Origin of the sequence: Spongisporangium articulatum (genome assembly GCF_044465595.1) — a bacterium.
GTDB classification, from domain to species: Bacteria; Actinomycetota; Actinomycetes; order Actinomycetales; family Kineosporiaceae; genus Spongisporangium; species Spongisporangium articulatum.
In genome coordinates, this window is record NZ_JBITLV010000001.1 from 564149 (window position 1) to 1304065 (window position 739917).

675 protein-coding genes, 11 tRNA genes, 1 other RNA gene and 8 pseudogenes (1 of these 695 running past the window's edge) are annotated in these 739917 nt (G+C 72.2%); 367 read left to right on the forward strand and 328 right to left on the reverse strand.

What is annotated here, in order from left to right; translation table 11 throughout:
- The 5 genes from ACIB24_RS02695 to ACIB24_RS02715 form a co-directional block, all read right to left on the reverse strand.
- Positions 1–297, reverse strand: the start of a protein-coding gene (locus ACIB24_RS02695; RefSeq protein WP_398274784.1) for a LamB/YcsF family protein. Its footprint begins 453 nt before the window's first position; the window shows 297 of its 750 coding nt (coding positions 1–297); the start codon lies at positions 295–297; its stop codon lies beyond the left edge, outside the window.
- A 12-nt stretch (positions 298–309) separates the two neighbouring features.
- On the reverse strand, positions 310–1608 hold the full coding sequence (locus ACIB24_RS02700; RefSeq protein ID WP_398276716.1) for a hydroxyacid-oxoacid transhydrogenase: 1299 nt from the start codon (positions 1606–1608) through the stop codon (positions 310–312).
- A gap of 66 nt (positions 1609–1674) precedes the next feature.
- Positions 1675–2880 (reverse strand): FAD-binding oxidoreductase, encoded by a 1206-nt coding sequence (locus tag ACIB24_RS02705; protein ID WP_398274787.1) that lies wholly within the window; start codon positions 2878–2880, stop codon positions 1675–1677.
- A gap of 169 nt (positions 2881–3049) precedes the next feature.
- Positions 3050–3298 (reverse strand): hypothetical protein, encoded by a 249-nt coding sequence (locus ACIB24_RS02710; RefSeq protein WP_398274790.1) that lies wholly within the window; start codon positions 3296–3298, stop codon positions 3050–3052.
- 36 nt (positions 3299–3334) lie between these two features.
- The gene (locus ACIB24_RS02715; RefSeq protein ID WP_398274793.1) at positions 3335–3613 is read right to left on the reverse strand and encodes a YciI family protein; all 279 of its coding nucleotides are present in this window, start codon (positions 3611–3613) and stop codon (positions 3335–3337) included.
- Positions 3614–3654: 41 nt separating this feature from the next.
- Here ACIB24_RS02715 and ACIB24_RS02720 point away from each other — a divergent pair, with 41 nt between their 5' ends.
- Entirely contained in the window at positions 3655–3924 is a 270-nt protein-coding gene (locus ACIB24_RS02720) for a hypothetical protein (RefSeq protein WP_398274796.1), read from the forward strand.
- Positions 3925–3928: 4 nt separating this feature from the next.
- On the opposite strand, the gene ACIB24_RS02725 is transcribed toward ACIB24_RS02720, so the two are convergent.
- Complete coding sequence (locus tag ACIB24_RS02725) at positions 3929–4129, reverse strand: hypothetical protein (protein WP_398274799.1); 201 nt, start codon at positions 4127–4129, stop codon at positions 3929–3931.
- A gap of 119 nt (positions 4130–4248) precedes the next feature.
- Positions 4249–4740, reverse strand: coding sequence for a winged helix-turn-helix transcriptional regulator (locus ACIB24_RS02730; RefSeq protein ID WP_398274801.1), 492 nt, complete (start codon positions 4738–4740; stop codon positions 4249–4251).
- 55 nt (positions 4741–4795) lie between these two features.
- Here ACIB24_RS02730 and ACIB24_RS02735 point away from each other — a divergent pair, with 55 nt between their 5' ends.
- Positions 4796–5314 (forward strand): PaaI family thioesterase, encoded by a 519-nt coding sequence (locus ACIB24_RS02735; RefSeq protein ID WP_398274804.1) that lies wholly within the window; start codon positions 4796–4798, stop codon positions 5312–5314.
- A 38-nt stretch (positions 5315–5352) separates the two neighbouring features.
- Positions 5353–5991 (forward strand): HNH endonuclease family protein, encoded by a 639-nt coding sequence (locus ACIB24_RS02740; protein WP_398274807.1) that lies wholly within the window; start codon positions 5353–5355, stop codon positions 5989–5991.
- A gap of 77 nt (positions 5992–6068) precedes the next feature.
- Here ACIB24_RS02740 and ACIB24_RS02745 read toward each other — a convergent pair whose 3' ends face one another.
- A complete protein-coding gene (locus tag ACIB24_RS02745) occupies positions 6069–7589 on the reverse strand; it encodes an MFS transporter (protein WP_398274810.1) in 1521 nt (506 codons plus the stop codon).
- Between the two features lie 205 nt (positions 7590–7794).
- Between ACIB24_RS02745 and ACIB24_RS02750 the strand changes: the two genes are divergently transcribed.
- Positions 7795–8364, forward strand: a complete 570-nt coding sequence (locus ACIB24_RS02750) for a TetR/AcrR family transcriptional regulator (RefSeq protein WP_398274814.1) — start codon at positions 7795–7797, stop codon at positions 8362–8364.
- Between the two features lie 30 nt (positions 8365–8394).
- Here ACIB24_RS02750 and ACIB24_RS02755 read toward each other — a convergent pair whose 3' ends face one another.
- Complete coding sequence (locus tag ACIB24_RS02755; protein WP_398274817.1) at positions 8395–9882, reverse strand: phosphatase PAP2 family protein; 1488 nt, start codon at positions 9880–9882, stop codon at positions 8395–8397.
- A gap of 52 nt (positions 9883–9934) precedes the next feature.
- Between ACIB24_RS02755 and ACIB24_RS02760 the strand changes: the two genes are divergently transcribed.
- On the forward strand, positions 9935–10759 hold the full coding sequence (locus ACIB24_RS02760; protein WP_398274820.1) for a class I SAM-dependent methyltransferase: 825 nt from the start codon (positions 9935–9937) through the stop codon (positions 10757–10759).
- Between the two features lie 70 nt (positions 10760–10829).
- Here ACIB24_RS02760 and ACIB24_RS02765 read toward each other — a convergent pair whose 3' ends face one another.
- The 3 genes from ACIB24_RS02765 to dnaB form a co-directional block, all read right to left on the reverse strand.
- Positions 10830–13382 (reverse strand): polynucleotide kinase-phosphatase, encoded by a 2553-nt coding sequence (locus ACIB24_RS02765; protein WP_398274823.1) that lies wholly within the window; start codon positions 13380–13382, stop codon positions 10830–10832.
- Complete coding sequence (locus ACIB24_RS02770; RefSeq protein ID WP_398274826.1) at positions 13379–14824, reverse strand: 3' terminal RNA ribose 2'-O-methyltransferase Hen1; 1446 nt, start codon at positions 14822–14824, stop codon at positions 13379–13381. Before ACIB24_RS02770 ends, ACIB24_RS02765 begins: the two co-directional genes overlap by 4 nt.
- Positions 14825–15079: 255 nt before the next feature.
- A complete protein-coding gene (gene dnaB, locus ACIB24_RS02775) occupies positions 15080–16450 on the reverse strand; it encodes a replicative DNA helicase (RefSeq protein ID WP_398276719.1) in 1371 nt (456 codons plus the stop codon).
- Between the two features lie 399 nt (positions 16451–16849).
- On the opposite strand from dnaB, the gene ACIB24_RS02780 reads away from it, so the two are divergent.
- Positions 16850–18205 carry an MATE family efflux transporter gene (locus ACIB24_RS02780; RefSeq protein ID WP_398274829.1) on the forward strand — a complete coding sequence of 452 codons (1356 nt, stop codon included), beginning with the start codon at positions 16850–16852 and terminating at the stop codon, positions 18203–18205.
- Positions 18206–18394: 189 nt separating this feature from the next.
- Here the strand turns inward: ACIB24_RS02780 and rplI are convergent, their stop codons facing one another.
- The 6 genes from rplI to ACIB24_RS02810 all read right to left on the reverse strand — a co-directional run bounded on the left by rplI (position 18395) and on the right by ACIB24_RS02810 (position 24059).
- Positions 18395–18841, reverse strand: a complete 447-nt coding sequence (gene rplI, locus ACIB24_RS02785; RefSeq protein ID WP_398274832.1) for a 50S ribosomal protein L9 — start codon at positions 18839–18841, stop codon at positions 18395–18397.
- A gap of 17 nt (positions 18842–18858) precedes the next feature.
- On the reverse strand, positions 18859–19095 hold the full coding sequence (gene rpsR, locus ACIB24_RS02790; protein ID WP_398274835.1) for a 30S ribosomal protein S18: 237 nt from the start codon (positions 19093–19095) through the stop codon (positions 18859–18861).
- Positions 19096–19130: 35 nt separating this feature from the next.
- Positions 19131–19652 carry a single-stranded DNA-binding protein gene (locus ACIB24_RS02795; RefSeq protein WP_398274837.1) on the reverse strand — a complete coding sequence of 174 codons (522 nt, stop codon included), beginning with the start codon at positions 19650–19652 and terminating at the stop codon, positions 19131–19133.
- A 34-nt stretch (positions 19653–19686) separates the two neighbouring features.
- Positions 19687–19977 carry a 30S ribosomal protein S6 gene (gene rpsF, locus ACIB24_RS02800; protein ID WP_398274840.1) on the reverse strand — a complete coding sequence of 97 codons (291 nt, stop codon included), beginning with the start codon at positions 19975–19977 and terminating at the stop codon, positions 19687–19689.
- A gap of 114 nt (positions 19978–20091) precedes the next feature.
- On the reverse strand, positions 20092–21615 hold the full coding sequence (locus tag ACIB24_RS02805) for a hypothetical protein (RefSeq protein ID WP_398274843.1): 1524 nt from the start codon (positions 21613–21615) through the stop codon (positions 20092–20094).
- 95 nt (positions 21616–21710) lie between these two features.
- Positions 21711–24059, reverse strand: coding sequence for a transglycosylase domain-containing protein (locus tag ACIB24_RS02810; protein WP_398274846.1), 2349 nt, complete (start codon positions 24057–24059; stop codon positions 21711–21713).
- 245 nt (positions 24060–24304) lie between these two features.
- Between ACIB24_RS02810 and ACIB24_RS02815 the strand changes: the two genes are divergently transcribed.
- The 3 genes from ACIB24_RS02815 to ACIB24_RS02825 all read left to right on the forward strand — a co-directional run bounded on the left by ACIB24_RS02815 (position 24305) and on the right by ACIB24_RS02825 (position 27644).
- Positions 24305–24946 carry a PadR family transcriptional regulator gene (locus ACIB24_RS02815; protein WP_398274849.1) on the forward strand — a complete coding sequence of 214 codons (642 nt, stop codon included), beginning with the start codon at positions 24305–24307 and terminating at the stop codon, positions 24944–24946.
- A gap of 84 nt (positions 24947–25030) precedes the next feature.
- On the forward strand, positions 25031–26116 hold the full coding sequence (locus ACIB24_RS02820) for an inositol-3-phosphate synthase (RefSeq protein WP_398274852.1): 1086 nt from the start codon (positions 25031–25033) through the stop codon (positions 26114–26116).
- Positions 26117–26228: 112 nt separating this feature from the next.
- Positions 26229–27644, forward strand: a complete 1416-nt coding sequence (locus ACIB24_RS02825) for an MFS transporter (protein WP_398274855.1) — start codon at positions 26229–26231, stop codon at positions 27642–27644.
- Here ACIB24_RS02825 and ACIB24_RS02830 read toward each other — a convergent pair.
- A complete protein-coding gene (locus ACIB24_RS02830) occupies positions 27543–30308 on the reverse strand; it encodes an FHA domain-containing protein (RefSeq protein WP_398274858.1) in 2766 nt (921 codons plus the stop codon). The two genes, ACIB24_RS02825 and ACIB24_RS02830, sit on opposite strands and share 102 nt — an antisense overlap.
- Positions 30309–30516: 208 nt before the next feature.
- Positions 30517–32031: a CCA tRNA nucleotidyltransferase gene (locus ACIB24_RS02835; RefSeq protein WP_398274861.1), complete on the reverse strand. Its 1515-nt coding sequence runs from the start codon at positions 32029–32031 to the stop codon at positions 30517–30519.
- A 42-nt stretch (positions 32032–32073) separates the two neighbouring features.
- Between ACIB24_RS02835 and ACIB24_RS02840 the strand changes: the two genes are divergently transcribed.
- Genes ACIB24_RS02840 through murJ form a run of 4 tightly spaced genes read left to right on the forward strand, consistent with a single transcriptional unit; the run spans position 32074 to position 37047 of the window.
- The gene (locus ACIB24_RS02840; RefSeq protein WP_398274864.1) at positions 32074–32490 is read left to right on the forward strand and encodes a hypothetical protein; all 417 of its coding nucleotides are present in this window, start codon (positions 32074–32076) and stop codon (positions 32488–32490) included.
- A gap of 14 nt (positions 32491–32504) precedes the next feature.
- Complete coding sequence (locus ACIB24_RS02845; RefSeq protein ID WP_398274867.1) at positions 32505–32990, forward strand: NUDIX hydrolase; 486 nt, start codon at positions 32505–32507, stop codon at positions 32988–32990.
- Entirely contained in the window at positions 32987–35401 is a 2415-nt protein-coding gene (locus ACIB24_RS02850; RefSeq protein ID WP_398274869.1) for a DUF6049 family protein, read from the forward strand. Before ACIB24_RS02845 ends, ACIB24_RS02850 begins: the two co-directional genes overlap by 4 nt.
- A complete protein-coding gene (murJ, locus tag ACIB24_RS02855; RefSeq protein WP_398274872.1) occupies positions 35398–37047 on the forward strand; it encodes a murein biosynthesis integral membrane protein MurJ in 1650 nt (549 codons plus the stop codon). Before ACIB24_RS02850 ends, murJ begins: the two co-directional genes overlap by 4 nt.
- On the opposite strand, the gene ACIB24_RS02860 is transcribed toward murJ, so the two are convergent.
- Positions 37040–38518: a hypothetical protein gene (locus tag ACIB24_RS02860; protein ID WP_398274875.1), complete on the reverse strand. Its 1479-nt coding sequence runs from the start codon at positions 38516–38518 to the stop codon at positions 37040–37042. The two genes, murJ and ACIB24_RS02860, sit on opposite strands and share 8 nt — an antisense overlap.
- Before the next feature lie 240 nt (positions 38519–38758).
- Here ACIB24_RS02860 and ACIB24_RS02865 point away from each other — a divergent pair, with 240 nt between their 5' ends.
- From ACIB24_RS02865 to ACIB24_RS02890, 6 genes are all read left to right on the forward strand, one after another.
- Positions 38759–40972, forward strand: a complete 2214-nt coding sequence (locus ACIB24_RS02865; protein ID WP_398274878.1) for a hypothetical protein — start codon at positions 38759–38761, stop codon at positions 40970–40972.
- Between the two features lie 10 nt (positions 40973–40982).
- Positions 40983–41660 (forward strand): RNA polymerase sigma factor SigM, encoded by a 678-nt coding sequence (gene sigM / locus ACIB24_RS02870; RefSeq protein WP_398274881.1) that lies wholly within the window; start codon positions 40983–40985, stop codon positions 41658–41660.
- Positions 41661–41665: 5 nt separating this feature from the next.
- The gene (locus ACIB24_RS02875) at positions 41666–42658 is read left to right on the forward strand and encodes a hypothetical protein (protein WP_398274884.1); all 993 of its coding nucleotides are present in this window, start codon (positions 41666–41668) and stop codon (positions 42656–42658) included.
- Positions 42659–42759: 101 nt separating this feature from the next.
- Positions 42760–43764: a thioredoxin-disulfide reductase gene (gene trxB, locus ACIB24_RS02880; protein WP_398274887.1), complete on the forward strand. Its 1005-nt coding sequence runs from the start codon at positions 42760–42762 to the stop codon at positions 43762–43764.
- Positions 43765–43823: 59 nt separating this feature from the next.
- Positions 43824–44159 (forward strand): thioredoxin, encoded by a 336-nt coding sequence (gene trxA / locus ACIB24_RS02885; RefSeq protein ID WP_398274890.1) that lies wholly within the window; start codon positions 43824–43826, stop codon positions 44157–44159.
- Between the two features lie 55 nt (positions 44160–44214).
- On the forward strand, positions 44215–45423 hold the full coding sequence (locus ACIB24_RS02890) for an N-acetylmuramoyl-L-alanine amidase (RefSeq protein ID WP_398274893.1): 1209 nt from the start codon (positions 44215–44217) through the stop codon (positions 45421–45423).
- A 19-nt stretch (positions 45424–45442) separates the two neighbouring features.
- Here ACIB24_RS02890 and ACIB24_RS02895 read toward each other — a convergent pair whose 3' ends face one another.
- Both ACIB24_RS02895 and ACIB24_RS02900 read right to left on the reverse strand, forming a co-directional pair.
- Positions 45443–46156, reverse strand: a complete 714-nt coding sequence (locus ACIB24_RS02895) for a GNAT family N-acetyltransferase (RefSeq protein ID WP_398274896.1) — start codon at positions 46154–46156, stop codon at positions 45443–45445.
- A complete protein-coding gene (locus ACIB24_RS02900) occupies positions 46153–46377 on the reverse strand; it encodes a hypothetical protein (RefSeq protein ID WP_398274899.1) in 225 nt (74 codons plus the stop codon). Before ACIB24_RS02900 ends, ACIB24_RS02895 begins: the two co-directional genes overlap by 4 nt.
- Before the next feature lie 232 nt (positions 46378–46609).
- Here ACIB24_RS02900 and ACIB24_RS02905 point away from each other — a divergent pair, with 232 nt between their 5' ends.
- Complete coding sequence (locus tag ACIB24_RS02905; protein WP_398276722.1) at positions 46610–47863, forward strand: PLP-dependent aminotransferase family protein; 1254 nt, start codon at positions 46610–46612, stop codon at positions 47861–47863.
- Positions 47864–47977: 114 nt separating this feature from the next.
- Here ACIB24_RS02905 and ACIB24_RS02910 read toward each other — a convergent pair whose 3' ends face one another.
- The 8 genes from ACIB24_RS02910 to rpmH form a co-directional block, all read right to left on the reverse strand.
- Positions 47978–49081, reverse strand: a complete 1104-nt coding sequence (locus tag ACIB24_RS02910) for a ParB/RepB/Spo0J family partition protein (protein WP_398274902.1) — start codon at positions 49079–49081, stop codon at positions 47978–47980.
- A complete protein-coding gene (locus ACIB24_RS02915; protein WP_398276799.1) occupies positions 49078–51021 on the reverse strand; it encodes an AAA family ATPase in 1944 nt (647 codons plus the stop codon). Before ACIB24_RS02915 ends, ACIB24_RS02910 begins: the two co-directional genes overlap by 4 nt.
- 4956 nt (positions 51022–55977) lie before the next feature.
- Entirely contained in the window at positions 55978–56673 is a 696-nt protein-coding gene (gene rsmG, locus ACIB24_RS02920) for a 16S rRNA (guanine(527)-N(7))-methyltransferase RsmG (RefSeq protein WP_398274905.1), read from the reverse strand.
- Positions 56674–56685: 12 nt separating this feature from the next.
- Positions 56686–57288: a protein jag gene (locus tag ACIB24_RS02925; RefSeq protein WP_398274908.1), complete on the reverse strand. Its 603-nt coding sequence runs from the start codon at positions 57286–57288 to the stop codon at positions 56686–56688.
- Positions 57289–57406: 118 nt separating this feature from the next.
- Positions 57407–58456 carry a membrane protein insertase YidC gene (gene yidC, locus ACIB24_RS02930; RefSeq protein WP_398274911.1) on the reverse strand — a complete coding sequence of 350 codons (1050 nt, stop codon included), beginning with the start codon at positions 58454–58456 and terminating at the stop codon, positions 57407–57409.
- Positions 58457–58471: 15 nt separating this feature from the next.
- Positions 58472–58807, reverse strand: a complete 336-nt coding sequence (gene yidD / locus ACIB24_RS02935) for a membrane protein insertion efficiency factor YidD (protein WP_398274914.1) — start codon at positions 58805–58807, stop codon at positions 58472–58474.
- A 17-nt stretch (positions 58808–58824) separates the two neighbouring features.
- Entirely contained in the window at positions 58825–59196 is a 372-nt protein-coding gene (gene rnpA / locus ACIB24_RS02940; RefSeq protein WP_398274917.1) for a ribonuclease P protein component, read from the reverse strand.
- An 18-nt stretch (positions 59197–59214) separates the two neighbouring features.
- Positions 59215–59352, reverse strand: coding sequence for a 50S ribosomal protein L34 (rpmH, locus tag ACIB24_RS02945; protein ID WP_106297453.1), 138 nt, complete (start codon positions 59350–59352; stop codon positions 59215–59217).
- A 506-nt stretch (positions 59353–59858) separates the two neighbouring features.
- On the opposite strand from rpmH, the gene dnaA reads away from it, so the two are divergent.
- The 10 genes from dnaA (at position 59859) to ACIB24_RS02995 (ending at position 72837) form a co-directional block, all read left to right on the forward strand.
- Positions 59859–61478, forward strand: coding sequence for a chromosomal replication initiator protein DnaA (dnaA, locus tag ACIB24_RS02950; RefSeq protein WP_398274920.1), 1620 nt, complete (start codon positions 59859–59861; stop codon positions 61476–61478).
- Between the two features lie 703 nt (positions 61479–62181).
- Positions 62182–63312, forward strand: a complete 1131-nt coding sequence (gene dnaN, locus ACIB24_RS02955; protein WP_398274923.1) for a DNA polymerase III subunit beta — start codon at positions 62182–62184, stop codon at positions 63310–63312.
- Positions 63313–63349: 37 nt separating this feature from the next.
- Positions 63350–64276 carry a phosphogluconate dehydrogenase (NAD(+)-dependent, decarboxylating) gene (gene gnd, locus ACIB24_RS02960; RefSeq protein ID WP_398274926.1) on the forward strand — a complete coding sequence of 309 codons (927 nt, stop codon included), beginning with the start codon at positions 63350–63352 and terminating at the stop codon, positions 64274–64276.
- Between the two features lie 88 nt (positions 64277–64364).
- Positions 64365–65552 carry a DNA replication/repair protein RecF gene (gene recF / locus ACIB24_RS02965; RefSeq protein ID WP_398274929.1) on the forward strand — a complete coding sequence of 396 codons (1188 nt, stop codon included), beginning with the start codon at positions 64365–64367 and terminating at the stop codon, positions 65550–65552.
- A 58-nt stretch (positions 65553–65610) separates the two neighbouring features.
- On the forward strand, positions 65611–66114 hold the full coding sequence (locus ACIB24_RS02970) for a DUF721 domain-containing protein (protein ID WP_398274932.1): 504 nt from the start codon (positions 65611–65613) through the stop codon (positions 66112–66114).
- A gap of 284 nt (positions 66115–66398) precedes the next feature.
- Positions 66399–68426: a DNA topoisomerase (ATP-hydrolyzing) subunit B gene (gyrB, locus tag ACIB24_RS02975; RefSeq protein ID WP_398274935.1), complete on the forward strand. Its 2028-nt coding sequence runs from the start codon at positions 66399–66401 to the stop codon at positions 68424–68426.
- Positions 68427–68474: 48 nt separating this feature from the next.
- Entirely contained in the window at positions 68475–71099 is a 2625-nt protein-coding gene (gene gyrA / locus ACIB24_RS02980) for a DNA gyrase subunit A (protein ID WP_398274938.1), read from the forward strand.
- Positions 71100–71273: 174 nt separating this feature from the next.
- Positions 71274–72305, forward strand: coding sequence for a DUF3566 domain-containing protein (locus ACIB24_RS02985; RefSeq protein ID WP_398274940.1), 1032 nt, complete (start codon positions 71274–71276; stop codon positions 72303–72305).
- A 57-nt stretch (positions 72306–72362) separates the two neighbouring features.
- Positions 72363–72436: transfer RNA gene (locus ACIB24_RS02990), tRNA-Ile, on the forward strand.
- A gap of 65 nt (positions 72437–72501) precedes the next feature.
- A complete protein-coding gene (locus ACIB24_RS02995; RefSeq protein ID WP_398274943.1) occupies positions 72502–72837 on the forward strand; it encodes a hypothetical protein in 336 nt (111 codons plus the stop codon).
- On the opposite strand, the gene ACIB24_RS03000 is transcribed toward ACIB24_RS02995, so the two are convergent.
- Entirely contained in the window at positions 72834–73280 is a 447-nt protein-coding gene (locus ACIB24_RS03000) for a response regulator (protein WP_398274946.1), read from the reverse strand. The two genes, ACIB24_RS02995 and ACIB24_RS03000, sit on opposite strands and share 4 nt — an antisense overlap.
- Positions 73281–73469: 189 nt before the next feature.
- Here ACIB24_RS03000 and ACIB24_RS03005 point away from each other — a divergent pair, with 189 nt between their 5' ends.
- The 3 genes from ACIB24_RS03005 to ACIB24_RS03015 all read left to right on the forward strand — a co-directional run bounded on the left by ACIB24_RS03005 (position 73470) and on the right by ACIB24_RS03015 (position 74440).
- Positions 73470–73589 carry a DLW-39 family protein gene (locus tag ACIB24_RS03005; RefSeq protein WP_398274949.1) on the forward strand — a complete coding sequence of 40 codons (120 nt, stop codon included), beginning with the start codon at positions 73470–73472 and terminating at the stop codon, positions 73587–73589.
- A gap of 37 nt (positions 73590–73626) precedes the next feature.
- Positions 73627–73699 (forward strand) — tRNA-Ala (locus ACIB24_RS03010).
- Between the two features lie 27 nt (positions 73700–73726).
- A complete protein-coding gene (locus ACIB24_RS03015; RefSeq protein ID WP_398274952.1) occupies positions 73727–74440 on the forward strand; it encodes a hypothetical protein in 714 nt (237 codons plus the stop codon).
- 7 nt (positions 74441–74447) lie between these two features.
- On the opposite strand, the gene ACIB24_RS03020 is transcribed toward ACIB24_RS03015, so the two are convergent.
- Both ACIB24_RS03020 and ACIB24_RS03025 read right to left on the reverse strand, forming a co-directional pair.
- Complete coding sequence (locus ACIB24_RS03020; RefSeq protein WP_398274955.1) at positions 74448–76094, reverse strand: Eco57I restriction-modification methylase domain-containing protein; 1647 nt, start codon at positions 76092–76094, stop codon at positions 74448–74450.
- Positions 76091–77362 carry a DNA methyltransferase gene (locus ACIB24_RS03025; protein ID WP_398274958.1) on the reverse strand — a complete coding sequence of 424 codons (1272 nt, stop codon included), beginning with the start codon at positions 77360–77362 and terminating at the stop codon, positions 76091–76093. The genes ACIB24_RS03020 and ACIB24_RS03025 overlap by 4 nt, the downstream gene beginning before the upstream one ends.
- A gap of 108 nt (positions 77363–77470) precedes the next feature.
- Here ACIB24_RS03025 and ACIB24_RS03030 point away from each other — a divergent pair, with 108 nt between their 5' ends.
- Positions 77471–77986, forward strand: a complete 516-nt coding sequence (locus ACIB24_RS03030) for a methylated-DNA--[protein]-cysteine S-methyltransferase (protein WP_398274961.1) — start codon at positions 77471–77473, stop codon at positions 77984–77986.
- Positions 77987–78010: 24 nt separating this feature from the next.
- On the opposite strand, the gene ACIB24_RS03035 is transcribed toward ACIB24_RS03030, so the two are convergent.
- Entirely contained in the window at positions 78011–78835 is an 825-nt protein-coding gene (locus tag ACIB24_RS03035) for a protein phosphatase 2C domain-containing protein (protein WP_398274964.1), read from the reverse strand.
- A 177-nt stretch (positions 78836–79012) separates the two neighbouring features.
- Here ACIB24_RS03035 and ACIB24_RS03040 point away from each other — a divergent pair, with 177 nt between their 5' ends.
- Together ACIB24_RS03040 and ACIB24_RS03045 are read left to right on the forward strand one after the other, a co-directional pair.
- Positions 79013–80086 carry an FAD:protein FMN transferase gene (locus ACIB24_RS03040; RefSeq protein ID WP_398274967.1) on the forward strand — a complete coding sequence of 358 codons (1074 nt, stop codon included), beginning with the start codon at positions 79013–79015 and terminating at the stop codon, positions 80084–80086.
- Entirely contained in the window at positions 80083–82083 is a 2001-nt protein-coding gene (locus ACIB24_RS03045; RefSeq protein ID WP_398274970.1) for an ArnT family glycosyltransferase, read from the forward strand. Before ACIB24_RS03040 ends, ACIB24_RS03045 begins: the two co-directional genes overlap by 4 nt.
- A gap of 51 nt (positions 82084–82134) precedes the next feature.
- Here ACIB24_RS03045 and ACIB24_RS03050 read toward each other — a convergent pair whose 3' ends face one another.
- A complete protein-coding gene (locus ACIB24_RS03050) occupies positions 82135–82818 on the reverse strand; it encodes a hypothetical protein (protein WP_398274973.1) in 684 nt (227 codons plus the stop codon).
- Between the two features lie 147 nt (positions 82819–82965).
- On the opposite strand from ACIB24_RS03050, the gene ACIB24_RS03055 reads away from it, so the two are divergent.
- Positions 82966–83496, forward strand: coding sequence for a peptidylprolyl isomerase (locus ACIB24_RS03055; protein WP_398274976.1), 531 nt, complete (start codon positions 82966–82968; stop codon positions 83494–83496).
- An 80-nt stretch (positions 83497–83576) separates the two neighbouring features.
- Entirely contained in the window at positions 83577–84419 is an 843-nt protein-coding gene (locus ACIB24_RS03060) for a rhomboid family intramembrane serine protease (RefSeq protein WP_398274979.1), read from the forward strand.
- A 96-nt stretch (positions 84420–84515) separates the two neighbouring features.
- Here the strand turns inward: ACIB24_RS03060 and ACIB24_RS03065 are convergent, their stop codons facing one another.
- Positions 84516–84764, reverse strand: coding sequence for a cell division protein CrgA (locus tag ACIB24_RS03065; RefSeq protein ID WP_398274982.1), 249 nt, complete (start codon positions 84762–84764; stop codon positions 84516–84518).
- A 44-nt stretch (positions 84765–84808) separates the two neighbouring features.
- On the opposite strand from ACIB24_RS03065, the gene ACIB24_RS03070 reads away from it, so the two are divergent.
- Positions 84809–85561, forward strand: coding sequence for a DUF881 domain-containing protein (locus tag ACIB24_RS03070; protein WP_398274985.1), 753 nt, complete (start codon positions 84809–84811; stop codon positions 85559–85561).
- Between the two features lie 14 nt (positions 85562–85575).
- Positions 85576–86196, forward strand: coding sequence for an aminodeoxychorismate/anthranilate synthase component II (locus ACIB24_RS03075; protein WP_398274988.1), 621 nt, complete (start codon positions 85576–85578; stop codon positions 86194–86196).
- Positions 86197–86218: 22 nt separating this feature from the next.
- Here the strand turns inward: ACIB24_RS03075 and pknB are convergent, their stop codons facing one another.
- Genes pknB through ACIB24_RS03110 form a run of 7 tightly spaced genes read right to left on the reverse strand, consistent with a single transcriptional unit; the run spans position 86219 to position 94930 of the window.
- The gene (gene pknB, locus ACIB24_RS03080) at positions 86219–88072 is read right to left on the reverse strand and encodes a Stk1 family PASTA domain-containing Ser/Thr kinase (RefSeq protein WP_449619051.1); all 1854 of its coding nucleotides are present in this window, start codon (positions 88070–88072) and stop codon (positions 86219–86221) included.
- Positions 88060–89424 carry a serine/threonine-protein kinase gene (locus tag ACIB24_RS03085; protein ID WP_398274994.1) on the reverse strand — a complete coding sequence of 455 codons (1365 nt, stop codon included), beginning with the start codon at positions 89422–89424 and terminating at the stop codon, positions 88060–88062. The genes pknB and ACIB24_RS03085 overlap by 13 nt, the downstream gene beginning before the upstream one ends.
- Positions 89421–90869: a peptidoglycan D,D-transpeptidase FtsI family protein gene (locus tag ACIB24_RS03090; RefSeq protein ID WP_398274997.1), complete on the reverse strand. Its 1449-nt coding sequence runs from the start codon at positions 90867–90869 to the stop codon at positions 89421–89423. The genes ACIB24_RS03085 and ACIB24_RS03090 overlap by 4 nt, the downstream gene beginning before the upstream one ends.
- On the reverse strand, positions 90866–92305 hold the full coding sequence (locus tag ACIB24_RS03095) for an FtsW/RodA/SpoVE family cell cycle protein (RefSeq protein ID WP_398274999.1): 1440 nt from the start codon (positions 92303–92305) through the stop codon (positions 90866–90868). Before ACIB24_RS03095 ends, ACIB24_RS03090 begins: the two co-directional genes overlap by 4 nt.
- Positions 92305–93720: a PP2C family protein-serine/threonine phosphatase gene (locus ACIB24_RS03100; RefSeq protein WP_398275002.1), complete on the reverse strand. Its 1416-nt coding sequence runs from the start codon at positions 93718–93720 to the stop codon at positions 92305–92307. Before ACIB24_RS03100 ends, ACIB24_RS03095 begins: the two co-directional genes overlap by 1 nt.
- 3 nt (positions 93721–93723) lie before the next feature.
- Positions 93724–94212 (reverse strand): FHA domain-containing protein FhaB/FipA, encoded by a 489-nt coding sequence (locus ACIB24_RS03105; RefSeq protein WP_398275005.1) that lies wholly within the window; start codon positions 94210–94212, stop codon positions 93724–93726.
- Positions 94213–94222: 10 nt separating this feature from the next.
- On the reverse strand, positions 94223–94930 hold the full coding sequence (locus ACIB24_RS03110; RefSeq protein WP_398275008.1) for an FhaA domain-containing protein: 708 nt from the start codon (positions 94928–94930) through the stop codon (positions 94223–94225).
- A 186-nt stretch (positions 94931–95116) separates the two neighbouring features.
- Here ACIB24_RS03110 and ACIB24_RS03115 point away from each other — a divergent pair.
- A tRNA-Leu gene (locus ACIB24_RS03115) sits at positions 95117–95203 on the forward strand.
- 144 nt (positions 95204–95347) lie between these two features.
- On the opposite strand, the gene ACIB24_RS03120 is transcribed toward ACIB24_RS03115, so the two are convergent.
- Positions 95348–95629: a hypothetical protein gene (locus ACIB24_RS03120; protein WP_398275011.1), complete on the reverse strand. Its 282-nt coding sequence runs from the start codon at positions 95627–95629 to the stop codon at positions 95348–95350.
- Positions 95620–96321 (reverse strand): hypothetical protein, encoded by a 702-nt coding sequence (locus tag ACIB24_RS03125; RefSeq protein WP_398275014.1) that lies wholly within the window; start codon positions 96319–96321, stop codon positions 95620–95622. The genes ACIB24_RS03120 and ACIB24_RS03125 overlap by 10 nt, the downstream gene beginning before the upstream one ends.
- A 321-nt stretch (positions 96322–96642) precedes the next feature.
- Between ACIB24_RS03125 and ACIB24_RS03130 the strand changes: the two genes are divergently transcribed.
- Positions 96643–97602 (forward strand): ATP-binding cassette domain-containing protein, encoded by a 960-nt coding sequence (locus tag ACIB24_RS03130; RefSeq protein WP_398275017.1) that lies wholly within the window; start codon positions 96643–96645, stop codon positions 97600–97602.
- Positions 97599–98468, forward strand: a complete 870-nt coding sequence (locus ACIB24_RS03135) for an ABC transporter permease (protein ID WP_398275020.1) — start codon at positions 97599–97601, stop codon at positions 98466–98468. The genes ACIB24_RS03130 and ACIB24_RS03135 overlap by 4 nt, the downstream gene beginning before the upstream one ends.
- Before the next feature lie 17 nt (positions 98469–98485).
- On the opposite strand, the gene ACIB24_RS03140 is transcribed toward ACIB24_RS03135, so the two are convergent.
- The 3 genes from ACIB24_RS03140 to ACIB24_RS03150 all read right to left on the reverse strand — a co-directional run bounded on the left by ACIB24_RS03140 (position 98486) and on the right by ACIB24_RS03150 (position 104308).
- Positions 98486–101686 carry a BTAD domain-containing putative transcriptional regulator gene (locus ACIB24_RS03140; protein ID WP_398275023.1) on the reverse strand — a complete coding sequence of 1067 codons (3201 nt, stop codon included), beginning with the start codon at positions 101684–101686 and terminating at the stop codon, positions 98486–98488.
- 106 nt (positions 101687–101792) lie between these two features.
- Positions 101793–103388 carry an ABC transporter permease gene (locus ACIB24_RS03145; RefSeq protein WP_398275026.1) on the reverse strand — a complete coding sequence of 532 codons (1596 nt, stop codon included), beginning with the start codon at positions 103386–103388 and terminating at the stop codon, positions 101793–101795.
- Positions 103388–104308 (reverse strand): ABC transporter ATP-binding protein, encoded by a 921-nt coding sequence (locus ACIB24_RS03150; RefSeq protein WP_398275029.1) that lies wholly within the window; start codon positions 104306–104308, stop codon positions 103388–103390. Before ACIB24_RS03150 ends, ACIB24_RS03145 begins: the two co-directional genes overlap by 1 nt.
- A 65-nt stretch (positions 104309–104373) precedes the next feature.
- Here ACIB24_RS03150 and ACIB24_RS03155 point away from each other — a divergent pair, with 65 nt between their 5' ends.
- Positions 104374–104841, forward strand: coding sequence for a GbsR/MarR family transcriptional regulator (locus ACIB24_RS03155; RefSeq protein ID WP_398275032.1), 468 nt, complete (start codon positions 104374–104376; stop codon positions 104839–104841).
- On the opposite strand, the gene ACIB24_RS03160 is transcribed toward ACIB24_RS03155, so the two are convergent.
- The 5 genes from ACIB24_RS03160 to pgm all read right to left on the reverse strand — a co-directional run bounded on the left by ACIB24_RS03160 (position 104838) and on the right by pgm (position 110937).
- Positions 104838–104978, reverse strand: a complete 141-nt coding sequence (locus ACIB24_RS03160) for a hypothetical protein (RefSeq protein WP_398275035.1) — start codon at positions 104976–104978, stop codon at positions 104838–104840. The two genes, ACIB24_RS03155 and ACIB24_RS03160, sit on opposite strands and share 4 nt — an antisense overlap.
- Positions 104942–106162 carry an EAL and HDOD domain-containing protein gene (locus tag ACIB24_RS03165; RefSeq protein ID WP_398275038.1) on the reverse strand — a complete coding sequence of 407 codons (1221 nt, stop codon included), beginning with the start codon at positions 106160–106162 and terminating at the stop codon, positions 104942–104944. The genes ACIB24_RS03160 and ACIB24_RS03165 overlap by 37 nt, the downstream gene beginning before the upstream one ends.
- Before the next feature lie 88 nt (positions 106163–106250).
- Positions 106251–107576: a class I SAM-dependent methyltransferase gene (locus ACIB24_RS03170; protein ID WP_398275041.1), complete on the reverse strand. Its 1326-nt coding sequence runs from the start codon at positions 107574–107576 to the stop codon at positions 106251–106253.
- 184 nt (positions 107577–107760) lie between these two features.
- The gene (locus tag ACIB24_RS03175) at positions 107761–109236 is read right to left on the reverse strand and encodes an FAD-binding oxidoreductase (RefSeq protein WP_398275043.1); all 1476 of its coding nucleotides are present in this window, start codon (positions 109234–109236) and stop codon (positions 107761–107763) included.
- Between the two features lie 21 nt (positions 109237–109257).
- On the reverse strand, positions 109258–110937 hold the full coding sequence (gene pgm, locus ACIB24_RS03180; RefSeq protein WP_398275046.1) for a phosphoglucomutase (alpha-D-glucose-1,6-bisphosphate-dependent): 1680 nt from the start codon (positions 110935–110937) through the stop codon (positions 109258–109260).
- A 166-nt stretch (positions 110938–111103) separates the two neighbouring features.
- Between pgm and ACIB24_RS03185 the strand changes: the two genes are divergently transcribed.
- Positions 111104–111478, forward strand: coding sequence for a hypothetical protein (locus tag ACIB24_RS03185; RefSeq protein WP_398275049.1), 375 nt, complete (start codon positions 111104–111106; stop codon positions 111476–111478).
- Between the two features lie 121 nt (positions 111479–111599).
- Here ACIB24_RS03185 and ACIB24_RS03190 read toward each other — a convergent pair whose 3' ends face one another.
- Genes ACIB24_RS03190 through ACIB24_RS03205 form a run of 4 tightly spaced genes read right to left on the reverse strand, consistent with a single transcriptional unit; the run spans position 111600 to position 115246 of the window.
- Positions 111600–112778 carry a phosphotransferase gene (locus ACIB24_RS03190; RefSeq protein WP_398275052.1) on the reverse strand — a complete coding sequence of 393 codons (1179 nt, stop codon included), beginning with the start codon at positions 112776–112778 and terminating at the stop codon, positions 111600–111602.
- Positions 112775–113452 carry a response regulator transcription factor gene (locus tag ACIB24_RS03195; protein ID WP_398275055.1) on the reverse strand — a complete coding sequence of 226 codons (678 nt, stop codon included), beginning with the start codon at positions 113450–113452 and terminating at the stop codon, positions 112775–112777. The genes ACIB24_RS03190 and ACIB24_RS03195 overlap by 4 nt, the downstream gene beginning before the upstream one ends.
- Complete coding sequence (locus ACIB24_RS03200) at positions 113449–114864, reverse strand: sensor histidine kinase (protein ID WP_398275058.1); 1416 nt, start codon at positions 114862–114864, stop codon at positions 113449–113451. Before ACIB24_RS03200 ends, ACIB24_RS03195 begins: the two co-directional genes overlap by 4 nt.
- 28 nt (positions 114865–114892) lie before the next feature.
- A complete protein-coding gene (locus ACIB24_RS03205; RefSeq protein WP_398275061.1) occupies positions 114893–115246 on the reverse strand; it encodes a hypothetical protein in 354 nt (117 codons plus the stop codon).
- 106 nt (positions 115247–115352) lie between these two features.
- On the opposite strand from ACIB24_RS03205, the gene ACIB24_RS03210 reads away from it, so the two are divergent.
- A complete protein-coding gene (locus ACIB24_RS03210) occupies positions 115353–116261 on the forward strand; it encodes an Fpg/Nei family DNA glycosylase (RefSeq protein WP_398275064.1) in 909 nt (302 codons plus the stop codon).
- 43 nt (positions 116262–116304) lie between these two features.
- Here ACIB24_RS03210 and ACIB24_RS03215 read toward each other — a convergent pair whose 3' ends face one another.
- The gene (locus ACIB24_RS03215; protein WP_398275067.1) at positions 116305–118056 is read right to left on the reverse strand and encodes a hypothetical protein; all 1752 of its coding nucleotides are present in this window, start codon (positions 118054–118056) and stop codon (positions 116305–116307) included.
- A 116-nt stretch (positions 118057–118172) separates the two neighbouring features.
- Here ACIB24_RS03215 and ACIB24_RS03220 point away from each other — a divergent pair, with 116 nt between their 5' ends.
- Positions 118173–118856, forward strand: coding sequence for a copper resistance protein CopC (locus ACIB24_RS03220; RefSeq protein WP_398275070.1), 684 nt, complete (start codon positions 118173–118175; stop codon positions 118854–118856).
- On the opposite strand, the gene ACIB24_RS03225 is transcribed toward ACIB24_RS03220, so the two are convergent.
- Positions 118795–119286 (reverse strand): SSI family serine proteinase inhibitor, encoded by a 492-nt coding sequence (locus ACIB24_RS03225; protein WP_398275073.1) that lies wholly within the window; start codon positions 119284–119286, stop codon positions 118795–118797. The genes ACIB24_RS03220 and ACIB24_RS03225 overlap by 62 nt on opposite strands.
- 238 nt (positions 119287–119524) lie before the next feature.
- Here ACIB24_RS03225 and ACIB24_RS03230 point away from each other — a divergent pair, with 238 nt between their 5' ends.
- Positions 119525–121855 carry a transketolase C-terminal domain-containing protein gene (locus tag ACIB24_RS03230; RefSeq protein WP_398275076.1) on the forward strand — a complete coding sequence of 777 codons (2331 nt, stop codon included), beginning with the start codon at positions 119525–119527 and terminating at the stop codon, positions 121853–121855.
- A gap of 37 nt (positions 121856–121892) precedes the next feature.
- A complete protein-coding gene (locus ACIB24_RS03235; RefSeq protein ID WP_398276725.1) occupies positions 121893–122207 on the forward strand; it encodes an NTP pyrophosphohydrolase in 315 nt (104 codons plus the stop codon).
- Here ACIB24_RS03235 and ACIB24_RS03240 read toward each other — a convergent pair.
- The 10 genes and pseudogenes from ACIB24_RS03240 to ACIB24_RS03285 form a co-directional block, all read right to left on the reverse strand.
- A complete protein-coding gene (locus ACIB24_RS03240; protein WP_398275079.1) occupies positions 122197–122964 on the reverse strand; it encodes a UbiA family prenyltransferase in 768 nt (255 codons plus the stop codon). The two genes, ACIB24_RS03235 and ACIB24_RS03240, sit on opposite strands and share 11 nt — an antisense overlap.
- 67 nt (positions 122965–123031) lie before the next feature.
- The gene (gene mctP / locus ACIB24_RS03245) at positions 123032–124684 is read right to left on the reverse strand and encodes a monocarboxylate uptake permease MctP (protein WP_398275082.1); all 1653 of its coding nucleotides are present in this window, start codon (positions 124682–124684) and stop codon (positions 123032–123034) included.
- Between the two features lies 1 nt (position 124685).
- Positions 124686–124922, reverse strand: coding sequence for a DUF3311 domain-containing protein (locus tag ACIB24_RS03250; protein ID WP_398275085.1), 237 nt, complete (start codon positions 124920–124922; stop codon positions 124686–124688).
- A 154-nt stretch (positions 124923–125076) separates the two neighbouring features.
- Positions 125077–125424, reverse strand: coding sequence for a hypothetical protein (locus ACIB24_RS03255; protein ID WP_398275088.1), 348 nt, complete (start codon positions 125422–125424; stop codon positions 125077–125079).
- A gap of 500 nt (positions 125425–125924) precedes the next feature.
- A complete protein-coding gene (locus tag ACIB24_RS03260; protein WP_398275090.1) occupies positions 125925–126527 on the reverse strand; it encodes a DUF6318 family protein in 603 nt (200 codons plus the stop codon).
- A gap of 109 nt (positions 126528–126636) precedes the next feature.
- Positions 126637–127485, reverse strand: a pseudogene (locus ACIB24_RS03265) (ABC transporter ATP-binding protein); the annotation flags it as partial.
- Positions 127478–128455: an ABC transporter ATP-binding protein gene (locus ACIB24_RS03270; RefSeq protein WP_398275093.1), complete on the reverse strand. Its 978-nt coding sequence runs from the start codon at positions 128453–128455 to the stop codon at positions 127478–127480. The pseudogene ACIB24_RS03265 and the gene ACIB24_RS03270, both read right to left, overlap by 8 nt.
- Positions 128452–129369: an ABC transporter permease gene (locus ACIB24_RS03275; RefSeq protein WP_398275096.1), complete on the reverse strand. Its 918-nt coding sequence runs from the start codon at positions 129367–129369 to the stop codon at positions 128452–128454. The genes ACIB24_RS03270 and ACIB24_RS03275 overlap by 4 nt, the downstream gene beginning before the upstream one ends.
- Complete coding sequence (locus tag ACIB24_RS03280) at positions 129366–130310, reverse strand: ABC transporter permease (RefSeq protein WP_398275099.1); 945 nt, start codon at positions 130308–130310, stop codon at positions 129366–129368. Before ACIB24_RS03280 ends, ACIB24_RS03275 begins: the two co-directional genes overlap by 4 nt.
- Positions 130310–131851 (reverse strand): ABC transporter substrate-binding protein, encoded by a 1542-nt coding sequence (locus ACIB24_RS03285; RefSeq protein WP_398275102.1) that lies wholly within the window; start codon positions 131849–131851, stop codon positions 130310–130312. Before ACIB24_RS03285 ends, ACIB24_RS03280 begins: the two co-directional genes overlap by 1 nt.
- A gap of 165 nt (positions 131852–132016) precedes the next feature.
- Between ACIB24_RS03285 and ACIB24_RS03290 the strand changes: the two are divergent.
- Together ACIB24_RS03290 and ACIB24_RS03295 are read left to right on the forward strand one after the other, a co-directional pair.
- Positions 132017–133236 (forward strand): annotated as a pseudogene (locus tag ACIB24_RS03290) (AAA family ATPase).
- A complete protein-coding gene (locus ACIB24_RS03295) occupies positions 133233–133733 on the forward strand; it encodes a GNAT family N-acetyltransferase (protein ID WP_398275105.1) in 501 nt (166 codons plus the stop codon). Before ACIB24_RS03290 ends, ACIB24_RS03295 begins: the two are co-directional and overlap by 4 nt.
- 38 nt (positions 133734–133771) lie before the next feature.
- Here ACIB24_RS03295 and ACIB24_RS03300 read toward each other — a convergent pair whose 3' ends face one another.
- The 5 genes from ACIB24_RS03300 to ACIB24_RS03320 form a co-directional block, all read right to left on the reverse strand.
- Positions 133772–134998: an RNA polymerase sigma factor gene (locus ACIB24_RS03300; protein ID WP_398275108.1), complete on the reverse strand. Its 1227-nt coding sequence runs from the start codon at positions 134996–134998 to the stop codon at positions 133772–133774.
- Positions 134995–135369: a YciI family protein gene (locus ACIB24_RS03305; protein ID WP_398275111.1), complete on the reverse strand. Its 375-nt coding sequence runs from the start codon at positions 135367–135369 to the stop codon at positions 134995–134997. The genes ACIB24_RS03300 and ACIB24_RS03305 overlap by 4 nt, the downstream gene beginning before the upstream one ends.
- Positions 135370–135403: 34 nt before the next feature.
- Entirely contained in the window at positions 135404–136042 is a 639-nt protein-coding gene (locus ACIB24_RS03310) for a dihydrofolate reductase family protein (RefSeq protein ID WP_398275113.1), read from the reverse strand.
- Positions 136043–136096: 54 nt separating this feature from the next.
- Positions 136097–136777: a hypothetical protein gene (locus ACIB24_RS03315; protein WP_398275116.1), complete on the reverse strand. Its 681-nt coding sequence runs from the start codon at positions 136775–136777 to the stop codon at positions 136097–136099.
- A 102-nt stretch (positions 136778–136879) separates the two neighbouring features.
- Complete coding sequence (locus ACIB24_RS03320) at positions 136880–138142, reverse strand: DUF445 domain-containing protein (RefSeq protein ID WP_398275118.1); 1263 nt, start codon at positions 138140–138142, stop codon at positions 136880–136882.
- Between the two features lie 546 nt (positions 138143–138688).
- Here ACIB24_RS03320 and ACIB24_RS03325 point away from each other — a divergent pair.
- The 10 genes from ACIB24_RS03325 (at position 138689) to ACIB24_RS03370 (ending at position 147640) form a co-directional block, all read left to right on the forward strand.
- Positions 138689–138859, forward strand: a complete 171-nt coding sequence (locus ACIB24_RS03325; RefSeq protein ID WP_398275121.1) for a Flp family type IVb pilin — start codon at positions 138689–138691, stop codon at positions 138857–138859.
- Positions 138860–138906: 47 nt separating this feature from the next.
- A complete protein-coding gene (locus tag ACIB24_RS03330; RefSeq protein WP_398276728.1) occupies positions 138907–139335 on the forward strand; it encodes a TadE/TadG family type IV pilus assembly protein in 429 nt (142 codons plus the stop codon).
- A complete protein-coding gene (locus ACIB24_RS03335; RefSeq protein WP_398275124.1) occupies positions 139323–140435 on the forward strand; it encodes a pilus assembly protein TadG-related protein in 1113 nt (370 codons plus the stop codon). Before ACIB24_RS03330 ends, ACIB24_RS03335 begins: the two co-directional genes overlap by 13 nt.
- Before the next feature lie 46 nt (positions 140436–140481).
- Entirely contained in the window at positions 140482–141303 is an 822-nt protein-coding gene (locus tag ACIB24_RS03340) for a Flp pilus assembly protein CpaB (RefSeq protein WP_398275126.1), read from the forward strand.
- On the forward strand, positions 141300–142493 hold the full coding sequence (locus ACIB24_RS03345; protein WP_398275129.1) for a CpaE family protein: 1194 nt from the start codon (positions 141300–141302) through the stop codon (positions 142491–142493). Before ACIB24_RS03340 ends, ACIB24_RS03345 begins: the two co-directional genes overlap by 4 nt.
- Positions 142490–143836 (forward strand): CpaF family protein, encoded by a 1347-nt coding sequence (locus ACIB24_RS03350; RefSeq protein ID WP_398275132.1) that lies wholly within the window; start codon positions 142490–142492, stop codon positions 143834–143836. Before ACIB24_RS03345 ends, ACIB24_RS03350 begins: the two co-directional genes overlap by 4 nt.
- The gene (locus ACIB24_RS03355; RefSeq protein WP_398275134.1) at positions 143833–145434 is read left to right on the forward strand and encodes a type II secretion system F family protein; all 1602 of its coding nucleotides are present in this window, start codon (positions 143833–143835) and stop codon (positions 145432–145434) included. The genes ACIB24_RS03350 and ACIB24_RS03355 overlap by 4 nt, the downstream gene beginning before the upstream one ends.
- Complete coding sequence (locus tag ACIB24_RS03360; RefSeq protein ID WP_398275137.1) at positions 145434–146348, forward strand: type II secretion system F family protein; 915 nt, start codon at positions 145434–145436, stop codon at positions 146346–146348. Before ACIB24_RS03355 ends, ACIB24_RS03360 begins: the two co-directional genes overlap by 1 nt.
- Positions 146341–147015, forward strand: coding sequence for a methyltransferase family protein (locus tag ACIB24_RS03365; protein ID WP_398275140.1), 675 nt, complete (start codon positions 146341–146343; stop codon positions 147013–147015). The genes ACIB24_RS03360 and ACIB24_RS03365 overlap by 8 nt, the downstream gene beginning before the upstream one ends.
- Before the next feature lie 76 nt (positions 147016–147091).
- Positions 147092–147640: a YceI family protein gene (locus ACIB24_RS03370; RefSeq protein WP_398275143.1), complete on the forward strand. Its 549-nt coding sequence runs from the start codon at positions 147092–147094 to the stop codon at positions 147638–147640.
- Positions 147641–147735: 95 nt separating this feature from the next.
- On the opposite strand, the gene ACIB24_RS03375 is transcribed toward ACIB24_RS03370, so the two are convergent.
- A complete protein-coding gene (locus ACIB24_RS03375) occupies positions 147736–148308 on the reverse strand; it encodes a methylated-DNA--[protein]-cysteine S-methyltransferase (protein ID WP_398275146.1) in 573 nt (190 codons plus the stop codon).
- A complete protein-coding gene (locus ACIB24_RS03380) occupies positions 148305–148775 on the reverse strand; it encodes an RNA polymerase sigma factor (protein ID WP_398275149.1) in 471 nt (156 codons plus the stop codon). Before ACIB24_RS03380 ends, ACIB24_RS03375 begins: the two co-directional genes overlap by 4 nt.
- 186 nt (positions 148776–148961) lie before the next feature.
- Here ACIB24_RS03380 and ACIB24_RS03385 point away from each other — a divergent pair, with 186 nt between their 5' ends.
- From ACIB24_RS03385 to ACIB24_RS03400, 4 genes are read left to right on the forward strand one after another with little or no spacing between them, the layout of a single operon-like run.
- Positions 148962–149915, forward strand: a complete 954-nt coding sequence (locus ACIB24_RS03385; RefSeq protein ID WP_398275152.1) for a DUF5926 family protein — start codon at positions 148962–148964, stop codon at positions 149913–149915.
- 52 nt (positions 149916–149967) lie between these two features.
- Positions 149968–150816, forward strand: coding sequence for a glycosyltransferase (locus ACIB24_RS03390; RefSeq protein WP_398275155.1), 849 nt, complete (start codon positions 149968–149970; stop codon positions 150814–150816).
- A 13-nt stretch (positions 150817–150829) separates the two neighbouring features.
- A complete protein-coding gene (gene mptB, locus ACIB24_RS03395; RefSeq protein ID WP_398275158.1) occupies positions 150830–152302 on the forward strand; it encodes a polyprenol phosphomannose-dependent alpha 1,6 mannosyltransferase MptB in 1473 nt (490 codons plus the stop codon).
- Between the two features lie 56 nt (positions 152303–152358).
- Positions 152359–154053, forward strand: coding sequence for a hypothetical protein (locus ACIB24_RS03400; protein ID WP_398275161.1), 1695 nt, complete (start codon positions 152359–152361; stop codon positions 154051–154053).
- A gap of 6 nt (positions 154054–154059) precedes the next feature.
- On the opposite strand, the gene ACIB24_RS03405 is transcribed toward ACIB24_RS03400, so the two are convergent.
- Entirely contained in the window at positions 154060–156315 is a 2256-nt protein-coding gene (locus ACIB24_RS03405; protein ID WP_398275164.1) for a hypothetical protein, read from the reverse strand.
- Positions 156316–156446: 131 nt separating this feature from the next.
- Here ACIB24_RS03405 and ACIB24_RS03410 point away from each other — a divergent pair, with 131 nt between their 5' ends.
- Positions 156447–157685, forward strand: a complete 1239-nt coding sequence (locus tag ACIB24_RS03410) for a glycosyltransferase 87 family protein (protein WP_398275166.1) — start codon at positions 156447–156449, stop codon at positions 157683–157685.
- Positions 157682–158605, forward strand: coding sequence for a prephenate dehydratase (gene pheA, locus ACIB24_RS03415; RefSeq protein ID WP_398275169.1), 924 nt, complete (start codon positions 157682–157684; stop codon positions 158603–158605). The genes ACIB24_RS03410 and pheA overlap by 4 nt, the downstream gene beginning before the upstream one ends.
- Positions 158606–158680: 75 nt before the next feature.
- Here pheA and ACIB24_RS03420 read toward each other — a convergent pair whose 3' ends face one another.
- On the reverse strand, positions 158681–159760 hold the full coding sequence (locus tag ACIB24_RS03420; RefSeq protein WP_398275172.1) for a diacylglycerol/lipid kinase family protein: 1080 nt from the start codon (positions 159758–159760) through the stop codon (positions 158681–158683).
- 94 nt (positions 159761–159854) lie between these two features.
- Here ACIB24_RS03420 and ACIB24_RS03425 point away from each other — a divergent pair, with 94 nt between their 5' ends.
- The 5 genes from ACIB24_RS03425 to ACIB24_RS03445 all read left to right on the forward strand — a co-directional run bounded on the left by ACIB24_RS03425 (position 159855) and on the right by ACIB24_RS03445 (position 164521).
- The gene (locus tag ACIB24_RS03425) at positions 159855–160685 is read left to right on the forward strand and encodes an HAD family hydrolase (protein ID WP_398275175.1); all 831 of its coding nucleotides are present in this window, start codon (positions 159855–159857) and stop codon (positions 160683–160685) included.
- A gap of 188 nt (positions 160686–160873) precedes the next feature.
- Entirely contained in the window at positions 160874–161485 is a 612-nt protein-coding gene (locus tag ACIB24_RS03430) for a hypothetical protein (protein ID WP_398275178.1), read from the forward strand.
- Positions 161482–162438 carry a hypothetical protein gene (locus ACIB24_RS03435; RefSeq protein ID WP_398275180.1) on the forward strand — a complete coding sequence of 319 codons (957 nt, stop codon included), beginning with the start codon at positions 161482–161484 and terminating at the stop codon, positions 162436–162438. The genes ACIB24_RS03430 and ACIB24_RS03435 overlap by 4 nt, the downstream gene beginning before the upstream one ends.
- A gap of 68 nt (positions 162439–162506) precedes the next feature.
- Positions 162507–163751: a helix-turn-helix domain-containing protein gene (locus ACIB24_RS03440; protein WP_398275182.1), complete on the forward strand. Its 1245-nt coding sequence runs from the start codon at positions 162507–162509 to the stop codon at positions 163749–163751.
- A 23-nt stretch (positions 163752–163774) separates the two neighbouring features.
- Positions 163775–164521 carry a hypothetical protein gene (locus ACIB24_RS03445; RefSeq protein WP_398275185.1) on the forward strand — a complete coding sequence of 249 codons (747 nt, stop codon included), beginning with the start codon at positions 163775–163777 and terminating at the stop codon, positions 164519–164521.
- Here the strand turns inward: ACIB24_RS03445 and ACIB24_RS03450 are convergent.
- Positions 164518–165345: a CAP domain-containing protein gene (locus tag ACIB24_RS03450; protein WP_398275188.1), complete on the reverse strand. Its 828-nt coding sequence runs from the start codon at positions 165343–165345 to the stop codon at positions 164518–164520. The genes ACIB24_RS03445 and ACIB24_RS03450 overlap by 4 nt on opposite strands.
- Positions 165346–165592: 247 nt before the next feature.
- Here ACIB24_RS03450 and ACIB24_RS03455 point away from each other — a divergent pair, with 247 nt between their 5' ends.
- Positions 165593–166576 carry a nucleoside hydrolase gene (locus tag ACIB24_RS03455; protein WP_398275191.1) on the forward strand — a complete coding sequence of 328 codons (984 nt, stop codon included), beginning with the start codon at positions 165593–165595 and terminating at the stop codon, positions 166574–166576.
- A 146-nt stretch (positions 166577–166722) separates the two neighbouring features.
- Here the strand turns inward: ACIB24_RS03455 and ACIB24_RS03460 are convergent, their stop codons facing one another.
- Together ACIB24_RS03460 and ACIB24_RS03465 are read right to left on the reverse strand one after the other, a co-directional pair.
- Positions 166723–167769, reverse strand: a complete 1047-nt coding sequence (locus tag ACIB24_RS03460; RefSeq protein WP_398275194.1) for a type III polyketide synthase — start codon at positions 167767–167769, stop codon at positions 166723–166725.
- Positions 167766–168485, reverse strand: coding sequence for a class I SAM-dependent methyltransferase (locus ACIB24_RS03465; RefSeq protein WP_398275197.1), 720 nt, complete (start codon positions 168483–168485; stop codon positions 167766–167768). Before ACIB24_RS03465 ends, ACIB24_RS03460 begins: the two co-directional genes overlap by 4 nt.
- Positions 168486–168623: 138 nt before the next feature.
- Here ACIB24_RS03465 and ACIB24_RS03470 point away from each other — a divergent pair, with 138 nt between their 5' ends.
- From ACIB24_RS03470 to ACIB24_RS03500, 7 genes are all read left to right on the forward strand, one after another.
- On the forward strand, positions 168624–169187 hold the full coding sequence (locus ACIB24_RS03470) for a sigma-70 family RNA polymerase sigma factor (protein WP_398275199.1): 564 nt from the start codon (positions 168624–168626) through the stop codon (positions 169185–169187).
- A complete protein-coding gene (locus tag ACIB24_RS03475) occupies positions 169175–169879 on the forward strand; it encodes an anti-sigma factor family protein (protein WP_398275202.1) in 705 nt (234 codons plus the stop codon). Before ACIB24_RS03470 ends, ACIB24_RS03475 begins: the two co-directional genes overlap by 13 nt.
- Positions 169876–170943, forward strand: coding sequence for a MauE/DoxX family redox-associated membrane protein (locus ACIB24_RS03480; RefSeq protein ID WP_398275205.1), 1068 nt, complete (start codon positions 169876–169878; stop codon positions 170941–170943). Before ACIB24_RS03475 ends, ACIB24_RS03480 begins: the two co-directional genes overlap by 4 nt.
- Before the next feature lie 81 nt (positions 170944–171024).
- Entirely contained in the window at positions 171025–172548 is a 1524-nt protein-coding gene (gene adh / locus ACIB24_RS03485; protein WP_398275208.1) for an aldehyde dehydrogenase, read from the forward strand.
- Complete coding sequence (locus tag ACIB24_RS03490) at positions 172548–172919, forward strand: DUF779 domain-containing protein (protein ID WP_398275211.1); 372 nt, start codon at positions 172548–172550, stop codon at positions 172917–172919. The genes adh and ACIB24_RS03490 overlap by 1 nt, the downstream gene beginning before the upstream one ends.
- Positions 172920–172969: 50 nt before the next feature.
- Complete coding sequence (locus tag ACIB24_RS03495) at positions 172970–173605, forward strand: response regulator transcription factor (protein ID WP_398275214.1); 636 nt, start codon at positions 172970–172972, stop codon at positions 173603–173605.
- A gap of 103 nt (positions 173606–173708) precedes the next feature.
- Positions 173709–174665: an HAD family hydrolase gene (locus ACIB24_RS03500; RefSeq protein WP_398275217.1), complete on the forward strand. Its 957-nt coding sequence runs from the start codon at positions 173709–173711 to the stop codon at positions 174663–174665.
- An 83-nt stretch (positions 174666–174748) separates the two neighbouring features.
- Here ACIB24_RS03500 and ACIB24_RS03505 read toward each other — a convergent pair whose 3' ends face one another.
- The 3 genes from ACIB24_RS03505 to ACIB24_RS03515 form a co-directional block, all read right to left on the reverse strand.
- A complete protein-coding gene (locus tag ACIB24_RS03505) occupies positions 174749–175204 on the reverse strand; it encodes a hypothetical protein (RefSeq protein ID WP_398275220.1) in 456 nt (151 codons plus the stop codon).
- A gap of 13 nt (positions 175205–175217) precedes the next feature.
- On the reverse strand, positions 175218–175772 hold the full coding sequence (locus ACIB24_RS03510; RefSeq protein WP_398275223.1) for a bacterial proteasome activator family protein: 555 nt from the start codon (positions 175770–175772) through the stop codon (positions 175218–175220).
- 520 nt (positions 175773–176292) lie between these two features.
- Positions 176293–177273: an NAD(P)H-quinone oxidoreductase gene (locus ACIB24_RS03515; protein WP_398275226.1), complete on the reverse strand. Its 981-nt coding sequence runs from the start codon at positions 177271–177273 to the stop codon at positions 176293–176295.
- Between the two features lie 132 nt (positions 177274–177405).
- On the opposite strand from ACIB24_RS03515, the gene ACIB24_RS03520 reads away from it, so the two are divergent.
- Positions 177406–179985, forward strand: coding sequence for an ATP-binding protein (locus ACIB24_RS03520; RefSeq protein WP_398275228.1), 2580 nt, complete (start codon positions 177406–177408; stop codon positions 179983–179985).
- Positions 179986–180067: 82 nt separating this feature from the next.
- Here the strand turns inward: ACIB24_RS03520 and ACIB24_RS03525 are convergent, their stop codons facing one another.
- Positions 180068–180742, reverse strand: a complete 675-nt coding sequence (locus tag ACIB24_RS03525; RefSeq protein ID WP_398275231.1) for a hypothetical protein — start codon at positions 180740–180742, stop codon at positions 180068–180070.
- A gap of 81 nt (positions 180743–180823) precedes the next feature.
- Positions 180824–182803, reverse strand: coding sequence for an alpha-amylase family protein (locus ACIB24_RS03530; RefSeq protein WP_398275234.1), 1980 nt, complete (start codon positions 182801–182803; stop codon positions 180824–180826).
- A gap of 63 nt (positions 182804–182866) precedes the next feature.
- Between ACIB24_RS03530 and ACIB24_RS03535 the strand changes: the two genes are divergently transcribed.
- From ACIB24_RS03535 to ACIB24_RS03570, 8 genes are all read left to right on the forward strand, one after another.
- Positions 182867–183268 carry a secondary thiamine-phosphate synthase enzyme YjbQ gene (locus ACIB24_RS03535; RefSeq protein WP_398275237.1) on the forward strand — a complete coding sequence of 134 codons (402 nt, stop codon included), beginning with the start codon at positions 182867–182869 and terminating at the stop codon, positions 183266–183268.
- A gap of 49 nt (positions 183269–183317) precedes the next feature.
- A complete protein-coding gene (locus tag ACIB24_RS03540) occupies positions 183318–184922 on the forward strand; it encodes a CYTH and CHAD domain-containing protein (protein ID WP_398275240.1) in 1605 nt (534 codons plus the stop codon).
- A 75-nt stretch (positions 184923–184997) separates the two neighbouring features.
- The gene (cysK, locus tag ACIB24_RS03545) at positions 184998–185924 is read left to right on the forward strand and encodes a cysteine synthase A (RefSeq protein WP_398275243.1); all 927 of its coding nucleotides are present in this window, start codon (positions 184998–185000) and stop codon (positions 185922–185924) included.
- Position 185925: 1 nt separating this feature from the next.
- A complete protein-coding gene (gene epsC / locus ACIB24_RS03550) occupies positions 185926–186543 on the forward strand; it encodes a serine O-acetyltransferase EpsC (protein WP_398275246.1) in 618 nt (205 codons plus the stop codon).
- 265 nt (positions 186544–186808) lie between these two features.
- Positions 186809–187117, forward strand: coding sequence for a hypothetical protein (locus ACIB24_RS03555; protein ID WP_398275249.1), 309 nt, complete (start codon positions 186809–186811; stop codon positions 187115–187117).
- A gap of 155 nt (positions 187118–187272) precedes the next feature.
- A tRNA-Ser gene (locus ACIB24_RS03560) sits at positions 187273–187362 on the forward strand.
- Positions 187363–187422: 60 nt separating this feature from the next.
- Entirely contained in the window at positions 187423–187680 is a 258-nt protein-coding gene (locus ACIB24_RS03565) for a hypothetical protein (RefSeq protein WP_398275252.1), read from the forward strand.
- A gap of 13 nt (positions 187681–187693) precedes the next feature.
- Positions 187694–187888 carry a hypothetical protein gene (locus ACIB24_RS03570; RefSeq protein WP_398275255.1) on the forward strand — a complete coding sequence of 65 codons (195 nt, stop codon included), beginning with the start codon at positions 187694–187696 and terminating at the stop codon, positions 187886–187888.
- A gap of 2 nt (positions 187889–187890) precedes the next feature.
- Here ACIB24_RS03570 and ACIB24_RS03575 read toward each other — a convergent pair whose 3' ends face one another.
- Together ACIB24_RS03575 and ACIB24_RS03580 are read right to left on the reverse strand one after the other, a co-directional pair.
- Positions 187891–188499, reverse strand: coding sequence for a dihydrofolate reductase family protein (locus ACIB24_RS03575; RefSeq protein ID WP_398275257.1), 609 nt, complete (start codon positions 188497–188499; stop codon positions 187891–187893).
- Between the two features lie 97 nt (positions 188500–188596).
- Positions 188597–190333 carry an FAD-dependent oxidoreductase gene (locus tag ACIB24_RS03580; protein ID WP_398275260.1) on the reverse strand — a complete coding sequence of 579 codons (1737 nt, stop codon included), beginning with the start codon at positions 190331–190333 and terminating at the stop codon, positions 188597–188599.
- Positions 190334–190568: 235 nt separating this feature from the next.
- Here ACIB24_RS03580 and ACIB24_RS03585 point away from each other — a divergent pair, with 235 nt between their 5' ends.
- Positions 190569–191645, forward strand: a complete 1077-nt coding sequence (locus tag ACIB24_RS03585) for an NAD(P)H-binding protein (protein ID WP_398275263.1) — start codon at positions 190569–190571, stop codon at positions 191643–191645.
- Between the two features lie 16 nt (positions 191646–191661).
- Here the strand turns inward: ACIB24_RS03585 and ACIB24_RS03590 are convergent, their stop codons facing one another.
- From ACIB24_RS03590 to ACIB24_RS03615, 6 genes are all read right to left on the reverse strand, one after another.
- Complete coding sequence (locus ACIB24_RS03590) at positions 191662–192087, reverse strand: DUF1810 domain-containing protein (RefSeq protein ID WP_398275266.1); 426 nt, start codon at positions 192085–192087, stop codon at positions 191662–191664.
- Positions 192084–193067 carry an ADP-ribosylglycohydrolase family protein gene (locus ACIB24_RS03595; protein ID WP_398275268.1) on the reverse strand — a complete coding sequence of 328 codons (984 nt, stop codon included), beginning with the start codon at positions 193065–193067 and terminating at the stop codon, positions 192084–192086. The genes ACIB24_RS03590 and ACIB24_RS03595 overlap by 4 nt, the downstream gene beginning before the upstream one ends.
- 45 nt (positions 193068–193112) lie before the next feature.
- On the reverse strand, positions 193113–193322 hold the full coding sequence (locus ACIB24_RS03600) for a hypothetical protein (RefSeq protein ID WP_398275271.1): 210 nt from the start codon (positions 193320–193322) through the stop codon (positions 193113–193115).
- Between the two features lie 33 nt (positions 193323–193355).
- Complete coding sequence (locus ACIB24_RS03605) at positions 193356–194384, reverse strand: hypothetical protein (protein WP_398275274.1); 1029 nt, start codon at positions 194382–194384, stop codon at positions 193356–193358.
- Positions 194381–194869 (reverse strand): SigE family RNA polymerase sigma factor, encoded by a 489-nt coding sequence (locus ACIB24_RS03610; protein ID WP_398276731.1) that lies wholly within the window; start codon positions 194867–194869, stop codon positions 194381–194383. The genes ACIB24_RS03605 and ACIB24_RS03610 overlap by 4 nt, the downstream gene beginning before the upstream one ends.
- Positions 194870–195095: 226 nt before the next feature.
- Entirely contained in the window at positions 195096–195638 is a 543-nt protein-coding gene (locus ACIB24_RS03615; protein WP_398275277.1) for an NUDIX domain-containing protein, read from the reverse strand.
- Positions 195639–195779: 141 nt separating this feature from the next.
- Here ACIB24_RS03615 and ACIB24_RS03620 point away from each other — a divergent pair.
- Positions 195780–195863 (forward strand): annotated as a pseudogene (locus ACIB24_RS03620) (DUF1232 domain-containing protein); the annotation flags it as partial.
- Between the two features lie 43 nt (positions 195864–195906).
- Here ACIB24_RS03620 and ACIB24_RS03625 read toward each other — a convergent pair.
- Genes ACIB24_RS03625 through ACIB24_RS03635 form a run of 3 tightly spaced genes read right to left on the reverse strand, consistent with a single transcriptional unit; the run spans position 195907 to position 198476 of the window.
- Positions 195907–197106 carry a low temperature requirement protein A gene (locus ACIB24_RS03625; RefSeq protein WP_398275280.1) on the reverse strand — a complete coding sequence of 400 codons (1200 nt, stop codon included), beginning with the start codon at positions 197104–197106 and terminating at the stop codon, positions 195907–195909.
- A gap of 8 nt (positions 197107–197114) precedes the next feature.
- The gene (locus tag ACIB24_RS03630; RefSeq protein ID WP_398275283.1) at positions 197115–197954 is read right to left on the reverse strand and encodes a GntR family transcriptional regulator; all 840 of its coding nucleotides are present in this window, start codon (positions 197952–197954) and stop codon (positions 197115–197117) included.
- Between the two features lie 39 nt (positions 197955–197993).
- Positions 197994–198476 (reverse strand): DUF6328 family protein, encoded by a 483-nt coding sequence (locus tag ACIB24_RS03635; protein WP_398275286.1) that lies wholly within the window; start codon positions 198474–198476, stop codon positions 197994–197996.
- A gap of 111 nt (positions 198477–198587) precedes the next feature.
- Between ACIB24_RS03635 and ACIB24_RS03640 the strand changes: the two genes are divergently transcribed.
- From ACIB24_RS03640 to ACIB24_RS03650, 3 genes are all read left to right on the forward strand, one after another.
- On the forward strand, positions 198588–199226 hold the full coding sequence (locus ACIB24_RS03640) for an ACT domain-containing protein (protein WP_398275289.1): 639 nt from the start codon (positions 198588–198590) through the stop codon (positions 199224–199226).
- Between the two features lie 26 nt (positions 199227–199252).
- Positions 199253–199816: a histidine phosphatase family protein gene (locus tag ACIB24_RS03645; RefSeq protein WP_398275292.1), complete on the forward strand. Its 564-nt coding sequence runs from the start codon at positions 199253–199255 to the stop codon at positions 199814–199816.
- Positions 199817–199878: 62 nt separating this feature from the next.
- Positions 199879–201531, forward strand: coding sequence for a long-chain fatty acid--CoA ligase (locus ACIB24_RS03650; protein ID WP_398275295.1), 1653 nt, complete (start codon positions 199879–199881; stop codon positions 201529–201531).
- 94 nt (positions 201532–201625) lie between these two features.
- On the opposite strand, the gene ACIB24_RS03655 is transcribed toward ACIB24_RS03650, so the two are convergent.
- Positions 201626–203338, reverse strand: a complete 1713-nt coding sequence (locus ACIB24_RS03655) for an LCP family protein (RefSeq protein WP_398275298.1) — start codon at positions 203336–203338, stop codon at positions 201626–201628.
- 248 nt (positions 203339–203586) lie between these two features.
- Here ACIB24_RS03655 and ACIB24_RS03660 point away from each other — a divergent pair.
- Positions 203587–203677: transfer RNA gene (locus ACIB24_RS03660), tRNA-Ser, on the forward strand.
- A 441-nt stretch (positions 203678–204118) separates the two neighbouring features.
- On the opposite strand, the gene ACIB24_RS03665 is transcribed toward ACIB24_RS03660, so the two are convergent.
- The gene (locus ACIB24_RS03665; protein WP_398275301.1) at positions 204119–205957 is read right to left on the reverse strand and encodes a phosphoenolpyruvate carboxykinase (GTP); all 1839 of its coding nucleotides are present in this window, start codon (positions 205955–205957) and stop codon (positions 204119–204121) included.
- Between the two features lie 407 nt (positions 205958–206364).
- On the opposite strand from ACIB24_RS03665, the gene ACIB24_RS03670 reads away from it, so the two are divergent.
- The 5 genes from ACIB24_RS03670 to ACIB24_RS03690 all read left to right on the forward strand — a co-directional run bounded on the left by ACIB24_RS03670 (position 206365) and on the right by ACIB24_RS03690 (position 208809).
- Positions 206365–206437, forward strand: a tRNA-Arg gene (locus ACIB24_RS03670).
- A gap of 155 nt (positions 206438–206592) precedes the next feature.
- Complete coding sequence (locus tag ACIB24_RS03675) at positions 206593–207444, forward strand: MBL fold metallo-hydrolase (protein WP_398275304.1); 852 nt, start codon at positions 206593–206595, stop codon at positions 207442–207444.
- Positions 207445–207524: 80 nt separating this feature from the next.
- The gene (locus ACIB24_RS03680; RefSeq protein ID WP_398275307.1) at positions 207525–207977 is read left to right on the forward strand and encodes a MarR family winged helix-turn-helix transcriptional regulator; all 453 of its coding nucleotides are present in this window, start codon (positions 207525–207527) and stop codon (positions 207975–207977) included.
- The gene (locus ACIB24_RS03685) at positions 207974–208375 is read left to right on the forward strand and encodes a carboxymuconolactone decarboxylase family protein (RefSeq protein WP_398275310.1); all 402 of its coding nucleotides are present in this window, start codon (positions 207974–207976) and stop codon (positions 208373–208375) included. The genes ACIB24_RS03680 and ACIB24_RS03685 overlap by 4 nt, the downstream gene beginning before the upstream one ends.
- Before the next feature lie 17 nt (positions 208376–208392).
- Positions 208393–208809, forward strand: a complete 417-nt coding sequence (locus ACIB24_RS03690) for a nitroreductase/quinone reductase family protein (RefSeq protein WP_398275313.1) — start codon at positions 208393–208395, stop codon at positions 208807–208809.
- A 21-nt stretch (positions 208810–208830) separates the two neighbouring features.
- Here the strand turns inward: ACIB24_RS03690 and ACIB24_RS03695 are convergent, their stop codons facing one another.
- Complete coding sequence (locus ACIB24_RS03695; RefSeq protein ID WP_398275316.1) at positions 208831–209034, reverse strand: hypothetical protein; 204 nt, start codon at positions 209032–209034, stop codon at positions 208831–208833.
- Positions 209035–209295: 261 nt separating this feature from the next.
- Positions 209296–210225 carry an SDR family NAD(P)-dependent oxidoreductase gene (locus ACIB24_RS03700; protein WP_398275319.1) on the reverse strand — a complete coding sequence of 310 codons (930 nt, stop codon included), beginning with the start codon at positions 210223–210225 and terminating at the stop codon, positions 209296–209298.
- A 79-nt stretch (positions 210226–210304) separates the two neighbouring features.
- On the opposite strand from ACIB24_RS03700, the gene ACIB24_RS03705 reads away from it, so the two are divergent.
- The 4 genes from ACIB24_RS03705 to ACIB24_RS03720 all read left to right on the forward strand — a co-directional run bounded on the left by ACIB24_RS03705 (position 210305) and on the right by ACIB24_RS03720 (position 213756).
- Positions 210305–210874 carry a TetR/AcrR family transcriptional regulator gene (locus ACIB24_RS03705; protein WP_398275322.1) on the forward strand — a complete coding sequence of 190 codons (570 nt, stop codon included), beginning with the start codon at positions 210305–210307 and terminating at the stop codon, positions 210872–210874.
- 315 nt (positions 210875–211189) lie between these two features.
- The gene (locus ACIB24_RS03710; protein ID WP_398275325.1) at positions 211190–212704 is read left to right on the forward strand and encodes a putative bifunctional diguanylate cyclase/phosphodiesterase; all 1515 of its coding nucleotides are present in this window, start codon (positions 211190–211192) and stop codon (positions 212702–212704) included.
- Positions 212705–212757: 53 nt separating this feature from the next.
- Entirely contained in the window at positions 212758–213123 is a 366-nt protein-coding gene (locus ACIB24_RS03715; RefSeq protein ID WP_398275327.1) for a ribonuclease E inhibitor RraB, read from the forward strand.
- Between the two features lie 123 nt (positions 213124–213246).
- Complete coding sequence (locus ACIB24_RS03720; protein WP_398275329.1) at positions 213247–213756, forward strand: hypothetical protein; 510 nt, start codon at positions 213247–213249, stop codon at positions 213754–213756.
- Positions 213757–214023: 267 nt separating this feature from the next.
- Here ACIB24_RS03720 and ACIB24_RS03725 read toward each other — a convergent pair whose 3' ends face one another.
- Positions 214024–214605: a TetR/AcrR family transcriptional regulator gene (locus ACIB24_RS03725; protein WP_398275332.1), complete on the reverse strand. Its 582-nt coding sequence runs from the start codon at positions 214603–214605 to the stop codon at positions 214024–214026.
- 100 nt (positions 214606–214705) lie between these two features.
- Between ACIB24_RS03725 and ACIB24_RS03730 the strand changes: the two genes are divergently transcribed.
- Positions 214706–215131 carry an organic hydroperoxide resistance protein gene (locus tag ACIB24_RS03730; RefSeq protein WP_398275335.1) on the forward strand — a complete coding sequence of 142 codons (426 nt, stop codon included), beginning with the start codon at positions 214706–214708 and terminating at the stop codon, positions 215129–215131.
- A gap of 38 nt (positions 215132–215169) precedes the next feature.
- Positions 215170–215397, forward strand: a complete 228-nt coding sequence (locus ACIB24_RS03735; RefSeq protein ID WP_398275338.1) for a hypothetical protein — start codon at positions 215170–215172, stop codon at positions 215395–215397.
- Here ACIB24_RS03735 and ACIB24_RS03740 read toward each other — a convergent pair.
- Together ACIB24_RS03740 and ACIB24_RS03745 are read right to left on the reverse strand one after the other, a co-directional pair.
- Positions 215394–216485, reverse strand: a complete 1092-nt coding sequence (locus ACIB24_RS03740; RefSeq protein ID WP_398275341.1) for a hypothetical protein — start codon at positions 216483–216485, stop codon at positions 215394–215396. The genes ACIB24_RS03735 and ACIB24_RS03740 overlap by 4 nt on opposite strands.
- A 124-nt stretch (positions 216486–216609) precedes the next feature.
- A complete protein-coding gene (locus tag ACIB24_RS03745; protein WP_398275344.1) occupies positions 216610–217542 on the reverse strand; it encodes a hypothetical protein in 933 nt (310 codons plus the stop codon).
- A 300-nt stretch (positions 217543–217842) separates the two neighbouring features.
- Here ACIB24_RS03745 and ACIB24_RS03750 point away from each other — a divergent pair, with 300 nt between their 5' ends.
- The 3 genes from ACIB24_RS03750 to ACIB24_RS03760 all read left to right on the forward strand — a co-directional run bounded on the left by ACIB24_RS03750 (position 217843) and on the right by ACIB24_RS03760 (position 219977).
- Complete coding sequence (locus ACIB24_RS03750; RefSeq protein ID WP_398275347.1) at positions 217843–218178, forward strand: hypothetical protein; 336 nt, start codon at positions 217843–217845, stop codon at positions 218176–218178.
- Positions 218179–218322: 144 nt separating this feature from the next.
- Positions 218323–219234 carry an NAD(P)H-binding protein gene (locus ACIB24_RS03755; RefSeq protein WP_398275350.1) on the forward strand — a complete coding sequence of 304 codons (912 nt, stop codon included), beginning with the start codon at positions 218323–218325 and terminating at the stop codon, positions 219232–219234.
- Positions 219231–219977: a lysostaphin resistance A-like protein gene (locus ACIB24_RS03760; RefSeq protein WP_398275353.1), complete on the forward strand. Its 747-nt coding sequence runs from the start codon at positions 219231–219233 to the stop codon at positions 219975–219977. The genes ACIB24_RS03755 and ACIB24_RS03760 overlap by 4 nt, the downstream gene beginning before the upstream one ends.
- A gap of 45 nt (positions 219978–220022) precedes the next feature.
- Here ACIB24_RS03760 and bglX read toward each other — a convergent pair whose 3' ends face one another.
- Positions 220023–222332, reverse strand: a complete 2310-nt coding sequence (bglX, locus tag ACIB24_RS03765; RefSeq protein ID WP_398275356.1) for a beta-glucosidase BglX — start codon at positions 222330–222332, stop codon at positions 220023–220025.
- Positions 222333–222603: 271 nt separating this feature from the next.
- Complete coding sequence (locus ACIB24_RS03770) at positions 222604–224136, reverse strand: flavin-containing monooxygenase (protein ID WP_398275359.1); 1533 nt, start codon at positions 224134–224136, stop codon at positions 222604–222606.
- Between the two features lie 223 nt (positions 224137–224359).
- Here ACIB24_RS03770 and ACIB24_RS03775 point away from each other — a divergent pair, with 223 nt between their 5' ends.
- The 4 genes and pseudogenes from ACIB24_RS03775 (at position 224360) to ggt (ending at position 228260) form a co-directional block, all read left to right on the forward strand.
- Entirely contained in the window at positions 224360–224566 is a 207-nt protein-coding gene (locus ACIB24_RS03775) for a fumarylacetoacetate hydrolase family protein (RefSeq protein ID WP_398275362.1), read from the forward strand.
- 6 nt (positions 224567–224572) lie between these two features.
- The gene (locus tag ACIB24_RS03780; RefSeq protein WP_398275365.1) at positions 224573–225598 is read left to right on the forward strand and encodes an MBL fold metallo-hydrolase; all 1026 of its coding nucleotides are present in this window, start codon (positions 224573–224575) and stop codon (positions 225596–225598) included.
- A gap of 32 nt (positions 225599–225630) precedes the next feature.
- A complete protein-coding gene (locus ACIB24_RS03785; protein ID WP_398275368.1) occupies positions 225631–226464 on the forward strand; it encodes a cyclase family protein in 834 nt (277 codons plus the stop codon).
- Positions 226465–226482: 18 nt separating this feature from the next.
- A pseudogene (gene ggt, locus ACIB24_RS03790) lies at positions 226483–228260 on the forward strand (gamma-glutamyltransferase).
- 13 nt (positions 228261–228273) lie between these two features.
- Here the strand turns inward: ggt and ACIB24_RS03795 are convergent.
- Together ACIB24_RS03795 and ACIB24_RS03800 are read right to left on the reverse strand one after the other, a co-directional pair.
- Positions 228274–229227 (reverse strand): SMP-30/gluconolactonase/LRE family protein, encoded by a 954-nt coding sequence (locus ACIB24_RS03795; protein WP_398275371.1) that lies wholly within the window; start codon positions 229225–229227, stop codon positions 228274–228276.
- 63 nt (positions 229228–229290) lie between these two features.
- Positions 229291–229722, reverse strand: a complete 432-nt coding sequence (locus ACIB24_RS03800) for a type II 3-dehydroquinate dehydratase (protein WP_398276734.1) — start codon at positions 229720–229722, stop codon at positions 229291–229293.
- A 53-nt stretch (positions 229723–229775) separates the two neighbouring features.
- Here ACIB24_RS03800 and ACIB24_RS03805 point away from each other — a divergent pair, with 53 nt between their 5' ends.
- Positions 229776–230156: a DUF3224 domain-containing protein gene (locus tag ACIB24_RS03805; protein WP_398275374.1), complete on the forward strand. Its 381-nt coding sequence runs from the start codon at positions 229776–229778 to the stop codon at positions 230154–230156.
- Here the strand turns inward: ACIB24_RS03805 and ACIB24_RS03810 are convergent.
- Together ACIB24_RS03810 and def are read right to left on the reverse strand one after the other, a co-directional pair.
- Positions 230149–230988, reverse strand: coding sequence for an alpha/beta hydrolase (locus ACIB24_RS03810; RefSeq protein ID WP_398275377.1), 840 nt, complete (start codon positions 230986–230988; stop codon positions 230149–230151). The two genes, ACIB24_RS03805 and ACIB24_RS03810, sit on opposite strands and share 8 nt — an antisense overlap.
- Before the next feature lie 43 nt (positions 230989–231031).
- Positions 231032–231556 (reverse strand): peptide deformylase, encoded by a 525-nt coding sequence (gene def / locus ACIB24_RS03815; RefSeq protein ID WP_398276736.1) that lies wholly within the window; start codon positions 231554–231556, stop codon positions 231032–231034.
- A gap of 144 nt (positions 231557–231700) precedes the next feature.
- Here def and ACIB24_RS03820 point away from each other — a divergent pair, with 144 nt between their 5' ends.
- Both ACIB24_RS03820 and ACIB24_RS03825 read left to right on the forward strand, forming a co-directional pair.
- Positions 231701–232045, forward strand: coding sequence for a metallopeptidase family protein (locus tag ACIB24_RS03820; RefSeq protein ID WP_398276739.1), 345 nt, complete (start codon positions 231701–231703; stop codon positions 232043–232045).
- 82 nt (positions 232046–232127) lie between these two features.
- The gene (locus ACIB24_RS03825; RefSeq protein ID WP_398275380.1) at positions 232128–233576 is read left to right on the forward strand and encodes a hypothetical protein; all 1449 of its coding nucleotides are present in this window, start codon (positions 232128–232130) and stop codon (positions 233574–233576) included.
- Positions 233577–233618: 42 nt separating this feature from the next.
- Here the strand turns inward: ACIB24_RS03825 and ACIB24_RS03830 are convergent, their stop codons facing one another.
- Positions 233619–234473: an MBL fold metallo-hydrolase gene (locus ACIB24_RS03830; RefSeq protein WP_398275383.1), complete on the reverse strand. Its 855-nt coding sequence runs from the start codon at positions 234471–234473 to the stop codon at positions 233619–233621.
- On the reverse strand, positions 234473–235492 hold the full coding sequence (locus tag ACIB24_RS03835; protein ID WP_398275386.1) for a cyclic nucleotide-binding domain-containing protein: 1020 nt from the start codon (positions 235490–235492) through the stop codon (positions 234473–234475). Before ACIB24_RS03835 ends, ACIB24_RS03830 begins: the two co-directional genes overlap by 1 nt.
- Before the next feature lie 157 nt (positions 235493–235649).
- Here ACIB24_RS03835 and ACIB24_RS03840 point away from each other — a divergent pair, with 157 nt between their 5' ends.
- The 5 genes from ACIB24_RS03840 to ACIB24_RS03860 are packed head-to-tail and all read left to right on the forward strand — an operon-like array spanning position 235650 to position 243608.
- Positions 235650–237023 (forward strand): adenylate/guanylate cyclase domain-containing protein, encoded by a 1374-nt coding sequence (locus ACIB24_RS03840; RefSeq protein ID WP_398275389.1) that lies wholly within the window; start codon positions 235650–235652, stop codon positions 237021–237023.
- Complete coding sequence (locus tag ACIB24_RS03845) at positions 237020–237757, forward strand: ABC transporter ATP-binding protein (protein WP_398275392.1); 738 nt, start codon at positions 237020–237022, stop codon at positions 237755–237757. The genes ACIB24_RS03840 and ACIB24_RS03845 overlap by 4 nt, the downstream gene beginning before the upstream one ends.
- A 3-nt stretch (positions 237758–237760) precedes the next feature.
- Positions 237761–240199 (forward strand): ABC transporter permease, encoded by a 2439-nt coding sequence (locus tag ACIB24_RS03850; RefSeq protein ID WP_398275395.1) that lies wholly within the window; start codon positions 237761–237763, stop codon positions 240197–240199.
- Between the two features lie 5 nt (positions 240200–240204).
- Positions 240205–242190, forward strand: coding sequence for a sensor histidine kinase (locus ACIB24_RS03855; protein ID WP_398275398.1), 1986 nt, complete (start codon positions 240205–240207; stop codon positions 242188–242190).
- Entirely contained in the window at positions 242187–243608 is a 1422-nt protein-coding gene (locus tag ACIB24_RS03860) for a phytoene desaturase family protein (protein WP_398275401.1), read from the forward strand. The genes ACIB24_RS03855 and ACIB24_RS03860 overlap by 4 nt, the downstream gene beginning before the upstream one ends.
- 81 nt (positions 243609–243689) lie before the next feature.
- Here the strand turns inward: ACIB24_RS03860 and ACIB24_RS03865 are convergent, their stop codons facing one another.
- The 4 genes from ACIB24_RS03865 to ACIB24_RS03880 all read right to left on the reverse strand — a co-directional run bounded on the left by ACIB24_RS03865 (position 243690) and on the right by ACIB24_RS03880 (position 246733).
- The gene (locus tag ACIB24_RS03865) at positions 243690–244115 is read right to left on the reverse strand and encodes a response regulator transcription factor (RefSeq protein ID WP_398275404.1); all 426 of its coding nucleotides are present in this window, start codon (positions 244113–244115) and stop codon (positions 243690–243692) included.
- Between the two features lie 110 nt (positions 244116–244225).
- On the reverse strand, positions 244226–244903 hold the full coding sequence (locus ACIB24_RS03870; RefSeq protein WP_398275407.1) for a response regulator transcription factor: 678 nt from the start codon (positions 244901–244903) through the stop codon (positions 244226–244228).
- A 21-nt stretch (positions 244904–244924) separates the two neighbouring features.
- A complete protein-coding gene (locus ACIB24_RS03875) occupies positions 244925–246040 on the reverse strand; it encodes a winged helix DNA-binding domain-containing protein (protein ID WP_398275409.1) in 1116 nt (371 codons plus the stop codon).
- Positions 246041–246070: 30 nt separating this feature from the next.
- Entirely contained in the window at positions 246071–246733 is a 663-nt protein-coding gene (locus ACIB24_RS03880) for a hypothetical protein (RefSeq protein WP_398275412.1), read from the reverse strand.
- Between the two features lie 197 nt (positions 246734–246930).
- On the opposite strand from ACIB24_RS03880, the gene ACIB24_RS03885 reads away from it, so the two are divergent.
- Both ACIB24_RS03885 and ACIB24_RS03890 read left to right on the forward strand, forming a co-directional pair.
- On the forward strand, positions 246931–247116 hold the full coding sequence (locus ACIB24_RS03885) for a hypothetical protein (RefSeq protein ID WP_398275415.1): 186 nt from the start codon (positions 246931–246933) through the stop codon (positions 247114–247116).
- A gap of 62 nt (positions 247117–247178) precedes the next feature.
- Positions 247179–249146, forward strand: a complete 1968-nt coding sequence (locus tag ACIB24_RS03890) for an acyl-CoA dehydrogenase family protein (protein ID WP_398276742.1) — start codon at positions 247179–247181, stop codon at positions 249144–249146.
- A 20-nt stretch (positions 249147–249166) separates the two neighbouring features.
- Here ACIB24_RS03890 and ACIB24_RS03895 read toward each other — a convergent pair whose 3' ends face one another.
- Positions 249167–250141: a hypothetical protein gene (locus ACIB24_RS03895; protein ID WP_398275418.1), complete on the reverse strand. Its 975-nt coding sequence runs from the start codon at positions 250139–250141 to the stop codon at positions 249167–249169.
- A gap of 110 nt (positions 250142–250251) precedes the next feature.
- The gene (locus ACIB24_RS03900) at positions 250252–250926 is read right to left on the reverse strand and encodes a hypothetical protein (protein ID WP_398275421.1); all 675 of its coding nucleotides are present in this window, start codon (positions 250924–250926) and stop codon (positions 250252–250254) included.
- A gap of 216 nt (positions 250927–251142) precedes the next feature.
- On the opposite strand from ACIB24_RS03900, the gene fabG reads away from it, so the two are divergent.
- From fabG to ACIB24_RS03940, 8 genes are all read left to right on the forward strand, one after another.
- Complete coding sequence (gene fabG / locus ACIB24_RS03905) at positions 251143–251898, forward strand: 3-oxoacyl-ACP reductase FabG (RefSeq protein ID WP_398275424.1); 756 nt, start codon at positions 251143–251145, stop codon at positions 251896–251898.
- A 23-nt stretch (positions 251899–251921) separates the two neighbouring features.
- Positions 251922–252638 carry a 4'-phosphopantetheinyl transferase family protein gene (locus ACIB24_RS03910; RefSeq protein ID WP_398275427.1) on the forward strand — a complete coding sequence of 239 codons (717 nt, stop codon included), beginning with the start codon at positions 251922–251924 and terminating at the stop codon, positions 252636–252638.
- Between the two features lie 511 nt (positions 252639–253149).
- Positions 253150–259824, forward strand: a complete 6675-nt coding sequence (locus tag ACIB24_RS03915) for a beta-ketoacyl synthase N-terminal-like domain-containing protein (protein WP_398275430.1) — start codon at positions 253150–253152, stop codon at positions 259822–259824.
- Positions 259814–261406: an acyl-CoA carboxylase subunit beta gene (locus tag ACIB24_RS03920; RefSeq protein ID WP_398275433.1), complete on the forward strand. Its 1593-nt coding sequence runs from the start codon at positions 259814–259816 to the stop codon at positions 261404–261406. Before ACIB24_RS03915 ends, ACIB24_RS03920 begins: the two co-directional genes overlap by 11 nt.
- A 39-nt stretch (positions 261407–261445) precedes the next feature.
- A complete protein-coding gene (locus tag ACIB24_RS03925) occupies positions 261446–262630 on the forward strand; it encodes an alpha/beta hydrolase (protein WP_398275436.1) in 1185 nt (394 codons plus the stop codon).
- On the forward strand, positions 262623–264188 hold the full coding sequence (locus ACIB24_RS03930; protein ID WP_398275439.1) for an MFS transporter: 1566 nt from the start codon (positions 262623–262625) through the stop codon (positions 264186–264188). Before ACIB24_RS03925 ends, ACIB24_RS03930 begins: the two co-directional genes overlap by 8 nt.
- Positions 264185–265831: a CocE/NonD family hydrolase gene (locus ACIB24_RS03935; protein WP_398275442.1), complete on the forward strand. Its 1647-nt coding sequence runs from the start codon at positions 264185–264187 to the stop codon at positions 265829–265831. The genes ACIB24_RS03930 and ACIB24_RS03935 overlap by 4 nt, the downstream gene beginning before the upstream one ends.
- Before the next feature lie 49 nt (positions 265832–265880).
- A complete protein-coding gene (locus ACIB24_RS03940; protein WP_398275445.1) occupies positions 265881–267554 on the forward strand; it encodes an alpha/beta fold hydrolase in 1674 nt (557 codons plus the stop codon).
- A gap of 139 nt (positions 267555–267693) precedes the next feature.
- On the opposite strand, the gene ACIB24_RS03945 is transcribed toward ACIB24_RS03940, so the two are convergent.
- Genes ACIB24_RS03945 through ACIB24_RS03970 form a run of 6 tightly spaced genes read right to left on the reverse strand, consistent with a single transcriptional unit; the run spans position 267694 to position 274799 of the window.
- Complete coding sequence (locus ACIB24_RS03945) at positions 267694–268704, reverse strand: C40 family peptidase (RefSeq protein WP_398275448.1); 1011 nt, start codon at positions 268702–268704, stop codon at positions 267694–267696.
- Between the two features lies 1 nt (position 268705).
- Complete coding sequence (locus ACIB24_RS03950) at positions 268706–269200, reverse strand: hypothetical protein (RefSeq protein WP_398275451.1); 495 nt, start codon at positions 269198–269200, stop codon at positions 268706–268708.
- A gap of 3 nt (positions 269201–269203) precedes the next feature.
- Positions 269204–271174 carry a hypothetical protein gene (locus ACIB24_RS03955; RefSeq protein ID WP_398275454.1) on the reverse strand — a complete coding sequence of 657 codons (1971 nt, stop codon included), beginning with the start codon at positions 271172–271174 and terminating at the stop codon, positions 269204–269206.
- Positions 271171–274131, reverse strand: coding sequence for an ATP-binding protein (locus tag ACIB24_RS03960; RefSeq protein ID WP_398275457.1), 2961 nt, complete (start codon positions 274129–274131; stop codon positions 271171–271173). Before ACIB24_RS03960 ends, ACIB24_RS03955 begins: the two co-directional genes overlap by 4 nt.
- Positions 274128–274505, reverse strand: coding sequence for a hypothetical protein (locus ACIB24_RS03965; RefSeq protein WP_398275460.1), 378 nt, complete (start codon positions 274503–274505; stop codon positions 274128–274130). The genes ACIB24_RS03960 and ACIB24_RS03965 overlap by 4 nt, the downstream gene beginning before the upstream one ends.
- 9 nt (positions 274506–274514) lie before the next feature.
- A complete protein-coding gene (locus ACIB24_RS03970) occupies positions 274515–274799 on the reverse strand; it encodes a hypothetical protein (protein WP_398275463.1) in 285 nt (94 codons plus the stop codon).
- A 232-nt stretch (positions 274800–275031) separates the two neighbouring features.
- On the opposite strand from ACIB24_RS03970, the gene ACIB24_RS03975 reads away from it, so the two are divergent.
- Positions 275032–275796, forward strand: a complete 765-nt coding sequence (locus tag ACIB24_RS03975) for a lysophospholipid acyltransferase family protein (RefSeq protein ID WP_398275466.1) — start codon at positions 275032–275034, stop codon at positions 275794–275796.
- 10 nt (positions 275797–275806) lie between these two features.
- On the opposite strand, the gene ACIB24_RS03980 is transcribed toward ACIB24_RS03975, so the two are convergent.
- The 3 genes from ACIB24_RS03980 to upp all read right to left on the reverse strand — a co-directional run bounded on the left by ACIB24_RS03980 (position 275807) and on the right by upp (position 277344).
- Positions 275807–276409 (reverse strand): PH domain-containing protein, encoded by a 603-nt coding sequence (locus ACIB24_RS03980; RefSeq protein ID WP_398275469.1) that lies wholly within the window; start codon positions 276407–276409, stop codon positions 275807–275809.
- A gap of 4 nt (positions 276410–276413) precedes the next feature.
- Entirely contained in the window at positions 276414–276581 is a 168-nt protein-coding gene (locus tag ACIB24_RS03985; protein WP_398275472.1) for a hypothetical protein, read from the reverse strand.
- 127 nt (positions 276582–276708) lie between these two features.
- Positions 276709–277344, reverse strand: coding sequence for a uracil phosphoribosyltransferase (gene upp, locus ACIB24_RS03990; RefSeq protein ID WP_398275475.1), 636 nt, complete (start codon positions 277342–277344; stop codon positions 276709–276711).
- Positions 277345–277380: 36 nt separating this feature from the next.
- Between upp and tadA the strand changes: the two genes are divergently transcribed.
- The 6 genes from tadA to ACIB24_RS04020 all read left to right on the forward strand — a co-directional run bounded on the left by tadA (position 277381) and on the right by ACIB24_RS04020 (position 281777).
- Entirely contained in the window at positions 277381–277845 is a 465-nt protein-coding gene (gene tadA, locus ACIB24_RS03995) for a tRNA adenosine(34) deaminase TadA (RefSeq protein WP_398275478.1), read from the forward strand.
- A gap of 11 nt (positions 277846–277856) precedes the next feature.
- The gene (locus tag ACIB24_RS04000; RefSeq protein ID WP_398275481.1) at positions 277857–278510 is read left to right on the forward strand and encodes a DsbA family oxidoreductase; all 654 of its coding nucleotides are present in this window, start codon (positions 277857–277859) and stop codon (positions 278508–278510) included.
- A 127-nt stretch (positions 278511–278637) separates the two neighbouring features.
- Positions 278638–278724 (forward strand) — tRNA-Ser (locus tag ACIB24_RS04005).
- A gap of 171 nt (positions 278725–278895) precedes the next feature.
- Positions 278896–279918: an SDR family oxidoreductase gene (locus ACIB24_RS04010; RefSeq protein ID WP_398275484.1), complete on the forward strand. Its 1023-nt coding sequence runs from the start codon at positions 278896–278898 to the stop codon at positions 279916–279918.
- Positions 279915–280367: a cupin domain-containing protein gene (locus ACIB24_RS04015; RefSeq protein WP_398275487.1), complete on the forward strand. Its 453-nt coding sequence runs from the start codon at positions 279915–279917 to the stop codon at positions 280365–280367. Before ACIB24_RS04010 ends, ACIB24_RS04015 begins: the two co-directional genes overlap by 4 nt.
- Positions 280368–280460: 93 nt before the next feature.
- Positions 280461–281777, forward strand: a complete 1317-nt coding sequence (locus ACIB24_RS04020) for a glycoside hydrolase domain-containing protein (RefSeq protein WP_398275490.1) — start codon at positions 280461–280463, stop codon at positions 281775–281777.
- 25 nt (positions 281778–281802) lie between these two features.
- On the opposite strand, the gene ACIB24_RS04025 is transcribed toward ACIB24_RS04020, so the two are convergent.
- Both ACIB24_RS04025 and ACIB24_RS04030 read right to left on the reverse strand, forming a co-directional pair.
- On the reverse strand, positions 281803–282159 hold the full coding sequence (locus ACIB24_RS04025; RefSeq protein ID WP_398275493.1) for a nuclear transport factor 2 family protein: 357 nt from the start codon (positions 282157–282159) through the stop codon (positions 281803–281805).
- Positions 282160–282214: 55 nt separating this feature from the next.
- The gene (locus ACIB24_RS04030; RefSeq protein ID WP_398275496.1) at positions 282215–282427 is read right to left on the reverse strand and encodes a hypothetical protein; all 213 of its coding nucleotides are present in this window, start codon (positions 282425–282427) and stop codon (positions 282215–282217) included.
- A gap of 24 nt (positions 282428–282451) precedes the next feature.
- On the opposite strand from ACIB24_RS04030, the gene ACIB24_RS04035 reads away from it, so the two are divergent.
- Entirely contained in the window at positions 282452–283168 is a 717-nt protein-coding gene (locus ACIB24_RS04035) for an alpha/beta fold hydrolase (protein ID WP_398275499.1), read from the forward strand.
- Here the strand turns inward: ACIB24_RS04035 and ACIB24_RS04040 are convergent, their stop codons facing one another.
- The 7 genes and pseudogenes from ACIB24_RS04040 to ACIB24_RS04070 form a co-directional block, all read right to left on the reverse strand.
- Positions 283169–283573 carry a hypothetical protein gene (locus ACIB24_RS04040; RefSeq protein WP_398275501.1) on the reverse strand — a complete coding sequence of 135 codons (405 nt, stop codon included), beginning with the start codon at positions 283571–283573 and terminating at the stop codon, positions 283169–283171.
- Between the two features lie 22 nt (positions 283574–283595).
- The gene (locus ACIB24_RS04045) at positions 283596–284108 is read right to left on the reverse strand and encodes a calcium-binding protein (RefSeq protein ID WP_398275504.1); all 513 of its coding nucleotides are present in this window, start codon (positions 284106–284108) and stop codon (positions 283596–283598) included.
- Positions 284109–284326: 218 nt separating this feature from the next.
- Positions 284327–284617: pseudogene (locus ACIB24_RS04050) on the reverse strand (type II toxin-antitoxin system VapB family antitoxin); the annotation flags it as partial.
- 137 nt (positions 284618–284754) lie between these two features.
- Positions 284755–286161, reverse strand: a complete 1407-nt coding sequence (locus ACIB24_RS04055) for an FAD-binding oxidoreductase (RefSeq protein ID WP_398275506.1) — start codon at positions 286159–286161, stop codon at positions 284755–284757.
- Positions 286162–286301: 140 nt separating this feature from the next.
- Entirely contained in the window at positions 286302–289490 is a 3189-nt protein-coding gene (locus tag ACIB24_RS04060; RefSeq protein WP_398275509.1) for a BTAD domain-containing putative transcriptional regulator, read from the reverse strand.
- 58 nt (positions 289491–289548) lie between these two features.
- Positions 289549–289645: signal recognition particle sRNA small type (gene ffs, locus ACIB24_RS04065), an RNA gene on the reverse strand.
- 149 nt (positions 289646–289794) lie between these two features.
- Positions 289795–289882 (reverse strand) — tRNA-Ser (locus ACIB24_RS04070).
- Positions 289883–290019: 137 nt separating this feature from the next.
- Between ACIB24_RS04070 and ACIB24_RS04075 the strand changes: the two genes are divergently transcribed.
- From ACIB24_RS04075 to ACIB24_RS04100, 6 genes are read left to right on the forward strand one after another with little or no spacing between them, the layout of a single operon-like run.
- On the forward strand, positions 290020–290331 hold the full coding sequence (locus tag ACIB24_RS04075) for a metalloregulator ArsR/SmtB family transcription factor (protein WP_398275512.1): 312 nt from the start codon (positions 290020–290022) through the stop codon (positions 290329–290331).
- A complete protein-coding gene (locus ACIB24_RS04080; RefSeq protein WP_398275515.1) occupies positions 290328–291077 on the forward strand; it encodes a DUF2071 domain-containing protein in 750 nt (249 codons plus the stop codon). Before ACIB24_RS04075 ends, ACIB24_RS04080 begins: the two co-directional genes overlap by 4 nt.
- Positions 291074–293344 carry a DNA polymerase III subunit gamma and tau gene (locus ACIB24_RS04085; RefSeq protein ID WP_398275518.1) on the forward strand — a complete coding sequence of 757 codons (2271 nt, stop codon included), beginning with the start codon at positions 291074–291076 and terminating at the stop codon, positions 293342–293344. Before ACIB24_RS04080 ends, ACIB24_RS04085 begins: the two co-directional genes overlap by 4 nt.
- Positions 293341–294216, forward strand: coding sequence for a serine hydrolase domain-containing protein (locus tag ACIB24_RS04090; RefSeq protein WP_398275521.1), 876 nt, complete (start codon positions 293341–293343; stop codon positions 294214–294216). Before ACIB24_RS04085 ends, ACIB24_RS04090 begins: the two co-directional genes overlap by 4 nt.
- A gap of 10 nt (positions 294217–294226) precedes the next feature.
- Entirely contained in the window at positions 294227–294826 is a 600-nt protein-coding gene (recR, locus tag ACIB24_RS04095) for a recombination mediator RecR (RefSeq protein WP_398275524.1), read from the forward strand.
- Entirely contained in the window at positions 294819–295475 is a 657-nt protein-coding gene (locus ACIB24_RS04100; protein ID WP_398275527.1) for a DUF5063 domain-containing protein, read from the forward strand. Before recR ends, ACIB24_RS04100 begins: the two co-directional genes overlap by 8 nt.
- A 6-nt stretch (positions 295476–295481) precedes the next feature.
- On the opposite strand, the gene ACIB24_RS04105 is transcribed toward ACIB24_RS04100, so the two are convergent.
- Positions 295482–296561 (reverse strand): ABC transporter permease, encoded by a 1080-nt coding sequence (locus tag ACIB24_RS04105; protein ID WP_398275529.1) that lies wholly within the window; start codon positions 296559–296561, stop codon positions 295482–295484.
- Positions 296558–297493, reverse strand: a complete 936-nt coding sequence (locus tag ACIB24_RS04110) for an ABC transporter ATP-binding protein (RefSeq protein WP_398275532.1) — start codon at positions 297491–297493, stop codon at positions 296558–296560. The genes ACIB24_RS04105 and ACIB24_RS04110 overlap by 4 nt, the downstream gene beginning before the upstream one ends.
- A 125-nt stretch (positions 297494–297618) precedes the next feature.
- Between ACIB24_RS04110 and ACIB24_RS04115 the strand changes: the two genes are divergently transcribed.
- Both ACIB24_RS04115 and ACIB24_RS04120 read left to right on the forward strand, forming a co-directional pair.
- Positions 297619–298893, forward strand: a complete 1275-nt coding sequence (locus ACIB24_RS04115) for an aspartate kinase (protein WP_398275535.1) — start codon at positions 297619–297621, stop codon at positions 298891–298893.
- Entirely contained in the window at positions 298890–299930 is a 1041-nt protein-coding gene (locus ACIB24_RS04120) for an aspartate-semialdehyde dehydrogenase (RefSeq protein WP_398275538.1), read from the forward strand. Before ACIB24_RS04115 ends, ACIB24_RS04120 begins: the two co-directional genes overlap by 4 nt.
- A gap of 102 nt (positions 299931–300032) precedes the next feature.
- On the opposite strand, the gene ACIB24_RS04125 is transcribed toward ACIB24_RS04120, so the two are convergent.
- A complete protein-coding gene (locus tag ACIB24_RS04125; protein WP_398275541.1) occupies positions 300033–301817 on the reverse strand; it encodes a S9 family peptidase in 1785 nt (594 codons plus the stop codon).
- A complete protein-coding gene (locus ACIB24_RS04130) occupies positions 301814–302794 on the reverse strand; it encodes an alpha/beta hydrolase (protein ID WP_398275544.1) in 981 nt (326 codons plus the stop codon). Before ACIB24_RS04130 ends, ACIB24_RS04125 begins: the two co-directional genes overlap by 4 nt.
- 65 nt (positions 302795–302859) lie before the next feature.
- Here ACIB24_RS04130 and ACIB24_RS04135 point away from each other — a divergent pair, with 65 nt between their 5' ends.
- The 3 genes from ACIB24_RS04135 to ACIB24_RS04145 all read left to right on the forward strand — a co-directional run bounded on the left by ACIB24_RS04135 (position 302860) and on the right by ACIB24_RS04145 (position 305787).
- Entirely contained in the window at positions 302860–303471 is a 612-nt protein-coding gene (locus tag ACIB24_RS04135) for a TetR/AcrR family transcriptional regulator (protein ID WP_398275546.1), read from the forward strand.
- A 56-nt stretch (positions 303472–303527) separates the two neighbouring features.
- Complete coding sequence (locus ACIB24_RS04140; protein ID WP_398275548.1) at positions 303528–304127, forward strand: hypothetical protein; 600 nt, start codon at positions 303528–303530, stop codon at positions 304125–304127.
- 94 nt (positions 304128–304221) lie between these two features.
- Positions 304222–305787, forward strand: a complete 1566-nt coding sequence (locus ACIB24_RS04145) for an alpha/beta hydrolase (RefSeq protein WP_398275550.1) — start codon at positions 304222–304224, stop codon at positions 305785–305787.
- A 58-nt stretch (positions 305788–305845) separates the two neighbouring features.
- Here the strand turns inward: ACIB24_RS04145 and ACIB24_RS04150 are convergent, their stop codons facing one another.
- Positions 305846–306832 (reverse strand): isopenicillin N synthase family dioxygenase, encoded by a 987-nt coding sequence (locus tag ACIB24_RS04150; protein WP_398275553.1) that lies wholly within the window; start codon positions 306830–306832, stop codon positions 305846–305848.
- A gap of 80 nt (positions 306833–306912) precedes the next feature.
- Here ACIB24_RS04150 and ACIB24_RS04155 point away from each other — a divergent pair, with 80 nt between their 5' ends.
- On the forward strand, positions 306913–307506 hold the full coding sequence (locus ACIB24_RS04155; RefSeq protein WP_398275556.1) for a helix-turn-helix domain-containing protein: 594 nt from the start codon (positions 306913–306915) through the stop codon (positions 307504–307506).
- Positions 307507–307510: 4 nt separating this feature from the next.
- Here the strand turns inward: ACIB24_RS04155 and ACIB24_RS04160 are convergent, their stop codons facing one another.
- Positions 307511–308449 (reverse strand): LLM class F420-dependent oxidoreductase, encoded by a 939-nt coding sequence (locus ACIB24_RS04160; protein ID WP_398275559.1) that lies wholly within the window; start codon positions 308447–308449, stop codon positions 307511–307513.
- Positions 308450–308713: 264 nt separating this feature from the next.
- On the opposite strand from ACIB24_RS04160, the gene ACIB24_RS04165 reads away from it, so the two are divergent.
- Positions 308714–309916 carry an ANTAR domain-containing protein gene (locus ACIB24_RS04165; RefSeq protein WP_398275562.1) on the forward strand — a complete coding sequence of 401 codons (1203 nt, stop codon included), beginning with the start codon at positions 308714–308716 and terminating at the stop codon, positions 309914–309916.
- On the opposite strand, the gene ACIB24_RS04170 is transcribed toward ACIB24_RS04165, so the two are convergent.
- The 8 genes from ACIB24_RS04170 to ACIB24_RS04205 form a co-directional block, all read right to left on the reverse strand.
- On the reverse strand, positions 309907–310362 hold the full coding sequence (locus ACIB24_RS04170) for a lamin tail domain-containing protein (protein WP_398275565.1): 456 nt from the start codon (positions 310360–310362) through the stop codon (positions 309907–309909). The genes ACIB24_RS04165 and ACIB24_RS04170 overlap by 10 nt on opposite strands.
- An 89-nt stretch (positions 310363–310451) precedes the next feature.
- On the reverse strand, positions 310452–310895 hold the full coding sequence (locus ACIB24_RS04175; RefSeq protein ID WP_398275568.1) for a DUF4262 domain-containing protein: 444 nt from the start codon (positions 310893–310895) through the stop codon (positions 310452–310454).
- 14 nt (positions 310896–310909) lie between these two features.
- On the reverse strand, positions 310910–311488 hold the full coding sequence (locus tag ACIB24_RS04180) for a hypothetical protein (RefSeq protein ID WP_398275571.1): 579 nt from the start codon (positions 311486–311488) through the stop codon (positions 310910–310912).
- Positions 311489–312176: 688 nt separating this feature from the next.
- The gene (locus ACIB24_RS04185) at positions 312177–312638 is read right to left on the reverse strand and encodes a DUF6941 family protein (protein ID WP_398275574.1); all 462 of its coding nucleotides are present in this window, start codon (positions 312636–312638) and stop codon (positions 312177–312179) included.
- Positions 312639–312664: 26 nt separating this feature from the next.
- Positions 312665–313030 (reverse strand): type II toxin-antitoxin system HicB family antitoxin, encoded by a 366-nt coding sequence (locus tag ACIB24_RS04190; protein WP_398275577.1) that lies wholly within the window; start codon positions 313028–313030, stop codon positions 312665–312667.
- 2 nt (positions 313031–313032) lie between these two features.
- A complete protein-coding gene (locus ACIB24_RS04195; RefSeq protein WP_398276745.1) occupies positions 313033–313254 on the reverse strand; it encodes a type II toxin-antitoxin system HicA family toxin in 222 nt (73 codons plus the stop codon).
- A 128-nt stretch (positions 313255–313382) separates the two neighbouring features.
- Entirely contained in the window at positions 313383–313949 is a 567-nt protein-coding gene (locus tag ACIB24_RS04200) for a kinase (RefSeq protein WP_398275580.1), read from the reverse strand.
- A gap of 3 nt (positions 313950–313952) precedes the next feature.
- Positions 313953–314807 (reverse strand): GntR family transcriptional regulator, encoded by an 855-nt coding sequence (locus ACIB24_RS04205; RefSeq protein WP_398275583.1) that lies wholly within the window; start codon positions 314805–314807, stop codon positions 313953–313955.
- Between the two features lie 191 nt (positions 314808–314998).
- Here ACIB24_RS04205 and ACIB24_RS04210 point away from each other — a divergent pair, with 191 nt between their 5' ends.
- From ACIB24_RS04210 to ACIB24_RS04270, 13 genes are all read left to right on the forward strand, one after another.
- Entirely contained in the window at positions 314999–315202 is a 204-nt protein-coding gene (locus tag ACIB24_RS04210) for a hypothetical protein (protein ID WP_398275586.1), read from the forward strand.
- Entirely contained in the window at positions 315199–315492 is a 294-nt protein-coding gene (locus ACIB24_RS04215; RefSeq protein ID WP_398275588.1) for a hypothetical protein, read from the forward strand. Before ACIB24_RS04210 ends, ACIB24_RS04215 begins: the two co-directional genes overlap by 4 nt.
- 158 nt (positions 315493–315650) lie before the next feature.
- The gene (locus ACIB24_RS04220; RefSeq protein WP_398276748.1) at positions 315651–315962 is read left to right on the forward strand and encodes an RRQRL motif-containing zinc-binding protein; all 312 of its coding nucleotides are present in this window, start codon (positions 315651–315653) and stop codon (positions 315960–315962) included.
- A 31-nt stretch (positions 315963–315993) separates the two neighbouring features.
- The gene (locus ACIB24_RS04225) at positions 315994–316656 is read left to right on the forward strand and encodes a hypothetical protein (protein ID WP_398275591.1); all 663 of its coding nucleotides are present in this window, start codon (positions 315994–315996) and stop codon (positions 316654–316656) included.
- Positions 316657–316702: 46 nt separating this feature from the next.
- Positions 316703–317182, forward strand: coding sequence for a hypothetical protein (locus ACIB24_RS04230; protein ID WP_398275594.1), 480 nt, complete (start codon positions 316703–316705; stop codon positions 317180–317182).
- 31 nt (positions 317183–317213) lie between these two features.
- Entirely contained in the window at positions 317214–318029 is an 816-nt protein-coding gene (locus ACIB24_RS04235; RefSeq protein WP_398275597.1) for a DUF2637 domain-containing protein, read from the forward strand.
- 56 nt (positions 318030–318085) lie between these two features.
- A complete protein-coding gene (locus ACIB24_RS04240) occupies positions 318086–320419 on the forward strand; it encodes a cell division protein FtsK (RefSeq protein ID WP_398275600.1) in 2334 nt (777 codons plus the stop codon).
- Positions 320420–320583: 164 nt separating this feature from the next.
- Positions 320584–320958 (forward strand): hypothetical protein, encoded by a 375-nt coding sequence (locus ACIB24_RS04245; protein ID WP_398275603.1) that lies wholly within the window; start codon positions 320584–320586, stop codon positions 320956–320958.
- The gene (locus tag ACIB24_RS04250; RefSeq protein ID WP_398275606.1) at positions 320955–321266 is read left to right on the forward strand and encodes a hypothetical protein; all 312 of its coding nucleotides are present in this window, start codon (positions 320955–320957) and stop codon (positions 321264–321266) included. The genes ACIB24_RS04245 and ACIB24_RS04250 overlap by 4 nt, the downstream gene beginning before the upstream one ends.
- On the forward strand, positions 321263–322396 hold the full coding sequence (locus ACIB24_RS04255; RefSeq protein ID WP_398275609.1) for a bifunctional DNA primase/polymerase: 1134 nt from the start codon (positions 321263–321265) through the stop codon (positions 322394–322396). The genes ACIB24_RS04250 and ACIB24_RS04255 overlap by 4 nt, the downstream gene beginning before the upstream one ends.
- Positions 322393–323490, forward strand: a complete 1098-nt coding sequence (locus ACIB24_RS04260) for an AAA family ATPase (RefSeq protein ID WP_398275612.1) — start codon at positions 322393–322395, stop codon at positions 323488–323490. The genes ACIB24_RS04255 and ACIB24_RS04260 overlap by 4 nt, the downstream gene beginning before the upstream one ends.
- Positions 323491–323609: 119 nt before the next feature.
- Positions 323610–323825, forward strand: a complete 216-nt coding sequence (locus ACIB24_RS04265; protein WP_398275615.1) for a helix-turn-helix domain-containing protein — start codon at positions 323610–323612, stop codon at positions 323823–323825.
- Positions 323825–324994, forward strand: a complete 1170-nt coding sequence (locus tag ACIB24_RS04270; protein ID WP_398275618.1) for a tyrosine recombinase XerC — start codon at positions 323825–323827, stop codon at positions 324992–324994. The genes ACIB24_RS04265 and ACIB24_RS04270 overlap by 1 nt, the downstream gene beginning before the upstream one ends.
- Here ACIB24_RS04270 and ACIB24_RS04275 read toward each other — a convergent pair.
- From ACIB24_RS04275 to ACIB24_RS04285, 3 genes are all read right to left on the reverse strand, one after another.
- Positions 324941–325948 (reverse strand): hypothetical protein, encoded by a 1008-nt coding sequence (locus ACIB24_RS04275; protein ID WP_398275621.1) that lies wholly within the window; start codon positions 325946–325948, stop codon positions 324941–324943. The genes ACIB24_RS04270 and ACIB24_RS04275 overlap by 54 nt on opposite strands.
- A gap of 100 nt (positions 325949–326048) precedes the next feature.
- A tRNA-Pro gene (locus ACIB24_RS04280) sits at positions 326049–326122 on the reverse strand.
- A gap of 54 nt (positions 326123–326176) precedes the next feature.
- Positions 326177–327067, reverse strand: a complete 891-nt coding sequence (locus ACIB24_RS04285; RefSeq protein ID WP_398275623.1) for a metallophosphoesterase — start codon at positions 327065–327067, stop codon at positions 326177–326179.
- 38 nt (positions 327068–327105) lie between these two features.
- Here ACIB24_RS04285 and ACIB24_RS04290 point away from each other — a divergent pair, with 38 nt between their 5' ends.
- Positions 327106–327579, forward strand: a complete 474-nt coding sequence (locus ACIB24_RS04290; protein WP_398275626.1) for a GatB/YqeY domain-containing protein — start codon at positions 327106–327108, stop codon at positions 327577–327579.
- A gap of 66 nt (positions 327580–327645) precedes the next feature.
- On the opposite strand, the gene ACIB24_RS04295 is transcribed toward ACIB24_RS04290, so the two are convergent.
- Positions 327646–329883 carry a transglycosylase domain-containing protein gene (locus ACIB24_RS04295; RefSeq protein ID WP_398275628.1) on the reverse strand — a complete coding sequence of 746 codons (2238 nt, stop codon included), beginning with the start codon at positions 329881–329883 and terminating at the stop codon, positions 327646–327648.
- A gap of 491 nt (positions 329884–330374) precedes the next feature.
- Between ACIB24_RS04295 and ACIB24_RS04300 the strand changes: the two genes are divergently transcribed.
- Positions 330375–330704 (forward strand): WhiB family transcriptional regulator, encoded by a 330-nt coding sequence (locus tag ACIB24_RS04300; RefSeq protein WP_398275631.1) that lies wholly within the window; start codon positions 330375–330377, stop codon positions 330702–330704.
- A gap of 95 nt (positions 330705–330799) precedes the next feature.
- Positions 330800–331216 carry a hypothetical protein gene (locus tag ACIB24_RS04305; protein ID WP_398275634.1) on the forward strand — a complete coding sequence of 139 codons (417 nt, stop codon included), beginning with the start codon at positions 330800–330802 and terminating at the stop codon, positions 331214–331216.
- Here the strand turns inward: ACIB24_RS04305 and ACIB24_RS04310 are convergent.
- Positions 331213–332361, reverse strand: coding sequence for an ArsA family ATPase (locus ACIB24_RS04310; RefSeq protein ID WP_398275637.1), 1149 nt, complete (start codon positions 332359–332361; stop codon positions 331213–331215). The two genes, ACIB24_RS04305 and ACIB24_RS04310, sit on opposite strands and share 4 nt — an antisense overlap.
- Positions 332358–333362, reverse strand: a complete 1005-nt coding sequence (locus tag ACIB24_RS04315; RefSeq protein ID WP_398276751.1) for an ArsA-related P-loop ATPase — start codon at positions 333360–333362, stop codon at positions 332358–332360. Before ACIB24_RS04315 ends, ACIB24_RS04310 begins: the two co-directional genes overlap by 4 nt.
- A gap of 242 nt (positions 333363–333604) precedes the next feature.
- Between ACIB24_RS04315 and ACIB24_RS04320 the strand changes: the two genes are divergently transcribed.
- Positions 333605–333757 (forward strand): hypothetical protein, encoded by a 153-nt coding sequence (locus tag ACIB24_RS04320; protein WP_398275640.1) that lies wholly within the window; start codon positions 333605–333607, stop codon positions 333755–333757.
- Positions 333758–334228: a RidA family protein gene (locus tag ACIB24_RS04325; protein ID WP_398275643.1), complete on the forward strand. Its 471-nt coding sequence runs from the start codon at positions 333758–333760 to the stop codon at positions 334226–334228. It begins immediately after the preceding gene.
- Positions 334229–334238: 10 nt separating this feature from the next.
- Here ACIB24_RS04325 and ACIB24_RS04330 read toward each other — a convergent pair whose 3' ends face one another.
- The gene (locus ACIB24_RS04330; protein WP_398275646.1) at positions 334239–334820 is read right to left on the reverse strand and encodes a MerR family transcriptional regulator; all 582 of its coding nucleotides are present in this window, start codon (positions 334818–334820) and stop codon (positions 334239–334241) included.
- Between the two features lie 158 nt (positions 334821–334978).
- Here ACIB24_RS04330 and ACIB24_RS04335 point away from each other — a divergent pair, with 158 nt between their 5' ends.
- Positions 334979–335740 carry an MBL fold metallo-hydrolase gene (locus ACIB24_RS04335; RefSeq protein ID WP_398275649.1) on the forward strand — a complete coding sequence of 254 codons (762 nt, stop codon included), beginning with the start codon at positions 334979–334981 and terminating at the stop codon, positions 335738–335740.
- Positions 335741–335743: 3 nt separating this feature from the next.
- On the opposite strand, the gene ACIB24_RS04340 is transcribed toward ACIB24_RS04335, so the two are convergent.
- Both ACIB24_RS04340 and ACIB24_RS04345 read right to left on the reverse strand, forming a co-directional pair.
- The gene (locus ACIB24_RS04340; protein ID WP_398275652.1) at positions 335744–336421 is read right to left on the reverse strand and encodes a Crp/Fnr family transcriptional regulator; all 678 of its coding nucleotides are present in this window, start codon (positions 336419–336421) and stop codon (positions 335744–335746) included.
- 240 nt (positions 336422–336661) lie between these two features.
- Positions 336662–337075 carry a hypothetical protein gene (locus ACIB24_RS04345; protein ID WP_398275655.1) on the reverse strand — a complete coding sequence of 138 codons (414 nt, stop codon included), beginning with the start codon at positions 337073–337075 and terminating at the stop codon, positions 336662–336664.
- Between the two features lie 172 nt (positions 337076–337247).
- Here ACIB24_RS04345 and nth point away from each other — a divergent pair, with 172 nt between their 5' ends.
- The 3 genes from nth to ACIB24_RS04360 are packed head-to-tail and all read left to right on the forward strand — an operon-like array spanning position 337248 to position 339918.
- Complete coding sequence (nth, locus tag ACIB24_RS04350; RefSeq protein WP_398275658.1) at positions 337248–337988, forward strand: endonuclease III; 741 nt, start codon at positions 337248–337250, stop codon at positions 337986–337988.
- Positions 337985–338743 (forward strand): NUDIX hydrolase, encoded by a 759-nt coding sequence (locus ACIB24_RS04355; protein WP_398275661.1) that lies wholly within the window; start codon positions 337985–337987, stop codon positions 338741–338743. The genes nth and ACIB24_RS04355 overlap by 4 nt, the downstream gene beginning before the upstream one ends.
- Complete coding sequence (locus ACIB24_RS04360) at positions 338740–339918, forward strand: MarP family serine protease (RefSeq protein WP_398275663.1); 1179 nt, start codon at positions 338740–338742, stop codon at positions 339916–339918. Before ACIB24_RS04355 ends, ACIB24_RS04360 begins: the two co-directional genes overlap by 4 nt.
- On the opposite strand, the gene ACIB24_RS04365 is transcribed toward ACIB24_RS04360, so the two are convergent.
- From ACIB24_RS04365 to ACIB24_RS04385, 5 genes are all read right to left on the reverse strand, one after another.
- Positions 339915–340817, reverse strand: coding sequence for an alpha/beta fold hydrolase (locus tag ACIB24_RS04365; RefSeq protein ID WP_398275666.1), 903 nt, complete (start codon positions 340815–340817; stop codon positions 339915–339917). The two genes, ACIB24_RS04360 and ACIB24_RS04365, sit on opposite strands and share 4 nt — an antisense overlap.
- 7 nt (positions 340818–340824) lie before the next feature.
- Positions 340825–341220, reverse strand: coding sequence for a phage holin family protein (locus tag ACIB24_RS04370; RefSeq protein WP_398275669.1), 396 nt, complete (start codon positions 341218–341220; stop codon positions 340825–340827).
- 68 nt (positions 341221–341288) lie between these two features.
- A complete protein-coding gene (gene nhaA, locus ACIB24_RS04375) occupies positions 341289–342500 on the reverse strand; it encodes a Na+/H+ antiporter NhaA (RefSeq protein ID WP_398275672.1) in 1212 nt (403 codons plus the stop codon).
- Position 342501: 1 nt separating this feature from the next.
- Complete coding sequence (locus tag ACIB24_RS04380; protein ID WP_398275675.1) at positions 342502–343800, reverse strand: ArsB/NhaD family transporter; 1299 nt, start codon at positions 343798–343800, stop codon at positions 342502–342504.
- On the reverse strand, positions 343797–344318 hold the full coding sequence (locus tag ACIB24_RS04385; protein ID WP_398275678.1) for a CBS domain-containing protein: 522 nt from the start codon (positions 344316–344318) through the stop codon (positions 343797–343799). Before ACIB24_RS04385 ends, ACIB24_RS04380 begins: the two co-directional genes overlap by 4 nt.
- Before the next feature lie 144 nt (positions 344319–344462).
- Here ACIB24_RS04385 and ACIB24_RS04390 point away from each other — a divergent pair, with 144 nt between their 5' ends.
- The 8 genes from ACIB24_RS04390 (at position 344463) to ACIB24_RS04425 (ending at position 352517) form a co-directional block, all read left to right on the forward strand.
- Positions 344463–345728, forward strand: coding sequence for a hypothetical protein (locus ACIB24_RS04390; RefSeq protein ID WP_398275681.1), 1266 nt, complete (start codon positions 344463–344465; stop codon positions 345726–345728).
- Between the two features lie 121 nt (positions 345729–345849).
- Positions 345850–346386, forward strand: coding sequence for a SigE family RNA polymerase sigma factor (locus ACIB24_RS04395; protein ID WP_398275684.1), 537 nt, complete (start codon positions 345850–345852; stop codon positions 346384–346386).
- Positions 346383–347687 carry a hypothetical protein gene (locus tag ACIB24_RS04400; RefSeq protein WP_398275687.1) on the forward strand — a complete coding sequence of 435 codons (1305 nt, stop codon included), beginning with the start codon at positions 346383–346385 and terminating at the stop codon, positions 347685–347687. The genes ACIB24_RS04395 and ACIB24_RS04400 overlap by 4 nt, the downstream gene beginning before the upstream one ends.
- Before the next feature lie 10 nt (positions 347688–347697).
- Complete coding sequence (locus ACIB24_RS04405) at positions 347698–348264, forward strand: SigE family RNA polymerase sigma factor (protein WP_398275690.1); 567 nt, start codon at positions 347698–347700, stop codon at positions 348262–348264.
- Positions 348261–349442: a hypothetical protein gene (locus tag ACIB24_RS04410; protein ID WP_398275693.1), complete on the forward strand. Its 1182-nt coding sequence runs from the start codon at positions 348261–348263 to the stop codon at positions 349440–349442. Before ACIB24_RS04405 ends, ACIB24_RS04410 begins: the two co-directional genes overlap by 4 nt.
- Positions 349443–349474: 32 nt before the next feature.
- Positions 349475–350557 carry a hypothetical protein gene (locus ACIB24_RS04415; RefSeq protein WP_398275695.1) on the forward strand — a complete coding sequence of 361 codons (1083 nt, stop codon included), beginning with the start codon at positions 349475–349477 and terminating at the stop codon, positions 350555–350557.
- Between the two features lie 92 nt (positions 350558–350649).
- Complete coding sequence (locus tag ACIB24_RS04420; RefSeq protein ID WP_398275697.1) at positions 350650–351186, forward strand: SigE family RNA polymerase sigma factor; 537 nt, start codon at positions 350650–350652, stop codon at positions 351184–351186.
- Complete coding sequence (locus ACIB24_RS04425; RefSeq protein WP_398275700.1) at positions 351186–352517, forward strand: hypothetical protein; 1332 nt, start codon at positions 351186–351188, stop codon at positions 352515–352517. The genes ACIB24_RS04420 and ACIB24_RS04425 overlap by 1 nt, the downstream gene beginning before the upstream one ends.
- A 169-nt stretch (positions 352518–352686) precedes the next feature.
- Here ACIB24_RS04425 and acs read toward each other — a convergent pair whose 3' ends face one another.
- Entirely contained in the window at positions 352687–354651 is a 1965-nt protein-coding gene (gene acs / locus ACIB24_RS04430) for an acetate--CoA ligase (RefSeq protein WP_398275703.1), read from the reverse strand.
- Between the two features lie 293 nt (positions 354652–354944).
- Here acs and ACIB24_RS04435 point away from each other — a divergent pair, with 293 nt between their 5' ends.
- The 3 genes from ACIB24_RS04435 to ACIB24_RS04445 all read left to right on the forward strand — a co-directional run bounded on the left by ACIB24_RS04435 (position 354945) and on the right by ACIB24_RS04445 (position 358380).
- The gene (locus ACIB24_RS04435) at positions 354945–356249 is read left to right on the forward strand and encodes a D-arabinono-1,4-lactone oxidase (protein ID WP_398275706.1); all 1305 of its coding nucleotides are present in this window, start codon (positions 354945–354947) and stop codon (positions 356247–356249) included.
- On the forward strand, positions 356246–357454 hold the full coding sequence (locus tag ACIB24_RS04440; protein ID WP_398275709.1) for an alanine racemase: 1209 nt from the start codon (positions 356246–356248) through the stop codon (positions 357452–357454). Before ACIB24_RS04435 ends, ACIB24_RS04440 begins: the two co-directional genes overlap by 4 nt.
- A 113-nt stretch (positions 357455–357567) precedes the next feature.
- Positions 357568–358380 carry a hypothetical protein gene (locus ACIB24_RS04445; protein WP_398275712.1) on the forward strand — a complete coding sequence of 271 codons (813 nt, stop codon included), beginning with the start codon at positions 357568–357570 and terminating at the stop codon, positions 358378–358380.
- Between the two features lie 441 nt (positions 358381–358821).
- On the opposite strand, the gene ACIB24_RS04450 is transcribed toward ACIB24_RS04445, so the two are convergent.
- From ACIB24_RS04450 to ACIB24_RS04465, 4 genes are all read right to left on the reverse strand, one after another.
- Positions 358822–359286, reverse strand: coding sequence for a DUF4396 domain-containing protein (locus tag ACIB24_RS04450; RefSeq protein ID WP_398275715.1), 465 nt, complete (start codon positions 359284–359286; stop codon positions 358822–358824).
- A 28-nt stretch (positions 359287–359314) separates the two neighbouring features.
- Positions 359315–359683, reverse strand: coding sequence for a hypothetical protein (locus tag ACIB24_RS04455; protein WP_398275718.1), 369 nt, complete (start codon positions 359681–359683; stop codon positions 359315–359317).
- Between the two features lie 100 nt (positions 359684–359783).
- Positions 359784–361424, reverse strand: a complete 1641-nt coding sequence (locus tag ACIB24_RS04460; RefSeq protein WP_398275721.1) for a cation acetate symporter — start codon at positions 361422–361424, stop codon at positions 359784–359786.
- The gene (locus ACIB24_RS04465; protein WP_398275724.1) at positions 361421–361759 is read right to left on the reverse strand and encodes a DUF485 domain-containing protein; all 339 of its coding nucleotides are present in this window, start codon (positions 361757–361759) and stop codon (positions 361421–361423) included. The genes ACIB24_RS04460 and ACIB24_RS04465 overlap by 4 nt, the downstream gene beginning before the upstream one ends.
- A gap of 244 nt (positions 361760–362003) precedes the next feature.
- Here ACIB24_RS04465 and ACIB24_RS04470 point away from each other — a divergent pair, with 244 nt between their 5' ends.
- A complete protein-coding gene (locus tag ACIB24_RS04470) occupies positions 362004–363017 on the forward strand; it encodes a glycerophosphodiester phosphodiesterase family protein (RefSeq protein ID WP_398275727.1) in 1014 nt (337 codons plus the stop codon).
- 34 nt (positions 363018–363051) lie between these two features.
- Here ACIB24_RS04470 and ACIB24_RS04475 read toward each other — a convergent pair whose 3' ends face one another.
- Genes ACIB24_RS04475 through ACIB24_RS04485 form a run of 3 tightly spaced genes read right to left on the reverse strand, consistent with a single transcriptional unit; the run spans position 363052 to position 365778 of the window.
- Positions 363052–364593: a cation acetate symporter gene (locus ACIB24_RS04475; RefSeq protein WP_398275730.1), complete on the reverse strand. Its 1542-nt coding sequence runs from the start codon at positions 364591–364593 to the stop codon at positions 363052–363054.
- 15 nt (positions 364594–364608) lie between these two features.
- On the reverse strand, positions 364609–364998 hold the full coding sequence (locus tag ACIB24_RS04480) for a hypothetical protein (protein WP_398275733.1): 390 nt from the start codon (positions 364996–364998) through the stop codon (positions 364609–364611).
- A gap of 15 nt (positions 364999–365013) precedes the next feature.
- A complete protein-coding gene (locus tag ACIB24_RS04485) occupies positions 365014–365778 on the reverse strand; it encodes a LytR/AlgR family response regulator transcription factor (protein WP_398275736.1) in 765 nt (254 codons plus the stop codon).
- 116 nt (positions 365779–365894) lie between these two features.
- On the opposite strand from ACIB24_RS04485, the gene ACIB24_RS04490 reads away from it, so the two are divergent.
- Positions 365895–366599: a GtrA family protein gene (locus ACIB24_RS04490; RefSeq protein WP_398275739.1), complete on the forward strand. Its 705-nt coding sequence runs from the start codon at positions 365895–365897 to the stop codon at positions 366597–366599.
- A 2087-nt stretch (positions 366600–368686) separates the two neighbouring features.
- Here ACIB24_RS04490 and ACIB24_RS04495 read toward each other — a convergent pair.
- Entirely contained in the window at positions 368687–369925 is a 1239-nt protein-coding gene (locus ACIB24_RS04495) for a histidine kinase (RefSeq protein ID WP_398275742.1), read from the reverse strand.
- A gap of 63 nt (positions 369926–369988) precedes the next feature.
- On the opposite strand from ACIB24_RS04495, the gene ACIB24_RS04500 reads away from it, so the two are divergent.
- Positions 369989–370828, forward strand: coding sequence for a hypothetical protein (locus ACIB24_RS04500; RefSeq protein WP_398275745.1), 840 nt, complete (start codon positions 369989–369991; stop codon positions 370826–370828).
- Between the two features lie 368 nt (positions 370829–371196).
- Here ACIB24_RS04500 and ACIB24_RS04505 read toward each other — a convergent pair whose 3' ends face one another.
- Positions 371197–372015: an HAD family hydrolase gene (locus ACIB24_RS04505; RefSeq protein WP_398275748.1), complete on the reverse strand. Its 819-nt coding sequence runs from the start codon at positions 372013–372015 to the stop codon at positions 371197–371199.
- 505 nt (positions 372016–372520) lie between these two features.
- Between ACIB24_RS04505 and ACIB24_RS04510 the strand changes: the two genes are divergently transcribed.
- The 12 genes from ACIB24_RS04510 (at position 372521) to ACIB24_RS04565 (ending at position 383083) form a co-directional block, all read left to right on the forward strand.
- Positions 372521–373303 carry a hypothetical protein gene (locus tag ACIB24_RS04510; RefSeq protein WP_398275751.1) on the forward strand — a complete coding sequence of 261 codons (783 nt, stop codon included), beginning with the start codon at positions 372521–372523 and terminating at the stop codon, positions 373301–373303.
- 38 nt (positions 373304–373341) lie between these two features.
- A complete protein-coding gene (locus tag ACIB24_RS04515; protein ID WP_398275754.1) occupies positions 373342–374538 on the forward strand; it encodes a TadA family conjugal transfer-associated ATPase in 1197 nt (398 codons plus the stop codon).
- Positions 374535–375110: a type II secretion system F family protein gene (locus ACIB24_RS04520; RefSeq protein WP_398275757.1), complete on the forward strand. Its 576-nt coding sequence runs from the start codon at positions 374535–374537 to the stop codon at positions 375108–375110. Before ACIB24_RS04515 ends, ACIB24_RS04520 begins: the two co-directional genes overlap by 4 nt.
- Before the next feature lie 32 nt (positions 375111–375142).
- Entirely contained in the window at positions 375143–375559 is a 417-nt protein-coding gene (locus ACIB24_RS04525; RefSeq protein ID WP_398275760.1) for a type II secretion system F family protein, read from the forward strand.
- Between the two features lie 173 nt (positions 375560–375732).
- Complete coding sequence (locus ACIB24_RS04530) at positions 375733–375909, forward strand: DUF4244 domain-containing protein (RefSeq protein ID WP_398275763.1); 177 nt, start codon at positions 375733–375735, stop codon at positions 375907–375909.
- The gene (locus tag ACIB24_RS04535) at positions 375893–376252 is read left to right on the forward strand and encodes a TadE family type IV pilus minor pilin (protein WP_398275766.1); all 360 of its coding nucleotides are present in this window, start codon (positions 375893–375895) and stop codon (positions 376250–376252) included. The genes ACIB24_RS04530 and ACIB24_RS04535 overlap by 17 nt, the downstream gene beginning before the upstream one ends.
- Positions 376249–376641 (forward strand): Rv3654c family TadE-like protein, encoded by a 393-nt coding sequence (locus ACIB24_RS04540; RefSeq protein WP_398275769.1) that lies wholly within the window; start codon positions 376249–376251, stop codon positions 376639–376641. Before ACIB24_RS04535 ends, ACIB24_RS04540 begins: the two co-directional genes overlap by 4 nt.
- Before the next feature lie 178 nt (positions 376642–376819).
- The gene (locus ACIB24_RS04545; protein WP_398275772.1) at positions 376820–377791 is read left to right on the forward strand and encodes an esterase/lipase family protein; all 972 of its coding nucleotides are present in this window, start codon (positions 376820–376822) and stop codon (positions 377789–377791) included.
- 225 nt (positions 377792–378016) lie between these two features.
- A complete protein-coding gene (locus tag ACIB24_RS04550) occupies positions 378017–378430 on the forward strand; it encodes an STAS domain-containing protein (RefSeq protein ID WP_398275775.1) in 414 nt (137 codons plus the stop codon).
- Between the two features lie 15 nt (positions 378431–378445).
- On the forward strand, positions 378446–378859 hold the full coding sequence (locus ACIB24_RS04555; protein WP_398275778.1) for an ATP-binding protein: 414 nt from the start codon (positions 378446–378448) through the stop codon (positions 378857–378859).
- A gap of 234 nt (positions 378860–379093) precedes the next feature.
- The gene (locus ACIB24_RS04560) at positions 379094–381436 is read left to right on the forward strand and encodes a sodium-translocating pyrophosphatase (RefSeq protein WP_398275781.1); all 2343 of its coding nucleotides are present in this window, start codon (positions 379094–379096) and stop codon (positions 381434–381436) included.
- 141 nt (positions 381437–381577) lie between these two features.
- The gene (locus tag ACIB24_RS04565) at positions 381578–383083 is read left to right on the forward strand and encodes a DUF7059 domain-containing protein (RefSeq protein ID WP_398276754.1); all 1506 of its coding nucleotides are present in this window, start codon (positions 381578–381580) and stop codon (positions 383081–383083) included.
- 112 nt (positions 383084–383195) lie between these two features.
- Here the strand turns inward: ACIB24_RS04565 and ACIB24_RS04570 are convergent, their stop codons facing one another.
- Genes ACIB24_RS04570 through ACIB24_RS04585 form a run of 4 tightly spaced genes read right to left on the reverse strand, consistent with a single transcriptional unit; the run spans position 383196 to position 388014 of the window.
- Positions 383196–383771, reverse strand: a complete 576-nt coding sequence (locus ACIB24_RS04570) for a GTP-binding protein (RefSeq protein WP_398275784.1) — start codon at positions 383769–383771, stop codon at positions 383196–383198.
- A complete protein-coding gene (locus ACIB24_RS04575) occupies positions 383752–384132 on the reverse strand; it encodes a DUF742 domain-containing protein (RefSeq protein ID WP_398275787.1) in 381 nt (126 codons plus the stop codon). The genes ACIB24_RS04570 and ACIB24_RS04575 overlap by 20 nt, the downstream gene beginning before the upstream one ends.
- 13 nt (positions 384133–384145) lie before the next feature.
- Entirely contained in the window at positions 384146–384574 is a 429-nt protein-coding gene (locus ACIB24_RS04580; RefSeq protein WP_398275790.1) for a roadblock/LC7 domain-containing protein, read from the reverse strand.
- A complete protein-coding gene (locus ACIB24_RS04585; RefSeq protein ID WP_398275793.1) occupies positions 384571–388014 on the reverse strand; it encodes an ATP-binding protein in 3444 nt (1147 codons plus the stop codon). Before ACIB24_RS04585 ends, ACIB24_RS04580 begins: the two co-directional genes overlap by 4 nt.
- Positions 388015–388419: 405 nt before the next feature.
- On the opposite strand from ACIB24_RS04585, the gene topA reads away from it, so the two are divergent.
- From topA to ACIB24_RS04615, 6 genes are all read left to right on the forward strand, one after another.
- Complete coding sequence (gene topA / locus ACIB24_RS04590) at positions 388420–391182, forward strand: type I DNA topoisomerase (protein ID WP_398275796.1); 2763 nt, start codon at positions 388420–388422, stop codon at positions 391180–391182.
- A 65-nt stretch (positions 391183–391247) separates the two neighbouring features.
- Positions 391248–393617, forward strand: a complete 2370-nt coding sequence (gene tmk, locus ACIB24_RS04595) for a dTMP kinase (RefSeq protein ID WP_398275799.1) — start codon at positions 391248–391250, stop codon at positions 393615–393617.
- Positions 393614–394792 carry a DNA polymerase III subunit delta' gene (locus tag ACIB24_RS04600; RefSeq protein WP_398275802.1) on the forward strand — a complete coding sequence of 393 codons (1179 nt, stop codon included), beginning with the start codon at positions 393614–393616 and terminating at the stop codon, positions 394790–394792. Before tmk ends, ACIB24_RS04600 begins: the two co-directional genes overlap by 4 nt.
- Positions 394793–396334: an alpha/beta hydrolase gene (locus ACIB24_RS04605; RefSeq protein WP_398275805.1), complete on the forward strand. Its 1542-nt coding sequence runs from the start codon at positions 394793–394795 to the stop codon at positions 396332–396334.
- A gap of 111 nt (positions 396335–396445) precedes the next feature.
- Positions 396446–396522 (forward strand) — tRNA-Thr (locus ACIB24_RS04610).
- Between the two features lie 257 nt (positions 396523–396779).
- Positions 396780–396986, forward strand: a complete 207-nt coding sequence (locus ACIB24_RS04615) for a hypothetical protein (RefSeq protein ID WP_398275808.1) — start codon at positions 396780–396782, stop codon at positions 396984–396986.
- A gap of 65 nt (positions 396987–397051) precedes the next feature.
- Here ACIB24_RS04615 and ACIB24_RS04620 read toward each other — a convergent pair whose 3' ends face one another.
- The 4 genes from ACIB24_RS04620 to ACIB24_RS04635 all read right to left on the reverse strand — a co-directional run bounded on the left by ACIB24_RS04620 (position 397052) and on the right by ACIB24_RS04635 (position 400508).
- The gene (locus ACIB24_RS04620) at positions 397052–397369 is read right to left on the reverse strand and encodes a multiprotein-bridging factor 1 family protein (protein WP_398275811.1); all 318 of its coding nucleotides are present in this window, start codon (positions 397367–397369) and stop codon (positions 397052–397054) included.
- The gene (locus ACIB24_RS04625; protein WP_398275814.1) at positions 397362–397721 is read right to left on the reverse strand and encodes a type II toxin-antitoxin system RelE/ParE family toxin; all 360 of its coding nucleotides are present in this window, start codon (positions 397719–397721) and stop codon (positions 397362–397364) included. Before ACIB24_RS04625 ends, ACIB24_RS04620 begins: the two co-directional genes overlap by 8 nt.
- A 380-nt stretch (positions 397722–398101) precedes the next feature.
- Positions 398102–399262: an epoxide hydrolase family protein gene (locus tag ACIB24_RS04630; protein ID WP_398275817.1), complete on the reverse strand. Its 1161-nt coding sequence runs from the start codon at positions 399260–399262 to the stop codon at positions 398102–398104.
- The gene (locus ACIB24_RS04635) at positions 399249–400508 is read right to left on the reverse strand and encodes an MFS transporter (RefSeq protein ID WP_398275820.1); all 1260 of its coding nucleotides are present in this window, start codon (positions 400506–400508) and stop codon (positions 399249–399251) included. Before ACIB24_RS04635 ends, ACIB24_RS04630 begins: the two co-directional genes overlap by 14 nt.
- A 92-nt stretch (positions 400509–400600) precedes the next feature.
- Between ACIB24_RS04635 and ACIB24_RS04640 the strand changes: the two genes are divergently transcribed.
- Positions 400601–401182: a CGNR zinc finger domain-containing protein gene (locus ACIB24_RS04640; RefSeq protein WP_398275823.1), complete on the forward strand. Its 582-nt coding sequence runs from the start codon at positions 400601–400603 to the stop codon at positions 401180–401182.
- Between the two features lie 58 nt (positions 401183–401240).
- Here ACIB24_RS04640 and ACIB24_RS04645 read toward each other — a convergent pair whose 3' ends face one another.
- The gene (locus ACIB24_RS04645) at positions 401241–401837 is read right to left on the reverse strand and encodes a TetR/AcrR family transcriptional regulator (protein ID WP_398275825.1); all 597 of its coding nucleotides are present in this window, start codon (positions 401835–401837) and stop codon (positions 401241–401243) included.
- Positions 401838–401953: 116 nt separating this feature from the next.
- Between ACIB24_RS04645 and ACIB24_RS04650 the strand changes: the two genes are divergently transcribed.
- Entirely contained in the window at positions 401954–402778 is an 825-nt protein-coding gene (locus tag ACIB24_RS04650; RefSeq protein WP_398275828.1) for an alpha/beta fold hydrolase, read from the forward strand.
- Between the two features lie 68 nt (positions 402779–402846).
- Here the strand turns inward: ACIB24_RS04650 and ACIB24_RS04655 are convergent, their stop codons facing one another.
- The gene (locus ACIB24_RS04655; RefSeq protein ID WP_398275831.1) at positions 402847–403407 is read right to left on the reverse strand and encodes a TetR/AcrR family transcriptional regulator; all 561 of its coding nucleotides are present in this window, start codon (positions 403405–403407) and stop codon (positions 402847–402849) included.
- 108 nt (positions 403408–403515) lie between these two features.
- Between ACIB24_RS04655 and ACIB24_RS04660 the strand changes: the two genes are divergently transcribed.
- A complete protein-coding gene (locus tag ACIB24_RS04660) occupies positions 403516–404457 on the forward strand; it encodes an alpha/beta hydrolase (RefSeq protein WP_398275834.1) in 942 nt (313 codons plus the stop codon).
- Positions 404458–404517: 60 nt separating this feature from the next.
- Here ACIB24_RS04660 and ACIB24_RS04665 read toward each other — a convergent pair whose 3' ends face one another.
- Positions 404518–405822 (reverse strand): PucR family transcriptional regulator, encoded by a 1305-nt coding sequence (locus tag ACIB24_RS04665; protein WP_398275836.1) that lies wholly within the window; start codon positions 405820–405822, stop codon positions 404518–404520.
- Positions 405823–406011: 189 nt separating this feature from the next.
- On the opposite strand from ACIB24_RS04665, the gene ACIB24_RS04670 reads away from it, so the two are divergent.
- From ACIB24_RS04670 to ACIB24_RS04680, 3 genes are read left to right on the forward strand one after another with little or no spacing between them, the layout of a single operon-like run.
- Positions 406012–407493 carry a class I adenylate-forming enzyme family protein gene (locus ACIB24_RS04670; RefSeq protein WP_398275838.1) on the forward strand — a complete coding sequence of 494 codons (1482 nt, stop codon included), beginning with the start codon at positions 406012–406014 and terminating at the stop codon, positions 407491–407493.
- Between the two features lie 2 nt (positions 407494–407495).
- Entirely contained in the window at positions 407496–409283 is a 1788-nt protein-coding gene (locus tag ACIB24_RS04675) for a DUF3556 domain-containing protein (RefSeq protein WP_398275840.1), read from the forward strand.
- Positions 409280–410692: a phytoene desaturase family protein gene (locus ACIB24_RS04680; protein ID WP_398275843.1), complete on the forward strand. Its 1413-nt coding sequence runs from the start codon at positions 409280–409282 to the stop codon at positions 410690–410692. Before ACIB24_RS04675 ends, ACIB24_RS04680 begins: the two co-directional genes overlap by 4 nt.
- A gap of 333 nt (positions 410693–411025) precedes the next feature.
- Here ACIB24_RS04680 and ACIB24_RS04685 read toward each other — a convergent pair whose 3' ends face one another.
- Entirely contained in the window at positions 411026–411535 is a 510-nt protein-coding gene (locus ACIB24_RS04685) for a hypothetical protein (protein WP_398275846.1), read from the reverse strand.
- 175 nt (positions 411536–411710) lie between these two features.
- On the opposite strand from ACIB24_RS04685, the gene ACIB24_RS04690 reads away from it, so the two are divergent.
- The 5 genes from ACIB24_RS04690 (at position 411711) to ACIB24_RS04710 (ending at position 417614) form a co-directional block, all read left to right on the forward strand.
- Positions 411711–413435, forward strand: coding sequence for a sensor histidine kinase (locus tag ACIB24_RS04690; RefSeq protein ID WP_398275849.1), 1725 nt, complete (start codon positions 411711–411713; stop codon positions 413433–413435).
- The gene (locus ACIB24_RS04695) at positions 413432–414076 is read left to right on the forward strand and encodes a response regulator (RefSeq protein ID WP_398275852.1); all 645 of its coding nucleotides are present in this window, start codon (positions 413432–413434) and stop codon (positions 414074–414076) included. The genes ACIB24_RS04690 and ACIB24_RS04695 overlap by 4 nt, the downstream gene beginning before the upstream one ends.
- Before the next feature lie 30 nt (positions 414077–414106).
- On the forward strand, positions 414107–415249 hold the full coding sequence (locus ACIB24_RS04700) for a M20 family metallopeptidase (RefSeq protein ID WP_398275855.1): 1143 nt from the start codon (positions 414107–414109) through the stop codon (positions 415247–415249).
- The gene (locus ACIB24_RS04705) at positions 415239–416660 is read left to right on the forward strand and encodes an aminotransferase class I/II-fold pyridoxal phosphate-dependent enzyme (RefSeq protein WP_398275857.1); all 1422 of its coding nucleotides are present in this window, start codon (positions 415239–415241) and stop codon (positions 416658–416660) included. Before ACIB24_RS04700 ends, ACIB24_RS04705 begins: the two co-directional genes overlap by 11 nt.
- Before the next feature lie 87 nt (positions 416661–416747).
- Positions 416748–417614, forward strand: coding sequence for an AraC family transcriptional regulator (locus ACIB24_RS04710; RefSeq protein WP_398275860.1), 867 nt, complete (start codon positions 416748–416750; stop codon positions 417612–417614).
- 68 nt (positions 417615–417682) lie between these two features.
- Here the strand turns inward: ACIB24_RS04710 and cspE are convergent, their stop codons facing one another.
- Positions 417683–417886 carry a transcription antiterminator/RNA stability regulator CspE gene (gene cspE / locus ACIB24_RS04715; protein WP_398275863.1) on the reverse strand — a complete coding sequence of 68 codons (204 nt, stop codon included), beginning with the start codon at positions 417884–417886 and terminating at the stop codon, positions 417683–417685.
- Positions 417887–418188: 302 nt separating this feature from the next.
- Here cspE and ACIB24_RS04720 point away from each other — a divergent pair, with 302 nt between their 5' ends.
- A complete protein-coding gene (locus ACIB24_RS04720) occupies positions 418189–418518 on the forward strand; it encodes a DUF4333 domain-containing protein (protein WP_398275866.1) in 330 nt (109 codons plus the stop codon).
- Positions 418519–418616: 98 nt separating this feature from the next.
- Here ACIB24_RS04720 and ACIB24_RS04725 read toward each other — a convergent pair whose 3' ends face one another.
- A complete protein-coding gene (locus ACIB24_RS04725; protein WP_398275869.1) occupies positions 418617–419468 on the reverse strand; it encodes a LysR family transcriptional regulator in 852 nt (283 codons plus the stop codon).
- 69 nt (positions 419469–419537) lie between these two features.
- Here ACIB24_RS04725 and ACIB24_RS04730 point away from each other — a divergent pair, with 69 nt between their 5' ends.
- A complete protein-coding gene (locus ACIB24_RS04730) occupies positions 419538–420458 on the forward strand; it encodes an EamA family transporter (RefSeq protein ID WP_398275872.1) in 921 nt (306 codons plus the stop codon).
- A 53-nt stretch (positions 420459–420511) separates the two neighbouring features.
- Here the strand turns inward: ACIB24_RS04730 and ACIB24_RS04735 are convergent, their stop codons facing one another.
- On the reverse strand, positions 420512–421390 hold the full coding sequence (locus ACIB24_RS04735) for an EamA family transporter (protein ID WP_398275875.1): 879 nt from the start codon (positions 421388–421390) through the stop codon (positions 420512–420514).
- Between the two features lie 78 nt (positions 421391–421468).
- Between ACIB24_RS04735 and ACIB24_RS04740 the strand changes: the two genes are divergently transcribed.
- Together ACIB24_RS04740 and ACIB24_RS04745 are read left to right on the forward strand one after the other, a co-directional pair.
- On the forward strand, positions 421469–422380 hold the full coding sequence (locus tag ACIB24_RS04740; RefSeq protein ID WP_398275878.1) for a LysR family transcriptional regulator: 912 nt from the start codon (positions 421469–421471) through the stop codon (positions 422378–422380).
- 114 nt (positions 422381–422494) lie between these two features.
- Positions 422495–422698: a hypothetical protein gene (locus ACIB24_RS04745; RefSeq protein WP_398275881.1), complete on the forward strand. Its 204-nt coding sequence runs from the start codon at positions 422495–422497 to the stop codon at positions 422696–422698.
- Positions 422699–422717: 19 nt separating this feature from the next.
- On the opposite strand, the gene ACIB24_RS04750 is transcribed toward ACIB24_RS04745, so the two are convergent.
- Both ACIB24_RS04750 and ACIB24_RS04755 read right to left on the reverse strand, forming a co-directional pair.
- Complete coding sequence (locus ACIB24_RS04750) at positions 422718–424514, reverse strand: potassium channel family protein (RefSeq protein WP_398275884.1); 1797 nt, start codon at positions 424512–424514, stop codon at positions 422718–422720.
- The gene (locus tag ACIB24_RS04755; protein ID WP_398275886.1) at positions 424511–424897 is read right to left on the reverse strand and encodes a DUF6394 family protein; all 387 of its coding nucleotides are present in this window, start codon (positions 424895–424897) and stop codon (positions 424511–424513) included. The genes ACIB24_RS04750 and ACIB24_RS04755 overlap by 4 nt, the downstream gene beginning before the upstream one ends.
- A 70-nt stretch (positions 424898–424967) precedes the next feature.
- Here ACIB24_RS04755 and ACIB24_RS04760 point away from each other — a divergent pair, with 70 nt between their 5' ends.
- Positions 424968–426395 (forward strand): hypothetical protein, encoded by a 1428-nt coding sequence (locus ACIB24_RS04760; protein ID WP_398275889.1) that lies wholly within the window; start codon positions 424968–424970, stop codon positions 426393–426395.
- Here ACIB24_RS04760 and ACIB24_RS04765 read toward each other — a convergent pair.
- Positions 426392–426592: a hypothetical protein gene (locus ACIB24_RS04765; protein ID WP_398275892.1), complete on the reverse strand. Its 201-nt coding sequence runs from the start codon at positions 426590–426592 to the stop codon at positions 426392–426394. The genes ACIB24_RS04760 and ACIB24_RS04765 overlap by 4 nt on opposite strands.
- 196 nt (positions 426593–426788) lie before the next feature.
- On the opposite strand from ACIB24_RS04765, the gene ACIB24_RS04770 reads away from it, so the two are divergent.
- The gene (locus tag ACIB24_RS04770) at positions 426789–427745 is read left to right on the forward strand and encodes a glycerate kinase (RefSeq protein ID WP_398275895.1); all 957 of its coding nucleotides are present in this window, start codon (positions 426789–426791) and stop codon (positions 427743–427745) included.
- 71 nt (positions 427746–427816) lie between these two features.
- Here the strand turns inward: ACIB24_RS04770 and ACIB24_RS04775 are convergent, their stop codons facing one another.
- The 3 genes from ACIB24_RS04775 to ACIB24_RS04785 form a co-directional block, all read right to left on the reverse strand.
- On the reverse strand, positions 427817–431173 hold the full coding sequence (locus tag ACIB24_RS04775) for a bifunctional proline dehydrogenase/L-glutamate gamma-semialdehyde dehydrogenase (RefSeq protein ID WP_398275897.1): 3357 nt from the start codon (positions 431171–431173) through the stop codon (positions 427817–427819).
- Positions 431174–431177: 4 nt separating this feature from the next.
- Positions 431178–432215, reverse strand: a complete 1038-nt coding sequence (locus ACIB24_RS04780) for a Nickel transporter NicT (protein WP_398276757.1) — start codon at positions 432213–432215, stop codon at positions 431178–431180.
- A gap of 149 nt (positions 432216–432364) precedes the next feature.
- Positions 432365–433252 (reverse strand): LLM class flavin-dependent oxidoreductase, encoded by an 888-nt coding sequence (locus ACIB24_RS04785; protein ID WP_398275900.1) that lies wholly within the window; start codon positions 433250–433252, stop codon positions 432365–432367.
- A 60-nt stretch (positions 433253–433312) separates the two neighbouring features.
- Between ACIB24_RS04785 and ACIB24_RS04790 the strand changes: the two genes are divergently transcribed.
- Positions 433313–434743, forward strand: a complete 1431-nt coding sequence (locus tag ACIB24_RS04790; RefSeq protein ID WP_398275903.1) for an MDR family MFS transporter — start codon at positions 433313–433315, stop codon at positions 434741–434743.
- 45 nt (positions 434744–434788) lie between these two features.
- Here ACIB24_RS04790 and ACIB24_RS04795 read toward each other — a convergent pair whose 3' ends face one another.
- From ACIB24_RS04795 to sohB, 3 genes are read right to left on the reverse strand one after another with little or no spacing between them, the layout of a single operon-like run.
- Positions 434789–435898: a winged helix DNA-binding domain-containing protein gene (locus tag ACIB24_RS04795; protein ID WP_398275905.1), complete on the reverse strand. Its 1110-nt coding sequence runs from the start codon at positions 435896–435898 to the stop codon at positions 434789–434791.
- Entirely contained in the window at positions 435895–436455 is a 561-nt protein-coding gene (locus ACIB24_RS04800) for a carboxymuconolactone decarboxylase family protein (RefSeq protein WP_398275908.1), read from the reverse strand. The genes ACIB24_RS04795 and ACIB24_RS04800 overlap by 4 nt, the downstream gene beginning before the upstream one ends.
- Positions 436452–437483: a protease SohB gene (sohB, locus tag ACIB24_RS04805; RefSeq protein WP_398275911.1), complete on the reverse strand. Its 1032-nt coding sequence runs from the start codon at positions 437481–437483 to the stop codon at positions 436452–436454. Before sohB ends, ACIB24_RS04800 begins: the two co-directional genes overlap by 4 nt.
- A 104-nt stretch (positions 437484–437587) precedes the next feature.
- On the opposite strand from sohB, the gene ACIB24_RS04810 reads away from it, so the two are divergent.
- From ACIB24_RS04810 to ACIB24_RS04830, 5 genes are read left to right on the forward strand one after another with little or no spacing between them, the layout of a single operon-like run.
- Positions 437588–438031 (forward strand): type II toxin-antitoxin system PemK/MazF family toxin, encoded by a 444-nt coding sequence (locus ACIB24_RS04810; RefSeq protein ID WP_398275914.1) that lies wholly within the window; start codon positions 437588–437590, stop codon positions 438029–438031.
- Between the two features lie 19 nt (positions 438032–438050).
- Entirely contained in the window at positions 438051–439043 is a 993-nt protein-coding gene (locus ACIB24_RS04815) for a pirin family protein (RefSeq protein ID WP_398275917.1), read from the forward strand.
- A gap of 32 nt (positions 439044–439075) precedes the next feature.
- Positions 439076–439843: a dienelactone hydrolase family protein gene (locus ACIB24_RS04820; protein WP_398275919.1), complete on the forward strand. Its 768-nt coding sequence runs from the start codon at positions 439076–439078 to the stop codon at positions 439841–439843.
- A 42-nt stretch (positions 439844–439885) separates the two neighbouring features.
- On the forward strand, positions 439886–441682 hold the full coding sequence (locus ACIB24_RS04825; RefSeq protein WP_398275922.1) for an ABC transporter ATP-binding protein: 1797 nt from the start codon (positions 439886–439888) through the stop codon (positions 441680–441682).
- 52 nt (positions 441683–441734) lie between these two features.
- A complete protein-coding gene (locus ACIB24_RS04830; protein ID WP_398275925.1) occupies positions 441735–445043 on the forward strand; it encodes a BTAD domain-containing putative transcriptional regulator in 3309 nt (1102 codons plus the stop codon).
- Positions 445044–445046: 3 nt separating this feature from the next.
- Here the strand turns inward: ACIB24_RS04830 and ACIB24_RS04835 are convergent, their stop codons facing one another.
- A complete protein-coding gene (locus ACIB24_RS04835; protein ID WP_398275928.1) occupies positions 445047–445703 on the reverse strand; it encodes a hemerythrin domain-containing protein in 657 nt (218 codons plus the stop codon).
- 122 nt (positions 445704–445825) lie between these two features.
- Between ACIB24_RS04835 and ACIB24_RS04840 the strand changes: the two genes are divergently transcribed.
- The gene (locus tag ACIB24_RS04840) at positions 445826–447034 is read left to right on the forward strand and encodes a GGDEF domain-containing protein (protein ID WP_398275930.1); all 1209 of its coding nucleotides are present in this window, start codon (positions 445826–445828) and stop codon (positions 447032–447034) included.
- 122 nt (positions 447035–447156) lie between these two features.
- On the opposite strand, the gene ACIB24_RS04845 is transcribed toward ACIB24_RS04840, so the two are convergent.
- Positions 447157–447810 carry a GntR family transcriptional regulator gene (locus ACIB24_RS04845; protein ID WP_398276760.1) on the reverse strand — a complete coding sequence of 218 codons (654 nt, stop codon included), beginning with the start codon at positions 447808–447810 and terminating at the stop codon, positions 447157–447159.
- Positions 447811–447904: 94 nt separating this feature from the next.
- Between ACIB24_RS04845 and ACIB24_RS04850 the strand changes: the two genes are divergently transcribed.
- The 7 genes and pseudogenes from ACIB24_RS04850 to ACIB24_RS04880 all read left to right on the forward strand — a co-directional run bounded on the left by ACIB24_RS04850 (position 447905) and on the right by ACIB24_RS04880 (position 456280).
- Positions 447905–449125 (forward strand): sarcosine oxidase subunit beta family protein, encoded by a 1221-nt coding sequence (locus ACIB24_RS04850; protein WP_398275933.1) that lies wholly within the window; start codon positions 447905–447907, stop codon positions 449123–449125.
- Positions 449125–452108 (forward strand): annotated as a pseudogene (locus ACIB24_RS04860) (sarcosine oxidase subunit delta family protein); the annotation flags it as partial. The gene ACIB24_RS04850 and the pseudogene ACIB24_RS04860, both read left to right, overlap by 1 nt.
- Before the next feature lie 177 nt (positions 452109–452285).
- A pseudogene (locus ACIB24_RS23005) lies at positions 452286–452738 on the forward strand (sarcosine oxidase subunit gamma); the annotation flags it as partial.
- A gap of 51 nt (positions 452739–452789) precedes the next feature.
- The gene (locus ACIB24_RS04865; protein ID WP_398275942.1) at positions 452790–454016 is read left to right on the forward strand and encodes an MFS transporter; all 1227 of its coding nucleotides are present in this window, start codon (positions 452790–452792) and stop codon (positions 454014–454016) included.
- 64 nt (positions 454017–454080) lie between these two features.
- On the forward strand, positions 454081–454458 hold the full coding sequence (locus tag ACIB24_RS04870; RefSeq protein WP_398275945.1) for a DNA polymerase ligase N-terminal domain-containing protein: 378 nt from the start codon (positions 454081–454083) through the stop codon (positions 454456–454458).
- Between the two features lie 46 nt (positions 454459–454504).
- The gene (locus ACIB24_RS04875; RefSeq protein WP_398275948.1) at positions 454505–455356 is read left to right on the forward strand and encodes an alpha/beta fold hydrolase; all 852 of its coding nucleotides are present in this window, start codon (positions 454505–454507) and stop codon (positions 455354–455356) included.
- Positions 455357–455383: 27 nt separating this feature from the next.
- Entirely contained in the window at positions 455384–456280 is an 897-nt protein-coding gene (locus tag ACIB24_RS04880; protein WP_398275951.1) for an aminotransferase class IV, read from the forward strand.
- Positions 456281–456287: 7 nt separating this feature from the next.
- On the opposite strand, the gene ACIB24_RS04885 is transcribed toward ACIB24_RS04880, so the two are convergent.
- From ACIB24_RS04885 to betA, 7 genes are all read right to left on the reverse strand, one after another.
- Positions 456288–456995 (reverse strand): sulfotransferase-like domain-containing protein, encoded by a 708-nt coding sequence (locus tag ACIB24_RS04885; RefSeq protein WP_449619054.1) that lies wholly within the window; start codon positions 456993–456995, stop codon positions 456288–456290.
- Complete coding sequence (locus tag ACIB24_RS04890; protein ID WP_449619052.1) at positions 456992–459478, reverse strand: GcvT family protein; 2487 nt, start codon at positions 459476–459478, stop codon at positions 456992–456994. Before ACIB24_RS04890 ends, ACIB24_RS04885 begins: the two co-directional genes overlap by 4 nt.
- Before the next feature lie 100 nt (positions 459479–459578).
- Positions 459579–460532, reverse strand: coding sequence for an ABC transporter substrate-binding protein (locus ACIB24_RS04895; protein ID WP_398276766.1), 954 nt, complete (start codon positions 460530–460532; stop codon positions 459579–459581).
- A 79-nt stretch (positions 460533–460611) separates the two neighbouring features.
- Positions 460612–462597: an ABC transporter permease gene (locus ACIB24_RS04900; RefSeq protein ID WP_398275957.1), complete on the reverse strand. Its 1986-nt coding sequence runs from the start codon at positions 462595–462597 to the stop codon at positions 460612–460614.
- On the reverse strand, positions 462597–463598 hold the full coding sequence (locus tag ACIB24_RS04905; protein WP_398276769.1) for a glycine betaine/L-proline ABC transporter ATP-binding protein: 1002 nt from the start codon (positions 463596–463598) through the stop codon (positions 462597–462599). The genes ACIB24_RS04900 and ACIB24_RS04905 overlap by 1 nt, the downstream gene beginning before the upstream one ends.
- A gap of 274 nt (positions 463599–463872) precedes the next feature.
- A complete protein-coding gene (locus tag ACIB24_RS04910; protein WP_398275960.1) occupies positions 463873–468069 on the reverse strand; it encodes a PAS domain S-box protein in 4197 nt (1398 codons plus the stop codon).
- A 131-nt stretch (positions 468070–468200) separates the two neighbouring features.
- Positions 468201–469874 carry a choline dehydrogenase gene (betA, locus tag ACIB24_RS04915; protein ID WP_398275963.1) on the reverse strand — a complete coding sequence of 558 codons (1674 nt, stop codon included), beginning with the start codon at positions 469872–469874 and terminating at the stop codon, positions 468201–468203.
- Between the two features lie 103 nt (positions 469875–469977).
- Here betA and ACIB24_RS04920 point away from each other — a divergent pair, with 103 nt between their 5' ends.
- The 3 genes from ACIB24_RS04920 to ACIB24_RS04930 all read left to right on the forward strand — a co-directional run bounded on the left by ACIB24_RS04920 (position 469978) and on the right by ACIB24_RS04930 (position 472677).
- Entirely contained in the window at positions 469978–471456 is a 1479-nt protein-coding gene (locus ACIB24_RS04920; protein WP_398275966.1) for an aldehyde dehydrogenase family protein, read from the forward strand.
- A gap of 123 nt (positions 471457–471579) precedes the next feature.
- On the forward strand, positions 471580–471969 hold the full coding sequence (locus ACIB24_RS04925; protein ID WP_398275969.1) for a DUF805 domain-containing protein: 390 nt from the start codon (positions 471580–471582) through the stop codon (positions 471967–471969).
- 87 nt (positions 471970–472056) lie between these two features.
- Positions 472057–472677: a DUF805 domain-containing protein gene (locus tag ACIB24_RS04930; protein WP_398276772.1), complete on the forward strand. Its 621-nt coding sequence runs from the start codon at positions 472057–472059 to the stop codon at positions 472675–472677.
- Positions 472678–472773: 96 nt separating this feature from the next.
- Here the strand turns inward: ACIB24_RS04930 and ACIB24_RS04935 are convergent, their stop codons facing one another.
- Complete coding sequence (locus ACIB24_RS04935; RefSeq protein WP_398275972.1) at positions 472774–473547, reverse strand: IclR family transcriptional regulator; 774 nt, start codon at positions 473545–473547, stop codon at positions 472774–472776.
- A gap of 164 nt (positions 473548–473711) precedes the next feature.
- Between ACIB24_RS04935 and ACIB24_RS04940 the strand changes: the two genes are divergently transcribed.
- The 10 genes from ACIB24_RS04940 (at position 473712) to ACIB24_RS04985 (ending at position 483632) form a co-directional block, all read left to right on the forward strand.
- Complete coding sequence (locus ACIB24_RS04940) at positions 473712–474065, forward strand: bifunctional 3-phenylpropionate/cinnamic acid dioxygenase ferredoxin subunit (RefSeq protein ID WP_398275975.1); 354 nt, start codon at positions 473712–473714, stop codon at positions 474063–474065.
- Positions 474062–475306 carry an NAD(P)/FAD-dependent oxidoreductase gene (locus tag ACIB24_RS04945; protein ID WP_398275978.1) on the forward strand — a complete coding sequence of 415 codons (1245 nt, stop codon included), beginning with the start codon at positions 474062–474064 and terminating at the stop codon, positions 475304–475306. The genes ACIB24_RS04940 and ACIB24_RS04945 overlap by 4 nt, the downstream gene beginning before the upstream one ends.
- A gap of 17 nt (positions 475307–475323) precedes the next feature.
- The gene (locus tag ACIB24_RS04950) at positions 475324–476451 is read left to right on the forward strand and encodes an aromatic ring-hydroxylating dioxygenase subunit alpha (RefSeq protein ID WP_398275981.1); all 1128 of its coding nucleotides are present in this window, start codon (positions 475324–475326) and stop codon (positions 476449–476451) included.
- 102 nt (positions 476452–476553) lie between these two features.
- Positions 476554–477588, forward strand: a complete 1035-nt coding sequence (locus ACIB24_RS04955; RefSeq protein WP_398275984.1) for a Gfo/Idh/MocA family protein — start codon at positions 476554–476556, stop codon at positions 477586–477588.
- 58 nt (positions 477589–477646) lie between these two features.
- On the forward strand, positions 477647–478504 hold the full coding sequence (locus tag ACIB24_RS04960) for a hypothetical protein (protein WP_398275987.1): 858 nt from the start codon (positions 477647–477649) through the stop codon (positions 478502–478504).
- A 62-nt stretch (positions 478505–478566) separates the two neighbouring features.
- Positions 478567–479157: a GNAT family N-acetyltransferase gene (locus tag ACIB24_RS04965; protein WP_398275990.1), complete on the forward strand. Its 591-nt coding sequence runs from the start codon at positions 478567–478569 to the stop codon at positions 479155–479157.
- Positions 479158–479180: 23 nt separating this feature from the next.
- Complete coding sequence (locus ACIB24_RS04970) at positions 479181–479915, forward strand: alpha/beta fold hydrolase (RefSeq protein ID WP_398275993.1); 735 nt, start codon at positions 479181–479183, stop codon at positions 479913–479915.
- A complete protein-coding gene (locus ACIB24_RS04975; protein WP_398275996.1) occupies positions 479912–481528 on the forward strand; it encodes a Mur ligase family protein in 1617 nt (538 codons plus the stop codon). Before ACIB24_RS04970 ends, ACIB24_RS04975 begins: the two co-directional genes overlap by 4 nt.
- Before the next feature lie 44 nt (positions 481529–481572).
- The gene (locus ACIB24_RS04980; protein WP_398275998.1) at positions 481573–482673 is read left to right on the forward strand and encodes a hypothetical protein; all 1101 of its coding nucleotides are present in this window, start codon (positions 481573–481575) and stop codon (positions 482671–482673) included.
- Entirely contained in the window at positions 482673–483632 is a 960-nt protein-coding gene (locus ACIB24_RS04985) for a D-alanine--D-alanine ligase family protein (RefSeq protein ID WP_398276001.1), read from the forward strand. The genes ACIB24_RS04980 and ACIB24_RS04985 overlap by 1 nt, the downstream gene beginning before the upstream one ends.
- Before the next feature lie 66 nt (positions 483633–483698).
- Here ACIB24_RS04985 and ACIB24_RS04990 read toward each other — a convergent pair whose 3' ends face one another.
- A complete protein-coding gene (locus ACIB24_RS04990; RefSeq protein WP_398276004.1) occupies positions 483699–485927 on the reverse strand; it encodes an AfsR/SARP family transcriptional regulator in 2229 nt (742 codons plus the stop codon).
- Between the two features lie 247 nt (positions 485928–486174).
- Here ACIB24_RS04990 and ACIB24_RS04995 point away from each other — a divergent pair, with 247 nt between their 5' ends.
- Positions 486175–487254, forward strand: coding sequence for a hypothetical protein (locus ACIB24_RS04995; protein WP_398276007.1), 1080 nt, complete (start codon positions 486175–486177; stop codon positions 487252–487254).
- Positions 487255–487294: 40 nt separating this feature from the next.
- Positions 487295–491110, forward strand: a complete 3816-nt coding sequence (locus ACIB24_RS05000; protein ID WP_398276010.1) for an adenylate/guanylate cyclase domain-containing protein — start codon at positions 487295–487297, stop codon at positions 491108–491110.
- Here ACIB24_RS05000 and glsA read toward each other — a convergent pair.
- The 6 genes from glsA to hutH all read right to left on the reverse strand — a co-directional run bounded on the left by glsA (position 491091) and on the right by hutH (position 500064).
- On the reverse strand, positions 491091–492878 hold the full coding sequence (gene glsA, locus ACIB24_RS05005) for a glutaminase A (RefSeq protein ID WP_398276013.1): 1788 nt from the start codon (positions 492876–492878) through the stop codon (positions 491091–491093). The two genes, ACIB24_RS05000 and glsA, sit on opposite strands and share 20 nt — an antisense overlap.
- A gap of 245 nt (positions 492879–493123) precedes the next feature.
- Positions 493124–494281 (reverse strand): imidazolonepropionase, encoded by a 1158-nt coding sequence (gene hutI / locus ACIB24_RS05010; protein WP_398276016.1) that lies wholly within the window; start codon positions 494279–494281, stop codon positions 493124–493126.
- A gap of 1 nt (position 494282) precedes the next feature.
- Complete coding sequence (locus ACIB24_RS05015; protein WP_398276019.1) at positions 494283–495620, reverse strand: formimidoylglutamate deiminase; 1338 nt, start codon at positions 495618–495620, stop codon at positions 494283–494285.
- Positions 495621–495624: 4 nt separating this feature from the next.
- Positions 495625–496842 (reverse strand): allantoate amidohydrolase, encoded by a 1218-nt coding sequence (locus ACIB24_RS05020; RefSeq protein WP_398276022.1) that lies wholly within the window; start codon positions 496840–496842, stop codon positions 495625–495627.
- Positions 496839–498497 (reverse strand): urocanate hydratase, encoded by a 1659-nt coding sequence (gene hutU, locus ACIB24_RS05025; RefSeq protein ID WP_398276025.1) that lies wholly within the window; start codon positions 498495–498497, stop codon positions 496839–496841. Before hutU ends, ACIB24_RS05020 begins: the two co-directional genes overlap by 4 nt.
- Positions 498498–498519: 22 nt before the next feature.
- The gene (hutH, locus tag ACIB24_RS05030; RefSeq protein WP_398276028.1) at positions 498520–500064 is read right to left on the reverse strand and encodes a histidine ammonia-lyase; all 1545 of its coding nucleotides are present in this window, start codon (positions 500062–500064) and stop codon (positions 498520–498522) included.
- Positions 500065–500219: 155 nt separating this feature from the next.
- Here hutH and ACIB24_RS05035 point away from each other — a divergent pair, with 155 nt between their 5' ends.
- Positions 500220–500981 (forward strand): IclR family transcriptional regulator, encoded by a 762-nt coding sequence (locus ACIB24_RS05035; protein WP_398276031.1) that lies wholly within the window; start codon positions 500220–500222, stop codon positions 500979–500981.
- 266 nt (positions 500982–501247) lie between these two features.
- On the opposite strand, the gene ACIB24_RS05040 is transcribed toward ACIB24_RS05035, so the two are convergent.
- The 6 genes and pseudogenes from ACIB24_RS05040 to ACIB24_RS05065 all read right to left on the reverse strand — a co-directional run.
- On the reverse strand, positions 501248–502165 hold the full coding sequence (locus tag ACIB24_RS05040; RefSeq protein WP_398276034.1) for an ABC transporter substrate-binding protein: 918 nt from the start codon (positions 502163–502165) through the stop codon (positions 501248–501250).
- Between the two features lie 89 nt (positions 502166–502254).
- Entirely contained in the window at positions 502255–503007 is a 753-nt protein-coding gene (locus ACIB24_RS05045; RefSeq protein ID WP_398276037.1) for an ABC transporter permease, read from the reverse strand.
- A complete protein-coding gene (locus tag ACIB24_RS05050) occupies positions 503004–503648 on the reverse strand; it encodes an ABC transporter permease (RefSeq protein ID WP_398276775.1) in 645 nt (214 codons plus the stop codon). Before ACIB24_RS05050 ends, ACIB24_RS05045 begins: the two co-directional genes overlap by 4 nt.
- Positions 503648–504763: an ABC transporter ATP-binding protein gene (locus ACIB24_RS05055; RefSeq protein ID WP_398276040.1), complete on the reverse strand. Its 1116-nt coding sequence runs from the start codon at positions 504761–504763 to the stop codon at positions 503648–503650. The genes ACIB24_RS05050 and ACIB24_RS05055 overlap by 1 nt, the downstream gene beginning before the upstream one ends.
- Positions 504760–505245 (reverse strand): IclR family transcriptional regulator domain-containing protein, encoded by a 486-nt coding sequence (locus tag ACIB24_RS05060; RefSeq protein WP_398276043.1) that lies wholly within the window; start codon positions 505243–505245, stop codon positions 504760–504762. Before ACIB24_RS05060 ends, ACIB24_RS05055 begins: the two co-directional genes overlap by 4 nt.
- A 48-nt stretch (positions 505246–505293) precedes the next feature.
- Positions 505294–505452 (reverse strand): annotated as a pseudogene (locus ACIB24_RS05065) (helix-turn-helix domain-containing protein); the annotation flags it as partial.
- 192 nt (positions 505453–505644) lie between these two features.
- Here ACIB24_RS05065 and ACIB24_RS05070 point away from each other — a divergent pair.
- From ACIB24_RS05070 to ACIB24_RS05080, 3 genes are all read left to right on the forward strand, one after another.
- Entirely contained in the window at positions 505645–507129 is a 1485-nt protein-coding gene (locus ACIB24_RS05070) for an aromatic amino acid lyase (RefSeq protein WP_398276046.1), read from the forward strand.
- 80 nt (positions 507130–507209) lie between these two features.
- Positions 507210–508412, forward strand: coding sequence for an FAD-dependent oxidoreductase (locus tag ACIB24_RS05075; protein WP_398276049.1), 1203 nt, complete (start codon positions 507210–507212; stop codon positions 508410–508412).
- Positions 508409–509458 carry a homocysteine S-methyltransferase family protein gene (locus ACIB24_RS05080; RefSeq protein ID WP_398276052.1) on the forward strand — a complete coding sequence of 350 codons (1050 nt, stop codon included), beginning with the start codon at positions 508409–508411 and terminating at the stop codon, positions 509456–509458. The genes ACIB24_RS05075 and ACIB24_RS05080 overlap by 4 nt, the downstream gene beginning before the upstream one ends.
- Here the strand turns inward: ACIB24_RS05080 and ACIB24_RS05085 are convergent, their stop codons facing one another.
- The 6 genes from ACIB24_RS05085 to ACIB24_RS05110 form a co-directional block, all read right to left on the reverse strand.
- A complete protein-coding gene (locus tag ACIB24_RS05085; RefSeq protein WP_398276055.1) occupies positions 509459–510001 on the reverse strand; it encodes a cysteine dioxygenase in 543 nt (180 codons plus the stop codon).
- The gene (locus ACIB24_RS05090; protein WP_398276058.1) at positions 509998–510936 is read right to left on the reverse strand and encodes an amidohydrolase family protein; all 939 of its coding nucleotides are present in this window, start codon (positions 510934–510936) and stop codon (positions 509998–510000) included. The genes ACIB24_RS05085 and ACIB24_RS05090 overlap by 4 nt, the downstream gene beginning before the upstream one ends.
- A gap of 135 nt (positions 510937–511071) precedes the next feature.
- Positions 511072–512079, reverse strand: coding sequence for a LacI family DNA-binding transcriptional regulator (locus tag ACIB24_RS05095; protein ID WP_398276061.1), 1008 nt, complete (start codon positions 512077–512079; stop codon positions 511072–511074).
- A gap of 109 nt (positions 512080–512188) precedes the next feature.
- The gene (locus ACIB24_RS05100; protein WP_398276064.1) at positions 512189–512425 is read right to left on the reverse strand and encodes a PspC domain-containing protein; all 237 of its coding nucleotides are present in this window, start codon (positions 512423–512425) and stop codon (positions 512189–512191) included.
- Positions 512426–512543: 118 nt separating this feature from the next.
- Positions 512544–513503 carry a hypothetical protein gene (locus ACIB24_RS05105; RefSeq protein ID WP_398276067.1) on the reverse strand — a complete coding sequence of 320 codons (960 nt, stop codon included), beginning with the start codon at positions 513501–513503 and terminating at the stop codon, positions 512544–512546.
- A gap of 145 nt (positions 513504–513648) precedes the next feature.
- Positions 513649–514329 (reverse strand): hypothetical protein, encoded by a 681-nt coding sequence (locus ACIB24_RS05110; protein WP_398276070.1) that lies wholly within the window; start codon positions 514327–514329, stop codon positions 513649–513651.
- Here ACIB24_RS05110 and ACIB24_RS05115 point away from each other — a divergent pair.
- Positions 514328–514504: a hypothetical protein gene (locus ACIB24_RS05115; protein ID WP_398276073.1), complete on the forward strand. Its 177-nt coding sequence runs from the start codon at positions 514328–514330 to the stop codon at positions 514502–514504. The genes ACIB24_RS05110 and ACIB24_RS05115 overlap by 2 nt on opposite strands.
- Positions 514505–514509: 5 nt before the next feature.
- On the opposite strand, the gene ACIB24_RS05120 is transcribed toward ACIB24_RS05115, so the two are convergent.
- From ACIB24_RS05120 to ACIB24_RS05150, 7 genes are all read right to left on the reverse strand, one after another.
- Entirely contained in the window at positions 514510–516270 is a 1761-nt protein-coding gene (locus tag ACIB24_RS05120; RefSeq protein ID WP_398276076.1) for a sensor domain-containing diguanylate cyclase, read from the reverse strand.
- Positions 516271–516376: 106 nt separating this feature from the next.
- A complete protein-coding gene (locus ACIB24_RS05125; RefSeq protein ID WP_398276079.1) occupies positions 516377–516769 on the reverse strand; it encodes a DUF3037 domain-containing protein in 393 nt (130 codons plus the stop codon).
- Positions 516766–517566: a HipA family kinase gene (locus ACIB24_RS05130; RefSeq protein ID WP_398276082.1), complete on the reverse strand. Its 801-nt coding sequence runs from the start codon at positions 517564–517566 to the stop codon at positions 516766–516768. Before ACIB24_RS05130 ends, ACIB24_RS05125 begins: the two co-directional genes overlap by 4 nt.
- Positions 517567–517587: 21 nt before the next feature.
- On the reverse strand, positions 517588–518934 hold the full coding sequence (locus tag ACIB24_RS05135; RefSeq protein ID WP_398276085.1) for an NAD(P)/FAD-dependent oxidoreductase: 1347 nt from the start codon (positions 518932–518934) through the stop codon (positions 517588–517590).
- Between the two features lie 152 nt (positions 518935–519086).
- Positions 519087–519875 (reverse strand): M15 family metallopeptidase, encoded by a 789-nt coding sequence (locus ACIB24_RS05140; RefSeq protein WP_398276088.1) that lies wholly within the window; start codon positions 519873–519875, stop codon positions 519087–519089.
- Complete coding sequence (locus ACIB24_RS05145) at positions 519872–520582, reverse strand: L,D-transpeptidase (RefSeq protein ID WP_398276091.1); 711 nt, start codon at positions 520580–520582, stop codon at positions 519872–519874. Before ACIB24_RS05145 ends, ACIB24_RS05140 begins: the two co-directional genes overlap by 4 nt.
- Positions 520583–520743: 161 nt before the next feature.
- Entirely contained in the window at positions 520744–521361 is a 618-nt protein-coding gene (locus ACIB24_RS05150) for a copper resistance protein CopC (protein ID WP_398276778.1), read from the reverse strand.
- Between the two features lie 107 nt (positions 521362–521468).
- On the opposite strand from ACIB24_RS05150, the gene ACIB24_RS05155 reads away from it, so the two are divergent.
- Positions 521469–522668 carry a PAS domain-containing protein gene (locus tag ACIB24_RS05155; protein WP_398276094.1) on the forward strand — a complete coding sequence of 400 codons (1200 nt, stop codon included), beginning with the start codon at positions 521469–521471 and terminating at the stop codon, positions 522666–522668.
- A 93-nt stretch (positions 522669–522761) separates the two neighbouring features.
- Here the strand turns inward: ACIB24_RS05155 and ACIB24_RS05160 are convergent, their stop codons facing one another.
- Both ACIB24_RS05160 and ACIB24_RS05165 read right to left on the reverse strand, forming a co-directional pair.
- Entirely contained in the window at positions 522762–524474 is a 1713-nt protein-coding gene (locus tag ACIB24_RS05160) for an FAD-dependent oxidoreductase (protein WP_398276097.1), read from the reverse strand.
- The gene (locus tag ACIB24_RS05165) at positions 524471–525469 is read right to left on the reverse strand and encodes a glycosyltransferase (protein ID WP_398276099.1); all 999 of its coding nucleotides are present in this window, start codon (positions 525467–525469) and stop codon (positions 524471–524473) included. The genes ACIB24_RS05160 and ACIB24_RS05165 overlap by 4 nt, the downstream gene beginning before the upstream one ends.
- 172 nt (positions 525470–525641) lie before the next feature.
- Between ACIB24_RS05165 and ACIB24_RS05170 the strand changes: the two genes are divergently transcribed.
- Positions 525642–526796 carry a glycosyltransferase gene (locus ACIB24_RS05170; RefSeq protein ID WP_398276101.1) on the forward strand — a complete coding sequence of 385 codons (1155 nt, stop codon included), beginning with the start codon at positions 525642–525644 and terminating at the stop codon, positions 526794–526796.
- Here ACIB24_RS05170 and ACIB24_RS05175 read toward each other — a convergent pair.
- Positions 526793–527695, reverse strand: coding sequence for a glycosyltransferase (locus ACIB24_RS05175; protein ID WP_398276104.1), 903 nt, complete (start codon positions 527693–527695; stop codon positions 526793–526795). The two genes, ACIB24_RS05170 and ACIB24_RS05175, sit on opposite strands and share 4 nt — an antisense overlap.
- Positions 527696–527965: 270 nt before the next feature.
- Between ACIB24_RS05175 and ACIB24_RS05180 the strand changes: the two genes are divergently transcribed.
- Both ACIB24_RS05180 and ACIB24_RS05185 read left to right on the forward strand, forming a co-directional pair.
- Complete coding sequence (locus tag ACIB24_RS05180; protein WP_398276107.1) at positions 527966–529375, forward strand: hypothetical protein; 1410 nt, start codon at positions 527966–527968, stop codon at positions 529373–529375.
- A 183-nt stretch (positions 529376–529558) separates the two neighbouring features.
- Entirely contained in the window at positions 529559–530665 is a 1107-nt protein-coding gene (locus ACIB24_RS05185) for a glycosyl hydrolase (RefSeq protein WP_398276110.1), read from the forward strand.
- An 82-nt stretch (positions 530666–530747) separates the two neighbouring features.
- Here ACIB24_RS05185 and ACIB24_RS05190 read toward each other — a convergent pair whose 3' ends face one another.
- The gene (locus ACIB24_RS05190; RefSeq protein WP_398276113.1) at positions 530748–532214 is read right to left on the reverse strand and encodes a hypothetical protein; all 1467 of its coding nucleotides are present in this window, start codon (positions 532212–532214) and stop codon (positions 530748–530750) included.
- Positions 532211–533128, reverse strand: coding sequence for a glycosyltransferase (locus ACIB24_RS05195; protein ID WP_398276115.1), 918 nt, complete (start codon positions 533126–533128; stop codon positions 532211–532213). The genes ACIB24_RS05190 and ACIB24_RS05195 overlap by 4 nt, the downstream gene beginning before the upstream one ends.
- A gap of 210 nt (positions 533129–533338) precedes the next feature.
- Here ACIB24_RS05195 and ACIB24_RS05200 point away from each other — a divergent pair, with 210 nt between their 5' ends.
- Complete coding sequence (locus tag ACIB24_RS05200) at positions 533339–535132, forward strand: Wzz/FepE/Etk N-terminal domain-containing protein (RefSeq protein WP_398276118.1); 1794 nt, start codon at positions 533339–533341, stop codon at positions 535130–535132.
- Positions 535133–535260: 128 nt separating this feature from the next.
- Positions 535261–538593, forward strand: a complete 3333-nt coding sequence (locus tag ACIB24_RS05205; protein WP_398276121.1) for a glycoside hydrolase family 26 protein — start codon at positions 535261–535263, stop codon at positions 538591–538593.
- Positions 538594–538652: 59 nt separating this feature from the next.
- Here the strand turns inward: ACIB24_RS05205 and ACIB24_RS05210 are convergent, their stop codons facing one another.
- From ACIB24_RS05210 to lhgO, 6 genes are all read right to left on the reverse strand, one after another.
- Complete coding sequence (locus ACIB24_RS05210; protein ID WP_398276123.1) at positions 538653–539945, reverse strand: NAD(P)H-dependent oxidoreductase; 1293 nt, start codon at positions 539943–539945, stop codon at positions 538653–538655.
- On the reverse strand, positions 539942–540481 hold the full coding sequence (gene rfbC, locus ACIB24_RS05215) for a dTDP-4-dehydrorhamnose 3,5-epimerase (protein ID WP_398276126.1): 540 nt from the start codon (positions 540479–540481) through the stop codon (positions 539942–539944). Before rfbC ends, ACIB24_RS05210 begins: the two co-directional genes overlap by 4 nt.
- Positions 540478–541515: an NAD-dependent epimerase/dehydratase family protein gene (locus ACIB24_RS05220; RefSeq protein ID WP_398276129.1), complete on the reverse strand. Its 1038-nt coding sequence runs from the start codon at positions 541513–541515 to the stop codon at positions 540478–540480. The genes rfbC and ACIB24_RS05220 overlap by 4 nt, the downstream gene beginning before the upstream one ends.
- Before the next feature lie 58 nt (positions 541516–541573).
- A complete protein-coding gene (locus ACIB24_RS05225) occupies positions 541574–542401 on the reverse strand; it encodes a glucose-1-phosphate cytidylyltransferase (RefSeq protein ID WP_398276132.1) in 828 nt (275 codons plus the stop codon).
- A gap of 276 nt (positions 542402–542677) precedes the next feature.
- Positions 542678–544228 carry a sugar transferase gene (locus tag ACIB24_RS05230; RefSeq protein WP_398276135.1) on the reverse strand — a complete coding sequence of 517 codons (1551 nt, stop codon included), beginning with the start codon at positions 544226–544228 and terminating at the stop codon, positions 542678–542680.
- Between the two features lie 373 nt (positions 544229–544601).
- Positions 544602–545807 carry an L-2-hydroxyglutarate oxidase gene (gene lhgO / locus ACIB24_RS05235; protein WP_398276137.1) on the reverse strand — a complete coding sequence of 402 codons (1206 nt, stop codon included), beginning with the start codon at positions 545805–545807 and terminating at the stop codon, positions 544602–544604.
- 126 nt (positions 545808–545933) lie between these two features.
- Between lhgO and ACIB24_RS05240 the strand changes: the two genes are divergently transcribed.
- On the forward strand, positions 545934–546701 hold the full coding sequence (locus ACIB24_RS05240) for a polysaccharide deacetylase family protein (protein WP_398276140.1): 768 nt from the start codon (positions 545934–545936) through the stop codon (positions 546699–546701).
- A 100-nt stretch (positions 546702–546801) separates the two neighbouring features.
- Here ACIB24_RS05240 and ACIB24_RS05245 read toward each other — a convergent pair whose 3' ends face one another.
- Positions 546802–548106 carry a glycosyltransferase family 4 protein gene (locus ACIB24_RS05245; protein ID WP_398276142.1) on the reverse strand — a complete coding sequence of 435 codons (1305 nt, stop codon included), beginning with the start codon at positions 548104–548106 and terminating at the stop codon, positions 546802–546804.
- Positions 548107–548154: 48 nt separating this feature from the next.
- The gene (locus ACIB24_RS05250; RefSeq protein WP_398276145.1) at positions 548155–549357 is read right to left on the reverse strand and encodes a glycosyltransferase; all 1203 of its coding nucleotides are present in this window, start codon (positions 549355–549357) and stop codon (positions 548155–548157) included.
- A 206-nt stretch (positions 549358–549563) separates the two neighbouring features.
- On the opposite strand from ACIB24_RS05250, the gene ACIB24_RS05255 reads away from it, so the two are divergent.
- From ACIB24_RS05255 to ACIB24_RS05265, 3 genes are read left to right on the forward strand one after another with little or no spacing between them, the layout of a single operon-like run.
- The gene (locus ACIB24_RS05255; protein WP_398276148.1) at positions 549564–550910 is read left to right on the forward strand and encodes an acyl-CoA dehydrogenase family protein; all 1347 of its coding nucleotides are present in this window, start codon (positions 549564–549566) and stop codon (positions 550908–550910) included.
- Positions 550910–552133 carry an acyl-CoA dehydrogenase family protein gene (locus ACIB24_RS05260; RefSeq protein ID WP_398276151.1) on the forward strand — a complete coding sequence of 408 codons (1224 nt, stop codon included), beginning with the start codon at positions 550910–550912 and terminating at the stop codon, positions 552131–552133. The genes ACIB24_RS05255 and ACIB24_RS05260 overlap by 1 nt, the downstream gene beginning before the upstream one ends.
- Positions 552134–552189: 56 nt before the next feature.
- Positions 552190–553848, forward strand: coding sequence for an AMP-binding protein (locus tag ACIB24_RS05265; RefSeq protein ID WP_398276154.1), 1659 nt, complete (start codon positions 552190–552192; stop codon positions 553846–553848).
- A 71-nt stretch (positions 553849–553919) separates the two neighbouring features.
- Here the strand turns inward: ACIB24_RS05265 and ACIB24_RS05270 are convergent, their stop codons facing one another.
- Together ACIB24_RS05270 and ACIB24_RS05275 are read right to left on the reverse strand one after the other, a co-directional pair.
- On the reverse strand, positions 553920–555368 hold the full coding sequence (locus tag ACIB24_RS05270) for a dihydrolipoyl dehydrogenase family protein (RefSeq protein ID WP_398276157.1): 1449 nt from the start codon (positions 555366–555368) through the stop codon (positions 553920–553922).
- Entirely contained in the window at positions 555361–556365 is a 1005-nt protein-coding gene (locus ACIB24_RS05275) for an alpha/beta fold hydrolase (protein ID WP_398276160.1), read from the reverse strand. The genes ACIB24_RS05270 and ACIB24_RS05275 overlap by 8 nt, the downstream gene beginning before the upstream one ends.
- 248 nt (positions 556366–556613) lie before the next feature.
- Here ACIB24_RS05275 and ACIB24_RS05280 point away from each other — a divergent pair, with 248 nt between their 5' ends.
- The gene (locus tag ACIB24_RS05280; RefSeq protein WP_398276162.1) at positions 556614–558293 is read left to right on the forward strand and encodes a S8 family peptidase; all 1680 of its coding nucleotides are present in this window, start codon (positions 556614–556616) and stop codon (positions 558291–558293) included.
- A gap of 94 nt (positions 558294–558387) precedes the next feature.
- Positions 558388–560946: a bifunctional FO biosynthesis protein CofGH gene (locus tag ACIB24_RS05285; RefSeq protein ID WP_398276165.1), complete on the forward strand. Its 2559-nt coding sequence runs from the start codon at positions 558388–558390 to the stop codon at positions 560944–560946.
- 24 nt (positions 560947–560970) lie between these two features.
- On the opposite strand, the gene ACIB24_RS05290 is transcribed toward ACIB24_RS05285, so the two are convergent.
- Complete coding sequence (locus tag ACIB24_RS05290; protein WP_398276168.1) at positions 560971–562083, reverse strand: hypothetical protein; 1113 nt, start codon at positions 562081–562083, stop codon at positions 560971–560973.
- A gap of 331 nt (positions 562084–562414) precedes the next feature.
- Here ACIB24_RS05290 and ACIB24_RS05295 point away from each other — a divergent pair, with 331 nt between their 5' ends.
- Complete coding sequence (locus ACIB24_RS05295) at positions 562415–562936, forward strand: hypothetical protein (protein WP_398276171.1); 522 nt, start codon at positions 562415–562417, stop codon at positions 562934–562936.
- Between the two features lie 44 nt (positions 562937–562980).
- Here the strand turns inward: ACIB24_RS05295 and ACIB24_RS05300 are convergent, their stop codons facing one another.
- The gene (locus ACIB24_RS05300) at positions 562981–564930 is read right to left on the reverse strand and encodes a BTAD domain-containing putative transcriptional regulator (RefSeq protein WP_398276174.1); all 1950 of its coding nucleotides are present in this window, start codon (positions 564928–564930) and stop codon (positions 562981–562983) included.
- A gap of 216 nt (positions 564931–565146) precedes the next feature.
- On the opposite strand from ACIB24_RS05300, the gene ACIB24_RS05305 reads away from it, so the two are divergent.
- From ACIB24_RS05305 to ACIB24_RS05315, 3 genes are read left to right on the forward strand one after another with little or no spacing between them, the layout of a single operon-like run.
- Positions 565147–565914, forward strand: a complete 768-nt coding sequence (locus ACIB24_RS05305) for an ABC transporter ATP-binding protein (RefSeq protein ID WP_398276177.1) — start codon at positions 565147–565149, stop codon at positions 565912–565914.
- Entirely contained in the window at positions 565911–567473 is a 1563-nt protein-coding gene (locus tag ACIB24_RS05310; RefSeq protein ID WP_398276180.1) for a sensor histidine kinase, read from the forward strand. Before ACIB24_RS05305 ends, ACIB24_RS05310 begins: the two co-directional genes overlap by 4 nt.
- Positions 567470–569749: an ABC transporter permease gene (locus tag ACIB24_RS05315; protein ID WP_398276183.1), complete on the forward strand. Its 2280-nt coding sequence runs from the start codon at positions 567470–567472 to the stop codon at positions 569747–569749. Before ACIB24_RS05310 ends, ACIB24_RS05315 begins: the two co-directional genes overlap by 4 nt.
- 1 nt (position 569750) lies before the next feature.
- Here the strand turns inward: ACIB24_RS05315 and ACIB24_RS05320 are convergent, their stop codons facing one another.
- A complete protein-coding gene (locus tag ACIB24_RS05320; RefSeq protein ID WP_398276186.1) occupies positions 569751–570617 on the reverse strand; it encodes a hypothetical protein in 867 nt (288 codons plus the stop codon).
- 151 nt (positions 570618–570768) lie between these two features.
- Here ACIB24_RS05320 and ACIB24_RS05325 point away from each other — a divergent pair, with 151 nt between their 5' ends.
- Both ACIB24_RS05325 and ACIB24_RS05330 read left to right on the forward strand, forming a co-directional pair.
- Positions 570769–571005, forward strand: a complete 237-nt coding sequence (locus ACIB24_RS05325) for a FitA-like ribbon-helix-helix domain-containing protein (RefSeq protein ID WP_398276189.1) — start codon at positions 570769–570771, stop codon at positions 571003–571005.
- Positions 571002–571409: a type II toxin-antitoxin system VapC family toxin gene (locus ACIB24_RS05330; protein WP_398276192.1), complete on the forward strand. Its 408-nt coding sequence runs from the start codon at positions 571002–571004 to the stop codon at positions 571407–571409. The genes ACIB24_RS05325 and ACIB24_RS05330 overlap by 4 nt, the downstream gene beginning before the upstream one ends.
- A gap of 17 nt (positions 571410–571426) precedes the next feature.
- Here the strand turns inward: ACIB24_RS05330 and ACIB24_RS05335 are convergent, their stop codons facing one another.
- Both ACIB24_RS05335 and ACIB24_RS05340 read right to left on the reverse strand, forming a co-directional pair.
- Positions 571427–572317 carry an NAD-dependent epimerase/dehydratase family protein gene (locus ACIB24_RS05335; RefSeq protein WP_398276781.1) on the reverse strand — a complete coding sequence of 297 codons (891 nt, stop codon included), beginning with the start codon at positions 572315–572317 and terminating at the stop codon, positions 571427–571429.
- Positions 572302–572979: a uracil-DNA glycosylase gene (locus ACIB24_RS05340; RefSeq protein ID WP_398276195.1), complete on the reverse strand. Its 678-nt coding sequence runs from the start codon at positions 572977–572979 to the stop codon at positions 572302–572304. Before ACIB24_RS05340 ends, ACIB24_RS05335 begins: the two co-directional genes overlap by 16 nt.
- A gap of 49 nt (positions 572980–573028) precedes the next feature.
- Between ACIB24_RS05340 and ACIB24_RS05345 the strand changes: the two genes are divergently transcribed.
- The 3 genes from ACIB24_RS05345 to ACIB24_RS05355 all read left to right on the forward strand — a co-directional run bounded on the left by ACIB24_RS05345 (position 573029) and on the right by ACIB24_RS05355 (position 575361).
- A complete protein-coding gene (locus tag ACIB24_RS05345) occupies positions 573029–574384 on the forward strand; it encodes a pyridoxal phosphate-dependent decarboxylase family protein (RefSeq protein ID WP_398276198.1) in 1356 nt (451 codons plus the stop codon).
- A gap of 83 nt (positions 574385–574467) precedes the next feature.
- Positions 574468–574710 carry a DUF3263 domain-containing protein gene (locus tag ACIB24_RS05350; RefSeq protein ID WP_398276201.1) on the forward strand — a complete coding sequence of 81 codons (243 nt, stop codon included), beginning with the start codon at positions 574468–574470 and terminating at the stop codon, positions 574708–574710.
- 174 nt (positions 574711–574884) lie between these two features.
- On the forward strand, positions 574885–575361 hold the full coding sequence (locus tag ACIB24_RS05355; RefSeq protein WP_398276204.1) for a LytR C-terminal domain-containing protein: 477 nt from the start codon (positions 574885–574887) through the stop codon (positions 575359–575361).
- A gap of 1 nt (position 575362) precedes the next feature.
- Here the strand turns inward: ACIB24_RS05355 and ACIB24_RS05360 are convergent, their stop codons facing one another.
- Positions 575363–575812 (reverse strand): hypothetical protein, encoded by a 450-nt coding sequence (locus ACIB24_RS05360; protein WP_398276206.1) that lies wholly within the window; start codon positions 575810–575812, stop codon positions 575363–575365.
- Positions 575813–576031: 219 nt separating this feature from the next.
- On the opposite strand from ACIB24_RS05360, the gene ACIB24_RS05365 reads away from it, so the two are divergent.
- Entirely contained in the window at positions 576032–576238 is a 207-nt protein-coding gene (locus ACIB24_RS05365) for a cold-shock protein (RefSeq protein ID WP_398276209.1), read from the forward strand.
- A 112-nt stretch (positions 576239–576350) separates the two neighbouring features.
- Here the strand turns inward: ACIB24_RS05365 and ACIB24_RS05370 are convergent, their stop codons facing one another.
- From ACIB24_RS05370 to ACIB24_RS05380, 3 genes are all read right to left on the reverse strand, one after another.
- The gene (locus tag ACIB24_RS05370; RefSeq protein WP_398276211.1) at positions 576351–576548 is read right to left on the reverse strand and encodes a DUF397 domain-containing protein; all 198 of its coding nucleotides are present in this window, start codon (positions 576546–576548) and stop codon (positions 576351–576353) included.
- A gap of 203 nt (positions 576549–576751) precedes the next feature.
- Entirely contained in the window at positions 576752–576982 is a 231-nt protein-coding gene (locus ACIB24_RS05375) for a DUF397 domain-containing protein (protein ID WP_398276214.1), read from the reverse strand.
- A 150-nt stretch (positions 576983–577132) separates the two neighbouring features.
- Positions 577133–578008, reverse strand: coding sequence for a helix-turn-helix domain-containing protein (locus ACIB24_RS05380; RefSeq protein WP_398276216.1), 876 nt, complete (start codon positions 578006–578008; stop codon positions 577133–577135).
- A gap of 394 nt (positions 578009–578402) precedes the next feature.
- Here ACIB24_RS05380 and ACIB24_RS05385 point away from each other — a divergent pair, with 394 nt between their 5' ends.
- Positions 578403–578570 (forward strand): hypothetical protein, encoded by a 168-nt coding sequence (locus ACIB24_RS05385; protein ID WP_398276219.1) that lies wholly within the window; start codon positions 578403–578405, stop codon positions 578568–578570.
- Positions 578571–578658: 88 nt separating this feature from the next.
- Here the strand turns inward: ACIB24_RS05385 and ACIB24_RS05390 are convergent, their stop codons facing one another.
- The gene (locus ACIB24_RS05390; RefSeq protein WP_398276222.1) at positions 578659–580266 is read right to left on the reverse strand and encodes a bifunctional 3'-5' exonuclease/DNA polymerase; all 1608 of its coding nucleotides are present in this window, start codon (positions 580264–580266) and stop codon (positions 578659–578661) included.
- A gap of 328 nt (positions 580267–580594) precedes the next feature.
- Between ACIB24_RS05390 and ACIB24_RS05395 the strand changes: the two genes are divergently transcribed.
- From ACIB24_RS05395 to ACIB24_RS05410, 4 genes are all read left to right on the forward strand, one after another.
- Positions 580595–582193, forward strand: coding sequence for an MFS transporter (locus ACIB24_RS05395; RefSeq protein WP_398276784.1), 1599 nt, complete (start codon positions 580595–580597; stop codon positions 582191–582193).
- A gap of 29 nt (positions 582194–582222) precedes the next feature.
- Entirely contained in the window at positions 582223–582690 is a 468-nt protein-coding gene (locus ACIB24_RS05400; protein WP_398276225.1) for a MarR family winged helix-turn-helix transcriptional regulator, read from the forward strand.
- Between the two features lie 209 nt (positions 582691–582899).
- Positions 582900–584525, forward strand: a complete 1626-nt coding sequence (gene groL / locus ACIB24_RS05405; protein ID WP_398276228.1) for a chaperonin GroEL — start codon at positions 582900–582902, stop codon at positions 584523–584525.
- A gap of 90 nt (positions 584526–584615) precedes the next feature.
- Positions 584616–585179: a nucleotidyltransferase family protein gene (locus ACIB24_RS05410; protein ID WP_398276231.1), complete on the forward strand. Its 564-nt coding sequence runs from the start codon at positions 584616–584618 to the stop codon at positions 585177–585179.
- A 51-nt stretch (positions 585180–585230) separates the two neighbouring features.
- Here the strand turns inward: ACIB24_RS05410 and ACIB24_RS05415 are convergent, their stop codons facing one another.
- The 3 genes from ACIB24_RS05415 to xylB all read right to left on the reverse strand — a co-directional run bounded on the left by ACIB24_RS05415 (position 585231) and on the right by xylB (position 589125).
- Complete coding sequence (locus ACIB24_RS05415) at positions 585231–585665, reverse strand: molybdenum cofactor biosynthesis protein MoaE (protein WP_398276234.1); 435 nt, start codon at positions 585663–585665, stop codon at positions 585231–585233.
- A gap of 29 nt (positions 585666–585694) precedes the next feature.
- Positions 585695–587257, reverse strand: a complete 1563-nt coding sequence (locus ACIB24_RS05420) for a hypothetical protein (RefSeq protein ID WP_398276237.1) — start codon at positions 587255–587257, stop codon at positions 585695–585697.
- Positions 587258–587703: 446 nt separating this feature from the next.
- A complete protein-coding gene (gene xylB / locus ACIB24_RS05425) occupies positions 587704–589125 on the reverse strand; it encodes a xylulokinase (protein ID WP_398276240.1) in 1422 nt (473 codons plus the stop codon).
- A gap of 233 nt (positions 589126–589358) precedes the next feature.
- On the opposite strand from xylB, the gene ACIB24_RS05430 reads away from it, so the two are divergent.
- On the forward strand, positions 589359–590048 hold the full coding sequence (locus ACIB24_RS05430; RefSeq protein WP_398276243.1) for a hypothetical protein: 690 nt from the start codon (positions 589359–589361) through the stop codon (positions 590046–590048).
- Between the two features lie 46 nt (positions 590049–590094).
- Positions 590095–590655: a hypothetical protein gene (locus ACIB24_RS05435; protein ID WP_398276246.1), complete on the forward strand. Its 561-nt coding sequence runs from the start codon at positions 590095–590097 to the stop codon at positions 590653–590655.
- 46 nt (positions 590656–590701) lie between these two features.
- On the opposite strand, the gene ACIB24_RS05440 is transcribed toward ACIB24_RS05435, so the two are convergent.
- From ACIB24_RS05440 to ACIB24_RS05465, 6 genes are all read right to left on the reverse strand, one after another.
- The gene (locus ACIB24_RS05440; RefSeq protein WP_398276249.1) at positions 590702–590992 is read right to left on the reverse strand and encodes a WXG100 family type VII secretion target; all 291 of its coding nucleotides are present in this window, start codon (positions 590990–590992) and stop codon (positions 590702–590704) included.
- A 251-nt stretch (positions 590993–591243) separates the two neighbouring features.
- Entirely contained in the window at positions 591244–592950 is a 1707-nt protein-coding gene (locus tag ACIB24_RS05445; RefSeq protein ID WP_398276252.1) for a S1C family serine protease, read from the reverse strand.
- 179 nt (positions 592951–593129) lie between these two features.
- Positions 593130–593267: a hypothetical protein gene (locus ACIB24_RS05450; protein ID WP_398276255.1), complete on the reverse strand. Its 138-nt coding sequence runs from the start codon at positions 593265–593267 to the stop codon at positions 593130–593132.
- A 395-nt stretch (positions 593268–593662) separates the two neighbouring features.
- On the reverse strand, positions 593663–593920 hold the full coding sequence (locus tag ACIB24_RS05455; RefSeq protein ID WP_398276258.1) for a hypothetical protein: 258 nt from the start codon (positions 593918–593920) through the stop codon (positions 593663–593665).
- A 225-nt stretch (positions 593921–594145) separates the two neighbouring features.
- A complete protein-coding gene (locus ACIB24_RS05460) occupies positions 594146–595702 on the reverse strand; it encodes a sensor histidine kinase (protein WP_398276261.1) in 1557 nt (518 codons plus the stop codon).
- 94 nt (positions 595703–595796) lie between these two features.
- On the reverse strand, positions 595797–596504 hold the full coding sequence (locus ACIB24_RS05465; RefSeq protein ID WP_398276264.1) for a response regulator transcription factor: 708 nt from the start codon (positions 596502–596504) through the stop codon (positions 595797–595799).
- 161 nt (positions 596505–596665) lie between these two features.
- Between ACIB24_RS05465 and ACIB24_RS05470 the strand changes: the two genes are divergently transcribed.
- The 8 genes from ACIB24_RS05470 to ACIB24_RS05505 all read left to right on the forward strand — a co-directional run bounded on the left by ACIB24_RS05470 (position 596666) and on the right by ACIB24_RS05505 (position 602642).
- Positions 596666–597130: a hypothetical protein gene (locus tag ACIB24_RS05470; RefSeq protein WP_398276267.1), complete on the forward strand. Its 465-nt coding sequence runs from the start codon at positions 596666–596668 to the stop codon at positions 597128–597130.
- Between the two features lie 118 nt (positions 597131–597248).
- Positions 597249–597605, forward strand: a complete 357-nt coding sequence (locus ACIB24_RS05475) for a PadR family transcriptional regulator (RefSeq protein WP_398276270.1) — start codon at positions 597249–597251, stop codon at positions 597603–597605.
- Positions 597605–598087 carry an HAAS signaling domain-containing protein gene (locus ACIB24_RS05480; RefSeq protein WP_398276273.1) on the forward strand — a complete coding sequence of 161 codons (483 nt, stop codon included), beginning with the start codon at positions 597605–597607 and terminating at the stop codon, positions 598085–598087. The genes ACIB24_RS05475 and ACIB24_RS05480 overlap by 1 nt, the downstream gene beginning before the upstream one ends.
- Before the next feature lie 209 nt (positions 598088–598296).
- The gene (locus ACIB24_RS05485) at positions 598297–599394 is read left to right on the forward strand and encodes a hypothetical protein (protein WP_398276276.1); all 1098 of its coding nucleotides are present in this window, start codon (positions 598297–598299) and stop codon (positions 599392–599394) included.
- Positions 599395–599430: 36 nt separating this feature from the next.
- The gene (locus ACIB24_RS05490) at positions 599431–600354 is read left to right on the forward strand and encodes an alpha/beta fold hydrolase (RefSeq protein ID WP_398276279.1); all 924 of its coding nucleotides are present in this window, start codon (positions 599431–599433) and stop codon (positions 600352–600354) included.
- 40 nt (positions 600355–600394) lie between these two features.
- Positions 600395–600961 (forward strand): FKBP-type peptidyl-prolyl cis-trans isomerase, encoded by a 567-nt coding sequence (locus ACIB24_RS05495; protein ID WP_398276282.1) that lies wholly within the window; start codon positions 600395–600397, stop codon positions 600959–600961.
- Between the two features lie 137 nt (positions 600962–601098).
- Entirely contained in the window at positions 601099–601491 is a 393-nt protein-coding gene (locus ACIB24_RS05500) for a hypothetical protein (protein ID WP_398276285.1), read from the forward strand.
- A gap of 32 nt (positions 601492–601523) precedes the next feature.
- Positions 601524–602642: a hypothetical protein gene (locus ACIB24_RS05505; protein WP_398276288.1), complete on the forward strand. Its 1119-nt coding sequence runs from the start codon at positions 601524–601526 to the stop codon at positions 602640–602642.
- An 85-nt stretch (positions 602643–602727) separates the two neighbouring features.
- Here the strand turns inward: ACIB24_RS05505 and ACIB24_RS05510 are convergent, their stop codons facing one another.
- Together ACIB24_RS05510 and ACIB24_RS05515 are read right to left on the reverse strand one after the other, a co-directional pair.
- Positions 602728–604374 carry a DNA repair helicase XPB gene (locus ACIB24_RS05510; RefSeq protein ID WP_398276291.1) on the reverse strand — a complete coding sequence of 549 codons (1647 nt, stop codon included), beginning with the start codon at positions 604372–604374 and terminating at the stop codon, positions 602728–602730.
- A 32-nt stretch (positions 604375–604406) separates the two neighbouring features.
- Positions 604407–605105, reverse strand: coding sequence for a TetR/AcrR family transcriptional regulator (locus ACIB24_RS05515; RefSeq protein ID WP_398276294.1), 699 nt, complete (start codon positions 605103–605105; stop codon positions 604407–604409).
- 137 nt (positions 605106–605242) lie between these two features.
- On the opposite strand from ACIB24_RS05515, the gene ACIB24_RS05520 reads away from it, so the two are divergent.
- The 3 genes from ACIB24_RS05520 to ACIB24_RS05530 all read left to right on the forward strand — a co-directional run bounded on the left by ACIB24_RS05520 (position 605243) and on the right by ACIB24_RS05530 (position 610776).
- Entirely contained in the window at positions 605243–608191 is a 2949-nt protein-coding gene (locus tag ACIB24_RS05520) for an MMPL family transporter (RefSeq protein ID WP_398276296.1), read from the forward strand.
- Positions 608191–609726 (forward strand): YhgE/Pip domain-containing protein, encoded by a 1536-nt coding sequence (locus ACIB24_RS05525; RefSeq protein WP_398276298.1) that lies wholly within the window; start codon positions 608191–608193, stop codon positions 609724–609726. The genes ACIB24_RS05520 and ACIB24_RS05525 overlap by 1 nt, the downstream gene beginning before the upstream one ends.
- Positions 609727–609903: 177 nt before the next feature.
- Positions 609904–610776 carry a patatin-like phospholipase family protein gene (locus tag ACIB24_RS05530; protein WP_398276301.1) on the forward strand — a complete coding sequence of 291 codons (873 nt, stop codon included), beginning with the start codon at positions 609904–609906 and terminating at the stop codon, positions 610774–610776.
- 76 nt (positions 610777–610852) lie between these two features.
- Here ACIB24_RS05530 and ACIB24_RS05535 read toward each other — a convergent pair whose 3' ends face one another.
- Complete coding sequence (locus ACIB24_RS05535; RefSeq protein WP_398276304.1) at positions 610853–611023, reverse strand: hypothetical protein; 171 nt, start codon at positions 611021–611023, stop codon at positions 610853–610855.
- Between the two features lie 142 nt (positions 611024–611165).
- Positions 611166–613550, reverse strand: coding sequence for a helicase-associated domain-containing protein (locus ACIB24_RS05540; protein WP_398276307.1), 2385 nt, complete (start codon positions 613548–613550; stop codon positions 611166–611168).
- 93 nt (positions 613551–613643) lie between these two features.
- Here ACIB24_RS05540 and ACIB24_RS05545 point away from each other — a divergent pair, with 93 nt between their 5' ends.
- From ACIB24_RS05545 to ACIB24_RS05555, 3 genes are all read left to right on the forward strand, one after another.
- A complete protein-coding gene (locus ACIB24_RS05545; protein WP_398276310.1) occupies positions 613644–614099 on the forward strand; it encodes a MaoC family dehydratase in 456 nt (151 codons plus the stop codon).
- A gap of 87 nt (positions 614100–614186) precedes the next feature.
- Positions 614187–616169, forward strand: coding sequence for an amino acid transporter (locus ACIB24_RS05550; RefSeq protein ID WP_398276313.1), 1983 nt, complete (start codon positions 614187–614189; stop codon positions 616167–616169).
- 103 nt (positions 616170–616272) lie between these two features.
- A complete protein-coding gene (locus ACIB24_RS05555) occupies positions 616273–617502 on the forward strand; it encodes an acyltransferase family protein (RefSeq protein WP_398276316.1) in 1230 nt (409 codons plus the stop codon).
- 84 nt (positions 617503–617586) lie between these two features.
- On the opposite strand, the gene ACIB24_RS05560 is transcribed toward ACIB24_RS05555, so the two are convergent.
- From ACIB24_RS05560 to ACIB24_RS05585, 6 genes are all read right to left on the reverse strand, one after another.
- Positions 617587–617817, reverse strand: a complete 231-nt coding sequence (locus ACIB24_RS05560; protein WP_398276318.1) for a ferredoxin — start codon at positions 617815–617817, stop codon at positions 617587–617589.
- A gap of 1 nt (position 617818) precedes the next feature.
- Complete coding sequence (locus ACIB24_RS05565) at positions 617819–619066, reverse strand: NADH-ubiquinone oxidoreductase-F iron-sulfur binding region domain-containing protein (RefSeq protein WP_398276320.1); 1248 nt, start codon at positions 619064–619066, stop codon at positions 617819–617821.
- Positions 619063–619653: a ferric reductase-like transmembrane domain-containing protein gene (locus ACIB24_RS05570; protein ID WP_398276322.1), complete on the reverse strand. Its 591-nt coding sequence runs from the start codon at positions 619651–619653 to the stop codon at positions 619063–619065. Before ACIB24_RS05570 ends, ACIB24_RS05565 begins: the two co-directional genes overlap by 4 nt.
- Positions 619650–620597, reverse strand: a complete 948-nt coding sequence (locus ACIB24_RS05575) for an FAD:protein FMN transferase (protein WP_398276325.1) — start codon at positions 620595–620597, stop codon at positions 619650–619652. The genes ACIB24_RS05570 and ACIB24_RS05575 overlap by 4 nt, the downstream gene beginning before the upstream one ends.
- Positions 620598–620605: 8 nt before the next feature.
- Positions 620606–620860 carry a hypothetical protein gene (locus ACIB24_RS05580; RefSeq protein ID WP_398276328.1) on the reverse strand — a complete coding sequence of 85 codons (255 nt, stop codon included), beginning with the start codon at positions 620858–620860 and terminating at the stop codon, positions 620606–620608.
- A 103-nt stretch (positions 620861–620963) separates the two neighbouring features.
- Positions 620964–621926 (reverse strand): helix-turn-helix transcriptional regulator, encoded by a 963-nt coding sequence (locus ACIB24_RS05585; protein WP_398276331.1) that lies wholly within the window; start codon positions 621924–621926, stop codon positions 620964–620966.
- 98 nt (positions 621927–622024) lie between these two features.
- Between ACIB24_RS05585 and ACIB24_RS05590 the strand changes: the two genes are divergently transcribed.
- Both ACIB24_RS05590 and ACIB24_RS05595 read left to right on the forward strand, forming a co-directional pair.
- Entirely contained in the window at positions 622025–623548 is a 1524-nt protein-coding gene (locus ACIB24_RS05590) for an MFS transporter (RefSeq protein ID WP_398276334.1), read from the forward strand.
- A complete protein-coding gene (locus ACIB24_RS05595; protein WP_398276337.1) occupies positions 623545–624102 on the forward strand; it encodes a hypothetical protein in 558 nt (185 codons plus the stop codon). The genes ACIB24_RS05590 and ACIB24_RS05595 overlap by 4 nt, the downstream gene beginning before the upstream one ends.
- A 66-nt stretch (positions 624103–624168) precedes the next feature.
- Here ACIB24_RS05595 and ACIB24_RS05600 read toward each other — a convergent pair whose 3' ends face one another.
- Positions 624169–626346: an alpha-galactosidase gene (locus tag ACIB24_RS05600; RefSeq protein WP_398276340.1), complete on the reverse strand. Its 2178-nt coding sequence runs from the start codon at positions 626344–626346 to the stop codon at positions 624169–624171.
- 186 nt (positions 626347–626532) lie between these two features.
- Between ACIB24_RS05600 and ACIB24_RS05605 the strand changes: the two genes are divergently transcribed.
- The 5 genes from ACIB24_RS05605 (at position 626533) to ACIB24_RS05625 (ending at position 631326) form a co-directional block, all read left to right on the forward strand.
- The gene (locus ACIB24_RS05605; protein WP_398276343.1) at positions 626533–627864 is read left to right on the forward strand and encodes an ABC transporter substrate-binding protein; all 1332 of its coding nucleotides are present in this window, start codon (positions 626533–626535) and stop codon (positions 627862–627864) included.
- 162 nt (positions 627865–628026) lie between these two features.
- On the forward strand, positions 628027–629010 hold the full coding sequence (locus ACIB24_RS05610; RefSeq protein WP_398276346.1) for a carbohydrate ABC transporter permease: 984 nt from the start codon (positions 628027–628029) through the stop codon (positions 629008–629010).
- Positions 629007–629933: a carbohydrate ABC transporter permease gene (locus tag ACIB24_RS05615; RefSeq protein ID WP_398276348.1), complete on the forward strand. Its 927-nt coding sequence runs from the start codon at positions 629007–629009 to the stop codon at positions 629931–629933. The genes ACIB24_RS05610 and ACIB24_RS05615 overlap by 4 nt, the downstream gene beginning before the upstream one ends.
- A gap of 22 nt (positions 629934–629955) precedes the next feature.
- Complete coding sequence (locus ACIB24_RS05620) at positions 629956–630204, forward strand: hypothetical protein (protein ID WP_398276351.1); 249 nt, start codon at positions 629956–629958, stop codon at positions 630202–630204.
- Positions 630205–630264: 60 nt separating this feature from the next.
- Positions 630265–631326: a LacI family DNA-binding transcriptional regulator gene (locus ACIB24_RS05625; RefSeq protein ID WP_398276354.1), complete on the forward strand. Its 1062-nt coding sequence runs from the start codon at positions 630265–630267 to the stop codon at positions 631324–631326.
- Between the two features lie 12 nt (positions 631327–631338).
- Here ACIB24_RS05625 and ACIB24_RS05630 read toward each other — a convergent pair whose 3' ends face one another.
- On the reverse strand, positions 631339–632820 hold the full coding sequence (locus ACIB24_RS05630) for a mannitol dehydrogenase family protein (protein WP_398276357.1): 1482 nt from the start codon (positions 632818–632820) through the stop codon (positions 631339–631341).
- A 200-nt stretch (positions 632821–633020) separates the two neighbouring features.
- Between ACIB24_RS05630 and ACIB24_RS05635 the strand changes: the two genes are divergently transcribed.
- Positions 633021–634619, forward strand: a complete 1599-nt coding sequence (locus ACIB24_RS05635) for a hypothetical protein (protein ID WP_398276360.1) — start codon at positions 633021–633023, stop codon at positions 634617–634619.
- Between the two features lie 75 nt (positions 634620–634694).
- On the opposite strand, the gene ACIB24_RS05640 is transcribed toward ACIB24_RS05635, so the two are convergent.
- Positions 634695–635417 carry a Clp protease N-terminal domain-containing protein gene (locus tag ACIB24_RS05640; protein WP_398276362.1) on the reverse strand — a complete coding sequence of 241 codons (723 nt, stop codon included), beginning with the start codon at positions 635415–635417 and terminating at the stop codon, positions 634695–634697.
- A gap of 57 nt (positions 635418–635474) precedes the next feature.
- Complete coding sequence (locus ACIB24_RS05645) at positions 635475–636026, reverse strand: TetR/AcrR family transcriptional regulator (protein WP_398276365.1); 552 nt, start codon at positions 636024–636026, stop codon at positions 635475–635477.
- A gap of 105 nt (positions 636027–636131) precedes the next feature.
- Here ACIB24_RS05645 and ACIB24_RS05650 point away from each other — a divergent pair, with 105 nt between their 5' ends.
- Positions 636132–637319, forward strand: a complete 1188-nt coding sequence (locus ACIB24_RS05650) for an MFS transporter (protein ID WP_398276787.1) — start codon at positions 636132–636134, stop codon at positions 637317–637319.
- Between the two features lie 62 nt (positions 637320–637381).
- On the opposite strand, the gene ACIB24_RS05655 is transcribed toward ACIB24_RS05650, so the two are convergent.
- Positions 637382–638611 (reverse strand): ROK family transcriptional regulator, encoded by a 1230-nt coding sequence (locus ACIB24_RS05655; protein ID WP_398276368.1) that lies wholly within the window; start codon positions 638609–638611, stop codon positions 637382–637384.
- A gap of 135 nt (positions 638612–638746) precedes the next feature.
- Between ACIB24_RS05655 and ACIB24_RS05660 the strand changes: the two genes are divergently transcribed.
- The 5 genes from ACIB24_RS05660 to ACIB24_RS05680 all read left to right on the forward strand — a co-directional run bounded on the left by ACIB24_RS05660 (position 638747) and on the right by ACIB24_RS05680 (position 643128).
- Positions 638747–639778, forward strand: coding sequence for a substrate-binding domain-containing protein (locus ACIB24_RS05660; protein WP_398276371.1), 1032 nt, complete (start codon positions 638747–638749; stop codon positions 639776–639778).
- Between the two features lie 107 nt (positions 639779–639885).
- Positions 639886–640866 carry an ABC transporter permease gene (locus tag ACIB24_RS05665; protein ID WP_398276374.1) on the forward strand — a complete coding sequence of 327 codons (981 nt, stop codon included), beginning with the start codon at positions 639886–639888 and terminating at the stop codon, positions 640864–640866.
- Positions 640863–641606: an ATP-binding cassette domain-containing protein gene (locus tag ACIB24_RS05670; protein ID WP_398276377.1), complete on the forward strand. Its 744-nt coding sequence runs from the start codon at positions 640863–640865 to the stop codon at positions 641604–641606. The genes ACIB24_RS05665 and ACIB24_RS05670 overlap by 4 nt, the downstream gene beginning before the upstream one ends.
- Positions 641607–641632: 26 nt before the next feature.
- A complete protein-coding gene (locus ACIB24_RS05675; RefSeq protein ID WP_398276380.1) occupies positions 641633–642499 on the forward strand; it encodes a sugar phosphate isomerase/epimerase family protein in 867 nt (288 codons plus the stop codon).
- Positions 642496–643128, forward strand: coding sequence for a nucleoside/nucleotide kinase family protein (locus ACIB24_RS05680; RefSeq protein ID WP_398276383.1), 633 nt, complete (start codon positions 642496–642498; stop codon positions 643126–643128). Before ACIB24_RS05675 ends, ACIB24_RS05680 begins: the two co-directional genes overlap by 4 nt.
- Before the next feature lie 88 nt (positions 643129–643216).
- Here ACIB24_RS05680 and ACIB24_RS05685 read toward each other — a convergent pair whose 3' ends face one another.
- Positions 643217–643417, reverse strand: a complete 201-nt coding sequence (locus ACIB24_RS05685) for a hypothetical protein (RefSeq protein ID WP_398276386.1) — start codon at positions 643415–643417, stop codon at positions 643217–643219.
- A 61-nt stretch (positions 643418–643478) separates the two neighbouring features.
- Between ACIB24_RS05685 and ACIB24_RS05690 the strand changes: the two genes are divergently transcribed.
- Positions 643479–643955 carry a MarR family winged helix-turn-helix transcriptional regulator gene (locus tag ACIB24_RS05690; protein WP_398276790.1) on the forward strand — a complete coding sequence of 159 codons (477 nt, stop codon included), beginning with the start codon at positions 643479–643481 and terminating at the stop codon, positions 643953–643955.
- Between the two features lie 41 nt (positions 643956–643996).
- On the opposite strand, the gene ACIB24_RS05695 is transcribed toward ACIB24_RS05690, so the two are convergent.
- A complete protein-coding gene (locus ACIB24_RS05695) occupies positions 643997–644872 on the reverse strand; it encodes an aldo/keto reductase family oxidoreductase (protein WP_398276389.1) in 876 nt (291 codons plus the stop codon).
- A 102-nt stretch (positions 644873–644974) separates the two neighbouring features.
- On the opposite strand from ACIB24_RS05695, the gene ACIB24_RS05700 reads away from it, so the two are divergent.
- Together ACIB24_RS05700 and ACIB24_RS05705 are read left to right on the forward strand one after the other, a co-directional pair.
- Entirely contained in the window at positions 644975–645820 is an 846-nt protein-coding gene (locus ACIB24_RS05700) for a helix-turn-helix transcriptional regulator (RefSeq protein WP_398276392.1), read from the forward strand.
- 41 nt (positions 645821–645861) lie between these two features.
- Positions 645862–646452 (forward strand): TMEM175 family protein, encoded by a 591-nt coding sequence (locus ACIB24_RS05705; RefSeq protein WP_398276395.1) that lies wholly within the window; start codon positions 645862–645864, stop codon positions 646450–646452.
- On the opposite strand, the gene ACIB24_RS05710 is transcribed toward ACIB24_RS05705, so the two are convergent.
- Genes ACIB24_RS05710 through ACIB24_RS05720 form a run of 3 tightly spaced genes read right to left on the reverse strand, consistent with a single transcriptional unit; the run spans position 646437 to position 648531 of the window.
- The gene (locus ACIB24_RS05710) at positions 646437–647306 is read right to left on the reverse strand and encodes an endo alpha-1,4 polygalactosaminidase (RefSeq protein WP_398276398.1); all 870 of its coding nucleotides are present in this window, start codon (positions 647304–647306) and stop codon (positions 646437–646439) included. The two genes, ACIB24_RS05705 and ACIB24_RS05710, sit on opposite strands and share 16 nt — an antisense overlap.
- Positions 647303–647845, reverse strand: a complete 543-nt coding sequence (locus ACIB24_RS05715; RefSeq protein WP_398276401.1) for a LuxR C-terminal-related transcriptional regulator — start codon at positions 647843–647845, stop codon at positions 647303–647305. Before ACIB24_RS05715 ends, ACIB24_RS05710 begins: the two co-directional genes overlap by 4 nt.
- Positions 647842–648531 (reverse strand): histidine kinase, encoded by a 690-nt coding sequence (locus ACIB24_RS05720; RefSeq protein ID WP_398276403.1) that lies wholly within the window; start codon positions 648529–648531, stop codon positions 647842–647844. Before ACIB24_RS05720 ends, ACIB24_RS05715 begins: the two co-directional genes overlap by 4 nt.
- A gap of 154 nt (positions 648532–648685) precedes the next feature.
- Between ACIB24_RS05720 and ACIB24_RS05725 the strand changes: the two genes are divergently transcribed.
- Both ACIB24_RS05725 and ACIB24_RS05730 read left to right on the forward strand, forming a co-directional pair.
- Complete coding sequence (locus ACIB24_RS05725; protein ID WP_398276406.1) at positions 648686–649402, forward strand: hypothetical protein; 717 nt, start codon at positions 648686–648688, stop codon at positions 649400–649402.
- A gap of 96 nt (positions 649403–649498) precedes the next feature.
- A complete protein-coding gene (locus tag ACIB24_RS05730) occupies positions 649499–650050 on the forward strand; it encodes a cupin domain-containing protein (protein WP_398276408.1) in 552 nt (183 codons plus the stop codon).
- On the opposite strand, the gene ACIB24_RS05735 is transcribed toward ACIB24_RS05730, so the two are convergent.
- The 3 genes from ACIB24_RS05735 to ACIB24_RS05745 form a co-directional block, all read right to left on the reverse strand.
- Entirely contained in the window at positions 650047–650358 is a 312-nt protein-coding gene (locus tag ACIB24_RS05735) for a hypothetical protein (RefSeq protein WP_398276411.1), read from the reverse strand. The genes ACIB24_RS05730 and ACIB24_RS05735 overlap by 4 nt on opposite strands.
- Positions 650359–650568: 210 nt before the next feature.
- The gene (gene ilvA, locus ACIB24_RS05740; protein WP_398276414.1) at positions 650569–651831 is read right to left on the reverse strand and encodes a threonine ammonia-lyase IlvA; all 1263 of its coding nucleotides are present in this window, start codon (positions 651829–651831) and stop codon (positions 650569–650571) included.
- A gap of 869 nt (positions 651832–652700) precedes the next feature.
- Entirely contained in the window at positions 652701–653288 is a 588-nt protein-coding gene (locus tag ACIB24_RS05745; protein WP_398276417.1) for a GNAT family N-acetyltransferase, read from the reverse strand.
- A gap of 54 nt (positions 653289–653342) precedes the next feature.
- Between ACIB24_RS05745 and ACIB24_RS05750 the strand changes: the two genes are divergently transcribed.
- Entirely contained in the window at positions 653343–653852 is a 510-nt protein-coding gene (locus tag ACIB24_RS05750) for a GNAT family N-acetyltransferase (RefSeq protein ID WP_398276420.1), read from the forward strand.
- Positions 653853–653860: 8 nt separating this feature from the next.
- Here the strand turns inward: ACIB24_RS05750 and ACIB24_RS05755 are convergent, their stop codons facing one another.
- Together ACIB24_RS05755 and ACIB24_RS05760 are read right to left on the reverse strand one after the other, a co-directional pair.
- Entirely contained in the window at positions 653861–654331 is a 471-nt protein-coding gene (locus ACIB24_RS05755) for a hypothetical protein (protein WP_398276423.1), read from the reverse strand.
- A 71-nt stretch (positions 654332–654402) separates the two neighbouring features.
- Positions 654403–654774, reverse strand: coding sequence for a hypothetical protein (locus tag ACIB24_RS05760; protein ID WP_398276426.1), 372 nt, complete (start codon positions 654772–654774; stop codon positions 654403–654405).
- Between the two features lie 229 nt (positions 654775–655003).
- Here ACIB24_RS05760 and ACIB24_RS05765 point away from each other — a divergent pair, with 229 nt between their 5' ends.
- Complete coding sequence (locus ACIB24_RS05765) at positions 655004–655363, forward strand: META domain-containing protein (RefSeq protein ID WP_398276429.1); 360 nt, start codon at positions 655004–655006, stop codon at positions 655361–655363.
- Positions 655364–655395: 32 nt separating this feature from the next.
- On the opposite strand, the gene ACIB24_RS05770 is transcribed toward ACIB24_RS05765, so the two are convergent.
- A complete protein-coding gene (locus ACIB24_RS05770) occupies positions 655396–655653 on the reverse strand; it encodes a hypothetical protein (protein ID WP_398276432.1) in 258 nt (85 codons plus the stop codon).
- 105 nt (positions 655654–655758) lie between these two features.
- Here ACIB24_RS05770 and ACIB24_RS05775 point away from each other — a divergent pair, with 105 nt between their 5' ends.
- Together ACIB24_RS05775 and ACIB24_RS05780 are read left to right on the forward strand one after the other, a co-directional pair.
- Positions 655759–656388 (forward strand): hypothetical protein, encoded by a 630-nt coding sequence (locus tag ACIB24_RS05775; RefSeq protein WP_398276435.1) that lies wholly within the window; start codon positions 655759–655761, stop codon positions 656386–656388.
- A gap of 729 nt (positions 656389–657117) precedes the next feature.
- Positions 657118–658611 carry a hypothetical protein gene (locus ACIB24_RS05780; protein WP_398276438.1) on the forward strand — a complete coding sequence of 498 codons (1494 nt, stop codon included), beginning with the start codon at positions 657118–657120 and terminating at the stop codon, positions 658609–658611.
- A 790-nt stretch (positions 658612–659401) separates the two neighbouring features.
- Here ACIB24_RS05780 and ACIB24_RS05785 read toward each other — a convergent pair.
- Together ACIB24_RS05785 and ACIB24_RS05790 are read right to left on the reverse strand one after the other, a co-directional pair.
- Entirely contained in the window at positions 659402–659662 is a 261-nt protein-coding gene (locus ACIB24_RS05785; RefSeq protein WP_398276441.1) for a hypothetical protein, read from the reverse strand.
- A 140-nt stretch (positions 659663–659802) separates the two neighbouring features.
- Positions 659803–659878: transfer RNA gene (locus tag ACIB24_RS05790), tRNA-Lys, on the reverse strand.
- Positions 659879–659952: 74 nt separating this feature from the next.
- Here ACIB24_RS05790 and ACIB24_RS05795 point away from each other — a divergent pair.
- Entirely contained in the window at positions 659953–660471 is a 519-nt protein-coding gene (locus ACIB24_RS05795) for a 2'-5' RNA ligase family protein (RefSeq protein ID WP_398276444.1), read from the forward strand.
- Positions 660472–660519: 48 nt separating this feature from the next.
- A complete protein-coding gene (locus ACIB24_RS05800; protein ID WP_398276447.1) occupies positions 660520–660705 on the forward strand; it encodes a hypothetical protein in 186 nt (61 codons plus the stop codon).
- A gap of 4 nt (positions 660706–660709) precedes the next feature.
- On the opposite strand, the gene ACIB24_RS05805 is transcribed toward ACIB24_RS05800, so the two are convergent.
- Entirely contained in the window at positions 660710–661543 is an 834-nt protein-coding gene (locus ACIB24_RS05805) for a ferredoxin reductase (RefSeq protein ID WP_398276450.1), read from the reverse strand.
- A complete protein-coding gene (locus tag ACIB24_RS05810) occupies positions 661536–662129 on the reverse strand; it encodes a sulfite oxidase-like oxidoreductase (protein WP_398276453.1) in 594 nt (197 codons plus the stop codon). Before ACIB24_RS05810 ends, ACIB24_RS05805 begins: the two co-directional genes overlap by 8 nt.
- A 151-nt stretch (positions 662130–662280) precedes the next feature.
- On the opposite strand from ACIB24_RS05810, the gene ACIB24_RS05815 reads away from it, so the two are divergent.
- The 4 genes from ACIB24_RS05815 to egtD are packed head-to-tail and all read left to right on the forward strand — an operon-like array spanning position 662281 to position 666524.
- Positions 662281–663492 (forward strand): glutamate-cysteine ligase family protein, encoded by a 1212-nt coding sequence (locus ACIB24_RS05815; protein WP_398276456.1) that lies wholly within the window; start codon positions 662281–662283, stop codon positions 663490–663492.
- A complete protein-coding gene (gene egtB / locus ACIB24_RS05820; RefSeq protein ID WP_398276459.1) occupies positions 663486–664811 on the forward strand; it encodes an ergothioneine biosynthesis protein EgtB in 1326 nt (441 codons plus the stop codon). Before ACIB24_RS05815 ends, egtB begins: the two co-directional genes overlap by 7 nt.
- Before the next feature lies 1 nt (position 664812).
- Entirely contained in the window at positions 664813–665550 is a 738-nt protein-coding gene (gene egtC, locus ACIB24_RS05825) for an ergothioneine biosynthesis protein EgtC (protein WP_398276462.1), read from the forward strand.
- Complete coding sequence (egtD, locus tag ACIB24_RS05830) at positions 665547–666524, forward strand: L-histidine N(alpha)-methyltransferase (protein WP_398276465.1); 978 nt, start codon at positions 665547–665549, stop codon at positions 666522–666524. Before egtC ends, egtD begins: the two co-directional genes overlap by 4 nt.
- Before the next feature lie 6 nt (positions 666525–666530).
- Here egtD and ACIB24_RS05835 read toward each other — a convergent pair whose 3' ends face one another.
- The 4 genes from ACIB24_RS05835 to ppc form a co-directional block, all read right to left on the reverse strand.
- Positions 666531–667169, reverse strand: a complete 639-nt coding sequence (locus tag ACIB24_RS05835; protein ID WP_398276468.1) for a response regulator — start codon at positions 667167–667169, stop codon at positions 666531–666533.
- A complete protein-coding gene (locus ACIB24_RS05840; protein WP_398276471.1) occupies positions 667166–669172 on the reverse strand; it encodes a sensor histidine kinase in 2007 nt (668 codons plus the stop codon). The genes ACIB24_RS05835 and ACIB24_RS05840 overlap by 4 nt, the downstream gene beginning before the upstream one ends.
- A 23-nt stretch (positions 669173–669195) precedes the next feature.
- Entirely contained in the window at positions 669196–669879 is a 684-nt protein-coding gene (locus ACIB24_RS05845) for a hypothetical protein (RefSeq protein WP_398276474.1), read from the reverse strand.
- 103 nt (positions 669880–669982) lie between these two features.
- Entirely contained in the window at positions 669983–672811 is a 2829-nt protein-coding gene (gene ppc, locus ACIB24_RS05850; RefSeq protein WP_398276477.1) for a phosphoenolpyruvate carboxylase, read from the reverse strand.
- Positions 672812–672938: 127 nt separating this feature from the next.
- Here ppc and ACIB24_RS05855 point away from each other — a divergent pair, with 127 nt between their 5' ends.
- The 7 genes from ACIB24_RS05855 to ACIB24_RS05885 all read left to right on the forward strand — a co-directional run bounded on the left by ACIB24_RS05855 (position 672939) and on the right by ACIB24_RS05885 (position 683027).
- Positions 672939–673451 carry a VOC family protein gene (locus ACIB24_RS05855; protein WP_398276480.1) on the forward strand — a complete coding sequence of 171 codons (513 nt, stop codon included), beginning with the start codon at positions 672939–672941 and terminating at the stop codon, positions 673449–673451.
- 73 nt (positions 673452–673524) lie between these two features.
- Complete coding sequence (locus tag ACIB24_RS05860) at positions 673525–674442, forward strand: hypothetical protein (protein ID WP_398276483.1); 918 nt, start codon at positions 673525–673527, stop codon at positions 674440–674442.
- 127 nt (positions 674443–674569) lie between these two features.
- Positions 674570–677482, forward strand: a complete 2913-nt coding sequence (locus ACIB24_RS05865) for an alpha/beta fold hydrolase (RefSeq protein WP_398276486.1) — start codon at positions 674570–674572, stop codon at positions 677480–677482.
- Positions 677475–678383, forward strand: a complete 909-nt coding sequence (locus ACIB24_RS05870; protein ID WP_398276489.1) for an ABC transporter permease — start codon at positions 677475–677477, stop codon at positions 678381–678383. Before ACIB24_RS05865 ends, ACIB24_RS05870 begins: the two co-directional genes overlap by 8 nt.
- Positions 678384–678482: 99 nt before the next feature.
- Positions 678483–680840, forward strand: coding sequence for an ATP-binding cassette domain-containing protein (locus tag ACIB24_RS05875; protein ID WP_398276492.1), 2358 nt, complete (start codon positions 678483–678485; stop codon positions 680838–680840).
- A 316-nt stretch (positions 680841–681156) separates the two neighbouring features.
- Entirely contained in the window at positions 681157–682161 is a 1005-nt protein-coding gene (locus ACIB24_RS05880; RefSeq protein ID WP_398276495.1) for a histone H1-like repetitive region-containing protein, read from the forward strand.
- Between the two features lie 218 nt (positions 682162–682379).
- Positions 682380–683027 (forward strand): hypothetical protein, encoded by a 648-nt coding sequence (locus tag ACIB24_RS05885; protein WP_398276497.1) that lies wholly within the window; start codon positions 682380–682382, stop codon positions 683025–683027.
- A 2-nt stretch (positions 683028–683029) separates the two neighbouring features.
- Here the strand turns inward: ACIB24_RS05885 and ACIB24_RS05890 are convergent, their stop codons facing one another.
- Positions 683030–683857 (reverse strand): hypothetical protein, encoded by an 828-nt coding sequence (locus tag ACIB24_RS05890; protein WP_398276499.1) that lies wholly within the window; start codon positions 683855–683857, stop codon positions 683030–683032.
- 324 nt (positions 683858–684181) lie between these two features.
- Here ACIB24_RS05890 and ACIB24_RS05895 point away from each other — a divergent pair, with 324 nt between their 5' ends.
- Entirely contained in the window at positions 684182–685888 is a 1707-nt protein-coding gene (locus ACIB24_RS05895) for a metallophosphoesterase (RefSeq protein WP_398276502.1), read from the forward strand.
- A gap of 23 nt (positions 685889–685911) precedes the next feature.
- Here ACIB24_RS05895 and pstB read toward each other — a convergent pair whose 3' ends face one another.
- The 7 genes from pstB to mshD all read right to left on the reverse strand — a co-directional run bounded on the left by pstB (position 685912) and on the right by mshD (position 694500).
- Positions 685912–686688 (reverse strand): phosphate ABC transporter ATP-binding protein PstB, encoded by a 777-nt coding sequence (pstB, locus tag ACIB24_RS05900; RefSeq protein WP_398276505.1) that lies wholly within the window; start codon positions 686686–686688, stop codon positions 685912–685914.
- Positions 686689–686715: 27 nt separating this feature from the next.
- On the reverse strand, positions 686716–687621 hold the full coding sequence (pstA, locus tag ACIB24_RS05905) for a phosphate ABC transporter permease PstA (RefSeq protein WP_398276508.1): 906 nt from the start codon (positions 687619–687621) through the stop codon (positions 686716–686718).
- The gene (gene pstC / locus ACIB24_RS05910; protein WP_398276511.1) at positions 687618–688595 is read right to left on the reverse strand and encodes a phosphate ABC transporter permease subunit PstC; all 978 of its coding nucleotides are present in this window, start codon (positions 688593–688595) and stop codon (positions 687618–687620) included. Before pstC ends, pstA begins: the two co-directional genes overlap by 4 nt.
- Positions 688596–688702: 107 nt before the next feature.
- On the reverse strand, positions 688703–689809 hold the full coding sequence (gene pstS / locus ACIB24_RS05915; RefSeq protein WP_398276514.1) for a phosphate ABC transporter substrate-binding protein PstS: 1107 nt from the start codon (positions 689807–689809) through the stop codon (positions 688703–688705).
- A 192-nt stretch (positions 689810–690001) separates the two neighbouring features.
- The gene (locus ACIB24_RS05920) at positions 690002–691006 is read right to left on the reverse strand and encodes an NUDIX hydrolase (protein ID WP_398276517.1); all 1005 of its coding nucleotides are present in this window, start codon (positions 691004–691006) and stop codon (positions 690002–690004) included.
- 33 nt (positions 691007–691039) lie between these two features.
- Positions 691040–693511, reverse strand: coding sequence for an RNA degradosome polyphosphate kinase (locus tag ACIB24_RS05925; RefSeq protein ID WP_398276520.1), 2472 nt, complete (start codon positions 693509–693511; stop codon positions 691040–691042).
- 86 nt (positions 693512–693597) lie between these two features.
- Complete coding sequence (gene mshD / locus ACIB24_RS05930; RefSeq protein ID WP_398276523.1) at positions 693598–694500, reverse strand: mycothiol synthase; 903 nt, start codon at positions 694498–694500, stop codon at positions 693598–693600.
- Between the two features lie 112 nt (positions 694501–694612).
- On the opposite strand from mshD, the gene ACIB24_RS05935 reads away from it, so the two are divergent.
- Positions 694613–696373: a bifunctional metallophosphatase/5'-nucleotidase gene (locus ACIB24_RS05935; protein ID WP_398276526.1), complete on the forward strand. Its 1761-nt coding sequence runs from the start codon at positions 694613–694615 to the stop codon at positions 696371–696373.
- 201 nt (positions 696374–696574) lie between these two features.
- Here the strand turns inward: ACIB24_RS05935 and ACIB24_RS05940 are convergent, their stop codons facing one another.
- Positions 696575–697300 (reverse strand): winged-helix domain-containing protein, encoded by a 726-nt coding sequence (locus ACIB24_RS05940; RefSeq protein ID WP_398276529.1) that lies wholly within the window; start codon positions 697298–697300, stop codon positions 696575–696577.
- A 300-nt stretch (positions 697301–697600) separates the two neighbouring features.
- On the opposite strand from ACIB24_RS05940, the gene ACIB24_RS05945 reads away from it, so the two are divergent.
- The 3 genes from ACIB24_RS05945 to ACIB24_RS05955 all read left to right on the forward strand — a co-directional run bounded on the left by ACIB24_RS05945 (position 697601) and on the right by ACIB24_RS05955 (position 699318).
- Positions 697601–698350, forward strand: a complete 750-nt coding sequence (locus ACIB24_RS05945; RefSeq protein WP_398276531.1) for a hypothetical protein — start codon at positions 697601–697603, stop codon at positions 698348–698350.
- Between the two features lie 90 nt (positions 698351–698440).
- Entirely contained in the window at positions 698441–698878 is a 438-nt protein-coding gene (locus ACIB24_RS05950; RefSeq protein WP_398276534.1) for a thioredoxin family protein, read from the forward strand.
- Complete coding sequence (locus ACIB24_RS05955) at positions 698875–699318, forward strand: DUF4395 domain-containing protein (protein WP_398276537.1); 444 nt, start codon at positions 698875–698877, stop codon at positions 699316–699318. The genes ACIB24_RS05950 and ACIB24_RS05955 overlap by 4 nt, the downstream gene beginning before the upstream one ends.
- Positions 699319–699387: 69 nt before the next feature.
- On the opposite strand, the gene ACIB24_RS05960 is transcribed toward ACIB24_RS05955, so the two are convergent.
- On the reverse strand, positions 699388–699750 hold the full coding sequence (locus ACIB24_RS05960; RefSeq protein WP_398276540.1) for a DsrE family protein: 363 nt from the start codon (positions 699748–699750) through the stop codon (positions 699388–699390).
- A gap of 49 nt (positions 699751–699799) precedes the next feature.
- On the opposite strand from ACIB24_RS05960, the gene ACIB24_RS05965 reads away from it, so the two are divergent.
- The 7 genes from ACIB24_RS05965 to ACIB24_RS05995 all read left to right on the forward strand — a co-directional run bounded on the left by ACIB24_RS05965 (position 699800) and on the right by ACIB24_RS05995 (position 704333).
- Entirely contained in the window at positions 699800–700321 is a 522-nt protein-coding gene (locus ACIB24_RS05965; protein ID WP_398276543.1) for an FABP family protein, read from the forward strand.
- Positions 700322–700324: 3 nt separating this feature from the next.
- On the forward strand, positions 700325–700795 hold the full coding sequence (locus ACIB24_RS05970) for a Fur family transcriptional regulator (RefSeq protein ID WP_398276546.1): 471 nt from the start codon (positions 700325–700327) through the stop codon (positions 700793–700795).
- Positions 700788–701828: a CAF17-like 4Fe-4S cluster assembly/insertion protein YgfZ gene (ygfZ, locus tag ACIB24_RS05975; RefSeq protein ID WP_398276549.1), complete on the forward strand. Its 1041-nt coding sequence runs from the start codon at positions 700788–700790 to the stop codon at positions 701826–701828. Before ACIB24_RS05970 ends, ygfZ begins: the two co-directional genes overlap by 8 nt.
- Before the next feature lie 107 nt (positions 701829–701935).
- Positions 701936–702541 (forward strand): helix-turn-helix domain-containing protein, encoded by a 606-nt coding sequence (locus tag ACIB24_RS05980; protein ID WP_398276552.1) that lies wholly within the window; start codon positions 701936–701938, stop codon positions 702539–702541.
- Positions 702542–702609: 68 nt separating this feature from the next.
- Positions 702610–703251 carry a hypothetical protein gene (locus tag ACIB24_RS05985; protein WP_398276554.1) on the forward strand — a complete coding sequence of 214 codons (642 nt, stop codon included), beginning with the start codon at positions 702610–702612 and terminating at the stop codon, positions 703249–703251.
- A gap of 89 nt (positions 703252–703340) precedes the next feature.
- Positions 703341–703685 carry a DUF2516 family protein gene (locus ACIB24_RS05990; protein WP_398276557.1) on the forward strand — a complete coding sequence of 115 codons (345 nt, stop codon included), beginning with the start codon at positions 703341–703343 and terminating at the stop codon, positions 703683–703685.
- Positions 703686–703784: 99 nt separating this feature from the next.
- The gene (locus ACIB24_RS05995; protein ID WP_398276560.1) at positions 703785–704333 is read left to right on the forward strand and encodes an RsiG family protein; all 549 of its coding nucleotides are present in this window, start codon (positions 703785–703787) and stop codon (positions 704331–704333) included.
- Positions 704334–704416: 83 nt separating this feature from the next.
- Here the strand turns inward: ACIB24_RS05995 and dtd are convergent, their stop codons facing one another.
- The gene (dtd, locus tag ACIB24_RS06000; RefSeq protein ID WP_398276563.1) at positions 704417–704842 is read right to left on the reverse strand and encodes a D-aminoacyl-tRNA deacylase; all 426 of its coding nucleotides are present in this window, start codon (positions 704840–704842) and stop codon (positions 704417–704419) included.
- Positions 704843–704880: 38 nt separating this feature from the next.
- Positions 704881–705672 carry a class I SAM-dependent methyltransferase gene (locus ACIB24_RS06005; protein WP_398276566.1) on the reverse strand — a complete coding sequence of 264 codons (792 nt, stop codon included), beginning with the start codon at positions 705670–705672 and terminating at the stop codon, positions 704881–704883.
- Positions 705673–705814: 142 nt separating this feature from the next.
- Between ACIB24_RS06005 and mshA the strand changes: the two genes are divergently transcribed.
- Genes mshA through ACIB24_RS06040 form a run of 7 tightly spaced genes read left to right on the forward strand, consistent with a single transcriptional unit; the run spans position 705815 to position 711516 of the window.
- Complete coding sequence (gene mshA / locus ACIB24_RS06010; protein WP_398276568.1) at positions 705815–707143, forward strand: D-inositol-3-phosphate glycosyltransferase; 1329 nt, start codon at positions 705815–705817, stop codon at positions 707141–707143.
- 11 nt (positions 707144–707154) lie between these two features.
- Positions 707155–707658 (forward strand): YbjN domain-containing protein, encoded by a 504-nt coding sequence (locus tag ACIB24_RS06015; protein ID WP_398276571.1) that lies wholly within the window; start codon positions 707155–707157, stop codon positions 707656–707658.
- Between the two features lie 39 nt (positions 707659–707697).
- The gene (locus tag ACIB24_RS06020) at positions 707698–708231 is read left to right on the forward strand and encodes a nucleotidyltransferase domain-containing protein (RefSeq protein WP_398276574.1); all 534 of its coding nucleotides are present in this window, start codon (positions 707698–707700) and stop codon (positions 708229–708231) included.
- Positions 708228–708581: a DUF86 domain-containing protein gene (locus ACIB24_RS06025; RefSeq protein ID WP_398276576.1), complete on the forward strand. Its 354-nt coding sequence runs from the start codon at positions 708228–708230 to the stop codon at positions 708579–708581. Before ACIB24_RS06020 ends, ACIB24_RS06025 begins: the two co-directional genes overlap by 4 nt.
- 9 nt (positions 708582–708590) lie before the next feature.
- On the forward strand, positions 708591–709334 hold the full coding sequence (locus tag ACIB24_RS06030; protein WP_398276579.1) for a phosphoglyceromutase: 744 nt from the start codon (positions 708591–708593) through the stop codon (positions 709332–709334).
- The gene (gene pgeF, locus ACIB24_RS06035) at positions 709331–710182 is read left to right on the forward strand and encodes a peptidoglycan editing factor PgeF (protein WP_398276582.1); all 852 of its coding nucleotides are present in this window, start codon (positions 709331–709333) and stop codon (positions 710180–710182) included. The genes ACIB24_RS06030 and pgeF overlap by 4 nt, the downstream gene beginning before the upstream one ends.
- The gene (locus ACIB24_RS06040; RefSeq protein WP_398276585.1) at positions 710179–711516 is read left to right on the forward strand and encodes an endonuclease domain-containing protein; all 1338 of its coding nucleotides are present in this window, start codon (positions 710179–710181) and stop codon (positions 711514–711516) included. The genes pgeF and ACIB24_RS06040 overlap by 4 nt, the downstream gene beginning before the upstream one ends.
- 77 nt (positions 711517–711593) lie before the next feature.
- Here ACIB24_RS06040 and ACIB24_RS06045 read toward each other — a convergent pair whose 3' ends face one another.
- The 5 genes from ACIB24_RS06045 to phoU all read right to left on the reverse strand — a co-directional run bounded on the left by ACIB24_RS06045 (position 711594) and on the right by phoU (position 717838).
- Positions 711594–714314: an ABC transporter permease gene (locus tag ACIB24_RS06045; RefSeq protein WP_398276588.1), complete on the reverse strand. Its 2721-nt coding sequence runs from the start codon at positions 714312–714314 to the stop codon at positions 711594–711596.
- Entirely contained in the window at positions 714314–715075 is a 762-nt protein-coding gene (locus ACIB24_RS06050; RefSeq protein ID WP_398276591.1) for an ABC transporter ATP-binding protein, read from the reverse strand. The genes ACIB24_RS06045 and ACIB24_RS06050 overlap by 1 nt, the downstream gene beginning before the upstream one ends.
- 60 nt (positions 715076–715135) lie before the next feature.
- The gene (locus ACIB24_RS06055) at positions 715136–715885 is read right to left on the reverse strand and encodes a response regulator (protein WP_398276594.1); all 750 of its coding nucleotides are present in this window, start codon (positions 715883–715885) and stop codon (positions 715136–715138) included.
- Positions 715882–717090: a sensor histidine kinase gene (locus tag ACIB24_RS06060; protein WP_398276597.1), complete on the reverse strand. Its 1209-nt coding sequence runs from the start codon at positions 717088–717090 to the stop codon at positions 715882–715884. The genes ACIB24_RS06055 and ACIB24_RS06060 overlap by 4 nt, the downstream gene beginning before the upstream one ends.
- A gap of 64 nt (positions 717091–717154) precedes the next feature.
- Positions 717155–717838 (reverse strand): phosphate signaling complex protein PhoU, encoded by a 684-nt coding sequence (gene phoU / locus ACIB24_RS06065; protein ID WP_398276600.1) that lies wholly within the window; start codon positions 717836–717838, stop codon positions 717155–717157.
- Positions 717839–718067: 229 nt separating this feature from the next.
- Here phoU and ACIB24_RS06070 point away from each other — a divergent pair, with 229 nt between their 5' ends.
- Both ACIB24_RS06070 and ACIB24_RS06075 read left to right on the forward strand, forming a co-directional pair.
- A complete protein-coding gene (locus ACIB24_RS06070; RefSeq protein ID WP_398276793.1) occupies positions 718068–719246 on the forward strand; it encodes a sensor histidine kinase in 1179 nt (392 codons plus the stop codon).
- Positions 719243–719941, forward strand: a complete 699-nt coding sequence (locus ACIB24_RS06075) for a response regulator (RefSeq protein WP_398276603.1) — start codon at positions 719243–719245, stop codon at positions 719939–719941. Before ACIB24_RS06070 ends, ACIB24_RS06075 begins: the two co-directional genes overlap by 4 nt.
- 90 nt (positions 719942–720031) lie before the next feature.
- Here the strand turns inward: ACIB24_RS06075 and ACIB24_RS06080 are convergent, their stop codons facing one another.
- A complete protein-coding gene (locus tag ACIB24_RS06080) occupies positions 720032–720631 on the reverse strand; it encodes a hypothetical protein (protein WP_398276606.1) in 600 nt (199 codons plus the stop codon).
- Positions 720632–720988: 357 nt separating this feature from the next.
- Between ACIB24_RS06080 and ACIB24_RS06085 the strand changes: the two genes are divergently transcribed.
- The 3 genes from ACIB24_RS06085 to ACIB24_RS06095 all read left to right on the forward strand — a co-directional run bounded on the left by ACIB24_RS06085 (position 720989) and on the right by ACIB24_RS06095 (position 723100).
- Positions 720989–721471: a CarD family transcriptional regulator gene (locus ACIB24_RS06085; protein WP_398276609.1), complete on the forward strand. Its 483-nt coding sequence runs from the start codon at positions 720989–720991 to the stop codon at positions 721469–721471.
- A gap of 65 nt (positions 721472–721536) precedes the next feature.
- Positions 721537–722754, forward strand: coding sequence for a PIN/TRAM domain-containing protein (locus ACIB24_RS06090; RefSeq protein ID WP_398276612.1), 1218 nt, complete (start codon positions 721537–721539; stop codon positions 722752–722754).
- Positions 722755–722881: 127 nt separating this feature from the next.
- The gene (locus ACIB24_RS06095) at positions 722882–723100 is read left to right on the forward strand and encodes a hypothetical protein (protein ID WP_398276615.1); all 219 of its coding nucleotides are present in this window, start codon (positions 722882–722884) and stop codon (positions 723098–723100) included.
- Here the strand turns inward: ACIB24_RS06095 and ACIB24_RS06100 are convergent, their stop codons facing one another.
- Complete coding sequence (locus ACIB24_RS06100; protein WP_398276796.1) at positions 723101–723799, reverse strand: 2-C-methyl-D-erythritol 4-phosphate cytidylyltransferase; 699 nt, start codon at positions 723797–723799, stop codon at positions 723101–723103. It abuts the gene before it with no gap.
- Positions 723800–723837: 38 nt separating this feature from the next.
- Here ACIB24_RS06100 and ispF point away from each other — a divergent pair, with 38 nt between their 5' ends.
- Positions 723838–724332, forward strand: a complete 495-nt coding sequence (gene ispF / locus ACIB24_RS06105) for a 2-C-methyl-D-erythritol 2,4-cyclodiphosphate synthase (protein ID WP_398276618.1) — start codon at positions 723838–723840, stop codon at positions 724330–724332.
- Here ispF and ACIB24_RS06110 read toward each other — a convergent pair whose 3' ends face one another.
- The gene (locus ACIB24_RS06110) at positions 724333–724947 is read right to left on the reverse strand and encodes a hypothetical protein (RefSeq protein ID WP_398276621.1); all 615 of its coding nucleotides are present in this window, start codon (positions 724945–724947) and stop codon (positions 724333–724335) included.
- 32 nt (positions 724948–724979) lie between these two features.
- Between ACIB24_RS06110 and cysS the strand changes: the two genes are divergently transcribed.
- The 3 genes from cysS to ACIB24_RS06125 are packed head-to-tail and all read left to right on the forward strand — an operon-like array spanning position 724980 to position 727905.
- Positions 724980–726434, forward strand: a complete 1455-nt coding sequence (cysS, locus tag ACIB24_RS06115) for a cysteine--tRNA ligase (RefSeq protein ID WP_398276623.1) — start codon at positions 724980–724982, stop codon at positions 726432–726434.
- 2 nt (positions 726435–726436) lie between these two features.
- The gene (rlmB, locus tag ACIB24_RS06120; protein ID WP_398276626.1) at positions 726437–727426 is read left to right on the forward strand and encodes a 23S rRNA (guanosine(2251)-2'-O)-methyltransferase RlmB; all 990 of its coding nucleotides are present in this window, start codon (positions 726437–726439) and stop codon (positions 727424–727426) included.
- Complete coding sequence (locus tag ACIB24_RS06125) at positions 727423–727905, forward strand: hypothetical protein (protein ID WP_398276629.1); 483 nt, start codon at positions 727423–727425, stop codon at positions 727903–727905. The genes rlmB and ACIB24_RS06125 overlap by 4 nt, the downstream gene beginning before the upstream one ends.
- 72 nt (positions 727906–727977) lie before the next feature.
- Here ACIB24_RS06125 and ACIB24_RS06130 read toward each other — a convergent pair whose 3' ends face one another.
- The 3 genes from ACIB24_RS06130 to ACIB24_RS06140 all read right to left on the reverse strand — a co-directional run bounded on the left by ACIB24_RS06130 (position 727978) and on the right by ACIB24_RS06140 (position 731513).
- Positions 727978–728949, reverse strand: coding sequence for a hypothetical protein (locus tag ACIB24_RS06130; protein WP_398276632.1), 972 nt, complete (start codon positions 728947–728949; stop codon positions 727978–727980).
- 77 nt (positions 728950–729026) lie between these two features.
- Positions 729027–730343, reverse strand: a complete 1317-nt coding sequence (locus ACIB24_RS06135; protein ID WP_398276635.1) for a DUF4032 domain-containing protein — start codon at positions 730341–730343, stop codon at positions 729027–729029.
- 96 nt (positions 730344–730439) lie between these two features.
- Entirely contained in the window at positions 730440–731513 is a 1074-nt protein-coding gene (locus ACIB24_RS06140; protein ID WP_398276638.1) for an ABC transporter ATP-binding protein, read from the reverse strand.
- Between the two features lie 328 nt (positions 731514–731841).
- Here ACIB24_RS06140 and ACIB24_RS06145 point away from each other — a divergent pair, with 328 nt between their 5' ends.
- Together ACIB24_RS06145 and ACIB24_RS06150 are read left to right on the forward strand one after the other, a co-directional pair.
- Positions 731842–732273, forward strand: a complete 432-nt coding sequence (locus ACIB24_RS06145) for a CBS domain-containing protein (RefSeq protein ID WP_398276641.1) — start codon at positions 731842–731844, stop codon at positions 732271–732273.
- Positions 732274–732343: 70 nt separating this feature from the next.
- The gene (locus ACIB24_RS06150; protein ID WP_398276644.1) at positions 732344–734059 is read left to right on the forward strand and encodes a protein kinase domain-containing protein; all 1716 of its coding nucleotides are present in this window, start codon (positions 732344–732346) and stop codon (positions 734057–734059) included.
- Positions 734060–734067: 8 nt separating this feature from the next.
- Here ACIB24_RS06150 and ACIB24_RS06155 read toward each other — a convergent pair whose 3' ends face one another.
- Both ACIB24_RS06155 and ACIB24_RS06160 read right to left on the reverse strand, forming a co-directional pair.
- Positions 734068–736185, reverse strand: coding sequence for an EAL domain-containing protein (locus ACIB24_RS06155; protein WP_398276647.1), 2118 nt, complete (start codon positions 736183–736185; stop codon positions 734068–734070).
- A gap of 188 nt (positions 736186–736373) precedes the next feature.
- Positions 736374–737240: a hypothetical protein gene (locus ACIB24_RS06160; RefSeq protein WP_398276650.1), complete on the reverse strand. Its 867-nt coding sequence runs from the start codon at positions 737238–737240 to the stop codon at positions 736374–736376.
- 338 nt (positions 737241–737578) lie between these two features.
- On the opposite strand from ACIB24_RS06160, the gene ACIB24_RS06165 reads away from it, so the two are divergent.
- Positions 737579–739747: an MMPL family transporter gene (locus ACIB24_RS06165; RefSeq protein WP_398276653.1), complete on the forward strand. Its 2169-nt coding sequence runs from the start codon at positions 737579–737581 to the stop codon at positions 739745–739747.
- Positions 739748–739917: the final 170 nt, after the last annotated feature.

Here is a 739917-nt window from a genome sequence, read left to right on the forward strand (position 1 = left end):
CGCCGAGCGGGCGAAGGCCTCGAGGGCCCCGAGCTGGTAGAGCACGTCGTCGCGCAGATCGCCCGGTTCCATGTCGACGAAGCGGCGGCCGAACCCGGCCAGGTCGCGGTAGGCGACCTGCGCACCGATCGCCACCCCGTGCACGGCCGCGGTCACGCAGGAGCGGCGCACCGTGGGCGGGTCACCCGCGTGAAAGCCGCAGGCGACGTTGGCACTGGTCACCACCGTGAGCAGGGTGTCGTCGTCGCCGAGCGTCCAGCGCCCGAACGATTCACCGACGTCGGCGTTCAGGTCCACGCCGACATGGTTTCACCAGTTCTCGACGGAACGCCGGAAGATGCCCGCCAGGTCCTCGGCGTGCACGTCACGCGGGGCGGCGTCGAGCAGTCGCTGCTGCTTCAGCGCCCCCTCGACCAGGGCGTCGACGTCCTCCTCCCCGAACCCGACCCCGCCGATGCCGTTGGGCATGCCGATGTCCCGCATCAGGTGGGTGACGGCCAGCGGCAGGTGTTCCGCAGGGTCGTCGGGAGCCTCGAGCGTCGGGGCCAGCAGGGTGGCCGCCCGCACGTGCCGGTCGGGGTCGGTGTCGAAGGTGAAGCGGAACGCCTCGGGCGCGGTCAGGCACACGGACATCCCGTGCGGCACCATCGGGTGCCCGGCCGGGTAGCCGGCGGGGTGGAACGCCTCGGGCAGATCGGCGACGCGGCCGGCGATCGGGTAGGCGTTGGCGTGCGGCACGTGCACGCCCGCGTTGCCGAATCCGAGCCCGGCGAACGTGGCGGCGAGCATCATGTCGTGCCGGGCCGCCCGGGCGTCAGGAGTGTCCTCGTGCCCGTGGTGCACCGCGCGCCGGAACGCGCTCGAGAGCAGGCCGAGCGCGCGCTCCGACCACATGTCCGCGACCGGGTTCGACCCGCAGTAGGGCACCCGCTGGGCCGGCTTCTTGCGCGGCCTGGCGTCGAAGGGGCGCGCGGTGTAGCTCTCCAGTGCGTGGCAGAGGATGTCCATCCCGCACGCGGCGGTCACCTCGGCGGGCAGGGAGTGCGTCAGCGTCGGGTCGACGACGGCCAGCACCGGGCGCAGCCGTGCGTGGCTGATACCGGTCTTCACCTTCAGCGCGAGGACGTCGAGCACGCACACCGTCGTCGACTCGGCGCCGGTGCCGGCGGTGGTGGGGACGGCGATCAGCGGCTTGAGCGGGCGGTCCGGCGCCTGGCCTGCGCCGACGGGTGGGTTCACGTAGTCGAGCAGCTCACCGCCGCAGGTGGTCAGCAGGTTCACGGCCTTGGCGGTGTCGATGCACGAGCCGCCCCCGACGGCCACGAACGCGTCCCACGGGCCGGTGTCGCGCGCGTGTTCGACGGCCTCCGCGATGCTCTCGTCGGTCGGTTCCACGTGAACCCTCGAGAACACCTGCACCTGCATGCCGTACGTGCGCAGCGAGTCGGCGACGCGGGCCGGGGCCCCGGTGGCCAGCACCCCGGCGTCGGTGATCACCAGGACCCGGGTGGCACCGAACTGCCCTACGTCGTAACCGATCTCGTCGGCCGCGCCGGCGCCGAACTTCAGCTGGGGGGCGCCGTACGTGAAGACCGTCTCCGTCGACATCTCCGTCGAAGTCTCCGTCACCGGGCCTGTCTACCGCGTCGCGCGGCGCACCGCCACAGCCGGCGGTCAGGCGGACGGGACCGCGCGCCCCACGCCACCGAGGTCGGCCACCAGGTGCAGCACGGCGTCCGTGACCGCGCCCTCCGCGTCGTCCGTGCCGGTGTGCAGCAGGTTCACGCGCAGGGTGCCCTCGGCGAGGTGGCCCGACAGGATCGGCACGGCCCCGCGGGACACGGCCCGCAGCACGTCGGGCAGGCGCTGCTCGAAGGCACCGAGCGCGGCCGGCGGGAGGGCGACGTCCAGGACGACGGCCGGGCCTTCGGCGGCGACGGCGTCGGCGTGCGCCTCGAGCAGGTCGCGCACCCGGGCCCGCTCGGCGGGAGAACCCGCGAGCGCCAGGTCGCGGACGACGTCCAGCTCGCCGAGCAGGCCGCCGAGCGAGCCGACCGCGGCCCCCTCGGGCCCGGCCACCTCGAGCAGGAGGTACAGCGGGTACGGCCGGCCGAACGGTGAGCTCAACCCCCGGTGCTGGAGGACGAGGCGCAGGCCGTCGTCGTGGAGGTACTCGGCGGCGGTCACCGTGTCGAACCGGTCGCGGACGGCGGCCAGGACGGCCAGGGCGTCGTCGACCCCCTGCACCGCGACCAGCGCGGCCCCGGCCACGTCGGCCGGTTCGGCCAGCAGCAGCCGAACGGCGGTGATCACTCCCCGGGTGCCCTGGCTGCCGGGCAGGCCCTGGAACACGTCGTCGGCGTCGGTCGCCCCCTCGGGCAGGGCGACCACCGACCCGTCGGGCCGTACCGCCACGAGCCCGCAGAGCTGGGCCCGGGTACCTGCGTTGGTGGCGACGATGCCGCCGACGGTCGCGGACTCGCGGGCCGCGGGGTCGAGCACCAGGTCGAGCCCGGCGGCCCGCGCGGCGGCCTGGACGTCGCCCAGCGTCACGCCCGCCCCGACCAGCACCGTGCGGGCTTCGGCGTCGACGGGACCGATCGCGTTCAGCCGGCGCGTGCTGAGCACCACCTCACCGTCCTGGGGGGCGCCCCGACCGACGAGGCCGGTGTTGCCGCCCTGTGGGACGAGCGGCACCCCGGCCTCGGCACAGGCCGTCACCACGGCCGCGACCTCCTCGACGCTGCCGGGCCGGACGACGGCGAGCGGTTTGCCGTGCCATCGGCGGGTCCAGTCCTGCGCGTAGGGGGCCACGGCCTCGGGCTCGGTGACCACCTGGGCCTCTCCGACCAGCTGCTCCAGTCGGGCTACCAGGTCCACAGGTGGCACCCTCCTCGCGCGCGTCAAGATCACTCAAAGTTGCTGAATACGGCCTTCTGTGACGAAAGATACGCAGCGTAGCCAATCTTACCCAGCCGACCGCACCTATTCACGCGGGACACGACACCAACCGGTGCCACTCGGAGGCTCACCGGACCCACACCCGAACTCACTCGATGCTGCCGCCGTCCTGACCGCCGTCGTCCTGGACCGCGGGCCGACCCGGGGCACCGGCGAGCTCGCCCGGGGCGGCCTGCTCGGCGTCGTCCACCTGCTCCTGCGCCCGCTCCGGATGCCCGCCCCGGCGTGCCGCCTCGGGGTCGGGGCGCCCCTCGTCGCCGGGTTCCCCGGCGTTGACACCCTCGTTCTCCACGAGGGTGCCCTCGGGCGGTTCGGGCTGGATCTGCGTGGGTTCCATACGTCCCTGCCTATCCCGGAACGCCGGCGCCCACCATCAGAGCCGGTCTCGGGCCCGGCCGAGGACGACGTTCCAGCCCCGCACCGAGCGCTCGGCGATCACCCCGGCGGCCCGGAACGGGTCGGGGTCGAGCAATGCGAGGGCGGCGTCGGCGGTCGCGGTGTCGAGCAGCAGCAGCGCGTTGTCGTCGTCCGTCGGGCCGCTGAGCACGAGTTCCGGCAGCCCGGCCAGGAATTCGCGGTGGGCCGGGCGGACCTCGTCCCGGGTCGCGGTCGACCCCTCCGAATAGGTGTAGGTGACGACGAACAGGGACACGGTGGCTCCTTCTCTCATGCCGGAGTGTCATCATCACAGGCGTGAGCACCCGCGGGACGCCGACCACCGTGCAGGACGCCCAGGCCGTCGTCGAGATGCGCTGGCTGGCCTGGATCGGCGTCGGCATCGCCGCGATCTGCCTGGTGCTGGCGCTCAGCAGCTGGCAACTCGGCCGGCACAACGACAACGCGTTGGTCGCCTACGTCGCGGCCCCGTTCTTCGTGCTGCTGGCCGCCGCGTGGATCATGGGCGTGCGACGGCTGCGGGCGCGGGTCGCCGAGGCCCGCAAGGTGCTCGAGAAGAGGCGCTGAGCCCTCACTTCGAGGGCTGCGGCACCTTGCAGTCGATCTTCGGGTTCACGCCGACGTAGTTCAGCGGCCCGGCGACCACGGTGACCGCGATCGTGCCGGCGTCGGAGCAGCTCACGTCCTGGTTGTCGCCGAAGTAGCCGCGCTGGACGGCTGCGGCGACACCGATGAGCAGCCAGATGACGAGAATGACGGACCCGATGCGCATCGCGTGCCTCCTGGAAGCGGACCTGGGTGCGGAACGGTGCGGCGTTCCGTACCTTTCGCCCCGATTCGACCGGGGCCTGATGATCACATTAGGGATCACCGGCCGTTACGCCAGCCGAGTTACCGCCGCCGCGCTCCCGGACCCGGCGCGGGGCGCACCTGGGTGAGGTCGTCGTCCAGCTCGTGCCCGTGGGCGCAGCGCAGGACGACGGACACCTCGGCCCCGCACTCGTCGTCCCCCCGGCCGCGGTGCCGGAACTCCAGCGGCGACCCTTCGGGGTCGGCGTAGTAGCGCGTGCCCCACGCGTTCAGCGCGACGAGCACCGGGTAGAGGTCGAGGCCCTTCTGCGTCAGCCGGTACTCCTCCCGCACCCGCTGGCCGGCCTCCTGGTACGGCTGGCGGCGCAGCAGCCCCTCGGCGACGAGCAGCGCGAGCCGGTCGGTGAGCACCTGCCGGGGGATCGCCGTCCGGGTCCGCAGGTCGGCGAAGCGTCGGATGCCGTTGAACACCTCGCGCAGCACGACGAACGACCACCGGTCGCCCAGCACCTGCAGTGCGCGCTGGACGGTGCAGTTGTCGATCGACCACTGGAGGGCGGCGGGTTCACTCACGGCACCAGCCTAGGTCTTGTTGACAGACTCAGCCAGCGCCCGCCAGGCTGAGTCCGTGACCGAGACCCAGACCGGCGACGTGTCCGCCGTCCGTGAACGTTCGTACGCGTGGGCCGACCCGACCCCCACCCTCCAGGCGCTGCCCGGCACGGCGGGTGTCGACGTCCTGAAGCGCATGCTGGCCGGGGAGCTGCCGCCCCCGCCGATCATGGCCACCCTCGGCGTGGAGGCCGGGTCGTTCGAGGTCGGCTCTGCCTCGTTCACGATGCAGCCCGAGGAGTTCCACTACAACCCGCTCGGCACGGTGCACGGCGGGGTGATCGCGATGCTGCTCGACTCGGCCGCCGGCTGCGCCGTGCACTCGACGCTGTCGGCCGGAGAGGGGTACACGTCGGTCGACCTGACCACCAAGTACCTGCGGCCGGTCACCGCCGCCTCCGGCCGGGTCACGGCGACGGGCACGGTGCTCTCGCGCGGCTCGCGTACGGCGCTCGCGCAGGCGCAGCTGACGGACGACGCCGGTCGCCTGCTCGCGCACGCCACCTCGACCTGTCTGATCTTCCCGATCGGCTGATCTATCTCACGGAGGGTGTCGACGGGCATCATGCGGGTGTGCGCCGAACCCTGAGCCTTCTCGCGTGTCTGACGCTGTTCGTCTCCCCGGCGCTGGCCGGCTGCGAGGGGTTGTCGACGCTGTCGCCGGCGGAGACCGTGGCCCCGGCGAACCTCGGCGACCTGAAGGTGCGGGCCGAGAGTCACGCCGACAGCTACCAGCGCGAGGACTTCGGCAGCGCCTGGAAGGACGTCGACCGCAACGGGTGCGGGCAGCGCGACGACGTCCTGGCCCGGGATCTCAAGAACGTGAAGCGCAAGGGCCGGTGCACCGTGGTCTCGGGAACGCTCACCGACCCGTACACCGGCGAGAAGGTGACGTTCCGGAAGGCGAAGGCCGCCCAGGTCCAGATCGACCACCGGGTGGCGCTTTCCGAGGCGTGGCGCTCGGGGGCGTGGGCCTGGGGCGCCGACCGGCTGGAACGGTTCGCCAACGACCTCGACAACCTGACCGCGTCCGCGGGGGCGGTGAACAACGCCAAGTCCGACTACGACGCCGCGAACTGGCTGCCGGACGGGGCTTCTCGCCGCTGCTCCTACGCGAAGAAGGTGATCGCCGTGAAGGAGAAGTGGAGCCTGAGCGTCGACCGGGCCGAAGCGGCGGCGTTGTCGCGGGCCATCGACAAGTGCCCGGCCTAGCCGCGGTCGTGATCATGGAAAGTTCCGCGTAGGCGCCCCGGCGCCGGAGGGGAAGTTTCCATGATCACGACCAGTCGCTAGGCGGGGTCGGCCACCGGCTCGAGCTCCATGCGCTCCACCGGTTCCTGCGCCGCGACCACCGGGGTGGGACGGCTGGGCCGCAGCATCGTGAGCACGATCAGCGTGGTGAGCAGCAGCCAACCGGAGGCGATGAGGAACGACCGGTCGGCGCCGACGACGAAGGCGTGGGTCGCGGCCTCGGCCGGCGACAGCCCGGTCACGTCGGCCCCCTTGCTGACGGAACCGAAGATCGTCACCAGGACGGCCAGACCGAGCGAGCCGCCGACCTGCTGAGTGACGTTGACCAGCCCCGACGCGGCCCCGGCGTCCTGCGGGGCGACCCCGGACAGGCCCGCCGTGGTCAGGGGCACGAACGCCGTGCCGTTGCCCATGCCGAACAGCAGGATCGGGCCGAGCAGGTGCCAGTAGGTGGCGCCCGCGTGCAGCTCGCTGAGCCAGAGCAGGCCGACCGTCGAGATGCTCAGCCCGGCGGCGATCACGTACTGCGGGGCGAACCGCTGGCTCCAGATCCGCGCCGAGACCTGCGAGGACAGGAACACCATCGCGGTCAGGGGCAGGAAGGCCAGGCCGGCCCGGATCGGGCTGTACCCCAGCACGTCCTGCAGGAACTGGGTGAGGAAGAAGAAGACCCCCATCATCCCGGCGACCAGCAGCAGCCGCGCGACGTACGCGGTGCTGCGGGTGCGGTCCAGGAACAACCGCAGCGGGGTGATCGGCGCTGGCGCGCGCAGCTCGACCGCGATGAAGGCGGCCAGCAGGACGACGCCCGCCCCGAACGCGCTCAGCGTCCGGACGTCGGTCCACCCGTCGGAGGCGGCGGAGACGAAACCGTAGACGAGGCTCGTCATCCCGGCCGTCGAGGTGAGCGCGCCGACGAGGTCGAAACGACCCTGGGCCCGCGGGGTCTCGACCAGGAAGGCCCGCCCGCCCGCGATCACGGCCACGGCGAACGGCACGTTGACGAAGAAGACCCAGCGCCAGGACAGCCACTCGGTGAGGAGGCCGCCGGCGATCAGACCGAGGGCGGCCCCGCCGATCGAGACGGCCGTGTAGTAGCCGATGGCCCGGGTGCGTTCCTTCGGGTTCGGGAACATGGTCATCAGCAGGGCCAGCGCGGACGGCGAGGCGAGGGCCGCACCGATGCCCTGGGCCGCCCGGGAGGCCAGCAGGGAGCCGGGGTTCTCGGCGAATCCCCCGACCATGCTCGCGATCGTGAAGATCGCCAGGCCGGTGATGAACGTGACCCGGCGGCCGAGCAGGTCACCCGCCCGGGCACCGAGCAGCAGCAGGCCGCCGAAGGTCAGCGTGTAGGCGTTGACGACCCAGGACAGGCCGGTCGGGGAGAAGTCGAGGGCCCGCTGGATGCTCGGCATGGCGATGTTCACGATGCTGACGTCGAGCACGACCATCAGCTGCGCGGTCAGGATGACGGCGAGCACGGCGCGGTGCCGCGCAGTGCTCGTGCCGCTGGTCTCGGTGCTCCGCTCAACGGGAGCAGGGAGCGTTTCTGCACTCATGGCAGAGTTCTCCTAGGTCGATGTACAGTGGTTAACCGGAAGCTTCCTCCGGAAACAATACGGAGGTAGCCTCCGGTTTGCAAATGTGATCGCGTTGCGGCGCGCCCGTCCGGGTGACGGGCACTTCCGGGGCCGGTCCTTCGTTCTCGGAAGAGGTGCCGGCGTGTGGACGCCGACTGAGGAATCGGCTGCAGGGAGGTCGACGGTGACCGAGGTGGCGACGAAGCCGATGCGTGCCGACGCCAAGCGCAACCGCGACGGGCTGATGGCCGCCGCGCTGACGGTCTTCACCCGGGACGGCGCCGAGGCGCCCCTGGAGGCCGTCGCCCGGGAAGCCGGGGTCGGCATCGGCACCCTGTACCGGCACTTCCCGTCCCGTGAGGCGCTGCTCGAGGCCGTGTACCGGCGGGAGAACGAACGGTTGTGCGCGCGGGCGGCCGAGCTGCTGGCCTCCGAGGCCCCCCTGGACGCGCTCTACGCCTGGACCGACGCCTTCATCGACTACGCCGCCACCAAGCGCGGCCTGGCCGCGGCCCTGAAGTCGATGATCGCGGACCGGTCGGAGTTCTTCCTGGAGTCCCGCACGCGGATGATCAACGCGGCCGACTCACTGCTGGCCGCCGTGCAGGAGGCCGGCCAGATTCCCGAGGGCATGTCCGCCGAGGACCTGATCCGCGGGATGGGCGGCATCTGCATGCAGCCGTCGCCCGACCCCGAGCAGGCCCGCCGGCTGGTACGACTGATGATCGACGGGATGCGCTACCGCGCGTCCTGACCCGGTTCCCCCGCGTCTGCTCCCGGTCCCCTACTCGACGACGACGGCCGGGCCACCGGTCGAGACCACTTGCGCCGAGCCGTCTTTCGCCAGCCTGACCGTCGCGCTCATGGCGGCCGCCAGGTCGAGCCGCTGCCACGAACCCGGTGCCGTGCTCCGGTCCAGCGGGTAGCCGGAGGGCAGCTGGGTCTGGGCCAGCACGTCGGCGCGCTGCCGGCCGGTCAGCGTCGGGAACGCGGTGCGCAGCAGGTCGGCGGCGGGCGGCGGCACGGACGGCGCCCGGTCCGGGTCGCCGACCGGGTCGAACCCGTAGGTCAACCGCTCCCGGTAGACCGCGACGGCGCTGCGCCGGTCGGTGACCACCTGCGCCGTCCCGCCCGGCATCACCCGGCCGCCGTAGGGGTCGGACGCGTACGGCCGTTGCGCGGCGATGCACTCGACCAGCGGGTGGCCGCAGGTCCTCTCCAGGTAGGCGACGAGCTCGGCGCGGGCCGGTCGCAGCACCTTCCGGCGGAACGACGGGTCGGCCCAGCGTGCGGCCACGGCCGCCTCGCCGGCGATCCGGCCGCCCATCACGTCGAGCGGGTAGTGCACGCCGAGCACGATGCGGTTGTTGCCGGCCTCCGACGTGCGGGCCAGGATCTCCGGCGCGAGTTCCGGCAGCAGCGTCGCCAGGGTGAGCCCGGCCTGGTAGGCGCTGGTGGTGTGCCCGCTCGGGAACGAGCCGCCGGTGCACAGGCCCGCCCGGCCGTAGTGCCCGTCCAGGGGCACGTCGCGCCGCGAGAAGTGGTGCGTCGTGTCGATCACCGGTGGCACCCGCGTGATCTTCAGGTTGCCGTCGCGGTCGGCCCACGCGCGGCCCACCCGGATCCCGCGCAGCGACGCCGCGTTCGTCCTCGACGGGGCGCACGCCTGAGCGTCACCGGCGACGCGCGGCGTGTCCGGATCGGTCGGCACCGACGGGCGGGGGTGACTGAACGCCGCCTTCGCGGCGGTCGTGTCGACGTAGTCGCCGGCCGTGCCGTCCGAGTTGTCGACCAGGGCGCTGGTCAGGGGCAGGGCGCCCGAGGTGCGGCCCTTCACGTAGAGCGGGCCGAGCCGGCTGCCCAGGCCCGTGGCGATGGTGACCGACTGGTCGTACGCCGTGCCGTCGGGGTTCTGGTACTCCGCGTCCTGCAGGGCCAGGAACCGCTGCTGTCCGGTGGCGTGCTGGTTGATCCAGACGGCCAACCGGTCGTCGCGGCCGAGCACCGTCGCGTTCCGGACGGTGCCGCGCAGGTCACCGCGGGGGGCCCAGAAGTCCCGGTAGCCGGCCAGCAGCTGGAGCAGATCCGGGCGCCCGGTCTCCCGAGGCGTCCCAGCGGCGGTGGTTGTGGCGGTCGCGGCCGGGGTGACCGGTCGGTCGGGCTCCGCGACCGGCCCGGTGCCGCGTTCCCGGAGCAGGACCGCGAGACCGCCGACGGCCAGGAGGAGGCACAGGACGACGGCCGTCCAGCGGGCGCGCACGGAGCCGGTCACGGACCCCAGGCTATTCACCCCTCGCCCCGGCGCACGGCACTAGGTTGGGGCCATGGACGACTGGTTGGGGATGAACCGCGCGCTCTGGGACGAACGGGCCGCACCGCACGCCGCCTCCCCCGGGTACGCCGTGCAGAAGTTCCTCGACGACCCCGAATTCCTCTCCTACGTGGTGCGTTTCGACCTACCCCGCCTGTTCGACGTGTCGGGGCTGCACGGCGTCCACCTGCAGTGCCACATCGGCACCGACACCCTGTCGCTGCACCGGCTCGGCGCGCACATGAGCGGGCTCGACTTCTCCGCGGAGTCGATCACCCAGGCCCAGGACCTGGCGGCCCGTACGGGCGCCGACATCGAGTACGTCGTCGCGCCCGTGTCGGAGGCGCTCGACGTGCTGGTCCCGGCCTCGTTCGACTTCGTCTACACCGGCGTCGGCGCGTTGATCTGGCTGCCCGACATCGACGACTGGGCCCGCACCGTCGCCGGGCTGCTGAAACCCGGCGGGCGGCTGTTCATCCGCGACATGCACCCGATGCTGCTGGCCATGGAGTCGAGGGGCCTGGCCGAACCGGGCCTGCGCTACCCGTACTTCGCGCAGCCCGAGCCGACGATGTGGGACGAGGAGGGCACGTACGTCGAGACCGACCACGTGTTCACGGCCACCCGGACGGCGGAGTTCAGCCACTCCCTCGGTGAGACCGTCACCGCGCTGCTGGGGGCCGGGATGCGGTTGACCATGCTGCAGGAGCACGACAGCACCCCGTCGGAGGCGTTGCCGGGCTTCATGACCCGCGACGAGCACGAGGAGTACCGGCTGTCCGAGCAACCCTGGCGGCTGGCCGCGTCGTTCACGATCCAGGCCGTGAAAGAGGCTTGATCCGGAGCGGTTTCGTCGGGTCGAACGGGACCACCCACTCGACGTCCGGGCGCGGGCCCCTGGATCGTCGTCACAGCCGCGGGTCGACCGGCTCGGACTCCAGGGCCAGCACCGCGAACACCGGCTCGTGGACGCGCCACAACGGCTCACCGGCGGCCAGCCGCTCCAGCGCCTCAAGTCCCAGTGCGTACTCCCGCAACGCCATCGACCGCTTGCGGCCCAACCCTCGCTCCCGCAGCCGGTCCAGGTTCCGCGGTTCGGTGTAGTCGGGGCCGTAGATGATGCGCAGGTACTCGCGGCCGCGCACCTTCAGGCCGGGTTGCACGAGGCCCTGGGCCCCGCGGGTGAGGTTGGCCAGCGGCTTCACCACCATGCCCTCGCCGCCCGCGGCGGTGAGCTCCTCCCACCACTCGGTCCCCGCGGCCACCGAGCCGGGGTCACCCGGGTGGACGACGAGGCGCCGGGTGGTGCGAAACGTCACCGGGTCGTGGGTCACCAACCGGTCGAGAAGCGCCAGATGCCAGGCATGGTCGCGGCCGTGCCAGGTGGCCCCCTCGCTGGCCAGCAGCTGGAAGGGGGCGAGCTGGACGCCGGTCAGCCCGTCGACGTCCCACCGGTACCGGCGGTAGGCCTCGGCGTAGCGGGCGGAGTTGGCCGCCCGCGCGGCGGTGCGGTCCAGCAGGGCGTCGACGTCCAGCCCACGGGCCCTGGCCGCGGCCAGCGCATCGAGCGCGGGCGGCAGAGCGGAACGGGCCGCGGCCCCCACCGCCGCGTACTGGCCGACCAGCAGGGACTCCGCCTTCAGCGACCACGGCAGCAGTTCGGCATCCAGAAGCAGCCAGTCGGAACCCAGTTCCGTCCACAGCCCGGTCGCGTCGACCGCGGTCCGCAGCCGGGCCAGGAGCCCCTCGGTGAGGTCCTCGGGCAGGAACGCGCGGCCGGTCCGGGTGTAGACCACGCCCGTGCGCTCGTCGTTCCCGCCGAACCGGCGGCGGGCGACCTGCGCGTCCCGGCAGAGCAGCACCACGGCCCGGGAGCCCATGTGCTTCTCCTCGCAGATCACCTCCGCCACACCGGATTCCGCGTAGGCGGCGAACGCCTCGACGGGGTGCTCCAGGACGTCGGCCCGCTTCGAGGTGGCCACGGGCGCCATCGTCGGCGGCAGGTACGGCAACCACCGGGGGTGCAGCGCGAACCGGCTCATCACCTCCAACGCCCCGGCCGCGCTCTCCTCGCGGATCGTGACGTGGCCGTGGTACGCGGTCTTCACCGACCGCCGCCCGAGCACGTCGGCAAGGTCGAGCTCGTCGTCGGCCCGGGTCGGGAGATCCTGCGAACCGGCCACCGGGAACGGCTTCGCCGGCTCGTACCAGACCTTCTCGGCGTCCACCTGGACCAGCTCGCGCTCCGGGTAGCGCAACGCCGTCAACCGGCCGCCGAATACGCAGCCGGTGTCCAGGCACATCGTGTTGTTCACCCACTCCGGCTCCGGGGTGGGGGTGTGCCCGTAGAGGACCATCGCCCGACCGCGGTAGTCGCGGGCCCACGGGTAGCGGACCGGGAGGCCGAACTCGTCGGTCTCGCCGGTCGTGTCCCCGTACAGGGCGAACGAACGGACCCGGCCCGAGGCCCGCCCGTGGTACGCCTCCTTCAACCCGGCGTGCGCGACCACCAGGCGCCCGCCGTCCAGCACGAGGTGCGAGACGAGACCGTCCATCCAGTCACGGATCTCGGCCCGGAACGCGTCCGGCTCGCGCCCCAGCTGCTCCAGCGTGGTCTCCAACCCGTGGCTGACCGTCACGTTGCGCCCGTCGAGCGCGCGGACCAGCTTGTTCTCGTGATTGCCGGGAACGGCCAGGGCGTGACCGGCCCGCTCCATCCCCATCACCAGCCGCAGCACGCCCGGACTGTCGGGGCCCCGGTCGACGAGGTCGCCCACGAACACGGCGGTCCGGCCGTCGGGGGGCACGGCGTCGACCGGGCGGCCCTCCGGGTCGAGCACCGGCCGGTAGCCGAGTTCGCCCAGCAGCCGGACGAGTTCGGGCAGGCAACCGTGCACGTCACCGATCACGTCGAACGGTCCGGTCAGGTCCCGGTGGTCGTTGAGCAGCCGCTCCCGGCGGAAGGTCGCCGCCTCGATCTCGTCCACGCCGCGCAGGACGTGCACCGTGCGGAAACCCTCCCGCCTCAGACCTTTCAGCGAGCGGCGCAGCTGGTCGTGGTGCCGCTTGACGACGTGCGCGCCGAAGTCGCGGTCCGGCCGCTGGGCGTTGCGGGCCACGGCCACCGGGACCGGGACGTCGAGCACCACGATGACCGGCAGCACGTCGTGCGCGCGGGCCAGGCTCACCAACTGCCGGCGGGCCTCCGGCGTCACGTTCGTCGCGTCCACCACGGTCAGCAACCCGGCCGCCAGCCGCACGCCGACGATGTGGTTCAGCATCGCGAACGCCGCCTTCGACGCGGACTGGTCGTTCTCGTCGTTGCTGACCAGGCCCCGGCAGAAGTCGCTGGAGACCACCTCGAACCGGCCGAAGTGCCGCGCCGCGAAGGTCGACTTGCCCGACCCGCTGGAACCGGCCAGGACGACGAGGCTCAGCTCCGGGATGTCCAGGACGCTCACGCCACCTCCCCCCGTCCCGCCGCGTCGCCCGGCGTCACGAGCGTGAGAAGAGCCAGCTGCGTAGGCGATCCGCGGTCCGCGTCGACGTCCCCCACCGGGCGGAACTCGGCCCGGTAGCCGTAGGCCGCGCACACGCCGTCCACCCAGGTCGCGAACTCGGCCCGGGTCCACTCGAACCGGTGGTCCGGGTGCCGCATCCCGCCGTCCCGCAGGTTCTCGTACAGCGCGTTGTACTCCCGGTTCGGCGTCGTGACGACGCACGCGCGCGGCCGGGCGTGCCCGAACACCGCCCGTTCCAGGGACGGCATCCGGTCCGGGTCGACGTGCTCGACGACCTCCATCAGGACCACGGCGTCGTACCCCGCGACGGCCGGGTCCCGGTACGTCACGGACGACTGGCGCAGCCTCAGTCGGGCGCGCACCGAGTCGGGCAGGCGGTCCAGGTTGAGGCGGTCGGCGGCCCGGGACAGTTCCGTGGCCGAGACGTCCACGCCCACCACCTCGGTGAAGCCGGGGTCCTGCAGCAGGGCCCTCAGCAGCTTCCCGTCCCCGCAGCCCAGGTCGACGACCCGGTGCGCACCGGCGTCCCGCAGGGCCTGCAGCACCGCCTCCCGACGCCGCACGAGCAGGGGCACCGCCGGTTCGACGGCCGGAACAGCCTGGGCGGGTGTGCTTTCCGGACCCGAGTCGAGGTCGGGCTGGTCGTCCAGTTCGTTCAACCGCGCCGTCGCGTCCTCGACGAACCGCCGCTGGTGCGCCAGGTACCGGCGGGTGATCAGGTCCCGCTCCGGATGCCCGGCCAGCCACGACCCGCCGCTGCGGACCAGCTTGTCGACCTCGTCGCTGCTCACCCAGTAGTGCTTCGCGCCGTCGAGGACCGGCAGCAGCACGTACAGGTGCCCGAGCGCGTCGGCCAGCGTCAGCGTGCCGGTGAGAGTCACGTCCCGGTACGGGGAATCACCCCAGGCCGGCACCTCCGGGTCGAGCGGCTCGGAGGTCTCCGCGACCGTCCAGCCGAGCGGCTCGAACAACCTGCGCAGCAACTGCGACCCCCCGTGCACCGGCGTCCCGGGGATCCGGACCGTCAACGGCAGCGCCCGGCCCTCCAGGTCGGGCCGGGCCTTGCACCGCCCCTTGAGCGCCGTGCTGAACACCCGACCCAGCGCCACCGCGAGCATGCTCGACGCCGCGTAGGGCCGGTCGTTCACGTACTGCGCCAGCGCGAATGCGTCCCCGCCACCGAACCGCTTGTGCCGGACCAGGCCGATCGGGTCGACCTCGAGCAGCAGCGCCACCGTGCAGCGTTGCGCCGTCGCCTCGGGATAGAACACGTGCGCGAGGCCGACCGGCAGCTCGAACGTCTGCACCCTGTCGGGGTGCTTGTGCAGCAGGTACCCGAGATCGGTGGCGTCGGGCGCGGTGGAGGTGACGGTCAGGAACACCCGCTCATGATGCCGTCGCCCGCTCGCCCGGTCTCGTCAATTTGGATGCCGAGCCGCCGGGCTCGGGCAGCCTCTTCCTCGGGTACCGGCTGTCGGGCCCGGTCCACAGGGCCCGCAGGATCGCGGCGGCCACGTCGCCGAGTGTGGCGCCGATGCACCGCAGGAGGCTGCTCATAGCGGTTTCCGGTGCATGAGCGTCACAGTCGACGACCCGATCGACCGTGGGAATCGTGTAGCAGGCACCGGACAGCGGCGTCAGGTGGCCATGTCGACGAAGCGCGAGTAGTGCCCCTGGAAAGCGACGGTGATGGTGTCGGTCGGGCCGTTCCGGTGCTTGGCCACGATGAAGTCGGCCTCCCCCGCGCGCGGACTTTCCTTCTCGTACGCATCTTCTCGGTGCAGCAGGATGACCATGTCCGCGTCCTGCTCGATCGACCCCGACTCGCGAAGGTCCGACATGGCCGGCTTCTTGTCGGTGCGCTGCTCGGGGCCACGGTTCAGCTGGCTCAGCGCGATGACCGGGACCCGCAGCTCCTTGGCCAGCAGCTTCAGGGCCCGCGAGAACTCCGAGACCTCCTGCTGGCGGCTCTCGACCCGCTTGCCGCTGGTCATCAGCTGCAGGTAGTCGATGATCACCAGCTTCAGGTCGTGCTTCTGACTCAACCGGCGGCACTTGGCCCGGATCTCCATCAGCGACATGTTGGGGCTGTCGTCGATGAACAGCGGCGCCTCGCTGATGTCGCCCATAGTGCGGGCCAGACGCGTCCAGTCCTCCTCGCGCATGGTGCCTTTGCGCATGTGCTGCAGCGGGATCCGCGCTTCGGCCGACAGCAGGCGCATCGTGATCTCGTTGCGACCCATCTCCAGGCTGAACATGACCGACGTCATGTTGTTGTGAATCGCTGCGGCACGGGCGATGTCGAGCCCCAGGGTGGACTTGCCCATCGCCGGGCGGGCCGCGATAACGATCATCTGGCCGGCGTGCAGGCCGTTGGTCAGCCGGTCGAGGTCGGCGAAGCCCGTGGGCACGCCCGTCAGCCCGTCGCCGCGGTGGCTCGACGCCTCGATCTCGTCGATCGCGCCCTCGATGATGTCGGACAGCGGCGCGTAGTCCTCCGTGGTGCGCGTCTCGGTGACCGCGTAGATCTCGGCCTGCGCACTGTTCACGATCTCGTCGACGTCACCGCCGCCGCGGCCGTCGGCCCCTTGGAAACCGAGCTGCACGATGCGCGTACCCGCCTCGGTCAGCCGGCGCAGGACGGCCCGCTCCCGCACGATGCGTGCGTAGTAGCCGGCGTTGGCGGCCGTGGGCACCGAGGAGATCAGCGTGTGGAGGTAGGCGGGGCCACCGGCCCGGGACAGTTCACCGCGCTTGGTCAGTTCGGCGGCCACCGTGACGGCGTCGGCGGGCTCGCCCCGGCCGTACAGGTCGAGCACGGCGTCGAACACGATCTCGTGCGAGGGGCGGTAGAAGTCGTTGCCGCGCAACACCTCCACGACGTCGGCGATCGCATCCTTCGACAGCATCATGCCGCCCAGGACGCTCTGCTCCGCCGCGATGTCCTGCGGCGGGGTGCGCCCCGGGCCCGACCCTCCGAAGTCGTCGGAGGGACCGCCCTGGGGCACCGGTAGATCGACGACGGACAAGCTCCACCCTCCCTGTCGGACCACCCGTGCAGACGCCCTGTGGACCAGGTTCGGACCACTACGGACACCGTCTGCAGACAAGTAGACCCTCGACCACTGACAACCCGGCGGACTGACACCCCCCGCCGGGCAGACGCACGACGTTAGGGGGACCGCCGCCGAGCTTCAATCACCTCGTCAACAGCCCCGGTGCACAACCTGTGTACGACCCGTGGACAACCACCCGGTTTCTCCACAGCTTGTGGATAACGCTGGGGACGGACGGACCCCGGTGGGGATGGACCAAGCCTCTGACCGGCATGATCGACGTCCACCACCTGTGGACGGGAGAAAGTTTTGAACAACTCGGGCCCTGGGGACATCACCCCCGGGGAACCGGTGGCGCAGGACCCGGCGACACCCGGGAGGGGCGACCCCCGACGCATCCTGAGCCTCACCCTGCCCGCCCTCGGCGCCCTCGTCGCCGAGCCCCTGTTCCTCCTGGCCGACTCCGCGATCGTCGGCCGCCTGGGCACCCCGGAGCTCGCCGCGCTGGGCGTCGCCGGTGCCCTGCTGAACTCCGCCGTGAGCGTGTTCGTGTTCCTGGCCTACGGCACGACGGGCACGGCCGCCCGGCTGGTCGGCGCCGGTGACGAGGTCGGCGCCCTGGCCGCCGGGCGCGACGCGGCCTGGCTGGCGGCCGCGATCGGCACCGCCGCCGCCCTCGTCGTCCTGCCCACCGCCCCCCTGCTGGTCGCCCCGTTCGACGTGTCCGACCCGGTCGCGCACGAGGCTGTCGTCTACCTGCGCGCGTCCCTGCCCGGGCTGCCGGCGATGCTCGTGCTGCTGGCCCTCGTCGGCGTCCTGCGCGGCCTGGAACGCACCCGCGCCACACTCTGGATCGCCGGTCTCGGCGCGGTCGCCAACGCCGCCCTGAACGTCGTCCTCGTCCACGGCGTGGGGACCTGGGCCGGCCTGGGCATCGCCGGGTCGGCGATCGGCACGGCCGCCACCCAGCTCGGCATGGCGACGGCCGGGGTCCTGATCCTGCGCCGGACGGCCCGCGGCCGCATCGCCCTCGCCCCGCACGCCGCCGGCATCCGGATGGCCGGGCGGGACGGCGTCCCCCTGCTCGTGCGCACCGTCGCCCTGCGCGCGGTGCTGCTGGCGACCACCGCCACGGCCGCGAGCCTGGGCGCGACCGCACTGGCGGCGCACCAGGTGGCGGCCAATCTGTGGACGCTGCTCGCGCTCACCCTCGACGCCCTGGCCATCGCCGCCCAGGCGCTGGTCGGGAACCGGCTGGGCGCGGGTGACGTGGCCGGTGTGCACGCGATGGTCCGCACCATGGTCCGCTGGGGCGTCGGGACCGGCGTCGTGCTCGGCCTGCTCATGCTCGCGGCCGGCGGGGGGCTCGGACCGCTGTTCACGCCCGACGAGGCCGTCCAGCACGACCTGCGGGCGGCGTTGCTCGTGGCGGCGCTGGCCCAGCCGCTGGCCGGGTACGTGTTCGTGCTGGACGGGGTGCTGATCGGCGCCGGCGACGGCCGCTACCTGGCTCGGGCGAGCGCCGTCCAGGCGGCACTGTTCCTGCCCGCGGCGGCGCTGCTGGCCACCTACGGGCCGTCCGGCACGGCCGGCCTGGTGAGCCTGTGGGTGCTGTTCGCGGGTGGCTGGATGGTGCTGCGGGCGGTCCAGCTCGGACGGCGGGCGCGTGGCGACGCGTGGACGGTCACCGGCGCCCGGCGCACCTGAGGCGCCGGTGGGCACCCAGCGGAGCGGAGCGAGCGCTCGTGGGCACGGTGTCACACAGTGCTCACCAGGTGGGCACGGTGTCACACCGTGCCCACCTAGCGACCGGCGCAGCGAGGCACAGAAGGGGCCCGTCGCAAAACAGAGGCGGCCCGCCCCGACCGGGACGGACCGCCTCGTGCTGCGGGAACGTCAGCCGGCGACGACGGCCAGCTTCACCTTGGCCTGCACCTCGGGGTGCAGGCGGACGTGCACGGTGTACTCACCGGTGTTCTTGATCGCCCCGGTCAACTCCACCTTGCGGCGGTCCACCTTCGAGCCGTTGGTCGACTCGATCGCCGACGCGACGTCGGCCGGGGTCACGGCGCCGAACAGCCGACCCGACTGACCGGCCTTGACGGCCAGCCGCACGGGCTTGGCCTCGAGCGAGTCGCGCACCTTCTGCGCCTCCTCGAGGGTCGCGATCTCGCGGGCCTGACGGGCCTTGCGGATCGACGCGACCTGCTTCTCGCCGCCCTTGGACCAGGCGGTGGCCAGGCCGCGCGGCACGAGGTAGTTACGGCCGTAGCCGTCCTTCACCTCGACGACGTCGCCGGGGGCGCCCAGGCCGGTCACTTCCTGCGTGAGGATGAGCTTCATCTGAGTGTCATCCTCTCTCAGCGGGCGGAGCTGCTGTAGGGCAGCAGCGCCATCTCGCGGGCGTTCTTGACGGCGCGGGCGATCTCCCGCTGCTGCTGCACCGTGACACCGGTGACGCGGCGGGCGCGGATCTTGCCGCGGTCGGAGATGAACTTCCGCAGCAGGGCCGTGTCCTTGTAGTCGACGAACTCGATCTTCGCGGTCTTGAGCGGGTTCTGCTTCTTCTTCGGCTTCCGCACGGGAGGCTTCGGCATGGTCTTGCTCCTTACATCAAGTACAGGTCTACAGATCAGAAGGGCGGGTCGTCCTGGCTGCCGCTGAAGCCGCCCGACGGGCCGGTCGCCCACGGGTCCTCAGCCGGGCCGGACGAACCGCCGGACGCACCGCCACCGGAGTAGCCCCCACCACCGCCACCGCCGGAGAAGCCGCCGCCACCGCCGCCACCGCGCTGGGTCTTGTTGACCTTCGCGGTCGCGTACCGGAGCGAGGGGCCGAGCTCGTCGACCTCCAGCTCGTTCACGGTGCGCTTCTCGCCCTCTTTGGTCTCGTACGACCGGGACTTCAGCCGGCCGGTGACGATGACCCGCGAGCCCCGCTGCAGGGACTCGGCGACGTTCTCCGCCGCGTCACGCCACACCGAGCACCGCATGAACAGCGTCTCGCCGTCCTTCCACTCGTTCGACTGGCGGTCGAACGTGCGCGGGGTGCTGGCCACGGTGAAGTTGGCCACCGCCGCGCCGGAGGGCGTGAAACGGAGTTCGGGGTCGTTGGTGAGGTTGCCGATCAGCGTGAGGATCGTTTCGCCGGCCATGCGGGTCTCCGAGGGTTTCGGTAGGTGAGGTCGCTCAGCGAGCTTCCGGTCGCATCAACTTAGTGCGCAGCACCGACTCGTTGAGGTTGAGCTGGCGGTCCAGCTCCTTCGCGTCGGCGGGCTCGGTCGTCATGTTGACGATCGCGTAGATGCCCTCGGCGTTCTTCTTGATCTCGTAGGCCAGGCGCCGCTTGCCCCACACGTCGACGTTGTCCACGGTGCCGCCACCCTTGCGGATGACGTTCAGGAACTTGTCGAGCGACGGGGCGACGGTGCGCTCCTCAAGGCTGGGGTCGAGGATGACCATCAGTTCGTACTGACGCATGTGTTAACCCACCTCCTCTGGTCTCGGCGGTCACGGTCGGTCCGTGACAGGAGGGTCGTGCGTCGGCGCCGGCACCCACCCGGATCGAGCGGTGTCCGACGCCAAGGAGAGAGCTTAGCCGCGAGGACCGTCAGTCACCGAATCGGGCGAAAGGGTCAGGTCCTCGAGTTCCTCGATCGGGCGGCCGGTGTGCCGGCCCGGGCGGTCCGACCCCGAGGGGTCGAGGGCCAGCAGGACGGCCGGCGAGATCCCGAGCGGCTCCAGGCCCACCTCGCGCAGCATCGCCCGGTAGCGGCGCAGCGCCTGCCCCCCGATCCAGGCGATCCCGGCCAGCCGGGCGACCAGCAGAAACACGTAGATCGACGCCGGCAGCCCCTTCGACGGGTCGCTCTCGGCGGCGATGAACATCCACACCCCGACGAAGTAGACGCACTCGGTCGCCGCCCAGAGCAGGTGGTCGCGCCAGGCCAGCCCGGACAGCGCGATCAGGGGCAGGAGCAGCAGCGACGTCTGCACCGGCAGCGACGTCGCCGCCACCAGCACCACGCACAGCATGGCCAGCGCCAGCGGCGCGAAGGCCGCCGGCGGCGGTTCGGGCAGGTGGACGACGTCCGCCGGGTCGGTCCCCGACCCGCCGGCGGCGGGGGGCGGGCTCAGCAGAGCCGGGTGCGCGTCGTCCACCAGCGCACCGTCCACCGGCGCACCGGCGGGCGGCAGGTGGACGGCGGTCACGCGGACCACCAACGCCAGCAGCAGGCCGGTGACCAGCACGCACAGCGTCGCGGCCACCCCCGGGGCCACGGGGCCCATCGTGAACAGGCCGCCGAACAGGCTGGTCAGGATCCGGCCCGGGAGGGTACCCGCGGGCTGCGGCTTGGCGTTGGCCAGCAGTTGCGGCAGCAGCCAGACCGAGCCGTACCCCACGGCGCCCGTGCGCCAGGCGTTGAACGAGGCCAGCAGGCCGGCCCCGAGCCCGGCCACGAGCAGGAGGCGGGCCACCAGCCAGGTCACGAACGCGGTCCCGGCCGCCCGCGGCGTGGGCCACGTCGTCCGGACGGCGAGCACCGCCAGGGCGAGCACCACCACGGCCAGCGACGGCGCGGCGGCCACGGCCAGCCCCAGCCAGACGCCCGCCCAGCCGGGATGGCGGCGGTGCCACGACCAGAAGGCGAGCGCCAGCAACGCGACCGCCAGGAGGGTGTACGAGAGCAGCCCCGCCGTGAAGACGACCGGCGAGAGCGCCAGGTGGGCGGCGTCCCACGCCCCGGTCGGGCCGCGCAGGCGCCGGGTGGTGACGGCGATCGCGGCGACGCCCACCCCGAGGGCGACCAGCAGGACCGCCGCCGACAGGTCGAAGAACTCGCGCTGCCCGCGCACGCCGTCGTGCGGGACGAACGCCGAGACCACCCACATCGCCGCCGAGGCCAGCGGCGGCTGGCCGAGACCGTCGCCACCGACCGCCTCGCTCAGCGAGGGACGGGCCAGGTCGGAGCCGAGATCCTGGCTGGAGAACAGCACCGCGTTGTCGCTGTAACAGACGTGCCAGAACTGGTCGGGGTTCGACCAGCCCTGGGCGCGGCAGTGCTGCTTGGCGACCAGGCCGCCCGTCAGGACGACGGCGGCCAGGAGGACGAGCACCGGTACGGCACCGAGGAACCCGCGGCCCGACGCGAGGCGGCGGCCGGACGGGCCGCCGATGACCGGACTGGCGGCGCGGACGACCGGGTCGACGCTCAGCCCTGACCCTGCTGCTGGCCGTCCTGCCCCGTCCCGATGCTCGGGAAGATGCCGCCACCGTCCGGCTGGGACGCGCTGGCCGACGGGGACGCCGACGCGCTCGGGTCGGTACCCGGGTTGTTCGGGTCGGTCGGCTGCTGGGTCTGCGGCTGCGGCCGCGGGATGCCCTCGACCTCACCGACGTTCGCGGGCTCCGGGAACGTCAGCTTGGGCTTGCCGTTGAGCGCGTTCTGCATGAACGTCGTCCAGATCCGGACCGGGAACGAGCCGCCGGTGATGCTGCTGAAGCCGCCCCACGGGGAGATGGTGACCGGCGTCTTCCCGTCCTTGGCGTTCTGGTACAGCATCACCGTTGTGGCCAGTTGCGGGGTGTAGCCGGCGAACCAGGCCGATTTGTTGTCCTGCGACGTCCCGGTCTTGCCGGCGATCTCGCGGCTCGACCCGAACCCGGCCGCGTAGGCCCCCGTGCCGCCGTAGGAGACGGGCTGGCGCAGCGCGTAGGTCAGGTCGGCCATCACGTCCTTGTCGAAGACCTGCTCGCCGTCGCCGAGGGTGTCCTGGCTCCAGTACGTCTTGCTGGTGCCGACCTTGGTGATCTTGGCGATCGAGTGGGTCTCGTGCTTCTTGCCCTGGGCCGCGAAGGTCGCATAGGCCGTGGCCAGGTCGATCGGGTGCGGGTTGGCCGACCCGAGCACGTTGACCAGGTTGTCCTCGACGTGCGCCGACTTGGGGATACCGGCCTTGTAGGCGGCCTCCTGGGTCAGCTTCCGGCGGTCGTCCTCGGCGTTGACCTGGACGAAGACGGTGTTCAGCGAGTCCTCGGTGGCCTTCAGCAGGGTGGCGCCCGACATGGACTCGCCGCCGAAGTTCACCACCTTCCTGCCGTCGATCTTCATCGGGCTGGTGGCCCGGTAGTAGCTGTTCAGGCTGACGCCGTCCTCCAGGGCGGCGACCAGGCCGAAGGCCTTGAAGGTCGACCCGGCCGCCGCAGCGCCCGCGGTGGCGTTGTTGAACGTGTTCTTCGCGTAGTCGGGGCCGCCGTAGATGGCCTTGACCTGCCCGTTGCGGGGGTCGATGGCCGCCGCGCCGATGCCGACCCGCTTGGGCTTGCCCTTCGTCTGCCCCTTCACCGCCGCGGTCAGCTGCTGGACCATCTTCCTGTCGAAGGTCGTGGTGATGGCGTAACCGTCGGTCTCGATCTGGTCCGGGGTCTCGTTGAGCCGCTTCGCGGCCTCATCCCGGGCCATCATGACCAGGAAGCCGTTCTGACCGGCCAGCGACGCCGACGACTTCGGCTTGTCGGGCATCGGGAAATCGCCCGCATACTTCCTGTACTCGGTCTGGCTGAGCGGGGTGACCTGGTTCGGGTTGAGCCGGGTCATCGCGGCCAGCACCGTGCTCCAGCGGAACTTGGCCCGCGTCAACTGATCGGGCTGGTCGACGTCCTCCGGGTGCGAGGCGCTGTTCGGCGAGTTGATGATGCCCGCCAGGTACGCGGCCTCCGACGCGTTCAGGTCGTCGACGTCCTTGCCGTAGTAGGCCTGCGCCGCCGCCTGCACGCCGTAGGCGCCCCGGCCGAAGTAGATGGTGTTCAGGTAGCCCTGCAGGACCTTGTTCGGCTCCATCGTCTGCCGGATCTTCAGCGCGATGAAGAACTCCCGGAACTTCGTCCCGAGCGTGCGGTGCTCCTGGCCGTTGAAGGTGTTCTTCACGTACTGCTGGCTGATGGTCGAGCCACCGCCGCCGCCCCCGTGGGCGTTGTTCCAGATCGCCCGGATGATGCCGGTCGGGCTGACGCCGGCGTTCTCGTAGAACGTGTCGTCCTCGGCGGCGAGCACGGCGGGGACGATCGTGGCCATCTTGCTGAAGTCGACGACCTGCCGGTTCTGGTCGGCGAGCCGGCCGATCTCGGTCTTGCCGTCGGAGTAGTAGACGATCGTCGTCTGGGTCAGCGGCTTCGCGTCGTCCTTGGGGACGTCGATGGTGGCGTAGGCGATGGAGAACGTCAGCAGACCCAGCAGGAAGCAGGCCAGGAAGATGCCGCCGACGAGCTTCCAGGACGGCACCCAGCGCCGCCAGCCGTTCCGGCCGAAGCGCGGGTAGTCGACGTAGCGCTGGAAGCCGGACGGCTGGCGCCCACCCGGATGCCCGGGGCGGCGCGGGTCGTAGCCCGAGGGGCCGCGCTCGTAGGCCTGGTACCCGCCCGGGCCCGCTTGGCCGTTGGGCCGCTGACCTGCGGTGCGCACCGGTCCGGCGGCGGGGTTGCCCTGGTAGCCGACGGGGTAGCGACCGGGTTGCCCCGGAGCGCGGCCACCACCGACGGGGGGCAGATCACGACCGGCCACGAACCTGAACACCTCCACGGGAGCCGGAACCTCTGCCCCGGCAGCAACAACTCATGAGCCTACGGCGTGCCCCGCACCTGTGCAGCCACCTTGCCCACCCGTTGCCTGTGGGAGCGCCTCCGTCGTATCGTGACGAACGAACCTGATGTATCGGCCCGATACATTGGCCCGAAGCATTGAACTGAACCATCGGCCCGAACGTACAGGCCGGACGAACGACACGGAATCCGGTCGAGGAGGTGCGCATGGCCCGCCGCGGTGACGTGCTGGAGCTCGCCGTCCTCGGGATGTTGCACGAGAACCCGACCCACGGGTACGAGCTGCGCAAACGCCTCAACGAGCTGCTCGGGCCGTTCCGCGCCCTCTCGTACGGGACGCTGCACCCCTGCCTGAAGTCCCTGCTCGCCCGCGGCTGGATCCGCGAGGTCGAGGGCGACGAGGACAGCGACGGCACTGCTTCGCCGCTGGTCTCGCGCCGCGCCCGGATCGTCTACGAGCTGACGGCCGAGGGCAAGGAGCAGTTCAACACCATGGTCTCCAGCCCCGGCCCGGCGGCCTGGGAGGACGAGCCCTTCGCGGTGCACTTCGCCTTCTTCGGCCGCACGGACGCCGCCACCCGGCTGCAGATCCTCGAGGGCCGTCGGTCGCGGCTGCAGGAGCGCCGCGAGCGCGCCCGGCAGTCGATGCGCAGCACGCGCGAGCGGCTCGACGCCTACACGCTCGAACTGCAGCGCCACGGGCTGGAATCGGTCGACCGCGAGGTCCGCTGGCTCACCGAACTGATCGACACCGAGCGGGCCAGCCGGATGACGCACCCGCCCGAGGTCGACCCGCCCCAGCCACCGCCCGAGCCACCGCCGGAGCCACCGAACCAGCCCCCCGGCTGACCCCCGAGTCCCTGCCCCACCCCCGAAACGCTCGCGCCGGCACGGAACGCCGTCGCGAAACTACGAGCACACAAGGAGATACGCATGGGTACCGTCCGCGTAGCGATCGTCGGCGTCGGTAACTGCGCCGCGTCCCTGGTCCAGGGCGTGCACTACTACCGCGACGCCGACCCGGCGGGCACGGTGCCCGGCCTGATGCACGTGCAGTTCGGCGACTACCACGTCTCGGACGTGCAGTTCGTCGCCGCGTTCGACGTCGACGCCAAGAAGGTCGGCCTCGACCTGGCCGACGCGATCGGCTCCAGCGAGAACAACACGATCAAGATCACCGACGTGCCGACCACCGGCATCACGGTGCAGCGCGGCCACACGCTCGACGGCCTGGGCAAGTACTACCGCCTGACCATCGAGGAGTCCGAGGCCGAGCCCGTGGACGTCGTCCAGGCACTCAAGGACGCCGAGGTCGACGTCCTCGTCTCCTACCTGCCGGTCGGCTCGGAGGACGCGGACAAGTTCTACGCGCAGTGCGCCATCGACGCGGGCGTCGCCTTCGTCAACGCCCTGCCCGTGTTCATCGCCTCCGACCCCGAGTGGGCCGAGAAGTTCCGCGCCGCAGGCGTTCCCATCGTCGGCGACGACATCAAGAGCCAGGTGGGGGCCACCATCACCCACCGGGTGATGGCCAAGCTGTTCGAGGACCGGGGCGTCGTCCTGGACCGCACGTACCAGCTGAACGTCGGCGGCAACATGGACTTCAAGAACATGCTCGAGCGCGACCGGCTGGAGTCCAAGAAGGTCTCCAAGACCCAGGCCGTGACGTCGAACCTGAACGGCCCGCTGGCCGGCCTGAAGTCCGACCGCAACGTGCACATCGGCCCGAGCGACTACGTCGCCTGGCTCGACGACCGCAAGTGGGCCTACGTCCGGCTCGAGGGCCGCGCCTTCGGCGACGTCCCGCTGAACCTCGAGTACAAGCTCGAGGTGTGGGACTCCCCCAACTCGGCCGGCGTCATCATCGACGCGGTGCGCGCGGCGAAGATCGCCAAGGACCGCGGCATCGGCGGCCCGGTCTTCGAGGCCTCGGCCTACCTGATGAAGTCCCCGCCGGTCCAGGTGGAGGACACCCAGGGTCGCGCCGACCTGGAGGCCTTCATCCGCGGCGAGCGCTGAAGCCCGCGGGACGACGTCCCGCACCTCCTGAGCCCGCCCCCCCGTTCTCGGGGTGGCGGGCTCAGTGGTGCCGGCGTGCGTCCGGGCCGGCGGGCAGGCATAGCATTTTCGGATGCCCCGGTCCGCCTTCCTCGACGACCTGCGCGTGGTGCTGCGCGGCCGGGACTTCCGCAAGCTGTTCGCCGTCCGGCTGATGTCCCAGGCCGCCGACGGCACGTTCCAGGTCGGGCTGGCCAGCCTGGTCTTCTTCTCGGTCGACAAGGCCACCACCCCTGAGCAGGTGGCCACCGCCGCCGTCGTGACGATCCTGCCGTTCACGCTGCTCGGCCCGTTCGCCGGTGTGCTGCTCGACGTCTGGTCGCGCCGGCAGGTGCTGCTGCTGGTCAACGCGGTCCGCGCAGTACTCGTGCTGGGGACGGCGCTGCTGGTGATCGGCGGGGTCGACGGCCCTCCGATCTACCTGCTCGCGCTGGCGTGCCTGTCGCTGAACCGGTTCCTGCTGGCCGGGTTGGGCGCATCCCTGCCCTACGTCGTGCCCCGGCACGAGCTGGTGATGGCCAACGCCGTCTCCCCGACCTGCGGCACGATCGCCGCGCTGCTCGGGGCCGGGGTCGGGTTCGTGCCCCGGTTCGTGCTCGGTGCGGGCGACCCGACCGACGCGCTGGCTCTGCTCCTCGGCGCGGCCGGTTACGGGTTCGCGGCGTTGCTGGCCCGGCGCATCCCGCGCGACCACCTCGGCCCGGACCAGCGCGCCCCGCTGGACGGCCGTTCCGCGCGGGCCGCCCTGGTGGACGTCGTCCGCGACCTCGTCGGCGGCGCGCGACACGTGCGCGACCGGCGGCCGGCGGCCTACGCCCTGAGCGCGATCGGGGCCCACCGGCTGGGCTACGGGATCATGACGATCACGCTGATGTTGTTGTGCCGCAATCACTTCACCGACCCGGCCGACGTGGACGCGGGGCTGGCCCTGCTGGCCACCTCGCTCACCGTGACGGGGCTCGGCGTGGGGTTGGCCGCCGTCGCCACGCCGGCGGCCGTGCGACACCTGGGCACGACGGGCTGGATCGGGACGGCGATCGGGGTGGCCGCCGCCGTCCAGCTGCTGCTCGTGATCGACCTGCGCCGCCCGACCCTGTTCGCGGCCGCCTTCCTGCTGGGCTTCACCGGACAGGGCGCGAAGATCTGCGTGGACGCGGTGGTGCAGCGCTCCGTCGCCGAGAACTACCGGGGGCGGGTGTTCTCGTTCTACGACGTCATCTTCAACGCGGCGTTCGTGGCCGCGGCCGGGCTGTCACTGGTGCTGCTGCCCGCCGACGGCTACTCCCGCGGCGTGTTCGGCGCGGTGGGCGTGCTGTTCGCCGCGGTCGCCGCGAGCTACGTGACGCTGTCCCGGCGGCTGCCGAGAACGCTTACCGCCGAGGCGGTCTCAGCCCTCGACCTCGAACACGAACCCGCACTCGCCGCCCAGGTCGACCCGCGAGCCCGAGGTGATCACCAGCGGGACGCCGGGCTCGATCGTGACCGGTGACCCACCGGGGGTGGTCAGCGTCGTGCCGTTCATCGCGTCCAGGTCGGTGATCACCACGTCCCAACCCGAGGCGCGCACCTCGGCGTGGGTGCGCGAGACCTGACCGGTCGCGCTCTGCACCGCGTGCATCACCGGGGTCTCCGGGTCGGGCGAGGGGACCGGCTTGGGGTCACGGCCCAGGATGACGGGCCGGTCGACCTCGACGCGGTCGCCGTTGTCGAAGATCAGGACCCCGAGCGGCGGGCGGGCGACCAGGATCGGCGCCTGCGGCGGGACGCGCAGCCCGCACACCCGGCAGTCGGGCTGGTCGGGTGACGTCACGTGCCCGGCGTCGCACCAGACCCCGAGCAGCCGCGGCGGTTCGCGCGGCGGAACGTGCGGGCCGGGGACCTCGCCGTGGGGCTGGAAGACGGAGGTGCCGTCGTCGCCGTGACCGTTCTTGGCCCGGGCGAACGCACCGCCGCCGACCCCGTTGGGCGGGACCACCGGGCTGTGCACGCCGGGGGTACCGGTGCCACGCAGGCCGGGCGGGCCGCTCTGCCGCTCGTGCGGCGGACGGTCGGCCGCGCCGCCCCGGGCCCAGACCGGGGCCGGGTGGTCGGGCACCGCCGGGTCGGCGGTCTTGCTGCGGGCCGCACGGGCCCCGCGGAAGAACGCCGGCAGCAGCAGGCCGTCGGACTCCGAACCCTCGTCGGGCTGGCCGTCGGGCGCCTCGACCGGTGCCTCGTCGTCGCCGTGACCGTGGCCGTTCACCCCGTTGACGCCGTTGACCCCGTTCACGCCACCGGAGGGCGCGGGGATGAACGGCGACTGCTCACCGGCGCGCGGCCACGCACCGTTGGAGCCGCGCAGGCCCCCGAACGGCACGCGGTGCTCGGGGCGCAGCGTCTGACCGCGCACCCGGAACGGCAGGGCGCCGGGCTCGTCGTCCAGCTCCAGGGCCCGCGAGCGCACGTAGTCCTCGAAGGACTCCTCGACGCGCTCACCCGCCGGGTCCACCGCCGGGCGCTCCTCGACCTCGGCCGCCGCGACGGGCTCGAGGGGCTCGACGGGCTCGACCGGGGTGTGGGCCGCGACCGGCTCGGCGAGTGGTTCGGGCCGCACGTCGGGCCGCACGTCGGGCCGCTGGGGCTCGGGGGCCGGCGACTCGAACCGGGGCTGGGCGTGGTGACCGCGCGGCGGGGCCCCCGCCGCGTCCTTCAGGCCCTCGAGACCACGCCGACCCTGCAGGCCGGGCAGCTTCAACGACACCGACGGCGGGTCGAAGTTCGGCAACGCGGTCGGCAGGGGGCCCCGGGCCGACCCCTCGACCAGCAGGTCGTCCTCGTCGATCGACGGCCCGTCCGACGGCTGCTCAGCCTGGGCGTCGGCCGGCGACTGGGCCGGTGACTGGGCGTGCTCCGCGACGGACGCCTGTGCGGCCGGTGGCTGCGCCTCGGCGACCGGAGGGGCCTCGACCTCCTCGCCGCTGCGGATCACGTCGGCGAACGGGACCTCGCCGGAGTCCATCGAGGCACCGAAGCCGGGCCCGGACGGGCGCTGCGGTGCCTCCGGACCGGTCAGGTCGGTCAGCCCCCAGGCGGCGGCCGCCCCGTCGGGCAGCGACCACGGAGCCCGGCGGCCGAAGTCCTGGGTGGTGAACTCCTCGTCGACGGCCGGGGCGGACTCGCGCTCCCGGTCGACCGGCGACAGGAGCAGCGTCTCGTCGGGCCCGGACTCAGTGCGCGGTTCGGCGAAGGGCTGGGCCTCGACCGGCGCGAAGGCCTCCACGGCCGGCGAGTCCGGCTCGGCGTCGGGGGCCGTCTCGGGGGCGGTCTCGAACGGCGACGCCTCGAAGAAGGACTCGGCGGGTTCGAAGGGCGACTCGACCGGGGCCTCGGCCGGCTCGGCCAGGGCCTCGGCGAACTCCTCGACCGACACCTCGGCCGGCGCACCCGTGACCGTCGGCGGGTGGTGCACCTCGAGGTCGTCCGGGACGGCGAAGGGGTCGTTGCTGCGCGCGGCCAGCGGCGGGGCCTCGGCCTCGGGGGCCTGGGCACTCGGCGCGGGCTCGGCGGCGGGCGCGGGGCTGAGGGCGGCGGCACCGGACGACGCCACGACCGGGTGCCGGCCGGTGCGCGGTGCGGAGCGGGTCAGGTCGACGACGCGCGGCGGGCGGCCCCCCGCGGCCGGGCGAGCGTCGTCCGGCCCCGGCCCGTCCGCCTCGGGTGCGGCCCCCGACGCGGGTTCGGGCTGCTCGAGCGCGGCGGGCGCCTCCGTGACGACGGGCGCGGCGTCGCCGGGGGCCGGGCGGCTGTTCGCGCCGCACGGCAGGGCCAGGCCGGCGACCAGGACGACGCCGGTGTGCACCAGGTAGGGCAGTTCGGTCTTCTGCTCGACGTCGCCGACCAGTACGCGGGTGGCGCCGGAGATGAGGCCTTCGAGCCAGGTGGTGGCGCCGGTGGCGTCGAGCCGGACCGGTTCCCCGGTCCGTTCGAAGCAGACCGGCACGCTGCCGCGGACGAGGGCGCGCACGGCCTCACCCTCGACGCGCACGATCGCGAAGCTCGGCGAGGTGCGGATGCCGCGGCGCACCAGGACGTCGAGGATCTCGTCCACGGGGGCGTCGTCGAGCGCCAGCTCCCACAGCGGCCCGGCCAGTGACCAGTCCGTCGGCGCGTCCACCACCAATACGGTGCGTGATGCGACGACGGCAAGCAGTTGCCCGGGGGTATAGGAGACGCCGAACTGCACTGCGCGAACACCTCCCCAGGGAAGAACCGGCGAACCGGCGGGCGAGTCATGACCGACCGACCCGACGGCAGCGTCGAGCCCGAGCCGCACTGCTGCGGCGGGCCAACTCTAGAAGGCCGGAGGTGGCCAGGCCAACCCGCTACGGGGTCGAGGATCGACCGGCTTCACCCTCCCACCAGGCGAGCAGCTCCGCCCGGGCCGCCTCGGGACCGATCGCGCCGCGCTCCAGACGCAGCTCCTTCAGGAAGGCCCAGGCCCGCCCCACGTCGCGCCCCGGCGGGATGCCGAGGATCTCCATGATCGCGTTGCCGTCCAGGTCGGGGCGGACGGCGTCCAGCTCCTCCTGCTCGCGCAGCTGCGCGATGCGGTTCTCCAGGTCATCGTAGGAAGCGGCCAGCCGCGCGGCCTTTCGCTTGTTGCGGGTGGTGCAGTCGGAGCGGGTGAGCTTGTGCAACCGGTCCAGCAACGGGCCCGCGTCGGTGACGTAGCGGCGGACCGCCGAGTCGGTCCACCCGCCGTCCCCGTAGCCGTGGAAGCGCAGGTGCAGCTCCACCAGCCGGGCCACCTCGGTCACCGTGACCTTGTCGAAGCGCAGGGCCTTGAGCCGCTTGCTCACCAACCGGGCCCCGACGGTCTCGTGGTGGTGGAAACTCACACCGCCGCCGGGCTCGAACCGGCGGGTCGCAGGCTTGCCGATGTCGTGCAGCAGCGCGGCGAGCCGCAGGACGAGATCCGGGCCCTCGGGGCGAGGGGCGGCCTGCTCGAGCGCGATGGCCTGCTCGAGGACGGTCAGCGAGTGCTCGTACACGTCCTTGTGCCGGTGGTGCTCGTCGATCTCCAGCTTCAGCGCCGGCAGCTCCGGCAGCACGTGCCCGGCCAGCCCGCTCTCGACCAGCAGCTCGATGCCGGGCCGCGGCTCGGGGCTGAGCAGCAGCTTCTCCAGCTCGGTGCGCACCCGCTCGGCCGAGACGATCTCGATCCGGCCGGCCATGTCACGCAGCGCGGCCCCCACCTCGGGCGCGACGTGGAAACCGAGCTGGGCCGCGAACCGGGCCGCCCGCATCATCCGCAGCGGGTCGTCACTGAAGGACTGCTCGGGCGTGGACGGCGTCCGCAGCACCTGGGCGGCCAGGTCGCCCAACCCGTCGAAGGGGTCGACGAACCGCAGGTCGGGCAGCACCAGGGCCATCGCGTTCACGGTGAAGTCGCGGCGGGCCAGGTCACCCTCGAGGGTGTCGCCGAACGCGACCTCGGGCTTGCGTGAGGCCGGGTCGTAGACGTCCGCCCGGTACGTGGTCACCTCGACGACGTGGTCGCCCTTGCGGGCCCCGACCGTGCCGAACTCCTTGCCGATCTCCCAGTGGGCGTCGCCCCACTTCCGCAGCAGCCGGACCGAGTCGTCGGGACGGGCGTCGGTGGTGAAGTCGAGGTCCAGGCTGGCCCGGCCCAGGAGGGCGTCGCGCACCGGGCCGCCGACCAGGGCCAGCGTGAAACCGGCGTCCGCGAAGAGCCCGCCGAGCTCGCCCAGCACCCCCTGCAGCGGCAGCAGCCGCTTCGTCGCCGTGATCTGGGCCCGCGTCCTCAACGCCGCGAGGTCGTCGGCGGCGGAGGCGGAGGGAGTGGACGGGGCGGGCACGGGCGACAAGCCTGCCATGACCCCAAGTCGACCCCAAGCGGTCGGGTGCACGGTGACACGGTGGACGACGCACGCCCGGCTCCCGAGGCCGACCCGACGAAGGTGACCGACGACCTGCTCGAAGCGCTCGCCGGGACCCTGGTGCGCACGGTGAGCGACGTCGTCCCGGGGTCCACCACCGCGAGCGCCGACCTGCGGTTGCGGGTCGCCCAGTTGCGTGAGGCCGTGCGCGAACGGCACCCGACCGACGCGGCGGGACCGGATGTGGGGCACGCGGAGCGGGCTGAGCTGGCCGTTCTCGGCGACGGGTTCGTCGCGGCCGTGCACGGCTGGTCGATCGAGGACCCGGAGGGCGGCCCGGTCTGGGCGCGGCAACGACAACAGGCCCTCGAGGCGGCCCGGGCCCTGCACGACGGGCTGCGCGTGCACCATGCCCACGAGCGGGCGAGAGCCGGTCCGGGAGCACCGGGACTGTAGTTACAGTGGCCCCCATGCCCCGCCCATCCCGGACCCCGCGCGGGGCTCGGCGGCCGCTGCCGACCGTCGTGGAGACGTCGGCGGGGGGGCTCGTGGTGGAGCGCTCGGACGGCGGGCCGGTGGGGGCGGTGATCGCCCGCCTGAACCGGGCCGGCAAGGTCGAGTGGTGCCTGCCGAAGGGCCACCTCGAGGGTGACGAGACGCCGGAGCAGGCGGCCGTCCGCGAGATCGAGGAGGAGACGGGCATCCGCGGCGAGATCGTGCAGCCGCTCGGCTCGATCGACTACTGGTTCTCCGTCGAGGGCAAGCGCGTGCACAAGCACGTGCACCACTTCCTGCTCCTGGCCGTCGGTGGCCGGCTGAGCGTGGAGGGCGACCCCGACCAGGAGGCCATCGACGTCGCCTGGGTGCCGCTGACCGAACTCGACGGGCGGCTGTCCTTCCCGAACGAGCGGCGGATCGTCGAACAGGCCGGTGCCCGTCTCGCGGAGAGCGCGTGAACCCGCCGCGCGCCCTGCGGGCCCTGCCCGCCCTGGCGCTGGCCATCGTGCTCGCCTCGGCGGCCGGCGTCCCGGCCGGGGCCGGCGGGACGGCGGGCGCCGGGACGGCGGGCGCGGCCGACCTGTCGGGCGTGCCCCTGGTCGCCGGTGAGGTCACGCTCACGCTGACGCGCGTCGCCCCCGCCGCGGTCACCGCCGACTCCGACCTGACGATCAGTGGCGTCGTGCGTAACGGTACGGGGAAGACGATCAAGGGGGCGCGGGCCTCCCTGCGGTTGCACTCCGAGGTGCTGAGCACCACCGCCGATGTGCAGGGCTGGACGGGCGGAACGCTCGACGACACCGGCGGCCGCTCGCTGCCCGGCACGGTCAAGGTCGGGAAACTGCCCGCCGGGGGCAGCGACTCCTTCACCGTGCAGGTGTCCGGCGCCGAGCTCGGCCTGTCGAACGCCTCGTGGGCGTTCGGGCCGCGCGGCCTGACCGTCGAGATCACGGCCGGGGCCAAGACCGTGGCGGCCACCCGGACGACGATCGTCTGGTCACCGACCACCACCACGGCGGCGACCCGGCTCACCCTGCTGGCGCCGATCACGGCGGGCCAGGCCGGTGCGAACGCGGGTGGAGCCACCACGGAGGCCGAGACCGAACTGGCCGCCGGTGGCCGGCTGGACCGGGTGGTGACCGCCACGGCCGATCCCGACTTCGGCTGGATCGTCGACCCGGCCGTGCTCTCCTCCGCCGCCGAACTCAAGGCCGACGGGCTCGACCCCGAGCTCACCTCCGCCACCGGGCCGGCGACGTCCGGCGGGTCGGGGCCGGCGTCGTCCGGCGGCTCCACGGGCCCCTCCGGCGGGTCGAACGCCTCGGCGACCGGCCTGGCCGGCGAGGACGCCGCGATGCGCGCCGGCCGGCAGTGGCTGGCCCGGTTCTCGGGCGGCGCGGCGGGGCGGACCGTGCTCGGGCTGCCCTACGCCGACCCCGACATCAACTCGCTGCTGAACAACAAGGGCGTGAAGCTGTTCCGGATGGCGGGTGACCTCGGCCGGCGGGTGACGGCGGAGACCGGCCTGAGCCCGTTCGACACGACCGTCGCCTGGCCCGGGGACGGGCGGCTGCCGAGCCGCTCCGTGTCGGCCGTCCAGCACAGCGGCTACAGCGCCGTGCTCCTGGCCTCGGACACCCAGCCGGTGGACACGGCGTCGTCGACGACGACGCCGACCGGTCGCTCCACCGTGTCGGGCGGCGGCGAGTCCCTGGCGGGGCTCCTGTACGACAAGGACCTGTCGACCCTGGTCGCGGGCAGCGGCGGGACGCAGTCCGTGCAGTCCGTGCAGTCCCTGCTGGCCGAACTGGCCGCCGTCAGCCTGGAACAGCCGACCGAGCAACGGCACCTGCTGGCGGTGACCCCGCGGACGTGGAGCCCGAACCCGGCCGGGGTCTCGGCCATGCTGGCGGCCCTGCACTCGGCCCCGTGGGTGGAGCTGTCCTCACTGGACTCGCTGCGCGACGCGACCCCGGTGGGCGGGCGGACCGAGACCGCCTACGGCGCCGACCAGAGGGCCACCGAGCTGCCGCCCGGGCAGATCTCGCGGGCCAACCGGCTGAAGCAGCGGCTCGACCTGTTCGCCCCGGCGCTGCGCAACCCGGACCCGGTGCTCGACCCGTACCGGAAGCTCGTCTGCTCCCTGCTGTCGGTGGCCTGGCGCCGGGACCTGAACGACCTGGCTGCCGCCGGGCAGCGCGTGTCCGGCCAGGTCGGGCAGCTCACCAACGGGGTCAGGCTGTCGATCGGGGCCCGGGGCAAGTTCTTCACCGCCACGAAGTCCGAGCTGCAGGTCGCGATCATCAACGACACCGACCAGACGCTGGCCCTGAAGGTGGTGGCCGACGCGTCGTCGCGCCAGCTCGTCGTCGAGGACGTGGCCGTCGAGGCGCCGCCGGGCCGCAAGATCGTCGCCATCCCCGCGCACGCGCTGGGCAGCGGCAACGTGACCGTCACCGTCGTTCTGGAGAACGCGCGCGACGGGATCATCCAGTCGCCGCAGCAGTTCACGGTGAAGGTCCGGCCCGACTGGGAGACCCGCGGGATGATCGTGGTGGTCTCGATCCTGGGGCTGCTCGTCGTCATCGGCCTGCTGCGGGGGCTGCGGCGCAGCCGGACCCGGGTACCGCCGACCGACGTCCCGGACGTCGACGACCTGGCGGTGCAGCAGGCCCAGGACGAGGCGCGGGCGAACCAGCCGCCGGGCGCGCGACCCCCGGCCGTGGACGCCGCTCCACAGCCCGCTCCACAGCCCGACCCGGAGCCCGATCCGCGCCCGGACCTGAAGTCGGACCTGAAGTCGGGACCGGAGCCCGAGTCCGGCGCGGAATCCGTGGGCAGCACCTCGCGAGCAGGAGGCGGCGAGTGAACACCAGCCAGTTGATGCGCAGCAGCGCGGTCATGGCGGCCGGGACCTTCACCTCCCGGATCCTCGGGTTCGTACGCGCCGCACTGCTGCTGGCCGCCCTGGCCACCGGCACGTCGGCCGACGCCTTCAACGTCGCGAACACGATCCCCAACGCGCTGTACATCCTGCTCGCCGGCGGGGTGCTGAACGCGGTGCTGGTCCCCCAGATCACCCGGGCCGCCAAGAACCTCGACGGAGGCCAGGAGTACATCGACCGGCTGCTGACGATGGCCGTCACCGTCCTGTTCGTGGTCACGGTCGTGACGACGGCGGCCGCACCGTTCCTGATCCGGATCTACGCCTCGAACGACTGGGAGCCGCGGACCTTCGCACTGGCCACGGCGTTCGCCCTGTGGTGCCTGCCGCAGATCTTCTTCTACGGCCTGTACACCCTGCTCGGCCAGGTGCTGAACGCGCGCGGCAGCTTCGGACCGTTCATGTGGGCGCCCGTGGTGAACAACATCGTCGGCATCGCCGGGATCATGTGGCTGATCCACGTCGCCGGCACCCCCGACGTGCACGGCCACCCGGTCCAGTCCTGGCAGACGTCGTGGACGGTGATCCTGGCCGGGTCGGCCAGCCTCGGGGTGATCGCCCAGGCGCTGATCCTGATCCCGGCCCTGCGCCGGGCTGGCATCAGCTACCGCCCCCGGTGGGGGCTGCGCGGGTTCGGGCTGAGGACGGCGGGTCGCGTCGCCGGGTGGACGTTCGCCGCGGTGGTCGCGCAGCAGCTCGGGTACATCGTGGTCACCCAGGTCGCGACGACGGCCGAGGGCCTGGCCCGCACCGCGCACTCGGGGTTCGCCAGCGGCTACACCGTCTACACGAACTCGTTCCTGCTGTTCATGCTGCCGCACTCGCTGATCGCGGTCTCACTGGTGACGGCCCTGTTCACCCGGATGTCGATCTCGGCGTCGAACGACCGGCTCGACGAGGTCCGGGCCGACCTGTCGCTCGGCCTGCGGGTGACGGGGCTGGCCACGGTGGTCTCGGCGGCGGCGTTCCTCGCCGTCGGGGTGGACCTGGTCCGGACGATCTTTCCCAAGGGTGGGATGTTCCAGGCCCGCGGTATCGCCTACGTGACCGGCGCGATGATGATCGGGCTGATCGCGTTCAGCGCCCAGTACCTGTTCCAGCGCGTGTTCTACGCCTTCGAGGACGCGAAGACGCCGTTCTTCATCCAGGTCGTCGTGGTGCTGACCTGGGCCGGCGGCAACCTCCTGTCCCTGCACCTGCTGTCCCCGGCCTGGATCGTCGTGGGGATCGGCGCGGCCATGACCGTCTCGAACCTGGTCGGGGCCGCCCTGTCGATCGCGCTGCTGCGCGGCCGGTTGGGCCGGCTCGACGGGCGGCGGATCACGCGTGCCTACGTGAAGTTCCTGGCCGCCGCCGCGGCCGGCGGGCTGGTCGCCGCGGGGCTCTCGTACGTCCTGCACGCCGGGTTGGGCGACGCCTGGCTCACGTCGGTGCTGGCCGCCGTCCTCGGCGGCGGGGCGCTGCTGACCGTCTACTACGTGGTGCTGCGCCGGCTCGGGACGCCGGAACTCGATGAGCTGCTGCGGCCCCTGCTGCGCCGCCGGGCCGGCCGGCACGCCGAGGTCAGCTGAGCGCCTTCGGGTCCAGCCGGACGTCGAACCGGTCGTCCCACCACCAGGCGGCGAGCGCCTCGATGTCGTCGCCGTCGACGTTGGCGCCGATCACCAGCCGCTCGTCGGTGTAGGTCCAGATCACGTTCGAGCGGCGCTGCGCGTCGACGAAGCAGAGGAACTCGCCCTCGGCCTTCTTGTCGAGGTCCCAGATGATGCGCTGCCCGGAGCGCGAACAGGCGTCGACGACGTCGTCCGCGTACCCGGCCCGCGCGGCGATCCGCCGCCCGTCGAGGTACTTCGTGAGAGCGGCCCGGGTGGCGAACCGCTGCGCCCACAGGTGCGTGGGCGGGTGGGAGCCGAACCGCGCGTAGCCGCGGGTCGCGCAGACCACCCCGGCCTGGGCGCCGGTGACCTTCTGGGCCGTGAGGTCGGCGGTGCAGGTCTTCCGGTCGGGGAACTGCGACGGCAGCTGCAGGACGATGTCGCACTCGGCCCGGGTCAGGTCGTGACAGTTCGGGTTCGTCGCGAGCGCCCCCCGGGTGGCGGCCTGCGGTTCCTCCGGCCGGGTGAGCACGAGCCCGGTGTAGACGGCGGCGACCATCAGGACGAAGACCGCCGTCGCCGCGGCGACGAGCGTCAGCAGGGCACGCCGGGAGGGCCGCGACGGCGGGACGGGCGGGGCGAGGTAGGCCGGGACCGCCGGGTAGGCGGGTCCCGGGGCGCCGGGAGCCGTCAGACCGGACGCCGGGGCGTTCGACGCCGGGCCGGACGCCGGGGCGCTCGACGCCGGGCCGGACGCCGGGGGGCCGGGAGCTGCGAACGGCGCCGGGTGGGCGGCCGGGCCGGGCGGGTAGCTCGGCCCGGGCGGGTAGCTCGGGCCGGACGGCGGGACGGACGGCGGGCGGTCGAGGACCCGTGGGGTGACCGGCACCTGCTCGAAGGTCGGTTCGGGAGCTGGGGCCGGTTCGAGGGCTGGTTCGGGTGCCGGGACCCGTTCCGGGACCTGTCCCAGGGTCTGGACGGACGGCGGCACGGCGGTGGTGGCGGCGGCGGAGGTGGTGGCGGGGGTGGCCGGCTGCGGGTCGGCCCGGGGCAGGCGTGCGGCCCGCAAGGCGGCGAGCAGGTCCGGTTCGACCTCGAACCGCAGCGCGGCCCCGAACACCTCCCACAGCTGGGCTCGGACCTGGACGTCGAACGTCGCGTCTCCCGCCACGTAGATGCAGCGCAGGCCGATCTCGGGTACGCCGGTGGCCCGGATCGTCGCGGCCGTGAGCCGGATCGTGCCGGGGATGTCGTGCGGGTCGACCTGGCGGCCGTTGACCGGGCCGACGGGTAGGAACGCGTCGCCGCCCCAGCGCAGCACCGCGGTCTCGAACCGTGACGCGTCGAGGTCGTAGACCGCCACCAGGTCGCCGGGGGCGAACGCCTCGCGCCACCCGGGACCACCGGTCCCACCTGCTGAAACCACGCCGTTCCCCCGCTCCGTCACCGCCCCAGGATGAACGACGGCGAAAGCACCTGTCACGACCTGTTGTCGGAACGATGCCTTCGCCACAATGATGACTACTTTCCGTCAAGACAGGTCTACGCGACAGATTGGGCCGAACCGGTCGTCCGGACACCGTCCGGAGCCGATGCGTGGCGACTCCTTTAGCATGAGTTGTCCCCAGCACACGGCCCTCCTGGCGCTGAGATCGGGCCCGGCGTGGGGGGAGGAGGTGGACCGACCGTGAACGAGGCACGCCCCGGCGCTCGCCTGGCCGGGCGGTACCGGCTGTCCGAGCGCCTGGCCGAGAATTCCGACGCCTCCACCTGGCTCGCCGTGGACGCCACCCTCGACCGGCAGGTGCAGGTGTGGTTGCTGCGCCCGGGGCACCCCCGCGCCGACGAGGTGCTGGACGCCGCCCGCCGGGTCGCCCTCGTCGACGACCGCCGCCTGGTGCGGGTGCTGACCGTGGGGACGGACAGCGGGACGCTGGGCGAACGCGCGTACGTGATCACCGAGCACGTCGCGGGGCGGACCCTGGAGTCGCTGGCCGCCGACGGTGGGCTGCCCGCCCCTGCGGCCCGCCGGGTGGCGGGTGAGGTGGCCGAGGGCCTGGCCGCGGGCGGCCGCGGCCTGCACCACCTGAAGCTGACCCCGCGTCTCATCACCGTCACGCCCGCGGGCTCGGTGAAGATCGCCGGTCTCGCGACCCTGGCGGCCGCGGCCGGTCTCGAACCCGGGCACGCCACGCGCGCCAACCGGGTCGACGCGCTGGCCACGATCGGGGTGCTGTACTTCGCGCTGACCGGTACCTGGCCGCTGGGGGACCTGGGGTTGCCCGCGGCCCCCCGCACGCCCGAGGGGCCGGCGGTCCCGCCGCGCGACGTGGTGCCCGGCGTCCCGGCGGAGCTCGACGAACTCTGCACGCAGACGCTGGCGGGCGACGGGCCGAAGACGCCCGGCGAGGTCGCGTTGCGGCTCGACCCGTGGTTGAGCGCGGCGCAGGCGAAGCTGCTGCCGGACGTCCAGCCGGCGAGCGCGCCCTCCGGGCCCCGGGCCACCGCCGTCGTGACGCCCGACCCCGAGCCGGTCACCGAGCCGGTCACGGAGCCGGTCACCGAGCCGGAACCTGCGCCGGAACCTGCGCCGGCAGCAGAACCGGTGGCCGACACCGACCCGGATGAGCACGGTGTCACACAGCAACCACCTGGTGAGCGTGGTGTCACACCGCAACCAGCGGAACCGTCGGGCGCCGACGGCATCGAGGACGAGACCGAGGAAGAGCCGGACACACCGCGGCTCGGCCTGCCGATCAGCCGACCGGGCCCACCGCGGTTCCGTCCAGCTCCACCCATGCCGCCGCCGATGCCGGCGTCCGGCGGGACGGGCGGGGCGTCGTCCGGTCTGCGTCCCGGGCTGGGCCCGGTACCGAAGCCGCCGCCCGAGGCCCCCCGGGAACCGGCGCGACCGGCCGCGGCGGCCGCCGCCCCGGACACGGGCCTGGGCACCAAGACCCCTCCGCAGCCGATGCGGCCGCCCGCGGCCCGGACGAACGGCACCGGCCCGACGCCGACGGCCCCGGCCGGTCCGCCGACCACCCCGAGCACGGGCGGGCGCGGCCTGAACGGGTTGAGCCTGCGGCACGCCAACGGCCAGCCGCCGGTGACCGCCAGCGGCGAACAACTGCTGCCGTGGGCCGACACCTGGTCCCCGGGCGACGAGGCCCCCTCGGTCGTGGAGTCGACCGGCCCCTTCCCGATCGTCCTGCCGCAGCAGGCCCCACCGGCCGAGCAGTCCCGGCGCGTCGTGGTCGGCGTCGCGGTGGCCGTGGTCCTGGTGCTGCTGGTCGCGGGGCTGGCGGTCCGGGGGCTGATCAGCGGCGGCGACCCGAGCGCGAACCCCGGGGTCGTCGTCCCCACCGCCACGACCAACGCCTCCGTGAGCGCCACCCCGAAGGCGAGCGCCCCGCCTTCCACCGCTGCGACCACCCCGGCACCGACCAGCACGGCACCGACGACACCGGCCGGGGAGGCCCCGGAGATCGCGGCCATCCGTGCGGTCGACCCGCAGGGCGACGGCGACGAGGGCACGAGCACCAGCCCGAAGGCGGTCGACGGCAAGGACGACACGTTCTGGAACAGCGAGACCTACACGTCGGCGAAGTTCGGCGGCCTGAAGAAGGGTCTCGGGTTGTCGATCCGGCTGAAGGACGTGGCCACCGTCAGCAAGGTCGAGATCGACGTGCGCGGGTCGGGCGGGAACGTCCAGCTGCGCCTCGGCCCGACGGCCGACCCCGCGAAGGCCCAGGTGGTCGACTCCGCGAAGCTCGACGGGGGCACGACGACACTCCAGCCGAAGACGATCTCCGAGGCCAAGTACGTGATCCTCTGGTTCACTGCCCTTCCGCGGACGAGTGACGGCTACCGGGCGGAGGTCACCGAGGTGCGAGTGACGTGAGTCGACTGACGTGAACCCTGACGCGGGGGACGACGACCGGCAGCTGCTGGCCGCCCACCTCGCCGGTGACCCCGACGCCTTCACCGAACTGGTCACGCGCTACCGGGACCGGTTGTGGGCGGTCGCACTGCGTACGACCGGCGACCGTGAGGAGGCGCTCGACGCGTTGCAGGACGCCATGGTCTCGGCGTTGCGCGCAGCCGGCGGGTTCCGCGGCGACTCGGCCGTCTCCACGTGGCTGCACCGGATCGTCGTGAACGCGAGCCTGGACCGGCTGCGCCGCCGGGCCGTGCGGCCCACGGTCCCGTTGGACGACGGGCGCGGCGGTTTCGAACGGGTCGCGGACGTCCCGACCCGGGTGGACGAGGCGGTCGCGACGACCGCGCGGCTCGACGTCCGGGCGGCGCTGGCCAGGTTGCCCGAGGACCAGCGGGTGGCGATCGTCCTGGTCGACCTGGAAGACCTGCCGGTCGCCGAGGTGGCCGCGCTGCTCGACGTCCCGGAGGGCACCGTGAAGTCGCGGTGCGCCCGGGGCCGGCTGGCGATGGCGCGGATGCTGTCCGACGGTGGCCAGGACGGTTCGGCGGCGTCCCGGCCGGCGCCGCGCCGCAGTGGACGGCGGGCGGCCGGGAACCCGACGCCCCCCGCGGGCGTCCCACTGCAGTCCGACAACCGGGAAGGGAGGTGAGCAGGATGCCCGAGGATCCCCTGGACCACCCGGACGACGACGCCCTGGCGGACTGGTCCGCCGGCCTGCTCACGCCCGAGGAGACGGCGGTCGTCGAGCAGCACATCATCGAGTGCGCCCGGTGCGGCGACCTGCTGGAGGCGGCCGAGTCGGTCCCCCGACGGCTGGCGCAGCTGCCGGACGAGAGGATGCCCGCCGGTCTGGTGGCCGGGTTCGAGGCGTCGGTGCTGGCCGCGGTGACGAGCACGTCGGCGCCCACTCCTGCGGCCACTCCGGTGAGCGGCACCCGGGCCGAACCCGACGACGCGGCGGGCGGGGCGGCGTCCACCGGCCCCTCGACCGGGCCCACCCGGGTGCTGCGCCCGATGGCCACGGCGACCGGGGCCGGCACCGGGACCGGGGCCCGGCGGCAGCAGCGCTCGGAGGAGCGCACCGAGGAGCGGACGTTCCGGTGGCTCGGGTACGGGCGGATCGCGGCGATCGTGGTCGGGGTGCTGGTGCTCGGCGCGGGTGGGGTGGCCGGGCTGCGGGCGATCACCGGTGGGGACGGGACGGCGGAGTACGCGTCCAGCGCGGGCGGTGCGGCCGACGACGCGGCGCCGCTGGTGACCGTCGTGCTGGCCACGGGTACCGACTACACGTCGGCGGACGTGAAGAAGCAGGTCGAGAGTCTGGTCGCGGAGAGCCGGAAGAGTCCGTCCGCCGCCGCCCGGGCGTATTCGCCGACGAGCTCCCAGGAGGGCTCGGCCACGGACCTGCAGACGAGCACCGCGCCGTCCGCGAGCGCCTGGAGCACCGCCACGGTGAAGTCCTGCCTGACCGCGATCGGCCGGGCCGACGAGCAGCCGGTCGCGGTCGACCTGGCCACCTACGAGTCCCGGGAGGCGGCGGCGATCGTGCTGCAGGAGCCCGACGGCACGTACGAGGTCTGGTTCGTCTCCCGCACTTGCGGGACCGGCTCCCAGGAGACGTTCGCCGTCGAGACCATCACCCCCTGAAGGCACCCGCCGAGGGAGGGGACGCGCCGGGAACACCTGGCCCCTACGATCGGTTCCACACTCCGGAGCAATTCCCCCCAGCCGCAGCCAGGAGAGCCACTGTGGACGACGTCCGCGACGTGATCATCATCGGTTCGGGCCCCGCCGGGTACACGGCCGCCCTCTACGCCGCCCGGGCGAACCTGAAGCCGCTGGTCTTCGAGGGGTCGGTGACCGCCGGTGGTGCGTTGATGAACACCACGGACGTGGAGAACTTCCCTGGTCACCCGGACGGGATCATGGGTCCGGAGCTGATGGACAAGCTGCGCGCGCAGGCCGAGCGGTTCGGCGCCGAGCTGGTCACCGACGACATCGTGCAGGCGCGCCTGACCGGGGATGTGAAGGAGGTCGTGTCCGGGGAGGGGACGACGTACCGCGCGAAGTCGGTCATCCTCGCGACGGGTTCGGCGTACCGGGAGCTGGGGCTGCCGAAGGAGAAGCAGTTGTCCGGGCACGGCGTCAGCTGGTGCGCGACGTGTGACGGGTTCTTCTTCCGGGAGCAGGACATCGCGGTGGTCGGCGGGGGTGACTCGGCGCTGGAGGAGGCGACGTTCCTGACCCGGTTCGCCAAGACCGTGACCATCGTGCACCGCCGTGACGAGCTGCGGGCCAGCAAGATCATGCAGGACCGCGCGCAGGCCGACCCGAAGATCCGGTTCGCCTGGAACAGTGAGGTCGTCGACATCCACGGCGACGCCAAGGTGTCGGGTGTGCGGTTGCGGGACACGGTGACCGGCGCCGAGCGCGACCTCGAGATCGCCGGCCTGTTCGTCGCCATCGGCCACGACCCGCGCACCGAACTGGTCAAGGACCAGGTGCACCTGACGGACACCGGGTTCATCGCGGTGCAGGGCCGTTCGTCGCGGACCAACCTCTCCGGCGTGTTCGCCTGCGGCGACGTCGTCGACCACGAGTACATGCAGGCCATCACCGCCGCCGGTTCCGGCTGCGTGGCGGCCCTGGACGCCGAGCGCTACCTGGCCGCTCTGGCCGACATCGAGGGCGGGCTGGACGAGTCCTCGACCGCCGACGCCGCCGAGCGCCGCGCCGAGGCCGTGCCCTTCTGAGCCTTCTCCCGTTCCGCGACCTACGATTGAAAGCCCTTCACCGGAAAGAGGAACCAGCGATGGCCGAGACCGACACCGCCCTGCAGGTCGTCACCGACGACACCTTCGACGCGGAGGTGCTGCAGTCGGACAAGCCCGTGCTGGTCGACTTCTGGGCGGAGTGGTGCGGGCCGTGCCACCAGGTCAACCCGATCCTGGAGGAGCTGGCCGGCGAGAGCGAGTCGCTGAAGATCGTGAAGATCAACGCCGACGAGAACCCGAAGATCACCGCCGCCTACGGGGTGATCTCGCTGCCGACGCTGAACGTGTACTCCGGTGGCGAGCTGGTGAAGTCGATGACCGGCGCCAAGCCGAAGCCGATCCTGCGCCGCGAGCTGTCGGAGTGGCTGGGCTGATCTTCTTCGGGTTGAGGGCTGGGCGCGGCGACCTGCCGACCCCTACCCTCTCGACGTGGTGACGAGGCCGGGCGCGGGACTCCTGCCGAAGGTGGCCGAGCGGCCGCTTCGGTTCGGTGACCGCGGCCCGGCCGTCGTCGTTCTGCGTGACCTGCTCGACCGGGCCGAGCTCGGTCAGCCGGACGAAGGGGCCGCCCCGCTGAGCCAGGCGCCCGACGTCCAGCTGTTCGACGAGGCCGTCCAGGAGGCGGTCCGCCTCTTCCAGCAGTTCCGCGGCGTGCTCGCCGACGGCGTCGTCGGGCGCGACACGGCCCTGCAGCTGGACGCCGCGCGCTGGCAGCTGGGCGACCGGGTGCTGGTCGACACCGGGTCGCCTTTGATGCGCGGGGACGACGTGAGCGCGCTGCAGGAGCGGATGGTCAAGCTCGGCGTGCACGCGGGGCCCGTGGACGGCATCTTCGGGCCGGTCACGGCGGCGTCGCTGCGCGAGCTGCAGCGCGGGCTGGGCGTGCCGGCCGACGGCATCTTCGGCCCGCGCACCGTGCACGCGATGGCTGCGCTCGGCCGGGCCGTCGAGGGTGGCGACCCGTGGAGCCTGCGGACCCGTGAGGGCGTGGCCGCCGCGGGCAAGAGCCTGAAGGGGAAGGTCATCTGCCTGGACGCCGCGCACGGCGGGAACGGGTACGGGATGTCCGGGCACGGGCTGGTCGAGGCCGACGTGACCGCCGAGGTGTGCCGGGTGGTCGCGGAGAAGCTCCGGCTGGCCGGGGCGACCGTGGGCCTGACCCGCACCGGTGAGCCCGGTGACTACCCCGACATCGTGGAGCGGGTCGACTTCGCGACGGAGCTCGGCGCCGATCTCGTCGTGTCGTTCCACTGCGAGGCGAACCCCTCCCCCCTGGCCGAGGGGTTCGCCACGTTCTACTGGGGCGGGGGCCGGGTCGGGCAGCATTCGGCGGTCGGCCGGGCACTGGCCGGGTTCGTGCAGCGTGAGGTCGTCGCCCGCACCGGAGTGGTCGACTGCCGCAGTCACCCGTGCTCGTACGACCTGGTCCGGATGACCGCGATGCCGGCCGTGATGGTCGGGTTGGGCTATCTGAGCAATGCCGATGACGCACAGCGACTTTCGAGTGCCGCGTTCCTGGACGCGGTGGCCGATGCGGTCCTGGCCGCCGTGCAGCGGGTGTACCTCGGCGAGGACGACGCGACGGCGACCGGCACGATCGCGTTGGCCGACGTCCTGGCTCACGCCGAGGGGAACTGACCTACCCCCGGCCTCGTGATCACGAGTGGGAGGTCGAGCTGAGCGCGGGCACGCGCACGGTGCCGAGGATGCGCTCGAGGGCGAGTTCGACATCCTCCCGCCAGGAGATGGCGGTCTTCAGCTCGAGCCGCATCCGCGGGTAGCGGTGGTGCTGGCGCACGGTCTTGAACCCGACGGCCGAGAACAGGTCGGCCGGGGCGAGGCACTTCGACTCCTCGGCGCCGGCCTCCTCGGTGGGCGGGCGGCCCTGCCGGCCGGGGATCGGCAGCGCGGCGGCCGCGGCCCGCAGGCTGGGCCCGAGGCCGCCCCCCGCCGCGAGCCCGAACGCCTCGATGGCCTTGACCCCCCGCCGGGACAGGTCCTTGGCGCAGGCCTGGACGAGCATGCGGGCCAGACCGGAACCGGCGTACTGGGGCATCACCCGCGCCGTCATGAGCAGGACGGCGTCGGCGCTGACCGGGCTGGTCGGGAAGGCCAACGAGCGCGGGACGAACGCGGGCGGGGCGTAGGTGACGAAGCCGGCCGGGCGGTCGTCGACGTAGGCGACGCGGCCGCAGCTGCCCCACTCGAGCAGGGTCGCGGAGATCCACGCCTCCTTCTCGAACGCGGTGTCGCCCATCTCGCGCGCGCGGCGGCCGGCGACGGCGTCGAGCTCCCATGACACGCAGCTTCGACACGGCGTCGGCAGGTCGGAGACGTTGTCGAGAGTGAGGGGTGCGAGGCGTCGGGTCACGCGTGCCTCGCCGCCTGCGTGGACCGGTGGTCGGCCCGGACGTCGACCGCGGGAGACCCGTCGGTCGCCTCACCGGGGTGAGGGGACTCGACCGGCGGCTGCGGGTCGAGGCCCGTGAGGTCGAGGACGACGGGTCGTCGCCGAGGTCGCAGGAGCGCGACGGCGAAGCCGGCCACCACTCCGGCGGCAAGGCCCGCTACTGCGAGCCGACCGAGTCGCATGCGACACTCCAGGTAACAGGAATCGGGCGGAGCGCGATTTCAACGCACACCCGGGGACCTCCGTGTCGGAGGTTTTCGACCACGATCGTATGCCGGTTGAGCCCCTGGGTGAATACGACAGCCAGTTAATATTCAGCTACAGAGAGTGATAGGCGTGGATCAGAGCGGCGGTAGCGGACAGGACTCCCGACTCGACCGATGGTTCGACGCCTACTCCGCCCGTACCCGCGGGATGACGGCCTCGGAGATCCGCGCGTTGTTCGCCGTCGCGAGCCGTCCCGAGGTCGTGTCCCTGGCCGGGGGCATGCCGTACCTTGCGGCCCTGCCGCTCGATGTCGTCGGCGGCTCGCTCGAGCGGCTCGTCGCCGAACGCGGGCTGGTGGCGCTGCAGTACGGCAGCGGGCAGGGCGACCCCGGGCTGCGCGAGCAGATCCTCGACGTGATGGCCCTGCAGAAGGTGCACGCCAGCCCCGACGACATCATCGTGACCACCGGGTCCCAGCAGGCCCTCGACCTGGTGACCCGGGTGTTCGTCGACCCGGGCGACGTCGTCCTGGCCGAGGCTCCCAGCTACGTCGGCGCGCTGGGCGTGTTCCGCTCCTACCAGGCGGACGTCGTCCATGTGCCCCTGGACGCCGAGGGCCTGCAGCCCGAGGCGTTGCGTGAGCAGCTCGAGAAGCTGCGCCGCGACGGCCGCCGGGTCAAGCTGCTGTACGTCATCCCCAACCACCACAACCCCGCCGGGGTGACGCTGTCGGCGGCCCGGCGCCCCGAGATCCTCGAGATCGCCCGGCGGTACGGGGTGCTGGTGCTCGAGGACGACCCCTACGGCCTGCTCGGCTTCGACGGGGACCCGCTGCCGGCGATCCAGTCGCTGGACTCGGACGGCGTGATCTACCTCGGGTCGTTCTCCAAGACGTTCGCCCCCGGGTACCGGGTCGGCTGGGCGGTGGCGCCGCACGCGGTGCGCGAGCGGTTGGTGCTGGCCTCCGAGGCGGCCATCCTGTGCCCGTCGTCGTTCAGCCAGCTGGCCGTCTCGAGCTACCTGTCGAACCACGACTGGAAGCATCAGGTCGGGGTGTTCCGTGAGCTGTACCAGGAACGGCGGGACGCGATGCTCGACGCTCTCGACGACCTGCTGCCCAGCGCGTCGTGGAACGTGCCGCAGGGTGGGTTCTACGTGTGGGTGCGGCTGCCGGCCGGGCTGGACGCGAAGGCGATGCTGCCGCGTGCGGTGACCCAGCGGGTGGCGTACGTGCCGGGTACCGCGTTCTACGCCGACGGTCAGGGGCGCGACCACATCCGGTTGTCGTACTGCTTCCCCACGCCGGAGCGCATCCGGGAGGGCATCCGCCGGCTGGCCGGGGTGCTCGACGCCGAGCTGGAGATCCAGTCCACCTTCGGTCCGGGCATGGGGCCGACCCCCGCGTTCGGGATGGGTCGGGTGACCGGGCCTAGTGACTCCCCGTCGCCAGACCTCACCTGACTGTTACACGTGAAACGATGACCGCCGGGCCCCTCGTGGGGCCCGGCGGTCATTGTCGTGAGAGGTGGCGGCGTGAGGGCCGTGCTGTGAGCCTGGCGCGCGCCGCCCCGAGCGTCAGCTCTGGAACGCCTTGCGCTCCTCGGGCGCGAGGATGTCGAGGATGCGGTTCAGGTCCTCGACGCTCGCGAACTCGATGCTGAGCTTTCCCTTGCTCCGGCCCAGAGCGATGGACACCCGGGTGTCGAGCCGGTCGGCCAGGCGGGTGGACAGCTCGTCGAGCTCGGCGTGGTGACCGCCGGCGCGGGGCTTGCGGCGGGCCGCGGCCGGGGCGGCCGTATCGCCGTCGGTCAGCGCGACGGCCTCCTCAGTCGCCCGGACCGAGAGTCCCTCGTTGACGATGCGCTGGGCAAGCTTGTCCATCGCGTCGCCGTCGTCGAGGCCGAGCAGTGCCCGCGCGTGACCGGCCGACAGGACGCCCGCGGCGACGCGGCGCTGGACCGTCGGGGGCAGGCGGAGCAACCGGATCGTGTTGCTGATCTGCGGGCGGGAGCGGCCGATGCGCGTGGCCAGTTCCTCGTGCGTGCAGCCGAAGTCGTCGAGGAGCTGCTGGTAGGCGGCCGCCTCTTCGAGCGCGTTCAGCTGGCTGCGGTGCAGGTTCTCCAGCAGGGCGTCGCGCAGCATGTCGTCGTCGGACGTGTCCCGGACGATCGCCGGGATCGTGTCGAGGCCGGCCTGCTGGCTGGCTCGCCAGCGGCGCTCACCCATGATCAGCTCGTAGGCGGGCCGACCGTCCTTCTCCCCCGCCCGGCGGACCACGATGGGCTGGAGGACGCCGATCTCCTTCACCGAGTGGATCAGCTCGGCGAGGTCCTCCTCGTCGAACACCTGCCGAGGCTGGCGGGCGTTCGGCGTGATGGAGGTCAGCGGCAGCTCGGCGAAGCTGGCCCCGGGGACGGGGAGGAGCGGCTCACCCGCGGGCGCCGGCGCACTCTCGGTGGGCTGCGCCTGGGCGGGCACGGTCGCGCCTTCGGCCGGGGCCGACCCGGCGGCCGCTGCGGTGGTCGTGGCGCCGTCCGCGGAGGTGGACGCCTCGGCCTGGCCGTCGCCCCGATCCGGGAAGAAGACGTCGACCGGACGGTCGGTGCTCCCCTTCGCCGGTGGCGCCGGAGGGATGAGCGCTCCAAGACCACGGCCCAGGCCTCGACGCTTGTCGCTCATGATGTCCCCTCTGCGTTCTGTCGGTAGCTGTCACCATCGGTGCTCAGTACTTGCTCGGCCAGTTCCCGCGCCGCCTCGAGGTATGAGAGCGCCCCGCTCGACGCCGGGTCGTACGTCATGACCGTCTGACCGTGGCTGGGCGCCTCGGAGATCCGGACCGAACGGGGAACCGTCGTCCGCAACACCTCGGAGGGGAAGTGGGCGCGAACCTCGTCGGCCACCTGCGAGGAGAGCCTCGTACGGCCGTCGTACATCGTGAGCAGGATCGTCGAGACGTGCAGTGACGGGTTCAGGTGACCCTTGATGAGCTCGACGTTGCGCAGCAGCTGCGACAGACCCTCCAGCGCGTAGTACTCGCACTGGATCGGGATCAGCACCTCGTCGGCCGCGACGAACGCGTTGACCGTCAACAGGCCGAGGCTCGGCGGGCAGTCGATCAGGATGTAGTCGAGCCGTTCGGGGCTGTCGCCCTGCCGGGCCAGGAACTGCTGGACCGCGGTCTTCAGCCGGGACTCGCGGGCCACCAAGGAGACCAGCTCGATCTCGGCGCCGGCCAGGTCGATCGTCGCCGGGGCGCACCAGAGGTTCTCGATCTCCGGGCACGCCTGAATGACCTCGATCAGCGGGCGGGCGTCGACCAGCACCTCGTAGATGCTGGGCACCTCTGAGTGGTGCGGAACGCCCAGCGCGGTCGAGGCATTGCCCTGAGGGTCGATGTCGAGCACCAGCACCCGGAGACCGGCCTGGGCCAGGGCGGCGGCGAGGTTGACCGTGGTGGTGGTCTTGCCGACGCCGCCCTTCTGGTTGGACACGGTCATGACACGGGTGTGGCGAGGACGGGGGAAGCGGCGGCCAGCCAGGGCGATCCGACGACGGGTGTCCTCGGCCACCTCCATAGCCAGGGGCGTCGACTCGTCCATCAGCGAGATCGAGTCGACGAGAGGGGCACCGCCGAATTCCGTTCCGGACGCGGATTCGGTTGTCATCACTGGGCTCGCAAAGGCGGGATTGGGCTCGACCTCGAGCCAGGGGCGGGTGGAGGCGGTCCGGCCGTCGCCCTCGACGGTGCGCGATCCGTGCCCGAGTTCACGGGCCAGAGCCTCACTCGCCTGAGCGAGTGCGGTGGGAATGTCGTTCCCCGGTTTCCTGCTGTTCTCGGCACCGCGGGCCGCATCGTCGGCGTCCAGCTCGTCCTCCGCTGTCTCGGCCTCCGCTTCTCGACCCGTGTCGTCCTGACTGGGTTCATCGAGAGCGGCCTCTGTTTCTGCTGAGACTAGCGCCGCGTCCGGCTCGTCGGGGCCGGAGTGCCCTACCTCCCGAGCAACCTCGGCCTCGCGCACTTCCTCGGCAGCCTCGACCGGCACGTCCTCCGGCGTCTCCACCGCAGTTTCCACCGGGCTCTCCACCGGGCTCTCCACCGGGCTCTCCACCGGGGCGGCCACACTGAGGCGGACCTCCGGAGTCACCGCCGGCTCATCCGCGAGGGCCGGCTTCTCGGCCAACTGTCCCGTCACCGCCTGAGCGGTGATGCGCGGCGTGCCGCCCCCGGCGCCGACCCAGCCCTGGGTCGCCGTCACGGCGGACGACGTGGTGACCGGGATGGAGACGACCGACGCCTTCTGCTGCGGCTCGGTGTTCGTCCGGATGTCGACCACCGTGGGAGTCGGCGCCTCCTCGACCGGCGCCAGTTCCAACGCCCGGGCCAGGCTGCCCGGAGGCGACGTTTCACGGGAAACCTCGCCGGCGTGATTGCCCCGCGGCCACCCCAGACCGTTGACCACTCGCCTCAGCTTTCCCGATGGCCAGCCCAATTCGCTCACCACGATCCCTTCCCTCACCGCACGCGTACACATCATCCCGCGCGCATCGGCCGGACCCGACGACGACAGTCCGGGCGCTGATGATTTCTGCACGCGGAAGGGCCGGATCGGCCGTCCCACTCTAGTTGCGGGGCTCCCCGTCCAGGAGTCTCGCGACCGGTCTTCTCGCGATGTGGATCGAATCGTTGTGATCTCCGGCCGGCGGATCGGCCTGTACTCGGGATCCGCCCTGGTTTCACGTGAATCGAGGGTGGGCCTGGCCCCTGGTCACCCGCTGCCGTTGGCTGGGTGATCGAGCCGGCTCTCGCTCGACTCGCCCGGGAACCCCGGACAACCGCGGGACGGACGTTGTGGCGGGCTGATGCCCACGCGTCCGCTGCCCCGACCGCCCGCCCATCTGGACCCGCCCTGCGTCGTCCCATCCATTCCCTCTGGACGATCGGGCGGTCCGGGCCACCCCGGACGGAGTTCCCGGCCCGCAACCTCCCCGGGCAAGCGGGGGCTCCCTCCCTTGGCGGCGCCGGCCCTCGCGTCGCTGGAGGTTTCCCCTCCCCTCTGCTCATCGCCGAGCGCTGGGAGCGCAGGGCGGTGACCGACGGAGGAACGTGCGGATCGTGTCTCCTGCAGCGATCGGCACCGGACTGCCCGCCCGGTGATCGCAGTGACCGAGACGTCCTCCTCCCCATCCGAGGTGGTCGTCTCAGACACCGGCCTGCTGCTGACCACCACGTCCTCGCTGTCGGTCGCGAGAAGGCCTCGGAGCTACTGCACCCCGAGCGCGTCGTGGGATTCGATGAACGTCGTCGACCCAAGATCTAGGATCTCGCGTATCTGATCTGGGTCCGATAGCGAGGCGCGCCGGCGTCGGACCGGACTCGTTTCACGTGAATCGCAGAGGCCTGACCCGAACTCCGCGGGCCGTACCGATCAGCGCCGCGCTCTGGAAACCGTCGACGCCCACCCCTCGGACGCCTCGTCTCACACCAGGTGGCCGACCGGCGCCGCAGGCGATGGGGCGGCGCCTACAGATGCGCTGGCCGACTACTCCACGGCCATCCCCCACAGCTGATACCGCAACGACTCGAGTCGGTCGGCGGGCCGTCCCGATGACAGCCGCTCCCCTCCTGCCGAGACAGACCAACGCCGCGGTCACCATTTCCCTGAACACCGAACGATGCCTCTGCCGGGGTAGCCAACACGTTCCCGGGCCGCTCCCCAAGCCCATCCCCACCCTCGCCCCCTCCAGCCGTGATCATGCAGAAAGTCCTCCAACGCCCCCGGTTCGACGTTCAGGCGCCCATGCCTGGCCCGCATCGTGAGGCCGGCATGCGCGGTCCAGATCGCTAGCTCGCTCAGGTTTCACCCCCGGTCGCGCGACACAGCGGCCGAACGATCATCATCTTGCGCCTCTCCTCGTCGCGGACATGAAGTCGCCAAGCGCATGCTCGAGGCCGGCTGTCCGGTCGTGTGGGACGTCCGGGAAGGCGCACCTCCCAAGGGCGAGATCGACGCTGGAGGAGGTATGGACGCTGATCGACACCAGAGGTCGGCCACATCGGCCGGCCAGTGATCCCGACCCCCTGTGGCAGAGCTTCACGGTGCGACGGTGCGACGGTGCGACGGTGCGACGGTGCGACGGTGCGACGGTGCGACGGTGCGACGGTGCGACGGCACGACGGCACGACGGCACGACGGCACGACGGCACGACGGCACGACGGCACGACGGCACGACGCCACGACGCCACGACGCCACGACGCCACGACGCCACGACGCCACGACGCCACGACGCCACGACGCCACGACGCCACGACGCCACGACGCAGCTGACGATCTCAGTCAGGAGGCAGCGCAGCCGACTCGTTCTTCGTCGAGCCAGTCCTCCTGGAGCCGGGACCGGCACGTCCGGCCGCCGTCAGCCACGAGCCCAGCGCCTCGCGCCAGATGACGACGCTCTCGCCCTGGACGGCCGATTCGGTCGCGGTGGCGAGGGCCGCGCGGCCGATCGGCAGAAGGCCGACGACGACGACATTCCCATCCGTCGGTCGCCCAGCGGCACCCGGTTCTCATCGGTGGCGAATGCCGTGCAGTGAGTTGGGTAGTCGGTGTCCACGGCGAACATCGAACGACGAGCAAGCTGGCGCCGAGCTCTGGCCTCCAAGCAGGAGGGGCCGTGACCAGACGACCCTCCGCTGCTTCGATCCCGATCGGCGACGGGTCGGGGGTTGGCCACTCGCGCAGGTTCGAGGGGCTAGGGCTCGGTGGGCCTGGATTGCCCCCCGGGGGCCGCCGGGAAACGGGCGGTCGTCCGGCCGTCACAAGTCCCGGGTCGCCTGAGCCGTGCGTACATCAAGCTGGGAATCATCTCTCATTGCCCGTGTGCGCCGGGCAGGCTGGCGGATCGAGGCCGCGGCCTGGCTGGCCGACGCTCCCCTGATCGGTGTGACGAGCCGGCTTCACCGCTGGGCTTCACGACCACCAGTCTCCGACCGGTTCCACGTGAAACGGTCGCAGGACTTCTCGACCGACTATCCACACGTGTGGTCGTTATCCCCAGGGGAATCCACACGTCTGGACATTGGCTCGCCCCCTCCCCCGTCCCCGGACCCACCTCACTCTCGACCCGGATGTGAACGTGGCGACGTGGAGGGGTTGCTGCATGGAACGCCAGTTCGACGGAACGGCCAGCTCCAGCGAGCACGTCGATCCCGACTCTCTGAGAATCGGGAAACACGACTCCCACACACCCTCCCCGCTCGCGCCGAACCGGTCCTCGCGGCTCGGTCACGAGGGCCCGCGGGGGTGCGTCACCATGTCCTGAACGAGTCTCGTCGGGAGCCCGAGCGGACCTGATCCAGACGAACACCGCGGCGTTCGCCGAGAAGGTCAAGCCGCAGCCCCGCCCCTCGCCTCACTCAGAGAACCACTCGCGTTCGTCTCGTCCGCCCCTGCCCATGGGCACCCACCGCCACGGATCCATGCACACCGGGAGCGAAGAGGCGGCTCTGATATCGGAGCCTCGCGACGACGGGCCCGGACGGGCGGCTCGCTCGTCGAGCTCTGTCGTCGCCTGGGGAACGTCGAAGTTTGGCCCGGGTCGATCGTCGTGCGAATCCCCAGCCCAGGTCGGTGACGCCGGTCCTGATGCCAGCGAGATGTCGGCTAGTCAAGCCCACGCGACCGGGAGGTCGCGTCGATGGTCTCGGTCGCGCATCTCGACCCACCTCCCGCGCACCCGACCAAGGCGACACGTGTGGTGCCTGACGACTCGGTCCGTCGAGAGGAGCCGTCCCCTCCGAGCGGTCCCCCTCAACCGGGCCTCCCGCGCCCAGTTGCGTGTGGATGATCTCAGCGAGCGCGCGGTCGACCGGTGCCTACGATCGGGCGCACTCAGCGCGACCCATCAAGGCGTGCTCGGGGCGGCCTTCGGGATGGTCCGCAGCATCCGCTGCAACTCGAGGATGTGCAGCCGTCCGCCCGTCCCTGTAACCCGGACCGAGTCGGACCAGGCTCGCGGACCGTCGTCCCGGGCGGACGCGGCGCCAGGCATGAGGCGCCCGTCCTGCCGTGACCCGCAAGACCAGCCACTCCTCGACCCGGGCAGACGCTCGCCTCCTGATCCGGCCCGCCGCTTCCGCGCCCGCCCGGTCGTAGGGAACTCACGGCGTTCGGCTGGCCCGTGGGTGAGCGACCGACGCAGACCCTCAGGTGTGCGTCGCCCTCTCTCCACCGAGATTCGACGAACCGCACGGCACCGTCGTGCCTCTCGTATTCGATGGCCTGGCGACCACTCCCCGGTCGTGCCGTAGGGCAGCTCTCCCAGCAACACCGGTCCGGTAGTTGGGGTCATCGACCCGCGTGGGGGCAGAAACGCCGGTACAGCCGGTGGGGCCGTCGTCGGCGTGAACGACAAGACCGGCGAGTGGTCCCCGGCTCAGCCCACGGGGCATCGGGCGCCACTCCGCTTCGATTCACGTGAAACACGGAGGCGGTGTCGGCGGTGATCCCCAACGTCGGGACGAGAGTCGACCACAGGCGCCGTCGTCCCAGCCATCGAGAGACCCTCGCCGATCGCGCCCCCGAGCGTCGGCGTGCCGGGCCGGCATGGGCGCGAAGGTGAGTTCGACGGTCTGGAGTGAGACGCCCGCACCGGACACTCAGACCCGACGGTAGGACGCCCGCCGGGGTGGCGACGCGTGACGGCAGGATGAGCAGGTGGCTTCCCGCCCAGCCGTGAGAGCAGTTCTCCGCGACGCTCGGCCGGCCAGCCCAGCCATGCGTCGCTCGGCCAACGATGCGGGACAAGGGTCGACTGCCGCCACTGCGATCTCCGTCGGCCGCTCCCACCACGCCAACCGACGAACATGACGGGGCCGAGTCGCCCCCACCGTCCAATCCGGACCACGAGCCGAGGCAACCCATGCCGACATCACAGGATCCATCTCGAGGCTGTCGCCAGGGGCGCACATTGCATCGCGCTGATCCGTCGCGCGCTCGACAAAGCTGGATCGGCCATCGCCCGCGAAGACCCAGCCGTTGGCCTTCCTAGTGATTGGGGTGAGCCGGGGCGCAGGTCTCCGATCCAGTGGCCGCGGTCCACGCGGCGGCCGCGCCCGACGGTGGTCGGACACCCCCGGCCGTGGCGGCGACACTCGGAGGCTGGATGCGGCATGCGACGGTGTCGACGTTCAGGTCACCTGCCCCGGCCCTGGATCAGTGCCTGCGCTCCGCCGCAGTCAGCGATCCCTGAGAACGTCGTGAGGAGGCCGGGGCCCAGGGTGAAGCACGGTCCCGCGGACGTGGTCCGATGTCGATAGTCCGGCACTGATGGCCCACCCGTCAGGTGGGAGACCCGGATCCCCTGACGTCACCGTCGCGCGTCGTTTCCCGTGAAACGGTTGGCGAACACCCCCATGAGGGCTGAGGCTCCGTCGGCCGACAGAACCGGTACAGGGGGTCGTTCCACATAGTTCTTCGAAAGTGGGGATAACTCGTCACCCGTGAACCACACGGGCTTCCGGCCTGCGCAAATGCCCATGCCCCCTGTGGAGACCGTTGTGGACAGGACGAGACAACGTCAGCGATTGCGGCGAGCCTTCGTGGAGGGCTTGGCCGGGGTAGAACGGTGCGCGCCGACCGTCACGCGGATCACGGTCGTCGTGGGATCGACGACCCCGACCCCGCATCCCACGACCTCGGCGGACACGGCTCCCAGGCGGGTCAGCTCGGCGCGCGCCTCGTCCAGTTCCTCCGCGGCCGAGGCGCCCTTGAGAGCGAGCAACTGACCCTGCGGGCGCAATAGCGGTAGACACCAGCCGGCCAGTTTCGGCAGGGCCGCGACCGCCCGGGCGGTGGCGACATCGAACCGGGCCCCCGACCGGGTCACCTCGTCGGCTCGACCGCGCGCGATCTCCACCCCACTCAACCCCAGCTCCTGGACCACCTCACGCAACCAGACCGATCGCCGGAGTAGGGGCTCGATCAGGGTCACCTTCAGGTCGGGCCGGGCGATGGCCAGAACGAGGCCGGGCAGACCGGCCCCCGACCCGACATCGGCCAGGGCGGCCGACGGGGGGATCAGCTCGGACACGACAGCGCAGTTGAGGACGTGCCGGTCCCAGATCCGCGGAACCTCACGCGGACCGATGAGCCCACGCTCGAGGCCACTCGTCGAGAGTGCCTCGACATACCGCTGCACAAGCAGAACGCGGTCGCCGAAGATTTCGGCGACCGCGTCGCTCGTTCCACGTGGAACAGACACCGGGTCGGTCACAACGAGCAGGGTTCAGGAGCCGGCGGGCAGGATCACCACGTGCCGGTTCGGCTCGACACCGTCGGACTCACTGACGAGCCCGGCCTCGGCCACCACGTCGTGCACGATCTTCCGCTCGAAGGCGGTCATCGGCTCGAGGCTCAACTTCTCACCCGAGGACTTGACCTTCTCGCACGCGGTCCGCGCCTGCTCCTGGATCTGCTGCCGCCGCTTGGCGCGGTGGCCCGCGATGTCCAGCATCAGGCGGCTGCGCTCACCGGTGCTCGCCTGCACGGCCAACCGGGTCAGCTCCTGCAGCGCCTCGAGTACCTCGCCGCCCTGACCCACCAGACGCCGGAGACTCCGGTCGTTGCCCGCCTCACCGAGGATGGCCAAGGACGCCCGACCGTTCTCGACGTCGATGTCGATGTCGCCGTCGGCGTCGATGATGTCGAGGAGTTCCTCGAGGTAGTCGGCCGCCACCTCGCCCTCCTCCTCGAGGTCGCGCACCGAACCCCGACGCTTCGAGGTCGTGCCCTCGGCCGCCGCCTCGGGCGCCTCACTGTCAGGAGCCGGCGCCTCCGTGGCGACCGCTCCCTCCGTGGCCGTGACGTCCAGTTCGTTGGTCTCGCTCATCACGCTCTCCTCACTGGGTCGCCGCACCCGAGCCCGAGGGCTCACCGGCGCGACCGGTTCCGCCTACCCTGCCCGCGACTCGAACCCCCGAGCTGCAGCAGGACGATCTGCTCGCGCCTCAGGCGCTGTTGGCTCCCGCGCTGTCTCCGGCGCTGTCTCCGGCGCTGCCGCCGCCCGCCCCACCGGATGAACCCGTCGGCTTACCGGGTCGCTGCTGACCGGACCGCTTGCTCTTCGGCTGCCGCTTGGGCTGGACCCGCTGCCGGGACTCTCCCTCGGCCGGCTCGGTCTCGGCGTCGGTCGACGACGACTTCAGCTCCGCCCCGACGGCCGGCTTGCCGCGCTTGGCCCGGCGTTCGTTCAGCGCCTTCTCGGCCAGCGAGCCCGGGGCCGGCATCCGGCGGATCGTGTAGAACTGCTGGCCCATCGACCACATGTTCGTGGTGAACCAGTAGATGAGGACACCGATCGGGAAGTTGACACCCGACACCGCGAAGATCAGCGGCAGCACGTACAGCAGCACCTTCTGCTGCTGGGCCATCGGCCCCTCGAGGGCCGACGGGGGCATGTTCTTCATCATCAGCTGACGCTGCGAGGTGAAGGTGCTCGCCGACATCAGGATGATCAGCACGACGGTGAGGATCTTGACGGACAGCTCGTCCGACCCGAGGAACGTCGACGAGAGCTTGGCACCGAAGAGTGTGGACTGCTCAGCCTGGGAGGCGAGCGTCTGGGTCATGGCCCCGATCGGATCCTTGCTGCCGTCGGCGATGCCCTTCAGCCCGTTCAGGACCCGGAACAGTGAGAAGAAGATCGGCGCCTGGAGCAGGATCGGCAGGCAGGAAGCGAACGGGTTGGTGCCGTGCTCCCGGTAGACCGCCATGGTCTCCTGGGTCATCGCCTGACGCGAAGCCTGGTCGTTCTTCCCCTTGTACTTCTGCTGGATCTTGCGGATCTCCGGCTGGACCAGCTGCAGCCCTCGGGACGCCTTGATCTGCTTGACGAACAGCGGGATCAGCAGGATGCGGATGACGACCACGAGGCCGACGATCGACAGCGCCCAGGTCCAGCCGGACTCCGCCGGCAGACCGATGTCGGTCAGCAGACCGTGGAAGGTCACCATGATCCAGGCGACCACCACCTCGAGCGGCTTGAGAATCTCGGTCATCGGCTCCTCGCCGGGTCAGGCCGCTCGTCGCTCGGACGGCACGGGGTGGGGCTCCGGGTGGAGACCAGGACAAGACTGGTGGTCGTGGCCGGGGTCGGCCTCGAGGTGCTCACGGCCACGGGCGCGCACGGGAGGAACGAGGTCGACACCACCGAGGTTCCAGGGGTTGCAGCGCAGCAAGCGCCAGACCGCGAGGGCCGTCCCCTTGAACACCCCGTGCCGCCCGACCGCGATCAGCGCGTACTCCGAGCAGCTCGGGTAGAACCGACACGTCGGCCCGTACCAGGGAGAGACCACCGCGCGGTAGACGTGCAGAAGACCGACGATTACCAGACGTGGCAACCGAGTCACTGTCCGCAGTACACGCTTCATGACCTCGCCTGATCCCTGGTCGATCGCAGAACCGAACCCAGCGCACCGGTGAGGTCCGACGCGAGCCGCGCTCCGTCGTCCGCCCCCGCCGGGTTGGCCCGGACGACGACCAGCGAGCCGGGCGCGAGCCGACCCAGTTCCGCCTGCATGAGGTGTCGCAGCCGACGCTTCACCCGGTTACGGGTGACGGAACCACCGACGGCCTTGGAGACGATGAAGCCGACTCGGGCCGGGGCCTCGGCAGGGGTGGCCGCACCCTCAGGCGCGCGGTAGTGCACGACCAGGGTGCGTCGACCGGCACGGCGACCACCGCGCACGGCGGTGGTGAAGTCCGATCCGCTGCGCATCCGGTGAGAGGCCGGGAGCACCGGGGTGACCCGCCCGGTTCAGGCGGACAGTTCGGAGCGGCCCTTGCGGCGGCGAGCCGAGAGGATGGCGCGCCCGGCACGGGTACGCATCCGCAGGCGGAAGCCGTGGGTCTTGGCCCGGCGCCTGTTGTTGGGCTGGAAGGTCCGCTTGCTCACCTGAGAACTCCTGATCTAGTACGTGCAGGCCTGGCACGGTTCACGGGCGAGCCGGAGCGATTCCGGACCCACCCCTGAGACGTTGACGCCGGCCTCCATCGGACGCCCACGCCAAGGTTCGGTGAACCAGGAACGTGGACATGCGAAGACAGGCCGCCGTCAAGCTCCCTAACGGTACGGGGGCGCGATGCAGCCGGTCAAACCGGCGGCGAGCCGCCCGGCGCGGTGGTTCCGACTCCCGCAGATCACCCCGCGGATGCCGCCGAAACCGCTGAGCCGAGGCCGTCGCCTACCCGGCATTCGACAAGCTATGGTCCTCTCTTACGGGTGCCGCGGTCGTGCCGACACGCCCGTCGCCGTGGGTCGTCACCGAGAGGCTCTCGACCCCCTCGACCCGGTGGGCCAGGCCTACCGACGCCGGCGACGACGTCGTGTGTCGCGGAATTGCACACAGCTGTGGATAAAGGTGGGGACGATGGCCGTTCGGCCAAGGAAGGTGAGCACCCTTGGCCACGTCTGAGGAGCCCTTCGCCACTCTGTGGAGAAGGGCCATCGAGGCTCTGGACGGCGCCGGGGTCACCGCGCAGCAGCGTGCCTTCGTCCGTCTCGCCCGACCGGTCGGCCTCCTGGACGGCACCGCCCTGCTCGCCGCGCCGAACGACCTGACCAAGGAGATCCTGGAGCAGCGCGTCCGGGAGACGATCGTCGCCGTCCTCAGCGAGCAGCTCGGCTACCAGGTCCGCCTCGCCGTGACGGTCGATCCGGGCCTGGTCGCCGACGCGCCCGAGGCCACCGAGAACCGGACGGACCCCGACGGCGCCGTGATCGACGTCCGGAACCTCGACCGCGGGGCCGGGCTCGACGTGCGCTCCGGCGACGCCGACGAACTGGTCTCCGTGTCCGAGGGCCGCCTGGCCGAGGGGGCCGACTCGTTGCGGCTGACGGACGGTCCGGCCGTCGACGCGCGCAGCGTGGACGTGCGGGACGTCGACCCGCCGCGCCCGTCGTCCGACGGCCCTTCCATCGGCTCGCGCGAGAACCCGCGCACCGACGAGATCCCCGCGGCCCGTCCCGGCGCGAAGAACAGCGAACCCGCCCGGCTGAACCCGAAGTACACCTTCGACACGTTCGTCATCGGCTCCAGCAACCGGTTCGCACACGCGGCTGCGGTCGCGGTCGCCGAGGCGCCGGCCAAGGCCTACAACCCGCTGTTCGTCTACGGCGAGTCCGGGCTGGGCAAGACGCACCTGCTGCACGCCATCGGGCACTACGCCCAGAACCTCTACCCGGGGGTGCGGGTGCGGTACGTGAACTCCGAGGAGTTCACCAACGACTTCATCAACAGCATCCGCGACGACAAGGCGAGCGCGTTCCAGCGCCGCTACCGCGACAGCGACGTGCTGCTGATCGACGACATCCAGTTCCTGCAGGGCAAGGTGCAGACGCAGGAGGAGTTCTTCCACACCTTCAACACGCTGCACAACGCCAACAAGCAGGTGGTCATCACCTCCGATCTGCCGCCGAAGCAGCTGGCCGGGTTCGAGGAACGGATGCGTTCCCGGTTCGAGTGGGGGCTGATCACCGACGTCCAGCCGCCCGACCTCGAGACCCGCATCGCGATCCTGCGCAAGAAGGCGATCGGCGACCGGCTCGAGGTCCGTGACGACGTCATGGAGTTCATTGCCAGCAAGATCTCCTCGAACATCCGCGAGCTCGAGGGCGCGCTGATCCGGGTGACGGCGTTCGCCAGCCTGAACCGGCAGCCGGTCGACCTGAACCTTGCCGAGATCGTCCTCAAGGATCTGATCCCGACCGAGGACACCCCGGAGATCACGCCGGCCGTGATCATGGCCCAGACCGCGGCCTACTTCTCCCTGACCATCGAGGACCTCTGCGGTTCGAGCCGGTCGCGCACGCTGGTCAACGCCCGGCAGATCGCGATGTACCTGTGCCGGGAGCTGACCGACCTGAGCCTGCCCAAGATCGGTCAGCAGTTCGGCGGCCGCGACCACACCACGGTCATCCACGCCGACCGCAAGATCCGGCAGTTGATGGCCGAGCGGCGTTCGATCTTCAACCAGGTCACCGAGCTGACCAACCGCATCAAGCAGACCTCACGCGCCTGACCCGCCCGACGGGCTGTGGACAGTCCACCCGGTGCGGTCTCACCAGGACAATCCGGTCACCCTGAGCAACACTGGTGCCTTCGCGTCCCACACCTCTCGGTGGCGAATGGACACGCTTCGTACACAGGTGGGGAAAACCTTGTGGACGACGCGAGGCGTTACCAACGGGTCACTTCCCGGACACACGGCAGGTAAACGGGCGTTTGGTTCGCACCGTCCGGCAACGTCGCAGGTGAGGACCCTGGGGACAGTCGCGAGGAACCGGGCGTGGACAGTCCCGTGGATATCCCCGGTCGCCCTGGGGACGGCGTGTGTTCTCCCGGCGTTCGGATGGGGAAAGCCCGGTGGCCGCCGGTGGACCGAGCATCCGTCGTCCACCGCCGTCCCCGGCCGCGGGCCGGTTCCTCGACAGCTCGTCCACCCCCGCTCGAGCCTTCCCAACTGCGACGACGCGAGATATCCCCAGCTTCAACAGGCGCTATGACAAAGACTGAATAGATCCCTAGGAAGAAATGTCATCCACCCACAACTACCCCGAGCCCCTCCCCGCTCTGAGCCCTTCCCGTCTGACGAGGTCAGGTACCGGCCGACACCCCGCATCGCGTACTGTCTCCTTCACCCGTACGGCCGCACGTCGTGGCCGACCCGTAGTTCGTGGGGGACCAGTGTTCGCGGGGGACGAGTTCTAGAGAGGGTGGCGGGCGTGAAACTCCGGGTGGAGCGCGATGCACTCGCCGACGCCGTCGCGTGGGCCGCACGAGCACTGCCGGCGCGGCCGCCGGTGCCGGTCCTCGCCGGGCTCGTCCTCGAGGCCGACTCCGCGGGCATCCTGCGGCTGTCCAGCTTCGACTACGAGGTCTCCGCGCGCGTGGAGGTCCCGGCCGAGGTGATGGACGCCGGGAGCGTGCTGGTCTCCGGCCGGCTGCTCGCCGACATCTCGAAGTCCCTGCCGGGCAAGCCCGTCGACATCACGACCGACGGTTCGAAGGTCTCGGTCACGTGCGGCTCCGGGCGCTTCACCCTGCTGACCATGCCGGTCGAGGAGTACCCGAGTCTGCCGAGCATGCCGGAGGCCTCCGGCACCGTGCCGGGCGACGCGTTCGCGAAGGCCGTCGCGCAGGTCGGCGTCGCCGCCAGCCGCGACGAGACGCTGCCGATCCTGACCGGTGTCCGGGTCGAGGTCGAGGGTGACCAGCTCACCCTCCTGGCCACCGACCGCTACCGGTTGGCGATGCGCACCATCACCTGGCAGCCGTCGGACCCGGCGGTCAGCGACGTCGCGCTGGTCCGGGCGCGCACGCTGTCGGACGTCGCCAAGGCCCTGGGCACGGGCGCCGACGTCACGTTCGGTCTGAGCACCGGCGGCAGCACCGAGATGGTCGGCTTCGAGGCCGGCGGCCGGCGCACCACGTCGCTGCTCGTGGACGGCGAATACCCCAAGGTACGAGCGCTTTTCCCGGATTCGGTGCCGATCCACGCGGTGGTCGACACCCAGGCGCTGATGGACGCCGTGCGTCGCGTCGCGCTCGTGGCCGAGCGCAACACGCCGGTGCACCTGAGCTTCACCGACGGCGCGTTGACCCTCGAGGCCGGGCAGGGCGAGGACGCCCAGGCGTCGGAGGCGGTCGAGGCCACGCTGGTCGGCGAGGAGCTGTCGATCGCGTTCAACCCGCAGTTCCTCCTCGACGGCCTGGGCGCGCTCGACACCCCGCTCGCTAGGCTGTCCTTCACCGAGCCGAGGAAGCCTGCGGTGCTCTCCCCGCAGACCGAGCCGGACGGCCCGGACGACACCAGCTACCGCTATCTACTCATGCCCGTGCGGATCACCAGCTGAACCTGGTACTCCGTCGGTCGAGGCAAGGGGTTCACGGATGCACATCGGACTCATCGGGCTCGGCAGGATGGGCGGCAACATGCGCAGCAGGCTGCGCAACGCCGGCCACGAGGTCACCGGTTTCGACTTCAACCCCGACATCAGTGACGTGCCATCGCTCGAGGCGTTGGTCGAAGCCCTGCCCAGCCCCAAGGTCGTGTGGATCATGGTGCCGCACGGCAAACCGACCACCGACACCGTCGAGGCGCTGAACGGCCTGCTCGGCGAGGGCGACCTGGTGATCGACGGTGGCAACTCCCGCTTCACGGACGACTTCAAGCACGCCGAATTGCTGTCCGCGAAGGGCATCGGCTACCTGGACTGCGGTGTCTCGGGCGGCATCTGGGGCCTCGAGAACGGCTACGGCCTGATGGTCGGCGGCGACGAGAAGCTCGTCGAGCTGGCCATGCCGATCTTCGACGCGCTGCGCCCCGAAGGCCCCCGCGACGAGGGCTTCGTGCACGCCGGGGAGGTGGGGGCGGGGCACTACGCGAAGATGGTCCACAACGGCATCGAGTACGGGATGATGCAGGCCTACGCCGAAGGCTGGGAGCTGCTCGAGGCCAAGGACATCGTCAAGAACGTCCCGGGCTCGTTCAAGGCCTGGAGCCGCGGCACGGTCGTCCGGTCCTGGTTGCTCGACCTCATGGTGAAGGCCCTCGAGGAGGACCCCCGCCTGGACAAGCTGACCGGCTACGTCGACGACTCCGGCGAGGGCCGGTGGACCGTCGAGGAGGCCATCGCCAACGCCGTGCCGATGCCGGTCATCACCGCGTCGTTGTTCAGCCGGTTCACGTCGCGTCAGGACGACTCCCCCGCGATGAAGGCCGTCGCCGCGCTGCGCCAGCAGTTCGGTGGGCACGCGGTGAAGGCGCGTCAGGCGCCGGAGGCCGGGCCGAGCTCGGGCTCGGGTTCGGCGGACTGACGTACGTCCACACCGGGAAGCCGGTTCTCCACACGACTTTCCACAACGTTTTCCACAGAATGATTTGTGCAGGGATGCGGGGTCGGCCGTGCGGGTGAGTCATCTGCAACTGGCCGACTTCCGCTCCTACACCGCTGCCGACCTGCAGTTCGACCCCGGAGTGACGGCACTGGTCGGGCCGAACGGGCAGGGCAAGACGAATCTCGTGGAGGCGATCGGGTACATAGCGACCCACGGCAGCCACCGGGTATCCACAGATGCCGCGCTGGTCCGGCAGGGGGCGTCGCGAGCGGTGATCCGGTGTGCGATCGAGCGCGACGACCGGCACGCGCTGGTCGAGCTCGAACTCGTGCCCGGCGGCAGCAACCGGGCCCGGGTCAACCGCTCGCCGTTGCCGCGGGCCCGGGAGGCGCTCGGCCTGCTGCGCACCGTGCTGTTCGCCCCCGAGGACCTGGCCCTGGTCAAGGGCGACCCCGACGGTCGGCGCCGGTTCCTGGACGACCTGCTGGTGGCCCGGGCTCCCCGCTTCGCCGGGGTGCGCAGCGACTACGACCGGGCCCTGCGCCAACGCAACGCCCTGCTGAAGAGTGCGGGCGCCACGATCAAGGCCGGCCGCGGCGACGTGCGCACCCTCGACGTGTGGGACGCCCACCTGGCCCGCACCGGCGCCGACCTGCTCGCCGCGCGGTTGAAGCTGGTGCAGGACCTGGCCGTCCCCACCGGCAAGGCGTACGCCCAGGTCAGCAACGGGCAGGGCGACGCCGAGCTGACCTACCGGAGCAGCCTGGACGAAGCCGAGTCCGGCCCCGACGGGGCCCGGGAAGCGGGTGGGGCGCCGACCCCGGCGACCGGGGCGGACGTCGTCCCGGCCCGTGACCTGCTGGAGGCCCGCCTGCTCGAGGCCCTGGCCAAGGTGCGCGGCAAGGAACTCGAGCGGGGCGTCAGCCTGATCGGCCCGCACCGTGACGACCTGCTGCTCACGCTCGGCGGCCTGCCCGCCAAGGGGTACGCGAGCCACGGGGAGTCGTGGTCGTTCGCGCTCGCGCTGCGGCTGGCCAGCTACGAGCTGCTCACCCACGACGGCGACAGCGAACCCGTGCTGATCCTGGACGACGTGTTCGCCGAACTGGACGCCGGGCGCCGGGCCCGGCTGGCCGACCTCGTCGCCGGTGCGGAGCAGGTGATCGTCACCGCCGCCGTTGCGGAGGATGTACCCGAGGTACTCGACGGTGCGAGGGTGGACGTCATGGCCAGCGAGGTGCGCCGTGTCCGGTGACGAGCCGGTTGAGGCTGCGAAAGAGTCCGAGCCCGAAGAGGATTCGGGGATCGACGCGGTGCGGGCCGCACTCGGCAGGGCTCGGGCGGCGGCCGCGGCCCGGGGTCTGCGACCCGGACAGGTCGACAACCGGGCCTCCGCCGCGGCCCGGGCCCGGCAGCGCCGGGACGACTCCCGCAAGCGGTCCGGCGCCGGCCCCGACGCCCGGGACCCGCAGGCGGTCTCGAGCGCGATCTCCCGGCTGGTCGCCGAGCGGGGCTGGAACGAGCCGGTCGCGGTCGGTGGTGTGCTGGGCCGGTGGGACACCGTCGTCGGTCCGGATGTCGCCGCGCACTGCACGCCGGTGAGCTTCGCCGACGGGGTCCTCGTGGTGCAGGCCGACTCCTCCGCCTGGGCCACCCAGGTCAAGCTGCTGGTGCCGGCGGTGCTGCGCCGGCTGGCGGAGGAGGTCGGCGAGGGCACGGTGACGCGGGTCGTCGTCCGCGGCCCCTCGGCCCCCTCGTGGAAGAAGGGGCCACGGGTCGCGCCCGGTTCGCGTGGTCCGCGTGATACCTACGGATAGTGACGCGTGGATGGTCCGGGGGTCCCTCCAGACTCGGCGTCCACTGCCCTTCCAGGGCCTCGCTGTCGATCTGCGGCACCCACGGGCGTACGGGGAGTCACCGGCGGCCCACGAGGCGGTTGCGCCCGCGGTCCCTGGCCGTTGAGACCGGATTATCCGTGTGGATAACCCCCGCCGCGACGGGTTGCCGGGCCAGTAACAAGATAAGATGTGAGGGTCCGATCGGACAGGTGAGCGTTCGCCCAGCGTGCTTGCCGCCCTCGACTCTCAGGAGCCCGTAGCTCGTGACTGACCAGACGACGCTGCCCGGTGACGGCACGGCTGTCACCCCATCCCCGGACGGCGGCTCCGCCGATGATGTCGCGTACGACGCGAGTGCCATCACGGTCCTCGAGGGTCTCGAGGCGGTCCGCAAGCGCCCCGGCATGTACATCGGGTCCACCGGTGAGCGCGGCCTGCACCACCTGGTCTACGAGGTGGTCGACAACGCGGTCGACGAGGCGTTGGCGGGGTACTGCACCGAGATCGACGTGACGATGCTGGCCGACGGCGGCCTGCGGGTGATCGACAACGGCCGAGGCATCCCGGTCGACATCGTGGAGTCCGAGGGCAAGCCGGCCGTCGAGGTCGTCCTGACGATCCTGCACGCGGGCGGCAAGTTCGGCGGCGGCGGGTACTCGGTGTCCGGTGGTCTGCACGGGGTCGGCGTCTCGGTCGTGAACGCACTGTCCACGAGGCTGAACGTCGAGGTGCACCGCGACGGGTTCGCCTACCGCCAGGCCTACACGGTCGGTGTGCCGGACGCTCCGCTGGCCAAGGGTGAGTCCGTCGAGGACACGGGCACGGTCATCACGTTCTGGCCCAGCGCCGAGATCTTCGAGACCGTCGTCTTCGACTACGAGACGCTGCGGTCCCGGTTCCAGCAGGTGGCGTTCCTGAACAAGGGCCTGTCCATCACCCTGCGGGACGACCGGCCCGACCATGTCGACGACGAGGGCAAGGCCCCCGAGGTCACCTTCAAGTACGACGGCGGTCTGATCGACTACGTCAAGCACCTCAACTCCTCGAAGAAGTCCGAGCCGGTCAACGGTGAGGTCATCTACATCGAGGCGGAGGACGCGGAGCGCAGCCTCTCCCTCGAGCTGGCCATGCAGTGGACGACGGCCTACTCGGAGTCGGTGCACACGTACGCCAACACGATCAACACGCACGAGGGCGGCACTCACGAGGAGGGGTTCCGGGCGGCGCTGACCACGCTGATCAACGAATACGCCCGGACGAAGGGCCTTCTGAAGGAGAAGGACGACAACCTCACGGGTGACGACATCCGCGAGGGGCTGACCGCCGTCATCTCCGTGAAGCTCGGCGAGCCGCAGTTCGAGGGCCAGACGAAGACGAAGCTCGGCAACACCGAGGCGAAGACGTTCGTGCAGCGGGTCGTGCGCGCCGAGCTCACCGACTGGCTCGACCGCAACCCCAACGACGCGCGCGAGGTGGTGCGCAAGTCCAGCCAGGCCGCGGCGGCCCGGCTCGCGGCTCGCAAGGCGCGCGAGGCCACCCGCCGTAAGGGGCTACTGGGTGGAGGGGGCCTCCCGGGGAAGCTGAGCGACTGCCAGTCGACCAACCCGGAGGAGTGCGAGATCTTCATCGTCGAGGGTGACTCGGCGGGCGGTTCCGCGAAGAGCGGCCGCGACCCGCGCACCCAGGCGATCCTGCCGATCCGCGGGAAGATCCTGAACGTCGAGAAGGCGCGCATCGACAAGGTCATGGCCAACCAGGAGGTGCAGGCGCTGATCAGCGCGTTCGGCACCGGGGTCGGCGAGGACTTCACGCTCGAGAAGCTGCGCTATCACAAGATCATCCTCATGGCCGACGCCGACGTCGACGGCCAGCACATCCGAACCCTGTTGCTGACGTTGCTCTTCCGCTTCATGCGGCCGCTCGTCGAGCACGGGCACGTGTACCTGGCGCAGCCGCCGCTGTACAAGATCAAGTGGTCGGGGCGCGGCATCGAACCGGAGTACGCCTACTCCGACCGCGAGCGGGACGCCCTGGTGCAGGCCGGCCAGGCGGCGGGCAAGAAGCTGCCCAAGGACGAGGGCATCCAGCGGTACAAGGGTCTCGGCGAGATGAACGCGGCCGAGCTCGAGGACACCACGATGGACCCGAACCAGCGCGTTCTGCTGCAGGTCACCCTGGAGGACGCGGCGGCCGCCGACGAGATGTTCGCCGTCCTGATGGGCGAGGACGTCGAGTCGCGCCGCAACTTCATCCAGCGCAACGCCAAGGACGTCCGTTTCCTCGACATCTAGAACTCGAAAAGCCTTCACCCGCGCCGATAGTGGAGTTGACGTAACCCAGTGACCGAGCAGCCGCCGACCGCCCCGCCGCCCGTGCCCACCGGCGGCCGGATCGACCCGATCGATCTCCAGCTGGAGATGCAGCGCTCGTACCTCGACTACGCGATGAGCGTCATCGTCTCGCGCGCGCTGCCCGACGTGCGGGACGGCCTGAAACCCGTTCACCGGCGCGTGCTCTACGCGATGTACGACGGTGGCTACCGACCCGACCGCGGCTACAACAAGTGCGCCCGCGTCGTCGGCGACGTGATGGGCAATTACCACCCGCACGGCGACGGCGCGATCTACGACACCCTCGTCCGGCTCGCCCAGCCCTGGTCGCTGCGCTACCCGTTGGTCGACGGGCAGGGCAATTTCGGCTCCCCGGGCAACGACCCGGCCGCCGCGATGCGGTACACCGAGTGCCGGATGGCCCCGCTGGCCATGGAGATGGTGCGGGACATCGACAAGGAGACCGTCGACTTCTCCCCCAACTACGACGGCAAGACCAGTGAGCCCGACGTCCTGCCCGCCCGGTTCCCGAACCTGTTGGCCAACGGGGCCTCCGGCATCGCGGTGGGCATGGCCACCAACATCCCGCCGCACAACCTGCGCGAGGTGGCCGAGGGCGTCCAGTGGCTCCTGGCCAATCCCGGTGCCGACGACGAAACCCTGCTCGCCCAGTTGCTCCTGAGGATCAAGGGTCCCGACTTCCCGACCAGCGGCCTGATCATGGGCACGCGGGCGATCGAGGAGGCCTACCGCACCGGGCGCGGCGCGATCATCATGCGCGCCGTCGTCGAGGTCGAGGAGATCCAGAACCGGACCTGCCTCGTCGTCACCGAACTGCCGTACCAGGTGAACCCCGACAACCTGAAGCTCAAGATCGCCGAGCTGGTGGATTCCGGTCGGGTGCAGGGCATCTCGAACATCATCGACGACACGTCCGGCAAGACCGGGCTGCGCATCGTCATCCAGCTCAAGCGCGACGCGATCGCCAAGGTCGTGCTGAACAACCTGTACAAGCACACCCAGCTGCAGGACACGTTCGGCGCCAACATGCTGGCCCTGGTCGACGGCGTCCCGCGCACGCTGAGCCTGGACAAGTTCGTCCGGTACTGGGTCGACCACCAGATGGACGTCATCGTCCGGCGCACCCGGTACCTGTTGGCCGAGGCCGAGCGCCAGGCGCACATCTACCGCGGGTACGTGAAGGCGCTCGACGCGCTCGACGAGGTGATCGCGCTGATCCGCGCGTCCGCCACGGTGGAGGACGCGCGTGGCGGCCTGATCGACCTGCTGGACATCGACGAGGTCCAGGCCGACGCCATCCTCACGATGCAGCTGCGCCGCCTCGCCGCCCTCGAGCGGCAGAAGATCATCGAGGAGCTCGAGCGTCTCGAGGCCGTGATCGCCGACCTGGAGGCGATTCTCGCGTCCGACGAGCGTCAGCGGCAGATCATCGCCGAGGAGCTCGCGGAGATCGTCGAGAAGTACGGCGACGAGCGTCGCACCCAGATCCTGCCCTTCGACGGGGGGATGAACGTCGAGGACCTCATCCCGGAGGAGGAGGTCGTCGTCACCATCACCCGCGACGGCTACGCCAAGCGGACCCGCACCGACCAGTACCGGGCCCAGCGGCGTGGCGGCAAGGGCGTGCGCGGGACGACGCTGCGCAGCGACGACGTGGTGGAGCATTTCTTCGTCACCTCGACCCACAACTGGGTCCTGTTCTTCACGAACCTGGGTCGGGTCTACCGGGCCAAGGCCTACGAGCTGCCCGAGGCGGGCCGCGACGCGAAGGGGCAGCACGTCGCCAACCTGCTGGCCTTCCAGCCGGGTGAGCAGATCGCCCAGGTCGTGTACCTGCGCACCTATGAGGACGCGCCGTTCCTGGTGCTGGCCACCCGCAACGGCCTGGTGAAGAAGACCCGGTTGTCCGAGTACGACTCGCCCCGCGCCGGCGGGGTCATCGCGATCAACCTGCGCGAGGGCGACGAGCTCGTCGCCGCGCGGCTGGTCGGCGACGGCGACGACCTGCTGCTGGTCTCGCGCAAGGGCATGTCGGTGCGGTTCACGGCGGACGACTCGGCGCTGCGCCCGATGGGTCGCGCCACCTCCGGCGTCACCGGCATGAAGTTCCGGGACGGCGACCAGCTGCTGTCGATGGACGTCGTCCGGGACGTCGAGAACGCCTTCGTCTTCGTCGTCACCGAGGCGGGCTACGCGAAGCGGACGCCGGTCGACGCCTACCGCGTGCAGGGGCGCGGCGGTCTCGGCATCAAGGTCGCCAAGATCACCGACCAGCGGGGTGATCTCGTGGCCGGGATGATCGTCGGCGAGGGCGACGAGGTGCTGGTCGTGATGGAACGCGGCAAGGTCGTGCGCTCGGCGGTCGGCGAAGTCCCGGCCAAGGGCCGGGACACCATGGGCGTCGTGTTCGCCAAGGCCGACGCCGGGGACCGGATCATCGCGGTCGCGATCAACTCGGAGAGCTCGCTGGGCGACGACGAGGCCGACGCCGAGGCCGGCGCGGAGGGTGACACCGAGGGCCCGGCCGGCTCGACGGTCGCGGCGGGTGACGACGTCTCCGCCGTCAGTGAAGCCCCCGGTGCGGTGGCCGAGGATGAGCCGGGCGAGGAGTGACGGGCGGTACCATCGAGTCGCCACGCGGCCAGAGGTGGGGTCATGAACTGCAAGGTGGGCGTACCGCCCCCCCGCAGGTAGGGTCGCGGGACGCTCGAGCGTAGGAGGCGTGAGTTGGCGGACGACCGAGGGCGGACCGGAGCAACGGCCGGCCCGGGCAAGGGGGGACTCCAGGTGACCGATGAGGCGGTCCCCGACGTGTCGACGTCCGAGGCCACGGCCGGCCCCACGCCCAGTCCCGACGGCAAGGCGGCCGGGGGCGAGAAGAACGGCACGACCAAGCCGACCGGCCCGGGGCTGCGGCCCAGCGGGACGGCGGGGTCGTCGTCCGACTCCTCCGACGAGAAGTCCTCGGCCAAGCAGGAGGCCGCCGCGCGGGCGTTCGCCGCAGGGGCGGCCGCCCGCGAGGCCAGTGGGTCGTCCCCCACGACGGGTGGCATCCCGACCACCGCCGGCACCCCCGTCGTCCAGGCGGCCAAGACCGACAAGGCTGCCAAGACCGACAAGACCGACAAGACCGACGCGGTGGAGACGACCGCGAAGTCCGGAAAGCCGGACTCCAGCTCACGGACGAGCGTGGCTCCCGCGGCGAGCGCCGCCACGAAGCCGGCCGGCCGGCCGACCCCCGGCCCCGCCCCGACCAGATCCGAGGCCCCGGTGTCCACGAACACGTCCAACGCCGACCTGTCGGCCGCCCGCCCGGCCGCCGGCCGCCCCGTGATCCAGAACCGTCCCCAGGGTGGCCCGTTCGTCACCACGGATCGTCCGGCCGAGCGCCCGGAGCGCGGCGGTTGGGACCGCGAGCCCGAGCTGACCACGGCGCCGCCGCCGCAGCCGACCGGCCGGGTCGCCCGGCTGACCGTCAGCAGCGTCGAGCTGATGTCGGTGCTGAAGGTCTCGCTCATGCTCTCGGTCGCGGCCGGGGTCGCGCTGGTCATCGCCACCTCGGTGTTGTGGCTGACGCTGAAGGGTGTCGGGGTGTTCGACCAGCTCAACAGCGTGTTCGGCAGCACCGAGAACGGGGCCAAGGCCAGCTCGTTCGACATCTACGACTACATCGGCTTCGGCCGGGTGCTGTCGGTCAGCGTGCTGGTCGGCGCCTTCAACGTGCTGCTGCTGATGAGCCTGTCGGTGATCGTCGCGCTGATCTACAACATCTCGGCCGGGTTGGTCGGCGGCGTGCGGGTGACCCTCTCGGACGAGTGACCACCACCCGGTTTGGGTGCACCACGGGCGCTGAGGTAGTCTCGCTCGGCACCCCCGGGGCCTATAGCTCAGTCGGTTAGAGCGCTTCCCTGATAAGGAAGAGGTCAGAGGTTCAAGTCCTCTTAGGCCCACCCGTTACCTAATCTCCCTCGCGCAGCCACTGGCTTAACGCTGACTCCTGGTCCACCCTTTGGGCATGAACAGCGCCGAAGTCGACGTTGCGGCCGCCACGCCGACCTGCCAGATCTGTGGCCGGTCGTGGGGGCGGGACGACGACCCGGAGGACTGGCTCGGGGTGGAGGTCGACTTCTCCGGCGGTCGGCTCTACGCGGCGTTCTGTTCGCGCGAGCACGCGCAGGAATGGTTCGCCAAGCCGCTGCCCGAACCGCCACCGCGGGTCCCGCCGGCCCCGCTCGACACCGGCGAGCGCGCGTTGATCTTCGGGGTGGGCACGCTGGCCGTCCTGGCGGCCGCCGTGTTCGTGATCGGCGCGATCACCATCGTGCGTGCCGCGCTCGGCTGGCTCGGTTAGGGCGTGTCGCGCGGAAGTTCGACGATGCTGCCGAAGAAGTTGTCGATCTCGCCGACCACGGCGATGAACTCCTCCATCGTCATCGGCTTGGTGACGTAGGCGTTGGCGTGCCGGTCGTAGCTGCCGACGATGTCGGTCGGCGCGTTCGAGGTGGTCAGCACCACCACGGGGATCCGCCGGAACCGGTCGTCGTTCTTGATCACCTGGAGGACCTGGTGACCGTTCATCCGCGGCATGTTCAGGTCGAGCAGGATGACGTCGGGCAGTCGAGAACCGTTGTCGCTCAGACGCCGCAGCAGCGCGACGGCCTGCTCGCCGTCCGGCGCGATCTGGATGATGTGCCGGTGCCGGCTGGACTCGAGCGCTTCGGTGATCATCAGGACGTCACCCTCGTCGTCGTCGACGACCAGGACGTCCAGTTCAGCAATGCCGGAGCCAGGCATCAGACACCTCGGTTTGACGGAGGACGAGCGGAAGACCGGGCCTCCGTGAACTCGATGGCCGAGTTGATCATATGCAACCGAGCGCCGCACCGGAACGGCCGGGTCGTGGTTTCACGGTGATATGGTCTGCACGCTCCAGAGCCGCTGCCGTCAGTGGCTCGTCGGTTGCTCTGCGGAAGGTTTCCAGCCGTGAAGAAGATCATCCTCGCCCTGATCGTCGCCGGCGTCGGGTTCGCCGTGTACCAGAAGCTCGGGGCCGGCAAGTCCGGTCAGGAGCTGTGGTCGAGCGCCACCGACAAGGTGCGCTGATCCAGCTCACTTACACTGGGTGCCCCGGCACTCGCTCGGGGACGTGGCGCAATTGGTAGCGCACCTGCTTTGCAAGCAGGGGGTTGTGGGTTCGAGTCCCATCGTCTCCACCCCATGCCCTCGTCCCCCGGAAACCCATGAGCACCCCTGAACCGCTGCCGGTGTTCTCCCCCGGCGACGGGCTCTCGGCGACGCTCGCCGAGATGGACCGGCTGTACAAGGCCGATCGGGACAACGCGATCCGGGGGCAGCACTTCATCAAGACCCTGCACGGGTTCGTCGCCCGGCAGCTGCGCGACCGGCTGCACCCCGCCGCGATGCGCGCCGGCGTCCGGGTCGTCGAGGAGGCCTCGGTCTTCGGGTCGCACAAGGCGAAGGACGTCGACGTCGCGGTCATCCACCCGACGTCCGGGCCGCTGGTCCTGGTCGGGGCGCGCTCGCAGATGAGCTCCATCGGCAACAACGTCCTGAACTACTACCAGGACATCGTCGGTGAGGCCGTCTCCCTGGAGGAGCGCTACCCGATGACCGTGCACTCGTACGTGTACCTGCACCCGCGCCGGTTCACCCGCAGCAAGAGCAACGACTCGGTGGTCGAGACCGACTACGCGCGCTACGCCAAGATGTACCGGGCGATCACCGGCCGGGACGACGTGCTCTACAAGAACGTCTCCGGCGTCTACGACCAGTTCGCCTACCTGGTGGTCGATTTCGAGGCCGACCCGATCCAGCTGTGCGACGACCTGGTGGCGGCCGCGGTGCCGGACGTCGACCTGTCGATCCGGACGTTCGTCGACCGGGTGGTCGAGACCTACCAGCGCCGCAACATCTGGTTCGACCTGTTCGTGTGAACGCGCCCTAGCTGCGGCGGCCGGCGGACCGGCGCCAGCGGGCCAGCACCTCGATGCCGTCCCGCACCGACTCGAGGTCGGCCTTCGTCAGCCCCAGCGACCCACGCAGCACGGGGTCGTCACCGGCCGCGTAGGCACCTTCGACGTCACGGGCGGCCAGGGCCGCGTCGACCGCGGCCAGGTGCCGGTACTGCCGGGACGACGGGCTGGACGACGGAGGGCCCGGGGGGGCGACCCGCACCCGCTGCGCCTCGCCCGGGACGAGGATCAGCACGCCACCCCCCAGGGAATGCACCTCGAGCTCGCACTGCAACAGGGTGAGCGACGTGTACCACGACGCGGCAACGGATCTCGGGTCGAGGCCGGGGGGTGTGTAGCCGCAGATCAGGCTGTTCGAGGCGACCAACCCGGCGTCGTTGACGGTGAAGACGGGCCGCTCGGAGAACACCGACACCACGAAGTCGGGGACCTTCACCCCGGGCACCACGTACCAGGGGTCGCGAATGCGGCACTTGTAGCGCTGGTCGACCCCTTGCTCCTCCCCCGCGGCGATGTACGCCCGATCGGCCGCACCCAGTCGCGCGCCGGGATGGTAGAGCCGGGAACGATTCTCGGCCGGCACTCCACTCGAGTACAGCCCCACGCCGGCGATCTGGCGGCCGGAACTGAGCGCCGGGCGCAGGTGTCGGGCGGGCAGTCGGTACCGAGACACCTCGCCCGGCGCCGGGTGGAAGAAGTGCCGGTCGCCCGCGACGTACCCGATGCGCAGGGTCGAGATCTCCCCCGCCGGAACCGTTCTCGCGTCGAGATGGTCGGTCAGCAACGAGCGCAAGGGGGCCGGCAGGAGGGCCTGGCGGAACACCCGTTCGCTGTTCACCACGTCGCGGATGCGCAGCGACTCGCGACTCGACCAGGCGCCCGCGCCGATGTCGGCCGGGCCGTCGTACTGCTCGTAGTCGACCACCGCGGTACGGCCGCCGTAGCCGTCGGCCAGCAGGATCACGACGTCCTGCAGGATGTCCTCGAACACCCGGCGCCGCGAGTGCAGCACCCGCAGCGCCGCGAAGTGCGCGCCCAGGAACTCCCAGAGTGGTTGCGCGTAGCGGACGTACGTCAACTCGTAGGGCAGGACGAAGGCCAGCCGGCCCCCCTCCCGCAGGAACGAGCAGCTGTGCAGGACGAAGGGCATCCAGATGCTGCCGCTGGGGTCGACGCCGGTCGGCAGCACCCGCCCGGCCGCCGTCGCCGCGGTCGCCGCCTGCCCTCCGGGCAGGTGCCGCAGCCGGACGTAGGGTGGGTTGCCGATCACCGCGTCCACGCGGAACGGCTCGACCTCCAGGAAGTTACGTCGGACGACGGTGCAGCCCTCCAGCACGCCCCGCCCCCGTCCGCGTTCCACGGCCCGGGCGTCGAGCTCGACCCCGACGACGCGCTCGGGCTCGAGCCCCCGGCGGCCCAGCACCCGGTGCAGCGACTCCAGGAACACCCCGTCGCCGAAACTCGGCTCCAGGTAAGTCTCCTCGGGGCCACGCACCAGCCAGTCGGCCATGAACTCCGCCGGAGACGCGGGCGTGTAGTACGCGCCCATCGCCCGGCGCCGACTGCGCGCAGGGGTCGGCGTGACCGGGGGGCGGGTTCTCGGTTGCACGGTCACGGCCGCACCCCGGTCACCTCGTACTCGAACAGGGCCTTGTTGCTGTTGCGCTTGCGCAGCACGTGCACCGCGACCTCGTCGAAACCGGCCGCGCGCAGCATCGCCGCGTACCACTCCTGGGCCGGGACGAGCTGCCCGTAGAACGAGCTGTTGCCGACCACGTACGACACGTGCCCGCCCGGCCGCACCAGCGCCGGGACCGCGCTCAGGTGCCGCCACATGTCGTGAAAGTACTTGTGCACGTATGTGGCCAGCAGCGGACCGTGCTTGCCACCGGCCTCGGCCACCGCCCGGCACACGGGTTCCATCGCCCCGTCCACGGGGGTGCAGCCGCTCGGTTCCCACCCGTTCAACTTCGAGGTCGCGGCGCCCCACGTACCGCCGATGGCCCGCCAGTCGAGCTCCCCCGCGTCGGCCGCGACCTCGAGGTGACCCAACCAGTACATGTAGGGGCGCAGCTCCCGGATGTACGACATCCGGTTCACGTAGGGGGGCGACGTCAGCAACAGATCACACGGTTCGAGCGCGGCCGCCTCCGGCGACCGGGAATCGGCCTGGACGACGACCGCTCGCCCCGGGAGGGTCACCGCGGCCTGGGCGGCCAGCTCGGCCGCCGCCACCGTGAACGCCTCGAGCGTGCCGGTCGCCTCGGCGGGGTCGAAAGCCCTGGGGGACGCCGACTTCGGCGCGGAGAACGACATCGACTGGTGGTTGAACGCGGCCTCCGACCGGCTGATCAGCGTGCGGCACAGGGCCAGCAGCAGGAGGTCACGATGGGCGCCCTCGGGCGCGGCGTCGTCCAGGGCCGCCCGCAGGGCGCACAGCCCGCGCAGCACCCCGGGCGACCACCAGCGCTCGATCGCGTGCAACGCGGGCCGCCACAGGTCGTCGCGGGTCAGCAACCCCGCCGCCGAGCCGACGACCTCCGCCGCCAGCCGCACCGTCTCGGCCGCCACCCCGGCCGGGTACGCGCGGGTCTTGGCCGTGCCGAGCCAGATCAGGAACGGGTTGACGTCCAGGCTCTGCCCGAGGTGCCCGGCCTCGGCGGCCGCCAGCGGCGTCGTCCCGCTGCCCGAGAACGGGTCCGTCACCACGGCGCCGGCCTCCAGACGCGCGACCCGCTCCCGGACGAGCCCGACTCCGTAGGCCGGGGTCAGCCGCAACCAGCCGTGCCGCCCCGCGTCGGTGTTGGCCCGGAACGTCAGGTGTTCGTTGCGCAGGGGTTCGCCGCGGAGACGGGCCGGGGGCCCCGCAGCGATCGTCGTCATGGTGCCCACACGGTATCCGCCCCGACCGACAGGACCCGGCCCGACGCGTCGGCGACGCGTCGGACAAATCCCCCGGGACTGTCGGTGCCGGGGCGTACCTTCCTACCCGTGGACGCGACGGCGACGGAGATCTGGTGCCTGCAGCCCAGCCCGGTCGGCGACCTGCTGCTGTCCACCGACGGTGAGGCGCTCACCCGGCTGTACTTCACGCCGCACAAGGGCACCGACCGCACGTTGCTGCGCCTGCAGTCCGAACGCGAGCCTGACCCGTCGCACCCCGTGCTGCGGCGCACCGCGGGTCAGCTCGCCGAGTACTTCCACGACGGCCGCACCTCGTTCGACCTCCTCCTGCGTGGCGCCGGTTCACTCTTCCAGCAGCGGGTCTGGGACGCGCTCACCGAGATCCCGTACGGCGTCACCGAGTCCTACGGCTCGCTCGCCCGGCGGCTCGGTCTCCCCGAGGGGTCGGCCCGGGCGGTGGGCCTGGCCAACGGCGCCAACCCGATCTCGATCGTCGTCCCGTGCCATCGGGTGATCGGCGCCGACGGCAGCCTGACCGGTTACGGCGGCGGCCTCGAGCGCAAGCGTTTCCTGCTCGACCTCGAGCGCGGGTCGCTCTTCTGAAGGGCGTGGGCTGCGACTCCCCGCCTACATCCACACCGAGACGAGCGTGGCGTCGTCCTCGGTGGCGTCCGCCGTCGTGGCCAGCCAGGACTCGAGGGTGAGGTTGGCCCGGCGCAACCCGGTCTCGGCCTCGAGCCGCACGGTGTCGGCCCCGATCATGAGCAGGTCCTCGGTCGACGGGTAGGCGTTGGTGCACCCGTCGGTCATCAGCATCAGCAGGTGCGGGAGCCCCGCGTCGAGGGTGGCCGTCCGGGCCCGGTCCTCGGCACCGGGCAGGCACAGTGAGTCGCTGGCCCCACGCCCGTGCTCGGGGTTCGGGCCGAGCGGGAACCAGCCGCGCCCGTCGTCCGTGAGCGTCGCGATACCCCCGTCGCCGATCTGCGCGAGCAGTACGGACGTCCCGGTCACGGCGCAGAGCAGCAGCGTGCAGCCGTAGGCCAGGCGCAGGTCGGTGTGCGGGCCGGCCTGCTCGACGAGCTCGACCTGCTCGGGACTGAGCGGGTGCGCGGCCAGGTCGCGGTCGACGGCGTCGCGCCACAGGTGGGAGGCCAGGGCGATCAGTTCCCTCGGGTCGGCCGACCCGGTGCCGCCCGCCCCGCGCAGCAGGGTCTGGCCGGCGGTCAGCCCCGCCTGCACCGCGATGGCCGCCCCGCGCTCGCTGCGGCTGCACATCGGGCTTCCGTGACCGTCCGAGACCGCGGCCACCGTGCGCAGGGGCTCCAGCGACCGGTCGAACGGGCTCCAGCCCAGAGCGTCCTCGTTCACGCGGCCCGCCCGCGCATGCCGCGGCCCGAGCACGCTCGCCCCGCTCACCGAACGCACGGGTGCGTGGACGGTACTTTCCGGCACCGACGCATCCTAATCCTGACATCGGCTGATGAAGCAGACGGATCTCGCCAAGGCCCGACGCCGGCGGCCGGTGCGGCGGAGCCGATCCACAGTCGACGTCCAGCCCCTTCGAGCACTCGGCCCAGCCGGGCGGGTCACTCTCGGTCCTGTCGAACGACGGACGGTCGAGGAGGAGAGATGGCTGCGCTGCACGTGATCGACGGGTTCGCGAGGGACGACGCCGGCCCGGGTCCCGGGGCGGGCTGCCCACCCAGCACGGCGTGGACGGCGTGGGGCGCTGACGTCCAGGTGGCGGTCACCGACCCGCACGCCCTGCGCGCCGCGCGCCGGCTGGCCCGTCGCGAGCTCGCCGCCGCCGAGAAGGCGGCCTACCGGCACCGCCCCGACGCCGAGATCCACGCCCTCTACCGGGCGGGCGGACGGGCGATCACGGTCAGCCCGCTGCTCACCGAGCTGGTCGCGGCGGCCCTCGCCACCGCCGAGCGCACGGGCGGGGACGTCGACCCCACCGTGGCCGCGGCCGTCACCCGGCTCGCGGCGCGGGGTTCCACGGTCGACCTGCGCGCAGTGCCGACGTGCGCCCAATTCCCGCGGGCCGCGGCTGTCAGTGGGCGCGGTGTGACACCGCGACCGCCTGGTGAGCACCGTGCGGCACCGCGCTCATCGAGTGGGGTGGCCGGGTGGGAGACGGTCCGGTTGGCGGGCCGCCGCCTGCAGGTGCCGGCCGGGGTGACGCTCGACCTGACCGCGACCGCCAAGGCCTTCAGTTGCGACCGGGCCGCCACCCGGATCGCCGACCGCCTCGGTGTCGGGGTGAGCGTCGCGGTCGGGGGCTACGTCGCGACCGCCGGGCCCGCCCCGGCCGCCGGCTGGCTCGTGCCCCTCGACGACGTCACGCTCGCCCTGCCCGCCGGGACGGCGATGGCCGTCGCGCACGCCGAGGGTCTGGTGGATCCTCTTACCGGAGAACAGGTCTCGTCAGTCTGGTCGACGGTCATGACCCTCGGCCTGAGCTGTCTCGAGGCAGCCGGGCACGCGGCCGCCGCCGTGGTGCGCGGCCCCTCGGCGCGCGCCTGGCTCACCGAACTGGGCGTGCCGGCCCGGATGGTCACGGTGCATTCGGATGCCCTCACCGTGGCCGGTTGGGACCGGCACGCCCGCCCCATTCCGGCGAGCGATCGCCAGAACCCCTCCCACCGGGGCGTTCCCGCGCCCCGCCTGGCCAACCCGCAGAGGACGAACCTCCGATGACCGCGACGATCGAGACGCCGGCCCCCGCAGCCCCGGTGCCGGTCGCCACGCAGACCGAGCGACCGCCGTCCCCACGGTGGGCCCGCCCGGCGCTGCTGGCGCTGCTGGCCGCCACCGCGGTGCTGTACACGTGGTCGCTGAGCGAGTCGGGCTACGCCAACTCGTTCTACTCCGCGGCGGCCCAGGCCGGTTCGCAGAGCTGGAAGGCGTTCTTCTTCGGCTCGCTGGACGCCGGGAACTCGATCACGGTCGACAAGCCGCCCGCGTCGCTGTGGGCCATGGCGCTGTCGGTCCGGCTCTTGGGGCTCAGCTCGTGGTCGATCCTGCTGCCCCAGGCCCTGATGGGTGTCGCCTCGGTCGGCGTGCTGTACGCGTCGGTGCGGCGGCGGTTCCCGGCAGCGACCGCACTGCTGGCCGGGGCCGTGCTCGCGCTGACCCCGGTGGCCACGCTGATGTTCCGGTTCAACAACCCGGACGCCCTGCTGGTGCTGCTGATGACCGGCGCGGCCTACGCCGTGCTGCGGGCCCTCGAGCACGCGCGGCTGCGTTGGATGCTGCTGGCCGGGGTGCTCGTCGGGTTCGGGTTCCTGACGAAGCAGTTGCAGGTGTTCCTGGTGCTGCCCTCGTTGGGGCTGGCCTACCTGGTGGCCGCGCCGACGGGTGTCGGACGCCGGATCCGTGACCTGGTGCTGGCCTGCGTCGCGATGATCGGGGCCGCCGGCTGGTGGATCGCGACCGTCTCGCTGTGGCCGGCGTCGTCGCGGCCGTACATCGGCGGCTCGCAGAACAACTCGATCCTCGAGCTGACCCTCGGCTACAACGGCCTGGGCCGGCTGACCGGCGACGAGACCGGGTCGGTCGGCGGGGGCGGCGGCACCGGCGGGAACTGGGGCGAGACCGGCATCACCCGGTTGTTCGGCTCCGGGTCGGGCGGCCAGATCAGCTGGCTGCTGCCCGCCGCCCTGCTCCTGCTGGTCGCCGGACTGGTCGCCACCTGGAACCGCCCCCGCACCGACCGGACCCGCGCCGCGCTGATCGTGTGGGGTGGCTGGCTGGTCACGACCTGGCTGGTGTTCAGCTACATGCAGGGCATCTTCCACGACTACTACGACGTCGCCCTCGCCCCGGCGCTCGCGGCGGTCGTGGCGATCGGCGTGAGCGTGCTCTGGAAGGCGAAGCACCCGGCCGCGCTGCTGACCCTCGCGGTGGCCGCGGTGGTCACCTCGCTGTGGGGCTACACGCTGCTCGGCCGCAGTTCCGACTTCCTGCCCTGGCTGAAGTGGGTCGTGCTGATCGGCGGTCTGGGCGCCGGCGCGGTGCTGGCCTTCGGATCGTGGCTCGGACGACGGGCGGTGGCTGCGGGTGCGGTGGCGGCAGTGCTGCTCGGGCTGGCCGGGCCGGCTGCGTACTCCATTCAGACGGCGGGCACCGCGCACACCGGGTCGATCGTGACCGCCGGGCCCTCGACGTCCGGAGGTATGGGCGGTGGCCCCGGCGGTGGGGGGATGGGCGGCGGTCGCGGTGGTTTCGGCGGGGGCGCCCCGGGGGGCCAGCAGACCCAGAACGGCGGCCAGTTGCCGAGTTTCGGCGGCGGCACCGGCGGTGGTCGTGGCGGCGGCACCGGTGGCGGGATGGGCGGCCTGCTCAACGGCGCTTCGGTCGACAGCGAGCTGGCGGCGGCCCTGACGGCCGACGCCGACTCCTACACCTGGGTCGCCGCGACCATCGGTTCGCAGAACGCCGCCAGCTACCAGCTGGCCACCGAGGAACCGGTGATGGCGATCGGCGGCTTCAACGGCACCGACCCGTCACCGACCCTGACGCAGTTCCAGCAGTACGTCGCCGAGGGGAGAATCCACTACTTCATCGGCACCGGCACCCTGGGCCAGGCGAGCAGCGGCAGCGACGCCGCCGCTCAGATCACGGAGTGGGTACAGGAGCACTACCCGGCCACGACGATCGGCGGGACGACGGTCTACGACCTCGACCAGGCATGAGAAATGCTCAGAATCCGGCACTCGATCGCCGGATTCTGAGCATTCTCGAAGCTACGGGCGGGACTCGGTGCTCTCGTCCGTGACCTCGGTGCCGGTCGGCTCGTCGAGCGCGGGCTCGTCGAGCGCGGGCTCGTCCACGGCGATCGGCGCCGGCTCGGCCGGAGCCGTAGCCGCCGGGGCGGGGGCGACCACCGGACGGGTCACGCCGTTCACGCCCGTCGGCTCGGGAGCCGTCGTGGCCGCCGACCACGGCCCGGACGACGCCGAGGCGTCCTGCTTGCGCTTGTACGCGGCCGCTCCGGCGGCGGCCCCGGCGCCCAGGACGCCGAACACCATCAGGCGACGACGGCGCTTCGTGCGGCGGGCCTTCTTGGACGGCGGCAGGTTCTCGGCGGTCTGCAGGGCCTTCTCCTCGACGGCCTCGACGGCCTGGTCCCGGGCGGCGGCCGCAGCGGTCGCGGCGGCGACGGCCGCCTCGGCCAGCCGCGGGAGCACGTCGTCCACGAACCGGTCCCGCGCCGACTCCACCATGGGGGTGGCCCGCTCGACCGCGGACCCGACCACGGGGGCCGCCTTGTCGCGGACGGACTCGACGTAGGGGGTGACCCTCTCGACGTAGGGGACGGCCTTCTCGAGGGCCGCGTTCACCGCGTCCCCGGCGCTCGTGGCGGCCCCGCTGACCGCGGCGGTGGCCTTCGTCCGGGCCTTGTCGGCCTTCGTCTTCCTGTATTTCACGACGGATCCCTCCTGCGGAACGGGTCTAGATCACCATCGTTCCCCCATCCGGCTCCGTCGCCACCTGAGAAGTCATCCGTGCAGCCCGTGACAGACTGCTGACGGAGTCAGACCACAGGCAAACCCCCGCGAAGGGACGCATAGACAGTGAGCCTCACCGCAACGCTGCACACCAACCAGGGCGACATCGCCATCGAGCTGTACCCGAACCACGCGCCCAAGACGGTCGCCAACTTCGTGGAGCTGGCCGAGGGCACCCGGGAGTGGAAGCACCCGGGCACCGGCGAGGTGACCAAGAACCCGCTGTACGACGGTGTGATCTTCCACCGGGTGATCGCCGGCTTCATGATCCAGGGCGGTGACCCGCTGGGTCAGGGCATCGGTGGCCCGGGCTACGAGTTCGACGACGAGATCCACCCCGAGCTGAACTTCATGTCCCCGTACATCCTGGCCATGGCCAACGCCGGCAAGCGGATGGGCAAGGGCACCAACGGCTCGCAGTTCTTCATCACCGTCGGCCCGACCCCGCACCTGCAGGGCAAGCACACGATCTTCGGTGCGGTGAAGGACGACGCCAGCCGCAAGGTCGTCGACGCCATCGCCGGCACCCGCACCGACGCCCGCGACCGTCCGACCGAGGACGTCGTGATCAACAGCGTCACCATCGAACGCGACTGACCCTCGGGTCGAACCCGGACGACGCCGGGCCGGGAACGCTTCCCGGCCCGGCGAAGTTCATCCAGGGGATGAGTCAGAACATGTCAGAGGCGCCCACGACCCCGGTGTGCCCGCGCCACCCGGACCGCGAGTCGTACGTCCGGTGCCAGCGGTGCGAGCGGCCGGCCTGCCCGGAGTGCCAGCGCCCCGCCGCAGTGGGGTTCCAGTGCGTCGACTGCGTGCGCGAGCAGAACCAGGGCACCCGGTCGGCCCGGACCGTCTTCGGCGGTGGGGTGCGCCAGGGCCGACCGGTCGTGACGCTGGGCATCATCGCCGTCTGCGCCGTCGTGTGGCTGCTGCAGCTGACCGACTCCCGGGTCACGGACTGGTTCCAGTACGCGCCCGTGCAGACGCAGGCCGAGCCGTGGCGCATGCTGACCGCGGCGTTCCTGCACTCGCCGGTGACGCCGCTGCACATCCTCTTCAACATGTACGCGCTCTACGTCACCGGGCCGTACCTCGAGGCGCTGTTCGGCCGGGCCCGTTACCTGGCCCTGTACCTGATCAGCGCGTTCGGCGGGTCGGTCGGCTTCCTGCTGCTCGCCTCGCCCGGCGGCGACACCTGGTTCACCCCGACCGTGGGCGCCTCGGGCGCCGTGTTCGGGCTCTTCGGGGCCTTCTTCATGGTGCAGCGGGCGATGAACCGCGACACCGGCCAGATCGTCGGGGTCGTGCTGATCAACCTGGTGCTCGGTTTCGTGATCTCCGGCGTGGCCTGGCAGGCCCACCTCGGCGGCCTGGCCACGGGCGTCGTGGCGGCCGGGGTGCTGGCCTACGCGCCTCGGGCGCGCCGCACCCAGGTGCAGTGGGGCGGCCTGGCCGCGCTCGTCGTCCTGCTGGTGCTGGTGACCGTGGTCAAGGCCGCCACGGGGCCCATGCTCTGAGTGAGTTGTCCCCAGGGTTTTCCACAGCCTGGGGAAAGTTTCACCGGTGTAATTCCACAGCTGTGAGGAACGCTGTGGACACCCTCGGTGAGAGGTTCAGCGCCAGCGGGTGAGCATCGCGAAGCCGACCAGCAGCACGCCGAACCCGGCCATCAGGTTCCAGTTCCCGCCGTCCGGGATGGGGTACTTGGCCTGGCTGACGTAGTAGGTCACGACCCAGGCGAGGCCGAGCACCAGGAAGCCGACCATCACCGGCGCGAACCAGCGGGGGTTGGGCTTCACCACTCCCGACTTGGCGGTCGGGGCGGTGTAGGACCCCTTGTCGCGGGACTTGGACTCGGGCACGGCCGTCTCCTTCGTAGCGTGCAGTTGGGATTAGCGTAGTGGTCGTGAGCGCACCCGAACCCGATCAGCCCACCCGGGGGCGGCGGGGCGGCCCCGGGGCGGTGGGTGTGGTCCTGGTGATGGTCGTCGCCGGGCTGCTGTTCACCACCTCCGCCCAGACCGCCGGCGGCAGCCAGCTGCGCTCCCAGAGCGTCGACCTGGCCAGCCTGCTCGAGACGGCCAACGCCCAGCAGGCGCGCAAGCAGGCCGAGCTGTCCGCGCTGCGCGAGCGGTACGAGCGGGCCAGCGCCCTGACCGCGGCCGGCGACCGGCAGCTGAAGCAGTTGCAGGCCCGGCTGGACGCCGCCCGCCCGTCGGCCGGGCGGACGGCGGTCAGCGGTCAGGGGCTCACGGTCACGCTGGACGACGCCCCCCACAACGGGGCCCTGCCCGCCGGGGCCTCCCCCGACGATCTGGTCGTGCACCAGCAGGACGTTCAGGCCGTCGTCAACGCGCTGTGGGCCGGCGGGGCGAGCGCGATGATGCTGATGGACCAGCGGGTGATCTCCACCAGCGCCGTGCGGTGCGTGGGGAACACGCTCATCCTGCAGGGGCGCGTGTACTCGCCGCCGTACACCGTCCGGGCGGTCGGTGACCCCGCGAAGTTGCGGGCGGCGCTCGACGCCTCCCCCGACGTCCAGTACTACCTGCAGTACGTGGCGGCGATGGACCTCGGCTGGAAGGTGTCGCCCCCGACGCACCTCGACCTGCCCGAGTACCAAGGTCCCCTGTCGCTGTCCTACGCCACGACGCCCTGAGGGAGAATGGGCCCGTGCGCATCCTCGTCGTCGACAACTACGACAGCTTCGTCTACACGATCGCCGGCTACCTGGCCCAGCTGGGCGCCGAGTGCGACGTGCTCCGCAACGACGCCGTCACCACGGCCGACGCCGCGGGCTACGACGGGGTGCTGCTCTCCCCCGGCCCCGGGGCGCCCGCCGACGCCGGGGTCAGCCCGGCGATGGTCCGGCACTGCGCGGACGTCGGGTTGCCGATGCTCGGCGTGTGCCTCGGCCACCAGGCCCTCGGCGAGGTGTTCGGCGCGACCGTCACCCACGCCGAAGAGCTGATGCACGGCAAGACCAGCCTCGTGCAGCACCAGGGGGCCGGGGTGCTGGCCGGGCTGCCCGAACCGTTCACGGCCACCCGGTACCACTCGCTCGCCGTCGTCGCGAGCACCGTGCCGGACGACCTCGAGGTCACCGGGCAGACCGAGGGTGGCGTCGTGATGGCCCTGCAGCACCGCGAGCTGCCGCTGTACGGCGTGCAGTTCCACCCGGAGTCGGTGCTCACCCAGGGCGGGCACCGGCTGCTCGCGAACTGGCTCAAGGTGTGCGGGGACGACGGTGCGGTGGCCCGCTCGGCCGGCCTGGCTCCGCTCGTCCGGCGCTGAGACTCCCGCCGAGTCGCCCGGGCTAGGGGAGGATCCCGCCCGGATCGGGTGACTCGGTGGCCGTGGCGGTGGCCGTCGGCGAGGCCGACTCGCTCGGCTCGGGCTCCACCGGGTCGGCGACCACGATCGTCACCGTGTAGCCGCGGGTGACCGTCGTGCCCTCCTTGGGGTTCGTGCCGATGACCGTGCCGGTCGGTTCGTCGGAGGGCTCCCGCGAGACCCGGTACTTCAGGTCGACGTCACTGAGCTTGGACTGGGCGGCGGAGAGGGACAGCCCGCCCACGTCGGGGATCTTGACCTTGTTGTTGGCCACGTTCACGGTGATCGTCTGGCCGGCGGCGGCGGACTCGCCCGCCGCCGGTTCGGTGTCGATGACCGTCCCGACCTCCACGTCGGGGTTGGACTTACTGGCCTTCTCGGCCTTCAGCCCCAGTTCGTTCAGGGCGGCCTCGGCCTCGTCGTAGGTCTTGCCGGCCAGCGGCGGGACCGTCACCGTCGAGGGCCCGGCGCCGATCACGAGCTGCACCGTCGTGGTGCTCGGGTCGGCCTCCGTGTTGCCGTCCGGCGTCTGGTCGATGACGTTGCCCTTCTCCTCCTGCGTGGAGGGGGCGGTCGTCGCGGTGTGCTTGAACCCGGCGCCGTCGAGCGCGTCCTCGGCCTTGGCCTTGGTCTGGCCGACCACGTCCGGGACCGTCGTCCCGGCGCTGGCGCTGCTGTTGCCCTTCTGGATCAGCGCGTACACCGCGCCCCCGACGCCGAGCACGAGCAGCACCACGATGATCCCGGCGATCAGCGGTCCGCGACCCGACGGCTGCTGCTGGCGGGTCTGGCGCCGGCCCGGTTCCTGGCCGTAGGTGTCGTACGGGTCGTCGAACGGCGAGCCGCCGTCGCCCAGCAGGCCGCCCCCGGGCACGGGACCCATGGCCCGGGTGCCGGTCGCGTCCATCGGCGGGACGTACTGCGTGGTCGCGGCGTCGGCGCCGACCGCGGCGGCGGCCATCACCTGCTGGCCCGCGCGGGCGGCCTCGACGTCGGCCCGGAACTCGGCGGCCGTCTGGTAGCGCTCGTCCCGGCCCTTGGCCAGCGAGTGCAGGACGACCTGGTCGACGTTGTGCGGGATGCCGCCCACGAGTCGCGACGGCGGGACCGGCTCCTCGCGCACGTGCTGGTAGGCCACGGCGACGGGGGAGTCGGCCACGAAGGGCGGCCGGCCGGTCAGCAGCTCGTAGAGCATGCAACCGGTCGAGTACAGGTCGCTGCGGGTGTCGACCGGTTCGCCGCGCGCCTGCTCGGGGGAGAGGTACTGCGCGGTGCCGATGACGGCCTGGGTCTGGGTCATCGTGCTCGACGCGTCGGACATCGCCCGCGCGATGCCGAAGTCCATCACCTTGACGTCACCCGCGGGCGTCAGCATGACGTTGGCGGGCTTGATGTCGCGGTGCACGATGCCCATGCGGTGGCTGTACTCGAGGGCGGCGAGCACGCCGGCGGTCACGTCGAGCGCCTGGGCGACGCCGAGGTGCTGGCCGCCCTGGCCCATCTCCTCGCGCAGGGTGCGCCCCTCGACGTACTCCATGACGATGTACGGCAGGTTGACGACGGCGCCGCCCGACTCGGTGATCTGCTCCTCGCCGGTGTCGTAGACGGCGACGATCGCCGGGTGGTTCAGCGCGGCGGCCGACTGGGCCTCGCGGCGGAACCGGGCCTGGAACAGCGGGTCCCGGGCGAGGTCGGTGCGCAGCAGCTTGATGGCGACCGTGCGGCCCAGCCGCGCGTCCCGACCCAGGTGCACCTCGGCCATGCCACCGCGCCCGAGGATCTCCCCGACCTCGTAGCGGTTGCCCAGCACCCGCGGACTCTCGTTCACCACTGCCATCCCTGTCGACCCGATAACGGGTCCGACCCTTCCACGTCGAAGCCCTGGCGCGCCACACCAGTATCCGGACCGTGGCCGCGAGTGTTCAGGGCGGGGGGTGCCGCACCGAGCCGGGTGCCCACGATCGTGCCGATCAGCACGATCGCGACGAGGACGACCAGAGCGACGAGCGGTACGGCCAGGCCGGTGCGGCGCGGGGTGGTCGAGGCGCGCAACGGCCGCTTCTTCGGGCCGCGGGCCTCCGACCGGCTGCGCGGCTGGTCGCCGAGCGCGGGCTGCTGCATCGTCGGCGGGTGGGTGCGCCGGCTGGGCGGCTGCCGGTTGAGCGCCGGGTCCGGGAACCCGGACGCGTTCACCGGCACCCCGGTCGAGGAGCCGGGGGCCTCGCTGCCGACCGCCCGGGCGAGCCCGACGACGGTGCCGCCCTCGGCGGCGGTGACGGCCGGACGACGACCGCCGCGCGGGGGAGTCTCGGCGTCGGCGGGCCAGCCGCCGGCCGGCGTCGTGGAACGACCCGAGTAGTCGCCGGCCAGGCCGCGCAGGCGCAGGTCCTCGACCAGGCGGGCCAGTTCGTTGGCCCCCTGGGGTCGGGCGTGCTTGTCCTTGGACATGGCCAGCATGACCAGGTCGCGCACGGGGGCGGGGATGGTCGTGGGCAGCGCGGGGGGCTCGTCCTGCAGGTGTGCGGTCGCGACGGCGACCTGGTTGTCGCCCTCGAACGGCCGCCACCCGGCCAGGCACTCGTAGGCCACGACGCCCAGCGCGTAGACGTCGGACAGCGGGCTGGCCACCTCGCCGCGGGCCAGTTCGGGGGCCAGGTAGTGGGCCGTGCCCATCACCTGCCCGGTCGCGGTGAGCGGTTCGTGGTCGCGCGGGCGGGCGATGCCGAAGTCGGTGACCTTGACCCGCAGCTCGGGGGTGACCATCAGGTTGGCGGGCTTGATGTCCCGGTGCACGACCCCGTGCCGGTGCGCCGCGTGCAGGGCCCGGGCCGCCTGCCCGATGATCTGCAGCGTGGTGTCGGTACCCAGGGCGCCCTGGCGCGCGATCATCGCCGAGAGCGGTTCTCCCGGAACGAGTTCCATCACCAGGTAGGCCGAGCCGTCGACCTCGCCGTAGTCGAAGACGGCCGCGATGCCGCCGTGGCTGAGCATGGCGGCGGTGCGGGCCTCGGCGCGGAACCGCTGCTGGAACGACTGTTCCGGGGCCAGGTCGACGCGCAGCACCTTCACCGCGACGGGCCGGTTCAGCTTGTCGTCGCGGGCGGTCCAGACCTCGCCCATCCCGCCGACCGCGAGCCGCTCCTCGAGCGTGTACCGGTCGCCCAACCTCAGGCCGTTCTGGGTGATCACCTGTCCATCACCGCTTCCATGACCTGCTTGGCGATGGGGGCGGCGAGGGTGCCGCCGTACGCGGCATCGCCCAGCCCGCCGCCGTTCTCGACCACGACGGCCACGGCGACCTCCGGGTCGTTGGCCGGTGCGAAGGAGGTGAACCACGCGTCGGGGGACTGCCCCGGATGCTGGGCCGTACCCGTCTTGCCCGCCACGTCGACCCCGCTGATCTGTGCTCGTGTACCCGTCCCGGACTGAACCACGAGCTCCATCATGGAAGTCAGGTCGTTGGCCACCGACGACGAGAACACCTGGTTCAGGCGTTCCGGCGACGGCTGCTCGACCACCTTGGCATCCGAGGTCAGCACCTTGCTGATGAGATTAGGGCGCATGAGTACACCATCGTTAGCGATTGCGGCCGAAATCATGGCCACCTGCAGCGGGGTGACCCTCACGTCGTACTGCCCGATCGACGACTGCGCGAGCTGAGGCTCGTTCAACTCGGCGGGGAAGCTGCTCGGCGTGACCGCCAGCGGCACCGAGAGCTTCTGGCCGAAGCCGAACTTCTCGGCCTCGCCGCGTACGGTCGAGGCGCCCAGGTCCATGCCCAGTTTCGCGAACGCCGTGTTGCACGAGATCTTCAGCGCGTCGGCGAGACTGACCTTGTCGCCGGGGCCGCAGTTGCCCGGCTCGTCGTTGCTCAGGTTCTTCGTGGTCTGCGGCAGGTCGAGGGACGCGGGCCCGTCGAGCTGGCTGTCCACGGAGTACCCGTTCTCCAGCGCGGCGGCCGCGACGACGAGCTTGAACGTCGAGCCCGGGGCGTACAGGTCACCGCCGATCGCGCGGTTGATCAGCGGGTCCGACGAGTCTTCGAGCAGCGAGGTGCGGGCCTTCTTCACCGCGGCGCCGTCGTGGCTCGCCAACCGGTCGGGGTCGTAGCTGGGCCGGCTGACCATGGCCAGGACGGCGCCGGTCTTCGGGTCGAGGGCCACCACGGCGCCCTTGCGGTTGCCGAGCGCGTTCCAGGCCGCCTTCTGCGCCTTGGCGTTGAGCGTCAGCTCGACCGTGGCGCCGCTGGGCTCCCGACCGGTGAGCAGGTCGCTCAGCCGCCGGTAGAACAGCTGGTCGGCCGTGCCGGACAGCAGCGAGTTCTCCGTCGCCTCCAGGCCCGTCGTGCCGTAGGTGATCGAGTAGAACCCGGTCACGGGGGCGTAGAGCGCCCCGCCCGGGTACGTGCGCAGGTACTTGTACTCGTCCTTCACCTGCTTGGACTCGGCCACGGCCTGCCCGTCGACCTTGATCGGCCCGCGGTCGGCCCCGTACTCCTTGTACAGCGTGCGCGAGTTGGTCGGCTGGGCGTTCAGCGACCCGGCGGAGACGAATTGCACCCAGGTCGTGCTGATCAGCAGGGACAGGAACATCACGGAGATGACGACGCCGAGGCGGCGGATCGGGGTGTTCACCCGGCTCCACCTCCGGAGCCCCCGGAAGCGCCTGCGGGAGTGGGCATCTGACCGGTGGGAGCGGGCGGTGAGGACGGCGGCAGGATCGGCGGGACGGCGCCCTCGCCGGCCGGACGCCGGGCCGAGTCGGAGATGCGCATCAGCAAAGCGATGATCATCCAGTTGGACAGCAGTGACGACCCGCCGTAGGCCAGGAACGGGGTGGTCAGCCCGGTGAGCGGGATGACCCGCGTGACGCCGCCGACGACCACGAAGACCTGCAAGGCCATGCTGAACGAGAGCCCCGCGGCCAACAACTTGCCGAAGCCGTCGCGGACCCCGATCGCCGTGCGCAGGCCGCGCTCCACGATCAGGACGTACAGCAGCAGGATGGCGAACAGTCCCGCCAGGCCGAGTTCCTCGCCGAGGGCCGAGTAGATGAAGTCGCTCTCCGCGTAGGGCACGATCTCGGGCCGCCCCTGGCCGAGCCCGGTGCCGAGCAGCCCGCCGCTGGCCATCCCGAAGAGCCCCTGCACCAGCTGGTAGCTGCGGTCCAGGTTGTCGGCGGCGAAGGGGTGCAGCCAGATCGAGACCCGGGTCTGCACGTGCGGGATGCTGACCGCGGCGACGAGCGCGCCGCCGGCGAACAGCACGAGACCGATGAGCACCCAGCTCAGGCGCTCGGTGGCGACGTAGATCAGGGCGACGAAGACGCCGAAGAACAGCAGGCCGGTGCCGAGGTCGTTCTCGATCAGCACCAGGATCCCGACGCTGACCACCCAGGCGGCGAGGATGGGTCCGAGGTCGCGGCCGCGGGGCAGCTGCAGGCCGAGGATCTTCCGCCCGACGAGCGACAGCGAGTCCCGGGCCGTGACCAGGTACCCGGCGAAGAACACGGTCAGCACGATCTTGGCCAGCTCGCCGGGCTGGAAGCTGAACGGCCCGAGCCCGATCCAGATCCGGGCCCCGTTGATGTTCTTGCCGATACCCGGCACCAGCGGCATGAGCAGCAGCACGAGACCGCTGACCATGGCGATGTAGGTGAACCGGGACAGGACGCGGTGGTCGTTCAGCAGCATCACGATCAGCGTCGCGGCCAGGATGCCGACCGCCGTCCACACCATCTGCCGCACGGCCAGCGACCCGCCGGTGCTGCGCCCCTCGGACAGGTCGAGGCGGTGGATCATCACCAGGCCCAGCCCGTTGATCAGCGTCGCGATCGGCAGCAGGGTGGGGTCGGCGTAGGGCGCGCGCCAGCGCAGCACCACGTGCAGCAGGCCGGTGAACGCGCCGAAGGCCAGGCCGTAGCCGAGCATTCCCGGCGGCCAACTGCCGTCGTTCTGGGCCACCCCGGCCAGGCCGTAGGCGAACACGGCCACCCCGATCGCCACCGCCGTGAGCGCGGCCTCGAGGTTGCGGCCCGTGCGCGGCGTGGCGACGGCGGTGACCACCGCCATCAGTTGAACCCTTCGCAGGCGGGCAAGGTCGAGGGGTCCTGCGCCCCGGGGCTCGCGCTCGCCGACGGGTCGGGCGAGGGCTCCGTGCTCGCGGTGGAGCTGGCGGACGACGACGCCCCGGGCGAGCCGGTCGGCTCGGCCGTCGCGGTGGGGGTCGTGATGCTCGTCCCGTCGTCGCCGGTGCAGGTCTCGACCCGGATCGCCTGGACGATGCGCTCGGCGTCGGCCCGGCTGTCGGCCGGGATCCCGTCGTCCAGCTGCTCGGCCCAGCTCTGCGGGACGATCGCCACCGGCAGCGTGGGGTCACGCACCACGACGCTGGACAGCTTGATCGGCCCGAGGTCGTCGGGCAGCCCCTTGTAGATGGCCACGACCCCCGCGGCGTCCCCGACGAAGAACTGGCCCTGGCTCCAGCGGTAGGCACCGAAGCCGCCCGCGACCAGGATCAGCACGACGGCGGAGACGCCCAGCCAGAGCCGCAGGCGCCGTAACCGGCTGCGCGGCGGTTCGGGGGCCGGGGGGGCCGCGCGCAGCCCCGAGTCGGGCTGCGCCGGCGGGACGGCGGGCAGGACGCCGGTCAGCTCGGCGGCGCGTTCGGCGGGGGTGGTGGCCGCGGGCCGGGCCCGCGGCGGTTCGCGCAGGGCGGCCGAGCCGACGACGGTCGGCACGGTGTCGGTGGGGGTGGTGGCGGTGTCGACGATGTCGGCGACGATGCAGGTCACGTTGTCGGGCGCACCGCCGCGCAGGGCCAGCTGCACGAGCGCCTGGCAGGTCGCGGCCGGGTCGTCACCCGCCGACATCGTCTCCTCGATGGTCTCGTGACTGACCACGCTGGAGAGCCCGTCGGAGCACAGCAGGTACCGGTCGCCGACCTTCGCCTCGCGGACCGACAGGTCCGGCTCGACGTCCTCGACGACGTCCGACAGCACCCGCATCAGGACCGAGCGCTGCGGGTGCGTCTCGGCCTCCTCGGGAGTGATCCGCCCGTCGTCCACCAGGCGTTGCACGAACGTGTGGTCGCGCGTGATCTGGGTCAGCTCACCGTCACGCAGCAGGTAGGCGCGCGAGTCGCCGATGTGGGCCAGCGCCAGCCGGCCGCCCGTGCGCAGCAGTGCGGTGACCGTCGTCCCCATGCCGGTCAGCGCCGGCTCCTCGGCCACCCGGGCCAGCAGCTCACCGTGCGCGGCGTGCACCGACTGCGACAGCGCACTGAGCACGGCGTCGGGGCCGTACGACTCGCCGTCCAGGTGGGCCATCTCGCCGATCGCCAGCGAGGAGGCGATGTCGCCGCCCGCGTGCCCGCCCATCCCGTCGGCGATCACCAGCAGCCGGGGGCCCGCGTAGCCGGAGTCCTGGTTGTTGGAGCGGACCAGTCCGACGTCGGACAGGGCGGCGTACCGCAGCGCGACAGCCATCCCTTACCTCCGCAGCTCGATGACGGTCCGTCCGATGCGCACGGGCGCTCCGAGGGGGACGGGCACCGGCGTCCCGACCCGGTTGTTCGCGAGGAACGTGCCGTTGGTCGAGCCGAGATCCTCGACCATCCACACACCCTGCTGCAACGACAGGCGGGCGTGCCGGCCGGAGGCGTAGTCGTCCTCGACCACCAGCGTGCACTCCGGGGCGCGCCCGATCAGGATCGGCGCCTGGCCGAGCGTGATCTGCGTGCCCCGCAATGACCCCTCGGTCACCACGAGGAATCGTGGCAGTTGGGGCGAGTCGGGTTCGCGGCGGGGTCGTCCGGGTGCGCCGGGGGACGCCGGGACGCCGGCCGCCGCCGGGGCGGTCCGCCGGGTGACGCGGGTGCCGAAGAGATCGCGGCGCAGGACGGCCACGATGCTGAGGACCATCAGCCAGAGCGCGGCCAGGAAGGCCAACCGCAGCATGGTGAGGGTGAGTTCGCTCATCGGGCGCGCGTCACCAGGTCCCGAGATGGACGACGATCCGCGTCCGGCCGATGGTGATGCGGCTGCCCTCGGCGAGGATGCCCGAGTGCACGCGTTCGCCGTCCACGAACGTCCCGTTGGTCGAGCCCAGGTCGGTCGCGGTCACCGTGGCCCCCTTGACGGCGACCTCGACGTGCCGCCGACTGACCCCCGGGTCGTCGACGACGATGTCGGATTCCTGCCCACGCCCCAGGACCGTACTGGTCCCGGTGAGCTGATGGGTGCGTCCGTCGATCTCCAGCGTCACGTTCGGCGCGATGCTGCCCGACGGGTCGGGCGCCCGGCCCGAGTCGACCGGCGGTGCGGAACGGCGGGTGGTGGTGCTGCGGACCCGGAAGACGCCCGTGTCGAGGTCCTCGGCCTGCTCGAAGCCGACGGTCACCGGGCCGACCATCGTGTAACGCTGGGCCTGCGCGTGCTCGTCGACGACGGACTTCAGCTCCTGCGCCAGCGCCTCCTCCCACTCACCGAGGCGCTCGTGGTCGGCCGGGCCGAGCTCCACGACGAACGTGTTCGGGGCCAGGGTGCGGCCGCGGGCCACGATGTTGGCCCGGTCGTCGATCTCCCGGCGCAGGGCGCTGGCGATCTCGATGGGCTGCACCTCGCTGCGGAACGCCTTCGCGAAGGCGCCGCTGACGGCCCTCTCGATGCCCTTCTCGAACCTGTCGAGCATCCCCATGACCGCCTCCTTCGCTCGCCTCGACCCGTACCTGCTCTTACCCGGCTCTCACCCGCCCCTCCGGTGGTGCCGGTGGGGCCGTCCGGGTCAGGGTATCGACGTTGCCCCACATCGCCCGGGGGCGGGAGATCATCCGAACCGGATGTGAGCCGTTCCGCAACCCCGTGCTAGCCTCGTCCAGCGCTCGCGCGAGTGGCGGAATAGGCAGACGCGCACGGTTCAGGTCCGTGTGCCCGAAAGGGCATGGGGGTTCAACTCCCCCCTCGCGCACCATCGTCGAAGGCCCTTGACCTGGGAAGATCCCGGTCGAGGGCCTTCGTCGTTTGGCTTACCCGACCGTGATCGCCGTCCGTGCCGGGTTTCGTGCAGTATTTGTGCGTCACATCCGGCGCAGACGGTGATCTTGATCCGTGGCGGTCAGCCGGGGAGCTGTCGGGGGATCGGGTCGGGGACGACCTGGGCGTCCACGACGTGTTCGGCGCCACTCCCGACCGTCTCCGTGAGGTCGGGCCGCTCACCCAGGTTGAGCGGCGGGTTCACCGGCACGGCAGGGGTCGACGGGACGTCGGGCAGCCCGGCCAGCGTGGCGTGCACCTGGGCCTGGGCGATCAGGTGGGCCACCTCGCCGGGCGGCGCCGAGGCGACCCGGGCCAACAGCTCCTCGGCCGTCTGCTTGTGCTGCGCCGAGTTCACGCGCACGTCTTCGGGACGACGACCCTCACGGCCGGGGAGGCGTCGGCCCACACGGTGGCGCCGTCGGGGCGCCAGGCCCGGTAGACGTGCTTCCCGGGGGCCGCCGTCACGGTCGCCCCGGACAGGCCGTCGTCGGTGGTGGTGGCGGTCTTCGCGGTGGCCCACCGACCCTTCGTGTACTCCTGGAACCGGACCGGCGAACGCTTCGAGGCCACGTAGTCCCGCGCGGCGGGCGAGTAGTGCCGGACCCGGGCGCCGAGGGCGACCTGGCAGCCGCTCGGCGCCGTCCGGACCTCCGCGTGGTTGAGCATGGCCTGGCTACGGCGCCGCACATCGAGGTCGATCGTCGTGCTGGAGCCGTCGGTGTCGTCCACGACGTCGGCCTGCAGGGCGCCCCACCGGGTGATCTTGCGGGTGTCGAGGGTGGCCTTCAGCGTGACGCTCGCCCCGGACCCGGCGGTCGCGCCGGCCAGGGTGTAGACGGGGTCGTCGGGGTAGTGGATCCAGAGGGTGGCGCTGTGCGAGCCGTCGGCGCTCGCGCTGGTGACGATCGGGAGGGTGATCGTCTCCTTCGGGGCGTCGACCACGACCTTGATCGTGTTCGACTGCCCGTGGACATCCGCGGCGGCGGGAGTCGCGGGTAAGAGGGTGAGCGCGGCAAGAGTGGTGACGGTTCCGGCGGTGATCCGGGATGACATGGGGGCCGGCTTTCGGAGGGGTGGGTGCGGTGAAGCCCCCCAATCGACTGTCCCCGCCGGGTACTTGAGCGTTTCCCGCGACCTACTCCAGGTCGAAGGCCGAATGCAGGGCGGCAGTCAGTTGGGTTCCTGCGCCGCCAGGAGGAAGCCGACCTGGCGCAGAGACCGATGACAAGAGGTCGGCCGCCCCGTCAGGTGGTGACAGCGGTGTGTGCGCGGGCTGTCAGCGGCGGCGTCCATCGTGATACCTGCGCCGCACCGTCGAGGCGCCCTAGAACCCGTATCCCCGCAGCACAGCGCAGCATCCAAGGAGCAACCCCCATGTCCTACGCCTTCGAGGCGCGCGGCCTGGTCAAGCGGTTCGGTGACACCACCGCGCTGGCCGGGGTCGACCTCGCCGCCACCACCGGCACCGTCCTCGGTGTGCTCGGCCCGAACGGGGCCGGCAAGACCACCGCGGTGCGCATCCTCGCCACCCTGCTCCGGCCGGACGCCGGCACGGCCACCGTGGCCGGGCTGGACGTCGTCAAGCACGCCGCCGCGGTCCGCCGCACCATCGGCCTGACCGGCCAGTACGCCAGCGTCGACGAGGACCTGACCGGCACCGAGAATCTCGTCCTGATCGGCCGGCTGCTCGACCTCAACCGCCGCGACGCCCGCGCCCGGGCCAAGCACCTGCTGGCCCAGTTCGACCTCACCGAGGCCGCCGACAAGCAGGCCAAGCACTACTCTGGCGGCATGCGCCGCCGGCTCGACCTGGCCGCCAGCCTGGTCGGCAACCCCGCGGTGATCTACCTCGACGAGCCGACCACCGGACTCGACCCGGCCAAGCGGGACGGCGTGTGGCAGCTGGTCCGCAACCTCGTGGACGACGGCACGACCGTGCTGCTCACCACCCAGTACCTCGAGGAGGCCGACGCGCTCGCGGACGAGATCTCCGTGATCAACCACGGCAAGGTCATCGCCCACGGCACCCCGGCGGAGCTGAAGCACATCGTCGGCGGGCAGACCCTCGAGGTGCGCCCGAGCGACCCGGCCCGGTTGGACGACGTCCGCACGATCCTCGCGCGGATCTCCGGCAAGGCCGTCGACTCCCCCGCCCGCGGCGTCCTGAGCACCCCGGTGACCTCGGACGACGTCCTCAACCCCACGATCGCCGCCCTGGCCGCCGCCGGGGTCACGGTCTCCGAACTGTCCCTGCACCTGCCGAGCCTCGACGAGGTCTTCTTCACCCTCACCGGTGAGCGCGGCACCGACACCGACGAGGAGGTGGCGGCATGAGCACCACGACGAGCAGCCCGACCGGCAGCCCGACGCCCGGCCGTACCCAGGCCGTGACGCTGACCGCCGACGGCGTCCCCGCGGCCCCGACCGGGCAGGACCAGCACCCGTTCGCGCTGGCCCGGCACAGCCTGATCCTGGCCGGTCGCGCGGTCACCAAGATCCGGCGCACTCCCGAGCAGCTGATCGACGTGACGCTGCAGCCGATCCTGTTCACGGTCGTCTTCGTGTACCTGTTCGGCGGCGCGATCAGCGGTTCGACGCACGACTACCTGCAGTACGTGCTGCCCGGCCTGCTGACCCAGACCCTGCTGTTCTCGTCCGTCGCCATCGGCGTCAACCTGAACACCGACGTGGAGAAGGGCGTCTTCGACCGGTTCCGCAGCCTGCCGATCCCGCGGTCGGCGCCGCTGGTCGGAGCGGTGCTCGGCGACGTCGTCCGGTTCGTCACCTCGATCGTGGTGATGATCGGGTTCGGCTACATCATCGGCTTCCGGATCGAGACCGACCCGTTCCAGGCGCTCGCCGCCTGCCTCCTGGCCCTCGGCTTCGCGCTGGCGATGAGTTGGCTGTCGGTCACCCTCGGGCTGGTCCTGCGCAACTCCGGGTCGGTGCAGGGCATCGGTTTCATGGCCCTGTTCCCGCTGACCTTCGGCAGCTCGATGTTCGTCTCGGCCGACACCCTGCCCGGCTGGTTGCAGGCCTGGGTGAAGATCAACCCGGTCACGCACCTGACCGACGCGATCCGCGGGCTGTTGATTGGCGGCCTCGACACCTCCGACCTGGTCTCCTCGATCGCGTGGGGCATCGGGCTCGTGGTGGTGTTCGCGCCGCTGGCCGTGCGGGCCTACCGTCGCCGGACCTGAGAACCCTTCCGCCGGGCCTACTGTGGCGCGACGGAACCGAACAGCTCCAACGCCTGGGCCCGGGTGAGCGCCTCGCCGCTCGCCCGGGCCTGCGCGTAGGCGGTCTCGCCGAGGCTCTCCTTCAGCGCCGCGACGAGGGTCAGGGTGTCGGGTTCGCCGAGGTCCTGCGCCCCGCGGATGCTCGTGGCGGCCCCCAGCATCCGGGCCGCCAGCACGTCGTCGCCCATGTCCCGGGCCACCCAGGCCAGCACGTCGCCGACCATCCCGGCGACCGGCATGTCGTGTCCCTCCTCGACGGCCTCCAGCACCGCGGGGACCCGCCGTCGCGCGGACTTCTGGTCACCCTCCAGGAGGTCCAACCGGATCAGGGCGGCGTCGAGCATGGCGCCGATCTGTGGAGGTGACATCTTCGTCTGGGCCAGGACGACGCGAGCCCGTTCCAGGTGAGCGCGGGCTCCGACGAGGTCGCCCTCGAGCCGGGCGATGTTCCCGTACGCCATCAGGGCCCCGGCCTCCGCGTGCTGCGAGCCGCCCTCGCCGGCCAGTTCCATCGCCCGGTCGGCCAGCGCGCGGGCCCCCGCGAGATCGCCACCGCGGGCCCGCAGGGCCGAGGCCCGGGTCAGCGTGAAGGCCTCGTCGTCGCGGGCGCGCAGCTCGCGCATCAGGGCCCGGGCCTCCTCCAGCGAGGCCAGGGCCGCCGCGTCCTGCCCGTCCAGCTGCTGCAGGTTGGCCAGGGTGCCGAGGGCGGTGGCCAGACCCCACCGGTCGCCGATGGACCGGAACCCCTCGAGCGCCTGGGGGAGCACCACGCGCAGCCCGTCGATGTCGCCGAAGTTCTCCGCGTTGATGGCCGAGAACTGGTGCAGCATGGCCCGGGCCCACGGGTCGGGATGCTCAAGGTTCTCGCGGATCGCCTTGCGGGTGCCCTCGTCGTCGTCGGTGAGCACGGCCAGCGCCGGTTTGACGAGGGTGAGCAGCGGGTGGCTGCGGGCCGTGTCGACGCGCTCGGCCAGGGCTCCGATCTGCGCGATCACCGAGGCGTCCGGCAACTCGCCGGCCACCGCCCCGGCCGACAGGTGGTAGATCATCCGGGCCACGAGGTACTGCTCGAACGGCTCCTCGCCGGGCAGCGCCACCGCCGGGCCCAGCCACAGGGCGGCCTCCTCGTGCTGGCCGAGAAGCGTCCAGTACCAGCCCATCCCGGCGCCGAGGCGGACGGCGGAGGGGCCGTCGCCCGCGTCGGTGGCGTAGCGCAGCGCGGCCAGGATGTTGTCGCGCTCGAGGTCGAGGCGGGCCATGGCGGACAGCTGCTCACCGGTGCGCAGTTGCGGCTCGGCCTCCTCCACGAGGTCGATGAAGTAGCGCACGAACGCCGCGCGGGTCGAGGCGATCTCGCCGCGCTCGGCCAGCCGCTCGGTGCCGAACTCGCGGATCGTCTCGAGCATCCGGTACCGGGGGCCGGCCAGGCTTCCGGCCCCGGGCTCGACGACGACCAGCAGTGACTTGTCGGCCAGGGTGTCGAGCAGCTCGGGGGTGCTCGGGCCGTCGGGGTCCACCGGCTGGGCCTCGGCCGCCTCCACCGACACGCCGCCCGGGTAGATCGAGAGCCGTTCGGCGAGAAGCCTTTCGGGTTCGGTCAACAGGTCCCAGCTCCAGGCCACCACGGCGCGGAGGGTCTGGTGTCGGGGCAGCGCGGTGCGGCTCCCCCCGGTCAGCAGCCGGAACCGGTCGGACAGCCGCTGTTCGATGGTCTCGACCGGCAGCGTCCGCAGCCGGGCGGCGGCCAGCTCGATGGCCAGGGGCAGCCCGTCGAGGCGGCGGCAGATCTCGGCGACGACGGGCGTGTTCGACGCATCGAGGGTGAAGCCCGGTCGCACCAGTGCGGCCCGGTCCACGAAGAGCTCGAGGGCCGCCGGCAGCTGCTCGTCCGGGACCACCTGCGACGGTAACGGGTTCACGGGCCACAACGACTCACCGCCGATGCCCAGCGGCTCACGGCTGGTCGCGATCACCGACAGTTCGGGACAACTGCCGAGGAGGGTCTCGGCCAGGGCCGCCGCCGCGTCGATGACGTGCTCGCAGTTGTCGAAGAGCAGGACGACGTCGGCTCCGTCGATGGCCTCGACCAGCCGTTCGGTGGGGTCGCGGTAGGTCGGCTGCTTGGTGCCGCGGTCGACCACCGCGTCGCGCATCCCGATCGCGGTCAGGGTGGCCGCGGGCAGGTCGGCCGGGTCGGTCACGGGCGCGAACTGCACCTGCCAGACCCCCTCGGTGCCGCGCTCGGTCAAGCCGGCCGCGGCCTCCACCGACAGCCGGGTCTTACCCGAGCCGCCAGGCCCGATGAGGGTGACCAGCCGCGCGCGGCGCAGCAGCTCCCGAACCTGGCGGACGTCGTCCTCGCGCCCCACGAAACTGGTCAGGGCCGGACGAAGATTGGTGCGTCGCAACGGTTTCGGCACCGGCGGCGCCGAGACCACGGCCCCTGGCAACGGTTCGCCGCGCAGCAGCGCGAGATGCAAGGCCTGCAGTTCCGGCGCCGGGTCGACGCCGAGCTCGTCGGCCAGCCGGGTGCGCAACCGGTCATAGACGGCCAGCGCCTCGGCCTGGCGGCCGGTCGCCGCGAGCACGCGGATCAGCTGCCCGTGCGGGCGTTCCCGCAGCGGGTGGGCGGCTACGACCTCTTCGAGCTCGAGGACGACGTCCGCGGCCTGCAGGTCGAGCCCGCCGGTCAGCGCGGCCTCGACGGCGTCCTCGACGGCCCCGAGCCGCAGCTCCTCCAGCCGGGCGGCCCAGGCCGTGGCGAACGGCAGGTCCGGGACGTCGACCAGCGCCGGCCCGCGCCACAGGGCCAGCGCCGCGCGCACCCCCGCGCCATCGATGCCGCCGGGCGCCCGCCGGGCCGCGCCCAGCTGCGCCTCGAACCGGGCCGCGTCGACGTCGTCCCCCGTGACCGCCAGCCGGTACCCGGCCGGGCCCGACTCGACCAGCGCCGCGCTGGGCAGCGCCCGCCGCAGCCGGGAGACCAGCGACTGCAGTGCGTTGACCTCGTCGGTCGGCGGTTCCTCGGGCCACAGCGCGTCGACCAGCGCCGAGACGGGTACCCAGCCCCCTGGGTCGGCGGCCAGCCGCACGAGCAGCGCGCGCAGCCGGGCCCCGCCGAGTACGACCGGCCGCCCGGCGTTCTCGACGGCCAGCGGCCCCAGGATCGCTACCTGCACTCGCTTAGCTTGTCAGGTCGCCCGGCCCTGGCGGCGTGCCCAGCCAAAGCACAGGAATTCTGCGCCGAACCCGCCAATTTCTGTGCTTCGGCTGGGCACGCTGAGGTCAGGGGGACAGGTCGCGGCGGCGCCACCCGGTCAGGCCGGCGACGGCCAGCCCGATCGCGAGAGCCACCAGCCACAGCTCGGGCGCCCAGCGCATCGGGCCGCCGGGAATCGTCGGCACGTGCGTGAAGGGGGACAGGTCGAGCAGCGACTGGTCGAGCTCGAGCAGCGGCCCCAGCCAGGAGATCCCGAGCACCAGCCCCAACACGCCCCAGGCCACCGGCGTCAGCCTCGGCAGCAGTCCGAACAGCAGCAGTGCGACACCGCCGACCACCCACACGGCGGGCAGCTGCAGGATCGCCCCGGCCGTCGGGTCGACCACCGTGTGCACGTCGGCCCCCGACGGGTCGGCCAACCACTGGCCGACGCCCACCCCGAGACCGAACAGCACGAGCAGGGCGGTGGAGATCAGGAGGGCCAGGGACAGTTGGGCGCCCGCCCAGCGCAGCCGCCCGGTGCCGGTGGTGAGCACCGGTTCGGCGGTGCCCCCGGTCTCCTCGGCCCGCACGTGCAGCACCGCCTGCACCGCGTAGATCGCCGCGAGCAGGCCGCCCATCCGGATCAGCACGCCGATGAAGGCGTCGATGATGCCCTGCGCGCCACCGAGTCTCGTCAACACGTCGGTCAGGTTGGCGTTGCCGGAGACCATGTCGTCGAGGCCCGGGACGATCGTCCCGAACAGCAGGCCGGTGGCCGCGTACGCGACCAGCCAGATGACGGCCGTCACGCGCTGCAGCCGCCACCACAGCTCCAGCGGCGAGTCGAGGGTTCCCGCGGCCGGACCGTCGCGGTCGCTCAGCAGCGCCTCGCCGAAGTCCCGGCGCCGGCCCAGGGCGAAGGCCCCGGCGCTCAGCAGCACCGCGCCGGCCAGGGGGAGCAGCAGCACCCACCAGCGTTCACCGGCGAAGGGCCGCACCCGCTGCGCCCAGCCGATCGGCGAGAGCCAGGACAGCGCGACCGGCCCGCTGGAGTCACCGACCGCGCGCAGCACGAACGCCACGGTCAGCACCGAGAAGGCGATCGCGTCGGCCGTGCGCCCGACGCGGGCGACCTGCGCGGTCACCGCGGCCACCCCCGCGAAGAGCAACCCGGTCAGCCCCGTCGCGAGCCCCAGGGCGAAGGCGCCGGACCACGCCAGCCCGAGCCCGCCGCAGGCGAGGGCGACCAGCCCGACGATCAGCCCGTCGACGACGACGGTGAGGGTCAGCGCGGCGGCGAGGGCGGCGTCCCGGCCCACGACCGAGGCGCGCAGCACCTCCAGTCGCCCGGACTCCTCCTCCGCCCGGGTGTGCCGGACGACGAGCAGCACGTTCAGCACGGCGGCCAGCACGGCCAGGAACGCGCCCACCTTCCAGGCGGCCAGCCCACCGATGGAGAGCAGGTTGAACGGCGGTCCGGACACGGCGATCAGCGACGGCGAGCCGGTCACCTCGGCGGCCACGGCGCGCAAGTCGTCCGTCGTGGGGTAGAGCCCCTGGTAGCTGTTCACCGTGGCGGCCATCGTGCCGACGATCGCGACCAGCCAGACCGCCAGCATGACCCGGTCCCGGCGCGCGGCCAGCCGCAGCAGGTGCCCGACGCCCGTGAGGTCGTCCATCACGCGCCCTGCGTCTCGTAGTGCCGCAGGAACAGCTCCTCGAGCGTCGGCGGGCGGCTGACCAGGGAGGTGATCCGGGCCGCGGCCAGCGCGGCGAGCAGGTCGTCGAGCGCGACGGCGTCCACCTGGCAGCGCACCCGGGTGCCGCCGTCCGGCCCGTCGGCCGGCGACAACTGCAGGTCGTGGACGCCGGACAGCCGGCCGAGCTCGGACAGCTCACCGGGGGCGGCCTTCACCGCCGCGTCGATCGCGGTGCGGGTCAGGTGCCGCAGCTCGGCGAGCGTGCCGGAGTCGACCGTGCGCCCGTCGCGGATGATGCTGACCCGCTGGCACAGCGCCTCGACCTCGCTGAGGATGTGACTGCTCAGGAGCACGGTCCGGCCGCGGTCGCGCTCCTCGACGACGCACTGCCGGAACACCTCCTCCATCAGCGGGTCCAGGCCGGAGGTGGGTTCGTCGAGCAGGAGCAGTTCGGCGTCCGAGGCGAGCGCGGCCACCAGGGCGACCTTCTGCCGGTTGCCCTTGGAGTAGGTGCGCGATTTCTTGGTGGGGTCCAGCCCGAACCGCTCCAGCAGGCCGGCCCGGCGGGTGGCGTCGAGCCCGCCGCGCATCCGGCCCAGCAGGTCGATCACCTCGCCGCCGGACAGGTTGGGCCACAGCGTGACGTCGCCGGGCACGTACGCGAGGCGGCGGTGCAGCGTCTCGGCGTCCCGCCAGGGGTCACCGCCGAGCAGCGTCACGGTGCCCGCGTCGGCGCGCAGCAGGCCGAGCAGGACCCGCAGGGTCGTCGACTTGCCGGCGCCGTTCGGGCCGAGGAAGCCGTGTACCTCGCCCGCACGGACCTCGAGGTCGAGGCCGTCGAGCGCCCGGTGCCGGCCGAACGCCTTGACCAGCCCGGAGATCGCGATCGGTGTGCTCACGACGGTGACTGTACTCTTCATTCAGAAAGTTGTGAACGTTCAGAAGATGGCAGAGGATAGGTCCCATGACCCCGGACGGCGACGAAGCGGCCGTGCGCCGGTTCGTCGAACAGTTCGCCGAGAACCTCGTGGCGGCGGGCATGCCACGCATGCCTTCGCGGGTCTTCGCCTGCCTGCTGGTCAGCCCGCAGGGCCGGTTGACGGCGGCCGAGCTGGCCGAGTCCTTGCAGGTCAGTCCGGCGGCGGTGTCGGGAGCGGTGCGCTACCTGATCCAGGTCGACCTGGCGGCGCGGGAGCGGCTGCCCGGCTCCCGGCGCGAGGTGTACCGGCTCTACGCCAACGCCTGGTACGAGATGATGGCCTCGCGCGACCAGATGCTGGCCCGATGGGTGACGACCCTGGGCGAGGGCATCGAGGTGCTGGGCGCAGACAGCCCGGGAGGGCGCCGGTTGGTCGAGACCCGTGCGTTCATGCAGTTCCTGGAGGAGGAGCTGGAAGGACTGCTGGAACGCTGGCGCGCCCGCAACCCCTAGCCGTTGATCATGCGCAAACGCAGCTTCCTCGCGTTGATCATGCGCAAACGCATCATGCGTTTGCGCATGATCAACGCGAGGAAGCTGCGTTTGCGCATGATCAACGGCGAATGGCGGCGGCCGTATGCGTCGTCCACGCCACCGAGTTCAGGTACGAGTCGACGATCACCCCGGCGTCCACCTGCGACGGCAGCTCGCCGTGCTGGTAGGTGACCACCGAGTCCAGCACGCCGCGCAGCGGTCCGGGGGAGCCGAGCAGCGTCTCGGCCAGCTCCGTGGCCAGCGCCGGGATGTGCTGCAGCAACCGTTCCGCCTCGACCCCCAGCGCCTCGCCGACCCCGTCGAGCAGGCCGATCGTGAACGCCGATTCCGGTCCGGCGGCCCCCGTCGCCTGGGCCAGTCGCTCGCAGGTCGCGGCCCGGGTCAGGGCGTCGAGCATCGCGCCCTCAGCGCTCGCGGAGCCGGACATCGACAGCAGCAGCAACCACGAGCGCAGCCGCGAGACGCCGACCATGACGATCGCCTCGTGCAGTGAACCGACCTCGCGGCGCGCCCCGGACGACGCCGAGTTGGCCACCTTCAGCAGCCGGTACGCGAGCTCGGGGCTGCGCCGCACGACGTCCTCGACGTCGTCCATCGACACCCCCGGGTCGCCCAGCATGCCGACCAGCTGCAGGGCCACCGCCTGGCCCGGGCTCAGGTCCGCGAGGTCGCCCGGCCGGTCGCGCTCGACCCAGGGGCCCTCGAACAGGGAGAAACCCTCGGCCGCGCACCGTTCCATCTCGGCCCGCGTGGTCACGTCCTCGGCCAGCAGGTCGAGGCCCAGCGCACGTCCGGCGTCGGCGTCGGCCCGGACCGCCTCCCACGGGCGGCCCGAGATCTGGACACTCAGCGCCTGCACCAGAGGCAGCAGCCGTTCCACCCCGGCGGTCGCGGCGCCGTCGCGCGCCAGCGAGAGCCGGTAGCCCGCCCCGGTCAGCCGGGTCACCCCGGTCAGGAGTTCGTCGTCCACCCGCACGTCCGACCCGATCCGCACGGACGCGACGCCGGCGGCGACGGGCAGCGGCAGCTGCCCGCTCAAGAAGGGGCGGGTCAGGTTCACGTAACCGGCCCGGTCGCCGAACAGGTCGTCGGCGGAGAACCGGGAGAAGGTGTCGAGCAGCGCCGCGGTGATCACGTCCGGGGCGTCGCCGGGGCTGCCGAAGCGCAGGTCGTAGGCCTGCAGCCGGGCGGTCCGGTCGTGCACGGGCAGGCGACTGACCAGCGTGCTCGACGTCGTCGTGAGCGCCGCCCCCGGCACGTCCATCGCAGCCGTACTCATCCCTCAACCACCTGGCCCGTCTTTTCGACCGATTCCCCCAAGAGGTTGTCGGCTCCGGACCTCGAAAGGTTTAGGACGAGGCCCGCGGTCAGGCCCCCCAGGTGGGCCGCAGGGGCATGTGCGCGGCGCCCGATTCCTCCGCCTTCACCGCCAGCACCTGGTGCAGTTCGATCTGGCGGGTCTCGAAACCCATCTGCGAGCCGGCCAGGTACAGGCCCCACACCTTGGCGGTGGCCAGGCCGGCCTCGGCGACGCACTCGTCCCAGTTCGCGACGAGGTTGTCGCACCACGCGGCGCACGTCTTGGCGTAGTGCTCGCGCAGGTTCTCCTCGTGCCGCACCTCGAGCCCGACGTCCTGGATCGTGCTGATGATCTTGCCGGCGCCGGTCAGCTCGCCGTCGGGGAAGACGTACCGGTCGATGAACCCGCCCGGGGCCCGGGGCGGGGCCACGTTGTCCGGCCGGGTGATGCAGTGGTTGAGCAACCGGGCGCCGGGCTTCAGCTTGCCGGCCAGGAACTCGAAGTACGCCGGGTAGTTCTTCACCCCGATGTGCTCGGTCAGGCCGATCGAGCTGACCGCGTCGAAGTCGGTCTCGGTGACGTCGCGGTAGTCCAGGAACCGGACCTCCGCGAGGTCCTCCAGGCCCTGCCGCTTGATCTCGGCCTGCGCCCACTCGGCCTGTTCCTTGGAGAGCGTGACCCCGAGCGCCTTGACCCCGTACTGCTTCGCCGCGTGCCGGACCATTCCGCCCCAGCCGCAGCCGACGTCCAGCAGCCGCATCCCGGGCTTGAGGTCTAGCTTGCGGGCCACGAGGTCGTACTTGGTGAACTGGGCCTCCTCGAGCGTCGCGTCCTCGCTCGGGTAACAGGCGCAGGTGTAGGTCATCGACTCGCCGAGCAGCAGCTCGTAGAACCGGTTCGAGACGTCGTAGTGGTGGTGGATCGCCTCCGCGTCGCGCTCCTTGGAGTGCCGCAGACCCTCCAGCCGGCGCCGCCAGTCGGGCAGCACCTCCTGCGGTGGCGGGGGTGGCGGGATGAGCTGCTTCAGCCCGATGGCCTTGACGATCCGGGCGGCGGTCACCGGGTCGGGGCGGCGGAAGTTGAAGTTGCCCAGCGAGACGAGCATCTCGTACGGGTCGCCGGGGTGGACGCCCGTGATTTCGATGTCACCGCTGACGTAGGCGCGCGCCAGCCCGAGCGAACCGGGCGCGGTGGCCATGTAGGCGACGGCCTTGCGGTTGGCGATGTGCAGGTGGAGCTTGGCGTCGTCGGGGCCGGCCGAGCTGCCGTCGAACGCAGTGACCCGCAGCAGCGGTGGACCCTCCAGGAGCAGGTCGACGATCTCGGCGATCGTGAGCGGGCCGGTGGGCCGTTCGTCGGTGCGCGCGATCAGCGGGTGCAACGGGTCCTCCAACTGTCACAAGGTTGCCTGTGCGAATCCTGACACGCGATGCCCGGAATGTGCGACGGGGGTTTCCGGCAAACCGTCGCTGACGTGCATGGACGCGTCGTTCGTCAGACTCCGCCGAAATAGTTGCCTTCAGCAATCACCCGAACGGCCGAATGCGGAGGGCTCCTCCGGACCCGCGGGAAGGGCGTCAGCGGCTGCGGACGACCTTCGAGTAGAGGTCGGTCAGACGGCCTTGCGGGTCGTAACGGTCCTTCAGCCCGCGGTACGCCGCGCCGCCGTACTTCGCCCAGAACGTCTCCTCGTCGTAGAACGCGCTGGAGTAGAGCGACTTGTGGCCGTCGAAGGAGTCGACGGCCTCCTCGACCTTCCGGTTCACGTCACCGTCGGCCCGGCCCGGCTCGATCGGCACGGTGCCCCAGAACCCGACGTTGACGTACGTCGTCCCGGCCTTCAGCGGGTACAGCGACCAGGGCTGCTCACCCGCGGACAGCGGGCCGACGGGGCTGTCGTCACGCAGCCGCAGCGGGCACAGCCACACCGGCGACATGCGTACCTCGCGGATGAACCAGCGCATGAAGTCGGCGGTCCGGTTCACCGGCACCTCGACGTCCTGGATCACCCGCTCCCGGGCCGGCTTCCCGCGCCAGGCGTCGATCTTCGCCATCACGCCGTACCGGTTCTCCAGCCCGACGATGCGGTGGTAGACGTCGCTGCGCCGGTACCGGGCCGGCCACAGGGCCCGGACGACCGGGTTCTGCGCCAGGAACGCCCCCGAGCACCAGAACCAGTCCGGATCCCAGCGCCACAGGTAGTCGTGCACGGTCAGGGCGTCGCTGCCGAGCCCGCGGACCGAGCGGTAGAAGATCTTGCGGCCCGTGTAGTCGGAGAGGTCGTGCCGGTGGTCGGACCACTGCCCGAGCGTCAGGTACGAGTCGTCCTCGGCGAACACCACGCCGTCCAGGAAGTCGATCGGCTCCCCGTTGTACTCGCCCGTGGCCACGATCGTCTCGAGCGCCTGCTGCAGCTGGTCGAGGTTGGGGAAGTGCACGTGCCGCAGCGCGACCGCGGGCTTGGTGGGCTCCAGTTCGATCCGCAGCCGGGTCGCGTAGCCCAGGCTGCCGTAGGAGTTCGGGAAGCCGCGGAACAGGTCGGCGTGCTCGCCCGTCGGCCGCGCGGTCACCACCTCACCGGTGCCGACCAGGATGTCCAGCTCCAGCACCGACTCGTGCGGCAGCCCGTTGCGGAACGACGTCGACTCGATGCCCAGCCCGGTCACCGCGCCGCCGAGGGTGATGGTCTTCAACTGCGGGACGACGAACGGCATCAACCCGTGCGGCAGGGTCGCCGCCACCAGGTCCTCGTACGTGCACATCCCCTGGACGTCGGCGGTCCGGTTCACCGGGTCGATCGACACGACGCCCCGCAGCCCGCTCACGTCCAGCCCCACCACCGGCCCTTCGGACCGGACCCGGAACAGGTTCGACGTCTCCTTGGCCAGCCGCACCGTGCTCGACGACGGGATCGCGCGGTACGACGCGACCAGCCGCTCGACCGCCTGCCGGTGCGCCAGCTCACCCACCGGGTGACTCACCGCCGGCGGCACCGACGAGGTGCTCACCGGGTAGTGGGGCGCGACCAGGTCTTCGGAATGCACGTCGGTCATGCCGACATCATGCCTGCCGACTCACCCCTCGCCGCTCAGGACCTCCGAGACGAGATCACGTGCGGCCTGCTGCACCTGCGCTAGATGCTCCGGCCCGTTGTACGACTCGGCGTAGATCTTGTAGACGTCCTCGGTGCCGGACGGCCGCGCCGCGAACCACGCGTTCTCGGTGGTGACCTTCAGGCCGCCGATGCTCGCGCCGTTGCCGGGGGCCGCCGTGAGCGTCGCGGTGATCGGCTCCCCGGCCAGTTCGGTCGCGGTCACCTGCTCCGGCGAGAGCTTCGCCAGCACCGCCTTCTGCTCGCGGTTCGCCGGGGCGTCGACGCGCGCGTACACCGGAGCGCCGAACCTCTCGGTCAGGGCCGCGTAGTGCTCGCTCGGGGTCTTACCCGTGACGGCGGTGATCTCGGACGCGAGCAGGGCCAGCAGCAGGCCGTCCTTGTCCGTCGTCCACACCGACCCGTCGCGGCGCAGGAAGCTCGCCCCCGCGCTCTCCTCGCCGCCGAACCCGACCTCGCCGCTCAGCAGTCCGGGCACGAACCACTTGAACCCGACCGGCACCTCGACGAGCGTGCGGCCCAGGTCGGCCGCGACCCGGTCGATGATGGACGACGACACGAGCGTCTTGCCGATCGCGGCGCGCTCCGGCCAGCCGTCGCGGTTTGCGAACAGGTAGTTGATCGCCACCGCGAGGTAGTGGTTCGGGTTCATCAACCCGCCGTCGGGGGTGACGATGCCGTGCCGGTCGGCGTCGGCGTCGTTGCCGGTGGCGATGCCGTACTCGTCCTTGCGCGCGATCAGGCTCGCCATCGCGTTCGGTGACGAGCAGTCCATCCGGATCTTGCCGTCCCAGTCCAGCGTCATGAACCGCCAGGTCGGGTCCACCAGCGGGTTCACCACGGTGAGATCGAGGTTGTGCCGCGCGGCGATCTCGCCCCAGTAGTGCACGGACGCCCCGCCCAGCGGGTCGGCGCCGATCCGCACCCCGGCCGCGCGGACGGCGTCCAGGTCGAGCACGTTCGGCAGGTCGTCGACGTAGGCCGCGAGGAAGTCGTACTTCCCCGTGGTGTCGGCGGCCAGCGCGCGGGCCAGCGGCACCCGCTTCACGTCGCGCAACTGCTCGGCCAGCAGCTCGTTCGCGCGCTCGGCGATCCAGCCCGTCGCGTCGGTGTCGGCCGGGCCGCCGTGCGGCGGGTTGTACTTGAAACCGCCGTCGGCGGGCGGGTTGTGGGACGGCGTGACGACGATCCCGTCCGCCCGGGCCTCGCCCTCGCGCTCCCGGTTGTACGTGAGGATCGCGTGTGACAGCGCGGGGGTCGGCGTGTAGGCGTCGCGCTCGTCGACCAGCACCCGCACCTCGTTGCCGGCCAGCACCTCGAGCGCGCTCGCCCAGGCCGGTTCGCTCAGCGCGTGGGTGTCGCGGCCGAGGAAGAGCGGGCCCTTGATGCCCTGCTCGGCGCGGTAGTCGCAGATGGCCTGCGTGGTGGCCACGATGTGCGCCTCGGTGAAGCTCCCGTTGAGGCTGGTGCCGCGGTGCCCGGAGGTGCCGAAGGCGACCTTCTGCTCGGGCAGCGACACGTCGGGCCAGGTCGTGTAGTAGGCCGTGACGACGTGCGCGACGTCGATCAGGTCCTCGGGGCGCGCGGGCTGCCCCGCCCGGTGCTGACTGGCACTCGCTGCGCTCGCTGGGTCACCGGCCATGTCCATCCTCCTCGCTGCGCACGACGGTGTGCATCCGAGCGACAACGTTGTGCATTCCTGTGGCGCGAGGTTATCCAATCGTGTCGATCACGCCCTCCGGTTGCGCTCCCTTCCCACCGTGATCATGCAGAAACGCTCCCTACGGTGGCGCAGGGAGCGTTTCTGCATGATCACGAGCGGTCAGTCGTTCGGGGTGTCGGGGGAGTCGGGGGTGTTCGGGCTCACCGGGCTGTTCGGGGTGTCGACGTCGTTGGGGGTGTTGGGCGTCTGGACGTCGCCGGGGGTGTTGGGCGTCTGGACGTCGCCGGGCGTGTTCGCGGTGTCGGCCGCGGTGCTCGTCGTGCTCGCCTGCGTGTCGGTCGCGCTCGCCGACGGCGACACCGTCGCCCGGTCGTTGAGCTGCGACGCCCCGGCGGTCCCGGCGACGGCCGCGCCACCCACGCCCAGCACGGCGGCGGTCCCGATCACGGCCCAGGTCCTGCGCGGCTTCCTCATGGTCTGTCTCCTTCGTCGTCGGGCGCCGCCCTCCGGCGCCGTCTGACCCCTACGTTCTCGAGTGCCCGTGAAACGACCGGGAGAGCTTCGTGAGCCCGTTCTCATCGCCGAGTGCGATGCCTGTGAACCGCACTCGGCGTGAGAGGGGTGATTCGTGTGCCCCGAGCTCACACTCGGGGGGACAGCAACGCCTCGACCGCGTCCAGGTGCGCGACGGTGGCCGCCGGCCAGTCGGCGGCCTGCGTGCGGTGCGGCCCCGTGGCCAGCCCGATGAGCACGCCGGCCGTTCGCAGCCGCAGCTCGTCGCGGTCGCCCGCCGCCCCGAAGGCCACCTCCCAGGCCCGCGCCGTCGCCCGGGCCCGTTCGGCCGACGGCGGGTCGGCCAGCGCCAGCGCCTCCAGGTGCCCGAGGGCGTTGGACAGGTCGTCGACCCGGCGCCCGGGACCGGCGGTGTCGACGTCGAGCAGCCCCACCACGCGGCCGCCGGCCACGGTCAGCTGCCCCTCGTACAGGTCGCCGTGGGTCGGCTCCGAACCCGGCGCGCACCCGTGGAGACCCGCACTCACCGACCCGGCGAGGTCGACCACCCGCAAGCCCTCCTCGGGCAGCACCGCTGCGATCGACGCGGCGTAGCGCGGGGCCAGTTCCGCCCAAGGCGTACGCCGGGGCAGGTCGGCCACCGCCGCCGGGAAGCGACTGAGGACCTCCAGAACCGCTGCCCCCGAAGGGATCTCGCCGTCCGCCCGGAGTACCGCCCGCAGTCCGGTGCCGGGCAACCCCTCGAGGGCCAGCAGCCCGTCGTCCGACCAGCCGAGCGAGCGCGGCACCGGTACCCCGGCCTCGTGCAGCAGCACGTGCCGCCGGTGCAGCGGCTCGACGTCCGCCCCGCGCGCCAGCACCTTCAGGTACAGCCGCACGGCTCCCGCGTCCACCCGGACGACGGCCCGCCGCCGCGGCCGGTAGCTCACCACCGCGGTGCTCACCGAGCGGCCGGCGACGCCCAGGGAGGCCAGCAGCTCGCCCGGATCGAGCGCCCGCGCCAGAGCCGGCAGGTCCGGGTCGTACGGCAGGCACCAGACGCCGACCTGGGTGGTCCCGTCGGACAGGGCGATCAGGCCCGGGGAGGGCGGAGGTGGCCCGTCGTCCTCCCGGCTGCTCGCGCCGAGCGTCTCGGTGCGCACCCCGCCGGGCCAGGACACCTGCGCGCGGTAGGCGACCGTCGTCCCGCGCCCCGGCCGGTGGTCGACCTGCTGCGGCACCCAGTCGAGCAGCGAACCCCCGGCGCTGGCGACCGCCGCCGCGAGCAGCTCGCCCGCGTCGGGCCCGGTGAGCAGGTCGAGGCTCATGCGTGGTCGATCGAATCGACCAACCGGTACCCCACGCCGCGCACGGTCTGGAACCGCGCCGCGCCCAGCTTGCGCCGCAGGTACCGGACGTACACGTCGACGACGTTCGAGCCCGGGTCGAAGTCGTAGCCCCAGACGTGACTGAGCAGCTGTTCGCGCGAGAGCACCTGCCCCGGATGCCGCAGGAACGTCTCGGCGAGCGTGAACTCGCGCGCCGACAGCTCGACCGTGCGCCCCGACACGGCGGCCCGGCGGGTGCGCAGGTCCAGGGACAGGTCGCCGTAGCCCAGCACCGTCGACTCGGGGGCCCGGGTCTCGTCGCGCAGCCGCAGCCGGATCCGGGCCAGCAGCTCCTCGAACCGGAACGGCTTGGCCATGTAGTCGTCGGCACCGCCGTCGAGCCCGGCCACCGTGTCGGTGATCGACTGCCGCGCGGTCAGGATGATCACCGGCATCGTGCTGCGGTGCTCGCGCATCCGGCGCAGCACGCCGAACCCGTCGAGCGCGGGCAGCCCGATGTCGAGGACCAGCAGGTCGAACTCCTCCGACATCGCGTAGTCGAAGGCGGTCACGCCGTCGCCGACCACCGTCGGGGTGTACCCGGCGGCGCGCAGGCCCTTGGCGACGAACGAGGCGATGCGCTCCTCGTCCTCGGCGACCAGGATCCGGCTCACTGCTCCTCCTCCAGGGGCATCTCCACAGGCAGCACGAGGGCGAAGGTCGCTCCGCCCCCGTCGGTGTCGGTCAGTTCCACGCGTCCGTCGTGGGCGGCGGCGATCGCGGTCACGATCGCCAGCCCGAGCCCCGAGCCCTCGACGCGACGCCCGCTGGCGGCCCGGCCGAACCGTTCGAAGATCCTTTCCCGGTCCTCGGGTGCCACCCCCGCCCCGGTGTCGCGCACCCACAGCCGCGCGATCCGGGCGCCGGGTTCACCGGTGACGGCGCTGCCGAGGGCGATCGTCTGCCCGGCCGCGGTGTGCTTCACGGCGTTGTGGGCCAGTTGCAGCAGGGCCTGGGTGAGTCGTTGCGCGTCGGCGGTCAGCTCCACGTCGGCGCGCGCGTCGACCGACCAGCGCCGGTCGGGGGCCAGCGCGACCGCCTTGTCGCGGACGTCGTCCGTCAACGGCCCGAGCGCGACCGGGGCGAGCCGCAGGAAGTCGGGCCGGCGCGCCTTGGCCAGCACGATGAGGTCGCCGACCAGCCGGTCGATGCGGTCCAGCTCGTCGAGCACGAGGGCGCGGGTCTCGGCGACCTCGGTGGGGTCGGCTGGGTCGAGCAGTTCGAGATGGCCCCGCACGATGGTGACCGGGGTGCGCAGCTCGTGGCCCGCGTCGTCCAGGAACTCCTGCTGGGCGGTGAACGCGTGCTCGAGCCGGTCGAGCATGCCGTTGACCGTGCGGGTCAGCTCGCTGACGTCGTCGGCCCCGGTGACGGCGATGCGCTGCGACAGGTCGGTGTGCGAGATGCGGGCGGCGGTTCGCCGCAGCGACGTGAGCGGCCGCAGCAGACGTCCGGCGACCAGCCACCCGACCACCCCGATGACCAGCAGGCTGATCGATGCGACGACGGTGAACCGCTGCGCCGTCGCGCTCACCTCGGCGTCCGCGCGGGCCAGCGAGTGGGCGATCACGTACGTGCCGACGGTGTCCTGCCCGGGCATCGTCACCTGCACCGCCGCGTACCGCACCCGACCGGCCCGGGTGTCGGCCTCACGCAGCGTCGTCCGGGCGTTCGGGGGCAACGCGGCCAGGGTCGCGACCAGCGCCGACTCCGTCTCCAGGGCGACGAACCGCTCTCCGCCGTTGACCCGGTACGGCCGCCCGTCGAGCAGGGTCAGGAACGTTTCGTCGCGGTCGGCCGCCTGCTTGCGCAGGGCCACCTCCAGCAGTTGCTCGACGGTGCTGAACCGCTGCCCGGTGGTCGGGTCGGTGCCGTTCAGCGCGATCTCCTGGAACTCGCTCACCTCGGTGCGCAGCGAGGCGTCGACGCGCTCGTCGAGGAACCGTTGCTGCAGCAGCACGGTGCTCACCCCGACTCCGACCATGCCCAGCCCGCTGACCGCCAGGACGGCGGCCAGCACCCGCATCCGGACACTGAACCCGCGCCGACGCGACTCAGTCGTCCTCGTCGTCTGGCTCGTCATCGTCGTCGGGGTCGTCCGGCTCGTCGGCGTCGTCAGGGTCGTTGTCGTCGGGGTCGTCGTCGGGCTCGTCGTTGTCGTCGTCATCGTCCGGTTCCTCCGCGGCGCGGGGGACGGCGGGCGCCACGGGAACAACGACCGAGGACGCCGCGTCGTCCCCGGGACTGCTCCGAACGGGTGTCCCCGGGCTCGGGCTGGCCACCACGGCGGAGCCGAGCGGCTCGGCCGGGTCGGCGCCGGCCGAGCCGGCCCCCGGCCACAGCACCGCGGCGCCCGTCACGGCGACGAGCACGGCGGCCGCGATGGCCAGCACCCGGGTGACGCTCACGTCGCCACCGTGCGCCGTCCGCAGGAGCGGCCCGTGAGACGAAGATGAGAACCCCCTCATCGTCGTTCACGAACGAGTGTTTGACGTGACCTGTGAGAATGGCCGGATGCCGGAGCTGCCCGAAGTGCAGTCGCTCGCGGACTTCCTCCGCCCGCGGTTGCTCGGCCGCGCCGTCGACCGGGTCGACGTGGCCGCGATCAGCGTGCTCAAGACGTACGACCCGCCGCCTACGGCCCTGCGCGGGCTGACGGTGACGGGGGTGAACCGGTTCGGCAAGTTCCTCGACGTGGACGTCGACGGCGTCCACCTGGTCTTCCACCTCTCCCGGGCCGGCTGGCTGCGCTGGTACGACTCGGCGCCGGCCGGGCTGCTGCGTCCGGGCAAGGGGCCGAACGCGCTGCGGGTCCGGTTCACCGGTGTCGTCGACCCCTCGCTCGCGGGGGAGTCGGACCTGGACGCCGAGGCCGAGCCGGGGTTCGACCTCACCGAGCAGGGCACCCAGAAGCGGCTCGCGGTCTACCTCGTGCGCGACCCGGCCGAGGTGCCGGGCATCGCCAAGCTCGGCCCCGACCCGCTGGTGCCGGAGTTCGACCGGGCGGCGTTCGGGGCGCTGCTGGCCGGGTCCCGCACCCAGATCAAGGGGCTGCTGCGCGACCAGTCGGTGCTCGCCGGCGTCGGCAACGCCTATTCGGACGACGTGCTGCACGCCGCGAAGCTGTCGCCGTACGCGGTGGCCGGGAAGCTCACCGAGGAGCAGGTCGACGAGCTGTTCACGCAGCTCAAGGCCGTGCTCACGGGGGCCATCGAGGCGAGTGCGGGGAAACCCGCGAAGGAACTGAAGGACTCCAAGCGCGCGGGCATGCGGGTCCACGGGCGGACCGGTCAGCCGTGCCCCGTGTGCGGGGACGTCGTGCGCGAGGTGTCGTTCGCCGACCGGTCGATGCAGTACTGCGCGACCTGCCAGACCGGCGGCAAGGTGCTCGCCGACCGGCGGCTGTCCCGACTCCTCAAGTAGCCCTGGAGGAGCCGGGACGGCCGCGCGGTGCGGCGCTACTCCATCACTTCACGGTGATGTTGTAGTCCTTCTCGTAGCTCTCGATCGGAGCGGTCGCCCGCTTGCCGTTGGCCACCGGGGTGAAGCCCTCGACGTCGAGCAGCCCGATCAGGGAGTCGTTGTACGGCTGCGACAGCTGCTTCAGCAAGGTGTCGAACTTCTGCGCCTTGGTGCCCTTGGGCGAGGGGTACGGGTAGTTGTCCGCGGTCAGGATGCTCGCCGTCCCGAACGAACCGGAGGAACCCTTGGGCGCCTTCAGCGCGAACTCCCAGTAGGTGACCTTGTCGCTCTGGTACGGCGAGAGGGCCGCCCGGAACTTGACGGTCTTACCGGCGCTGACGCTGACGTTCTTGCTGGACGACCAGGCGCCGCCCTTCCACACCTTAACGCTGTCGACGCTCCACTGCTTGTACTCGTCGCTCAGGCTGCCGGTCACGTCGATCGAGCTGATCGTGACCTTCTCGTACTTGTTGCTGAGCAGGGAGTCGACCAGGTTCTCCAGGGCCGGGCCGGCGTAGGCCGACAGCCAGTCCATCGAGCTGTAGTGGTCGCGCAGCGACACGGTGAACGGTGCGCCGCCGGCCCGGGTGCCCTTGACGGTGAACGTCAGGTCGGCGCTGCCGCCCCACTCGGAGTCGGTGGCGTCGGTGATCGCCGACTCCAGGTGCGCGTCGGCGATCAGACCGGCGTAGGTGTAGACGTCGAACGCGTGGGTGGTCTGGTCGACGCCGGTCGTGGTGCGGGTCACGGGGGCCGCGCCGTCCACGGACAGGGACGACGTGATCGAGTACGTCCCGGGCGCCTTGCCGAGCTGGGCCCGGATGCCGGTCAGCGAGTCCTTGTCGAGCGTGCCGACGACGCCGCCGAAGTTGCCCTGCTTGAACGAGCCGAACACCGGGTCGTCCTGGATGTACACCGCGCTCGCGTTGTGGGCCGAGGCCTGCGGCTTCGAGGTGTGCAGGAACGGGTGGCCGAACGCGACGGCCTTGCCGTTGCAGACGGTGGTCGTGGTGCCCAGGCCGCCGAAGGTGATGAAGCCGTACGACAGGGCGGTCGCGAAGTTGCTGCCCGCCGAGATCGTCGAGGCCGGCTCGAGCGCCCCCGTGGCGGTGTCACCGTTGACCCGGATCGGCGTCCCGAGTTTCTTGCTCAGCTTCTTGAGGAGCTTGGTGTTCTTCGGCCCGGGGCCGGAGATGGACATGGACGGCGCGAGCGGCGTGAAGTTCGAGCCCGCGGCGGCCGCCTTGCTCACCTCGCCGCTGGCGACCAGCTTCTTCTGCAGCGCCGAGGTGGCGGCGACCGAGGCGGCCGTCTTCGTCGCGGCGTCCGACACCTTCAGGATGTCGGCGCCCGGCGTGAGCCCGCCGATCGTGCCCGAGCCCGAGAAGCCGTAGGACATCGAGCCGAGCAGCTTGCCGTCGGACGTGTAGACCGGTGAGCCGGAGATGCCGGCCCAGATGCCGGCCTTGTCGATGACCGTCGAGTGCGCCTCGACGACGATCATGTCGATGCCGGGGCCGATGGCGTCGGTGAGCTTGCCGATCACGGTGACGGTGAACGGCGTCGGCTTGGTCCCGTTGGTGACCGTGAAGCCGGTCCCGGTCAAGCCGTCCACGGCCTGGGCCGTGGGCAGCGCGGTCGGGCAGTCGATCGGCGCGGAGACCGCGGCCTGTGCGGACGGTGCCAGTGCCGCGAAGCCGAGCGCTCCGGCGGCCATGGTGCCGGCCATGAACGCGCTGGTGGTTCGTCGTCCCATGACGGTGGTGCCCCCTCCAATTTCGGCAGAGGCTTCCAACCGCCCCCGCGAATAGCGGAAACGTATGGGCAATTCACGGGAAATGGCAGGGCTTCGGGGGAATTCCATACCCTGGTATGACCTCGAGTGACGCCTGGGAACGGCGGGGCGACCACCGGCCGGGTACCGTCGTCGCCATGCGCGCCGCCCGAAGGAGCCGTCCGGCCACCGCCGTCGTCGTGCTGGCCGGGGCCCTGCTCGCGGGGCCGCTGGCCGTCGGCGCCCAGGCGCACACCGAGCTGATCGGCAGCTCCCCGGCGAAGAACGCGACACCGGAGCAGGCCCCGGCGACCGTCGTCCTGCAGTTCTCCGAACCCGTCTCCGACCTGGGCCTGGCCGTGCGGGTCAGCGGCCCCGCGGGTCGGGTCGAGGCGGGCCGGGCGAAGCTCGCGGGCGCGGCCGTCGCCCAGGAGCTGCAGGCCGAGCGGCCCGCGGGCCGCTACACGGTCACCTACCGGGTCACCTCGAACGACGGTCACCCCATCGAGGGCACGTTCAGCTTCACTGCTCGCTCGGCCACCGAGGGTTCTCCGACGACGTCCGCCTCACCGTCGGCGTCGGGGTCGCCGACGGCGACCCCCGCGGTCGCCCGTCCGGTGGCCACCGACGGCACGGACGCGGGCGGCGACGGGGTGTCCAGCACGTGGTTCGTCGTGGGTGCGACGATCGTGGGCGCCGGGCTCCTGGCCGCCGTGGCGGCTATCGCACTCCCGCGCCGGAGGCCTTCGGGAGAAGACCGACCAGGGCCTCCCAGCGACTGATCTCGCACCCGTTGCGGCGGTTCAGTTCCGCCTTCACCGCCCGGCCCCGCCAGGTGCCCGTGATGGTGGCCTCGTCGTCGCCGCCGTAGAGCTCGGTGCACATCCTGTCCTTCCCCACGGGAGGCAGCGCCGTGGCCGCCGACCTCGCCAGCGCGGCGCAGGCCGCGGCGGGGTCGGGGTGGTCACCGCCGGACATGCCGTCGTCCATGCAGGTCAGATGCCAGGTCTTCGCCTTCTGACCCGACCCTGTGACGATGATCGTCAGGTCCGCGGACGCCGTCATCGCCCCGGCACTCGCGCCCGGGCTCGCCGTCACGTCCACGTCGCTGCCCGTGCCGCCGCAGGCGGTCAGGGCGAGCGCCAGCCCCGCCGCCAGCCCCGCCCGCAGGCCGAGCATGCGCACGGGACGTGCTGGGCGTCGTCCGGTCATGTGTGTCCCTCCCGTCGTCGAGCCTGCCACGGGTGGGACGCCGCCGGGCCCCGTCCGGTTCCCCTCGCATCCGTTTCGCGTTGACCCGTCCGGATGAATCCCTCTGCGCTGCGTACTGCGGTGCCGACACCGCGTGATGCAGATGTTGCTGGATCACGGATGTGTCCACTGACCTGACAAGATGGCCGGGTCAGGACCGGCGTCGAGGGGCGTCCAGAGAGAGCCTCAGGGAGGTGCGGTGGACCCGACAGCCGGGGCGGCCGCATCCACCGGCATGATGCGGCTGATCGGTGCCGCCCCCGGCGACATCACGCTCAAAGAGGTCGACCTCGGCGCGGTCGGCACCGGCGAGGCGGGGCCCGGTGCCGAGCTGGTCGCCCACCTCGGTGACGCGCTCGAGACGCTCGCCGCGCCGCAGCCGGCCCGCGGGCACGCGCTGGAGCCGACGTCCGACGCCGTGCGCGACGACCTGCTGACCCTGTTCGAGGCCCAGGCCACCAGCCGCTGGCTCGACGTGCTCGCCCGCCGGCTGGCCGCGGCCCGGTTGCTGCCCGCGCTGCCCTCGGGCGCCGGGCACGAGGGGAACGCCGTCGTCGCGATGGCCTCGCGCGCCGACGACCCCGCCCTGCTGCACGCCCGGTCGGGCGCCTTCTACCTGGCCCGTTCGGCCCAGACCGGAAGCATGGACGGCGTCTTCGAGCTGGCCGAGGCGTTGGCCGGGTCCGCCGACCAGCCGCTGGCCGGAGGGCGCTACCCGGCCTTCGGGCACCCGGACCTGGCGATCCTGCCGCAGACGTCGACGACGGCCGCGCACCTGCCGCGCGGGCTCGGCATCGCGTGGGCGCTGGGCCGCCAGTCCCGCTCGCGGGAGCGGGCCAGCGAGCCGCTGCGCTGGCCGGACGACGCCATCTCGATCGTTTCGTTCGGTGACGGTGGCGCGCAGCACTCCAACGCGCTCGGCGCGATCAACTCGGCCTGCTGGGCGGCCCGGCAGGGCGTGGCCATCCCGCTGCTGCTGGTCTGCGAGGACAACGGGTTCGGCGGGTCGTTACCCACCCCGCCGGGCTGGATCCGCGAGCTGTTCGACGCCCGCGAGGGTCTGCGGTACCTGCACGCCCGCTCGGACGGCGACCCGCTCGAGCTGCTCGAGACCGCGCGCCGGGCGGTCGCTCTCACCCGCACGCACCGGCGTCCCGTCCTGCTGCACCTGAGCTGCGTGCGGATCGGCGGCCAGGACAGCACCGACACCGAGATGGCGTACCGGCGCCCGGAGCGGATCGCCTCCGACCTGCGTCGTGACCCGCTGGTGGCCACCATGCGGGCCCTGGTGCACACCGGCACCTTGAGCGTCGACGACGTCGCCGAGGGGTTCCTGCAGGCGCGCGACCGGGTGGAGCTGACCTTCCACGAGGCCGTGCGCCGGCCGACGCTGGAGACCGGCTCGCAGGTGATGGTGCCGCTGGCCCCGCACCGACCGGCGGCCGTGGCGATGGTCGCGGCCCGTGTGCCGGCCCCGGCCGCCCGGTCCCGGGTCTTCCCGGACGGGCTGCCCGAGACCGAGGGGCCGCTGACGTTGGCCCAGGCCCTCAACCGGTCGCTGCTCGACGCCGCCGCGGCGTTGCCCGGGATCGTCATGCTCGGCACCGACATCGGCCGCCGCGGCGGCCGGTACGGGGTGACGGCCGGGATGCACGCGGTGCTCGGCCCGGCCCGGGTGACGGACACGGTGCCCGACGAGAACTCCATCCTGGGGCTGGCTCTCGGGGCCGCGGTGAGCGGGCTGCTGCCGATCGTGGAGGTGTCGTCGCTGGCCCACCTGCACGCCGCGCAGGAGCAGGTGCGGGCCGAGGCGATGGGCCTGTCCTTCCACTCCAGCGGAGCGTTCCGCAACCCGATGGTGCTGCGCGTGCCCGGCCTGTCGCACGAGTTCGGTGGCGAGGTCGGGCTCGGGATCCTGCGCGACGTGCCGGGTCTGGTGGTCGCCTGCCCGGCGCACCCCTCGGAGGTACCCGGTCTGGTGCGCACGGTCGTCGCGGCCGCCGATGCCGACGGCATGGTCTCGGTGCTGCTGGAACCCGTTGCGCTGTACCACGAACGCGACATGCTGCGGCAGGGTGACGGCGCGTGGACGGCGCCCTACCCCGAGCCGGACCGCTGGGGCTCGCAGCACGCGCCGATCGGCCGGGCCGCGACGTGGGGCGACGGGACCGACCTGACGTTGTGCTCGTTCGGCACCGGGCTGCAGTTGGTCATGCGGGTCGCCGCGCAGCTGGAGCAGGCCGGGGTGAGCTGCCGGGTGGTCGACCTGCGCTGGCTGTCGCCGCTGCCCGTGGACGACGTCGTGCGCGAGGCCGACGCCACGGGTCGCCTGTTGATCGTCGACGAGACCCGCCGCACGGGTGGGGTTTCCGAGGCGCTGGTGACCGGTGTGCTGGAGGCCGGGTTCGACGGCCGGCTGGCCCGGGTCACGGCCCGCGACACCATCCTGCCGTACGGGCGGGCCGCGTCGCTGGTGACCGTCTCGCCCGACGAGGTGCTGGCCACCGCCCAGGCCCTGGTGTCGGGCTGAGCCTGTGACCGTCCTCGTCGTGGACGTCGCCAACGTGATGGGTTCGGTGCCCGACGGCTGGTGGCGGGACCGGCGGGGGGCGGCCGAGCGGTTGATCGCCCGGCTGCCGTCGCTGCCCTACGCGGTGGTGGCGGTCGTGGAGGGCCAGGCCCGGTCGGCGGCCGGCGTCGAGGGGGTGACGGTCCGGGCGGCCGCGGGTTCCGGTGACGACGAGATCGTCCGGGTCGCCGAGGAGTGGGCGCCCGGCGCGGACGTGGTCGTGGTCACCGCCGACCGCGGCCTGCGCGCCCGGTTGCCCTCCGGCGTCGTGGCCGAGGGCCCGCGCTGGCTCCTCGACCAGCTCACACCGTGAGCAGGAACCCCAGGACGACGAGCGCCACCGAGGCCAGCGTCAGGCGCCACGCGCTCGCCTCCCGGGTGGCCACGATCAGGGGCACCGTAGCGGCCAGCGCGACACCGGCCGTCAACAATGCGCTCCCGGCCCACACCCGGGTCGAGAACTCCCCGGAGTGCACCACCTGCGCCAGCAGCACCGCCCCGGCCGCCCCCAGCAGTCCGGCCATGCTCAGCACCGACGCTCGCGGGCCCAACCGTTGCGGCAGTCCGCGGACGCCGGTCGCCCGGTCGGCCTCCGTGTCGCCGATCGTGTTGCCGAAGTGCGCGGCCGCCCCGAGCAGGACCGCACCCAGCACCAGCAGCCCCGGCGGCCAGGCGTCGTCGACGACCCGGTAGGTGACGACCGGCAGCAGTCCGAAGGCCAGCGCGAACGGGACGGGGCTCGCCGCAACGAATTTCAGGCTCAGGTTGTAGGCCAACGCGACGCCCACAGCGACCAGGTGCAACGCTCCGGCGAGCAGCCCCAGCCTCAGCGAGAGCGGCACGCAGAGCACGAGGGCCGCCGCGCCCGCCGTCCAGACGGCCCGCACGCCGACCTCGCCCCGAGCGATCGGCTTGTCCGGACGGCCCGCCGAGGTGTCACGCCCGGCGTCCAGGGCGTCGTTGCTCCACCCGACGGCGAGCTGCCCGGTCAGGGCGGCGGCGGCCACGCCGACCGACAGGGGTAGGTCCGCACCCAGGGCGACGGCGCACGCGGTCGCGAACGCCGTCACCGCCAGGCACGGCAGGGGGTGGCAGCTGAGCGCCAGCCCGCGGGCCGCCCGCAGGCCGGCGCCCAGTTCAGGCCTCCGGTCCGGCGATCCCCGCGCCGGCGGTGGTGGCGGCCGGGGGCGCCGAGTCCGGGGAGCGGTCGGCCACGTAGTCGCCTGCCTGCGTGACGTCGTCCAGCTCGGGCGCGTTCAGGGCCCGGAACAGGGCGGTGAGCAGCACCGCCACGACGATGTTGACCAGCACGGCGACGAAGCCTACGTAGATCTGCTTGTCGGAGTCGATGCCCAGCTCCGACAACTTGTAGGCCGAGCCGCCGAAATGCAGCTTCCCGTTGTTGGGGTTGGGAATCTGGTAGAGCATCACGAGCCCGACGGCCAGCCCCGCGACGAGCCCGCCCACGAGAGCCCAGGCGTGCAGCCACCGGGTGTAGAGGCCGAGGGCGACCGTGGGCAGCGTCTGCAGGATGAGGACGCCGCCGATCAGTTGTAGGTCGATGGCGAACTGCGGGTTGATGAAGATGATCACGCCCAGGGCGCCGACCTTCACCACCAGCGAGGCGAGCTTGCTGACCTGAGCCTCCTGCGCAGGTGTCGCGTCCCGGTTGAGGTACTCCTTGTAGATGTTGCGGGAGAACAGGTTCGCCGCCGCGATCGACATGATGGCCGCGGGCACCAGCGCGCCGATGGCCACGGCCGCGAACGCGACGCCCGCGAACCAGTCGGGGAACAGCTTGTCGAACAGCACCGGCACGATCGTGTTGGGGTCGGCCTTGCCGTCGGTCACGATCGGCTTGACCCCGAACTCCTGGCTCGCGGCCAGCGCCATGTAGCCGAGCAGGGCGATCAGGCCGAGCAGGAACGAGTAGGCCGGCAGTGCGGACATGTTGCGCTTGATCGTGTTCCGGTTCTTCGCCGCCAGGACGCTGGTGAGCGAGTGCGGGTAGAGGAACAACGCGAGGGCGGAACCGAGCGCCAGGGTGATGTACTGCAGCTGGTTGTTCGCGTTCAGCAGCAGGCTTCCCTTGGGGGCACCCGTGTTCGGATTCGTTGCGGAGAGCGCCTTCTCGGCGGACCCGAAGACGACGTCCCAGCCGCCGAGCTTGTACGGGATGACGATCACCGCGACGATGATCACGATGTAGATCAGGGTGTCCTTGACGAACGCGATCAGCGCCGGGGCTCGCAGCCCGGAGCTGTAGGTGTAGAGCGCGAGGACGAGGAACGCCACGACGATCGGCAGGTGTCCGGTCACGCCCATCGCCTTCAGGACGGCCTCGATGCCGACCAGCTGGAGGGCGATGTACGGCATGGTCGCGACGATGCCGGTCAGGGCGATCAGCAGGGCCAGGGTCGGGGAGCCGAACCGCCCGCGGACGAAGTCGGCCGGCGTGACGAAGCCGTGCACGTAGCTGACCGACCAGAGCCTGGTGAGGACGAGGAAGCCCATCGGGTAGATCAGGATCGTGTACGGGACGGCGTAGAACCCGATGGCGCCGCTCGCGAACACGAGCGCCGGCACGGCCACGAACGTGTAGGCCGTGTAGAGGTCGCCGCCGAGCAGGAACCAGGTGATCCAGGTGCCGAAATTGCGCCCGCCGAGCCCCCATTCGTCGAGGTGGGCGAGGCTCTCGGCGCGTCGCCACCGGGCCGCCGCGAAGCCCATCCCCGAGACCAGCAGGAACAGGACGATGACGATGGTCAGCTCGACCGCGTGGTCACCCATGTCAGTCACCCCGCTTCGTCATCCGGTAGACGGTGACGGTGGTGGCGACGCCGACGAGGACGAAGGCCAGCTGGAGCCAGTAGAAGGCCGGAAAGCCCAGGAAGATCGGCTCTTTCCGGTTGAACAGGGGGGTGAGCAGGGGGAGCACGATCGGAATGGCCAGAAGATAGTTCCAGGGGCTGTGCTCGCTGTGGTCGGGTCGAACATCGCGAGCACGCGTTTCGTCGTTCAGGGACATCGGTGTCACCTCTCGCCCGTGGGACGGTCAGCGGCAGGGTAGGTCGGCTCTCGCCCCTTCGCCTGTTGGGAGCTTTGCTCTGAACGCCAATTGGCACCGCTCAGAGAACGGGTGGATCTGCGCAGGCCCTGACCTGCACGAATCCACCCGATCTCTACTGGCTGGTCAGCTGGCTCCGGGCCTGGAGGACCGTCAGGTCGCGCTGCGGGCTGTTCACGGTGGCCGTCCCGTCGACCGGTTGCCACGGACCGCCGGCCACCGAGTACTCACCCGTGAACGTGGTCGCCAGGCCCACCGCGTACTTCCCCGGCTGCTGGTAGGTGTGCCCCAGCGACAGGTCCGGGTAGGCGCCACCGGTGTTTGTCGTGGTCAGCCGCTCGCCGTCCCCGTACGTCCAGGTGTACGTCGACGGAGTCGCGCGAACCTGCACCGCCTGCCCGAGGACGGTCGTGTTCAGGATCTGGACCTTGCGCACCGTGTACAGGTTCGTCGCGATGTTCACCAGCGTCGGGCCGGCGGTGTCCGGGTCGGGCTGGATGAGAAGCTTCGCGGCCGGAATGGGGAGCTCTCGGAACTGTTTCTGCGTGAGTACAGGGATCCGATTGCCGCCCCGAAGACAAGCAACCTCACCGCTGGGAAACCAATCGCCCTTAGCCTCACCAGATGTTGCGGCCCTCATCACCCAGGCAGCTTGCTCACCGTCGCAGATCATCGATGCTGCTTTGCAGGCATCTCCCTGTGGGTACTCGACCCCGAAAGGGAGGTTGTTCCTGTTCCCTTCGCGGGAGCAAATGATCTGGTACTTGATCTGCCATCTTGTCTTCTTGGTGCGACCGGTCGATGAATGCGAGCTTGTTTCCCGTGTCTCGCCTACCAGTGAGGCGACGTCTTCGTTGAAGGCACCGTCGATGGCCCCGGGTTGATGTGGTTCTGTGGCCGCCCGAGCAGGGCCTACGAACCCGAAGACCAGGAGCGAGGCGGCAGCCAGCGAGCAGACCCTTCTCAGGCATCCCATGGTTTGCCTGACTTCGTATCTGCTTCGACGGCGCGGACGCGCCACCCCGATTCGTCTCGAAGCAACAGAAGGGTCGTGCTCAACTCCTTCCAGCCTGCCTGCTTAGTGACCTCACCGGACGTGTCGGTTAGCCGCCCCGGTTCCTGTTTCACAATCACCAGAACAACGGCCTGAGACTGGACATCGGCATGAGGTGACACGATGCTCTTGATGCTGACCTCGAACCCGGAAACCTGGGTCTTGCTTGTCGCCCAATCATTCACGTCGTCAACGACGCCGGAACAGAATCGACACTTGGAATCGGAGGCGGCCTCGATGGGGTTCGTGTCCAGCGTGCTGTAGGCGTAGTTGTAGAGCGCCCAGAAGTACTTCACGAACTCGATCGCGCTTTCGGGGGTCGCCTCCTGAACGGGTGCGGTCGGCACGGGGACCGTCGGTGTCGGGCTCGTCGTCACCGGGACATTTGTCGTCGGCACGGTGGAACCCGAGTCACCGGTGCAGGCACTCAGCGTAAAGACTACGGCCAGCGTCACGGCTGCCGCGATGTATCGGTTCCGCGGAACCGCCGCCTCAGAGTGATCCCCGTTCACCGCACAAAGCCTAGCCAGCCCCGACTGGCGGGTAACACCCCGGAATGCGATCTGTGGAAAACCCGCGAACGCCAATGGGCGTTCAGTGCAAAGCTCAGCCGGGCGAGTAGACGATCCGCTCCCGGGCACGCTCCCGGGGAGGGTCGGGCACGGGCACGGCCGACAGCAGAGCCTTCGTGTAGTCGTGCTGCGGGTCCGAATAGACCGAGGCCGCCGAGCCCGACTCCACGACTCGGCCGCGGTACATCACGGCGACGTCGTCCGACACGTGACGCACGGCGGCGAGGTCGTGGGCGATGAAGACGTAGGTCAGACCGAGCTCGCGTTGCAGCCGGCGCAGCAGGTTCATGACCTGGGCCTGCACCGACACGTCGAGCGAGGCGATGGGCTCGTCGAGCACCAGCAGCTCGGGTTCCACGGCCAGCGCCCGGGCGATCCCCACCCGCTGCCGCTGCCCGCCGGACAGCTCGTGCGGGTAACGGTCCATCATGTCGGGCGCGAGCCCGACCAACCCGAAGAGCTCCGAAACACGAGGACGACGCCCCGCACCCGGGTGCAGACCGTGCACTCTGAGCGGTTCGGCGGCCGACCAGCCGACCGTGTGCCGGGGGTCGAGCGAGGCCAGCGGGTCCTGGAAGACCATGGCGACCTGGCGGCGGTACGCCCGAAGGTCCGCCCCGCGCAGGCCGAAGACCCGCTGCCCGTCGAACGTCACGTCACCCTCGATCAAGGCGCCCGAACCCTGCAGCAGCCGCATGATCGCGAGCCCCGTGGTCGACTTCCCCGAACCGGACTCCCCGACCACCCCCAGGGTGGACCCGCGGCGGACGGCCAGGCTGACGTCGTCCACGGCCCGGGTGTAGTCGGGCGACCGCCCCAAGAGCCTGCCGCGCTGGGGGAACCACACCTTGAGCCGGTCGACCGCCAGCAGCGTCTCGGCGTCATGGATCTCAGGCATCGGGCACCTCGTAGAAGCTCCGTGACCAGTGCCCGGCCGCGACCTCACGCAACGGCGGCACCTCGGTCGCGCAGCGGGCGTCGAGCCGGTAGGGGCAGCGCGGATGGAAGGCGCAACCGGGTGGGCGGTGGCGCGGGTCGGGGGGCAGGCCCTCGATGGTCGGCAGGTCCGCACCGGCGGTCTCGACGACCGGCAGCGACTGCAGCAGCCCCAGCGTGTACGGGTGCCGGGGGTGGGCGAAGAGCTCGTCCACGGGCGCCTGTTCGACGACCTGACCGGCGTACATCACGGCGACCCGGTCGGCGATCCGGGCGACGACGCCGAGGTCGTGCGAGATCCAGATGACCGCCATCCCGAGCCGGTCCTGCAGCGACGCCACCAGGTCGACGATCTGCGCCTGCGTGGTCACGTCGAGCGCCGTGGTGGCCTCGTCGGCGATGAGCAGGTCGGGGTCGCAGGCCAGCGCGGTCGCGATCATGACCCGCTGCCGCATGCCGCCGGAGAACTCGTGCGGGTAGTCACGGGCGCGCCGCGCAGGCTCCGGAATGCCCACCAGGTCGAGCAGTTCCACGGCCCGGTCGGCCGCCTCGCGTTTCGACAGGCCCTGGTGTTCGACGAGGCCCTCGGTCACCTGCCGGCCCACCCGCAGGTACGGGTTGAGCGACGTCATCGGGTCCTGGAACACCATCCCGATCCGCGCGCCCCGCACCGAGCGGAGCTCGTCGTCCGACGCCCCGATCAACTGCACGCCGTCGAACCAGGCCTCGCCGGTGATCCGCGCGGGCGGCGACGGCAGCAGCCCCGCCACGGCGAGCATGGTGACGCTCTTGCCGGACCCGGATTCGCCCACCACGGCCAGGGTCTCGCCGCGTTCGACGGTCAGGTCGAGGTCCAGGACGACGCGCGCCACCCCGTGCCGGGTCGGGAACGACACGTTCAGCGCCCGGACGTCCAGCAACGGCTCGCTCATCGGTCTCCCACCTGCCGGGCCTCGATGGCGCTGCGCTGGGCGGGGTCGAGCGCGTCCCGCAGCGCGTCGCCGACGATGTTGAAGGACAGCACCGTCAGGAAGATCGCCAGGCCGGGGAAGAAGCCCATCCACCAGGCCTGCTCAACGAAATCCCTTCCGTCGTAGAGCATCCGGCCCCAGCTGGGCGCCGGGGGCTGGACCCCGAGGCCCAGGAACGACAGGGCGGCCTCCGACAGGATCGCGAAGGCCAGCGACAACGACGTCTGCACGATGATCGGCCCCGTCACGTTCGGCAGCACGTGCGTGGCCATGATCCGCAGGTCACCCGCGCCGATCGAGCGGGCCGCCGTCACGTAGACCTCCTCGCGGACGGCGAGCACCCCGGCGCGCGTGACCCGGGCGAAGATCGGCAGGTACACGATGCCGATCGCGATCATCGCGTTCGTCACGCCCGGCCCGAGCACCGCGAGGATGGCCATCGCGAGAAGCACGGCGGGGAAGGCGAACAGCATGTCCATGACCCGCATCACGGCGTCGTCCACGAACCGCCCGTAGAACCCGGCCAGCAACCCGAGCGCGACCCCGAACACGAGCGAGATGCCGACCGCGATCACCCCGACCCGCAACGACACCCCGGACGCGGCGATCACCCGGCTGAACACGTCCCGGCCCAGCTCGTCCGTGCCGAACAGGTGCGACGGACTGGGCCCCTGCAACCGCCCCGGGATGTCGGTCGCGTCCACGTCGTAGGGCACCAGCCACCGGCCGAGAAGGGCCGCCAGCAGTACCAGTCCGAGGACGACGAGACAGACCAGCGCGAACTTGTGCGCCACCAGCGCGCGCAGCGCGGCCCGCGTCTGCGACTCGTGCGGGACGACGTCGGGCGGCGTCTGCGGCTGCGTGGGCTCGGTCATGAGTACCGGATCCTCGGGTCCAGGACCGCGTACAGCAGGTCGACCAGCAGATTCACGACGAGGAAGATCGCGGCCAGGAGCAGCACCGCGCCCTGCACCATCGGGTAGTCCCGGTTCTGCACCGACTCGATGGTCAGTTGCCCGAGACCGGGCCAGGCGAAGACGATCTCGATCACGATCACCCCGCCGAGCAGCCCGGCCAGTTGCAGGCCGGTGACCGTCACGATCGGCACGAGCGCCCCGCGCAGCACGTGCCGCCGCACGATGGTGGACTCGCGCAGGCCCTTGCTGCGGGCCGTGCGGGTGTAGTCGCGGCGCAGCGACTCCAGCACCGCCCCGCGCACGAACCGGGTCAGGATCGCCCCCGACACCACCCCGACGGCCAGGGCCGGCAGGACGACGTGCGAGGCCCAGCCGAGGGGGTCGCCGAACAGCGGCTCGTACCCCGAGGGCGGCAGCAGCCCGAACGTCGAGGCGAACACCAGGATGAGCAGGATGCCCGTCCAGAAGTCCGGCACCGACACCCCGACCTGCGAGACCCCGGTCGCCCCGTAGTCCCACGCCGAGCCGGCCCGCATCCCGGCCAGCACGCCGAGTGGCAGCGCGATCAGCAGGGCGATGAGCAGCGCCGTGATCGCCAGCGAGGCCGTGGCCGGGAGTCGTTGCAGCAGGAGCGACGTCACCGGCTCGCCGCTGCGGAAGCTCACGCCGAGGTCGCCCGTCAGCGCGTGCCCCAGGTACGTGAAGTACTGCTGCACCAGGGGTTCGTCGAGCCCCGCCCGCGACCGCAGCGCGTCGTACGTCGCCTGGTCGAACCGGGTGCCCATGGCCGAGCGCACCGGGTCGCCGGGGACCAGATGGATCAGCGTGAACACGATGACGCTCACGCCGAGCAGGACGACGACGGCCTGCCCGGCGCGGCGGGCCACGTACCGGACCATCAGCTGCTCAGGGAGGCGTCCCGGAACCGGACCGCCCGGTCGCCGCGGACCGTGTACCCCTGCAGCTTCGAGCTGTACCCCTGCACCACGTTCGGGTTGTACAGGTAGATGTAGCTGGCCTGGTCGACGATCAGCTTGGCCGCCTGGTCGTAGGCCGCCTTGCGGGCCGCCTGGTCGCTCGTGGTGTGACCCTTGTCGAGCGCGGCGTCGACGTCCTTGTTGCTGAACTTCTGGAAGTTGTAGCTGCCGCCGGTGTGGTGCTGCGAGTAGTAGAACTCGTCCGGGTCGATGTTCCCGAGCCACGACAGCGCGAAACCGTCGTACTTGCCCGAGCCCTCGTCGGCCAGCCAGGTGTTGAAGTCCTCGGTCCGGATCTTCAGATCGATACCGGCCTTCGACAGCTGGTCCTTCATCACCTGTGCGATGGTCACCGACTCCGGGTACTCACTGGTCACCATGAAGTCGACCGACAGGTTCTTCACGCCGGCCTGGTCGAGCAGCGCCTTGGCCTTGGCCGGGTCGTACGAGTAGGGCGCGTAGTCGTAGTACCAGGAGCTGGTCTTCGGGATCGCCGTCTGGTTCGGCTGCGCCGCACCGTACTTCGCGGCCTCCGTGATGGCGTTGCGGTCGATGCCCCACGCGAACGCCTGCCGCACCCGCACGTCGTTGAACGGCTTCTTCTTCTCGTTCAGCGCGAAGTACCAGTAGTCGTTGCTGGGCACGCTCTTCACGACCGGGTTGCTGCTCTTCGTCAGCGCCGTCACCTGGGCCGGCGGGAGGTTGTCGGTCCACTGGACCTGGCCGCCGCGCAGGTTGGCCAGGGCGGTGCTCGGCTCCTTGACGAACGTGAACTTCACCCCGCCCAGCTTGGGCGCGCCGCCCCAGTACTTGGGGTTGGCCTTCAGCGAGATCGACTGCCCGCGCTGCCACGACTCGAACGAGAACGGCCCGGTGCCGACGGGAGCCGAGCCGATCTTCTTGTCCTCGACGTTGGCCTTGTCGACGATGGCCATGCCCTTGAAGGAGCCGAGATTGGCCAGCAGGTTGGGGGTCTCGGTCTTCAGGTCGATGTCGACGGTGTAGTCGTCGACCTTCTTGACGTCCTTGACCGAGTCGAACTTGTACGCGGTCTGCAGTTTGTCGTCGATGATCCGGTCGTAGCTGTAGACCACGTCGTCGGCGGTGAAGGCGTCACCGTTGTGGAACGTGACGTCCTTGCGGAGCTTGAACGTCCACTTGAGCTTGTCCGGCGACGTCGTCCAGCTCTCCGCCAGTGCCGGCTGCATCTCCAGGTTCTCGTCGGGTTCGACCAGGGTGTCGTAGACGTTCTCGAGGACCTCGAACGACATGTACGACGTCGTCTTGTGCGGGTCGAGCTGGTCGGGTTCCCCGGCGATGGCCGCGTTCAGCGTGCCCGCACCCGTACCGGAACCGCCGCCGGTGTTCACTCCGGACCCGGCGCTGCACCCGGCGACCACGAGGGTCGCCGCGGTGCCCAGCGCGAGCCAGGCGGTCGTCGTCCTGCTGGTGGTCCTTCGCATCGGCTTCCCCTCCGAGATCGCTGGAACCCCAGGCACGCTAACCAGGCGGGCCGGATCGGCCACTCGAGCGACCGATACGGGCATGATCTGGACACTTCGACACGCCGATACCGACCTCTACAGCTTTCTAGGTTCAACCCTAGAGACCCGGATACAGTGCGATCCGTGGATCCGATCCGGAACCCCTACGCCCCGGGCGCCGGGCAGCGCCCGCCCGAACTGGCCGGTCGCGACGGCGAGCTGGACGGCTTCGACGTCGTCCTCGAGCGGGTCAGCCGGGGCCGCCCCGAGCGCAGCCTCGTGCTCACCGGCCTGCGCGGCGTCGGCAAGACCGTGCTGCTCAACGCGCTGCGCAGCGCCGCCGTCCGGCGCCGGTGGGGGACGGGCAAGCTGGAGGCCCGGCCCGACACGCCCCTGCGCCGGCCGCTGGCCGCGGCCCTGCACCAGGCGGTGCGCGAGCTCGCGGCGCCGCACCCCGACGAGGTCGCGCACGTGCTCGGCGTCCTGAAGTCGTTCGCGCTGAAGGTCCCGGTCGAGGTCGGCGCCCGGGGCGCGAAGGCGCCCCAATTGCGCGACCGCTGGCAGCCGGGCATCGAGGTGGCGGCCGTGCCGGGGCGGGCGGACTCGGGGGACATCGAGATCGACCTGGTGGAACTGCTCACGGACGTCGCCGGGCTGGCCGGGGCGGCCGGGCGCGGGGTCGCGGTCTACATCGACGAGATGCAGGACCTGATGCCGGACGACGTGTCCGCGCTGTGCGCCGCGTGCCACGAGCTCAGCCAGCAGGGCCTGCCGCTGGTCGTCGTGGGGGCCGGTCTGCCACACCTGCCGGCGGTCTTGTCGGCGTCGAAGTCATACTCGGAGAGACTGTCCGCTACCTACGGATCGACCGGCTGGACCGGGAGGGGGCCGACCGGGCGCTGCGCACGCCGGCCCTCGACGAGGGCGCCGACTTCACCGAGGAGGCGCTGGCCGCGATGTACGAGGCCACCGCCGGCTACCCGTACTTCATCCAGGCGTACGGCAAGGTGGCGTGGGACGTCGCGCCCGCCTCGCCGATCACCGTGGACGACGTGCGCGTGGCCGCGCCGGAGGCCGAGACGGAGCTGTCGGTCGGGTTCTTCGGGTCCCGGTACGAGCGCGCGACCCCGGCCGAGCGCGAGTACCTGCGGGCGATGGCCGACCTGCTGGCCGACGACGCGCTGGACGACGGGGGAGTGCCGACGTCCGCGATCGCCGAGCAGCTGAAGCGCAAGCCGCAGTCGCTGTCCCCGGCCCGGGACAACCTGATCAAAAAGGGTCTGATCTACAGCGGCGAGCGCGGCCGGATCGCCTTCACCGTGCCGCATTTCGGCCGCTACCTGCGTCGTCAGGCGCCCGAGTGAACGCCCGGCCGGTCCTGCGGGCGGCGCGCCCCGACGACGTCCCGGCGCTCGCCGCCCTGTGGGAGACCGGCTGGCACGACGCGCACGACGGTAACGTGCCCGACGAGCTCACCCGGGCCCGCCCGTCGTCCTCGTTCACCGACCGGCTGGTGGAACGCATCCGCGACACGACCGACCTGACGGTGGCCGAGATCGACGGCACGGTGGCCGGTTTCGTGGCGGTGATCGACGACGAGATCGACCAGGTCTACGTGGCCGGCGACTACCGGGGCGCGGGCATCGCGGCCGCGCTGCTGGCCGAGGGCGAGCGACGCATCGCGGCCGCCGGTCACACCGACGCCTGGCTGGCGGTCGCCCCCGGCAACGCGCGGGCCCGCCGGTTCTACGAGAAGCAGGGTTGGTCCGACGGCGGTGGGTACGTGCACCGGGCGCCCGGCCCGGACGGCCCGGTCGACGTGCCCACGCGCCGCTACGTGAAGCGTCTCGTCGCCGAGTAACGCTCGGAATCCGACATGAATGTGTCGAATCCTGAGCACTACTCGGGCAGCGCGGCCAGGCGGCGGGCCAGGAAGGTGCCCTGTGCCTCGTTCGCGGTGAGTTCCGCGGCGCGCTCCAGTGCGGAAGCGGCCTCCGACGCCCGCCCGAGCCGGCGCAGCAGCTCACCGCGGGTCGCGTGCCAGTCCGCGTAGTCGGTCAACTCGAGCGAGTCGACCAGTCTCAGCGCCACCACCGGCCCGTCCAGCTCACCGACGGCCACGGCCCGGTTCAGCGCGACCACCGGCGACGGCGCCACGACCAGCAGCTGGTCGTAGAGCGCGACGATCTGCGACCAGTCGGTGTCCGCGAACGTCGCGGCGTCCGTGTGGACGGCGGCCACGGCGGCCTGGATCTGGAACGGCCCGGGCTGCCCGATCTCGAGGCACGACCGGACCAGCGCGTGCCCCTCCGCGATCAGCGCGGCGTCCCACCGCGACCGGTCCTGCGCGTCGAGCGGCACCAACGCACCGTCGACGACCCGCGCCGGACGTCGGGCCAGCGTCAGCAGCTGCAGCGCCAGCAACCCGGTCACCTCCGGCTCGGCAGGCACCAACGAGTGCAGCACCCGGGTCAGCCGCACGGCCTCCAGGGCCAGCTCGTCCCGGACGTCGGACCCCGCCGTCGCCAGGTAGCCCTCGTTGAAGACCAGGTACAGCACGTGCAGGACACCGGCCAGCCGCCCCGGCAGGTCCTCGGCCGACGGCACCCGGTAGGGGATGTGCGCGTCGGCGATCTTCTTCTTGGCCCGCGTGATCCGTTGCGCCAGGGTCCGTTCCGGGACCAGGAAGGCCCGGGCGATCTCCTGCACCGTCAGCCCCCCGACCAGCCGCAGGGTCAGTGCGACCCGCGCTTCGAGCGCCAGCGCCGGGTGGCAGCAGGTGAAGACCAGCCGCAGCCGGTCGTCCTCGACGACCCCGTCGTCGGGCAGCGGCTCCACCGGCAACGACCCCAGGTAGGACGCCTCGGACTCCTTGCGTGACCCGACCTCCGAGCGGCGCAGCCGGTCGAGCGCCTTGCGGTGCGCGGTCGTCGTCAGCCAACCGCCCGGATTGGGCGGCACCCCCTCGACGGGCCACCGCTCGAGTGCGACCACCAGAGCCTCCCCCACCGCGTCCTCGGCCACCTCGAACCCGAAGCGCCGGATGAGCGCCGCGACGGTGCGCCCGTACTCGGCCCGGAACACGGACTCGAAGTCGGGGCGCACCGTCCCGTCGCTCGAACTCACGCCTGGGCAGGGTCGGCCGGCGGCTCGGCCTGCAGCGGCCGGACCTCGATCGGCCCGTGGCAGGCGGCGGAGGCGTCGGCGGCCAGCTTGAGGGCGTCGTCCAGGTCGGCGGCCTCGAGGATCCAGAAGCCGCCCATGTACTCCTTGGTCTCGATGTACGGGCCGTCGGTGATCACGGGCCCGCCGGGGTTCTCGTTCGAGACGACGGTCGAGGCGGACAGCGGCATGAGCCCGCCACCGAACACCCAGCGCTTCTCGTCGGTGATCCGCTTGTTGAAGGCGTCCACGTCGTCCATCACCTGCTGGAAGGTCACGCCTTCCGGCCAGCTGATCTCGTCACCGTGCATCACGCCGAACAGGTACTGGGGCATCTCACTTCTCCTTCGAACGTTGTGTACAAGGACTTCAGAGCGCGTGGACGACCTCGCGGCCGTCCTCGATCGTGGGCACAGCCTGCCGCAGGTGCGCCGGCCGCAGCTCCAGGTACGTGAGCCCCTGGCTCGTGGTCCGCTGCGTGACCACCTCGAAACCGGACGGCGGGCAGCCGGGCTCGAACAGCCGCTCACCCGAGCCGAGTACGACCGGGGCGATGATCAGCCGGTAGACGTCGACCAGCCCGGCTACGTGCAGCGACCGGGCCAGGGCACCCGAGCCGTGCACCTGCAGTTCGCCGCCCGGCGCCTCCCGCAGCCGGCGCACCCCGGCCAGCGCATCGCCGTCCAGCACGGTGGTGTTCGCCCACTCGGGCGCGGTCAGCGTGCGGGACGCCACGTACTTGCGGGCGCCGTTGAGCCGGGCGGCCACGGCGTTGTCCGGGTCGGTGACCTGCGGCCAGAACCCGGCGAAGATCTCGTAGGTCACCCGCCCGAGCAGGAGGGCGTCGGTCGCGGCGAACCAGCCGTCGACGATCGCGCCGAACTCGTCGTCGCCGAACGGGATGACCCAGCCGCCCTTCTCGAAGTACCGGCCGGGCGTCTCGTCGGGGGCGCCGGGCGACGTGTAGACGCCGTCCAGGCTGAGGAAGAGGTGGACCGCGAGTTCCATCGCAGTGCTCCTTCGGGGAGTCGGTGCCTTGCCTGACACCCCTCCACGAACGGGTCAGCCCGGATGCGACACGGGTACCGAGGTTTCTGCGAAGAATTTCTCCCGCAACCCCGTCAGGTCGATCTCGGGACTGTCGACCTCGCGCACGAACCGGGCGAACGGGTGGCCCGCGGCGGTGACCGCGTCGTCGTCCACGCCCATCCGCAGCGCGAACACCCGGTGCTCCAGCCCGCCCAGCTGGGACAGCCGGATGACCGCGCCCGGGACCGGTTCGACGAAGCCGAAGTCGGTGAACCGGGCGGCCATGGCGCCGCGCGAGGCGACCAGCGTGCCCGCCGCCCCGAGCGCCGCCAGGGTCAGGTACGAGGCCTTGACCAGCATCAACCCGACCGGGGCCACCCCCTCCGGGGCGAAGTCGGGGCGGACGCAGTAGCGGGCCGTCTCGAACCACAGCCCGGTCAGGAACCCGGCCGGCAGCCGCAGGTCCGGTTCCGCCTCCAGGGGCAGCGGTCCGTCGGTGCGGGCCGTGTGCCGGATCGTGCCGACCGCCCGACCGTCCTCGGCCCGGGCCACGAGGACGACGGTCCCGGGCCGCTCGTCGATCTCGTCGGGTTCCAGCATGCGCGGGGCGACCTCGGGCCGGTGGACGGCGTACGCGCGGGCCCGCAGGTCCCGCACCTCGGCGAGGAGGTCGGGCTCCGGGTGGGTCAGCGCGGTGATGACGTAGGGCGGCACGTCCGCCGACGCTAGGTACGGCGGCGTGGTCGGCGCGTCGTACGAGCGGGCCCGACCTCGCGGCCCGATATGGACCTTTGGTCCTAGCGGTCGGGGGACCGGTCAGGTGATGAGCACCGTCGCGGTGTGGATGAGCACGCCGGCCGCCGCCCCGACGACCGTCCCGTTGATCCGGATGAACTGCAGGTCACGACCCACGTACAGCTCGATCCGGCGCGAGGCGTCCTCGGCGTCCCAGCGGGCCACGGTGTCGGAGATGACGGTCGCGATCTCGCCGGCGAACCCGCGCACGACGTACCCGGCGGCGTCCTGTCCGAACTCGTCGAGCCGGGCCGCCAGCTCGCTGCCCGGTTCCGCGAGCCGGTCCCCGAACTCCACCAGTCCCGCCTCGACCCGCTTGCGCAGCTCGCCGGTCGGGTCCTCGACCGCCTCCAGCAGCAACCGGCGCACGGTGCCCCAGATGGCCAGCGTCGCCTCCCGCAGCTCGGGGTTGGCCAGCAACCGCTCGGTGAGCGACACGACCTGGGCGCGGACCGCCTCGTCCTCCTGCAGGGCCTGGGCGAAGCGGCGCAGCAGGTCGTCCAGCGCGGCCCGGGCCCGGTGCCGCGGGTCGGAGCGGATCTCGAACACCCAGTCGACGATCTCCCGGTAGATCCGCCGCCCCACCCGCCGGTCGAGCCACTGCGGCGACCAGATCGGGGCCTGGTCGGTGACCAGCTCGATCACCCGGTCGCTGTTGTTCTCCAGCCACCCGGCCAGCTGCTCAAGCCCCACGTCGAGCAGCTCCTGGTGCGTGCCGTCGTCCAGCAGCCCGTCGAGCAGGGAGCCCGCGATCGACGCCGTCGGCAGCGCGGCGGCCCGCGGGAACAGCACGTTCTCCATCAGGAACACGACGTCGTCGTCGCGCACCCGGTTCAGCACGGCCTGACCGGCCACCGCCGCCTCGGCCGCGACCCGCGCCGCGTGGTCGGGGTCGGACAGCCACACCCCCACGCGCCGGCTGACCTGGGCGCGCGCCAGCTTGTCCCGCACGACCGGCTCGGCGAGGAAGTTCTGGGTCACGAACTCCTCGAGTTCGGCGCCGATCGAGTCCTTCCGGGTCCGGATCAGCGCCGTGTGCGGGATCGGCAGCCCCAGCGGATGCCGGAACAGGGCCGTCACGGCGAACCAGTCGGCGAGGGCGCCGACCATCGCCGCCTCGGAGCCGGCGTTCACGAACCCCAGCACGCCGTCGGTGTCGAGCGTGAGCAGGTAGACGACGGCCGCGAGCAGGAGCAGGCCGGTCGCCAACGCCTTCATCCGGCGGAGCCGGGTCAGTCGCAGTGCATCGGCGGGCCCGGGCGGCCCGGAGATCGGGTCTGCCATTCCCCGAATACTGCCGTCTCCCCGCCCGCCCGGCGCGCCGGACGGGACCACGAGACCGTCGTCGGGATACGTGATCTGCGCCGCACGGGTGTCTCCGGGGAGGTTTCACGGCCCGCCTTGCGCCGAGCGGGGGAACCCGGATCGGGTCAGTCCGGGGGGCGGTCAGGTCACCGGAATGCCGGGCTGTCGCGACGGCGGGTCGTTACCCACGGTGAGAGGTGCGTCCGGTCGGGTGGATCGCGGCGGCCCAACCCATCCGCCCGCCCGTCGCCTACGGGTGGCCCACCGGGCCGCAACGGCTCCCCGCTGCGCCGTCCGGGTGCCCGCGCCCGCGACCCGGAGAGAGATCTTGGCCGCCCTCACCCGGGTGGGCGTCGGGTGGTCCGGACAGGTGCCCGGTGCGGGCCCGTACGTCCGGTTTGCCGCTCACGCACGGTGGCCGGGCCTCACCCCGGACGGACGCGTGGACAGGTATCCGGCCCACGGGTTTACCTGCTGAGCGGCGCTGACGGACGGCGCCACCGACCGAACCCATGGAGGGCCCGAATGCTCGCTCGTATCACCAAGTTCCGCCGGACCATGCCCGTCGACCGCGGCGCCACCGCCGTCGAGTACGGCCTGATGGTCGCCCTGATCGCCGTGATCATCATCGCCGGCGTGACCCTCCTCGGGCAGAACCTGCTCGCCATCTTCAACAACGCCGCCGGTGCCATCTAAGGCCTGTCTGAGGCTCAGACCCACGTCCCGGCGTCGAGGAGAAGACCATCCGCACCCGCTTCCGCCGCGTTGCCCGCCCGGCGCCCCGGTCCCGTGACCGGGGCGCCGCCGCGGTCGAGATGGCCCTGGTGACGCCGCTGCTGCTGCTCGTCGTGTGCGGGTTCATCGACCTCGGGATGATGCTCAACACCCAGATCGCCCTGAGCGCCGCCGCGCGCGAGGGCGTCCGCTCCGCCGCGCTGGGCGGGACCGACGTGACCAGCCGGGTGGCCGCCGCCACGACCTCGCTGCGGTCGGCGCCCACCACGTCGGTGATCAGCTGCCCGGCGAACGCCACCGGCACGAACGCCACCGTCACGGTGACGTCCGTCTACGTCCCGATCACGCCGATCGGCCGGGTCGCCCGGCTGCTCGGCGGCTCGTTCCCGGGCACCGTCACCCTCACCGGGCGGGGGGTCATGCGATGCGGCGGCTGAACCCTCGCCCGGCGACCCGGGCCGGCGACTCGGGGGCCGTCGCCGCGCTCGTCGCCGTCCTCGTCTCCACCGGCCTGCTGTTCGGCCTCGGGGCCGTCACCGTCGACCTCGGGCAGGTGTACGCCGAGCGGCGCCAGGTGCAGAACGGTGCCGACGCGGCCGCGCTCGCGGTCGCCGCCGACTGCGCCACGCGCGCCACGTGCGACACGTCGAGCGCGGGCCGCGCGAAGAGCCTCGCCGACGCCAACGCGGCCGACGGCCGCACCTCCGTGCTCGGGGTGTGCGGCAGCGGGCGCGCGACACTTGCCCCGTGCACCGGGACGGGTGACCCGGCGCTCGCCACCTGCCCGGCATCGCCTTCGGGGGTGCGCGGCTACGCGCGGGTGCGGACCGGGACACTCACCGCGGGCGGGAGCACTCTGCTGCCGGCGGCCTTCGTCCGGGCCCTGACCGGCCGCGCCGGATCGGGCACGGCCGTCCGGGCCTGCGCGATCGCCGCCTGGGGCGTCCCCGCGGGTCTGGACGACGTCCTGCCGTTGACCATCTCCGAATGCGAGTGGCTCCTGGCCACCGCCAACGGGACGACCTTCGTCGCCGACGGCCTGAACGCCACCCCCCTGCAGGAGGTGGCGCTCAAGCTGCACAGCACGACCGACCGGACCGGCTGTGCGAGCGTCGGCGGCGCCTTCGCCGACCTGCCCGGCGGCTTCGGCTGGCTCGCGGCGAACTCCGCGTGCCGGGCCGCGGTCACCAACGGCGGGAACGTGGCCGCCGACCCGGGCGTGAGCGCGTCGGGCTGCGCCGGGGACGCGGTGGCCGGGGCGGTGGGCACCGTCATCCACCTCCCGATCTACGAGGCCGCCTGGGGGTCGGGCAGCGGGGGCACCTACCGGATCGCGGGCTTCGCAGCCTTCCACCTCAGCGGCTACTACCTGCCCGGCGCGCACCCGAACAAGGTCGCCTCGCCCGTCGGCGGGAACCTCTGCCGCGGCTCCGACAAGTGCGTCTACGGCTGGTTCACCCAGGCGCTGGTCCCCGGCGGCGGGGCGCTGGGCAACGGCACCGACTTCGGCTCGCGGGTCGTCGCCCTGACCGGCTGAACCGCGCCCCACCGACCGCCCGAATCCTTCTCCCGAAAGGCCTTCCATGTCCCGACGCGTGCTCACGGTGTTGGCCGCCGGCACCGTGTTCCTGCTCGGCGTGGTGCTCGTCGTCGCCTACGCCCGGGGTGCCGACCGGCGCGCGTTGGCCGGTCAGCAGGCCGTCTCCGTCTACGTGGCCGTGGACGACGTCCCGGCCGGTACGAGCGCGGCGTCGGCCGCGGCGCAGGGGCTGATCCGGCGTGAGCTGGTCGCCCGGCTCGGCGTGCCCGACGGGGCGCTGGGCGAGATCGGCCCCGACTACGGGCAGCGGGTGGCTACCTCGGCCATCCCGGCCGGAGAACTGGTTCTGCGCGAACGGTTCTCGGTGCCCGGGACGACGCCGGGCGGGCTCGCCGTGCCCGAGGGCATGGTCGCGGTGTCGGTCGCGCTCACCGACCCCTCGCACGTCGGTTCGTTCGTCACCGTCGGGGCCCGGGTGGCGGTCTACGACACCTACAACGTGCTCGGCTCGGGCAACCGCACGCCGGCCGGCGACCACCTGGCCGAGCGGCACGAGTACCGGCGGGCCACGCGCGTCCTCCTGCCGGACGTCGAGGTGCTCGCCGTGGGCACCTCCAGCACGACCGTCGCCGCGGACGGCGCCCCGGACGCGGCGGCCCCGGACGCGGCGGCCCAGCAGCAGCCCGCCGACGCGACCACCCTCTTCACGCTCGCCGTCTCACCGGCGGACGCCCGCCGGCTCGTGCACGTGACCCTGACCGGCACCCTCACCTTCGCGTTGCTCGGCCCCCGCGCCGACGTCGGCTCCGGCACCGGTGCGGACGACGCGGTGGACGACGGGTCGCTCTTCCGGGAGGCGTCGTGACCCTCATCATCGACCCGGTTCACGCGCTGGCCGACAGCCTGGCCCTCGCCCTCGGTGACGGCCTGCGCGCTGTGGAGTCGGTCACCGCCGCCGAGCGGGACCTCGAGCTCCACCCCGACGAGCTGCTCGTGGTGATCGGTCCGTCCATCGACGTCGGTGAGGCGTTGCGCGCCGTCGCCGTCTGGCAGGTCGACCGCCCCGAGCTGGGCGTGGTCCTGCTGCGCCGCCGGGTCGACGTCCAGCTGTTGACCGAGGCCCTGCGCGCGGGGGTGCGCGAGGTGGTCGTACCGGACGACCTGACCGCCGTCGTGACGGCGGCCCGGCGCAGCCTCGAGCTGTCGCGGCTGCGCGCCCAGTCGCGCCGGGGGCCGGGCCGGGCCGAGCCCTCCGGCCGGCTGGTGACGGTCTTCTCCGCCAAGGGCGGGGCCGGGAAGACGACGATCAGCACCAACCTGGCGGCCGCGCTCGCGCGGGACGGCGCCCGGGTCTGCGTGCTGGACCTCGACCTCGAGTTCGGCGACGTCGCCATCTCGATGCACCTCGCCCCCGAACGCACCCTGCTCGACGTGATGCCGATGGCCGGCCAGCTGGACGAGCAGGGCCTGCGCTCGGTGATCACGAGCGGTCCGGTCGGCCTCGACGCCCTGCTCGCCCCGCCCTCGCCGGGCGAGGCCGGCCGGATCGATCCCGGGGTGCTGCCGGAGCTGATCCGGGTGCTGCGCCGGATGTACGACGTGATCGTCGTCGACACCCCGCCCGCGCTGAGCGAGCCCGTGCTGGCCGCGTTCGACGCCTCCGACGTGACCGTGCTGCTGGCCACCATGGACGTGCCGTCGCTGAAGAACCTGCGCCTCGCCCTGGCCGCGTTCGACATGCTGCGGCACCCCTCGGAGTCGCGCCTGGTGGTGCTCAACCGGGCCGACGCGAAGGTCGGCCTGACCCGCGACGACGTGGAGCGCACCCTCGGCGCCCGGGTGGACGTGGAGGTGCCCAGCAGCGGCGACGTCCCGGCCAGCCTCAACCGCGGTGAGCTCCTGGTGGCCCAGCGCCCCGAGCACCCGTTCAGCGTGGCCGTCCGCTCCTTGGCGTCGGCGGTCCGCGCGCACGACCGGCCGGACCCCGGGGTACCGGCCCCCCGAACCCCGCGGCGCGGACTGCGGGCCCTGGTCGGACGAGGAGGAGCGCGATGAACCTCGGTGAGCGGTTGGAGTCGGCCCGGCGGGCCCCCGGCGAGGCGGCGGTCCCGCCCCCGCGGCCGGGCCGGGCCCTGCAGGCGGTCAAGGACCGGGTGCACCAGGGTCTGATGGACTCGCTGGGCCCGAGCCTGTACGACCCGCAACTGTCCACGGCCGACCTCGACCAGCGGGTCCGCAGCAGCGTGCAGAACGTCGTCCAGGCCGAGGACTCGCCCCTGACGGCGGGCGACCGGGCCCGGGTGGCCCAGGAGATCGTCGACGAGGTGCTCGGCCACGGCCCGATCGAACCGTTCCTGCGCGACCCGTCGGTCACCGAGATCATGGTCAACGGGCCGGACCGGATCTTCGTCGAGCGCGACGGCTCGCTCGACCCCGTCGACGTGCGCTTCCACGACACCACGCACCTGCGCCGGGTGATCGACAAGATCGTCTCGCGGGTGGGTCGCCGGGTCGACGAGAGCTCGCCGATGGTCGACGCGCGCCTGCCCGACGGGTCCCGGGTGAACGCGGTGGTGGCGCCGATCGCCCTGGACGGCCCGGTGCTGACCATCCGCAAGTTCGCCGCCGACCCGTTCACCGTCGAGGACCTGATCGCGTTCGGCACGTTCCCGCCGCACGTGGCCGAGTTCCTCAAGCTGTGCGTCGAGGGCCGGCTGAACGTCCTCGTCTGCGGCGGCACCGGCAGCGGCAAGACGACGACGCTGAACGTGATGAGCAGCTTCATCCCGCCCGGCGACCGGATCGTCACCATCGAGGACGCCGCCGAGCTGCAGCTGCGGCAGCCGCACGTCGTGCGGATGGAGTCCCGACCCGCCAACGCCGAGGGCTCGGGCGAGATCGCGATCCGGGATCTGGTCCGCAACGCGCTGCGGATGCGCCCCGACCGGATCGTCGTCGGCGAGGTCCGCGACGGAGCCGCGCTCGACATGCTCCAGGCGATGAACACCGGTCACGACGGCTCGATCACCACGGTGCACAGCAACTCCCCGCGCGACGGGCTGTCCCGGCTGGAGACGATGGTGCTGATGGCCGGGGTCGACCTGCCGGTCCGGGCGATCCGTGAACAGGTCTCCAGCGCACTGGATCTCGTCGTCCACCAGGCCCGGATGCGCGACGGCCGGCGGCGCGTGCTGGCGATCTCCGAGGTGCTCGGGATGGAGACCGACGTGGTCACCATGCAGGACCTGTACCGCTTCGACTTCGCCGCGGGCCGGGACCGTGACGGCCGGTTCCTCGGTGGTCTGCGGCCCACGGGGTTGCGACCGCGGTTCACGGAGAAGCTCGCCGACCAGGGCGTGGCCCTGCCGCCCTCGCTGTTCACGGACCACCCCCGGTGAGGCGGGTCGCGGCCCTGGCGCTCGCGCTGACCGTGCTGAGCGTCGTGACCGTCCCCATGGCCCCCGGTGCCGAGGCCGCGGGGAGCCGGGCGGTCGTCGTCCTGGACACCAGTGGGTCGATGCGGCACGGCCGTGACCTGGACGCGGCCCGGGCGGCCGCCGAGGTCTACGCCGGGGCGGTCGGCGACGACGTCGCGGTCGGGCTGGTCTCGTTCGCCGCCACGACGAGCACGGTGGCCCCGACCACCGACCGGGAGGCGCTGGGGACGGCCCTCGACGGCGTGGCGGCAGGCGGTCGCACCGCGCTGTACGACGGGTTGCTGGCCGGGGTGCGGGCGGCCGGTCCGGGCGGCGACGTGGTGCTGCTGTCGGACGGGCAGGACACCGCGAGCCACGCCGGGCTGGAGGACGCGCTGGCGGCCGTGGCGGACGGTGGGGTGCACGTCGACGTGGTCGCCTTCCGGCCGGGCAGCGGTTCCGCCGACCCCCTGCGGCGCATCGCGCTGGCCGGAGGCGGGCGGCTGGTCACCGCCCGCGACGCCGGCGAGCTGGGCGCCGCGTTCCGGGTGGCGGCGGCCTCGGCGCACCGGCCACCGGTCGTGACCCTGCCCGCGGCCGGCGGTGCGGCTCCGCTGGGGTTGGCCGTGCTGGTCGGCGCGCTGGCGGCCATCGGGGTGGGCCTGCTGCTCTGGCCGCGCCGATCCAGCGCGGCCGAGCAGCTGGACGCCGCGCTGCGGGCCTACGGGTTCGGGGCGACGCCGGCCGCGGCCGGCCCGCAGGAGGAGGGATCGTCGTCGGCGGTGGCCCGCCGCGTGCTCGGCCTCTCCGAGCGGTTCCTGTCCCGTGGCGACCGGCGCGAGCGCAGCGCCCTGGCCCTCGACCGGGCCGGGCTGACCCTGTTGCCGCGCGAATGGCTGGTGCTGCGGGCGTGCGTGCTGCTGGCGGGGGCCGCCGTCGGTGCGGTGCTCGTGCCGGGGCGGGTGCTCGGCCTGCTGCTCGGCGCGGCGGCCGCGTTCGCCGTCCCCGTGCTCTGGTTGCGGCAGCGCCAGTCCGCCCGCTGCGGCGCGTTCGCCGACCAGCTGCCCGACACGCTGCAGATCGTGGCCAGCGGCCTGCGGTCCGGGTTCTCGCTGCCGCAGGCCCTCGCCTCCGCCCAGGACGGCGGGCTGCAGCCGATGGCCGCCGAGCTCGGCCGGGCGCTGTCGGCGGCCCGGTTCGGCCTCGAGCTGGAGGACGAGCTGGAGCAGGTGGCGATGCGGATGCGCAGCGACGACTGGCGGATGGCGGTGATGGCCGTGCGGATCCAGCGGTCCGTGGGTGGCAACCTCGCGGAGATCCTGTTGACCACCGCGGCGACGCTGCGCGAGCGGGCCGGCGTGGTCCGCCAGGTGAAGGCCCTCTCGGCGGAGGGACGGCTGTCGGCGTGGGTGCTGATGGGCCTGCCGGTGCTGGTCGGGGCCTTCCTGCTGATGTTCCGCCGGGACTACCTCGAACCGCTGTGGACCACCCCGGTAGGGGTCGGGCTGCTGCTCCTGTCGGCGCTGATGATGGCCGCCGGCACCACGTGGATGCTCAAGGTCGCGCGGGTGGAGGTCTGATGGCCCTCGTGCTCGCGGCCGTGTTGGTCGGCCTGGGAGCGGCGCTGCTCGCGGGGGTGGCGGTGGCCCCCCGGGGTGAGTCACGCGGGCTGGCCCGGTCGCTGGAGCTGGCTCGGGGCGGGCCGGGGGTGCTCGAGCCGGGCGATCCGGCCGACCGCCCCGCGGCCGAGCGGCTGTGGCGTCCCCTCCTGACCGCCGCCGGCGCCCTGGGGGCGCGGATCAGCCCGGCCGGTACGCCCGAGCGGATGCGCCGCCGGATCGAGCTGCTCGGCAACGTGTCGGGCCTGACCGTGCACACCGCGCTCGCCGCGAAGGGGGCGGCCACGCTGGTGCTGGGCGGCCTCGGCCTCCTGTTCTGGTGGCACACCCGCAGCGCTCTGGGCGCGTTGACCTTCGGGCTGCTCGCCGCGCTCGGGTACTGCCTGGTCGACCTGCTGATCCACAACGCCGGCCAGCACCGGCAGGAGGCGATCCGCCGGGCGGCCCCCGACACCATCGACATGATGACCGTCTGCGTGGAGGCGGGCCTCGGCCTCGACGCCGCCCTCCAGCAGGTCTGCACCAACACGACGGGTGCGCTGTCGGAGGAGCTGGCCCGGGTGCTGCGCGAGATGCACCTCGGCCGCGGCCGCACCGACGCCCTGGCCGATCTCGGCGCCCGCTGCGACGTCACCGAGGTCCGCACGCTGGTCGCCGCCGTGGTCCAGGCCGACCGGCTCGGCGTCCCGATCGCCGGCGTGCTACGCGAGCAGGCCGCCGAGCTGCGGGTACGCCGCCGGCAGCGGGCCGAGGAGAAGGCCCAGAAGGTGCCGGTGAAGATCCTGATGCCGGTGCTGTTCTGCATCTTCCCGGTCTTCTTCATCATCGTCATCGGGCCGGGCGTGATCCGGATCGCGGGGGTCTTCGGTGGCTGAGCCGTCCCCCGCCGAACCGTCGCCGGCCGAGCGCCCCGACCTCGGCCGGGTCGTCGTCGTGGCCCTGTTCGGCCTGTCGACGGCGGCCGCGGTGGTCCGCGCGGTCCGGGCGCTCACCCGGCTGGACGCCGGCCCGCAGGCGGCTCTCGAGCTGGCTGCGGCCGGGCTCTCGATCGCCTTCTGCACGCTGGTGGTGCGGGCGTACCTGGGGCGGTCGACGGCGTCGGCCACCGACCGCGGGTTGGGCGCCTGGCTGGCCGCCCCGCTCACGACCTGCCTGCCCTTCCTGTCTCCCCTGCTGCCCTCGACCGTCGGGTCGTGGCAGCGGTCGGCGGTGGCCTTCGTGCTGATCCTGGTCGGTACGGCGTGGAGCGTCTGGGCGGTGCGGCACCTGTCGACCTCGTTGAGCGTGCTGCCCCAGGCCCGTCGCCTGGTCGACACCGGGCCCTACCGGTGGACCCGGCACCCCCTCTACGTGGGCGAGGTGGTGGCGGTCACCGGTTTCGGCGTGCGGGCCGGACACATCAGTCATCTGATGGTGGTGGTGGGCCTGGTGGCGCTGCAGCTGTACCGGGCCCACCGCGAGGAGCGGCTGCTGGCCGCCCGGCTTCCCGGCTACGCCGAATACGCGACCCGCCGGTCGGGAATTGCTTCAAGCGTCAAGTAGTTGGTTTAATACTGAACTACAAGCCACCGGGCCCGAGACGGTCCGGACGACAATCGTCGAGAGGATCTGATCGATCGTGAGCACCTTTCCCGCCGAGCTGACCGGCACCTGGAACATCGACACCGTCCACAGCACCGTCGGCTTCGCCGTCAAGCACGCGATGGTCTCCACCACCCGGGGCCGGTTCGAGTCCTTCACCGGCTCCGCGACGATCGACGCCGAGAACCCCGAGAACTCCACCGCGACCGTCGAGATCGACGCCGCCTCGGTGAACACGAACAACGAGCGCCGCGACGGCCACCTGAAGTCCCCCGACTTCTGGGACGCCGAGACCAACCCGAAGATCACCTTCCAGAGCACCTCGGCCACCCTCAAGGGTGACGACCTGGTCATGGTCGGCGACCTGACGATCAAGGGCATCAGCAAGCCCGTCGAGATCGTGTGGACCTTCAACGGCGTCGCCAAGGACCCGTTCGGCGGCGGCTGGAAGGCCGGCTTCGAGGGTGTCGCCACCGTCGACCGCGCCGACTGGGACCTCACCTGGAACGCCGCCGTCGAGACCGGTGGCTTCCTGATCTCCGACAAGGTCAAGCTCGTCCTCGAGATCGAGGCCGACAAGGCCTGAGCACCCCTCGCCATGAGTTCGTGATCATGGACGAGAGCGGCGGCCCCGCGCCGGTCACCCCACGGTGGTCGGTACGGGGCCGCTGTCGTCCATGATCACGAACGGTGTTCCAGCTCCAGCAGGAACTTCTTCGCCTCGAGCCCGCCCGCGTAACCGGTGAGCGCGCCGGAGCCGGCCACCACGCGGTGGCACGGCAGGACGACGCACAGCGGGTTCGCGCCGAGCGCCGCCCCGACCGCACGGCTCGCCTTCGGGCGCCCGATCGACGCCGCCAGCTGGCCGTACGAGGCCGTCGCGCCGTAGGGGACGGCCGCCAGACCGGCCAGCACGGAACGCTGGAACGGTGTGGCCAGCACCGGGTCCACCTCCAGGTCGAACGCCCGGCGCGACCCGCTCAGGTACGCCTCCAACTCCCGGGCCACGTGGTCCGGGCCGGAGCCCCCGCGCAGCACCCGCGGCGACACCGCGCGCGCCAGCCGCGCCAGGACGTCGTCCGCGCTCTCGTGCACCGCGTAGGTCGAGGCCAGCAGCACGCCGTCCGGCGTCGTGGCCAGCAGCATCGAGCCGACCGGCAGCTCCACCTCGCGGTACCGCACGTCGCCGCCGGACAGCACGGGCGGTGCGCCCACGGGCAGGTCGGCGGCCAGCGCCCTCTCGAGATCGTTCACAGCAGGTCCTTCCGTAGAGCGGCCAGCGCGTCGGCGACGAGTCGTCGCGACGCGGCGGGCGTCGTCCCCAGGTGGGCCGCGATTGCCGCGTGGTCGAGGTCGACCACGTACTTCAGCGCGACCGCGGTCCGCTGCCGCTCGGGCAGCGCCCGCACGGCCGCCCAGACGGCCGGGTCCGGCGCGGCCGGGGAGCCCGGTCCGGCGCGGTCAGGCAGTTCGGGCACGGGTACCGGACGCCGACCGCGGGCGCGGTGCGCGTCCGTCGCCGTGCGCGCGACGACCGTCAGGAGCCAACCGCGCAGGTTGGCCGCCGAGCGCAGGTCCGGGTAGGCGGCCAGCGCCTTGGTCCAGGCCAGTTGCGCGACGTCCTCGGCGTCGTCCGGTCCGGCCAGCGCGTGCGCCAACCGGGCCACGTCACGCCAGTGCGCGTCGACCAGGTTCTGGAACGGGGGGAGAGCCACGCTCATAGAACGTCCCGCCCTCCAACCGTGTGAGTCGCAGGCTGATCCAAGCAGGCGAGGTCACCCCATCATCAAGATCACCGAATTCCGGGCGTTCCAGAGGGTCCGACCCGACGAAGTGACGGGTTTCCGGTGATCTTGGTCGGGGGTCGGGCGACGCCCCGGGCAGCGGCACGCGGGTAGGGTCGGGCCATGGGTAAGAAGAGCCGCACCGCCGTACTGGACAAGCCCGCCGTCACCGGGGACGTCCCCGTCGTCGGGCTGCGCGAGCCCTGCCCGTGCGGGTCCGGCAAGCGGTACAAGCAGTGCCACGGCCGGGCCGCCAAGGCCGAGGCGGCGAAGCTGGTCACCCGCCCGTTCGAGGGTCTGACCGGCGAGTGCGACTGGGTCGCGATGCGCGAGATCGTGCCCGCCGCCACCGCGACCGTCACGCTCACGCAGGAGTACGGCGGCCGCGAGGTCACGATCGTGACCCTGCTGCCCATGGCCTGGCCGGCGATCCACCGGGCCGACGGCGCCGTGCTGGCCGCGCTGCAGACCCAGGGCGGGTCGGGCGACCCGAGCCGCGACGTGGCCGCCGCGATCCTGCGGGCCCTGGAGACCGAGGCGGGTCAGCCGGTGCCCGAGGCGGGGCTGCCCGGTCCGGGCCCGCGGCTGCAGGACATCCTCGAGGCCCAGCCGTTCGAGGTCCAGATGCAGACCGGTTTCGAGTTCTGGTTCGACGACCCGGACGGCCTCGACGAGGCGGCGAAGGCCAGCCTCCAGCAGGCCAACGACACCGCGATGCCGAGCCGGCGGCTGCGCAGCGTCGAGGCCGCCTACTGGGTCGACGTGAACGGCCGGCGGCACCTGCGCTGGGTGCTGCCGGACGACGAGACGCAGGTTCTCGACGGGATCGCGCGGCTGCACGCGGCGGGCGGCTCGGGCATCGTCGAGGGGTCCCGGTACGTGGGGTCGTTCCGCGCCGACGGCGTGGTCGTGCCGGTCTGGGACGTCGACGCGACCACCGAGGCCGACGACCTGGAGGAGCCGATGGCGGCCTTCGAGAAGAAGCTGCGGACGGCCATGAAGAAGACGACCCCGCTGACCGACGCCGAGCGCCGGGCCAAGGCCGGCATGCTCAACCGGCAACTGACCCTGCGCTGAAAGTGGTGCATACCTACCGCCGGGTAGGCACTGCCCCCTAGGCTCGCCGATCGTGAGCGGAGTGGAGAACGTGGTGGACGAGGGCGTCAACCCCGGCACGGCCCCCGGAGAGCTTCCGGGCGGCCTGGCCGTGGTGATCCCCGCGAAGGACGAGGCGCAGCGGATCGCCGCGACCGTGCAGGCCGCCGCGGGCATCGTCGCCGGTGGCGTGCCCGTCAGCCTGGTGGTCGTGGTGGACGACGGGAGCAGCGACGACACGGCCGCGCTCGCCGAGGCGGCGGGGGCCGTGGTCGTGAAGCATCCGAAGAACAAGGGCAAGGCCGGCGCCATGTCGTCGGGTGCGGCGCGGGTCGCCTCGCTCGACCGGTCGCAGAAGCAGCCGGCGCCGCGCGCCCTGCTCTTCCTGGACGCCGACCTCGAGGGCAGTGCGGCCGCCGCGGCCGCGCTCGCCGAGCCGGTGCTGAAGGGCGAGCTCGACATGTCGATCGCGACGATCCCGCCGCAGGCCACCTCCGGCGGCGGCCGGGGCCGGGTGGTCAAGCTGGCGACCAAGGGCATCGAGCGCGAGACCGGCTGGACGCCGAAGCAGCCGCTGTCGGGCAACCGGTGCCTGACCCGCAAGGCGTTCGACGCGGCCAAGCCGCTGGCCCCCGGCTGGGGTGTCGAGGTGGGCCTGACCATCGACCTGCTGCACGACGGCTTCCGGGTCGGCGAGGTGGAGGCCGACCTGCACCACCGGGTCACCGGCACGTCGAAGGCCGACCAGAAGCACCGCGCCGACCAGTACCGCGACGTGTGGCTGGCCCTGCTCGACCGCCGGGTGCGCAAGCGTGAGTCCCGGGTCGTGCTGGTGACCGTCGTGGCCGCCCGGATCGCGCGCTCCGTGCTCGGCCGCGGTTAGCCGCGGTCAGTCGATGAGTCTTCGGCCCGCCGCGCTGTGTGGCGTCGGGTCGCTGCTGCTGGTCGTCGCGACGGCAGCCGCGGGCGAGTCCGCCGCGGCCCCCGGGCTGGGGCCGCACACGGTCCTGCCGCCCTGGGACGCCGGTCGCCACCCCGCGTCGGGGGCGGTCACCGTTGCGCTCGTGGCGGCGTACGCGCTCGGGGGACTCGCCGTTCTCCTTGGTCTGCGCGCTGTTTCACGTGGTGCGCGGCTCCCGGGGCGGGTCATCGGCGTCGGCGGGGCGCTCGCCGTCCTGGCCTGCGTGCTCGTGCCGCCCCTCGGGTCGGCCGACCACCTCTCCTACGTCGCCTACGGGCGGATCGCCGCGCAGGGCGGTGACCCGTACGCCGTCGCGCCGATCGGCTGGCACGGCGGCACCGACCCGGTGACGTCCGCCGTCCAACCGCCGTGGCAGGACACACCGAGCGTCTACGGCCCGGTGACCACCGCGCTGCAGGCCGTCGCCGCGGAGGCCGGGAACGGGAACCTCCGCACGACGGTCTGGTTCTGGCAGCTGATCGCCGGCGCCGCGTTCCTGCTGACCGCCTACCTGCTCGACCGGATCACCCGGCCCGACCCCGCCGCCCGGACCCGGGCCGCGCTGCTCTGGACGGTGAACCCGCTGCTGCTGGCCGAGCTGGTCGCGGGCGCCCACGTCGACGTGCTGGCCGTCGCCTTCGCCATGGCCGCGCTGGCCCTCGCCGCGCGGCAACCGTTCGCCGCCGGGCTGGCCCTGGGCGGCGCGGTCGGCTCCAAGGTGACGTTCGCGCTGTTCGGCCTGGCGATCCTCTGGGCGCTGGTCACCCGCCTGCCGCGGCGGGACGCGGGGCGGGCGGCCGGGCTCGGCGCGCTCGGCGCGCTGCTCGTGCTGGTGCCGGCCCACCTCTGGTCCGGGTCGCACACCTACGGGCAGCTGCACCGCGCCACCCGCTCGATCTCGTTCGCCACCCCCTGGCGTCTGGTCGCCGACAACCTCGACGGCGTCCTCGGCGCCGACACCGTGCGCTCGCTGGCCGGCCCGCTGTCGGCCGGGTTCGCCGTCCTGCTGGCCCTCGCCCTCGGCCGCGCGCTGCGCGGCCACCCGACCGGAGTCCCCGACGAGGTGACCGGCGCGGCGGCCCGGGCGGGCGTCGTCCTGGCCCTGGCCTGGGTCCTGACCGTGCCCTACGCGTTGCCCTGGTACGACGCGATCGCCTGGGCGCCGCTCGCCCTGCTCGCCCCGGGAGTGCTGGACGGCGTGCTGCTGGCCCGGCTCACGGTGCTCGCCGTCGCCTACGCGCCGGGTCGGGTGGTGGGGCTCTCGGACGACGTCGAGCACTGGACGCTCTGGTTCCGCCGGGACGTCGCGCCCTGGCTCACGCTCGCCGTGCTGGCCTGCGTCGTCACCCTTACTGTGCGGGGCACGCCATTTTTGCGTGCCGACGCGCGCACGATGCGTGAGTTATAACGGGACTGATCGCTATCTTTTGTGGCGAACCAGGACCAGGCATCAGGAGGCCGTGAATGACCCAGGGGACGCACACCCCGCCCCCGGCCGACGTGCCCCCCGGCGGCGGTGCCTCCGGGACGGAGGGCGGCACCCCGCCCAGCGGGTCGACGCTCCCGGACTTCATGCCGCCGTTCGGCTTCGGCCCGAACGACCCGAACTACTCCGCCGAGGACCTGGTCACCCGCCAGATGTGCGCGGCCGTGCACCTCGACGGCCCCTTCGCCAACAAGGTCGGCGGCGAGCTGATGGCCGTCCCGCACAAGGCGATCTGGCCGGTGTGGGACGCGGTCGACTACACGGTGCTGGCCCGGCACGCGAAGTGGAGCCGCGAGCGGCGGCTGGTCCGCGACCTGGCGCTGGCCCTGCTCATGCTCGCGCTCATCGGCTCGTGGGTCGCGATCGGGCTGGTCGCCTGGCTGAGCGGCGGGCTGCCCTGGGGGCTGACGCTGCTGGCCGTCGCGCTGATCGCGACCTGGGTGTGGGTCGCCGCCCGTCGCATCGTGAAGGCCTACTTCCTGGAGACCATCGACATCGTCGCGGCCATCCGCGAGAAGCCGGCGGAGGCCAACGAGCGGCTCGGCGCCTGGGACGGCCTGCCGCCACCGGCGAGCTCGACCGACTTCCTCTCGATCGTCTACCGGGCGATGGCCCGGTTCAACGTGGCCATCGTGAAGGCCCGGTTCTTCCTGATCGACTGGTGGAAGTGGGTCCGGGGCCGCGGTGCCTTCATCCACGAGGGCGAGAACCCGGTCCTGCCGCCGTTCGACTACCTGGCCTCGATGTACGACGCCAACGTCATCCTGTTCCAGGGCGACCAGAAGCCGTTCGGCATGGCCGGGGTCACGCTCGACGACTGGAACCTGACCGTCGACGTGAACCGCCAGGTCAACGGCGTCGACCACGCCGCGACGCTGTCGGCCCGCGACCTGCACGACAAGCTGGTCGAGGAGGTGCCCGGCGGGCTGCTGCCGCAGTTGCGCAGCCGCAGCGTCGTCGTCGCCAACGGCATGCACCCCAAGGAGCTCGGGCTCTTCGCCGAGACCGACGAGGAGTCGAAGCCCGGCCACACGCCCGGCTGGTACACCGACCACCCGCAGAACCGGGTGTCGCGCCGGACCATCGAGAACTGGCTGCAGCACCCGCCGGAGGGCGCGCGGGTCTACGCGTACTTCCAGAAGTACGCCTGGCGTGGGCATCTCGTGATCGGCACCGCGGTCAACGTCTACCGCGGCGGGAACACCCTGAACATCGAGTGCAACACGCACGTGCTGCCGCCGCTGCAGGACGAGTTCAACAACATGTTCGACATCCCGGAGAACCCGATCAACCTCCGGAAGGCGATGCGCCGCACGCTGCGGGTGTACACCCCGAAGCTGCTGCTGCAGTCGCTGCGGGCCAACTACAACAACTTCTTCACGCCGTCGGGCCGCCAGACGGTGGTCCGGCAGCTGCACAAACAACGCGACGAGGAGAGCCGGATCGACTACGGCTCGCGGATCAACATCCGGCTCGCCGCGTCGGACGCCTCGAAGATGTGGCGCTACCCCTACGTCGACGATCTCGAGTTCGCCCGGGTGATCCGCGACAAGGTGCTCGAGGTGACGCGGCGCTACCTGGAGAGCTACGGCGTCCCGCTGGCCCAGTTCGACGAGCAGGTCCGGATCATGCGCGAGCGCAAGATGAAGTACGACTCCGAGGGCGAGAAGTAGCGCCCGTCAACGCTTCTTGCGTACGTCCCGGAGGGCGGCGTCGAGCCGTTCCTCGTCGTCCAGCTGGAGCGCCCGCGCGCTGACGGCGATCAGCCCGGGCAGCGCGACGGTCGCCGAGATGGCCGGGACGACGGTGCCCGAGTCGTTCAACGCGAAGCCGAGGAACACCATCACGCCGAACGCGGCCATGCCGTGCCGCAGCACGCGCGAGCGGTCGTAGGCCACCTGCAGCGGGCGGGCGCCCCACGAGACGGGCCGGGTCAGCACCAGGACGACGAAGGCCACCGCGAACGGGATCAGCGCCGACAGCCACGACCCGAACAGGATGCCGATGTTCTGGGAAGCCTTGCGGCTCACCACATCCCACACGCCGCCGTCGATCACGGTCTGCATGAACCGGCCCAGGTGGGTGCGGTCGGCCGGCGGCCGCAGCCAGTCGGCGAAGCAGATCAGGACCAGGAACGCGACGGTCGCCCCCGCGATCAGCAGGAGCCGCCGCCAGGTCAGCTTCACCCCGCCGATCAGCAGGCCCAGGACGGCGAAGGCCGGGATCAGCGCGGGCGGGCCGCCGAAGTCGCTGCCCAGACCGGGGGTCGCGTCGACGATCACGGCGACCAGCCCGATCCCGGCCACCGACAGCACCGCCGCGCGGCGCCGTCCCTGCTCGAGCAGCGGGTCGGCGACGGCCAGCCCCAGAAGCAGGGCGCCCGTCGCGAACAGCGCGAAGGCCACGTTGCCGAACCCGTAGAACCGGCCCGCGACCACGGGCTGCACGCCCATCAGGCTCGACAGGGCGAGGTGCGACCCGGTGCAGGCGTCGACGCCGAGGACCAGCGCGGTCGCGCCGCCGACGGCGCCGACCGGGCCGAGCAGGGTGCGCCGCCACGGGCCGAGCAGCGCGACCAGCGCGATCGGCACGGTGAACAGGACGACGGCGCCGGTCACCGCCCAGCCCGGGTGCGACGACCGCCACCAGGGCACCAGCTGGGCCAGGAACGTCGCGGCGGGCACGGCCGCGAAGACGACGGCGCCCCGGCGCATCCAGCCCAGCATCCGGCGCCGGGCCGGGCCCGCGGCCGGGTCGTCGGAACCCGCGCGACCGCGGCGCCGCAACATCAGGGCGACCGTGCCGTAGAGCAGGATCTGGGCGACCACCAGGCCGTTGAAGAAGATCGGCACGATCGGCGTGACCGCGCGGCTCGCGGTGTCGAGGTCGGTGAGCGCCTGCAGCCGGTCGCCCGCGTCGCCGCCGCGCTCGACCGGGGTGAGCGGCGACCCGACCGCCGTCAACGGCTCCGGCACCCCGACCGCGGCCAGCAGCGTGGGCAGCAGATCGGTCTCCTGGACCAGCCCGTCCTGGCGGGTCGACCGGCTGCCGAGCAGGCTGCCGGTGAAGGCGCCACCGCTGCTCGCCGGGCCCAGCGCGCCGACCAGCTGCAGGCGGCTGCTGTAGCCGGAGTCGGCCAACGACGCGACGACGATCGTGGCGTCCGGTTCGGCGGCCTGGACCTGGCTGATCACCATGCCGATCCGCGTGTCCACGTCCCGGACCTGGTCGGGCCGGCCGCGGCCGTAGTTGACGCCCGGGGTCGTGCCCGCGTCGCGGACCACGCCCACGTCGACCGCGAGCACGTCGGGGTCGGTGGCGAGAGCCGCCTGGACGTCGTCCCCCAGCCGGTCCGTGTCGACCACCCCGCCCGCGCTCGCCCCGCCCGCCCAGGCGTGCGCGACCCTGCCGGCGCTCGTGGCCAGGCCGATCGCGGCGCCCGGGCCCACGGCGGCGGCCGTCCTGCCGCTCTTCGCGAGCGTGTCGCCGAGCAGGCCGGGTTCGGCGTCGAACGACTCGGTTGCGGCGGCCGCGCGGTAGGTCGACCACTTCGGGACGGCGGTCGCCCCGCCCGGGTCCGTGACCGTGAGGCTCGGCTCGGAGCACGTGCGGGCCGGCTTCGGCTTGACCTTCGACGAGACCTCGGCGGCCCGGCGTCCGGCCGAGACCGCGAGCCAGCCGTCGACCGGGCAGGTCCAGGAGCGGACGCTGCGGTCGGCCATCAGCCCGGACGCCCCGTCACGCAGCAGGGCGTACAGGTTGGGGGTGGTGGTGTTGTCCCCGATGTCGCTCCAGCGCACCCCACCGGTGCCGATCAGCACGACCTCTGCCCCGGTCGCGGCCTCGGTCGCGGCCTGCGCCGGCGGGCTGGCGAGCACGGGGGTCAGGGCGACGAGCGCAGCGAGCGTCGCGCGCATGATCCGGGCAGCAGGCACCGGATCACCCTAGGGCTCGCTCCGCGAGTGGAACGTTCTGCACCCGAAGCACGGGCCCGCGGGCCGTTTCAGGGGCCACAACGTTCCACTCGGTGCCGAGGCTGTCGGAGGCACCCGCCACAATTGCGGGCGTGACGGGCGCAGACACCTCTCGGGCGGCGCTGCGCTGGCGGCTGCTCGGCGTCCTCGTGCTCGCGCTGTCGGCCGCGCCGCTGGCCCGGCACTACCTGGTCGAGTACCCGCAGGAGATCTGGCAGGTCGACCTGCAGGTGTACCGGGAGGGCGCGAAGGCCCTGGTCACGGGCTTCCCGCTGTACGAGATGCGCACCGACGCCCCGCAGTTCCTGCCCTTCACGTACCCGCCGTTCGCCGCGCTGACCGCCCTGCCGCTGCTGGTGCTGCCGTTCCACGGCATCGCGTGGGCCTGGACGGTGCTGCAGTTCGCGTTGCTCTGGTACACGGTCGGCGTCGCGTTCCGGCCGTTCACGCAGCGCTTCGGCGAGCGGGCCGGGCTGGTCCAGGGGATGCTCGCCGCGGGCGGGGTGTGGCTGCTGCCGGTGGCCGAGGGCATCCGGTACGGGCAGGTCAACTGCGTGATCGTGGCCCTGTGCCTGTGGGACGTGACGCGCCGCGCGACCGTCGACCGGGGCGGCAGCGGGGTCGGGGTGGCGCTGGCCGCCGCCGTGAAGCTGACCCCGGGCGTCTTCTGGCTGCACTGGGCGGTGGCCCGCCGCTGGCGCACGCTGGCCGTCTCGCTGGGCACCGTCGTCGGGGTCACGGCCGGGTCGTTCCTGCTGATGCCCAACGAGTCGATGGTCTACTTCACCGACGCCCTGACCGACCCGGGGCGGCTGGGCCCGAACGCCGGGACGTCGAACCAGTCGTTGCGCGGCACCCTGCTGCGGATCGGCCCGGCCGGGCTGGGCGGTTCGCTGCTGTGGCTGGCCGTCGTGGTCGTCGTCCTGTACTTCGGGTTGCGGCTCAGCCGGCGGCTCGACGCGCTCGGTGAGCCGGTGGCCGTGGTGGCGGCCTGCGGGATGCTCGCCTACCTGGTCTCGCCCGTGTCCTGGGTGCACCACATGCACTGGATCGTCGTCGTCCTCGGCGCCCTGCTCGGCGACGGGCGCGACCGGCGGCGGGTGGTGGCGACCGTCGTCGGGGCGGTGCTGTTCTGGTGCCGGCTGCCGTGGTGGGGCGCCAACCTGCTGGCCGGGAACGCCGTGCCCAACGGGCTGGCCCGGGTGGTGCAGAGCTCCTACACCGAGCTGGCCGTCGTCGCGCTGCTCGCGTTGTGGCTGCTCATCGCCCGGCCGCGTCGGGCGATAACCGATCGAGAGCCCGAGGAGCCCCCGGTTACCCTGGGCACATGAAGTACGGCTACCTCGGGCCCGAGGGGACCTTCAGCGAGGCGGCGGTCCGGAAGCTGACGGCGGCGCGGGGCATCGAGGCCGACCTGCTGCCCATGCACAGCGTGCTGCTCGCGCTGGACGCCGTGCGCGCCGGGGAGCTCGAGGCCGCCGTGGTGCCGATCGAGAACTCGGTCGAGGGCGGCGTCAGCGCCACGCTCGACGCGCTGACCGCGGGCGAACCGCTGCAGGTGGTCGGCGAGGAGGTCGTCCCGGTCACGTTCGACTTCGTCGTCCGGCCCGGGCTGGGCCGCGAGGACGTCACCCGCGTCGCCTCGCACCCCCACGGCCTCGCGCAGTGCAGCAACTGGCTGCACGAGCAGTTCCCCAAGGCCACGCTGATCCCCGCGCTGTCCACGGCGTCCGCCGCCGTGGGCCTGCTCGAGGACGACGCCGCCTACGACGGCGCGCTCTGCTCGCCGCTCGCGGCCCAGAAGCTGGGTCTGACCCCGATGTACACCGACATCGGCGACAACCCCAACGCCATGACCCGGTTCGTGCTGGTCTCCCGGCCCGGCCGGCTGCCCGCCCCGACGGGCGCCGACAAGACCACGCTGGTCGTGTTCCTGAAGGACGAGCGGGCGGGCGCCCTGCTGGAGATCCTCGAACAGTTCGCCACCCGCGGGATCAACCTCAACCGGCTCGAGTCACGGCCCACCGGCGACGGTCTGGGCCGGTACTGCATGTCGATCGACGCCGAGGGTCACGTCGAGGACGCGCGGTTGTCCGAGGCGCTGAAGGGCCTGCACCGGGTGTCCGCGCACGTGCGGTTCCTCGGTTCCTACCCCCGCGCCGACGGCGAGCCGCCGCACGTGCGCCCCGAGAACAGCAACGCGAGCTTCGCCGAGGCCGACGCCTGGCTGAACTCCATCCTCAGTTCGTGATCATGGAAACTTCTAGTCTCACGGGCAGGTGCGGCTTGCAGCCGAGCCTGCACCAGAGACTAGAAGTTTCCATGATCACGAACGGGTGGGGACGCGGACGATCAGGGACTTGTGGTCGAGCGTGACGCGCAGGAACTGGGACTCGCCGTGCGGGTCGCCGTCCAGCTGGGCCAGCATCGGACGCTCGGCCTTCACCTCGATCGTGTGACAGCGCAGGTGCTCGATCGTGCGCCGCCCGCGCCGGGTCATCACGCCGCCGACCACGTCGAACCAGCCGAGCACCGAGCGCGGTGACAGCACCACGACGTCCAGCCACCCGTCGTCCGGCGCGGCGTCCGGCATCAACCGGATGCCCGCCTGCAGCGTCCCGCAGTTGCCGACCACGACGGCCCGGACCCGACGGCGCACGGGCGGTCCGTCGTCCACCGAGATCGAGACCGGCGTGCGGCGCCCGCGCAGCCGGCGCGCCCCGGCCACCACGTAGGCGCCCCAGCCGAACTTCTCCTTCAACGCGGAGTCGGTGCCGGCCATGATCTCGGCGTCGAAGCCGAGCCCGGCCATCACCAGGAACGCCTGCCGGTCCGGCGGCGCGGGGACGGGCTCGTCGGGGCCGGGCTCGGGGGCGTCGGGTGCGTACGTAGCCCAGCACACGTCGATCGGCCGGTCCCCGCCGGTCAGCGCGATCTGCAGCGCCGAGTCGAGCCGGTTCGGCGGGATGCCGAGGTTGCGGGCCAGCAGGTTGCCCGTGCCGGCGGGCAGCAGCCCCATCGGCACGCCCGAACCGGACAGCCCGTCGGCCACCATCCGGGCCGTCCCGTCGCCACCGAAGGCCAGGACCGCGGCCGGTGAGTGGTCCAGCGCCTCGATCGCCTGGGCCCGGCCGGTCTCCTCGGCCGTCGTCTCCAGCCACAGCGGCTCCCGCCACCCGAGCCGCTCCGACAGCGACTCGATCTGGCGCCGTCGCACGTCGGCCTCCTCCACCTTCACCCCGTGAACGACGACCGCCGCCCGGGGCGCCAGACCGTCGGCTCCGGGGAGGCTCGCCACCCACGGAAGGCCGCGCCGGCGGGCGCGCCGCAGGGCCAGGAGCAGGACGATGGCGAGCAGGAGGACGACGACCAGCACCACCGTCGTGACCGTCTCGCCTGTGCTCATGGCACAGAACGGTAACGCCCGGGGCGTACTCCGTACGTCGGACAGTCACCGTCCGCCTCCGGCCGGGCTGGAGGCACGGCGATAGGCTCAGGTGATGATCCCGAGACTTCCGGCCCCTCAGCTGCTCGCGCTGGACATCGACGGGACCACCGTGGACCACGACTTCAAGCTGTCCGAGCGGGTGCGGACGGCGGTGCGCTCGGCCGTCGCGGCCGGGCTGGACGTCGTGATCGCCACCGGCCGCTCCCTGCACGAGACCCTGCCCGTGCTCGACAGCCTCGAGCTGCTGCACGGGTGGGCGGTCTGTTCGAACGGTTCCGTCACGCTGCGGCTCGACCCTTCGCTGGAGCGGGGGTACGAGGTGGCGGCGGTCGAGACGTTCGACGCGCGGGAGATCCTGACCCTGCTGCGTGAGCACCTGCCCACGGCCTTGTACGCGCTGGAGACCGACTCGGGTGGCTTCCTGCTGACGGCGCCGTTCCCACCCGGTGAGCTGGAGGGCCCGCACGTGCGGGTGGCCTCGTCGTTCGAGGAGCTCATGGCTGCGCCCGCGTGCCGCGTCGTGGTGCGCAGCCCTGAGCACACCAGCGACGACTTCATGGCCCTGACCCGCAAGGTCGGCCTGCACGGCGTCAACTACGCCGTGGGCTGGACGGCGTGGCTGGACCTGGCGCCGCAAGGGGTGTCCAAGGCGTCGGCGCTGGAGAAGGTGCGCGTCACGCTCGGGGTCGACCCCTCGGCGACCGTGGCCGTGGGCGACGGCCGCAACGACATCGAGATGTTCGCCTGGGCCGCGCGGTCGGTGGCCATGGGCAACGCCGTCGACGAGGTCAAGGCCGCGGCCGGCGAGGTCTGCGGCGATGTCGCGGACGACGGCCTGGCGTTGCTCCTGGAGAAGATCGTCGCGGACCGCCCTGCTCCGTGAGCATCGCCGCGTGAACCGGGCGGGACCGCGCGCTCACGTCCTGGGCGCGGTGTGACACCGCGACCGCCTGGTGAGCACTGTGTGACACCGTGCCCACCTTCCCGGTCCTGTGGTGGATTCCTTGATCACGAGCTTGGTGCGGCGTCGTTCCACGGATCACGCACGTCGCGCGGTTACCGTCGTAGGTGATGTCGCAGGTGGAGGGCGGGCCCGACGAGGTACGGCGGCTGCAGACCGAGCTCGAGGAGCGGCTGGCCGCCGTCTCGCTGCTGCCCGAATCGGATCCCGGCTACGGAGCGGCGTGCGACCGGGTGTTCGAGGTGGGGCACCGGCTGGTGCAGGCCGAGAGCCACCTGCGTCGGCAGGCCGAACTGGGCCCGCACCGGGTGACGACGCTGATCCTGCGCGGGTCCGGAGCGTTCACGGCGCTCGTGGGCCTCGGGCTGGCGGTGGCGGCCGCGGCGGGAGGCAGGAGCTTCGGCTGGATGGTCGCGGCGGCCGCGGCGCTGGGGGCCGGTGGGCTGGTGTTCCTGACCCAGGTCCACCCGCCGAAGGGCCCGCACCGCCGGCAGCGACCCGGCGCGATCGCGGTGGCCGCGGGCGCGGTGCTGCTGCTCGGCGTCCTGCTCGCGACCCCTGACAAGCAGCCGATGATCTGGTGGCTGGCCGCTGCGGCGGCGGCCGCGTCCCTGGGCCTGATCGCGCTCCGCGCGGTGCCGGTCGCACCCGAGACCCTCGATCTCCGCACGCATCACCCGGAAGCCCACCACGACCGCACGGCCCCGCTGGACATCCGATGAGCTGGGACGACGCCGAGGACGTCCAGTACCCCTACTCCCCGCAGACCTTTCGTGACGATATCGACGAACTGTCCGCGATGCTGCGCGGCCTGGCTCCGCGGGTCGCCGGGATGGACGGCCGCCTGGCCGACGCCGAGAAGACGGTCCTGCGGGTCGACCGCCGCTCGCTGGAGGTCGAGACCAGTCACCGGGACCTCGTCGCGGCGATCCGCCGGCTCACGTCACGCGTCGAGTGGCTGGAACGCAACGTCCGGCTCCGGGGCGGGGTCGACGCGCCGCTGGACGACGTCCCGGCCAGGCTGCGCACGCTCGCCAGAACGGCCGAGCAGGGAAGGGAAGCGGCCGACCGCGGCCTCGACGACAACGCGAGACGCGCGCTGCGGCAAGCGGTCGACGCCCACGCATCGGCCGTCCACGACCTCGTCGCCCATCGCCGGGCCGGCCTGTCGGCCTGCCTGGTCCTGGCCAGCAGCGACCTCGACGACCCCGAACACCGTTCCACGGCAGCCGATTTCCCGATCCTGATGGAACGGCTCGACGAGACGCGAGCTCACGTGCGCGCCTTGGCCGGGCCCGCCGTCCAAGCGGCGCAGGCCCTCGCGGACGACGAGCGCGCGCAGCGTGACGGCGCGACCGTCGTCCGGGAGGGTGACGAGGCCTGGCACGAACTGCAGTCCCAGCTGCACGAGCGGTTGAAGAGCGCGCTCGACACCGGCGCCCTGCTGCCCGAATGGTTCGTCGACGCCCTCGGCCCGGTGAAACCGCTGCACGACAGCGAACGCTGGACCGAGACGGCCGCCGACCTGATGGCCTACCGGATCACCTACGACGTCGAGGACCCGAACCGTTCGCTGGGCCCGCCCCCCGGGCCGGACGCCGCCCACAGCTGGGGGGAGCGGCGACTGGCCTGGCACCGGCGGCTCAGCGCGGAGATCCACGAGCTCGTCCGCTGAAGCCTGTTCACCGAACACTCAGCCATCCTGGCCTGCCCAAACGCGATCATCGGCCCCTACCATGAGGCATGGTCGAGGACGACGGGCGGGTCGCCGAGGTGCACGAGCGCTTCCTGGCGGCCCCGGCGCTGCCGCTGAGCAGCACCGACATCCGCCCGATCGTCGCCGAGTCCTGGCGCCGCTCCCTGGCGCTGGGAGTCGACCCCAACGCGGGCGCCGCCCCCCTCGACATGGCCGAGGACGAGCTGCGCGCCTACCGCGACAGCCACCCGCTGGCCCCGATGATGCCGCTGATCCGCCGCCTGCTCACCGAGGACGCCGACGAGGCGGGACATATCGTGGCGGTCGGTGACGAGCTCGGCCGGCTGCTGTGGGTCGAGGGGCACCACCGGCTGAGGTCGCGCGCCGAGGACATGTGGTTCGTCGAGGGTGCGCTGTGGAGCGAGCGCGGTGCGGGCACCAACGCGCCCGGCACCGCGCTGGCCGTCGACGCTCCCGTGCAGATCCGCGCGGCCGAACACTTCGGGCTGAACGTCCAGGCCTGGAGCTGCGTCGCCGCGCCCGTCCACGACCCGCTGACCGGCCGGATGCTGGGCGTCATCGACCTGACCGGCGCCAGCGACGTCGCGCACCCCCGCGCCCTGGCGCTGGTCCGCGCGTGCGCGGCGGCCGTCGAGGCGGGGCTCGCCCTGCAGGTCGGGGCGTCGCGGGCTCACGTGGAACAGGCCGGCGCCCGGACGACGACCGCCCGCCTCGCGCTGATGGGCGCCGCGACCGGGGTGTTCCGGTTGGGCGCTCAGGAGTTCCGGCTCAGTCGCCGGCACGCCGAACTGGTCTGGCTGCTGGCCGGTGCCCCGCAGGGCCTGACCGCGCAGGAGCTGGACGCGCTGCTGCACGACGACGGCGAGCACCTGGTCACCGTCCGGGTCGAGATCAACCGGCTGCGAAGGGTTCTCGGTGACCAGGTGTTGCAGTCGCGGCCCTACCGGCTGGCCGTCGGGGTCAGCACCGACCTCGACGACGTCCGGGCGCTGCTGAACTCGGACCGGCTGCTGGACGCCGTGTCCGCGTACGCCGGTCGGCCGCTGGCCGGGTCGGAGGCGCCGGGCGTCCGGGCGCGGACCGAGGAGTTCGTCGCGGAACTGCGTCACGCGGTGCTGGACTCGCGCAGCGCTCCCGTGCTCGAACGGTGGACGGCGAACGCCGAGGGGCACGACGACGCACAGGCGTGGGCGGCGCTCGCCGAGGCGCTGCCGTTGGGTTCGGCCCGGCGGGCGATGGCCCAGGCTCACGTGGTCCGCCTCGCCCTCTAGACACCCTCCGTACCCTGTCGGGTATGGGGGACCTTGATCACGTCGAGGGGGGCCGGCCTGCGCCGTCGGTCGCGGCGCGGCTGAAGTGGTCTCGGCGCAATGACTACGCGCACGCCTTCCGGGTCGTCCTGCTGGTGGCCTGGATCGCGATGGCCGGCGTGTTCGCCGTCGTGGGGGACGACGGGGGCGACTTCCGGGGGCTGCTCGACGGCGTCCAGGCGGGCCGGGTCACGCAGGTGACCGTCGAGGGTCCGGGACTGGCCGTCGACGAGAAGGGGTCCGCCGAGCAGGTGGTGCACTGGCGGGAGGGGCGCGGTGGCTGGCACCGGCTCTACACACGCGTCCGGGCGACCAGCGCCTCGGCCCCGCCGGACTACGACGTCCGTGACGGCGTGTGGCGCCTGCACGCTCGCGACGTCGGCGCTTTCCTGACCGACCGGCAGCCCGACCTGTTGGTGACCCGGCAGGACGACATCGACTACGACACGAGCGTGCTGGCCGGCTGGCGAGTGCCGATGTGGTTGCAGGCCGTCGTGGTCGTCGTCCAGCTGCTCGTGCTGATGCTGATCATCGGCGGGCCCGAGCCGTGGCGGGCCACGCGCTGGGCCTGGTTCTGGCTGTTCCTGCTGCCCCCGGGCGGTTTCCTCTTCCTGCTGCTGAGCGGGCCGACGCCGTTGATCCCGGCCCCTCGCGATCCGGGCCGGCGCCTGCGTGGTGGCTGGGCGTTCGTGATCTGCCTGCTGGCCGGCGGGCTGGACGGAGCCGGTTAGCGCGGCGTGCCGAAGTCCTGGGTCCAGTAGGTGCGGTAGCTGCCGCCGGTCGCGTACCCCACGCCGATCTCGGTGAACGAGCAGTTCAGGATGTTCGCGCGGTGCCCCGCCGAGTTCATCCACGCGCTCACCACGGCGCTCGGCGTCGGCTGCCCGGCCGCGATGTTCTCCCCGGCCGTCCGGTAGCCGTACCCGGCGGCCGACATCCGCTGGAACGGCGTCGTCCCGTCCTGGCTGTTGTGCGAGAAGTAGTTGTGGGACGCCATGTCCGCGCTGTGCGCCTGGGCCACCGACGTCAGCGTCGAGTCCGCCGTCAGCGCGCCGCAGCCCGCCTTGGCCCGCTCGGCGTTGGTCAGGCTCACGACCTGCTGCGCGAACGACGTGTCGCTCGCCTCGGCCGGCTTCGCCGTCGTCGGGGCCGGCTGCGCGGGCTCGGACGACGGGGCGCTCGGCTCGTGCGTCGGGCTCGCCGTCGGGCTCGTGGTGGGCTTCGACGTCGGCCGGGACGACGCCCCCGGCCACCACGGCGCCGGTCGCCGCGTGCGGTGCTCGGTCCGGGTGCCGGAGCGGTGCTTACGGTTCGCCGTCGCCGAGGTGGAGGTCGTCGGCTTCGTCGCGGTGGTCTGCTCGGTGGTCTGCTTCTGCTCGGCGGTCGTCGGGGTGACGGTGGCGGCCGTCGACAGGGCCGACCGGACGACCAGGGAGTCGGTGTCGGAGCCGCCGGGCAGGGTCTGCGCGACCCCGACGGCCACCCCGGCCACGAGGAGCCCGCTGGCGCCGACCGCCACGAGCCGGATGCGCCGCAGCGATCTGTCGCCCGCCACGCCGCTCTCGTCGTCCCTGTGCCTGCCCATCGCCCGCCTCGACCTCTTTCGCCCGCTTCGCCTGTCGAACCGCGGTGAAGCTAGCAACGGATCGCGCCCTCCGGGGCGGCCCGCTTGATGCGCAGAAGTCCGTTGACCAGGCGCTTTGTCATCGCCTTGACGCTCGCGGAGACGGACATGCGCGAGATTTGACCCGACGTTTACCGCCGCACGACGGTGCCGTGAGACGGGTGGGCATGATGAGCGCGTGGCGCGTTCCCTCATCATCGACACCGACGGCGGCGTGGACGACTGCGCGGCGATCTGGTGGGCCCTGACCGACCCCGGCACCGACGTCCTGGCCATCACCACGACGCACGGTTCCGTCGTCCAGCCCAACGCGACGCGCTCGGTGCTGTCGCTCCTGGCGGCCGCCGACCGGCTTGACATCCCGGTCGCCGCGGGCGGGCCCGGCCGCTTCGGCCCGGGCCCGGTGGTCGAACCGGCCGCGTTCATCCACGGTCATGACGGCCAGGGCGACACCGACCGTCCGGTGCCGGACGTCGCCCCGGTCGCCGAGCCCGCCGAGGACCTGCTGCGCCGCCTGGTCGACGAGCGTCCGGGTGAGGTGTCGGTGGTGGCGCTCGCGCCGCTGACCAACCTGGCCCGGGCGCTGGACGCCGACCCCTCCTGGGCGTCCCGGGTCGCCGACCTCGTGGTGATGGGTGGTTCGGTGCGGCTGGGTGGCAACGCGCTGCCGTGGGGCGAGGCGAACATCGCGGGCGACCCGGTCGCCGCCCACCACCTGGTCGCGGCCGGCTGGGCCACGACGCCGACGCTGGTCACGCTCGACGTGTCACACGTGGGGACGCTCACCGAGGTCGAGTTCGACCTGATGGCCAGGCATCTCACGCCCGCCGCCGCGTTCCTCGACGAGCCGCTGCGGTTCTACCGGACCTTCGGCTCGACGTTCACCGGCCCGGACGACTGCCCGTGCCACGACCTGCTGGCCACGATCGCCTGGGCCGACCCCGACCTGATCGGCGCCCCGGTGCTGCCGCTCGCCGTCCAGGCCGACGGCCCGGCCGCCGGGATGACCGTGGTGGACCAGCGCGCCCCGTACTTCGCGAAGCTGCCGGGATCCACCCAGACCCTGCCCGACGGCTTCCACCCCTGGCGGGTCGCCCACACGGTCGACGTGCCGCGCTTCCGTGAGCACGTCCGAACCCTCTTCGGCGGACGCGCGGCCTGACGGGCTTTGCACTGAACGCCGATTGGCAACAGGAGAGAACGGGGGAACTCCTGGTCGTCCTGGTCCCCACCCGCGAACGCCGATCGGCGTTCAGTGCAAAGCACGGGTGGACACTCGACGCTCCGGCCGAGTCGGCCTCCAAGGCGTTACCGCTGCCGCATCAGCGCCGTCGTCAGCGTCAACCCCGGCCCGAACGCCATGGCGACCAGCGACTCACCGGGTGCGACGCCGGCCCGCCGCACCTGGTCGAGCACCAGCATCACCGTCCCCGACGAACAGTTCCCGTTGTCCCGCAACACGTCCCGGCTCACGTCGAGCCGCCCGGTACCCAACCGCAAGCGATCCTCCACGACGTCCACGATCCGCGGCCCGCCGGGATGCACGGCCCACCGGTCGACCTCCGAGGCGTCGAGCCCGTGCGGCTTGAGCAGGTCGCCCACCGCACCGCCGACGTGCACCGAAAGCACGTCGGGCACCTTCGGAGACAGGCCCATCCGGAACCCGTGGTCGGTCACCGCCCACGTCATCAGCGGTGCGGAACCGGGCGCCGTGGAGGCCGCCGTGTCGAGCAGCTCGAGCCCCGTGGCGGCGTCCGGCTCCACCACCACGGCCGTCGCCGCGTCGGCGAACAGGGCGTGGGCCACGAGCTGCTCGATGTCGCCCGCCGACTCGGCCGGCTGCACGTGCAACGACGTCAGCTCGACGCACAGCATCACCGCCGGCCGACCGTGCGCCCGGACGTAGTCGGACACCGCCGCCAGCCCGGGAACCGCCGCGTAGCAACCCATGTGACCCACGATCAGGCGCTGCACGGAGGCCGGCATGCCCAGGTCGTCGGAGATCAGGATGTCGAGCCCCGGTGTCAGGTACCCGGTGCACGACACGACGGCGAACAACCCGACGTCCCCGGGCGAGAGCCCGGCGTCGGCCAGGGCCGCTGCGACGGCGTCCCGGCCCAGGGACCGGGCCTCGACCGCGTAGCGCTCCATCCGCCGTCCGGTGCCCCAGTCGCTGACGTCCTCCTCCATGGGGTCGACGACGACGTGCCGGGTCTCGATCCCGCAGTGCAGGAACAGCGTCTCGGCGACGGGGTTGCCGGGGCTGCGGGCGGCGAAGAAGCCGTCCCAGACGGTCTTCTGGTCGCGGGCCGGCGGGAAGGCGTGGCCCTGGCCGGTCAGCACTGCTGCAGTCATGTGTCCTCCTTGACGGCGATCAGCTGGTAGACACCCGCCGTGGAGCGGGTGGGAAGCATGCGCACGCTGCTGCGGCGCCGCAGGAGCCAGAGCAGGTAGCCGGGCACCGACGGCCGCAGCCCGCCGAGCTGCCGCACGTGGACGCCGTGCGCGGCGAGCGCGCGGGTCAGTCGGCCGGGGTCGACGAGCAGGTCGGCCCGGTGCAGCCCGGCCGGTGGCCCGCCGGGCACGTGCTCGGCCACCCCGAGCAGGGCCAGCCGGGCGAAGAGCGTGTCGGCGAGGGTGTCGACCACGAGCACCCCGCCGCCCGCCAGGACGCGCGCGAGCTCGGCGCACGCTCCCTCCAGGTCGGGCAGGTGTTCCAGCACCTCACCGGCCACGACGCAGGGCAGCGAGGCGTCGGCGAACGGCAGCCGCAGCGCGTCCCCGCGCACCGGCCCGACCCCGTGGGCCCGGGCCTGGACCAGCGACAGGGCAGACAGGTCGAGCCCGACGTGCCGCCACCCGGGCGGCAGGTGCGGGGCGAGCAGGCCGGCCCCGCAGGCGACGTCCAGCAGCGGCGCCCCGGGGTACGGCGGGGGCGGGACCAGGGCGCCGCGCGCCTCGGCCAGCCAGTGCAGGGCGGCGAACCGGCCGTGGGGCTTCCACCACTCGTCGGTCAGGTCGTCGTACTGCGCGGGATCATTGGGGGAGCGGACCGGTAGGCCGTTCGCCATGTGACCCTCCCGAGTCGCCTGTCCGGATCGGATGGTACGTACCGTTACCACCTGATACGGGCGCGATCGGGCCCTGGTTCAGAGGTACCGGAAATCAGTGGAGGTGAACCGATCGAGCGTCCGGCACGTGTCAGGGGCGTGCGACGACCGCGGGACGACGGCGCCGACCTCGGTGAGGACCGGGGCGCCGCGTTCGTGCGTGCCGTCTACGCCGAGCACGCGCACGCGTTGATCGGATACGTGACGAGGATGACCGGGGACCGGGCCAAGGCGGAGGACATAGTGCAGGAGACCGTGCTGCGGGCGTGGAAGCACGTCGATCAGCTCGGCGACTCCGACCGCCCGCTGCGCCCGTGGCTGTTCACGGTGGCGAACCGGCTGGTCGTCGACGGGTACCGGGCCGCCCGGGTCCGCCCGGCCGAGGTCCGCACGGACCTGCTGGACCACGACGGTCCGCTGGCCGCCCTGGCCGGTTCGGGGGAGGAGCTCGACCGGGCTCTCGAGGAGTGGGAGGTGGCCGAGGCGTTGGGCACGCTGAGCGTGCCGCACCGCCAGGCCATCGTCGAGACGTTCTACCGCGGCCGGTCGGTCACCGAGGCGGCCGTCGTGCTCGGGGTCCCGCCGGGCACCGTGAAGTCACGCCTCTTCTACGGCCTGCGGGCCCTGCGGCTCGCGCTCGAGGAGCGGGGGTGGACGCCGTGAGCATCGACTGCGCACGCCTGCGCGTCGGTCTCGGCGCCTACGTCCTCGGGGCCTTGGACGCCGCCGAGCGGGCCGAGCTGGAGGAGCACCTCTCCGACTGCCCCGGTTGCCGCGACGAACTGGTCTCGCTGGCCGCGCTGCCCGGGCTGCTGGCCCGGGTCGACCCGGCCGGGCTCGTCGACGACGACGGGTCGGCGCCGGACCGGGCGGCGAGTTCGCAGGCGTTGGCCGCCCGGGCCGTCGAGGAACTGCGCGCCCGGCGCCGCACCCGCCGTCCGGTGCTGTCCGGGCTGGTGGCCGCCGTGGCGGTGCTCGCCCTGGTGGCCGGCGGCTCCTGGGTCAGGAACGCGTTCGTGGACGGGGGGACGACGACGGTCGCCGCCACGGACCCCGCCTCGCACGTGTGGGTCGAGGTGCGGATGGACCAGCGCGACTCGGGCACGTCCATGAACGTCCGGCTCGCCGGGGCCTACGAGAACGCCGGGGGCCCGTACGTCTCGGAGGACGACGAGCGGTGCGCCCTGATCGCGGTCTCCCGCGACGGCCGGCGCGAGACCGCCGCCACGTGGGGGGCCGCCTCCGACGGCAGCGCCCGAGCGGTCGGACAGGTGTCGATCCCGATCGGCCAGCTGCGCTCGCTGGAGGTCGTCACGCTCTCCGGCAAACATCTCGTCACGGTGCCGGTGACATGATCCTCGGGCTGTCGTACCCGACCGTCGCCTGGCTCATGCAGGCCGGGGTCGCGGTCGCGTTCGCCGTCGCTGCGATCGGAAAGTTCAGCGCCCCGGCCGATTTCGCGCGGGCCCTGCGACTGAGCAACGGACGCGTGCCGCCGTGGGTGGCGCCGCTGGTGCCGTACGGGGAACTCGGGCTGGCGTTCGCCCTGGCCCAGCCGTGGCGACCGCTGCGCGACCTGGCCTGTCTCGGGGCGCTCGTCGCGCTGGGCGGGTTCACCGCGTTCCTGTACGGCAACCCGCAGCTGGACGCCGAGGGCGGCTGCCACTGCTTCGGCGCCTTCGAGGCCTCCCGCCGGGTGAGCATCGCGCGCAACCTGGGGTTCGTGCTCCTGGCCTTCGGCGGGCTCGGCCTGGGGCCGCTGGGCCCGTGGTACGCCACGGCCGCACTCCTGCTCGGGACGCCCACCGGCTTCGCCGCCACCTACGTCCTGTTCCTGGGCCGGACGCCGCGGGAACCCCTCCCGCTGCAGGGCGATCCCGACCTCGGCGGGCGGCAGACGATGCTCGTGTTCCTGTCGGCCGGCTGCACGAACTGCGAGGCGGTCCGGGCCCGGCTCCCGCACTGGTGGGCCGACGAGGAGGGCCCGCGCGTCGTCGTCCACGAGGACCCGGAGGCGCTCGACCGGTACGGGGTGGCGCGCACCCCGAGCGCCCTCGTCCTGGACGCCGACGGCCACCAGGTCGACGGCAACGGGCGTCCGAGCGCCGAGCGCGTCGTCGGCCCCGAGGCCGTGCTGCGCCGCTGGCAGGTCGCCCGGCAGGGACACGACCTGCCGCTCCCGGCGGGCGCCGAGCGCACGTTGCTCGTGTTCCTGCGCCGGGACGACCCGGCTCCCCGGGTGAGCGTCCCGCCGGGGGCGGCGGTCGTCGTCCTGGCCCCCGAGCGCCTGCGCGCGGACGTCGGGCGCCCGGTCACGCTCGACCCCGACGGCCGGTACGCGGCGCACTTCGGGGTCACCACCACCCCCGCCACCGTGCTCGTCGACGCCCGCGGCCGGGTGGTGGCCGACGCAACGTAGCTGCAACGTCCCGCTACCTACCGTCGCTCGCAGAGCGCGGCCCGACGTGGCGCCGCGCACCTCGCAGCGGAGGTACAGCGCATGACCGTCTACGCAGCACCCGGGCAGCCGGGCAGCCCCGTGACCTTCCGGTCGCGGTACGACCACTGGATCGGCGGCCAGTACGTGGCCCCGGCCGGCGGGCAGTACTTCCAGAACCCGACCCCGGTCACCGGGCAGACGTTCACCGAGGTCGCCCGGGGCACCGCCGCCGACATCGACGCCGCCCTCGACGCCGCACACGCCGCGGCTCCCGCCTGGGGCAAGACGTCCGCCGCCGACCGGGCGCTGATCCTCAACCGCATCGCCGACCGGATGGAGGCCAACCTCGAGCTGCTGGCCGTCGCCGAGTCGTGGGAGAACGGCAAGCCGGTGCGCGAGACGCTCGCGGCCGACATCCCGCTGGCCATCGACCATTTCCGCTACTTCGCGGGCGCGATCCGGGCCCAGGAGGGCTCGATCTCGGAGCTGGACGACGACACGGTCGCCTACCACTTCCACGAGCCGCTAGGCGTGGTCGGGCAGATCATCCCGTGGAACTTCCCGATCCTGATGGCGGTCTGGAAGCTGGCCCCGGCGCTCGCGGCGGGCAACGCCGTCGTGCTGAAGCCCGCCGAGCAGACGCCCGCCTCGATCATGGTCTGGATGGACCTGGTCGCCGACCTGCTCCCCGACGGCGTCGTGAACATCGTCAACGGGTTCGGCGTCGAGGCCGGCAAGCCGCTGGCGTCGTCCCCCCGGATCAAGAAGATCGCCTTCACCGGCGAGACCACGACCGGCCGGCTGATCATGCAGTACGCCAGCCAGAACATCATCCCGGTGACGCTGGAGCTGGGCGGCAAGAGCCCGAACATCTTCTTCTCCGACGTCGCGGACGCGAAGGACGCCTTCTACGACAAGGCGCTCGAGGGCTTCACGATGTTCGCGCTCAACCAGGGCGAGGTCTGCACCTGCCCGAGCCGGGCGCTGATCCAGTCGAGCATCTACGACGGGTTCCTGGCCGACGCGACCGCCCGTACGCAGGCCGTCAAGCAGGGCAACCCGCTCGACACCGAGACGATGATCGGTGCCCAGGCCAGCAACGACCAGCTGGAGAAGATCCTCAGCTACATCGACATCGGCAAGCAGGAGGGCGCCCGGCTGGTCACGGGTGGCGAGCGGGCCGACCTCGGCGGGGAGCTGTCCGGTGGCTACTACGTCACCCCGACCATCTTCGAGGGCGACAACTCGATGCGGATCTTCCAGGAGGAGATCTTCGGGCCGGTCGTGTCGGTCACCCGGTTCAACGACCAGGCCGACGCGCTGAAGATCGCCAACGACACCCTGTACGGCCTCGGCGCCGGGGTGTGGAGCCGCGACATCAACACCGCCTACCGGTTCGGGCGGGGCATCGAGGCCGGGCGGGTGTGGACGAACTGCTACCACGCCTACCCGGCGGCCGCGGCGTTCGGCGGCTACAAGGGCTCGGGCATCGGCCGCGAGAACCACAAGATGATGCTCGACCACTACCAGCAGACGAAGAACCTGCTGGTCAGCTACTCGCCGGACAAGCTCGGCTTCTTCTGATGGCCGACCGCGTGGCGGTGACCCCGGAGGCGGCGGACCTGCTCCGCCGCCTCCGGGGCGACGCCGGCGACCTGATGTTCCACCAGTCCGGCGGCTGCTGCGACGGCAGCTCGCCCATGTGTTACCCGGCCGGCGACTTCCTGACCGGCGACTCCGACGTGTTCCTCGGAGACCTGGGAGTCGACGACTTCTCGGTGCCGGTCTGGATGTCGAAGGCCCAGTTCGAGTACTGGCGGCACACGCACCTGACCATCGACGTGGTGCCCGGCCGCGGGGCCGGGTTCTCGCTCGAGGCGCCGTACGGGGTGCGGTTCATGATCCGGTCGCGGTTGCTCGCCGAGGAGGAACTGCAGGCCCTCGGCGAGCTGTGACTGGGCGTGCCTCCCTGATCACTGTGTGAGCAGGCGGCATAGTGAGGCCCGTGGTACGGGTGGGGATCGTCGACGACCACCGACTCATGCTCGAGGGCCTGTCGACCTGGCTGCGGGAGCAGACCGAGGACGTCGACGTGGCGGTGGCCGTCACGGGCTTCGACGACCTGGTGCACGATTCCGCGTACCCGGTGGACGTCGTCCTGCTCGACCTCGAGCTGGGCGACGACATCCCGGTGCCGCCGCGCATCGCCCGGCTGACCGCCGAGGGCGTGGCGGTCGTCGTCCTGAGCACCTTCGCCGACCCGCGCCGGGTCCGGGAGAGCATCGCGGCCGGCGCGCTCGGGTACGTCCCGAAGAGCGAGTCGGGTACCGAACTGCTGGCCGCGCTGCACGCGGCCGCCCGCGGCGACGCGCACGTCACCCCCGCCCTGGCGGGCATGCTGCTGGACGACGGGAACTCGACCGGTGCGCCCGCGCTCAGCCCGCAGGAGCGCCGGGCCCTGACCCTCTACGCCTCCGGTCTGCCGTTGAAATCCGTGGCCCGGCAACTGGACATCTCGATGGAGACGGCCAAGACCTACCTGGCCCGGGTGCGCGACAAGTACGCGGCCGCCGGTCGCGAGGCGCGCACGAAGATCGCCCTGCACCGCCGGGCGGTCGAGGACGGGCTACTCGAGGACTGAGGCCACGCCGGTGCGCTTCTGTCGCGAAAGTCCCTGAAGCAACAGGAAGCTCCCGATCCGCACGTGCTGCGGATCGGGCCGGGCCGACAGGCAGGATATGCACATGCGAATGGTGGCGTGCGACCTCGACGGGACCATCGTGCGGGCCGACGGGACCGTCTCCCGCCGCACGAAGGAAGCCTTGACCGCGTGTGAGAAGCAGGGCGTCGAGGTCGTGTTCGTGACCGGCCGCCCGCCCCGGTGGGTGGCGCCGATCGCCTCGCTGACCGGTAATCGCGGGGTCGCTCTGTGCGGCAACGGGGCCGCGGTGCTCGACCTGTCGACCGGTGTGGTCACCGAGTCGCACCCGCTGAGCATCATCGACCTCCTCGACGCCGTGGCCCGGCTGCGCGTGCGGCTACCCGGTGCCGTGTTCGCCATCGAGACGATGACCGGCTACCGGCGCGAGCCCGCCTTCCTGCCCGGTCACGCCGAGGGGGCCGGCGAGGAGATCCAGGTCGGGGCGCTGGCCGACCTGCTGATCGACATGCCGCCGGTGCTGAAGGTCCTCGTGAAGCTGGCCGCCCCGTACGACCGGATGCGCGCCGACGACATGCTCGCCGCGGCCCGCGCAGCGGTGGCCGGGCTGGCCGAGGCGGTCCACTCCAACCCCGACGGCGGGATGCTCGAGCTGTCCGCGGTGGGCGTCACGAAGTCGGCGGCGCTGTCCCGGCTGGCCCGCAAGCTCGGGGTCAGCCCGCGCGACGTGGTGGCGTTCGGCGACATGCCCAACGACGTCGACATGCTCGAGTGGGCCGGCGACGGGTACGCGATGGAGGGCGGTCACCGCGACGCGATCCGCGCCGCCGGGCAGACCGCGCCCCCGTGCGAGGAGGACGGCGTCGCCCAGGTGCTCGAGCGGTTGCTGTTCCCGGCCAAGGCGAAGGCCAAGGCGAAGAAGGCGCCCGCCACCCGGCCCGTGGGTCCGCCGCCGGCGCAGCGGCTGGACCTCTCGGACGCCGCCCCGACCGCGGCGGGTCCGGTCACCGTGCTGCGCCCGGACCAGACCTTCTCGCGGTGATCATGCGCAGGCTCGCGCTTCCCCGGCGGTGAGTCCGACGCTCACCCGAGGCTGAAGCGCGAGTCCGTGCCTGATCACCGCCCTCAGATGAGGGCGCCCTCGACCAGTTCGCGCACCTGCTTGGCCGTGCGCCGGGCGGCGTCGACGTGGTCGCGCACCCCGGCCGCGTCCTTCGTCCGCAGGCTGACCCGCGCCATCATCGCCGACTCCGACGCGCGGGCGCAGAGCGTCGCCGCGCGGGCCAGCCGACGGTGCACGTCGAAGTAGATGTCCCCCGGCCCGAGCGGCACGTCCGGGCCGTTGCTGGGGGCCGCCGCCTGCGCGCGCTCGCACACGTCGCGCACGAGCCGCGCGACGTCGTCCAGCTCGTCGGCGACCTCTTCCAACTCGACCCGGACGGCGCGGGCCGGCACCACCTCGATCAGCGACCGGTAGCGCCGCGCCGCCCGCGCGAACCGTTCGTTGACCCGGCGCCAGACCCCGTTGCCGAGCGGGCTCGTCCCGGGCCGCGGGGTCCGGATCCAGTCGAGCATGCTCATCGTCCGCCCCCGCCTACAGGTATTGGCCCGTGCCGGTCACGCCGCCGCCCTGGCCGGGCCCGGGGATCGTGCTCGGCCCGTCGGCGCCGCCGGGCAGGGCCCGGCGCATCTGCTCCAGCTGCGTGCGGGCCGCCATCTGCTGGGCGAACAGTGCCGTCTGGATGCCGTGGAACAGGCCTTCCAGCCAGCCGACCAGCTGGGCCTGCGCGACGCGCAGCTCGGCGTCGGACGGCACGGTGCTGGGGTCGAACGCGGGAGCCATCGCGTGCAGCTCCTCGGCCAGCTCGGGCGAGAGGCCCTTCTCCAGCTCGGCCACCGACCGCTCGTGGATCTGCGCCAGGCGCGCGCGCCCCGCCTCGTCGAGCGGCGCGCTGCGGACCTCCTCGAGCAGCTGCTTGATCATGCTGCCGATGCGCATGACCTTGGCCGGCTCCTCGATCTGGTGCGCCGGGGATGAGGAGTCCGAGGGGCCCGTCACGGCCATCCCCTCCGGCGTCACGACCACGACTCTCTCGCCGCCCGGCTCGGAGTCCGATCCGGTCGCACCGAGGTCTGGTGTCTCACCCACCCGACCATCCTCCCTCCCAGGGAGCGCGGCGGCGAGAGCTTCGGGGCCCGTTCGTCCTCAGATCAACCGCTCGGTGAGTACAGCATCGGCCGACCGGCTGATGATCACGACTCGTTCTGGCGCAATCGCTTTCGCAACGTACACGAACAACTACCCAGCGCATCGTCGAATGACTGAACCACGTGACGTCCGGGACGCCCGACGCCGAGTGTGACGCCCACGAGTCGGTACGACCCTTCCGATCCGGCCCAGCGTCACACTCGGCGCCCGAGGCGGACACAGGTGGCCCCTGCAGTGCGAGTGCAGGGGCCACCCCGGGGCGGCGTTCGCCGAGCACCGCCCCGACCCGGGTCCACTCGCGGCGGTACGCGCCGAGGGATCGGCGGCGCGGACCACCGGGGCGTGACGCCTCAGCCGGCCCGGGAGTTCATGCGCGGGTGAGCTCATGGTCGAGCATCCCCGGCCCGATCCTGCCCCAGCGACACCCCGCGAGGACCGCGGTCGGGGACAGATCAACCGATCACCCGACCGTGAGAACGACTTTCCCGATGTGCTGCGACGACTCCAGCAGCTCGTGGGCCTGCCGGGCCTGGGCCAACGGCAGCCGCTCGTGCACCACCGGCTTCACTCGGCCGTCCACCACCAGCGGCCACACGTGCTCGCGGACGCTGGCCACGATCGCCGCCTTCTCGGCCGCCGGTCGCGCCCGCAGCGACGTCGCCATCACGGCGGCCCGCTTGGCCATCAGCTTGCCGAGGTCCAGCTCGGCCCGGACCCCGCCCTGCATGCCGATCACGACGAGCCGCCCCGCCGTGGCCAGCACCTCCACGTTGCGGGCCAGGTACTTCGCACCCAGCAGGTCGAGGACGACGTCCGCCCCGCGCCCGTCGGTGGCCGCCTTCACCGCCTCGACGAAGTCCTCCTCGCGGTAGTTCACGAGGATGGAGGCGCCCAGTGCACGGCACGCCTCGAGCTTCTCGGCCGAGCCGGCGGTGACCGCCACCGTGGCCCCCAGCTCCCGGGCCAGCTGCACCGCCATCGTGCCGATGCCGCTCGACCCGCCGTGCGCCAGCAGCACCTCGCCCGGCCGCAGCCCGGCGGCCATGAACACGTTGCTCCACACCGTGCAGACCACCTCGGGCAGGCCCGCGGCGTCGACCAGGTCCAGGTCGTCCGGCACCGGCAACAGCTGCCCGGCAGGCACCGCCACCCGCTCGGCGTACCCGCCGCCGGACAGCAACGCGCAGACCCGGGCTCCCGTCGTCCACCCCTCGACGCCCTCCCCGAGGGCGGCGATCGTGCCGCTGACCTCCAGTCCCGGCCACGCGGGCGCCCCCGGCGGGGGCGGGTAGAAACCCTGCCGCTGGACGACGTCGGCCCGGTTCACGCCCGCGGCCGTCACCTGGACGACGACCTCACCGGGCTGCGGGACCGGCTCCGGCACCTCGTCGAGCGTGAGTACCTCGGGGCCGCCGGACTGGGGAATCGTCACCGCCTGCATGGTCGCGACTCTACGGGCGCGCCACCGGCGCCCCGGAACCCGTGGCCGGTGGGCATTCAACTTCCGGCCCGGTTCGGCCGAAGGAGACCGGGCCGGGGTCAGGCTTCCCCGGATCGGGACTCGGAAGGCCACATGCTGCGAAATCTAGACATCGGGTCGCAGATCATGCCCTCGAACGCCATGGGGGGCTGGCTGCTGCTCGCTGCTGCCGCCCTGCTGGGCGCGCTGGCGATCGTCGTCACGCGCCGGATCGTCGACGCCCTCATGCGCCGCTCGCGGGACGACGTCGACGATGTCGACGGTGCCGACGGTGACGACTGGACGGCGATCGCCCCCGAGCTGTCCGACGCACCGGCGCCCCGGCCCGCCCGGGTGGACGGGCCCGCGACCGCCGACCCGCAGCAGGTGGAGCTGGCCCGGGGCAACCTCCCGCTGTTGAACCGGCAGTACGCGATCATCGACCAGCTGAAGATCAGCACCGGCGACCCGGACCTGCTCGACGGGCTCGACCGGATCGAGCAGCTGACCCAGGAGATGCGCCGCAACTACGCCTCGCTGATGCTCGTCGCCGGCGCCGAGGTGCACCACAGCCGGCACCGGGCGATGCCCACGTCCGAACTGCTGCGCGAGACGATCAAGGCCGTCGAGCACGGTGAGCGGGTGGCCTTCTCGATGGCCGCCGACCCGGTCGTGCCCGCGCACCTGGTCGACTCCCTCAGCCACATGCTCGCCGAGCTGATCGACAACGCGACCCGCTACTCCGACCCGTCCACCAGCGTCGTCGTCCTGGTCTCGCACACCGACGAGGGCCTGCGGATCCGGGTCACCGACGACGGCGCCGGCATCCCGCCCGAGCAGCTGGCCCGGTTGAACACGCTGATCGTCGAGCCACCGTCGGGGACCGTCGTCGAGCCCGGCGCCAAGCCCGGCAGCCTGGGGCTGGCCGCGGTCGGGAAGCTCGCGCAGAGGCTCGGCGCCGACGTGTACCTCAGCTCCAACCCCGGTCGCGGCACCGTCGCGTCGGTCGACCTGCCGCTCGACGACCCGGACGCCCGGTACGCGGCGGTACTGGACGACGACGAGCTCGTCGGCGGCCTGCCTCCCCTGGGCGGTGGGTCGGGTCCGGCTCCGATGCCCGCGCCGAGGCCGGCGCCCGCGCTCGTGGGTGCGGCGGCTGCTCCCGCCCGGCAGCCCGTGACGGGGCCGTCCCCGATGGATGCCCCGCTGGACGGTCCGGTGCTCGCGCCCGTTCCTGTGCCCGTCCCCGCCGCCGGGCCCGCTGCTGCCCATCCCGTGCCGGCCTCGGCTGCCGTGGCGTCGGCACCGGTGGCGGCGTCGGACCCGTACGACGACGGGCTGGGCGTGATCACGGGGGAGATCGTCATCCCGCCCGCGGTCGCCGACGCCATGTCCGAGATCGCGCTCGGCCCGGGCCTGACCGAGTTCGACCTCGATCCCGGCCTGGCCGAGCCGGCCGCTGCGGCCGCGATGTCCGCCGCTGCCGCACTGCCGGAGACGCATGGGCAGGCTGCGGCGTATGCGCAGCCCGACGTGTACGCGCAGCCGGAGGCGTACGCGCAGCCCGAACCCGACGTGCAGCCCGAGGTTCAGGCCGAGTCGCAGATGTACGACGCCCCCGACGCCTACCTCGAGCCCGTCGCTCACGCGGAGCCCGTCGCTCAGACGGAGCCCGACGCCCACGCCCAGCCCGACGCCTATCTGGAGCCCGTCGCCCACGCCCAGCCCGACGCCTATCTGGAGCCCGTCGCCTACGCGGAACCCGTCGCCTACGCGGAACCCGAGCGGCTCGCGCCCGAGCCCGCCGTCCCCGACTTCGTGGCCGAGGCGCAGGCCGTCGCGTACGAGCAGCCGGTGACCGCGCAGCCCTATGAGCAGCCCTACGAACAGCCCTACGACGAACCGCTGATCGCCCAGGACCCGACCACTCCGTCGCCCGCCCCGGCCGCATCGAAGCCGCGGTCGCTGGCCCCCTCGTGGGCCGAAGAGACCGCCGACGACGAGGACCCGGCGCCGGCCCCCTCTCCCTTCGGCCGGCAGAACCAGCCACCGCCGGGCGAGAACCTCAGCGGGATGAGCTGGCTCAACGCGGTCGCCGAGCAGACGCCGTCGCCGCACCTGCCCGGCGTCCCCCAGGCGCCCGCCGTCCCGGGCCCGCCCGCTCCGCCGGCGTACTCGCAGCAGCCGCAGCAGTTCGCGCAGCCCTCGGCGCCGGCGCCCTACGCGCCGCCGTCCCCGCAGCAGGTGCCGCAGCAGGTGCCGCAGCAGCAGGCCCAGCCGCCGGCCCAGAACCCGGCGCCGCAGTACCCGGTGCCGCAGGCCCACCCGCAGTACCCGCCCCAGGCGGCGGCCCCCGCGCAGTACCCGCAGGGGCAGACGGTTCCTGAGTACCCGGGGTACACGGGTGCGGACTACTCGGACATCACGTTCGGCGAGGGCGGCGAGGACTCCGGCCCGCGGCCCGGCGAGTACACGGTCACCGACGACGGTGGCGGCTACCCGATGGGTGATCTGCCGTCGCACGCTGCGGCGGAGGCCGGCACCCGCCCGCCCGCGCCCTGGGACATCGAGGACGACGACCAGCTGCCGGCGCCGTCCACCACGCTCGCCGTCGAGGTGCTGCCGCGCCGCAAGACGTTCATGCCGAGCCGCAGCAAGGGCAAGGCCAAGCGGCCCGACCCGGTCGACGACTGACCCGCCCCCACAATCGACGACGAGGCATTCTCAGCTGGAAATAGCAGCCGAGAATGCCTCGTCGACGATCGGGACGGGTACCTCAGACGCCGAGCTTCAGCGCGATGTCATAGCTGATCGACGACTTGCCCGCGGCCAGCGGCAGCCCGATCAGTGCGTTCGAGGCGGTGGCCACGATCACGTTGCACTGCTTCGTGGTCTTGATCTTCGGGACCGTGAAGTCGCCCGCCACGAGCTTGCCCTTGGAGACGCCGGTGGCCAGGTCGTAGGACAGCGGCTTGCCGCTCAACGAGCCGCTCCGGCCGGTCGTCAGCGTCAGGTTCACCGGGATCTGGCAGCTCTGGCCGAGGATCTTCGTGGTCACCACGACCGAGGTGGTGAAGCTCGCGGAGATCGTGCCGTCGGGGTTGATCGTGGTGGTGCCGGTCATGTCCCCGACGGTCTTCACGTCGGTGGGGATGCTGAGCGGCCCGGCCGACGTCTTCCCGCTCGTGAAGCTGATGTTGTTCGGGTCGACCTTCGGCACCAGACCGCCCGCGCCGACGGTGATCTCACCGCAGATGTTCGCGCCGCCACCGGTGGTCTTCACGTTCTTGCCGATGTTGAAGGTGCCGTTGCTCAGCGTCGCCTGGAAGGCGAGCAGGCCGCTCGGGCAGGCGGTGGCCGCTTGGGACGGTGCGGCCAGCGCGGTGGTCAGGAGCGCGGCGACGGCCGTCCCCGCAAGCATCAGCCGGACGATCCGCTGGGAAACCCTCATTGGTCTCTCCTCTTTCACACTTTCGGCAGCACAGATCGGGTCAGCCTGCATCAGGCGGTGCGTCCAGGGGAGCCGGGACGATCAGGGTTCCACCAGCCAGGCGAAGCCCAGTGACGGAAGCTGCACCCACCCGTTACGGACCGTCAGATCCGGTTCGGTGCCGAGGAGTTGTACGAGCCGGTCCGGGCGGGCCGCGGCGGGCAGCGCCCCCTTCAAGCGCTCGATCTGGACGGCGGCCGGCTCCTCGCCGAAGTTGGCCAGCCCCACGAACGTCCCCGACCGGGGATGCCGCCGCCACCAGGCCAGGACGCGGGTGTCGTCCACCCCGACGACGGCCGCCTCACCGCCCGCGTGCAGGGCCTCGGTCGCGGCCCGCGCGGCCGCCAGCCGCCGCATCCAGTTGAACACGTCGGCCTCGAGCGTGCCCTGGACCCGGCGCAGGGCGGCGGCGTCCCAGTCCATCCAGGGCCGGTGCATCCAGCGGTTGTCGTCGGCCAGGGCGGGGTCGGCCAGGTAGCGGGCGTCGTTGCGCAGCGCCAGTTCGTCGCCCATGTACAGCAGGGGCACGCCACCGAACCCGTAGGTCACCGCGTGCAGCAGCACCAGCCGGCGCACGGCCAGTTCCAGCGCCACCGGGTCGCCCGACTCGAGTGCGGCCTCGATCCCGCACAGCGAGGCCGCCGACCCGCTGATCCGGGCGTCGCCGGTGGCCGGGTTCTCCTGGAACAGAGCTCCGCGCGCGTACGAGCCGGGGTAGTTGCCGGAGAAGAACCGGTTCAGGAACCGCCGGTGCCGGAAGGCGTCCCAGCCCACGGCCGCCGCGTCGACATCGCTGACGGCCCAACCGATGTCGTCGTGGCACCGCGCGTAGGTGACCCAGCTCGCCGAGGTCGGGATCACCCGCATCCGGCGCAACGACTGGACGGCCAGCGTCGCGTCCTTGGTGGCCAGGCTGCTCCACAGCATGACCATGAGCTGGTTGTGGTAGGCCAGCTCGCACTCCGGCCGGTACCGGTCGTGACCGCCCAGGTAGGGCACCAGGTCCTCCGGCGAGACGATCGCCTCGGCCTTGAAAACCGTTGCCGGGGCGGCGGTCTGGACGAGCCCGTGCAACGCCTGGATGAGCAGGTGCACCTCGGGCTGGTTCAGGCAGGACGTGCCCATCCGCTTCCACATGAACGGCACGGCGTCCATGCGGAAGATCTCGACGCCCCGGTTCGCAAGCCAGAGAACGGTTTCCAGCATCGCCTCGAACACCGCGGGGTTCGCGTAGTTGAGGTCCCACTGGTACTGCCAGAACGTCGTCCAGACCCAGCCGCCCGCCCCGCCGCGCGCCTCGTCGACCCACGTGAACGAGCCGGGCGCCCGGTCGGGGAACACCTCGGCGATGGTGGCCTCGTAGGCGTCCGGCATCGACCGGTCGGGGAAGGCGGTGTAGAAGTCGGCGTAGGCCGGATCGCCGACCAGCCAGCCCTGGGCCCAGGCGTGCTCGCGGGCGGTGTGGTTCAGCACCAGGTCGATGCACAGGCTCATGTCCCGGTCCCGCAGCGCCGCCGCGACCGCCTCGAGGTCGGCCATGGTGCCCAGCCGCGGGTCGACGTCCCGGTAGTCCTGCACCGCGTAGCCGCCGTCGTTCTCGCCGGGGCGCGGGCGCAGCAGCGGCATCAGGTGCAGGTAGCTGACCCCGAGCTCCTGCAGGTAGTCGAGCCGGGCGGGCAGCTCCGCGAGCGTGCCGCTGAACCGGTCGACGTAGGTCACGTACCCGACCGCCGAGTGGTGCTGGAACCAGTCGCGGTCGATCTCGCGCCGCCGGTCCAGCTCGCGCAGGGGTGCGGGCCGTTCCGCGAGCGCGGCGAGCGCCACCCGGGCGAGCCGGGCCACGAACCCCGGCGCGACGTCGTCCCCGTACAACCGGCTCAGCGCGGCCGCCACGTCCGGCAGGTTCTGCTCGAGGCGGGCCGCGAACCCGACGGCCTCCAACCGGCCGAGCAGCGGCTCGGCGTCGGCCAGCAGCGCGCCGGGCAGGTCGGCGAGGGCGGGGTGGGCGGACGGCGTCGTCACCCGAGCCATCGTCACGGAGCCTCCCGCACGCGGCAAGAGCGGGGGTGCGGCAGGGTGAGTCCCATGGAGACGACTGAGCTGAGCGTGCGGTCGGGCGGCACCCTGGTCACGGACCTGACCCAGGAGGTCGCGGCCTTCGTCCGCGGGCGGGGGGACGGGCTGGTCAACGTGTTCGTCCCGCACGCCACGGCGGGCGTCGCGCTGATGGAGACCGGCTCGGGCAGCGAGCCCGACCTGGCCGACGCGATCGACCGGCTGCTGCCGGCCCAGGACATCTACCGGCACCGGCACGGCAGTCTCGGGCACGGTCGCGACCACGTGCTGCCGGCGTTCGTCGGCCCGTCGGTGAGCATCCCGGTGCTCGACGGCCGGATGGCGCTGGGCACCTGGCAGAGCGTCGTCCTCGTCGACTCCAACGGCGACAACCCGCAGCGCACCGTGCGCCTCTCCTTCCTGCGGGGCTGACCAGGACCCGTATCCTGTTGGCGGCCGGTCGAGTTGGTGGAGGACGCGCATGCCCGCTGAGCAGCACGAAGGCGATCAGCGGGCACAGTTGGAGGTCGAGACCACCCTCGACGCGGACTCGGGATTCACCGTTCCGGCCCTGGTCGGGACGGGGCGGGTGGCCAGCGTCCAGCTGCGCGAGGCGGCTGAGCTGGACGCCACCTACTACGACACGGCCGAGCTCACGCTGATCCGGTCGGGCATCACCCTGCGCCGCCGGTCGGGTGGTTCGGACGCGGGCTGGCACCTGAAGCTGCCCGCGTCCGGGGGCCGGTTGGAGGTGCAGCGGCCGCTGACCGGCGCGTCCCCGCCCGCGGCGCTGCTCGCGCTCGCCCAGGCCTGGCTGCGCGGCCGCGACGTCGGCCCCGTGGCCCGGCTGCGCACCACCCGCACCGTGCACGACCTGTACGCGGACGACGGTCGCCGCCTGGCCGAGCTGGCCGACGACGCGGTGCGGGCCGAGTCGTACGCCGCCGGCTCGGACCTGGGCTCGTCGAGCGACTGGCGGGAGATCGAGGTGGAGCTGGTCGACGGCCGGGCGGACGACGTCCTGGCGCCGGTCGCGGACGCCCTCCTGGCCGCGGGCGCGCGGCCCGCGGTGACGACGTCCAAGCTGGCCCGCGCGCTGCAGGCGCGCCTCGAGCCGACCCCCGCCCACGTGAGCGAACCCGCGGGGGCCGCGGGCGTCGTCCTGGCCTACCTGCGCGAGCAGCTCGCCGAGCTGCTGCTCACCGACGCGCACGTGCGGATGGACGAGCACGACGCCGTGCACCGGATGCGCGTCGCCTGCCGACGGCTGCGCAGCACCCTGGCCAGTTACGGAGCCTTCTTCACCGGTGGGGACGGTTCCTCGGCGGACGGCGTGCGCCGGCTCCGCGACGAGATCGCCTGGATCGCGGGGGTCCTCGGGGAGGCCCGGGACGCCGAGGTGATGCGTCACCACCTCCTCGCGTCGCTCGACGCCCAGCCGCCGGAGTGGGTGCTGGGGCCGGTCGCGCACCGGATCGAGACCGAGCTGGGCCGCCGGTACACCGAGGCGCACGCGGCGAGCGTGCGGGCGCTGGACTCGCAGCGCTACGGCGTCCTGCTGGACGACCTGGAGGCGTTCCTCGCCGAGCCGCCGTTCGACCCCGCGATCGCCGAGGCCGGGCGGAAGGCGGCCGCGGACCTGCTGACCGGGCGGGTTCGGCACGCCCACCACCGCGTCGAGAAGGCCGCCAAGAAGGCCGCGAAGGCGACGTCGCCCGAGGTCCATGACCTGCAGATGCACGAGGTGCGCAAGGCGGCCAAGCGGGCCCGGTACGCGGCCGAGGTGGCGGCGCTCGACGTGCCCACGAGGACGGGCGGGAGCAGCAGGAGCCCGGTGCGGACGCAGGCCCGGGCGTACGCGAAGGCGGCCAAGGAGGTGCAGGAGATCCTCGGCGACCACCACGACGCGGTGGTCCTGCGCGACGAGCTGATGCTGCTGGCCACGCGGGCCGGTCGGTGGGGCGAACCCGGGTTCACGTACGGGCTCCTGCACGCCGATCTCGGGCACCGGCGGGCGCTCGACGAGGTCGCGTACGAGGCCGCCTGGCAGACTCTGGGTGAGGTGGCGTCCGGCTGGCCCGCTTGAGTGTTCTAGCCTGATTCTTGACCGATCTTCACAAGAAGCACGACTCATCCACCAACAAGGCGGTGACCTGCAACGATGCCGATCTACGATGACGTGACGCAGCTCGTCGGCAACACCCCGCTGGTCCGGCTCAACCGGATCAACGAGGGCGGCGCGACGATCGCGGCGAAGCTCGAGTTCTACAACCCGGCCAGCTCGGTCAAGGACCGCATCGGTGTGGCGATGATCGACGCGGCCGAGGAGTCCGGCCAGCTGAAGCCGGGCGGCACCATCGTCGAGGCCACCAGCGGCAACACCGGCATCGCGCTGGCGTTCGTCGCCGCCGCCCGCGGGTACAAGTGCGTGCTGACCATGCCCGAGACCATGTCCAAGGAGCGCCGGGCCCTGCTGCGCGCGTACGGTGCCGAGCTCGTGCTCACCGACGGCTCGCTCGGCATGAAGGGTGCGGTCGCCAAGGCCGAGGAGATCGGCGAGCAGGACGGTGCCGTGCTGGTGCGCCAGTTCGCGAACGTCGCCAACCCCGAGATCCACCGCAAGACCACGGCGGAGGAGATCTGGAAGGACACCGACGGCCAGGTCGCGGCCGTCGTGGCCGGTATCGGCACGGGCGGCACCATCACCGGCGTCGGCCAGGTGCTGAAGCAGAAGAACCCCGACGTGAAGATCTTCGCGGTCGAGCCCAAGCTGTCGCCGATCCTCAACGGCGGGGCGCCCGGACCGCACCCGATCCAGGGCATCGGGGCGAACTTCGTCCCGGACATCCTCGACACCGAGGTGTACGACGAGGTCTTCGACGCCGAGGTGGACGACGCGGTGGCGTGGGCCCGCAAGGCGGCCACCCAGGAGGGTTTGCTGGTCGGCCTGTCGTCGGGGGCGGCGCTGTGGGCGGCCAACGAGGTCTCCAAGCGGCCCGAGTTCGAGGGCAAGGTCGTCGTGGTGATCATCCCGTCGTTCGGTGAGCGGTACCTGTCGACCATCCTGTTCAAGGACCTGGTGGACTGACGTGTCGGATGCGCTCGCCGGTCGGGCGAAGGTCGAGCGGCTCGGCTGGCGGGCGCGTCTGCGCGAGGACGTCGAGGCGGCGAGGCGGCGTGACCCCGCCGCCCGCTCGACGACCGAACTGATCCTGGCCTACCCGGGCATCCACGCCGTCTGGCTGCACCGCATGGCGCACCGGCTGTGGACCGGGGGGCACCCGCTGGCCGCGCGGCTGCTGTCGCAGTGGGCCCGTGCGCGGACAGGCATCGAGATCCACCCCGGCGCCGTGATCGGCCGCCGGTTCTTCATCGACCACGGCATGGGCGTGGTGATCGGCGAGACGTCCGAGGTCGGCGACGACGTCATGCTGTACCACGGTGTGCTGCTCGGCGGTCGCAGCCTGGACAAGGGCAAGCGGCACCCCACGATCGGCGACGGCGTCATCATCGGGGCCGGGGCCTGCGTGCTCGGCCCGGTCGTCGTCGGTGACCATGCGCGCGTGGGCGCGAACGCCGTCGTGGTGCGGGACGTGCCGCCCGGGGCGAGCGTGGTGGGCGTTCCGGGGGAGATCCGTAACGCTCCGGCGCCGACGACCTCGCCGGTCGCCGACCTGGACGCCGTCGACCCGGCCATCTGGATCTGAGGCTTTTCCGTCCTGACTAGGCCGAACGGCCGACCGCCGGGGTTCGTGTGCTTTCACCTGTTCAGCTCGCAGGTTGTTCAAACCCGGGCATTGATAAAGGTTTGATATCAGCCCTAGCCGGTACTCCTAAAGCGCGTAGAGTGACCGTGCGATTACAACTGGTCAGTTGTTCAGACCAGCTGGACGACGAACTTGGCCTTGTGGGGTTGCTCGCCCGGGTGCATTCCTCGGCGGGAGGCCCCTCCGATGGCGACGGAGAACGGCGATGGCACAGGTGTTCGCAGACGGCGAGCAGCTCCAGGACACGGGGATGCGCGCGGTTCCGGCCGAGACCAGGCCGGTGTGGATGGTCCGCCCCCGTGGACCGGTCACGGAGTTCCCTCCGGACCAGTTCGGGCCGGCACTGACCGCTGGGAAGGGCACGCGGCTCGTCCGCTGCGTCGGGTGCTCCGACGACACCCTCCCGAGACCCGACGACAACGCGCCGCTGTGTGCGCGGTGCAGCGACCTCCTGGCCGAGTCCTCCGCTCGGCCCGCGGTGGTCGGCCGGTGGCGCTGGCGTCGGCTGGGCTGACCGCCCTTCTCGCTTCGTTGCGCGCCGAGTGTGATGCTGGTGCGCGCGTTCGGGCCGGTTTCGGCCTCTGACGGTGCACCAGCTCCGCACTCGACGACTCCTGCCCCTGTGCGACACTGACTGTCCAGTGCTCGGTTCCGCGGAACCGGCACCCAGGAGGGCTGGCCGAGTGGCCGATGGCGGCAGTCTTGAAAACTGTTAGTCCGGTGACCCCGGGCTCGGGGGTTCGAATCCCTCGCCCTCCGCTCGCGTCCTGAACGGGTCGAGTCGACAGCCTGGCCACGGGCTCGGACGATGAGATCGTCATGAGTCGAGCGCTCACCTACCGCCGATGGCAGTACGCGGTCTTCGCCGCCGTGAGCGTCGTCGCGACGGTGGCGGGTTGGTTCTGGTTCGTCGGCGACCTCGTCGGGCACCGCTGGTCGGAAGCCGTGGGGGTGGGAATTCTGGCTTGCGTCGGGACCGGTGGTGTCATCCTGAGGTTCCGCCACGGGCCCGAGCTGCTGAGGCGGTATGCCGAGGCGGAGCGCAACCCGCACGAGTCGGCGGGCGAGAACGACTGAGACGGGGTCGACCATGGCCAAGCACGCCCGATTGCCGGCCTGGCGGTTGTGGCTCGCGTGGACGGCGGCCGCCGCCATGCTGGCCTCGGTGGTGTTCTGTCTCGCCCGCGACGAGCCCGCCTTCTCCTGGTGGTGGGCGGTGCCGGCCGTCCTCTCGTTCGCCGCATACAGCGCAGGCGGCCTGCTGACCGCCCAGAAGGGCGACTGATATCAGGACGCCGGGCCATACGTCGGACGCCCGGCCGTCCGGTAGGTCAGCGCCGCGACGCCGCTCGGGAACACCTTCGACTCGGTGAGCTCCAGCGCGACGTCCACCCCCGTCTCCGGGAAGAGGCGGGCCCCGCCGCCCACGACCACCGGGACGACGACGAGGGTCAGCTCGTCGACCAGGTCGGCCTCCAGGAGCGACCGCACCAGCGCGCCGCTGCCGTGCACCTGCAGTTCGCCCCCCGGCTCGGCCTTCAGCTCGCGCACCGCCTCGAGCACGTCACCGGACAGCACCGTCGTCCCGTCCCAGTCGGGCACGTCCGGCCGGCTCGTCACGAGGTACTTCGGCCGGGTGTTGAAGGCGTCGGCGATCGGCGTCACGCCCGGCTCGATGGTCGGCCAGTACGGGGCGAAGATGTCGAAGGTGTTGCGCCCGAACAGGAAGGCGTCGGCCCGCTCGATGATCCGGGCGATGTACGCCCCGCCCTCGGCGGTCAGGTGCGGCGTGGCCCAGCCGGCCCGCTCGAACCCGAGCCCGACGTCATAGGCCGAGGCGCCGTTGCCCTGCATCACGCCGTCCACGGAGACCTGAGTGGTGGTCGTCAGCTTCATGGTCGCGGTTCCCTTCGTCCCGGGTGGGCCCTCGTGGGCCACTCTCACCCTGGCTACGAACGGCGACCCCAAAATGCGACACCGCGGTGAAGAAACCTCAGAAGGTCTGCGCGGGCTCCGAGACCTCGACCGGCGCCTCGACCACGGCCTCGACGGCCGTCAGGTCCACGATTCGCTGCGCCGAACCCGTCATCGTGGCCCGGACGTGGTCGGCCAGCCGGCTGCTCATCGCGACGATGGTGAGCGTCGGGTTCACGTAGCCGAGGCTGGTCGGGAACACGGAACTGCCCGCGACGTAGAGGTTCTCGAGCCCGTGCACGCGGGAGTCGGCGTCCACGACCCCGAGCTGGGGGTCGGCGTGCATGCGGGTGCCGCCCATCGGGTGGTGGATGCCGCCGAGATTCATGCGCAGGGGCCCGTCGAACTGCATCCACGGGTCGAACCAGCCCAGCCCGGCGCGCTCCACGGAGCGGGCGAACAGGTCCATGTACCGGGTCAGGTTCTGCTGGTCGGCCTCGGACCAGCCGAGCTTCAGGTTCAGCCGGCCGCGGCCGAGCGCGTCCTTGGTGCCGGACAGCGTGAGCCGGTTCTCCCGCTCGGGGGTCTGCTCGGTCTGCACGTGCACCTCGAGCACCGGGAACTGCGAGCGGTCGGCGCCGGGCCGCGACCAGCCGCCGCGGTACCACTGGTAGGCGTCGGGGTTGTCCTGCCAGTCCGGCCCGTCCCACTCGTACTGCATGCCGAGCACCTTGCGGGTCTCACCCGGGTTGGTCAGCAGCCGCCGGGCCGAGGCCAGGGCGGCCGCTCCCTTCTTGCCACGCACCTCGGCCTTCAGGTGGCGGAAGGCGCGCTCGGCGTCGGTGTTGAACCCGGAGCGCCGGGGGATGAACACCGCGCCGACGTTGAGCAGCTGCTCGGCCCGCTTGTACTCCTCGTCGAACGTGAGCACGCCGTTGATCAGCTGCCCGTCGACGTAGTGCAGGTCGTACAGGCCGAGGTTCTCGAGGACGTCGGGGGACGACGGGCGCAGGGCGCCCAGCCGGAACTCGGGGTGGTCGGTCACGTACCGGCCGACGTTGTCGTAGCGGTTCCCGGGGCCGCCCGGCCGGCAGAGCTCCGACGACAGCAGCACCTGGCTGTTCTCGACGCCGCCGCCGGCCAGCACGAACAGCTGCGCCGTCACGGTGAACGAGGTGCCGTCCGAGCGCACCACGGACGCCGAGCGCACCGCGTTCCCGTCGCGCTCGCCGTCCAGCGAGACGACGGTCGAGCCGACCTCCACGCGCACGTTGGGCGCGGCCAGCAGCTCGTCGCGGGCGCGCAGCGTGAACCAGTCGGCGGGCGCGTACTGGGCGACCGTCGTGCGGGTGTTCTCGATGGTCAGCTCGGGGGTCGTCGCCCGCGACCAGTGCGACGGGGAGTCGTTGACGACGGCCCCGCCCCACGCGAGGTGGGTGCGGTCGTAGTAGGGCATGAGCTCGGCCAGGTCGAAGGGCCAGCCGCTGCCCGGCTGCCACGACTTGGTCTCGAAGTCGATCTGCTCGCCCGTCATGGTGCGGGCGTAGACCCGGCTCTTGCCCGGCCAGGTGACGTGCACCCAGTTGTTGGCGGTGCCGCCGAACTGCCGGCGGCGGCCCCCGGCCATGGCGGAGGGGCCGTAGTAGGGGGACTCGGTGTGCCCGGCCGCGAGGTCGTCGGCGGCCGCGGACGGCTCGTACTCGCCGCTCTCCAGCACCAGGACGTCGAACGACTCGCCGACCAGTTCGCGCGCGATGGTCAGCCCCGAGGGGCCGGCGCCGATGATGCAGACATCGGTGCGGATCTCCTGTGCCATCGCCGTGCTCCCTCGCCAACTCCTCGACATCCTCGGGCAGTTAACTCGGCCGGGAGACTCACGCGCAGCAAAATCTGTCAAGAGATCCACTCTCATCCTTACTCAGCCCCCGCTCAGCTACCCACCGCATCGTGGGGAACACGCAAGGTGATCAAGGGGCGCTCTGACGCGTCTCCGACGCCCCGCGGCGGCCCGCCTGACTGGCCTCCTACGCCGGAGTAGGCAGACTGACCCCGTGCGCGTCGTCGTCCTCGGAGCAACGGGGTACATCGGGTCCCGACTGGTGCCCGAACTCCTGGCCCGCGGGCACGACGTCGTGGCCACCGGTTCCGGACGCCCCCGCCGTCTGCTCTATCCCTGGTCGGACCGGGTGGAGTGGCGGCGGGTGCAGGCCCGGTCGCGACACGACGTGCACGCCGCCCTGAAGGGGGCCGACGCCGCCGTCTACCTCGTGCACGGGCTGAGCGGGCGGGCCTTCGCGGCTGCGGACCGCGAGGCGGCCCGGGTGGTGCGCAACGTGGGGCGGGAGCTGGGGCTGCCGCGACTGGTGTACCTGTCGGGGCTGGTGCCGGACGTGCCGGAGGAGCAGCTGTCGGAGCACATCCGGTCGCGGCTGGAGGTCGAGGAGGTCCTGGCCGGTGGCCCGGTGAGCACGCTCACCCTGCGCGCCGGGATCGTGCTCGGGGCCGGGTCGACGTCGTTCGAGATCCTCCGGCAGGTGGCCGCGGTCAACGTGGTGCAGTGGCTGCCCCCGTCGATGCGCTCGCGGGTCCAACCGATCTCCGTCGCGGACGCCGTGGCCGAGCTGGCCGGGGCCGTCGAGGACGACGGCGTGACCGGGCACCTCGACATCGGCGGGCCCGACGTCCTGACCTACGCCGACCTGCTCGCCACCTACGCGCGGGTCGCCGGCCTGCGGCGCGTGCAGCTGCCCGCGCCCCCGGTCCCGAACGCCCTGGTGGCGGCCGTCTCCCCGCTGACCACCGCCGCGCCGTGGTGGACCGTCATGTCGCTCGTCCAGTCGCTCACCCACGACATGGTCTGCGACCCCGGCCGGTCCGACCCGCTGGCCCCGGCGAACCCGCTGGGCGTCGAGACGGCGATCCGCCGGGCGCTGCGCGAGCCGTACACGCCGTTCGAGGGCACGGAGGTCGGTGGCGACCCGCACGTGCTGGCCCCGAGTGACCCGGGCTGGGCGAGACCCTCACGCCTGGAACGACTCCTGCCGCCCGCCGCGGTCCCGGCCGGGCGCCTCCTCGGCGGCGTGGGGCACATCGCCGAGTACCGCCTGCGGGGCCTGGTCGGGCTCTGAGCCCATGACAAGCGGGTCAGGTCAGTCGTTCGAGGGTCGCCGGGTCCCGGACCCCGCCGAAGAGCCGGTCCAGCAGCCGCCCGAACACCGGCTCCGCAGAGACGGTCTCGAACAGGGTCAGGCACGAGCGCAGCTTCAGTGCGTCCACCGACCCGAACACCCTCTCCGCCGACGTACCCGGCGGCAGTCCCGCCACGGCCTCGCAGCACTCCAGCAGGCGGCGACCGAGGACCGGGTGGGCCAGGTAGGCGACCGCCTCCGCGCGGCCCGAGATCGCGTACCGCCGCGACGTCGCGCTCATCCCCAGACCGGCCACCTGCGGGAACACGAACCACATCCAGTGCGAACGCTTCTCGCCGGCCCGCACCTCGGCCACGGCCCGCTCGAACACGCCACCCGCCTGGGCCTCGACGAAGCGGTTCAGGTCGAATTCGTCGGTCATGGGCTCTCCCGCAGGGCCAGCAGTTCGGGGGCGGCGGCCGTGAACTCCTGCGCGAACTGGAGTCTCGCCACCCAGGCGGCGGGGATCGCCGCGGCACCGTCCCGCGCCCCGAGCAGGCCGCCGGCGATCGCCCCGTTGGTGTCGGAGTCCATCCCCAACCGGACGATGTCGACCAGCACGTCCACGAGGGGCCGCGGGTCGCACAACGCCGCCACGGCCAGGCTGAGCGAGTCCAGCACGTAGCCGCCGCCCTCGTCGGCCAGGAACGTCTGACCGGTCGCGGCCATCGTCGCGGGCACCAGGTGCGCGCCGAACGCGATCGCCTCGTCGACGGGCGGGCACTCGAGGTCCAGGGTCACGGACCGCCCGGCGCGCACCGCGTCGTCCGGCGACCCGCCGGCCAACAGCTTCGCGACCATCTCGACGTAGGCGGCGCAGGCCACGGTGCAGCGCGGGTCGTCGTGCGTGATCGCCGACAGCTCAACGGCTTCCGTGATCCGGGCCGTCCGCGTGGAGCGGGCCAGGGCGGTCGGCAGGCAACGCATCAGCGACCCGTTGCCGGCCTTGCCCCGGCCGGCCCCGGCCTGCCGCGGGTCGCCCGTCCGCCCGTACTTGGTCAGCCCGTCGAGGGTCGCACCGCCGATGTCCCGCGGCCGGCTGCCGGGTTCGCGGTCGGGCCAGTCACCCCGCAGCCAGTCGAGCATGGCCTCCCCGGTCGCGCGCACGACGTCCCCGCCCGCCCCGGCCCGCCGGTAACCGAGAATCAGCGCCCGGGTGAGGTCCGTGTCGTCCGTCGCGTGACCCGCCGCCCACCCGAAGGGGCCGCCGCCGACGATCTCGCGGACGCCGTCCGGGTGCACCGATCGCACCTCGGCCCAGGGCATGAACTCGACCGTGGCGCCGAGCGCGTCGCCCGCGTGCACCCCCAGCAGTGCACCGAGAGCGCGTTCCGCCAGCCCCGGTTCGGCGTCCTTCCCCATCGAACGACCGTACCGGTGGGTCGGCGCAGCCGCAGGGTCGCAGGCTCAGACCGCGATCGCCACCACGGTGAACGCCGTACCGCCCACTAGCACGGTCACCACCAGCAGGGCGGCCAGCCGCAGCCGCCGCGACGTCCGCACGCGGTACCGCACCCCCGCGAGCCGGGTCGTCAGGACGCTACGCGAACCGCCGGTACCGCCCAACGAGAACGCCCGCAGCGCCAGCGTGTTCACGAGGTCCGCCAACGTCACCATCGGCCGACCGACCCCCCGGTCACCGCGGCCCGCTCAGGTCGCGGTCGGTGAGTACACCGCGATGACGATCGTCCCGCGGGAGCCGGCCGCCGCCGCGTACGTCCCGGTGGCCGTCCCGTCGATCGGTTCGGAGCTCACGAGGCTGCAGAGCAGGTCGGAGTCGAGCTTCGCGCCCACCGGGCCCTGCGCGACGATGTCGGCCCCCGAGACGGTGAGCTGGTCGGGGTCGAGGACGAGATCGTTCGCGGTCGGGTCCGGGTTGTAGACCACCCCGCACACCAGGTCGCCCGGCCGGACCGGCTTCGACACCGAGCGGACCGTGCCGTTCAACGCGGTGACCCCGGCCTGGGGCGAACCGAAAGCGGCGCCGCCGAAAGTGATCTCGCCCGGCAGCCGGTATCCGTCGAAGTCGATGCGCCGACCGCTCATCTGGTAGACCGCGACGGCGAGCCGCACCGAGTGCAGGGTCTGGCCCGGGTAGGTGAACACGACGGTGCTCTCCCGACCCGGCTTGACGCCCTCCTTGCCCCACGCCCTGCGGTTGGCCGCCGGGTCCTGGCCGTCCTGGTACACCTCGGTGAAGGCGCCCTGCTTGCAGCCGGCGCTGATCGGGTTCCCGTTCACCGTGATGGTCGTGGTGATGCCGTCGACGTGCTCGTTGTACTTGGCGGCCACCGCTTGGTCGATGAAGCACGTGCTGACCACGGCGATGTTCGCGTCGGTGGGGGTGAACCTCAGGATCACCGAACCGGCTCCGAAGGCGCCGATCTCCCGCTGCACCAGCGGGTCGCCGTTGTACGTCGGCGGGAACTCGGTCAGCACCTGCTTCGCGGGCGGGGCGTCCGTCTCGTGCAGCAGCGGCAGCTTCGGCACCCCGGCGGCCGCCCCGATCAGCATCACCGCGGCGGCCACCCCGGCCGCGGCCCGGCGCCGGCGGACCACCTGGGCCCGGTGCCGTACCCCGGCCAGCCGGCTGGTGGTCACCCCCGGCCCGGTCACGTCGGGACCGCGGACCCCGTCGGCCCGGGTATGCAGCTCACGCTGCAGGTCGTCGAGGTTCATCGGTCCACCTCCTCGGTGGGAGTCAGGGCGGGGTCGATACGCAGCTTGGCGAGCGCCTTGCTGGTCTGGCTCTTCACCGTGCCGAGGCTGCAGCCGAGCAGCTCGGCGGTCTCCGCTTCCGAAAGACCTTCGTAGAACCGCAGGACGACGGTCGCCCGCTGCCGCTTCGGCAGGCGGCCGAGCGCTTCCCACAGGTCGAGCCGGTCCTCGCTGGAGTCGACCGCGGGGTCGGCCACCGGGGAGTCGGGGACGTCGGCGTGCGGCTGCTCACCGTTCCACCGGCGCCGCCACCACGACGAGTAGGTGTTGACCAGGATCTTGCGGACGTACGCCTCGGGGCTGGAGCTGATCCGCCCCCACGACATCCAGGCCTTGGCGAGGCTGGTCTGCAGCAGGTCCTCGGCGAGCATCTGGTCGCGGGTGAGCAGGTAGGCCGTGCGCAGCAACTGGTCGCCGCGGGCGGCGACGAACGACTCGAAGACCATCGTGTCGTCCGTGCTCGTGCGGACCGGGCGCTCCGAGCGCCCGGCGACGAGCTCTTCCATGACCGCACCCCTCGGCGTCTCGGCTACCCCGTTCCCGGGGGCCGGCAGGGAGGTGCCGGCCGCCAGGGCATGACTGGTCATGCCCGTCAGACCGGGTGGTCCCCGCATCCGGTTGCCCCGCGGAGGAGAATTTCTCAAATATCTGTGTTGCCCCGGTTTCCGGGCCTCAGGATTCCATCCTCCGGCCGAAGGTGAGCAGGTGGGTCCGCCCGGTGGCCACGGCGTCGAGCCCGGCGGCCACCCGGCGGGCCAACGACGGCCGGGTATGGGCGCCCACGGCGGCCGGCTCGACGAGGTGGACGGCGTCGATCTCGCCCGGCTCCAACCGGAACCCGGCCACGTCCCGCGCGTCCACCACCCCGCCGTCGAACAGGAAGTGCACCGCGTCCCCCCAGACGCCGTGCCGCGGCGCCCAGTCGACGGCCAGCATGCGCCCCACCGGCCACTCGACGCCGAGCTCCTCCCGCAGCTCGCGCAGCACCCCGGTCAGCGGCGGCTCGTCGTCCTCCAGGACGCCCCCGGGCAGACCCCACGTCGAGCGGTAGGACTGCTCGAGCAGCAGGACCCGGCCCCCGGCGTCCCGGACCAGCACGGCGGCCGAGACGCGCTTGCGCGGGAAGGTCGCGGCGACGCCCGGGACGAACTCCGGCTCGGGCTCCCCCTCCAGCACGAGGTCCGCGTCGATGCGCGTCCGCAGAACGTCACCCATACTCGAAACGATATGGGTGACACGTTGGGAACGGTGCTGGTCGTCCTGCTCGTGGTGGTGGCGACGATCGGCGTCCTGCTGCTCGGGGTCATCGGCTTCGTCATCTGGCGGTACGACGTGCCGCTGAGCGGCATCGTCGCGATGTTCGGGGCGCTGCTCTACCTGCTGTCGCCGATCGACGTGATCCCCGAGGGCCTGTTCGGCCCGTTCGGTCTGGTGGACGACGCCGGGGTGGTGGGGGCCACCGTCCTGTTCGTCTACAAGCTGGTCACCGCTCGGCGGATGCTGGCCGCGCGGGGCGTGCAGTTCCCGCCCGCCCGGCGGCGACCGCGTCCACCACGAGGAGGACAGCCGGCGTTGCCACCGCGACCAGAGCCACCGGCAACGACGCGCCGGCCACCGGGAGGAAACCCGCCCCGAGCGTGAGAACGGCTGCCCCCAGAGCCTTCTCGCGGTCCCCGGCGCGGGTCACCCCGAGCGGGTGGTGCAGCGCCCAGACGAGGACCAGGAACGCCGCCACCGGGACGGCGACCGCCAGCGCCACGGTCAGGTCGCCCACCTCGAGGTGGTGCTCGGCCGCCTCGACCGCCACTTCGAGCGTGCCGCCCAGGGCGACGAGCGCCGCGAACAGGAAATAGTGCCCGTAGCCCCAGAGGAACGACCGGTCGCGGCGACCCTCCAGGCCCTCGCCCGCCGGCTTCAGGAAGTAGATCCACCACAGGGCGAAGGTGATCACCAGCGAGGCGGCGAACACCGTGAGGACGTCGGGCGTCCAGCCCTCCTCCTCCACCGCGACGTTGGCGGCCAGCGACGCCGCGCGCACGCACTCGCCGAGCATGATGATCGCGAACAGGCCGTACCGCTCGGCGATGTGGTGCGGGTGCCACGTCGTCATGCCGGGCCGCTCGGCCCACCACGGCACGGCGACCTCGAGCGCGGCCAGCACGAAGAAGGTCGCGAACTGCGCGTCGGCGGGCAGGGCCAGCCGGGCCAGCCACAGCACCTGCACGGCGCCGATGCCGGCCGCGTACCGGCGGGCCGCGGGCGCGAAGTCGCCACCCCGGGCCGCGCGCAGCCACTGGCTGATCATCGCCACCCGCATCACGACGTAGCCGATGGTGATGGTGGTGAAGTCGTCGCCGGTGAACGCGTCGTGCACGCCCGAGGCCAGCACCAGCACGCCGGCCATCTGCACGAGCGTGACCACCCGGTACACGGCGTCGTCGGTGTCGAACGCCGAGGCGAACCAGGTGAAGTTCATCCACGCCCACCAGATGGCGAAGAAGACCATGCCGAAGCGCAACGCGCCCTCGGCGGCGTGCCCGTCGGCGACGTCGTGCGCCAGCTCGGTGGCCACCGACGCGGCGGCCACCACGAACGTCAGGTCGAACAGCAGCTCCAGCACCGTGGCGGTGCGGTGGCCCTCGCCCGCGTCCCGGGCGCGCATGGGTACGGTCCAACCGGGCATCCGCTCGGTCAGCCTTCCGTGGGGGCGCCGGGCAGCGGTTCGGCCGAGACGGTGTAACCCTGCGGCGACCAGTCGGCCAGCACCGAGTAGCGGTCGCCGCGCACCACGGTGAGCCGGAACTCCAGGCGCCGGGCCTCGACGGTGCTGACCCGCCGGATCTCGAAGCAGGCGATGTCGTCGGGCACCTCGAGCAGCTTGCGGTCGGCGTCGCTGGGCAGCACCGCGCTGATCCGCTCCCGGCCTCCGGCCAGCGACACCCCGCACCGGGCGGCCAGCTCGTCGTACAGGCCGGAGACGGCGAAGTCGACGTCGAGCAGCGGGGCCGCCACGGACGCCGGGATCCAGGTCTGGTCATGGGCCATGGGCTGCTCGTCGGCCAGCCGTACCCGCTCCAGGTAGAAGAACTCGGTGTCCTCGGGCAGGCCGAGTTCACGGGCGGCCAGGGCCGAGGTGACCCGCTCCTGGGACACCACGACGCTGCGCTGCTGGATGCCCTTGGCGTCGACCTCGTAGAACAGCGAGTACAGCGAGCCCAGCGGCGGGTTGTTGTCGCCACCGCGGCGCACCCACGACCCGCGGCCCTTGGCCGAGTCGATCAGCCGCGACTCGCGCAACCGGCGCAGCGCCTCGCGCACGGTGTACCGGGAGACGCCGTACGCCTCCACCAGTTCCAGCTCACCGGGGAACCCGTTGTCGAACTCCCCCGAACCGAGCCGACGCGTCAGGTCCTGTTGGAGCTGCGCCCACAACGGCATCGGGCTGGAGCGGTCCAGCCCGTGCGCGCCGTCGAGATCGTCCAGCTCGTCGCCGTCCGGTTCGTCCTCGAACCCATCGATGTCCGGAGCCACGTGACCCACCTCCGGAATCGTCGCTACCGGCTTCAGATCCTAATGGCCCTGGTGCTTCTTGTGCTCCCGGCGGGTCCACAACGGCATCGCGAGCCAGACCGTGAGCACCGCGGCCCCCAGCACGAGCGTGAAGGTGAGGGACGCACCCGGGCCGAGGGCGACGTCCAGCACCAGCCCCACGCTGGTCACGATCGCCGCCCCCAGGAAGGCCAGCCCGGCGATCGCGAAGCGGCCGGCGATCGTGACCAGGTCGTCCTTGAGGCGCATCCGGAACAGGGCCCGGTGGTAGGCGACCGGGGCGGTCAGGCAGAGCACGGCGCCGGCGGCGAGCAGGACGGCGAGCACGTACACGTCGCGTTCACCGTCGCCGAGACCCTCGAAGCGGCTCTGGAACGGCATCGTGAGCAGGAACGCGAACAGGATCTGCACGCCGGTCTGCACCACCCGCAGCTCCTGGAGCAGTTCGACGAAGTTGCGGTCGGCCCGCTCGGCCTCGCTCTCACCCGGTCGGTCCGCACCCATCGGCCCATTGTGCTCCCGCTCCGGGCGCCCCGGGATGGGTTGTACCGCACGACATGTGCGCGCAACGGCCGTGTGTAATCCTGATCATCAACCCCCTGACCTGGAGGCGAGATGCTGGCGCGAGTACGGCTCAGCGTGCCCGACCGGCCGGGCTCGCTCGGTCTGGTGACCTCGGCGATCGGTGCCTCCGGCGCGGACATCGCGGAGATCGACGTCCTGGAGAGCGAGGGCGGCCGCGCCCTCGACGACGTGTTCGTCCAGGTGCGGGACCGCGACCAGTTGACCGCTGTCTGCCAGCGGCTCGACGCGCTGCCCGGCGTCCAGGTCACCGGGCGCCAGATGCCCGCGCCGCCGATCACCGGGCACGCCGACCTCGAGTTGCTCGACCACGTGCTCACCGCGCCGCAGCGCGGGGTGCAGACCCTGGTGGACGGCGCCCCGCACGCGTTCGGGGCCGACTGGGCCGCCGTGGTCGAGTACGCGAACGCCGAGTTCGCGGGTGTGGTTGCGGCCAGCACCCGGGCACCGGAACCCTCGCAGGTCCGGTTGAGTTCACCGCTGCGGCTGGCCACGCCCCGAGTCACCGGGCCGCGGGGCGCCGAGTACACCGGGGCGGCGCTGGTGCCGCTCGGGTCGGGGGCGCTGGGCCTGCTGCTGGTCCGGGAGGACGGTCCGGAGTTCCACCGTTCGGAGCTGTGGCGCGTCGGGCAGGTCGGCCAGATCGTCGGTACGGTGCTCACACCCGTCTGACCTGCACCTTCTTCCCCGAGGAACCGATGGCAGAACCTCAGCTGTGGCTGGTCCGGCACGGCGAGACGGCGTGGAGCCGCGAGCGCAAGCACACCGGGCGCAGCGACATCCCGCTGACCGCCGTGGGGGAGCAGGCCGCCCGCGAACTGCTGCCCCGCCTCCATGAGGTCCGGTTCGACCTGGTGCTGGCCAGCTCGCTGTCCCGGGCCTGGCGGACGGCGGAACTGGCCGGCTTGGTCCCGGTGGCCGAACCGCTGGCCAAGGAGTGGAACTACGGCGCCTTCGAGGGCCTGACGACGGCGCAGATCCAGGAGCAACGGCCCGGCTGGTCGGTCTGGGACGGCCCGGTCCCGGACGGCGAGACGCTGGCCGAGGTGGCCGGCCGCGCCGACGCCGTGGTCGCCCGCGTGCGGGCCGAGACCGACGGCCGGGCGGTGCTCGTGGCCCACGCCCACTTCCTGCGGGTGCTGGCCGCCCGCTGGTTGGGGGAGAGCCCTGAACTGGGCCGGCACCTGGCTCTGGACACTGCCACGGTGAGCGTGCTGGGCTGGGACCGAGGCTCGCCGATGATCCTGCGCTGGAACACGTGACCCGCGCCGCTCGTCGGACCCCCTGACGTTCCTCCCCGACCGGCGACACGACGAGGTGGCCCATGCGCAGCACGATGCAAACGACCCCGCTCCTGCTCTCCCGCTTCCTCGACTACGGGGCCACCGCCTACGCGGACTCCGAGGTCATCACCTGGACGGCGGACGGGCCGCGGCGCTCCACGAACGCCGAGGTGGCGGCCGACTGCAAGCGGCTGGCCAACGCGCTGCGCTCGCTGGGGGTGACCGGCGACCAGCGGGTCGGCACGTTCATGTGGAACAACGAGGAGCACCTCGAGCTGTACATCGGGGTGCCGAGCATGGGCGCCGTGCTGCACACGATCAACATCCGCCTGTTCCCGCAGCAGATGATCTTCACGATCAACCACGCCGAGGACTACGTGGTGGTCGTCGACAACACGCTGGCCGAGCCGTTCAGCAAGATCCTGGCCCACGCGCCGACCGTGAAGCACGTGATCGTGAACGGTCCGGTGCCGGAGGAGGTCAAGGCGGCGCTGGCCGGGGACGGGGCCCGCGAGGTGCACGACTACCGGGCCCTGCTGGACGCGCAGCCGGCCGAGTTCGAGTGGCCGGTGCTGGACGAGAACGACGGCGCGTCGATGTGCTACACGTCCGGCACGACGGGCGACCCGAAGGGCGTCGTCTACTCGCACCGCTCGAACTACCTGCACACGCTGCAGCTGGCCATGCCGACGGCGCTGTCCCTGAAGCAGGGCGACGTGGTGCTGACGATCGTGCCGCTGTTCCACGCCAACTCGTGGGGCGTCGCCTACGCCGGGTTCGCCACCGGGGCCACCCTCGTGCTGCCCGACCGGTTCCTGCAGGCCGCGCCCCTGGCCACCATGATCGAGCAGCTGAAGGTCACGAACGCCCTGGCCGTGCCGACCATCTGGAACGACCTCCTGCACCACCTCGAGGCGCATCCCGAGTCGGACATCTCCACGTTGAAGAGCGCGATCGTCGGTGGCTCGGCCTGCCCGCCCGCGCTGATGAAGGCGTTCCAGGAGAAGTTCGACGTCACCGTCTACCACGGCTGGGGGATGACGGAGACGTCGCCGCTGGCCACCGTCGCGGTGCCGCCGCCCGGGCTGGAGGGCCAGGAGTACTGGGACCGCCGGTTCATGCAGGGCCGGCTGTCGATGTCGGTCGACGCGCGGCTGGTCGGGCCCGACGGTGAGACGCTGCCCAACGACGGCGAGAGCGTCGGCGAGGTCGAGGTGCGGGGGCCGTGGATCACGGCGTCGTACTACAACGCCGACGCCCCGGAGAAGTTCGACGACGGCTGGCTGCGCACCGGCGACGTCGGCAAGCTGACCCCCGACCTGTTCCTGACCCTGACCGACCGCGCCAAGGACGTGATCAAGTCGGGCGGCGAGTGGATCAGCTCCGTCGACCTGGAGAACCAGTTGATGGCCCACCCCGCGGTGCGCGAGGCGAGCGTCGTCGGCGTCCCGGACGAGAAGTGGGGTGAGCGGCCGCTGGCGACCGTCGTCCTCGAGGAGGGCTCGTCGGTCACGACCGAGGAGCTGCGGGACTTCCTGGCCGAGCGGGTGGCCCGTTGGCAGGTGCCCGAGCGTTGGGCGTTCATCGCCGAGGTGCCCAAGACGAGCGTCGGGAAGTTCGACAAGAAGGTCATCCGGGCCCGGTACGCCGACGGCGACCTCGAGGTCGTGGAGGTCGGCAAGCCCGCTTCGTAGTTCGTGATCATGCAGAAACCTCGCGCAGTCTCCGGAGGCCGTTGACCGGCTCCCGAAGGGCGCGAGGTTTCTGCATGATCACGAACGCTCTGAGCTAGCCGCAGAGCTGCTTGATGTCCTGCGCCGAACTGGAGTCGTCCGCGTTGACGCCGGTGCCCGTCGGCTTCTTGGTCTTCGTCGGGGTCGGCGTGGTGCCGGCCGACGGCGACGCGGCCGCGGCGGCCTTGTCGGCCTGGGCCTTCGCGTAGTCCTTGTCGGACTTCGCGATGGCCTTCTTCACCAGCCGGTGGATCTCCGTGTAGTCGGGGTTCCACGTCCCGGAGGAGAGGACCTTGTTGGTGAAGGCCAGGCTGTAGGTCTTGCCGCCCTTCTGGATGCGCTGGGCCAGGTCGACCCACGCCTCCAGCGAGTCCTGGCTGATGTTCGTCGCCGAGTTCTTCTTGATCGCCTTGGCGATGTCCGGGAAGTGCTGGGCCAGCGTGATCGGGTCGCTCTGCTCGACCAGGTCGCCGATGAGGCACCGCTGGCGCCGCATCCGGTCGTAGTCGTCGGTGGTGCGGCGCGAGCGGGCGTACCACATGGCGTCGAAGCCGTTCAGCTTCCGGTTGCCCGGCTCCAGGTACCCCTGCGTCGCCTCGGTGTAGTACGCCCCCATGGCCGGGGTGGCGTCGGGGTGGCCGCCGCGGGGCAGGCGCTGGGTCACGTTGACCTTCACACCGCCGATCGCGTTCACGAAGTCGACCAGGCCCTGGATGCTCAGCAGCGCGTAGTTGTCGATCTTCAGGCCGAGCGTGCCGGACACCACGTCCTCGGTGGCCTGCAGGCCCGGGGTCTTGCCCGTGTAGTACTGCTTGCCGTCGGGGCCGGAGGCCCACGTCCACACCGCGTTGATCATGCAGGTGTCCGTGGTGACGCTCGCGCCGCAGGTGAACCCGTTCGGATACTTCCGGGCCCCGGGGGAACCCGGCTTGAACTGGGCGTGGCCCAGGTTGCGGGGCAGGCTGTACAGGATCGTGTAGCCGCTCTTGGTGTCGATGCTGGCCAGGATCAGGGTGTCGGTCCGGACGCCGGTGCGGTCGGCCCCGGCGTCGCTGCCGATCAGCAGCACGTTCATCCGCGGGATGCCGGCCCACGGGTCGGCCTTCTGGTTGTTCGGCTTCGTGCCGCCGCCGGAGCTCGGGAAGAGGGTGTTGATCAGGTCGCGCTGGGCGAACACGCGCTCGCCGCTCCAGTAGACGGGCAGCGCGATGCCGACCAGGAGGGCGACGACGAGCAGGCTGCTGAACGACTTCTGCGACCGGGTCAGGACGGCGGAGCGGCGCAGCCCCGCGCTGGTCATGAGGATGAAGAGACCCCAGAGCAGGGCGCCGAAGACGAAGACGCCCAGCAGGGCGAGCAGCTTGTTGGGGCTGACCCCGACCGCGACGACCTGGTCGAGGAGCGCGGTGCCCTGCAGAGCCAGCCCGACGCCGATCGCGATCGCCAGGGCCTGCAGCAGCAGGAGGAAGCGGCCGAACTTGCGCCAGCCCGCGGCGGCCAGACCGGCGCCGGGGAAGAGGTAGGAGACGATCGTCCAGCCGACGACGTAGGCGAAGCCCTGGCCCCACGGGGTCGCGTGCCGACCGCGCAGGATGCCGGGAATGGACCGGACGCCGGGCAGCCCGCCGCCGCCTCCGCCCCCGCCCCCGCCGGAGCGTCGCGTCGGCCGCGTCGTGGTGGTCGGGTAGTCCGCCGGCTCTTCTGGTGCTTGGGCGGAGTCAGCGGCGCGACGCTCGCGCCGGGAGGAGTACGACTCCACCTGGGTCACTGCTCCTCCATTCGCGACGACACGCGCGCCGACGGCCCGGTACCGCAGGTCAGGCAGGGTACGAGGGGAAGCCTCCGGCTGACCAGCCGCCCATTGTTCCACGGCGAACGAGGGCGTGGGTTTCAAGTAGAGGATCGCCCATGACGCCCGGTTCGTTTCCTGGAAATACGCGATGTCACCTGTGAGTACCCACCGCTGTCGTGCGGCTTTGCCGCCGGTACGGGCGGGCGGGTACCCTCTCCGGCTGGGGAGGTGTCGCCTAGTCCGGTCTATGGCGCCCGCCTGCTAAGCGGGTTTGGGGCTACAACCCCATCGCGAGTTCAAATCTCGCCACCTCCGCGGAACAACGAAGGGCCCCGACGACGTCGGGGCCCTTCGCCGTTCCGCGGAGGTGGCGGATTTGGGAGGAGTGGAGAGCGCCGCGAGGAACGAGCAGTGCCCGCCACGACGGCTCTCGCCACCTCCGCCAGCGGCCGCAGGCCGCTATCCGCAGCCCGCCCTGCCAACTCAGCCCGAACAAACCCAGCCCAGCCCGCGCCACCGAGTGGAACGTTCTGCCCCTCAAAACCCCTCGCCGGGGCCCCATAAGGGGCACTTCGTTCCACTCGACGCCGCGCAGCGCGGGCGCCGCGCCGGCCCGCTCGAGCCAGGCGGTCGTCGTCCGGGCCAAAGCCCGAAGGCCGGCCGACTCGTGGTCGACCGGCCTCCGGTTCTCTCAGCGGGGCCCGGCCCCGGGCAGTAGGGCCGGTAGGCCCCCTGGGTGCTGAGCGGTCTGCGGGTTCAGAGCCCCAGGCGCGCCTTCAGCCCGTCGAGCTCGGTGAGCAGCGTCGTCGGGGTCTTGTCGCCGATCTTGTCGAACCACTCCTGGATCAGCGGGACCTCGGCCTTCCACTCCTCCGGGTCGACGGCGAGCGCCTTCTCCAGCTGCTCGGCCGACACGTCGAGGCCGTCGACGTCGAGCGAACCCGGCGCCGGCACGTGGCCGATCGGGGTCTCGACCGCGGCGGCGGTGCCTTCGAGCCGCTCGACGACCCACTTGAGCACGCGGCCGTTCTCGCCGAAGCCCGGCCACAGGAACGAGCCGTCCTCGGCGTCACGGCGGAACCAGTTGACGTAGAAGATCTTGGGCAGCTTGGTGGAGTCCGCGTCCTTGCCGACGTTGATCCAGTGCTGGAAGTAGTCGCCGGCGTTGTAGCCGATGAACGGCAGCATGGCCATCGGGTCGCGCCGGACGACGCCCACCGCGCCGACCGCCGCGGCCGTCGTCTCGCTCGAGAGGGTCGCGCCCATGAAGGTGCCGTGCGTCCAGTCGCGGGACTCGGTGACCAGCGGGATCGTCGTCTTACGGCGCCCGCCGAAGAGGATCGCGCTGATCGGCACCCCCTGAGGGTCGTCGTACTCCTCGGCGAGGATCGGGCAGTTGCGGATGGGGGTGCAGAACCGCGAGTTCGGGTGCGAGGACGGCTCGGTGCTGTCCGGCGTCCAGTCCCGGCCCTTCCAGTCGGTCAGGTGCGCCGGGGCCTCGGGCGTCATGCCCTCCCACCAGACGTCGCCGTCGTCGGTCAGGGCGACGTTCGTGAAAACGCTTCCGCCGGCGTCGATCGCGCGCATCGCGTTCGGGTTCGTGTCCCAACCGGTGCCGGGAGCCACGCCGAACAGCCCGTTCTCGGGGTTGGTCGCGTAGAGCCGGCCGTCCTTGCCGAACCGCATCCAGGCGATGTCGTCGCCCAGGGTCTCGACCTTCCAGCCCGGGATGGTCGGTTCGAGCATGGCCAGGTTCGTCTTGCCGCACGCGCTGGGGAACGCGGCCGCGATGTAGTTGACCGTGCCCTGCGGGCTGGTCAGCTTGAGGATCAGCATGTGCTCGGCCAGCCAGCCCTCGTCGCGGGCCATCACGCTGGCGATGCGCAGGGAGTAGCACTTCTTGCCGAGCAGCGCGTTGCCGCCGTAACCGCTTCCGAAGGACTGGATCTCGCGGCTCTCGGGGAACTGCACGATGTACTTCGTGTCGTTGCACGGCCACGCGACGTCGGCCTGCCCGGGCTCGAGCGGGGCGCCGATGCTGTGCATCGCGGGCACGAAATCGGCGTCCGTGCCGAGGGCCTCGAGCACCTTGGTGCCGGTGCGGGCCATCACGTTCATCGACACGACGACGTACGGCGAGTCGGTGATCTCCACACCGAACATCGGCTTCTCGGCGTCGAGATGGCCCATCACGAACGGGATCACGTACATCGTGCGGCCCTTCATGGAGCCGCGGTACAGGTCGCGCATGATGACCCGCATCTCGCCCGGGTCCATCCAGTTGTTCGTCGGGCCGGCGTCCTCTTCGTCGACGCTGCAGATGAAGGTCCGGTCCTCGACGCGCGCGACGTCCGTCGGGTCCGACGCGCACCAGTAGGAGTTCGGCTTCTTGTCGAGCTTCGTGAACGTGCCCGCGGCGACCAGCTCGTCGAGGAGGGCCTGGTGCTCCTCGGGGGTGCCGGTGATCCAGTGAATCCGGTCGGGGGTCGTCAGCGCGGCCATCTCGTCCACCCAGGCGATGAGCTTCGCGTGGCTGGTGGGGTGGGTGGTGGTGACGGTGTCGAGCTCGGTGGGGGTCTCGTCGAGTGCTGTCACGGGGCTGCCCTTCCTCGTGTTCGGACGTGGGTGGTCCCGTGACCGTGACGGTGAACGCCGTCGTCCACGGGTCTGGCCACGGTAAATGTCCGGACATAGGATGGGCTACCTGTCCGGACAGATTCATCCGGTGAAGTAGTTCACACCCTGCGTCGCCGTCGAAGTGGCTTGCGACCTGGGCATTTGTCATGTTCAGGCGCTTGTGGGGACGACGTCGGTCGGGTTCCGCGGTCGGGTTGCCGCGGCGACTCTGCTCTCACTTTGTCTCGCGGAGCATCGGTCCAGCCGCCCGATGGGACCCTTGAACCGACGCTCCGGAAGACAAGGTCGGAGCCAAGCCGTCGGCGCCTCGCGGAACTGATTTCGGTGCGGGGCCGGTGCTCCGGTATGGTGGCCGGGCTGTTCCAGCGCCCGTAGCTCAACGGATAGAGCATCTGACTACGGATCAGAAGGTTAGGGGTTCGAATCCCTTCGGGCGCACTCGTTGAGACAGCGACAGATCAGGCCCTCGGTGCACTTCGGTGCAGGCGGGGGCCTCTTCTGTTTGCGGTCGCGGGCCGGTGGACGCCTGCCGCAAAATAGTCCGAGCCAAGAACATCTTGTCTCAGACTATCTGAGGTCGTACAGTCTTCGACATGACTGCTGCGCCGCTCGATCCGCTCCCCGTTGCTCACCCTCCGGCGGAGCTGGAGGTCTACCGACTGCCGACGGGCACGTACGAGACGCGGGCCGTCTTCGCGTTCTCGGGTGGCTCGGTGTTCGACAAGCGCCATTTCGCGGCGACCGCGGTGCTGGTCCGCCACCCGAAGGGCGACCTGCTGATCGATGCAGGGTTCGGCGCCGCGGTCGACGAGCACATCGCGATGCTGCCGCGCTTCGAGCGCGCGCCGTTCGAGCGGGCGAGCACGGCCCGCGAACAGCTGGACGCGGCCGGCTACGACTTCTCCCGGCTGCTCGGCGTGATCGTGACCCACGTGCACTGGGACCACGTCAGCGGGCTGGACTCCCTCGACGTCCCGGTGTGGATGAACGCCGACGAGGTCGGCTACGGCGCGGACGACTCACACGGGGCGGTCTACCGTGCCGTCTCGGCGGGGCACGAGATCCGGCCCTACGAAATGAAAGACGGCCCGTACCTGGGTTTCCCGGCGAGCTGGGACGTCCACGGTGACGGGTCGGTCGTCGTCGCCCACGCCGGCGGGCACACGCCGGGTTCCGTGGTCGTGTTCGTCGCCCTTCCCACCGGCCAGCGGTACGGCTTCATCGGTGACCTCACCTGGCAGTGCGACGGTCTCACGCACAACAAGCAGCGCCCCTGGTTCATGCGCGGCCTGACCGATGTCGATCCGGGCGGGGTGCGCGCGGGGCTGGAGCGGTGCATCGCCCTGCGGGACGTCGTCCACCTGATCCCCGCGCACGACGTCTCCGCCTACGACCCGATCCCGCTCCTGCCCGCCGTGGAGGCCTCCGCGGGCGCGAGCCGATGACGAGTCCGGCGACCGAGCCGGTGGCCGCACCGCGGACCGTCCGCTCGTCAGAGGGTTCCGAGGACGGCAAGCTGCTGCCCGTGCCGACTCTGGGGCCCGGGCCTGACTCCGAGCTGACGTGGCTGTTGCACCGGGCCGCGCAGCGCATGCGCACGGCCACCGGTGACGTGGCCGCCCAGCACGGTCTGACGATGCGTCAGCACATCGTCCTGAGCGCCCTGCACCTCGCGCCCGGCATGACGCAGGTCGAGCTCGGCCGGGCGGTGGGGATGGACAAGACCACCCTGACCAGTGAGCTGGATCGACTGGAGCGACTGGAGCTGGTCAGGCGTTCGATCGACCCGCGGGACCGGCGGGCCCGCACGCTGGACGTCACCGAGCAGGGCGAGCACCGGCGCCGGCTGGTGTCGGCGGAGACCGAGCGCGCCGAGCGGGCGGCCCTCGCTGCCTTCGGTGAGGCCGAGGTGGCCACACTGCGACGCATGCTCTACGGGCTCATCGGTGACACCCAGGACCAGGGGACGTGCCTGTGAACGCCTCGGAGACCGTGGAGCAGCGAACCGCCCGCGGAAAGCGGCTCTACGGGCGCAATCTCGGGCTCGACGAGTCCGCGGCCGAGGCGGCGATGAGCGCGGTCGCCGGCCCGGACTTCGTGCGGGAGGCGTATCTGGCCGCCGGTGGTCCGGGCTGGCACGGCCAGGACCTCACCGACCGGGACCGGGCCTTGGTCGTCGTCGCGGCCCTCGTGGCCCAACACGTCACCGACGACCGTCTCGAGCCCTACCTCGCGCTGGCCCGCCGCCATGGTGTCGGCGAACGGGGGCTGGAGGCCGTCATGATCCTGCTGTCCGCCTACGTCGGGCAGCCGGCGGCATCGCGCGGCGCCGCGGCGGTGCGCCGGACGGCGGATGCCGTCACCGGCGACGTGTGATCCAGAAGGACGGAGCAGTGGACGAGCGCATCCGGCGCGCGCCGGCCATCACCCCCGCCTCGTCGGCGGCCGAGCGCACCATCGACATCACCACCACCGGCGCGAAGACCGGACGGGCCCGGCGGATCGAGATCTGGTTCTACCGGGTCGACGGCGAGATCTACCTGACCACCCAGCCGGCCCGGCGCAGCTGGTACGCCAACCTGCTGGCCAATCCCGCGTTCACCATCCATCTGAAGCACGGCGTGCGAGCCGACCTGCCGGCCACCGCGGAACCGTTGCTCGACCCTGACGAGCGGCGGCGCGTCTTCACGGCCGTCGTGGCCGACCTCAATCACCCCCGGCACCGTGCGTATCTCGCGCAGCCGGTCGAACCGGTCGGGGACTGGATGCAGGGCAGCCCGTTGATGCACGTGACGATCGCGGGAGCGTAGACCTGCTGATCAGTGCGGTCATCACCCCGCCGATCCGATCGGCACTCGAAAGGCCCTGGTGCGCACCATTTCGCGCTGGACCCCGAGGGAGATCGCGAGGTAGGGCAGCAGCGTGGCGCCGGCGAAGTCACCGGCTCCCAGCCGGTGCGTGAGGACGTCGAGCGCCACGTGGGCACCCAGCGCGACCGCCCACAGCACGGCCGTCGTCGTCCTTCCCTGCTGCATGAGGGTGCCGTCGGCGGACGCTCACCGTCTGCGACATCTGGTAGAGCCCGACGATTCCCAGGACGAGCGCGAACCGTACCGAGGACCGCTCGCGGACGGCGCGGGGGCGGGTCTGGCGGGCGATCAGCAGCCCCACGACCAGAACGCCGATCGCGGCGTCCACGGCGTAGGTCTGCACCTGCTGTGGATCCATGCCTCGACGATGCCCGGCCTGAGGGTGTGGGCCCTGGAACGGCTGTCACGACCTCGCCGTGACATCTGTCAGGTCCGGGCCTCCGCGACGAGTTCCTCGGACAGGGCCCAGAGTGCGCGGGCCCGGTCGGGGTCGATCGCGTAGGCGGCCACGCCACGGCGGACGCCGTCGACGTGCGGCTCGGCGATCTGGCAGTCCTCGAAGTACCGGCCCGTGATGCCGGCGACCAGCGGGGAGGCGGCGAGCAGGAGACTGGTCGCGGCGCCCTGCGGTATGTCCTTCACCGAGATGCCGGTCCGGCCGTTCGGGTCGAACGAAGCGGGCGCCGCGGAGGCCGGGACATGGCGGCTGAGGTTGGTCGAGGCGATCCGCCCGGGGTTGAGGGCGTTGACCGCGATCCCGTCACCGGCCCACCGCCGGGCGGCCTCGACCGCGAACAGGATGTTGGCCGTCTTGGACCGCCCGTACGCCAGCCACGGCTCGTAGCCGCCGCGCTCGAAGTTCGGGTCGTCGAGGTCGACGTCGCCGTTGATGTGCCCGACGGAACTCAGTACCACCACCCGGGCATCGCCGGCCGCCGCGAGCGAGTTCCGCAGGCCGCAGGTCAGCGCGAAGTGACCGAGGTGGTTGGTGCCGAACTGGGTCTCCCAGCCCTGCGCGGTACGGCCGAACGGGGTGGCCATCACGCCGGCGTTGTCGACCAGGACGTGCAACGGCCCCGACCACCGGCCGGTGAAGGCGTCGATGCTGGCCAGGTCCGCGAGGTCGAGCGGCTCCACGGCCACCTCGCCCGGGAGCTGCGCGGCGACGCGCTGCCCGGCGGCGACGTCCCGGACCGCCAGCACCACGCGGGCGCCGCGTCGGGCGAGCACCCGCGCGGTCTCGGCGCCGAGGCCGGACGACGCGCCGGTCACGACGGCGGTCCGGCCGGTCAGGTCGACGCCGGCCGTGACGTCCTCGCCGGTGCTGGTCGCCCCGAAGGGGAACGGTGTGGACACGGGCCCTCCTCGAACGGTATCGGAGCATGCTCCGGTTACTGTAGAGCTTAACTGGACTGTGCTCCACTTAGCCACGAAGATGTGCGCCGTGACCGAGGAGCAGGCGCTGCGCGCGGACGCGCGGGCCAACCATGACCGCCTCCTCGAGGCGGCCGCCCGGGCCTTCGCCGCCGACGGGCCGGGCGCCTCGCTGCGCGGCATCGCGCGCGACGCGGAGGTCGGGATCGCGACGCTGTACCGCCGGTTCCCCACCCGCGAGCTGCTCGTCGAAGCGGTCTACCGCAACGAGTCCGGCCGGCTCGCCGACGCCGCCGAACAGCTGCGCGAGACCCTGCCGCCGCTCGAGGCCGTCATCGCGTGGATGCGCCAGTTCCTCGAATACCTCTCCACCAAGAGCGGGATGGCCGAGACCCTCCGGCTGCTGTTCACCACGGACCAGGGCCTCCGGTTGCAGACCCGTGCGGCGCTCGTCGAGGCCTGCGCCGGTCTGCTCGAGGCGGCTGCGGACGCCGGGCAGCTGCGCCACGACCTCGACCCGCTGGACGTGTTGATGGCCCTGGGGGGATTCGCCTTCATCGCCGAGGATCAGGCCGAGCCCGATCTGCGCGAGCGGCTGATCCGGCTGCTGGTCGACGGCCTGCGGGTCTGACTGACCCGTGACGGGTCCGGTGGAGGCTCTCGACTCCTACGACGACGCGATGCTCGATTCGGACGGAACTGGCGGAGCGAGGCCGCCATGTGGCACGGGACACGCCATCGCCACCTGTTCGGCTGATCAGGCCCACCGCCGACGGTCCCGACATCACCTGTGGAGCGCCCTAGCAACGGGGCACAAGGCGGCAGGCGGGATGAGGCGCGATTGAGAGCTGTCGTCGGCGAACCGACCGCCACGGATGGCGCGCGGTCGGGTGCGGCCCGTGGTCCTGGACGCGCCTCGGCCATTCATCGCCTGCGACCGGCGTGGTTGATCGGCGCCGCCCTGCTGGTCGCCCTCGCCGCCGGGGTGTCGACGCTGGGTGGGCTGTTCCTGGGGGCGCATCTCGCCCTCTCACTGACGCTGGCGACCCTGTGGGTCCATGCCTGGTCCGCGGCCCGATGGTGGCGGCACCACGCGAACCGTCTGCTGCACGACAGTGGGAGGGACAGCCTCACCGGGCTGTTGAACCGGTCGGGGCTGGCCGAGCGGTTGCGTGAGATCGACGACGGCGACGAGCCGTGGATGGCGCTGATCCTGGGGGTCGACTCCCTCACCGCGGTCAACGAGCGATTCGGGGTGCGTGCTGCCGACGAGTTGCTACTGGTCGTGACCAGGGCGATGTCCCGCTGCGCCCCGGCCGACGCCGTCCTGGCGCGGCTCGGTGGCGGAGAGTTCATGCTGTTGGCGCCGGGCGAACTCCAGCACGGACGCCGCCTGGGGGTGACGATGCAGACCGCCGCATCGGAGGCCCTGGCCTACGAGCTGCCGGGTGTCGACGTCGGTACGCATGTCGGCGTCGGGCGACTCCTTCCGATGGGACTCGCGGCTGAGCCCTCGCCGGAGACGGGCGACACGTCAGACCTGATGAACCGGTTGGGTGAGGTGGTCGCCGCGGCGGCGGTCGCGAAACAGCTCGGGCCGGATGCGATCGAGGTGTACGAGGGGGCCCTGCAGGCCACGCGGGAACGACAGCTGCTGCTGGAGTCCCGTCTGCGGTCCGCCGTGGCCAACGGGCGTATCAGAACGGTGGCCCAACCCATCTGGGACATGGCCACGGCCGAGACCCGCGGGTACGAGGCGCTGGCCCGGTGGCGGGACGAGGAGCTGGGCGAGATCTCCCCGGGCGAGTTCATCCCCGTGGCCGAGCAGAGCGACCTCATCATCGAGATCGGCCGGCAGGTGCTGGTGCGCAGCATCGAGCAGGCCGCGGCGGCCGGGGTCTTCGCCGCCGGCCGCTACCTGTCCGTCAACGCGTCGCCCGTGCAGCTGCGTCGCCCGGGCCTGGCCGAACTCGTCGAGGCACAGCTCGAGATCCACGACCTCGACCCGCAGCAGCTCGTCATCGAGGTCACCGAGAGTGTGCTGATCACCGACGACGACCCCGCGCTGCGGACCCTGATCGACCTGCGGGCGCTCGGCGTACGACTGGCCATCGACGACTTCGGCACGGGCTACTCCGCGATCGGCTACCTCCGCCAGCTTCCGGTGCAGCTGCTGAAGATGGACATGTCCCTGACCCGCAGCCTCGAGGCCGAGCCGCGCACGAGGGACATCGTGCTCGCCGTCCAGGAGATGGCGACCCGGATGGGCATGTCGGTGGTGATGGAGGGCGTCGAGACCGAGGCCCAGGCCGACATGTGCCGTTCTCTGGGGGCCGACCTCGGACAGGGATGGCTGCACGGTCGTCCGACGGAATGGTCGCGGGTGGTCGTCGAATCCGGGCGCACGCCGTCGGTCGCGGCCCCCGGGACGATCGGGCCGGAGGCCTCGGTCCAGTTGTGAGCCCGGTCCCGCAGCGCCGCCCTCTGCTGGCGAATGCGGCACACTCCACCTCTGTGACCGATGAGGCGGGCGAGGACAAGAAGGCCAAGAACCACGCGATGTGGGACGTGATGACGAAGGATCACGGTCTGACCGAGGGGGCCTCGCTCGACGCCGACCTGTTCTGGTTCGCAACGGACCGCCCCGCCGCGGACGCGCTCGCGGAGGCATTGGCCACGGAGGGGATCGCGGCGACCGTGGACGAACAAACCCACGGCTGGTTGCGACGCCGGACCGTCGTGAGCGTCCATGCGGTACTGCACCTGGCCCGCGTCGACCTCGCGACGTTGGACGCCATGGTGGAGCGGATGGAGGTGCTGGGCGACCGCTACGGCGTCGAGTTCGACGGCTGGGGGGCCGCGGTTCCCGACCGCCCGTGAAAGGGCGTGGCCCCGGCCCGCGCTCCGCGATACTGACCGCGTGGAACGGCGATATGCGCGCTATGCCTGCCTCGACGCCCGGGAACCGTCGGTGACGGACCTGCTGCCCCGTGAGGCGTCGCGGTGAGGACCGTCGCTCTGGCCGTCGGGGCGGCGCTGGTCGGCGGGGTCGTGATCGCGTTGGGCGTGGTCGGGGCCCAGGACTGGATCGGCGAGGCCGACGAGGTGTCGTGCAGCCTGGCCTCCGCCGAGAGTCTGAGCCAGGAGGCGGTCTTCACCGAACCGATCGACGGCGTCGACCTGGCCGACCCGCCCGGGCACGGTAGCTGCCGGTCGCGGGACGGCGAGGAGACGGAGTCCTACGCGGCGCAGTACCGGACGTCGGTCGCCGCGGCCGACCTGATCGGCCGGTTCGGCCTGCACCTCGGCGCCCAGGGGTGGGACGAGCTGCGGGTGCTGCCGGTGGACGCCGACCAGGAGACCTTCGGCCTCTGTGCGGTGCGCGACGGGGTGGCCGGCGGCGACGGTCATCAGCTCCTCGAGCTGAGCATCCCGCAGAAGGCCGCGCGGACGTCGTCCGCCTACGAGTTCGAGGTGACGGTCACGGACGGGGTGCACAGCTCAACCTGTTGAACCGCAGGAATTCGATGATGGTCGCGGCGTTCGGCCCGAAACGGTCATACTTGATCTTCACGGTGGGCCTATGACGGGGTTGAAGATCATGCGTGTTGTCTGGTGGTTGGTGGCCGGGTTAGGCCTGGGCGTCACCGACGTCGTGATCATGAAACTCGTCTACGGCGACGGCGAATGGCCGACCATCCCGCTCATGGTCGTCGCGGGGTCCACCTCGTTGGCCCTGTACGGCGTGTTCCTCTGGTGGAACTGGTCTCGCCGCCGGGCTCAGCCGGCGAGCACGGCGCGCGCGGCGGCCTCAAGCCCGGCGGCCACGGACTCGGGCGTCGACCCGAGGTAACCGGCGACCATCGCACCGTCGCGCAACATCATCAACTGAGCGGCCTTGGCCTGCGGGTCGCGCACCTGCAGCTCGGCCAGCAACTCGGCGGCCTGGCCCTGCAGCCACGCCCGGTGCTCGGCGATCACCGCCCGCCCCGGGTGGTTCCCGTCGGGTAGTTCGGCGGCGGCGTTGATGAACAGGCAGCCGCGGAAACCCGGCCCGCAGGCGAGCTGACCGACCGCGCCTGCGTACCAGCGCAGCACGGCGACCGGGTCGTCGGGGTGCGCGGCCCGCTGGGCGGCGACCCGGGCCCGTTCGGCGGCGGAGGCCTCCTGCAGGTAGGCGACGACCAGGTCGTCCTTGGTCGGGAAGTACCGGTAGAAGGTCACCTTCGAGACGCCGGCCTCGGCCAGCAGCCGGTCGGCACTGGCCGCCCGGATGCCGTCCGCGTAGTAGCGCCGCGAGGCCGCCGCGAGGATGCGCTCGCGCACGGGCACGTCCTGCGTTGCGCCAGACGCCTGAGTCACGGCCACGACCCCACCTCCCCGGGTTGCCATGGTTGCACGATCATGCTTCCATCGGATGTAGACGTACTAGTTAGTCTACCAAGAACCGAGGAGCCGTACGATGCCCGAGAAGATCCTGTACACCGCCGTCGCCACCTCGACCGGCGACGGCCGCAACGGCCACGTACGCAGCAGCGACGGTCTGATCGACACCGACGTGAAGATCCCCAAGGAGATGGGCGGCGAGGGTGGTGCGACCAACCCTGAGCAGCTGTTCGCCTCGGGCTACGCGGCCTGCTTCCACTCGGCCCTGAAGGCCGTCAGCAAATCGGTCGGCGTCGACGTCACCGACTCCGCGGTCACCGCCGAGGTCGGCATCGGCCCCCAGGGCCAGGGCTTCGGCCTGGCCGTGACCCTGCACGTGGAGCTGGGCGGGGTGAGCGAGGACGACGCCCGCCGCGCCGTCGAGGCCGCTCACCAGGTGTGCCCCTACAGCAACGCGACCCGGGGCAACGTCGACGTCCAGCTCGAGGTGGAGGTCGGCTGAGCCTCGTGCCGTCCGGGTGGAGGTGCGAGACTGAACCGGTGGAGACCTACCAGCCCACCACCCGGATGGCGAAGGCCCTGCGGCTCGGCATGCTCCAGGCCACGCGCCAGTGGCTCGCCGAAGCCGCCCGCGAGCACCCCGGCGCGACGCCGGAGGAGCTGCTGGAGCTGATCACCGACGAGGCGCTGGCCGCCGAGCTGGAACTGGAGCGCTACGACGAGCTGGACACCAGCCGCCCGCTGCTGCCCTCGCGCAACCTGCCCTAGGTGAGGTCCGTGAACGACCACACCCCGGCGTCCACGGTCTCGGCCGCCGCTCCCGACGGCACCGTCAGCGTCCCGGTCAGCAGCCCGTCCTCGACCGTGAACACGGGCGCCCTCAGCACCAGCCCGCAGGTCTGGACGACGGTTCCCGGCGTCGCGGCCAGCGCCGTCTGGGTGCAGTCCCCCTCGGACCTGTAGGTCCTGCCGGTCGAGGTCAGCGTCAGCGCGGCCTTGGCCGACACTTTCCCCGACGTCGACGCCGAGGCGTAGCAGGTGGTCAGCGACCCGACGCTCCCCCCGGTCGGCGCCAGCACGCGGCCCGAGTCCGAGGCGACCTGGGCCGCCTTCAGCGTGCTGACCCGGCCCTTCCAGCCGCTCGGGCAGGCCGACAGGCCCGTCGAGGTGGTCGAGCTCGTCGCCCGCAGCACGTAGAACTTCGCGCCGTTCACCGTGGCGGGCGCGGCCGCGGCCGGCGTCCCGCTGTCGGACGTGGTCGGCCCGGTCACGTAGGCGCTGATCAGCGACCCGGTCTGCGCGCCCGGCCCGTTGAACGGGTTGTCGATCGAGTTCGTCTGGCCCACCCCGCTGAACCCGGCGGGCGCCGAGAGCACGTTCAGCCGGCAGTCCACGAGCGCCGTGCCCAGCTGGGCGGCGGCCAGCGACGGGTTGCACGGCCCGGCCAGCTCGACCGCCCCGATCGTCGGCAGGGTGGTCCGGGCGTACGACTGCACCACGCCGCCGTCGCCGGGCAGCGCCGCGCACAGGTATGCGGGCGTCACGGGCACCGCGGTGCCGTTCGTCAGCTCACCGCTCGCGGTCGACACGACCGGCGCGTTGAGGGTGGCGTCGAGCCGCTGCAGCGTCAGGTACTTGCGCGGGGTGCCCAGGTAGCTGTCGCACTTCGCGTTGTCCGCCGCGGACGCCGGGTTGCCCGTGGCCTGGCTGCGCAGGACGTAGAACGCGCCGGTGGTCGCCCCCGATGCCGTCTGTGCCCCGGCCGCCGCCAGCAGCGGCGCGGCGAGACCGACCGCCGCGAGCGCCACGAGGGCGCGCGCCCGCCGTCCGGGGGTTCGAGTCCTGCGGAGCGTCATCCTGACCATCCTCTCGGTGATCCCCCGAGAGGATCGCCCACATCCGGACGGCCGGGATCGACCGCCTCCTTGCTGTCGACGCGCTGGGCCCGCTCATCGGTTGCCCGACGACGACCGCGGCTGATTATGCCCGCGCCGCGTAGGAGGTGGAGGACTTCTTCAGAGACGATACGTCGACCGCCTCGAAATCGCTGCCGTGCAAGCGCTTCAGGGTGCCCAGGTCGTCGTTGTCCCAACGGCCGTCCTGGGTGCCGGACAGGTACCAGGCCGATCCGTTGTCGGCCAGCACGACGCCGTACTTCTTCATGGCCTTCGCGATCACGGTGGCCTGCCTGCCCAGCCCGCGCGTCGAGACGCTCGCCTTCAGCCGGAAGTACGCGCCCATCGGCGGTCCCGCGACGCCCGACTTCCCAGCCTGGTGGCTGGCCGGCCACACGTAGCTGCGAGACGTCGACGGCATCGTGATCCGGATGGCGTGCTGGACGTCGCCGCGCGCCACGTCGGCGTAGCTGACCAGCAGCGGTTCGATCGGCAGGCCCGCGGCGTCGGCGCTCGTCCAGCCCTTCGGTCGCATGGCGTTGGAGTGCACGTCCCACTTCGCACCCGAGCCGGCCAGCCACCGGGAACCGTTGGGGCGCAGGTAGTACAGCTCGGCCAGGTGGCAGGTGCTGGTGTTGAGCAACAGCGCGTGGCGGTCGCCGTCCCCGTTCTTCCCGCCCTCGATCCGGACGTTGCTCGGGATCGGGTAGGTGCCCCGGTCGCTCTCGCTCGCGTAGTCGAACGTGACCGTGCGGCCGGGCGTGCTGCTCGTGACCTTCGTGACCGGGATGCCGAACGGCCGGCCCTCCCAGGTGCCGGAGCCGAAGTCGGGGTGGAACGCGCTGTTCGGCGACAGCTGCCAGCCCACCGTGCTGCGCACGGGGAGCTTCGAGACGTCCTGCCGGAAGATGCTGGACGACGGGAGCTTGCACCCGCTGGACGCCTCCGCGGGGGCCGCGGCCGTGAGGGTCCCGGCGGCCAGGGCCGCCGCCGCCAACGTGATCGCCACCGCTTTCATAACTTTCAGTATTTCGCCTATGACGTTAAGTCACCATCGGGCGTGGGCAAAGGTGTGGTCTCTTGGGAAGCGATTTCCGCCGTTTCGCCTAACGCTCGTCGGTCCTCCCTGACGTCGTCCTGATTGACGTTGAGGGGTTTGACGGCGTCGAGTTGGACGTTGCGCGCCTCGTGGTCGCCGATTCTGGGCCCTGGCAGCGGTAGAACGTCAAGGTCGTGGCCCGAGACCGGCAAAACGTCCAGGTGGGTGCCCGGCCCGTGCCGCGGGGACTTCTCATCGTCGTGGCCTAGGGTCGGCCGCATGCGCCGACTGACTCTCCTGGCCGTGGCCGGGCTGCTCGTCCTGACCGGGTGCGACGCCGCGCAGGACGCCGCCGACAACGCCGTCGACTCGGCCTCCCAGCGGGCGCGCTCGGAGGCCGAGGCCGTGCTGACGAAGGCGATCACCGACCAGGTGTGCGCCGCGGTCGGCGACCAGAGGCTGAGCGACTCCGACATCGCGACCATCAGCACGCTGCTCGACCAGGCCGACGCGGCCGGGGTGGACGCCGAGGCCCTCGCCCCCGCGCGGGCCGTCGTCGAACAGGGCCAGGCGAAGGCCTCCGACCTGAAGGCGCTGCAGGAGTCCTGCGCCTGACCCGTTCGGGATGCCCGGCGGGATAATCGAGCGGGATGTCCACGAGCAGTCGCCATCCCCGTGCGCGCCGCTCCACACGGGTGAGACTAGGTCCACCCGGTCGCTCGGTTGGCGCGATGCCGGGAAGGGCCAACACTCGGCGGTATGACCACCTCCGTGCTCGTCACCGGCGCGTCCGGGTTCGTCGGCTCGCACCTGGCCTCGGCGCTGGTCGCCCAGGGCCACCGGGTGCGGGCGATGACCCGCCACCCCGACGACTACTCCGGCGCCGGCGAGCCCGTGTTCGGGGACGTCGCCGACCCGGCCAGCCTGCGCGCGGCCCTCGACGGGGTGGCCGCGGCCTACTACCTGGTGCACTCGCTGGAGTCCGACGACTTCGAGGAGAAGGACGCCGAGGCGGCCCGGAACTTCGCTGCGGCCGCCGCGGAGGCCGGGCTGGAGCGGATCGTCTACCTCGGCGGGCTGGGCGCCGACGGCGCCGACCTGTCGCCGCACCTGCGCTCCCGTCGTGAGGTCGAGAAACTGCTCGGTGAGGGCGGCGTGCCGGTGACCGTGCTGCGGGCGGCGGTCGTCATCGGGCACGGCGGCATCTCGTGGGAGATCACCCGCCAACTCGTCGACCACCTGCCGGCCATGGTCACGCCGCATTGGGTCGCGACCCGCACCCAGCCGATCGCGCTGGCCGACGTGTTGCGATACCTGGTCGGGGTTCTCGAACCGGACGACGCCCGCGGCCGGGTGTTCGAGATCGGCGGTCCGGAGGTGCTCACCTACCTGCAGATGTTGCAGCGCGCGGCCGCGGTGATGGGCAAGTCCCTGCCCAACGTGACGGTGCCGCTGCTGACCCCGCACCTGTCGTCGATGTGGCTGTCCCTGGTGACCGACGTCGACACGGCGACCGCGCGCAACCTGGTCGACTCGATGTCGAACGAGGTCGTGGTGCACGACCGTTCGATCGAGGGGGTCGTGCCCGGGCCTACGATCGGCTACGACGAAGCCGTGCGGCGGGCGCTCGCCGACCGGGCCGCCCACCGCGGGGAGGACGTGCCGGCGTGAGCGAGGAGCCCACCGGGACGACGCCCGCCCGGGCGGCCGCTCGGGCGCGGCTGCGGCGGGTGGTCGCCGCGAATCTCGTGGACAAGGTCCCGCGCGACCACCAGCAGTCGGACGCCGAGTTCCGTCGCCGGCGCGTCGTCGTCGCCGTGGTCCTGGTGGTCGGGGCGACCCTGCTGGGCATCTCGCTCAACGTGAAGCCGGGTGACGCGACGTTCTATCCGCTCACGCTGGCGGTGGCCGCGGTGTGGATCGTCGGCGGATTCCTCTCCGGCCCACTGCATCTGGGGTACCTGCCGTTGCGGGGGGACGACCTGGAACGTCCGGTGCGGTCGGGGTTCGTGATCGGCGTCCTGGCCGGGCTCGTGTTCCTCGCCGGGGCGTTCCTGGTGCGGCTGGTGCCCCCGCTGTACGACTTCGTCGCCGACGTCCTCGACCACGCCCGGTACGGCTCGATCGTCCCGGTCACGCTGGTCACGTTGATCAACGGCATCGGCGAGGAGATCTTCTTCCGGGGCGGCCTGTTCGCCGCGATCGGGCGCCGCCACCCGGTGGCCATCTCGACCGCGGTCTACGCGGTGGCCACGATCGCCACGCTGAACCCGATGCTGGTCTTCGCGGCGGCCACCCTGGGGGTGGTCCTGGCCCTGCAGCGGCGCGCGTCGGGCGGGATCCTCGCGCCGATCATCACCCACTGCACGTGGTCGATGATGATGCTCTTCCTGCTCCCGCCCCTCTTCTCGTGATCATGCAGAAACGCTTCGTTTCTGCATGATCACGAGGGGAAGAGGTCAGGTGACGGTGAAGGACTTCGTCAGCGTGGCGGCCGAACTCGGGCCGGCGAACAGGTCGATCCGGCCGCGCTCGACGACGAACCTCCCGCTGTTGTCGTAGAACCCGAAGTCGTTGCGGTCGAGGGTGAACGTGACGGTCCGCGAGGCGCCCGGCTGCAGGGTGACCCGCTCGAAACCGCGCAGCCGGCGGACGGGTTGGGAGAGGTTGGCGACCGGGTCGTGCAGGTACAGCTGCACCACCTCGTCACCCGCGACCTTCCCGGTGTTCCTCACGTCGACGCTGACCTGCACGCGCCCGTCCCGCCGCACCGACGCGGACGACAGCTTCAGGTTCGAGGTCGCGAACGTCGTGTAGCTGAGCCCGTACCCGAACTCGTAGAGCGGCCCGCAGTCGGCGATGTCGCGGTAGCGCGACGTGTACTTCTGGGTCGCGTCGCACGGGCGGCCGGTCGGCTCGTGGTTGTAGTAGATCGGCACCTGGCCGACCGAGCGGGGGAACGTCACGGGCAGCTTGCCGCCCGGGTTCACCTTGCCGAACAGCACGTCCGCCACGGCGTTCCCGGCCTGGACGCCCGGGTACCACGCCTCGAGGACGGCGGTCGCCGACTTCGCGACGCCCGTCAGGTCGAGGGGTCGGCCGTTGAACAGGACGACGGCGACGGGCTTGCCGGTCGCGGCCAGCGCGTCGAGCAACTCCTGCTGCCGCCCCGGCAGCGTGATCGAACTGCGGGCCGCGGCCTCCCCGCTCTGCTCGCGGGTCTCGCCGAGGGCGAGCACCACCTGGTCGGCCTTCTTCGCGGCGGCCACGGCGTCATCGAAACCGGCTGTGCTGCCGCACACGTCGGCGTCGGTGTTGTCCGGTGGCTCGGTGTTCTTCACGGTGCAGCCGGGGGTGAACGTGGCGCCGGCGCTCTGCGCCTTCACCCCGGTGAACACGCTCACCGCGTCGGCGTCCTTACCCTGCCCCCACCACGGGCCGAGCATGTCGTGCCCGTCGTCACCGAGCGGCCCGATCACCGCGGTCCTCTTCGCCGGGTCGAGAGGCAGCATGCCGTCGCCGTTCTTCAGGAGCACCATCGAACGGGCGGCATCGCGGCGAGCGGTCGCGACGGCGTCCGGGAGCAGTTGTGCCGAATCGGCTTTCGAGACGTCGACGTACGGGTGCTCGAAGAGCCCGGCCCGGAACTTGACCCGCAGGATGCGCCGCACCGCGTCGTCCAGCCGGCTCATCGAGATGCGCCCGTCGGCCAGCAGCTGGGCGCCGTAGTCGCGCAGGTTGGTCGACACCATTTCGGAGTCGGTGCCCGCGTTCAGGGCCAGCGCCCCGGCCGACGGTCCGTCGGCGGCGACGCCGTGGCCGCAGGGACCGGTGTCCGGCTTCACCGGCGGGCAGGCCCGCAGCTCGGCGACCGCCGTGTAGTCGCTCTCGATGAACCCGTCGAAGCCCCACTCCCGCTTCAGGATCCGGGTCTCGGTGTCCGGGTCGGCGCAGCCGGGCACGCCGTTGATCGCGTTGAACGAGCACATGGCCGTGTCGGCCCCGGCGTCGACCGCGGCCTTGAACGGCGGCAGGTACAGGTTGCGCAGCCGCTGCTGCGACAGGTCGGTGGTGTTGTAGTCACGCCCGCCCTCGGGCTGACCGTAGGCGGCGTAGTGCTTCACGCTCGTCACGACCTTGTCCGGGGCCGCGTACGACGGCCCCTGCGCGGCCTTCACGCGCGCGGCCGCCAGGACGGAGTTGAGGTACGGGTCCTCGCCACCGCCCTCGGAGATCCGGCCCCAGCGCGGCTCGTGCGAGACGTCGACCATCGGCGAGTAGATCTGCTTGATGCCGACGGCCGCGGACTCGCGGGCCCCGATCCGGTGGTCGTCGGCCGCGACGGTCGGGTCGAACGACGACGCGGCCCCGAGCGGGATCGGGAAGACGGTCCGGTACCCGTGGATCGTGTCGTAGGCGAACAGGATCGGGATGTGCAGTCGCGACTGCTCGACCGCGATGTGTTGCAACTCGTCGATCCGCTGCGCGTCGACCAGGCTGAACACGCCGCCCACGCCGGCCTTCGCGTCGGCGTCCGTGACCTGCCCGTCCGAGAGCAGCTGGACCTGCTGCAGCTTCTCGTCCGTGGTCATCCTCCGCAGCAGCGCGTTCACCCGCTGCTCGACCCCGCGGTCGGACGCCGTGCGTGTACCCGTGAGGGCGGCCTCGTCGCTCGACGGGGGACTGGCGGCCACCGACCCGCCCGCGGCGGCCAGCACCGCCAGGGCCACCAGACCGATCAGGACCGGACCACGCCGCTGAACCGCCATCTCGAACTCCGCGTCATCGGGAAGTTGCCGTACGTGCCGTTCGTCACCTTCCTCCTGTGAGTCGGCTTGGCAACTCGACGGGCAGATCCACGTGGGCGCCACCATGCGCAGGCTGCGCGCCGACCTGGCCGCACGGTTCGGCGCCGCGGCCGGCGCCGAGCAGGCCGAAGCCGCGCGTCGCGCCCTGCTGGCGTGCCTCGACGAACTCGGCCTGGACGACGCCGTCCAGGCGCGCGCCGTCCCCCCGGTCGAGCCCTGGGGAGCGGTCGTTCTAGGCGGAGACCTTCCGCCCCTCACCGAGTTTCGTGCCCGTGGGCACCCGGTCGAAGCGCAGCACGCCGTCGTCGATCGCCGCGCGCCGGAACAACTTCACGTCCTTCGGGTAGTTCTGGAACAGCCGCCACGGTGCGTCGGTGCCCTGCTTGGGCAGGTTCTCGATGCTGCGCAGCACGTACCCGGAGTTGAAGTCGATCAGCGGGGCCTCATCACCGGTCAGCGGCGGCGCCACCGGCGTGACCGTCTGGAAGTCGTTGTCCTGCATGTACTTCAGCAGGCGGCAGACGTACTCGTCGACCAACTCGGCCTTCAGCGTCCACGAGGCGTTCGTGTAGCCGATCACGAAGGCGAAGTTCGGCACCCCGGACAGCATCGTGCCCTTGTAGGTCAGGTGCTGGTTCATCACGATCGGCTCGCCGTCGATGTGCGCGTGGATACCGCCGACCGGCAACAGGTTCAGGCCGGTGGCGCTCACCACGACGTCGGCCTCGAGCTCCTGCCCCGAGGTCAGCCGGATGCCGGTCTCGGTGAACGTCTCGATGGTGTCGGTGACGACGTCGGCCTTGCCCTTGCGGATGGCCTTGAAGAGGTCGTTGTTCGGCACCAGGCACAGCCGCTGGTCCCACGGGTTGTAGGTGGGCGAGAAGTGCTTCTCGACGTCGAAGCCCTTGGGCAGCGCGGCCGCGACCTGCTTCTTCAGGATCCGCTTGACCAGCTCCGGCCGCTTGCGCGACACGTTGTAGATGAACGAGGCGATGGCGATGCTCTTCCACCGCACGATCGGGAACGCCCATCGCTTCGGCAGGGCCCGGCCCAGGGTGGCGGCCACCGGGTCGGTCGAGGGCAGGGACAGCACGTAGGACGGCGAGCGCTGCAGCATCGTCACCGACGCCGCCGTGTCGGCCATCGCCGGGACCAGCGTGACGGCGGTGGCGCCGCTGCCGATCACCACGACCTTCTTGCCCGAGTAGTCGAAACCCTCCGGCCAGTGCTGCGGGTGGATCACGGTGCCGCCGAAGCGTTCGACGCCGGGGAAGGACGGCGAGTAGCCCTCGTCGTAGCGGTAGTAGCCGGTGTTGCCGAACACGAACGAGCAGCTGATCACCTTCTCGCCCTCGTCCGTCTCCACGGTGACGAACCACAGGGACTCGGCGCTCGACCAGTCGGCCTTCACGACCTTGTGGCCGAAGCGCACCAGCTGGTCGACGCCCGTCTCGCGGGCCGTGTCGCGCACGTACTGCAGGATCGACCCGCCGGGCGCGATGCCGCGGGCCGAGGCCCAGGGCCGGAACTTGTAGCCGAGGGTGAACATGTCCGAGTCGGAGCGGACGCCGGGGTAGCGGAACAGGTCCCACGTGCCGCCGATCGCCTGCCGCGCCTCCAGGATGGCCAGCGACAGGCCGGGACACTTGTCGCGCAGGTGGTACGCGGCGCCGACGCCGGACAGCCCCGCCCCCACGATCAGCACGTCGACGTGCTCGACCGCCGTCGCCGGGCTCGGCGAACCGGTCAGCGTTTCCTCGGACATCAGGCCTCCACACCCTCGTGACCCCGCAATGGTACGCCACCGTACCGCCCCTGGGGCGCCTGTGACCATGATTCCGGCCCGCCGACCGGTCCGTCCACCTTGTCCCGGCTGCCCGGCTCGAGTAGAACCAGGTTCCTCATGAGAGTGCGACGGGTGGGGCTGGGCAGCACTGACGTGACCTCGGGCACCGCGGTGCTGGACGACGTCCGCTCCCGAGGGGGCGATGAGCGGGTTCGTGCTGTACAACGACTTCACCGCCCGCGACGAACAGTGGAAACAGACCCGCCAGGGCGTCTTCGGGTCGACCGGCACGGCGAAGAGCTCCGCCTCCGCGCTCGGCACCGAGGTGGTGACGCCCGACGAGGTCCTGCCGTACCTGGCCACCTCGTCCGGGCTGGAGGGCACGGTCACGGTGAACGGTGAACGGTGAGGTCTGGTGACGGGCTACGTCAGCCTGCACGGTGCCCCCGGCGAATACCCGCGCGGGTACACCGAACTTGCGCGGGGGACGTGGGCGTGGCTGGAACCGAACGGCAGCTGGGGCGAGGCCAACGCCGGGCTCGTGGTGGGCGACGGCGAGACGCTCGTCGTCGACACCCTGTGGGACGTCCGGCTCGCGGCCGAGATGCTCGGCGAGGCCGAGTCCCTCGTGGCCCGGGCGCCGATCACGACGGCGGTCAACACCCACCGCGACGGTGACCACTGGTGGGGCAACGTGGCGCTGCCGCCCGACGTCCGGATCTGGGCCTCCGACGCCACCCGCGCCGAGATCGACCACGAACCGCCGCCGCGCGCGCTGGCCACCCTGAACCGGCTGTCGAGGCTGAGCCGCCACGCCCCGGGCCGCGTCGGCCGGCTCGCGTCGTACACGGCCGACATGCTCGGGCCGTTCGCGCACGGCCGGACCACGCCCCGGCCGCCGACCGACGGCTTCGCCCGGGAGCACACGCTGGACGTCGGGGGCCGGGAGGTCCGGCTGCTGCGGCTCGGGCCGGCCCATACCGACGGGGACGCCGTCGTGCACGTCCCCGACGCGGGAGTCGTCTTCGCGGGCGACCTGCTCTTCGTCGGGGTGACACCGGTGATCTGGGTCGGCCCGATGAGCCACTGGGTCACCGCGATCGACCGGTTGCTGGCCCTCGGGGCCGAGCACTACGTGCCGGGGCACGGGCCGCTGGCCACCCGTGACGACCTGCTCGCGCAGCGGGCCTACTGGGAGTGGCTGATCAGCGCCTCGACCCTGCAGTTCGAGACCGGCCGCCCGCCCGCCGAGGTGATGCGGCGCCTGGTCGACGACCCGGGGTTCGGCCGGTTCCGCGACTGGCTGGCCCCTGAGCGGCTGGCCCTGAACGTGCTGGCCCGGCACCGGGAACTCACCGGAGCCGGCCCGGCCCAGCACGACCCGGTGAGCCGGTCGGTCATGTTCTCGCACGTCGCGGAACTGCATCGGGTGCTGTCGTAGGCCGCGTCGTCATCAACGGAGGGGAACTGCTCATGAGCGAGGTCGAGAGGCGGATCGCCCGGCGCCGGGCGCTGGCGGTGGCGGCGGTCGCGCCGCTGGTCGTTGCGTGGGAGGCCGGACGTGCCGAAGCTACGGACGTGCAGTCACGGCAGGCCGGTCCCATCCCGCGCGGGTACGCGGGCGTCGACCCGCGCACGGCCCGGCGCGTTCCCCTCTGGCAGGAGCTGGCGCCGTCCAACCCGATCTTCCCCGGCGATCCGGCGTTCACGAGCGAGATCTGGACGACGGTCGCCGAGTCCGGCTACCTGCTGGAGCACATCACGTCGCTGGGCACGCACACCGGGACGCACATCAGCGCGCCGGCCCACTTCCACGAGGGTGCGCAGTACCTGAGCGAGCTGGACGAGACGTTCGCCCTGATGCCGCTGGCCGTGATCGACGTGTCCCGGCGGGTGCAGCGCATCGGGGGCGACTTCTCGCTCGACGTCGACTTCCTGAAGGCCTGGGAGCGCCGGCACGGGCGGTACCCGGCGCGCGGCTGCGTGCTGCTGTACACAGGGTTCTCGCTCGTGTTCTCCGACCCGGCCTACTTCGACCCGGCGCCGGGGTTCACCGGCGACGCCACCGCGTGGCTGTTCGAGCAACGCGGGATCTTCGCGGTCGGGTCGGACACGTTCGGCCCGGACGCGACGTCCGACGAGGACTTCAGCGCGACGTCGACGGCGCTGGCGGCGGGCGGGATCACCGTCGAGAACGTCGGGGCGGGGCTTGCGAAGATGCGCGCGCACGGGGACTGGGTTTCCATCAACGGTGGCAGGCCGAGGTTCTCCGGCTTCCAGATGGGGATCACCGGCTTCACCCGCTGAAGGTGAGGAGGCGCCCGTATGCGCGCCGTTCCCGTTCTGGCTGCTGTCCCCGTCCTGCTCGCCTCGCTGGCCCTCCCGGCCCAGGCCGCGCCCGACCGGTCGCCGACCGCCGAAGGGACGGGCGGTGCGGTCGCCTCGGTCGACCCGTCGGCGACGGCGGTCGGCCTCTCGGTGCTGAGGCGGGGCGGCAACGCGGCCGACGCCGCGGTGGCCACGGCGGCCGCGCTCGGCGTCACCGAGCCGTACTCGTCGGGCATCGGTGGGGCGGGTACCTCGTCTACTACGACGCCCGCCGGCACCGGGTGACCACGATCGACGGGCGCGAGACCGCTCCGAAGTCCTTCACCTCCGACGTGTTCCTCGGCTCCGACGGGAAGCCGCTGGTGTTCGCGGACGTCGTGAACTCCGGCCTGTCGGTGGGCGTTCCGGGGACGCCGGCGCTGTGGGACCGGGCCGCGCGGACCCTCGGCACCTGGCGGCTGTCCGACCTGCTGGCCCCCGCCGAGCGACTGGCCCGCGACGGCTTCCCGGTCGACGCGACCTTCGCGCAGCAGACGTCCGACAACGCGGCCCGGTTCGCGGTCTTCCCCGCCACGGCGCAGCTGTTCCTGCCCGGTGGTGCGCCGCCCGCCGTGGGCAGCACGTTCCGCAACCCCGATCTCGCCGACACCTACGCGCTGCTGCGCCGACAGGGGGTCTCGGCGCTGTACTCGGGGTCGTTGGGGCGGGCGCTCGTGGCCACGGCCCGGAACCCGCAGACCACCGGGAAGTCGGTGTACCCGGGGCAGATCACCACCGCGGACCTGCGGCGCTACGAAGCGCTCTCGCGCACCCCGACGCACACCCGGTACCGCCGGCTGGACGTGTACGGGATGCCCGTGTCCTCCTCCGGCGGGATCGCCACGGGTGAGGCCCTGAACCTGCTCGAGGCCTACGACCGGCTCAGCGGGACGCCGCTGAGCTCGGTGGACCAGACCCAGTACCTGCACCGGTTCTCCGAGGCCAGCGCCACCGCCTTCGCCGACCGGAACCGCTGGATCGGTGACGTCCCCGACGTCCCGGCCCGCCGGCTGCTGTCCCAGCCGTACGCGAACTCCCGTGCCTGCCAGCTGTTCTCCGCGACCGCGGCGCAGCCGCGGCCGATCCCCTACGGCGCCCCGACCGGCGGTGGCTCGAGCGCGTGCGCCGGCTCGACGTCGTCCCAGGTCGCCGCCCGCGACGACCACGGCACCACGCATCTCGTGGTGAGCGACCGGTGGGGGAACGTGGCGTCGTACACGCTGACCATCGAGCAGACCGGCGGATCGGCCATCACCGTGCCGGGTCACGGGTTCCTGCTGAACAACGAGCTGACCGACTTCGACTTCGCACCGTTGACCGCGGGCGTGCCCGACCCCAACCTGCCCGGGCCCGGCAAGCGGCCCCGCTCGTCGATGAGCCCCACGATCGTGCTGAGCCACGGGACGCCGTACCTCGCGCTCGGTTCACCGGGTGGCGCGACCATCATCACGACGGTCCTCCAGGTCCTGACCGGGTACGTGGACCGCGGGCTGCCGTTGGTGGATGCCATCGCCGCGCCGCGACTCTCGTCGCGTAACGGGGTCGAGGAGGCCGAACCCGGGATCTACGACGGCCCGCAGCGGGCCGCCCTCGAGGCGCTCGGTCACGTGCTCAAGGCCAACCCGGAGATCGGGGCGGCCACGGCGATCCGGGTGCTGCCGCACGGACGGTTCCAGGCCGCGGCCGAGCCCACCCGGCGCGGGGGTGGCTCGGCCGCGGTCGTGCACCCGACCTGAGTCAGGTGCTGACTCAGGCGCCGGGGTCGAAACCGGCCGGGATCTCGTAGATCTTGCCGTCGAACCCGGCCCGGTAGAGGTGCCCCTTGAGGAACCCGGTCGTCCCGTGCCCGTAGACGATGACGCTCGAGGCGCCGACGCCGGTCGCGAGCGTGCACGTGACGCCCGGCTTCTCGATCCGCAGGATCTTGCCGCCCACGTCGGTCGGGACGACCGGTCGGTCCTGCGAGTCGATCGTCAGGCCGTCGGGCGCCGCGAAGGTCCGCGGGAAGGTGAGGTCCAGCAGGCTCTCGGGCTTGTCGGGGTGCGCCACCGGGATCCGGCTGACGCCGGGGTTCCAGAACGTGCGCGAGACGTACAGGTACGAGTCGTCGTGGTTGAGCACCGCGCCGTTCGCCGAGGGCAGGCGGGCCCAGTCGGCCTGCTTCGTGCCGTCGGGGGTGACCCGGCCGATCAGGGTGCCGAAGTCGTTGGTGGCGTAGATGGTCCCGTCGTGGGCGACCGCGAGACCGTCGGCCGCGCTGAACCCCTTGGCGACCGTCGTCAGTGCGCCCGTGTTCTGGTTCCAGCCGTAGATCACGCCGGGCTTGAGCACGTCCCCGAGGAACACCTTCGGGTTGGCGCCACCACCGACGAGCAGGGTGCCGTCGGGCCGCAGGGCGAGGGCCCCACCCCCGCCGACGGGCAGCTTCAGTGCCTCGACCGGGGCGGCCCCGGGCTTGTCGAAGCGCAGGACGCGGCCGCCGAACAGGTCGGTGACGAACAGCCGGCCGGCGTTGTCGACGACGGCGCCCTCGAGCGCCACGCCGGCGTCGCCGATCTGCACGGGGGCCTGCACGGGTGGGCACGTGACGGTGGCCGCCTGCGCGGGCGCACCGGTGGTGGTTGCGGTGAGGAGACCGGCTGTCAGGGCCAGGCTCGCGGTCGCGGCGCTGCGTCGCGCCCGCCGGTACCAGGGAGAGGTCATGCCTGACCGTACGGCCGGAACGGGCAAAAGGTTCAGTCCAGATGACCGCCGATCAGGTTTCGGTCAGGCGGAGCGCTCCAGCAGGGCGAGCGCGGCCAGCCGGTACCCGTCGGTGCCCAACCCGGCGATCACGCCGTCCACCACCGCGGAGATGACCGACTCGTGCCGGAACGGCTCGCGCGCCCACACGTTCGAGATGTGCACCTCGACGATCGGCCTCGGGTACGAGGCCAGCGCGTCGCGCAACGGCCAGCCGGCCATCATCAGGGCGCCCGGATTGATGATCATCCCGGCGGAGTCGTAGTGCTCCTCGATGATCCGGATCAGCTCCGCCTCGGAGTCGCTCTGGAACGCCGCGACCTTCCACCCGGCGTCGGCCACGGCCGCGGCGACGCCCGCCTCGACGTCGGCGAGGGTCGTCGTCCCGTAGATCTCCGGCTGGCGGGTGCCGAGCAGGCGGAGGTTCGGGCCGTTGAGGAGCAGGACGTCGGGCACGGTTCGTTCTACCACGCGGGCCTTGTCGGACCGGGCCCGTACGGTGGCGGGTCATGAGCCTGATCGCCCGTTTCGCCGTGACCGGAGTCGAGCCTCGTGAGGTGGAGGGAGTAGACGCCGCCTGGGTCGGGGCGATGACGATGTACAAGACGTTCGCCGGCGGCATCGCCGGCACCAGCGTCCTGTTGTTCGTGGCCTCGGGCGAGGTGGAGGGCGAGCGGTCGTACTTCGCGGCCGAGCGCATCACCGGGTCGGTCGACGGGGGCGCCGAGGGGTCGGTGACGATCCACCACGGCGGGCTCGAGTCGTCGCCGGAGTCGTGGTTCGGGCACGTCGTCCCCCACTCCGGCTCCGGCTCGTTCGAGGGGTGGGCGGGCACCGCGAAGATCGAGCACGACGCCGACGGCGCCTACTTCGTGATCGACCTCAGCTGAACCGCTGGACGAAGGCCAGGGCCGGGTCGGCCACGTCCCGCCAGCCCGAGTCGATGGTCAGCGAGTGGCCGCGGCCCTCGACCTCGACGATCTCGGTGACCCCGGGGTTCTTCGCCTGCCGCTTGTAGCTGGCGTTCGTGATGGCGTGCGGCACGGTGTGGTCGGCGCCGCCCGACACGAACAGCAGCGGCCCGCGGTCGGGGTTCCTCGCGTCGGCCTTCAGCGCACTGAACGGGTTGACGTTGGCCGTCGCCCCCTCGAACAGCGGGGCGCCCGGCGCGGCCACGTGCGTCGCCTCGTACAGCGAGCGTGCCTCGGCCTCGTCGACCGCGTTCGTCCAGCCGTAGCGGTACTGCTCGAAGGTCAGGGTGACGGCCCTGGTGGCGTTCAGCGGGTTGCCCAGCACCGGGAACGCCGAGCGCAACGTACTGATCGGCAGCGGCAGCACACCCCGCACGGGGGCCGGGTCGATCGAGACGCTCGCCCGTGACACCCCGCGCCCGGCGAGGATCTGCGCGAACGCACCCCCGAACGAGTGACCCACGACCGCGGGCTTCACCTGCAGCGCGGCGATCGCCTCGAGGAAGTGGGCGACGACGGCGCCGACCTTCTTACCCGCGAACACCGACGGGTTCGCCCGCGCCTCCTCGACCGTCTCCGGGTCGTCCGGCCAGCCGGGGGCGAGGGTGGTGAAACCGTTCTCCTCGAACAGGTCTCGCCACGGCTGCCAGCTGCTGGGCAGCAGCCACAGGCCGTGCACGAACACGACCGGGACCCGGCCCGAGTCGTTCGCGCGGGTGATCTCCTGCTGTTCGCGGTTCGTCAGACTCACGTCGAGCTCCTCACCAGGGAAAGAGCCGGCGCAGTCGTGCTCTTCAAGTGTGCGCGCCGGCCGACCATTCGGGCAGCTCTCCGGCCGCGATCCGCGCAGCGTGGTCCGCCATGACCTCCTGACGCCGTTCGGGCGTCAGCTTGTCCACGTAGACGATGCCGTTGAGATGGTCAGTCTCGTGCTGCAGGCAGCGCGCGAGCAACCCCGTGCCCTCGACCCGGATCGACTTGCCGTTCAGGTCCTGTCCGGTGACCGTGGCCCGTGCCGGGCGGGCCAGCGGCGAGAACTCGCGCGGCACCGAGAGGCAACCCTCCGTGTCCTCGTCGAGGGGGGCGTCGTCCGGGACCTCCACGACGGGGTTCACCACCACCCCGACGTGGTGCACGCCCTCGGCGTCGGGGCAGTCGTAGACGAACACCCGCAGGCCGACGCCGATCTGGTTGGCGGCCAGCCCGACCCCCTCGGCCCAGTCCATCGACTCGAACATGTCGGCGACCAGTTGCTTGAGGTCGTCGTCGAACGCGGTGACCTCGGCGCACGGCTCGTGCAGCACGGCCGTGCCGTACATCGTCACGGGCCGGGCCTCGCCCTCCGGCAGGTCCCAGAGGTCGGCCCACTCGTCTACTGTGAGTTCGATCGACACGTCGCAAGTATGAAGGGTTGGGGCGGTGCCGCGGGTGCTGGGGCCTTTCGAGGGAGCAGCCCCGTGGAGATGAGCCGCGAGCGGTTCGAGGAACTCGTCTCCGACGCGCTCGACTCGGTGCCCGAGGAGCTCACGAGGATGATGAACAACGTCGTCATCCTCGTCGAGGACGACCCCCCGCCCGGCGAGGACGACCTGCTCGGGTTGTACGAGGGGACGCCGCTGACCGAGCGCGACTCGTTCTGGGCGGCCGGTTCGCTGCCCGACCGGATCACGATCTACCGGAACCCCACGCTGGCCGTCTGCGACACCGAGGAGGACGTCGTGGACGAGGTGGGCATCACGGTCGTGCACGAGATCGCCCACCACTTCGGGATCTCCGACGAGCGTCTGCACGCGCTCGGCTGGGCCTAGTACCTCCCGCTCATACTCCCGAAATGCACACTTTCGCGGCCAAAAAGCCGCCGGAAAGCGTGCATTTCGGGAGTATGAGCGGGTGCGGGTGGTGGGGGTCTGTGTCGGGCGCGCCGGGGACGAGGGGGTGCGGTGGAGTGCGGACGACGTCGAGCGGGTCCTGCGCCCGTCCGCGCCGGAGGTGCCGCCCGCGCAACGCTGTTCGGTGGGCGACTTCTGGTGGGACGCGAGCGACGGCCGGCACGACCTGACCCCGAGTGTGGCCCTGCCCGCGCAGGAGCTGCCGGCCGACCATCCGGCCTGGGTGGGGCTGGAGGCCTGTTCGGCCGATTTCACCCCGGGCGAGCAGCTCTCCGCCGCACTGCAGGGGCTGATCGACGGGTTGCTCGGCGGGGGCACGCTTGGGCCCGAGATGCGTTCTGCCGAGGCGATTCTCGTACTGACGACGACCGGCAGCCCCCTGGCCTGGACGCAGCTGGTGGAGGTCGCCCCCGACGTCCTCGTGCCCTGTGCGCACGTGCCGATCGACGTCGCGCACACCACCCTCGCCCACGAGGTCGGGCACCTGCTCGGCTACGGGCACTCGTTCGGGCTGAGCACCGCTCGGGTCGGGGCCGAGTACGGCGACCCGTACTGCATCATGAGCGCCCGGCGTTTCGGTGGTCGCACGGTCCAGGTCACCCGCTCGTTGACCGGTGGTGACCTGCGGCCCGGTGCGGCGCTGTGGAGCATGGCCGGCCCCGACCTGGCCCGGGCCAGCGCCTGGGCGCAGCAGCACGACTGGCCCGCCCCGTCGTCCCCGGCGGTGCAGTGTCTGGCCTGGCCGAGCGTGGCCCGCCCCGTCACCGTCGCCCACTCCGGGCTGCGCGACCGGGCCCCGCGGCTGGTCGCCTTCGGGGTCCCGGGCCGCACGCACTGGCTGACGCTCGAGGTGCGCGGGCCGCTGCCGGACGGCGTCGAGGGGCCCGACTGGGACGCCGCGTTCCGGCTCGACCGCGAGCCGAGCACCGGGCGCCCGCTGCCCGACCGCGACCCGCACGACGCGCCGGGGCTCGTCGTCCACGAGATCGACGAGACGGCCTGCGTCACCTACCGCGGCACGGTCGCCCTGCCGCTCGGCGGTGACACCGACGTCGAGGTCGGCCCCGAACACGCCCGCCTCACGATCCGGGCGACCGGCTACTCCGGCGGTGTCGCAACGGTTCTCGTCGGCCCGGAGCCGGGGGTGCCGATGGCCTGGGCCCGGGTCGAGGAGGGGGACGGCGGTCCGGCGGTGCACGCGTTCACGGCCGGGTACGCCGAACCGGTCTTCACGTGGTGGCTGGACGGCGTCGAGCTGGCCGCCGCGGCCCGGCTCGGGGATGCCGTGTGGGACCGGCTGCCGGTGCCCGACCACGGCCGTGACGTGCGGGTGGAGATCGAGGTGCGCGAGGGTGCCGGAACCCCGGCCGGGCCGCGCGAACCGCGCTTCTTCGACACCGCGAACCTCAGCGGTGACCGCCGGGTCGAGATCCGCTGCACGGCCCTCTAGTTGTTGTTGTGCGCCGTCGGCGCTGACGCGCCTCCTCCCAAGTCAACAACTGAGGAGGGTGCCCTGGCGGGCGAAGGTGACCGGGCGGCCCTCGGGGGTGGCGGTGAACTTCTCGGCCAGGGCGTCCAGGGCGTCGTCGGCGCGGGTCGGCGCGTGGTGGGTCAGCACCAGCGAACCCACGGCGCACCGGTCGGCCCAGCGCACGACGTCCTCGATGGTGGAGTGCCCGTACTCCGCCGCCAACCGCCCCTCGGAACCGACGAACTGCCCGTCGTGCAGCAGGACGTCGACCCCGTGGATCAGCTCGATCGCCTCCACGTCGTCGCCCGAGCGGTCGACGAGCGCGCCGTCCTCGAAGGACACCAGGGTGTGGTCCGGCACGTAGGCGACCGACGTCCCGTCGAGGTCCACGCGCACCGCCCACGTCCGGCCGCCCTTGTGCCGGACCGGCGCCAGCTCGACCCGCGCGGCACCGAAAGCGCCGTCCAGCCGCCCGGTCCCGGCGGTCCGGAAGGTCCACCGGCCGAGCAGCCCCGAGGGCCCGATCGGGAAGAACGGCGGGGACATCACCCGGCTCAGCAGCTCCCGCGCGGACACCCCGTCCTCGGCCGGCGGCACCCACAGCTCCACCTCCGCCTCGGGGGAGTCCAGCGCGGGGCAGAACGGCAGCCCGTGCAGGTGGTCCCAGTGCAGGTGACTGAGCACGAGCGGCCCCCGGTACGCGGAACCGTGCAGCAGCCGGGGAAGTTCACGCACCCCGGTGCCGGCGTCCAGCACCACGACCGGCCGGTCCGCGGAGTCGAGCACCGCCACGCACGACGTGTGGCCGCCGTAGCGCAGGAAGGCCGGCCCGGGGGCGGGGGTGGAACCCCGCACCCCGAGCAGCGCGAGCTTCATCAGGCGCTCTGCTCCTCGCGACGGTGCCCCTCCGCGAGCCGGGCCAGGGCCGCGCGGTCGATGTCCGACCCGGGCGCCTCCGCGACCCGCACCGGCGTGACCGCGGTGAGCGTCGCCGTCCTGATCCCCTCCTCCAGCACGGCCCGTTCACCCAGGACCGCACCCGGTCCCAGCTCGCCCAGCGCCTCACCGTTCACCTCGACGCCGAGCACCCCGTCGAGGATCAGGTAGAGCGACGAACCGGGCTCACCACGTTCGGCGAGCACCTCGCCCTCGGCCAGCGTCCGCACCGTGGGCTTGGCTGCGCCGTGCATGAGCAGCGTGGAAAGCTCACGCTCGAGTGCAGTCTCGGCCGCGGTGACCAGCACCGGCGAGTCCTCGTCGCCCCACGGGGTGCGCTTCCACGACGGCTGGCCCAGCCAGTTCGACCAGTCCGCGACGCCGGCCTTGAGCGTCACGTCGCCGTCCGTCCCGTACACCCAGTGCCGGGGGAACGGGCTGGCCCCCTCCATCCCGATCTCCGAGGTCCCGTCGGCGCGTAGCGTCAGCGTGAGCGTGGTCCACACCAGCGGCGCCTGGAGGCGGAAGAACGGCGGCCGGCGGATCGGGCGCGGCAACGGCAGCGCGGTGCGCCCACCGGCGGTCTGCGTGAACTTCACCCACCCGGGCCCGATCTCGGGCTCCGGCTTCAGGTCCGGCAGCTTCACGGCCTGGAAGGTGGCGCCCAGCTTGCCGACCCGCACGGTGGTGGCGCCCATCACGATGCCGCCGTCGGACCCGTGCGCCACGACCCGGTCGCCGTCGAACTCGGCCCACGCGTGCAGGAAGTTGGCGAACCGGAAGGCGTCCCGGTCGCGCAGGTCCTCGAGCGTCGCGCGCATCGCGGCCGCGTCACCCAGCTCCCCGGGCGGGGGCTGGTCGTAGTGGCTGAGCCCGGTGGCGAACGTGGCCTTCATCGGTCCGGACACCGCTTCGGACGGGATCCAGGACACCGACGTCCCGGCGGCTTCGACCCGCATGGCCTTCTCCTTCGTGTCGCTCTCTCGTCGTCACCCAGAACGCTAGGTGGACGGCGGGCGCGGCGGCAGGGCGCTGCCCGGCACCTCGGGAGGGGGGCCAGCACCCCCATCAACGGTCGTCCTGTCTCCCTTGTCGTGGCCGCCGGAACACGGGTGAATGGACGTCGTGGAGAGGATCACGGTCGTCCTGGCCGACGACAACCTGATCGTCCGGGAGGGCGTGCGGGCTCTGCTGTCGCTGGACAAGGAGCTCGAGGTCGTCGGCGTGGCCGGCGACTACGACGAGCTCGTCGACGCGTGCGCCCGGTTGCGCCCGCAGGTCGTGGTCACCGACATCCGGATGCCACCGAACTTCCAGGACGAGGGCATCGAGGGGGCCAAGGAGGTCCGGCGCCGGCAGCCGGGTACCGGGATCGTCATCCTCAGCCAGTACGACAGCCCCGAGTACGCGGTCGAACTGCTGGCCGAGGGGCAGGCCGGGTACGCCTACCTGCTGAAGGACCGGATCGCCGACTCGGGGCGGCTGTCGCGCGCCATCAAGGACGTCGCCTCGGGCGGTTCGATGCTCGACCCGGAGATCGTGCAGGCCCTGGTGAACCCGGCCCGGCGCGAGGGCGAACTGACCGACGAGCAGGAGGAACTGTTGCACGAGATCGCCGAGGGGAGGCCGGTGAAGGCGATCGCGCTGTCGCGCGACGTCCCGCCGGAGGCGGTGAACGCGGCCATCGAGCAACTGTTCCTCGACCTGGCCAAGGGGGCGAGTTCCGGCCAGGAGGAGGCCCTGCGCCGGCTGCGCATGCTGCACGAGGCGATCACCCAGCGGGAGGAGCAGGGCGAGACCCTGTCCCGGCTGCTGCCGGGCGGCCTGGCCGAGAAGCTGCGCACCGACTCGGGCGCCGCGGAGCGCACCGAGCGGATGGTCGTCACCGTCCTGATGTCCGACGTGCGCGGCTACTCGGGCATCGCCGAGCAGTCCGACCCGGCGGTGCTGGCCGGGCAGTTGAACGCGCACCGGCGCGAGATGAACGCCGCGATCCTGGCCGAGAACGGCACGGTGATGCAGTACGTCGGCGACGCCGTGATGGCCGTGTTCGGTGCGCCCGACCCGTATCCCGACCACGCGGTCCGGGCAGTGCGCGCGGCCCTGGCGATGCACGCCCGGCAGCGGGCGCTCGACGCCGAGTGGGCCGCGCAGGGGCTGTCGCCGTTCGGGCTCGGCATCGGGCTGTCCACCGGAGAGGTCGCGGCCGCGCTGCTGGGCAGCGCCGAGCGGCTGGAGTACACGCTGGTCGGCGACACCGTGAACCTCTCGCAGCGCCTGCAGGACATGGCCCGCCCGGCCGGGACGACCGTCGCCGGGCAGTCCACGCTCGACGCCGTCGCCGCCGAGGGCGGCGCCGACGCCGGGTGGGACTGGGAACCGTTGGGGGCCCGCCCGATCAAGGGCCGCGCCGCCTCGGTCGTCGCCTACAAGCTGGCCGGTGCCCCCGAAACCGTCTCTCTCACTTCGGATCTGGAGGTACTGCCATGAGTGAACCAACGGTCCGGGTGCGGGGCGCCCGGCGCACGTTCGCGGCCGAGCTCGCCCCGGTGCGCGCCCTGCGCGGCGTCGACCTGGACGTCGCGGCCGGCGAGTTCGTCGCCGTGATGGGCCCGTCGGGGTGCGGGAAGTCGACGCTGCTCAACGTGATCGCCGGGCTCGATTCGGTGGACGACGGCACGGTCGAGGTGGCCGGTGAGCGCATCGACGGGCGCGACGAGGACTGGCTGGCCCGGTTCCGCCGCCACCACGTCGGGATCGTGTTCCAGTTCTTCAACCTCCTCGACGGCGTCAGCGCGCTCGACAACATCGTCCTGCCGGGCGTTCTCGGCGGGATGCGTCGCAAGCAGGCCGAGTCGAGAGCGCGTGACCTCCTCGACCTGCTCGGCCTCGGCGACCGGGCCCAGCAGGTGCCCGCGGTGCTGTCCGGCGGGCAGCGGCAACGACTGGCGATCGCTCGCGCGCTGGTCAACGAGCCGACCCTCCTGCTGGCCGACGAACCGACCGGGGCGCTCGACTCCGACGGCGGCCTGGAGGTTCTCGAGCTCTTCCGCCGGTTGCACGACGACGGCCAGACCATCGTCATGGTCACGCACTCGCCCGACGTCGCCGCCGGGGCCCTGCGCACCGTCCGGATGCGCGACGGCCTGGTCGAGGACGACGGCACCGGTGTCGTGGCGCTGAGCGACTCGGCCGGTGGCGCGGTCGCCGCCACCGCGGGCTGACCGGTGCCCGCCGTCCGGATGTGGCTGGGCCTCGACCTGCGCCGCCGGGCGCGGTCGCTGGTCGCCCTCGCGCTGCTGATCCTGCTGGCCGCGGGCACGGTGATGACGGCCGTGGCCGGGGCTCGCCGGGCGTCGAGTGCGATGGAGCGGCTCGCGGAGCCGACCCTCCCCGCGACGTCGGCCGTGCTGGCCAACACCCCGGGCTTCGACTGGGACACGATCCGCGCGATGCCGGAGGTCGAGGCGGTGACCACCTTCGTCGTCGACTACTCGCTCACGGTCGAGCTGCCCGGGCAGCCGAAGGCCGAGCCGAGCTTCGGCTTCCCGTTCGGCCGCGACCCGCGGGGCGCCGCGTTCCGGACGGTCGAGAAGCCGATTGTCTACGCCGGGCGCGTCCCCGACCCGGCCCGCGCCGACGAGGTGATGGTCACCCGCAAGTTCGTCGACCAGTACCACCTGGGCGTCGGCGACACGGTCGTCATCCACCTACCCACCCCGCAGGAGTACGCCACGGTCGAACCGGGGCCCAACGGCCTCGTCCTGCACGGGCCCGTCGTCCGGGCCCGGATCGTCGGCGTCGGCCTGTCCCCGTGGTACTCCGACAGCCCCGGATCGAACGGCGGGCTGCAGTTCTCGCCCGGGCTGACCACCAGCTATCCCGGCAGCGTGTTGGGCGACGAGAAGTCGCCGGACAACCTGGCCTACGTCAACGCGCTCGTCCGGCTGCGCGGCGGCGAGGCGGCGATCCCGGCGTTCCGCACGCACTTCGAACAGGTCACCGGCCGCACGGACATCGACATCTGGAACCTGCCCGAGCAGTACCGCCAGCTCCAGCACACGGTGCTCTTCGAGGCCCGGTGCCTGCTGGCCTTCGGGCTGGCCGCGTTCGTCGCCTCCCTGTTCCTGGTCGGGCAGGCGATCGTCCGGTACGCCGCCGGCGGGGCCCAGGAGCTGCGCACCCTGCGGGCCGTCGGCATGGCGCCCCGGCAGGCGGTCCTCGCGGCGGCGGGCGGTCCGGTGCTGGCCGGGGTGCTGGGCGGAGGTCTGGCCGTGGCCGCCGCCGCGACGGCGTCCCGGTGGTTCCCGATCGGCACCGCGCACTACCAGGAACCCGCTCCCGGGACGTCCGCCGACGTTCTCGTGCTCGGGCTCGGCTGGCTGCTCGTCGTCCTGCTCGTCGGAGGTGGGGCCGCGCTCGCCGCGCGGCTGGCCCTGGGCGCCGCTCCGGACGCCCCGACCCGCCGGTCGGCGGCCGCGGCCCTGGTGGCCCGGGCGGGCGTGCCGGTCGCGGTGGGCACCCGGTTCGCCCTCGAGCCCGGCCGCGGTCGCACCTCCGTCCCGGTGCGCCCGGCCCTGTTCGGCGCGGCCATCGGCGTGATCGGGGTGCTGGCCGTGTTCACGTTCTCGCACGGCATCTCGGATGCGTCGACGCACCCCGAACGGTTCGGGCAGACCGCGCAGGCCGGCATCTTCCTGGGGATCAACGGGCAGGACTTCGGTCCGGTGGACGCCGTCCGCGCGGCGGTGCTGCGCGACCCGACGGTCGCGGGCGTCGACGACGGCCGGACGGCGGTCGCGAACGTTCCCGGCGGCGAGCACACGGTGCCGCTGTGGGAGTACAGCACCGGGCGCAACATCCCGACCGTGATGCTGCACGGGCGGATGCCCGCCGGCCCGGACGAGGTCGTGCTGGCGCCCCAGACCCTGGCCGCCCTGGACGCGGAGATCGGCGATGTCGTCACGCTTCTCGGCGACCGGAAGACCGGTCCCGTGCGCCTGCTCGTGACCGGCGAGGGGTTGATCCCCGCGGGCCCGCACAACGGGTACGCCGACGGCGGTTGGGTCAGCACCGCCGGCTACGAGAACCTGTTCGAAGGGTACAAGTACCGGGTCGAGCTCATCGCCTTCCGGCCCGGCGTGCGCCCCGCGGACGGCGCCGCCTCCGTGCACCGGACCCTCACCTCCGCGCTGGGGAAGGACGGCAGCGCGATCGCCGTCGAGCCGACCGACCCGGTGCCGCAGATGGCGCTGCTGAAGCAGGTCCGGGCGCTGCCGGTCGCGCTGGGCGTGTTCCTCGTGCTCCTGGCGATCGGGGCCGTCGGGCACGCGCTGGCCACCGCCGTGCGGCGCCGGGGGCTCGACATCGCCGTGCTGCGCGCGCTCGGCCTGACCCGCTGGCAGTCGGCCGGGATCGTGCTCGTCCAGGCCACCGTGCTGGGCGTCGTCGGCCTCCTGTTCGGGGTGCCCCTGGGCCTCGCCCTGGGCCGCAGCGTCTGGGGGGTCGTCGCGGAATACGCTCCGGTACAGTACGTCTCGCCGGTGTCGCTGTGGCCGATGCTGTTCACCATCCCCGGGGCCGTGCTGGTGGCGAACCTGCTGGCCGCCTGGCCCGGCCGCCGCGCCGCCGTCCTGCGGGTCGCCCACGTGCTCCGGGCGGAGTGATCGAGATGGAGCTGTCCCTGGGCGTGCTGTCGTCGGTGCTCGCCGGCGCGTGGGGGCTCGCCGCGGTGGTCGAGCTGCGGTCCGGCCGGCGGTCCGCCGCCGGGTGGTGCCTGCTCGTGGCCGCCGGCCACGCGGTGGCCGCCGTCGCACCCCACGCCGCGCCCGTCGTCCTGGCCACCTGGCTCGGGTACGGGCTGGCCTTCCCGGACGGCGCCCTGCCCGGCGCCGCCCGCCGGGTCACCGTCGCGCTGGGCGTGCTCGGGCTGACCGGGTGGGCGGGCCTGCTGGTCGCGCAGGACCGGTCCCTGTCCCCGGCACAGTTCGTGACCGGGGCGCTGGGCGTCTCGGCCGTCGTGGTCGTCGGCATCGCGTTGCGGCTGCGGACGGCGGATGCGCAGGAGCGGGCGGCCGTCGAGTGGCTGGGCGCGGCGAGCGTGCTGTCGGCGGCCGCGGTCGTCGTCCTGCTGGCCCTGCACCTGATGGCCGGCACCCCCGACGCGCTGCGGGTCTGGCTGGCGGGCCCGCTGCTGCTGGTGCCGCTCAGCCGCATCCTCGGCGGGCTCCTCGACCGCCCTCGCCTCGCCGACGTCGTCCTCGTCCAGTCCATCGTGGTGGCCGGTCTGGCCTGCCTCGTGGTGGCCGTCTACCTGGTGGTCGTGGTCGGCCTCGGGCACGTCCCCGAGGGCGCCGAACGCGGGATCTTCGTCTCCAGCCTGGCCGCCGCGGTCGTCGTGGCCGCGCTGGCCCAGCCCGTGCGCTGGCGGCTGCTGGACTTCGGCACCGGGTTGATCGACCGTAGCGAGGGTTCGGCCGAGGAGGTCGTGAACACGTTCGGTGCCCGGATGAGCCGCGCCGTCCCGCTCGACGAGCTGATGCTGCAGCTGGTCGAGTCGCTGAAGGCGACGATCGCCGGCGGCGGTGCGGAGATCTGGGTCGGCGCGGACGGCGTGCTGAACCGGACGGTGTCCGTCCCCCACCGGCCGACCGCCCGGCTGACGCTCGGCGAGCGCGAGCGGGTGGTCGTGGGGCGGGCCCGGATCGGCGGGCCCAGCTGGTGCTCCGTGTGGTTGCCGCACCTCGGGCCGCGCCAGGACGACGGCCCGCGCCAGGACGTCCGCGTGGCCCCGCTGGCCCACCTCGGCGAGTTGCTCGGCCTGCTGGTCGTGCGCCGCCCACCCGGGGCCGACGACTTCTCGGACGACGACGACCGCCTGCTCGTCGACCTCGCCCGCCAGCTCGGGCTGGCCCTGCACAACGTGCGCCTCGACTCCGCGCTGCAGGCCTCGCTCGAGGAGCTCGAGGAACGCAACGCCGAACTGGCCGCGTCCCGGCTGCGGATCGTGACCGCCTCCGACGAGTCGCGGCGGGCGATCGAGCGGAACCTGCACGACGGCGCCCAGCAGCACCTCGTCGCGCTGGCCGTGAAACTCGGCCTGGCCGAGACCCTCGTCGACGAGGACCCGGAGATGGTGACGCAGCTGCTGCGGGAGCTGCGCGGCGACGTCCAGACCACGATCCGGGAGCTGCGCGAGCTGGCCCACGGCATCTACCCGCCGTTGCTGCGCGACCGCGGGCTGGCCGAGGCGCTGCGGGCGGCGGCCAACCGGTCGCCGCTGGACTGCACGGTCGACGTCTCGCTGCCCGGGCGCTTCCCGGAGGCCGTGGAGACAGCGACCTACTTCTGCTGCCTGGAGGCGATCCAGAACGCCGGCAAGTACGCGGGCCCGGCGGCCCGGGTGACGGTCTCGGTGCACCTGAACGCAACCGGTGACACCCTGGAGTTCGTGGTCGAGGACGACGGGCCCGGGTTCGGGGTCGGGGTCGCCGCCGGGCACGGCTTCGTGAACATGGGCGACCGGCTCGGCGCGATCGGTGGCTCGCTGCTGATCGACTCCACCCCGAGTCGCGGGGCCCGGGTCGGCGGTTTGATCCCGATCGAGAAAGCCTCTGCGGAAACGGTTTCCGCACTGACGGAAGGGACGGCATCGTGACGGCTGACGGGTTCGACGCCGTGGTGGTGGGTTCGGGCCCGAACGGGCTGGTGGCCGCGGTGACCCTCGCGGAGGCCGGGCGCCGCGTCCTGCTCGTCGAGGCGGCCGACCGGGTCGGCGGCGCGCTGCGCAGCGAGTCGTTCACGCTGCCCGGGTTCGTGCACGACGTCGGCGCCACCGTCCTGCCGCTGGCGTTGAGCTCCGAGGCGTTCCGGGCCCTGCGACCGCAGGACCACGGGGTGACCTGGGCCCAGCCCGAGATCCCGATCGCGCACCCGCTCGAGGGGGCGGACGCCGTCCTCGTGCACCGCTCCGTCGAGGAGACGGCCGCCGCGCTGGGCCGTGACGCCCGGGCCTGGCGGGCCCTCGTCGGGGCCACCGCCGACGCCGGGCTGCCACTGGTGGACACGCTGATGTCGCCGTTCTCCCTGCCTCGTGCGCCGCTCGCCGCGGCCCGGTACGGGGTGTCCGGCGCGCTGCCCGCTTCTGTGTTGTCGCGGTTGGCCTTTCGCGAGGCGCCGAGCCGGGCGATGTTCGCCGGCATCGCCGCGCACGCCGTGCTCGACCTGGCCCAGCCGATCACGGCCGGGTACGCGCTGCTGATGGCCGCCCTCGCGCACAGCGTCGGCTGGCCCGTGGTGCAGGGCGGCTCGGAGCGGCTCGCGGAGGTGCTCGCCGCGCGACTCCTGGCCCTGGGTGGGGAGATCCACACCGGGACGACGGTCCGCTCGTTGCGCGACGTGCCCCCGGCCCGTTCGGTGCTGCTGGACCTGACCCCGCGCCAGGTCGTCGCCGTCGCGGGTGACGCCCTGCCGCCCCGGTACCGGGCCCGGCTGGACCGGTACCGCTACGGGCCGGCCGTCTTCAAGATGGACTGGGCCCTGGACGGCCCGGTGCCCTGGTCCGACCCCCGCGTCGCGGCGGCCGGAACCATCCACGTCGCAGGCAGTTTCGAGGAAGTGGTGGCCAGCGAGCGGGCGATGTCGCGCGGGCGGTTCTCGGACCGGCCGTACGTGCTGGCCGTGCAGCCCACCGCCGCCGACCCGACCCGGGCGCCCGCGGGCCGGCACGTGTTCTGGGCCTACTGCCACGTGCCGAACTCCTCGACCGTCGACCGCACCGACGTCATCGAGGACCAGATCGAGCGGTTCGCACCGGGTTTCCGCGAGCGCATCCTGGCCCGGCACGTGATGTCGCCCAAGGAGCTGGAGGCCTACGACGCCAACCTGGTGGGCGGCGACATCGTCGGCGGGGCGGCCGACCTGCGCCAGTTCGTGGCCCGCCCGGTGCTCGGCCTGCACCCGTGGGCGACCCCGGTGAAGGGCCTGTACATCTGCTCCGCCAGCACGTCCCCCGGCGGCGGCGTGCACGGCATGTGCGGCTACAACGCCGCAAAACTCGCCCTCAAACGTTCGTGATCATGGAAACTTCTAGTCTCGGCTGAGCGCTGAGCGCGCCCCTCGCGGTGAGCGGAGACTAGAAGTTTCCATGATCACGGATTAGGAGGGGAGGAGGGAGCGGAGGAGCTTCGGGGTCAGCTCCTCCTTGCGGATGTACCCGGCGGCCCCCACGGACAGGGCGTCGGCGGGCAGGTCCTCCGCGGCGTAGGTGGAGACCAGCACGACGGTGACCTCGGGGTGCGCGGCCAGGATGCGCCGGGTCGCCTCGACCCCGTTGATGCCGGGCAGGTTGATGTCCATCAGCACCAGCTGCGGCCCCAGCTCGTCGACCGCGGCCACCCCGGCCTCACCGCTCTCGGCCTCGCCCACCACGCTCCAGCCCCGGATCAGGCTGACCAGGGTGCGCGCGACGCTGCGGAAGGGGGCCTGGTCGTCGACGATCAGCACCCGCACGGGTGGCACGGCGACGCCGGCCGCGGCCCTGGCGCTCTGCGTGCCCGTCTCGTCCGGCAGGTCGATCCTCACCTTTCCAGCATCGGCTTCCAGGGCCCGCGACCCAAGGGAGGCACCATGCCAACCTCCGGGTGGTGCTAGCCCCCTGGCGACTGTCCTGCCGAGCGTACGACCAAGATCTGTCAGGCGCCTGAGTGGTCCCGGGCCGACAGATAGAGCAGGACGGCCTTGACCCGGCGGTTGATGTCCGGTTCGGCGACCAGGCCGAGCTTCGCGAACAGCGCGTTGATGTGCTTCTCCACGGCGCGTTCGGTCAAGAAGAGCGCCTCGGCCACGGCCGCGTTGCTCTTGCCCTGGGCGATCTGGTCGAGCACCTCGCGCTCCCGGGTGGTCAGCGAGGCCAGCGGTGAACTGGCCGAGCGGCCCGACGCCGCCACCAGTACCTCGACCACCGCCGGGTCGATCACCGAGCCGCCGGCCGCGACCGTGCGCACCGCCTCGGCGAGCTGACCGGGCTCGCTGACCCGGTGCTTCAGCAGGTAGGCCCGGCCCGAGCTGCCGCCCTCCAACAGGGAACTCGCGTAGGCCGGTTCGGCGTACTGGGACAGGACGACGACCCCCACGCCGGGGTGCGTGGCCCGCAGCCCGCTCGCGGCCTGGATGCCCTCGTCGGCGTTGGTCGGCGGCATCCGCACGTCGGTCACCACGATGTCCGGGGAGTGCTCCTCGACCGCGGCCAGCAGTTCGGGCAGGTCGCCGACCGCGGCCACCACCTCGAGATCGTCCTGCAGCTCGAGCATGCGTTGGATGCCCTCCCGGACCAGGAGGGAGTCCTCGGCGACCACGATGCGCAGGCTCACAGGCCACACCCTAGTGAGTGCTCAGCCCGGGAATCTCACGCTCAGGGCAACCTTCTCGGGCTGCTCCAGGAACCGGAGGTACCGCTGGGCCGCCGCCTCGACCGCCCTTTCGGTCGCCGGGGTGCCCGCCGCGAACGGAAACACCTCCACCGTCAACGCCTTGGCGCTCAGGGTGCGCCGCCAGACCCCGGTGATGCGCCCGCCCTCGACCAGCATCGGGCGGTAGACCCCGTTGCCGCCCGGCACGATCCGGTCGGCGAACGCCGGGTTCAGGATCTTGTCGCGCCCCGCGTAACCGATCAGGTACTCGTCGAAACCGGCCAGCAGCAGCGGGGCCCGCCAGCCGCGGCGGGCCGGACCGGGCTCGGCGAACCACACCGGCCGACCGCCGAGCTCACCCTCGACGAGTGGCGCCGCGTCGCAGCTTTCGGCCGTCGCGGCGGCCAGGCCGCGCCGGGCGTCCGTGACCGTGAGGCCCGCCCACCGCGCCAGGTCGTGCGCCGTCACCGGGCCGCGGGACAGCGCGAAACGGGTGGCCAGCCGGGTGAGGGCGGCGTCCCGGTCGAGGTCCAGCGACGTGGCCCGCGGCACCCAGTCGTCGAGCCAGGCGAACGTCTGGGTCGACCCCTGCTGCGGGCCGAGGCAGATCAGCGCCGCCTGGGCCAGCCGCCAGAGCAGGTGGTAGCCGCGCTGCCCCGCCGTCGACAGCCCGCCCGCCTCCAGCGCGGCCAGCAGGGCTGCGCGACTCAGGGGCCCGGGCGCGGCCTCCGCGAAGGCCGCGCCGACCAGCTCCGCCGCGCGGTCGACGTCGGCCTCGGTCAGCTCGAGCTGCGCCATCCGGCGCGCGTCGGCCGCGACCTTCCGACCGGCGCACAGGGCGAGCATCCAGCGCAGGTCCCCCGGCGGGACCAGGTGGATGGTGCCGCGCATCGGCCAGCTCCGGACGATCTCACCGGCCGCGATCGCCGCCTCCACCGCCGAGACCCGTGGCGTGCGCAGGCGCGAGCCGACCGCCCACAGGCACTGGCCGTAGTCCTGCGCCTGCAGCGCCCCCAGGTGCCGGACGACGCCGGCCGGCGTGGGCAGACCGCCGCCGGTCAGGTGGTGGGCGGCCAGGCGCAGCCGCGGAACGTCCACCGTCCGGAGGCTAGTTCAGGAGTACGACGCTCAGCACTTGTCGTCGTAGGGGACGACCGTCAGGCGCACGACCTGACCCGTCCACACCACGCCGGGCGCCGGGGACTGGGAGCAGATCCGGTAGTCGCCCCAGTCGCCGAAGATCGCCAGCCCGGCCCGGTCGATGACCCGCACGACGCGGTTCCGGGCGCCGACCGGTTCCGGGCTCGGGGACGCCGACGGGTCGGTGTTCACGATGCTCGCGACGTCACCGAAGGCCTGCCGGGCCATGAACGGCGTGAAGTTCGTCAGGTCGGGGACCTCGTGCGTGCCGCGACCGCCCGGCGGGTCGTAGACCGGCGGCAGGTAGCCGTAGTTCTTGTCGAGGGAGTTGCACGTCTCGTCGGTGCGCACGCCGTAGAGCCGTACGTTCTGGCCCGGGGTCTGCGTGCCCGCGTCGGGCTGCTGGAAGCACACCACCCAGTTGCGCTTGTCGCCGATGCGCCGGTCGCGGCCGGTGGCGTCGATCGAGTCGACGTCGCGGCTGTACTCGGCATGGGTCTGCTCGACCGCGTACTCCAGGCCCTTGTTCAGCACGGAGGGCATGGCGGCGGTCGGGTTCTTCTTCTCCGGACCCTGCGCCGCGGCCACGAGGGTCAGCACGAGGACGAGGACGGCGACGACCAGGACGACGGTGAAGACGAGGAAGCCCATCTGTCGTCGCCCCGGGTTCGGGCTGATCGGTGTGGCCAAGGCGCTGGGAGTTCCCTTCTGCACGACCGCCGCGGGTCACCGGAGGCGATCGAGGTCGGACATTCAGAATATCCGTACCCGAAGCACCCCAAGAGGGAACACGCCGGGGCTGCCGCCCGGGTGCCCTCCGGCCCGCCTGCCTGGCAGGATCACCGGCTGTGCGCAAACAGGGTGCCGCCGGCCTCGGGCCGCGTCGAGTCGACGCGACCGGTCGGCCCTCGTGGCGGGCGCGGCTGAACGACCGGGTCGAGGCGTTCGCGTTCGACCACCTGCCGGTCCCCGTCCTGGTGCGCATCACCCGGGCCCGCTGCGCGCGTCGCCGCGCGGCCGCCCGGCGCGGGTGATCATTCGACGAGCGACAGAACCCCTCGCGGGTTAGCGTCGGCCCGTGGCTACGACGACACCGGTGGACGGCGCCGGCAGCACCGCGACGAGCGGGCCCGATGCCGCCACCGTTCAGGCGCTGACCGATCTGCTCGACGGCCGCTGGGCCTGGGTGCGGCAACGCAGCCGCACCGAGGGAGTGGGCCTCCTCGCCCCGATGGAGCCCGGGCTGCCCCGCGACGAGTACCGGGCCCGGGTGACCGCGCGCGTCGCCGAGCTCGCCGAGATGGGTTACCCCGCAATGGGTTTCCCCAAGGACGTCGGCGGCGGCGGTGAGCTCGGCGGCTCGGTCACCGCGTTCGAGATGATCGGCTACGGCGACCTGTCGCTGATGGTGAAGGCCGGCGTCCAGTGGGGCCTCTTCGGTGGCGCGCTGGCCGCCCTCGGCACCGAGAGGCACCACGCCGCCTACCTCGCCGACGTCATGTCGGGGAAGCTGCCCGGCTGCTTCGCGATGACCGAGACCGGGCACGGCTCCGACGTCCAGTCCCTCGGCACCCACGCCACCTACGACCCCGGGACGCAGGAGTTCGTCGTCCGCACGACGACCCCCTCGGCGCGCAAGGACTACATCGGCAACGCGGCCCGCGACGGGCGCCTGGCCGTGGTGTTCGCCCAGCTCGTCACCGCCTCGCCCGGGGAGACGCCGGTCAGTCACGGGGTGCACGCGTTCGTCGTCCCGCTGCGCGCCGAGGACGGCACGGTGCTGCCGGGCGTCGAGATCGAGGACGACGGGCTGAAGGCCGGGCTCAACGGCGTCGACAACGGCCGGATCAGCTTCGACGACGTGCGCATCCCGCGCGGGAACCTGCTCGACCGGTACGCCTCGGTGGCCGAGGACGGCACGTACTCCAGCCCGATCGAGAACCCCAGCCGCCGGTTCTTCACCATGCTCGGCACGCTCGTCCGGGGCCGGATCAGCGTCGGCGGCGCGGCGGGCAGCGCCGCGAAGGAGGCCCTGACGATCGCCGTCCGCTACGGCGACACCCGCCGCCAGTTCGAGGCGCCCGCCTACGAGGACCGGCCGAAGGCCGAGGTGCCGGTGCTCGACTACCTGGCCCACCAGCGTCGCCTGCTGCCGCTGCTGGCCAAGAGCTACGCGCTGCACTTCGCGCAGGGCGAGCTGGTCGAGGAGATGCACGAGCTGCAGAAGGACGGCCCGATCGAGGAGAAGAACGAGCGCCGGCAGCGTGAGCTGGAGACCCGGGCCGCCGGGCTGAAGGCCATCTCGACGTGGCACACGACGCTGTCCATCCAGACCGCGCGCGAGGCCTGCGGCGGCGCCGGGTACCTGGCCGAGAACCGGCTGCCCCAGCTGAAGGCCGACACGGACGTGTTCACCACGTTCGAGGGCGACAACACCGTCCTGCTGCAACTGGTGGCCAAGAACCTGTTGACGCAGTACGCCGACCACGTGGGCGATCTCGACACGCTCGGGATGGTCCGGTTCCTGACCGAGACGGTGGTCGACACCGTGATCGAGCGGACGGCGGCCCGCACCGTGCGCGACCGGCTCGCCGCCGCCGTGCCCGGACGGGACGACGAGGAGGAGTTGCTCGACCGGACGTGGCAGCTCGCGGTGTTCGCCGACCGGGAGGAGCACGTGCTCGAAGGCGCCGCCCGGCGGTTGCGGCGGGCGTTGAAGGGCGACGCGTTCGCCGTGTTCAACGAGGCCCAGGACCACGTGCTGAAGGTGGCTCGGGTGCACGTGGATCGCCTACTGCTGGAAGCGTTCTCGCGCGCGATCGAGCGCTGTGAGAACCCCGCGGCGAAGGCGCTGCTGGACGGGCTGTGCGACCTGTTCGTGCTGACCACGATCGAGGCCGACCGGGCCTGGTTCATGGAGCACAACCGACTCACGCCGGCCCGGAGCCGGGCGGTGATCAAGGCCGTCGACGTGCTGTGCGGGCGACTGCGACCGGCCGCCGTCGGCCTGGTCGACGCCTTCGCGATCCCCGACGAGTGGCTCGACGCCGCGATCTTGCGCTGAGACTCATTCAGTGGGTGGATCTATACGGGTCCGAGCCTGTAGGGATCCACCCGTTCTCCTGTGATCCGGCAGGCGGGCCCGCAGCGCCGCGGTGCGCCTCGCCAACCGCGTACCTGTAGCGCCGTCCCGACCTGCTCGGCGGTCGCGCATCGCCACGCGGTGACGTCACGCCACCCGTAGCGCAGGGTGCCCTGCCCGGTCACCGCCGTCGCGTTGTCACGGGCCCGGTCGAGATGCCGCTCCTCCGGCGGATGCGCCTCGAGCCCGTCGAGTTCGACGAGCAGTCCGAAGTCGACGTAGCGGTTGTCCCGGTAGCGGTTGCCCCGCCTCGTGGGCTCCGTCCGGTTGCGTTCGGCCACCGGCAGTCCGTGAGCTCGCTCGACGTCCCGGACGTAGCGACGCTCCAGTGGGGTGGTCACCCCGTCGTCCACCTCGGTGAACATCTCGCCCAGCAGCCCTCGCCAGCGGTGCCGGCCTCGCGACGACAACTCGAGGCGCAACCGATCCGCGGTGGTCAGTCGACGTTGAATCGCGCGCAGTACCGGGTCGAGCGCCGCCTCCTCCGCCGCAGCTTGGTCGGCCACGTCGAGGACCGCGACCTCGAGTCGCACCCGCGGCGGTGAGCCTGCGGCAGCGGTCACGCGGGCCAGGTCGCGACGCCGGTGGACGACGAGGCCGGGTCGCCCCGAGACCTGTCGTTCGTGCGGGATGCTCACCGAGATCGTCGACGGCAGAAGCAGATTCGTCCGGTCGTGCAGCCACAGGGCCGTTCCGTGACTCGCCACGGCGCCCCGCCCGCCGTGGAGGACGGCGCACCAGATGCGGGTCAGGTCGGGCAGCGGCCCGGTGAAGGTCACGTAGACGCCGGACAGCACGCGCCGCCACCGCCGGGCCAGGAGCGCCGCCTCGATCTGCGCTTGCGTCACGCCGATCGCCAGCAGTTGCGGCCGTGACACCGCGCCGCCCTGCTCCGCGGCCAGCGCCGACACCTCCATGTCGTCAGCGTGGCCGAAAGACCGGGCCGGGGTCCGTGACGCCTGTGGACAACCAAGACTGGGTGGATCTGTCCAGGTCAGGGCCTGTGCAGATCCACCCAGTCTCGAAATCAGTGGCCGGTGAGGATCCCCAGCAACCCGCCGATCAGGTCGGTGATCGGGTTCGACCGGTCGCGGTGATGGTGACCGCCGCCCGATCCCCTGGTGGGTGCCGGGTCGGTGGGCTTCGAGGTCTGCGTGGGCTTGCCGGCCTCGGTGGGACGGCTCGTCTCGACGGGTTTCGATGTCTGGGTCGGTGCCGTCGTCACGGGGGTCGTCGGTCGACCGGTCTGCGTCGGCTTCGCCGTCGGTCGGGACGACGGGCGGCCCGTGGGGGACGACGGGCGCGCCGTCGTGTGCGTGGCCGTCGTGTGCGTGGCCGTCGTGTGCGTGGCCGTCGTGTGCGTGGCCGTCGTGTGCGTGGCCGCCGGGCTCGTGGTGCTCGCCGTCGTCGGTGCGGTGTGACCCGAACCCGACCCGCCCGAGGCGGCGGCGTGGCCGGCCGAGGGGGCGGGCGTCGTCCGGGTGAGGGCCCGGGCGGTGGGCGACGCGCTCGGGTGGCTCGCGGCCGCGGCCACCCGGTCGGTGATGACGCTCTGCGACGCGGGGCCGTCGAACAGCATGTTCAGCGAGGCCGCCACGGACAGGACCACGAGGGTGCCGGCGGCCACCGAGAGCCCGCTCGTGAGCACGACGGAGGGTGACAGCTTGGCCGGTGCGTCGTCGCGCCGGTGACGGGAACTCATGGGAACCACGCTAGGCCGCCGACTACGCAGCGCCACGACATCCGACGCGACCTACCCCGAACGGAGCAGGGACCCGTCACGCAGGGTCGGGTGGCCGGTGTCACACGACGCCCCGGCGGCGCCCCTCGCGGGGCAGGCTAGTTTGCGGAACGACTGAATACACCGGCGCCGGCGCCCCCAGGGTTGAGGCCGGCCCACCCGATCCTGGAGGGTTCTGTGGCCGATCAGCGAGTGGCGATCGTGACCGGAGCGGCGCGCGGCATCGGCGCGGCGACCGCCAAGCGACTGGCAGCCGACGGGTTCGCCGTCGCCGTGCTGGACCTGGACGAGGCGAACTGCGCCGACACCGTGAAGGCGATCGAGGCCGAGGGCGGCAAGGCCCTGGCCGTCGGGGTGAACGTGAGCGAGCGGGAGGCCGTCGAGGCCGCCGTCGAGCGCGTGGCGAACGAGCTGGGCGCCCCGACCGTCCTGGTGAACAACGCGGGCATCACCAAGGACAACATGCTCTTCAAGATGACCGACGGCGACTGGGACGCGGTCATCGCCGTGCACCTCAAGGGCCACTTCCTGATGACCCAGGCCACGCAGAAGTACATGACCCAGGCCAAGTACGGCCGGATCATCAACCTGTCGTCGACCTCGGCGCTGGGCAACCGCGGCCAGGCCAACTACTCGACCGCCAAGGCCGGCGTGCAGGGCTTCACCAAGACCGTGGCCATCGAGCTCGGCAAGTACGGCATCACCTGCAACGCGATCGCCCCGGGCTTCATCGAGACCGAGATGACCGCGGCCACCGCGGCCCGCGTCGGCATCTCGATGGAGGACTTCAAGAACGCCGCGGCGAGCATGATCCCGGTGGCCCGCGTCGGCCAGCCCGAGGACATCGCGCACACCGTCTCGTTCCTGGCCTCCGAGGGTTCGGGCTTCGTCTCGGGTCAGATCATCTACGTGGCCGGCGGCCCGAAGGACTGACGCCCGTCAGCTTTAATGCCCGGGTGGACGTCGAACTCTTCTGGGCCGCGGTCGACGCGGGTCGGTTGAGCGAGTCCACCCGGGCATCGCTGCGTCTGGACGTCGACCCGGACCGGCTGGCCAAGCTCGGCCGCTTCGTCCGGGCGGAGGACCGCGACCGCGGCCTCGCCGCCCACGCGCTGCTGCGCCGGGTGCTCGCCGACCGTCTGGACGTCCGACCGGCCGAGCTGGTCTTCGAGACGTTCTGCGCGGCCTGCGGCGAGGTGGGGCACGGCAAGCCGTCCGTGGTCGGTGCGCCGGTGGAGTTCAACCTCTCCCACTCGGGTGAGCGGGTCGTCGTGGCGCTCGCCCCGGCCGGGGTGCCGGTCGGCGTGGACGTCGAGACCCGCCGCGGCGTCGACTGGGCCGGCCTGCGGCGCCAGGTCTTCACCGACGCCGAGTGGGCCCGCACCGGCGCGCACCCCGACCCCGACGCCGAGCGCACCCGGACGTGGGCGCGCAAGGAGGCGGCCGTGAAGGCCGTCGGGCACGGGCTGGCCATGCCGCTGCGCACGGTCGAGACGCGACCGCTGGAGGGGCTTCGGGACGCCGCCGGGCCGGTCTGGTCGGTCGACCTCCCGCAGGGCGCGGGTCGCCTCGACGGGACGGACGTCGACCTCGGCGGGTACCCCGGGGCGGTCGCCGTGGCCGGTGACCCTCCGCAGTGGCGGCTGCGGGCTCACGAGGCCGTTCTGGCCTGAATCGGACACCCGTCTGCACACCTGTGTGCGACCTATGTCACGTTCTCGAGGCTTGCCTTCGAGGTGACGCCCGTCACCCGTTTGGTTGCAGAGAGTAGTGCTTCCCTGTGTATGTGTTAACGGCGGACTAATCGACTCATAGATCGCGAAATCAGCCTGCAAGATCGGCTGTTCGTGCGTGTCGTGGCCCGGCAAGAGGGTGAGGGTCCGGTATCCGCAAGGTCTGTGCGGAGTACCTCTGAGTAACTTAGGATGCCGTGTTCGGGACCACATCCGTGTCCGAGGTCACGGAAAGTGTTGCCCGCCGATCTACCCCCGGGTCGGGCCCTGACACCAGTCGACGGGGACAAGGAAGGAGCGTCGTGTCTGCGCGTAATGCGACCACTGCAGGCGTGGCGAACTACGGGCGTCACCAGGCCCCGAACCTGATGACGCTCGACGGTGGCCTCTCGGTTGCCCCCAAGAACGCTCGGTCGACGGTTGAGTTCCGCGGTGCCCGCGGAGCCCTTCGATGAGCGGGGCACGCACCGAGGCCGAACTGCTCCGTTGGCTGCGCGACGCCGTGGCCGATCTCCTGGACCTGGACGCGTCCGAGATCGACCCCGAGCGCCCCCTGACCGAGCTCGGCATCTCCTCCCGCGACGCGGTCGGCCTGGTCGGCGAACTCGAGGACTACCTCGACCGCGACCTCGACGCGACCCTCGTGTGGCAGACCCCGACCATCCTCGACCTGGCCCGCCTGCTCGCCTCCGGCGCCGAACTCCCGGCCGCCCCGACGGCCCCGGCGGCCGCCGCACCGCAGCCGGCTCCCGCCGTCCCGCACGAGCCGGCCGACGGTCCCGAGCCGATCGCGCTGATCGGGCTCGGCGTGCGCCTCCCCGGCGGCGCGACCGGCCCCGACGGCTTCTGGGACCTCCTGCGCGAGGGCCGCGACGCCGTCGGCACGGTGCCGGACGACCGCTGGGCCGACTTCACCTCACCGAGCCCCGCCGCGCAGCAGGCGCTGGCCACCGTCAACCGCACGGGCGGCTTCCTGGCCGACGTCGCGGGCTTCGACGCGGAGTACTTCAGCATCTACCCGCGCGAGGCCGCGCTGATGGACCCGCAGCAGCGCATGCTGCTCGAGGTCTTCGTCGAGGCCGTCGAGCACGCGGGCCTCGACCTGGAGAACCTGCGCGGCAGCGACACCGGCGTCTACGTCGGCATGTCCACCAACGAGTACGCGTTCCTGGCCGGCGCCGACCTGGCCGCAGTCGACGCGTACATGGCCGCGGGCTCGGCGTTCAGCATCGCCGCGAACCGCATCTCGTACCTGTTCGACCTGCGCGGCCCGTCGATGACCCTCGACACCGCCTGCTCGTCGTCGCTGGTCGCCATGCACAACGCCGTGCGGGCGATCCGCGACGGGGACATCGACACCGCGTTCGTGGCGGGCGTGAACCTGCTGCTCGCGCCGGCCACCACCATGACCTTCGGGCAGGCCGGGGCGCTCGCCGAGGAGCGCGGCTGCAAGCCGTTCTCGGACGACGCCGACGGCATCGCCCGCGCGGAGGGCGCCGGCGTCGTCGTCCTGAAGAAGCTCTCCCGAGCCCTCGCCGACGGCGACCGGGTGCTGGCCGTCGTCCGCGGGACCGCCGTGAACCAGGACGGCCGCTCCAACGGTCTGACCGCGCCGAACCCGCTGGCCCAGGAGGCCGTGCTGCGCAAGGCGTACGCCGACGCCGGCCTGCCGATGGGCGGGGTCGACTACGTCGAGGCGCACGGCACCGGCACCCTGCTCGGTGACCCGATCGAGGCCGGCGCCCTGGGCGCCACCCTCGGCGCCGGGCGCACGGGCGAGACCCCGCTGCTCATCGGCTCGGTGAAGTCGAACCTCGGCCATCCCGAGTCGGCCGCGGGCATCGCCGGCGTGATCAAGGTCGTGCTGGCCATGCAGCACGACGTGATCCCCGCCAGCATCAAGTTCCACGGGCCGAACCCGCACATCCGGTTCGACGACTGGCACCTGCAGGTCGCCGCCGAGGCCACCCCGTGGCCACGGCACACCGGCCGGGCCGTCGCCGGGGTCTCCGGCTTCGGCTTCGGCGGCACCAACGCCCACGTCGTGCTCGAGGAGTACGTCGCGGCCGACCACGGGGCGCAGGCCGCCCCCACCAGCCCGGCGGACGACGACAGCGCCGTCGTCGTCCTGCCGCTCTCCGGCGTGAAGCCCGAGCGCGTCCGGGACGCCGCCGAGCGCCTCGCCGACCACCTCGAGAACCACCCCGAGCAGCCGGTCGCGGCCGTGGCCGCGACGCTCACCCGCCGTCGCGGGCGGGCCGCCGCCACCTCGGTGCTGGCCGCGCGCGGGCGGGCCGGGGCCGTCGAGGTGCTGCGGGCCTTCGCCGCCGAGCAGAAGCCGCCGGCCGGCACGATCGCCGTCCGGTCCGTGCCGCGCACGTCGTTCCTGCACCCCGGCACCGAGAAGGCCGTCTGGGTGTTCAGCGGCTTCGGGCAGGCCTGGGACGGCATGGGCCGCGCACTGCTGGCCGAGGAGCCGGCCTTCGCCGCCGCCGTCGACGGGATGGACGCCCACTTCGTCGAGCACGCCGGGTTCTCCCTGCGCTCGGTCCTGGCCGGGGACACCCCGATGGACGGGCTGGCGGCGTTCCAGATCACCACGTTCGGCGTGCAGGTCGCGCTGGCCGCGCTGTGGCGCTCCTACGGCGTCGAGCCCGCCGCCGTGATCGGGCACTCGGTCGGCGAGGTCGCCGCCGCCGTCGTCGCGGGCGGGCTCAGCCTGGCCGACGGCATCCGGATCATCTCCGTGCGCTCCTGGCTGCAGGAGGAGGGCAACCGCACCGGCACCGGGTCGATGGCGGTCCTGGAGATCACCGTCGACGAGCTGGACGCGCTGAAGGACCGGTTCCCGGGCGTCGTCGTCTGCGTCTACAGCTCCTCGACCATGCTCACGGTCGGCTCGGCCGACGCCGAGGAGCTCACCCGCCTGGTCCAGTACGTCGAGTCGCTGAACCGGACCGCCTGGCCGCTGCCGGTCAAGGGCGCCGGGCACTCGCACATGGTCGACCCGTACCTGCCCCGCTTCCTCGAGCAGCTCGGCGAGGTGCAGGGCGCCACCCCGACCGTGCCGTTCATCAGCACCGCGCTGGAGGACCCGGCCGAGGTGCCGACCTTCGACCAGCACTACTGGGCCACCAACGCCCGCCAGCCGGTGCGGTTCACGCAGGTGGTGCAGCGGCTGGCCGCCGACGGCCACGCGGCGTTCCTCGAGATCTCCGCGCACCCCGTCGCGGGGCACCCGCTGACCCAGAGCGTCTCCGAGCTGGTCGGCCCCGGACTCCTGGTCCTGCCCACGCTGCGGCGGGGCGGCGACGACGTCGTCACCTTCCGGTCCAGCGCGATGGCGCTGCACCGGGCCGGACTGACCGTCGACGTCGACGCCTTCGTGCCGCGCACGGAGCAGGCCGACCTGCCGTTGCCCGCGTGGCGGCACCGCCGGTTCTGGGTCGAGCCGAGCGCGCCGGCCGTACCGACCGTGGCCCTCGGCGAGCACCCGCTGCTCGGCGTCCACGTCGAGCTGCCCGAGGGTGACCGGCACGTGTGGCGGGCCGACATCGGCACCGCGGCCCTGCCGTGGCTGAGCGACCACACGGTGTTCGGCGTCCCGGTGCTGCCGGCCGCCGCGTACGCCGAGATGGCGCTGGCCGCGGGCCGGGACGTGCTGGCGGCCGGACGGGGCCCGGAGGCCGTCGTCCTGACCGACCTCGTGCTCGGCGCGCCGATGTCGCTGGGCGAGCACACCGACGTGACGACGTCCCTCACCGTCACCGGGCTGGGTACGGCTTCGCTCGAGGTCTGGTCCCGCACCCCGGGGTCGGCCGCCGGCTCCCGGATGGTCCGCAACGCGACCGCGACCGTGCGCCTCGCCGCCGCCGTCGAGGCGGGCGACGCGGCACCCGCCGACCTGCTGCTCGACCTGTCGTCGCTGGAGCAGGCGCAGCCCGTCGACCTGTACGCCGCGCTGCGGGCCGCCGGCCGCGAGCCCGGGCCCAGCTTCCTCGGCGTCTCCGAGGCCCGGCTGTCCGAGGACGGCCTGGCCACGGCCCGCGTCTCGCTGCCCGAGGTGACCCGCTTCCACGCGGCCGGCTCCGGCTACACCGTGCACCCCGTGCTGCTCGACGTCTGCCTCCAGGTCCTGGCCGTCTCGGCCCTGGCCATGGGTGAGCAGCTGGCCGAGGCGGCCGGGGACGACGGCGTCTACCTGCCGGTCGCGATCGGCAGCGCGCACGTTCTCGTCGCCCCCGCCGGCGATGCGGTGGACGGCGACTACGCCACCGCCCGCCTGCACGCCGAGGGCGGCTCCACCGACCGGCTGACCGGCTCCGTCCGGGTGGTCTCGCCCGACGGCGCGCACCTGCTCGAGCTGCGCGACGTCGTCCTGCGCCGGGTCGGGGCCGACGAGATCGCCGTGCCGCTGCCCGAGCTGCTGCACGACACCGTGTGGACCGAGAAGGCGCTCGCCGGGGTGCAGCGCCGCGGCAGCTGGCTGCTGGTCGAGGCCGAGCCGGGCGCCGGCGCGGACCTGCGGGCGGCCCTGGAGGGGGCCCGGCACCGGGTGCTCGACCCGATCGACGCGCTGCGTCTGGATCTCGGCCTGTCCCGGCTCGACGAGGACGACGACCGGCCCGCCGCCGGCGTCGTGGTCGTCGCGCCGCAGCTCGGGGACGACGACTCGGCGGTCGGTGACGAGCCGGCCCTGCGCGCGGCCGACGGGCTCGCCGAGCTCGTGATGGCGGTCCGCGCGGCGGCCGGCGTACGCGTCTGGGTGGTCACCACCGGCGGCGTCGCGCTGGGCGACGAGCGGGGCCGCCCCGCCCTGGCCGCCCTGCGGGGGCTGGTCCGGACCGCGGCCCAGGAGCCCGAGGCCGCCCCCGTCACCCTGCTCGACGTGGACGACGTCGCCTCCGCCGTCGAGGAGCTCGGCATCGTCGTGCCCGAGGACGGGGACGACGAGATCACCTGGCGGGGCGGGACCCGCCGCGTCCGCCGCGTTCTGCGGGTGACGCCGGACGAGGCTTCGTGGGAGCCGCGCGCCGGCGGGTACCTGATCACCGGCGACCTGGGCGAGAGTTCCGTCGCGGTGGCCGAGTGGCTGACCGGCCGGCTGCAGTCCGGTTCCGGGGCGGGCGCCGTCCCGGCCCGGGTCCTGCTGTCCGGGGTCGAGGTCAGCGACGTCGACGTGCTGCCGGCCGTCGAGCAGCTCGCGGCGCGCGCCGGGGTCGGCGTCACCGTCGAGGTGCTGCCGGTCGACCGCCTGGACGCCGAGACCGTGAAGCGGCAGATCGCGGCCGTGACCACCGGCGACGTCCCGCTGCGCGGCGTGCTGCAGCTGCCGTCGTCGTCCGTCGAGGACGCCGATGTGCTGCCGATCGCCTGGCTGCTGCACGAGGCCGCGACCGACGGCGACCTGGACGTGTGGGCGCTGGCCGCCGACGCCTCGGCGCTGTTCGGCCAGGCCGGTGGCGCCCGCGCCGCCGTGCGGGCCGGCTGGCTGGAGGCCCTGGCGGCCTGGCGCCGCGCCCAGGGCCTGACCGGGTCCGTCGTCCGCTGGGGTGAGGCCGTGACGGCCGAGCAGTTCGGTCAGGCGCTGGCCCTGCTGCCCGCCGGCGGCGCCGACCTGGGGGTGGCCCGTACCCCGGCCGCGCTGCCCGGCGTCGGGTACTTCCACGAGTTGGTCCGGTCGGCCGCCCTCGACGGGGGCGACGACGGCTGGCCGGGTCCGGAGCGGCTGCGCGCTCTCCCGCCGGCCGTCGCCCGCCAGTTGCTGTCCGACCGGCTCCGGTCCCGGGTCGCGATCCTGATGGGCTACCGCCCGGACGACGTCGACCCGAACGTCCCGCTGTCGGCGCTGGGCGTCGACTCGCTGGTCGCGCTGCGGGCCAAGAACGCGGTCGAGGCCGACGTGGCCGTCACGCTGCCGGTGCGGCTGCTGCTGCAGGGGGCCAGCCTGGCCGACCTGGAGCAGCACCTCGCCACGGAGCTGGGCTTCGGGGACGTCGCGGCGGCCGCCGGGCCGCGGGCGACCAAGGGCATCGAGCCGCGCGACGGCGTCGAGCGCTGGCTGGTCTCGACCTGGCAGGTGGCGACCGGCGTCCGGCCCGGCGGGGTGAACCTGCCCCTGGCCGAGCTGGGTGACGAGGTGGCCGCGAACAAGGCCGTCGACGCCATCCTGGAGCGGCTGAACGCGGCCGCCGAGGCTTCCCGGCAGGTCGTACCGACCCGTGAGCAGCTGCTGAGCGCGGCGACGCTCGCCGAGCAGAGCGAGCTGGTCCGCCCGATCATCGAGGGCTCCGGGGCGGCCGACGGGCCGCTGCGCATCCTCGCCCCCGGCGAACTCGGTCACCGGCCGCTGTTCCTGTTCCACCCCGCCGGCGGCGCGACCGTCGTCTACCACCCGCTGGTCAGCCAGCTGGGCGAGGACGTCCCGGTCTACGGCTTCGACCGGCTCGACGGTCTGGTCGACATCGACGAGAAGGTCACGACCTACATGGAGCTGATCCGTCAGCTCCAGCCCGAGGGCCCCTACCGGATGGGCGGCTGGTCGTTCGGCGGCGCCCTGGCCTACCGGACGGCCCAGCGCCTGCGGGCCGAGGGCGACGAGGTCGAGGTCCTGTTCATGATCGACACGATCATGCCGCAGGACACCGGCCAGTCCGAGACGGAGATGCTGAAGGAGCGGTTCGGTCGGTTCCTGGCCCACCTGACCAACACCTACGGGGTGACCCTCGACGTCGACCTGGACGAGCTGGTGGCCAAGCCCGAGCAGGAGCAGATCGACACCCTGATGGACCTGTTCGTGGCCACCGGGGCGAACCTCAGCCCCGCCCTCCTGAAGCATCAGCGCACCTCGTACGAGGACGCCCGGATCGCCGAGCGGTACACGCCCGAGGCGTACGGCGCGGGCCGGGTCGTGCTCTACCGCTCCACCGATCGGGGGCAGATGACCACGATCGACCCCCGCTACGCCCGGATCGAGGACACCCTCGGCTGGGAGGAGTTCTGCGACGACCTCGAGGTGGTCCTGGTGCCCGGCACCCACACGTCGATCATCGACCGGCCCCAGGTCGATGTGATGGCAGCGCACATGTCACGAGCCCTTTCGGAGGTCGTCAGCAATGTCCGATAGCGAGATCACGGGCGAGCCGACGACCGCAGCCCTCCTGGCCGACCTGGAGAAGCGGCGGGCCGCCGCGCTGAAGGCGGGCTCGGAGCGCTCGGTCGAGAAGCAGCACGCGCGCGGCAAGATGACGGCTCGGGAGCGGCTGGACCTGCTGCTCGACCCCGGCACCTTCACCGAGTACGACGAGTTCGTCCAGCACCGGGCCACCGGGTTCGGCCTGGAGCACAAGCGGCCGTACGGCGACGGGGTGGTCACCGGCATCGGCGAGATCGACGGCCGCCAGGTCGCCGTCTTCGCCCAGGACTTCACCGTCTTCGGCGGGTCGGTCGGCGAGGCGTTCGCCGGCAAGGTCCTGAAGATCATGAAGCTGGCCGAGCGGCTGGGCATCCCGATCGTCGGGCTGAACGACTCCTCCGGGGCGCGCATCCAGGAGGGCGTCGTCGCCCTGGCCGCCTACGGCGACATCGCGCACTACTCGGTGAAGCTGTCGGGGGTGATCCCGCAGATCTCGCTGATCATGGGCACGTGTGCGGGCGGCGCCGCCTACTCGCCGATCGCCACCGACTTCGTCGGGATGGTGAAGGACACCTCGTTCATGTTCATCACCGGCCCCGAGATCGTGAACGCGGTGACCGGCGCGAACGTGACGCTGGAGGAGCTGGGCGGCGGCCGGGTCAACGCCGAGCTGGCCGGCAACGCGCACTACCTCGCGCACGACGAGAAGGACCTGATCGACTGGGCCCGGAACCTGATCTCGTACCTGCCCTCCAACAACATGGAGGACCCGCCGAGGTACCACGTCGACGTCGAGACCGAGGTGACCGACCTCGACCGGACCCTCGACACGATCATCCCGGACTCCCGGAACATGGCCTACGACATGGAGGCCGTGATCCACACGCTCGTGGACCACGGTGACTTCACGGCGATCTCGCCCGGGTTCGGCCGCAGCATCATCTGCGGGCTGGGCCGCATCGACGGCGCCAGCGTCGGGATCATCGCCAACCAGCCGTCCGTCAACGCCGGGGTGCTCGACATCGACGCCTCGGAGAAGGCGGCCCGCTTCGTGCGGACCTGCAACGTCTACAACATCCCGATGCTCTACCTGGTCGACGTGCCCGGCTACATGCCCGGCGTCGAGCAGGAGTCGATGGGCATCATCCGCCGCGGTGCCAAGCTGGGCTTCGCGGTCTCGGAGTCCACGGTCCCGCAGGTCACCGTCGTCCTGCGCAAGGCCTACGGCGGCGGCTACGCCGTGATGGGTTCCAAGCACGCCGACGTCGACGTCAACCTGGCCTGGCCGACCGCGGAGATCGCGGTGATGGGCGGGCAGGGCGCGATCCTCCTGATGTTCCGCAACGAGATGCAGCGGGCCAAGGAGGAGGGCCGCGAGGCCGAGACCAAGGCGAAGCTGCTCGAGGTTTACAACGAGTCGATGACGAGCCCCTACCTGGCGGCCGCCCGTGGCTACGTTGACGCGGTCATCCCGCCGCGCGAGACCCGGCTCCGGGTGGCCAACGCCTTCCGGACGCTGGCCAACAAGCGCGTCACGGTTCCGGTCCGCAAGCACAGCAACATTCCGCTCTGACACCCGCTCGGGGATCAAGGACGATCTAGGGGCTCACGCATGAAGCGCAGTGCACGTGGTTGGGCGACGCTGACCGTGGTGGTGGCGGCCGCCGTGTCGGCGGCGACGCTGACCGTCGCCCCGGCGGCCTCGGCGAGTGTCGGCGATCCGTCCAAGGCGGTCGCCGCCGACGGTGCGAAGGTGACCGCCGAGACGGTGATCGACGCGCGCACGGTCGACCTGACCGTGAGCTCCCCCGCGCTGGGCGGCAGCGGGATGGTCCGGCTGATCCTGCCGAAGAGCTGGAACAGCAAGCCGACCTGGTCCTTCCCGACCGTGTACCTGCTGCACGGCCCCGACGTGCAGGACTACAAGGCCTGGACCTACTACACGAAGGTCGAGGAGTACGCGCAGGACTCCGACGTCATCGTCGCCATGCCGACCGGCGGGGCCAGCGCGATCTACACCGACGAGTACGACTCGTGGGGCAAGGTCCGGCCCAAGTGGGAGACCTTCCACACCGTCGAACTGCCGCAGATCCTGGCGGGCGGTTACCGGGCCAACGGCAAGGCGTCGATCGCCGGCATCTCCTCCGGCGGCTTCGGGGCCCTCAGCTACGCGGCCCGGCACCCGCAGATGTTCTCGGCGGTGGGCGCCTACTCGGCGATGACCGACCTGTTCGACCCGGCCGGCGCGCTGGCCGTGCTGAAGAACCGGATCGCCGCCGGGCAGTCGCTCGACCCGTTCGGCCCGCTGCTGGTCGGCGTCGCCAACAAGCTGCAGCGCAACCCGCAGACGCTGGTCGCCCGGTACCGGGGCCAGCGGCTCTACGTCTCCTCGGGCGGAGGGCTGCCGGGGCCCCTCGACAAGACCGACCCGAACTACCACGACCAGGTCGGCGGCCGCGTCATCGAGGGCGTCACCTCGGCCATGGACCAGCGGTTCGCGTCCACCGCGAAGCTGTTCGGCGCCCGGGTGACGACCCACTTCTACCCGGGCGGCCTGCACTACTGGACGTACTGGGACCGCGAGTTGGGCCTGTCCTGGTCGTTCCTGACCACGCCGCTGGGGGCGCCGACCGACACGGCCCCGAGCGGCCCGTCGTCCGGCCCGAACGGTTCGTCCAGCAGTTCGCCGAGCAGTTCGACGAGCAGCACGCCCAGCGCGACGCCGGCGCCGGCGGGCCGTCCGGCCCCGAAGAAGACCGGCCTCCTCGGGGGCCTGTTCGGGGGTCTCTTTGGCTGAGGCAGCGGTTTCGAGGACGACGACCGCCCGGTCGGGCGGTGAGCCCGCCCGGGGTGGGCGGCGGGTCCTGCTGCCCCTCGGCCTGGCCGCGTTCATCACCGCCCTCGACAGCAGCGTCACGTCGGTGGCCGCCCCGACCATCCAGCGCGACCTCGACCTGTCGCTCAGCTCGCTGGAGTGGATCGCCGCCTGCTACCTGCTCGCCTTCGGCGGCCTGATGCTGCTCGGTGGCCGGCTGACCGACATGCTCGGCCGGCGTCGTGTGCTGCAGCTCGGCCTCTGGCTGTTCTGCGTCTCCTCGATCGGCGTCGCGGTGGCGCCGGGGCCGGCCCTGATCCTGACCGGCCGCACCCTGCAGGGGGTGGCGGCCGCGCTGATCGTGCCCGCCGCGTTCGCACTGGTCGCCGTCGACATGGGGTACGAGGACCGGCACCTGGGCGCCGCGGTGTTCACCGGGGCCGTCGGCGGCGCGATCGCGCTCGGCCCCGTGGTCGGCGGTTCGATCGCCGAGTACCTGCACTGGAGCTTCATCTTCTGGATCAACGTGCCCGTGGTCGTGGTGGCGTCGTGGGCGGTGGCCCGGGCCGTGCCGAAGCAGGAACCGGCCCGGTACGGCGTCCGCGAGTGGCTGTCCCGGCTCGACGGGTACGGCCTGCTGTTCTCCACCATGACCCTCTGCGGAATCACCTTCGCCCTGGTCGAGGGCGGCAACCTCGGCTACCGCTCGGTGCCGGTACTGGCCGCCTGCGCGCTCGTCGCCGTGGGTGTACTGGGCACGGTCGTCGCCGAGCGGCGGGCCGCCTACCCGATGCTGGACCTGCCGCTGGTCCGGCACCGGCTGGTGGCCGGCAGCCTGCTCTGCCAGCTGCTGTGGGGGCTGGGCATCAACGGGGTCGTCTTCTTCACGTCGCTGTTCCTGCAGAACGTCGTCGGGCTGCCGCCCACCGCCGCCGGACTGGTCTTCGTCCCGCTGGCCGTGACCGTGGCCGCCGTCGTCCCGTTCTCCGGGAAGCTCTCGCAGCGCTACGGCACGCACCGCGTCGTGGCCCTCGGGATGGTCCTGATGGCCGGCGGGCTGATGCTGGTCGGCACGGTCGGGCACGGCGACCCGGTCTGGCGGCTGCTGCCCGCGGTCGTGGTGATGGGCGTCGGCTCGGCGTTCACCGTCCCGATGGTCGCCGCGCCGATGGACGTCGTCCCGGTCAGTCGCGCGGGCGTCGTCTCGGCGCTGCTGTCGGTCAGCCGGGAGATGGCCGGCGTGCTGGGCATCGCGCTGACCGGGGCCGTGGTCGTGGCCCGGCAGAACGCGGTCGTCGACGGCGGGGCCACCGAGCTGGCCGGCTTCCTCTCCGGCTACCGGGCCGGGTTGATGCTCGGCGCGGCGGTCTCCCTGGTCGGCGCCGTCGTCGCCTGGTTCACGCTGTTCCCTGGCCAGGCGATGCTCCCCGACCCGGCGACGCCCTCCGAGCCGATCGACGTGGACCCGATCCAGGACATCATCATCGACCTGACCGACACCGGCGGCTTCCCGGTGCTCACCGGAGGACGCCAGCCATGACCCACCGCTCCGGAGCGACCCGCCGCTCCGTCCTGCTCGCCCCCGCGCTGCTCGCGGCGGGGCTGACGGTCGCCCGCACCGCCTCGCCGGCCGCGGCCGCGGTGCAGACCGGGCAGCCGACGACCTCGACCAAGGTGACCATCCCGACCCGGGACGGGTTCACGCTGGCGGCCACGGTGAACAAGCCGCTGTACTCCGAGGGCCGGCTGCCCGTCGTGATCATGCCCGGCACGTTCGCCGGGAACACCATCGACATCGACCGGATGGCCGTCCTGCAGGCCTCCCGGGGGTACATCGCCGTCAACTACACCGAGCGCGGCTTCGGCAAGTCGACGGGGAAGATCGACGCGGCCGGCCCGCTCGACGTGAACGACGTCTCCGACGTGCTGGACTGGGTGCTCGCGCACACGGACGCCGACCCGGACCGGGTGGGGTCCGTGAGCATCTCGTACGGGGCCGGCTTCCTACCGATGGTCGGGGTGCAGGACCACCGGTTCAAGGCCCTCGCGATGATCTCGGGCTGGGGCGACCTCTGGAAGGCCCGCTACCCCAACGGCACCAGCGCGTGGGCCTCGAACGTCGCGCTGTACACACTGGCGGAGACGCAGGGCAAGCCGTCGGACGAGGTCCGGCGGCTGTTCCAGAACATGATCGCCAACAAGTACACCGCCGACATGAAGGCGGCCGCGGCGCTGCGCTCGCCCATGACGTACCTGCCGCAGCTGCAGAAGCACGCCGTCCCGACGTACTTCTCCACGTCGATGAACGAGATGATCTGGCCGGAGGACCAGACGTTGGAGTTCTTCGACGCCTACCCCGGGGTGAAGCACCTCGACATCCTGCCCGGCGACCACGCCACCACCGAGCTCGGCCAGCCGGTCGGCAGCCCCGGCGTCACGTGGACGACGGCCTTCGAGTGGATGGACGCCTACGTCGGGGGCTACGACGACGCCGCGAAGGGGCTTCCGCTGATCCGGGTCGCGCCGCGCAGCCCCACGGGCACCAACATCCTCGAGTCGAAGCTGCTGTCGGACTACGCCTTCGAGGGCTACACCGACCTGACCCCGACGGCGCGCAGCCGGCAGTACCTGGCGACGTCGTCCTCGATGTTCGGGCTGATCACGAAGACGTCGCTGGCGACGTCGCCCGGCAGCGACGCCAAGAAGCTGCGGATGGGCAAGAACTTGCTCATGAACCAGGGCATCCCGATGTACGAGGGCGCCTTCGAGATCGTCACGGGTGCCCCCACCACCGTCCCGCTCAGCATCGTCGACCAGGGGGTCACCGGCGTCTGGACCGGGCCCGAACTGAAGTCGCCGCTCAAGCTGCGCGGCGCCATCCGCAGCCACCTCGAGCTCGTCCCGAGCGCCGCCAAGGGTTCGGTCTTCGTGTACCTGATCGACAAGGCCCCCAACGGCACCGCGTTCCTGGTCGGGCACAAGCCCTACTCGTGGACCGGCGCGACCCCCGGCACGAAACTGCCCGTGGACGTGACGATCCCGTACAACGCCTACGACGTGCCCGCCGGTCACCGGCTGGTCTTCGCGGTCTCGACCGACGACGTGATGTACACGTCCAACAACGGGCCCCTGGCCACCGTGAGCGTGGGCTCGGGCTCCTACGTGGACATCCCGCTGCGCTGACCCGTCCGACCGGCGCAGTGTCGCGCCGCCCGTTCCCCGAGTGTTCGACGTGCCCGACCTGCGTCGCGAGGAGAGCCCGCCCTTGAGCGTCCGCCCGCACCTGTCCGCCGCACTGGTCCCCGTCCTGGCCCTGGCCGGTGCCGGGCTCGTCGCCCTGGCCGCCGCGCCGGCTCGGGCGGCGTCGTACGAGGTCGTGAAGACCGAGACCCTGATCAAAGCCCGCGACGGGGTCACCCTCGACCTGAGCATCCAGCGGCCGGCGGTGAGCCCACCGGCCGGTACCCGCTGGCCCGTCGTCGTCGCGCCGGCCACCTTCGACGGCAACAAGACGAACATCGACCTGATGACCGCCCCGCTGGCCGCCCGCGGGTTCGTCACGGTCAGCTTCCTCGAACGCGGGTTCGGGAAGTCGGGCGGGTACATGGACGTCGGCGGCCCCCTCGACGTGTCCGACGCCTCCGACGTGCTGACCTGGGCGCTGGCCACGCAGAACGTCGACCCGGCCCGGGTCGGCATCATCGGCCTCTCCTACGGCGCGGGTTTCGTCGCCACCGCCGCCGCGCAGGACCCGCGGTTCAAGGCCGTCGCCATGCTCTCGGGCTGGGGCGACATGTGGAAGTCGCGCTACCCCAACAACACCGGCGCCTACGTCGCGAACCTCGCGCTCCAGCAGCTGGCCCTGCGCAACGGCCGGCCGTCCCCCGAGCTGAAGTCGTTCCTGCAGAGCATGGTCGACAACGTCTTCACCCCGGGCATGAAGACGTTCGCCGACCAGCGCTCACCGGTGAAGTACCTGGACCTGATGGCCCAGCACCCGGTCCCGCTGTTCGCCAGCACCAACATGAACGAGAACATCTGGCCCGAGGACCAGACGCTGGAGTTCTTCAACGCCTACCCCGGCGTGAAGCACGCCGACATCCTGCCCGGTGACCACGCCACCACGGAGCTCACGCAGGGCTTCGGCATCCCGGCCGAGACCTGGAAGTCGGCCTACGACTGGATGGAGACGTACGTCGCCGGCACCTCGACCGTGGCCCGGACCTGGCCGACCTTCCGGGTCGCCCCGCGCGGCCCGGACGGGACGAACGCGATCGAGTCCAAGCTGTTCACGCAGTTCCCGTTCGAGAGCTACGACCGGCTCACGGTCCGGGCGACGAAGCGGCAGTACCTGTCGTCGTCCTCCGCCTGGCTCGGCCTGACCACGCGCACCACCCTGTCCGACACCCCCGGCCCCGACGGCAAGCGGCTGCGCCAGGGCCGGAACCTGTTGCTGCAGGACGGCATCCCGATGGCGCAGGGCGGGATCGAGACGGCCACCGGCATGCCGACGACCGTTCTGCTCCAGGGCGTCGACCAGGGCGTGACCGGGCTGTGGGAGGGGCCGAAGCTGACGCAGAAGCTGCAGCTGCGGGGGGCGATCAGCAGCCACCTCGACCTGACCCCGAGCACGGCCAAGGGGTCGGTCTTCGTCTACCTGCTGGAGCAGGGGCCGCTCGGGCTGACGTACGTGATCGGCGTGAAGCCCTACACGTACGCGGGGGCGACCCCCGGTGCGAAGCTCGGCGTGGACGTGACCATCCCGTACAACGCCTACGACGTCCCGGCCGGGCACAAGCTGATCTTCGCGGTCTCCACCGACGACGTGACGTTCTCCAGCAACACCCCCACGGGCAGCAGCGTCGTCGTCGGCTCGGGGTCGTACGTGAACCTGCCGCTGAAGTAGCGGGTGGCCAGCGGACGATATTGCGTCCATACTGCCTATGGCGGGAATGTTTGCGGCTCGGCTTGCCTGAGCCCCGAGTTTCTCGCCCGTAGCCGGGTGCCGGGTCAGGGCGGCACCCGGCTACATCTTTTGCGGCTGCTCACAGGGCCACCATCGCCCGCGCGTCGAAGCGGGCCAGCTTCCACCCCGGGGCCCAGCTCGACGAGTAGTGCGTCAGCTCGACGTCCCGACCGGTCTCGGGCGCCTGCACGGCCAGGCCCTTCTTCACCACGATCATCACGTGGTGCGGGCCGTCGGCGGCGAACTGCCCGAACAGCAGGTCACCGGGCTGCTCGTCGCCGTACGGCACCTCCGAGCTGACCGACCACATCTGCGCCGCCGTCCGCACGTTCAGCCTGTAGCCCGCCTGCCGCCACGACCAGACCACCAGCCCCGAGCAGTCGAAGGCGTCCGGCCCGACGGCCCCCCACACGTACGGGTCGCCCTGCTGGGCCAGTGCGTTCTTCAGCATGGTCCCGACCGCGCCGGTGGGCAGGCCCACGAGGCTGACGTCCGAGCAGCCGGGCGACGTGGTGTCCCGCTCGACCGACCCGACCAGCCCGCCGGCCAGCGACTCCCAGCGTGCGTAGGCGTTCGGGAACGCCGAGCGCTGCACGGCCTGCGCGGCCACCGTGATGCTCATCGTCGTCCAGCCCGAGATGTCGAGCAGCCCCGGCTGACCGGCCATCCCGCCGGTGTAGAACATCTCGGCCGCCGACCGCGGGTCCGTCCGGGACGCGGCGCTGCCCCACCCGGCCCGCTGCTGGAACAGTCCGAGGCTGTCGCGGTCGCCGTAGTCCAGGTTGCGCAGCGTCGACTCCTGCAGGGCCGTCGCCACGGCCACGACCTGCCCGCGGGCCGGGACGTCGAGCTCGCGGCCCACGGAGATGATCGTCCGGGCGTTCGCCAGCTGCCCGTCGTCCAGCTGGATCGTCTGTCCGGCCACGTTGCCCACCGTCAGGCACGTCGAGGCCTGCGCACCCGAGGTGTCGTAGTCGGTGGTGGTCGCGCCGATCACCATCATCAGCGGCACGATCACCAGGCCGGCCCCGAGCACCAGCACCACGAACCCGGCCAGCACGAGCAGCTTCGCCCGCGTCGAGAAGTGCATCTCAGTCCCCGACGTCGGGCTGCACGTCCGAGACCTTGGTGGACGTCGCGTCGGACACGACGGTCACCAGCACGCTGCTGCCGTCGGCCAGGGGGACGGCGATCAGCGCCGACGTCTGCGAGACGAACCGGACGACGGGCTCACCGGAGGGCTGGACGCCGGGCAGGGTGCTCGTGTCGGTGGTCGCCAGCGCCTTGGCCAGGTCGTCGGTGACCAGGGGCTTCAGCGTCTCCCGCCACTGCTGCGCGGTCCGCCCGGCCGGGACCTGGGCCCAGGCCCGGACGAAGGTGACGGCGGCGCCGACGTACGGTCCGGCGTCCGGCACGGTCGCGGCGGTGGACGCCGGCCGGGTGGCCGTCGCCGCGTCGGAGCCCTCGTCCCCACCCCCGCCGAACAGGGCCCCACCGCCCAGCAGGACGACGGCCAGCACCACGACCACCACCATCGCCAGCCGCTGCGGCGACCGGCACACCCACAGGACCGCGCGGCCGATCATCGGTCAGGACCGCCGGGCCGCGGGCCGGAAGACCTCGTCGAGGTCGGGTTCGTCGAGCCGGGGGTCGTTCGCGTAGACCTCGGCCCGCGGCCGCTCGCGCGGCTCCTCGCGCCCACCGTCGAACCAGCTGCCGCCCGAGCGGCCCTCGAACCGGGTGCCGTCACCCCAGGCGTCGCCGGACGACGAACGCCCCTCGGCCGCGACCGGCGCCGGACGCTCGGTGCCGGACCCGGTGCCGGACCCACCCGCCGGCGCCGACGGGGTCTGGGACACGTTGACGGACCCCGCGGTGACGCTCACGGTGCCCGCCAGCGCCGCCCGGCCCGCCCCGCCGTCGTAGGAGCTGAACCCCTCGATCCGCTGCGGCACCCGCTTGGCGCCGTCGCCCGCCTCGTCGGTCCCGTCGCCCGCCTTGGCCGCCGAGACCCCGAGGAAGACGCTGGCCGCCCCGGCGAGGATGCGCCCGGCGCCGCGGGTCGCGCCGCGGGTGACGGTGCCGACGCCACCGGCCGCCGAACCGAAGTGGTTGCGGCCCGTCGAGACCATCTGGGTCAGCCGGCGGAACGGCCGCAGCGCCACCCACATGACGATCGTCAGCAGCAGCATCAGCACGATCGCCAGCCAGGGCGGGACGGCGCTGCTCGGCGCCAGCAGCACGCCCATCCCGCGCACCGTCACGGCGGCGCCGATGCCGAACACCAGGGAGTTGATCAGCGCCGACGCGACCGTGCTGCCGACCCCCGTGACCAGCGAACGCATGGTCGGGAACAGGCCGAGCGTGGCGAATGCGGGGAACAGCATCACGCCGAACCGGACGATCACCAGCGCCCCGATCACCAGCAACGACGCGGCGAACAGGAACGGCACCGCGCACAGCGTCGCGAACCCGGCCAGCACCGCGTACCCGACCCGGGAGTCGGAGCGTTGGCCGGTCAGGTACTCGTAGGCGTCCGGGTCCTGCGCCTTGATCTTGGCCGCGGTCTCCTCGAACGTCTTCTGCTTGGCCTCGATGATCTTCTTGCCCTGGTCGGGGTCGGTCTTGAGGACCTCCGCCTCCCGCCAGGTCAGCGCCTGCGACGCGAAGATCGTCGGGCCGTACTCCGTGGCCACGGCCGAGTCGGCGTTGCCGAACGTGCCGCCCAGCCAGGCCTGGTAGAGCAGCGCCTCCTGCATGCCCGAGATCGCCTCGAGCGCGGCGTCGGGCTGGCCGGACTCCTCGCCGTTCTCCGTCCCGGTGACCGCGGTCGGGGCGCCGGTCCGGTGGTCGTTCAGCCCGCCGGTGACGGCCGCGAGCGTGCTGGTGACCGTCTCGTCGGCGGCGTGACCGGCCACCAGCGGCCAGCGGAACACCATCGTGACCAGCACCATCACCAGCAGGGCCCAGCCGATCGCCCCGGCCGAGGAGGCCAGTGACGCCTTGCGCGCCCGCCAGATCAGCAGCAGCCCGAGCGCGGCGAGCACCACGAACGCCCACTGCTCGAAGACGGTCTCCTGCAGCGTCGTCACGACGGTCTCGATGAGCGGGTCGAAGACGCCGAGGAAGTCGGGCGAGAACGCGGCGTCGACGACGGCGCCGGTCGCGGCTACGGCGGCCTTGGGCAGGCCCATCATCCAGTTGGCGACGGCCGTGCCGACCGTCGCGTCGGGGGCGCGGGCGAGGTCGGGGCCGCAGCCCAGGTCGTAGGTGTTCCAGCGCAGCCCGGCGTAGCCGTACTGCTCGTAGATGGTGGTGGTCGAGTTCTTCGCGAACGGGTCACCGGCCGGCGGCAGGGTGTCGGGTTCGGACTGGAAGAACCCGACGACGCCGCGGCCCGGCACCTCGGGGGTCGGCGCCTGCTTGCAGCCGAGGAGGTCGGGGACGCCGACGGCCGGCACGCCCGCGCCGCCCGTCGCGGTCGCCGCCGGGGCGGAGGCCAGCAGCCCGGCGGCCACCAGGGTGGTGACGGCCAGGATCCGTTTCAGGCGCGGTCTCATGTTCGCCCGGCGGGGGGCTGTTCGCCCGCCGGCCAGCCGGTACCGACGGTCTGCTCGCGGGCGTCGCGCGCCGCCTGTGCGGCGTCGGTGAGGTCGAGCACCCAGTCGGGCGGGTCGTCGTCCAGCTCCTCGACGACGACCGGCTCGGGGGCCGGGGGACGTGCGGGAGCCGGTGGCGGCTCCTCGGGCTCGAAGTCCTCGGGACCCAGCAGGGAGCTCGGGTCGACCGGGGGGACGTCGGTCGCGGCCGGCGCGGGGATGGCCGCGCCGGTCGGTATGGCCTCGGCGGCAGAAACCGACGGCTCGCGCACGATCTCGACCGGCCCCGGCTCCACGGACCCGACGGGCTCGCCGACGGACGGGCCCGGGGCCTCGGCGCGCGACCCGGCGGGGAGGTCGGACAGGTCGGACAGCTCGATCGAACCGGTCGCCGGAGCGGCCGTGGTGTCGAGCGCCGCCAGGACGTGCGGCAGGTGGTCGAGGTCGACGCGCATCCGGTCGACGTTGCCGTCCACGTCTCGCATCACGAATTCCCGCAGCCCCGAGCGGGTTCCGGACGCGGCGCGCGGCGACAGCCGGGCCAGGACGCCCTCGTACCCGACCCCCGGTGGGACCCGGAGCATGCGCAGCGCGTCGGCGGCGACCGCCTCGTCCTCGATCCGCCCGACGAACGCCGCCGAGATGAAGTTCGAGACCTCCATGCCCAGCACGTCGGCCGGGTTCTGGGAGGCGGCCAGGACGCAGGTGTTCCACTTGCGGGAGTCGCGGCCCAGCCGGGTGAACAGTGCGCGGCCCGCGCTCCACTCGCCCAGGAAGTGGGTCTCGTCGAGCGCGACCAGTTTCCGCTCGGAACGCGAGCGGCCGTAGATGGTCCGGGTCGCGTACCAGGAGGCCAGGTGCAGCAGCGGCACGGCCATCTGCTCGCTGGTCGACCAGTGCTCGCGCGGCACCGACTTCGGGGGCAGCAACAGCCCGGGCATGGTCAGCACGGTGAGCACCGTGTCGTCGCGGCCCGGTTCGTCGTCGCTGTCGGGCCCGTTCGGGAAGAACAGCCGGGCCAGCGGCATCTCGGCCATGTCGCCGAGGAACGCGGCGATGTCGCGCGCGTGGTCGTCGTCCTGCCGCTTCAGCGCCTCCAGCACCGCCCACAGGCTGGTGGACGGCGCCCCCCGGGTCATCCGGATCGCTTCGGTGAGAGCCAGTCTCGTCCGCGGCTGACTGGCCATCGCGGGCGGCAGGAGCATGGTCGCGACGTCGAGCGCGAGCAGCTTGCGGTCCTGCGCGGCGAGCGTCTTGGCCTCCTCGAAGGCCTGCTCGCCCGCGTAGTCCTCCGGCCGGGGCTGGACGACGACCGCGTACGGGTTCAGCGTTCCGGGCGGCGCGGTGGTCAGGTCGATGTGTCGCGAGAACGCCCGCAGCTCAGGCAGTTCCGTGAGCCGGGCCAGCGGTCCGGACGGGTCGAGCATGACCGAGGTGATGCCCCGGCGGACCGCCTCGTACGTGATCAGACCGGCCAGGACCGACTTCCCGGAACCGAGCGCCCCGACGATCGGCACCAGGCCGGAGGTCTCGCGCACCTCGGTGGCGAAGTGGGTGTCGAACATGACGGCCCGGCGCGAGGCCGCTGCGGTGTGCCCGAGGTACGGGCCGCGCCGGTCGCCCAGCGGCGACGAGGCCGTCGGCATGCCGGCCGCGAAGTAGAACGCGGGCAGCCGGCGCCGGTACGCGGTCGACGAGAGGGGTTCACCCGGAACGAACTCCCGCATCAGGCCGTACTGGCCCTTGGGGTGCGCGACCGTCACCTGGCGCTTGCGGTAGCTGTCGATCACCTGCCGGGCGTGCTCCAGGCACTCCTCCTGGGTCTCGCCGCTGACCGCGATCCGCATCCACCCGTGCACGCGGGTGCCGGACGTGTCGTCGCCGGTCTGCATCTGGTCCTCGATGGCCCGGGCCTGGCGGGCCTGCCGTTCGAGGGCGAGCGGTTCGTCGAGGTCGTGGTCGCGGTAGTGGCGCTGCATGTCACGCACCACCAGCAGCTTGCGCTGCACGGCGTCCAGCGCCTCGTCACCGCCCAGCACGTCGAGCCGCACCGACCACTCGACCGGGAACGGCAGCCGGTCGGCGTGCACCATCCACGGGTCGTTGGCCGGGTCGGGCACCTCGATCTCGTCCATCCGCCCGACGGTCAGCACGCTCACGTGCCGCTCCTGCCCCGCGCCCGAGGGGTCGCGGCGGCGGATCCGCACGGTCGGCGCGAACGGCTCCGCCTCGTGCACGACGCCCTCGGTCAGCTCGTGCAGGTCTTCCGTGAGCCAGTTCTCGCTCTGGGCCGGCGACAGCGCACCGGGGGCGGGCAGGCCGAGCCCGAGCGAGCGGCGCAGCAGCCACTCCAGCTCGCGCGCGCTGACCGGGCGGCCCTCCATGCCCGGCCCGGCGACCGTCTCCAGCACCAGCGCGGCCTCCCGGCGGACCCGGTCGATCTCGGCGTTGCCCGGCCGGCGCAGCAGCTTCTCGGTGGCCGCGGCCATCCCGGAACGCTCACCGATGAGGACACCGAGGTAGACCTCCTTCTCGGCCAGCGTGGAGGCGCGCACGTGCTGCTGGGCCCGCACCAGGTGGTCGGCCCAGGTCTCGCCCGGGACGCCGGGCAGCGGGTCGTACGTGTCGGCGTCCAGCTGGCGGGCCCAGGCCGCGGCGGGGTAGGGGCGCGACGTGACCCGCAGGTGCAGCCGCCGGCCCGAGAGCCCGGCCAGGCGGCCGGCGAGGTCGGTGACCAGGTTCAGGCGTTCGCCGTCCGCCCGGAACGCCCAGCGCTGCGTCGGCAGCGCGAACCAGGCCCACGTGGCGGAGTCGGTGAAGGCCAGGTTCGACTCGATCGAGCGCAGCGCGAGCGAGGTGACGGTCAGCTCGCGGGCCTCGCGGGCGGCAGGCGTGTTCCGGTCGCGGCGCAGCCTCATCCCTTGGCCCGCCTCGCCCGGGACGCCGTGCGGCCCTCGTGGACGCGCACCGACCCGCGGGCCCGGTACTTGCGGGTGCGGTCGTCGGCGCGCGGCGCGCGCAGGTCGGCCATGAACGTCTGCCAGACGGCGGTGATCGGGCGCTCGTGGTCGACGAAGCCCATCACGCCGTAGGTGGCCAGCGTCGCGATGCACAGCTCCCAGACCGGCGGCACGTGCACGGTCAGCGGGGTGAGCGCCTCGACCAGCAGGATGAGCAGGAAGACGATCAACCACGTCGCGTAGGCGAGGTAGCGCGCCGTCCAGGGGAAGGTCAGGCCCGACGGCCCGAGCCACACCGTGTTGACGCGGTAGACCTCGTCATCTGGGGCCACCCGCATTGGTCAGCTTCCGAACGCCAGATCCGTCAGCTGCCCGGCGAAGACGAAGAGAACTCCCGCCCCGGCGATGACGCTCATGCCCAGCACGACGTTGGTGATGGTGTTGGCGTTGTCGCTGATGCGCCCCTTACGGGCCGAGGCGATGATGCCGATGCCGATGATCAGCAGCACCACGGGGATGATGTTCTTGACGCCCCACTCGACGAGGCCGTTGGCGTTGAAGTTCGGCGAGTCGTCGTTCTTGGCCGCGCTGAGTACCGCCATCGCGGTCGCGGTCATGCCCGACATGTACTACCTCGCTCCGTGAGGTCTAACCCTGCGTCACTCCACAAACACCAAAAGTGCCCGAAATGGGTGTACGTCGCAACACTGCCCGCCGTCAACCCTCTCGCGAGCACTGCGGACGACGCGTCTGCCCATTTCGTGCCCGTACAAGGCTACTGACCGGTTGCCCCCCGTACGGGCGCGACGCGCCGTACGTCACGATCCACAGGTTTCGGCGGGCGCTAATCTCCCGGGCATGAGCGACGGACTGCGCGACATCGTCTACCCGCCGATCCTCGGCCTCGCGTACACGATGTTCTTCGGCCTCGGGCTGAAGATCGACGTGCAGGGCGGCGAGAACATCCCGCGCGCGGGCGGCGCGGTCCTGGCCAGCAACCACCAGTCGTTCCTGGACTTCATCTTCGTGGGGCTCGCGGCCCGGCCGAGCAAGCGTCTCGTCCGGTTCATGGCCAAGGACGCGGTGTTCCACAAGCCCGTGGCCGGGCAGCTGATGCGCGGCATGCACCACATCCCGGTGAACCGGGCCGCAGGCGCCGCGTCGTACGAGGAGGCGGTGGCCCGGCTGCGTGGCGGTCAGGTCGTCGGCATCTTCCCGGAGGCCACCATCTCGCGCAGCTTCGTCCTCAAGGACATGAAGAACGGGGCCGCGCGGATGGCGCAGGCCGCCGAGGTGCCGCTGATCCCCGTCGCGCTGTGGGGCGGGCACCGGATCTTCACCAAGAAGCGCAAGCCCGACTGGTCGCGGGGCAAGGCCATCTCCATCGCGGTGGGCAAGCCGATCGAGACGCCCGCGGGCGCCGACGCGAACGACCTCGCCGACACCATGAGGACCCGCATCGGCGAACTGCTCGAAGGCCTGCAGCGGAACTACCCGCAGCAGCCGAAGAACGAGGCCGACCGCTGGTGGCTGCCGGCCTACCTGGGTGGCGCGGCGCCGACCCCGGAGGAGGCGGCGGTCATGGACGCCGAAGACGCCGCCGGTCGCGGCCGCGACAAGTAGGAGTCGCGCCCTACTTGCGGTTCCACCAGAGGTTCTCGGGCTCGTTCACGGGCAGCGCACCGCCGGAGCCCGAGGAGACCATGCCCGTCCGGCTGTCCCGGCCGGCCCCCGACCCGAAGATGACCGCCGAGATCTCCTGGTAGTGCCGGTCCGGGTCGGGCACGAAGTTGATCACGGACAGGGCCTGGTCCTGACCGGCGCTCTCCAGGATGTACTTGCCGTACCCGAACACCTGGCCGGGGATCGTCCGGTCGTAGCGCATGTCCGTGACCTTGGACATCGGCATGATCGCGACCTTGCGGGTGAAGATGCCGTACACCAGCATCAGCCGCCGGTCGGTGGCCAGGAACAGCTCGCGGTACCAGTCGGTCCACTTGTAGACGAAGCGCGCGAGGACCACGAGCGCCAACCCGTACATGATGTTGCGCAGCACGGGGGCGGAGCCGTTGAGCCAGTTGTCGACCATCAGCGCGAGCACGAACGCGAGCACCGTCGAGAGGAACGGTTCGGCCAGGAGGATCTTGTGCCGCCGGATCTCGAAGATGATCTGTTCGCTCGGGATCAGGTACCGGTCGAGCTCTTTCGGTACGTCGGGGTGCGCGCGGGCGGCCATGACGTCACGTATTCATCAACGAGTTGAAGAAGTCGAAGATCTGCCCGATGCCGAGCTTCACCTGATCCCAGCCGTTGCCCACGACCTCCGCTGACTGGTTCGGGCTCTTGAAGACCGCATAGATCGCGAACGCCAGGAGGATCCAGATGAGGACGCGCCTTGCCTTAACCACGTAGGCCTCCCAGCGGCCGCTCAGGGGGTCTTGCCCGACTTGGTACCAAGTATGTTGGTTCCGTGGCCGAGATGTCACGCATGGCTACGCTCAACCTCAACCTGAGGCAGAGACTACTGCAAATGGGTCAAGAGACCACGCCGTAGAGCCGGTCGCCCGCGTCTCCGAGCCCCGGAACGATGTAGCCGACCTCATTCAACCTCTCGTCCAGGCCACCCAGCACGATTTGCACCGGCGCGTCGCCCACCGCCTCCCGCACGGCGGCGACCCCCTCGGGCGCCCCGATCAGGCACACCGCCGTCACGTCGGTCGCCCCGCGCTCGAGCATCAGCCGGATGGCCGCCGCCAGCGTCCCGCCCGTGGCCAGCATCGGGTCGAGCAGGTACACCTGCCGCCCGGTCAGGTCGTCCGGCAACCGGTTCGCGTAGACGACCGCCTCGAGGGTCTCCTCGTTGCGCATCATGCCGAGGAACCCGACCTCGGCCGTCGGGATCAGCCGGGTCATCCCGTCGAGCATGCCCAGCCCGGCCCGCAGGATCGGGACGACGAGCGGCCGCGGCGACGACAGCCGCACCCCCGTCGTCGCGGCCACCGGCGTCGTCACCTCGACCGGCTCCACCCGCACGTCCCGCGTCGCCTCGTACGCGAGCAGCGTGACCAGCTCGTCGGCCAGTCGCCGGAACGTCGGGGAGTCGGTGCGCTCGTCGCGCAGGGTGGTCAATTTGTGGGAGACCAGCGGGTGGTCGGCGACAAGCAGCTCCATGCGATCGCACCGTACTCGCGCTATGTGTCGCCTGGAATGCTGAGCCGCGTGGACGACGAGTGGATGGGGCTGGCGCTCGAGGAGGCGCGGCTGTGTCTCGCCTCCGGTGACGTGCCGGTCGGCGCGGTGGTGGTGGACGACGCCGGCCGGGCGGTCGGGCGCGGCCACAACGAGCGCGAAGCGCTCGCCGACCCCACCGCGCACGCCGAGGTCCTCGCGCTCCGGCGAGCGGCGTCGTCCCTGGGCACCTGGCGGCTGGACGGCTGCACCCTGGTCGTCACCCTCGAGCCCTGCCTGATGTGCGCCGGTGCCCTGCTGCTGGCCCGGGTGCCCCGCCTCGTGCTGGGTGCGTGGGACCCGAAGGCGGGGGCGACCGGGTCGGTGCGCGACGTCGTCCGCGACCGCCGGCTGAACCACCGGGTCGAGGTGACGGGTGGTGTGCGCGAGCAGGAATGCGGCGACCTGTTGCGGTCGTTCTTCGCAGGTCACCGAGAGTCCTGAGGGAGAAGTCCGTGCGCGTCGAGGTGTGGAGCGACATCACCTGTCCGTGGTGCTACGTCGGGTTGGCCCGGTTCTCGAAGGCGGTGGAGGGTTTCGAGCACGGTTCGTCGGTGCAGGTCGAGCACCGGTCGTTCGAGCTCGACGCCTCCGCGCCGACCGAGGTGAGCGGCTCGAACCTGGAGATGCTGGCCCGCAAGTACGGCGGGTCCCGCGAGCAGATCCTGGCCATGGAGCAGCGGGTGGCCGCCCAGGCCGAGGCCGAGGGCCTGGAGTACGTGCCGGAGCGGCCGATCGGCAACACCTTCCTCGCCCACCGCGTACTGCACCTGGCCGCCGCGAAGGGCCTGCGCGACGAGCTGCGCGACGCCATCTGGCACGAGCACTTCGGGCTGGGCCGCAACGTGTTCGACGCGGCGTCGCTGCTGCCCCTGGCCGTGTCGGTCGGGCTGCCCACCGAGGCCGTCGAGAACGTGCTGGGCTCGGAGGAGTTCGCCGCCGAGGTGCGTTCCGACGAGGCCCGTGCGTCGGCCGTCGGGGTGAACGGCGTCCCGTTCTTCGTGCTCGGCGACCTGGACGGCGAGGCGCAGGTCTTCGGCGTCAGCGGCGCCCAGCCGCTCGAGGGTTTCCGGCAGGCGCTCGGTCAGGCCTGGGCCGCCCAGCGCTGACGTCGCCGGCTCGCCGAGTGTGACGCCGGTGCACAGCACTCGGCGTCAGAGAGGCCATTCCGGCGCACCAGCGTCACACTCGGCACCGATTCGGGATCGGAGCCCCTGGTTCGCTAAGCTCGCCCACGGTGGCGTGTCCGAGCGGCCTAAGGAGAACGCCTCGAAAGCGTTTGTGGGCGCAAGTCCACCGAGGGTTCAAATCCCTCCGCCACCGCTCATGAGAGGGGCCCCCAGCGCAGAGCGCTTGGGGGCCCTACTCATGAGCGACGGCTCTCGGCTACGGAATCCGCCCCTCGCAGGCCCGAAGATCGCGAAATCCGTGATCTTCCCCGACAGCCAGTGATCCATCGCGCGGGCCTCAGGCTGAGGTCCTAGGGTCGGGCCCATGGCGGGCGAACGGGTCCTGGTGACCGGCGGGTCGGGGTTCATCGGCTCGCACTGCATCGTCCAGCTGCTCGCCCAGGGGTACCGCGTCCGGACGACGGTCCGCTCGCTCGGGCGGGAACCGGAACTGCGCGGGCTGCTCGCCTCGGCGGGCGCCGACACCACCGACCTGGACGTGGCCCGGGCCGACCTGCTCGTGGACGACGGGTGGGACGAGGCCGCGGCCGGCTGCGACTACGTGCTGCACGTGGCGTCGCCGTTCCCGTTGCGCGCGCCGAAGGACGAGAACGAACTCATCGTGCCGGCCCGCGAGGGAGCGTTGCGGGTGCTGCGCGCCGCCCACGCCGCGGGGGCCCGGCGGACGGTGCTCACGTCGTCCTTCGCGGCGATCGGGTACGGCGCCATCCCGGCGGGCCGGCCGCTCGACGAGCGCGACTGGTCCGACCCGCGCGGCGTGATCAGCGCCTACGCGAAGTCGAAAACCCTTGCGGAGCAAGCTGCCTGGGACTTCGCCCGGACGACGAAGGTGGAGCTGGCCACCGTCAACCCGGTCGCCGTGTTCGGGCCCGTGCTGGGGCCGGACCTCTCGACCTCGGTCCAACTGGTCCGGCGCCTGCTCGACGGCAGCATGCCCGGCCTGCCGCAGCTGACCTTCGGGGTCGTCGACGTCCGGGACGTCGCCGACCTGCACCTGCGCGCGATGACCGACCCGGCCGCGGCGGGCGAACGGTTCCTCGCGGCCGCCGGCGACTGGATGAGCGTCAAGGACATGGCCCTGACCCTGAAGGAACGGCTCGGCCCGGCCGGGCGGCGCATCCCCACCCGCGAGCTGCCCAACTGGCTGGTGCGGGCGGCGTCGCTGGTCGACGGGTCGTTGCGCCCGCTCCTGTCCGAGCTCGGGCGCCCGCGCAGCGGTACCGGGGCCAAGGCTCGGGACCTGCTCGGCTGGCGGCCCCGGTCGAACGCCGACGCCCTGGTGGCCACCGCCGAGAGCCTGCGCGAGCACGGGCTGGTGAAGGGGTGACCTTCGTCAGCTTCGGCCCGCCGCCCAAGAACCGTCCGGGGTTCGCCGTCGTCGCGGGCCGGCACAACGGCCTGCGCGACCTGATGGTGATCGTGGCCCGGCTGCTGCCCGGCGACGTGGGCCCGCTGCACGTGCACGACGGTGACGAGGTCCTGCGCGTGGTCAAGGGTGAGGTGCAGGTCCGGGTGGGGGAGGAGACCCGGCGGTTGGAGAAGGACGACGTCGCCGTGGTCGGACCGGGCGTGCCGCACGGGTTCCGGGTCGTCGAGGAGTCCGTGGTCGAGACGGTCACCGCCTACGGGATCGGGCACTACTACCGGGTGGACGGCGAACTCGTGGAGGTCTTCCGCCGGGACATGCCGTGGGGTCACCCGCCGCCCGAGGGCACCGACTGGACCAGTGACCAGCAGCTGCAGGAGATCGTCGAGCGGATGCGCCGACCGCTCTAGGCACCCCCCGAACCGGTGACACGGGCGGCGGGGGCGGGCATGATGGCCGTGCGCGCGGGCCCGCCCGCGTCCCAGAACAGCCGGGGGATTCTCATGTACCGCAGGATGCTCGTCGCCGTGCTCGGGCTCGGCCTGCTCACCGGGGCCGCCGGGGTGGCGGTCGCGCCCGCCGCGCAGGCGGAACCGGCGACCGCGATCAGCTACCCGACCGCCGGGGTGGCCAACCACTTCAAGGGACTGGCGTTCGACACCTGCACCGCCCCCACGGTCGCGACCATGCAGGCGTGGCTGGCGAGCCCGTACCGCGCGGTCGGCATCTACGTCGGCGGGCTGGGGCTCGCGACGGCCTGCCAGGCGCAGCCGAACCTGAACCAGCTCTGGGTGCAGCAGGTCACGGCGATGGGCTGGAAGATCATCCCGATCTACGTCGGCCGCCAGGCCTCCTGCTACACGGGCAACAAGCCGAAGATCAGCTATTCGAAGGCCACGACCCAGGGCGGCACCGACGGGGCGGGTGCCGTCGCGGAGCTGCAGGGGCTGGGGCTGCTGGCCGGCAGCCCGATCTACCTGGACGTCGAGCACTTCGACGGTGACCTCGACTGCCGGGTGGGCGTGCGCCGCTACGTCTCCGGGTTCACCAAGGCCGTACATCAGAAGGGTTACCTGTCAGGGGTTTACATGAACCTCCTGCACGGCGCCCAGCACCTCGACGCGGTCTACACGTCGACCAAGTACGCCCGGCCCGACCTGCTCTGGGTGGCCCGCTGGGACGGCAAGAAGGGCCTGACCGGCTGGAGCGGCGTGTCCGGCAAGAACTGGGCCACGCACCAGCGGGCCAAGCAGTACCTGGGCGACCACAAGACCACCTACGGCGGGGTCAGCCTCACCATCGACAGCGACAGCCTGGACACCGCGGTGGCGACCGTCGCCCAGCGGTACACCACGCAGTACGGCGACACCCACAAGCGGTCGACGTTCCGGACGACCGGCGACGACAAGGGTCTGCTCACCCAGGGCTCGCCGGTGGACGTGGTCTGCCAGAGCGCCGGCGCCTCGCACCACGGCACGACGGTCTGGGACCGGCTGGCCGACGGCAGCTGGGTCAACGACTGGTTCGTGAACACGCCCGGGGACACGGGCTACGCGAAAGCCCTACCGCGGTGCTATTTTCCGTTCCAGGTCAGCGCCACCGACTACCTGACCAAGCGCGCTACGCCGAAGTCGAGCGGTACGTCGAAGGGCACGCTCCAGCCGGGCGCCCTGGCCTGGGTGAAGTGCCAGACCAGTGGGTCGAAGGTCGGCGACACCAAGGTCTGGAACCGGCTCGAGGGCGACACCTACGTGACCGACCGTTACGTGGCCAACGCCAGCAACACGACGTACACGAAGCCCGTTCCGCGCTGCGTGTGATCGTCGGTCGCGAGGGTGTGTCTCCCTAGTCGCGCGGGTGCTCCATCCAGTACTCGGTGAAGCTGGAGCACCGGCCCTCAGGGGTCAGCCGCACCAGCCAGAGGTTGCTGAAGGTCAGCTGCTCGGCCGCGTACCGGGTCGTCCCGGTGATCACGTGCAGGTCGCCGTCGACGGTGACGCGGTTCCACTCGAACGACGTGTCGCCCGGGTCGTCGGGCCGGGCCAGCCACCCGTTCACGATCGCCTCGTGGCCCACCCACGGCGCGGCGTACGGCTCGGTCCGGTACTCGGCGTCCGCGGTGAACAGCCGCCGGATGTCGTCGGCGGCATTGGTGTTCCACGCGACGAGGTAGCCGTCGATCCACGCGGTCAGAGCACTCACGGCTCGTTCCTCGCCGCTCGCGCGCGCAGCGTCGAGGAGTTCGCTCCTTCGTCGCTCACGTGGCCTCCGCGCTCTCGGAAGGGTCGGGCGCCGGGGGTGTCGGCGAGGGCGTGACCAGGTAGACGCTGCCGTCCGGTCTCTGGCAGTACTGCACCGAACTCATGATCCCGAAACCCTGCGTGCTGCACTGGTCCCGGTGGCCCTCGTACCACCACAGCCCCCCGACGGCCGCCGCGCACAGCAGCAGGCTCGCCAACGTCAGCTTCACCGCGCCCAGGCTAGTGTCTGGAGCGTGCGCACGCTCCTCGTTCCGGGGGCCGGGGGTGCGGCCTCGTACTGGTATCTCGTCGTCGACGCCCTGCGCGCCGCGGGCCACGGGGCCGTGGCCGTCGACCTGCCCGCCGACGATCCCGCCCTCGGTCTGCCCGAGTACGTCGACCTCGTGGTGGACGCCGGTCAGCAGATCTCGGGCGACGGTCCGTTGCTGGTCGTGGGGCAGTCCCTGGGTGCGTTCAGCGCGCCGACGGCCGCGGGCCGACTGGGGGCCGCCGGCGTCGTCCTCCTGAACGGGATGGTGCCCCGGGCCGGCGAATCCGCGGGCGAGTGGTGGGAGGCGACCGGCCAGGGGGCGGCCATGGCCGCTCACGACCGGCGCGAGGGCCGCGTCCCGGCGGCGGGCCCGGGCGATCCGGCCTTCGACGTCGAGACCTACTTCCTGCACGACGTGCCCGAAGCCGTGCGGGCCGCGACCACAGACGGTGCGCGCCCGCAGTCCGGCAGCGTCTTCGCAGCGCCCTTCCCCGGCTGGCCCGACCTTCCCGTGCGCGTGGTCAGCGCGGCCGACGACCGGTTCTTCCCGCGGGCGTTCCAGGCGCGCGTGGCTCGGGAACGGCTCGGAGTCGAGCCGGACGTCGTCCCCGGCGGACATCTGGCGGCCCTCAGCCGTCCGTCCGAGGTGACTTCCGCGTTGCTGCGGGCCGCCCGCGCGATCGGTGCGCTGCCGGGCTGATCAACAGCCGAGGACGCCCCGGACCTTCTCGGGCGCCGTCCTGACCGTCTTCGGGCACGTGCCGTCCGCGCCGTCCACGAGCACCGTCGTCCACGACGACCCGGACCACTGCAGGGCGACCCGCCCCTCGAGGCCCTCCTTCAGCTCGAACCGGGCCGCGGCCCACCGGCCCGCGCACGCGGTCGAGGTGACGGTCGGCGTCCCCTGCCCGGCCAGTGCGCTGCCGGTCAGGTCCACGAACTGCGCCGACGTCGGGCAGGTCGCCCCGGCCACCAGGGCGGGCGCCGACGGCCCGGCCGCCGAGGACCCGCCCCCGCATCCGGCGAGGAGCCCGGACAGAAGGGCGGACAGCGCGACGGCCGCCGCCACCGAGGTGACGACGGCCGGCCGTGCGGTCCTGGACATCGGGCCAACCTACCCGGAGGTATCAATCCCAGTCAGGCTCGCTGCCCTGGTAGACCCGGTCGCGGCCGGAGCCGCCGGACAGCGTGTCCCTTCCGGAGTTGCCCTCCAGCAGGTCGTTGCCGCTGTTGCCCCACAGCTTGTCGGCGCCGGAGCCGCCCTCGATCTCGTCGTGGCCCTTGCCGCCGTACAGCTTGTCGGCGCCGGAGTCCCCGTCGATCTCGTCGTTGCCGCTGTTGCCGTAGACGACGTCCTTGCCGGAGCCGCCCTCGATCTCGTCGTGACCGGAGCCGCCGCAGATCAGGTCGTTGCCGCCGTTGCCGTCGATCTCGTCGTTGCCGCCGAGCCCGACGATCACGTCGCGGCCGCTGGTGCCCTCGATCTCGTCGGCGCCGCTGGTGCCGACGATCGTGGCCTTCACGCCGTCGCAGGTGTAGGTCGTCGCGGCCTGGGCGGGGCCGGCCAGCACCAGGGCGCCGGCGCCGCCCAGGGCCAGCGGGAGGGCGAGCAGGGGGACGGCGATCAGTGCGCGCTTCATGGTCGATCTCCTCGGGAGGGGGGTGGGTTCCTCGATCTGGTCCCACCTCACCGGTGCCGCGTGAGCATCCCGGGAGAGTCCGGTGAGAGGCCTCTCATCCGGCCCGCCGGGGGTCAGTCGGCCGGTTCCTCCGCCGGAGCCTCGGCCGAGGCGACGTCGATGACCCGCGGGGCGTCGTCCGCCGGCCCGTCCGCCGGCGCGTCCGCCGGCTCGTCGGCCAGCACCAGTACCCGGGCGTGCAGCACGGGCCGCTGGGCCAGGGCCGCCCGTACGGCGCGGTGCAGGCCGTCCTCCAGGTAGAGCGTGTCCTTCCACTGCACGACGTGCGCGAACAGGTCGCCGAAGAAGGTCGAGTCCTCCGAGAGCAGGGCGTCGAGGTCCAGCGTGCGCTTGGTCGTGACCAGCTCGTCGAGGCGCACCTGGCGCGGGGCGACCCCGGCCCACTGCTTGGGCGTCGCGTACCCGTGCTCCGGATACGGCCGGCCGTCCCCCACCGCTTTGAAAATCACCCGGAGATTGTAGGAGCCACCACCAGTGGTGCGAACCGGCGTCACTCCCCGTGGGGAGTGACGCACGGTCCGCACCAGCGGGTGGAAGCGGGGCCGGGCCAGGTCGGACGCGGCCCCGCGCTCCAGGGTCAGATCCGTCACCGGACGTCGAAACCGTGCGAGAACCGGTTGTCCGGGTCCAGCGAGCGCTTCACCGAGACCAGCCGGGCCCGGTGCTCGTCGCTGAACGCGGCCGCCGTGCGGTCCTGCTTCTCGGCGCCCTCGGTGAAGTTGAGGTACGTCGCGCCGTTCACGTAGGGCGCGAGCAGCTCACGGGCCTGCGCGATGTGGCCGTACACGGCGGGCACCAGGTCGGGCGCGAACGGCACGCCGATCATCTCCAGCAGGAACTCACCGGAGCGGCCGCGGTCGTTCACGGCCACCGACGCCCCGGCCCGGATGGCCCCGCCCGCGTTGCGGACCTCGGCCAGGAGCAGCAGCGGCGGCTGGCCCGGCTTGGGCGTCCAGATCTCCACGAGCAGGTCGATCGCCTCGTCGTCGAGCTGGTCGAACCACTCGCTCGACACGACGGCCGGGATCGGGTCGGTCGGGTCCTGGCTGATCATGTCGGCCATGGCGAACGGCATCGGGCCGAACATGTCCATCACCGGGGTCTGCCAGTCCCGCCAGTACGACATGACCTGCTCACCCTCGGCCACGTCCCCGCTCCAGCAGCCGCGGACCAGCACGAAGCTGTTGCCCCGCAACGGTTCCGGGACGTCGGGCAGCGGCGGGAAGTGCATCAGCGTGACCGCCGAGGTGAGCTTCTCGTCCGTACCGGGTGCCCAGTCGCGGAACCGGCGCAGGATCTCGCCGGCCTGCGCGGCCGGGTACAGCATGTTGCCGGCGTAGACCTCGGCCACCGGGTAGAGCTCGATGGTCATGGCCACCACGACGCCGAGGGTGCCCCCGCCGCCGCCCTTCAGGGCCCAGAAGACGTCCTCGTTCTGCCACGGCGAGGCCACGATCTCGCGGCCGTCGGGCGTGACCAGCTCGAACTGCAGCACGCTGTCGGAGCACAGGCCGTAGCGGCGCCCGAGCCAGCCGAAGCCGCCGCCCAGCGTGTAGCCGACCGCGCCGACGTCCGAGCTCGAACCCAGCAGCGGGGCCAGGCCGTGCTCCTGGGCCGGGCCGAGGACGGCGGCCCAGCGGGCGCCCGCCTCGACGCGGGCCGAGCGGGTGGCCGGGTCGACCTGGACGCCGGTCAGCGCGCCGGTGTGGATCAGCAGGGCGTCGTCGGCGGGCTTGGCACCGCCGTGCCCGGTGGCCTGGACGCCGACGCTCAGGTTGAGCGCGGCGGCGTAGCGGACGGCGGCGGACACGTCCGCGGCGGTCGCGGCGGCCACCACGATGCGGGGGCGCTGGATGAAGAGCAGGTTGAAGCCGGAGACGGTGGTGTCGTAGCCGGTGTCACCGGGCAGGTAGACCTGGCCCTGGACGGTGTTGCGCAGCAGCTCCAGCTGGTCCGGGTGCTCGGTCGTCGGCTGGGTCTCGATGATGCTCACGGGTTCTCTCCCAGGGGTGGCGGCCGGTTGCGGCGACCGCGTTCGTCGTTGTCGCCACCGACTCTCGCCGGACCCTCTTGCGGATCACCCGGCATCGACTTGTCCCCGGGGGCCGGTCACTTGGAACCGACTTGCAAGTTCTATGAGAAGAGACGTCTCTGCAGGTCGTCGGCCCGCTGCACGAACAGGAAGGCCTCGCGCTCGGTCGCGTCGCGGCGCACGTCGTCCAGTGCCGCCTCGACCTCGGCGCGCGGGGCGCCGGTCGCGTGCAGCCATTTCGCCCGCACGAACAGCCGGGAGGGCTCGGGGTACATCTGCCCGGTCCGCTGCAGCGACAGCCGGGACTGCTCGAGCGCCTGGGCGGCGTCGTCCGGCCGCCCGGCCTCGAGGTAGCACTCGGCCAGCAGGGCCCACCAGTGCGCCTCGCCCGAGCGGGGCGAGTCGTCGGGCAGCGAGTCGATCAGCGCGCGCACCCGCTCGCACCCCGCGGCCGCCTCGCCCAGCATGGAGCGGCCCCACCAGTACTGGATCCGCAGGTAGGTGCCGAAGAAGACGAACTGCATCTGCGGGTCGGCGGCGATGCACCGCTCGCCCACCTCGACGGCCCACTGCGCGTCGCCGACCAGCGCCGCCGTCGTCGCGGAGAACGACCCCCAGACCACGAGCGGGTAGGGACCGGTGACGAGCTCGCGCTCCATCTCGTCGAACCGTCGGCGGGCGCCCTCGACGTCGCCGTGCAGGGCGGTCATGTAGCCGAGGAACCCCGGCGAGAGCAGTTGCAGGTCGAACGCCAGCACGTCCTTGCTCTGCGCGGCCTCGGCCAGGTTGGCCTGCATCTGGTCGGCCATCTTGAGCAGCGACCGGTACGCGACGCCGATGATGCCGTGGTCCCACGCGTTCACGCCCCAGGCGTGGTACCCGTACATCTGCAGCACGGGGTCGTCGCTGGCCTCGCCCCGGTCGCGGATCTGGGCGGCCAGCTGCTCGCTGAGCACCAGGTCGAGCCGCTGGGAGTACGCCGACCACAGCGAGTAGAGGAACGAGCCGGCCTGCCGTTCGTGGCCGAGCCGCCGCGCCAGCTCCTCACCCCGCTTGAGCAGTTCGACGGCCGCCCCGACGTACCCGCGCTGCACGCCGATCACCGACGTCAGCATGGCCACGGCCTCGAGCTCCAGCTCGCCGTCGTCGGTGGTGCGGGCGATCGTCACGGCCGACTCGAGGTGCCGCTGCGCGGCCTCGTAGGCGTACCGGTTGGACGCGCGCTTGGCGGCCTCGACCAGCGCGTGCGCGGTGCGGTGCGAGTCGGCCAGGGGCCCCGCCGACCACAGGTGGTGGGCGAGCCGTTCGACGTTGTCCGCGCGGTCACCGAGGGCGTCGAGGGCCTCGGCCACCCGCAGGTGCAGCCGGACGACGCGCAGCGGGGTGATCGTCTCGGCGATCGACTCGCGCACGATGTCGTGCTCGAACCGGAACGAGAACGGGTCGTCCGGCGGCTGGCCGAGCAGGCCGAGCTCGACCGCCGGTTCGAGCCGGTCGAGGCAGGCCTCGACGTCGAGGTCGGCGGCCCGGGCCAGCAGGCCGAGGGAGAAGTCGCGACCGATCAGGGCGGCCAGCTGCAGCAGCTCACGGGTCGGGGTACCGGTGCGGTCGACCCGGTCCCGGACGACGTCGCGCACGCTCGAGGGCACCTCACCGCCGGGGTGGTCGCCCTCGTCGGTGAGCAGCCGGGACAGCTCGCGCACGAAGAACGGGTTGCCCGCGCTGCGCTTCAGGACGCCCTCGACGACGGCGCCGCTCGGGGCCGCACCGGTCTGCCGCCGGATGATCTCCGCGACCTCCGTCCCGCCGAGCGGCCCGAGCCGGATCCGGCGCTGCGACGTCACCCGCGACAGCTCGGCCAGCGCCTGGCGCAGCTGCTCGTGCGGACCGGGCGCCCGGTCGCGCATCGCGGCGGCCAGGACGACGCCGGGGGTGCGCCGCTGCGCCAGGTGCACGAACAGCTCGAGCGACGTCTCGTCGGCCCACTGCAGGTCGTCGATCACGATCATCAGCGGCCGGTCGGCCGCCACCGACTCCATCAGCCGGCCCGCGTCGTCGAACAGTCGGAACCGGCCGCCCGCGTCGGGGATCACCCGGCTGGCGAGGGCATTGTCGGTGACGACCTCGCGCCGCGAGATCCACACCTGGCCGAGGTCACTGGCCGGCAGTGCCTCCCGGACGTCCGGGTCCAGCAGCGGCTGCACCTGGTTCATCACCTGCACCCACGGCCAGAGACTGGGCGCCCCCTCACCGTCGAGGCACCGCCCCCACAGCAGCTCCACCGCCCCGTCGGCCCGGGCCACCGCCTCTTCGAGCAGCCGCGTCTTCCCGGCCCCCGGCTCGCCCTCGACCAGGATCAGCGCGCTCCCGCCGCCGGCGACGGCCTCCACCGCGGACTGCAGCAGGGCTAGCTCGTTCCCGCGCCCGACGAGCGGTTCGTCGGGGCTGGGACGGTGGCGGACGTCGTCCACCCGGCCCTTCTGCTCGGGCACCGGGCGCGCGTCCTCGACGACGCGCGGCGGGTCGAGGTGCGGGGCCTGCGCCAGCAGGTCGGACTCGAGCTGCCGCAGTCGCGGGCCGAGGTCGACGCCGATCTCCTCGGACAGCAGCCGCTTGGCGTCGGCGATGGCGCGCAGCGCGTCGGACTGGCGCCCGGCGCGGTAGCGGGCGACGGCCAGCAGGGCCCACAGGCCCTCGTGCAGGGGGTGGCGCTGCACCGCCGACTCCAGGTCGGCGACCAGCACCTGGTGTTCGCCCAGGGCCAGTCGCACCTCGTAGGAGAGCTCTAGCGCGACCAGGTGCAGCCGCTGCAGGTGCTGGGCGGAGGCCTCCTGGAACTCCTCACCCGCGAACTCGGGCAGCAACGGCGCGTACATCGCCAGCGCGTTGCGCAGCGTGGTGTTGGCGTGCGTGAGGTCGCCCTCGGCGTGCTGCGCGCGACCCTGTTCGACCAGGTCGGCGAACCGCCAGGCGTCCACCTGCTCCCGCGGTGCCTTCAGGGCGTAGCCGTTGCCCGCGGTGACGAGCACCTGGGCGGGGGCGCGCGGCGCCCGGTCGGGTTCGAGTGCCCGCCGCAGCATCGAGACGTACGACTGCAGGCTGGCCTCGACCCGGTCCGGTGGTGCGTCGCCCCAGATCGCGTCGACCAGGGCGTCCGTGCTGACCGCGCGGCCCTCGGCGAGCAGCAGCACGCCGAGCAGCGCCCGCTGTTTGCGGGTGCCCAGCTCGAGGCGGCCCGACTCCTCGATCACCTCGAGGCCGCCGAGCACGCGGTACCTGCGGCTGGACATCGTGGGGATCGTAACCGTGTGTCCGCTGTGCGCGGGTGTCCCTGAGGTGACGGGGCAAACGAAGGACCCCCCGCGCACCCGACAGAGCCTGCCTACCCTTGCTGCCTTCCGGCCCTGGGGGAGTTCAGCGGGATAACGCCGCACGAGGGGTCTGCGCATAACCCTAGCGGTTCCGCGGAACCGCCCGTACGCGAGTGCCCTCCTGGGGGCACGCGGAGGGCCCGAGCCGTGCACTCAGGAGGGCATTCGCGCTCGACCGGGCGACAAAATGGCGCTGACCTGGGCGGATACCCAGGTCAGCGACTGGCGGAGGATAGGGGATTTGAACCCCTGAGGGCGTTAACCCAACCCGCTTTCCAAGCGAGCGCCATAGGCCACTAGGCGAATCCTCCGCCGAAGAGCATAGCGGCGGCGCAGGGGTGCTTCGTCCTGCCGCGCCCCCAGGTGAACGGGTGGCTGGGCGCGGGCCCCAGCCTGTATTGCTAATTAGCTTTACAGCTAATTAGCAATACAGCTATAAATGCTGACCATGGACCCGGACGACGACACCGCGGGCGTGTTCCGCGCGTTGGCCGATTCGACGCGGCGGCAGATCCTGCAGGACCTGAGGGCCGGCGAGTTGAGCGCGGGGGAGATCGCGGGCCGGTTCCCGATCAGCGGGCCCTCGATCTCGCGGCACCTGGGCATGCTGAAGTCCGCCGGCCTGGTGCGCGAGCGGCGCGCGGCGAACCGCATCTACTACCGCCTGGTCGAGGAGCGGTTGGCCCTGTGCGTCGGGGGGTTCCTGTCCGCGGTCTGCCCCGAGCAGGTCGTCCTGCGCCGCACCCGGGACCGCGCATGAGCTTCGACGTCGCCAGCACCGTCGAGCGCCGCCTCCTGGTCAACTACCGCGTCGACCCGGAGGTCGCCGCGCGCCTCCTGCCCGCCCCGTTCCGCCCCCGCCTGGCCAACGGGTACGCCGTCGCCGGCATCTGCCTCATCCGGCTGAGGTCGGTACGCCCGCGCGGGCTGCCCGCGGCCGTCGGGCTGCGGGCCGAGAACGCCGCGCACCGGATCGCCGTCGAGTGGGACGACGCCGGCGCGACCCGCCGCGGCGTGTACATCCCGGCCCGGCACACCGCGTCGCGGCTGGTCGCCACCCTCGGGGGCCGCGTCTTCCCGGGCCTGCACAGCCGGTCCCGGTTCACGGTCACCGAATCCGGCGACCGGCTCGCGGTGGGTTTCGAGGACGACGCCGCGCGGGTCGACGTCCGGGCCCGGCTCGCGCCGTGGCCGGGTTCGGCGCTGTGGGGCTCGTTCGACGCGGCGTCGCGGTTCTTCGAGACCGGCGGCCCCGGGCTGTCGGTGACCCGCGAGGCGAACCGGCTCGACGCCGTCCACCTGCACTGCGACCGCTGGCGGGTGGAGCCCGTCGCGCTCGAGCGCGTGACGTCGTCCTTCTACGACGACGAGCGCCGCTTCCCGCCGGGCAGCGTCGTGCTCGACACGGCGTTGCTGATGCGCGACGTCCCGGTCGTCTGGCAGCCGCTGCCCGCTGTGGAGAGCGGCCCGAACTGTCGGCTCCAACAACTAGGCTCGTCCAGGTGACGACGACTGCCCTGTACCGCCGCTACCGGCCCGACTCGTTCGCCGAGGTGATCGGTCAGGAGCAGGTCACCGAACCGCTGTCGGTCGCCCTCACGAAGAACCGCGTCAACCACGCCTACCTGTTCTCCGGCCCCCGCGGCTGCGGCAAGACGACCAGCGCGCGCATCCTGGCCCGCTGCCTGAACTGCGAGCAGGGGCCGACGCCGACGCCGTGCGGCGAATGCCCCAGCTGCGTCGAGCTGGCCCGCGGCGGCCCGGGGTCGCTCGACGTCGTCGAGATCGACGCGGCCAGCCACGGCGGGGTCGACGACGCCCGCGAGCTGCGCGAACGCGCGGCCTTCGCGCCGGTGCGCGACCGCTACAAGGTGTTCATCATCGACGAGGCGCACATGGTCTCGCCGCAGGGCTTCAACGCGCTGCTGAAGATCGTCGAGGAGCCGCCGGAGCACATCCGGTTCATCTTCGCCACGACCGAACCCGAGAAGGTCATCGGCACCATCCGCTCGCGCACCCACCACTACCCGTTCCGGCTGGTCCCGCCGGAGCGGCTCGGGGCGTACCTGGCCGAGCTGTGCGAACGCGAGTCGGTGCCGGTCGGCAAGGGCGTGCTGCCGCTGGTCGTCCGAGCCGGCGGCGGGTCGGTGCGTGACTCTCTCTCGGTGCTCGACCAGCTGATGGGCGGCGCCGGGGAGAACGGCCTCGACTACGCGACGGCCGTCTCCCTGCTCGGCTTCACCGACACGGCCCTGCTCGACGACGTGGTCGACGCGCTCGCCGCCGGTGACGGGGCCGGGGTGTTCACCGTGATCGACCGGGTGATCGAGTCGGGCCACGACCCGCGCCGGTTCGTCGAGGACCTGCTCGAGCGGTTCCGCGACCTGCTCGTCGTCGCCGCGCTCGCCGGTCGCGGTGGGGATGCCGGGCACGCCGTGCTGCGCGGGGTTCCCGACGACCAGCTGCAGCGGATGCAGAGCCAGGCCGCCCGGTACGGAGCCTCGGAGCTGTCGCGGGCCGCGGACGTCACCAACACCGCGCTCACCGACATGACGGGGGCGACGTCGCCGCGCCTGCAGCTCGAACTGCTCGTCGCGCGGCTGTTGCTGCCCGCGGTGGACGACGGCCAGCTCGGTCTCGGGGCCCGGCTGGACCGGCTCGAGCGCCGTTTGGGTTCCGGCGCGGCGCCGATCGCCCCGGCGCCGATGGCCCCGGCGCCCGCCGCCCCGGCGCCGATGGCCCCGGCGCCCGCCGCCCAGCCGGCGGCCCCGGCGGCGCCGCCGGCCCCCACTCCCGCACCGGCCCCGACCCCCGAACCCGAAGAACGTGTGGCTCCGGCGGCGCCATCAGCCTCGAAACCCACACGATCCGCGGACCCGGCCGACGACTGGGCCCCGGCCCCGCAGCCCGTCGCCGCCACCTCGGCGGCACCGGCGCCCGGCGGCGCGGCCGACCTGGAGGCGGTCCGGCGGATGTGGGCCGACATCCTGGCCAGGCTGGCCACCATCAAGCGCACCACCTGGAGCCTGGTCTCGCAGTACGCGCAGGTCCTCGACTACGACGGGCAGCGGCTGCTGCTGGGCTTCGACTCCCCGGGGCGGGTGACGACCTTCGGCCGCGGTCCGCACGCCGATGTGGTGCGACAGGCGCTGATCGACGTGATCGGGCTGGACTGCCGGGTCGAGGCCTCCGTCTCCGGTGGTGGTGGCGGAGCGCCGTCCCGCCCGGCGCCCACCCCGGCGCCCGCCGCACAGTCGGCGCCACAGTCGGCGCCACAGCCGTCGCCGCCCGCCTCGCCGGCGCGTCCCGAATCGGCGCGTCCCGAATCGGCTCGCCCCGAATCGGCGCGTCCCGAGCCGGCGCCGGCGCGGGCGCCGCAGTCCCGCCCGGCCGACCGCCCGTCGTCCGGGCCCGGCCGCCCCGGCCGCCCGGCGACGCCCACGCCGTACGACGACATCCCGCCGCCGGTCGACGAGCCCGTCCGCGAGGACGAGGTGCCTCCGGACGACGGGTGGCGCGCCGGTGGCCCGCCCGCCGGTCAGGCCCCCCGCAGCACCCGCCCACCGCAGGCCCAGCCTCAGGCCCGGTCCGAGCGGGGGCCGCAGGCCGCCCCGCGCTCGGTCGACGTGCGTACCCCGCCGGCCCCCGTCGTCCTGCCCGCCGACGACACCCCCAGCAAGGACGATGCGGACCTCGAGGGCTCGCACCTGGTCGGCGCGCAGGTCGTGCAGCAACTGCTCGGCGGCAAGGTGATCGAGGAACGCGAAGGGTGACCGCCCTCGGTCAGGTCACCGACTGGTCGGGCACCTGGGGTGTCCCGAACACGGCGGTCGCCGTCGTCACCGACGCCGGCGTCGTGGAGACCGTGGGCGACGTGCGCCGGGAGTTCCGGCTGGCCTCGGTGACGAAGCTGCTCACCGCCTACGCCGCCCTGGTCGCGCTCGAGGAGGGGGCGATCGAGCTGGATGAGCCTGCGGGGCCGCCCGGGGCGACGGTCCGGCACCTGCTCGCGCACGCCGCCGGCTACGGGTTCGAGAGCGACGCCCCGGTGCTCGCCCCGCCCGGCACCCGGCGCGTGTACTCCAACCGGGGCATCGAGGAGCTGGTCCGCCACCTCGAACGGGCCACCGAGATCCCGTTCGGGCCGTACCTGCACGAGGCGGTCCTCGCGCCGCTGGGCATGGCCGCCACCGAGCTGAGGGGGTCACCGGCCTCGCACGCGCACAGCACGGTCGAGGACCTGACCCGGTTCGCCGTCGAGCTGCGGGCCCCGACGCTGATCCACGCCGACACGCTGGCCGAGGCCACGAGCGTGCAGTTCGCGGGCCTGTCCGGCGTCCTGCCCGGGCTCGGCCGGTTCGATCCCTGCGACTGGGGCCTGGGTTTCGAGCGCAACTTCGGTCGGCCGAGACACTGGGCGGGACAGCGGGTTTCGACCAGCTCGTTCGGGCACTTCGGCGCGGCCGGCACGTTCCTGTGGGTCGACCCGGTGCAGGGGGTGGCCGCCGTCTGCCTGAGCGACCTCGACTTCGGCGAGTGGGCCCGGGCGGCGTGGCCGCCGCTGTGCGATGCCGTGATCGAGCAGTTCGCCACACCCGTCCCATCCGCGCGCGCCGGGGGCGACGCCGGCGACGCGACGACGTAGGCTCGCCCACGTGTACGAAGGCGTGGTCCAGGACCTCATCGACGAACTCGGGCGGCTGCCCGGGGTCGGGCCGAAGAGCGCCCAGCGCATCGCCTTCCACCTGCTGCAGTCCGACCCGGTCGACGTCCGCCGGCTGGTCACCGCCCTCGGCGAGGTGATCGAGAAGGTCCGGTTCTGCGAGGTGTGCGGCAACGTGTCGGCCGACGAGCAGTGCAAGATCTGCCGCGACCCCCGGCGCGACCCCGCGGTGCTGTGCGTGGTCGAGGAGCCGAAGGACGTCGTGGCGATCGAGAAGACGCGCGAGTTCCGCGGCCGGTACCACGTGCTCGGTGGGGCGATCAGCCCGATCGAGGGGGTTGGGCCGGACGATCTGCGGGTAAGGGAACTGGTGACCCGACTGGCGTCGGGGGAGGTCACGGAGATCATCCTCGCCACCGACCCGAACCTGGAGGGCGAGGCCACCGCGACCTACCTCGCCCGGCTGCTCAAACCGATGGGCCTACGAGTGACCCGGCTCGCCTCGGGTCTGCCCGTCGGGGGCGACCTGGAATACGCCGACGAGCTGACTCTCGGTCGGGCCTTCGAGGGGAGACGACTGCTGGATGTCTGAGCGCGAGAACACTGTGAACCAGCCGCCGACGACGGTTCCGGCGTCGCGGCGTCCGGGCTCCGTGGACGTCACCGACGAACGGGTGGCCGAGGCACGCGAGCTCAACGACCTCGCCGACGACACCGCCAACGAGGCGCAGTCGTACCTCGACACGGTCACCGAGGTCGCCGCCGGGTCGTCCCCCGACACGGCGATCCCCGTCCTGCTGCTCGCCCTGTCCCAGGTCTTGCTGGCCGGTGCTCGCCTCGGGGCGATCAACGACATCGTGCCCAGCGAGCGGTTCGAGCCCGACGCGGGGCCCGACCCCGACGTCGACCCGGTGCGCGCCGGCCTGGCCAACCTGCTCGAGGGCCTCGACGAGTACGCCGACATCGTCGACCCGCTGACCTCCGGCGAGCGCGTGCACGGCTACCTGTCCGGCGACCTCGCCGACGTGGCCGCCGACCTGGCCCACGGCCTGCGGCACTACCGCGCCGGCCGGGTCGACGAGGCGCTGTGGTGGTGGCAGTTCTCGTACCTGTCGACGTGGGGCGCGCGGGCCACGAGCGCCCTGCGCGTGCTGCAGTCGATGCTCGGTCACCTCCGGCTGGACGTCGACCCCGACACGGTCGCCGACGCCCAGTTCGAGGCCCTGCACCTCAACGACTGAGGGCCGTCAGGCCACCCGGGAACCGCGGGGCAGGGCGCGGCTCGGCGACCGCAACCGGCGCACGGTGACCACCACCGAACCGACCAGCACCAGCCCGTCGACGGCGACCCCGAGCGGCCAGACGGCGGGCTGTGCGTCGCGTTCGGCGGCCCGGTCCTCGTCCCGGCTCTCGGAGCAGTAGTCCTCGTCGATCGGCGGCCCGAGCCGGGCCTCGCGCACCGCGCTGCGGATGATGCTCAGCGGGTCGCCCAGGTCGTGCCGCGCGGGGGCCGCGTCCGACACGATCACGTACGGGCTGGGAGCCAGCAGCCACCACGTCTTCTCCGTGTGGGCGCGGCTCTCGGTGACGAGTTCGAGCTGGCACTCGTCGGAGCCGTAGGCCCGGTACTGCTGCCGGAAGGTGTCGTCCGAGCGGACGATCGCCAGCCCGAGGACGAACACCAGGGGCAGTCCCACGCCGAGGAAGGCGACGGTGAGGTAGGTCAGGGCCGCCGAGGTCGACGTCCGCGCGGTGAGCGCCGAGAACATCAACCCGACCGCGCACACGACCAGCAGGGTGAACGCGGTCAGGACGGTCGTGATGACGAACCGGCCGCCCGACGTCCCGCCCTCCAGGAAGGCCCAGAACAGGAACGGGAGGGTGACGGCGAACAGCACGAGCGCCGACGTCCACGCGGCCAGCAGCTTGCCGAGCGCCAGCTCGGCCGGGCTCAGCAGGGTGCTCTGCATGATGGCCAGCACGCCCGCGGAACGGTCGCCGTTGACGCTGGTGGCCGACAGGGCCGGGCTGACCAGCGAGGCCAGCGACAGCACGAGCAGCAGGACGGTCCCGTACATCAACGCCCCGGCCGAGTCCCGCTCGGTCTGTGACGTCATGGCCGCCCACCGGATCAGCGACGACAGCGCCCCGACGGTCAGCGCCCAGAAGCCGACGACGATCACCCAGCGGGCGGAGCGGATCCGCTGCCGCAGCTCCAGCACCGTGAGCGTGCGCACGCCGCCCCAGGTGACCGACCAGGTGCCGGGCCCGCGCAGCAGGGGCGGGCCGTCGTCCACCGGCCGGCCGGTGCCGAGCGTCTCGCTCATCGCCGGTCCTCCGTCAGCTCGAGGTAGACCTGCTCGAGCACCCCGGCGGCGGGGTGCAGGGAGACCACCGGGACGCCGTCCCGCACCAGCGTCGCGAGCAGTTCCGCCGCGTCGTGGTCGCCGGCCAGTTCCACCTGGACGCCGTCCCGCTCCGGAGTGCCGTGCGGCACCCGCCGCCGGTCGAGGGTCTCGAGCAGGCGCGCGTCGTCCAGCGAGCGCACGAGCCAGGGGCGGGGGCGGCGGTCGGCGACGGCCTCCGGCCCGGTCAGGGTCTCGACCGCGACCGTCCGGCCCTGGGCGACCACGACGGCCCGGTCGACCATCTCGTCGAGCTCGGCGAGCACGTGACTGGAGACCAGGACGGCCCGGCCCTGGGCGGCCAGCGCCCGCACGATGCTGCGCAGCTCGATCCGGGAGCGCGGGTCGAGCCCGGACGCCGGTTCGTCGAGGAGCAGCACGCTCGGGTCGTGCACGAGGGCGCGGGCCAGGCCGAGGCGCTGCTTCTGCCCGCGCGACAGCACCGTCGTGGGGCGGTCGGCGAACTCGACCAGGTGCACCAGCTCGAGCAGGTCGCGGACCCGCTCGACCTGCTCGGGGCGCGGCACCCGGTAGGCGTCGGAGACCGTGTGCAGCACCTCGGCGCAGGTCAGGGCGTCCCAGGTGCCGAACACGTCGGGCATCCAGCCGGTGCGGGCGCGCACGGCCCGCGGGTCGACGGTCGGGTCGAAACCGGCGACGGACACGGTGCCGGAGTCGGGCACCAGGAGGGCGGCGAGGGTCAGCAGCAGCGTCGTCTTGCCGGAACCGTTGGGCCCGACCAGGGCGGTGACCTGACCGGGCGGTGCCTCGAGGTCGATGGAATCGACCGCGACGACGTCCCCGAACGTGCGTCTCACCCCGTGCGCGACGATGCCCGTGTCAGCAGGCGTCACCCGGCGAACTCTGCCTGCAATGTCCGGGTCCTGTCCAGAGCCCGTTAATGGCTCGAGGGGGGCCCGGGCGGCCCGGGTAGACTGACCCCTACCGATGTCGTCGTGGTGAGTCCTGGGAGCAAGTGGTGAGCCTGGTCGTGCAGAAGTACGGCGGCTCATCCGTCGCCGACGCCGAGAGCGTGAAGCGGGTGGCCCGGCGCATCGTGGACACGCAGAAGGCCGGCCACGAGGTCTGCGTCGTGGTCTCCGCGATGGGTGACACCACCGACGACCTGATCGACCTGGCCGAGCAGGTCACGCCGCTGCCGCCGGCCCGCGAGCTGGACATGCTGCTGACCGCCGGTGAACGCATCTCGATGGCCGTGCTGGCCATGGCCATCCAGGCGATCGGCGCCGAGGCCCGCTCGTTCACCGGCTCCCAGGCCGGGGTCATCACCGACTCCGCGCACGGCCGGGCCCGCATCATCGACGTCACCCCGGGCCGCATCCGCACTGCGCTGGACGCCGGGCACATCGCGATCGTCGCCGGGTTCCAGGGCGTCAGCCAGGACACGAAGGACATCACCACGCTGGGCCGCGGCGGGTCCGACACGACCGCCGTCGCGCTCGCCGCCGCCCTGAAGGCTGACGTCTGCGAGATCTACACGGACGTCGACGGCATCTTCACCGCCGACCCGCGCATCGTCCCCGCCGCGCACCGGATCCCCCGGATCAGCAGCGAGGAGATGCTGGAGATGGCCGCCTCGGGCGCCAAGGTGCTGCACCTGCGCTGCGTCGAGTACGCGCGGCGGTACCAGGTGCCCGTGCACGTGCGGTCGTCGTTCAGCCACCAAGAGGGCACGTGGGTGACCGACGCCCCGGCCGCCGAAGGAGAAGCAATGGAAGACCCGATCATCTCCGGCGTCGCGCACGACCGCAGCGAGGCCAAGATCACGGTGGTCGGCGTCCCCGACAAGCCCGGCAAGGCGGCGGAGATCTTCGAGATCGTCGCGGCCGCGCAGATCAACCTCGACATGATCGTGCAGAACGTGTCGGCCGCGGCGACCGGCCTCACCGACATCTCCTTCACGCTGCCGAAGACCGACGGCTCGACCGCGATGGAGGCCCTGACCCGGGCCCAGTCGACCCTCGGCTACGACAAGCTGATCTACGACGACCAGATCGGCAAGGTCTCCCTGATCGGCGCCGGGATGCGTTCGCACCCGGGCGTCTCCGCCCGCTGCTTCGCGGCGCTGGCCGCGGCCGGGGTCAACATCGAGATGATCAGCACCTCCGAGATCCGGCTCTCGGTGGTCACCCGCGCGGACCGGCTGGACGACGCCGTGCGGGCCATTCACACCGCCTTCGGTCTCGACTCCGTCGAGGGTGAGGCCGTGGTCTACGGAGGTACCGGGCGATGAGCGGCCTGACCGTTGCTGTTGTAGGAGCCACCGGCCAGGTCGGTGGCGTGATGCGGAAGCTGCTAGCGGAGAGGAACTTCCCCGTCGGCAAGGTCCGGTACTTCGCCTCCGCCCGGTCGGCCGGCACCACGCTGCCGTGGGGCGACGAGCAGGTCGTCGTGGAGGACGCGGCGACCGCCGACGTGTCCGGCATCGACATCGCACTGTTCTCGGCCGGCGGCTCGACCTCGAAGGCCGTCGCGCCCCGGTTCGCCGAGGCCGGGGCCGTGGTGATCGACAACTCCAGCGCCTGGCGGATGGACCCGCAGGTGCCCCTGGTCGTCTCCGAGGTCAACCCCTACGACCTGGACGACGCCCCGCGCGGCATCGTCGCCAACCCGAACTGCACCACTATGGCCGCGATGCCGGTGCTGATGCCGTTGCATCGGGCGGCGGGGCTGCAGCGGCTGGTCGTCAGCACGTACCAGGCGGTCTCGGGTTCCGGTCTGGCCGGCGTCGAGGAGCTCGAGGGTCAGGTGCGGGCGGCACTCGAGCAGGACTTCGCCGGCCTCACCCACGACGGGTCGAGCATCGACCTGCCCGCCCCGAAGAAGTACGTCGCGCCGATCGCCTTCGACGTCGTGCCGTTGGCCGGCAACCTGGTCGACGACGGCAGCGGTGAGACCGACGAGGAGCAGAAGCTCCGCAACGAGAGCCGCAAGATCCTCGGCATCCCCGACCTGCTGGTCAGCGGGACCTGCGTCCGGGTGCCGGTCTTCACCGGCCACTCGCTGTCGATCAACGCCGAGTTCCGCGACCCGATCACCGCCGAGCAGGCCCGCGCGCTGCTGGCCGACGCCCCGGGCGTCGCCCTCAGCGACGTGCCGACCCCGCTCGAGGCGGCCGGTGCCGACCCGTCGTTCGTAGGCCGGATCCGGCAGGACAGCTCGGTGCCCGACAACCGGGGCCTGACCCTGTTCGTCAGCAACGACAACCTGCGTAAGGGCGCGGCCCTCAACGCCATCCAGATCGCCGAACTGGTCGCCGCGCGCCTCTAAATGTCGTGATCATGGAAACTTCTAGTCTCTGTTGAGGCGCGAGCGCGTGGGGGCCGGCCCCTCGAAGACTAGAAGTTTCCATGATCACGACTATGTGAATGATCAGCGCAGGACGCGCTGGACGAAGTCGAGTTCGGCGCGGAACTGGCGCACCCGTTCGTCGTCGACCAGCGAGCCGTGGCCGGCGTCGTAGCGGTACACCTCGTGCGGCATCCCGCGGGCGGCGAGGGCGTCGAGGTAGTTGTCGATCTGCCGGATCGGGCAGCGCGGGTCGTTCTCCCCGGCCAGGATCAGCACCGGGACCCGCACCTCATCGATCCACGTGAGCGGGCTGGAGTCGCGGTACCGGTCGGGCACCTCCTCGGGTGACCCGCCGAAGAGGGCCCGGTCGAACGCCTTCAGGCCCTCCATCTCGTCGTCGTAGGCGGTGAGGTAGTCGGCCACCGGCACACCGGCGACGGCGACGGACCACTTGTCCGGGTGGACGCCGATGCCCAGCAGCGTGAGGAACCCGCCCCACGACGCCCCGGACAGCACGATCCTCGACGGGTCGGCGATGCCGTCGTCCACCAGGAAGTCCCGGACCGCCACGATGTCCTCGAGCTCGATGTGCCCGACCCGCTCCTCGAGCGCGTCCCGCCAGGCCGACCCGTAACCGGTCGAGCCGCGGTAGTTCACCTGGACCACGGCGAACCCGTGGTCGACCCACGCGCTGGGGTAGGCGCGGAACGCGTCGGAGTCGTGCCAGGTCGGCCCGCCGTGGACGTCGAAGAACAGGGGCAGCGGCCCCTCGGCGCCGGCCGGTCGACGCAGCAGCGCGTGCACCCGCCCGCCCCGACTCTCCACCCAGACGTCCTCCACCGCAACGGATCCCGGGGCCGGCAGCCCCGGCGGGGTGAGCACGACGGCCCCGTCGAGGGTGCGGACGGCGGGTGGCTCGGCGGCCGAGGACCACAGCACCCAGGCGTCGCCGCCCGGTCGCGGGGTGGCCCCGAGCACGGTGCCGTCTCCTCGGCCCACCGCGACCGGCGTCCCCGGTTCGTCGAGGGCCACCGTGTAGAGCCGGGTCCGCGCCTCGTGGTCGATGCCGACCAGCAGGCTCGACCCGTCCACGGACCACGACGCCTCCGAGACCTCGCCCGGCAGGCCGAGTTCGAGCTCGGTCTGCGCGCCGGTCACCGGGTCCCAGAGCAGCAGTTCGGAGCGCCCGCGCCGCTCGTGCGAGACCAGTAGCCGGTTGTCACCGGCGACGGGCGCGAAACCGACCGGTTCCAGGCCCTTCCCGTCACCGTCCCACAGGTCGGCGACGGTCGAACCGTCCTCGACACGCAGCACGCGGACCGCCGGGTGCCGGGAGTCGCCGTGCTCGCTGTGCGAGATGGCCAACAGGGCGCCGTCCTCGCTCAGGTCGGCGACCCCGGCGTCCTCGGCGTGCTCGTACAACCGGCGCGGCGCCGACCCGTCGCCCGACACCAGGTCGATGCGGGTGCCGTACCCGTCGTCGCTGCTGCCGACCACCGCGAGCCCGTCGTGCCCGAGGACCAGCCCGGCCGAGTAGGCCGCGGGAAGCGTTGTGGCGGGCGGGGAATCGGCGTCCGGCGACGACCCGAACGCCTGTCGCCGCCAGATCCCGTGCTCGCTGCCCGCGTCGTCGTCGAACCACCAGACCCACTCGCCGGCCCGGTCGAGCACGCCGTCGACCGTGCCCTCCGCGCGGGAGGTGAGCTGCGTGAGCCGCCCGCTCCCGGCGTCCCAGGAGTGCAGTTCGAGCACCCCGCCGGTGGTCGCCACCACCACGCACCGCGCGGGCGCGTCGAGCGCCCACTGCGGCAGACCCGTACGACCCGAGCGGAACCGCTGCTCCCAGACGGGGAGGTCAGAACTCATGAGAGCCGATTCTTCAGCACCGCGCACGACTCGACCACGGCGGCCTCGACGGCCGGGGACACGGGGCCCAGGTCGAAGAACCCGTGGATCATGCCCGGCATCCGCAGCAGCGTCGTGGGCGTGCCCGCCTTCTCCAGGGCCTCGGCGTAGGCGACGCCCTCGTCGCGCAACGGGTCGTACTCGGCCACCACGACGATCGCCGGGGCCAGCCCGGCCAGGTCGGGGGTGCGCAGCGGCGACAGGTCGGGGTCGGCCAGGTCCAGGTCGCCGGAGGCCCCGCGCGGGCCCACGTACTGCTCGGCGAACCAGACGATGTCCTCCAGGGTCAGCAACCGGTCGGAGCCGTTCTCGGTCCGGGACGGGTAGTCGGTGACCTCGGCCGCGAAGTCCGTGCCGGGGTAGATCAGGAACTGGGCCGCGACGCGGGGGGCGTCGGGGGCGCCGGCGCGCGCCGCGTCCCGGGCCCGCCGGGCCGCCACGGTGGCCAGCGTCGCGCCGGCGCTGTCCCCGGCCACCGCCAGACGCGACGGGTCGCCGCCGAACCCGGCGATCGTCGTCCACACCCAGCGCAGCGCCGCCCAGGCGTCCTCGACACCGGCCGGGAACGGGTGCTCCGGCGCGAGCCGGTACTCGGCCGAGACGACGACGGCGCCCACCTCGGCGCAGATCCGCCGGGCCTGGTTGTCGTGGGTGTCGAGGTCGCCGATCACCCAGCCGCCGCCGTGCAGGAACAGCACGGTGGGCAGCGGCCCCTCCAGGTCGGGCCGGTAGACGCGGTACCTCAGCGGGCCCTCGGCCGCCGGGTACTCGCCGTCCGCGGTCGAGGCGACCGGGATGACCAGGTTCGGCGGCCGGGCGTCCGCGGTGACCGCGCGGAACCCGCGGCGGGCTTTCTCCACGCCGCCGCGCGAGAGCCCCATCATGTTGTACGTCACCATCGCCTGGAGCATCGTCTCCAGGTTCGGGTCCAGCGTCATGCGCGGTACGGTACCTCCACGTACCGAGGGGGCCGGGACGCTGCGGAAGGGACGGTGTTCCAGCGATGACTGACCAGCGGTTGCCGCACCGGCTGAGGCTGCTCCAGGGCCTGGCCGAGGTGCTGGCCGGCAAGGAGTACGCCGCCGTGACGGTGTCCGACATCGTCGCCGCGGCGGGGGTCTCGAAACGCACCTTCTACGAGCACTTCGAGAGCAAGCAGGAGTGCCTGCTGGCCTGCTACGCCGAGGCCAACGGCCTGCTCGTCGCCGGGTTGCGCAGTCAGGGGGCGGGCGGTGCGGCCCACGGCGCGCAGCGGCTGACCGGCCTGATCGACGCCTACCTGCGCTTCCTCGACGAGTCCCGGGCCACCGCGGCCGCCCTCCTGGTCGAGATCACCTCGGCGGGCGCCGAGGGCCGCCGGGTGCGTCGCGAGACCAACCTCGAGCTGGCCCGGGTCATGCTCGAGGTCAGCAACCGGCCCCCGGACGACCCCTTCGACCTCGACCAGGCGCTGGCCCTGGTCGGCGGGGTCACCGAACTCGTGCTGACCCACGCCGAGAACCACCCCGACCGGCCGTTCCGTGAGTTGCGGCCCGCCGTCCTGAAGTTCGTCGGGTCGGTGCTGCGCCCGGCCGGCGTCACCGCGGCGGCCGAACCGGCGGGCGCGGGAGCTTAAGTCCCGGGCGGAACCGGTCGATGAAACCGGCCGGTGGAGAACCGTCTGGGGGTCACGTGACCGAGCTTGCCGCCCTGCTGCACCGGTGGGACGAATGCTGGGCCCGCGCCGGCGTGCGCCTCGACGAGCACCTCGCTGCCGGGGCGGCCGCGGACGACGTCCGCGCGCGGCTGGCCGAGGCCGGTCTCTCCGCTGCCCCGGCCGAGGTCGTCGAGTGGTTCGGCTGGCACTCGTGCCGCTGCGATCCGGACACCTCTCCCGTCGACCACCAACCGGCCGCCCTCGAGTGGGCCCTGGCCGAACGGGCCGGACGGCTCGCGGACGCCGGGCGCGCGGCCGCCGACATGGCCCCGGACGACGCGCCGTGGAACCGGGCCGAGCACTGGTTCCGGCCGAGCTGGCTGCCGCTGGCCTCGTCGGGAGGTGGGGTCGTGGTGGCCGAGATCGAGCCGGGCGCACCGACCTGCCGCGTGTTCGACGTCCAGTGGGACCGGGCCGGGTGGGACTGGAACACCCCCGTCGCCGGGTCGCTGGGCGACGCCCTGAAGCAGTGGATCGCGCAGGTCGACAGCGGAGCCTGGACGTTCACCCCGGGCCGCTCGCGGGCCGAGGCGGCGGGGCTGTCGATCGAGGTCCGCACCCCGCGCCTGCTCTAATGGCCCCCTGAACGAGTCCGAGTCTCCCCGCGGGCGCTTTCGCGCGCCCGCGCTCGACCCGACCGGGTCGGCTCTGGCCGCCGCGCTGGTCTGCATGTCGCTGACTCCGTCGCTGCTGCCACGCAGCCCCACGTTCCAGGGGGCGGTCAGTGGGGTGGTTGCCGCGGCCGGCTACCTGCTCGGGTTCGCGATCGCCGCGCTGGCGCGGGCTCTGGTGCCGGAGGCCGCGCGGGTGCCGGACGCCGTCCGCGCGGTGGTCGCGCGGCTCGCGCTGCTCGTCGGGGCGGGCGGCGTCGTCGGGTTCATGGTCGCGGGCCGGGGGTGGCAGGCCGAGGCGCACCGGCTGGCCGGCAGCCCCGTGCCCTCGATCTGGGCCACGCTCTGGACGGTCGCGTTCTCGGTGCTGCTGTTCGCCGGGCTGCTGCTGGCCGGGTGCGGCGTGCGGCGCGTGACCCGTTTCGTGGCCAGGTTTCTCGCGCGCCGCCTGCCGGTGGTGGTGGCCACGGTCGCGAGCGTGGTGGTGGTCGCGACCGGGGCCGGGGTGCTGTTCCAGCAGGTCGTGCTGCGCGCGACGTTCTTCACGATCGACCGGGTCTCCAGCGGCGTCAACGACGCCGTCACCGAGAACCTCTCACCCCCGACCTCGTCGCTGCGTTCGGGCGGACCGGGGTCGTCGGTCGCCTGGGCCGACCTGGGCCTGCGGGGGCGCCGGTTCGTCGCGGGCGGGCCGAGCGGGCGGCAGCTGTCGGCGTTCTCGGGGCGGCCCGCCGAGGAGCCCGTGCGGGTGTACGTCGGGTTGAACAGTGCACCGACCTCGCTCGAGCGGGCCGACCTGGCGCTGGCCGAACTCGTTCGTACCGGCGCGTTCTCGCGGGCGGTGCTGGCCGTCGTGTCGACCACCGGCACCGGCTGGGTCGATCCAGGAGCGGCCAACTCGCTGGAGTACCTGTGGAACGGTGACACCGCCATCGTGGCCACCCAGTACTCCTACCTGCCCAGCCCGGTCGCCTTCGTGCTCGACGACGACCAGGTGGAATCGGAGGGCGCGCAGCTGTTCTCGACGATCCGCCAGTACTGGTTGCGGCTGCCGGTCGACCACCGGCCGCGGCTCCTGCTGTACGGGGAGAGTCTCGGGACCAACGGCGGGGCCGCCGCGCTCGGGTCCTTCCCCGACGCCGGCGACCGGGTCGACGGGGCCCTGTTCGTGGGCCCGCCGAACTCCAACCACCTGTGGCGGGAGGTCGAGGACCATCGCGACGCCGGATCACCGGCCCGGCGGCCCGCCTTCGGGAGCGGGGCCGTGGTCCGGGTCGGCGTGGACCGCGCGTCGCTGACCGCCGCGGCCGCCCAGCCGTGGTCGCAGCCGCGGGTGCTGTTCCTGGCCCATGCGTCCGACCCGGTGGTCTGGTGGTCGCCGGACCTGCTGCTGCGCCGCCCCGACTGGTTGCGCGAACCGCGCGGGCCGGGGGTCTCGTCCTCGATGGGCTGGTACCCGATCGTCACGTTCTTCCAGGTGACTGCGGACCTGCTGGCCGCGAACGACGTCCCCGGGGCCGGCCACCGTTACGGCGCATCGATCGGTGCCGGGTGGGCCGCCGTCGCACCCCCGGACGGCTGGACCCCGGCCGACACGACCCGCCTGACCACCCTCTTCCCCTAGCCCTCCGTGATCATGCGCAAACGCAGCACTTCCGCGTTGATCATGCGCAAACGCAGCATCAGCTGGTCGACGCGGCGAGTGTGCGCTCGAGGAGGTAGTCGCCGGCGGTGATGGCCGGGTAGTCGACGCCGCCGCCGATCGGGGCCGGCAGCGGTTCGATTCGGGTGTCCATGTCGGCCTCGCAGAACAGGATCAGCGAGATCAGCTCCTCGTCGGGGGCCTGGTCCGACGGCGGCAGCACCCGGTGCCGGGTCGAGCGCCACCGGTCGCCGGTCCAGCGGGCCAGCATGTCCGCGATGTTCACCGTGAAGGCGCCGGGCACGGCCGGGGCGTCGGCCCACTCGCCGTCCCGGGTCTGCACCTGCAGCCCGCCGTAGCCGACCTGCCGGTCGAGGATGGTCAGGATGCCCCAGTCGGTGTGTGGGCCGACCCGGAACTGGCCCTCCGCAGGGGTTTCCGTCTCGGTCAGCGGCGGGTAGCGGTTGATGTTGAACGTGTAGGGCGCGTTGCTGACCCGGCCGGCGAAGAAGTCCTCGTCGAGGCCGAGGGCGGTGGCCAGCACCTGCAGCAGCTCGACGTAGAGGGCGCGGGTGGCCGTCGTGTACTCGGCGACCAGGGCCTCCAGTTCCGGTACCTCGGTGGGGAAGACGTTGGGTTCGAACCACGCCTCGACGATCGCCGGGTCGACGCCCGCGCTCAGTTCCGCGGCGGGCCGCCCGACCGTGAGACTCTCCTTCAGGTCGGGCTTGTCGGCGTCGGCCTCCTCGCCGTAGAAGGCGTTGGCCTCCTCACCCTTGGCCAGCCAGCCCCGGCCGCCGACCTTCGCCGCGTAGGGGCGCTTGGTCGCGGACGGCAGCGCGAAGAACCGCTTCGAGGCGTCGCGGATCTGCTGCATCAGCTCGGCGCTCACCCCGTGGTTGCTGACCATGAAGAACCCCGAGTCCTGCATCGCCCGGTCGAGCCGCGTGGCAAGCTCGACCCTCTGCTCGGGCGTCCCGGTGCGCCAGGTGGAGATGTCGATCAGCGGGATGTCGGGAGTGCTCATCGGTGTGCCTCTCTGAGTAGTCTCAGCATTCAATGTGTGCTGGATGAGTTGCCACGGCATTCGGAGTATGTGACGAACACATGACGGACGACAAGGCCCCTGACGAGCTTGGCGACGCCGGGCTGGCCCGGGCGGTGGGGACGACGATCCGCACCTTGCGTGAGAAGTCTCAGCTGTCGACGCGTGAACTCGGGCGGCGGGCCGGCATCAGCCAGGCGTTCCTGTCCCAGATCGAGCGCGGGGTCTCGGCCCCCTCGATGTTCACGCTGTACCGGCTCGCGGAGGCGCTCGGCGTCGTCCCCGGGGCCCTGCTGCCGAGCCCGGCGGCCGGGAAGGTGACGGTGGTGCGCTCCGGCGAGGGAGAGGTGTTGCCGGTCGCCGACCGGCCGGACTCGGCCGTGGGCCGGTCTCTGCTGATGCAGCCCGGGGCCGCGCTCGAGGTCACCGAGTACCGCCTCGAACCGGGGCAGTACGCGGACGACTGGTGGGAGTTCCCGGGCGAGACCGCCCTCTACATGCTGGCCGGCCGGCTGGCCGTCGAGATCGAGGGCGCCGGCGAATACCGGCTCGGGCCGGGGGATTTCATGGCCCACCCCGGTGAGCTGCGCAACCGCTGGTCGCTGGTGGACGACGGGGGCGCGCATTTCGTGCACACCGTCGCCCACCAGCGCTGAGGCCCTACTTCACCAGGGGTGCCAGGGCCTCGCCCGCCGCGGTGACCTTCCCGGGCTCGTGACCGTTGGCGATCATGTTGATCGTCAGGCCGGTGACGCCCGCGCCGAGCACCTTCTCGTGCAGCTGTTCGGCCACCTGGGCCGGGGTGCCGATGAAGGCGCGGGCCCGCCGGTTCTCGGGCACCCGCTCCAGCGCGGCCTGGGCCTCGGCGTCGGTCTCGGTGATGAACACGGACGCGAGGTAGCTGGTCGCGAGAGTGGCCGGGTCACGGTCGATCTCCTCGCACCGCTCCTTGAGCACCTCGACCTTGCGGGCCAGGTCGGTCAGGTCGCAGATGATGTTCATGTGGTCGGCGAACCGGGCCGCCAGCCGGAACGTCTTCTGCTCGCCGCTGCCGCCGAGCATGACCGGGATCGTCGGCCGCACGCGCGGGTTGTTCATCGCCGTGTTCGCCTCGTACCACTTGCCCTTGAACGTCGGGTCGGCACCTTCGAGCATCGGCTTGATGATGTTCAGGGCCTCCTCGAGCCGCTCGAACCGGTCGGTGAACGTGCCGAACTCGAAGCCCAGGTCGTGGTGCTCGCGCTCGAACCAGCCCGCGCCGATGCCGAGGACCGCCCGGCCCCCGCTGACGACGTCCAGGGTGGTTACGGTCTTGGCGAGGTGGGTCGGGTGCCGGTACGTGTTGCCGGTGACCAGGGTGCTCAGCTGCACGCTCTGCGTGGCGCCGGACAGGGCCGCGAGCAGCGTGTACGACTCGAGCATCGGCTGGTCGGGGGTGCCGATGCCGGGCAGCTGATAGAAGTGGTCCATCACCAGGACGGTGTCGAAGCCCGAGGCCTCGGCCTCCTGGGCCTGCGCGACGACGGTCGGGAAGATCGTGGCCGGGTCGCCGTCGGGGTAGCTGAAGTTGGGGATCTGGTACCCCAGTTTGATCGTCACAACCGGACACTAACTCCGAGTACCGGAGACGCATTCCGGTAGCCTCGGCATCCGTGCTGGCGACCCGCGTCGATGCCCGGGATACGCTCCGGCTGACCATTCGTCCAGTACTGTGGATCAAGCGGAGAGTGACCGCCTCCGTGGTTTGCAGCGACATCGCACCACCGCTCCAACCACGGGCGAGGACGTGTTTGCGGGCCGGCGCCCCTGTGGCGCCGGGCCCTCCGGACGCGTGCATCACGACGCGAACGCCGGGGGGCGTTGATGACCCAGATTCTCTCTGACCAGGTCGACCGACTACCCGAGGACGCCGGTCCTCAGGACCTCGCCGACCTCCTGCACCGTGCCGACGCCACCGGTGAGCCGGTGAGCAGCCTGCGGGGCGCCGTCAACCTGTGCCTCGACTCCGAGGGCCCGGCGCTCCTGGTCTGGGGCGACGACCGCCGAGTCGTCTACAACCAGGCGTTCCTGGACTTTGCCCCGACCCCGCCGGCGGCCCGCTTCGGCGAGGCACTCCACCAGGGGTGGCCGGAGGCCTGGGCGGTGCTGGGCCCGCATCTGCAGCAGGTGTTCGCGACCGGGCAGACCCGCTGGATCCCCAAGCGCGAGACCGTCATCACCCGACACGGCGTGCAGCGGGAGACCAGTTACACCTGCCACCTGTCGCCCGCGTTGGACGGCGCGGGCGAGGTGCGTGGTGTGCACGTGTCCATCCTGGATATCACGCGGGGCGTGCAGCTGAAGCGCCGGCTCGGGACGCTGCGGCGGCTGGCCGCCGACGGTGTGGAAAGCGGCTCGCCCGAGGTGCTCTACGACCGGCTCGCCGAGACGCTCGGTGACGCCCACCAGGACATACCGTTCTCCCTGTTGTACAGCGCCGAGCCCCGGGACCGCCGAGCCGCCCTGCGGGCGGCCTCAGGTCTGTGTGGCGGCTCTTCGACTGCCTCGCAGAGCATTTCGTTGGACGACGCCGCCCTCTGGCCGGTGGTCCTGGCCGCCTCCCAGGGCACTCCGGTTCTGGTCGACGACCTGCCCACCCGGTTCCCGGGTCTCGAGCTCAGCTGCCCGGAGGCCGGTTCCGTCGAGCGCGCATTCGTCGGCGTCGTGGAACTCGGTGAGCGGTTGCCTCGCGTCGTGAACATCCTCGGGGTCAGCAACCGGCTGGCCCTCGACGCCGAGTACCAGGCCTTCCTGTTCGACGTGTTCCGCCAGGTGTCAGGCGTTCTCGGCGTCGTGGCCGCCGCCCGGCGGGACCGCGAGAAAGTGGCGAACCTCGAACGCGCGGTGGAGAGCAACCGTCAGATCGGGGCGGCCATCGGCATCCTGATGATGGGCCACAAGCTCACCGAGGAGCAGGCCTTCAACACCTTGAGCCGGGTCAGTCAGCGCAGCAACCGCAAGCTGCGCGAGATCGCCGACGACGTGGTCCGCACCGGCTCGATCGCGTTACCGGCGGCTCAGCAGTAGTACGGCGAGTCGTCGCTCGTCGTCCACGAGCACGTGTCGCCGCCCGTACCGGACGTGTTGCGCAGCTTCGCGGTGTCCGAGGTGTTGTTCCAGACGTAGTACCCGCGGTTCTGGTACAGGTGATGAGCGGTGTCGGTACCGGAACCCGTGTGCACCCAGACCCTTTCGCCGGCGTCCAGGGTGAAAGTGGGGAACGTGTAGACGTGGTTCGACGCGTCGCGCAGCGTCCAGTGTGTGAGTGTGCGCGTGCGGTCGTCGGTGTTGGTGATCCGGACCCACTCGTCGTTGAGCTTCTTGTTCGTCACGGGTGCGTCGCTGCCGTCGCTGTCGTACTTCACCTTGGTGATCTGCAGCTTGCTGGCGGCCTCGGCACTGGGCACGCCGACGGCGAGGAGCGCGGTCGAGGCGAGGGCGGTGGTCGCGAGCACGACGATGTACTTACGCATGATCGACAACTTAGGCGGCCGCCGTGTGGTGTGGACGCCGAACTCGTATAGCGGAGCGGATCGGAGGTGAGCGGTCAGGAGCGGGCGGGCTAAGAAGGCGGATCGAAGAAGAGTGGCTGCCGGTGGGAGTCATGATGATCGGGGTGCCAGGGCATGCGGTTGGCCTCGTCGGGGACCACGAGTTGTCGGGCGCGGACGCGGTCCCCGTACAGCAGGTAGGCCGCGCCGAGGACCGGTGGCTCGGTCACCGACCACAGGTGGACGTTGTAGTCGCCCTCCAGCAGATCGTCGAACACTGTCGGCTCGGTGAGTTCGAGGCCGTCGAGCATCCGTTCGGCGACGTCGTTGAGGATGAGCCCACCCTGTTCCGCGGGCAGCCCGTAGGCGAACACCTCAGGCAGGTCGCGCTCGGTCAGGCCCACCGTGAAATGCAGCGGAGAGGGGTCGGCGTCGGCGACGTAGTGCACCAGCCACCCGTGCCGCGCGACGTCCCGGCGGAATCTCCGGGCCGCTCGCCATCGTCCGACAGTCACGTCTCACCCCTCGCTCAGGTGTCGTAGACGTAGCCGTCCCACGGGGCGTAGTAGCAGATGAAGTCGCCGGGCTCGATGTTGACGTACACCGTGCCGTCGTCGTAATGCCCGACGTGCCAACCGAACTCGGTCCCGTGAACCTTCGTCATGAACGGCTCGACGGAGATCGGTTCGAGCGTGTAGTCGCCCAGCTCGTCGAGCCGCTTGCGCGTCACGTCGTCACCGCTGGCGGCGGCCTGCCCCGGTGGTACGCCTTCGGCCCGCCCCACGGCCTCGACCTTGACCTCGTCGAACGTCCCGTCGGCCTTCCACAGGTACAGCCCGACCCACCCGGTGCCGCTGTCGAACAGTTCGTTGCTCAGGAAGAACTTGCGCCCGTCCTCGGCCGTGCCGGCGTAGGGCACGTGGTAGTCGTCGGGGCGGATCGTGAATCGGGTGGGTGCACCAGCCACGGAGGCCTCCGGCGATGTACTTGCGGCGGTCAGGGCGTCGGCGCTCGCTGCGGGCAGGCCGTGGTCGGGTGAGCAGGCCGCAACGGCCGCGACCGAGGGCAGGAGCAGGACGAGTCGTCTCGACATCCCCCGGTCCGGCATGGCGTAGATCATGCCAAGGCTGAGGCCCCAGAATGCGGAAAACCCCTGGTCGGTGACCCGAAAGGGCCTCTGACCAGGGGTTTCGTGAGTCGGGGTGACAGGATTTGAACCTGCGGCCTCTTCGTCCCGAAGCCGAATCCGCTGTCTCGCAACCTGTCTCGACGTAGAAGAGTCGTGCTCGGGACCGTCCCGGACGGTCCGGTTGCGTCCGCCGTTGTTCGCGTCGGTTGTCACTCACTTAGACACTCAGCGGTAGACGCGGAGACAACCAGTGCCCGATGGCCGGCTCCACCCGTGGGACGCTTTCAAGGGGTTCCGCAGACGGCCCTGACCTGCGTTTTCTTTGCTACTCCACCGCGCCGCTTCGACCTGGATCTGACTCGGATGGCTGAAACAGGGGGGCCACTGTTTCAGCTATCCCTAGTCGTATGGATTGATTGGCGTCTGCCCACTGCGCACGGAACCGGCCGCGCGGCCATTCCCACCCGCTCTGCGCGTAGCCAGGGACAGTTTCGAGGAACGGGGGACAGGGCCCGGTCAGGTCTCTGCAGATAATGGCGACCTAGGGACAGGGGAGACAGAGGGGAACGCACCGGTTCATTGCTGGACTGCCGTCCGGCCCACACGGCCCCGTCAGATGGCCGGGGAGACGTGCTCCGCGCCTGTTGGGCCAGGCCAGCCGGGCAAGCTACAAAGGAGGGATGGACGTGGGTGAAGTCGGCGGCGCCGGTCGAGAGCGTGTCCGGAAGGACAGTCTCCATTCCTCACGCTTCTCACCGTTGATGTCCGCCTCCCAGTAGTAGTTGGCTCCGGGCTCGAGGAGCAAGGGCGGCAGATTGATCGGCATCGGAACGGGGATGGCAGCACCTTCTGGGACGCCAACCGGCCTGCCAACCTCCAGGTCAGCGGAAACGATCACGGGGACAGGCCCCATTGGCCCTGGTTGGGTTACCGGCTGCTGGCCATCCTCATGAAGGAGCTGCAGGTGGAAGGCAATCTTCCTGTTCGTCTGATTCCAGGGGACTTCCAGGAGAACCGCAATGGCAGTGGGGGACGGGTCAGGGCCGATCTCTACCCAACCGCCACCATTCACGTAGAGCTTGTTCTCGGCCACGGCTACGTGATCGCACAACAACATGGTGAGCTTCACGGACTTATCATGCCCTGAGACCACCGTCAGGCAAGGCACCCAACGCTGCTGGAGCCACGAACCCCTGCCGGGTACACCACGGCCAGGGCCGCGCCGACGGACGACGTGATGGCGTCCACAACGGCAGCTGAGCCAGAAGAGGTGCCGTAGACCTGCGCCGACTCCCAGACCGACAGGCGTGCACTGACAACGCTTGCTGCCTGATCAACAATCAGCTCTCGCACGTCAAGGTCGGCAACGTCACCGTCTTCAAAGTGAAAGGCGAGACCCTCGCGCACCTCGGCCCGGAGGGCGGCCAAGCTGTCGGCGAGCGCAGAGAAGCCGGGCACGTCGTCAGATTCCGCCCACCACGAACCGCCCTCGTGGTGGTACTGCATCGTGATCACTGACATCGCTACCTCCCAAGCAGCCCAAGTGCATCGTCGTCAGAGAGCCCCACATCTTTAGTGAGGATCTTGCGAACCAACCCCGGGGGAACTGTGGCTCCATCATGGAACGCGAAAGTGAGTCGCGGATAGTCCAACGACTCAAGTGTCCGATGTGATCCGTTTTGCCGTACTACAGAGTAGGCCAACGGCTGACGTGTCAACACCCGGAAGAGTGCGCTTGCCTTCATCGAGGGGAACTGCGGCACCGCGACATCGTCCCACCCTGGAACTCAATCAGATGCACCCCAGTACTTGTTGGATAGATGGCAGTACGGAGTGTCACGCGACTGTCCTCTAAGCCTGGCTGATCAACGGCTCACGATCCTGAGCTGGTTCGAAGCTTCGCGTTACCCGCCCCAGCGATGAGCCTTGTCCGGATCAGCTCTACGACCTCGGCCAGCGCCGTCGTCCTGGTGTCGATGACGAGGTCGCTCTGGGGCAGATGCTCGGTCGCATCCCACACGGCGAGTCGGCGCTCGACGTCCTGGGGGTCTCTGGCGAGCAACCTGCGTTTGGCTTCGTCTCGCGGGCACCACAGCTCGACCGTGAGCCACCGAGCGGACGGCACGCTCTGAGCGACGGCCCAGACTGCCGCGACCTGACCGAGTGCCAGGACCGGCACACCATTGCCCAGCTCGGCCATCAGTTCGGGCCGGTCAATGGCGTACGTTGCCCCATACCGATCGTTGGACCACACGATGTCGCCTGCTCGCTCCAAGTCTTCGAGCTGGTCGGGAGTCATGGCCCGGTATTCGGGCTTCGCAATCCCGCCGACCTTGATTCGGCGAAACAGCCGGCACGGCTCGACCTGCTCGGCGAGCAGTCGCCCGATGGTGCTCTTTCCGCTGGCCGGGGGGCCGTAAAGGATGACGCCCAGGGACAACGTCTACTCCTGACCGCTGAGTACCTGGTCGATTAGCGCGACGGCCTGCGCTTGTAGTGGGGCGCTGGACTCGGAGTTGTCGACCACGAGGTGTTCGGCGGCAGGGCGGAAGTCGAGGTCGAGGCTGGCCAGCCAGGCGGGCCAGTCGGCGAGCTTGGTCGCGTCCCGGGCGGCTCCGCGCTGGCGCATGTAGCGGTGCATCGAGTCGCCGTCGCAGTAGACCCACACCAGGACGAGGTCGGCTCCTTGCTGCTCGAATGCGGCGCGCGTCCGGTCCAACCACGCGGCGTCGCCGAACTCGCGAACGAAGGGCGCCGCGACGACGGCACTGTTTCCGCACTCGACGTTTTCGAGGGTGGCGGCCCGCAGGGCCTCGTACTCCATCGGTCGGATGCGGGTCACGTACTCATCCGACTCACGGTCGTGGGGCGAGTGGCCCATGATCTCTAGCGCGGCCTCGACGACCGGCCGGGTGATCGTGTCCTTGTCGATCATCGGCCAGCCGGTGTGGCGGGCGAGTATCCGACTCAGCTCGGACTTGCCGCTACCCGGGTAACCGCCCACGAGAACGACCTGCGGCCTGTCCGGCCGCCATCCCAACTTCTGCGCGGACGCCGGGGCGTTGACCACGCGCTTCGACCGGGACTTGCCGACCACTAAGCCCTCCTCGGCGAGGACCTTCATGGCCTCCTGAATCGTGAAGACGCTGACACCCCAGCTCTCGGCCAACTCCCGGGTGGAGGGCAGCACGTCGCCATGCCGAAGCCGACCGGCTTCGATCTGCGTGCGGAGGTCGCGGGCGACCTCTCGGTACCCGGCCTTGGCGCCGCTGCGGGGTTCCTGATCAGACGTAGCCACGTGCTCCCGTCCTGAGCTGGCGTACCCGGCACCGGCTGATGTCGAGCACGCGAAACCTATCAGCTGTACGGCCCTGTATGGCCTGGCCGAGACTCCGCGCGACTCGGTCAGACCTAACAGTTGACCTCTTTGCCTAACAACTGTTAGCTTCACGTCACCCAAACCGGTCAGACGTTGACAGGGAGTCAGAGATGCGACGACGTAACGCCCCTTCCGAGCCCAGCCGCCGCGATCTCCGTTCGATCGAGGCCGAGTGGCCGCAGATCGAGCGTGAGCTGGCCGTGGTGGACGCCGAGTGTCGAGCCGCTGCTGGTGACGAGCTTGCCGCCCGGCGGGCGGCCCGCGCGGCGCGTCAGGCGCAGCGGTTCACCTACGCCCCGGACGGTGCGGCGTGATCGGCCGCGTGGTGGTGGACCTGGCCCTGTTCGGCCTGTTCGCGCTGCTACTGACCGTCGCGGTGTGCGTCGTCCTGGTCGGCTGGCAGGAGCGCACGAACCGTCAGCCGCCCGCGGCGTGGGTCGCGGCGTGGAACGCGCGGGCCGAGGTCCTGCAGGCGCGGGAACTGCCGCCGCTGGCCGAGTGCGTGGACGAGGTGCAGGCCCTGTTCGCCGAACCCGCCACCGCCGCCGCCGAGGACGTCGTCCCTGACGCCGAGGAACCGGCCGCCCTGGACCGTGCAGCGTGACCGGCGGAGACGCGGCGGCTGTCCGGCTTGCTGGTCTGGTCGCTGGGACCGGCGGCCCGGTCGGGGTCACGGTCGACGGCCGGTCGGCCGCGCTGACCGCTGACGGCCTGTCGGTGGCGTCCGGTTCGGATGGTGAGTGGCTGTGGTTCCGGTGGGGCATGGCCCCGGCCGGGCTGGCCACCCGCCGTCAGCTCTCCGCTTGCGGTCTGCGGCCCGGCGGCGCCCGCCCGGTCGCGGGCTTGTCGTGGCGTCGCGGTGAACGGTGGGCCGACCTCTACTCGCTGGCCGCCGCGAAGCCCAAGCGGCCCATGACCCCGGCCAAGGCCGAGGCGCTGGCGAAGGCCATGCGCGCCCGCCGCACCTGCCCGACCTGCGCCCGTGACGCCGGGTACGTGATCCCGACGTCGCTGGGCTGCTGCCTCGACTGCCACGAAAACCCCACCGGCGCAGCCCTTCCGGCCGCCGCCTAACCCTGCCCCCTCAGCGAAAGGAGTCCGTCTCGTGAGCTTCCTCGCGTTCGTCCTCGCCGCCGTCCTGGTGTTCACCGGAGCCCTGGCCGCTGTGGCGATGCCCCGTCTCCTGTTCGTGCACGTCGTTATCGCCACTGCGTGGCTGAGCGTCGAGTTCCCGCTCTTGGCCGTCAAGTTCGGCGGGCTCGCCTTCCTCGTCGTGGTGGTCGCCTGGGGCGGTGTGCGGGTCGCGGCGGCCGTCCTGGCGGAGATCGCCCGCCCGCAGATCCCGTGGTCGCGGGCTGAGCGGCTCCAGCGTCGGGTCCGGCGGCTGTCCCTGGACGGCGCGGAGGAGGGCTTCGGTCAGGAGTGGGCGGCGTTCGCCGCCCGCCGAGGTTTCGAGCTGGCGCACACCGGCCGGGCGGACCGGCCGAACCCGGCCGCCGACCCGGGCAACCCCGGCCGCCTGATCGCCACCTGGACCTGCCCCCTACTGGCCCGCCGGAGCCCGGCCGATGGCCGGTACCTGCTGCTGATGGTCGACGCCTCCCCACACCGCCACCACCGACGTCTCGGCCTGTTCCCGGGCGGCGCCCCCCCGGCCCGCTACGGCCTGTACGGGGAGATCGCCACCGACCCCGACCCGCTGACCGCCCAAGCCAGCTCCTGGCGGGTCGAGCCCCACGTCTACGCCGCCACCCGCCGAGCCACGTGACCAGCCACCCGCACCGCGCCCTGTCCCGTCCATCAAGGAGGACCAGATGAACACCCACGACCTCGACAACCTGCTGGCCGACCTGCCCACTGACCTGACCGACCTGCGCACCGCCGAGCTGCCCGAGCCCGTCGTGGCGCCGGAGCTGGTGCCGGACCGGCAGGGCGACATCCTCATCACCCGTATCCCGCCGGTCGACGTCGAGACCGTGCGGCCGACGTCGGGCCGCCCTTACAGCGGCCTCGGGACCGTGCAGCGCCCGTTCATCACGATCACCCGCCCGGATGCCCTGTTCGCCCGGACCGGCGCCAACTCCCACGTGCTCGTGCCCATCGGCAGGTGCCCGGTCCTGTTCCGCCGCAAGCCCGCGGACGACCAGCTCGTGTGGACCGTCGTCGTCCCCGAGGGCTCGGCCGCCCGGCTGGAGCACTGGGGCCGCACCGCGAACCATCGCCCGATCTACCTGGAGCCCGGCTCCTACGAGCTGGCCGCCAAGGTCGGCGCCGTGTTCGGCATCTGCGACTGAGCAGCCCAACAAGCCTACGGAGGTAACCAGAATGACCACGACTCAGAACATTCAGAAGCTCTACCGGGTGCGCACTTTCGTGCGCTCCGTCCTGGCCCTGGCCGTCGCCGCATCGGTCGCGGCGAACGTCCTACACGCACAGCCGAACGTCGTCGGCCGCGCCATCGCCGCCTGGTCGCCGCTGGCGCTGCTGCTCACGGTCGAGCTGATCAGCCGCGTCCCCGTCCACCGGCCCGCCCTGACCGCCGCCCGCATGACGGCTACCGCCACGATCGCGGGCATCGCCGCGTGGGTGTCGTACTGGCACATGGTCGCGGTGGCCCTGCGCTACGGGGAGACCTCGACGTCGGCGCACCTGCTGCCCCTGTCGGTCGACGGCCTGGTCGTCGTCGCCTCCGTGAGCCTCGTCGAGATCAGCGCCCGACTGCGCGACGCGGCCGAGGCCGTGGCCGCCGACACCGCCGCCGTGACGGCCGAGTCCGCCGCGCCGGTCGAGGCCGCCGCCGTCGTCCCTACCGTTCCCGCGCTGCCCTCGGATGCCCGTGCTGTCGCTGGCACCGATGGTCAGGATTCGGCGCCTGCTGAGGAGCCGCTCCCGCGTCCCGTCGCGCGCAAGCGGGGCCGTCCCACGGGCCGCACCACCTACAAGGCGACGGTCCTGAAGCTGGCCGCCGCGCACCCGGACTGGACGGTCGAGCAGATCGCCAAGAAGGCCGGATGCGCCCCTCGGACCGTGCGCCGCTACCTGGCCACCGAAACGGCCGGCCCTTCCAACCAGGCCGAGAACCAGCCCCAGAACGAGGGCCCGACCGACGTCCTGGTCGAGCCCGCCGAGCTGGCCGCCTGACCGGCCGGGCCAGCCGACACCACGACGTCTGAGCGAGAGCAGGGAGGCAACGAGACATGAGTGATCACGAGTCCAACGAGTCCAACGGGTCCGAGTTCAGCGGGTTCGGCGGCCCGGCCGACGAGCCGGACCAGACCAACCCCTCGGCCAACCCCCAGACCAGCCCGGACGACGGTCCGCAGACCGGTCCGGCTGCCGTCCCGGCAGCCGACCAGTCCGACGACCAGGGCGACGAGCTGGACGAGGGTGACGAGTTCTGGGACCGGGAGTCGGTCCTGGTCGAGATCTCGGCCGAGGGCCGCCCGGTCGACACCGAGCAGGGGGCGGTCCCGGCCGCCGTCCTGGCGCAGGGTCGACCTGGTCCGGGTGGCCGCAAGGGGCCGTCGAAGCCGATCGTTCCGGAGTGGGCGCGGTCGCGGTCGAACCTGTACCTGCTGGCGCGCTGGTGGGTCCGCTACGGCGCGTACGTGGCTACGTATCACGGCACCCGGTCCCCGAAGTACGCCGCCAAGACCGCCGTTTGGGCGCCGGTCGGGGTGGCCAAGACGACCGGCCGCCTGATCCGGTGGGCGTGGGCCGAGGAAGGCAATTGGGGCCTGCGGCAGCACGCCGCGACCCGGGGCGACGCCGAGACCTGGTTGAAGCTGGACCGGCAGCGGCAGCGGCAGGCCATCTGGCGGTGGTGGGTCACCGTCCCGACCCTGATGGCCACCGCGGCCGGGCTCGCGGCCCTGGTGCTGCTGGCCGTCTGGTGGGTGCAGGTCCTGGCCGCCGTGGTCTTGGTGCCGGTGCTGGCCAAGGCCGGACAGGGTCAGGACCGGCGGATCACCGACCGGGTGATCGAGGGCCGGGTGTACCGGAAGCTGACCGCCGACCTGGTGCGGCGCGGGCTGATGTCCCTCGGCCTGGCCGGGATCAACCAGGCCGTCGCGAAGGACCCGACCGCGTTGTCGTTCCCGTCCGAGATCCACCGCGACGGCCCCGGCCACCTGGCCGTGGTCGACCTGCCGTTCGGGGTCGAGGCGACCGACGTCATCGCCCGCCGCGGGCGGCTGGCGTCGGCGCTGCGGCTGCCGCTGGACCAGGTGTGGCCCGAGACCGACCGGTCGCACCCCGGCCGCCTGGCCTTGTGGGTTGGCTATGAGCCCGCGTCGGTGATGCCGCAGCCGGTGTGGCCGTTGCTGCGGGCGGCTGAGACCGGCAAGCGGGTGGACGTTTTCGAGGACTTCCCGTTCGGGACTGACCCGCGTCAGCGCACACTGTTGGCCGCATTGATGTCCCGGAACTGGCTGTTCGGTGGCCAGCCCGGCTCGGGTAAGACGTTCGCGCTGCGGCTGTTGGTCCTGGCCGCCGCGATGGACCCCCGCGTCGAGATCCGGGGCTACGAGTTGAAGGGTGTCGGGGACTTCCGGCCGATCGAGCCGGTGGCCACGGAGTACGGGAACGGGTTCGATGACGCGACGATCGCCGCGTGCGCGGCCATGTACCAGTGGCTGCGGACGGAGTGCGAGCGACGCGCCAAGCGGATCGCGTTCTACGCGGCCAAGGGCATGTGCCCGGAGAACAAGGTCACCCCAGAGTTGGCCTCCTTGAATGGTTCTGGCCTGCACCCCCTCGTCGTGTTCACCGACGAGGTTCAGAATCTCTTTACCCACAAGGTCCACGGCAAGCAGGCCGGGGAGGACGCCGAAGCCGTGATCAAGCTCGGCCGGGCCCTCGGCGTGATCCTGATCATCGGCACCCAAATCCCCGACAAGGACTCGTTGCCGACCGGGATCACCCGCAACGTGAACACCCGATTCTGCCTGTCGGTGGCCGACCAGACCGCGAACGACATGATCCTGGGCACGTCGATGTACAAGAACGGCTACCGGGCAACGGTATTCGAGCCCGTGGTCGAGGCCGGGTGGGGGATCGCGGTCGGGCTCGGCAAGCCCGGCTCCTACCGGTCGTACTACGTCGACACCGCCGCCGCCGAGAAGATGATCGCGACCGCGATGGTGCTGCGCGGGAAGGCCGGGACGCTGCCCGAGGCCCCGGTCCAGCGCGAAACCGTCTCCAGCGTCGACCTTCTCGCCGATCTGCTCACCGTCTGGCCCGCCGACCAGGAGAAGGCGTGGAACGCCGACCTAGTCGTTGGCCTGGCCGAGCTGCGGCCCGAGGTCTACGGCGGGTGGGAGTCCGAGCAGCTCACCGCCGCCGTCAAGCCCCACCGGATCGCCGTCGCCCAGGTCGGGCGCCGCATCGACGGCAAGACCGTCAACAAGCGCGGCATCACCCGCGCCGACGTCCTCACCACCATCAACAACCGCACCACCAACCGCGACCAGGGGAGGAGCAAGCCCGACGACGGTGACGCTGACGGTCTGAGCAGTGGACACGCTGCGTAGCGACACCCACCCCTAGCAACACCCCCGATGGAGGTTGCTAGCGCTAGCGGGCCCGACTGCTAGCGCTAGCACCTCCGCTAGCACCCCACACCTGAAACCACCTGCGGCCTAGCAGCTAGCGAAGCCATGCCAAAGACCGGTCCGACACCGCCCCGGAGGCCCACATGAACACACACCTCGGAGCTGCTGGCACCCTCGCAGCCGCCCTCACGATCATCACTCTCGGTTACCTGCTCTGGTACCTGCTGCTGTGCTGGATCAAGCCGTTCGGCGTCTGCTGGCGCTGCGGCGGAGACGGCGAACTCGTCACCTGGCTGGGCACTTTCGTCGGCTACGGGCGCGGCAAGCGGACCTGCACCCGCTGCCACCACACCGGCCGCCGACTCCGGATCGGCCGCAAGATCATCAACCACTTCCGAGGCATCCGCACCGAAGCCCACCGCGCCACCGACGCACGCACCGGCCCGCGCGCCCCCGGGCAGCACCGCCCCGGGACCACACCTCCCAACCACGACCGCAACGAGCGGGGGCAGCGATGACCGCCGACACCACGCCCACCCCGGCGCCCACCCCGATGCCCGGGGACGAGTCGAGCGAGCTGAGCGAGTCGAGCCCGGTCCGGCTGGCCCGGCGGGCGGCGTTCGTGGAGGACGTCGCCTGGATGGCCACCACCGGAGAGACCCACGTCGGTGCCGCCGCCCGCCTCCACGTGCGGCCCGGATCGCTGTGCCACGCCCTCACTCGCGCCGGACGCCCCGACCTGTGGCGACTGCTCATGGCCAACACCAACCGGCCCAGCATCCGCACAGCCAAGCCCACGACCAACTCCACCGGGAGGGCCGCATGAACCCCATCGGCATGCCGCGCCGGGACGCTCTGATCCCGGCCGCCCTGTCCTACGCCGAACGCGGCTGGCACGTGTTCCCCCTGCGCCCGGGTGACAAGCGGCCCGCCTTCCCAGCCCACACCGAGGACCGCTGCACCGACTCCGGCCGCGAGAAGGGTTACCGGGCCGATGTGAAGTGCCGCCGCGCCGGACGGCACGTCACGTGGGAGGAACGCGCCACCACTGACGCGGCCCGCATCATGCGCGCCTGGCAGACGATCACCCCGGATGGCCCCTACGGCATCGGGATCGCCTGCGGCCCCTCCGGTCTGGTCGTGCTGGACCTCGACGTCCCCAAGCCCGACCGCCACGGCGTCGTCCCCACCCCACCGCCGGAGTGGAACCGCCCGGGCATCGTGGACGGCTCCGACGTCCTCACCGCCCTGGCCGCCGACGCCGGGGAACCGTGGCCGTTCGACACCTGGACCGTATGCACCGGCTCCGGCGGAGCTCACCTGTACTTCGCCTACCCGGTAGCGCACGCCAACCGCGCTATGGAATCCGGCCTGCGGACCGTGCGCGAGGCGATGGAGCAGACCGCGATCCGCAACACCGCCGGAACGCTCGGCTGGTTGATCGACACCCGCGCCCGAGGCGGCTACGTCGTGGCCCCGCCAACCGTCGTGAACGGGCACCGCTACGAGGTCGGCGCCGACATCCCCGTCACCACCCTGCCCGACTGGCTAGCCGACCGGCTCACCCCCAAGCCCATCCCCACCGGGCGAACCACCGTCCAGCTCACCACCGCGCAGAGCAAGCCCGGACGGTCCTCGCGCTACCTCGACGCCGCTATCGGTGGCCAGCTCGACCGCATCACCGATGCGGCCAAGGGCGGCCGTAACGACGCGCTCTACCACTCCGCCATCGCCCTCGGACAACTCGTCGCCGGAGGCGAACTCGACCCCGACTACGTGACCCAGATCCTCGAGGCCGCCGCCCTCGACGTCGGCCTCGAGCCCCAGGAGATCGCCCGGACCATCGCCTCCGGCCTGCGCGCCGGAGCCAAGCGCCCCCGCACCATCACCCAGCCCACCAAGCCGATTCAGACCGCCCCCCAGACCGCCGCCACGATGCCGGGAGCCGCCGCGTGACCACCGAACCCACCTCTGAGCCCACCGAGACCCGCACCTCGCCGCAGGACGCCGAGGCGGGTGCCTTCGGCAACCCTGGGCCGGCGCGCCGCCTGGTCGCGGTCGACGGGGACGCCGGTCCCCGGTTCCGGCCGGTCCTGTGGTCCGCGGCCCGGCTCATGGACACCTACTTCCCACCGCCGAAGTGGGCCGTGCCCGGCGTCCTGTGTGAGGGCCTGACCCTGCTGGCCGGGGCACCCAAGGTCGGTAAGTCGTGGCTGTCCTTCGACCTGGCGATCGCCGTCGCGACCGGCGGCCAAGCGTTCGGCGCGATCCCGGTCCGGCCCGGACCGGTCCTTTACCTGGCGTTGGAGGACACCCCGCGGCGGCTGAAAGCCCGCATGAGCCAGCTCCTCGGGGAGGCGACCCCGCCGTCGCGGCTGTTCATCGCCACCGAGTGGCCGACCCTCCCCGCCGGGGGCGACATCGCCATCGCGGCCTGGCTGGACGACAACCCCGACGCCCGCCTGGTCGTCATCGATGTCTTCGCCAAGGTCCGCGGGCCGGTCCCGGTCGGCATGTCGGCCTATGACGCTGACTACGCCGCCGTCGGCCGCGCGAAGGCCATCGCCGATCACTACGGCATCGCGATCGTCCTGATCCACCACGTCCGCAAGGCCGGGTCCGAGGACTTCCTCCAAGAGGTCTCCGGCACCAACGGCATCGCCGGAGCCGCCGACGCCACCCTGGTCCTGAAGCGGGCCCGGGGCACCGGAGACGGCATCCTCCACGTCACCGGCCGCGACGTCCACGAGGCTGAACTCCCGCTGACCTTTGAAGCCGAGACCGGACGCTGGCTGAAGATGAACGGCCCGGCCGCCGCCGCCGAAATGGGCGCCACCCGAGCTGCGATCCTCACCCACGTCTCCGAATCCCGGACGCCGCTCGGCCCCAAGGCCATCAGCGAGGGCACCGGCATCGGCTACGACCTCGTGAAGCGCACGTGTGCGCGCATGGCCGAGGCCGGACAGCTCCACCCCTCCATTGGCGGCAAGTACACCGCACCCATGCCCGGGTCGGCCCCGATCCCCGGCACCGAACCCGCGGGCGAGTAGGGCCTCTGACTCCGCTGTCCCACCTGACCCTGAATCGCGCTGACCACTGGTTTCGCGATGAGCGCCCGTCCCCTCTGGAACACGCGTTGTCCCCATCCGGCACGACCTCGGGAGGAACCATGAGCACTACGTCGGCAGCAGATGGAGCCGAGAACCTGATCCCGCTGCTCTACCGAGTCGAGGAAGCGATGCAGCTCCTTCGGCTGAGCCGCACCGTCATCTACGAACTGATCAGGAGCGGTCGGCTCAGGTCGGTCAAGGAGGGCCGTGCTCGACTGATCCCGGCATCGGCTATCCGCGAGTACCTGTCGTTGCTGGAGAGGGAGGCCGCCTGATGGCAGCACGGCGCAGCCGTGGGGACGGCGGCCTGCACTGGGACGCTCGCCGTCAGCGATGGATCGCAACCGCTCACCTCGGGTTCGACCCGGCCGGTAAGCGCATCGTGAAGCGGGGCAGCGGGCGCACCAAGACCGAGGCCAAGACCAAGCTCAAAGAGGTTCTTCGCGACCTGGACGACGGTCTAGCGATCGCGCCAACCGACTACACCGTTGAGCAGGCCGTGCGTGACTGGCTGACCTACGGCTTGAACGGCCGCGACGCCAACACCGTCGCCAAGTACCGGAGCCTCAGCGAGACGCACGTCATCCCGAACCTCGGGGCGCGGAGACTCCGCGACCTGTCGGCCGAGGACGTCGACAAGTGGCTTGCGTCCAAGACGACGGAGCTGAGTACCCGCAGCCTGCAGGAGATTCGAGCCTGCCTGAATCGGTCCGTACGCCGGGCAATGGCACGCGACAAGGTGAAGCGGAACGTGGTCGAGCTGTGCTCGGTCCCCGAAGGCAAGCCGGGACGTCCGTCCAAGGCGCTCACGCTGGCCCAGGCTGAGGCTGTGCTCCGAGCAGCAGAGGGCACCCGCATGGGCCCTTACGTCGTCGTCTCGCTCCTGACGGGTGCCCGGACTGAGGAACTGCGTGCGTTGACGTGGGATCACGTCGACCTGAATGGCGATCCGGGCGCCGAACCACCTGTGCCTCCGCACATTGCCGTGTGGCGATCAGTCCGGCGCGGTGGAGATACCAAGACCAAGAAGTCGCGTCGCACGCTGGCCCTTCCGCAGCGATGCGTTGACGCATTGAACGGGCAGAGGGCTACGCAGAACACTGAGCGCAAGGCCGCAGGGGAATCGTGGAGCGACCGCGGCCTGGTCTTCGCGTCCAAGGTTGGAACGCCGCTCGATCCTTCACATGTTCGCCGAGATTTCCGGGCCGCGATTCGATCGGCGACTGAAGTTGCGCCGTCAGATTGGACGCCTCGCGAGCTGCGACACAGCTTCGTTTCGCTGCTGTCGGACAGCGGCGTACCGCTCGAAGAGATTTCCCGCCTGGTTGGTCATAGCAGTACAGCTGTGACCGAACTCGTGTACCGCAAGCAGATTCGACCAGTGATTCAATCAGGAGCTCGTATTATGGACTCGATTTTTTCCCCAGTCGGAGACGTCTCGTAGAATGCGAGCTAGGTTACGATCATCATTTTGATCGCGCCAAATAGCGAAGAATAATCCGTCCTCGCCTTTCCAGCGTTCTTTGGCGCTCAGGGCGATGTCAACGTTCGAGACGATCAGGGACGCGACAGGTCGATCGGCTTTACTCATAAGACGAGCAAAAGAAGTCATCTGAGCGACCGCACGTTGGAGATGCTCCCAAGTCAGCACAAGTCGATTTGGCGAGTATCTGACTTCGACCAGGATGTTGACCTCGTCAGTGAGGACTGTTAGATCAGGCTTAGAGTCAAGGTCGCCACCGCCAATGATAGGGCGCCTGCCTAGAATTGCGTAAGCTCGCCCGAGGGCGGCGGCAACGGATTCTTCGTATTTATGCGCGGAGGCTATCGCCTCCGCGTTTTGGCCGAAGCCTTTACTTTTGAGTTGCCGGGAAAGGGAATCTGCGAGTGCGCGTGCAATTCCCGGATCGGAGAACGGGGGATGTCGAGTTTCAGGTGCTCCGTCGGGGCGTTCGTTCGACTCTTCCGATTTCGCGTCTTCTATCTTGAATAGTTTCAATATAGAAGTCAAGGTTTCGCCTTGTATCGTGTTTCCGCGATCAACTTTCTCATTGAGTGCGAGCAGCATTGAATAGGTGGCCTCGCGTGGGATGGGGGAAAGTCCACCGTCCCTAGGGATGGAGCGGTCATAGATCCAGGTAAGTGAATCCCACCAACGATCTTCCTCTGACTTCCGTCGTGAATGTTGGAACTGTACGAACGTAAGTACGCCCGCGATCGAGGCAGCAACGACAGCCATCAAGCCGCCGAAGCCGGATGAGGTAAAGAACTGGAACCAGAACCCGTGCGCTGTCGACGGGGCCGGAGTGCTTGCGCTGGGGATGACCAGCCGCAGGCTTGGGCCAAGGGTGACCGTGGGAGTTGGCGGCACTACGGCAGTGACTAGAACACCCAACACCCAACGCCCCCCGGCTCTAGTCACTCAGTTAGTCACTCAGTACGTCCGAAGCCGACCCCGCCGTGTGGCGGAATCGGCCTCTGACCTGCGAGAACGTGAGTCGGGGTGACAGGATTTGAACCTGCGGCCTCTTCGTCCCGAACGAAGCGCGCTACCAAGCTGCGCCACACCCCGGTGGAGCCTGAGCAGCTTAGCCGAGGCACCCGCGCCGTTCCGAATCGATACCTGTCAGGCCACCGGTTCGAGGGTCATCAGCGTCGCCTCGGGGCGGCAGGCGAACCGGAAGGGCGTGTAGGGGGAGGTGCCCAGGCCGGCGGAGACGTGCAGGTACGAGGCCCCCCAGCGGGACAGCCCGGACGCCTGCTGCCGGGGCAGGTCGCAGTTGGTGACCAGCGCCCCGAAGCCCGGGACCCGCAGCTGGCCGCCGTGCGTGTGGCCGGCGACGATCAGCGAGCACCCGTCCAGGGTCATGGCGTCGAGCACCCGCCGGTAGGGGGCGTGGACCAGCCCGACGGTCAGGGTGGCCGTCGGGTCGGGCGCCCCGGCCACGGCCGAGTAGCGGTCGCGTTTGATGTGCGGGTCGTCCACCCCGACGAACTCCAGCAGGTGCGAGCCCACCTTCAGCGTCGTACGGGCGTTCGTCAGGTCCGACCACCCGGCGGCCACGAAGCCGCGCACCAGGTCGCCCACGGGCAGCCGCGCCCCGACGATCCGCTTCCGCCCGCCCGAGGGCAGCAGGTAGCGGGCCGGGTTCTTGGGCTTGGGCGCGAAGTAGTCGTTCGAGCCGAGCACGAACACGCCGGGGAAGGACAGCAGGTCCCCGTAGGCGGCCAGGGCGCTCGGCACGGCGTCGACGGAGGCCAGGTTGTCGCCGGAGCTGATCACCAGGTCGGGCTCCAGCGCGGCCAGCCGCTGCACCCAGGCGATCTTGCGCAGCTGCCGGGGGACGAGGTGCAGGTCCGAGACCTGCAGCACGCGAACGGGCGCGGAACCGCGCGGCAGCACCGGCAGCCGCACGTGCCGCAGCGTGAACATCGTCTCCGCCTCGAGCACCGACCAGGCCAGCGCGCCGGCCCCGAGGCCGAACGTGCCCAGGGCGGTGGCGGTGAGAGGGCGCATCGTCGGATTCTCCCATCCGTGGTGCGAGGATGGCCGTCATGTCCACCACACCTGGCCTGAAGACCCGCCTGCAGTCGGACCTGACCACCGCGATGAAGGCCCGGGACGCCGTCCGCTCGGCCACCATCCGGATGGTCCTGACCGCGGTGCGCGCGGAAGAGGTCGCCGGGACGTCGGCGCGGGAGCTCTCGGACGCCGAGGTCACCACGGTGGTCACCAAGGAGGCCAAGAAGCGCCGCGAGGCGGCGCAGGCCTACGACGACGCCGGCCGTCAGGAGCTGGCCAACCGCGAGCGGGCCGAGCTGGACGTGCTGGCCGACTACCTGCCGGAGCAGCTGTCCGACGAGCAGATCGCCGCGCTCGTCACCGCGGCGGTCGAGGCGGCGGCGGCCGACGGCGCCACCGGCCGGGGCGCGATGGGCGCGGTGATGAAGCGGGTCAAGCCGCAGACCGACGGCAAGGCGGACGGCGGGGCGGTGGCCGCCGAGGTCCGTCGCCAGCTCGGCATGTAGCTCGGGCCGTACCTGGGCCCTCCCCCTCGGCCGTCGTCAGCCGAACAGGCCGCCGAACAGTTCTCTTCAACGGTTGGGGTCGACGATCCCACCGGCCCCGTTCCCGTTCCCGTTGTTGCCCGGGCCGTCGTTGGTCTTCTTCTTGTCGTCGCCCTCCTGCTTGGGCGGCGTGTAGTGACCGATCATGCTGCTGGGCGGCTGGTCGAACTTCTCGACCTTCTTGCCCTTCAGGGCCGGCTCCATGATCTTCTTCCAGATCGGGGCGGCCAGCGTGGCGCCGTAGACCGAGCCGTAGTAGGTGCCGTTGATGGTGCGCCCGTTGAGCGAGGTCGGCTCGCCGTCGTGGTTCGGGCGGCCGACCCAGACGGCGGTCGCCAGCTGCGGCGTGAACCCGACGAACCAGGTGGCGATCGAGTTGTTGGTCGTACCGGTCTTGCCGGACGCCGGGCGGCCGCCCGGCAGCGGGCCGACTCGTGCCGCGGTCCCGTTGGTCAGCACCCGGCTCAGACCCAGCGCCATGCCGTCGGCGACGTCCTTGTCCATGGCCTGCTTGCACGACTTGCCGGGCACGCTGACGTCGTTGCCGTCCCGATCCTCGATCGAGGCGACGGCCCGCGCCTTGCAGTACTCGCCCTCCGCCGCGAAGGCGGCGTATGCGGTGGCCTGCGTGAGCGGCGAGATGTTGATGACGCCCAGGGTCAGCGACGGGTAGCAGGTCGGGATGTCCTCGCTGGTCTCGCCCTTCGGCTGGCAGTCACCGGTCGGGATGGCCTGGTGAACACCCAGCGCTTCGGCCCCCTTGGCGATGTCGCAGATGTCGAGCTTCTGCTCCATCGACACGTAGGCCTTGTTGACCGAGTTGGCGGTGGCGTTCCAGACGCTCATCCCGCCGCCCTTGCTGCCCGAGTCGCCGGCGTTGCTGTATGTGTAGCTGCCGCCGACCAGCGGCTTCCCGCAGGCCTTGAAGGAGCTGAACGAGCGCGTCCCGGTGCTGGCGTCGACGGTGTCGTTGAGCGTGTGCCCCGCCTTCAGCCAGGCGAGGAGCGTGTAGGGCTTGAACGTCGAGCCGGTCTGGAAGCCCGCCGAGCCGCCGTCCTTCCGGTCGACCGAGTAGTTCAGGAAGACGCCGGTGCCGGGCCCCTTGCCGTTGTACGTCGTGTTCTGGGCCATCGCGATGATGTTGCCGGTGCCGGGCTCGACGGTGACGGCCGCCGTGCGGACCTTGCTCTTGTCGCTGGGCTTGATGGTCCGGCTTACCGAGTTCCACGCCGCCTTCTGCACCTTCGGGTCCAGCGTCGTCTTGATCGTGTAGCCGCCGCGCAGCAGGGCGTTGGCGCGGTCGTCCTGGGTGGCGCCGAGGGCCTTGAATGCGTCGTTCTGCTCGATCGTGCGCTTCACGTAGTCGCAGAAGTAGGCGGAGTACCCGGCGTTGGCACAGCCGTTGGGGACCGGGTGCTCCTTGGCGCCCAGCGACTGCTCGCGAGTCGTCTCGTACGTGGCCTGGTCGATCATCTTCAGGTCGAGCATGCGGCGCAGCACGATGTTGCGGCGCTGCGCGGCGTCGTCCTGGTGGTCGACCGGGTCCCACTGGGCCGGTGCCTGGATCATCCCGGCCAGCATCGCCGCCTGCTGCAGGGTCAGCTTGGCGGCGGTGGTGTCGTAATAGAAGTGCGCGGCCGCCTCGACGCCGTAGATCTTGCCGCCGAACCAGATGATGTTCAGGTACCGCTCGAGGATCTCCGGCTTGGTGAGCTGCTTCTCCAGCGCCACCGCGTAGCGGATCTCCTTCAGCTTGCGGCCGTAGTTCTGCGCCCGCGCGTCCTCGATGCCCTGCTTGTCGTTGTTCACGTAGGCCGTCTCCACCAGCACGTTCTTCACGTACTGCTGGGTCAGCGTCGAGGCGCCCTGCTCGGTGGCGCCGTTGACCTTATTGGTCACGAACGCTCGCACGAGGCCCTTGGAGTCGAACCCGCCGTGCTCGTAGAACCGGGCGTCCTCGATGGCCACGACCGCGTTCTGCATGTTCGGGCTGATCTTCGACAGCGGCACCACCTCGCGGTTCTCCTCGTAGAAGGAGGCGAGGACCTTGCCCTTCTTGTCGAGCACCGTGGAGCCCTGCGACAGCGGCGGTTGCTCCAGGTTGCTGGGCAGCTTGGCGAACACGTCGACCGACTTCTTGGCGCCGACTCCCGAGGCTCCGACGACGGGCAGCATCAGGCCGGCGCCGAGCAGGCCCATCACCACGCTGCACGCCACGAAGGCGCCGAAGAGACCGAGGACGTTGCGTTCGGGGCCCGAGCTCATGGACTCAGCCTAAGCCGTCCGGGGGACCGTTTCGGCAGGTCGCACCCTGTCAGCGCGGTGGAGTTCGTCGCGGCGCGCGTGGCCGGTGCGGCTGGTGTGACGGCTGAGCACGTTCCGTGTCTTAAGTCTTTTTGAGGATGTCCCGTAACGCTTCGGGCCTTCTGTTCGATCTGGCACTGGTACGAGCTGTCCGACCGACGTCTCGGTCGCCCACGTGGAGGTGGGCGAACGGGGTCGAGGTCAGGCGACTGCAGGGCCAGGAGACGCCTGGAACCGGCTCCGTCACCCAGACGGATGTCAGGCCAACGTCAAATGGGCACTAAAAGTGTCGGATCGTTTGCGAGCTGTAACTCATCGTCACTTCGGACGATGGCGATTCAGCCATCCGGCCCTTATTGCCGTAGCAGTTGCTCACCTAACGTCATCAGTGACGGTTCAGCTCGGGGTGCGACGTTGGGCCACGGGGGTCCAGGGAGGGTCAAGGAGTGAGCGTGACGGTGAACCAGTGGGCTACGCAGGGCGCCTGCCGAGGGTCGGACCCGGATGCACTGTTCGTGCAGGGTGCGGCGCAGAACCGGGCCAAGGCGGTCTGCTTCTCCTGCCCCGTGCGGACGGAGTGCCTCTCCGACGCGCTCGACCACCGCATCGAGTTCGGGGTCTGGGGCGGGATGACCGAGCGTGAGCGCCGTGCGCTGCTCCGCCGCCGCCCGAACGTCCAGTCGTGGCGCCGCCTGCTGGAGACGGCCCGCGCCGAGCAGCTGCGCCTGGTCGACCTCCTGGAGCCGGGCAAGGAGCCCGTCTCCGCCAGCCGCGCCAGCTGACCCACCTTCTCGTCGTTCGAGCCCCGCCTGCTCCGCTCAGGCGGGGCTCGAACGTTTTGCCCACCGGCCGGCGCCCGGTGGGTCACGATCGGCAGATGGACGACGCGAGCCCGGTCCCCGGGGGTCGGCGGGAGCGCCGTGCGGCTCGCGCGCGCCGGGGGCTCCGCCTCCGCTACTGGCTGCTCGCCGTCCCGATGAACCTGGTCATCGGCTACGTGGCCGTCGTCCCCTACGTGCTCGGCGTGGCCACCCTCCAGCAGTACGTGCTGGCCCCGCGGGGCCTGGCCGCGCTCGACCCGACCTTCGACGACGGGGCGGTCGACTGGGTGCTCGCGGCGCTCGTCGTGGCCGGGGCCGTGGCCGGATTCGTCTGCGCCAACCTCCTGCTGGCCGGCTGGGCCGGGCACACCTGGACCCGCTGGCTGGTCGCCGTGCTGCTGAACGGGGCCCTGGCCGTCGTCGTCCTGATCTCACCCGGCGTGTGGGACGCGATCCGCTGGTACACGCCTTAGGAAGCCAGTGACTCCCCGACCTCGCGCAGCCCATCGAGGTCGTGGACGTCCCGAGGCCGGGCGGCGATCCGGGCGACCGGGACGTCGGGGTGCGCGTGGCTGAACCGGGCCGCGAGCTCCGCCTCCCGGGCGCCCCGGCGCATCTGGTCGGCGTGCAACCGCAGCAGGCCCGCGACCAGGGGGTGCGCCTCGTCGTCCTCGAGGTCCTCGGCCGCCGCCAGCGCCCGCTCCGCCGACAGGCCCTCGGCCCGGCACGAGTGCACCCGGTTCAGGACCAGCCCGGCCAGCGGCATCCGCTCGTCGGCCAGCCGTTCGACGAAGTACGACGCCTCGCGCAGCGCGTCGGGCTCGGGGGCGGCGACCACGACGAAGGCGGTGCCGGGCGCCTGGAGCAGCTTGTAGGTGGCGTCCGCGCGCTCGCGGAACCCGCCGAACATCGTGTCGGTGGCGGCGACGAAGGTCTGCACGTCCTTCAGCACCTGGGCGCCGAGCACCTTGGTCACCACCGAGGCCGCCGTGTTCATCGCCGCGGAGACGACTTTCAGGTACGCCCGGCCGCCGGCCCGGGCCGGAGCGGTCAGCACCCGGATGAACCGGCCGTCCAGGAACGACCCCAGCCGCTGCGGGGCGTCCAGGAAGTCGAGGGCCGACCGGCTGGGCGGGGTGTCGACGACGATCAGGTCCCAGCCGTCGGAATCCCGGTCGGCCCGGGCCCGCAGCTGGCCGAGCTTCTCCATCGCCATGTACTCCTGGGTGCCGGCGAAGGAGCTGGAAAGCGCCTGGTAGAAGGGATTCTCCAGGATGGAGGCGGCCTTCTCGGGGGTGCTGTGCCCCTCGATCACCTCGTCGAAGGTGCGCTTCATGTCGAGCATCATGGCGTCGAGCCGCCCACCCGCCGCGGTGGCGACTCCCGTCACCGGGCGCGGGGTGTTGTCCAGCTCCTGCAGGCCCATCGACTGGGCCAGCCGACGGGCCGGGTCGATGGTGAGAACCACCACCCGGCGCCCCCGTTCGGCCGCGCGCAGACCGAGAGCGGCCGCCGTCGTCGTCTTCCCGACCCCGCCCGAGCCGCAGCACACCAGGATGCGCGTCGCCGGGTCGGTCAGGAGCGCGTCCACGTCGAGGGACGACGGTGAGCCGGTCACGACATCCCCTGTTCGCGCAGCCGGGCGGCGAGTTCGTAGAGCGCCCCGACGTCGATCCCGCCGGCCAGCAGCGGCAGTTCGTAGGTGGGGCGGGCCAGTTCGGCCAGTTCCTTGCGCTCGTCGCGTTGCATCGCGACCCGGGACGCGTGGTCGGCGGCCTCGCCGAGGAGCGCGGTGGTGAGCGCTGCGGGACTCGTGTCGTTCCCGGTGGCCTGCGACCGTCGTCCGAGCCCGGCCGCGGTCAGCCCGGCCAGCACCTCGTCGCGGTCCAGCGTCCCGGCCGACGCACGTTCCAGCGCGTCGCCCGGCAAGAACGGCTCGGTCACCATGTTCACCACCACACCGCCCACCGGCAGGTGCGCCGCGAGCAGCTCGGCCACGCCGTCCACCGTCTCCTGGACCGGCATCTCCTCCAGCACCGTGACCAGGTGAACGGCGGCCTGCGGCGAACGCAGCAGCGTCATCACGGCATTCGCCTGGTTGCGGATCGGCCCGACCTTGGCCAGCCCGACGACCTCCTCGTTGACGTTGAGGAAGCGGGTGATCCGCCCCGTGGGCGGGGCGTCGAGGACGACGGCGTCGTAGACCGGGCGGCCCTGGCCCCCACGCCCGGGCTGGGTCCGCCGGACCGCCTCGTAGACCTTCCCGATCAGCAGCACGTCGCGCACCCCGGGGGCCACCGTCGTGGCGAAGTCGACCGCCCCGACCTTCTCCAGCACCTTGCCCGCCCGGCCCAGCCGGTAGAAGACGTCGAGGTACTCGAGCAGGGCCTCCTTGGCGTCGATCGCCAGCGCGTACACCTCCCCGCCGCCGGGGGCGACGGCGATGCGTTGCTCGTCGTAGGGCAGGGCCGGGACGTCGAACAGCCGGGCGATGTTCTGCCGGCCCTCGACCTCGACCAGCAGGGTCCGGCGCCCGCCGGCGGCCAGCCCCAGTGCCAGGGCGGCGGCGACCGTCGTCTTGCCGGTGCCGCCCTTGCCGGTCACGACGTGCAGCCGCACGTCGTCCCAGTCGGTCGCGTGGTCGGCGGGCCGGGCGAGGAGGCGTTCTTGGGGGGACAGGCTGGGGGGACGACGGGCGGGCACCCCTCAAGCGTAGGCAGCGTTCCCGCCGTGGGCACGCCCGCCGCCCACCTTCACCGGCGTGCCAGCCCAAAGCACAGAGATTCGCGCTCCCGAGGCCGGATTTCTGTGCTTCCGCTGGGCACGCCGCCGTCGGGGTGGCCCTGAGTAAGCTCGCGCGCATGACGAAGTGGGAGTACGCGACGCCGGCCCTGATCGTGCACAACACGCAGGCGATCCTGAACCAGTGGGGTGAGGACGGCTGGGAGCTGGTCACCGTCGTGACCGGCCCGACCGGCGGGCTGGTGGCCTACCTGAAGCGGCCGGTGGCCTGAATGGGCCGCGTCGCCGACCGGCTGGCCGAACTCGGCATCGAGCTGCCCGCGGTCGTCACCCCCGTCGCCTCGTACACCCCGGCCGTGCTGGACGGCGACCACGTGTGGGTCTCCGGCCAGGTGCCGATGGTGCAGGGCTCACTGGCCCGCACCGGCAAGCTCGGCGATGGCGAGGGTTTCGTCACCGTCGAGGAGGGCTACGAGCTGGCCCGCATCTGCGCGCTGAACGGCATCGCCGCGGCCCACTCCGTGCTCGGCGACCTCGACCGCGTCGTGCGGGTCGTCAAGGTGCTGGGCATGGTGAACAGCGACCCGCAGTTCACCGGGCAGCCGCAGGTGATCAACGGCGCCAGCGACGTGCTGGGCCAGGTCTTCGGCGAGGCCGGTGTGCACGCCCGCTCGGCGTTCGGCGTCGCCGCCCTGCCGCTCGGGGCGCCCGTCGAGGTCGAAATGGTGCTCGCCGTCCGCTGACCGCGGCTGGTCAGTCCGGCAGCAGCATCTGCCGCACGACCTCATCGGTGATCAGCACGCTCAGCTGCACCAGCGACTCGCGCACCTGCACGCCGCGCTCACTCGACGGGTCGACACCACCCGCGTCCTGCGCCACCAGCGTGTCGAGCTCGCGGCCGAGGTCCGCGCTGCGCTGCGCGATGCGCAACGACGCGACCAGGCCGACGCTGGGTGCGAGCCCGAGTTCCCGCAGCCGCTGCAGAATTTCGTAGGCGCGCGGGTCGTCCAGCACGGTCGGGCCCGGCCCGGCGTCGTCGTCCGGCCAGCCGTCCTGGTCACCGAAACCCGCGGCCAGCAACCGCAACGGCCCGCCCGGGCCCAGGTCCTCGCCGCGCCGCGCGGCCTCCACGATCATCTTCAGCGGCAGCCCCGCGTCGCGCAGCTCGCGGATGTCCCGCAACCGGTCCAGGTGCGCCGTGCGGTACTGCGACGCCCGCCCGGACCGGACCGGCGGGGGCAGCAGGCCCTTGGTCCGGTAGGCCCGCACGTTCCGCGTCGTCATCCCGGCCGCCCGCGCCAGTTCGTCTATGGAGTAGGAGTCTTCCGCTCCCATGCCTCAACCCCGTTTGTCGCATCGCGACGCCCGAGCCGGCTACACCCCGTGGCCGTACTGACGCCGCTCCCACCGTTGAAGTCTTCACTATCGCAGGCAGAGCACGAGAGCGCAGGCAACCGGCGGCGCAGGCGACGACTGTGCGTAGCATCAAGCGCGTGACCGAACCGAGTTCCGACTTCGGACCGTGGGCGCGGCTGGTCCGCGCCGACAACCCGGGGCTGATGACGCTGGACGGCACCAACACCTGGGTGCTGCGCCCACCCGGTTCCGGGGCGACGGTCGTCGTCGATCCGGGCCCGCTCGACGAGGGGCACCTCCAGGCGGTGCTGGCGGCGGCGACGGCCGACGGCGCGCGCGTCGAGGCGGTGCTGCTCACCCATCACCACTTCGACCACGCCGAGGGAGCGCCGCGGTTCGCGGAACTGTCCGGGGCGCCGGTGTACGGCGCCGAGCACGGCTGGGACGACTTCCGCCCGAGCGCGGCGTGGGACGGCGGGCTGCGGACGGTCGCGACGCCCGGCCACACCGCCGACTCCACGAGCCTGCTGCTCGAACCCGCCGGTCTGCTGCTGACCGGCGACACCGTGCTCGGGCGCGGGACGACGATCATCGCGGAACCGGACGGCCACCTCGGCGAGTACCTGCGCTCGCTGGACGTCCTGGCCGGCGTCGTGGCCACCCACGACGTCCGGTGGTTGCTGCCCGGCCACGGGCCGGCGCGCGAGAACCCGGCCGGCGTCGTCCTGGAGTACCAGCAGCACCGGCGTACCCGGCTCGACCAGGTGAGCGCGGCGCACGCGGCCGGGGCGCGCACCGCGCGCGCCGTCGTCGAGGTGGTCTACGCCGACGTCCCGCAGGAACTGTGGGGCGCGGCCGAGGTCAGCGTCCAGGCACAGCTGGACTACCTCGGCCTGTAAGGCTCAGCGCGCCCGGCGGCGCATCCGCTCGACGTCGATGAGCACGACGGCCCGCGCCTCGAGGCGCAGCCAACCCCGCGAGGCGAAGTCGGCCAACGCCTTGTTCACCGTCTCGCGGGAGGCGCCGACCAGCTGGGCCAGCTCCTCCTGGGTGAGGTCGTGCGCGACCCGCAGGCCGTCGTCCGTCGGCCGGCCGAACCGCTCCGACAGGTCGAGCAGGGCCTTCGCGACCCGCCCCGGGACGTCGGAGAAGACCAGGTCGGCCAGGGCCTCGTTGGTGCGGCGCAGGCGACGGGCCAGGGCCCGCAGCAGCTGGCGGGCGACATCGGGACGCCCGGTCAGCCAGGTCACCAGGTCGTCGGCGCCCAGGCCGATCAGCGACGTGTCGGCGACCGCGGTGGCGGTGGCGTTACGCGGGCCCGGGTCGAACAACGACAGCTCGCCGAACATCTCGCCGGGGCCGAGGATCGCCAGCAGGTTCTCGCGGCCGTCACCCGAGGCGCGGCCGAGCTTCACCTTGCCCTCGACGATCACGTAGAGCCGGTCGCCCGGGTCGCCCTCGTGGAAGAGCACCTGCCCCCGGCCGATCTCGGCGCGACTCATCGTCGCCCGCAGAGCGTCGGCGGCCTCGTCGTCGAGCGCAGCGAACAGGGGCGCCTGACGCACGACGTCGTCGTCCACCGGTTTCCTCCATCATCCGTGGTCACGGGGGCCCCTCTCGGCCCGTCCGTGGCAGGGCTCACCCTGCGTAGGCATCCTGCCCTACCGGTGCACAGTCTGGTGCACGGATGCATCGGGACACACCCGAGGGGAGCACTGGGTGACCCACCCAGCGAGCGGAGCGAGCGCCGATCAGCATCGCACGCGCGAAAACGTGACAGCCAGTCATCTGAGGAAGGCAGCGAGTGCTGGTAAGTCCCCTCAGGCGGTGAGCCGGACCGACCCGACCCGGGCGCCGAGCACGCGCCCGGCCTCGTCGGCCAGCGCGTCGAGCGTGCGGCCGTAGGTCTCCAGGTCCGCCAGGGCGTGCCGCAGCCGCAGCAGCAGCCCGGTCTCGGCCAGCCGGTCCTCGCTGCGTGGGATCCCCAGCAGGTCACTCAGGCCGGAGGGCGGCGTGCAGGGTGTCCCGCAGATGACCTCCTCGGGCAGCGGATGCGGTTCCTCCAGGTCGGCGACCGAGGCCACGGCCAGGTCGATCCGGGCCGAGACCAGCCGGTGCCAGTGCTCGGCCTCGCGCTGCGCGGCGACCAGATCCCGGTGGGTCTGGGACAGCTCCTCGATGGGCATCGTCGAGAAGGACAGTGCGGTCGTCGGATCGGTCAGGCCGAAGGGCATCTCGTCTCCTGTTCCGCGTGAAGGTCGTGTTCCCGGATGCGGGGAATTTCGTCGGCGCCCGGCTGTCGCTTGAGCGGGGGGCACGGTGCCTCACCCTGCTGGCGCACGGCACGGCGGCCGGCTCGAGGGTGGTCGCCGGACGCAACCCACGAGCCCCGTTTAGGCTGACCAGGTGACCGGACGGACGGCGAAAACCGCCCTCGACATCAGCGGGGAGTCGCCGCTGGCGCGCACCCGTCGTGCGCGCCGGATCAACCGGCTCCTGACCGAGCGGTACCCCGACGCCCACTGCGAGCTCGACTTCACCACGCCGTTGGAGCTGCTGGTCGCCACGATCCTGTCGGCGCAGACCACGGACGTGCGGGTCAATCAGGTCACGCCCGAGCTGTTCCGCCGCTACCCCACCGCGGCCGCCTACGCCGGGGCCGACCGGGACGAGCTGGAGACCCTGCTGAAGCCGACGGGCTTCTTCCGGGCCAAGACGGACGCGGTGATGAAGCTCGGCGCCCGGTTGGTGGAGGACTTCGGCGGCGAGGTGCCGAACCGGATGGACAAACTGGTCACCCTGCCCGGGGTGGGCCGCAAGACCGCCAACGTGGTGCTCGGCAACGCCTTCGGGGTCCCCGGCCTGCCGGTGGACACGCACGTCGGGCGCCTGTCACGCCGGTTCGGCTGGACGACGTCCGAGGATCCGGTGGAGATCGAGAAGGAGCTGTGCGCCCTCTTCCCCCGCAGCGAGTGGACGATGCTCTCGCACCGGGTGATCTTCCACGGCCGGCGGACCTGCCACGCCCGGAAGCCCGCCTGCGGCGCCTGCCCGGTCGCGGCGCTGTGCCCGAGCTACGGGGCGGGCGAGACCGACCCCGAGCGGGCGGTCAAGCTGGTCAAGGGACCGGTCGAGGTGTCTGGGTGAGCACGTCTGCTCAGCCGTACCCGGACGCGTCGCCCCCCGAGTGGTTCGTCCGGCTGGCCGGGAGGGTTTCGCAGCTGACCTTCCCGCAGCGGCCGCAGGAGGTGCTGCGGCAGCTGCCCACGTGGGACGAACCGCCTCGGCGCAGCGCCGTGTTGATCCTCTTCGGGTCATCGGAGAACGGGGACGACGTGCTGCTCACCCGGCGGGCCGCCACCCTGCGTTCGCACGCGGGTCAGGTGGCGTTCCCGGGGGGACGGATCGAGCCGGACGACGCGGGCCCGGCCGACGCGGCCCTGCGGGAGGCGTGGGAGGAGACGGGGCTGGACCCGGCGGGCGTCGACGTCCACGGAGTCGGTGGTGACCTGCACGTCGCGGTGACCAACTTCGTGGTCGAACCCGTGCTGGGCTGGTGGCGCACGCCCTCGCCGGTCGCCCCCGTCGACCCGGCGGAGGTGGAGGCCGTGGTCCGGGTGCCCGTCGCGGAGCTGGCCGACCCGGCCAACCGGTTCACCGTCCGGCACCCGAGCGGCTACGAGGGGGCCGGGTTCGAGGCGTCCGGGCTGTTCGTCTGGGGTTTCACCGCCGGGGTGCTGGACGCCGTCCTCGAGTTGGCCGGGCTGACCCGGCCCTGGGACCGGGACCGGACCGTCCCGCTGGACGCCGCACGGGCAGGGGCGACCCGCTACGACTCGGTCGATGCTGCGGGCGCCGACGCCGTGGCCGAGGACGCCGTCGAGGAGCAGGTGCCCGAGTGATCGATCTCGTGCTGCTCGCCCTACTAATCGCCTATGCGGTCTCCGGGTTCCGTCAGGGCGTGGTGATCGGCCTGCTGTCGCTGGGCGGTTTCGTGGGGGGCGCCGTGCTGGCGATCTGGCTGGTCCCGCGCCTGGTGTCCGGTCTGGAGGAGGGGCCGCAGCGGTCGTTCGTCGTGCTGGTCGCGGTGATCGTGGCCGCCTGGACCGGACAGTTCGCGGGCGCCCTGCTCGGCGGCCGGCTGCGCGAGTCGATCCCGAAGGGGCCGCTGGCCCTGGTCGACCACGTCGCCGGCGGCCTGGCCGGGCTGGTCGCGGTGTCCCTGGTGCTGTGGTTCGTCGCGGGGGCGATCCGGGGTGGGCCGTCCGAGGCGCTGTCGAAGATGGTCGGGCGCTCCGAGGTGATCAAGGCCATCGACTCGGTGGTGCCGGCCCAGTTCGACGGGGTGGCCGACAGCTTCCGTTCCGCGGTGGGCGGTTCGGCCTTCCCCCGGGTGTTCTCGGGGTTCGGCGCCGAGAACATCGTGCCCGTCGACCCGCCCGACGACGCGGTCACGAGTTCGGACGCCGTCCGGCGGGCCCGCGGTGGCATCGTGAAGATCACCGGCGCCGCCAACTGCTCCCGCGGCCAGGAGGGCAGCGGGTTCGTCGTCGCGCCCGGCCGCGTCGTCACCAACGCGCACGTCGTCGCCGGCGTGACCAGTCCCGAGGTGCAGGTGCGGGGCGTCGGCCGGCGCTACCAGGCGCGCGTCGTCCTGTTCGACCCCCGCCGCGACATCGCCGTCCTGGCGGTGCCCGGACTGCCGGCCAAGACCCTCGACCTCGGGGCCGACCAGGCCCGCGGCGACTCGGCCGTGGTGGCCGGGTTCCCCAACGACGGGCCGTTCACCGTCGACGCGGCTCGCGTCCGGCAGGTGCTGAAGGCGCGGGGCGTCGACATCTACGGCAAGACGGACACGGTCCGCAGCGTCTACTCGCTGTACGCCACCGTTGAGCCCGGCAACTCGGGCGGGCCGCTGCTCGACTCGCGCGGCGACGTCGTGGGCGTGGTGTTCGCGAAGTCGCTGGACGACGACCGGACGGCGTACGCGCTGACCATGACCGAGGCGCGCAGCACGATCGAGAAGGGCGTGAACTCGTCCACGCCCGTCGGCCGCACGTCCTGCACCGCCGGTTAGAGGGTCTTCAGCCACCCCACCAGGGCCTCGGTCACCTCGGCCGGGGCCTCCTCGGGCAGGTAGTGCCCCGCGTGCGGCACCAACCGCCAGGTCAGCGGGGCCGCGACCCGGGCGTGGGAGGCCTGCGCGGTGCCGGTCAGCACGAACGGGTCGAGGCCGCCGTGCAGGTGCAGCACCGGGACGGCGACCGGCGCCTCGACCGCGGCCGCGAACCGGCGCCCGTCGCTGCGCGGTACCGAGCGCATCACCCAGCGGAACGCCTCCAGCGCCGAGTGGGCCACGAACGGCACCCGCATCGCCCGCCGATAGGTGTCGAGTTCGTCGCGGTCGGGGAACCGGGTGGCCGACCAGCGCCGCAGCAGGTCGCGCACGCCGTCGCCGCCGGTCAGCTGCCGTTCCGGGCGGACCGGCAGCTGGAACCCGAGCACCGGCGTCCAGGCGCGCCGCTGCCCCGGGTCACGGGCCAGCGCCGTACGCAGGGTCAAGGGGTGGGCCATCGAGACCGCCGCCACCGCCCGGGTCACGCCCGGCTGCAGGCCCGGCATCGACCAGGCCAGCCAGCCGCCCCAGTCGTGCCCGACCACCACGGCCTCGGCCTCTCCGAGCGACCGGACGACGCCCGCCACGTCGGCGCACATGGTCGCCGGGTCGTACCCGCGGGGTGGCTTGTCGCTGGCGCCGTAGCCCCGCAGGTCCATCGCCGCGACCCGGTACCCGGCGTCCACGAGCGGTTCGAGCTGGTGTCGCCACGCCCACCAGAACTGCGGGAACCCGTGCAGCAGCAGCACGAGCGGGCCTGATCCGGCCTCCACCACGTGGAAGCGGGCGCCGTTGGCCGCGACGAAGCGGTGCTGCCAGGGCCCCTCGATGAGGGTCTCGGCCTCGTCGGTGACGTCCAATGCGACCTCAGGTCGTCGTGGGGGCCTTCCGGCCGCGGACGGCGGCGAGGGTCGCCTTGGTGGAGGTGATGGCCTTCTCGGGCGGGCGGATCTTCTTCAGCTGCAGCACGCCGAGACCCGCCACGATGCCCGCCAGCAGGAGCAGGACCACGGTGATGATCAGGAACGACAACCACTCCGACAGCCCGGCCGCGTGCAGGCCGTAGCCGGCCGTGACCAGCAGGGTGATCAGCGAGAAGAAGGCGAACGTCCCAGCTGCGACGAACATCGCCCCGCCGACGGCCCCGCGCACGACGTCGTCCTTCACCTCGGCCTTGGCCAGGGCGATCTCGTACCGGACCAGCGCCGAGAGGTCCTCGCTGGCCTCGGTGACGAGCTGGCCGAGAGTCCGTTCCTCGGGCATGAGGCCTCCTGCTCCGGTTGCGATGGCGATGTGGGCGTCGCCGCAGACCACGACGGTCCGGTCAGAGCCTATTGGGTGCCGGTGGTGTGCGCCGAGGCGAGTTGTTCACGGTGGCGGCGGTTGCGCCGGACGAGCACCACCGAGGCGAGGGCGCCGGCCAGGAGCGAGGCCGCCAGCACGGCCAGCCGCACGCGTTCGGCCCGTTCGGCGTCGTCGAAGGCCAGCTCGCCGATCAGGAGCGACACGGTGAAACCGATCCCGGCCAGCAGGGCGGCCCCGGCGACGTCGCTCCAGCCCAGCTCGGGGTCGAGTTCGGCCCGGGTGAAGCGCGCGGTCAGCCACGTCCCGCCCAGCACCCCGACCCCCTTGCCCGCCACGAGGGCGACGACGACGCCGAGCGTGACCGGGTCGTCGAGCGCCGCCCGCAGCACCCCGCCGTCCACCGTGACCCCGGCCGCGGCGAAGGCGAAGAGGGGCACGGCGACGCCCGCCGAGACGGGGCGCAGCACGTGTTCCAGATGCTCGGCGGCCGCGTGCCGTCCCGCCGCCGGGACGGTCAAGGCCAGCAGGACGCCGGCGACCGTCGCGTGCACCCCCGACGCGTGCACCAGCGCCCACGTCGTCAGGGCGAGCGGCCACAGCAGCCACCAGTGCCCGCGACCGGCCCGGACCAGCCCGGCGAAGGCGGCCAGCGGGACGGCGGCCACCAGAAGGGGGGTCCAGGAGAGGTGGTCGGAGTACGCGATCGCGATGATCGTGATGGCGATCAGGTCGTCCACCACGGCCAGCGTGAGCAGGAACGACCGCAGGGCGCTGGGCAGGTGGCTGCCGAGCACGGCCAGGACGGCGAGCGCGAACGCGATGTCGGTGGCCACCGGCACCGCCCAGCCGCTGCGGGCCGAGGCGTCCTGCCACGTCACCCCCAGGTACAGGACGGCGGGCAGCGCCACCCCCGCGACCGCGGCGACGACCGGGACGACGGCCCGCCCCGGGTCGCGCAGGTCGCCGACCACCAGCTCGCGCTTGAGTTCGAGCCCGGCGACGAAGAAGAAGATCGCCAGCAGCCCGTCGGCGGCCCAGGCGGACAGGTCGAGGTCGAGGTGCAGCCGGGCGGGCCCGACGGTCTGCTCGAGCAGGGCGTGGTAGCCGTCCGACCAGGGGGAATTGGCCCAGCCGAGGCCGACGAGAGCGCCGATCAGCAGCAGGAAACCGCCGGTGGTCTCGGTCCGCAGGATCTCGGCGACCGTGCGGTCGTCGCTGCGGGAGAACAGTTTTCGCATGTCAACCGCCCAGCACGAAGTAGCGCAGCCACAGGTACGGCCAGCACAGCGTCACCGTGACCGCCGTGACCACCAGCCCGTACTTCGTGAACTGCCAGAACGAGATCGGGTGCCCGTTGCGGGCCGCGATGCCGGTGACCACCACGTTCGCGCTCGCCCCGACGGCCGTCGCGTTGCCGCCCAGGTCGGCGCCCAGCGCCAGCGCCCACCACAGGGCGTGGGCCTCGCCGGGCGGAGCCTTCTCGACCAGGTCGGCGACCAGCGGCGCCATCGTGGCCACGTACGGGATGTTGTCGACGATCCCCGACAGCACCGCCGACCCGAACAGCAGGCCCGTGGCGGCGACCAGGTAGTGATCCCCGACCGCGTCGGTGGCCAGCCGACCCAACTCCTCGATGACGCCGGTGTGCACGAGCCCGCCGACCATCACGAACAGGCCCATGAAGAAGACCAGGGTCTCCCACTCGACCTCGGCCAGGAAGTCCTCGCTGCCCAGCCGGGACACCACCACGGCGGCCCCGGCCCCGAGCAGCGCCACGACCGACGGCTCGAGGTGGATCACGCTGTGCAGGGTGAAACCGGCCAGGACGAAGGCGAGCACGACGAGCACCCGGACCAGGAGCTTCGGGTCGGTGATCGCCTCGCGCTCCTCCAGCGCCATCACCCGCTGCACGCGCTCCGGGTCGTACCGGAAGGCCGACCGGAACATCACCCGGCTCAGCAGCACGAAGACGATCATCAGGATCACGACGAGGGGGGCCAGGTTGAGGACGAAGTCGTTGAACGACAGCCCCGACCGGCTGGCGATGATGATGTTCGGCGGGTCGCCGATCAGGGTGGCCGTCCCGCCGACGTTGCTGGCCATGGCCTCCGCGATCAGGAACGGCACCGGCGGCAGGCCCAGCCGCTCGCAGATCAGCAGGGTGACCGGAGCGATCAGCAGCACGGTGGTGACGTTGTCGAGCAGCGCCGAGGCGACGGCCGTGATCACGAGAAGCAGGACGAGGACCCGGTAGGGGCGGCCCCGCGCGCGTTTGGCCGCCCAGATGGCCAGGAACTGGAAGACCCCCGTCTGGCGCAGGACGCCGACGATGATCATCATCCCCAGCAGCAGGAAGACGACGTTCCAGTCGATCCCCGACTCCTCGGAGAAGAACGCCGACTCCGACGTGGCCGCCCCGATCAGCACCATGGCCGCCGCCCCACCCAGCGCGGCGTAGAGCCGGTGCACCCATTCGGTGGCGATCAGTACGTAGGCGGAGGCGAAGACCGCGACGGCCAGCCAGGCCTGCAGGCTCACTGCGGCCCGTCCCCGACGGCGCCGTCCTCCAGCGTGCGGCCGGTGCCGTCGGTGCCCGCGCCGCCGTACTCGAGCAGGGCCGCGGCCAGCCGGGCGAGCGTGACCACGCCGTGGTATTCGCCGCCCCGGCCGCGCACCAGCACCAGCGGGGTCGACTCCTCCCACATGGCGGCGGCGATCTCGATCACCGTGTCCTCCGGGAGGACGGTGACCACCCGGCGGGTGGTGAGCTGCTCGGCGTCCCGCAGTTCGCCCAGCCGGTGCTCGCGCATGCTGCCGAACTGTTCGCCCGCTCCGGCCTCGTCGTAGACGTGGGCCAGGTTCGGGTCGTCGAGGACGTACTGCGGGACGACGACCCGCAGCAGTTGTGGCCCGGGCACCACGGCCGCGGGGACGCCGTCGGGGTCGGCGACGACCAGGCCGCTGAGCCGGTGCTCGGCGAGGATCTGGACGGCGCTCAGCGCATCGGTCTCCCAGGTGACCAGGGGGACCTGCTCGACGAGGTCGAGAGCCTTCACGGCGTGCTCCTGTCCGAACTTGTCGAGGGCATGACGAACCTGCCGCCGACCAGACTTCCCGGCACACCAGACACCCAGGGTAGCCGGTGGCAGGGTGATCGCAGGTGGGACCGCATCCGGACGACCGCCCGGGGGAGGGGAACCGTGACGTTCGAGTACGACCTGGACGAACCGCCGGGTGAGCCGGAGGCGGCCGGATCGACGACGGGGCGCTCGTCGTCGCGGCGCCGGGTCACCGGTCTGGTGCTCGTGCTGCTGGGGGTCGCCGGACTGCTGGCGTCCGTCGCCCTCCCGGCTCTCGCCCAGCGGGCGGTGCGCCCTCCGCCCGGGCCGCGCACCGGCGTCCCGGCGCGCTGGTACGCGCCGACCGGGTCGGTGCCGTCGGTACGCGACTGGCGGATGACGAACGCCGTCCTGTTGCTGGGTGATCTCGACGGCCATCGCTATGTCGTCTCCCCCGGTGGAAAGCGTTACGCCCGAGTCCCTGTCGACTCCGACTCCGACCTCGCCGCGCTCTCGGACGACGGCCGCCTGGTCGCCTGGATATCGTCGGCCGGGGGCGGGGCGAGCCGCCTGCACCTGCTGCGGTTGGCCGACGGGCGGCAGACGAGCACGTGGATCCAGGCCGACGGGTTCCGGGCGGTCGCGTTGCGCTGGGACACCGGCTCCTTCCAGGTGAGCGGCTGGCGCACCGTGCCGCGCGACGACGACAGCCCCGACGGTCAACCGACCCGGGACATCTCGTGCTGGCTGGCTCCCGTCGTCTCCACACCTCAGCGGTTCACCTCGGCCGGGACCCAGCGCTCCGTGAACGACTGCGGCGGCACCCCGGTCCAGGTCGCGGCCTTCGAGGGGGGCGACCCGGAGGGTCGGTTCGACGCCGTCCACCCGGCCGGGGGTGGCCAGGAGGCCGACCTGTGGTTGAACGACGAGTGGACGTTGTTCGTGTCGCCGTCCTTCGACAGCGGGGTCGTCCTTCCCCGAGCCGGAACGACCACTCTCGCGGCGTGGCCGCCCGGCGCCACGATCCTCACGGCCCGCCTGTTGGCCTGGGCCGACGCCGGGATCCTGCTGCGGACGGTGTCCGTCGGCGAGGACCCCGACGCCCGCTCGGGAGCCCTGCTGCTGGTGGACCCCAGCACCCTGCGACAAGGGGTGCTCGCCCGAGGGGCCGACGATCTGATGCCCCTCGCGGTGGCGCCGGGTGCGGTGGGGTACGGGACGGCGGTGTCCGCGGACCCGCCGTCCTACCCGTTCTGGCGGCCGGCCCGCATCGCCGAGCTCACCCGGCAGGTCCGGGCCGGGCACCCCGTCGTGGAGTTCGCCGCCTTCGCCGTACCCGTCCTCCTGCTCGGAACGGGCATCGCCCTGCTCGGTTCGCGGGGCCGGAGGTCCAAGATCACCGGCTGAGTGCAGAAATTCGGTGTGTGGCTGCGAATCGCTGCACTCGTGCGGTGATCTTGAGCGGGATGGTGCCAACCCCTGAGAGGGTGCGGCGCGTCTAGGTGGGTGTGAACACGGGGACGGGGACATGACTCCCGAACAGGTGGTGGCGACGCGTGGCCCCGCGTTGTTGCGCCTGGCCTGGCTGCTGACCGCCGACGGGCCCGCCGCGGAGGACCTGGTGCAGGAGGCGTTCGCCCGCGCCCTGCCGCGCTGGTCGTCGATCGGGGCGGGTCGGCACGAGGCGTACCTGCGGACGACGATCCGCTCGGTCTGGATCGACTCGCTGCGCCGGCGCGCGGCGCGGGTCGTGTTGGACGTCGTCCCCGAACCGCCCGAGACCCCGCAGCCCGACGGTGATCTCGAGCGGGCGCCCGCCCGGCTCGCCGTTCAGCAGGCGCTCAAGCTGCTGTCCGTCCGGCAGCGCACCGTGCTGGTGCTGCGGTACTACGAAGACCTGACCGAGGCCGAGACCGCCCGGCTGATGCGCATTTCCGTCGGCACGGTGAAGTCGCAGGCCCATCACGCGCTGGCCCGGCTCCGGGCTCTGGCCCCCGAGCTGGCCGAGCTGCTGGTGGAACCCCCGGACGACTCCGTGCGCAGCGAGAGGGAGGTGCTCGGGTGAGCACGCTCAAGGACGTGCTCGACGACGCGGCCGCCGACGCCGTCGAGGGCATGCGCGTCGACATGGTCGAGGCGGCGGCCCGGGGCGACCGGCGGCGGTCGCGGCAACGCTTCTGGGGCACCACCCTGATGCTCACGGCCGCCGCGGCGCTGCTGGCGCTGGTCGTCGTCCCGGCGCTCGCCGTGACGACGGTGCGCCCGGCGACCGGGCCGACCGAGGGGGTTCCGGCGACCTGGTACCGGCCACCGGTCGGGACGCCGTCCGTGCGGTACTGGCCGATGGCCGCCGCCGCGCTGTTGCTGCGGGACATGTCCGACGACGGCTACTACGTGGTCTCCGCGGGCGGGAAGCGTTACGCCCGCGTGCCGCTCGGCGCCCAGGGGCAGTTGCCCGCGCTGTCGGACGACGGCCGCCTCCTGGGCTGGTTGTCCGTCGACGCGAACGGCGCGGGGCGCCTGCAGGTGCTGCGCCTGGCCGACGGGAAGGAGGCGTCGACGGCGATCCCGACGACGACCTTCCGGCCCGTGTCGTTGCGCTGGAACAGCGGGTCGTTCGAGGTCACCGGCTACGGAGTGGCCGCCGGAGCCGGGGGGAGCGCCGATCCCGCGTCAGAGCGCGAACTCTCCTGCTGGCTGGCGGGCGTGCTCCAGAAGCCCGACCGGCTCGTCCTGCCCGCGATGCTGAATCCGGCGACCGGATGCGGCGGCGTCCCGCTGCAGGCCGCGTCGACTGCGAAACCCTCTGCGGACACGCTTGGCCCGTACAGCCAGGTGTTCTCGCCGGACGGCCGGAACGCCTTCCTCTTCGGCAACGTGGGTGCCGAGCCGGAACTGGTCGTCTCGGGACCGGGTGGCAACACCCTCGTGGGGGCGCACCGGCTCTCCCTGCCCACCGACGACGCGAACGGGCAACCCACGTCGCCCACCCTGTTGGCCTGGTCCGGAGCCGGTCTCGTCACCGGGACGTGGCCCTACAGCCACCCGACGCTCGCCGGTCGTCTGACCCTCGTCGACCCCGACACCCTCCGGCAGCGGGTGCTGGCCCGCCCCGGCCCCGGGGCCGGCTGGACGGTGCCGGTGGCGGTCGTCCCGGCCGCGGTCGGTGACGGGACGGCGGTCGCCGCGCCGGCGCCGTCCTACCCGTTCTGGCGTCCCGCCGAGGTGGCGGCGACGACGCGCGGGGTGCTGGACGACCTGCCGCTGCTGGCAGTCTTCCTCGTGGTGGTGCCGGTCCTGCTGCTCGGCGCCGGGATCGGGCTGACGGTCCGTTCCACCCGGAGGGCGGCCCGCGCGCGTCCTTGAGGGTGTGAGGGTGACGACGGGGGTGCCGACGGTGGGTGGTTCGCCGGGCGCGGCCGCGCCCGAGGCCTTGAGTCTCGAGGCGTTCGTCGCCGCGCGCGGCGAGGCGATGCTGCGGCTGGCCTGGCTGCTGGCCGCCGACGATCCTCCGGCCGAGGACCTGGTGCAGGAGGCCCTGACCCGGGTCTTCCGCCGGTGGGACTCGATCGCGCCGGGCAAGCATGAGGCCTACGTGCGGACGACGATCCGCTCGGTCTGGATCGACTCGTTCCGGCGGCGGGGGGCGAGGGTGGCGCTGGACGTCGTCCCCGAGGTGCCCGAGGCGGCGGGGCCGGACGGCGGCCTGGAGGGGACCGCCGTCCGGCTCTCGTTACGGGCGGCGCTGGCCCGATTGACCCCACGGCAGCGCACCGTGCTGGTGCTGCGGTTCTACGAGGACCTGTCGGAGACCGAGACGGCCCGGGCGATGAGTTGCTCGACCAGCACCGTGAAGTCGCAGACCCGGTACGCGCTGGCCCGCCTGCGGGAGCTGGCACCCGAACTGGAAACCCTCCTGCTGGAGGGGGAGGTGGCCCGATGAGCCCGGCCCTGAAAGAGCTGATGGACGACGCCGCGGCCGAGGTCGTGACCGGTCGCCGGATCGACACCGCGGCCGTGCGGGAGGGCGCGACGCGCCGTCGCGACCGGCTGCGGACTCTCGGCACGGCCCTGATGCTCACCGCCGCAGCGGTTCTCGCCGCACTGGTCACCCTGCCGATCTTCGCCACGCTCTCCGTGGCCCCCGCGAGCGACGGGCGGAGCGGCCTGCCCGACCGCTGGTACTACGCGCCCGTCTCGGCGCCGACGGTCCGGACGTGGCACATGCCCGCCGCCTCGATGGTGCTGCGCGGCCCCGACCGGACGCAGTGGACCCTGGTCTCCGCCGACACCACCCGCTACGCGCGGCTACCCGGCCGCGACGTCCAGCAGGTGGCCCTGAGCGACGACGGGCGCAAGGTGGCCTGGGTCGCGCGGGACGGCGACCGGCTCACCCTCACCGAGCTGACCCTGGCCGACGGGAAGAGCCGCTCCCAGCGGGTGATCCTGTCGACAGGCGCCGGAATCGTCGCGCTGGCCTTTGACGGTGACGCCGTGCGGCTGTTCGGCGAGCAGAAGAACGGTGCCGACTTCGAGCGGACGGCGACCTTCGACGGTGACCGGCTGGCCGTCACGGAAACCGGTGTCGGCGTCCGGCGGGCCTCGGGTGAGGTGGTCGATCCCGGCGGGACGCGCTCGGCCCGCGCCCAGGGAGTGGACGGACGGTTCTACGTCGGCACCGAGTTGCTGCAGTCGACCGCGCTGCGCAAGCCGGGCCGGGCGCTGCCGAAAGAGGTCACCGCGGTGGATCTTCTGGCCTGGGCGCCCGGCGGCATCGTGATGCGGCTCGACTACACCTCCTCCTCCGAGCGCCGCAGCTCGGTGGCCCTGATGAACCCGGACACCGGCGAGTTGCACGCGGTCAGCCGGCCCGGGGAGGGCACGTCGACACCGGTGACCGTCGCCCCGGACGTGGTCGGCGCGGGGCAACCCGTCAAGGCGGCGCCCCCGGCGTTCCCGCGCTGGAACGCCGACCGGATCCGGTACGTGCTGGGTTCCTACTGGGGCAACCTCTACAGCAGCCACCGCTGGACCGTCCTGTCCGGCGGCGCGGCGCTGACCGCGCTCCTGCTCCTGGCCGGGGTCGCCTGCGTCGCCGCCACCCCGCGCCCGAGGGCCTGACCTTCCGGGCCCGGGTCACGGACGGCAGAACCGTGCGAAAAGCGGCTCTGCGCAGTGCTTTCGCGTTGGCCGCCGCCGTCCTGGTGGCTGTCGCGGTCCCGGCCGCCTACCTCGGTGACCGGGCCCTGGCCCCGGCCGGTTCGGACGCCGGCCCCCGCGGCCTGCCCGACCGCTGGTACGCCACCTCCCTGGCGCTGCCGACGGTCCGGACCTGGCCGATGGTCGAAGCCTCGCTGCTGCTGACCAACTACGACATGACCCGCTACGTCGTGGTGTCGGCCGACGGCACCCGGTACGCGCGGATCCCGGGGAAGACGGTGATGAACGCGACGCTGAGCCCCGACGGACGCCGGGTCGCGTGGGTCGAGTGGATCTCGTCCGACGACCACGAAGGCGGCCGGAACCAGGCGATCCTGCACGACCTGCGCCTGTCCGACGGGAGCGAACGGACCCAGGTGATGACCCCGCAGACCCTCCTGCTGAACGCGATCCGCTACGTCGGCGACGACGTGCACCTCGGGTTCGGCGCCAACGGGAAGTACGCGGAGCGGGTCGCGACCTTCGACGACCGGGGCACCCTCACACCCGCCGGGGTCACCGGCCCGGCCGTCGACGCCGCGAGGGGGGACATCCGCAACCCCGACGGGAGCCTGTACGCGCAGGTGTCGGCCGAGCGGGTCCGGATCGACTCCACGCCCCTCGACAACGCGCCCAAGGGGGTCGGCGTCCACAACTCGTGGCCACTACCGGCCGGAACCCGGTCGGCCTTCCCGCTCGCCTGGACGCGCCTCGGCCTTGTCTTGCGCCTCGAGGCCCAGGGCGGGGCCACGCGCGACCTCTTCTCGATCGCGGTCCTCGACTGGGAGTCGGGGCGCCTCGAGACGATCTCGACCACCGATACCGCCTGGTCCCCGGTTTCCGCGGCCTCCGGGCTCGTCCGGACTGGCGGCACCGTGCAGGCCGCCCCGCCCGTCTCCCCGCGCTGGCACACCGACGTGGCCCTTTGGGTGTGGCGCCAGAACCGGATCGCGCTCGTGACAGCCGTGACCGTCCTACTCGGGGCCGGCCCTGCGATCGGCTTCGTGGTCCGACGCCGTCGGGCCGAGACCGACTGAAGCCCACCCCCGCGACCCGACCGGCGTCGTCCGGCAGAGTTTCTGCCCCAGGGTTCCACCCAGGAGGGTGGGCGGATGCGTCTAGGGGATGCGTGAACACGACAGGGACATCGCCGGACCTGGCGCAGTTCGTCGCCGCCCGCGGCCGCGCGCTGCTCCAGCTGGCCTGGCTGCTCACGGCCGACGTCCCGGCCGCGCAGGACCTGGTGCAGGAGGCGCTCGCCCGCGCCGTCCCGCGCTGGGCCGACATCGAGCCGGGCCGGCACGAGGCGTACGTGCGGACGACGATCCGCTCGGTGTGGGTGGACGGGTTCCGGCGCCGCGCGGCCCGGGTCCGGCTGGACCTGGTCGACGAGCTGCCCGAGCGGCGGGGGACGGCGGGGTCGGACGGCGGGCTGGAGGGGACCGCCGTCCGGCTCTCGTTGCGGGCGGCGCTGGCCCGGCTCACCCCGCGCCAGCGCACGGTGCTCGTCCTGCGGTTCTTCGAGGACCTCACCGAGGCGCAGACCGCGCAGGCGATGAGCTGCTCGGTGAGCACCGTGAAGTCGCAGACCCGGCACGCCCTGCACCGCTTGCGGGAGCTGGCCCCCGAACTGGAAACCCTTCTCCTGGAAGGAGAGGTGGCCTGATGACCGCCGAGCTGAGGGACTTGCTGGACGACCTGTCCGCCGAGGTCGTGCAGGACGTGCCGATCGACCTGGACGACGTGTACGTCCGGGTCGCCGGCCACCGCCGCGACCGGTGGCGCACCGTCGGCCGGAACCTGCTGGTCGCCGCCGCCGTGCTCCTGCTGGCCGCCCCGCTGGTCACGTCGCTGCTGCCGGTGACCGCCGTCCCGGCCACGGGCGAGGGCCGGACCGGGTTGCCGGACAGCTGGTTCGACGTCCCCCGCGGTCTGCCGAACGTCCGGCACGAGCCGATGACCGCCGCCTCGATGGTGCTCGGGGCCGGGCCGACCGTCACGAGGGACTACCCCGTCAACGGCTACTTCCTGGTCTCCGCCGACGGGCGCCGGTACGCGCAGCTGCCCTGGAAGGGCGGCGCCAACGAGGACCTGGCCCTCTCACCGGACGGGCGGCAGGTGGCCTGGCTCGACATGGACGACAGCGACCACCCGCGTCTGCGGACGTGGCGACTGGCCGAGGGCCGGCGCACGTCCGTCGAGCTGCCGGCCGGGGCCGGTCACCAGGTGGTCTGGGGTGATGGCGGCATCTACGTGGTCCAGGACCAGGCGGTCTCGTTCGTCACCGCCGCCGGACAGGTGCGGCGGCTGTGCACGTGCCACGTCACGGCGCTGGCCCGCTCGGGCGACGGGCGGGTGTTCCAACCCGCCGCCGAGGGGGGGTACCTCGACATCGAGGGGATGCCCTGGGTACCGATGACCAGCTGGGACAGGGCTGCCTACGGTTCCGTCTCGACCCCGCTCACGGCGTCCCCGGACGGCACCCGGTCGGCCTTCGCGGACAGCGTCCAGCCGGCAGAGGGTGAGCAGATCAGCGGCGGCAGCGGCTACGGCTACGAGATCCTGATCGGCCGGCGCAACGCCCGGGGTAAGGCGGTCACCCAGGCGATGCCCGTGCCGGGCGGCACCGACGTCGCCTACGCCACGGCGATGGCCTGGTCCGACCGCGGCGTCCTGGTCCGCGTCACCACCCTGGCCGGCGACGAGAACGGTCCCACGACGCTGTACGAGCTGAACCCCGACACCGGTGTCTGGCGCGAGCTCGGTACCGGACCTCGGCAGGTCGTGCCCGTCGCCGTCGCGAACGACGTGGTCGCGGCGGGGCTCGTGCCGGCGGTGCGGCCCGTGGTCACGCGGTGGGAGCGGTTCGTCAACGCACTGCTCTCCCCGCCCACCCCGCCCTTGCCCGTCTACGTGCTGCTGGTCGTGATCGCCGGGGCGGGCGTGCTCGTTCGGCGGCGCATGCGGACCGTGGCGCAGGCCGAAGAGCTGACCTAGGTTCCACCCGTCGGGCCGGGCGGATGCGTTCAGGGGTTACGTGAGATCACACGGGGTGCCGCCGGACCTGGCGCAGTCGCCGTCCCTGACCAAGATCACCGCTAGGGCGTCGTTTCAGCGGGTCCCACCCGACGAAGTGACGCCCTCGCGGTGATCTTGGTCGGCGGCCTCAGTCCTCGGACTTCCCCGTCGACAGCCCCTGCTTGATCAGGTCCATCACCGTCGAGTCGGCCAGCGTGGTGACGTCACCGACCTGCCGGTTCTCGGCCACGTCGCGCAGCAGGCGGCGCATGATCTTGCCGGACCGGGTCTTGGGCAGCTCCGCGACCACCATCACCTGGCGGGGCTTGGCGATCGGCCCGATCTCGTGCGCCACGTGGTCCCGCAGCTCCTTGATCACGGCGTCGGCCTGCGACTCGTCGTACCCCGCGTCCCCGCGCAGGATCACGAACGCGCACACGGCCTGACCGGTCGTCTCGTCGGTCGCCCCGACGACGGCCGCCTCGGCCACCTTGGGGTGCGACACGAGCGCCGACTCGATCTCCGTCGTCGAGAGCCGGTGCCCCGACACGTTCATCACGTCGTCGACCCGGCCGAGCAGCCAGATGTCGCCGTCCTCGTCCTTCTTCGCGCCGTCCCCGGCGAAGTACATGCCCTTGAACCGCGACCAGTACGTCTCCTTGTACCGCTCGTCGTCGCCCCAGATACCGCGCAGCATCGACGGCCACGGCTCGGTCAGCACCAGGTACCCACCGGAACCGTTCGGCACCGGGTGCCCCTCGTCGTCCAGCACGTCGATGCCGATCCCCGGCAGCGCGACCTGGGCGCTGCCCGGCTTGGCGGCGGTCACGCCCGGCAGCGGGCTGATCATCATCGCGCCGGTCTCGGTCTGCCACCACGTGTCGACGACGGGGGTGCGGTCACCGCCGATCACCCGGCGGTACCAGACCCACGCCTCGGGGTTGATCGGCTCACCGACCGAGCCGAGGACCCGCAGCGACGACAGGTCGAACTCGGCGGGGATGTCGTCGCCCCACTTCATGAACGTCCGGATCGCCGTGGGCGCGGTGTAGAGCTGGGTGACCCCGTACTTCTGCACGATCTCCCAGAACCGGCCGCGGTGCGGGGTGTCCGGGGTGCCCTCGTAGATCACCTGGGTCGCACCGTTGGCCAGCGGCCCGTAGACGATGTAGCTGTGCCCGGTGACCCAGCCGATGTCGGCGGTGCACCAGTAGACGTCCCGCTCCGGCCGCAGGTCGAAGACGTTGCGGTGGGTGTACGCGGCCTGGGTCAGGTAGCCGCCGCTGGTGTGCAGAATGCCCTTCGGCTTCCCGGTGGTGCCGGACGTGTAGAGGATGAACAGCGGGTGCTCGGCGTCGAACGGCTGCGCCTCGTGGACGTCGTCCGCGGCCTCGAGCGCCTCGTGCCACCACACGTCGCGGTCGGTCCACGCGACGTCCTGCCCGGTCCGCCGGACGACGAGCACCGAGCGGACGGCGTCCAGGCCGTCGACCGCCTCGTCGACCGCCGGCTTCAACGCCGCGGGCGCGCCCCGGCGGTACCCACCGTCGGCGGTGATGACGACGCGGGCGTCGGCGTCCTCGATCCGGCTGCGCAGGGCGCTGGAGGAGAAGCCGCCGAAGACGACGGAGTGCGGCGCGCCGATCCGGGCGCAGGCCAGCATCGACACGATCGCCTCGGGGATCATCGGCAGGTAGATCGCGACCCGGTCGCCGGCCTGCACACCGAGGGCGGTCAGGGCGTTGGCCGCCTTGCTGACCTCCCTCTGCAGCTCGGCGTAGGTCAGCGTGCGGGTGTCGCCCGGCTCGCCCTCGAAGTGGATCGCGACCCGGTCGCCGTTCCCGGCCTCGACGTGCCGGTCGACGCAGTTGTACGCGACGTTGAGCGTGCCGCCGACGAACCACTTCGCGAACGGCGGGTTCGTCCAGTCCAGGGTCTGGGTCCACGGCTGGGCCCAGCTCAGCGCGCGGGCCTGCTCGTCCCAGAAGCCGAGCCGGTCGGCCTGGGCCTGCTCGTAGAGGTCGGCCTTCGCCACGGCGTGGGCGGCGAACTCCTCGCTGGGCGGGAACCGCCGTTCCTCGTGCAGCAGGTTCGACAGCGTCTCGTTGCTCATGGGGCGTACCTCCGTGGTCGGCCGTCTTTGGCCCGGCAAGATCTCCAGGCTCGACCCTAATCCCGTGATGGTTGCGACGCCGTTGCAGCGATGGGCCGCGGCGCTGAACGGTGCCGGTCGGTCGCTCGGCGGAGCGCTCGGCGGGACGACCGGCAGGCCGGGCCCGGTCGCCGGGGGCAAGGGTGGGCGCTCTTGACGCGAAACGAATTTCCTGGAATAATGCACGGCATCGAGTTCGGAGCCCGAGAGGTTCCGGACTCTCTTTCGTTTGGCCCGGGGCCTACGATCCAGACGTGGCTGATCAGTGGCGGAACTGGACCCGGCTGGAATCGGTGCGACCGGCGCGCGTGGCCGTGCCCGGGTCGGTGTCCGAGCTCGCGGCGGTCGTGAAGGCCGCGGCCCGGGACGGTCTGAAGGTCCGGGCGGTCGGCTCGGGGCACTCGTTCAACGACATCGCCGTCGCTCCCGACGTCCAGCTCGACCTGCGCGGGCTGCGCGGGGTGCTCGCCGCCGACAGCGCGACCGGGCTCGTGACCGTGGCCGGCGGGACGCCCCTGTACGAGCTGTCCCCGGCCCTGTGGGACCTGGGGCTGGCCATGCCCAACCTCGGCGACATCGACCGGCAGACCATCAGCGGCGCTCTCTCGACGGGCACCCACGGCACCGGGACGACGGTCGCCGGGTCCCTCTCGGCCCAGGTCCGCGGGCTGGAACTCGTGCTGGCCGACGGGGCGGTGGTGCAGTGCGGGCCGGGGGAGCCGCTGTTCGAGGCGGCCCGGGTCGGCCTGGGTGCGTTCGGCGTGATCACGGCGGTCACCCTGCAGTGCGTCCCCGCCTTCCACCTGCGTTCGGCGGAGCGACCGATGCCGCTGGCGGAGGCGGTCGAACGGCTGCTGGCCTCGGGCGACGCGGAGCCGGGTCACCCGGAGTTCTTCCTCTTCCCGCACACCGACACCGTGCTGTGGAAGTACAGCGACGTGGTCGAGGCCGGCACGCCGCCCGGCCCGCAGCCGCGATTCAAGGCGTTCGTCGACGACGAGGTGATGGCCAACGGTCTGCTGGGCGCGGTGATGGCGACGACCGCGCTCGTCCCACGCCTCATCCGGCCCGTGAACCGGGTGCTGCCCACCTTCTACACCAACCGCGAGTACGTCGACCGCTCGTACCACGTGTTCGCGCACCGGCGACGGGTCCGGTTCCGGGAGGGCGAGTACGCGGTGCCGCTGGAGGCGATGCCGTCGGTGCTGGCCGACCTGCAGGCGTGGCTGGCGAAACCCGGTAACCAGGTGGGGTTCCCGATGGAGGTCCGGGTCGGGCCGCCCGAGGAGGCCTGGCTCGGCACTGCGCACGGGCGGCGCACGGCCTGGGTGGCCGTCCAGACCCACTGGCGCCAGCCGCACACCCGGTACTTCGCCGAGGCGCAGCGGATCGTCCGCGCCCACGAGGGGCGGCCGCACTGGGGCAAGCTGCACGACTTCACCCGGGCCGACCTGTCGCAGCTGTACCCGAGGTTCGACGACGTTCTCGCGGTCCGTGACTCCGTCGATCCCGGGCGGCTTTTCGCGAACGCCTACGTCGAGCGGGTGTTCGGGGCATGAGCGCCTTCCCGGCCGCGCTGGCCACCGCGACCGCCGACCTGGACCCGCCGTTCGGCGTGCTCGACCACGCGGCCTTCAGCGCCAACGCCGACGACCTGGTCCGGCGGTCCGGCGGTAAACCCATCCGCGTGGCCTCCAAAAGCGTTCGAGTCCGGGGTTTGTTGCGTGAGGTCCTGGCCCGCCCCGGCTTCGCCGGGGTGCTCGCCTTCACCCTGCCCGAGGCGCTGTGGCTGGCGGCCGGTGACGACCCGGTCAGCGACGACGTCGTGGTCGGCTACCCGACGGCCGCCCGGGCGGCCCTGCGCACGCTGGCGGCCGACCCGCTGCTGCGCAGCCGGGTGACCGTCATGGTGGACGACGTGAGCCAGCTCGAGCTGCTGGCCGCGGCGGGCGCCGGGCCGGGGGCGCCCGTGCGGGTCTGCCTGGAGCTTGACGCCTCGCTGCGGCTGGGCGGCGACCGCGTGCACTTGGGTGTGCGACGCTCGCCCGTACGAACCCCCGCCCAGGCGCGCACACTCGCGGAAGAGGTTGTCCGGCGGGGGTTCTCGCTGGTCGGTCTGATGGCCTACGAGGCGCAGGTCGCCGGGTTGCAGGACGACGCGGGCGGCTCGTCGCCGGCGGCCGCGGCCCGGCGGCGCGCGGTGCGGCTGATCCAGAAGCGGTCGATGGCCGACCTGCTCGAGCGGCGCCCCGCGGTGGTGGCGGCCGTGCGCGAGGTGGCCGACCTGGAGTTCGTCAACGGCGGCGGTACCGGCAGCGTGCAGCTCACGGCTCTCGACCCTTCGGTCACCGAGATCGCCGCGGGGTCGGGGCTCTTCACGCCCACGCTGTTCGACGGCTACACCACGTTCGAGGCGCGCCCGGCCGCGTACTTCGCGCTGCCCGTCGTCCGGCGGCCCGCCCCCGGCATCGTCACGGTGCTCGGCGGCGGCTGGATCGCCTCCGGTCCGTCGGGCCCCGACCGCTCCCCGACGCCGGTCTGGCCGGTGGGTCTCGACCTGGTGCCGACCGAGGGGGCCGGCGAGGTGCAGACGCCGCTGCGCGGGGCGGCCGCCGATTCTCTCCAGGTGGGCGACCGGGTCTGGTTCCGGCACGCCAAGGCCGGCGAGCTGTGCGAACACCTCGACACGCTGCACCTGGTCTCCGGCGACCGGGTGACGGGCGAGCTGCCCACCTACCGCGGCGAGGGCCGGCTCTTCATCTAGCGGCCGATCCTGCGTTTGCGCATGATCAACGAGGGCGTGCGGTGATCATGCGCAAACGCAGGATTCGTTGATCGGACATGTATCTGCGTCGCCGGACGCCGCTCTGACGGCACGTGTTCGCAACGTTCTTGGGGGCGGGGACGGTCGTGCTGGCGGTCGCCGTCAGCCTGCCGCAGCTCGTCCGGCTGGTCAGTGGCGGTACCGCGGCGGGCGTGAGCCTGCCCGCGGCCACCAACTCGGCGATCAGTTTCGTCGCGTGGACGGGCTACGCCCTGCACGTGCGCGACGTGTGGCTGGTCGCGTCGTCGGCGATCGGCGTCCCGTTCGCAGTGGCCACCGCGGTCGCGGCCTGGCGCCTGGACGCCGATCGGGCCGGCCTGTGGCTGCCCGTCGCCTGGGCGTCGGTGCTGGGGGTCGCGGCCACCGTCGAGGCCGCGGGCGGGGCCGGGACGACGGGGGCCCTGGTGGGGGCCTCGATCGCCTGGCTGCTCGTCCCGGCGATCGTCACCGCATGGCGCAGCCCCGACGTCACGGGCCTCTCCCCGACGGCCTGGCTGATGCTCGCCCTGGAGGGCGGGCTGTTCCTCGGGTACGGGCTCGCGTCGGGCGTGCGCGCGCCCGTGCTCTACGGCATCTGCGCGCTGACCGGCTCGGCCGCCGTCCTGGCCCGGTTGCCCCTGGGAGAGCTCGATCCAGCTGGCCCCGATCGTTTACGAGGCATCCTCAGCTGCCATATCCACGCGAGGATCCCTCGTCAACGACTGTGGTGCGGTCAGTCCAGGAACACCGCGACGGCGACCGCGCCGGCGGTCAGCCCGACGACACCCGACCCCGCGACCAGGCCGAGCCGTACCGCCACGGCCGCGGGCGTCGTCCCGCGGCGGTTGAGGTCGGCGAGCACCGAGCGCCCGGTCGGGGCCAGGTAGGCGAGCACGTGCACCGCGGCCAGGGTCACCCACAGCCAGGTGGCCCACAGGTGCAGCGTCTCGGTCTCGCGGTGGTACCAGTGGGTCACCACGAGAGCCACGCCGCTCAGCAGCACGACCGCGGTGACGGCCACGAGCACCGGGGCGAGCACACGTAAGGCCCACTGCGGCGGGCCCTTCCGGACGAACGCCGGGTCGCCTGTGTAGTAGCGGACGAAGCGGTAGCCGGTCGAGGCGAGCTTGACGCTCAGGGGCGCGAACAGCGCGACGCCGATGAGCACGTGGTACGTCAGGTACCAGTGCACGTCGAGCAGCGTGAGCAACTCGGCGCCGAACCCGGCGAGCAGTGCGGCGCCGGCCCAGGCCGTCAGGCGCTCGTTGCCCTCGACGGCCTCGACGGTCGACGCGCGGCCCGTCAGGACGTCGGTCATGTCGGGAATGTTAGTGGTACTCGTGGACGACGGCGTGGCCCCGGCCGCGCGCGATCAGCCACTTGTTGACGGGCAGGGCCGCGCCGAAGGCGATCACCAGCGACCCGGCCAGTGAGGCCCAGAACAGCAGGTCGCCCAGGCCGGCGTCCATCGCCCCGGGCACGGCGACCACGAACGCGTTGTCGACGACCTCCATCACGGCGATCGAGACGGTGTCGGCGGCGAAGGCGACCTGGAGTGCGGCGCCCAGCGTCAGCCCGGCGGCGAGCACGCCGCGGGCGGTCAGGCCGTAGCCGAACACGAAGGCGAGCACGATGCTGAGGACGACGGTCCCCGCGTTGTGCAGCCCGGTCGCCGTCCCGATGATCATGCCGAGCACCTCGCCGATGGCGCAGCCGGTGAGGCAGTGCAGCGTGGCGCTGCGGGCCCCGGCCCAGCTGGTGTCGGGCCCGTGATGGTGTTCGTGGGTGTCCATGGCCCAGATAAGTACCCCCGGGGGGTATCTATTCCGCGGTGCGTCGGGTGGCCGGCCCGGCCCGGCGCTTGCGGCGGACCGGAAGCGTCTTGTTGTGCCACACCCGCACGGCTCGGGCGCTGAACGCCACGTCGGCGAACGCCAGCGCGGCGATGGTCAGGTTGAGGGCCTGGCGCCCCCAGAAGCCGCCGGCCGACATGTACGAGAACCCGGCGATCGTGGCGCCGATGAAGCCGACCCACAGCAGCACCGAGGCCCAGAGGCTGCCGCCGGCCAGCGGGTTCAGCGCCACCGGCTGGTCGCCCGCGGCCCGGCTGGCCAGCCATCCCGACGCGAGCCCGAGCAGCGCGGCCACGATGAGCCCGATCAGGAACGGCACGACGTTGAACTCGTCCACGCCGTCACTGTATTGCGTCGATCATGCGCAAACGCAGAACTGCCCCGGGTGGACCTGGGTCCGGGACCGGGGCAGTGCTGCGTTTGCGCATGATCAACCTCTAGTGGTCGACCGCCTTCTCGGCCCCGGCGCCGGTCAGGGCCCGGACCTCCATCTCGGCGTACTTCGAGGCGTCGGCGACCTCCCGGCTGAGCACCGTGCCCAGCCACCCGAGCAGGAACGCCAGGGGCACCGAGACGATCGCCGGGTTCTCCAGCGGGAACCAGTGGAAGTCGATGGACGTGTCCGTGATCATCGACAGGCTGGCTCCGGTCTTGGCGTCGACCTTGCCCGAGACGGTCGGGGAGAAGGCGATCAGCACGACCGAGGAGATCAGACCTCCGTAGATCGACCACAGGGCGCCCTGGGTGTTGAAGCGCTTCCAGAACAGCGAGTACAGGATCGTCGGCAGGTTCGCCGAGGCCGCCACCGCGAAGGCCAGCCCGACCAGGAAGGCCACGTTCTGGTTCTTGGCGTAGATGCCGCCGATGATGGCCACGATGCCGATCACCACCGCCGTGATCCGCGCGACCCGCACCTCGTCGTCCGCCCTGACCTGGCCCTTCTTGATCACGTTCGAGTACACGTCGTGCGCGAACGACGCGCTCGCCGTGATGGTCAGACCCGCGACCACCGCGAGGATCGTCGCGAACGCCACGGCTGCGATCACCCCCAGCAGCAGCGTGCCGCCCAGCTCGTAGGCCAGCAGGGGCGCCGCCGAGTTCGCCTTACCGGGAGCCGCGAGGATCTTCTCCGGCCCGACCAGCCATGCCGCGCCGTAGCCCAGGACCAGCGTGAACAGGTAGAACAGGCCGATCACCCAGATCGCCCAGACCACGCTGCGCCGGGCCTCCTTCGAACTCGGCACCGTGTAGAAGCGCATCAGCACGTGCGGCAGTCCCGCGGTGCCGAGCACCAGGGCCAAGGCCAGAGAGATGAACCCGATCTTGGTGGTCGTGGTCGCGCCGTAGGCCAGTCCCGGCTCCAGCAGCGCCTGACCCTTCGGGGTGCCCGCCGCGGCGTTGCCGAGCAGTTCCGACAGGTTCAGCCCGACCTTGCCCAGCACCCACACAGTCATCAGTGCGGCCCCGATGATCAGGAGGATCGCCTTGACGATCTGCACCCACGTCGTGCCCTTCATGCCGCCGACCAGGACGTAGAAGATCATCAGGATGCCGACGACGGCGATGGTGAGGTCCTGCGCGCCGGTCCCCTTCACACCGAGCAGCAGGTTCACCAGGCCACCCGCGCCGGCCATCTGGGCCAGCAGGTAGAAGAACGAGACCGCGAGCGTGGAGATCGCTGCCGCCGTGCGGACCGGGCCCTGCCGCAGCCGGAACGACAGCACGTCGGCCATCGTGAACCGGCCGGTGTTGCGCAGCAGTTCCGCGACCAGCAACAGGGCCACCAGCCAGGCGACGAGGAAGCCGATGGAGTACAGGAACCCGTCGTAGCCGTTGATCGCGATGGCGCCCGCGATGCCCAGGAACGACGCCGCCGACAGGTAGTCGCCGGAGATCGCGATGCCGTTCTGGCGGCCCGAGAACGCGCGCCCGGCGGCGTAGTAGTCGGCCGCGGTCCGGTTGTTGCGGGCGGCCCGGATGACGATGGCCAGGGTGACGGCGACGAACAGCAGAAAGATCGTGATGTTCACCGCGGGCTCGCCCACGGTCTCGGTGGTCGCGGCGGCCAGGGTCCTCATCGCAGCTCACCGCTCTCCATGTGGGCGCGCAGGGCGTCGGCGGTCGGGTCGAACTCCCGGTCCGCCCAGCGGACGTAGTACATGGTGATCGCGAACGTCGAGACGAACTGCAGCAGGCCGAAGATCAGCCCCACGTTGATGTTGCCGAGCACCTTCGTGCCCATGAAGTCGGGCGCGAAGGCGGACAGGACGACGAACAGGAAGTACCAGACCAGGAACAGACCGGTGAGCGGGAAGACGAACCGCCGGAACCGGTTTCGCAACGTGGCGAACTCCTCGCTGGCCTGCACCTCCTCGTACGTCGTCCCGCTGGGGCGGGTCGGGTTGGTGGACATCGTTGACCTCCCGAGGACCGGTGTCGGCCACGGCGAGACCGCAGTGACCCAGGTCACTGTCGCCCCGCGCCGGGCCTCGCCGGGAGGGGTGCTGCGCCCAGCGGTCGCACCCGCCGTCCACCCGGCCCCCGCCCTGCGACGAACGGCGCGAACCGGACGACGAGCGGTGAGCACTCAAGGGACGGCCGTACCGGGACGAGATCAAGAACCCTGACATCGAAGGTCCGACCCTGGAGACACCCCGATGCTGACCGTCCCGCGGCCCCGCCGCTCGTCCGAGCTTCGACCGCCGGCCCCGGCGCCCGACCGCGCCCTCGAGGCGGCCCGGAACGTGGGCCCGGATGCGGTGACCCTCACGGGCCCCGTCGGCACGCGCTACGTCGGGGACGGCGGCCCGTACGTGATCGCGCACCGCGGCGGTGCCGCGCTGGCCCGGGAGAACACCCTGGCCGCGTTCGACCGGTCGTACGCGCTGGGTGTCCGGTATCTGGAGACGGACGTGCGGATGACCTCGGACGGCGAGTGCGTCGCCGTCCACGACGCCACCCTCACCCGGGTCACCGGGGCCGAGGCCCGCGTCGACGAACTCACCCTGTCGGGCATCCGGCGCCTGGGCATCGGCGGCGACCGGGTGCTGCGGATCGCCGACCTGCTGGCCACGTTCGAGTCCGCGAAGTTCGTCTTCGACCTGAAGGACCCCAAGGCCTTGCCGCACCTCGTCGCCCTGCTGCACCGCGCGGGGGCCACCGACCGGGTCTGCCTGGCCGGCGCCCGCGACCGCTGGCTGCTGGCCGCGCGCGAGTTGGCCGGCCCGGCGCTGAACACGGCGCTCGGCTGGGAGGCCGTCGGCCGCCTGGTGATCGCGGCCAAGGCCGGCCGCCGCCCGGTGAACCTGCCGCCGGCCGAGTTCGTCCACCTGCCGCGCACTCTCGGCCGCCGCAAGCTGCTCACCCGGCGCGTGGTCGACATCGCCCACGACCTCGGCATGCGGGTCATGGCCTGGGACGTCGAGGACGCGGACGCCATGCACCAGATGCTGGACATCGGCGTCGACGGCCTGATCACCGACCGCCCCGACCTGGCCCGCGACGTCCTGGTCGAGCGTGACGCCTGGGTGGCCCCCACCGCGTGGCCCGCCCCCGAGAAGCCCGTCCAGGGCGCCGAGCAGGAGAAGCGCACCATGGCCCGAGCTCGCCGCCTGCTCAGTCGCGGGGTCGCGAGCCAGGGCGCCGCGAGCCAAGGCGTCGTCGCGCCCTGAACCCGGCCCCACCGGCAGAGCCCGCGACCGGGCCTCAGGCGCCGGGGCCGGGCGATCCGAGCTGCAGCGACTCCGGAGCGTGCAGTCGCACCATGACCGGGGCGACGCCCCCGGGAGGCCGGGTGGCGAGCGAGACCAGCACGGTGACGGCGAACGCGAGCGGCAGGGTCCACGCGGCGGGCAGCCCGAGCAGGGCGCCGGCCCACCCGCCGCCGACGGTGCCGCTCACGGTCAGCACCACCGCGGCGCCGGCGCTCAGCCCGCCGACGACCATCCCGGCGATCGCGCCGGCCCGGGTCAGCCGGCGCCACCAGATCCCCAGCACCAGCAACGGGCAGAACGTCGACGCGGCCAGCGCGAAGGCCAACCCCACCGTGTCGGCGAGCCCGGTGCGCACCTGCAGCAGCGAGGCCACGGCCGGCGGCACGACGGCCAGCACCGCCCCGACCCGGAACCCCCTGACGCTGCTGCGGAACCGGCCGCGCAACAGGTCCTGCGAGAGCACCCCGGCGACCGCGATCGTCAGCCCGCTGGACGTCGACAGGAAGGCGGCGAACGCCCCCGCGGTCAGCAACGCCGAGACCAGGTCACCCCACGGCGCGCCGAGCATCCGCCCCGGCAGCAGCAGCACGACCATCTCGCCGTGCGGCCCGCCGCCGAGCAGGTCGGCCGTGGCCAGGTCGGGTGCGTAGATCCGGCCGAGACCCGCGTACACGGGTGGGAACAGGTAGAACAGCCCGAGCAGGCCGACCACGACCAGGACCGTGCGCCGCGCGGCCCGTCCGTCGGGGTTCGTGTACAGCCGGACCAGCACGTGCGGCAGGCCCATCGTGCCGAACAGCAGGGCGACCAGCAGCGAATACGTCCGGTACAGAGGGTGTTCCGCGCCGGTCAGGGGGGACGTCCAGTCGGCGCCGCCGGCCTGCGTCGCGGACGCCCCGCCGTCGGTGTGCCAGACCGCGAGCAGCAGGACGACGGGGGCCGCGATCGCCGTCAGCTTCAGCCAGTACTGGAAGGCCTGGACGAAGGTCAGCGAACGCATCCCGCCGGCGAGGACGTTGGCCAGGACGACGCCCAGCACCACGAGCGCTCCCAGCCACCGGGGTGCCCCGGTGGTCACCTGCAGGGCGCGTCCGGCCCCCAGCAGCTGGGGCAGCAGGTACAGCCAGCCGATCCCGACCACCAGCACCGAGGCCGTGCGCCGGACCGCGGTGGAGCGCAACCGGATCTGCGCGAAGTCCGGCAGCGTGTACGCGCCGGACCGGCGCAGCGGCGCCGCCACCAAAATCAGCAGGACCACGTACCCGGCCGTGTAACCGACCGCGTACCAGAGCATGTCGGTGCCCGAGACGAAGATCAGCCCGGCGACCCCGAGGAAGCTGGCCCCCGACAGGTACTCACCGCCGATCGCCGAGGCGTTCCAGCGCGGCGTGACCGCGCGCCCGGCGACGTAGAAGTCGGACGTCGTGCGCGACAGCCGGAAGCCCAGCGCGCCGACGCCCAGCGTGGCCAGGCACACGAACACCACCGCCAGCACATACATCCACCGGTGCCCGGCCACGGCGTCGACCAGCATGGTTGCGCGCGACCCTCAGCGCCGGCGCAGGAAGGCGACGAAGTCGCGCTCGACCCGTTCCGCCGTCCGCACGTGCCACCAGGCGGCCAGCAGCAGGACGGGGTAGACGGCCGCGCCGAGCAGCAGCCAGGCCACGGTGACCGGCCCGATCGGGTGGTCGGCGACCTGGGGCAGCAGCAGGAACAGCACCGGCAGGCCGCCCAGCCCGAGCAGGACGAGCGCGAGCAGGGCCAACCCGGCCCGCAGCTGGGAGCGCAGCAGGCCCGTCAGGTACAGCTCCCCGACGCCCGTCTGCTCGTCGATCTCGGCGGCGGCCCCCCGTCCGGGGGCGGGGTGGGCCCGGCGGCGCCCGGCCATCTGCGGGCTGGTCACCCGCACCCGCGGTGGTGGTTTCGGCTCCGTCATGAATTCGGCACGACGTCAGGCGGAGCGTTCGGTGCGGGTCTGCACGAGCTGCTCGCGCACGGCCCGCGCGTGACGGCGACTGACCGGCAGCGTGCGCCCCGACAGGGTCACCCAGAACCGGCCGGCGTCGGCGCCGAACTCCTCGACATGGGCGGCCGCCACCAGCGTGCTGCGGTGGATGCGCACGAAACCGGCTGCAGCCCAGCGCTCCTCGAGGGTCGACAGCGGGATGCGGAGCAGGTGGCTGGTCACCCGGCCCGGCCCGCGCACGTGCAGCCGGGCGTAGTCGCCCTGCGCCTCGACGTACAGCACCTGCGAGCGCCGGACGAACCGCGTGACCCCGGCCAGCTCGACCGGGATCGTCTCGTCCGGCTCTGGCCGGTCGCCCGACGCCCCCGGCGTACCCGACTCGACCGCCCGCCGCACCGCCTCGGAGAGCCGATGCGCGCGAACCGGTTTCAGCAGGTAGTCGCAGGCCTGGAGGTCGAAGGCGTCGACCGCGTGCTGTTCGTAGGCGGTGACGAAGACCAGCTGGGGGCGGCTGGCGAAGCGGGCCAGCACCCGGGCCAGGTCGAGCCCGTCGAGCCCGGGCATCGCGATGTCGCAGAACACGACGTCCACGGGCTCGGCCTCGAGCTCCTTCAGCGCGGCGGCCGCGGAACCGGCCGTGCGCAGCGATCCGATCCGCGGGTCCTGCCGCAGCAGGAAGGCGAGTTCGTCGCGCGCGGGCGCCTCGTCGTCCACCACGAGGGTTCGCAGGGGCCCGGGCGTCGTCGCCATGCCCTCGAGGGTAGGGCGTCGGCGGCGGGTCGGCCAGGCCCGGACCGCGCGAGCTCATACCGGGGAACGGGGCTGCTCACAGCCGCCCTCCAGCCGGGCCGCCCACCGTGAGGGCCATGGTGAGCACCGCACGGCACAGGGTGTCGGCCCCGCTGGTCGGGCAGATCGTCCGGTTCGGGGCGATCGGGGTGGCCAGCACCGTGGCCTACGCCCTGCTCTACCTGGGCCTGCGCCGGTTGCTCGACCCGTTCTCGGCCAACGCGCTGGCCCTGCTGGTCACGGCCGTGGCGAACACGGCGGCCAACCGGCGGCTCACGTTCGGGGTGCGCGGGTCGGACGGGCTGGCCACCGACCACACCGTCGGGCTGCTGGCCTTCGGTACCGGCCTGGCGCTGACCAGCGGTTCGCTGGCCCTGCTGCATCTCGTCACCGACCCGGGCGCCGGGGTCGAGCTGGTGGTGCTGAGCGTCGCGAACGTGGTGGCGACCGTCGTCCGGTTCGTGGCCCTGCGGTTCCGGCTGCACCGGCCCCGGCCGGGGCGGGGCGAGGCGGGGTCAGGCCTCGGGAGCGGTCACCGGCAGCAGGCGCCGCAGGTCGTCGGCGGGCGTGCCGTGCAGGACGCTCCCGGCCAGCTGCCGCAGCCCGGTGCTCGACCCGTCGCGCTGGCGGACCTGGACCTCGATCCCGCCGCGCCGGCCGCGCAGGTCGGCCGAGTCGATGGAGGCGATGTCGATCCAGGTGCCGCCCCGGTAGGCGTGCGGTTCCTGGCCGATGGCGGCCACCAGCGCCTCGAGACGTTGCTCGGCGACGGCGGCCGGTGAGGTCTGGATGACGGACCCGACGCGCTGCCGGGTGCTGGGCGGCGGCACCGGCACGATCAGCAGGCCCTGCGGGTAGATCAGCACGTCCGCGTCCTCGACGACGTCCGCCCCGGCCATCTCCGCGGTCACCTCGGCCGAGCAGATCGCGCTGGTCGGTTCCGAGCTGCGGGCGCTCAGCCGCCGGTCCATCTCGGCCCCGGCCGCGATCAGCCAGGACTTCAGCGTGGCCACGCCGTCGGGGTGCTGCGCGGCCCCCGCGACGACGGCGTCGCCGTCCCATTCGATCCAGCCGCCCCACGGGTCGCGGCGCTGAACCTGGTTGGGGCCCGACCAGTTCAGCTCGACGCGGGCCAGCCCGCGGGCGAACAGGGCGTCCTGGGCCAGGGCGGTGAGCGGCTCGATCATCCCGCCGGGCAGCCGCGGCCGGTCGGGCCGGGCCAGGGCGGCGAGCACGCCGGTGAGTGACGGCTCGGCCTCCCCCGTGCCGATCTGACCGACGAAAGTCTCTGCGCGCCGGGCGATCAGGTTCGCGCCGACGACGTTGACGATCTGCTGCCAGTTACCGGCGGGCGCGTCCTCGAGCAGGATCGCCGCCTCGATCCGGTCGAGTGTGGCCGGGTCGTCGAGGAGGCCGACGTCGGCGGGTTCGGTGTAGGCCAGGCGGCCCTGGGGGCGTTGGGCGCGGGTGTCCGCGGCGGCGTACAGCTCGGGCGCCCGGTGCATCATGATCTCGTGCAGGCCCTCGGCCAGCCGGGGCCGGACGCCGGCCTCGGAGCCGAGCGGCAGGTACTCCTCGACCAGCACCTGCCAGCCGTACTGCACGGCCAGCAATCGGTAGGCCCCGGCGAGAATCCGCTCGGCGCCAAGGATCTCGCGGGCCAGCCGTTCGGCGTCAGTCGCCAGCCGCTCGTTCGGGCCGGCCGCCAGCCGGGTGTAGAGCGTCCGGTAGACCCCGAGCGCCGGGTCCGAGAACGGCTCCTTGCGGGCGGCGGCCGACTCCAGCCGGTTCCCGATCTCCTGCACCCGCAGCGCGTGGGCCGGGCCCTCTGCGGTGTGCTTGGCCAACTCCGTGCCGAGCACCGTGGCGAACTGCGCCCGATCGAGCTCGAGCAGCACCGGCAGGCCGAGCACCAGGTTGTATCCCGTGCGCGTCCGGTTCACGGTCACCACGGCCGACCCGTCGACCGCGAGCACCTCCGGCAGGTCCAGGTCGAGCCGCTCGGCGACGTCCTCGATCGCCGCCCAGGCCCGCTTCTCCTGGTCCCGGGCCAGCGGCGCCCCGACCAGCGCGGGCCCCGGCGCGAGCCAGATGCGGACGGCGGCCCGGACTCCGGCGGCCAGGGGTGCGCCGCAGACCACGGCGAAGAGCACGCCGGCGAAGGGGTGCGCGGGGATCGAGGTCAGCGCCTTGGCGCTCAGGTACAGCAGGACGGCGCCCACCAGGGCCGGTCCGCCGACGAGGCCGATGAGCGGCAGCAGGCCGGGGTCGGAGCCGGCCCTCGGGGACGACGCCGCGCGGGTCCCGTTCGCGGCCCGGGCCGGGGCCGGGCGGGCGGCGCGTTCGGCGCGGGCCGCGCGGCGGGTGGCGTGGTGCGCCCCGGGCTGGCCGGCGGACGGCGCAGCGGCGGGGGCGGGGTCGACCCGGCCGTTGACCAGATCAATGACGACGGGGTCGGCCTGGGCCTGCGGCGGCGGGGGCGGCGGGGTCAGCGGGCGCCGGGGGGTCACGGGTGCGGGACGGGCCGGCTCGTCGTGCTGGACCAGCACGGGCGGCGTGTCGGTGACCACTCGCGGGCCGCCCGCCGGATCGGGATCGGGGTACTGGTCGGGGTAGGCGTCCGGGCGGGCGGGGTCGCCGACGTGGCCCGCGCGCCGCTCCGCCTCCCGTCTCTCGCGTCGGGACGCGGGCGGAGCCGGGGTCTGGGCGGCGCCGGTCGCACCGCGCTGATCCGAACTCACCTAGGCAGGATGCCTGAAGTCGACCCTGTGCGCGGCCCAGTTGGGCCGGGGTGAGCAGCCACTCAGGAGACTGGTGGACAGCCAGTCACGACGGCGTGACCTGCGGTTACTTTCCGTGGTGGCGCAGGTCACTGGGGTGCGAACTTGGGCACCCGGAAGCTGACCCGCAGCCCCGCGCCGGGCGCCGTCTCGACGACCAGCCCGTGGTCGTCGCCGTAGACCTGGCGCAGCCGCGCGTCCACGTTGCTGAGACCCATCGACCCGCCGCCGTCGCCCTCGGGCGACTCCCCGGCCAGCAGCCGCCGGATCAGCTCCGGGTCCGCCCCTGCACCGTCGTCGTCCACCCAGATCAGCGCCTCGGCCCCGGCGTCCTGCGCGCCGAGCGTCACGTGCCCCACGCCGAGCTTGCGCCGCAACCCGTGCCGGACGGCGTTCTCGACCAGCGGCTGGACGGCCAGGAACGGGACGGCGACCGGCAGCACCTCGGGCGCGATCTGCAACCGGACCACGAGCTGGTCGCCGAAGCGGGCCTGCTCCAGCGTCAGGTAGCGCTCGACGTTGGACAGTTCGTCGGCCAGCGTCGTGAACGCGCCGTCGCGGCGCAGCGCGTAGCGGGTGAAGTCGGCGAACTCCAGCAGCAACTCCCGCGCCCGGTCGGGTTCGGTCCGCACGAAGGACGCGATCGCGGTCAGGCTGTTGTAGACGAAGTGCGGGCTGATCTGCGCGCGCAGGGCCCTCAGCTCGGCCTCCATCGCGCGGGTCCGGGAACGGTCCAGCTCGGCCAGCGCGACCTGCGCCGAAACCCACCGCGCCACCTCCTCGGTCGCCCGGACGAGCCCGGCCGACGCCGACGGACCGTAGGCGATCAACGTCCCGACCACGACGTCGCCGTCCGTCACCGGTGCCACGACCGCCGTCCGGATCGCGCAGTCCAGCACCTCGCAGGCCCAGCCCTGAGCCTGGAGCACCTCGTGCGGCAGGCGCCGGACGTCGATCACCTGCGTGCGCCCGCCGTCCAGCACGGTGGCGGCGAGCGTGCCGGCGGCCTGCGAGTGGTGCTCGCCCGCGCCGTCCCAGGCCAGCGTCCCGCGCTCGTCCGTGAGGGCGACGGCCTCCGTGCCCAACAGGGTGCGCAGGTGCTTGACCGCCCGACGCGCGCCGGGACCGGTCAGCCCGTCGCGCAGCGGCGGGGCCGCGCGCGAGGCGGTGTGCAGCGTCTCGAACGTGGCGCGCTCGCCCGGCGTGCCCAGGTCGCGGTGCCCACGGGCCCGCCAGACGGGCACCGCGGCCGCGACCAGCACCGCGAGGACGGCGAGCGCGCCGGCCGCGCGCAGCACGTCGGCGTGCGTCGGGGTCACGTCACCCATGGTGCGGTGGCCGGGTGGGCCGCGCCTAGGGGCGTCTGGGGAGACACCCCTAGGCTCGGGGCCGTGACGACCCAGACCGAGGAAGTGCTCGGCCGCCTGCTCGACCTGCCCGACGTCCGGGAGGCGGTCGAGGCCGCGCGCGAGGCGTGCACCGAACTGCGCTGGCACCAGGCGCTGCGTCGGCGCACCAAGGAGGCCCGGGCGGAGTCGCTGATCCGCGCCGCACGCGCATCGGCCGCGATCGAGGGCTCGCGCTACCCCGACGACCTGTTCCGGGACGTCGCCCGCGGGGCCGCGCAGTTCCCGGACGACGCGTCGGGCCGGCTCGCGCTCGGTACGGTCCGCCTGCTCACCGAGGCGCAGCACTGGGAGGCGAAGGTCTCGACGTCGCCCGCGCAGGTGCTGGCCCGGCTGCACACGGTGGTGGCCGCCGACCTGCTGTCGGCCGACGCGCTCGGCCGGCCGCGCCGACCCGGTGAGCTGCCCGGTGACGGCATCGGCGAACCCGACACGGCGCCGTCCGGGGCCGCGCTGCAGTCGCGGCTGGGCGGCATCCACGACCTGATGGCGGCGCCCGCCTCGGCGCCCGCCCTGCTGGTGGCCGCCCTGGTGCACGCGGAGGTCGCGACGGCGCGCCCGTTCCTGGCCGGGAACGGGCTGCTGGCGCGCGCTCTCGCGCGCACGATCGTGATCGGGCGCGGGCTCGACCCGATGGGCGTCGTGGTGTGGGAGGCGGCCACGCTCGACGCCGGTCCGGCCTACGCGCGGGCGTTGATGGCCTACACCCAGGGCTCGCCCGAGGCGGTTGGTGCGTGGCTGAAGCAGTGTGCCGACCTGGTGGTGAAGGGCGCGGCCCACGGCCGGTCGGTGTGCGACGCGATCCTGGCCGGGCGCCTCACGTAAGGCATTGCGGGACAAGCCAAAACGGCGGTGACGGCGCCCCGCAGCAGGGCGCCGTCACCCGGCACGACGGGGGCTAGCAGAGCGCGCGCTCGGCGTTCGTCGGAGCGGGTCAAGCCCGTCTCGACGGGTCCGTACCGTGGACTGCCCGCACGTGGGTACCTCCGGCCGTGCTGTCCTCACCGACTCCCGGGGGCCGCCCAGTGGTTCTCCGGTCGCCCGGGAGTTCGTGAGACCTGTCTACTCCTGTTCGCGCGCGGCCGGTAGGGCCTACCGGCGGGTAGTCGCAGGAGTTCTCGGCACGGCGCGTCGATATGCGAGAGGCGTTGCTCGGCGCGGCTTTTGCGCGGCGTGGATGAGGGCGTGGCGGGTCAGACCGCGGAGCGGTCCCGGCGCCGGGACGTGAGCCAGACGATGCCGGCCGTCGCGGCGGCCCCGGCCCCGATCGCCACGGCGACCCCACCGGCCTTGCCGGGGTTCGGCAATCGGGGGCGGGACGCGAGCGCGACCGGCTTGGTGAAGTCGAGCACCGCCCAGCCGCGACGCACGGCCTCGCGGCGCAGGGCGCGGTCGGGGTTCACGGCGTGCGGGTGGCCGACGGTCTCGAGCATCGGCAGGTCGGTCGCCGAGTCGCTGTAGGCGTAGCTCGACTCCAGGTCGTAGCCGGCCTGCTCGGCCAGCTCGCGGATCGCCGTCGCCTTGTTCTTCCCGTAGGCGTAGAACTCGATGTGGCCCGAATAGCGCCCCTCGTCGTCCATGCCCATCCGGGTCGCGACGACGACGTCGACGCCCAGCATGGCTCCGATCGGTTCGACCAGTTCGGCGCCCGAGGCGGAGACCAGGACGACGTCACGGCCGGCGCGGTGATGCTCGGCGATGAGCGCCGTGGCCTCCTCGTAGACCAGGGGCTGGATCAGCTCGGTCAGGGTGTCGACGACGATCTGGCGCACCTGCTCGGCCTTCCAGCCGGTGGTCAGTTTCGACAGGTACTCGCGCAGCCGTTCCATCTGGTCGTGGTCGGCGCCGTTGAGCTGGAAGAAGACGTGCGCGTAGGCGCTGCGGAGCATGGCCGAGCGGCTGATCAGCCCCTCGGCGTGGAACGGCCGGGTGAAGGCCGTGGTGCTGGAGCGGGCGATCACCGTCTTGTCCAGGTCGAAGAACGCCGCGCTGCGCCCTTGAGCTCCGGTCACGGGCCCAGGATAGGTGGCCGGTGATCGGGTGGTCAGATCATTCCGGCAGCCGGGCCGGGCGGGTCATCCGGCTGGCGGAACGGTGCGCCGGCCGTTCCGATCCGTCGGTCGAGCGAGGTATGCCGCTTGCGTGGCTGCCCGATCACTACCCGTTCCTCACCGTACGGGCGGGGCATGTGACTGAATGCTCAACTTGGTCTTGCAATTGGCTGACGGTGTTGCAAGCACACGGCTGACGGGTACACACTTGTCCATGCCGGCTTAACCGCCGTGCCCGCCAGGTCCGACTCCTCCCCCCCGAGCCGGACCGGCCAGACGGCCCCCGCTCCCCCCCAGCGGGGGCCGTCGTCTTTTGTCTGCACCCTTTGCGCCGTTCGCAGGCATGTGCCCCCCGGTCCTCGGTGGCCCGCTCGTCCTGTCGTCCACAGCACGCAGGACGCCCTCCTCGCACACAGGCGACCCGGTCCCGGACGGGGTGAGGCCGCTCGGGGAGCACGCTCGACGGGTGGGCACAGTCGTGGCGACGGTCGGTGGGTGCGGTGGGGCGGGGGCCAGCGTCCTGGCCGCGGTTCTGGCGAGGGCGGGGGCCCGGGCCGGCCCGGTCCTGCTGGTGGACGTCGACCCGCACGGTGGGGGGCTCGGCGCCCTGTTCGCGGGGCGGGCGGCCACGCCCCGGACCGTGCGCGCGGTCGACCTCTCCCGCGTGCAGGGTCCCCTTCCGACCGGGGCGCTGCCGGCGGTGCTGCCCGAGGTGGACGGCGTACACCTGCTCGACGTGAACCGGTCCCGGCTCGACCGGGCGGCGGTTCCGGCGGTGGTCGCCGCCGCCCGGGCCGAGATGCGGCTCGTGGTCGTCGATCTGCCGCGCGCGCCGGGTGGTCCCGCCGGTGGGCTCGCCGGTGGGCTCGCCGCGGCGGCCGATGCGGTGCTGCTGGTCTGTCCCGCCCGCGAGCAGGCCGTCCGGGCCGCGCGCACGGTGCTGGCCGGGCTGGGTGCGGAGGTCGACGAGGTGCACCTGGTGGTGCGCCGCCCGCACGACCTGCCGCCCGCTCTGGTCGCCGGGGAACTGGGGGTCCCGTTGCTGGCCGAGTTGCCCACGGAGCGTGGTCTGGCGCGCGCCGTGGCCCGTGGCGAACCGCCGGGCCTGGCCCGGCGCTCGTCGGTGCGGGGGACGGCGGAGGCGATCCTGCGGCGGCTGCCGTCTGCTCCGGGGCCGATGGTCGGGGGCCCCGCGGAGGAACGGGACCGGGTGATCGGGCGCCTGGTCGCCGGTCCGGGGCGAGGGTGACCGTGGGGTGGCCCGGGCGTGGTCTCGGGGGTGGTCCCGTGGGTGGTCCCGTGGGTGGGCCGGTGGGCGCGGTGCCCGCCGATCGGTTGCGGCCGGTGGTCGAGCGGGTCCGGGCTCGGCTGGCCGTCGGTGACGTCCGTCCGGAGACGGTCGGTGCGGCCGTCCGGCGGGCCGCCGCCGAGTCGGGGTTGCTCCTGTCGCGGACCGACACCGAGGTCGTGGTCGGCCGGGTCCGGGCCGAGCTGTGGGGTCTCGGGCCGCTGCAGGCCCTGGTCGAGGCGGCCGGGGTCACCGACGTCCTGGTCAACGGGCCGGGCGAGGTCTGGGTGGACGCCGGCTCCGGGCTGCGCCGGGTGCCCTCCCCGCTGGCCGACGAGGCCCAGGTGCGGGCGCTCGCGGTACGGCTGGCGGCCGGGGCCGGGCGGCGGCTCGACGAGGCGGTGCCGCACGTGGACGCCAGGTTGCCCGGTGGCGTGCGGTTGCACGCGGTGCTGCCTCCGGTGTCGCCCGCCGGGACGTTGCTCTCGCTGCGGGTGATGGCCCGGACGCCGTTCTCGCTGGAGCAGTTGGCGGCCGGCGGTGGGCTGCCGCGCGCATGGCTGCCGGTGCTGGCGCGGATCGTCCGGCACCGGGTCGCCTACCTGGTCAGCGGGGGGACGGGCGCGGGGAAGACCACGTTCCTGGCGGCCCTGCTCGGGCTGGTGCCGCCCGACGAACGCATCGTGCTGGTGGAGGACGTGGGGGAGCTGCAGCCCGAGCACCCGCACGTCGTCCGCCTCGAGGCCCGGCACGAGAACGTCGAGGGGCGGGGAGCCGTGACGCTCGACGACCTGGTCCGGCAGGCCCTGCGGATGCGCCCCGACCGGCTGGTGGTGGGCGAGTGTCGGGGTCCGGAGGTCCGAGACCTGCTGGTCGCGTTGAACACCGGGCACTCCGGCGGGTGCGGCACGGTGCACGCCAACGCGGCCGCCGACGTCCCCGCGCGGCTCGAGGCGCTCGGCGCGCTGGCCGGGCTCGGGCCGGAGGCGGTGCGCGCCCAGGTCGGCGCGGGCCTGGAGGTCGTGCTGCACGTCCGTCGCCGGGACGGGCGGCGGGAACTGGTCGAGGTGGCCGTGCTGCGGGCCGGTTCCGACGGTCGGGTGGTGGTGGAACCCGCCCTCACCGCCGGCGCTGCGCCCGGGCCGGGGTGGTCGCGCCTGGCCGGACGGATCGCCTGGGAGGGGCCGCCGCCGTGACGGGAAGGGCCGGGGGGCCGCACCTCTCCCGGGAGGACGTGATCGACCTGACCGGACGGCTGTGCGCCCTGGCCCGGGCCGGAGTCGGGCCCCGCGAGGCCTGGGCGGTGCTGGCCGGGGCCGGTGGCGCGGCCGGCGAGGTGGCGCTGGTCGTGCACCGGATGCTGGCCGCCGGTGGCTCGGCGGCCGCGGGGCTGCACGCGGTGGCCGGGTCCGCACCCGGAGCGTCGCTGGAGTGGCTGGCGCTGACGTTGGAGGTCGGTGAGCGTTCGGGGGCCCCCGCCTCGCTGGTGATCGACGGGGTGGGCGAGGCCCTGCTGGCGGAACTGGCCCGCGCCGGAGAGCGGGAGGTGGCCATGGCGGCCTCCCGGGCCACGGCCCGACTGCTCGCGGGGCTGCCGGCTCTCGGGGTGGTCCTCGGGTTCGCGATGGGCACGGACGTGCCCCGCGTCCTGCTGCTGACGGGCGCCGGGCGGATCTGCCTGGGGTCGGCCCTCGCCTTCTGGTGGGCGGGCTGGGCGTGGTCGCGCCGTTTGGTGGCCGCCGCGGTCGCGACCGGGGCGCGGGCATGAGGGCTGAGCCGGGATCCGGTGCCGGACGACCGGTGCCGGCTCCTCTGCTGGCCGAGCTGGTGGCCGCCGTCCTGCAGGCCGGGCTGCCACCGGAGACGGCGTTGCACGCGGTGGCCGACGGCCTGGCGGGGGCCGGCGACTCTCGCGCCGCCCTCCTGCGGCACGCGGCCGCGGGGCTCGGCACGGCTCTCCCGCGCGGGCCGGAGCCCGGCGACGAGGCGCTCGCCGAACTCGTCTCCGCCCTCGACCTGGCCGTGCGGGCGGGGGTCGCGCCGGCCACCCTGGTCCGCCGGTCCGCGCAGGAGCAGCGCCGCCGGGCGGTGGTCGCCGAGCAGCGGGCGGTCCGGCGGCTGGAGGTCTGGCTCGTCGCCCCCACCGGGCTCTGCTGGTTGCCCGCCTTCGTGCTGACCGGTGTCGTCCCGCTGGTGATCGACCTGTTCACCCGCTGACCCCGGTTTCCGGTGGCCGCCGCGTCCCGCCGTCCACACCCGTCAGGACCGTGAGCCTGTCCACAGCCGCGGCCCCGGCGTCGGTCCGGGCCCCGCGCGGGCGGGCAGGCTCGCAGCACCCCGCGGGTCGCGGGGTCGCGGCCGGCAGCGGGATGCCGAGAGGGAGGCAGAGGATGCGGCGACGAGGAGAGTTGCGGCGGTTGAGCGGTGACGCGGGGATGGCGACGGCGGAGTACGCGATCGCGCTGCTCGCCGCGTGCGGGTTCGCGGGCCTGCTGATGGGCATCCTGCGCAGCGGCGAGGTCAAGGGGATGCTGCTGGGCATCGTGCGTGATGCGCTCTCGATCTGAGGGCGGCCGGTCGGACGGGGGCGCGGTCACCGCCGAGCTCGCCGTCCTGCTTCCGGGAGTCGTGCTGCTCCTGGCGGCCGTCCTCTCGGCGGGGACGGCGGCCGCGGCCCAGGTCCGGTGCACCGACGCCGCCGGTCAGGCGGCCCGGCTGGCCGCCCGCGACGAGGCGGGCGACGTCGTCGTCCGGGCGGCCACCGCCCGCGCCCCCGGCTCGACGGTCACCGTCCGGGTGGACGGTGGGACGGTCCGGGTCGAGGTGCGCTCCGCGGTGCGGCTGCCTTTGCCCGGTCGCCCGGGCCTGACGGTCCGGGCGGAGGCTGTCGCGGCGCGGGAGTCGGGGTGAGCGCCGGCCCCGGCCGGTGCGGGCCGGGGAGCGTCGGGGACGGTGGTGCGGCGACGGTCCTGGTGCTGGCCGTGGCGGCTCTGGCCGGGCTGCTGGTCACCGTCGTGGCTCTGGTGGGTCAAGCGGCCGTCCTCTCCCAACGCGCCCGGACCGCGGCCGACCTCGCCGCGCTCGCGGCCGCCGGGGTCGCCGAGGGCTGGGTGGACGTGAGGGGCGCGCCCTGCGCGGTCGCCGCCGGCGTGGCCCGCGCCAATGCCGCCCGTCTGGACGCCTGCGTGGTCGAGACTTCCCACGACGCAACGGTTCTCGTCTCGGTCCCGATGCCCGGTCCGGTGCCGCTCGGGACGGCGCGGGCGGCCGCGCGGGCCGGGCCGCAGGCCGGGGCGTGAACTCGCCCGGTCCTGCGGAAACAGCGGACAGAGATCAAGAACTACGCAAAGTAGTGAAAGTTAACGGAAGATTACTGGCTCTACCGACTAGTAACTCGTGTGGCGCAGGCCATAGTCTCCAGCCCGTCGCCGGTGACGCCTCGGTCGCCGGCTCCCCCTGACGACCTGGAGGAAACCCATGCGACGTCGCTTGGCTCTCGCCGCGTGTACCGCGGTCGCCGTCGCCGGCCTGGTGGCCGGTACCGGTGCGAACGCGAACGCGGCTCTGAACGTGAACTGGAACTGGGCGGCCGGCTTCATCCCGAACCTGCCCAACTCGGCGCAGACGCCCCCCGGCGCGGAGAACGTGTCCAAGGCCGGCACCACCTCTTCCTGCAACTGGAAGAACAGCCCCAACAAGCTGCCCCTGATCCTGGTGCACGGCACCTGGGAGCAGCAGCGCGACAACTGGATGGCCATGTCGCCGTACTTCAAGAACAAGGGGTACTGCGTCTACACGCTCAACTACGGCGGCAACCCCGGCGACGTGATGTGGGGCTGGCAGGGCATCGCCAACAGCGCCGGCCAGCTGAACGCCTACATCAACCGGGTCAAGGCGGCTACGGGCGCCACCCAGGTCGACATCGTGGGTCACTCGCAGGGTGGCGTCATGCCGCGCTACTGCATCAAGTACGAGCCCGGCTGCATGGCCAGCGTCCGCAACTTCGTGGGCCTCGCGTCCTCGAACAACGGCACGACGCTGTCCGGTCTGGCCAAGCTCGGCAAGGCCATCGGCCTGGTGGACCCGCTGGCCCTCGTGCAGCCGGCCGCGATCGACCAGACCATCGGTTCGGACTTCATGAACAAGGTCAACTCCTGCCCGACCGGTGCCGCCGCCAACGTCTGCGTCGGTGACACGGTCAAGTACACGGTCCTGGAGACCAACGGCGACCAGGTCGTGACCCCGTACACCGGTGCGTTCCTCAGCAAGCAGGCGGGCGTCCCGGCCTCGCAGGTCACCAACATCCTGGTCAACAACCAGTGCATCCTGGAGACCTCCGAGCACCTGGGCATGACCTACAGCCAGAACGTCGCCACCCGCGCCGCTCGTGCGCTGGACGGTAAGACCGCCGCCAAGTGCGTCGTCTCCCTGCCCTACATCGGCGGCTGACACCTGGCACCTGCACCACCGCACCACCCGTACCGAACAGAACCGGCCCGGACGCTCGTCGTCCGGGCCGGTTCTGCTTTGCCGCTCCGCTTCGGGCTCAGGCTTCACGCAAACTTGATGACACTTCGTACAGCTCTACTCGTCCCAGCGTGACCGGAAGATGATTGAATGCCCGGAGGGCAGGCCACGGCGACGGCGGGGCTACGGCAGACGTACGGAGGTCACATGGAGCTGAACGTGATGACCCGGCAGGAGGGGGTGCGCACCGTCGTCAGCGTCGCCGGCGAGATCGACGTGTACACGGCGCCCTCACTGCGTGAACGCCTGGCGGAACTCGACGCCCAGGGGGTCAGCGACATCGTCGTGGACATGGGCGCGGTCGAGTTCCTCGACTCGACGGGGCTCGGCGTCCTCGTGGGCGGCCTGAAACGGGCCCGGGCCCGCGGCGGCACCCTGCGCCTGGTGAGCGACCAGGAGAAGATCCTGAAGATCCTGCGGATCACCGGGCTGGTCCAGGTGTTCCCGATCCACGCGACGCTCGCGGACGCGCTGCTGGCCGAGGAGCCCGCCGACGGGGACGAGCGGACCATCGACCTCACGGGCGAGCCGGGGGCGGACCTACCGGGCTCAGGGGCGTAGCCGCCCTTGGCCGGGGTGGAACTGCGCTTCCCGCCGTCCGCCGGCCACGTTCGCACGGCGCGGCTGGTCGCCGTCGCCGTCGCCCGCCGGGCCGGCTTCGACGCCGCGCGCCTCGACGAGCTGCGTACCGCGGTCGGTGAGGCCTGCGCACGCGCCGTCAACCGGTGCCTGGAGGACGGTTGCGCCGAGGACATCCTGCTGGGCATCGAGGACGCCGGACCGGGCCTCACGGTCGAGGTCCTGGACGGCGCCGCACCCGTCACGCCGGACGACCCGCTGGCCATCGCCCTGCTCCAGGGACTGGCCGACGCCGTCGAGGTGCTCCCCGGAAAAGGTGGGCCCGCCGGGCTGATTCGGCTCGAGTGGTGGCAGTCCGGCAGTACCGCGTCACCGCCGGTGCAACCCCGCGGTCCCGTCGGGGGCTCGTGATCCTCGCGGTACCGCCGGTCGGGTACGAAACGGTTACAGCAGTGTGACACGAGACACCTGCGGCGTCGGTTTGGTGAGGAGCATCACGTTCCGTAGACTCCGCCGGGTTGGGACTGCCGGCTCGCCGGCTGAAGATCCGCTTGGAGTTGTGCCCCGGCTTCGCCCCACCGACTCGTGCCGCACTGACGCGACACGGCCTGGCGCTGCCGTGGTCTCGTCGAGGAGGACGTACGGATGCCAGGATTCCCGTTGGCCGCGACAACCGCCGACATCACCATCGAGGGCAGCAACCTCAGTCTCGTCTGGACGGTGTTCGGCGTATCACTCGTGGCCCTCGTCCTCGCCTGGGTCTTCCGCCGGCAGGTGCTCGCCGCCGCCGACGGCACGGAGAAGATGCAGGAGATCGGCCGGGCGGTGCAGGAGGGCGCCTCGGCGTACCTGAGCCGCCAGTTCCGCACCCTGGGCGGGTTCGTCGTCCTGGTGTTCGCGCTCCTCTTCCTGCTGCCGGGTGACGCCGACATCCGGATCGGGCGCGGGGTCGCGTTCGTCGTCGGGGCGATCTTCTCGGCCGCGATCGGCTACCTCGGCATGTGGCTGGCCGTGCGGGCCAACGTCCGGGTCGCCGAGGCCGCCCGCAACGGCGACCGCGACTCGGGCATGCGCATCGCGTTCCGGACCGGCGGCACGGTCGGCATGGCGACGGTGGGCCTCGGCCTGCTGGGCGCCTCCGGCGTCGTCCTGCTGTACAGGGCCGACGCGCCCTCGGTCCTGGAGGGCTTCGGCTTCGGCGCCGCCCTGCTGGCCATGTTCATGCGGGTCGGCGGCGGCATCTTCACCAAGGCCGCCGACGTCGGCGCCGACCTGGTCGGCAAGGTCGAGCAGAACATCCCCGAGGACGACCCGCGCAACGCGGCCACGATCGCCGACAACGTCGGCGACAACGTCGGCGACTGCGCCGGCATGGCCGCCGACCTGTTCGAGTCCTACGCGGTGACCCTGGTCGCGGCGCTCATCCTCGGCAAGGTCGCGTTCGGCGCCGAGGGGCTGGTCTTCCCGCTGATCGTCCCGGCGATCGGGGCCCTGACCGCCGTCATCGGCGTGCTGATCACCCGCCCGCGGCCCGGTGAGTCGGGCCTGGTGGCCATCAACCGCAGCTTCTACATCTCCGCGGTCGTCTCGTTCGTGCTGTGCGCCGTCGCGGCCTTCGCCTACCTGCCGGACAGCTTCGCCGACCTGAGCGGCGCCTCGGGCTCCGTGGCCTCGCTGGACGGCGACCCGCGCCTGGTGGCCACGGCCGCCGTGGCGATCGGCATCGTGCTGGCCGGCGTCATCCTCTGGCTGACCGGCTACTACACCGGCACCGACAAGCGGCCCACCCTGGACGTCGCGAACACCTCCCGCACCGGTGCGGCGACCGTCGTCCTGTCCGGCATCGGCCTGGGGCTGGAGTCGGCGGTCTACACCGCGGGCATCATCGCGGCCGCCGTGTTCGGCGCCTTCACCCTGGGCGGCGTCTCCCCGGCGCTGTCGCTGTTCCTGGTCGCGCTGGCCGGCTGCGGTCTGCTGACCACCGTGGGCGTCATCGTCGCGATGGACACCTTCGGCCCGGTCAGCGACAACGCGCAGGGCATCGCCGAGATGTCCGGCGACGTGGACGGCGAGGGCGCACAGATCCTCACCGAGCTCGACGCGGTCGGCAACACCACCAAGGCCATCACCAAGGGCATCGCGATCGCCACGGCCGTCCTGGCCGCCACGGCGCTGTTCGGCTCGTACACCGACGCCTGGTACACCAAGGCGGTCGAGGTGGCGCCCAACGGGTCGACCAGCAACAGCTTCCTGACCGACGTGACCAGCCCGAACGTGCTGGTCGGCCTGATCCTCGGCGCCGCGGTCGTGTTCCTCTTCTCCGGGCTCGCGATCAACGCGGTCACCCGGGCCGCGGGCGCGATCGTGTTCGAGGTGCGCCGCCAGTTCCGCGAGCACCCCGGCATCATGGACGGCACCGAGAAGCCGGAGTACGGCAGGGTCGTGGACATCTGCACCCGCGACTCGCTGCGCGAGCTGGCCACCCCCGGTCTGCTGGCCGCGATGGCCCCGATCGCGGTCGGCTTCGGCCTCGGCATCGGCCCGCTCGCCGGGTACCTGGCCGGGGCCATCGGCGCCGGTGCGCTGATGGCGGTCTTCCTGGCCAACAGCGGCGGCGCCTGGGACAACGCGAAGAAGATCGTCGAGGACGGCGCCCACGGCGGCAAGGGTTCCGAGGCGCACGCCGCGACCGTCATCGGTGACACCGTCGGCGACCCGTTCAAGGACACGGCCGGCCCGGCCATCAACCCGCTGATCAAGGTGATGAACCTGGTCTCGGTGCTGATCGCCCCGGCCATCGTCCAGCTCAGCCTCGGGGCTGACGCCTCCGAGCCGCTGCGGCTGACGATCGCCGGCGTCGCCGTGGTGGTCATCGTGGTCGCGGTGGCCGTCTCCAAGCGCCGTTCGATCGGCATCGCCGAGGACGACGGCGGCGACGAGGTCGACGGCACGCGCGAGCCGGAGTCGGTGGGCAGCCCCTCGGCCTGATAGAACCGGCGCGTGACGACCGACACGCCCGGAACGCCCGCTGATTCGCCGAACGCCCGGAACGAGCAGCCGGCCGACCCGTCCGACGTCGCACCCGACGTCGCCCCTGATGTTCAGGAGGTCGGTCGGCTGCTCGACCAGGTGGAGAGGCTGCGCGCCGACCTCTCCGGGTTCACCGTGGACGCCGTGGAGGGGCTCCTGGGGCCTCTCGCCGTCCGAGCCCTGAGCCGGGAGCAGGCCACGCCCGCGCTGGCCGTCACCGCGGCCTCCGACGACCCGGTGGCGACCCTGCTGCGGGTCTTCGTCCTGGGCGAGCAGGTGCCGCGCCGCCGGCTCGCGGCCGCGCTCCCGAAGGCGGGGCTGGACACCGTGCAGGAGCTCGGCTGGGTGCTCGCCGCCGGCGAGGGGGACGACGACCCGGTGCGGGCCGTCGTCGACCTCCGTCCGTACGGCGCGGTGGACGGCGTCGACGGCAGCGGCGTCAACTGGTGGGTCCTGTCCGACCCGGGCGAGCTGGCCCTGGGCGGCACGCTGCCGGCCGACCACGTGCTGGGCGTCGGCGGAGCCTCGGTCACCCTCGCCGCGTGCACCGTGCGCTCGAAGGTCGGCCGTGTCCTCGACCTCGGCACCGGTTGCGGCGTGCAGTCGCTCCACGCGGCCCGGCACGCCCGCTCCATCGTGGCCACCGACATCTCCGTGCGCGCGCTCGACTTCGCCGCGCTCACCTGGCTGCTGAACGCCCCGACCCTCGGTGGCGCCGAGTTCGACCGGCGCAAGGGTGACCTGTTCGACCCGGTGCAGGGCGAGCGGTTCGACCTCGTGGTCAGCAACCCGCCGTTCGTCATCACGCCGCGCGCCGCGGGCGTCGCCACCTACGAGTACCGCGACGCCGGGCTCGTCGGCGACGAGGTGGTGCGGCGGATCGTCACGCGGGTCGGCGAGGTGCTGGCCCCCGGCGGGGTCGCGCAGTTGCTCGGCAACTGGGAGCACCGCCGCGGTGAGGGGTGGCGCGACCGGGTCGAGAGTTGGCTCACCGAGGCCGGTCTCGACGGTTGGGTGGTCCAGCGCGAGGTGCAGGACCCGGCCGAGTACGCCGAGACGTGGATCCGCGACGCCGGCCAACACCGGGCCGACGGCGCCGGTGCGCTGTACGACGCGTGGCTGGCGGACTTCGCCTCCCGCGACGTCGAGGCCGTCGGGTTCGGGTTGATCACGTTGCGCCGCCCGCTCGAGGGCGAGCCTACGCTGCGCCGTCTCGAGGAGCGGCGGGATTCCCCGGCGTTGCCCAGCGGGGCCGAGGTGGTCGCCGCGCTGGCGGCGCACGACTGGTTGCACGGGCGGGACGACGAGAGCCTGCTGGGGGCGTCGCTGACGGTGGCGCCCGACGTCACCGAGGAGCGGCACTTCGTGCCCGGGGCGCAGGACCCGACCGCGATCCTGCTACGCCAGAACGGTGGCCCGCGCCGGCTCGTGCAGGCCTCGACGGCGCTGGCCGGGCTGGTCGGTGCGTGCGGCGGCGAGCTGAGCGTCGGTCAGATCGTCAACGCCCTGGGCGCCCTGCTGGAGCGCCCCGAGGGCGAGTTGCGCGAGGAGCTGCTGCCCGCCGTCCGCTCACTGATCCAGGACGGCCTGCTCCTCACGTCGTGATCATGCAGAAACGTTCACCCCGTGCGGCGTGACCTCACGCCCCGCGGGCGGTGCGTGAAACGTTCTGCATGCCCGTCGGCGCTGACGCGCCTCCTCGCGAGCGAACGAAGGGTCAGACGTGGCTCCAGGTGGCCAACGCGTGCTCGACCACCGAGATCAGCGTCTGCTTGGCCGACTCCCGCTCGCGCGCGTCGCAGACCAGCACGGGCACCGACTCGTCGAGCTGCAGGGCCTCGCGGACGTCCTCCGGGCGGTGCCGCAGCAGCCCGTCGAAGGCGTTGATCGCCACGACGAACGGGAGGTTGCGGGCCTCGAAGAAGTCGATCGGGCCGAAGCAGTCCTCCAGACGCCGGGTGTCGACCAGGACCACCGCGCCGATCGCGCCCCGGACCAGGTCGTCCCACATGAACCAGAACCGGTTCTGCCCGGGCGAGCCGAACAGGTAGAGCACCAACTCCTCGTCGATGCTGATCCGGCCGAAGTCCATGGCCACCGTCGTCGTGGTCTTGTTCGGGGTCGCGGACAGGTCGTCGACGCCGGCGCTGGCCTGAGTCATCACCGCCTCGGTGCGCAGCGGCATGATCTCCGACACGGCGCCCACGAAGGTCGTCTTGCCGGCTCCGAACCCACCCGAGACGACGATCTTGGTCGAGCGGGTGGGTCGGGTTTCAGAGGCGCTGGAGGCCACTGAGCACCCTCCTCAGGAAGGCCGGGTCGCGTTCGTCCCCGGAACCGTTGGCAGTAGCTAGAACCTCGACCAGGCCCAGTTCCACCATGTCAGCGATGATCACCCGGGCCACCCCGAGCGGGGTATGCAGCCGGGCGGCGATCTCCGCGACCGAGACCGTGCCCTCGCACAGTTCGATCACGGTCTCGTGCTCCAGCGGCAGCATCTCGGCGCGGCCGGCGTCCCGCCCGCCGGCGGTGGCCACCACCAGGGCTTCCAGGTCGAAGTCGTGCGAGGGCCTGGTCCGCCCGCCGGTGCGCGCGTAGGGGCGCACCATCGAGGGCGCCGGTTCGCCGACATCCTGCGGCCCGAAATCATCCATGGCGAAGGTCACGCTACGAGACGCCACCGTTGCGCGGCAGGGTGCCCGCGGCGTTGCGCAGCTCCGGCGACAGGTGCTGGCCGACCCGGTCGACCAGCAACGTCATCTCGTAGCCGACCAGACCGATGTCGGAGGTCGGGGCGGCCAGGACGGCGAGCCACGAACCGTCCGAGATGGCCATGAGCAGCAGGAAGCCGCCCTGCATCTCGACGACCGTCTGGATCACGGCGCCGGCCGAGAAGCACATGGCGGCCCCGTTGGTGAGGCTGCCCAGGCCGGAGGCGACTGCGGAGAGCTGGTCGGCGCGGTCGCGTGGCAGCCCCGCGGAGCTGGCCATCAACAGACCGTCCGCCGAGACCACGGCGGCGTGCGCGACGCCGGGCACGCGCTGGGCGAACCCGTCGACGAGCCAGGCGACGTCTGTTCCCGTTCCGGTGCTCAATGCGCCCCTCCCTGGTCGTGCGAGCGGTCCTGCGTGTCGCCACCCGATTCCCCGGATGTCGTGAAGAGGCTGGCGCCTACGGGGTCGTACGTCGGCTCCGTGCCCGGGTTGTTACGGGCCCGTCGTGCGTTGGCCAGGCCGCGTTGATAGCTGCCCAACCGACCACGGACGATATCCGCTTCCGGGCTCGCGTGGGGGTGCGGGGGCGGAGGCGGTGGCACGACGGCCCCCGGAGCGGGCGCCGAACCGGGCATGGGCCGCTGCGGGAGCGCGGCCGTCGGGGGCCCCGCCGGCGTCGGCTGCTGGCCGAGCAGGGTGTTCGCCGAGGGCAGCAGGTTGGCGCCCGGACGGCGCCGCGGCAGGCCCGTCTCGGTGGTCCCCTCGGCCCGCGGCGCCGCTGCGGCCTGCGCGCTCGTGGCCAGCCAGCGCTGGTCGCCGAGCGACTCCCAGCGGGACGACGGGCGGCGCGGTGCCTGGTCGCGCAGGTCGATGACCCCGCCCCCACCCAGCGCCAGCTGCTCCTGGTCGATCGTGATGCCGCCGGTCGGCTCCGCCGTGAACCAGACCGAGATCTGGTCGAAGATCGGCGTCGCGTCGTTCTCGGCACCGGCGGCCGGCGGCTCCCCGATCAGGTCGCCGGGGGGCGTCGAGTATCCGGACCCGGTGGCGGCCGCGCGGGCGGCGAGCTCGGTCGGCAGCTGCTCGTCCCAGGCCGCGGGGGCGGCCCCCGTGCTGGACGACGTGGGCAGCGTCGGGTTCGGCTCGCTGCGGAACGCCCCGGTCGGCGCGGTCAGCGGGTCCGGCGCGGCCGGGGGCGGCGTCGGCGGGAGGGCCGGTGGTAGCGGGGCGGGCGGCGGGACGGCGGGCGCCTGGGCGGCCGTCCGGGCGGCGGTCTGCGCCGAGATCTGGGCCGAGATCTCGGCGGCCGCGGGCGGGACGGCGTCCCGCGACGGGGCGCGCAGCACCGGGATGCCGGTGGGCGAGGTCTCCGCGGGCGGGACGTCGCGACGCTGGATCGTGCCCGTCGGGGGCGCCACGGCCGGCTGCACGGGCCGGACGGCCGCCTCCTGACCGAAGGGCTCCGGCTCGCTCGGGGCCGGGGTCGCGGGGACCGCGGGCGTGAACAGTGCGGGGGCGTCGTCGGTGACGGCGTTGACCGGCCGGCCGTCGGGGGCCATCGATCCGCCGCGGGTGCGCCGTGGCAGCAGCGGAGCGCTCTCCTCGGCGACGGACCGGACACCCGCGGCGGCGGCCGCGGCGGCGGCGCCGGTCTGCACGGGGGCCGGCTGGTTCGAGGCGCGGGCCACGGCGGCGCGGGCCTGGACCGCGGCGGGCGCCTGCGGCGCGGGTCGCGCGGCGGCCGGGGTCTCACGCCCGGCCGGGCGCAGCTGGAGGTTCGGCTGGACCTGCGGGCCCTCGCCGGTGTTGCCGGGAGCGCCGATGACCAGGTTGGGCGGCACCCGGACCAGGGCGACGGTCCCGGTGGCGTCGGGCCGGGCCTGCAGCAGCACCCCGAAGCCGCCGCGGCGGGCGAGCCGGGCGACCACGAACAGACCCATCCGGGACGGCACCTGGGTGTCGATCGACTCGGGCTGGGTCAGCCGCGCGTTCAACCGGTCGATCTCGCCGGGGGAGATGCCCACGCCGGAGTCCACGACCTCGATCTGCAGGCCGCCGTCGGCGGTGAAGGCCGCGGACAGACCGATCGGAGTGTTCGGCGGCGAGTACATCGCCGCGTTGTCGAGCAGCTCGGCGAGCAGGTGGACGAGCTCGCCGGTGACCGTCCCGGCCACGGACGCGCCGCTGACCGGCTGCAGGCGGACCCGCTCGTACTGCTCCATCTCCGACGTCGCGGCGCGGAACAGCTCGGCGATCTTGACCGGTGCGGTGGCCCGGGTACGCACGGCCGAGCCGGCCAGCACCAGCAGGTTGTCGTTGTACCGGCGCATCCGCGCGGCCAGGTGGTCGAGCCGGAACAGGTTGCGCAGCTGGTCCGGGTCCTGCTCCTGGGACTCCAGCTCGTCGATGATGGCCAGCTGCTTCTCGACCATCGACTGCGAGCGGCGGGACATGCTGACGAACGCCTCGTCCAGAGCCTGCCGCAGCCGCACCTGGGCGGTGGCCAGACGGACCGCCTCGGCGCCCAGGTCGTCGACCGCGCGGGCGACCTCGAAGGTCTCGGGGCCGGCGGCGGAGTCGGCGGGCAGGACGGGCGGCAGCGAGACGTCGGCGGCGACGCCGTCCTGCTCGATCCGGGCCACGGCGGCGGGGAGCTGCACGCTGGCGATCTCGACCGCCCCGGCCCGCAGCCGCCGCAGCGGCGTGGTGACCGAGCGGGCGATCGCGGCCAGCAGCGAGGTCACGACGATGAGCACCAGGAGTGCGGCCCCGGCCACGGCACCGGCGCGCAGCAGCGTGCCCCGCTCGCTCTGCCGGGAGTCGCTGCCGACCTGGGTGGCGACCTGCTGGGTCAGGGCCGAGAGCGTGGCGACCCGCTGGGCGGAGAACGAGTCCCACTCGCGGGCCTGCGCGTTGTTCTGTGCCGGGGTGGTGCTGGCCCGGTCCTCCTCGGTGGCCGAGGCGCGCCACTTGCCGAGCCGCTCGTCCTGCGCGTTCAGGCTGGTGACGGCGGCGTTCGCCGGGTCACCGAGCACACTGCCCGCGGTGCTGATGGCCAGGTCCTGGACGGCGGCGAGCTGGGCCAGCCCGGTGGCCTGCTTCGGGCCGGCCGTGCTGGGCTGCAGCAGGATGTTGCGGATGGCGCGGCGCTCGTCGTCCGCGCTGATCACCGCGGAGTTGAGCTGGCTGAGCACGCCCGCACCCGAGGTGGCGTCGCGGTCGGGGCTGATCGAGGCCAGCTCGTTGCTCAGCCGGGTGACCAGCTTCTGCACCGGCGTGTTGACGTTGTCGATCGGGTCTTCGAGCTGGGGGCTGCCCACCTGCAGGGCCCCGCTGGAGGACAGCGAGTCGAACAGGGTGCGCGCGTTGGTGACGCCGCCCAGCGCGCTCTCGGCCGACTCCACCTCGGGGGCCAGGTCGGCGTCGGCGGACTGCACGGCGCCGAGCCGGTCGCGCAGGGCGCTCAGCTCCTTGTCGGTCTCGGCCCGCGCGGTCGCCAGGTCCTGTTCGCTGAGGCCGGCGCCGTTCATCTCGGCGTTGAACGCGGTGGTGAACGCCGCGGCCGGTTCCAGCGCGTCGGAGAAGACGCGGGCCTCACGGGCCCGGGTGTAGTCCATGCCCATCGACACGACCAGCAGGGCGCCACCGGCCAGCAGGGCGAGCAGCGGGATCATCGCCAGCAGCAAGAGCTTGCTGCGGATCGACCACTGTGCGAGACCGCCCCCGCGCGGTTCGGGGTCGACGATGTCGAGGTCGCCCGTGTCGGCCGAACCGTGTCGGGGCACGTACTCCTCCTCGCGTCGCCGGAAAGGACCGCTCATCTACCCGCCGCCCTCACCGTTCCCGATCCCCTTCGGACCCGTCGTCCGGCGCAGACCGCCTGGTTGTCTACGCTGGTGAGCCTGAATCGTCGCAGACCGGCGCGCACCGCGGCTATGCCACGGTGAGCGCTCTGCACGAAACCGGATCGTCGGTCAGCCTCCACGTCGAGTGCCGCGAACTACGCACTTGGTACTGATGGCATGGATCGGCCACGAGAATATGGTGAATTGCGGCCTGTGGGTAATCCCTCGGACCGAGTCGTACCCGGTTGGCGTGGGGTTGGGCACATCCCGACCGTTCGTTCCGGGTTTTCACCCGGGGGGTGGCGCATCGTCACTTTGCGTGTCACTCTCACCCCCGGCCCGACATAAGAAGCACACCGAAGAAATGTGAAAGGTGAGGTAGTGGCCACCACCAAGGCCGCCACGGGACGAAGGCTCGTCATCGTGGAGTCACCCCGCAAGGCACGCAGCATCGCCGAATATCTCGGGCCGGACTTCGACGTCGAGGCCAGCGTCGGCCACATCCGCGACCTCCCGCAGCCCTCCGAACTGCCGCCCGACATGAAGAAGGGTCCGTTCGGCAAGTTCGCCGTCGACGTCGAGAACGGGTTCGAGGCGTACTACGTCGTCGACGCCGACAAGAAGAAGAAGGTCAACGAACTCAAGCGCGCCCTGAAGGACGCGGACGAGCTCTACCTGGCCACTGACGAGGACCGCGAGGGGGAGGCCATCGCCTGGCACCTGCTGCAGGTGCTGGAGCCGAAGATCCCGGTGCGGCGCATGGTCTTCCACGAGATCACCCGCGAGGCGATCCGCCGCGCCCTGGACGAGACCCGCGACCTCGACGTCCGCCTGGTCGACGCCCAGGAGACCCGCCGCATCCTGGACCGGCTGTACGGCTACGAGGTCTCCCCGGTGCTGTGGCGCAAGGTCCGCGCCGGCCTGTCCGCCGGACGGGTGCAGTCCGTGGCGACCCGCCTGGTGGTCGAGCGCGAGCGGGAGCGGATGGCGTTCCGCTCGGCGTCCTACTGGGACGTCCTGGGGACCTTCGAGCCGGACGCCGGGCAGCAGGCCTTCGAGGCGCGCCTGGTCGCGCTTGACGGGACCCGGGTGGCCACGGGCCGCGACTTCAGCGACGCCGGCGAGCTCACGTCGTCCGACGTCGTCCACCTGACCGAGGAGTCGGTGAACGCCCTGGTCAGCGCCCTGGAGGGCGCGTCGGCCGCGGTCACCAGCGTGGAGAGCAAGCCGTACCGGCGGCGCCCGGCGGCGCCGTTCACCACCTCGACCCTGCAGCAGGAGGCCGGCCGCAAGTTGCGGTTCAGCGCCCAGCAGACGATGCGCACCGCGCAGTCGCTGTACGAGGACGGCTTCATCACCTACATGCGTACGGACTCGACGACGCTGTCGGAGCAGGCGCTGAACGCCGCCCGCAGCCAGGCGGCCGACCTGTACGGCCCTGAGTTCGTGCCCGATGCCCCGCGGATCTACGCGAACAAGAGCAAGAACGCGCAGGAGGCGCACGAGGCGATCCGCCCCGCCGGTGACGTGTTCCGCACCCCGGCGCAGGTCAGTGGCCAGCTGCGCGGTGACGAGCTGCGGCTGTACGACCTGATCTGGAAGCGCACGGTCGCCTCCCAGATGGCCGACGCGCTCGGCTCGACCGCCACGATCCGGGTCGCCGCCACCGCCTCGGACTCCCGGGTGGCCACGTTCAGCGCGTCCGGCACCGTGATCACGTTCCGCGGGTTCCTGGCCGCCTACGAGGAGGGCCGGGACGAGGAGCGCAACAGCAGCCGGGACGACGCCGAGCGCCGGTTGCCCGAGCTCGCCGTGGGCGACGCGCTCGACGTGCGCGAGTTGGTCGCCGACGGTCACCAGACCTCGCCGCCGCCGCGCTACACGGAGGCCAGCCTGGTCAAGGCGCTGGAGGAGCGCGGCATCGGCCGCCCGTCCACCTACGCCGCGACGATCAAGGTGATCACCGACCGCGGCTACGTGCACCACAAGGGTTCGGCGCTGGTGCCGTCCTGGCTGGCGTTCGCCGTGACCCGGCTGCTGGAGGAGCATTTCGGCCAGCTGGTCGATTACGACTTCACCGCCGCGATGGAGGCCGACCTCGACCGGATCGCCTCGGGCGAGGAGGAGCGGGCCGCCTGGCTGGCCAAGTTCTACTTCGGCGAGGGCGAGAACGCGGCGGTCAACGGTGCGCACTCCGTCGTCCGGGAGGGCCTCAAGCCCCTGATCGACGACCTGGGCGACATCGACGCCCGGGACATCAACACCGTGCCGCTCGGTGACGGGATCGTGCTGCGGGTCGGTCGCTACGGGCCCTACCTCGAGGCGCCCGCGCTCGAGGCGGGCGGAGACCCGCGCCGGGCCAGTGTCCCGGACGACGTGGCCCCCGACGAGCTCACGGTCGACAAGGCCAAGGAGCTGCTGGAGAACCAGGCGGACGGCGACCGCGTGTTGGGCACGGACCCGGACTCCGGTCGCGAGATCGTCGCCCGCAGTGGACGTTTCGGCCCGTACGTGACCGAGGTGCTGCCCGAGGACGCGCCCAAGTCGGCCAAGCCGCGTACCGGCTCGCTGTTCAAGGACATGTCGCTGGAGTCGATCGGCCTGGACGACGCGCTGCGGCTGCTGTCGCTGCCGCGGCTGGTCGGGGTGGACCCCGAGGGCGGCGAGGAGATCACCGCGCAGAACGGCCGGTACGGGCCGTATCTCAAGAAGGGTACGGACTCGCGCTCGCTGCAGACCGAGGCCCAGATCTTCGACATCACGCTGCCCGAGGCGCTGGCCATCTACGCGCAGCCCAAGCAGCGCGGCCGCCGGGCCGCGGCGCCGCCGCTGCGTGAGCTGGGGGCCGACCCCGCGACCAACGCCCCGATCGTGATCAAGGACGGCCGGTTCGGCGCCTACGTCACCGACGGCGAGACGAACGCGACCCTGCGCAAGGGGGACGACGTCGCGACCGTGACGCTGGAGCGCGCGGCCGAGCTGCTGGCCGAGAAGCGGGCCGCCGGCCCGCGCAAGACCGCGAAGAAGGCGGCCAAGAAGGCGCCGGCCAAGAAGACCGCGGCGAAGAAGACGGCGGCGAAGAAGACGGCGGCCAAGAAGACCGCGGCCAAGAAGACGCCCGCCAAGAAGGCCCCGACGACATGACCGGCGCGACATAACCCTCGCCCGGGGCTGACGCGCTGTCACCGAGCCCGGATAGCCTGGCCCGCGTGACAGAGCCCGCAGCGCCCCCGACGCAGGAGGTGCCGGAACAGGACCACGACGTGGCGGCGGTGCTGCGCGTCACCTCGTTCCGGCGCCTGTGGCTGGCGCTGAGCGGGTCCAGCTTCGGCGACTGGCTCGGGCTGCTGGCCACCACGGCCATGGCCCAGCAGCTGGCCTCGGGGTCCTACTCGGGCGAGAACCTGGCCGTCGCGGGCGTCCTGATCCTCCGGCTGGCCCCGGCGATCGTCTTCGGGCCGCTGGCCGGCGCGCTGGCCGACCGGCTGAACCGCAAGTTCACGATGGTCGTCGGCGACGTGCTGCGCGGCCTGCTGTTCATCACCATCCCGATCGTCGGCACCCTGGAGTGGCTGTACATCGCCACGTTCCTGATCGAGATCGTGGCGCTGTTCTGGATGCCGGCCAAGGAGGCCACGGTCCCGAACCTCGTGCCGCGCAACCGGCTCGAGGCCGCCAACCAGATGAGCCTGGCCACCACCTACGGCACGGCCCCGGTGGCGGCGCTCGTCTTCTCGCTGATCAGCCTGCTCACCGGTGGCCTGGACAACTGGTTCGACCGGTTCGCGACCAACCCGGTCGAGCTGGCGCTGTACATCAACGCGGCCACGTTCATCATCTCCGGCATCGTCATCGCCCGGTTGCCGATCCCGCGGCGGCAGGCCGACCAGCGGGGCGCCTCGGAATCGTTGATCCGCTCGATCACCGACGGCTGGAAGTTCATCGGCACCACCCCGACCGTGCGCGGGCTCGTGCTCGGCATGCTCGGCGCCTTCGCCGCCGCGGGCTTCGTGATCGGGCTGGCCTCGGGCTACGTGAAGGACCTCGGCGCCGGTCAGCCCGGGTACGGGGCCCTGTTCGCGGCCGTGTTCCTCGGGCTGGCGACCGGGATGTGGCTCGGGCCGCGCCTGCTGGCCGGGTTCTCCCGGTTCCGGCTGTTCGGGCTGGCGCTGGTCGCCGCCGGCGGCTTCCTGGCCGCGCTCGCGCTGGTGCCGAACATCGTGATGGCCTTCCTGTTCACCATCGGGCTCGGCGCCTGCGGTGGGGTGGCCTGGGTGACCGGCTACACCCTGCTCGGTCTCACGGTCGACGACGCGGTGCGCGGGCGCACCTTCGCGTTCCTCACGTCGGCGGCGCGGATCGTCCTGGTCGCGGTGCTGGCGGCGGGTCCGGCGCTGGCCGCGTTGATCGGTCGGCACACGTTCCGGTTCACCGACCACTTCCAGCTGACCTACAACGGCGCCGCGTTCGTCTTCCTGCTGGCCGCCGTCCTGGCCATCAGCCTGGGTGTCCTGGCCTACCGCGAGATGGACGACCGGCCCGGCGCCAGCCTGCTGCACGACCTGCACGAGGTGTGGCTGACCCGGCGCGGGGTGACGCCGCAGCCCGCGCGTCGCGCCTACCCGGGCGCGTTCGTCGTCTTCGAGGGTGGGGACGGCACCGGCAAGACCACCCAGGCCCGGCTGCTGGCCGACTGGCTGCGCTCCGACCAGGGGCATGAGGTCGTGCTGACCCGGGAGCCCGGTGCGACGCCCGTGGGGGTGCGGCTGCGCGAGGTGCTGCTGCACGGTGAGCCGCTCGCCGTCCGGGCGGAGGCCCTGCTGTTCGCGGCCGACCGCGCGCACCACGTCGAGTCCGTCGTCCGGCCGGCCCTGGAGCGCGGCGAGATCGTCGTCTCCGACCGGTACGTCGACTCCTCCGTCGCCTACCAGGGCGCCGGGCGTGACCTCGACGGCGACGAGGTCGGCCGTATCTCCCGTTGGGCCACCGAGGGGCTGGTGCCCGACCTGACCGTGCTGCTCGACGTCGACCCGGTGATCAGCACCGGCCGTCGCGCGCGCGACGCGGCCCGCTCCGGCGAGGACAACCTGGAGGTCCAGTCGAAGGGCTTCCACGAGCGGGTCCGGGCCCGGTTCCTCGACCTCGCCCGGCGCGAACCGCACCGCTACGTCGTGCTGGACGGCGGTCTGCCGGTCGACGAGGTCCAGGCACAGGTCCGGCAGCGGGTCCGGGAGGTGCTGCCGCTGTCGCCCCGCCGCCGCGCGCAGCTGGCCGAGCGGCTCCAGGAGGAGGACGCCTCGCGCGAGCGCCGGGCGGCCGCCGAGTCCGAGGTGCACCGGATGGACGCCGAGCTGCGGGAACGCCGGATGGCGGAGGCCCGCGAGCGCGAGGAGTCCCGCCGCCGGGCCCGTGACGAGGCCGAACGGCAGCTGCAGGAGGAGGCCGAGCGCGAGCTGCGGGCCCAGGAGGACGGCCGGGGCCGGCACGAGGCCGACCGGCGGTCCGCGGCCGCTGCGGCCGCTGCGGCCCAGGTGCTGGATCCGCTCACCGGCACTCCCGAGGAGGGTCCGCGCCCGTGACCGTGTGGGACGACGTGGTCGGCCAGGAGGCGGCGATCGCGACGCTGAGCGAGGCCGTGCGCGCTGCGCGCGCCCTGCGTTCGGGCCCCACGTCGTCCGGCCCGGTCGTCGGTGAGCACGCGATGACTCACGCCTGGCTGTTCACCGGCCCGCCCGGGTCGGGGCGTTCCACCGCCGCCCGCGCGTTCGCCGCGGCCCTGCAGTGCCCGCGCGGCGGGTGCGGCGAGTGCCACGAGTGCCGGACGGCGTTGAGCGGCTCCCACGCGGACGTCACCCTGGTCGCCACCGAGCGGTTGTTCCTGCGGGTGGAGGACGTGCGCCCGTTGATCCAGCTCGCCCAGCGCAGCCCGTCGAACGGGCAGTGGCGGGTCATCGTCATCGAGGACGCCGACCGGCTGAACGAGCAGTCCGGGAACGTGCTGCTGAAGGCCATCGAGGAGCCGCCGGAGCGCACGGTCTGGGTGCTGTGCGCGCCGAGTGCGGACGACATGCTGACCACGATCCGGTCGCGGTGCCGCCGGGTGGGGCTGCGCATCCCGCCGCCGGACCAGGTGGCCGAGCTGCTGGTCCGCCGCGACGGCGCGGAACCGGCCGTCGCGGCCTTCGCGGCGCGGGCGGCGCAGAGCCACATCGGGCTGGCCCGGCGCCTGGCCCTCGACGAGGGCGCGCGGATCCGGCGGCGTGAGGTGCTGCAGCTGCCCGGCCGGTTGCGTTCGGTCGGCGGGGCGGTGATGGCCGCGGGGCAGCTCGTGGAGGTCGCCGCCGAGGAGTCCAAGTCGGCCACCACCGAGCGCGACGCCGTCGAGAAGGCCGAGCTGCTGCACTCCCTGGGCGCCGAGGGGCTGGCCACGTTGCCGCCCGCGGTGCGGGCCCAGGTGCGGCAGCTGGAGGAGAACCAGAAGCGGCGCGCCACCCGGGCCCAGCGTGACGTGCTCGACCGGGCGCTGGTCGACCTGCTGTCGTTGTACCGGGACGTGCTGATGGTGCAGCTGCGGGCCGGTTCCGGTGAGCTGGTCAACGCCGAGATGGTGGCCGAGATCGACTCGGAGGCCAGGGCTTCCACGCCCGAGCAGACGTTGCGTCGGATGGACTCGATCGGCCTGGCCCGCGAGCGGATCGAGGCGAACGTCGCACCGCTGCTGGCGGTCGAGGCGCTGATGGTGGCGCTTCGCTAGATGAGGTCGCGCCGGGGGTTGGTCGCTGCCCTGGGGGCGGTGTGCCTGGCCGTCCTCTGCGCCTGTTCGGGCGGTGGCCCCGACCTGCCGGTCAAGCACCTGGAGGGGGCGGCCAGCCCGCCCGACGGGACGTCCGATCCGGCGAGATCGTCGGCGCTGGAACGGTTCTACGGCCAGAAGGTGGACTGGTCGGACTGCGAGGACGGGTTCCTCTGCGCGTCGGTCGTGGTGCCGGTCGACTGGGCCCAGCCGGGTGGGGCGACGCTCAAGATGGCCGTGAACCGGTTGCCGGCAACGGGCGACTCGATCGGGTCGCTGGTCGTGAACCCCGGGGGCCCAGGGGTTTCCGGGTTGGCCTTCGCCCGGTCCGCGCCCCGCTACTTCGGGGCGCAGGTGCGCGAGCACTACGACATCGTCGGTTTCGACCCGCGCGGGGTGGGGGCGTCGTCGGGCGTGAAGTGCCTGACGGACGCCGCGCAGGACGCCTCGGCGGCCGAGGACTCGACGCCCGACACGGCCACCGAACTCGCCGCGGCCGTGGCCGACGCGAAGTCGTTCGGGCGGGTGTGCGAGGCGCGCACCGGCGCTCTGCTCGGGCACGTGGACACCATCAGCGTCGCGAAGGATCTCGACGTGCTGCGGGCCGTGCTCGGCGAGGACCGGCTGTCGTTCCAGGGCATCTCGTACGGCACCTTCATCGGCGCCTGGTACGCCGAGCTGTTCCCCTGGCGGGTCGGGCGGATGGTGCTCGACGGCGCGGTCGACCCGGCGCTGAGCGCCGAGCAGTACCTGGAGGGTCAGGCGTCCGGTTTCTCGAAGGTGCTCGACGCCTACCTGAAGGACTGTCTCGACTCCTCGGACTGCCCGCTGAGCGGCACGGTCACGTCGGCCGTCGCCCAGCTCGGCCGGCTCGTCGACTCGGTGGACGCGAACCCGCTGCCCACCCGGTCGGGGCGCAAGCTGACCCAGAGCCTGATGACCACCGGCATCGTCGGCTCGCTGTACGCCGTGCAGAGCTGGCCCACGCTCACCGAGGCGCTCACGAAGGCGATGGAGGGGGACGGCAGCGGGCTGCTGGCCCAGGCCGACCGGTACCTGGAGCGGGAGTCGAACGGCCACTACTCGGGTGACGTCGTGGCCGCGAACCCGGCCATCTTCTGTCTCGACAGCGCCGAGGCCCGCACGCCGGAGCAGATCGCCGTCGACGCCCGAGCCGTCGCCGCGAAGTACCCGCCGCTGGGCGGTTCCATCGCGTGGTCCGGCCTCACGTGCGCCGAGTGGCCGCTGAAGGCCGTCGTGCCGCATCGGGAGCTGCACGCCGACGGCGCCCCGCCGATCCTGGTCGTCGGCACCACCCAGGACCCGGCCACCCCCTACGCCTGGGCCGTCTCGCTGGCCACCCAGCTGAAGTCGGGCCGCCTGCTCACCTGGCAGGGCACTGTCCACACCGCCTACCGCCAGGGCAGCCCGTGCGTCGACACCGCCATCGAGACGTACCTGCTGTCCGGCGACCTCCCCGCCACGGGCACCCGCTGCCGCTGACCCGTCCCTGCGTTGATCATGCACAAACGCAGCATCGGCGTCGGTGGCCGGAGCACGCCGCCGGACCCCCTATAGTGGTTGCTCGTGCGCCCGGCCCCCGGCCGGTCTCACGCCGCCTTAGCTCAGTCGGCCAGAGCAGCTCACTCGTAATGAGCAGGTCGTCGGTTCGATTCCGACAGGCGGCTCCATCGTTTCCGCAGGTCAGAAGCCGAATTCGTGCTTGGTTGAACGTGCTTGACTCGTCGACGCGGCATGAATGTATGAGCCGCTCGTTGTCTCTGTCGCGACTCAGGGGCACTCAGCCAACGTTCGAAGGTCGTGGAGGCCAGGCCATGATCGGGAACGGTCGTGCCAGCGATGGGCGATCGAGCGTGCCGGCGCCGAGGGCTTGCTGGAATTGAGCTGGGTCAATCAGGTCAATGATCCTTGCGGTAGGCCTGATGTCATGACGATCAAGAACTGGCCCGGTGCGCCGCTCACGCTGAGCGTGGGCGAGGCAGTCAGACTGCGCGGCCTCTCGTCGATGACGCTCCACCGCGAGATCCAGGCCGACAGGTTCCCGGCCGGGCGCATCGGCGGTCGGCTGATCATCCCTACTCAAGCGATCAGCGAGATGCTGGCAACGGCGACCCGCGAAACCCCGCGAAGGTAACGCCGGAGAGTGGGTCCTCACCCGGCGGCCTCGCGAAGGGCTGATCCCGCGTAGTCACTAGGCCTTCAGGCGACGTCGCTGCGCGGGGTGATCCGGACGGCGAGGTCCGCGTCCAGGGCTTGGGCGATGCGGTTGAGTACCGGCAGTGTCGGGGTGGTTCCGCCAGCCTCGAGCCGGGCGACCGCCGATTGGGTCATGGCGGCGGACTGGGCCAGTTGCTTCTGGGTCCAGCCGCGGTCTTCGCGCAGCCGCCGAACCGCTGCCCCGAGTTCGAAGGCCAGTCGGGCGGCCTCGTAGGCCTGCTCGGCGCCGGGCTCGCTCATCCGCCGGTCGCGCAGCTGCGCCCAGTCGCCGCTCGCCCCGCCGTCGCTTCGGTCAGGCATCGTCGTCCCCTTCCTCGTCGAGCGTGTGTCTCTGTGCGATGCACTGGGCCAGTGCCCGCCGGGCCCGGTCGACTTCCCTGTCCTCGCGCATCCGGGTCTTGGTGAATGTCGTCAGCAGGACGATCCGGCGACCCGGTGCGATCCAGTACGTGATCCGGACCGATTGCCGGTCCAGATGGAACCGCAGTTCGCGCAGCTTGCCGTCCAGCTGACGGGTGTATGGCTCACCTAGCAGGGGGCCTTGGGCGGTCAAAAGGTCGATGTAGAACGCGGTGGTGGCGAATTGCTCGGTCGTCAACCGTTCGAGCCAGTTCCGTACCTCTGGCTCGAGTTCCACGGTACCCCAGGACATAGCGATGATGCTATATTGCTGCCCTGTGGGCGTGTCCAGAACGCATTCTGAGGAGACTGTTTCCTCGGACCCCGTGGGGCCAAGTCCGTGGCATGACGTGTGGCCTGAGTCAGAGTGTTCGTGCAGGTCGCAGCGGTGGCTGAGTTCGCGCGGTTGAGTGTTCGGGCCTGGTCAGAGCGCTATGAGACGGTCAGCGGGCGCCTCGTAATGAGCAGGTCGTCGGTTCGATTCCGACAGGCGGCTCCAGTGGTTCCGGCGCACTTCGCGGCCCGCACGAGCCGGCGGAACGCGAACCGCGGTTGACGGAGGCCGGAACGCTCGTCGCGCTGGCCGTGCGGTGGTCGATCGGCACGGACGCCTCGACGCCTGGCCCCTCGGGGTCAGAGGGGCATGGGGCCGAGCGCCCGCTGCAGTTCGAGGGCGAAGGTCGAGGGCACCTCGAGCATCGGGAAGTGCCCACCTCGGGCTGCCACGTTCCAGTAGGTGAGATTCTGAAACCGCTTCTCCACCCAGTGGCGAGGAACCTTCTCGATGTCGGCGGGAAAGATCGTCACGGCCGCAGGGACGGAGACCACGTCCTCGTTGCCCCGGGGCGGGAAGTTCTCCCAGTAGAAGCGGGCCGACGAGCCCCCGCTGCCGGTCAGCCAGTACAGCATCACGGTGTCCAGGATCCGGTCCCGGCTCACGGCGTCCGTCACGGACCCCTGGTGGTCGGTCCAGCTGTGGAACTTGTCGAGGATCCAGGTCAGTTGGGCGACCGGCGAGTCCGCCAAGGCGTACGCCACCGTCTGGGGCCGGGTGGACTGCTCCAGTGAATAGCCTCCGCCGTAGCGCCAGAAGCGGCGGGTCTCGGCGACCCAGGTGTCCTCCATCTCCGTCAGCCGCCCGGCGCCCTCGGCGGGTTCGCTGACGTACGGGGTGAACGTGTGCAGGCCCGCCACCAGGTCGCGGTGGCGCGTCGCGAGAGCGGCGCTCACCCGGCCCCCCCAGTCGCCCCCGACCGCGAAGAAGCGCTCGTACCCCAGCCGCCGCATCAGCTGGGCCCAGGCATCGGCGGTGCGCTCGACTCCCCATCCCGTCGCATGCGGCTTGCCACTGAACGCGTAGCCCGGCAGGGACGGGGCCACCACGTGGAACGCGGGTGCCTCCGGTGACGCCGGTTCGGTCAGCTCGCGGACGACGGCCAGCGGCTCGACCACGGAACTCGGCCAGCCGTGGCTGATGATCATCGGACGGGCGTCCGGACGGGGCGAACGCACGTGCAGGAAGTGGACGTCGAGCCCGTCGATCTCGGTCATCGCCGGCCCGTGCTCGTTGACTTCCCGCTCCAGCCGCCGCCAGTCGTAGTCGTGCGACCAGTACCGCACCAGGTCCGCGACGTAGTCGCGCGGCGGGCCCTGACGCCAGTCGGCTTCTCCGCCGGGCGTGGCGACCGTCTCGGTCTCGGGCAGGCGCGTCCGGTGCAGACGATCGCGCAGGTCGTCGAGGTCGCGCTCGGGGACGTGGACAGGGAACGGTCGTACCTCGTCATGCATGGACATCCGAATCACCCTTTCTCGTGAGGTGTGTGAGCAGGACGCCGGTGGCGGCCATCGCCGCGCCGACCCAGCCGATGGCGGGGTACCCCGCGCCGATGGACAGCACCGCCCCTCCGGCCCAGGCCCCCGAGGCGTTCGCCGCGTTCGCGGCCGAGTGCACCAACGAGGCGCCGAGAATGGGCGCGTCCGCTGCCACGTCCATGAGCCGCGCCTGCACGCTCGGCATCGGCGTCATGCAGATCATCCCGATTCCGAACACCCCGACGACGGCGGTGGCGGGATGGTGGACCAGCCCGGTGAACCCCGCCATGACCACCGCGATCGCGACCAGACCGAGCGAGATGGTTCCCGTCACCGACCGGTCGGCCAGGCGCCCGCCCAGAACGGTTCCGACCGCCATCCCCACCCCGAACAGCGAGAGGACCGCGGGCACCCAGGCCCGGGGAATGCCCGAGACCGTGGTCAGGGTGCTGGAAAGGTAGGTGTAGACGGCGAACATGCCGCCGAAGCCGACGACGCACACGGCGATGGCGAGCCAGACCTGCCCCTGGCGGAGCGCCCGCAGCTCGCCGGTCATGGTGTCGAGGCGTCCGGGGGGAAGGGACGGCAGCGCGAGTCGCACGGCGACGAGGGTCAGGAGGCCGAGCAGCCCGGCCACCGCGAAGGTGACGCGCCACCCGTAGTGCTGGCCGACGGCGGTGGAGACCGGTACCGCGACGACGTTGGCGATGGTCAGGCCGAGGATGACCACCGCTATCGCGCGGCCGCGCCGCTCGGCGGGAACGAGGGACGCCGCGACCGTGGCTGCGATTCCCAGGAAGGCGCCGTGCGGAAGCCCGGCCACGAACCGGGTGGCCACCAGCACCCCCAGGGTCGGCGCGGCCGCCGAGGCGACGTTCGCCACACTGAGCAGGGCCGTCAACGCCAGCAGCAGGGACCGTCGGGGCGTACGCGACCCGAGGACGGCCAGGACCGGCGCCCCGGTCACCACCCCCAGTGCATACGCCGAAATGATCCGCCCCGCGGTTGGTTCCGACACCGCGAGCGCCGAGGCGACGGACGGCAGAACCCCCATCGAGGCGAATTCAGCGGTCCCGAACGCGACGCCGCCGAGCGCCAGGCTCGCCAGGGCGAGGGCGGTGCGGCGGCGCGACTCCCGGTGGGCCGCGGCCGGGGGAACGGGCTGGACGCCGGAACTCGTCGTGCCGCCCGGCTCCGGTCGGACCGAGGCGGCCGGGGAAGCGGTCATGCCGCCAAGGTAACCAGTTCTACTGGTGTGTGCAACCAGTTGAAACGGTGTCAAATATTGGTTCGACCGGTGTCATGGGCTACTCTGAGGGCATGTCCGAGTCGCGGATGGACCCGTCCCTGGCCAAGCGCTTCCGCACGGGACGGGCGTGCCTGAACTTCGCGCACACCGGCGAGACCCCCTACTGGGTGGAGCCGGAACTCGTGTACGACCAGGCCAGCCTCGAACGCTGGCTGGCGCACATCCTCGGAGTGGCCGACATCCAGGCCCGGCCGCGCGATGTCGGCGCCGCCCACCGGTTGCGGGGATCGATCCTGCAGCTCGCCCGGGCCCGCGCGGAAGGCCGGTCGCTCGCCGAGGACGACGTCCGCACCATCAACACCTTCGCCGCCGCAGCGCCCCCCGTGCCGGAGATGACCGCCGCCGGGGCCATCGCGTCCGTATCGACGTCCGCCACCGCCGGCCTGTCCGCAATCGCGCGCGACGCCATCGACCTCTTCACGGGGCCGCTCGGGCACCGCATCCGGGTGTGCGCCGCAGAAGACTGCGAGCTGCTGTTCGTCGATTCCTCGCAGCCGGGAACCCGACGCTGGTGCTCTATGCAGCGCTGCGGAAACCTGACCAAGCTCCGCACGCACAGGAGCGCGAAAGCGCCTGTGCGGGATGCCGTGTGAGTCCCGCCGCCCGTGACTCAGTCGGCCAGGGCGGCGTCATGCTGGTCAGCTGAGGGGCTCAGCCGGTCGCCGGAGTGGCCCCGGCAGTGGCGGCGTCGATCAGGACCCGGGCGGCCGCGCGGGCGTGGGCGGCCGCGTCGGGGCGGCCATCTATCGCCGCCGTGGTCTGAGCCCCTTCGGCGAGCAAGGCCAGCTGGGCACCGAGCAGGGGCGGGCCGCCGAGCTCGGCCACCAACTCGGCCACGTAGCGCTGGAAGGACCGCTTCTGCTCGCGGGCGAGTTCGGCGACGTCCGGTGACACGGCGCCCAGCTCACCGAAGGCATTGATGAAGCCGCACCCACGGAATCCGTCCTCCTGGAACCACGCGTCCAGGAAGTCGTACACCGCCAGCAACCGATCGCGCGGAGACGCAGCCCCTGCCGCCGCCTGGGCGATGCCGGCGTTCCATTCCTCCCCCCGCCGGTGGAGCACCTCGGTGAGCAGGTCGGCCTTCGACGGGAACTGTGCGTAGATCCGCTTGAGCGGCACCCCGGACGCCTCTCGCACCGCGTCCATCCCCACGGCCTGGATGCCGCGCCCGTAGAACAGCCGCCCTGCCGCCTCGACGATCCGAGCGCGATCGAGCTGGGGGAGCGTCAGTCCGGCGTCGTTCACCTCGTCATCTCCTCACGGTCGCCTGTCTCGGGTTGCGCCGAGAACGCACGTTCTCTACCGTAGCGCACGGAGATGAGAACGGCTGTTCTCGTTCGGGATGAAAGGGTTGAAAAGACATGGGTTTCATCACCGTCGGCCAGGAGAACTCGGCGCCGATCGAGCTGTACTACGAAGACCACGGCACCGGTCAGCCGGTCGTACTGATCCACGGCTACCCGCTGGACGGCACCTCCTGGGAGCGTCAGACCCGCGAGCTGCTCGACCTGGGCCACCGCGTGATCACCTACGACCGTCGCGGCTTCGGCCGCTCCAGCAAGGTGACCACCGGCTACGACTACGACACCTTCGCCACGGACCTGAAGACGGTGCTCGAGACCCTCGACCTGACCGACGTGATCCTGGTCGGCTTCTCCATGGGCACGGGCGAACTCGCCCGCTACGCCAAGCTCTTCGGCACCGATCGAGTCGCCAAGTTCGCCTTCCTCGCCTCGCTGGAGCCGGGACTGCTGCAGCGTGTGCCTCAGGAGGTCTTCGACGGCATCGCGGCCAGCGCGAAGGCCGATCGCTTCGCCTGGTTCACCCAGTTCTACAAGGACTTCTACAACCTGGACGAGAACCTCGGCTCCCGGATCAGTCAGGAGGCGGTGACCGCCAGCTGGAACACCGCGACCGGCAGCGCCCCCATCGCCTCCTACGCGGTCGTGCCCACCTGGGTCGAGGACTTCACCGCGGACGTCGAGGCCGTGAAGGCGTCCGGCAAGCCGGTGCTGATCGCCCACGGGACGGCGGACAACATCCTGCCGATCGACGCGACCGGCCGCCCGTTCCATGAGGCACTCCCGGAGGCGGAGTACGTCGAGATCGAGGGCGCCCCGCACGGCATGCTGTGGACGCACGCCGAAGAGGTCAACGCCGTCCTGCTGCCCTTCGTGCAGAAGTAACAGCTAACCGGCCGCGCCACGGAAGATGCTGGTCGACAGCATCTTCCGCGGCGCGCCGAGACGAGGTCCTACGCCGACTCGTGGTCACCGGAGCGATCGCGGTCCAGGACCAGGTCGAGCACCACTCTCGTCTCGGCGGGGTCGGTGGGGTGGGCGAGGAGCCCCTCGATCGCGAAGGTGATCAACCGGGCCGTGGCCCGAGATTCATGTTCGGGGACGCCTTGCTGGGCGAGATGCCGGATGACCAGGCCGTCCATCAGTTCGTGAAACCGGTTGTGCCACGCCGCGACGGCGGCGGCCTGCTCGCTCCGGGCGTGGACGACCCCGATCAGAGGACTGTGCCGGCGTAGCCGCTCCAGCACCCAGAGGACCTGCTCGACGAACGGCAGCTCCCCTTGCTGGCCGAGGTCCGCCAAGGCCTCGGTCAGCAGGTGGTTCAGCGCGGCGACCAGGAGGGCGTCCTTGTCCTCGACGTACCAGTAGACCGTGTTGGGGGTGACCCCTGCGGCCCGCGCGATGCGCGCCATCGAGGTCTGCTCGAACCCGGCCTCGCTGAACAGGTCCACGGCGGCGCGCACGATCTCGGCGAGCTTCTCTTCGCGGTCCTGGGGACGCCGGTTGCGGGGCACCTCCCGATTCTATCTTGACTGTCATTCAAGAATGGCCCTACGTTCTTGAATGTCCATCAAGAACTAGCCGACGTGCCCACGACGGTCACGAAGAAGGCAGGGCCCACCATGACCGACCCCACCGACCTCCCCTTCTTCAGGCGGCCCGGGTCCTTCCTCTCCGAGGGGATCTCTTGCGCGGCGACCGTCTACCGCCCCGCCGACGCCGACGGAGCGCCGCGGCCCGTGATCGTCATGGCCCACGGCTTCGGCGCCGTCCAGGCCCTCCGCCTTCCGGCCTACGCCGAGCGGTTCGCCGCCGCGGGCTACGTCGTCGTCACCTTCGACTACCGGGGCTTCGGCGACAGCGACGGCACCCCGCGACAGCTGCTGGACGTCTCGATGCAGCACCAGGACTGGGCCGCGGCCCTCGCGTTCGCCCGCACCCTGGAGGGCGTCGACCCGTCGCGGGTCGTGGCCTGGGGCACCTCGTTCGCCGGCGGCCACGTCATCACGCTCGCGGGACGGGGAGAACGCCTGGCGGCGATCATCGCTCAGGTCCCGCACGTCAGCGGGCCCGCGGCCGTCCTGTCCACCGGCTTCATGCCCAGCCTGCGCCTCGCCGGCCCGGGCCTGCGCGACCAGATCGGCGCCTGGTTCGGCCGCCGGCCGGTCTACGTCAACTCGGTGGGCACCCCCGGAGAGACCGCCGTGATGAGCACCCCCGACGCGATCCCCGGGCTGGAGAAGATGTTCGCCGAGTCGGGGCTCAAGGACGGCGACTACCCCGTCACCGTCGCGGCCCGGATCGTGCTCTGGGTCGGCCTCTACTCCCCGCGGCGTTGGGCCCGCCGCGTCACGTGCCCGGCCCTCGTCCAGATCGCGGACACCGACGTCATCACCCCGCGCCGAGTCGCCGAGGCGACCGCCGCGCGGATCCCCGAGGCCACCGTGCGCGTCTACTCCGGTGGTCACTTCGACCCCTACGTGCAGCCGCTCTTCCCGAGCGTCATCGCCGATCAGCTCGCGTTCCTGGCCCAGCACGTCCCGGTGTCCGCCGCCCGCCGGTAGCACTCGCCCGCAAGGAGCGCTGGACGGCGGGGGGCGGGTTTTCCCGCTCCTCGCCGCGCCTCAGGGGGCCGGCAGCACCGCACGACCCAGCCAGCGGCTGCCGCGCAGCGCGAGTTCGAGGTCCAGCCGGTCGTCCTCGAGTGGCCGTCCGCGCAGGGCCACCGCTTTGTCGACGCGGTACTTGACGGTGTTCTTGTGCACGTGGAGCCGTTCGGCAGCCGCGACGTAGCTGCCGTTCGCGGACAGGAAGACCCGCAGCGTGTGCCGCAGGAGCTCGGCGCGTGCTGAGGCTTCGGACAGCCCACCGAGCGCCGTCGAGACCAGGTCACGGGCCGACTCGAGGTCCCGGCTGAGCAGCACGGCCGCCCGTACCCCCGCGTCGGCGTAACTCGTCACCGGCTCGGCGGCACCACCGTCGATCGTGGCGACGTCGAACGCGCGCCCGGCCTCGACGTGCGAGCGGCGAAAGCCGTCGAGGCCGCTGCCCGGCGCCCCGAGGGCGACCCGGACACCCGGCTCGACGGCGCCGGCGACGAGGTCCACGACCTCGGCCGTCACGTGCTCGTGCCCCGGCCCGAGGGGCAGCCAGACCCAGGCCGTCGAGGCGTCGCGAGCGACGAAGAGTGCGTTGCCGGACGTGCCGAGCGCCTCCGCCGTCGCGGCGATCACGGACGTGAGCGACTGCAGGCGCGCCGTGGACTCGTCGCTCGTGCCGCTCCAGACCACAGCCGCCAGGTGGCGCCGGCGGAGCCGGTACCCGAGCGCGCGCTCCGCCTCGGCGACGTCCACCTCCCCGCCCGCCACGACCGTCTCCACCATGGCGGCCCGCACCGTGTCACGGCTCGACAACCAGCGCTCGCGCTCGACCTCGTACTCGGCCACCACCTCCTCCGCGATGCGGTCGACGTAGTCGAACGACAGCGACTGCATCATGCGCATCGCGGCGTAGGCCGCCGGCCCGTCCCCGCCGAGCCGCCTGATCTCCTCGAAGGCCCGGTCCAGCACCCGCTGCTGACCGACGCGGTAGGACCGCACCAGGGCGTGCGAGGAGACACCGCGCTGGGCCAACCGGCGGGCCAGCTCGACCGCGGCTCTCGGTGGGGCCGGTTCACCCACCTCGCCCTGGTGCCGGGCGAGCAGGAAGAAGGCCTCGAGGTTGCTCACGGTGCTGTCCCCGATCAGCTGGTACGCCGCATGGTCACCGTCGAGTTCGGGGAACCCACCGGCGATCTCCTCGTTGAGCGCGGGGGACAGGGCCGGCAGTTGCTCCTGCATCGAGCGGGCCGCGGTCGCCACGAGGCGACGTGCCGCGACGGCGACCTCATCGCCGTCCGGTGTCAGCGATCGTCGGGCCGCTTTGTCCATCAGGACCAACTCCTTCGGCCTCGATGGCGAAGAGAGCGTGCTCAGAGCACGAACTCGACGCCGGAATTTGGCTTCGGAGCACAGTGTCCCACGTCACGGCCGCGACCTACGGTGAGCGCTCCCGGCGGCCGCGCCGGGTCCTGTCGCGTGTCCCGGTTCGCGTCCACGTCCGTATCGAAGGTGATCTCGATGTTGCTCGCCCACCTGCCCTGGTCCCGCCCCGGACACGTCCCGGCCGACCGTCCCTGTATGCGCGACGAGGCGCTCGAGCTGACCTACGGCGACTTCGACACCCGCGTCGCGGCGGCGGCGGAACACTTCGTCGAGCTGGGCGTCGCGCCGGGCTCGGTGGTCGCGGTGATGCCGCCCAACCGGGTCGAGCTCCTTGTGGCCGTCGTCGCCGCCTGGCGGCTCGGCGCGTCGGCGACGCCGGTCAACCCGGTGCTGACGGCGTCCGAGGCGACGTACCAGGTGGCGGACGCCGACGCCGCCCTGATCGTCGTGGACGACGGTGCTCCCGACTTCCCCGACCGCACCGTCCTGCACGTGAACGACCTGCGCACCGACGCGGTCTCGGCTCCTGCGCCGCACGAGGTCGGCGCCGGCGACCTGGCCCTGCTCGTCTACACGAGCGGCTCGACGGGGCGTCCCAAGGGCGTCATGCTCAGCCACGGCAACATCGCCGCGATGGCGGGAGAGATGGTCGAGTCGTTCGAACTCGACGCCTCGGACCACTGCCTGCTGGTGCTGCCGCTCTTCCACGTCAACGCCCTGTGCGTGAGCTTCCTGTCGACCTTCCTCGCCGGTGGGCAGCTGTCGGTGCTGCGGCGCTTCCATCCCCTCGAGTTCCTGGCCGCCATCGAACGTCTGCGGCCCACCTACTTCTCGGCCGTGCCGACGATCTACTCGCACCTGCTCGCGCTGCCCGAAGCGGTCCAGGCCGACGTCTCCTCGGTGCGCTTCGCTGTGTGTGGTGCCGCCCCCGCCTCGACCCAGGTGCTCGCGGGCATCACCGAGCGGTTCGGCTTCTCCCTGATCGAGGGCTACGGCCTGACCGAGGCCACCTGCGCGTCGGCGTCGAACCCGCTGCACGGGCCGCGCAAGCCCGGCACGGTGGGGCCGGCCATCCCCGGGCAGACGGTCGCGATCATGGGTGAGGACGGCGCGCTGCTGCCGGCGGGCTCCCGCGGCGAGGTGGTCATCCAGGGCCCGACGGTGATGTGGGGGTACCTCGGGCGGCCCGAGGCGACCGCTGAGGCGCTGCGCGGCGGCTGGCTGCACACCGGTGACGTCGGCGTCCTCGACGAGGACGGCTACCTCACCATCGTCGACCGCCTCAAAGACATGATCATCCGGGGCGGCGAGAACATTTACCCGAAGGAGGTCGAGCGCGTCCTGCACGGCCACCCCGCCGTGCTCGAGGCCGCCGTCGTGGGAGCGCCCGACCCCGTCTACGGCGAGGTCCCAGTCGCGTACGTCGTGCTGCGCCCCGGCGCCGCGGCCACTCCGGAGGAGCTGCGGGCGGCCTGCCGCGAGGACCTCACGAAGATCAAGGTGCCCACCGCCGTCCACGTGGTCGAGTCCCTGCCGAAGAACCCGGTCGGGAAGATCGACAAGCCCACGTTGCGCGGCCTCCTGCAGACCCGAGCGCTCGACCCGGAAGGGGTCTGACCATGGGTTTCATCAAGCCGTCGCCTCAGCCCGTCGAACCGGCCGAGTTCCTCGTCCTGCCGCTGCGCGAGCGCATGCGCACCCTGAGCACCACCTGGGTCGAGGACGGGTTCGGCACGCCGAGGGTGCTCCACGTCATCTACATCCTCAAGATGTTCGGGCTGTACCTCGGCGGCGGCCTCCTCATCGCGGCCGCGACCAGCAACGCGACCGTGTTCGAGCCCGGCTCGTGGTGGGACAACATCGTCGTCTACCAGAAGCTGGCGGCGTGGCTGATGCTCCTGGAACTCATCGGCCTCGGCGGGGCCTGGGGCCCCCTGTGCGGCCACTTCAAGCCCATGACCGGCAACATCCGGTACTGGTTGCGGCCCGGCACGATCCGCATGGCCCCCTGGGGCAGCCGAGTCCCCGGAACCGCCGGCGACACCCGCACCCTCCTCGACGTGGGGCTCTACCTGGCGGCCCTGGCCGGCCTCGTGGTGCCCCTCGCCGCATCCGGTGTCGACGTCGTCGGGGTCGCCGGCCAGCAGGTCGTGCCCGGCTGGGCGTTCGTTCCGGTCCTCGTGCTGATGCCGCTGCTCGGCCTGCGCGACAAGGTCATCTTCCTGGCCGGCCGCTCGGAGCAGTACCTGCCGATCATGCTGTACTCCGCCGTCTTCGCCGACGACTTCACCAACCTGGTCGTGGCCTACAAGATCGTCATCGTCTGCGTGTGGATCGGCGCCGGCGTGTCCAAGATCGGCGACCACTTCGTCAACGTCGTCCCGCCCATGGTGTCGAACAGTCCGGCGATGCCCGGCAAGGCCTCCCGACGTCTCTTCTACCGCGACTTCCCGCGCGACCTGCGGCCGTCGCGGCTGGCCTGGTTCATGGCCCACATCGGCGGCACCCTGGTCGAGATCGCCATCCCGGTGACCCTCCTCCTCACCACGAACGCGACCATCGCGCTCCTGGGCGCCGTCGCCATGCTCCTCTTCCACCTCTTCATCACCTCGACCTTCCCGCTCGCGGTGCCCCTGGAGTGGAACGTCTTCTTCGGTTTCGCGGCGATCACCCTGTGGGTCGGGAAGGACCCGTCCGCGTACTCGATCTACGACTTCTCGCCCGCGTGGGCGCTCCTGCCGATATTCGCGCTAGCCCTGGCCTTCCCGGTCCTGGGCAACCTGCGGCCCGACCTCGTCTCGTTCCTTCCCTCCATGCGCCAGTACGCCGGGAACTGGGCGTCGGCCGTGTGGGCCATGAAGCCCGGGGTGGAGGAGCGCCTCAACGAACTTCCCAACGTGCACAACCAGGTCGACCAACTGGTAGAGATGAAGTACGAGCCGGACGACGCGGAGATGACGCTGCAGAAGACCATCGCGTGGCGAACCATGCACAGCCAGGGGCGCGGCCTGTTCTCGGCGCTCTACCACCACCTCGACGACATCGAGGAGCGGACGGTCCGCGAGGGCGAGCTGGTGTGCAACACGCTCGTGGGCTGGAACTTCGGCGACGGGCACCTGCACGACCACCGCCTCGTGGCCGCCGTCCAGCGTCGCCTCGGCCTGCAGCCCGGTGACCTGGTGGTCGTCTGGGTGGAGTCCCAGCCCATCTTCCGGCACACCCAGGCCTACCAGGTCATCGACGCCGCCCTGGGCGTGGTCGAGCGCGGGACCTGGGACGTGCGGGACTGCGTCGCCGAGCAGCCCTGGCTGCCCAACGGTCCGGTGGACCTCGACGTCACGTGGGCCGCTCCGGGCTACCAGCGCCGCCGGACCCTGACGGCGCGGACGTTCGAGCACCCCGCGTGACCTCCGCGATCGTGGTCGGCAGCGGGCCCAACGGGCTCGCTGCCGCTCTGACCCTGGCCGCCGCGGGCGTCCAGGTCACGGTCCTGGAACGGGAGAGCACACCCGGCGGCGGCACCCGCTCGGTCGAGGCGACCCTCCCCGGTCTGCTCCACGACGAGTGCAGCTGGGCGCATCCCCTCGCGATCGACACGCCCTTCAGTCGCGCCTTCGACCTCGGCAGCACCGGCCTCCGGTTCGTCGCGGCCCCCTACGAGCACGCCCACCCGCTCGACGGTGGCCGCGGCGCTGCCGCGCGTCGCTCCTCGGAGGAGACGGCGCGGGCGCTCGGAGCCGACGCGCGCAGGTGGCGTCGCATCTTCGGGCGTCTCGACGAACGGTTCGCGCGGATCAGCGAGGACTTCCTGCGCCCGATGCTGCACGTGCCCGCCCACCCGGTACTCCTGGCCCAGTTCGGCGCCCTCGCTACGCTGCCGGCCACGGGCCTCGCCCGCCTCTTCGGCACCGACGAGGCCCGGGCGATGTGGTCCGGGCTGGCCGCCCACTCGTTCCGGCCCCTCGGCAGTCCCTTCTCCTCCGCCATCGGGCTCGCCCTCGGCACGGCCGCGCACACCTACGGCTGGCCGGTCGCCGTCGGCGGCTCCCGATCCATCAGCGCCGCCATGATCGCCCAACTCGAGAAGCACGGCGGTCGGATCGAGACCGGGGTCGAGGTCCGGTCGGCGACCGAACTCCCCCCGAGCGACCTCCTGCTGCTGGACACGTCCCCCCGGACGGCGGCCGCCATCCTGGGCGACCGCCTCCCGGCGCACGTCCGGCGCGCGTACCGGCGATTCCGCCACGGCACCGCCGCTTTCCAGGTGTCGCTGGCCGTCGAGGGCGGCATCCCCTGGGCGTACGCCCCGGCGCGCGAGGCCGCGAGCGTCCACCTCGGCGGCACGTTCCGGGAGGTCGCCGAGGCCGAGCGGCAGACCTGGCAGGGCCGGATGCCCGAGCGCCCCTTCGTCCTCCTCGGCCAGCAGTACGTCGCCGACCCCTCCCGGTCCCGGGGGGCGACCCATCCCGTCGACGCCTACGCCCACGTGCCGCACGGTTTCGGCGGCGACGCGACCGAGGCGATCCTCGCCCAGATCGAGCGGTTCGCCCCCGGGGCACGCGATCGCATCGTCCACGTCTCCGTCCGCACCACGACCGACATCTCAGTGCGCAACCCCAACTACGTCGGTGGGGACATCACCACCGGCGCGAACACCGCCCGCCAGCTCGTGTTCCGCCCGCGAGTCGCGCTCGACCCCTACGCCACGGGCATCCCGGGCACCTACCTCTGTTCGGCGGCGACCCCGCCCGGCGCCGGGGCTCACGGGGTGTGCGGATGGAACGCCGCCCGCTCCGCACTGGCGAGTCTGCGCTGAGCGGTGCGCCGCTCGCAGGAGTGGTTCAGCGGGTCGCCCCATGGTTCAGCGGGTCGACCCAGGGTTCAGCAGCGACGCGATGAGACTCTGCGCGAGCCAGGCGCCGAACCGTTCCGGTGACCAACCCCGCTGGAGCACCAACAGGTCGTAGAGCTCGGGGGAGTTGTGCGCCCACAGCAGGTGTGGGCGCGGTACTGCGCGACCTCGGCATTCCGGCGGCGGCCGAGCCGCCGGTGGAGCATGAGCTGGACCTGCTCGAGGCCCTCACCGCCTGACCCGCGCCGGACGGCTCGTGACCGACCGGCGCCGGTCACGAGCCGCGAAAAGGGGCTGTCAGCCGGCGTAGCCGTGCATGATCAGCGAGCCGCCGGTGAGCACCGGGATGGCCACGGCGTTCAGCACGGCCACGACCAGGCCCACGATGGCGAAGCCCCGAGCGGCCCCGCGCTGCGGGGTGCTGCCGATGGTGAGTCCGCCCAGCCAGGCCGCGTTCGCACCGAAGATGGCGGGTGCGCCGGCCCAGAAGGCGGGCAGCGAGATCACGGCCAGCGCGCCGAGCGCGACGGCGCCGATCGCGGCCCGCGAGGCGACCCCGCGGCAGCTCAGCGACACGGCGAAGGCGATGACCAGGCTCACGGCGGCGACCACGGAGATGCTCACGAGGCTGGCTCGCACCCCCTCGTCCCGGTCTATCTCGGCCTGGCTGGCCACGAACATGCCGATCCCGAACACGATCAGCTGGAAACCTGTACTGAGCAGGATCGTGCCGCCCACCAGCACGGGGGCGCTGAGGCCGGTGACGATCCGGGGCTTGCGGTCGAGCGACGCGGACTGCGTGGTCATGACTCCTCCTGAAGGGAATGATCGCTGCTTCGGCCGACTGTGGCCGCCGGCGCGACCCGGGGGCGAGGCCCCCGCCGTCCCCCGCCGTCCCGAGCCCGTCCCGCGTCGTCCCGGAACGTCCCGCCGACGTCCCGGACACCTAGGCACGGGCCCGAGCGTGGCGCATGATCAGGACATGACCTCGGTGCCGGACGACGGACCGCCCCCGGCCGGGGTGCCGGTCGCCGTTCTCGTCGCCACCCTGTTGGCCGCCTTCGGCACGATCCCCGCCCTGATGGGCGTGACGTCCGACAGCATCACGGTCGGCGCGATCTACAGCTCGGCGTGGCTGGTCTTCGGCTTCGGTGCCGCGGTCCTGCTCGACCGGGATCCGCATGACCGGGTAGGGCGGGTCTTCGCCGGCCTGTCGCTGACGCCCCTGGCCGTGGTGGGGGTCTCCGTGGTGGTGAGCGGCGTGGGCTGGGGTTCCCTGACCCGGGTGTGGACGGCGATCGGATGGCCGGTGGTCGCCGTCGTCCTGGCCGCCGTCGCCTGGGCCGTCGACCTGGCCGTCGACCGGATGTCGCGTCGCCGGCTGGTCTGGCTCGTCGTCCTCTCCGCGGCGCTGTTCGCCGCCGTGATCGCCACCCGGTTCCTCGCCGGCCCGGTCCAGGCGGCCATGACCGCGATGCTCGGACTGTGGACCTTCGCCGCGGTGGCGACGCGCCTCGTACTCGCCCGCCAGTTCCGCCCGCTCGACGAACCCCTGGTCGACCTCGTTCTGGCGCTCGGCCCCTTCCTGCTCGGTGGGGTCGCCGGACTGCTGACGCAGTGGCTGACCGAACGGGTGGACCTACCCTGGGCCCAGCCTTCGACCGTCTTCGTGGCCGTCGTCGTCGTCACCCTCGCTTGGCCCCTGTCCCGATGGCTGCGCGCCTCCTTCCTGCAGCAACGGTACGGGCGTGGCGTGCTGACCCCGGACGACGTCGCCGCCATCACCGCAGGCCTGCACGCGGACGCCGACCCGCGCGAGTTGCTCGGCCAGGCGGCTGCGATGGTCTCGGCGGCCAGCGGTCAGGAGGCGGTGACGATCATCCTCGGCGCCGACGAACCGGACGAGCCGAGTGACGACGGTCGGCTGGTGCACCATCCTCTGGTGGTGGCCGGTGACCGGGTCGGCACCCTCTCGGTCCGCAGTCGGCACCGGGAGGGCCCCGAATCGCGCCAGGCCCACACCGTCGTCCAGCTCATCCCCACGGTGGCCCTGGTCGCGCGGGCGGTGCAGCTGGCGGTCGAGGCCGACCACGCGCGACAGGACGTCGCCCGTGAACGGGACGCCGAACGGGCCAGGATCCTGGGCGACCTGCACGACGGAGTCGGGCCGGTACTGGCCGGGATGAGCATGCGCGTCCAGGCCGAGTTGCGTGCGGCGCCGACCCCTCTGCTGCGGGCGCTGGCCGACGAGCTGGCCGACTGCCGGGGCGACCTGCGCCGGATCGTGGCCGGCCTGACGCCTTCGGCCCTGCACGACGGCGACCTGGCCGGCGCGCTGAGCGCCCTGGTCGACAGCTTCGGCGCCCAGAGCCGAACCATCGCCCTCGACACGGATCTCGACCGCGAGCTGCCACCCGAGGTGACGGTCGCCGTGTACCGCAGCGTCGCCGAGGGGATCACCAACGCGCTGCGGCACGGCGCGGCGGACGAGATCCACGTGAGTGTCCGCTGTCGGGCCGATCCCGGCGAGCGGATCAGCGCCCGCGTCGAGGTGCGCGACCACGGACGAGGAGGTCTCGTCGTCCCCGGGGTCGGCCTGACGTCGCTCCGGCGCCGCGCCGAACAGCTCGGTGGGCGGCTGCAGGTGGAGAACCTCCAGCCCCACGGCGTCCGCCTGCACGTCGAGATACCGGTGGTGTCCGCGTGAGCGAGGTGATCCGCGTGCTGCTGGTCGACGACCACCCGATCGTCCTGTCCGGGCTGTCGGCGCTGGTCGGGTCCGACCGCGGCCTGCACCTGGTGGTCGCTGCTCGGACGGTGAGTGAGGCGCTGGCCGGGCCCGTAGAGGCTCCGGACGTCGCTCTCGTCGATCTGGATCTGCCGGACGGGGACGGAATCTCACTGGGTGTTCAGCTGAAGCAGCGGTGGCCGGACGTCCGCGTCGTGCTGTTGACCATGCATTCCGACCAGCAGGCCGTCATGCGCAGCCTCGGTTCGGGACTCGACGGCTATCTCCTGAAGGATGCCGATCCCGAGGACATCCTGGCGGCGATCCACACGGTCGCCGGCGGCACGATGGTGCTCGGGCAGGGCGTGGCCGCCACGGTGGTCGCCGCCGCGGCGAGCGGCCAGCCGGCCACGGGTGCCGACGCGCTGGCTCCGCTGGACGCCCGGGACCGCGAGATCCTGGCCCTCCTGGTGCGTGGGTTCACGACCTCCCAGGTCGCCGCCCGACTGTTCCTGGCGCCGAAGACGATCCGCAACCGCGTCTCCGACATCGTCGGCAAGCTCGGGGTGACGTCCCGTGAGGAGGCCATCCGGCTGGGCCGGGACTGCGGCCTGAGCTGAGGAGTCGGCGCGGAGCCCTAGGCTCACGGGATGGCTGACGCCGAGGTGGTGGACGTCGAGGCGGCCGCGGTCGAGCTGCTCGTCACCCTCGTCGGCATCGATAGCGTGAACCCCGGGCTGGTGACGGGTGCCGCGGGTGAGACTGGCATGGTCGACCACCTGAGGGCCCGGCTCGACGCCGCGGGGTTCGGGACGACGGTCGTCCCGGCCGCCGGGCACGACGACCGGCCCAGCCTGGTCGCCGTCGCGCCCGGGCCGTCGCAGTGGCCCACCGTCGTCCTGAACGGCCACCTCGACACGGTCGGGGTGGCCGGCATGACCGACCCCCTCACGCCGCGCGTCGAGGGTGACCGGCTCTACGGCCGGGGCGCCGCCGACATGAAGGGCGGCCTGGCCGCGCTCGTCGTCGCCGCCGAGCGGCTGGTCGCCGACGGCGCTCCGGTCCGGCCGGTGCTCGCGCTGTCCGCCGACGAGGAGGACGCCAACCTCGGTACCGAGGCGATCGTCCGCGCCCTGCCCGGCCTCGGCGTCCGGCCGGACGTCTGCCTGATCGCCGAACCGACCGACCTGGCGCTGAGCCGGTCGCTGCGCGGGTTCGGGGTGGCCCGGGTGACCTTCCGGGGCCGCGCGGCGCACAGCTCGCAGGCCGAGCTGGGCGTCAACGCCGTCACCCACCTGGGGCGCCTGCTGCACGCGATCGACCGGCGGGCCGATGACGTCCGGGCCGCGGGCGGCGACCTGATGGTGACCGTGGCGCGGGGTGGCGACTCGCCGTTCGTGGTGCCCGCCCACGCCGAATGCCTGGTCGAGCTGCGGACGACCCCCGACCAGCCCAGCACCGCCGTCCTCGCCGAGCTCCGCGGGCTCCTGTCCCCGGAGTGGGACGCCGACGTCGAGCTCGTCGCCCACCGCGACGGATGGCGCCTGGACGACGACGGCCCGGCCGCGCGGCTCGCCCGCCGGTTGGGTGCCGCGCTGGGGACCGGAGCGACGTTCGACGCGCCGTACTGGATGGAAGCGCCACTCTGGCAGGCGGTCTGCCCGACGGTGATCTGCGGACCCTCGGGCGGCGGGATCCATGCCGTCGACGAGTGGGTGGACCTGCGTCAGGTCCGGGCCCTGGCCCGTTCTCTCGTAACCGTTCTCAGCCGGTGGTCGCTCGGTGCCGACTGACCCGCGCGACCTGCGGGACGACGCCCCGCTCCTCGACGCCTGGCTGCGCTTCGGGCAGGAGCCGCCGACGCCGTTCACCATCCCCGGGCACAAGCAGCGTCGCGACCTGGTGGGCGACGTGGTCGCCGGCGACGTGCCGCTCTACGCGGGCCTCGACACGATGAAGCTCACGAAAGGCGTTCTCGCCGAGGCGGAAGCCCGCGCCGCGCGACTGTGGGGGGCCGACGTCTGCCGGTTCTCCACCGGCGGCGCCACGCACGCCAACCAGGCCGTCGCCCTCGCGGTCGGCGGCGACGGGGGCCGGGTGGTGGTCAGTCGCACCCTCCACCGGTCGCTCCTCATCGGGCTGGTCCTCGCGGGTCTGACCCCGGTGTGGGTGCGCCCCGAGATCGACCCGGCGACGGGGCTCCCGCGCGGCGTCCAGCCCGACTCGGTGCGCCGGGTGCTGGCCGAGAATCCCGACGTGCGAGCCGTGTTCGTGGGCGACCCGTCCTATGTCGGCCTGGTGGGCGACGTGGCCGGCCTGGCCGAGGCCGCCCACGAGCACGACGTCCCGCTGGTCGTCGACGCGGCCTGGGCCGCCCACTTCGGCTTCCACCCCGATCTGCCCCGTCACCCGCTCCAGCTGGGCGCCGACGCGATGATCATCAGCGCGCACAAGACGTTGCCCGCCTGGAGCCAGGCCGCGCTCGTGCTGGCCCGCACGCGCCGCCTCGACCCCGCCCGTCTGGAGGCCGGCGTCGAGGCGACGGCGACCACGAGCCCCGCGGGCGCCGTCCTGGCCAGCACCGACGCCGCCCGGGCGCTTCTGGAGCGCGACGGCGAGCGGCTCCTGGGGGCCGCGATCGGGGCCACCCGCAGCGCCCGGGCCCGGCTGGCCGAGGTCCCCGGCCTGGTCGTGCTCGACGGGCCGCACGTCGACCCGCTGAAGCTGACGCTCGTCCTGTCCGGCACCGGGGCCGACGGGAACGCCGTCGAGCAGGACCTGCTGGCGGCCGGGCTGCCGGTCGAGTCGGCCGACCGCGACGTCCTCGTCGCCGTCGTCACGCTCGCCGACACGGCCGAGACGCTCGCGACGTTCGCCGAGGCCGTCGCCGCGTCGGTCGAGCGGCATCGCGGCTCGCCCCGGCCGACGGCCGGACCGGCGGTCTACCGGGTCGAGCCGGTGGCGGCCACGACGCCCCGCGAGGCGTTCTTCGCCTCCGCCGAGGCGGTGGTCGTGGCCCGCGCGGTGGGGCGCGTCAGCGCGGAACTCGTCGCCCCCTACCCGCCGGGCATCCCGGTCCTGGCGCCCGGTGAGAGGGTCACCGCCGAGGCGCTCGCCGCCCTGGACCAGGCGCGGCGGCTGGGCGTGCGCATCGCCTACGCCGCGGACCCGAGCCTGCGGACGCTGCGGGTGCTCAAGGACTGACCCGCCGGCTCGCCCGATCGCACCGGTCCCGGACGATCGGGCGCGCGAGACTCGCGGCCGGGCAGTGTCGATTTCGAAGGAGGCCCCGTGATCTCGGCACTGAACAGGCTCGTCGACCTCGTCGAAGCGCATCTCGGTGAGGTGCTCGACGTCGACGCGACGGCTCGAGACCTCGGCACGACCGAGTACCACCTGCGCCGGATGTTCTCGTCGCTGGCGGGCATGCCCCTGTCGGAGTACGTGCGCCGGCGCCGGATGACCGTCGCGGCGGCGGACGTCGTGCGCGGCGACGACCTGCTGAGCATCGCCGTCCGGTACGGCTATGGCTCGACCGAGGCGTTCGGGCGGGCGTTCCGGGCGGTGCACGGTTCGAGCCCCCGCGACGTCCGGGAGCAGGGCGGTCCCCTTCGTTCGCAACCGCTGCTCAGGTTCCGCCTGACCGTCGAAGGGAGCATTCCCATGGACACCCGCATCGTCGACCATCCGGCCTTCACCCTGGTCGGCCACGCCGCCCGGGTCCCGCTGATCCACCAGGGCGTCAACCCGCACATCCGGCAGCACGTGGCGGCCATCCCGGCCGAGGAGCACGCCCGGCTGAGGGGGCTGAGCAACACCGAGCCGAGGGGGCTGCTCGCCGTCAGCGACGATCTCGACCCCGACCGGGCCGAGGGCAGCGAGCTGACCTACCTGCACGGGGTGGCCCTCAGCGAGGGCTCGGCGGCGCCCGACGACCTGGACGCCATCCCCGTAGCGCCGGGCACCTGGGCGGTCTTCCGGGCCTCCGGCCCGTACCCGGACACGCTCCAGCAGCTGTGGGCGGCCACGGCCACGGAGTGGTTCCCGGCGAACAGGTGGCGTCTGCGCCCCGGGCCCGAGATCGTCGCCGTCCTCGAACGTGCCGACGACTTCAGCACGGCGACCACTGAACTCTGGCTACCGGTCGAGCCCGGCTGAGCGCCCGCCAAAGCGAAAGAGCCCAGGTCAGCGAGGCTGACCTGGGCTCTTTCAAGCCTGCTCGGAGATCAGAGCGGGCGGATGTTCTCCGCCTGCGGGCCCTTCTGGCCCTGGGTGATCTCGAACTCGACCTTCTGGTTCTCGTCCAGCGAGCGGTAGCCGCTCGTCTGGATCGCCGAGTAGTGGGCGAAGACGTCAGCGCCGCCCTCGTCGGGGGTGATGAAGCCGAAGCCCTTCTCGGCGTTGAACCACTTGACGGTGCCAGTAGCCATGTTCGTGTCTGTCCTTCGGGGGTGTCTTTACCGGCTCCGCCTTCCGGAGCCGTGCCGGTCGCATCGTTCGGCGTCCACTTCCAAAGAACGCACTCACCGCAACTGCAGGCACAACGCTAGCCGATTCTCAGGGGTCGGCGCCTCCCCAGGGTCCCTCGAATTCCGGATCGACCTTCCGGACGTACCGGTCGCGGGGCACAAGTGGGGCGCAAGTCGCCGGTAAGGATCCTCCAACCGGGCGTTCCTAAGTTCGTCCCCAGGTCGAGATCCGCTCGACATCGAACCCCCGAAGGGACCCCGAAATGAACGCCCGTACCGCCGCCAAGGCCGCCCTGCTGCTCGCCGCCGGCCCGCTGCTCGCCCTCTCGCTGAACGCCTGCAGCTTCAGCGCCTCGGCGGGCACCTCCACCCACGACTTCTCCGGTACGAAGCTGGCCGGCAACGTGCAGAAGCAGCTCGTCGCCCAGAACCCGGACCTCGAGATCACCGGCACCACGTGCGCCGACACCCCCGAGATCGCGGCCGGCAAGACCACCGACTGCAACGCCTCGGTCAACGGCACCGCCACGAAGTTCGTCGTCACCTGGAAGGACTCCGACGGCAACTACGAGGTCAACTCCGTCGAGGCCTGATCCGTGCGCCGGGCACCAAGATCACCGGACGGGTGCGGCGATTGCGATTCCGACTCGCAATCGCTGCACCCGGACGCTGATCTTGAAAGAAGCAAGCCCTACTGCGTGACGGAGCGGATCAGCGCCAGCAGCTCCGGGACGGCCGGGTGGGTGTAGGGCTCGCGCCAGGCCAGGTACACGTCGACGGGCGGGGCGTCGTCCAGGGCCAGGTACGTGACGCCCGGGTGGGGGCGCACCTCCGCGGTCGCGGCCGGCGTCACGCCGAACGCCCGCCCGCCTGCGATGGCGGCCAGCCAGTCGTCGGTGTTCGACACCTCCAGCACCCGGCTGGGGGCCGGGCCCTCGCCCCACAGGGCGAGCGACGTCGTCCCGACGGTCGTGTTGACCGCGACGGGGTGCCCGGCCAGGTCGGCCAGCACCAGCGAGTCTCGCTCCGCCAGGGGCGTTCCCGAGGGGACGACGCCCAGGCGCGGCTCGCTCAGAAGCCGCTCCACCCGGACGCCGCTCAGCCGGACGCGCGAGCGCAGCACCGCCACGTCGACCCGGCCCTGACCGAGCCCGCCGGAGACGTCGTCGCTGCTCAGCAGCTCCAGGGTGGTCTGCGGGTGCTCCTGCGCCCAGCGGCGCTGGACGGCGGGCGTGTGCCGGCCGAGGGCGGCCCAGGCGTGGCCGAGCCGCACCGGGGTGCCGGACACCTGCCGGGGGTCGAGGACGTCGTCCACCGCGCGCAGCGCCGCCGCGGCCCGCTCCCGGTACTCGGCTCCCGCCTCGGTCAGGCGCAGGTGGTGCGTCGACCGGTCGACCAGCCGGACGCCGAGGTGCGCCTCGAGCTGCGCGAGCGTGCGGGACAGGGCGGGTTGGGTGAGGTTCAACCGGACGGCGGCGCCGGTGACGCTGCCCTCCTCGGCGATGGCCAGGAAGGCCCGCAGGTGGCGCAGCTCCGCCGTCATGAGCGTCAAGCATAACCAATGCTCAAGCGGGCATTTCACAGGCCGACGGGGTCGGCCTACGGTCGAGGGGTGGCGAAGACCCTGGCTCCCGAACTCACCCTGCAGCCGGCTCCCGGTGCCGCCCCGGCCGTCGCGCCGCGCGGGGTCGACCCGGCGGCCGTGGGGCTCGTGCTGGGCGGGATGTTCTCGGTGCACTTCGGGGCCGGGGTGGCCGCGCTGCTCTTCCCCCGCGCCGGGGTGGTCGGCGTGCTCGCCATGCGGCTCGGCTTCTCGGCGCTCGTCCTGCTGCTGGTCGCCCGGCCGCGGCTGCGCGGCTACACCCGTCGCGACTGGACGGCGGTGCTCGCCTTCGGTGCGGTGCTCGCCCTGATGAACGGCATCTTCTACCAGGCCGTGGACCGGATCCCGCTCGGCGCGGCCGTCACGCTCGAGGTGCTCGGGCCGCTGACGCTGTCGGTGGTCGGCTCCCGGCGCCTGCTCAGCGCGCTGTGGGCCGGGCTGGCCCTGGTCGGGGTGGTGCTGCTGGGGCAGAGCAGCTTCACCGCCACGGGTTTCGACACCGACGGGCTGATCGGCATGGCCTGTGCACTGCTGGCGGGCGTGTTCTGGGCCTGCTACATCCTGCTCAGCGCCCGGGTGGGGGGCCGGTTCCCCAAGGCCGACGGGCTCGCCCTGTCGTTGGGGGTGGCGGCCCTGCTCACCCTGCCGGTGGGGGTCGTCGGCGCGGGAGGCGCCCTGCTGCACCCGGTCACGCTGGCGCTCGGCCTGGCCGTCGGCGTGCTCAGCTCCCTGGTGCCCTACATGCTCGACCTGTTCGCGCTGCGCCGGCTGGCGTCGTCCACGTTCGCGATCCTGCAGGCGCTGAGCCCGGCGATCGCCGCCGGGGCCGCGTTCGTCGTCCTGCGGCAGGCCCTGACGGCCACCGACCTGCTGGCCATGGCGCTGGTGATCACGGCCAGCGCGGGCGCCGTGCGGACCGCCCGACGCTGACGCGACCGTCCTCGAAAGGGCTCACCGGACGGCGGGAGCGTGCCTTCTCGAGGTCAGTCGGGCGTCCGCGCTCCCGTACGTTCGGCGCCGATTCCGGCCGCCACCACGAACGCCACCCCGGCGACCGGCAACCAGCCCGGCTCCTGGCCGAGCACCAGGAACCCGATCGTCAGGGCCACGGCGGGTTCGAGGCTCATCAGCGTCCCGAACGCGGCCGTGGTGAGCCGGCGCAGGGCGAACAGTTCCAGCGTGAACGGTACGAGCGGGACCAGCACTGCGAGCCCGGCGCCGATCAGCACGGCCTCCGCGGTGAGCCGCGGCACCACCGCCCAGCCCACGGTCGCCGTCGCGAACAGCGCCGACACGGCCAGGGAGACGGCCAGCCCCTGAACCCCCGGGACGGCGTCCCCGACCCTCTGGGTGAGCACGATGTACGCCGCCCAGCAGACGGCGGCAGCCAGCGCGAACCCCACGCCGACGGGGTCGATCGCCCCGGCCCAGGGCTGCGTCAGCAGGAGCACCCCGGTCGCGGCGACGGCGGCCCACAGCTTGGCCGCGCCGCGGCCCCGCAGCACGGCGACCGACAGGGGTCCGAGGAACTCCAGGGCGCTCGCCGTGCCGAGCGGCAGGCGGGCCACGGCCTCCATGAAGAGCATGGTCAGTGCGCCGGTGACGACCCCGAGGGCGATGCAGGCCCGCAGCGAGGAACGGGTGAACGAGGCCGCCTTGGGCCGCACGACGATCAGCAGCACCACCCCGGCCCAGACCAGCCGCAGCCAGACCGCGCCCTCCGGGCCGACGGTGTCGAAGAGCTGCACGGCCACGGCCAGGCCCAGCTGCACCGAGAGCATCGCGCCGACCGCCATGCCGATCCCGGCCCGGGCCGACCTGCGCGGGGCGACGACGGTGGGGGCATCGGCCACGGCGGTCATGGCGTCGAGTAGAGCTCCGAACGACCGTTCACGTCCACGTGGTTACGCTGCACATATCGTTCAGGCAGACTGAACGGTGTGGACCTGCGCCGCCTGCGTCTCCTGGCCGAGCTGAACCGCCTGGGGTCGATGCGCGAGGTGGCCGAGGAACTGGCCGTCACCACCTCGACCGTGTCCCAGCAGCTGGCCGTGCTGGCCCGCGAGGTCGGGACGCCCCTGCTGGAGGCCGAGGGACGCCGCGTCCGGCTCACCCCCGCCGGCCGGCGCCTGGCCGCGCACGCCGACACCATCCTGGCGGCCGTCGATGCGGCCCGCCTCGACCTCGACCCGGGCGCCGAACCGGCGGGCACCGTACGGGTCAGCGGGTTCGCGACGGCGGTGCGCCGGTCGCTGCTGCCGATCATCACCGACCTCTGCCTGCACCACCCCGACGTTCGCCTGCAGGTCCTCGAGCATGAGCCGGCCGAGGCCTACGCCCTGCTCGCCGACGACGCCGTCGACCTGGCGCTGACCTACGACTACACGCTGGCCCCGGCGGCGCTGCCGGACTCCCTGCAGGCCCGTCCGCTGTGGTCGGCGCCGTGGGCGCTGGGGGTCCGGGCCGCGGGCGGGGTGGACGGCGGGAGCGCGCCGGAGGTGTTCGCGCGGCTGCGCGACGAACCCTGGATCGTGAACTCGCGGAACGTGGCCGACGAACAGGTGGTCCGCACGATCGCCTCGATGGCCGGGTTCGAGCCGCAGATCACCCATCACGTCGACTCGCTGGCGCTGGTCCAGGACCTGATCGCGGCCGGGCGCGGGATCGGGCTGCTGCCGGGTGACCAGCCGGTCCGAGAGGGCGTGGCCCTGCAGCCGCTGCGCGACCCGGCCGTGGTGCTGCGCTCCTACGCGGTGACCCGGCGGGGCCGCGAGGACTGGGCGCCGCTGGCCCTGATCCTGCGGATGTTGGTCGACGGTGCCTTCGACCGGGGGCCCGGCGACCGCGCCTGACCAGGCGCTACGCCGTCCGGGGCACCGCCGGGACGGCGAATTCAAGGCCCGATCCCCAGGTGACGTGTTATCTTCTAGAAAGTGAACAGAAGGTGAACGAAGGGTGGAACGGTGATGAAGGTCGAACGATTGGGCTCCGCGACCGACCGCGTTCCCACGCAGGCGGCCGCGGCAGCGGCTGCTGACCGCACGGCAGGCGAGTCCGAATGGTCCGCCCCGCGGCTGCGTCCCGTGGCCCACTGGGTGGTCATGCCGACCGAGCGCGGTGACCGGCTCACGATGGTCTGGGAGACCCCGGACCCGCTGCCGCTGAGCTGACCGGAGCTGACGCTGGTCCTCAGCCCACCCGGCGGCTGAGCCGCCGCCACAGCCACGCCTCGGCGACCCGCTCGCCCGTCGCGACGTAGGTCGCCGCGGACGGGCTGGTCAGCGTCGTGGTCAATTCCCGGCGCGCCGCGGAGCCACCCGCGAACAGCACCTCGTCCCCGGGGGCCAGGCGCACGTCGTCCCCGGGGCCGATCACCTGAGAACCCTCGCGCGAGAGCAGCAACGGCACGCACGGCAGCCGGCGGTCGCGCTCGTCGGGGTCGCGCAACATCCCCCCGATGGTGAGCGTCCCGGACGCCAGCCAGTCGCCCAGCGCCGGCGCCTCCGCTGCGGACAGTCGCACCTTCCACAGATCGGGCAGCTGGTAGCCGCAGCGCCCGGTGAGCCGGTCGAGGATCTCCCGGGCCTCGTCGTCCGACGCGCCGGCGGTGGCCTGCAGGAACCGCCACAGCAGCGGCGTGCTCAGCCGCGCGTAGGCCTCGAGGGCCACCGACTCGCTCGGCACGAGAACGAGATCCGGTTCCAGGGCCTCGAACAGCGCGGCGTTGGCGGCCTGGTTCTGCCGGGCCGCGGTGAACAGGTCGGCGTTGTGCCGCCGGGCCGCCGCGACCAGCGACAGGTTGGTGGTGTCGGAGTCGGTGCCGGCCACGAAACCGACGGCCTCCTCGAGGTGGGCCGCGGTCAACGCTCCGGGTTCGGCGGCTTCGCCGGTGACCAGGTCGACCCCGGTCAGAGCGGGGTCGTCAGCCAGTTCCGGCTTGGCGTCGACCACGGTCAGGGGCACCCCGGCCCGGCGTAGGTCGGTCACCAGTTCGCGGCCGAAACGCCCGTAGCCGCAGACGATCCACCGCCCGTCGCGGGGCGGCAGCCGGCGCTCGGGCAGGTCGGCGCCCGGTCCGGACTCGACCCAGCTGAACAGCTGGTAGGCGGACGGCGCCCGCAGGGCCAGGCGCAGGTGGTCCCCGAAGGTGTCGAACGGGTTGATCACCACCGGGGTTCCGAACGCCGACATGCGGTCCGCCGCCGACGGCGACACCGTTCGGGCGATCACCGGCAGGTCGGGCCGCAGTAGCGCTGCGCTCATGGTGATGGCCAGGTTGGCCTCGTCGTCGTTGGTGAGTGCGAGTACCGCCTCGCAGAAAGGGTTTCGCAGGCCGGCGACCTCGAGGTGGCTGGGGTCGGCGGCGTCGGCGACCAGCCCGGGGACGTCCGCCGCGTACGGTTCGATGTCGAGCGAGTCGACCCGCTCCTCCAGGAGGTCGATGGCCACGAACGAGCGGCCCAGGTCGTCCCAACGGCGGCCGAGCATCTCCCCGGCGTATCCGTAGCCGGCGATGAGCAGGAACGGCTCCCGGAGCCGGGCCACCCGGCGGCGGAACTGCTGCATCTGCAGGGCGCGCCGAAAGGCTCTGTCCTGCAACAGGGACAGCAGCGACCCGATGGCGTAGGCCCAGCCGATCACGGTCAGGTAGATCGACCCGGTGACCCACATCCGCTGGGGGTAGCTGAACGGGTGCGGCAGCTCGCCGAACCCGATCGTGGTGCCGGTGTAGCTCATGACGTAGAAGGCGTCGAAGAAGCCCAGCCGGCTCGGGCGCCCGGCGCTGTCCACCCCCGGGATCAGCGTCAGGCCGAGCGTCGTGACCGAGAAGATGACGATCAGCGCGATCATCGGGGTGCGCATCCGGCGCAGGACGAGGAAGATCGGCGCGCTGTTGCGCGTCGGTGCGTACCGGGCCTCGAAGCGGGCCTGGAACCGCGCCGCTCGACCGGCGCGGACGGCGTCCCGGCTCTGCTGGAGGCTCATCGGCGGTGGAATGACACCGTTTCGACCACGAGCAGCACGACGGAGACCAGGTTCGCCAGCAGCGCGCCCGCCGACAGCGAGACGACGCTGGCCATGTCGTGCCCCGTGAGCCCCGTCGGTCCGATGTGCGAGGCGTAGGCCCAGACCAGGGAGGCGGCGATCAGCAGCAGGTCGGCGACGAGGCTGGTGGCCAGGTGCACCGCGCCGATCTGGGTGCGGTCGCCGAACTTCAGGACCGTCGCGATCAGGCTGACGACGACGGCGGCGAACAGTTCGTACCCGTTGTGCAGTTCGGGCCGGTCGATGTCGCCCACGAAGAACCCGAAGTTCAGGGTGGCCGCGAGCAGCACGAAGAAGCCGAAGACGACCTTCTCGAGGTTCACCGGGGTGACGATAACCCGTCGATCACCTCGCGCCAGCTATCGTCACCGTATGCGTCCGGTGATGAGCGCGGTGACAGCAGTGGCCTTGGTGATCGGCGGGCTGGGTGTCGCCGCGGGGCCGGCGGCGGCCGCCGCCTGCGACCCGACGATCCCCGAGGTGGGCTCCCTCGACGGCGGGGGCGGCCCCGACGTCCCCGTCGGGATGCCCGACCTGGACGAGCTCGACGTGAACTACAGCGCCGCCGACCAGCGCAACCTGAAGCGGGCCGACCTGACGGCGCTGAACATCCCGGCCCGGTTCGGCGCCGCGATGACCACCATCGACACCGACCGGGACGGCTGCTCGGAGCTGATCGTCGGCGCACCCGGCGAGACGGCCGAGGGCGAGCGGGGCGCCTTCGTGGTGCTCAAGGGCTCCGACACCGGGCTCACCACGGCCGGTGCGGTGCTCGAGACGGCGCCCACCGCGGGGGACGGGTTCGGGGCGACGCTGGCCTCCGCCTCCCGGTACATCGCCGCCCAGCCCTGGACCGACAGCACCGTGGACCTGTGGGTCGGGGCACCGAACCGCACGGTGCGCGGGGTCGTCGGCGCCGGGGCCGTCGACCACTACGTCTTCGACAACACCGGCAGCCTCAGCCTGCTGGGCACCCTGACGGCCTACTCGCTGGGCGGAAAGCTATACAAGGGGGCTCATTTCGGCGCCGCCCTGAACGCCCGGGGGATCAACACCGTGGCCATCGGCGCTCCGGGCGACACCGTCGGCGGGCACGGCAACGCGGGGTCCGTGTGGCAGTTCCGGCTCACCGACGGCGGTTTCCCGACCCAGGTCAAGCACTGGACCCAGAACAGCAAGGGTTTCCCGGGGGCCGCGGAGACCGGCGACCGGTTCGGCTACTCGCTGGCCGGCGCGACGACCCTGCTGGTCGGCACGCCCTACGAGGACATCGGCAAGGCCACCAACACCGGCATGGTCACGGCGATCACGGCGTCCGGGAAGGTCACCAACTACACGCAGGACAGCCCCGGGGTGCCGGGCGCGGACGAGACCGGCGACCACTTCGGCGCCGCGCTCACCACCGGCACCTGGCTGAGCTGCCAGGAGGTCTCGACGGTCGCGGTCGGGGTGCCGGGCGAGAACATCGGTTCGACGAAGGACGCCGGGTCGGTGGTGCTGATGCCGTCGAAGGGGTGCGCGGGCGCCCTGCTCACCCAGGGCCGGGGCAAACCGCTGGGTGGGCTGGCCGAGACCGGTGACGCGGTCGGCTCGGCGCTGACCGTGCTGCGCGGCCGCGACGACTTCGACGAGGACGTCCGCGACCGGCTGGTGATCGGCGCGCCCGGCGAGTCGGTCGGTTCCGCGGCCGGCGCCGGTGTCGTGGCCGTGCGCGGCGACCACACGGTCACGACGTACACCTACGCCGGGTCGAGCTCGCCGCACCGGAAGTACGGCGCCGTCCTGGCCGTGCCCGGCGGCGGCTACATGTACTCGAACTAGAGCATTCCTCCGCGCAGCGCCGCCTGGACGTTGTCGTTGAGCAGGTCCTTGCCGTTGTTCGCGTCGGGCCGGTTGTGGAACCGCTCGGCCTCCTTGCGGAGCCGGCGCGTGGCCTTCTTCGCGTCGTAGGCGATGCGTTCGCGCTCGGTCATGGACCGGCGCCGGTGCCCCGGGACGAGCCTTCCCAACCACGTCATGGTCCGAGTATGCGCCGGGCGTGGACGCCTTGTCAGGGCCCCAACCGTCGGACGACGTCCCGCCCGGCCGCCCGGTGGGCACGGTGTGACACAGCACCCGTCCAGCGAGCGCGGTGTCACACCGTGCTCATTCGGGCGCGCGCGGGCGATCGCTCCGGAGACGCGCACCGGTCAGCGGCCGTGCCAGGCTGGCCCCGTGAGGGTTCTGGTCGCGCCCGACTCCTTCAAGGGCACGTTCACGGCGACCGAGGTGGCCTCGGCGCTGGCGGAGGGCGTCCGGTCGGTCGGGGCGGAGTCGGTCGAGTGCCCGCTGGCCGACGGGGGCGAGGGCACGGCGACGGTGCTGGCCGGGGCCCTCGGCGCCCGCATCGTCGACGTCCGCGTGACCGGTCCCCTGGGGGAGCCCGTGACCGGCTGGTTCGGGCTGGCGGACGACGGGACGGCGCTGGTGGAGGCGGCCACCGCCTCCGGACTGAGCCTCGTCGACCCGACTCCCGAGACCGCCTGGGCGGCGACCAGCCGGGGTACCGGGGAGCTGATCGCCGCTGCCGTGGCGGCCGGGGCGAGCCGGGTGCTGCTCGGGGTGGGTGGAAGTGCCTGTACCGACGGCGGTCTCGGGGCGGTCGAGGCGTTGGCCGGGGTCCAGGTCGGGCTCCGGGTGCTGTGCGACGTGCGGGTGCCCTACGAACGGGCCGCCGAGGTGTTCGGGCCGCAGAAAGGGGCCGACCCGGCCACCGTCGAACGCCTCACCAGCCGCCTGCACGAGCGCGCCGCCGGCTGGCCCCGCGATCCACGCGGGGCCGAGTTCACCGGCGCCGCAGGTGGTCTGGCCGGCGGCCTGTGGGCGGCAGCCGGCGCCGAACTGGTCTCGGGGATCGAGGCCGTACTCGACGTCGTGGGTTTCGACGACCTGCTGGCGACGGCGGACCTGGTGGTCACGGGCGAGGGACGCCTCGACGCGCAGACCGCCCACGGCAAGGTCGTCGCGGGCGTGTGCGCCCGGGCCGGTGCGGCTGGTGTCCCGGTGCTGGCCGTGGTCGGCCGGTGTGACCTCGCGGAGGAGGAGTGGCGGGCGCTGGGGCTCAGCGCGGTTCTGGTGGGTAGCGATCGGGCCGGGTTGCGGGCCGCGGCCGCCACCCTCCCCAGTTCGTGATCATGCAGAAACCTCGCGCGGCCGACGGAGGTCGGTGACCTCCGGAGGTCTGGCGCGAGGTTTCTGCATGATCACGAACTGGGGAGGCGGAGGTTGCCGTGCCGGTGCAGCGTGCGCGACACGGCCTGCTCGCGGGCCCAGCACAGGAGCTCCTGCTCGGGTGACCCCTGCAGGGGCCGCAGGTCCAGGTCGACCCGCGCCTGGGCGGCCTCGACCAGGAGGCGCTCGGACGGGTCGCCGAAGACCCGCAGCCGGTCGAAATCGCCCGCCCGGCTGAGGAAGTCGGCCACGGACTCGGAGACGGTCGAGATCTCCAGGCGCACGCCGAGCCGCTCGGCCAGGGCCCGGGCCACGAGGATGTCGCGTGGGTCGGTCGCGGGTTCGGTGCGCAGCAGCACGCCGCGCGGCAGCGCCCGCAGGCGCAGCAGGTTCTGCTCGCCGACCAGACCGCTGCGGTCCTCGCCGGCCTGCCAGTGCTCCCACAGCGCGCCGACCCGGTCCACGAGATCGTCCGCGGGAGTGGGCCACCGGCCCAGCGAGCCGACGTAGAACGGGCCGCCCGCCTTGATCCCCGGCCCGATCGCCGACTGCTTCCAGCCGCCGAACGGCTGCCGCTGCACGATCGCCCCGGTGATGTGCCGGTTCACGTACGCGTTGCCCGCCTCGACCCGCTCCAGCCACTCCTCGACCTCGCCGTCGTCCAGCGAGAACAGCCCGGCGGTCAGCCCGAACGGCACCGCGTTCTGCAGCTCCAGCGCCTCGTCCAGCCCCGCCGCGCGCATCACCCCGAGCACCGGCCCGAAGCACTCCGTCAGGTGGAAGTGCGAGCCGGGCTGCACCCCCACCTTGACCCCCGGCGACCAGGCCAGCGGGTTCCCGGACAACTGTTCCGGCTCCACGAGCCAGGTCTCACCCGGTTCGAGCCGGGTCAGGGCCCGGCGCAGGTCACCCTCGGGTTCGCGGACCAGTGGCCCCATCTGGGTCGCCGCGTCGTACCCCGCGCCGACGCGCAACGAGCGCACCGCGTCGGCCAGGCGGGTCAGGAACCGGGTGGAGTCGAGCAGGGCACCGTCGACGATGGCCAGGCTGGCCGCCGAACACTTCTGCCCGGCGTGCCCGAACGCCGAGCGCACCAGGTCGCGGATCGCGTCGTCCAGGTCGGCCGCCGCGGTGATCACGACCGCGTTCTTGCCCGAGGTCTCCGCGTGCAGGTTCAGCCCGGGCCGCCACGAGCGGAACAGGTGCGCGGTGGCCGACGACCCGGTCAGCACGACCGCGTCCACGTCGGGATGGGTGATCAGCCGGGTGCCGGCGCTGTCGTCGTCGGTGAGCACCAACTGGAGGACGTCGTCGGGCACCCCGGCCGCCCAGCACTGCTCGGCGAGATGGCGCGCCACGAGCACGGTCTCAGGGGCCGGCTTCAGGATGACCGACGCCCCCGCGGCCAGCGCGGCGAACACCCCGCCCGCGGGGATGGCGTACGGGAAGTTCCACGGCGCCGCCACGACCACCAGGCGGTACGGCTCGAAACCGGGCTCGAGCGACATCCCACACCGGCCGTAGTAGCGGGCGAAGTCGACGGCCTCCGAGACCTCGGGATCGGCCTCGTGGAACGTCTTCCCGGCGTCGTGGGCCATCACGGCAATGGTCTCGGCACGCTGGGACTGCATCGTCGCGGCCACCGCGTCGAGAACGTCGCACCGTTCCTGCGGGCTCAGCAGCCGCCAGCGGTCGGCCCCGGCCAGCCCGGCCGCGACGGCCAGCTCGACCTCGCTCTCGCCCACCGCCTGCCAGGTGTAGAGCGGCTTGCCGCTCGAGGGGTCGACCCCGGGCAGCGCCGTCGTCCGGTCGGTCACCTCGGTACCCGCGATCCGGGCGGTGACCGCGTCGGGGGCGGTGAACTCCGAGAGGGCGGAGGCGACCGCGATCCGGGTGCTCGGCTGTGTGGGGTCGGCGTCCGACTGGTTCGAGAACGCCTGCCCGGCAGAGTTTTCCGGGCCGGTGCCGCGGCGGGACACCGCGGGGTCGGCGTGCCGGGCGCGCACCGCGGCCTCGAACCGGGCCCGCTGGTCGGCCCACGCCTCGCCGGTCGTGGTCAGCCCGGGCAGGTGGGTGAGGAAGTTCTGCGGCGACGTGTTCTCGTCGAACCGGCGCACGAGATAGGCCGTGGCGGCGCCGAAGTCGGCCGCGGCCACGACCGGGGTGTACAGCACGACCCGGTGCCGCCCCTTGCGGCCGCCGACCAGGCGCAGGTGCTCGACGACCGCGCGGGCCTCGGCCTCCGCCATCCCGTGCAGCATCTCGACGTCGACCCGCTCCAAGGCCTGGGCCTCGGTGGCCAGGGTCAGGGCCCAGGCCACGTCGAAGAGGTTGTGGCTGGCCACCCCGACCCGCAGCGCGCCGGCCAGTTCGGGGGCCAGGGCCCGGTCGAGCAGGCGCTTGTAGTTGGCGTCGACCTCCTCCTTGGTGGCGAAGGGAGCGACCGCCCAGCCGTGCAGTTCGGCGTCCACCCGTTCCATCGCCAGGTTCGCGCCCTTGACCAGCCGCACCTTCACGGGCGCGCCACCAGCGGCCACCCGCTCCTGCGCCCACGCCGCCAGGTGCTCGAACGCGCCGACCGAGTCGGGCAGGTAGGCCTGCACCACGATCCCGGCCGAGAACGACTGCAGCTCGGGCAGTTCCAGGGCCGTGGTGAAGGCGTGCACGGTCGGCCAGAGGTCGGCGTACTCCTCCATGTCGAGGTTCACGAACGCCGGACGCTCGCGTTCCGACGCCGAGCGGCACAGCACCGCGAACGCCTCGGCGATCCGCTCCACACTGCCCTCGGCGTCCATCGGGTCGAGGTTCGCGCACACCGCCGACGCCTTGACCGACACGTACTCGACCTCGGGCCGGCCCAGCAGTTCCAGCGCGGTGGCCAACCGGGCCGCCGCCTCGTCGTCCCCGAGCACCGCCTCGCCGAGCGGGTTGACGTTGAGCTGGAAACCCTCGGCCCGGCGCCGCCGGATCGCCCGCGCGAGCGAGCGCTCCTCGACGTCCAGCACGATCGAACCCAGCTCCCGCCGGACCCGCGCGTGCAACTGGGCGACCACCACCGACGGCGTGGCCCGCGCGGCGGGCCCGGCGGCCCGCAGCATCGCCCGGTCCAGGGGCCCGGCGAACGCGGGCAACCCGCGCTCCTCCAGCACCCGCCGGAAGCGCCGGGCGGCGGCGCCGGCGTCCTCGATCCGCAGCACCTCGTCGGTGAGCTCGATCATGAAGTCGCGGGTGGCGGGGTCGGAGACCATCGAGGCCACCTGGGCCTGCCGGTCGCGCTCGGCCCGGGTCCGCAGCCGGTCGGCACGGTGCAGCAGCCGCTCGGCCAGCCGCTCGGCCCGCTCGATGAGCTGCGCGTCCTGCGCTTCGTCGTCCTCTAGTGGAAGAGCCACGCGCTCATTCTTGCGCCGCCGGGGCCTCGGGCGCGCTCCACCGCTCCTCGATGCGGCCGAAATGCCACACGACCAGCGCAACCACCCAGGCGAGCACGAAGAAGACGACGATCGCGTAACCCACGTAGTCGAGGGGGACACCCGCCACGGCGGCCAGCGGCCCGTTCTCGATGCCGAGCTTCTCGGCCAGCACGGAGATCAGCTCGATCACGCCGACCACCAGGGCCACCGCGACCGACAGGCTGGTGATCGTGATGTTGTAGAAGACCTTGCGCACGGGCTGGGCGAAGGCCCAGCCGTAGGCGACGTTCATGAACGCGCCGTCGATGGTGTCGAGCAGGCTCATCCCGGCCGCGAACAGGATCGGCAGCGTGAGGATCGCGTACCAGGGCAAGCTGACCGCCGCCGCCCCGCCCGCGAGCACCAGCAGTGACACCTCGGTGGCCGTGTCGAAGCCGAGCCCGAACAGGAAGCCCGTCGGGTACATCTGCCACGGCTTCCTGATGGTCCTGGTCAACCGCCCCAGGATCCGGTTCATGAAGCCCCGGTTGTTCAGGTGGTGCTCCAACTCGGCCTCGTCGAACTCGCCCTGCCGCATCCGCCGGAACACGTCGATGATGCCCAGCAGCACGAACAGGTTGATCAGGCCGATCGCGACCAGGAAGAGGCCCGAGACCGTGGTCCCGAAGACGCCGGTGACCTGCTGCAACGTCGAGCCGTCGTCCTCGATCTGCCCCGCCAGCGCCTTGACCCCGAGAGCCAGCAGCAGGCACAGCCCGAACACCACGCTGGAATGCCCGAGCGAGAACCAGAACCCGACCGAGACCGGGCGCTTGCCCTCCTCCATCAGCTTCCGGGTGGTGTTGTCGATCGCCGCGATGTGGTCGGCGTCGAACGCGTGCCGCATGCCCAGCGTGTAGGCGGTGACGCCCAGACCGACCGAGAACACCGCCCCGTTGCCGAGGTCGAAGTGTTCCGGGACGACGAGGCCCGTGAGCATCCCCCAGCCGATCACGTGCAGTGCGGCGATGAAGGCGGCCATCGCGCCGATGGTCAGCCACTCCCGCCGGCCCAGGCGACCACCGACGCGGGCGACGATCGAGGGGCCGCTGAGGGGTTCCGCCTGGAGGGTCACGGTCCGTCACGCTATTGCAAGGGATCCGCAATAGCCAGCGCGGCCGGAGGTGACGCTCACCCCAGCCGCGGCAGGGCCTCCGCGACCTGCTCCAGCACGCGCTCGTCCCCCGCGTACAGGCCGGCCGGGCGCGGCCAGTGCGACACGACGTCGGTGAAGCCGAGCGCGGCGGCCCGCCCGACGGCGTCCTCGAACGCCCCGAGCGAGGCGAGCGAGAACGTCGGCGCCGAGTCGAGGTTCAAGAGCCGGCGCCGACCCTCCGGGGCCAGCTCGTCGAACCGCTCGACCATTGCGCGCACGCCGTCCCACCAGCTCTCGACGTCGTCGCTCGGGCCGGGCCCGAGCGTCACCCAGCCGTCCCCGGCCTGGGCGGCCAGACGCATGAGCCGCGGCCCGTTGGCCGCCACGAGCAGAGGTGGACGACGCCCGCCCGGCCCGAGCGGGTCGGTTCCGGGCAGGTAGCTGCGCGCCTCGAGCGCCTCGTAGAAGCGCCCCTCGAAGGTCGTCTCGCGATCGGTGGTCAGCAGCCGCAGGAGGTGCACGAACTCCTCCAGCCGGCCAGCCCGCTCGCCCGCCGACAGGTCCCTCCCACCCGCGGCCCCCGACCCGAGCACCCGGCCGTCCCGGCGCGGCGTCCCCGCACCCACGGCGACCAGTGCGCGGCCCCCGCTCACGTCGTCCAGGCCCTGCACGTCCTTGGCGAACGGCACCGGGTGGCGGAAGTTCGGCGAGGCCACCCACGGGCCCAGCTCGATCCGGGTCGTGACCGTGGCGGCGGCGACGAGCGTCGGCCAGGTCGCGCCCCAGGCCTCGTCGGCCAGCGGGTCCCAGGTCAGGTGGTCGTAGGTCCAGGCGTGGTCGAAGCCAAAGGCCTCGGCCCGGCGCCACAGGTCGGCCTGCTCGCGCCAGGGGAGTTGGGGAAGGATGCAGATGCCGAAGCGCATGGCGCCGAGCCTAGGGCCGCCCCGGAATAGCGCGGTGTTCGCTCGTGGTTCCACGTTCCCGTGACCTCTGCGCCCCCCGCCTCGACCGAGACCGCGCCCGCCCCGAACCTCGGCCTGCGGGGTGAGCGGGGGCCGGTGCTGATCGCGGTCATGGCCTCGGTCGCGCTGGTCGCGCTCGACGCCACGGTGATCGCGACCGCCGTCCCGTCGGTGGTCAAGGACCTGGGCGGGTTCGACCAGTTCCCGTGGCTGTTCTCGATCTACCTGCTCACGCAGGCCGTCTCCGTGCCGATCTACGGGAAGCTGGCCGACCAGTTCGGCCGCAAGCCGATGATGCTGTTCGGGATCGGCGTCTTCCTGCTCGGTTCGGTGCTGTGCGGGTCGGCGTGGAGCCTCGGGTCGCTGATCGCCTTCCGGGCCGTGCAGGGGTTGGGCGCGGGCGCCGTGCAGCCGATCGCGATGACGATCATCGGTGACCTCTACTCGGTCGCCGAACGGGCGAAGATCACCGGCTACGTGGCCGGGGTCTGGGGCGCCTCGTCCGTGATCGGGCCGTCGCTGGGCGGGCTGCTGACCGAGTACACGTCGTGGCGCTGGATCTTCTGGATCAACATCCCGGTCGCCGTGCTGGCCGCCTGGCTGCTGGTCAAGCACTTCGCCGAGCGCACCGAGCCGACCCCGCGCACCGTCGACTACCTCGGTGCCACCCTGGTGGCGGGCGGGTTCGGGCTGCTGATCCTCGGGCTGCTCGAGGGGGGTGTCGCGTGGGACTGGTCGTCGGGCGCCTCGGTCGCGGTGCTCGGCGCCGGGGTGCTGCTGCTGGTCGCCGCCGGGTTCGTCGAGCGCCGGGCCGCGGAACCCGTGCTGCCCGGCTGGGTGTTCACCGACCGGGTGCTGATCGGCGCCAACCTCGCCGCGCTCACCGTCGGCGCGCTGCTCTTCGCGTTCAGCTCCTACGTGCCGACCTACGTGCAGACCGTGATCGGAACCGGGCCCCTGGTGGCCGGTCTCGCGCTCGCCGCCCTGACCGTCGGCTGGCCCGTCGCCGCCACCTACTCGGGCCGCATCTACCTGGCCATCGGGTTCCGCGCCACGGCGCTGATCGGGACGGCGTTCACCCTGGCCGGAACGCTGCTGGCCGCCTGGCTGCTGGGGCCGTCCGCGAACGTGTGGCAGGTCGCCGGTGCGATGGTGGTCGTCGGCTTCGGGCTGGGCCTGGTGAACAGTCCGCTGATCGTCGCGCTGCAGTCCGCGGTCGGCTGGACCCGGCGCGGGGTCGCGACCGGGACCAACATGTTCGCCCGCTCCATCGGCTCCGCGCTGGGGGTCGCCGTGTTCGGGGCCGTGGCCAACACGACGCTCGCGCACGGGACGGACCGCGCCCACGTGGCGACGGCCTCCCAGCACGTGTACACCGGGTTGATCGTGGTGGCGGTGTTGATGATCGTCGCCGTGCTGCTGGTGCCGCGGAAGGTCCCCGCGGCCGAGTGAGCCGCGCCCGGAATTCGACACGATCGTGTCGAATCCCGGGCGGGATCAGCCGTGGAACTCGGTGACCGTCACCTCGCCGAGCTCCAGGCCGAGGTAACCGGCCAGTGCCTGGCCCTCGGCCTCGATGCCGGCCGCCAGCGCCTCCGTCGGCGCGCCGAACGTGCGGGCGTCGAGCGTGACGGCGCCCTTCGCGGTCGAGTACTTCCAGTGCCCCCCGACCTGGGTGCCCTCGATGACGGTGTGCAGCCAGGTCGCCGTCATGCCGGGTTTCGAGGTGGGGGCCTTGAGCAGGATCGGGGTGCGGCCCTCGGTGTGGGCGACGGTGTACTCGTCCCACGCCTGCAGCAGCCGGACCCGCCGGGTCTCCCGGGCGGCCTCACCGGGCAGCGCGACGAAGGTCAGGCCGTCGTGCGTCTCGCGCTCCACGTCGTCGAGCCCGGCCAGGCCGGCGGTGAAGTCGCGGCCGGTCAGCCCGGACCACCAGACGAAGTCCTTCGCCGTGGCCGGGCCGTGGCTGCGCAGGAACATCCGGACCAGGCGGGCCAGGCCCTCCTCGCGCGAGCCGGGTGCGTACGGGCGCAGCCCCGCGTCGGACAGTCTCTGCGCCAGAGGGAGATACGTGTGGTGCCGCCCGGCGCGAGGGCCGCTGCAGACCGCGCCGTCGAGCTCGGCGTGGAACATGATGTGCGACATCGACGCGCCGGTCGTCCCGATGCCCTCGGCGGCGAGGACGGCGGCCAGTTGCGAGCGGTTCAGCGCGCCGTCGCTCTCCAGGGCGCGCAGGGCCATCGGTTTGGCCCGGGTGATCAGTTCGTCGTCCAGGCCGAGCTGCTTGTCGTAGTAGCGCAGCTTGGGGCGGATGCGTTCGGCGGTCAGGTCCAGCAGCCAGGGCAGGTCGTCGACGGCGACGAAGTGCCAGGTCGGGCGGAGGACGTGCGTGCGGACGAGGCGGCCGGAGTCGAACTCGGACTCGATGTCGGCCGACCGTCTCGGCTCCGAGAGTCGCTGGGCCAGGCCCCATTTCGCCGTCGCATCGTCCTGCCCCTGGTAGGCGCCGAACCAGCGCACGACCTCCTCGGCGGTGCCGAACCGTGGTTCGTCCAGCCCCGTGGCCCGCAGCCGGCGCCGGGCCACCGCCTCGAGGTCGGCGCTCATGAGCGGTGCTCGTCCTCCCGCACCCGCAGGGTCTTCAGCATCATCGCGACCATCTCGTAGTGGCCGACCAGGAAGCAGAACTCGATCAGCCGCCGCTCGTCGAGGAAGCCGGCCAGCGCGGCCCAGGTGTCGTCGTCCACCTCACCCGTCGCGTGCAGCTGCTCGGTCGCACGCATCAGGGCCAGCTGCTGCGGCGTCCAGCCCGGCGCCTGCGAACCGACCAGCGTGCGCTCGATCTCGTCGTCGCTCAGCCCGACCATCCGGCCCAGTCGCACGTGGTGGAAGCGTTCGTAGTGGGCCCCGGTCAGCGCGCCGACCCGCAGGATCACCAGTTCGGTGTCGCGGCGGCGTAGCTTCCCGCCCGGCATCAGCGTGGCCGCGAACAGGAGCCACCACCGGTAGAGCCAGCGGTGCCGGCCGACCGTCGTGAAGATGTTCGGCGGGCCCACGGTGCCGGAGCGACGGCCCAGGAACCGCGCGATGCCCCAGTTCAGGAAGCCGGTCTGGGCCCGGGTGCCCGGCCTGATCCGCGGCTCCGGCATGCCGTCGTCCGTCATCGGACCCCCTGCAGCCCGGAGGTTCCCGCGACCCGACCGGCCAGGCCGAGCAGGCGGTCCCGCATGCCGACCGGCTGCCGGTAGGAGACCTCGTAGATGTCGGCCCGCTCGCGCGCGGCGACCAGGTAGTCGTCGCTGGTCCGCAGCTCGTCCACCAGCCCCAGTTCGATCGCCCGCGCTCCGTACCAGTACTCGCCGGTGGCGACCCGTTCCAGGTCGAGCTGCGGGCGGTGGTCGGCGACGAACTCCTTGAACAGGTCGTGGGTGTCCTCGATCTGCTCCTTCAGCTTCTCCCGCGCCTCGTCGGTGGTGGGCGTGAGCATGGTGACGGTGCGCTTGTACCGGCCGCCGGTGAACTGCTCGACGTCGACGCCGAACCGGTCGAGCAACCGGTGGAAGTTCGGGATCTGGGTGACCACCCCGATGCTGCCGACGACCGCGAACGGCGCCGCGATGATCCGGTCGGCCACGCAGGCCATCATGTAGCCGCCGCTGGCCGCCACCGTGTCGACCGCCACCGTCAGCGGGATCGCGTGGTCGCGCAGCCGCAGCAACTGGGAGGCGGCCAGGCCCTGGTCGTTGACCAGCCCGCCCGGGTTCTGCAGCTTGACGACGACCTCGTCGTCGTCGTTCGCGACCATCAGGATCGCGGTGACCTCCTCGCGCAGGGCCGAGACCCGCGAGGCGCGGACGTCGCCGTGGAAGCTGAGCACGAAGACCCTCGGCTTGGGCGGCTTCTCACCCTGGGAAGCCGCGCGTGCCTCGCCCATGCGCCGGGCCTTGTCCTCGCGGTTGCGCCGCCGCCGCTCGGCCCGCAGCGCTCCGGCCGGGACCATGCCCGAGCGCAGGTCACGGGCCAGCTTGTCGTAGCGGCTGCCGACCTCGGTGACGCGCAGCGACGGTCGCGGGGCCTGCCGCCGTCCCGCGCCGGCCAACCGGAACACCAGACCGGCGGTCACGCCGAGGGCCAGCGCGACGGCCAGCAGCACCGTCACCGTCTTGGCCAGGAAGAGCAGGTAGTCGCCCATCGGCCCATCCTGACATCCGGCGTGCCCAGCCAAAGCACAGAGATTCGGCCCGGATGCTCGTGGATCCTGTGCTTTGGCTGGGCACGCCGGGGAAGATGGGGGGCGTGGCCGGACTGCTCAGGGCGCTGACGGGGTTCTTCCGGAGGCCGGCTCCCACGCCGTCGGAACTCGTCTTCGAGTACTCGCCGAACGCGGACGGCCGCCCCGACCCGGGCGAGATCGTCTGGACCTGGGTGCCCTACGAGGAGAACGACGGGCGCGGCAAGGACCGCCCCGTGCTGTTGATCGCCCGGCGCCGCCGCGGCCGGATGCTGGTCGGCCTGATGCTGACCAGCAAGGACCACGGCCGGACGGCGCGCCGCGACGGCCGGCACTGGCTCGACATCGGTTCGGGCCCGTGGGACCGGCAGTCCCGGCCGAGCGAGGTGCGCCTCGACCGTCTGATCGAGGTCGACCCGCGGGCGGTGCGCCGCCGGCACACCGCGCTGGACCGGGCTCGGTTCGACCGGGTCGTCGAGGCCGTCCGGGCCCTGCACGCCTCGCCGTGACCCGACGTACGCTCGGGACGTGAGCAACCTCGACGACCGCCCGGCGGAGACCCCGTGCGGCCGCACAGAAGGCCCCGGGCCGGTGAGCGACCTGCTCACGGGCCGGGACGTCGTCCTGGGCGGCCCGCGCGGCATGAAGGTGACCCGCACCCTGCCCAACCGCGACGTGCGCATGGTCGGCGCGTGGTGCTTCGTCGACCACTACGGGCCCGAGTCGCTGTCCGGGCGCGACGGCATGAGCGTCCCGCCGCACCCCCACACCGGGCTGCAGACCGTGAGCTGGCTGGTCGAGGGCGAGGTGCTGCACCGCGACAGCCTGGGTAGCGTGCAGGTCATCCGCCCCGGTCAGCTGAACCTGATGACCGCCGGGCGGGGCATCAGCCACGCCGAGCACTCGCCGCCGGAGGACGAGCGGCCCGACGGCATCCACGGCGTCCAGCTGTGGGTCGCGCTGCCGGACGAATCACGTTTCCAGGCGCCGCATTTCGAGCACCACGCCGACCTGCCGGTGGTCGAGCTGGACGGCGCGCGGGCCGTCGTCCTGCTCGGCGAACTGGCCGGCGCGCGCAGCCCGGCCGCGACGTACACGCCGATCGTCGGGGCCGAGCTCAGGCTCGACAAGGGCACCACGCTGGGCCTGGCCCTGCGCCCCGACTTCGAGCACGCCGTCCTGGTGCTGAGCGGCGACGTCGAGGTGGACGGCGAGGGGCTGACGCCCGGCCCGCTGCTGTACCTCGGCACCGGCCGCGGCACCCTCACGCTGGATGCCGAGCGGCCGAGCCGGGTGCTGCTGATCGGCGGTGAACCGTTCGGCGAGCCACTGGTGATGTGGTGGAACTTCGTCGGCCGCGACCACGACGAGATCGTCGCCTTCCGTGAGCAGTGGCAGGCGGGTGACCCGGTGTTCGGTTCGGTGTCGGACGACGGTGAGCGGCCGCCGGTCGGCGCCCGCCTCCCGGCCCCGGTCCTGCCCAACGCGCGGCTGGCCCCGCGACCCGGTCGCCGGAAGTAGCGCCCTCAACTACCGGGGGTAGCGTGCCCGTCATGCCCACCCTGAACGAGCTCCTGGACACCGTCCCCGAACCCGCCGGTGCGACCCTCGAGCGCTCGCTCGTCGACTACTCGCAGGAGGGCACGGCTCTTGAAGGCGTGCTGGTCAAGGACACCAGCCTCACCGGCAAGCGCCCCGGCGTCCTGGTGATCCACGAGTGGAACGGCATCAACGACTACGTCGAGACCCGGACGACGATGCTCGCCCGGCTCGGGTACGTCGCCTTCGCGCCCGACATCTACGGGAAGGGCGTCCGGCCCGGCATGGCCGACGCCCCGAAGGTGGCCGGGGCCTTCTACGGCGATCTCGGCCTGATGCGGGCGCGAGCGGCGGCCGGGCTGGAGCAGCTGCTGGCCGACGGGGACGTCGACCCCGATCGGGTGGTGACGCTCGGCTTCTGCTTCGGCGGGTCCGCGTCGCTGGAGCTGGCCCGCTCGGGCGCACCGGTCGCCGGAGCGGTGTCGCTGCACGGCACCCTGCCGCAGCACGCCGAGCCCGACGTCGACCGGATCACGGCGCGGCTGCTGGTGCTGACCGGGGGCGCCGACCCGAACGTGCCCGACGAGGCGATCGCCGCCTTCCAGGCCGAGCTGCGCACCAATCCGCAGGTCGACTGGCAGGTCACCGTGTACGCCGGAGCGATGCACGCGTTCACCAACCCGTTGACGAACTTCCCCGACCACGGGGCCGCCTACGACCCCCGGGCCGATGCGCGGTCGTGGCGGGCGCTGACCGGCTTCCTGGACGAGGTGTTCGCCTGAGGCCGCTCCGAAGGGCAACTTAGGCGACGCTAACCTCGCGGGGTGAGCGAGGTCGAACAGCACCTGAAGCACCCGCTGCGCCGGTTGTGGCGCAGGCACCGCACGTACCGCCCCAAGGTGGTGGCGGCGGTGACCGTGACCGTGGTCGAGAAGGTCGCGGACGTGATGCCCGAGCTGCTGATCGGGGCGGCGGTGGACGTCGTCGTCCGGGGCTCCGACTCGTTCGTGGCCGACCTGCTCGGCGTGCACGACCGGTTCGCCCAGATCGGCTGGATCGCGGCCTTCAACGCCCTGGTCTGGATCATCGAGTCGAGCACGGGCTACCTCGGCGACGTGCTGTGGCGGAACCTGGCCCAGCAGGTCGAGCACGACCTGCGGGTCGAGGCCTACGACCACGTGCAGCATCTGGACGTCGAGTGGCACGAAGGTGGCACGGTGGGCAGCACGCTGTCGGTGCTGAACGACGACGTGAACCAGCTGGAGCGGTTCCTCGACGTCGGGGCCCGGACGATCATCGCCACCACCCTGAACGTCGTTCTCGTGGGCGCGATCTTCGCCGCGTCGTCGTGGTGGCTGACCCTGTTGGCCTTCGCGCCCATCCCGGTGATCGTGGTCGGGTCGCTGTGGTTCCAGCGCCGCCTGGAGCCGCTGTACGCCGACGTGCGCGAGAAGGTGGGCGACCTGTCCGGCACGCTGGCCGCCAACCTGGGCGGGCTGACCACGATCAAGGCGTTCACCGCCGAGGACCGCGAGACCGCCCGCGTGCGTGACCTTTCCGACCGCTACCGGCTGGCCAACCGGAGGGCGATCCGCTCGTCGGCCGCGTTCGTTCCGCTGATCCGGATGGCGATCCTCGCCGGCTTCACCTGCACCCTGCTGCTGGGTGGCTGGGCCGTGCTCGATGGCACCCTCGAGATCGGGCTCTACTCGGTGCTGGTCTTCATGACCCAGCGCCTGCTCTGGCCGCTGACCGACGTCGGTGAGGTGCTCGACCTGTACCAGCGGGGCATGGCCTCGACCCGGCGCATCCTCGCCCTCCTGGACGAGACCCCTTCCGTCGTGCAGGGTTCCGCGACGACGAGCGCCCCGCCGCGCGGGGCCGTCACCCTGCGCGCGGTGCGGGCCGGGTACGGCGAGGCGCCCGACGTCCTGCACGGGATCGACCTGGAGGTGCCGGCCGGCGAGGTGCATGCGGTCGTCGGGGCGACCGGGGCCGGCAAGTCGACCCTGCTGCGACTGCTGCTGCGCTTCCAGGACCCGCGCTCGGGTGAGGTGCTGCTCGACGGGCACGACGTGCGCGACCTCGACTGGGAGACCCTGCGCGGCGCGATCGGCTACGTCGCCCAGGACGCCTTCCTGTTCCGCGGCACGGTGGCCGAGAACATCGCCTACGGAGCGCCTTCCGCGACCCGTGCGCAGATCGAGGAGGCCGCGGCGCTCGCGGCGGCGGCCGGTTTCGTCGAGGCCCTGCCCGACGGCTACGACACCCTGGTCGGGGAGCGCGGCCAGACCCTGTCCGGCGGGCAGCGGCAGCGGCTGGCGCTGGCCCGGGCGATCCTGCGCGACCCGGCGCTGCTGGTCCTCGACGAGGCCACCTCGGCGGTCGACAACGAGACCGAGCAGGCCATCCAGCGGTCGCTGGCCACGGTGACCCGGGGCCGCACGACGGTGATGGTCGCCCACCGGCTGTCCACCGTGCGCTCCGCCGACCGGATCTGGGTGCTGGAGAACGGGCTCGTCACCGAGGCCGGTACGCACGACGAGCTGGTCGCGGCCGGGGGCGCCTACGCGGCGCTGTGGGCCGTGCAGACCGGGGCGGCCCTGCTCGATCCGACGTGATCATGGTTGAGGACTCACGGATTTCACGACGGGTGCCTATGCTGACCCGGCCATGACCGCCGAACCCGTGACCGTCGACGTCCTCGGACCGTTGCGGGCGACCGTCGGCGGGGCTCCCGCCGACCTGGGCGGCCCCCGACAGCGCGCCGTCCTGGCCCGGCTCGTCGCGGGTGGTGGGCACGTGGTCTCGACCGACCGGTTCGTCGACGACATGTGGGACGGCGAGCCGCCGCCCAAGGCCCTGGCGGCCCTGCAGGTGCACGTGTCGAACCTGCGCCGGGCCCTGGAACCCGGCCGGGCCCGGCGGGCGCCCGCCGAGGTGCTGACCAGTGTCCCGCCCGGGTACGCCCTGCACCTGCCCGCCGACGCGGTGGACGCCTGGCGGTTCGAGGGGTTGCTGCGGCGGGCCGCCGACGTCCCGGACGTCGCGGGCCGCCGCGACCTGCTGCGCGCGGCCCTGGACTGCTGGGCCGGGGACGCGTACTCGGAGTTCGCCGACGCCGCCTGGGCGGGCCCTGAGGTGGCCCGCCTGAGCGAGTTGCGCCTCGTCGCCTTCGAGCTGCACGCCGCCGCGGAGCTCGACCTCGGCCAGGCCGCGCGGCTGGTGCCGGACCTCGAGCGGCACCTGACCGGCCACCCGCTGCGGGAGGAGGCCGTCCGGCTGCTGGCGCTGGCGTTGTACCGGGCCGGTCGCCAGGGGGATTCGCTGGCCGCCCTGCGCGCCGCCCGCGACCGCCTGTCCGACGGGCTCGGCATCGACCCCGGCCCGGCCCTGCAGAAGCTGGAGGCCGACGTCCTGGCCCAGGCCGACTCCCTGATGGCCCCCGCTCCCACAGCCAGTCCCGTGATCATGGAAACTTCTGGTGTTCTCCACGATCAACCGAACCCCGCGCAGCTCAGCCCTGACACGAGAAGTTTCCATGATCACGGGAAGCCCGGCGGCAGGCGAGCGACGAGCATCGGGCGAGCGGATCAGGTCCTGAAACTCAACCAGGCCGCCGACGAGGCCAAGAGCCACGGCCTGCGGCTGGTCTGGATCGGCGGTGAGGCCGGCGCCGGCAAGACGACGTTGTGCGAGGTCGTCACCGATCAACTGGCCGCTTCAGGGTGGACGACCGCGTGGGGCCGCTGCCCCGAGGTCGACGGCGCCCCGCCGGCCTGGGCGTGGACCGAGGTCGTGGCCGGCCTGCACGGTGTGCGCCCCGAAGCGGAGGTCGTGGAGGAGTCGGCCTTCCGGCTCGCCCGCTCGGTGGCCGGACAGCTGCGCGCCCGGGTCGCCGGTGGCCCGCTGCTGGTCGTGCTGGACGACGTCCATCGCGCCGACAGCGCGACCCTCCAGTTGCTGCGCCAGCTCAGCCTCGAACTGGCGGACGCGCCGGTGCTGGTGATCGCCGGGTACCGCCCGTCCGAGGCGGACGAGGAACTCGGTGCGACGTGGGCGGTCCTGGCCGCGGCGACGGCCGACCGGCTCGAGCTGACCGGCCTGACCCGCGACGGCGTCCGCGAGCTGGCCCACGAGTCGGGGCTCGACCCCGACGGCGCGGTCGTCGACGTCCTCCTCGAGCGCACCGGCGGAAATCCGCTGTTCGTGCGGGAACTCGCCCGGCTGCTGGCCTCCGAGGGACGCGACGCCGCGCGGCAGGCGGTGCCGGCCGGGGTGCGTGACGTGCTGCGCCGCCGCGTCGCACGCCTGCCCGGCCCGGCTCAGACCGTGCTGCGGCAGGCCGCCGTCCTGGGGCGGGACGTGGACGTCGACCTCCTCGTCGAGGTCGGTGGCCGCGACGAGGACGAGCTGCTCGACGGTCTCGAGTCCGCCGTCCTGGCGGGCATTCTCAGCGAGCCGTCGCCCGGGCGGGTGCGGTTCACGCACGCCCTGATCCGCGACTGCGTCTACGAGGAGACGCCGATGCTGCGCCGGGTGCGCTGGCACTCGGCGGCGCTGGACGTGCTGCGGGCCGGTGGTCGGGCCGACCCGGCGGCGCTCGCTCATCACGCGCTGGCCGCGGCCACGCCGCAGACCGCCGCCGAGGCGTCGCGGTACGCGGAGGCGGCGGCCCGGCAGGCGCTCTCGTTGGGGGCGCAGGGTGAGGCCAAACGGCTGCTGGAGGCCGCTCTGGCGATGCTGGACCTGGCGGGTGACACCGACGCCGAACGGCGCATCGAGCTGTTGGTGGAACTGGTTCCCGCCGCGGCCCGCTCGGCCGACGCGGTGCGGGCCCGGTCGGCCCGCGCCGAGGCCGTCGCGCTCGCGCAGCGACTGGGCCGCGACGACCTGCTCGTGCAGGCCCTCAGTTCGTACCGGGCGCCCGTGGCCTGGGCGATCCGGGCCTGGAACGACGGGGGCAGCCCCGCCGCGATCATGCGTGAGGTGCTCGAGGCACCGCCCGACCGGTACGCCTTGGACGACGTCACCCGGGTCTGGCTGCTGTTCGGGTTGATCTTCGAGCAGGAGGACCAGGCGGCCCGGTACGGGATGGACGACGTCCTGCGGTGGTCGACCGAGGCGCTCGAGCTGGCTCGGGCCACCGGTGATCCCCTCGCGCTGTGCGCCGCGCTGAACGCCCGCTCGTACCTCGCGCTCGGTCCCGACCTGGTCGAGGAGCGCGAGCGGGACGCACGCGAACTCACGGACCTCGCGACCGCCCACGGGCTGCAGGACTACCAGGCTCTAGGGCACTGGTTCCTCTTCATGTACCACGGTTCGGTGACCGACCTGGTCGGGGCCCGCCGGGAGGCGGCGCTGGCTCTGGAGCAGTCGACGAGCGGCCAGCTGGGCTTCCTGCTCGGCGCGTTGGGCTATTTCGAGGCGGAGCTCGCGGTGCTGGACGGCCGGCTCGACGAGGCGGCGGCCCGGTACCGGACGCTGGCCCGTCAGATGGTGGACAACGGCGCGCCCAACGGCACGGAGCTGGCCGTCCTGGGCGATGTCGTGGTCGGGTTCGCGCGCGGCGACCTCGCCGGGGCGGTAGCAGGACTGCGCGAGGTGCACGCGATGTCGGACGAGGCGTTCCCGCAGGCCCTGGTGCTCGCCCTGCTGGACGCCGGGCTGGAGGAGGAGGCGCGGGCCGTCTGGGACCCGGCCGTCCCGGTGCCCCGCGGCTACTACTGGTTGGCCATGATGACGGTCAAGGCGTACGCCGCGGCCCGCGTCGGTGACGGGGAGACCTCCGCGACGATCTACGCGCAGCTGCTGCCCTGGGCCGGCCGGGTCGCCGGGATCGACGCCGGGTCGGTCAGTTTCGGCCCGGTGGACGCGGCCCTGGCCGAGCTGGCCGACCGGCTCGGGCGCCCGCTCGACGCCGACCGTCATCGGGCCGACGCCGAGCGGGTGCGGCAGGTGGTGGCGGACCAGCTGGGCTGAGCCTCACGCCCAGATCGCCCGCTCCAGCCGCCGGTACGGCCGGCGCACGATCGCCAGCATCAGGACGATCACCGGTCCCGCCGTCTTCTTCAGCGTGGCGAGTTCCTCCGGTGTGCAGGCGTCGGCGATGCGGGGGAGCTCGAACGACAACCGGCCGTTCCTGCGCACCTGCGCCTCGACCTCGGCCCAGTCGCCGACCGACAGGTACCTCAGGATGACCGGGAACACGTCGCGCTCCTCCTCGGCGATGTGCTCCTCGAGCAGGTCCCGCAGCTGGGCCAGCTGGAGGGCCAACGCGGCGGCGGCGTCCTCCGAGTCCGGCGCCGTGGCCAGGGCCCGGGCCGCCTCGCGCAGCCGGGCCAGCTTCGGGTCCAGCACGCTGTGGTCGTCGCTCAGTTCGGTCAGGTCGATGTGCCCACCGGCCCGCTTCTCGATCACGGGCCAGAGGATGTCGTCCTCCGCGGCGTGGTGGTGGTGGACGGATTCGGCCAGCAGTTCCAGGTATGTCGCCAGCGCCCGGGTCCGTCGTGGGGTGGCGGCTACGCGGCCCGCGCTGATCGCCTGGGCGACCTCGGCGGTGCGGCGCAGGTCGCGCAGCATCACCCGGTGGGCCAGCCGCATGCCGATGATGTCCGGTTCGACGTGCTCTGCAGTAGTCATGTCGCACAGCCTCGGCCCGACCTCTTAAGCGGCACTTCTCCGGCACTTGCCGTCCGGGTTCAAGTGCGGCCGTCCGGGTGACGATCCAGCACGAGAGCCGGAGGTGGGGAGGTGAGGCGTCGGTGAAGTCCAAGCACCGCGCGCCGCGCGGTGGCGCGCTGCGCCGTGCCCTGCGCACCGCCGTCGAGCAGATCGCCCCCTACGACATCGACGCCGCCCGCCGGGTGGGCGCCGCGATCATCGCCGTCTTCGCCGTCAGCGTGTTCGTGGGCACCCAGGCGGTACCGGTCCCGACGGAACTGCGGATCAGCGTGGGCTACGTCGTCCCGGCCCTGCTGCTCGGCAGCGCCGCCCTGCTGATGCTGGTCCGGGCTCTGGTCGCCCCCGCCATGCTGCTGTTCAGCGTGCTGGGGGTGGTGCTGATCGCCGTCCTGAACATCCTGACCCACGACGCCTCGGCCGGCGCCCAGGTGGCCTTCTGCGCACCGGTCATGTTCGCGGCCTCGCAGCTGAAACCGGCCGCTTCGCTGACCACCCTGGTGGCCGCCGTGGCGGCCGAGGTGACCACCGTCCTGACCCTGAACAACAGCGGCGCCGGGTACGCCGACATCGCGTACGTCTCCAGCAGCCTGATCGCGATCGGCCTGCTGCTGATCGCCGCCGGGCGCCGTCAGTACCGGCTCGTCCAGCAGTTGGAGCGCCGCGCGGCCATCGACCCGCTGACCGGGCTGGTCACCCGCAGCGTGCTGGACGGCGCCGTGACCTCCGCGCTGAACACGGCGGGGGCGGTGGACCGCGCCGGGACGGCGATGATCCTCATCGACGTGGACCACTTCAAGTCCGTGAACGACAGCTTCGGTCACCCGATCGGCGACGACGCGCTGGCCCACGTGGCGGCGCTGCTGGTCGCCCAGGTCCCGACCGACGCCGTGGTGAGCCGGCTCGGGGGCGACGAGTTCGCCGTCCTGCTGCCCGGTTGCGACGCGGAGGTGGCGACGGCGATCGCCGAGGAGTTCGGCGAGGCCGTGCGGCGCAGCCCGCTGCGCCGACCCGGCCAGGCCCGGCTGCCGCTGTCGATCAGCTGCGGGGTCGGGTACAGCGCCCCGGGCCGGATGACGTTGCGCCAGCTGTACGCCTGCGCCGACCACTCGCTCTACGAGGCGAAACGAGCCGGTCGCGGGCGCGTCGGCCCGCCGGCCGAGGAACCGCCCGAGGGCGCGACCCCCGGGGACGACGCCGGGCCGGTCCCGGAGGTCGGCGGCGGTGAGGAGCCGGGTCGGGTCCCGGCCCCGCGGACCCCACCCGCCGGCGTCACCCTGCACCAGCCATGATGCGTTTGCGCATGATCACCACAGGAGTTCTGCGTTTGCGCATGATCGACACCCTGTTGCAGTGATCATGCGCAAACGCAGCTTCTGTGCAGTGATCATGCGCAAACGCAGAACCGCGCAGGTCAGATGACGGAGCGGACCGCGCGTTCGAAGGTCGTCACGTGGGCGGCCGCGGCGGTGCGGGCGCCGTCGGCGTCGCCGTTCTGGATCGCCTCCAGCATCGGCAGGTGCTCGGTGCGGTGGTCGACCTCGGGCAGCCGGTCGAGGAACAGGTACCAGATGCGCAGCGACAGGTCGTAGTAGTGCTCGAGATCGGCCTGCAGGTACCGGTTGTGGCAGCACTTGTAGACCTCGCGGTGCACGAGGGTGTCGAGCTGCATCCCGGCCCGGCGCCCGCCCGGGTGGCGGCGCAGCGTGGCCGCGAGTTCGGCGAGCCGGCGCTTGTCGGCCTCGGTCGCGCGCTGCGCGGCGCGGTAGGCGGCCAGGCCCTCGAGCTGGCGGCGCACGTCGCAGATCAACCCGTGGTCGGTGATGTCGATCTCGGCGACGAAGGTGCCCCGGCGGGGGTAGATGACGATCAGGTTCTCGGCCTCGAGCCGCTTGATCGCCTCCCGCAGCGGGGTGCGCCCGACCCCGAGCCGGGCGGTCAGCCCGTCCTCGTTGAGCGGGGTGCCCGGAGGGAGCTGTAACGTCACGACGAGGTCGCGCAGAGCGACGTACGCCTGCTCCGCCAGAGGGGCGGCGGGGGCCCTCTGCTCCTCGTTGACGCTGGTCATCACGGGGTCTAGCCTAACGCAGCGATTGATATATCAGTTGATGATCAGTCGGGTGTCAGTGACTTTCCGAAATCGTCGAGGCGCAGGGAGTTCCGTGCACGGGCAGACGGGCCAGCAGCACCCCGACGTCCTCTGGCGCTCGCCGGAGCCGAAGCGGGCCTACGACGTGGTGATCGTCGGCGCGGGCGGGCACGGGCTGGCCACCGCCTACTACCTGGCCGCGCACCACGGCATCACCGACGTCGCGGTGCTCGAACGCGGCTGGCTGGCGGGCGGGAACATGGCCCGCAACACCACGATCATCCGGTCCAACTACCTCTGGGACGAGAGCGCCGGCATTTACGAGAAGGCCCTGCAGCTGTGGCAGGGCCTACCCGGCGAGCTCGACTACGACTTCCTGTTCAGCCAGCGTGGGGTGCTCAACCTGGCGCACACCCTCGGCGACATCCGCGAGGGCAAGCGCCGGGTGCACGCCAACCAGCTGAACGGCGTGGACGGCGAGTGGCTCGACCGCGACGGCGTCGCCGAGGTCTGCCCGATCGTCAACCTCTCCGAGGACGTCCGGTACCCGGTGCTCGGCGGCACGTGGCAGCCGCGCGCCGGCATCGCCAAGCACGACCACGTCGCCTGGGCGCTGGCCCGTGGGGCCGACCGGCTCGGCGTCGACCTGGTCCAGCACTGCGAGGTCACCGAACTGCTCCGGGACGGCGACCGCGTCACCGGGGTGCGCACCCCGCGGGGCGACATCGCCGCGGGGTCGGTCGTGCTGGCCGCGGCCGGACATTCGTCGGTACTGGCCGACACGATCGGCCTGCGGCTGCCGGTACAGAGCCACCCCTTGCAGGCCCTCGTCTCCGAGCTGCTCGAGCCGGTGCACCCGACGGTCGTGATGAGCAACCACGTGCACGTCTACGTCAGCCAGGCGCACAAGGGCGAACTGGTGATGGGCGCGGGCGTCGACGGGTACAACGGCTACGGGCAGCGCGGGTCCGTGCACGTGATCGAGCACCAGATGGCCGCCGCGGTCGAGCTGTTCCCGATGTTCGCGGGCGCCCACGTGCTGCGGACGTGGGCGGGCATCGTCGACGTCACGCCCGACGCATCGCCCGTGGTCGGGCTCACGCCGTTCGAGGGGTTGTACGTCAACTGTGGCTGGGGGACGGGCGGTTTCAAGGCCACCCCGGCCGTCGGCTACGTGCTGGCCCACACGGTCGCGCACGGTGCACCGCACGAGCTGAACGCGCCGTTCAGCCTCGACCGGTTCACCAGTGGGGCCCTCATCGACGAGCACGGAGCCGCGGCGGTGGCGCACTGATGCTGCTCATCACCTGCCCCTGGTGCGGCGAACGCCCAGAGCCCGAGTTCGGCTACGGCGGTCAGGCCCACGTCGCGTACCCGGCCGACCCCTCGGCACTGTCCGACGAGGACTGGGCGCAGTACCTGTTCTTCCGCGACAACCCCAAGGGCCCGTTCGCCGAACGCTGGGTCCACGCGGCCGGGTGCCGCCGCTGGTTCAACGCCGTGCGCGACACCGCCACCAACGAGTTCCTGCGGGTCTACCGGCCGGGGGAGGCTCGATGAGGCGACTCGAGACCGGTGGTGTCGTCGACCGCTCCGACGTGCGCCGGTTCACGCTCGACGGGACGACGTACGCCGGGTTCGGCGGGGACACGGTGGCCTCGGCGTTGCTCGCCTCGGGCGTGATCCACGTCGGGCGCTCGATCTACCGCGGCCGGCCGCGGGGCATCCTCACCGCCGGCCCCACCGAGCCGAACGCGTTCGTACAGGTCGAGTCCTGGCCGTCGGGCGCGGCGACCGAACCGCTGGTGCCGATGACGACACTCGAGCTGGTCGACGGGCTCGAGCTGCGCTCGCTGTCCGGCATCGGGCGACTCGGTGGGCGCGACCTGTCCCGGTACGACGCGAGGTACGTGCACGTCGACGTGCTCGTGGTCGGTGGGGGCGACGCCGGGCTGGAGGCCGCGGCGCAGGCGTCGGCCGCGGGTGAGCGGGTCCTGCTGGTGGAGGAGCGGCCGCACCTCGCCGGCCCGCTCGACCCGGCCCCCGACCTCACGGTGCTGACCCGGGCCGCGGCCGTCGGGCTGTACGACGCGAACTACGCGCTCGTCGTCGAGAAGCGCACGGACCACCTGCCGGCCCCGGCCCCGGAAGGCGTCTCCCGCCAACGGGTCTGGCACGTCCGGGCCCGGCGGGTCGTGCTGGCCACCGGCGCGCACGAGCGGCCGCTGGTGTTCGCCGACAACGACCGGCCCGGGGTGATGCTGTCGTGGGCGGTGCACACGTACCTGGAGCGGTACGCGGTCGCGCCGGGCTCGCGCGCCGTCGTGGCGACGGTCGACGACGCGGCGTACCGGACGGCGCTGGCCCTCGTGCGCGCCGGGGTTCCCGTGGCCGCGCTGCTGGACTCGCGCCCGTCGCCGCCCCCGGAGCTCGTCGACCGGGTGCGCGCGGCCGGGGTCGAGGTCTATCCCGGTGAGGTGGTCACCGGGACGCGGGGTGACGAGACCGGGCGCGTGTCAGCGGTTCTCGCGGGTGGCCGGACGTTCGAGGCCGACCTGCTGGCCGTCGGCGGCGGCTGGAGCCCCGACCTGCACCTGTTCACCCAGGCCCGGGGGACGGTCCGCTGGGACGAGCGGTGCTCCGCGTTCCTGCCCGACGTCGCACCGCCCGGGGTCACCGTGGTCGGCGCGGCCCGGGACGGGCTGCCCCCGCACGGCGACGCCCCGCGACCGGTCTGGATCGCCGGGGCCGAGAACGCCGACCCGGCCACGCTGCACGACCACTTCGTCGACCTCCACCGGGACGCCACCGTGGCCGACGTCGCCCGCGCCGTCGGGGCCGGCCTGCACCACCTCGAGCACGTGAAGCGGTACACGACCATCGGCACCGGGCACGACCAGGGCCGCACCGCCGGGCTCAATGCGGCGGGCCTCGTCGCGGGCCTGACCGGGCTGGAGGTGGCGGTTCTCGGGGCGACCGGGCAACGCCCGCCGTCCCATCCGGTGCTGTTCGCCGCCCTCGCCGGCCGCGAGGTCGGTGCGCTCGCCGACCCGGTGCGGGCCACCCCGATCCACCCGTGGCACGTCGCGCACGGGGCGGTGTTCGAGGACGTCGGCCAGTGGAAGCGCCCCCGGTTCTACCCGCGCGACGGCGAGTCGATGGACGACGCCGTGCTGCGTGAGTGCCACGCCACGCGGTCCTCCGTCGGGATGATGGACGCCAGCACGCTGGGCACGATCGAGATCGTCGGTCCGGACGCCCCGGAGTTCCTGAACCGCATGTACACCAATGCTTTTGCGAAGCTACCGGTCGGCTCCGCGCGCTACGGCCTGATGTGCGGGCCGGACGGCATGGTCATCGACGACGGCGTGACGATGCGCCTGGCGCCGGACCGGTACCTCATGTCGACCACCACGGGCAACGCAGCCAAGATCCTCGACTGGCTGGAGGAATGGCTGCAGACCGAGTGGCCCGACCTGCGGGTCGCCAACACCTCGGCGACCGAGCAGTGGTCGACCGCCGCCGTCGTCGGTCCGCGCTCGCGCGACGTGGTGGCGAGAGTGCTGCCCGGGCTGGACGTCTCCGCCGACGCCTTCGGCTTCATGACGTTCCGGGAGGTGACCTTCGCCGGTGGGTCGGGCGACGTCGCAGGGTACGTCGCCCGGATCTCGTTCTCGGGCGAGCTGGCCTTCGAGCTCAAGGTGCCCGGCTGGTACGGGCTCTCGCTGTGGGAGGCGGTGCACGCGGCGGGCGCCGAGTTCGGCATCACCCCCTACGGCACCGAGGCGATGCACGTGCTGCGGGCCGAGAAGGGGTACCCGATCATCGGGCAGGACACCGACGGCACCGTCACCCCGTACGACCTGGGGATGAGCTGGATCGTCTCCAAGGCCAAGGACTTCGTGGGCAAGCGATCGTTCGGCCGCCCCGACGCGAGTCGCCCCGACCGGCGGCACCTGGTCGGCCTCCTGCCCGTCGACCCCACCGTGCTCATCCCCGAGGGGGCCCAGGTCGTCGAGGACGGCCGGCTCGCGCCGGGCCCACTGGTCCTGCCGGCCGGCGGCGCCCGCGTCCCGATGATCGGCCACGTCACGTCGAGCTACCGCAGTGCTGCGCTCGGAACCTTCGATTCACCGCGCGCTTTCGCCCTCGGGTTGGTGGCCGGGGGCCGCGACCGGCTCGGTTCCACCGTGCTCGCCGTCGGCGACGGCCAGGTCATCCCGGCGGTTCTCGCCGACCCCGTGCTGTACGACCCCGACGGCGCCCGCCGTGACGGCGACCCCACCCTCCCCCGTGATCAAGGAAATCTTGGTGATGGAGGCATTCTTCACCGTCGGTCGGCACTGCAGGGCCGTGCCTTTCCGGCGACGGAGGCCGTCACGATCGAGGAGCTCCCGCACCTCACCCAGGTGAACCTGAGGGTGACGCCCGGCACTCCGGCCGCGGGCGCCGTCCAGGGGGCCCTGGGCTTCGCCCTGCCCGGCCCGAACCGGGCTGCGACCCAGGCAGATCGGTCGGCCCTGTGGCTCGGTCCGGACGAGTGGCTGCTGCTCGGCCCCGACGGCGACGACCTCGTCGCCGTGCTCACCGAAGCCGTGACCGGCGACGAGCGCGCCTCGGTCGTCGACCTGTCCGCCAACCGCACGACGGTGCGGCTGCGCGGGACCGCCGCGACCGCCGTCCTCGAGAAGGGCTGCGCCCTCGACCTGCACGCCCGCGCGACCACGGTCGACGAGCCCGGCCAGAGCTGGTGCGCGGTCACCCTGCTCTCGCGGCTGAACGTCATCCTGCAGAAGCCCGGCGACGACGAGTACCTGCTGCTCGTGCGCCCGTCGTTCGCCGGCTACCTCGCCGACTGGCTCCTCGACGCCGCCCACGAGTTCGCTCACCCTCCCGCAAACCCCTGATAGCGAGCCCCCATCGGGGGCGATGCGGTGGTCACCGGGAGTATGAGCGGCGTGCAGCGGTATCTCGCCCTCCTGAGGGTCCCCGGCGCCCTGGTCGCGTTCGTCTCGGCGACGGTCGCCCGGTTGCCGATCTCGATGGCCACGCTCGGCGCCGTCCTGCTCGTCCAGGAGGCGCGCGGTTCGTACGCGCTGGCCGGGGCCGTCACGGCCTGCTTCGCGCTGGGATCGGCGGTCGGGACCCCGTTCTGGGGGCGGCTGCTCGACCGGCACGGGCAGGCCCGGGTGCTGGCCCCGCCCGCCCTGATCTCGGCGGTCCTCCTCGTCGCGCTGGCGCTGGGCGCCGTGGGCGGCATGCCTGCCGCCGGGCTGGCCGGGCTGGCCGCGGGCGCCGGAGTGAGCTTCCCGCCCGTGTCACCGGCGATGCGGGCGGCCTGGCAGGGCCTGCTGCCCGCCGAGGACGACCGGCAGGCGGCGTACGCGCTCGAGGCCGTGGCGATCGAGATGGTCTTCCTGCTCGGGCCGCTCGTGCTGTCGCTCCTGCTGGCCACGACCCCTGCCGAGGTGCCGCTGATCGTGACGGCCGTGCTACTGGCGGGTGGCACCCTCGCGTACGTCTCGACGTCGGCGTCGCGGGCGGTCCGCCCGCACAGGCCGGTCGGCGAGGACGTTCCGGCGGGGCCGCGCCTGTCGCTGTTCCGGAGCCGGGCGGTCGTCACCGTGCTGGCGTCGGGAGCGTTCCTGGCGGCCGGTTTCGGGGGGCTGGACGTGGCGGTCGCGGCGACGGCGCAGGGCCTGTTCGGGCACCGCGAGCTGCTCGGCGTGCTCTACCTGGGCGTCGCGGGCGGCAGTGCCCTGGGCGGCCTCGTGTACGGGGCGCGCACCTGGCCGGGTTCCGACTGGCAGCGGCTGCGGTTCGTGCCCTCGGGCGTCGCCCTCGGCATGCTGCTGGCCGCCGGGTACGCCGCCTGGCTCACCCCCACCGACTCGCCGGCGGTGGCCGCCGTGGTGGCGGCCGTCGTCCTGTTGTCGACCGCGGGCGTCTTCATCGCGCCCTCGACGATCATCCAGCAGAACCTGGCCGACGCCCACGCCGGGAAGGGGCGCGGCGGCGAGGTCCAGTCTCTGTTGAGCGCGGCCATCACGGCCGGGGCGGCCGGTGGGACGGCGGTCGCGGGCGTGCTCGTGGACGCCGGCGGGGCGGCACTGTCGTACGGCGGGGCGGCGGTGGCGTTCTTCGGGGCGGGCGCGGTGACCCTGGCCCGCGGACGCCGAGTGTGAGTCGTGGGCGCCGCACTCGGCGTTCCGGAGGCGGTTCCGGTGCCTCAGCGTCACACTCGGCGGGGTGAGCGACGACCGTCCGGTGTTCGTGCTGCACGACCACCGCAAGCCGCGGCCGCACTTCGACCTGCGCCTGGAACAGGGCGGCGTGCTGCGCTCGTGGGCGCTGCCGCGGGGCCTGCCCGATTCACCCCGGCGCAACCGGCTGGCGGTCGCCGTGCCCGACCACGAGCTGGAGCACGCCACCTACACCGACGAGCACAAGTTCATCGCCGACCACGGGTGGTGGGAGCTGGAGGACGCCGACGACCACCGGTTCGTCTTCGTGCTGCACGGTGAGCGGAGGGCGGCCCGCTACGCGCTCATCAAGACGGACGCCGACTGGCTTCTGCACCTGACCAAGGACCAGCCCGGGGCAGGGGCTGGCACGCCGGGGTCGTAGGGGCAGCACCCTCGTACGCCCGCGTGCGCGTGAGCATGCTCGGGGTGTGAGGAACGTCAGGATCTACGGCCTCCTGGCCGTCACGTTGATGGCCGCCGGCTGCTCGTCGGGTTCGGGGGCCGGGACGACGCCGGGCCCCTCGAGCGCGTCGGCGGCACAGCCTGCGGTGGTCGGGGCCGTCACGGCCCACGTCGCCGGGCGGACCGTCTCCGGCCACTGTCGAGGCGTCCAGAAGGGGCGTCCCGCCATCATTCTCGAAGCCGGCGACGGATCCGGGCAGAGCCAGCTGCAGGCCCTGGAGGAACACTTCGCCGCCACCACGCTGGCCTGCTCGTACGACCGGGCCGGCATCGGGACCAGCAGCCCGCCCGCCACGACGCCTCGTCCGCTCGACGACCTGGTCGCCGACCTCGACGCCTTCGCCGCGGCCACCCCGCTGCGCGGACCGTTCGTGATCGTCGGGCAGTCCCTGGGCGGGAACATCGCGCTGCGGTACGCCGAACTGCACCCCGACCGGGCCGCGGGCTTCGTCGCGATGAACCCCGTGCCGCCGGCGACGGCCTACCTGCCGCGGGTGCACAAGGTCGAGAAGCCGACGGAGTACCAGGACGAGGTGGCGTTCTACGCCGGGGACAACGACGAGAAGGTCGACCTGCGGCCCAGTTCCGAGCTCACCGGCACGCTGCCCGGCTCCCTGCCCTACGCGGTGATGTTCGACGAGGACTGCGACGGGGACAGCGCCTTCTGCGCCACCGTCCTCCCGTCGCTGACCACGACGCTGAAGGAACTGGCCGCGCTCGGTGACGGTGGCCGGTTCGTGCGCGCCCCCGGGGCCGGTCACGAACTGTTCCACGAGGCCTCCGACCTGGTGTACCGGACCGTCGACGGCCTCGCCTGAACCGGCGCCGGGGGGCATGATGGCCGGGTGCTGCAGAACTACGACGAGCGCAACGCGGATGTCCGGTACTGGGTGAACGGGGTGCTGCGGCACCGCGACGAGCCCGGGCTCTCGCCCTTCGACTCGGTCGTCCAGGGCGGCGACGCGGTGTGGGAGGGGCTGCGCCTCTACTCCGGCAAGATCTTCGGGCTGACCGAGCATCTCGACCGGCTGCGGCGTTCGGCCCTGGCCCTGGGTTTCGTCGACATCCCCAAGCACGCCGAGATCGTCGACGCGGTGTCGGCGACGCTGCGCGCCAACGGGATGACCGACGGCGTGCACATCCGGCTCACCCTGACCCGCGGCGTCAAGGTGACCAGCGGGATGGACCCGCGGTTGAACCAGGCCGGGCCCACGCTGATCGTGCTGCCCGAGCACAAGGCGCCGGTCTACGACACGTCCGGGCTGAGCCTCGTGACCGCGAGCGTGCGGCGGCCCGGGCCGGCGGTGCTCGACCCGAAGATCCACCACAACAACCTGCTCAACTCGATCCTCGCGAAGCTCGAGGCGAACGTGGCCGGGGCCGACGACGCGATGATGCTGGACGAGCGGGGTTTCGTCGCCGAGACCAACGCCACCAACCTGTTCGCCGTCGTCGACGGCGCGCTGCACACGCCGACGTCGGCCGCCTGCCCCGAGGGCATCACCCGGGCGACGATCCTGAAGATCGCGCCCTCCTCGGGCCTTCCCGTCGTCGTGCGGGACATCTCTCAGGCCGAGATGTACGCCGTGGACGAGGTCTTCTGCACCGGGACGATGGGTGAGGTCGCAGGGGTCACCCGCATCGACGGCCGGCCGATCGGCAACGGTCAGGTCGGCCCGGTCACGCTGCGGGTGGCCGCGCTCTACCGCGACCACGCCGCGACCCACGGAGAACCCGTCTGACCCCCGCTCAGACCAGCCGCTGCGCCGCGAGTTCCTCGTAGTACGGCCGAGCTTCGTCGATCAGGTGCCGCAGGCGCTCGGGGACGACGGTCGCCCCGGTTCGCGGGGCCGCGAACCCGGTCGACGACTCGACGCCCGCGTACCAGTACTTCGCCCACACCCCGTCGGTGTCGCGCGGCCCGGGGGCCCAGCTGAGCATGGACTCCTGGAACGGGATCTCGAGCGCCTCGCACAGGGCGGCGAGGGCGCCCCGGGGGTCGGCCAGCAGCGCGTCGGCGTCGACGACCGGGCCCGGGTGCTCGCGCCAGATGGCCACCTGCTGCGCGAAACCCAGGTCGGCGAGCGTCGGTTCGTCCCGGACCTGCGCGTACGAGGCCACCACCTTCGCCGGGTCGCGGATCAGGTAGGCGTGCCGGCAGGCGTCGAACCACTCCTCGTCGGGCCGCGTGAGCAGGTGGTGCGTCATGTGTTTCACGTACTGGACGGTCACTCCCGGTGGCAGTGGGGCCAGCAGCCCGGCCACGACGTCGGCCCACTCGGTCGGCTGCGCGGCCAGCACCTCGTCCCGGCCGGGGTGCTGCAGGCCGGTTCGCGCCAGGTAGTAGGCGTACATCGGCTCGTCCACCACGACCGTGTCCGACCGGGCCCCGAACGAGCGCAGCATCGCGGTCGAGATGTTCCGCGGGCCGGACCACATGGCGACCCGGGTCATCAGAGGCCCCGGATGCGCTTCATGTCCGGGTCGACCAGTGGTTCGGCGCTCACGGTGGCGGGCAGTCGCCGGTCGAACCAGCCGATCGTCAGTTCCGTTCCGACGGAGGCGAGTTCGGCGGGAAGCCAGGCGTAGGCGATCCCGGTCCCGATCGTGTAGCCGTAGGCCGCGCTGGTCACGTAGCCGACGCACGCGTCGCCCGAGAACACCGGCTCCTTGCCGAGCACGATCCCGTCCCCACCCAGCTCGTCGCCGCGCACGGTGAGGCAGGTGAGCCGTCGGGGCACGTCGCCCTGGCGCTTCTCGGCGGCCGCCCGGCCCACGAAGTCGTCCTTGGCCAGGCGCACCGCGAAGCCGAGACCGGCCTCCCAGGGCGAGTGTTCGTACGTCATGTCGGTGCCGAACGACCGGTAGCCCTTCTCCAGGCGCAGCGAGTTGAAGGCCGCCCGCCCGGCCGCGATCAGGCCGTGCTCCTGCCCGGCCGTCCAGATCGCGTCCCACAGGGTGAGGCCCTGGTCGGCGGTCGTGTACAGCTCCCAGCCCAGCTCCCCCACGTACGACAGCCGCAGCGCGGTGACCGGCACGGTGCCGACATGGAACTGCGCGCCGCGGAAGTACTTCAGGTTGTCGTTCGAGAGGTCGAAGTCGGTCAGCGGCTGCAGGACCTCGCGGGCCAGCGGGCCCCACAGGCCGATGCAGCAGGTCCCGGCGGTGATGTTCTCGACGGTCACGTGCCCGCCGAAGTCGCGCGCCCGGCGCACCAGGGCGTCGAGGTCGAGCGGGCCGTTCGCCCCCACCTGGTAGTGGGTCTCACCCAGCCGGGCGACGGTGACGTCGGAGTGCACACCGCCGTCCTCGTCCAGCAGCAGGCAGTAGGTCACCGCCCCGATCGACTTGCCGACCGACCCGGTGGTCACGTGCTCGAGGAAGGCCGTGGCGGCCGGGCCGGCCACCGACAGGCGGGCCAGCGCGGTCATGTCGTACATCGCCACCCGCTCGCGGGTCACCTGCGCCTCGGCCGCGGCGATCGGCGACCAGTGCTGGGCGGCCCAGGCGTCCGGCGAGGGCACCGAACGTCCCTCCAGGAGAACGGAATTCGCCTCGTACCAGTGCGGACGCTCCCAGCCGGCGGCCTCCAGGAAGTACGCCCCGAGCTCGACCTGCCGGGCGTGGAACGGCGAGCGCCGCATCGGGCGCGGCTTCACCATCGGCTCCAGCGGGTGCTTGATGTCGTAGACCTCGACGAAGTTCTGGCACGAGCGTTCCAGAACGTAGGCCGGCGCCAGCTGGTGGTTCTCGAACCGGTTCACGTCGCACTCGTGCAGGTCGAACGAGGTGCAGTGACCGTCGACCAGCCATTCGCTCACCGCGCGGGCCACGCCCGCCGAGTGCGTCACCCAGACGGCCTCGGCCACCCAGAAGCCGTCGACGTCGCGCGAGGGCCCCAGCAGCGGCATGTCGTCGGTGGTGAACGAGAACAGGCCGTTGATGCCCTCGGCCAGCTGCGCTCCGCCGAGATCCGGCAGCAGCGACTGCGACTGCGCCCAGGCGGGTGCGAAGTCCTCCGGCGTGAACTCCAGCACCGACGGCATCACCGGCGCCGCCTCGGGCGACAGGATGGAGTCGACCGTGACCGGCATCGGGTCGTGCCCGTAGAAGCCGATACCCACGGCGTCGAAGCGGTCGCGGTAGTAGAGGTCGGCGTCCTGGTGCCGGACGATCGGCCGTGCGCACTCCGGCCCCCCGGCGTCCTGCGCCAGCCCGGTCATCGACGGCACCGGCCCGGTCCAGGCCAACTGGTGGCCCAGGGGCGTCAGCGGCAGCGACATGCCCACCATCCCGGCCACCTTCGGCCCCCAGATGCCCGCGCAGCAGACGACGAGGTCGGCGGTCAGGTCACCGGCGGACGTCCGCACGCCGGTGACGCGAGAACGGCCGTCCGGCAGGGATTCCCGCAGTACGTCGAGCACCTCGGTGCGGTCGAGCACCCGCACCCCGCGCGACTCGGCCAACCGCAACTGGGCCAGCACCGCGCGCACGGCCTTGGCCAGGCCGTCGGTCGGCACGTGCAGCCCGCCGAGAACCTTCGAGCGGTCGAGCAGCGGGTAGAGCTCGACGCACTCGTCGGGCCCGACGACCCGCGCGTCGAGCCCCCAGGACGTGGCCCAGCCGCACCGGCGGTGCAGCTCGGCCAGCCGTTCGGGCGTGGTGGCGACCTCGAGGCCGCCGACCTGCAGGAAGCACGGGTCGCCGTCCAGATCGAGCGAGACGAGCTTCTCGACGGTGTACCGGGCCAGCTCGGTCATGGTCTTCGAACCGTTGGTCTGGAACACCAGACCCGGTGCGTGCGAGGAGGATCCGCCCGGGGTGGGCAGCTCGCCCTGGTCGACGACGGTGATCCGGTCCCAGCCGCGGGCCGACAGCTCCTCGGCCAGCGCCGCGCCCACGACACCCGCCCCGACGATCACCACTTCCGGTCCGGTCACGGCCTTACCTCCTCGACCCCGCAACGACGTTCGCAAACCAGCATGCCCCCACCGACCGGTCGGCCGGTGGGGGCATGCTGTCGAGCTGCCTACCGGCCGGTCACGCCCCGGCGAGCCAGGCGTTGACCTTGTCGGGGTTGGCGTCGACCCACTTCTTGGCCGCGTCCTCGTCCGACATCTTGTCCTGGGCGATGTACTTGGCCACGACGTTCTGGTCGTCGTTGGTCCAGTTGAAGTTCTTGATCAGCGTCACGGCGGAGCTGTCCGAGTTCATGAACTTCGTCGAAGCGATCTTGTCCAGGTTGTAGAGCGGGTAGTCGCAGGCGACCTTGGCCGCGTCGGCGTCGCAGCCGGCGGTGTACGCGGGCAGCGCGACCTTCTTGAGCGGGACCTCCGACAGGAACCACTGCGGCTCGTAGAAGTAGCCGATCAGCCACTGCTTCTTCGCCTCGGCCTGCCGGAACGCGGTGATCAGCGCGGCCTCCGAACCGGCGTACACCACCTTGTAGTCCAGCTTCAGGTTCTTCACCAGCGCCTCGTCGTTCGTGACGTACGAGGGGTCGCCGTCCAGCAGCTGGCCCTTCCCGCCCGACTCCGACGTCTTGAAGTTCTTCGCGTACTTGTTGAGGTTCTTGTAGTCGAGGATGTCGGGGTGCGCCGCGGCCAGCCACGGCGGCACGTACCAGCCGATGATGCCCTTGTTGCCGGTCTGCCCCACCTCGACGGCCGTCTTCTGATCCTCGATGTACTTCTTCTTCAGGTCGTCGTGGCCCCAGTTCTCCAGGACGACGTCGACCTGGCCGGTGCCGAAGCCCTGCCAGGAGACCTCTTCCTTGAGGTCTTTCTTGGTGACGGTGCAGCCCAGCTTGGTCTGCGCGACGTAGGCGACGACGGCGGCGTCCGCCTCGTAGCCCACCCACGGGTTGACGGCGATGTTCAGGGCGCCGCACTTGCCGGCGGCCGACGCCGACGACTCCGCGTTGTCGATGTCACCGCCGCCGCAGCCGGCCAGGGCCAGCGCCGCGGCCACGGCGGCCGCGGGGATGGTCAGCAGCCTTCGGCTGCCTCGGTGTGTCAGTCGCACGGTGTGTCGTACCTCCTGGTCAGGCCACCGCAGACGGTGGCGGGCGTTCCTAACCGACCCGTTCCCGACGGGCGGCGGCATGGGTGATCTCGTTCAGCAGGACGCCGAGCAGCACGATGGCCAGGCCGGCGGCCAGGCCCTTGCCGAACAGCTGGCCCTGCGAGAAGCCCGAGACGACGTCGTAACCGAGGGCTCCGGCACCGACCAGGCCGCCGACGACGACCATGGACAGCACGTAGCAGATGCTCTGGTTCACGGCGAGCACGAGCGACGGCACGGCCATCGGCAGCTGGACCTTGGTGATCTGCTGCCAGGCCGTGGATCCCGCGGCCGTACTGGCCTCGACCGCGGACGGTGAGACGGCGCGCACGCCGTCTGCGACCACCTTGATCGCGACCGGAGCGCCGTACACGACGGCCGCCACGATGGCCGTGAAGCGGCTGGCGGAGAACAGGGCGAGGAAGGGCACGAGGTAGACGAAGGCGGGCATCACCTGGGCGGCGTCGAGGACCGGTCGCACCAGGCCGTCGACGGCCGGACTGCGGGCCATCCAGACCCCGAACCCCACTCCGAGCGCCAGCACGAGGAGGGCGCCCACGATGGTCGCCGCGAGGGTGGCCATCGCGTCCTGCCACACGCCCGTGCCGATCAGCAGAGCCAGCAGGGCGACGGTGGCGAGCGCCGTGCGCCACCCGGCCAGCAGGAGGGCCAGGCCGGCCACGGCCGCCATCACGACGAACCACGGGGACGACGTGAGCAGGTCCTGCAGCGGGTCGATCGAGACGAGCGTGACGAAGTTCTTGATGCCGCCCGTGACCCCGGAGGCGTTCAGCCCGATCCAGTCCGTGACCTGGCCCGTGTACCGGGCGATGTCGCTGCCGACGGTGATGTCGGTCCCGCCGACGGTCGTGGGGAACTCCGCCGCCCACAGGTAGGTCCGCGAGAGGTAGACGGCGACCACGGCGACCACGGCCCCGCCGCTCAGTACCCAGGGCCGCGCGGCCGCGGCCCACGCGGGCCGGTCCCGGGCGGCCTCGGCACGTCGGCCGGCGGCGGCGACCGTGCGGTCCAGCACGATGGCCAGCACGACGATCGCCAAGCCGGCGTTGAACGACGTCCCGACGTCCAGCGTCTGGAGCGCCTTGAGGACCGTCTTGCCCAGCCCCGGTGCGTCGATCAGGGCCGTGATCGTGGCCATGGCGAGGGCCGCCATGATGGTCTGGTTGATGCCCAGCACGATCGAGTGCCCGGCCATCGGCAGCTGGACCGTGCGCAGCCGCTGCCATCGGGTGGCGCCCAGCGACGTGGCCGCCTCGACGTTCGTGGGCGGCACGGTGCGGATGCCGTGGGCCGTGAACCGGATGACGGGTGCGATCGCGTAGATCACCGTGGTGATCGCGGCCGAGGCCGGGCCGATCAGGAACAGCAGCGTGAGCGGGGCCAGGTAGACGAAACTGGGCATGATCTGGAGGAAGTCGAGGACCGGTTCGAGGAGCCGGTGGAACCGTGGCGAGATCCCGGCCCAGACCCCCACCGGGATGCCGATGACGAGGCAGATGAGCACGGCGCCGGCCGTGGTCGCCAGCGTGTCCATGCTCTCGGTCCACAGTCCCTGCAGGCCGAGGAAGACGAACCCGGCGGCCGCCAGCAGCGCGGTACGCCAGGTGCCGACCGCGCCTGCGACGAGCGTCATCAGCGCGACCACGCCCAGCCAGCCGACCTGCGGCACCGGCCGCGGGAACACGGGCACCGAGACGAGGTGCTGCAGGAACGTGATCAGGCCGCCGACGGCGTCGCTGATCTGGTTCAAGCCGTAGACGAAGACCGGGTTGCTGTTGCGGTGCAGGCCGACCCAGTCGTTCAGGTCGTTGAGCCGTTCGTGCAGCCAGGTCAGGTCCGCGGGGGCCAGCGGGAGCGTCCAGCGGCCGGCCAGCGCGGTCGCCGCCACGAGCCACAGCAGGAGCACGCCGACCACCAGCGCCCCGCGGCCGGGCCTGCGCACCCCCTGCGCCGGCGTCGCGGCCACCGTGGCCACTAGGCGCTCTCCTCGAGCTTTCCCGCGACCACGGCGAGGATCTCCTCGTCGCCGACGATCCCCAGCAGCTTTCCGTCCTCGACCACGCGGATCGGCTTCTCGGCGGCCAGCACGGCCCGGGTCGCCTCCCGGACCACGACGTCGGGCCCGAGTTCGGGCCCGTCGAGCGGGTCGTCGTCCGTGGCCGGGCGCATGATCCACTTCAGGGTCAGGACGTCGCCCTTGGGGATGTCGCTGACGAAGTCGCGCACGTACTCGTCGGCCGGGGCGCCGACCAGTTCGTCCCCGGTGCCCAGCTGGGCCGTCCGGCCGTCGCGCATGATCAGGATCCGGTCGCCGAGCTTCAGCGCCTCGGACAGGTCGTGGGTGATGAAGACCATCGTCTTGCCGAGCTCGCGGTGCAGCCGGATGACCTCGTTCTGCATGTCGCGGCGGATCAGCGGGTCGAGCGCGGAGAACGGTTCGTCGAACAACAGCACGTCGGGGTCGACCGCCAGCGCGCGGGCCAGCCCGACCCGCTGCTGCATGCCGCCGGAAAGCTGCTCGGGGTAGGAGTTCTCGTAACCGGACAGGCCGACCAGCTCGATCACCTCCAGGGCCTTGGCGTGCCGTTCGGCCTTGCCCACGCCGCGGACCTCGAGACCGTAGGCGACGTTGTCGAGCACCTTGCGGTGCGGCAGCAGGCCGAAGTTCTGGAACACCATGGCGAACTTGTGCCGGCGCAGTTCGCGCAGTCGCTTCTCGTCGGCTCCGAGGATGTCCTCGCCCTCGAACACCACGCGGCCCGCGGTGGGTTCGATCAGCCGGGTCAGGCAGCGCACCAGGGTCGACTTGCCCGACCCGGACAGGCCCATCACCACGAAAACCTCGCCGGGCGCGACGTCGAAGCTCACGTCGCGCACGGCCACGGTGTTGCCGGTGCGCTGCATAAGGTCGCGCCGGCTCAGCTCGAGCAGCTCGGCGTTCCCGGGTACGGAGGCGGCCTTCGGGCCGAACACCATCCAGAGGTCACGGACGGAGATCGCGGGGGTCGCCGCCGCGTCGTCCGCGGGGGTCGTCGCGGCGGAACCGGCGCCGTCGGTCACGGCCGTCAACCCCTCACCTCCCAGTCGTGACTCACCGTCGTCGCGGTGAATCTAGGGCCTGAGCCCCGCGACCCGAGCGGCTGTTGCGCATGGCGCATCACGACTCAGGTGGTGAGACACACTGTGCCGGGGGGAGCCCGGCGTCAAGGGACGGACGCGTTTCGGTCCGGTAAACGTCGCCGGGAGAGGGTCAGGCGGGTTCGGCGGCCATGCTCTGGGCGAGCACCGCGGCCAGCTGCTCCTGCCGGACCGGCTTGGCCAGGTAGGCGTCCATCCCCGCGGCGGCACACGCCTCGCGGTCCTCCATCGTCACACTCGCCGTCATCGCGACGATCCGCGGCTGCTGCGCGGCGGGCACGTCGGACCGGATCCGCCGCGTCGCCTCGAGGCCGTCCATCACCGGCATGTGCATGTCCATCAGGACCACGTCGTAGGGGCCGGCGAGCATCGCGGCCAGCGCCTGCGCGCCGTCCCCGGCCAGCTCCACCGAGTGCCCGAGCTTGCGCAGCATCAGCGCCGCGACCTTCTGGTTCACGTCGTTGTCCTCCGCGAGGAGCACGCGCAGGCTGCTGCGCGGCGTCCTGGACTGGTCGTGATCAAGGAAGTTGTTCACGGCCTGCTGGGCGGGCAGGTTCGCCTCTGGTTCCGAGGGCCGTGAACAACTTCCTTGATCACGACCAGTTGGGGCGAGCGGGACCCGCTCCAGCACCCGGGCCAGGCTCTCCAGGAGCGCCGCACTGCGGGTGGGCTTCGTGTGGACGGCGGAGAAGAGGCGCTGGTCCTCGCCGAGCCGCATGCCGATGCTGGACAGCAGCACCAGCGGCAGCCGTCGTCCACCGGGCAGGGTGCGGATGCGGGCGGCCAGTTGCAGCCCGTCCATGCCCGGCATCGCCAGGTCGAGTACCGCGATGTCGTACAGGGAGCCCGCCCGCAGGTCGGCGAGGGCGGCCGTCGGTTCGGCGAAGTCGGTGCAGGCCATGCCCACCCGTTCCAACTGCAGGCGCAGGATCCGCCGGTTCGTGGCGTTGTCGTCGACGATCAGCACGCGGGCGCCCTCGAGCGTCGCACGCAGGGCGACCACCTCGGGAGCGGGGCGGGCGAGCGCGGACCGGCCGGCGTCGTCCAGGCCCAACCGTGCGGTGAACCGGAACGTGGAACCCGCGCCCGGCGTCGACTCCACCCAGATCCGGCCGCCCATGGCGGTGACCAGGGCGCGGCTGATCGCCAGGCCCAGACCGGTGCCGCCGTACGTGCGCGTGGTTGAAGCGTCGACCTGGCTGAACGACTGGAACAGCCGGTCCAGGCTGTCGGCCGGGATGCCGATCCCCGTGTCCTTCACCTCGAAGGTCAGGGTCACCCCGGGACCTGAGGCGTCCTGAGGCGAGTCCTCGGCGCGGGCCCGGTGCACCCGTACCAGCACCTCGCCCTCGGAGGTGAACTTCACGGCGTTTCCGATCAGGTTGGTCAGCACCTGACGGATCCGGGTCAGGTCACCGATCATTGTCGTCGGGAGGTCGCCGTCCACATCGCAGATCAGCTCGAGAGCCCCTGCGGTACCGGAGAACTGGGCCACGGTCTCCTCGACGACGTCGCGCAGGTCGAACGGCCGGCGTTCCAGGTCGAGCTCGCCGGCCTCGATCTTGGAGAAGTCGAGGATGTCGTTGATCAGGGCCAGCAGCTGGTCGCCGCTGCCCCGCATCGTCGTCAGCAGCTCCTGCTGCTCCTCGTCGAGCCGGCTGTCCAGCAACAGCCCGGTGATGCCGATGATGGCGTTCAGCGGCGTGCGGATCTCGTGGCTCATCGTGGCCAGGAACGCCGACTTCGCGGTGTTGGCGGCCAGCGCCTGGTCGCGGGCGTCGGTCATCGCCCGCTCGGCGGTGACCCGCTCGGTCACGTCGAGCGCGAGACCGCAGATGCCGTAGGGGTTCCCGGTCGCGTCGTAGAGCGGCACCTTGATGACGTCGTAGATCCGGCGGCCGGTCGGCAGGTCGGCCTCCTGCTGTTCGCGGAAGAACCCGTCGCGCAGCGCCACCCGGGTCTGCTCGGCCCAGGTCGTGGCCAGCTCGGGCGAGACCAGCTCCGCCGCGTCCCGGCCGAGCAACTCGGCCTCGATAACCCCGAACGTCCGCTCGTAGGCCCGGTTCACGAGCATGAACCGGTTCTCCATGTCGAGCACGAAGATCTCGGACTGGTTGTTCTCGATGACGGCCCGCAGCATCTCGGCGTGCCGGTCGCGTTCTTCCTCGGCCCGGCGCTGCTCGGTGACGTCGGTCATGATCGCGAGGCTGCCGGAGTACTCACCGTTCGCGTCACGCATGGGCGAGATGACCGTGCGCACGGTGACAAGTTCGCCGTCCTTGCGGATCGCCGTCCACTCGCAGTTCAGGACGTCGGTGCCGTCGGGCATCGTCGGGTCGGCGCCGTCCTTGACCGCGGCCGTGATGTAGGCCGCGCGAGCCTCGTACTGCTCGGCGGGGTGGTAGTCGAGGTACCGGGTGGTGCCGAGCATCTCCTCCGCGGTGTAGCCCAGCAGGTGCTCGGCCCCCTTGTTGAAGATGGAGATGCGGCCCTCGAGGTCGATGCCGACGATCCCGGTCGTCGTCGCCGTCGAGAGCAGCTGGACGAACAGGTCGCGCGCCTCGACGAGTTCGTTCTGGGCGCGGCGCAGGTCGGTGATGTCCTGGCCCGTGCCGCTCAATCGGGCCGGGTTGCCGTCGGCATCGCGCTCCAGCTGGCCCTGGGCCAGGAAGATGCGCTCCTCTCCGTCCATCCGGATCACCCGGTGCTCGATCTCGTACGGCTCACCGGTCGCGTAGACGCCTTCCAGCGCCTGGGCCAGCCTGCGGCGGTCCTCCTCCGGGAGGCGCTCGTAGTAGGCCTCCAGCGATGCCTCGAAAGCGTCGGGATCGGTGCCGAAGATCCGGTGCATCTGATCGGACCAGCTGATCGAGTCGGCGGCGATGTCGTAGGTCCAGCTGCCGAAGCCGGCGATCCGCTGGGCCTCGTCCATCCGCGCCCCCCGGGCCGCGATCTCCTCGTTCGCCGCCTCCAGGGCCGCCAGCTGGGTCACGGAGTCCGTCACGTCCTGGCCGGTGCCGGCGAGGCGGACCATGGTGCCGGCGGCGTCGAACTCGGCTCCACCGTGCACGTGGAAGATGCGGACCTCGCCGTCGGTGCGGACGATCCGGTGCTGCATCTCGTAGTTCTGCCCGTGCTTGAGGGCCTCGCCCACGGTCTCGTTCACCCACGTCCGGTCGCCCTCGTGGACGTAGCTCAGGTAGGTGTCGAGGGTGCCGTCGAAGGTGCCGGGGTCGGTCCCGAAGATCCGGTGCATCTGCTCGGACCAGGTGACCAGGCCGGTGGTGAGGTCCCAGTTCCAGACGCCGAAACCCGCGATCCGCTCGGCCGCCTCCATGCGGGCGCTGCGCTGGGCGATCTCCTCGGTGGCGGCCAGGAGCTCGGCCGTGGCCCGTTCCCGGTCGGTCACGTCCCGGGTGGTGGAGTAGAACTCGGTCACCGTCCCGGCGGCGTCGCGCACCGGGATCATCGACATCTCGAGGTAGTGCCACTCGCCGTCCACGTCGTGCATCCGGCCGACCATCAGGACGTTCTCGCCGGAGGCCACCCGCTCGACGGCGTCGACGAAGACATGCATGTCGTCGGGGTGCACCCGCCCCCCGAGCCCGTTGTCGAGGGCCTCGCTCGGGTCGACCCCGAGGATGTCCGTCACGGCCGGCGAGACGTACAGCGCCGAGCCGTCGAGCCGGTGCTGGGCGAAGATGTCGCGGGACTGCTCGATCAGCTGCCGGTACTTCGCCTCGGTGATCTGGAGTCGCTGGAGGATGAGCTCGCGTTCGGCCAGCCGCTCGGCGCGGGCCCGCAGTTCGCGGCGCAGCAGCAGCTGGGTCATCACCTGGTCGGCCAGGGTCTGCAGGACGCCCTGCTGCTCCTGCGTGATGTCGCCCGGCACGTAGTCGATGACGCACAGCGAGCCGAGCACCGGGCCGTCGGGCGAGCGCAGCGGGAAGCCCGCGTAGAACCGGATCTTCGGATCGCCGGTGACGTTCGAGTACGCCGAGAACCTCGGGTCGGTCGAGGCGTCGCGCACGATCAGGGGCGCGTCCTCGGCGACGACCCGGTCGCAGAAGGCGATCTCGCGTTCGGTCTCGGTGAAGTCCAGGCCCGTACGCGCCTTCAACCACTGGCGCTGCCGGTCGATGAACACGACCGCGGCGGAGGGCGTCCCGGCGACCGCGGCCGCGGCGTCGGCCAACGCGTCGAAGGCCGCCTCCTCGGGCGTGTCCAGGATGTCGTACGTGTCCAACTCGTCCAGCCGTCTCTGCTCTGCCGCGGCTGTTTCGGGCCCGTCGAAGGTCTGTTCCTCCACGTCGTAGTGATCGGCACGGCGCTTCACGACCTGAACGAGTACGCACGCGCGGCGCGTGTGCGCGCGGGGGTGGGTACCTGGTCGGCCTACGGCCGAGTGGGTGCTGCCCGGTGGGTGCCGTCCGGCGTGGGTCAGCGTGGTGCGCGGTGCCGGTAGAACGGGACGTGTTCGGCGGGCAGCGGGGTCGCGCCCAGGATCAGGTCGGCAGCCTTCTCGGCCAGCATGATCACCGGCGCGTAGATGTTGCCGTTGGTCACGTACGGCATGGCCGAGGCGTCGGCCACCCGGAGCCCCTCGACCCCGTGCACGCCCATGGTCAGCGGGTCGAGCACCGAGAGGGGCCCGGTGCCCAGGGCCGCCGTGCACGACGGGTGGTAGGCCGTCTCGGCGTCCCGGGCCACCCAGTCGAGGATCTCCCCGTCGGTCTGGACCGCGGGGCCGGGCGAGACCTCCCCGCCGTCGAAGGGCTTCAGCGCCGGCTGGGACAGGATCTCGCGGGTCACCCGGATCGCCTCCACCCACTCCCGCCGGTCCTGGTCGGTGGACAGGTAGTTGAACCGCAGCTCGGGATGGGTCCACGGGTCCGTCGAGACGATGCGGACCGAGCCCCGGGCGTCGGAGTACATCGGTCCGACGTGTACCTGGTATCCGTGCCCGTCGACCGGTTTCGTGCCGTCGTAGCGGATGGCCAGCGGCAGGAAGTGGAACATCAGGTTCGGGTAGTCGACGTCGGCGTTGCTGCGGGCGAAGCCACCGGCCTCGAAGTGGTTCGTCGCCGCCGGGCCCGTGCGGGCCAGCAGCCACTGCAACCCGATGAACGGCCGCTTCCACAGGGCCAGGGCCGGGGCCATCGAGACCGGCTGGCTGGAGGCGTGCTGGACGTAGACCTCGAGGTGGTCCTGGAGGTTGGCGCCGACCCCCGGCAGGTCGGCGACCACGTCGATGCCCAGCCCGCCCAGCAGGTCGGCCGGGCCCACCCCCGACAGTTGGAGCAACTGCGGGGTGTTGATCGCGCCGCCCGCGAGCACGACCTCTCCGGCCGAGACCCGGTGCACCCGTCGTCCGGCCGGCGTCCCCCACGGGGTGGCGCGGGAGTACTCGACGCCCACCGCCCGGTTCCCCTCGAACACGACCCGATGGACCATGGCCAGGGTCTTCACGTGCAGGTTGGGCCGGTCCTTCACCGGGTGCAGGTAGGCGCGCGCCGCCGACAGCCGCTTGCCGCGCCGGATCGTGCGGTCGAACCGGTTGAAGCCCTCCTGGCGGAACCCGTTCACGTCGTCCGTCAGCGGGTAGCCCGCCTCCTGAGCCGCCTCCAGCATGGCGCCGAACAGCGGGTTGACCGCCGGGCCCCGCTCGAGCACCAGCGGGCCGGAGCCGCCGCGCCAGTCGTCCGCGCCGGCCAGGCAGGTCTCCATCCGCTTGAAGTACGGCAGGCAGTGCGCGTAGTCCCAGGTGGCCATGCCGGGGTCGGCGGCCCAGCGCTCCAGGTCGAGGGGGTTGCCGCGCTGGAAGATCATCCCGTTGATGCTCGACGAGCCGCCCAGCAACCGGCCGCGCCCGTGCGCGACCCGGCGGCCACCCATGAACGGTTCGGGCTCGGACCGGTAGCGCCAGTCGTAGAGCGGGTTGCCGATCACCATGGTCAGCGCCGCCGGCATGTGCGTGAGCAGGTCCCAGGCGAAATCGCTGCGCCCGGCCTCCAGCACGAGCACCGTCGTCGACGGGTCCGCGGACAGCCGGTTGGCCAGGACGCACCCGGCCGAGCCCCCACCGACGATCACGTAGTCGTAGCGCTGGTTCACGGCCCCTCCGAGGGCGACGGCATATCGTGGGGATGCGTACTTGTTGCGCAGACCGCAGCGCGTTTCAGTCTAAGCAACAGTTCGGGCGATCGGGAGGCACCGGATGGGCACCCTCTACATCGACGGCGACTGGCGGGCCGCGGCCGCCGGCGGCACACGGGACCTGCTCGACCCGGCCGACGGCTCCGTGCTGCGCACCGTCGACGAGGCGGGGGCGGACGACGTCCGCCTGGCCGTCGAGGCCGCTCACCGGGCGTTCGAGGGGCCCTGGCGGACGACGACCGCGGCCGAGCGTTCGGCCCTCCTGCTGCGGGTGGCCGACCTCCTGCAGCGCGACCGCTCCGCGCTCGCGGAGCTCGAGACCCGAGACACCGGAAAGACTCTCGTCGAGGCCGGGATCGACGTGGACGACGTCACCGCGGTCTTCCGGTACTACGCCGCCCTGGCGGTGGGGGACCCCGGGCGGTTGGTGGACGCCGGGTCGGCGACCGTGCTGTCCCGCGTGGTGTACGAGCCGGTCGGCGTGTGCGCCCTGATCGCACCGTGGAACTACCCGCTGCTGCAGATGTCCTGGAAGGTCGCCCCCGCGCTCGCGGCGGGCAACACGATGGTGCTGAAGCCGTCCGAGGTGACGCCCCTGAGCACGGTCGAGCTGGTCCGGCTGCTGGCCGAGGCCGGGCTGTCGCAGTACCCGGGCGTGGTGAACCTGCTGCTCGGCTCGGGGGCCAACGCGGGCGGTCCGCTGGTGGAACACCCACTGGTGGAACTGGTCTCGTTCACCGGCGGGCTGGCCACGGGTCAGGCGATCATGCGCTCGGCGGCCGAGGGCGTGAAGAGGGTGGCGCTCGAGCTGGGCGGCAAGAACCCGAACATCGTGTTCGCCGACGCCGACCTCGAGGCGGCCGTCGACTACGCCCTGACCGGGGCCTTCCTGCACGCCGGGCAGGTCTGCTCGGCGGGCACCCGGTTGATCCTGCACGACTCGATCGCCGAGGAGTTCGCCGCCGAACTGGCCCGCCGGGCCGAGCGGATCGTCGTCGGGCCGGGCCTCGACCCCGCCTCGCAGTCCGGCCCGCTGGTCTCGGCGCAGCACCGGGACAAGGTGGAGAAGTACGTGGCCCTCGGCCTCGAGGAGGGGGCCCGCCTGCTGGCGGGCGGGCGCCGTCCGAGCGAGGCCCATCTGCAGGACGGGTACTTCTACCGGCCCACCGTGTTCGCCGGCTGCGACCGCAGCATGCGCATCGTCCAGGAGGAGACCTTCGGCCCCATCGTCACGGTGGAGACCTTCGAGACGGAGGCCGAGGCCGTCGCGCTGGGCAACGACACCGACTACGGCCTGGCCGGGGCCGTCTGGACCGGCGACCGCGACCGGGCCCACCGGGTGGCCGGGGCGCTGCGGCACGGCACGGTCTGGATCAACGACTTCGGCCCCTACCTGCCGCAGGCCGAGTGGGGCGGGTTCAAGCGGTCCGGCACCGGCCGCGAGCTCGGGCCCACCGGGCTGGCCGAGTACCAGGAGGCCAAGCACGTCTACGAGAACACGTCACCGCAACCGGCGTACTGGTTCGGCCGGCCGGAATGACCGTTATCGAGCCGTACGGTGCGATCTCACCTTTTCCTGTGAAAGTGGAGGGTCGGACGCGCTACGTTTCGCCTCCGTATCTCAGCTGATCAGAGGCTGAAAGCAGTCCCACGGAGGGGATTCATGTCGTTCCAAGAGGCGGTCCAGACCGTCCTGACCCAGAAGTACGCCGACTTCTCCGGGCGCGCCCGCCGGTCCGAGTACTGGTGGTTCTTCCTGTTCAACCTCATCGTCAGCATCGTCGCCTCGATCATCGACCGGATCGTCGGCCTGGACGGCGTGGTCGGCAGCTACGGCGTCCTGCAGCTGCTGGTCGGCCTGGCCTTCCTGATCCCGGGCCTGGCCGTCGCCGTCCGCCGGCTGCACGACACCGGCCGGTCGGGTTGGTGGGTGCTGATCGCCATCATCCCGGTCATCGGGTGGATCGTGATCATCGTCTTCCTGGCCCTGGACGGCGAGCCGCAGCCGAACCAGTACGGCCCGTCGCCCAAGGGCGCCGGCTACCCGGTCTGAGTCGTTCCGTGCCCCGGCGCTGCTAATTTGCGCCGGGGCGCGTCCGCGTTCGTCGTCTTCCAACCAGGGGGTCTCCCGGTGTCGTTCATGCAGGCGGTGCGCAGCGTCCTGTCGCAGTACGCCACGTTCAGTGGTCGGGCGCGGCGCTCGGAGTTCTGGTGGTTCGGGCTCTTCTACCTGCTGGTGACCTGGGGCCTGTTCATCGTCGCGGCCCTGCTCGGCGCCGGCGCGATGGCCCTGGACGACACGCTGGGCACGGCGGTGCTCGTCGTCGCGCTGATCGTCGCGATCGTCGTGATGATCGGGCTGATCGTGCCGTCGCTGGCGGTGCAGGTCCGGCGGTTGCACGACACGGGCCGTTCGGGCTGGTGGCTGCTGCTGTCGTTCGTGCCGTTCGGAGGCATCGTGGTGTTCGTCTTCACGCTGCTCGACAGCCAGCCCGACAACCAGTACGGCCCCTCGCCGAAGTACCCGGGCGGCCTCCCGGGTTTCGGCGGCGGGTACCCGTCGCCCTACCCGCCGCAGCCGTACCCGGCCCAGCAGCCGGGTTACGGGCAGCCGGGTTACGGGCAGCCGGGTTACGGGCAGCCGGGTTACGGGCAGCCGGGTTACGGACAGCCGGGTTACGGACAGCCGGGTTACGGACAGCAGCCGCCGCCGTCGTCCTACGGCCAGCAGCCGCCGCAGAACCCGTTGCCGCCGCAGTAACCTGCGCACCGGGTGGGCACGGTGTCACACAGTGCTCACCAGGCGGTCGCGGTGTCACACCGTGCTCACCTGCGTCCTGCCCACCGCACCGAGCGGTCAGGGCGCCGCGTAGTACCCGAGTCGCCGGCTGATCTCCCGCGCGCCCGCGACCAGGCGGGCCGCGACCGCCGGGAACTGCGTCACCTGCAGCCGGTAGCTCGGCCCCGACGCGCTGATCGCGGCCACCACCCGCCCGTCCCCGCTCCAGATCGGGGCGGCGACGGCGGTCAGGCCCACCTCGAGCTCCTCGGCCGTGCTCGCCCACCCGGCGTCCTTCACCGTGGCCAGCTGCATGGCCAGCGCCTGCGGGTCGGTCACCGTCGCGTCGGTCAACCGGTCCAGGGGCCCGGCGAGGACGCCCTTGCGGACGGCGGGGGTGGCGTGCGCCAGCAGCACCTTCCCGCTGGAGGTGGCGTGCAACGGCGTCCGGCGCCCGATCCAGTTCCGGCTGCCGACCGAGGCCGTGCCGAACTCCTGCAGGACGTTCACGGCCGCGCCGTCGTCGAGGATCGCCACGTTGATCGTCTCGCCGAGCTCGGCGGCCAGCCCCTCGCACACCTCGCGGCCCTCGCGGCTGACGTCGAGTCGCCCGGTGGTGGCCGCGGCCAGCCGCAGCACCCCCAGCCCGAGCCGGTACTTGCCCCGATCGCCCACCTGGGTGACCAGGCCCCGGCTCTCCAGGGCGGTGACCAGCCGGAAGGCGGTGGACTTGTGGACGTCGAGCGCGGCGGCCAGCTCGGTGACGCCCAGCTCGCCCTGCTCGGCGAGGAGGTCCAGAACGGTCAGCGCCCTCTCCACTGACTGCACCTGCGCGGGCACGGACCGGTCCACGCCGTCAGCCTAGGGGCAGGGGTGGCCCCGGGTGTCACCAGAGTTAACGCAGGAGCCTTGCTCCCGGAGTCACCTCCACCGCACACTTGTTGCGCCTGGAACATTCGGCTTGCGCCATGCGCAACAGGCAAGACGCATGGCGGCGGCCGGAAAGGGCTGGACTGATGAGCGAGACCCGGGTGTGCGCGGTGACCGACGTCCCCGAGGGCGAGGCCTACCGGGTGGTGCTGGACGGCCTGCCGATCTCGGTCTGGCACGTCGAGGGTGCCTTCTACGCGATCGACGACACCTGCACCCACCAGGACGCCTCGCTGGCCGACGGCTGGCTCGAGGGCTGTGCCGTGGAGTGCCCGCTGCACGCCTCGATGTTCGACCTGCGCACGGGCGCGGTCAGCGGGCCGCCCGCGCAGACACCGGTGCGCACGCACGCGGTCTTCGTGAAGGATGGGGCCGTGTATGTCTCCCCTGGCACCCCCGCGTCCCTGACCGACTCCTCGACCGGGCAGGTGGGTCGATGAGCGGGATCACGTCGGTCGCCGTCGTCGGCGCCTCGCTCGCCGGCCTGTCCGCCGCCCGCGCCCTGCGCTCGCTCGGCTACACCGGCTCCGTCGTCCTGATCGGCGACGAGGTCCACCGCCCCTACGACCGCCCGCCGCTGTCCAAGGAGTTCCTGGCCGGCAAGCAGCAGGCCGAGGACATCTCCTTGGGCATGCCCAAGGACGAGGAGCTGGACGTCGAGTGGCGGCTCGGCGTACGGGCCACCGGTCTGAAGGTGCTCGCCGAACCGGGCACGCCGGGGGCGTTCGCCGTGGAGCTGGACGGCGGGGAGCCGGTCGTCGTCGACGCGGTGGTCGTGGCCACGGGCGCCCGGGCCCGCGAGCTGCCCGGCGAGATGCGTGAGGGCCACCTGCTCGACGGCGTGCACACCCTGCGCACGCTGGACGACGCCCACCGGCTGCGGGCCGAGCTCGTCCCCGGGGCGCGGCTCGTGATCGCCGGCGGTGGCTTCATCGGTGCCGAGATCGCCTCCACCGCGCAGGAACTCGGCGTCGAGGTCACGGTGGTCGAGGCGGCCGCCGTCCCGCTGGCCGTCCCGCTCGGCGAGGAGCTGGCCCGCGAACTGGCCCAGGCGCACACCGAGCACGGGGTCACCCTGCTGACCGGGGTCGGTGTGGCCGCGCTGCACGGCGAGGCGAGGGTCACCGGCGTCGAGCTGGCCGACGGGCGGGTCCTGCCCGCGGACGTCGTGGTGGTCGGCATCGGCTCGCTGCCCAACACCGAGTGGCTGGCCGGCAGCGGTCTGACCCTGGAGGCCGGCGGCGTGCTGATCGACGAGGCCGGGCGGACCAACCTGCCCGGGGTCGTCGCCACCGGCGACGTGGCCGCGGTCTTCGACCCGCTGGCCGGCCGGGTCGTGCGCGGCGAGCACTGGACCGACGCGTTGCAGCACCCGAACGTGGCCGCCGCGGCCCTGCTCGGCGTCGACCCGCCTGCGCAGCCGCCGCACGCGGTCATCCCGTACTTCTGGTCCGACCAGTACGGGGTCCGCCTGCAGTTCGCCGGTTTCCGGGCCGACGGCGACGAGTTCGAGATCGTCGACGGCGCCCTGGAGCCGGGCGAGGACGGCGGTCGCTCCTTCGTGGCGGTCTACCGGCGCGGGGAGCTGCCGGTGGCCGTGCTCGGGGTCGGCATCCCGCGGACCTTCAACAAGTGGCGTCGCGAACTCGTCAAGAGTCACGCCCAACTCAGCACTGCATAGTCGAAAGGTGCCTGCTCATGACCACTGTCAGCCTCCCGGAGAGTCTGATCGGCACGCCGCCCGGGTCGGACTACACCGACCCGGCCGGCTTCGCCCGTGAGCAGGAGCGCATCTTCGAGCGGACCTGGTTCGCCGTCGCCCGGGCCACCGACCTGCCCACCCCCGGGAAGTTCGTCACCCGGCAGGTCGGGCGCGAGAGCGTCCTCGTGGTGCGCGGCCGCGACGGCGCCCTGCGGGCGTTCCTGAACGTGTGCCGGCACCGCGGCGCTCAGCTGTGCCGGCAGCCGGAGGGGGAGCTGCGCCGCAGCATCCAGTGCATGTACCACGCCTGGACCTACGGGTTCGACGGGAAGCTCATCGCCGCGCCGAATCTCGCGTCGTTCGAGGGCGTCCGCAAGGAGGACTACGGGCTGCGTGAGGTCCACCTGCGCGAGTGGATCGGCTACGCCTGGGTGAACCTGGCCGACGCCCCGCCCAGCTTCGAGCAGGACGTGCTGGGCTCGGCCACCACCCGGCTCGGGGAGGAGAACGCCATCGGGGACTGGAAGATCGACTCCCTGACGGTCGGTCACCGGATCGAGTACGACGTGCGGGCCAACTGGAAGCTCCTCATCGAGAACTTCATGGAGTGCTACCACTGCGCGACGATCCACCCCGAGCTGACCGAGGTGCTGCCCGAGTTCACCGAGGGGTGGGCCGCGCAGTCGTACGTCGGGCACGGGGCCTCGTTCGGCGACGACGTCCAGGGCTTCACGGTCGACGGGAGCGAGGGCCTCGGCACGATCCCCGGCCTGGCGCCGGAGCGGGACCGGAAGTACTACGCGATCACCGTGCGCCCCAACGTCTTCATCAACATGATGCCCGACCACGTCGTCGTGCACCGGATGTACCCGCTGGCCGCCGACCGCACCCTGGTCGAGTGCGACTGGCTGTTCGCGCCCGAGACCCTCGCCGAGGCGCCCGACCTGACCCGCACGATCGAGTTGTTCGACCGGGTCAACCGGCAGGACTTCGACGCCTGCGAGGCCACCCAGCCCGGCATGGCGTCGCGCTCCTACCGCGACGGCGGCGTCCTGGTGCCCAACGAGCACCACCTGGCCGACTTCCACGAGTGGGTGACCGAGCGGCTGAACCGGCCCCTGTAGCGGCCGTCGCGGGCGATCTTCAGGCCAGGTGGTACGCCACGGCGGGGGAATTTCCTGTTACTGACCGTACAGTGAATGATTCCCACCGTGGCGGTGACGCGGATGGGACTCGTGGGGTTCGGGTCGGGTGGGCGGCTCTTCCATGCCCCGCTGATCGACGGGGCGGACGGGTGCGAGCTGGCCGGGGTGGTGACGTCGTCGCCCGAGCGGCAGGCCGAGGTGCGCGAGCTCGGCGTCCCGGCGTTCGAGACGCTCGCTGACCTGCTGGAGTCCGGCGCCGTCGACGCTGTCACCATCTCGACCCCGGCCGCCACCCACGTGTCGCTGGTGCAGCAGGCGATCGCGGCCGGCGTGCCGGTGGTCAGCGACAAGCCGTTCGCGCTCGACCGCACGTCAGCACGGGAGGCGGTCGAGGCGGCGGAGGCGGCTGGCGTCCTGCTGTCGGTGTACCAGAACCGGCGCTGGGACTCGGATTTCCGCACCCTGCAGTCGCTGGTGGACGCCGGTCGCCTCGGTGAGGTGCTCCGGTTCGAGTCGCGCTTCGAGCGGCTGTCCGCCCCCGACAAGCCCGTCGGACTGGCCGGGGGCGGGCTGCTGCTGGACTTCGGCGCCCACCTCGTCGACCAGGCCCTGGTTCTGCTCGGCCCGGCCGTCACGGTCTACGCCGAGGTGAGCACGCGCACCGACGCGCCGCAGCCCCGCGCCGGACGGCACCCCCTCGAGGACGACTGGTTCATCGCGCTGGAACACGAGTCCGGGGCCCGATCGCACCTGGCCGGCAGCTGGTGGCACCCGGCCCCCGGCCCAAGGTTCCGGGTGGTCGGCACGCAGGCGGCCTACGTCGTCCGGGAGTTGATGGACGGTCAGGAGAGTGCCCTCAAGGCCGGGTTCTCGCCGGTCGACGTGCCCGGCTGGCTCGAGGAGCCGGAGATGGCGTGGGGCCGGCTGCAGTACGGCGGCGCCGTGGAGATCGTGCCGAGCGAGCGCGGCCGGTGGGACCTGTTCTACGAGCTGTGGGGGGCGGCCGTGCGCGGCCAGGGTCCGGTGCCGGTCGACCCCTGGGACGCCGTGCGGGCGCTCGAGGTGATCGACGCCGCCCGCCTCTCGGCCGCCCAGGGGCGCGTCGTCCGGCTCTGACGTCTCATTCCGAGACGCCGTTTCCGTTTTGCCGGTAACGCCCTGGATGCTCTTCCGTGTGACGTCCGACAGCGGGGGTAAGCAGCCGGGGCCGGTTCATGACCGGGCGATGCGCGGGCTGATGGGTGGGGGGCTGGTCCCGGTCTGCGCCGCCCTGGGCATCGCCGTCAGCCCCAGGGCCCGGTCGCTGGGCGAGACCTTCACGCGTGCAACCCTGACCACGGACCTCGTGCTCCAGGATGTCGACCGGATCGTCCACGTCGAGTGCGAGCGTCAGGGTGGCCGGACGATCGTCGCGCGGATGCTCGAGTACCGCGGGGCGATCATGCGCAAGCACCACACGTCCCGGATCGACCAGTACGTGGTTGTCCTCGGGGGGCGTCGCGTGCCCTCAGTGGCGGGCTGGCCCTGGGCGCATCCCTTCGTCACCGTCTACTTGCGGGATCTGTCGCCGGAGGCATTCCTGACGGAACCGGCCACAGCGCCGTTGGCGGCCTTGGCGGGCCGGGTGAAGGCGAGACGTGGGGCCGCCCTGATCGCCGCCGTCCGGTTGATCGACGCCGAAGGGGGTGCGCGAAGAACCGAACTGCTCGATCACACATTCGTCCTGGCCGCGAACGGGCTGGACCGGCCTACAATTGCCGGAATCGTTGAGGAGGTTGCCATGACCATCGAGTCGATTCTCGACATCTACCGGGACACGACCCTCGGTCAGGCCATGCACGAAGAAGGCCGCGAAGAAGGCCGCGAAGAAGGCCGCGAAGAAGGCCGGGAAGATGTTCTGGTGGCCCTGCTGACCTCACGATTCGGCGAGGACCCCCGGGTGAGCGCCGTGGCCGCGAGTCTGGCCCAGCTCGCTCCGGCCGAGGCCCTGCGCACGGTGCTGGCCGCGGCCACCCTCGACGAACTGCTCTGACGGGCCGTCCTCGGCCCGAAAGGGTTCGCGGCGAGGGTGTGGACGCCCCTAACGTGCCCGTCGTGAGCTTCCTGCAGCCCGTGACCCTGACCGGCGACCTGGTCCGGCTCGAACCCCTCAGCCACGACCACCACGACGGCCTGGTCCAGGCCACCCGGGACGGCGAGCTGTGGCGGCTCTCGTACACGAGCATCCCCGACCCCGACGGCATGCGGGCCGAGATCGACCGCCGGCTGGGACTTCTCGAGGCAGGCACGATGCTGCCGTTCACCCTGCTGAGCGCCGCCGGCACCGTGCTGGGCATGACCACCTTCATGAACGTCGACGCCGTGAACCGGCGGGTGGAGATCGGCTCGACCTGGAACCGGCGCTCGACCCAGCGCACGGGCACCAACACCGAGAGCAAGCTGCTGCTCCTGGGGCACGCCTTCGAGACGCTCGGGTGCATCGCGGTCGAGTTCCGCACCCACTGGCTGAACCAGCAGTCCCGGGCCGCGATCGCCCGGCTCGGCGCCAAGCAGGACGGCGTGCTCCGCCAGCACCAGCGGATGCCCGACGGGTCGTTCCGGGACACGGTCGTGTTCTCGATCATCGACTCCGAGTGGCCCGCGATCCGGACGGAACTTCGCCGCCGCCTGGCGTCCCACGGCTGAACCGGCACCAATAGGGTGACGGCGTGCTCAGCTCGCTGTTGAACGGCCAGGTGTTCGGCGAACGCGTCGGCTCCGGCGCCCCCGCCGTCCTGGCCCTGCACGGGTGGCGCCGCACGCACGCCGACCTCATGGGCGTGTTCGGCGACCTGCCCGGCCTGGCCATCGACCTGCCCGGCTTCGGCGCGTCGCCCACCCCCACCGAGGCCTGGGGCAGCCCTGAGTACGCCACCGCTCTGCTCCCCCTGCTCGACGACCTGGCCGAACCCCGCATCGTCGTGGGCCACAGCTTCGGCGGGCGCGTCGCCGTCCAGTTGGCCGCCGCAGCCCCCGAGCGGGTCAAGGGGCTGGTACTGACCGGCGTCCCGTTGATCCGGGGCGAGGTGCGGCCGCCGTCGCTGGGCTACCGGCTGCTGCGGGGGGCCACGAACAAGGGGCTGATCCCGGCGAAGTACCTGGAGGCGCGCAAGCAGCGCACCGGCTCCGACGACTACCGGGCCGCGACCGGCGTCATGCGCGACATCTTCGTCACGCTGGTCAACGAGACCTACGACGACGTGATGAAGCGGGTCCAGTGCCCCGTCTTCATGGTCTGGGGCGAGCACGACACCGCGGCCCCGCCTCAGCGCAACAAGCGGGCCCAGGCCCTGTTCCCGCAGGCCCGGCTGCGCATCGTCGAGGGCTCGGGGCACCTGATCGACGCCCCGCTCGAGGCGGCCGTGCGCGACGCGGTGCAGCAGGCGGCGGAGGTGTCGGCATGAGCGCGCTGCACGTCGGCCTGATCTTCCTGGTCACGCTGCTGGCCGCGCCGCGCTGGCTGCGGGTCGCGCAACGCGAGCACTACGAGGCCGGGCGGGTCACCGCCATCGCCGCCCGCTGGCTGCGCGTCGTCCCCGTGAACCAGCGCTTCGGCGCCGCCCTGCTCGGGGTCCTCGCGCTGGGCGTGCTGCTCGTCGCGGTCGGCGGCGTCGCCGTGGGCGGGGCGCTCGCGGTGCTGGCGGTGCTCGCCTCCGCGTTCTGGCCGTGGGGGCTGGCCTGGCGGGGCAAGGAGAAGAAGCTCGCCTTCACTCCGCGGGCCCGCCGGCTCGCGCTCGCCGGGTTGAGCCTCGTGCTGGTGCTGGACGCCGTCGCGCTGGGTCTCGCGCTCGCCTCGCCCGTGTGGGTGCAGGCCCTGGGGGTCCTGCTCGCCGGCCTCGTGGCGCTCGGCTCGCCGGTGGTGACGGACGCCGCCTGCGCGCTGGCCACGCCCGTCGAGAAGCGACTGTCGGCGCAGTGGGTCACGCTGGCGCAGAAGCGCTTTCAGGAGATCCACCCGACCGTGGTGGCGATCACCGGGTCGTACGGCAAGACCTCGACGAAGAACTACGCGGCCCACCTGATCGGCCCGTACAAGGCGACCGTGCCCAGCCCGGCCAGCTTCAACAACCTGATGGGCCTGTCGAAGGCCGTGAACGACCGGCTCACCCCCGGCACCGACGTGTTCATCGCCGAGATGGGCACCTACGGGCCGGGTGAGATCGCCGCCCTGTGCGAGCTGTTCCCGCCGGACGTCTCCGCGATCACCGCGATCGGCGACGTCCACCTGGAGCGGATGGGCAGCCGCGCGAACATCGTGAAGGCCAAGTCGGAGATCCTCGTCCCGGCGCGCACCGTCGTCCTCAACCTGGACTCGCCCGAGCTGCGCGCGGTCGCGGACTCGCAGGTCTCGGCCGGCAAGGAGGTCTGGCGGGTCGGCACGGGGCCGGAGGCGACCGACGTCCAGGTCCGGCCCGCCTCCGGGGTGGAGACCCCGGGCACCGTGACCGTCGTCGTCCGCGGCGAGGACCTCGGGTCCTGGCCCGTCGCCCCGACCGTTCACCCGACCAACCTGGCCGTCGCGATCGCCCTGGTCAGCTCGCTGGGGGTGCCCCCGGCGATCTGGCTGAAGCGGATCGGGTCGATCCCCGAGGTGCCGCACCGTCGCGAGGTCTCCACGTCACCCGCCGGCGTGACGGTCATCGACGACACCTACAACGCCAACCCCGACGGCGCCCTCTCCGCGCTCGAGCTCGGGCTGCGGCTGGCCGACGAACAGCGCGGTCGGCTCTGGGTCGTCACGCCGGGGATGATCGAGCTCGGCGACCGCGAGTTCGAGGAGAACCAGCGCCTCGGGGAGCAGGTCCTGGCCCGCGGGGCGTCCTTGATGGTGGTCGGCTACACGAATCGCGCCGCCTTCGAGGCGGCCGTGAAGCGCGTCGTGGCCGAGGCCGACGGCGGGCTCGGCCGGGCCGAGTTCCTCCCCGACCGGCCCAGCGCCGTGAAGAAGGTGCACGAGCAGGCCCGGCGCGGGGACGTCGTCCTGTTCGAGAACGACCTGCCCGACCACTACCCGTAAGCCGCAGGTCGGCGACCTGTGCCGGGCGTGGCACGATATGGCGCATGTCGACCACGGCCGTGATCTTCGGCGGGCCCTCGCCCGAGCACGACATCAGCATCCTCACCGGGCTGCAGTGCGAGCGCGTACTGACGGACGCCGGGCAGGACGTCGTGCCGATCTACTGGGGCCGCACGGGTGGCTGGCACCTGGTCCCGAACGGTGGCGAGGCAAAGGACTACGTCGACGGACCGCCGTCCGGTGCGAAGGACGTCGAACCGCGCCTGGGCGCGGCAGCCGGCTTCTACGCCGGGGGCGGCCTGCGCGGGGCCAAGAAGATCGCCGTCGACGCGGTGCTGAACTGCTGCCACGGCGGCCCCGGGGAACGCGGCCTGCTCAACGGGCTGCTCGACCTGATGGGTATCCCGGCCACCGGTGGCCCGGCCGGTGCGGCCGAGCTGGGCATGGACAAGCTGGCCTTCGGCACGCTGCTCGAGGCGCACGGCCTGCCCACGCTGCAGCGCCGCGCGATCACCCCCGACACGAAGGACCTGCCGTTCGGCGGCCCGTACATCGTGAAGCCCCGGTTCGGGGGTTCCAGCATCGGTATCGAGGTCGTCGAGGACCTCGGCACCGCCCGCGACCTGGTCCGGGCCGCTCCGGCGCTGCGGCTGGGCGCCGTGGTCGAACCGTTCGTCAAGGGCGCGGTCGACCTCAACCTCGGGTTCCGCACCTGGCCGCACTTCTCGTCCAGCCTGCTGGAGCGGCCGCTGCGGCCCGAGGACGGCGAGATCTACGACTACAAGGCCAAGTACCTCGGGGGCGCCGGGCTGGTCAGCGCGCCGCGGGAGATCCCGGCCAAGGTCGACCCGGCGATCGAGGCCGAGGCTCGCGAGCTGGCCGAGACGGTGGCGACGCTGACCGGCATCCAGGGCCTGTGCCGGGTCGACTTCCTGGTGATCGACGGCGTCCTGCACGTCAACGAGATCAACACGATCCCGGGGGCGATGGGCCTGTACCTGTGGCCGAACGAGGTCTCCTACGCCGAACTGCTCACCGGTGCGGTGGCCGAGGCCGTGGCGAACAAACCGGTCTTCGACGCCACGGGCGCCGACGGCACGGCGCTGCGGGTGGCGGGCGGCATCGCCGGGAAGCTGATGCGCTGATGAGCGTGGACCGCAGTTCGGTACGGGTCGGAGTGGTCTCCGGCGGGCTGTCGCACGAGCGTGACATCAGCCTGCAGTCCGGCCGGAAGGTCCAGCACGCCCTGCGCTCGGCCGGTTTCGCGACCAGCCTGCACGACCTGGACGGCGGGTTCGTGGCCGCGCTGCGCCAGGGCCAGTTCGACGTCGTGTTCCCCATGCTGCACGGCGGGGTGGGTGAGGACGGCGGGCTGCAGGCGCTGCTGGAGCGGCTCGACGTGCCGTTCGTCGGCTCGGGTTCGGCGCCCGCACGCCGCGCGGCCGACAAGTACCTGGCCGGGCAGGCGCTGACCGCCGCCGGGCTGACGGTGCCCGACACGCAGCTGATGCCGGTGGCCCTGTTCAAGGAGCTGGGCGCGGCCGAGGTGCTCGACCTGCTCGGCTTCCGGATGACCTTCCCGCTGATCGTGAAGCCGAACAGTGGCGGTTCATCGCTGGGCGTGCGGGTGGTCAAGCACGAGGCCGAGCTGGCCCCGGCACTGATCGCCTGCTTCGCGTACTGCGACGTGGCGCTCGTGCAGCGCTGGGTCGACGGGCAGGAGGTCGCGGTCGGGGTGATCGACCGGGGCGCGGGCCCGACCCCGTACCCGCCCGTGCTGATCCACGGAACCCACGACGGTGTCTACGATTTCGAGGCGCACTACTCGACCGGGATCATCTCGTTGTCGACCCCTGAGTCGGTCTCGGGCCTCTCCGCAGGCGCTCTGGGGGACGTGGCGCTGCGGGCGTTCAACGCGCTGGGCCTGCGCGACCTGGGTCGGGTCGACCTGGTCGTCGACGGTGAGGGTGTCCCGCACGTCCTCGAGGTCGCCGTCACCCCGGGGCTCACGGACACGTCGGTGTTCCCGTTCGGCGCGACCGCCGCGGGCGACCCGATCGCCGAGTGGGCGACCGCGCTCGTCACCCGCGCGCTCGACCGCTGAACCGCCCCCGATCGTCGACGAGTGAATCTCGGATGTGAATAGCATCCGTAATCGCCTCGTAAACGGTCAGAGGGCGGCGGCGTCGCGTTCGCAGCGTTCGACCCACAGCGGGGCGCCGAGCCGTCGGGCGAACCGGGCGCCGGTCGCGAAATGGTCCGCGGCGAGCGCGTTGTCACCCAGGGCCCCGGCCAGCAGACCCAGTGCGTGGTCGACTGGCCGGGCGAGGTGCGTGTACACCGCACCCGTCCCGGCGTGGGCGGACAACAGGTCGTAGAGCCGCCGGGCCCGCGCCTCCTCGCCCAGCCGCGCCACGGTCCCGGCCAGTCCGGCGGCCTGTGCGACGGGGTTGACCATCGTGGGGCCGCTGCGGGTGTAGAGGTCGAGGTAGCCGTCGACCGCCTGCGCCGCCTGCTGGAGGTCAGTGCCGCCGGCCCCCTCGGTGAGGACGCGGGCGAGTTCGGCGCGGGCGGCCACCGCGTGGTGTTCCGGCAGGGCGGGGGAGTCGAACGGAGTTAGCGCGGGGGCCAGTTCCGACAGCCGCCCCTGGTGCTCGCGCACCGTCGCGAGCAGCACCAGCCGGATGCCCTCGACGAAGAACGTCGGCAGCCCCAGCGCGTGACCCGACGCCGTGGCCTCCTCCGTCAACGCCTCGGCCGCGGCGAGGTCGCCGTGGAGCACCGCCACCGCGGCGCGGCTGTAGGCCAGCTGGTGCTGGACCCGGGCGGAACGCAGCCCGGAGGCGTGTTCGGCGGCCGTCTCGAGCAGGCCCTCGAGGCCGGCCCCGTCACCGGACTCCATCCGGGTCAGGAAGCGCCACAGCGCCACCCGGGTCAGCGCGCTCGGGTCGTCGAACCGCTCCGCCAGACCCTCCAGTTCGTCCTCCAGGCCGGCCTGCTCGAGCGGGAGTCCGGCGCCCGTGAGCGTGCGCCGCGCCGTGGTCAGCACCGACATGAGCAGGGCCGGGTCCTCGGCGGAGCGGGCCAACACCAGCGCGTTGCGGGCGGCGCGGCGGCCGCCGAAGCCGTCCGCCAACCAGGTACGACCCACCGCGATGTGTCCGAGAAGCCTGGTGCGTCGTTGCATCTCGCCGGGCCAGACGGCGTCGTAGGTCTCCTGGAAGAGGCCCACGAGGTCGTCGTCGAGATGGCTCTCGTCGCTGCCGGTCGCCTCCTCGGAGAACGCGAGCGCGGCATCCGCCATCCGGTCGGGGTCTCCGGTCTCCCGTGCCTCTTCCCAGACCCGGTGCAGCAGTTCGGTTCCCGCCGGGTCGCCGAGCACCCGCAGGGCCCCGCCGTAGAGGATCTGCAGGTCGCGCCGCCCGGCCGGGTCGGGGTCGCCCGCGGCCGCGAGCACGTCGAGGGCCCGGCGGGCCATCGCCGCGGTGTCCTCGTAGACGCGAGCCTCCCAGCTGGTCCGGGCCGCGGCCAGGCCGTACCGCAGCGCCCGCCGCCAGCCGCCGCCGGTCGCCGCCGGGGTGAGCGCGGCCGGCGCGCGCGGTGTCTCGTGCTCGTCGGAGAGCAGGGAGGTCATCAGCGCCCGGGTGGACTCCGAGGGTGCGGTGCCCAGCTCCTCGGCCAGCAGCGCCCGGCAGGCCTCGTACACCCGCAGCGCCTCGGCGCGGTTGCCCGACTCCAGCAGGGCCCGCATCTGCAGCCGGTAGCCGTCCTCCCGCAGCGGCGCCAGCCGGACCAGCAGCCGGCCCAACTCCTCGGCCCGGCGCACGTCGTCCAGAGCGAGTGACGCCTCGCCGACCGCCAGGGCCAGCCGCGTCACCGCCTCGACGGTCGCGCGGCGGGTGCGCTCGACCCAGTCACCGTCCAGCCCCGCCAACGGCACGTCTCGGGTGGCCGCGCCCAGGTGGACACCCGACGCGGCGGCCGTCGTCGGGTCGCCGGCGCGTACCGCGTCCTCGGCGCGGGTGGCCGCAGCGGTGAGCTCCTCGACGTCCACCCCGACACCGGTGGGCAGCGACAGCCGGTAGCCCGTCCCCGCCGACTCGACGGCGGCGGGTCCCAGACCCGCGGCCGTGCAGGCGGCCCGCACCTCGGCGATCACGTTGCGCAGGGCCGCCTGCCACGACTTCGGCAGCCGGTCCTCCCAGATCACGTCGGCCAGACGGTCCCGGGGGACGATCCGCCCGGGTGGTGAGGCGAGCTTCGCGAGGCACAGCTGCGCCCGCCGTCCGGTGATCTCACCCCCCGGGTCGATCCGCGGGACGCCGAACAGTCGGACCGCGGCGGCCGGGACCCGGGCGGGAGTGGCTGTGATGTCCAACACGTCCATCACGTCCGACATGGTCACCTCCGCTCTGCTGCACAGGTCGCACTGGATCATTTGCCGGATTTCGCCGGAATTCTCGGTTCAAGATCGTCCGCAATCGGCCTGCCGATTGTCGACGATCATCGGGAGGATGACACATCGCCACTGGTCAGAGAGCGGTTTCGTTGCGCTCGCGTTGCACGCCCGCGGTTACCGTCGCGGCCCGGCCGCCGTCGTCCGGACTCCCGAATAACCCTCGCGTGCACGGATGGAGCGCCCCCTCATGTTCGGTCCTCACTTCAGGCGGCGGCGGATCGCCGCCGCCGCCGTCCTGGTCGCCACCGGGGCGGGCCTGCTGGGTGTCGCGCAGGCGGGTGGCGCCCAGGCCGCGGTCACGCTCGGCCAGTACACGGCGACCGTCAGCCCGGCCTCGATCCCCGTCGGCACGTCGAAGGTGCTCACCGTGACCTTCACCGATGTGGCGGGCAGCCTCGCCACCCTCGGCTATGCGAGCGTCACGCTCCCGTCGTCCTTCACCGGGATCTCGGTGCCGAGCAAGGTGACCAGCAGCGCGGGGTACCCCTGGGCGGTCAGCGTCTCCGGGAAGACCGTGAAGCTGAAGACCAGCGGCCTGCTCGGCCTCGGCTCGCTGCTGCCCGGGAAGTCCGTGAGCGTGCCGGTCACCGTCACCGGCGGCACGGTCGGCACGTTCGCGCTGGCCACCGCGGTCGCGGTCTCGCCGACGGGCACCGACCTGATCCCGGTCTTCAAGCTGAAGGGCGCTGCGCCGTCCGTCCAGGTGCAGACGGTCACCCCCTCCGTGACCACGAGCTGCGCCGCGACCGCGGGAAGCTGCTCGACGCCCGCCGGCGCGTTGGTCGGGCAGACGGCGGGCGGCCAGACCGACAGCTTCCAGATCACCGCCGACCCCGGCGCGACGCCCGCCGTCATCACGGCCTCGATCCAGTACCCGGACGACGCGCACCGGCTCCTGTGCCAGAGCGACGACGTCGACCAGGTGCTGGTCTTCAACGTCACCGGCAACCGGGCCAAGACGATCGTCGACGACCGCGCGAACAACTTCGTCGGCGAGGGCGCCAACAACGACATCTGCTACGGCTCGGACAACCCGTTCTACGTCTACGGAGAGACCGGACCGGAGGAGGACCCGGGCTGGGGCCCGGTGATCGCCGACTTCAACCCGGCCAACGGCCAGTACGAGGGCTACCTCATCAACTGCAACGAGCTGTCCGACATCGGGGTCCCGAGCACCAACCCGTGCGTCGACAGCTACGAGTTCACCGACGACGGCACGGTCATCACCGTCAAGGCCCCGGCCGGCGACCCCAAGATGACGGGCTGATCCCTCCACCCCACCCCCGCCGACCGGCGATGATCATCAGATGAGCGACCGCGGGCCCGTAGGGGCGCAGCTACCCCTGCGCCCCTACGTGCCGCGCCTGGTCATCGACTGGTTGTCCGGCCACCCGGAGCAGGAGTACCGGCGTCTCGACGCCACGCTCGTGTTCGCCGACATCTCCGGGTTCACCGCCCTCACCGAACGGCTGTCGCGGCGGGGCAAGGTCGGGGCCGAGGAGATGGGCGACCTGCTCAACGCCACGTTCGAGCAGTTGCTCGGGGTGGCCTACGCGTACGGTTGCATGCTGCTGAAGTGGGGCGGGGACGCCGTCCTGCTCTCGTTCACGGGGCCCGGCCATGCCGGCCGGGCGGCGCGGGCCGCCCAGGCCATGCAACGCACGATCCGGACGGCGGGCCGCCTGGAGACCTCGGTGGGCACGGTCCGCCTGGGCATGAGCATCGGCGTGCACAGCGGCCCGGTCGACGCCTTCCTGGCCGCGACCCCGCGCCGCGAGCTGCTGGTGCTCGGCCCGGCCGCCACCGCCGTCACCACCATGGAGAAGTACGCCGAGCGCGGTGAGGTGCTGCTGTCGCCCGGGGCGGTGGCCGCGCTGGTGGCCGAGGGGCACCCGGCGCCGGGGGCCGTCTCCGGGCCGGGTTTCCTGCTCGAGGCGACGCTGGACGTCGACCCGTCGCCGGCCGTGACCCCTGCCGACATCACGGGTCTCGACCTCACCGCCGCGCTCGACCCGTCCCTGTGCGACCACCTGCTGGGTGGCGTGGTGGCGCCCGAACACCGGCACATCGCGGTCGGTTTCGTCGAGTTCTCGGGCGTGGACGCGGTGCTGGACGCCGGGGGGCCGGACGCGTTGCTGCCGCAGTTGCAGGCGCTGCTGACCCGGGCTCAGGACGTGGTGGCCGCCCAGCAGATCACATTGCTGTCCACGGACGTCAACGCCGACGGCGGGAAGATCATCCTGATCTCGGGCGCGCCCCGCGCGACCGGCGACGACGAGACCCGGGTGCTGGCCGCCGTCCAACAGATCGTCGCCGGAAGTGCCGGCGGCGTAGGCGATCTCCGGCTGCGCGCCGGGGTGAACCACGGCGCGGTCTTCGCCGGCGACTACGGCCCGGCCTACCGCCGGGTGTACTCCATCGCCGGTGACTGCGTGAACCTGGCGGCCCGGCTGATGGCCTCGGCCGAACCCGGCGAGGTCCGCGTGATGCCGTCGGTGCTGGAACGCTCGCGGACCCGTTACGCGACCACCGAGTTGCCGCCGTTCGCGGCCAAGGGCAAGGCCGAGCCGGTGCGTTCGCTGCGGTTGGGTCGACCGCTCGGCGAGGTCGAGTCCGCCGACGAGCGGGGTCCGCTGATCGGCCGCGACCGTGAGCTCGGGGTGCTGCACGATGCGCTGCGAACGGCGATCGCGGGCACCGGCCGGGTGATCGAGCTGGTCGGCGACCGGGGGATGGGCAAGTCCCGTTTGGTGGCCGAGTTCTGTTCCACGGCAGGGGTGCCCGTGTTGCGCGCCCGCGGCGAGACCTACGCCGGTGCGACCCCGTACACGCCCTGGCGGCGGCTCCTGCGGGCCCGGCTCGGGGTGGGCGACGACGAGGCGGCGATCGTGGAGCGGCTGCGGGCCCTGGCCGGTGAGGTGGAGCCCTGGCTGCCGCTGATCGGCATCGTGGCCGGTGTCGAACTGCCCGCCACACCCGAGGTCGACGCCCTGGACGCGAAGTTCCGCAAGGCTCGTCTCGAACAGGTGATGTGCCGGTTCCTGGAGCAGCTGGTGGGTGAACCGGCCCTGATCTGCCTCGAGGACGTGCACCTGATGGACGCCGCGTCGCACGACCTGCTGAAGGCCGTCGCGGCGACCGCCGCCGGGCAGCCCTGGCTGGTGATGGGCACCCGGACCACCGAGGGTGTGGGCCGCCTGACCGAGGCCGGCGCCCGTGAGCTACGGCTCGAACCCCTCTCCGAGGCGGCCGCTCTCGAGTTCCTCACCTCCAGCACGACGACGGCGCCGATCGCCCCGCACCGGATGGCGGCGATCCTGCGCCGGGCGTCCGGGAACCCCCTGTACCTGCGCGAGATCGTGCTGGCCGTGCTGGCCGGCGGCGACCCGGACGACCTGCCCACGTCCGTCGAGGCGCTGGCCGCGGCCCACGTCGACCGGTTGGCCCCGACCGACCGTCAGGTACTGCGGACCGCCGCCGTGCTGGGCAACGACGTCGAACTGGCGCTGCTGCACGAGCTGCTGGAACCGGCCGCCCCCGAGCAGGTCCCGGACCACTCGCTCGACCTGAGCGCCCTGCACGAGTTCCTCCGCCCCGCGCGGCCCGGGTGGCTGGCGTTCGAACACCAGGTGCTGCGGGAGGTGGCCTACGAGGGCCTGCCCTACTCGCGGCGCACGGCACTGCACGCCCGGGCCGCCGAGGCGATCACGGCCGCCTCGAGCGACGGCGGCCGTTCCAGCTCCGCCCTGCTGTCGATGCACTACCGGGCCGCCGGGGCGTTCCAGAAGGCCTGGCGCACTGCGATGGTCGCGGCCACCGAGGCCCGCGCCCAGTACGCCCTGGCCGACGCCGTCACCCTGTACCGGCGCGGCCTGGCCGCGGCGGAGCACCTCCCGAACCTGGCCGTCGGCTACCGGATCGACGCCTGGGAGGCGCTGGGCGACGTCCACTACGACCTCGGCGACTTCGCCGAGGCCGACGCCGCCTACCGGAAGGCCTGGCGGCTGCTGGGTTCTCAACCGTTGCGGATGGCCGGGTTGCGGTTGCGCATCGCCAAGGTGCACGAGCGGGCCGGGGAGCTGCGCCGGGCTCTCGGCTGGCTGACCCGGGCCCGGGCCGACCTGGACGGCCTCGAGGGCCCCGAACCGGACCGGTTGCGCGCCCGCCTGGCCGCCCGGTACGCCTGGGTGCGCTCGATCCAGGGCAACACCGACCAGGCGCTGGAGTGGGCCCGGCGCGCCGAGGAGGAGGCTCTCGACTCGCGTGAGGACGGCGCGCTGGCCATCGCGCTGCGGGTGCTGGACGTGGTCGACCTGCACCGCGGCGAGATCCCCGAACGTCCGCGGGTTCTCGAGGCGGTCCGGCTGCTGCGGGCGCTCGGCGAACGCATCGAGGTCGGGCACGCGCTGGCCCAGCTGGGCGTCCTGCTCTACTTCCGGGGCAACTGGACCGAGGCCGTCGAGCGGTACACCCAGGCGCGGGCCACGTTCCTGGAGGCCGGCGACCAGTGGAACGCCGCCACGATGTCGGCCAACCTCGCCGAGGTGCTCGTCGACCAGGGCGAGGACGCCGCCGCCCTGGACCTGCTGGAGCCCGCGATGCGGATCTGGCAGGCCAACGGGCTGCTGTCCGAGATCGCCTTCGGCCGCACGCTGCTGTGCCGGCTCGCCGCCCGCGCCGGGGACCTGGCCACGGCCCTGGAGCACGCGACCGCGGCCGGGGACTTCTATGTCGAGTCCGGTGAGAAGGCGCAGGCCTGGCTGGCCGACGTCCTGCGGGCCGAGGCCCACCTGCTCTGCGGTGACCCGGCGACGGCGCTGACCGTCCTCGGCGGCCTGCCCGGTCCGGGTGGCGACTCCGATCTCTGGGCGGCGTTGACGGAGCGGGTCCGTGGCGAGGCGCTCGCCCGGCTCGGTGAACCGGACGGCGCGCGGGAGGCTCTGCTGGCCGGCCTGGAGTCGGCGCGCAGCCGCAAGGCCGATCACGAGGTCGCGTACGCCCTGGCCGCGCTGCTGCGGCACGATCTGGTGCCCGCGGACGACGTCGAGACCTACCGGGCCGAGTGCGACCTGATCACAGGTCGCCTCGGCATCCGCCACGAGCTCAGTCCCGCAACGCGCTGATCTCCCGGTTGGCGCTGCGCAGCCGCTCGGCCAGGGTGCGGGCCATCGCCTGGTAGAGCTGCCCGACGACGTCCGGGCGGGACACCCGCAGGGCGGCCAGGTCGGTGAGCATCAGCGACTGGGTGACCATCTCGGTGTCGGCGACGACCCGTGACGAGCGCGTCCCGCCGTCGAGGGCGGCGAGGTCGCCGAACGCCGACCCGGCGGCGACGGTGGCCAGCCGCGTCCACCGGCGCCCGTCGTCCCCGGAGAGCACGACGGCGGCCTCGCCGGAGGAGATGAAGTAGATCGCGTCCGCCTCCTCGCCCTCGTCGAAGACGATCTCGCGCGGCTTGAACGTGGTCTCGACCAGCAGGGGAGCGATGGCGCCCAACGCCTCCTCGGTCATCCCGGCCAGCAGCTCCTGCTCCGCCAGCGGCACGGAAGCCGTGCTCTCCGAGGGGTGTTCGCCCTCGGTGAGCAGCTCGTTCTCGGCCCATTCCAGTGCCTCGTCGAGGTCGTCGAACCCGACGGCGCCCTCGGACTCCATGAGCTCCCGCAGGGTGAGCTCCGGGCTGGCGATGACGGCGGTCACCTTGCCCTCCGAGCCTCGCTGCCGGACCAGGTCGGTCAACAGCCGGGCCGCGGCCGTGTCGGTCTGGGTGACCCGGTGCAGGTCGATGACCGCCCACTGGCACCCATTGTCGGACAGCACCTTCCGCATCAGCGTCTCGGCGGTGAGGAACGTCTGGTCGGACAGCAGCTCGAAGACCACGATGCGCGAACCGCTCTCGGTCAACGTGTCGAGCTGGGCGGCCGAACGCACACGCTTGGAGCGGATGTCGGCGCCCGTGCGCCGGCGCAGCGCGGGCGGCCCGGTGCTGGCGTCGGCCCGCAGCACGTGCAGGCCGAGCCGCTGGGACAGCTCCTCGCAGGCGGCGATCCCACGCACGCTGTTGCCCCGCCGGTCGAGCCGGGGGCTGTAGAGGCCGATCCCGAGCCGCTGGCTGAGCGCCACCGCGATGCCGCCGCTCACGCCGCTCTTGGCGGGCAGCCCGACCCGGTACATCCACTCGCCCGCGTAGTCGTACATGCCGCACGTGCTCATCACGGCCAGCACCCGGCTGACGTGCTCCGGCTCGATCGCCACCTCGCCCGTCACGGGGTTGCGGCCACCGTTGGACAGCGTCGCGCTCATCACGGCCAGGTCGCGGGCGGTGACCAGCAGCGAGCACTGCTTGAAGTAGACCTCCAGCACCTCGTCGACGTCCCCCTCGAGGGCGCCCATGGTGCGCATGAAGTAGGCGATGGCCCGGTTCCGGTCACCGGTCTCGTTCTCGGAGTTGTAGACCCGCTCGTCGAGGGTCAGCTCGCGCCCGGCGAACGCGGACAGGGCGTTGCGGATGCGTTCGAACTTCTCCTCGACGCCGGTGCCCTTGACCAGGCTGGCGGCCACGATCGCGCCCGCGTTGACCATCGGGTTGAACGGGCGGGCCGTCTCCTCGTCCACGGTGATGCTGTTGAACGGGTCGCCCGTGGGCTCGACGCCGATCCGCTGCAGCACGCCCTCCAGGCCGTGATCGGCGAGGGCGAGGGCGTAGACGAACGGCTTCGACACCGACTGGATGCTGAACCCGAGCCTCGAGTCGCCCGTCTCGTAGACGTGCCCGTCGAGCGTGGCCAGGCCGATCCCGAACGCCTCCGGGGGCGCGTAGGCGAGCTGCGGGATGTACGTGGCCACCTCGCCGTCCGTGCGCTGCGAGCACACCTCGTGGACCTGGGACAGCATGTGGTCCACGGGACCAACGGCGCGGATCCGTTGCAGGGCAGCTCACTCCTTCTGGGCACACGTTCGCTCAGCCGGCAGCGTTGCCGCGGCGGGTCACGTTAGGGCGGCGGGTGCAACGCGAGCGCAACGTCACGTCCCGTCGTCGATCATGCGCAAACGCATCACCCCTGCGCCGATCATGCGCAAACGCATCATGCGTTTGCGCATGATCGACGGTCAGGTGCTGCGTTTGCGCATGATCAACTTCAAAGGGAGTGGGCGGTCGGGACGCCGGGGCGGTAGGCCAGGTGCAGGTGGCTCGGGGCGTCCAGGAGCGCGAGGTCGGCCCGCGCTCCGTGGCCGATCCGGCCGACGTCGTCGCGGCGCAGCGCCCGGGCCCCGCCCGCCGTGGCCGCCCACAGCGCCTCGCCCGGTGTCATCCCCATCTCCCGTACGGCCAGCGCGATGACGAACGGCATCGACGAGCTGTAGCAACTGCCCGGGTTGCAGTCGGTGGCCAGCGCGACGGTCACCCCGGCGTCCAGCAGCCGCCGGGCCGGCGGGTACGGCGAGCGGGTCGAGAACTCGACGGCCGGCAGGAGGGTGGCGACCGTCGTCCCGCCCGCCAGGGCGTCGACGTCCGCGTCGCTCAGGTGGGTGCAGTGGTCGACGCTGGCCGCGCCGTGCTCGACCGCCAGTCGGACGCCGGGGCCCGCGGACAGCTGGTTGCCGTGCACCCGCAGTCCGAGGCCGGCCGCGGCGGCGGCCCCGAGCACGGCGGCCGACTCGTCCCCGTCGAAGGCGTGCGGGCTGGCCGGCTCGCAGAACACGTCCGCCCAGCGGGCGTGCGGCGCGCACGCCTCGAGCATGGGCCCGGTCACCAGCGCCACGTACTCGTCGCGCCGCTGCGCGTACTCGGGCGGGACGACGTGCGCCCCCAGGTAGGTCGTCTCGCCGGTGACCCGGCGCGCGATCCGCAGGAGCCGGGCCTCCTGCTCGACGTCCAGCCCGTAGCCGGACTTCACCTCGACCGTCGTGGTGCCCTGGGACCGGAGTTCCGTGACGAGCCGGCGCAGGTTGGCCAGCAGTTCGTCGTCGGTGGCCGCGCGGGTGGCGGCGACCGTACGGGCGATGCCGCCGCCGGTGTACGGCTCGCCGCTCATCCGGGCCGCGAACTCGTCCGCCCGGTCGCCCGCGAACACCAGGTGGGTGTGGGAGTCGACGAAACCCGGGACGACGCAACGGCCCTCGACGTCGTACACGTCGTCGGCGGCCTGGTCGCGCCCCTCGGCGGCGGTGCCGACCCAGCCGATCCGGTCGCCGTCGACCAGCAGCGCCGCGTCGCGGACGATGCCGAGCGGGCCGGGCCCGAGCTCGGGGTCGTTCGTGACCAGCTCGCCGATGTTGGTGACCAGCATGCTCATCTCAGTTCTCCCACAACGGTTCGATGGCCTCGCTCAGCAGCCGGCCGACGTCGCCCAGTACGTGCTGCCCGTCGGCGACGATCAGTCGCCCGCCGCTGACCACGGTGTCGACGTCGGCGGCTCCCGCCACCGGGACGACCTGGTCGGGGCGGGCGCCCGCGGTGCGCGGGGTGTCGAGGCGGACGGCGACCAGATCGGCCCGGGCGCCGGGCTCCAGGCGCCCCGCGTGGGGCTGACCGCAGGCGCGGTGCCCCGCGACCGTGAGGGCGTCGACGAGTTCCACCGGGGTGAACCGGCCGCGGCCGAGACTGGCCAGCCGCTCACCCATTTCGAGCGCCCGGGCCTCGCCGAGCAGGTCGTTGACGGCGTGCTGGTCGGAGCCGAGAGCCAGGGCGACGTGGCCGTCGGCCAGGGCGCGCGCGGGGCCGATGCCGTCGGCCAGGTCCTGCTCGGTGGTCGGGCAGAAGCAGGCGGTCGCGCGGGCCGCCCCGAGGGTGTGGACGTCGCCCGGGGTCAGGTGCGTCGCGTGCACGGCGACGAAAGGACCCTCCAGCAGGCCGTTCTCGGCCAGCAGTCCGACGGGGGTCAGGTCGTGGACGGCGTGGCAGGCGTCGTTCTCGGCCGGCTGCTCGCTCACGTGCGCGTGTACGGGGACTTCGGGGGTCAGCTCCCGGCCCACCTCGCCGACGCGGCGCAGGGCGGCGGGCGGCACGGCCCGGACGCTGTGCGCGGCCACCCCGACCGTCAGCCCGGGCGGGGGCCTCTCGGCCAGCTGCGCAACCCGGGCGGCCCAGGCGTGCTCGCTGCCGTCGGAGAACCGGGCCTGCACGCCGACCGGTCGCAGGTAGCCCGAGGAATCGAGACCGCCCGCCAGGTAACAGGTGTCGAGCAGGGTCAGGTGGACGCCCGCGTCGGCCGCGGCCTGGGCGAGGGCGGTGGCCATCGCGTTCGGGTCGGCGTACGGCACGCCGTCCGGCCCGTGGTGCAGGTAGTGGAATTCCGCGACGCTCGTCACCCCGCCCAGGGCCAGTTCGGCGTAGCAGGCCCGGGCGAGTGCGAGATACGAGTCGGGCTGGAGTCTCTCGGCGACGGCGTACATGCCCTCGCGCCAGGTCCAGAAGGAGCCGCCGTCGGCGTGGGTGCGTCCGCGGAGCGCGCGGTGGAAGGCATGGCTGTGGGCGTCGGCCAGCCCGGGCAGGACGATGCCCGGCAACCGGCGGTCGCCGGGCTGCGGGTCGACGCCCACCGTGACGGAGGCGAGGCGGGCGCCGTCCACCTCGATCCGGACCCGGGCCGCCGGTCCGGCCGGCAGCCAGGCGTGCTCGCACCAGAAGTCCACGCCGTCAACCGATCCCGGCCCCGGCGAGCTCGCGCAGCACGGCGGTCAGAGCGGTCACCCCGGCCAGGCAGTCGTCCCGCTCGGCGAACTCCGCGGGCGAGTGCGACACCCCGGTCGGGTTGCGCACGAACAGCATCGCGGCCGGGACGCCGGCCGCCGCCAGGATGCCGGCGTCGTGGCCGGCCCCGGTACCCAGCAGCGGCATCCGGCTCGTCCCGAGTCCCTCGGCCGCGGCGGTCGCGACCCGCCGGCTCAGATCGGCGTCGAACTCGGTGGCGCCCGTCCAGGACTCCTCCGCGACCAGGGCCCCCGCCGCCGCGGCGGCCTTGGCCAGATCGGTTACCAGGCCGAGCACCTCGACCTCTTCGGGCGCCCGGGCGTCCAGCCACGCCCGGACCCGCGACGGGATGGCGTTCACCCCGTTGGGGTCGACCAGCACCTTGCCGAAGGTGGCGACCGCGTCGTAGGTGCCCATGGCCAGCTGCCGGGCGGCGAGCACCGCATTGGCGTAGTCGATCATCGGGTCCTTGCGGTCGGCCAGCCGGGTCGTGCCCGCGTGGTTGGCCTCGCCGAGGAACTCGAAGCGCCAGCGGCCGTGCGGCCAGATGGCGGTGGCCACCCCGACCGGGGACCCGTCGTCCACCAGCGCCCGGCCCTGCTCGACGTGCAGCTCGACGAAAGAGCTGATCCGACGCAGGGCCTCGTCGTCCCGGCCGAGGTGGTCGGGGTTCAGCCCGGCCCCGCGCATCGCCGCGCCGAGCGCCGTCCCGTCGCCGTCCGTGAGCCCGGCCGCCCGCTCGGGGGTCAGCGCTCCGGTGATCACCCGGGAACCGGCGCAGGCGACTCCGAACCGGGCGCCCTCCTCGTCGGCGAAGTTCACCACGCCGAGCGGCCGCGCCGGCCGGAACCCCTCGCCCTGCAACGCCTCCACGGCGGTCAACGCCGAGACCACGCCCAGCGGCCCGTCGAACGCACCGCCGTCCGGGACCGAGTCGAGGTGGCTCCCGGTGACGACGCCCGGCCCGTCGGCGTCGGGGTCGCCCCACCACGCCCATTGATTACCGGCCCGGTCCACCGTCAGCGACAGCCCCAGCCGGTCGGCCTCACCCGCGAACCACTCACGCAGGACCGCGTCCTCGGACGTCCAGGCGTACCGGCGGTAGCCGCCGCCGGCCGCGCGCCCGAGCGGCTCGAGGTCCGCCCAGCGTCGTTCGAAGCTCATACCTCTTCCCGCATCGGGACGCGCACGCCCCGCTCGCGGGCCACGTCGTCGGCGAGGTCGTAGCCTGCGTCGACGTGCCGGATGACACCCATGCCCGGGTCGTTGGTCAGCACGCGCTCCAGTTTGGCAGCGGCCAGCGGGGTGCCGTCGGCGACACTCACCTGACCGGCGTGCAGCGACCGGCCGATGCCGACCCCGCCGCCGTGGTGGATCGACACCCAGCTCGCGCCGGAAGCCGTGTTGACCAGCGCGTTCAGCAGAGGCCAGTCGGCGATCGCGTCGGAACCGTCGGCCATGCCCTCGGTCTCGCGGTACGGCGAGGCCACGCTGCCGGCGTCGAGGTGGTCGCGGCCGATCACGATCGGAGCCTTCAGGCTGCCGTCGGCGACCATCTCGTTGAAGCGGGCACCCGCCTTGTCCCGTTCGCCGTAACCGAGCCAGCAGATCCGGGCGGGCAGGCCCTGGAACGCGACCCGCTCCCCGGCCGCGCGGATCCAGCGGTGCAGGTGGTCGTTGTCCGGGAACAGGTCGAGCACCGCCCGGTCGGTGGCTGCGATGTCGGCCGGGTCGCCGGAGAGCGCCGCCCAGCGGAACGGCCCCTTGCCCTCGCAGAACAGCGGTCGGATGTAGGCCGGGACGAATCCCGGGAACGCGAACGCCCGCTCGTAGCCGCCTTGGCGGGCCTCGTCGCGGATCGAGTTGCCGTAGTCGAACACCTCGGCCCCGGCGTCCTGGAACCCGACCATCGCCTCGACGTGCTTGGCCATGCTGGCCCGGGCGCGGTCGGTGAACTCCTCGGGCTTCTTCGCCGCGTAGTCGGGCCAGTCGCCGAGGTCGACGCCCTCGGGGAGGTACGACAGCGGGTCGTGGGCGCTGGTCTGGTCGGTCACGATGTCGATCTCGACGCCGCGGCGCAGCAGCTCGGCGAACACTCCTGCGCAGTTGCCGACCACGCCGACCGAGAGGGCCCGCTTCTCGCGCTTGGCGTCCAGGCACCGGACGATCGCGTCGTCCAGATCGTCGGCCACCTCGTCGAGGTAGCGGTGTTCCACCCTGCGGTGCAGGCGGGTGGGGTCGACGTCGACGATCAGGCAGACCCCGCCGTTGAGAGTCACGGCCAGTGGCTGCGCGCCGCCCATGCCGCCGGCCCCGCCCGTGAGGGTCAGCGTTCCGGAAAGGGTTCCGTGGAAACGCTTCTCGGCGACGGCCGCGAAAGTCTCGTACGTGCCCTGCAGGATGCCCTGGGTGCCGATGTAGATCCATGATCCCGCGGTCATCTGCCCGTACATCGTGAGCCCGAGCTTCTCCAGCCGGCGGAACTCCGGCCACGTGGCCCAGTCACCGACCAGGTTCGAGTTGGCGATCAGTACCCGCGGCGCCCACTCGTGCGTGCGCATCACGCCGACCGGGCGCCCCGACTGGACGAGCATCGTCTCGTCGTCCTTCAACGTGGTCAACGTGCGGACCATCGCGTCGAAGCTCTTCCAGTCCCGCGCCGCGCGTCCGGTGCCGCCGTAGACGACCAGGTCGTCCGGGCGTTCCGCCACCTCGGGGTCGAGGTTGTTCATCAGCATCCGCAGCGGGGCCTCGGTCTGCCAGCTGCCGGCGGTCAGGGTGGTGCCGCGGGCTGCGCGGACTGGGCGGGCGCCTTCCATTGTCATTCTCCTTGAACGGTTCTCAGGCCAGAGGCCCGGTGACGGTCTCGGCGGCCCGGCGCAGGGCGCCGGAGCTGAGCAGTTCGACGGTGCGCTCGATGTCCGGTGCGAGGTAGCGGTCCGGGCCGGGCCCGGGGACGACGTCCCGCAGCGCGGCGCGTACCGCGCCCGTTGCGGGGGCGGGCCCGAGCGGGGCGCGCAGGTCGAGAGCGCGGGCCGCGGTGAGGATCTCGATCGCGATCACCCGGCGCAGCCCGTCGACGGCCCGGCGCAGCTTGCGGGCCGCGGCCCAGCCCATCGAGACGTGGTCCTCCTGCATGGCGCTGCTCGGGATCGAGTCGACGGACGCCGGGGCCGCGAGCCGCTTGAGCTCGCTCACGATCCCGGCCGCCGTGTACTGAGCGATCATCAGGCCGGAGTCGACCCCGGGCCGGTCGGCGAGGAACGGGGTGAGCCCGGCGTTGCGATGCGCGTCGAGGTGCCGGTCGACCCGCCGTTCCGCGATCGAGGCCAGGTCGGCCACCGCGATGGCCAGGAAGTCGAGCACGTAGGCGACGGGGGCGCCGTGGAAGTTGCCGTTCGACTCGACCCGCCCGTCGGTGGTCAGCACCGGGTTGTCGATCACGGCGGCCAGCTCGCGGTCGGCCACGGTGGCCGCGTGGGCGAGCGTGTCGCGGGCGGCGCCGTGCACCTGCGGGGAGCAGCGCAGCGAGTAGGCGTCCTGCACGCGGGTGCAGGCGGCCGGGTCCCGGTGGCTGGCCATGATCGCCGAATCCGCCAGAAGCGCGCGCAGATTCGCGGCCGAGGCGGCCTGTCCCGGATGGGGTCGCAGGGCCTGCAGGTCGGCGGCGAACACCGCGTCGGTGCCCAGCAGCGCCTCGACACTCATCGCCGCCGCCACGTCGGCCTCGACCAGCAGCTGTTCGAGATCGGCCAGCGCCAGCACCAGCTGGCCCAGCATCCCGTCGGTGCCGTTGATGAGGGCCAGTCCCTCCTTCTCGGCGAGCGTCACGGGGGTCAGCCCGGCCCCGGCGAGCGCGTCCGCGGCGGCCGAGCGGTCGCCGTCCGGCCCCCGCACCTCGCCCTCGCCGATCAGGGCCAGCGCGACGTGCGCGAGCGGCGCGAGGTCGCCCGAGCAGCCGAGCGACCCGTACTCGAGAACGACTGGGGTGAGGCGCTTGTCGAGCAGCCCGGCGTACCCGGCGGCGGTCCGCGGGTGCACGCCGGTACGCCCGCTGGCCAGCGTCGACAGCCGCAGCAGCATCATGGCCCGCACGACCTCGGTCTCCACCTCGGCGCCACTGCCCGCGGCGTGCGAGCGGATCAGTCCGAGCTGCAGCGCCGCACGGTCCTCGACCGGGATGGACAGCGTGGCCAGGGCCCCGAACCCGGTCGATATGCCGTAGTGCGGCTCGACGTCGTCGGCCAGCTTCTCGATCACCGCGCGTCCCGCCGCGACCGCCCGCTCGGCGTCGGCGCTCAGCCGCACCCCGGCGCCGTGCCGGGCCACGGCGAGCACGTCGTCCCTGCTCACCGGGCCGGTGCCGACCTCGACCGTCTCGCTCATGCCCTTCATCGAACCCCTAGGACCCCGCGCGGGGCGAGACCGCCACACCCGATACTGTCTGAGATCCGAGACACCCACTTCGGTCGTGATCATGCAGAAACCTCGATTTCGATCGCGGCGGCGGGTGGGCGCGTTCGAGAAGTCGAGGTTTCTGCATGATCACGACGAATGTGCCGGGGGCGACCAGGGCGTTGCAGGCGCTGCGGGTCCTGGCCGCGACGGGCCCCATGCCGGCCACCCACATCGCGCGCTCCCTCGGCCTGCCCCGCAGCACGACCTACCACCTGCTGAACGCCATGACCGAGCAGGGTTTCGTCGTCCACCTGCCCGAGGAGCGGCGCTACACGCTGGGTCTGGCCGCGTTCGAGATCGGCACCGCCTACACCCGGCACGGGTCGCTGCAGCGGCTGGCCCGCCCGGTACTGGCCCGGCTGGTCGACGGGCTGCACGAGAGCGCCCACCTGGCCGTTCTGCACGGTCGCGAGGTGCTCTACCTGATCGAGGAACGCGCGCCCGGCCGCCCGCCACTGGTCACCGACGTCGGCGTCCGGCTGCCGGCCCAGCTCACCGCCAGCGGTCGGGCGATGCTCGCCGCGCTCCCGGCCGCGCAGGTCCGGGCCCTGTTCGCGGACGCGGGGGCCTTCGTGCAGCGGCACGAACCCGGTCCGACGACGCTCTCGCAACTGCGCCGGGTGCTCACCCGGGTGCGGGCGGCCGGCGTCGCGCACGAGGACGGCGAGGTCACCCCGGGCTTCGCGTCCGTGGCCTCCGCAGTGCTCGACCCGAGCGGCCACCCGGCGGCCGCCGTCGCCGTCACCTTCGAGACCGAGCGCGTGGACGACGCCGCGCGGCTCGCGCTGGCCTCCGCCGCGTCCCGGGCGGCCACCACGTTGAGCCGCCGCCTCATGGGCCGTTGAGCCTCTGGATGGGCACGAGGCGGGCGCCGATCGTCGACGAGGCAATCTCGTGTGGATACAGCAGCTGAGATTCACTCGTCGACGAATCGGTTGTACAGCCGGACCGTCTCGTCGTGCGTCTCCACCGTCTCGCTGACCCGGACGCGTCGAGGCCCGGCCCTCCGTGCGGGAAGACCGGGCCTCGATTGGTCGTGATCAAGGAACCTTTGAGCTACGGCGCCGGGGTGCCTTCGTCAAAGCGTTCCTTGATCACGGCCACGGTCGGCTTACGCCAGACCGTTCGTGGTCAGCCATTCCTTGGCCACCGTGGCGGTGTCCTGCTTGTCGATGGCGACCTTCTGCATGAGCTCGGTCAGCGTCTCGGTGGTGAGCTTGGCCGAGACCGCGTTCAGGGCCGTCGACACGGTCGGGGTCACCTTCGACTTGGTGATGACCGGGACCACGTTGGCGTTCAGGAACACGTGGTTCGGGTCGCTCAGCAGGACGAACCCGTTCTGTGTGATGCTCGGGTCGGTGGTGAAGAGGTTGGTGGCGTCGACCCGGCCGTTCTTCAGGGCCTTCACGGTCACCGGACCACCGGCGTCCAGCGTGACGAACTTCTTGAACGTCAGGCCGTACTTCGCCTTCAGACCCGGGACGCCGGTGGCGCGGGTCTTCCACTCGGCCGGGCCGCCCAGCGTCAGGTTCTTCGCGTAGGGCGCGAGGTCGGCGATGGACTTCAGCTTGTACTTGTCGGCCGTGGCCTTCGTGACGACCAGACCGTCCGTGTCCTCCGCGGTCGACTGGTCGAGCACCGTGAGCGTCGCCGGCAGCTTCGTCTTCAGGTCGGCGAGGATCTGCTCGGGCGTGGAGGCCCCGGCGTTCTTGTCGTAGTACTGCAGCAGGTAGCCGTTGTACTCGGGCAGCAGGTCGATCGAGCCGTCCTGCAGCGCCTTGAGGTAGACCTCGCGGGACCCGATGTTCAGCTTCTTGCTGACCTTGACGCCCTTGGCCTCCAGCGCGCCGGCGTAGATCTCGGCGAGCAGGATGTTCTCGGGGAAGTTCGCCGAGCCGACGGTGATGGTGTCGGCCGCGGCCGGGCTGGAGCCCGAGTCGGTGCTGAGGGCGTCGGAACCGCCGCAGGCCGTGAGGGCCAGGGCGGAGAGGGCGACGGCGGCCACCACGGCCAACCGGTTGCGGTTCATGGGTTTCTCCTGGTCTTCGAGCCCGTCAGGGACGTCGGGCACGCTGGGTTTCACAGCTACAGGTACTGGCAACCATCCAACAGGACGGGTCAGACAGTCTGTTCGGCGGACACCACACCCTCCCCGCCTGCGGCGGTCAGCGACGGCACGGACGCCGTCGAGCGGTACCGGCCGGAGACGCCGCGCGAGACGACCAGCCGCTGGACGAGCGCCAGCACCAGGTCGAGGGCGAGCGCCATCACGGCCACGAGCAGGGCGCCGGCCGCCATCTGGCCGTAGTCCTGCTGCTGCAGGCCGTCCAGGATCAGTCGCCCGAGCCCCCCGAGCGTTACGGACGCGGCCACGGTGGCGGTCGCCACGATCTGCAGCACCGCGCTGCGCACGCCGGAGATGATCAGCGGCAGGGCGTTGGGCACCTCGACCCGCCACAGCACCTGCCAGCCGGTCATGCCCATCCCGCGGGCGGCGTCCCGGACGGCGGGGTCGACGTTCTCGACCCCCGCGTACGTGTTCGACAGCACCGCAGGCACCCCGAGGACGACGAGCACCAGGAGAGCCGGGCCGAGGTAGGCGAAGTCGCCGCTGAAGTAGCTGCTCGCCCACACGACGACCAGCACCAGCAGGCCGTAGCTGGGCAGCGCCCGCAGGGCGTTGGCCATGCCGGCGATGGCCACCGAACCGCGCCCGGTGTGGCCGATGTACAGCCCGAGCGGCAGGGCGATGACCAGCACCACCAGCAGGGCTCCGAGCGAGTACTCGACATGCTGCACGAGCCGGTGCGGGATGCCGTCCTCGCCCGACCAGTGGGTCGAGTCCTGCAGGTAGGTGATGACGACGTTCATCGCCGCACCACCGCCCGCTGCCACGGCGTCAGCAACCGCCCGCCCAGCACCACCAGCAGGTCGAGGACGACGGCCAGCACCAGGCACAGCAGCACGCCGAGCAGTACCTCACCGGTGTCGAAGAGCCCGAAGCCCTCGGTGAACAGCGAACCCAGCTGGGCGATGCCGATCAGCGCCGAGACCGACACGAGACTGACGTTGGAGACCACCGCCACCCGCAGGCCCGCGACGATCACCGGCACCGCGATCGGCAGGTCGACCTTCAGGAACCGGCCCGGCCCGGTGAAGCCCATCGCCGTGGCCGCCGCGCGGACCTCGGGCGACACGGCCGCCAGCGCGTCGGCCACCACCCGGACCAGCAGGGCCACGGTGTAGACGGTCAGCGCCACCACCACGTTGACGGGGGAGAGGATCTTCGTGCCGATGATCAGCGGCATCAGCACGAACAGGGCCAGCGACGGGATCGTGTACAGCAGCCCGGCCAGGTTCGTCATGGGCGCGTACGTCCAGCGGTAGCGCGCGGCCACCCAGCCCAACGGCAGCGCCACGAGCAGCCCGATCACCACCGGCACCACCGAGAGCCACAGGTGCGACAGCGTGTACCGGGCGACGTCGTCGGGGTGGTCGCGCAGGTAGTCGATCACGAGGCGGCCCCGGCCTGACGGCGTGCGGCCAGTTCCTTCTCGATCGCGGCCACGGCCACCCCGGCGGTGACCGTCCCGACCAGCGCGCCGTCGTCGTCCACCAGCACCCCGCGCCCCGACGGCGAGGACAGGCTCGCGTCGAGGATCGCGCGCAGCGAGCCGGACGCCGGGGCGACCGTCCCGCCGCGGTGCAGCAGGTCCGGCGTCACGGTGGCGGTCACGGCCGCGGCCCGGACCCAGCCGATCGGCTTGCGGGCGTCGTCCACGGCCAGCACCCAGCCGTCGACCGCCGCGGCCTGGACCGCGGCGGCCTCGGCCCCGAGCCCCACGGTCTTCTCGTCCTGCGTGGCCACCGAGCTCGCGGTGGTGAAACCCAGTGCGCGGTAGCCGCGGTCACGCCCGACGAACCCGGCCACGAAGTCGTCGACCGGGTCGTTCAGCAGCACGGACGGCGGCGCGAGCTGGCCGAGCGTGCCGCCCACCTTGAGCACGGCCACCTGGTCGCCGAGCTTCACCGCCTCGTCGATGTCGTGCGTGACGAAGATGATCGTCTTGCCGAGTTCGGCCTGCAGGCGGAGGAACTCGTCCTGCAGTTCGGCGCGGACCACGGGGTCGACGGCGCTGAACGGCTCGTCCATCAGCATCACGGGCGGGTCGGCGGCCAGGGCCCGCGCGACGCCGACGCGCTGCTGCTGCCCGCCGGACAACTGCGCCGGGTAGCGCTTGGCGAAGGTCGTCGAGAGCCCGACCCGCTCCATCAGCTCGAGCGCGCGCGCCCGGGCCTGCTTCTTGTCCTGGCCGAGCAGGTAGGGGACGGTCGCGATGTTGTCCACGATCGTGCGGTGCGGGAACAACCCGGCGTGCTGGATGACGTAGCCGATGCCGCGCCGCAGGGTGGCCGCGTTCACCGCGCCCGTGTCCTGGTCGTCCAGCCAGATGGTGCCGCTGGTCGGCTCGATCATCCGGTTGATCATTCGCAGCGAGGTGGTCTTGCCGCATCCGGACGGCCCGACGAACACCGTGATCTGGCCGGACGGCGCGACCAGGTCGAGCCCGTCGACGGCCACGGTTCCGTCGGGGTACCGCTTGGTCACCGACTCGAATCGGATCACCGGTTGATCACGCTCTTCTCCGTCTCGTGGTCGGGGCCGAGGGCCCCGAGGATGGCCGACACCCCGGCGGCCTCCTGCGCGAGCAGGCGGCCGTAGCGGGCGGCGGTGGGTTCGTCGATCCGGTAGACCGGGCCGACGACGCTGAGGGCGGCCAGCACGCCGCCGGGGTGGTGCACGGGCGCGGCGATCGCCGTCACGTCGACCTCGATGGCCGAACGCAACGTCACGTAGCCGGCGGCCGGGGTCTGGCCGGTGAGGACGGCGCCGACCGCGCTGCCGGCCAGCGGACCGGTGCGCCCGGTCCAGCTGGTGTGCCGCACCGAGTGGGTGCCCTCGACGGTGGCCACGTAGAGCGCGGTGCTGCCCGGGCCGCGGATGCACAGGTACGTGGACTCGCCCGTGGCCTCCACGATGCGGGCCATGGCCGGGCGGGCCACCTCCACGACCGACTGCTGCGAGAACGCCTTGGCCCCCAGCTGCACGAGGTTGGCCCCGGCCCGGTACGAGCCGTCCTCCGCGCGGCTGACGAAGTCGGCGTTCTCCAGGGTGCGCAGCAGGCGTAACGTCGTGCTCGTCGGCAGGCCCGTGCTGCGCGCGCACTCGGTGAGCGAGGGCGCGTCGCTGGCGCAGACCGTCGCCAGGACGGCGAGGGCCCGTTCGACCGTGCGGGTGGGCGCGGACTCGTTGATCGCTCTGCTCTCCGGTGGGGCGGATGGGGCGGCCGTGCGGCGACCGGACCAGTCTCGCCTGCGGGTTGCCGCAGGTGCGGGCTCAACTCTGCACGGTTTGGCAACGAATCTTTAGTCTTCCAGTCAAGATTTCACCAGATGGAAACGGTATGCCGTTGACCGAAACCCCGGGCCGGGGTTCATGCTGACGCCGTGACTGCTCCGCGACCCGTTGCGACCCTCGTCCTCGACGGTCGGACGCTCACCTGCTGCGCCGTCGCCGAGGCCGTGGGCGGCCCGGTCTCGGTGCGGGTGGACGACGCCGCTCTGGTCCGGATCGAGGCCTCTCACTCCGCGGCCGTGGCCGCCGTCGAACGGCGCCCGGTCTACGGGCGCTCGACCGGGGTCGGCGCCAACAAGGGCGTCTCGGTCGACGACTGGCCCGACTACGCCGTCGGCCTGCTGCGCAGCCATGCCACCAGCGCCGGGGAACTGCGTACCCCCGACCGGGTCCGGGCGATGCTGTTGGTCCGGTTGAACCAGCTGGCCGCGGGCGGGTCCGGCATCTCCCCGGCCGCCGTCGCGGCGCTCGCGGCCATGATCAACGCCGACGCGCTGCCCCGGGTACGGGAGTTCTCCGGGATCGGCACCGGGGACCTGTCCGCCCTGGCCACCACGGCCCTGGGCCTGCTCGGCGAGGCGCCGCTGCCGCGGGAGCTGCCCCCGGTGCGGTTCGGCGTCCACGACGCTCTGCCCTTCCTGAGCTCCAACGCGGCCACCCTGGCCGACGTCGCGCTGGCCGGGCACCGGCTGCAGACGCTGGCCCGCGCGGCGATCACGGTCGCGACCCTGACCGCCGTGGCGGTCGACGCCAACCTGGAGGCCTTCTCGCCGGCGGTCGCGGACCGGCTGCCGGGGGACGGTGGAACGGAGGTCTGCGCGAGCGTGACCCGGCTGTGCGAGCCCGCGCCGCCGGTCGCCGTCCGGATCCAGGACGCCTTCGCCCTGCGCTGCCTGCCCCAGGTGCACGGATCGGTGCTGGACACCCTCGGCCAGCTGGAGGCGCTCGGCGACTTCCACCTCAACCAGGCTGCCGAGAACCCGCTGATCCTGGCCTTGGGCCCCGATCAGGAGGCCGGCGAGGAGGTCGTCCACCACGGCCTCTTCCACCTGCCCGGGGTGGCCCTGGCCTGCGACGCCGCGGCGGTGGCCGTCGCCCAGTCCGTGCCGTTGCTGCTCGGCCGGCTCGCCATGCTGAACGACCCGCTGATGACCGGGTTGGCGCCGTTCCTCGGGGCCGGCCGGGCCGGGGCCTCGGGCGTGATGCTGCTGGAGTTCGTGGCCGGGTCGTCGCTGGCCGTGCTGCGCTCGGCCGCCGTGCCCGCCTCCCTCGGCACGGTCTCGATCTCGCGGGGCGCCGAGGACGACGCGAGCTTCGCCTCACGGGCGGCCGTCCAGTTGTTCGAGGCGTGCGACGCGTACTCGATCGCGCTGGCCTGCGAGCTGGTGGCGGCGGTCCGGGCCGTGCGGATGCGCGGGCTGAAGGTGCCCTCGGACGGGTGGGGGAGTGCGCTCGCGGTGTGCGCCGGCCTGCCGGACGACCTGTCCGACCGGGACCTGACCGAGGATGTCGCGCTGGCCCAGACCCTGCTGCCCGCGCTGGCGGAGGTGGCCGTCGGCCGTGTCGTCAGCCCGTAACACACGGGCTCTAGCCTTTCGGCGTACGCCTTGCCATTCTGCGGAAGGCGACCTTCATCTGATGGAATCGAAGGGACTCGATGAGCACGGACTCCCCGGACCCGACGGACGGCGTCCTCGACCTGCTGGTGATCGGCGGCGGGGTGATGGGCCTGTTCACGGCCTACCACGCGGCGCGGGCCGGCGACCGGGTCGCGGTTCTGGAGCGCGGCCGGGTCGGCGACCCCGCCACGGCCTCCTTCGGGAAGACCCGCTCCTACCGGCGGGACTACCTGGACGCCACGTACGTGCGGTTCGCCGACGAGGCGGTCCGGCTGTGGGGCGAGTTCGAAGCGGCCGAGGCGGTGTCGGTGCTCGTGCGCTGCGGGTGCCTGAACATCGCCTCGAGCGCCGTCACGCCGGAGGTCGAGGAGACGTACGGGCGGGTCACCGCGGGGCTGATGAACGCGCTGGGGATGCCGGTCTCGACGCTGTCGGGTGCGGAGGTGACCGCGCGTTACCCGTACCTGCGGGCCGACGTCGCCGACCTCGACCCGGTCGGCGGGCTGGTGAACCTGCCGCTGGTCACCGCCACGCTGCGGGGCGCGCTGGGCGAGGCCGTGGTCGAGGGCGTGACCGTCACCGCCGTCGAACCGGACGGCGACCTGGTGCGCGTGGTGACCGACGGCGGCGAGGCCGTGGCCCGCAGCGTCGTCGTGACCGCCGGGCACGGGACGAACGACGTCCTGGCCCTGCTGCCGGACAACGTGCTGCAGGTGCCGCTCACCAGGGACCGCCCGTCGGAGGCCAAGTACTTCACGCCCCCGGCGCCGGAGCGTCACCTGTTCACGGCCGACGCCATGCCCGTGATCGCCTACCTCGACACCGGCATCTACCTGCACCCGATCGTCCCGGGCCTGGTCGAGGACGTGAAGATCGGCTACTACAACCCGCCGGACATCCCCCGCGACCGCACCGGTGTCACGAGCATCGCCGACTTCGTCGCCCAGGTGATGCCCGGCCTCGCCGCGGCCGCGGTGCGCGACGTCGACGACGTCGACGGCTGCGACTACGACCTGGTGGCCGACGACGACTTCGTGCTCGGCGCCGTGCCCGGTTTCGCGAACGTGTTCGTCGGGGTGGGCTGGCGGGGCACGGGGTACAAGTTCGCGCCGTGGGTCGGGCGCGTGCTGTTCGAGCTCGCCCGCCGCGAGGGCACCGTCTACGACATCGGCCGCTTCGACCCCGCCCGCTTCGCTGACCTGGCCCTGGAAACCGTTGCTCTGGAAGGACACCCGTCATGAGCCGTCCCTCGTCCCGCACCTTCCTAGAGCGGCTGGCCGACGGGGTGGTGGTCGGCGCCGAGGGCTACGTCTTCGAACTGGAACGGCGTGGGTACATCAAGGCGGGCCCCTACGTGCCCGAGGTCATCCTCGACGACCCGGACGCGTTGCGGCAGCTGCACCGGGAGTTCCTGCGGGCCGGTGCCGACGTGATGGTGGCCCTCACCTACTACGCGCACCGGGAGAAGCTGAAGGACGTCGGCCGCGAGGGTCAGCTGGAGGAACTGAACCGGGCGGCGGTCCGGATCGCCAACGAGATCGCCGCCGAGGGTGGCGCTCTGGTGGCCGGGAACATCTGCAACACGTGGAGTTTCGACCCGGCCGACCCGATCACCTCCGGCGAGGTGGTGCGTGCGCAGTACCGCGAACAGCTGGGCTGGGCGGTCGAGGAGGGCATCGACTTCGTCATCGCCGAGACCAACGACTTCGTCGGCGAGGCGCTGATCGGGCTCGAGGTGTGCACCGAACTGGACCTGCCCGCGATGGTCACCTTCGCCAGCGTGCAGCCCGAGAAGACCTACGACGGTTACGACTACGTCGACGCGGTGAAGCGGCTGGCGGACGCGGGGGCGGCCGTGGTGGGCCTGAACTGTTCGCGCGGCCCGGAGACGATGCTGCCGGTGCTGGAGAAGATCCGCGCGGCCGTCGACGTGCCGATCGCCGCGCAGCCGGTGCCCTACCGGACGTCGGCCGCGGTGCCCGCCTTCGAGTCGCTGGAGTCCCCGGCCGGCCGGGCCTTCCCGATCGCGCTGGAGCCGTTCGCGCACACCCGCTTCGAGATGGCCGACTTCGCCCGGCGGGCGGCTGATCTCGGGGTCTCCTACGTCGGGATCTGCTGCGGCGGCGCCCCGCACTACGTGCGCGCGATGGCCGAGGCGCTGGGCCGGGAGACCCCGGCGTCGAAGTACTCCCCGGCCCTCGACCTGCACCCGGTGCTCGGTGACGCCGGCACGGAGGCCCAGGCCGGCGCCCACGAGGTCATGGGCACCTGGTCAGCTGGTGCATGATCACGACGGGAGGAGGGTGTCGCGGAGGCGGGCCTGGTCGTGTGGGAAGGGCTCGTCGACCGGTCGGAGCTCGTCGGCGTACGAGACCGACGTGCGGCGCAGGACGCCCGTGCGGCTGATCGCGTACTGACCCATCCGCCACAGCGGGGGCGAGTACACGTGCACGCTCACGCTGGCCTCGGCCTGCCCGGTCATCCGGTGGATGTGGTCGGGCCCGAACGAGAACGAGTGTCCCGCAGGTGCGCTCGTGCGCAGCGAGTCGCCCCCGACGGTCAGGTTGTGCTCCACGAGTTCGCCGCGAGCCACGGCGACCGCCCCCGAGGACACGTCGTGGTCGTGCCAGCCGGTGTCGTTGCTGGGCGTCCAGCAGATCACCCACACGTCGACGTTCGCGTCGCGGTGCAGGGACACGTAGTGCCGGTGCTCGTCGTCGTAGGCGACCTGATCGGCCCACAGCTGCGGATGTTCGGCGACGTGGCGGGCGAGTTCCGCCAGTTCCTGCCGGTCGAGGTCGCGTCCGGGCAGGTGAGCCAGGTCGGTCATGATGCGCCTCCGGTGATGCCGTAGAGAAAGCGGTGCGGGTTGACGACGTCGACCGCGTTCGCGGCGGCCGTGCCGAGGTTGAAGGGCGGGGCGGCCAGGTCGGCCGGTTCCGCGTAGGGGCGGTCGGAGCCGGCCACGACCACATCGATGCCGAGGGCCCGGACGAGCACGTCGAGCCCCTGCGGCCCGTAGCTGGAGGTCTCGACGAAGACGTCGGCGTCGACCCGACCCACGGAGCCGCCGCGGGCGCGCAACCTCTCGTGGTGCCCGGCGGCCAGCCCGGCCCCGGCCACGAAGCCGATCCGCAGGGTCGGCAGCAGCGACCGGCCGGCCGCGTGCCAGGCCCACCAGGCGGCCTGCAGCTGGGCGGGGTAGTCGACCACCGCCGGCCACCAGCCCGGCAGCGACTCGCGTTCGTCGGTGGCCGCGACCGGTCCGGGGTGCACCAGCACGGGCGCTGACGCGGCCTCGCAGACCGCCAGCACCGGGGCGAACTCCTCGAGCCGGGCGGGCGTCGCGAGCCAGGTCGCAGGCACCTGCAGCCCCACGAAGCCGCCGGTCAGCCGGTCCTTGAGGGCACCCGGATCCGGGTCGAGGCGGGACACCGCCGCCCAGGCGCCGAAGGGCGCCGGAAGCCGCGCGGCACCCACGTGCCAGGCGTCGAGCAGTGGAGCGGCGTCGTCCGGGTGCAGGTCCTCGATGCCCAACGGGCTGGACAGGGAGACCAGCGCGAGCCCGGTGCCGGCCTCGCGGGCCAGGCAGGCGTCGAGGTCATGGTCCTGAGGGGTCACCGGGAAGGGGGGTTCGCCGGGCAGGTGGAGGGTCCAGCCGTCCAGCCGCGGACCGCTGCGCCGGGCGCGCAGGGCCTCGAGCAGCTCGGCGGGCCACAGGTGCTGGTGGACGTCGATGCGCCCGACGATCGGTGGGTTCGGCATCGGGCGCCTCCCTTCGTCAGTAAACAGCACAATGACAGTCGAGTTTATGAAGAGGTGGTGTTTAACCGCTTCACCTTGATGGTGAAGCGCTTAAACGCGACCGTCAAGACGTCACCGGAAGGTGTCACATGGATGTCACGTGCGGGGGGCGGCCACGCTGGCCCGCGGCATCGGCGACGGCTGCAGGACCGTCCGCTCGCCGTTCCCGCCGTCCTCGATCGCCGCCACGACGTAGCGCACGACGTCGGCCACCAGCTCGTCGACCGACCACCGGTACGTCGACAGGGGCGGGTTCAGCAACCGGGACACCGGCAGGTCGTCGTAGCCGATCACCGAGACGTCGGCCGGCACGGTCAGGCCCAGCTCGCCCGCCGCCGCGTAGACGCCGTGCGCGATGGCGTCGGCCAGGCAGAGGAAGGCGGTCGGCGCCTCGGGGCCGGTCAGCTCGGCCCGGGCCACCGCCGTCGCCCCGTCGAGGTCGTGCGGCGCGGTGCGCAGCCGGGTGGTCATGCCGAGCGAGGTCGCCACCTGCCGGACGATCGTCTCGGCCGGGCGGTCGGGGGTGGCCCGGTCGCTCGGGGTCAGCACGGTGACCAGGGTGTGCCCGGCCTCGTGCAACGTCCGCAGTCCGTGCCGCAGCCCGGTCGCGTTGTCGTAGACGACCTCGCCGGCCGTCCGGGCTCTCGGCAGCCCGTCGCCGACCGACACCAGCGGCACCCGCTCGGCGAGGTCCTTCCAGTGTGCGGCCAACGGGTCGACGGGCAGGACGACGAGGGCGTCGACCCGCTGGTCGGCCAGCCGGGCCGCCAGCTCGGCCTCGCGGTCGGGCTCGTTGTCGGCGTCCAGCGTGATGGCGTTGCGGCCCGCGCCGAGCAGGCCCCGACCGAGGCCTGCGGCGACCGACTGCTGCCAGGGATCGGTGAGCGACCCGCACAGCACGCCGACGAAACCGGTGCGGCCCGAGGCGAGCGCGCGGGCGATGGGGTCGGCCTGGTAGCCGAGGCGTTCGGCGGCCTCCCGGACCCGGGCCTGCGTCTCCGCGGGGACGTGCAGCCCGCGCAGGGCATAGCTCACGGCGGCCGAGGAGAGCCCCGTCTCCTCCGCGATGTCCCGCAGCGTGGGGCGCCGTCGCCGCTCCGTCACGCCGCCACGGTACTTCCTCTTCGTGATCATGCAGAAAGTCCCCCTGGGCGACTCTCGGGGCGACCGGCCGCCGGCCGGTCCCTGGGCGCCAGGGGGACTTTCTGCATGATCACGAACGGGTGGGAGTGGGCACGTAGCCGTCGCTGGGCATCAGCACCCACAGCAGCGGGTAGATGAGGATCTGGCTGCCCGGGACGACCATCAGCAGCAGGAGGAAGACCAGACGGGCCGGCCAGGGCTCGAGGCCGAACCGGCGGCCGAGCCCGGCGCAGACCCCGCCGAGCACCCGCCCCTGCGTGGGCCGGGACAGCCCCTGGCCGGCGAACTTCTCGCGGATGTCGTTCATGGTGTGCGCCCTTCGTGGATGGTGACGTTCCGACCACTCCACTGTGCGTCGCGCGGTGCCGGCCGCACATCCGGCAGGACCCCGAGGGTCCCCTGAACCGACCCCTGAGGCCGCCGCCCTACGGCTGGACGACGTTGCCGGGGACGATCCCGAAGTGCACGGTCAGGGTTGCGAAGGCCACGGTCACCAGGGCGACCGGCAGGACGACCGCGGCCAGGAAGGGCAGCGAGCTCCCGCCGTCCCCCGAGGTCAGCACCCACCGCCGCGCGTCGACGTCCAGCTGCGAGCGGCCGTCCGTCGAGCGCCGGTAAACGCAGATCAGCGTGGCCACCAGCGACAGGTAGAGCGAGAACTCGACCCACTCCTGGAAGGCGGTGACCGGCGCGTTCAACTCGGCCGGGACCACCAGCATGAACGGCCGGTACAGCGCCATGGCCAGGAACCCGGGGATGGTGAACAGCGGCGGCGCCACCTGCCACCAGAACCGTCCGCCCAGCACCGGACGCGGCCCGCGGGCCAGCAGGGCGAGTGTCACGCCACCCGCGCCCATCAGGAACGAGAAGATCTTGAACAGGTCGTCGAAGGCGATGCCGTCGACGTCGGTGTTGTGCAGGTTCAGCTCGGCCTGCTTGTTCACGGTCGCGAGCTCGGCCGGCTCGGCGAGGTTGAAGACCCGCTGCGCCCAGGAGATCTCCTCCCCGGCGAGGCCGAAGCAGGTGACCGCGACCAGCAGCAGGAGCACGGCGGTGCCGTACTCGCGCCGGGCGGCGCAGCGCAGGGCGGTGGCCGCGGCCACGAGACTGGCGATCGCGCACAGCGAGAACTGCGTCCACTCGACGGGGTGGTCCTCGCGCAGCACCCAGTACATCGAGGTCCGGTGCACCGCGAAGGCGGCCAGCAGGGCGAGCGCGCCGAGCACCGGCAGCCCCGCGACGGCCCACGCCTCGGTCGGGCTGACGGCGTCGCGTCCGGCGTCCCGTTCGACCGCCCCGCGCAGCCCCGAACGGCTCCGCGGCGCCGCCTCGTGCCGGACGACGTGCGAGCCGGTCGAGGGCTTGGCGGAGGGCAGCGACGTCACCGGAGGGCTCCACGGGGCAGGCGGGACGGCAGTGTTCTCAGTGCCGTCTCAGGAAGGTGAATGAGAATGAACGGGGATGTTACGGCACCTTGACACCCAGTCGTGCAATCCTGCCTGAAACCGGACAGACCCCTGGCCGGCGGCCTCAGCGTGTGACGTCGACCGCGATCTCCTCGCCCAGCCGGGCCCCCAGCAGGTCCAGGTGATCGCCGCTCCAGAACCGGCCCGGGTCGTACCAGCTCGGTGACCGGTCGGCGGGCAGCAAACCCATCGCCTGGTAGGTCATCGCCACGACCTCGGCGCAGTAGGCGCTCTCCAGGCCGCCCGCCTCGGCCCGCTCCCGGCGCGACGGCCGCCCGCGCCGGGTCTGCCCCTTCGCCCAGCGGGAGAACACGTTCGCGCTGCTCGGGAAGGGGGTGCCGTCCATCCGGGCGATCGTCTGCAGGACGGCGTCCTCCTGCTGCGCGGTGGCCTCCGGGGTGAGCTGCCGCCACCAGGCCCGCTGCCCGTAGCGCTGCGCCCACACCCGCACCGCGTCCCCGAGGTCGTGCAGCTGCACGCCGCGCTGCTTCTGCCCGGCCCACACGTCGGGCAGCGAGCGGCCGAGCTCGGCGTGCCACATCAGGGGCGGCAGGTCCTCGAGGACGACGGCCATGCCGACGTGGTTGACCGGCGCGTTGGTCAGCGTCTGGATCGCCCGGTCGGCGCCGCTGCGGCCCCGGAAGATCCACACGTCGCCCGTGCGCGTCATGGCGCTCGCCTCGGTCAGGGTCACCCCGCTCCAGCTCACGCGCTCAGCGTAGGGCGCCACTACGCTGCGGTGCATGCGCGCGTGGAAGTGGATCGGATTGGCGGGGGTCGCCGGGGTCGCGGCCACGGGGGTCGCGGTCGCGCGGGCGGAACGCCGCCGCCGCAACTACACCCCCGACGAGGTGCGGGCCAAGCTGCACGAGCGGGTGGCCGCGGCCGACAAGGGCAAGGGGACGCCGCCCGCCCGGTAGGCGCCTCAGCGACCGAGACTGGGCTGCAGGCGGTTCGAGTCGCGCTTGACGCTGTACATCGACCGGTCCGCCTCCCGCACGACCTCCTCGGGCACCGTGGCGGGGTTGTCGGCGAACGCCATCCCCACGCTCACCCCCAGCCGGCCGGTGGCGGGGGCCGCGAGCCCGGCGGCCACCTCCTGCACCATCCGGCGGATGTCGACCGCGAGGTCCGCGGCCCGGGTGGGCCTGCACCGGGGCACCACGACGAGGAACTCGTCACCGCCCAGCCGGCACACCGTGGCGTCGGGCGGCATGCCTTCCACGAGCCCCTCGGCCACCGCGACCAGCACGGAATCGCCCGCCTCGTGGCCCAGTTCGTCGTTCACGAACTTGAACCCGTCGAGGTCGAGCAGCATCACGGCCAGCGGCCCGTCACCGGAACGCAGCGCGTCGATCTCCTTCAGCAGGGTCTGGCGCATCAGCAGCCGGTTGGCCAGCCCGGTCAGCGGGTCGGACGTCGCCTGCCGGGTCAGCATCTCGGCGTAGGCCTTCTCGTGGGTCACGTCGCGCAGCTGGGCCAGCACGTGGTGCGGGCGCCCCCGCGAGTCACGCGAGAGGGCCAGGAAGGCCTGCACGAAGATCCGGCCACCGCTGGACAGCAGGGTCGCCGGCAGCTCGCACTCGTCCGTCTCACCCGTCACCAGTGACTCGAAAGCCGCGAGTACGGAGGCATTCTCCTCCGGATCGAGCAAGGATGCGAGGTCGGAGCCGAGCAGGTCCTCGCGGTACGTCATCCGGACCAGCGCCGGGTTGACCCGCATGATCCGTCCCGCGTCGGCGGTCGTCGCGCCCAGGACCGCCGTCCCGTGCGGTGCGTGGTCGAAGGCGATCTGCAGCAACGCCTCCGCGTCGCGTCGCGCCGCCTGCTCGGCCGCCAGCTCGGTGACGTCGCGGATGAACGCGTGCCACCCGCCGTCCTCCGCCGCCCACGATGAGGCCTCGAGCATCAGTTCCGCCCCGTCGGACCGCTCGGCCGGGAACCGCAAACCGTCGTGCAGCTGCGCGACCCCGGCTTCCTCGACGAGCCCGAGGGCCAGGGTCACGGGCATCCCGATCGCCTCGCGGGCCGGGCGCCCGAACAGCCTCTCGGCCGCCTCGTTCCAGCCCAGCACCAGGTCGTGGGCGCTCACGCCGACGTAGGCGTCGGTCGCGCCGCGCAGGATGCTGGTGACGCTCTCGGCCTCCCGGGCCAGCTCGTCGGCGGCTCGGGTCGCCGACGCCATCGCCTCGCGGATCTCGAGCATCTCCACGACCTGCCCGGCCAGCACCTCCATCAGGGTGAGCTGTTCGGGGGTGAGGTCGCGGACATGCTCGTCGTAGGCGCACAACGTGCCGACGGTGTGCCCGTCGGAGGTGGTCAGTGGGAACGAGGCGTAGAACTTCAGCTCGGCGATGTCGCCCGTGACGAAGGGGTTCCCGTCGAAGACGGCCTCGCGTGACGCGTCCCGGGTGACGATGGGCGTGCCGCTCGACACCACGTTCGCGCACATCGAGTCGGCGCGCGGCACGGGGGACAGCTCGAGGCCCTCGGTGACCACCGAATGCTGGGTGTCGGAATCGAAGATGTTGAGCACGGCGTTGGGTACGCCGCAGATCTCGGCCGCCATCCGTACCGCCTCGGCCACTCCGGCGGACATGGGCTCGTCCACCAGGTGCATCGCCTGCACGGCCGTGACCCGTGCGTGCTCACGGATCTCGGGAACCGTGCCCTGTACTGGACCCACGCTCACCTCTATCGGGGCCTGACCAAGATCACCTGATCTGTGCCCCCCGGGCACTGCTCCGAGCGGGTGACCCGGGCCCGCCCCACGGCCCGTCCGACGGCCCGCCCTACGGCGCGACCGGCGGGGCGACCAGGCGGGCGGCCAGCGCGGCCAGCTCGGCGGCCGGGTCGTCGGTCATCCCGGTGTGCACGGGGCCGGGCTGGACGACGGTGCTGCGCGGGGCGGTCAGCAGCCCGAACCGCGCGCGCAGGGGCTCGGCGCCCGCGGCCCCGGCCCGGGGGTCACCCGAACAGACCAGCCGGACGCCGGTCAGCACCGCCCGCACGGACTCGACGTCCGCCGCGGGGTCGAGGGCCAGCAGTCGCTCGGGGGCCACCTCGCCCGCGCAGCCCAGGAAGTCCCGGGCCTGGCAGTAGACCAGCACCGCCACGTTCACGCTCTCGCCGCGCTCCAGCAGGGGGACGGCACGCAGCACCGCGTACTCGAACGGGACGCTCACGCCGCCACCGTCCCGCCGCGCCACGCCCGCCCACCGTCGCGCCGGGCGGCCAGGTACGTCACGTACCGGGCCCGCCAGTCGGCCGCGGTCAGGGCCCGCGACTCCTCGGTGGCCTGGGCGGAGTTCATGGCCAGCAGCCACTTGTCCGGCACCAGGCCCAGCACCTCCGTGAGCAGGTCGTCCGTGACCACGGCGGCCAGGTCGGCGTCCACGGCGTCCAGGTCGGCGCCCGGCAGCGTGGACACGACCGGGGCGAGCACGTGCTGGGACAGGTCGTAGCGGCGCGCCGCCCACGCCTCGACCGGCGGCCAGGCGTGCTGGAAGACCAGGGCGGCCCCGTGGTCGATGGCCCACAGCTGCCGGTGCCAGACCAGCAGGTTGGCGTTGCGCCAGGTGCGGTCGATGTTGGCGCTGAACGCGTCGACCCAGTACAGGACGGCGGCCTCCCGGGGCGGCGGCTGCCAGGCGATGCCGTCGTAGCCGGTCGAGCGGGGCAGGAAGTCCATGCCGAGGTTGGGCACGGTGCTGGCCAGCAGCAGCTCCTGGACCTCGGGGTCGGGTTCGCGCTTGGCGATCTCGGCGTCGAGTGTGAGGACGACCAGCTCCGGCACCCGGACGCCGAGGCGCCGGCCCAGCTCGCCGACCACCACCTCCGCGACCAGCGAGGCCGTGCCCTGCCCGGCGGCCGAGAACTTCGCGACGTAGGTGCCGTCGTCGTCGGCCTCGACGAGGCCGGGCAGCGAGCCCCCTTCGCGTAGCGGGGTGACGTACCGAGTGGCCCGAACCGTGCGGAGCATCCGCCCACCCTATGGTCGTGATCAGGCCGCCGGCTGCTTGTCCTGCTCGTCCGCGCGCAGTCTGGCCATGGCGTTGCGGGCGAACACCTGCTGCTCCGTGGCGGTGCGTTCGGACCGGTCGCGGCCGATGAACGTGACCGCCCAGTGCAGCAGCGTCGTCACCCGGTTCTTGAACCCGATCAGGTAGAAGATGTGCACGGCCAGCCAGATCAGCCAGGCGAGGAAGCCGGAGAACTCGAGCTTCCAGATCTGCGCCACCGCCGAGAACCTCGACACCGTGGCCATGTTGCCCTTGTCGAAGTAGTGGAACGGCTTGCCGGTCTCCTTGCCGCGCAGCCCGTTGCGGATCTCGTCCGCAGCGTGCGCGCCGCCCTGCATGGCCACCTGGGCGACGCCGGGCAGCTTGTCGAGGCTGGCCATGTCGCCCACGACGAACACCTCGGGGTGCCCGGGCAGGCTCAGGTTCGGCTGAACGAGAATCCTTCCGGCCCGGTCGATCTCGGCGCCCGTCTGGTCGGCCAGCTGCTTGCCGAGCGGCGACGCGGCCACGCCCGCCGCCCACACCTTGGTCCGGGCCGGGATACGCCGCCGGTTGTTCTCCAGGTCGACGACGTCGACGCCCTCGTCGTCCATCCCGACCACCTTGAGGCCGAGTTCGACGTCCACGCCGATCTTCTCCAGGCGCTTGCGGGCCGCGTCCTGCAGCTTCGGGGAGTAGGTGCCGAGCATGGTCGGCACCGCGTCGAGCAGGATGATCTTCGCGTCACCGGGGTCGATGTGCCGGAAGTCGCGGCGCAGCGTCCGGTGGGCCAGTTCCGCGATCTGGCCGGCCATCTCGACGCCGGTCGCGCCGGCCCCGATCACCACGAACGTCAGCCACTCGCGGGCCTTCTCGTGGTCGGCGGCGACCAGCTCGGCCACCTCGAACGCGCCGAAGATCCGGCCGCGCAGCTCCAGCGCGTCGTCCACGCTCTTCATGCCGGGGGCGAACTCGGCGAAGTGGTCGTTGCCGAAGTACGACTGACCGGCGCCCGCAGCGACGATCAGCTGGTCGTACGAGGTGACGGTCTCGCCGATCGGCGACAGCGACGTGACCGTCCTGGCCTCGAGGTCGATCCTCGACACGTCGCCGAGCAGCACCCGGACGTTCTTCTGCCGGTGCAGTACCTCACGGGCGGCCGGGGCGACCTCGCCCTCGGACAGGATGCCGGTCGCCACCTGGTACAGCAGCGGCTGGAACAGGTGGTACGTCGTCCGGCCGATCATGGTGATGTCCACGTCGGCGCGGCGCAGCCGGCGTGCGGCGAACAAACCCCCGAAGCCGGTGCCGATGATGACGACGTGGGGACGGCGGGCACTGTTGCTCATGAACGCTCCTGCGGTGTCGGGCTGATCGGCGGCACCGCGCCTGCCGCTGCCCGGCAGGGCGTTCGGCGTCGTCGACGATCTTTTCAACCGCTGCGCCCCAGTCTGCCATCCCGGTTGAGGCATGCCGCTCGAGTGCCCTTCGGCACACGTCGTCAGCGGTCGAAGTGCTGGTAGTCGGGGCTGCTGAACGACCCGCCCCAGCGGTACCCGGCCGCCCGGAAGGCGTCGTACACGGGGTCGCCCCTGCGGATCAGGCCCGGACGGGCCTTCTTCCGGCTCACGTACCCCTTCCCGTTCGGCGGCAGGACCCGGCCGTCGAACAGGTACGGGTTCTCGACCGGGTTGACGTCGATCGCCTTCCCGTAGGCGTGCAACGACCAGCTCGGCGCGCCCGCGGCCACGGCCTTACGGCAGTTGAAGGCCGAGGTGTTGTCGGCGGCCATCGACCGGTCGTCGCTGCCTCCGTAATAGCTGACCGGTCGCACCGACCGCATCGGGAACCGTTCCTGGTACAGGGTTCTGAACACGGTTCGGGTCCTCTTCACGACGCTGTGGTGCAGTACCAGGACGCCGCGGTGCCGCTCGCCGTCGAACCCCCAGTAGGTGAACGCCACGTGCCGCAGCGTGCGGGGCCCGACCGGGCAACCGGCGTGCCACGACTTCCCGAGGTACTTCGCGCTCACCCGGCTGACCGTCCAGGTGAACCGGGTCGGACGGGCGGCGGGGCTCGGGGTGGGCGACGCCGAGGTGGACGACGTGCTCGAGGTGGGCGACGCGCTCGAGGCGGCGGACGTCGTCCCGGCCGCTCGCAGCAGGTCGGCGGACACCGTCGAACCGCCGGTGAGCAGCGTGGCGGCGAACGCCAGGGCGAGCGCCGCGCAGGCGGCGGTGGCCACGATGCCTAGCACCCGGCGTCCGGACCCGATCGGTGAGGTCGTCACGAGATCCGGATCACCGCCCCGGGCTGCTCCCAGCGCAGCAGGCGCACCAGCGCCGCCTTGGGCAGGGAGACGCAACCGGCCGTGGCCCGGCCCGTGTCCACGTGCAGGAAGATCGCGCTGCCCCGCCCGGGAACGGCGGCCTCGTTGTAGCCGATCACCTGCGCGAACCGGTAGGCCCGCACGTGCAGCTTCTCGGCGCTGTCCCAGCGGCCGCGGGCCGGCGCCCGCCGGTGGGAGTTGTAGAGCCTGGACGCCGGGTCGTCGACCCACACGTCACGCCGGCCGACCCGGAACCAGCCGATCCGCACGCCCGGGTCCGGCGCCGTGCCGAAGCCGCTGCGCAACGGGAACGTGCCGGTCGGCGTCCGAAGGTCCCCCTCGCGCTTCTGGCCGGCGGCCGCGACACCGTGCGCGCCGACCCGGCCCGACCAGGGCCCGAGCGAGGCGACGTACCCGCCGTCCGTGCGCGTGCACGCGGTCACCGTGGCGTGGGTGCCCGAGGCGCGCACGACGACCACCTGGTCGGCGCCCGAGGCGTAACGGCAGTCGCCCTCGGAACTCGCGGAGATGGTCAGCGGCCCCTCGGCGAGGGCGGCCCGCAGGTTCTGCGAGGGTGCGCCCGGCTCACGGGCGGACTCGGGCGCGACGGCCCCGCAGCCCGCGAGGCACAGGAGCAGGCCCAGGGTGACCGACCGGCGGAACAGCACGACGCCCCCAGCTGTGACGCCGGGAACTCACGGGCCCTCCCTGGCCGGTGCCCCGGCGGTCGGGGACGTCGGCGTCACCGGGCGGCTCTGCCACGCCCGACGCCCCAGGGTGCACCCTGCGCGCCGCGCGGGCCATCTCCCGCGCCGTACCGGGGCGGGGATCAGCGCCGCTTCGCGAGGTACCACTGCCGGTAGGCGTAGCCGCCGCCGGCCAGCAGGATGATCAGAATCCACAGCACCGTCGGCGACGGCAGGTGGTTGCTGCCGGTGCTCGAGACGCCCTGGATCTTGGGCTCGGCGACGTACGTCGAGGTGGGGGACGGCGGCGCCTCGGTCATCGCGGCCGCGACCGTCGGGCTGGGGGACGGCGTGGGCTTGGGCGTCCTGGACGGCGTCGGCGTGGGGGTCGGGGTGGGCTTCGGCTTGGGCTTCACCCGGAAGCTGCTGGAGCCCGACGTGTCGCCGCTGGAGAAGATCGAGTCGACCTCCCAGCTGACGGTGTAGCGCCCGCTGCCGCCGTTGGCGATGCGCTGCACGACGGTCATGCCTTCGACCTGGGCGTCGCCGCGCGTGACGTCGCCCTTCGGGCCGCGCACCGAGACGGAGACCCGGCCCACGGGGAGGCGGTCGAAGCTGATCCGCACCGAACCGGGGGCCTTGCTCAGCGACGAACCGCTCGACGGCGAGACACCCGTGGCCTCGATCGCCTGCGCCGGAACGGCGCCGAGGGTGCCCGCCGTGAGGGCGCCCGCGAGCGCCAGGGCGGCCACCACGGTCATCCTTCGCACGTCCGGCACGGTAGCCGACCGAACCGGCACCAGTGGGTGCCAAGGGGACGAATATCACTTGCTGTTATGGATCATCTACTCCGTGTAGTGTTGCGCGCGTGACCCAGGTGCCCGGCACCGCTACCCTCCGCCCGCCGTTGCGCTCCGACGACCTGGGCGGTCACGCCACGTTCCGGATCGGCCCGCAGGGCATGGTCCTGACCTGGGGTCGGCCGGCTTCTCTGGTCACCGGCTGGGCGGCCGAGGAGATCATCGGTCAGGACTTCGCCGTGCTGCGCCCGCCGCCCTCGGCCGCCGCGCACGTCTCGGTCCAGGACCACGGGGAGCACCCCGAGCTGATCACCGCCGCCGAGCGCGGCGTCCACGAGGTGCAGTGCTGGCTGGCCCGGCGGGACGGCCGGCGGTTCTGGGTCAACCTGGTGATCACGTCGATGCGCGACCCGCAGGGCCGGCTACGGGGCTTCACCGTCGCCGTCGTCGACCTCACCGACCGGTTGCGCGCCGACGCCCTGCTGGCGGTCCTCGACTCGACCCCGCAGGCCATCCTCACCGTCGACGAGCACGGCATCGTGACCTTCGCCAACCGGGCCGGGCGGCGGTTGTTCGGGTACGGCGAGGAGATGCTGGCCGTGCCGTTGGAGCGGCTGTTGCCGGCGATGGTCCGCGAGCACCTGCCGTCGAACTCGCCCGACGGGCAGCCGTGGCACCCGCCGCGGATGACCGGCAGCGGGCTCGAGCTGGACGCCGTGCGCCGCGACGGCTCGGTCTTCCTCGCCGAGGTCTCCCTCTCGTCGGTGCAGACGCCACGCGGACGTACGGTCACGGTGGCCATCCGGGTGGCCGACGACCGGGAGGGCCCGATGGACATCTGGGCCGAACCGGTAGGGCCTTCGACCGGCGACGTGTTCGCAGCCTCGCCCGTGGGCCGGGCCGAGGCGACGTTGGGATCCGTCGTGCTGCGCGCGAATCCGGCGCTGGAGCGGATGCTCTGCTACGGCCCGGGGGAGCTGGTCGGCGTGCACTGGGCCAAGTTCGTGCACCCCTCCGACCGGGCCGACCTGGTGGGCTCGCCGCTGCCCGCGGCGAAGCGGGTTGACCTGGCCGAGGGCGCGGCCGGGTACTACGAGGCCGAACGCCGGCTCGTGCGCCGCGACGGCCGCGTGCTGCCCGCGCTCATCGCCACCACCGTGATGCGCGACCCCGTGGGCCGCCCCAAGAACCTGGTCGGGATCGTGCTCGACAACACGGACGCCGGCCGGGCCCGGCGCCAGCTCCTCCAACTGGCCACCCGTCTCTAGGGGTCGTGATCATGGAAACTTCTAGTCTCGGCCAGGTGGGCCCATTCGCCGAGGTCGGCTCGGGAGACTAGAAGTTTCCATGATCACGACCAGTCAGAGGGCGGGAAGCACCGACCGCAGGTGCTCGCCGAGCCGCACACTCAACGCCACGATGGTCAGCGTCGGGTTCACCGACCCGCCGGTCGGGAACACCGACGACCCGGCCACGAACACGTTCGGCGAACCGTGCACCCGGCAGTCGGCGTCGACGACGCCGGTGCGGTCGTCGGGGGAGATCCGGGTGCCGCCCATGTGGTGGTGGGTGCTGTAGGTCATCCGCGGCCGGCCGCCGTCCCAGTCACCCTGCATGAGGCGGCCCAGCCCGGCGTTCGCGAACGCCTGGGCGTACAGGTCGCGCGACTGCGTGACCCGACGCTGGTCGTCGTCGCTCCAGTGCCAGTGCAGCACCGGTTCCTGCCGTCCGTGGGCGTCGAGGTCGCGGCCCAGCACGATCCGGTTCGACGGGTCGGGGGTCTGCTCGGTCTGGTGCACCATCTCGAAGACGTTGAGCCCCGGGGCCTCCGGGCTCTGCGTCCAGCCGGACAGGTCGACCCCCGGCTGGCTCTGCATGGCGGCGCGGGCGTTCAGCAGGTCCTGCGGGCGGGTCAGCACGGTGGCCGCCACCTTGGCCTTGGCCAGCGGGGAGGCGGCCCGGAAGGTGGGGCTGCGCAGGGCCGTGAAGGCCTGGAAACCGGGTGAGGCCATGGCATCCGCGCGGGGCAGAAGCAACAGCGCCGTCGACACGAGCCCGCGCTCGCGGACCACCGTCGGGTTGATCGAGAACTTGGCCATCACCTTGACCGGACCCGTCGCCGAGTCCTGCCAGTGCGCGTCGTACAGGCCGAGCAGCCCGGCCAGACCGGCCCCCGGGCGCGTGACGATGATGCCGCCGCGCACGATCGGGTGCTCCATCCAGTACCGCCCGACCTGGTCGTACGTGTTGCCCAGCCCCGGCCCGGCGTCCCCACCGGCCGCCGTGGCGGTGCGCAGCAGCAGCCGCGAGTTCTCGATGCCGCCCGCGGCCAGCACCACGGCCCGGGCGTTCACGGTGCCGGTGGTGCCGTCGGAACCGCGCCACCGCACGGCGGTGACCCGCCCGGACCCGTCGGTCTCCAGGGCCGTCACGTCGGCCCTCGTGACGAGCCGCACGCCGGCCGCGCGCAGCCGCCCGACCACGCCCTGGGTGAACTTCCGCGACCCGGCGAACTGGAACATCTGCGTCTCGACCAGGGAGTCGTCGAGGTGCAGCACCTCGCGGCCGGGGCCCGCCCAGGGCTCCGGCGTGTACTGGGCCGGGCCGAGACCGGCCACCGGCTGGGCCTTCTCGTACCAGGGGTCGAGGTCGCCGCGCTTCAGCGGCCAGCCCGAGTGCGGGACGGCGGTGCGGGCCTCGAAGTCGACCTCGTCCATCGGCGCGTACCGGCAGCCGCGGTCGTCGTCACCGGGATCACCCGGGGCGTTGGACATCTCGTAGCTCCAGATGCCCGCGGTGCCGCCCAGGTAGTGCGCCCGGGTGGTGTTGATGTCCCCGCCGGGGTACGGGTTCCCATCGGAGACCCGGGTGCCGGAGCCGAGCTGGACGAGCCGGTCGTCACCGGCCTCGAGCAGCACCACGCGCGGCGCCTCCGGCAGCGGTTCGATGCCGCTCGCGGTGATGGCGGCGACCAGGGCCAACGCCACGCTCAGGCCGGCCGGCCCGCCGCCGACGATGCAGACGTCCGCGTCCAGCACCGTGCCGATCGCACCGGCCACACTCGCCGTACTCACTTCGAACCGCCTCCTGCGTGCGATCTCTCGGCGTCCTCCAGGCTGCCGTCCAACGAGAGTTTCGAGTGCATCAGCCCGCCCGGCCGCCAGCCCGCGGCCTTCTTCGCGGTCTCCAGCAGCTTCGGGGGGATGTAGGCGTTGGCGTAGATGCTCAGACGCATGCGCTTGTCGGCGCCGCGCAGGATCTCCGCCAGTTCCTCCCGCTCGTCGGGCGACAGCGACGCGCGCTGCACGAACCGCCCGTGCGCCTGCAGCGTGACGTCGGCGTGGTGGATGCTCATGGTCAGCCGGCTGGTCTCGCCGCCGCCCTGGTTCGCGTTCGTGAGGTTGAACCCCGAGCTGGCCGACTGGGCGTGCACGCGGTACCCCGACAGCGGGGCGGCGAGGAACCCGACGTCGCTCACGTTGGCGATCCGCAGCCAGAGGGCGATGTCGGCGTACGGCCCGTCGTCCGGGTCGAACCGCTCGTCGGCGACCACGGAGGAGCGGGTCATCACCGACGAGACGCAGACGATGCCGCCGATGGCGATCGAGCGCCGGATGAAGTCGTGCCCCTTCTCCAGGGTGTCGACCTCGAGTCGCGACCAGTTCTGCGGCTCCCCGTACGGACGCCCGTCGTCGCCGAGGTTCAGGAACGCCGAGTGCACCATGCCCGCGCTCGGGTTCGCCTCCAGGAAGGCGACCTTGGCGGCCAGGTTGCCCGGCAGCATCAGGTCGTCGTCCGGCAGCATGACCCGGTACCGGCCCGAGCCGACGTGCAGCGCGCGGGACAGGTTGCCGAACAGCCCGATGTTCTCGGGCAGCCTGTCGTAGGTGATCCGCGGGTCGCCGATCGAGCGGACGTACTCCTCGGTGTCGTCGGTCGAGGCGTTGTCCGAGACGACGATCTCCAGGCCGTCGACGTCCTGCTCCAGCACGCTGGCCAGGCTGTTGGCGAGCAGCGCGCGACGGTTGTACGTCGGGATGCACACCGTCACGGTGGGCTGTGCGGACATCGGGACCTCGATCACTTCTCGCCAGCGTTGAGCGTGGGTAAATCTAGTGGTCACCGCCGTCCCGGCGGCCCGTTTCCGCACCTATGTGACCCGGTAGGGGGCTGGTGAGGACCAAGGGCCCTGTGACGTAAGGGACCTTCGTCCCCGCGCGGGCCCGGGTAGGGTCGAAGGCGTGCCGCGTTGCCTGCTCGTGACCAAGGAGTTCTCGCTCACCCCCACGTCCGGGGGCATGCTGCGCACGCTCGCCCTGGCCGAGCAGCTGCGCACCCAGTACGAGACCACCGTGGTCAGCCCCCAGGGGGTCTGGGTGGCCGACCGGGGCGGCGAGTACGTCCCGGCCGCCCTGCAGACCCGCGCCGACGGTCGCTGGGGTCGCCTGCCCGCCGTGTCCGACCTGACCCGGTACCGGTCGATCTCCGGGGTGCGCACCGGGGGCCGGTCGCTGCTGCGTAACATCGCCGCCGGCGCGCACGGCCACTACGACCTCGGCGTGCTCGACCACACGTGCCTGGCCGGCCTGACCGACGCGCTGGCCATCGGCTGCTCCACGGTCGTGGTCAGCATGCACAACGTCGAGTCCGACCTGATGGCCCAGCGGGCCGCGGCCGCCACCGACGCCCGCGAGAAGGCCGTGATGACCCTGGAGACCCGGCTGCTGCGCCGGCTGGAGTCGCACGTCGTGCAGAGCTACCCGGTCGTGGTCTGCACCGAGGCCGACGCGGAGGTGCTGGCCGCCGGGCACCGCGCCGAGCGCCTGATCGTCTGCCGCAACGGCATCTTCCCCAACCCGAACCCGCCGGCGGCGAACCGCCGACCGCACTCGATGGTTTTCTCCGGCGCGCTGGACTGGCAGCCCAACACGGCGGGGCTGGTGTGGTTCGCCGAGCAGGTCTGGGGCCTGATCCGCGCCGAACTGCCGGACGCCGAGGCCACGATCGCGGGCCGCAACCCCGAGCCCGGGGTGCTGCAGGCCCTCGACCGCCCCGGCCTGAACGTGCTGGCCAACCCGCCGGTGATGGCCACGGTCGTCGAGGCCCACCCGCTGGGCATCGTGCCGCTGCTGTCGGGCGGCGGCTCGCGGATCAAGATCCTCGAGTACATGGCCTCGGGCGTGGACGTGGTCTCCACCGACGTCGGCGCCTCGGGTCTGGAGGACATCCCCGACACGTTCGTCGACCGGCTGCCGATCGACCCGCGGCTGTTCGCCGACCGGGTGGTCCAGCGGCTGCGCGACCCGCGCGACAACGCGGTGGCCGCGCAGGACTGGGTGCGCAAGAACTACGCCTGGGACGTCACGCTCCAGCCTCTGCTGGACGCCGTCGACTAGCCCGCGCGCAGCGTGCCGCGCGCGTCCTGGGGGAGCCGGTCGGCGGCGTCCGGTACATAGGCGCGGTGCCCGACGTGCCAGGCCAGCGTCCAGGCCAGAGCGCCCGGGCTGCGCCGGGCAGCCACCAACCGGAAGAGCTTCAGGGCCGGGGACGACGCCCCCGGCCTCCCGGGCTCGACGGGACTCGGGCGGGGGCTGAGGACCGCGTAGCGGTGCTCCAGCAGGGCGGCGGCCGCCCCGTACGAGCGCCCCTGCCACCACATCGCCCGCAGCGACCGGCGCAGGCGCACGTGCACGACCGCCTCGGGGCAGTAGGTCAGGGTGACGCCCGTGAGCTGCACGCGCCAGCACAGGTCGGTGTCCTCCAGGCAGCCGACGACGGCGTCGAAACCGCCCACCTGCAGGAAGAGTTCGCGCCGGATGCCCAGGTTGCCCGCTCCCGCGTGCGGCAGGTCCGGGCCGAATGGGGAGTGCTGCAGGCCGCCCTGCTGGTCCAGCGGGCGGGTCCGTCGTACCCAGGCACCGTTCAACCGGGTGGTCCCGAACCGCCCGGCCACGAACGGGTTCCGGTGCAAGGCGGCGACCATCGTGGCCAGCCAGTCGTCGGCGACCTCGTCGTCGGCGTCGCAGAACACCACCAGCGGGGCCTGTGCGGCGCGGGCCCCCACATTGCGCGCGTGCCCCGGCCCGCGCCGGTCCGAGGCGTCCAGCACCCGAAGACCGGGCAGCCGGTCGACGTAGGAGCAGGCCAGCTCCCGGCTGCCGTCGCGAGAACCGTTGTCGCAGATGAGGACTTCGAACGGGCCGCGGAAGGTCTGGCGGGCCAGGGCCTCGAGCTGGACGCCCAGGGTCGCCTCGGCGTCCAGGCAGGCGACCACCACGCTGACCCGCACCGCCACCGCCTCTCGCCTTGCGTTCCCGGCTTTCGAGCGTAGAAATCGTTCTGCGGCAGGCGGTCCGGATTGGGGGTCGGGTCGCGCGGTCGGCCCAGTCGCATACCGGACAGATCGTCCCGAGGGTGGGACCTGAGGGATTGCTGAGTCGCTCTCACCGGGTTCTCAGGGGGGCTGGGGAACGCTGGAGAGCAGATCGGGGACGCTTGGGGTGGGGAGAGGTCGAGGGTGCGAACAGGTAGGGCTGAGGTCGGGGACGCGCACGAGCCCCGGGCCGTGACCACCACGCTGCTGCCGTTCGACCCACCCGCCGAAACCGCCCGGCCGGCCGAGCAGACCGCCGGGCTGACCGTCGTCCTGCCCCGGCCCGTCTCGCCCGACCGGGCCGCGGACTCGCGCACCGACAGCGCCGGGAGTTCCGGGAGTGCCGGGAGCGCCGGCGAGGCCCCGCCGTCCGGCGGCGGTCGCCGCGCCCTGTGGACCTTCGCCGACCAGGCCCTGTCGAGCCTGACCAACGCCGTCCTGTCGGTCGTGGTCGCGCTGCTGGTCAGCAGCTCCGACTTCGGGGCGTTCAGCCTCGCGCTGCTGACCTTCAGCTTCGTCGTGGGGCTGACCCGGGCCGTGGTGGCCGAGCCGTTCATGGTCCGGTTCAGCGCCGTCGACCCGCGGACCCGCTCCGGCGGTGCCGGCCGGGCCACGGGCGCCGCGCTCAGCGTCGGCCTCGTCGCCGGCGCGATCTGCCTGGCGGTGGCCGCCCTCCTCGACGGCAGCGCCCGGACGGCCTACCTCGCCCTGGCCCTGTCACTGCCCGGCCTGTGCGTGCAGGACGTCTGGCGGCACACCTTCTTCGCCGCCGGGCGACCGGCCGCCGCAGCCCTCAACGACGCGGTCTGGACCGTGCTGCAGTTCGCCGCCCTCGGCTGGCTGATCGTGGTCGGGACCGAGTCGGTCTTCGCGATCACGCTGGCCTGGGGGGCCTCCGCGACCGCGGCGGCCGTGCTCGGGGTGACGCAGTCCGGCGTCCGGCCCCGGCTCGGCGCCACCTGGCACTGGCTGCGTGAGACGCGCGACCTGAACGTGCATCTCGGGCTCGGGTTCGTGCTGAACCAGGGCGCCATTCAGGTGGCCACCTACGCCGTGGCGGCCATCGTCGGCCTGGCCGGCTCCGGTGCGCTGCGCGGCGCGCAGGTGCTGCTCGGCCCCCTCAACCTCGTGTTCGCCGGTTTCGGCGCGTTCGTGCTGCCGCTGCTGGCCCGCCGGGTGGCAGCGGGGCAGCCGCTGCTGAAGATCGCGGTGCCCTGCAGCGTGGTGCTCGGGCTGGGGACGTCGCTGTGGGTGGGCATCCTCGTCCTGCTGCCCGACAGCCTGGGCGAGAAGGTGCTCGGCGACAGCTGGGCCGGGGCGAGCGAGGTCATGCTGCCGTCCGGTCTGGTGCTCGTCGCGCTGGCGCTGTGCCTCGGGGCGAGCAATTCCCTGGTCGCGCTGAGCCGGGCCGATCTGATGTTGAGGATCACCCTGGTCCAGGCACCGCTCATGCTGGGGCTCGGCCTGCTCGGGGCGTTCGGTTGGGGGGCGGCGGGGGCCGCCTACGGCTTCGCCGCGGCGCAGGCGACGGGGCTGGTGATCGCCTGGCTGTTCTTCCTGCGGGCCGACGGGCGTACGGCGCCGGCTGCGGCCCTGGGCTGACGGCCGGGGTGACGGCCGGGGTGACGGCCGGGGGCTGCCGGCGACGGGCTCGTGCCCGTCGGCCTGGGCCGGACGGGTGAGCCGGACCTCGTGAAGCTCAGTACCTGCTCAGCGGAGGGGCCGTACGGTGAAACCGACAGCCTGCCCGCCGGCCCTCCCGCCGCGACCCCGAGGACTTACCCGATGATCGACTGGGACCACGACGTCCCGACCACCGCCCTGACCCTCCGCCGCAGGCGCCCACGCTGGCCGTGGGTCGTCGCGGCCGTGCTCGTCGTGCTGGTCGCGATCGGTGGCGTGGGGTTGTACCTGCTGACGCGGGATCCCAACGTCGACAACGACAAGGCGCTGCAGGGGGTCGACCAGCCGCGGGCGGCCGTGTCCGACGTGAAGCTGGGCGTCTTCCGGGGTACCGATCCCGCCCAGGTGGCGGCCTTCGGTAACTGGCTGGGCCGCCCGGTCGACTACGCGCTCGACTTCTCCCCGCGCAACACCTGGGAGGACATCGCCAACCCGGCGCACATGCTCGACGTGTGGAAGGGCACCCCGTACCGGATGGTGTTCTCGGTGGCCATGCTGCCCGACGGCGACCGCAGCCAGGACATCGCCAGCGGCGCGCGCGGCGACTACGACTGGGTGTTCCAGGAGCTGGCCACCAAGCTGGTCGAGGCCGGCCAGGAGGACGCCGTCCTGCGCATCGGCTGGGAGTTCAACCTGGCCGAATCCCGTTGGGCCTCGGACGATTCCGCCTCGTGGATCAAGTACTGGCGGCAGATCGTGAAGACCATGAAGGCCGTGCCCGGGCAGAACTTCGAGTTCGACTGGAACCCGAACAACGGCAAGAACCCCCACGACGCGGTCGACTTCTACCCCGGTGACGACGTCGTCGACTACATCGGCGTGGACGCCTACGACGTCTCGTACGCGATGAACACCTACCCCTACCCGTCGGACTGCGACGACGCCTGCAAGCTGGAACGGCAGAAGCGCGCCTGGGCGAAGTCGGTCTACGGCGGCAGCCGCGGCCTGTACTTCTGGTCGAAGTTCGCCCGCCACCACGGCAAGCCGCTGTCGCTGCCCGAGTGGGGCATCTGGGAGCGCCTCGACGGGCACGGCGGCCAGGAGGACCTGTACTACCTGGCGCAGATGAAGAAGTTCATCGACGACCCGGCCAACGGCGTCGCGTACCAGCTGTACTTCGAGTACGACGCGCCCGACGGCAAGCACGAGCTGCAGACCACGTACCCGAAGGCCGGGGAGTGGTTCAGGAAGAACTTCGGCGGCCAGTAGTTCGTGATCATGCAGAAAGGCCCCCGGCCGGCGGGGGCGGCCGAGAAGGTCGCCTAACCGGGCCGGGGGCCTTTCTGCATGATCACGAACGGACGAGTTGCTGCTCGCGCGCTTCGCGGCTCGTCGCCCGCCTGCGGGCGGCCAGGCTGTCGGTGAGACCGAAGGTCACCGGGGCACCCCAGATGCTGGTCAGGATCCAGGCGATCAGGACCGTGTGCGGCGCGAGCAGACTGCCGGACAGGAAATTGATCATGAACAGGATCGCTCCCGCCAGCACCGGCACGGGTGGCCCGCGCAGGACGGCCACGAACAGGAAGCTCATGAAGGCGACCAGCGCGATCAGGCCGTACTCGAACAGCACCTTCGGCGCGATCGTGTAGACGACCGCCTCACCGCCGAACCGGTCGGAGACCAGCAGCCGGTCCGCGGCCCCGGCGCCCGCGCCGTTCAGGTAGTAATTCGGGTCCTCCTGCATGCCCTTCAGGACCTCGGTGTACGGCTGGACGAAGCGCAGCGAACCCGAGGAACCGGCCTGGGACGTCTCGTCCCGTCTGTCGAGCAGGATGCCCGCGGCCGGGGTCAGGAAGATGATCACCAGGCACAACCCGCCGGCCAGCAGGACGCCGGGGCGGATCCGGTTCGGGATGCGCAGCATGATCAGCGTGGCCCCGAACACCAGCAGCAGGATGCCCGTGCCGGACAGCGTCGAGGCCATGCCCAGGCCCAGGACCATCGGCTGCCAGGCGGGCGCCTTGATGATCAGCGCGATCAGGATGCCCAGCGCGCAGAACTGGCACAGGAACGACGGTTCCAGGAAGAAGAAGGCGTTGGCCTTGACCGTGTGGTTCGTGTACGAGATCTGGTTCTCGGTGTTGAAGTTCGCCTGCAGGAAGTCGAGCCCGACGACGTCGGCCAGGTAGTCCTCGTACTTCCAGCCGAGCAGCAGCTGGGCCACCATCTGCAGCCCGCCCAGGATCGAGAAACCGATCATGAACCGCACGTACGTCCGGCACAGCGGCACGAAGTTCACCCGGAACTGCGGGGCGACGCAGACCACGAACGGCAGGTAGAGGATCAGCAGCAGCGAGATCGAGGTCAGCGAGATGTAGTTGCCGGCCAGGTTCGTGGTCCAGGTCGCCACGACCATGACGATCAGCGCGGCCAGGTACAACTCGGTGCGGGCCCGGTTGGTGACCACGCCCCGGCGCAGGGCCAGGAACCCGATCGCGACGAAGGTGGCGATCAACGACAGGGCGATCGGCGAACCGCCCAGCGGGAGCGCGATGCGCTGGCCGAAGAGCATGACGCCCAGCAGGATCTGCAGCACGCCCAGCACGTAGCGGCGGTCCTTCTCGAACCGCGGGTCGACCCGTTGCACGTCCTGCAGGCGCAGCCGGTCCGACCGTTCCTGCAGGGCCAGCAACGCCTCGGGCGAGGGTTCCTGGACGTGGCGACGCCAGTTGACCCGGACCTGCCGGCCCAGCCCGCCCTCGAAGGCCTGCCAGTGCGGCTCCGGCCGTCCTGGAGGGCCGAGGGGCGGAAGACTCACGTGCTGGTCACTTCCTTGCCCCCGACGGTGGCGGTTCCGGTCATCACACCCTGAACGTAGGCGAAGTGCTCACCCGCGCGGGCGAAGTCGCGCTTCAGGAGCTGCTGGATCACCCGGGTGAGGTAGCCCGAGGCCAGGGCCGCCCGGATCACCGAGGACGCCGCCGGGGAGTTGTGCTGGTTGACGTAGCGGGCCATCGACGCGCCGCGCAGCCGCATCATCTCCTTGGACGGCGCACCCGAGTTGCCCGAGCCGTGCGGCACCAGGACGTCGGTGCGCAGCGACTGGCGCAGGCCCGCCTCGCGCACGGTCCGGCCGAACGTGACGTCCTCGTTGTAGACGTAGAACTGCTCGTCGAAGGCGCCCAGGCTCTCGAACGTCGACGTCCGCACGGCCATGCAGGCGCCGGTCGTCCAGTCGACGCGCAGCGGCAGGTTCGCCCGCGGGCGGGCGAACAGGCCCGCGGTGGGCAGCACCTTGTGCAGGCCGAGGGCGTGGACGACGGCCCGCCGCACGGAGGGTTCCCAGCCGCCCGCCCCGATCTCGGTACGGCCGTCGCCGCCCAGCGGGGTGGCGGCCACGGAGGCCAGTCGCGGGTCGTCGGCGAGGTCGCCCACCAGGGCCGCCAGGTCGGCGTCCGTCGGGCGGGTGTCGGGGTTGACGAAGATCACGTAGTCGTAGCCGCTGCTGCGGGCCCCGAGGTTGGCGGCCTTCGCGAAACCGTGGCCCCCGCCGTTCAGGTACCGGCCGTGCCGCGCCTGGGCGGCGACCGTGCTGATGCCGTCCCGGTCGCCCGAGTTGTCCACCACGACGAACGGGGTCTCCGGGTCGAGCCCGGCCAGCAGGCCCTCGACCTGGGGTCGGCTGCGGTAGCTGACGATCACCAGTTCGTACTTGTGCGCCGACTCCGGCACCTGCGTTTCTCCTGCCGTGCGGCCTGCCGGTTCCGTCCTTGGATGGCGGGCTCTCGTGACTAATGGTCGCTATGGGTCACTGCGCGTCCATTGCCAGCATCTGTTGGCGGCCGGATCGTCACAATGTCGGGTAACCAGGCTAGGGGCTCATGCCAGACTGTGGGCGACGAACGGGACCACAAACCCCGGGTGCGATCGATGGGAGACCACGTGCAGGACATTATGGCGCGGCCGGCCGAGGCGGGTTCGGCCGCCGAGGAGGCCCCGAGCCTGCTGTCCATGATCTGGCGGGAGAAGTGGGTCGTCGGGGTCTGCGTGGTGCTCGCGGCCGCCATCGGCGTGGGGCTGAGCCAGCTCCAGGCCAAGGAGTACACCGCGACCAGCTACGTCTACCTGGCCGTCACCGGTGAGTTCAACCCGCCGGTCGGCAACCAGCAGCAGGGGCCGTTCAACGCCGACCCCGCCCGGTTCATGGCCGACCAGGCCGAGCTGATGAAGTCAGCGGCCCTGCTGGAGAAGGTGCGCACTGCGGTCGGCGTGAACGTGGACGTGCAGCGCCTGGCCAAGGACATCACGGTCACCGTGGCCGCTGACAGCAGCACCATCACCATCGACGGCACCGCGGGCGACCCGACGACCGCGAAGAACATCGCCGACCAGGTCGCCGAGCAGTACGAGGCCAGCCGGAAGGCCTCGGTCACGGCCAGCGCCGACGCGGCCAAGCTCGTCGCCGGCGGCGCCGCCGACAAGGCCGCCATCGCGGCGGCGGCCACCCTCTACGGCTCGGGTGTGAAGGCCGTCCAGGCCTCCGACCTGCCGCAGAGCCCGTCCAAGCCGAACGTCATGGTCAACGCGCTGATCCTGGCGCTGATCGGCTTCATGGCCGGCGTCGGGTACGCGCTCTTCTCGCAGAGCGCCTCCCGACGCAAGGCCGGCCCGGCCGAGGCCGCGGTCATCTTCGGCGCGCCGATCCTGTCCGACGTGCCCAACCGCGGCCGGATCGCCCCGGAGGACGCCATCGCGGCGGCCTACTCCGAGCCGGGCGACGCCTACCGGATGGCGGCCGTCGGTCTCGACTACATCCGCGGGACGGCGCCCGGCGTCTTCCTGGTCACCGCCCCGCACGACGGCGCCGGCACCAGCGTCACCGCGCTGAACCTGGCCGCGGCCGCCGCCGACCACGGTCGTCGCGTGTTCCTCCTGAACATCGAGGACACGGTGCGCCCGCAGTCCGAGGCGGACGCCGGGCTCCTGCGGGTGCCGCTGCACGACCTGGCCCAGGGGCGCATCGACCTGAACCACGCCGTCGAGCGCCGGGCCGCCTCGCGGGCCCAGTTCGGCATCATCCGGCTCCAGGTCCTCCAACCGGTGCAGGGGCACCCGGTCGCCGACGTGCAGCAGATCCTCGACCAGCTGCCCGACGACACCGACCTCGTGCTGCTCGACGCGCCGCCGCTGCCCGCCTCGTCCGCGTCCTTCGTGCTCGCGGGCCAGGTCGACGCGGCCGTGCTGGTGATGGACGACGAGACCACGCCCGCCGAGCTGGAGGAGTGCCAGCGCCGGTGCCGGCTGGCCGGCATCCCGGTCGCGGGCGTCCTGCTCAACCACGTCCGCTCCGGCGGCGGCAGCAGCCGCAAGCGCCGGGTGGCCGCGACCTCCGTGCCGCCGCGCATCTACGACACCTCGCCGCGCGGGCTGCCGATCCTGACCGGCGGTTCGAACGTCGGCGACGGCCGTGTCCACCTGCCCGACACCGGGCCGTACGACGGCGGGTACAACCAGGGCGGCTTCCAGCAGGGCGGCTACGCCCAGCAGGGCGGTTACGACCGCGGCGGTTACCCGCAGGAGGGGTATCCGCAGGAGGGCTACGGCCAAGAGGGCTACGGCCAGCAGGGCGGCGGCGACGTCCCCTGGTCGTCGGTCACGCGCGTCGGGGCCGGGTGGGAGCAGGAGGACCCGCGCGGCTACGACGACGGCGCCGAACAGGGTCGTCAGCAGCGCTGATACGTCCCGATCGGCGACGTTGCGTCCGATCCGGTCCACCTCATCGGGGGTAGAAGTTCCGTCGTCCGGGGGGCACGGCCCTGGCTACACTCGCTGCGTGACTCGTCTGAGTGGCTCGTGGGGCAGCCGTGCCTGCTGACGCCCACGAGGTCCCCGACGAGGCCGGGCGCGACGAGAAGCCGGCCCGCTCCGGTAGTCCGGTACTGCCCGACTCCGGGTTCGACAAGTACGTCGACAAGCTGCGCTCGATGGGCGACATGTCGACGCCCTCCTCGGCCGGGTACGCGAAGTCCGCCTTCGGCGGGGGCTCGGCGTTCGGCGCCCCCTCCGCGCGGACGACGCCGCCCGCCCGGACGCCGTCCGCCTCGCCGCCCGCTCCTCCCGCGGCTCCGCCCGCCCCGTCCGCCCCGGCCCCGCCCCCCGGGGTCCGCGAGCAGGCGCCCGCCCCGCCGGTGGTGCGCGAACCGGTCCTCCCCCCGATCGTCCGCGAGCGACCCGCCGCGCCCGCCCCGGAGCCCGTCGTTCGCGAGCCGGTCGTTCGTGAGCCGGTCGTTCGTGAGCCGGTCGCCCCGCCCGCGGCGCAGGCGGCATTCCCGGCCGCGCCCGTCGTCTCCGAGGCTCCGCCGGCCGGTCCCGTCGAACGGCCGGTCGAACGGCCCGTCGCGGGCCCCGAACCTGCGACCCGCAGATCGGCATTCCCCGACAGCGGCAGCGTCTTCGAGCCGGTCCGGCCCACCTATCAGCAGGGCGAGCAGCCGCCGACCACCGTGCCCGCCGCCCCCGGCCGGCGACCGGCCGCGGCGTTCCTGCCGCCCAGTGTCGAGGAACGGGCGGCGGCCGCCCGCGTCCGGCCCGACCCGGTGGTCTCGCCGCCGACCGTGGCGGGGCAGGTCATCCTGCCCCCGGAGGACTTCGAGGCCCTCCGGTCCTTGCCTGACGAGCCCACCGGAGAACCGGCCGTCGAGCCGGCCGTCGAGTCCAGGCCGCAGGAGATCGACCTCACCGAGGCGCCGTCCATCGACCTGCGTGAGGCCCCCTCCGCCCCGGTCGAGCCGGTCCCGGCCGGTCCCGCCGCCGCCGAGCCCGGACCCGGCGCTCGCGCCACGCCGGCCGAGTACCAGCCGCGCCGGCTGCGGCCCCGCAAGGAGCGGGTCGCCACCCCGGCCCTCGACCCGCTGAACGCCGAGGAGCTCCTCGCCGATCGCGACCTGCTGGGCAGCAGCGACCTCGTCGTCGACCACGGCCCCGAGGTCGTCGCCCCGGCCCCCGAGACCTCAAAGCCGGCCGCCGAGGTAACGGAACCCGTTGCGCCAGAGCCAGAACCACCCGCCGAGCGGTCCCTGTTCGAACCCCTCATCGAACCCGAGCCGCTCGACGAGACCGACCCGGTGTACGTGAAGTCCGTCGTACCCGTCGAGCCGCCACCGGCCACTGCCCCACCAGCCACCGCCCCACCGGTCGAGCGCCCGGCGCCGGCCGCGACGGCCGAGCCCGCTGCGACGGCCGAGCCCGCTGCGACGCCCGAGCCCGCTGCGACGCCCGAGCCCGCTGCGACGCCCGAGCCCGCTGCGACGCCCGACCCCGCTGCGACGCCCGAGCCCGTCGTTCGGCCGGAGCCCGTCGTTCGGCCCGAGCCCGTCGTCCGGCCCGAGCCCGTCGTCCGGCCCGAGCCCGTCGTCCACGCCGAGCCGGTCGTCGACGAGCAGGCCCCGCGCGGCGCCGTCCGTCCGACCGACCGACCGGCCGCCCGCTCCGAGGCGCCGGTGCGGACCCGAGCCGGATCGGCGCCGGCGCCCCCGCCGCTCCTGCCCGGCGTCCCGGATGCGATGCCCGAGGGGACTGCGCCGCTCAACCTGCCGATCAACCCCGACGCCCCGCTGCGACCGGCCGCCCTGCGCGACCGCCCCCCGTCCAGCCTGCGTCCCTCCCGGCACCCGCAGCGCCCGCAGTCTCGTCCGGACGGTACCCGGCGCGACGGGAGGGCCCCCGAGCGGCCGCGCACCGGGCCCGACCCGGTGATCGAGTCCTTGTTGGCTCCCCGGCCCGCCGAACAACCCGACGTGCAGCCCGAGGCGCGCCCCGTCGAGCGGCCCGCTGACCGGCGGCCGGCCCCCGCGGGGCGCATCCGGCCCGCAGTGGGCGACGTCCCGGTCCGGAAGGAGTCGCGCGGCGGGCTCGAATCGCTCTACGCGCAGCCGCCCCGCCCCGGGTCGGCCCCCGCGGCCCCGGCGCCCCAGCGGCTCGACGACATCATCGCGGCCCCACCTCGGCCGAGCGCCGACTTCGAGGCCATCCCGTCCCTGTTCCCCGGCGCGCCGGCCGGTCCGGTCGGCGACGGCCACTCGGGGCGGCCGGCGTCGTTCGAGCCCCGTCGCCGACGCCGGCTCCTGCCCTTCGTGGCCGCGCTGGCGGTCATCGTGCTCACGGTGATCGTGGGCTACGTCCTGATCGACCGGCGCGACGACCAGGCGGCCGCGGTGCGCGGCAATGTCCCGGCCACGTCGTCGGTGGCGGGCGAGGTGACCACCGAGGACCCGAAGCCGATCGTCAGCGGTCCGGCGAAACTCGGCGTCTACCGCGGCACGTCGGTCGCCGACGTGAAGACGTTCGAACGGTGGCTGGGCCAGGACGTCGAGTACGTCGTCGACTTCCCGCAGCGCGACACCTGGAGCCAGATCGTCTCGCCCCGCGGCCTGATCTCGAACTGGAGGGGCTCCGGTTACCGGCTCGTGCTCTCCACGCCGATGCTGCCCGAGGAGCAGCGCGGCTCCGTCGCCCAGGGTTCGAAGGGCGCCTACGACAAGTACTTCCGCACGCTGGCCCGCAACCTGGTCAACGGCGGCCAGAAGGCCGCCATCATCCGGCTGGGCTGGGAGTTCAACCTGGGCAGCTCGACCTGGGGCACCAAGGACGAGGACCAGTTCATCGCCTACTGGCGGCACATCGTCGACGCGATGCGCTCGGTCCCCGGCCAGAAGTTCCAGTTCGACTGGAACCCCAACATCGGCGAGACCCGTTACGACGCCTCCGACTACTACCCGGGTGACGACTACGTCGACTACGTAGGGGTCGACGTCTACGACGTGTCGTGGGAGAAGGACACCTACCCCTACCCCGACTCCTGCACCAGCACCGCGTGCCGGCTGCCGCGGCAGAAGAAGGTGTGGCAGCGGCTCTACGGCGGCGTCTACGGGCTGGTCTACTGGCGTGACTTCGCCAAGTCGCACGACAAGCCGCTCTCGGTGCCCGAGTGGGGCCTGTGGGACCGGCAGGACCGCCACGGCGGCCTGGACGACCCCTACTTCATCAAGCAGATGTACAAGTTCATCGCCGACCCCGACAACGGCGTGGCCTACCAGTCGTACTTCGAGATCAACACGCCCAGGTCCACGCACAGCCTGATGATCGAGTTCCCGCGCGGCGGTGCGGAGTTCAAGAAGACGTTCGGCAAGAAGCAGTAGCGGCAAAGGACGAAGGCCCCGCCGGTGCGACCGGCGGGGCCTTCGTGCGCTTCGGGTGGTCAGACCGCCGGGAACAGGCTGGCCTGCTCCTGGCGGAGCTGGTCGACGAGGCGCCCCTCCGGGAGCGTCACGTCGGCGTAGGTGAGCACCTCGTCCTTCGCGATGTCGCGCGTGGTCACGCACCCCTCGGCCACGCCCATCGGCAGCAGGTTCTCCGTCACGGTGACGTCGGCCCGCTCGGCCACGCCGTAGGTGTCGTACCCGCCCAGCCCGTCGAGCGTGTGCCCGGCCGGGATGTCGCGCTTGGCGGTGGTCACGACCTCGACGGTCGGGCCGGCCAGCGGGGCCAGGGCCGCGTCGCCGAACAGCACGGCGCGGGCCACGGTCAGCGGGACCTCGAAGTGGCACAGGTGGTACGGCGTGTAGAAGCTGTACAGCGGGCCCTCGCCGAGCTTGTACAGGTTCAGGTAGTGCCGCTGCTTCGGGTCGTCGTGCGTCGCGAGGACGAACACGCCCGGGCCCGGCTGGCTGCCGACCACGTAGTCCACGACGCCACCGGCGGCCTTGAGGGCCTCCACGTCGTAGGCCCCGGTCAGCTCGTCGACGTGACCGCGGTGGTCGGCGCCGCGCATGCCGCGCTTCTCCACCGTCATGCCGGTCGCGTTGGCGACGATGGCCTGCTCGAACGAGATCTTGGTGCCGTCGGCGAAGGACGTCACCATGTACGGGTCCTGGCCCCACTTCTCGGCGAACGCCTGCTGCGTCGTCGGGGTGCGGTACTCGTCCTGCAGGCCCTTGATGTTGCCCGCGACCAGCGGCGTGAGACCGATGCTCTTCACGAACCGGTACAGGTTGAGCTGCACGCCCGGCTGGTCGCCGTCGCAGCCCGAGAGCACGACGCCGGCCTTGTCGGCCTTGGCCTTGAGGACCGAGCCGACGGTGCCGTCGACCTCGGCGTTCAGCAGGACGACGTGCTTGCCGCCCTCGATGGCCGAGGTCACCACGTGCGCGCCGTACTCGACGTGCCCGGTCGCCTCCACGATCGCGTCGATCGAGGAGGACTCGGTGACGGCCTGGTAGTTCGAGGTGATGACCGGCTTGCCCGCGGCCACCGCCGCGTCCAGGGCGGTCGCGTCGTCCACGACCTCCCAGCCGCTCACGCCGGCCTCGCTGTACGCGCGCTCGGCGTTGGCCTGCGTGCGGTTCACGATCGCGGTCAGCTCCATGCCCGGCACGGAGTTGACCACCTGGTTCACGAAGCCGCGGCCCATGAACCCGGCGCCCACGAGGGCCACCCGGATCGGCTTGCCCTCGGCCTCGCGCTTGGCCAGCGCGGTGTCGACGATGATCACGAGGACACGCCCTCCAGCAGCGGCCAGGCGGCGTCCTTGGCGCTGATCACGCTGACCTCGAGCGGCCACTCCAGCTTCAGGGCCGGGTCGTTGTACCGCTGGCCGCGCTCGGCGTCCGGCGTGTACTTGCCCGTGACCTGGTAGGTGACCTCGGTGCCGTCGACCAGCGTCTGGTAGCCGTGCGCGAACATCGCCGGCACGTACAGCGCCTTGCGGTTCTCGGCGGTCAGCTCGACCGACACGTGCTGCAGGTAGGTCGGCGAGTCGGGCCGCATGTCGACGATCTTGTCGACGATCGCGCCCCGCACGCAGCGCACGAGCTTGACCTCGGGCGCGTACTCCAGCTGGTAGTGCATGCCGCGCAGCGTGCCCGCCTTGTGGTTGAACGAGGCGTTGCACTGCTCGACCGCCGGGTTCAGGCCCGCGGCCTCGAACTCGGCCACGTCGAACGTGCGCGCGAAGAAGCCGCGGTCGTCCTCACGGAGCTCGAGCTCGATGATCGCGACGTCGGGGATGTGCGTCTTGGTGATGATCACTTGGCCACCTCGCCGGTGGTCCAGAACAGGTCGGCGTCGAGCTGCTTGGTGGCGATCAGGTGCTCCAGCTGCTTCAGCCGGGTGTGGCCGCGGCCGGTGAACGTCTCGGCGTCCATCTGGATGGCCTCGAACACCTGGCGCATCTGGCGGGCGCCGCGCTCGGCGTTCCAGTCGCAGGAGAAGCCGGGCAGCTGCGAGCTGATCTTGTCGAAGTTCACCTTGTAGCTGCGGTTGTCGCCCCCGGGCGGGCCGAAGGTGACCTCGCAGCCCGGGAACTCGGCACCGACGGTCTCGGCGATCGTGCGGACCTGGTAGTTCTGCTCGTTCGAGCCGACGTTGAAGACCTCGTTGTGCACGGCCTCCCGCGGCGCCTCGAGCGCGCAGTAGATGGACTTGGCGATGTCGAGCGCGTGCACCAGCGGGCGCCACGGCGTCCCGTCGGAGTTCATCGCGATCTTCTTCGTCGTCCAGGCCAGGCCCGACAGGTTGTTCAGCACGATGTCGAACCGCTGCCGCGGCGAGGCGCCGAAGGCGGTCGCGTTGCGCATGAAGGTCGGGCTGAACGAGTCGGAGGCCAGCCCCTTCAGGTCGCGCTCGACGAGCGTCTTGCAGTCCGCGTAGGCGGTCTGCGGGTTCACCGGGCTGGACTCGTCGACCACGCCCTCGGCGACGCCGTACACGCTGCACGAGGACATGTAGACGAACCGCTCGACGCCGGCCTCGATGGCCATCTCGGCCAGCCGCACCGAACCCTGGTGGTTCACCACGTAGGTGACCTCGGACAGCAGCTCACCCAGCGGGTCGTTCGACAGCTCGGCCATGTGCACGACCGCGTCGACACCCTCGAGGTCCTCGACGGTGATGTGCCGGATGTCCTTGTTCAGGGTCTTCGCCGTGAACTCGGTGCCGTTGTAGAGCCAACCCTGCTTGTAGTACCCGGTGTCGACGCCGACGACCTCGTGGCCGCGGCGGATCAGCTCGGGCGCCACCAGGCAGCCGAGGTACCCCTCGGTTCCAGTGACCAGGACCTTCATTGTCGTATGTCTCCTCGTTCGCAGTTCAGGTGGTGGGACGACGGGGGTCAGGTCGGCGTCAGTCCTCCCAGGACTTCCAGGCCGCCTGGCCGCTGTCCCAGAGCTTGTTCAGCTCGGTCCAGTCGCGATAGGTGTCCATGCCCATCCAGAAGCCCTCGTGCGGGTTCAGCGCGAGCTGGCCGTCACGGGCGATCTGCTGCAGGGGCGTCGACTCCAGCATCACCGTCTCGTCCACGTCCGAGAGGTACTTCTCCACGAAGCTCCGCTGGAACATGAAGAAGCCGCCGTTGACCCAGCCGGTGGCCAGGGTGGGCTTCTCGTTGAACTCGGTGACGACGTCGCCGTCGACGTGCATCTCACCGTAGCGGCTGGCCGGGTGGACGGCGGTCACGGTGCCGATGCGGCCGGCGGCCGCATGGTTGGCGACCAGCTGGTTGAGGTCGACGTCACCGATGCCGTCGCCGTAGGTGAGCATGAAGTGGTCGGCGTTCAGGTGCTTGGCGACCCGCTTGACCCGCTCGGCGGTGGCGGTCTCCAGACCGGTCTCGACGAAGGTGATCTCCCAGTCCTCGACCGGGCCGGCCGAGTGGTAGACCGGCTCGGCGCCGTCGTGGGTCAGGGTGAAGTCCGACAGGCTCTCCCGGTAGTCCAGGAAGTAGCGCTTGATCTGGTCGCCCCGGTAGCCGAGGCACAGCACGAACTTCCGGAAGCCGTAGCTCTGGTAGATCTTCATCAGGTGCCACAGGATGGGTCGGCCGCCGATGTCCACCAGGGGCTTCGGCACCTTGTCACCGCTGGCCTCGCGCAGCCGGGTACCCATCCCGCCGCACAGGATGACGACGGGGATCTCCGCCACGTCGATGGTCTGGTTGCTCTGCTCGGTCACGAATTCCTCGCACGATTTCGTTGTGGCCTGCGGCCTTCGGAGTCGGCCCGGTCGGTGGTCTGCGTCGGTACGGTATGGCGGCCCCCCGGGCCCCCGCTGGCGTTCGGCGAATACCAGCACCCGCCCCGGTGACGCTGTGACGCGCCTGTGACGGGAATGAACAGTATGTCGTTCTTGTCGGCCGTACCCTGCCCCGACCCCTTCGTCCCCAGGTCGGAACGCAGGAGCCGGCCGACGGCTGGCGCCGGGGCGGGGACGTTCAGTGGTCGGTAGGACTCACGCACCTTCCGCGCGGATCACCGACATGGCGGTACGCAGGATGATCTTGATGTCCAGCCAGAGCGACCAGTTCTCGATGTAGTAGTTGTCGAACCGGGCGCGTTCGGCGATCGAGGTGTCCCCGCGCAGGCCGTTGACCTGCGCCAGCCCGGTCAGGCCGCAGGGGACGCGGTGGCGGGCCACGTAGTGCGGGTGCTGGCTGCGGAACGTGGCCACGAAGTGCGGGCGTTCCGGGCGGGGCCCGACCAGGCTCATGTCGCCACGCAGGATGTTCAGCAACTGCGGCAGCTCGTCGATCGAGGAGCGGCGCAGGAACTTGCCGACCGGCCCGAGCCGGTCGTCGTGCGCGATGTTCCAGTTCGTCTGCGACTCGGTCTCGTCGACCGGCTTCAGCGAACGGAACTTCATCAGCTCGAAGTGCCGGCCGTCGACGCCCACCCGCTCCTGGCGGAAGAGCACGCCGGGGCCGCCCTCCATGCGCACCAGGAACGCGACCAGCAGCATCAGTGGCGACAGCAGCAGCAGGGCGCAGCCGGAGACGAAGATGTCGAGCGCGCGCTTCACCTGCCAGGCCCGCGACCGGTACACCGCCCGCCGCAGCCGGACCAGCGGCATGCCCCACGCCGTGTCCATGTCGTGGCCGACGTGGTGCAGTTCGAAGAGCCGCGGCACGACGAAGATCTCGCAGTGCAGGCGGTCGCAGGTGCGGATGATGCCGACCATCTCCGACTCGCGCATGGAGCCGAAGGCCACCACGACGTTGCGCACCCGGTGGTCGAGCAGGACCTCGACCAGCTGCTCCGGCCGGCCCAGGATGCGGTGCGACGGGCTGGCCGCGTCCCGCGGGGGCTCGATGTCGAGGAAGCCGATCGGCTGCAGGCCGTACTCCGGGTGCGTGGACAGCGACTCGGCCAGGTAGGTGCCGACCCGGCCCGCGCCGAGGATGAGCGTGCGGTGCGCGATGCGGCCCGTGCGGCGCGCGTGCCGGACCAGCGCGTACGCGGCGGCCCGCAGGCAGATCGACGTCAGGCCGGTGACGCCGGCGGCGATCAGCAGCTTCCAGTCGACCAGCTGCTCGTCCCAGCGCAGCCGGTTCAGGGTCAGCTGCAGGGTCATGGTCAGCGCGAGCGCGACGAGCAGGCGGCCGGCGATCTGCGGCAGGTCGTCCAGCACCGACGGGGCCAGACGCGAGCGGTACAGCCCGCCGACCGCGAACAGCGCGACCAGCATGATCGTGAACAGGCCCATGATCGCGCGGGGCCCGCCGCTGGCGAAGGCCCCCGCGGTGCAGGCGACCAGGTCGAGCAGGAAGAGCAGCGGCCGGACGCCGAGCCGCACCAGCGGCCCGGTCCAGGAACCGGTCGGCGGGTCGTCGTCCTCGAGCCGGCGCGGGGTGTGCTCGGCCGGGTCGACGCGCAGGATGTGAGAGAGGTCGAGGCCCGCCGGGATGGTCGGCGCGGTACGCACGTCGATCACCGTCCGGTCCTCACCGGACCCGGAGCCGGGGATACCCAGGTCCCGCCGGCCGGTCTGATCGCGGAGTGTCACCGCTCTCCCTCCCGAATACGCCTTCAGGACCGCTCCCCGTCGCGGTCGTCGCCCACAGTAGGTGCCTGTCGGACCGACCCGCTAAAGAATCCACAAGACGTAACTGTGGGGATACCCACCGACCACCTTGTTGGCGAGTCCCGTAACGGATCGTTAGCCCAGCTTGCACTTCCGTAATGGGCTGCTTAGCCCACGGAAAACATATCGATGCCACCGAAGGAGTCGTTACCCCCGAAGCCCGGACGGGCATGATTTTGTCCGTTCGGGGGAGATGTCCGGTCGCCCGTCCACCGGTCGGGGGACAACTCCTGATGCCTGGGGGGCGGCTGTGGGTGAGACCGCAACGACCCGCCGGGCTGGTCGGCCGACCTGGTCAGCCGACGAACTGGTCCCGCATCTGCTCGGTGACGTACTCGGCGATCGCCAGCGACGACGTGGCCGCCGGGGAGGGCGCGTTGCGCACAGCCGTTACCCGGTCGAGCACGGAGATGCGGAAGTCGTCGACCAGGCTGCCGTCGCGGTCGAGCGCCTGGGCCCGCACCCCGGCCGGGGCCGGCACCAGGTCGGCGGCCTTGACCTCGGGCACGTAGGCCTGCGCCCGCTTGAGGTAGAGGCGCTTGCTGACCGAGCCGGCCATCTCCTCGATGCCCATCTTCCAGTGCTTGGCGGCCAGCTTGCGGAAGCCCGGCCACGCCAGGGCCTGGGCCAGCTCGCGCGGCCTGATCTTCCCGCGGGTGTACCCCTCGCGGGCGAAGGCCAGCACGGCGTTCGGGCCGACGTCCACCGCCCCGCCCACCCGCTTGGTGAAGTGCACGCCCAGGAACGGGTAGTTCGGGTCCGGGACGGGGTAGATCAGGCCCTTGCAGAGGCCCGTGGCCTCCGGCGTCAGCCGGAAGTACTCCCCGCGGAAGGGCACGATGGCGGGGCCGGCGTCGTCCCCCGCCCAGCGGGCCACGGTGTCGGACTGCAGCCCGGCGCACAGCACGAGCCGGTCGAAGGTCAGCCGCTGCTGCCCCGAGCTGACCTCGACGCCGGTGGCGGTCTGGTTGATGCCGTCGACCGGGAAGTTCAGGTGGATCGTCCCGCCTGCCTTCACGATGTCCTCGGCGTAGGCCTGGGACACGGCGACGTAGTCGGTGATCGCCGTGAACGGCGAGTGGATGGCGGCCACCCCGGCCGCGTGCGGCTCGACCTCGCGCAGCTGCGCGGCGTCCATCTTGACGATCCCCGGGACGCCGTTCTCGCTCGCCCGGTTCCAGATGTTCTCCAGCGCACCGCGTTCCGAGTCGTCGACCGCGATCACGAGCTTGCCGCACTCCTCGTACGGCAGGCCCTTCTCCTGGGTGTACTCCTTCAGCAGGTCGACCCCGCGGCGGCACAGCGTCGCCTTCAGCGAGCCCGGCGCGTAGTAGAGGCCCGCGTGCACGACGCCGCTGTTGTGGCCGGTCTGGTGCTGGGCGAGGGCCCCCTCCTTCTCGAGGACGGTGACCTCGGTGTCGGGGAACAGCTCGGTGATCCGGCGACCGATGGCCAGCCCGAGAATGCCTCCGCCGACGATCCCGACTCGCTGAGTGGACACCTGTCCCGACCCTCTTCCTGTGCTGACTGCTGTACCGGCTGCGATTCGCAGACCATCTCACACCCGTCGGGGCGACCTGGGGGCCGGAACCGCACAGCTGAGCACGCCCGGCCCTATGGTCGGGACGTGAGTCTCGTCGCACCCGAAGCCGCCGTGCTCGCCCGCCGGGGCTTCGTGAGTGCCTTCGAGGACGGCGCCCGCCCGGTCCGCCGGCTGCCCGTCGGCCCGTTGCGGCGGGCCCTCGACCCGTGGAGCAGCCTCGTCTGCGTCGCCACGGCCGAGAACGTGGTGGCCCTGACCTACGACGACGGCCCCGACCCGGTGCACACGCCCGCGGTGCTCGACGCGCTCGCGGCCGCCGGGGCCCGGGCCACGTTCTTCGTGCTGGCCGAACGGGCCGAGCGGCACCCGCGGCTGATCGCCCGCACGGTCGCCGAGGGGCATGAGGTCGCCCTGCACGGGATCGACCACGCGCGGCTCACGGAGGTGCCGGTGCCGCGGGCCCTCGCGCTGGTCGCCGAGGGCCGGGACCGGCTGGAGCAGGTCCTCGGTGCCCCGGTGACGCTGTTCCGCCCGACCTACGGCGCGCAGCGGCTGCGCACCGCGCGCGGGGTGCGCGCGCTCGGGCTGGACGTCGTGATCTGGACGGCGTGGGCGCGCGACTGGGAGGGCGTGCCCGCCTCGGTGATCGCGCCCCGGGCGCTGGGCGCCCTGCACCCGGGGGCCGTCGTCCTGCTGCACGACTCATCCGGCGACGGCGTGGGTGCCGAGGGCCTGGACCGGGGCGACGCGACCGGTCGGATCGTCGCCGGGATGGCCGAGCGGGGGTACGTGAGCCGCACGGTCTCCGAGCTCGTGGCCATGTATCCGGCAGTGCGTTCTCTTTGGTCGTGATCATGCAGAAACCTCGACCCTGGTGCAGGTGGGTCGACCGCTCAACGGGCGTCGGGTCGAGGTTTCTGCGCCGTCGGCGCCAGGGGCGCCTCCTCCCAAGTCACGACGTGCCGAAGATCTCGTCGTAGCGACGCTGGACGACGGGGGGCGCGTAGCGCTCGTCCCAGGCCTGGCGGGCGGCCTTGGACAGCTGGTCGTTGGTCGCCGGGTCGGCCAGCCGCGCCATCCCGGCGGCCAGTTCGGCCGGGGTGGTACCGAGCAGGCAGCCGGTCTCCTCCGACGCCGCGATGCCCTGCACCCCCGACGGCGTGGCCACCACGGGCAGCCCGCGGGCCAGGGCCTCCAGAACCTTGATCTTCACGCCGCTGCCGCTGCGCAGCGGGGACAGCAGGCCGGCGCTCCGCCCGAGCACGGCGTCCAGGTCGTCGACCCAGCCCAGGAACCGGACCCGCCCGCCCCAGGCGGCGCCCGAGGGCAGCCCGGCGTCCGTGCCGGCGCCGATCACGTTGATCACCGCGCCGGGCACCGCGGCGTCCACGGCCGCGCGGGCGTGGGTCAGGAACCAGTCGAGCCCGTCCAGGTTCGGCGCGTAGTCGAAGCCCCCGATGAAACTGAACTCCGGCGGGTCGAACTGCGGGGCCCGCCTCAGCCGGCCGCGGTCCTTCAACATCGGTGGCAGCGTGTCGACCACCGGGCGTGGGTGCTGGTTCTGCACCCGGCGCCGCAGCCGCCCGGTCTCCTCGTCGCTGATCAGATAGGTGGCGTCGAACCAGGCCGGCTGCCGTTCCTCGGACGCGGCGACCAGGTCCCGTTCCAGCCGCAGCAGCGGCCGGTAGACGCGCGGGTCGGCCAGCACCTTGCGGGCCGGGCCGGGCAGCAGCTTCTGGAACTCGCCCCCCGGGTTGCCGGAGTCGGTGTCGGCCAGCATCGCGGCGTACCGCTCGGAGAACAGGTCGTCGGCGTACAGCAACCGTCGCACGGGCGGCGACGTGCGCCGTGGGGTCGAGGGCGCGTACTGCCCGGTGCGCACCGTGTCCCAGATCTCGAGGTCGGCGTCGATCGAACGCAGCGCGCCGCGCACCGCCTCACCGACCGCCGCGGAGTTCAGGGCGGCCTCCTGCAGCGGGCGCCGGTAGCCCGCGCCGCGCGGCGGCAGGACGACGCCCTTCAGCACCGACAGCGCCTGCCCGACCGTGCCCGGTTTGCCGACCACGTGCTGCCGGTAGGGCACGGCGGGGCGGTCGAGGGCCGGGTCGCCGAGCAGCACCAGGTGCACGTTCTCGGGCCCGAGGCGGGAGACCAGGTGGTCGAGGATGCCGCCCAGCACGACCTGCTTGCCGTACCGGCGTGGTTCCGGCTCGGTGGCGGTGATCAGCACCGCACGCCGCACCTGATGGCCTCCCATGCGCGACAACCCTAGCGAGCGCCGACCCGGCCCCGCCCGAGGACGCGTCTATCCCGCTGTGAACCGGGCCATGGTCCGCTCGATCACGTCGACGGCCAGGTCACCGCTGCCCCGGGAGCCCGGTTCCGGCCGGCAGACCTCCGCCCGGGCCCGGTAGCGGGGGTCCTCCAGGACCCGCCGGACCTTCCGTCGCATCCGGGCGGGCGTGAGCATGAACGGCAGGATGCGCTCGCCCAGCCCGGACCGCTTGACCCGGTCGGCGTTCTCGCGCTGCTCGCCACCGCCGGGCACCGTCACCACGGGGACGCCGCGCGACAGTGCCTTCGCGAGGATGCCGTGCCCGCCGCCGCAGATCACCAGCGACGCCTGCTCGATCAGCGGCTCCTGCCGGCCCGGGCCCGCCCGGACCCAGTCGGGCAGCCCGGTCTCGGGCGGGGCCAGCACGGTCCAGGCCAGGCGGACCTGGTGCCCGTCGATCCGCAGACCGTCGAGCCCGTGGACGGCGGCCGCGGCCAGGCCGGTCACCGCACCCGTGACGGTGGTCGCCGACAGCAGGACCAGGGGGCCGTCGCCGGGCGGGGGTTCCAGGTCGACGGCGGCCGGGTCCCATTCGATCGGCCCGACCAGGTGCGCGTCGGCGGGCCAGTCGGGGCGGGTCTCCTCCAGGGCCGGGAGGGCGGCGAAGATCCGGGTCAGGGGGCTGCCGTCGCCGGCCAGCGCGGCGCGTCCGGCGTCGAGCTCGAGGCGTGCGATGTCCCGGCGGCGGCCCTCGCGCCCCTTCTCCCACTGCGCCCCGGTGTATCGGAAGAACCGGCGGTCCCGGGCCCGGCCGAGCGGGCCGCGGGCCGGGGCGAACCCGGAGCCGGACGGCGGCAGCAGGGGCGTCGGGTCCTGCACGGGGTGCGGCACGAACTCGATCCACGGGACGCCGAGCAGCGCGGCGGCCAAGCCGCCGGACGGCGTCATCACGTCCGAGACCAAGAGGTCGGGTTTGAAGTCCTCGAGGGTCTCGGCGATGCGCGGGGCCAACCGGCGGGAGGTCTGCTTGAGCCGGCGGACGGCGTCGGGCTCGGGATTCGGGGGCGGGTGCGGCATCGCGCGGCCCGGGATGCCGGAACGTTCGAGCGCCTCCATCCAGTGCCCGCCGGTGCAGAAGAGGGCCTCGTGTCCGCGCTCCACGAGGGCGCGGGTCAGACCTGCGGCGGGGAAGACGTGACCTGGATCACCTCCTGCCAGCACTACAACCCGCATGTCAGGGACCTTTGCTCCGTTCGTGGGTCTCTCCAGACCCTGTTTCCACCTTGTACTCAGCAGTAATATCGTGCCGAGGCCATCGGCGGCCCGGTCTGACCCTTGGCTGGGCGCTGCCTGGTCGTCGGTACAGCGTGCCTCACCGTTCGGAGAGGCCGTCAGGGGGCTCGCACCGCACCGGTCCCCGGTGCCCTGTAGGAGGTCAGATGAGTTCCACCGCGCGTCCGCGCGCGAAGTTCGACCCGATCCGGTTCGGCCTGGCGGCCGTGAACCGGTTGGCGTCTTCGCCCGCGCTCGATCGGTTCAACCTGCGCAAGCCCACGGAACGCGTGATCTACACCGCGACCAAGACGGGCTTCCAGACGGTGACCGCGGCCTCCCGTGTGTTCGCCCGCAGCGGCAACCGCAGCAAGCCCGCCCGCCCGGGCCGCCCGTCGTCCGCCGGGCTCTTCGACCTCACCCCGACCGAGGACCAGCAGATGCTGGTCGAGGTGGTGCGCGAGTTCGCGTCCGAGAAGGTCCGGCCGGTCGCGGCCGAGGCCGACGCCGCGTGCGCGGCCCCGGCCGACGTGCTGGCCACCGCGGCCGAGCTCGGCATCACCCAGGTCGGCGTGCCGGAGGAGGTCGGCGGGCTCTCCAGCGAGCGCACCGCCGTCACGAACGTGCTGGTCGCCGAGGCCCTGGCCCACGGCGACCTGGGCATCGCGGTCTCCTGCCTGGCCCCGGCCGCCGTCAGCAGCGCGCTGTCGCTGTGGGGCACCGCCGCCCAGCAGGACACCTACCTGCCCGCCCTGGTCGGCGACGCCCCGCCGGCCGCCGCGCTGACGCTGCTCGAGCCGCGGGCCGGCTTCGACCCCGGGGCGCTGCAGACCGTGGCCACCCCGGCGCCGGGCGGCGGCTACACGCTGTCCGGTGTGAAGTCGCTGGTCCCGCAGGCCTCGACCGCCGAGTTGTTCCTGGTCGCCGCACAGGTGCCGGGCAGCGGTCCGGCACTGTTCGTGGTCGAGTCCGGTTCGGCCGGGCTGACCGTCGAGTCCGAGCCCGCGATGGGGTTGCGGGCCGCGGGCATGGGCCGGCTGCTGCTGGACAAGGTCTCCGTGCCCGGCGACGCGATGATCCCGACCACCGACGAGAACGGCGCCTCCACCTACACGGAGTGCGTGCGGCTCGGGCGGCTCGGCTGGGCGGCGCTCGCGCTGGGCGTCGGGCAGGCCGTCGTCGACTACGTCATCCCCTACGTCAACGACCGCGAGGCGTTCGGTGAGCCGATCAGCCACCGGCAGGCGGTGGCCTTCACCGTCGCCGACATGGCGATCGAGCTGGACGGCGCCCGCCTGGTCACCTACCGCGCGGCCTCCCGCGCGGAGCAGGGCCTGAGCTTCGCCCGCGAGGTGGCGCTGGCCCGGCGGCTGGCGTCCGACAAGGGCATGTTCATCGGCAGCGCCGGGGTGCAGCTGCTCGGCGGGCACGGCTACGTGAAGGAACACCCGGTGGAGCGCTGGTACCGCGACCTGCGGGCGATCGGCCTGATGGAAGGCGTGGTGCTGGTCTGATGGCGATCAATCTCGAACAGCCGAAGAAGTTCAAGGCGCTCGTCGCCCAGGCGCACAGCGTCGCCTCCGAGGTGTTCCGGCCCAACAGCCGGCACTACGACCAGGAGGAGCACGCCTACCCCAAGCAGCTCGACATGCTCGCCGCCGTCATCGAGGGCATGGAGGCCGGTGACCCGACCGCCAACGCGGGCGCGGCCGGCGTCCGGCGCGACGAGTCGGCGCCCAAGAAGGGCAAGGGTGAGGTCAAGAACGGCAGCAACCTCTCCACGGTGCTGTCGATCATGGAGCTCTGCTGGGGTGACGTCGGCCTGCTGCTGAGCATGCCCCGCCAGGGCCTCGGCAACTCGGCCATCGCGTCGGTGGCCAACGACGAGCAGCTGGCCCGGTTCGGCCACATGTGGGCCGCCATGGCCATCACCGAACCGGAGACCGGCTCGGACTCCGCCTCGATCCGCACGACCGCGCGCCTCGACGGCGACGAGTACGTGCTCAACGGCGAGAAGATCTACGTGACGTCCGGCTCGCGGGCCGACGCCGTGGTCGTCTGGGCGACGCTCGACCGCAGCCTCGGCCGGGCCGCGATCAAGTCGTTCATCGTGGAGAAGGGCACGCCCGGCTTCGAGCTGGCCCGCCTGGAGGAGAAGCTCGGCATCCGGGCCTCCGACACGGCCGCCTTCACGCTGACCGACGTCCGGGTGCCCAAGGAGAACCTCCTCGGCGACCCGGAGATCAAGCCCGAGGGCGGCTTCGCCGGGGTCATGCAGACCTTCGACAACACCCGCCCGCTGGTGGCCGGCATGGCCGTGGGTGTGGCCCGGGCCGCGCTGGAGCGCACCCGCGAGCTGCTCGCCGAGGCCGGCATCGAGGTCGACTACGACAAGCCGATCATCGCCCAGTCTGCCGCGGCCGCCGCGTTCATCGAGGCCGAGGCCGACTACGAGGCGGCCTACCTGCTCACGCTGCGGGCCGCCTGGATGGCCGACAACACCAAGCCGAACTCGCTCGAGGCCTCGATGGCCAAGGCCAAGGCGGGGCGTTCCGCGGTCGAGATCGCCCTGAAGTGCGTGGCCCTGGCCGGGAGCGTGGGTTACGGAGAGGGTGAATTGCTGGAAAAGTGGGCTCGCGACGCGAAGATCCTGGACATCTTCGAGGGCACCCAGCAGATCCAGCTCCTGATCGTGGCTCGCCGGCTCCTCGGCAAGACCTCGCAGGAACTCAAGTAGGCAGCGAGTCGTCACAGGCTCGGGAGACAGTAGGCGCTAGAGAGGCAAGGACGCTCATGGCGAACAGCGGTGCGGGCACGGCAGGCAAGTCCCGACGACCCCGCTCGGTGATCAACGTCGAGGGGAGCAAGGTCAAGGAGCTGGGCATCCTCGTCCGCGGCGGCGTGCTGTCGCCGGGCCGCCCCGACCGGGTGGTGAAGCGCCTCGGCGCGCTCGCCAAGTTCGGTCCCTCCCTGGCCGGCAGCTTCGCGGCGGCGGCGGCGCGTGACCCGCACGGCGGCGGCATCATCGATGACGAGCGGGCCGTCACCTACGGCGAGCTCGACGCGCGGGTCCGGCGCCTGGCGGCGGGCTTCGCCGACCTGGGCATCGGGCCCGAGGGCGGCATCGCGATGCTGCAGCGCAACTCCATCTACGCGGTGGAGACGCTGGTCGCGGCGTCGCGGGCGGGCGCCGACGCGGTGCTGCTGTCGACGTTCCTGTCGCCCGGGCAGATCACTGAGGTGCTCAAGCGCGAGGCGCCGAAGGCGATCATCGTCGACGCCGACCTCAGCGAGAGCCTGCAGGAGGTGCCGGAGGACATGCTCGTCATCGTCGGGCACCCCGGCGACGGCAGCGTGGTGGCGGACACGAGCCTCGACCAGCTGGCGCTGTCCAGCCACCCCGAGCTCGACCCGCCGGAGAAGCCCGGCCGCATCGTCATCCTGACGTCCGGCACCACGGGTACCCCCAAGGGCGCGAAGCGTGGTGCGCCCAAGGGACTCTCGGCCGCCGCGTCGATCCTCTCCCGGCTGAACTTCCGGCCCAAGGAGCGCATGCTCATCGCCCCGCCGGTGTTCCACACCTGGGGCTTCGGCATGCTGCAGCTCGCGCCCGCCCTGGGCAGCACCATCGTGCTGCGCCGCAAGCCCGACGCCGAGACCATCCTCGCGGCGATCGAGGAGCACAAGTGCACCAGCGCGATCGTCGTCCCGGTGATGGCGCAGCGCATGGTCGACCTGCCGGCCGAGGTGCAGCGCAAGTACGACCTGTCCTCCCTGAAGGTCGTGGCCTGCTCCAGCGCGGCCGTCTCGAAGGACCTGAGCATCCGGTTCCAGGACACCTTCGGCGACGTGCTCTACAACATCTACGGCGCGACCGAGGTCAGCTGGGCGACCATCGCCAACCCGCAGGACCTGCGGCTGGCCCCCGGCACCGCCGGGCGCCCGCCGATCGGTACCCGCCTGGCGCTGCTCAACGAGAAGGGCCGCCCGGTCAAGCTCGGTGACGTGGGCACCATCTACGTCGGCAACGAGATGACGTTCGAGGGCTACACGAACGGCAACGACAAGGCGCGCGCCAACGGCCTGCTGTCCACCGGCGACAAGGGCATGATCGACGAGAACGGCCTGCTCATGGTCATGGGCCGCGACGACGACATGGTGATCAGCGGCGGCGAGAACGTCTACCCGATCGAGGTCGAGGAGCTGCTCGTCGCGCACCCCGACATCACCGAGGCCGTCGTCGTCGGCGTCCCCGACGCCGACATGGGCCAGCGGCTCGCGGCCTACGTGGTCACGACCGAGGGCTCGACGCTCGACGTCGACGGGGTGAAGAACATCGTCCGCCAGAAGCTGGCCCGGTTCTCCGTGCCGCGGGACGTGGTGTTCCTCGACGCGCTGCCCCGCAACACGGTCGGGAAGGTCGTGCCGCGGCTGCTGCCGCCCTCTGCCTAGCAGAGGTGGTCGTGATCATGGAAAGTTCTACTTTCGGCGCCCGGGGCGCCTCGGAGTAGAACCTTCCATGATCACGACCGGCCGCAGCGCATCGCGAGCTCGCGCGCGGGTGGGTGAATGGCCTCGGTCCACGACGGGAAGGCGTGCAGGGCCTGCGCCAGAGTGTGCACGGTCGTGCGGGTGCGCACGGCCAGTGCCAGCTCCGCACCCCACGAGTCGGCTTCCGGGCCGACCGCGCTCGCGCCGATCAGGACGCCGGTGTGCGCGTCGGCGACCAGCTCCACCCCGGCCGGTTCGGACCTCTCGAACGGGTAGCTGTCGGCGGTGCGCTGAACACCCGATCGTGAGGTCTGCCGGGCGTCGAAAGTGGCCGTCTCGAAGGCGATCCCACGATCGGCGGCCTCGGCCGGGGTGAGGCCCGCGCACAGCACGGCGGGCTCGGTGTAGACCACGCGGGGGATGCCTGTGTAGTCGGCGTCGAGGCCGGAGCCGGTCAGGTGCGCGCCGAGGGTCCGGGCCTGGTAGTTGGCGGTGTGCGTGTACGGCGCCACGCCGGTGACGTCCCCGATCGCGAAAACGTCGTCCAGGGGCCGGTCCTCGACGATGACCCGGAGCCGCGCGTCGACCGGGACCGGGCCGTCGAGCGACTCCGGGTCGAGCCCGATGGCCTCGAGCCCGGCGTCCAGGCGCGGTTTCCGGCCCACCCCGAGCAGGATCCGGTCGACCTCGACCGTGCTGCCGTCGTCCAGGTGCAGGGTGGCCACCCCGTCGGCCGTGGTGACCCGCTCCAGCGACCGGCCCACACGTACGTCGACCCCGAGGTCGCGCAGCGCGGACGCGACGGCCTGGCCGACCCAGCCCGACTCGCGGGGCAGCAGCCCGGGGGCCGACTCGACGAGGGTCACGCCCGACCCGAAGCTCGCGTACACCTGGGCCAGTTCGGTACCGACGGCCCCGCCGCCGAGAACGGCCAGGCGGCGCGGCAGTTCGGGGCTGGTCAGGGCCTGGTCGCTGGTCCAGGTCGGGGCCTGCGAGAGTCCCTCGACGGGCGGCACGACGGCCCGCGTCCCGGTGGCCAGCACCAGGTTCGTGGCGGTCACCTCGGTCGCCCCCCCGGCCGTGAGAGCCACCTCGACCCGCCAGCCGGCGCCGGGCCCCGCGGCGTCACCGGCCCGGCCCAGCACTCGCCCCCGGCCCCGCAGGAGGGTGGAACCCTCCTCCTGCATGTGCTTCTCGGCCCCGGAGTCGTCCTGGTGATGGGCCACCTTGTCCCTGACGGCGACCGCCGCGGCGAACGCCTCGGGGTCGGGCGTGCCGGGCCGGCCACCGGCGCGCAGGTGCTCCCGGCCGGAGATGAGCATGGCCTTGCTGGGAATGCAGGCCAGATAGGGACATTCGCCACCGACGAGGTGCTGCTCGACCACCACGACCGAGCGGCCCGCGCGGGTCAGCTCACCGGCCAGGGGTTTACCGGCCGAACCGGTCCCGAGGATAACTACGTCGTACGGGGGTTCAGCCATTCTCCGAGGATGAGGCAGACGGCTCGGCGGCGCTCGTCGGAGCGGCCGTGACGTCGACCACCGGCGCGGCCTCGACCACGGAGACCGTGCGGTTCAGGTGCTTGCGGACCATGGTGCGCAGGGCGCCGCTGACCTCCTCGGGCGACTGGATGGGCGTCATGTGCCCGTCGTGCGGCAGTTCGACCGAGTCGACCAGGTTCGGCAGCTGGGCGGCCAGCCGCCGGGTGTGCCAGACCGGGGTGAGCTTGTCCCGGGCCCCGGCGATCACCACGGTCGGAGCGCTGAACTCGGCGATGTCACCGCTCAGGTCCATCCGGGAGAACATCCGGGCGAACTCGCGCCGGGTCCGGGGCGAGCAGTCCTGCACGACGCGGGCGCAGAACTCGACCTGGGCCGGGTCGGCCGTCCGGGACAGCGAGGCGTACTTCAGCACGGCCTTCGACATGCCGTTGACGCCGCGCTGCGGCTGCCCGATCACGAAGGTGGACAGCGGAATGACCCGCTTGGCCACGACCTGCGGCATCGGCACGATCGTGCTGCGCGGCATCAGCTCGTTCATCCCCGTGCTGGCCATGACCCCGGCCGCGACCTGGCGGCGCAGCTGCTCGGCGTGCCGGCCGGCGAAGGCGATCATGGTCATCGCGCCCATGCTGTGCCCCCCGAGCACGGCCCGCTCCCCGTCGTCCAGCACGTCGTCGAGCACGGCGGAGAGGTCGTCGGCGAGGCCCGCGGGGGAGAAGCCGGCCGGGCCGGGCTCGGCACTGGCGCCGTGGCCGCGCTGGTCGTAGGTGACGACGCGGTGGTCGGGGGCGAGCGCCTTGATCTGGAGCACCCAGAAGGAGATGTTGCAGGTCCAGCCGTGCACGAGCACGACGGTGGGGCCCTCGGGGTTGCCGTACAGCTCGACATTGATGGCGGTGCCGTCGGCGGAGCGCACCGTCCGCTGCTCGTAGGGCGTGCTCGGGCTGAACACGTCGTTCCCGGCCAGTGCGGTCATGCTGTCGCTCCCGTGTCGCTCGCTCGACGTCGTCGTCGCTGCCTGCGCTACGAGATCAACCCTAGGGGTTCCATCGATTGTTGGAAAAGTTTTGGCTTGGTGGCCGGTGATGCCACCCGCTTGGCCCCTCTAATCGAGTGATTGCTATCCGTAAGGTCTTGGTAACGGATAGCGACGCGCTGCAGGACCGCGGCATGTCGGCGACAAGGCGACCACGGAAGGATCGCATGGGCCGCTCCAGCCTCCCCGTGAGAACGCTCGCGGGCGCAGCACTCGCCGTGGTGCTCGGGATCGGCCTCGGCGCGCCCGCACTGGCCGAGCCCCTCCCCGCGACCGGGCTCCCGTCGTCCACCCCGGCCCCGCTGCGCAGCACGGGCGAGCCGGGCGTCCTCCCCGACCGCTACGTCGTCGTGCTGAAGACCGCCGCCGCGGGCGGCAGCGACGCCCCGGCCGCGCTGAACGCGGCCGTCGAGCGGGCCCGGGACGCCGGTGCCGACGTCACCCGGCAGTACGCCAGCACCATCCACGGGTATGCGGCCCAGCTGTCCGGCCCCGAGCTCGCCGAGGTCCGCCGCGACCCGGCTGTGGCCTTCGTCGAGGCCGACCGCACGATCTCGATCGAGGGCGACCGGGCCGCCTACTCCTGGGGTCAGGACCGGATCGACCAGCGCCAGGGCACCAACGGCCGGATCGTCAGCGCGGGCGACGGCAGCGGCGTCACGGCCTTCGTCATCGACACCGGGGTCCGCGCGACCCACGACGGGTTCGGCGGCCGGGTCGGCCCCGGCTACACCGCGATCAACGACGGGCTCGGCACGGGCGACTGCAACGGTCACGGCACCCACGTCGCCGGGACGATCGGCTCCACCAAGTACGGCGTCGCGCCCGCCGTGAACCTCGTCCCGGTGCGCGTGCTGGACTGCAACGGCTCGGGCACCACCTCCGGCGTGATCGCCGGCGTGAACTGGGTGACCGCCCACCACAGCGGCCCGAGCGTGGCCAACATGAGCCTCGGCGGCCCGGCCTACTCGGCCCTCGACCACGCCGTCCAGGCCTCGATCGACTCCGGCGTCACCTACGCCACGGCCGCCGGCAACTCGACCGAGGACGCCTGCGACGAGTCGCCGGCCCGGCTGCCCGACGCCCTGACGGTGGCCGCCTCGACCGACTCCGACCGGGTGGCCGGTTTCAGCAACTACGGCTCCTGCGTCGACCTGTTCGCCCCGGGCCAGGGCATCCTGTCCACGGTCAGCAGCTCCGACACCGCGACCGCCTACTACAGCGGCACGTCGATGGCCACGCCGCACGTGACCGGCGCCGCCGCCCTGTACCTGCAGGCCGATCCCACCGCGACGCCCGCCCGGGTCGCCGACGCACTGCTGGGTGCGGCGACCACCGGCGCGCTGTCCGGCGTCCCCGCGGGTACCCCGAACAAGCTGCTCTTCCTGACCGGCGGGGCCGGCGCGAACGCCGGGGACGGTGCCACCACCGCGGCCCCCACGAGCGCGGCCCCGGCCGCCGGCCCGGCCGGTTCCGGCGCCACCCCGCCGCCGTCGACCACCCCGCCGCCGTCGACCACCCCGCCGCCGAAGTCGGGTCGCGCCTACTGCCGGGCCCTGCGCAGCGCCTCGGCCGACGACGTCACCGTGCACGCCCGGGCGAACGGGGGTGGGGTCGTCGCCAGCAAGAGCTACCGGACGACCAGTCGTGGGACGCACTACGGCTGTCTGACCGGCCCGCGCAAGGCCGACTTCAACCTCGACCTGTACCGGTACGCGAAGGGCCGCTGGAGCAAGGTCGCCCGGGGTGACGGCCGGACCTCCACGGAGTCCGTCGGCTACACCGGCGCGGCCGGGAGGTACCAGTGGCGGGTGTCGGTCGTGAAGGGTTCGGGCCGGTACACGCTGAAGCTCGCCTACCCCGGCTGAGCCGCGCGGAGGTCGTCGGGCGAACCCCGACGTGGAATGGAAACGATGCGCGCGTAGGTTCGTCACCATCGTGACGAACTCGAACCCAGAGGACGTGCCGCCGACCGCGTCGGCGATGCGCCGTGCCCTGCGCCGGGCCGCGGACGGTGTCACGCTCGACCGGGCGGAGACCGAGGTACTGCTCGCCGCCCGCGGCGACGACCTGCTGCGCCTGATGGACGCCGCCGGCGCGGTCCGCGACGCCGGGCTGGCCAGCGCCGGGCGCGAGGGCGTCGTCACCTACTCGAAGAAAGTCTTCGTGCCGGTCACCCGGTTGTGCCGGGACCGCTGCCACTACTGCACCTTCGTGAAGACCCCCAGCCAGCTGGCCCGGGCCGGTGAGGCGCCCTTCCTCAGCCCCGACGAGGTGCTGCGGATCGCCCGCCAGGGCGCCGCGCTGGGCTGCAAGGAGGTCCTCTTCACCCTCGGCGACCGGCCGGAGGACCGCTGGCCCGAGGCCGCCGCCTGGCTGGAGGAGGCCGGTTACGACTCCACGCTGGGCTACGTGCGCTCGCTCGCCGTCCAGGTGCTGGAGACCACGGGGCTGCTGCCGCACCTCAACCCGGGCGTCATGAGCTGGGAGGAACTGGTCCGGATCAAGCCCGTCTCGCCGTCGGCCGGGATGATGCTCGAGACGACGTCGCGGCGGCTGTACGAGACCCAGGGTCTGGCCCACTACGGCTCGCCCGACAAGGACCCGGCCGTGCGGGTGCGCGTGATCGAGGACGCCGGGCGCCTGAACCTGCCCTTCACCACCGGCCTGCTGATCGGTATCGGGGAGACGCTCGAGGAGCGGGCGGACTCGCTGCACGAGCTGCGCCGGCTGTCCCGCGAGTACGGGCACGTGCAGGAAGTCATCGTGCAGAACTTCCGGGCCAAGCCGGCCACGGCGATGCGGGGCACGCCCGACGTCGAGCCCGACGAGTACCTCGCCGCGGTGGCGACCGCGCGGCTCGTGCTCGGGCCGCGGATGCGCATCCAGGTGCCGCCGAACCTGTCGGCGCCCACCGAGCTGGCCCGGTTGCTGGCCGCCGGGGCCGACGACTGGGGCGGCGTCTCGCCGCTCACCCCCGACCACGTCAACCCCGAACGGCCGTGGCCGCACCTCGACGACCTCGCGCTGTGGTCGAAGGAGGCCGGGTTCGACCTGACCGAGCGGCTCACCGTCCACCCCGAGTACGTGCAGGCGGGCGAACCCTGGCTCGACCCGCGGGTTCTCGGGCACGTGCGCGCGCTGGCCGAGCCGTCCGGGCTCGCCGATCCCGCTGGGCAGGCGAAGGGTCGTCCGTGGCAGGAACCCGACCCGGAGTGGGGGTCGTCCGGCCGGATCGACCTGCACGAGTCGATCGACACGACCGGGCGCACGTCCGACCGCCGCGGCGACTTCGACGAGGTGTACGGCGACTGGGAGTCGTTGCGGGACAAGGCGTCCCAAACGTCCGTGCCCGCGACCGGTTCGCGGCCGGACGTCGCGCGGCTCGACTCCGAGGTGGCCGCGGCGTTGCGGGTGGCCGCCTCCGACCCCGCCGCACTGACCGAGGAGCACGCCCTGGCCCTGGTCTTCGCGGAGGGCCCGGCGGTCACCGAGCTGACCCGGATCGCCGACGACCTGCGCCGTGACGTGGTCGGCGACACCGTCACCTACGTGGTGAACCGGAACATCAACTTCACCAACGTCTGCTACACCGGCTGTCGGTTCTGCGCGTTCGCCCAGCGCCGCAAGGACGACGACGCGTTCACGCTGTCGCTCGACGAGGTCGCCGATCGGGCCGAGCAGGCCTGGAACGTCGGGGCCACCGAGGTCTGCATGCAGGGCGGCATCGACCCGCACCTGCCGGCCAACGCGTACTTCGACATCGCCCGCGCCGTGCGGGAACGGGTGCCGCAGATGCACATCCACGCGTTCTCGCCGATGGAGGTGCTGAACGGCTCGACCCGTACCGGGCTGCCGATCCGCGAGTGGCTGGCCGCGGCCAAGGACGCCGGGCTCAACTCGCTGCCCGGCACGGCCGCGGAGATCCTCGACGACGACGTCCGGTGGGTGCTGACCAAGGGCAAGCTGCCGACCTCGTCGTGGGTCGAGGTCATCTCGACCGCGCACCAGGTGGGCCTGCCGACCAGCTCGACCATGATGTACGGGCACGTCGACAACCCGACGCACTGGGTGCGACACCTGTTGCTGCTCAAGGACATCCAGCGGGCGTCGCTGGAGTACGGGAACGCGGCCTTCACCGAGTTCGTGGCCCTGCCCTTCGTGCACCACAACGCGCCGATCTACCTGGCCGGGGTGGCCCGGCCCGGCCCCACGATGCGCGACAACCTGGTGGTGCACGCGCTCGCGCGGCTGCTGCTGCACGGCCTGATCGACAACGTGCAGACCTCGTGGGTCAAGCTCGGCGACGCCGGCACCCAGGCCATGCTGCGCGCCGGCGCCAACGACCTGGGCGGCACGCTGATGGAGGAGACCATCAGCCGGATGGCCGGGTCCATGCACGGCTCGCTGAAGTCGGTCGAGGAGCTGGAGTCGATCGCCCACGGCATGGGCCGCCCGGCCCGGCAGCGCACGACGGGCTACGGCGAGGTCAGCCGGCGGCCGTCGTTGCCGCTGGCCTGATCGGCCCGGGAGCCAGGTCCCCGCTCAGCAGGTCCGGCGCCACTGCACGCCGGTGCTCTTGTCGTCCGAATCCCAGCCGCGGACGCCGCCCACGACCGAGCCGTCGTCCAGGACCGTCGACACGTAGGCCGTCCACCGCGCCTCGTCCAGCGGCAACTCGACCACGCGGTTCGTCCCGGGCTCGACGACCACGGCGAACTCGGAGTAGTCCTCGGTGCCCGCGACCAGGCCGTGTGCGTTCACGCGCCAGCCGTCGACCCCGGCCGGGAGGGCCGCGAAGGTGACGCCGTCCCACAACCAGGTGCCGGTGGAGTCGGGCGACGGGTGCCCGGGGTAGCTGCCGTGGCCCACCACGTAGCGGCCGCGCACCTCGTACGGTTCGGACCGGCCCACCGTCGGCATCCCCGGCCATCGGCGCAGACCCTCGACCGTGCCGATCAGCGCGTACCGGCCCGGCTCGACGTCCACCGGAGCGGAGGCGGTCGCGACGATGCGGCCGGAGTCGTCCACCCCGCGCACCGTGACGTCGGCGTCCGGGCCGGGGACGACGTGGCGGGTGCCGGGGTCGTCGACCCGCCAGTAGACCGCCCGACGGTGGCCGTCGACCCGGGCCGTGCCCACGACGAGCCCCGAGTCGTTGATCGCCACCGGCTTGCCGCGGCCCTGCAGCCGTACCGGGCGACCGTCACGCCAGAGGTAGGCGTGGTCGAACTTCAGGTCCGGGTTGCGGACCTGACCGACGACGACGCCGGCCGAGTTCACGTCGACCCCCCTGCCCCGCCGTCCGCCCGGGGTCCGTAGGACCTGGACCCGGCCCCGGTGCCAGACCGCCGGGTACCAGTCGCCCGCGTCGTCGGTCGTGTCGTCCACCGTGCCGGCGATCCACTCGCCGCCGTCGCCGCCCTCCGGTGACGCATGTGGGAACCGGGCCGGGACCGCGAGCCGTTCCCGCACGTAGCGGCAACCCTGGCCGTCCTGCGCGGACGGGGTCGCGAAGGGGGAGGCGCCCGCCGCGGGGGACGGCCGGGCCGACGGAGAGGTCGTCGCCGCCCCCGGTCCGGCACTGCACGCCGCCGTCAGCAGAAGCGCGCCCGCCACCATCGGCCGGCGCAGACGGGCCCGCCTCGTGTCCCCCATGTCCTTCACTCTAGGGGCGGCCGCCCGCTCAGCGGACCCGGCACAGTGCCGCCCGCTCTGTCCCGGCGAGCAGCGCCCCAGCGCGGCCTGCGCCTGCCGATGGACGTCCGCCGGGAGCCGGTGGCCGGGGAGAAGCCTCCGTTCAGGCCCGCCCGACAGTCGATCTCGCCTCCCTGCGGTCGCCGTTCGGGCGGCACTCGGACCGGCACTTTCCGGCCTCGAGGCTGCCGCGCCGACACCGGCCGGGAGCGGGCGGGGCCGGGTTCTCTTCGGTATGTCACGCCCTGACGGGCACCGCGCGGCTCAGCCGCCGTCATCGAGGAGAACCCGGATGTCCCTCAACATCGCCGCCGGCACCGCCGGCCGCAAGCCCTCCCGGATCCGTCGTCGCGCCAGGATCGCCACGGCGGTGGCAGCTTTCGCCCTGCTCGGGGCGGCGTCGCCGGCCCTGGCCGCCACCCAGTGGTCGGCGAACGCCCTCTACGCGCCGAGCGCCACCTGGACGACGGGCGGTACGACCTACAACGGCGCCCAGTTCTCGGTCGCCAAGATGGGCAACTCCGACTGGTACGCCAGCAGCGTGTACTACAAGTTCGAGCCCAGCGGGAACACGTTCTTCCAGGGGCACGTCTACAACGGCACGGTCGGCGCCGACAACATGAAGACGGCCTGCACGCTGCGCTGGTCGGGCAGCCCGCAGGTCGGCATCCCCCTGTCCACGTCGAACTACAGCATCGGTGGGCACAGCCACAAGGACTGGTCCTGGTCGGGGGGCCGGTACCCCGAGATCGCCAACAACTGGGGCGAGATCAACCGCACCGGCTACGTCACCTGCACGCTGCGCGTCTCCTGACGCGCTCGTCGTCCGCCTCGGGCGGCGACGTGGCCCGGGGCTGGTCAGGCCAGCAGCCTGACCAGCTCCGGCACCACGATCCGGCCGTCGCCGACCTGGACCGCGAGGCTGGCCCGCTGGAGTTCCTCCCAGGCCCGGGCGCCACCCTCGGGGATGGTGCCCGGCCGGCCGCGTCCCAGCTCCCGCAGCAACGCCCGCGCGGGCGCAGAGAGGGCCCTCAGCGAGGCGCACACCGAGTCGCGCAGTTCGGTGCCCAGCGCGTCGGCCCGCAGCCGGTCCCGCTCGAGCAGCCGGTCGGCCAGGCGGGTCAGCGGCACCCCCGGACTGAGCGCGGCGTGGGCTGCGACCTGGTGGGCCAGGGCCGGCGTTCCGCCGGCGGCTCGCACCACCCGGTCCAGGGCCGGTCGCTCCACCGCGGTGACGCGACCGATCCGCTCCTGGACCACCTGCCGAGCGGCCGGTTGACTCAGCGGGCCCAGCAGGAGCGGGTGAGCTCCCGCGCCCGCGACCAGGTCGAGCAGCTGCCGCCGCCCGACGACCAGGAGCAGGCTCGAGTCGCCGGTCGGCACGAGATCCCTCACCTGATCGTAACTTTCGACGTCGTCGAGAATCAGGAGAGCTCGTCGACCGGCGACTCTGTGCGCCCACAGGGCGGACAGCTCGGCCCGGGAGTCGGGCAGCCGCCCGGGGGCCAGGCCCAGCCCGATCAGAGCCAGCCGCAGGACGTCCACCGCGGCCACGGGTGTGCCGTGCGGGGCATGGGTCTGCAGGTCGGCGTAGATCTGCGCGTCAGGGAAGAGCGCCCGGCGCCGGCTGGCCCAGTCGAGGACGAGGGCCGACTTCCCGATCCCCGGCGGTCCGCTGACCGCGACCGTCCGCATCGGGTGACTTCCGCCCGGCGCCACCGCGTCGAGCACCTCGAGCTCCCGCTGTCGACCGATCACCCGGTGGGCGGGGGCGCGGACCCGGGCCGTCGGCTCCCCGGCCCGTCCCGGCCGGGGTTCGGGGTCATCCTCGTGCTCCTCCGCGAGCCCGCGGGCCGCCGCTCGCAGTTCGGGCCCCAACGGCAGGCCCAGCTCGGTGTCCAGGCGCCGACGCATCCGCTCCAGGACGGCGTGCGCCTGAGCCCGGCGTCCCGTGCCGAGCAGGAGCCGGGTGAGCGCCGCGGCGAGCGGTTCGTCGTAGGGCTCCACCGCGTGCACGGCCATCACCTGGTGCAGGACCTCGCCCGCCCGACCCGCGGCCAGGGCGGCGTCCGCGAGGTCGCAGGCCGCATTCGCCCGGAGGTGTTCCAGGGCGGAGACCTCGGCGCGGGCCCGGACCGCCGGTCCACCGTCGGCGGCGACCGGCCCCTCCCAGAGCTGCAGGGCGGCGCTGAGGCTCTCGGTCGCCGCGAACCAGTCCTGCCCGGCGAGGGCGCGGGCGGCGGCCGCCATCCGCTCCTCCCACTGGGCGAGGTCGGTCGGAACCGCCTCGTCGAGCAGGTACCCGTCCCCGCTGAGCTGCACCGCCGCGGCCTCGGGCAGGAGGGCCCGCAATCGGGCGACGTGACCCTGGACCAGGGCGCGGCAGGTCCGGGGCGGGCGCTGCTCCCACAGGTGGTCGACGAGATCGTCCACGGTCACGGTGTTCCCGCGGCGCAGGACGAGGATCGCCGTCACCGCGCGGAGGGCGGCCGACGGCAGGCCTCGGCGGCGGCCGTGGTCCGTGAGCACCACCGGCCCGAGCACCCCCAGGCCGACCGGGTCCTGGCCCTCAGGGCGGGCGGCGAGTCGCCCGGTGTCGGCACGGGAGATCGGTTGCAGGTCCAGCACCGCGCTCAACCGGGCCACCGTGTGCGGATGCGGACGGGTCACCCGCGACCGCTCGATGTTGCGCAGTGCCCGGACACTGAGTCCCGCGCGCAGGGCCAGTTCGTGCTGGCTCAGGCCGGCCCGGCTCCTGGCCCCGGCCACCTGCTCGCCCAGTTCCGTCCACCCTGCCGCAGGACGCACCCATCCCCCTCTGCTCGTGTGTCTTCGCGGGGTTCCCCTCGGGCCGCGATCCTTCGGACGGGCCACTGCTGCTGACAAGAGCAGCTCCGAGGTGAGGTCCGCGGCCATCACCGGGCGTCTCACAGTGCCCACGCTGAGCTGCCGAGCCGGGGTGGGCTACCACCCCCACGAGCCGAGGTGCTGATGCACCTGTGGGACGCCCGTCCGGTTGCTTCAATGGCTGGTGTGTCCTCACCCGAGCCTGCCCTCGCGCCCGTCACCCCGCCGCAGGAGCAGCCGGACGCCGTGCTGGTGGCCCACGGGCTGCGCAAGACCTACGACCCGGACGTCGCGCCCGTCCAGGCCCTGCGCGGGGCCGACCTCACGCTCGCCCCGGGCGAGTTCGTCGCGCTGATGGGGCCGTCCGGGACCGGGAAGTCGACCCTGCTGAACATCCTGGCCGGGCTCGAGGAGGCGGACGACGGCGAGGTCTGGCTGATGGGCCGGGCGCTGTCGGGCCTGACCGAGAAGGAGCGCACCCACCTGCGCCGCCGGCACGTGGGCATCGTGTTCCAGTTCTTCAACTTGATCGACGACATGACCGCGCAGGAGAACGTCGCCCTGGCCGCCATGGTGGCCGGGGCCTCCAAGCGCGAGGCGGGGGCCCGGGCGGCCGAACTGCTCGACCTGCTGGGCCTGCTCGACAAGGCCGCGAACACGCCGCCCACCCTGTCCGGCGGCCAGCGGCAGCGGCTGGCCATCGCGCGGGCACTGGCCAACCAGCCGACCGTGCTGCTGGCCGACGAGCCGACCGGCGCGCTCGACAGCCGCGGGGGCGCCGAGATCGTGGAGCTGCTGAGCAGGCTGCACGCGCGCGGGCAGACGATCCTGCTGGTCACCCACAACCACGACGTGGCGGCCGCGGCCGACCGCGTCCTGACGATGTCCGACGGCCGCATCACCGCCCGCGGGGACGTAGCCCGCCGCGAGGGTTCGGCGGCATGAGACGTGAACACCCGGCCCGGCGGGCCGCCTGGTTCGGCGCGGCCGGTGCGGTCGTGGGCCTCTGCGGGCTCGCCCTGACCGGTGCGGTGGACGTGCTGGCGGCGGGCGACATCCCCTGGGGGTGGGCCTCCTCCTTCGCCGGGCTGGTCGTCGCGGCCGCCGCCGTGCTCGGTGCCTCGCCGCTGGGTCGGCGCCGCTCGGGGGCCGCGGTCGTCGCAGCCGCCTACGTGGGTCTGCTGACCGGCGTCCTGCTGCTCGGCTGCCTGGTCGCCGTGCTGGTGGTCGGCCGCCTGCCCCGGGCCCACGAGCGGGACGTCGTGCTCCCGGCCCTGCTGGGCGCCGCCCTGGCGGCGGCGCTGTTCGCCGGCCTGCTGCCCACCACGGGCAAGACCGTGGCCGCGCTGGGCCGGACGCGCCGCGGCCGACCCGAGGGCGTCGTCCGGAACTTCGCGGAGCGGTCGAGCCGTGGGGCCGGCGAGGACGACCTGCTCGACCTGGCGGACTCGCTGCGGCGCACGATGGGCATGCGGGCCGCCGAGATCTGGCGGGTCGAGGGGACGGCGTTGCGCCGGGTCGCGTCGTCACCGAACCGCGGTGCGCTCGCCTTCGAGATCAGCGCCATCCAGCGGGACGTGCTGTCGCAGAGCGACATCGCCGGGCCGTCCTGGCTCGAACTGTGGGTGCCCGAGCTCGCGGCCGGGCGCAGCACCACCGAGGTGCGTTCCGTCGCGGCGGCCCACTTCGGGGAGCTGCTCGGCGTCGTCGTGGTGGAGAAGCAGCAGGGTGAGCCGTTCACGGTCGGGGAGGACCAGGCGCTCGTCGACCTGGGCCACCGGCTGGGCGCGGTGCTCGGCAACCTGGAACTCGACTCGGCGCTGCGCCGCACCCTCGGCGACCTGCAGCGGGCCAACGAGGCGCTGCAGGCCTCGCGCGGACGCCTGGTGGCGACGGCCGACGCCGAGCGCCGCCGGATCGAGCGCAACCTCCACGACGGCGCGCAGCAGCACCTGGTGGCGATGGCGATCAGCATCGGGCTGATCCGCAGCCAGATCACCGAAGGGCCCGAGATCGCCGACGAGCTGCTGGAACAGCTCGGCGACCAGTTGCGGGCCACGATCGACGAGGTCCGCGAACTGGCCCACGGCATCTACCCGCCGGCGCTCACCCACGGCGGGCTCGTCGAGGCCCTGCGCTCGGTCATCGGGCGTTCGCCGCAGCAGATCGACCTGCACGCCACGGCGGTCCGCCGCTACCCCGCCGCGACGGAGGCAGCCGTCTACTTCTGCTGTCTCGAGGCCCTGCAGAACGCCTCGAAACACGCTGCGGGGGCGGCTGTCTCGATCGCACTGACCGGTTCCGACGGCCGGCTGGAGTTCTGCGTGAGCGACGACGGCCCGGGCTACGACCCGGACACGGTGGCCCACGGGCACGGGCTGGAGAACATGTCCGACCGGGTGGGTGCCCTGGGCGGCGAGATCGCGTGGCAGTCCGCGCCGGGGCAGGGGGTCACCGTGCAGGGTTGGGTCCCGGTCACGGTGGTGGACGAGGAGACGCCGTGACCGTCGCCTGGCCGGCCGTGCGAGCCATCGCACGCCGCGAGCTGCGGCGCAGCTGGCTCGCCCTCGTGGTCCTCGGCCTGCTGGCCGGTTCCGTCGGCGCGGTCGCCACGGGCGCCATGGTCGTCGAACGGCGGACGGCGACCGCCGAGGCGCGACTGCGCGCGGCCATGGGGGTGGAGGATCTGCGGGTCTCGGCGCTCAACGGCGTCGTGCCGTCCACGGAGGGCATCCCCGGCATCGCCCGACAGTGGCGACCCTCCATGGCGGTCGGGCAGATCGTCGGCCCGGCGCTGAACTACCTGGCCGTCCTGTCCGGGCCCGCCCACCCCGGCATCTTCAATCCCGTCGTGGTCGAGGGGCGGGCGGTGAATCCCCGCTCCACGGACGAGATCATGGTGGCCGAGGAGGGCGCCCGCCAGATGGGGATGGACGTCGGGGACGTCGTCCGGCTGCACTTCCTCACCGTCGAGCAGGCCGGTGACTGGGTGACGGGCATCGGCGAACCCCGCGGGCCGACCCTGACCTTTCACGTCGTCGGGCTGACCCGGATCACCCCCAAGGCGTCCAACGGGGTCGGGGTGATGGCCAGCCCGGCCTTCTACGAGCGGTACGGGCGGACCCTGAGCCAGGGCGGCGCGCTGTTCCTGCAGACCCGGCCCGGCGTGAGCCCGGCCGCCGTCGCGCAGCGCATCACCGGCGCGGCGAAGACCCCCGTGCAGGTGGAGTTCTCGTCCCGCGAACCGGCCCCCGTGCGCACCGCCGCGCACATCCTGACCGGCGGTGCCTTGAGCTTCGTCGTCGTCGCGGCGCTGGTCGGGGTGCTGGCGCTGGCGCTGTCGTCCAGTCGGCACCACAGCTCGGGCGTCCAGTCCCAACAGGTCGAACGGGTGCTCGGGCTGACCACGGGGGAGCGGGTTCTCGGGCACGCGGCCCCCAGTCTGATCAGCGCGGCCGCCGGTGCCGTCGTGTGCCTCGCGGGCGCGCTGCTGGCCGGGTGGATCGAACCGCTCGGCTCGCTGCGCACGTCGGAGCCGTACCCCGGGTACGCGGCCAACTGGCCGGTCGCGCTGGGTGGCGCCGTGACCGTCGTCCTGCTCGTGCTGCTGACCAGCGGCGTCAGCGCGGCCCGGGCGATCTCCAGCCGGACGGCGATCCGCTCACCCCGGCGAGCGCTGAGACTCAGCCGCTCACCGGTGTTCTCGGCCGGGCTGCGGATGGCGTTCGGCAGTCGCGGCTCCTGGCGTTCGTTCTCGGCCATCACCGGCGTGACGGTGGCCGTGGCGGGGATGCTCGCGTCGGCGTCGCTGTGGACCTCGATGCGGCATCTCGCGGACACGCCCTCGCACTGGGGGGTCAATGCCGACCTCTACGTCGCGGACGCGCGGCCCGACCTCGTCGAGGGGCTGAAGGTCGACCCGCGGGTGCGCGGCCTGACCCGTGAGGTGTCCGACCGGGTCTCGGTCGGCGGGCGCGACTTGAGCGCCTACTCCGTCGAGCACGTGCTCGGTGACGTCGGCTGGACGATGGTCGAAGGCCGTGCCCCGCAGATCGATTCGGAGCTCGTCCTCGGTCCGCGGGCGGCGCGCGCCCTGGACACCGCCGTGGGGGACTCGGTGTCGGTCCGCACCCGCGCGGGGACCGAGCGGTTCACGGTCACCGGCATCGGCATCGGCGCCTTCAACGGCGAGGCCTTCGGTGACAACGCCCTGTTCACGCCGGGCGGCCTGCAGGAAGTGGGCCGGGGCGCCAACTTCTACACGCTCGACGTCGCGCTGAAACCCGGCCGGTCGGTCGACGCGTTCGCCGCGGAGCTGTCCCGGGACTGGGAGATCGCCCTCCCGTCCGTCCCGGCCGAGGTCACGAGCCTGGAGGCGTTGGGCGACCTGCCGATCTGGCTCGGGCTGTTCTTCGTCTCGATCGGCCTGGCGGCCCTGGCGCACTCCTCGGTCCAGCTTGTCCGGCGCGGGGTGGGTGATTTCGCCGTCCTGCGGACCATCGGGTTCACCGCCGGTCAGTTGGCGGGGGTGCTGCTCACGGCCGTGCTGATCACCACCACTCTCGGGCTGGCCGTCGGTTTCCCGCTGGGACTCGGTGCGGGACGGCTGATCTGGTGGTCGGTGACCAACGGGGTGGGGGTCGTGCCCGACTTCCAACTGCCCCCGGTCACGACCACGTTCATCGTGCCCGCGGCGCTGCTGGCCTCCGTGCTGCTCGCGGCGTGGCCGGCGATCGAGGCCGGCCGGTTGCGGACCGTCCGGGCCGCCCGCACCGACTGATTCAGACCTCGGGCCGGCCGAGACCGGTCGCGGCGCTCTTCAACCAGAGGGCGAGGGCGGGCGACAGCACCGGGCCCGGCAGGGCGCCCGGACGGGCGCAGACGTGCGGTCCGGTGGGCCGGACCACCGGGAGCGGGACGTTGCCGTCCAGCGCCGCCGGAGGGTCCGGCACCTCGCAGGCCTTCTCGTAGATCGCCTGGAGGGCCGCCCGGGACAGGCCCGGGGGCAGGACGGTCGGGACCCGGCCGCCGGGCAGCCGGAGGGCGCCGGGGAGCGGCGGCACGCCCGGTGCCTGGGGTTGGCCGGGTGCCTGCGGTACTGCGGGTGCCTGGGGTTGGCCGGGGACCTGGGGGAGCCCGGGAACGTGCGGGTGGCCCGGTTCGTGCGGTAGGCCCGGTTCGTGCGGTTGGCCCGGTGCCTGCGGGAGGCCCGGAGCCGGCGGCGGCTCGTCCGGCGTCCGGAGGGCCGGAGCCGGTGGTGATCCGGGCGGCGGTGGGACGCCGGGAGCCGGGATCGCGGCCGGGACCGAGCCGCTCGGTGCGGCGGGGGCGTCGGCCACCGGATCGGGCGGCACCGGCCCGTCGCCGTCGACCGGCGCTCCGGTGGCCGGGACAGGCGTCGGCGTGGGTGCCCGAGGCGTGTCGCCCGGGGGCGGCATGAAGGCCTTGAGGTCCTGCACGGCCGACCACGGGTTGAAGGGGTCGGCCACCGCCCGGTTCGAGCCGCGGTCCGGCCGTTGCGGGTGCAGCAGGGCCCCGCAGTGCTCGCAGGTGTCGCCGTCGGCGGGGCACGTCTTCCCGCAGGCCGGGCACGCCGGCGCCCCCGCCGACCGCTGCCATGGCGGCGTGCTGCGCTCGGTCGAGTCCACGAGCACCTCCCCGGCCGACGGCAGCACTTCCGCGTCCCGTCGACCGCCACCGGTTCGTTCTGCGCCGGGGTCACCCGTCTGCCACGACGTTCTGGTCTGCAGCCTCAGTGAGGCATCTGCAGTCTGCAGGCAATGCAGCTAATATGACGCCATGAGTGTCGCGATCACTGTCCGAGACGTGCCCGACGATGTCCGGGACGAGTTGGCGGCCAGGGCGGCGCGCGCGGGCAAGTCCCTGCAGGAGTTCCTGCGCGGCCTGCTGATCGACACGGCCACCCGTCCCACTCCCGACGATGTCATCGCACGGGCCCGGGCGAGGGTCCTGGCCTCGGGCGCCCGGGTCGCGACCGGAGTCATTCTCGAGGCGCGGGACGAAGACCGGAAGTGACCCGCGCGACGTACGTCTGCGACGCCTCGGCGATCGTCGCGGCGCTCACATCTGATGAGGCCGACGGTCAGTGGGCCGCGCAGTTGCTGGCGATGAGCGATCTGGCGGCCCCACACCTGGCCCTCTTCGAGAGCGCCAACATCCTGCGTCGGCTCGAGCTCTCGGGGGCTCTGCCCAGCGGTGAGGCGGCGCAGGCGCACGCCGACCTCCTGCGACTGCCCCTCCAGGTCTGGCCCTACGAGGTGCTCGCCGAACGGTCGTGGCAGCTGAGGGGCCACCTCTCCATCTACGACGCGAGTCACGTGGCCCTCGCTGAACTCCTCGACGTCCCGCTGGTCACCCTCGACCGGGGTATCGCCGGCGCCCCGGGCCCGCGCTGCACGGTGCTGGTTCCCGATCGTTGACGTGATGTGAAGACCAGCTAGGTGGCGCTCGTCGCGGTCCAGGCGTCGTGGATGATCCGGCCCAGCTGGGAGCGGTGCGGCTCCCAGTCCAGGTCGTGCGCGGCCAATGCCGGGTCGGCCACCAGCTCCGCGGCCTCGTCACCGGCCGGCCCGTACGTCACCGGCACCGGACGACCGGTGGTGGCCTCCACTGCGGCCACGATCTCGGTCAACGAGACCCCGACCCCGGAACCGACCACGTAGCAGCGCTTCTCCGCGTGCAGACCGGACAGGGACGACTCCAGCGCCAGCCGGTACGCGGCGGCGACGTCGGCCACGTGCACGTAGTCGCGCCGGGCCGTCCCGTCGCCGTTGATCGTCAGCGAGTCCAACGACCCGCGGGCCACGGCCAGCGCCCGGTTGACGATGCGCGTGCCGTCCGCGTCAGGCATCCCGGGCAGCGCCCCCGCCACGTTGAAGCACCGCAACGCCACCGTCGGGCCCTCGTAGGCCGCGAGGTGGTGCTCGGCCAGCAGTTTCGAACGCCCGTAGGCGTTCACGGGCGCGACGGCCGAGGCCTCCGACAGTCGCCCGCCCGACGACCCGTACACCGCCGCGCTCGACGCGAGCACCACCGGCACCCGGGAACCGGCGGCCGACAGCACGGACAGGAGGGTCGCCGTCCCGCCCGCGTTGACCGACTCCAGCTCGGTGACCCCCGCGTCGCGGACCCGGGCCACCCCGGCCAGGTGCACGACCCCGACCACCCCGCGGACGGCGTCCGCCAGCGAAGCGCCGGAACGGATGTCCCCCAGCAGTTCCCGCGGCTCGTATCCGTCGGCGGCCAGCTCCGAGACCACCGCCCGGCCCACGTATCCGCGGGCCCCGGTGACGAGGACGTGCCCCTTCGACGTCAGGGCAGCGTCCAGTCGATCGGCTCGTCGCCCAGCTCTTCGAGGTAGGCGTTGATCCGGCTGAACGGCCGCGACCCGAAGAACCCGCGATCGGCGGACATCGGTGACGGGTGGGCACTTTCGATGGTCGGGACGTCGACCAGCAGTGGCTTCAACGTCTGCGCGTCGCGGCCCCACAGCAGCGCGACCAGCGGCTCGTCGCGGGCCACGAGCGCGCGGATGGCCGCCTCGGTCACGTCCTCCCAGCCGCGCCCTCGGTGCGACCCCGACTTGCCCGGCTCCACCGTCAGCACCCGGTTGAGCAGCAGCACCCCGCGCTCGGTCCACGGGGTGAGGTCGCCCGACGTCGGCATCGGCACCCCCAGGTCGCTGACCAGCTCGCGGTAGATGTTCTGCAGGCTGCGCGGGATCGGCCGCACCCCGGGCGCCACTGAGAACGACAGCCCGACCGGGTGCCCGGGTGTCGGGTAGGGGTCCTGCCCGACGATCAGCACGCGCACGTCGTCCAGCGGCTGGTGGAAGGCCCGCAGCACGCGGTCGCCGGCCGGCAGGTACGAGCGGCCCGCGGCGACCTCGGCGCGCAGCATGTCGCCCAGTTCGTTGATGCGTTCCTCGACGGGCGAGAGAGCCTGGGCCCAGTCAGGGGCGATCACTTCAGCAAGCGGACGGCGCGCCACGACGGGTGAATCTATCGAACCGGACGACGGGGGCGAGCAGACTGACGTCGTGCACACCTTCGACGAGAGCGCGAAGCAGCTGGCCGAGGCCGTCATCCAGTACGCGCGGGACCGGATGGCGCTCGACCCGATCCCCCTCGACGGGCCCCGCAGCATGGACGAACTGACCGCCGCGGTCGGCGCGACGGTCACCCCCGAGGGCATCGGTGGCGCCCGCGCCCTGGAACTGTTCGACAAGGAGCTGTCGACGTCCTGCATCTCGGTCGACAGCCCGCAGTACGTCGCCTTCATCCCCTCCGCCCCCACCAAGGCCGCGTCGATGTTCGACCTGGTCGTGGGGGCCTCGGGGCTCTACGCCGGCACGTGGCTCGAGGGCGCCGGGGCGATCTACGCGGAGAACCAGGCGCTGGCCTGGCTGGCCGGGATGGCGGGGCTGCCGAAGGAGACCGCGGGCGGGGTGTTCGTGCCCGGCGGCTCCGTCGGCAACCTGTCGGCGCTGGTCGCGGCCCGGCACAAGGCCCGGCTGCGGCGCGCGGGCGACCTGCCGGCGCGCTGGGCGATCGCCGGCACCGACCAGGCGCACTCGTCGGTGATCGCGGCGTGCGACGTGATGGACGTCGACTTCATCGGGGTGCCGGTGGGGGACGACGGGCGCCTCACCGGCGAGCGGCTGCGCCGCACGCTCGAGGAGGCGGGGCACGACGGCGTGTTCGCCGTCGTCGCGACCGCCGGGACGACGAACCTCGGCATCGTCGACGACCTCGCCGGGGTGGGGGCCGTGTGCGCCGAGCAGGACCTGTGGTTCCACGTGGACGGCGCGTACGGGCTGGCCGCGCTGTGCGCACCGACCGTGCGAGCCAAGTTCGACGGCATCGAGCGCGCAGACTCGTTCGTGGTCGACCCGCACAAGTGGCTGTACGCGCCGTTCGACTGCTGCGCCCTGATCTATCGCGACCGCGCGGACGGGCGGCGGGCCCACACCCAGCGGGCCGGGTACCTCGACGTGGTCACCGAGAACGAGGAGATCAACCCGAGCGACTACGCGATCGGCCTGTCCCGGCGGGCCCGCGGCCTCCCGTTCTGGTTCTCGCTGGCGGTGCACGGCACGCAGGCCTACACGGTGGCGATCGAGCGCACCCTGGAGGTGGCCCGGTTCGCGACCGACCAGATCCGGAACCGGCCCTACCTGGAGCTGCTGCACGAGCCGGACCTGTCGGTGGTCGGCTTCCACCGGGTCGGGTGGACGCCGGAGGACTACGCGGTCTGGTCGCAGGGGCTGCTCGTGAACGGGACGGCGCTGGTCACGCCCACCACGCACGCCGGGCGCACGGTGACCCGGTTCGCCATCGTCAACCCGTTGACCTCGGAGGACGACGTGCTCACCATCCTGGACACGATGGAGTAACGACGGTAGCCCGACGCCGTCGGCGCCTGGGCGCCTCCTCCCTCGCAACGCAGACTGTCGGTGGTCCGTGAAAGGTTCACGGCATGCTCACCGAGACCGAGACCGAAATCCTCGCTTTCGAGCGGCAATGGTGGAAATACGCCGGGGCGAAGGAGCAGGCGATCCACGAACTCTTCGACATGTCGTCCACCCGGTACTACCAGGTCGTGAATACTCTGATCGACAGGCCTGAGGCGCTGGCGCACGACCCGATGGTGGTCAAGCGTCTGCGACGCACTCGGGAGTCCCGGCGTCGTGCCGGGGTGACCAGGGCGTTCGGTGCATGAGGGCCTGTCCCGTCGTCGCGGTACCGGCCGCGGCGCCCAGGTCCGCCGGGAGTAATGCGAATGTCCAGGTCGTCCGTCGACGAACGTGCCGCGGCACCCCTTGAGGCGAGCCGCAAGGGCGCCCACCGCGCCCGGGCCCGTGCCTTTCCGAGTGCGGTGCCCATCGTCGCCGGCGTGGCGGTCATCCTCCTCGTCGCCGGAGGCGTCTACGCCGTGCTGACCGGCGGGTCGAACCCGACCCAGAGCGTGGCGGGCGCCGAGGACGACACCACCCCCAGCGCGAGCGCCAGTGCCACCCCGAAGGCCACCCAGAGCGCCACGACCCAGACCACGCAGAGCGCCCCGGCCCGCACCCAGTCGGCGGCCACGGTCGACAAGTCCGTCGACGTCGTCGTCCTGAACTCCGTCTCGGTGCAGGGTCTGGCCTCACGCGTGAAGGCCAGCCTCGAGGCCGACGGCTGGAACGTGGTGAAGACCGGCAACTCCCAGGAGCGGGGGCTGGCTACCACGAAGGTCTACTACCCGTCGGCGGCGTTGAAGCCCACCGCCCGGCAGATCGTCAGGGACCTCGGGTTCGGCACGATCATTCAGAACGCTTCGGTGTCCGGCAGCGGCACGATCAAGATGGCGCTCGGCTCCGACGCGACGTAGCTCAACTACTGGTGTAGCCGCCCTCATGCAGGTCGGCGGCCACCTCGAAACCGTTGCGCAGCGCGGGGTTTCCCGTGTGCCACTTCGACCACGCCGATGCGAGACCGTAGGCGGGCAGGAAGCCGAGGGGCCCGAGCCACCGGGCGTACTGACCGGCGTGCCGGGCCTCGTGGCGCAGCAGGTGCGGGCGGTGGGCGAGGCGCTCCTCGTCGATGCCGAGCAGCACGACGTCCCCGATCGTCATGGCCCGCCCGCTCACCGGCAGGAAGCCCCGGTAGCCGCTCGCGATGATCAGCCCGAACTCACCCCGGCGCAGCTGCGCGTGCCCGAGCTTGGCCGCCAGCAACCCCAACGGGGTGGCCAGGTTGACCCAGTTGACGGCCCGCCGCAGCCGTATCGCCGCAGGCCGGGAGGCGGGTGGCCGTCGTCTGCGGGGTCTCGGTTCGACCATGTCATCAGCGTAGAGCGGATGAGGAAGGGATCCCCCACACGGGCTAGGGAGACGCTAGTGTATGGAGTGGTCGAACAGTTCGATGAGCACGTCCTCCCTGCATCACGCAAGAGGCCCGCACGTTGGACCATCCCGACATCCCCTCGGGGTTGGCGGCGAGCGTGAGACCCGACGTGGGCGAAGTGCCCAGGTCGTCGGAGTGACACAGCAGGAGCAGGAATGGCTCAGGGAACCGTCAAGTGGTTCAACGCCGAAAAGGGGTATGGCTTCATCACCGTTGACGGTGGTGGCGCCGACGTGTTCGTCCACTGGTCTGCGATCCAGATGGACGGGTACCGCTCCCTCGACGAGGGTCAGCGGGTCGAGTTCGAGGTCGGGCAGGGTCAGAAGGGCCCGCAGGCCGAGGCGGTTCGCCCCGCACAGTGATCGGTTTCCCCGGGGCGTAACCGCCGCACCGAAATCGACGGACCAGCCGTCCCGCGTCCAACCGGGGCGGCTGTTTCCGTTTGCGCCCCAACATCATTCGCCGAACTAGGGCTCAGACGTCGAACTCCCCGGCCTTGACGCCGGCCACGAACGCCCGCCACTCGTCGCGGTCGAAGGTCAGCACCGGACTAGCGGTCGTCTTGGCGTCGCGCACCCGGACCTCGTCCCCGCGCTGCACTTCGACGCATCCCGAACCGGCGCAGTACGACGAAACCTGCCAGCCGTTGCTTTCCAGTCGACCATGAGCCATTAGGCACCTCCCCGCTCGGGCGCCTCGGCCTCGACCCCGGTCCCCTACAGGTTCCGCGCCGCGACGCCTTGACTTTCGAGATTAGGTGGACATGGCGAAATCGACAACAGGTGCGATGCGAAGACGTCCAGATGGACAGAGAAGAGGGCCTGCAACCGCAGAATGTGCGGTCGCAGGCCCTCCTCCGGGCGATAAGCGTCTGTTCAGAGGTCGAATTCGCCTGCCTTTACCCCTGCGACAAAAGCCGTCCATTCTCCCGCGTCGAAGACGAGTTCGGGACCCGAGGCCTGCTTCGAGTCTCGGATTCTGACTTCGCCTCCCAGTTGAACAGCAACGCAACCTGAACCACCACAGTACGACGAGATGCGGTAGCCGGTTTCGTCCGGACCGGTCACTTTGGAGCCTCCTCTGTTCTTGGGGCTCGAGACCGGCATGGTCACCTCCGGTGACCTATGAATGGCAGCCTGAGCCACCACGTCAGGTCTTGCCAGGGTATGCGCGGTTCGCAACAACCCCCTTCTTCCTCCCCGTGTCCTTATCTGGCAGGAAGCTCTTGGTGGCCGGGGACGGGGCAAGGGCTGTGGTCATGCGGCAGCGGCCCATGTCTGGCGGGCAGCGCGCAACCACGCCTTGCTCTGCTCCTCGGGCAGCGCAAAGCGCTCGACTACGTCTTCGAACACGGTGCGGTAATGAGTCACGTGCTCGTCCGTGTCGACAATGAAGTTTCCCAACAAGCCTTCGACGTAGACCACATCGTGGAGCGGGGTGTCCGCATCGAAGGTCAAGATCTGAAACGAACCATCCGTCGCGGGATACACCCCGGTGGCGAAGGGCACCACCTGAAGTGTCACGTTCGGTAGCTCGGAATCTTCCAATAAGGAGGCGATCTGGGCGGCCATGATGTCCGGCGAACCAATCTCACGCTTGAACATCGCCTCGTCGATCACGAAGTGCGCCGCGATGGCGCCATCGATGAGCCTTTCCCGTCGACGCTTCCGTGTGGCCACCAGATCCGCAATAAGGTCTGGCCCCATCTCCCCCGGCGGGCGCAAGCGATCGAGGAGGCCGCGCGTAATGTCGGGTGTCTGGAGAAGCCCTGGAAACCTGAGGGTCTCGATCATAAACATCCCGGCGGCAGCGTCTTCGAGGGCGACGACGGTACGAACCTGCTCGTCCAGGGACCGGTAGTCCTGCCACCAACCCGGCTTGCGGGCGTCGGCGGCTGCTTGTTGAAGTTCCTTCTGGACCGCCTCCGTCAGGTTGTACAGGCGGCTCAGGTCGCGGATGTCACGGGGTTGGACGCCGCGCCCTCCGGTCTCCATGCGACTGATCTTGGCTGGGGAGCACATCAACTCGGCAGCGGCCTCATCAACCGTGCGGCCAGCTTGGATGCGGAGCTCGCGCAACCGGGCCGCGAGTTCCAATCGGCGCACCGTGGGGTTGGAAGACTTGCCCGCCATCGCCAACCCTCTCCGTGCGCGATGTCAATTGCCAACGATCGTTGCAGATGCGCTAATGACATACGAAAGCGGGCACTCTACTCTCGAGTCATCGGCATATGCCAACCGCCAGGGGAGGAGGCATATGACAGCTGAATAGTTCTCGCCAAGAGGCTGGCGCGCAAGCGACGCGCCAGATTGAGACCCAACGTTCACAGGCGCATCAGCGCAGGTGAAGGGCCCCAAAGCGGCGGAAGCCCACGTGTGGCGACACGAGGGCTTCCCGGCGGCCGGGCCTCTCCCGAGCTTCAGACCCATCCCGGGGCACTTCAGCCAGTTAAGGAGGCCGCTATGAAGAAAGCTACGCCCCTGAAGTCAGCAAAGCACGCCTTGACGACGTTAAGACGTGATTGCGATGGATAGCCTCGCGGTGATCGTCTTCGCCGCCCTCTTTACGGCCTACATCATGGTCCGGTTCTGGAAGCAGGTCATCGGTCTACTCCTGATTCTGTTCCTGGCCGTGGTGTTCGTCGGGATCTTCGGCCTCGCCGAAGGTGTTCACATGCTCGACTACAGCAGCTGAGGAGGGGGCAGCTCGCTCAACACGGGCGAGCTGCCCCGGTCGGTACGCGTCGCCGGCACCACGGGGGCCGGTTCCGCTGAACCGACCCTCAACCCTTTTCGGCGTACGAGTCGGCCACCACCGCCTGGAGCGGCACGTGCACGCCCACGTCACCGAGCACCAGCCGGGTGGCCTCCTCGCCGGCTTCGGTCACGGCCGAGACCACTTCCTCCGCAAGGGTTTCCGGCGCGTGCACGATCACCTCGTCGTGCTGGAAGAAGACCAGGTCGGCCCGCCCGTGCGCCCGGCCCAGGCCCGCGAGCCGCAGGCGCAGCCCCGCCACCAGGGCGTTGGCCCAGTCGGCGGCCGACGCCTGGATGACGAAGTTGCGGGTGAACCGGCCCCGGGCACGGGATCTCGCCAGTGCCACCGGTTCCGGCGCCGATTGCCAGCCCTCACCCGGTGGCGGGCAGGTACGGCCGAGCACCGAGCGTACGGTCAAACCGTCCTCGCCACGGCGGGCCGCGTCCTCCAGCAGTGCGAGGGCGGCGGGGAACCGGCGCCGTAACGCCGCGAGACCGGCCGCCCCGGAACCTCCGCCCCCGCCGTACATCGCCGACAGCAGGGCGAGCTTCGCCTCGGCCCGCGCGTCGGCCCGACCCAGGGCGCGGGTCGCGATCTCGGTGTAGAGGTCCCCCGCCCGGGTGGCCGCCACCATTCCCGGGTCACGGGAAAGGGCCGCCAGGACACGGGGTTCCAGCTGGCCGGCGTCGGCCATCACCAGCTTCCACCCGGCGTCGGCCACGACGGCGCCACGCACGGCCCGGGGGATCTGCAGGGCCCCGCCGCCGCGGGTGGCCCACCGCCCCGACACGACACCGCCCGGGACGTACTCGGGGTGGAACCGCCCGTCGCGCACCCACTGGTCGCGCCAGGCCCACCCGTGCGCGACGTGCAACCGGGCCAGTTCCTTGTACTGCAGCAGCGGTTCGACCACCGCATGCTCGTGCCACTTCAGCTCGTGGGCCCGCGTCGTCTCCACCGGAATCCCCGCCCGATGCAGGGCTTTCAACAGTTCGACGGGGGAGTCGACGTTCAGCCGGGGGGCCTCCAGGGTCGCCGCGATCGTCTCGGCGAGCGACTGCAGCACGGCCGGTCGCCCCCATCGCGGCCGCGGCCCGAGCAGCTGCGTCAGCAGCGCGTCGTGCGCGTCGGCCCGCCACGGCAGGCCGACGAAGCCCATCTCCGCGGCCGCCAGCGCCGCCGCCGACTCGGCCGCGACGAGCATCGGGAAGCCGGGGCTGACCGCCCGAGCGGCCTCCACCCGGCCCAGCTGCTCGCTCAGGTCGGGCCCGTCGGGACCGGCGGCCGTCGCCTCGAACAGCTGGGCCTGGACGACGTCCGCCCGATCGGCCCCCACCTCACCGAACGCCGCTCCCGGGGGTGCCACGCCGGCGTGCCAGGAGAGGAGGGCCTCGGTCAGCCCGAGGTCGTGGCACCGTCGCACCCGTACCCCGCCCCGCAGCAGCACCGGGTAGACGGCGGCGGTCGAGGCCCAGACCCAGCGCGGCGACGCGTCGAGAGGGCCGGCCGCCCCCTCGAGGCGGGCGGCCAGCGCGACCAGGCCGGCGTCGTCCACCTGCTCCAGCCCGGCGCCGTGGCGCACCGCCCAGCCGCCGGCCACGGCGCCGACCTCCACGTACGCGCCGGCCCTCACCCCGCCATGGTGCCCGGCGCCACCGACAGCCCGTGATCGTGTCGCGCGGGGCAGGAGGTGCTGCGCGGGCTGGACGAGCGCGTGGGTGAGGCGGTCGAACGGATCGCGGCGATGGCCCGGCTGCCGTAGGAGGCGTGGGCGGTGTGGCCGCTCTCACGTGCCCCGAGACAACTTAGTTCGCGTACAACAAGTAATATTGCTGGACGTGAGCCTCGAAACCCCGTCCCAGCCCCAGCCCGTCGTCGAAACGCCCAAGGCGCGCACCCTGCGCTGGGACGCCGACCATCCCGCCTACCGCTGGGTGGCGCTGTCGAACACGACCATCGGGATGCTGATCGTGACGATCAACGCCTCGATCATGCTGATCAGCCTCCCCGCGATCTTCCGCGGTCTCGGGCTCAACCCGCTGGCCCCGGGCAACATCGGCTACCTGCTGTGGATGATCATGGGGTACCTGCTGGTCACCGCGGTCTTCGTGGTCAGCCTGGGTCGGCTCGGCGACAGCGTGGGCCGGGTCCGGATGTACAACCTCGGCTTCGTCGTGTTCACGGTCGGCTCGGTCGCGCTCGCGCTCACCCCGCTGTCCGGCGGCGGTGGCGCGCTGTGGGTGATCGGGTGGCGCCTGGTTCAGGCCGTGGGCGGCGCCATGTTGTTCGCCAACTCGACGGCGATCCTCACCGACGCCTTCCCGCCCCACAATCGCGGCATGGCGCTCGGCGTCAACCAGATCGCCGCGGTCGCCGGGTCGTTCCTCGGTCTGATCGTCGGGGGCGTGCTCTCCGAGGTGTCGTGGCGGGCCGTGTTCTGGGTCAGCGTGCCGATCGGCGTGGTGGGCACGATCTGGTCGTACCGCTCGCTGCACGAGCTCGGTGACCGGCGGCCCTCGAAGGTCGACTGGCTGGGCAACATCACGTTCGCCGTGGGGCTGAGCGCCCTGCTGGCCGGCATCACCTACGGCATCCAGCCCTACGGGACGCACTCCACCGGCTGGACGAACCCCTGGGTGCTGGCCGGGCTGATCGGCGGCGCCGCCCTGCTGGTGGCCTTCGTCGTCGTCGAGAACCACGTCGAGGACCCGATGTTCCGGCTCGGCCTGTTCAAGGACCGGGCCTTCGCCCTGGGCAACTTCGCCGGCCTGCTGGCCAGCATGGGCCGCGGTGGCATGCAGTTCATGCTGATCATCTGGCTGCAGGGCATCTGGCTGCCGCTGCACGGGTACAGCTACGAGTCCACCCCGCTGTGGGCGGGCATCTACCTGCTGCCGCTGACCGTCGGGTTCATCGCTGCCGGCCCGATCTCCGGCACGCTGTCGGACCGGTTCGGGTCGCGGCTGTTCGCCGTGACCGGCCTCCTGATCACCGCGGCCACCTTCATCGGGCTCATCGTGATCCCGGTCGACTTCAACTACTGGGTGTTCGCGGCGCTGGTGTTCTTCAACGGCGTCGGGTCGGGCATGTTCGCCTCCCCGAACGCCTCGGCGATCATGAGCGCCGCTCCGCCCGACCAGCGGGGGGCCGCCGCCGGGATGCGCGGCACGTTCTTCAACGCCGGGTCGTCACTGTCGATCGGTGTGTTCTTCTCACTGATGATCGCCGGCCTGGCCGCGCACCTGCCGACCACGATGACCGCCGGGCTCGAGGCGCACGGCGTCTCGAGCGGCGTCGCCCAGCAGGTCGGGGCCATCCCGCCCGTCGGCTCGCTCTTCGCGGCCTTCCTCGGCTTCAACCCCATCAGCGAGCTGCTGGGGGCCGACAACCTGGCCAAGCTGTCGCCCACGAACGCAGCCACCCTGACCGGCAAGGAGTTCTTCCCCAACCTGGTCTCCGGCCCGTTCCACGACGGTCTTGTGGTGGTCTTCGTCGCCGCAGCCGCGATGATGGTCGTCGCGGCCGTCGCCTCCGTGTTCACTCGGCAGGAAGGCAACTGACGGCCGGGGCGTCGACGGGAGGAGGGCACGTGGTCGGGGACGCGGACGTCGTCACGGACGTTGACACTGGTGTGATCGAGGACGACGAGGTGCTGGCCCGGTTGTCGGTCGCGTTGGGGCGGCTGACCCGCACCCTGCGCCGCGGCGACGAGTCCGGGCTGGGCCCAGGCAGCATCTCGGCGCTGGCCACGCTCGTCCGGTCGGGGCCGATGCGCCTGGGCGACCTCGCCGCCCGTGAGGGGGTGGCCCCGCCGACGCTGACCCGGATCGTCGCCCTCCTGGAGGAGTGCGGGTACGTCGAGCGCTCACCCGACCCGGCCGACCGGCGGGCCAGCCTGGTCTCGGCGACCGGTGCAGGCGAGGCGGTCCTGTCCGGCGTCGGCGGGGCGCGCCGGTCCAAGCTGGCCCAGCGCCTGGCCGGGCTGCCCGCCGCCGAGCGGCAGCGGCTGCTGGCCGCCGTCCGGGCCCTCGAACTGCTGGCGGACGACGACGCCTGAGGCGTTCACCAGGGGCTGAGCGGCTTGCACTCGGTAGGGTCGAGTGCTAATCATGGAGCTGGCACTCTCGAGGTGAGAGTGACAAGTTCGCTTCCGATCGGGCAGGCGAGAGAGGTACCGGACCGGGACGTGACCGGTCCGTGGCCCCTCGTCCGTCGCGGGCGTCTCCCGGTCGACCACCCACCCGTCCGTGGAGGGAACACCAACCGATGGCCAAGATCATCGCGTTCGACGAGGAAGCCCGTCGCGGCCTCGAGCGGGGTATGAACACCCTCGCCGACGCCGTCCGGGTCACCCTCGGGCCGAAGGGCCGCAACGTCGTCCTGGAGAAGAAGTGGGGCGCCCCCACGATCACCAACGACGGTGTGTCCATCGCCAAGGAGATCGAGCTCGACGACCCCTACGAGAAGATCGGCGCCGAGCTGGTCAAGGAGGTCGCCAAGAAGACGGACGACGTCGCCGGTGACGGCACGACGACCGCCACCGTGCTGGCCCAGGCGCTGGTCCGCGAGGGCCTGCGCAACGTCGCCGCCGGCGCCAACCCGATGGCCCTCAAGCGGGGCATCGAGAAGGCCACCGCCGCCGTCAGCGAGGAGCTGCTGAACCAGGCCAAGGAGGTCGAGACCAAGGAGCAGATCGCGGCCACCGCGAGCATCTCCGCGGCCGACCCGGCCATCGGCGAGCTCATCGCCGAGGCGATGGACAAGGTCGGCAAGGAAGGCGTCATCACCGTCGAGGAGAGCAACACCTTCGGCCTCGAGCTCGAGCTCACCGAGGGCATGCGCTTCGACAAGGGCTACATCTCCGGTTACTTCGTCACCGACCCGGAGCGGATGGAGGCCGTCCTCGACGACCCGTACATCCTCCTGGTCGAGTCGAAGATCAGCTCCGTGAAGGACCTGCTGCCGCTGCTGGAGAAGGTCATCCAGTCCGGCAAGCCCCTGGCGATCATCGCCGAGGACGTCGACGGCGAGGCGCTGTCGACCCTCGTCGTGAACAAGATCAAGGGCACGTTCAAGTCGATCGCCGTCAAGGCCCCGGGCTTCGGCGACCGTCGCAAGAACATGCTGCAGGACATCGCGATCCTGACCGGTGGTCAGGTCATCTCGGAGACCGTCGGCCTCAAGCTGGAGACGGCGACCCTGGACCTGCTCGGCCAGGCCCGCAAGGTCGTCATCACCAAGGACGAGACGACGATCGTCGAGGGTTCCGGCGACGCCGACCAGATCGCCGGCCGGGTCAACCAGATCCGCGCCGAGATCGAGGCGAGCGACTCCGACTACGACCGCGAGAAGCTGCAGGAGCGCCTGGCCAAGCTGGCCGGCGGTGTTGCGGTGATCAAGGCCGGGGCGGCCACCGAGGTGGAGCTCAAGGAGCGCAAGCACCGCATCGAGGACGCGGTGCGCAACGCCAAGGCCGCCGTCGAGGAGGGCATCGTCGCCGGTGGTGGCGTGGCCCTGCTCCAGGCGTCGAAGGTCGCGTTCGAGAAGCTCGAGCTGACCGGTGACGAGGCCACGGGCGCGAACATCGTCAAGGTCGCCGTCAGCGCTCCGCTCAAGCAGATCGCGGTCAACGCCGGTCTCGAGGGCGGCGTGGTGTCGGAGAAGGTCTCGAACCTGGAGCCCGGCTTCGGCCTCAACGCGGCGACCGGCGAGTACGTCGACCTGATCGCCAACGGCATCATCGACCCGGCCAAGGTGACGCGCTCGGCGCTGCAGAACGCGGCGTCCATCGCGGCGCTGTTCCTCACCACCGAGGCCGTCATCGCCGACAAGCCGGAGAAGGCGGCGGCTGCGGCCGGCGGCGCTCCGGACATGGGCGGCATGGACTTCTGATCCCCCTGCGGGACAGCGGTTCTCGTAGCAGGGCGGGTCGCCGGGCAACCGGCGGCCCGCCCTGCTCGTCTTTGCGGGCACACTGAGGGCGTGGAGGTCGCCGGGATCGTGCTCGCCGCCGGGGCCGGGCGCCGGTACGGGCGGCCCAAGGGCCTGGTCCGGGACGACGCCGGGCGGGCCTGGGTGGCGCTGGCCGTCGAGGCGCTGGTGGCCGGCGGGTGCGCGCCGGTGCTCGTCGTGACCGGAGCCGCCGCCGACGAGGTGGCGAGCCTGGTGCCGGAGCCGGCTCACGTCGTCCGCGCCCCGGACTGGGCGAGCGGGATGTCCGCGTCGCTGCGGGCCGCGCTGCAGGCCGTCGCCGGGGTGGACGCCGCGGTCGTCACCCTGGTGGACATCCCGGGCGTCACGGCCACGGCGGTCGCCCGGCTGGTCGCGCTCGCGGCACCGGACGTGCTGGCCCGGGCCACGTACTCCGGCCGGCCGGGGCATCCGACGCTGCTGGGCGCGCAGCACTTCGCGGGGGTCCTCACGGCGGCGGTGGGCGACCAGGGCGCGCGCGCCTACCTGGCCGGGCGCGACGACGTCCGGCTGGTGGAGTGCGGTGACGTCGCGGACGGCACCGACGTCGACACCCCGGCCGAGATCACCGACTGAGCCGGGTTCCACCGAGTGGAACTCGCCCGTTCCCGGCGCCCGCACCGATCATCAGGCCGAGTTGACCCACTCCGCGGAGCCGTCGTCGAAGACCTGCCGCTTCCAGACGGGGAGCCGGGCCTTCACCTCGTCGACCAGCCGGGACGCCGTCTCGAACGCCTCCCGCCGGTGCGCGCCGGACACGGCCACCGCGAAGGCGGTCTCACCGACCTCCAGCCAGCCCAGCCGGTGCGACACGGCCACGCACTCGGCTCCGCTGCCGGCCACCACCTCGGCCACGACCTCGGCCAGCACGTCGGGCGCGGTCGGGTGGCCCACGTACTCGAGGCCGGTGACGACGTGGCCGCCGTCGCTGTCGCGTACGACCCCCGCGAACGTGACGACGGCCCCGCGACCGGGGCCCGCGACGGCAGCGGCGTGCGCCTCGAGGTCGAGCGGTTCAGGGGTCACCGCGGTGAACGCGACCCGGGTGGTAGCGGTGGTCACGCGCCCAGCCTAGGCCGGTGCCGGACGACTCAGCCGCGCAGGGAGAGCGGGCTGGTGCCGTGACGCAGGTACAGCCGCACCTCGTAGCCGTGCAGGTCGTAGACCCCGGCCAGGTCGAACCCGACGTCGAGCAGGTGTTCCTTCTGGGTGTCGACCTTGTCGTCCTGGGCCTCGCCGAACCGCCCCGGGCCGGTCACGACCCAGACCCGCTTGCGGTTCTTCAGCTCCTTGCCGATCGCCTTGGCCGGCTCCTCGACGCCCCACAGGGTGGCCGAGTCCTCGCCGGCCGCCTTCAGGGCGATGTCGTCGGTGGCCGCGAACGCCTCGGGGTACCCGAGCTTGATCACCCGGCGGGACGCGGGCAGGAACAGGACGGCGTCGCCGGCCTGCGCGTTCTGCTGGATCACCGCGGCGGCGCCCCGCACGTCCTCCGCGTGGCCGCTGGCGATGTACCGGTAGACCTCCTGCATGTGCAGGCCGCCGAGGGCCAGCACGCACACGACCGCGACCAGCCAGCGGGCCCGCAGCAGCGTGGCCAGTGACCCGAGGGCCAGCATCGTGCCGGGCACGGTGAAGAACACGTAGCGCCAGTCGAACAGCGGGTGCACCTGCGAGACCGACCAGAGGATCAGCGGGGGCAGCAGCGACCAGGCCAGGCCCAGCGCGAGCGCGGGTCCGTGGGTGCCGCCCTGCTTCGTGCGCCGGACCGTGCCGACCAGGGCCAGCAGCACCAGGCCGACCACGGTGGCGGTGGCGGCGAACTCCGCGGACAGGAAACCGGTCAGCTGGCCCCAGGCCGGGCGCGGCAGCCAGGCGACCTGCTCACGCTGGTGCGAGCTGGCGATCAGCAGGGGCGATAGCAGCAGTACCGAGCCGCCCGCCACCACCAGCCAGCGTCGCCGCACGGCCGGGGAGTCGATGGCCAGGACGTAGCAGAGGTGCACGACCAGCAGCAGGAGCGCGAGCACGTTGAGCAGGCCGACCAGCACGATCAGCCCCGCGTACAGCGCCCAACGGCGGTGCAGCCAGGGCTTCAGGCACAGCCGGACCAGCGCGACCGTCGCGGCCGTGGCGGCCAGCGCGACCATCGCGTAGGGCCGGGCCTCCTGCGCGTAGCGGCTGCTCAGCGGCGCCACCACCCAGAGGGCCCCGGCCAGCACCCCGACCCGGGGGGCGTCCAGGTCGCGGCCCAGCCGCACCAGCAGCAGGCCGGTGAGCGCGGCGGCGAGCACCGAGAGCAGCCGGATCGGTGTGACCGTGGCCGACGTGCCGAGCAGCGCGTGCACGAACAGGTAGTAGGTGGCGTGCACGAGGTCGACGTGTTGCACCAGGTCGACGATCTCGCCCGACGTCCGCGACGTCACGTCCCGGGTGATCGCCTCGTCCCACCACGGGCTGGGCCGCCCGACGTGCCAGCTGAACACCGCCAGCCCGGCCAGCAGGACCATGACCTCGGCCGTGCCGACGCGCGCCAGCACCCGGCGTGCGCGCTCCGTGCGGCTGGGGCTGGACTCGAGCGTGGGGACGACGGCGGCCGCGTCGAGGGGCAGGGCGGGACTCGCGCTCGGGTCACCTTCCGTGGCCTGCGTCACGCGCCGTCCTCCCTCGCGTCGGCCCTGCGGCCGCCCACCCTCTGTTCGAGCCTCCCCGGCGGCATGCGCCGGAGCCCCATGGCTTCGGCGCATGCCGAAGACCGGGGTGGCGTCTCTGCCGTGATGGCGTCTTCTCAACCCCGCCCGCCGTTCCCGCCTTCTGGCGGGCTCGACCCGAGCCGAAGCGGGGCCCACCCGGAGCCACCCGTGAGGGCGAACGAGCGGGCGACGCTGATTACAAACCGTACGCGGATCTCGCCTCGACAAGGTCACGCAAAGACAACGGTCTGGCAGCGGTGGTGTGGCGTCAGCCACCCGCGAACCCTGGCAGAACATCGCCTGACGTGCCTGCCGAGATGTCCGTTCCGTCCGACGCTCCGTCACGCTCCGCTGCAGGCGGCACTCCGACCCCAGTAGCGCACGGTGAGCTTGGAAAACCCTGGGATTCAGCTGTCCGTCAGGTCCTGGACCTGGGCGTACCGCTCGCGGACCTGTGGCGTGGGGTCGGCCTCGAACGTCTGCTCGCCGCCCGCCCGCCAGGACGGCGGCTCCGGGACGTCGCCCCCCGAGGCCGCGGCGAGCGCCCAGGCGGCCTGCCGGGCGGCGCCGTCCGCGACGTACTCACCGGGGGGTGGGACCACGACCGGGCAGCCGAGCACCTGCGGGGCGATCCGGCACACGGCCTCGGACCGGGCCCCGCCGCCGACCAGCAGCACGCGCCGGATCTCGGCCCCCTCGGCCCGTAGCGCGTCGAGCCCGTCGGCCAGCCCGCACAGCAGCCCCTCGACGGTCGCCCGGGCCAGGTGCGCGGCGTCGGCCGTCTGCAGCGTGAGGCCGTGCAGGGCGCCCGTCGCGTTCGGCCGGTTCGGGGTCCGCTCACCCTCCAGGTAGGGCACCAGCACCAGCCCGCCCGAGCCGACGGGGGCCGACAGGGCCAGCCGGGCCAGCTCGTCGTGATCGACGCGCAGCAGCCGGGCGGTGGCGTCCAGGACCCGCGCGGCGTTGAGGGTGCAGACCAGCGGCAGGTAGCGGCCCGTCGCGTCGGCGAATCCCGCCACGATCCCGGTCGGGTCGGCGGAGGGGGTGTCGACGATGCCGGACACCACGCCCGACGTCCCGATCGAGACCACGACGTCACCGGGGCGCGCGCCGACCCCGAGCGCGGCGGCCATGTTGTCGCCCGTGCCCGGCCCGAGCAGCGCTCCCTCGCTCACCCCGGCGACGGCGGTGCGCCCGGCCGCGTCCGAGGGGCCCAGCACCCGGGGGAGGACGGCGTCGCGGCCCAGCGCGGCCTGCAGCAGGTCGGGCCGGTACTCACCGGTGGGCACCGCCCAGTAGCCGGTGCCGGAGGCGTCGCCGCGGTCGGTGGTCAGGGTGTCGAGGCCGACGGCGCCGGACAGCTGCCAGGTCAGCCAGTCGTGCGGCAGGCAGACGGCCTCGGTGCGGGCGGCGTTCGCCGGCTCGTGCCCGGCCAGCCAGGCCAGCTTGCTGATCGTGAACGAGGCGACCGGGACGACGCCGACCTCCTCGGCCCAGACCTTCGGACCCCCGTGCGCCGCGGCCAGTTCGGCGGCCGCGTCCGCGGAGCGCGTGTCGTTCCACAGCAGGGCGTCCCGGACCACCTGTCCGGCGCCGTCGAGCGCGACCATGCCGTGCTGCTGGGCCCCGACGGCGATCGCGGCCACGTCGTCCAGGCCGCCCGCGTCGGTGATCGCGGTGCGCAGCGCGTCCCACCAGTGGGCCGGGGCGATCTCGGTGCCGTCGGGGTGGGTCGCGCGGCCGCTGCGGACCAGTTCGCCGGTGTCCGCGTCGCGGACCACCACCTTGCACGCCTGGGTCGAGGAGTCGACCCCCGCCACCAAGGTCATGACCACAGCCTCCGGTCGGGGTACGGCGGCGCCCGTTCCCGACGCCGGCGTGGATGGTCCCATCATCCTAGGCGTGCCCGGGAGGGTGAGTCCTCGGGTGGCGGCGGCTGTGAAGAGGGTGACTGTGGAGGTGGGCGGACGTGACCTGGGTTACTCTCTGGTAGCCGTCGGAGTACGTCCTGACGGTCAGGGCGACGGCGTCGTCGCCCTCGGTGAGCGCAGGGAGATCAGCGGTGCGGCAGATCAACGTCAGCAGGCGACGGGGAACCGGTCTGGGTGGAGCGGCGCTGGCCGTCTCCATGCTGCTGGGGGTCTCGGCCTGCGGGTCCGACACCCCCGCGCAGACCCCGGCCCAGGCGGTGGAGCACGACTACCAGTCCTATGCCTCGGCGGTCAGCAACAAGAACGGCGAGACCGCGGCGACCTGGGTGAACGCCAAGACGTTGACCTACTTCGACGGGCTGCGGGACAAGGCGCTGGATGACGACGAGAAGACGTTGCGCAAGGCGACGCCGATCGACCAGCTGACCGTGCTGTCGTTGCGCAAGAACGTCCCGGCCGAAGTGCTGCGCACGGGTACCCCGCAGGCGATCGTCGCGTCGGGCGTCAAGAACGGCGCGATCGGCGACGGTTCCCTGCCGCAGACCGGTCTGAGCGACGTCAAGGTCAACGGCACCCAGGCCACGGCCCAGCTGAAGCTCGGCCTCGAGGACAGCACCCAGACGATGACGATCCGGTTCGACCGTGAGGCGAACCGCTGGAAGTTCGACATCTCGGCGACCGTCCCGGCCGGCAACGCGACGCTGGAGCAGATCGAGAAGTCGAACAAGGTCACCGCCAAGGCCGTGGTCGACCAGGTGCTGGTGTCGCGGTACGGGGCCAAGGAGGCCAAGGCGATCTGGACGCCGATCGGGCGGTCCTGAGCCGGAAAACCCTACGCCGCCGGCACCGGCGGCGTAGATCTCGTCCATGAGCGCTCTGCAGAGCCTGGGGGTCGATGGCGACCTGCCCGGCCCCGCCCGTTCCCCGGGCGGCCTGTGCGGGAGCCTGGCCGCCGTCGGACACCCGGTGCCGACGGACCTGGCCACGGTGGCCTGGCTGGCCCTGGCCCTGCACCGGCCGATTCTCGTGGAGCCCGCCGACCCCGAGGCCGACGGGGCCGAGCACCGCCATGCCGAGCACCGCCATGCCGAGCACCGCCACGCCGAGCACCGCCACGCCGAGCACAGCCACGCCGGGCAGTCCCTCGCCGAGGGTCTGGCCGCGGTCCTCGGTCGCGACCTGGTCCGCATCACCTGCCACCCCGCCATGGCCGGCGGTGACGGCCTGCCGGCCCGCGCCGTCCAGCGCGCGCGGCGGACGCCCGCCGTCCTGCTGGTCGAAGGCGCGCACACGGCGCCGCAGCCGTTCCTCGACGGGCTGCTGGCCGAGCTCGGCGCACCGGGCCCGTACGACCCGGTGCTCGTCCTGGTCGCCGCCCGCCCGGTGTCGCCCGCCCTCGCCCGCCGCTGCCTGACCGCCCGGCCCTGACCGTCAGCCCATTGAGCCCGCCGGGCTGATCGGCCCACCCCGGACCTCAGCCGGCGAACATCCGCACGGCCGAGGCCTCGACGTCCTCGTACTGCCGGCCCGCGGCGGCCAACGCCGCCTGGATCTCCTCCAGGCTCGCCCGCACGCGCTCCTGGGTGCCCCGCCACTCGCCGATCAGGTGCTGGAACGACGAGGACGCCTGACCCCGCCAGCTCGCCTGCAGTTCCAGCAGGTGCCGCATCATCGCGTCGACCTCCGCCCCCAACTGCGTCGCCGACGCCTGGACCGCTGCGCTGGCCTGCGCGACCTGCGCGCTGTCGACCTCGAACCTGCTCATCGCCTGGACCGTCCCCTCGTAGAAACCCGCGGCCCGCGCCGCGTTTCCCTCAAGGCTCCCAGACCCGGACGCACCCTCCCGAAGTTGTCCACAGGCGCCCGTCGTCCACAACCCCGGCGGGCCGCAAAGTGAAGATGGGAGGAGGCGAGCGCGGCCCTGACCCCGCGCTCGCCCCCTCCCACCGACGCCATGCCCGCGGCATGGCCCGTGCGGCGGCGAACGGGGGAGTCACCGCCGCACGGGGTCCGATCTCAGCTCGACGAGGTCGGCCTCGTGCCGAGCGTCACGGCGATCTTCTGGCTCTTGCCGTCACGCACCACGGTCAGTGTCACAGACGTGCCGGGTTGGCGCTCCTGGAGTTGTCCGACCAGGGAGGCGTAGCTGTTCACGGAGTCACCGTCGACCGCGATGATGGCGTCGTTCACCTTCAGCCCCGCCTTGTCGGCCGGGCCCCCGTTCACGACCTCCTTCAGCACCGCCGCCTCGCGGGACGCGCCGTCGACCCGCACCTCGGCGTCGGCGAGGCTGACGCCGAGATACGAGTGCTTGACGGCCTGGCCCTTGGCCAGCTGGTCGGCGACCGTCTTGGCCTCGTCGACCGGGATCGCGAAGCCGATGCCGATGCTGCCCGACTCGCCGGAGCCGCCGAGGGTGCTGCTGCCCAGGCTGGCGATGGACGACGGGATGCCGATCACCCGGCCCTGGGCGTCGACTAGAGCACCGCCGGAGTTACCGGGGTTGATCGCCGCGTCGGTCTGGATCGCGTTGGTGTAGACCTGCTCGCTGCCCGAACCGGTCCCGCCGCCGAACGGATTCTGCTGCTGGTCGCTCTCGGAGGACGACGTGGTGACCGGGGCGTCGGTGTTGCTGACGATGCCGGTGGTCACCGTGTTCTGCATGCCCAGCGGGTTGCCGACCGCCATCACCGGGTCGCCGGTCTTGACGGTGGACGAGTTGCCCAGCGTGGCCGGGGTCAGGTCCGACGGCGGGTTCTTGATCTTGATCACGGCGAGGTCGGTCCGGCTGTCGGTGCCGACCACACTGGCCTCGTACTCGCGACCGTCCGAGAGGACGACCCCGATGCTGGCGTCGCTTCCGGCCCCGGTGGCCACGTGGTTGTTGGTGAGGATCTCGCCGCTCTTGCTGAGGATGACGCCCGACCCCTCGCCCGAGGCCGACTGGCTGCTCACGGTCACGGCGACCACGCTGGGCTCGACGGCGGCCGCGACCGCCGTCCAGTCGGGGTTCTCCGCGGTGCTGGTGGTGACCGGCGCCGAGACCTTGGTGTCCGAGCCGGAGCTGCCGGCCGCCGTGGTGCCGTCCGTCGTGGCCGCGATCAGGCCCGCGGTCAGCAGGCTCGAGAGCAGGGCCGCGCCGACGCCGACGCCCACCACACCGCCCCAGCCCGGACGGCGGGGCTCGCGGGGGCGGGGCACCGCGCCACCGGGGGCGTCCGGCGGGCCGGGCGGCGTCGGGGCGCCGAACGAGTACCCGGGCCGGTCCTGCGACTCGGGGCCCGAGGGCTGATGGCCGGGGCCGCCGGAGGGGCCGAAGCCGCTGGGGGGTGCGGGCGGGGGCGGAGGTGCGGCGGGCCGGTCCTGGACGGCGGTGGCCTGCGGGCTGGTCCAGCCCGACGCCGCGGGCTGCCCGTACCCGTACCCGTAGCCGGCCGGGGCGGCGGGCGCCTGGACGGCGGGCTGCGGGGCCGGTGGGCCGGCCGGGGGTTCCACCGGCTGGGCGGCGACCGGCTGGGGAGCGGTCGGCTGGGGGGTCACCGGCTGCGGTGTGGTCGCCTCGGTGCTCAGCGGGGACGTCGTGCCCGTCGTGCCCGTCGTGCCCGTCGTGCCCGGGGACGCCGGGGCGGCGGGCTCCTCGTCGTAGCGGGACGGCGGCTCACCGCCGACCGGAGGCCTGCGGGCCCACGCGTAGCGGGCTTCTTCGTCGTTGCCGTTCGTCATGTCACTACCTCGTGGTCAGGATCGCCGGAGTGCTTCGCGGAACATTCGACCCTGTCCGCCTCGACGTTCTCTGCTTCCACCCTGAGAGCATCCTGGGAATCCCGCCACCTGGAGCGCCCCCGCCGTCCGGACGCGTCGAAGGGCCGGCCGAGTACCTCGGCCGGCCCTTCGCGGAGTCGTCAGTCGGTGGTGCTGACCGGGCCGGTGATCGGCCGGCCGTCGGCGCCCAGACGCGTCCGACGCGGGTTCGCGAGGGGAGCGCTCGGCGACTCACCGTGAACGGAGTCGGCGTCCGGCGTCCCAGCTGTGTGCAGCATTCAGGCCTCCTCGGAGGTTCTTCGACGTGCCGTTGAGCAGGTACCAAGTGGAGCGTGCGTCCGATCTTGTCAGACGTTCTCCGCCTTGTCCGGACATCTTGTGCGGACCAGGTGACCGCTGGGTTTCCGCGGAGTGTTGCGCGGGTCAACGCTCCGGGGACCGGCTCGGCGACACGCTCGAGAAGGCCACTCTGACCTGCTCTTATGTTCTATAAACCATGAGGAGGGTCCCTCCGCATCCCGAAAGGGCCGAATATCGGGTGTGCGAAGGCTCACGTCCCCGAACGGGGTGACGGCCGGTCCCCGCCGTTCAGCGGAGAGCCGGCCGTCACCGGTGGTCGTGCTGCCGTCACGGTGCGCCGGGGAGGGTCATGGAGGCCCTCCGGCGCGTCCGCTCACATCCCCGCCAGCACCTCCTCAGCCACGGGCAGGTCCCGCGCGGCGACCAGGACGATGAACCGAGAGTCACCGTGCGGGGTGCGGCTCTCGGAGATCACCGGGCTGATGTCGACGTCGGCGAGGCTCGCCTCGGCCAGGGGCAGGGTGGTACGGCCGACCTCGGTGACCCGGACGAGGCGGTCCGGGTTCGGGGCGGGCAGGACGGTGTCGAGGAAGCGGGCCCACAGGGACCCGGTCGTGGTGGTGCCGGTCATGGCATCGCTCCATACGGAGAGAAGGGGCGCCGGGTCGCACGGGATCGCCGTGGCCCGGTCGCGAGGACTCGGACGGCGCTGCCTCGGGCCGCCAGGCCGGCCGGCGCGAGAGGGGTACCACCGCGTGGTGGGCGGTGTGCGCGCCGGTCCGGCTCCGTAATCATCCCATGACCGGGCGGGGCGATCAGCCCGCTACCCGGGGGTAACCGATGCTTGTGAGTCGATTCACAAGCTCGCGTCGTCCTCCGGGCGGTCCTCGGCCGGCCGCAACGGCAGCTCGACCCGGAAAGTCGCCCCGCCGCCCGGGGTGGGGGCGACCCCGACCCGTCCGCCGTGCACCGAGACCACCGCGGCCACGATCGACAGCCCCAGGCCGGAACCGCCGCCCTGGCTGCGGGCTCGCGAGGCGTCCACCCGGTAGAACCGCTCGAACACCTTGACCGCGTGCTCGGGTTCGAGCCCCGGCCCGTGGTCTCGGATCTCCAGGACGGCGATCGCCCCGGCCCGCCCCACCGCCAACTCGATCGGAGTGCCGGCCGGGGTGTGCCGCACGGCGTTGGCCACCAGGTTGCTCACCACCTGGCGCAGCCGGGCGTCGTCCCCGGTGACCACCGCGGACGCCGGTCCGGAGTTCGCGGTCAGGCCGACCAGCGAGACCGTACGGTCGGGGGCCAGGCCCCGGGCGTCATGGGTGGCGTCCCCGGCCAGCACCAGCAGGTCGACCGGCTCACTGCGCACGGGCCGCTGCTCGTCCAGGCGGGCCAGCATGAGCAGGTCCTCGACCAGGCCGCCCATCCGGCGGGCCTCGTCCTCGATCCGGCCCATCGTGCGGGCGACGTCCTCCTCCTCGCGCACCGCGCCCTGCCGGTACAGCTCTGCGAACCCGCGGATCGAGGCCAACGGGGTGCGCAGCTCGTGCGAGGCGTCCGCCGCGAACCGGCGGGTGCGGGACTCCGAGGCCTCCCGGGCCCGGAACGCACTCTCGATCTGGGTGAGCATCCCGTTGAGCGAGGTGGTCAACCGGCCGACCTCGGTGGACGACGGGCGCTCGGGGACGCGCTGGGAGAGGTCGCCGGCGGCGATGGCCGCCGCGGTCTCCTCGACCTCCACCAGGGGGGCCAGGGCCTGGCGGATGGCGATCCAGCCGAACAGCGCGGACAGCAGGGCCAGCACGGCTCCCAGGCTGAGGAAGATGATCTCGACCTGCTTGATGGCGTCCTCGACCTGGGTCAGCGGGAGGGCGATCAGGGCGTACCCGACCGACTGCCCGCCGCCGCCGAACTGGGGCGTGATGGCGTAGGCGATGACCCGGTAGTGCACGCCGTGGTTGTTCGAGTCGACCGTGAACAGCTCACCGTTGTGCGCCTCGACCTCGCGCGTGGTCATGGTCGGGAATCGGGGCAGGGCCCCGGACGTGCTGGTCTCGGTGCCGTCCGACTCCTCGGTCCCGGTGATGAGGTCCGGGTTCTGGCCCTCGCGCGCGATCAGCACCACGTAGCGACTGGGCAGCCCGGGCCCGCCGCCCAGGCCGCTCGCGCTCTGGGCCGCGGTCAGGATGCGGTCGGCGTCGTCGCGCAGGTCCTGGTCGACCTGGCCGACGAGGAACCGCTTGAGGACGAACGTCGTGCCGGCGCCGGTCAGGGCCAGGGCGATGAACAGCAGGACGACCATGATGCCGACCAGCCGGGCGCGCAGGGGCAGGCGGCTCCAGCGGTTCGCGACCGGCGCGGTCACACGGTTGGCCTGGGCCCGCCGGCGCAGCGCCTCGCGATCGAACCGCATGCGGCGCAGGGGTTCCGGTGGTCCGAGAGTCTCGACCTCATCGAGATCGACCTCGACGTCCGTGTCGGAGGGGGAGGAGGTTGACATGGTCGGCTCAGGACTCCGGGGGCAGGCGCAGCACGTAGCCGACGCCCCGCTTGGTGTGGATCAGCGCCGGGTCGACATCGTCGATCTTGCGCCGCAGGTAGGAGATGTACGACTCGACGATGCCCGCCTCACCGTTGAAGTCGTAGGCCCAGACGTGGTCCAGGATCTGGGCTTTCGACAGCACCCGGTTCGGGTTCAGCATCATGTAGCGCAGCAGCTTGAACTCGGTGGGGGACAGGTCGATCAGCTTGCCGGAGCGGCGCACCTCGTGGCTGTCCTCGTCGAGCTCGAGGTCGTGGAAGATCAGCCGGCCGGAGTCGGAGTCGGCCGCCACGCCGGTGCGGCGCAGCACCGCGCGGATGCGGGCCACGACCTCCTCGAGGCTGAATGGCTTGGTGACGTAGTCGTCGCCGCCGATCGTCAGGCCGGTGATCTTGTCGGCGTTCTCGTCCCGGGCGGTGAGGAACAGCACCGGGATGTTGCGGCCGCGCTCGCGCATCCGCCGGGTGACCGTGAAGCCGTCCATGTCGGGCATCATCACGTCCAGCACGACCAGGTCCGGCCGGTGCTGCTCGACGAGCTTCAGCGCCTCGCCGCCGTCGGCCGCGGGCATCACGTCGAACCCGGCGAACCGCAGGGACGTCGTGAGCAGCTCGCGGATGTTGGGCTCGTCGTCGACGACGAGCAGTCGCGCCTCAGGAGTCTTCTCAGCCACGTCAAGGAGTATCGGCACGCTTCCTGGGAACTGTCTGGACGCCGGCTCACAGATTTGTGGGCGCGATGAAGCGGTGTCGAAATCGTCACCTAACGGTCTTTTCAAGCGGCGCCGCCCTCGACAGGATCTTGGTTTCCATCCCCGACCGGAAAAGGACTCCGATGTCTGCGTACCCCCTGACTGCGCACTCCCCTGTCGGCCGCCGTCGCCTGCGACTGCTCGTGGGCCTGGCCCTGGCCTTCGCCGTGTTCCTCGGTGTCGGTGCCCCCCAGGTGGCCCAGGCCGCCCCCGTCCCCGCCGCGGCCCTCGCCCCCTCCATCACCATCAAGCCGACCCAGACCCTGGCCCAGGTGCAGGCGGCGGTGAAGGCTCTGGCCAAGGGTCAGTCCATCGAACTGATCGACCCCGCCACCCTGAAGCTCGACAAGGGTGTGGCCTGTTCGGTGGCCGTCACCGTGGCGCTCTACGCCTTCTCCGGTGCGGTGGTCGGCTATCTGGCCACGGCCGGGATCGTGGTCACCGTCCTCGGGGTGGCTGTCGACGCCGGGCTGCTGGCCGGGATCGCGGCCGGGAAGATCAAGTGGCCGGCCGTCTACGCCTGGGTCGGCGCGAACGTCTGCAAGTAGAGGCTCAGCGCCGGAGGGCGCCACCGCCTGGACCGGGCGGTGGCGCCCTCCGGTCGTTCCGGCGCCATCCGCGGTTGGACTCTTGCGCCGCAAGGTACTGGCAGCTACCTTGTGACGCATGGAACCTGGCGAGACGCGGCAGGTACTGCCGCAGTTGCGTCGCGGAGCTCTGGAGTTCTGCGTGCTGGCGCTGCTGCGGTCACAACCGCGCTACGGCTTCGACCTGGTCAGGGAACTGTCGGCGGACGAACTGCTGACCAGCGAGGGGACGATCTACCCCCTGCTGTCGCGACTGCGGAGGGAGGGGCTGGTGACGACGACCTGGCAGGAGTCCGACTCCGGCCCCCCGCGTCGCTACTACGCGCTCACCCCGGCCGGGCACGGCGCCCTGGCCGGTTTCGTCGAGGAGTGGCGCCGTTTCCGTGACGGCGTCGACCGAGTCCTGAGGCTCGGCACTGGAGAGGGGACCCGATGATGACCACCGCCCTGGACCACCCCGCGGTGCGGGACTACCTGGCCCGGCTGAACGCCGCGGCCGCCGTGCTGCCGCCCGGCCGCCGTGTCGAGCTGATCGCCGAGATCCGCGGCCACCTCGCCGAAGCGCTGACGGGAGAGGCGGTTTCGGACGCGGCCGTGCTGGCCACGCTGGACCGGCTCGGCGACCCGGCCGAGATCGTCGCCGCCGAGGGCGGGCCGCAGGCCCGGCCGCCGCTGCCGCCGCTGACCGGCGTCCCGAACTCGCCCTGGGGTGCCCTGGAGATCGTCGCCGTCCTCCTGCTCACGGTCGGGTCCCTGGTGCTGCCGGGCATGGGCCCCCTGGTCGGCATCGTCCTGGCCTGGGTCTCCCCGGCCTGGACCCGGCGGCAGAAGGTGATCGCCACGGTGATCGCCGTCGTTCCGGCCTTCCTCGCCCTGCTGGCGGGCTTCGGCGCCCTGCTCGCCTTCTCGGCGCCCTGACCGTTCCGTTCCCGAACTCCCGGAGGTATCCCGTGGCCGTCGCCCTCGCCCTGCCGCTCCTGTTCGTCCTCGCCGTCCTTTCGCCCACACTGGCCGGCGTCTACCTGGCCGTCGTCCTCTCCCGGAACGCCCGACCACGCTGAGCCCGACCGAGCACCTACCTCAAGGTGCTCTTGTCAGCAGTACCCGTAGGGCCGCAGCATCCGTCGATGCGCATGAGAACCCTGACTCTGCGCGCGTTCGTCACGGGGGCCCTGATCGCCGCCGCTGTCGTCGTCGCGCCCGTCCCGTCCGCCCAGGCCGCCTGCACCTTCTCGATCAGCTCCGTGGCCTGGAGCCCGGCCACCGTGGACGACACCGCGACCGATACGAGTACGACCCTGACGATGAAGGCCACGGCCGGCTTCCCTTACGTCACCGTGCAGTTGGACGACCTGGCCTCGAACACTCACGTCTTCGACCCGGCGTACGCACGACTGACGCCGGTCACCGGTCAAGCGGGCACGTACCGGGGGACCGTCACCGTGGTCCCCGGTGCGACCCCGGGCAGCTACGGGCTGCGTGGCGTCACCACCGCCAACAGCCAGTGCTTCCTGGCCACATACTCCGGGTCCTACAGTGCCGCGCAGCTCGCCGCCTTCCCGGCGCTGAGCGTCACCGGCGCACAGGACGCCCAGGCTCCGGTGATCGCGTCACTCACAGCCGGGACCGGGACCTACGACGCGACCCGCGGCGGTTCGATCCCCGTGTCGGTGCGGGTGAGCGACGACCTCAGCGGCGCGTCCGCGGTCACCGTCGGCGCGTACGCACCGAACGCGAACGTGACCCCGTACGGCACCTCCGTGACTCTCACGCGCAGTAGCGGCACCGCGCGCGACGGCGTCTGGTCCGGCTCCCTGCCCCTGCCCGGTGGCACGCAGGACACCTGGACGTACTCGGTGTCGGCGATCGACCGGTACGGGCGCGGGACTCAACGCTCCGACCTGGGCGGGTTCTCGACCTTCACCACCGCGCCGCCGCCGAAACCCACGGGAATCAAGGCGGTTTCGCTTCCCGCGGTCAACATCGGCATCGGCGGCAGCGGCCCGGCAGTGAAGGTCACCTGGAACCAGTCCACGAGCGGTCAGCCGGTCGCCGCCTCCTGGCTCGTGACCCCCACCGGTTCGTGCGCCCGCTCCGCCGTGGTGGTGACCGAACCGACCGCCTCCTTCGGCCGCACCGGTTCGATGGGCCTGTGCACCGTCTCGGTCGTGGCCCGCAACGCCGCAGGTTCGTCCACGGGCGTCAGCGCGACCGCCGTCCTCTGAGGGGCGGGCGGTCGGGGCGTGTCGTACGGTCGGGGCGTGGCGCGGCCCGAGATCACCGAGACCGTCGTCCGGACGCCGGGCGGGAAGATCGCCTGCACGACCGCCGGTCCGGACGACGCGCCCGCGTTGCTGCTCGTGCACGGGCTCGGTGCGACGCGCCGGACCTGGCGCAAGCTGATCGGCGCGCTCGCCACCGATCACCGCGTCATCGCCGCGGACCTCCCCGGGCACGGCGACTCCGAGGAACCCTCGGGCGACTACTCCCTGGGGGCGCACGCGACGGCGCTGCGCGACGTCCTCACCGTGCTCGACGTCCCGGCCGTGACCATCGTGGGGCACAGCCTCGGCGGCGGGATCGCGCTGCAGTTCGCCTACCAGTTCCCGGAACGGACGCAGCGCGGCGTCCTGATCAGCAGCGGCGGCCTCGGGCCCGAGGTGAACCTGATGCTGCGCGCGGCCACGCTGCCCGGCGCCGAGACCGTCGTCGCCCAGCTGGCCCGCATCCCGGAGGGCGTGACCCGCCGCGTGCTGCCGCTGATGTCGATGCTGCCGCGCTTCCTGGCGCTCGAGGACGCCGGCCCGACCGCGGGCACGTTGCACGGGTTGAGCGACCCCCGCTCGCGGGTCGCCTTCGTGCGCACCGCCCAGAGCGTCATCAACTGGCGCGGTCAGACCGTCAGCGCCCTGAAGCGCCTGCACCTGCTGGCCGGGATGCCGGTGATGATCGCGTGGGGTGCGAACGACCAGACCATCCCGCCCGACCACCACCGGGCCTTCGCGCAGCTGGTGCCCACGGCCACGGTGGCCGAGATCCCCGACGCCGGGCACTTCCTGCACGAGACCGCCGCCGACCGGTTGCTCCCGCCGCTGCTGGACTTCCTGGCCACCGAACCGCCCTTCGAGTACAGCGAGGAGCGCTGGCGCCGGTTGCTCACCGGCGATCACAGCTCCGTTGACTAGGGTTGACGCCCGCGTCGTCCCCGACCAGTCAGGACCTGCCGTGCCCCGCTCGCTCGCCGTGACCGCCGTCCTCGCCGGAGCCCTCGCCCTGGCCGCCTGCGGAGGGGGGAGCGAACCGTCGGACACCGGCAGCAGCCTGGCCGCGTCGGCGGGCGGGTCGTCCGCCGCGCCGGCCGCCGGAGCCGTGACCTACCAGGGCGTCACCGTGAGCAACCCGACCGACCTGACGAAGGCGTCGAACCCCACGTCGTCCTCCAGCAAGACCCCCGCGAAGCTCGAGTACAAGGACCTCGTGGTCGGCACCGGCAAGGAGGCGAACGCGAGCTCCACGGTGACCGTGCAGTACGAGGGCGTGCTCTACAAGGACGGCACCGCGTTCGACTCCTCGTGGAGCCGCGGCGGCCAGCCGGCCAGCTTCTCGCTCATGCAGGTCGTACCCGGGTTCACCCAGGGCATCGGCGGCACCGACGGCGTCCCGCCCATGAAGGAGGGCGGTCGGCGCGTCATGATCCTGCCCGCCGAACTGGGCTACGGCGCGCAGGCCACGGGGGCGATCCCGGCCAACTCCCCGCTCGTCTTCGTGGTCGACCTGGTCTCCGTCTCCTGACGTCAGGCCCCTGACCTGCGCGGACGTACTACCGCGGGCAGGTGCTCTTGTCAGCAGTACCTCCGTCCGACCACGATCCGCCTGGTTCCGCGCCGGGGGGTGACCGCCTCGGCATCGCCCGAGAGGAAGTCCCTGACGTGCTTCTCAGCTCCCTTACGGCGCGTGCTCTTCTGACCGCCGCTGCCCTGTCCACCACGGCCTTCGGCGTCGGATCGTCCGCGCAGGCGGCGACCGTCCCGGCGAAGCCGACCGGCGTGAAGGCCGTCACGCAGTACTACTTCACGATCGGCCAGTTCTCGCCGGGCTGGGTGGCCAAGGTGACCTGGAACCGGCCGGCGGTCGTCAGCCCGGACGCGTTCTGGCTTCTGACGACGTCGGGGTCGTGTGCCCTCCCCTCGCCGACGTGGACCACGAGCACGTCGGCCGAGTTCCGCAAGAGCGGGTCCTCCGGCGTCTGCAAGGTGACGGTGCAGGCGGGCAACGAGGCGGGCCTCTCGGAGGGTGTGACCGTCCAGGCCCTCCTGCCCTGACGCCGGTCCGCCACCATCCGAAAGGCACCAAGATGCGCCTGAAGACCCTGACCACCCGCGCCCTGGTCGTGGCGACCGCCCTCGCGGCCGCATTCGTCGTCGCCCCCGCCACCACCGCCCAGGCGGCCTGCAGCTTCAGCATCAGCTCCCTGAGCTGGAGCCCGGCATCGGTGAGCAACGCCGTCGACTCCACGGTGACCATGACCCTGAAGGCCACCGCCGGCTTCTCGAGCATCGGTGTCGATGTCGGGCCGCTAGGGTTCGCCAAGCAGCTGAAGCCCGTCAGCGGGCAGGCCGGCACGTACCGGGGCACCCTCGGCGTGACCCGCGGGACCGCCCCCGGTCAGTACGGGCTCACCTCCGTCGTCACCGCCAACAGCCAGTGCTTCCTCGCCTCCTTCTCAGCTGGCTACGAGCAGGCCCAGCTGGAGGCCATGGGCTTGCCCGAGCTGACCGTGACCGGCGCCGCGGCCGACACCCAGGCCCCCGTCGTCGCCTCGTTCACCGGGGGCTCGGGCCCCTACCCCGCCACGGCCGGTAGCTCCATCCCGGTCTCGATGCGGGTCACGGACGACGTCAGCGGCGTCGCGTCGGTGACCGTCAGCGCGACCGGCGACGAGGACAGCTCGCTGCCGCAGCCGTTCAACCAGTCCCGCAGTAGCAGCGTCGCGCTCACCCGGACCGGTGGAACCGATCTCGACGGCACCTGGACCGGATCGCTACCTCTGGTAGCCGGTACCCAACAACCGTTCACCTACTACCTGACCGTGACCGACCGGGTCGGTCACCTGTTCCAGGGCCCGCCGCCGACCGGGTCCGCCACGGGCTTCCGGACCGCCACCACGGCGGCGCCCGCCGCGCCGACCGGGGTCAAGGCGGTCACGGCCTACCAGCCCGGCGTCATAGGTGACATCAACATCCGCGGCGGGTGGTACGTCGGCGTCACGTGGAACCCCCCGGCCGCAGGGACACCGGGCGCCACCGACTACCGGATCACCACCACCGGGTCCTGCGCCGGAGCCGCCGCGTCCTTCTGGTCGACGACCTCGGCCCGGGTGTATCCCCCCGCGCACGGCGTCTGCAAGGTCACCGTCTATGCACACAACGGGGTTGGAACGTCCGCGGGGGCGTCGGCGTCTGCCCTCTTCTGACCACCCACGGAAAGGGCGCTACGTTCCGAAATCCCTGACCACACGCTCGCCGTTCGACTGAGCGCCCGTCTCCCGAGGCGGGTGCTCAGTCGAACGCGGCGACGTCCTCAGCGTCCACGATGCGGTAGGCGTAGCCCTGCTCGGCGAGGAACCGTTGCCGGTGCGCGGCGAACTCCTGGTCGAGGGTGTCGCGGGAGACCACCGCGTAGAACCGGGCCCCGCGCCCGTCGGCTTTGGGGCGCAGCAGCCGGCCGAGGCGCTGGGCCTCCTCCTGGCGTGACCCGAACGAGCCCGAGACCTGGATGGCCACCGAGGCTTCCGGCAGGTCGATGCTGAAGTTGGCGACCTTGCTGACCACCAGCGTCTGCAGTTCCCCGGCCCGGAACGCGTCGAACAACCGCTGTCGCTCGGCCACGCTCGTCTCGCCCTTCAGGACCGGCGCGTCCAGCGTCTCGCCCAGCTCGTCGAGCTGGTCCAGGTACTGGCCGATCACGAGCAGCTGTTCGCCGGCGTGCTTCTTCGCGAGTTCGACCACCACGCGCGACTTCTCGGGCGACGTGGCGCACAGGCGGTACCGCTCGTCGGGCTCGGCCGTCGCGTACACCAGCCGCTCGCTCTCGGGCAGCGTGACCCGCACCTCGACGCAGTCGGCCGGGGCGATGTAGCCCTGTGCCTCGATGTCCTTCCACGGGGCGTCGTAGCGCTTGGGCCCGATCAGGCTGAACACGTCACCCTCGCGGCCGTCCTCGCGCACCAGCGTCGCGGTCAGCCCGAGCCGGCGGCGCGACTGCAGCGAGGCGGTCATCCGGAAGATGGGGGCGGGCAGCAGGTGCACCTCGTCGTAGATGATCAGCCCCCACTCGCGGGCGTCGAACAGCTCGAGGTGCCCGTACGTGCCCTTCCGGCGCGTCGTCATGACCTGGTAGGTCGCGATGGTGACGGGCCGGATCTCCTTACGGGCGCCGGAGTACTCGCCGATCTCGTCCTCCGTCAGCGACGTCCGCGCGATCAGCTCGTCCCGCCACTGCCGGGCGCTCACGGTGTTGGTCACCAGGATCAGCGTCGTGGTGCCGCTCTTGGCCATCGAGGCGGCACCGACCAGGGTCTTGCCCGCGCCGCAGGGCAGGACGACGACCCCCGAGCCGCCGTGCCAGAACCCCTCGACCGCCTCGGCCTGGTACGGCCGCAGCGACCAGCCGTCCTCGGCCAGCGCGATCGGGTGCTTCTCGCCGTCCACGTACCCGGCCAGGTCCTCGGCGGGCCAGCCGAGCTTCAGCAGCACCTGCTTCAGGTTGCCGCGCTCGCTCGGGTGGACGGCGACGCTCTCGGCGTCGATCCGGTCACCGACCATGGGGGCGACCTTCTTGGAGCGCAGCACCTCCTCGAGCACCGGGATGTCGAGGCCGCGCAGCACGAGCCCGTGCGCCGGGTCCTTCACCAGTTGCAGTCGCCCGTAGCGGGCCATGGTCTCCGCGACGTCGACCAGCAGGGCGTGCGGCACCGGGTAGCGCGAGTACTCCAGCAGCACGTCGACGACCTGCTCGGCGTCGTGGCCGGCGGCCCGGGCGTTCCAGAGCCCCAGCGGGGTCAGCCGGTAGGTGTGCACGTGTTCGGGCGCGCGCTCCAGCTCGGCGAACGGGGCGATCGCGCGGCGGCACTCGCCCGCCCGCTCGTGATCGATCTCGAGGAGGAGGGTCTTGTCGCTCTGCACGATCAGGGGGCCGTCGTTCACCACCCGACCTTAAACCGCCACGCGGCTCGGGCTCATTCCTCGGCGGCCTCGGTCAGGGCGGTGAGCAGCGTGAGGACCATGTGCGGGACGTTGCCCTCGCGCGACCCGTCGGGCGTGGCCAGCTCCTCCCGCAGGGAGGCGAGCCAGACCGCCTGGAGGAGTTGCACCGCCTCCGTCGCGGGCACGGTCAGTCGCCGCCCCAGGCTGGCCAGCCCCTCCTCGACCACCGCCGCGGCCTCGGCCTGGGACTCCTCCTGCAGGCCTCGCATCACGGCGCCGAGCTGAGGGTTGCGGATGCAGGCCTGCTCGAACTCGCCGACCATCAGGGCCCACTGCCGGTCCCGCGGCTGGATGGCCAGGAACAGGTTCAGGACGTCGCCCAGCGCCTCGGGCCCGGCCGGGCCGTCCGCGCGCGCGGCCCGGTGCGCCTCGACCGCGGCCTGCAGGTTGGCGACCGTGCGCTCGTGCTCCTGCTCCATCAGCGCGAGCAGCAGCTCGTCCTTGCTGCTGAAGTTCGAGTAGAAGGCGCCGCGGGTGAACCCGGCCGCCTCGCAGATGTCCTCCACCGAGGCCCCGGCCACGCCGCGCTCGGCGAAGACCGTGCGGGCGCCGTCCAGCAGGCGGCTGCGGGTGGCGACCCGGCGCGCGGACAGCTCCGCGCTGCGCTGGGCGCCCTGCGCGCCGGAGCGGGTGCCCGAGCGGCGGGCCCGGACGGCGGCACGTCTGGTCACGGTGTCTCCTTCGACGGTGCTGATCAGGCCCCACCCGGGGTACGGGTACAAGTATGCACCCGATACATTGACGTAGCCGATACATCTTCGTATCGTGACGGGGCCGCCGGGGTCGCCGGCCGTCGAAAGGACTCGACATGTCCACGGTGCTCTACCGGCTGGGCCGGGCGGCCTACCGCGAACGCGGGGTGGTGATCGGCTGCTGGGTGGCTCTGCTCGTCCTGCTCGGGGCGCTCGTGGGCCTGCTCGGCCCGGCCACCGACAACGCCTTCACCATTCCGGGCACGCAGTCGCAGCAGGCGCTCGACCAGCTCAACGTCCAGTTCCCCGAGGCGGCGGGGGGCACCGCGCAGTACGTGGTGGTCGCCCCCCGGGGCGCGAAGATCACCGACGACCCCTTCCGCGGCATCGTTCGGGACGGGGTGCGCCGGCTGGAGGCCCTCCAGCTCACGGGCACGGTCACCGACCCGTTCGCGAAGGACGTCCGGGGCGCGCTCAGCGGCGACGGCCGGGCGGCGCTGATCAATGTCCAGTTGAACCTCAGGTCGCCCTCCGTCACGCCCGACCAGCGGGCCGAACTCGAGGACGCCGTCGCGCCCGTCACCCGGCAGCTCTCGCCGTACGCCGGGCGCGGGGCGGCGGCCGCCCTGGGCGGCCCGGCCCTGGCCACGGAGCAGCCCACCATCTCCCCGACCGAGGGGCTGGGGCTCCTGGTGGCCCTCGTCGTCCTGCTGATCACCTTCGGCTCGCTGCGCGCGGCCGGGATGCCGCTGCTGTCGGCGCTGGCCGGGGTCGGCGTGACCATGACCGTGGTGCTCGGCGCCTCCGCGCTCACCCGGGTCTCGTCCACGGCGCCTCTCCTGGCCCTGATGATCGGCCTGGCGGTCGGCATCGACTACGCCCTGTTCGTGCTGTCCCGGCACCGGCACGAGCTCGCCGAGGGACGGCCGCCGGAGGAGGCGGCCGCGCGCGCCGTCGCCACCGCGGGCAGCGCCGTCGTGTTCGCCGGCCTCACCGTCATCATCGCGCTGCTGGGGCTGGCCGTGGCCCGCATCCCGTTCCTGACGACGATGGGCCTGGCGGCGGCGTTCGCCGTCCTCGTCGCGGTGCTCGTGTCCCTGACCCTGCTGCCCGCCCTGTTCGCGCTCGCGGGCGGCCGGGTCACCCCCAAGGCACGCCGTCATCCGCACCGCCGAACGGGTTTCGCCGGCCGCTGGGTGCATCTGGTGACCCGGGCCCCGCTGGTCACCACGGTCGTGGTGGTGCTCGGCCTGGGGACGGCCGCCCTGCCGGCCCTCGACCTGAGGCTCGCCCTTCCGGACGGCGGGAGCGCTCCGGTCGAGACGTCCCAGCGCCAGACCTACGACCTGGTCAGCGAGCATTTCGGCGCGGGGTACAACGGGCCCCTGCTGATGACCGCCGACATCATCGCCAGCACCGACCCGCTCGGGGTCGTCGACGGCATCGCGAAGCGTCTGCGGGGTCTCGAGGGGGTCGAGGCGGTCACCCTGGCCACCCCCAACCGGACGGCGGACCTCGGGCTGTTCGTGGTGATCCCGACGACCGGGCCCGACTCGCCCGCCACCTCCGCCCTGGTGAACCGGATGCGTGACCTGGCGCCCGAGTTCCGGCGGACCTACGGCGTCGACACCGCGGTGACCGGCCAGACGGCGCTGGCCATCGACGTCTCCGACCGGCTCGGGGCGGCGCTGGTGCCGTTCGGCATCGTCGTGGTCGGGTTGTGCCTGCTGCTGCTCGGGCTGGTCTTCCGCTCGGTCGCGGTGCCGCTGAAAGCGGCCATCGGGTACCTGTTCTCGGTCGGTGTCTCGTTCGGCGCCGTGACCGCGGTCTTCCAGTGGGGTTGGTTCGCCGACCTCCTCGGCGTGCCGAAGACCGGTCCGGTGATCAGCTTCCTGCCGATCATCCTGATGGGCGTGCTGTTCGGCCTGGCCATGGACTACGAGGTCTTCCTGGTCTCCCGGATGCGCGAGATCTACGTGCACACCGGTGACGTCAGAGCGGCCGTGCAGCAGGGCTTCCAGGCCTCGGCCGGGGTGGTGACCGCGGCCGCGGTGATCATGTTCGCCGTGTTCGCCGCGTTCATCCCCGAGGGCGACACCAGCATCAAGCCGATCGCCCTGGCCCTGGCCGTCGGCGTGTTCGTCGACGCCTTCGTGGTCCGGATGACGCTCGTACCGGCCGTTCTCACGCTGCTGGGTCGTTCCGCGTGGTGGCTGCCGGCCTGGCTGGACCGGCGGCTGCCGTCGGTGGACGTCGAGGGTGACGGGCTGCGCCGCGAACTGGCTCTGCAGGACTGGCGGACGCCGGAGGATGCGGCGGTGGTGGCCGAGGAGTTGTCGCTGGAGGGGCCGGCCGGTCCGGTGTTCACCGACGTCGGCATCACCCTGCCCGAGGGGTCGGTGCTGGTCGTGCACGGTGCGGCGGGCTCCGGGAAGACCTCCCTGCTGCTGGTCCTGGCCGGCCGGATGGCGTTCTCCTCCGGCCGTCTACGGGTCGCCGGGGTGAGCCTGCCGGGGCACCGGGCCGCCCTGCGCCGGCGCGTCGGGCTGGGGGAGGTCGTCGGCGTCAACGACCTCGAGGACGGCCTGAGCGTCGAGCAGCACGTGGCCGAGCGGATCGCCGTCCGGTCGGTGCGCCCCTGGGTGTCTCGAGCGGCCGTGAACCGGGTGCTCGACCAGGTGGACGACGCCGTCCTGGCGGCCACGGACTCCCGCCGCCCGCTGGGGCGTCGCACGCTCGTGGCCGACCTCGACCCGTTGCAGCGGCTGCTGCTCGGCTGTGCGTTGGGGCTGATCGGCCGACCGCAGGTGTTGGTGGTCGACGACGTGGACCGGGCGCGGTCCCGGGCGGGCCGGGAGGCCGTGTGGCGCGGGCTCGCCTGGCTGGCCCGGCCGGGGTTGACCGTGGTGGCCACGAGCCAGAGCCCCGAGGACGCCTACGCGGCCGTGCCCGCGGAGCAGTTGTACGTGCTCGACCTGAGCGGGAGCCCCGTGGTGCCCGTCGAACCCGACCGGCCCCTCGAATCGGATGTGCCCGTCGAATCCGATGTGAAAGGCGTTCTCTGATGCTGCCCTTCGGTGCGTTGCCGTGGTTCGAGCTGGCCCGGTTCCGGCGCAGTCGCCTGACGCGGGCCGCCCTCGTCGCGGTGTGCCTCGTGCCGCTGTTCTACGGCGTGCTCTACGTGACCGCGAACTGGGACCCGGTGGGGAACCTCGACCGCGTGCCGGCGGCGATCGTCAACCAGGACAAGATGGTGACGATCACGGACCCGTCGGGCAAGGAACAGGTCGTACCGCTGGGCCGGCAGCTGGCCGGTGCGCTGATCTCGCGGTCGGACGACAACTTCGACTGGTCGCTGCAGAGCGCCGCGGACGCCCGCAAGGGCCTTGAGAACGGCACCTATGCCGCCGTTCTCACCATCCCACCGTCGTTCTCGACGGCGGCCACCTCCGCCGCCCGGGCCAGCGCCGCGACGGACGGCCAGGCGGTCGTCCCGCAGCAGGCCCGACTGCTCGTGCAGACCGACGACGCGCAGAACTACCTGACCGGCACCATCGGCCAGAGCGTGACCGCGGTCGCGACCAGCACGCTGAACGCGCAGATCGCCCAGCAGTACGTCTCGAACCTCTACGTCGGGTTCGGCACGCTGCACGACCAGCTCTACAAGGCGGCCGGGGGTGCCGACTTCCTGGCGGACGGGGCGAAGAACCTCGACAGCGGGCTGAAGGCCCAGCAGTCGGCCCTGTCCGGTCTGGCTGCGGGCTGCCGGGCTTCGGGGGCCTCGGCCGCCTACTGCAGTCAGGTCGCCTCCGTCGCGGGCAGCACGTCGATGCTGGCGGCGGGCGCCGCCGGCCTCCACGACGGGACCGGCGAGCTGGCCGACGGGCTCACGACGGCCGTCACGAAGATCCCGGACCTGACCCCCGAGCAGCGCCAGGGCCTGGCCACGGCGGCCACCACGCCGGTCGTCGCCGAGGTGCACCGGGACAACGCGGTCAACAGCAACGGTGCCGGGCTCGCGCCCTACTTCATGGCCCTGGCCCTGTGGGTCGGCGGGATGGCGATCTACCTGCTGCTGCGCGCGGTCTCGCCCCGGGCCCTGGCCTCCACCGCCGGCAGCCTGCGCGTGGCGCTGGCCGGGTTCGTCCCCGGGGCGGTGCTGGCCGTCGTCCAGGCGTTCCTGCTGGTGCTCGTCCTGACCCTCGCGGTCGGGGTGAAGGTCTCGTGGCTGCCCGCCGTCCTGGTGTTCGCCGTGGTCGTGGCCCTCACGTTCACCGCGATCAACCAGGCCCTGGTCGCCCTGTTCGGCGGGGCCGGCCGGTTCGTCGGCCTGATCCTGATCAGCCTGCAGCTCGCGTCGGCGGGCGGCACCTACCCGATCGGCACCGCCCCCGGGTTCTTCGGGGTCGCGCACGACCTGCTGCCCATGACCTACGCGGTCTCGGGGCTGCGCACTCTGATCGCGGGCGGCTCCGGGGCGGTGCCGGCGCTGCTGGTGCTGTTCCTGTGGCTCGGACTCGCCGTGGGCGTGACGACGTTCGCGGTGGCCCGGCGTCGGACGTGGACGGTCGGCACCCTGCACCCCACGCTGGCCGCCTGAAAACCCGTTGCGACCCGCGGCCGGCCGGTCGTAGCGTGCAGTCGATCGTGATCCGACGACAGGAGGTGAGTCCCGTGAACGCAGTGACCACCGGGTGCTCCCCGTCGTCCACGATCGTGCGGCTGAGGTAGTCGTCGCCGGGAGCGCCGTGCAGGCAGACCTCGAAAGGCGACTCCCATGAACACTTCTGCACCCACCCGCGCCCTCGTCCTCGGCGGCGGCGGGTCGACCGGCAACGCCTGGCTGATCGGCGTCCTCGCCGGCCTGGCCGACGCCGGGCTCGACGTGACCGGCGCCGACCTGATCGTCGGCACCTCCGCCGGCTCCACCGCCGCCGCGCAGATCACCGGCACCCCGCTGCCCGAACTCCTCGATCTGACGCTGACCTCCGTCCCACCGCAGCAGGCCTACTACGCGCGGGGCGCAGCCGGCGCGGCCCAGGAGCAGATGGACCGGCTCGTCCGGCTCGCGGCCACCTCGCCGGACCCGGCCGAGTTCCGCCGCCGGCTCGGGGCGTCGGCCCTCGAACGGGAGGCGGCGACCGAGGGCGACTGGTCGACCCGGTGGCGCGGCCTGGTGGAGGCCCGCTTCACGCGACGCGACTGGCCGGACCCGGTCCGGATCACCGCGATCGACGCCCGCACCGGTGAATCCGTGGTGTTCGACCGGGCGGCCGGGGTCGACCTGGTCGACGCCGTCGCCGCCAGCTGCTCCAGCGGCCTGCCCTACGCCATCGGTGAGGACCGGTACCTCGACGGCGGATTCCGGCGCTCCAGCGAGAACGCCGACCTGGCCGCCGGTTTCGACCGGGTGCTCGTGCTGTCCCCGTTGGGTGGCCGGTCCCTGGCCCCGGCGGGGTGGGGTTTCGAGCTGGCCGTGCAGGTCGACGAGCTGCGCGCCGGCGGCAGCGACGTCGAGATGGTCTTCCCGCAGGACGAGAGTCTGTTCGGAGTGAACGCGATGGACCTGTCGCTGCGCCCCGCCGCGGCGCGGGCCGGCTTCGACCAGGGCCAGGCCCTCGCCGAGACTCTCACCCCGTTCTGGCGCTGACCCCGGCTGATCGTCGACGAGGCGATCTCGGCTGGAAATAGCAGCTGAGATCGCCTCGTCGACGATTGGGGGCGGGCTACTGCCGGGCCGCGACGACGCCCAGCACGATGATTCCGAGGACCACGCCCAGCAGCAGGTACATCAGCAGGTTGGCCATCAGCAGCAACGCCGACCAGCGCAGGGCCAGCCGGGCGGAGGCCAGGTCGGCGTCGCCGCCGGGGGCGCCGCCAGCCGCCGGGCCCGCCACGCGAAGAACGCGCCGGGGATGCTCAGCACCCCGAGCCCGCAGATCACGATGACGTTCGCGACCAACGACACCCCGGCCAGGCGGCGCACCGACGCGGCGGGCAGGGCGGTCCGGCCGAGACCGGCCACCGGGGCGCCACCGCTCACGCGGGCACCACGCCGATCACCCGGTGCACCGAGTACAACCGGATCTGGCCCGTCTGCCGGTCCAGGGCTCGCACCCGCCCGGCCTCGACGGCCAGCGGTTCGACGATGTGCCGGGCCTGGTGCCCGGCGTTCTCGAGGTAGCCGATCCACACGTCGCGGCGTTCCGCCACGGCATCGCGCAGCACGGCGATCGACCCGGCCGGGTCCATCGTGGGCAGCTCGGGCGGCGTCACGTCGGTCGGTACGGGGCGCCGCCCGTTCTCCTCGACGGCTCGCATCGACCGGACGGCGAGCAGCAGGTCCTCGCGGCCCGGCTCGCCGACCCGCCGGGGCCGGGGCGCCGACGGGGCGCGGCGCGGCTCGGTCTTCGGGATCACCAGGTCGCCGTTCGGGGACTCGGCGGCCGGGGACAGCCCCAGGGAGCGCAGGGTCGACAGGACGACGGGCGCGGCGGCCTGCGCGGCCAGCACCGTCGGGGCCAGGCGGCGCAGGCCCAGCGGCGCGGCCCGGCGGTCGGCCAGCAGTTCGGCGAGGGTGGCCTCGTCGTCGGCGCGCAGGTAGGCCGACGCCGTACCGACCCGCAGCCGACCGTGCCGCCGGGCGCTGTCGTCGACCAGGTAGGTGAGGGGCTGCGGGACGGGCGTGCTCGACACCTTGGCCAGGAAGTCGTGCAGGTCGTCGGCGGTGCGCCCGGCGTCCAGGGCCCGGCGCACCGACGCCGTGCTGAACCGGTACACGGTGGCGGCGCCCCGGCTCTCGACGTCGGCCACCAGTTCCAGTTCGGCGGCCACCGGCTCGGCCACCCGGCCGGGCGCGACCGCCGTCAGGTCGGCCTGGATCAGCACCTGGTCGACGGGGGCCGGCAAGGCGCTCTCGAAAGCCTCTGCTGCAGAACGTGGATCACCGGCCAGCACGGCGGCGCCCGCCGGGCTCAGCGCGCCCGACCCGGTCAGCCCCAGCCAGGCCGCCTCGCTCATGCTGGCCCGCAGCAACTGCACCCGGGCCGCGGCGGTCCGGCGCGGCGCGTACCAGTCGAGCCGGGCCAGCAGGTCCGCCCCGGTGGGATCGCTCAGCGCGGGCCGGTTCTCACCCTCGTCCGGCAACCCGGCCAGTTCGGCCAGCGCCTCGCGGCGCAACCGGGGGGCCAGCGGCCGGTCGACGTCGGGCCCCAGCGCGGCCACCGGGGTCTCCTTGCCGCCGGCGCCGCGCACCCGGCTGCCGACCAGCGACGGAGCCCGCGGTGTCGCCAGCCACGCCGCCGCCACCGCCGCCCACCGGGCGCCCACCGGCAGGGCCCGCCAGTCGTCGTAGGCCGCGGTGGGCAGGAAGTGCGGGTCGATCTCGCCGTCGTCGGCGACCAGCCCGGCCGCCAGGGCGAGTTCCGCGACCAGGGCCGCGAGGCCGTCGTCCAGCTCGAGAAGGGTTGCGGTACGGCGCAGGTCGCGCACCGACAGGCCGCCGCCGCGCAACCGGCTCGGCGGGTCGGTGGCCCACGTGCGGGCCAGCAGCTCGACCAGCCGCACGGCCTCCGACCCGGCCTGGGCGGCCCCGGCGGCCACCTGGCCGACCGGGCGCAGCGTGGTCCGCAGGGCCGGGGGCGCCACGTCCGGTTCCCGGAAGACCCGCCCACCCCGCAGGGCCAGGCCGACCTCGCGGGGCAGGACCACGTGACCGGCGTCGGCGACGGCCAACAACCCGTGCGCGAGAAGCCATTCCACCGGAGAGGCCGCGCTGCCCGCGCGGACCGGCCGGTCGGCGTCCTCGACCTGACCCACGGGCGGGCCCCAGGTGAGCCGCTCCAGCACCGCGCGGGCGCCGTCCCGGACCGGCTCGGGCGCCGCGTCGAGCAGGGCCGCCGCGGTCCCGGGGGCGCCGAGGTGGGCGGCCAACGCTGCGAGAGCCTGCTCGGGGTCACCCGTCGGCGGCAGCCCGAGGTCGTGGAGCAGTTCCTCCAGGCGCTGCGGCGAACGGCGGCCCAGGGCGTCGGCCAGCGGCGGGCCGAGCCCGGCCGGGTGCGGGCCGAGCACGTCGCGCACGGCGCGCACCGGGCGCAGGGCGCGGGGCCCGCCCCAGACCAGGGCCAGGTCGCGCAGGGTGGTCAGCTGCTCGGTGGCGGCCCGGCCCCAGCGCCGCCCGACCTCGGCGGCGGTCACCGGTTCCGGCAGGGCGGCGATCACCTGGACCACCTGGAGGGTCGCCGCGTCCAGCCCGTCGATGGCCCGCTGCACGCTGAGGCGGCCCGCGGCGGCGGTGGCCAGCGTGCCCAGGTCGGGCGGGGGTGGGGTGGCCAGGTCGGGGCGGCGGGCGAGCAGGTCGGCGAGGGCGTCGTCGTCCCGGGCGCGCAGGTCGTCCGCAAGGCTCCGGGGGGCAGGGGTCGCCACGGTCACCACGGTACGGCAGCGGACCAGCACCCGCTCCGCTCGCCGGGCAGGCCGTGGCACCCTGCGTCCACGGTGTGTCTACGGAGGTGGCGAATGGTGCGGGTGGTCGAGGGGATCGTGGGGCTGCTTGAGCTGGTGGGGGAGAGTCTCGGGCCCTCCTCGTGGGTCGAGGTCACGCAGGAGATGGTCGACGCCTTCGCGGCGGCGACGGGCGACCACCAGTGGATCCACGTGGATGTCGAACGGGCGCAGGCCGGGCCGTTCGGCGGACCGATCGCCCACGGCTACCTGACCCTGTCGCTGATCCCGCGGTTCCTGCCCGAGCTGATCGAGGCGCGCGGGTTCTCGATGGGGGTCAACTACGGCTGCGAGAGGGTCCGGTTCCCGACCCCCGTTCCGGTCGGACGGCGGGTGCGGGCCGGGATGGTCGTCGACGAGGTCACCGAGGTGGCCGGCGGGGCGCAGTTCCGGGCCACGATCACGATCGAGCTGGAGGAGGCGGCGAAGCCGGCCTGCGTCGCCGTCGTCCTGCTGCGCCGCTACCTCTGAGGGTCTTCACGCGTTTTTCACGCCTGAACGGCCCAGATCACGCCGCTGCCGCGCGTTCTCGCGCTGCGGCGGCGTGATGATGGCCGGGTGGCTACGCAGGACGAGATCATCCCGGTTCAGGTGATCGAGAGACCGGCCGAACCGAGCCGAGGTTTCAAGGGCTGGCTGCTGGAGGGTCTGGCCGACCGGTCGAGGCGCCATCAGGGGCCGCACGCCGTCCCGCACCAGGAGCACCCGCGCCACCCGTGGTGGCAGGTCATGTGCCTGACGGGCGTCGACTACTTCTCCACCCTCGGCTACCAGCCGGGCATCGCCGCGCTGGCCGCGGGCGCCGTCGCCCCCTTCGCCACGCTCGTGCTCGTCGCGCTGACGCTGCTCGGCGCGCTGCCGGTCTACCGCCGGGTGGCCCGCGAGAGCCCCCACGGAGAGGGGTCGATCGCGCTGCTGGAGCGCGTGCTGCCCTGGTGGGCGGGCAAGCTGTTCGTGCTCGTGCTGCTCGGGTTCGCGGCCACGGACTTCCTGATCACGATCACCCTGTCGGCGGCCGACGCGACCGCGCACGTCGAGGAGAACCCGTTCGCGCCGAGCTTTCTCGAGGGCCACACCGTGCTGATCACCCTGGTGCTGGTGGCGGCGCTGGCCGCCGTGTTCCTGCGCGGGTTCACCGAGGCCATCGGCATCGCGGTGGTGCTGGTGGTGCTCTACCTGAGCCTGAACGCGGTCGTCGTCGTCGCGTCGCTGGTCGAGATCGTGCAGTCGCCGCACCTCGTCACCCAGTGGCAGAACCTGCTGCGCACCGAGCATCCGAACTGGCTCGCCGTCGTCGGGGTCGCCCTGCTCGTGTTCCCCAAACTGGCTCTCGGGCTCTCGGGTTTCGAGACCGGGGTGGCCGTGATGCCGCAGATCAAGGGGGCCGTCGACGACACGGACCGGCACCCGCACGGCCGGATCCGCGGAGCGCACCGGCTGCTGACGACGGCCGCGCTGATCATGAGCGTCTTCCTGATCCTGTCCAGCTTCATCACGTCGGTGCTGGTCCCGCAGGACGCCCTGCAGAAGGGCGGCGAGGCCAACGGCCGGGCCCTGGCCTACCTGGCTCACGAGCACCTGGGCTCCGCGTTCGGGACGGTCTACGACCTGAGCACGATCGCCATCCTCTGGTTCGCCGGCGCCTCGGCCATGGCCGGGCTGCTCAACCTCGTCCCCCGATACCTCCCGAGGTACGGCATGGCCCCGCACTGGGCACGCGCCGTCCGGCCCCTGGTCCTGGTCTTCGGTGCGGTGGCGCTGTTCGTCACCTGGTCCTTCGACGCGGATGTCGACGCGCAGGGCGGTGCGTACGCCACCGGCGTCCTGGTGCTCATCACCTCGGCGGCGGTGGCCGTCACGCTCTCGGCCCACCGCCACCGTGAGCGGGGGTGGACGGCGGCCTTCGCCGCCGTGGCGGCCGTCTTCACCTACACGACGGTCGCCAACGTGATCGAACGTCCGGACGGCGTCCGCATCGGTGCGTGCTTCATCGCGGCGATCCTGGTGGTCTCCTTCGCGTCCCGGGTCCGGCGGGCGTTCGAGCTGCGGGCCACCTCGATCTCGTTCGACGAGCGGGCCCGGGAGTACGTCGAGGCGGCCGCGAAGTGCGGGACCCTACGGATCGTCGCCAACGAGCCGGGTGCCCGGGACGCGCGTGAGTACCGGGAGAAGACGCTCGAGGTCCGGCACGACAACGACGTGCCGAAGTGGGCACCGTTGGTCTTCCTCGAGGTGACCGTCACGGACGCCTCGGACTTCGAGACCGAGTTGCACGTGGAGGGGGAGGAACGGTTCGGGTACCGCATCCTCAAGGTCCGCAGCCCCGCGATCGCCAACACCGTGGCCGACCTGTTGCTGGCCATGCGCGAGATGACCGGGCTGGTGCCGCACGTCTACTTCAGCTGGACCGAGGGCAACCCGGTGCTCAACCTGCTGCGCTTCCTCTGGATCGGTGACGGCGAGGTGGCCCCCGTGACCCGTGAGGTGTTGCGAGAGGCTGAGCCCGACCCGGAGCGGCGACCCCGGGTACACGTCAGCTGAGGGTCACCGGGATCAATGGCGACATAAGGAAATGCCATCTTCCGGGTACTGTGCGTAAGGGCGGTGGCGTGGATCACGTCCCGCCCCTTACTCTCCGGTATTTATGAGCAGCGCTGCCCCCCAGAGACTGGACTCCCTGACCGGCCTGCGCGGCGTGTTCTCCACGACGGTCTTCGTGGGCCATGTCGCGGCCAGCTGGATCTTCGCCTACGAGTTCAGCAAGGTGATGCTCGGCATCATCGTGGGGCCCGGCCAGGCCGCGGTCGGCTGGTTCTTCATGACCAGCGGTTTCGTCCTCGTGTGGATCGCCCGGCCGCACGAGAAGCCCCGGGACTTCTTCCGCCGCCGGATCGCCAAGATCTTCCCGAACCACCTGGTCACGTGGGGTGCCGGTGCGGTCCTGCTGTACACCCTCGGCACGTGGACCGGCTGGAAGGTGCTGCCCAGTCTCGTCCTGGTCCACGCGTGGATCCCGCTGCCGGCCGTGCTGATCAACGTCGACGGCCCGAACTGGTCGCTGTCGAACGAGGCCTTCTTCTACCTGCTCTTCCCGCTGACCCTGGTCTGGGTCCGCCGGATCCGCCCCGAACGCCTGTACGCCTGGGTCATCGCCCTCGTCGGGATCATCTGGGCCTGGACGATCTTCGTCGCCGTGGTTCTGCCCTCCGGCGACAAGATCTGGGGCCTGGTCCCGTCGGTGCCCTTCTACTTCCTGATGTGGTTCCCGCCGGCGCGACTGCCGGAGTTCCTGCTCGGCATGATCATCGCCCGGATGGTCATGGAGGGGCAGTGGAAGCGCGTGCACGGCGGCTGGACCGTCGGTCTGTTGCTGGCCGCGTGGGCGCTCTCGCTCGTCATCCCGAGGCCCTTCGGCTTCGTGGCGCCGTTCCTGCCCGGCATGGTGCTGATGACCGGCAACGCCGCCGTGGCCGACCTGTCCGGCGTCAAGCAGCGTTTCGCCAAGCCGTGGCTGGTCTGGCTGGGTGACCGGTCGTTCGCGTTCTACCTGATCCACCTGTTGGTGCTCACCTACGCGCTGCGCCTCTTCGGGCCCGAGCCTGAGCGTTTCGGCCCCGGTCTGTGGGCGTGGCCGCTCGGCCTGCTCTACGTGCTCGCCTGCCTGGCCGTCTCGATCTACCTGGCCCACCTGCTGCACACCAAGGTCGAACTCCCGGCCATGCGCAAGTGGGGGCGGGCGGCCCGGGCGCCGAAGTCGGCGGCGCCGACCGAGGTGACGGCGACGGAGGTGTCCGCGACGGACGTGGCGGCGGCCGAGGCGGCGAAGGCGCAGGTGGACGACGTCCCCTCGCCGCAGGGCGAGCCCGCCCGCTAGGAACTGTCGTGATCATGCACAAACGCATGATCCGAGCCTCTGAGCGTCAGGTTCACCGGACGAGAATCATGCGTTTGTGCATGATCACGACGAAGAAAGACGGAGCGCGAGGCGGGGGCACATCCGGACCGCCTGGCGGGCCGGCTGTTCCAGACCGTCCGGGACGGCGCCCAGCACCCCCGGGGGCCGGTCGCCGGCGCCGCCGTGGGGCAGCGGGTAACCCCACGGGTCCTCACTCAGCAGTTCGGGCAGCAGGTCGGCGCACAACCCGCGGCCCTGGCAGGCGGTCCAGTCGATCGACAGCTGTCGGGCCATCTCAGGCCACCTCCCGCCGGGCGACGAGACAGTGCCCGTGCCGGTGCGCCTCGACGTCGGCCGCGAAGGTGCTCAGCGTGCTGGAGACCAGGCCGGCCGTACCGTCGGGGTGGCGGCAGGCGCCCCGGCCGGTGACGATCCCGGCGGCCTGGGCGATGGCCCCGACCAGGTCGAGCCCGGCGGAGCCGGCCGCGGTCGGCCGGGCCAGCCGCTCGGTCAGGTCCGCGAGGTGGGGCAGCCCGAACCGGCAGGGCCCGCATTGGCCGGCCGACTGCTCGGCCAGGTAGCGCACGATCGACGCGGTCAGCCCAAGACCGCACTGCGCCCCGATCGGGATGATCACCCCCGCACCGGGTCTCGCCCCCTGGCGGGCCAGGTCCTCGGTGGCCAGGGTGACGCCGGCCGCCGACGGCAGCCACCGTCCGTGGTAGCCGCCGACCAGTACCGGGCCCGCGGTGCCCGGCGGCCAGCCCACCTGCTCCAGCAGGCGCTCCAGCCGGGTCTCGGGGTCCACCTCGTGCACGACGCCCCGGCCCGAGGGGGCGTAGACGGTGGTCAGCCGGGTGCCGGCGACCCTCCTCGACGGGTCGGTGGTGTGGGCCGCGCGGACCAGGAGGGCCAGCTGGGCCAGGGTCTCCACGTTCTGCACCAGGGTCGGCCGGCCGTCGAGCCCGCGCCGGACGACCCGCTCGGTCCCGCCGCGGGGCACCGCCCGGTCACCGGCCAGCGCCGCGACCACCGCGGTCTCCTGCCCGGCCACGAAGCCAGGAGCGGCCGCGACGACGCGCACGCTCGCCGGGGCCGCCCCCGCCGTCCGTCCGGCCCGCTCGCGTTCGGCCAGGGCCCGGCGGACGCCGTCCACCGCGGCGGCGTGCAGGTACAGCACGATCTCCCGGGCGCCGACCGCGACCGCCGCGGCCTGGGCCCCGTCGATCACCAGGTGCGGGGCCGACCTCAGCAGGGCCCGGTCCTTCAGGCTGGCCGGTTCGCCCTCGCTGCCGTTGCCGATGACGAGCGGGCGGCCCAGGGTCGAGTTCGACGCCACCGCACGCAGTTTCGTCGCGGTCGGGAAGCCGGCGCCGCCGCGGCCGCGCAGGTGCTCGCGTTCGGCGGCGCCGAGCACCTCCTCCGCGTGCAGCGACGGCAGCGGGCCGTGCGCGCCCAGGTGGGCGGCCAGGTCGGGGCCCGGGGCCGCCAGCATCCGGACGCGCACGTGGGGGACCGCGAAGTCCTGGTCGAGGGTGGTCATCGGAGGGCCTCCTGCCGGGGTCGGGATGCGGTGCGGGCTGCGGGGCGGCGTGCTGCGGCCGGCGTCTCCTGAAGGGCCGGGTGGATCACCAGGGCGCCGGCGACCGCCGCGAGGCAGGCGACGTCGACGGCGATCATCCAGAGGCTTGTGCGGTCGGTGCCGGTGAAGACGCCGTGCAGCAGGGCCATCGGCCAGAGGGCGTAAGCGGCCAGGTGGACGCCGCGCCAGGCCTTCAGGGGCAACCGGTCGCGCGCGAGGCTGGTCACCACGAGGGCGAGCGTGAGATCGAGAGCCAGGGTGCCGAGACCGGTCCACAGGGGCCGGTACTCGGCCGTGAAGGGCAGTACCAGGTCGACGACCCTCAGCTGTGCATACGGATCGAACATCAGGGTCGTCACGTGCACCACGAGGAACACGACGGCCATCAGCGCGGTGCTGCGGTGCACGGTCACGACCGCCAGCCGGGGCAGGCCGAGGAACGAGCGGCCGCGCCGGGTCGCGATGCCCAGCACCACGACCGTGGTGAGCAGGACCAGCGACACCACGCCGCTGCCGCGGGCCAGGTACCACAGTGCGTCGGTACTCATGCCGCTCTCCGTGGTTCGGCGGGCCAGCCCTGCAGGGTCACGACGGAGCCGTCGGCGTGCACCAGCCGGGCCGGGCCCCCGGCGCGGCGCAGCCTGGCCACGGCCCCGGCGCCCCGCACCAGCGCCGCCGTCGTCGCGGTGTTCGCGGCGACGCACGAGGCGGCGGCCACGCTGACCGTCCGCCACACCGGCTCGGCGGGCAGGCCCGTGCGCGGGTCGAGGATGTGGTGCACCAGCCGGGTGCCGTGCCGCCAGCGCCGGCTCAGGGTGCTGGAGGTGGCCAGACCGCCGCCGTGCAGCGCGACCACGGTGGCCGGCTGGTCGGCGCCGTCCTGCACCCGGACCTGCCAGCCGAGCGCGGGCGACGGCCCGGCGGTGGCGAGGTCGCCACCGAGCGAGACCAGCACTCCCGTGCCGAGTTGCGCGTGCACGCGGGCCGCGGCCAGGTCGGCCGCCCGGGCCTTGGCGGTGGCCCCCAGGTCGAGCCGGACGCCGGGGGCCAGTCGCAGCCGGTGCCCGTCGAGGAGGACCCGTTCGGCGACCGGCGCGTGGACCCTCCGGACGACGGTGACCGGCACGCCGAGCGCCGGTTCCCGGGCCGCGACGGCGGCGAAGTCCTCGGTGTAGCCCAGGGCGTGCAGCGCGTCGGCGAGCGTCGGGTCGACGTCACCGTCGCTGAGCCGGGCCGCGGTGATCGCCGCGTGCACGAGATCGGCCAGCACGGGCGAGATCTGGGTGTCCACCCCGCCGTCGGCCGAGCGAGGCAGCATCATCAGCTCGCTGTCGGCCCGGAACCGGCTGGCGGCCGCGTCCACCCAGGCCAGCTGTTCGCGCACGAGGTGCGCGGCGTCGTCGGCCAGGTCCGGGTCGGTCACCAGCACCCGGGCGACCGTCCCCCAGACCGGCCACTGCCGGGCGTTGTCCGGCACGGGAAGCGTCTCCACGAGCGGCATCACGACCCCCCGGAGGTGACGGACCCCGAGCCGCTGCCGCCGCTCAGGGTGCTCGAGGAGTCCGAATCGCTCCAGCTGGAGCCGGAACTCGAGTCGTCGGAACCCGTGGTGGCGGTCGTGCCCGTCGAGGTGTCGTCACTCGTGCTCGCGGCGTGGGCCGCGATCGCGACCCCCAGCGTGCCCGCGACGGCCACCCCGGCGATCGCGGCGGTGACCGATCGGGCCAGCCGCCCGGCGTCGTCCCGGCTGTTCATCGTCCTGCTCCTCTCGTCGTCTGAGCAGGAGCGTGGAACTCCGGTCTGGGCGTCTGCCGGAGTGAACCTGGGAGTCGCCGGTGGATGCCTGACGGGTGTGGCGTCAGCCCGCCGCGCGGGCGTAGCGCTGCGAGATCGCCCGGACGGCGGCCCGCAGCTCCTCGGGGCCGCGCACCTCGAAGTCCCAGCCGAGGTAGGCCATCCAGCGAGCCAGGTCGTCCGCGTCGTCCGCCCCGATCGACAGCAGGCAGCGGTCGGCGCCGAGCGCGGTGACCATCCCCTCGCTCCACGCACCCATCCGGGCCACGACCTGCTCGGCGCCCGCGTGCACCACCACCTCGCCGTGGAACTTCTGCCGCACCCGGCGGGCGTTGCGGGACACGTAGGCGGCGACGTCCTCCTCGGGCAGTGGGCGCGGCCGGAACCGGTGCCCGATCCCGGTCGGTTCGCTGAGCCGGTCGACCCGGAAGGTGCGCCAGTCGTCGCGGTCGCCGTCCCAGGCGACCAGGTACCAGCGCCGCCCCCAGTTCACCAGGCGGTGCGGTTCGACCCGGCGTTCGGTGGCGGCGCCGGAATGGTCGGAGTACTGGAACCGGACCCGCTCGTGGTCGCGGGCGGCGGCGGCCAGCAGGGCCAGGACCCGCGAGTCGACCTGCGGCCCGCCCCGGCCCCCGGCGACCCGGACCGTGTAGGCCTGGAGCGCTTCCACCTGTGCCGCAAGGCGTTTGGGGAGCACCTGCTGCAGTTTGGCGAGCGCCCGCAACGACGTCTCCTCGATGCCCTCGACCGCCCCGCCCGCCACCGTGCGCAGGCTGACCGCGATGGCCACGGCCTCGTCGTCCTCCAGCAGCAGCGGCGGCATCGCCGTCCCGGCGGCCAGCCGGTAGCCGCCGACGGCGCCGCGCGTGGCCTCGACCGGGTAGCCCGGGTCGCGCAGCCGCTCGACGTCGTTGCGGACCGTGCGGGTGCTCACCTCGAGCTTGCGGGCGAGCTCGGGGCCGGGCCACTCGCGCGGGGTCTGGAGCAGTGAGAGCAGCTGGAGCAGGCGGGCGGAGGTCTGGCTCATGGGATCGAGATTAGATCCGAATGCGGAAGGAAACCTTCCTATTGGCTGTCTAGCTTCGCCGTCGAACCGATCGACGCGACGACGAAGGAGCCCCTCCCGTGACTGCAGTGGTGGACAACCCCGTACCGGTGATCGACCGACCCGCGGGCCCCGACCCGGCCCCGTCCGACGCGGCGGCCCCGCCCACCGGGGCCGTGCGCTGGCTCGGGTTCGGCGTCGTCATGACCGCGATGATCATGAACATCCTCGACGGCACGATCCTCAACGTCGCCGCCCCCTCCATCCAACGGGACCTCGGGACGTCGTCCTCGGCGCTGGAGTGGATCGTCGCCGCCTACACGCTGGCCATCGCCGTCGGGCTGCTGACCGGCGGCCGGCTCGGCGACATCCACGGCCGCAAGCCCATGCTGCTGATCGGCCTGGCCGGCTTCGTCGCCGCGTCGATCGGCTGCGCGCTGGCCCCGACCGCGGGTGCGCTGATCGCGGGCCGCGCGGTCCAGGGCCTCGCCGCCGCCCTGCTGGTACCCCAGGCGTTCGGGCTGATCCGTGACCTGTTCGGGCCGCAGGACATCGGCAAGGCGTTCGCCGCGTTCGGCCCGGTGATCGGGCTGTCCACGGTCGCCGGGCCGGTGGTCGCGGGACTGCTGATGAAGTTCGACCCGTTCGGCGCCGAGTGGCGCTCGCTGTTCCTGATCAACGTCCCGTTCGGGCTGGCCGCGCTGGTGGTCGGGGCCCGGCTGCTGCCGAACCGGGCGCCGCGCGCTACGGACCTGCGACTCGACGGGCTCGGCACGGTGCTGGTCGCCGCGACGTCGTTCCTGATGATCTACCCGCTGGTCGAGGGGCGCGAGAAGGGCTGGCCGGCCTGGATCTTCGGCATCCTGCTGGCCGCCGTCCCGGCCCTGGCCGCCTTCGTGCTGCAGCAGCGCCGGCGGGTCGCCTCGGGTCGCTCCGGGCTGGTCGAGTTCAGCGTGCTGCGCAAGCGGTCGTACGTCTCCGGCGTGGTGTTCACGCTGATGTTCTTCGGCTCGGTCGTCGGGTTCGGCCTGTCCGCCGGCCTGTTCCTCCAGGTCGGCGCCGGGCTCAGCCCGCTGCGCGCGGCGTTGTACCTCACCTCGCTCATGGCCGGCGCCTTCTTCGGCTCGGGCATCGGCGCCTGGGCGGTCAACGCGGTGGGCCGCCCGATCCTGCACGTCGGTCTGGGCCTGATGGGCGTCGGCCTGGCCGTCCTGCTGGTCTCGCTGCACCGGCTGGAGGCGACCTCGGTGGTGCACTACGTCGACCTGGCGCCCGGTCTCGCGGTCTACGGGTTCGGGATGGGCATGATCTTCGTGCCGTTGTTCAGCATCATCATGGGTGAGATCGAGGACCACGAGGTCGGCTCCGCCGCCGGGCTGCTGGAGGTGCTGCAGCAGCTGGGCGCCTCGCTGGGCGTCGCGGTGCTGGCCACGCTGTTCTTCAGCCGGTTCGCCCTCGAGGACGGCGGCCCGCAGGCGGCCGTCGCCGCCGGCCGGCACCTGGCGGCCGCGCAGGCCACGGTGCTCGTCTCGCTGGTGCTGCTGAGCGTGGCGTTCGCGCTCGGCTTCCTGCTCCCGCGCCGGGCGCGCATGATGGAGATGTGACTCTCGCCGACGAGCCGCTCGACGTCCTGGCCTCGGGTCGTGAACCCGACCGGCGGCGCCGGGCGGCCGTCGCGTTCCTCGTGGTGACCGTGCTGGCGCTGGGCGTCGTGGGCTGGGCGGTCGACCGGCACGGACGTCACGCCGAGTTCTCGGCCCTGGTCGCCTGCCGGGACCGGGCGTTCGCCGCCATCGACGACGCCCGGGGGCTGACGTCGTCGATGGCCGAATACGTCCGCCCCTCGCTGAACTTCGACACCGGCGTCAGCTCCGAAGGGCTGTACGGGATGGTCGCCCACGCCGCCGCGCCGGCGGTCCCGGCGTTGTCCGCCGCCGAGGCCGGCTGCCGGACCGTGCGCGTCCGCGCGTGGCACGGCGCCCAGACGCGGGCCCGGGACGTGCTGCTGAGCTACGTCGGGGCCGAGGCCTCGTTGTACCGGGCCACGGCGGCCGACGGCCACGCCTTCTACGGGGCGAACCCCACCGCCGGCCAACGCCAGGCCGCCGCCGCCGCGGTGGACGACGCCCGGCCCGGGTGGCTGCTCGTCCGCCCCTGATCGTCGACGAGGCGATCTCAGCTGGAAATAGCAGCCGAGATCGCCTCGTCGACGATCGGAGGCGGGTCAGGGCCGGGCGGTCAGGTGCAGCACCAGCACCTGTTGCGGGGCCAGCAACAGCGACGGCAGGCCGACGTGCTCCAGCACCGAACCGGGCAGGGTCAGCGACTTCGGCGGCCACCACGGTGGAGGTGCGGTCCCGACGGTCACCGGTTCCGGGCCCGGGAGAAGGGGTTCCACGTGGTACGTGGTGCCCGCGTCGAGGCCCGGCAGGCGCCACGGCGGCGGCGGGGCGGACGTCGTGGTGGCGAGCTGCACGCAGGCGAAGAGCGCTTCGCGCCCGTCGGGCGACACCACGCCGCGGACCTGCGCCCCCGGGTCCGTCTGCTCGGCACGGACGGTGACTCCGCCGTGCAGCAGGGGCCGGAAGCGCTTGTAGAGGGCGATCCAGGCGGCCAGCTCGCCGCGTTCGGCCGGGCTCGCCGCCGCCAGATCCCATTCGATCCCGAAGTGGCCGAAAAGCGCCGTACCGGCGCGGAACCCGAGATCGGCATGGCGCGCGGTGGTGTGCGCCCGCGGTGGTCCGACGTGCGAGCCCATCAGCTCGGGGGCGACCACCAGCCCGGTGTACCTCTCGATCTGCTGCCGTTCCAGCGGGTCGTTGCAGTCACTGGTCCAGATCCGGTCGGTGCGCTGCAGGATGCCGAGGTCGACGCGGCCGCCGCCGCTGGAGCAGGACTCGATCTCGACGTCCGGGTGCTCGGCGCGCAACTGGTCGAGAAGCCGGTACAGGGCGAGGGTCTGGGCGTGCACCCCGGGCCGGCGGCCGCCGCCCACCGAGCTCGCGGCGTCGACGAGGTCCCGGTTGTGGTCCCACTTCAGGTACCCGATGTCGTACTCGTCCAGCAGGGTGTGCAGCCGGTCGTGGATGTAGTCGTACGCCTCGGGATTGCCCAGGTCCAGCACCTGCTGGTGACGCGACAACGGGGGGGTGCGGCCCGGCACCGCCAGCACCCAGTCCGGGTGTGTGCGGGCCAGATCCGAGTCGGGGTTGACCATCTCGGGTTCCACCCACAGCCCGAAGACCATGCCCAGCCCCCGCACGTGTGAGATCAGCGGGTCGAGCCCGTCGGGCCAGACGTCGGCCGAGACGTACCAGTCGCCGAGCCCCGAGTGGTCGTCGCGGCGGGAACCGAACCAGCCGTCGTCCAGGACGAACCGCTCCGCGCCGACCTCGGCGCCGGCGTCGGCCAGCCGCTTGAGGGTCTCCAGGTCGTGGTCGAAGTAGACCGCCTCCCAGGTGTTCAGGTTCACCGGGCGGGGGGACGACGGGTGCCGGGGCCGCGCCCGCTGCGCGGCGTGGTGCGCGTCGGAGACCCCGTCGAGGCCGCGCCCGGAGTAGACCGCGTACAGCCACGGTGCCTCGTACCGTTCGCCGGGCGCCAGGACGAGCTCGTCGGGATCGAGCAGCTCCCCGGCGCCGAGGCAGCCCCAGCCGTCGTTGAGTCGTTCGGCGAACACCGTGAAGTTGCCGCTCCAGCCGAGGTGCACGGCCCACACCTCACCGTGCCGGAACCCGAATCCCGACGTCCCGGCGGCCAGCAGCAGCGGGGCGTCGGTGCCCGTGCGGCCGCGCCGCTGCTCCCGGACCCAGGCCCCCTGGTTGAGCGGCATCCGTTGCGGGATGCGCTCTTTCAGATGGCGACCGGTGACGTCGAGCAGCTCGGTGGCGTGCACCGGGATCGGCAGGGCGCCAGGCAGGGTGAGCAGTTCGTAGTCGTCGTCGCCGGCGTTGAGCACGGCGTGCCGCATCTGCAGCACCCCGGTGACCCCCAGCCTGAGCTCGCTGACGAGCTCCAGCTGGGCGCCGTCGTCCACCGCCTGCACGGTGAGCCGCTGCTCACCGCCGCCGCCGCGCTCGAGGTGGGCGGACGTCGTCCGGAACGACGGTGACCATCCGGCCCCGGCCCGCGAGCCGGTGAGCGTGGCCCGGCCGGGGTACCCGGTCGCGTGGGTCGGCAGCAGGCCCACGCGACGCGGGACGTCGACGGTGTTCGACGGGACGGCGGGGCGCATCGTGTCGCACACCGCCGCCCGCGCCCGGGCGTCGAGTTCGCCCAGGTCGGGGCCCCAGTGCACGACCTCGGGCAGGGCGTCGCCGCGCGCGTCGATCAGCAGCGAGGCACCCGCGGCGCGCAGCAGGAACGTGGCGTCCGCGGTGCCGCGGCCATCGCGAGTGGACATGGCCACCGAGGGTAGGCCCGGGACCCCGACGGCGTAACGGGTCCGTAACGAGCGGTTGACAGTCACCCCACAGCGGAGCACGCTGCGACTAATTCGACTTAGGAGACCCGCGTCACACCAGACGCACGCAAGCGGGTGTCCGGTCGAGAAGGTGCCATCCGGTCCGTCTAGGCGAAGGAGCCATTGATGCGACGCCCCTCTCTTCTCATGTCCGTCGCCGCGGTCGGGGTGGCCGCCCTCGCGACGTCCGCCTGTCTGAGCTCAGGCTCCAGCGGTGGTGGCAGTGGCAGTGCAACCGGTGAGGTCAAGGGTTCGACGGTCACCATCTGGACCAGCGTCGACCAGCCCGTCCTCGACGGGCTCGAGGCCGCCATGAAGCCGAAGGCCGACGCGCTCGGCATGACGGTCAAGTGGTCGAAGGTCGACAACATCAACCAGCTGATCATGACGAAGATCCAGGCGAACGACACGCCGGACATCGCCCTGATCCCGCAGCCCGGCGTCGTGGCCGACATCGTCAACCGTGGCAAGGCCACGGCGCTCGACGACGTCGTCGACAAGAGCGCGCTGCAGTCCAGCATGATCCCGGGCACCCTCGAGTCGGGCACCGTGAACGGCAAGCTGTACGGCCTGCTGGTCAGCGCCAACACCAAGAGCTTCGTGTTCTACCCGAAGAAGGCGTGGGACAAGGCCGGCTACCAGGCCCCGCAGACGATCGACGAGCTGAACGCGCTCACCGAGAAGATCAAGGCCGACGGCACCGCCACGGCCCCCTGGTGCATGGGCATCGGTTCGGAGGCGGCCACCGGCTGGCCCGCCACCGACTGGTTCGAGGACCTGATCATGCGCTACGGCGGCACGGACGGGTACAACAGCTGGGTCAAGCACGACACCAAGTTCAACTCGCCGCTGGTCAAGCAGGCCGCCGCCGAGTTCGAGAAGCTGCTGTTCACCCAGGGCAACGTGCTGGGCGGCCGGAAGTCGATCTCCAGCAACGCCTTCGGCACCGCCGGTAACCCGATGTTCAACAAGGGCAAGCCCGGCTGCATGATGTACAAGCAGGGCTCGTTCATCACCGGTAAGGGCTTCTTCCCGGACGACGTGGTGAAGAACCTCGACAGCGAGGTCGGCGTCTTCTACTTCCCGCCGGCCCAGGCCGGTGGCGACAAGCCGGTCCTCGGTGGCGGCGACATGGCCGTCCTGCTGCACAACACCGCCGGTGCCCAGGAGGCCATGAAGCTCCTGTCCGACAAGAGCATCGGTGACGACGCCGCCGGGAAGTCCAGCTTCCTCTCGCCGCACAAGGACTTCGACGTGACGAAGTACGGCGGCACGCTCAACCAGGAGATGGCCAAGATCTCCTACGGCGCCAGCGTCTTCCTGTTCGACGGTTCCGACCAGATGCCCGGTGCGGTCGGTGCCGGCACCTTCTGGAAGGACATGACGGCGTGGATCTCCAACAAGGAGAGCCTCGACAAGGCGTTGAACAACATCGACAACAGCTGGCCGAGCAGCTAGTCGAGCAATCGCACCGACGTCGGGGCGGGTGGGGGTTTCCCGCCCGCCCCGACGTGCGTCGGCCCGGAACGCCACCTCTGGCGGTGACCTGGTCCGCAGCGCATCCTGAGAGTCAACGACGACAGCCGTGACCGGTCGCCGGCCGCGAGGAGGCGGTACGTGATGCTCATCAAGCTGATCAACACGATCCTGACGGTGATCGCCGGTGTCGGCGTCGCCCTGATCGTGTTCTGGATTCTCAACAAGCTCGCCGAGTTGTTGCCCGGGAAGTGGGAGGACCGGGTCAAGCCGTATCTCTACGTGCTGCCCGCCCTGCTCGCGATCGCGGTGTACGTCGTCTACCCGGCCATCCAGACCGTCGTGTACAGCTTCGCCAACTCGCAGAGCACCGCGTTCGTCGGGTTCGACAACTACACCCACCTGTTCAAGCAGGAGAACTTCCGCAACACCTTGGTGGTCACCCTCGTGTGGCTGATCGTCGCCCCGATCCTGGCGGTGGGCTTCGGTCTGCTGGCCGCCACGCTCTTCGACCGGTTGAAATCCGGCTCCGAGAAGACGGCCAAGACGGTCGTCTTCTTCCCGATGGCCATCAGCGCCGTGGGTGCCGGTGTGGTCTGGCGGTTCGTCTACGCCTTCGCCCCCGAAGGGGCTCCGCAGATCGGCCTGCAGAACGCCATCGTCACCCTCTTCGGCCACGAGCCCATCGCCTGGCTGGAGCAGAGCGCGGCGTTCTTCAACACGTTCCTGCTGATCATCATGTTCCTCTGGCTGCAGGTCGGGTTCTCGATGGTCCTGCTCTCCGCGGCCATCAAGGGCGTCCCCGTCGACACGCTCGAGGCGGCCCGGGTGGACGGCGCCACGGAACTGCAGATCTTCCGTCGCGTCGTCGTCCCGCAGATCATGCCCACGGTGGTCACGGTCTACGTGACGGTGACCATCGGGGTGCTGAAGCTCTTCGACGTCGTCTACGTGATGTCCAACGGCAGCTTCAACACCAACGTGTTGGCCACGGAGTTCTACAACCAGATCTCGACCAACTTCGACAACGGCGCGGCCTCGGCCATCGTCGTGATCATGATCATCGCGGTGATCCCCGTGATGGTCTTCCAGGTTCGCCAGTTCCGGATCCAGGAGGCCAACCGATGACCACCACCGCTCAGCCCATCCCCGTCGAGACGGAGCCGAAGCAGTCGCGGTTCGCCTTCGGCCGCAAGTCCCGCTACGCCGACCCGGGTGGCGCGCACTGGTCGGTGAAGCTCGCCGTCCTGCTGATCTGCTTCTTCTGGATCGTGCCCGCCTTCGGCACCCTCGTGACGTCGTTCCGAACCGAGGGTGACGCCAACGGCAGCGGCTGGTGGACGGTGTTCAACCCCGCGAAGTGGGACGGCTTCACGCTGTCGAACTACCACGACGCGATCGTCAACGCGAAGCTCGGTGAGGCGCTGATCAACAGCTTCGCCATCGCCCTGCCCGCCACGTTCATCCCGATCCTGATCGCCGCGTTCGCCGCGTACGCCTTCTCCTTCATGCAGTTCTGGGGTCGCGACGTCATCTTCTTCGCGCTGGTCAGCTTCCTCGTGGTGCCGAACCTGGTCGCCCTGGTGCCGATCCTGAAGCTGTACAGCAGCTACGGCCTCAACGGCTCGTTCCCGGCGGTCTGGCTGTTCCACATCGGGTTCGGCATGTCGCTGGCGATCTTCCTGTTCCGCAACTACATGTCCACCCTGCCGCGCGAGGTCATCGAGTCGGCGAAGGTGGACGGTGCCAGCCACTACGCGACCTTCTACCGGCTGATCATCCCCATGTCGACGCCGGTGCTGGCCTCCTTCGCGATCTTCCAGTTCCTCTGGGTCTGGAACGACCTGCTGGTGGCCCTCGTCTTCATCGGGCCGGGCGACAACGCGCCGCTGACGGTCTCGGTGAAGAACAACCTGATCGGCCAGCAGGGCCAGGGCTGGAACCTGGTGACGGCGGGCGGCATCCTCACGATGATCGTCCCGATCATCGTGTTCCTCGCCCTCCAGCGGTATTTCGTCCGCGGCCTCACGGCCGGGTCGGTCAAGGGCTGACCACGACCGGGCAGGTCCGAGGATGACCCAGGGTGGCGCACCCGCACCGGTGGCCAAGCGGCCGCGGTGGGGGCTGCGCACCCTGGGTCTCCTCCTCCTGGCCGGGGTCGCGGTGTCCACCGCCCTCGCGATGGGTGGGCACACGGTCGGCACCCTCGGGTGCACGGTCCTCGGTCTGGGGGGCGCGTTCTACTGCAGCGTCCAGGGCATCCGCGATGCCCGCCGACGCGGCCTGGCCGGGATCCTCACGGACCGCCGGCCGCCCCGCTGACCTCTCCGCAACCGGGGTCGGCTTCGACGACGACGAAGTCGCGAGACGAGGTGAGTTGCCGTGCCCGGAACCGACGAAGACGCCCGAATCCCCGCCGGACACCGCCGCGCCACGATGGCCGACGTCGGCCGGTTGGCGGGGGTCTCCGCCACCACCGTCTCCTTCGTGCTCAACGAGAAGAGCGGCCAGACCATCAGCGAGCAGACCCGCCAGCGGGTGCTCGACGCCGTCGCGGCCCTCGACTACCGGCCCAACCGGATGGCGCGCGGCCTGCGCACGAAGCGCACCGCCACCCTCGGTTTCGTCACCGACGAGATCGGTGCCGAGCCGTTCGCCGGGGCCACGATCGCAGGCGCCCACGAGGTGGCCTGGGCCCAGGGCAGCCTGCTGATCGTGGTCAGCGCCACGCGTGACCGGCGCATCCTGACCGACGTCGTGGACGACCTGATCGACCGGCGCGTCGACGCCCTGATCTTCGCGGTCGTCGGTACCCGCCGGATCGCCGTCCCCCAGGCGTTGAAGGGGGTCCCCGCCCTGCTGCTGAACGGCTACGTCCAGGGCGGACTGTTGCCCTCGGTGCTGCCCGACGAGGTGGCCGGAGGGCGGGCCGCCGCGCAGCTGGTGCTGGACGCCGGTCACACCCGGCTCGCGTACCTCACCGGCCAGGCCTCGCTGTGGCCGACCCGGGCCCGGCTGCGCGGCTTCCGGGACGCCGTGGTCAGGGCCGGTCTCGACCCGCACGACCAGGTGGTGCTGCGCGGGAACTACCGGGCCGACTCCGGTTACGAGCTGACCCGGCAGCTGCTGGCCGCCGGCCCGCCCCCGACGGCGGTGCTGTGCGGCAACGACCGGATGGCCCTGGGGGCGTATTTGGCCCTGAAGGAGGCCGGGCTGCGCATCCCCGAGGACGTCTCCGTGGTCGGCTACGACGACCAGGTCGACCTGGCCGCCGACGTGCATCCCGCCCTGTCGACGGTCCGGATGCCGTACTACCAGATGGGCAGATGGGCTGCCCAGCAGGCGGTCGCGGGCACCATCCCGACCCTGCCGACGCGCACCTACCTGCCCTGCCCGCCGGTCCCGCGCGCATCGGTCGGACCGCCGCCGCCCGCTACTGCTTGACCGCAGCCCCGGTCAGTCGGCCAGGGACGCCAGGTTCTCCAGCGTGGCCCGGCAACCGTTCTCGTGCACCGAGGCGAGCACGCGCCGGTACACCGCGGTGAACCGGGTGTCCTCGGCCAGGTCGCCGAACAGCGCCTGGTCCTTGAGGAAGGCCAGTGCGTCGGCGCCCTGCCGGGCCGCGTTGGCCCGCACCCGGTCGGCCACCAGGTCGACGATGTCGATCGGCTCGCCGGCCTCCGTCGTCCCCTCCGCGTAGCGGGCCCAGAACGCGATGATCGCCGCGCAGTGCACGATCGGGCCGCCGGTCAGCAGCTGGTGCTCCACCACGGGCAGCAGGAACTTGGGGATCCGGTCGGAGGTGAACGAGTTGATCCGGGCGAGCGTGTCGCGGACCTGTTCGTTGCTGAACCGCTCGATCAGCTGGTCGGTGTAGCGCATCAGGTCGATGCCGGGCAGCGGCTGCAGCGTCGGCATCGCCTCCTCGCGCATGTAGCGCAGCAGGAAGTCCGCGAACAGCGGGTCCTGCGCGCCCTCGTGAACGTACCGGTACCCGGTCAGGTAGGCCGCATAGCCGAGCGCCTGGTGGCCGGCGTTGAGCAGTCGCAGCTTCATCAGCTCGTACGGCTCGACGTCCTTCACGACCTGGACGCCGACCTCTTCGAAAGGTGGCCGCCCCGAGGGGAACCGGTCCTCCAGGACCCACTGCTCGAAGTCCTCCGACAGCACCGGGACCCGGTCGTCGACGCCGTACCGCTCGGCCACGGCGGCCCGGTCGGCGTCGGTGGTGGCCGGCGTGATCCGGTCGACCATCGAGTTCGGGAACACCACCTCGCGTTCGATCCACGCGGCCAGGTCCGGGTCGCGCAGCCGGGCGAACGCGGCCACCGCGCGGTGCGCGACGTCGCCGTTCTTCTGCACGTTGTCGCACGACATCACCGCGAACGGCGCCACCCCGGCCGCCCGCCGCCGGGCCAGTGCCTCGACCACGAACCCGAACCAGGTGGACGGCGTCGCGCCCGGTACGAGATCCGCCGCCACGGCGGGGCTCTCGGCCCGGAACTCGCCGGTCACGTCGTTGATGTTGTAGCCGCCCTCGGTGACCGTGAGCGAGACGATCCGGGTGCTCGGGGCGCACAGCCGCGCCAGCACGTCGTCCGGGCACTCGGGCCCGTACAGCACCTCGGTGATCGACCCGATCACCCGTGGCGACCAGTCGCCGCTGGGCGGCTTCTCGACCAGCGTGTACAGCCCGTTCTGCTCGGTCATCGCCGCGGCCGTGTCCCGGTCGCCCGGCAGGAGGCCGACCCCGCAGATCGCCCAGTCGAGCGCCTGGCCCTTGTTCATCAGCCGGTCCAGGTACATCGCCTGGTGCGCCCGGTGGAAGGCCCCCACCCCGAAGTGCACGATGCCCACGCTCAATTGGGAACGGTCGTAACCCGGTACCGGGACACGGTTCTGAACGTCCGGCAACGTCGACGCCTCGAGAGTGCTCATCACGACCCCTGTCCGTGCTCCGGTGAACGGCTTGCCGGATTCAGCGTAGGTCGGCAACCCGTCCGGCACCTCCGGCCGGGGCGATCGGGCATCCTGGGACGGGGTAACGGGCACGAACGGGCAGGGGAGTCGCCCGGGTCCTGGGGGAAGGGTGGGGCGATGACAGGGAGTTCTCAGCGGGGAACGGTTGAACTGTGCGGGTGAGCGCCGCGCCGACCGTCGAGCGACCGGTGCCGGTGACCGCGCGCGGCGTCCGGGTCGTCGAGCCGTGGGGGCTGGTGCCGGTGGCCCTGCTCGCGGCCGTCTCGCTGTGGTGGGTGGAGAGCGCCGACCAGAGCCTGTTCGCGCTGGCCGCCGAGCAGCTGCGCGAGGGCGGCGTCTACTACCGCGACGTCTGGGACATCAAGCAGCCCGGCCTCTACTGGTTCTATCTGCTCGGTGACCACCTGGTGGCCGGCGGGCTGGGGGCCCGGCTGCTCGAGGCGGCGCTGGCCGTCGTCGCGGCCGTCCTGGTGCAGGTGCTGGTCGCCCCTTGGGGCCTGCGCCGCAGCGTGCGGCTGGCCGCTCCGACCATGGTCCTCGGTCCCTACCTGCTCTACGCGAGCCTCAGCGGGGTCGGCGAGATCGAGGGCCTGATGAACGTCCTGGTGCTGGGCCTGCTGGCCTGCACCTGGCCGGTGGGGCGCCGCGCCGCGCCCCGGCCGCCGTGGGCCTGGTTCGTGGCGGGCCTGCTGGTCGCCGTCGTCTGCCTGCTCAAGCTGCTCTACGCGCCGGTCGCCGTGCTCCTGCTCGGCGTCGCCCTCTACGCCGGGCGGCCGCTCGGACGGCGGGCGGTCGTGCTGCGGGCCGCGTACGCGGCGGGGGCGTTCGCGCTGGTCGCGGTCGCCGTCGCGGCGCTGCTGGCCGCCCAGGGCGTGCTCGGGATGGCGCTGCGGACGACGTTCGAGCTGCCGGGCCAGGTGGCGGGAGTCGCGGCGCTGCACGAGCCGCAGTCGTTGCCGGAGCTGCCGCGCGCGCTCAAGAACATGTTCCCGGTGCTGGGCCCGCTCGCGGTGCTGGGCCTGCTGACGGCCCGGCGCGGCGGGCGCCTCCCGCTGGCCCTGGCCCTGGCGGGGGCCGGTGCCCTCGAGCTGGCGCTCGGGATGACGCAGATCTGGACGACGTACCGCTGGCTGATGCTGTCGGCGCCGGTCGGGCTGCTGGCCGTGTTCGGTTCGGAGGCCCTGCTGGGCTGGTTCGACGCCCGGCCCGGACGGCGGACGCTGGCCTTGCGCCTGGGGGTGGGCCTGGTGGCGGCCGGGCTGACCCTGCCGATCCTGCGCCCGGCGTTCGCGCTGGCCACGGCGCCCGACCAGCGCTGGGGTCTCGACCCGGCGTCCCGGATCCGGCGCGGTGAGGACGCCGGAGCCCTGACCCGCCCGGTGGCCGCCTCGGCGCTCGTCGCCGGCAAGGTCGCCCCCGGCGAGCGGGTGTACGTGTTCGGCGACGCGCGGATCCAGGTGCTGACCCGCACCCGGCTCGGCCTGCCGGTGGCCGGGCTGACGATGCACTTCATGCCGCCCCCGGTGTGGGACGAGCTGGCTCGCGAGCTGGCGGCCTCACCCCCGCGGTTCGTCTACGTCGGGGCGCGCGACTGGAGCTACGAGCGCCGTGGGCCGGGTCGGGCGGTGTTCGACTACCTCGACGAGCACTACCGGGTGGTGGCCGAGAACGCCGAGGGCACCTGGTACGAGACGGACTCCCCGGGCTCGTCGCGGCCCACCGCCTCGGTCCGCGGCCTGTTCGGCCCCACCTCTTGACGTTGATCATGCGCAAACGCAGGATGCGTTTGCGCATGATCACCGGAGAGATGATGCGTTTGTGCATGATCAACGTCAGGGTTGGTCGGCGTCACGCACCTCGGCCAGGGTCTCCTCGACCACGGTCTCGACCCACGCCTTGGTGACCCCGAGCCCGCTCAGCGGGCCGTCGCCGTCCTCCTGCTCCAGCAGGGCCAACAGCTCGTGCTCCGTGCCGACGTACCCGTGCCCCAGGCGCAGCGCCTCGCGGAAGGTCAGTTCGATCGCCTTCTTGGCGGCGGGGGTGAAGGGGATCAGGGCCGGGACGTCGGTCGCGGCCGGGGGCAGGACGACGGCCGCGCGCAGCGCCTCGGGCGTCACCCCGAACCGGGCCAGGGTCTTCATGGCCAGCGACTCCGGGTCGGACAGCAGCCCGAGGGTCAGGTGCCCGGGCGTGATGCCGTCGTGGTGGCCGGTGCGGGCCTCCTCCTGCGCGGCGACGATCACCTTCCGGGCCCGGGGGGTGAACCGGGTGAAGCCCTGGGCGGCGTCGAGGTCGTTGTCGGCCTTCGGTACGAACCGCTTCTGCGCGGCCTGCTTGGTCACGCCCATGCTGCGGCCGATGTCGGTCCACGAGGCGCCGGAACGGCGGGCCCGGTCGACGAAGTGGCCGATCAGGTGGTCGGCGACCTCGCCCAGGGCGTCGGCGGCCAGGACGGCGTCGCTGAGCTGGTCGAGGGGGTCGCTGTGCACTTTGGTGATGCCCTCGATCAGGTCGTCGAGGCGGACGGTGGCGGGCATCCGGACGGGTTCGCTCATGCCGTCAACCGTAAGTTGACGACGTGCATTCGTCAACCAGCGGTTGACGCGTGGTGCTCAGTCGAGCTCGGTCACCAGCCGCTGGGCCCAGGCGGGGTCGACCCCGCCCTGGAAGAGGGCCCGGTAGTAGATGGGCCCCAGCAGCCGTTCGGTCGTGGCCGTCGCGTCGGGGGTGGCGTGCCCACGGGCCCGCTCGCGCTCGATCATGGCCGCGATCTGCGCCTCCCGGTCGGCGACGCAGTTGTGGCTGGTCCCGGGCGGCCCCGAACCGACGCCGGCCCGGAGGATGGCCAGGCTGTCGGGATCGTTCAGGTCGGTGGCCACCTCGGCGGCCCACTGCTGGAGGTCGCTGCGCAGGCTGCCGGTGTCGGGGACGACGAGGTCGCCGGTGAACCGGCTGGAGGCCACGGCGGCGATCAGTTCCGCGATCGAGCCCCACCGCCGGTACACGGTCGTCGGGTGGACGCCGGCCCGCTGCGCCACCGCCGGAATGGTGAGGCCGTCGGCGGGCTGCTCGGTGAGCAGGTCGACGACGGCCCGATGGACGGCGGCCCGCACGCGGGCGGAGCGCCCGCCGGGTCTGGTCGTGCTGGGTGTCTCCGTGGTCACATCCGCCTCCCCGGGAATTATTGCAGTGATCGTTGCGTCTAACACTGCCGTCAGTAACGCAGCGAACGTTGCGTTCTATGCCTCTCGAGGGAGACGGCCGTGCGCATGTCCCACCCCCGGGCCTTCGTCGCCAGTACGGCGATCCTGGCCCTGTTCCTCTCGGCGTCGGCGGCCCCCTCGCCGCTGTACGTCGTCTACCAGCAGCAGTGGCACTTCAGCGAGACCACACTGACCGGTGTCTTCGCGATCTACGTGATCGGCCTGCTCGGCTCGTTGCTGGTGGTCGGCGGGCTGTCCGACCACCTCGGACGCCGTCCGGTGCTCGGCGCCGCGGTGGCCCTCGAGGCCGTGGCGATGCTGCTCTTCCTGACCGCCGGCGGCGTGCCGGAACTCGTGGCCGCCCGCTTCCTGCAGGGCGTCGCCACCGGCGCGGCGATGACCACGCTCGCGGCGGCCCTGATCGACCTCAACCCGCCGCACGCCCCGCAGCGAGCCGGGGTGGTCAACAGCATCACCCCGACGTCGGCGCTCGCGTTCGGGGCGCTCGCCTGCGGCGCGCTCGTGCAGTTCGCGCCCGCGCCGACCCACCTCGTCTTCGCCGTCATCCTGGCCGGTCTGGTGCTCTCGGCGGCCGTCGTGCTCACCCTGCCGGAGACCTCGTCGCGGCGCCCCGGAGCGGTGGCCTCGCTGCGGCCGCGGATGTCGGTGCCCGGCCGGATCCGGGTCGAGTTCACCGCGCTGGTGCCGGTTCTCCTCGCCTCGTGGGCGGTCGGCGGCATCTACCTGTCGCTCGGACCGTCGGTCGCGGTCGGCGTGTTCGGCCTGCAGAACCACCTCGTCGGCGGGTTCGTCGTCGCCCTGCTGTGCGGTACCGGCGCGGTCACCTCGTGGTTCCTGCGCGAGGTCGCGCCCGCCGTGCTGCTGCGGTTGGCGGCGGGGCTGCTCGCGTTCGGCCTGCTGATCACCCTCGCGGGGGTGGAGTGGGACGTCGCCGGGCTGGCCGGGCTCGGAACCGTCCTGGCCGGAATCGGTTTCGGATCGGGCGGCATCGGGTGCTTCGGGACGCTGAGCCGGATCGCCTTGCCGGACGAGCGTTCTCAGCTCTTCGCGGTGGGCCTGACCGTGTCGTACCTGGCGTTCAGCATCCCGGCGGTGATCGCCGGGTTCGCGGCCACCAGCTACGGGTTGCACGCCACGGTGCTCACCTACGGTGCGGCGATCGTCGTCCTGTCGGTGGGGGCGTTGGCGGCGCAGCGGGTGCTCGACTCACGGCGTGACCTGGTCCCGGCCTGACTGGTCGTGATCATGGAAACTTCTCCTCCGGCGCCGGGGCGCCTACGAAGAACTTTCCATGATCACGACCTGCCGACCATTGCCTGCACGCGGTCGGGGGCGAAGATGCTCTCGGACAGCAGCAGGGCCAGGCCGACGAGGCCGGCGCCGGTGTCGAGCTCGCTACGCTCGATCCGCAGCTGCCGGGTCGCCAGCGGCAGCGAGCGCTTGTAGACCATCTCCCGGATGCCGGCGAACAGCAGCGTCTCCAGGCGGGCCAGCTGCCCGCCGATCACGACGATCCGCGGGTTGAAAAGGCTTACGGCGTCAGCGATCGCCGCTCCCAGCGTGCGACCGGCCTGGCGTACGAGCTGAACCCCGGCCGGGTCCCCGGCCAGCACCAGTTCGACGACCTCGTCCACGGTCCGGACCGGCTTGCCGGCCGCCTGCAGGTCGCGCAGCAGGGCCCACCCGCCGACGTAGGCCTCGAGGCACCCGACGTTCCCGCACCGGCACAGGGGCGGTTCGGCGTCCCCCGCCGCGGTGAGCTGGCTGTGCCCGACGTCGCCCGCGGCGCCGTCCGCCCCGCGGTAGACCTTGCCCTCGGCCACCACGCTGGCGCCGACCCCGGTGCCGAGCTTGAGCATCAGCAGGTGCGTCACGTCGGGATGGCGGGTGCGCTGCTCGCCGAGCGCCATCGCGTTGACGTCCTTGTCGACCACGACCGGGCTGCGGAAACCGCGCCCGGCGAACCAGCCGGCGATGTCGAAGCCGTCCCAGCCCGGCATGATGGGCGGGCTGACCACCTGGCCGCGGGCGAAGTCGACGGGGCCGGGGACCGAGAGCCCGATGCCCAGGACGTCCGAGGCAGGGCGTCCGGCGTCCTCCAGCAGCCCGTCGATCAGGTCGGTCACCGTGCCGAGCAGCACCTGCGGCCCGTCGGTGATCTCGATCGGCACGGACGTCTGCGCCTGCACGTCGCCGCGCAGGTCGCACAGCCCGACCCGGACGGCGGTCGCCCCCATGTCGGCCACCAGCAGGACGCCGCGCTCGGAGTGGAACGCGAACCGCCCGGCCGGACGGCCCCGTGTGGGGGCGCCTTCGGCCGACTGGACGAGGAGCCCCGCCGACAGCAGGGCGTCGAGCCGGCCGTTCACCGTGCTGCGGGACAGGCCCGTGCGGTCCATCACCTCGGAGCGGGTCAGTTCCTCACCCGTCCGGAAGAGCGTGAGGACCTCGCCCAGGCCGGTTCCGGGGACGGTCCCGAGGGCCGGCCGGAGGGCGGTCCCGGGGGCCACGGTGCTTTCTGCCACGGCGTCATCATACTTCTGACGGGCGTTATACAAAAGAATCTAATCTTTTGGTTGACAGGTGCTCTGAAGCGGGTCTTAACTCGGAGGACATCCGCTGCGGTGCCGGCCAAGGCACCTCCCGAAAGGAGCTCCAACGTGGGAGCACACCCGATGCGCCGCGCCGCCCTCATCGGCGTCGCCGTCACCGTCACCGTCGGCCTCAGCGCCTGCGGCGGTTCGTCGTCCGGCTCGAGCGGCTCGGGGTCCACCGAGACCCCGAAGATCGCCGCCGTCATCAAGGGCCTGGACAACCCGTTCTTCCAGTCGATGGAGCAGGGCATCGACGAGCAGGCCAAGGGCGCCGGGGTCACGACGACCGTGCAGGCCGCGCAGTCGATCACCGACACCACCGGGCAGGCCGACAAGCTCACCGCGCTCGCCGGGCAGGACTACAACTGCTACATCGTGAACCCGATCTCGGGCACGAACCTGGTCCAGGGCCTGGCCAAGCTGGCCGCCGCCGACAAGACGATCGTGAACATCGACTCCCCGGTCGACGCGGCCGCCGCCAAGGCCGCCGACGCGACCCCGGCCACCTACATCGGCACCGACAACACCGCGGCCGGCAAGACCGCCGGCGAGCAGATGGCCAAGGTCGTCTCCAGCGGTGACGTCGCGGTCATCGGGGGCACCGCGGGTGACGTCACCAGCGGCGCCCGGGTGACCGGTTTCGAGTCGGGTATCGGCTCGCTCAAGGTCGTGCAGACCGTGGCCGCCAACTGGGACCGCCAGGAGGCCCTCACCCAGGCGGGCAACATCCTGCGCGCGCACCCCGACCTGAAGGGCTTCTTCGTCGCCAACGACGACATGGCCCTCGGCGTGGCCCGGGCCGTGCAGGACGCCGGCAAGACCGAGAAGGACGTCAAGATCATCAGCGTGGACGGCATCAAGGACGCGCTGCAGGCGGTCAAGGACGGCACGCTGACCGCCGTCGTCGCCCAGTACCCCTACGCGATCGGGCAGATGGGTGTGGAGGCCTGCCAGGCCGCCGCGGCCGGCAAGACCCTGCCGGCCAACGTCACCGCCCCGGTCGAGCTGGTCACCCAGGACGTCGCGGACAAGGCGCTGGCCGCCACGCCCAAGCCGTTCGGCACCTACGCCGACCCGCTGGCCGACCTGCTGAAGTAGCGCAGGCTCCGGACGGCGGCCGGCCGACGCCCCTCGCCCGGCCGCCGTCCGGGTTCCACTCCCTGGCAAGACATCTCGAAACGACCTCGCACCGGAAGGGGCCTGTCATGGCCACCACCACCGCGCCCGCCCCGGGCGCCACCGCCGCAGGGGTGCGAAACCGCCTGCGGGACCCGGCCTTCTGGGCCGACTGGGCCGCTCTCGTGGGGCTCGTCGTCCTGGTGATCGTCTTCCAGTCCGCCAACTCCACGTTCCTCACCGCCGGCAACGTCGAGGCGATGCTGATCTCGGCGGCGATCCTGATCCTGCTGACCATCGGCCAGACCTTCGTGATCGCGACCGGCGGCATCGACCTGTCGGTGTCCTCCATGATGACGTTCGCCGCCGTCGTCTTCGGCTACTCGTTCGCCCACGGCTGGGGGCTCGTCGTCTCCATGCTCCTGGCGGTCGTGGCGGGCACGGTGCTCGGTGTCGTCAACGGGGTGCTGATCGCCCGCGGCAAGATCACCGACTTCGTGGTCACCCTGGGCATGCTGTCGGCCGCCTCCGGCGCCGGACTGATCCTCGCCGACGGCAAGCCGACGACGGTCATCAACTCGTTCCTGCTGAAGTTCTCCACCCGCGGGATCGGCATCTTCGGCTACACGTTCATCCTCGCCGTGATCGTCGCCGCGCTGGCCCATTTCGTGCTCTTCCACACCCGGTTCGGCACGCACACGCTGGCCGCGGGCGGTTCACCCGAGGCGGCCACCGCCACCGGGATCAGCACCGCGCGGATCAAGATCGCGGTCTACACCATCTCCGGCGTCCTGTGCGGCGTCGCGGCGATCCTGCTGGTCGCCCGGGTCGGCGCCTCGGAGCCGGCCGCCAACACCCAGTACCTGCTGAACTCGGTCGCCGCCGTCGTCCTCGGCGGGGTCAGCCTGATGGGCGGGAAAGCCACGATCATCGGCCCGGTGGTCGGCGCGCTGCTGCTCACCGCTCTGGTGAACGGCCTCACCCTGCTCGGGGTCTCGCAGTTCTACCAGCCGCTCGCGGTCGGCATCGTCGTGGTGCTCGCCGCCCTTCTCACGAGGTTCCAGAAATGACCGCGCTCGTGGACGTCAAGGACGTCAACCTGGCCTTCGGCAGCGTCCAGGCGCTGCGCGACGTGTCCCTGCAGGTCCAGCCGGGCGAGATCACCGCGCTGGTCGGCGACAACGGGGCCGGCAAGTCCACGCTCGTGCGCTGCCTGTCGGGCATCCACCGCCCCGACGGCGGCGAGATCGTGTTCGACGGCACGCCGATCGACTTCCACTCGCCGGAGGACGCACGCAAGGCCGGCATCGAGACCGTGCACCAGAACCTGGCGCTGGTCGAGGACCTCACCGTCTGGCAGAACCTGTTCCTGAACCGGGAACTCGTGCACTCGTTCGGCCCGTTCGGGGTGCTCAACCGGCCGGCGATGAAACGCGAGGCGCAGCGCATGGTCTCGGCGCTGGCCGTCAACGTGCCGGACGTCGCGTCGAAGGTCCGGCGGTTGTCCGGCGGGCAGCGGCAGGCCGTGTCCATCTGCCGGGCCGCCTCGTTCAGCTCGAAGCTGGTCATCATGGACGAGCCCACCGCGGCCCTCGGCGTACAGGAGACCGCCCGTGTCGAGGACCTGATCAAGGGCCTGCGCGACGAGGGTCACGCCGTCCTGCTGATCAGCCACAACTTCGCCCAGGTGCTGAAGCTCAGCGACCAGGTGTGGGTGATGCGGTCCGGCCGGTGTGTCGGCGGGCGCCGGACCGAGGCCACCACCGGCGAGGAGATCGTCGCCCTGATCACCGGCGCCCTGGCCGCCTGAGACCTGTTTCTGAGAAAGGAAACCCCATGGCCACGAACCCTCTGGGCGTGCACGCCCTCGTCTGGGTCGGCGACACCTCGCCGGCCGGCGTGACGACGGCCGTCGGCAGGACCGCGGAGGCCGGGTACGACCTGCTCGAGTTCTCCCTGCACGACTCCCTCAACCTCGACGTCGTCGCCGCCCGGGACCAGCTGGAGGCGGCCGGGCTGCAGGTCGCCTGCTCGCGCGGCCTGGCCTTCGACGCCGACGTGTCCAGCGAGGACCCCGAAGTGGTGGAGCGCGGCGCCGTCCTGCTGCAGGACTCGCTGCGCGTCACCCGCGAACTCGGTGGCACGCATTTCACCGGTGCTCTCTACAGCGCCCTCGGCAAGTACGGGCACCAGCTCAGCCCGGCCGGTCGCGCGAATGTGGTTGCGGTGCTGAAGAACCTGGCCGCGGAGGCGGGCGGGCACGGGATGACGCTGGGCCTGGAGATCTGCAACCGGTACGAGACCAACGTGATCAACACCGCTGCGGACGCCCTGCGGCTGGCCGACGACATCGGTGCCGACAACGTGCTCATCCACCTCGACACGTACCACATGAACATCGAGGAGTCCGACCTCGTGCGCCCCGTGTACGAGGTCGGCGACCGGCTCGGCTACGTGCACATCGGTGAGAACCACCGCGGTTACCTGGGTTCCGGGCACCTCGACTTCGGTGCCTTCTTCCACGCGCTGGCCGACATCGGCTACACCGGCCCGATCACCTTCGAGTCGTTCTCCTCGGCGGTCGTCGCGCAGGGGCTGTCGAACGACCTCGCGATCTGGCGGAACCTCTGGACCGACGGGATGGACCTCGCCACCCACGCCCGGGTGTACATGGAGACCATGCTCAGCGCGGCCCGGTCATGACCCCTGACCTGGCCGCCCTCGCGGAGCGGGTCCGCGAACGACTCAAGGACGCCGGGGGCCAACGGGTGATCGTCGGCATCACCGGCACCCCGGGAGCCGGGAAGTCCACCCTGGCCGAGCAACTCGTGGCTGCGTTGCGGGAGGCGGGGGAGGACGTCGTGCACGTCCCGATGGACGGCTTCCACCTGGCCGACGTCGAACTGGCCCGGCTCGGGCTCGCGCACCGCAAGGGGGCCCCCGCGACGTTCGACGCCGCGGGGTACACGGCCCTGCTGCGCCGGCTGCGGGAGAACATGGACGAGATCGTCTATGCGCCGATGTTCGAGCGGGACATCGAGCAGCCCGTCGCCGGGGCGATCCCGGTGCCGCGGTCGGCTCGGGTGGTCGTCACCGAGGGGAACTACCTGCTCTTCGACGGCCCGTGGGCCGGGGTGCGGCGCCTCATCGACGAGATCTGGTACGTCCAGCCGGACGACGTGGTGCGCCGGGAGCGGCTGCTGGCCCGGCACGTGCAGTTCGGCAAGTCCCCCGAGGCGGCCGAGGCGTGGGTCGCGGGCAACGACGACCTGAACGCCGCGGAGATCGCCGCGACCGCCACCCGCGCGGCGCTCACCGTCGCCGTCGACTGAAGGCTGCGTTTGTGCATGATCACGAACACAGAGCGGTGATCATGCGCAAACGCAGAACTCTTGTCGTGATCATGCGCAAACGCAGAACTCAGTGGTCGGAGGCCGCCACGTTGCGCTCGCCGGTACGGGCGACGATGTACTGCCGGCCGTTGGTGACGCGGACCTCGTAGCCGCCGTCGATCAGCTCCGCCTTCGGGGCCGGCACGTGCGGCTTCTCGCGCCCGTAGAAGACGTCGGCGGGGCCCAGGATCTTCAGCAGCACCTCGTTGATCCTCTGCAGGCGACCCATCGCTCTCACTCCAACCGTTAGTGGGCTAATGATTAGTAGGCTAACGGTGTAGGGTGTGGATGTGCAAGAGGAATCCGTGGCCGCCGATCCGCTGGCCCTGGAGCAGCAGCTCTGCTTCGGCATTGTGACCGCCGCCCGTTCGGTGGTCGCCTTCTACCGGCCGTTCCTGGAGCCGATGGGCCTGACCCATCCGCAGTACCTCGTGATGCTGGCGCTCTGGCAGCACGGCCTGCTCTCGGTGCGCGAGCTCAGCGACCTGCTGATGCTCGAACCGGCCACCGTGTCGCCACTGGTCAAACGCCTCGAGGCGGCCGGCTACGTGACCCGCGAGCGGCACGCCGGCGACGCCCGCCTGCTCCAGGTCCGGCTCACCGATGCCGGCCGCGCCCTGCGGGCCCAAGCCGAGCAGGTGCCCCTTTCGATCATGCAGGAACTGCAGCTGGACGTCGCCGAGCTGGCTTCCGTACGCGACTCGCTGACGCGGCTGGTCGCGGCGATGAACCGGAGATCAGCGTCGCTGCCGGGTTCGGCCGAGTAGGACTCGCCCGAATCCGGCACCCGCGCTGATCAGGCCGGGGGTCAGGCGCCGATGCGCTCGAGCTCGGCCCGCGCGTCGTCCGGCAGCTGGATAGCGGCGGCCGCCAGGTTCTCGCGCAGGTGGGCGAGGGACGACGTCCCGGGGATCAGCAGGATGTTCGGCGACCGCTGCAGCAGCCACGCGAGGGCGACCTGCATGGGCGTGGCGTCGAGCCGGGCCGCGACCTGGTTCAGCGCGTCCGACTGCAACGGCGTGAAACCGCCCAGCGGGAAGTAGGGCACGTAGGCGATGCCCTGGGCGGCCAGGGAGTCCACGAGGGCATCGTCCTCGCGGTGGGCCAGGTTGTAGAGGTTCTGCACACACACGAGGGGCGCGATCGACTGCGCCTGCGCGACCTGGGTCGGGGTGACGGTGCTGATGCCGAGGTGCTTGACCAAGCCCTCCTGCTGCAGCGCGGCCATCGCCTCGAAGCCCTCGGCGATCGACCCCTCGACGGCCGCGGACGCGTCGTCCCCGTGGTGGTGGACCCGGAAGTTCACGACGTCCAGGACGTCGAGCTTCAGGGTGCGCAGGTTGTCCTCGACGCCACGGCGCAGGTCGGCGGGCGACTGCGCGGGCAGCCAGGCCCCGGCGTCGTCACGGACCGCGCCCACCTTCGTGACGATGGTGAGCCCCTCGGGGTAGGGGTGCAGGGCCTCGCGGATGATCTCGTTCGTCACGTGCGGGCCGTAGAAGTCGCTGGTGTCGATGTGGGTCACGCCGGCCTCCACGGCCTCGCGCAGGACGGCCACCGCGGCGGCCCGGTCCCGCGGCGGCCCGAAGACCCCCGGCCCGGCCAGCTGCATGGCGCCGTACCCCATCCGGGTGACGGTGAGGTCGTCGGTCATCGAGAAGGTGCCACCGGCAAGAGTTGTCATGCCCCGACCCTGCGCCCACGGCCAGGCCCCAACCAGAGCACTCCCGTTCCTGGGAGTGACAGGACCAGGCAGCGAACTCGCTGCACGCCTACCGTGGTCGGCATGGACGGCAACATCCTCGGCGAATTCCTGCGGGCCCGGCGCGAACTGGTCGCGCCCGAGGACGTCGGGCTGCCCGCGGGCGGGACGCGCCGGGTGGCCGGCCTGCGCCGCGAGGAGGTCGCCCTGCTGGCCGGCATCAGCGCCGACTACTACCTGCGGCTCGAGCAGGGCCGCGACCGGCACCCGTCGGTCCAGGTGCTGGAGTCCATCGCGCGGGTCCTCGGCCTGGAACCCGCCGCCACCCAGTACCTCGTCTCCCTGGCGGCGCCCAGGCCCCGCACCGCGCGCCGGGCCCGGCGCGAGAAGCCCGCGACCGGCGTCGGGCTGCTGCTCGGCCAGCTCGGCCTGCCCGCCTTCGTGGAGGGCCGCTACTTCGACATCCTGGCGGCTAACCCGCTGGCCGCGGCCGTCTCGCGCAACCTCGTCGTCGGCCGGAACCGGGTCCGCGACATGTTCCTCGACCCCTACGAGCGGTCGCTCTACCCCGACTGGGAGCGGCTGCTGACGACCATGGTCGGCGGCATCCGGGACCGGATCGGCACCGACCACGACGACCCGCGGTTCGTCGAACTGGTCGGCGAGTTGTCGTTGGGCAGTGAGATCTTCCGGCAGGCCTGGGCGCGGCACGACGTCCGGGCCGTGCACGGCAAGCCGGTCCGGATGGTCCACCCGCAGGTGGGCGAGCTGACGCTGCGGATGGAGAAGCTGGCCGTCGCGGGCGCCGAGGGTCAGCTGCTGGCCGTCTACCACGCCGAGCCGGGGACGGCGGACGCCGAGAAGCTCGCCCTGCTGTCGGCCATGGCGGTTCCGCAAGCGTCGCCGACGGACAGCCTGACCAGCAACTGAGGTGGTTGCGGGGCGCTCGCGGGCCGTGCCAGGGTCCGGACGTGCGCCAGACCGAACGGACCATCACGCTGACCGACGCGGTGGTGGCCATCGCGATGACCCTGCTCGTGCTGCCGCTGGTCGAACTGGCCCCCGACGTGGACGGTGCGGACCTCGGTGGCTTCTTCGACGAGAACCGCTACCTGTTCACGTCGTTCGTCATCTCGTTCCTGGTGATCTACGTGTTCTGGCGGGCGCACGCGGTGGCCTTCGCGCGAGCCGATGAGGCCGGCGTCGAGCCGCGGGCGTTGCGGGGCCTGACCGTGTGGTGGTTGCTGCTGATCGTCTTCCTGCCGTTCCCGACGGCGGTCTCCGGTCACGACTCCACGACCGGTGCTGTGATGCTCTACATCGGCACGATGCTCGTCCTGTCGGTACTCACGTCGGCGATGAGCACCACGGTCGACAGGGCCACCGGTTCGTCCCGGAAGCCATGGGTGGTGTGGAGTTCGCCCGCGGTGTTCGCACTGGCCCTGCTCGTCGCGGCGTTCAGTCCCGGCGGGGGGCTCGCCGTGCTCCTGCTGCTCCTCGTGGTCCAACTGGTCCAGAACCGCTCGGCCCACGAGCCGGTCACGGCTCAGCAGGCCTTGTAGCGGTACGCCTTCCGCCCGGCGGGCACCACGTCGCGGTCGCGCAGGATCACGCTGATCGTCGCGCCTCGGGCTCGGCAGGCGTCGGAATAGAAGTGCGCGGCGGTGTCGGTGTACTCGACCTCGATGACGTGTGCGCCGTAGACCCTCGTGTAGTCGTCGCACTCGGCGTAGACCTGGCACTCCTCGGCGATCGCGAAGTCGAAGCCGACCTGGGTGCGGCCCGTGCTGCCGAGCTCGACGGTGTTCTTCTGGCCGATCGCCAGCCCGCGCGAATGCGCATGCTGAGCAAGCAGTTTCGCCAGGGCAAGGTTTCCGGCCCTGGTCAGCAGTGGCCTCTTGGTGTACGGGTCCGTGGCGCGGGTGTACGTGTCGAGGTTGTCGGGCTCGACGGCCTGGAACCCGGACGTCGCACAGCCGTCGATCCAGGCGTTGACGATCGTCGCGATGGCGGCGCGCCGGGCGGCCGTGGTGGTGTCGAGCAGGTACTCGTCCGGCCAGTCGGGGTCCTTGTAGAGCCTGCCCCGGCTGGTGTGCAGCAACAGCTTCGAATGCTTCGTCCGCCAGTACGACGCCTCGCCGGGCTGGGTCTGGAAACCGTTGACGTAGCAGACGTTGTACAGCCCCTCGACCGGTCTCGCGGTCCGGTCCCGGTCGACGACCGTGACCTCGGCCCTCGGGGTGTAGGGGCCGCCGAGCTGGTAGTCGAACGTGCCGTTGGCCGGCGGCGGTGCCCAGACGCGCGTCGCGGAGGCCGCGGGGCGCTGAGCCGCCGAGGGTTGCCCGCCCGCGCTCGTCGTCCCGGCGCAGCCCGCGAGCAGGGCGAGCGCCGTGATCGCCGCGAGCTTCCGGTTCATGTCCCCTCCCGCGGCCTGTCGAGGCCGGCGTCGTGGGCGGCGACCACGGCCTGGGCCCGGTCGCGCAGGTCGAGCTTCGCGAAGATGTGCCGGACGTGCGTCTTCACGGTCGCCATGCTGATCACCAGCCGGTCGGCGATCTCGCCGTTCGACAGGCCACCCCCGATCATGGCGAGTACCTCGAGCTCACGCTCGCTCAGCTCCTCCAGACCCGGCACCCGGGTGACCGGGCCGGGCGGACGTTCGGCGAAATGCGCCATCATCCGGGACATCACGCCCGGGGCGACGACCGGCTCACCAGCTGCCGCACGGTGCACGGCGTCGAGCAGGCCGTCGGAGGTGACGTCCTTGAGCAGGAAGCCCACCGCGCCCGCCCGCAGCACCTCGACCACGTCCCGGTCGGCGTCGAAGGTGGTCAGGGCGACCACGCGCGCCCGGCTGCTCGCCGTGATCCGCCGGGTCGCCTCGACGCCGCCGGTCCCCGGCATGTGCAGGTCCATGAGGACCACGTCGGGCGCCGTCGCCAGCGTCGCGCTCACCGCGGCGTCACCGTCACCGGCCTCGCCGACCACCTCCACGCCGCGACCGCGCGGCCCGGACGCCCGCCGCGCAACGCGACCGCCGCTCCCTCGGCCTGGATGGCGATCAGCGTCAGTTCGTGACCCAGCACGTCGTGCAGCTCCTGGGCGATGCGTTCGCGTTCGGCACCCACCGCGGCTTCGCGGACCTTCTCACGCTCCGCTTCGAGTTCGGCCGTCAGTCGGCGCAGTTCGGCGTTCTGGGCCTGCAGCCGCCGGACCACCAGCCCGGCCAGGACCGGAGCGATCACCGCAATGAAGGCTCCGATCACCGCGACGGGCGGCTCGGGCCCCAACAGCGTGCCGACCGTGCCGGTCGCGCATCCCCAGGCCGTCGCCAGGAACACCGCCGGCAGCGGCCTCCCGTGCAGGCCGAGCGCGTAGAACAGCAGGATCACCACGACGAACCCGAGGACCGGGTACCCGTCGAGCGGGATCACCCCGAACGCGCTGGCCACCACGCTCGCCTCGACCGGGTGCGTGCGCCGCCAGGCCAGCGGCAGCGTGGCGCCCAGAACGTAGAGATGGCCGAGACCGCCACCCGCGATCGGCAGCAGGCTGACCTGGACGAGGCCGGCCAGAGTGAAGACCATCGCCAGCACCGCGTCCAGCGGCGTGACGTCCAGCCGGCGGATGAGCGTGCGCACGGCACGAGGGTAGGGCGCGCAGTGCGGGGCCCGCCTCATCCCTGGGGCTGATCACCGGTTCCGCTCCGGGGTCGATGTGGGCCTCCGGCCGCCTGCCTAGGTTCGTGACCGGTCGCAGATGCGGCCGAAAAGCCTCTCTGCGAAGGAGTTCACGATGAGCATCACCCAGGCCGGGGCCCACCCCGGCGACCTCGCCCCGTCGACCCAGGCTCCCGCCGTCCGGTACGACGCCGGCCGCGCCAGCACCTGGTTCGGGCTCGCCTTCCCGGCGGCCCAGTTCACCGTCATGCTCGCCATGGCGATCTTCGTGCTACCTCACGGCGGCGCGCCCACCGACCCGGCGCTCGAGCGCGGTCTGAGCATTCTCGACGCCGAAACCACCTACCGGATGGGCAACTACGTGTTCATGCTGGCCGGGGTCCTGCTGCTCGGCTTCCTCGGCGCGGTCGCGCAACGGCTGCGAGCCGTCGACGCCTCGGGCGTGCTGGCCACGGTCGGCGTCGCGGCCGGCACGCTGATCGCCCTGATCTGGCCGATGGCCGGGATGCTGCACGACGTCGCGCTCAGCACCGCCGCCCACGGCACGGACGTGCGGATCCTCACCGGGTGGGACGACGTCGCGCCGTACTCGCTCGCGTTCTCGGCCCTGCCCCGCCTCTTCCTGATCGGCGCGCTCGTGCTCGGGCTGCGGGCCGCCGGTACGTCGACCTGGCTGCCGCGGGTCGGGGTCGTGATCGGGGTGCTGTCCCTGGCCGGCAACGCCACCACGCTCAGCGGCGCCATGTTCCCGCTGCTGGCCCTGAGCACGCTGGCGTTCGACCTGTGGTTGGCGTCGGTGGCCTGGCACTGGCTGCGGCACCCGTTGCGGTGATGGCCCCCGGGACGCCGAGTGTGACGCTCATGCGTCACATTCGGCGTCCTGTTCGGCCTGGAGGTCACACTCGGCGCGTCTGGTAGGAATAGCGACATGGGGGACTATGAATCGACGACCGAACCGACCTACACGACACCTGACGGCACCAGCTGGACCGTCACCCGGCGGGCCACCGATCTCGCGAACGAGAGCTTCGAGATCGAGATGCACGTACCCCCGCACGCGGTCTCGACGCCGCCGCACGTGCACCCGCGCCAGACGGACGAGTTCAACGTCGTCAGCGGCCGCGTCGAGGTTCTGCTCGACGGAGCCTGGCGCGTCCTCGGCCCGGGTGACGAGTTGGTGGTACCGCCTAACCACGTGCACACCTATCGCAACGAGTTCGACGAGCCGGCCGTCCTGCGCAACGTGCACAACCCGACCGACAGCTTCCAGGAGTACCTCGACCGGCTCGGCCTGCTGGTGAGCAGCGGCCGGATCACGTCGATGACCGGCCTGAAGGCCAAGGTGTACATGTCGGTGCTGTTCCGTCAGCACCAGGACTCGATGGTCCTGGCCAGCCCGGTGCTGCGGGTGCTGAGCGTGGTCCTGGCGCTGGGAGCCAGGTTGTCCGGCGTGAAGGTGCCGCGCCCGCCGTCCGGCTAGAGCCCGCCGTGGTAGGGGAGGGCGAGCATGACGGCTGCGAACGATCCGGCCAGAGTGACCCCGGCGGTGCCGATCACGAGATAGGCGCCCCGGGTCTGCGCCCGGTACAGGTACCGCCCGGAGATGAGGGCCACGACCGCGGGCGCCGAGACGAGACAGCAGGCGATGAACCGGCCCAGCGGGTTCAGGTCGCCCCCCGCGATCGCCCACGAGAGACCCATCAGCACGACGACTGAGCCGAGGTACGCGGCCACGGCGACGACCGCCAGCACGACCAGGGCCGACAACGCGCGCTGAACCGCCTCCACGCCAACAACCCTGGCAGGCCGCGTGCCGAGCGGGGCTCGAAAGTCGACGGCTTACGTCGATCGGGCGCACCGCCGTTTCCAGGTGCGCCCGTTTTGGTCGCCATGAGCGCCGACGGCGTCCCTGTGACAACCAAAACGGGCACAGTTGCGCGCGGTTCGACCCAGGTGTCTCCTTGCTGCCCGGGCGTTCCCGTCGACGTCGCATGGAGGTCAGAGCAGGAAGTGGAACATCGGGCTGTCGGGCGGGATGCGCTCGATCTTCGGCGGGGCCAGGCGCATCCGCTCCATCAGGGCCGGGAAGTCCTCCGGGCGGCCCAGTTCGACGCCGACCAGCGCGGGCCCGGTCTCGCGGTTGTTGCGCTTCGTGTACTCGAACAGGGTGATGTCGTCGTCCGGGCCGAGCACGTCGTCGAGGAAACGCCGCAGTGCGCCCGGCTCCTGCGGGAACTCGACCAGGAAGTAGTGCTTGCGCCCCTGGTGCACGAGGGCCCGTTCGACCACCTCGGCGTAGCGGCTGACGTCGTTGTTGCCGCCGGACAGGATGACCACCACGGTCTTCCCGGCCAGGCCGTCGAGCTGCGGCAGGGCTGAGGCGGCCAGCGCCCCGGCGGGTTCCGCGACGATGCCGTCGGCCTGGTACAGGTCGAGCATCTCCACGCACACCTGCCCTTCGGGCACCGCCACCAGCTCGGCCGCGTGGTCCTGCACGATCGGGAAGGTGACGTCCCCCGTGCGGCGCACCGCCGCGCCGTCCACGAAGCCCTCGAGCGTGGGCAGGTCGACGGGCTGCCCGGCGGCGAGCGCGGCGGCCATGCTCGCCGCGCCGGCCGGTTCGACGCCGATCACCCGCACCTGGGGCCGGCGTTCGGCGAGCCAGGTCAGGCAGCCGGCCAGCAGGCCGCCGCCGCCCACGGGCACCACGAGGACGTCGGGCGCCCGGCCGAGCTGCGCGCACACCTCGAGCGCGACGGTGCCCTGACCGGCCACGGTGCGCGGGTCGTCGAACGCGGGCACCAGGACGGCGCCCCTCACCTCGGCGTCCCGGCGGGCGGCTTCCGCCGCCTCGTCGTAGGTGTCGCCGAGCACGACCGTCTCGACGGTGTCGCCACCGAGCGCCGCGACGCGCTGCCGCTTCTGCCGAGGGGTCGTGCGCGGCAGGTAGATGCGCGCGTGCACGTCGAGCCGGGCGGCCGCCCACGCCACCCCCTGCGCGTGGTTGCCGGCGCTCGCGCAGACCACCCCGTCGGCCAGCCGCTCGGAGGGCAACGTGCCGATCAGGTTGTACGCCCCGCGCAGCTTGTACGAGCGCACCGGCTGCAGGTCCTCGCGCTTGAGGAGCACCCGGGCGCCCGTCGCGGCCGACAGCCGCTCGTTGGGCTCGAGCGGGGTGGGCGTGGTCACGGCCGCGAGGCGTCCGGCGGCGGCCTCGACGTCGGCCGCGCTCACCTGGTCGGTCGGAGCGTGCTGGGTCACGTCTACGAGCGTGGCACACGCTCAGGCATCGTCCGCACCGGCACACGACGACTCAGCCGTCGAGTAATGCCCAGAAAACGACAGAGAAGTGTCGATTTCTGAGCATTCTCCGATTCATCGGCTGGCGTCGGCGTCACCCATGCGGTGCGGGAGGCCGCGAATGTCGGACCAGTACTCGAAGCGCACATCCTCGTCGACGCGGACCGGGACGGGTTCGCCGTACAGCCGGTCGCCCCCTTCTTCTTGGGCCCGGAGATCCAGTAGTCCTCGCGGTCGCCACGTCGTAGTGGTTGGCCTTGAAGCCGGGGTAGCGGAGTCGACGGAACACCTGGTCGCGGTAGAAGACGGTGACGTACGTCTTCGAGAACCGCACGCGCCCTGTCCACGCCTCGCCGGTCAGTGCTCCGGTCTTGCGCTCGATGTACATGACGCGGGTCTTCATGCGAATCCGCCTGGTCGACAAGTGGCCTGTGCGGCAACCGATTTGAGTACCCTCGCTGTCAGCTGATCCACGGGACGGGGAGACTTCTTGGGCGTGCACCTGAACTTCCAGCAGTGGTTCTGGCTCGCTTTCACCTGGAACGTAATCGTCTGGAGCGGACTGGCGGCCGACGGGGCTGGATCGCGTGGGTCAAGGTGCCTGGCAGTGACGGCGCTCCGTCTGGACTCTCGCAGGAACGCCCTCGCCCATCGACTGGCCGACTTGGGCTGGCCCGTCGTGAAGGACACGTCGAGTTGATCCAGCCGAGGTGAGCCATCGGCCGGTGTAGTCGGTGCCGCGATCGCCGGGCCACCGTGGCCGTCGGCGTCCGGACGCCATCGGGTGAGGTCGTGGTCGTCGGGCGCCTCCGGATCCACCCGATCCGGGCTCACACGTGCGGGCGGCGCAGCCACCACGTGGGCGGACCGCCGGGGACGACGACCGCGCGGCTCTCGCGGAAGCCGCGCCGCTCGTAGAAGGCCTTGTTGGGCTCGGTCGACGTCTCCAGCCAGCAGTCCCAGCCGTCGGCGGCGGCCGCCTCGAAACCGGGCTGCATGACGGCGGTCGCCAGGCCCTGGCCGTGGAGGTCGGGGTGCGTCGCGAGCACCCCGAGGTACCAGTACGGGGGTGATGGAGCGACCGATTCGATGGCGTGCTCGTAGGCCTCGATCCGTGCCCAGGCGAGGTCGCCGACCTCGGCCGCGAACGCCGTCCAGTCGGTGTCGTGCCCGTCGTCCGGCGCGACGCCGGACAGCCGGTCCCACAGCGCGACGGCCGCGCCGTCGTCCACGAGCCAGGCGGTGCCGCGGTGGATCCGGGGCAGGAGCAGCGCGCGGGCGAACGACCGCCGGGCGGCGAGGTTCTCGGGACCGAGCATGAACGACCAGGCCGGGTCCGCCGCGAAAGCTGCCGCCACGGTGGTGACCACGGCGTCCACGTCGTCCAACGTGGCCAGTCTCGTCACCGGTGCCGACATGGGTCGAGGATAGGGGCCCACGTGATCGTTGGCCGTCGCACGATCGGAGAGTCCATGGCGCCCCTGGTTCGTCTCGTCCCGGCCACCGTCGAGCTGCTCGAGGCGCTCGCCGACGACCCGTCACGGTTCGAGGCCCTGATCGGGTCGCCGGTCCCGGACGGCTGGCCCGAGTTCCCCGAGGCCATCCCGTTCACCCTCGAGCAGCTGGCGGACGCGGCCGAGGCCGACCGGCCCTGGACCATGCACTTCTTCCTGGACGACGGGACCGGCCGGCTCGTCGGGTCGGGCGGCTTCGCGAGCCCGCCGGTGGAGCGGACGGTCGAGATCGGGTACGAGGTGGCGCCCGGGTTCCGCGGTCTGGGGTACGGCAGTGCCGCCGCGCGGGCCCTGGTCGCGCAGGCCGTGGCCAGCGGGGCGGTCGACGCGGTGACCGCCCACACGCTGCCCGGGCCGAACCCGTCGACGTACGTCCTGGTGGCGCTGGGCTTTTCGCACGTCGGGGAGGCGGAGGATCCCGAGCAGGGGACCGTCTGGGAGTGGCGACTGAACCCGCGCCGTGCGTAGGCCGGCCTTCAGAAGGCGGACTTCCAGGTCGGCGGCACCTGAACCCGGCAGCCGCTGGCCCCGGACATCGAGAACAGCTTCTTGTGCATCCTGATCTGGTCGGGCCCGCGTAGAGATCCGGTGGCCAGGATCTTGATCTTCCTCTCGGGAGTGATCACCTGGACGACGGTGGCGTGGACCCCGCGGCTGATGTCGAGCCCTTCCAGCTTGAACGTGCACGACGGGTCCAGCTCCACCGTGTAGTTGCGCAACCAGTTCCTGATCTCGACCCGCCGCTGCAGGAATGTCGCTTCGACGGTCCAGCCTCTCCACACGCCGTACGCCACCAGAGGCGCCATGACCGAACCGGCGATGCAGTAGTAGGTGCCGGCGAAGAACAGCCACGGCCAGAGGGCGCAGACGAAGATGCCGAAGCCGCCCGGCGACCCGAACGCCAGGAACACGGCCAACGTCCGACTCGGGCGCACGGTCCAGTCCATCGCCCCTCCCGCCGGTTCGCTCGACACGTCGACTGTCGATCGGTCAGTCCGGGCGCGGAGCTTGAGTCTCCTCAGGGAAGATCGGTGAGGGCGACGTTGCGGTGGTCTGGTTCGGGCAGCACGGTGAACCGGCGGGCGGCGATGGTCGGGCGGTCCTCCAGCAGAGCCCGGCAGACCCGGTGCATGCCGTCCATCACGCAGCCGTCGGGCCGCAGGATGATCGGATAGCCGGTGTCCACGTCGCGGATCAGCCGGGCGTGCCCCACCACCCAGCGGACGGTCGGATCCGGCTCGGACCAGTAGTTCGTGTCGACCTCGGTCAGCGCGTCCACCGGGACGTCGTGCACGGGCAGGTTGAGGCTGAGCTCGATGAGGCGTGCGACGTCCCAGGCGTCGTAGCCCTTGCCCTCGGCAGTCGGCCAGAAGTGGAACTGCGTGCGCATGTCCCGGATCGTGCCACCTTCAGGGGCGATCATGGGGGTCCGTCGGACAAGGGGGAACCGGATGGTGGGGCTGCTGCGTCCCAGCGACATGCGTGGCTCGAGGCTCCTGCTCGGAGCTCTTCTCCTGACCTGCGTGACCGCCTGTTCCGAGGCGTCGACGCCACAGGCCGCCACGCCCCGTCCGACCAGTGCATCGACGAGTCCGTCAGCCGTGCCGACGGGCGACCCGGTGGCCGGGATCGTCGGCACGTGGCGACCGCTGGGGATCACCGGATGGGCCAAGCCGCCGACGGCCGACGACATGGGCTTCGCCGAGGCCGTGATCTCGTTCCGGGCCGACGGAACCTGGCTCGGAAGCGACGGCTGCAACGGTCTCGGCGGCAAGTACAGGCTCGAGAGCACCGGGACCTTCTCCATGCCGGGTCCCGTGAGCAGCACCCTGATCGGCTGCGTCAACGTCCCGAACCTGGACGTCCTCCTGAAGGCGACTCACGTGGTCGTAGTGGGCAAGGCCTTGGTGTTCCAGGCCGCCGACGGAGCCGTGCTCGGGGTCTACGCCAGGACGTCTCGGCCTAAGCCAACGCGCTGAGGACTGCACTCAGATTCCTACTGATTCCTGCGTCAGTCTCGGGAGAGCTGCCGGGCGCTCAGCTTCCGGCGCATCCGTGGTCCGTCATCGCGCATCCGTGACCGGGGCTCCGGCTTGGGCTGCCGGCGATCCCAGCGCACGACCAGGCCGACGAGGACGACGATGGTCGCGCCTGTCAGGACCGTGCTGAGGATTCCTAGGTTGAGAAGCCAGTCGACGAGGGCGAAGGCGGCAGCGCCGGGGATCAGGCACAACGCAATGACCCACCGCGGAAAGTCGTCGGACCCCATCCATGCATCATGGCTGCTGCCGCTACACATGACCGGCCCAAAAGGGAACTCGCCCCTACTGCATGATGATCCGTCAAGGGACGCTGCTTGCGGGACGGGGATGACATGAGGCGTTGGCTGGCTGCTGGTGCGCTGTGCGCGCTGAGCCTATTGATCGTTGCCGTAGCGGTTGCGCGACCCACGGCCCTCGAAAGGCCCTCCATCGCTGCCTCGGCCGCTGTGTCGCCTTCCCCGCAGGCCGGTTGCCAGGAGCTGCCCGTGCCGCCGCCCGTGGCGATGTCTACCGCGATGATCAACAACGTACCGGACCTCAGCAAGGCGACGATCAAGAGCGAGGCGGCGGACGGAACGCACCTGAAGGTGATTCCCATGGATCGGCTTTCCGATTCGCAACGAGCCGAGCGCACCAAGGTGATCCAGCGGGCCAGCAAATGGTCCGGCGGCCGATCCCCCATCGGCGCTGTGTCATTGGTGAAGGCCACCATCGACCACTACGGGCAAATGAGGGACGTAAATTCCGACGTCGGTCCCGTGAAGCTCTTCGTCAAGAACAAGGTGATCTGGGCGGTGCAGGTTGGCCCGATGGAAGCTGTAGTTCCCCTAACTCGTCCGGGGCGGTATGCCTCAGCTTCCACGCCGCCTAGCTGTTATCGGTACATGGCCGCGTCGCTGTCTTTCCTGTATCAAGAGAATCTACGACTGTTTCGGACTGAATCGCTCACGCATCCGGGATAGCAGGGCCAACTGCCCGGCTTGGAAGGTGGCGCCCCGACGGATCGGACCCTGAACCCGCGGATTAGCGGGCGGTGTCTTTCAGCTCTACTGATCAAGCCTTGCCGATGGCGTCCGGCCTGGTCAGGTCATCCGAGCAGGTCCGGGCGTTGGTGGTCCGTTGTCGCTGATTCATGGGTCATTCCTGGGACAGGCTGCCTTGTGTTCAGCTTCCGTCGCATCCTTGGTCCGTCGCCGCGTAACGGTGGGCGGGGCTCCGGCGTTGGCTGTCGGCGGTCCCAGCGCACGGTTAGGCCGACGAGGATGACGATGGCCGCGACCGTGAGGACGGCACTGATGATCCCCAGGTTGAGAAGCCACTCGACTAGGGCAGAGGCGACCGCACCGGGGATCAGGCACAACGCAATTAGCCAGCGCGGAAAGCCGTCGGACTTCATCCCTGAATCCTGGGTGCTGCAGCTACGTATGACCAGCTTGGAAGATCGGTCCAGTGCTGCGAGGGGCTGCGGCCCAAGCGCGTAGGCCAGCCCTTCGACGTGCCCGGGACGGCCGGGTCCTGGTCCTGACCGCTGATGACCGCTTGATCGGGCACGCAACGGGCACACGGCATGCTGCCCCTCCGCAGCCTGTGGTCGTCGTGCTCTGCCAGCCCGGGCGGGCCTCATAAGCTCCGTCGCCCACCGAATGATCAGTAGAGTTGGTATCCCTTGGACGCGACTCGGGAGGGCCTCTATGGCGGACGCGGCAACGGCGCACTTGTTGGACGGGCTAAGCCTGCCCACTCGCTACGAGACGCTCCGCCAGGCAGTTGGCAATGACGATGTCGCTCAACTGCTGGTGGCGCCTAGCAAGGCGACGCTGGACGCGATCGAAGAGGCGGGCGAGGCGGTCAAGTCGATCGGCGAGGGGCTCTTCCTCCCGCTGCTCGCCCCGTCAGGGCGAGGTAAGACAACCCTTGCGAGCAATCTCCGCAGCTTTCTGCCTAGCCAATTTTCACCGACGCTCACCTATGAAGGGGAAGTTACAGCGGAGGCCCTCAGCGAAGCCGTTCAGGCGTGGGTTCAGAAGGTCCCTGAACGGGATCGACGGGTCTTGCCCATTAACATCGACCATCGGGAAGGCCGAAAGGCCTCAGGCGCCGAACTGGCAGAAATCAAACGCTTCCTCCGCCAGGCCGGCGGCCAGCAAGCGATAATCCTGTGGCCAACAACTCAGGATGAAATCGCGACTGAAATGTCGGTGCAGTCTAGATCTATCTCGGGTGCCGTCCCCATTGATCTCCCTATCAGTGTCGAAGGCCCTGACCGGGAAACCTGGCAGCAATTGGCTAAGCAGACCCTTCTTCTGGCGAACCGAGTTGACAACCTAGATGAATTGCTATCACTGGATGAATATTCTCCCGAAGACTATCCCTCCATCGGTGACTACTTGCGGAAAATCGCCTTTGATTTCAACTCGACACGTCTGCGTCTTCGACGTGCCACGGAGAAGCCAATCAAGTTGACGATTGTGTGGGCTAGCGAGACTCCCGGACACGGGATCCTTTCGAGTCTAACTTCGAGCAGCCGATTTGGTTTCCTCGATGCAAGTGCATTGCTTGACGCGACGAGTAAGAGTGTCACCGGCCGATGGTGGTCAGAGCGCCGGGGTCTGTTGGTTCAGACAATTGTTCGGCTAGATGCGCACACCTTGTGCTTACCTCCATCGGTAGCGGTAACCATTATCCGCCGAAATGGCCCGGACGATTTCGTTCAGGGATTGGCAGATCTTGGAGTTAATAATCGCTCGCCTGCCGAGGTGAATGAGTACTTAATTCGAAGCGACCTAGGGCGGCATTTGCTCGGCGAACCAAGATCTGTAAGTGAGACAAGGGGAAACCCTGCAGAGACAGCTCGTGTTGCCTTCGGCTTGCTTGGAAGCGAGTTCGGCTTTACGGGTGCTCGGGACAAGCAGCTCAATAAGGCGTGCGCTGAAGCTATTGAACCGTTTATTGCGTCTGAGTCACCAGGTAAGAGTATTACCGTGACATACGAAAAGAAGCTCTCTTTTCTGGATGCGTTGTTGCCTGACAATGCCATTGAATTTCATGAGGTTGCTCATTGTATTGAATATACTTGGCGGCAGGGTGATTTTCTTGCGGCCAAGAATCGCGCTGCGGTTGCGGAATATGTACTAAAGAAGTTGCAGAACTACGCCCGCGAACTTGGGTGGGTTGCCGCAGGCTGACTAAAACCGGCAACTTTAAAGCTTGATGTCGCATGTGGTCGTGGTGTGGCGGCTGGCCGGTGTTGTTCCCGGCCCGCCGTCGCGCGGGAGGCATCGCGCCCGGGGAGGCTCGCGGTCCAGGCCCCCAACGCTGGAAGCCAGTCACCTGCAGGTGCGGAGCACCTCCCTAAACCCATTGCCTGAACTGTGTGGGGCTGGACGGTGAGTCCGGGCGCGATACCGGAAGGCGAGCCCCGGCACCTCCGGTGATCCGGCCTCGCGCGTCACCCCCAACCAGCCAGCGGCGAAGTCCCGCGCGGGCCGCACCAACTCGGGTCACCCACCCCAGCCACCCACACGACCCCACGACCTCAGACCATCCCCGCCCGCTCCTGACTCCTTCTTCCGCCTGGCGCGGCCCGGTGGGGTCCGGGGCCGGAGGTCTCGGGGGGCCCCGGCGGGTAGCGCCCGGCGGGAGGCCGCGCGCAGCGCGGCCCTTGATGTCTAAGAGGTCAATTCAGCAGGCTGCCGACCAGCAAAGGTTCTGCGGCGCAGACGATCTATTGTCCGTTGGGAGTTCGTCCGAGATGCGTGACAGTGATGACATCGGAAGCGATTGTGTACAAGGCGCGGTAACGGCCGACTCTGAGGCGCCTGACTTCCGCGGACCCGAACTCCGTCGAATTCTCTGGTCGCCGGTCGTCGACCAAGGCATCCAGGGCCAGCAGGGCCTCGCGAAGACCAGCGGGATCGTCAGTCAAGAAGCCAGCGGCGCTATTGATTGCTGCAGCCTCGAACTCCAGCCGGTAGGTCACCTGGTCAGGCCGAGCCGAGCCCATACCTGATCTGCGGGGACATAACTCGTCTCGCCGGCCGTCTCGCGCTCCTGCCAGCTCTGCAGGGCCGCCAGATCCTCGGCGTCCTCCAGGTCTCGCACAGAGGCTCGTTGCTCGAGGGCGCGCAGCCTGAGGAAGTCGTCCATGGGTACGACAACAGCGGCCTTACCGCCGAGATGGATGACCTCGTACGTCCCTGTGTCCGGAGGCTCCGGCTGAACGGGCTGGGCGGTCATGTGACAAGAATACGGATGAGCAGGGGACTCTGTCTGTCTTCATCCACAGGGCGACCGGGGCGTGAAAGCTGGTGCAAAGATGTGCCAGGCATCTGCGCACGAGAGACGGCGACGGCCGGACAAGCCGCTGACCTGCTGGTTGGTGGGCCCCCAGGGGATCGAACCCTGAACCCGCGGATTAAAAGTCCGCTGCTCTGCCGATTGAGCTAGAGGCCCTCGGACCTCAGCGTAGACGGTGTACCTCGCGACGCTGGGCAGTTGTCCAAGTCGGGGCGGGGGAGGATGGGCGCGTGACCCAGAGCGTGGAGTTGTTGCTCGGTGACGAGGCCGAGGCGGCGGTGCGGGAACGGTGGCGACGGCTCGCGGAGGCCCGGCTGCCGAGCATGGCGCATCACCAGGGCGAGACGAACCGGCCGCACGTGACGCTGGCGGTGGCCGACACGCTGGACGAGGCCACCGAGACACGACTGAGCGCCCTGACCGGGTGGCTCCCGCTCACCGTGACGCTGGGTGGCCTGATCGCCTTCGGCAGCGCCCGCCAGCGGGTGCTCGCGCTGTTGGTCGTCCCGACCGTCGGGCTTCTCGAATTGCAGCGCGCCGCAGCCGAACTCATGCCGGCGCCGGTCCAACATCTCACGGCTGACCGCTGGACGCCGCACGTCACGCTGGCCCGCCGGGTGAAGGTGGAGGAGCTGGGCGCGGCGGCACAGGCGGTCGGCGACCTGCCCGAGCTGACGACGACCTGCCCGGCCGTCCGCCGGTGGGACTCGGACGCCCGGCGCACCTGGCTGCTCGCCGACTCGCGATGATCGAGAACGCGCCTACCGTGGTCTGCACCACCGGCGAGGAGCGGAACGATGCGCATCAACCAGGTCCGCCTGATCTCCCACCTGATAGTGGCTTTCGTGCTGCTCACCGGCGCCTGGAGCCTGCACTCGCTGGTCTCGCCCGACCTGGGCCACGACCACACGGACGTCGGGACGACGTCGGGCACCTGCCGCGCGAACCCCCCCATCCAGACGGTGTACTGCCAGCGCCGCTGACGGGCTAGCCCGGCCCGAATCTCTCGACCCGCACCGCCGACCGGTCGAGGCCGAGCTCGACCAGCAGCTGCGAGGCCGTCTCGGCGAAACCGGCGCCTCCGCACACGTAGGCGGTGGCGCCCGGAAGACCCAGGAACGGCCGGACGACGTGAGCCAGGTCGGCCGCGGACAGTCGCCCGGGCGGCCGCTCAGCGCCCTCGGGCGCCGCGCGGGTGTACACGACGGTCACCGAAGCACCCTCCGCCGCAAGCTCTTCTGCGTAGTAGAGCCCCTCGGGCGTGCGGACCGACACGACGAGGTGCAGCGGGACCGGGCGCCCCAGCGCTCGCCAGTAGCGCAGCATGGACATCAGCGGCACGATGCCCGACCCGCCACCGACCAGCACGACGGGGGTGTCGCCGCGCCAGATGAACCAGCCGCCGAACGGCCCGCGCAGCTCGACCGAGTCACCCACGTGGACGAGGTCGTGCAGGTACGGCGAGACCGCGCCGTCGGCAATGCGTTCCACGCTCAGCTCGACGGTCGGCGCGTCCCCGCGGGCGCCCGGCGCCGAGGCGATGCTGTACGAGCGTTGCGCCTGCGAACCGTCGGGCGCGGTGAGCCGGATGTCGTAGTGCTGCCCCGGCACGTGCCGTTCGGTCCCCGCAGGCAGAGCGAAGAAGAACGAGCGCGCGGTGGGGGTGAGGTCCGAGACCGCGGTCACGGTGGCCGGCTGCCACGCCCGGCGCGCGCCGTTGGCCGGCGGGCGGCGGTTCACGGCCCCCAGCGTGGGCAACGGCGGGAGGCCGTCCAGGCCCGGCGAGCCGCCGAGCGAGGGCAGCGGAGGAAGGTCAGTCACCGTCGTACCGCTGTTCCTTCCACGGATCGCCGAGCATGTGGTAGCCGCGGACCTCCCAGAAGCCCGGCTCGTCGTGGTCGAGCAGCCGGATGCCGCCGATCCACTTCGTCGACTTCCAGAAGTACAGGTGCGGCACCAGCATCCGCACCGGGCCGCCGTGCTCGGGCGGCAGCGGGTGCCCCTCGTGGTCCCACACCAGCCAAGCCTTCCCGCCGGTGATGTGCTCCAGCGGCAGGTTGGTGGTGTACCCGGTGTGGCTCCAGCAGACCGCGTGGGTGGCCTCGGGTTTCACGCCCGACAGTTCGAGCAGCGGGTCGAGGGAGACGCCGGTGAACGACGTCCCGAGCTTCGACCACGTGGTGACGCAGTGGATGTCGCCCTCGTACGTCGAGCGGCCGAGCGCGTGCACGCCCTTCCAGTCCCACGTCTGCGGGCTGTCGACCAGCCCATCGATGCGGAACGACCATTCCTCGGGCTTGATCTTGGGGCTGACCTCGGCGGTCAGCACCGGGAAGCTCGAGCCCGTGTCGTACTGGCCCGGGGGCAGCCGCTCGTCGCGCGGACCGGACCGGCCGAAGAAGGCCATGCATCGACTCCCGTCACGAAGGTGATCGAGTGCCCATCCTGACATCCGCGACCCGATGCCGAACATCCCCGTGGCGCCGCCGCCCGTTCACCGGACTGTCGGTGGGTGGGGGCACAGTGGTGTGTAACGGAATGCCCGCTGCCGAGACGGGATGATCATGACGATCCACGAGGTGTCCGCGCCGCCCCGCTCCGACGGGTCGGCCCTCACCGAGGCGTCGGCCGAAGAGTGGCTGCGCACAACGCTTTTCCGCCCGGGCCCGCGGCGGCGAGCCGGCGTCGAACTCGAGTACGTCGTCCATACCAGGCCGGGCCCACCCCGGCACCCACATCCCGACGAACTGCGCCCGGCCCGATCGGAGGCCGAGGCGCAGTTCTCGTTTAACCGGTTCACCGTCGAACCCGGCGGGCAGGTCGAACTGAGCAACACCACCCCCGCCCCCGACATCGCGACCGCGATCGAGCGCACCGCGCACGACCTCGCCGTCCTGCGCGAGGCCCTGGCCCGGCACGGTCTGCGGGCCGTCGGCCGCGGCACGGACCCGCTGCCGTCACCGCCACGGGTGTTGATCGAACCGCGGTACGCGGCCATGGAGCGGTACCTCGACCGGTGGGGTCCGGCGGGCCGGGTGATGATGCGCCGGACGGCGTCGGTCCAGGTCAACGTCGAGGCCGCCACCCACGGGCGGTCCGACACGGCCGAGCGGTGGGCCCTGTTGCACGCAGTCGGCCCGGCCCTGGCGGCCGCGTTCGACACCAGCGGTGGGGAACGGCAACGCACCTGGCTGGCGCTCGACCCGGCACGCTGCCGCCCACCGCACCTGCGTCGAGGCGAGTCGCCGCCGAGCGCCTACGCCCGGTGGGCCCTGGACGCGCCGCTGATGGTGGTGCGCCGTCCCGGGCCCGACTGGTCGGCCCCGCCGGCCGTGAGCTTCCGCACCTGGGTGCGGGGCGGCGTCCCGTCCCTGCCGCAGCCGACGCTCGACGACCTCGCCTACCACCTGACCACGCTCTTCCCGCCCGTGCGGGCGCGCGGGCATCTCGAGGTGCGCTACCTCGACGCCCAGCCCGCCCGCTGGTGGCGGGTGCCCGCGGCCGTGGTGCCCGCGCTTCTGGACGACGACCGCGCGGCCGCCGCCACCGGCGCGGCGGGCGAGCGGGTCGCCTCGCTCGAAGACCCCTGGACGCGCGCCGCGACGGTCGGGCTGGCCGACCCCGTCCTGTGCGCGGCGGCCCGGGGCCTGCTCGAGGCGGCGGCCGAGTCCCTCGACCGGGCGGGCCATCGCGACCTCGCCGCCCTCACCGCCGACTACCTGTCCTGCCGACCCGTCGACCCGACCCCTCAGGAGGCCGAACCATGCTGACCGACGAGCAGTTACGCGACCGGATCGCGGTCGACCTCGAGCGCGCCCGCCGGCGCACGGCGACGTTGACCGACGCGGTCGACGACGGCGAACTCGTGGCCCAGCACTCCCCGCTGATGTCGCCCCTGGTCTGGGACCTGGCGCACATCGGCAACCAGGAGGAGTTGTGGCTCCTGCGTGATGTCGGCGGCCGTGACCCGCTGCTGCCCGAGACCGTCGACGAGCTGTACGACGCCTTCCGCAACGCGCGGTCGGCCCGACCGGCACTGCCGCTGCTGGAGCCCGAACCGTCACGCAGCTACGTGCGGGACGTCCGCGGTCGGGTGCTCGACCTGCTGGAGAAGGTGCCGTTCGGGCGGCGCGCGCTGACCCGCGACGGGTTCGCGTTCGCGATGATCGTCCAGCACGAGCAGCAGCACGACGAGACCATGCTCGCCACTCACCAGCTGCGGGCGGGGGCCCCGGTGCTGAGCGCGCCGCCCCCGCCGCCCGGTCGTACCGGCCTGCCGGACGAGGTGTTCGTGCCCGGCGGGCCGTTCGAGATGGGCACCGACCTCGAACCCTGGGCCCTCGACAACGAACGCCCGGCCCACGCCGTCGAGGTCCCCGCGTTCTGGCTCGACACCGTGCCGGTCACCAACGCGCGCTACCTGCGGTTCGTGGAGGACGGCGGGTACGACGACCCGCGCTGGTGGTCGCCCGAGGGCTGGGCCCACCGGCAGCAGGCCGGGCTCGTGGCCCCGCAGTTCTGGAGCCGGGACGGCGGGCAGTGGCAGCGCCGCGCGTTCGGGCGCCTCGAGCCGCTCGTCCCCGACGAGCCCGTGGTGCACGTGTGCTGGTACGAGGCTGACGCCTACGCCCGCTGGGCCGGGCGCCGCCTGCCCACCGAGGCCGAGTGGGAGAAGGCGGCCCGGCACGACCCGGTCTCCGGGCGCTCGCGCCGCTACCCGTGGGGGGACGACGACCCGTCGCCCGAGCGGGCCAACCTCGGTCAGCGGCACCTGCGGCCCGCGCCCGTGGGCGCCTACCCGGCGGGCGCGGCCCCGTCGGGGGCCGAGCAGCTGATCGGCGACGTCTGGGAGTGGACCTCGACCACCTTCGACGGCTATCCGGGGTTTCGGGCCTTCCCCTACCGGGAGTACTCGGAGGTGTTCTTCGGCCCGAAACATCGGGTGCTGCGCGGTGGTTCGTTCGGCGCCGACCTGGCGGCCGTGCGCGGGACGTTCCGCAACTGGGACTACCCGATCCGGCGGCAGATCTTCAGCGGCTTCCGCACCGCCCGCGACGCCGAGCCCGATCAGCTGACCGAGGAGGTCTGAGATGTGCCGTCACCTGGCCTATCTCGGCCCGCCCGTGCCGCTGCGCACGGTGCTGTCCGACCCGCCGCACGGCCTGACCGAGCAGGCCTGGCGCCCCCGGCGGCAGACCCACGGCACGATGAACGTCGACGGGTTCGGTGTCGGGTGGTACGCCCCTGACGACCCGGTGCCGGCCCGGCATCGAGGTGCGGGCCCCGTCTGGGCCGACCCGACGTTCGCCGAGCTGGGGCGGTCCGTCCGCTCCGGGGCCTTCCTGGCCGCGGTCCGGTCCGCGACCGCCGGCATGCCGCCCGGCGTCGCGGCGGCGGCCCCCTTCCGGGGCGGCCGGTGGCTGTTCAGTCACAACGGCGCCCTGCCCGGTTTCCCCGCCGGCGCAGCCGGACTCGCGGCCTCGCTGCCCGTCGAGCGACTGCTGGCCCTCGACGCGCCGACCGACTCGTGTCTGCTGTGGGCCCTCACCCTCGACCGGCTCGAGCGGGGTGCGCCGCCCGCCGAGGCGGTCGCGGAGGTCGTCCACGAGGCCGCGAAGGTGTCGGGGGCCCGGCTGAACCTGCTGCTCACCGACGGCCGGTCGATCGCGGCGTCGGCGGCCGGTGCCAGCCTCAGCTGGCGGGCCGGCGCCGACCACGTCGTCGTGGCCTCCGAACCGTACGACGACGACCCGACCTGGCAGGACGCCACCGACGGCTGCGTGCTGGCCGCCGACCTCGACCACGGAGTGGAGACGACCCCGCTGTGACGTACACCTACACCGACCGCCTACCCGAGGACTTCGCGCTGCACCAGCTGCGCACCGACGTCCGGGTGGGACTGACCGCCACCCCGAAGTGGTTGCCGCCCAAGTGGTTCTACGACAAGACCGGCAGCGACCTGTTCGAGCAGATCACCGAGCTCCCCGAGTACTACCCGACCCGGGCCGAGGCGTCGATCCTGCGCGAGCGGGCCGCCGAGATCGTGGGCCGGTCCGGCGCGCGGGAGCTGGTCGAGCTCGGTTCGGGCTCCTCGACCAAGACCCGGATGCTGCTCGACGCGCTGGTCGCCGCGGCGGGCCCGGGGGCCGGGTACGTCGCGCTCGACGTGAGCGAGAGCGCGTTGCGCTCGGCTGCGGCCGCGCTGGCCGACGACTACGCGGGCCTCGTGGTCCACGCCGTCCGGGCCGATTTCGAGCACGACCTGGGCCTGTCGGCGGCCGGTCCGGCCGGGCGTCGGCTGGTGGCCTTCCTCGGCGGGACGATCGGCAACTTCGAACCCGCCTCCCGCGCGGCCTTCCTCGCCCGGCTGCAGGCTGCGCTCGCCCCCGGTGACCGGTTCCTGCTGGGGGCCGACCTGGTCAAGTCCCCGGCCGTGCTGGTGCCCGCCTACGACGACGCCGCGGGCGTGACCGCCGCCTTCAACCTGAACGTGCTGTCGGTGGTGAACCACGTGCTCGGGGCGGACTTCGACCCGACCGGGTTCCGGCACGTGGCGCTCTGGGACGCCCGGAACGCGTGGATCGAGATGCGGCTGCAGTCGCAGCGCGACCAGGTCGTCGACGTCGCGGGGCTCGACCTGAGCGTCCCGTTCGCGGCCGGAGAACACCTGCGCACCGAGATCAGCGCCAAGTTCACCCGCGACCGGGTGACCGGCGAGCTGGCGGCGGCCGGGTTCGCCCCGGACGGCTGGTGGACCGACGCGGAGGGACGGTTCTCGTTGTCGCTGTGGAAGGTGGTCTGAGCGCGCTCAGTCCGTGCCCAGACCCGCCTCCCGGGCCCGGACGATCGCCGCCGCGCGGTTCGGCAGGCCGAGCTTGGTCAGGATGTTGGCCACCACGTTGCGCACCGTCTTCGGGCTGAGCACGAGCCGGCGGCTGATCGTCGCGTTGTCGAACCCGCGGGCGATCAGGTCGAGCACCTCGCGCTCGCGCACGGTCAGCTCCGGGAACGCGGCGGCCCCCGACATCGGCCGGGTCAGGAAGGCCACGGCCCGGGCGGCCACCTGCGGCCCGAGGATCACCTCGCCGTTTGCCACCGCCCGGACGGCGCGTTCGACCTCCTCGGGCTCAGCGCCTTTCAGCAGGTACCCGCGCGCCCCGGCCCGCACCGAGGCGACCACCGACTCGTCGTCCTCGAGCATCGTGACCACCAGCACGCGAACCGACGGGTGCCGGTGCACCAGCTGGCGCGTCACCTCGACGCCCGAGTCGTCACCCAGGTGCAGGTCCATGATCACGACGTCCACGGAGTCGTCGATCACCGCCAGCGCCTCGTCGCCCGACTCGGCCTGGGCCACCACCTCGATGCCGGCCAGCGACGACAGCAGCGCCGCCATCCCGAGCCGGAACACCGGGTGGTCGTCGACCACCGCCACCCGCAGGCTCATCGGGCCTCCCCGACCACCCAGGGCGCGCCGAAGGCCGGCTCGCCCGCCGGAACGTCCTCGCGCAGGGGGAGACTCGCGTGCACCGTGGTCCCGGACGGCGCGCGTGGCCCGATGCTCAGCGTGCCGCCCTGCTCCTGGGCGCGTTCTCGCATCGACGACGTGCCCACCCCCGGTGTCGCTCCGTCGGCGACGCCCGAGCCGTCGTCGTCCACCCGCACCTCCAGCGTCGCCCCGACCGAGACCCGCACCCAGGCGGTCGACGCGCCGCTGTGCCGGGACACGTTGGTGACCGCCTCGGTGATGATCCCGTACGCGGCCGCCGCCAGCTCGGGCGACAGACCGTCGGCGTCGGAGCACGAGACCTCCACCACCAGGCCGTTTCCCGCGAACCGGGCGGCGAGCTCACTGAGGGCCGGCCCGAGCCCGAGCTCCTCCAGCACGGGCGGCAGGAGGCTGTGCGAGAGGGCGCGGACGTCGTCCACCCGCCCGTCGAGCTCCTCCTGCAGCGCGGCCAGCAGCTCGCCCGCGGCCGCCGGGTCGTGGGCCAGCACGTTGCGCGCGCCCTGCAGCCCGAGCCGGATCCCGGCCAGCGAGGGCCCGAGCCCGTCGTGCAGCTCCCGGCGGATCACCCGCCGCTCCGCCAGCCGCGCCGACGTGAGCCGCTCACGGGCGGCGTCCAGGTCCTGGGACGCGGTGGCCAGCGCGGCCCCGGCGGCGACCACCACGGCCAGCTCGTCGAGGGTGCGCCGGGCGCGCGCGTCGAGCGTCTCGCCGGGTGGCGCGGTGACCTCCAGCGCGCCGACGGCCCGGCCACGGTGGGCCAGCGGGACGACGAGCGGCCGGCTGGTCGGGGAGCCCCACCGGGCCAGGGGCAGGCCTTCACCGACGAGCACCACCGACTCCAGACGCAATGCGGTACCGACGGATTCGACCAGTCCCGCGAGCAGTTCACCCGACGTGCGGGCCCCGCCCAGCGACCGGCCGAGCCGGCGCACGGCCCCGGCCGGGTCGGCGTCCGGCCCGTAGACCAGCGCGCGCACGCGCCGCTGCAACCAGAGCCGAGCGGGCTGCACGGCGACCACGACGGCGACCGCCGCGACCGCCTGCGCGGCGTCCTCCCCGGGCAGCAGGCGCCGGGCGAGCGCGGTCACCACGACGTACACGACGACGATGACGACGGTCAGCGCCCCGGCCAGCACGCTGCGGCTGAGGGCCAGGTCGAGGCCCCAGAGCCGTTGCCGCAGAACGACGACCAGCACCGCGGCCGGGAAGACGGCCTGCACCGCAAGCTGGATCGATGGCGTGAACCAGAGCGGCACGTCGACGAGGTCGCCGAGGGCCAGCGGTAGGAACGAGAGGGCCATCGCCGCGGTGCCCAGCGCCAGCCAGCCGAGCCCGACCCGCTCGGGCGCCGGCCGCAGGAACCGCCGGTGGAGCACCCCGGCGGCGGCGAGCAGCCCGATCACGACCGCGGTCAGGCTCAGGGCCTGCAGGGCGCCGGCGCTCTGTCCCTCGACCAGCGTGAGCCGGATGCCCGTGAACCCGACGCTGACCACCGCGCCGAGGGCCGCGGCGAGGCGGGCGCCGAGCCCGAGGCGGCCGTCCCGGACCAGCCACGGGACGACCGTGAAACTGGCCAGGGTGCCGGGGATCCAGGTGATCGACTGCCACGGCGCGATCGCCTCGAACACGCCGACGGGCTGCGGCCGCGACGTCGAGTAGACGACCCCGGCGTAGCTGAAGGCGGCCAGCCCGCAGCCGACGGCCATCAGGGAGATCAGCCAGCCGACCAGCGTCGGGCGCCGTGAGATCAGCAGCGCGGCCACGGTTCCGTACACGGCGGCCACGGTGGCGTCGACCGTGTAGAACCACAGACCCTCGTCGACCGGGGGGCGGCCGGCGACGAGGAGGGCCAGCGACGACACGGCCAGGCCCCAGCCGGCCACGGCGATCGCCGCGGCCACCTGGGGCAGGCCGTGCTGCAGGTGACTCCCCTCACGCATGCCGCCTGACTGTAGTTGGCGCATCAGGCCTTCCGGTCGCCCAGCGTGAACCCGAGGGCGACGACCAGCAGCCACACCGGGCCGGTGAACCCGGCCATGTACTGCAGCGGGCTGATGCCGAACAGGAGGGTGATGCCGCCCAGCACGGCGCTGACCCAGCCGATCCAGCGCGGCAGGGCCCGGTGCCGGACGGCGGCCACGGCCACGGCCACGCCGCTCAGCCCGGCGCCGACCCACAGCCACGGGATCGTGCTCAGCCAGTGCCCGTAGACGAGGGCCAGCTCGTCGGTCATGCCCTTCTCGCCGAGGCCGAACAGGAACTCGGTGTCCAGACCGGCCCCCATCAGACCGGCCACGGCGGTCAGGGCCAGGCCCGAGGCGGCCACCGCGGGGAGCAGGCTGCCGGCCGGCGTGCCGGTGCGCAGGCGCCGGGCCAGACCGGCGGCGAAGACCGGGATCAGCACCGTCGCCACCATCAGGGTGATGTGCATCGCCGTCATGACGCCCTTGTGCGTGGCGAGGTCGGCGGCCTGCTTCGCGGGGTCGTCGGCGATGTCGGGGTTGTAGACGGAGTCGATCTTCAGGCTCAGCTGGATCGCGGCGACGCCGGCGGCCCCCGCGACGGCGCCGGCCACGGCCCAGGCCCGGCCGGTACGGGTGCCCGGCGCGGTGGCAGCGGGGGCGGGACTCTCGATCAGGGTGCTCACGGTGCATGCCTTTCGGGTGGGTGGACTCAATGTGCCACCCACCCTCGGCCGCCCGGCGTCCCGGTTCCCAGGGGCACGTGTCCCGACTACCCGGGCGCTTCGCTCAGCCCGTGTTGCGCAGCCCCGCCGCGATCCCGTTGATCGTCTGCAGCAGGGCCCGGCGCAGCTCGGGGTCGGGGGAGTCGCCCGCCGCCCGCGACTTGGCCAGCAGCGACACCTGCAGGCCGTGCAGCGGCGCCAGGTAGGCGTCCCGCAGCTCCAGGGTGCGGGCCAGCAACGGGCTCGTCTCGAGCAGCGCCGACTGTCCGGTCACGCGCAGCACCTCCTCGACCGTCCGCTCGTGCTCGGCGCGGATGACCTCGAAAAGCCCCGCCTCCGAGTCGGGTACGAGCGTGCGGACGTAGTGCTCGGCGATCCGCAGGTCGGTCTTGGCCAGCGTCATCTGCACGTTGGACAGGAACGTCCGGAAGAAGTTCCACGAGCCGTACATCTCCGCCAGCGCCTCACCGCGCCCGTCGGCCCGGGCCGCTGCCAGCCCCGACCCGACCCCGAACCAGCCGGGCAGGATGATCCGCGACTGGGTCCAGCCGAACACCCACGGGATGGCGCGCAGGTCGGCGAGACCACCCGCCCCGCCGGGCCTCTTCGCGGGCCGCGAGCCGATGTTCAGGTAGGCCAGCTCCTCGACCGGGGTGGCCTTCACGAAGAACGGCACGAGCGCCTCGTCACGCACCAGGCCGCGGTAGGCCGTCTGTCCGGCGGAGGCGACCAGCGACATCGTGTCGTTCCAGGTGTGCAGCACGTCGGCGGGCAGCAGCGACGTGCGGTGCAGGGTGGACGCCTCGATCACCGCGGCGAGCGCGAGCTCGACGTTCTCCCGGCCCAGGCCCGGCAGCGTGTACTTGTCGCTGATCACCTCGCCCTGCTCGGTGATCTTGATCGGCCCGTTCAGCGACCCGAACGGCTGCGACAGGATGGCCTCACCGGTCGGACCGCCGCCGCGCCCGACCGAACCGCCGCGGCCGTGGAAGAGCCGCAGGACGACGCCGTGCTTCGCGGCGATGTCCCGCAGGGCCCGCTGCGCGCGGTGGATCTGCCACTGGGACGCGGCGATCCCCGCATCCTTCGAGCTGTCGGAGTAGCCGAGCATGATCTCCTGGACGTCGCCGCGGGCCGCGACCACCTTCCGGTAGGAGGGGTCGGCGAGCAGCGCCTCCATCAGCGGCCCGGCCGCCTCGAGCTCGGCCACCGTCTCGAACAGCGGCACGAACCCGATCCGCGCGACCGCGGGCGAGTCCGAGCGCCCGATGTCGACCAGCCCGGCCTCGCGGGCCAGCACGACCACCGCGAGCAGGTCGTCGATGTCCTGGGTCATCGAGACGATGTAGCTCTCGATCACGTCGGGGCCGAACCGGTCGAGCGCCACCTTGATGGTGTCGAACAGGGCCAGCGTCTTCGCGATCTCGGGTTCGAACTCCAGCGGCGTGGCTGCGCGCAGCGGCCGCCGCGACGTGAGTTCCCGCTTCAGGAAGGCGATCCGCTCGGGCCGGGCCAGGTCGGCGTACGGCCAGCTCAGCTCGCCGACCCGGTCGACCAGGACGGCCAGCGCCGCGTGGTGCTTGGCGGCGTGCTCGCGCACGTCCAGGGTGGCCAACCCCATGCCCAGGGCCTGCACGGTGCGCAGCAGGCGCAGCACCGGACCGTCGGCGATGAGGTCGGCGCCCCCGACCCGCAAGGACGCGCGGATCAGCTCGAGCTCCGAGATGACCTGGGCCAGACCGAGGTAGTCGCGGTTCGGCTCGTGCGGGGTGTTGTTCAGCAGCCGGTCGCGGGTGCGCTGCAGCCGGGCGCGCATGTACGACAGCTTGAGCCGGTACGGCTCCTCGTGGTTCAACCGGAAGAACGCGGCGTAGGCCCCGGGCAGCGACTCGCGGTCGCGTTCGAGGCTCTCGACGAGCTCCGGGCTGATAGCCACCACCCGGGTCGAGGCGGAGAGCTCGAGGATCAGGTCGTCGAACGCCGCGATCAGCTCGCGCAGCCCGAAATCGAACTGCAGGGTGAGGGTTTCGAGGGTGACCGCCGGGGTGACGTTCGGGTTGCCGTCGCGGTCGCCGCCCGCCCAGGTGCCGAACCGCAACGGCCGGGCCGTCGCCGGGAGCTCGACGCCGAGCGTGCCCAGCTGCCGGTCGAGCTCGCCCATCAGGTCGGGGACGACGGTCGCGGCCAGGGTCTGCAGGTAGTAGATCGCGCTGCGCGCCTCGTCGGTCGGCTTGGGCCGCTCGATCCGCAGCTCGTCGGTCTGCCAGAGCAGGTCGACGAGCTCGGCGATCCGGCGCCGGTCGCGGGCGTTGTCACCGGCCCGGCGGCGCGGGTCGCCCGAGTCGTGCACCAGGTCGGCGATGCGACGCAGCAGGTCGAGCACCGAGCGCCGGCTGGCCTCGGTGGGGTGGGCCGTGAAGACGGGCCGGTACTCGACCCGGGCCAGGATGTCGGCGAGGTCCGCGCGGTCCAGGCTCCCGTCGTCCAGCGCGGCCTTGATGCGAGCGACGCTCGCGGCCAGGGGCCCCTCGGGCCGCGTGATCAGTTCCTGCCAGCGGTGCAGCTGCTCGGTGATGTTGGCCAGCTGGAAGTAGGCGGTGAACGCACGGGCCAGGACGCCGGCCGTGCGGGCGTCGACGCCGGCCAGCAGCTCCTGCAACTGGGCGCCGCCGTCGGCCTCGCGGGCCAGGCCGCGGACCTGCTCGACCAGCTCGAGCACCTCCGGCCCCTCGTGTCGCGTGAGCGCCTCGCCGAGTTCGGTGCCCAGCCGGCGGACCCAGGCGCGCATGCTCGCGTGCAGCTCGTCGGTGGAGACGCCGCCCGCGAACTGACCGACGTCCGGGGGGCGCCGTAGCTCGGCCACGTCCAGCTCACCGGTGCGCGGTTCAGTCATGCGAGCGAGTCTGCCCCACCCGTGTTTCGGGCAATGTCCGCACAAGTGGGCGGCCCGGATGCTGCGTTTGCGCATGATCGACGCGGGGAAGGTTGAGGATTCAAATAAATGGGCGTAGCCTGGGGGCATGCCGATCCAGCGTCTGAACCACGCCGTCCTCTACGTGCGCGACGTCGAGAAGAGCGTCGCCTTCTACTCCGGCGTGCTCGGGTTCCGTCAGGTGATGGGCATGCCGGGGGCCGCGTTCCTGCAGGCCTCGGGCAGCACGAACGACCACGACCTCGGCCTGTTCCAGGTCGGCGCCCAGGCGGGCCCCTCGGGCGCCGGGCGCAGCACCGTCGGGCTCTACCACCTGGCCTGGGAGGTCGACACGCTCGCCGAGCTGGCCCGCATCCGCGACGCGCTCACCGAAGCCGCCGCGCTGGTCGGCGCGAGCGACCACGGCACCACGAAGGCGCTCTACGCGCGCGACCCCGACGGCATCGAGTTCGAGGTCTCCTGGCTCCTGCCGGCCGACCTGATCGACGAGTCCGTGCTCGCGGCGCGCAGCACGATCGGGCCGCTCGACCTGGAACGTGAGATATCTCGCTATGGCGCCGAAACCCGTGGCGGGTTGGGCGTTTCGATCTCCGTCGGGTAGCGCCGACCAGGAAATGTTCAGCTTCGTGGGCGACGATGGGTCGACCACGTAGAAAGGGTTCCACCGCTCCACCATGAGTTCCTCCCACGACACCCAGTCCGGTTCCAGCACCGCCCTCGAAGACCGCCGCGTCGACCTCGAGCGTTTCGACCCCGAGGCGCCCCCCTCCGGCCCCCGACGGTGGCTCGGCCTGAGCGGCACCCAGGTCGGCTCCAGCGCCGGCGCCGCGGTCACCTCGGCGGTCTTCGCCTCCTACTTCGGCGTCGCCGGCACCCTGATCGGCGCGGCGCTCGGCTCGATCGTCTCCACGGTCGCCGGGGCGCTCTACAGCCGCTCGATGGAGCGCGCCGCCGTCACCGTGCGGGAGACGCACGCCGTGATCGTGCGCCGTGCCGGGCTCACCACGGCCCTGCCCACCGACCTGCCCGCCATGCGGACCACCCGCGAGAACGACCGGGTGGACGCCGCCGGGCCCGGTCCGCAGAGCCCGGCGCAGGGCGCCGGGCCGAGCACCCTGACGCTCCCGGCCGTCGACCCGACCGCACCCGACCCGGGGGCGCCGTCCTCCCCGCCCGGGCGCCGGTTCGCGTGGTTGCGCCGCCCCCTGGCGTTCGTCGGGATCGGCCTGGCCGGTTTCCTGCTCGCCGTCGGGGCCGTCACGCTGGCCGAGAGTGTGATCGGCCACCCGCTGTCGGGCGGCGACTCCGGGTCGTCGGTCTCCAAGGTCTTCACCGGCTCCTCGAGCGGCTCCTCGACGGGGGACGACACCGACACCCCCACGGCCCCGGTCACGCCGACGGCCACCCCGAGCGCGAGCGCCACGACCCGGCCCAGCGCCGCCGCGACCCCCGCGCCGACCACCGGCCCGAGCGCGCCGTCGTCCACCAGCACCGCACCCGGTGCCCCGAGCGCCACACCCACCACGACCGGCGCGCCCAGCCCGACCGCCGCCAGCGGTACGGACGACCCGACCGCCGACCTCGCCGGCTGACGTCGAGACCATGTCTCCGGCGGCGTCGGTTCGCGGGGTTTTCGCAGGCTCTGTTCCGACGCGCCACGAGACATCATCTCGATCTGGAACTGGGCAGTTCGGATGACGGTGCTGCGCCGTCGCGTCGATGTGTGAGGCTGGGCGGGTGAAGCTGGGGGCGGGACTGGGTGCAGCGGTGAGGCGACCGCGCCTGCTGGTGGCGCTCGTCGTCCTGCTGATCGTGCTCGGCTTCCTGCTGACCCGCGGCGGCGCGCCGGCCGGCACGTTCAGCGTCGAGTCCGTGCGGGTCGCGGGGGTGCGCGAGGTCGACAAGCAGCCGGTCACGCTGGAGGGCACGATCTACCTGCCCACCGGCGGTGGGAAACACCCCGCGGTCCTGCTCGCGCACGGCTACGGCGGCTCGATGGACAGCGTCGCCCCGCAGGCCCGGTACCTGGCCGAACGCGGGTACGTCGTACTCGCCTACAGCGCCCGGGGTTTCGGATTCTCCGACGGCAAGGTGCACCTCGACTCGCCCGACTACGAGGTCAAGGACGGGCAGCGGATGCTCGACGTCCTGGCTCAGCGGCCCGAGGTGCAGCTCGACGCGCCCGGCGACCCGCACGTCGCGGTGGTCGGCGCCTCGTACGGCGGCGCGCTCGCCCTGCTGCTGGGCGGCACCGACCGGCGGGTCGACGCGCTGGTCCCGAGCATCACCTGGAACGACCTGCGCCAGGCCCTGTTCCCGCAGTTCGCCACCACCGGCCGGCCCACCACGGCCGCTCAGGTCACGCCGGTCGCCGGGGCCGGACCGTTCAAGAAGCAGTGGGCCGCGATCTTCTTCGGCAGCACGCTCGGGTCGGGCGCGGGCGGCGGCAGCGGTCGGGCCGGGGCCGGGCCGCAGGCCAGCCCGACCCCGACGACCCGCACCCCCGGGTTGAGCAGGGACGAACAGGCCCGGCAGCAGCTCAGCCTCCAGGCGCTGTCGAACGCGTGCGGCAACCTGTCCGGCGACCTGTGCCTGGCCTACCTGCAGACCGCCGAGTCGGGCCGCCCGACGGCCGACCTGCTGAAACTGCTGGCCGCCTCCAGCCCGGCCCGGGTCACCGCGAGGATCACCGCGCCGACGCTGCTGATCCAGGGCGAGGCCGACTCCCTGTTCCCGCTCTCGGAGGCCGACGCCAACGCGCGCGAGATCGCGGCGAACGGCACCCCGGTCAGCCTGGTCTGGACCGGCGACGGCCACGACGGCGGCACCAGCGAGACCGACCGCGAGTGGCAGCTGACGGCTGACTTCCTCGACCGGGTGCTGCACGGGAAACCCCCAGCGGGCGACCGGTTCCGGGTCACCGTGCCCGACGGGGTGGTGTCGAGCGTCGACAGCAACCCGGCCCCGCAGCACCGCTCGACCGCCGTCGTCCCGGGTCTGCCCGCGCAGCCCGGGCAGCCGGCGCAGAGCCTGCGGACGGCGTCCCTGCCGCTCAGCGGGAGGGAGCAGCTGGCCATCTCGCCCCCCGGCGCCACCCCGTCGGCGCTCACGTCGCTGCCCGGGCTGGGCGCCCTGACGGGCCTGCTCGGCTCGAGCGCCGGCGCGAGCGCGACCGGCGGCACGAGCCTGTCCGCCCTCCCCGGTCAGACCGCGACCTTCGACACCGCCCCGCTCACCCGGGCGCTGACCGTGACCGGTTCCGGCCGGGTCACCGTGAAGATCACCTCCACCGCCACCGACGTCGAACTGTTCGCCTCGCTGGTCGACGTCGCCCCCAACGGGTCCACCACCCTGCCCGAGCAGCTGGTCGCGCCCGTCCGGCTGAGCAACGTGCCCGGAGCGGGACGGGAGGTGACGATCGCGCTGCCCGGCGTCGTCCACGACGTGCCCGTCGGCCACCGCCTGCGGGTGGTGCTGTCCGCGACCGACCAGGCCTACGCGGTGCCGCTCGACACCCGCGCCTACCGGATCTCGCTGGCCGGCACCGGCGGGCTCACCCTGCCCACGGTGCCGCTCGCCGTCGAGGCCGACGGGTCGTCGTCCCGCGGGCCGTGGATCGCGGCCCTCCTCCTGGCCGCCGCGCTCGCGGCGGTGCTCGTCGGCGGGCTCGCGCTGCGCCGCCGGGCCGCGCTGCGCGACCGGCGGACCGGGGACGACGGGCTCGCCGAGGTGCCGATCGCGATCGAAGGGCTGGGCAAGGCGTACGGCGACGGGTTCCGCGCGGTCAGCGACCTGACCTTCCGGGTCGAGGCCGGCCAGGTGCTCGGGCTGCTCGGGCCCAACGGCGCCGGCAAGACGACGACGCTGCGCATGCTGATGGGGCTGATCACACCGACCGAGGGCGACATCCGGGTGTTCGGGCACCTCGTGCGGCCCGGTGCGCCCGTGCTGTCCCGGGTCGGGTCGTTCGTCGAGGGGCCGGGGTTCCTGCCCCACCTGTCGGGGCTGCGGAACCTCGAGCTGTTCTGGCGGGCGACCGGCCGGCCGGCCGACGACGCGCGGTTCGGCGCGGCGCTGGAGGTGGCCGGCCTCGGGGACGACGTGCACCGCAAGGTCCGCACGTACAGCCAGGGCATGCGGCAGCGGTTGGCCATCGCCCAGGCCATGCTCGGGCTACCGGAGCTGCTGGTGCTCGACGAGCCGACCAACGGGCTCGACCCGCCGCAGATCCGCGAGATGCGCGAGGTGCTGCAGCGCTACGCGGCGACCGGCCGCACGGTCCTGGTGTCGAGCCACCTGCTGGCCGAGGTCGAGCAGACCTGCAGCCACGTCGTCGTGATGGCCCGCGGTCGCCTGGTGGCGCAGGGGCCGGTGGCCGAGATGGTCGGCGAGGCGCACGTCGTCGTGGTCGACGTCGACGAGCCGTTCGACGCGGGCGAGGTGGCCGGGACCGTGGAGGGGGTCGGCGACGTACGGGTCACCGACACGGGGCTCGTGGTCAGCGCCGCCGCCCCCGCGCGGGCCGCGTTGGTCGAGGCGCTGGTCGGCGCCGGCCATCACGTGTCGCGGGTCGCGCCGCAGCGCGGCCTGGAGGAGACGTTCCTGACCCTGGTGGGAGGCGAGGATGCCTGAACGCGGAGGCCACTCCGGCATCAGCTCGGCGCCGCCGCCGCGGCCGTCGACCAGCCCGGACGGCGCGGCGGCCGGTTACCGGGCCCGGCGCACCCTCGGGTTCCGGGTCGAGGCGCGCCGGCAGCTGACCCGGCGGCGCACCCAGCTGTCGCTGGGCTTCCTGATGGTGCTGCCGTTCATCCTGGTGGCGGCCTTCAAGCTCGGCTCCGACGACAACGACCGCGGCAACGCCCCCGCGCTGGTCGACCTCGCGACGGTCGGGGCCGCCAACTTCACCACCTTCACGCTGTTCGTCAGCGCCGGGTTCCTGCTCGTGGTCGTGGTGGCGCTGTACTTCGGCGACACCGTGGCCAGCGAGGCGTCGTGGTCGTCGCTGCGCTACCTGCTGGCGCTGCCCGTCCCGCGCGGCCACCTGCTGTGGCGCAAGCTGCTCGTGGCGCTCGCCTACAGCGTGGTGGCGCTGGTGCTGCTGCCCGTCGTCGCCTACCTGGCCGGTGGCCTGTTCTTCGGCTGGGACCCGCTGCGGACGCCCCTGGGCGTGACGCTGTCGGGCGGCGAGCTGTTCTGGCGGCTGGTCGTGATGGTCGCCTACCTGGGGGTGTCGCTGCTGTTCGTCGCCGCGCTCGGGTTCGTGATCGGCGTGTGGACCGACGCGCCGCTGGGCGCGGTCGGCGGGGCCGTGCTGCTGGTGATCGTGTCGAACATCCTCGACGCCGTGACCGCGCTGGGCGACTGGCGGCAGCTGCTGCCCACCCATTACCAGTACGCGTTCACGGACGTACTGGGCGCGCAGATCGTCTGGACCGGGATGGCCCGGGGGGCGCTGCTGTCCTGCGGGTACGCGCTGGTCCTGTTCGTGGCCGCGTGGTGGCACTTCAACCGCAAGGACGTCACGAGCTGACGTCCCTCGCCGGGCGAGCAGGAACGAGGAAGCGCTGCTTCCCGTTGGTTCCCTAGCCTGAGCCTTGCCCTGCCCGCCTCCTGGGGGAGTCCCACCGCCATGACCCAGCACGTCGCCGACAGCCACGACCTCATCCGGGTGCACGGCGCCCGCGAGAACAACCTGAAGGACGTGAGCGTCGAGCTGCCCAAGCGGCGGCTGACCGTGTTCACCGGAGTGTCCGGGTCGGGCAAGAGCTCCCTGGTCTTCGCCACCATCGCGGCCGAGTCGCAGCGGATGATCAACGAGACCTACAGCACGTTCATCCAGGGCTTCATGCCCACGCTCGCCCGGCCGGACGTCGACCTGCTCGACGGCCTGACCACCGCGATCATCGTCGACCAGGAGCGGATGGGCGCCGACCCGCGCTCCACGGTCGGCACCGCGACCGACGCCAACGCGATGCTGCGCATCCTGTTCAGCCGGCTGGGCAAGCCGTACGGCGGCCCGGCCCAGGCCTTCTCGTTCAACGTCGCCTCGATCAGCGGCGCGGGGGCCGTGACGGTCGAGAAGGGCGGCCGGGTGACCAAGGAGCGCCGGTCGTTCGAGGTGATCGGCGGGATGTGCCCGCGCTGCGAGGGCCGCGGCTCCGTCTCGGACATCGACCTGGACCAGATCGTCGACCGGGAGAAGTCGATCATGGAGGGGGCGATCCTGCTCCCCGGGTACTCGATGGAGGGCTGGTACGGCCGCATCTACGGCGGCTGCGGCTTCTTCGACCCGGACAAGCCGGTGAAGTCGTTCACCAAGCGGCAGCTGGACGACCTGCTCTACAAGGAGCCGACCAAGATCAAGGTCGAGGGCATCAACATCACCTATGAGGGCCTCGTCCCGCGGATGCAGAAGTCGATGCTGTCGAAGGACGTCGACTCGCTGCAGCCGCACGTGCGGGCCTTCGTCGAGCGGGCCGTCGTCTTCACCACCTGCCCCGAGTGCGACGGCACCCGGCTCACCGCCGCCGCCCGAGCCTCGAAGATCAAGGGAATCTCGATCGCCGACGCCTGCGCCATGCAGATCAGCGACCTGGCGGCGTGGGTGCGCGAACTCGACGAACCGAGCGTGGCGCCGCTGCTGGCCGGGCTGCAGGAGGTGCTGGACTCGTTCGTGCAGATCGGGCTCGGGTACCTGTCGCTGGAACGGCCCTCGGGAACGCTGTCCGGCGGCGAGGCCCAGCGGACGAAGATGATCCGGCACCTCGGCTCGGCCCTGACCGACGTCACCTACGTCTTCGACGAGCCGACCATCGGCCTGCACCCGCACGACATCCAGCGGATGAACGACCTGCTGCTGCAGCTGCGCGACAAGGGCAACACGGTGCTCGTCGTCGAGCACAAGCCCGAGGCCATCGCGATCGCCGACCACGTCGTCGACCTCGGTCCGGGGGCCGGGACGGCCGGGGGCGAGGTGGTCTACGAGGGCACGGTCGAGGGGCTGAGCAGCAGCGGCACCCTGACCGGCAAGCACCTCCACGACCGCGCGACGCTGAAACCGGCCGTGCGCGAACGCACCGGGGTGCTCGAGGTGCGGGGCGCCTCGGCGCACAACCTGCAGTCGGTGGACGTCGACCTCCCGTTGGGCGTGCTGGTGGTCGTCACCGGGGTGGCCGGCTCGGGGAAGAGCTCGCTGATCCACGGGTCGGTGTCGACGCGGGACGACGTGGTGAGCGTCGACCAGACCCCGATCCGCGGTTCGCGGCGCAGCAACCCGGCCACGTACACGGGGTTGCTGGAGCCGGTACGCAAGGCGTTCGCGAAGGCGAACGGGGTGAAACCCGCTCTTTTCAGCGCGAACTCGGAAGGGGCGTGCCCGAACTGCAAGGGGGCGGGCGTCGTCTACACCGACCTGGCGATGATGGCGGGCGTCGCGACCACGTGCGAGGTGTGCGGTGGGAAGCGGTTCGATGCGTCGGTTCTCGACTACACGCTCGGCGGGCGCGACATCAGCGAGGTGTTCGAGATGCCCGTCGAGGAGGCGGTCGAGTTCTTCGGGGTGGGCGACGCGAGGACGCCGGCCGCGCACAAGGTCCTGGAACGGCTGATGGACGTCGGGCTCGGGTACGTGCGGCTCGGCCAGCCGTTGACGACGCTGTCCGGCGGGGAGCGGCAGCGGTTGAAGCTCGCCACGCAGATGGGGGACACGGGCGGCATCTACGTCCTGGACGAGCCCACCACCGGCCTGCACCTGGCCGACGTGGAGAACATGCTCGGGATGCTCGACCGCCTCGTCGACTCGGGGAAGTCCGTCATCGTCATCGAGCACCACCAGGCCGTGATGGCGCACGCCGACTGGATCGTCGACCTCGGTCCCGGTGCCGGTCACGACGGTGGGCGGGTGGTCTTCGAGGGCACGCCCGCGCAGCTCGTCGCCGCGCGGTCGACGGTCACCGGTGAGCACCTCGCGCAGTACGTGGGGGCGTGAGGTCCGGCGGTTTTGCTCGGAAACCTGCACTCCGGTGGATGATTTCGAGCAATACGTAGCTCCGACATTGAGATCGCGTGCCCGGACGCGGCTGCCGTGTGGGACCTGATCAAGCGCTGACCTGCGGGTGTTGGGCGACGTGCTGCGCCGATCGGGTGAACAAAAGTTTTTGCGCTCAGGGTTAAAGCCGCCTGTCAAGGGGTCGATGTAGTGGCCGCGACCAGATGTCGCCGGCTACACGGGAACCACCTCGGTTCACGTGGCTGGATCCACGCAGACCCCGGTAAGGAACCGGAGTCACTACCCAGGAGGCACAGTGCCCTCGAACTCCAAGCCCGCCGCGAAGAAGCAGGCTTCTACGCGGTCCGCGAGGAAGGCGGCGCCCGCTGCCCGCACCGCGCGGACGGCCAAGCCGGCCACCAAGGCCACCGTGAAGAAGACGGTGCGCCCGGCCGCCAAGAAGACCACCACGACGAAGTCCACCGCGACCAAGTCGACCACCCGCAAGGCCATCCCGGCCCAGCGGACCGCCGCCAAGTCGGCTGCGAAGCCGGCCGTGAAGCGCACGGTCAAGTCGGCTGCGAAGCCGGCCGTGAAGCGCACGGTCAAGTCGGCTGCGAAGCCGGCCGTGAAGCGCACGGTCAAGTCGGCTGCGAAGCCGGCTGCGAAGCGCTCGGTCAAGTCGGCTGCGAAGCCGGCTGCGAAGCGCACCGTCGCGAAGCGGACCACGGCTGCGAAGCCCGCCGCGAAGCGCACGGTCGCCAAGCGGACCACGGCTGCGAAGCCCGCCGCGAAGCGCACGGTCGCCAAGCGGACCACGGCTGCGAAGCCCGCCGCGAAGCGTACGGTCGCCAAGCGGACCACGGCTGCGAAGCCCGCCGCGAAGCGCACGGTCGCCAAGCGGACCACGGCTGCCAAGCCCGCCGCGAAGCGCACCGCTGCCAAGAAGTCCGTCGCCACCAAGACGGTCACCAAGCGCACCGCTGCCAAGAAGCCGGTCGCCAAGAAGGCCGTCGCCAAGAAGGCCGTCGCGAAGCGCACCGTCGCCAAGCGCACGACCGCCAAGAAGACGGTGGCCAAGCGCGCCACCGCCAAGCGCACCGTCGCCGCGAAGCCGGCCGCCAAGCGGACCGTGGCCAAGCGCGCCACCGCCGCGAAGCCCGCCGCGAAGCGGACCGTGGCCAAGCGCGCCACCGCCAAGCGCACCACCGCCAAGCGCACCACCATGGTGCCGATGGCTCGCACCGCGAACGGCCGCTCCGTCAGCCGTCGCATGTCGCCGACCCCGGCTCGCCGCATGGCGATGGCCGGCAAGGCCTGACACGCCAGATCCGATCGGCCGGTCCCGGGACTCCCGGGACCGGCCGTCGGCCTTTGGGCGCGGTGCGACACCGTGCTCACGTGGCTTGCCTCGCCTCGTGGGCACGGTGTGGCACTGCGCTCACCTGGTGGTAGCTGTGTCACACCGCACCCACCGGGCTCGGCCGATCGTGCTGGTCCGCCGGGCCGTGTCGGAGCGACGTGTCAGCATGGACGGCGATGAGCAGCGACCACGCACGCAACCCGGGCCGCGCGCCCGGCGCCCGCCCCCGCCGTCCCGCCCTGTTCGGCCCGGTGGTGATGGACGCCTTCGTCGGCGCCGACGACCCGGCCCGGCGCATCGAGGCGGCCCACCTGACCGCCGCGGCGCTGGTCCGTCAGGGCCGCTCGGGCCTCGACCCCGACCTGACGAAGCGCATGCTGAAGCTGGCCGACGAGGGGCTCGACGAGATCGCCGAGCTCTGGTCCGCCCGGCCCGCGGGGTCACTGCCGGGGGCGCTGTGGCGGCTCTACGCGCTGCGGGCCGGCATCCGCCGCGACCCGGTGGGCGTCGCGCACTCCTTCGAGCGGGGGCGTGACCAGGCACCGCTGCACGACGCGATGGCCGCGGTGGCCGAACCGCCCGGTCCCGACGAGGTCCAGGAACTGGCGGACGGCGTCCTGGCCGGCGCCGTGACCGCCGACCTGGCCGACGCGCTCGAGCGGGCCGCCGCGTTCTGCCACGTCGTCGCGGCGGGTCTGATCACGCGCTCCGACGACGACCCGCTGCGCTCCGTGGAACTCGCCAAGCAGGCCTCGGCGCTGGCCCGCACCGGCACCGAGCTCGAAGAGGCCGCGAACCTCTGGCGGCGCGGCGAACTGGAGTAGGGCTACCGGGAGAGGTCGCGAGGCGTCATGACCAGGCCCTCGGTCCGGAAGAGCTCTGTCCCCCGGGCCCGGGCGTCCGGGCGGTTCTGCGCCGTCGTCACGAAGGCCTCCGGAGTCTCGCCCATCACCGCGCGCAGCGCCACCGAGCGGGCCAGCAGGCCGCTGACGAGCCGGTGTTGATCCGCGGGCCGCAGAGCCAGGCCCTCCTCGTCGGTCAGGAGGCCGTGGCGGCCGGCGTAGACGTGGACCCCGCCCAGGACCTCACCCGACTCCAACCCGGCGCCGACGGTGGTGTGGGGCGCGAACGTCCGGACGTAGTTCGGTTCCGTCCGGTCGACGGCCTCCAGCTGGTCCGCGTCCAGCAGCAGGAGGTGGAGGCGCTCGTCGGCTGCGGGTTCGAGGACCGGCGACGTCGGCAGGTAGCCCGCGGCGGAGATGTGCGCCGAGACCCCGACCCGCAGGCCCTGGACCTCGACCCGGAGGATCGGGACCGTCGTCGAACAGCCGGCGCGCGACAACTTCCGGTGCAGCTGCGCCGGCGAGGCGTTGGAACCGATCGCCAGTACCGGGTGGCGCCGAGCGGTCGGGGCGGCGCCCGCCTGTCGCAGGAAGTCGTCGAGCGGGACCGGGGTCGCAGACGCCGACTCGGGCCCGACGCGCCAGTGCCCCACCGGACGCCCCGGGCTCGCGTGCACCGCCAGCAGTCGTCGCCGGTGCAGCACGCAGGACACGATCGGTCGCACACCGGGGTACGTCAGGGGGGCGTCCGCGGGACTCGTCCACGCCAGCCGGTCGTCGGGCCCGAAGCCGCTCAGCGGTCGAACGGTCACGCGGTCTCCCGTGGGTTTCAGCCGTCCGTTTGCCCACCTTGTCACCAGCCCGTCGAGGTCGGGTACTAGCCGTTCGGCGGGAACATCCCGGCGCGGGGCCGGGTTACCATCGAACGGTGACGCCCTCCGGGGTCTCACCGGGCGTCGGACCGCGGTAGCCCCGGGTCCCATCTGAAGCCGCCTAGAGCGGCCTTTGCGCCGTGAGGCGCTCCCGGTCCGACGTCCGTCTTTCCCCCCTTTCTCGATCACGATTCGCATCCGTGTGCAGATCACGGAAGGCTTTGTCGAAGAAGCCAGGGAGAGCGTCGTCGGGAGGGAGTACCTGTGTATTCCGCCCTGAACCGCGCCTACGTGACCTTCTGGCTCTGGCTGTTCCGCCGCTGGCACGCCCTCGCGGGGGTGCTCGTCGTGGCGTTGCTGGGGGCCGTGTTCGGGGCCGCGCTCGCGCCTGCGACGACGACCGAGGTCGGCCCGCTGCAGGCGAAGATCCGGGTGGTGCCGAGTTTCGACCCCGGTGTGCGGCTGCTCCTGCCGCCCGCGGGGGAGGTGGACTTCGCGACGCACAAGGCGCCGTTCGCCGTCGAGGGCCGCATCGCGCAGGTCGACCTGGAGGGCGCCCGGTCGCTCATCGACTCGCCCGCCGGGGTGCGCGCGCTGACCGAGACCGCACCGGGTGCCCTGCGCACCGCCGTCATCAGGGCTGCCCTCACGACCGTGCTGTTCGCGTTCGCCGGGGCGCTCGTCCTCAGCCTGCTCGTGTTCCGGCTGCGCTGGCGTCGGCTGGCGCAGGTCGCGGCGACGCTGAGCGGTGTACTGGTGCTGACCGCGGGTGCGACGGCCGCGACGGCCGACCCGAACCGCCTGCAGCAACCGCAGTTCACCGGTCTGCTCAGCCAGGCGCCGTACGTCACCGGGTCGGTCACCAGCGCGTTGCAGCGCCTCGAGACCTACCGCAGCGGGCTGGCCGACATCGTGCGCTCGGTGACCGCGCTGTACGCGACGGCCGACGCGCTGCCGACGCTGTCGACGTCCGACGACGACGACGTCGTGACCGTCCTGCACGTCTCCGACATCCACCTGAACCCGCTGGCCTTCGACCTGATCGACCGCCTGGTCCAGCAGTTCAAGGTCGACGTCGTCGTCGACACCGGCGACATCACGACGTGGGGGACGACGGTCGAGTCGTCGACGCTGTCGCGCATCGGCCAGCTGTCGGTGCCCTACGTCTTCGTGCGCGGCAACCACGACTCGGCCGCCACCCAACGGTCGGTCGCCGCGCAGAAGAACGCGATCGTCCTGGACGACCGGGTGGTCGAGGTGGCCGGGTTGACCATCGCCGGCATCGGCGACCCGAACTTCACCCCGGACGGCGACGCGGCGGCCAGCCCGAGCTTCGGTCCGACCCGTGGGGGTGGGACGGCCACCGTCTCACCCTCGTCGACCGGGTCACCGTCGGCGTCCGCTCCGGTCCCGTCGACCGGTGCGGCCGGCCCGAGCGTGTCGCCCAGCCCGAGCGGGCCGCTGTACGGCGTGAACAGCACCCTGGCCACCACCATCGACGGCTGGGACGCCCGGCACCCCGACAACCCGGTCGAGATCGCCGCGGTGCACGAGCCCTTCGATCTGCAGCCCCTGCTGGGCCGGGTGCCGACGATCATGGCGGGGCACACGCACTCGCGGAACACCAGCCTGGACAAGACGGGGACCCGGGTCCTCGTCGAGGGGTCGACGGGCGGCGCCGGCCTGACCGCCCGCGGCCTGACCCGGCTGGCCGACGGCAAGCCGCTGCCCCTGGCCGCGTCGTTGGTCTACGTGGCCCGCTCCGGCGTGCAGCAGGGGCAGGTCGTGGCCACCGACGCCATCACGGTCGGCGGGTTCGGGCTGACCTCGGTCAACCTGCAGCGCACCGTCTTCCGGACCCCGACCGTGCTCAGACCGGCGGCCGAACCGGCCCCGAGCCCCACGTCGTCCCCTTCTCCCACGCCGAGCGTGGCGGCGTCCGGTGCTGCTTCCGGCCGCCGCGAGGACTGAAAGACCCTGCTGTAGAGCAGGACTCAGCCGAAACGACCGGAGATGTAGTCCTCGGTGGCCTTCTCGGTCGGGTTGCTGAAGATCTTCGTCGTGTCGTCGACCTCGACCAGCTTGCCGGGTTTGCCGGTGGCGGCCAGGTTGAAGAACGCCGTCCGGTCGCTTACCCGGGCCGCCTGCTGCATGTTGTGGGTGACGATGACGATCGTGTAGTCGGACTTCAACTCGTTGACCAGGTCCTCGATGGCCATCGTGGAGATCGGGTCGAGCGCCGAGCAGGGCTCGTCCATCAGCAGCACCTGCGGCTTCACGGCGATCGCCCGGGCGATGCAGAGCCGCTGCTGCTGCCCGCCCGACAGGCCGGCACCCGGCTTGTTCAGCCGGTCCTTGACCTCGTTCCAGAGGTTGGCGCCGCGCAGCGACTTCTCGACCGTCTCGGCCAGGACCTTCTTGTCCTTCTGGCCGTTGAGCCGCAGCCCGGCCGCGACGTTGTCGAAGATCGACATGGTCGGGAACGGGTTGGGCCGCTGAAACACCATGCCGATGGTCCGGCGCACCGCCACCGGGTCGATGTCCTTGCTGTACAGGTCACGGCCGTTCAGCTCGACGGTGCCCTCGACGCGGGCGCCGCGAATCATCTCGTGCATCCGGTTCAGCGTGCGCAGGAAGGTGGACTTGCCGCAGCCGGAGGGGCCGATGAAGGCGGTCACGGACCGCGCCTCGATCGACATCTGCACGTCCTCCACCGCGAGGAAGGACCCGTAGTAGACGTTGAGGTCCTTGACGTCGATGCGCTGTGCCATGGGAGATCCTTCGGTGGGTAGGGCGGTTCAGGAGCGGACGCGGGTGCGGCCGGCGATGAACCGGCCGAGGATGTTGAGCAGCAGGACGAGCAGGATCAGGGTGAGGGCCGCGCCCCAGGTGCGGTGGATCGCGGCGTCCGTCACCTCGGTGCGTTCTGCGTTGATCATGGTCGGCAGGGCGCCCTGGAAACCGCTGAACAGGTCGGAGTTGATGGCCTTGGAGTAGCCGACCAGGATGAGCAGCGGGGCGGTCTCGCCCATCACCCGCGCCAGGCCGAGCAGAACGCCGGTGATGATGCCGCTCAGGGCCGTGGGCAGCACGATCCGCAGGATCGTCTTCCAGGTCGGCACCCCGAGGGCGTAGGAGGCCTCGCGCAGCTCGTTGGGCACGAGTTTGAGCATCTCCTCGGTGGAGCGGACGATCACCGGGATCATCAGCAGCACCAGGGACAGCGACACGGCGAAGCCGACCCGGTCGAGGTGCAGGGTGGTCACCCAGACCGCGTAGACGAATAGCGCGGCCACGATGGACGGGACCCCGGTCAGGATGTCGACCATGAAGTTGACGGTGCGGGCCAGTCTCCCGCGGCCGTACTCGACCAGGTAGACGGCGGTCAGAACGCCGATCGGCACCGAGATGACCGCGCAGGTGAGCGCCTGCTCGAGGGTGCCGAGGATGGCGTGGTAGGCGCCGCCGCCCTCGCGCCGGATGGTCATGCCGTTCTGCGACTCCTGCCACCACTCCGGCTTCAGGATGGTCGACAGGCCGCGGTCGAGCACCGTGTAGAGGATCCAGACGAGCGGGATCATGGCGACCACGAAGCTGGCCCAGATCAGTACCGTCGCCGCGACGTTCTTGATACCCCGGATGGAGCTGGGCGCGATGGGGGCCTCGTCGGCGGTGGGGGCCGTGGGCTCCAGGGTGGTGCTCATTCGGAGAAGGCCTTTCCACGCTCGATGACGATGCGGGCGATCGCGTTGACGATGAACGTCAGGATGAAGAGCACCAGGCCGGCGGCGATGTAGGCGCCGGTCTTGGTCGGGCTGTCGAACTCGGCGGCGCTGAGCGCGATCTTCGAGGCGAAGGTCTGCCCGCCGCTGAAGAACGACCAGTTGAAGTCGGCCACCTTGCTGATGATGATCGCCACCGCGATCGTCTCGCCCAGCGCGCGGCCGAGACCCAGCATCGAGGCGGAGATCACGCCGGGCCGGCCGAAGGGCAGGACGGCGGTGCGGATCATCTCCCAGCGGGTGGCGCCCAGGGCGTAGGCGGCCTCGATGTGGAACTGCGGGGTCTGGGCGAAGACCTCGCGGCTGATCGCCGTGATGATGGGCGTGATCATGATGGCCAGCACGATGCTGGCCAGGAAGATGCCGCTGGTCACGCCCACGTCCTTGAACACGGGCAGGAAGCCCAACGTGCCGCTCAGGAAGTCCTGGACCGGGTTCACGTAGTTGCGCAGGACCTGGTAACCCCACAGGCCGTAGACGATCGAGGGGACGGCGGCCAGTAGGTCGACCAGGTAGGCGAACGGCGTCGCCAGGCGGCGGGGTGCGTACTGGGTCAGGAAGAGGGCCAGACCCACGGAGACGGGGACGGCGAAGACCAGCGCCAGCGTCGCACTGATCACGGTCACCCAGAGCAGGTCGGGGATGCCGAACGACGGGGCGGCGAGGTTGCCGAGATCCCAGACCCGGTCGGTGAGGAAGTTGGCCTTGTTCTTGGCCAGGGCGGGGGCGGCCTGGCTGATCAGGAACGCGGCCACGCCCACGATGAGGGCGATGACGATGACGCCGGAGCCGGCGGCCAGCCCGCGGAAGATGGCATCACCACGGCGGGAGGTCCCCTTCGGGGCGTCCATCGGGTCGTCGATGGCGTCCAGTTCGGAGTGCCCGGTGATCGACATGCAGTTCGTCCCTGGGTCGAGGGTGGGAGGTGGACCAGACGATAGGTGCCGATCGCCCGCCCGGACCAGGTCGGTCCGGGCGGGCGATCGCTGTTACGGGGTGATGCTCAGGAGATCGCCGCGACGGCCGCCGCGACCTTCGTCTGCAGCTCCGCCGGCAGCGGGCCGTAGCCGATGTCGGCCAGCGAGGCCTGCGTCTGAGTGGAGGAGTAGTGGGTCAGGAACGACTTGACCAGGGCGGTCTTGTCGGCCGCGAGCCCCTTCGAGCAGACGATCTCGTAGGTGACCAGGACGATCGGGTACGTGCTCGGGTCCTTGGTCGTGTAGTCCAGGGTCAGGCGCAGGTCGTTGCCGGTGCCCGAGATCTTCGCCGCCGTCGCGGCCGCACCGGCCGTGGCGCCGGTCAGCTCGACCGCGCCGCCGCCGTTGTCGACCTTGGCGAAGCTGAGCTTGTTGTTGATCGCGCTGCCCCACTCGACGTAGGTGATGCCGCCGGGCGTGGAGGAGACACCCTCGGCCACGCCGGACGACTTCTCCCGGCCCTCACCGACCTTGCCGGCCCAGACCTTCGACGGGTCGCCGCCGGTCCAGTCGGCGCCCGCGGCACCGGACAGGTACTTCTCGAAGTTCTCCGTGGTGCCCGACTCGTCGGAGCGGTAGAAGACCTTGATCGCGGTCTTCGGCAGGGTCACGCCCGAGTTCGCGGCCGCGATCTTCGGGTCGTCCCAGCTGGTGATCTTGCCCAGGAAGATCTGGGAGATCAGCGACGGGGTCAGGGTGAGCCCGGTGACGCCCTCGAGGTTGTACGAGATCGAGATCGGGCCGACCGCCATCGGCAGGTTCCAGGCCTCGTTGCCGTCGCAGCGCTGCTTGGCCGCGTCGGCCTCGACCACACCGTCGACGGCGACGGTCTTCAGGGCGGAGTCGGAACCGGCGAAGTCGACCTGGCCGGCGTTGAACTGCTTGATGCCCGCGCCGGAACCGGTCGGGTTGTAGTTCACCTTCACGTCGGGGCAGGTCGCGTTGTACGAGGCGATGGCCTCGTCGATGGCGTTGGCCTGGGCGGAGGAGCCCTCGGCGTTCAGGGTGCCCGAGGGGCAGTTGGAGCTGTCGCCACCGGCGTCGCCGGAGGTGTTGTCGGAGCCGCAGGCGCTGAGCGCGAGGACGCCGACCAGGGTCACGCTGCCGAGCGTGACGAGGCGGGGGAGCTTCACTGCCAGTCCCTTCGGGACGGCGAGAGCCCGCCGTCCGCTGTACGTCGTGGGCGCGCCGCGGAGAAGGCGCGCCAGGCAGCCCCTTTTCGGGTGCCCGGCGCAGACGCTAGGGACGTCAGATGAATCGGTTTCCCGGCCGAGGTGAACAGGGACTGAACCGACGCCTACCGTTCGCGGACCGTCAGGCGGCGCTCAGGCGTCCGTCAGGTGAACGACCGTCCGGCCCGGTCGGGCCCGCTCCACCAGGACGACCTCGCCGCCCCCCGGTCGCAGGTGCGCGACCAGCACCTCCGCCGGCTGCAGCCACGGGTCGGCCCGGGGCAGACCGGTCCTCGCCCGCCCGCTGGCCGACCAGCGCAGGGTGGTGACGACGTCCGCCAGGACCGGGCGGTGCGTGCAGACCAGGGCGTCGCCCCCGGCGTCCACCAGCCCGCTGATCAGGTGCCGCAGCGTCTCCGGGTCCTGGCGGGCGCCCTTCTCGGACAGTTCGGGCACCTGCTCCACCTGACGGCCGGCCTTGCGGGCGTACGGCCGCACGCTGGCCAGGCACCGGTTCCAGGGCGAACTCAGCACCCGTCGCGGCCACCAGCAGTCGAGCAGCGGGGCCAGGCCCGCGGCCTGAGCCCGGCCGAGGCCGGTCAGCGGCCGGGTCGCCTCGGACCCGGACCAGTCCGAGCGCTTGCGCGCCTTGGCGTGCCGGACGACGAGCAGCGCCCGGGTCTGCAGCGCCCCCACCGACGCCAGGCGCAGGAGGTGCTCGGCCGGGGCCGCCTCGGCCGGCCACTCCAGCCGGCCGATCGCCTCCTGCGGGCTGACCCAGGCGACCTCGGCGATCTCCTCGCGCCCCGCGGTCGGGCGCCGGACCCGCCGCGGCTCCAGGTGGCCGACCCAGAAGTCGACCTGCTTCAGCCGGCCGTCGCCGATCACGTACTGCAGGCTCGGCAGGGGCAGGCCGAGCCGGGGCCGGACGCCGGTCTCCTCGGCGACCTCGCGGACCGCCGCCACGGGCGCGGCCTCACCGGGTTCGAGCTTGCCCTTCGGCCACGACCAGTTGCCCCACCGGGCGCTGCGGACCATCAGGAACTGCATGCTGGCCGGCGTCGGCCGCGTCCCGGTCGGCAGGCCGGGCGCCAGCCGCCAGCAGACCGCCCCCGCCGCCCGCACCTGAGGGACCGGTAGCGAGCGGGAGACCGACACGTTCCGATTGTCGCAGAAGGGTTTACATGCGGCTCAGCGACGACGCGCGGCCGGTTTGCCCCTGCGGGTGGCGATCAGGTGGGCCTGCAGGTCACGCAGCGGGTCGCCTGCCTCGTCGAGGTGGTGACGGGTCCAGGTGCCGTCCTCGGCCAGGTGCCAGGACGCCGTCTCCGGGTCCATGGTCAGGTCGAGCAGCCGCTCGAGCTCGGCCACGTCGCGTGGGTCGCGCAGCCGCACCAGCGCCTCGACCCGGCGATCGAGGTTGCGGTGCATCATGTCGGCGCTGCCGATGTAGACCACCGGCTCGCCGCCGCCCGCGAACCAGAACACCCGCGAGTGCTCCAGGAACCGGCCGAGCACCGACCGGACCCGGATGTTCTCGCTCAGTCCGGGCACCCCCGGCCGGATCGCGCAGATGCCGCGCACCACGACGTCCACCGGAACCCCGGCCTGCGAGGCCCGGTACAGCGCGTCGATCAGGACCTCGTCGACGATCGAGTTGAGCTTCAGCTTGATCCCGGCCGGCAGACCGGCCTGGTGGTTGGCGATCTCGCCCTCGACCCGGTCGACCAGCCCCGAACGCAGCGAGCGCGGCGCCACCAGCAGCCGCCGGTAGGCGGTCTTCGGCGCGTACCCGGACAGCTGGTTGAACAGCCGGGACAGGTCCTCGCCGACCTGCGGGTCGCAGGTCAGGAGGCCGAAGTCCTCGTACACGCGCGCGGTCTTCGGGTTGTAGTTGCCGGTGCCGACGTGGCAGTAGCGGCGCAACCCGTCGACCTCCTGGCGCACCACCAGGGACAGCTTGGCGTGCGTCTTCAGCCCGACGATGCCGTACACGACGTGCACGCCCGCCTGCTCCAGCTTGCGCGCCCAGGTGATGTTGGCCTGTTCGTCGAACCGGGCCTTGATCTCGACCAGGGCCAGGACCTGCTTGCCCGCGTCGGCCGCGTCGATCAGCGCGTCGACGATGGGGGAGTCGCCCGACGTCCGGTACAGCGTCTGCTTGATGGCCAGCACGTTCGGGTCGTCCGCGGCCTGCTCGAGGAACGCCTGCACCGACGTCGAGAACGCGTCGTACGGGTGGTGCAGCAGGATGTCGCGGCGCCGGACCGACGCGAAGATGTCGCTGGGCTTGGAGCTCTCGACCTCGGCCAGGTTCCGGTGGGTGACGGGGACGAACTTGGGGAACAGCAGCTCGGGCCGGTCGAGGTCGGCCAGCACGTTCAGCCCGCGCAGGTCGAGCGGTTCGGGCAGCGCGTAGACCTCGCTCTCGCTGACCCCGAGCTCGCGGACCAGCACGGCGCGGATGTCCGGGTCGATGTCCTCGGCCACCTCGAGCCGGACCGGCGGGCCGAAACGCCTGCGCAGGAGCTCCTTCTCGAGCGCCTGCAGCAGGTTCTCCGCGTCGTCCTCCTCGACCTCGAGGTCCTCGTTGCGGGTCACCCGGAAGGTGTGCTGCTGCAGCACCTCCATGCCCGGGAAGAGCTGGTCGAGGTGCGCGGCGATGATGTCTTCCAGCGGCACGAACCGGGCGGGGAACGGCTCGCCGGGCAGGGCGTCGGCCGGTGGGTCCTCGGGGTCGACGGCCACGAACCGGGGCAGCAGCGGCGGCACCTTGACCCGGGCGAAGTGCTCCTTCTCCGTGACCGGGTTGCGCAGCTGGACGGCCAGGTTCAGGGACAGGCCGGAGATGTAGGGGAAGGGGTGCGCCGGGTCGACGGCCAGCGGCGTCAGCACGGGGAAGACCTGGGTCCGGAAGAAGGTGTGCAGCCGCTGCTGGTCCTCCTGGTCCAGCCCCTCCCAGCGGGCGATGCCGACCTTCTCGCCGGCCAGCGCCGGGGCGACCTCCTCGCGCCAGACCCGGGCGTGCTCGGCCTGCAGCTCGTGGGCGCGGGCCCGGATGCGGCCCAGCACCTCGCGCGGTTCGAGGCCGCTGGCCGCGGTGACGGCCAGGCCGGTGGCGATGCGGCGTTTCAGCCCGGCCACCCGGACCATGAAGAACTCATCCAGATTGCTGGCGAAGATCGCGAGGAACCGGGCCCGCTCCAGCAGCGGCAGGTTCGCGTCGCGGGCCAGCTCGAGCACGCGTTCGTTGAAGGCCAGCCAGGACAGCTCGCGGTCGAGGAAGCGGCGGGCGGGCAGGTCGTCGGTGCGTGGGACGGCGGTCGCCCCCGTGGGGATGACGGCGCCGGGCGCGATCGGCCCGGGCACGATCGGCGCGGGCACGATCGGCGCGGGCGGTGCGACGGGCCCGGTCGGCGCGGCCTCCACGGCGGCCCTCCCCTCGTTCTCGGCGGAACGTGACGTATCGGGACCAGTCGGACCCAGGGCTTCCAGGATAGGGATGGAGCCGGTCTGCGGCAGGACGGTCTGCGGCGTGACCGCCGGGACGCCGACCCGGCGCGGAGGCTTGCGACCGCCGCTCCCGCCCGAGGCTCCCGCACCGTCCGGGCGGTCCTCCGGGGCGCCACCCGACGCCAGGAGGCGGTCGGTCTGGCTGGTCATGTCGGTCATCGTCTCACTGCCGGGGGTCCGCCGGAATGGGCACGGTGCACGGAATGTGACCGCCGGGCGTTAATTTCGCCGCGCGCTCATGCGTTCCGTCCGTACATGACGTCGGCATGGGTCCGCGTGAACTCGAGCCGCCGATAGAGCGCCAGTGCCGGGTCGTTGTCGCCCTCGACGTAGAGCGTCACGGTGCGGATGCCCTTGTCGTACAGGCTGTGCAGTCCGGCGCGCAGGAGGGCGCCGCCCAGCCCGGTGCCCTGGGCGTCGGGGTCGACGCCCAGCACGTACACCTCGCCCGTCCCGTCCCCGGGCACCTTCGTCCAGTGGAAGCCGAGCATCCGGCCGTCACGCTCGGCGACCAGGAAGCCGGCCGGGTCGAACCAGTCCGTCGCCTTCCGGGCGTCCAGGTCGGCCTGCGTCATCCGGCCCTGCTCCGGGTGCGAGGCGAAGGCCCGCGCGTTCACCGCGAGCCAGGCGGCGTCGTCCACGCCCGGTTCGAAGGTGCGCAAGATCACCCCGGCCGGGAGGTCGGCCGGCGCCGGCGGGGCGTCCAGTTCCCGGCCGAGCTGGAGCAGTTCCCGGACGACGCCGAGCCCGGCTGCCGCGGCCAGGCCGCGGGCCCCGGGGTGGTCGCCGTGCGACCAGACCCGCAGCGGGTTCCCACCCTCGGCGGCGAGTTCCTCGAGCGCGGCGAGCATCGACGTCCCGTAGCCCTGGCGCCGGTGCTCGGGCGGGACCGCGAACTCGGCGGTGCCCGAGGGGGCGAGGTGGCCGTAGCCCGTGACCAGCCCCTGGGCGTCGCGCGTCACCAGGTGGTGCTCGCCGTCGGCGGGCTGCGCTGCGGCCCAGCGGAGGGTGACCTCCTCGCTGAACGGCTCGTAGCCGTCGGCCGCGGCCGATGCCGACTGGACGGCGCGCGCGGCCGCCCGGTTGTCGTCGTCCAGGAACTCGGGGGCCTCGACCGTCACGCCCGCCAGAGTAGCCACGTCAGATTCATGTGAATTTGCTGTGCTGAGACCTGGTTGGTCACGTTAGGGGTAACTACCTTTGCGGAATATGACAACTCGGATGATTCGGCGCGCAGCGCTCGCTGCCGCGGTGTGCGCTGCCACAGCGCTCACCCTCCCGGCGGCCCCCGCGAACGCGGGCCTGCTCACCGCGGACCTCCAGATCCTGAGCTTCAACGACTACCACGGTCACCTCGAGCCGCCGACCGGCAGCGACGGGAACCTGCTGACCAAGACCGGTACGGTCACCGCGGGCGGGTCGGAATACCTGACCACTGACCTGCGCACTCTGCGTGCGGGGCACAAGAACACGCTGACCGTGGCGGCCGGCGACCTGATCGGCGGGTCGCCGTTCCTGTCCGGGCTGTTCAAGGACGAGCCGAGCGTGGAGACCCTGAACAACCTCGGGCTGGACGTCTCGAGCGTGGGCAACCACGAGTTCGACGAGGGTGTGCCGGAACTCCTGCGCATGCAGTACGGCGGCTGCCACCCGACCGAGGGCTGCTTCGACGACGACGGTTACAGCGGTGCGAAGTACCAGTACCTGGCCGCCAACGTCGCCTACAAGGACGGCGTCAAGGTCACCAGGCCCGCACACTCGAAGGGCTACGGCAGCTGGTTCAAGGCCCGTACCGGCCGGACGATCCTGCCGCCGACCACGATCAAGAAGGTCCAGGGCATCCGCGTCGGGTTCATCGGCATGACCCTGGAGGGCACGCCGGAACTGGTCGCCCAGGCCGGGATCAAGGACGTGACGTTCGCCGACGAGGTGGCCACCGCCAACCTGGCCGCGAAGGACCTGAGGGCACGGGGCGTGCAGGCGATCGTCGTCCTGCTTCACGAGGGCGGCCTGCCGCCGGCCGGCGCGACGTTCGACTACGCCTGCAACGCAGGCACGTCCGCCGATCTCTCCGGGCCGATCGTGAACATCGCGAAGACCCTCGACCCGAGCATCGACCTCGTCGTCACCGGTCACACGCATCAGCCGTACACGTGCGACATCCCCGACCCGAAGGGCCAGTCGCGCTGGGTCACGTCGGCGGCGTCGTACGGGCGGGTCATCACCGAGACGAACCTGAAGCTGAACCGGGTGACCGGTGACGTCGTGCGCAGCTCCGTGCGGACGGCCAACCACGCCGTCACCCGCGACGTCACGCCCGCAGCCGATCAGACGGCGACCATCGCCAAGTGGAAGGCGCTGTCCGGGCCGATCGCCAACCGGGTGGTCGGGTCGATCACCGCGGACATCCGCCGCAGCATCACCCGGGACGGGGAGTCGAGCCTCGGCGACCTGATCGCCGACGCGCAGCTGGAGGCGACCGCGGCGGCCGGCGCCGGGGGTGCGCAGATGGCGTTCATGAATCCCGGCGGCGTGCGCGCTGACCTGACCTACGCCGGGTCACCCGACGGCGAGGGCGACGGCAAGGTCACCTACGGCGAGGCGTTCACCGTGCAGCCGTTCGGCAATCTGCTGGTCTCGATGAACCTCACGGGCGCTCAGATCAAGACGATGCTCGAGCAGCAGTGGACCACGCAGACCGACGAGTCGGTGCGGTTCCTGCACCTGGGGGTCTCGGACGGGCTCACCTACTCGTGGTCGCGCGCGGCACCGGTGGGCTCGAAGGTGGTGCCCGGCTCGGTGCAGCTGAACGGTGTGCCGATCGCCGACGCCACGACGTACCGGGTCACGGTGAACTCGTTCCTGGCCGACGGCGGTGACGGGTTCACGGTGCTGAAGGACGGCACCGACCGGGTCGGTGGTGGCGTCGACCTGGACGCCTTCACGGCCTACTTGGGTGCACACTCGCCGGTGACCGGTCCCAGTCCGACTCGGGTGACAGCGCTGCCCTGACGCCCGGTTGCCGGGTGACACCGCTGCCGACTGGCCCTCGCTCCGTTCGCAGGGTGCCCACCCCGGTGGGCGCGGTGTCACACAGTGCTCACCTGGCGGGCGCGGTGTCACACCGTGCCCATGAGCAGCGGGACTCGGCGCATGGAAAGGGGCCCGGTGCGTGTGCACCGGGCCCCTTTCCTGCGGGGTTCTTCGGGAGACTCAGGCCTCGACGGCTGCCGGAGCGTCCTCGATGGCGACACGGTCGCGGCCCGGCGGGACGAACCGGTAGCCGACGTTGCGGACCGTGCCGATCAGCGAGTCGTGTTCCGTGCCGAGCTTGGCGCGCAGGCGCCGGACGTGCACGTCGACGGTGCGGGTGCCGCCGAAGTAGTCGTAGCCCCAGACCTCCTGGAGCAGCTGGGCGCGGGTGAAGACCCGGCCCGGGTGCTGCGCGAGGAACTTCAGCAGCTCGAACTCCTTGTAGGTCAGGTCCAGCGCGCGGCCACGGACCCGGGCGCTGTAGGTGACCTCGTCGACCACCAGGTCGCCGGCGCGGATCTCGGGGGTCTCCTCGGCCTGCTGCGCCTCGGCGAGGCGGGTGCGGCCGGCGGCGAGCCGGAGCCGGGCCTCGACCTCGGCCGGACCGGCGGAGTCGAGCAGGACGTCGTCGGCACCCCAGTCAGCGACAACCGCTGCCATTCCGCCCTCGGTGAGGACCAACAGCAGCGGCGAGGAGAGGCCGGTCGTGCGGAGGAGGCGACACAGGGAGCGGGCGCCGGCCAGGTCGCGGCGGCCGTCGACGATCACGGCGTCCGCGGGCGGCGCGTCCACCAGGACGGCGGCCTCGGCGGGGAGCACACGGATGGAGTGGGGCAGCAGGCCGAGCGCGGGCAGGACCTCTGCTGAGGGGGCCAGAGCGTTCGTGAGCAGTAAGAGTTGAGCCATCTGCAAGACCTCCGCGGCCGGGCCGACTGTGGTTTCCCCCCACGTTGCCGCACCGTTGCGGGGTGTTTCAGCAGACAGAATAAGTGACATCGGGTTGTCGTCACAGGGGCCTGACAACGTTTCCTAGGTACCCCGGGTCACAGCGCCTGTCCGGAAAGTGGAGATTTGCAGGTAATAACAACGATTGACCGACGTTACGCAATCATGTCGTCGGTGTGACGTGCATCTCGTGGTGACATCGAACCCCGGTGACCCGTGCGACGCGTGGGTCTGCGACCGGCGTCTGTCAGGATTCGCCCCGTGACCGCCATCTCCTCGGCCGTGGTCTCGGCCGTCTGCGCAGTGGTCATCGCCGTCGCCGCCTTCGTCGAGGGGCCGGTGATCGTGGTCGCCGGGGCCGTGTGCGTACTGGCCATCGCGCTCGGCTGGGGCGACGTGCTGCACCTGCCGGCCCGGGCCGGGACGACGTTCCTCGTCGCCGCGGTCGGGGTCGGCGGCCTGATCATCGCCTACCAGCAGGCGCCGATGGCCCGGCCCCTCTCCCTGTTCCCGGCGCTGCTGGCCGTGGCCGTGCTGAGCGCGTTCGCGCACGAACTGCTGCGCCGCGACGGGCGGACCGACCTCGTCGAATCCGTGACCGGGACGTTGTCGGGGCAGGTCATCGCCGTCCAGGCCGCGGGCTGGCTCCTGCTCCTGCAGACCGGTCCCGGGCGGCGCGCGGTGCTGGTGGCGGCCGTGGCCGTGGTCGCGGCCCGGGTCGTGGGCTCGCTGCCGCTGCCCGTCGAACCGGTGGTCACCGCCTGGGCCGGCATCGGATCGGGCACCGCGGCGGCCCTGTTGACCTCGGCGTTCACGCAGAGCGGCATCCCGCCGCTGACCGCGATGGCGCTGGGGGCCGGGGTGGCCGGAGCCGGGCTCGCGCTCGACCGGCTGCTCGTCGACCCGCACGGTGACCCGCCCCGGCTGACCGGCGTCCTGGCCTGGGGTGCCGCACCGGTGGCCACCGCGGGCACGATCGCCTACGCGATCGTCCGCATCGCCCTCTCGTGATCATGCACGAACCCGAAGGTGGACACCCGCGGGTTAGTGGATCAATCTGGTAAGGAATGCGGGCCGGGTGTGCCTGCGTTGGAGGGTATCGTGGACGACGTACGCGTGCGGTTGGCGGCGCTGGTGGCCCTGCTGGCGGTCGCCTCGCTGGCCTGGTTGTGGCTGCGTTCGCGGGCCGGCCGGGTGCAGGCGGTCGACGACGGCGAACGACTGGCCGCCGCCGACCTCGGCGCCGACCTGGGGGCGCAGGCCACGTTCCTGCAGCTGTCCAGCCCCGCCTGCGCGCCGTGCCGCTCCGTGGCCCGGGTGCTGACCGAGGTCGTGGCCGAGCATCCGGACGTCGCGCATGTCGAGGTGGACGCGACCGAACGCCTCGACCTGGCCCGCCGGCTGCACGTGATGCGCACCCCCACCGTCCTCGTCCTGGACGCCGGGGGCCGCGTGGTCAGCCGGTTCTCCGGCGAGGCCACCCGCGCCCAGGTGCTCGACACGCTGCCCAGCCCCACCCCGACGGGAGCCACCCGATGACCTCGACCACCCCCGCCACCGCGGCCGGCATCGACCCCCGCGGGCCGCGGTTCGCCGCCGCCGTGACCACCGTCGTCCTGGCCGTGGCCCTCGTCCTCGACAACGTCTGGGTGCTGCTGTTCCAGGCCGTCGTGTTCGCGATCGCCTCCGGTCTCGGCCTGGGCGCCTCCCCGTACGGCTGGCTCTACCGGACCTTCGTGCGCCCGCGCCTCGGCCCACCCGCCGAGCTGGAGGACCCGGCGCCGCCGCGGTTCGCCCAGACCGTCGGGTTGGTCGTGACGGCGATCGGCGTCGTCTTGTCGCTGGCCGGGGTCACGTGGGCGGTCACGGCGTTCGGAGCGCTGGCGATCGTCGCCGCGTTCCTCAACGCGGCGTTTGGCCTGTGCATCGGGTGCGAGATGTACCTGGCGATCGCCCGCCTGCGCTCGCGCCCCGCGTGACGATCGTTTACGAGGTGATCTCGGCTGGAAATGGCACCTGAGATCGCCTCGTAAACGATCGAGCCCCGGTCAGTAGACAAGCGCCTGCGTACCGTCCTGCATCACGGCCTCGACGAAACCCGCTGCGCCGCCGATGGTCACGCCGGCCAGCAGGCCGTCGGCCGTGAGGTTGCGGCGGGCCGCGCACTGGGTGCAGACCGTCACGGTGCCGCCGTCCAGGATCACCTCGAGCAGCTCCGGCAGCGGCGTCGCGTACTCCAACGACAGCTCGGCCGCCCGCCCGGGCACCGCGAACCACGCGGCCTCCCCGGTCAGCCACACGGCCACCTCGACCCCGGCCGCGACCGCCGCGGCGGCCACCGTGAACGCCTGGTTGCTGCGCTCCGGCGCCTCGACGCCGGCCGTCACCTTCACCACGAGCTTGTCGGCCACGCGTACGACCCTAGGTCGTGCGCAGGGGGAGCGGCCTAGACTTCTGCGGGTGCCGATCGAACTGAGTACCGACCTGCCCCAGCCCCTGGTCCCGCTGGCGTGGCTGATCGGCAGATGGGAGGGCGCCGGCGTGGTCGGCTACCCGACCATCGAGGAGGCGAACTTCGGCCAGGAGGTCGAGTTCAGCCACGACGGCCGCCCGTTCCTCAGCTACACGTCCCGCACCTGGCTGCTCGACGCCGAGGGTGCGAAGGTCCGGCCCCTGGCCACCGAGACCGGTTTCTGGCGCGTGCCCGGACAGCCCGGCGCGGCCGAGGGCGGCGGCACCGAGGTCGAGTTCCTGCTCGCCCACCCGACGGGGTTCGTCGAGATCTACGTGGGCACGGTGAACGGCCCCCGGATCGACCTGATCACCGACCTCGTCGCCCGCACCGCCACGGCGAAGGAGTACACATCGGCCAAGCGGATGTACGGGCTCGTCGAGTCCGACCTCCTGTGGGTGCTCGACATGGCCGCGATGGGCCAGCCGCTGCAGTCGCACGCCTCCGCCCGGTTGAAGCGCACGTCCTGACCCGTGAGCGTCAGCCCGGAGAGCCTCGACGCGACCCTGCGGGCCCGTGGCATGCGCGCCACCCCGCAGCGCCGGGCCGTGCTCTGCGCGCTGGACGAGCTGGGGCACGCGACCCCCGAGCAGCTCGAGGAGCACCTGCGCGCCCACCCCGCCGACGACGTCCCGGCCGCCAACCTGTCCACGGTCTACCGGACGCTCGAGCTGCTCGAGGAGCTCGGCCTGGTCTCGCACACGCACCTGAACCACACCGCGCCGACCTACCAGGTGGCCGCCCACGCCGACCACTTCCACCTGGTCTGCCGGGGCTGCGGGCGGCTGACGGAGACCGACCTGGAACCGGCCCGGGCCCTGGCCGCCGCCATCGAGGCCGAGCACGGGTTCACGGCGGACCTGGCCCACCTGTCCCTGCACGGGTGGTGCGCGGACTGCCGGGAAGCTAATCGGGCCGCCGAGCGCTTGCACCACCATGACTGAGGCCCTGCTCGCGTCGAGCCCGCTGCTGAACCGCGCGGGCGCCGTCCCCGCCGAGGGCGCCGACGCCGGGGTGGCCTGGCACTACGGCGACCCGGTGCGGGAGCAGCGGGAGCTGGAGGCGGGCCGGGCCCGGGTCGACCTGTCGCACCGCGGCGTGGTCACCGTGTCCGGCCCCGACCGGCTGACCTGGTTGAACTCGCTGACCACCCAGGCGCTCGCGGCGTTGCCGGCGCGCACGTCGGCCGAGGCGCTGATCCTGTCGCCGCACGGGCACGTCGAGCACGCCATGCACCTCGTCGACGACGGCACGACCGTGTGGATCACGGTCGAGCCCGGTACGGCCCCCGCGCTGGTCGAGTACCTGCGTCGGATGCAGTTCATGCTGCGCGTGCAGGTGGACGACGTGAGCGCGGACTGGGCGGTGGTCGCCGAGGCGGTGCGCGGGGAGGGCGCCGAGGGTGGGCCCGTCACGTGGTCGGACCCGTGGCCCCACGTCACCGAGGGCGGCACCGCGTACGGCCCGGACGACGCCGAGCACCCGGGGTGGGCCTGGCGGGAACTGCTCGTTCCCCGGGAGTCGCTGAAAGAGCTTGCGACGGAAGGGGAATGGGCCGGGACGTGGGCGGCCGAGGCGCTGCGGGTGGCGGCCTGGCGGCCGCGACTGGGCGCGGAGACCGACCACCGGACGATCCCGCACGAGGTCGACTGGCTGCGCACCGCCGTCCACCTGCAGAAGGGCTGTTACCGCGGGCAGGAGACGGTCGCCCGCGTGCACAACCTGGGCCGGCCGCCGCGGCGGCTGGTGCTGCTGCACCTCGACGGGTCGGTGGACACGCTGCCCGAGCCGGGGGCCGACGTCCTGCTGCGCGAGGCGCCGGAGGGTTCGCGGGCGCTCGGGCGGGTCACGAGCGCGGCCCGGCACCACGAGTTGGGGCCGATCGCGCTAGCAGTGGTGAAGCGCAACACCCCGGTCGAGGCGGAGTTCGTCGTCGACGGCGTTCCTGCAGCTCAGGAGCCCATCGTCGGCGCCTGAACCGGGTGTCGCGGCTACGCTCCGCCACCGGCGGTGTGACCCGGTTCACCCGTTCGGAGCAGCATTTGAGCTTGCAAATGCTAGCTCTAGCTAGCACTGTGGTGGGCATGAGTTCGTTACGGGTCACGGATCGCATGGGCGATCTGGGCGGCTACCTCAAGGAGCAGCGCGAGAACGCTCGCCTGTCCGTGCGGCAGCTCGCCACCGCGGCCGGGGTGAGCAACCCCTACCTGAGTCAGATCGAGCGCGGCCTGCGCAAGCCCTCGGCCGAGGTGCTGCAGCAGATCGCCAAGGGGCTGCAGATCTCGGCCGAGGCCCTGTTCATGCGCGCCGGGCTGCTCGAGGAGTCCAGCGGGCTCGAGGTGGAGGTCGCGATCTCCAGCGACGTCCACCTCACCGCCCGGCAGAAGAAGGTGCTGCTCGACATCTACAGCACCTTCCGCGACGAGAACGCCCGCGAGCGGGCGCCCGAGTCGTCGGAGGGGCTTCAGCACGAGCTCAAGTCGGTCGAGGAGGCCGTCGATGCCCTGGCAGCCGACGCCCGGGGTCTCGGCGGCCAGGGCTCGGACGACCAGGGCTCCGGGCGCGGTGAAGACCTCGTCGTCGCCCGGAAACCCCGCGCCACGAAGAAGGCGGCCGCTCGCAAGAGCACGGCGAAGAAGGCCGCTACCGGTTCGACCCGCTCGACTCCGAAGCAGGCCTCCGCCGGATGACCCACCGCCGCTGATTCCGCCGGATCCACAGACCCATCCCGAAACAGCCACCCCACCAGGAGGTAGACATGGCTACCAAGACCGCCAACCAGATCCCCGCCGGCCTGCTGGCCGTCGTCGGCGCCGGCGACTTCGCCGTCGAGCAGGTCCGCGCCGCGCTCGACAAGCTGCCCGCCGCCCGCGCGACCTTCGAGGCCCGCGTCTCGCAGGTCCAGGCCGACGTGCAGAAGCGCATCGACGAGTTCGACCCGAAGGCCCTGCAGACGCAGGCCCAGGAGGTGCCGAACACCGTCGCCGCGACCTTCCTGCAGACCGTCAGCAAGGCCCAGCTGCAGGCCGAGACGACGTACGAGACGCTCGCCGCCCGCGGTGAGAAGCTCGTCGAGAAGATCAGCGGCCAGGCCAGCACCAAGGCCTTCGTCGACCAGGCCAACAGCACCATCGCCAAGGGCAAGGCGGCCGTGACGACCGCCCGCAAGGCGACGGACGAGACCGTGGCCTCGCTGCGCGGCACCGTGACCGTGGGCCGCAAGCAGGCCGAGACCGCCACCGAGAAGACGACGACCGCGGCCAAGAAGACGGCCACCACGGCCAAGAAGGGCGCGGCCTCGACCACGACGGCCGCCAAGGGCGCCCGCACGAGCGCCAAGAAGTCGGCGTCGGCCGCGGGTACCGCTGCGAAGGATGCCGCCAAGAAGGTCGGCGACTGACCCGTCGGAGTCAGGTCAGGAACTCAGCTGCGGGCCCGGGGCGTTGTGCCCCGGGCCTGCGGTCGTTCCCAACGGATAGGGTTTGAATCATGGTTGCGGCGTTTACCGTGCAGTGGGTCCTGCTGCTGGCCCTCGCGGGGGCGGCCTTCGGCGTGGAGGTGTTCGCCTTCGTCGACGCGCTGCGCACCCGGGTCGATGCGTTCACCGCGACCGGCAAGCTGACCAAGAACAAGTGGCTGCTGATCACCGGGGTGGCCACGGTCATCGGGCTGATCTTCCTGATCGCCCAGCTGGGCAGCGCCGACATGTTCGTGTTCAACATCGTCAACATCATCGCCTTCGTGGCCGCGGCCGTGTACATGGTCGACGTGCGCCCGGCCGTGCGGTCGATCTCCGGCGGCGGCAGCTCCGGCGGACCGTACGGTGGCTGGTGACATTCGTCGCGCTCCGCTGTTGAGCAGTGACTGAGTGATACGGTGCGGACAGGACCTCGCGAGAGGCCTGCCGCAGCACGCTCAGCCTCAGGAGGCGTTGTGACCGAGTACATGCCCGGAGGGCGCCGCCGCATCGACCGCGTGCTCGCCCCGGACTTCCTCGCCGGTCTGGCCGACCTGGAACTCGCCGACATCCGCGCCCGCCGGATGGAGGCCGACCAGGAGGAGGTCGACCTCTCCTACGCGCGCCGCCTGCTGCAGGGCCGCATCGACATCCTCAAGGCCGAGCAGGAGAACCGTCGCACCGGCCGCCCGACCCCGCCACCCGGCTCACGGGGCGACGAGGCGATCGTCGAGGCGCTGACCCGCATCCTGGCCGACGACCGGCGCGGCGACCACGGACTCGGCAAGCACATGACCGCCACACCGAGCCGGGTCGGTGAGCACCGCCGGGAGGCCGAGCGGGCCGTCGCCGACGTCGGCGGCTCCGACGTCTCCGGCATGGACGACCTGCAGCTGACCGACGCCGTCGAGGGCCTGACCGCGATCGAGCGGACCGTCAGCCGCTCGCGCCGCCAGGTGCAGAACGTGGTCGACACCCTGACCGCCGAGATCGCCCGCCGCTACCAGATGGCCGGCACCCGCTAGACCTGCATTCGCGAGTGGAACGTTCTGCCCCGTAAGCGGCTCGGTGAGGGCCCTTTGCGGGGCATTTCGTTCCACTGGGCGAGTCAGTACTCCAGCAGGATCGTCACCGGGCCGTCGTTGACCAGGTGCACCGCCATGTCGGCCCCGAACCGGCCGGTCTGCACGGTCAGCCCGTGTCCCCGCAGCGCGTCGGCGACGGCCTCGACGAGCGGTTCGGCGACGGCACCGGGCGCCGCCCTGTTCCACGTCGGGCGCCGCCCCTTCGCGGTGTCGGCGTACAGCGTGAACTGGCTGACCAGCAGGACCGGGGCGTCGACGTCGACCGCCGCCTGCTCGTCGCGCAGGATGCGCAGCTGCGCGATCTTGCGCGCCACCGTCTCGACCTGCGCCGGCCCGTCGTCGTGGGTGACGCCGAGCAGCACCACCAGCCCCGGACGTTCCAGCTCGCCGACGGTCTCGCCGTCCACCTCGACGCGGGCCCTGCTGGCCCGCTGCACCACCGCTCGCACGCGCCGAGCCTAGGAGATGCGGCGTTCGAACCCCGGCATCAGTCGAAAACGCCGCTCGGTGGCGGCCATTCGACGGTGATCTCGCCCAGACGCCACCGCGACGGACCGTCCCGCACCGGCCACCCGGCGTCCCGCACCGCCTCGGCCGTGGCGATCCAGCGTTGCCGCACCCCGAAGTCGGCGTGCGGGGCCGCGCGCGCCCAGGCGTCATCCAGCGTCGACAGCCAGTCGTGCGCGCGCTCACCGGGCACGTTCCGGTGGATCAGCGCCTTCGGCAGCCGTTCGGCCACCACCCCCGGACGCTCGAGCCCGGCCAGGCGCAGAGAGATGGTGAGCGAACAGGAACCCTCGGGCGACACCGCGAACCAGCAGGCCCGGCGGCCCACCTCGTCGCACGTCCCGTCGACCAGCAGCCCGCCGGGCGCCAGCCGGACCAGCATCGTGCGCCAGGCCCCCGCCACCTCGGCCTCCGAATACTGCCGCAGCACGTTCAGTGCCCGCACCAGCACGGGACGGCGTGGCCCGGTCGGGATCTCGAACCCGCCGTGCGCGAAGGTCAGCCCGGGCCGCTCGAGCGGGCGGGCGGCGTCCACCCGGGCCGGGTCGATCTCCAGGCCCAGCACCTCGACGTCCGGTCGCACGCGGCGCAGCCGGTCGAACAGCTCCAGCGTGGTGCGCCCGTTCGCGCCGTAGCCGAGGTCGACGACCAGCGGGTCACCCGAGCGGCGTAGCCGGGCCGCCGGGGGGCCGGCCAGCCAGCGGTCGACGCGGCGCAACCGGTTGGGGTTGGTGGTGCCACGGGTGATCGTCCCCTGTGGCCTGGCTCGCACCGGTCAAGCGTAGGGGCGTCTGCTCGCAACGGCAGGGAGTCGACAGTCGCTCCCTTGGGTGGGGCGCGGAAGCATAGGCGCGCCCCGTGGGTTAACGTCCGAGGGGTTTGAAGGCCGGTACAGGGAGGCAGGGACGAGCGGGATGGCACAGGCACGGGACGGCGCGCCCCGGCGCGTGGCGATGGTCTCGGTGCACACGTCCCCCCTGGAGGAGCCCGGCACCGGCGACGCCGGTGGGATGAACGTCTACGTGGTGCAGACCGCCACCCGGCTGGCCCGCAGCGGCGTCGAGGTCGACGTCTTCACCCGGGCCACCGACCGCGGCCTGCCGCCCGAGGTCGAGCTCGCGCCGGGCGTCACGGTGAAGCACGTCGTGGCCGGCCCCTACGCCGGGCTCACCAAGGACGACCTGCCCGGCCAGCTGTGCGCCTTCTCGGCGGGGCTGCTGCGTGAGGAGGCCCGCCACGAAGCCGGCTACTACGACCTCGTGCACACGCACTACTGGCTGTCGGGCCAGGCCGGGGCGCTGGCCGCCGAGCGCTGGAACGTCCCGCTCGTGCACTCGATGCACACGCTGGCCAAGGTGAAGAACGCCGCCCTGGCCGCGGGCGACCGGCCCGAGCCGGCTCTGCGCGTGCACGGTGAGGAGTCCGTCGTCCACACCGCCGACGCCCTGATCGCCAACACCCGCGCCGAGGCCCGCGACCTCGTCCGGCTGTACGCGGCCGAGCCGGCGCACGTCGACGTCATCCCGCCCGGCGTCGACCTGCAGCGGTTCCATCCCGAGCCCGACGGCCGCAACGCGGCGCGGCGCGCCCTGGGGCTGCCGGCGGCCTGCGACGTCGTCCTGTTCGTCGGCCGGCTGCAGCCGCTGAAGGCGCCCGACGTGCTGCTGCGCGCGGCGGCCGACCTGGTCGAGCGGCACCCGCACCGGCGGGAGCGGTTGGTCGTGGCCGTCCTCGGCGGACCGTCCGGGACGGGCCTCGACCGGCCGGACGACCTGCAGAAGCTGGCCGGTGAGCTGGGCATCGGCGACCTGGTCCGGTTCGTCGGCCCGGTCGGGCAGGCCTCGCTGGCCGACTGGTACCGGGCGGCCGACCTGGTGGCCGTCCCCTCGCACAACGAATCGTTCGGGCTGGTCGCGCTGGAGGCGCAGGCTTGCGGGACGCCGGTCGTGGCCGCCCGGGTCGGCGGGCTGCGCACCGCGGTGCAGGACGGCCTCACCGGGCTGCTCGTCGACGGTCACCAGCCGCGGGACTGGGCGCGGGCCCTGGAGGCGATGCTGGCGACGCCGCGGGCCCGCGACCGGATGGCGTCGGCCGCCGTCGCCCACGCCCAGGGGTTCAGCTGGGACGCGACCGTGGCGGCGACGCTCGACCTGTACGGGCGGGTGCAGCGGCCGCGGCTGCTGCGCCCCCGGGCGGTACGGCCGCTGGCCGCCGCGCTGACGGCCGGGGCGTCGGGGGCGTGAACGTGGACGACGTGAGCGGGCTCAAGGAGGCGGCCTCGGCCGCGCTGACGGCGTGGGTCGAGCAGTCGGACGTGCCCAGCGAGCCGGGCGAGCGGCGCGGTGAGGTGGTCGTCGTCCTGCCCGGGGAGCGCAAGCTGAAGACCGTCGTCTCGGTGCTGGTCGGCGATCGCGGCCTGAGCGCGTCGACGTTCCTGATCCGCAAGCCGGAGGAGAACGAGACCGAGTTCTTCCGCTGGATGCTGAACCGCAACGCCAAGCTGCCCGGGATCGCGTTCTCGCTGGACGCGCTGGGGGACGTGTACCTGGTGGGGCGGGTCCCGTTGGCCGGGGTGACCGTGGACACCGTCGACGACCTGCTCGGGGCGCTGCTGGCCACGTCGGACGACTCGTTCAACGAGCTGCTGGCCCTCGGGTTCCTCAGCTCGATGAAGAAGGAGTGGGCCTGGCGCGTCGAGCGCGGGGAGTCCACGAAGAACCTCGAGGCCTTCCGGCACCTGCTGGAGACCACGGAATAGTCACTATCCGCGATAACTACGATCCGCTATATTCGCAGTATGACGGATCAGGAGAGCGCGGCCGAGGCCCTCCTGCGGGCGCGCCTACTCGGCGGTCTCACTCAGACGGAGCTAGCTGGGCGGGCCGGCCTGACCCAGAGCGTGGTCAGTGCCTACGAGTCGGCTCGCCGCCAGCCCTCGGTGCCTGTGTTGCGGGCTCTGGTCGACGCGGCGGGGTTCGACCTCGTTTTCGAGTTGAGGCCGTACCCCGTTGAGCTGGCCCGGCTCAACGGCCCGGTCGGGCGGCGGGTGCGGCGTAACCGTGAAGCTCTGAAGGCCGCCGCCGCGGAGGTGGGCGTCACGAATCTCCGGGTCTTCGGCAGCGTCGCCCGCGGGGAAGACCGCCCGGACAGTGATGTGGACCTGTTGGTCGATCTGCCGGTCGATCAACCGGGGGGCTTCAGTCTGATCAAGCTGATACAGCTCGGTGATGCACTCAAGGGCATCGTCGAGGCCGATGTCGACGTCGTACCGGAGTCCGGGCTCAAGCCCTATGTCCGCGAGCGTGTCGTCCACGAACTCGTCGCCCTGTGAGCTACCGCCACGAGCACCGGCTCCGCGACATTCAGCGCGCCCTCGAGGCGATCCAAAGTCACCTCGACCGGGGCGGTCTCGACGATGGCCTGGTGTTCGACGGTGTCCGCATGCGCATCATCGAGATCGGCGAGGCCGTCAAGTCCCTACCTCCCGAACTCCTGGCGGAGCAGCCGGGCATCGCGTGGGGCGAGATCGCGCGAATGCGCGACCACTTGGCCCATCGCTACTTCGACACGACTTTCGGGGTCGTTGCCGACGTCGTCCGATACGACGTCATCCCGCTACGCGAAGCAGTCGGTGCCCTGCTGACCCGACTGGCGTCCGACGGTGCCTCTGCCACCGACTAGATTGGGCGCATGCCCTACACCCTCGTGCTGCTCCGCCACGGCGAGAGCGAGTGGAACGCCAAGAACCTCTTCACCGGGTGGGTCGACGTCCCGCTGTCGGAGAAGGGGCGGGCCGAGGCCGCGGCCGGCGGGCAGCTCCTGCTGGACGCGGACGTGTTGCCCGACATCGTCCACACCTCGCTGCTGCGCCGGGCCATCACCACGGCCCATCTGGCGCTCGACGTCGCCGACCGGCACTGGATCCCGGTGAAGCGCTCGTGGCGGTTGAACGAGCGGCACTACGGCGACCTGCAGGGCAAGGACAAGAAGCAGACGCTGGAGACGTACGGCGAGGAGCAGTTCATGCTCTGGCGGCGCAGCTACGACCAGCCGCCGCCGCCGATCGCGGACGACAACGAGTTCTCGCAGGCCGGTGACCCGCGCTACGCCGAGCTGGGTTCGGCGATGCCGGCGACGGAGTGCCTGAAGGACGTCGTCGTCCGGATGGTGCCGTACTGGGAGTCGGCCATCGTGCCCGATCTCCGCTCCGGCAAGACGGTCCTCGTGGCCGCGCACGGCAACTCGCTGCGCGCCCTGGTCAAGCATCTGGACGGGATCAGCGACGAGGCGATCGCCGGGCTCAACATCCCCACCGGCATGCCCCTGGTCTACGAGCTGGACGACGAGCTGAAGCCGACCACGCCGGGCGGGCGCTACCTCGACCCGGCAGCGGCCGCCGAGGCCGCGGCGGCGGTGGCCAACCAGGGCCGGTGAGCCCGACCCGGGGAACGGCGGTGGTCTCGGTGCCGGTGCAGCGATTCGGCGGCCTGGCCGTCGAGCCGTTCCGGGCGTTCGCGGAGGCGGGGGCCCAGGTCGCCGTCACCACCCGGGACGGCGGGGTGTCGGCGGGCCGGTACGCGACGCTGAACCTCGGGTTGCACGTGGGGGACGACGCCGCGGCCGTGGTGGAGAACCGGCGCCGGGCGCTCGCCGCGCTCTCCACGACGCTGGACCGCGCGGTCTTCTGCGTCCAGTCCCACGAGGCGCGCGTCGCGGTCGTCGGGGCGGCCGACGCCGGGCGCGGGGCGCGTTCGGAGGCCGACGCGCTGCCCGCCACCGACGCCCTGGTGACGGTCGAGACGGATCTCGTGCTGGCGGTTCTCGTCGCCGACTGCGTTCCGGTGGTGCTGCTCGACCCGGTGCGCCGGGCGCTCGCGGTCGTGCACGCGGGCTGGCGCGGCACGGTCGCCGGAGTGGCCGCGGCGGCGGTGTCGACCCTGGTGGACGGCGGGTCGCGACCGTCGGACCTGCTGGCCGGGATCGGCCCGTCGATCGCTCCCGACGCCTACCAGGTGGGTTCCGACGTGCGCGGCGCCGCGCAGGCCGCGTTCGGCTCGGACGTCGACCGCGTGGTCCGCGCCGACCCCGGCGCGCCGGGTCGCTGGCTGTTCGACCTCTGGCACGCCAACCGGTTGCAGTTGCAGGCGAGCGGCGTGCCGGCCGCCCACATCGACGTGGCGGGGCTGGAGACCGGGCCCGGAACCCCGTTCTACAGCCACCGGTTCGAGGCCGCCCCCGGTGCGCCCACCGGCCGGTTCGGCCTGCTGGCTCGGCTGACATGAACGCTGATTCGTTCCGGGCCGAGGCTTTTCACTACCTGGGGTTCGACGTCGACGCCGACGACGACCGGGTCCGCTGCCGATACGCGCTCGACGAGCTGGAGTTCGTCGAGGAGTTCCGGTTCCCCGGGGGCGGCGACTGGTCGGCCCCGGCGGTGGCCGAGATGGTCCGGTTGCTGTTCCTGCTGGCCGGCGTCTCGTACTACAAGGCCGCCGCGCCGCCCGTCGTAGACTTCGGCGAAACCGCTCTCACGGCAACGGAACTGGACTTCGTGCAGGAGTTCTACCGGCACGGCCTGGGTGAGTTCGCGTACCGGAACGGGCTCGACCTGTCCGGCACGTCGTTCGCGGCCGTCCCGCTGACCCGCGCTACCCCCGCCCCCTACGCGCCGGTGGCCGGCCGGCCGCTGATCCCGTTCGGTGGCGGCGTCGACTCGATCGTGAGTGTCGAGCTGCTGCGCGGCCAGGCCACGGAGCCTGCGCTGTTCGTGGTCAACCGGCCGGGCGACCGGTTCGCGGCGATCGAGGAACCGGCCGTCGTGACCGGGTACCCGGTGGTGCGGGCCGAGCGGCTGATGGACTCCAAGATCCTCCGGTCGCGCGAACTCGGCTTCCTCAACGGGCACGTGCCGGTCACCGGAGTGATCTCGGCGACCGCGCTGGTGGCGGCCGCACTCGAGGGGCGCGATGCCGTCGTCATGTCGAACGAGTGGTCGGCGTCGTCGGCCACGCTCAAGGTCGGCGACCGCGAGATCAACCACCAGTACTCCAAGAGCGAGGCGTTCGAGACCGGCCTGCAGAAGGTGGTGCAGGAGGCCACGGGCGGCGCGCCGCAGTACTTCTCGCTGCTGCGCCCGTTCACCGAGCTGTGGATCGCCGAGCGGTTCGCGCAGCTGTCCCAGTACTTCGGCACGTTCCGCAGCTGCAACCGGGCCTTCCTGATCGACCCCGCCCGGCGGGCGCAGCAGTGGTGCGGCGACTGTGACAAGTGCGCGTTCATCGACCTGATCCTCGCGCCGTTCGTCCCGGCCGGACAGCTGCGGGCGATCTTCGGTGGCCGCGAGCCGTTGGAGCGCCCCGAGCAGTTGCCCCAGTTCCGCACCCTGCTCGCGCTGACCCCCGACGCCAAGCCGTGGGAGTGCGTCGGCGACGAGGCGGAGTGTCGGGTCGCCGCCCGCCTGGCGCTGGCCCGGCCGGACCGTACCGGCAACCCCGTGCTGAGCGAACTGGTCCGGGAGGCGGACGTCTTCACCGACCCGAGCACCGACGAGCTGCTGCGCCCGGTCGGCCACCACGCCGTCCCGGCCCGCTACGCCCCGGCCGACCTCGCGCGCTGAGCCCGAACCTGCGTTTGCGCATGATCAACGCGGCCTTTCGCGTCGATCATGCGCAAACGCAGCATTGATGCGCCGGGTCAGGTGGTGGCCAGGGCCGCCACGGGGGAGGCCTTGGCGGCGCTGCGGCTCGGCAGCACCGAGGCCAGCAGGCCGGCCAGGAGCGCCACGAGGAGCACGAGACCCAGCTGCCACCAAGGGATCTGGAGCTCCAGCGTGGCGTACCCGCCGACCCCGTCACCCAGCACGGTCGTGGTGCCGACCCAGCCGTAGAGCACCCCGAGGACGATCCCGCAGGCCGCCCCGACCGCGGCCAGCACCATCCCCTCCAGGGCCAGGGTCCAGCGCAACTGCCGCCGGGTCAGCCCGATGGTCCGCAGCGTCGCCGACTCCCGGCGCCGCTCGATCACCGACAGGGACAGCGTGTTGGCCACGCCGACCACGGCGATCACCACCGAGATGCCGAGCAGCCCGAGCACCACCGCGAGGACCCCGTTGATCGCCTTGTCGTACTCGTCGCGCTCCACGACGGCGGACTCGACCGCCGGTACCGAACCGCTCGGCGTGGCCTTGGAGACCGCGTCGGTCACGTCCTCCGAGACGGTGGTCGGGTCGGCGTCCGGGTCGACCCGGAGGAAAGCCATCGAGGCCGCGGCCTGCGGTGCGATCTGCCGCAGCAGCTGCGGCGACATGATCGCCCACGCCTGGTTGTCGTCCAGGACGTACGCCACCCGGATGGGGCGCCAGGTGCCGTCGGAGGACTGCACCTGCAGGGTGGTCGGCCGCTCGCCTGAGCCGTCGGGGGAGAGGGTGGCGCCGGCCCCGACGACCACCTTGCCGTCGGCGAGCGCGTCGGCCACGGCCGCCGAGCGCAGCGCGACCCGGGCGTCCGCCACCGAGATGCCGATCGCGGTCGTCCCGTTCCCGCTCTCGGAGTCGTCACCCGCGTCACGGCGCAGGTTCACGGGCGCGCTGATCGGGATGCGGGCCGCCGTCACGCCGGAGACGCCCTCGACCGCCTTCACCTGGGCGGCGGTCAGCGCCGGGACGGGTTTCGAGGGGTCGGCCTGGTCGACCGATTGGACCAGGATGTCGGTCAGCAGGTTCGTGTCGAGCTGCGAGCTGAGCGAGGCCCGAGCACTGGCCGCCCCCGTGGCCATCATCGAGACCAGCGTGACCCCGATGAGCAGCGCGGTGGCGGTGGCCGCCGTCCGCCGGGGGTTGCGCACGCTGTTGGCCGCCGCGAGCCGCGCCGCGGGGGCGCCGCTGCGGGCCATCAGCCCGGAGACGCCGCCGGTCAGCCGGGGCACCCAGAAGACGCTCCCGAGCAGGACGCCGAGGAACGACACCGCCCCGCCGAGGATCCCGACCAGCAGCCCGGCCGCCGGGGCGCCCATCCGGCCGCCCACGACGCCGGCCGCCATGAGCAGCCCGCCGGACAGGATGAGCAGGATCGAGAAGGCCAGGCGCACCTTGCCGGCCCGCTCCCGCAACTGCGGACCGGCGTCCGGACGCAGCGCCGCCAGGGGGGCCACGCGGGTCGCCGCCCGGGCCGGGGCCAGCGACGCGAGCAGCGTGACGAGCGTGCCGACCAGGATCGGCAGCACGATCACCGGCCAGCCCGGAGTCACCGAACCCGGCAGCTGTTGCGCGACGTCGAATCGGCGCAGCACCTGCAGGGCCACCTGGGCCAGAGCGATACCGCCGAGCACGCCGACCACGGACGATCCGAGGCCCACCAGGAGCGCCTCGATCACCACCGACCGGCGCAGCTGCCGCTTCAGGGCCCCGACACAGCGCAGCAGCGCGAGCGTCTGGGTGCGCTGGGCGACCAGGACCTGGAACGTGTTGGCGATGACCATGGCCGCCACGATCATCGCGATCGAGGCGAACGCCAGCAGCACGACGGTGACGATGCGGGTGTCACCGGTGAGCGTGGCGACGTCCTCGTCCTGGGCCTCCTGCACCGTCCGGACCTGCGGGACCGGGGTGTCGTTCCCGTACGGGTTGGCCTTGCGGCCCAGGGCGTCGATGGCCTGCTGGGCGGCGGCCCGGACGGTCACCGGGTCGGCGCCGGGCGCGGTGCGGACCAGCGCCGAGTCGTAGACCAGCTGCACCGGCGGCCCCAACTCGTAGGTGCTCCAGGACTCCATCGTGGCCAGCGGCACCAGCCCCTGGCCACCGGTGCTGCGGAAGGCGCCCTTCGGATCGGCGGTCAGCCCCGAGACCGTGAGGGTGACGTCCTTGCGTGCCGCCTCGCGGCTCTGCTGCTGACCCTGCTTGTCCTTGTAGAACTCGGTCCGCACGAGTGTCTTCTCGACGTGCCCGCCGACGCCCACCCCCAGTCGCTCGGCCGCGGACTCGGGCAGGGCGATCTGGTCTCCGGTCGGCCACGCGCCCGTCACCAGCTTCTGCGGCTGCAGGGCCGGGTCGGCCACCAGCCCGGAAAGGGGCAGCGAGGCCAGGCCTTGCGGTCCCTTCAGGTCGCCCCAGGTGCTCAGACCCGCGCCGACCGAGGCGACCCCGGCGACCCGGGACACCGCCGTGAGCTGCCGCGGGCTGAGCTGTTCGTCGATCGCGAGGTCGGCCTGGGCGTACTTCGCGGAGACGGCGTTGCGGGCCGTCTCGCGCATGATCGTGCCGGACAGCAGCGTCGCCGCCACGAACGCGGCCCCGATCGCCACCGCGAGCCCGCCGGCCACCAGGCGGGGCAGGCTGAGCCGCATCTGACCGACCGCGAACCGGAACATGCTGCCGGAGAACGACTCCTGGACGGGTCGCTCGAAGGTGAGGCTGGACATCAGGCGTCCACCGTCCGCAGCGCGTCCAGCCCGGCGGCGACCGACTCGGGCGTCGGCTCGGCGATCTCGCCGGCGATCCGGCCGTCCGCGATCAGCACCACCCGCTGGGCGTAGGAGGCGGCCACGGCGTCGTGCGTGACCATGATGACGGTCCGGCCCAGCTCCCGCACCGAACGCCGCAGGAACTCCAGAACCTCTGCGCCGGAACGGGAGTCGAGGTTGCCGGTGGGTTCGTCGGCGAACACGACCTCGGGCTTGGTGATCAGCGCCCGGGCGATCGCGACCCGCTGCTGCTGCCCGCCGGACAGCTCGCTGGGCCGGTGGTCGAGCCGCGCGCCGAGGCCGAGGGTCTCGACCAGGGTGTCGAACCAGGCCCGGTCGAGCTTCCCGCCGGCCAGCATCAGCGGCAGCGTGATGTTCTGCTCGGCGGTGAACATCGGCAGCAGGTTGAAGGCCTGGAAGACGAACCCGATCCGCTCCCGGCGCAACAGGGTGGCCCGGGTGTCGTCGAGCGTCGTGAGTTCGGTGTCGCCGAGCCAGACCTGGCCCCGCGAGGCGGTGTCCAGGCCGGCCAGCAGGTGCATGAGGGTGGACTTGCCCGACCCGGAGGGCCCCATCAGCGCCGTGAAGGCGCCCGCCGCGAAGTCGATGTCCACCCCGGCCAGGGCCGCGACCGCGGCCTCCCCCTGCCCGTACGTCTTCGTCAGCCCCCGTGCGCGCACTGCCGGGGTGACGGTGTTGCCCAAGTCGTTGATTGTCACGGGTACGACGCTAGGGAGGTTCACAGGCTCGGCGCGTCGGCGCCGGGTCTGATCCGTGAGTCACGACTCGGAGTCGCCGTCATACCCAGGTCTGACCAGCCCGGCCTCGTAGGCCAGGACGACGGCCTGCACCCGGTCGCGCACGCCCAGCTTGGCCAGCACCCGGCCCACGTGGGTCTTGACGGTCGCCTCCGCGACGACCAGCTCGGCCTGGATCTCCCCGTTCGTGCGGCCGCGCGCCATCAGCAGCAGGACCTCGCGCTCGCGCTCGGTGAGCGACGCCAGAGCCGCCTCGACCTCCGGAGCCGGCCCGGCGGCGTCCGGCTGCTCCTGGTTCTGCTGGTTCTGCGGGCCGCCGCCCACGACCAGCGGCCCGGTCGGCAATCCGGCCACGAACTCGATCAACCGGCGCGTGCTGCTCGGCGCGATCACCGCGTCGCCCGCGTGCACGGTGCGGATCGCCGAGAGCATCTCCTCCGGCGGGGCGTCCTTCAGCAGGAACCCGCTGGCGCCGGCCTTGATCGCGCGCAGCACGTACTCGTCCAGGTCGAACGTCGTCAGCACGATGATCCGGGGCGGATCCGCAAGCCGGGCAAGCTCTTTCGTGGCCGTCAGGCCGTCGGTGCCGGGCATCCGGACGTCCATCAGGACGACGTCGGCCGGCACCTGCGTGAACGTCGAGACCGCGGCGTCCCCGTCGCCCGCCTCCGCCACCACGGTCAGGTCGGGCTGGGAGTCGATCACCATCCGGAACCCGGCCCGGACCAGCTGCTGGTCGTCGACCAGCCCGACCCTGATCGGCTCGCTCACGTCGCCTCGTCCTCCTCGGTCGCGCGGGGTGCGGGCAACGGCAGGTGCGCGTGGACGGCGAACCCGCCCCCCGCGCGCGGCCCCGCCGTCAGGGTGCCGTCGAACATCGCGGCCCGTTCGCGCATCCCCAGCACACCCTGCCCGGCCCCGTCGGAGCTCGCCGACGCGCCGCGCCCGTCGTCCGTGACCGTCAGGTCGACCCCGCCCGGGCTCCAGCGCAGCATCACGGTGACCGACGGGCCCGGCCCGGCGTGCTTCAGCACGTTGGTCAGGGCCTCCTGGCAGATCCGGTACAGGGTCAGCCCGACGCCGGGGGGCAGCGCCCGGGCCTGCCCGACCCGTACCAGGGAGATGGCCAGCCCGGCGTCCCGGGTCTTGCTGATCAGGGCGTCGAGGTCGGCGTCCACGGGTTGGGGGGCGAGTTCGGCCGGCGCGGCCTGCGGCACCCGCTCGCCGTCCGGGGGGCCGTCGCGGGTGCTGTCGGGGGTGCGCAGCACGCCGAGGATCGCGCGCATGTCCGCGAGCGCGGCCCGTCCGGTCTCGGCGATCACCGACAACGACCGGACGGCGGCCGCCGGGTCGTGCGCGCCCGCGTACCGGCCGCCGTCGGCCTGGGCGATGATCACCGACAGGCTGTGCGCCACGACGTCGTGCATCTCGCGGGCGATCCGGGCCCGCTCGGTGGCCGTCGCGATGGCCGCCTGCTGCCGGTTCTCGCGTTCCAGCCGCTCGGCGCGCTCGTGCAGGGCCTCGAGCTGCTGCACCCGGATCCGGCGGACCAGGCCGAGCGCCCAGGCGGCGACGGAGCTCGTGGTCAGCACCACGTACACCGTGACGGCGACCGTGCCGCTGTCCTGGCGCCACATCAGGACCGCGGAGGCGGCGCTGCCGACCAGCGCGCCGGCGATGGCGACCACGTGCGCCGTCCGCTGCCCGTAGACGGTCACCGAGTAGAGGGCGACCAGCACGGCGACGTCCGCCAGCTGCAGCTGCCGGCCGAGGGCCAGCTGCAGCAGCCCGGCCGTGAAGACCGCGACCGCGCTGCCGGTGGGCCAGACCCGGCGGGCGGCCAGGGGCAGGACCAGCAGCGCCGACAGCCAGGAGGTGTCCGCCCCCAGGCCGAAACCGCCGACCAGCACGCAACCGAGCAGGACGACCGCCAGACCGGCGTCGACCACCAGCTGCTGCGCCCGCCGGTCACTCACGGCGACGATTGTCGCGCTGCGGAGCGGCCCGGCGCGTCAGACCACGGGTGGAAGTCGGGTGACTTCAGCTTCCCTGGGCGGGCTGGGTCGGGATCGGGTCGCCGTGACCCACCCGTTCGCCGGTGACCAGGAAGACGACCCGCCGCGCGACGGCGACCGCGTGGTCGGCGTAGCGCTCGTAGTACCGACCGCACAGCGTGATGTCGATGGCGCCCTCGACGCCGTGCGCCCAGTCGGGGGCCAGGAGCTTGGCGAACAGGCTGCGGTGCAGCTGGTCCATCTCGTCGTCGTCGGTCTCCAGCTCCTCCACCAGGGCGATGTCGCGGCTGGCGATCACGGAACCGGTCTTCATGACCAGCGTCTCGGCGATCTGGCCCATCTGCAGGATGGTGGCGCGCAGCTCGGGCGGGATGGCCGAGTTCGGGTAGCGCAGGCGGGCCACCTTGGCGATGTGCCGGGCCAGGTCGCCCATCCGCTCCAGGTCGGCGCTCATCCGCAGGGCGGCGACGAGGACGCGCAGGTCGGTGGCCACCGGCGCCTGCCGGGCGAGCAGCACCAGGGCGCGTTCCTCCAGGCCGGCCTGCAGGTCGTCGACCTGCTCGTCGGCGGTGATCACGCTCTCGGCCAGGACCAGGTCGGCGTCCAGCAGGGCCGTGGTGGCGCGGCTCATCGCGGAGCCGACCAGGCGGGTCATCTCCACGAGATCGTCGTTGACCGACTGCAGGTCGGTCTCGAACTGGTCACGCATGCCGAAAGACACCCTTTCCGTCCCCATTCATGAGCTTCGAGCAGTCGATACCGCGCCGAGGAGCCCGGCGAACGGACATGGCGCGAGGAGGCGCGCCCGGGGGAACCGTCGCAGCGCCCTGTGAACGAAGTCCGGCCAGCGGGTGAACACGACTGAAAGGCTTGTTCCTCCTGGTCATGGGGGTCTGACCCGGAGGCCCGCGCAGCTTACGCTGATCCACGTGGACGTGATGACGGCGCTCGCTGCTGCCCTCGTGGGGCTCCTGGCCGGTGTCGCCGTGGGGGTCGCCCTCAGCCGGCTCAGCGGGCGGCAGCCGACCCGACCGGTCGCCCCCGCTCCGGTCGACCCGCTGCCGCCGGGGGTGGCCGACGTCCTCAACGTCCTGCGCTCGGCGTCCGTCGTGCTCGACGGCAACGGGAACCTGGTCAAGACCAGCCCGGCCGCGCACGCCTTCGGCCTGGTGCGCGGGCTCGACCTGGCGCACGCCGAGCTGCGCCGGATGGTCTCCGAGGCCACGACCCTCGGCCTGGTCCGCGAGCGCGAACTGGAGCTGCCCCTCGGGCCGCTGGGCCGCGAGACGCTGGTCGTGTTCGTCCGGGTGGCCCCGCTGACCCCCGATCTGACCCTGCTGCTGGTCGAGGACCGCACCGAGGCCAAGCGGGTGGAGGACGTGCGCCGCGACTTCGTCGCCAACGTCAGCCACGAGCTCAAGACGCCGATCGGTGCGCTCAGCCTGCTCGCCGAGGCGGTGACCGACGCCGCGGACGACGCCGGCGCCGTCCGGCACTTCGCCAAGCGGATGATGCGCGAGTCCAGCCGGCTCGGCCTGCTCGTGCAGGAGATCATCGACCTGTCCCGCCTGCAGGTGGCCGGGGCCCTGGAGTCGCCCGAGCCGGTCGAGCTGGACGACGTGCTCGCCGAGGCCGTCGACCGCTGCCGGACGGCCGCCGCCGCCAAGAACATCGACGTGGTGGTCGCGGCCGACCGGGACGCGGTCGTCTACGGCGACCACAGCCTGCTCGTGACGGCGGTGCGCAACCTGGTCGACAACGCCATCTCCTACTCCGAGCAGGACACCCGGGTCTCCGTGGTCGTGCGCCGCGCCGACGGGATCGTCGAGGTCGCGGTCAGCGACCAGGGCATCGGTATCGCCGCCGCGGACCAGGAACGGATCTTCGAGCGGTTCTACCGGACCGACCCGGCCCGGTCCCGGGCCACCGGCGGTACGGGCCTCGGCCTGAGCATCGTCAAGCACGTGGCGGCCAACCACGGGGGTGAGGTCACCGTCTGGAGCGTGCCCAACCAGGGCTCGACCTTCACGCTTCGGCTGCCGGAGAGTGTGCAGCCGATCGGACCCGGCATCCCCGCGCCGTCGTCCGAACCCGAACTGAGAGGAGTGACCCCGTGACCCGGATCCTGGTGGTGGAGGACGAGGAGTCGTTCAGCGACCCCCTGTCCTACCTGCTGCGTCGCGAGGGGTACGAGGTTGCCGTCGCCGAGGACGGCCCGAGCGCGCTGGTCGAGTTCGACCGCAACGGGGCCGACCTGGTGCTGCTGGACCTGATGCTGCCCAACCTGCCCGGCACCGAGGTGTGCCGGCAGCTGCGCAACCGCAGCAGCGTCCCGGTCATCATGCTGACCGCCAAGGACAGCGAGATCGACAAGGTCGTGGGCCTCGAGCTTGGCGCCGACGACTACGTGACCAAGCCCTACTCGGCGCGCGAACTGGTGGCCCGGGTCCGCGCCGTGCTGCGCCGCGGCACGGAGGCCGAGCCGGCGTCGATCAACACCATCGAGGTTGGCCCGGTCCGGATGGACGTCGAGCGGCACGTCGTGACCGTGGACGGCGAGCCGGTCTCCATGCCGCTCAAGGAGTTCGAGCTGCTGGAGATGCTGCTGCGCAACGCCGGTCGCGTGCTGACCCGGATGCAGCTGATCGACCGGGTCTGGGGTTCCGACTACGTCGGCGACACCAAGACCCTCGACGTCCACGTGAAGCGGCTGCGCGGCAAGTTGGAGCCCGACCCGGCCAACCCGCGCTTCCTGGTCACCGTGCGCGGTCTGGGCTACAAGTTCAGCGACCGCGCCGACCTCGCAGTCTGAGTCGCGCGTGGTCGTGATCAAGGAATCCACTCGCAGTAGCGGGTGGTGAGCTCACCGCCCGGCCCGAGTGGATTCCTTGATCACGACCGATCAGGGGGCGGTCGTCGCCGAAGCCTCGGCGGAGGCGCTCGGGGCGCCGGACGGGGACGTCGTCGCCGACGCCCGCGGCTTGCGCGTCACCGACGGCTCGGGGGACGCCGTCAGGCCCGCGTAGTACAGCGTGGGGCGCACGATCGGGACGACGAGGTCCGTCGCGCCCGTGGCGGTGGTGGCCGCGCTGAGGGTCATCTCGGCGCCCGGCACCTCGGCCAGCTGCGGGAGCGGCATCGACGTGTCCTGGTCGGGACCGATCCGGGCGATGCCGTGCGCGGGCACGACGACCACGGTCTCGCCCGGCTGGGCGGTGCTGCCCGGGTCCGCGGTGAGGCTCAGCTGGACCTGCTGGTCGCCGCCGTTGATGACCGCGCCGACGACCTCGGCGGGCTGGTCCTTGGCGGTGCCGACCACCAGGAAGTTCGACAGGGTCAGGCTGGTGTCGGGCAGCTTCACGGTGGTGCCGTCGGCGGCCGCGTAGGGGGTACGGATCGTCGCGGGGGAGTTGAGCGACGCGCAGCCGGCGAGGCCGAGTACGCCTACGGCGACGACTGCGGTCGGCCCGGCCAGACGGGCGGCGGAACGGGAGCGCTTCACGGCGCTGGCCTCCTGCTTTCTCGTGCACGTCCGGTGCAGCGGTACCCCACCCGTCTCACTCGTCCGGGTGAGCGGGGGCAGCCTACCGGGCACCGGTCGGCCGGTTGTGCGACCCCCCGTCGGCGGGGCCGTGACGCCCGTCGCCGCAGGTCACCGGGTGCGTCCGTGGCGCCCCGCCGTGGCCCGGGTCACCTCATGATCGTCACGCAGAGCAGTGTGTCCGGCACACGCTGTCCCCCGTGGCGCACTCTGGGCGACCGGGCGTCATGGCTCTGACCTGCACAAACGTTCACGCTTGACTGGTCGGGGGCCGTGCACGCGTGGTAACCTGATTACCGGGAAAGGGGAAACTTACACATGGCTTTCACGGTCGGCGAGACTGTCGTTTACCCGCATCACGGTGCCGCGCTCATCGAAGAGATCAAGACCCGCGTAATCAAGGGCGAGGAGAAGCAGTACCTCGTCCTGAAGGTAGCCCAGGGGGATCTGACCATCGAGGTGCCGGCGCAGAACGTCGACCTGGTGGGTGTCCGCGACGTGGTCGGCCAGGAAGGCCTGGACAAGGTCTTCGAGGTGCTGCGCGCCCCCTACGCGGAGGAGCCGACCAACTGGTCCCGCCGCTACAAGGCCAACCTCGAGAAGCTCGCCTCGGGCGACGTCATCAAGGTGGCCGAGGTGGTTCGTGACCTCTGGCGTCGTGACCAGGACCGCGGCCTGTCCGCCGGCGAGAAGCGCATGCTGGCGAAGGCGCGTCAGATCCTTGTGTCGGAGCTCGCACTTGCCGAACACACCAACGAGGACAAGGCAGAGGCCCTGCTGAACGAGGTCCTCGCGTCCTGACCCCGCCCGGTCGCGGGGTCACCCGCGTTCGGAGGTGTTCGGTGGTCGGCGACGGTGTTGAGCGCGTGCCCGGGTCAACCCGGCGCGAGCCCGTGATGCCTGCTGTGGTCGTCGAACTGCTGCGGCTGTGCGTGGTCATGTTCTTGGCCGGGCTCGGCTACCTGCTGGGCACCCAGATCGCTCCCGACGGGGAGATGCTGGGCCCGCTGGACGGCGTCACCGCCGGCATCGTGCTCGGCGCCGCGCTGGGCTACGTGTTCGGCGGGGTGGTCGCCCGGCTCACCGGGCGCACCCTGCAGGAGGCGGAGCAGTTGTTCCGCCAGCGCTCGATCGAGCAGATCCTGGCCGGGATGGTCGGGGCCGTCATCGGCATCCTGTTCACGGCCGGTCTGCTGTGGCCGGTTCTGCTGCTCGGCCCCGCCCTGATCACGCTGCCCATCTTCGTGTTCGGCTGTGTGGCCGTCGGGACGCTCGGCCACCGGGTCGGCAGCGCCCGCCGCGACGACCTGATCGCGGTCCTCGGGCCGCGGGCCGGTCTGGCCGGCAAGGGCGTCGACGAACCGGCCCGCCTCCTGGACACGTCCGTGGCCATCGACGCGCGGATCGTGGACGTCGTGCGGGCGGGCTTCCTGCGCGGCCCGATCGTCGTCCCCCAGCCGGTGCTGGACGAGCTGCGGGGCCTGGCCGACTCCGCCGACGACCTGCGCCGGGCCAAGGGCAGGCGCGGTCTCGACGCCCTGGAGGCGCTCGGCCGGGAGAAGGGCGTCACCGTCGAGGTGATCGGGGACGAAGCGATGGAGCTGCCGGAGGTGGACGCCAAGCTGGTGCGCATCGCCCTCGACCGCGGCATCGCCCTGCTCACCCTCGACTCGGGGCTGGCCAAGGCGGCCGGGCTGGCCGGGTGCCGGGTGATGAACCTGCACGCGCTCTCGCTGGCGCTGCGCCCGCCCGTCTCCGCCGGTGACGACGTCACGGTGCTGCTCACCCGGGTGGGCAAGGAGGCCGGTCAGGCCGTCGGTTACCTGGACGACGGCACGATGGTGGTCGTCGAAGGGGCCCGGGAGCTGCTCGGCGCGAGCGTCCCGGTGGTGGTGAGCAGCGTGATGACCACCGCCAACGGGCGCCTGGTGTTCGCGAAGCGCGCGCCCGCCGAGACCCCGGCCGGGCCGCGGGCCGGGACGCGGGCCGAGGGCGCCGTCCCACCCAAGCCGCGCGTCCCCGCTCCTGCCCCCGCTGCTGCCCCCGCTGCTACCCCCGGCCCGTCGCCGGCCCGTCCGGCATGAGCCAGTCGTCGGCCGGAACCGGCCCCACCGGAGGATCCGCGACCGAATCGGTCGCCATGGTCGGCTCGATCCGGCTCATGGCGACCATTCCGGTCGCAGATGCCGGGTCGCGGGCCACGAGGTGCTCATGAGTCGTCAGCTTCGGATCGGCGTCGCCCCCGTCACGGACACCCTGAAGCGCGTCGCCCCCGACGGCACCGTGCTGGGCACCGCGGACCGCGATCAGCACCGGCTGCTGGTCGGCCCGGTGGAGGGCGCCCCGGAGGTCTGGGACGACGTCCCGCACGAGGTGGCGGCGAAGCTGCACGCCCTCGGCTACGAGATCCGCCCCCTCCCCAGTGCATGATCACGAACCAAGAGCGCGCAGCAGGTCCTCGGCGCGGGACAGGTCGGGGGCGAAGGTGACCTTCAGGTTGTCCGCGTGGCCGGGCACCGACACCACCCGGACGCCGGGCACGCCCTCGAGCGCGGAGGCCGTGTCCGTGCCCTCGGTCCCGGCGGCGGTCGCCGCGTCGTAGGCCGTCAGCAGCGGCCCCGCCCGGAAGGCCTGCGGGGTCTGGACGGCGTGCAGCGCCTCGACCGGCGGGACCAGCCGCCCGTCGGGGGCGAACCGCCAGGCCCGCGGTTCCGGCACGGTGGGCACCGCGCCGCCGTGCACCCGGGCCACGGTGATGACCTCGGCCAGCAGTGCGGCCCCGGCCAGGGGACGCGCCCCGTCGTGGATCGCCACCACATCGATCTCGCCGGCATCGATCCGCGCCCGCAGCAGGTCCAGCGCCGCCTGCTCGGACCGGTGCCGGGTGTCCCCGCCGTGGACTACCTCGACCGACCCCGACGGCAGGCCCGCGGCCGAGACCGCGGCGGCGGCGTCGTCCTCCTCGCCCGGCCGGATCACCAGTACCACCGGACCGACCTCGGGCACCTCCGCCGTCCAGGCCAGCGACCAGGCGATCACGGGTCTTCCGGCCACGGGCAGGTAGACCTTGTTGGACGCCGCGCCGAACCGGCTGCCGCTGCCGCCGGCCAGGACCACGAATGCCGCCATCGCCACGAGGGCCGAGTCTGGCAGACACAATGACCCCCATGACGAACCTGCCCCGTACCGGCATCGGCGTCGACGTGCACGCCTACGCCGCCCCCGGCGCGGACCGCGAGCTGTGGCTGGCGGGGCTGCACTGGCCCGGTGAGACGGGGCTCGACGGGCACTCCGACGCCGACGTCGCCGCCCACGCGGCGTGCGACGCGCTGCTGTCCGCGGCCGGGCTGGCCGACCTGGGGGCCCAGTTCGGCACCGCGCAGCCCGAGTGGGCCGGGGCCTCGGGGACGACGTTGCTCGCCGAGACCGCGCGCCGCGTCCGGGCCGCGGGGTTCGAGATCGGCAACGTCGCGGTGCAGGTGATCGGGAACCGGCCCAAGCTCGGGCCGCGCCGGGCCGAGGCCCAGGAGGCGCTGAGCGCGGCGTGCGGGGCGCCGGTCAGCGTCTCGGCCACCACGACCGACGGGCTCGGGCTGACCGGGCGCGGCGAGGGGGTCGCGGCGCTGGCCACCGCCCTGGTGGTCCGCCCCTCCTCGTCGTGATCATGCAGAAACGTCGGCCGTCGGCTCGCCGGGTGCCGGGACCGGACGTTTCTGCATGATCACGACCAGGGCGGCGACCGCGGCGCCCAGGCAGCCGAGCACCTCGTCGCCGAGGGTGTCGGTGTACGCGGTGTCGAGCTCGGTGCCGTGCCGGATGAAGGTGAACCACTCGCCGAGCTCCCAGCCGATGGCCAGCAGAGCCCCCAGCCCGGCCACGCACAGCCCGAGCGCCCATCGTGGCGCCACCCCGCCGGCGGCCAGCAGCAACCCGCAGCCCAGGCTCAGGAAGAACCAGTTCACGAAGTGGTTCGCGTCGTCCCACCAGGTCACGGTGTCGTACAGGTCGAACGTGTTGCCGGTGACGTCGACCAGGAACGGGACCATCACCCACGCGAACGCCGCCCACGGCAACGGGTCCGGCGAACCGGGCCTCGAGCGCCGGCGGGCGAGCGCGAAGACCGCCGGCAGCAGCAGCATCAGCACCGGATAGGCCACCAACCGGGACCCGAACGCCTTGCCCTCGAACTGGGGCAGGGTCGGCACGAAGGTGGCCACGGCCAGCTGCCCGACGGTGAGCACCAGCAGCAGGACGGCGACCGTACGAGCGCGTGGCATTCGCAGAGTATGTCTGCCGGTAACCTTGACAGGTGAGCCTCCGACTGCATGATTCCCAGACCCGGCAGGTGCGTGACTTCGAACCAGTCACGCCCGGCTGTGTGGGCATCTACGTCTGCGGGGCCACTCCTCAGTCGGGCCCGCACCTCGGCCACGTCCGCGCCCAGGTGGCGTTCGACGTCCTGCGCCGCTGGCTGTCGGCCTCCGGCTACGAGGTCACCTACGTCCGCAACGTCACCGACATCGACGACAAGATCCTGGTCAAGTCCGACGAGGCCGGCCGGCCCTGGTGGGCGCACGCCTACTTCTACGAGCAGGAGTTCACCCGGGCCTACGACGCCCTGAACATCCTGCGCCCGACGTACGAGCCGCGGGCCACCGGGCACGCGACCGAGATGGTCGAGCTGATCCAGCGGCTGATCGACGCCGGGCATGCGTACGTCGCGGCCGACGGCTCCGGCGACGTGTACTTCGACGTCCGGTCCTGGCCGAGCTACGGCGAGCTGACCCACCAGCGCATCGACGAGATGGAACCGGCCGCCGACGCCGACCCGAGCGCCCGCAAGAAGGACCCGCGGGACTTCGCGCTCTGGAAGGGCGCCAAGCCGGGGGAGCCGGGGACGGCGGCCTGGCCGACCCCGTGGGGCCGCGGCCGCCCGGGCTGGCACATCGAGTGCTCGGCGATGGCGACCCGGTACCTCGGGGCCGAGTTCGACATCCACGGCGGTGGTCTGGACCTGCGCTTCCCGCACCACGAGAACGAGCAGGCCCAGTCGCGCGCGGCGGGCGACGGGTTCGCGCGGTTCTGGCTGCACAACGCCTGGGTGGTCGCGGCCGGCGAGAAGATGAGCAAGTCGCTGGGCAACACCCTCAGCCTCGACGTGCTGCTGAAGGACTACCGGCCCGTCGTCGTCCGGTACCTGCTGTCCGCGCCGCACTACCGGTCGAACATCGAGATCAGCGAGGACTCCCTGGCCGAGGCCCGGGCCGCGTTCGAGCGGATCGAGGGCTTCGCGCACCGGGCCGCCGAGCGGCTCGGGGACGCCGGTGCCGGCGCGGGGGAGGTCACCGAGGTGCCGGCCGAGTTCCGGGCGGCGATGGACGACGACCTCGGCACCCCTGCGGCCCTCGCCGCCGTGCACGACTGGGTCACGCGCGGGAACCGGGCCCTCGCCGAGGGCGACGCGACCGCCGTCGCGCAGGCGCTGGGCGCCGTCCGGGCCATGACCCAGGTGCTGGGCATCGACCCGCTCGACGCGCACTGGGACGGCGGGGGTGTGGCCTCGCACGGGCCGCAGGGCCGGTTGCGGGAGGCGCTGGACCAGCTGGTCCGGGCCGAACTGGACGCGCGGGCGGCGGCCCGCAAGGAACGGGACTTCGCCGCGGCGGACGCGATCCGGGACCGGCTCACCGCGGCCGGCGTCCAGGTCGAGGACACCGCCGACGGCGCGCGCTGGTCCCTGGTCGCACCGGAAGAGAGTTCGTAGACGTGGCAGGAAATTCGCAGCGCCGGGGCGCCACCCGGCGCGTGGGCTCGAAGAAGGGCCCGACCGTCGGCACCGGCGGTCAGAGCCGGAAGGCGCTGCAGGGCAAGGGGCCTACCCCCAAGGCGGAGGACCGGACGAAGCACGTCGCCGCGCGGCGGGCCCGGGCCGCGGCCAAGCAGGCGACGTCCGGGGCGGGCGGGCGACCGTCGTCCGGCCGCGGTCCCGCGCGTTCGTCGCGCGGCACCAAGGGCAGCACCGAGATGGTCGCCGGCCGCAACCCGGTGGTCGAGGCGCTGCGGGCGGGGGTCCCGGTCAAGGCCCTCTACGTGGCCGCGCGGATCGACGCCGACGAGCGGGTCCGGGAGGCGCTGAAGACGGCGGCCGACCTGGGGGTCCCGCTGCTCGAGGCGTCCAAGACCGACCTCGACCGGCTGACCAACGGTGCCGTGCACCAGGGGCTGGCACTGCAGATCCCGGCCTACGAGTACGCGCACCCGGCCGACCTGCTCGACGTGGCCGCGCAGTCGGGCCGCCCGCCGCTGCTGGTCGCCCTCGACGGGGTGACCGACCCGCGCAACCTGGGCGCCGTCGTCCGCTCGGCCGCCGCGTTCGGCGGGCACGGCGTGATCGTGCCCGAACGCCGGGCCGCGGGCATGACCGCCTCGGCCTGGAAGACGAGTGCGGGGGCCGCCGCGCGGGTTCCCGTGGCGCGGGCCACGAACCTCACCCGCGCGCTGCAGGAGCTGAAGAAGGCCGGCTGCTTCGTCGTCGGGCTCGACGCGGGCGGCGACGTCGACCTGCCGGACCTCGAGATGGCGACCGACCCGCTCGTGCTGGTCGCGGGCAGCGAGGGCAAGGGGCTGTCCCGGCTGGTCCGGGAGGAGTGCGACGCCATCGTGTCGATCCCGATGCTGTCGGGCACCGAATCGCTCAACGCCGGCGTCGCGGCCGGGGTCGCGCTCTACGAGGTCGCGCGCCGCCGCGGCGCATGAGGCTGCGTTCGGTCCGCGGGCGGTTCCGCCGCTGGCCCCCGACGACCGGGGTGGGCTGGGCCCGGCTGGCCCTGTTCCTGGTGGTGATCCCCGCGGTGTGCCTCTACGTGCTGGCGGGGGCCCCCTCGGCCTACCGCGCCGCGTCGGCCGCGTACCACGGCGAGGGGACGCCGGGCCTGTTCACCGCCACGACGAAGCAGTGCGGCCGGTACGGCTGCCGGCTGTCCGGCGACTTCGCCGCGGACGGCGGGACCGCCCGGCGCCAGGACGTCGAGTTCAACGGCCGCGTCGACGTCGGCGACACGGTCCCGGCGTTGCTCGAGGCGAACGGCGAGGTCTACGCGCCGGACGACCGGGGCGAGCTGACGTCGGTCATGCTGCGGTCGGCCCTGTCGGTGCTGTACCTGCTCGGTGCGCTCGGCTGGGTGACGGTGGCTCTGCTGCCCCGGCGCCGCCGAGCGGAACGTTCTGCCCCGTAAAGGTGTCCTCGGGGCTGTCTTACGGGGCAGAACGTTCCACTCGCGGCCCGGTCTGGCGACCGGATTGATATATCAGTTCGGCGGGACCGAGACGACACGCCGACGGCTGACCACCGCCAGGCCCGCGGCGAGCACGGCGAACAGGGCGTTGCCCACCCAGGCGAGGACGTCGTCCGGCCGGACCAGTCCGGTCAGCACGAAGCCACCCCACGCGTAGGTCAGCAGGGCCGCGACGGCCACGGCGTGCTCGTGCCCCACGGTCCACCCCGGGTGGGTCGACCAGCGGACCAGCAGCCAACCGACGACGACCACCGGCAGCACCCCGCCCAGTGCAACCCCGGCCCAGCTCTCCGGCCGTGCGAACGTGACGCCCAGGGCCGCGAAGCAGCCCCCGCCCAGCGCGATCGGGGAGGGGAGCCACCCGGCCTGCTCCCGTCGGACCCCCAGGACCCGCAGCGGGACGAAGGCGAGAACGACGAGCGCCAGCGCCCCGACCACCGTCCAGGCCCGCTGCCCGGCCGAGGCCACGAACCCGTACTCGTCGACCTGGTCGGAGTAGATGATCAGGCAGCCGAGCAGGTAGAGGACGACGGTGACGGCCAGCCCGACCGGACCGAGCCACGGTTCACGCCGGAGCGCCGGCGGAGCCAGGTACTCGGCGAAGGCCACCGCCGTGGCGATGCTGTAGACGGCGTGCCCGAAGACGAAGCTGAGCGTGTTCGAGACGTCCAGACCCAGCGCCTCCACGTACGTGTGCCGGGCCAGGAACAGGGTCTGCTCGAAGTCCGCGTTGAACATCGACTGGTCGACCAGCCCGGCCTCGATCAGCCCGTACGCCCCGCCGAGCAGTAGGACGGTCGGCCAGCCCCGGCCGGTGCGGCGGGTGACCTCGCGGATCAGCAGCGCGCCCCCGCCGTACATCGGCAGCAGGAAGGGCAACGCCGGCAGCAGCTCCAGCGGGATGTTGCCGAGCAGGTACTCGCCGATCCACGGGGCCAGGACGAGCAGGGTCCATACGCCCGACACGGGCAGCAATCGGCGCATGCCCCCACCGTGCCCGGGCGGACCCGGGCTCCGGCAGTGGCCGAAGGTCTAGGGCCGGGTGGCCGTCGGTCGAGCCGTCAGTTCGCGGACGCACCGCTCGTGCCGGGCAGCGGCTGCGGGCTGGCGTCGAGGCCGTCCTCGTCGAACATGTCCGAGACCACCGGGATCTCCTCGGTGTCGACGCCCAGGACGGCGGCCTCGTCGGGCTTGTGCACCAGCACGCCGCCGATGTAGCTGGACACCGCCTCGTCGAGCCCGACGTCGCGGCCCTGGTTCTCCGACAGGTACCACCGGTGCTCGAGGACCTCGTGGTACAGCTCGGCCGGGGCCAGCTTGCCGCGCAACTCCAGCGGGACGGCCCGCACCGTCGCCTCGAAGTTGCGGGCCAGCCACTCGTGGGCCACCACGTCCTCGTCGACGCCCTGCTTGTCCATCGCGGCCCGGTACGTGTCGAGGTCGTTCAGCAGCCGGCGGGCCTGGTTCTCCTCGACGTTCAACCCGGTCAGGCGCAGCAGGCGGCGGCGGTGGTGCCCGGCGTCCACGACCTTGGGCTGGATCTCGATGGAGGTGCCGGTGACGTCGGTGGCGATGTTCAGCTCGCCGACGTCGAAGCCGAGCTCGTTCAGCCGCCGGATGCGCGCGTCGACCCGCCACCGGTCGCCCGGTTCGAACGCCTCGGGCGCGGTCAGTTCCGACCACAGCGAGCTGTAGCGCTCCAGCAACGAGCCGGCGATCTCCAGCGGGTCGGTGCTCTCGTCGAGCAGGCCACCGGCCTGCAGGTCCATCAGCTCGCCGGCCACGTTCATGTGCGCGACGTCGAGGTCGTGCGAGCGCTGCCCGTCGGACAGGGTGTCGTGCAGGTCGCCGGTCTCCGCGTCGACGAGGTAGGCGGCGAAGGCCCCCGCATCGCGTCGGAAGAGCACGTTCGACAGCGACACGTCGCCCCAGTAGAAGCCCGAAAGGTGAAGGCGCACAAGAAGAATCGCGAGGGCATCGATCAACCGGACGCCGGTGGAGGCGCTGTAGCTCTGGGAGAACGCGGCGCGGTAGGGCAGTGAGAACTGCAGGTGCCGGGTGAGCAGCACCGGGTCGAGGTCGTTGCCTTCGGCGTCCACCCGGCCGGTGACCACGCCGAGCGGTTCGACGGCGGGCAGCCCGAGCCGGCGCAGCAGCCGCAGCAGCTCGTACTCGCGGCGGGCGAACGACTCGGTGATCTCCTTGGCCGCCAGCACGTGACCCGACAGCTGCACGAACCGGACGACGTGCCGCGAGATGCCGCGCGGCAGGGTGGCCAAGCGGTTCACCGGCCACTGCTCCAGCGGGACCTGCCAGGGCAGGTCGAGCAGAGCCGGGTCGGGGGTGGCGGAGGTGATCTGGAGGGTTCGCGCCGTCATCGGCTTCCTCGACGATTCCGTGAGCGCACCGCAGGAGGAGGACGTGCGACGACCGGACCCGCGGAACTGGTCTGCGGGCCCGGCCGTCGGTGTGCGTCAGTCCTTCAGGCGCAGGCCCGTCTCGTTGTTGAACAGGTGGACGTGGCCCTCCTTGGCCAGGAAGTGCACCGTCTCACCCTTCTCCGGCGGCCGGCGGCCGTCGACGCGGGCGATGATCGGCAGGTCGCTGCCCTCGCTCGCCAGGGTGCCGTGCACGTAGGCGTCGGCGCCCAGCACCTCGACGAGCTCCACGTTGACCGGGATGCCGTGGTCCGACAGGTCCAGGTCCTCGGGGCGCACGCCCAGGGTAAGGGTGCGGCCCGCGTCGGCCAGGGCCGACCTCGGGATGGGCTGCACGGCGTCGCCGAACTGCACGCCACCGTCGGTCGCGGGCAGGTCGAGCAGGTTCATCGCGGGGGAGCCGATGAAGCCGGCCACGAAGACGTTGTCCGGGTGGTCGTACAGCTCCCGCGGCGTGCCGACCTGCTGCAGCAGGCCGTCCTTGAGGACGCAGACCCGGTCACCCATGGTCATGGCCTCGGTCTGGTCGTGGGTCACGTACACGGTGGTGACGCCGAGCCGGCGCTGCAGCGACGCGATCTGCGTGCGGGTCTGCACCCGCAGCTTGGCGTCGAGGTTCGACAGCGGCTCGTCCATCAGGAAGACCTGCGGCTTGCGGACGATCGCCCGCCCCATCGCGACCCGCTGCCGCTGGCCGCCCGAGAGCGCCTTCGGCTTCCGGTCGAGGTACTGGGTCAGGTCGAGGATCTTGGCGGCCTCTTCCACCCGCTGCTGGATCTCGGCCTTGTTGACGCCCGCGATCTTCAGCGCGAAGCCCATGTTCTCGCCGACCGTCATGTGCGGGTAGAGCGCGTAGCTCTGGAACACCATCGCGATGTCCCGGTCCTTCGGCGGCATCTGGGTGACGTCGCGGTCACCGATCAGGATGCGCCCCTCGTTGACCTCTTCGAGGCCCGCGAGCATGCGCAGCGAGGTGGACTTGCCGCACCCCGACGGACCGACGAGGACCAGGAACTCGCCGTCGGCGATGTCCAGGTCCAGCTTGTCCACGGAGGGCTTGGTCGCGCCCGGGTAGATGCGGGTCGCCTTGTCGTACGTGACTGTGGCCACGGTGCCACTTCCCTTCACCGGCAGGAACGTGCCGGACGATCCGAGTGGAGGGACGTCGCCGGCCGGTCTGGTCGGCGTCGCTTGGTGCGCAACGCCCGAACCCACACGAACCCGCGCGAATCCGGACGTCGAAGACCTCGGACGGCGGGCGTCATCGGCCTCGCCCCCATTGAAGTCGGTGAAACCGCGCGCGTCGAGAGGGAACGGGCTGCGTCCTTCATCACGTACGGAGTAATTCCGGGCTCGCTGACAACGTCATCACCCAGTTACCGTTTTCCATCGGCGGGTGATCTCGGCACCCGCCCAGCTGCCGAGGGAGGCAGGAACCATGAGAGTCAGCGATGTTCTGCGCAACAAGGGCGACTTAGTGGTGACCGTCCGGCCCGAACACAGCGTCACCGACCTCCTCGACCTGCTCGCCGAGCACGGCGTGGGTGCGTTGGTCGTGTCGTCGGACGGCCGGAGCGTGGACGGGATCGTCAGCGAGCGGGACGTCGTCCGCCGCCTCCAGCAGCACGGCGCCGCGCTGCTGGACTCACCGGTCAGCGACATCATGACCGCCACGGTCGCCACGGTCGGCCCCGACGCCGACCTGGAGGACCTGATGCGGCAGATGACCGAACGCCGGTTCCGGCACCTGCCGGTGGTGGACGACGACTCGCACCTGGTCGGCATCGTCAGCATCGGCGACGTGGTCAAGCACCGCATCGAGCATCTCGAGGTCGAGCGGGACCAGCTGACCGCCTACATCTCGAGCTAGCGGGTGAGTGGAGGGGAAGCGCGGCGCTCTTCCCCTCCACTCACCCACGGACGTCGCTTACCGTGGGGGGATGAGTTCGCAGCGACCGGTGGGGGCCCCCGAGATGGTGGGCCCCTACCGGCTGCTGCAGAGACTCGGTGAGGGCGGGATGGGCGTCGTCCACCTCGGCCTCGACGAGGAGGGCCGTGCGGTCGCGGTGAAGTTGTTGCGCCCGCACATCGCCGACGACTCCGAGGCCCGCCAGCGGCTGGCCCGGGAGGTCGCCACCCTGCGCCGCGTGCAGCACCCGCAGGTCGCGGCCGTGATCGATGCCGATGTGGACGGCGACCGCCCGTACCTGGTCACCCACTTCGTGCCCGGCAAACCGCTCGACGCGCACGTGCGCGAGCACGGTCCGCTGCCCCGCGGGCACGTCGCCCGGATCGGGTCGGTGCTGGCCGACGCGCTGCGGGCCATCCACGCGGCCGGCATCGTGCACCGCGACGTGAAGCCCGCCAACGTGATGCTGCTGGACGGCGACCCGGTGCTGATCGACTTCGGCATCGCCCACCTCGCCGACGAGTCCCGGATCACCCGCACCGGGCTCGTGATGGGCACGCCGGGCTACCTGTCGCCCGAGGTGATCGGCGGCGAGGACGTCACGCCCGCCACCGACTGGTGGGGCTGGGGGGCGACGCTCGCGTTCGCCGCCACCGGCCGGCCGCCGTTCGGCACCGGGCCGGTCGAGGTGGTCCTGGACCGGGTCCGCCGCGGCGCGTCGGACCTGTCGGGCGTGGACGCCGGGCTGGCGGCCACGCTCTCGGCGGCCCTGGGGGTGGACGCCGCCGCTCGCCCCGACCCCGCCGCGCTCGTCGCCGGGCTGGCCGCCGACCCGCGCCGCCCGGCGATCATCGAACTGCCGAAGGACGGCGAGGCGGTCACGGTGCGGACGCCGGCCGAACCCGTCACGGCGCACATGGTTCCGCTGAACAAGACCCGCGCCTTCGAGAACCCCGCGCCCGCCGTCCAACCCGCCGTCCAACCCGCCGTCCAACCCGTCGTCCACGCGCCCCCGGCGGCCCCGCCGCCCTACCCGTACCCCCACCCGCAACCGCATCCGCACCAGGTGCGGTGGGCGCCCCCGCCCAACGCCCCGGTCCCCGCGCGCCCCCAGCCGCAGCCGCCGGTGCCGCCCCAGCCCGAGGAGGCCACCTCCTGGGGTGAGCCGGACGCCGGCGTGCTGGTCGGGGTGGCCGCAGCGCTGGCGGCGATCGGCGTGGTGGCGCCCGTCGGCGCGGTGTGGACGGTCGGCCTGCTGACCCTCCTGGCCCGGGTCGTGGACAAGTCCCGCACGGCGATGATCCGGCGCCGCGACCTGCGCGGCGCGCGCGGCGGCGACGGCGTGGTGGCCGCACTGGCGCTGCCCTGGCAGATCATCGCGGCCACGACCACCACGGTGTTCGCGATGGTCCTGCCCGTCCTGGTCGGCATCTCGGCGGCCTTCATCATCGCCAACGTGACGGCCGGCGGTGACCCGCTGAACACCCGGCCGAGCAGCCCCACGGCGCTGGCCGGGGGCATGCTCGCGCTGATCGCGATCGTCTGGATCGGGCCCGGCGGCGGGTCGGTGCGCCAGGGGGCGCGGCTCAGCGTGAAGGCCGTGACCGGGGTACCGAACGGTCGCATCGCCGTGTGGGCGGTGCTGGGGCTGATCGTCGTCGCCGCGGTGATCGTGATCGCCAAGGGCGCCGAGCCCGACTGGGGTCCGCTCGAAGGGTCCTGGTTGCTCGACCAGATGAGCCGTTAGGCGGGCAGTCAGGCGGGCATCAGGACGGGTTCGGGGCGGCCGAAGAGGTAGCCCTGCGCGTGCTCGGCCCCGAGCGCGGCCAGCAGTTCACGCTGCTGCTCGGTCTCGACGCCCTCCACGATCACGTCGACGCCCAGCCCGCGGCCCAGCCCGGTCAGCGCCTCGACGATCCGCTCGCTCGGCTGGTCGGTGCCCAGGCCCGCGGTGAAGCTGCGGTCCACCTTGATCCCGGAGATGGGCAGGTCACGCAGGTACGTGAGCGCGCCGAAGCCGGTGCCGAAGTCGTCGACCAGGACGCGCACCCCGAGCTCGTCGAGCTGCTCGATCTCCTGCCGAGCACCGACCGCCGAGCTGAGCATCACCGACTCGGTCAGCTCGACCATCAACCGGGCGGGAGGCAGGCCGGTGTCGGACAGGGCCTTCTCCACCTGGGCGGCCAGGCCGGGGCGGGTGACCTGCGTCGGCGACACGTTGATCGACACGTACCCGGCGTCCGGGCCGGTCGCGGCGGCCACCCGGGCGGCCTCCAGCAGCACCCAGTGGCCGAGCTCCACCATCAGGCCCGACTCCTCGGCGACCTGGAGGAAGTGCCCGGGGGCCAGCAGCCCGCGGTCGGGGTGGTTCCAGCGCAGCAGCGCCTCGCGGCCCACCACGTTGCGGCTGGCCAGGTCGACGATCGGCTGGAAGTGCAGCTCCAGCTCGCCGGTGGCCAGGCTGGTGCGCAGGTCCTCCTCGAGGTCGAGCCGCTCCAGCGCGTCCCGGCGCAGCCGCGAGTCGACCAGCTCCCAGCGGTTACGGCCGCCCTGCTTGGCGCGGTAGGTCGCGATCTCCGCGTCCCGGACCAGGCTCAGCGGGTCGGCCTCGGACGACGCCGACAGGGCGATGCCCACGCTGACGGTCGGGGAGATCGAGCGGTCGGCCAGCGGGAGCGGTTGCGCGACGGCGTCCTGCAGCCGCTCGGCCAGCGCCGCCGCCTCGGTCTCGTCGCCGACGTCGGGGCCGACGACGATGAACTCGTCACCGCCGATCCGGCCCACCGTGTCGCCGGGGCGCAGGGCCCGCTGCACCCGGCGGCCGATCTCGGCCAGCGCGGCGTCGCCCTGCTCCTGGCCGCTGTGCGCGTTGATCACCCGGAAGTGGTCGACGTCGACCTGCAGGACGGCGACCCGGCGGCCCGTCTGGCGACTGCGTTCGAGCCCGTCGCGGATGCGGTCGAGGACGAGCGTCCGGTTCGGCAGGCCCGAGAGCCGGTCGTGCAACGTCATGTGGGTGAGCAGTTCCTGGGCCCGGTGCACCTCGGAGACGTCCTCGATCTGGACGACGAGCTGCTGCGGCCGGCCCTGCGCGTCGCGGACCAGGCAGACCGCGAGCGTGCCCCACAACTGCATGCCGCCGTGCCCGACGTAGCGGCGCTCCATCGTGATCGCCTCGACGTCGCCGCGCAGGAGGTGCCCGACCTGGACGCTGGTCTCCTCGAGGTCGCTCGGGTGCACGACGTCGTAGAGGGTGCGTTCCTGCAGTTCGTCGGCGCGGTAGCCGAGCATCCGGCACAGCTTGCGGTTCACCCGCAGGAAGCGGCCGTTGAGCGCGGCCACGCCGAAGCCGATCGGGCTGAACTGCATGGCGTGGCGGAACAGGTCCTCGCCGCCGTCGTGCGGGTCGGGCGTCGCGCCGAGCGCGCCCAGACGCGTGACGACCGCCCCCACGCGCCCGTCGTCCCCGACCAGCGGGAGGCTCGTCGCGACCAGGGTGCCGTCGCCGACGGTGATGCTCGGCCCCGTCGTGACGTGCCCGGTGGCGACCGCCTCGAGGGCTCCGGCGCGCAGTTCGTCGAGCGGTTCGACGGCCGGGCGCAGGGTCACCCGGTGGTCGGCGGGGCGGTCCGCGGTGCGGGTGCTCTGGCGGGGGAGCGTCGCGGAGCGCGGGCGGCCGTCGGCGGTGATGCCGAGCGCCTCGCGGGCCGCCAGGTTGGCCAGGATGATCCCCCCGTCGATGTCCTGCAGGACGACGGGTTCGGGCAGCGCGTCGACGAGCGCCCGGTGGCGGGCCTCCGACTCCGCGACGGGTAGCTCGTCCGCGCTGCGGCGCTGATCCCTCTGGGCGCGCCGCAGGTCTGCTCGTGGCATTCGACTTCTCTCCCCAACTGTCACGCGCAGTCTATGGACGATCACACAATGCTGTCAGGGTGACACGGTGCCGTGCCGTCGATTCCTCAGCAAGTGGCCGAACGACCGACGGGCGCCGGGTTTGATCGCCGAGTGTGATGTCCATGCGCAGCGATGGGCCGTTTTGCGCCGAGTGCTGTGCCACGGCCTCACACTCGGTGGGCCATGGCCGCGCGGATCAGCGTGACCAGCTCGCCGACGCGCCACAAGCCGTCCGCGTCGACCTGGATGACGTGCCAGCCCAGTGCTCGCAACCGGTTGTGCCGGCGCAGGTCGCGGCTGTGCTGGTCGCGGTCGCGATGGTGCTGGCCGTCGTACTCGACCGCCAGCATCAGCTCGGGCCAGGCCAGGTCGAGCCGGGCCACGAACCGACCGTCGTCGTCGAACACCTCCACCTGCGGGGTCGGGGCCGGTAGCCCGGCCAGGATCAGCGCCACCCGCAGCCGCGACTCCCGCGGTGACTCGGCCCGTGGATCGGCCAACTCGGCGGCGGCCCGGGCCTGACGCACGCCGCGGGTTCCGGATCGGGTCTCCACGTACGAGCGCAGCCGCTCGGCGGAGGTCGAGGTGGCCCTGAGGACGGCGTCCGCCCAGGCGACAGCGTGCCCCACCGGGCCCGGGCGGGCGATCAGGTCGAACGCCGTGCGTACGGGAGAGGTGGCAGGCCCCAGCCGGGTCGGACCGACTTCGTCCGTGGTGAGGACGCACCCGCGGACCACCAGTCCCGCTCGCGGGGCGGGTCGCGCCTGCGGGGCGGCGGTGATCTCCACCGCGTCGTCGGGCGTGGCCCATTCGACGCCGTGAGCCCAGGCGGCACTCGGGCCGGACAGGGCGACGCCCCGGGGCAGGTACAGGCGGGCGGCGATGATCCGCTGCTCGTGCGTGACCGGGACGTGCGTGGACAGGTACAGGCCGTGGCCGAGCTTCTGCCAGCGTCGCGGGTGTCGACGCGGATCGACGCCGAGCCGACGGGCCTGCGCGGCGGTCACGGGGTGCGCCGGGAGTCTCGTGCTCATGGCCGCAGCGTGGCGGCCTGCGGAAGGCGGGTGTGCCATCCCGGCGGCGGCCTGTGGGCGTCGGCCGCTTCGCGCCTGCTGTGGACGACGCGACGTGCGGGGCTCTGGGGACGGCGAGTGTGGGGTCGGTGCACGCGAAACGGCCCTCGGACGCCGAGTGCGGTGCATGAGCGTCGCACTCGGCGGCGGCGCGCGTCACACCAAGCCCCCGGCCCGCGTCGTCCGAATCAGGGACGTCCCTGATCGCCTTCAGGGGTTCCGGATCGGAATACTGGCCGTGCGCCGGGCGTGGACGCCGGGCGCCTACTCCGCACTCAACTCCAGGGGGAGTCAGCACCGTGGAAAAGTTCACCCGGTTCGTGCTCAGGCATCGACTGTGGGTCTTCCTGTTCTGGATCGCGATGCTGGCCGGTGGCCTCGCGACCTCCGGCGGTCTCGCCGACAAGCTCAGTTTCAACTTCGCCGTGCCGGGTCAGGAGGGCTACGAGACCCAGCTCAAACTCACCCAGGCGTACGGCACCGGCAACTACCCCGGCTACATCCCGGTCCTGACCGCGACGGACGGGGCCTCGATCGCCGACCACAAGACGGAACTCACGCAGTTCGCCGCGGCCTTCCAGAAGCTGCCCGGCGTCCGGGTTCTCGACTACGCCAACACCGGGGACGACGCGTTCCTGACGAAGGACGGCAAGTCCACCTTCGTCCTGGTCTACGCACCGCTGCCGCAGGGTTTCGTCGACCCGATGGCCGAACCGATCCAGGCGACGGCGAAACAGGCCGCCGCGCAGAACGGTTTCGACCTGAAGATGACCGGCTACAACCAGCTGGCCGCCGGTGACGAGAACAACGAGGGCCCGAGCGTTCTCGTCGAGACCCTCGTCGGCGCCGGGCTGGCGCTCGTGGTGCTCATCTTCGTGTTCGCATCGTTCCTGGCCATCGTGCCGCTGCTGATCGCCGCCTTCGCGATCCTGTCCACCTTCCTCGCCGTCACCCTGCTCACCGAGGTGACCGAGGTGAGCTTCGTCGTCCAGTTCCTGATCTCGCTGGTCGGGCTCGGGGTCGCGATCGACTACTCCCTGCTCGTGGTGTCCCGCTGGCGCGAGGAGCGGGCCCGGGGCGTCCCGAACCACGAGGCCGTCGTCGTCTCGATGAAGACGGCCGGGCACGCCGTGCTCGCCTCCGGCATCACGGTCGCGATCAGCCTGCTGGCCATGGTGCTGGTCAACGTGCCGCTGCTGCGCAGCATGGGTTACGGCGGCATGCTCATCCCGCTGATGAGCGTGCTCGTCGTCCTGACCCTGCTGCCGGCCACGCTGTCGCTGATCGGGCCGCGGATCGACTGGCCGCGGATCCGCCACGAGGGCAACGCCTCTCGGGCCTGGTCGGGCTGGGCCCGGGGGGTCGTGAAGTTCCGCTGGCTGGCCACGGGGGCGGCCCTGCTCATCCTCGGCATCCTGATCGCCCCGGTGTTCGGCCTGCAGATCGGCTACGCCAGCTCCAAGTCCCTGGCCAGCAACGGCGAGGCGCACGACGCGCTGGTCCAGCTCGAGCAGGGCGGCGTCGGCACCGGCGTCCTGACCACGGCCGACGTGCTGGTCAAGGGCGGCGACCCGGCCGCGTTCAAGGCGGCGATCGAGACGGTGCCGGGCATCCGCACCGCGGTCGTGAACCCGCCCGGGAAGGGCGGTTTCACCGACGTCACCGTCGTGCCGAACGGCGAGACCGTCGACAACACCAACATCGCCGTGATCGACGACGTCCGCGAGAAGGTCTCCGGCCTGCCGGGTTACGAGGGCATCGCCAGCCTCGGCGCCGACGTCGAGGACTACCAGCACGCCGTGTACGGGAACTTCCCGTACGTGCTGGCGGCCATCGCGTTCATCACCTTCATCCTGCTGGTCCGGACGTTCCGCTCGGTCCTGCTGCCGCTGAAGGCGATCGTGTTGAACCTCGTGTCGCTGGCCGCGGTCTTCGGGCTCGCGACGTGGTTCTGGCAGGAGGGCAACGGGTCCGAGCAGATCTTCTCGATCGACCAGACCGGCGCCATGACCTTCTGGCTGCCGATCATGATCTTCGCGTTCCTGTTCGGCCTGTCCATGGACTACGAGGTGTTCATCCTCGCCCGGATGCGCGAGGAGTACGACCGGACCGGCTCGACGGCGCTCGCCGTGCAGCGCGGGCTCGGCCGGACCGGACGCCTGGTCACCAGCGCGGCGCTGATCCTGTTCTTCGCCTTCGCCGCGCTGGCCTCCGCACCGGGTACCGACATCAAGGTGCTGGCCACGGCCCTGGGCGTGGGCATCCTGCTGGACGCGACGATCGTCCGGGCCCTGCTCGTCCCGGCCCTGGTCTCGCTGTTCGGTCGCTACAACTGGTGGCTGCCGGGCTGGCTCGCGACCGTCCTGCGGGTCGAGCCGTCCCCGGTGAAGCCGGACGTCCCGACCGAGCAGGCGCTGAGCGCCGAGAAGGCCGAGGCGGAGAAGGCCCTGGAGCCGGCCGCCGGCTGAGGGCGTGCGTGCCACATGACGGCGGGGGGGGGGGGGGGGGGGGGGGGGGGGGGGGGGCCCCCCCCCCCCCCCGCCCCCGGCGGGAGGCCGCGCGCAGCGCGGCCCTTGATGTCTAAGAGGCCAATTCAGCAGTGCGCGCCTTCACTTTATCCACCCAGCCGACTGCACAC

Excerpts from the sequence above, each read along its gene's own strand:
- ACIB24_RS02700 (WP_398276716.1), bottom strand. The coding sequence starts at position 1,608 with ATGTCGACGGAGACGGTCTTCACGTACGGCGCCCCCCAGCTGAAGTTC.
- ACIB24_RS02710 (WP_398274790.1), bottom strand. The coding sequence starts at position 3,298 with ATGGAACCCACGCAGATCCAGCCCGAACCGCCCGAGGGCACCCTCGTG.
- ACIB24_RS02725 (WP_398274799.1), bottom strand. The coding sequence starts at position 4,129 with ATGCGCATCGGGTCCGTCATTCTCGTCATCTGGCTGCTCATCGGTGTC.
- ACIB24_RS02745 (WP_398274810.1), bottom strand. The coding sequence starts at position 7,589 with ATGAGTGCAGAAACGCTCCCTGCTCCCGTTGAGCGGAGCACCGAGACC.
- ACIB24_RS02760 (WP_398274820.1), top strand. The coding sequence starts at position 9,935 with ATGGACGACTGGTTGGGGATGAACCGCGCGCTCTGGGACGAACGGGCC.
- rplI (WP_398274832.1), bottom strand. The coding sequence starts at position 18,841 with ATGAAGCTCATCCTCACGCAGGAAGTGACCGGCCTGGGCGCCCCCGGC.
- rpsR (WP_398274835.1), bottom strand. The coding sequence starts at position 19,095 with ATGCCGAAGCCTCCCGTGCGGAAGCCGAAGAAGAAGCAGAACCCGCTC.
- ACIB24_RS02795 (WP_398274837.1), bottom strand. The coding sequence starts at position 19,652 with ATGGCCGGCGAAACGATCCTCACGCTGATCGGCAACCTCACCAACGAC.
- rpsF (WP_398274840.1), bottom strand. The coding sequence starts at position 19,977 with ATGCGTCAGTACGAACTGATGGTCATCCTCGACCCCAGCCTTGAGGAG.
- ACIB24_RS02815 (WP_398274849.1), top strand. The coding sequence starts at position 24,305 with ATGGCCCGCCGCGGTGACGTGCTGGAGCTCGCCGTCCTCGGGATGTTG.
- ACIB24_RS02820 (WP_398274852.1), top strand. The coding sequence starts at position 25,031 with ATGGGTACCGTCCGCGTAGCGATCGTCGGCGTCGGTAACTGCGCCGCG.
- ACIB24_RS02825 (WP_398274855.1), top strand. The coding sequence starts at position 26,229 with ATGCCCCGGTCCGCCTTCCTCGACGACCTGCGCGTGGTGCTGCGCGGC.
- ACIB24_RS02835 (WP_398274861.1), bottom strand. The coding sequence starts at position 32,031 with ATGGCAGGCTTGTCGCCCGTGCCCGCCCCGTCCACTCCCTCCGCCTCC.
- ACIB24_RS02845 (WP_398274867.1), top strand. The coding sequence starts at position 32,505 with ATGCCCCGCCCATCCCGGACCCCGCGCGGGGCTCGGCGGCCGCTGCCG.
- ACIB24_RS02875 (WP_398274884.1), top strand. The coding sequence starts at position 41,666 with ATGCCCGAGGATCCCCTGGACCACCCGGACGACGACGCCCTGGCGGAC.
- trxA (WP_398274890.1), top strand. The coding sequence starts at position 43,824 with ATGGCCGAGACCGACACCGCCCTGCAGGTCGTCACCGACGACACCTTC.
- ACIB24_RS02900 (WP_398274899.1), bottom strand. The coding sequence starts at position 46,377 with ATGCGACTCGGTCGGCTCGCAGTAGCGGGCCTTGCCGCCGGAGTGGTG.
- ACIB24_RS02905 (WP_398276722.1), top strand. The coding sequence starts at position 46,610 with ATGACGGCCTCGGAGATCCGCGCGTTGTTCGCCGTCGCGAGCCGTCCC.
- ACIB24_RS02910 (WP_398274902.1), bottom strand. The coding sequence starts at position 49,081 with ATGAGCGACAAGCGTCGAGGCCTGGGCCGTGGTCTTGGAGCGCTCATC.
- ACIB24_RS02925 (WP_398274908.1), bottom strand. The coding sequence starts at position 57,288 with ATGAGCGAGACCAACGAACTGGACGTCACGGCCACGGAGGGAGCGGTC.
- yidC (WP_398274911.1), bottom strand. The coding sequence starts at position 58,456 with ATGACCGAGATTCTCAAGCCGCTCGAGGTGGTGGTCGCCTGGATCATG.
- gnd (WP_398274926.1), top strand. The coding sequence starts at position 63,350 with ATGCACATCGGACTCATCGGGCTCGGCAGGATGGGCGGCAACATGCGC.
- ACIB24_RS02995 (WP_398274943.1), top strand. The coding sequence starts at position 72,502 with ATGAACAGCGCCGAAGTCGACGTTGCGGCCGCCACGCCGACCTGCCAG.
- ACIB24_RS03000 (WP_398274946.1), bottom strand. The coding sequence starts at position 73,280 with ATGCCTGGCTCCGGCATTGCTGAACTGGACGTCCTGGTCGTCGACGAC.
- ACIB24_RS03015 (WP_398274952.1), top strand. The coding sequence starts at position 73,727 with ATGAGCACCCCTGAACCGCTGCCGGTGTTCTCCCCCGGCGACGGGCTC.
- ACIB24_RS03025 (WP_398274958.1), bottom strand. The coding sequence starts at position 77,362 with ATGACGACGATCGCTGCGGGGCCCCCGGCCCGTCTCCGCGGCGAACCC.
- ACIB24_RS03040 (WP_398274967.1), top strand. The coding sequence starts at position 79,013 with ATGGCTGCGCTGCACGTGATCGACGGGTTCGCGAGGGACGACGCCGGC.
- ACIB24_RS03045 (WP_398274970.1), top strand. The coding sequence starts at position 80,083 with ATGACCGCGACGATCGAGACGCCGGCCCCCGCAGCCCCGGTGCCGGTC.
- ACIB24_RS03060 (WP_398274979.1), top strand. The coding sequence starts at position 83,577 with ATGTCAGAGGCGCCCACGACCCCGGTGTGCCCGCGCCACCCGGACCGC.
- pknB (WP_449619051.1), bottom strand. The coding sequence starts at position 88,072 with ATGGCAGTGGTGAACGAGAGTCCGCGGGTGCTGGGCAACCGCTACGAG.
- ACIB24_RS03095 (WP_398274999.1), bottom strand. The coding sequence starts at position 92,305 with ATGGCGGTGGTCACCGCCGTCGCCACGCCGCGCACGGGCCGCAACCTC.
- ACIB24_RS03100 (WP_398275002.1), bottom strand. The coding sequence starts at position 93,720 with ATGGCTGTCGCGCTGCGGTACGCCGCCCTGTCCGACGTCGGACTGGTC.
- ACIB24_RS03105 (WP_398275005.1), bottom strand. The coding sequence starts at position 94,212 with ATGAGCGAACTCACCCTCACCATGCTGCGGTTGGCCTTCCTGGCCGCG.
- ACIB24_RS03110 (WP_398275008.1), bottom strand. The coding sequence starts at position 94,930 with ATGGGGATGCTCGACAGGTTCGAGAAGGGCATCGAGAGGGCCGTCAGC.
- ACIB24_RS03125 (WP_398275014.1), bottom strand. The coding sequence starts at position 96,321 with ATGTCATCCCGGATCACCGCCGGAACCGTCACCACTCTTGCCGCGCTC.
- ACIB24_RS03130 (WP_398275017.1), top strand. The coding sequence starts at position 96,643 with ATGTCCTACGCCTTCGAGGCGCGCGGCCTGGTCAAGCGGTTCGGTGAC.
- ACIB24_RS03135 (WP_398275020.1), top strand. The coding sequence starts at position 97,599 with ATGAGCACCACGACGAGCAGCCCGACCGGCAGCCCGACGCCCGGCCGT.
- ACIB24_RS03145 (WP_398275026.1), bottom strand. The coding sequence starts at position 103,388 with ATGGACGACCTCACGGGCGTCGGGCACCTGCTGCGGCTGGCCGCGCGC.
- ACIB24_RS03155 (WP_398275032.1), top strand. The coding sequence starts at position 104,374 with ATGACCCCGGACGGCGACGAAGCGGCCGTGCGCCGGTTCGTCGAACAG.
- ACIB24_RS03165 (WP_398275038.1), bottom strand. The coding sequence starts at position 106,162 with ATGAGTACGGCTGCGATGGACGTGCCGGGGGCGGCGCTCACGACGACG.
- ACIB24_RS03175 (WP_398275043.1), bottom strand. The coding sequence starts at position 109,236 with ATGACCGACGTGCATTCCGAAGACCTGGTCGCGCCCCACTACCCGGTG.
- pgm (WP_398275046.1), bottom strand. The coding sequence starts at position 110,937 with ATGGCCGGTGACCCAGCGAGCGCAGCGAGTGCCAGTCAGCACCGGGCG.
- ACIB24_RS03185 (WP_398275049.1), top strand. The coding sequence starts at position 111,104 with ATGATCACGAGCGGTCAGTCGTTCGGGGTGTCGGGGGAGTCGGGGGTG.
- ACIB24_RS03190 (WP_398275052.1), bottom strand. The coding sequence starts at position 112,778 with ATGAGCCTCGACCTGCTCACCGGGCCCGACGCGGGCGAGCTGCTCGCG.
- ACIB24_RS03200 (WP_398275058.1), bottom strand. The coding sequence starts at position 114,864 with ATGCGGGTGCTGGCCGCCGTCCTGGCGGTCAGCGGGCTGGGCATGGTC.
- ACIB24_RS03210 (WP_398275064.1), top strand. The coding sequence starts at position 115,353 with ATGCCGGAGCTGCCCGAAGTGCAGTCGCTCGCGGACTTCCTCCGCCCG.
- ACIB24_RS03215 (WP_398275067.1), bottom strand. The coding sequence starts at position 118,056 with ATGGGACGACGAACCACCAGCGCGTTCATGGCCGGCACCATGGCCGCC.
- ACIB24_RS03220 (WP_398275070.1), top strand. The coding sequence starts at position 118,173 with ATGACCTCGAGTGACGCCTGGGAACGGCGGGGCGACCACCGGCCGGGT.
- ACIB24_RS03225 (WP_398275073.1), bottom strand. The coding sequence starts at position 119,286 with ATGACCGGACGACGCCCAGCACGTCCCGTGCGCATGCTCGGCCTGCGG.
- ACIB24_RS03235 (WP_398276725.1), top strand. The coding sequence starts at position 121,893 with ATGGGTTCGGTGCCCGACGGCTGGTGGCGGGACCGGCGGGGGGCGGCC.
- mctP (WP_398275082.1), bottom strand. The coding sequence starts at position 124,684 with ATGGGTGACCACGCGGTCGAGCTGACCATCGTCATCGTCCTGTTCCTG.
- ACIB24_RS03250 (WP_398275085.1), bottom strand. The coding sequence starts at position 124,922 with ATGTCCCTGAACGACGAAACGCGTGCTCGCGATGTTCGACCCGACCAC.
- ACIB24_RS03270 (WP_398275093.1), bottom strand. The coding sequence starts at position 128,455 with ATGAGCGAGCCGTTGCTGGACGTCCGGGCGCTGAACGTGTCGTTCCCG.
- ACIB24_RS03275 (WP_398275096.1), bottom strand. The coding sequence starts at position 129,369 with ATGACCGAGCCCACGCAGCCGCAGACGCCGCCCGACGTCGTCCCGCAC.
- ACIB24_RS03280 (WP_398275099.1), bottom strand. The coding sequence starts at position 130,310 with ATGGTCCGGTACGTGGCCCGCCGCGCCGGGCAGGCCGTCGTCGTCCTG.
- ACIB24_RS03285 (WP_398275102.1), bottom strand. The coding sequence starts at position 131,851 with ATGCGAAGGACCACCAGCAGGACGACGACCGCCTGGCTCGCGCTGGGC.
- ACIB24_RS03305 (WP_398275111.1), bottom strand. The coding sequence starts at position 135,369 with ATGCCCCAGTACCTGTTCGGCGTGATGCACGGTGACGAGATCAGCTGG.
- ACIB24_RS03310 (WP_398275113.1), bottom strand. The coding sequence starts at position 136,042 with ATGGAACTCGCGGTCCACCTCTTCCTCAGCCTGGACGGCGTCTACACG.
- ACIB24_RS03320 (WP_398275118.1), bottom strand. The coding sequence starts at position 138,142 with ATGGCAGACCCGATCTCCGGGCCGCCCGGGCCCGCCGATGCACTGCGA.
- ACIB24_RS03325 (WP_398275121.1), top strand. The coding sequence starts at position 138,689 with ATGCTCGCTCGTATCACCAAGTTCCGCCGGACCATGCCCGTCGACCGC.
- ACIB24_RS03335 (WP_398275124.1), top strand. The coding sequence starts at position 139,323 with ATGCGGCGGCTGAACCCTCGCCCGGCGACCCGGGCCGGCGACTCGGGG.
- ACIB24_RS03340 (WP_398275126.1), top strand. The coding sequence starts at position 140,482 with ATGTCCCGACGCGTGCTCACGGTGTTGGCCGCCGGCACCGTGTTCCTG.
- ACIB24_RS03350 (WP_398275132.1), top strand. The coding sequence starts at position 142,490 with ATGAACCTCGGTGAGCGGTTGGAGTCGGCCCGGCGGGCCCCCGGCGAG.
- ACIB24_RS03360 (WP_398275137.1), top strand. The coding sequence starts at position 145,434 with ATGGCCCTCGTGCTCGCGGCCGTGTTGGTCGGCCTGGGAGCGGCGCTG.
- ACIB24_RS03380 (WP_398275149.1), bottom strand. The coding sequence starts at position 148,775 with ATGAGCGTGGCTCTCCCCCCGTTCCAGAACCTGGTCGACGCGCACTGG.
- ACIB24_RS03385 (WP_398275152.1), top strand. The coding sequence starts at position 148,962 with ATGGGTAAGAAGAGCCGCACCGCCGTACTGGACAAGCCCGCCGTCACC.
- mptB (WP_398275158.1), top strand. The coding sequence starts at position 150,830 with ATGAGTCTTCGGCCCGCCGCGCTGTGTGGCGTCGGGTCGCTGCTGCTG.
- ACIB24_RS03400 (WP_398275161.1), top strand. The coding sequence starts at position 152,359 with ATGACCCAGGGGACGCACACCCCGCCCCCGGCCGACGTGCCCCCCGGC.
- pheA (WP_398275169.1), top strand. The coding sequence starts at position 157,682 with ATGAAGTACGGCTACCTCGGGCCCGAGGGGACCTTCAGCGAGGCGGCG.
- ACIB24_RS03420 (WP_398275172.1), bottom strand. The coding sequence starts at position 159,760 with ATGAGCACAGGCGAGACGGTCACGACGGTGGTGCTGGTCGTCGTCCTC.
- ACIB24_RS03425 (WP_398275175.1), top strand. The coding sequence starts at position 159,855 with ATGATCCCGAGACTTCCGGCCCCTCAGCTGCTCGCGCTGGACATCGAC.
- ACIB24_RS03430 (WP_398275178.1), top strand. The coding sequence starts at position 160,874 with ATGTCGCAGGTGGAGGGCGGGCCCGACGAGGTACGGCGGCTGCAGACC.
- ACIB24_RS03435 (WP_398275180.1), top strand. The coding sequence starts at position 161,482 with ATGAGCTGGGACGACGCCGAGGACGTCCAGTACCCCTACTCCCCGCAG.
- ACIB24_RS03440 (WP_398275182.1), top strand. The coding sequence starts at position 162,507 with ATGGTCGAGGACGACGGGCGGGTCGCCGAGGTGCACGAGCGCTTCCTG.
- ACIB24_RS03445 (WP_398275185.1), top strand. The coding sequence starts at position 163,775 with ATGGGGGACCTTGATCACGTCGAGGGGGGCCGGCCTGCGCCGTCGGTC.
- ACIB24_RS03460 (WP_398275194.1), bottom strand. The coding sequence starts at position 167,769 with ATGACTGCAGCAGTGCTGACCGGCCAGGGCCACGCCTTCCCGCCGGCC.
- ACIB24_RS03465 (WP_398275197.1), bottom strand. The coding sequence starts at position 168,485 with ATGGCGAACGGCCTACCGGTCCGCTCCCCCAATGATCCCGCGCAGTAC.
- ACIB24_RS03480 (WP_398275205.1), top strand. The coding sequence starts at position 169,876 with ATGATCCTCGGGCTGTCGTACCCGACCGTCGCCTGGCTCATGCAGGCC.
- adh (WP_398275208.1), top strand. The coding sequence starts at position 171,025 with ATGACCGTCTACGCAGCACCCGGGCAGCCGGGCAGCCCCGTGACCTTC.
- ACIB24_RS03490 (WP_398275211.1), top strand. The coding sequence starts at position 172,548 with ATGGCCGACCGCGTGGCGGTGACCCCGGAGGCGGCGGACCTGCTCCGC.
- ACIB24_RS03500 (WP_398275217.1), top strand. The coding sequence starts at position 173,709 with ATGCGAATGGTGGCGTGCGACCTCGACGGGACCATCGTGCGGGCCGAC.
- ACIB24_RS03505 (WP_398275220.1), bottom strand. The coding sequence starts at position 175,204 with ATGAGCATGCTCGACTGGATCCGGACCCCGCGGCCCGGGACGAGCCCG.
- ACIB24_RS03515 (WP_398275226.1), bottom strand. The coding sequence starts at position 177,273 with ATGCAGGCGGTGACGATTCCCCAGTCCGGCGGCCCCGAGGTACTCACG.
- ACIB24_RS03520 (WP_398275228.1), top strand. The coding sequence starts at position 177,406 with ATGCTGCGAAATCTAGACATCGGGTCGCAGATCATGCCCTCGAACGCC.
- ACIB24_RS03525 (WP_398275231.1), bottom strand. The coding sequence starts at position 180,742 with ATGAGGGTTTCCCAGCGGATCGTCCGGCTGATGCTTGCGGGGACGGCC.
- ACIB24_RS03535 (WP_398275237.1), top strand. The coding sequence starts at position 182,867 with ATGGAGACGACTGAGCTGAGCGTGCGGTCGGGCGGCACCCTGGTCACG.
- ACIB24_RS03540 (WP_398275240.1), top strand. The coding sequence starts at position 183,318 with ATGCCCGCTGAGCAGCACGAAGGCGATCAGCGGGCACAGTTGGAGGTC.
- cysK (WP_398275243.1), top strand. The coding sequence starts at position 184,998 with ATGCCGATCTACGATGACGTGACGCAGCTCGTCGGCAACACCCCGCTG.
- ACIB24_RS03555 (WP_398275249.1), top strand. The coding sequence starts at position 186,809 with ATGGCACAGGTGTTCGCAGACGGCGAGCAGCTCCAGGACACGGGGATG.
- ACIB24_RS03565 (WP_398275252.1), top strand. The coding sequence starts at position 187,423 with ATGAGTCGAGCGCTCACCTACCGCCGATGGCAGTACGCGGTCTTCGCC.
- ACIB24_RS03570 (WP_398275255.1), top strand. The coding sequence starts at position 187,694 with ATGGCCAAGCACGCCCGATTGCCGGCCTGGCGGTTGTGGCTCGCGTGG.
- ACIB24_RS03575 (WP_398275257.1), bottom strand. The coding sequence starts at position 188,499 with ATGAAGCTGACGACCACCACTCAGGTCTCCGTGGACGGCGTGATGCAG.
- ACIB24_RS03580 (WP_398275260.1), bottom strand. The coding sequence starts at position 190,333 with ATGGCACAGGAGATCCGCACCGATGTCTGCATCATCGGCGCCGGCCCC.
- ACIB24_RS03590 (WP_398275266.1), bottom strand. The coding sequence starts at position 192,087 with ATGACCGACGAATTCGACCTGAACCGCTTCGTCGAGGCCCAGGCGGGT.
- ACIB24_RS03595 (WP_398275268.1), bottom strand. The coding sequence starts at position 193,067 with ATGGGGAAGGACGCCGAACCGGGGCTGGCGGAACGCGCTCTCGGTGCA.
- ACIB24_RS03600 (WP_398275271.1), bottom strand. The coding sequence starts at position 193,322 with ATGGTGACGTTGGCGGACCTCGTGAACACGCTGGCGCTGCGGGCGTTC.
- ACIB24_RS03605 (WP_398275274.1), bottom strand. The coding sequence starts at position 194,384 with ATGAACCTCGACGACCTGCAGCGTGAGCTGCATACCCGGGCCGACGGG.
- ACIB24_RS03610 (WP_398276731.1), bottom strand. The coding sequence starts at position 194,869 with ATGGTCTTCGAGTCGTTCGTCGCCGCCCGCGGCGACCAGTTGCTGCGC.
- ACIB24_RS03615 (WP_398275277.1), bottom strand. The coding sequence starts at position 195,638 with ATGGGTGACGTTCTGCGGACGCGCATCGACGCGGACCTCGTGCTGGAG.
- ACIB24_RS03625 (WP_398275280.1), bottom strand. The coding sequence starts at position 197,106 with ATGCCCGGTTGGACCGTACCCATGCGCGCCCGGGACGCGGGCGAGGGC.
- ACIB24_RS03635 (WP_398275286.1), bottom strand. The coding sequence starts at position 198,476 with ATGGGTGCGGACCGACCGGGTGAGAGCGAGGCCGAGCGGGCCGACCGC.
- ACIB24_RS03640 (WP_398275289.1), top strand. The coding sequence starts at position 198,588 with ATGCTGGCGCGAGTACGGCTCAGCGTGCCCGACCGGCCGGGCTCGCTC.
- ACIB24_RS03645 (WP_398275292.1), top strand. The coding sequence starts at position 199,253 with ATGGCAGAACCTCAGCTGTGGCTGGTCCGGCACGGCGAGACGGCGTGG.
- ACIB24_RS03650 (WP_398275295.1), top strand. The coding sequence starts at position 199,879 with ATGCGCAGCACGATGCAAACGACCCCGCTCCTGCTCTCCCGCTTCCTC.
- ACIB24_RS03675 (WP_398275304.1), top strand. The coding sequence starts at position 206,593 with ATGACTGCTGCGCCGCTCGATCCGCTCCCCGTTGCTCACCCTCCGGCG.
- ACIB24_RS03695 (WP_398275316.1), bottom strand. The coding sequence starts at position 209,034 with ATGCAGCAGGGAAGGACGACGACGGCCGTGCTGTGGGCGGTCGCGCTG.
- ACIB24_RS03705 (WP_398275322.1), top strand. The coding sequence starts at position 210,305 with ATGTGCGCCGTGACCGAGGAGCAGGCGCTGCGCGCGGACGCGCGGGCC.
- ACIB24_RS03730 (WP_398275335.1), top strand. The coding sequence starts at position 214,706 with ATGCCCGAGAAGATCCTGTACACCGCCGTCGCCACCTCGACCGGCGAC.
- ACIB24_RS03740 (WP_398275341.1), bottom strand. The coding sequence starts at position 216,485 with ATGACGCTCCGCAGGACTCGAACCCCCGGACGGCGGGCGCGCGCCCTC.
- ACIB24_RS03745 (WP_398275344.1), bottom strand. The coding sequence starts at position 217,542 with ATGAAAGCGGTGGCGATCACGTTGGCGGCGGCGGCCCTGGCCGCCGGG.
- ACIB24_RS03750 (WP_398275347.1), top strand. The coding sequence starts at position 217,843 with ATGCGCCGACTGACTCTCCTGGCCGTGGCCGGGCTGCTCGTCCTGACC.
- ACIB24_RS03755 (WP_398275350.1), top strand. The coding sequence starts at position 218,323 with ATGACCACCTCCGTGCTCGTCACCGGCGCGTCCGGGTTCGTCGGCTCG.
- bglX (WP_398275356.1), bottom strand. The coding sequence starts at position 222,332 with ATGGCGGTTCAGCGGCGTGGTCCGGTCCTGATCGGTCTGGTGGCCCTG.
- ACIB24_RS03770 (WP_398275359.1), bottom strand. The coding sequence starts at position 224,136 with ATGTCCGAGGAAACGCTGACCGGTTCGCCGAGCCCGGCGACGGCGGTC.
- ACIB24_RS03775 (WP_398275362.1), top strand. The coding sequence starts at position 224,360 with ATGAGCGGGTTCGTGCTGTACAACGACTTCACCGCCCGCGACGAACAG.
- ACIB24_RS03785 (WP_398275368.1), top strand. The coding sequence starts at position 225,631 with ATGAGCGAGGTCGAGAGGCGGATCGCCCGGCGCCGGGCGCTGGCGGTG.
- ACIB24_RS03795 (WP_398275371.1), bottom strand. The coding sequence starts at position 229,227 with ATGACCTCTCCCTGGTACCGGCGGGCGCGACGCAGCGCCGCGACCGCG.
- ACIB24_RS03805 (WP_398275374.1), top strand. The coding sequence starts at position 229,776 with ATGAGCCTGATCGCCCGTTTCGCCGTGACCGGAGTCGAGCCTCGTGAG.
- def (WP_398276736.1), bottom strand. The coding sequence starts at position 231,556 with ATGTACGGCACGGCCGTGCTGCACGAGCCGTGCGCCGAGGTCACCGCG.
- ACIB24_RS03820 (WP_398276739.1), top strand. The coding sequence starts at position 231,701 with ATGAGCCGCGAGCGGTTCGAGGAACTCGTCTCCGACGCGCTCGACTCG.
- ACIB24_RS03830 (WP_398275383.1), bottom strand. The coding sequence starts at position 234,473 with ATGAAGCTCGCGCTGCTCGGGGTGCGGGGTTCCACCCCCGCCCCCGGG.
- ACIB24_RS03835 (WP_398275386.1), bottom strand. The coding sequence starts at position 235,492 with ATGCGGGTCGAAGCCGCCGGGACGTCGGTGTCCTGGATCCCGTCCGAA.
- ACIB24_RS03840 (WP_398275389.1), top strand. The coding sequence starts at position 235,650 with ATGGACGTCGTGGAGAGGATCACGGTCGTCCTGGCCGACGACAACCTG.
- ACIB24_RS03845 (WP_398275392.1), top strand. The coding sequence starts at position 237,020 with ATGAGTGAACCAACGGTCCGGGTGCGGGGCGCCCGGCGCACGTTCGCG.
- ACIB24_RS03855 (WP_398275398.1), top strand. The coding sequence starts at position 240,205 with ATGGAGCTGTCCCTGGGCGTGCTGTCGTCGGTGCTCGCCGGCGCGTGG.
- ACIB24_RS03880 (WP_398275412.1), bottom strand. The coding sequence starts at position 246,733 with ATGGGCTTCCTCGTCTTCACCGTCGTCCTGGTCGTCGCCGTCCTCGTC.
- ACIB24_RS03895 (WP_398275418.1), bottom strand. The coding sequence starts at position 250,141 with ATGGAGGTGTCGGCGCTGGCCGCGGAGCAGGGCGGCGCGGTGTCACGG.
- ACIB24_RS03900 (WP_398275421.1), bottom strand. The coding sequence starts at position 250,926 with ATGAGTTCCCGTCACCGGCGCGACGACGCACCGGCCAAGCTGTCACCC.
- ACIB24_RS03915 (WP_398275430.1), top strand. The coding sequence starts at position 253,150 with ATGAGCGGGGCACGCACCGAGGCCGAACTGCTCCGTTGGCTGCGCGAC.
- ACIB24_RS03920 (WP_398275433.1), top strand. The coding sequence starts at position 259,814 with ATGTCCGATAGCGAGATCACGGGCGAGCCGACGACCGCAGCCCTCCTG.
- ACIB24_RS03925 (WP_398275436.1), top strand. The coding sequence starts at position 261,446 with ATGAAGCGCAGTGCACGTGGTTGGGCGACGCTGACCGTGGTGGTGGCG.
- ACIB24_RS03935 (WP_398275442.1), top strand. The coding sequence starts at position 264,185 with ATGACCCACCGCTCCGGAGCGACCCGCCGCTCCGTCCTGCTCGCCCCC.
- ACIB24_RS03945 (WP_398275448.1), bottom strand. The coding sequence starts at position 268,704 with ATGCACTTCTCGACGCGGGCGAAGCTGCTCGTGCTGGCCGGGTTCGTG.
- ACIB24_RS03950 (WP_398275451.1), bottom strand. The coding sequence starts at position 269,200 with ATGATCGGCCGCGCGGTCCTGTGGGTGTGCCGGTCGCCGCAGCGGCTG.
- ACIB24_RS03955 (WP_398275454.1), bottom strand. The coding sequence starts at position 271,174 with ATGAGACCGCGCCTGAAACGGATCCTGGCCGTCACCACCCTGGTGGCC.
- ACIB24_RS03960 (WP_398275457.1), bottom strand. The coding sequence starts at position 274,131 with ATGAGGCTGCGCCGCGACCGGAACACGCCTGCCGCCCGCGAGGCCCGC.
- ACIB24_RS03970 (WP_398275463.1), bottom strand. The coding sequence starts at position 274,799 with ATGTCGGGCATGACCGCGACCGCGATGGCGGTACTCAGCGCGGCCAAG.
- ACIB24_RS03975 (WP_398275466.1), top strand. The coding sequence starts at position 275,032 with ATGAGCGACGGACTGCGCGACATCGTCTACCCGCCGATCCTCGGCCTC.
- ACIB24_RS03980 (WP_398275469.1), bottom strand. The coding sequence starts at position 276,409 with ATGGCCGCCCGCGCGCACCCCGACGTACCGAAAGAGCTCGACCGGTAC.
- upp (WP_398275475.1), bottom strand. The coding sequence starts at position 277,344 with ATGGAGCTGCTTGTCGCCGACCACCCGCTGGTCTCCCACAAATTGACC.
- tadA (WP_398275478.1), top strand. The coding sequence starts at position 277,381 with ATGCTGAGCCGCGTGGACGACGAGTGGATGGGGCTGGCGCTCGAGGAG.
- ACIB24_RS04010 (WP_398275484.1), top strand. The coding sequence starts at position 278,896 with ATGGCGGGCGAACGGGTCCTGGTGACCGGCGGGTCGGGGTTCATCGGC.
- ACIB24_RS04020 (WP_398275490.1), top strand. The coding sequence starts at position 280,461 with ATGTACCGCAGGATGCTCGTCGCCGTGCTCGGGCTCGGCCTGCTCACC.
- ACIB24_RS04040 (WP_398275501.1), bottom strand. The coding sequence starts at position 283,573 with ATGTCCAGGACCGCACGGCCGGCCGTCGTCACCTCGGTGGCGGCGGCC.
- ACIB24_RS04045 (WP_398275504.1), bottom strand. The coding sequence starts at position 284,108 with ATGAAGCGCGCACTGATCGCCGTCCCCCTGCTCGCCCTCCCGCTGGCC.
- ACIB24_RS04060 (WP_398275509.1), bottom strand. The coding sequence starts at position 289,490 with ATGTCCAGCCGCAGGTACCGCGTGCTCGGCGGCCTCGAGGTGATCGAG.
- ACIB24_RS04075 (WP_398275512.1), top strand. The coding sequence starts at position 290,020 with ATGGACCCGGACGACGACACCGCGGGCGTGTTCCGCGCGTTGGCCGAT.
- ACIB24_RS04080 (WP_398275515.1), top strand. The coding sequence starts at position 290,328 with ATGAGCTTCGACGTCGCCAGCACCGTCGAGCGCCGCCTCCTGGTCAAC.
- ACIB24_RS04100 (WP_398275527.1), top strand. The coding sequence starts at position 294,819 with ATGTCTGAGCGCGAGAACACTGTGAACCAGCCGCCGACGACGGTTCCG.
- ACIB24_RS04105 (WP_398275529.1), bottom strand. The coding sequence starts at position 296,561 with ATGAGCGAGACGCTCGGCACCGGCCGGCCGGTGGACGACGGCCCGCCC.
- ACIB24_RS04120 (WP_398275538.1), top strand. The coding sequence starts at position 298,890 with ATGAGCGGCCTGACCGTTGCTGTTGTAGGAGCCACCGGCCAGGTCGGT.
- ACIB24_RS04125 (WP_398275541.1), bottom strand. The coding sequence starts at position 301,817 with ATGAGTTCTGACCTCCCCGTCTGGGAGCAGCGGTTCCGCTCGGGTCGT.
- ACIB24_RS04130 (WP_398275544.1), bottom strand. The coding sequence starts at position 302,794 with ATGACGCTGGACCCGAACCTGGAGACGATGCTCCAGGCGATGGTGACG.
- ACIB24_RS04135 (WP_398275546.1), top strand. The coding sequence starts at position 302,860 with ATGACTGACCAGCGGTTGCCGCACCGGCTGAGGCTGCTCCAGGGCCTG.
- ACIB24_RS04145 (WP_398275550.1), top strand. The coding sequence starts at position 304,222 with ATGTCGCTGACTCCGTCGCTGCTGCCACGCAGCCCCACGTTCCAGGGG.
- ACIB24_RS04150 (WP_398275553.1), bottom strand. The coding sequence starts at position 306,832 with ATGAGCACTCCCGACATCCCGCTGATCGACATCTCCACCTGGCGCACC.
- ACIB24_RS04155 (WP_398275556.1), top strand. The coding sequence starts at position 306,913 with ATGACGGACGACAAGGCCCCTGACGAGCTTGGCGACGCCGGGCTGGCC.
- ACIB24_RS04165 (WP_398275562.1), top strand. The coding sequence starts at position 308,714 with ATGACCCAGATTCTCTCTGACCAGGTCGACCGACTACCCGAGGACGCC.
- ACIB24_RS04170 (WP_398275565.1), bottom strand. The coding sequence starts at position 310,362 with ATGCGTAAGTACATCGTCGTGCTCGCGACCACCGCCCTCGCCTCGACC.
- ACIB24_RS04180 (WP_398275571.1), bottom strand. The coding sequence starts at position 311,488 with ATGCCGGACCGGGGGATGTCGAGACGACTCGTCCTGCTCCTGCCCTCG.
- ACIB24_RS04190 (WP_398275577.1), bottom strand. The coding sequence starts at position 313,030 with ATGTCAGTGATCACGATGCAGTACCACCACGAGGGCGGTTCGTGGTGG.
- ACIB24_RS04195 (WP_398276745.1), bottom strand. The coding sequence starts at position 313,254 with ATGAAGGCAAGCGCACTCTTCCGGGTGTTGACACGTCAGCCGTTGGCC.
- ACIB24_RS04210 (WP_398275586.1), top strand. The coding sequence starts at position 314,999 with ATGCGACGACGTAACGCCCCTTCCGAGCCCAGCCGCCGCGATCTCCGT.
- ACIB24_RS04220 (WP_398276748.1), top strand. The coding sequence starts at position 315,651 with ATGGCCCCGGCCGGGCTGGCCACCCGCCGTCAGCTCTCCGCTTGCGGT.
- ACIB24_RS04230 (WP_398275594.1), top strand. The coding sequence starts at position 316,703 with ATGAACACCCACGACCTCGACAACCTGCTGGCCGACCTGCCCACTGAC.
- ACIB24_RS04235 (WP_398275597.1), top strand. The coding sequence starts at position 317,214 with ATGACCACGACTCAGAACATTCAGAAGCTCTACCGGGTGCGCACTTTC.
- ACIB24_RS04240 (WP_398275600.1), top strand. The coding sequence starts at position 318,086 with ATGAGTGATCACGAGTCCAACGAGTCCAACGGGTCCGAGTTCAGCGGG.
- ACIB24_RS04245 (WP_398275603.1), top strand. The coding sequence starts at position 320,584 with ATGAACACACACCTCGGAGCTGCTGGCACCCTCGCAGCCGCCCTCACG.
- ACIB24_RS04250 (WP_398275606.1), top strand. The coding sequence starts at position 320,955 with ATGACCGCCGACACCACGCCCACCCCGGCGCCCACCCCGATGCCCGGG.
- ACIB24_RS04255 (WP_398275609.1), top strand. The coding sequence starts at position 321,263 with ATGAACCCCATCGGCATGCCGCGCCGGGACGCTCTGATCCCGGCCGCC.
- ACIB24_RS04265 (WP_398275615.1), top strand. The coding sequence starts at position 323,610 with ATGAGCACTACGTCGGCAGCAGATGGAGCCGAGAACCTGATCCCGCTG.
- ACIB24_RS04270 (WP_398275618.1), top strand. The coding sequence starts at position 323,825 with ATGGCAGCACGGCGCAGCCGTGGGGACGGCGGCCTGCACTGGGACGCT.
- ACIB24_RS04285 (WP_398275623.1), bottom strand. The coding sequence starts at position 327,067 with ATGCGCCCTCTCACCGCCACCGCCCTGGGCACGTTCGGCCTCGGGGCC.
- ACIB24_RS04290 (WP_398275626.1), top strand. The coding sequence starts at position 327,106 with ATGTCCACCACACCTGGCCTGAAGACCCGCCTGCAGTCGGACCTGACC.
- ACIB24_RS04295 (WP_398275628.1), bottom strand. The coding sequence starts at position 329,883 with ATGAGCTCGGGCCCCGAACGCAACGTCCTCGGTCTCTTCGGCGCCTTC.
- ACIB24_RS04305 (WP_398275634.1), top strand. The coding sequence starts at position 330,800 with ATGGACGACGCGAGCCCGGTCCCCGGGGGTCGGCGGGAGCGCCGTGCG.
- ACIB24_RS04320 (WP_398275640.1), top strand. The coding sequence starts at position 333,605 with ATGACGAAGTGGGAGTACGCGACGCCGGCCCTGATCGTGCACAACACG.
- ACIB24_RS04325 (WP_398275643.1), top strand. The coding sequence starts at position 333,758 with ATGGGCCGCGTCGCCGACCGGCTGGCCGAACTCGGCATCGAGCTGCCC.
- ACIB24_RS04330 (WP_398275646.1), bottom strand. The coding sequence starts at position 334,820 with ATGGGAGCGGAAGACTCCTACTCCATAGACGAACTGGCGCGGGCGGCC.
- ACIB24_RS04345 (WP_398275655.1), bottom strand. The coding sequence starts at position 337,075 with ATGCCCTTCGGCCTGACCGATCCGACGACCGCACTGTCCTTCTCGACG.
- ACIB24_RS04370 (WP_398275669.1), bottom strand. The coding sequence starts at position 341,220 with ATGCCCGAGGAACGGACTCTCGGCCAGCTCGTCACCGAGGCCAGCGAG.
- nhaA (WP_398275672.1), bottom strand. The coding sequence starts at position 342,500 with ATGCGAAAACTGTTCTCCCGCAGCGACGACCGCACGGTCGCCGAGATC.
- ACIB24_RS04395 (WP_398275684.1), top strand. The coding sequence starts at position 345,850 with ATGACTCCCGAACAGGTGGTGGCGACGCGTGGCCCCGCGTTGTTGCGC.
- ACIB24_RS04410 (WP_398275693.1), top strand. The coding sequence starts at position 348,261 with ATGAGCCCGGCCCTGAAAGAGCTGATGGACGACGCCGCGGCCGAGGTC.
- ACIB24_RS04425 (WP_398275700.1), top strand. The coding sequence starts at position 351,186 with ATGACCGCCGAGCTGAGGGACTTGCTGGACGACCTGTCCGCCGAGGTC.
- acs (WP_398275703.1), bottom strand. The coding sequence starts at position 354,651 with ATGAGCAACGAGACGCTGTCGAACCTGCTGCACGAGGAACGGCGGTTC.
- ACIB24_RS04440 (WP_398275709.1), top strand. The coding sequence starts at position 356,246 with ATGAGCGCCTTCCCGGCCGCGCTGGCCACCGCGACCGCCGACCTGGAC.
- ACIB24_RS04450 (WP_398275715.1), bottom strand. The coding sequence starts at position 359,286 with ATGGACACCCACGAACACCATCACGGGCCCGACACCAGCTGGGCCGGG.
- ACIB24_RS04460 (WP_398275721.1), bottom strand. The coding sequence starts at position 361,424 with ATGAGGACCCTGGCCGCCGCGACCACCGAGACCGTGGGCGAGCCCGCG.
- ACIB24_RS04465 (WP_398275724.1), bottom strand. The coding sequence starts at position 361,759 with ATGTCCACCAACCCGACCCGCCCCAGCGGGACGACGTACGAGGAGGTG.
- ACIB24_RS04470 (WP_398275727.1), top strand. The coding sequence starts at position 362,004 with ATGCTGACCGTCCCGCGGCCCCGCCGCTCGTCCGAGCTTCGACCGCCG.
- ACIB24_RS04475 (WP_398275730.1), bottom strand. The coding sequence starts at position 364,593 with ATGCTGGTCGACGCCGTGGCCGGGCACCGGTGGATGTATGTGCTGGCG.
- ACIB24_RS04480 (WP_398275733.1), bottom strand. The coding sequence starts at position 364,998 with ATGACGGAGCCGAAACCACCACCGCGGGTGCGGGTGACCAGCCCGCAG.
- ACIB24_RS04485 (WP_398275736.1), bottom strand. The coding sequence starts at position 365,778 with ATGGCGACGACGCCCGGGCCCCTGCGAACCCTCGTGGTGGACGACGAG.
- ACIB24_RS04490 (WP_398275739.1), top strand. The coding sequence starts at position 365,895 with ATGGTGAGCACCGCACGGCACAGGGTGTCGGCCCCGCTGGTCGGGCAG.
- ACIB24_RS04495 (WP_398275742.1), bottom strand. The coding sequence starts at position 369,925 with ATGGGTGACGTGACCCCGACGCACGCCGACGTGCTGCGCGCGGCCGGC.
- ACIB24_RS04530 (WP_398275763.1), top strand. The coding sequence starts at position 375,733 with ATGCGGCGACGAGGAGAGTTGCGGCGGTTGAGCGGTGACGCGGGGATG.
- ACIB24_RS04535 (WP_398275766.1), top strand. The coding sequence starts at position 375,893 with ATGCGCTCTCGATCTGAGGGCGGCCGGTCGGACGGGGGCGCGGTCACC.
- ACIB24_RS04545 (WP_398275772.1), top strand. The coding sequence starts at position 376,820 with ATGCGACGTCGCTTGGCTCTCGCCGCGTGTACCGCGGTCGCCGTCGCC.
- ACIB24_RS04550 (WP_398275775.1), top strand. The coding sequence starts at position 378,017 with ATGGAGCTGAACGTGATGACCCGGCAGGAGGGGGTGCGCACCGTCGTC.
- ACIB24_RS04560 (WP_398275781.1), top strand. The coding sequence starts at position 379,094 with ATGCCAGGATTCCCGTTGGCCGCGACAACCGCCGACATCACCATCGAG.
- ACIB24_RS04575 (WP_398275787.1), bottom strand. The coding sequence starts at position 384,132 with ATGGATGATTTCGGGCCGCAGGATGTCGGCGAACCGGCGCCCTCGATG.
- ACIB24_RS04585 (WP_398275793.1), bottom strand. The coding sequence starts at position 388,014 with ATGAGCGGTCCTTTCCGGCGACGCGAGGAGGAGTACGTGCCCCGACAC.
- ACIB24_RS04605 (WP_398275805.1), top strand. The coding sequence starts at position 394,793 with ATGAGGTCGCGCCGGGGGTTGGTCGCTGCCCTGGGGGCGGTGTGCCTG.
- ACIB24_RS04615 (WP_398275808.1), top strand. The coding sequence starts at position 396,780 with ATGACGATCAAGAACTGGCCCGGTGCGCCGCTCACGCTGAGCGTGGGC.
- ACIB24_RS04620 (WP_398275811.1), bottom strand. The coding sequence starts at position 397,369 with ATGCCTGACCGAAGCGACGGCGGGGCGAGCGGCGACTGGGCGCAGCTG.
- ACIB24_RS04625 (WP_398275814.1), bottom strand. The coding sequence starts at position 397,721 with ATGTCCTGGGGTACCGTGGAACTCGAGCCAGAGGTACGGAACTGGCTC.
- ACIB24_RS04630 (WP_398275817.1), bottom strand. The coding sequence starts at position 399,262 with ATGTCCATGCATGACGAGGTACGACCGTTCCCTGTCCACGTCCCCGAG.
- ACIB24_RS04635 (WP_398275820.1), bottom strand. The coding sequence starts at position 400,508 with ATGACCGCTTCCCCGGCCGCCTCGGTCCGACCGGAGCCGGGCGGCACG.
- ACIB24_RS04640 (WP_398275823.1), top strand. The coding sequence starts at position 400,601 with ATGTCCGAGTCGCGGATGGACCCGTCCCTGGCCAAGCGCTTCCGCACG.
- ACIB24_RS04650 (WP_398275828.1), top strand. The coding sequence starts at position 401,954 with ATGGGTTTCATCACCGTCGGCCAGGAGAACTCGGCGCCGATCGAGCTG.
- ACIB24_RS04660 (WP_398275834.1), top strand. The coding sequence starts at position 403,516 with ATGACCGACCCCACCGACCTCCCCTTCTTCAGGCGGCCCGGGTCCTTC.
- ACIB24_RS04665 (WP_398275836.1), bottom strand. The coding sequence starts at position 405,822 with ATGGACAAAGCGGCCCGACGATCGCTGACACCGGACGGCGATGAGGTC.
- ACIB24_RS04670 (WP_398275838.1), top strand. The coding sequence starts at position 406,012 with ATGTTGCTCGCCCACCTGCCCTGGTCCCGCCCCGGACACGTCCCGGCC.
- ACIB24_RS04675 (WP_398275840.1), top strand. The coding sequence starts at position 407,496 with ATGGGTTTCATCAAGCCGTCGCCTCAGCCCGTCGAACCGGCCGAGTTC.
- ACIB24_RS04685 (WP_398275846.1), bottom strand. The coding sequence starts at position 411,535 with ATGACCACGCAGTCCGCGTCGCTCGACCGCAAGCCCCGGATCGTCACC.
- ACIB24_RS04690 (WP_398275849.1), top strand. The coding sequence starts at position 411,711 with ATGACCTCGGTGCCGGACGACGGACCGCCCCCGGCCGGGGTGCCGGTC.
- ACIB24_RS04700 (WP_398275855.1), top strand. The coding sequence starts at position 414,107 with ATGGCTGACGCCGAGGTGGTGGACGTCGAGGCGGCCGCGGTCGAGCTG.
- cspE (WP_398275863.1), bottom strand. The coding sequence starts at position 417,886 with ATGGCTACTGGCACCGTCAAGTGGTTCAACGCCGAGAAGGGCTTCGGC.
- ACIB24_RS04720 (WP_398275866.1), top strand. The coding sequence starts at position 418,189 with ATGAACGCCCGTACCGCCGCCAAGGCCGCCCTGCTGCTCGCCGCCGGC.
- ACIB24_RS04725 (WP_398275869.1), bottom strand. The coding sequence starts at position 419,468 with ATGACGGCGGAGCTGCGCCACCTGCGGGCCTTCCTGGCCATCGCCGAG.
- ACIB24_RS04735 (WP_398275875.1), bottom strand. The coding sequence starts at position 421,390 with ATGACCGCCGTGGCCGATGCCCCCACCGTCGTCGCCCCGCGCAGGTCG.
- ACIB24_RS04745 (WP_398275881.1), top strand. The coding sequence starts at position 422,495 with ATGAAGGTCGAACGATTGGGCTCCGCGACCGACCGCGTTCCCACGCAG.
- ACIB24_RS04750 (WP_398275884.1), bottom strand. The coding sequence starts at position 424,514 with ATGAGCCTCCAGCAGAGCCGGGACGCCGTCCGCGCCGGTCGAGCGGCG.
- ACIB24_RS04765 (WP_398275892.1), bottom strand. The coding sequence starts at position 426,592 with ATGACGTGGTTGGGAAGGCTCGTCCCGGGGCACCGGCGCCGGTCCATG.
- ACIB24_RS04780 (WP_398276757.1), bottom strand. The coding sequence starts at position 432,215 with ATGGCCGCCTTCATCGCCGCACTGCACGTGATCGGCTGGGGGATGCTC.
- ACIB24_RS04785 (WP_398275900.1), bottom strand. The coding sequence starts at position 433,252 with ATGCGCTTCGGCATCTGCATCCTTCCCCAACTCCCCTGGCGCGAGCAG.
- ACIB24_RS04795 (WP_398275905.1), bottom strand. The coding sequence starts at position 435,898 with ATGAGCGCCGACCTCGAGGCGGTGGCCCGGCGCCGGCTGCGGGCCACG.
- ACIB24_RS04800 (WP_398275908.1), bottom strand. The coding sequence starts at position 436,455 with ATGACGGACGACGGCATGCCGGAGCCGCGGATCAGGCCGGGCACCCGG.
- sohB (WP_398275911.1), bottom strand. The coding sequence starts at position 437,483 with ATGGGCGACTACCTGCTCTTCCTGGCCAAGACGGTGACGGTGCTGCTG.
- ACIB24_RS04820 (WP_398275919.1), top strand. The coding sequence starts at position 439,076 with ATGCCCACCCTGAACGAGCTCCTGGACACCGTCCCCGAACCCGCCGGT.
- ACIB24_RS04830 (WP_398275925.1), top strand. The coding sequence starts at position 441,735 with ATGACCGCCGAACCCGTGACCGTCGACGTCCTCGGACCGTTGCGGGCG.
- ACIB24_RS04835 (WP_398275928.1), bottom strand. The coding sequence starts at position 445,703 with ATGACTACTGCAGAGCACGTCGAACCGGACATCATCGGCATGCGGCTG.
- ACIB24_RS04845 (WP_398276760.1), bottom strand. The coding sequence starts at position 447,810 with ATGACCAGCGTCAACGAGGAGCAGAGGGCCCCCGCCGCCCCTCTGGCG.
- ACIB24_RS04905 (WP_398276769.1), bottom strand. The coding sequence starts at position 463,598 with ATGGTGTTCGGCCCGAAGGCCGCCTCCGTACCCGGGAACGCCGAGCTG.
- ACIB24_RS04920 (WP_398275966.1), top strand. The coding sequence starts at position 469,978 with ATGGGCACCCTCTACATCGACGGCGACTGGCGGGCCGCGGCCGCCGGC.
- ACIB24_RS04925 (WP_398275969.1), top strand. The coding sequence starts at position 471,580 with ATGTCGTTCCAAGAGGCGGTCCAGACCGTCCTGACCCAGAAGTACGCC.
- ACIB24_RS04930 (WP_398276772.1), top strand. The coding sequence starts at position 472,057 with ATGCAGGCGGTGCGCAGCGTCCTGTCGCAGTACGCCACGTTCAGTGGT.
- ACIB24_RS04940 (WP_398275975.1), top strand. The coding sequence starts at position 473,712 with ATGAGCGAGACCCGGGTGTGCGCGGTGACCGACGTCCCCGAGGGCGAG.
- ACIB24_RS04945 (WP_398275978.1), top strand. The coding sequence starts at position 474,062 with ATGAGCGGGATCACGTCGGTCGCCGTCGTCGGCGCCTCGCTCGCCGGC.
- ACIB24_RS04950 (WP_398275981.1), top strand. The coding sequence starts at position 475,324 with ATGACCACTGTCAGCCTCCCGGAGAGTCTGATCGGCACGCCGCCCGGG.
- ACIB24_RS04955 (WP_398275984.1), top strand. The coding sequence starts at position 476,554 with ATGGGACTCGTGGGGTTCGGGTCGGGTGGGCGGCTCTTCCATGCCCCG.
- ACIB24_RS04975 (WP_398275996.1), top strand. The coding sequence starts at position 479,912 with ATGAGCGCGCTGCACGTCGGCCTGATCTTCCTGGTCACGCTGCTGGCC.
- ACIB24_RS04980 (WP_398275998.1), top strand. The coding sequence starts at position 481,573 with ATGTCGACCACGGCCGTGATCTTCGGCGGGCCCTCGCCCGAGCACGAC.
- ACIB24_RS04985 (WP_398276001.1), top strand. The coding sequence starts at position 482,673 with ATGAGCGTGGACCGCAGTTCGGTACGGGTCGGAGTGGTCTCCGGCGGG.
- ACIB24_RS04990 (WP_398276004.1), bottom strand. The coding sequence starts at position 485,927 with ATGTCGGACGTGATGGACGTGTTGGACATCACAGCCACTCCCGCCCGG.
- ACIB24_RS04995 (WP_398276007.1), top strand. The coding sequence starts at position 486,175 with ATGTTCGGTCCTCACTTCAGGCGGCGGCGGATCGCCGCCGCCGCCGTC.
- ACIB24_RS05000 (WP_398276010.1), top strand. The coding sequence starts at position 487,295 with ATGAGCGACCGCGGGCCCGTAGGGGCGCAGCTACCCCTGCGCCCCTAC.
- glsA (WP_398276013.1), bottom strand. The coding sequence starts at position 492,878 with ATGCTGTCCCAGGTCCACGAGGTGTGCTCGCAGCGCACGGACGGCGAG.
- hutI (WP_398276016.1), bottom strand. The coding sequence starts at position 494,281 with ATGAGCATGCTGGTCACCAACATCGGCGAGCTGGTCACGAACGACCCC.
- ACIB24_RS05020 (WP_398276022.1), bottom strand. The coding sequence starts at position 496,842 with ATGAGCTTCGAACGACGCTGGGCGGACCTCGAGCCGCTCGGGCGCGCG.
- hutU (WP_398276025.1), bottom strand. The coding sequence starts at position 498,497 with ATGGAAGGCGCCCGCCCAGTCCGCGCAGCCCGCGGCACCACCCTGACC.
- hutH (WP_398276028.1), bottom strand. The coding sequence starts at position 500,064 with ATGAGCGAGACGGTCGAGGTCGGCACCGGCCCGGTGAGCAGGGACGAC.
- ACIB24_RS05035 (WP_398276031.1), top strand. The coding sequence starts at position 500,220 with ATGATCACGACGAATGTGCCGGGGGCGACCAGGGCGTTGCAGGCGCTG.
- ACIB24_RS05040 (WP_398276034.1), bottom strand. The coding sequence starts at position 502,165 with ATGAACCGCAACCGGTTGGCCGTGGTGGCCGCCGTCGCCCTCTCCGCC.
- ACIB24_RS05045 (WP_398276037.1), bottom strand. The coding sequence starts at position 503,007 with ATGAACGTCGTCATCACCTACCTGCAGGACTCGACCCACTGGTCGGGC.
- ACIB24_RS05075 (WP_398276049.1), top strand. The coding sequence starts at position 507,210 with ATGAGCACGGACTCCCCGGACCCGACGGACGGCGTCCTCGACCTGCTG.
- ACIB24_RS05080 (WP_398276052.1), top strand. The coding sequence starts at position 508,409 with ATGAGCCGTCCCTCGTCCCGCACCTTCCTAGAGCGGCTGGCCGACGGG.
- ACIB24_RS05085 (WP_398276055.1), bottom strand. The coding sequence starts at position 510,001 with ATGACCGACCTGGCTCACCTGCCCGGACGCGACCTCGACCGGCAGGAA.
- ACIB24_RS05090 (WP_398276058.1), bottom strand. The coding sequence starts at position 510,936 with ATGCCGAACCCACCGATCGTCGGGCGCATCGACGTCCACCAGCACCTG.
- ACIB24_RS05100 (WP_398276064.1), bottom strand. The coding sequence starts at position 512,425 with ATGAACGACATCCGCGAGAAGTTCGCCGGCCAGGGGCTGTCCCGGCCC.
- ACIB24_RS05115 (WP_398276073.1), top strand. The coding sequence starts at position 514,328 with ATGCGCGCGTGGAAGTGGATCGGATTGGCGGGGGTCGCCGGGGTCGCG.
- ACIB24_RS05110 (WP_398276070.1), bottom strand. The coding sequence starts at position 514,329 with ATGCACCGCAGCGTAGTGGCGCCCTACGCTGAGCGCGTGAGCTGGAGC.
- ACIB24_RS05130 (WP_398276082.1), bottom strand. The coding sequence starts at position 517,566 with ATGCTCCGCACGGTTCGGGCCACTCGGTACGTCACCCCGCTACGCGAA.
- ACIB24_RS05135 (WP_398276085.1), bottom strand. The coding sequence starts at position 518,934 with ATGAGCAACAGTGCCCGCCGTCCCCACGTCGTCATCATCGGCACCGGC.
- ACIB24_RS05150 (WP_398276778.1), bottom strand. The coding sequence starts at position 521,361 with ATGACCGTGGTGGCCGCCCTGGCGCTCGCGGGCGCCCTCACGGCGGGC.
- ACIB24_RS05165 (WP_398276099.1), bottom strand. The coding sequence starts at position 525,469 with ATGTCCGCACAGCCCACCGTGACGGTGTGCATCCCGACGTACAACCGT.
- ACIB24_RS05185 (WP_398276110.1), top strand. The coding sequence starts at position 529,559 with ATGATCGACTGGGACCACGACGTCCCGACCACCGCCCTGACCCTCCGC.
- ACIB24_RS05220 (WP_398276129.1), bottom strand. The coding sequence starts at position 541,515 with ATGAAGGTCCTGGTCACTGGAACCGAGGGGTACCTCGGCTGCCTGGTG.
- ACIB24_RS05245 (WP_398276142.1), bottom strand. The coding sequence starts at position 548,106 with ATGGGAGGCCATCAGGTGCGGCGTGCGGTGCTGATCACCGCCACCGAG.
- ACIB24_RS05250 (WP_398276145.1), bottom strand. The coding sequence starts at position 549,357 with ATGCGGGTTGTAGTGCTGGCAGGAGGTGATCCAGGTCACGTCTTCCCC.
- ACIB24_RS05255 (WP_398276148.1), top strand. The coding sequence starts at position 549,564 with ATGAGTTCCACCGCGCGTCCGCGCGCGAAGTTCGACCCGATCCGGTTC.
- ACIB24_RS05260 (WP_398276151.1), top strand. The coding sequence starts at position 550,910 with ATGGCGATCAATCTCGAACAGCCGAAGAAGTTCAAGGCGCTCGTCGCC.
- ACIB24_RS05265 (WP_398276154.1), top strand. The coding sequence starts at position 552,190 with ATGGCGAACAGCGGTGCGGGCACGGCAGGCAAGTCCCGACGACCCCGC.
- ACIB24_RS05270 (WP_398276157.1), bottom strand. The coding sequence starts at position 555,368 with ATGGCTGAACCCCCGTACGACGTAGTTATCCTCGGGACCGGTTCGGCC.
- ACIB24_RS05275 (WP_398276160.1), bottom strand. The coding sequence starts at position 556,365 with ATGACCGCACTGGCCGGGAACGACGTGTTCAGCCCGAGCACGCCCTAC.
- ACIB24_RS05290 (WP_398276168.1), bottom strand. The coding sequence starts at position 562,083 with ATGGGGGACACGAGGCGGGCCCGTCTGCGCCGGCCGATGGTGGCGGGC.
- ACIB24_RS05295 (WP_398276171.1), top strand. The coding sequence starts at position 562,415 with ATGTCCCTCAACATCGCCGCCGGCACCGCCGGCCGCAAGCCCTCCCGG.
- ACIB24_RS05305 (WP_398276177.1), top strand. The coding sequence starts at position 565,147 with ATGGCTGGTGTGTCCTCACCCGAGCCTGCCCTCGCGCCCGTCACCCCG.
- ACIB24_RS05310 (WP_398276180.1), top strand. The coding sequence starts at position 565,911 with ATGAGACGTGAACACCCGGCCCGGCGGGCCGCCTGGTTCGGCGCGGCC.
- ACIB24_RS05325 (WP_398276189.1), top strand. The coding sequence starts at position 570,769 with ATGAGTGTCGCGATCACTGTCCGAGACGTGCCCGACGATGTCCGGGAC.
- ACIB24_RS05350 (WP_398276201.1), top strand. The coding sequence starts at position 574,468 with ATGCTCACCGAGACCGAGACCGAAATCCTCGCTTTCGAGCGGCAATGG.
- ACIB24_RS05360 (WP_398276206.1), bottom strand. The coding sequence starts at position 575,812 with ATGGTCGAACCGAGACCCCGCAGACGACGGCCACCCGCCTCCCGGCCT.
- ACIB24_RS05365 (WP_398276209.1), top strand. The coding sequence starts at position 576,032 with ATGGCTCAGGGAACCGTCAAGTGGTTCAACGCCGAAAAGGGGTATGGC.
- ACIB24_RS05370 (WP_398276211.1), bottom strand. The coding sequence starts at position 576,548 with ATGGCTCATGGTCGACTGGAAAGCAACGGCTGGCAGGTTTCGTCGTAC.
- ACIB24_RS05375 (WP_398276214.1), bottom strand. The coding sequence starts at position 576,982 with ATGCCGGTCTCGAGCCCCAAGAACAGAGGAGGCTCCAAAGTGACCGGT.
- ACIB24_RS05380 (WP_398276216.1), bottom strand. The coding sequence starts at position 578,008 with ATGGCGGGCAAGTCTTCCAACCCCACGGTGCGCCGATTGGAACTCGCG.
- ACIB24_RS05385 (WP_398276219.1), top strand. The coding sequence starts at position 578,403 with ATGGATAGCCTCGCGGTGATCGTCTTCGCCGCCCTCTTTACGGCCTAC.
- ACIB24_RS05395 (WP_398276784.1), top strand. The coding sequence starts at position 580,595 with ATGCTGATCGTGACGATCAACGCCTCGATCATGCTGATCAGCCTCCCC.
- groL (WP_398276228.1), top strand. The coding sequence starts at position 582,900 with ATGGCCAAGATCATCGCGTTCGACGAGGAAGCCCGTCGCGGCCTCGAG.
- xylB (WP_398276240.1), bottom strand. The coding sequence starts at position 589,125 with ATGACCTTGGTGGCGGGGGTCGACTCCTCGACCCAGGCGTGCAAGGTG.
- ACIB24_RS05435 (WP_398276246.1), top strand. The coding sequence starts at position 590,095 with ATGAGCGCTCTGCAGAGCCTGGGGGTCGATGGCGACCTGCCCGGCCCC.
- ACIB24_RS05440 (WP_398276249.1), bottom strand. The coding sequence starts at position 590,992 with ATGAGCAGGTTCGAGGTCGACAGCGCGCAGGTCGCGCAGGCCAGCGCA.
- ACIB24_RS05445 (WP_398276252.1), bottom strand. The coding sequence starts at position 592,950 with ATGACGAACGGCAACGACGAAGAAGCCCGCTACGCGTGGGCCCGCAGG.
- ACIB24_RS05450 (WP_398276255.1), bottom strand. The coding sequence starts at position 593,267 with ATGCTGCACACAGCTGGGACGCCGGACGCCGACTCCGTTCACGGTGAG.
- ACIB24_RS05455 (WP_398276258.1), bottom strand. The coding sequence starts at position 593,920 with ATGACCGGCACCACCACGACCGGGTCCCTGTGGGCCCGCTTCCTCGAC.
- ACIB24_RS05460 (WP_398276261.1), bottom strand. The coding sequence starts at position 595,702 with ATGCGGTTCGATCGCGAGGCGCTGCGCCGGCGGGCCCAGGCCAACCGT.
- ACIB24_RS05470 (WP_398276267.1), top strand. The coding sequence starts at position 596,666 with ATGTCTGCGTACCCCCTGACTGCGCACTCCCCTGTCGGCCGCCGTCGC.
- ACIB24_RS05475 (WP_398276270.1), top strand. The coding sequence starts at position 597,249 with ATGGAACCTGGCGAGACGCGGCAGGTACTGCCGCAGTTGCGTCGCGGA.
- ACIB24_RS05480 (WP_398276273.1), top strand. The coding sequence starts at position 597,605 with ATGACCACCGCCCTGGACCACCCCGCGGTGCGGGACTACCTGGCCCGG.
- ACIB24_RS05485 (WP_398276276.1), top strand. The coding sequence starts at position 598,297 with ATGCGCATGAGAACCCTGACTCTGCGCGCGTTCGTCACGGGGGCCCTG.
- ACIB24_RS05505 (WP_398276288.1), top strand. The coding sequence starts at position 601,524 with ATGCGCCTGAAGACCCTGACCACCCGCGCCCTGGTCGTGGCGACCGCC.
- ACIB24_RS05520 (WP_398276296.1), top strand. The coding sequence starts at position 605,243 with ATGTCCACGGTGCTCTACCGGCTGGGCCGGGCGGCCTACCGCGAACGC.
- ACIB24_RS05525 (WP_398276298.1), top strand. The coding sequence starts at position 608,191 with ATGCTGCCCTTCGGTGCGTTGCCGTGGTTCGAGCTGGCCCGGTTCCGG.
- ACIB24_RS05530 (WP_398276301.1), top strand. The coding sequence starts at position 609,904 with ATGAACACTTCTGCACCCACCCGCGCCCTCGTCCTCGGCGGCGGCGGG.
- ACIB24_RS05545 (WP_398276310.1), top strand. The coding sequence starts at position 613,644 with ATGGTGCGGGTGGTCGAGGGGATCGTGGGGCTGCTTGAGCTGGTGGGG.
- ACIB24_RS05555 (WP_398276316.1), top strand. The coding sequence starts at position 616,273 with ATGAGCAGCGCTGCCCCCCAGAGACTGGACTCCCTGACCGGCCTGCGC.
- ACIB24_RS05560 (WP_398276318.1), bottom strand. The coding sequence starts at position 617,817 with ATGGCCCGACAGCTGTCGATCGACTGGACCGCCTGCCAGGGCCGCGGG.
- ACIB24_RS05565 (WP_398276320.1), bottom strand. The coding sequence starts at position 619,066 with ATGACCACCCTCGACCAGGACTTCGCGGTCCCCCACGTGCGCGTCCGG.
- ACIB24_RS05570 (WP_398276322.1), bottom strand. The coding sequence starts at position 619,653 with ATGAGTACCGACGCACTGTGGTACCTGGCCCGCGGCAGCGGCGTGGTG.
- ACIB24_RS05580 (WP_398276328.1), bottom strand. The coding sequence starts at position 620,860 with ATGAACAGCCGGGACGACGCCGGGCGGCTGGCCCGATCGGTCACCGCC.
- ACIB24_RS05585 (WP_398276331.1), bottom strand. The coding sequence starts at position 621,926 with ATGAGCCAGACCTCCGCCCGCCTGCTCCAGCTGCTCTCACTGCTCCAG.
- ACIB24_RS05600 (WP_398276340.1), bottom strand. The coding sequence starts at position 626,346 with ATGTCCACTCGCGATGGCCGCGGCACCGCGGACGCCACGTTCCTGCTG.
- ACIB24_RS05605 (WP_398276343.1), top strand. The coding sequence starts at position 626,533 with ATGCGACGCCCCTCTCTTCTCATGTCCGTCGCCGCGGTCGGGGTGGCC.
- ACIB24_RS05610 (WP_398276346.1), top strand. The coding sequence starts at position 628,027 with ATGCTCATCAAGCTGATCAACACGATCCTGACGGTGATCGCCGGTGTC.
- ACIB24_RS05615 (WP_398276348.1), top strand. The coding sequence starts at position 629,007 with ATGACCACCACCGCTCAGCCCATCCCCGTCGAGACGGAGCCGAAGCAG.
- ACIB24_RS05620 (WP_398276351.1), top strand. The coding sequence starts at position 629,956 with ATGACCCAGGGTGGCGCACCCGCACCGGTGGCCAAGCGGCCGCGGTGG.
- ACIB24_RS05630 (WP_398276357.1), bottom strand. The coding sequence starts at position 632,820 with ATGAGCACTCTCGAGGCGTCGACGTTGCCGGACGTTCAGAACCGTGTC.
- ACIB24_RS05640 (WP_398276362.1), bottom strand. The coding sequence starts at position 635,417 with ATGAGCGAACCCGTCCGGATGCCCGCCACCGTCCGCCTCGACGACCTG.
- ACIB24_RS05650 (WP_398276787.1), top strand. The coding sequence starts at position 636,132 with ATGTCCCACCCCCGGGCCTTCGTCGCCAGTACGGCGATCCTGGCCCTG.
- ACIB24_RS05665 (WP_398276374.1), top strand. The coding sequence starts at position 639,886 with ATGGCCACCACCACCGCGCCCGCCCCGGGCGCCACCGCCGCAGGGGTG.
- ACIB24_RS05670 (WP_398276377.1), top strand. The coding sequence starts at position 640,863 with ATGACCGCGCTCGTGGACGTCAAGGACGTCAACCTGGCCTTCGGCAGC.
- ACIB24_RS05675 (WP_398276380.1), top strand. The coding sequence starts at position 641,633 with ATGGCCACGAACCCTCTGGGCGTGCACGCCCTCGTCTGGGTCGGCGAC.
- ACIB24_RS05680 (WP_398276383.1), top strand. The coding sequence starts at position 642,496 with ATGACCCCTGACCTGGCCGCCCTCGCGGAGCGGGTCCGCGAACGACTC.
- ACIB24_RS05685 (WP_398276386.1), bottom strand. The coding sequence starts at position 643,417 with ATGGGTCGCCTGCAGAGGATCAACGAGGTGCTGCTGAAGATCCTGGGC.
- ACIB24_RS05695 (WP_398276389.1), bottom strand. The coding sequence starts at position 644,872 with ATGACAACTCTTGCCGGTGGCACCTTCTCGATGACCGACGACCTCACC.
- ACIB24_RS05700 (WP_398276392.1), top strand. The coding sequence starts at position 644,975 with ATGGACGGCAACATCCTCGGCGAATTCCTGCGGGCCCGGCGCGAACTG.
- ACIB24_RS05710 (WP_398276398.1), bottom strand. The coding sequence starts at position 647,306 with ATGAACCGGAAGCTCGCGGCGATCACGGCGCTCGCCCTGCTCGCGGGC.
- ACIB24_RS05725 (WP_398276406.1), top strand. The coding sequence starts at position 648,686 with ATGAGCATCACCCAGGCCGGGGCCCACCCCGGCGACCTCGCCCCGTCG.
- ACIB24_RS05730 (WP_398276408.1), top strand. The coding sequence starts at position 649,499 with ATGGGGGACTATGAATCGACGACCGAACCGACCTACACGACACCTGAC.
- ACIB24_RS05745 (WP_398276417.1), bottom strand. The coding sequence starts at position 653,288 with ATGTCGGCACCGGTGACGAGACTGGCCACGTTGGACGACGTGGACGCC.
- ACIB24_RS05750 (WP_398276420.1), top strand. The coding sequence starts at position 653,343 with ATGGCGCCCCTGGTTCGTCTCGTCCCGGCCACCGTCGAGCTGCTCGAG.
- ACIB24_RS05755 (WP_398276423.1), bottom strand. The coding sequence starts at position 654,331 with ATGGACTGGACCGTGCGCCCGAGTCGGACGTTGGCCGTGTTCCTGGCG.
- ACIB24_RS05760 (WP_398276426.1), bottom strand. The coding sequence starts at position 654,774 with ATGCGCACGCAGTTCCACTTCTGGCCGACTGCCGAGGGCAAGGGCTAC.
- ACIB24_RS05770 (WP_398276432.1), bottom strand. The coding sequence starts at position 655,653 with ATGGGGTCCGACGACTTTCCGCGGTGGGTCATTGCGTTGTGCCTGATC.
- ACIB24_RS05775 (WP_398276435.1), top strand. The coding sequence starts at position 655,759 with ATGAGGCGTTGGCTGGCTGCTGGTGCGCTGTGCGCGCTGAGCCTATTG.
- ACIB24_RS05780 (WP_398276438.1), top strand. The coding sequence starts at position 657,118 with ATGGCGGACGCGGCAACGGCGCACTTGTTGGACGGGCTAAGCCTGCCC.
- ACIB24_RS05785 (WP_398276441.1), bottom strand. The coding sequence starts at position 659,662 with ATGACCGCCCAGCCCGTTCAGCCGGAGCCTCCGGACACAGGGACGTAC.
- ACIB24_RS05800 (WP_398276447.1), top strand. The coding sequence starts at position 660,520 with ATGCGCATCAACCAGGTCCGCCTGATCTCCCACCTGATAGTGGCTTTC.
- ACIB24_RS05810 (WP_398276453.1), bottom strand. The coding sequence starts at position 662,129 with ATGGCCTTCTTCGGCCGGTCCGGTCCGCGCGACGAGCGGCTGCCCCCG.
- ACIB24_RS05815 (WP_398276456.1), top strand. The coding sequence starts at position 662,281 with ATGATCATGACGATCCACGAGGTGTCCGCGCCGCCCCGCTCCGACGGG.
- egtB (WP_398276459.1), top strand. The coding sequence starts at position 663,486 with ATGCTGACCGACGAGCAGTTACGCGACCGGATCGCGGTCGACCTCGAG.
- egtC (WP_398276462.1), top strand. The coding sequence starts at position 664,813 with ATGTGCCGTCACCTGGCCTATCTCGGCCCGCCCGTGCCGCTGCGCACG.
- ACIB24_RS05835 (WP_398276468.1), bottom strand. The coding sequence starts at position 667,169 with ATGAGCCTGCGGGTGGCGGTGGTCGACGACCACCCGGTGTTCCGGCTC.
- ACIB24_RS05840 (WP_398276471.1), bottom strand. The coding sequence starts at position 669,172 with ATGCGTGAGGGGAGTCACCTGCAGCACGGCCTGCCCCAGGTGGCCGCG.
- ppc (WP_398276477.1), bottom strand. The coding sequence starts at position 672,811 with ATGACTGAACCGCGCACCGGTGAGCTGGACGTGGCCGAGCTACGGCGC.
- ACIB24_RS05855 (WP_398276480.1), top strand. The coding sequence starts at position 672,939 with ATGCCGATCCAGCGTCTGAACCACGCCGTCCTCTACGTGCGCGACGTC.
- ACIB24_RS05860 (WP_398276483.1), top strand. The coding sequence starts at position 673,525 with ATGAGTTCCTCCCACGACACCCAGTCCGGTTCCAGCACCGCCCTCGAA.
- ACIB24_RS05865 (WP_398276486.1), top strand. The coding sequence starts at position 674,570 with ATGTGTGAGGCTGGGCGGGTGAAGCTGGGGGCGGGACTGGGTGCAGCG.
- ACIB24_RS05870 (WP_398276489.1), top strand. The coding sequence starts at position 677,475 with ATGCCTGAACGCGGAGGCCACTCCGGCATCAGCTCGGCGCCGCCGCCG.
- ACIB24_RS05875 (WP_398276492.1), top strand. The coding sequence starts at position 678,483 with ATGACCCAGCACGTCGCCGACAGCCACGACCTCATCCGGGTGCACGGC.
- ACIB24_RS05885 (WP_398276497.1), top strand. The coding sequence starts at position 682,380 with ATGAGCAGCGACCACGCACGCAACCCGGGCCGCGCGCCCGGCGCCCGC.
- pstB (WP_398276505.1), bottom strand. The coding sequence starts at position 686,688 with ATGGCACAGCGCATCGACGTCAAGGACCTCAACGTCTACTACGGGTCC.
- pstA (WP_398276508.1), bottom strand. The coding sequence starts at position 687,621 with ATGAGCACCACCCTGGAGCCCACGGCCCCCACCGCCGACGAGGCCCCC.
- pstC (WP_398276511.1), bottom strand. The coding sequence starts at position 688,595 with ATGTCGATCACCGGGCACTCCGAACTGGACGCCATCGACGACCCGATG.
- ACIB24_RS05925 (WP_398276520.1), bottom strand. The coding sequence starts at position 693,511 with ATGACCAGCCAGACCGACCGCCTCCTGGCGTCGGGTGGCGCCCCGGAG.
- ACIB24_RS05940 (WP_398276529.1), bottom strand. The coding sequence starts at position 697,300 with ATGGCTCAACTCTTACTGCTCACGAACGCTCTGGCCCCCTCAGCAGAG.
- ACIB24_RS05955 (WP_398276537.1), top strand. The coding sequence starts at position 698,875 with ATGACCTCGACCACCCCCGCCACCGCGGCCGGCATCGACCCCCGCGGG.
- ygfZ (WP_398276549.1), top strand. The coding sequence starts at position 700,788 with ATGACTGAGGCCCTGCTCGCGTCGAGCCCGCTGCTGAACCGCGCGGGC.
- ACIB24_RS05980 (WP_398276552.1), top strand. The coding sequence starts at position 701,936 with ATGAGTTCGTTACGGGTCACGGATCGCATGGGCGATCTGGGCGGCTAC.
- ACIB24_RS05985 (WP_398276554.1), top strand. The coding sequence starts at position 702,610 with ATGGCTACCAAGACCGCCAACCAGATCCCCGCCGGCCTGCTGGCCGTC.
- ACIB24_RS05990 (WP_398276557.1), top strand. The coding sequence starts at position 703,341 with ATGGTTGCGGCGTTTACCGTGCAGTGGGTCCTGCTGCTGGCCCTCGCG.
- mshA (WP_398276568.1), top strand. The coding sequence starts at position 705,815 with ATGGCACAGGCACGGGACGGCGCGCCCCGGCGCGTGGCGATGGTCTCG.
- ACIB24_RS06020 (WP_398276574.1), top strand. The coding sequence starts at position 707,698 with ATGACGGATCAGGAGAGCGCGGCCGAGGCCCTCCTGCGGGCGCGCCTA.
- ACIB24_RS06030 (WP_398276579.1), top strand. The coding sequence starts at position 708,591 with ATGCCCTACACCCTCGTGCTGCTCCGCCACGGCGAGAGCGAGTGGAAC.
- ACIB24_RS06040 (WP_398276585.1), top strand. The coding sequence starts at position 710,179 with ATGAACGCTGATTCGTTCCGGGCCGAGGCTTTTCACTACCTGGGGTTC.
- ACIB24_RS06045 (WP_398276588.1), bottom strand. The coding sequence starts at position 714,314 with ATGTCCAGCCTCACCTTCGAGCGACCCGTCCAGGAGTCGTTCTCCGGC.
- phoU (WP_398276600.1), bottom strand. The coding sequence starts at position 717,838 with ATGCGTGACCAGTTCGAGACCGACCTGCAGTCGGTCAACGACGATCTC.
- ACIB24_RS06070 (WP_398276793.1), top strand. The coding sequence starts at position 718,068 with ATGACGGCGCTCGCTGCTGCCCTCGTGGGGCTCCTGGCCGGTGTCGCC.
- ACIB24_RS06085 (WP_398276609.1), top strand. The coding sequence starts at position 720,989 with ATGGCTTTCACGGTCGGCGAGACTGTCGTTTACCCGCATCACGGTGCC.
- ACIB24_RS06095 (WP_398276615.1), top strand. The coding sequence starts at position 722,882 with ATGAGTCGTCAGCTTCGGATCGGCGTCGCCCCCGTCACGGACACCCTG.
- ACIB24_RS06100 (WP_398276796.1), bottom strand. The coding sequence starts at position 723,799 with ATGGCGGCATTCGTGGTCCTGGCCGGCGGCAGCGGCAGCCGGTTCGGC.
- ispF (WP_398276618.1), top strand. The coding sequence starts at position 723,838 with ATGACGAACCTGCCCCGTACCGGCATCGGCGTCGACGTGCACGCCTAC.
- ACIB24_RS06110 (WP_398276621.1), bottom strand. The coding sequence starts at position 724,947 with ATGCCACGCGCTCGTACGGTCGCCGTCCTGCTGCTGGTGCTCACCGTC.
- ACIB24_RS06125 (WP_398276629.1), top strand. The coding sequence starts at position 727,423 with ATGAGGCTGCGTTCGGTCCGCGGGCGGTTCCGCCGCTGGCCCCCGACG.
- ACIB24_RS06130 (WP_398276632.1), bottom strand. The coding sequence starts at position 728,949 with ATGCGCCGATTGCTGCCCGTGTCGGGCGTATGGACCCTGCTCGTCCTG.
- ACIB24_RS06135 (WP_398276635.1), bottom strand. The coding sequence starts at position 730,343 with ATGACGGCGCGAACCCTCCAGATCACCTCCGCCACCCCCGACCCGGCT.
- ACIB24_RS06145 (WP_398276641.1), top strand. The coding sequence starts at position 731,842 with ATGAGAGTCAGCGATGTTCTGCGCAACAAGGGCGACTTAGTGGTGACC.
- ACIB24_RS06150 (WP_398276644.1), top strand. The coding sequence starts at position 732,344 with ATGAGTTCGCAGCGACCGGTGGGGGCCCCCGAGATGGTGGGCCCCTAC.
- ACIB24_RS06155 (WP_398276647.1), bottom strand. The coding sequence starts at position 736,185 with ATGCCACGAGCAGACCTGCGGCGCGCCCAGAGGGATCAGCGCCGCAGC.
- ACIB24_RS06160 (WP_398276650.1), bottom strand. The coding sequence starts at position 737,240 with ATGAGCACGAGACTCCCGGCGCACCCCGTGACCGCCGCGCAGGCCCGT.